We start from the raw sequence: 922,746 nt of genomic DNA on the forward strand, positions 1-922,746 counted from the left end.
AAAAGAAATCATGAGTCGACTCAATTGGTTTGAAGCTTCGCCTGGTGCAGCCAAGGCCCTTGGCGGGCTGCATCATTTCGTGACCACCGCGACAAATTTGCCAGCCCCGTTGATTCACCTCGTGTTTCTCAGGGTGTCTCAAATCAACGGCTGCGCCCATTGCATCGATCTGCACTCACGCGATCTGATCAAAGCAGGTATTTCAGTGGACAAAGTGCTGTTAGTACCAGTATGGCATGAAGCGCACTATTTGTTCTCGGATCAGGAGCGCTCAGCATTGGCCTGGGCAGAAGAAGTCACGCGGGTAAGCGAGACACATGTATCCGACGAAGCTTACGCAGCAGCATCGGCAATGTTTGCCGAAAAGGACCTTGTCGACCTGACAGCGGCCATTGCCGCAATGAACGCTTTTAACCGTATGGGCGTCAGCTTCCGACTCAAACCTGCCGCTAAAACGTGATGACCTATGACTCAACATGCAAACGCAGTACTTCAGAGACCGCCCTAGTATTGCCTACAGTCTGTTTCAGGCCTTTGCGGCCCCTTCTGAACGACGGGTATGAGCCGAAAGCAGTCTCTGACGGACGTCCGCAATGGGTCGAAAGCAGCCGTTCGCAGAGGCCAATCGAGCCAACAGGTGCAGCCCAGGCGTAGGTTCTGCTCAACGGTTTTCAAGACCGTGTGATAACCCCCCAATTCATGCATCCTGCAAGGCAAAATCGATTCCAAAACAAAGACGAAACGGCACGGCTATAGGCCGCATACTGCAAGGGTCGCCGATTCAGTTTTGGAATCGATTTTCCACCCCCTCCCAGCGAACGTGCTGTGACGCAAGTCAAAACCCGAACGCTCTACCTCGAAAAGGCTACTCATCCAAAATGTGCCTGGCGATGGCAGTTCGGACAAACAACGCAGACATTGTCTAAGGTATCCATGCCACCATCTGCTAAGCGAACAATGTGATGTACTTCTAGGTAAGGTGTTCCATCTGATTTCCGCTTGAACGGAGCGGGTCTGTTACAAACCTCGCATACACCTCCCGCCCTATGGAGAGCCTCAGCTACCACATCGGGATCTCTTAGGAAGTATGTTAAGGTAGTCATGAACTTTACAGGTCGTTCACCGCTTTTTTTTGCTAGCCTAGCAAGCCGCGCTGCAGAACTATCTTTCAATGCGGTATGGACCTCTGAATCCCATACTGCTATGTACTGGCCAATCGCTCCAAGAGGGTGATCAATCAATAGTTCCATCTCCTCCACAACTTCTCGGATCTTATGTAGAGTTACCCGCCTCAAATGTTCGTAATATTGGATATGAAGCCTTGTTGCCGTGAGCGCTTTAGCTAACTCCAATGAGCCAGCGTCTCGATAAATTCCTTGTAGATACAACCGGGTAGTCTGCACATTGATCGCCCGATGGTAGCATTTGCCCCGACGCATGATCCGATAGACGTTAACTAAATCATTAGAATAAGTCGGACCGATGCCTTCAGTAGTCAGATGGTCGACCCCTTGCCTAACCGTGAGCTCACCGTCATATACACGAACTGCTACTTCATATGCTAACTGGATCTGCTCCGGTGTGAGTAAATTCGCCAAGGTAATGCCTCCAAAAAGCAGCATAATGCCACTACTTGAGCATTCATTCAGCGAAATATTCGTGAGGATGCTTTAGCGGTGCTGCGCACATCACTCCCCACTTCAATGTTGTGGATGATACGCCCTAAAATGCGGCGGTTTTCGCTCACCACGTGCATGCGCCTCCAGCGGATCCGTAAGTCCAGTAATGCAGCAGTAGTGTGAGAAACGGTCCTCAGGCCGCGCCGCTAGCGGCCTGCGGATCGCAACTGTCTAATACGGTTCGGCCAGTTTCACCGACTTTCGCCCAGCAAAACCGAGATACATAAGCTCAGTTTTAGACAGCGCTCTACCCCCTTCCCGGCGTCCCGCCGACAGCGATCCTTCCTGGCTCGCGCTCAACCCAACCCTCATACTCGAAAAGGCCCAAGTGCCACGCTTCTTCGTGCTCGAGCAGCGCCCACGCCCGTGCCGATTCCGCCAGCTCCAGCATATCAACCAGGTCGTCGTCTCCAACCTCTCGACGACGATGGGCGGCATAGGCCATCTCGTCGAGCACGGCAGCGCGCCCATCGGGATCTGTAACCAAGGCAAATCGGTCATTCAGTTCATCCATCCATGCTTGCGGTATCCCGGCCATCATTCTGCCCTGCACCACCAAGACTGCGCATACAGCACGCCGTCAACCTCCTCTATCCCGTTAATGTTGATGCCGAGCTGGGCCATACCGTTGACCTTCGCGTCGTGCAGCCGGGGGATGATGTCGGGCCCCGGCGCAGGGCTGAACACCCAGGCCTGGGTCGATACCCGGCCCAGAGGCTCGCTGTGGTGGTCACCAATGTGGATGTCGGCCTTCAGGGGCTGGATCCTCCTGAGCTGATCGGACGGGATGGCCACGCCATTCACGCGGCGGCGAACGAGGAGGAAGGACATGCTGCACCAAATACTGTATATATATACAGCATTCCAGCATCAGGAAAAGCAACCGCGCCAGTACCGCTCGGCGGACTATACGTGGTTGCTCAGGAAGGAGGTCGGGACCAATCAGTGAATCTGGCCAGCAGGGCCGCCTAACGCTTTGAGCTGGTAGTCGGTGACCGCCTGGAACTGCGATTCGGCCAGCAGGCGGAGTCGCTCAACCTCTTCTGGCGGTGAGCCACAATCCTGCGCCTCGTGGAAGGAGCGGAATGCATCGACAGCCTGCTGGATCAGCGGCTCACCAGCCTAGACCATCCCAATGAAAGTGCGCTTGTCCAAAGCCTTGTCCTATCTGAACACCAATCAATGATAGAGCACATCTCCGACCCAATGTTCCTAGACAAGGCAATGGCGAACGGCTATTACGTAATATTCAACCATGAGGGATGGTCATGAGCAATTGGTTTGTAGTGGTCAGCGCCAGAAACTGGGTAGCTTCTGTGTCGCACCAAGGAAAGCGTGTTCTAGAGCTAGAACAGTACATCCGATTCATTGACAGTCGGGAGAATATTTTTGCCGAATGGCGACCAAATCCTCTGGACACTCCAGACTTCTCTAATATTGAGGATCACTTTTTTATAACTGCGGCGCACAAATCTGTTGAATGGCTAAACGAGGCGTTGAAGCGAGAGCTTGTTCCTGAGGGCCTGATAACTCCATTCCTGCGCGCATCAGAACATGTGAAGGTGGTTCGGGATATCAGGGAGCACCACCTTAAATACATCAATGGCGGTGGCTGGCAGAGAGACAAAGATGTGGCAACTGTTGAGATAGATGGAATAGATGGAGCGTGCCAGATCGATGCTTCATCGGTGATGACCACCGATGAAGGAAGAATCATCGGTGGGAGAGTCAACGTTCAAAAGATAATGCAGGAAGCTGACAACCTATACCCGGCTCTAACACAGATACTCCAGTCTCTCCCTGGCGACTAGCGCTGGGCAGCGGTGCTTAATATATCTATCGGCACGCCGCTATGGATGCTGCAAGTTGCTTTTCGTATCCTATCCGCTGATGCCTTTCCGCCAATAGCGCCCGCACCTTCACCTCCAAGCTGTCGGCCTTCCGCAGGTCGGCAGCTGCCCAAGGCGGCTCCTCAACGCGTACGTACTGCACCTGTGGCTCGGTGCGGCCGGCGCACCCGGAAATGGTTAGGACAATCGCCACCCCGCTCCTACCGATGAAACCACGGATTACGCGGCTTGCAGCCTGAAAAAGACCTATTCCGCTCCCGCTGGTCCTTGAGTTACCCGCCAGCCTCATAGGTTCAGCTCCTTGTCGATAATCGAGGCGGCAGCGGCGCATTGGTAGCCGCCGATGCGCTCCTGCTGCAGACGGTTCGCCGCGGCATAGTCGATATCTGCACTGGCCTTGGCTTCGCCCACTGCCCTTTCGGCCCGGGCCTGGCGAGCGTTAGCCGCCAGGGCCAGGTCGCCCAGGGCCTTTCCCTGCTCCGTCGCCAAACCTGCTAGGGTGTCGCGCGCGGAGGTGCACGCCGCCACCCGCTCCTGCTCTGCGTCGAGGGCTGGCCGGAAGTGATTGGTGGTGGCCCAAGTGCCCACCAGCAGGCCCAACAGCATCAGCAGGCCGGCGCCAGCGGCCCGCAGCACCCAGCCGCTCACGCCGACTCCAGAAACAAGTCCCGCTCAGCGGCACGCCGACGCACCAGGCCAGCCAGTACCTTCCCGCCTGCCTTGTTCCAACGCGGGAACTGGTCGGCTGCGGCTACGTAGTTGCCGGCATTGATCAGTCGGCGGAGCGTGGATGATTCGAGATTGGCCGCTCCCAGGTTGTAGGTGAAGCTGACCAGGGCGTCCCACTGATTCTGGTTCAGCGGCGACGTGATGAGGCGCTCAACTTCCGGCTCGAAGCGCTTCACGTCGCGCAGCAGCATGCGTTCTGCCTGCTCCTTGCTGACCTTCATGCCGGGCTGCACGCTTCGAGTAGCGCCATAGCCGATGGTCCAGACGCCGACGGAATCCTGATAAGCCTGCAGGCGAAGGCCCTCGAACGACTTGATGAGGCTCAAGCCGCGTTGCGATGTACGCATTGGGTTTTCTCCACGCAAAAAAAAGCCCGCGCTGAGCGGGCCTTAATATCGATATAACGGAAGCAATACAGAGCTTTAAATCAAGCCAGGTCCGGACATTTACAGCGAAAGCTTTTAAAGCTGCCCGTCAATAATTTCTATACAAGTTTCGAACAATAATTTCCCGCCAATGGCTTTTTGGGTCAACTCGTAACAGGGATCTTTTATCCCAGACTTTTGCGAAGACCAGCCACGAGGACGCTCCCCATCAAGCCCTTTACAAAGCGTTAGACCGGAGCTAACTTCCTTCATAGTAACTATGACCCTAAAATCTTTGTCGTGAAGCGTCAACACGCCGGGCTGATTAAATTCAATTTCATTTAAGTTCTTGCCAAACAAGAACCTCTGAGTTGTTTGCATCTCACAATCTTCAGAGTCGATCTCATCCCTAATGACAATAAGCCTAGGGAAAATTACACTAACTGTTCGGTTAACTGCATAGCCGTGATCTGGAAAGCTGAGCTGAGCTGAAATATCGACTGATGCATCGCTTTTGGAGATATTTGTTATTGATGCAGCTTGCTTAACTGCGAGATAAGAGTTAGACGGTATACCCTCAATGAACTCAGGAAAAACACCAGAATGCCCAAGACTAGATTCGAGAGATAGGCGATAAGGATCCAGCCTGTCATAGCTCAAATGGCCACCATCAATGACGATATCCGTGTTTTTGTACCTTACAGTTATTGAGGTATCATCAACTTGCTTGTGCGCATCGCCTCGCCTGCCACATATCAAAGAAACATACAGATCATCATCTTTAATGACAGCCATTCCACTTTCGGAAAAAACCTTGCTGATATTTAAAGATTCTGCCGCATTCTCATATACGGCGGAGTCGCCTATAGGGGGAATGGATCCGTCTTGCCAAACACATATCTGAAAGGCGCGCAAAGCTTTATCGATAATTGGTGGGGCGATATCACCAAACCTGCTTTCGACACCCCAGTCGCTGAACTTACTTATCACCGACTTAAATAATTGCACGTTGAAACGATGATACCCAACCGTATTTTCATTGGCATACCCATCGGAATCGAAAGTACGCAACACACTATCGATCAGCCTATCATTTGCTTTCTCAAAAAATACCATACCAAGCTCACTTGAAAGCCCAGCAAGAACACCGATTTGAGACAATGCAATGTCGGTCATGACCCCATGATTTGATTCGCTATGATTGCGATCGTCATACATAAAAATTGCAGCATCATGGATGCACGAAATAACCGGAGAAAGGTCAACCTTGCGATCAGACTTAATAACCGCGCATAGGTACCTTACAAGAACATTTGCCCTCGTTGAGGTCGCATGATCGTAACTCGCTCCAGACTTATTCAAGTAAGCAATTTTCGTTTTGTTGCCTTCTGACTCATGGTAAAAGCGACAAAATGACTCAACTATACTAACGGCACAGTCAAGATATATTTCGCCAAAACCCCTAGAATATGCATCTACAAGCGTACCCACGTAGTCAAGCGAATAGAGCCATAAATAATTGGCATTCCTATTTAAGGAAAACTCTAGACCCCACTCGATATCATGTAAAGATTTACACTCAACCTTAACCTTATTCCGAAGTGTAATTACTCCAGAAAGCAGGGACTCAGCATTGCATCCTTTATGGTAGCGCTGCCAATCAACAACAAAATTATTTAAGCCTGAGGCATTCCCACAAACCAAATTAGCAAACAGTTCCATTGTATACCAAGGCAATATTAAAATCCCCACATTACCATCTAGCAACACAAGGTGCTACCTATGGCTAGCGTACCTTCGATCGTAGACGTGCTGGGGGCACAATCTCCTCAATTTCATGGGTGCGCACCCATTCGACGGCTGGCTCCGGGACTGGCGGCCCAGCACCCTCGGCCATTACTTCGCCGGTGAAGGTGTTTCGGATAGTGCAGACCTGGCGCACTACGACCTCGGCAGGAATGTCTTGCGGACTCCGCGTGGTGTGGCCATGTTTTCTCAAGACAATAAAAAGCCCGCACTGGGCGGGCATTGGGAAGGATCTGCAGCAGTTGCTGCTCTGTGATTGGCATTCCTTTCTCCAGAAGGACGCCCCGTGCCAGGGCGCTGTTAGCTGACGAGGCTCGCGCCACTGGTCTTGACTGCCACGACCTTCTCCGTCGGCATCTTGATTGAGAGCCGCGAGTCGAACTCCGCGAAAGCCGTATCGGAGAAGAAGTGGAACCCGCCGCGCCACCTGTACCTATGCCACGATGTGCCTTATGTCGGGCATGAACCCTGCCTTCATCGCTGGCCAGCTTGGGCACTCCGTCCAGGTGCTGCTCACGACCTACGCCAAGTGGTTGAATTCAGCTAACGACTGGGCAGAACTCGCGAAGCTGGAAACGAACGTAATTGGTACAGAATTGGTACAGGATTAAATATCGTTCACCTTGCGCCCTTTAGTCATAAGGCATTCGACAGCGTTTGGGCCATACTCCACAATGCAGCGGTTTAGGGGGAAAACCCTTGCACAGCCAACGACATACCAACTTTTAGTGAGCCTCAACGTGAAAACATCCCTGTCTATCCTCAGCCTGCTGCTGTTGCTCACAGGAACCGCGACCCTTCCGTCGACCGCTGCTGCACAACCCCCGGCCCAGGTTCAACGCGACCCGTCCAAGCTGCACCTGGCTTCAGGCAGCGCCTTGCTGATCGACCTGACCACCAACCAGGAGCTGTACGCCAGCCATGCCGACCGCGTGGTGCCGATTGCCTCGGTGACCAAACTGATGACCGCGATGGTGGTGCTGGATGCCAAACTGCCCATGGATGAGATGCTCACCATGACCATTGCCAACAACCCGGAAATGAAAGGCGTGTATTCGCGCGTGCGCCTGGGCAGCCAGCTTGACCGCCGCGAAACCCTGCTGATTACCCTGATGTCATCGGAAAACCGTGCCGCCAACTCCTTGGCCAACGCCTACCCAGGTGGCTATCCGGCGTTCATCAAGGCGATGAATGCCAAGGCCCGCAGCCTCGGCATGGCACATACCCGGTATGTCGAGCCGACCGGCCTGTCGACGCAGAACGTGTCCACCGCCCGTGACCTGGCCAAGCTGCTGATGGCCTCGCGCAAGTACCCGATGCTGAGCGAGCTGTCGACCACCCGCGAAAAAACCGTGGCCTTCCGCAAGCCCAACTACACACTGGGCTTCCGTAACACCGACCACCTGGTGAACAAGAGCAACTGGGACATCAAGCTGACCAAGACCGGCTTCACCAACGAAGCCGGGCACTGCCTGGTGCTGCTGACCCGCATGGACAACCGCCCGGTGGCCATGGTCATCCTGGATGCGTTCGGCAAGTACACCCACTTCGCCGATGCCAGCCGCATGCGTCAGTGGCTGGAAACCGGTGCCGCCAAACCGGCACCTGCAGTGGCCATGCAGTACAAGGCGGACCGGCAGAACAAGGGGCGCCTGGTTTCCGAGTAAACTCTAACGGTCGCTGGGGCCTTTGCGGGCCCCAGTCGCATCAGGCCTGCGTATTGACCATCCCCCCTGCACTGCTGCCACCTGACGTCTGCAGCGCTTCGAGCAACTGTGCGGTTGCCTGCAGGATCTCACCATTGATGGTCGCGATGCTCGCCTGCTTGGCACTCACAGCGGCCATCTTGGCGGTTTCTTCCATCTTCTGCGCCATCAGCTGGGCCAGTTGTTTCTGTTCGTCGGCCAATTGCTTTTGCAGCTTCTTGATCATCTCGCGCAATTGCTTGATGTGCGCAGGCTCCGAGCTTTCACTGCTGCCCTGGGCGCCTTGGGCCTGGCCGCCACCGTTCGCCCTGGAGGCGTCGGTCTGAGCGACTGTTCCACCCTCTTCAGCCTTTTGCGCGTCCTGGATGTCGGCAGCCTGAGTCGTGCTCAACGCCTGGGCCGTGGTGCTGATGCTGACTGCTGCAAAACCTGTCATGTCTGTCTCCCTGCGTTGCAAAATGGGTCCTTGCATGGTTCTGCCTATCGGCCGCAGCGCGCAGGTCTTTAGCCCGTGTAGCAGTGGGTCGGCCGCCCGCCAGTAAATTCCCCATCATGTGGCTCGTTCCACCCAATGTACAAACGCAAGCGCCGGCCCCTCCCGGCGGCGTCCACATTCGACCATTATGGAACCGCAGCCATGAGCCAGTCTGCAAACCCGGAAACTATCAAGGACCTGATCGGCGTGGGCTTCGGCCCTTCCAACCTGGCCCTGGCCATCGCCCTGGAAGAACTCGCCGAGTCCCAGGGCCATGCCCTCGATGCGCAGTTCATCGACAAGCAACAGGACTACCGCTGGCACGGCGAAACCCTGGCCACCCAGAGTGAGCTGCAGATCTCGTTCCTGAAAGACCTGGTGTCGCTGCGCAACCCCACCAGCCCCTACAGTTTCGTCAACTACCTGCACCAGAAGCAGCGCCTGGCCGACTTCATCAACCTCGGCACCTTCTACCCCTGCCGCCTGGAGTACAACGACTACCTGCGCTGGGCCGCCGAACACTTCGCCACCCAGGCCGTGTATGGCCAGGAAGTGCTGCGTATCGAACCGGAACTGCAGGATGGCCGGGTAAACCACCTGCGCGTAATCGCACGCGACGCACAGGGCCGCGAATACAGCCGCCGCACCCGCTCGGTGGTGGTCGCCAGCGGCGGCACGCCGAAAATTCCGGAAAAGTTCGGCGCCTTCAAGGATGACCCACGGGTGTTCCACCACTCCCAATACCTGAGCAGCCTGAACAAGCTGCCGTGCGCCGACGGCAAACCGATGCGCATCGCTGTGATCGGCTCGGGCCAGAGCGCCGCCGAGGCGTTTATCGACCTGAACGACAGCTACCCGACTGTCAAGGTCGACATGGTCCTGCGCGGTTCGGCCCTCAAACCGGCCGACGATAGCCCGTTCGTCAACGAGATTTTCTCGCCGGACTACACCGACCTGGTCTACAACGAACCCGCCGACCAGCGCAGCAAGTTGCTGGGCGAGTACCACAACACCAACTATTCAGTGGTCGACCTCAACCTGATCGAACGCATCTACGGCATCCTCTACCGGCAGAAAGTCGCCCACCAGCACCGCCACAACGTGCTGTGCCGGCGCCAGGTGGAAGCCGTGGTGGCCACTCGCGAAGGCCTGGAGCTGACCCTGCGCGACCTCGCTACTGGCCAGCAGCAAACCCACCGCTACGACGCCGTGATCCTCGCCACCGGCTACGAGCGCCGCTCGCACCGTGACCTGCTGGCGCCATTGGCCGGTTACCTGGACGACTTCAGCGTCGACCGCAACTACCGCGTGCTGGCCAGCCCCGACCTGCAGGCCTCGGTGTACTTGCAGGGCTTCTGCGAAAACAGCCACGGCCTGAGTGACACCCTGCTCTCGGTACTGCCGGCCCGTGCCGCAGAAATTGGCCGCGCCCTGTATCAGGACCTGGCGCAATTGCACGGCAAAGCACAACCCGCTGCGGCCCTGACCCGCGCCTGACCCCTGTGCTAAGCACCCTCAAGGCCGGCCTGTCGCTTCTCGCGCAGGTCGGCCTTGTGCTGCCTGAAACATTTGCTTGCATTTAAAACGGCAGGTTTTCGATTCTCATTCGTCCTTATCAGTACAGCCCTCTTTGGTTGGGCACACGCTCGACCACCCATTGCAGAAGACCGTCTGATGGCCAAATCACCGAAAAAATCCAAATCCAGGCTGTGGTTCCTGGTGCATAGCTGGCTCGCCTTGCCAATCTGGTTCTTTGTGCTGATCGTGTGCTTCACCGGCATGCTCGCCGTGGTCAGCCAGGAAATCGTCTGGCTGGCCAACCCGGACGTACGCGCGAGCAAGCCCGACGGTGATGCCGAGCGCCTGAGCTTCCAGCAGGTACTGGACGCCATGCGCAAAGCCGAGCCAGACATGTTCGTGGAGTCGCTCAGGCGGCCTGACGGCTCGCACTTTGCCCTGCTGGCCGATGTCACATACCCCGACGGGACCAGCCCGACGCTGTACGTCAATCCCTACACCGGCGTCATCCAGGGCAAGTCCCCTGACTTCAACTTCGAAGCCTTTACCCGTGCATTGCATGGCTGGTGGCTGGTGCCGTTCACCAATGGTTTCAGCTGGGGCTGGTACCTGGTTTCGCTTCTCGGCCTGCCCATGCTGGCCTCTCTGGTCACCGGGCTGGTGGTGTACAAGAAGTTCTGGAAAGGCTTCTTCAAACCGGTGCGCACCGGGCACGGCTCACGTATTTTCTGGGGCGACCTGCATCGCCTGGCGGGGGTGTGGTCGATCTGGTTCATCGCGGTCATATCCATCACCGGCACCTGGTTCCTGATCCAGGCGCTGCTTTCGGACAACCACATCACCATTTCCAGCCGGCCTATCGTGCCGGTGATCGCCCGTGAAGATGTGCCGCAAATGCCGGATGGCACGCCTGCCCCGCGCATTGACCTCGATGAGGCGGCACGTATCGCCGGCCTGGCGATTCCAGGCCTGGACATTACCTTCATTTCGTTGCCGGCGACCGCCTACAGCCACGTCTCCATGGGCGGGCGCGGCTGGTATCCGCTGATGTTCCAGAGTGCAGCGGTCAACCCTTACACAAGCAACGTCGACAGCCAGTTCCTGCTCAGCGACCGCTCCACGCTGGAATTCGTCACCGAGTCCATGCGCCCCTTGCACACCGGTGACTTTGGCGGTTTGCCCATCAAGCTGATCTGGTTCTTCTTCGGCCTGGTACTCACCTTGATGGTGCTCAGCGGCTTGCTGATCTGGACCAAGCGTACCGCCCAGGCCACCGCAGCCGCCCTCAAGCGCAGCGACCGTGCTCCCCGTGCCGCACGCAGCCAGACCACACTGGAGACCCAACCATGAGCCACGCCCAGGCCGTGCCCGCCAGCCCGCTGAAGCAGTGGTGGCTGAAGTGGCGCTTTCATCTGAACATCCTGCTGATCCTCGTCCCGCTGGGCTTCATGCCCAAGTATTTCAGCGACGCCAAGCTGTTTCGTGGCGACGCCGGCCTGGGGGCGAACGTGGTCAGTGGCATCCAGGCCGGCCCTTACACGCTGGACTTGGCTGAATTGCGTGACGAAGCACCACGCGAAGACGGCCCCGCCGGCCACTTCAAGTCCTTCAGCGCGTCCCTGTGCAAAGCCTGCATGAAAGACGTCAAGGCCGTTTACCTGCGCATCGGCAAACCCCGCAGCCTGCGCGCTGCCGGCACCATCTTCTTTGGCGCCCCCTACCGCATGGGCACCAACCTGCCCATCCCGCCGCGTACCAAACCCGACGCGCAAATCTGGATCACTCTGGAAGGTTGGGACGGCAGCATGCACCAGGCATCCGTCCCCCTGGCCAAGGCATCGCCTGCCACCGTGGCCTGGCTCGAGAAACAAGGAGGCAAGAAATGAAACACCTGATGCGCATCCTCTCCCTGCCCTTGCTGGTACTGGCCGCTGGCCCTGCCCTGGCACACAACCCGATGTGCGAATGCGAAGAACTGGCCAGCGGCCAGGTCAAATGCACCGGTGGCTTCTCGGACGGCAGCGGTGCCGCCGGGGTGACCCTGGACGTGATCGGCTATGACGAGCAAGTACTGGTCGGCGGCAAGCTGGGCGACGACTCCACGCTCACCTTCAAGCGCCCGGAAGGCGAATTCTACGTGCTGTTCGATGCCGGCCCCGGACACGTGGTGGAAGTCGACCACGCCGATATCGCCCAGCCATGAGCCGCGCTCAAGTGATACGCCCGGCCGGCGCCGGGCACGAAACCCTGTACGTGCTGCTGGCCAGCCTGCTGATCGTGGTGCTCGCCGCCAGTGTGGTGCTGTTGCGGGGCGAGCGCGAAGACGAACAGGCCATCGCCAGCCACCAGATTGACGCCCGCCGCGACCTTACCGCTGCCGAGCAAGGCCTGTACACCGACCTGCGGGTGGCCCTCGACGAGATCCAGGCGCTGCGTGAAGAAAACGCTACCGTGCCGAGCGTGCAGGCACTGGCCGAAGAAGGCCTGCCGCCATTCGTGGTGGATGCCGGCAGCCAGAGCCGTGGCAGTCATCAGTGGTCGTGGCTGAAATCCGGTGCCTACCTGGGCCGAAGTCAGGCCCCTGAAGTCGCCGGCAGCCTGCTGCTGATCCTGACAGCGGACAGCACCGGCCAGGCCGATGTCTGGTTGCGCCGCGACAGCGCTGCCGTCATCCCGGACGATCTCGGCCAGGCGGCCTTGATCGCTGCGGGTTGGCAACAGGTGGTCAGCCACTACGACGCTGGGGTTACCCGCGAACACCGTCACTGAACCCAAGGACTCCCGCCCATGTTCCGCTCCGCCCTCGCCCTGCTCCTGGCCTTTGCCCTGCCGGCACTGGCCCTGGCCGATAACGGCAAGCCGCTGCGTATTGGCATCACCCTGCACCCCTACTACAGCTATGTGACCAACATCGTCGGCGACAAGGCCGAAGTGGTGCCGCTGATTCCCGCGGGCTTCAACCCGCATGCCTACGAGCCACGGGCCGAGGACATCAAGCGCATCGGCACGCTGGACGTGGTGGTGCTCAACGGTGTCGGCCATGACGACTTCGCCGACCGCATGATCGCCGCCAGCGAAAAGCCCGGCATCGCCACCATCGAGGCCAACCAGAACGTGCCGTTGCTGGCGGCCACGGGCATTGCAGCGCGCGGCGCCGGCAAGGTGGTCAACCCGCACACCTTCCTGTCGATCAGCACCACCATCGCCCAGGTCAACAACATCGCCCGCGAACTGGGCAAGCTCGACCCGGACAACGCCAAGTTGTACACGCAAAACGCCCGTGCCTACGCCAAGCGCCTGCGCGCCCTGCGTGCCGAGGCGCTGGCCAAGGTAACCGAAGCACCCAGCGCCACCTTTCGGGTTGCCACCATCCATGCTGCCTACGACTACCTGGTGCGCGACTTCGGCCTGGAGGTGACCGCCGTGGTCGAACCGGCCCACGGCATCGAGCCCAGCCCGGCCCAGCTGAAAAAGACCATCGACCAGCTCAAAGCCCTGGATGTGAAGGTGATCTTCTCGGAAATGGACTTCCCGTCCGCCTATGTCGAAACCATCCAGCGTGAATCCGGCGTGCGCCTGTACCCGCTGACGCACATTTCCTACGGTGAATACACCAAAGAGAAGTACGAGGTGGAGATGAAGCGCAACCTCGACACCGTGGTGCGCGCCATCCAGGAGAACCGCGCATGACCGCCGCCGCCAACCTGGTGAAGGCCTGTGGGCCACGCATCGAGTTCGCCGAGGTCGACCTTACCCTGGGCCGTACCCGCATCCTTGAACACGTCAGCTTCGGCGTTGCTGCTGGCAGCGTGCATGCCATCGTCGGCCCTAACGGTGGTGGCAAGAGTTCGCTGATCAAGACTCTGCTCGGGCAAATGCCACACCAGGGCCAGCTGACCCTGCATTGGCCAGGCGAGCGTGAGGTGATCGGTTATGTGCCACAAGCGCTGGAGTTCGACCGTGGGTTGCCAATGACCGTAGATGACTTCATGGCTGCCATGTGCCAGCGGCGCCCGGCTTTTCTCGGCTTGTCGCGCCGCGTGCAGCCGGCCATCGATGCGGCCTTGGCGCGGGTCGGCATGCTCGACAAGCGCAAACGGCGCATGGGCGCATTGTCTGGCGGCGAACGCCAGCGCGTGCTGTTGGCCCAAGGCCTGATCCCCGAGCCGCAGTTACTGGTACTGGACGAGCCCATGTCGGCCCTCGATGAAGCTGGTATCCAGGTGTTCGAGCAGTTACTGCAGGGCTGGCGCCAGGCCGGCACCACGGTGCTGTGGATAGAACACGACCTGGAGGCCGTGCTGCGCCTGGCCGACCGGGTCACTGGCCTGAGCCGCCAGGTGCTGTTCGACGCCCCACCGGCCCAGGCCCTCACACCAGAGCGCCTGCTTGGCCTGTTCTCTGTTCACCCGCGTAGCGAGAGCCTTGCCTCATGAGTTTTGAAGCATTCCGCCAACTGGTCCAGGACTGGGCCACGGCTGGCTACTTGCCTGAGGCACTGGCCTACGGCTTCGTGGTCAATGCCTTGCTGGCTGGCCTGATGATTGGCCCGGTACTGGGCGGCCTGGGCACCCTGGTGGTGGTCAAGCGCTTTGCGTTCTTTTCCGAAGCTGTGGGCCATGCTGCACTGACCGGGGTAGCCATCGGCATCCTGCTCGGTGAGCCCTACACCGGCCCTTATGGCAGCCTGTTCGGCTACTGCCTGCTGTTCGGCATCTTGCTCAACTTCCTGCGCAACCGCACGGGCCTTTCACCGGACACGCTGATCGGCGTGTTCCTGTCGGTGTCGCTGGCGCTGGGTGCCAGCCTGCTGCTGATGCTGGCCGGCAAGATCAATGTGCACATCCTCGAAAACGTGCTGTTCGGCTCGGTGCTGACCGTCAGCGGCCAGGACCTGGTGGTGCTGGGTATCGTCGCGGTGCTGGTGCTGGCCCTGGCTGTGCCGCTGTACAACCGCATCATGCTGGCCAGTTTCAACCCGCAACTGGCAGCCGTGCGCGGGGTGGCCGTGAAAACCCTGGATTACCTGTTCGTGGTGCTGGTAACCCTGGTAACCGTGGCTGCCGTGAAGGTAATCGGCGCCATCCTGGTCGGAGCACTGCTGGTCATCCCCGCTGCGGCTGCACGCCTGGTCAGCCAGTCGCTCAAGGGGTTCTTCTTCGTCTCGGTACTGATCGCCACCTTGAGCACCCTGCTTGGCATTCTGCTGCCAATCGTCTTCGACCTGCCCGTGCCGTCGGGCGCCGCGATCATCCTGGTCGCCGGCATCTGCTTTGCCCTGGCCGCCCTGGCCCGCGCCCTCGTCCCACGCCTGCAAGGAAACCCGGCATGAACCTGAAACGCCTGACTCTGGCGCTGGCCTTGGCCGGCCTGCCGTCGCTGTCTTTTGCCACGCAAGTGCTGACCACCCTGCCCATCACCCACAGCCTGGCCAGCGCCCTGCTCGACGGCACGGCGGTGCAACTCAAACGTGCGGCACCGGCCAACCTGCCGGCCAGCCGCCAGCCGTCGTATTTCAGCTCGCGCGGTGGCCCCAGCCTGGAGAAAGCCGCACAGCAGGCCGACGCGGTGATCGGTGTACGCTCGATCTGGCGTGACGACCCGCTGTACCCGATGGCCCGACGCAGCAACATCCGCATCGTCGAAATCGATGCCGCACGGCCGGTGGATGGCGCGCTGCCCGGCATTGCGGTCACAGGTGACGATGCCTACGGCGCCTACCCCTGGCTCAACCCGACCAACCTCGGGCGCATGGCCGATGTGGTGGCCAATGATCTGGAGCGGCTGGCACCGGATGACAAAGCGAAGATCCAGGGCAACCTGGCAGGGCTCAAGCGCCAGTTGCTTGAGCTATCGGCCAGCAGCCAGACACGTCTGGCCAAGGTCGACAACCTGACGGTGGTGAGCTTGTCCGGGCGGTTGGGTTATCTGGCCAGCGGCTTGAACCTGGATGTGGTGGAGCAGCCGCTGCCGACCGAATGGGACGCTGCCGCGCTCCAGGCGCTGGAGGAAAACCTGAAAGCGCAGGATGTGGCACTGGTGCTGGACCATCGGCAGCCGGACGCGGCGGTAGCCGAGGTGATCAAGGCAGCCGGGGCGAAACTGGTGGTGGTGGAGAGCGACCCTGAGGATGCGTTTGCCGGGTTGAAGGCCAGCGTCGACCAAGTGGTTGGGGCCTTGGGCGAAAGCTGATGTTGCCTGTACCGGCTACCGCTTCATGCACCGCTGGTAGCGCTCATCCACCCGCCCGGCAAACCACGCCGTGGTCAGCTTTCGGGTGATCTTCGGGCTCTTCAGCTCGATCCCCGGCAGCACCGCCCGTGGCACCGGCTTGCCAGCCTTGGCATCTGCCAAGGCAAACACCCCGCTGTACAGCTTGCCGTCCTCGAACGCCAAACTGTCGCCCTCCTCCAGCTGGCTGCGAATCTGCGGGTTACGCAGCCCCAGCTTCCCGCCCAGCTTGCGCGCGGCCAGTTCGGTGGCCCCGGGCATGATCGCACCCGGCGCAATCAGGTCGCCATCCAAGGCAAGCGTCACACCAGTCGCCTTGTTCAGTGCGGCCTGGAATGCGGCGTTGCGGCTGGCGTACCAACCAGCATTGAAATCGGCAAAGCGGTACAGCTGGCGCTCGTAGTTGACCGGGTAGCCCAACAGGTGGGCAATACCGAAGTACATGCCGCCGCGCCGGCTGAATACCTCCTGGCGAATGCTGCCATCGTGGCTGTAGGGGTAACCCTGCGCATGCTTTTCGGCAAAGTCGATGCTGACCTGCATCGGCCCGCCGGTGTGCACCGGGTTGAGCCCGTCCAGCAAGGTCTTGCCCAGTGGCACGCGGGCTATCACTTCGTCGTACAACGCGCTCAACTGCTTCTCGCTGCGCACCGCCTGCAAGCGCTGCTGGTAGCTCTGGCCGTTGCCCGAAGGCGTCTTCAGCGCACCGTCAACCAACAGCCTGGGGATATGCAGACGTGCCGCACGCCGGTCGATTTCCTCGCGGGCGATCCGCCCCAGGTTGGGTACCTGCGGGTCGGCGCTGAAAGTGGATTCCTGTTCAGTCACGGCCAGCACCGCGCACAGGTTGCTTTTGCTTGGGGTAATGCGCTGGGTTTCGAACGCCACCTGAATGTCCCTGGCCCAGCCCTCGCGGTCCTTGGTCTGGGCCGGCAATAGCCGCAACAGTTGCGCACGGACCTTGGCCGGGTCCGCCTCGGGTGCTTCGTCACGGTGCCCGACGCAGCCTTGCAGCAGCGCCAACGCCATCAACCCGACAGCCAGTAACCGGCCGTTCAGGGCTGTTCACCGACCAGCAGTGCGGCCTTGTGTGGATCGATCAGCATTGTCTGCCCCTTGCCTGGAAAAAGGCCTAGCCTCCCTCAGGCAAGAGGTGACGTCAATCAGGCAGACAGCCGAAGCGGCTGCAATGATCCGGTCAGCGCATCGAGCACGGCGTCTTCGTGCTCATGGATGAAGAAGTGGCCACCCGGGAACATCTGCAGCGAGAAGTCACCCTGGGTTTCCTTGCGCCAGGCCTGCAACTGCTCTTCGCTGGCCCGGTCGTCCACGCCGCCCAGCACGTGCAGAGGGCACTGCAGGGCCGGCCGCTGACGGTAGGCGTAAGTGCCACAGAGCAGAAAATCCGCGCGCAAGGTCGGCAAGGTCAGGCTCATCAGCTCGGCGTTGGCCAGCACTTCTTCAGGCGTGCCCTGAAGCTCGCGCAACTCGCTGATCAGCTCGGCGTCGCTTTTGGGCTCGCGCCAGTCCTTGCCATCGTAATCCTCGCGCCGGGTTGGCGCTGCGGTACCGCAGGCAAACAATGCCAGTGGCGACGGGCAGCCCAGCGCCTGCAGTTCATGGGCCAGCTCGAAGGCCAGCAACGCCCCCAGGCTATGGCCGAGCAACGCATAGGGCCCATTGGCCGCCAGGCGTTGCTCGGCGGCCAGTTGCCGGGCCAGCGCCTGCATGTCGGTGTGCAACGGCTCGGCCATGCGTGCGCCACGCCCGGGCAGCTCTACCGGGCGCACCTGCAGCCACGCCGGCAGCTTGCGCCGCCAGCGGCTGTAGACCATGGCGCTGGCTCCGGAATACGGCAGGCACAGCAGGTTCAGTGCGATCACTGGGCGGCGGCTTCGGCCATTTTCTGGCGCAGGCTCAGTGGGCGCATGTCGGTCCAGACCTCATCGATATAGGCCAGGCATTCCTTCTTCAGGCCGCTCTTGCCCACGGCACGCCAACCGTTGGGGATGGCCTTGTAGTCGGGCCAGATCGAGTATTGCTCTTCGTGGTTGACCACTACCTGGAACTGGATATCGTCGCGGTCGAATACGGAAGTCATTGCCTGTCTCCTTGAATGATGAATGCCGCTATGCGCGTGGCGCAGGGGGGCTTTCAAGTAGACGTAACCGGCCGCTGAAAAATTAACGTTTCAGGCATCACGCAACAGGTCGTGTGCATCGAGCAGGCGGAACGCCACCTGCGGATTACGCTCCAGCCCGCGCCGGATGGCCGCCGGGATCGATTGCCGGGTCCTGCGGCACAATCCTGGCTGGTCATCCAGCTCGATGACAATGCCGCGCATGGTGCGCACTTCGTTGAACCCGGGGGCGATGTGCACGCGGATGCCGAGATTGTCGTACATCCGTTGCTGCAGGCGTTGCAGGTCCTCCAGGTCCTTGAGGTTTTCCAGGCGTTCGAGCAGGCGTTTCTCTTCCTGACGGGTCAGTAGCAGGATGCGCTGTGCGGCCTGCGGATGCTCGCCCAGATGTTCGCGGCCGCAGTCGCAGGCACCAGGGGGGCATGGTTGGCGCAAGGGGGGTGGTGTGGTCATGGTGCAAGCATAGACCTACAAAGCGCCCTCAAAAAACTTTCCTGTCAGGATAAAAAATTTCACAACCCCCCTAGACCGACACCCCTCACTTCGCCTATAAATCGCCTAAAGGAAATTTATATTCCTGCCAAGAAACACCACTTCGCCTGCTCGCGAAGCTTCTTTTGCCCTTGTGCCCGACCTGCCCCCCACTCACGAGGCCTATCCGACATGCACCCCGCTCCCGATCACTTCATCCTGCGCGTCAGTTGCCCGGCCGTGTCCGGCATCGTCGCTGCGGTGACCACCTACCTGGCCGAGCACGGTTGCTACATCAGCGAGATGGCGCAGTTCGACGACGAGGACAATGGGCGCTTTTTCATGCGCGCAGTGTTCCGCTACAACACCGGTACCACAGGGGACACACCGCAGTTGGAGGCGGGCTTTGCCGACGTGGCCCAACGCTTCGACATGCAGTGGAGCCTGCACAGCAGCGCCCGGCCGATGCGCGTGCTGCTGATGGTGAGCAAGTTCGACCACTGCCTGTCCGACCTGCTGTACCGGCATGCCAAGGGCGAGCTCGACATGCAGATCACCGCCGTGGTGTCCAACCACCTGGACCTGCGCCCCATGGCCGAGCGCCAGGGCATCCGCTTCGTCTACCTGCCCGTTACCAAGGAAACCAAGGCCGAACAGGAAGCCGCACTGTTGCGCATTGTCGAAGACACCGGCACTGAGCTCGTGGTGCTGGCGCGCTACATGCAAATTCTGTCCGACGACCTGTGCCGCCAACTGTCAGGCCGGGCGATCAACATCCATCACTCGTTCCTGCCCGGTTTCAAAGGTGCCAAGCCCTACCACCAGGCCTACCAGCGCGGGGTCAAGCTGATCGGCGCCACCGCCCACTACGTGACCAGCGACCTGGACGAAGGCCCGATCATCGAGCAGGAAGTGCAGCGCGTGGACCACGCCTATGCCCCGGACGACCTGGTGGCCATCGGCCGCGACACCGAAACCATTGCCCTGTCCCGCGCGGTGAAATACCACCTTGAGCACCGGGTGTTCCTTAACCACGACCGCACGGTGATCTTCAAATGAACGCCATTCCCAGCCTCAAGCTGATCGACGGCAAGGCCACTGCCGCGCGTGTACTGGCCGAGGTGTGCGAGCAGGTGCAGGAGCTGCGTCAGGGCGGCGTGCAACCCGGCTTGGCTGTGGTGCTGGTGGGCGCCGATGCCGCCAGCCAGGTGTACGTGCGCAATAAAGTGCTGCGCGCCGACGAAGTAGGCATCCGCTCGCTGGAGCATCGCCTGCCCGCCGACACCACCCAGGGCGAACTGCTGACCCTGATCGATCGCCTGAACCGCGATACCGAGGTGAACGGCATTCTCGTGCAACTGCCGCTGCCCGCGCACATCGACGCGCACCGCGTGCTGCAGGCCATCAACCCGCTGAAAGACGTGGACGGGTTCCACAGCGAAAACGTCGGTGGCCTGGCCCAGGGCCGCGATGTGCTCACCCCGTGCACACCCAGCGGCTGCATGCGACTGCTGCGTGACACCTGTGGCGAACTGCGCGGCAAGCACGCGGTGGTGGTGGGCCGCTCGAACATCGTCGGCAAACCCATGGCTGCCCTGCTGCTGCAGGCCGACTGCACGGTGACGGTGGTGCATTCGCGTAGCCACGACCTGCCAGCGCTGTGCCGCCAGGCCGACATTCTGGTGGCAGCCGTAGGCAAACCGCGCTTGATCGGTGCCGACTGGCTGAAACCCGGCGCAGTGGTGATCGACGTCGGTATCAACCGCATCGATGAAGGCGGCCACAGCCGCCTGGTCGGCGATGTCGACTTCGCTGCCGCCCTGCCACAGGTGGCCGGCATTACCCCGGTGCCCGGTGGCGTCGGCCCGATGACCATCGCCTATTTGATGAAAAACACCCTGCTCGCCCTCGACCTGCAGCAACAGGCCGCCCACCAGGAGCGCACCGTATGCCTTTCGCCCTGCTGAAATACGGCCTGAGCGCCGACTACCCGGTGGAGGTCGACCTGCCGCCACCGTGCGAACTCAAACCGCGCTATGACGTGGTGATCATCGGCGGCGGCGGCCACGGCCTGGCCATCGCCTACTACCTGGCCAAGTATCACGGCATCACCAATGTCGCCGTGCTGGAAAAGGCCTACCTGGGCGGCGGCAATACCGCGCGCAACACGGCGGTAATCCGCTCCAACTACCTCACCAGCGAGGGCGTGCGCTTTTATGCAGAATCGGTGCGCATGTTCCAGAACCTGTCGAACGAGTTCGATTTCAACATCATGTATTCCGAGCGCGGCCAGCTCACCCTGGCACACACCGACGCTACCGTGCGCGCCTTCCGCCAGCGCGCCGAGGTCAACAAGCACTTTGGCGGCCGGACCGAAATGATCGACCGCCAACAGATTCGTGAACTGGTGCCCAGCCTCAACCTCGACCCCGGTCACTTGCCGGTGCTGGCGGGCCTATGGCACATCGACGGCGCCACCGCACGCCACGACGCGGTGGCCTGGGGCTACGCCAAGCAGGCGGCCAAGCGCGGCGTGGAAATCCACCAGTTGACCGAAGTACAGGACCTGCTGATTCGCAATGGCCGCATCGAAGCGGTGAAGACCAACCGTGGCACCGTGCAGTGCGGCTGCGTGGTCCAGGCCGTGGCCGGCGCCAGCTCGCTGTTGATGGCCAAGGCCGGCATCCGCGCACCGATCCACACCTACCCGTTGCAAGCCATGGTCACCCAGCCCTTCAAGCCGTTCCTCGATCCGTTGGTGAGCTCCTCGGCATTGCACTGCTACGTGCAGCAGACCAGCCGTGGCGAGATCGTCTTCGGCGGTGGCTCCGACCCGTACCCGCTGTACAACACCCGCTCCACCCTCGACCTCAAGGAAAGCCTGCTGGCCCACGCCATCGAGATGTTCCCGTTCATGGCCAACGCCAAGCTGATGCGCCAGTGGGCCGGGATGACCGACATGACCCCAGACTACAGCCCGATCATGGGCCTGTCGCCGGTCGACAACTACTACCTGGACGCCGGTTGGGGCACCTGGGGTTTCAAGGCCACGCCCATCTGCGGCAAGACCATGGCCGAGCTGGTCGCCAGCGGCGGCAAAGTACCCGAAATGATCGCGCCCTTCGCCCTGGAGCGCTTCAGCCGCTTCCAGCAAGTGAACGAAATGGGCGCCACGGCGGCCAGCCATTAGGAGCACACGACGATGAAGATCCTGACCTGCCCCTTGAACGGCCCGCGCAACATCAGCGAGTTCACCTACGGCGGCGAGTTCAAGCACATGCCCGACCCGGCCAGTTGCAGCGATGCCGAGTGGGCCGACTATGTGTTCAACAGCGACAACCTGGCCGGGGTGGTGACCGAGTGGTGGCTGCACAACGCCTCCAGCTACTGGTTCCTGGCCGAGCGTCACACGGTTAGCGACCAGGTGCTGCGCACCTTCGACCCGAAAGCACTGTTCGACCGCCGCGTCGACTTCACCCCCGCCGCCAGCCCGGAGATTACCGGATGAACAGCCACACTCGCCTCCCCGCGCCCATGGGCCTGCTGATCGACCGCGAGCGGCCCGTGCGCTTCCAGTTCGACGGCCAGGCCTGCGAGGGCTTTGCCGGTGACACCATTGCCAGCGCCCTGCTCGGCAATGGCCGCTGGCTGCTGTCGCGCTCGTTCAAATACCATCGCCCACGCGGCCCGCTGAGCATGGCCGGGCAGGATGCCAACACGTTGGTGCAGTTGCCTGAAGAACCCAACGTACTGGCCGACCTGGAGGCCGTCCGCGAAGGCCAGGTGGTCGAAGGGCAGAACTTCAACGGCAGCCTGCAGCATGACCGCGACGCCTACCTGGGCAAGTTCTCGCGCTTCATGCCGGTGGGCTTCTACTACCGCTCGTTCTACAAGCCCAAGGGCATGTGGAAAGTGTGGGAGCCGCTGATCCGCAAGAAAGCCGGCTTGGGCGTGCTCGACCTGGGTTTCAAACCGCACTACTACGACAAAGCCTATCTGTTCGTTGACGTGGCCGTTATCGGCGCCGGCCCTGCTGGCCTGCGTGCGGCCCTGGACGCGGCCAACGCCGGGGCCAAAGTGCTGCTGATCGAACAACAACCGGTGCTTGGCGGCTCGCTCACCTACGCCCGCTTCGACATCGCCGGCACCCGCGCCGCCAGCCTGCGTCAAGAGCTGCTGGCCGCCGTCGAGGGCCACCCGAACATTCAGGTGCTGCTGGAGGCTACCTGCAACGGCTGGTTCACCGACAACTACCTGCCGATAATCCAGCACAAGCGTCTGTACAAGGTGCGCGCCACCCGTTGCCTGGTGGCAGCCGGCTCGTTCGACCAGCCGGTGGTGTTTCGCAACAACGACCTGCCGGGTGTGATGCTGACCAGCGCTGCCCAGCGGCTGATGAAGCTGTACGCGGTCAAGCCGGGCCAGCGCGCGGTCATCCTCACCGGCCACGATGACGGCTACCTCGCCGCCCTCGACCTGCAGGAGCAAGGCGTGGCCGTAGCCGCCGTGGTCGACATGCGCGCCGCGCCGGCCGATGACGCACTGGTTGCCGAGCTGAAGCGCCGCGATATCCCCGTACACCTGGGCAGCACCGTGTATGAAGCCCTGCATGAAGCGGGCATGCGCCATGTCAGTGGCGTGGACATTCGCCCGATCACCGGCCAGGGCAAGGTCGGCCCGCACGGGCTGCGCCTGGCGTGCGACCTGCTGTGCATGTCGGCGGGCTACATGCCGGTATACCAGTTGCTGTGCCAGGCCGGTGGCAAGCTGGCCTATGACGTCAACCGCGACGAATTCGCCATCAGCCATTTGCCGGCCGGGCTGGATATCGCCGGCTCCGTGAACGGCCGCCACGCGCTGGCCAACGTGCTGGCCGATGCCATACGCGGGGCCGCCGACGCAGTGACAGCGCTGGGCCTGCAAGCACCAGCCCTGTCGGCGTTCGGCGCCGAAGCCAAGGTCAACTTCCCTTGGCCGATCTTCCCCCACCCCAAAGGCAAGGATTTCGTCGACTTCGACGAAGACCTGCAAGTGCGCGACATCGTCAACGCTACCCGCAGCGGCTACCGTGACGTGCAACTGGTCAAGCGTTTTTCCACGGTCGGCATGGGCCCTTCCCAGGGCCGCCACTCGGCGCTGCCCACGGCGCGCCTGGTGGCCCAGGCTACCGGCCGCAGCATCAGCGAGACCGGAGTGACTACCGCCCGGCCACCGTTCCAGGCAGAAAAGCTGGCACATGTCGCCGGCCGTGCCTTCGACCCCTATCGGCAAACGCCCATGCACCGCCGTCACCTGCAAGCCGGGGCGAAGATGATGCCGGCCGGCATCTGGCAGCGCCCGGCTTATTACGGCAAACCCGAAGACCGCGAGCGGTGCATGCAGGAAGAAGCCCGCCATGTGCGCGAAAAGGTCGGCCTGATCGACGTGTCCACCCTGGGTGGCCTGGACGTGCGCAGCCCGGACGCCGCCGAGCTGCTGGAGCGCCTGTACACGTTTGGCTTTGCCAAGCTGCCCATCGGTCGCACCCGTTACGCGCTGATGACCAACGAGCACGGTGTGGTGATCGACGATGGCGTTTGTGCGCGCCTGGGCGAGCAGCACTTCTATGTCACCGCCACCACCAGCGGCGTCGACCGCATCTACCAGCAGATGCTGAAGTGGAATGCGCAGTGGCGCCTGGACGTGGACATCACCAACGTCACCGCCGCCCTGGCTGCCGTCAACCTGGCCGGGCCGCTATCGCGCCAGGTGCTGGCCAAGGTGTGTGACGATGTCGAGCTGTCGGCCGAGGCTTTCCCGTACCTGGGCGTCCGGCAGGGCAAAGTGGCTGGCATCCCGGCGCGCATCCTGCGGGTCGGTTTCGTCGGTGAGCTGGGCTATGAAGTGCATGTGCCGGCTCGCCATGCCGAGCGCCTGTGGGACGCCCTGATGCAGGCCGGCGCGGGCCTGGGCATTCGCCCGTTCGGCGTCGAGACCCAACGCCTGCTGCGCCTGGAAAAAGGCCATGTGATCATCAGCCAGGACACCGACGGCATGACCCACCCCGCAGAGATCGACATGCAGTGGGCCATTGGCCGCAAGAAACCGTTCTTCGTCGGCAAGCGCTCCATCGAAATCCTCGAAGCACAGCCGCTCAAGCGCAAGCTGGTCGGCTTCACCCTGCCCAAAGGCAGCCCACAGCCGCTGGAGGGGCACCTGGTGCTGGACGGGCCGGACATCAGCGGCAACGTCACCTCCTGCGAGTATTCGCAAACCCTGGGACAGATCATCGGCCTGGCCTATGCCGGCGCCCACCAGGCCACCCCCGGCATGCACATCCCGATCCGCGTGGAGGGCGGCGCGACGGTGCATGCCAAGGTGGTGCAACTGCCGTTCCACGACCCCGACAACCTGCGCCAGGAGCTCTGAACCATGACCCGTTTGCAAGCCAAAGCGTTTATCCCTCGCAGCCCGCGGGCCGAGCTGTTGCACGCCTGCGCGTTGACCGACCTGACCGAGGTGGCGCGGGTCGGCTTTCGCGGCGTCGACAGCGCCGCCTACCTGCAGCAACGTGGCTACCGGTTGCCACAGCAACCGAACCAGGCCGTGCGCCAGGACGACGGCGGCTGGGTAGCGCGGTTGTCGCAGACCGAGTACCTGCTGCTGGGCAGCCTGGCTGACGAAGGCGCGCAAGTGGCTGCCATAGAGGCCGAGTGGGTGCAGGATGGCCAGCGCAACTACCTGCTGCCGCGTCAGGACAGCCATGCCTGGCTGCAGCTGTCAGGGCCACATGGCAGTGCGGTGATGGCCAAGTTGTGCGGCGTTGATCTGCGTTTACAGGCATTTCCTATCGGCGCCGTGGCGCAGACCTCGGCGGCGCGGCTCAATGTGATCGTGGTGAATGTGGGGAGTGAAGAGCGGCCGGGGTTGCAGCTGTTGTTTGACCGGGCGTCGTTGGCGTATTTCCGTGAGGCAGTCCTGGATGCGATGGATGAATTCGAGGGTGGGCTGATCGAGTTGGGCGCGTTGCTGGGCGAAGTGCTGGCGCAAGCCTAAAGCTGCACCAACCGTTCACGCAGGAAGTCGACAAACCCCTGCACCGGCCGCGCCACCTGCCGGTGCTGCGGGTACACCGCCGACAGCTGCAATGACGGAGGCGTCCACGTTTCAAGCACACTGAGCAGCCGCCCGTCCGCCAACGCCTGCCCAACGATGAAGGTCGGCAGATAGGTAACCCCCATCCCGGCGATGGCTGCATCACGGAGCAACTCGCCGTTGTTCGCACGCATCCGCCCGGCCACCTGAATCGCCTGCGCCTTGCCGCCCTGGCGGAACTGCCACTGCACCTGACGCGAATGCCCATAAGGCAGGCAGTCATGCCCTGCCAGCTCGTCCGGTGCTGTCGGCACGCCCCGCGCTCGCAGGTAATCCGGGCTCGCGCAGTACACCCGCTCGACACTGGCGATGCGCCGCGCAATCAGGCTGGAATCCTCCAGCGCGCCAATGCGCAGTGCCAGGTCGTAACCCTCGCCGATCAAGTCCACGGCCCGGTCACTCAGGTCTACCTCCACATCCACCTGAGGGTGCAATTGCAGGAACTCGGTCAGCAGGCAACCCAGGTGCGCCATGGCGAACGACAGCGGCGCGCTCAGGCGCAAGGTGCCACGCAAAGCCTGGGCCTGGCCGCTGATGTCGTGCTCCACCTGCTGCACTTCACCCAGCAGGCGCAGCGCCGACTGGTAGTAGTGCTGGCCCAGCGGCGTGGCGTCCAACCGCCGGGTAGAGCGGTTCAGCAGGCGCACGCCAAGGCGCTCTTCAAGCTGCATCAGGCGCCGGCTGACCGATTGCTTGGACATCCCCAGCCGGTCGGCGGCGGCGGTGAAACTGCCGGCTTCCATGACCTGGGCAAAAATGCGCATGTCTTCGTAGGGGTTCATTGTCTCGCTCATAGTGACAGTCAAACGCTTTATAGCGGCTTTTTCCCGCGAGTGCATCTGCCTAATCTACGCACAAGTCGCAGCGATGGCCCGGCAGGCCAGGCAAGACGCCCATTACCAACACTTGCATAGAAAAGGATTCGCTCATGAACATTGTCCACAAAGCCCTCACCGCTTCCCTTCTGGCCCTGTCCGTCTCCAGCGCCTTCGCCGCTGGTAGCCCAGGTGTCGAGCAACACACCCAGGCCTTTCTCCAGGCCCTGGAACAAGGCGGCGGCAAGCCACTGGAGCAACTCAGCCCGAAAGACGCCCGCGCAGTGCTCACCGGCGCCCAGGCTTCGGTCAAAGTCGACCTTTCCGGTATCGAGGTAAAAGAGCGCACCATCCAGGCCAACGGCGAGTCGATCAAGCTGCAAGTGGTACGCCCGGCCAACGTCAAGGGCGACCTGCCGGTGTTCATGTTCTTCCACGGCGGCGGCTGGGTGCTAGGCGATTTCCCGACCCACCAGCGGCTGATCCGCGACCTGGTGGTCGGCTCAGGTGCGGTGGCGGTCTATGTGGACTACACCCCATCGCCAGAAGCGCACTACCCGACGGCGATCAACCAGGCCTATGCCGCTACCCGTTGGGTGGCCGAGCATGGCAAGGAAATCGGCGTTGACGGCAAGCGCCTGGCCGTGGCCGGCAACAGCGTGGGCGGCAACATGGCCGCGGTGGTAGCACTCAAGGCCAAAGAGGCCGGCACCCCTGCCCTGCGCTTCCAGTTGCTGCTGTGGCCGGTGACCGATGCCAGCTTCGAGACGGCATCGTACAAACAGTTTGCCGAAGGGCACTTCCTGACCACCGGGATGATGAAGTGGTTCTGGGACAACTACACCACCGATGCCAAGGCACGGGACCAGATCTACGCCTCGCCGCTGCGGGCCAGCAGTGAACAGCTGAAAGGGTTGCCGCCAGCACTGGTGCAGACCGCCGAATTCGATGTGCTGCGCGATGAGGGTGAAGCGTATGCCCGCAAGCTGAATGCGGCCGGCGTGACCGTGACTTCGGTGCGCTACAACGGGATGATTCATGACTATGGGCTGTTGAACCCGTTGAGCCAGGTGCCGGCGGTGAAGGCGGCGATGAGGCAGGCGGGTACCGAACTTAAAGTGCATCTGCAGTGAGTCGATAAGCAAAAGACCCGCCTAGGCGGGTCTTTTGCTTCTATTGCGGAAATGGCCCGCAGGCTTCAATGAATCTGCCATCGGTGCGGCTATCTATGGCACCGTCCGCCCCGATGTAGATATCGATCCTGGGCCACTTGGGTTTGGCCCGAATGCAGTGCCACTTTCCACCGTTGTTCCAATCGAGCTGCATGAAAAATTGGTCGTTCGGGAAGATGTGGCCGGGGCCGCCGGTGGTTTCACCTGGGTAGATCTCACCTTTTGATATGTCGTGCTGAACATTCAAGATATAGCCAAGGCGACCCTGGCCTTTGTCAGAAAAATGAAAACTTACCCAGGGTGTGGCGACATACCAAAAGACGATTGGGGCGAGCATTATCGCAACCACCCAGCGCCAGAGATGCCGTTTCGGTTTAGTTGCAGACATGATCACGTACGCTACCTCCCCAGCTTGACAGTGGCAATGCTAATACCTCTTCCATGAGCACCTTTGCCGTAATCCCACCGTTTGGGTGCTGCGTATACAGTTTGATGCCAATACTGATGGAAACACGATCGCCTATATCATCCCAAGCCCGCATCCCGTCGATGTCTGCGTAGCGACGAGGCCCATCTTGTTCATCCCAATCTTGAACCTTCCGAATGCTGTCTGATGCAATCTGCTCAAGCCCGGCACCATCCAGAAGAACACTTTCTGAAAGGCCCCCCGCCCGCCCTACATAGCCATAGTGGATGTTCGACCAGATGTCGTAGTAGTAGTCGACTTCACCGTGTTTATGCCAAACCCTACCAAACCGGTGTGCGATCGCCACCTTGTGATCCCAGGGCCTGTTCTGACCAACCCTCTCTGTCCAAAGCGCCATCGCGGCAGCAGTGTTACCCACCATCATTGCTTGAAAGTCAGGCGGCAAAAGACGTGCATACCAAGGCAGCTTTTGAAATTTTGCATGTTCCTCTGTCGCGTCAAAGCTGGTTAGCTTCCGCATTTTCAGCACGGATGGGTGTGTGATGTTGCGATTCATTTCTCCAGCAATGTAGCTGGCAACCTGCTCCATCATGTCAGGATGTTTGCAGATTACGGGCTGCGGTTTTGCTTCTGATAGCGAAGCTTTCAAGGGGGAAGTGGAGCCGGCTTGGCCTGATGTTGCCGCCTGGCTTGTCTGCTGTGCCGCCGAGGGGCTTGCCGCCAAGCCACGTCCCCCCATGGCCACGACACGGTTACTACCCTCTGGACAGCCACACTTGACCAGCGCCCCATCTACCACAGCTGGTTTTCCTTCGATGTTGAAGAACGGGACTCCCTCAACAATGACGCCGGGCCTCTTGCAATTCGGGCACTCAGTGGTGATATCTCCCAGCCTCAGCGCCCGCTGGTTGTTCGCGCGGTAGTGGGTGCTGCTGGCAATGCACACCGCACCGGTGGTGGTGAGGTCGCCATCGAGTGCCTGTCCTTTGCCGTGTATCGATACACGTGTCATAAGTAGCTCCCTGCATGGAAAGTCTGGAAGCTATCACCCATGCAATGGACGGGAACCGATCAGTCCCCAAAACAGAAATGTCCTACAAAAGGCCATGTCCGACTGTCACTTGTCACGAGACAGTAATTCAACACCAACACCGTTTTTCCAACATTCAGGTGACAGTAAAGTTATCTCCATCAACAGCACGGCAGCCCTCCCGGCCCCGGCTTTCAAGGAGAATCACCATGCTCACCCTACGCAACGCCCAAGACCGTGGCCTGGCCTTCCACGGCTGGCTGAAGTCCTTCCACACCTTCTCGTTCGGCCATTACCGCAACCCGGACGAGCAAGGTTTCTCCGACCTGCTGGTGATCAACGACGACCGCGTCATCGCTGGCAAGGGCTTTGGCCAACACCCTCACCGCGACATGGAAATTTTCAGCTACGTGCTGGAAGGCGCGTTGGAGCACAAGGACACGCTGGGTACCGGCTCGGTGATACGCCCGGGCGATGTGCAACTGATGAGCGCAGGCCACGGCGTGGCCCATAGCGAGTTCAACCACAGCCAGGCGCAACCGGTGCACTTTCTGCAGATCTGGATCGTGCCGAACGTGCAAGGCGCAACACCGCGTTACCAGCAACAGCATTTCAGTGCGGAGGAAAAGCGCGGCAAGCTACGCCTGATCATCTCGCCGGACGGTGCCGAGGGGTCGTTGCAGGTCAGGCAGAATGCGCGGGTGTATGCCGGTTTGTTCGACGGCGACGAACGCGCCACGCTGACCTTGCCGGAAAACCGCCATGCCTATGTGCATGTGGCCCGGGGCAGCATCGAGCTCAATGGGCAACTGCTGAATGAAGGGGATGGCGTGCGGGTCAGGCAGGAACAGGTACTTGAGCTGGGCAATGGGGTAGATGCCGAGGTGCTGGTGTTTGACCTGCGTCCGCATGAATTGCCAGGTATGCCTTGAACCGAGTCGGCCCTTTCGCGGGTAAAACTGCGAAAGGGCCGACAAATGCAACTCAAGCCTCGAACCCCTCCACAATGATCACCTCGGCCTTGGCCACGCCCTGGCGATGGCTGCAGGCCTCCTGATACAGCTCCGACCGGTAGCACGCCACCGCCTGCTCGTACGAATCGAACTCGATCACCACGCTACGCTGAGGGGTATGCCGCCCTTCCATCGCCTCGCTGCGCCCGCCACGGGCCAGGAAGCGGCCGCCGAACGCCTTGAAGGCAGCCGGGGCGCGCTGGGTGTACTGCTGGTATTGCTCGGGGTCGGTCACGTCCACATGGGCGATCCAATAGGCCTTCATGCGCTGCTCTCCTGTTACGGCGATATTTGTGTATGATGGTATACCATAAAAATCACCCCACCACAGTGAGCGTGCAACATGGCTTTCAACACCATCGAGGAACTTCTCGAGGACTACCGGCAAGGCAAGATGGTCCTGCTGGTGGATGACGAGGACCGGGAAAACGAAGGCGACCTGCTGATCGCCGCCGAGCGTTGCGACGCCCAGGCCATCAATTTCATGGCCCGCGAAGCGCGTGGCCTGATCTGCCTCACCCTGACCGATGAACATTGCCAACGCCTGGGGCTGGAACAGATGGTGCCCGCCAACGGCAGCGTGTTCAGCACGGCGTTTACCGTGTCGATCGAAGCGGCCACTGGCGTCACTACCGGCATCTCCGCCGCCGACCGGGCACGCACCGTGGCCGCGGCCATGGCCCCTGACGCTCGCCCGGAAGACCTGGTGCAACCCGGCCACATTTTCCCCCTGCGCGCCCGCGAAGGCGGCGTGCTGACCCGTGCCGGCCACACCGAAGCCGGCTGCGACCTGGCCCGCCTGGCCGGCTTCAGCCCGGCCTCGGTGATTGTCGAAGTGCTCAACGACGACGGTACCATGGCCCGCCGCCCGGACCTTGAAGTATTCGCCGCGCAGCATGGCATCAAGATCGGCACCATCGCCGACCTGATCCACTACCGCCTGAGCACCGAGCAGACCATCAAGCGCATCGGTGAACGCGAGCTGCCGACCGTGCATGGCACCTTCCGCCTGGTCACCTATGAAGACCGCATCGAAGGCGGCGTGCACATGGCCATGGTCATGGGTGATATCCGCCGCGAGCAGCCGACCTTGGTGCGAGTGCATGTGATCGACCCGCTGCGCGACCTCGTAGGTGCCGAATACGCCGGGCCAGCCAACTGGACGTTATGGGCGGCCTTGCAGAAGGTGGCCGAGGAAGGGGCTGGTGTAGTGGTGATCCTGGCCAACCATGAATCCTCCCAAGCCCTGCTGGAGCGCGTACCGCAGCTGACCCAGCCGGTGCGCCCTTATCAGCGCGGGCAATCGAAGGTGTACTCCGAAGTGGGCACCGGGGCACAGATTCTGCAGGACCTGGGCGTGGGTAAGCTGCGCCATCTGGGGCCTCCGCTGAAGTATGCCGGGCTGGCGGGGTATGAACTGGAGGTGGTGCAGAGCATTCCCTTCGAGCCCGGGATGCTCGGCTGAAAATACATAAGCATCTGATTTGGCGGGGCCCCGCAGCGTTTCTGAACGGGCGGAGTGATGGCCGGTCGCCTCATACCTCTTGCCAAAAGCTTGGAATACCATAATATGATATCCCGTAGACCTTGAATCTGCAGGCCGGCACCTACAATTACAAACGGCCACCCAGACACTTTGTTTTAGCTGCTCCCCGAACACTGTTGGCGGGCGCACCACAAGCCCCGCCTCGAATAACAAAAGCAACGAGGGCGTAACCATGCTGTTGAGCAAACGTGTAACCGCAGTGCTGTCCGCCAGCCTGCTGACCCTGGCCTGTCAAGCCGCCGTGGCCGCTGACAGCCTGAATTTCGTCAGCTGGGGCGGTACCACCCAGGACGCCCAGAAAGAAGCGTGGGCCGTCCCCTTCACCAAAGCCACCGACATCAAAGTCGTCCAGGACGGCCCAACCGACTACGGCAAGCTCAAGGCCATGGTCGAAAGCGGCAACGTGCAGTGGGACGTGGTCGATGTCGAAGCCGACTTTGCCCTGCGTGCCGCCAGCGAAGGCCTGCTGGAACCCCTCGACTTCAACCAGATAAAACGTGACAAGATCGACCCGCGTTTCGTTTCCGACCACGGCGTTGGCTCGTTCTTCTTCTCCTTCGTGCTGGGCTACAACGAAGGCAAGCTCGGTGCCAACAAGCCGGTTGACTGGACCGCGCTGTTCGACACCAAGACCTATCCCGGCAAACGCGCCCTGTACAAATGGCCGAGCCCTGGCGTGCTGGAACTGGCCCTGCTGGCCGACGGCGTAGCGCCCGACAAGCTGTATCCGCTGGACCTGGACCGCGCCTTCAAGAAACTCGACACCATCAAGAAAGACATCGTCTGGTGGGGCGGTGGCGCTCAGTCGCAACAGCTGCTGGCCTCGGGTGAGGCTTCGCTCGGCCAGTTCTGGAACGGCCGCGTCTATGCCCTGCAGCAAGATGGCGCGCCAGTGGGCGTGAGCTGGAAACAGAACCTGGTCATGGCCGACTTCCTGGTCATCCCCAAAGGCGCCAAGAACAAGGACGCGGCCATGAAGTTCCTGGCCAACGCCAGCAGCGCCGAAGGCCAGGCCGAGTTTGCCAACAAGACTGCCTACGCACCGGTGAACGTCGACAGCGTGTCCAAGCTCGACAAAGACCTGGCACCGAACCTGCCCACTGCCTACGCCCAGGACCAGGTCACCCTGGACTTCGCCTACTGGGCCAAGAACGGCCAGGCCATCGCGGCCCGCTGGAATGAGTGGTTGGTCAAATGAAAGTCGCCATCAACGCCCTGCATAACGCGCAAGGTGCCCCCACGGGTACCGGCGCCTCGGGTACCGCCCCACGCCGTGCCAGCCTGAGCCAGCGCTGGAAGGGCAGCCGCAACCTGCTGCCGGCCCTGCTGTTCCTTGGCCTGTTCTTCTTCGCCCCGCTGGTCGGCCTGTTGCTGCGCGGGGTGCTGGAGCCAACGCCGGGGCTGGGCAACTACGAGCAGTTGTTCGCCAACTCGGCCTACGCACGGGTGCTGTTCAACACCTTCTCGGTGGCCGGCGTGGTCACCCTGATCAGCGTGCTGCTGGGCTTCCCGCTGGCCTGGGCAATCACTCTGGTGCCCAAGGGCTGGGGCCGCTGGTTGCTGAACATCGTGCTGCTGTCGATGTGGACCAGCCTGCTGGCACGTACCTACTCGTGGCTGGTGCTGCTGCAAAGCTCGGGGGTGATCAACAAGGCGTTGATGGCCATGGGTATCATCGATACCCCGCTGGAAATGGTGCACAACCTCACCGGCGTGGTGATCGGCATGAGCTACATCATGATCCCGTTCATCGTGCTACCGCTGCAGGCGACCATGCACGCCATCGACCCGATGGTGCTGCAGGCCGGTTCCATCTGCGGCGCCAGCCCATGGACCAACTTCTGGAAGGTGTTCCTGCCGCTGTGCCGCTCGGGGTTGTTCTCCGGGGCGCTGATGGTGTTCGTGATGTCGCTCGGTTACTACGTCACCCCGGCGCTGCTGGGCGGGGCACAGAACATGATGCTGCCCGAATTCATCATCCAGCAGGTGCAGTCGTTCCTCAACTGGGGCCTGGCCAGCGCCGCCGCCGCACTGCTGGTGGTGATCACCCTGGTGCTCTTCTACCTGTACCTGAAGCTGCAGCCGGAATCCCCGGTTGGCAACGCGAGGTAACCGCCATGCTCCTGTCTCCCAATGCCATGGGCCGCCCGCTGCGCACGGGCCTGTACCTGACCACCGGGGTCATTGCGGCCTTCCTGCTGCTGCCGGTGGTGTTCATCGTGTTGCTGTCGTTCGGCTCGTCCCAGTGGCTGGTGTTTCCGCCACCGGGCTGGACCTTCAAGTGGTACGGCCAGTTCTTCTCCAACCCGGAGTGGATGGACGCCGCGCTGGCCAGCCTCAAGGTGGCCGTGCTGACCACCATTGCCGCCGTGCTGCTGGGCCTGCCCAGTGCATTCGCTTTGGTACGGGGCCGCTTCCCGGGCCGCGAGCTGCTGTACGGGCTGTTCACCATGCCGATGATCGTGCCACTGGTGATCATCGCCGTGGCGGTGTACGCCCTGTTCCTCAAGCTCGGCTACACCGGCACGCTGTTCGCGTTCGTGGTCAGCCATGTGATCGTTGCCCTGCCCTTCACCATCATCTCGATCATCAACTCGCTGAAACTGTTCGACCAGTCGATCGAGGATGCCGCGGTGATCTGCGGCGCCTCGCGCCTGCAGGCCATCTTCAAGGTCACCTTCCCGGCCATTCGCCCGGGGATGATCGCCGGCGGCCTGTTCGCCTTCCTGGTGTCGTGGGATGAAGTGGTGTTGAGCGTGATGATGGCCAGCCCCGACCTGCAGACCCTGCCAGTGAAGATGTGGACCACCCTGCGCCAGGACCTCAGCCCGGTCATCGCCGTGGCCTCGACCCTGCTGATCGGCTTGTCGCTGCTTGTGATGTTCATTGCCGCCGCCTTGCGCCGGCGCACCGAAACAAACGCCTGAGCGCGCGGAGAAAACAACAATGAGTGCAGTGATCAAAGACAACGCGCCCGGCAAGACCCTGGTCAGCCTGCGCGGCCTGAACAAGCACTACGGCGATTTCACCGCCGTGGACAACCTCGACCTGGAAATCCAGGACGGCGAGTTCCTGACCTTCCTCGGCTCCAGCGGCTCGGGCAAATCCACCACCCTGTCGATGCTGGCCGGCTTCGAAACGCCCAGCAGTGGCGAGATCCTGGTCGATGGCCAGTCGCTGGTGAACGTGCCGCCACACAAGCGTGATATCGGCATGGTGTTCCAGCGCTACTCGCTGTTCCCGCACCTGAACGTGCGCGACAACATTGCCTTCCCGCTGGCCATTCGCAAGCTCGACGCGACCGAAACCGCCAAGCGCGTCGATGCCATGCTCAAGCTGGTACAGCTGGAAAAGTTCGCCCACCGCAAGCCTTCGCAAATGTCCGGAGGCCAGCAACAGCGTGTGGCCATTGCCCGGGCGCTGGTGTACGAGCCGCGCATCCTGTTGATGGACGAACCGCTCGGTGCGCTGGACAAGAAACTGCGCGAAGACCTGCAGGACGAGCTGCGCCAGCTGCACCGTCGGCTCGGCATCACCATCGTCTACGTCACCCACGACCAGGAAGAAGCCATGCGCCTGTCCCAGCGCATCGCCATTTTCAGCCATGGCAAGATCGTCGGCCTGGGCACCGGTTACGACCTGTACCAGAACCCGCCGAATGCCTTTGTCGCGTCGTTCCTGGGCAACTCCAACTTCCTGCGTATCAAGGCCAGCAGCAATGGCGCGGGCAGTTTCGAGGGCCAGCCGGTGGCCATTCGCCTGACCCCGGGCCTCACTGCCTCGCAGGATGCCCTGATCATGGTGCGCCCGGAAAAAGCCCTGGCCTTGGCCGCCGAACAGGCTGCACGCGAGCCGCTGCCGGCGGGCTGGAACGAAGTCAGTGCCAAGGTTGGCGAAGTGCTGTTCCTGGGTGAGAGCCAGACCTGCCATGTGGTGACGGCGGGTGGTACCGAACTGACAGTGAAGGCGCTGTCGGCTGCGGGTATGCCTATGCAACCTGGCGACAGCGTGAAAGTGCGCTGGGCGGTGGCGGATGCATGTATCTATACCGAGTGGGCCGAAAGTGATTTGAGCAAGTCGGCCGGGGCGCATTGAGATCGCGGGGGCCGCTTTGCGGCCCCTACCACTGTCACATTATCATCACGCCACTGTCGTAATCTGCCGGCCAACTCTATGCCATAGGCCACCCGGCATGCTGCGCCTGCTTGTCTTGCTGCTCACCCTGCTACCGCTAGCGACCCCGGCCGAGCCCGCTCACCTGCGCGTCCAGGGCTCCAACACCATCGGCGCCGCCTTGCTGCCGGCACTGGTGCAGGGGCAATTGCGTGCGCAGCAAGCCACCGCCATCCAACAGCAACCGGGCAACGTCGCCAACGAGACCGTAATCACCGCGCAGGACGATCATGGCCAGCCAATACGCATCGATGTTGCCGCTCACGGGACCAGCACCGGTTTCATCGCCCTCGGCCGTGGCGACGCCGACCTGGCGGCCGCCTCGCGGCCGATCAACGACAGCGAATTGCATCAGTTACGTGCTCTGGGCGACCTGCGCGCTGCCAGCGCCGAACAAGTCATCGGCCTGGACGGCGTGGCGGTCATCGTCCACCCTGACAACCCGCTGCCACAACTGAACACCCAGCAACTGGCGCAGATTTTTTCCGGGCAGATCCAGCGCTGGGAACAATTGGGCATTGCTGGCGGCGCCATCCACCTCTATGCCCGTGACGACCGGTCCGGCACGTACGAGACGTTCAAGGCGCTTGTGCTGGAGCCGCTGCACGACGAACTATCAGCCAAGGCGCGGCGCTTCGAGTCCAGCGACGAGCTGGCTTCGCAAGTAGCCACCGACCGTCAGGCCATCGGCTTCAGTAGCCTGGCCGCAGTGCACGGTGCCAAGGTGCTAGCGGTGGCCGAAGGCGACGCACTTGCCATGCTGCCAGAGCGCGCGCTGGTGGCCAGCGAAGACTACCCGCTGTCACGGCGCCTGTACTTCTACCTGCCGGCCAACCCCAAGCCACAGGCCAAGGCCCTGGCCGATTTCGCCCAAAGCCCGGCTGGCCAGGCGATCGTTGCCCAGCAGGGTTTCGTGTCACAGCAGATCAAGGCTCAGCCGGTTCCGCCCCTGGCCGACATGCCGCCACGCTATCGCACCCTGGCCCAGAAAGCGCAGCGGCTGAGCGTGAACTTCCGCTTTCAGGAAGGCAGTGCCAGCCTCGACAACAAGGCACTGCGCGATGTGCAGCGGGTGGTCGAATACCTGCGCCAGGCCGGCAAGTTGCAGAGCAAGGCCGTGCTGGTAGGGTTTGGCGACCCCAAGGAAACGCCCGGGCGCGCTGCCCTGCTCTCCCGCCTTCGCGCCCAGGCCGTGCGCCGCGAGCTGGCACGCGATGGTGTCGAGGTGCTTGAGGTAACGGGCATGGGCGATGAACTGCCAGTGGCCGGCAATGAACTGGAGCAAGGGCGCCTGCGTAACCGTCGGGTAGAGGTGTGGGTGTATTGAAGGTGTGATTGCGGCCTTGGCAAAGAAATGTAACAGCTCCCCATTCGGCACCCATGGCAAACGGGTCTAGGCTCAAGTTCATGTGATACCGGGCCCCTCTGACGGCTGCCAAGCCGCCATGTCGGATCACTGTTGCCTTGCAACGTCGACATTCAAGGAGGGGCTCATGACAGCTCTGCACGCATTCCTCACCACCCCCGTTCTCGGTACCAGCGCCTGGTTGTGGCTGGTGTTCATGGCCATCGTCATCGGTTTGCTGGTGCTCGACCTGGGCGTGCTGCACCGGCACGACCGGGAAATCGAAATGCGCGAAAGCCTGCTGCTGTATTCGGGCTATTTCAGCGTCGGTGTACTGTTCGGCGCCGGCGTCTGGTACCAGCTGGGCGCCCAGTCGGCGCTGGAGTTCTACACCGGCTTCCTGGTCGAGCAGTCGCTGTCGATGGACAACGTGTTCGTCATGGCGATGATCTTCAGCTACTTCGCCATCCCCCGCCGCTACCAGCACCGCGTACTGTTCTGGGGCATCCTGGGGGTGGTGTTCCTGCGGGCGATCATGATCGGCGTGGGCGCGGCGCTGGTGCAGAACTTTGCCTGGGTGCTGTACCTGTTCGGCGCCTTCCTGCTGTTCACCGGGGTGAAGATGGCGCTGTCAAAAGAAGACAGCCGCCCGGACCTGGCCAACAACCCGATCATCAAGTTCGTACGCCGGCACATGCGGGTCACCGACCAGATCCACGGCTCGCACTTCTTCGTGCGCAAGACCCCGCCTGGGCACAGTAAAGCCCTGCGCTATGCCACCCCGTTGTTTCTGGCGCTGGTGCTGATCGAACTGGCCGACCTGGTGTTCGCCGTCGACAGCGTGCCGGCGATCTTCGCCATTACCCAGGACCCGTTCATTGTCTACACCTCCAACATCTTCGCCATCCTTGGGCTGCGCTCGCTGTACTTCGCGCTGTCGGCGCTGATGCACCGGTTCGTTTACCTCAAGTACGCGCTGGCGTTGGTGTTGATCTTTATTGGCTGCAAGATTTTCTACCACGGCATGGTGGGCAAGGTGCCGGCGTTGCTGTCGTTAGGGGTGACATTCGGGTTGCTGCTGGGTGGGGTGGTGGTTTCGTTGGTCAAGACCAGAGGACAGAAAGTGGCGGCCGAGTCTGAGCAACCGAATCCTGTTTCGAATGCGACCATGGCACGAGAAAAAGACGAAGACCCGCAACTGCGGGTCTGAGTTGCTGTGATGCAGCCTAACCAGGGTGGATTTTTTCCTAATCAATCCAACGATTTTTCCTAAGCAAGGTATGCGAGTGGTCTGATTGTGAACACAGGCACAGCTTCGCCAGCATGGTGACTTTCCGCACAAGGAGTGCTCCATGCAAAAGCTGTCTATTCCTGACCTTTCCCAATTTCGTATCAACCGCAAGCTGGTTACAGTCGTTGGCATCCCGATCCTGGCCGCTGGCGTACTCGCAGGAATGTTCAATGAAGTGTTTTTCTATAACGAAGCGGGTCAGATGACCCACGTACGTACGATCTTTGGCGAAGAGAAAGTGGTTGAAGACGTTGGCTACGCCACAAAATGGTTCGGCCGCAGTACAGCCTGGCGCCGTACCATCGGCGTCCAATCTTCCTTGCGCATGGACAACCCGGAAGACACTCGCGGCGGCCATCCGTCCATCACACTGGACAATCTGCCCATCGTGTTTCTGGGCAATGTCGATGCGAAGGCAGAATTCAGTACCCAGTTTCGCCTGCCTTCGGGTGAAGCCTTCTTGAAAATCGCCCAAGAATACCGCACGCCAGACAACTTCCTGCAACGTGCATTATTGCCGGCGGTAAAGGAAACACTGCAAGCCACGGCCTCACTGATGAGTGCCGACGATTACTATGCGGGTAACCGTAGTCACTTCGGTGCCGAGTTCGAGAATCAGCTGCGCAACGGCCTGTACTTGACCAGCCGCAAGGAGATCCGCGTTCAACGTGATAATCATCCGGCCCAAACCGCGATTCTGCAGGCTGGCACCGAACAGGGTAGTTTTGGGGACAACAGCGCTACGCGTTTCGTCATCGAAAAGAAGCTCGACAAAGATGGTCGGGAGTTGCGCAAGCAACAGCAATTCCGCCTGTTTGGCGTTGAAGTAGTCGACGCGCGGGTCACTCATATCGACCCCAACCCGCAGTATCAGCAACGTATGGTCCGCGTACAACAGGCGCTGGCCGAACTGGCCGTGGCTCGTCAAAACCGGCTCAAGGAAGAAGAAGAGAAGGAACTGGTCTCTGCTCGTGGTGCCAAGGACGTCGAGGCCAAACGTCAGGAAAGCCTGCGCCAGCAGATTGAACGTACCACCGAAGCCGAGACCGAAAAGCAGCTTGCGCTAATCAACGCGGAACGGGAGAAGCGGCGCGCCGAGATCGACAAACAGACGGCCGAGTTGCTTCGGGACAAGGCCCGTGTCACTGCAGAAGCGACCAAGATCACGGCCGATGCCGAAGCCTACGCCCGTGAGGCCACGCTCAAGGCGGATGGTGCCCTGCAAACCAAACTGGATGCGATGGTGAAGATCAACCGGGCCTGGGCAGAGGCTGCTGCAAGGGCGCCAGTGCCGAGCGTGATGATGGGGGGACCCGAATCAGGCGTTGGGCGGCAGGATGAAATGAGCAAGCTCATGAGTGTACTGGCTACGAAGGCCGCCAAAGATCTGGTGATTGACCTGAAAACCAAGTAAGCCCTCACCGGCCTCTTCGCGGCTAAAGCCGCGAAGAGGCCGGTGAGGGCTAACAACAATCAACGCCTGTCACCGCCCGCTGGTACGCAACATCTCCACCGGCACATACTTGCCAATCTCATACTTGCCAATTGCCGCCCGGTGCACTTCATCCGGCCCGTCAGCCAGGCGCAGGGTGCGTTGCATGGCGTACATGTAGGCCAGTGGGAAATCGCCGCTCACCCCTGCCCCGCCATGTATCTGGATCGCCCGGTCGATCACTTTCAAGGCCACGTTCGGCGCCACCACCTTGATCTGCGCGATCTCGCTGCGGGCCACTTTGTTGCCGACGGTGTCCATCATGTAGGCCGCTTTCAGCGTCAGCAGCCGGGCCATGTCGATCTCCATACGCGAGTCGGCAATCTTGTCGACGTTGCCACCCAGCCGTGCCAGCGGCCGACCAAAGGCGGTGCGTTCCACCGAGCGCTTGCACATCAGTTCCAACGCACGTTCGGCCATGCCGATCGAACGCATGCAGTGGTGGATACGGCCCGGGCCAAGGCGACCCTGGGCAATCTCGAAACCGCGGCCCTCACCAAGGATTACGTTTTCATACGGCACCCGCACGTTTTCGAAGAGCACTTCGGCGTGACCATGCGGGGCATCGTCATAGCCGAACACCGGCAGCGGGCGGACGATCTTCACACCGGGCGCATCGGTGGGCACCAGCACCATCGAATGCTGCTGGTGGCGCGGGCCTTCGGGGTCGGACAGGCCCATGAAGATCATCACCTTGCAACGCGGGTCGCAGGCGCCGGAGGTCCACCACTTGCGGCCGTTGATCACCCACTCGTCACCGTCACGCACGGCCGTGGCGGCCATGTTGGTGGCGTCCGAGGAGGCCACGTCCGGCTCGGTCATGGCGAACGCCGAGCGGATCTCGCCACGCAGCAGCGGCTCCAGCCATTGGCGTTTCTGCGCTTCACTGCCGTAACGCACCAGCACTTCCATGTTGCCGGTATCCGGCGCCGAGCAGTTGAACGGCTCCGGGCCAAGCAACGAGCGGCCCATGATTTCCGCCAGCGGGGCGTATTCCAGGTTGCTCAGGCCGGCGCCGTATTCCGATTCAGGCAAGAACAGGTTCCATAGGCCTTCGGCGCGGGCCTTGGCCTTGAGCTCTTCCATGATTGCAGTGGGCTGCCAGCGGTCGCCCTCGGCGACCTGGCGCTCGAACACCGCTTCGGCGGGGTAGACATAGGCGTCCATGAACGCAGTAACGCGCTCGCGCAGTGCCTGGACCTTGGGCGAATAGGCGAAATCCATCGGGGCTACCTTCACGGTTCGGGGTACATGGGCCAGAGCCTAGAGCAGCATGCGCCCATCCATCTAGTCTATTTTCCGCGTGTATAAACATTCATAACCGATATATGATCCGCCAATAACTCCAACAAAGAGCGGCGCCCATGAACCTCAGCAAGGTCGACCTCAACCTGTTCATCGTGTTCGATGCGATCTACACCGAAGCCAACCTGACCCGCGCCGGGCAGATTGTAGGTATCACGCAGCCAGCGGTGTCCAACGCCCTTTCGCGGTTGCGCGAAACCTTCAACGACCCGCTGTTCGTGCGCACCGCGCAGGGCATGGTGCCCACGCCCATGGCACAGAACATCATCGGCCCGGTGCGCAACGCCCTGGCGCTGTTGCGTACGTCGGTGCAGGAAAGCCGTATCTTCAACCCGCAACAAGCCAACAAGACCTTCCGCATCAGCATGACCGACCTGACCGAGGCGGTAATCCTGCCCCCACTGTTCCAGCGCCTGCGCCGCCTGGCGCCGGCGGTGCTGATCGAGAGTTTCCTGTGCAAGCGCCGCGAAACCACCAAGGAGCTCGCCGCCGGCCGCCTGGACTTCGCCATCGATGCCCCCCTGAACACCGACCCGCAGGTACGCCACGTCAAGCTGATGCAAGACCATTATGTCTGTGCCTTGCGCCAGGGCCACCCGCTGGCCGACAGCAAGCTGACCCTCGACAGCTACCTGGGCATGACCCACATCCATATCTCCAGCCGCCGTAACGGCCTGGGCTATGTCGACCTGGCGCTGGGCAAGATGGGCGTACAGCGCAAAGTGGCCTTGCGCTCGCAGCACTACCTGATGGCTTCGCAGGTATTGCAGCAAACCGACATGGCGATGACCGTGCCCGAGCGCTTCGCCCGCCGCCATCAGCTGCGCTATCACCCCCTGCCAGTGGAAGTACCCGCGCTCGAAACGCACCTGTACTGGCATGAAAGCACCGACCAAGACCCGGCCAACCGGTGGATGCGTGAGCAAATCACCGAACTGTGCGAACGCGTGGTGGCTGAGGAAGAAAGAGCCTCGGAGCCCGCCTGAAGATACGCACAAGGGATCGCTCATGGCCACCAAGGAGAAAAAAGTCCTACAAAGCTACAAATAAATAGGAAATCTATGTGGAGGCACCCAAAAATGCACTGTGGGAAGTAAAAAATTTCTCTCGGATGGCGGATACGCTTACTCCATCAATCGCCGATTTCACGGCGACAGACATGGACCTGCCTCAATGCCTAGCGCCCCGCTCTACTTTGATTACGCCGCCACCACTCCAGTCGACGACCGGGTCATCGAAACCATGCTCGCCAGCCTTGGCAGCCAAGCCAACTTCGGCAACCCGGCGTCCAGTGGTCATGCCTTCGGCCAGGCTGCCCGACAAGCCGTGGAGCAAGCCCGCCAGCAAGTGGCCGAGCGTGTCGGCGCACACGTCGAGCGCCTGGTCTGGACCTCGGGCGCGACCGAGTCCAACAACCTGGCGCTAAAAGGCATTGCTCAAGGCGCCGGCCAGCCTGGGCACCTGATCACCAGCCAACTTGAACACAAAGCCGTGCTCGACACCGTGGCCGAACTGGAGCGCCAAGGCTGGGCCGTTACCCGCCTGGCCCCGGATGCCGCCGGCCTGATCCAGCCCGCCAGCGTACAGGCCGCACTGCGCCCCGATACCCGCCTGGTATCGTTGATGGCGGTCAACAATGAGCTGGGCACGGTCACCGACTTTGCCGCCATTGGTGAGCAGGTGCGTGCCCACGGTGCCTTGCTGCACGTGGACGCAGCGCAGGCCGTGGGCAAGCTGGCCATCGACCTGAACACGATGGCCGTGGACCTGATGTCGTTTTCGGCACACAAGGTTTACGGGCCAAAAGGCATCGGCGCGCTATACGTCGGGCCACGCGCCCGTGCGCTGATGCGTGCGCAGATGCACGGCGGCGGCCATGAACAGGGCCTGCGCTCCGGCACCCTGGCGACCCACCAGATCGCCGGCATGGGTAGCGCTTTTGCCTTGGCCGGCCAACCCGGTGACAGTGAGTACCAGCACCTGGAACAACTGGCAAAGCGTCTGCGCGAAGGCCTGCTGGCCTTGCCCGGCGTCAGCCTGAACGGCTGCGCCAGCCAACGCATTCCCCATACCCTGAACCTGTGCATCGACAGCAAGGGCTTCAACAGTGCGGCGCTGGCCAATGAGTTGGCGTTATCGACCACCTCGGCCTGCAACTCGGCCAGCCATGCAGCCTCACATGTGCTGATGGCGCTGGGGCTGGACGAGCACCAGGCACGCAACAGTGTGCGCTTGAGCATCGGGCGCTTCAGCACCGAGGCCGAAGTGGACAAAGCGATCGACGTATTTGCCCGGGTACTGACAGCAGCATCCGCAGCGTTGTGGTAAGCCGCGCCCTGGCGCGGCCTGCCGCACGGCGTCACCGGGGCACCCAGCGCCCCGGTAACCTCACAGGAAGGTGAACACCTGCGACGCCGGCAAGCGTGACTTGTTCAGCCCGGCGTTAAAGTCCGTTTCAGCACGATAGCCCAGGCTGAGGATCACCACGCTGGTGAAGCCACGTTCACGCAGCCCCAGCTCGGCATCCAGGATCTTGCTGTCGAAGCCCTCGATGGGCGTGGCGTCCAGGCCATGTGCCGCAGCCCCCAGCAATGCAGTACCCAATGCCAGATAGGTCTGCTTCTCCATCCAGTGCTGCACGTCCTTCTGGTCATGACGGTGCAGGTCGACGTAGTGACGGCGGCTCTGGTTCTGCGCGGCTCGCGCCTGCTCATCGCGGAAACGGCCATCGGCAGCTTCCTGCTCGAGCACGGCATTGAGGTGCGCTTCGGGCATTTCGGTACGGGTGCAGAACACAATCACGTGCGAAGCATCGAGCAGTTTAGGCGTGTTGTAAGCAAAGCGCTCCGTGGTGCTCTTGGCCAGGCGGGCCTTGCCTTCGGCCGTGTCGGCGACGATGAAGTGCCAGGGTTGGGAATTGACCGAGGACGGGCTGTGGCGCAGTTGCTCGAGCAGGGCATCGACAGTGGACTGGGGAATGCGGCGCGAGGCATCGTAGGCTTTGGTGGTGTAGCGGCGCTTGGCCAGCGAGACGGTATCCATGCAACAACTCCGGAATGTACAGGGGATTTGCCGGGCATCTTATCTTTCCTGCCGCAAAGAAAAACCGGCACAATGCAGCAACACTTTCACACCTGGAGTGAAGATGCTGCGCATCACCGACCTCGAACTGTTCGTGCGCAGCAGCGTACTGGGCAGCTTCACGGCCGCCGCCCATGAAGCCGGTCTGCTGCCGGGGCAAGTGGCTGCTGCGATCAAACGCCTCGAACGCGACCTCGATGTGCGCTTGTTTGCCCGTACCACCCGTAGCCTGCGCCTTACCGCCGAAGGCGAGCGCTACTTGCCGACCGCCCTGAACGTGCTGGATAGCCTTCGCCAGGGGCGCGAAGACCTGCATGGCAACCCTGGCACCCTGCGTGGCACCCTTCAGGTGTCGGCGCCTTCCGACCTGGGCCGCAACATGCTGTTGCCCTGGCTGAGCGCCTTTCGCCGGGAGCACCCGGCCCTGCACCTGCGCTTCTTTCTGTCCGACCAGATTGCCGACCTGAACCGTGACCCGGTGGATGTGGCCATCCGCTATGGCCTCAACCAGGATGCCAACTACATCGCCCTGCCCTTGGCCAGCTGGAATCGCCGGGTGCTGGTGGCATCGCCCGAGTACCTGGCCCGCCACGGCCACCCGGTCACGCCCGAAGCCCTGCAAGAGCATGCCTGCCTGCTGTACATGCAGCACAACCGGGTCTACGACAAGTGGCGGGTGGGCAACCGCACCGTGCAGGTCAGCGGGCCGCTGGTCAGCGACGATGCCGACGTAATCCGCCGTCTGGCCCTGCAAGGTGAAGGCATCGTCTACAAATCGTGGCTGGACGTAAGCGCCAATATTGCAGCCGGCGAACTGCAGATCATCCTGCCCGAATACCTGGGTGAATCCGTGCCTGTAACCCTGGTTTGCCCACACCGCAAACAACTCACGCCTGCGGTGTCGCTACTGCACCTGTGGCTGCGCGACCACTTCGAGGTCCTGCGTGCTCGCGCACTGAACAAAGGTTGCACAATCGTCCCGGACTGAGTGCCAGCAGGCAGCGAGCAGAGCACAAAAATGCTCGCAACAGGTTGCACGCCACCACTGCTGCCCCAGCAGCACCCGCCCAGCACCCGACTGCTGCGCAACCTGCAACACCGCCGGAACAATCCAATAAAAACCATATATATCAATAAGTTAGAAAAATGGCACAGTCCCTGCTCTAGCCCTCCCCAACAACGCTTTACATACGGGGAGATCCACCATGCATCCGCTCAATCCACTGGCCCGCCAGATCAGCCTTGCGCTGCTGTTGGCCGGTACCGGCAGCCAGGCCATCGCCGCCGACGAAGACAACAAGAACGAACCCGCCCTTGAAACCGTAACGGTCACCGCTCAGCACCGAGAGCAGACCTTGCAGGAAGTACCGGTTGCCGTGTCGGCCATCAAGGGCACCAGCATCACCGCCGATGGCGTGCGCTCGATGGGCGACATTACCACCTTCGTGCCCAACGCCTCGGCCAAGAACCCCGATGGCGACGGTCGCCCGCGTTGGTATATCCGCGGTCTGGGCACCGGCGATACCGGCGCGGCAACCGTCTTCCCGGTGGGCATCTACGCGGACGATGTCTACCTCAACGCGCCCATCGCCGGTGGCGGGCCGCTGTTCGACCTGGAACGCATCGAAATCCTGCGCGGGCCGCAAGGCACCCTGTATGGCAAGAACACCACGGCCGGCGCAGTGAACGTGATCTCGAAGAAGCCCACCTTCGACACCGACGGCTATGGCACTGTCGGCTTCGGCAGCAAGAACGAGCGTATTGTCACCGGTGCCATCGGCGGTGCGCTGGTCGATGAAAGACTGGCCGGGCGAGTAGCGCTGTATTCCGAAGAGCGTGACGGTTTCCAGAACAACGACTTCGACGGCAACACCTACGGTGATGTGAACAAGAAAGCTATCCGTCTGCAGTTCCTGGCCCAGCTCAACCCGGACCTGGACGCCCTGCTCAAACTGCACAGCCGCCAGTTCAAAGGCGATGGCAGCAACGGCTCGCTGCCGGTTGGCCGCTACTACAACGTCGGCTACGAACGCCCGCACGGCCGCGATATCTCGCTGAACGTCAACGAAGACTATCGCCTGGACCACGACGGCGCCTCGCTGACCTTCAACTGGTACCTCGGCGATTACACCCTGACCTCGATCAGCGCCTACGACTACATCCGCAACCGCTCCACCAGCGATGCCGACTACACCCCCTACGAGGTCAACGGCGCGGCCATCACCGACAACAGCTACCGCCAGTGGTCGCAAGAGCTGCGCCTGGCCTCGCCGGAAGACCGCCCGCTGCACTGGCTGGTGGGTGCACACTACTTCCATGAAGACCTGGACAGCTCGGCGCAACGCATCGTCAACCCCGGGCCGACGCCCAACGGCACCGGCTCGAACCAGGTGGGCACCACCGCGTTCCGTGACCTGGGTTACGACCACCGCACCGACAGCTATGCGCTGTTTGGCAACCTGACCTACGACTTTACCGATGATTTCAGCGTCACCGGCGGCCTGCGCTGGACCCAGGAGAAGAAAGACATCGACCTGGACCTGGTGCAACTGACCCGCGCCACCGCCAGCGGTCCGCTGATCCCGCTGGGCGGTGTGGGCACCAACGGTAACCGCCAGGAAGACAAGACCTGGGAGGCCTGGACCTACGACCTGACGCCCGAGTACCGCATCAATGACAACCTGCGGGTGTTCTTCCGCTACGCCCACGGTTTCCGCTCGGGCGGTTTCAACACCGGGCTTTCGACCAGCCTGGCACAGCTGACCACGGTCGACCCGGAAGAGCTGGATGCCTACGAGCTGGGGCTGAAGTCGGAGTGGTTCGATCGCCGCCTGACCGTCAACGCCAACCTCTTCTACTACGACTACTCCGACATCCAGGTGAACCTGCTGACGGTGAACAACGGCGTGCTCACCACCGCACTGACCAACGGCGCCAAGGGCAAGGTCAAAGGCGCAGAACTGGAAATCGAAGGCCAGCCGACCGAGCGCCTGCACCTGCGCGCGGCGGTGTCGTTCCTCGACACCGAGTACACCGACTTCAAGAACACCAACCCCAACACCGGCGCGGTGACCGGCGACTACAGCGGCAACAGCTTCGTGCGTTCGCCGCGCAACGTGGTGTCGCTGGGTGCCGACTACACCATCCCGCTGGAAGTGGGGGGCAAGCTGGTGGCAGGTGGTGACGTGAGCTTCCGTGACAAGGAGTACTTCCTGGCCGACCGCCAGAGTAGCGCCGACGAAACCCTCAGCCAGCCCCACTACACCTTGGCCAACGCCCGCCTGAGCTGGTTCAGCCACGACGACAAGCTGAGCGTGACCGGTTTCGTCAACAACCTCACCGACCGCTGCTACCAGGTACACGGCCGGCCCAACGGCACCGCCGGGCAGTACGTGATCACCTATGGCGACCCACGCACCGTCGGGCTGAGCGTTACCAGCCGGTTCTAGGTTGCCCTTTCGGGCCTCGTCGCCGGCTCGCCGGCGATGAGGCCAGTACTGCCAATACATCATTCAGCAGGAACACCCATGCCCCACCACACCCCCTTGGCCAGCGCCATTGCCCTGGCCATCGCCGGCCTCGCCGTGCCCGCCTTCGCCGCCGAACCCAACGACCGCCTCGACACCGTGGTCGTGGTCGGTACCCACCGCAGCGACGTCACCGCCCTGCAAAGCGCCGCGCCGGTCGATGTGCTGAGCGGTGAAAAACTCCAGGAAACCGGCGCCAGCGACCTGTCCGCGGCACTCACCGCGCTTTCGCCCTCGTTCAGCTTCCCGCAGTCGCCCCAGGGCGCCTTTGCTGGCTCGATTGCCCAGGGCGCCTCGCTGCGCGGCCTGGCCTCGGACCAGGTGCTGGTGCTGGTCAACGGCAAGCGCCGCCACACCAGTGCCAACGTCACCCGCCAAGGCCTGGTCAACGCCCGTGGCGCGGCAGCCGTGGACCTCAGCTTGATCCCGCTGTCGGCCATCGAACGGGTGGAAATCCTGCGCGACGGCGCGGCCGCCCAGTACGGCTCGGACGCCATCGCCGGGGTGATCAACATCGTGCTCAAGGAGCGTGACGAAGGGGGTAACGCCGGCTACCGCTTCGGCGGCTACAAGAAAGGCGACGGCCTGCAACGCAAGCTCAGCGGCTGGAAGGGCTTTGCCTTGCCCAACGACGGCTTCCTGACACTGGCCTTCGACGCCGGCAGCCAGGACCCGGCGAGCGACACCCGCGACGACAACCGCATCTTCTACCCCGGTTCCACCAGCATCGACACCGCGCGCGAGCAGAACAACCGCTACCGCAACTGGCGCTGGGGTTCGGGCAATGTCTCGGACCAGTACAACTTCACCGCCAACGCCGAGATGGGTCTGAGCGAGGGGCTGAGCGCCTACGGTTTTGCCACCTACGCGCACAAGAATACGGATGCCGAGAACTTCTTCGACCCGCCCACCACGTTGCGCAACAACTACGGCAGCGTAGCCCTGGCGCGCTACCCGGACGGCCGCCTGCCGGTCACCCGCTATGGCCTGGAAGACTTTGCCGTCACCGGTGGGCTGCGCTTTGAAAACGAAACCCTGGGCAACTTCGACCTGGCGTTGAACTACGGCGACAACCGGGTCGATTCCACCGACCACGACGCGATCAACCCCAGCTGGGGCAGCGCCAGCCCATCGACCATCTACACCGGCCGCCGCGAAGCCGACCAGACCAACCTGACCCTGGACTGGACCCGCGACTTCGCCAACGGCTGGCTGTTCAAGCCGCTGACCATTTCCGCCGGGCTGGCCTGGCGCCAGGAAAACTTCGACCTCAGCGAAGGTGACGCCGCCGGCTGGTCAAACGGGCCGCTGTTCAACACGATCGACCCCATCACCGGCAGGCGCATACCCGGTTACTACTCGGGTATCACCCAGGTCGATGCCGTGTCGCTGGACCGCCGCGTGATCGGTGCCTACTTCGATGTCGAAGCCCAGCTGACCGAGAAATTCCAGGCCGGCGTCGCCGTGCGCAGCGAGCACTATTCGGACTTTGGCGACACCACCAACGGCAAGCTGTCGTTGCGCTACGACTTCACCCAGCAGATTGCCGCCCGCGCCAGCGCCAGTACCGGCTACCGTGCGCCCTCGCTGGTGCAGAGCGGGTTGTCGTCGTTCAGCGTACAGGTGGTGGAACAGCCCCCAGGCAGTGGCAACTGGGTGGAGGTGCAGCAGCGCACCCTGCGCGCCGACAGCCCGGAAGCCGCTTTGCTGGGCGGCAAGGCGCTGAAGCCGGAAGAGTCGACCAACTTCTCCGTGGGCCTGGTCTGGCGGCCGTTGCCCAATGCCTCGGTCACCTTCGACGCTTACCGCATCGACATCGACAACCGCATCACCCTGTCCGATCAGTTGCCGGCCTCGGTGGTGGGCCCGATCTTCGCCGGCACCCCCTATGCCAACATCCAGAGTGCGGCGTTCTATACCAACATCGCCGACACCCGCACCGACGGTTTCGAGTTGGCTGGCCATTATCAGCTGGACGTGGGCCGCTGGGGGCGCGTGGACTTCAACGGCGGCTATGCGCGCAACAACACCCGAATCACCGGGCTTGATGATGTGGGCAACATCCCCGGCAACCAGATCATCGGCCGCAATACCCAAGGGCTGATCGAGGACGGCACGCCCAAGGACAAGCTCACGCTCAGCGCCAACTGGCTGTATGACAACTGGAGCGTCACCGTGGCCCAGCGCCGTTATGGCGAGTGGAAAAACCGCAACGCCGCAAACCCCACGCTGGACCAGACCTTCAGCCCGCAGTGGGTAACCGACCTGGATGTGTCGTACCGCTTCGACCTGGGCCTGACCTTGTCGGCGGGCGCGATCAACCTGTTCGACAGCCACCCGGACAAGCTCAAGGGCGCGCAGTTGTATGGCGTGCCTAAATACTCCATCACCAGCCCGGAGGGGGCGCAGGGAGCGTTCTACTACACCAGCGTGAGTTACGATTTCTGATCTGAAACCGCCGCCCTGCGGTGATCATGGTGTCCCACGATAGTGAAGAGGCGCTGTACCTTGGTGGCCGGGTGATCATGCTTCCTGCGCACGTTGAGCCCGGTGCCAGCCCGCAACCGGGCAGAAGTACTGTGCTGGCCTGGCGGGCAACTACGGGCATTACGGGGCCCCCAGGAACGCTACGTTGAACGTGCGCTACGACTTCTAAGGCTCAGCACCTGTGGTACTGTCCAGCATCACCCCCAAGGAGCTTCACACATGGACGTACGCTGCACATCGATTGAAGACGTTCGCGCGCGCATCGACCACATCGATCAGAACCTGGTCGCCCTGCTCGCCCAACGCGGCCAGTTGGTGGCCCAGGCGGCCGCTTTCAAAAAGACCACCGATGACGTGCGCGCACCGGCGCGGGTCGAGCAGGTAATTGCCAAGGTGAGGGGGGTTGCCGAAGAAACGGGGGCTTCGCCAGAGGTGGTGGAGCGGGTTTATCGGGCGATGATTGCAGTGTTCATCGATGAAGAGTTGAGCGTGCATGCCAGTTTGGCCGGCAAATAAACCGGGGCTGCACAGCAGCCCCGGTATTTGAAGACAACACCTTACCCCTGGGCTCCTCAACCCGCCAAGGTGAAGTCCGCTGCCGTTACTGTGGTTGCATCCGCCACCCCTACCAGGCGGATGGAGTCGGTGGCGCCAATGCTGACCAGCGTATCGTCGCCAACATCGGCGATGGTGACGCTGGCGGCAAAGGTCGCCGCAGTGATGTTGAAGGCCGTGATATCCAGCCGGTCCTGGCCACCCACCGCGTTGCTGTCGAAGTTGATGATCAGGTCATTGCCGAAGCCAGCGGCGAACTGGAAGACATCATTGCCGTCAGTGGCCATCATCGTGTCATCCCCGGCACCGCCGTTGACCGTGTCGTCGCCAACATCACCGTTGAGGAAGTCGTTGCCACTGCCACCGGACAGGATATCGTTGCCAGCATCACCGAACAGCGTGTCGCTGCCTGTGCCACCGTTCAGAATGTCGTTGCCAAGGCCACCATCGAGGCTGTCGTTGTCGTCACCGCCGTTCAAGGTGTCGTTGCCACTGCCCCCCAACAGTTGGTCGCTACCTGCGCCACCGTTGAGTTGGTCGTTGCCAGCGCCTGAGGTGATGATGTTGTCCAGCGCGTTACCACTACCGCTGAAGTTACCCACCCCGGTATAGGTGAGGTTTTCAACGTTGGCACCCAAGGTGTAGCTGGTCAGCGCGGTACGCACAGTGTCCGTACCGGCTCCATTGGCCTCAATCACCAGATCCCCAGCATTATCCACCACGTAAGTGTCGTTACCGAGACCACCAACCAGGCGGTCGGCACCTTCACCACCATTGAGCTGGTCGTTGCCAGCGCCGCCGAAGAGGATGTTGTCCAGCGTGTTGCCACCACCGATGAAGTTGCCTACCCCGGTATAGGTCAGGTTTTCGACATTGGAGCGCAGGATGTAGCTGGTCAGCGTGGTACGCACGTCATCCGTACCGCCTCCCGCATTCTCGAACACCAGATCCCCTGCGTTATCCACCACGTAGGTATCGTTGCCGAGCCCCCCCACCAAGCGGTCGGCACCTTCACCGCCATTGAGCTGGTCGTTACCAGCGCCACCGAAGAGGATGTTGTCCAGCGTGTTACCACCACCGATGAAGTTGCCCGCCCCGGTATAGGTCAGGTTTTCGACGTTGGCACGCAGGATGTAGTTGGTCAGTGAGGTACGGACGTCATCCGTGCCGGCCCCCGCATCCTCGAACACCAGATCCCCAACGTTATCCACCACGTAGGTGTCGTTGCCGAGACCGCCTACCAGACGGTCGGCACCTTCACCGCCATTAAGCCTATCGTTGCCAGTGCCACCGAAGAGGATGTTGTCCTGCGTATTGCCACCACCGACGAAGTTGCCCACCCCGATGTACGACAGGTTTTCGAGGTTGGCACGCAGGATGTAGTTGGTCAGCGTGGTACGCACATCATCCGTACCGCCTCCCGCATTCTCGAACACCAGATCTCCAGCGTCATCCACCACGTAAGTGTCATTGCCGAGCCCCCCCACCAGCCGGTCTGCACCTGCGCCGCCATTGAGCCGATCGTTGCCAGCACCGCCGGTAATGGTGTTGGCCAGAGCGTTACCACCACCGATGAAGTTGCCCGCGCCGGTATAGGTCAGGTTTTCGACGTTGGCACCCAGGATGTAACTGGCCAGGTTAGTCTGCACCAGGTCGACGCCGCCATTGAGCGCTTCGATCACCGTGTCGCCGACGTTGTCGACCACGAAGGTGTCGTTGCCACCACCGCCGGTCATGGCATCCGCGCCAAGCCCGCCGTCAAGAACGTCATTGCCAAGCCCGCCAAACAGCTGGTCGGCGCCGTCCAGGCCCGAGATCACGTCATTGCCTGCACTCCCAATCAGGATATCGGCACCGTTGGTGCCGACCAGCGTCAACCCTGGTACTGCAGCAGTCGCCGCCGAGGTGAGTGTCTCCACGGTGCCGAAGGCATCGGTGTAGCGCACGATCACCTGCAATTGCTGGCCTCCCTGGTTGAGGCCTGGCGTGAAGGTGGCCGCAGTGGCGCCAACGATGTCGGTGAAGACGCCACCGGTACCTTGCTGCCACTGGAAGCTGAACGCCCCCAGCCCGTCAATGTCGGCAATACTGCCGGTGAGTGCCGTCAGCGTCTGCCCGATGTCTGGCGTGGTGTCGCTGATCAGCAGCGCACCGGTCGGGGCATCATTGACGTTGGCCACAGGGTCGAGGATGTCGGAGGCGATGCTTTCCTGCACACCAAAGTCATCCACGTAGCTGACCACCACCCGCATGTTCTGCCCCACTTGCGCCTGGGTCAGGACAAAGGTGCTGCTGATGGCGCCAACAATGTTGACCCAGCCCAGACCCCGGTTGGACTGCCACTGGAAGGTGAACTGCGGGTTGCTCAGGCCGTCGGCATCGACGATGGTTGCCGTGTTGGCCGTCAGTGTCTGGTTCTGCACCAGCAACCCGGTCACGGTCGGGCCAGCACTCGGCGCGCTGTTCGCCGACGAGTCGACGATTTCCAGCGTGCCCTTGGCGTCCTGATACACCGCGCGAACGCGGATGCTCAGGCCGGCCACGTCGTCCGTTACGCGGTAAGTGGTGCCAATGGCCCGCGAGACCTCCCCTGCGGCAACGAAGGTGATGTCTTCGTAAACCCCCGAACCCGGCAGCGTTTCGACTTGCCAGTAGTACGCTACCGGGCCGTTGACTGCACCGGTAGGGTTGGCCGCACTGACGTTGTCCGCATCGCGCACGGCCAGCGGTGTTACACGCAGCAGCTGACCACTGACGGGGGTATCGTCACGCAAACCGGTGGCCGCATCGAGAATCGCCAGGTGCCCCGTAGGGCCGGCGTTCACGGCAGTGCCCACACCCGACGCCTGCGAGCGGTCAGAGAACTGCAGCCGCTCGATACCGGTCAGGCGGTCGACACCATCACGCCCGGCCACCAGGTCGGTGACGATCACCGCGTTGCCATCGACCACCACGCTGTAGTCGGTGGCCACCCCCGAGAACACCGCCGTGTCATAGCTGTCGGTGCCATTGAGGATTTCCCGGATGATCACCAGCTGGCCCGGGTTGTAGGTGCCATTGAGCATCAGCGGCACCATCGGCTCCATGCTGTCGAAACTGGCGATTTCCGGGCCGGTGCCGTCGCTGTTGGCGCGCACGCTGATGCGCACGTTCAGCCACTTGTCACCGTCGAGGATGTCGTCGCCACCACGGCCTTCGATCAGGTCGCTGCCGCTGCCGCCGAGGATGATGTTGCCGCCATCGTAGAACGTCGCCCCGGCAGCCAGCAGGCTGGACAGGCCGTTGATCAGGTTGATGTTGGTCAGCACGCTGCCCGTGGCGCCATTGGTCGGCAGGCTGGCGGCGTCTTCGTTGTCACCGCGCAGGAAGTCGCCATGGGACGAGCCGGAAAGGCCTTCCATGATGTCGAAGCGCACCAGCGCCGACGCGCCCGAGCCCGGTACCGGCGGCACATCGAAGAAGCGGTCGCTGTAGTCGACGGTCACGCCCTGGGCCAGGTCCTTGAAGGTCGCCCAGTCGTAGCCGGAGCCGCCGATATAGCGGTCGCCGAAGCCCAGGCTGCCGACCATGATGTCGTCGCCGCCTTCACCGTTGAACTTGTCGTTCTCGTTGCCGCCGATGAACACGTCGTGGCCGATGATCGGGTCGTTGCCGAGTGGGTCGAAGTTGTCGCCAGGCGCACCGTCCGAGGTGCCCTTCTCGATCCAGTCGTCGCCTTCGTTACCCATATCCTGTTCGTTGGCCTTGCTGCCCAGGATAAAGTCGTTGCCCTGGCCGCCAATGGCTTCGGAAGCGTCCTCACCGGTGACGATGAAGTCGTTGCCGAAACCGCCGATGATCAGGTTGACGCCATTACCGCCGTGCAGCACATCGTTGCCGTCGCCGCCCTGGATGTTGTCGTCACCGCCCATGTCGCTGATGATGTCGTCGCCGGCGCCACCGCGCAGCTGGTCGTTGCCGTCGCCACCCTCGATGCGGTCGTTGCCGCCATCGCCCCAGACCGTGTCGTCACCCTCGCTGGACACCAGGATGTCGTCACCGTTGGTGCCGCCCAGCACGATGTGCTCGACACCGGCATAGCGGATGTAGTTGGTGTCCGGGCCAACCGTCAGCGGGCTGTCGCGGAACACCACCTGCTCGCCGTTCTCGCCCAGCGGGTCGGCATTGCCCAGGCCGTCGTTGTATTGCTTGCTCTGGTCCAGTTCCAGGTAGAAGCCCGGGTCGGAGAACACCAGGCCCGGCAGGTGGGTGGCCGAGGTGTTGGCCATGATCAGCTTGGCGAACGAGTTGCTCTCCAGCTCGGCGTTCATCGACAGGCCAGAGGTGCGCTCCAGGTAGTAGAAGCGGTCACCGTCCTGCAGTTTCTCCATCTGGTTTTCGAACACGAAGTTGAAGGTACTGCCGAGCATGCCGCCGAACGGGGTTTTCGCCTCGGCCAGGCCGCCGATCCACAGGTCGATGGCATCGACACCGGTCACGGTCACAGCCTTCAGGTCATCGGCCGTACCCAGCACGCCATCCTTGCCCGGCAGGGTCACATTGGCCCAGGCACCACTGCTGTTGAGGAAGTCCAGGCGATCGGCCGGCGCACCATCGCCGCCGAACACCAGGGCCATGGCCGCAGCGCGTTTTTCGAGCAGGGTGGTGGCACCGGTGATGCTGCTGTGGGTGCCGTAAGCCGCGATGAAGTTGATCAGCGACTCGGGGTGCTTCAGGTGCTGCACCAGGTCGACCCAGCTGGTGTACGGTTTGAGCTGGGTGTCGCCGGTTTGCCCGAAGATGTCGCGGCGCACAGCGTTCAGCGAGGGGATGCCGACATCCCGGCCACGGGCGATGTTGATCGCCGGCAGGTCGAGCGGCAGGCCAAGCAGGTTGTTGCGCAGCGCCTCGGTGACGAACTCGTCGATTTCGTTACCGGCCTGGCGAGTAACCCCGCGCACGATGGCGCTGGTGGCATCCTCGGGGGTGACGCCACTGGCGGCATACGCCAGCGGGTTGAGGAACGCCGCGATCAAGCCCAGTTGCTGTTCGGGGTTGGCGCTGGCCGGGTCCTGGATGACGTTGAAGTCGACGTCAAAGCGGTCGACAGTCTCGGTCAGCATCGAGTGGCCAAAGCGGTACACGGTGTGGGCGAACTCGGCCACGATTGACGCATCGAGGTCCACGTCATACACCTGGGTCGGGGCGAAGAACAGGTCGACCCGTGGTTGCACGGTACGGGCGAACTCTTCGAACACCAGGTGCTGATACTGCATCTCGGTACCGAACTTGGCCGCTTGGAACAGGCGTTCGCCGTTCCATACCAGGGCATCGATCTCGGCCGGGGTGACCGGCAAAGCGGTGACCGGGTTGAGCAGCCACTCATTGAGGAACGCCAGGTCGCCCGAGTCGAGCACGGTGTCCATGGTCTGCGCCACCAGCCGGTTGTGCTCGGCGTGGAAGACGGCATGCACGGCGGTCAGGCCGATGTTCTCGTTGACCCGGCCGTCGCCGGCAATGTAGTGCGCATCCAGCAGTTCGTTGTCGTAGGCCAGGTTGGCCCCGGTCTGCGGGTTGACGGGCACAGCGTTGCCGGCCACGTCGTCGGCATCCGGCGCCAGCACACCACCGCTGAACACCGGCACGGCATTGTGTGCAATGTCGGCGAGGAACTGGTGCCCCGTGCGCACGGCATTGGTCAGGTCGAGCGGCGCCAGCGGGTTGCCTTCGACCTGCTGGTCATCGGCCGTGCCGGCAATGCCGTCCAGGCCCTTCATCACCACCATCGGGTAGCCGTTCGGCCCCTTGATGAAGTTGCCGTAGGCGTCGGTGGCGAGCAAAGGCACGTTGTCGACGTCGGCGTCGGTCAGGTTGATGCCGAGCAGGTCGCGGGCCTGGGCCTTGACCACCTTCCAGGTGGCCATGCCACCGATTTCGGTGTCGTCGCCGGTGCCGAACTTGCCATCGGCGCCCAGGTCACGGTTGGTGATCAGGCGGCCTGTAGCGACAGGGCCATCATCGGTCATGATGTAGGCGCGCAGGAACACTTGGTGCGAGGGGTGCGAGCTGTAGGTCTGGTTCTGGTCCACGAACGGCGTGGTGGTGTTGGTGTGCTCGTGAATGTCATCGGCGTTGCCGAGGATGCCATCCGGCCCTGGCAGGTTGGTGGCACGGGTTACCACCATGAAGTTGGTGAAACCACCCTCCACGTACAGCGGGTCATCCGGCTGCAGCGGGATGTAGATGGTACCCGAGCCGCCCTTGGTGACCAGGTCCAGACCATGGTCGAAGAACTGTCCGAAGAAGGTCATCCACGCGTTGAACGGCGCGGACAACCCGGCATCGGCTGCAGTGTTTTCGAACAGGTACACATCGTGGTCGTCGGTGGTGCCGAACTGGCCATCCATGCCGGGGCTGGCAACGATGCGCACGCCGTCCTTGAGCACATCGTCGTTGCCTGGCGTGCCGAAGTTGAGCACGCCGTCCGCGCCCGGGTCATACGCGGTGGCATAAGCCGCCGGGTTGTTGGAGGTCTGGTCGACCACCAGGTTACTGATGGTACGCGGCTGCGAGTCGAACACCGGGCCGCTGGTTTGCTGGTACGACGTCCCCGGAATGGCTGGCGAGCCAGGCCCGAAGAACCCGGCCGGGGCACCCTCTGCCGGGTTGAATACCGGGTCGGTCACGCGTGGGAAGACGTTGTCGGCGGCACCGAACTGGGTGTTGTTGGTGCCGTTGAGGTTCATCAGGTTGTTGTTCGAGCCATCTACCGCACGTAGCCCCAAGGGCGCGCGGATGTTGGGGATCAACGAAAGGATGTCCTGCCCGGCGGCATCGGCTTCGGCGATCTTGATCTGGGCCAGGATGAAGTTCAGGTCGGAGCGCACCATGTGCAGCCCTTCCCCCCCAGCGGTGGCATCCACGACCGGGGTGGCCGGCGTCGGCACCACCGGTGCGCCCGGCTGTACCACGGCCGTGGGCTGCGAGAAGAGCACTTCGGTAGTGCCATGGGCGTCCTGGTAGATCGCCTTGACCCGCAGGCTTAGCCCGGCCAGGTCTGGCGATACCTTGAACGACGTACCGTCGGCGCTCTGGAACGCCAGGTCGCCGGCCGGCAGCAGGATGATGTCCTGGAACACACCACTGCCCGGGTCGGCCTCGAACTGCCAGTAGTACGAAACCGAACGGTCGGCAAGTGTGCCGGTCAGGTTGCCCGCGCTGACGTTGTCGGCGTCGAGCACGCCCGCCACGCTCACTGTCAGCATGTCACCCACAGTGATCGCACCGCCGTTGCCATCGAGCACGGTCGGGCTGCCGGTGGGTTGCGCGTTCACCCCTTCCACCAGCACGCGCTGGCTGTCGGCGAACTGCAGGCGTTCGATGTGCAGGAGGGTATCCACGCCATCGCGGCCGGCCACGGTATCGGTCACCGTCCACACGTCATCGGCAACGTCAGCCGTGCCTTTGGTGTTCTGGGTCACCACATATTCGCTCTGCACCCCCGCGTATATGGCAGTGTCAAAGGCCGCGCCGCCGGTCGAGGTACCCGGCAGGATTTCCCGCACGGCTTTGAGCTGACCTGGGTTGTAAGTGCGGTCGAGCATGAACGGGATCATGTCGACCATGCTGTCGAAGCTGGCGATCTCTGGCCCGGTGTGGTTGACGTCGCCTGGGGCATACACCGCAATGCGCACGTTCAGCCATTTATCGCCATCGATCAGGTCATCGCCGCCACGGCCTTCGATCAGGTCGCTACCATTGCCGCCGAGCATGATGTTGCCGGTGGCAAAGCCGGTGGTCGGCAACCCGGCATCGGCCAGGAACTGCTGCAGGCCGCGGATCAATGCCACGTTGGTCAGTGCGCTGCCGGTGGCACCGCCATGGTTGAGGATGGTCACGGCATCGACGTCATCGCCCTTGAGCACATCGGCGTAGTTCGAGCCGGACACCCCTTCCACCTCGGCGAAGCGGTCGAGGATGCTGGCCGGCGAGGCGCCGACCGGGTTGAATACCCCGGCGTTCTGGTTTGGTGCATTGCCATGGGGCTGGGCCAGCGCGGCCAGGCTCAGGTCAACGGTAACGCCGACCTTGTCGTTCTTGTTGGTGATCCAGTCGAAGCCGGACATGCCGTCCATCTTGTCCTGGGCATCGCTGCCGACAAAGATGTCGTCGCCGCCTTCACCGATCATTTCATCAAAACCACCGCCCCCGACGAAGATGTCGTTGCCGACCACCTCATCACCCAGCAGCGGCGCAAAGTTGTCGCCGGGCGCACCGTCCTGGGTGCCCTTCTCGATCCAGTCGTCGCCCTCGTTGCCGGTGGGTGGCAGGTTGGTCTTGGCACCGAGGATGAAGTCGTCGCCCTGGCCGCCGAAGGTGGTGGAAATATCCTCGGTGGTGATGATGAAGTCCTGACCGTCGCCGCCCAGAATCAGGTTGCCGGCCACCAGCATGCTGCCAGCGACGATCACGTCGTTACCGGCGTTGCCCTCCAGGCGGTTGTCGCCGAACGAGTCGGTGATGATGTCGTCACCTGCACCGCCCAGCACGGCATCGTTGCCAGCACCACCTTCAAGCACGTCGTCGCCGGCATCGCCGTAAACGGTATCGTCACCTTCGCCGGAAATGATGATGTCGTTGCCGGCAGTGCCGCCCAGCACCACATGGTCTTCACCGGTGTAGTGCAGGAAGTTGCTGTCGGGCCCAACAGTGTCAGGGTTGTCGCGAATCACCAGCGGTACGATTTCCACGCCGTTGATTTCGATGCCGCCCGTTGGGTCGGCCTTGCCGTCGGCCCCCAGCCCGGTGAACTGGTTGGCCTGGTTCACTTCCAGGGTGAAGGTGGGCGTGAGGAACACGGTGTTGGACAGGTGGGTGACGTCGGAGTTGGCCATGATCAGCTTGGCAAAGGAGTTGTTCTCCAGTTCCGTGCCGAAGTTCATGCCCGCCGTGCGCGACAGGTAGTAGAAGCGGTCGCCGTTCTGCAACGCTTCCAGCTGGGTTTCGAAGACAAAGTTGAAGCTGGAACCCAGCATGCCGCCGAAGGGCATTTTTTTCTCGGCCAGGCCGCCGACCCAGAAGTCGATGGCATCGACACCTGTCACCGTCACGCCGGCAATGTCGTCGGCCGTGCCGGCGATACCGTCTTTGCCGGCCAGCGTCACGTTGGCATAGGCGCCGGTGCTGTTGAGGAAGTCCAGGCGATCGGCAGGCGCGCCGTCGCCGCCAAGCACCAGCGCCACTGCGGCGGCGCGCTTGGCCGCTTCGGTGGTGGCCCCGGTGATGGTGGCGTGGGTGCCGTAGGCGGCGATGAAGTTGATCAGCGACGCCGGGTGCTTGAGGTGGTCGGCAAAATCGACCCAGCTGATGTAGGCCTTGAGCTGGCTGTCACCGGTTGCGGCATAGAACTCGCGGCGCGCCTCGTTCAGGCTGGGGATACCGGTGTCACGGCCACGGGCGATGTTCAGCGCGGGCAGGTCCAGCGGCAGGCCAAGCAGGTTGTTGCGCAGCGCCTCGGTGACGAACTCGTCGATTTCGTTGCCCAGCTGGCGGGTCACGCCGCGAATGATCGCACCGGCTGCCTCGTCGGCGGTGGCACCGCTGCCGGCGAAGGCCAGCGGGTTGAGGAAGGCGGCAATCAGGCCCAGTTGCTGATCCGGGTTGGCGGGGTCGCCCGACACCGGGTTGAAGTCGGGGTCGAAGCGGTCGACGGTTTCGGTCAGCATCGAGTGGCCGAAGCGGTACACCACATGGGCGAACTCGGCGAGGATGGCTGGGTTGATCGACGTGTCGTAGCCGTTGGGGGCGAGGAACTCGTCGATCTGCGGCTGAATGGTGCGCGCGAACTCTTCGAACACCAGGTGCTGGTACTGCATTTCGGTGCCGAACTTGGCGGCCTGGAACAACCGCTCGCCGTCCCATACCAGTGCGGCGATGCCGGCTGGCGTGGTGGGGATGGCGGTGACATCGTCGATCAGCCACTCGTTGAGGAACGCCAGGTCACCGGCGGCCAGCAAGGTGTCCTTGGTCTGCTGCACCAAGCGGTTGTGCTCGGAGTGGAACACATGGTGCACGGCAGTAAGGCCGATGTTTTCGTTCACCCGGCCATCACCGGCGATGTAGTGGGCGTCGAGCAGTTCGTTGTCGTAGGTCAGGTTGTTGCCGCCTGGGCCAACTGGCTGGGCGTTGCCTACTGCGGTGTCGGCATCGGCCTGCAACACACCGCCCACCACCACGGGCGCGGCGTTGTGGGCAATGTCGTCAAGGAAGCCATGCCCGGTGCTCACGGCGTTGGCCAGGCTGATCGGCGCGTTGCGGTCGCCTTCGACCAGTTGGGTGACGTCGTCGGCCGTGCCGGCAATACCATCGGCGCCATTGTTCACCCGCATCACCACTTGCGGCATGCCGTTGGGCCCACGCAGGAAGTTGCCATAGGCATCGGTGGCCAGCAGCGGCACGCTGTGCACGTCGGCGTCGGTCAGGTTGATACCCAGCATGTCACGGGCCTGAGCCTTGACCACCGCCCAGGTGGCCATGCCGCCATTCTCGCTGTTGCCATCGTCAGCTGTGCCGAACTTGCCGTCCGCGCCCAGGTCGCGGTTGGTGATCAACCGCCCGGTGGCCACCGGGTCGCCTGCGGCATTCAACGCATATTCGCGCAGAAACACCTGATGCGAGGGGTGCGAGCTGTAGGTCTGGCTCTGGTCGACGAACGGCGAGGTGGTGTTGGGCTGGCTATCGTCGGCCGTGCCCACTACACCATCGGCACCGGCGGTACGTACGGCACGTGAAAGCACCATGAAGTTGGTCGGGCTGCCAGCCACGAACAGCGGATCGTCGGGGCGCAGCGGAATGAACACGATATCGGTGCTGCTCTTGCTCACCAGGTCAAGACCGTGGTCAAAGAACTGGCCGAAGAAGGTCATCCAGGCGTTGAAGCCAGCCGTCAGGCCCACGTCGGGCGAGACGTTGGGGATGAAGAACACAGGCTTGTCATCAGCGGTGCCGAACACCCCATCGATCCCCGGGCTCATCACCGGAGCAGCACCGCCATTGGCCTCGACCGCAGCCGGGTTGTTCGCCGTCTGGTCGACGATCAGGTTGCTGATGGTGCGCGGTTGTGAATCGACGACATTGCCGGTGCCCACATAGTTGGCGCGGTAGGAGGCATCGAGCAAGCGCAGGAACGCGTTGTCAGAAGCGCCGAACTCGCTTTGCCCGGCGACCAGGTTGTTGAAGCTGCCATCCACGGTGCGCAGGCCGAACGGCACCTGACTGTTGGGCAGCAGGTCGATCAGGCTGGCGCCATCTGCGTGGGCTTCGGCGATGAAGATCTGTTTGAGGATGAATTCCAGGTCTGACTTGCTGAAATTGGCCATTTCAATTGCCCTCGATCATTCAAGAGAAATCACAGGGCAACAGGGTCCTTCCCGCGCCCAGTCAGTGTTGACGTGCGCAGTATCTGGTTCTTTTTTAAGGGCTCGGCGGCTCAATGCTGTTGTGTTGGCGCCTCAGCCTCATTACTCGAAAGCCGGCCCCACCGCTCCGGGAGGGCCTGTTAACCGTGCGATACAGGTGTAACGCACGTGCATCGACCCCAGCTTGCACAGGGCCCGAATACTTCAGACTAAAGTCGCAGGGCAAAAGCTTGTCAATATCCCGTCAAAAAAATCGTTCGATGATGATAATGCGATGCAAATAGCTGTTTTTCTGGCACTTATAAAAAGTTCAAAGTATTAATAGAGCAAAATGATATTACCGAATGTTTCGTTGCAACCTACGCTCGTGCATGTGGGAGCAACGCAGCGTTTTGGACTATTCGCCATAAGAGCGACCCGCCTGCGAGCCGACCAAGAAGCCACAACTACCGTTGTACGGGGCGCCGCAAGGGCTTCCCGACTTGTAACGAAGGGAGGCCCCCGATGCCTAAGCCACCACGCACCCGCTCCGAGCTGGCCGACGTGCTCTTTCGCTTGCGCCGCAGCTTCTATGCCCTGGCCGCCTTTAGCGGCGTGATAAACGTCATGATGTTGACGCCAGCTATTTATATGCTGCAGGTGTATGACCGCGCGCTGGTCAGCCGCAACGTCACCACGCTGGGCATGCTCACGCTGCTGGTGGTCGGGTTGTTCCTGTTGATGTCGGCATTGGAGATGACCCGTACCCGCGTGCTGATCCGGGTGGGCAACTGCCTGGACATGGACCTCAACCGGCGCATCTTCAGCGCCGCGTTCGAACGCAACCTGAGCCGCGCCGGCGGCAACCCGGCCCAGGCCCTGCAGGACCTGGCGCAAGTGCGGCAGTTTCTGACCGGCAACGGTTTGTTCGCCTTTTTCGATGCACCATGGACGCCGATCTACCTGGTGGTCTGCTACCTGATCCACCCTTGGCTCGGGCTGGTCACGATGATTGGCTCGCTGATCCTGGTGGGCCTGGCCTACCTCACCGAGAAGGCTACGCAAAAGCCACTGGCCGAAGCCAATCAGGCCGCCATGACGTCGGCCAGCTACGCCAACAACAACCTGCGCAACGCCGAAGTGATCGAGGCCATGGGCATGCTGCCGTCAATCGGCAAGCGCTGGTACCAAAGGCACTTGCGCATCCTGCAGATGCAGACCCTGGCCTCCGACCGCGCGGCGCTGATCAGCAGCACCGGGCGTTTCGTGCGCATCACCTTGCAGTCGCTGATCCTCGGTACCGGTGCGTTGCTGGCAATAGAAGGCAAGATCACCCCCGGCATGATGATCGCGTGTTCGATCCTGACCGGCCGCGCCCTGGGCCCGGTGGAACAGGTGATTGCCTCCTGGAAGCAGTTGCTCGGTTGCCGCTTGGCCTGGGGCCGGCTCAACGACCTGCTGCAAGACTATCCGCAGCGGCCACCGAGCATGTCGCTGCAGCGGCCGATGGGCATGCTGGCCGTGGAAAACGTGATCGCCGGTGCCCCCGGCACCACCACCAGCATCGTGCGCGGGGTCAGCTTCAGCCTGGTGCCGGGTGAAAGCTTAGGCATCATCGGCCCTTCGGCTTCGGGCAAGTCTACTCTCGCCCGCCTGCTGGTGGGTGTGTGGCCGGCCCAGGCCGGCAAGGTGCGCCTGGATGGTGCCGACATCTTCACCTGGAACAAGGCCGAACTCGGCCCTTGGCTGGGCTACCTGCCGCAAGACGTGGAGCTGTTCGAGGGCACCATCGCCGAAAACATCGCGCGCTTTGCCGAGGTGGACAGCGATGCGGTGATCCGTGCTGCCCGCAGCAGCGGCGTACACGACATGATCCTGCACTTCCCGCAGGGCTACGACACGCGCCTGGCCGCCGACGGCACCCCACTGTCCGGCGGCCAGAAGCAGCGTATCGCCCTGGCCCGCGCCCTGTATGGCGAGCCCAACCTGGTCGTGCTGGACGAACCCAACGCCAACCTCGATGACGTCGGCGAGAAGGCCCTGGTGGATGCGCTGGCCGAGTTGAAGGCGCGCGGCGCCACGGTGATCCTGATTTCCCATCGGCCCAATGTGCTGTGTGCAGTCGACAAGATACTCATGTTGCGCGACGGCGCTGTGCACATGCTCGGCAGCCGCGACGAAGTATTCGCGGCGCTGCGCAAGGCTGCCGTGATTCCAGCGGCCGGTGCGGCACCGCTGGCTTCGGTCAAAGTAAGGGAGTAGCCGATCATGCAGATGACTCAACACGCTGAGTTGATCCCCGCCGAAGCCAAGAACCTGATCGACCTGGATGCGGCCCGGCCAGTACGCTGGGGCGTATGGATGGTGATTGCCGGTTTTGGCGGTTTCTTGCTGTGGTCTTGCCTGGCGCCACTGGACGCAGGCGTGGTAGCCACCGGCACGGTCAAGGTCACCAGCAACCGCAAGGCGGTACAGCACCTGACCGGCGGCACGGTCGAGGCGATCCTGGTGCGCGAAGGCGATCTGGTAAAAAAAGGCCAGGAAGTGGTGCGGCTCGACGCCCTGCGCGCAGTCGCTGAGCAAGGCGCGCTCAGCGCGCAGTACATCGTCAGCAAAACCGTGGAAAACCGCCTGGAAGCCGAACGCGACGGCCGCGACACGGTCACCTTCGACCCTGCCCTGCTCCAGCATTACGCCAATGACCCTCGCTTGCTGGCCGCCATGGACTTGCAACAGCGCCTGCTCGACACCCGCCGCGCCGGCCTGGCGGGGGAACTGAGCATCCTTGAGGAAAACCTCACCGCTTCGGCGGTGCAGCTCAAGGGCCTGCAGCAGGTGTACGGTGCCCGCGCCTCACAGATCGGCTTCCTCAACCAGGAACTGCAAGGCACACGGGTGCTGGCCGCCGAAGGTTACGTACCGCGCAACCGCCTGCTGGAGCTGGAGCGCAGCAATGCCGACCTGTCCGCCGGCCAGGCAGAAAACCTCAACAACATAGCCCGGGCACGCAGCCAGGCCACCGAGATCAAGCTGCGCATCCTGCAGCGCCAGCACGACTACCTGAAAGAAGTGGAATCGCAACTGACCGACACCGCCAAGGAAAACACCACCCTGGCCGACCGCTTGCGCGCACTGGACTACGAAGTGACCCACACGGTGATCCGCTCGCCGATCGATGGCATGGTCCAGGGCCTGAGCATTGCTACGGTCGGCGGCATCATCCAGCCCGGTGCCAAGATCATGGAGGTGGTGCCACTCGACCAGCCCCTGCAGGTAGACGCAATGATCCCGGTGCAGGCTATCGACAAGATGGTGCCGGGCCTGGACGTGGACATCGCCTTCCCGGCCTTCAACCACGCACAGACGCCGAACATTCCGGGGCGGGTGAAGACCATTTCCGCCGACCGCCTGCTCGACGAAGAAAGCAAGCAGCCGTTCTACCTGGCCCAGGTGGAAGTGACGCCCGCCGGCATGGGCCTGCTGGGCAGCAACCATATCCGCCCCGGCATGCCCGCCACCGTCACCATCAAGACCGGCGAGCGCAACCTGCTCAGCTACTTGCTCAAACCCATGCTCGAACGCGTCGACGCCGCGTTCAAGGAGCAATGACATGAAACGCCCGTGCCTGATGTTGTGCCTGCTGGGGGTTGCCGTGCAGGCCAGTGCCATGGACCTGAAGCAAGCGTGGGACCTGTTGCAATACCAGGGCCCGATCTACCAGGCCGCCGTGCATGAGAAACAGGCCGGCAGCGAAAACCGCGCTATCGGCGAAGCTGGCTTGCTGCCACAGATCAACGCTTCGGCCTATTTCAACAGGGTCAATGGCAGCCAGCGCCAGAATGGCCAGGACAACGACCTGGACTATGACTCCAAAGGTGCCAACGTGCGCCTGCGCCAACCGCTGTTCAACAAACAGAAGATGGCCGAGTACCGCCAGGGCCAGCAACGGGCCGACTACAGCGTGGCGGTGTTCGATGCCAAGAGCCAGGACGCCGCGGTACGTCTGGCCGACGCCTACTTCGACGTGCTGCTGGCCAGCGAAACCATCACCCTGGCCAAAGCCAAGCTGAACGCTTTCGAAGAGCAACTGGCTTCGGCGAAGCGCCGCAAGGAACTGGGCGCTGGCACCATCACAGATGTCGACGAGTCGGTCGCTCGCCGCGACCTGGCCGAGGCCGACCTGATCGACGCCCAGGACAACCTGGTCAATACCCGGCGCAAGCTGGAGGAGTACATTGGTGAAACCCCACAGTCGCTGACCACCTTGCAGCCAGGCTTCAGTACACCGCCGCTGATGCCAGGCAACCTGCAGGACTGGCTGGTCAAGGCCCAGGCAGACAGCCCGTTGATTCATGCACGCCGGCACAGCTACGAGCTGGCCGAAGAAGAAGTGAAACGTGCCCGCGCCGGGCACTGGCCAACACTGGATTTCGTGGCCGGCTACACCGCCGGCAGCAGCCAGTCGATTTCCGAGATCAACCAGCGTAACCACTACAGCTCGATCGGGCTGGAGCTGAACATTCCGCTGTACAGCGGTGGCAGCACCAGCGCCCTTACTCGCCAGGCCAGCGCCAACAGCTCGAAGGCCCTGGACGAGCTGGACGCCACACGCCAGGAGGTGATTTCCGACACCACCCGCGAGTACCGCGGTGTGCAGAGTGGTGCCTTGCGCATTCAGGCGCTGGAAAAGGCCGTGGCTTCCAACGAGCGCTCGCTGTCCTCCACCCGCAAGGGCTTCAAGGAAGGCGGTACCAGCACCAACTCGGATGTACTCAATGCCGAAGAGTTGCTGTACGACGCCCGTCACGACCTGTTCGAGGCGAAGCTGAACTACCTGATGTCACGGCTGCGGCTGGCCTCGTCGGTGGGTAGCCTGGGTGATGACGACATCGAACAGATCAACAATTACCTGGGGCCGGAACTGATGGTAAGCAATTGATCGGAGCACACACGGTAGCGGTGGCCGGTTTATTGACGTCAGGCTATTCACCGACTGCATGCACCCGGACGACCTGGCCATCACCCGCCCGTCGCTTGCAAGGGTGATGAACGGGCAGCCCCATTACGACTCCCGCAACCGCCATGCCTGTTGCTGAGGCACGCGGATGGAAACAGGTACCAGGTCAAGCGACAGAGGACCGCAGCCGGCTGATCAAGAAAGGACCATCATCATGCTCAACCCTGAAAACGCGTTGCTCGACAGTTGGCAGCACAACGCGCAAGCCTGGATCGGCGCCGTGCGCAGCGGCGCCATCGAAAGCCGCCGCCAGGTCACCGACCAGGCGATCCTGCTGGCCATTCTTGGCCGCCAGCCCGAACGGGTGCTGGACCTGGGCTGCGGTGAGGGCTGGCTGCTGCGCGCCCTGGGTGATCGCGGGATCGAAGCGGTGGGTGTCGACGGTGACAGGACATTGGTGGATGCCGCGCAGGCTGCGGGCTCGGCCGAGGTGCACCTGGCCAGCTATGCGCAGTTGGCCGAGGGCCACGTCTACGTAGGCAAAGGTTATGACCTGATCTGTGCCAATTTTGCGTTGTTGCACCAGGACATCATTCCGCTACTGGCGGCGATGCACGACCTACTGGTGCCTGGCGGTGCGCTGATGATCCAGACGCTGCACCCTTGGAGCATGGCGGGTGGGGACTATCACGATGGCTGGCGGGAGGAGTCATTTGCCGGGTTTGCCGGGGATTGGCAGCCAATGCCCTGGTATTTTCGTACCCTGGCCAGCTGGCTGAATGCACTGGACATGGCGGGGTTGCGGCTGGTCAGCCTGCAGGAGCCGCAGCACCCGCAGAGTGCGATGCCGCAGTCATTGTTGATGGTGGCTGAGCGCCCTTGAGGCGCTCAAGCCCCCACACAGCTCAAGCTTCAGAGCACAGGCTTGCGCGCCGCCCCGCTGCGGGCTTTGGCCATGGCGGCCAGACGCACCGCGACGTTGGCCGCGCCGTAACCGGCATAGCCACCCTTGCGCTGGATGATCTCGAAGAAGAATCGCTCCTCGAACGGTTCGGTGTACACGTGGAACAGCTCGCCACCCTGGGCATCGCGGTCGTACAGCACGTTGTAATACGCCAGCTCGCTGAGGAACTCGTCGTCGAAATCGAAGCGTGCTGCCAGGTCGTCGTAGTAGTTCAGCGGGATTTCCAGCAACGGTACACCAGCCAGCTTGGCGCGCGCCACTTCGCGGAAGATATCGTCACAATCGAAGGCGATGTGATGCACGCCCGAACCGCGGTAGCTGGACAGCGCATGAGCGATGGCGGTGTTGCGGTTTTCCGAAATGTTCAGCGGCAAGCGCAACGTGCCGCACTGGCTACGCAGCGCGCGGCTCTTGACCAGGCCGTATGGGTCGGGCAGCACCACTTCGTCATCCGCGGCGAAATCGAACAGGCTCTTGTAGAACAGCACCCAGCTGTCCAGCGACTCGGCCGGCAAGGCCAGGGCCATGTGATCGATGCGGCGCAGGCCACCGGTGGCGGTGGCGCTCTTGTCCAGGCTGAAATCGGTATCGTACAGGGTCTGGCCGGCAGTGCCCTGTTCTACCAGGTACAGCAGGCTACCATCCGGGGCACGCACCGCCGGTACTTCACATTCGTTAGGGCCGACCAAGCCCCGGAACGGCTGGCCACGGTAGGCAGTCGCGCGCTTCAGGGCTGCTTGCTGGTCCTTGACCCGCAGCGCGGTGGCGCACAGCGACGGGCCGTGGGCCTCGAAGAAGTTGTGGCCGAAGGAATACGGTTCGGCGTTCAACACAATGTTGATATCGCCCTGGCGCAGCAACTGCACTTCTTTGCTGCGGTGTTTGCCGGCTTCGGCAAAACCCAGGCGCTTCAGCCAACTGGCCAGACGCGCGCCAACAGCTTCGTCAACCGCGAATTCGAGGAACTCCACACCGTCATAGGTGCTCGCCGCTGGCGGGGTGAACAGCACGCCAGGTTCGATCGGCGTGTTTTCCTGTTCCAGGCGCAGGCGGGTCTGCTCTTCGAGGTACAACAGCGAGCGCAGGCCATCAGCGGCATTTTGCCGTGGCGGCGCAGCGCGGAACCCGTCATTGAAGATTTCCAGCGATAGCGGGCCACGGTAACCGGTGGCGAGGATCGGCGCCAGAAAGCCGGCCATGTCCATTTCACCCTGCCCCGGGAAGCACCGGAAGTGGCGGCTCCACTCCAGCACATCCATGGCCAGAATCGGCGCGTCGGCCATCTGCACGAAGAAAATCTTGTCACCGGGGATGTCGCGGATCGCGCTGGGGTCACCCTTCAGGGACAAGGTATGGAAACTGTCGAGGATCACCCCGAGGGCCGGGTGGTCGGCCTGGCGCACCAGGTTCCACACCTGCTGGTAGGTGTTGACGTGGCGGCCCCAGGCCAGCGCTTCGTAACCAATGCGCAGGCCGCGCTTGCCGGCGTGCTCGGCCAGCAGGCGCAGGTCATCGACCAGCAACTGCTCTTCGCCCAGGGCATCGGCCTGGACGTTACTGCACACCAGCACCAGGTCGGTGCCCAGCTCCTGCATCAGGTCGAACTTGCGTTCGGCGCGGTCGAGGTTTTTCTGCAGCCGGTCGCGGCGGCAGCCTTCAAAGTCGCGAAACGGCTGGAACAGGGTAATGGCAATGCCAAGATCAGCGCACATCTGGCGCACCTGGCGCGGGCTGCCGGCGTAATAGAGCAGGTCGTTTTCGAAGATCTCGACGCCGTCAAAACCGGCGGCGGCGATGGCTTCGAGCTTTTCCGGCAGGGTGCCGCTCAAGGACACGGTAGCGATCGAACGCTGCATGGCGGGAGTTCCTTGTTGTTAGAAAATGACGGTGCCAGTCAGGTAAAAACCACTGTCACAGTTTATGGCACGATCGATTATTCGCAGGTAAAGTCGCCGCTTCAATCTCTTTGTACGGAATGGTTAGTTTTGCGTTCGATTATCGCACAAAACCCAATTTAGCGAATTGCTAGACCGCTGGCCCTGCGGTCAACATGAGACCCAGACGCAGGCACACCGACCACTGCCTCCTGCCTTGGTGAACCGATGGCGGAACCTGCGCAAACAACAATAACAACGGAGACAACGATGGCTCACTCCAGCTCGCAAGCCAAAAAAGCGACCGCCAGTGGATGGATAGGCTCGGCACTCGAGTACTACGACTTCTTCATCTACGCCCAGGCCGCTGCGCTGATTTTCCCGCAGATCTTCTTCCCCAATACCGACCCGAAAATGGCCATCATTGCCTCGTTGGCCACGTACGGCGTGGGCTACCTGGCGCGCCCGGTCGGTGCCTTCGTACTGGGCCACTGGGGTGACACTCGCGGGCGCAAGAACGTCCTGCTGCTGTGCATGTTCCTGATGGGCTTGTCGACCATGGCCGTCGGCCTGCTGCCCACCTACCACGACATCGGTTACCTCGCCCCGGCCTTGCTGGTGGTGCTGCGCCTGATCCAGGGCTTTGCCGTGGCCGGGGAAATTTCCGGTGCCAGTTCCATGATCATGGAGCACGCGCCATTCGGCCGAAGAGGCTATTACGCCAGCTTTACCCTGCAAGGCGTGCAGGCTGGCCAGGTGCTGGCCGCGGCGGTGTTCCTGCCACTGGCCTACTTCATGCCTAGCGAAGCCTTCACCGAATGGGGCTGGCGCATTCCGTTCCTGATGAGCGCCATCGTGCTGATTGCCGGTTTCATCATCCGTAAGGAAGTGCACGAAACCCCGGCGTTCGTGAAGGAAGAGAAGCAGGACAAGGTTGCCAAGTCGCCCATCAGCGAGGCCTTCCGCCACAGCTGGAAGCACATGGTGCTGGTGATGTTCATGGCCCTGATGAACGTGATCCCGGTGGTGGCCACCATCTTCGGTGCGGCCTACGCGGTGCAGCCAGCCTATGGCATCGGCTTCGACAAGAGCGTGTACCTGTGGATTCCGGTGGTCGGCAACATCGTCGCGGTGCTGGTGATTCCGTTCGTGGGTAACCTGTCGGACAAGATCGGCCGTCGCCCGACCATGATCGCCGGTTGCCTGGGCTCTGGCCTGCTGGCGTTCGTCTACCTGTATGCAATCAGCATCCAGAACGTGCCCATGGCGTTCGCCGCATCGATCATCATGTGGGGCATGGTCTACCAGGGTTACAACGCGGTGTTCCCAAGCTTCTACCCAGAGCTGTTCCACACCCGCTACCGCGTATCGGCCATGGCCATCGCCCAGAACATCGGCACCATGCTGACCGCCATGCTGCCAGCGCTGTTCGCCTTGGTCGCACCGCCTGGCTCGGACAACATCCCGCTGGTGGTGGGTAGCCTGGCGTTCTTCATTACCTGCGTGTGCGCCCTGGCGGCCTACATTGCCCCGGAAACCCATCGCCTGGCGATGGAAGACCTGGGTAACCCGGATGCCAAGCCGATGGAAAAGGATGCTTACGAGGCTAGCCGTAAAGGTAGCTTTCAGGCAGTGAGCCACTGACAGATTGTCGGGGCCGCGTTGCGGCCCCGGCACTTTCAACCTTCAACCACTTCCTGCAAGCGCGCCCACAGTCGCTCGACATCCCCTCGCTCAGTCGGCAGCGCACCAATCGAAACCCGCACCATCCACCGCCCATCCAGTGTCGCTGGCGTCACATAGGCATCGCCAGAAGCATTCAGTCGGTCGGCCCACCCCTTGGTATGCGCATCCAGCGCCTCCCCTTCCAGCCCTGCCGGCCGATGGCGAATGCACAGGGTCTGCAACTGCACCGGCGCCAACACCTCCCACTCAGCCGCCGCCCCAACCTGCCCCGCCAACCATCTGGCATTGTCCAGATCGCGCCGCAACCGCGCCTGCAATGCGTCAACGCCCTCGCTGCGCAGCATGAACCACAGCTTCAACGCGCGGAACCGTCGGCCCAGCGGGATGCCCCAGTCACGCAGGTTCTTCACCTCGCCATCCACCGCCGATTGCAGGTAGCTGGGGTTGGTGCTCATCACCCGAATCAGGTGCTGCGGATCGCGCACGTAATAGATCGAGCAATCGAAGGCCACACCCAGCCACTTGTGCGCATTGACCACCACCGAATCGGCCAGCTCGATGCCATCCCACATCCAGCGGCACTCAGGCAGGATCATCGCGGAACCGGCCATGGCCGAGTCCACATGCAGCCACAAGCCATGGGCCTGGGCGATTTCACCGATCGGGCGCAGCGGGTCAAGGGCGGTGGTGGCCGTGGTGCCAGTGGTGGCCACGACCGCGCAAGGTTGGTTGCCTGCAGCCAGGTCCTGCTCGATCGCCGCCCGCAAGGCCTCTGCACGCAAGGCGTAATGTTCGTCTGTGGGGATGAGGCGGATATTGTCGCGGCCAAAACCTGCCAGCAGCGCGGCCTTGTCTACCGAGCTGTGGGCATGGGCACTGACATACACGATCAAAGGCCTGGCTTCGGCCTGCAGGCCGCCGCGTACCAAGGCGTAGTCGGTCGCGCGTTCACGGGCACTGATCAGCGCCACCAGGGTGCTGGTCGACGCGGTGTCCTGGATCACCCCGCTCCAATGGCCAGACAGGCCCAGCAGCTGACGCAGCCAGTCGAGGGTGGTTTCTTCCAGCTCGCTCAGTGCCGGGCTGGATTGCCAAGACAGACCCAGCACGCCCAAACCGGTGCTGAGGAAATCGCCCAACACGGAAGACAGGGTGCCATTGGAGGGGAAGTAGCCGTAGAAGTCCGGGTGCTGCCAATGGGACAGGCCGGGCATGACCAGCTGGTTGACGTCATCGAGGATGGCCTCGAAGGGTTCGCCTTGCCGGGGCGCCGTTGCGGGTAAGGCAGCCTTGAGGTAGCCGGGTTCAACCTGGGCCATGACCGGGCGCTCGCCGACGGTTTGGCGGTAGTCGGCGATCAGGTCGATCAATTGATGGCCGTACTGACGAAATTGTTCGGGGGTCACGTGGGGGCTCCTGTGGTTTTTCCACTGCCCCCAGTCTAGGCACCTGTGCCGACGCGAATAACCCCGCCTTGCGCATACCAGCTATGGCAAACCCGCATGCCCACCCTGCACGCCAAACTGCGACTGTCGCCACAGCTCGAACACCCGGTTGCGCAACCAGCGGTGCTCGGCCGAGGCCTGCAGGCGCTGGTGCCACACCACCCAGTAGCGCTGGCTGTGGTCGATAAAACCTAGCGGCCGCCAGGCCAGATCATGCAAGCGGCACAGTTGCCGGGCAATGTGCTCGGGCACGGTTGCCACGGCCTGGCTGTTGGCGATCACCTGCACAGTGGCGGAGAAAAACGGCACTTCCAGGCTGACCCGCCGCTGCAAGCCTTGGGCGCGCAGGTGGCGGTCGATGAAGCTGTCCTTGTCGCCGCCGCCGGAAATACGCACATGCTTGTGCGCCAGGTAATCGGCCTGGCTGAGTGCGGCATGGGCAGCTAGGGGGTGGTCGTGACGCATCAGGCACACGGCGCGGTCCTCGCCCAGCAGACGCCCGTGCAGGTTGGGCGGCGACTCGTCGAACAGGGTGGTGGCCAGGTCAATCTCGCCGCTGGCCAGCAAGGCGTACTGGCCGGCCTGCCAGGTACGGTACTCCAGCGATACGCCCGGTGCTTCACGCTCCAGCGCGGCCACCAGTAGCGGCAACATGTGCTCGGCCACGTAGTCCGAAGCAGCCAGGCAGAAACGCCGCTCGCAGCGTGCCGGGTCGAACACTGCGGGCTGACGCAGAGCCTGTAGTTCTTCGAGCACCTGGCGAAGGGGTTCGACAAGGGCTTCGGCGTGTTCGCTCAATACGTAGCCGCGGCCTTGGCGTACCAGCAGCGGATCGTCGAAGGCTTCGCGCAGGTGGGCCAGCTGGCGGCTCAGAGCCGACTGGCTGACGCCCAGGCGCTCGGCGGCGTGGCTGAGGTTTTTCAGCTGTAGCAGGTGGTCGAGGGTGCGCAGGTGGGCGAGGCTGAGGGAGGCGAAGGTGGGGTTCATCGGGTTCGGCTCCAGACCGCAGGCGAGGGCTTCGACCTCGTTTGCGACACAAGGCCGCTCCTACAGGGACCGCACCTGCCCATGGCCTGCGCGGTCCCTGTAGGAGCGGCCTTGTGTCGCGATGGGCCGCAAAGCGGCCCCTGAAAAGCAGATCAGTCAGTCAGACCAACGTACACGTTCTGTACGTCATCGTTCTCGTCGATCGCCTCGAGGAACGCTTCCACCTCAGCCAATGCGTCAGCGCTCAGGCTGGCCGCACTCACCGGGTTTTTCGGGGTGTAGCCAATCTTCGCCGAGGTCACGGTGAAGCCATGCTCCGGCAGGGCCTTCTGTACCGCGTCCAGGTCGGTGGTGTCGGTAATGAACAGGGTCGAGCCCTCTTCTTCACCTTCCTCGAAATCCTGGGCGCCGGCTTCGATGGCTGCCATTTCCGGGTCGGCATCGCCTTCCGGAGTGGCTTCGATCAGGCCGACGTGGTTAAAGTCCCAAGCCACCGAACCGCTGGCACCCAGCTGGCCTTTACGGAACAGTACGCGGATTTGCGCGACGGTACGGTTGACGTTGTCGGTCAGGCACTCGACGATCAGTGGCACCTGGTGCGGGGCAAAGCCTTCGTAGCTGACGGCGTGGTACTGCACGGCATCACCATCCAGGCCCGCGCCCTTGCGAATCGCACGCTCCAGCGTCTCGCGGGTCATCGAGGCCTTTTTGGCTTGCACGATGGCCAGGCGCAGGCGCGGGTTCATATCAGGATCGGCGCCCGACTTGGCCGCGATCTGGATTTCCTTGGACAGCTTGCCCATGACCTTGCCTTTGGCATTGGCCGCTGTTTCTCTATGTTTGGCTTTCCACTGTGCGCCCATGTCGACTCTCTTGTTTCAGCGGCCGGTTCAGGAAGCGACCGGCCAAAAGTGGGTGCATTTTATACGCCCTCACGCATGGGATCGACAAGAAATCTCATCAGCCTTTATCGGCCTTTCCTGCTGCCGCGGCAAACCGCGCCAGGCGCACATCCAGCCGTCGCGGCCGCATGCCGAGGTCTTCGGCGCGCTCCTTGCGGCGGATGGCATTGCGCACCATCAGCGAACCCAGGTAGCGCACAGGCTCGGGCGGGAACAGCCCCAGCGGCCCCTTGACCAGCGGCGAACGGGTCCAAGGGTTGTCGAGCCCCAGCGCCAGCGACGACAGAATCTGCCCGCCCATATGGCAAGGCCCCACACCACTGCCCGAATAGCCAAAGCCATAGAACACGTTGCCCTGCCCGTCCAGCCGGCCAAAAAACGGCAAGCCGGTCACCGAGCGGTCCGACGGCCCGTTCCAGCTGGCCGCCAGCGGCACTTCGGCCAAGGCCGGGAAAAACCCGCCCAGGCTTTCGCGCAGCAGCGGCCGGTATGGCGACGGCTGGTCGAACACCGGCAGCATGCGCCCACCATAGGCAAAGGTATTGCCGCCTTTGCCAAGCATCAGCCGTCCATCGGAGGTGTTGTGGTAGTAGTGCACGAAAATGCGCGAGTCGAGCACGCTGATGCCGCTGTCCAGGCCGATCTCGCGCAGCAGCTCGGGGCACGGCTCGGTGATTACCATGTCACTGGAAACGATCGCCACGCTGCGCTCGAACTGCGGGAAAGCCCGCGCCATCCAGGCATTGAGGCCCAACACCACGCGGTCGGCGCGCACCGTGCCATGGGCCGTGCGCACCTGCACCGGGGCGCCGTGCTCCAGGCCACTCATGGCCGTGCCTTCATGAATGCGCACGCCGCGCTGTAACGCCACCCGGCGCAGGCCACGCACCAGCTTGCCCGGCTGCACCGTGGCGGCAGCTGGCGAGAACCAGCCCTCCAGGTGCCTTGCCGAACCCGCCAGACGCTGGACTAGGTCCAGCGGCAGGCGGCGAAACGAGTTGATGCCCTTCTGCTCCAGCGCCGCGATCACTGCATCGGTGGCGCCGACCTGAGCGGCGTTGGTGGCGGTGTACAACGTGCCATCCAGGCGGTAGTCGCAGTCGATGCCATTGGCCGCGCAGAACGTACCGATATCACCGATGCTGCGCTCCGACTCGCGCACCAGGCGTACCGCCTCGGCCACCCCGAACAGGCGTTCGAGGGTGAAGTACTTGGCCGACCAGGACAATGCGCAACCGCCGTTGCGGCCACTGGCGCCGGCGCCGCAGATATCGGCTTCGATCAGCACGATATCCAGCGCCGGCACCGCCTCCTTGAGCATCAGTGCTGTCCACAGGCCGGTGTAGCCGCCGCCGACGATGCACACATCGCAACGGGTATCGCCCTGCAGCGGTGGGCACACCGCCTCCTGCGCCGAATCCAGGGCCTGTTGCAGCCAGAAGGGTCTCATTCGCTTGCTTTCCTTTAGGTACGCAGTGGCTTGATTGCCATGCTGGTATTCGGTGCCACGTCAGCGCTTTGCGGGGTGCTGGCCGGGCGGCTGTTCCAGTGCGGCAGCAGCACCAACGCCGAGAACAGCGCGCAGCCGGCGAACACGATGAACACCGTGACACCATCGAAGTACCCCGGCAGGAGCCCACCCAGCACCGCCCCCACCGAGCCACAGCCGTTGACGAAGCCCGCGGCTGTCGCACCGGCCTTGGCAGTACCGAAGTCGATGGCCGCCGCGCCGCTGATCATCGAATCTGGCCCGTACAGGGTCAGGCCCATGACGAACAGCAACGCCACCACCAGCATCACGCTGCCGGTGTGCATGGCCGCCATGAAGGCCGCCAGGGTCACCGTCAGCAACACCAGGCTGATCACGCAAGCCGGCATGCGGCGGGCGCCGAACAGTTTGTCGGAGGCCAGGCCAATGATGATCGGGCCCAGCAGCCCGGCCAGTTCAAAGGCGGTCGGGATGATTGCCGCACCCACCTTGCCCACCGAAGGCATCTGCTCGAAAACGATTACCGGCCCCCACAGCAGGATGGCGTAGCGCGCAGGTTTGAGCAGGAAGTACGCCAGGCCTAGCGTCAGCACGGTGCGGTTGCGCAGGATCTCTTTCAGCGGCGCCCACACACTGCACAGGTTGCCGGCCGGGGCCATGCTCTGCGGCTCGGGCTCTACCGCCGGCAGGCCGACATCTTCAGGTTTGTTGCGCTGCAGGATGAAGAACAGCACGGCCACCAGCGCCACCACGGCGGCACTGGAGAAGAACGCCGCGTGCCAGGTGCCGACCAGTGTGTAGGCCCACCAACCCGCGAACGGCGAAGCCACCAGGCCGCCGAAGGCATAGCAGGAACTCCACAAACCCAGTACCCGCCCGCGCTGCGAAGCCGGGAAGAAGCTGCCGATGTTCTTGCACAACCCGGCCCAACCGGTGGATTGCGCCAGGCCTTGCACCAGCATGCAGGTGGCAAAGATCGGGAAGGTGGCGTAGCTGCCCATCACCACCGCCGCCACGGCGGAAATCAGCAACCCGCCCAGCACCACCACACGCGGGCCAAAGCGGTCGGCGAGCATGCCCCAGGTGAACTGGCCCACGGCGTAAGCGGCGAGGTAGATGGCGTCGAGATTGGCCATGGCGGCCTTGTCGAGCATGAAGTTGGGGTCTTCGGCGATGCCCAGCTTGGCCACCGAGAAGGCTTTACGGGTGAAGTAGAAGGCGGCGTAGGCCAGCCAGGTGATGGCGAAAATCTGGATGCGCCAGCGTTTGAACGCGGCTAGTGATTGATTCATGTACGTCTGACCTCTTGCTCAAGTGTGCCGGCAGAATGTGAAGAAACGCCTGTCTTGTTCTTGTGTTACGCACAGCGATGACGAGGCTGTCATCGGGTCAGATGGCACCGTGTGGGCACCATGGCCCTGGCGGCATTCGTGGTGCCAGCGTCGGGCTGACATGCATGGAAACAGTTGCGCTAAGATAAATAAAATCGATTTATCGTATTTCACACATAAGCTCAGCTTGTTACTGAGGTGGTCATGTCGGTTTCCCACACACAACTCAAGGCCTTTCATGCGGTGGCCGTGCACGGCAGCTTTACCCGCGCAGCGGAAAAGCTGTTTCTTACCCAGCCTGCGGTGTCGGACCAGGTGCGCAAGCTGGAGGAACGCTTCGGCGTTTTGCTGTTCCACCGCAACAAGCGCTCGGTGCAGTTGACCGACCTCGGTGAACGCTTGCTGGGCATCAGCCAGCGCCTGTTCGCCTGCGAAGCCGAGGCCCATGACCTGCTGCAGGATTCGCGAGCCCTGCACACCGGCAGCCTGGTGCTGGCGGTGGATGCGCCAGTGCACGTGCTGCCGCAGATCGCCCGCTTCTGCCAGCGCTACCCGGGCATCCAGGTGAAGATCGAGACCGGCAACACCGATGAGTCGCTGGCCCGGCTGTTCAGCTACCAGGCCGACCTGGCGCTGCTGGGCCGGGATGTGAACGATGAGCGGCTGCATTGCCTGCCGCTGCGCCGCGACCCGATGGTGGCGTTCGTTTCCCACCACCACCCCTGGGCCAGCCGTGGTTCGATCAGCCTGGCCGACCTGGACGACACACCGCTGGTGCTGCGCGAGCCTGGCTCGGTGACGCGCCAGACCCTGGAAGAAGAAATGCAGCGGGCCGGGCTGCGGATTCGCCCGGCGATCCAGGTGGAAGGCCGCGAGGCGGCGCGGGAAGCGGTGGTGGTGGGGATTGGCGTGGGGGTGGTGTCGGCGGCAGAGTTTGGCGCCGATGCGCGGGTGTGTGCGCTGCCGATTGTGGATTGCCAACGGCATTTGACCGAGACGCTGGTTTGCCTTAGCGAACAGCGCACGCGACGGGTGGTGGCGACCTTTTTGCAGATGGTCGAGGAAGGGATGTAGCCCGCGAAGAGGCCAGAACAGGCAACCAACTATGCTGGGGTAAATTCAACCTAGGCACACTGCCCATGCTCTACCGCCTTGCCGCCGACACCCTGGTCCTGCTGCACCTGGCCTTCATTCTGCTGGTGCTGTTCGGCGGCCTGCTGGTGCTCAAGTGGCGCCCCGCCCTGCTCGTCCACTTGCCAGCCCTGGCCTGGGGCCTTGCGGTGGAATGCCTGCACCTGGGCTGCCCGCTCACCACCTGGGAAAACCGCATGCGTAGCGCGGCCGGTGACGCAGGCTACCAAGGCGGTTTCGTCGAGCACTATATCTGGCCGCTGATCTACCCCGCCGGGCTGACGCCGCACATTCAGCTGCTGCTGGGTTGCGTTGTGCTGCTGCTCAACCTCGGCGTTTACAGTTACGTGGCCTGGCGCTGTCGCCACCCTAGCGGGTAGCGATCACGAACAAGCGCGGGAACGGCAGCAGTACCTTGCCATCGGTGGCCGGTGGGTAGTCTCGCTGCATGGCCTGCAGGTACATCTGCAGGAAGTCGGCCTGCTCCTGTTCATCAAGCCTGGCCAGATAAGGTCGCAGGGCCGAACCCTTGAACCACTCCACCACCGCTTCGGCGCCACCCGGCAACGGGTGGTGATAGGTGGTGCGCCACACATCCACCCGCGCGCACAGCGGGCTGAGCAGGTCGTAGTAGAACGCCGCGCTGTGCCGTGGTGGCAGCTGGAAATCGGCGAACTTGGCCGCCCAGGGGCCTTGGCTGGCAATCTCGCGCAATTGCCGGTGGGCCGGTTCGTCAAGGTTGTCCGGGGTCTGCACGGCCAGGCTGGCGCCTTCGCTCAGCTGGCGCACCAGGTGCGGGTACAGCGAGGCGTGGTCGGGTACCCATTGCAGCGAGGCATTGGCCAGGATCAGGTCTTGCGGTTCCGGGGCGGACCAGCCGGCAATGTCCGCGACGGCCGTGCGTACCCGGGGGATGCACAACCGTTTGCGCTCACGGGCCTTGTCGATCATGTCCGGGTCGCTGTCCAGGGCGGTTACCTGGGCATCGGGGTAACGTTGCAGCAGCACTTCGGTGGAGTTGCCCGGGCCGCAGCCCAGGTCGGTAGCGTGGCGCACCGGACGCGGCGGAGTCGGGATGGCAGCAAGCAGGTCGCGCACAGCGCGGGTACGTTCATCTTCGAACAGGGAATACTGGGTGGCGGACCAAGCCATGTCGGGCTCCTTGGGCGGGCGATGTGTCTAGCATATGCCATCTGCCGACTGTAGGAGCCCTATCGCCGGCACGCCAGCTTCCACAGGTACGGCGCAGAGCCTGATGTTGGTGCAGTATCTGTGGGAGCTGGCTTGCCGGCGATGAGGCCGGAACTGACCACCTATGCTTGAAGTCAGTCCATTTATGCGCACACCCATGAAAACCTACATCGCCCTCGCCATCCTGGCCCTGATTGCCGCCGCCGCCCTGCTCGGCTCGCCCTGGATGAACCAGCGCTTCCACATGCCCGCAGAAAAAGCCCAGGCCCAGCAACGCGAAACGGCCGGGTCCCCAGGGGAGCCGGCCGTTTCGAAAAGCGAGTGACGCTTAGTGCTGCTTGCTGCCAGAACGGATCTGGTGCACCACACCCATCGCCACTACGATCGCCGCAGCGATACCGGTGGAGATCACCAGGATCTGGTAGTCAGGCATGAAGGCCATGGTCACCAGGGCTGCCACGATGAACGCGATCACCAGGTAGGTCAGCCACGGGAACAGCCACATCTTCAGGCGCACTTCCTTGCCTTCGGCAATCAGCTTGCGGCGCATGCGCAGCTGCGAGAAGGCGATGACCAGGTACACCAACAGGGCGATCATGCCGGTGGTGTTCATCAGGGTTTCCAGTACGTCTTTCGGGCGCAGGGTCTCGCTGAAGTTGATCAGCGCACACACCACGGCCACGGCGCACGAACCCATGATCGCGTATACCGGTACACCGGTGCCGGCGCGGGTAATCTTGAAGAACGACGGCGCATCGCCACGCTGGGCCAGGGAGAACAGCATGCGCGAAGCGGTGTAGTGGCCGGAGATCAGGCAGCTGCTCACCGAGGTCAGCACCACGAAGTTCATCAGCAGCTCGGCATACGGCACGCCCAGCAGCTCCAGGGTACGGCGGTAGGCGCCATAGCCGGAAACGCCCAGGTGCGGGTCGTTCCACGGTACCAGGCAGACGATCAGGAAGATCGAACCCACGTAGAACAGGCACACACGCCAGACTACCGAGTTGGTGGCCTTGACGATCTGTGCGGCCGGGTCTTTGGCTTCGGAAGCAGCGATGGTAACGATTTCAGCACCCAGGAAGGCAAACATCACCCCGAGCAAGGCACCGATCACGGTGGTGATGCCATTGGGCATGAAGCCTTCGGCGGTAAGGTGGCTGATGCCACGCACTTCACCGAACTGCCAGACGTTCAGCACGGCAGCGGTACACACGATCAGGAAACAGACGATCGCGATCACCTTGATCAAGGCGAACCAGAACTCAAACTCACCGTAGTGTTTGACGTTGAAGAAGTTGACGGTGATCAGCAACAGGGTCGTGGCCAGCACGAACACGTTGACGCTGACGTCGGGGAAGAAGCCATGCAGGATCTTGCCCGCCACATAGGCTTCCCAGGCCATGAGGATGACCCAGTACCACCAGTACAGCCAGCCGATGGTGAAACCGGCCCAGCGGCCGATGGCGCGGTCGGCGTAGGTGGAAAACGAGCCGGTGTCTGGCGAGGAAGTCGCCATTTCACCCAGCATGCGCATGATCAGTACCACCAGGATGCCGCCCGCCAGGTAGGCCAGGACAGCGGCTGGGCCGGCGCTGTGGATCACGCTGCCGGAACCGACGAACAAGGCGCCGCCAATAACCCCGGCGATGGACATCATCGTCAGGTGGCGCGACTTCAGCGAGGCACTGAGCTTGCTCTCGTGCCCGCTTTTCGCGGTGGTGGTTGTGGATGTTGCGTCCATCAGTTGTGTACCCCGTGCTTCTTTTTATCCAAGGAAAACCGTGAAACCCCGATGGCTGGCGGTTTCACCTGTACATCAGTGCTAATGCGGGCAGGAAGGTGTGAACGAACACACGCAGGCCTTCCATGGCGGCCTGCTGACGCGCCCCAGGGCGGCTGCCTGGGGCGAACTGAACATGCTTTATGTGGCGATATCCGACACCTAATGTAAAAATGTCCGACGCAGAGAGCCATGCACAGTGGCATGAAACTCGCACTGCACTGTACAGGTCGCCCATGCAGTACACCCTGCAAACGCCAGGCGATACGCACCCTGAAGGCCCCGAATGTTCGAATTACATCCAGACTCCTCAACCCCGCTGGTCAACCAGATCATTGACGGGCTGCGCGAGCTGATCGATAACCAGACCCTCAAGCCAGGCGCCAAGGTGCCGTCGATCCGCGCCTTTGCCGCGAGCTATTCGGTGAGCACCTTCACCGTGGTCGAGGCCTACGACCGCCTGGTCGCCCAAGGGCTGCTGGTAAGCCGTGGCAATGCGGGGTTCTTCGTCAACCGCGCGGCGGGCGAACTGCTGGACACGCACAACGCCGAGGCTGATACCAGTCGACCAACGTTCAACTCCGAGTGGTACCTGCAGCAGATCTTCGAAATCCGCCAGTTGCCGTACAAACCGGGGTGCGGGTGGCTGCCCAACGACTGGATGTACGAAGACGGCCTGCGTCGCGGCCTGCGCCAGGTGGCCGGCAGCCCGCTGGAATTGTCAGGCTACGGCGACCCCATGGGCCTTATGGAGCTGCGTGCACTGACCGCGCAGAACCTGCAGCAAGAGCTGTCGATCGTCGCCAACCCTGCGCAACTGATGCTCACTCACGGCGCCAGCCAGGCCCTGGACCTGGCCGCCCGCACGCTGGTGCGCCCAGGCGATGTGGTGCTGGTGGACGACCCTGGCTACCCCAACCTGATGAGCATTCTGCGCACCCAGGGCGCAACACTGATCGGCGTGCCACGCACCCCGGCCGGTTACGACCTGAACCAACTGGAGCAGTTGCTCACCCACCACCGCCCGACCGCGTTCTTCACCCAGCCGCACCTGCACAGCCCGACCTGCTCCCGCACCCCGCTGCCGCAGTTGCACCGTTTGCTGCAACTGGCCAGCCAGCACGGCTTCCGCCTGGTGGAAAACAACCTGTACGCCGACATGGTCGCCGAACCGCAGCCCTGCCTGGCCAGCCTCGACCACCTGCAGCAGGTGGTGTACGTGGGCAGCTACTCCAAGAGCATTTCGCCCAACGTGCGGGTCGGCTACATGCTGGCCAACCCCGAGCTGATGCAGAAACTGTTGCACCTGAAGATGCGTTCGGGCCTGACCACCTCACAGGTGATGGAGCGCGTGGTGTACGCCGCGATCATCGACGGCCGCTGGCGCAAACACCTCAAGCGCCTGCGCCAACGCCTGGCCGAGGCGCATCAGGAAGTTGGCCGGCATTTGCATCGATTGGGCTTTGAACTGTTCATCGAATCGGATGAAGGCATGTACATCTGGACCCGCCACCCGGCCATTCCGGACAGCGCGGCGCTGCTGGATGATGCGCTGGAGAAAGGCATCATGCTTGGGCCTGGGCAGTTGTTCATGGTGGATGCCAAGGCGACCGGGTGGATGCGGTTCAATGTGGCGTTCAGCACGGAGCCTGCGATGTGGGAGCTGCTGGAGAAGGTGCTGGTGAAGCATGTGCGACGGGGTGGGGTGTAGTGTGTATGGCGGGCGCTGAGCATATTGTGAATGCACCAGCGTGCCATCATCTAACGCTTTGAGCCGCAGGGTAGACCCCACTGCGCTCGCGCTTACCAACCGAAACCACTACGACAACGATTCGCTCGTCCTCAACCCGATACACCAGGCGATACCCGGAGGCCCTGAGCTTGATTGTGTAGTGGTTCGGCAAGTCACGCAGCGCATCGGCCTGTACCTTGGGCGATTGTAAACGCTCGCCGAGTTTTTTCTTGATCTGCTCACGCACAGTGTGGCCAAGCTTGCTCCACTCCTTTAATGCCGAAGGCAGAAAATCTAGCTTATAGGTCATCCAGAGACACTGAATGCCTCGACCGAAAACTTGGATCCCATTCAGCAAAAGGGTATGCTGAGGCAATAGCCATACGCCATCACTCGACAGGTTTGGCGCCTGCTTCAAGGACGAGCCCTTTGCCCAGCCACCCCACCCGCCATACCATCGCCCGCCAGTGGCAGCTCCTCAAGTTACTGCCCGGCCGCCACCCGGGAATGAGCTCCACCCAGTTGCAGGCCGCCCTGAAGACCGTGGGGCATACCACCAGCAAACGCACTGTTGAGCGCGACCTGGTCGAGCTCGCTGCGCTGTTCCCACTGCAATGCAACAGCAAAGGCATACCTTACGGCTGGTACTGGCAACCGGGCCTGGACCTCAACGAAGCACAACATTTGCAGCCCGACGTACTTGTCTCGCCGCCGCGCATTGAACTGCACGCCTGGGTCGATGACGTACTGGCCCGGCGCCTGGAAGCGCAGCCACTGTCTACGGATATGCAACTGACGCCACAAGAAAATGGCGGTGCCACGCTGCAGGCGAGCGTCGACGACAACCGCGCGCTGATGACCTGGCTGCTGTCCCAGGCCGGTTCGATCCGGGTGCATGCGCCCCACGTGCTGCGCGTGGCCATGCTGGAACAGTTGCGCCAGAGCCTGGCGCTGCACGATGGCGAATGTTGACCGGCGCAGTCAAACCGCGCGACGTCGCGAGAGGCAGGCATACCCAAGGCCCAACACACTGAGCCCCAACACCCCCAGCAACACCATCAGCTCACGGCTGTAGCGGGCCACCGTGGCAGGGAAACCGATGACCTCGTGGTACACCTGTACATTGGCTACACCGTCGGCGTGGCTGATGCTGACCCCGCCTTGGCGGATCTGCGAAAAGTCGGCGTCGAAATACACCCATACCTTGCAGGTGCCACCAGGTTCGATGGCCGGGATATCTACCTGCGCGGTGGCGTTTTCCAGCAGCGTGTCGTTACCGGCAGCATCGCGCACTTGCACCAGCCCTTTGGCTGGCAAGCGAATGCGCACCTGACGTACCTGAGCGTCTCCACTGTTGAGCAACTCGATGAGCAACCCCGTACGGTGATCGACCAGCCCGGCCTCGAACGGTTTGGCGAACAGCTGGGCATAAGGTGCCTGGGCCATTTCGATCAGCCGCTCGACCTGATCATGGCTCAGCCCGCCTTGGTCGATGCTGTTGATACGCCCCTGCAACTGCTCGTACTTGAGCTGTTCGCTGGCCTTGCTGATACGCTCGCTGAACTGGCTGGGGTAAGTGAGGTAAGCATAGGTCAGTGACGCCTCCAGGCGCGGGTTGCCCCTGAGCAGCGCGTAGGCGGCCAACAGGACCATCAGGCCAATCAGCACGGCGACGAGAAGCTTCCCCACCTTGTCCCAGCTCAATGCATGCTTCCTTCTGTGGTGATACGCGTTTCAAACCGCTCAAGGTTGCCAAGTTCGTGGCCCCCAGGCAAGCCTGGCTAGGCGTCACCTTCGCCTTCGCGCGCCTGACGCATCTGCAGCAACTGGCCATCGATCAGTGCCTTGGCCATGCCTGCCAGATAGAACGTGGCTTGCATCATCGCTTTGCGATCACCTGGCCTGTCGATGGCCTTGCGGGTGATTTCGGTGATGCAACCCATGATGCTGGAAGCTTCCATCAGTGCGGTGCGCAATGGCAGCTGAGGTTTCATTTGCACCAGTTCGGCATTGCCAAACCGGCTTGCCGCGCACACGACATTGAGCTTGCTGCTGTTTTGGGGCGTGTCGTTGTCCATGTCCATTCCTCGGGGTTACGAGCGTGCCGAGACTAGGGGGCTACCGGCGCGACCACAATGACCAATGGGGTGGAAAGGGTTACTTTCGGAAATGGACTACAAGAACCGGCTAAAGGGGCGCTCAGTCGCTGATCTGCCCCTTGACCAGCCCTGGGCAGTGGCGGACGATCAACTCCCCCTCTACAAGGACGAACACCATGCTACGGATACTGGGCAGAGCCTCTTCCATCAACGTGCGGAAAGTCCTGTGGGCCTGTGCCGAGTTCGAGGTCGCGTTCGAGCGTGAAGACTGGGGCTCGGGCTTCCAGCCTACCGACCGTGCCGAGTTCCTAGCACTTAACCCCAACGCCATGATCCCGGTGATCCAGGATGGCGACTTTACGCTGTGGGAGTCCAACAGCATCATTCGCTACCTGGCCAACCGCTACGGTGCCACCGCGTTCTACCCCAGCGAGGCGCAGGCACGGGCCAGGATCGACCAGTGGATCGACTGGCAGGCCTCGGACCTGAACCGCTCCTGGAGCTATGCATTCATGTCGCTGGTCAGGCATTCGCCCGCCCACCAGGACCCACAGGCGCTTGCCGCCGGCTGCGCCGAGTGGTCACGTTACATGCACATCCTCGACCGCCAGCTGGCCAGCACCGGTGCCTATGTGGCCGGCAGCCAGTTCACCCTGGCCGACATCCCTGTCGGCCTGTCGGTCAACCGCTGGTTCGAAACACCGTTCGAGCACCCGCACTTGCCGGCCGTACGTGATTACTACGAACGCCTGAGCGAGCGCCCGGCCTATCACCTGCATGGTCGCAACGGCACGCCCTAACAGCAAAAAGGAAGACGCCGGGGCTACGTGCAGCCCCGGCGATACCCGCTTGTTACGCCGCAACCTGGCCCGCCACCCCCCGACCACGCCAGGCAAACAGCAGCACCATCACCAGCCCCAAAGCCGCCATCGCCGCCCCTGCCAGGGCAATCGCCGAGTAACCCAACCCTGCATTGATCACCGCGCCACCGAGCGCCGCGCCAATCGCATTGCCCAGGTTGAACGCGCCGATGTTCACCGCCGACGCCAGGTTGGGCGCATCCTTGGCCGCTTCCATCACCCGCATCTGCAACGGCGGCACCAGGGCAAAGCTGGCGCCCCCCCAGACCAGCACCGCCAAGGCCGTTGGCAGTGGCCAGGCCAGAACCAGCGGAAACACCAGCAGCACCGCAATCAACACCGCCAACGACAGTATCAGCGTGCGATCGATAGAGCGGTCCGCCGCCTTGCCACCCCACATATTCCCCAAGGTCAGGCCCACCCCGAACAGCACCAGCATGACTGTCACGAAGGTGGTAGACGCCGCCGCCTCGTTCTGCAGGATTGGCGCGATGTAGGTGAACACAGTAAACATTGCACTGGAACCCACCACGGTCAGCAGCAAGGCCGCCAATACCGGGCCGCGGCCCAACACGCGGATTTCTGCCATGGCCCCATCACCCTTGGGCAATGCAACATTGGGCAGCGCATACCAGAGCGTGGTCATCGCCACCAGGCCAAGCCCGGCAATACCCCAGAACGCTGTGCGCCAGCCCAGCATTTCACCAAACCAGGTCGCCAGCGGCACCCCTCCGATGGTGGCCAGGGTCAAGCCCATGAACATCGCCGCCACGGCACCAGCGCGCTTTTCGGGCGGCACCACACTGGCCGCAACGATCGAGCCGATGCCGAAAAATGCGCCGTGGTTCAACGAAGTGACCACCCGGGCCACCAGCAGGCTGGCGTAGTCACTGGCCAGCGCGGACATCAGGTTGCCCAAGGTGAAAATGGCCATCAGCCCGATCAACAGGTAACGTCGCGGGATCTTCACCGTGGCCAGGGTCATCAGCGGCGCGCCAATCAGCACACCGATGGCATAGGCACTGACCAACAGCCCTGCAGCAGGAATGGAAACGCCAAGGTCGGTGGCGATACTGGGCAACATGCCCATGGGGGCGAACTCGGTGACACCGATGCCGAAGGCACCGATGGCGAGTGCGACCAGAGGTGGATTGATACGCATGGCAAGCTCCTTATCTATGCCGCAAATGCTACAAAGTGTTTAAAAACCGCACTAGACTGCGTTTTTGCGAATCACCTTTGCCTGCGAGACACAAATGGACTTCAGTGGAAGATCCGGAGAGATGGAGATTTTTGCCAGGGTGGCGCAAGAAGGCAGCCTGTCCGCCGCCGCCCGGGCACTGGGCCTGACACCTTCTGCTGTCAGCCGCATCCTCGCCCGCACCGAACAGCGCCTGGGCACGCGCCTGCTGCTGCGCACCACCCGGGCGATCACCCTCACCCCCGAGGGTGAGGCCTACCTGCGCGGTGCGCGGCGGGTGCTGGCCGACATGCTGGAGCTAGAGGACGCCATCACCGACCAAGGCGTGCCACGCGGACGTTTGCGGGTCAGCGCGGCGCTTGGCCATGGCCGCCTGACCGTGGTGCCGCTGCTGGCAGCGTTCAGCGCGCGTTATCCTCAAGTGCTGGTCGACCTGACCCTCAGCGACGAGGTTGCCGACATTCTCGGCGGCCAGACCGACGTGGCGCTGCGCTTCGGTCACCTGCCAGACAGCTCGTTGAGTGCGCGTGCCATTGGCGAAACCGGCCAGGTAGTGGTCGCCTCGCCCGAGTACCTGCAACGCTGCGGTACCCCATTGGTGCCTGAGGACCTGGCCCGGCACAACTGCCTGCGCTTCAACTTTCGCCGCGCCGCGCCCGACTGGCCGTTTCGCCGCAATGGCGAAGTGTTTTCACTGAAGGTGACCGGCAATATCGAATGCAGCAGCGGTGAAGCCCTGGCGCAACTGGCCAGGCTGGGGGCCGGCATAGCGCGCATCGGTACCTTCACCGTGGTCGATGACCTGGCCAGCGGGCAGCTGGTACCGCTGCTGGAGGCGTACAACCCTGACGATCGCGAGCCGATTCATGCGGTGTTCGTTGGCGGCTCTGCGATGCCGGCGCGGGTGCGGGTGTTTGTGGACTTTCTGGTAGAGCAGCTGTCGTGCAGCGTGCGCAGGCCCCTGTAGCGGGCATTAACCAAGCACGTGCAGCCCCAGCGTGAACACCGCCACAGCCAAGGCCACCAACGACACCGCATGACGCTCCAGGTACGCTGGCCAACCGTTCGCTCGCTGGCTCTCGCACTCACACTGGCGTTCGGCCAGGCTGGCCAACCGCGCCTCCACGCTGTCCACGCGGTCTGCCTGGGTGTGGGTCGCCTGTGCGAGCTTCTTCAGCGCCGTGGTCACCGTGTTCGACAGGCCCTCCCTGGCCAGGTTGCCTTCTGCCAGTTGCTGCTGGTGCTGTTCAAGGCGCTTGCGGATAACCCCTTCCTTCTGCACCCGGGCCAGGGTACTGGCCACAAGCTTCTGGTTCAGTGCATCGATACTGGCCTGCAACGTGCCTTGCTCAGCGGCCTGCTGAGGCGAAGTGTCTGCCTGAGCGGTGCTTTCGATCACCTTGTCCACCGTCGGCTTCGCGAGCGGGGTCAAAGTGCTGTGTTCGTGTGGCTGGTTCATCAATTCCTGTCCGGATACAGCGGTAATGGGCGGCAAGCTATCAAAATGGCATCACCGGATCCACTGATGCGTCGCGCATTTGAGTGGTTGGTCAGCATCTAAGAAGCCTGACCGGCTTGCTCAAAGCCACGTAAAGCCTCCTGTATATGTCAACTAACCAGCCATATTTGGGCAAACCTGCCCTTCTTCTGCCAACAACAGGCCGACTGCAGGCAAAGCCTTGGCAGAATGGTGCTGCATCCATAACGTGATATCAGATTGCCTTGATTCTGCTGGCTGCCGCACCCAACAAGCCCCGCGGAACCTGCACCATTCCTTTACCTGTACAAGTCACCAATATCGACATGTATTCATAATAGACATATCGTCTCGCTTACCGGCTTGTTGCCACGTCCCAAGGAAACATTAAATGGAAGCGCTGGAAATCTCCCTGTTGTGTGTCTGCGGCATCACCCTGCTGCTTGTATGCCTGCAATCCGTCCGCCAAGGCGAGATGTGGAACTTGCTGCAGAGCGACCGTGAACTGGAGCAAACCGCCCGCCTTCACAAACAGGAGAACAGTACGTTGCACGCGGCCCTGCGCGCAGAGCGCGAACATGTGAGCCAGTTGCAGTACCAGATTCAAGTGCTGCTCGGGCTGACGCCGTAGGCCTGAGGGCTTTACACACAGCGTACGCGTACACTTGCCCCAGGCCACTTGCAGGAGCAGCTTCATGCCTTACCCCATTGAACAGAAACTGGTCATCGGCGTTGCCTCAAGTGCGCTGTTCGACCTCACTGTCTCGGACGACATCTACAAGACCCAAGGGGTCGAGGCCTACCGTCAGCACCAGGAAGACAACCTGGACGAACCGTTTCCCCGGGGAGTGGCGTTCCCGTTCATTCGCCGCTTCCTGAGCATCAACCAGGCCTTCCCCGACCAATTGCCAGTGGAAGTGGTGCTGCTCTCACGCAACTCGCCGGCAACCGGCCTGCGGGTGTTTCGCTCGATAAGCCACTACCAGCTGGACATTACCCGCGCGGCGTTCATGTCGGGCCGCTCGCCCTATGAATACATCCCGGCGTTCAATGCCTCGCTGTTCCTCAGTGCCAACGAGGAAGATGTGCAAAAGGCCATCGACGCCAACTACCCGGCTGGGCGGGTGCTGCCCACACGCATCTACGACGATGAAATAGACACCGAGCTACGGGTGGCCTTCGACTTCGATGGCGTGATTGCCGATGACGAGGCAGAGAGCGTGTACAAGCGCAACGACAACCTGAACGACTTTCAGGAACATGAGCGCGTACACAAAGGCACCCCGCACTCGCCAGGGCCCTTGGCAGACTTGTACCGCAAACTTTCACTGATTCGCATGCTGGAGGATCGCAAGCTGGCAGAAGACCCGAACTACAAGCGGATTCTGCGCATCGCCATCGTCACGGCACGCAACGCCCCCTCGCATGAGCGTGTGGTGACGACCTTGAAGGATTGGGGCGTGTCGCCGGATGAATGCTTCTTTCTAGGCGGGATGGAAAAGCCCAGGGTGCTGTCGATCCTCAAGCCACATGTGTTCTTTGACGACCAGCGCACTCACTTGCAATCGCCTGCCGGGAATCTGCCAATGGTGCATGTGCCATTCGGGGTGGCCAACAGGCACGCGACGCCGAAGCTTTCTCACACAATCACGGCACCTGCTGAAACTGTGCAAGCTGAACACTCAGCGCAAGATGCGCCAGTAGCCACTACTTTGCCAGCAACGTAGACTAGCTGTGCTGCGCTACGCAGCCGTCACAACCTCGGACCCGGAAAGGCAGAACTCCAGTAGCAGGACTGTGAAACGAACCTGCAAGGGTGATCAAAAGTGTCTCACGAAGCGCGCTCAATGGCTTTAATCCCCGGACTGACCGGCAAAGCCAGTGTGTTGGTCTGCGGTGCAAGCCGAGGCATAGGCCTGGCGCTGTGCACGGCATTGCTGGCCCGCGACGATGTAAGCCGGGTCTGGGCCGTGGCGCGGCACGCCAGCGCCGCTGACGGGCTGCTTGCACTTGCCCAGGCACATGGCGAACGCGTGGTACTACTGGACTACGATGCGCGCGACGAGCTGGCACTTACCGCGCTTGCAAGCGAGGTGGGCATTGCCTGCACGCACCTTCATCTGGTGATCAGCACACTCGGCCTCCTCCACCAGGAGGGGGCCAAAGCCGAGAAGTCGCTGGGCCAATTGGGCCTCGCCAGTTTGCAGGCCAGCTTCGCCACCAATGCGTTCGCCCCCATCCTGTTGCTCAAGCACCTGCTGCCATTGCTGCGCAAACAGCCCGCAACCTTTGCAGCGCTGTCGGCCAGGGTTGGCTCGATCGGCGACAACCGACTGGGTGGCTGGTACAGCTATCGTGCGAGCAAGGCGGCGCTGAATCAGCTACTGCACACGGCAAGCATCGAGCTGAAACGCGTCAACCCTGCGGCTACCCTGTTGGCACTGCATCCGGGAACCACCGATACCGAACTGTCGCGACCGTTTCAGGGGAACGTGCCGGAAGGGAGGCTGTTTGAGCCGGCATTTGCCGCACAGTGCGTGATCGAGCAGGTGGGGCGGCTTGGGCCGGCAGAGAGTGGAAGCTTTTGGGGGTGGGACGGCGAGCGGATCGTGTGGTGAGTGCACTCGCGCCGGGTGCACTGTTGCAGCCCGGCCGAGGCAGTGCGTTCCGCGGAAAAGGTGTTTCGACTTCATTGGAACGCTCCACAAGGCTAGATCTGCCGCCCACCGTGGGCCGGTGCGGCAGCGGGCGGATTCTAGAGCGGCGGCATGATGGCCCGGGGAATCCTTGCCTATCTTTACAATCTGCCCAGGCCCAGTGAGCGCCGGCACGACGCCCTTGACCCACGCCCTCGCACCACCGCATGCTCGAACGCTTCCACCCACGCTCAAGGAACGATTGCATGAAGCTGGAAACCCTCGCCGTCCATGCGGGCTTCAGCCCCGACCCGACCACCCGGGCGGTGGCCGTACCCATTTACCAGACCACCTCCTTCGCCTTCGACGACACCCAGCACGGTGCCGACCTGTTCGACCTGAAGGTGGCCGGCAACATCTACTCGCGCATCATGAACCCCACCAACGACGTGCTGGAGCAGCGCATGGCCGCCCTCGAAGGCGGGGTTGGCGCGCTGGCGGTGGCCTCTGGCATGGCAGCCATCACCTACGCCATCCAGACGGTCGCCGAGGCCGGCGACAACATTGTCTCGGTGGCCAAGCTGTACGGTGGTACCTACAACCTGCTGGCCCATACCCTGCCACGCATGGGCATCCATACCCGCTTCGCCGCCCATGACGACATCGCGGCCCTCGAAGCGTTGATCGACGCACGCACCAAGGCGGTGTTCTGCGAGTCCATCGGCAACCCTGCCGGCAATATCGTCGATATCGCCGCACTGGCCGAAGCCGCCCACCGCCATGGTGTGCCACTGATCGTCGACAACACCGTGGCCACCCCGGTTCTGTGCCGACCGTTCGAGCATGGCGCGGACATTGTCGTGCATTCGCTGACCAAGTACATCGGCGGCCACGGCACCAGCATCGGCGGCATCGTCATCGACTCCGGCAAGTTCCCCTGGGCGGACAACAAGGAACGTTTCGCCCTGCTCAACACCCCCGACCCTTCCTACCACGGCGTCACCTATACCGAAGCCTTCGGCCCCGCCGCCTTCATAGGCCGCTGCCGCGTGGTGCCGTTGCGCAACACCGGCGCCGCGCTGTCGCCGTTCAACGCCTTCCTGATCCTGCAAGGCCTGGAAACGTTGGCCCTGCGCATGGAACGCCACACCGAAAACGCGCTGAAGGTCGCCCATTACCTGCAGGCTCACGAACAGGTGGCCTGGGTGAAGTATGCCGGGCTGCCGGACCACCCCGAGCATGAACTGGCCCAGCGTTACACCGGTGGCAAGCCCGCCTCGATCTTGTCGTTTGGCATCAAGGGAGGCCAGGCGGCCGGTGCACGCTTCATCGATGCGCTGCAACTGGTGGTGCGCCTGGTGAACATCGGCGACGCTAAGTCGCTGGCCTGCCACCCCGCCTCCACCACCCACCGCCAGCTCAACGATGAAGAGCTGGAAAGGGCCGGCGTGCCACGGGACATGGTACGTTTGTCGATCGGCATCGAGCACAGTGACGACATCATCGCCGACCTCGCCCAGGCCCTGGAGGCCAGCCGCACCTGATTCATCCGCGCCCCACCCAATGCTGACGGCGGGCGCACCTTTACCGAGCCTGGACACCCCCGCAATGACCCTGTTCTACCTGAAGCTGATTGTCACGCCCCTGCTGATGTGGGCCATTTCCCTTGCCTCGCGGCGCTGGGGCGGCCTGCTGGGTGGGCTGCTGTCCGGCCTCCCGATAACCTCCGCGCTGGTGATGACCTTCCTGTGCCTGGAACAGGGCACAGCCTTCGCCTTGGGCGCATTGCCCGGCGCGCTGGGCGGCCTGGCGGCGGTGCAAGCCACCTATATGTTTTACCTGTTGGCCACACGCAGTCTCGGCCTCGCCCAGGCCGTGCCGCTGGCTTTGCTGTTTTACGGGCTGGCTGCCTATGCGTTTACTCACTGGGGCAACCTGTACCTGTCGATTGCCGTGGCGCTGGTGCTGATCGGCGTGCTGATACGCGCCAGCGGGCACGAGCCCAAACCCGATACCCTGGCCCGCCCCCGGCACCGGTACTGGGAGATCCCACTGCGAATGGTAGCTGCCACGTCCCTGCTGATGATCACCACCCGCCTGGCCAGCTGGCTGGGCCCGGCAACCAGCGGGATGCTGGCGCCGATTCCAGTGATTGCCTGGCCGCTGGTGGTGTTCGCCCATGTGCAGAATGGCCGGGCCGGCATGGCGGCCATGGTGCGGGGCAATGCGATTGGGGCGGTGGGCGTAATTGCGTTTTACCTGGTGCTGGCAGCATTGCTCGACACGTGGGGCGTTACCGTCGCCATCAGCCTGGCCATGCTCTGCGCCGTGGCGCTGACCGTTGGGCTGGCCACGGTATTGCGGCGGCGCTGACTAGCCTGCGCGGGGTGGCTCAGCACTGCTCAGTCGAACGCCCCGTTCAACACTTCGTAAATAATCCCGGTTGCCGCAGCGACAAGTATCAGGTCCGCACCCGCCTGCATCCACTCATAGCCATCGTAGTGAGGCAACTGTCCCAGCAAGCGACCATCCAGCTTCTTGGCGATGCCGGGCGGCAGCGGCTTGCCACGCGCCAGGTTCTTCTGAATGCCGGGCGGCAATGCAGGCCCTGGCCTCCAGTAACTGCGGTGACCGCCAAGAATAGCCAGCACATCGCCGCGGTCGATGGACGGGCCACCATGCCAATCGTTACCGCCCTTCCCCTGCTTGTGGCTACCTGCATTGCCCTGGCCTTGAGCATGCTGTGCCTTGCCGTGCCCCTGCCCTTTGCCGTTACCTGGGTCGGCAAAGGTCGGGCCAGCGGCAAATGCCACTGCCAACGCAGTCAGCAGGGCTGTCAGGTGTGATGTTTTGGCCATGGGAGCATCCTTCGCAAATGAGCGTTGCCCAAACTATAGACGGTGAACAGCGCTAACCGGCACTGCTCGCCCACATCGAACTCCGCACAACCGGGCCTCGTCACGCATGGCTACGGGGTTGCCCTGCGCATCCGCCCACTGATCAAAACACCGACCAGCCAATCCGCGAACTCAGCAACTCCAGCGCCGCCATCCCGGCGAGGGAGTTGCCCGCCGCATTCAACTCCGGTGACCACACGCACACCGTGAATTGCCCCGGCACGATCGCCACAATCCCGCCCCCCACGCCACTCTTGCCAGGCAACCCCACCCGATAGGCGAAATTCCCTGCTTCGTCATACAGTCCGCTGGTGGCCACGATCGAGTTCACCTGTTGCGTCTGGCGTCGGGTCAGAATCTGCTCACCGCTGTGCTTGCAGAATCCATCGTTGGCCAAAAAGCAGAACGCCCGGGCCAGATCCAGGCAGTTCATTTGCAGCGCGCAGTAACTGAAGTAACTGCGCAGCACAGCTTCCACCTCGTTATGGAAGTTGCCAAAGGACTGCATCAGGTAAGCCATGGCCGCGTTGCGCGCGCGGAATTGATATTCAGAATCTGCAACACGGGCATCGATCGAGATGTGGGGGTTGCCCGAGAGCCGTCGTACGAAATCGCGCATCGACAACGTGGGTGCTGCAAAGCGCGACTGGTTGATATCACAGATCACCAACGCACCCGCATTGATAAAGGGGTTGCGCGGGCGACCACGCTCGAACTCCAGCTGTACCAGCGAGTTGAACGGCTGCCCCGACGGCTCATGGCCAAGCCGCTGCCAAATGGCTTCACCGGAGTGCCCGATCGCCTGAACCAGGCTGAACACCTTGGAAATACTCTGCACCGAAAATGGCACCAGGGCGTCGCCCGCGCAGTGATAGCTGCCATCATTGCCGTAGACTGCGATGCCCAACTGGTTCGCCGGTACATCGGCCAGCGCAGGAATGTAGTCCGCCACTTTGCCCTTGCCGATCAAGGGACGTACTTCTTCAAGAATCTCATTCAACAGCGTTTGCATGGAAAGCCCTGTATCAGTCCCCAGACGACGGCTAAGAGGTAGCCTTCTTGACGAAGGTCGAGCGGAAGAAATCACACATTCGGCAAGAAATGCCGCTTTACCCTGTGGCCTATGGCTCGATGCCCTAACCTATGCTGTGCTTGGTTCGCCGATGCACAGAACGTGCAACCGCCAGGTGCAGTGGCCGCTAACCAAGGAATGGAGGACCAACGATGCCAGCTTGCCCCCTACCCGCTGACGAAGTGCTTCGCCAGCGCACGCTCGATGACATGAACCTGGTCGATACACCCGCCGAGCATTACCTCGATACCTTGGTACGGCTCACCCAGGACCTGGCCCATGTGGACACCGTGCTTATCAGCCTCATCGACCAGGACCGGCAGTGGTTCAAGGCCCGGATAGGGCTTGAGGCAAGTGAGACGACGCGCAGTGTTTCATTCTGCGGCTACGCCATTCTCGGTGACGATACGTTGATGGTCCCCGATGCCACGTGCGATACGCGATTCGTCGACAATCCGCTCGTGCTCAACGCGCCCTATATCCGCTTTTACGCCGGCCACCCGTTGCGCGCCGGCAACGGCAAAGCCATCGGGACGCTGTGCATGTTCGACCCCCAGCCACGCGTGCTCAGCGAGGCACAACAAGCGAACTTCCGGGACCTGGCCACACTCGCCGAGGGATATCTGCAGCTGCGCACCCTGGCACAGGTGAACCGCGACCTGCGCCTTGAAATGGATCGCGAGCAGCGCAAAGCCCTGCTCGACCCTTTGACACAACTCTGGAACCGCGGCGCGTTGTCCGCGTTTGAAGCACATGAACGGCGCTTGGCCGAGGTGAACGGCTTACAGTTGGGGGCGGTTTATGCCGACCTCGATCATTTCAAAGCCATCAACGACAAGCACGGCCATGGCGGTGGTGACAAGGTGCTGTGCGAAACTGCCCGCCGCCTGCGCGCTGCACTGCGCCCCGAAGACCTGCTCGTGCGACATGGGGGTGAGGAGTTCGTCGCGATTTTGCAGGTCAAGGACAGCGAAGAGCTCCAGCGGATTGCTGAGCGCATTCGGGAACAGGTGGGTGCAGGGGCGATGCAGATGCCCAGTGGTCAATTGAAGGTAAGCCTGAGCATAGGGTGCACCCTGTTTGCCAAAGGTGAAACGCTGGATGACGCACTGGAGCGCGCCGATAAGGGGCTCTATACCGCCAAACAGAACGGGCGTGATCGGGTTGTTTATGTAGCGCCGCCTTGTTGAGACGAGCACGGTCCGGGCTGTGTTGCGGTATGCTCGCCCTGCTTGCAACGACCCAGGCGTAATCACTTATTGGGCGTACTTCCTGGCCCCGGCCACGCAGATCACAGCCCCCAGCGTCACCACCAGCATCAACCAGCTGACCTGCTCGTGCAGCAGCAACGCCGCCAGCCCAAGCCCCATGAACGGCTGAAACAGTTGCAGCTGCCCCACAGCCGCAATGCCCCCCTGGACAAGCCCCCGGTACCAGAACACAAAGCCAATCAGCATGCTGAACAGCGAAACGTAGCCAAAGCTGAACCACGCCGGCGCACTTACCTTGGCAAAGGCATCAGGTGCCGGAAAATTAACGACCGTCAGCAGCAGCATGAACGGCAACGCCACCAGCAATGCCCAACTGATCACCTGCCACCCGCCCAATGTGCGCGACAGCCGCGCCCCTTCTGCATACCCCAAGCCACACACCACCACCGCTGCCGTCATCAGCAGGTCGCCCACCAACGACCCTTCGCCGCCATTCATCAACGCATAGCCCGCGACCAGCCCGGCCCCCATGAACGAGAACAGCCAGAACAACGGCCGAGGCCGCTCACCGCCCCGCAAAACGGCAAACCCAGCAGTACACAGCGGCAGCAGCCCGACAAAAACAATGGAATGGGCAGAGGTGACATGCTGGAGCGCCAGTGCCGTCAGCAACGGGAACCCGATGACAACGCCCAGCGCTGTTACCGCCAATGACGCCAAATCACCCCGCTTCGGCCGAGGCTGGCGCAGCACGATCAAGAACAGCGCACCCAACAAGGCGGCAATGGTGGCCCTGGCACAGGTCAGAAACGTCGGTTCAAAGTCCGCCACGGCCACGCGGGTTGCCGGCAACGAGCCCGCAAAAATGGCGACGCCTATGAAGCCATTGATCCACCCGCTTGTTGATCTTTCCATCGTTCATTCCTCGATAAGCCAGGCGTCAGTACATCACTGACGGGCTCACCCAGGCCATGTACAATCCAATACAGTTAAACCGAACTGTTATGCATATTAATCCAGCACAGTTGAGGGCGCGATGAAACGCAGCGGCACGCGAATTCGAACGGTCATGGCCGAGATCCAGTCCAGGATCGCCTCTCGCACCTACACCCCCGGCGCAAGAATTCCATCCGTCCGCGCCATGGCCCAGACCATGCAGGTGTCGGTTTCTACCGTGCTTGAGGCCTATGAACGGTTAATGGCCGAGGGTGTACTCAGCGCTCGCCCCGGCTCCGGCTTTTACGTCGCGGGCCCAGTGGCGCCATTGGCGCTGACCGAACTTGGCCCCAAACTGGATCGTGTCGTCGACCCGCTGTGGATCTCGCGCCAGTCGCTTGAAACCTCCCTCGATGCGTTGAAACCCGGTTGCGGGTGGCTACCGCCTTCCTGGATGTACGAAGCGGGTGTGCGTAAAGCGCTTCGCATGGTTGCCCGCTCTGACGCGTCAAAACTGACGGAGTACGCTTCACCGCTTGGCTATCCACCGCTCCGGCAGTTCCTGTCGCGGCGGCTGGCAGGCATCGGGGTCGAAGCCCCGCCTGAACAGATCATGCTCACCGAGTCCGGCACCCACGCCATCGACCTGATTTGCCGTTTTCTGCTGGAACCAGGCGACACGGTGCTGGTGGACGACCCCTGCTATTTCAACTTTCACGCATTGCTGAAGGCACATCGGGTGGAGGTTGTAGGCGTGCCCTACACACCGACCGGCCCGGACATCGATGCATTCGGCGCTGCCCTGCTCGCGCATGCGCCCCGGTTGTACATCACAAATTCCGGCATCCACAACCCGACCGGGGCCACCCTGTCGCCGGTCACGGCACACAGGCTGCTGAAGCTGGCCGACACCTCCAACCTGGTGATTGTCGAGGACGACATTTTCGGCGACTTCGAACATACACCCGCGCCACGCCTGTCTGCGTTCGATGGCCTCTCTCGTGTCATCCAGATCGGCAGCTTTTCCAAGACCATTTCCGCTTCAATCCGCTGCGGCTACATTGCTGCGCGCGGTGAATGGATCGAGGGCCTGGTCGACCTCAAGATTGCGACCACCTTCGGCGGTGGGCGCCTGGCGGCCGACATCATCCACCACGCGATTACCGATAGCGGGTACCGAAAGCACATGGAGAGCGTGCGCGTTCGGTTGGCCGAGCAAATGGACAAAACGGTAGCCAGGCTTCAGGCGCTTGGTATCAAGCCCTGGATCATACCCCAGGCTGGCCTGTACGCCTGGTGCCAGCTGCCGCAAGGCAAGGATGCAGCAACGCTGGCCAAGGCTTGCCTGAATGAAGGGGTGGTGCTGGCGCCCGGGAATGCCTTTAGCCAGTCCATGACTGCGGGGGATTTTCTGCGGTTCAACGTTGCGCAGTCGGGGGACGCCAGAATCTATGACGTGTTGAAACGGGCACTGGGTGCCTAGTGGCCCGATCAAACCATCTCGCTACCTCGGTCATCCGTTACCGAAGGCCTGCCCAGATTGATCCGAGCGCCAAACATCGCGTGAACGTTGGCGATCAACTCCTCCATCGCGAATGGCTTGATCAACACGGCCGATGCGTTGCGCAATACCTCATCCTCAAACACTGAAGGGCTGGCGTAACCGGTCATGAAAATGACCGGTAACGCTACACGCGTTTGTCGCCCGAATTTCGCCATCTCCCGGCCGTCGAGCCCTCCCGGCAGGCCGATATCAGTCACCAGCAAATCGATGCGAGTGTCAGAAGCCAGCAGTTGCAGCCCGGCCTGGCTATCAGCGGCCTCGATAACCGTGCACCCCAAACCACTGAGCACTTCACTGACAAACAAACGCACAGAGGGCTCGTCATCCACAATCAGCACATTGCGGTCAGACCATTGGGGTGAAAAATCGGGGTGGGTCTCTGCCGGGCCGGTGTTTTCAGGCTGCCCTTGATCGATTGGCAGAAAAAGCTGCACCCGGGTTCCTGCCCCTTCTTCGGAAGCAATCCTGACTTGCCCGCCCGACTGCTTGGCAAAGCCATATACCATCGACAACCCCAGCCCTGTGCCTTCGCCCATCGCTTTGGTAGTGAAGAACGGCTCGCAGGCTTTCGACAGTGTTTCGGCCGACATTCCCATGCCATTGTCCGCCACACTGATGGCCAGGTACGAACCCGGCTGCAGCTCGGCATCCAGGCCCGGGCCTGCCTCAAGGGCCTCGTTCGCAGTGGTGATGATGATATTGCCTGCACGATTGCCAATGGCATCCCGTGCATTGATGCAGAGGTTCAGCAGCGAGTTCTCGACCTGAACCGGGTCTACCAGGCAGGTGGAAAGCTGCGCTTTCAAATCGACTTTCAGATGAATCATTGGTCCGACGGTGCGCCGCACAAGGTCCTCCAGGCCGCCTATCAGGCCATTGACCTCCGTACGGGTGGCCTGCAAAGGCTGGCGGCGTGAAAATGCCAGCAACCGATGGGTCAGGGCCGCCGCCTTGTGCGCCGCCCGGTGCGCGACCTCAATGTAGCGCTCGACGTCCGCCAGCCGCCCTTGCTTGCCCCGCAGCCTGGCCAGGTCCAGGCTGCCGGTGATGCCTGCCAGCAGATTATTGAAGTCGTGTGCGATACCGCCCGTGAGCTGGCCTATCGCTTCCATTTTTTGCGATTGGCGCAGCGCCTCTTGCGCGGCCTCACGCTGGGCCACGGCTTCGCTGATGCGCTCTTCCAGCGTGCGGTTGAGGTTCAAAAGCGCGGCCTCGGCCTGTTTTCTTGCGGTAACGTCTATGGAAGAACCGATGAGCCCTATGACGTTTCCCGCCTCATCGAGCAAGGGGGCCTTGACGGAGAGCCATGTCGTTGCAGAACCGTCCGGCATGTCGACCCGCTCCTCGACCTGCACAGCCTTGCCGCCACGCATGATCTGCTGGTCGGTCTGCATCACCTGGCGCGCCTGCGCCTTGTCTTCGAGGAATTCGAGGTCCGTCTTGCCCAGGTAGAATTCTGGCGGTTTGCCGATCAGTTGCGTTGCCCCATGGTTGGCAATGAGCATCCTGCCTTCCAGGTCTTTTGCATACACAACCCCAGGCACTGCGGCAGTAAAGGTACGCAACAACGCCGATACGCGGTCTCGCTCAGCCTCAGCTGCCCTTCGCGACTCGATGTCCATGAGCACGCCAGGGAAGCGTATGGCCTGCCCTTCGGCATCCAGCTCGGCATGCCCGTTGGCCTCGATCCAGTGATACAGCCCGGCTTCGTTACGGACGCGATATTCACAACGGAACGTACCACCTCGAGAAATCGCTTCATGGATATCCCGGGAAACGCGCTCACGATCACCCGGGTAGATCGAGTTGAAGGCTTCGGCGATTGGAATGCCCGCTTCACACTTTTGAGCAGGAATGCCGAAGGACCGGGAGAAACGTTCGTCTGCCGTTACCCGGTCGTTCGGAATATCCCAGACCCACGTACCCACGACCGCAGCGGCGTCCAGCACCAGACGCAGTTGTTCGGACGAATGTTCCGTAACAACCTCGTTCGCAGACCGCACACCTGCTGCTGGCAGTGGGCCCAGCGGGTCGATCCCATCTTTATCCATGACTCACCTCTGTGGCTTGCTCCACATCATAGTCTCACGGACGACAGAAACCGAATTGAACAGCCTGCCCGGTCACACGGCCTAATGCTTTGCAGCCCATTTGCGAGGAGCCAGATCATGATCGACCCCAAACATCCCGACCCGTACGTTGACGAGGTGCCACACAACCCTGGCGAACCGATACCCAAGCCTGAACCGGAGCAGGAGGCCCCTGATTGGCCAGACGGCCAGGTACCGCCGGAAGAGCAGTCCGACGGCTGAGCCTTGGGGCACACGCAAAAGGCCCGCGCCAAGGACGCGGGCCGTTCAGCGAAATGCCAGGCCGGTGAACAGTGGAGTATTCGCCTTCATCCCCAATTTCCTTTTGCTGTGAAGGTGAACATGCGACCAGGCCGGCAAGGTCTTGCTTGTACGCAAAGAGGCACTGGAATGGTCGCTGCCCGGCGGCAACATCGACCCTTGGGAAACCCAGCTTGAAGCCGCACGCCGTAAGCTGCAGGAAGAAACCTGCTTGCCGCTTAGCGATGCCCAGTTTCTGGGCCATCACGTGCTTCAAGCAGCAGAGCACTGGGTGTACCGGATGGCTGTACCCTCGTCCCGGGTTCCCCAGCCATCACACGAGACAGTGGAGTGTCGCTGGTTCCTGATTCAGGAGGTGTCGCAACTCCAGGTAAAACCGAGCAACCTCGAGCTGCTCCGGCGTGAAGGTTTCATCGCTGTCAAAGGGTGATTCATCGGTCGCCCCCCGCCGGGCTGGGCCCGGCAGGTATACCGCGATAGCGCCTGCGTCAGGCAAGCGCCTCACGGCTGTGTTGACCGTCTACCAACCGCTGCAGGCCTAGCGGGTTAGCGTTTTTCAGGGCATCGGGCAGCAGCGCGTCCGGGTAGTCCTGGTAGCACACCGGGCGCAGGAACCGGTCGATGGCCAGGGTGCCGACCGAGGTACCACGGGCATCGGAAGTGGCTGGGTAAGGCCCGCCATGTACCATCGCATCGCATACTTCGACACCGGTCGGGTAGCCGTTGACCAACAGGCGCCCCGCCTTGCGCTGCAGAACCGGCACCAGCGCAGCAAAGCGCTGGAAGTCTTCCGGCTCGGCAATGAGGGTGGCGGTCAGTTGCCCGTGCAGGGCTTGCAGAGCGCGACGCAGTTCGGCTTCGTCGGCCACTTCGACCACCACCGTGGCAGGCCCGAATACCTCCTCCTGAAGCAACGCATCGCCGTTGAGCAGCAGGCTCACATCGGCCTGGAACAGCTGGGCGTGGGCCTGGTCGCCGGCCTGTTCGGCGCCGGCCAGGTGGCGTACGCCCGGGTGCTGGTGCAGGCGCTGCACACCGCTGGCATAACTGCGCAAGGTACCGGCATTGAGCATGGTCTGCGCGGGCTGGTCTGCCAGTTGCGCGCCCAGTACCGCAACGAAGGCGCTGAACGCTTCGCCAGCGATGCCGATGACCAGCCCGGGGTTGGTGCAGAACTGCCCGCAACCCAGCACCACCGAGGCGACCAGTTCCTTGGCCACCTGCTCGCCACGGGCCTGCAACGCCGCGGGCAACACCAGCACCGGGTTGATGCTGCTCATTTCAGCGAACACCGGGATCGGTTGCGGGCGCGCCGCCGCCAGGTCGCACAGGGCACGGCCGCCCTTGAGCGAACCGGTAAAACCCACGGCCTGGATCGCCGGGTGGCGTACCAGCGCTTCGCCGACACCGGCACCGTAGATCATGTTGAACACACCAGCTGGCATGCCGGTGGCTACCGCTGCACGCTCGACGGCCTCGGCTACCCGCTCGGCAGTGGCCATATGGCCGCTGTGCGCCTTGACCACGACCGGGCAGCCGGCAGCCAGCGCTGCTGCGGTGTCACCGCCGGCGGTGGAGAAAGCCAGTGGGAAGTTGCTGGCGCCGAACACGGCCACCGGACCAACACCGGTACGGTACTGGCGCAGGTCAGGGCGTGGCAGCGGTTGGCGCTGTGGCTGCGCGCGATCAATGCGCGCCCCCAGGTAGTCGCCACGGCGCAGCACCTTGGCGAACAGGCGCATCTGGTTGCTGGTACGGCCACGCTCGCCCTGAATGCGCCCAGCCGGCAACGCGGTCTCGCGGCACACGGTGGCGACGAAGGTATCGTCCAGCGCATCCAGCTGCTCGGCAATGGCATCAAGAAACTGCGCGCGGCGCTCTGGCACCAAGGCGTTGTACTCGGCAAATGCCGCTTCGGCGGCCTGTGCCGCGGCAGCCACTTCCTCAGGGGTGGCCTGGGCAAAGGCTATAGGCAATGCTTCGCCGGTGCGCGCATCGAGGCTGTGCAGGCGCACACTGCCGGCAGCACTGCGCTGGCCGCCAATGAAGTTGCTTCCAGACATGGTTGACTCCTGTAACAAAAGAAAGAGGGCGCATGGCAGTCGGTCAGCGATCCCAGCTTCATTGACTGACCGGCGACTCGTTCAAAGGCTTTTCACCAGGCCCGGGCGAACCTGCCCGGACGCTGCTGCAATGCCGTTGCGCAGCGGCTGGCCAAAGGCGTCAAGGCTGACCTCGAAGGTATCGCCCGGGCGGGCCTGGATGCCGTCGGCAAACGACAGCGTGGCGGTGCCGAAATAGTGCACATGGATATCGCCAGCACGCAGGAACTGGGCGTACTTGAAATGATGGAACTCAAGGTTCTCGAAGCTGTGGCACATGTTCTGCTCGCCCGAAAGAAACGGCTTGCTCCACAGTTCCTGGCCATCTCGCAAGATGCGGCTGGTGCCTTCCAGATGGGCCGGTAAAGCACCCAGGCGCAGCTCTGGGCCGAAGCTGCAGGCGCGCAGCTTGGAGTGCGCCAGGTACAGGTAATTGCGCCGTTCCATGACATGGTCGGAGAACTCGTTGCCCAGGGCGTAGCCGAGGCGGTAAGGCGTGCCGTCGGCACCGATCAGGTACAGCCCGACCAGCTCTGGCTCCTCGCCCGCATCTTCGGCAAAGGCCGGCAGCGGCAGGTCGGCGCCGGGGCGCACGACGATGCCGCCATCGCCTTTGTAGAACCACTCCGGCTGCGCCCCCTCTTCACCCGCTGGCGGTCGCCCGCCCTCCAGGCCCCACTGGAACATGCGCATACTGTCGGTCACGGCACCTTCGGCTTGCTGCTGGTGCATCTTGTCGCGCGTGGCCGCGCTGCCCAGATGGGTAAGCCCGGTACCGGTCACCAGGCAGTGAGCCGGGTCCGGATGGTCCAGCGGTGGCAACACACGGCCTTCGGCCAACAGGGCCAAGTAGTCGTGGCGCTCGCCCAGGCCTGCGGCCTGTACTTCGCTGGCCAGGTCACGGCCGGCGGCAATGGCCTGCAACGCCAGTTCACGTGTGCTGTTGGCGCCCAATACTTCAAGGGCGTACTCGCCTTCCACCACGCCCACACGGCGCTGGCCGCCAGCGGTTTCGAATTGAATCAGTCGCATGCTTGTGCTCGCTTATCGGTTGCAAGGATTAGCGGGAGGCCTAGGCCGCCCGCGTGGAAGCCAGGCGCTGGCGGCGCTCCAGGCGGTTGTAGACCACGCCCGTGAGCAACACCCCGCACAGCATCACCAGCGCCAGGAAATACAGGCCCGACGACAGCTGCCCGGTGTATTCCTTGAGCGCGCCGATGCCGAACGGGCCAAGGTAGCCGCCGAGGTTGCCGATCGAGTTGATCAAGGCGATGCCCGCCGCCGCGCTGGCACCGGAGAAGAACCGCCCCGGCAGCGTCCAGAAGATGGCCGTGCAGGAGAACAGCGCGAACGCCACCAGGCACAGCGCGGCCAACTGCAGCACAGGCATGGTCAGCCAGGCGCTGAAGAACAGGCCGATGGCACCCAGTGCGTACAGCAGGCCAAGGTGGCCGTAGCGATCGTTCAGGCGGTCGGAGCTGCGTGGCACGATCAACAGGCCGATGATGCCGAACAGGTAAGGCACCGCCGAGACAAAACCGGTGACCAGGTCACTGCCGCCAAACTGGTGGATCAACGTGGGCAGCCACAGGCCCAGGCCATAAATGCTCAGGGTCATTGGCAAGTAGAACAGCGCCAGCAACAGCACCCGGCCATCTTTCAGGGCATGCAGCGGGTTGCCATGACGGGTCTGGCCGAACTCGCGCAGGTCGTTGGCCAACTGCTCCTGCAGCCAGTTGCGTTGCTCGTCGCTGAGCCAGCGCACCTTGGCAGGCCCGTCCGGTAGCAGGCGCAGTGTGGGCCATGCCAACAACACCGCCGGCGTGCCGATGCAGATGAACAGCCACTGCCAGCCATGCAGGCCGTAGATGCCCTCAAGCCCCAACAGCGCGCCGGACAACGGCCCGGTGACCAGCATGGCCAGTGGCTGCGAGAGGATGAAGAAGCCCAGGATCTTGCCGCGGTGGCGCACCGGGTACCACTGGGTGATGTAGTACAGCACGCCAGGGAAGAAGCCCGCCTCGGCCGCCCCCAGCAAGAAGCGCATCACGTAGAAGCCGTTAGGCCCGGTGACAAACGCCATGCCAACGGTGATCGCGCCCCAGGTTACCAGGATGCGGGCGAACCACCGACGTGCGCCAAAGCGGTCAAGCAACAGATTGCTGGGCACCTCGAACAGAAAATAACCGATGAAGAACAGCCCGGCGCCAAGGCCATAGGCAGCGTCACCCAGGCCGATGTCGGCGCCCATGTGCAGCTTGGCAAAGCCCACCGCCGAGCGATCGACATAGGCCACCAGGTAAAGCAGAACCAGAAAAGGGATGAGTTTCAGTGTGATCAGGCGGACGAGCCGCTGCTCCTGAATCATGGCGATGTCTCCAATTGTTCTTGTAATGGGCACAGCACCTGGCCGGGGCTTTATGGCAGACCTCTAACCTGGCGAAACGATCATATAGTATTACTATTTAGAACAACAAGCCTTCACAGATGCCTTTTTAGCCGGTAGAGTCAGCCATATAACGACAAATAGTAATACTAATTAGGTGTCCCGCCATGTCTGATAAACAACACCCCCTGCGCTCTGCCCAATGGTTTGGTACCGCCGACAAGAACGGCTTCATGTACCGCAGCTGGATGAAGAACCAGGGCATCCCGGACCACGAATTCCAGGGCAAGCCGATCATTGGCATCTGCAACACCTGGTCGGAGCTGACCCCGTGCAACGCCCACTTCCGCAAGATTGCCGAGCACGTAAAAAAGGGCGTGCTGGAGGCTGGCGGCTTCCCGGTGGAGTTCCCGGTGTTCTCCAGCGGCGAGTCCAACCTGCGCCCCACTGCCATGCTCACCCGCAACCTGGCGAGCATGGATGTGGAAGAAGCGATTCGCGGCAACCCGGTAGACGCCGTGGTGCTGCTGACCGGCTGCGACAAGACCACCCCGGCGCTGCTGATGGGCGCTGCGAGCTGCGACGTGCCAGCGATCGTGGTCACCGGTGGGCCGATGCTCAACGGCAAGCACAAAGGCAAGGACATTGGCGCCGGCACCATCGTCTGGCAGATGCACGAGGCCTATAAAGCCGGCCAGATCGACCTCAACGAGTTCCTCTCGGCCGAGGCCGGCATGTCGCGCTCGGCGGGCACCTGCAACACCATGGGCACCGCGTCGACCATGGCCTGCATGGCCGAGGCGCTGGGCACTTCGCTGCCGCACAACGCCGCCATCCCGGCGGTGGATTCACGGCGCTATGTACTCGCCCACCTGTCGGGCATGCGCATTGTCGACATGGTCCGCGAAGACCTGCGCCTCTCGAAGATCCTCACCCGCGAAGCTTTTGAGAACGCCATCCGCGTCAACGCCGCCATTGGTGGTTCGACCAACGCCGTGATCCACCTGAAGGCGATTGCCGGCCGCATTGGCGTAGACCTGCAACTGGAAGACTGGACCCGCGTCGGCCGTGGCACCCCGACCTTGGTCGACCTGCAGCCCTCGGGCCGCTTCCTGATGGAAGAGTTCTACTACGCTGGCGGCCTGCCGGCGGTCATCCGTCGCCTGGGCGAACACGGCCTGCTGCCCAACCCAACCGCGCTGACCGCCAATGGCAAGAGCCTGTGGGACAACTGCCAGGCCGCGCCGCTGTATGACGAAGAAGTCATCCGCCCGATCGACAAACCGCTGGTGGCCGAAGGCGGCATCTGCATCCTGCGCGGCAACCTGGCGCCCAAGGGCGCGGTACTCAAGCCATCGGCGGCAACACCGGCACTGATGCAGCACCGTGGCCGCGCCGTAGTGTTTGAAAACTTCGAGGACTACAAGGCACGCATCAACGACCCTGAGCTGGAGGTGGACGCCAACTCGGTGCTGGTGATGAAGTACTGTGGGCCCAAGGGCTACCCGGGCATGGCCGAGGTCGGCAACATGGGCTTGCCCGCCAAGCTGCTGGCCCAAGGCGTGACCGACATGGTGCGTATTTCCGACGCCCGCATGAGCGGCACGGCCTACGGCACCGTGGTGCTGCACGTGGCGCCCGAGGCGGCGGCGGGCGGGCCATTGGCAGTGGTACGCGAAGGTGACTGGATCGAGCTGGATTGCAAGGAAGGCCGGCTGCACCTGGACATTTGCGCCGAGGAACTGGCCGGCCGCCTGGCCGACCTGCAAGCCCCGCCGCAGTTGATCAGCGGCGGTTATGCGAAGTTGTACCTGGACCACGTGATGCAGGCGGATGAAGGGTGCGACTTCGACTTCCTGGTCGGTTGCCGTGGCGCGGCAGTGCCCAAGCATTCGCACTGAGGCTGAGGGTGGTGGGGGCTTCAAAGGGTTTGGCTGTGGATACTTTGCGCCTGTGAGATCGAGCGCCGCCCGCGCGGCGCATCGCGAGCTGCGCTCGCTCCTACGTTTGTTTCGGGCCAATTATTCCTGTGGGATTTGCGCGCGTACGCCTTGGCGCATGGCTCGATATCACGTCGTACAAACAAGGCGGTCGCGCGCGCCTGTCACAGGCGTTACTGGCCCGAAACAAACGTAGGAGCGAGCGCAGCTCGCGATGCGCCGCGCGGGCGGCGCTCGATCTCATCGGCGCTGCACATGCCACGTCGAACCACCTGCCGCCCAAACATCTCAAAACAGCGCCCCCCCGAACACAGGGCCGCCCCTCACCCACTAATGCTATGATGCCCACCCCGCCCGAAGGACCACCCGCGCCCCCCATGAACTACCGCCAGCCCACCACGCGCAAAAGCATGCATGCCACCCTGGTCCAGGACCTCGGCCTGCAAATCGTATCCGGCCAACTCGCACCTGGGCAAAAGCTGCCCTCCGAAGCCAGCCTGTGCGAAAGCTACGCCATCAGCCGGCCGGTGTTTCGCGAAGCGATGCGCGCCCTTACCGCCAAGGGCCTGGTCGAAGCCCGCCCGCGTGTCGGCACCCTGGTGCGGCCCCGCCATGACTGGCACATGCTCGACCCCGACGTGCTGCACTGGCTGATGCAGGCCACCCCGCAGAAAGACTTCTTCAACACCTTGTCCAGCGTACGCTGGGTCATCGAACCCGCCGCCGCCGCACTGGCCGCCACCAACGCCACTGCCGAGGATGTCGAGTCGATCGGCGAGGCCTACCAGCGCATGGAAGCCGCGCGAACCCATGAAGAGCGCCTGCAACCCGACCTGGACTTCCACGCCCGCATCGCCGACGCCACCCACAACGACTTGCTGGCCTACCTGTGCAACATGCTGTCGATGGCCCTGCGCGAATCGGTGCGCTATTCCAACCAGCGGCCGAACTTTGATCAGCTCGCCCTGCCCCGGCACAAGGCGATTCTTACGGCTATCCAGAACGGCGACGCGCTCGGGGCGCGGCATGCATCGCTGGTACAGCTTGAAGATGCACGCGTGGCGTTGAGCAAGGTGTTGGGGCAAGACCCTACGAGTTGAAATTCAACCTGTAGCCCACGGGATCGGCGGCTCCCCACGCGTGGGATGGATCGATGGGCGCTGGCGGTCCTTGTAGCAGGCAATCTTCTGCACGAAGACTTCCGGCGCGGGTCAGTTTCGAGGCCTGTCATGTTCGGCACGTTACAACAAATGTGGGAGCGAGTTTGCCCCGCGAAGCGCCGTGAGGGCGGCGCTAGATGTCAGCAGCCCCACACGACTCAAGGCAGGCGCATGCAGGCCACTGATCAATCCCCGAAAGCCCTCTGGAAACTGAAGAAAAAGTCGGCGTAATCGTCAGATCTCAAGATTTTGTGAGCTCAGTGAAGAAAATCTCGTCGCTCAAGATAAAACTGAAGGAAATGGCCTTTCTGGAAAACCATGACGCCGTCTACAAGGCCGTGGAGCAAGCACGTTCCAGAGGCACATCAAAATTCACAGGAACTCACGCACGTCTAGCCATATCCCCCAGTTCCGACCTCCTCCATGAAGTCCGCAAGATACGCCTCAACCCGCGCATGCCGCTCAGCCGCAAGGCGAGCGCCTTCACAGGTTTTAAAGCCTGAAGCAAGCTTGAGCAGCTTGGTATGGAAGTGCTCGATCGCATAAGTCGTGTCCTGATATTCCCGACCCAGTGCAGCGGGGTTCTCGAAATCGTACAGCGCCGAGCCCATGCCCCCGGATACGTAAAAGCACCGAGCGATACCCACTGCACCGATGGCGTCCAGGCGATCACTGTCCTGGAGAATTCTGGCCTCAAGGGTGAGTGGTTCGATGCCTGCCGAGTAGCTGTGGGTTTTGATTGCATGCGCTACCTGCTCGATTCGCTGCGTGGGCCATCCCATATCAGCCAGGATTGACGTCGCCTTCTGTGCCGACAGCGTTGACGCCTGCCCGCGCAAGGGCGAGTTCTTTTCTACTGCGACACAGTCATGCAGCAGAACCGCTGCAAGCAGCACTTCCAGGTCGCCGCCTTCTACATGCTGTATCCGTTGCGCGTTGACCCACACGCGATAGATGTGGGACAGGTCGTGGGAGCCGTCTGGGTGGTCAGCGGGTAAATGCTTCAGTAAGTCAGCAGCCAAATGCTGGAAAGGGGCAAAAGCTTCGTTAGTCATCGTGGGTACGTTCCACTATCATCGTGAGGCATCAAATTGACACTACCTCAGCAGTTTGCAGACAAGGCGAACCGCATGGTGCGTCTGGTATACCCAATCTTGAACGGGTTGCTGGCATGCGGGATGGCTGGACCGGGGTTGCGCAGCTAAACCAATAAGGTACCCGCTACCTTTCAAGCCTTGCGATCAAGGCCGCATCAGAGGCTCGATGCCGATCCATTTCTTCACCGGGTGATAAAAAGCTGCAGCGGCGGGATCTCCATCTTGCGCCCCTGCACCTGCAGGCTGCCCAGGTGAATGGTCCACTTGGAGTCGGCGTTCAGCTTGTCCGTCTGGAAGATTACATAAGCCGAGCCCTAGCGTTTGTTGTTGGTGAGCTTGGGAATGAGCCGGTGCACTTCATCGCTGTTGATGTCGTACGGCGATGGCCTGGCAGCCCGCTCAGTCACAGACGGAAAGTCGTTGATATCGTTGAGGCCCACGTACACCTCGGGCCGTGCATTCAGGCGCGAGCCGTCTTAAAAGGTGATGTAGGCCTGACGGCTGTCGTAGAGCACCGGGATTGGCGCTTCGCCACGTTTGGAATCTGTCGACGGGCGCTGGCGGTCCTTGTTGTAGGCGATCATCTGCACGAAGAATTCCGGGCGTGGGTATTCCTCGCCCGCGACTTTCAGCCCAATCAATAGCACTTGCCAGCAGAGCCCGGCCGGCTCCAATACCACGCGAGACAGGGTCTACCCCCATCTGAAAAACCTCAACGACATCTGGCTCAGCTTCTGACGATTTGCACCACACCAAACCACAAGGCTCGCCGTGTTGAAAAGCAAAAAACGCCTGTGCGCCGGGAGATGTTGCCGCAGCAGCGATACGGGCCTCCCAATCATCGTAGCTTCTAATTGCCTCACGCTCGTAGGTACTTGCGAACGCATCCGGTGACTCACGCAGGGCCCGCAAACGCAGACTCCGATAAAGCCGCCACTCATTTGCGGCTATGGGGCGAACAAACACGATATTACCTCCAGCTGTTTTCCTCCCGTCAGCCGGAGCGCTGGCTTGCAGGGGCTGCGCATACCTCATTTCATATTATTCCCACCTCTTCCCCTAATCTCGTCCATTCTGGCTTATGGTCTACGCGCAACACGGAATTTTCCTACGCTCTTTCACATTTTTTCTGAAGAAAGTAAGGTGTTGGGCATCTCTGAAAGAGGCGAAAGCGGTCATCCGCCCTTCGCATACTCCTGACGCAAGGAAGCTGCTCGTGCCCACCCCTACCACTTCAACGCCAAACACAAAACCGCACGGGCTTTTGGCATCGGAGCGGCTGGAGCCAGGCTCCGTTTACACACGAGACGACCTTAGGGCGCTTTTCGAGATAACAGATGCCACGCTCAACACCGGCATATTTCGGCCTAAGGGATTAAACTCCGTTTGGCTGTTCATCACCGAGCATAAAACATCCGATAGAACTCAGTACGAAGATGCGTTGGAAGGCGATACCCTCCACATGCAAGGCCAACCCATGGGGCGAACCGATGCACTCATTTCGGACCACCGCCAGCTCGGGCTGGAGCTACTTCTCTTCTATCGGAAAGCAAAGTACGAATATCCACACGCCGGCTTTAAGTACGAAGGTATCTTCACCTACCAGCAACATTCTGGCAGCGCTCCTACCTCCTTTGTATTGAATCGCAATCAGGCTAAGGCAGATGAAGCGCTGTCAGCCAAGATCGAGCAGCAGCTCAGCACCCAAGGCGAGTTCAACCCCGAAGACCTCAGTGATGCACGCACACGCACAGTATCGTCCATCGTCGGTAGACGGGGTCAGCCTCAATTCAGAAAGCAATTGCTAAAGGCCTACCAAGGACGATGTGCCATCACCGCCTGCTCGTTACAGCAGGTGCTGGAGGCCGCTCATATCCACCCCTACCTAGGCGATGCAACGAATGTCGTATCCAATGGCCTGTTGCTCAGAGCCGATGTGCATACTCTATTCGACTTAGGTTTGTTGTGGGTCAACCCAGATGATTTGCGAATCGAGATATCCGAGATGCTGAGGGATAGCGAGTATGAATCAATCGAAGGGCAAGCGCTGTACTTACCGGAGAATGAGGCAGAGCGCCCGAGTCGCCTGGCGCTTGAGTTTCGATTCAACTCTATTGCCAATCGTTAATCAGGCTCACGTGAGACATAGCATTGTCGAGATACAAACGTGCAGCCAATTCATGATCGCCGCGCCATCGGAGATCGGGGAACTGAGCGTTAGCCGAGCAAACTGATGCTTCGAGCTGACCTCGTACAATACCGCCTCCATCGCCGAATCGCTCAGCCCAAACCAGTTTTGGTAAGTGAATGCGCAGGATCATTTCCATTTGATAAAGGTATGACGCCACCGAACTTTGCATAGTGCGGTGCGATCAACGCGACCAACCCAATCGACGGCACGTCCTACTCCATCTCATACTGGAACCGTACAGCACGCACAGAAAACTGCCGCCCATAAAAAAATCCAGTCACCGCTAGGTGACTGGATTTTTTAGGGATTTTTGGTCGGGACGGAGTGATTCGAACACTCGACCCCTTGCACCCCATGCAAGTGCGCTACCGGGCTGCGCTACGCCCCGACTACATTCTCATAACCTCTGAGAACGATGAGGAATCTAACCTAACTCTCTGATAAATGAAAGCTTTTTCTCAAAAAAATTTCCATTCATCAGAAAACGCCCAGCTCACTTCTTCAAAACCACCAACACATCCTCCAATTCAACAATCATCTGCCGAATCAGCTGCTTGTACTGGCTCGATTCATCCTTAGCCTCATCACTTGAGAGCCGCAACCGCGCCCCGCCAATGGTGAACCCCTGGTCATAAAGCAGCGCACGAATCTGGCGGATCATCAGCACATCCTGCCGCTGGTAGTACCGCCGGTTCCCCCGCCGCTTCACAGGGTTAAGCTGGTCGAACTCCTGCTCCCAATACCGCAGCACGTGCGGTTTTACCGCACAAAGCTCACTCACCTCACCAATGGTGAAGTACCTTTTGCCCGGTATGGGGGGCAGTTCGTCGTTATGGCTTGGTTCCAGCATAGGCCTCAACCCGGGCCTTCAACTTCTGCCCTGGACGAAAGGTGACGACGCGCCGTGCAGTGATCGGGATTTCTTCCCCAGTCTTGGGGTTGCGGCCCGGCCGCTGGCGTTTGTCGCGGAGGTCGAAGTTGCCGAAACCGGACAGCTTCACCTGCTCGTTCTCTTCAAGTGCGTGCCGAATTTCTTCGAAAAACAGCTCGACCAGCTCCTTGGCCTCACGCTTGTTAAGCCCCAGCTCCTCGTACAGCCTTTCGGCCATCTCAGCTTTCGTCAGAGCACCCATGCCGTTATTTCCTTAACGTGGTGTTCAACCTTTGTTCGAGCGAGGTGAGGATGTTTTGCAGGGTAGTGTTCACCTCATCGTCGTTAAGAGTGCGCGATGGATGCTGCCAGGTCAAGCCGACGGCAAGGCTTTTTCTATCAGGATCAATGCCTTTACCTTGGTAGACATCAAACAGCCTGAGGTCTGTGAGCCATTCGCCTGCATTGTCACGAATTAATTCAAGCACCGCGCTGGAAGCTACATCACGTCCTGCAATCAACGCCAGGTCACGACGGGTTTCCGGGAACTTGGACAGTTCGCTGAATTTCGGCAGGCGGCCTTCGACCACGTCGCCCAGCACCAGCTCGAACAGGAACACCGGGCGGTCCAGGTCCAGGGCTTTGGCAAGCTCTGGGTGGATGGCGCCGAGGTAGCCGACCAGTTTGCCGTCGCGCTCAATGGCGGCGGTTTGGCCAGGGTGCAGGGCGGGGTGTTTACCAGCGCTGAAGGTGAAGTCGCTCAGGGCGCCGGAGTAGCCCAGCAGGGCTTCCACGTCGGCTTTAACGTCGAAGAAGTCGACGCCATCGCGGCCGTTGGCCCAGCCTTCTGGCAGGCGGCTGCCGGTGATAACGCCGGCAATCATTGGCTGCTGTTGCAGGTCACCCAGCTGGCCGACGAAGCGCAGGCCGCTTTCGAACAGGCGCACGCGGTCTTGCTGGCGGTTCAGGTTGTGCTGCAGTGCCTTGACCAGGCCCGGCCACAGGGACGCGCGCATGGCGGCCATGTCGCTGGAGATGGGGTTGGCCAGCAGCAGCGGCTCTACGGCCGGGCTGAACAGTTCGAACAGTTTCGGGTCGATGAAGCTGTAGGTGATGGCTTCCTGGTAGCCGCGGGCAACCAGCAGGCGGCGCAGGGTCGGCAGGTCACCGCGGGTTTCCGGCTTGCCTTGTGGGGCCAGGCGGGCTTGCGGGTAACGTACCGGCAGGTTGTTGTAACCGTACAGGCGGGCCAGCTCTTCGATCAGGTCCACTTCCAGGCTGATGTCGAAGCGGTGGCTTGGCACGGTGACGGTCCACTGCCCTTCCCCGTTCTTGATCGTGGTCAGTTCCAGGGCGTTGAGCAGTTGCTCGACCTGCGCTGGGTCCATTTGCATGCCGAGCATCTGGGTGATGCGTTCGTCGCGCAGGGTGACCGGGGCCACGCTTGGCAGGTGCTGTTCGCTAACGGCTTCGACTACCGGGCCGGCTTCGCCGCCGACGATGTCCAGTACAAGCTGGGTGGCGCGTTCGAGGGCTTCGCGGGCCAGCTGCGAGTCGACGCCGCGCTCGTAGCGGTGCGAGGCATCGGTGTGCAGGCCGTAGGAACGGGCTTTACCGGCGACGGAAATCGGCTCGAAGAAGGCGCTCTCCAGGAACAGGTCGCGGGTTTTTTCGGTGTTTACACCGCTGTGCTCGCCACCCATGACGCCGGCGATGGCCAAGGCGCGGGTGTGGTCGGCGATGACCAGGGTGTCGGCGCGCAGGGCGACTTCCTGGCCGTCGAGCAGGACGAGTTTTTCGCCCTCTTCAGCCATGCGGACGCGGATGCCGCCGTTGATTTCTGCCAGGTCGAAGGCGTGCATCGGCTGGCCGAGCTCAAGCATCACGTAGTTGGTGATGTCGACGGCGGCGTCGATGCTGCGTACGTCGCTGCGGCGCAGGCGCTCGACCATCCACAGCGGGGTCGGCTTGCTGAGGTCGACGTTACGGATGACGCGGCCCAGGTAGCGCGGGCAGGCGGCCGGGGCGCTGACTTCGACCGGGCGCACTTCGTCGTGGGCAGCCGGTACGGCTGGCACCACCGGGCGGGTTACAGGGGTGTCGTACAGGGCACTGACGTCGCGGGCCAGGCCGGCGATGGACAGGCAGTCACCACGGTTCGGCGTAAGGCCGATTTCGATGCTGGCGTCGTCCAGGCTCAGGTAGGTGCGAATGTTTTCACCAACCGGGGCGTCGGCTGCCAGTTCCAGCAGGCCGTCGTTTTCTTCGCTGATCTGCAGCTCGGCGGCCGAGCACAGCATGCCGAAAGATTCGACGCCGCGCAGCTTGGCCTTCTTGATCTTGAAGTCGCCTGGCAGTTCGGCGCCGATCATGGCGAACGGGATCTTGATACCTGGGCGGGCATTCGGGGCGCCGCACACGACCTGGAAGGTTTCCTGGCCGTTGCTTACCTGGCACACGCGCAGCTTGTCGGCGTCCGGGTGTTGTTCGGTGGCGAGGATTTCGCCCACGACAATGCCGCTGAACTGGCCGGCAGCGGGGGTTACGCTGTCGACTTCGAGGCCGGCCATGGACAGGCGGGCGACCAGTTCGTCACGGGAGACTTGCGGGTTTACCCAACCGCGCAGCCACTGTTCACTGAATTTCATGCTGTTCTCCTGAAAGTTGCGTCGGGCATTGACCTAGCGGAATTGCGCGAGGAAGCGCAGGTCGTTGTCGAAGAACAGACGCAAATCGTTGACGCCATAGCGCAGCATGGCCAGGCGCTCGGCGCCCATGCCGAAGGCGAAGCCCTGGAACTCTTCCGGGTCGATGCCAGACATGCGCAGCACGTTCGGGTGCACCATGCCGCAGCCCATCACTTCGAGCCAGCCGGTTTGCTTGCACACGCGGCAGCCATTGCCGGAACACATCACGCACTGGATGTCGACTTCGGCGGAGGGCTCGGTGAAGGGGAAGAACGATGGGCGGAAACGTACCGCCAGTTCTTTTTCGAAGAACACGCGCAGGAATTCTTCGATGGTGCCCTTGAGGTCGGCGAAGTTGATGTCGCGATCGATCAGCAGGCCTTCGACCTGGTGGAACATCGGCGAGTGGGTGATATCCGAGTCGCAGCGGTATACGCGGCCCGGGCACACAATGCGGATCGGCGGCTGGGTGGACTCCATGGTCCGCACCTGCACTGGCGAGGTGTGGGTGCGCAGCAGCATGTTGGCATTGAAGTAGAAGGTGTCGTGCATCGCCCGGGCCGGGTGGTGGCCGGGGATGTTGAGCGCTTCGAAGTTGTGGTAGTCGTCTTCCACCTCTGGGCCTTCGGCAATGCCGTAGCCGATGTGGGTGAAGAACTGCTCGATGCGCTCGAGTGTACGGGTGATCGGGTGCAGGCCACCGGTGGCCTGGCCACGGCCTGGCAGGGTGACGTCAATGCATTCGGCAGCCAGGCGAGCGCTGAGCTCGGCCTCTTCGAAGGCAGCCTTGCGGGCATTGAGCACAACGGTGACGCGCTCTTTGGCGTCGTTGATCAGCGCGCCGACTTTCGGGCGCTCTTCGGCTGGCAGGTTGCCCAGGGTCTTCATCACCTGGGTCAGTTCACCCTTCTTGCCGAGATAATTTACCCGGATCTGTTCCAGGGCATTGATGTCTTCAGCGCGCTCCACGGCCTCCAGGGCTTGAGAGACCAGCGCATCCAGGTTTTCCATGTACAGACTCCAGATACGAAAATAGGGGAAGAGCTTTGAAGGCTCTTCCCCTATCGATGACGTTCAATGCCCGACGGCGCTAGCGCCGCCGGGTGATTGCCTCGGGTACTTAAGCCAGAACGGCTTTAGCTTTCTCGACAATCGCAGCAAACGCCGCTTTTTCGTTCACTGCCAGATCGGCCAGAACCTTACGGTCGATTTCGATCGAAGCCTTTTTCAGGCCAGCAATCAGACGGCTGTAGGACAGACCGTTGGTGCGGGCACCGGCGTTGATACGAGCGATCCACAGTGCGCGGAACTGACGCTTCTTCTGACGACGGTCACGGTAGGCATATTGACCAGCCTTGATGACAGCCTGCTTGGCAACGCGGAATACGCGCGAGCGTGCACCGTAGTAGCCTTTAGCCAGTTTCAGAATTTTCTTGTGACGCTTACGAGCGATGACGCCACGCTTAACACGAGCCATGAGTAACTTCCTCTATCTAAACCAGAATTAACGTACGCGCAGCATGCGCTCGACTTTTGCCACGTCAGACGGGTGCAGCAGGCTGGCACCGCGCAGTTGACGCTTACGCTTGGTCGACATTTTGGTCAGGATGTGGCTCTTGAAAGCGTGCTTGTGCTTGAAGCCGGAAGCGGTCTTCAGGAAGCGCTTCGCAGCACCGCTCTTGGTTTTCATTTTTGGCATGTTGGAACTCCGCATTCGATAAAAATTACACAATAATCATCAGGCCTGCCGTGCCCGGGAGATTACTTCTTCTTTTTGGGGGCGATGACCATCATAAGCTGGCGTCCTTCCATCTTCGGATGCTGCTCAACGGCGCCGTATTCGGCGAGGTCAGCTTCGACCCGCTTCAACAGCTCCATGCCCAGCTCCTGGTGGGCCATCTCACGGCCGCGGAATCTCAGAGAGATCTTGGCCTTGTCCCCATCGGTAAGGAAACGTACCAGGTTGCGTAGTTTTACCTGGTAATCCCCTTCTTCCGTCCCTGGACGAAACTTGATTTCTTTGATCTGGATCTGCTTCTGGTTTTTCTTGGCTTCGTTGGCCTGCTTCTTCTTCTCGAAGAGGTGCTTGCCGTAGTCCATCACCTTGCAGACAGGCGGTACCGCGTCTGCAGAGATTTCCACCAGATCCAGCTTCGCTTCTTCAGCGATACGGAGCGCTTCATCAATCGAGACGATGCCAACCTGCTCGCCGTCTGCGCCAATTAACCGAACCTCGCGGGCCGAGATATTCTCGTTGATCGGGGCCTTCGGTACAGCACGCTTATCGTTTCTCATTTCACGCTTAATAGTCATTACTCCGATTCTTGGCGACCACGCCGGGAAACCGCTTGTGTCAGGAGCTCAGCGAACTGGGCGACGGGCATGGAGCCCAGGTCAGCGCCTTCGCGAGTACGCACAGCGACGGTTTGCGTTTCGACTTCGCGATCCCCTATAACCAAAAGGTACGGGACCTTGAGCAAAGTATGCTCGCGGATTTTAAAGCCGATCTTCTCATTTCTCAAGTCCGACTTGGCACGGAAACCGCTACCGTTCAGGGTATTTTCCACCTCAAGGGCGAAATCGGCCTGTTTGTCGGTGATGTTCAGGATCACAGCCTGGGTAGGTGCCAGCCAGGCCGGGAACACACCAGCATAGTGCTCGATCAGCATGCCGATGAAGCGCTCGAACGAACCAAGGATGGCGCGGTGCAGCATGACCGGGCGAACTCGGCTGTTATCTTCGGCGATATAGCTGGCATCCAGGCGCTCTGGCAGGTTCGGGTCGTACTGCAGGGTACCGCACTGCCAGTTACGGCCGAGGCAGTCGCGCAGGGTGAACTCGATTTTCGGGCCGTAGAAGGCGCCTTCGCCTGGCTGGTATTCCCACTCCAGGCCGGATTCGTTCAGGGCGTCGGCCAGCGCACCTTCGGCACGGTCCCACAGCTCTTCGGAGCCCACACGCTTGGCCGGGCGGGTCGACAGCTTCATGGCGATGTCGGTGAAGCCGAAATCCTTGTACACGTCCAGGGTCAGCTTGATGAAGTCGGCGGCTTCTTTCTTCACCTGTTCTTCGGTGCAGAAGATGTGCGCGTCGTCTTGCACGAAGCCACGCACGCGCATGATGCCGTGCAGGGCGCCGGACGGCTCGTTACGGTGGCAGGCACCGAACTCGGCCAGGCGCAGTGGCAGGTCGCGGTAGCTCTTCAGGCCCTGGTTGAACACCTGCACGTGGCACGGGCAGTTCATCGGTTTTACCGCGTAGTCACGGCTTTCCGACGAAGTGGTGAACATGTTTTCGGCGTAGTTGGACCAGTGCCCAGAACGCTCCCAGAGGATGCGGTCGACAACCTGCGGGGTCTTGATTTCCTGGTAGCCGTTGACGCGCTGAACCTGACGCATGTACTGCTCGAGTACCTGGTACACGGTCCAGCCGTTGGCGTGCCAGAACACCATGCCCGGGGCTTCTTCCTGCAGGTGGAACAGGTCGAGCTGCTTGCCGATCTTGCGGTGGTCGCGTTTTTCGGCTTCTTCGATGCGCTGGATGTACGCCGCCAGTTGCTTCTTGTCGGCCCAGGCGGTGCCGTACACGCGTTGCAGCTGCTCGTTCTTGGCATCGCCGCGCCAGTAGGCGCCGGACAGCTTGGTCAGTTTGAATGCCTTGAGGAAGCGGGTGTTCGGCACGTGCGGGCCGCGGCACATGTCGACGTATTCTTCGTGGTAGTACAGGCCCATGGCCTGTTCGTCCGGCATGTCTTCGACCAGGCGCAGCTTGTAGTCTTCGCCTCGGGCGGTGAACACGTCGATGACTTCGGCACGCGGGGTCACTTTCTTGACCACGTCGTAGTCTTTGTCGATCAGCTCCATCATGCGCTTTTCGATGGCGGCCATGTCTTCTGGGGTGAAGGGGCGCTCGTAGGCGATGTCGTAGTAGAAGCCTTCATCGATGACCGGGCCGATCACCATCTTGGCGGTCGGGTACAGCTGCTTCACGGCGTGGCCAACCAGGTGGGCACACGAGTGACGAATGATCTCCAGTCCCTCTGCATCTTTAGGGGTGATGATCTGCAGGGTGGCGTCGTGGCTGATCAGGTCGCAGGCGTCGACCAGCTTGCCGTCGACCTTGCCGGCCACGGTGGCCTTGGCCAGGCCGGCGCCGATGGATGCGGCGACTTCGGCTACGGATACGGCGTGATCAAACGAACGTTGACTGCCATCGGGAAGAGTAATAACGGGCATGGCGCCTCCTCTCCTAGTGGTGACCCCTACCAAAGGTCACGTGGGTTGGGATGAGCCAGTACAAGATCCGACCTGCCCTCCTTGAAGGAAGCCTGCCTCACAGTGGCAGAAGCCTTTCGGCTTGCGGGGGACGAACCAGAGTGACTGGAAAGAAAAAAGATAGCTGCAAGCTGAACGTTGTCAGCTGCAAGCCGGGCATGCTAGCACGCGGGTTGCACGCCAGGCAGAAATATTTGGAAATTACGGACTTCGGCTGAACTAACGCGGAAAAATTCCTATCAGACCTTGGGAAGCAACCTACTCTTGATGAGACCTTAACCCAAGGAGTAACTGGTTATGCGAGTTCCGTCTCTTCTGGCCCTGGCGGCCGCTGGGGCCCTGCTGCTGCCGATGGCGGCGAACGCTGGCAACTTCCCACCAGGCAAGGAAGCTGGCTACATGGCCCAGTGCACGCAAGTGGCCAGCGGCCAGGGCGTTGACGCCGCGACCGCGAAAAAACACTGCGACTGCGGCGCCCAGGCCATCAAAAAGAATTTCACCGACGCGGAGATTGCCGACCTCGACAGCAATGACGGCGTGGATGCCAAGCTGATGCAGAAGGCCCAGACGGTCGTTCAGCAGGCGTGCAAGCCGAAGAGCTGAAACCTTAAAGCCAGGGCAAGCCAGCCATTCTTTGAGCTGGATCAATATCCTGCGAAGGTAAAAGGCGCTAGATGCGCAGAATTAGACTATGATGTATCCCGTGCTCCGTAGCCTCGGCCGCATTGCACCACTGAAAAAACTAAATGTTCTGGAGATTCACCCATGTCCAATCGCCAACAAGGCACCGTCAAATGGTTCAATGATGAGAAAGGCTACGGCTTCATCACCCCAGCAGGCGGCGGCGACGACCTGTTCGTTCACTTCAAAGCCATCGAATCTGACGGCTTCAAGAGCCTGAAAGAAGGCCAGACTGTTTCCTTCGTCGCCGAGCGCGGCCAGAAGGGCATGCAGGCTGCGCAGGTTCGTCCGGAGTAATTCGGATAGCTGTAAAAAAACCCGCCCTGGTGGCGGGTTTTTTTATGGGTGTCGCACCCGCCTGTACAGCCCTTGCATCAACCGCAGTTAACGCGGGTGACCTTGCCTTGCTCGTCCACATTCAGGTTCAGGCGCTCGGAGCGGTACTCCAGGGTAACCACGTCGTGCGGCTTGAGAATACGTGCCATCTGCGAGCCACTGGCCTTGCGTGCCTGCTCCAGCAGCTCGGCACTGCCCTGCTTGCCAATGGCGAAGTCGGCGCCGCTGGCTTCGCAGCGGCCATCGTTACCGGCCGCCACCACGGGCGCCTTGCCGCCATCAGAACTACCGCCAGTGCTGCAACCAGCCAAGACAGCAGCCACCGCCAGGGTTGCCAACATTGCACGGGTACGGAACATGAAGCCTCCTAAATCGATCTGGGAACTGCCTGTTCCGACAGCTCCACCAAGAATTCGTTGCAAAACCGCGCAAGTCTGCCTGAACCGGGCGCCCTGAGCGAAAGGCAATCGTGACCGAATTTTACCAGTCAGCCGACGAGGCGCTTGGTTTGCGCTGCAAAGTCATGATTTACTTTAGGAAGTGAAGGCACAGTGCCTCCCCGAATACCAGGATCCGGTATTCGCCCCTCCGCCCCGGGCCCAAGCGAGAGCCTTTCATGAGCAGCCACAGCATCGATGCCGATATCAAGGTCAAATGGGCCGAAGGCCAAAGCGCGTACAGCCCTGGCACGCCGGAAGAGTTGCTGCTGATCGCTATCGACCTACTGGTGCGCGACCGCGGCGCCGAAGCGGCACGCAGCTTCGTCGACCAGGTGCTTGAGCGCTTCGCGCCGCACGCGGCTATTCCAATCGCGCCAAACGGGCGCTAAGCAGGTCGAACAGGCCCTGGGCATCGCCCTGCTCCACCCACATCACATTGGCCGGCTGCTTAAGCACGCCGTACCAGTCGGCAAGGGTCTGGCCGAAGGTCGGGCCTTCGCGACTGTCGATGCTCATGTGGATGCGCCGGCCGCTGAACAACTCGGGTTTTAGCAAGTAGGCGATGACGCTGGCGTCATGCACCGGGCCACCGGGCATGCCGTACAGGTCCATGTCGTGGGTGATGTAGGCGTTGAGGATATCCACCACCCGTTTACTGGCCTGATTGTTCACGGCGGCCAGTTGCTTGAGGCGAGCGTCGCTGGTCAGCAGCTTGTGGGTGACGTCCAGCGGCAGGTAGGTGAGCTGTACACCACTGGCCAGCACCACTTGGGCCGCATGCGGGTCGGCGTAGAGGTTGAATTCCGCTGCCGGGGTGATGTTGCCGCCGTTGAAATGGGCGCCGCCCATGACGACCACTTGCTTGATGCCTTTGGCGATTTCCGGGCGTTGGACCAGTGCCAGGGCGAGGTTGGTCTGTGGGCCCAGCATGGCCACGGTGATGCTGTGCGGTTTGGCGGCGCCGAGGGTGTCGACCAGATATTGCACGGCGTTGCCTTGGGCCAAGGGCATATTCGGTTCGTGTACGCGGACGCCGGTCAGGCCTTCTTCACCGTGGACGTCGGCGGCGTAGATGGGCGTGCGTACCAGCGGGCGGGCGGCACCGGCGTAGACGGGGATGTCTTCACGGCCGGCCCATTCACGGGCCAGGCGCGCGTTGCGCGAGGTTTTGTCCAGCCGCACGTTGCCGGCCACGGTGGTGATGGCGCGGATGTTGAGCTCGTCGGGCGAGGCCATGGCCAGAAACAGCGCGACCACGTCGTCGGCGCCGGGGTCGGTGTCGATGATCAGGTCGATCGGGGCGGCCTGGAGGGTGGTGGCGGTGGCCATGAGGGCGAGTCCTTGTAGCAGCGGTTTGAGCATGGGGTGGCACTCCTGTTGCCAGAGCATAATTATTCAGGCAAACCACAGGGATCTGCGCTGGCCAACAAAACGAGCTAGAACGTAACGCCAGAGATCAGGGCGATGTTGCTGTAGGGCTGGCACTCTCCCGTACGCACCACGGCGCGGGCACTGCGCGACAGCACTTTGAAATCTTCGTGGCTCAGCCATTCCCGCTTGCCCAGCTTGCCTTTCAACCGCTCGATCTCGACCAGTGCCGGTGGCACCACTTTCTGCATTTCTTCGGCCAGTACATGCCGCTCTACCTGCAGCTCGCTCAGCACCGCCCGCAAGACACTGGCGAAATCCGGCAGGCCTGGCGTAACGGCCAGGTCGATCAGTTCCACACCTGGCGGTACCGGCAGCCCGGCATCGCCGATCACCAGAATGTCGCCATGCCCCATGCCTGCAATGGTCCGCGACAGGGCAACGTTCAGCAACGGGGTTTTCTTCATGGCGTAAGCTCCGCCAGATAGGGAATCGATGGCTGTGCACCGGCGCGGGTAACCGACAATGCCGCCGCACGCTGGCCAAAGGCGATGGCCTCGCCCTCCGCCAAACCCCGAACCAGACCGGCGGCGAAACCACCGATGAAGGTGTCGCCGGCGGCAGTGGTATCCAGCGGCTGCACCACAGGCGCCGGGAAATGCTGGTGGCCCTGTTCAGTCACCAGCAAGGCCCCTTGAGCCCCCAGGGTGATGATCACTTTACCTGCCCCCATCTGCCGCAAGCGTTCGCCTGCGCGCCGGGCACTGTCCTGGTCGGTTACCGGCATGCCAGTCAGGGTTTCAGCCTCGCTTTCGTTGGGCGTGAGGTAATCGATGCGGGCGAACCACTCCGCCGGCAAGGGGCCGGTGGCAGGCGCCGGGTTAAGAATGACCTGCTTGCCCAGCTCACGCGCCCTGGCCAAGGTCCAGGCCACGGTGTCCACCGGCACCTCAAGCTGGCAGATGACCACCTCGGCCGCTTGCAACAGTGCATCGAAGCGCTGTACCGACTGTGGCGTCAGCAGGCCGTTGCCGCCGGGGATGATGACGATGCAGTTCTGGCTGGCCGCATCCACGGTAATCAGCGCCACACCACTGGATACCCCAGGGCAGCTACTGACACCCTGGCAGTCGATGCCCTCGACATACAAGGCACGGTGCAACTGCCGGCCATAGTCATCGTCACCTACATTACCGATCATGGCCACGCTGCCGCCCAGCCGCGCCACGGCCACAGCCTGGTTGGCGCCCTTGCCGCCCGGCACGGTGAAAAAGCTCTCGCCGGGAAGGGTCTCGCCGGCCCGGGGCAAGCGCTGGGCGCGGGCCACCAGGTCCATATTCAGGCTACCCACCACCACGACCTTGGCACTCATGACATATCCTTAGCGTTAGCGGTAATCGTTGAAGAGGTCCGGGCGTGGCCCGGTGGATTCGCGCAGCACGATACGCGGGGGGACGATGCGTTGCTCTGCCGCGCCTTGCCGGGGTGCCGCGATGCGTGCCAGCAACAGCGACGCGGCATTTTCGCCCAGCTCTCGGATGGACTGGCCCACGGTGGTCAGCGGCGGGTACACATAGCGGCTGAGCTCGATATCGTCGAAGCCGATCACCGACAGCTCACCGGGTACATTGATATTGCGCTCGGCGGCCGCACGCAGCACACCAAAACCGATCATGTCGTTGCCGGCAAAAATCGCCGTTGGCCGCTTGCCCTCCAGCACCTGCGCCGCCGCCGCATGGCCGCCGGGGCTGGTGAAGTCGCAGTGCAGCACACGATTGCCCTGCACCTGTGCCCCGGCCCCGGCCATGGCCCGACGGAAGCCGCTCAGGCGCAGCTGGGTAACCCCGGTTTCGGCGGGGCCGCCGATGTAGGCGATATCTCGATGCCCCAGTTCCAGCAAATGCCGGGTAGCCAGATAGGCGCCCTGCTCGTGGTCGATGCGCACCAGGTCGGCATCGACGCCTTCCAGCTCGCGGTCGACGATCACCATTGGCGTGCGCACGCTGGCCAGGCTTTGCAGCAGGTCACTGTCCTGACCTACCGACGCCACCACCAGGCCGTCGATGCGCTTTTCCAGCAGCACGCGCAGGTAGCTGCGTTGCTTCTGCGGGTTGTCGTCGGAGTTACACAGGATCACGCAGTAGCCGTTGCGCTCGCAGGCGTCTTCGATACCCCGTGCCAGCTCGGCGAAGTACGGGTTGACGCTGTTGGGCACCAACAGGCCGATGGTGGCCGTGCTGCGCGCCTTGAGCGAACGCGCCACCGCGCTGGGCACGTAGTCCAGTTCGAGGATGGCGGCTTCGACCTTAAGCCGCACGTGTTCGCTGACGGGTCGGGTCTTGTTCAGCACATGGGACACGGTGGTGTAGGAAATGCCCGCCAGTGCCGCGACGTCTTTGATGGTTGCCATGTTGTCAGTTCCGCCGGCCTGCGCGCCGGCTACGGTAGGTGTCGAGCACCACGGCGATGACGATCACCGCCCCGGTGATGATGCGTTTGGTCGGTTCGCTGGCACCGATCTGCGCCAGCCCGGCGGCCAGCACCGAAATGATCAGTACGCCAAAGAAGGTGCTGATGACCGAGCCGCGCCCACCCATCAGGCTAGTGCCACCGATGACCACGGCTGCGATCACCTGCAGCTCCAGGCCGGAGCCGGCATTAGGGTCGGCCGCCTCCAGTCGAGAAATCTGGAACAGGGCGGCCAGGCCGGCGAGCAGGCCCATCAGGGCAAATACCAGCACCTTGTACGGGCGCGGGTCGATACCGGCCAGGCGCACGGCCTCTTCGTTGGTGCCGATGCCGATCAGGTAGCGGCCGAACACGGTACGAGTCAGCACCAGCTGGGCTAGCACGATGACCAGCAAGGCAATGATGAACGCTGGCGAAATGCCAAAGGCGACCGGGTTGGAGAACCAGGCGTAGGCATCGCCGATATAGGCGGTGCGCGAGTCGGTGAACTGGTAGGCCAGGCCACGGGCCATCTCCAGCACGCCAAGCGAGACGATGAACGACGGAATGCGCCAGGCTACGGTGACGCCACCGGTGATGCTGCCGGCCAGCGCGGCCACAGCCATGCCCAGCAGCGCCGAGGGCAAAACGCCCCAGCCCCAGCCAAGAATCGCCACGCTCACCGTGGAAGCCGCCAGCGCCAGCACCGAGCCCACCGACAGGTCGATGCCGCCGATGATCAGCACGAAAGTCATGCCCACCGCCAGTACCATCAGGTCGGGAATCTGGTTGGCCAGGGTGCTGAAGGTGTTATACGACCAGAAGTGGCTGCTGAGGAACGAGAACAGCACGATCATCGCCAGCAATGCGCCGGCCAGGCCCAGGTAGGTGCCCAGGCCAAAATAGGTGCCACTGCGGCGCACGGGGGCGGCGCCCTGGCTGTTTAGCGGGGTGGTTTTCATGCATCCATCCTGGGGGCTGCGTCGTGCAGCAGTGCGTCACGTTTCTGATAACCGGCAAAGGCGGCGGCCAACAGCTGGTCCTGGCTCCAATGATCGCGGTCGAAGGTGTCGATCAGGCGACCGGCAGACAGCACGGCGATGCGGTCGCAAATCAGCATCAGCTCGCGCAGGTCGCTGGACACCACCACCAAGGCCTTGCCCTGGCGCGCCAGTTCGGCCAGCAGGCCGTAGATGTCGAACTTGGCGCCGACGTCGATGCCACGGGTGGGCTCGTCGAACAGCAGCACCTGGCAGTCGCGCTCCAGCCAGCGGCCGATCACCACCTTCTGCTGGTTGCCGCCCGACAGCTCGCCCACCACTTGCTGCGCGCCGGCACTGCGTATGCGCATGGCCTGGATCTGGCGCTCGGCCAGGGCCTTTTCTGCCTCGCCATCGAGTATGCCGGCCCGCGATACCGCGCCCAGGTTGCCCAAGGCGATATTGGCGCTGATCGACTGTGTCAGCAGCAGGCCTTCGCCTTTGCGGTCTTCCGTAATCAGCGCGATACCCGCCCGCACAGCCGCCTTGGGCGAGTCGATGTTAACGGCCTGGGGTGGCTGGCCTAGCGCAATGCTGCCGCTGTCGGCGCGATCAGCACCGTAGATCAGGCGCAACAGCTCGGTGCGGCCGGCACCTATCAGGCCGGAGATACCGAAGATCTCCCCTGCCCTGACTTCGAACGACACGTCGCGTACCTTGTCGGCGCGGCTGAGCTTGTCGACCTTGAGCAAGGGCGCGCCAATCTGCCTGCGGCCCAGGTCGATATGCTCGCCCAGCTCGCGGCCGACCATCAGGTTGACCAGCTCGGTACTGCTGTAGCGCTGGATCGGCTCGTCACACACCAGCTTGCCGTCGCGCAGCACGACGATACGCTGAGCCACCCGCTGCAGCTCTTCAAGGCGGTGCGAGATGTAGACAATGGCCACGCCACGTTCACGCAGACGCTCGATCTGGGTGAACAGCAACTCCACTTCGCGGGCGGTGAGCATGGCGGTGGGTTCGTCGAAAATCAGCACACGGCAGTCGCCGATCAGGTTGCGGGCGATCTCGACCATCTGCTGGTGGCCGATGCCCAGCTCACCGACCGGCGTATCCGGGTCGATGGCATCGAGCCCGACCTGCGCCATGGCGGCCGTGGCCAACTGGCGCAGGCGCTTCTGGCTGATCCAGCCGAAGCGGCTGGGCAGGTTATCGAGGAACAGGTTTTCCGCCACGGTCAGCGTGGGCAGCAGGTTCAGCTCCTGCATCACCATACGCACACCCAGGCGCTCGGCCTCGCTGCGGCTGCCGGGCGCGTAGGCCTGGCCGCGGTAGGTCATGTGCCCGGTGGTCGGGGTTTCCAGGCCACTGATGAGCTTGGACAGGGTGCTCTTGCCCGCACCGTTTTCACCGGTCAGGGCCAGCACTTCGCCGGCCCGCAGGTTCAGGCTGACCTCGCCGAGCACAGGCTGGGCGTAGGTCTTGCCCAACCCGCTGGCGGCGAGTACCACTTCGTTGGCCGATGCAGGCATGGCCGTTTCTCCTGCCAGCAATCAGGGCTTGGTGATGAGTTGGATCGGGGTCTGGATGACGTTGTCGGCATCCACGTCCGGCTTCTCGCCCTTGACCATTTTCAACGCCGCCTGAATGCCGTACACCGCCTGCTGGCTGGCCGCCTGATCGAGGGTGGCGAGCACACGGCCATCCTTGAGCATGGGCTTGATGGCGTTGATGTTGTCGTAGCCCACCACTTGCACTTGGCCAGTCTTGCCGGCAGCGCGCACGGCCGACACCGCGCCCAGGGCCATGCTGTCGTTGCCGGCCAGCAGGGCTTTCAGGTCGGGGTATTCGTTGAGCATGGAGGCAGCGACGGCGTTGCCCTTGTCGATCTCCCAGTTGCCGCTTTGCACCGAGACGATCTTCATCTGTGCGGCGTCCATGGCGTCCTTGAAACCGGCGGTGCGCTGCTGGGCATTGGTGGTGGTCGGCACGCCTTCGATGATGCCGACCTGGTCACCGGCCTTGAGTTTCTCGTTGGCCAGGTAGTCGCCGACCAGGCGCGCGCCCTTGCGGTTATCGGGGCCAACGAAGGGCACACTGATGCCTTTGCTCTTGAGCAGTTCGGGGTCCAGGCGGTTGTCGATATTGATCACCACCACGCCCTGGTCCATGGCCTTTTTCACTGCGGAGACCAGTGCCTTGGAATCCGCCGGGGCGATCACCAGCGCCTTGGCGCCGGCATTGACCATTTGCTCGACGATGCGGATCTGCTCGCCGGTGTCGGTCTCGTTCTTGATGCCGTTGGCGATCAGGTCGAATTCGTTGGCATGCGCTTTCTGGTAGTCCTTGGCGCCGTCCTCCATGGTGCGGAAGAATTCGTTGGCCAGTGACTTCATCACCAGGGCGACCTTGGGCTTGTCTTCGGCGTGGGCGGCGGAAAACGGCAGGGCGAGGGACAAGGTAGAAACGACAGCGAGGGCCAGCAGACGACCGGGGAACGGCAGTTTCATGGACGATGACTCCGAATCTTGTGTTTTTTATCGGATCGCAAACGTTTGCGCTGCCTAACTATGGAAACAAGACCGGGGTTTGTCAAATCCGTTTGGCGCTCGGTGGGCTGAATGCTCCTGGTGCCGATTATCCAGAATTTTTCCGGAAAACCGAACACCTTTTCCTACGCCTGTTCGGAATTTCGAATGGAATACTGTCACCGTTCGCGGCACAAGGCCGCGCCATCACTCATTCGCACAAGCTGGTATGAAACATGCCTTGAGTCCTGTGCGACATACAAAAAATCTCACTAGGAAGAGAGAGAACAATAACGATGAATGCTGTACTCAAAACCTTCGCCCCCAGCGCCCTCGCCCTGCTGCTGATCCTGCCCGCCACCACCTCGGCCAAAGAAGCCGAAACCCAGCAGAAGCTGGCCAACGTGGTTATCCTCGCCACCGGCGGCACCATTGCCGGCGCTGGCGCCAGTGCCGCCAACAGTGCCACCTACCAGGCCGCCAAGCTGGGCGTCGACAAGCTGATTGCCGGCGTGCCTGAATTGGCCGACCTGGCCAACGTACGCGGCGAGCAAGTGATGCAGATTGCATCCGAGAGCATCACCAACGAAGACCTGCTGAAGCTGGGCAAGCGCGTTGCCGAACTGGCCGAAAGCAAAGACGTCGACGGCATCGTCATCACCCACGGCACCGACACTCTCGAAGAAACCGCCTACTTCCTCAACCTGGTGGAAAAGACCGACAAGCCGATCGTGGTAGTCGGCTCGATGCGCCCGGGCACGGCCATGTCTGCCGACGGCATGCTCAACCTGTACAACGCCGTGGCCGTGGCCAGCGACAAGCAATCGCGCGGCAAGGGCGTGCTGGTGACCATGAACGACGAAATCCAGTCCGGCCGTGACGTGAGCAAGTCTGTCAACATCAAGACCGAAGCCTTCAAGAGCGCCTGGGGCCCGATGGGCATGGTAGTGGAAGGCAAGTCGTACTGGTTCCGCCTGCCGGCCAAGCGCCATACGGTCAATTCCGAGTTCGACATCAAGCAGATCAGCAGCCTGCCGCAGGTAGACATCGCCTATGGCTATGGCAACGTGACCGACACGGCCTACAAGGCGCTGGCGCAAAACGGTGCCAAGGCACTGATCCATGCCGGTACCGGCAACGGCTCGGTATCGTCGCGCGTAGTGCCGGCGCTGCAGGAGCTGCGCAAGAATGGCGTGCAGATCATCCGCTCGTCGCACGTCAACCAGGGTGGTTTCGTGCTGCGCAACGCCGAACAGCCGGATGACAAGAACGACTGGGTCGTGGCCCATGACCTGAACCCGCAAAAAGCGCGGATTCTGGCGATGGTGGCGATGACCAAGACCCAGGACAGCAAAGAGCTGCAGCGGATCTTCTGGGAGTATTGATCGTTCCGCCCTCAGGGCCGGTTCGCCGGCTCTGGGGGGTATTACGCTGCCTTGGGAGGGCTCAGGGCGCGATGCGTTTCAGGTCATTCAACAACCCCATCAGCTGCTGCAGTTTCTCTTCGCCAAACTGCGCCTGAATCTTCTGGTAATTGGCTTCCATCCCCTCCTTCATCGAGGCAAAGCACGCCTCCCCGCGCTCGGTCAGCGTCACGAAAACACGTCGCTGGTCCTGCGCGGCCTTCTGCCGCCGCACCAGCCCGTCGCGCTCCAGCCGCCCCAGCACCCCGGTCATGCTCGGTTTGAGGATGCAGGCCAGCTCTGCCAGTTGGTAATTCTCCAGCTCACTATGCTGCTTGAGGATGCGGATCACCCGCCATTGTTGCTCGGTCAGGTCGTGCTCGTTCAACAACGGCCTGAAAAATGCCATTGCGGCTTCCCGGGCCTGCAGAAGGCTCAGCGTGAGCGAAGGTTGCGTCTTGGTCATGGTCAAGCCTGTGGTTTTTCTCTGTTCACGAATTTAAGGGCATGCACGATGGAAAGTGCAATCTGTTCCACGGAAAACCCATTCAAGCCTGGCGCGCGTGCTGCGACCATCCGCTGCAAACAACAACACATCCCGGGTACGCTGCCATGGCCCCTTCACTGCAAGCCCGCCTGCCGCTGGCGGTACTCCCCGGGGGTGAGCTTGGCATAGCGGTTAAAGAAACGGCTGAAATAGGCCGGGTCTTTGAAGCCGAGCTGGTAGCAGATTTCGTTGGCCGTGCTGCCAGAGAACAACAACAGGCGCTTGGCTTCCTGCATCAGCCGCTCCAGTACCAGGCGCTTGGACGGCAGGTCGGCGATGCGTCGGCACACGTCGTTCAGCCGCGCCTCGGTCACGCCAATTTGCTGCGCGTAGCGGGCCAGCGGCCAGTGCTCCAGGTAATGTGCTTCGATCAGTGCATTGAAACGGTGGAAGATCTTCAGGTCTTCATGCCGGGCCGGGGTCGACTCCAGCGAGTTGGGGCACAAGCGCAACAGGCTGATCATGATCAACCGCGTCAGCGACTGCATTGCCGCCTCGCGCCCCGGCTGTTGCGTGGCAAATTCGTCGCTCAACGCTTCCAGCCAACCTTGCAGGCGCTGCGCCTCGGCTTGGTATTCGGTCGGCAAATTACCCAGCGCCACACAGGCCGGCTGCACCTGCATGCCTGCCGGCAGCAGGCTGGCATCGGCTTCAATCAGTTGCCACACCAGTTGCTGGCGCACGGTCAGCACATGCCCGTCGCTGTCCGCCTCGGTGACGAAAGCATGGGCCACGGTCGGCGGCGTGAGAAAAAACATTGGCCCCGATTCGATGTACTGCTGGTCATCCAGATACACGCGCACCGTGCCCGACTTCACGTAATGCACCTGAAAAAACCGGTCATGCCGGTGCACCGGCATGTTGCGCCCGAAAAAGCCCGCCAGGTTGCCCAGCCGGTCGTAATGCACCTCGCTATCGCTGTAGCGCTGGTCGTAGACCTGGCCGATGTTGATATTCGGTATCGGATGCCGGTCGCTCATGGCTGCTTGCTCGCAAATCGCTTGACCCTGTTGACGATGGCCCATGGTGCACCGCCTTGTCGGCAGGCGCCACTGGCCACCCCTTGACCATCGTTAACATATTAACTATAACATTAACACATTAACAAAATCCGCAGGACGGCCACCGCCCTGCACTGCCAGGAGAAGAGCATGAGCCATGCCCTGCATGACGTTGCCAGCGGCACTCTGTTCGGCGTCGCGCTGAACTACCAGGGTTTGCTGCAGCAGCACCACGCGGCGTTCGTCGAAGCACCGTACAAGCAGTTGCCGGTCAAGCCGGTGCTGTTCGTGAAAACCCCGAACACCCGCAACCAGCACGAAGGCCAGGTCGTATTCCCGGCCGGCGTGCAGCGCCTGCAACCTGGCCCGGCGCTGGGCGTGGTGATTGGCAAGGACGCCAGCCGCCTCAGCGTGGCCGATGCCCTGAAACATGTGGCGGGCTACACCATCGTCAACGAAGTCAGCCTGCCCGAAGACAGCTACTACCGCCCGGCCGTCAAGGCCAAGTGCCGGGACGGCTTCTGCCCCTTCGGCCCCAAACTGGTACCGGCCAGCCAGGTGGCCAACCCCGATGCCCTGGGCCTGCGCCTGTTTGTGAATGGTGAACTGCGCCAGCACAACAACACCGCCAACTGCGTGCGCACGGTGGCCCAGCTGATTGCCGAAATCAGCGAGTTCATGACCCTGCACGCCGGCGACATCCTGATCACCGGTACCCCCGAGGGCCGCGTCGATGTACAGCCAGGCGACCGCGTCGATATCGAGATCGACGGCCTGGGCAAGCTGACCAACCACATCGTCGCCGAGTGAGGAGTTACCTGTGAAACACGCCCGTATCCAGTTCGACGGCCAGGTTCATGACGTTACTGTCGAAGGCGATCACCTGCGCCTGACCGACGGCCGCCTGGTCCATCAAGACCAGGTCACCTGGCTGCCGCCCGCCACCGGCAGCATGTTCGCCCTGGGCCTGAACTACGCCGACCACGCCAAGGAGCTGGCCTTCGCTCCGCCCACCGAACCCCTGGCCTTCATCAAGTCGCCGGGCACCTACACCGGCCACAACCAGGTCACCTGGCGCCCGGACAATGTCGAGTACATGCACTACGAGTGCGAGCTGGTCGCGGTCATTGGCAAGGCGGCGAAAAACGTCAAGCGTGATAACGCCCTGGACTACGTAGCCGGTTACACCGTGTGCAACGACTACGCCATCCGCGACTACCTGGAAAACTACTACCGCCCCAACCTGCGGGTGAAGAACCGCGACGCCACCACCCCAGTCGGCCCGTGGATCGTCGATGCCGCCGATGTGCCGGACGTGAGCAACCTGAAGCTGCGCACCTGGATCAATGGTGAGCTGAAGCAGGAAGGCACCACCGCAGACATGATCTTCGACATCCCGCACCTCATCGAATACTTCTCCAGCTTCATGACCCTGCAACCGGGCGACATGATCGCCACCGGCACGCCGGAAGGCCTGGCCGACGTGGTGCCGGGAGACGAAGTGGTGGTGGAAGTGGAAGGCGTCGGTCGCCTGGTCAACCGTATCGTCAGCGAAGCTGACTTCTTCAAGAACAACAAGGCATGAGCAGCATGATCAAGCACTGGATCAACGGCCGTGAGGTCGAGAGCAAAGACACCTTCGTCAACTACAACCCGGCCACCGGCGATGCCATTGGCGAAGTTGCCAGCGGCGGCGCCGAAGAAGTGGCCCAAGCGGTGGCTGCAGCCAAGGAAGCCTTCCCCAAGTGGGCCAACACCCCGGCCAAGGAACGTGCGCGCCTGATGCGCAAGCTGGGTGAGCTGATCGACCAGAACGTGCCGAAACTGGCCGAGCTGGAAACCCTCGACACCGGCCTGCCGATCCACCAGACCAAGAATGTGCTGATCCCGCGTGCTTCGCACAACTTCGACTTCTTTGCCGAAGTGTGCACACGCATGGACGGCCACACTTACCCGGTCGACGACCAGATGCTCAACTACACGCTGTACCAGCCAGTGGGTGTGTGTGGCCTGGTGAGCCCGTGGAACGTGCCGTTCATGACCGCCACCTGGAAGACCGCGCCGTGCCTGGCACTGGGCAACACGGCGGTATTGAAGATGAGCGAACTGTCGCCGCTGACCGCCAACGAACTGGGCCGCCTGGCGGTTGAAGCCGGCATCCCCAACGGCGTGTTGAACGTGATCCAGGGTTATGGCGCTACCGCCGGCGACGCGCTGGTCCGCCACCCGGATGTGCGCGCCATTTCCTTCACTGGCGGCACCGCTACCGGTCGCAAGATCATGCAGACCGCTGGCCTTAAAAAGTACTCGATGGAACTGGGCGGCAAGTCACCGGTGCTGATTTTCGAAGACGCCGACCTGGAACGCGCACTGGACGCCGCACTGTTCACCATCTTCTCGCTGAACGGCGAACGCTGCACCGCCGGCAGCCGTATCTTCATCCAGGAAAGCGTGTACCCGCAGTTCGTTGCCGAGTTCGCCGCCCGCGCCAAGCGCCTGATCGTGGGTGACCCGACCGACCCGAAAACCCAGGTCGGCTCGATGATTACCCAGCAGCATTACGACAAGGTCACCGGCTACATTCGCATCGGCATCGAAGAAGGTGCACGCCTTGTCGCCGGTGGCCTGGAGCGCCCGGCCAACCTGCCGGCGCACCTGGCCAAAGGGCAGTTCATCCAGCCCACCGTGTTCGCCGACGTGAACAACAAGATGCGCATTGCCCAGGAAGAAATCTTTGGCCCGGTGGTGTGCCTGATCCCGTTCAAGGACGAAGCCGAAGCGCTGCACTTGGCCAACGACACCGAGTACGGCCTGGCCTCGTACATCTGGACCCAGGACATCGGCAAGGCCCACCGCCTGGCACGCGGCATCGAAGCCGGCATGGTGTTCATCAACAGCCAGAACGTGCGCGACCTGCGCCAGCCGTTCGGCGGCGTGAAAGGCTCCGGTACCGGGCGCGAAGGTGGGCAGTACAGTTTCGAGGTCTTTGCAGAGATAAAGAACGTGTGTATTTCCATGGGTAGCCACCACATCCCGCGCTGGGGCGTGTGACCCACTTGCCACCGGGCCAGCCTGCGGCCCGGCGGCCTCACAAGAATAAGGAGTCAAACCATGGGCAAGCTGGCACTCGCCGCCAAGATTACACATGTCCCCTCCATGTACATGTCCGAACTGCCAGGCCCACGCCAGGGCTTTCGCCAGGCAGCCATCGACGGGCATTACGAAATCAGCCGCCGCTGCCGCGAGCTAGGCGTGGACACCATCGTCGTGTTCGACACCCACTGGCTGGTCAACGCCAACTACCACGTGCTTTGCGGCCCGCACTTCGAGGGCGTGTACACCAGCAACGAACTGCCGCACTTCATCAGCAACATGCCCTACGCCTTTCCCGGCAACCCCGAGCTGGGCAAATTGCTGGCCGAGGAATGCAACCGCTTCAATGTCGAGACCATGGCCCACCACGCCACCACCCTCGCCCCGGAATACGGCACCTTGGTGCCGATGCGCTACATGAACCAGGACCAGCACTTCAAGGTGGTTTCGGTTTCGGCACTGTGCACCTCGCACTACCTGGCCGACAGCGCCCGCCTGGGCTGGGCCATGCGCAAGGCAGTAGAAGACCATTACGACGGCACCGTGGCGTTCCTGGCCAGCGGTTCGCTGTCGCACCGCTTCGCGCAGAACGGCCAGGCGCCGGACTTCGCCACCAAGGTGTGGAGCCCGTTCCTGGAAACCCTCGACCACCGCGTGGTGCAAATGTGGCAGGACGGCGAGTGGGATGCCTTCTGCGGGATGCTGCCGGAGTATGCCGCCAAGGGCCACGGCGAAGGTTTCATGCACGATACGGCCATGCTGCTGGGTGCGCTGGGCTGGTCCAACTACGACGGCAAGGCCGAAGTGGTGACGCCCTACTTCGGCTCGTCCGGCACCGGGCAGATCAACGCGATTTTCCCGGTCACCCCGCAGGATGGAAAGTCCATCCCGGCGGCGCAGGCTGCCAACCCGGCTGCGGTGGTGTCGACCAGCCGCTTGTAACTCACCTGTCTGTGGCTGGCCGCCCACGGATGGCCAGCCGCGCCTCACCGAGGAAGCGCCCATGCCACACCTGGTTCTGCTCTACACCCCCGACCTGGAAACCGACGCCGACATCCCCGGCCTGTGCCGTGCCCTGGCCGACACCATGCTGGAACAGCGCGATGCCGAGGGCAAAGCGGTGTTCCCCACCGGCGGCACCCGCGTGCTGGCCTACCCCGCCACCCATTGCGCGGTGGCTGACGGCAAGGGCGATTACGGGTTCCTGTACGCCAACCTGCGCATGGCCACCGGCCGCAGCACCGAGGTGCACAAGGCAGTAGGCGACAACCTGCTGGCGGTGTTGAAAGCCCGCCTGGACCCACTGCTGCAACAGCGCCCGATCGGCATCACCGTGCAGATCGACCACAGCACCGCCCAGGTCTACGACGCCAAGCACAGCACCTTGCACCCACTGTTCAACCGCTAGCGCGCCGGTTCAAAACCACGCCCTCCCTGACTCATTACAGAACAAGTACAAAAACATGAGCACACTCGAACACGCCTCGCCGCGCGAGGCACACGTTGAACGGGCCGAGAGTACCCATCGGGCAGTCACCTGGCGGCTGATGCCGTTGCTGCTGGTGTGTTACCTGTTCGCCCACCTGGACCGCATCAACATCGGCTTCGCCAAGATGCAGATGAGCCAGGACCTGCACTTGTCCGACACGGTCTACGGCCTGGGCGCCGGGCTGTTCTTCATTGCCTATGCGCTGTTCGGCGTACCCAGCAACCTGATGCTGGACCGCGTCGGCCCGCGCCGCTGGATCGCCTGCCTGATGGTGGTATGGGGGCTGTTGTCCACCAGCATGCTGCTGATCGAGAGCAGCAGAGCGTTCTACATGCTGCGCTTTGCATTGGGCGCGGCCGAGGCCGGGTTCTTCCCAGGCATTCTGGTGTACCTCAACCGCTGGTACCCGGCCGGGCGCCGTGCCCAGATAACCGCGCTGTTCGCCATTGCCGTGCCTTTGGCCGGGGTGGTTGGCGGGCCGGTGTCCGGGGCTATCCTGGCCTTCATGCATGACACCGCCGGCCTGCGTGGCTGGCAATGGATGTTCCTGCTCGAAGGCGCGCCGGTGGTACTGCTGGGCCTGGTGGTGCTGGCTGTGCTACCGGAGCATTTCGAAAAAGTACGCTGGCTGAACGATCAGCAGAAAGCCACGCTGCGCGCTCAGTTTGGCGAGGAAGAACAGCGCAAGCCGGTCACCTCGTTCAGCGCCATTTTCGCCAGCCGGGCCCTGTGGCTGCTGGTGGCGGTGTATTGCGCGGTGATGCTGGCGGTCAACACCCTGGCGTTCTGGATGCCCAGCCTGATTCACAGTGCCGGGGTGGGCAGCGATGCCAACGTCGGCCTGCTCAGCGCCGTGCCATACCTGGCCGGCTGCGTGTTCATGCTGGCCTGCGGCCGCTCCAGCGACCGCCTGCGTGAACGCCGCTGGCACCTGTGTGTACCGCTGCTGATGGCAGCCACGGGTATCGCCATTGCTGCGATTGCCCCCGAGCAGGCGCTGCCGGTGATGGCCGGCCTGGTGCTGGCCGGCATGGGCGCCAGCGCCGCACTGCCGATGTTCTGGCAACTGCCACCGGCATTTCTCAATTCACGCACCCAGGCTGCCGGCATTGCCCTGATCAGCTCGCTGGGCAGCATTGCCTCGTTCTTCACGCCTTACTTCATCGGCTGGGTACGTGACACCACCCACAGCGCCAGCCTGGCCCTGTACGTACTGGCCATGTTCATCGCCCTGGGTGGCCTGCTGGTGCTGCGCACCCGGGCCGCCATCGTCAACCCTTGAATCAAGAGACCTCCCCCATGCTAGACAACGCTTTTATCCAGCACGCCGCCGAACGCCTCGACCGGGCCGAACGCAGCCGCGAGCAAGTGCGCCAGTTCTCGCTGGATCAACCGGCCATTACCATCGAAGACGCGTACGCCATCCAGCGCGCCTGGGTGGCGAAAAAGATCGCCGCCGGCCGCAAGCTGGTAGGCCACAAGATCGGCCTGACCTCCCGCGCCATGCAGGTGTCGTCGAACATCACCGAGCCCGACTACGGTGCCCTGCTCGATGACATGCTGTTCGACGAAGGCAGCGACATCCCCTTCGAGCGCTTCATCGTGCCGCGCGTCGAGGTGGAGTTGGCGTTCATCCTCGGCAAGCCACTCAAAGGCCCCAACGTCACCGTGTTCGACGTGCTGGATGCCACCGAGTGGGTAATCCCGGCACTGGAAATCATCGACGCGCGCATCCAGCAGGTCGACCCGCAAACCCAGGCCACGCGTAAGGTGTTCGACACCATTTCCGACAACGCGGCCAACGCGGGTGTGGTCATGGGGGGCCGCGCCGTGCGCCCTACCGAGATCGACCTGCGCAAGGTGCCAGCCGTGCTTTACCGTAACGGCGTAATCGAGGAGTCCGGGGTCAGCGCCGCCGTGCTCAATCACCCGGCCAAGGGCGTGGCCTGGCTGGCCAACAAACTGGCCGCGTACGACGTCACCCTGCAACCTGGCCAGATCATCCTGGGCGGCTCGTTCACCCGCCCGGTCGCTGCACGCCCTGGCGACACCTTCCACGTCGACTACGACATGCTTGGCTCCATCGCCTGCCGCTTCGTTTGAGGACCTGCCCATGGACATGCCCATCAATCACTTCAAGCAACGCCTGCGCAGCGGCGAGCCGCAGATCGGCCTGTGGCTGGGTCTGGCCGATGCCTACTGTGCCGAGCTGGCCGCCAATGCCGGTTTCGACTGGCTACTGATCGACGGCGAGCACGCGCCCAACGACCTGCGCGGCATGCTGGCGCAGTTGCAGGCGGTGGCGCCCTACCCCAGCCAAGCGGTGATCCGCCCGGTGATCGGTGATACCGCGCTGATCAAACAAGTGCTGGATATAGGCGCGCAGACCTTGCTGGTGCCGATGGTGGAAAGCGCTGAGCAGGCGCAGCAACTGGTGAAGGCCATGCATTACCCACCCAAGGGCGTTCGCGGGGTGGGTAGCGCACTGGCGCGGGCTTCGCGCTGGAACAGCATCCCCGGTTACCTGGACCAGGCAGACGAGCAGATGTGCCTGCTGGTGCAGATCGAGAACAAGGAAGGCCTGGCCAACCTGGACGAGATCGTTGCGGTGGAAGGTGTGGATGGCGTGTTTATCGGGCCTGCGGACCTGAGTGCGGCCATGGGGCACCGGGGCAATCCTGGGCACCCTGAGGTGCAGGCAGCGATCGAAGACGCCATCGTGCGTATTGGCAAGGCGGGCAAGGCTGGAGGCATTCTAAGTGCCGACGAGAAGCTGGCACGGCGTTACATCGAGCTGGGCGCGGCGTTTGTGGCGGTGGGGGTGGATACCACGGTGCTGATGCGCGGGCTGCGCGAGTTGGCGGGGAAGTTCAAAGGTACGCCACTGGCTGGTAGTACTGGGGGTGGTGTCTACTAAGACCCTCTGGAGGATGGCACCGGCGCAGCCGGTGCCATCTCCAACGATGTTCAGATATTGATGAGGGCCTTGAGCACGGTCTTGAAGGTATCCAGCTGGTCTTCACTGAACTGTCCGAACACCTTGTCCTGCTGCTCCCGGGCAATGGTCCACAAGGCCTCGGTCTCGTCCACCCCCTTCACTGACAACCGTACCCGCCCGTCGTCATCGGCAATCAGCCCTTTGCGCTTGAGGTTGGCCACCGCCTCCTCGATCTCCCGCGCCGGCATCGCCACTTCCCGTTGCAGGTCGTTCAGGCTCAGCCCCGCATCGTTCTCCAGCACCATCAACATGCGCGCCTCACTGGTCCGCAGCCCGGTGCACAGTTGGCGTGGCTGATAGTCAGCCTGGTACGCCCGCAATGCCTGGGTCATCAGGTAGTAAAGGTTGTGCTGCAAGCGGCCCTGGAAGTGGCTGCTCGGTGCCTGCCCCTCTGCGCGCTGGGTCATGCGGGTATGCGGCAGTACCATGGAATAGGCGCCCTGGTGGTACAGCAACGGCGAGCGGCCGAAATCGTCGAAGGCCACCACCTTGCCTACCAGAATCCAGTGATCGCCACCGTCCAGCTGCTGGTACTTTTCGCACTCGAAGCGTGCCGCACAGTCGGCAAACAGCGGCGCACCACCTGCGCCCGTTTCATAGTCGATACCGGCAAAGCGGTCTTCCTTCGGCCGGGCGAAGTTGTTGGAAAGGTCGATCTGGTCAGCCGCCAGAATGTTCACGGCAAAGTGCGAGGCTTCTTCGAACACCTCATGGCTGGTCGAGCGCTTGTCGATGCTCCACAGGATCAGCGCCGGGTCCAGCGACACCGAGTTGAAACTGTTGGCAGTGACGCCGGCCTTGCGGCCACTGGGGCCGGCGGCGGTCACCACGGTCACGCCCGTGGCGAAGTTGCCCAGGGCGCGGCGGAAGGCACGTGAATCGAAGGTTTCGTTGGACATGCAAAGCTCCCGGGCAGGCTTGGCAGCCTGCCCTGATTGTTGTTGTGCTTATGGGGATGGTTAAAGAGCTGGCGGCTCAGACCATGGCCGGGTCGGGCTCCAGGCCCATCAGCTCACGGCCGAGGATTTGCGAACACACGTCGTAGTCGGTGTAGGCATGGGCGCCGGTCATGTGCGAATCGCGGAACAGCCGCTGCAGTTCGTTGCTCTCGAACCAGGCGCCACCGCCCGCCGCTTCCATCAGCCGGTCGACAGCCTGGATGCACATCTTCACCGCATAGCCCTGGTTGGTGCGCCAGAACGCCAGCGTGCCCCGCGTGGGGTATTCATGGCGGGCGCTGTACTCGGCAATCTCGTCCCAGCTCTTTTCCAGCAGCGCGCGGGCGGCGGCCACCTGGTGGGTGGATTCGGCCAGGCGCATCAGCGCCGGGGTGGCGGCGCCCACCGCTGCACCGGTGTAGGCCCGCACGCGGTTACGGGTTTTCTCGCGGAACACCTCCAGCATGCGCTCGGTAACACCCAGGCTGACGGTGGAGAAGCCACTGGCGAAATACGGGCGGTACGGGGCGAAGAAAATCTTGCTGTCGGGGTACAAGCCAAAGCCTGCCGACTTGCCCTCCATCATGTCCTTGGCCTTCTGGATGCGATGCTCGGGCACGAAGGCATCGCGCACGATCAGGGTCTTGCTGCCACTGCCGCGCATGCCAACGGCATACCAGTCATCACGGATTTCATAGTCGCTGCGTGGCAGGATGGCGAAGCAGTAGTCCTGGCTGCCTTCGGCATTCTTGCGGCGGAAACCGAGGATCGCCCATTCGGCGTGATCGCAACCGGAGCTCCAGCCCATCTCGCCGCTGAACAAAACCCCACCCTCGACCTCTTCGGTACGGCCGAACGGCGCGATACTGCTGCTGGCGGTGGCATCTGGGTCGGCGCCCCACACTTCTTGCTGCAGCTTGGGCGAGAACATCGCCATCTGGTGGCTGTGGGTGCACAGCAGGCTCATGGCCCAGGCGGTGCTGGCACACGCACCGGCCAGCAACGCGATGCACTGGGCGAATTCCGGCAGGGTGATTTCCATACCACCGTAAAGTTTGGGCAAGAAAGCGCGGTGCATGCCGATGCTTTTCAGCAAGGCAATGTTCTCTGCCGGCACACTGCGGTCCTGTTCTGCGCGCATGGCGTTGGCGGCAATGGTCGGCAGGATGGACTTCAGGTCTTCCAGCAGCGGGTTTGGCTTTTTCATGAACGGTCTCTTTCTTATTGGATTCGAAGACGCGATCAGTATGTGAGCCGTGATTGGGCGGCGGAATGCACGTTCCGAGGGGAACATTGCACTTTCCATGGCGCTGTCAAATTGCCCTGCGACAAGCATTGACCCGTGCATTTTCGATCACCACAATCCCCCTCGAGACGCGCGCGGGCCACCGCGCCCCTGACGGAGCGATGCAGTTGAAAGACCTTTCCCCTTCTGCGGTGCGTGTGTGCGATGCCGCCGTCGGCCATTTTGCCGAGTACGGCTACGACGCCTCTTCGCTGAACGAAATCGCCCAGCTGGCCGGCATGCGCAAGGCCTCCCTGTATGCCCACTTCGCCAACAAGGATGCCTTGTTCTTGGAAGTGTTCCAGCGGGCGCTGGTGCAGGAAACGGCCTTTGTCGAGCACGCCTTTGCCCAGGAAACCCGCGACGGCCTGGCACCCGGTCACTGGCTGGCCTTGCACCTGGCAGACCGTTATCGCGACTCGGCCGAACTGCGCTTTGTGCTGCGCACGGCGTTCCTGCCCCCGGCAAGCATCAAGCCGGTTGTCACATCGGGCTTCGAGCACTACCTGGACGGCATACGTGCGGGGTTCTGCCAGGCCCTGCAAGTTCGCCACGGCTGGGCAGAAAGCCGGCTGGCACTGTATGCCGATGCCTACCAAGGCATCATCGACAGCCTGTATGTGGAACTGATGTACGCAGGCCCCGGCGCCTATGAACGGCGCGCGGCAGCGCTGCTGAAAGTGCTGGAAGATTCGCTGTCGCTCAACCCCTGACGCCGGGTGCGTCAGGGTTTTATCTTTCTCATTTCATCCAGCAGCTGCATCAACTGCTGCAGCTTGTCCTCGCCGAACTGGGCGATGATCTTGTCGTAGTTGCGCGCCATTTCCTCGCTCATCGCCAAGAATGCCTGCTGGCCAACGTCCGTCAGGCTGATGAACACCCGGCGCTGATCTTCCGGCGACTTGCGCCGCCCCACGATGCCGTCGCGCTCCAGACGCTTGAGCACCCCGCTCATGCTGGGTTTGAGGATACACGCCAGTTCGGCCAGCTGATGGCTTTCCAGCTCACCTTGCTGGCGCAGGATACGGATTACCCGCCATTGCTGCTCGGTCAGGTCATGGGCATTCAACGCCGGGCGGAAGAACGCCATGGTGGCTTCGCGCGCCTGCAGCAAGGTCAGGGTCAGGGAGGGTCTTGGTGTGGTCATGCGAGCTCGTGGGGCTGAGAATAGCAAACCGGCGAGTATGCCAGTGCAGAATCATTAATACATTAATAGAATGGTTTCTACCCATTTCGTTGCAGCAACGCCCGGGCGCCCCTCGAAACGGCCTTATCACCCTTTCAATTCAGCAGGCTGCGACATGATCACCCTCGAAAGCCCCACCTACTACTCGGCGACCAAGAAGTACAACCTGAGCTTCCCCACGCTGGAAAGCGACATCGAGGCCGATGTCGTGGTGATCGGTGGCGGCTTCTCTGGCATCAATACCGCACTGGAGCTGGCAGAAAAAGGCGTGACCAATGTCGTCGTGCTCGAAGCCCGCTACCTGGGTTATGGTGGTACCGGGCGCAACGGCGGACAGATCATGGCAGGCATAGGCCACGACCTGGAGAAGATCCGCAGCAGTGTCGGCGACCAGGGTGTGAGAGACATTTTCGAGATCAGCGAACTGGGCGCCGGCATCATCAAGGCGCGCATCGCCCGCTACGCCATCGACGCCGACTTCTGCCACGGCTACGGGTACATGGGTTTCAACCGCCGCCAGGAACAGACCCTGCGCCAATGGGAAAAGGCATTCAAGGCGATCAACACACACGACGAAATCCGGTTTCTTGGCGGCAGTGAAGTGCGCCAGATCATCGGCAGCAATGCCTACAGCAGCGCCCTGCTGCATATGGGCGGTGGCCACGTACATTCACTCAACCTGCTGCTGGGCGAGGCACAGGCACTGGTCGGCCATGGTGCGCGCATCTTCGAACACAGCCCCGCTCTGGAAGTGACCTACGGCGAGCGTATCAAGGTGCGCACTGGCCGCGGCTCGGTACGCGCCAGCAAGCTGCTGTGGGCCTGCGACAGCTTCCTCAACAAGCTGGAGCCAGAACTGCACGCACGCACCATCAACACCTATGCCTTCCAGATGATGACCGAGCCATTGGCGGACGAGCTGATCGAGCGCATCAGCCCAATTCGCGGAGCCTACAGCGATATTCGCCCGGTGATCGACTACTACCGGGTCACCCGCGAAAACCGGCTGCTGTTTGGCGCCGCCACGCCCTTTATCGAGCACTTCCCGCGGGACCTGAAGGCCTGGAACCGCGCCCTGATGCTGAAGATTTTCCCCTACCTGAAAGACGTGCGCATCGACCTGGCCTGGGGTGGCCCGATGGCCACCAGTGCCAACCTGTTCCCACAGATCGGCACCCTCAGCAACCGGCCCAATGCCTTCTATGTGCAAGGCTATTCGGGCTTTGGCGTCACGCCCAGCCACATCATTTGCAAAGTCCTCGCCGAGGGCATGCAGGAAGGATCGAAACGCTATGACCTGGTCAGCTCGGTCAAGCATGCGCGCATCTTCGGCAAGGACCATTTCCGCCCGCTGCTGCTCACCGCCGGCAAGACCGTGCACCAGCTGTCGGGCTACTTCAACGGCCGTCGCTGAACCTTTTAACAGCGAGGCGTTCGTCAAGCATTACCTGGCGGTGACCTGAGCCCGGTAGTCCTTGGGCGAGCGCTCGAACTGCTTCTTGAACGAACGGCTGAAATGCGCCGAGTCGGTAAATCCCCACTTGTAGGCGATCGAGGTAATCGACTCGCCCTTGAAGAACGGGTTGGCCAGGTCATCGGCGCTGCGCTTCAGCCGTGCCCGCTGAATGTAGCGGCATACGCTATCGCCCTCCTCCTCAAACAGCCGGTACAGGTGGCGAACCGAAATGTTCAGGCGCCCGGCCAGGCTGGATGGAGTAAGCCCAGGCTGTGACAGCGACTCGTCGATTACCTGCTGCACGTAGCCGCGCAAGTTGGCACCGCTCAAGGCCCCAAGATTACCCGGCGTTTCGCCATGGCGCTCGAAGCCTGGCTCCAGCAGGGCGACAAAGGCGGTCTGCAGCGCGTCACCCTGGGCGCCATCACCGCTCACATTGCCGTCCTTGCACAGCTGGTCCATCAACACATGCAACATGCGCCCGCAGGCGTTGGTCGAGGAAATCTTGCCGAACATCGGGCCACTGCCCTGCACGTACTTGCGCACCTGCTCGCGTGACAGCGCCAACGAGACGTGCTCGATCAAACCGCTGGGGGTGATCTCGCAACGCCCGACCGAATCCATCAGCAGCAACTCGCCCGGCGCCAGGCTGACCTGCATGCCGCCTTGGGACACGGTCGAATGGCCCGCACGCTGGCTCACCAGAAAGCAATGCTGGTCATCGTCGAGGGTGGGGTTTTCGCCCAGCCGGCGGATGTTGCCGGCGTTGGTGCGCAGGTTGGCCAGCGGCAAGCCGGCGCGGGAAAAGGTGGAAACCTCGCCAATGAACAGCGAGTGATTGGACGCAAGCTCCGTCTCGAAGCGGCCGCAGATCTGCTGCATGGCCGTGGTCCAGCGTTCCAGCCCCTGACGGTTGGATTGTTGAGTATGCATGGCTGCCCTCGACGCAGGATTTGTTGTTATGCGCACATTGTTAACATGTTATCTATGTGCGCACAACTGTCATCATTTGTCGGTAGACACAGCAAGGCGTATGCCAAGCGGCGTCAAAGAGCAGGGAGCAAGGTGCTGAAATTGGCCAGGCTGGCCATCAGATGCGCCCGTTGCTGCGGGCTGATCGAAATATAGCGGCGAAACGCAGGCATGCGGTTGACCACTTCGCTACCCCCCATGTGCTCCAGCTTCATCAACCACTGGGCCTCGTGGCAGGCCAGGGTCAGGCGCTTGAAGTCCAGCGGCATCAGTGCCGCCAGCAATGCTTCATGCTGTTGCAGGCCATCACGTAGCCGGGTGAAGCGCGCCTGGTCGCCCTTGCGGTATACACAGGTGAGGCCCGTGCGCCGCAACGCACCGGCATGGCGCACTTCAAGGCTCACGTCGCCCCCTTGCTGGGCAGCAACCTGCAACTGGAACTCGCAAGTGACGATGTGCATCAGCAAGTGCGCCTCGACACGTTCATGCACCTCGGCCCGCCAGCCTTGAGCCGGGTCTTGAAACACCCCGGCCGACGCGATGCCCTGCTGCCCCAGGTTGCGCGCCAGACACACCAACGTCGCCCCTGGGCAGTAGCCGGAAGGCGCCCGAGGCGCCAACAGCTGCTTACGCAAACTTTTGATCATGCACCACGTGCTCCACGGCATGGCCAGGCTCGGCGGCGAACTCCTTCTCAAGCACATCCTCCACCCGCGCCGGCTTGAACGGGTTGACCTTCTGCACGCACAGCGTCCAGAACAATGCGTAGGCCGCAGTCGCACCCAGCATGATGGCGAACGGCACATAGACATCGGCGGGGTTCATGCCTGGCGGTGTGATGAACGCCATGCCGATCAGAATGCCCGTGCTGGAGACGATTTGCGGCAGCGGGAACAGCGGCGAGCGGTAGGCACGCGGCAGGTCCGGGCGACGGATGCGCAGGATCACCACCGACAGCGTCACCAACAGGTAGGCAGTGCTCCACGCACACACGGCGGCCAGCACCAGGTGCAGGATGTTGTCCGGGTTGCCGCCCAGGTACCATGCGTGCAGGCAAGGGATCAGCGCCACCACCAGGATGCACAGCAGCGGCGTCTTGAAGCGCGGGTGCAGGTAGGTGAATACCTTGGGCAGCGCGCCGTCAACCGCCATGCCATAGAGAATGCGCGGCACACCGGCCATCAGCGTGTTGATGGTCGCAGCGCCAGCAAACAGGAAACCAATGCCCAGCCACACCGGGCCGATATCACCCATCACCTGCTCGGCAAAGCGCGGGATGGCCATGGGCGTGTCCAGCAGATGGACGCCGCTGGCGGCATCGAGCAGCACGTTTTCCACCTGGCGCTTCATCGCCGCACCGTAGATGAACATACAGCTGGCCACGCCGAACAGCCCCAGTGCCATTGCACGCGGCAGCACCCAGGCCGAACGACGCAGCTCGGGCGCCAGAGGCGTGACGAACTCGCAGCCAACGAACATGAACATGGCCATGCCGATCAGCGACAGGATGGTCATCAGGTCGGTGCCCACCAGCGATACGCCGAACGGGCCGTCCAGCTCCACTGCCGGTGCTACGATCAGGCCCAGCACACCGAACGCCATCAAGGTGGTCCACATACCGAAGGTGAGGATCACTTCTGCACGGCTGAAGGCGCTGACGCCAAAGGCATTGAGCACCGCGAACGCCAGCACGAAGCACACCCCCAGCAGCCACGATCCGCCGGCAGATTCTGCCAGGGTGTTGAGGTGTTCGAAGTTCACCAGCGCCATCACGCCCGAGAGGATGGTTTCGGCGGTGCCGGCAAACACATGCACGATCAGGTAGGCCGACAGCGTGCCGGTGATGGCGAAGAAGCGGCCCAGGCCGCAGTTGATGTAGTCGTACACCGAGCCAGTAGTCGGCAAGATCGACGCGGCCTCGGCGAAGGTGGTGGACTGCGCCAGCATCATCAGCGCGGCAATGACCATGGCCACGGCAAAGGCGCTGCCGCCGATGCCAAAGCCCATGGTCGCGGTGAGGATCACCGGGCTGGCCATGATCAGCCCGACAGTGCTGGCCAGTGCGGTGGGGAAACCGACCGTACCGCGGTTGAGGTGCTCGGTGAGCTTGTTATTGAGTGACATCGTTGTGCCCCGGCTTGTTTTTGTGGCGTTGAACGAGTGATTACTCTGCGCTGCGGGTGGCATGGCGTCTTGCCAATGGCTGCCGCCGGGTTTGTTGCTGCCTGCCAGCCCCTGGCAGCCACAGACATGCCGCTGTCACGCTGGCACAAGAACCGCCCTCGCCTACTCACTAAGCTGCAGGCTTTGGCTTCCTGCCCCCGGAGTTTGCATGAGCGACATTACCCTCCTTCCTGCCGTCACGGCATTCCTGGCCCGCGAGCATGGCGTGTTCATTCACGGTCAGCACCTCGCCAGCCAGTCGTCCGCGAAAGTTGCCGTGGTCAACCCGGCCAACGGCCAGACCATCGCCCACATCGCCGACGCCAACCAGGCCGATGTCGACCACGCCGTCAGCTCGTCGCGCCAAGGCTTCACAACGTGGTCGCGCACCAGCCCCGCCGCCCGCGCCGCCGTACTGTTCAAACTGGCCGACCTGTTGGAAGCCAACCGCGAAGAACTGGCGCAGCTGGAAACCTTGCAGTCCGGCAAGCTCATCGGCATCTCCCGCGCCTTCGAAGTAGAGCAGGCTGCACACTTCCTGCGCTACTACGCCGGCTGGGCCACCAAGATCACCGGGCAAACCATTACCCCGTCGCTGCCCTCGTTTGCGGGTGAACGCTACAGCGCCTTTACCCTGCGTGAACCGATCGGCGTGGTGGTGGGCATCGTGCCGTGGAACTTCGCCACCATGATCGCCATCTGGAAGCTGGCCTCGGCGCTCACCACCGGCTGCAGCATCATCCTCAAACCCAGCGAGTTCACCCCGCTGACGTTGCTGCGTATTGCCGAACTGGCCACAGAAGCTGGCCTGCCGGCCGGGGCGCTGAACGTGCTGACCGGTGGCGGCCTGGTGGGCAAGGCGCTGATCGAGCACGCGGGCACCGACAAGGTCTCGTTCACCGGCTCCGTGCCCACTGGTATCGCCGTCGGCCAGGCCGCCATGGGCGCCAAGCTGACCCGCGCGACGCTGGAGCTGGGCGGCAAGAACGCGGTGGCCTTCTTGCCCGATGTAGCAACCGACAAGGCTGTGAACGGCATCATCGAAGCCGGCTTCCTGCATTCGGGGCAAATCTGCGCTGCGGGTGAGCGCTTCTACGTGCACCGCTCGCGCATCGACCCGCTGCTGGACGCCCTGTCCCAGCGCCTGGGCCAATTGACAATCGGCTCGCCGCTGGACGAAGCCACCCAGTTCGGCCCGGTGGCCAACAAACCGCACCAGCAGAAGCTGGCCGAACTGTTCGCCATCGCACGCGCCGAGGGTAGCCAGATTATCCATGGCGGCAAGCTGGGCGACGGCCCCGGCTGCTTCGTCGAACCCACGGTGATCCTCGCCAGGTCGGCCAGCGACACCCTGCTCAACCAGGAAACCTTCGGCCCGGTAGCCACCTTCTTGCCCTATGACGACGAAGACGAACTGCTGCACCTGATGAACGCCTCGCCCTACGGCCTCAGCGCCAGCCTGTGGACCAACGACCTGGGCAAAGCCATGCGCATGATCCCGGAAATCCAGGCCGGTACCCTGTGGGTGAACATGCACACCCTGCTCGACCCGGCGGTACCGTTTGGCGGCATCAAGGCATCCGGCATCGGCCGCGAGTTCGGCTCGGCGTTCATCGATGACTTCACCGAACTCAAATCGGTGATGATCCGCTACTGACCCACCCCTTGGCCAAGGCGTGCAAGCGCCTTGGCAGCCACGAACAAGACCCCGCCCCACCGCACACGCCCTAATAGGCCATCGCCGCCAACCGCGATGGCCCCTCGCCAAGCCGAGGGTGCCCCCGAACAACAAAGGCCCCCTGTGAAGCGGGCCGAGAACAATCGAGGGATGTGTAATGGTCAAACCGCAAACGCTGTCCACCCTGGCACTCGTCACCTTGCTGGCCAGCCAGGCCGTGCAGGCTGTTGAGTTGTACGCAGACGACGACAGCCACCTGAACGCCGACATGCTGGCGGTATGGGGCATGTTCAACAGCCGCAAGAACTACGACGGCACCCCGGGGGGATCAACCTGGCGCGAGGGCTTCATCAAGTATGGCCTCAGCGGTGACCAAGGCCTGGCTGGCAACGGCACACTGTATGGCAGCCTGAACTGGGTAAGCTCGGCCACCTGGGGCGATGGCGATGCAGCCGGCAACACCGACGGTTCCGAACGCACCACCAAGATCGAGGACGCCGTCCTCGGCTGGCGCTCGGCCGACCTGTTCCCCGTGCTGGGCAAGGACGGCGTGGACATTTCCGCCGGCCGCCAGACCATTCGCCTGGGCAGCGGCTTCCTGATCAACGATGACGGCCCGAACCTGGGCAATGGCGTGGCAGAGGGTGCGCTGGACCGTGGTGGCGCCTACTACCTGGCCGCCCGGCACGCCTTCGACCGCACTGCGATGCTGCGCCTGGGTGGCAGCGAAGGTTTGCACGGCAGCCTGCTGTGGCTGAAATCCGACAACCGCGCCCAGGCCGAAACCGAACTGGCCGCCGGCACACTGGACTACACCCATGCACTGGGCACCGTGGGGTTGACCTGGATCCACGGCATCAACGTCGCTGACCAGTGGGCCAGCGACTTCCAGAAGGCCCGCGAAGGCATGGACGTGTACAGCGTGCGCGGCGAAGGCAGTGCCGGCATCGACAATGCCAGTTTCGCCTTCGAATACGCCTGGCAGGACAAGACCGACGGCCCAGAACAAGCCTGGTACCTGCAGACCGGCTACACCTTCGCCGACCTGCCCTGGGCCCCCTCGATCACCTACCGCTACACCCGCTACTCGGCCGGCTGGGACTCGCTGTTCAGCGGCTTGTCCAAGGGTTACGGCACCTGGTTCCAGGGTGAAGTCGCGGCCAATTATGCAGGCCCGTTCAACAGCAACACCGGCATCCACCATGTGGGCGTGAAGGCGACGCCGCTGGAAAACCTCACGGTCGGCGCCCTGTACTTCGACTTCGACACGGTGCGCACCCGCGACAGCCTCAACCTCGATGCCCGCGAACTGGACCTGTTCATGGAATGGGCGGTCACCGAACACCTGATCATCAGCCCGCTGGTGGGCCTGTACCAACCGCGCAAGGACGAAAGTAACGGTGGCAACCAGGTGGGAGGAAATGGCACCAATGTGTACAGCCAGTTGACCGTGGCCGTGCCGTTCTGAAGCCACCTTTGAAACCGGCAGGATCCCTGTGGGAGCGGGGTGCCTGGCCCACGGAGGGGTTTGACCTTGCCTGCCCTGGCGAATACCATTCGCCAACCTACCGACCGGTAGGCGAAAAACCAGCCAGAGAAAACCATGCAAGCAGATCCTTCCCCCCCAATACGCTTCAGCTTCGCGCTGGGCCTCGGCCTGGTCGGTGCCCTCGGCCCTTCCGCTGTCGACATGTACCTGTCGAGCCTGCCGGAAATCGCCAGCCACTATCAGGCAAGCTTCACCCGTGTGCAGCTGACGCTCACCTTCTTCCTGCTGGCCATGGGCGCCGGCCAGTTGATCTTCGGCCCCATCGTCGACGCCTATGGCCGGCGAAAGCCGCTGCTGGCCGGCCTGCTGCTGTTCATCCTCTGTTCGCTCGGCGCAGCCGCAGCCCCCAGCCTCGATACCCTGATTGCACTGCGCTTCTTCCAGGGCCTGGGCAGCGCACTGACCCTGGTGGTGATCATGAGCATGGTCCGTGACGTGAGCCAAGGCGTTGCCGCGACCAAGCTGTTCGCCCTGCTGATGACCATCGAAGGCGTGGCACCGATCCTGGCACCTGCCTTGGGCGGCGTGATCGATGCGCACTTCGGCTGGCGGGCAGTGATGCTGGTACTCGCCGGCATGGGCCTGGCAGTGCTGGTCAACAGCTTGCTGAACCTGCCGGAAACCCTGCACGCCAACAAACGTGCCCCCCTGCACCTCGGCCACGCCTGCCGTACCTATCTGGCCATCCTCGCCGACCGCCGCTTCTTGCGCCCGACCCTGGCCGTGGCTGCCGTGTTCTTCTTCCTGTTCGCCTACATCGGCGGCGCCACACTGGTGTACCAGGCACACTACGGCCTGAGCGCCCAGGCCTTCGGCCTGCTGTTCGGGGCTACCGGAGTGTCGATCCTGTTCGGCGCCATGGCCGCAAGCCGCCTGATCGGCCTTCTGGGCCTGAACAACCTCACCCGCCTGGGCGTGCTGTGCATGGCTGGCGGCGCCTGCATCAGCCTGCTCGGTGCGCTCACCGGTCTGGGGCTACCGGGTGTGGCTGGCGGCATGGTGGTGGCGCTGTTCGGTTTAGGCATCGCCGAGTCGACGCTGATGTCATTGGTCATGGCCTCGCAAGACAAGGCTTTGGGCTCCACCGCAGCGCTGCTGGGCGCCATCCAGTTGTCGGTGTCCGCCAGCGCTGCCCCGCTGGCCGCCGTGGTACTCGGCCACGGCCCCACCGCGTGGGCCGCGCTGCTCGCCCTGTGCACCCTGGTGGTGTGCCTGCTGACGGCCCTCAGCTTGCGCGACACCCCCGCCAGCTTCTCGCTCGCTGGCCATTGAGGCCTTGGCACTGACGGTCAACTCGGCTGGCAGGCAGGCACAAGACGACCTACCAGTCGTTAGCGAAACTGGCTGCCACGTCACCAACAACAAATCCGACGGCAGCCAGCCCCGCGAGACCCGCCATGACCCCCGATACCAGAATTGATTTCATCTACCTGTCCGAACAGGACATGATCCGCGCCGGCGTCACTGACATGCCCGCCTGCGTCGACACCATGGAAGAAATGTTCGGCCTGCTGTACCAGGGCGACTACCGCATGGCCGGCCCGAACAGCGACTCGCACGGCGCAATGATCACTTTCCCCGAGCACTCGCCGTTCCCCACCATGCCCAAGCCCACCGCCGACCGCCGCATGATGGCGATGCCAGCGTACCTGGGCGGCAACTTCCAGACCGCAGGTGCCAAGTGGTACGGCTCGAACATCGCCAACCGCGAAAAGGGCCTGCCGCGCTCAATCCTGATGTTCACCCTCAACGATGCCGACACCGGCGCTCCGCTGGCGCACATGTCGGCCAACCTGCTGTCGGCCTACCGCACCGGTGCCATCCCGGGCGTGGGCGCTCGCCACCTGGCACGCAAGGACGCCAAGGTCATCGGCCTGGCCGGCCCGGGCGTGATGGGCAAGACCACGGTCGCCGCGTTCATGGCAGTGTGCCCGCTGATCGACACCCTCAAGCTCAAGGGGCGCGGCCAGAAGAACCTGGATGCGTTCGTTGCCTGGGTCAAGGCCACTTTCCCGCAAATCACGACGATCCAGGTGGTTGAAACCCTGGAAGACGTGGTACGCGGCTCTGACCTAGTCAGCTACTGCAGTTCGGGCGAAGTCGGTGACCCCAGCCAGTACCCGCTGGTACGCCGCGAGTGGGTCAAGCCCGGCGCGTTCCTGGCCATGCCGGCGCCGTGCAGCATCGACGCCGGCATGGAGCAGGACGACGTGCGCAAGGTGGTGGACAACACCGGCCTGTACGAAGCCTGGTTCGCCGAGTTGCCCAAGCCCGCACACAACCACGTACCGCTGGTTGGCGTGCGCTTCATGGACATGATTGCCGAAGGCAAGCTGGCCGCCGAGCAAGTGGAGGACATCGGCAAGATCATCTGCGGCGATGCACCAGGGCGCCTGCACGACGACGAAATCATCCTGATGTCGGTGGGCGGCATGCCCGTCGAGGACGTGGCCTGGGGCACCGTGGTGTACCGCAAGGCGCTCGAACAAGGCATTGGCGTAAAGCTCAACCTCTGGGAAACCCCCGTTCTCAGCTGATCCCCCCACTACCCGATAACAAGGCAAAGCCCATGACACAGATCACCAAACTGAAAACCGGCTCCAGGTTCGAAAACATGGCCAGCTACTCCCGCTTGGTGGCGGTAGACAACTGGATTCACGTCTCCAACACCGCCGGGCGCAACCCGCAGACCCAGGTCATCCCGGAGGATGTGATCGAGCAGACCCACCAGGTGTTCGCCAACATCGAAACCGCCCTGGCGGCGGTCGACGCCAGCCTGGCCGACGTCATCAACTCACGCGTGTTCATCCAGGACCCTGCCGATGTGCCACGGGTAATGGACGTGATCGGTGAGAAGTTCCGAGGTATCGACCCGGCCACCACGGTCACCTGCCCGCCTCTCGGCTCGACCGTGTACAAGGTCGAACTGGAAGTCACGGCCTATCGCGGCGCAGGGCAAGCACACGTGACCATGATCCGCCTTGGCCAGTAAAGGCTCTGACTGCCCCTGAGCACTTCCCCTGTCTGACCTGCATCGAGTAAAGCCATGTCTCCCACGATCGCCCCTGTGCAAACCAGCGCCCGTCATCCCGACGCCACCACCGTGGTCATCATCGGCGGCGGCATCATCGGCCTCACCGCCGCATTGACCCTTGCCGAACGCAACATCCCGGTGGTGGTGCTGGAAAAGGGGCGCATCGCTGGCGAACAGTCGTCCCGCAATCTGGGCTGGGTACGCAAGACCAACCGCCACGCCCACGACATCCCCCTGGCGCTGGCGGCCGACCAGTTGTGGGCCGAAATGCCGGCACGTGTGGGCAGCGACGTCGGCTATCGCCAGGCCGGTATCATGTTCATCGGCCGCAACGACACGCAGATGGGCATGCATGAAGGCTGGCTGAAAAGCGTCGAAGCACTGGGCCTGGACTCGCGCTTGCTGAGCGCGCATGAAATAGCCCAGATGGTGCCGGGTGGCCGGGCAGACTGGGCGGGCGGCATCTTTACCCCGTCGGACGCACGCGCCGAACCCACCCTGGCCGCCAGCGCCATTGCCCGTGCGGCAATGGCCAAGGGCGCGGTGGTGGTAGAGAACTGCGCAGTGCGCACCCTGGTCACCGCTGCTGGCCGAGTCAGCGGCGTGGTCACCGAGCAGGGCGAGATTCGCTGCGATCAGGTGTTGCTGGCCGGCGGTCTGTGGTCACGCAAGTTCCTCGGCAACCTTGGCATCAACCTGCCAACCTTGCCGCTGACCTGCTCCGTGCTGCGCACCGAGCCCATGGACGGGCCCACCGACATCGCCGTCGGTGCACCGGACTTTTCTTTCCGCAAGCACAAAGACGGCGGCTACATCATCACCCAGCGCGGCGCGCTGGATGCCTTCCTGACCCTGGACCACTTGCTGCTGGGCAAGCGTTACCTGCCCCAGTTGCGTGCCCAGCGGGACTTCCTGCGCATCAGCTTTGGCAAGCACTTCTTCAAGGATCTGGCCCTGGCCCGGCGCTGGAAAGCCACCGATGTCAGCCCCTTCGAGCGCGTACGGGTGCAAGACCCGCTCGCCAACCCGGCACTCAACGAGGAAGCCATGCGCAACCTCAAGGCGGCCTGGCCCGTGTTCGAACAGGCACGTATCGCCAGCGCCTGGGCCGGGACCATCGACGTCACCCCCGACTCCAACCCGGTGATCGGCCCGGTGGCCAGTCTTCCGGGCCTGACCCTGGCCACCGGTTTTTCCGGGCATGGCTTCGGCACCTCGCCTGCGGCCGGCCAGCTGGCAGCAGACCTGGTGTCCCAGGCAACTCCACTGATAGACCCAGCGCCTTACCGTTTCGAACGCTTTACCTGACGTCATAGCCATGACTGGCCAAGAAAGGATTTCCCCCCGACAAGCTGTTGCGAATTTACTTACAGTGAAATACTGTATGTGCATACAGCAAAACAAGGAAATGCCTGTGTCCAGCACCGCCTCCGCCACCCCAAACAGCTATGAACAGCTGGGTGTACGCATCCAAAAGATCATCAACAGCCCTACCGCCCAGCGCAGCCGAGCGGCGCTGATCTTCCGCCTGGAACAGGAAAGCCCGGAAGACTGGGAAACCTTGCTGGAGGAGATCGCAGAAAACGACAACGTAACCCTCGCTCACCGCGACGATGGCGGCGTACAGGTTTTCTGGACCGTACCGAAGGAAGACTGACCCCGCATGAGAGTTTCGTTTTTTGCCGCAGCCTGCCTGTTACTGACCGCTTCACTAGCCCAAGCCGATGCCCCACGCACCTTTCAGGAGGCCAAGAAGGTCGCCTGGAAGCTGTATGCGCCGCAATCGACCGAGTTTTATTGCGGCTGCAAATACAAAGGCAACAAGGTCGACCTGGCGTCCTGCGGCTATGCCCCGCGCAAGAACGCCCAGCGCGCGTCACGTATCGAGTGGGAGCACATCGTGCCCGCCTGGCAGATCGGCCATCAGCGCCAGTGCTGGCAGGACGGCGGGCGCAAGCAGTGCTCGCAGCATGACGAGGTGTACAAACGTGCCGAGGCTGACCTGCACAACCTTGTACCGAGCATCGGCGAGGTCAATGGCGACCGCAGCAACTTCAGTTTTGGCTGGCTGCCGGAGCAACGCGGCCAGTATGGCAGCTGCCTGACCCAGGTCGACTTCAAAGCCAGGAAGGTCATGCCACGCCCCTCGATACGCGGCATGATCGCCCGCACCTACTTCTACATGAGCAAACAGTACAACCTGCGCTTGTCCCGGCAGGACCGCCAGTTGTTCGAGGCCTGGAACAAGACCTATCCGCCGCAGGCATGGGAGCGGCAACGCAACCAGCAGGTAGCTTGCGTGATGGGCCGGGGTAATGAGTTCGTCGGGCCGGTCAACCTCAAGGCCTGCGGCTGAACCTCAGGCCAACGCCTGCAAATAGGCGCTGGCTTCCCGGTAGCGGGCCAACCGCGCCAGGTCGGCGGGGCCAGGGCAAGGGATGCGCGAAATGTCACTGTTATCGGCCAGATCGGCCAGTTTGACGGTTCGCGCCAGCGGGTCATCGCCCAGACGCACCACGAAGTCCTGATAAGCCTCACCCTCGCGGCGACTGAGCGCCAACAAGGCTGCAAGGATTTTAAGCTCGAAACCCTCGCGCGCCAGGTCGGACAGGGTCAGCGGGGTGTCCTCGATCACATCGTGAAGTACTGCGACAATCCGTTGTTCGGGTGTGGACACCCGCATCATCACGCGTAGCGGGTGGAGGATATAAGCCGCCCCACCCTTGTCGTATTGCCCTTCATGCGCCCTGGCGGCCACGGCAATGGCCCGCTCCAGTGTAGACATGAGGCCCCTCCCCGTTCGGCATCGTCACTCCAAGCATAGCCAAACTTGTGTGAACATTGTCTAGCGCACGGTTAACTGTGCCTTGCGGGGCTGACAGGAGCGGTTAGCGTGTGGCCCCGTGCTGGATAACCACCGAATCGGTGCCCAGCTTGGCCATCACTTCATCCCTGCGCGCTTGTGCTTCTTCGCGGGTAGGGAACGGCCCCATCAGCACCACTGGCTTGCCGTCGCGGTATTCCACCGAAGACGGGATGCCCTTTTCGATAAGCCGTGCGGTCATGTCGCTCAGCGCGCCCATGTTGGCGCCCTGAACCACCTCTACATCCCAGCCCTCGGGTGCCGGTTGGTCTGCCAGCGCCTCGGCACGGCGCTGCAGGTCGGCACCACCGCACATCTCGCGGATGCGCAGGTTGTTGCCGGTGTCGTCGACGATGATGTCGTACTGGCCATCGCGCTTGATCGCTACGTAGCTGCGGTAGGCTTCGTACTGCCCGGCATCATCCTTGCCACGGACCTGGCCGCAGATGGTGCCCTGGGTGTCGATCCGTACGTTGCCGAACTTGGCGGTTTTGGGGTTGTGCAGGTGTTCGGCCACCTGCTTGTGCACGCCTTCGACCTCGTTCTCACAGCCCGCCAGGGCGAGCACTGCCATTACCACAGCCAGTTTGCGCACGCGTGTACCTCCAGATTCGAAGGGGCGGATTCTAGCACGCCGACCTCTGTCCCGAACCGCGACCAAACGTTACACGCTGCTTCACGCGCACATGCAAAAAGGGCGATCATTTCTGATCGCCCTTTTCGGATTTGGTAGGCACAATTGGACTCGAACCAACGACCCCCACCATGTCAAGGTGGTGCTCTAACCAACTGAGCTATGTGCCTGTCGTGTGGTGCGCATATTAGTGATCGAATACACACCTGTAAAGCTTTTTTTTGAGAAAAATCAAAAACTTTCGAAGGTAAGCGCTTCGCGCCCCTGCAACGGTTTGCTGCACCCGAAACCGGGCAATGAAAAAAGGGGTGACCCCTGCGGATCACCCCTTCTTCGATTTGGTAGGCACAATTGGACTCGAACCAACGACCCCCACCATGTCAAGGTGGTGCTCTAACCAACTGAGCTATGTGCCTGTCGTGTGGTGCGCATTCTACGCATTCCTAAAACCCTGTCAACACTTTTTTTCGCGCTAAGCTACTGAATCTTAAACTCTTTATAGATAGATGGGCTGGCAGGTAGCCCGTAAAGGATTTTCATCAGACGACTAGCGGGTGTTTATTATTATTGATAGCATCGGTACATTCGTTAAAAATATAAAACACGAGGTTCCTGCAGCATGGCTAACACCCCCTACCCCCAGTCCTACTACGCCGCCTCGGCCAACCCGGTGCCGCCACGTCCGGCGCTGCAGGGTGAGGTGGAAACCGATGTGTGCATCATCGGCGCCGGCTACACCGGCCTGTCCAGCGCCCTGTTCCTGCTGGAAAACGGCTTCAAGGTAAGCATCGTCGAAGCGGCCAAGGTCGGCTTCGGCGCGTCGGGCCGCAACGGCGGCCAGATCGTCAACAGCTACAGCCGTGACATCGACGTCATCGAACGCACCGTTGGCCCCAAGCAGGCGCAACTGCTGGGCCACATGGCCTTCGAAGGCGGCCGCATCATTCGTGAGCGCGTGGCCAAGTACAACATTCAGTGCGACCTGAAAGACGGTGGCGTGTTCGCCGCCCTCACCAGCAAGCAGATGGGCCACCTGGAGTCGCAAAAGCGCCTGTGGGAACGTTTCGGCCACAACCAGCTGGAGCTGATGGACCAGAAGCGCATCCGCGAAGTGGTCGCCTGCGACAGCTATGTGGGCGGCATGCTGGACATGAGCGGCGGCCACATCCACCCGCTCAACCTGGCCTTGGGCGAAGCCGCTGCGGTCGAGTCGCTGGGCGGCATCATCTATGAGCAAACCCCGGCGGTGCGCATCGAACGTGGTGCCAACCCGGTCGTACACACGCCACAAGGTAAAGTACGCGCCAAGTTCATCATCGTCGCCGGCAACGCCTACCTGGGCAACCTGGTACCGGAACTGGCCGCCAAGTCCATGCCATGCGGTACCCAGGTGATCACCACCGAGCCTCTGGGCGAAGAACTGGCACGTACCCTGCTGCCGCAGGACTACTGCGTCGAAGACTGCAACTACCTGCTCGACTACTACCGCCTCACCAGCGACAAGCGCCTGATCTTCGGCGGCGGCGTGGTGTACGGCGCGCGTGACCCGGCCAACATCGAGGCGATCATTCGTCCGAAGATGCTCAAGGCCTTCCCGCAGCTGAAAAATGTGAAGATCGATTACGCCTGGACCGGTAACTTCCTGCTGACCCTGTCGCGCCTGCCGCAGGTTGGCCGTATCGGTGACAACATCTACTACTCCCAGGGTTGCTCGGGCCATGGCGTAACCTACACCCACCTGGCAGGCAAGGTGCTGGCCGAGGCCCTGCGTGGCCAGGCTGAGCGTTTCGACGCCTTCGCCGGCCTGCCGCACTACCCGTTCCCGGGTGGCCAGATGCTGCGCGTGCCGTTCAGCGCCCTCGGTGCCTGGTACTACAGCCTGCGCGATCGTCTGGGCTTCTGATGTAGCCGGGACTGGCCTCTTCGCGGGTTTACCCGCGAAAGGGCCGGTACAGGCAAAACTATTTGTTCAAGCTATTGACGGCCTGCTTCGCCGCAATCTCCTGCCCCGCCCGCGCCAGTTCATCCGCAGCCTGCAGCCAGCGCTGCCGATCCACCTGGGCCGGCAGCTGCCGTGGCGGCTGTACCAGTACCGCCCAACTCCCCTGCTTCGCCCACGCCGAGGCAAAGTCATCGAACGCCATCACCTGCCGCCGGTGCATGCCCGAGCGCAACAGCACCCGTTGCTTATAACGGTCATAGCCGATCAGCACCGCATAACGCGGCTCGCCCCACCACGCCGAACCGTCCTCATAACGCAGCAGTACCGGGTTGCCAGCCGCCACCTGGGCCAGTAGCGCGTCCAGCTGCTTGTCCAGCGGGTACACCATCATGCCGTAGTCCCGCGCCACGCGAGGAATGCCGGTGTCCAGCGCTTCGGCGCCCTGAGGCAGGTTCAACGGCTTGTCCAGCAGCCCCGGGGTGATGGGCGCGCCCTGCTGCGACAACACGGCGGCCAGGGCCATGGCGCCACTGTGGTTGGCGTTGCCACGGTAGAACGGCACGCTGCTGATCTCGACACGCTGCGGCAGGCCCTTGAGGTTGGCGGGTGGCGCACTGGCACAGCCGGCCAGGCTGGCCGCAATCAGGCAGGCAGCCAGCAGCCGACGTGGGACGGTTTTGAAGGAATGTTGCTGCATGGGCGCTCGCTTGTTTCAACGCCAGGCAGGCAGCGCCCGGCTCTGGCCAACGATCATAGGTCCCACAGCGGCGCGGGTATAGTCCGACAGCGGCTTAGAGCGAATCGGACCCAGAGATAGACCTTTGTTCGATGGAACGTCACAGGCGAAGGGCTAGACTAAAGCAGTGTCTGGAAGGCAAGCGCTGGCTGACCGTGCGCTGCCCTTGGAGATGGAGGCACAGATGAGCCTGACCATGGCAATCCTCATGCTGGTGGGCATGTGGCTGAGCGTCGCAGCCGCCATGCTGTGGGGTGTACTGCGTATCGTGCGGCGTCATTCCCACCACCACCTGCCACCGCAGGCCCCCGCCAAGCCGCTGCCTGTGCGCCGGGCGCGGCGGCATGCCGGGGTGCACTAAGCGTTCAGAAACCGCAAACGGGGCGCATGGCGCCCCGTATGTTTATCAACCTTCAGCCGCCTCACGCTTCAATCGCGCCCTGCGAGCCAGGATGTTGAGGATCTCGATCGCGGTCGAGAACGCCATGGCCGCATACACATACCCCTTCGGCACATGGGCACCAAAGCCTTCGGCGATCAATGTCATGCCGATCATGATCAGGAAGCCCAGGGCCAGCATGACCACCGTCGGGTTGTCATTGATGAAGTTGGCCAGCGGGTCGGCGGCCACCATCATCACGATTACAGCCGTGATAACGGCAATGATCATGATCGGCAAGTGCTCGGTCATGCCCACGGCGGTGATGATGCTGTCCACCGAAAAGACGATGTCCAGCAGCAAAATCTGGAAGATCGCCGCCGCAAAGCCCAGGGTAACCGTCGACGACACCTTGGCTTCTTCCTTGGCGCCGTGCGGGTCGACGTTTTCGTGTATCTCCTTGGTCGCCTTCCACAGCAGGAACAGGCCACCGGCAATCAGGATCACGTCCTTCCATGAGAAGGCGTTGCCGAACACTTCAAACACCGGGTCGGTCAGCTGAACGATCCAGGCCACCGTGCTGAGCAAGGCCAGGCGCATGACCAAGGCCATGCTGATACCAATGCGTCGCGCCTTGGAACGGTATTCCACCGGCAGCTTGTTGGTCAGGATGGAAATGAAGATCAGGTTGTCGATGCCCAGTACAACTTCCATGGCCACCAGCGTAGCCAGGGCAACCCAGGCGGTAGGGCTAGCGGCGAGTTCCAGCAAGTATTCCATTGTTCAAATCCTGCAGCGGCGGTTGGGGGTCAGATTTCCTGAGTGTCTTTTTTCTTGTCGGCATCTTCAGGCGTGTGGCCTCCCTTGCCGATGGCCTCACTCAAGGCCTGCTGGGCGGCTTTGTTGGTGTCGTCGATCGCCTGCTTGGCCGACTGCGCCGCCTGGTCGAGCATTTGCTGGGCGGATTTCTCGGCCTGGTCGCAACCCGCAAGCGTGAACAGGGCCAACGCCAGCACCAACGGGGTGCCAATGGATTTGAGTTGTAGCATGGTGTCCTCGCATGAAATATCCCGGCGGCGCATGGCGCCTGATGCCGTGCATTCTAGAGACGCCAATAGTTCAGGAAAATTCGTATTTTCATGGCGTATACTTCGGTTTTTACGAATCGGGGCGACCGACGGTGCTCAACTATCGCCAACTGCATTACTTCTGGGCCGTGGCCAAGACGGGCAGCATCACCCGCGCCAGCGAACAGCTCAACCTCACACCACAAACCATCAGCGGGCAGATCAGCCTGTTCGAGCAAACCTATGGCCTGGAGCTGTTCCAGCGTGCAGGCCGGCAGCTGGAGCTGACCGAGACAGGCCGCCAGGCGCTGGTCTATGCCGAGCAGATGTTCCAGCTCGGCGGTGAGCTGGAAGCCATGCTGCGCGCCGGCCCGCAAGAGCAGATCCTGTTTCGCGTGGGGGTGGCCGACGTGGTGCCCAAATCCATCGTCTACCGCCTGCTGGCACCGACCATGGAGCTGGATGAGGTGCTGCGCATCAACTGCCGCGAAGACAAACTCGAGCGGTTGCTGGCAGACCTGGCCATCCAGCGCCTGGACCTGGTGATTTCCGACAGCCCCATGCCCAGCCACCTGGACATCAAAGGCTACAGCCAGAAGCTGGGCGAATGCGGGCTGAGCTTCTTCGCCACCCCAACGCTGGCACAACGGCTGGACGGCCCCTTCCCGGCTTGCCTGCAGGATGCACCGCTGCTCGTTCCCGGCCAGGAGACCGTGGTGCGCAGCCGCCTGCTGCGCTGGCTAGGCGAGCAACAGGTGCAGCCACGGATCGTGGGCGAGTTCGATGACAGTGCCTTGATGCAGGCGTTCGGGCAGTCAGGCAGCGGCATTTTCGTCGCCCCCAGCGTGATTACCGACGAAGTGTGCCGCCAGTATGGCGTGGAACTGATCGGGCAGACCGAGGCCGTGCATGAGTCGTTCTATGCCATTTCGGTGGAACGCAAGGTCAAGCACCCGGGGATCGTGGCAATTACTGAAGGCGCACGGCGAGAGTTGTTTCATTGGTGACGTTGGCCCCTGCGACGACACAGCCGAGGCTGCGCCGCCGCGCTCTGTGCTAAAGTCGCGCCCTTTCACAATAATGAGATTGTGCTGCACATGTCCCCTGTACTTCGCCTACTCAACCGAACCAGCCTGGTGACGCAGATCGTCATTGGCCTGCTTGCCGGTATTGCCTTGGCCCTTCTGGCGCCCGCCATCGCCCGCGACCTGGCCTTCCTCGGCAAGGTGTTCGTCAGCGCATTGAAGGCGGTGGCGCCCGTACTGGTGTTCATCCTCGTCATGGCCTCGATCGCCAACCATCGCCACGGCCAGGAAACCCATATTCGGCCGATCCTATGGCTGTACCTGCTGGGCACCTTCGCCGCGGCAGTGGTAGCCGTGGTCGCCAGCATGCTGTTCCCGTCCCACCTGGCGCTCAGTACTGGCGAGGCCACGTTGAGCGCACCGGGCGGTATCGCTGAAGTGATGCAAAACTTGCTGTTGAGCGCGGTCGACAACCCGGTCAACGCCCTGCTCAACGCCAACTTCATCGGCATACTCACCTGGGCCATCGGCCTTGGCGTGGCCCTGCGTCATGCCGGTGAACCCACCCGCACCGTGGTCGAAGACCTGTCCAACGGCGTCACGCTGATCGTGCGGGTTGTCATCCGTTTCGCCCCGCTGGGCATTTTCGGCCTGGTCAGTTCCACTCTGGCGCAATCTGGCCTGGACGCCCTGTTCGGCTACCTGCACCTGCTCGCGGTGCTGATTGGCTGCATGCTGTTCGTGGCACTGATCATGAACCCGCTGATCGTGTTCTGGAAAATCCGCCGCAACCCCTACCCACTCACCCTGCTGTGCCTGCGCGAAAGCGGCATTACCGCGTTCTTCACCCGCAGTTCGGCGGCCAACATCCCGGTCAACCTGGCCCTGTCGGAGCGCCTTGGCCTGCACGAAGACACCTACTCGGTGTCGATCCCGCTGGGTGCCACCATCAACATGGCCGGTGCGGCCATCACCATTACCGTGCTGACGCTGGCGGCGGTGCATACCTTGGGCATTCCCGTGGACCTGCCAACGGCCGTACTGCTAAGCGTAGTGGCAGCCGTTTGCGCCTGCGGTGCCTCGGGCGTGGCCGGGGGCTCGCTGCTGTTGATTCCGCTGGCGTGCAGCCTGTTTGGCATCCCCAGTGAAATTGCCATGCAAGTGGTAGCAGTGGGCTTCATTATCGGTGTGCTGCAGGATTCGGCCGAAACGGCGCTGAATTCTTCGACCGATGTGCTGTTCACGGCAGCGGCGTGCCAAGCCGAAGAACGACGCAACGCTTGACCTTATTGGGGCCGCATCGCGGCCCCAATTGCCTTACGCGGTGGCTTTACCTACCCTAGTGGCCTTTCCCCAGCCATTGAGACAGGGCCATGTCAGAACACGAAACCGCAGGTGAAGGCCGCTTCAACAGCATCGAGATCCGCGTTCTCGGCTCGCTGATCGAAAAGCAGGCCACCAGCCCGGAAAGCTACCCGCTGACCCTCAATGCCCTGGTCCTGGCCTGTAACCAGAAGACCAGCCGCGAGCCGGTGATGAACCTTACCCAAGGCCAGATCGGCCAAGCCCTGCGTTCCCTCGAAGGGCAAGGCATGACCCGCCTGCAGATGGGCAGCCGTGCCGATCGCTGGGAACAGCGGGTAGACAAGGCCCTGGAGCTGGTACCGGCCCAACTGGTGCTGATGGGCCTGATGTTCCTGCGCGGCCCGCAAACCCTCAACGAACTGCTGACCCGCAGTAACCGCCTGCACGACTTCGACGACACCGAGCAGATCCAGCACCAGCTGGAACGTCTGATATCGCGGGATCTGGCCTTGCACCTGCCGCGCCAGGCCGGCCAGCGTGAAGACCGCTACACCCATGCGTTGGGCGACCCGGCGGAAATCGAGGCGATCCTCGCTGCACGTCAGCAGGAAGGTGGCGCGCGCAGCGGTGGCGGCAGTGTGTCGGAAGAACGGATCGAAGCCCTGGAAGCCCGCATCGCGGCGCTGGAGGCACGCCTGGCCGAGCTGGAAGGCTGAGCCGTCACGGCTCCGGGTCGGGGAAGTTGCGGCAGCTCTTGCGCTCGGCCAGCTCCCGGTCACTGGGGCGCTGGTCGACGAACACGGTGTGGCCGTCGGCATAGATTTCCAGGTAACCCCAGTGCAGGTCTTGCTCTTTCTGCCCGGGCTTTGGAGGGACTAACCACCAGGGTTCGCGGCTGATCAGGGTCATGGTGGGTTTCCTGAGGGGGTCTTCAGTCATCATAGACACCCTTGAACCTCATAGGCCCTATCGCCGGCAAGCCAGCTCCCTCAGGCGTACCACAGTTTCGGAATCTGTGATTACCCTGTGAGAGCTGGCTTGCCGGCGATAGGGCCGGTACAGGCTTACGCCGGCGCCGAGGTCCGGATCAGGTGGTCGAAGGCTGCCAGCGAGGCCTTGGCCCCCTCGCCCACCGCAATCACGATCTGCTTGTACGGCACGGTCGTTACGTCACCGGCCGCAAACACACCCGGGATGCTGGTCTGACCCTTGGCATCGACGATGATCTCACCTCGCGGCGACAGCTCGACGGTGCCTTTCAGCCAGTCGGTGTTCGGCAGCAGGCCGATCTGCACGAAGATGCCTTCCAGCGCCACCTCATGCTGCTCGTCGGTGGTGCGGTCCTTGTAACGCAGGCCGGTCACTTTCTCACCATTGCCCAACACTTCGGTGGTCAGCGCACTGGTGATCACTTTCACGTTCGGCAAACTGTGCAGTTTGCGCTGCAACACCGCATCAGCCCGCAGTTGGCTGTCGAACTCGATCAGCGTCACCTGGGCGACGATACCGGCCAGGTCGATGGCCGCTTCCACGCCCGAGTTGCCACCACCGATCACCGCTACGCGCTTGCCCTTGAACAGCGGGCCATCACAGTGCGGGCAGTAGGCGACACCACGGGCACGGTACTCCTGCTCGCCCGGCACATTCATTTCGCGCCAGCGGGCGCCGGTGGCCAGGATCACGGTCTTGGCCTTGAGCGAGGCGCCGCCGGCCAGGCGTACTTCATGCAGGCCACCATCGGTGGCCGGAATCAGTGCTTCGCCGCGCTGCAGGTTCATGATGTCCACGTCGTACTGCTTGACGTGCTCTTCCAGCGCCGTGGCCAACTTCGGCCCTTCGGTTTCCTGCACCGAGATGAAGTTCTCGATGGCCAGGGTATCGAGCACCTGGCCGCCAAAACGCTCGGCGGCGACGCCGGTGCGGATGCCTTTACGTGCGGCGTAAATAGCCGCTGCCGCGCCGGCTGGCCCACCGCCGACCACCAGCACATCAAAGGCGTCCTTGGCGTTGATCTTCTCGGCCTGGCGAGCACCGGCGTTGGTGTCGATCTTGCCGAGGATTTCTTCCAGGCCCATACGGCCCTGGCCAAACACTTCACCGTTCAGGTAGATGCTCGGCACCGCCATGATCTTGCGCGCTTCCACTTCTGCCTGGAACAGCGCACCGTCGATGGCCACATGGCGCACATTGGGGTTGAGCACCGCCATCAGGTTAAGCGCCTGAACCACATCCGGGCAGTTCTGGCACGACAGCGAGAAGTAGGTTTCGAAGGTGAACTCGCCTTCCAGCGCCTGGATCTGCTCGATCACTTCGGCACTCGCCTTGGACGGGTGGCCGCCGACTTGCAGCAGCGCCAGCACCAGCGAGGTGAATTCGTGGCCCATGGGGATGCCGGCAAAGCGCAGGCTGATCTCGCCATTGGGGCGATTGAGCGAGAACGATGGACGACGGGCGTCATCACCATCCGCGCGCAGGGTAATCAAGGTTGACAGGCTGGCAATTTCCACCAGCAGGTCATGCAATTCGCGGGACTTCGCGCCGTCGTCGAGGGAGGCAACGATCTCGATCGGCTGGGTGACCCGCTCCAGGTAGGTTTTCAGTTGCGATTTAAGCGTGGCGTCCAACATACGGGCGATTCCTTTTTTCAAAACTCGGATACAAAAACGCCCAGGCGACGTCGCCCGGGCGCTTTTACGGGGCGGTGACTACTTCAGCTTTGGCGGCTGGCTACCGCCCACGACATGCACATGGCCTTAGATCTTGCCGACCAGGTCCAGCGACGGTGCCAGGGTGGCTTCGCCTTCTTTCCACTTGGCTGGGCACACTTCGCCTGGGTGGGCGGCAACGTACTGGGCAGCCTTCACTTTACGCAGCAGTTCGGCAGCATCGCGGCCTACACCACCGTCGTTCAGTTCGACGATCTTGATCTGGCCTTCCGGGTTGATCACGAAGGTACCGCGATCGGCCAGGCCGGCTTCTTCGATCAGCACGTCGAAGTTGCGCGAGATGACGTGGGTCGGGTCACCGATCAGCGGGTATTCGATCTTGCCGATGGTGTCCGAGGTGTCGTGCCAGGCTTTGTGGGTGAAGTGGGTGTCGGTGGACACACCGTAGATTTCCACGCCCAGCTTCTGGAACTCGGCGTAGTTGTCAGCAAGGTCACCCAGCTCGGTCGGGCATACGAAGGTGAAGTCGGCCGGGTAGAAGAACACGACAGACCACTTGCCTTTCAGGTCGGCTTCGCTGACCTGAACGAACTCGCCTTTGTGGTAGGCAGTGGCGTTGAACGGTTTGACCTGGCTGTTGATGATTGGCATGAGAGACGCTCCTTCATGGGGTTGGAATCAGTTGATGGATAGAATCCTAACTAATCATCCCGCTGAAGGCTCATTGGCAAAGCTCATGCTTGCGATTGGTTTTGGCTATAACCGAGGTTTATTAATAGAAGGGAATCGGCTGAGCAAAGGATTGCGCGGCGCGCATGGGCCTCATTGCCGGCAAGCCGGCAATGAGGCCGGTAGCATCAGCGGGTAACGGTGCGCATGGTCACGAACTCTTCAGCCGCCGTCGGGTGCACGCCGATGGTCTCGTCGAACTGTTGCTTGGTCGCTCCGGCCTTCAGGGCGATGCCCAGGCCCTGGATGATCTCGCCAGCGTCAGGGCCCACCATGTGGCAGCCCAGCACCTTGTCGGTGTCGGCATCGACCACCAGCTTCATCAGGGTCTTTTCCTGAATATCGGTGAGTGTCAGCTTCATGGCGCGGAAGCGGCTTTCGAAGACCTGCACCTTATGCCCGGCCTCCAGCGCCTGCTCCTCGGTCAGGCCAACCGTGCCAATCGGTGGCTGGCTGAACACGGCGGTGGGGATGTTCTGGTAGTCCACCGGGCGGTATTGCTCAGGCTTGAACAGGCGCCGCGCCACGGCCATGCCTTCGGCCAGGGCCACCGGCGTCAGCTGCACACGGCCGATCACGTCGCCAATCGCCAGGATCGACGGCGCGGTGGTCTGGTATTGCGCGTCAACGCGGATGTAGCCGCGCGCATCAAGCTCTACGCCAGTGTTCTCAAGGCCCAGGTTGTCCAGCATCGGGCGCCGGCCTGTTGCGTAGAACACACAATCTGCGACCAACTCGGAGCCGTCTTTCAACGTGGCCTTGAGGCTGCCATCTTCCAGCTTGTCGATGCGCTGGATGTCGGCGTTGAACTGCAAGTTCAGGCCGCGCTTTTCCAGCTCTTCCTTCAAGTGCGTGCGCACCGAGCCATCGAAGCCGCGCAGGAACAGGTCGCCTCGATAGAGCAGCGTGGTATCGGCCCCCAGGCCCTGGAAGATACCGGCGAACTCGACGGCGATGTAACCGCCCCCCACTACCAATACCCGTCGTGGCAGGTCTTTGAGGTAGAAGGCTTCGTTGGAGGTGATAGCCAGCTCCTTACCCGGGATGTCCGGCACCTGTGGCCAGCCACCGGTGGCGATCAGGATATGCTTGGCCGTGTAGCGCTGGCCTTCGACTTCCACTTCATTGGCGCCGGTCAGCCGCGCATGGCCCTGCAGCAGGGTCACACCGCTATTGACCAACAGGTTGCGGTAGATGCCGTTGAGGCGCTCGATCTCGCGATTTTTGTTGGCAATCAGGGTACCCCAGTCGAAATGCCCCTCTTCCAAGGTCCAGCCAAACCCTGCGGCCTGCTCGAGTTCGTCAGCGACATGGGCGCCGTACACCAGTAACTTTTTCGGTACACAGCCAACGTTGACGCAGGTACCGCCCAGGTAGCGGCTTTCGGCAACAGCCACCTTTGCGCCAAAGCCGGCGGCAAAGCGCGCCGCGCGCACACCGCCAGAACCGGCGCCAATCACAAACAGATCAAAATCGTAGGCCATGTATTCAGTCTCCTAGGCAGGCGCCCAGCATAACGCCGTTGGCCGCCGCAAACAAAAAAGCCACCCCGAAGGGTGGCTCTTGTACCAGCAGGGCTTATCAGTAAGCCTTGCCAGCCTTGTAGAAGTTCTCGAAGCAGAAGTTGGTCGCCTCGATGTAGCCCTCGGCACCACCGCAGTCGAAACGCTTGCCCTTGAACTTGTAGGCGATCACGTTGCCTTCGGCCGCTTGCTTCATCAGGGCATCGGTGATCTGGATCTCGCCGCCTTTGCCAGGTTCGGTCTGTTCGATCTTCTCGAAGATGTCCGGGGTCAGGATGTAACGGCCGATGATTGCCAGGTTCGATGGGGCATCTTCAGGCTTCGGCTTCTCGACCATGGCGTCGACACGGAAGATGCCGTCCTTGATCTCTTCACCGGCGATGACGCCGTACTTGTTGGTTTCCTGCGGATCGACTTCCTGGATGGCGACGATCGAGCAGCGATACTTCTTGTACAGCGCAACCATTTGCGCCAGCACGCCTTCACCTTCGAGGTTGACGCACAGGTCATCCGCCAGCACCACGGCGAACGGCTCGTCGCCGATCAGCGGGCGACCGGTCAGGATGGCGTGGCCCAGGCCCTTCATTTCGGTCTGGCGGGTGTAGGAGAACGAGCACTCGTCGAGCAGGCGACGGATGCCGACCAGGTATTTTTCCTTGTCGGTGCCCTTGATCTGGTTTTCCAGCTCGTAGCTGATGTCGAAGTGATCTTCCAGCGCGCGCTTGCCGCGACCGGTCACGATGGAGATCTCGTTCAGACCAGCATCCAATGCTTCTTCAACGCCATACTGGATCAGTGGCTTGTTGACCACCGGCAGCATTTCCTTGGGCATGGCTTTGGTAGCGGGCAGGAAGCGAGTACCGTAGCCGGCTGCCGGGAACAAGCATTTCTTGATCATAAACGTCCTTACAAAAGGCTAGGCCTGTGGAATTCGGCGCAGTCTAATCAGGCGGCAGTCACCTTACAATGCCCCCTGGTATCGACCGATGCCATCATAGAGATATCCCAGTGTAGATAGTTCCGGCGGATCGTAAATATTGCGGTCATACATGACGGATGGATCAAAGCAAAATGATGTTGCCTGTACCGGCCTTTTCGCGGGTTTATCGAGGCATCGAACCGCCGCGAAGAGGCCGCCACAGGCCCCGATCAACTACCCGTGCCCTGCCCGACCAGCACCCCGTCAACCTTCTGCCCATACAGGTTCACGCCATCATTGGCATGAAACTTCACCCGCGTCTTCTCGATGGAGCCCTCCACCAGACGTGGGTCCTGAGGCCGTTCATGACGGTTGATCCACGCCGCCACGTCCCAGGCCTGCTGGTCACTGAGGCTGCCCGGTTTGCCCAGCGGCATGTTGTACTTGATGAACGACGCCGCCGTATTGATACGGTGCATGCCGGCGCCCCAGTTGTAGGAATCCTTGCCCCACAGCGGTGGCATCACGTATTCGCCCGCCACCTTCTGCCCTTCGCCGCTGTCACCATGGCAAATCGCGCATTGCTCGCGGTACACCTGCTGGCCACGCTTGAAGTCGTAGCCACCCTTGGGTTGCGGCACCTCAGGGTAACCACGCCCGGCAATCTCCACGCCGGTGGGTGCCTTGGTCGAAAGCCAGTACGAGTACACGGCCAGCGCTGTCATCTGCGGGCTGTCGGCAGCAGGCGGCTTGCCATTCATGCTGAACTGGAAACACCCCTGAATACGCTCGGCGTAGGTGTTCACCTTGTCATTCTTCTTGCGGTACGCGGGGTACATCGGGTACGCGCCCCACAACGGTGCCGAATGGGCTAACCGCCCCTGATCAAGGTGGCAGTTGCTGCAGTTCATGCCGTTGCCCACGGCCTCTGGCATCAAACGACGGGTGTCGACGAACAAAGCGTGGCCTTCACGCACCATCTTGCCAAAGGCATTGTCAGGCAACTCGCTTTCGGCGGGCGGCATGAACTGCGGCGCGACCTGCACATCGGGCACCTTCAACTGCGACTGGTCTTCCATGGCGATCGGCGCGGCTTGGGCGCTGCCCATGGCCAGCAGCAACAAGGCTGGAATCATCGGTTTCATGGCTTGACCTCCTGGCTGACGGGGTGGGCGAAGAACTCGGCAACGGCCTTGATCTCGTCATCGGTCATGGCCTTGGCCACGCCGACCATCAGCTGGTTGGGGTCATTGCTGCGGCTACCGTCGCGCCAGGCATTGAGCTGCGCCACCAGGTAACTGGCGGGCTGGCCGGCCAAGGGCGGGAAGTGCTCGCCAACCCCGCCACCACCGGGGCCGTGACACTGCACGCAGCCGGGAATCTGCCGGCTCCAGTCCCCGTAGAGGGCCATGCGAGTGGTAGGGTCATCGGCAATCTGCTGGCGGCGCAGGTCGCCAACGGGGTCTGCCGGCAGGCTGGCCAGGTACAGGCTGACCGCCTTGATTTCATCGTCGCTCAGGGCCTTGGCCAACGGCTCCATCACCGGCTGCTTGCGGCTGCCGTTGCGCCAGTCATGCAATTGCTTGCTGAGGTAACCGGCCGGTAGCCCCGCCAAACGAGGGAAGCCGGCAGCAGCAATACCCTTGCCGTCCGGGCCATGGCAGCCGAGGCAGGCCATGGCGGCGGGGTTGGCCCCACCCTGGGTGAAGATTTTATGGCCATCGGCGGCATGCGCCACCGGCCAGGCCAGGATCAGCAGGCTGCCGATCACGACGCGTCTCAACGGTGTCATCACGAAACTCCTTTTCTTTTGTTATATGTTTAGGCCTAAAACATATAAGCAAAGAACGGAAGGTCCGTTGCCTCAGATCAATGTCCGGAGATGCACTGGGTGGCGGCGGTGCGCACATCGCCCAGGCGCAGGGGGAAGTTGTTCAGCCGTTCGCGCAGCTTGATGCTGCTACCGCTGCCACGCTTGTCGATATCCACAAGCGCTGCCGGCCCGGCACCCGACGTGAGCTTTTGCGGCACGATCAGCCGCAGGCCGTCACCGCGCTGCTCTTCAGTCAGCGGGTCGCGGGTATCGGCCAGCTTCTGCTTGACACAGTCGGCATATTCACGCGGGCTCTTGCCAGAAATCACATCCAGCGTTTCGCGTGATTGCTCCAGCTCCGTAACGCTCACGCAGCCACCGAGCGTCACCGCTAACGCGGCCACCATCCACTTCATTTGCAACACCTCTGCCTTCAAGAGTTGGGTTCGACCACAGCCGGGCGGTTTTGCTCCCTGCTTTGGCAGAATTATCTGCGCCGGGTGAACAGCGCGGCAGTGTAACGGCACATCGTGGTATCTTTTGCCTTTGCAGATCCAAACCTTGCGGAGCATCACATGAAATTCGTACACCAGCGCGAGCACCTGAACGAGGACGACATCGTCGTCATCGAGTGCTCCCAGCGCTGCAATATCCGCCTGATGAACGACGCCAACTTCCGCAGCTTCAAGAATGGCGGCCGTCACACTTACCACGGCGGCCATTTCGAGAAGTTCCCGGCGAAAATCACCGTACCCAGCACGGGCTTCTGGAACATCACCATCGATACCGTCACCACCCGCCCGATCTCGGTCACCCGCAAGCCGACCCTGACCCACAAGATCAAGATCATCCGTCGTTCGTCGTCGAAACTCAGGTAAGGCCCCCCATGACCCAGACCATCAAGTACGTCATCAAATACAAGCTCGACGGCCAGCGCCGCTGGGACTTCGCACTCATGCCAGATGCCTCTCAGGAACAAGCCCTGGAAGCCCTGCGCAAGATCCACGGCGAAGACGCCGAGAAGATCAGCGACATCCAGGTCAGCAAGGCCTTGTAAAACCCGCTTCAAGCCCCTGTAGCGCCGCCCGCCCCGCACATGGAGAACCGCATGAGCCACTGGCCCGACCGCCGAATCCTCGACCTGCTGGGCATCGAACTGCCCATTCTCCAGGCCCCCATGGCCGGCGCGACAGGCTCGCCCATGGCCATCGCCGTGGGCCTGGCAGGCGGGCTGGGCGCCCTGCCCTGCGCCATGCTTACCGGCGAACAGATACGCGCGGAAATCGCCGCATTCCGCGCCGGTTGCCCGGGCCGCCCGCTGAACCTGAACTTTTTCTGCCACCAGCCGCCCGCGCCCGACAGCGCGCGCGATGTACGCTGGAAGCAGGCCCTGGCGCCTTATTACAGCGAAACGGGGGCCGACTTTTCGGCACCCACGCCGGTGTCCAACCGTGCGCCGTTCGATGAGCAAAGCTGCCAGCTGGTCGAGCAACTGCGCCCGGAAGTGGTCAGCTTTCACTTCGGCCTGCCGCAGGCTGAACTGTTGCAACGGGTGAAGGCCAGTGGTGCCAAGGTGCTGTCCAGCGCCACCACGGTGGAAGAAGCGGTTTGGCTGGAACGCCGCGGTTGTGACGCAATCATTGCCATGGGGTACGAAGCCGGTGGCCACCGCGGCATGTTCCTTAGCGATGACATCACCAGCCAGATCGGCACCTTCGCCCTGGTGCCGCAGGCAGTGGATGCGGTCAGTGTGCCGGTCATCGCCGCTGGCGGTATCGGTGACCACCGCGGCCTGGTGGCGGCACTGGCGTTGGGCGCTTCGGCTGTCCAGATCGGAACCGCTTACCTGTTCTGCCCCGAGGCCAAGGTTTCGCCGGCTCATCGCAAGGCCCTGGACAGTGCCCCTGCCAGCGAGACCGCGTTGACCAACCTGTTTACCGGGCGCCCGGCGCGTGGCATCAACAACCGCATCATGCGTGAGCTGGGGCCGATGAGCGCGCTTGCACCGCGCTTCCCGCTGGCGGGTGGGGCATTGATGCCATTGCGGGCGATTACCGAGCCGCAGGGCAACAGTGATTTCAGCAACTTGTGGTCGGGACAGGCGCTGCGGCTAGGGCGGCACATGCCGGCCGGGGATTTGACCCGGGCGATTGCCGAAAAGGCGCTGGCCGTTGTTTGTCGTCAGGCTTCTGCTTCAGCAGGCTGACCCTCTTCCCCACAAATGGCCTATCGCTATATAGTTCAGGATATAACGATAACCCCAAGGAGCTGTTTTCATGCGTATCCGCCCGTCCCTCCCGGCCTTCACCGCCCTGGCCAGCCTGCTCGCCTTCAACACTGCCTGGGCCGATGAGGTACAGGTCGCGGTCGCAGCCAACTTCACAGCCCCTATCCAGGCCATTGCCAAGGACTTCGAGAAAGACACCGGTCACAAGCTGGTCGCGGCCTATGGCGCCACCGGGCAGTTCTATGCCCAGATCAAGAACGGCGCACCGTTCGAAGTGTTCCTCGCCGCTGACGACACCACCCCAAAAAAGCTTGAAGACGAAAAGGAGATCGTCCCCGGTTCGCGCTTTACCTACGCCATCGGCACCCTCGCCCTGTGGTCGGCCAAAGAAGGCTACGTAGATGCCAAGGGTGAAGTACTGAAGAAAAACACCTACCAACACCTGTCGATCGCCAACCCGAAAGCGGCACCCTACGGCCTGGCCGCCACCCAGGTGCTGGACAAGCTGAAGCTCACCGAAGCCACCAAAGGCAAGATCGTCGAAGGCCAGAACATCACCCAGGCCTTCCAGTTCGTCTCCACCGGCAATGCCGAACTGGGCTTCGTCGCCCTGTCGCAGATCTACAAGGACGGCAAGGTGACCAGTGGCTCGGCCTGGATCGTACCAGCCAACCTGCACGACCCGATCCGCCAGGACGCCGTAATCCTCAACAAAGGCAAGGACAACGCCGCCGCCAAGGCGCTGGTCGAATACCTGAAAGGCCCAAAAGCCGCAGCGGTAATCAAGTCCTACGGCTATGAACGCTGATGCCACTGGATGCCAGTGACCTGGGGGCAATCTGGCTGACCGTTAAACTGGCCAGCCTGACCACCCTGATCCTGCTGGTTATCGGCACCCCCATCGCCTGGTGGCTGGCGCGCACGCGCTCATGGCTGCGCGGGCCGGTGGGTGCGGTGGTGGCACTGCCACTGGTATTGCCACCGACGGTGATCGGCTTTTACCTGCTGATCGCCCTCGGCCCGCACGGCTGGCTCGGTCAGGCTACCCAGGCGCTTGGCTTGGGCAGCGTGGTATTCAGCTTCACGGGCCTGGTGATCGGTTCAACGGTGTATTCCATGCCGTTCGTGGTGCAGCCGTTGCAAAATGCCTTTGGTGCGATCGGCCAGCGCCCACTGGAAGTCGCTGCCACCCTGCGCGCCAGCCCGTGGGACACTTTCGTGCATGTGGTGCTGCCACTGGCCCGTCCCGGCTTCGTCACCGCCAGCATTCTTGGCTTTGCCCACACCGTCGGCGAGTTTGGCGTGGTGCTGATGATTGGCGGCAACATCCCCGACAAGACCCGCGTGGTTTCGGTGCAGATCTTCGATCACGTCGAGGCCATGGAGTATTCACAAGCCCACTGGCTGGCCGGTGCCATGCTGGTGTTCTCTTTCCTGGTGCTGCTCCTGTTGTACGCCGGGCGCCGTGGCAAAGCTGGCTGGAGCTGAGATGACCGCATCGATTGTGGCGCGCCTGATTCTGGCGCGCGACGACTTTACCCTGGACGTCGACCTGCACCTTCCGGGGCGCGGCATCAGCGCGCTGTTCGGCCACTCGGGCTCTGGCAAGACCAGCTGCCTGCGCTGCCTGGCCGGGCTGGAACGGGCCGCCAGCGCCTACATCGAGGTTAACGGCGAAGTCTGGGAAGACAGTGCCCGCGGCTACTTCCAGGCACCGCACCTGCGCCCGGTTGGCTATGTGTTCCAGGAGGCCAGCCTGTTCCCGCACCTGTCGGTGCGCGGCAACCTGGAATTCGGCTGGCGCCGGGTGGCGGCTGCCGAGCGCAAGGTCAGCCTGGAGCAGGCGTGCCAGTTGCTGGGCATCGGCCACTTGCTGGAACGCCGTCCTGCCACCTTGTCTGGCGGCGAAGCGCAGCGGGTGGGCATTGCCCGCGCCCTGCTCAGCAGCCCGCGCCTGCTATTGATGGACGAGCCTCTGGCGGCCCTGGACGGGCCGCGCAAGCGCGAGATCCTGCCCTACCTGGAGCGCCTGCACGACGAACTGGACATTCCACTGGTGTATGTCAGCCACGCCCAGGATGAAGTGGCACGCCTGGCCGACCACCTGGTACTGCTGGAGCAAGGCAAGGCGGTGGCCAGCGGCCCGATCGGCGAAACCCTGGCACGCCTGGATCTGTCATTGGCCCAGGGCGAGGATGCCGGCGTCGTCTTCGACGGCATGGTGGTGGGGCATGACCCGCACTACGACCTGCTCGACCTGCGTCTGCCCGGCAGCGGCGGGCCGCTGTTGCGCATCGCCCACACGGCACATGTGATGGGCAGTACCCTGCGGGTCAAGGTGCAGGCCCGGGACGTCAGCCTGGCGCTGACGGCTGACAGCACATCGAGCATTCTCAACCGCCTGCCGGTGCGTGTGCGCGAAAGCCGCCCGGCCGATAACCCGGCCCATGTGCTGGTGAGCCTGGATGCCGGCGGCAATGCCTTGCTCGCCCGCATCACCCGCTTCTCGGCAGACCAGCTCGGCCTGCACCCGGGCCAGGCGCTGTTTGCCCAGATCAAGTCGGTGGCCCTGTTGGGCTGAGCATCCTTTACACGGGCGTTGTCCATTGATCAGTGACTTGATCGAGGCCTGCCGCCCATGCTCGACTGCCCCCTGCCACGCACCCTGCACTACGTTGACGACAGCCAGCCGGGCCTGACCCGGAGACGCTGGCGCGACCGTTTCATCTACCTGGATACCGATGGCCAACGGGTTCGCGACAGCGAAACCCTCGCCCGTATCGCTTCGCTGGTGATTCCGCCGGCCTACACGGATGTGTGGATATGCCCCGACCCACAGGGCCACCTGCAAGCAACCGGCCGCGACGCGCGTGGCCGCAAGCAGTATCGCTACCACACGCAGTGGCGCGAGCTGCGCGACCAGCACAAGTATGGGCGTATGCTGGCCTTTGCCCAGGCCCTGCCTGAACTGCGCGCACAACTGGAGAGCCACCTGGCACGGCCAGGCCTGGACCGGGAAAAAGTGATGGCGCTGGTAGTGAGCTTGCTCGACCACACCCTGATCCGCATTGGTAATCAACGCTACCTGCGCGACAACCAGTCGTATGGTCTGACCACCCTGCGCAACCGTCATGTGCAGATCAAAGGCAGCACCATCCGCTTCCAGTTCCGCGGCAAGCGCGGCGTGGAGCACAACGTCACCCTCAACGATCGGCGGCTTGCCAGCCTGCTCAAACGCTGCATGGAGCTGCCCGGACAGGCACTGTTTCAATACCTGGATGAGGACGGCCAGCGCCACAGCGTCGGCTCCAGCGAGGTCAACCAGTTTCTGCAGCAGCTGACCGGCGCCGACTTCACCGCCAAGGACTACCGCACCTGGGCCGGCAGCAGCCTGGCCCTGGACCTGCTGAAGCCCTTGGCCTGGGAGCCGGACGCCGAGGCCAAACGCCAAGTCGCCGCAGTAGTCCGCCAGGTCGCCAAACGCCTTGGCAATACGCCCGCAGTGTGCAGGCGTTGTTATATACACCCTGCGGTACTTGAGCACTATGCCTTGGGGCGCCTGGCCAACTTGCCGAAAAGCCGAGTGCGCAAAGGGCTGGACCCCGAAGAAGTGGCATTGCTGATATTTCTGCAGGCACTTGAGGAACAGGATGACCATTAAGCCTGTCTATTCACCCCATGATGCGAAGAAATTTCCCATTGGCCGCCAAGCGCCCTATTCTTGCCACCGAGCACCTTGACCGGCAAAACGCTGACGGTTTGCTTCGGCACCTGCAACTGAAGACTCGCAACAGAATTTGTCTGTCGGGGAATTACTATCCGCCGAAAGCGTCTTTAATGAGAAGGAAGAGGGACCCGCTCCCGCCGCCAAGGCAATTAGCCTGGCGGTCTTTTACATCACCAAGGAGATCTACATGCTGATACTCACCCGCAAGGTTGGCGAAAGCATCGTCATCAACGATGACATCAAAGTCACCATTCTGGGCGTCAAAGGGATGCAGGTGAGGATCGGGATCGATGCACCGAAAGATGTTCAGGTTCATCGCGAAGAAATCTTCAAGCGCATCCAGGCCGGCAGCCCGGCCCCGGAAAAGCACGACGACTCGCACTGAGCGACCTGCCTCAAGCCGCACGGACGCGCTTGATCGCCCCACGCCTCAGGTGCCGAGCAGTTCGTGCACCTTGGCGACCATACAGTCCATGTCGAACGGTTTGTCGAACACGGCGGCGAACAGTTCCGGGCATCCCTGGTTGGCCTGTGCGCCGCTCATGAGGATGACCGGTAACTCGCTCAAGGCCGGGTCTTCACGCATCGAGCGCACCAGCTCTTCACCGTTTAGCAGCGGCATCATGTAATCGGTGATGACCAGCTGAACACGCTTCTCCTTGAGCGCTTCCAGCGCCTTGCAGCCATTGCTCGCCTTTTCCACCAGGTAGCCTTCGTCCTCCAGGGCAAAACCGAGGATATCGGCAATCAGGTACTCGTCATCGACGATCAGGATGGTGTTCATGGGCCTGCTCCGTCACCCGCCCCCTTGCGGCACCGGCGTTCCCGAGAGCACGCCACAGGCGCCTTCGAACGCCTTGCGCAGGCTAATGCCTTGCGGCCCCATCAGCAGTTCGTGCAAAGCAGGGTCATGGTGACTGTCACGCACCTTGAGGATCGACAGCATGCGCCGCAGCTGCGAATCCAGCTCGACGAAGCGCATCAGCATCAGGTTGTCGACGATGCTCGACAGGTCCGGGGCCGGGGCGCTGATTTCCGAGCCGAAGATATCGCGCATTTCCCAGGTCAGCATCACGCTCACATCACGCGCGCGCAGTTCACCGGTCAAGGCGCGGAAAAATGCATTGAGACGCGCCGGGTCAACAGCCAGTCGGCTGAACGCCCCGAGGCTATCAATCAGCACGCGCTTGCAGCCCTGCGCCTCGACACGTTCGAGCAGGCGCGCCCCTACCTGGTCCAACAAACCTTCGGTGGTCGGTTGCCAGCACAGCTGCAGGCTGCCGGCGCGTTCCATCGCTGCAAAGTCGTAACCCAGCGATGCAGCCTTGCTACGCAGGCGTTCGGGTGTTTCGTAGAAGCCGAAATGCAGCCCCGGCGCTTGCGCAGTGCTGGCCCCCAGAAAGGCCAGCCCCAAGGATGTCTTGCCAATACCCGAAGGCCCGATCAGCAAGCTGACCGACCCCGTGGACAGGCCGCCGTCGAGCATTTCATCCAGGCTTGGCACACCGCTGCTGATGCGAGCAGGAATGGTGCTGCCCAGCTGGCTGGGGTGGCTGAACAACGCCTCAAGGCGCGGGTAGACATGCATGCCGCTTTCATCGATAAGGCACTCATGGCGCCCCGACAACGCCCCACTGCCGCGCGTCTTGCGCAGCTGGATATGGCGCACGGCGCGGCTGCCCACCAGTTGCTCACCCAACTCGATCACGCCATCGACCATGGTGTGTTCCGGGCTGCCCTCGTCCAGCCGTGCGCTGGTGAGCAGCAGCACCGTGCAGCCGGCGAAGGCCGCATGACCCTGTAGCTCGGAGACGAACTTCTTGGTGTCCAGCGCAGTTTCCGCGCGCACCCGGGCATTGAGTACACCGTCGACGATCAGCAAGCTGGCCTGCTGCCGGGCGATTTCCTGGCGCAACAGCCGCACAACGGCATCCAGCCCTTCCTGCTCAAGGGTGTCGAAGGCACTGACAAACTGGATCTGGTCGCCGACCAGCGAAGGGTCGAAGAAGTCCAGCGTGCCCAGGTACTGGAACAGCCGCTCATGCGACTCGCTCAGCAAGGTGGCCACCAGCACCCGGCCACCGCCGCGTACATGGCCACAGGCCAGCTGGTTGGCGAGAATGGTCTTGCCCGCACCCGGTGGGCCCTGAATGATGTAGGAGGCACCGGCTACCAAGCCACCCTTGAGCAAGGCATCGAGCCCTTCGATACCCGTCACCAGCCGCCTGAGTGCCTGTGCCATGATGCTCACCTGTCGAGATTGCTGTGGGTCTTGTCCTGATACGTTGGCAAGTAAAGTTGCATGGAAGTTCCGTGGCCGGGCTCACTGTCGACAAAAATGGCGCCGCCGCTCTGCCTGGCAAAGCCATATACCTGGCTAAGGCCCAAGCCAGTGCCCTTGCCGAAAGGTTTGGTCGTGAAGAACGGCTCGAAGATGCGTGGCAATACCTCAGGCGCAATGCCTTCGCCGCTGTCTGCCACCACAAAACGCACGAAACGGCCTTGCAACCCTTCCACGTCGCCCGCCAGTTCGACTACTTCGGCCGACAAGCCTATCCGGCCCTCCCCTGCGATGGCATCGCGGGCGTTGAACAACAGGTTCAGCAGCACCATCTGCAATTGCCCGGCATCCACTTCGATCAGCGGCAAGTCCGCCTGCAACTGCACCTGCAGGTCAATCGAACTGGGCAGGGCATGTTCCAGGAGCCCACGCGTGGCAGCTACAAGGTCTGCCGGCGCTACACACGCCACATCGAGTTTGCGGTGGCGGGCAAAGCTGAGCAGTTGCTGGGTCAGTTCAGTGCCTCGCTGCCCGGCATCCAGAATATGTTGCAGCATGCGCTGGGCACGCGCCGGGTCCTGGGTGGCTATCGCCAGGCGCGCCGAACTGATGATGATGGTCAGCATGTTGTTGAAGTCATGCGCCAGCCCGCCAGTCAGTTGGCCGAGGGCCTCCAGTTTCTGTGCCTGGAACAGCTGGGCGCGCACCGCGTCCAGTTGCATCGCCGACTCGCGGCGGTCCGTGATGTCCCGGGTAACTTTGGCCAGGCCGATGATCTGGCCCTGGTCGTCGCGGATCACGTCCAGCGCCGCCAAGGCCCAGAACTGTGTACCATCCTTGCGCACGCGCCACCCTTCATCCTGCGCTACACCCTGCTCCAGCGCCTGGCGCAACAAGCGCTCCGGGCGGCCGTCGGCACAGTCCTGCGGCGTGAAGAACAGCGAGAAATGCTTGCCGATCACTTCATCGGCGCGGTAACCCTTGATCCGTTGCGCACCGGCATTCCACGACACCACATGGCCGGCAGGGTCAAGCATGTAGATGGCGTAGTCCACCACCGACTGAACCAGCTGCTCGTAGCGGTGGGCAGGCATGACGGGGTGGTCGGGGCAGTCAGCTGAAACCATGCAAGCTCCACTGGTACAGCGGGAGGAACAAAATGAGCTTAGCCGAACACGCCCGGCGACAAACAGCCGTGCAGCTACCGTGGGTCACCGTTCAGGCTCGACCAGTATCGGGCTGATGCGTCGCGGCATGGCGACTTTCAGCAGCCACAGGCCAACCAGCATGATAACCCCGCCACCTGCCAGGGCCATCAGCCGCTGCGGATGTTCGGCATCGAACCCCAACATCAGCAGGTAAACACCCAGGCTGACCAGGCTGAGGTAGAGAAAAGCGCCCAACACGATCACCTGCGCAAACAGCAGCCGCCAGAACAGCCGTGGGCGCACGACACGCTCGCAACCGTCAGACTGAGTCATCGCCGCATACTCTTGGATCCAATAAAAGGGCAACAGTGGCGTAATGACAGCAAGGTGTCAATTACCCGTTCGCTCGACCCTTCACTCTGTTGATCATAGGTGCTGCAGTTGACTCAACTATAACAATGGGTTATAAAGCGCGCTTGATTGCGAAGCCCTTCTGCTTAGAAGCGAGCTGGTCGTTACGACCCCTTCAAGCGTGCGAGTGTGGTGGAATTGGTATACACAGCAGACTTAAAATCTGTCGGCGTGAGCCTTGCGGGTTCGAGTCCCGCCACTCGCACCAAACTTCGTTGAAAAGGCGCCCTTGCGGCGCCTTTTTGCTGCCTGCCGGCAATGTCCCGCGCAGCTGCTAGAGTGGAACTTGTACTCGTCCACTGGAACGCCGCCATGCGCTACTCCCTGTTCGATGGCCAACGCGACATCATTATCCTGATAGCCCGCGTGCTGCTGATGATCCTGTTCGTCTTGTCTGGCTGGGCCAAGCTGACCGGCTTTGACGGCACGGTCGGCTACATGACCTCGCTGGGTGCCCCTGCCCCCATGCTGGCGGCAGCGATTGCCGTGCTCATGGAGTTCGTGGTCGGCATCCTGCTGATCCTGGGCTTCTATACCCGGCCACTGGCGTTCCTGTTCGCACTGTTCGTGCTGGGCACGGCGCTGTTGGGCCACCCGTTCTGGAACATGGTCGACCCCGAGCGCAGTGCCAACATGACCCAGTTCCTGAAAAACCTCGCCATCATGGGCGGCCTGCTAATGCTGGCCGTGAGCGGCCCAGGGCGCTTCTCGTTGGACGGCCGCTAGGTCAGTCGTCTTCGCAATCGTCGAACCAGGCTGGGTGATCCCGCTCCTCGTCATCGAGGTCATCCAGCGTTTCCTCGTCTTCTTCCACTTCATCCTCGGCGCCTTGGGCATCTGCCTCGTGCTCCACGTCGTCGTAGAGAAACTCATGGTCGAGCAGGTGATCGTGCTCGGGTTCGTGCAGGTCGTCTTCGTCGTGCATGCTGGCTCCTGGCGTGATGGCAGGCCTGTATAGGCTGATCAGGTTCCAAGGTCAATGCGTTGCCACTTAATCCTGGGTTAACCAGCCGGGCGCAACCTGCAGGCTCTCCCTTCAAACGTCTTTTGCCCGCCGCTCATGGCGGGCTTTTTTATGCTTTTACCCACATGACACCCTCATGACCTGCACTTCACGAAATACTGACAAACGGATGGGCACACTGACCCTGCTCCGTACGTTCTTGCAGCCCGCCGCATCATTGCCGCGGGCTTTTCTTTTTATGGCGCTAACGCACTCCATGACCTGAAGCAGTTTTGCCTGGCGACGCAAGGGCTATGCTAACCCAGCGATAACCCAAGCTCACTCGGATAGACACGGAGGCTCATATGAAAGCTGCTGTTGTTGCGCCAGGCCGTCGCGTGGATGTGGTTGAGAAAACCCTGCGCCCCCTCGAACACGGTGAAGCGCTGCTGAAGATGCAATGCTGCGGTGTGTGCCACACCGACCTGCATGTAAAAAATGGCGACTTCGGTGACAAGACCGGCGTCGTGCTGGGCCACGAAGGCATCGGCGTGGTCCAGGAAGTCGGGCCGGGCGTTACCTCGCTCAAGCCGGGCGACCGCGCCAGCGTGGCATGGTTTTATCAGGGGTGCGGGCATTGCGACTATTGCACCAGCGGCAACGAAACCCTGTGCCGCGAAGTGAAGAATTCCGGGTACACCGTAGACGGCGGCATGGCAGAAGCCTGCATCGTCAAAGCCGACTATTCGGTCAAAGTACCTGACGGCCTCGACTCCGCCGCCGCCAGCAGCGTTACCTGCGCCGGCGTGACCACCTACAAGGCGGTAAAAATCTCCAACATCCGCCCAGGCCAATGGATCGCCATCTACGGCCTCGGCGGCCTGGGCAACCTGGCGCTGCAATACGCCAAGAACGTGTTCAACGCCAAAGTGATCGCCATTGACGTCAATGAAGAGCAACTGCGCTTCGCCAGCGAAATGGGCGCCGACCTGGTTATCAACTCGCGCACCGAAGACGCCGCGAAGGTCATCCAGGCCAAGACCGGGGGCGCCCATGCTGCTGTGGTTACCGCCGTTGCCAAAGCCGCCTTCAACTCGGCCGTGGACGCGCTACGCGCAGGCGGCCGCCTGGTTGCCGTGGGGCTTCCGTCAGAGTCCATGGACCTGAATATCCCCCGCCTGGTGCTGGACGGGATCGAAGTGGTTGGCTCGTTGGTCGGCACACGGCAAGACCTGCAAGAGGCCTTCCAGTTCGCCGCTGAAGGCAAAGTAGTGCCCAAGGTAACCCTGCGGCCGATCGAGGACATCAACCAGATCTTCGACGAGATGCTGGAAGGCAAGATCAAAGGCCGCATGGTGATCCAGTTCGAAGGTTGATAGCCTGAAGGCCGATCATTTCGAACGACCAAAAGCCCGTGGATGATCATTCACGGGCTTTTGTCCTTTTCATAGTCAAGGAATAGACCATGAGCTTCGACTGGCACGCTGGGCCGATTACCCGCACCACGCCCTTGGACAAGCACTACCGCAACACGCAGAAGGTGCGTCAGTTTCTACTCGGCGAGTGTGGCCAGGCATTCAAGTTCGACGGAGCCTTCATGGCGTGGATCAAGAGCGGCACGCCGTCCACTATGGGAGACGTCGCGGATGAATGGTTACGGATGCATCGCTGACTTTCATTGGCGGGCACCTGCGTTGCAGCTGCTTTCTCCAACATCTTGTCCAACGCTTCAACCATGCTGGAATAATCCATTTCCTGACGACCTCGCTGGTGGAATGGGCTTGAGCTCAACCTTAGCTTGTGAACATTTCAATACGTGGTGAGGGAACCGGAGCGTCTTTACCGCCCTCCCTTCTGATGACCCACGTATGGGTGGTGCGGTTCAAAATAAGTGCTCAAGATGCAGCATCGAGCCTGTACACACGAGGAGATGGGCATGTCGATTCGAAGCTTGGCCAAGCATCTACCGCCAGATCCTTCCAGAGCGGGCTGGGTTCTGGGATGGGGCGTTCTGAGAGACAGGCATCCATGGCATTTTGTCGACGTCTATGCCGATCAGAAGACGGCCGAAGCAGAGGCAAAGTGCCGAGGGGAAGGTTACGTCGTGGAGTTCGGCTCGCATCGCCTGGGGTCGCGTGATTTTGTCTGTGGCGTAACCTTGCCTGAAGGCTAGAACGGATGCGCAAGGCTGCGGTTCCACCGTGTTTTTTTGATTGAGGTGGCCGAAGTATTGGGAAACTCTAGTGTTGCGAATAGAGTCGCGCGACCCAAACGAAGGCCTACCGATGAACGAACGTTACTCACACCTTGATGGGCTGCGTGGATTAGCGGCGCTAGGTGTAGTTTTCTGCCACTTCGTACAACTCTATCTGCCTGCTGCTTTTCTCCGAACGGCACCGCGTCAGGATCGTACGCTCAATCCAACTCACTCATACGCCTGTCGCCTGGTTTTCAACTGTGACAAGGAGGGTAAACCGTCAGTAAGCCTCTGGCGTAGCGCTCGGAGCATTGCGAAAGAAAAATGGATGAGCCACGAATCATCCTTCAATCGAAACATACTACCCCGGTAAAAAGCTACTTCCGTCTCGCTGACTCCAATCCATCCAGAAATATCTAAATCACTTGGCGCATCAAACATACTTGAGCCCTCGCGTTCGCAATGAAGCAACCAAGTAGTGCACTTTGACGCGCTATCGCTTGTGGATGGACTTGGCCGTTTGAGGGTTGGTCCAAACAGATTTCGGCTTGCTAGCTAGCACCCCGCTGACTCCTGCAGGAACGCTTTCAATTTGGCCTCCCAGCTTGACGAACAATTGAGTCTGTTCATTCAAGCGCTCATGGGCACGCTGCGTCTCGGGGGATATGGCCTGGAGCATAAAAGCAACCTCATAGTGAGCAGCCGCAAAACACGGCTACGCAGTCACTATACAGGCTATTGACAGATTCCGTATGAATAAGAGCCAGATACTGAAAATTACCAGCCTATTCAACGCAAAACTCGGCAGTTTCTTTCGAAAACCCCGCATGCCTAACCAGCCGCCGCCGCTGACAAGCTGCATGAGCCTGGTCTGTGGCTAGCGTCAGTTCCAGTACTGCAGCAGTAGCGTGAGAATCGCCGAGCGAGCATGCAGAGCAACTGGTGCTCAACTTGAGCGAACCGGCCGACGCCTTTGAATGGTACCGGGTGAGCGCCGCCGTAGGGAATGTACGCAACCAAGGTGCCGAGATTATCTCCTTAGCGGTGCGCCACAGTCCTGGGCTTGGTGGTACTCACGCAGCCCGAGAGGATGCCAGAGTGAAGGCCGAGGTCGAGAACAAGCCGGATCTGGCCAACCGTATCGCCCAGTTCCAGTTCCGCGACATCAGACCGAAGGCAGCATCCGAGATCAACGACCTGAGCGCTGCAAGCCTGCTGCTGAATCACTCAAAAGAGGGGATCGCCGAGCGCGTTTATCGTCGCGTTGGCGCCATCGCCAAGCTCTCCAAAGGCTGAGTTTTTGAAACTCCATGCCAAAAGTTTCGGAACTCTTGGCTTTTTTGACCCATAAAGAAAAACCCCGCAGACGTTAGTCTGCGGGGCTTTCGAATGGTGGAGGCCGAGGTCGGAATCGAACCGGCGTAGACGGATTTGCAATCCGGAGCATAACCACTTTGCTACTCGGCCTCAAAGGTCGGATCTAGCTGCTTGCGCTTTGCTATCTCCTTGAAACGCTGAACCTTTTTCAAAGTTTGCTGCGTTTCGATGGGCGCCATTATGTCTTCATTCCTTTAACCTTGCAACCCCCTGAACGAAAAAAAATTTCAACGGGTTCAAGGTGTTAGCGCAGACGCCCGAGTTTACTCCACAAACCTACCACCGTGTTCTCCACCGTGCCGCTCGCCGCCATGCCGATGCGTTCCTGCAGGCTCTTGCGTTCGGCATAGTGCAGGTGGAACAGGTTGGCATTGCGCGCACGCTCGCTGAGGTATTCGTCGCTGGTCTGCAGTTCGTCCACCAGCTTTCGGTTGAGCGCCGCAACCCCGAGCCAGACTTCACCGGTGGCCACTTCGTCAATGTGCAACTGTGGGCGGTAGCGTGCAACGAAGTCCTTGAACAGCTGGTGGGTGATGTCCAGGTCTTCCTGGAACTTCTCCCGGCCCTTCTCGGTGTTTTCGCCAAACACGGTGAGGGTACGTTTGTACTCGCCAGCAGTCAGCACTTCGAAGTCGATGTCATGCTTCTTCAACAGGCGGTTGACGTTAGGCAGCTGCGCCACCACGCCGATCGAACCCAGCACGGCGAACGGCGCACTGACGATCTTCTCGCCGATGCAGGCCATCATGTAACCACCGCTGGCGGCCACCTTGTCGATGCACACGGTCAGCGGGATGCCAGCCTGACGAATGCGCGCCAGCTGCGAAGCTGCCAGGCCGTAGCTGTGCACCAGGCCACCGCCACTCTCCAGGCGCAGCACCACTTCGTCACGCGGTGTGGCGAGGGTCAGTAGCGCGGTGATTTCGTTACGCAGGCTTTCAGTGGCCGAGGCCTTGATGTCGCCATCGAAATCCAGCACGAAGACCCGGCCCTTTTCCTCGGCCTTGCCCTTCTTCTGCCGTTTTTCCGCCTTGGCCTGCTGTTTGCGCAAGGCCTTGAGCTGGGCCTTGTCCAGCAGGCCGGACTCAAGGCGCTCGCGCAGGTCCTTGTAGAACTCGTTCAGGCGGGTGACCTGTAATTGCCCCCCCGATTTGCGCCGCCCCTTGCCGCGCAGCCCGGCGATGGCTGACAGCACCACCAGGATGGCGATGACCAGGGTGGCGGTTTTGGCGAGAAAGCTTGCGTATTCGGCAAGAAACTCCACGTTGACTCCTTAAATACCTGCGCCACGGCGGCGCGTAACTGTTGCAAGCATACCGTTGCACCCGAGGTGCTGCCAGCCGGTGCAAACGCTGGCAACATCTTTCAAACAACCTTTTCAAACGCTTGTATGTTTTTTCGTTGACAGCCCGTGTGGCGCATCCTAACCTCGCAGCAACCTCCAACAGGCCGGAACCTTTCGTGGGCAACCTCTACCTGATCCGACATGGCCAAGCCTCCTTCGGTGCCGATGACTACGACGTTCTCTCCCCCGTGGGCGTGCGCCAGAGCCAGGCCCTGGGTGAGCACCTTGCCCAACTGGGTGTGCGGCTGCACCGCTGCGTGGCAGGCGACCTGCGCCGTCAGCAGGATACCGCGCGCCTTGCCCTGGAGGCCTTGCAGGCCAACGGCTGCCCGGTGCCGGCGGTTGAGACCGACGCGGCGTTCAATGAGTTCGATGCCGACGGCGTCATCCGTGCCCTGTTGCCCGAGCTGCTGCCGCAAGAGCCAAACGCCCTGCACATCCTGCGCAATGCTGCGCAGCACCGCAGCGAGTTCCAGCGCCTGTTCGCCTTGATGGTGCAGCGCTGGCACGACGGGGAGCATGCCGACGACGGCCTGGAAACCTGGCAAGCTTTTACTGCCCGCGTACAGGGTGGGCTGCAACGCGTACTGGATACCGCCGGCAGCGGCGACAATATCGCCATTTTCACCTCGGGCGGCACCATTGCCGCCCTGCTCCACCTGGTTACCCGTATCACCCCCAGCCAGGCGTTCGCGCTGAACTGGCAGATCATCAACACGTCGCTCAGCCAGCTGAAGTTCCGCGGCCGCGACGTGGCACTGGCTTCCTTCAACAGCCAAGCCCATGTGCAGCTGTTGAGGGCGCCGGAGTTTGTCACCTATCGATAAGCCCGGCTTTGTTGTGTCCCTGCGGGGACGTGTAAATCACTCTATAAGGAATGCGCCATGACCTCCGTAGCTGATGCCGTCAAAAAGATGCAAGAGAAGTTCAACCCATCCGCTGCCGCCGGCCTGGACCTGGTGTTCGGCTTCAACATCACCGACGAAGGCAAGCAGTACGCGCTGATCGTCAAAGACGGCACCTGCGACCTGCAGGAAGGCGAAAACCCGGATGCCAACTGCACCCTGGTAATGGACAGCGAAACCCTGAAGGGTATCGTCAGTGGCGAAACCGACGGCATGCAGGCCTTCATGGGCGGCAAGCTGCGCGTTGAAGGCGACATGATGCTGTCGATGAAACTCAGCGAGCTGTTCCCGTCCTGAGGGCTGGGGATTCCGGATGATCGAAAACCGAAGCCCTCGCGGCTTCGGTTTTTTTTTGCCCGGCATTCGGTGCAGTGATCCACCGGCAACACCCGCACCTATATGGCACCTGGCACGCTTGTTCCAGCCCGGGCAGGCCATTAGATTAGCCAATAGTCCTTGCGATCGAGAATAAGGAAAACGCATGACGCTCACCGACCAGTCCACCCAGGTACGCCCCGGCGAAGAACTCGACGCGGCCGTCATCGCCCCTTACCTCAAGGCCAATATCCCCGGCCTGGATGGCCTGCCCAGCATCAGCCAGTTCCCGGGTGGCGCCTCCAACCTCACCTACCTGGTCAGCTACCCGGGCCGTGACTTCGTACTGCGCCGCCCACCGTTCGGGCAGAAAGCCAAGTCGGCCCACGACATGGGCCGCGAGTTCCGTATCCTGAACCAGCTGAACAAAGGCTTCCCCTACTGCCCCAAGGCCTATGTGCACTGCACCGACAGCAGCCTGATCGGCGGTGAGTTCTACGTGATGGAGCGGGTCAAGGGCATCATTCTGCGCTCGGATATCCCTGCCGAACTGAACCTGGACGCCAGCCGCACCGAGGCCCTGTGCAAAAGCTTCATCGACCGCCTGGTCGAGCTGCACCAGGTGGACTACAACGCCTGCGGCCTGGCCGACCTGGGCAAGCCGGAAGGCTATGTGCAACGCCAGATCGAGGGCTGGACCAGCCGCTACGAAAAAGCCCTTACCCCGGATGCCCCGCGCTGGGAACAGGTGATCGCCTGGTTGCACCACAAGATGCCCGCCGACCACCCGAAGCCCGGCATCGTGCACAACGATTACCGCTTCGACAACGTGATCCTCGACGCCGACAACCCCATGCGCATCATCGGGGTACTGGACTGGGAAATGGCCACCCTGGGTGACCCGCTGATGGACCTGGGCAACAGCCTGGCCTACTGGATCGAGGCCGACGACCCGGCCCCCGTGCAACTGATGCGCCGCCAGCCGAGCAATGCACCCGGCATGCTTACCCGTCGCCAGTTCGTCGATTACTACGCCAAGCGAGCGGGCATCCAGCTCGACAACTTCGATTACTACTATTGCTATGGCCTGTTCCGCCTGGCCGGCATCGTCCAGCAAATCTATTACCGCTATTTCCACGGCCAGACTCAGGACAAGCGCTTCGCCCAGTTCATCCACATGAACCGTTTGCTGGAGCAGATGACCCTCCAGGTCATTGCCAAGTCCAGGCTCTGAGCACCGACCACGACGACGGATAACAAGGAAAACAGCATGTCCAAGACCCACCTGTTCGACCTCGACGGCAAGATTGCCTTCGTTTCCGGTGCCAGCCGTGGCATTGGCGAGGCCATCGCCCACTTGCTGGCACAGCAAGGCGCCCATGTGATCGTTTCCAGCCGCAAGCTCGACGGTTGCCAGCAGGTGGCCGACGCCATCATCGCCGCCGGTGGCAAGGCCACGGCGGTGGCCTGCCACATCGGTGAACTGGAGCAGATCCAGCAGGTGTTCGCCGGCATTCGCGAGCAGTTCGGGCGACTGGACGTGCTGGTCAACAACGCGGCTACCAACCCGCAGTTCTGCAACGTGCTGGATACTGACCCGAACGCCTTCCAGAAGACCGTGGACGTGAACATACGCGGCTACTTCTTCATGTCGGTGGAAGCTGGCAAGCTGATGCGTGAGCACGGCGGTGGCAGCATCATCAACGTGGCGTCCATCAACGGGGTGTCGCCCGGCCACTTCCAGGGGATCTATTCGGTAACCAAGGCAGCGGTAATCAACATGACCAAGGTCTTCGCCAAGGAGTGCGCCCAGTTTGGCATTCGCTGCAACGCGCTGTTGCCGGGCCTGACCGACACCAAGTTCGCCTCGGCACTGGTGAAGAACGACGCCATCCTGAACGCCGCACTGCAGCAGATCCCGCTCAAGCGGGTGGCCGACCCAAAAGAAATGGCCGGCGCAGTGTTGTACCTGGCCAGCGATGCGTCCAGCTACACCACCGGCACGGCACTCAATGTAGACGGCGGCTACCTGTCCTGATCACGCTTTGATCGCCACCAAGGTGTAGCTCAAGGGCAGACGGGCGGGCTGCTCGCGCAAGCGATACTCACCGTCACTGCCCTTGACCATCTGCCCCGGCAGCGCCTGCCAGGGGATGCTCTGGTGCTCGACCAGTGCCGTCAGTTGCAGCCCATGCGCCAGCAAGGCAGTCACCACTTCGCCCAGGCCGTGGTTCCATTCATGGGTTTCGGTGTGGGCAAGGCGCTGTTCGGTTTCGACGTAAGTCTGGTCGTTGTGCCACACCGTCGGCGCTTCGTGCTCGAAATACGGGTATTCGAGCTGCAGGCGGTCATGGTGGTCCTCGTTGACGGCCATCAGCATCGGGTGCCCATCGCGCAGGAACAGCCGCCCGCGTGGTTTCAACAGTGCTGCCACTGTACGCGCCCACGGCTCGATGCGAGGCAACCAGCACAGTGCGCCGATACCGGTATAAACCAGGTCGAACGTGCCTGCCGGCAGCACCTTGTCGGCAGCATAGACGTCAGACTCGACGTACTCGATGGGCACCGCGCAACGTTTGGCCAGTGCACGCGCTTCGGCCAGCGAAGCTGCGGAATAGTCCAGGCCACAGACCTGGGCGCCAAGGCGCGCCAGCGAGAGCGTATCGGTACCGATGTGGCACTGCAGGTGAACAGCGTTCAGCCCTTTGATATCGCCTAGCAATGGCAGGTCGAAGCGGACGGTTTCGGAAAGGTGCCCGGGGCGCTGGACCAGAAGCTCGACTTCGTAGTCCTTGGAGGCAGCGTGTAGCGCAGCGCGTTCGTCCCAGCTGGCACGGTTGAGTTGCAGTGAGCGATCCATGGTGTCGTCCTTGAGTGGTAACGGCTGATGCTAGCCGTTACCACGTTCCCTGCGTCACCACTGCCTTGCTAAAAATTGTAAAGCCCCGCTCGCGCCACTGGGGCCGCTCTGCAGCCCGTTGCCGGCAAGCCAGCTCCCCCAGGGACCGCACAATGCTGAAGGCTTGGGCAACACCTGTGGGAGCTGGCTTGCCGGCGATGAGGCCAAAACAGGCCACTCCAAGCGGTTACAAACAGGTAGCCGCTGCCGCCCGGCGCTGCAATGCCACGCCGTCATGCTTCTGCGCGTAATAGTCAACCCGCGCCCCACCCGCCTGCGGGTAAACATCCACGAACGCTTCGGCTTCGCGGGTATACACGGTAAACCCGCCCTGCTTGCGCGGCTCCAGATAGCCACTGGCATCGTCGCCGAACACCTTCTCTTCCTGCCAGCTGAACTGGATGCACTGGGCCACCAGTTCTGGCGCCTTGTGCGAATCGAGCTGCACCGTCGGCTTGCCGCCGCGGGCCGTCTCCATGGTCGCAGAAGCACAACCGACCAGCATCAGTGCTGCGGCCATCGGCAGAATCGCACGCATGTTCCATCCTCAGGGTAAAAAAGAAGGCGACTCTAGCACTGGCATGCATCGCGAGTGAATTGCCACACACCTGCCGCTGTCGCAGATAAGACACATAGCCAAGAGGAATACCCCATGAAACTGCACTATCTGCTGCTCGCGGCCCTACCCTGCCTACCCCTGGCGGCAAACGCCGCCCCTTCCAGCGAAGAAAGCGTCACCGCGCCGGAAACACACAATCGCGAACTCAAGGTGGGTGACAAGGCGCCGGACCAGTACAAACGAGACGATCAGGCCATCCAGGACTGGCAAGCCAAGGGCCTGCCCAAGCCCGAAAAAGAAAGCCACTGGGTACGCATGGGCGGGCACTTTGTACTGGTACAGATCACCAACGGCGTAGTGCTGGCAATCCAGCCGGCGTCGTGAGTCAACCCGCTTCGGCCATTGCCGCCAGATGCACCGTATTGCGCCCGGCGGCCTTGGCCTGGTAAAGCGCTGCGTCAGCCTGGGCCAACAGGCTGGCGGTACTGTCCTTGAGCCCAGGCACGCCGCACCACAAGCCAACGCTGAAGCGCAATTCGATCTGGTCACCGGCAAAACTCGCCGGGTTGCGCGCAATGGCCTCACGCAGCCCTTGCAGCGCAGCCATCGCCCCGTTGCGGTCAGTGCCCGGCAGCAGCAACAGGAACTCCTCACCACCATATCGGCCCAGGCAGTCACCTTGGCGCAGCCGCTGTTGCAACTGGCGCACGCAATGGCACAGCACCTCGTCACCTGCCAGGTGCCCGTACAGGTCGTTGATGCGCTTGAAATGGTCGATGTCGATCATCGCCACAGCCAGGCTGCCCTGCTGCTGGCGAGCCTGGTCCAGTTCCACGGCAAAGCGCTCAAGGATCGCCCTGCGGTTCAGCGTGCCGGTCAGCACATCGTGCAGGGCCAGGTGCTGCAAGCGGGATTCGCTGCGCTCCTTGGCCATCAACACCAGCCCGATCGAATACATCATTACCGTGGCGGTGCCAATCGCCACCGAAATGCTCTGCTTGAGGTTGCTGGTGTCATAGCGCAACTCCACCGCCGTGCCATTGGCCACCGCCACCCCACGCATGCCCAGGCCGACCAAGCTGATCAACGCACCGATCTGCAGCAGCAAGTGGGCCTTGCCCGGCCGCTCGGCATAGCGTCGCGCCCAGTACAGAATCATCGAACACTGCAGCATCAGCACCAGCGTTGCCAGCAGCATACGTGGCTCCACCGTATCGAGCAGCAGCATCAACCCCACCAGCATGCACGCCGGGATAATGAAGATACTGCGCCAAGGCACCACCTGCTGACGCACCCGAAACAGGCTGGCTGTATAGAACGCCAAGGCCAGCGACAACAGGCTGTTGCCCAGGCCATAGCTGAGCCACAGCGGGGCCTGGGCGTAGGCGGTGTAGCAGACATAGGCCAGGGCATGCACCAGCAACCCACACCCCGTGAGTGAAAGGTTGTCACGGCGGTTACTGCGCCCGACCAGCAACAGGCAGAAGGCCAGAATGGTTGCAACCAAGGCAACGGCGGCGAACAACGTGGGGGTATGGGCGATCATCATGATTCACTGTGTGGCAAATTGCCGTCTTGCCTGCGGCTTACCCCACAGTCTAGAGGTGTATTACCGGCTCGACCATGACCGAATGGGACAGAACAGCAGCCCAGAAGCACGCCGCTCATCACTGGCGCGACAAATTTTTGCCTGCCAGGGAAACCAAATGGATCATTCCCAGTCTCAGCAAGTGCCCTGTAAACCATTGCGGATCAAGGACCTATATCGTGATGACCCGCCTTGCAAGCCTTTCGCTGGTTGCTGTTGTCCTGCTGACCGCAGGCTGCCACAGCCATCGCTACCATGACGACGACGACGGCTGGCGTGACCGCGACCGTGACCATCGGCACCACCATCGCCATGACCGCGACGATGATGACGATGACAATCGCCAGTACCGCGGTGACCGCTACTACCGCTGAAGCGTCTTTGCACCCCTGACCCGCCGCCCGTTGCGCGGCACCTTAACCTGATGACTCCTTTGAGGTTCGTATCATGCGTCTGACTCTGCCTTCCCTTGCCCTCGGCCTGCTGCTGTGCCAGGGCGCTTTCGCCGGTGACGGTACTGCCGCCATTGGCGGTGGCCTGGGTGGTGCCCTGGGTAACGTTGTCGGTCAATCGATCGGTGGCAAGACCGGGGCGGCCATCGGCGCCGGCCTCGGCGGCGCAGCCGGCAGTGCGGTAGGTGCACGCAAGGGCAACCGTACCGAAGCCGCCATCGGCGGTGGCCTGGGCTCGGCCGGCGGCTCGCTGCTGGGCGGCGCGGTGGGCGGCAAGACCGGCTCTACCGTCGGTGCCGGCTTGGGCGGCGCGGCCGGTGGTGCCATCGGCAACCACCTGGGCGACAATAACGGCAGCAAGAAGCACCGCCGTCACCGTCACTGATCCGGTGACCCAAGGGGCCGCAATGCGGCCCCTTTTGTTTGGCAAACCCTGCAGCACATCAACACCCCCTTCATCACAAGCTGGCACACTGGCTGCTACTGTCTATCGTGCCCCTGTGTGAAGGAACACCCCCTCCCCATGAACCAAGAGCTGCTCTGGGTCCTCGGCCTGCTGGCCATCGTCATCCTCCTGTTCGTCATCAACCGCCCGCGCATGGACGTGGTCGCACTGCTGGTGATTCTCGCCCTGCCGCTGCTCGGCATCCTCACCGTCGAGCAAGCCCTGGCCGGCTTCAGCGACCCCAACGTGGTGCTGATCGCCGCCCTGTTCGTGATTGGCGAAGGCCTGGTGCGCACCGGCATTGCCTACCGCATCGGCGAATGGATGAGCGAGCGGGCCGGCAACAGCGAGGCGCGCCTGCTGGTGCTGCTGATGGTGGCGGTGGCCGGGCTGGGCTCGATCATGAGCTCCACCGGCGTGGTGGCCATCTTCATCCCGGTGGTGCTCAGTATCGCCGCACGCCTGAAACTCTCGCCCAGCCGCCTGATGATGCCACTGGCGTTCGCCGGCCTGATCAGCGGCATGCTCAGCCTGGTGGCCACACCGCCCAACGTGGTGGTGCACAGCGAGCTGGTGCGCAATGGCGAAGCCGGTTTCAGCTTCTTCAGCTTTACCCCGTTTGGCCTGGTGGTGCTGGTGCTGGGCATCGGCTACATGCTGCTGACCCGCCACTGGCTCAACGGCGAAGTACGCAAGGACGGCCGCGTGGAAACCCGCCGGACACTGCTGGACCTGGTGCTGGACTACAAGCTCAACGGCCGCGAACGGCGCCTGCGCATCCGCCCCCACTCGCCGCTGATCGGCCACACCCTCGGCGAGCTGGAGCTGCGTACCCGGCACGGCGCCAACGTGATCGGTATCGAACGCCAGCACAAGTTCACCACGCGGGTGATGGCTGCCGATTCCAGCACCGTGCTGCACCAGGGCGACGTGCTGCTGCTCGACCTGTTCGCCAATCGCGACGACCTGCGCAGCCTGTGCCAGACCATGCAACTGGAGCCACTTCACTTCAAGGCCGCCTATTTCATCGACCAGTCCCAGGAACTGGGCATGGCCGAGGTCTCGCTACCACCCGGGTCGCAGCTGATTGGCAAGAGCATTCTCGAACTGGCCTTCCGTACCCGCTTCGACCTCAATGTGGTCGGCCTGCGCCGCGAGCAGGCAGCGATCGAAGACCAACTGGTGGAAGAAAAGCTGCGCCTTGGCGACACGCTGCTGGTAGTCGGCCCATGGAAGGCCGTACGCCAGCTGCAAAGCAAGCCCAGGGACTTCCTGGTGCTGAGCCTGCCTGCCGAAATCGACCAGGTGGCGCCCGCCCGCACCCGCGCGCCGCAAGCACTGTTGAGCCTGGCGGTGATGGTCGGGCTGATGGTCAGCGGTGCCGTGCCCAATGTCATGGCGGCGCTGATCGGTTGCCTGCTGATGGGCGCCGGCCGTTGCATCGACATGAACAGCGCTTATCGGGCCATTCATTGGCAAAGCCTGGTGCTGATCGTCGGCATGCTGCCCTTTGCCCAGGCGCTGCAGAAAACCGGCGGCATCGACCTGGCGGTGAGCGGGCTGGTCAGCGTGCTGGGCGGGGCCGGCCCCAGTGCCATTCTCGCCTGCCTGTTTGCCGTCACGGCGGTGATTGGCCTGTTCATTTCCAATACGGCCACTGCGGTACTGATGGCGCCGGTGGCTGTCAGTACCGCTACACAGCTGGGGATGTCGCCCTACCCGTTCGCCATGACGGTGGCGTTGGCCGCATCGGCGGCGTTCATGACGCCGGTGTCATCGCCGGTCAATACGCTGGTGCTGGGCCCGGGGCAGTACCGTTTCGCCGACTTCGTCAAAATCGGCGTACCGTTCACCCTGTTGGTAATGCTGGTGACCGTGTTGATGGTGCCTTGGTTCTTCGGGCTGTGACGACACAACCGAGGAATGGAGGCAATTTGGCATTATCTCGACCGATCGCGGCAGATTGACATCAACTGCCCTGACGAAACACACTGCGGGTCATTGCCCCAGGTGCTTCAAGGCGTTGTCCTGGATTTCGTTTCCGCTTGCCGGTCGAGCCCATGGTTTTTGCTGCCCAATCGCGCTTGTTGCCTTACGTCATTCTGCTCTGCCTGACCTTTGCCCTCACCCTGGGCGGTATCCTGGCACGCCCGATCGAATCGCTGTCGCTGTTCTGGCCGGTGAATGCCGTATTGGCCGGTGTATTGCTGCGCTACCCTCGTCAGGCCACGCTTACCGGCTTTGGCCTCGTCTGGCTGGCCATGGTCGGTGCCGACCTGCTGTGCGGCAGCGCCTGGGCCCCGGCCATGTGGTTCAACCTGTGCAACCTGGGCGTGGTGGTGACCCTCTGGCAATTGCTGTCGCGCTTGCCGCGCCTGCACCGACGCATGCGTACCCCGCACGGCGTACTCAGCGTATTTGCCGCCTGCGCCGCTGCCGCCATGGTGGCGGCCAGCATGGCGGCGGCAATGGCCGCGCCCTGGTTCCAACAATCGTTGCGCGCCACTTGGCTGGCCTGGTTCAGCGAACAGTTCTCGACCAGCGTGCTGGTGCTGCCGGTGCTGCTTACTGCGCCCTCGGTGCGGGCCTTGGTGCGCGGTGGTGCCCAGGCCATCCGCCTGGCACCGCTGCTGGTGCTGCTGGCCTCGCTGGCGTTCAGCATTGCCTTTGGCGGCCCCGGGGCCATTGCCTTCCCGATTGCCGCCTTGCTGTGGTGTGCCTGGACCTATTCGCCCTTCATGGTTTCGCTGCTGGCACTCACCGCCGGCAGTACCTTGATTGTGGCGGTGGCGCAAAATCTCATGCACTTTAGCGTGCCGCAAAGCGAGCCAGGGGTGACCACGCTGATGTCGGCGCGCCTGGGCATCGCCATGCTGGTGCTTGGCCCGCTGGTGGTGGCCTGCGTCAGCCAGGCCAACCGCAGCCTGATGGCCCGCCTGGCGCACCAGGCTACCATCGACCACCTTACCGGCGTGCTCACCCGCAGTGCCTTTACCCGCCGCGCCAACGCGTTGCTGGACAGCCGCCAGCAGCATGCCCAGGCGCTGCCGCTAACCCTGATGATGCTGGACATCGACCATTTCAAGTCGATCAACGATGCCCACGGCCACGCGGTCGGTGACCAGGTGCTGCGCCAGTTCGCCAGCACCTTGCAAGACCAGTTGCACAACGATGAGCTGCTCGCGCGCCTGGGTGGCGAGGAGTTCGTCGTCATCCTCCCGGGCCTTGCGCCAGAACGGGCCAAGTTCACCGCCGAACGCCTGCGCCGCGCTGTACAGGACCTGCATGTGGTGCAGGCCGACCAGCGCCTGCAGATTACCGTCAGTATCGGCCTGGCCGGCTGCGACGCCGACCACCCGGCCCCCAGCCTGGACGCGCTGCTGGCAAGCGCCGACCAGGCGCTGTACCGGGCCAAGGCCCATGGCCGCAATCGCGTCGAGCAGGCCGAGGCGCAGCGCCAGGTGATCTGAGTCAACCGGCCAGCAAGTCCCACGACAGCTTGGCGATCAGCACGCACAACAGCACCAGGAACAGCCCGCGGACAAAGCCGGCGCCCTTGCGCACTGCCAGCCAGGTACCGGTCAGCGCGCCCAGGATGTTGCACACCGCCATGGGCAGGGCGATGGCATACAACACGTTGCCCGTCGGCACGAAGAACACCAGTGCCGCCAGGTTGGTGGCGATGTTCACCACCTTGGCCGACGCCGAGGCGTGCAGGAAGTCCAGGGCAAAGAAGCGGATGAACAGGAAGATCAGGAAGCTACCGGTGCCGGGGCCGAACAGGCCGTCGTAAAAACCGATCGCACCGCCGATCAGCACCGCCAGGCACTGCTCCTTGCGGCCGATTTGCGCAGGCTTGTGCAGGGTGCCGAAGTCTTTCTTGCAGAAGGTGTAGATGGCCATCAGCACAATCAGCACCAGCACCGCCGGGCGCATCACGCTGGGCGGCACCAGCGACACCGTGGCGGCACCGGCGAACGACATGACAAAGGCGCTGAGTGCAGCGGGTACGATCAGCCCCCAGTCCAGCGTCACCTTGCGGATAAACGACCGCGCCGCGAAGGCCGTGCCGCACACCGATGCCAGCTTGTTGCTGCCGAGCAATGCCGCTGGCTGTGCGGCGGGCAGCACATTGAACAAGGCCGGGATCTGGATCAGCCCACCACCCCCCACGGCGGCATCGATCAGCCCAGCGGCAAAAGCGAACACGGAAAGTACAGCGATATCCATCATGATGCAGGCCCAGAGGCAGAGAAGACGCCTGCAAGGCTAATCAAAGTACCGCGCTTGTGTTGAAATGCCATATTGCGAAAACTGCAACAAGGAGCAGGCGATGGCATTGGACATGCTGCGGGAAATCCAGGCGTTCGTCAGCGTGGCACACAAGCGCAGCTTCGTCGCCGCCGCCCGCGCACTGGGGCGTTCCCCCAGCGCCGTTACCCGGGCTGTACAAACCCTGGAAGACAACGCCGGAAGCAAGCTGCTCAACCGAAACGCCAACGCCGTGACCTTGACCGAAGCCGGCGAGCGACTGTTGCCGCACGCCGAGCGCTTGCTGGATGTGCAACGCGATGCGGCCGACGAACTGGCCGCGCTCAGCGGCAATGCCCAGGGCTGGATCCGCTTTGCCGTGCCGCAGTTGCTGGGGGAGCATGTGTTGCCGCAGGTGCTTGCCGAGTTTTCTCGCGACCACCCGCAAGTGACCCTCGACGTGCAGTACAGCGACGAAGCCCTCGACCCACTGCAAGGCAAATTCGATTTCGTGGTGCGCGGCGCCTTTCCCCAATCGAGCGAGCTGATCGGCTACCCGCTTTGGCCCTATCAGCGCCACCTGTATGCCAGCCCCGCCTACCTGAGCCTGGCCGGCACACCGCAACACCCGGAAGACCTGGAGGGCCATACGCTGATCCTGCATACCGCGCCACGCATCCTCAAGGCCTGGCATTTCTGCCGTGATGGCCAGATCACCAGCCTGCGCCCCAGGCCCAGGCTGCGCCTGGGTTCGGGCGATGCGGTGTACCACAGCACCCTGGCCGGTGCCGGTATCGCCCGCCTGGCCGCCTGGGTTGGCGAAGCGCAGGTCAAAACCGGGCGCCTGGTGCGGGTGTGCCCCCAGTACCGCCTGACCTCCAGCAGCGGGCAGGACCCGCAGATGCACGCGCTATACCCTGCCGGCGAGCTGCCGGCACGGGTACGTGACTTGCTGGCGGCCCTGCGCCGAGCCGGCATGGCCCAATGAAACAGCCACTGAAACGGCTGTTCAATTTCTGCTCAATTTAACAGAGCCCGCCGTGGGCTTGGCTTACAGCACTTTATCCACAGACCTACCCACGTTTTTTGTGGACAGATTTCCCAGCGCAAAGAATGACTTATCCCATGCGCGGGTGAACGTTGAACCTCAGCTTGGCGGAATCGTGCCAAGAAGACCAATCAGAATGGTCAGTAGCAGAAAACCACCCAGGAATAGCGCCAGCTTGCCCATTGGAACCTCTACAGTTGTGATGCGGGAATGGGCATATTCTCGGCCTTGGGCTGATACGGTTACAGATTCAGCTTTGTGGAAAAAAAGCGGATCAGATGGAAACCTGCTGAAGCTTTTCCGCAGGCAGCCAGCCCAGTTCGCCATTGCCATGGCGACGGCACCAGACCCACCCGTTGAGCGGGCGCAGCATCTGCACCCGCTGCCCGGGGTCGGCATCGAGCTCATGCGCTGAGTAATTGTCCAGTGCCCTGCCCTGGCACACGCTGATCCGCTCGATCAACTGGGCCGGTACCCAGCCAGGTTCCTGACCACTGCAGGTGCACAGGTACCAGTCCTGCCAGCCTGGCTCGCCTTCGTAGCGTGGCCCGATGTTCAGCAGCGTGCCCTTGGCGAAGCGGATGGGCCGCGGGTATTCACTGCGATGGGGTTCAATCACAACGTAATGCATGGGCCTCTCCTTGGCCGGGTAAACCTTCGATCGGTGCAACAGCGGAAAAACCACCGCTGCACCGCGTTTGTATCGTTATGTGTACCCATTGAGACCTGATACACAAGCACGTCTCCAACGGGTCAATCGGACATATCGGCGATACAGCCGTCAACTTTACTGGCACACATCAACCCGCCCCAATGGCTCATGCCAAGGAGATGCCCGATGCCTGCCCGCCACTCGACCCACACCCTGTCACGCCGCTTCAACCACGCCCTGCTGGCCTGCACCGTGCTGCCGCTCGGGCTGATGGCGACGGCCATCGCCACCGCCGCCCCCGTACAGCCCCAGCCAGCAAGCGCAGTGGCCGACAGGTTCGGCCCTCTGAAACACATCAACGCAGGCGTGCTCGATGTGGCTTACGTGGAACAAGGCCCCACCGATGGCCCGGTGGTGATCCTGCTGCACGGCTGGCCCTACGACATTCATAGCTTCGAGGAAGTTGCACCTGCCCTGGCGGCAAAAGGTTACCGGGTGTTGGTGCCCTACGTGCGCGGCTACGGCCAAACCCGCTTCCTGTCTGCGGCAACGCCACGCAATGCCCAACCCACCGCCCTGGCCAGCGATGTCGTCGCATTCATGGACGCGCTGCATATCCAGCGTGCAGTACTCGCCGGTTTCGACTGGGGTGCGCGTACTGCCGACATTGTCTCTGCGCTGTGGCCAGAGCGGGTGAAGGCCTTGGTCTCGGTCAGCGGCTACCTGATCAGCAGCCAGGAAGCCGCCAAGGCGCCGCTGCCACCCAGCGCCGAACTGCAGTGGTGGTACCAGTACTACTTCGCCACCCCACGCGGCCAGGCGGGCTACGAGCAGAACCGCCATGCCTTCGCCAAACTGATCTGGCAAACCGCCTCGCCCAAGTGGGCTTTCGATGACGCCACGTTCGAGCGCAGCGCCCAGGCCCTGGATAACCCCGATCAAGTGGCGATTACCGTGCACAACTACCGCTGGCGGCTGGGGCTGGCCCAAGGCGAAACCCGCTATGACCCGCTGGAAGCCAAGCTGGCCCGCTTCCCCGGCATCACTGTACCGACCATTGCTCTGGAGGGCGATGCCAACGGCGCCCCACACCCGCCTGCAGAAGCGTATGCAAAGCGCTTTACCGGCAAATACGAGTACCGGCTGATCAGCGGTGGCATTGGCCACAACCTGCCGCAGGAAGCGCCAAAAGCGTTTGCACAGGCGGTCGTGGATGCGGACCACTTCTAACGCGCAAGCAATTGCTACACGAAGTTTCGAAGGGCACGGCAAACCATTTACAGGAAATTGTCGAGAGTCTGTAGGGAGGAAACCCCGTGGTGGCCAGCTATCACGCGGGGTGCGGCCAAGACTGAATGAAACGATTTGAAATGCAGCTTGTAGGATCTTTTACCGCGCAACGTAGGAGTATTCGCCTCGGTGGGATTTCCCTGTATGAAACATCAGTTTCTGCAGCAAAATCGAGCTGCTACGGTCCGATTTTCCTACAACGGCACGGAAGCCCACAGTGTGAGAAAAGCATGGACCCGTACAATGCCTCGGCCCTGAAGCTGCAGAAAAATTTGCTGAACCTGCGCCTTGAGCGCGATCGCCTGAAAAAGGAGGGTAAGCACAACGAGGCGGACGAGTTGGCTGAACTGATCGCCAAGATAGAGGCGGCTATCCAGCAGTTACCGGATAGCTTCAAGCCCGTGACCTTGCAGTGAGCTGTACCCTTTCCTGGCCCCACAGGATTACGCTGAAGCTGAAACCAGCGCAAACCTGTGGGAGCGGGCAGGTTTTTAGAGCATCTGCACCCTCAGAACAGCTTGACCGTGTAACTCAGGATCAGCCGGTTCTCATCAATGTCCGTGCGGTAATTGGAACGCGCCATCACATTGCGCACCCGTATCCCCAATCCTGCCAACGGCCCGCTTTGCACCACATAGGCCAGGTCCAGATCACGCTCGCGATCTCGCCCTTCAAAGCCCAGCCCGGTGTCCACATCCCGCCCCTTCACATAGCGCAAGGTTGACGTCAGGCCCGGAATGCCCAAGGAGACAAAGTTATAGTCGTGCCGCACCTGCCACGACCGCTCCCCCGGCGCCGAAAACTCGTAGGTCGGCAGCGTGTTGCCCATCGGGTTGGTGTTGGCGCCCACCTGGATAAAGCCGTCATCACCGCCAATCTGCTGGTACCCCACATAGAAGGTATGCCCGCCGGTCTTGGCTGAGAACAGGCTGAACAGTGCGTGATTGTCGTAATCGCCGGCAATCTTGCGCCCGTCCTCGCGGGCATCGAAGTAGCCGGCATTCACCCCCAGCGTCCAGTCACCCAACGGCTCGGCATGCTTGAAGCTGTAGAAGCGCTGCTGGTAGATGTCTTCCAGCTGCGCCTGCCATACGCCAACACTGGTGCGGTTGTCGTTGAAGGCATAGTCGGCACCCACGTAGTTGAAACGGTCGCTGGTAAAGCGTGCCAGCCGCGCCGGATTGATCGGATCGTTGACCAGCGCGTACATCTTCTGGCTGTTGGACGAGTCACGCAAGCTGGTGGAGCGGAACTGCCCGGCATTCAGGGTCAGCCCGGCAAACTCGCGGGACTCCAGCATCGCCCCTTGGTAGGTTGGCGGCAGCAGGCGCAGGTCGCTGAACAGCAGCACAGGCAGGTTGGGCATCAACTCGCCCACCTTCAACTCGGTCTGCGACACCTTGAACTTGATCGCCGCACCCAGGCGGCTGTACTCGTCCGCCGACTTACCGCTGTCCAGGCTGGGCAACAAGCCGGACTTGGCATGCGCCGGGCTGCTGTCGAGCTTGAAGCCAAGCAGGCCGGTAACATCGACACCGACGCCCAGCGTGCCCTGGGTATAGCCGGAGCTGGCATTGAGGATGAAACCCTGCGCCCACTCCTGGGTACGCGATTGGGTGCTCGCCCCCTTGATGTCAGCGTAGTCACGGCTGAAAAAGTAATTGCGCGCCTGCAGCGTGGCACGGGCGCCTTCGATGAAACCGGCCTCTTCAGCCGAAGCCTCGGCACACAGCGCGACGGCAATACAACCGCCGGCCAGGCGCGCAGACGAAGAAAAACGCGGTGCAGTGGAACCTTGCATGGGGCTACTCCTGGATTCGGGCAACAGCCACCCGGCGCGGTGGCCTTGAACGGCCACCGAGGTGCGGGTTGCTTTGAGAGAGGGTTGGCAGGCGGGCACCCGGCCCGCCTGCACTGCCATTGCGTGAAGCGCTGGGCCGCTAGCGGTTGACCAGCTTCGCCGGCAAGGCAATAACCAGGAAGCAGCTGAGAATCAGGCAGCCGGCAAACACCCACAGTGCTGCGTGAGAAGTACCGGTCAGGTCAGTGACCAGGCCCATCAGCGAGTTGCTGACCAGGCCGGCGATATTGGCCACCGAGCAAGCCAGGGCGAAGCCGGTAGCCGCAGCCGTGCCCTTGAGGAAGGTGGCCGGTAGGCTGAAGAACACCGGCACTGCGCCAATGATGGCCGCCGAAGCGATGGCGAACAGCACCACGGTCATCACCAGGTTCTGGCTGAACAAGGTACTGCTGGCCATGGCAATCGCACCGATGATGAACGGCACGATGATGTGCCAGCGGCGCTCGCGGTGGCGATCGGAGCTGGCCCCGATCATCAGCATGCCAGCCAGCGCGGCCAGGCTCGGGATGGCCGTGAGCAGGCCAATGTGGAAGGTATCACTGACGCCCGCATCACGGATGAAGGTTGGCATCCAGAAGCCCATGGCATAGGCGCTGAGCAGGATCGAGAAATCGATACCTCCCAGCATCCACACCTTCAGGTTGAAGAAGCCGTCGCGGAAGCTGTGCTTGCTGTCTTTGCCCTCGGCATCGTCAGCGGCCAGGTCTGCCGCCAGCTGGGCCTTGTCGTCATCCGACAGCCACTTGGCCTGCTGGAAGTGGTTGGGCAGTGCCCAGAACGTGAGGATGCCAAGCAGCACGCTGGGGATCGCCTCCAGCAGGAACAGCCACTGCCAGCCATGCAGTCCATGCACCTGGTCGAAATGCCCCATGATCCAGCCAGAAATCGGCCCGCCAATCACGCTGGACAACGGCAAGCCGATCATGAACAGGGCAATGATGCGCCCTCGCCGGTAGGTGGGGTACCACATGGTCAGGTAGTACAACACGCCCGGCAGGAAGCCAGCCTCGGCAGCCCCGAGCAGAAACCGCAGGATGTAGAACTGGGTGGTGGTGCTGACGAACATGGTGCAGGCCGACAGCAAGCCCCAGGTGATCATGATGCGGGCGATCCACAGCTTGGCGCCAACGCGCTGCAGGATCAGGTTGCTCGGCACTTCGAAAATGATGTAGCCGACAAAGAACAGACCGGCACCCAGGCCGTAGGCTGCAGTACTGAACTGCAGGTCTTCGAGCATTTGCAGCTTGGCGAAACCGACGTTGATGCGGTCGAGGTACGCGGCGAGGTAGCAGAAGCACAGGAAGGGTATTAGCCTCCAGGTGATCTTGCTGTACAGCGCTTTGGTGCCATGGTCGATGTCACTGTGGACCGTGGTTGCATTCGCAATTGGCATTTCCTGTCTCCTGGCGGGCGACTTTGTGGTTGTTTTAAGGCCAGCAGTTTTCGACGCGCCGGGCACCCCGCGCACTATACGCGGCGCGCCCCGGCAACGCCTGAAGACCCCGAGTGCTCCTGCGGGGCGACCGCCCGGACAGCAGGCGGTCATGGACGGGCTTCCGGCACCGTTCCTTGATTGTTATTGGGTAAGGGCTGCCCGGCGTTCAGCCGGCCAGGTGCCGCAGGTGTTGCATGGCGTCCTGCCGGGTGACGACGTCCCCATACTTGCTGTCGATGTCGAACAGGTTGGCTTCATGCGGGTCGTTGTGGCGGTCACCTACGCACTCGCGCACCACGATGGTTCGAAAGCCGTGCTGCATGGCATCCACTGCACTGGCGCGGATGCAGCCGCTGGTGGAACAGCCGGCCAGCACCACGGTATCGATCCCTTGTGCATGCAGCAGCGGGGCCAGGCTAGTGCCGAAGAAGGCACTGGCGTACTGCTTGCTCAACACCACCTCCCCCGCCTGCGGTGCGACCGCCTCGCAGAAGGCAGCCAGCGGGTTGCCTTCGACCATGTCCTTCATCACTGGCGCCTTGCGCACCCACACACCGCCGTCGGCAAAATGCGGCGGCTGGTAGCGAATGTTGGTGTGCACCACCAGGGTACCGCAGTCGCGGGCCAGCGCCAGCAGGCCGGCAGCCTGCTCGACCGCCGCGACAACACCCGGGGCATACAGCGGAGCGCCAGGCGTGGTGTAACCCTGCATGAAGTCGATCATCAACAGGGCTGGCTTGCGGCCGAAGCCAATGCGCTGGCCCCAGACCCCCTGATAGTTGTCACGGGCGCTTTGTGTGTCGCTCATGTCCGCCTCCCGGTTTCAGTAAGCGCCCGACAGCAAGGCACCAGCACCCGGCACGATCGGCTCCAGGTCCAGCGCCTTGAGCATGGCGTAGGTGGTGGCGATGGCTGCGGTAACCACTGGCTTGCCGGTTTGCGCCTCGACCTTGGCCACAGCTGGCAGCGACTGCATCTGCACGCAGGCCGAAAGCACCACCACATCCACGCCTTCCAGGTTCATGCCGGCGACGATGCCTGGCAGGTTGGCCGGGTCGTGGCGAGCCACGGCGAGGTTGTCGGGGATTTCCAGCGCGCGCCAGTCCTGCACGTCAAAGCCTTCCTCGCGGATGTAGTTCACCACCAGTTCGGTCAGCGGTTTCATGTACGGGGCGACGATGGCAATGCGCTTGGCCTTCATCACATGCAACGCTTCTACCAGCGCACCGGCACTGGTGATGACCGGCGCCAACGCATCATTGTCGGCGGTGGCCTGCTGCAGGCGTTTTTCCGATTGGCGGTGGTAACCCAGGCCCATGGCCATGATCGCCACCAGGCAGGCGTAGCCCAGCACATCGACCTTGGCGTCGGACAGCTCCACGGCGCAGCGGTCGGACTCGGCGTCCATCGCGGCCAGCTCTTCCTTCTTCACCTGCTTCATGCGCATGCGGCTGGAATGGAAGGTGAAGCGCTCGGGGCGGATGGCCTGGCGTGCATTGAGCATCGCCGGGATCTCGGTTTCCATGGTGGTGTTGGAACTCGGCACGATCTGGCCGATGCGGTATAGCTGGGTCATGTCTCGTGCTCCGTCAGACAAGGGGTTGGTCGAGGAAGTCGCCAAAGGCGGCGAAGAAGCCTTCAAGGTCATCCCAAGGGATCATGTGGCCGGCGTTGTCTACCCGTACCACCTGGATATCCGGCTTCAGCTCGCGGATTTCGGCTATGTCGCGGGGCTCGATCACCCCGCCGCGCCCCGCCACCATCAGCAGCGTCGGCTGGCGCACGGCAGGCAGGTCCTGGTGGATATCCACCTCGTGGAAGTCATCGAAGGCGCGCACGATTGCCGGCTCGTAACAGGTGTGCAGCCATTCGGCGCGCAGGGCCAGTTGCTCGTCGCTCCAGGTGGCACAGAAGGCGCGCATGTCGTCGCCGCTCATGCCAACCGTGGCCAGGCGGATCGAGTCGACATACCACGGCAACTTGCTCGGGTAGGCGCGGCGCCCCGGCCCGGAAACCGGCGGGTCGACCAGCACCAGCCGCTGCAACCCCGGCGCCCCTTGGGCAGCAGCACGAATGGCAAAGCGCGCCCCCATCGAATGCCCGACCAGGTGATAGCTGCCCAGGCCCAGCGCAGCAGCAAACGCGGGGATGTCTGCGGCACAGGCGTCGGTGCCGTAATCCAGCCCAGGCCCGCTCTCCGACAACCCACGCCCACGCACATCCAGCACATAGGTATCGAAGTACTGGCCAAGGCGCTCGGCCACGAAGCCCCAGGTAACCGCCGGGCTGGTGATGCCCGGCACCAGGATCAGCGCCTGGCCCTTGCCGCCGTAGCGCAGAAAATGCTGGCGGATGCCATTGGCGCTGACGTTACCGCCGGCGACGAAGGTACTCATGCCGCCTCCCCGCTTTTAAGCGGCTGCCCGTAGAGGTCGTAGCCATAGACCCAGGCCGGGTCTTCCTGGGTGTAGAGCCAGGTGTTGGCGTTGGATACCGACTGCACCTGCGATGCCCGCTCCTTGCGGTTGGCCTCGTACAGGGCGAACGCGGTGCGGTGGTCGGACAGCCCGGTCTCTTGCAGGCAGCGGGTCAGCATGGCCGCATCCTCGATAGCCATGCAGGCGCCCTGGGCCATGTGCGGCTTCATCGGGTGGCAGGCGTCACCCAGCATGACCAGCCGGCCACGGCTCCACAGCGGCAACGGGTTGCGGTTGCGCAGTGGCCACTTGGTGATCGATTCGGTCGCGTCGATCAGCTTTTGCACAGTGGGATGGTAGCCCTCGAAGGCGGCGCGCATTTCCTCCTGGCTGCTGTCCACGTAGGCGCCCTGGAAGTCCCAGGCTTCATGCGGCACACCGGTGACGAAGTAGTACTCGTCACGCTTGCCGGTGGTGTAGTAGACCATCATGTGGCGGTCTTCGGACCACCACTTCACGCAGGGCTCGAACACATCGGCATGCTGCGCCAGGTTCACCCCGCGGATCAGTGCCCGGTGCGCGACCCAGCCGCTGTAGTTCGGCGCTTCGGCGCCTAGCAGCTCTTCGCGGATTTTCGAGTGGATGCCATCGGCACCGATGACGATATCAGCCACGGTGTGCGTGCCGTCGGCGAAGTCCAGGCGCACCTGGTCGCCTTCGTCGACAATCTTTTGCAGGCGCTTGCCGAAGTGCACGGTGCCCGGTTTGATCGCGTCGATCTGCAGCGCGTGCAGGTCGCCACGGTGAATGGTGATGTAGGCGGCGCCGTACTCGCGACGGGCGTATTCGCCCAGCGGAATGCGCGACAGGTAATCACCGGTATTGCCGTCGCGGCTGAACCAGAAGTCCGGGTGCGAGCCCATCAGCTCCAGCTTCTGCTCCAGCCCCATGCGGCGGAAGATTTTCATCACGTTAGGGCCGATATGAATGCCCGCGCCAAGGCGGGTGAATTCCGGCGCCTGCTCGAACACCTCGACATCGAACCCGGCCTGTTGCAGCAACGTGGCGGCGGCTGCCCCACCCAGACCCGCACCGACGATTGCGATTTTCTGCCTACCCCGCATGGGTATCTCTCCTCTTGTTCTGATGTGTGGCCAGCGGTTCGACCGCCTGACGATTTAGAGCGTATACGCTGCAATTGAATTTTGAAAAGAGGGGCAGGCAAATATTTTTCAAACAGCTGATCGAAACGTGCAGCCAAAGCTCTGTTACCGTAATAACTAGGCGTATGTGTGGATAGGTAACGTTTTACAGATAACTTGCGCTTACCGACGGGATGCGCTTTCATCTGCAAAAGTAGGGTGTACACACTATTAATTTGCACCGAGATGAAGCGCCGGGCACTGCCTTGGTGCAGCACCTCTCCCCCATCAACGCCGCCCAGGAGAACCCCGATGCCGGTGAGCAATGCGCAACTGACCCAGATGTTCGAGCACGTACTGAAGCTTTCCCGCGTGGACGAGACGCAGAGCGTCGCCGTGCTCAAGAGCCACTACTCCGACCCGCGCACGGTCAACGCGGCGATGGAAGCTGCGCAGCGCCTGAAGGCCAAGGTGTATGCGGTGGAGCTGCCCGCGTTCAACCACCCCACGGCGATGGGCAACGACATGACCGCCTACTGCGGCGACACCGCACTTACCGGCAACCTGGCGGCGCAACGGGCACTGGAGGCGGCAGACCTGATCGTCGACACCATGATGTTGCTGCACTCCCCCGAGCAGGAGCAGATCCTCAAGACCGGCACGCGTATTCTGCTGGCTGTGGAGCCGCCGGAAGTGCTGGCGCGCATGCTGCCCACCGAGGACGATAAACGCCGCGTGCTGGCTGCCGAAACCCTGCTGAAGCAGGCGCGCAGCCTGCATGTGCGGTCCAAGGCCGGCAGCGACTTCCACGCCCCGCTTGGCCAGTACCCGGCCGTGACCGAATACGGCTATGCCGACGAGCCGGGGCGCTGGGACCACTGGCCGAGCGGCTTTCTGTTCACCTGGCCGAACGAGGACAGCGCCGAGGGCACACTGGTGCTGGACGTGGGCGACATCATCCTGCCGTTCAAGAACTACTGCCGCGAGCGCATCACCCTGGAGATCGAGAAAGGCTTCATCACCGGCATTCATGGCGGCTTCGAGGCCGAGTACCTGCGCGATTACATGAAGTACTTCAACGACCCCGAGGTGTATGGCATTTCGCACATCGGCTGGGGCCTGCAGCCACGCGCGCAGTGGACGGCCATGGGCCTACACGACCGCAACGATGGCATGTGCATGGACGCCCGGGCCTTCTACGGCAACTTCCTGTTCTCCACCGGCCCCAACACCGAGGTCGGCGGCAAGCGCAAGACCCCGTGCCACCTGGACATTCCGCTGCGCAATTGCGACATCTACCTGGATGACCAAGCCGTGGTCCTGGCCGGCGACGTGGTCGCACCAGAGGAGTCGCGGGCGCGATAGGGGTTATACTGGCCGGGCGCTCCGCTCTTGGCGGCCGGCCAGCCTCTTTCCACCCAGCCCAAGCCATTCTATGTCGATAAAAACCACCCCCAGCAGCGCCCCGCTCGACAACACACCCTATGACGTTACCGAACAGGTCGGCCACTTGCTGCGCAAGGCCTACCAGCGGCACACGGCGATCTTCCAGCAGCAGGCTTGCGACCCGCAGCTGACCTCGATCCAGTTCGTCACCCTGTGCGCCCTGCGCGACCACGGCCCCAGTTCCCAGGCCGAGCTGATCAAGGCGACTGCGGTGGACCAGGCAACCATCCGCGGCATCGTCGACCGTTTGAAGGCACGCGAACTGGTGCAGTTGTCGCCAGATCCCAGCGACCGGCGCAAGGTTATCGTCGAGCTCACCGACAATGGCGCTGCCTTGCTGGACGAAATGATCCCCTGCGCCCGGCAGATCAGCGAGTTGAGCATGGGCAGCCTGAATGCCGGTGAGCGTGTGGCCATCCTGTACCTGCTGCGCAAGATGATCGACAGCGGCGAGAACGCCGGCTGACCTCAAGCTTTGGGGCTGCTACGCAGCCCCAGTCACAACTGCCCCCCAAAAAATCATCCCTGGCCTGCTTCTTGCTCACTCATTTCATGTAGTGAGTACTTACCGAACTTCTCTCCCCGTTTGAGTCCTTCGGTAGCGCAAGCAACCTCCAGAGATGAGCCAATAATGCAAACAACCCTCTCCCTGCGGGTCAACGGCCAAGCCGTCGAAACCAGCGCCGCGCCCGACACACCGCTGCTGCTGGTCCTGCGCAACGACCTGTGCCTGAACGGCCCCAAGTACGGCTGCGGCCTGGGCGAATGCGGGGCGTGCACGGTGATCATCGACGGCGTGGCTGCACGCTCGTGTGTCATCCCCTTGGCCGGCGCCGAGGGCCGTGACATCACCACCCTCGAAGGGCTGGGCAGCAAGGCCGCGCCGCACGCAGTGCAACAGGCGTTCATCGACGAACAGGCCGCCCAGTGCGGTTACTGCATGAACGGCATGATCATGACCGCCAAGGCCTTGCTCGACCGCATCCCAAACCCCAGCGACGAACAGATCCGCAATGAACTGCGCGGCAATCTGTGCCGCTGCGGCACCCACGTCGAAATCCTGCGCGCCGTGCGCCGCGCTGCCCAGACCCGGAGCAAAGCATGAACCACTCTCAACAGGTGCCCAGCCGCGACCAGTTGCAGGCCAAGACCGGCGTGTTGCTGATCGTCGACCAGATCACCCCGCCTTCCGGCCCCGTGGCCAAGGGCGTGACGCCCGTGGTCAAGGAACGCGAACTGGCATTGTTCATCGCCGTCAGCGACGACGGCCTGGTCTACGCCTTCAACGGCCACGTCGACCTGGGCACCGGCATTCGCACCTCACTGGCACAGATCGTTGCTGAAGAGCTGGACCTGCGCATGGACCAGGTTCACATGGTTTTGGGTGACACCGAACGGGCGCCGAACCAGGGCGCAACCATTGCCAGCGCCACCTTGCAGATTTCCGCCGTGCCTTTGCGCAAGGCCGCGGCCACGGCGCGGCGCTTCTTGCTGCAACAGGCCGCGCAACGGCTTGCTTGCGCCCCCGAAGCCCTGCGCATTGAAGAAGGCGCGGTAATCGCCAGCAACGGCAGCACGCTGAGCTTTGCCGAACTGGTGCAAGGTGAAAACCACCAGCTGTACATCGCCGACGATGCGCCGCTCAAGGCCATTGAGGACTACCGCCTGGTCGGGCGCAGTGCCGCACGGGTGGACATCCCCGGCAAGGCCACTGGCGAGCTGACCTACGTGCATGACATGCGCCTGCCCGACATGCTGCACGGCCGGGTCATCCGCCCACCCTACGCCGGCCACGACAGCGGCGACTTCGTCGGCAACAGCCTGCTGGCGGTCGATGAAGCCTCCATCGCCCACGTGCCCGGTGTGGTCGCGGTGGTGGTCATCCGTGACTTTGTCGGTGTGGTGGCCGAGCGCGAGGAGCAGGCCATTCGCGCCGCCCATGACCTGAAGGTCAGCTGGAAGCCCTTTACCGCCAAGCTGCCTGACCTCAGCGATGTTGCCCAGGCCATCCGCGACAACCCGCGGGTGCAGCGCACCGTGCTGGACAAGGGTGATGTCGACGGCGGCATCGCCAATGCCAGCCAACGCCTGAGCCGCAGCTACCTGTGGCCGTACCAGTTGCATGCTTCTATTGGCCCGTCGTGCGCGCTGGCCGACTTCACCGATAACCAGATCCGCGTGTGGTCCGGCACGCAAAACCCGCACCTGCTGCGCGCCGACCTGGCCTGGCTGCTGGAATGCGCCGAAGACCGCATCGAAATCATCCGCATGGAGGCTGCTGGCTGCTATGGCCGCAACTGCGCCGACGATGTGTGTGCCGATGCGGTGCTGCTGTCGCGTGCCGTGCAGCGCCCGGTGCGGGTGCAGCTGACGCGCGAGCAGGAACATGTGTGGGAGCCCAAAGGTACCGCGCAGCTGATGGAGATCGACGGCGGCCTGAACGCCGATGGCAGCGTGGCCGCCTACGACTTCCAGACCAGCTACCCGTCCAACGGCGCCCCAACCCTGGCGCTGCTACTGACCGGCGCCGTGGAACCGGTGCCGGCACTGTTCGAGATGGGCGACCGTACCTCGATCCCGCCGTATGACTACGAGCACATGCGCGTCACCATCAACGACATGACGCCGCTGGTGCGCGCCTCGTGGATGCGCGGTGTATCGGCCATGCCCAACAGCTTCGCCCACGAGTCGTACATCGATGAGCTGGCCTTCGCGGCGGGTGTAGACCCGGTCGAATACCGCCTCAAGCACCTGTCCGACCCGCGCGCCATCGACCTGGTCAAGGCCACCGCCGAACGCGCCGCATGGCAGCCGCATACCCAGCCCATGCAAACGCAAGCCGAAGGTGACGTACTGCGTGGCAGGGGCTTTGCCTATGCACGCTACATCCACAGCAAGTTTCCCGGCTTCGGCGCGGCCTGGGCGGCGTGGGTGGCTGATGTCGCGGTAGACCGGCGCACCGGCGAGGTCGCCGTCACCCGTGTGGTGATTGGCCACGATGCCGGGATGATGGTCAACCCGGAGGGCGTGCGACACCAGATACACGGCAACGTCATCCAGTCCACCAGCCGCGTGCTCAAGGAACAAGTCAGCTTTGAGGAGTCGACGGTGGCCAGCAAGGAATGGGGCGGCTACCCGATCCTGACCTTCCCCGAGTTGCCAGCCATTGACGTGATGATGCTGCCGCGCCAGTACGAACCGCCGATGGGCAGTGGCGAGTCGGCCTCGGTACCCAGCGCGGCCGCCATCGCCAACGCTATTTTCGACGCCACCGGCATCCGCTTTCGGGAACTGCCGATTACGGCGGAACGGGTGCGCGCAGCGCTCGGTGGCGAGGGCCAGGAGCCTGATGCCCCCACACAGGAACACCCCACAAAGAAGCGCTCGAAGTGGTGGTTCGGCTCGCTGGCCGGGGTATTCGGCGCAGCCCTGGGCATGCTCGCCACCGCCCTGCCCTGGCGCGCTGAAATCGCCCCGGTAACCCCGCCTGGTGCCGGCAGCTGGAGCGCGGCGATGCTCGAACGCGGGCGCCAGGTGGCGGCAGCCGGTGACTGCGCCGTGTGTCACACGGTCAGCGGCGGCAAGGTCAATGCGGGGGGGCTGGCGATGGAAACGCCGTTCGGGACGCTGTACAGCACCAACATCACCCCCGACCCGGAAACCGGTATTGGTCGCTGGTCATTCGCCGCCTTCGAGCGGGCCATGCGCGAAGGCATCAGCCGCGATGGCCGGCACCTCTACCCGGCCTTCCCCTACACCTCGTTTCGCAACATCAACGATGCCGACATGCAGGCGCTGTACGCCTACCTGATGTCGCAAACCCCGGTACGCCAGTCGGCGCCCGCCAACGAAATGCGCTTCCCGTTCAACCAGCGGCCCCTGATGGCCGGCTGGAATGCGCTGTTTTTGCAACGCGGCGAGTACCAGCCCGACCCGCAACGCAGTGCGCAGTGGAACCGTGGCGCTTACCTGGTCGACGGACTGGGCCATTGCACGGCCTGCCACTCGCCACGCAATTTGATGGGGGCGGAGAAAGGCGGCGGCAGCTACCTTGCCGGCGGCAGGGTCGACGGCTGGGAAGCCCCGGCACTGAATGCCCTGGGCAAGTCGGCAACGCCTTGGAGCGAAGACGAACTGTTCACCTACCTGAGCACCGGTTTTTCCGAAAAGCACGGTGTGGCGGCAGGCCCGATGGGGCCAGTGGTCAGCGAGCTGGCCACATTGCCCAAAAGCGATGTACGCGCCATCGCCCATTACCTCAGCTCGCTCGACGGCGAGCCTGCGACGCTTGCAGCCAACGCTGCGCCGCAAACGGATATCCAGGTGTCGCTGAGCAACGGTGAGCGGGTATTCAAGGGCGCGTGCCTGGCCTGCCACAGCGATGGCCTGGGGCCGAAGCTGTTGGGTGTCAGCCCGTCGATGGCGGTGAACAGCAACGTCCACAGCGACCTGCCGGACAACCTGCTGCGCGTGGTACTGCACGGCATACCCACCCCGGCAACCCGAGACCTTGGCTACATGCCCGGCTTCAAGGACAGCCTGTCGGACCGCCAGGTCGCCGACCTGGCGGCCTACCTGCGCCAGCGCTTCGCCGCCGACAAACCGGCCTGGCAAGGGCTGGCAGCCAAGGCCGCGCACATACGCGCCAACCCTGGCAGCCACTGAGGGTCAGCGGCGCAACCCGCGCAGGGCCAGGTCGCTGATGAAGGCCAGCCAATCGGCCTTGGCCTGCTGGTCGGCCAGGTCCACGGCCAGGAACGAGCTGAGGGTATGGCGGTTGGAATTATAGAAATAGCAGAGCGAGGCAATCATCAGGTAGGCGTGGGTGATGTCGATGTCGTTGCGGAACAGGCCCTTGGCCTGGCCCGCCTCGATGATCGGCCGCAGCACGCCGACCGCCTCGCCAGACAAAGCCTTGAGGTTTTGCGACTTGCGCGCGTGCTGGCCCTGGTGAAGGTTCTCGGTGGCAAGAATGGTGACGAATTCGGGGTGGCGCACGTAGTAGTCCCAGATGAACGCCACCAGCTCACGCAGGGCTTTTTCCGGGTCGTCGAGGTCGATGCGCAGCTTGGCTTCGGCCTGGTTGAAGCTGGCGTAGATGTGCTCCAGTACACTGATGAACAGCTTCTCCTTGTTGCCGAAGTAGTAATAGATCATCCGGTCGTTGGACTTGGCCAGCGTGGAGATCTGCTCGATACGCCCACCGGTGAAGCCTTCCTTGCTGAAGACCTTCACCGCGGCCTTGAGGATGTTGTCCCGGGTGCGGTCGGCCTGTTGGGCGCGTACACCGGTTTTGCGAGTTTGCATGTCGGTCCCTGTGGGGCTGGCCAGATACCCAACACTGCCACAGACGTTGGGCCATTGCGCGGCTTTTTCGGCTGGGCTGAGACGATATGAGCGAGGTAGCGGAGCATGCAGCATCTCGACCTGCAGGTGATCGACAAAGCCCTGCAATGGGCCAGGGCCGGGGACACGGTGTGGCTGTGCACGGTGTTGTCCACTTATGGCTCGGCCCCTCGCTCGCCTGGGGCGATGCTGGCTTGCCGCAGCGCGCAGGATTGGGTCGGTTCATTGTCTGGCGGCTGTGTCGAAGAGGAATTTCTCGGCAACCTGGCGCAAGGTGCATTTACCCAGCAGGCACAGGTGGTGCGCTATGGCGATGGCCAGGAGCAGAGCCGGCGCTTGCGCCTGCCTTGCGGTGGCGTATTGGTGGTGCTGGTGGAGCGGCGACAGGCGGACGGCGCATGGCTGGAACACCTGCAATCGCTGCAAGGGGCGCTGTTGGGCCAGCAGCGGGTGACGCGCAAGGTCAGTTTGCCGGCAGGTGATTTCAGCTTGCATGGCGACAACAGCGTGGCCGTGCGCATGGACGAAAGCGCCGTGCATATTGGCGTCGGCCCCGTACTACGGCTGGTGCTGGCCGGGCTGTCGCCCGTCGCCGAAGCCTGCGCTGACATTGCCCGCACGCTGGGCTGCGAAGTCATCGCCTGCGACCCGCGTGAGGAGATGGCGCATGTCGAGATAGAGGGCGCACAGATGCATCGGGTGCTGCCCTCACTGTTTATCGCGGCGGGTGGTTGCCATGCAGCGACTGCCGTGGTGGCGCTGACCCACGACCCGAAAATCGATGACCTGGCGTTGATGGAGGCGGTGCATACCCCGGCGTTCTACATCGGGGCGATGGGCTCGGCGGCCACCTCGGCCCGGCGTGCCGAGCGGTTACAGCGGATAGGCGGGTTGACCGCCAAGCAGATAGAGCGACTGCACATGCCTATCGGGCTGGACCTGGGCAGCAAGTCGCCAGCGGAGATCGCGCTGGCGGTGATGGCGGATGTGCTGAGGGTGTACCGGGGCAAGGCGCGGGATGCGCTGTGAGCGGCACTAAACGAGATGGGTAGACTCGCATATGCACGCCAGCATAGGCGTAACAGTTTACGCAACCACTGCATAGAATGAACCTGTTGTAACTTTGATCACTTGTAAAAATCCTTATCCCTCTGGTGAGCGCGTGTCAGGCAGTTCATCAGGTGCAGCCGCATGGCAGCACGGGCAGCACCGGCATCCTTGCGGGTGATCGCGGCATGCACTTGCTCGCGCTCCCGCGCTTCCAGTGCCCGCTGCTCGGCATCACCCCCTGATACTGCTGGCGGGGCCGCCGCCAGCAAGGTATGCCCAAGGTGGGTCATGGTGTCGATGAAAAAGCTGTTGCCCGTGCATTGGGCTATCTGCAAGTGAAACTCGAAGTCGGTACGCATGCAGGGCACAGACTGCGTATCGACGGCCCCATCGAGCGCCGCACGCATGGCAGCCAGTTGCTCCGGGGTTGCACGCTGGGCAGCAATGGCGGCCGCCTCGACCTCAAGGCAAAGCCGCAACTCGATGATCGCCACCGCGTTGTATGCACCGCCCATTCCGGGACTCGCACTCTGGAAGTCACCTGCCGGGATGGCGTCTACCACGAAGGTGCCGATACCACGGCGGGTTTCTACCAGGCCTTCGGCCTGCAACCGTGACATGGCCTCGCGCACCACGGTACGGCTTACGCCCCGCGCTTTGGTCACGGCTTCTTCGGTGGGCAATTTGCTGCCCGCCGGCAATTCACCCGAGAGAATCTGCTGCGACAGGTCATGCACCAGTTGCTGTGCGAGATTCAGGCGTTTTTCCGGGGGGGCAGCAGCCATTGGGCGAACCTTTGCAATACGGAAGAGCCCGGAGTATACCCGCTGCCCGGGGCCAAAACGCACTATACTGGCCGCTGCCCACACAAGAGCACAGCAATGCCGGACCCTACCACCCGCCCCACCCAACCGCCCCGCCGCCTGGCTGAAGCGCTGGTCGAACGCTTTGCCCAACGCATGCGCGAGGGCACACTCAAGCGTGGTGACAAACTGCCAACCGAAGCGACGCTGATCGAAACCGAAGGTGTCAGCCGCTCGGTAGTACGCGAAGCGTTGTCGCGCATGCAGGCAGCGGGCCTGGTCGAGACCCGCCACGGTGTGGGCACCTTCGTGCTGGACATGCCGGCACCGGAGAGCTTCAACGTGGGGCCGGCAACCATCAGCCTGCTGTCCGATGTGCTCGACCTGCTGGAATACCGCCTCAGCCTTGAAGTGCAAGCCGCCGGCATGGCCGCCGAACGGGCCACGCCGCAAGCGCTCGAAGAATTGCAGCAAGCATTGGAGGCGCTGATGCAAGGCCCGGAAAAGTCCGGCAGCACGACCAACGCCGATTTCCAGTTCCACCTTAAAATCGCCAAGGCCGCAGGCAACCAGTACCTGATCGACATCATGAAGCATCTGGGCACCAAGATGATCCCCCGCACGCGCATGAACTCTGCCTACACCGGGCAGAGCAACCGCAGCACCTACCTGGCCGGCATCAACGCCGAACATCAGCAGATCTACGACGCCATTGCCAGCCGCCAGGTCGACGCGGCGCGCGCCGCCATGTACCTGCACCTGAGCAACAGCCGTATGCGCCTGCGGGAGGCGCAACGGCTACAGGCATTCTACAGCGAGGCCTGAGGCTACGGTGCGGGCTCTACGTCCGTGTAGGCAAGCCCTTGGCTGCCCTGTACCTGCCAAGGGTTGGCGCCACCGGTCTCGGTGAAGCGCAGCCCGTCGAAGCGCGAATCCTTCAGGCCATCGATCTTCACCGGGGCCGGCCCACTGAAGCGCACCCGCTCGAACACCAACCCCTGGTGCCAGGCGCCATGACCGCTATCGCCTTTCACCTCGATGGCGGCGGTGCGGGCGTTTTCCACGCTTACGTCACTGACCGTGATATCCCGAAACTGCCCCGCCACCGTCGAACGTTTGTAATCGAGCTTGGCATTCGGGTCGTTGTAATCCAGGGTGAAGATGAAGGCCTGTTTCGCTGTGTTGCGGATGGCCGAATCACGGAAGGTGACGTAACGCGCACCACCGCCCATGAAGTTGGTGCTTTTCATGCGCAGCCCGGCATCGGTACCATCCGAGACGTTGTCCTCTGCCAGGATGTTCTGAATCCACGCGCCGGTATGGCTGCCCGCCACGACCATGCCATGGCCTTTGCGGAAATAGTTGTTGAAGATCCAGGCATCCTCCTGCGCCTTCTGGTGGACCGCATCCGCCCCGGTACCGGCGGCGAAGTTGACGCAGTCGTCACCGGTGTCGAAGAAGTTGTTGAATACCAGCGCGCCACGACTGTTGGCAAACTCGATACCGTCGCCGTTGTTGGCGTCGTAAGTACGGTGCGTGGTGTTGGCCAGCACCACATTCTGCGTTTCCAGGTTCATGATGCCGTGATAGGCCGGGTTCACCACCGTGAAGCCGCCATAGAACACGTTTGTCACATTGCGCAGGGTGATCAGCGACGAGCGCATCTGCCCGTAGGCATCCTTGACGTTCATGCCCTCGGCCACCGCCCGCGCCACCTGCGCCTTGGCCAGCACGCCGTCGTGCATATAGCGGGTGTTGTCGCTGGGCAGGTAGAAGGGCAAGGCTCGCCCGCGCTCGTCGACCACGTCCGGGTTACGCTTCCAGCCATTGCCGTCGATGGTGCCCTTGCCGACGATGCGGATGTTCTCGAAGGCCTGGTGCGCATGCGGGTCGCGCGGTAAGGCATTGATCAGCGAAGCCGGGCGCACGGTGGTGGAATACGGGTACTGGATATAGCCCTGGCGTGGGTAGTCCTCGGCACGTTCGGAACCCAACAGGGTAGCGCCCTCGGCGATTTCCAGGGTCATGTCGCTCTTGAGGTAGAGCGCCCCGCTCTTGTACGTACCGGCAGGCAGCAACACCTTGCAGCCCTTGCTGCACGCATCGATGGCGCGCTGAATGGCAGCCGTGTCGAGCGCCTTGCCATCGCCCTTGGCGCCGTAGCGCTGCACGTTGAACAGTGCCGGTACGTCGGTGGTTCGCTGCACCACCACGGGGCTGTCAGCAGACTCTTTGCCATGGCGATCGACCGAGCGCACGGTGAAGCGGTACTCGGTATCGGGTGCAAGCCCCTGGGCGGTGAAGCTGTGAATGGCGATGCGGTGGTGGAAGTTGTGCAGGTCCTGCTCGTAGAACCGGTCAATGTAGGGTTTGGCCGGTGACACCTGATCGTTGTTGGCGTTGCTGGCCCCCAGCAATCTGCCATTGGCATACACGTGGTAGTCGACGATTTCGGCATGGCTGGCGGGCTTTTCCCACACCAGGATGATCTGCCGGTCGTCGTAGGCCAGCGTCGGCACCTGGACCTTTGCAGGGGCCTCTACGGCCCACAGTGGCAAGCTGCTGCCCATGGCCAGGGCAGCCACGGCAGCACGCACCCGCCAAACGGGCGCAGGGTTGGCATTCGGCATGTTCTTGTCTTCCTTGTAATTGCCGGGTTCAGGCCGACAGGGCCGGGGCGGCGTCCGCGCTGAAGTCGCGGCTGGCTTGCACCAGCATTCGGGTGTAATCGTGGGTGGCCTGGTCCTGGCTCAGTGCCCGACAGTCCAGTTGCTCGACGATACGCCCCTGCTGCATCACCGCGACCTTGTCGCACAGGTGGCTGACCACGCCCAGGTCGTGAGTCACCATCAGGTAGGTAAGCTTCTCGCGCTGACGCAGGTCCGACAGCAGGTTGAGGATCTCTGCCTGCACCGACACATCGAGGGCCGACGTGGGCTCATCGAGCAACAGCACCCTGGGCTCAAGGATCAACGCCCGGGCGATAGCCACCCGCTGACGCTGGCCGCCAGACAACTGGTGCGGGTAGCGGTAACGGTAGCTGTCGTTGAGGCCTACCTTGATGAGGATGTCGTTGATGCGATCGTTGCGCTCATCCATGCCGTGGATCACCAACGGCTCGCGCAGTGCAGTGTCGATGGTATGGCGCGGGTGCAGCGAGCCATAGGGATCCTGGAACACCATCTGCACCTTGCGAAAGTGCTCCTTGGGAAGCTTGTGCTGCAACGGTACACCGTCGATGCTCAGGGCCCCGCTCCAGTGCCGGTACTGGCCGGCCAGGCAGCGCAGCACCGTGGTCTTGCCAGAGCCGGACTCCCCTACCAGGCCAAAGGACTCGCCATCTTCGACACTCAGGTCGACATTGTGCAGCACCTGGTTGAGCGCGGCGCCAACGCCAAAGCTCAGGTTCAACGCGTGTGCTTGGATCATGGACATGGTCAGTTACCTCAGCAGGAGAGCCACAGCGGGTCGCGTTGCAACACAGGCAAACGCGGGCGGCGGTTGTCCATGCTTGGCAAGGCGGCCAGCAGGCCTCGGGTGTAGGGGTGTTCGGCACGGTGCAGGTCACTGGCCGCCAGCGACTCCACCACGCGCCCGGCATACATCACCAGCACCCGGTCACAGTAATTGCGCACCAGGTTCAGGTCGTGGCTGACGAAAATCAGCCCCATCTGCTGCTCTACCACCAGCTCTTCGAGCACGTTGAGCACCTGCTGGCGTACCGACACATCCAGCGCCGAGGTCGGTTCGTCGGCAATGATCACTTCCGGGTTGGTGATGACCATCATCGCGATCATGATGCGCTGGCCCATGCCGCCGCTCACCTCATGCGGATAAAGGTTGTAGACGCGCTTCGGGTCGCGGATATGCACCTTGTCGAGCATCTGCAGCACCCGTTCACGGGCCTCGCTGCGGCTGGCCTTGTGGTGTGCCAGGTAGGCCTCGGCAATCTGGTCGCCAACGCGCACCACCGGATTGAGCGAGTACTTGGGGTCTTGCATGATCATCGAAATACGCTGGCCGCGGATTTTCTGCATGGCCTTTTCGCTGGCACTGAGCAGGTCGACATCGCCGAACTGCAGGGCGTTTGCGGTGATCTGCGCGCTGCCAGGGTGTAGCTTGAGCAAGCTGCGGCCAACCGTGGACTTGCCCGAGCCGGACTCACCGACGATGGCGAGCTTTTCCCGGCCCAGGGTGAACGACACGTCACGCACCGCGTGCATCACTTTCTTGCCGTTGACGAAGCGCACATTGAGCGATTCGACATTGAGTTTGAGCGCTGACATAAAGCCTCCGGTTATTCGCTACGCGGGTCGAGAATGTCCCGCAGGCCATCGCCCAGCAGGTTGAACGCCAGGCTCACCAGCATGATTGCCGCACCGGGTACCGCTACCAGCCACCAGCATTCGAGCATGTAGCGCCGCCCCGTGGAGATCATCGCCCCCCACTCCGGCAACGGCGCCTGCGCACCCAGGCCGAGGAAGCCCAGCGCCGCCGCCGTGAGGATGATGCCGGCCATGTTCATGGTCAGGCGGATGATCACCGACGACAGGCACATCGGCACGATGTGGCGCAGGATGATGCGGGTCGACGACGCGCCCTGCAGCTCGACGGCCACCACGAAGTCGGCCTTGCGCAGCGACAGGGTTTCGGCGCGGGCCAGCCGTGCGATCGGTGGCCAGGAGGTTAACGCGATAGCCACCACCGCATGCTCAAGGCCAGGGCCCAGTGCAGCGATGAAGGCCAGCGCCAGCACCAGGCTGGGGAACGAAATGAAAATGTCGGTGACGCGCATGAACACGGTATCGACAATGCCGCCGAAATAGCCCGACACCGTGCCGATGAACAGCCCGATGGGGCCGACGATGATCGTCACCAGGGCGATGATGTAGAGGGTGATGCGGGCACCGTAGACCAGCCGACTGAAGATGTCCCGGCCGTATTCGTCGGTGCCGAACCAGTGCGCGGCGCTGGGTGCCTGCAAGGCGTTGGCCAGGTTCTGGATGACCGGGTCGTGGGTGGCGATCCACGGCGCGAACGCCGCCACCACGACCAGCAGCAAGGCCACCAGCAGGCCTGCCAGGGTCATCGGGTTGCGCACCAGCAGGCGCAGCACCCGAAGGCTGCTTTTGCCAAGGGCCTCAAGGCTGGACGCGGGGGCGTCGGCCTGCCGCTTGGCGGTGGTTTCGGTAGAAGAGATGTTGACAATCATCGGCATGTTCTCGATGTGGAATCATGGCCACTCGGGGTACCCGCAGGTGCCCCAGGCGGTTCTCAACGTTGCTTGTAGACGCCCAGGTAGCGGGTGGCTTCGGCGTCATCGCCGCTGAAGCCCTTGACGTCGGCTGCGCTCACGGCGGTGTCGGTCATCTGGGAAATCATCATGATTGGCCCCACCTCCTCGTCGTACAGCTTCTGCGCCTGCTGGTACATGCCCAGGCGTTTGGCCGCATCGCGCTCGACACCTACCCGGTCGATCAGGTCATTCAGCGGGGGGCTGAAGAACGACGCGCGCCAGCCCTGGAAGTTGGGCAAGCCAGCGCTGTCACTGTTGTCGGGGTTGTAGACGAAGGTGCGCAGGCTGAAATACGGGTGCGGGTAACGCTCGGCGCCCCGCGCCACGATCATTTCAAAGTTGCGGGCGCGCATGGCGCCATACACCTGGTTGCCGGTACCGGTGACGATACTGGCCTTGATGCCACCTTCGGCCAGGGTCGACTGCATGCGTGCGGCGATATCGATGAAGGGCGGTTCGGACAGCGTGCGGATGGTTGTGCTGAAACCTTGTGGGTAGCCCGCCTCGGCCAACAGTGCCTTGGCTTTGGCAACATCCAGCTTGTAGCCAGGGTCTGGCAACCGGGCCTCGAGCCCAAGCTGCATCGGTTGCTGGTTGAGCTTGCCGTAATGCGGCATCACCTGCTGGTCCAGGCCCTGGTAGTCGATCAGGTTGCGCACCGCTTCGCGGACTTTGCGGTTGGCAAACTCCGGCTGCTTCATGCTCATTGCCACGTAGTACAGGGTGCCGCGCTGCAGAGCCTGCACCTGGAGTTGGTCCGAGCTTTCAATGGCCTTGATATCCGGCGCCGCCATGCCGTAGGCCAGGTCCAGGTCGCCGCGTTCGAGCATCAGGCGCAGCGACTGCGACTCGGTCATGTGACGCACCAGCACCCGTTTCATCTTGGCCGGGCCTGCCCAGTAACCGTCGAAGCGGGTCATCACCAGCGCATCGTTGGCGCTCCATTTGGTCAGGGTGAACGGCCCGCTGCCGGCTTCGTTGGTGACCAGCCAGGCCGCGCCCAAGTCACCATTCTTCTCATGCTCGAGCACTTGCTGGCGGTCGACCACCACAGCGCTGGGTGACACGGCCAGCGAGTCGATCACCAGCAAAGGGTCTACCGGCTGCGGCAGGTCGACCACCAAGGTATGGCTGTCGGTCGCGCGGATCAGCGTTTGAATGTTTTCGACACTGTAGCCGTAGGCCTTCCAAGTGGTGGCCAAGCCATAGTTGAGCTTCATCACCCGGTACAGCGACCAGGCCACATCCTCGGCAGTGAGCGGGTTGCCGGAATGGAACGTGACATCAGTGCGCAGGCGGAAGGTAATCTGCTTGCCGTCTTCACTGACGTCCCAGCGTTCGGCCAGTTGTGGCAGGTGCTTCTCCGGGTTGCCCTGGTCGCGCTTGATGAGCGTGTCGTAGAGGTTGGCATTGATGCCAGAGGCATCCAGGCCGGGCGCGTTGGCCGGGTCGATGGAGAACAGGTTGACCATGCTCATGCCGACGATCAACTGGTCGGCAGGGGTTTTCGCCTGCACCGCAGCGAGCGGGCCGAGCAGCAGCACCGCGCCCAGCACAGCCATGCGCAGCGGCGGGAATACAGTCTTCATGGGGCATCCTTCTTTTTATAGTTATTCAATGTGTTCACGCTGATCGGGGGCTAGCGGGTCCTGGGGTCGAACACCTTGTACAGGGCATCGCTGATCAGGTTGAGTGCGACGAAGATCAGGCCGATGATCAACACGCAGCCCATCACCGCGTTCATGTCACCGAGCATCAGGCTGCTGGTGAGGTACTGACCGAAACCGGGCCAGGCAAATACGGTTTCGATCAGCACCGCCCCCTCCAGCAACGAGCCATAGGCCAGGGCGACCACCGTGAGCAACTGCACGAGGATGTTGCGGAACGCGTGGTTCCAGACCACCTGGCGGCGTGACAGCCCCTTGACCCTGGCGGTGATGATGTATTCCTGCGACAGCTGCTCGAGCATGAAGCTGCGGGTCATGCGGCTGATGTAGGCCACCGAGTTCAGCCCCAGGATCAACGCCGGCAGGACGATATGGCGCAACGCGCTGGTGAAGGCCTCCCAGTCACGCGCCAGCGCCGTGTCGATCAGCAGCAGGCCGGTAACCTCATCGACCATGCCGTCATAGGCCAGGTCGATACGCCCTGCCCCACCTGCCCAGCCCAACCAGGCGTAGAACACCAGCAGCCCCATCATGCCGACCCAGAAGATGGGCGTGGAATAGCCGAACAGGGTAATCACCCGCGCCACGTGGTCGCCGACCCGGCCCTGGTTACTGGCCGCGACCACCCCCAACGGCAGGCCGATCAGCACGCCGAACAGGATTGCCAGGGTCGCCAGTTCAATGGTGGCCGGGAAGACGCGTTTGATGTCTTCGAGCACCGGGTGGCCGGTGAGCAGCGCATTGCCGAAATCACCGTGTAGCAAGTCGTTCAGGTACAGCCCGAACTGGACCCAGATCGGTTTGTCCAGGCCCATCGCCCGGTATACCTGGTCGTAGGTGGAGCTGTCGGCATCCGGGCCAACCACTGCCAGCACCGGGTCCAGCGGCATGACCCGTCCGATGAAGAACGTCAGCGCCAGCAGGCCAAGCAAAGTCACCAGCACCGTGCTGGCCCGGCGAGCGGTGCCCGAGACACGGGCACCCATTACAGAGGCAGTCGAAGCAAACATAACAAGCTCCTGAAAAAGCATTCACCAATCACGCAGGCTTTGCCTCAACGCGACTTGTAGACGTCTTTGTAACGGGTGGTGGCCGCGGTATGGCCCTGGTAGTCCTGCACATCGTGGTAGAGCACCACGGTGTCGGTCATCTGCGACACAGGCAGGATGCCCCCCACCTGCTCGTCCAGGGTTTTCTGGATTTGCTGGTACTGAGCCAGCTGCTGCGCCTTGTCGGGCTCGACTTCCGCCTGCTCGATCAGGCGGTTCAGCTCGGGGCTGTAGAACGAGGTACGCCAGCCCTGGAAGTTGCTCAGCTTGGCTTCGTCACGGTTGTCCGGGTTGTACACCAGGGTGCGCAGGCTTGAATGCGGGTGCCGCTCAGCGCCACCACCACCGCGCCCGACCAGGATGTCGAAGCTGCGCTCACGCATGGCGCCGTAGATCTGGTTGCCGGTACCGGTGACGATGGTGGCCTTGATACCGGCCTGGGCCAGGGTCGACTGCAGGCTGGACGCAATGTTGATGAAGGGCGGCTCGGTGAGCACGCGGATGGTGGTCTTGAAACCCTCGGGGTAGCCGGCTTCGGCCAGCAGCTTTTTCGCTTCGGCCACGTTCAGGGCATAGCCCGGATCATCCAGCCGTGCTGGCAGGCCAAGCGGTAGCGGGCGCTGATTGAGCTGGCCATAGTGCGGCATCACCGTCTGGTTGATGCCTTGATAGTCGATCAGCGAACGCACCGCCCGGCGCACGCGCACATCGTCGTAGGGCTTGTTCTTCACGCTGAGGGCCACGTAGTACAGGGTCCCGCGCTGCACGGTCTGGGTGCGAACGTTGTCAGACTTCTCCAGCGCCTCGATGTCAGGCGCGGACATGCCCTTGGCCAGGTCCAGGTCACCCCGCTCCACCATCAAGCGCAGTGACTGCGACTCGGTCATGTTGCGCATGACGATGCGCTTGAGCTTGGCCGGGCCGCCCCAGTACCCGTCAAAACGGTTCATCAGGATGACATCGTTGGCGCGCCACTCCTTGAGCGCGAACGGCCCGCTGCCCGCCGCGTGGGTGGTCAGCCAGGCACCGCCCATGTCATCGCCCTTCTGGTGCTGCTGCACCACCTTGCGGTCGAGGATGAAAGCGCTGGGCGAGGTAGCCAGGGTATTGAGCACCAGCAACGGGTCAGTCGGCCGTGGCAGCTCGATGACGAAAGTAGCGTCATCGACAGCGCGCATGTGCTGGTCGACATTGTCCGCCGAAAACCCGTAGGCCTTCCAGGTCGACGCCAAGGCCAGGTTGAGTTTGAGTACACGCTGCAGCGACCAGGCGACATCCTCGGCACTTAGCGGGTTCCCGGACTGGAACGTCACGCCCTTGCGCAGGTTGAACGTGAGGGTCTTGCGGTCATCGCTGACCTGCCAGCTTTCAGCCAGCGCCGGCAGCAGTCGGTCCGGCTGACGCACGTCCTGCACCAGCAGCATGTCGTAGAGGTTGGCATTGACCTCGGATACATCCAGCCCGGTGGCCGCCGCCGGGTCGAGAGACAGCAGATTGATCATGCTCATGCCGACGATCAACTGATCTGCCGGGGTTTTCGCGAAAGCAGCAGGTACCGAGGTCAGCGCCAGAGACGCAGCAAAGACCCCCGCCCAGAGTGTGGGGATAACGCTCATGTGAGATCGCCTTCTTATAGTTATTGGACGCTCGGGCGGCACGCAGCGACGCGTGCCGCCATGACGAATCAGAAGCTCTGCAGCGTATTGGTTTCGACGTAGTCGAAGTCGATGTCCTCACCCAGGCCCGGCAAGTTCGACAGGTGCACGAAGCCGTCTTCGTCCATCGGGTCGACCAGGCGTTTGAGGTAGGCAGGTACCTCGTCATAGTCAAGGTACGGGTGCAGCAGGCCGCGCTCGTACCAGGTGCAGTTCTTGATCGCCCCCACGACCGCCAGGTTGGCGGCACCGTTGCCATGGATCTCGCAATCCATGCCGAACGATTCGGCCATGTGCGCAACCTTCAGGCACGGTGCAATGCCCCCCACACCGGCAACCCCCGCTCGCAGGATGTCGCACACATCGTTCTTCACCCAGCTGGCCCGGCTCAGGTGCTTGCCACCGAGGCTTTCCGGGCCAAGCACCGGGATGTCCAGCTGCCCGGCCAGCCAGGCGTAGGACTCGGCGGAATCTTCCATCATCGGCTCTTCAAACCAGGCGAAGTCGAGCTTTTCCAGGGCGCGGCCGATGGTGAGGGCTTCGGTACGGCTGTACCAGTGATAGCCATCGATCATCAGCGCGATGTCCGGCCCCACGGCCTCGCGTACGGCGGCGCATGCCTTGATGTCCATGCTCACGCTGGGCGCGAACGACACCGGTGGCATCCAGGTGTGCAGCTTGATGGCCTTGTAGCCGCGCTTGACCAGGGTTTCGGCGAAGCGACCGTACTCCTCCGGCGTCGACAGGCCGCCCGGCAACTCATCACCGCACATGGTCGAGCCATAGGCCGGCACCTTGTCGCGGTAGCCACCAATCAGCTTGTGCACCGGCAGGTTCAGCTTGCGCCCGGCCCAGTCCCACAGTGCCTGCTCGACCAGCGCCAGGGCGCGGTCAGTCAGCTGGCTGGCGCTGCCGCGCTGCCAGTGGGCCAGGTCGTGCCAGATTTTTTCACGGTCGAAGGCATTGGCGCCAACCAGCACCTTGCGCACGAAGTTATCCAGCACATAAGGGCGAATGAGTTCGGGCGCACCCAGCGCATAGCCTTCGCTGCCGCACTCGGTCCTGATGCGCAGCAGGGCCATTCTGGCCTGGGTCACATCACCTGGGTGGGCATGGCCGGCGCTGTCTACGGCGCGGCGCGTGGGGTAGGAAAACACCTGGACGTTTACAGCAGTAATGATCATGGACGTCTGAGCCTTCTTATTGGATTTGTGGCGGGTGAGTCACGCTCTGGAGGCCATCCTACGTCATCATACAACATTTGAAAAGCACGACTTTACAGTCGCGAAAAACCCCGATTCATGATGCTCATGGCAATCATGAGCCCCCCATCACGAGGCTTTTGAATGGCCAAAAACACCGAAATAGAGCTATCCAAGCAAGTGATCAGACAACATTTCAATAATTCGTAGACAGCCTCACAGTCGTACGATAACTTATTTGAAAAATCACGGAGCGCTCACCACCTCATCCCACCTTGCTCACACGCCTCATCACGTCCTCAACAAAAACAAAAAAAGAGATCGCATGAACATCACACTTCGCCGCCTCATCGCCGCCAGTACGCTCGGCTTGTCGTTCTACGCCTGCGCGGACTCCGCCAGCATCAACTACCGGCACGGCTTCACCGAAGACGACAGCATTCACTCCGACCGGATAAAGCTGAGTTACCGCAAGGACAGCGGCCTGGGGTTTGCCGCAGAAATCAAATACAAGACTGCCGGCGACCGCGAAGACGTCGCCTACGACAACATGGTCAACAACGGCCACGAGTTCACCGTGGACTACAACTACAAGACCAGCCCCAAGTCGACCTGGACCCCCGCCTTCCAGATGGACAGTTCCAAGGATGCGACTACCTACAAATTCGGCTTGAAGTACAGCTACAAGCTCAGCGACACCTGGTATGTCGCCACCCGCGTGCGCCACGACGCACGTAGCCTCGACCGGGATCAGGTCGACCACAGCAAGGCTGACCGCGCCAAGGACGACCAGAACACCACCCGCCTTGAAGGCTGGCTCGGGTATACCCCCAGCGGCCCGTGGGCATTCGAGTACCAGTACATCCACTTCACCACCGACTACATCCGCTACGACAACAAGAAGCGCGACTACGAGCAGAACCTGATCATCAAGTACAAGCTCAACAAGCAGTGGGCACCGTTCATGGAAGTGGGTGACATCAAGGTCAACAGCTACACGGACGATCGCCAGGCCCGTTGGCGCCTCGGTATCCAGTACAACTTCCTGTAAGGGCAACCGCCCGCCCATGCCGGTGTCGTTCTTGCACGGCACCTTGATGCCGTTTCAGTAAAAGGCCGCTATACAATGACCACGACTACACGCAAACCCTTCAACCGCCTGCTGCTCACCGGTGCCGCCGGCGGGCTCGGGCAAGTGCTTCGCGAAGCACTGCAAGCGCACGCCACCATCGTGCGCGCATCGGACATCAGCCCCATGGCAACAGCTATGGGCGAGCATGAGGAAACCATCAATTGCGACCTGGCGGACAAGGCCGGCGTACTGGCCCTGGCCAAGGATGTGGACGCCATCGTGCACCTGGGCGGCATCTCCACCGAGCGTGCCTTCGAAGAGATTCTGCAAGCCAACATCGTTGGCACCTTCCACATCTATGAGGCCGCCCGTAAGCACGGCATAAAACGCGTGGTGTTTGCCAGCTCCAACCATGTCACCGGCTTTTACCCCCAGGACGAACAAGTGGATGCGCATTCGCCGCGCCGGCCAGACTGCTATTACGGACTGTCGAAGGCCTACGGCGAAGACCTGGCGACGTTCTACTTCCATCGCTACGGCATCGAAACGGTCAGCCTGCGCATCGGCTCTTCATTCCCCGAACCCCGCAATGTGCGCATGTTGTCCACCTGGCTGAGCTACGGAGACCTGGCACACCTGGTGGAGCGCGCATTGCTGGCCGAGAACGTTGGCCACACCGTGGTGTATGGCGTCTCGGCCAACCGCGACCTGTGGTGGAGCAACCGCCATGCCGCACACCTGGGTTTCAACCCCAAGGACAGCGCCGAACGCTTCCGCCCGGCCCTGGAGCAGCAGCCAAAACCCGCAGCAAATGACCCGACGGCCCAGCTGCAAGGTGGCGCCTTCACCGCTGCCGGCCCTTTTGGCGACTGAACCCTGATAGAGCGCAGACTGCTTCCATGACAGCCGAACTGATCATCGACGTACGCAATGCCACGGGCGAGAGCCCGGTCTGGCACCCGCAGGAAAATGCCTTGTACTGGGTGGATATACCGGCAGGTCGCCTGCACCGCTGGCAGATAGACGGCCAGACAACTCACTGGACCGCAGACGAAATGCTGGGCTGCATTGTCCGCAGCCACCAAGGCCATTGGCTGGGGGCTCAGGAGAGCGGGATCTTCCACCTCACCCCTCAGGCAGACGGCCGCCTGCTGGCCAACAAACGTGCCAGTGTCGAACACGCCAGGCCCGGCATGCGCTTCAATGACGGGCGCTGTGACCGCCAAGGGCGCTTCTGGGCCGGTACGATGCAAACAAACATGGGCGCCGAGCCGGTGGGAGCACTTTACCGATATGACGCGACGGCAGACGCAACAGTAAAACCATTGCAAGCACGACTGGACAAGCTGATCGTGCCCAACGGCATGGCCTTCAGCCCGGACGGCAAAACACTGTATATCTCCGACTCACACCCAAGCGTCCAGCTGATCTGGGCCTTCGACTACGACATCGACAGCGGCACACCGCACAACCGCCGAATCTTCGTCGACATGAACCAGCACGCGGGCCGACCGGACGGGGCCGCGGTGGATGCCGAAGGTTGCTATTGGATCTGCGCGATCGATGCCGGCCAGGTACTGCGCTTCACCCCCGAAGGGAAACTGGACCGCGCTCTGCCGCTACCGGTGAAGAAACCGACCATGTGCGCATTCGGCGGCCCGCAGCTGGATACGCTGTTCGTGACGTCGATTTGCCCACAAGGCATCGATCTGAGCGACCAGCCACTGGCCGGCGGCGTGTTCGCATTGAACCCAGGCGTGAAAGGCTTGCCGGAGCCCATTGCCAGGGGCTGAAGCCTGGCAGTGGCTGTATCAGGGGCGATGCTCAGCAAGCCACCTTGCTGCGCAACCCCTTGCTCCCTGCCCCCAGGCACGTCACAGCAAAGGCAATGACCAGCGCCCCCGTCCCCAACAGGAATATCAACTGCTGGTTTGAGCCCTCCACCAGCGTGGCAATCAGTGCCGGCGTCGCGGCAGCCGCCCCCATCAACGTAATACTGACCAGCGGCGTCAGCTTGCCGGTCGGGTCGTTGGTGGTGATCAGCGCCATGTAGTACGACAGTGACAGCACCCAGCCAAAGTTGATCAGCAACAACGCCACGAACAACTGCATCGGTGTGCGGGTATGGCCCGTGAGCATGGCGATGGAAATGAATACCGCCACCAGTCCCACAGCAATCATCAGTTGGCGGTTGACCCGCGCGCCCAGCAGGCTTGGCAGCCCTGCCCCTGGCAGGCCGCCAATGGCCGACAGGCCGAACGCCCAACCGATGTCGACGCCGCTGATGCCTTGGTCTCGCGCCAGCTGGTCGATGAAGCCCCACACACAGTAAATGGCGATCTGCATGAACAGCATGCCCACCAGCGCCGTACGCCCTGTACGCGCTGAACCGCCCTGGGCAGGTGAGCCTTCGCCACTGGCCAGCAACGCCGTCGGACGGCGCGGCAATACCAGGCTGGCGCCGCAGATCAGCAAGTACCACAAGCCGAACGCGCACAAAGCGGTCACCGTGCCGCTCTGCGCGGCCAGCAACGGCAATGCAGCGGAAAACAGCGAGTACTCGGGGGTTTGCAGCAACAGCATCAACCCGAACGATCGGTCCTGATTGGGCAAACGTCCCAGCGTAGACACCGCGTAGGCATACACCAGCCCCGCACAGGTGCCTGCGGCCAGGCGCACAATCAGCAACACGTTATGGGTGGTGGCAAAGGCGGTCGCAATGCTCAACACCACGCACAGCGCCCCCACGAACAGGCAAAGGCTACGCCCGCCATGGCGCTTCATCAGCAGCGGGCATAGCAAGGTGCCCAGGGCCATGCCGATCATCTCGACCGACACCACCCAGCCCTGCTGATCGAGCGACAGGCTCAGTTGTTCCGTGACCAAACCCATGAAAATGGGTTGCACACCACAGACGATGAATGAAGTACAGGCAATGAAAATCAAGGCGGCACGCAGCAGCTTGGAATCATTGATCATGGGAGGACTCCGACACGGCATTTGTTTTTATTGTGTGTGATGACGTGCCCGGAACACGCCGCAGCAAGCGGTCGGACGGGTCACGCGATCAATCCTGTGCCGAGATCGAAGGCTTTGAAAGTTAATTATCGGAATCCACTTCAGTGGGCTTTTTAATGCAGGCCAACCTCCACTGCCTGTATCCAGAAACGCACTGCTGTCGATCCTGATAATTAATTGGAGACATGCCCGCATCCGCCCTACCGTGGTACGTCACCCAAGCCGTTAGTAAAAAAGGCCCAACCATGAACGACCGTGAGTTCATCAACGCCATCGACGCCGATGGCCTGCCTCTGAATATTGCCGTAAGCAATGGCCGCATCAGCCACATCGGCCCGCAACGCGCCAGCACGCCCGCCCGCGAAACCATCGACCTCGAAGGCCTGCTGGTGCTGCCGGGCTTTGTCGATGGCCACATCCACCTGGACAAAAGCTTCGTCGGTGACCGCTGGCACCCGCACCAACCCGTGGCCAGCCTGCGCGAACGCCTGGCCGTGGAAAAACGCGAACTGGCCAGCGCCCCGCCCATCGTCGAGCGCGCCGATGCGCTGATGCGCCAGGCAGCCTCGTTTGGCACCCTGGCCATGCGTTGCCATGTGGACGTGGACGCCACCACCGGCCTTACCAACCTGCATGCCATGCTCGAAGCCCGGGACATGTGGAAAGACCTGATCGACATCCAACTGGTGGCCTTCCCCCAGGCCGGCGTGGTGACCTGCCCCGGCACTGCTGAAGTGATGGAAGCGGCCATCCGCGAAGGCGTGCAGGTGGTCGGCGGCATCGACCCGACCACCCTTGATGGCGATGCCGATGGCCAGCTCGACATCGTGTTCGGCATCGCCGACCGACATGGGGTGAAGGTCGACATCCACCTGCATGAGCCTGGCGATATCTGTATCGCCCAACTCGAACGCATCGCCGCCCGCACCCAGGTACTGGGCATGCAAGGCCTGGTAGCGGTCAGCCACGCCTATGGGCTGGGCGACGTATCCGATGCCGTGGTCGACCGCACCGCCGAAGTGCTGGCTGGCGCCGGCATTTCCATCATGACCAACGCCCCCGGCGAGCATGCTTTTCCCCCCGTCCTGCGCCTGCGTAACAGCGGCGTGCGGGTGTTTACCGGCAACGACAACATCCAGGATGCCTGGTGGCCCTACGGCAACGGCGACATGCTGCAACGGGCCATGCTGGTCAGCTACCGCTCAGGCTTCAACACCGACGAGGAACTGCGGGTAGCGTTGCACATGGCGACCGAGGCGGGTGCCGGCGTGATGGGTAAACAGGACTACGGCTTGAAGGTGGGCAATGAAGCCAGCTTCATCCTGTTCAAGGCACCGAATGCCGCTGCGGCGGTGGCGGCTGCCATTCATGAGCGGGTGATCGTGCGCCACGGGGCGTTCTGGGGCGGGCCTGCGCAGTTGCAGTTGGAGGCTGCGCAGTTTGCTGCCGAACTGCGCCGCCACTGACAGGCAAAAATCCTGGGGCTGCCATGCAGCCCCATGGCCCTGACTGACAGCCACTAGACCAAGATTTCCTCTGTTTCTGCCCGCAAAATACCTATCAGAATTTCGGCCAACGCCATAACCATCGGATCCGCCGTAGGCCGATGAAAAATCGCCGCCTCAAACACTTTGATCGGCTTGAACCCTTCTTCCACCCCCAGCACCCGATGCCCCGCCGTCACCACCCGCGATGGCAACAGGCTCACCCCCAGCCCATTGGCCACCGCCTCCTGAATCCCTGCCAGGCTCGAACTGGTGAATGCAATGCGCCAACTGCGCCCCATGGCCTCGACCGCACTGATCATGTCATCCCGGTACAACCCGCGTGGCGGAAAGGTCACCAGCGGAATCGGGTCCTGGGCAAAACACGGGTACTGCGCGCTGTCGATCCACTCGATGCGCTCCGGCTGGCAGGCATTCGCCTCGCGGCTGTGGCGCCGCTGCTTGATCAACACCAGGTCCAGCTCGCCACGGTCGTAGGTGCTCATCAAATCGCGGCTCAACCCACCGGTAATCTCCAGCTTCACCGTCGGGTTGCGCCGGTTGAATGCTGCCAGCGCCTGCATCGTCTTGCCCGCGACAAAATCGTCCGGCAGGCCGATCCGCACGGTCACCGTCACTCCGCCCGACATGGCCTCGGTGAGCTGATTACTCACCGCCAGCAAATGCCGTGCGTAACGCAGCAGGGTTTCACCGGCGTCGGTCGGGTGCACTTCGCGGTTGCTGCGGTCTAGCAGTTGCTGGCCGACCAGTTCCTCCAGCCGGCGCACCTTCTGGCTGACCGTGGACTGGGTGGAATGCAGGCGGGCTGCGGCGGTGGTGAAACTGCCGCAGTCGGCCACCATGACCACGGTGCGGAGCATGTCCAGGTCGTAGATGGCGCGATTGGGGTTGGTGGATTCTGACATTTGGCGGGTTCAGCTTTTGGAATGGGGCTTGCTGCATGATGCCTGAAGCAGGCGTGCATTAGGCATTGCCCTGATGCGAGGTGCGCTTTGTGCGTGCGCACGAGTGATGTCCAGGGCTTACGATTGAGCGTTTTTGCGGGGTGCGCGTTGAAAACGCGTCACCACGATTTGAACAGCACCTGCCACCAGACACAACACGCCTATTTTCCAGCCCCCTTCCAGGCCGAAGTGCTCGGATGCCTTCCCAGCGGCAATTACGCTTACGAAGATGGCGACAGGGAGGATCAGTTTGTTCATGTAGTCTTCCAGGTGTACTAAGCAGAGATCGGGACAGCGCCCCGTGCGCCATCATCGCTGACTTCGAACTGCCCCACCAGCTTCTGCAACTTGCCGGCATCCACTTTCACCTTCTGCGCACTGCTCTGCAGCACCACTGCTGTCTGGCGCATCTCGCTGGAGGACTGGTTGACCTGGTCGATGGTCTTGCCGTATTCCACACTGCGCCGGTTGAGCTGCTGGATGATGGCGAACATGCCCTCCACCGCCTGGTGCAGTTGCACATTTTCCGAAGAGGCGTCCTCGGCGAGGCGCAGACTGTTGTCGACGTCCTGCACGCCCTGCTCCATGAAGCTTACGGCCTGACGGGTTTCGCCCTGCAGGCTTTCGACCATATGGCGAATATCGTCGGCGGCACGCGAGGTACGCGCGGCCAGGCTACGCACTTCGTCGGCCACCACTGCAAAGCCACGGCCATGCTCCCCGGCGCGCGCCGCCTCGATGGCGGCATTGAGCGCCAGCAGGTTGGTCTGGTTGGTGATTTCGCTGATCAACCCGGTAATGTTGTCGATCTCGACCATGCGGCTGTCGAGCCGCTGCACACTGGACGACGAGCGCGCCACCACATCGCGGATCGACTGCGTGCCCGCCTGCACCGCCAGGTACTGCTCGCGCGCGCGGCTGACCACTTCGTCCATGGCCTGCTTCATCTGCTCGGCACTGACCGAAGCCTGCTGCAACTCGCCAAGCTGCTCTTCCATGATGATCATCATCTGGTGCACGGCGTCGGCCACATCGGCGGAGCTCACGCTGGCTTCCTGGCTGCGCCCGAGCATCATCTGGTTGGTGCTGCCGACGGTACGGCTGGCCTTGACCACCTGCCCCACCACCGCGTCCAGGCGGTCGATGAAGCTGTTGATCCAGCGCGCCATGTCGCCGCTTTCGTCGTTGGCCAAGGTGCTGGTGTCCAGGCGCTGGCGCAGGTTGCCTTCTCCCTCGGCGATGGTGCGCAGCACGCCGCTCATGCCATTCAGCCTGGCCGCCAGGCGCTTGGGCCCGAGCACACCGAACAGCAACGTGGCGCCGAGCATGCTCGCGGCCTCGATCGCGTCGTTCAGCCCTTGCGGCAGGCCTGCACAGTGCTGCACCAGGTAGTTGCAGCCGAACAGGCCCGCCATGATCGCCACATAGGGCTTCATCAAACCGTAGCTCAGCGAGCGCCTGCGGTAGACCTCCTCCAGGTCTGCCTCGCACATCATGCCCCAGCGGTCGGGTGAGCCCGGCAACTGGAACGTTACGCCCTTGCCCACCACCGGCACGTGGCGATAATCCGAATAACCGGGGTAGGTCACGAACAGGTTTTCACCACGCCTTATCGTCTCCCTTACGCCAGGGTGCAGTTCCCGCGTGGAGGGGTCGGTGAAGCGCAGTTCCAGTTCGGTATGGCGCTGCACCTGCACCGTGGTCCAGGGCGTGCGCACGCCGCTTTTGAGGTTTTCGCCATGGGTGAAGGTGGCGTCTTCGAACCGCGAGCGGGACAGCGCGGTGCCAGGCTGAATGGCAAGGTCGAAGCGCGATTGCGCCATGAACAGGTAGTTGTCACCCGACTCGGGGTAAATATGCCCGGCCTCGCGCTGGATCAGATCGCCCAGCACGTCGTTGGGCACCCGGCCGCACAGGCAACCGAGCACTTTGCCCGCGTACCTGAGGGGCTGGTAGAACATCAGCGTGACTTCGTCGTGAAAGCGCGAGGATGACGGGCCGATCTGCAAGGTCAGTGGGTCGCTGTAGGGCCCGTGCAGGAAGGGGGCTTTCAGCCCTTGTGCCAGGGCTGACATATGCTCGATACGCGGCGTGCCACGCTGGGGCCAGGTCGAAGCGATGACAGTGCCGTGGGCATCGACGACAAACAGTTCGGAAAAGTCCTCGGCCTGGGCCAGCGTGCTGCGCAACATCGCGCTATCGACTTGAGCGAGCCCGGGCGCCAGTTGATCGGCCAGCTCGGCCAGATGCTCCCACTGCTCGCACGCCCACTCATGCAGCAACTGCACACGGGTGTGGGCGATGGCTTCGAAGGTTTGCTCGAGCTGCGGGTAACTGGCCCGGTTAAGGCGGCACGCCCAGCCCATGCTGAATTTGCCGGTTTTACCAAACCACGGCAGCCAGCCCTTCTCACGCGACGACAACTGCATCGAACCACTGGAAAGCGACATTATTTTCACCATACGCGACATCGAATGGCAATTTGATAGCAAGTCGCACGCCAACGCGGCTGGGGTGATTATTCGGTGATTTCGCGAGCTGTTTGCACTTGATCAGTGCAGAACCGTGGCAGAGAAGCGCAGAGCGCACCAGCGAGGGGCAACAACAAAGGGATAACACGTTCAATTTTAGTGGGGCAAATAGTTTCCGAAACTGCTCGCACATCGCACAACAGTTCGATAATCGCACAAATTCAGCCAAACCCCCTCTACTGTTGCCCTATCTTGCGGCACGCTATAGCGAAAGTCAGCAAGTCATTTCAAGCGCTGACAGGCCCCATCGCGTCATGCGCTCCGGCCAGCCCGACAACCACAACTCCAGGAACAACCAGGAGCTCGCCTTGATCAATAAAACGTACGAGTCCATCGCCAGCGCGGTGGAAGGGATTACCGACGGTTCGACCATCATGGTCGGTGGCTTTGGCACGGCGGGCATGCCGTCCGAGCTGATCGACGGCCTGATCGCCACCGGTGCCCGCGACCTGACCATCATCAGCAACAACGCCGGTAACGGCGAGATCGGCCTGGCCGCCCTGCTCATGGCGGGCAGCGTGCGCAAGGTGGTCTGCTCGTTCCCGCGCCAGTCCGACTCCTACGTGTTCGACGAACTGTACCGCGCCGGCAAGATCGAGCTGGAAGTGGTGCCGCAAGGCAACCTGGCCGAGCGCATCCGCGCAGCGGGTTCGGGCATCGGTGCGTTCTTCTCGCCGACCGGCTACGGCACCCTGCTGGCCGAAGGCAAGGAAACCCGTGAAATCGACGGCCGCATGTACGTGCTGGAAATGCCGCTGCACGCCGACTTCGCGCTGATCAAGGCGCACAAGGGCGACCGCTGGGGCAACCTGACCTACCGCAAGGCCGCCCGCAACTTCGGCCCGATCATGGCCATGGCCGCCAAGACCGCCATCGCCCAGGTCGACCAGGTTGTCGAACTCGGTGAACTGGACCCGGAACACATCATCACTCCGGGTATCTTCGTCCAGCGCGTGGTCGCCGTTACCGGTGCTGCCGCTTCTTCGATCGCCAACGCTGTCTGAGGCCTGCCATGACCATCACCCAAAAGCTCTCCCGCACCGAGATGGCCCAACGCGTGGCCGCAGACATTCAGGAAGGTGCCTACGTCAACCTGGGCATTGGCGCACCCACCCTGGTGGCCAACTACCTGGGCGACAAGGAAGTGTTCCTGCACAGTGAAAACGGCCTGCTGGGCATGGGCCCAAGCCCGGCGCCGGGCGAGGAAGACGATGACCTGATCAACGCCGGCAAGCAGCACGTGACCCTGCTGACTGGCGGTGCCTTCTTCCACCATGCCGACTCGTTCTCGATGATGCGCGGCGGCCACCTGGACATCGCCGTACTGGGCGCCTTCCAGGTGTCGGTGAAGGGCGACCTGGCCAACTGGCACACCGGTGCCGAAGGTTCGATCCCGGCCGTAGGCGGCGCAATGGACCTGGCCACCGGCGCCCGCCAGGTATTCGTGATGATGGACCACCTGACCAAGAGCGGCGAAAGCAAGCTGGTACCTGAGTGCACTTATCCGCTGACGGGTATTGGTTGCGTGAGCCGCATCTACACCGATTTGGCTGTGCTGGAAGTGACGCCAGAAGGGCTGAAAGTGGTCGAGATCTGTGCGGATATCGACTTTGACGAGTTGCAGACGTTGAGTGGTGTGCCGCTGATCAAGTGATCGGCGAAACCTTCTGGCAAGACGCAATCTCGGTGGCTTGCCTGCGATGGGCTGCCTAGCAGCCCCATGGCCCCAACCAACAGCCACTGTCATTGTTCACTCAGGCGATACCGACACTTGCCAGCAACGTTCCACCACCCGCACTAAAACTCCACCTTGCCCCGCCCCGCCTTGACGGTGCTCCGCCTGGCTTTGCCTTCAAGGCGGCGGGTCTTCGAGCCGAGAGTCGGCTTGGTGGGGCGGCGTTTCTTCTCGGTCTTGCCGGCAGCGATGACCAACTCGGCAAGACGCGCCAATGCGTCAGCACGGTTCTGCTCCTGCGTGCGGTATTGCTGGGCCTTAATGATCAACACGCCGTCACCGGTGATGCGACTGTCACGCAGCGCCAGCAGCCGCTCTTTGTAAAACTCGGGCAACGATGAGGCCGGGATGTCGAAGCGCAGGTGCACGGCGCTGGACACCTTGTTGACATTCTGCCCACCCGCGCCTTGCGCACGGATGTAGGTCAGCTCGATTTCGGCATCCGGCAGATGCACGTTGTTGGAGATGGTCAGCATGACATGGCCCTTGTAATTCCACCCATGCTCCAGACGATTCAGGAACAGCGGCTTCCGAGTGCGAATGACAGGATTTGTGAGGAGGCACAGCCTACACAGAGACTGTACCAGCACTGGTGAGGTTTTCGTAACCAGGCCGGTAACCCGTGGAAACAATCAAGCCACCAATCGGGCCCCGTCAATTTACTACCCTCTGGCATTACGGTTTGCGCCATACACGGATGGAAAGGTACCGAACCAGTCATGGTCATCGATTCCGGAACGGTCAACTGGCATCGAATTGATGTGATTTTGCGCAAGCCATAACGCGAAAACCCTGATGAACTCAGGGCTTCTCTCGACTTAAAAGTCGTCAGGCGGACTTTTTTCGAACTTCCATTCGGTCATCTTTCTGGCTGCATGGAAGCTCTTGCAGTTCGCGATGAACTCATTGCGGTCCCATTCCTTGGAAAGGCTGGCCAGGATCTGCTCATAGGTTTCACCCGAGCAATTGGCTTTGTTGGGCTCGGGCACCCTGTCTTCTGCAACTGCCCCCAGGCTCATCATCATGCCAAGGGCTGCAACCAAACGGGTAAACGACACGACGTACATCCACTCACTCCTTTGAATTGACCTGTTCCATAGGCCCTTTTTACAGGCCCCAAAAACGCAAAAAGCCCTGAATAATCAGGGCTTTGAATATGGCGGAAGCGTAGAGATTCGAACTCTAGGATAGTTGCCCATCGACGGTTTTCAAGACCGTTGCCTTAAACCACTCGGCCACGCTTCCAGCTCGTTTTGCGGCCGCCATAATACCGTAATGAAACACGCTGTCAAACTCTCTGTGTCGCGGGTTGCGGGAGCTCTGATAGACTCCTAGCATCTGAACGTTCGAAACCACAGGTTTTACCAAGGAGTGTCGCCATGCGCGAACAGGATTACGCCGTACACCACGGCCAGCAGGTCGAGCAGCAGGAGATCAGCAAGGTCCTGCGCAACACGTACAGCCTGCTGGCACTTACCCTCGCCTTCAGCGGTGTCATGGCCTTCGTCGCCCAGCAGATGCGCGTCGGCTACCCGAACGTGTTCGTGGTGCTGATCGGCTTCTACGGGCTGTTCTTCCTCACCAACAAACTGCGTGATTCGGCCTGGGGCCTGGTGTCTACCTTTGCTCTCACCGGCTTCATGGGCTTCATCCTCGGCCCGATCCTCAACCGCTACCTGGGCATGGCCGGTGGCGCTGAAGTGGTCAGCTCCGCGTTTGCCATGACTGCGCTGGTGTTTGGTGGTCTGTCGGCCTATGTGCTGATCACCCGCAAGGACATGAGCTTCCTCAGTGGCTTCATCACTGCTGGCTTCTTCGTTCTGCTGGGTGCTGTCGTGGCCAGCTTCTTCTTCCAGATCAGCGGCCTGCAACTGGCGATCAGCGCTGGCTTCGTGCTGTTCTCGTCGGTGTGCATCCTGTTCCAGACCAGCGCGATCATTCATGGTGGCGAGCGTAACTACATCATGGCGACCATCAGCCTGTATGTGTCGATCTACAACCTGTTTGTCAGCCTGCTGCAGCTGTTCGGCATCATGGGCCGTGATGACTGATTGATGAATGTGCGAGAAAGCCCGCTTCGGCGGGCTTTTTTGTGGGCGCTACCAAGCCCCGGAAAGCACAACCAATAACTGACCAAAAAGTCAGATAATTAGACGTATGGTCGCCGATCATGCCGCCATCGTGCTTTTCTCTACCGCAATCCGCCATCACCCCGTAGAATGCGCTCCTTTTTCTTCCGGGGCAGCTTCCAGCAATGAGCTCACACGAACACAGCCCAGGCGCGGCGGCGCCTGCCAACGAACTGGTGCTTGGCCTAGAAGACAAGCCACGGCTGGTGATCGGCCTGCTGGCGGCCCTGCAGCACCTGCTGGCGATCATCGTGCCGATCGTGACCCCTGGCCTGCTGATCTGCCAGGCGCTGGGTGTTTCGGCGCGTGATACCAACCTGATCGTTTCCATGTCGCTGGTGATCTCGGGGATTGCCACCTTCGTCCAGTGCAAGCGCTTCGGGCCGTTCGGCGCCGGGCTGCTGATTGTTCAGGGCACCAGCTTCAACTTCGTCGGGCCGCTGATTGCTGGCGGTGCGCTGATGGTCAAGCAAGGCACGCCGGTAGAAGGCGTGATGGCGGCTATCTTCGGCGTGGTGATCGCAGGCTCGTTCGTGGAGATGGGCGTTTCGCGCATCCTGCCCTTCGTAAAGCGTCTTATCACCCCGTTGGTGACCGGCATCGTAGTGTTGATGATCGGCCTGACGCTAATCAAGGTCGGCCTGATCAGCATGGGTGGCGGTTTTGGCGCCATGGCCAACGACACCTTCGCCAATGGCGATAACCTGCTGCTGTCGGGCGTGGTACTGGCGATTATCGTGATCCTCAACCGAGTCCCGGTGGTGTGGATGCGCAGCTGCGCCATCGTCATCGCCTTGGCGGTTGGTTATGCGTTGGCCGGTTACATGGGCCGCCTGGACTTCACTGGCATGCATGAAGCCGCGCTGTTCCAGGTGCCTACGCCACTGCACTTTGGTTTGGGCTTCTCGTGGGCGCTGTTCATTCCAATGCTGGTGATTTACCTGGTGACGTCGCTGGAAGCCATCGGTGACGTTACCGCCACCAGCAAGGTGTCGCACCAGCCGGTCGAAGGGCCGGTGTGGATGCAGCGGATCAAGGGCGGCGTGCTGGTCAACGGGGCCAACTCACTGCTGGCTGGCCTGTTCAACACCTTCCCCAGCTCGATCTTTGCGCAGAACAACGGCGTGATTCAGCTGACCGGTATTGCCAGCCGCCATATCGGTATCTGGATTGCCGTGATGCTGGTACTGCTGGGCCTGTTCCCGAGCGTTGCCGGGGTGATTCAGGCGGTGCCGGAGCCGGTGCTGGGTGGGGCGGCCATGGTGATGTTCGGTGCAGTTGCGGCTTCGGGGATCAATATTCTGGCTAGCACTCGGCTGGACCGCCGCGCACTGCTGATTATTGCGGTTTCGCTGGCCTTGGGCCTGGGTGTGGCACAGGTGCCGGAATTCCTGGCGCATATGCCGGCGGCGATCCGCAATGTGCTGGAGTCGGGTGTAGCCACGGGCGGTATCTGTGCCCTGGTATTGAACTGGTTCCTGCCGGAGAGCAAGGAACACGCCTGAGCCTTTCAGCCCTGACAGAAAGCCCGCCCCGCCATGCACAAGCGGGCGCGGGCTTTTTTGTTTTATCATGGCACCATTCCTTTGCACGAGTTACCCATGAAATTCGCTATCGCGGTGTTCTCTCCGGCCCATGCGCCTTCCTCGCGGCGCGCCTTGCGCTATGCCGAGGCGGTACTGGCCAGCGGGCATGAGATTGCCCGGTTGTTCTTCTATCAGGACGGGGTGCACAGTGCCTCGGCCAACGTGGTCGCGCCCCAGGACGAACTGGATGTGGCGGGCCAGTGGCGCGCCTTCATCGAGGCTCACCAACTGGACGCCGTGGTGTGTATCGCTGCCGCCCTGCGCCGTGGCGTGCTCGACGAGGCCGAGGCCAACCGCTACCAGCGCCCGGCCGTGAACCTGCCCAAACCCTGGGAATTGTCTGGGCTTGGCCAATTGCATGAGGCCGCGCAAGTTGCCGACCGCCTTGTCTGCTTCGGAGGCGACTGAAATGGCCAAATCTCTACTGATCATCAGCCGTCAGGCACCGTGGAACGGCCCATCCGCCCGCGAAGCGCTGGACATCGCTCTCGCCGGCGGCGCGTTCGACTTGCCGCTGGGCATGCTGTTCCTCGACGATGGCGTTTTCCAGCTCGCCCTAGACCAGCAACCCACCGCCGTGCAGCAGAAGAACCTTGCCGCCAACCTGCAAGCACTCCCCATGTTTGGCGTTGAAGAGTTGTTCGCTTGTAGTCACAGCCTCACCCGCCGAGGCCTGGCAGCCGACGCCCTGACGCTGCCGGTGCAAGTGCTCGATGACGCAGCGCTAACCGCGCTGATCGCCCGTTTCGACCAGGTGGTAACGCTCTGATGACGACCCTGCATGTAATTGCCCACTCCCCGTTCGGCGACGAGCGCCTGGCCAGCTGCCTGCGCCTGCTCGGTGCCGACGACGCGCTGCTGCTGTGCGGCGATGCGGTGTATGCCTTGCGCAGCGGCAGCGAGCCGCACCACCTGCTGCAAGCTGCCGGCCTGGCCCAGCGCCTGTACGCCCTGGAAGAAGACGTGCAGGCCCGCGCAGTCGGCAACGACCTGGCCAAGTCCGTGGACTACGCCGGGTTCGTCGAACTGTCGCTGCACTACGACAAGGTCAACAGCTGGCTATGAATAACCTCATCATCGGCGATCGAGCGATCGCCCTGGACAAGGACGGCTTCCTGGTCGACCTGCAAGACTGGTCCCACGCTGCCGCCGAGGCCTTGGCCGAGCGCGAGGGCATCCCGTTGACCGCTGACCACTGGGAAATCCTCGAACTGCTGCGCCAGTTCTACCAGGAGTACCAGCTGTCTCCAGCCACACGCCCGCTGATCAAGTACACAGCCCTGAAGCTGGGCCCGGAAAAGGGCAACAGCCCCCACCTGAATCGCCTGTTCAACGGCACCCCCGCCAAACTTGCCGCCAAGCTGGCGGGCCTGCCCAAGCCGACCAATTGCATATGAACGAACCTCGCCCACTTACCCTGGTAACCCCGGCCGAACACCCGTTCGCCGAATTCGTGCGCATTCTCGGCAAAGGCAAACGCGGCGCGCGTGGCCTGACCCGTGAAGAAGCCCGCGCGGCCATGACCCTGTTGCTGGAAGGCAAGGTCGAAGACACCCAGCTGGGTGCCTTCCTGATGCTGCTGCGCCACAAGGAAGAAAGCGCCGAAGAGCTGGCGGGCTTCACCGAAGCGCTACGCGCTCACCTGCACGCGCCGAACATTGCGGTAGACCTGGACTGGCCCACCTACGCCGGCAAAAAGCGCCACCTGCCCTGGTACCTGCTGGCGGCCAAATGCCTGGCCGGCAACGGCGTGCGCATCCTGATGCACGGTGGCGGCGCACACACCGCCGGGCGCATGTACACCGAGCAACTGCTCGACCTGCTGCAAATCCCGCTGTGCCGCAACTGGGCCGCTGTCGGCAGCACCCTCGACCAGCATCAGCTGGCGTTTTTCCCGCTGCACGACTGGGCGCCGCAATTGCAACGCATGATCGACCTGCGCAACACCCTGGGCCTGCGCTCACCCATCCACTCACTGGCGCGTGTGCTTAACCCGCTGGGCGCACGCTGTGGCCTGCAAAGTATCTTCCACCCCGGCTACCAGGCCGTGCACCGCGAGGCTAGCCGTCTGCTGGGCGACCATGCGGTGGTAATCAAGGGCGATGGCGGCGAGATCGAAGTAAACCCCGATGTCATCAGCCACCTGTACGGCACCACGGCAGGCGAAGCGTGGGACGAAGAGTGGCCAGCGCTGAGCGAACGCCGCCATGTGAAGCCGGCCAGCCTGCAAGCCGAACACTTGCTGGCGTTCTGGCGGGGCGAAGTTGTAGACAGCTATGGCGAGAAGGCCCTGATCGCCACCATGGCCCTGGCCCTGCGTGGCCTGGGGCAGGACCGCGAGCAGGCCTTCACAACCGCCCAAGGCTATTGGGAGACACGCAACAAATCGATTTAACCGATCATAATCCCCGGTTATTTGCGCTATTTATTCGAACGATTTGGCCTAGACTGGGCTCCAACGACAAACACCTTTGTTCCGAGGAGCTCACTCATGGGCCTTTTGATCGACGGCCGCTGGCATGATCAGTGGTATGAAAACGGCAAGGACGGCACGTTCAAACGCGAAAACGCCCAACGCCGTAACCAACTGCCCGCCCCTGAGGCCGGCCGCTACCACCTGTACGTCTCGCTGGCCTGCCCATGGGCCCACCGCACCCTGATTGTCCGCGCCCTCAAAGGCCTGGAGCCCTTGCTCGATGTGTCGGTAGTGAGTTGGCTGATGCAGGATCACGGCTGGACCTTCGATGTGCAGCAAGGCTCCACGGGCGACCACCTCGACGCCTTACAGTACCTGCACCAGCGCTACACCCAGGATGACCCGCACTACACCGGCCGCGTGACTGTACCCGTGCTGTGGGACAAGAAAGAGAAGCGCATCGTCAACAATGAATCGTCGGAAATCATCCGCATCTTCAACAGCGCGTTCAACGAGCTGACCGGCAATACACTGGACCTGTACCCCGAACCGCTGCGCCCAACCATCGAGGCGCTTAACGAGCGCATCTACCCGGCCGTGAACAACGGCGTGTACCGTGCAGGCTTTGCCACCACGCAGGAGGCATACGAAGCGGCGTTCGACGATGTGTTCAATGAGCTGGACTATCTGGAAGACGTGCTAAGCCGCAATCGCTACCTGGCAGGTGAATACCTGACCGAAGCCGATGTGCGCCTGTTTACCACGCTGGTGCGCTTCGATGCCGTGTACCACGGGCACTTCAAGTGCAACCTGCGCCGTCTGAGCGACTATCACAACCTGTCGAACTGGCTTCGCGAGCTGTATCAGTGGCCTGGGGTGGCGGGCACGGTGGATATGGAGCATATCCAGAAGCACTATTACATGAGCCACAAGACCATCAACCCGACCGGGATCGTGCCCAAAGGGCCGTTGCAAGACTTCAGCCTGGCACATGATCGGGAGCGGTTGGCAGGTAAAGGGATTTGGCAGGCTTAAGATAGCCGGGGCTGCTTTGCAGCCCCAACGATATCAGCTGTTTTGCGCCCCTTCGAACCAGGCCAGCTTTTCACGCAGTTGCACCACTTCCCCCACAATTACCAGGGTCGGCGCATGCACTTCATGCCGCGCCACCAGCTCCGGCAAATCCGCCAGGGTACCGGTGAACACCCGCTGATTACGCGTAGTGCCCTGCTGAACCAACGCAGCCGGCGTACTGGCCGCCCGCCCATGACGAATCAGCTCGGCACAGATGGTCGGCAACCCCACCAACCCCATGTAGAACACCAAGGTCTGTGCCGGCGCTACCAGATCATTCCACGGCAGGTTGCTGGTGCCATCCTTAAGGTGGCCGGTTACGAAGCGCACCGACTGAGCGTAGTCGCGGTGAGTCAGCGGAATACCGCCATAGGCGGAGCAGCCACTGGCCGCGGTAATGCCCGGCACCACCTGGAACGGGATGCCATGCTCGGCCAGCTCTTCGATCTCTTCGCCACCCCGGCCGAAGATGAACGGATCGCCACCTTTCAGCCGCAGCACACGCTTGCCCTGCTGAGCCAAATCGACCAGCAGACGGTTGATCTGATCCTGCGGCACGGCATGGTCGGCGCGACGCTTGCCCACGTAGATACGCTCGGCATCACGCCGGCACATCTCGATGATCGCGGGGGCTACCAGGCGGTCGTAAAGCACCACGTCAGCCTGCTGCATCAGGCGCAAGGCACGGAAGGTAAGCAAGTCCGGATCACCCGGGCCCGCACCTACCAAGTACACCTCCCCCCCCTGCTGCACCGGCGCGCCGTCGACCATCGCCTGCAACAGGCGTTCGGCCTCAGCGCCCTGCCCAGCCAGCTGGCGCTCGGCAATCGGCCCCTGGAACACGGTTTCCCAGAAGCCCCGGCGCTGGTTGACATCCGGGTACAAGGATTTGACCTTGTGCCGGAAACGCGCTGCCAGCCCGGCCAGCTCACCATAGGCCGACGGAATCCAGGCCTCCAGCTTGGCGCGAATCAACCGCGCCAGCACCGGGGCGTCACCGCCACTGGAAACCGCAATCACCAAGGGTGAACGGTCGACAATCGCCGGGAAGATCACCGTGCACAGGGCCGGTGCGTCCACCACATTGACTGGCAGGCTAAGGGCCTGCGCATCCGCCGACACCTGGGCGTTCAGCCCAGGATCGTCGGTCGCCGCAATCACCAACCGGCAGCCGACCAGGTCGGCGGCCTGATAGCCACGCACCAGCACCTCACCGCCACCTTCCCGGGCCAACGCGGCCAACTGGCCGTCGACATCCGGCGCCACCACGCGCAGCACGCTACCGGCATCCGCCAGCAAGCGCGCCTTGCGCAAAGCGATCTCACCGCCACCGACGACCAGCACACGGCCGCCTTGCAGCTTGTGGAACAGCGGCAGGTAATCCATTTAGCGGATAACCTCGACGCCGCCCATGTACGGTTTCAGCACTTCCGGCACCCGGATCGAACCATCGGCCTGCTGGTAATTTTCCAACACGGCAACCAGGGTACGGCCTACCGCCAGACCGGAGCCGTTGAGGGTGTGCACCAGCTCTGGCTTGCCGGTTTCCGGGTTGCGCCAGCGGGCCTGCATGCGGCGCGCCTGGAAGTCGCCGCAGTTGGAGCACGAGCTGATTTCGCGGTACTTGTCCTGGCTCGGCACCCACACTTCCAGGTCGTAGGTTTTGACGGCGCCAAAGCCCATGTCGCCGGTGCACAGGGCCAGCACGCGGTATGGCAGCTCCAACAGCTGCAGTACGCGCTCGGCGTTGGCGGTCAGGCCTTCCAGGGCTTCCATCGACTTGGCCGGCTCTACCACCTGCACCATCTCGACCTTGTCGAACTGGTGCTGGCGAATCATGCCGCGGGTGTCACGGCCGGAAGCACCGGCTTCACTGCGGAAACACGGGGTGTGGGCAACCAGTTTCAGCGGCAGCTGCTTGGCGTCGAGGATTTCACCGGCCACCAGGTTAGTCAGCGACACTTCGGCGGTCGGGATCAGATAGAAGTCCGCCTCACCTTCGCGAGTGATCTTGAACAGGTCTTCCTCGAACTTCGGTAGCTGGCCGGTGCCTTGAAGGGCCGGGGCCTGCACCAGGTACGGGGTGTAGTGCTCCTCGTAGCCGTGCTCGCCGGTGTGCAGGTTGATCATGAATTGCGCCAGGGCGCGGTGCAGGCGGGCGATAGGGCCGCGCAGCACCGCAAAACGGGCGCCAGACAGCTTGGCAGCGGCTTCGAAGTCCAGCCCACCGCTGACTTCGCCCAAGGCGACGTGGTCCTTGATTTCGAAGTCGAAGGCTTTCGGCGTGCCCCAACGGCGCACTTCGACGTTGTCGTCTTCGCTGGCACCGACCGGTACGCTGGCGTCCGGCAGGTTGGGGATGGTCAGCAGGATACCGTCCAGTTCGGCCTGGATGGCGTCCAGTTCGGTCTTGCCAGCAGCCAGTTCATTGGCCATGCGTTCGACGTCGGCCATCAATGGCGCGATGTCTTCGCCCTTGGCCTTGGCCTGTCCGATGGACTTGGAACGGGCGTTGCGCTCGGCTTGCAGCTGCTCGGTGCGAGTCTGCACTGCCTTGCGGCGCTCTTCCAGTGATTCGATGCGCGCGACATCCAGGCTGAAGCCACGGGAGGCCAGGCGATCCGCCACTTCCTGAAGTTGGCCGCGTAACAGTTTGGAATCGAGCATATCGTTCTCTCGTTATAAGTAGGTGTTGGTTCAGAATCGGGTCAGGGACAGGCCGACCCAGGTCGCGAGCAGCCCGCCCACCACGCTGATACTGGTATAGCCCAAGGCAAGGGGCACCTGCCCGCTTTCCATCAGGCGCACGGTATCGAGCGAGAAGGAGGAAAAGGTTGTCAGGCCGCCGAGGAAGCCGACAATCAGGCCGGCGCGCAGCTCGACCGGCGCCAGCGGCTTGTGCAGGAACAGGCCGTAGAGCAGGCCGATCAGCAGGCAGCCAACCAGGTTGACCGCCAGCGTACCGGCATAGAAGTGCCGTGGCCAGTGGGCCGCTACCCAGTTGGCGGTAGCGAAGCGCAACAAGGTACCGGCGATACCGCCCGCGCTGACCGCAGCGATGAGTGCAATCACGGTTTTCTCCGTTGACGGGGGCTGTTGCGGTCGAGCTCGGCCAGGTGGCGTAGCTTCTCGCCAATCTTCAGTTCCAGGCCACGGGGCACTGGCTGGTAGTACTGACGCGGCTCCAGTTCATCAGGGAAGTAATCTTCACCGGCGGCATAAGCGTCGGGTTCATCATGGGCGTAGCGGTACTCGTCACCATAGCCCAGCTGTTTCATCAGCTTGGTCGGGGCGTTGCGCAAGTGCAGTGGCACCTCCAGCGAGCCATGTTCGGCCGCTTCACGCAGGGCGGTCTTGAAGCCCATGTACACCGCGTTGCTCTTCGGCGCACAGGCCAGGTAGGTGATGGCCTGGGCCACGGCCAGCTCGCCTTCGGGACTGCCCAGGCGTTCCTGCACGTCCCACGCCGCCAAGCACAGGCTGAGGGCTCGCGGGTCGGCGTTACCGATATCCTCGCTGGCCATGCGCACCACGCGGCGGGCGATGTACAGCGGGTCGCAACCGCCGTCGAGCATGCGCGCAAACCAGTACAGGGCGCCATCGGGGTTGGAGCCGCGCACCGACTTGTGCAGCGCGGAGATCTGGTCGTAGAACGCCTCCCCCCCCTTGTCGAAACGACGGCGGCTATCGCCGAGCAGGCTTTGCAGCATCTCGACGTCAATCTCGCTGCCGTCTTCGGCCAGGTCAGAGGCGTTCTCAAGGAAGTTGAGCATGCGCCGCCCATCGCCATCGGCGGCAGCCATCAGCATCTTGAAGGCGTCGTCGCCCACCCGCAGGTTGCGCTTGCCCAGCCCGCGCTCCTCGGTCAGCGCACGGTTCACCAGCTTGCGTAATGCCGCCTCGTCCAGACTTTTGAGCACATACACCCGCGCCCGCGACAGCAACGCGTTGTTCAGCTCGAAGGAGGGGTTTTCAGTGGTGGCACCGATGAACAGCAGCGTGCCGTCTTCCACGTAGGGCAAAAAGGCATCCTGCTGCGACTTGTTGAAGCGGTGCACTTCGTCGACGAACAGGATGGTGCGGCGGCCATATTGGCCGGCCTGCTGCTTGGCCACTTCAACGGCCTGGCGGATCTCTTTCACCCCGGCCAGTACCGCCGACACGGTTTCGAAATGCGCGTCACAAAACTGCGCCAGCAGCCGCGCAAGGGTGGTCTTGCCCACCCCCGGCGGCCCCCAGAAGATCATCGAGTGCAGCGCACCCTGCTCCAGCGCCTCGCGCAACGGCTTACCGCGCGCCAGCAGGTGCTCCTGGCCCACGTACTCGTCCAGGTTGGACGGGCGCAGGCGAGCGGCCAGGGGCTGGGCGACGGGTTCGCTTCGAAACAGGTCCATGACGGGCTCTGGTTACTCCTTGATCACGTCCGCGCCTTTGGGGATGTCGAACTTGAACTGGCTGTCCGGCACCGCCTGGTTGGCCTTGACGCCATTGAACAGGATGTTGGTGCGCTGGCCGACACTGTCGATCAACTGCATGTCATTGATCAGGCCTTTGCGGAACGACACGCGCAGCGAGTCGAACAGGGTGTCCTTGGTCTTCGGCTTGAGGGTGAAGTCCATCACCTCGCCCTGCTCCTTGGAAGCAATGTCGAAACTCTGGCTGATCTTCGACACATCACCGGACAGCAGCAGCGCAGGGGTCTGGTTCAGTCGCACATCGAGCTTCTTGATGGTGGCCTGTTCCAGATCCGGGTCCCACAGGGTGACGTTCTTTCCGTCCGAAACCACGACCTGCTCCTGCGGCGCATCAGTGTGCCAGTAGAACAGGCCCGGGCGCTTGACCGCCATCTTGCCCGAGGTTTCCTGCAGGCTGGTGCCATCGGCGCCGAGGGTCAGCTGGGAGAAATTGGCCTCGATGGTCTGCGACTTTTCCAGCAGCTGGGTCAGGCGTTGTACGTCTTGCTCACCGGCATAAGCAGTAACCGAGCCCAGGGTCAGGGCAGAAACCAACAGCATGCGAATCGCGCGCATGGGAATCCTCATTGAGCATTGAAAAGGCCGGGCGCCACCGTTGGCGCCCGGCAAGGTGTTCTTCAGTCGCGCGGGCCGCCCGGGGCAATCACTTCCCGCGAGCCGTTGCTGTTCATGGGGGTGACCACACCGGCCATTTCCATGGCTTCGATCATGCGGGCGGCGCGGTTGTAACCGATTTTCAGCTTGCGCTGCACTGCCGAGATGGACGCGCGGCGGCTTTCCAGCACGAATTGCACGGCCTCATCATACAGGGCGTCGCTCTCCGAATCTTCACCATCACCACCACCACCGCCGCCGCCATCGAAGCCACTGCCGGCTTCTTCCACACCGTTGAGGATGTCGTCGTTGTAATCCGGCGCGCCACGCAGCTTCCACGCCTCGACCGTACGGTGCACTTCGTCGTCGGAAACGAACGCACCGTGGACGCGGATTGGCAGGCTGGTGCCCGGTGGCATGTACAGCATGTCACCATGACCCAACAGCTGCTCTGCACCACCCTGGTCGATGATGGTGCGTGAGTCGATCTTGCTCGACACCTGGAACGCCATGCGGGTCGGGATGTTGGCCTTGATCAGGCCGGTAATGACATCCACCGACGGGCGCTGGGTGGCGAGAATCAGGTGGATACCGGCTGCCCGCGCCTTCTGGGCGATACGGGCGATCAGCTCTTCGACCTTCTTGCCGACGATCATCATCATGTCGGCGAACTCGTCCACCACCACCACGATGGTCGGCAAGGTTTTCAGCGCTGGCGGCTCGTCGTCCATGCTCTCGCGGCGGTACAGAGGGTCGTGGATGATTTCGCCAGCTTCCTGGGCGTCCTTGATCTTGCGGTTGAAGCCGGCCAGGTTACGCACGCCCATGGCCGCCATCAGCTTGTAGCGCCGTTCCATCTCGGCCACGCTCCAGCGCAGGGCGTTGGCGGCGTCCTTCATGTCGGTGACCACCGGGCACAGCAGGTGCGGGATGCCTTCGTAGATCGACAGTTCGAGCATTTTCGGGTCGATCATGATCAGCCGCGCGTCTTCCGGGCTCGACTTGAACAGAATCGACAGAATCATCGCGTTCACACCCACCGACTTACCGGAGCCGGTAGTACCGGCCACCAGCAGGTGGGGCATCTTGGCCAGGTCGGTAATCACCGGCTTGCCGCCGATGTCGTGGCCCAGGGCCAGTGTGACCGGGGACTTCTGCTCGTCGTACTGCGGGGTGGCCAGCACCTCGGAGAAGCGCACCATCTGCCGGTTTTCGTTGGGGATCTCGATACCCACGGTGGTCTTGCCGGGGATCACCTCGACCACGCGCACACTGGTCACGGCCAGCGAGCGCGCCAGGTCCTTGGCCAGGTTGGCGATGCGGCTGACCTTCACGCCAGCGGCCGGCTGGATTTCGTAACGGGTAATCACCGGGCCGGGGTGGATCGAGTCCACCGCCACTTCTACACCGAATTCCTTGAGTTTGATTTCCAGCAGTTGGCCGACACCGGCCAGGGACTCTGGCGAATACTCGATCTTCTTCTGCTCGGCAGGGTCGAGGATGGAAATCGACGGCAAGGTGCCTTCTACCGCGCTGTCGATGAACAGCGGTGCCTGCTTCTCCTTCATCACCCGCTTGCTCGGCTCCGGGGCCTTGGCGGCGGCGGGTGGCACGATGGTCGGGGCGGCGTGCTGCTCGCGCGGGACCACGGTTTCACGGGGCACTACGGGCTCACGGGCGGCCTCACGTGGTGGCACAACAGGCTCACGACCAAGCGTCGGCTCACGGGGCTCAACGACTGGGGCCGGCGCTTCTTCACGTTTGAAAATGCGCTCACGCAACGCCGGCTTGGCCGGCTCACGCTTCTCGGCAGCCATCGGCGCGGGCTTGATCACCGGCTCATCCTCGCGCAGTTGCGCCTCCAGGCGTTTGCGCTCGTTGCGGGCTTCCCACCAACGGTTGGCGGCGCCCTGCACCAGCTCGAACAGGTCGAGGGTGATCTTGCCGGTCAGGTCCATCACCTTGAACCACGACAAGTCGGTGAACACCGTCAGGCCGAACAGGAACAAGGCAATGAACATCAGCGTGCTGCCCTGCACGTTCAGCAGGTTGCGCGCCAGGTCACCAAGGCTTTCGCCCAATGCGCCACCTGCAGAGAACGGCAGGCTCGCCGGCGGGTGGAAGTGGATATGCGCCAGCGCCGCCCCAGACAACACCAGAAACACCAGGCCGATCAACCGCCAGGAGAACAGCCAGCCACTCCAGTCCCACGGCTGGTGGCGTTCGCGGAAGATCTGCCAGGTCTTCACCGCCAGCAGCAGCGGGAAGATATAGGCGAAGTAACCCAGCACCATGAACAGGATATCGGCGAAGTAGGCGCCAGCACGCCCGGCGGCGTTCTGCACCTGGTCGACGGTGGCGGTGTGGCTGAAGCCCGGGTCCGAGGTGTCGTAGGTCAGCAGGGCCATCCACAGGTACAGGCACAGGGCGCCGACAGCGATCAACGCACCTTCCTTGAGGCGATAATGCAGCTGCTGCCGCCACAGGGGCACGGGCAAGGGAGCTGGGGTTGCGGTGGATTTCTTCAAAACGCGTCTATTCCTGCGCGTGCTGCGCGTCCAATAGTGATCGGCCGGCGGTGCGGCCAATGAACCACTACTTTTAACATTACTGCCCGACAGCCGCCATGGCGGCACGCCGTATGGGGGTTTGGCCGGGGGCGACTTTCATATACCTGCAATTTGAGCATGCATTTTCTTTTGTGACAAAGGCTTATGCTGTGTTTTTGCACAGGTGTGACAGCAAATGTAGCGGATGGTGCCTGCGGTTTCATGAATGTGTAGGAAATTGCCTGAATTCATCCCCCGCAAAGAAGCCACAACCATTGACCCTGCCATGCGTGCAAGCCATGCTGCCCTCTCCCCTCCCCCACCGCACGATAGACCATGCTTACCTGGCTGACCCGCGACTCGCTGACCTTCCCGCCCCTGGAAAAGGCCCTGCACGACCCCAACGGCCTGCTGGCCGCCGGCGGCGACCTTACCCCCGAGCGCCTGGTCCAGGCCTATCGTCACGGTTGCTTCCCGTGGTACCAGGATGGCCAACCGATCCTGTGGTGGTCACCCGACCCGCGCACGGTGCTGTTGCCCGACCAGTTGCACGTATCACGCTCACTGGCCAAGCTGATGCGCCAAGGCCGCTACCAGGTCAGCTTCGACACCGACTTCCCGGCTGTAATCGCCGCCTGCGCCGCGCCACGCGACTACGCCGACGGCACCTGGATCACCGACACCATGCGCAACGCCTACTGCGAACTGCACCGACGCGGCATTGCCCACTCGGTGGAAGTGCGCCAGGACGGCGAACTGGTCGGCGGCCTGTATGGCCTGGCCATGGGCCAGCTGTTCTTCGGTGAATCGATGTTCAGCCGCGCCGACAACGCCTCCAAGGTCGGCTTCGTGACCTTGGTCAACCACCTGCGCCAGGCCGGGTTTGTGCTGATCGACTGCCAGATGCCCACCAACCACCTGCACAGCCTGGGCGCCCACGCCATCAGCCGCGCCGAATTCGCCGGCTACCTGGCACGCCACCTCGACCAGCCCAACAGCGCCACGTGGGTTGCCTAGGCGAGTTCCCGTAGCTGGCTTACACTTAAAACAAAGTCTCACCGAGGGGGTTGATCATGACAGAGTTGGCGCGGTTGAAGTTTTATGCCACTCAGCCCCACTCCTGCAGCTACCTGCCCGAGGAGCAGGCCACCACGCTGTTCCTCGACCCCAGCCAGCCGATGGACGTGAACGTGTACGCCGACCTGTCGGAGATGGGCTTCCGCCGCAGTGGCGACCATCTGTACCGCCCGCACTGCCAGAACTGCAACGCCTGCGTGCCGGCACGCATCCCGGCGGCGCGCTTTATCCCCAACCGCCAGCAACGGCGCATCCTCAAGCGCAATGCCGACCTGACCGTGACGGCGGCGCGCCCAACGTTCAAGGAAGAGTACTTCGAGCTGTACCGGCGCTATATCGAAACACGCCACGCCGACGGTGACATGTACCCGCCCAGCCGCGACCAGTTTTCCACCTTTCTGGTGCGCGACCTGCCGTTCTGCTGGTTCTACGAGTTTCGCCTGGAAGGCCGCTTGATGGCAGTGGCCGTATGCGACCTGCTGCCCAACGGCCTGTCGGCGGTGTACACCTTCTACGAACCGGACGAAGAGCGACGCAGCCTGGGCCGCTTTGCCATCCTGTGGCAAATCACCGAAGCCCTGCGCCAGGACCTGGAGGCGGTATACCTGGGTTACTGGATCAAGAACTGCAAGAAAATGAACTACAAGACGCAGTATCGGCCCATCGAATTGCTGATAAACCAGCGCTGGGTCACCCTCAACTGAAAGCATTGGCTTGACACGCAGTTTTCGGGCATAATCCACGCCACTTTTTTGCCCGATGCGGATATGCGTCGGGCCAACACTGGATCCGAGGGCTCTACTGCATGTCGAAAGAAGACAGCTTCGAAATGGAAGGTACTGTCGTCGACACCCTGCCCAACACCATGTTCCGCGTGGAGTTGGAAAACGGGCACGTCGTAACCGCGCACATCTCCGGAAAGATGCGCAAGAACTACATCCGTATTCTCACTGGCGACAAGGTCCGCGTCGAACTGACCCCATACGACCTGAGCAAGGGCCGCATCACTTACCGTGCGCGCTAAGCTCAAGCCATGAAGAAGCCCGGCCATGTGCCGGGCTTTTTTGTACCTGTCAGAACCGCGTCGCGGCCATCGCGAGCTGCGCTCGCTCCTACATGGGGTCGCGATACCCCCCGCAGGAGCGAGCATAGCTCGCGATAGGCCGCAAAGCGGCCCTTGTATCACGCCACCTCAGCCGTGGTCTCGAAGTCGAACACCAGTTCGCCATCGCGCAGGTCGACGTGCACCACACCACCATGCTCGGCCAGTTCGCCAAACAGGATCTCCTCGGCCAGCGGCCGCTTGATCTTGTCCTGGATCAGCCGCGCCATCGGCCGCGCCCCCATCTGCACGTCGTAGCCCGACACCGCCAGCCAGCCGCGTGCGGCATCGCTGACTTCCAGCAGCACACGCTTGTCTTCCAGCTGCGCCTGCAGTTCGATAAGGAACTTGTCGACGATGCTCTTGATCGTCTCGGTGCTCAGGCGGCCGAACTGGATAATGGTATCCAGGCGGTTGCGGAACTCTGGCGTGAAGCTCTTGCGGATCACTTCCATGGCATCGGACGCGTGGTCCTGATGGGTGAAGCCGATCGAGGCCCGCGCTGCCGTTTCCGCGCCAGCGTTGGTGGTCATGATCAGGATCACGTTACGGAAGTCGGCCTTGCGCCCGTTGTTGTCGGTCAGGGTACCGTGGTCCATCACTTGCAGCAGCAGGTTGAAGACTTCCGGGTGGGCCTTCTCGATTTCGTCGAGCAGCAATACGCAGTGCGGTTGCTTGGTAATCGCCTCGGTCAGCAAGCCACCCTGGTCGAACCCTACGTAACCAGGAGGCGCACCGATCAGACGCGATACGGTGTGGCGCTCCATGTACTCGGACATGTCGAACCGCACCAACTCAACGCCCAGCGCCTTGGCCAGCTGGCGCGCCGCTTCGGTCTTGCCGACGCCGGTAGGGCCGGCGAACAGGAATGAACCGACAGGCTTGTCTGGCGACTTCAGGCCAGCACGGGACAGCTTGATGGCAGTAGCCAGCGAGTCGATGGCCTGGTCCTGGCCGAACACGGTCAGCTTCAGGTCACGTTCAAGGTTACGCAGCAGTTCCTTGTCGGAGCTGGTGACGTGCTTCGGCGGAATCCGCGCGATCTTGGCGACGATGTCCTCGACTTGAGGCACATCGATGCGTTTGACGCGCATGGCCTCCGGCTGCAGGCGCTGGTAGGCACCGGCTTCGTCGATCACATCGATGGCCTTGTCCGGCATGTGCCGGTCATTGATGTAGCGCGAGGCCAGTTCGGCGGCGGCGCGCAGGGCTTCGTCGCTGTACTCGATGTTGTGGTGGCTCTCGAAGCGCCCTTTCAGGCCGCGCAGAATGCCCACGGTATCTTCGACCGACGGCTCGCTGACATCCACCTTCTGGAAGCGGCGTGCCAGGGCGCGGTCCTTCTCGAAGATGCCGCGGAATTCCTGGAAGGTGGTCGAGCCGATGCAACGGATCTCACCCGACGACAGCAGCGGCTTGAGCAGGTTGGAGGCATCCATCACCCCGCCCGATGCCGCACCGGCACCGATGATGGTGTGGATTTCGTCGATGAACAGGATCGCCTGCGGGCGCTTGCGCAGCTCGCCGAGCAGCGCCTTGAAGCGCTTCTCGAAGTCGCCACGGTATTTGGTACCGGCCAGCAGCGCGCCCAGGTCAAGGGAATACACCACGCTTTGTGCCAACAGGTCGGGCACCTGGCCATCGACAATGCGCTTGGCCAGGCCTTCGGCGATAGCCGTCTTGCCGACGCCCGCCTCACCCACCAGCAACGGGTTGTTCTTGCGCCGGCGTGCCAGGATTTGCGCCACGCGCTCCACTTCCTGCTCGCGGCCCACCAGCGGGTCGATACGACCAGCACGGGCCAGCTCGTTCAGGTTGCTGGCATAGGCGTCGAGCGGATTACTCGAAGAGGAGGTTTCACCACCCTCGTCGTCCTGCATGTCCTGGTCGCTTTCAGATTGCGAACCATGCCCCGGCACCTTGGAGATGCCATGGGCGATGTAGTTGACCACGTCGATGCGGGCCACGCTCTGCTGCTTCAGCAGGAACACAGCCTGGCTTTCCTGTTCGCTGAAGATCGCCACCAGCACGTTGGCGCCGGTCACTTCGCGCTTGCCAGAGCTTTGCACGTGGAACACGGCACGCTGCAGCACCCGCTGGAAGCCCAGAGTCGGCTGGGTTTCACGGTCTTCGTCGTTGACAGGAATCAGCGGCGTAGTGGAATCGATGAACTCTTGCAGGTCGTGCTTGAGCTTGTCGAGATTGGCGCCACAGGCGCGCAGAACGGTCGCGGCAGCCTCATTGTCAAGGAGTGCCAGCAGCAGATGCTCGACGGTCATGAACTCATGACGCTTCGAACGGGCCTCCTTGAAGGCAAGATTGAGGGTGACTTCGAGCTCGCGGTTTAACATAGCTTCACCTCATACCCAAGTGGTCGGCGATTAACCGTCCTTCTCGATTTCACAGAGTAGCGGATGCTGGCTTTCCCTGGCGTATTGGTTGACCTGCATAGCCTTTGTTTCGGCGATGTCACGGGTAAACAATCCGCACACTGCCCGCCCTTCGGTGTGGACGGTCAGCATGATCTTGGTCGCCAGCTCGCGGTTCAGATTGAAGAACGTCTCGAGCACTTCGACGACGAAATCCATCGGCGTGTAGTCATCGTTGAACAAAACCACCTTGTACATCGGTGGCGCCTGCAGGATCGGCTTGGCTTCCTGAACTGCAAGACCTGAGCCGTCGTCCTCATTCGATTGCGGGCGATCCTGATTGAATGTTAGTCGAATCTCACTAGGTGCATGCATGGAAAGAATTTCATCATGAGCGTCAGGTTAAGGTTGTGGGTTGACCGCACAGGCCACGAATGGCGCACGCGCCGGGCGACCTTGACTATCGGTAAAACGGTGTTACAACCAATAAGAACCCACCGTGGTCGATAAAGATCCGCGCAGTCAACCAGATTTTTCGCAAGGTTCGTATGCGGATGAAGTGGATGATACTCCAGTGATGGAGTCCTTTGCAGAGGGACATAGGGATGGCAAGCGGTAAAGTCAAGTGGTTCAACAATGCCAAGGGCTACGGATTCATCAACGAGGAAGGTAAATCCGATGACCTTTTCGCTCATTACTCGGCCATCCAGATGGACGGATACAAGACACTGAAGGCGGGCCAGGCCGTGGAGTTCGAGATCATCCAGGGCCCCAAAGGCCTGCACGCGGTGAAGATAATGGACGCCGCTGCCGCTGCGGCTGCCAAAGCCCAAGGCCAGGCCGCAAGCGAAACCGTACGCGCCTGATCGCCGCCCCGTGTCGTAGTACGAAAAAACCGGTCGCCCTTTTACCCTGGCGACCGGTTTTCTCTTGCCTTACATGTGCTTGATCATTTCATCACCAAAGCCTGAGCTGCTCACCAGCGTCGCCCCGTCCATCAGCCGCTCGAAGTCGTAGGTCACGGTCTTGGCCGCAATCGCGCCATTGGTGCCCTTGATGATCAGGTCGGCCGCCTCGGTCCAGCCCATGTGCCGCAACATCATCTCTGCAGACAGGATCACCGACCCCGGGTTGACCTTGTCTTGCCCGGCATACTTGGGCGCAGTGCCGTGGGTGGCCTCGAACATGGCCACGGTGTCGGACAGGTTGGCGCCCGGCGCGATACCGATACCGCCTACCTCCGCCGCCAGCGCGTCGGACAGGTAGTCACCGTTGAGGTTGAGGGTGGCGATCACGTCGTACTCGGCCGGGCGCAGCAGAATCTGCTGCAGCATGGCGTCGGCGATGGCGTCCTTGACGATCACCTCGCGGCCGGTCTTGGGGTTCTTGAACTTCATCCACGGGCCGCCATCGAGCAGTTCGGCGCCAAACTCATCCCGGGCCACTTCGTACCCCCAGTCTTTGAAGGCACCTTCGGTGAACTTCATGATGTTGCCTTTGTGCACCAGGGTCAGCGACTCGCGGTCATTGTCCACCACGTATTGCAGGGCCTTGCGCACCAGGCGCTTGGTGCCTTCTTTCGAGACCGGCTTCACGCCAATGCCGCAGTCCTGGTCGAAGCGGATCTTGGTGACGCCCATTTCCTCCTTGAGGAACTTGATCACCTTGTTGGCCTCGGGCGAGCCGGCCTTCCACTCGATGCCGGCATAGATGTCCTCGGAGTTCTCACGGAAAATCACCATGTCGACGTCGCCAGGCTTTTTCACCGGGCTCGGTACACCCTGGAACCACAGCACCGGGCGCAGGCACACATACAGGTCCAGTTGCTGGCGCAGCGCCACGTTGAGCGAGCGGATGCCGCCACCCACCGGAGTAGTCAGCGGGCCTTTGATCGACACCACGTAATCACGCACGGCGTCGAGGGTTTCCTGAGGCAGCCAGGTGTCCTGGTCATACACCTGGGTGGCCTTCTCGCCAGCGTACACTTCCATCCAGGCAATCTTGCGCTTGCCGCCGTAGGCCTTCTGCACGGCGGCATCGACCACCTTGATCATCACGGGCGAAACATCGACGCCGATCCCGTCACCTTCGATGTAAGGAATGATCGGGTGGTCAGGCACGTTAAGCGAATGGTCTGCATTGACGGTGATCTTGGTGCCGTCGGTCGGAACCTTGATTTTCTGGTATCCCATGCTTGCACTACTCCGCTGTCGGGTGTGGTTTGGACATCATGCGATGCAATGAGCCTAAACCACATCTGCCGACCTGCAAGGCATGCGACAACCCGCCACATTGCCGCTTAGTCTTTGGTCTTATAAATGGGCCGATATCACTTGGCCTTGCTGATTAGCCCGAATGGTTTGGTATACTCCGCCGCGACCGAAGGGTCATCGGGGCGAATCCCAGGAAAATGCGGACCGCCCTAGGCCATGAATGGCCGTAAAGCCTGGGCTGTTACCGCAGTTCAGCACTTGACGCTCGACTGATGCATCCACCATCACCGCTCGCAGCCTCTCGACTTTCCGCTCATGGCGTTGCCAGGGCGATGCGCCTACCCTGCGCACCACGAGACTCGAGCACGCTCAGCACACAGAGAGTTAACCCGCATGCCCACCCGTTCCAAGATCATCTATACCTTCACCGACGAAGCCCCCGCCCTCGCCACTTACTCGCTGCTGCCGATCGTCGAAGCCTTCACCGCTTCGGCTGACATCGCCGTCGAAACCCGCGACATCTCCCTGGCCGGCCGTATCCTTGCCGCCTTCCCGGAGCAACTGGGCGCAGAGAAGCGAGTAGGCGATCACCTGGCGGAACTGGGCCAGCTGGCTACCACCCCTGAAGCCAACATCATCAAGCTGCCGAACATCAGCGCCTCGGTACCGCAGCTCAAAGCCGCGATCAAGGAACTGCAAGGCAAGGGCTTCAACATTCCTGACTACGCCGACGAGCCGGCCACCGCGGACGAGAAAGAGTCCCGCGCCCGCTACGACCGCATCAAGGGTTCCGCCGTGAACCCGGTGCTGCGCGAAGGCAACTCCGACCGCCGCGCGCCGCTGTCGGTGAAGAACTACGCCCGCAAGCACCCACACAAGATGGGCGCCTGGGCCGCCGACTCCAAGTCGCACGTTGCCCACATGACCCAAGGCGACTTCTACGGCAGCGAAAAAGCTGCCCTGATCGAAGCTGACGACAGCCTGCGCATCGAGCTGGTTGCCAAAGACGGCAACACCACCGTCCTGAAAGAAAAGACCGCCGTCAAGGCCGCCGAAATCATCGACTGCGCCACCATGAGCCGCAAGGCCCTGAAAGCCTTCATCGCCGAGCAGATCGCCGATGCCAAGGCCTCCGGCGTACTGCTGTCGGTGCACCTGAAAGCGACCATGATGAAGGTTTCCGACCCGATCATGTTCGGCGTCATCGTAGAAGAGTTCTACAACGACGTGCTGGCCAAACACGCCGCCGCACTGGCTGAAGTAGGCTTCAACGCCAACAACGGCATCGGCGACCTGTACGCCCGCATCAAGGACCTGCCAGCCGACAAGCAGGCCGAAATCGAAGCCGACATCCAGGCCCTGTACGCCCAGCGCCCAGCCCTGGCCATGGTCAACTCCGACAAAGGCATCACCAACCTGCACGTACCGAGCGACGTCATCGTCGACGCTTCGATGCCGGCCATGATCCGTGACTCGGGCAAGATGTGGAACACCGCTGGCGAACTGCAAGACGCCAAGGCCGTGATCCCGGACCGTTGCTACGCTGGCATCTACCAGGCCACCATCGAAGACTGCAAGAAAAACGGCGCCTTCGACCCAACCACCATGGGCAGCGTGCCGAACGTTGGCCTGATGGCGCAAAAGGCCGAAGAGTACGGCTCCCACGACAAGACCTTCCAGATCAAGGCCGACGGCGTTGTGCGCGTGGTCGATGGCAAAGGTAACGTCGTACTTGAGCAGAACGTCGAAGCTGGCGACATCTTCCGCATGTGCCAGACCAAAGACGCGCCGATCCAGGACTGGGTCAAGCTGGCCGTCAACCGTGCCCGCCTGAGCAACACCCCTGCGGTGTTCTGGCTGGACCCGGCCCGCGCCCACGACGGCGTGATGATCGAGAAGGTGCAGAAGTACCTGAAAGATCACGACACCACCGGCCTGGACATCCGCGTTCTGGCTCCGGTCGACGCCATCAAGTTCTCCCTGGCCCGCATCCGCGAAGGCAAGGACACCATCTCGGTGACCGGCAACGTGCTGCGTGACTACCTGACCGACCTGTTCCCGATCATGGAACTGGGCACCAGCGCCAAGATGCTGTCGATCGTGCCACTGATGAACGGCGGTGGTCTGTTCGAAACCGGCGCCGGCGGTTCGGCTCCGAAGCACGTGCAGCAGCTGGTTGAAGAGAACTTCCTGCGTTGGGACTCGCTGGGTGAGTTCCTGGCCCTGGCCGCTTCCCTGGAGCACCTGGGCAACACCTACGACAACCCGCGTGCCAAGGTTCTGGCCAACACCCTGGACCAGGCTACCGGCAAGTTCCTCGACACCAACAAGTCGCCTTCGCGCAAAGTTGGCGGTATCGACAACCGCGGCAGCCACTTCTACCTGACCCTGTACTGGGCCCAGGCCCTGGCTGCCCAGACTGACGACGCTGCCCTGCAGGCACGCTTCGCCCCGCTGGCAAAAACCCTGACCGAGAACGAGGAGACTATCGTCGCCGAGCTCAACGCCGTTCAGGGCAAGCCAGCCGACATCGGTGGCTACTATGCCCCGGATGCCGAGCTGACCGCCAAGGTGATGCGCCCAAGCCAGACCCTGAACAGCGCCATTGCCGCCCTGTAAGGTTCGCTTGAAGTAACAACACAAACCCCGGCCACGCACCGGGGTTTGTGCTTTCTGGGAAATGAGACCGCTTTGCGGCCCAATCATGCAAAAGGACTCACCAATGACCTGGCAACCCCACATCACCGTCGCCACTATCGTCGAACACGAAGGCAAGTTCCTCTTCGTCGAAGAATTCAAAGCCAACCAGCACGTCTTCAACCAACCCGCCGGCCACCTGGAACCCAACGAGACCCTGCCCCAGGCCGCCCTGCGCGAAACCCTGGAAGAAACCGCCTGGGAAGTCGAGCTCACCGGTGTAGTCGGCATCTACCTCTACACCGCCCCCAGCAACGGCGTGACCTACCAGCGCATCTGCTTTGCCGCCCGCCCCGTGCGCCACCATGCCGACCTGGCCCTGGACAGCGACATCGTCCGCGCCGTGTGGCTGAGCCAAGACGAACTGTTGGCCGACCCCACCCGCTGGCGCAGCGAGCTGGTGCCGCGCTGCCTCGACGACTACCTCAAAGGCCCCTTGCACAGCCTCGAACTGCTACGCGACTGACGCAACGTCGCGGGTTTGATAGAATCGGCGTTTTTCCCCTCTGATACACACCGGTACCCATGACCAGCCCAGCACTCAAAGACCCCGCCAAGACCCGCGTCATCGTCGGCATGTCCGGCGGCGTGGACTCTTCCGTCTCCGCCCTTCTGCTCATGGAGCAGGGCTACCAGGTGGAAGGGCTGTTCATGAAGAACTGGGAAGAAGACGACGGCACCGAATACTGCACCGCCCGCGAAGACCTGGCCGATGCCCAGGCCGTGTGCGACCGCATCGGCATCAAGCTGCACACCGCCAACTTCGCCGCCGAATACTGGGACAACGTGTTCGAGCACTTCCTTGAAGAGTACAAGGCTGGCCGCACGCCCAACCCAGACATCCTCTGCAACCGCGAAATCAAGTTCAAGGCGTTTCTCGACTACGCCCTGTCGCTGGGTGCCGACCTGATCGCCACCGGCCACTACGTACGCCGCCGCGACACCGGTGAGATCACCGAACTGCTCAAGGGCCTGGACCCGAACAAGGACCAGAGCTACTTCCTGCACGCCGTCGGCGGCAAGGAAATCGCCCGCACCCTGTTCCCGGTCGGCGAACTGGAAAAGCCCGAGGTGCGCGCCATCGCCGAAAAGCACGGCCTGGCCACCGCCAAGAAAAAGGACTCCACCGGCATCTGCTTCATTGGCGAGCGCCGTTTCAGCGACTTCCTCAAGCAGTATCTGCCGGCCCAGCCGGGCGATATCGAAACCACCGAAGGTGAAGTGATCGGCCGCCACCATGGCCTGATGTACCACACCATCGGCCAGCGCCAGGGCCTGGGGATTGGTGGCCTGAAAGACGCCGGTGACGAGCCGTGGTACGTGCTGCACAAGGACCTGACCCGCAACGTGCTGGTGGTCGGCCAGGGCAACGAACACCCATGGCTGTTCTCCCGCGCCCTGCTCGCCTCGGAAATTTTCTGGGTCAACCCGATCGACCTCAGCCGCCCACGCCAGCTGACTGCCAAGGTGCGTTACCGCCAGAGCGACCAGCAATGCACCCTTGAGCTGACCGAAACCGGCTACCGCGCCGTGTTCGACGAGCCGCAGCGCGCCGTCACCCCGGGCCAGTCGGTGGTGTTCTACGACGGCGAAGTGTGCCTGGGCGGTGGTGTGATCGAAGCCGCCGAGCCGTGGAGCCCGCGCGCATGAGCAACCTGCAGGAGCAATTGATTGCCCTGGGCGGTGTATTCCAGGCTGCCGTGCTGGTTGACCGTATCGCCCGCACCGGCCAGGCCAGCGAGGCCAACATTGGCTGCATGCTCGGCAGTTTGCTGGTGCGTGACCCCAAGGACACCCTGGAGGTGTTCGGCGGCGACGACCTGAACCTGCGCGACGGCTACCGTGCACTGGCAGGCGCCCTGGAGCGCGACCCCAGCAGCCTGCAGCGCGAGCCGCTGCGCTATGCCCTGTCGATGCTGGGCCTGGAGCGTCAGCTGAACAAGCGTGGCGACCTGCTCGACACCATCGGCAACCGCTTGCCGCAAATCCAGTCCCAGGCCGAGCATTTCGGCCTGGTTCATGAAAACGTCATTGCTTCCAGTGGAGCCTTGTACCAGGACACGCTCAGCACCTTGCGCCAGCGCATCCAGGTGCATGGCGACATGCGTTTCCTGCAGCAGGCCAGCAACGCTTCCAAGATCCGTGCCCTGCTGCTGGCCGGCATCCGCGCCGCGCGCCTGTGGCGCCAGCTGGGCGGGCACCGCTGGCAGCTGGTGTTCAGCCGACGCAAGTTGCTGAACGAACTGTACGACATGATGCGTTCGCCTTCCTGAAGACGCTTTTATAGGCCCGACCTTTGGTCAGCCACCCGACTCGGGCGCGATTTTCATGTATGATATGCGCCCTTCCAAAAGCCTGACTGTCCGAGAACACCCCATGCAGCTTTCTTCGCTCACTGCGGTTTCCCCTGTAGACGGCCGATATGCCGGCAAAACCCAGGCCTTGCGCCCCATTTTCAGCGAATTCGGCCTGATCCGTTTCCGCGCCCTGGTCGAAGTGCGCTGGCTGCAGCGCCTAGCCGCCCACCCGCAGATCGGCGAAGTGCCGGCGTTCTCCGCCGAAGCCAACGCCCTGCTGGACAGCCTGGCCACCGATTTCAAGCTGGAACACGCCGAGCGGGTCAAGGAAATCGAGCGCACCACCAACCACGACGTCAAGGCGATCGAATACCTCCTCAAGGAGCAGGCCGCCAAGCTGCCTGAGCTGGCCAAGGTCAGCGAATTCATCCACTTCGCCTGCACCAGCGAGGACATCAACAACCTGTCCCACGCCCTGATGCTGCGCGCCGGCCGTGACGACGTGCTGCTGCCGCTGATGCGCCAGATCGCCGACGCCATCCGTGCCCTGGCCCACGCCCACGCCGACGTGCCGATGCTGTCGCGCACCCACGGCCAGCCAGCCTCGCCGACCACCCTGGGCAAAGAACTGGCCAACGTGGTGTACCGCCTGGAGCGCCAGATCGCCCAGGTTGCCGCCGTGCCGCTGCTGGGCAAGATCAACGGCGCCGTGGGCAACTACAACGCCCACCTGTCGGCCTACTCGCAGATCGACTGGGAGCAGAACGCCCGCGCCTTCATCGAAGACGAGCTGGGCCTGCAGTTCAACCCGTACACCACCCAGATCGAGCCGCACGACTACATCGCCGAGCTGTTCGACGCCATTGCCCGCTTCAACACCATCCTGATCGACTTCGACCGTGATGTGTGGGGCTACATCTCGCTGGGCTACTTCAAGCAGAAGACCGTCGCTGGCGAAATCGGCTCGTCGACCATGCCGCACAAGGTCAACCCGATCGACTTCGAAAACTCCGAAGGCAACCTGGGTATCGCCAACGCGCTGTTCCAGCACCTGGCCAGCAAGCTGCCGATCTCGCGCTGGCAGCGTGACCTGACCGACTCCACCGTGCTGCGTAACCTGGGCGTGGGCTTTGCCCACAGCGTCATCGCCTACGAAGCCAGCCTGAAAGGCATCGGCAAGCTGGAAGTGAACGAAGCCCGCATCGCCGCCGACCTGGACGCCTGCTGGGAAGTGCTGGCCGAGCCGATCCAGACCGTGATGCGCCGCTTCAACATCGAAAACCCCTACGAGAAGCTCAAAGAGCTGACCCGTGGCAAGGGCATCACCCCGGACGCACTGCTGACCTTCATCGACGGCCTGGACATGCCAGCCGACGCCAAGGCCGAGCTCAAGCTGCTGACCCCCGCTACCTACATCGGTAACGCGGCAGCACAGGCCAAACGCATCTAAGCTGACCGTCGCGTACAACGCCCGGCCTGGCCGGGCGTTTTTATTCCCGTACGAAAATTACGTTTTTTCAATAGGTTGAACATGAATCCTGATACTCCACTGCAGCTGCTCGGCGGCATCTCGGCCCGCGAATTCATGCGCGACTACTGGCAGAAGAAGCCGCTGCTGGTGCGCCAGGCCTTCCCGGACTTCATCAGCCCCATCGACCCCGACGAACTGGCCGGCCTGGCCCTGGAAGACGAAGTCGAGTCGCGTATCGTGCTGGAGCACGGCGCCCACCCGTGGGAGCTGCGCCGCGGCCCGTTCAACGAAGACACCTTCGCCGAGCTGCCAGAAAAAGACTGGACCCTGCTGGTACAGGCCGTGGACCAGTTCGTCCCGGAAGTGGCCGAACTGCTGGAAAACTTCCGCTTCCTGCCCAGCTGGCGTATCGATGACGTGATGATCAGCTTCGCCGCCCCGGGTGGCAGCGTTGGCCCGCATTTCGACAACTACGACGTCTTCCTGCTGCAGGGCCACGGCCAGCGTAACTGGAAGATCGGCCAGATGTGCAGCAGCGACAGCCCGCTGCTGGAGCACGCCGACCTGCGTATCCTGGCCGAGTTCGAGCAGAGTGAAGAATGGACCCTGGAGCCAGGCGACATGCTCTACCTGCCACCGCGCCTGGCCCACTACGGCGTGGCCGTGGACGACTGCCTGACCTACTCGGTCGGCTTCCGCGCCCCAAGCGCCGCCGAAGTGCTGACCCACTTCACCGACTTCCTGGGCCAGTTCCTGCCTGACGAAGAGCGCTACAGCGATGCCGACGCCCAGCCGGCCAGCGACCCGCACCAGATCCAGCACGACGCCCTCGACCGCCTCAAGGCGCTGCTCGACAAGCACATGAACGACAAGGACCTGCTGCTGACCTGGTTCGGTCAGTTCATGACCGAGCCGCGTTACCCCGAGCAGATCGTTGGCGAAGAGCTGAGCGAAGAAGAGCTGATCGATGCCCTGGAACAAGGCGCCATCCTGATCCGCAACCCAAGCGCACGCCTGGCCTGGTCGGAATTCGAAGACGACCTGCTGCTGTTCGCCAGCGGCCGCAGCTGCCCGCTGCCGGGCAAACTGCGCGAGCTGCTGAAGCTGGTGTGCGCGGCCGATGCCCTGCATATCGACAACCTGGCAGACTGGCTGCAAGACGAAGATGGCCTTATGCTGGTACAGCAGCTGGTCAAACAAGGAAGCCTGGGATTCGCCAATGAATAAGATCAGCGTTCGCCTCGCCGACTGGCACAAAGACAACGCCGACATTCGCCGTATCCGTGAGGCGGTGTTCATTGCCGAACAGCATGTACCGCCGGAGCTGGAGTGGGACTCGGATGACCCGACCGCTGCACACTTCCTGGCCCTGGAAGGCGACTACCCGATCGGCACTGCCCGCCTGCTGCCAGACGGGACTATCGGCCGGGTATCGGTGCTGAAGGACTGGCGCGGCTTGAAAGTGGGTGACGCGCTCATGAACGCAGTCATCGTCGAAGCGCAGAACCGCGACCTGAAGCAGCAAATGCTCAGCGCTCAGGTGCATGCCACGCCGTTCTACGAGCGCCTGGGCTTTCGCGTAGTCAGCGAGGAATTCCTCGAAGCCGGCATCCCGCACGTGGACATGGTGCGCGACTCGCGCGCCTGACCCACAACGGCACCGGCCTCTGCGCGGGCAAGCCCGCGCAGAGGCCGGCACAGGTCAATGACACGTTCACTGACAAAAACCTGTACATCCATCCAGATAAAACTTGCCTCCGCGCCCCCGCTTGCGCATCCTAGTGCCCATCACCCCCGATGAAGCGTTTCCGGCCATGCGCCTGTTCCTCTGCGAAAAACCCTCCCAGGCAAAAGACATCGCCAAAGTGCTCGGCGCGAACCGTAAGGGCGACGGCTGCTGGCAAGGCACCGACGTCTGCGTCACCTGGTGCATCGGCCACCTGCTGGAAACCGCCCCGCCCGACAGCTACGACGAACGCTACAAGCGCTGGAACCTGGCCGACCTGCCGATCATCCCGGACAAGTGGAAGATGCTGGTCAAGCCCAAGACCGCCAGCCAGTTCAAAGCGGTCAAACGCCTGCTTGGCGAAGCGCGGGAACTGGTGATCGCCACCGACGCCGACCGCGAAGGCGAAATGATCGCCCGCGAACTGGTCGAACATTGCCGCTATCGCGGCCCGGTGCAACGCCTGTGGCTGTCGGCACTGGACGACGCGTCCATCCGCAAGGCCTTGGCCCGCCTGCTGCCCGGCCACGAAACCTTCAACCTGTACCACTCGGCGCTGGGCCGCTCGCGCGCCGACTGGCTGATCGGCATGAACATGAGCCGGCTGTTCACCCTGCTGGGCCGCCAATCCGGCTACCAGGGCGTGTTGCCGGTGGGCCGGGTGCAAACGCCCACCTTGCGCCTGGTGGTCGACCGCGACCGCAGCATCGCCGACTTCGTGCCCGTGCCGTTCTGGGCCATCGATGTGCAACTGGAACACGCCGGCCAACACTTCAATGCCCAATGGCGCGCCCCCGAGGACGCCTGCGACGACCAAGGCCGCTGCCTGAAGCACGCCTTGGCACAACAAGCGGCCACCGACATCGGTAACGCCGGCACGGCCCGCGCCGTCAAGGTTGCCACCGAGCGCGTGCGTGAAGCCGCACCACTCCCCTTCGACCTCGGCACCCTGCAGGAGCTGTGCTCGAAAAAGTTCGGCCTCGGCGCCCAGGAAACCCTCGACATCGCCCAGGCCCTGTACGAAACCCACAAGCTGATCACCTACCCGCGCAGCGACTGCGGTTACCTGCCGCAAAGCCAGCACGCCGAAGCGCCGGCCATCCTCGCCGCCTTGCAACGGGCCGATGCCAGCCTGGCGCCTCTACAGCCCTACCTGGAGCCGCAGCGCCGCTCGCGGGCATGGAACGACGCCAAGGTCAGCGCCCACCACGGCATCATCCCCACCGCCGCCGCCAGCGACCCGTCGCGCCTGCCGGCCAAGCACAAGGCGGTGTATACCCTGATCCGCGCCCGCTACCTGGCGCAGTTCCTGCCCAACCATGAGTATGACCGGACCCAGGCCGACTTCGACTGTGCCGGCCATGCCCTGCGCGCGGTGGGCAAGCAGATTGTCGAGCCGGGTTGGCGCCGCGCCCTGCCCGAGGCGTTGACCCCGGCCAAGGGCCGCGAAGCGCCACCCGCCCAAGTACTGCCGGCACTGCGCGAAGGCCAGGATTGCAATGTACAAGGCCTGCAACTGAAAGACCTGTGGACCCAGCCGCCCAAGCCTTTCACAGAAGGCGACCTGATCAAGGCGATGAAGAACGTGGCCAAGCTGGTGGATGATCCACGGCTGAAGCAGAAGCTCAAGGAAACCACCGGCATCGGCACCGAGGCCACCCGCGCCAGTATCATCCAGGGCCTGCTTGACCGAGGCTACCTGGTGAAGAATGGCAAGGCACTGGCCGCAACGCCCGCGGCCTTCAGCCTGATCGATGCCGTGCCCCGCGCCATCGCCGACCCTGGCACCACGGCGATCTGGGAGCAGGCGCTGGACATGGTGCAAAGTGGCGAGATGAGCCTGGAAGAATTCGTCGCCCGGCAGTCGGCGTGGATGGGCAAGCTGGTCGAGCGGTGCAGCGGCATGCGCATGACCATCAGCGGGCCGGCTGCCGGGGCGGCGGCGCCTTGGAAGAAGAAGCGGCGCGGTGGCGGGAAAAGCAAAACGGCTGGCAGCAAGTCGGCCGCCAGCAAGCCGCGTCAGCCTCGGAGAAAAGCGACAACCTGAGGTTTATGCCATTTCAGGACTGGCCGCTTCGCGGGTAAACCACAAACTGGACTGACAGATTGGCACCATGAATTTTACCTGCTAAGTTTTCATGAAAATAATCACAATAATTTTCATGAGGTCTATGCATGTTCAAGCAGTCCGCCCAGCACGTCGCCAGCTACTACGCCCAGACCTACCCCGCCAACATCCCCCTACGCCAAACCCTGCAAGGCACCCACGACACCGATGTGCTGATCATCGGCGCCGGTTTCAGTGGCCTGCACACCGCCCTGCGCCTTACCCAGGCTGGCAAGCGCGTGACGCTGCTGGAAGCAAGCCGCGTGGCCTGGGCCGCCTCCGGGCGCAACGGCGGCCAGGCGCTACTGGGCTGGTCGTGCGATATGCCGCCGCTGGAAAAGGCCTTGGGCATCGAACGTACCCAACGGCTGTGGGCCAGCATGTGCTGGGCCGCTGACGAAATGCGCGACCTCCCCCAGCGCCACGGCTTCGAGATCGATTACCGGCTGGGCAGCCTATGGACCGCCGTGCTACCGCGCCGGGTGAAACTGCTTGAAGAAGCCCTGCACGAGGCTGAGCACAAATGGGGCTACGACGCCCTGCGCCTGATCGGCCGTGAAGAGCTGCCGCAATGGATCGACAGCCCGCGCTATCAGGCCGCGCTGTATGATGCCAAAGGTGCCCACCTCAACCCGCTGAAGCTGGCACAAGGCCTGGCCAGCGCCATCGAAGCCGCTGGCGGCCATATCTACGAACAAAGCCAGGTACTCCGCTACCTGCAGGCAGGCGATGGCTACGTTGCCCGAACCGACAAAGGCGAAGTGCGCTGCAACGTGTTGGTGCTGGCCTGCAACGCCTACATCGACCGCCTCGACCGCAGCCTGTCGCGCCGCCTGTTGCCAGTCGGCTCCTATCAGGTGGCCACCGCGCCACTGGACCCCGGCTTCGCCCGTTCGCTGCTACCGCGCAACAGCTGCGTGATCGACAACCAGTTCGTACCCGACTACTTCCGCCTTACGCCGGACCACCGCCTGCTGTTTGGTGGCGGCTGCACCTACCTGGGCGGCATCCCCAAGGACGTCGCCAGCGCCACCCGGCCCTACCTGGAGCGCGTCTTCCCGCAACTGGCCGGGGTGGCCATCGACTATGCCTGGGGCGGCCATATCGACTGCAGTATCCAGCGCACCCCGGACGTCGGCCGCGAGGGCCAACGCTACTGGCTGCAAGGTTTCTCCGGCCATGGCGTGCTGCCAACCCTGGCAGCGGCACGGGCGGTCAGTGATGCAATCCTCGGTGACGCTGACCTGCTGGCGCTGTACCAAGGCATCGACAACGGCCGTTTCCCCGGTGGCGACCTGCTGGCAGCACCGCTGGAAGCTGCCGCCAAGGCCTGGTACCGGATGCGCGACCGCGCCTGAAGACGGCCGGCGCTTGCTGCCCGAAAATCTCTCCTATTCTCAATAGCTCCCTTAGGTTCCTGCACACAGGAGACACGACCATGAGCTATGTAACCACGAAGGACGGGGTGCAGATTTTCTACAAGGATTGGGGCCCACGCGACGCACCGGTCATCCACTTCCACCACGGCTGGCCGCTCAGCGCCGATGACTGGGACGCGCAGATGCTGTTCTTCCTGGCCCAGGGTTTCCGCGTGGTCGCCCACGACCGCCGTGGCCATGGGCGTTCCAGCCAGGTATGGGACGGCCATGACATGGACCACTATGCCGATGATACGGCTGCCGTGGTTACTCACCTTGGCACTCAGGGCGCCGTGCATGTCGGCCACTCGACCGGTGGTGGCGAGGTGGTGCGCTACATAGCGCGGCACCCGGAAGACAAGGTGGCGAAGGCCGTGCTGATCGCCGCTGTACCACCACTGATGGTGCAAACACCCGCCAACCCCGGCGGCCTGCCCAAGTCGGTGTTTGACGGGTTTCAGGCCCAGGTGGCCAGTAACCGGGCGCAGTTCTACCGGGATGTGCCGGCCGGGCCGTTCTATGGCTACAACCGCCCTGGTGTCGAAGCCAGCGAAGGAATCATCGGCAACTGGTGGCGCCAAGGCATGATCGGCAGTGCCAAGGCCCATTACGATGGCATCGTGGCGTTTTCCCAGACGGACTTCACCGAGGATTTGAAGGGCATCCGGCAGCCGGTGCTGGTGATGCATGGGGACGATGACCAGATCGTGCCGTATGAGAATTCCGGGGTGTTGTCAGCGAAGCTGCTGCCCAATGGCACACTGAAGACTTACAAGGGCTACCCGCATGGCATGCCGACTACCCATGCCGATGTGATCAATGCGGATCTGCTGGCGTTTATACGTAGCTGATGTCATTACCATTCCGGACCTCATCGCGAAACGACCCACCTTCGCGCAGAGGTCCGTTTGCACTGCAAAGATAAATAACGCACAACAAAAAACAGCCACTAGCCTTTGGCAATCTCCGTAGACCCATCATTTTTGCCAGTTGCACTTCTACCCTGAACGCCCGACAGTGTACTGCCTTTTCATGGCACGGTGACGCCCATGGCCTTTACCCAAAACCCAACCAGATCAGTTAATCGTTCCCACAACAAACTGCAGCACTATGCATACTCGTGCTATGGCTTCAAGGCGTCTACTCCAGCCATGCCAACACTCGGCTTCAACGGGCAAACTGTTGACCCTATAACCGGAAACTATCATCTTGGCATTGGCTATAGAGCTTACAATTGCATATTAATGAGATTTCACTCGCCTGATAGCGCTAGCCCTTTTGAAAGGGGTGGCCTGAACGCATATGCTTACTGCTCCGGAGATCCAGTTAACTATCAGGACCCTTCAGGCCATGGCAGGTTCTTCAAGAACCTCTTCAGGAGCAAAACACTTTCAGAACGCCGCGATATCTCACTTCAGGCAATCGAAGAAAACCCAGTGCTTGACAAATATAAACCCATCGCCGACAACAGCCTAAACAAACATGAACTCAAATTGATATCAAAAGCAGGCAAAGGCATAAAGGCCATTACCACCGCCAAAGCTGAGAACGAAGAATTCGTACGCAGCCTAAAACCCACCGAACAAGATAAATACCTCCACCCCTCGGGGGAAATTAAACACGACAGCATAGGAGATCAATTTGGCATCAATGAATACCATCTAGCACTTAGTGCTTATGAGTCTCTGATAAAAACCCTAGACAGCATTTTGCCTGCATACTCAAGAAACAGAGAACCCACACCCCATTCATCTTTATCACTTGCAGAACAAAGTAAAAACCTAAGAAAACAATAGCTTTTGAAAATAGAACATCTCAAGTGGGAACACATGTTAACTGACAAAATCGGGCTTCCGGCATTACTATAGCGGCCTTGACTGCACCAACTGCCTGAAGCCTCCCATGCCCTTCGAACTCACCGTAGAACCCCTAACCCTGCTGATCCTGGCCCTGGTCGCCTTCGTCGCCGGTTTCATCGATGCCATCGCCGGTGGCGGCGGCCTGCTGACCACCCCGGCCCTGCTCACCGCCGGCATGCCGCCCCACCTGGTACTGGGCACCAACAAGCTCAGCTCCACCTTCGGCTCGGCCACTGCCGGCTTCACCTACTACAAACGCAAGCTGTTCCACCCGGCACAATGGCGCCCGGCGCTGTTCGCCACCTTGGTCGGGGCATCGATTGGCGCAGTGGTTGCCCACTACATGCCGGCCGAATGGCTTAACAAGATGCTGCCGGTCATCGTCTTCGCCTGCGGCATCTACTTGTTGTTTGGCGGCACGCCAAAAGCGCCGCTGGATGCCGATGCACCGATCAAGAAGAAATGGCAGATGCCACAAGGCTTCACCTTGGGCTTCTACGATGGCGTGGCCGGGCCGGGTACCGGGGCCTTCTGGACCGTCAGTACCCTGCTGCTCTACCCCATCGACCTGGTCCGCGCCAGCGGCGTGGCGCGCAGCATGAACTTCGTCAGCAACATCGCAGCGCTGACGGTGTTCATCATTTCCGGGCAGGTGGACTACATCGTCGGCCTGTGCATGGGCCTGTCGGTGATGGTCGGTGCCTTCTTCGGCGCACGCACGGCGATCAGCGGCGGCAGCAAGTTCATCCGCCCGGTGTTCATCACCGTGGTGCTGGCGTTGACCGTGCGCCTAGCGTGGCAGCACTGGTTCGGGCAGGCCTAAGCGACGCGCAACGTACAAATCGATCAGATAACGGGCGATGGAGCGCCCGGCCGGCAGCGGCGGCAGGTCGTGGACACTGAACCACCGGGCGTCCTCGATCTCGTCCGGCTGCATGACGATGTCGCCCCCCGCGTACTCGGCATGGAACCCCAGCATCATCGAATGCGGAAACGGCCAGCACTGGCTGCCGACGTACTGGATGTTCTGCACCTCCACCGCCACCTCTTCTCGTACTTCGCGCACCAGGCAGTCTTCGGCCGACTCGCCCGGTTCGGCAAAGCCTGCCAGGGTGCTGTACACACCGGTGACGAAGCGCGGCGAGCGCGCCAGCAGGATTTCGTCGCCACGGGTCACCAGCACGATCATGCTCGGCGAAATGCGCGGGTAGCTGCGCAGATCGCAGGGCTGGCAGTACATCGCCCGCTCCCAGCGGATTTGCGTCATCGCCTGGCCACAGCTGCCGCAAAAGCGGTGCTCGCGGGCCCAGGTACCGATCTGCGCGGCATAACCCAGCACCTTGTAGGTGTCGAAGTCACCTTCAAGCATGAACGCGCGCAGGCCACGCCAGTGGCAACCGGGCACGTCAGTGGCGCTGCGCAGCTCCAGCAGGAACACCGGTTGGCCGTCGAAGTGGCCGATGCCATGCTCGCACAGTACATCGAGATCCTGGCGCTTGAGCCAGTCGCGGGGGAACAGCGCGCCGTTGTCGTCCACCAGGAACCCTTCCGGACTGCGGGCCACGGCCACGCCCCCGGTTATCTGCGGGTCGAGTACTGCAGTTGTCCAGCGTGCTGACATATCGGGGGTTCCTTTACTGCACGTCCCCCGGCCCGATCAGTCGGCGAACGTCGGTTTCTGTTTGCTCATGTGTGCCGTCACGGCCACACGCAGGTCTTCGGACTGCAACATCGCGGCGTTCCAGGTGGCGATGTAGTCCAGGCCATCGTCAATGCGATGGTCACGCATGTAGCTGAGCATTTCCTTGGTGCCGGCCACGGCGATCGGCGATTTTGCGGCAATCTCGCGGGCGATGGCAAAGACCCCGTCAAGCAATGCGGCCTGATCATCATAGACCCGGTTGACCAAGCCGATGCGCAGGGCTTCGTCCGCCGCAACGTTGCGCCCGGTGAAGGCCAGCTCACGCATCATGCCGTCACCGATGATACGTGGCAAACGTTGCAGTGTGCCGACATCGGCGGCCATGCCCATGTCGATTTCCTTGATCGAGAACTGGACATCGTTGCTGCAGTAGCGCATGTCGCAGGCCGAGATGAGGTCGATGGCACCACCGATGCAGTAGCCTTGCACGGCAGCCAGCACCGGCTTGCGGCACTTGTCCACGGCAGTGAACGAGGCCTGCAGGCGCTGGATGGTCTTGCGCAGGAAGCGCGCATTGCGGCCCACATCCTTGCCCATCTGCCCGGCCAGCGACGCCAGCATCATCAGGTCGATACCGGCGGAGAAATGCTTGCCGGCACCGCTGATCACCACCGCGCGCACCGCATCGGTGTCGTCGATCCACTGGAAGATGTCGATGATCTCCTCCCAGAAGGCGGCGTTCATCGCGTTGACCTTTTCCGGGCGGTTGATCTGAACGTGGGCAATGTTATCGGTCAGTTCGACCTTGAATGCGCTGTACTCGGTCACGGGCGGCACTCCTGCGGGTGAAGGGTTCATGGCTCGGAATGGTAACCCAGCCCGATGACCGCACTTGTGCCAAAAACGGGACTGCACGCCTTGCCTAAGACGCGCCGTTCCGGCACCGTGCGCCATCGCCGAATTATAAGGATACAAATACATGTCACGCTCCCCGACCGGCGCCCTCGCCCACAGTTTTCTGGGCCAGTCGCCGCTTTGGTACAAGGCGGTCATCTGCCTGTTCCTGGTGCTCAACCCCCTGCTCCTGGTAACCGTAGGCCCGGTTGCGGCCGGGTGGGCGCTGGTACTCGAGTTCATCTTTACCCTGGGCATGGCGCTGAAGTGCTACCCGCTGATGCCCGGCGGCCTGTTGCTGATCGAAGCCCTGCTGCTGCAGATGACCACGCCACAGGCGCTGTACGAGGAACTGCAGCACAACTTCCCGGTGATTCTGCTGCTGATGTTCATGGTTGCCGGTATCCACTTCATGAAGGAACTGCTGCTGTTCCTGTTCTCACGCATCCTGCTGGGCGTTCGCTCGAAGGCAGTCCTGTCCCTGCTGTTCTGCGTGCTGTCGGCATTCCTCTCGGCGTTTCTCGATGCGCTGACCGTGACGGCGGTGATCATCAGCGCTGCGGTTGGCTTTTACGCCGTTTACCACCGTGTCGCCTCCGGGGCCAACCCGCGTGAAGACAGCGCGCTCGATAGCGATCAGCAAGTGGCACAATTGCACCGCGAAGACCTCGACCAGTTCCGCGCCTTCCTGCGCAGCCTGCTGATGCACGGCGCGGTGGGTACTGCCCTGGGCGGTGTTTGCACGCTGGTGGGCGAGCCGCAGAACCTGCTGATCGGCCATGAAATGGGCTGGCACTTCGCCGACTTCTTCTTCAAGGTGGCGCCCGTGTCGCTGCCGGTACTGGGTGCCGGCCTGCTCACTTGCGTGCTGCTGGAGAAGCTTCGCCTTTTCGGCTACGGCACGCTGATGCCTGAACCCGTGCGTCAGGTGCTGGCCACCTATGCCGCCGAAGACGACGACGCGCGCACCCAGGCCCAGCGCCTGGCGCTGTGGGTGCAAGGGTTGGCTGCGCTGATCCTGATCGTATGCCTGGGGCTGCATGTGGCCGAGGTTGGTCTGATCGGCCTGATGGTGATTGTGCTGATCACGGCCTTTACCGGCATCACCGATGAGCACCGCCTGGGCCGTGCCTTCCAGGACGCCATGCCGTTCACATCCTTGCTGGTGGTGTTCTTCGCCGTGGTGGCAGTGATTCATCAGCAGCAACTGTTCAGCCCCTTGATCAGCTGGGTGCTGACGCTGCCTGCCGAGCAACAGCCGGGCATGCTGTACCTGGCCAACGGCCTGCTGTCGGCAATCAGCGACAACGTGTTCGTTGCCACCATCTACATCACCGAAGTGAAGCAGGCGTTTCTCAATGGCGGCATGAGCCGCGAGCATTTCGAGACGCTGGCGGTGGCGATCAATACCGGTACCAACCTGCCCAGCGTGGCGACACCGAATGGCCAGGCTGCGTTCCTGTTCCTGCTGACCTCGGCGATTGCGCCGTTAATCCGGCTGTCGTATGGGCGGATGGTGTGGATGGCCTTGCCTTACACAGTGGTCATGGGTGGGCTGGGGTGGTGGGCGGTGACCTACTGGTTGTAATCGTTCGACGGGGACTTATGTACACCCTTCGCCACAATCCCGTACAACTTTTGCCCTGCGCCCGCATCGAAGCACAGGTAAGCCCCCATCCGTTCCAAGGAGTTTCGCCATGGCACTACGCACCCCGTTGCTGCTGTCCTGCATCACCCTGGCCCTGCTCGGTTGCGCCGGTAACGATCACCCGGCACCGCCGCATACCCAGCAGGTCGACCTGCAACGCTACCAGGGCACCTGGTACGAACTGGCGCGGCTACCGATGTTCTTCCAGCGCAACTGCGTGCAGTCCGAGGCGCATTATGGCCTGCGTACCGATGGCCGCATCGACGTGACCAACCGTTGCCAGGAAAAGGACGGCCAGTGGAATGAAGCCAAAGGTGTCGCCGAAGCCCAACAACCGGGCAGTACCGACAAGCTGTGGGTACGCTTCGACAACTGGTTCAGCCGCCTGGCCCCCGGCCTGACCAAGGGCGAATACTGGGTGCTGTACCACGACAAGGACTACCGCGTGGCGTTGGTCGGCCACCCCAACCGTGAGTACCTGTGGCTGCTGTCGCGCACGCCGGCGGTCACCGACCAGCAACGCGAGCAACTGCTGAGCATCGCGCGGGAGCAAGGCTATGACACCAGCAAGCTCATCTGGCGGCAGGCAGACTAGCTCACCATCGACGGCCTGCGGCAATCCGGTTAAGGTGTGCGCCCTTTATCGACTCGAAGGATGCGCGCTTCGATGACGCCAGCCTGTACGAGCAAGGAGCCCTGAGCATGGACCTGCTGTTCCTGGGCACCTCTGCCGGGGTGCCGACCAAGGCGCGCAACGTCAGCGCCACTGCCGTGATCGAAGCCAGTGGCAGCCACTGGTACCTGGTCGACTGTGGCGAAGGCACCCAGCATCAACTGCTGCACACGCCGCTGTCGATCCGTGACTTGCGTGCCATTTTCATCACCCATGTGCACGGCGACCATTGCTTTGGCCTGCCAGGCTTGCTGGCCAGTGCCGGGATGAGCGGGCGCACCCGGCCGCTGGAGCTGATTTTGCCCGCCGCACTGCATGACTGGGTACGTCAGGGCCTGTTGGCCAGCGACACCTTCCTGCCCTTCGAACTGCGCCTGCTGGCCGTGGAGGACGTGGCCGAATGGCGCAGCGAGACCCTGCAAGTGACCACCGTGCAGTTGTCACACCGGGTACCGAGCGTCGCTTTCGTGTTCACCGAACTCAACCCCGAGCCGCGCCTGGACATCCAGCGCCTGGAAGCCGAAGGCATTCCACGCGGTCCACTGTGGGGCGAGCTGGCCAAAGGCCTGAAGACGCAGCATGGCGGGCAGTGGCTCGACGGTAACGACTACTTGCGCCCTTCGCGCCCGCCGCGCCGGGTGATCGTGTGCGGGGACAACGACAACCCCGAATTGCTGGCCGATGCCGCCAAAGGCGCGGATGTGCTGGTGCACGAAGCCACGTTCACCCAGGCAGTGGTCGAGCGCACCGGGGTTACCTTCGGTCACAGCACCGCAGCAGCGGTAGCGCGCTTTGCCGAAGCGGCAGGCGTGCGCAACCTGGTGCTGACGCACTTCAGCGCCCGCTACCAGAGCGATCCCAGACGCAGCCCGAATATCGATAACGTGCGTGACGAAGCCCTCGCCCACTACCACGGGCAACTGACCCTGGCGCAGGACCTGCAGCGCTATCACATAGGCCGCGATGGCTGTCTTGTAGCTGTTGGGTGATTTATGCCAAGAGATAGGCGTGGTGCTGACAGGTGCCAGCCTTGAATTTTGAGGTGGCGCGTAAACCGAGCGCCGCGCGGCCGGCGCTCGATCTCAAAGACGCCACATAACCCACGCCAGGCTAGGCCGCCAAGCGCCCGCTGGCAATGGCCTCCGATGCCGCCAGCATCGCCCGCAGCAATACCGCACACCCTGCCGCCAGGTCACCCGGCGTGGCGTTCTCGATCTCGTTGTGGCTGATGCCGTTTTCACACGGCACGAAAATCATCCCCGCCGGCCCTAGCTCGGCCAGGAAGATCGCGTCATGCCCCGCACCGCTGACGATGTCCATGTGCGGCAGGCCCAATGCCTTGGCCGACTCGCGCACCGCATCGACACAGCCCTTGTCGAAGTACAGCGCCGGGAAGTCAGCCGTGGGGACCAGTTCATGGCTCATGCCATGCTTGGCACAGGTGGCTTCGATCACCCCGCGCACCTCGGCAATCATCGCATTCAGCTGCTCGCCCTCCAGGTGGCGGAAGTCCAGGGTCATGCGCACTTCACCCGGGATCACGTTACGCGACCCGGGGTACGCCTGCAGGCATCCTACGGTGCCGCAGGCATGGGGCTGATGGCCGAGGGCGGTGCGGTTGACCGCTTCCACTACCGCAGCGGCACCGACCAATGCATCCTTGCGCAGGTGCATGGGCGTCGGGCCGGCATGGGCCTCGACACCACGCAGTGTCAGATCGAACCACTTCTGGCCGAGGGCACCCAGCACCACGCCGATGGTCTTGGCCTGATCTTCGAGGATTGGCCCCTGCTCGATATGCGCTTCGAAATACGCCCCCACCGGGTGGCCCAGCACCGCACGCGGACCGGCATAGCCGATGGCGTTCAACGCCTCGCCAACGCTGACACCCTGGGCATCTCGCTTGGCCAGGGTATCCTCCAGGGTGAACTTGCCGGCGAACACCCCTGAACCCATCATGCACGGCGCAAATCGCGAACCTTCTTCGTTGGTCCACACCACGACTTCCAGCGGCGCTTCGGTTTCCACGCCCAGGTCGTTGAGGGTGCGGATCACCTCCAGCCCGGCCATCACCCCGAAGCAGCCATCGAACTTGCCGCCGGTGGGCTGGGTGTCGATATGGCTGCCGGTCATCACCGGGGGCAGCTTGGGGTTACGCCCGGGGCGGCGGGCAAAGATGTTGCCGACGGCGTCGATGCCGACCGTGCAACCGGCGGCCTCGCACCACTGCACGAACAGGTCGCGGGCCTGGCGGTCGAGGTCGGTCAGGGCCAGGCGGCAAACGCCCCCTTTCGCGGTGGCGCCGAGGCGGGCCAGGTCCATCAGCGATTGCCACAGGCGGGTGCTGTCGACGTGGTGGGCATTGGTTTTCAGGATGTCTTGAACTGGAGTCACGGGTTTCTCCTTCAGGCTTTTTGTTGTCTGTTCGGGCCTCTTCGCGGGCGCGCCCGCGAAGAGGCAGACTGGGTCTCAAGGCAAGGGCTTGGCCAGCCGCGCCGGATTGCGCGCCGCCACGCTGGCGAAGACGTAATACAGCCCCCCACCCAGCAGCGAGCCGGTGAACCAGCCGTAGTCGTAAAACCAGCTGAAACTGCTGTTGCCAATGGCCATCACCGTAAGCGCCACCGGCAACGCAAAGGCGGCAAACCCGGCCCAGTTCCACGCGGGATACACGTCATCCCGGTACAGCCCGGCCAGGTCCAGCTGCTGCCGACGGATCATGAAGTAGTCCACCACCATGATCCCGGCAATCGGCCCGAGCAGGCTGGAATAGCCAAGCAACCAGTTGGAGTACACGCTCTCCAGGCTCAGGTCGGACACGATCCAGCCCAGTTTTTTCAGCAGCTCATGCCCCATCAACGCCAAACCGATGAAGCCGGTCAGCCATACGGCACGGCTGCGTCCGATCAGGCGAGGGGCAATGTTCTGGAAGTCGTTGGTCGGTGACACGATGTTGGCGGCGGTGTTGGTCGACAGCGTGGCGATCACGATCAGTGCCATGGCCAGGGCCACCCAGAACGGGCTGTGGATTTTGCCGATCAGGCTGACCGGGTCGGACACCGTTTCGCCCACCAGCGATGCCGAGGCAGCGGTCAGCACCACACCCAGCGAAGCGAACAGGAACATGGTCAGCGGCAGGCCGAAGATCTGCCCCAGAATCTGGTCTTTTTGGCTGCGGGCGTAGCGGCTGAAGTCGGGAATGTTCAGCGACAACGTGGCCCAGAAGCCGACCATGGCGGTAAGCCCGGCGCAGAAGTAACTGACCACGCTCGCCCCTTCCGGACGCTTGGGTGGCTGGGCCAGCAGTTCGGTCATCGACATGTGCGGCAACGCCCAGAACAGCAGCCCGACGCCCACCGCCACCAGCAGCGGTGCCGACAGTGTTTCCAGCCACTTGATCGACTCGGCGCCGCGCAGCACCACCCACAGGTTCAGACACCAGAAGATCATGAAGCCGATCACCTCGCCGGTGCCGCCCAGTGCTTTCCAGTCATCGAACACCGACCCGAGGAACAGGTGAATGGCCAGCCCGCCAAACATCGTCTGGATACCAAACCAGCCGCACGCTACCACCGCGCGGATCAGACACGGGACGTTGGAGCCGAGGATGCCAAAGGACGAGCGCAACAACACCGGAAACGGGATGCCGTACTTGGTGCCGGGGAACGCGTTGAGGGTAAGCGGAATAAGCACGATCACGTTGGCCAGCAGGATAGCCAGCAACGCCTCGCCCACGCTGAGGCCGAAGTAAGCCGTGAGCACGCCGCCCAAAGTGTAGGTGGGCACGCAGATGGACATGCCTACCCAGAGGGCTGTGATGTGCCATTTGTTCCAGGTGCGCTGGTGCACTTTGGTGGGCGCGATGTCGTGGTTGTAGCGCGGGCTGTCGAGGACATCACTGCCCTCGGACAGTTCGAACAGGCCATCTTGCTCGACCACTTCCGATCTGCTCTGTTGCATGGGCCCTTCTCCAGATTTTCTTTTAGTTGTTTGCTCATCGGGCTAACTCGATGGCCGGAGTACGCACGCGTAATCGTGCTTAAAAATCTCGACCAGATTTTCATCTTGTCAAGTAAGTCAAAAACCTCCGAAAGCCCCGAAACCAGCGCTAACTAAATAATTAATCGTTAAATATCAGTCACTTAAAAACCACAAAAATAATAGGAAAATTTTCTTGATGAATCACCAATCAGCATCTAGCCTCGAATCTTGTCAGGACTGACAGGATTAACCGCCCTGCCCGCCCTGCACCCGTGACAATTCCAAGAACCGGCCCAGACCGGTCAGCCTGCGAGGAAAACGGCATGTCCCTGTTGATCCGTGGCGCCACCGTGGTTACCCACGAAGAGAGTTACCCCGCCGATGTCCTGTGTGCCGATGGCCTGATCCGCGCCATCGGGCAAAACCTCGAACCCCCGACCGACTGCGAGATCCTCGACGGCAGTGGCCAGTACCTGATGCCCGGCGGCATCGACCCGCACACCCACATGCAGTTGCCGTTCATGGGCACCGTGGCCAGCGAGGACTTCTTCAGCGGCACCGCTGCGGGTCTTGCTGGTGGCACCACCTCGATCATCGATTTCGTCATCCCCAATCCGCAGCAATCGCTGCTGGAGGCCTTCCACACCTGGCGCGGCTGGGCACAGAAAAGCGCCAGCGACTATGGCTTCCACGTCGCCATCACCTGGTGGAGCGAGCAGGTGGCCGAAGAGATGGGCGAGCTGGTGGCCAAGCACGGTGTGAACAGTTTCAAGCACTTCATGGCCTACAAGAACGCCATCATGGCCGCCGACGACACCCTGGTGGCCAGCTTCGAGCGCTGCCTGCAACTGGGTGCCGTGCCTACCGTGCATGCCGAAAACGGCGAGCTGGTGTACCACCTGCAGAAAAAACTGCTGGCCCAAGGCCTGACCGGGCCGGAAGCCCACCCGCTGTCGCGCCCGTCCCAGGTCGAGGGCGAGGCGGCCAGCCGCGCCATCCGCATTGCCGAAACCCTCGGCACGCCGCTGTACCTGGTGCATGTTTCCAGCCGCGAGGCACTGGATGAAATTGCCTATGCGCGGGGCAAGGGGCAACCGGTGTATGGCGAGGTGCTGCCCGGCCACCTGCTGCTGGATGACAGCGTCTACCGTGACCCGGACTGGGCCACTGCGGCCGGCTACGTGATGAGCCCGCCGTTCCGCCCGCGTGAACACCAGGAAGCCCTGTGGCGCGGCTTGCAGTCGGGCAACCTGCACACCACCGCCACCGACCACTGCTGCTTCTGCGCCGAGCAGAAAGCCATGGGCCGCGACGACTTCAGCCGTATTCCCAACGGCACCGCCGGCATCGAGGATCGCATGGCGGTGCTGTGGGATGCCGGGGTGAACAGCGGGCGCTTGTCGATGCATGAGTTCGTTGCCCTCACCTCTACCAACACGGCGAAGATCTTCAACCTGTTCCCGCGCAAGGGTGCCATCCGCGTTGGCGCCGACGCCGACCTGGTGCTGTGGGACCCGCAGGGCACCCGCACCATCTCCGCCCAGACCCACCACCAGCGGGTGGACTTCAACATCTTCGAAGGCCGCACCGTGCGTGGCATCCCCAGCCACACCATCAGCCAGGGCAAGGTGCTGTGGGCCGATGGCGACCTGCGTGCCGAAGCGGGCGCGGGGCGGTATGTGGAACGGCCGGCGTACCCGTCGGTGTATGAGGTGCTGGAACGCAGGGCCGAGCATCAGCGCCCGACGCCCGTGCAGCGTTAAGGCCCTTGGGGCTGCGAAGCGGCCCCTGTCGCCTGCCCCCATAAAAATAGAGAGGCTACAACCGTGATCGACGCCCTGAAACACTTGCCGCGCCCAAGGGCCGGTGCCGACCAGTTGGCCGAGCGCTTCAGCGACCTGGCCCCACCCCTCACCGCTCGCCAGGCCGCCGTCGAAAGCGCGCGCTGCCTGTACTGCTACGACGCGCCCTGCGTCAATGCGTGCCCCAGCGACATCGACATCCCCTCGTTCATCCACCGCATCAGTGACGAAAACCTGCAAGGCGCCGCCGAGCGCATCCTCTCCGCCAACATCCTCGGCGGCAGTTGCGCCCGTGTATGCCCCACCGAAATCCTCTGCCAGCAAGCCTGCGTGCGCAACAACGCGCAGGAGTGTGCGCCGGTACTGATCGGCCAGCTTCAGCGCTACGCCCTGGACAACGCCCACTTCACCGAACACCCGTTCAAGCGTTCCCCGGCTACCGGCAAGCGCATCGCGGTGGTCGGTGCCGGGCCTGCCGGGCTGTCCTGTGCCCATCGCCTGGCCATGCACGGGCATGACGTGGTGGTGTTCGAGGCCTGTGACAAGGCTGGCGGCCTCAACGAGTACGGCATCGCCCGCTACAAACTGGTCGACGACTATGCGCAACGTGAAGTGGAATTCCTGCTGGGCATCGGTGGCATCGAAATTCGCCATGGCCAGCGCCTGGGCGGCAACCTCAGTCTGGGCGAACTGCGCGACCAGTACGACGCGGTATTCCTTGGCATCGGCCTGAATGCCGTGCGCCAGTTGGGCCTGCCCGATGAAGAAGCCCCCGGCCTGCTCGCCGCCACCGCATACATCCGCGAACTGCGCCAGGCCGATGACCTGAGCCAACTGCCCTTGGCCGACCGCTGCCTGGTGATCGGTGCCGGCAACACCGCCATCGACATGGCCGTGCAGATGAGCCGCCTGGGCGCCCGCGACGTCAACCTCGTGTACCGCCGTGGCAATGCCGACATGGGCGCCACCGGCCACGAGCAAGACATTGCCAAGGCCAACCAGGTGCGCCTGCACACCTGGGCCAGCCCCGATGCCGTACTGCTGGATGACGCTGGCAAGGTGCGCGGCATGCGCTTCGCCCGTACCGAGCTGGCCGACGGCCGCCTGCGCGACACTGGCGAAACCTTCGAGCTGGCCGCCGATGCCATCTTCAAGGCCATCGGCCAACGCTTCGACGATGCCAGCCTCGGCGACCCGGTGGCTGCACAGCTGGTCCGCGAGGGTGAGCGCATCCGTGTCGACGAAACCCTGCAAACCAGCCTGCCGGGCGTGTATGCCGGCGGTGACTGCACCGCCCTGGGCCAGGACCTTACCGTCCAGGCCGTACAGCACGGCAAGCTGGCCGCCGAAGCCATCCATGCCCGACTCATGCTCAACGTGGAGGCAGCGTAAATGGCCGACTTGTCTATTGTGTTTGCCGGCATCAAGGCACCGAACCCGTTCTGGCTGGCTTCCGCGCCGCCCACCGACAAAGCCTACAACGTGGTCCGCGCCTTCGAGGCCGGCTGGGGCGGCGTGGTGTGGAAAACCCTGGGCGAGGACCCGGCGGCGGTCAACGTGTCGTCGCGTTACTCAGCACACTACGGCGCCAACCGCCAGGTGCAGGGCATCAACAACATCGAGTTGATCACCGACCGTTCGCTGGACATCAACCTGCGCGAAATCACCCAGGTGAAGAAGGACTGGCCTGACCGTGCACTGATCGTGTCACTGATGGTGCCGTGCGTGGAAGAATCGTGGAAGTTCATCCTGCCACTGGTGGAAGCCACCGGGGCCGACGGCATCGAACTTAACTTCGGCTGCCCGCACGGCATGCCTGAACGGGGCATGGGCGCGGCGGTCGGCCAGGTGCCGGAGTACGTGGAAATGGTCACCCGCTGGTGCAAGACGCACTGCTCGCTGCCGGTGATCGTGAAGCTTACGCCGAACATCACCGACATCCGCCAATCGGCCCGTGCCGCGCACCGGGGCGGGGCCGATGCGGTGTCGCTGATCAACACCATCAACTCCATCACCAGTGTCGACCTCGACCGCATGGTCGCCCACCCCATCGTGGGGGACCAGAGCACCCACGGCGGTTACTGCGGCTCGGCGGTCAAGCCGATTGCGCTGAACATGGTGGCGGAGATCGCCCGCGACCCGGAAACACGCGGTTTGCCAATCTGCGGCATTGGCGGCATTGGCAACTGGCGTGATGCGGCGGAGTTCATGGCCCTGGGCAGCGGCGCCGTGCAGGTGTGCACGGCGGCGATGCTGCATGGGTTCCGCATTGTCGAGGACATGCAGGACGGCCTGGCGCGCTGGATGGACCAGCATGGGCATGCCAACATCGAAGCATTTCGCGGGCAAGCGGTGGGTCATACCACCGACTGGAAGTACCTGGACATCAACTATAAATCGGTGGCGCATATCGACCAGGAGGCCTGCATTGGTTGCGGGCGCTGCCACATAGCCTGTGAGGATACATCTCACCAGGCCATTGCCAGCACGCTGAAGGCTGACGGCACGCATGCCTACAGTGTGATCGAGGAGGAATGCGTGGGCTGCAACCTGTGCCAGATCACTTGCCCGGTGGAAAGCTGCATCGAGATGCAGGCGCAGGATACGGGCAAGCCGTACATGAACTGGACGCAGGATCCGCGTAATCCCTATCGCGAGGCCAGCTGAGCAATTGGGGCCGCACAGCGGCCCCATTTTCCGGTTCAGGGCTCTAGCCCAATCCCCCGCAAGATCACGCTGGTCACCGTCTGCACCGCACTCTCGAACGCCATGTCCGAGAGCATCTCCCCGCCATTGAGCAATTCAACCTGGTAACCAAAGTCGGCGTAATGCTGAGTCGAAGCCCAGATCATGTACAGCAACGCCGACGGCTCCACCGGCAGAATGCGCCCCTCCTCTACCCAGCGGCGGATCTTGTTCTCTTTCAACTTGGCCCAGGGCACCAGGCTTTCATCCAGGTTCACCCCCAGCACCGGCGCCCCGTGCAGCATTTCTTCGGCCCAGATCTTCGAACCCAGCGGCCGCGAACGCGAATGCCCCATCTTCGCGCGGATGTAACTGGTCAACACCACGCGGGGGTCGTCGAAGTTCTCGAAGCACAGCGCGTCCTGCTTCCACACGTCCAGCAAGTCTTGCAGTACGGCGCGGAACAGGTCGTCCTTGGTGCTGAAGTAATAGTGCAGGTTGGAGCGCGGCAACTCGGCCTGTTCGGCAATATCGCCCATGGACGTGGCGCCATAGCCTTTTTCGGCGAACACCTTTTCCGCCGCCTGCAGAATCTTCTCGATATTGCGCCGGCGGATTTCGATCTTGTGGTTGGCCATCAGCCCTGGGCCGTCCACACCGCCAGTTCATAACCGTCCGGGTCGATGAAGTGGAAGCGTCGCCCGCCGGGGAAGGCAAAAGTTGCCCGGCTGATTTTCGCCCCCGCCGCCTCGACCCGCTGCTGCGTGGCCTCCAGGTCGTCAGCGTACAAAATGACCAGCGGACCACCCGGGCGTACCGGCTCGCCGGTGGTGAAGCCCCCGGTAAGGCGACCATCGCTGAACTCGGTGTAGGTGGGCCCGTAATCGGTGAACGCCCAGCCGAACACGCTGCCGTAGAAGGCCTTGCTCCGTGCGATGTCGCTGACATTGAACTCGATGTTGTCGATCTGCCGATCAGTACCGCGAATGCCCATGGGTGCTCCGTGCCTAAGGGGTTTGGCCTAGTCTACTCCGCTTGCTCCAACGTGGTGCAATCCCTTGGTGCACGTCGCACCTATCTGCAACTCGCCCGGTCACGCACCGGGCACTGTGCCCGGTGCAAGTTGAGCGCAGTGTTGATGATGCCGATATGACTGAACGCCTGAGGGTAGTTGCCAAGCATGCGCTGGCCGGCCGGGTCATATTGCTCGGCCAGCAGGCCAAGGTCGTTGCACAGGCCGGTCAGGCGTTCATACAGCGCCTGCGCCTCTGCCTGGCGCCCGAGTAATACATACACGTCAGCCAGCCAGAACGAGCACACCAGGAAAGTACCCTCCCCGGGCGTCAGGCCATCACTGCAACTGTCGCTGTCGTAACGCAACAGCAGGCCGTTCTTCAGCAAGCGCTGTTCGATCTGTTCAAGCGTGCGTAAAAAGCGTGGATCATCTGCCGGCAGAAATCCGGTCAGGGCGACCTGCAACAGGCTGGCGTCCATTTCTGAAGAACCGTAGGCCTGGACGAAATAAAGACCGCTGGCGTCAAGGCCGCGCTCACAGACTTCACGGTGAATCTCATCGGCCACCTGGCGATAATGCCGCCCACGCTCGCGGCCTTCCTCCGTGGTGTCGGCCAGCCCCGCAGCACGGTCGAAGGCGACCCACGCCATCACTTTGGAGTGCACGAACTGCTGCCGGCCACCGCGTACTTCCCAGATGCCTTCGTCCGGCTCGCGCCAGATGCGCTCGACGTAAGGCAGGATCAGGCGGGAAATGGCAGCGCTGCGCGGGTGGCGCGGCAAGCCACCCTTGATCGCCTGGGTCATGGCATCGGCCAGTTCGCCGTAGATGTCCAGCTGCATCTGCTGCGAAGCGGCGTTGCCCACCCGCACGGGTTGCGAATGCTCGTAACCGGCCAGCCACGGCAACGTGTATTCCTGCAAGTCGCGCTCGCCAGCCAGGCCGTACATGATCTGCATCTGTTCAGGGTTGCCAGCCACCGAACGCAGCAGCCATTCCCGCCAGGCCTGGGCTTCGTCGAAATAGCCCAGGTTCATGAACGCCAGCAGGGTCATGGTGGCGTCGCGCAGCCAGCAGAAGCGGTAGTCCCAGTTACGCTCCCCACCCAGGCGCTCGGGCAGCGAGGTGGTAACGGCGGCGACGATGCCGCCGGTAGGCGCGTAGGTCATTGCCTTGAGGGTAAGCAACGAACGGCGCACCAAGGCCGTGTAGGGGCCTACCTGCGGGCAACGGGCGGCGAAGGCCTGCCATTGATCGATGGTGTGGGCCAGGGCTTGGTCACTGTCGCGGTCGGGTTGCACTGGCAGGTGCGAGGGCTGATGGCGCAGGCTGAAGATATGCCGCTCACCTGTACCAACGCGAAAACGGGCGACGGTATGGTGGTCGCGGGCATGCGGCGGCACGGTGCTGCACAGGATCAGCCGGTCAGGGCCGGCGACGGCGCTGAGGGTGAGTGGGTCGAGCCGTTCCACCCAGGGCACGCTGCGCCCGTAATCGAAGCGCATGACCAGATCCATTTCGAAGTTGGTTTCACCAGAGATGCCCTCGACGATTCGCACCACCGAATTGACCTCGCCCAAAGGCATGAAGTCGAGCACGCGGGCACGGCCAGTGGCGGTGACCCAGGTGGTTTCCAGCACCAGGGTATCGTCCAGATAACGCCGGCTACTGTGCTCGACCGGGTCGCTGGGGGCCAGGCGCCAGCGGCCGTTTTCTTCGTTGCCCAGCAGTGCGGCGAATACGGCTGGGGCGTCGAAGCGTGGCAGGCACAGCCAGTCGAGCGAGCCATCACGGCTGACCAGGGCAGCGCTGCGGCAGTTGCCCAGCAGCGCGTAGTCTTCGATGTGGGTGGGCATTCAACCTCCTTGATGTGGTTGCCTGTGCTGGCCCTTTCGCGGGCTCGCCCGCGAAAGGGCCAGCACAGGCATAACAAGAACCTCACCCCAGCCGATGCCACTCGCGCTTGTCCCGCGCCAGCAGTTCATTGCCAGCCTCGGGCCCATCTTCACCCGCCGGGTACTCATGCACCTCGCCATCCTGCGACCAGGCATCGAGAAACGGCTGCACCGCGCGCCAACCGTTCTCGATGTTGTCGGCGCGCTGAAACAGGGTCTGATCACCGGTCAGGCAGTCGTAGATCAAGGTCTCGTAGCCGGTCGCCGGGGTCATCTTGAAGAAGTCCTTGTAGGCAAAGCCCAGCTCGACGTTCTCCATCACCAGCTCCGGCCCCGGCCGCTTGGCCTGCAGGTCGAACCACATGCCTTCGTTGGGCTGAATCTGGATTTTCAGGTAGTTGGGCTTGGGGCGCTCCAGCTCCGACTCGCGAAACTGCGCATAGGGCGCGGGCTTGAAGCAGATGGCGATTTCCGTATCGCGCACGCTCATGCGCTTGCCGGTACGCAGGTAGAATGGCACGCCAGCCCAGCGCCAGTTGTCGATCATGACCTTCAGTGCCACGAAGGTTTCGGTCTGGCTGTCGGCAGCGACGTTGGCCTCCTGGCGGTAGCCGGGCAGCGGCTTGCGCCCCTGCTTGCCGGCGACGTACTGGCCGCGCACGGAGTTTTTCAGGGCCATTTTCGCCGACCACGGGCGGATGGCGCCGACCACCTTGGCCTTTTCACTGCGCACGGCATCGGCGCCGAACGCTGCGGGTGGCTCCATGGCTACCATCGCCAGCAACTGGAACAAGTGGTTGGGGACCATGTCGCGCAAGGCCCCGGTGCTGTCGTAGAACGCGCCCCGGGTTTCGACGCCGACGGTTTCCGCAGCGGTGATCTGCACATGGTCGATGTAGTGGTTGTTCCAGAACGATTCGAACAAGCCATTGGAAAAACGGCTGACCAGAATGTTCTGCACCGTTTCTTTGCCCAGGTAATGATCGATGCGGTAAATCTGCCGCTCGCCCATCACCTTCAGCAGGCAGGCGTTGAGCGCCTCGGCGCTGGCCAGGTCGGTGCCGAACGGCTTTTCGACCACCACACGGCGAAAGCCCCCTGCAGACTCGTCGAGCAACCCGGCCTGCCCCAGGCGCTGGGCTACTTCGGGGAAGAAGCGCGGCGAGGTTGCCAGGTAGAAGATCGCATTGCCGTGGCTGGACTTCTCGATACGCTTGGCGATGGCCTGGTAGGTCGCCGGGTCAAGGAAATCGCCAGTCTGGTAATCCAGGCGCTTGGCCAGGCGGGCCCACAGTTTCTCGTCCAGGCATTTGGCCGTGCCCTTGTCCCGCTCGACCATGAACGCATGCAGGCGCGCGGCAAAATCCTCGGCGCTGGCCGGATTATGGTCGACGCCGACAATGCGCAGGTTGCGGTCCAGCAAACCGTCGCGGCTAAGGTTGTAAAGCGCCGGCATCAGCAGGCGCTTGACCAGGTCGCCATTGGCGCCGAACAGAAACAGGGTGCAAGGCGGTGCAGCAGGAATGGTCTGTTTGGTCATTCGGCTTTCTTCTCGACATGGCCACCAAAGCCCAGGCGCATGGCCGAGAGGATCTTGTCACCGTAGGTGCCCTGTTGCTGGCGCGAGCGGAAGCGGGCGAACAGCGCGCTGGACAAAACCGGCACCGGCACTGCCTGTTCCACAGCGGCGTCGATGGTCCAACGGCCCTCGCCACTGTCGGACACCGAGCCGCTGAACTGCGACAGCTGCGGGTCGGCGACCAAGGCATCGGCGGTGAGGTCGAGCAACCACGAAGTGACCACGCTGCCGCGCCGCCACACTTCAGCGATCTCGGCCACGTTCAGGTCGAAGCGCTGTTCTTCGGGCAGCTCGTTGCCGCCTTTGCTGCGCAACAGGTCGAAGCCTTCGGCGTAGGCCTGCATCAGGCCGTATTCGATGCCGTTGTGCACCATTTTCACGTAGTGCCCGGCGCCAGGTGGGCCGGCGTGGATATACCCGTGTTCGGCACGCTGATGCTCACCGCTGCGGCCATGAGTACGCGGGATGTCGCCCACGCCCGGCGCCAACGCCTTGAACAAAGGCTCCAGGCGCTCGAACACGTCCTTTTCACCACCGATCATCATGCAGTAGCCACGGTCCAGGCCCCACACACCGCCGGAGGTGCCCACGTCCAGGTAATGCAGGCCGCGCTTGGCCAGTTCAGCGGCGCGGCGCATGTCGTCCTTGTAGAAGGTGTTGCCGCCGTCGATGATCGCATCGCCCGGCTCCAGCAGTTCGGCCAGCTGGGCGATGGTCTGCTCGGTCGGCTCGCCGGCCGGCAGCATGACCCACACTGCGCGCGGCGCTTTCAGTTTTTGTACCAGCGCACCGAGGTCGTGTGCGCCTTGAGCACCCTCGCCTTCCAGCCCGGTGATGGCCTCTCGGTTGCGGTCGTGTACCACGGTGCGGTGGCCGGCGCGCATCAGGCGCCTTGCGATATTGCCGCCCATGCGGCCCAGCCCGACGATTCCCAGTTGCATGAGCCGATGCTCCCCTTACGAAATGGTTGACGACACAGTCCAGCTTTCCAGATTAGTCCAGCGTACCGCATGAGGGTTCAGCGACGAACGGCGAGACCACGATAAACAAAAAAGTTCCCAAGCCCTGCAAAAGAATTCAGAATGCGCCCCGCGTGAAGCGTCTACGCTTTGACTTGTCACCAGCCAAAACCGCGAGGTGTGCTCATGGGTACCTTGATGCCTGCAACCCCAACCCAGACACTCTATGTCTCCGTGCGCCGTGATGAGCTGCGTAAACTGAAAGACGAATGTGACCAGCTGCGCCAGCAGGTCGCCCAACTGAACCTGCTGCTGGCGCAAGCGCGTACCGACGGCAAGGCCGTCAGCCTCTGATCTTTCCTTCCTCTCAGTGGGGGCTGTAGGGCTCCCACCTGCTGACTCTACTTTTCCAGGTCAGGCCCCTACGCGGGTCACTGGCAAAGACGCAAACACCCTTCCATCGCCCCACTATGGTGCAAGCTGCCATTCCAGCCACAATTTGGCGCACCCGCAAAACGCCTCGGGCAAACCTTTTCACATCCAGCCACATACGCCAACGTTTGCGTCTATTTCGCACCTCACATTAATGACCAGTGGGTCACATTTTTATCGCGTTCTCTCCTACACTCGGTTTTCGGCCCGCCATTTGCTCAAGGGAAGAGTGACGTAAAAAAGTCGAACTTTAAGGAAAGCCGGTAGGTCAGGAATTAAGTAGGCCAAACGGATGGGGCACTCCCAGCCACGGCCCACCCACCCCAACCAGTCCACTCGCCTGCGGCCGGAATGCCGACAGCGCTGTGCCTGCGCGCACGACTCAGGGGCATGGAACGCACTACGCAGATCCGAATTAGAGAGAACTCACACGATATATCGCCACGGGTGCCAGCACCCGGCCAAAGCATAGGGACGGAGAGAAGTATGATCAGTGCCGCTGTCGAGCCTCACGTAGATTCATTCAACCCGGACAACCGCGAGCCGCTAACCCCGGACTTCGCCAAGACAGGCACGGCACCCGGCGCCCAGCGCCAGCACAACCCCAACAAGCGCAAGATCCTGTTCGTGACGTCGGAAATCGCCGACCTGGTGAAAACCGGTGGCTTGGGTGACGTATCTGCCGCCCTGCCCCGCGCCCTGGCGCACCTGCACGATGTGCGGGTGCTGATCCCCGGCTACCGCCAGGTGATGGATAGCGACAACCCCATCCACATCGTCGGTGAACTGGGCGGCCACGCGGCACTGCCGCCGTGCAAGATCGGGCGCATGGACATGGCCGACGGCCTGGTGATCTATGTGCTGATCTGCCCCGAACTGTACCAGCGCGACGGCACGCCCTATGGTGCCAACAATGGCCGCGACTGGCCCGACAACCACATCCGCTTCGCCCGCCTGGGCCTGGCTGCGGCCGAAATCGCCGCAGGCGAAGGCAAGATCCACTGGACACCCGAAGTGGTGCACGCCCATGACTGGCCCGCCGGCCTGGCCCCGGCCTACATGCACTGGCGCGGGCTAAGCACGCCTACCCTGTTCACCATTCACAACCTGGCCTACCAGGGTGTGTACAGCCGGGGATGCAGCCCGGAGCTGGCGATTCCCGACCACGCCATGCAGCAGGAAGGTATGGAGTTCTACGGCAAGCTGTCGTTCCTCAAGGCGGGCCTGGCCTACTCCAGCCACATCACCACGGTCAGCGCCACCTATGCCCGGGAAATCACCACACCCGAATTTGGCTGCGGCCTTGACGGCTTCCTCGCCAGCAAGGCCCAGCAAGGTCTGCTCGGGGGTATTCCCAACGGTATCGATGAAAGCTGGGACTCGGCCACCGACAAGCACCTGCAGCACAACTTCAGCATCAACGACTGGGAAGGCAAGGCGCGTAACGCCCATGAAGTGCGCGAGCTGTTCGGCCTGGAGGATTCTGACGGTCCGCTATTCGCCGTGGTATCGCGGCTGGTCTACCAGAAAGGCCTGGACCTGACTTTGGGCGTGGCCGACTACATCGTCGAGCAAGGCGGGCAGATTGCGATCATCGGCCGAGGCGAGCCCGAAGAGGAACAGGCCATGCGCGAGCTGGCGCTGCGCCACCCGGGCCGCATCGGCGTGCGCATCGGCTTCAACGAAACCGACGCCCGGCGCATGTTCGCCGGCAGCGACTTCTTGCTGATGCCGTCGCGCTACGAGCCGTGTGGCCTCAGCCAGATGTATGCACAGCGCTTCGGCTCGCTGCCGGTGGCGCGCAACACTGGCGGGCTGGCCGACACCATCGAGTGTGGCGTTACCGGCTTCCTGTTCAACGAGTCCACCGTCGAGAGCTACCGCCAGGCACTCAGCCGCGCCTTCTATGTGTACGGCAAGAAGGACCTGCTGAACGCCATGCGCTGCCTGTCGATGACTCAGCCGTTCAACTGGTGCCAGGCGGTGGAACCCTACGCCCGCCTCTACGAGGACCTGGTCAAGCAGGCACAGTTGAGCCATTACTGAGCGAGGGTCAGAAGATGCACAGGCATGGCGCACACTTGCTGGACGCCACGTCGGCGCGCTTCGCCCTCTGGGCACCCGATGCGCGCAGCGTGAGCGTGGAACTGGAGCAGCAGCCGGCCATCGCGCTGCTGCCGGATGAAGATGGCTGGTACACCGGCGTTGCACCGTGTCAGGCCGGTGACCGTTACCACTACCGTATCGACGGCGAACTGCGGGTTGCCGACCCGGCCTCGCGCTACCAGCCTGAAGGGGTACAGGGGCCGAGCCAGGTGGTGGATGTGGCCGGTTACACCTGGCAACACCCGTGGCAAGGTCGCCCCTGGCACGAAGCGGTGATCCAGGAGCTGCATGTCGGCCTGCTCGAGGGTTACACCGGGGTTGCCCGACAGTTGCCACGCTTGGCCGAGCTGGGCATCAGTGCCATTGAGCTGATGCCGCTGGGGCAGTTCCCCGGCGAGCGCAACTGGGGGTACGACGGCGTGCTGCCGTTCGCGCCACAAAACACCTACGGCACCCCCGAGCAGCTGTGTGCACTGGTCGACCAGGCCCACGGCCTGGGGCTGATGGTGCTGGTGGACGTGGTGTACAACCACTTCGGCCCCGACGGCAATTACCTGCACCAGTACGCCAGCCCGTTCTTCCGCGAAGACCGGCAGACGCCCTGGGGCGCCGCCATCGACTTCCGCCGCCCGCAGGTGCGCGAGTACTTCATCCAGAACGCCCTGATGTGGCTGTGCGATTACCGTTGCGATGGCCTGCGCCTGGATGCCGTGCATGCCATCGACCAGCCCGATTTCCTGATCGAGCTGGCGCAACGCGTGCGCGCCGCCGTGGAACCTGGCCGCCAGGTGTGGCTGGTGCTGGAGAACGAGCACAACCAGGCCGGCCTGCTTGAGCAGGGCTTCGACGCCCAGTGGAACGACGACGGCCACAATGCCCTGCATGTGCTGCTGACCGGCGAAACCGAAGGCTACTACGCCGATTACCAGCAACGCCCCATCGACCAGCTGGCGCGCTGCCTGGCCGAAGGCTTCGTGTTCCAGGGCCAGGCCAACCGCCATGGCACGCCACGCGGTGAACCCAGCGGGCACCTGGCGCCCAGTGCCTTTGTGTTGTTCCTGCAGAACCACGACCAGGTCGGCAACCGCGCCTTGGGCGAACGCCTGACCCGCCTGTGCCCGCCGCCGGCCTTGCGGGCGGCCACTGGCCTGCTGCTGTTGGCACCGATGATCCCGCTGCTGTTCATGGGCGATGACGATGGCAGCTGCCGGCCGTTCCTGTTTTTCACCGACTTTCATGATCAGCTGGCTGACGCCGTGCGCGAAGGCCGGCGCGGCGAATTCGCTCACTTCAACGCGTTCGCCGACCCCGAGCAACGCGCACGCATTCCCGACCCCAACGCCGAACAGACCTTCGAAGCGTCACGCCCGCAAAACAAGGAAGTGATCGCCGGCTGGCACGGCCTGTACCAGCAACTGCTCGACCTGCGCCACCGCCATGTCATCCCGCACCTGCCCGGTAGCCGTTCACTGGGCACCGAGGTGCACGGCGAAAAGGCGCTGACCGCACGCTGGCGCCTGGGCGATGGCAACACCCTGCGTATTGACCTGAACCTGGGCGACACACCGCAGTCCATCGAATTACCCGCAGCGTCCACTCGGCTGTTCGACAGCAGCGACACCCGACACCCCGATAGCCAACTGGCGGCCTACAGCTGTGTGGTCAGCCTGTTTCCCCCTGATCTGGAGCGTCCATGAGCGAAACCGCCCTGCACCGCTTGGCAAACCGCGTCGGGCTGAGCCGCGACTGGGTCGACGCCAACGCCCGGCCCCAGCGCGTCAGTGATGAAGTGCTGCGCAATATTCTGGAAGGCCTGGGCCACCCCGCCGCCGATGACACCGCGATTGCCGCCAGCCTGCGCGCTGTGGAGGCAGCAGAAGACAGCGAGCACCTGCCACCACTGCTGACCGCCGACCTTGGCCAGCCACTGGCGCTGGCACGCTACTTCAGTGCGGCCAGCGTCGCGCACTGCACCCTGGAAGACCACACCTCGCGTACCCTCAGCCTCGACGATCAGGCGCGCCTGCCCGGCGAGCTACCCATCGGCTACCACCACGTTGAAATCGACAGCCGCCGCTTCACCGTGGCCGTGGCACCGCCGCGCTGTCACAGCCTGGAAGACAAGGTGCCGCAACCCCCGCCGCGCTGCTGGGGCCTGGCCGTGCAGCTGTACAGCCTGCGCCGCCCCGGCGACGGCGGCTACGGCGATTGCCTGGCCCTGGAACAATTGGCCCGGTCCGCTGCCGAACGCGGCGCCGATGCCTTGGCCATCAGCCCGATCCACGCCCTGTCGGCCATCGACCAGGAGCACTACAGCCCCTACTCGCCCTCCAGCCGCCTGCTGCTCAACACCCTGTACGCCAGCCCCGCTGCGCTGCTGGGTGAACGGGAGGTGCGCATGGCCATCGAAGCCTGCGGCCTGGAGCAGCAACTGGAAGAGCTGGAACAACGCTCACTGGTCGATTGGCCACGCGCCGCCAGCGCCCGACTGCGCCTGCTCGAAGCGCTGTACCAAGGCTTTAGCCAGGGCAACCATCCACTGCGCGCGGATTTCGACAGCTTCCGCGAAGCCGGCGGCCAGGCGCTTGAGCACCACTGCCGCTTCGAGGTACTGCAAGCACAGGCGGTAGAGCATGGCCTGGGCGCCGACTGGCGCAACTGGCCCAAGGCCTGGCACGACCCGTACCACCCTGAAGTTGAAGCCTTTGCCAACGCCTACCCGGCCAAGGTCGAGTTCCATGCCTTTTGCCAATGGCTGACCGAACGGGGCCTGCAGCGAGCGCAGGAAGCCGCCCGCAGCAACGGCATGAGCGTTGGCCTGATCGCCGACCTGGCCGTGGGTGCCGACGGTGCCGGCAGCCAGGCCTGGAGCCGCCAGGACGAACTGCTGGCGGGCCTCAAGGTGGGTGCGCCGCCCGACATCCTCAACCGCGCCGGGCAGGACTGGGGCATCTGCGCGTTCTCGCCCGAAGGCCTCAAGCGCAATGGCTACCGCGCCTTCATCGAAATGCTGCGGGCCAACCTCGCCCACGCGGGCGGGCTGCGCATCGACCATGTGATGGGCCTGCGCCGGCTGTGGCTGATCCCACAGGGCGCCAAGCCCAGTGAAGGTGCCTACCTCAATTACCCACTGGACGACCTGCTGCGCCTGCTGGCGCTGGAGTCGGTGCGCCACCAGGCGATCATTCTCGGCGAAGACCTGGGCACCGTGCCCGATGGCCTGCGCGAAACCCTGGCAGAGAAAGCCGTGCTGGGCATGCGCGTGCTGCCCTTCGAGCAAACCCAGCCCGGCCAGTTCAAGCCGATTCTCGACTGGCCGGAAAACGCGCTGGCCACCACCGGCACACACGACCTGGCGCCCCTGGCCGGCTGGCTGGAAAACCGCGACATCGACTGGAGCCACCGCTTGCAGCTGATCGATGCCGCCACCGAATTGCACTGGCGCCACGACCGCCAGAAAGAGCACGACGGCCTGCGCCGCACCCTGGAAGCCAACTACGGTGCGTTGAAGGACAACGACGCGCTGATCGATGCCGCCATCCGCTACGTCGGCCATACCCGCGCACCACTGGTGCTGGTGCCTTTGGAAGACCTCCTCGGCTGTGACGAGCAGCCCAACCTGCCGGGCACCACCGCCGGGCATCCCAACTGGCGCCGGCGCTTCGCCTTGCCAGTGCGCGATCTGCTCGATGACGAAGATGCCGCACGCCGCCTGGAATTGCTGGCCCAAGCCCGCGAACAGGCCTGGGAGCGTGACCAATGAAGCCGCTGACCGCGACCCTGCGCCTGCAATTTCACAGCGACTTCACCCTTGACCATGCCGTGCCGCTGGTGCCGTACTTCGCCCAGTTGGGCATCAGCCACCTGTATGCATCGCCCATCCTCAAAGCCCGTGCTGGCTCGCGCCATGGCTACGACGTGGTCGACCCGACCTGCGTCAACCCCGAGCTGGGCGGCGAGGCGGCACTGGAGCGGCTGGTCGCCGCGCTGCGCCAGCATGGCATGGGGCTGATCCTCGACACGGTGTCCAACCACATGGCTGTGGGCGGCGCCGACAACCCCTGGTGGCAGAGCGTGCTGGCCTGGGGCCGGCGCAGCCCGTATGCAGAATTCTTCGACATCCAGTGGCATTCCAGCGACCCGCTGCTGGCCGGGCAACTGCTGCTGCCGTTCCTGGGCAGCGACTATGGCGTGGCCTTGAAGCATGGCGAGATACCGCTGGAATTCGACAAGCATCACGGCCTGCTGCAAGTGGCGCATTACGAGCACCGCTTCCCGATCTGCCCAGTCGACTATGGCTGGATCCTGGCGCTCAGCCCGGAGCCGGCCCTGAAAGCCCTGGCCGAGCACTTCACCGCCTTGAGCGACTCGGCCACGCCGCTTGCCGATGCCCTCCCGCTGCAAGCCGAGCTGGCCCGCCTGGCACGCGAGGGCGCCGACTTCGACTCGACCCTGCTGGCGTTCGACAGCCGCAGCGAGGCCGGCTTCAAGCGCCTGCACCTGCTGCTGGAGCGCCAGACCTACCGCCTGGCCAGCTGGCGCACCGCCGCCGACGACATCAACTGGCGGCGCTTTTTCGACATCAACGAGCTGGGCGGGCTGCGGGTGGAGCGCGCGGCGGTGTTCGAGGCCACCCACGCCAAGCTGTTCGAACTGATCGAACGCGGCCTGGTGGACGGCCTGCGCATCGACCATATCGACGGCCTTGCCGACCCACGTGGCTACTGCCGCAAGCTGCGCCGGCGCGTCGATGGCCTGTTGGCACGCCGGCCTTTGCAGGCTGCCCTGGAGCACTTCCCGATCTACGTGGAGAAAATCCTCGGCGCCAACGAACACCTGCACCGCGACTGGCTCACCGACGGCACCACCGGCTACGAGTTCATGAACCAGGTCTCGCTGCTGCAACACGACCCGACCGGCGAAACGCCGCTGACGGAACTGTGGGCCAACGTGACCGAGCGCCCGGACTTCCCTGAAGAAGTGCGTCAGGCGCGCCACCTGGTGCTCAACGCCAGCCTGGCAGGGGACTGCGAATCGGTGGCCCAAGCGCTATTGCAGGTTGCCCGCAACGACCTGATGACCCGCGACCTGACCCTGGGTGCGATTCGCCGGGCCCTGCAGGCACTGGTGGCGCATTACCCGGTGTACCGCACCTACTTCAACGCCTGTGGGCGCCCGGCTGAAGACGAAGGGTTTTTCCAGCAAGCGTTGGCCAATGCCCGGCAGGACCTGGGCGAAGCCGACTGGCCGCTGCTGGAGCAGCTTGAGCAATGGCTGGGCGGGCAAGGCTGGCGGCACCTGCCACCGGGCCGCGCCCGTAAACAGTTGCGTCACGCCTGCGTGCGCTTCCAGCAGCTGACCGCACCCAGTGCTGCCAAAGCCGTGGAGGACACCGCCTTCTACCGCAGTGCCCGGCTGCTGTCGCGCAACGACGTCGGCTTCGAGGCTGAACGTTTCAGCGCCTCGCCCATGCACTTCCACAACGAAGCCCAACGGCGCCTGCGCGACTTCCCCGACAACCTGCTGGCCACCGCCACGCACGACCACAAGCGCGGCGAAGACACCCGCGCACGCCTGGCCGTGCTCAGCGAGCGTGGCCCGTGGCTGGCCAGCCGGGTAGAACATTGGCGCGAGCTGGCCGAACCGCTACGTACGCAGCTGGAAGATGGTCAGGCCCCCAGCCCCGGCGACGAACTGATGTTGCTGCAAACCCTGCTCGGCAGCTGGCCGCTGGACCTCGACCTCCACGATGGCAATGCCCTGCGCCAGTATGCGGAGCGCATTCGCCAGTGGCAGCAGAAAGCCCTGCGCGAAGCCAAGTTGCGCAGCAGCTGGAGCGCCCCGAACGAAGGCTACGAAAGTGCCTGTGCCCGCTACATCGACAGCCTGTTGCTGGACAACGAGAACCAGCAACTGCGCAAATCCGTGGCCGATGCCGCGCAACTGCTGGCCTGCCCCGGCGCCCTCAATGGCCTGGTGCAGGCCTTGCTACGCATGACCACGCCCGGCGTACCCGACCTGTACCAGGGCAACGAATACTGGGACTTCAGCCTGGTCGATCCGGACAACCGCCGCGCCGTGGACTACGCTTGCAGGCGGGCCACTCTGGACGATGCAACGCCCACCACTGAGCTGCTGGCACACTGGCGCGACGGCCGTATCAAGCAGGCCTTGATCGCCCGGCTACTGGACTGCCGCCAGGCCCACGCCGACCTGTTCCGCCGCGGCGCCTACCTGCCGCTGACGGTGCAAGGCCGGCATGCAGACCATGTGATCGCCTTTGCCCGTCTGGGTGAAGGCGAACGCGCCATCGTCGTCGCCCCACGCCTGACCAGTGGCCTGCTGGGCGGCGCTGCAACCCCGTTGATCCCGGCGCAGAACTGGGACGACACCCGGCTGGTACTGCCGTTTGCCTTGTCGCCTGCCAACTCGACGGGACTTTTCCCCTGTGCGGCGGTCAGCCCTTCTAGGGAGCTGATGTTGAGCGCTGTGCTGGCAGAGTTTCCGGTCAACCTGTTGATACAACAATCTTGAGCATCAGGAGCGTCATGATGAGTGTCGATGAAAAACGTATTCGCGAATTCGCCTACCAGATCTGGGAGTCCGAGGGTAAGCCTGTAGGCGAGGAAGAGCGCCACTGGGACATGGCCCGCAAGCTAGCCGAGGCTGAGGCCCTGGCACCGAAGGCGGAGCCGCGCAAGCGGGCGCCGGCCAAGCCCAAGGTAGCAGCTGAGCCCAAAGCGCCTGCCGACCCCAAGGTAGCTGCCCTTCCGGGCGTCAAACCCGCTGCGGCGAAAAAGCCCCGGGCGGCGAAAAAACCGGCTGCCGGTTAAGCCTGCACCGGCCTCCTCGCGGGCTCGCCCGCTCCCACACGTACAGCATCAACCTCCTGCGCTGTGGAGGTACTGTGGGAGCGGGCAAGCCCGCGAAGAGGCCGGTGCAGGACTAAACAATTCCCCTTCCACCAAGGCCCCTGAGGATTGCCATGAGCCCTCGCACCCCAAAGAAAACCCGCTCAGTTGCCCCATCGCGCATCCGCGAAGGCCTGCCCTTCCCCCTTGGCGCCACCTGGGATGGCCTTGGGGTGAATTTCGCCCTGTTCTCGGCCAACGCCACCAAGGTCGAGCTGTGCCTGTTCGACTCCACCGGCGAACAGGAAATCGAGCGCATTGAACTGCCCGAGTACACTGACGAGATCTACCACGGCTACTTGCCCGACGCTCACCCCGGGCTTGTGTATGGCTACCGGGTATACGGCCCCTACGAGCCAGAGAACGGCCACCGCTTCAACCCCAACAAACTGCTGATCGACCCCTACGCCAAGCAGCTGGTCGGCAGCCTGAAATGGTCCGAGGCGCTGTTCGGCTACACCATCGGCCACCCCGACGGCGACCTGTCGTTCGACGAACGCGACAGCGCGCCCTTCGTGCCCAAATGCAAGGTGATCGACCCCGCGTTCACCTGGGGCCGCGACCAGCGCGTGCTCATCCCCTGGGAACGCACCATCATCTACGAAGCGCACACCCGCGGCATCAGCATGCGCCACCCGGCCGTACCGGAAGAGCTACGTGGCACCTTTGCTGGCCTGGCCAATGACGAGTTGCTCAAGCACATCAAGGAACTGGGCGTTTCCAGCATCGAGTTGCTGCCAATCCACGCCTTCGTCAACGACCAGCACCTGCTGGACAAAGGCCTGAACAACTACTGGGGCTACAACAGCATCGCCTTCTTCGCCCCCCACCCGCGCTACCTGGCCAGCGGCAAGATCGCCGAGTTCAAGGAAATGGTCGCGCACCTGCACGACGCCGGGCTGGAGGTGATTCTGGACGTGGTCTACAACCACACCGCCGAAGGTAACGAGCGTGGCCCCACCCTGTCGATGCGCGGCATCGACAACGCCTCGTACTACCGCCTGATGCCGGACGACAAGCGCTACTACATCAACGATTCCGGCACCGGCAACACCCTGGACCTGAGCCACCCCTGCGTGTTGCAACTGGTCACCGACTCGCTGCGCTACTGGGCCGGCGAAATGCATGTGGATGGCTTCCGCTTCGACCTGGCAACCATCCTGGGCCGTTACCGCGAAGGGTACAGCGAGCGCCACGGTTTCCTCGTTGCCTGCCGACAAGACCCGATGCTGAGCCAGGTCAAGCTGATTGCCGAACCTTGGGACTGCGGCCCCGGCGGCTATCAGGTGGGCAATTTCGCTCCGGGCTGGGCCGAATGGAACGACCGCTTCCGCGACACCGTGCGGGCGTTCTGGAAAGGCGACGAAGGCCAGCTGGCCGACTTTGCCTCGCGCATGACCGCCTCGGGCGATATGTTCAACAACCGTGGCCGGCGCCCGTATGCCTCGGTCAACTTCGTCACCGCCCACGATGGTTTCACCCTGCGCGACCTGGTGTCGTACAACCACAAGCACAACGAAGACAACGACGAGAACAATCAGGACGGCACCGACAACAACCTGTCGTGGAACTGCGGCGTGGAAGGGCCGACCGACGACCCGGGCATCAATGCCTTGCGCATGCGCCAGATGCGCAACTACTTCGCCACCTTGCTGCTGGCCCAAGGCACGCCGATGATCGTTGCCGGCGACGAGTTCAGCCGTACCCAGCACGGCAACAACAACGCCTACTGCCAGGACAGCGAGATCGGCTGGGTGAACTGGGACCTGGACCAGGACGGCGAGGAGCTGCTGGCCTTCGTCAAACGCCTCACCCGCCTGCGCCTGGCCTACCCGGTGCTGCGCCGCTCGCGCTTTCTGGTAGGCGACTACAATGAGGCCATCGGGGTCAAGGACGTGACTTGGCTGGCGCCCGATGGCAGCGAAATGAGCGTGGAGCAGTGGGAAGATCCGCACGGGCGTTGCCTGGGCATGCTCATCGACGGCCGTGCGCAGGTCAGCGGTATTGCCCGGCCCGGTGCCGAGGCCACGGTATTGCTGATCGTCAATGCTCACCATGACATCGTGCCGTTCAAGTTGCCGGCAGTGCCCGAGGGCGAATACTGGAGCTGCCTGGTCGATACCGACCGGCCGGAGCTGCGCAAGGGGCAGCACTTGCAGTTCGACAGCACGTTCGAGGTCAAAGGGCGGTCGATGCTGCTGATGGTGTTGCAGCACGAGGAAGACTGAATCACCTGGCAGTGCAGGTGAGCGCTAGCAATCATTCGTCATAGCCGGGGCGCGGCAAATAGCTAACCCGGCTATGCCCTACTTCTTTGCTCAAAAAATCAAGGGCTTGAGCCCAACCACGAAGCGTGAACAGTTCTTTCACGCTTTCTTGACGCAAGCGGCGTCGTCTCCTTAGCTGAAGATTATCTAGCAGTAAAGATCTCGCGCCGGGCCTCTAGCTCGCGCCTTTGTGCGCGCTTGCGAAGGCTGGCGTGCTGGTTTGGGTCGCCCCCTGTTTTTGCCGTACAGCTCGTGACAACAGGCCAGGTCCTCGGGCTGTAACTCTCAAAAACAAAGGAGATCCGCCATGAAATGCACCTCGAACCCCTTGCGCTTCGACAGCATTTTCTACGCGGTTTCCACGTCGCTGCTTCTGGCAACCCCGGTGGAAACGTTCGCGTACGAATTGCAGGGAGACCCCACCTCGCCCGGCTTTTTGCAGCAGGCTGCGGTGCCGCAGCTGTCGCTTGACCCGGTCAGCGCCAGTGGCCTGAGCATCGGCACGCTGAATGCCTTTTCACAGAAGATGAGCGAACGCCACGGGCAGGCGGCACCGGACCTGGTTGCCAGCCAGTGGGCGCAGTTTTTCCCGAGCACCTCGCGCAACGGCGCACAACCCCCGGAGCAGCTTGAGGCGCCCAGCCAGCAACTGATGATCGGCCCGGACCTGTTCGTGCGTGAAACGGCTGCGGGTAATGTGCACCGCGCAGGGATTTTCGTGGGGCACAACAACCTGCAAAGCAGCTTCAACGGCATGCGCCCACTGTTGGGCGACAAGCAGCGCAATGCGGTGAACCTGAGCGGGGAAAGCCTGGGCGTTTACTGGAGCATGACCCATGAACAGGGCTGGCACCTGGACGCCGTGGCCATGGGCTCGCGCATCGATGTGCTGGGGCGTGGCGAAAACGGCCAGCGCGTGGACGACAACGGCCACGCGATGACCTTTTCGGTGGAAGGTGGTTACCCGATTCGCCTGGGCGGCAACTGGGTGATCGAACCCCAGGCACAGTTGATCAACCAACAGTTCTTCCCCGGGAACCAGGTGCAGGAAGAAACCCTGCAGGCCTTTGACAGCCAGCCGAGCTGGAGTGGCCGGGTGGGTGCGAAATTGTCCGGGCGTTACGAAGTGCGCGGCATGCCGATCGAACCCTATGTGCGGACCAACGTGTGGTATGACTTCAGCAATGCCGACGAGGTGAAGCTGGACCAGGTCGACAAGATCTCCAGCTCGCGCTACTCGACCACGGTGGAATTGGGGTTGGGGCTGGTGGCGCGGGTGACGCCTTCGGTGGCCTTGTTTGTGAGTGCAGATTACAGCAGCGATGTGGATGACAATGACCTGAACGGGTTGATTGGTAGCCTTGGGGTGCGGATGCGGTGGTAGGCAGGCCCGGCCCTTTCGCGGGCATGCCTGCGAAAGGGCCAGTACCAACGACAGATCAAGCGGGCTTCATTACCAATACCCCGAGCGGCGGCAAGTTGAGAGCCAATGACAATGGCTGCCCATGGCTAGCCACCTCATCACTGGCCACCGCCCCCAGATTGCCCACATTCGACCCGGCATACAGCTCGGCATCACTGTTCAACAACTCCTGCCAACGCTCGCCAAACGGCACGCCAATCCGATACCCCTCACGCGGCACCGGGGTGAAGTTGGCCACCACCAGCACCGGCTCGCCACTGCTGCTCCAGCGCAGCCAGGCGTACACGCTGTTCTGCGCATCATCACCGATCAACCACTGGAAGCCCTGCGACTGACAGTCCTGCTCATGCAGTGCGGGCACCTCGCGGTACAGCCGGTTCAGATCGCTTACCAGCCGCTGCACACCTTGGTGCTCGGGGTACTGCAACAGATACCAGTCCAGTTCGCTGTCATGGTTCCACTCACGCCACTGGCCGAACTCGCAGCCCATGAACAGCAGCTTCTTGCCCGGGTGCGCCCACATGAAGGTGAGGTAGGCACGCAGGTTGGCGAACTTCTGCCAGCGGTCGCCGGGCATCTTGTCGATCAGCGAATGCTTGCCATGCACCACTTCGTCGTGGGAGATGGGCAGGATGAAGTGCTCGGAGTAGGCATAGATCAGCCCGAAGCTCATCTCGTTGTGGTGGTAGGTGCGGTGCACCGGGTCGTTCTGGATGTAATGCAGGGTGTCGTGCATCCAGCCCATGTTCCACTTGTAGGCAAAGCCCAGCCCGCCTTGCTGGGTCGGCTGGCTGACACCAGGCCAGGCGGTGGATTCCTCGGCGATGATGAGCGCGCCCGGGGCCTCGTGGGCAGCCACGCCGTTGAGGTGGCGGATGAAGTCGATGGCTTCCAGGTTCTCGCGCCCGCCGTAGCGGTTGGGCACCCACTCGCCGGCCTTGCGCGAGTAATCGCGGTACAACATGGAAGCCACCGCATCGACCCGCAGGCCGTCGATGTGGAAGTGCTTCAACCAGTGCAGGGCCGAGGCCATCATAAAGCCGCGCACTTCGTTGCGGCCCAGGTTGTAGATCAGGGTGTTCCAGTCCTGGTGGTAGCCTTCCAGGGGGTTGTCGTATTCGTACAGGGCGGTGCCGTCGAAGCGCGCCAGGCCGTGTTCATCGGTGGGGAAATGCGCGGGCACCCAGTCCAGCAGCACGCCAATGCCGCCCTGGTGGCAGGCATCGACGAAGGCGGCGAAGTCCTCGGCACTGCCGTAGCGAGAAGTAGGCGCGAACATCGACAGCGGCTGGTAGCCCCAGGAGCCGCCGAACGGGTGCTCCATGATCGGCAGCAGTTCGATGTGGGTGAAGCCCAGTTGCTGCACGTAAGGCACCAGGCGCTCGGCCAGTTCGCGCCAGTTGTAATAGCGCCCGACTTCGCCCGCTTCATCGAGCTCGCAGCGCCACGACCCGGGGTGCAGCTCGTAGATCGACAGCGGCGCGTTGTAGGTATGGCGCTGCGCGCGCTGTGCCATCCAGTCGTGGTCCTGCCAGTCGTGGCTCAGCGCATGGGCAACCTTGGACGCGGTGCTCGGCGGCAATTCGGTGGCGCGGGCCAGCGGGTCCGCCTTCAGCGGCAGAATCCCCTCCTTGCCCAGCACCTCGAACTTGTAGGTTTCGCCCACGCCCAGGCGCGGCACGAACAGCTCCCACACCCCGGCGCTGTGGCGCAGGCGCATGGGGTGGCGGCGGCCGTCCCAATTGTTGAAATCACCGACGACCGACACCCTGCGGGCATTGGGCGCCCACACCGAGAAGCACACGCCGTCGATGCCCTCGACCTGGATCGGCTGGGCGCCGAAACGCCCGGCCAAATCGCGGTGGTTGCCCTCGGCGAACAGGTACAGGTCCATGTCGCCAAGCTGTGGGCCAAAGCTGTAGGGGTCTTCAGTCACCTGCTCGCCGCCGGCCCAGCCGATGTGCAACAGGTAGGGCTGTGCCTCATCAAGGTGCGCGCTGAACAACCCGGGCAGGCTACCCTGCTCCATTTCGGCGAGAATGCGCCCGTCATGCCGCGCCAGGATGCGCACATTCAGGGCATTGGGCAGAAAGGCGCGAACAACCTGCCCGCCCGCGCCGTCGCCATGGGGGCCGAGTACCGCAAATGGATCGGCGTGTTCGGCGCGGGCCAGGGCGTCGAGGTCCCGTTGCCGAAGGCCACCGTTTTCACGCGTTGTAACGTTCATTCTGACTCTCCCCAGGTACTGATCAGTCCATGCAGGCCATGCAAAGGCACGGCCAGCCAGCTTGGACGGTTCTCGGCTTCGTATGTAATTTCGTAGGCGGCTTTTTCCAGGCAGAACAGTTCCAGTGCGGCGCGCTCGCCCTGGGTCTGTTGCCAGGCATGGGGCATGGCGGCGGTGGCCAGGCCATAGGCTTCGACGAAGGCGTGGCGCGACTGATGCAGGTACTGCCGGGCAACCCGCTGACGCGCCTGGCGCGCCGGGCCGGAAAGGTCTACCGCAGACGCGCTGCGCAAGATCATGGCAGCAGCATAGTCGAAGGATCGCAGCACGCCGCTCACATCCTTGTACGGGCTGTGTTTTGCCCGTCGCGCCTCCAGCGGCCGGGCCGGTTCGCCTTCGAAATCGATCAGGTAGGCATCGCCCTGCACCACCAGCACCTGGCCCAGGTGCAGGTCGCCGTGCACGCGCATCAGCAGGCCACCCTGGGCCTGCACGGCCAGCTGGCTAATGTGTTCGGCAAGGCCGTCGCGTTGTTGCTGCAGGTCGTCGACCAAGGCCTGGCTGTCGCTGTCAAGGTTGTCGCGATGCTGGGCCAACAAGTCGAGGGCACGGGTCAGTTCGGCGCTGATCTGGGTGGCCCAGTGCTGGCTGTCGCTGGCATCGCTGGGGCGCGTGCGGAACGCCTCATCGTCAGAGGGTGCCGCCAACAGCAGATGCATTTCACCCAGGCGCTGGCCAAGCAAGGCCGCGAAACCGCTGAGTTCGGCGAGCGCGTCGGTGTGCGGCTCGGCATCATTGGCGGTGGGCTCCATCTGGTCGCGGATCGCCCGCTCCAGGGTGTTCTGGGTCCAGGCCCAGGCATCGCCCTGGTTGTTCAGGTAGCCCTGGGCAATCATCAGCAAATGGGGCGCATGTTGTTCGTCCACCCGGCTGACCCAGGCCAGCAACGGCGAGATATTGGCAAAGCCGGCAGCGGTGAGGTAGGCACTCATTTCCAGTTCGGGGTGGATACCCGGGTTGACCCGGCGGATCAGCTTGAGCACCACCCGGTCGCCGATCACCACCGAGCTGTTGGACTGTTCGGCGCTGAGGTAGCGCACTGCACTTTCGTCGTTCAACGCCAGGCCTGCCAACGGCTCCGTGCTTTCGAAACGCAGCTCACCCTCGCCGTTGCCACACGGCAGGCGCATGCCCTCCTGGCAGGCGCGCAGCACGGCGCGGATGAAGGGTTCGAGGACGAAGGCATCGGTGATCAGGCCGACCTGATGGGCGCGGCGCACCCGCGACAGGGCCAGTTGCTGCGGCAGCGCGGTGTTGATGTCCTCTTCGCGCAACAGGCCGAACGGCAGCTGATACCGATTGGCCGTGCCGTCGCCGAGCACTTCGATTTCGCTGAGCAGAACTGGCGTGGTGGCGGTGCCGAAGCGTACGCCATAGCACAGCCTGACTGCGTCGATTGGCCCTTCCTTGCCGGCGAACCAGCGCCGTTTTGGCAAGTATTGCGGCAGGATGCTGTTTTGAAGGGTGTCGCTTGACGGAGCTTCCAGCAATTCTTCCATGCGTTTGCGCAGCACTAGCGTAGTCAATTCGGGTAACCCCTCGGTGGCCTGGACGTGCCAGCTGGGCATGCGGTCGTGCGAGGCCAGCAGGAACCAGTAGAAGGCATAGGGTGGCAAGGTGAGCAGGAACGGTAACTGGCCAATCGGCGGGAAGGCGCTGCCGCCGAGCATCTCCACCGGTACTTTGTCGGCGTAGTGTGACAATTCCAGTTCGGCGGCCTGGGCGGCACGGGAAACGTTGGCCACGCACAGGATCACCTCGGTATTGCCATCGGCATCGGTGTGCTCGCGGATATAGGCGAGGATACGCCGGTTGCTGGGCGTGAGCGTGCGCAAGCTGCCGCGACCAAAGGCCTTCTGCTGCTTGCGCACCGCCAGCATGCGCCGCGTCCAGTTCAGCAGCGAATGCGGGTCGTGGCTCTGGGCTTCGACGTTGACGGTCTGGTAGCCGTACAGCGGGTCCATGATCGGCGGCAACACCAGGCGCTGCGGGTCGGCGCGCGAAAAGCCGCCGTTGCGGTCTGGCGACCATTGCATGGGCGTGCGCACGCCATCGCGATCACCCAGGTAGATGTTGTCACCCATGCCCAGTTCGTCGCCGTAGTACAAGGTCGGCGTACCGGGCATCGACAGCAGCAAGCTGGTGAGCAGCTCGATACGCCGGCGGTCACGCTGCAGCAGTGGCGCCAGGCGCCGGCGGATGCCTAAGTTGATGCGGGCGCGGCGGTCTTCGGCGTAGTAGTTCCACAGGTAGTCGCGCTCGCGGTCGGTGACCATTTCCAGGGTCAGCTCATCGTGGTTGCGCAGGAAGATCGCCCATTGGCAGTTGGCGGGGATTTCCGGCGTCTGGCGCAGAATGTCGGTGATCGGAAAACGATCTTCCATGGCCAGGGCCATGTACATGCGCGGCATCAGCGGGAAATGGAAGGCCATATGGCACTCGTCGCCTTCGCCTTCGCCGAAGTACGGGCGGGTGTCCTCGGGCCACTGGTTGGCCTCGGCCAGCAGCATGCGGTCGGGGTAGTTGGCGTCGATTTCGGCGCGGATGGCCTTCAGGACATCGTGGGTTTCGGCGAGGTTTTCGTTGTTGGTGCCGTCACGTTCGATCAAATAGGGGATGGCATCCAGGCGCAGGCCGTCGACGCCCAGGTCGAGCCAGAAACGCATAACGCCGATCACCGCCTTGAGCACTTGGGGATTGTCGAAATTGAGGTCGGGCTGGTGCGAATAGAAGCGGTGCCAGAAGTACTGGCCGGCGACCGGGTCCCAGGTCCAGTTGGACTTTTCGGTGTCGAGAAAGATGATGCGCGTGCCGTCGTATTTCTGGTCATCGTCCGACCACACGTAGAAGTCCCTTGCCTTGCTGCCGCGCTTGGCATGGCGGGCACGCTGGAACCACGGGTGCTGGTCGCTGGTGTGGTTGATGACCAGTTCGGTGATCACCCGCAGGCCGCGCTTGTGGGCCTCGGCGATGAAACGGCGGGCGTCTGCCAGGCTGCCGTAATCAGGGTGCACGGCCTTGTATTCGGCGATGTCGTAGCCGTCGTCGCGCCGTGGCGAGGGGTAGAACGGCAGCAGCCACAGGGTGTTGACGCCCAGCTCGGCGATGTAGTCGAGCTTGCTGATCAGGCCCGCGAAGTCGCCGATGCCGTCGTTGTTCGAATCGAAGAACGACTTGATGTGCAGCTGGTAGATGACGGCGTCCTTGTACCACAGCGGGTCGTCGATGAAGGCTGCCGGGCGGGAACGCTTGGCCATGGGTGACTCCTTTCATTTTCCAGGTTCTTCGCGATCCTTGTAGGAGCGGCCTTGTGCCGCTCCTACAAGGCTTTTTCGATACGCCAGATACCGAATGGCTGGTGCCAGGGTTCGATGCGCATGAACTGGGTCTTGCCATACCACGACCAGCGGTGGCCGTTCATCAGGTCTTCGCCATGGGTTTCGGCGTTGTCGTCCAGGCCCAGCTCCCACAGCGGCAGCTCGAAATGCGCCTCTTGGGCGTTGTGCGGGTCGAGGCTGATTGCCACCAGGATGTAGTTGTCACGATCGGGCGTGCGTTTGGCGAAGTACAGGATGTTGTCGTTCCAGCAGTTGAAGAACGCCACGCCCAGGTGGGTTTGCAGCGCGGGGTTCTGGCGACGGATGCGGTTGAGCTGGGCGATCTCGGCAATGATGTTGCCAGGCTGGGTGAAGTCCCGTGGGCGGATTTCGTATTTCTCCGAATCCAGGTACTCCTCCTTGCCCGGCAGCGGCGTGCCTTCGCACAGCTCGAAGCCCGAATACATGCCCCACAGCCCCGAGCCCATGGTGGCCAGTGCGGCGCGGATGAGGAAGCCGGCGCGGCCGGAGGTATGCAGGAAGTACGGGTTGATATCCGGCGTGTTGACGAAAAAGTTGGGCCGGTAGCACTGGCTCCACGGCGGCTGGTTGAGCTGCTCGTAGAATTCGCGCAGCTCCTGTTTGGTGTTACGCCAGGTGAAATAGGTATAGCTCTGCGCATAGCCGACCTTGCCAAGCCGCGCCATCATGGCCGGCCGGGTGAAGGCCTCGGCAAGGAAGATCACGTCCGGGTGCCGGGCGCGCACGTCGGCAATCAGCCATTGCCAGAACGGCAGCGGTTTGGTGTGCGGGTTGTCGACGCGGAAGGTTTTTACGCCCTCCTCCACCCAGCCGATGATCACATCGCGCAGGGCCAGCCACAGGCCAGGCACTGCGTCGGGGGCGTAGAAGTCGACGTTGACGATGTCCTGGTACTTTTTCGGCGGGTTCTCGGCATAGCGGATGGTGCCGTCCGGACGCCAGCTGAACCAGCCCGGGTGCTCCTTGAGCCAAGGGTGGTCCTGAGAGCACTGGATGGCGAAGTCGAGGGCGATTTCCAGGCCGTGCTCGGCCGCCGCAGCCACCAAGCGGCGGAAGTCGTCGCGGCTGCCCAGTTGCGGGTGGATCGCGTCATGGCCACCTTCGGCGCTGCCGATGGCGTAAGGGCTGCCCGGGTCGCCCGGCTGGGCCGTGAGTGCGTTGTTGCGGCCTTTGCGATGTTGCATGCCAATGGGGTGGATGGGCGGAAAGTACAGCACGTCGAAGCCCATGTCGCGGATCATCGGCAGGCGTTCGTGCACATCATTGAACGTGCCGTGGCGCTTGGGGTCGTCAGTGATCGAGCGTGGGAACAACTCGTACCAGCTGGCAAACTGGGCTGCCGGGCGGTCGACATCAACGGGAAATTCACGGCTGCGGGCCAGGTAGCTGCGGTGCTCGGCTTCGCTCATCAGGCGTGCCGTTGTGGGATCGAGGAACAGCGCCACCTGGTCGTCAGCGCCCAGCGTGGCTAGGCGTTGCTGCGTGGCTTGCAGTTCTTCCCGCAGGGCACCGTTGCACAGGTCGATGCCTTTGCCCAGCATCAACCGGCCCTCTTCCAGCTCCAGCGTTACCTCGACACCGGCGTGGTACTTTTTCTCCAGGTCGTGGCAGTAAGTAGCGTAGGGGTCGACCCAGGCTTCGATGCTGAACAGGTGGGGGCCCAGCTCGGTGGGGGTGAAGTCGGCCAGCCAAAGGTCATTGCCTGGTGACTGCATGGGCACGCAATGCCAGCGGCGGCTGTTGGCCTGGCGCCAGTTGAGCATCACCGCCAGGCGGTCGTGGCCATCGCAATAGACTTTGCTGCTGACCGCCACCGGCTGGCCGCTGATGGCCTTGGCCGCGAAGGTGCCTGCTTCGAGCACGGGTTGGGTGTCTTCGATCACGATACGCGGCGCCAGCAGCGCCTGGGACAAGCTGATGGCCTGATCCGCATGATCATTCGCCGTGGGCACGCTCTCAAAGGGCTCGTTACGTGACATCGACCTTGCTCCCTCAGGCTGGTGGCGGTAAGGGTTCAGAGCCGGGCACAGGCGTGGGGTTCAAAAAAATTGAGCGAACGGCAGCTACGCGAAGTCGAAGCCTGCAGCACCTCTTCATTCACCCACGCGAGGTCAGGCCATGAACATTCCCATTCCACCGGAAACCCCCGATCCCAACATCGACGACCCCAGCTTGCCGCCGCCCATGCCGGAAGAAGAACCGGACGAGCTGCCGATCAAGCCGACTGTGCCACCGACGGTGGGCGACCCGCCGAGCCAGGAGCCACCGGTGAAAGCCTAAGGGTAGACCACTATCTTGTGCTGGCAGGGCCGGCCCTTTCGCGGCTAAAGCCGCGAAGAGGCCGGTTGAGCCCATGCATCAACCAGCCGTTGCAGCCGAAATCTCCGCCACACTGATCTCCCGCATGCGGAACTTCTGCACCTTGCCCGTCACCGTCATCGGGTATTCGTCAACGAAACGGATATGCCGTGGCACCTTGAAGTGTGCAATGCGTGCCTTGCACCAGCCCTGCAGCTCCTCCACGGTGGCGCTGTGCCCGGGGTGCAGCTTGATCCAGGCCACAATCTCTTCGCCGTATCGGCTGCACGGAATGCCGATCACCTGCGCATCGGCCACCGCCGGGTGGGTGTAGAAGAACTCTTCCAGTTCACGCGGGTAAATATTCTCGCCGCCGCGAATGATCATGTCCTTGTTGCGCCCGACGATGCGCACGTAACCGTGCGCGTCCATCACCGCCAGGTCGCCCGAGTGCATCCACCCCGCCGGGTCGATGGCGTCCGCCGTCGCTTGGGGGTTGTTCCAGTAACCCAGCATCACGCTGTAACCACGGGTGCACAGCTCGCCGATCTCACCGCGCGGGACGATGCAGCCGTCGGCGTCCACCAGCTTGTTCTCTAGCTGCGGCTGGGTGCGGCCGACGGTAGTCACGCGTAGCTCCAACTCATCGTCGGGGCCGGTTTGCAGCGATACCGGGCTGGTTTCGGTCATGCCATAGGCAATTTGCACTTCGGCCATGTGCATCTGGTCGATGACCCGGCGCATGACTTCGATCGGGCAAGTGGCGCCGGCCATGATGCCGCTGCGCAGGGTCGACAGGTCCATGCCTTGGCGAGCCGGGTGATCGAGCATGGCGATGAACATGGTCGGCACGCCGTACAGGATGCTGGCACGCTCCTCGGCCACGGCGCGCAGGGTGAGTTCGGCGTCGAAGGCATCGTTGGGGTAGATCATGGTGCTGCCGTGGGTGATGCAACCGAGGTTGGCCATGACCATGCCGAAGCAGTGATACAGCGGCACCGGGATCACCATGCGGTCGCGCACGGTCAGGCCCAGGCTTTCGCCGACCATGAAGCCGTTGTTGAGGATGTTGTAGTGGCTGAGCGTGGCGCCCTTGGGCGCGCCGGTGGTGCCGGAGGTGTACTGGATGTTCACCGGCTGGTCGCACTGCAGGCTTTGCTGACGAGCGGTGTAGGCCTCTGTCGAGGTCTGCCCTGCCCTCTCAACCAGCGCTTGCCAAGGCAGGAAGCCGCCAGGCGGGTTGGCCGCCAGACTGATGACCCCGCGCAACTCGGGCAGGCATTCGCAGGCCAGTTCGCCTGGCGTGGCACTGGCCAGCTCCGGCGCCAGTTCCTGGACCATGGCGTGATAATCGGAGGTCTTGAAGGCATCGGCGCACACTAGCCAGCGGCAGGCGGACTGGCGCAACACGTATTCCAGTTCGCCCACGCGGTAGGCGGGGTTGATGTTGACGAGAATGGCGCCGACCTTGGCGCTGGCCAGTTGCAGGACGCACCACTGCGCGCAGTTAGGTGACCAGATGCCGACCCGGTCCCCGGTGTTGACGCCCAGGGCCATCAGGGCGCGGGCATGGGTATCGACCTGCTCGGCCAGCTGTCGCCAGCTGTAGCGCAAGCCCTGATGACGCGACACCAGCGCCTCGCTGTCAGTACAGCGGGCCACCGTGGCATCGAAGGCCTGGCCGATAGTCTGGGTCAGCAAGGCTTGGTCCTGGCGACCGCGGGTATAGCTCGGTTGACTCATGGGTGTCCCTTCTTGTGGTTGTTCTGGGCACGGCTGAAGCAGCGGGAATACTCTGGCGCAGATTTACGTTTACGTAAAGGTGACGACTGGATTGACAGCAACCCTCCGCATGTTTACGTTAACGTAAAGGTGATGAACGACACCCACTTGCAGGCAGCGCGCCGAACTCTGTGGGAGCGGGCTTGCCCGCGAATGCGATCGATCAGGCAATGACGGTGACCCTGCCGACGCATTCGCGGGCAAGCCCGCTCCCACAGGGGTCGGGGGTTGGATCCGCAAGCTACGGTGTAACCCAATTTCAAGAACAAGAAGGTGCCCCAGCATGCATTACCCCTCCCTGAACTTCGCCCTGGGCGAAACCATCGACATGCTCCGCGACCAGGTCCGTGCCTTCGTCGCGACAGAACTGGCCCCGCGCGCCGCACAAATCGACCACGACAACCTGTTCCCTGCCGACATGTGGCGCAAGTTCGGCGACATGGGCCTGCTGGGCATCACCGTGTCGGAAGAGTACGGCGGCGCTGGCCTGGGCTACCTGGCCCACGTGGTGTCGATGGAAGAAATCAGCCGTGGCTCAGCCTCGGTGGCACTGTCTTACGGCGCCCATTCCAACCTGTGCGTCAACCAGATCAACCGCAACGGCACCCATGAGCAGAAGCTCAAGTACCTGCCCAAGCTGATCAGCGGCGAGCACATCGGCGCGCTGGCCATGAGCGAGCCCAACGCCGGCTCCGACGTCGTGTCGATGAAGCTGCGTGCCGAGAAGCGCGGCGATCATTATGTGCTCAACGGCAGCAAGACCTGGATCACCAACGGCCCCGACGCCAACACCTACGTGATCTATGCCAAGACCGACCTGGACAAAGGCCCGCACGGCATCACCGCCTTCATCGTCGAACGTGACTGGAAAGGTTTCAGCCGCAGCAACAAGTTCGACAAACTGGGCATGCGCGGCTCCAACACCTGCGAGCTGTTCTTCGACGGTGTGGAAGTGCCGCAGGAGAACATTCTCGGCCAGCTCAACGGTGGCGTGCGCGTGCTGATGAGTGGTCTGGACTACGAGCGCGTGGTGCTGTCCGGCGGCCCGACCGGCATCATGCAAAGCTGCATGGACCTGGTGGTCCCCTACATTCATGACCGCAAGCAGTTCGGCCAAAGCATCGGCGAGTTCCAGCTGATACAGGGCAAGATTGCCGACATGTACACCCAGCTCAACGCCAGCCGTGCCTACCTGTACGCCGTGGCCCAGGCTTGCGACCGTGGCGAGACAACCCGCAAGGACGCCGCCGGGGTCATCCTGTACACCGCCGAACGCGCCACGCAAATGGCCCTGGAGGCGATCCAGATTCTCGGCGGCAACGGATACATCAACGAATTCCCGGCCGGCCGCCTGCTGCGCGACGCCAAGCTGTACGAAATCGGTGCCGGCACCAGCGAAATCCGCCGGATGCTGATCGGCCGCGAACTGTTCAACGAAACCCGCTGAACATAAAGGACGGGCGCACATGGCTACCTTGCACACCCAGATCAACCCGCGTTCGGCGGAGTTCGCCGGCAACAGCGCGGCCATGCTTGAACAGGTCCAGGCCCTGCGCGGCCTGCTTGCCCAGGTGGCCCAGGGCGGCGGGCCCAAAGCCCAGGAGCGGCACACTTCACGCGGCAAATTGCTGCCACGCGAGCGTATCGATCGCCTGCTGGACCCAGGCTCGCCGTTCCTCGAAATCGGCCAGCTGGCAGCCCATGAGGTGTACGGCGAAGACGTGCCGGCTGCGGGCGTGATTGCGGGTATCGGCCGCGTCGAAGGCGTGGAATGCATGATCGTGGCCAACGACGCCACGGTGAAGGGCGGTTCGTACTACCCGCTGACGGTGAAAAAGCACCTGCGCGCGCAGGCCATCGCCCTGCAAAACCGTCTGCCATGCATTTACCTGGTGGACTCGGGCGGCGCCAACCTGCCGCGCCAGGACGAAGTATTCCCGGACCGCGAGCACTTCGGCCGGATCTTCTTCAACCAGGCCAACATGAGCGCGCAGGGCATCCCGCAGATCGCCGTGGTGATGGGTTCGTGTACCGCTGGCGGTGCGTATGTGCCGGCCATGGCCGACGAAGCGATCATGGTACGCCAACAGGCAACGATCTTCCTCGCCGGCCCACCGCTGGTAAAAGCCGCCACCGGTGAGGTGGTCAGCGCCGAAGACCTCGGCGGCGCCGATGTGCACTGCCGCACCAGCGGCGTGGCCGACCACTATGCCGACAACGACGAACACGCCCTGGCGATCGCCCGGCGCAGCGTGGCCAACCTCAACTGGCACAAGCTGGGCAAGCTGCAGCGCCTGGCCCCGGTGGCGCCGCTGTATGCGGCCGACGAGCTGTATGGCGTGGTGCCGGCCGATGCCAAGCAGCCGTTCGATGTACGTGAGGTGATCGCTCGGCTGGTCGATGGCTCGGTGTTCGATGAGTTCAAGGCGCTGTTCGGCACCACCCTGGTGTGCGGTTTCGCCCACCTGCATGGCTACCCGGTGGCGATTTTGGCCAACAATGGCATCCTGTTCGCCGAAGCCGCGCAAAAAGGCGCGCACTTCATCGAACTGGCCTGCCAGCGCGGCATCCCGCTGCTGTTCCTGCAAAACATCACCGGCTTCATGGTCGGCAAGAAGTACGAAGAAGGCGGCATCGCCAAGCACGGTGCCAAGTTGGTGACCGCCGTGGCCTGCGCCCAGGTGCCCAAGTTCACGGTCATCATCGGCGGCAGCTTCGGTGCCGGCAACTATGGCATGTGTGGCCGCGCCTACGACCCGCGTTTCCTGTGGATGTGGCCCAACGCACGCATTGGCGTGATGGGCGCCGAACAGGCCGCAGGCGTGCTGGCCCAGGTCAAGCGCGAGCAAAGTGAGCGTAGCGGCCAGCCGTTCAGTGCCGAGGACGAGGCCAGGCTCAAGCAGCCGATCCTCGACCAGTACGAGCACCAGGGCCACCCCTACTACTCCAGCGCTCGCCTGTGGGACGACGGCGTCATCGACCCGGCACAAACCCGCGACGTGCTTGGCCTGGCGTTGTCTGCCGCGCTGAACGCGCCGATCGAACAGAGCCGCTTCGGCATTTTCCGGATGTGACCCATGAGCGATTTCAGCACCCTCGAAGTGATCCGCGACCCACGCGGTTTCGCCACCCTGTGGCTGAGCCGCGAGGACAAGAACAACGCCTTCAATGCGCAGATGATCCGCGAGCTGATCGTGGCCATCGACCAGTTGGCCGAAGACGCCAGCCTGCGTTTCGTGCTGCTGCGCGGCCGTGGCCGGCACTTCAGCGCCGGCGCCGACCTGGACTGGATGCAGCAATCGGCGCAGCTGGATTTCAACACCAACCTGGATGATGCCCACGAACTGGGCGAACTGATGTACGCCCTGCACCGCCTCAAGGCCCCTACCCTGGCCGTGGTGCAAGGTGCAGCCTTTGGCGGCGCGCTGGGCCTGATCAGTTGCTGCGACATGGCCATTGGCGCCGAAGACGCCCAGCTGTGCCTGTCGGAAGTACGTATCGGCCTGGCCCCGGCGGTCATCAGCCCGTTCGTGGTCAAGGCGATGGGGGAACGCGCGACACGCCGCTATGCCCTCACTGCCGAGCGTTTCAATGGCGTGCGGGCCCGCGAGCTGGGCTTGTTGGCGGAGGTGTATCCGGCCAGCGAACTGGACGCTCAGGTCGAGTCCTGGGTAACCAACCTGCTGCAGAACAGCCCGCAGGCGTTGCGCGCCACCAAGGACCTGCTGCGCGAAGTGGACGACGGCGAACTCAGCCCGGCCCTGCGTCGCTACTGCGAGAACACCATCGCCCGCATCCGCGTCAGCGCCGAAGGCCAGGAAGGCCTGCGCGCCTTCCTGGAAAAACGCCGCCCCGCCTGGCAAACCGATGACAAGAAGGAGCCGCGCCCATGAGCCGCCCCGTTTTGACCACCCTGCTGGTCGCCAACCGCGGCGAAATCGCCTGCCGGGTAATGCGTACCGCCAAGGCCATGGGCCTGACCACCGTCGCCGTGCACAGCGCCACCGACCGTGACGCACGGCACAGCCGCGAAGCGGATATCCGCGTTGACCTGGGCGGCACCAAGGCCGCCGAAAGCTACCTGCTGGTCGAAAAACTGTTGGCCGCCGCCAAGGCCAGTGGCGCCCAGGCCATCCACCCGGGCTATGGCTTCCTGTCCGAGAACGCAGGCTTCGCACGCGCCATCGAACAGGCCGGGCTGATCTTCCTTGGCCCACCGGCCAGCGCCATCGATGCCATGGGCAGCAAGTCGGCAGCCAAGGCGCTGATGGAGGCTGCCGGGGTGCCGCTGGTGCCGGGCTACCACGGTGAAGCGCAGGACTTGGACACCTTCCGCGCCGCTGCCGAACGCATTGGCTACCCGGTGCTGCTCAAGGCCAGTGCCGGCGGCGGCGGCAAGGGCATGAAAGTGGTCGAGGAAGAAAGCCAGCTCGCCGACGCCCTGGCTTCTGCCCAGCGTGAAGCACAGTCGTCGTTCGGCGATGCGCGCATGCTGGTTGAAAAGTACGTGCTCAAGCCTCGCCACGTAGAGATCCAGGTGTTCGCCGACCAGCACGGCAACTGCCTGTACCTCAACGAACGCGACTGCTCCATTCAGCGCCGCCACCAGAAAGTGGTCGAAGAAGCCCCTGCTCCCGGCCTGTCACCTGAACTGCGCCGGGCCATGGGTGAGGCGGCAGTACGCGCAGCCCAGGCCATCGGCTATGTAGGAGCCGGTACCGTAGAGTTTCTGCTCGACGCTCGCGGTGAGTTCTTCTTCATGGAGATGAACACCCGCCTGCAGGTAGAACACCCGGTCACCGAGGCCATCACCGGCCTGGACCTGGTGGCCTGGCAGATTCGCGTGGCCTGCGGTGAGGCGTTGCCGATTACCCAGGAACAGGTGCCGCTGATCGGCCACGCCATCGAAGTGCGCTTGTATGCCGAAGACCCGGCCAACGAATTCCTGCCGGCGACCGGCAAGCTGGCGCTGTACCGTGAGTCGGCGCCGGGTGAAGGCCGGCGGGTGGACAGTGGGGTCAGTGAAGGTGACGTGGTGTCGCCGTTCTACGACCCGATGCTGGGCAAGCTGATCGCCTGGGGCGAGGACCGCGAACAGGCCAGCCTGCGCTTGCTGGCCATGCTCGACGAGTTCGCCATTGGCGGGCTGAAAACCAACATCGCCTTCCTGCGCCGCATTCTGGCCCACCCGGCATTTGCTGACGCTGAGTTGGATACCGGCTTCATTCCGCGTCACCAGGAGGTGTTGCTACCAGCGCCAAACGCACTGCCGGCCAGCTTCTGGGAGGCAGCAGCCGAAGCCTGGCTGCAATGCCAGGCCGGGCATCAGCGTGAGGACGACCGCCGTTCGCCGTGGGGTGAGCGCAACGGCTTGCGCTTGGGCCTGCCGGCACGCACCAGCCTGCACTTGGTAAGCAGCGGGCAGGACCAGGCGGTTGCCCTGGAGCGCAGCGCTACGTCCACCTACCAGCTGGTGGGCGAACAGCTGGTGCATGACCAGGCCGGTGTGCGCCGCCAGCACCTGGCGATCCGCCGGGGTGGCACGCTTTACCTGCACTGGGATGGCGAGATGCACGCCATTGAGGCCTTCGACCCGATTGCCGAAGCCGAGGCCAGCCACAGCCATCAGGGCGGCTTGGGCGCGCCCATGAACGGCAGCATCGTGCGGGTACTGGTCGAGCCGGGGCAAGTGGTGGAAGCAGGTGCCGCGCTGGTGGTGCTGGAAGCCATGAAGATGGAGCACAGCATTCGTGCGCCGCATGGCGGGACGGTGAACGCGTTGTTCTGCCAGGAAGGGGATATGGTCAGCGAAGGGACGGTGCTGGTCGAGCTGACAGAGTGAGGTCAGCGGGGGCTGCTTTGCAGCCCCTTCATTCTAGAAGGCACCGTGCACTCGCACGACCACTCCGAGAAACTCGCAACCTTCTTCACAGAGCAGCGTCGGGTAGTTGTTATTGAGGGCCTTCAGGTACCGCTGCCCGCCGTCCTCAGCCAACTCGCGAAAAATCGCGGGTTTGCCCGGCTGACGAGCGATAACCAAACGCCCCGCCTCAACCTCCACCCCAGGATCAACCAGCATCCGCATGCCCTGTGGCACACTGCGACCACTGACGGCGCTCATCGCGTCATTCTCAACTGTCAGCCAGAATGCTTTGCCTTGGGCCAGGTAATCCGTCTGTTCGAACACGGTGGGCTCCTCAGCATCTGTAGCACCCAACTCACTCCAGTCCTTGACCGGGTAGCGAAAACACACGATGTACTGCATGAGGTCCAGGTCGTCCTCGGCATCATCCACCCCGTAGGCGCCACGCTCCTCGCCAACCTGGCCCTGAATGCGCAGCTGCAGACTGACGTTGTAATGGGGCATGCCAATTTCGACAAACGTGCGGTTCATCGACTCGATCTTCGGCTGACGCCGCTTGTTCACCCAATGCCCCACACTGCCTTGAGACACACCAACGCGCTCGGCAAGCTGCTCCTGGGTGAGCCCTAGCTCCTCCATCCGGTCGCGGACGAGGGCAATCCATTTATCCATATTCATCGCTGGCACGATACGGACTGCCTTCAGGCGCTCAATAAACATTCAGTATTATTTATCTCAACGCATAAAAATACTCTAGGTATTAGTATCGGGTTCACCCTTTACTTACTGGCTCTAGCAGGTATCAGGATGAAACCATCGAAAAACGACGAAACAGATCTCGACAGCGAAGCAGCCCGTCGCGCGCTCGACTACTACCTCAACCCCAACCCGCCACGCCCCACGCTGGACAACAAGATCTGGACCTTGCACGAGGGCGTAACCGGCGACCAAGCCCAGGAGCACGCCATCGCCCTGCTGCGCTGCGCTGCCGCCACCGCCCAGGAAACAGCCACCCACCAGCACGGCAGCCAGCGCGAGCTGACCTTCGCCCTGATGCACATGATGGACATGGCCCGCGCACTGCTGGAGCACAAACGCGCCGCAGAACCGGGTTTATAGGCAAGAAAGAAGGGAGAAAACGTGATAGCCGCGTAACGGCAAAGGCCCCGATTGCCGGGACAAGGAAGCGCATCGGTAAAACTTTTTTACCGAAAGGACGAAAATTCATTTGACTGGCAAATGATAACGATTATTATTGCACTCAGCTGATCGCGAGATCCGCTGGATAACCTGGAGCTTAGGTCGCTCTCAGATTATCTCCTCATCAGGCTAATCACGGTTTTTGACCCGGCTTTTTGCCGGGTCTTTTTTTTTGGCTCTTCAGGCTAATGAAGATCGTGATGGCGCGCATGATAGCAAAGGTGTTTCAGGGCGTGAACGCTCATTACAAAACTTTGCGGAATCAGCAGTTGAGAATCAATCTCGTTTCGTCTACGCTGATCAGGCATCAAGGAAGATGCCCCCATCCCCTCCCCCCCTTTGTAGAGCAAGGAGCTGTCCATGACCCGTCTGCTACTGCCCCTTGAGCACCCAGGCCCGGTTGCCGAACATGATGCCGATCACGCCCTGCTGCATGCCCTGAAGCGGCTGCCCCGGCGCGTACAGCAAGTGTTCCTGCTCAACCGCCTCGATCAACTGGACTTCGCCAGCATTGCCGCCCGCCTCGACCTGCCATTGGCCAGTGTCGAGCGGAACATGGAACAGGCCCTGCAGGCCGGCCGCTCGCGCCGGGATGTACTGGCAAGTGTTGCCGGGCAATGGTATGTGCGCTTGCAAAGCCCTCAGGTAACAGCGTGCGAGCGGATCGACTTTCGTCGCTGGCTGGACGCGGACCAGGCGAACTTGCAGGCGTTCTACGAGACGGAATTGCGTTGGCGCAGCCTGCTGGCACCGGCTCGGCAGCTTGGCCACGACGGCTGGTACCGGCAAGGCCGGGCGGCGTTGTCGCTGGGCGGTTGTTCGGTTGCGGTCGGGCTGGGTGTGGCGGCGTTGGTGCTGTTTGGGTTGTGGGGCTGATCACCCCCCGAAGGCTCTGTACGAATAGAGATGCCACAAACACCGCATGAAAAAAGCCAGCGAGACCCATTAGCGGCGTTTGCGAGGACGGCCACGTTGGTTTGTCGGAAAGCTGACATTATCTAACTGAAAGTGGGCTTGCAATCGCGGCCAAAAGCACGGCAATGAGCTTTTTGTGAAAGCAGGGCGTTCGACTTGGATGCATCTTAGGCCCTGTGTGAAAAGTCTGAAACGAAGGTAAGGCAAGGCGAAAAACAGCCGAGGTGTCGCCAGACTTTGCGGGTTGTGAGTGAACATTCGAGGCCGTTCTCACGCTGCGTCACCGAGTTTCAAGATTTCCACACAGATCCTATTGCCCTCTATTCCGTACAGATCTGATCATGCCTATATCAAGTATTACATCTCAGTCGCGAGTATCCACTTTTACACCTGATAACGCTCCCGCCCGGACGGTTAATGAAGCCGAACCCAAAGCTGTAAAAAACGAAAAAATCTATCAAAATACGCTCACAATGATCAGTGAGCGATATCAAGATTTCAGCCCGAAGACGGAGCTTGGCTTCCAACAACGGCCTGGTGTGACCGCAGATATAGAACCCATTTCCAAACAGGATCTTATTTCCATACTAGAACACATCAAGACCGACGATAAGTTATTTGAAAATTGCAAAAATAAATCAGCTAAAGCCCCTTTTTTCAACAAGTTTTACTTGATGTCTAACCCGGAGCAGGGCTGGAATCTGCGCCTTCACAATTTTAGTGTCAGAGGTAGCGGTCTCGGAGGAGAGGATAGCCCTCACTATCATCGCTGGACCCTGGGATCAAGCGTGCTGGCGGGAGGATACATCAACGTCAACTACCAAGAAGGCCCGAAAACAGATTCAACCTCACTAAGAGATAGTTACTCAAAATATGAACTCGGCGCATCAAAGTCGCAAACAGACGCTGGAGCCCGTGAGGCAAAATTCATTTCAGAAGCCGAGATGAAAGTCACAGATAAAACATTGTACGCGCAAGGTAGTCTTAATCACTTCCCCATAGCTACACCTCACAGCGTAGAATCCCACGGGAACGTCATGGGAACTACCCTGACACTTGCCCACACGAGTAAAGCGGTTTCCGAAAATTCGATTGCGTTCGAAAAATCCAATGATATTAAAGAAATTCCGCAGATAAAGATCGAAAGCAATGAAACTTTCAAGGCCATGCTCCAGGACCAGATAACTCATCTACAGGTACTTGTGTTAAGCGATCACCTGAATACTTCACTGGCGGAAAAATTTGAACAAGGCTTCCCTCTCACAAGTGGAGAGGAGAAACATCTAGCCGACTATAAAGAACCAAATTACGTAGAAACCTCACTTCTACCAGCGCTCGCCATTTACCAGATGGAAACGCACAACGACATTGGGCACCGTGAGTTTTCCGACGACACCGTACAGCTGATTGATACTGCACTGGCTGAAATAGATCGTGAATCCTTGGACGCGTTGATCGCAAACAACCAGCACGACCTCTACGACAAGCAACTCACCGTTGAAATCAGCGATCCTGAATTGGCTAGACAGTTGAGTGAACGCGCCAGTCAAACAATTTCGATACACTGATCAATTCTACAAACGATCACCCTTGGAGGGTTAATGTCGGTCAGTTAAGTAATTTGGCGTGAGGCGCGTTCGACAGGGCATTCGTATATCTGTACGATCGTCCTGCACCTCGCGATGCGCCGCACGGGCGGCGCGCCATAAACAGGCGCTGCTAATGCCTTGACGAGCTCTGATCAACGCAACCTGTTTAACTGACTGGTATTCTCGAAGGGTGGTCTATCCAAGGATCGATTGCCGCAAAAAATTTTTACAACCCTGCCCCATAACGTAAAGCGTGCTTCCTGAAGCACCTGTACGCTTCATCCAGGGTGATCGCCTCCGAACTCAATTCTACTTCTTACGTGAACTGATTTCAGGGGGAACTATCACCTAGCCCTCGCGCCATATCGTGCCACTCATGAACTCCGAACGACGTCATAACAAAATAAACGTTCAAATTCTCATAAATTTGAGCGCTTTTTGAAAGACAAGGCCATAGGCGAAATCTAGGCTGCAAGAAAAAGTCCACGCTGAACTCAGTGTCAAATTCACCCTCACTGTTTCAATTGTCAAGGCTGTGCCGTAGGCACCTGCTGAATATGCTAGTGAATAGCAGATACCCTCAACCGCATGCAGAGCCATGAGTCAATCACACGCCTTTAAATGCCGAACACTGATGTCTCAAGGCGTCAGCGGTGGGCATTTCAGAATTGCAAATTAAATAGCACTCTAGAAAAGCTTGCCTTTAACCCCCAAGAGAGAACTGACAATGCACCCCAACATCTCGGAAACCTTGCGCACATCATTGATAAGTCTCGGACTTCCTCCGGAAAGAATCGGCACATTCGACCATCACTCCTCCATAGAGCTAAACTTCAAAACCATCAGCCCAATAATTATTACAATAAAAAATGACATGACCTGGATATGGAGCAAACTTGAAGACTTGAATAGCATCAACATAAGTTTTCATGCAGAAAAACTACTCGACTTACTGCAGCACGCCTTGCCAGGTGTATTGACGGGCCAAGCAGTACTGGGAAAAGCGAATAATGGCTACGAGATAAAAGCACTGCTCGCAGAAGAATGCATCGAATCACCGGACACGCTACGCCTGGCACTGAATGAGTTCTACAGCCTGATCATGTCAGTCCACAAAGCACTCAATCATTGAACCACACCCCACAACCTCAACTGCGTTACACAGGCGACTAAGCATGCCGATTAATAACAATATAAAATTCGTTCCGCCAACCACCGTAAAAGACCAAGTCGAGAGCAGCAACTCAAAAAACGCCGATTTTGTCAAAAACTTTGATTTCGCAATAAACAACTCCACTGATATTGCATCAAATGAAACGTCTACACTGACCCACACCAAACCGGCAGGTCCGCACACACTGAGAGCGACGAAGAAGCTCGCCATGAAACAAACTATTGACGGAAGAAGAGTTCTTTATAGCCCGTGCGACGTGCTCATTAAAGAACTGGGCACTGCTGCCAGCATATTGCATAGAGTCGTTTCAAACCTGAGTCCCGACAGTCAAACAATCATCGCTGCCCGTTTACTGGGAGAAGAAGGCCTGCTCGAAGGAAGAACAATTGCAGATTTGCTCGCTACGCTACAGCGAGCCAGTACAAAGAACACGGTATCCAGTGCACAGACTGCCAGTGCTACAGACAGAGCCGCGGTAATTGCTCTGATGGGAGACATCGGCGTATTTTACTCCCGCCCTGCCGACGTGAAGATGGAGTTGCTGACCGAGTTTAACAGTCTGCTGATAGCAGCGGGCCTGCATGTGCCAGAGGAACCAGAAATGGAAATCATGCGAGAGACTGGAGGCTCTCGCACTGTAGGGCCAGATAAAAAGTCTGAGCGAAAAGTAGTGACTTTCGACGCTGGCGTAGACATCCCTTTCCGAACGGGCATTCACAATATGGGGCTGGAAGCAGATAAAATACTAGGCATTACTGAACACAATCGTATTCCAGAAATCCGTTGGCCGGTCTTCGACATCAGTACGGCCCGCATCCAGCAAACTACAGAGCCGTTTGCCGGGCACATGTCAGGTTCTCCGGCCGAGATTTTACAGACCTGGGACATGTTATGCGGGGTTAAAGGAGAGGACCAGTATGTGGGCGCCCTCACCCGTAATTCGGTTCGCCAAGCGGGTGAAGAGTTCCGTCACCCCCTGTCTGACTTGACATCGGTCGAGCAAGCGCAGCGCTATGCTCGTGCGGCGGGTGCCAGTGCCTTTTTGGTTGGTCTGGGCTACCACAGCACCGTCGAAGTGCTTGAGGGCATTCTCGTCTACTTGGGGCAAAGCATGAGGGCAGAGGGAACGCTGTCTCAATCACAACGTGATGCCGCTCATGTGTTTGGGCATGGCGCAGCGACGGATCTCATAACCGAATTATTTAAAACCAATACAGCGCAATAGCGCGCTGTTTAAAATGCCCAAGCGACGGCATTCATCCAGTTCCACGGTTAGCCGCTTATTGGAGATTTAAATGCCAATGCGTCTACCAATTGATATTTTCGCGGCTATCTTCGTCCTCAGACGGTTTGAACACGCCCTGCATAAACTCCTTAAAGAACATATTGGCCGATGAAACCGATACCAGCGCAACCCTTATCTCCTTGTAAGTCTCACTGTCTTCCAAACCCTGCTCTTTCATCCGCACCATCACCTGCGTCAACGCATCCATTTGCTTCTGCGTCGTTTTATAGGGCAACTCGCCAACGGCATTCGCGTATTGTTTCAAGTAACGCTGAATACTGCCCGGTGAGGGTGCCGTGGACGCTATCCACTCCATGAACGCGCCGTAGAACTGGGCAAACTCAGGATCCGGATCAGCGCTGGTTTCCGCGCCCTGAAGCCCCATGCGCTGGTCCAGAGGCACAATCGTCTCGGCGCCTCGATGCGGGGCCTGGCCGGGACCTGCAAGCGAGTAGTTATCAATGTTCATCGCTGTTATCCGACTTCGAAATATTCATCGCGCTATAGCCTTCCTTGTTCAGGTCGGCAGCCCAACTGACAAACACGTTCTTCGACGCTTCATCGAGCTGGCGCACACTCTCCGGTAACTGCTTGAGCTGGGCGATCAGACGCTGCGACAGCTGCTCTTGGGTGGCGCCGATGTCGAGCTCGACCACCTGATCCGCGAGGCGAAACAGGTAACGTTCCTGGGCATGGAAACGGATATCCACCCGCTCGACACCCAAGCCCTTCAACCTGGTGTTCAGCGCCATCTGCCCGGCCTTGCACCGCAGCGGCAGCATGATCTGCAGCGGCTCCCGGCCTTGGTCTACCCACCCCGCCTGCCAACGCTGCAGCAGCGCATCAAGCAGACGGTCGTCCATCAGCAAATCCCCCAGCAATGACCGGGCGGCCTGTACAAGCTCTGCCTGCAACGCGCTTGCCATCACTCGCGACTGCAGTAAAAGCCCGCTCACGTCAGCAGCGGCTTGCAGCACGCCTTGGGAATAACCGTCCTGAAAGGCGTTCGCACGAACACTGTCTGCCTCTTGTTGCGCTTCTGCCATACAGGCCTTGGCGCGCTCGCGGGCTTGCTGCATCAACAACCGACGATTACGCGCAGCCGTGCGTTCTTCATGCCTCAGCAGCAGGGCATCCGTCGAAGGAATGTCAGCAAGCGTTCTGATGGATTCGAGCATGTTGTACCGCCAGGATGAAAAGTGACGAATTCGGCGCCAGGATCGGCAAGGTTTGCTGCAACTCGACCACTCGCGGCGAGAACTGCAAGAACAGACGCTGCATGAGCGCATCCGGGATGTATTGATGCCAAGCTGCCAAGGCAGCGAGCCCCAGGGCGTCGAGCGATGGCTCAAGTCCTTGCGCTTCGCTGATCACGACCGCTGGCCGATTGCCCAGGTTGATGCGGGCGAAGGCTCTTGTCGGAACATCGAGCTCACGCATGCGCGCCCCGCGAGCCAGTTGCGGCCACATCAGGTGCGCCCCCATAAGGCGGGCGACTGCGGGCAAATGCTGCCAATGTGCGACCCAGCAATCAGTCCATGGATTGCGCTTGAGCTGTTGCGGATCGGGGCAACTGAGTGCCAACCCTCTTAGCAACGATTGGTTGAGCAGCGCGCGGGCTGCCGGCTCGCCAAACAGCGCTGGCACAACACCCCGGTGAGGATGCAGATAGTCCAGCGGCTGCTGGAGGATGGCGCGCAGCGCTTCAGTCCCGCGAAGCATGCTCGATCCCTTTCGACTGTCGATACCGCATGACCCAGTACGCTAGCGCAGCCAGAATGCCTAAGACGAACACGCCATAGAGCCAGGTAAAGGCGTAAGCGCGAGGCTCCGGGAAGGGGGCGGCATGCTGAATCAAAGCCCGCTTGGACAAGACCACCGAAATGTGTTCGTAGTCCACGGCCGAGAAACTGTTCTTGAGAAAACGCTTGATATCGCTGATCAGTAGCTGTGGCTCGCTGTCACGCTCATACACCACCAACGCCGAGACATGGATGGGCGCTACCTTGCGACCGCTTTCTCCGGTCTCCAGGTCGTAACTCACATGTACCCGTGCTGAAACCACACCCTCCAGGGTATTCAACGACTGCTCCAGGCGCTGCTCCAGCGCACTGTACAGACGCGCCTTCTCGGCTCGCGGCGAAGCGACCAGAGAGTCCGCAGGAAACATCTGGGCGATTTCAACACGCGGCCTGGAAGGCAGCGAATACAGGGCCAACAGGTCGACCGCCGCCGCGAAATCCCCTTGCGCGATTTGCACCGAGTATCCGGTCTTACCGTTATCCACTTTGGTCGCAGTGATGTTATTGCGCTGCAGTACCGAAATCACTTCATTGACCTGCTGTTGGTCAAGGCCCTCAAGCAAACTCGGTTGTCGACAGCCAACCAGCATCAAACAGAGCAGCGCAAGCCAGGCGAAAACCTTCATGACGAACGCAACAACGTTTCGGCCGTAGTCACTGTTTTACGGACCAGGACGTTGAGTAAAGAGACATCGATGTTGTACTGCGCAGTGAGCAGCTGCAATTCGCTCAACACTTCCGGGTTGGTGATATCCGGGCGTTTGAGCATGGCATTGATCCTTGCATGATCACGCTCGGTGCCCACAGCGGAGCTGGCGAAACTTTCGATCAAACGACCCTCCAGGGAAACCACTGAGCCAGGCTCGGGACGCGCCCATTCGGCCATCCGAAGCGGACTCAGGTTCACTGACGTCAGGGAAGAAACAGACATAGTAACCCCACAAGAACAGTGCCCGGCTGGCATATGAAATTCCTGCCAGCCGAGCGGAGACGCAAGGCTTAACGCGCGGCGGAAACTATCGCCGTGTCAATTTCCTTGAAGCCCTTGATCGTATTGGTCGCAACGTTACGGAACACGTTGTAGGAAGAGAATGCAGCCTGATAGGCCGCCAATAGCGTGGGGTCCGACGCATCTTCATGCAATGCGGCCAGTGCCTCATCGAGTTTGGTTTTGAGGCCGGTAGCGCCGTCCTCGAAGCCTTGAGCCTGTCGGCCCAGGAAGTCATCATGAAATTCAATAGGGTTTGAAACCGTACTCATATATCAACCGTTATTATCAAAGGGATTTAGGAAAGTGCCAGGATGACGGTGTCATCTTGATGTAACCCTGGGGCCCATACTGGAACGACTTGCCCTTGAGCCAGTCATCTTTGAGCTCGATCGCGAAATGAACGTACCGCTCACCCCATTGCCGACCGAACGTTGCGACAAAGTCACCCAGGGCCTGCAACTCCGCGTCCTCAAGATTGCCCTCGACTGTAAAGGTCACACCCTCAGCATGTTTGTGCCGAGTAAAGGGCAATGCCAGGCGTTCCAAGCCTTGCTCGGCCAGGTGCAGGAGTTCGTCATCGTCACTTTGTACGATCATTATTTCGCGAGCGTAGGGTGCGACTGCGATCAAAGCGCTCTCCAGGCGACGCCGCAATCCGGGTGCCAGCAGGCTGCGTTGACGACTGATCAACAATCGCGGAACAAGCGGATCACTGAGATCCATACGGTGATAGGCGAGTTGCGGCGCAAGGCTGGACACCAGACTCTCCAAACGGCGACGCTCGTCGTATGTGGTCATCACCTGAGTCGCCGAGTACCCATTGCGCACCAATACCTGCCTTCCCCATGCGGCATCGCGCTCGGAGTCAGCGAAGACGTAAATTGCCTGGTCGCGGCCGTACATGACGACCATGCTGTTGTTACCCCCGGCAATCAGCGCCTCAACATTCGACACAGGAGTGGAATTCGAGGCGTACCAACCGAACATGGCCAAGCCAGCCATTATCACCAGCACCGCTGCAACAGCCACTCGCCGCGAAACGATAACGGGCATCCGAGCCGGCTCAGGCTCAGCAAGCACAGCCGACCCTTGTACCAACAACTCGCTCCGCCACGCCTCATCGAATGGGCGCACGGCGATTAGCAACTCCGATATATGCTCCAGTGACTGGAATGGAATGGGCCGCTCAACCACACCTTCGTCACCCAGGATACGCACGACACACTCTGGGCGGTCATCACCCCCAAGCAAGACCTCAAAGTTGCATCCCCCACACGCCAGCGGAATGTAGATGGCATCGTCCGGAACACTGAGCGGATGTTCAATCGAGCAAAACGTTGCCTCGGAACCAACGACAAAAAGAGTACGCTGCTGCGCCAGATCAAATTCGCAACCCTGCAGCGGGCCACTGAACACCCTCAGGACGCATTGCGTTGCAGGAGAATCCTGCATGCTGTTCACCACTTGGTCTAACTCTATGAAAAGCGCCTACCGCTTCGGCATGCGATAAATGATAGGGCGTGGAAGGTAGAGAATCCTGATCAGATTATGAGGAGCACCTGTTGCAAGCGATCAGAATCCGGCTAGAAGAATGCCGGTCACCGGCTTCGAACCCGCAACGAACACTGAGATGATATTCACGTGTTATTCGCTCGACTATCGACAGGTAATCGTCGGAAGCTTGCGCATTAGCTGTAGGCCCCGCCGGCATCACACAAACATGCCCACCCAATACGGCGGCCAATCGGCGAACCTCTTCGCACTGCATTTCCAGGGCGCACTCATCATCCTGCGCCAGCAACGGCAAGACTAATAACGAGGGCACCGATGAAGGCGGCCCCCCTCGTTCGACGACCTCCCCAACAAAGCGATAACCCTTGCCATAGACCGTCTTGATATAGTCATTTTCACGCCCCAGCAACTTGCGCAACGCATAAATGCAGCGGGTAAGGGACTCCTCGGCCACGTCGCAGTTGGGCCACACCTGGTCCAGCATCCAGCCCTTGGGAGCTAGCGAGCCCGCCGCTGACAACAATAGCTGTAGTACATGCAATTCCTTGGGTGGAAGATGTAGTCCGGTACCGTCACGCAGAAGTAACCCATCCGCCTGCAATATCCATTGGCCAAACACAAACGACCGCCCTGGCAATTGATCAGTAACCCCTTCCATAACGCAAATTGCCCCATCCCAATGCGATGAATATGCCGTGACATTGGCGGAGTTCATCCGCACCCGGCGTGAGTGACCAACTATAGGGGAAGTGATACCTACGATATTTGAGATTTCTCTACAATAAGCTAGAGACTAATCCGCATTATCCAAGGAAAGGCTCTAATTCCCCACTGAGTCGCCGACGCATACCGTCTGCGGCATAGTAGAGATATCTTGTCGAAAAATGGCTACGCACCCTTACCAGTGCGCACGTTCGGGAAAGCGCTCAGACAGACGCCTGAGCGATTGCCTGATGAACCACGCGATAAAGATCCTCCACGTTACGAATACTGGCCAAACCCTCTGGAGGCAGTTCAATGCCCAGGACACAGTTAATCTCCAAAGCAATATCCAGAAAATTCAACGAATCCGCACCGAGGTCCTCCACCAAGCGGGCGCTTGAGGTAACGGCATCGACATCGACCACGAGTTTATCAGCGAGAATTGCGACAATAACGGTCTCGATTTCAAGCTTTATCATTTGCTTCATAACGACGACGTCAACCAATCCCGCTCGCGAGCGCCTTGAGCATCTCTGCATACTGGCTCAATTGCGAGGAGAGGATCTTGTTGAAGTTCTCGTGATACGAGTTGGCGTTCCCGTACTTGGTAGTGAATAACTGCAGCTGGTTCTTCAGATCACCTTCCAGGCTATTAAAACCGGTCTGCCAGGCTTGGAACTTCGCGGTATCCCAGGTCGCGCCAAATATGGGAGCTGCTGCGATCATTCCCTCCAGCGGCGATAAGTCCATCATCACGCGATAGCCACCGCTGCCATCAGGCTGCACACATGAATCAGGCAACCCCAAGGCCTTGGCCCACTTCTGTGCCTCTTCCTGTGTCGCACTTCCCATACCAGAGGTGGGATAGAGGACCCCGTCCGGGGCTTGCTGATACTTATTGCGCAACGCCATCAAAGCAGCGCGAAGTTTATAACTTACTTTGACTTCCTTACCGTCGTTCCCACCTGTTATCCACTCCCCCATCTTCGCCATGATGGTTTCGTTGAACTCCTTGTAGAAGTCCGAGTATTGGGTCAGCAGCGCTTCGTAGATCTCCAGGTATTCGCCCTTGATGAAACCGATCATCGCCAGCAATTGCTCAAAAAAATCGGCGCTGCCACTGAACGGATTCAACGCATTCCGAGCAGCTTCTGGCGCCAACGGCAAATCGCTTAGTTTCTTGAGCGTTTCATCCTTCCACTGTTGGATGTTGGGGCCAGCAGGGTGGGCAAGCGCTGCCCATTTGCGTAACTCGGCTTCCAGCAAATGCCCCTGAACCTGACTGGGCTTTACTTTCCCGAGCTCCGTTCCACCTAACCGGGATACCAACGACTGCGTCAACCGTTCAGCCGCCGACGGCAGTGGACGATGATCGACCTCAGGACCGCCAACCTTTTCATCCGCCGGCTGATTGATACGCAGCGCAATGGCAGGGGAGGACCTAGTGACAATTTCCATGATTCAACTCCTGCTCAGGCGCGTACAGAGGCGATTGCGCTCAGGGTAGAGCCGCGACTGTCGACCAACTGCTGGATAGCGTCCAGCATCTTGCTGACCAGCACCGCATCTTCATTGACGCTCTGGCTGGCGACATCACTGACCGCCTTGTTCAGACCCTGCTCGGACTGGTGCAGCACTTCGCGCTGACGCTCTGAATACTCTTGCAAACGCAGGATGGCGGACAACCCGGAGCTGATGATCATCGCCATGGAACTGACGGCACCGCCAACAGTCAGGTTGCGCTCGTATGTTTTTGCCTGAAGGGCACTTTCCATGCGCGCTTGCGTGGCTTGGTCAACCGCCTCACGAATCTTCGACTCAAGAACTGCCCGCTTGCTCGGGTCAATTTCCAGGTCAACGCGCATCTGGTGGGCCTGCGCATCGAACTTCGCCGCAGCCGACTGATTGATCTTGATATCAGTATGCTTCTGGCTCTGCCCGCGCAAGGACAACCCGGCACCCGCGACGGCCATGGTGGTGGCAACGACCGCACCACTGACCGCAGCCCACATCGCGGCCTCACCACCGGCCATGATGGCAACGCCTTGCGCAATGGCGGCCTCATAGGCCATCTGTGTGAACTTGCCGCTCATTTCAGCGCTCGATTTGCGTGCGATATTGAGCGCGACAATCGACGCCACCAACACACCGATATGTTTTTCCCACGCGGCGGGGTCGAACGACAACAGGTCCGCCACGGGATCTTTCACCGCACCTTCGGTACCTTCTTTCTCCTGCTGGACCACAGTGGCCAGAAATAAGCCCATCATCGCCTGGCTTTCGCTCTCGCTAAACCCCGAGGTACCCAGGTGCTGATTCAACTGCTGAGGGGTCAATGCTTCAACAGCGTGCGTGGGTCGAGACATCAACACCTGCGCATCGAGCCGTCCACCGAGGTTGCTGATCGACAGCGGCTGCTTTTGATCGACGACCTTATCTGCCACCTCTGCAGCCTGAGGGCTGACTAACGATGGAGAACGACTATTGATTGATAATTCCATGTGTGCCACCCCTGTTGAATCAAATATTGCGCGCCATGCTCAAGCTGCTGCTGTTGATACTGTCCTGGATACTGAAGGCTTGCTTGATGGCGTTATCCTTGGCCTTCATGGACTGATCGAAGAGTTGAACCATGTCGTGCAGATAGTTCTTCAGCGCTTCGGAGATAACCTTGGCGAACTCGAAGTCGGCCAGGTGTTGCGCCGCGTTGCGCTGGTGAATACCCGACTTGGTTTCCAACGCGGATTGGGCGGCGGTACCGCCCGCCTCTACCACCGCCAGCGAAGCAGCCAGGCGCGATGCATAGAGATCCAGGGAGATCGCATCTGACTTGAGACCGATGCTGGACCGGGCCTTGGTCATGACACTGGTAAACCCATTGCTGACCGCCCGTGCGGCCTGCTTGAGCATTTGTGGCGTCATCTCGTTGGCCATCTTGCCGAACATGTTGCCCATCGCATTGGCGACCCGCCCCGCAGCAGACTTGCCAACAACCGCCACAACCACCAGTACCGCGACCATGGCCACGGCACCGATGATTGCGCCCATGATCATCCCCGCCATATCGGCCGACGCCGCATCAACGCCGGCCTTCTTCAGAAGGTCCGCAATCCCCTTGCCGATGCCCTGAATCATCGGGCTGAGGATGTTGTCCATCAGAGGCTGCATGGCTTTTTCCATGAACGACATCCCGGTCAACTGCTTGCCCAGCATGTCCGCTCCCGTCAATCCCACACCGACAGCTGCCAGAATCAGGCTAGCTCCGCCCGTGAAGGGAGCCCCGACAACACTCAGCACGGTCAGCACCGGGCCCAAAAACTTACCGATACACCCCGCCGTCTTGATGGCAGCTTCGGCTTTACGCACTTGCTCCAGGTACTCTTCAGACTTTTTCTCCATGTACTCCTGACGCGCCACCTGCATGCTGCGGAACAACTCCTGTTCCGCTTCAATCTTGTTTTCAGCGCTTTCGCCCATCAACTCTGCAAAACGTGTCATCAGCAGCACCATGGTCGCAGCCGCGTTCAGCTGACGCTTGATGCCATCGAGCACCGGCTTGTCGCCCAGCCCCGCGATTTCCACCGACCTGGCCAGAGCCTCAGCCTTTTTGCCCGCCTCTCCAGCCACCTTGACTGCGGCCTGATACTTCAGCTCGGCGTTGCTCAGCTGTTGTTGGGCGGCGGTCAAGTTGCCTTGCGCCAGATCACGGGCCGCCAAGGCTTTGGCATGCTCGGGCGTACCCGGCTCGGTTTTCCCCAGCGCCGCTTCAGCATCGGCCAGCGCCCTTTGCGCGCTGTCGACTTTAGCCTTGGCCGCCGCGAGCTCTTCCTCGGATACGCTCGCAGAGGCGACAGCCGCTTCCAGTTCCGCGAGCGCACTCAGATAATCGTCTGACAATGCCTTGTTGCCCTCAGCGCTGGCCTTGGCGGCCGACCTGAGGATTTCCATGCGCGACTTGAGTGACTCCAGGCTGACGTCACCCAACAAGTTGATGAGCGAGGCCATCAACAAGGTGAACCTGTCTTCAGAACCCTTTCTCTCACGCTCAGCACTTGGCGGTGGCGAAGCCAGAATCGGCCTACCCAGCGCAGCAGTATTACCACCTTGCGACTGAGCGGCGTAGCTCACACCTTGCAGGTTGGCCAGTGCCGTATCGGCAGCGCGCTGCCAGGCCTTGGTGTTGGCCGCCTTACTCGCCGCTTCGGCATAACGTTCCCTGCCGGCCTGACGGGCCTGCGTTTCCGGGGATATGCGTGAGTACAAAGCCCTGATATCCATTACAACTCTTTCTCCGAGTGATCGGCGTCGATAGTGGTCAACGCATTCAGGTAAGCCTGGGCCTGCTCACGCATACCCGGCTCCTGAACACGCTCGATGACATACTCAAAACACAACTTGGCCTTGCCGGCTTTACCCAGCGCCAGCTGGCATTGGCCGGTATAGAGCATCGGGCGGTAATCATTTTTACCTTGGGCAAAAGCCACGGCGTACAGATCAACCGCTTTCTGATAGTTCTGCTTGAGCTGATGCACCGCCGCCAGCCCCATCCAGTACTGCGCGTTATAGAAGTCGTAGATACACAGGAAATGGAAAAACTTTTCCGCATCGTCCAGGCGCCCCTGCTCGTAGAACTCATAGGCAAAGGCGTAGAGGCCATCCATCTGCTCGGTACTGACGCCGCGCAGCTCTTTGAGCGACGCACCATCAAGTACGGCCTGCATCACATGCTCGGCAATCCGGTCCTCTTCCTGCTCTGTATGTTTCCGACTACTCATGACTACTTACTCCTGAATGTTTCTTCAGCGGTGCTGACAAGGCTATTGAGCCAGCTGAAGGCAACGGGCGCCGTCACAAACCGCTCATCGTGGTGTTCGTGAATCACTCATGCTTGCATTCGGTTTTGCAGGAGGCCCGTCAGGCCTGCTCGACCTGCTCGAGCCAGACCAGAAGTCGCAGGACGTTTTCGATTTCCTGCATCTGTATGAAGGTGTAGCGCTGATGGGTCTTGAAGATGCGTCTGGCCAGGGCAATGTCACTGATTACCGGCACGCCAACTTCAGCCGCGTACTTGCGCACGGCCAATGCCCGCTGGTTGGTCTCCATCAGTGAGATAAACGGCATCACTGTGACTTCCGGGCGGAAGTAAATACCCACAGCGATGTGTGTGGGGTTGGCGACAATCACTCGCGAACCACGAATGTCGGATTTGACTTGTTCGGATAGCAGCTCCCGATGTAGTTCGTGCCGCCGCCCCTTGATTTCCGGGTTGCCTTCCTGTTCCTTGTGCTCGCGCTTGACTGACTGCTTGTCCATCTTCAGATCCTTGATGTACAGCCAGTACTCACACAGTGCATCAAGCATGACGACCAGCACGATGCAGCCCAGAAAAGCCAGCACCAGCACCAACAACAAATGAGCCCAGATCGGGAACAGATCGACCGGTTGCGCATGGAGTTGCGCAAACAGTAAATGCCGCTGAGTCAGCCAGACCACCCAGAATGCGATTACGAAACTGCCCAGATACAACAGGGATTTAACGGAATCCTTCACTGTTCTGAGACTGAACAGCTTTTTGAAGCCGTTAACCGGGTTCAGTGCGCCGAAGTTCAGCTTCAAGGCCTCGCTGGCAATGGCCAGGCCGGTCTGCAACAACGTGGGCAAGGCGCTGGCGAGAAAACACACAACGATCAGCGGGGCCACGACCTTGAGCATCAGCACCCCGAGCTCGGCGGCATATCGCTGCTGATCGGCGGCGAAACCCGAAGCGATGATGCGCCGGTAAACCTCCATCACCTCCAGCAAGCTGCCGCTGCTCGTCAGATAGATGATCGCGCACAGCATCAGGCAGGAACTGGAGAGATCCTTGGCCTTGAAGGTCTGGCCCTTTTTCGCCGCGTCGCGGCGCTTCTTGGCCGTGGGTTTTTCAGTTTTCGAGGCGCTGGACATATCAGCGGGCCTCCGGTGCTACGACCCAGTCCGCCAGCTGATCAGGCTTGGAGGCCATGCGCAGTATTTCGTCAGGCAGGTGTGCACTGAAATACAGAAGCAACACCAGTAACGCGATGGCTCCCTTGACAGTGAGCGACACCGAAAACGCGTTCATTTGCGGCGCAAAACGCGCCAGCAGACCCAGCAGCGCCTCGGTGAGCAACAAGGTCGCCACCACCGGCGCGCTGATGATCAGCGTTTTACTGATCAACGGATCGAGCAGGCCGAGCAACGGCTGAATCCGCAGCTCGCATCCGAGTACCGGCGAGCAGAGTTGGTAGCTGCGGCTCAGGGTTTCCACCAGCAACGCCATTCCCCCGCCCTCCAGGTAGATCACTGCCGCGAACAGCTGGAGAAAATTGGCCAACTCCGAGGTGTCGTCGCCGTTGGCCGGATCGATCGTGTTCCCTAACATCGCTCCGCGCTGGTTATCGATCAGGTTGCCCATGCCGTGCAACACCCAGAACGGCCAGGACAAGAGGCAGCCGAGAATCACGCCTACGCCGGCCTCTCGCAACAACAACCCGTAGAAGCCAAACGAGTCCAGACGAGGCAACGTGCCAGCGGTATAAGGCCAGAGCGCCATGCCAACCAGCACGATCACGGCGTTTCGCGGTGCTCCGGTGAGCGCACGACTGTTGAGAAACGGCAGCATGAAAAAAACCGGTGCCAGGCGAGCGAAGCAAATCATCGCACCGGCCAGCCAGCCATGCAGGTCAAAAAAAAGGCTTACATTCATCGCGATTCACTTCAGGGCCAGGCGCATGACTTCCCGACTGAACCCCAGCAACGGCTCACCGTACCAGCCAGAAAGCAGAAACAGACAGATCGACACCGCCAGCAGTTTGAAGCCAAAGGGCAAGGTTTGCTCCTGAAGCTGGGTCACAGTCTGAAACAGACCGATCAGCAATCCCACCAGCGTGGCGACAATGATCGGCCAGGCCACCAGGATCAATATCAGGTACAGGGTTTTGTTGCCGGCAAACACCAGGTCATTCATCGCCGATTCTCATTGAGCCAGAGACAGGTACTGCCCAACCAGTCCGGTAGAAAGCAGTGCCCAGCCATCCAGCGCAACGAACAGCACCAGCTTGATAGGTACGGAGATGATCACCGGGCTCATCATCATCATGCCCAGGGCAAGCAAGATACTGGAGACCACCAGGTCGACGATGACGAAAGGCAGATACAGATAAAAACCGATCTTGAAAGCGGCTTTGATTTCGCTCAGTGCATAGGCTGGCAGCAACGCGAACAACGAAGGCTCCAGCGTCTCGTCAGGTTCGACATCGACGGCATTGGGGTTCTCGCGCGCGATCTGCGCCCGCTCGAAGAACTGTGCCAGGTCTGGGTCGGTGTACTTGGACAGGTATTCGCGGTAACTGCCCAGGCCGTTATCGAGGAACGCCACCACCGCATCGATGTTGGTGAACTCAACCCGGTTTTCCTTGTAATAGTCATAGCCTTCTTGCACCACGGGGCTCATGACGAACATCGCCAGTAACAGCGCAACGGCGTTGAGGGTCATGTTCGACGGCACCTGCTGCAAGCCCAGGGCGTTGCGCACGATAACGAAGACAATCGAGAACTTGATGTAGCAGGTGCCTGCGGCAATCAGGAATGGCAGCAATGAAGCCACTGCCAACATCCCGATCATTGAAATGTCATTCATTACCCATGCCCCGCCCCACCTCACGCAGCTCGACACCCAGGCGATCGCCTAGCTGGACCAGCTCACCCACAGCAATGCACTTGCCAGCGACACGGACTTCAACATTGCTCGCGGCCGTGGACTCCAGGGGCAGCACCTGGCCCTCGATGAACGCGTTGAGCGCAGCCAGGCTCAGGGTGAGTTCGCCCAGTACGAATTCAAGTTTGACCGGCAGCGCCGATAGCACGCCGGGAGCGGCCGGCGAAAGGTTATCCGGGGGGGTGAGTTGCATGCGCAGACCTTCCTTGACAAAGGTGAACTGGCCGATACACAGGTCGGCCATGAAGAGTTGTCGGGTTTGCTCGGCGATGATCAGCACATCGCCCATCGCCAGTTGCCGATAGGGCAACCGAGCCAGCTCGCTGTTACCGAGCACGATTCGCAGGGCCTGCGGCACGGCCTGCAACCACGCCTGCAGCGGGCGCGAGGCCTCCTTGCGCTGGCTCGGCCCTTCCATGACCCACACGTCGCTCTGGGGCGTTGCAATGCAGGGCAGACAAGCCCCTTGCAGCGCCTCTCCCTGAATGAGCTCGAACGCGAACAGGCGCTGGTAGTCCAGCAGCTCGGGCGCAACTTCGACGGGCCGGCTGACCGCAGAGAACAGATCCAGAACCTCCTGGCCTGTGCCCTCTTGAAGCAGCCATTGCGACCATTGCGGAGCCACGGCGTGCAACCACTCACGCGCCCCGATCATGCCTTGCCAGAGACCGTGGCAACCTTGTGCCCAGAAGGTCAGATAACGTGCCTGTGGCGAAGGTTGGCTCAGCTGAACCGGGTGCCCCTCACGCTGCCAACGGGCCACCGCATGGCGCCGCTCATAATCAAGTGGCGCAACGCAGCGCAGCAACAGGGTGGAGGTCACGCCTGCTGCCCTCCCTGCTCACCTGTGTCTCGACGCGTTTGACGGCTTTCCTCTTCGAACGCCTCCTCCGCTCGCTCCTGCTGATGACGGTCACGGTGTTCATGCCCCTGCTGATCAGCCAAACGCCAACGCGAATCCGGCACCTGCGCCAGGTTGTCGCTCAAATAGCTGGAAACCAACGCGCTGTCTGGATTGAGCAACAACTGCTCGGGGCGTTCGCCCCCCGCCTTGCTGACTGTGATCAGACCCACAGCATTACCTTTGCTGAAGGGCACCTGAAGATAGCGCCTACCCTCCTGGGCAGTGCTGGCTTCAGGCGCCGGCTTCGGTTCAGATGTCGGGTTAGCAGCCACCGCCGAGTGCGTTACGCGGTGCAAATGCAGTGGCTTTTCCAGTAAAGGCAGTGCCTTTTCCAGCAAAGGCGGTGGTTGCGCCGGTAAGGCTTGAGGCGTTTCCTGCTTGACCGGTCTGTCGGCGACAGCTCGATCACAGGCCCAAAGCGCACTGGCAACAGTGGTCCGGTCAGGCTCCTGTGTCCGCATGGCGACCGGCAAGCGGGTAGACGACGATGGAACATGCTGCTGAGCCGACACATCGATGGCAGCGTGACCGGGTGTGGCGAGCGCAGTGGCAACGGGTGCCTGAACAAGCACCTGCGCAGCGATCGGTAAACGCTTAGTCTGCAACACAGGTCTAGCATCAACCCGTGCCGGCGATGAAGGCACGGACGGCTGCTTCATTGACACATGTATCGTCTGATCCACCGATACTTTGGCCGACCTGGACTCCGTCTCGGCCGCTGGGCGTAGTGCTGCCAGCGATGGCTTTAGCGGGAGCTCGCGCAGTGGCTGCAACTGCGCCAACATTACAAGCGCGCCCTGCGGCAAGTCGTCCAGTGTATTACGGGCTTCAGAGACCTGTGGTTGAACTTCATGGCCGAGCTCATCGGAGGCTAAAATATCTTTGACCGGGCGGACTGCCGCTACAGGAGGGCGCACTACGCTCATTTCCAATTCACCAATAGTTCATCAATGTCATGTTCTTCCTGGCGCCACAGACGTGAACGACGTTCGCCCAGCAAACGTTGCTCCAGACTCTGGTACTTCATATGCTTTCTCTGCAGCGTCTTGATATGCCGTTGCAAACGCTCAACCCCTTGAGCCGCCTCCTGGTGCTGGTCCATCACGCGGATGCGCTCTAGCGCCAGGTTACCGATCTGCCGCCGAATGACCGCCTGACGCCGCAACAGCGCCAGCAACTGGGCATGGCTCAACCGCTGATCCTCGGGGCGTTGGCTTATCAGGAGCTCATCGAGCCCTTGAGCCTGTTGCTCGATTGCCTGCAACTCATGCTGAAGCGGAATCATTGCGCGCAAGGCCTTATCGAGCATTCGCTCACACTCAAGCTGCCGGTAGTCGCTGAAATCCAGCAGGCGCCGGACATTAGCCAAGCAGACCATGCAGGCTCTCCAATGCAGCCTGAGGTGCACATCGCTCACTCAAATCCTGGCAAAGCCAGCCCATCAACGCTTCGCGACAGGCCATGGCCTGATCGTTGGCCGCATTCTCCCCGGGTCGGTATTCCCCCAAGTCGAGCAATACCTGCAGCTGTTCGATGCGGGCCAACACCTTGCGGGCGATGGCCGCCAGTTGCTGAACATCAGGTCCGGTGACTTGATGTGCCACCCGACTGGCACTACGGAGCACATCGATTGCCGGGAAATGACCACTGGCGGCCAACTTGCGGCTCAGGTAGATATGTCCATCGAGGATGGAGCGAATCTCCTCGGCAACAGGGTCAGGTTCATCGTCGCTTTCCAGCAATACGGTGTAGAACGCGGTGATACTCCCGTTGGCAGTCACACCCGGACGTTCCAGCAAACGCGGCAGGGAGTCGAACACCGAAGCGGGATAACCACGCCGCGCCGGTGCCTCCCCTGCCGCCAGCGCGAGGTCGCGGCGAGCACGGGCATACCGGCTCATCGAGTCGAGCATCAACACCACCTGCCGGCCTTGATCACGGAAATACTCGGCGATTGCCGTTGCCTGTAATGCTGCATTGCAGCGGTCGTTCGAGGAGAAGTCCGAGGTCGCGTACACCACCACACACCGCGTGCATTTATCCGAATGACGCAACGTCTCGACAAACTCGGTGACCTCCCGCCCCCGCTCTCCGATCAGCCCGATCACGAACACATCTGCTTCGCTGTGGGCGATCAACATGTTCATCAATGAAGTCTTGCCTGATCCCGCCGCGGCAAAGATGCCAATGCGTTGGCCTATGCCGCACGTCAGCAAACCATCGATCGCCCGTACGCCGGTGGCCATCGGCTGGTTTACCGGGCGACGCTGGTGGTACGCCGGAGGATCAGCATCCACCGGGCAGTCGCAACCCTCGAATGCATCGCCGGGGGCCAAACGTTCGACTATCCGCCCCTGGGGGTCGATCACGCTACCGAGCATGGCAGCGCTGCAATACAGGCTGAGCAATGAACCGGTAGGCACGATCAGCGATTCACGGGACAACCCTCGCGCATCACCCAGCAAACTGAGCAGTACCGCATCGGGGCTGAAGCCGATCACTTGCGCGCGAGCGCTCACCGCAGTGTCCCGCCAGTTTCCTCGCACCTCGCAGACTTCGCCGATCACCACATCGTGCAGTGCCGCTTCGAGAAGGGGACCATTCAAACGCAACGGGTGGGCAGCACGGCGCTCCAGCGATGGCCGACTCATTGGCAGTTGCATAGCGCATTCTCCTAAAGGGTCTTGAGCACAGTCACTGAAATGGCGTCGGAAATTTCGCCAAACGACACCACATCCAGCTCCCGGTAACGGCCCTCGATCAGTTTCTTGATGTAGCGCCGCACATCCACCGAGGCCAGGATGACCATGTCTTTCTGAGGGATGTGCAGGCTATCGAGCCCGACTGCCAGCCGGTCCATAAGCTCTTCGCTGGCGGAGGGCTCCAGGTTGAGGAAGCTTCCGCCAGAGGTCTGACGTATGCCCTTGCGCACCACGTCCTCGAACTCCGGCGAGAGCAGCAGCACACGCAGGTCGTTGCCGTTGGCAAACTTGTTACTGATGTAGCGTGCCAGGCCGCCGCGCACGTGCTCGACCAGGACAATCACGTCTTTCTCACGCGAGCCCCAGTGAGCAAGCGTTTCAAGAATCAGTTTCATGTTGCGCACCGAGATCCGCTCGGCGACCAGGCGCTGCAGGAGCTCCGCGACTTTCTGCACCGGGGCATGCCGGTAGACCTCTTTGACCAGGTCCGGGTAGCGCGCTTCCATCTCGTCGAGCAGGACCTTGCTCTCCTGCACCCCGAAAAACTCCGAAATATTGCGAGCCAGCAGGGTTACCAGGCAGCGATAGAATTCGTCATAAGCCGTACGCAACTGATGCCCCAGGCCCTGCAGTTTTTCGCGCTCGCTGCTGCGCACCCATACGCTGGTTTGCTTGTTGCTGTCGACGCCCCTGGTCAGGTCCAGGCCGAGATGTTCAAGCTCTGGCTTGTAATCGACAACACGTAGCAGATCGAAGTGGATATCGAACTGGTCTGCACGCACTTCGTTGATCAACACCGCGACTTGCCCAATCGGCAGTGAGTCGGCACCGCGCAATCGGGGCTCGGGGATCCGGATACCGTAATCGATGAAGAACTGGCTGCGAAAACGCTCACATAATCGAGCCTCGCGCAGCGCTTCGACGCGAGCGCTTGGCACCAACAGCATCAAGGCGACGGTTTCGGTGGCCATGTCGTCGACGTTCTCGATCAGGCCCAACTCGCTTTCGGGTTCCCCCTCTTCACCCGCCAAAGACACAACGGGGGCAGTACCCGAGCTTTTCTTCTCCAGCCGGTAGCGAAAGAACAGCAATGCCACCAGCGCACTGGCGATGATCAGAAACACCGCAACCGGGAACCCTGGCAGCATTGCCACACCGACCGCCAGCAAGGCAGTGATACCCAGCACAAAAGGATGCCCCAGCAGTTGGCTCATCATGTTGCGCCCCAGGTTGGCCTCGTCTCCGTTAACACGGGTCACGATGAAACCTGCACCAATGGCGATCAACAGCGCGGGAATCTGCGCTACCAGGCCGTCACCGATAGTCAGCAACGTGTAGGTCGACAGCGCCTCGGACATGTCCATGCCCAATTGCCCGACACCGATTGCGATCCCCCCCAGAAAGTTGACGAAGATGATGATGATCCCGGCGATCGCATCGCCCTTGATGAACTTCATGGCGCCATCGAAGGAGCCATACAACTGGCTTTCGCGCTCTAGCGTACTGCGCCGCTCACGCGCCTCCTTGGCATCGATGACACCGGCCTTGAGGTCGCCATCGATGCTCATTTGCTTACCCGGCATGCCGTCGAGGGAGAACCGCGCCGCCACTTCCGCCACGCGCTCGGAACCCTTGGTAATGACGATGAACTGCACGATGGTGACAATCGCGAAGATCACGAAGCCCACCACCAGGCTGTCGCCAATCACAAACTCACCGAATGACGCGATGATGTCACCGGCATCGGCCTGCACCAGGATCAGCCGACTGGTACTGATCGATAACGCCAGACGGAACAACGTGGTGATCAACAACAGCGCGGGAAAGGTGGAAAAACTCAGGATCCGCTCGATGTAGAACGACCCCATGAAGACGAGGATCGCAATGACGATGTTCAGACCGATCAGAAAATCCACCAGCGGCGTCGGCAATGGAATGATCAGCATGGCGATGATCATCACCATGAGGGCCAGGATCAGCAGCTCGGGGCGAGCAGTGACATTGCGCAGGAATTTATCGAGCATGATAAGTACCGACCTTTCAAGATCAGGAGGCGAAACGAGCCGTCAACGCGGCATGTCGCTCGATGGTTTCATGGGCAAACACCAGGTCGGCCAAGTGCGTGAATTGCGCGGCGATGCGCGCTAATGCCTCGTCATCGCCAAACAGCTCCAGCGGCAGCGCCAGGCAGGCCAGTCGCAACAGTTGCAGCAGTTGCGCGCGCTCGTGATGGTCAACCAACAACAAGCGCTCCCCAAAGAGACCTGACAGCAACGGGTCGAGCTCGTCGGGAAACTGCAACAGCCCCAACAAGAACACCAACCAGTCCGGCTCGCTGGCGTTATGCTGGCAAACCAGCTCGTGTACGAGCAGCCCGCGGATGAACACGACATCAACCGAACGCAGACGCTTGAGGTCACCCAGTTTTTTCAGCAACTGGCCAAACTCGTCGCGTGAGCAACTGGGGTCCTGGGCATCGATGTCGGTCAGCAAGGCTGCCTCGATAAAATCCAGGACCGGGCCACGGTGCCGATAGCCGTAGAGGGCTATCCAGTCCTCATAAGACTCGACCGGGCCGCCTTCGGACTCCAGGAACAAGCGATAGGTGTCACGCAACAAAGCCGCTTGCAACGCCAGCGCCTTGCCAAACATCTTGGCTTTGAGTGCCGAATTGATACCGGCCTTCAAACGCTTGGGCGGCGACTGAACGAGTACCTGTTGCAGTAGCGTCTCCAGACGCCGGCGAGTCGCCTCGGCCATCACTCTTTCCCGCAACAGCTGGCGCAGCACCAGCACCAGATCACTGTCATCGGGAAACAGCCCCCGGGCCTGTGCCAGCAGCCATTCGATGCTGCGCTCGGCAAGCTTGGCCAGCGACTGTATTTGCCGAGCCTTGGGAACAACATCTTCCTCCAGGACCCGCTCGAAGCTGTCTGCCAAGCCTTCGAACTTGTCGCCAAAATCGCCTCTACGGCGAAACTGCGAACGCAGGGACGCCGCCATCTCATCGCTGTTTTCAACGAATCGCTGGACGCTGGCTGCTGGAGAAGTATCGTCGTCTGGCGCTTCAACGACCTTTGCCTGGGGCTCGCCGCCCTGATGCGTGCGCGCCATCTGCATGCGCGACAGCACTGCGCCAATAGCCGCCATATCAGCGCTCCAGCGCGCGCAGCACCGCGCGGTCGGCCGGGTCACGGGCCACCTTGCCGATCACCTGCGCGCCAATCTGCATAGCGCCTGGTTCCAACGGACTGTCGAGCTCTTTAGGTTGAATCAGGAACACCCGAACCGTGTTGGATTCACGGGTCTGCCGATAGCTGAACATCCTCCCCAGATAAGGAATATGCCCCAGCACCGGAATACGCTTGATCACCTCTGCACTCTCGTCACGGGTGAAGCCGCCTACCAGCAGGCTCTTACCCCTCGGCACCCGGGCAACGGTACTGATACGCGTTCGGCCAACCGTCGGCAACGCGTCGATCGCAGACGACTGCGCGGCCGAATCGACCACACTGCCGTCCTCGATGTTGAGTGCCATCTCGACTTCTCCGGATGCTGAAATCCGTGGCAAGACGCTGACCAGGGTGCCGTAAGTGACATGTTCGAGCTCAACACTGCGCTCACCGATCAGCCGCGCATAGAACGTACGGTTATTGTCGAAAATCGCCGGAACGTTTTCTTGAGTCAGCACGACCGGGCGCGAAACCACCCGGGCGCGGTTGTCGGTTTCCAGCGCCGAAATGGCAGCCATGAACGAAGTGCTATCCAGCGTACTCAGCGAGCCGCCGTTGAGCGATGCGGCCACCTTCGAGCCAACCTTGAACGACCCCTTCCAGTCGACGCCCAACTCATTGAGGTCGTCCTTCTGCAGGTCGATGATCCACAGGGAGAGCTCGACATGGCGCTTTGGCTCATCGAGCGCAGCAACCAGATTCTCGATAAAAAGTACCTGTTCCGGGAGCCCCTTGACCAACAGGCTATTGGTATCGGGATAGGCCACTACGCGGATATTGCCGGCAGCCAGATCACGAGCGATGATCCGCGGCGTAGTCGTGTCGGAAGATGCAGACTCAGGAACTCCCAGCCTCTCCAATGGAAAGCTCGGCATGCCACCCGGACGCCCTTCTCCAGCCCTGTTGATCACCGCGTTGACACCACGGATTTCCCCCTTGAGCAGCGTCTCGATAGCCGTCGCAATGCCGGGTACCGTGATGCTTTGGTCGCGCAACTCGTAATTGCGATCTGCAACGAAGGTATTGCGCAAATTGATAACGCCAATACGCTGCTGTCCGAGTTGCAAGCCGGCACTTTGGTTGTCCATGAATTGCGCGGCCTGCGCCACCAGGTCGACATAGATCGGCGGGCCGGAAATGTAAAAGGTCCGCAATCCATCATGACGCAAAGGGTATCGGGCATCGCGCAAACCAGAGTTGCGCAGGAAAGCATCCAGCTTCTGGACAGTGATGGTGTTCAACGAGATGACAGTACTCTTCGCTTCGGCCGCCTCATAGACATACAGCGTCTGACCATCGCTGTACCAGATCAGCGCCATTTGCCGAACAATACGCTCCAGCGTCTGCTGCGGTGCGGCGAGCGAAAATTCGCCACTGATGGTGCGCCGCGCTGCTGCTTTGCTGAGGATGACCGGTTTACCCAAGGACGCTGACAGTGCATCGAAGAACGTGCGCAGGCCTTCCTGACGAGCCACATAACCCTCTTCAGCACGAACAGAGGCAACCGATGAAGCCATAGGCAACATGCAACAAAGCACGAGCATGACAGCCCGCGGACACATACTTTTAAACTTCATGAATTCATTCGCCAGACAGGCCGGTTATATCGATCAAACTACTCGGCGCAATGCCGACCAGCTCTCGAATCTCTTTGGAAAAATGCGAGGAAGAGGCGTAACCAAACTCCAAGGCAACGTCTGTCAGGGAGGCAGCGCCTTCAGCCATGCTCAGAAGCGCTCGCGCCGTACGCCACACACGCAACTCGGACTTGGCTGTACCACCCAGGGCTTGACGGCAAAGCCTTCTGAAGTGTGAAACCGATACGCCATAACGACCTGCAAGGTCCTGGAGCTTTTCACCCCCCGAACCTTGCTCCAACAAAAAACCGAGCAGCTGATAATGCTCACTGCTACGCAGATGACGGGCAAAAGTTTGATAGGCAGCATCACCTTGCAACGCAAGGGTGAGATACCAGGACTCCAGCGCCGGCGCCGCTCGCCCTTGGCCAAGACCTTCGCTCAACACGGCCCAAGGCTCGCCTGGAGCAGGTCGCACCTCAGGCACGCCCCCCTGATCGATGAACAACTGCAACTTGAAAAGATTCGTTTGCGATAACGGCAGCACCCAGGCGCTGCCACTGAGCACTTGCAACCCCGGGCGTAAAACCAGCAAGCCTTGCCAACCTGGCGCCAGGCACAAGAAAGCCGAACGCTCGCGATGCGCCAGACACAGAACGTCACAGCCATTGCGGATACGAATGACTTGCTCACCAGACTTCGTAAGGGCACACCAATCCCTCAGGGTTGAAATCGAGTCTGGTTTATCGTCCGCCCCCACTTCAGTTGCCACCATCACAATCACCCGGCATAGATTCCCAGCCACTATGCTGGAGACCCGTCGAACAATCTTGATGAGAAACTGATGACAACTGCCTGTACCGACCTCTTCGCGGGCAAACCCGCGCCCACAGTTACCGCACCACCTTCAGCCCTGTGAAATCCCTGTGGGAGCGGGTTTACCCGTGAAGAGGCCGGCCCTGCCGAGATAGGTTCATGAAAGGAGGGATTGAAAAAATGCAGGCATAAAAAAAGAGGCCCTTAGGCCTCTTCTTTTTGTGACCCCAGCCATGCACTGAGGACCGAATTTGGAGCGGGAAACGAGACTCGAACTCGCGACCCCGACCTTGGCAAGGTCGTGCTCTACCAACTGAGCTATTCCCGCGTCGTGATGGGTGCCATTCTAGCGATTTCTAAAACAGCGTCAACCCCTTGATTCAAAAAAACTTTTATTTCTGCTCCGAACCTTCGCGCAGGTGCGGCCAGGCGGCCAGCAGGTAGTGCACCATCGACCACAGCGTCAGCCCCGCCGCCACCAGCAGCAGCCCGTAACCCAGGATGACCCAGAAAGTCACCGCCGGTGGGTTGGCCAGCAGAATCACCAGTGCCAGCATCTGCGCTGCCGTCTTCCACTTGCCAAGGTTGGACACCGCCACATGCGCCCGTGCGCCCAGCTCCGCCATCCACTCGCGCAGTGCCGACACCACGATTTCGCGGCCGATGATGACCGCAGCCGGCAGGGTCAGCCAGAAGTTGGCGTGGGTCTGCACCAGCAGCACCAAGGCCACGGCCACCATCAGTTTGTCGGCCACCGGGTCCAGAAAGGCACCGAACGGGGTGCTCTGCTGCAGCCGACGCGCCAGATAACCGTCCAGCCAGTCGGTGGCCGCTGCGACGGCAAACACGCTGCTGGCGGCCATATAGCTCCAATGGTAGGGCATATAGAACAGCAGGATGAAAATCGGGATGAGCAGGACGCGTAGAACGGTGAGCAGGTTTGGAATATTCATCGGTACGACTGGCTGCAAGTTGAGCCCGGCATTCTACTCGCTATGCAGGCTGGCATAAATTGATTCGGCAAGCTTTTTACTGATGCCGGGGGCTTTGGCGATTTCATCGATACTGGCGCGGTTGAGCTCTTGCAGGCCGCCGAAATGTTTCAGCAGGTCGCGGCGGCGCTTCGGCCCTACCCCGGCCACATCTTCAAGGCTGGAGACGCGACGGGCCTTGCCACGACGGGCGCGGTGACCGGTGATGGCAAAACGGTGGGCTTCATCGCGGATCTGCTGGATCAGGTGCAGAGCGGCAGAATCGCCCTTGAGGGTAAATTCGTGGTGCACGTCGTTCAGATAAAGGGTCTCGAAGCCTGCCTTGCGGGTAACGCCTTTGGCCACGCCAAGCAGGGTCAGGTCGTTGAAGCCCAGTTCCTGCATCACATCGCGGGCCATGTTCAGCTGGCCCTTGCCGCCGTCCACCAGCAACACATCGGGCAGCTTGCCCTCGCCGTCCTTGATACGCCCGTAGCGGCGAGTCAGCGCCTGATGCATGGCGGCATAGTCATCACCACCGGTGATGCCTTCGATGTTGAACCGACGGTAATCGGACTTCAGCGGGCCTTCAGGGCCGAACACCACGCAGCTGGCCACGGTGGCTTCGCCGCTGGAATGGCTGATGTCGTAGCACTCCAGGCGCTGCGGCACTTCATCCAGGCCCAGCACTTCGGCCAGGGCCTCGAAGCGGGCAGCCATGTGCTGGCGGTTGGCCAGGCGGGCGTTGAGCGCCTGCTCGGCGTTGGTCACTGCCAGCTGCTGCCAGCGGGCGCGTGTGCCGCGTACCCGGTGGCTGATGGTCAGCTCGCGGCCACGCAGCGTGTGCAGCGCCTCGGTGATGGCTTCAAAGTCTTCGTGAACCACGTTGACGATCAACTCGCCAGGCAGTTCGCGCTCTGCATTGCCCAGGTAGTACTGGGAGAGGAATGCGGCCATGACCTCGGCCACCTCTTCCTCGATACCCACCTGCGGGAAAAAGTTCTTGCTGCCCAGTACTCGCCCACCGCGCACGCTGATCAGGTGCACGCAGGCGCCGCCCGGGTTGACGAAAGCGGCGATGACGTCGACATCGCCACTGCCACCTTCTATGTACTGCTGGTCCTGCACGCGCCGCAACAGGGAGATCTGGTCACGCAGCTCGGCAGCTTTCTCGAAATTGAGGGCCATGGCGGCCGTTTCCATCTCGGCATTCAGTTCGTTGCCCAACTGCTGGCTACGCCCTTCCAGAAACATGACCGAGTGGCGCACATCCTCAGCGTATTCCTCGGCAGTCACCAACCCGGTGCAGGGCCCTTTGCAGCGTTTGATCTGGTACTGCAGGCAAGGCCGGGTGCGGTTTGCGTAATAGCTGTCCTCGCACTGGCGCACGGAAAAGGCCTTTTGCAGCAAGCTGAGGCTTTCGCGGATGGCCCCGGCGCTGGGGTACGGGCCGAAGTAGCGGCCCTTGGCCTTTTTCGCCCCACGGTGAATGCCCAACCGTGGGAACTCGCCATCGGACAGGAACACATAGGGGTAGGATTTGTCGTCGCGCAGGAGGATGTTGTAGGGCGGGCGCCACTCCTTGATCAAGTTCTGTTCCAGCAGCAACGCCTCGGTTTCGTTGGCGGTGATGGTGGTTTCGACCTGCGCAATGCGCGCTACCAGCGCGGCGGTCTTGGGCGCCAGGCCAGTCTTGCGGAAATAGCTGGCCAGGCGCTTCTTGAGGTTCTTGGCCTTGCCCACGTAAAGCAGCCGGGCTTCGGCATCGAACATCCGGTAAACGCCCGGGCGACCACTGCAGGTCGCCAGGAATGCGCTGGCATCAAACACTTGAGACATGAGGTTTTACAGGCTTGCGTCGACCATACCGTGGCGAACGGCCAGCAAGGTCAGTTCGACGTCGCTGGTAACCGAGAGTTTTTCAAAGATCCGATAACGGTAAGTATTGACGGTCTTGGGCGAAAGGCACAACTTGTCAGAGATGATCTGCACTTTCTGGCAGCCGACGATCATCAGGGCAATCTGGATTTCCCGCTCGGACAACGCGTCAAACGGCGAACCCTGCGGCTGAAACGGTTTCAATGCCAACTGCTGGGCGATCTGCGGGCTGATATAGCGTTGGCCGGCAAAGGCCAGCCGAATAGCCTGGACCATTTCATCAAGGCCTGCCCCCTTGGTCAGATAGCCGGCAGCGCCGGCCTGCAGCAAGCGCGTGGGGAACGGGTCTTCCTCGCACACCGTCACGGCGACTACCTTGATGTCCGGATGGCTGCGCAGCAATTTGCGGGTAGCCTCCAGGCCACCGATGCCGGGCATTTTCACGTCCATCAGCACCACATCCGGCTTGAGCTCACGGGCCAGTTTGAGCGCCGACTCGCCCGAGTCCCCCTCACCCACTACCTGCAGGCCGTCGATGTCGGCGAGCATGCGCGTAATACCGGTTCGTACCAGATCGTGATCATCGACCACTAAGACCCTAATCAAGCACACACCTCGTCAGCAGGGCGATTGGATCCCGCCACCTTAACAAAATTTTTCACGGTGGGCCTAACGCATTGATTCCGTCAGAAACGCCTGACGCTCAACGGGCAGAGGCCTCGCTGTTTGCCGGGGTTTACCGTTGCTGGACAAACGCCCCAACAGGTGCCAAATCGCCGCCTGATCCTCGAACGGCAGTTGGCGGAATGCCCCCAGCAAACCGGACTCATCCGTGCTCAAACCTTCGAGCGGTGCAGGGGTGCGTGTACCGCTAAGCACATACAGCGCATCCACCCCCCTGACAGACAACGCGGCCAGGTAATCGATCCGAGGGGTACGCTCACCGCTTTCATACTTGCCCTGAGCATTGGGCTCGACACCGCCGATATCGCCAAAAACTCGCTGGGTCATGCCCAGTCGTTCGCGTTCTTCCCGCAGCCGCGGACCGAATCCATTCATTGGGGGCTCTCCTCTTCCCTGATATGCCAGATGCCCGCCCTACCGTCCGTAGGCGGCACAAACATGTGGATCCACTATGCCCATGGTCTGGGGTCACGACAAGCCATCATTGGGCTATTAATTGATGGCTCGCTGCATACGCACAAAGCAATCGTCTTCTCCCATTTCAACGAAACCGTGGCGCTGATACAGCTGACGGGCCGGGTTGCTGCGAAACACCATCAGCCGCAGCAGCGGCAGGCGCCGCTGCCTGGCCCAGAGCGCCAACTGCTCCAATACCCAGCTGCCGACCCCGCGCCCACGGTGCTCGGGCAACAGGTGCAACTCGCGGATGAACAACGCCTGGCGGTCCTGGCTAAGGCTGCAGAAACCCAGCAGGGTGTCGCCTTCGGTCACCAGCCACTGCTCGCGCCAGCCCCAGGCCTCGTCGAAGGCTTCTTCGATCCACAACAGGTCGTATTCGCGGTAGTACGGCAACATGGCGCGGCGCGTGAGGTCACGGGCAAAGGTGCAGTGGCGGTCGTTGGCGGGGGTTAACTGTAAAGGCATCGCATTTCGCTCATCGGGGATGACACACGGTCGCACAAACACCGCCCCTGCGGGTACGCCTCGCGTTTCTTGTAGCGAATCATCGCGCGACCCTGCCATTACCGTCTGTCTTGAGCCTAGATAATTCATTGATCAAGGTCACGGCCGGGTTACGAATTGTTTCTATGCTCAAAGCCTTCGGCACCCACGCCCAACGCCAACGGGAGCACCCATGGCAACCCCGTCACTGGCCAGCCAGCCGCAACTGGCCCGGCGCGATTCCCGCCCGCAGCTTGCCCACACGCCAGGGCGCGCCACCCTCGTGTTGTTCTTCGGCCTGCTACTGGCCGGTATTGCCTATACCGTCTGGAGCCTGAAACAGGATGTAACGGCCAGCGGAACGGTAATCACCACGGTCACACCGTTCCTTCTACTGGGCCTGGCGCTGCTGATTGCCCTGGGCTTCGAATTCGTCAATGGTTTTCATGACACCGCCAATGCAGTCGCCACGGTCATCTACACCCACTCGCTGCCAGCACCGGTGGCGGTCGTCTGGTCCGGGCTTTGCAACTTCCTTGGCGTGTTACTTTCCAGCGGCGCGGTGGCGTTCGGCATCATTGCCCTGCTGCCGGTGGAGCTGATTTTGCAGGTCGGTTCCTCGGCCGGCTTTGCCATGGTCTTCGCCCTGCTGCTGGCCGCCATCATCTGGAACCTCGGCACGTGGTGGCTGGGCCTGCCAGCCTCGTCCTCACACACCTTGATCGGCTCGATCATCGGCGTGGGTGTGGCCAACGCGCTGATGCATGGGCGTGACGGCACCAGTGGCGTGGACTGGGCCCAGGCCAGCAAAGTCGGCTATGCCTTGCTGTTCTCACCCCTGATCGGCTTTGCCTGCGCGGCCTTGTTGCTGATGGCGTTGCGCGCACTGGTCAAGCGCAAGGAACTGTATCAGGCGCCGGAAAGCCGCACCCCACCACCGTGGTGGATCCGCAGCGTCCTGATCCTCACCTGCACCGGCGTATCCTTTGCCCACGGCTCCAACGACGGCCAGAAAGGCATGGGCCTGATCATGCTGATCCTGGTCGGCACCCTGCCCATGGCCTATGCCCTGAACAAGACCATGCCCAACGAACAGGCTTTGCAGTTTTCTGCCGTCGCCGAAGTAACCCGCCAGGCGCTGGTGCGCAGCGACCCGCAAGCGGCCCCGGCCGACCCGCGCCAAGTACTGACCTTGTTCATTGCCGAGCCCAAGGCCAGCCCGCAACTGGTGCCGGCACTCGCGGCGCTGACCGGGATGATCGGCGACCAGGTCAAAGGCTATGGCTCGCTCAAGCGCGTGCCGGCTGAAGCCATGGCCAATGTGCGCAACGACATGTACCTGACCAGCGAAACCATTCGCCTGATCGAGAAAAAACACCTGGTGGCATTCGATGCCGACACCCGCAGCCATGTAGAACTGTTCAAGGCCCAACTGGACGATGCCACCCGCTACATTCCACTGTGGGTGAAGGTGGTCGTGGCCATCGCGCTGGGGCTGGGCACCATGGTTGGCTGGCGGCGTATCGTGGTGACGGTGGGCGAGAAGATCGGCAAGACCCACCTGAGCTATGCCCAGGGCGCCTCGGCTGAAGTGGTTGCGATGTGCACCATCGGCGCGGCGGACGTGTTCGGGCTGCCGGTTTCGACCACCCATGTGCTGAGCTCTGGCGTGGCCGGCACCATGGTCGCCAACGGCTCAGGCATACAGAAACGCACACTGATCAACCTGCTGATGGCCTGGGTGCTGACCCTGCCGGCAGCCATGGTGCTGGCAGGGTCGCTGTACTGGTTGTTGAACCAGGTCCTCTAGGTCAGTCAGGCAGGAATCTTCAGGCCGCGCTGCACGGCTGGCCGTTCAAGGAAGGCGGCCAGTACCCGTTGCACTTCCTTGAACTGATCAAAGCCTACCAACTCCCGCGCGTTGTAACGTTCCACCAGGTTGCGTACCCACGGGAAGATGGCGATGTCGGCGATGCTGTACGCGTCCACCATCCACTCCCGCCCTTTCAGGTGCCGATCCAGCACACCCAGCAGCCGTTTGGACTCGTTGACATAGCGATCACGCGGACGCTTGTCTTCATATTCCTTGCCAGCAAAGAAATGGAAGAAGCCAACCTGGCCAAACATCGGCCCGATGCCGCCCATCTGGAACATCAGCCACTGCAGGGTCTGGTAACGCTGGGCAGGGTCCTGACTGAGCAGTTGGCCGCTCTTCTCCGCCAGGTACTGCAGGATCGCCCCCGACTCGAACAGCGGCAGCGGCTGACCACCCGGCCCGTTGGGGTCGAGGATGGCCGGGATCTTGTTATTCGCGCTGAGCGAGATGAACTCGGGGCTCAACTGGTCATCGTTGTCAAAACTGACCTTGTGCGCCTCGTAGGCCAGGCCGATTTCTTCGAGCATGATCGACACCTTGACGCCGTTGGGTGTCGGCAGCGAATACAGCTGCAGGCGTTCTGGGTGTTTGGCGGGCCACTTGCGGGTAATCGGGAAAGCACTGAGATCGGTCATGATCAGCCTTGCCTGGGGAATGAACCTGTCACTCTAGAGACATCCCCGGCCGCTGACCATCACCGACCACTTATCAGCGCTGGCAACTCAGGCCTGACCGTGGGCCTTGAGCTTGAGCTTTTCGGTGTCGACACGCACGAACACCGAGTCGGCGGTCACGGTCAGCACATCGTCGGCCCAGACCTCGCAGATCACCCGGCTCTTGCGCCCTACTTCCCCTTCCACACGCGCCTTGAGCAACAGCTCGACGCCCATGGGCGTGGGTTTCAGGTAGGTCAGGTTGAGCGTACCCGTGACGCAGTCGATGCGCGGCAGGCTGCCCGGCTCGCGGCCTTCATTGCGGTAGTGGTAAGCCATGGCCGTCCAGTTGGAATGACAGTCGACCAGCATCGCCAGTAGGCCGCCGTAAACCAGGCCGGGCCAGCCGATGAAGGTGCTGTCGGGCGCATGGCGGCATATCAGATGAACGCCGTCGGCGTCCCAGTGGCTTTGCAGGTGCAGCCCGCTGGGGTGGGAGCACCCGCAGCCATAACACGTGCCGTCGGGTGCCGCGAGGGCCTGGAGGGAAAGGGCTTGGTCGTTCATACGCTTCCTGTGCTTATTGAAATGGGGGCGCGCAACGCCCCCATTAAAGCAGAAACATCAGGCCGTCTGGGCAACCACCTTGGCACGCCGCTGGGTCAGCGAAACCAGCAGGATGAACAGGGTGACGCCAGCAGTCATCAGGGTTTCGTAGCGGTAGGCATCGCTGAACAGCATGTAGCCCAGCACCATGACGATGGTGCCGATCACCAGCCAGGTCAGCCACGGGAACAGCCACATTTTCAGTTCCAGCGGCCGCCCTTCGCGCTCGGCCCGGGCACGCATGCGCAGTTGCGACACGGCAATCACCAGGTACACCAGCAAGGCGATGGCACCGGTGGTGGACAGCAGGAAGCCGAACACCTTGCCCGGGAACACATAGTTGACGAAGCAACCGGCAAAGCCTGCCAGGGTGGAGAAGATCACCGCCACGGTCGGTACCCCGGAGCCGGAGATGCGCTTGGTAACGCTCAGTGCCTGACCACGGGCACCCAGCGAATAGAGCATGCGCGATGCGGTATACAGACCCGAGTTCATGCAACTGGTCACCGCTACCAACACCACCAGGTCAACCAGCAGTTTGGCACCTGGCACGTTCAACACCTCCAGTACGCGCTGGAACGAACCGACCGCCTTGAGTTCAGGGTCGTTCCAGGCCACCAGCGACACCACCAGGAAAATCGACGCCAGATAGAAGATGGCGATACGGTACACCACCAGGTTGGTGGCGCGGCGGATCTTGTCTTTAGGGTTGGCGGTTTCGTCAGCGGCAATGGTGACGATTTCGGCACCGAAGAACGAGAAGATGGTGATCAGTACACCACCCAGCACCGTCCCGAAGCCGTTGGGCATGAAGCCGCCGTTGTCCCAAAGTCGGCTGACCCCGGACACCTCTGCCAGCGGCCAGAAGCCGAACACGGCCAAGGTGCAGACCACGATGAAGGCAATGATCGCCACCACCTTGACCAGGGCGAACCAGTACTCGAAGGCACCGAAGTTCTTCACGCTGATCAGGTTGGTGCCCGACAGCACCAGCATGATCAGGAAGGCGAACAGCCACGATGGCACCCCAGGGAAGTAGGCGTGGAGGATGTCAGCGCCGGCAATGGCCTCGACCGGAATGATCAGCACCCAGAACCACCAGTACAGCCAACCGATGGTAAAGCCCGCCCATGGGCCAATGGCTTCGGAGGCATAGGTGGAAAACGAGCCGCTGTTAGGGTTGGCGATGGCCATTTCGCCCAGCATACGCATCACCAGCAAGACCAGCAGGCCGGTCATGGCGTAGGAGATGAGGATGGCCGGGCCGGCGGTGGCAATGGCGTTGGAGGAGCCGATGAACAGGCCGGCGCCGATAATGCCCGCAATGGAAATCATGGAAACCTGACGGGAGGTCAGGCCGTGCTGCAGGGAACGCTGTTTCTTGTTGTGTTGCGAAGCCATGAAGAACCCTCGAATGGGTCGGCCGCAGCGAAGCGGCTGAAGGTCGGAGCAGAATTCTTATAAATTTCTGATGTTCGTTGTTGTTGTTTTGCAGATGCCGGAAGCGGTTACAAACCTCCTCTTCGCACGACCGGTTGTAATCGTTGATCCAGGTCAGTATTAATCTATAGGCCGGGGTCAACAAACGACCTTTTCGAACCACATGATTCCGCTTTGGAATGAACTCCTTCCTTTTTTGCTCGGTATTTGCCCGTCATGTCCAAACGCCTGATGCCTTCGACCACCGCCCTTCAGTGCTTCGAAGCGGCCGCCCGCCACCTCAGCTTCACCCGCGCGGCGCAGGAACTGCACCTGACCCAGAGCGCCGTCAGCAAGCAGGTGGCGCAGCTTGAGGACATGCTCTCGCACTCGCTGTTCCAGCGCATTCGCCGCCGCCTGCACCTGACCCCGGCCGGCGCGCTGTACCTCACCGAAGTGAACAAGATCCTCACCCAGATCGACATTTCCAGCCGCTACATCCTCAGCTACGGCGATGAAACCGAAGTACTGCGCATCGCCACCCAACCCACCTTCGGTGCACGCTGGCTGGTGCCCAGACTCAAGGGTTTTGGCGACCGCTACCCACGCATTCACCTGGACGTGCGCAACGAACTGGAACCGTTCGACCTGGTGCAGGCCAAGGCCGATATCGCGTTTTTCTTCGGCCAAGGCACCTGGCCCGGGGCGACCTGCATCGAGCTGTTCAGCGAAGAAGTGGTGCCGGTGTGCAGCCCGCAGCTATTGGCCAACCACCCTTTCGACAGTGCCCAGGCGCTGACCGAGCACCGGCTGCTGCAGTGCGTGTCACGGCCAGAGGCCTGGCACGAATGGTTTCTGGGGCTGGGGCTGCATAGCCAGAACAGCTACCACGGGCCGCGTTTCGATACGTTCTACCTGTGCATTCGCGCAGCGATTGCAGGCTGCGGTATCGCCCTGATTCCGCGCTATCTGGTGGCAGAGGAGCTAAGCGAGGGCAAGCTGGTGGTGGCCTGGGACCACCCGGTGGCGAGCAATGGCCGGCACTTTATCGCCCATGCCGAGCATGCGGCCGAAGTGCCGAAGATCAGGGCCTTTGTGCAGTGGATTCGGGAGCGGGTGGCTGAGGGCGATTGATATTGACCGCGCCGGCAAGATCACGAATCCACGGAATGATCGCAATCGAATAATTCGTTTGCGGAATAACCCGCCAACACGCTTGGATAATAAGAAACTCGAACAAGGTCCCGCGTGCCCATGAACCAGGAAAGTATCAGCCAATCCATTGCCATCGTTCACCCGATCACACTTTCCCATGGCCGCAATGCCGAAGTCTGGGACACCGACGGCAAACGTTACATCGACTTCGTCGGTGGTATCGGTGTGCTCAACCTGGGCCACTGCAACCCCGCCGTGGTCGAGGCGATCCAGACCCAGGCCACCCGCCTGACCCACTACGCCTTCAACGCCGCCCCGCACGGCCCGTATCTGGCACTGATGGAACAACTGAGCGGGTTCGTGCCCGTCAGCTATCCATTGGCCGGCATGCTCACCAACAGCGGTGCGGAAGCGGCCGAAAACGCTCTGAAAGTTGCCCGCGGCGCCACCGGCAAACGGGCCATCATCGCCTTCGACGGCGGCTTCCATGGCCGCACCCTGGCCACCCTGAACCTCAACGGCAAGGTCGCCCCGTACAAACAGCGGGTCGGTGAACTGCCTGGGCCGGTGTACCACCTGCCCTACCCCAGCGCCGACACCGGCGTGACCTGCGAGCAGGCGCTCAAGGCCATGGACCGCCTGTTCAGCGTCGAACTGGCTGTGGAAGACGTGGCAGCGTTCATTTTCGAGCCGGTGCAGGGTGAAGGCGGCTTCCTCGCCCTTGACCCCGCCTTCGCCCAGGCCCTGCGCCGCTTCTGCGACGAGCGCGGCATCCTGATTATCATCGACGAAATCCAGTCGGGCTTCGGCCGCACCGGCCAACGCTTCGCCTTCCCACGCCTTGGCATCGAACCCGATCTGTTGCTGCTGGCCAAGAGCATTGCCGGCGGCATGCCACTGGGTGCGGTGGTCGGGCGCAAGGATTTGATGGCTGCGCTGCCCAAGGGCGGCCTGGGCGGCACCTATTCGGGCAACCCGATTGCCTGTGCGGCGGCGCTGGCCAGCCTGGCGCAGATGACCGACGAGAACATCGCCACCTGGGGTGAGCGCCAGGAGCAGGCCATCGTCAGCCGCCATCAGCGCTGGCAGGCCTCAGGCCTGAGCCCGTTCATCGGCCGCCTGACCGGCGTGGGCGCCATGCGTGGCATCGAGTTCGTCAATGCCGATGGCAGCCCGGCGCCGGCACAACTGGCCAAGGTGATGGACGCCGCGCGGGCCAAGGGCTTGTTGCTGATGCCCAGCGGCAAGGCACGGCACATTATCCGCCTGTTGGCACCACTGACCATCGAGGCCGAGGTGCTCGAAGAAGGCCTGGATATCCTCGAGCAGTGCCTGGCCGAGCTGAACTGAGGCTTACAGCCCCAGTTCTTGCGGGGTGAGCATGTCGGACTCGAAGGCAATCCAGCCGCCTTCGAGTTCGGCATGGCCGTTGACGATCGGGCCGTAGTAGGTCAGGCCGTTCTCCAGGGTCACGCAAATGTGCGTGGCCGATTTCTCGGGGGCCGCGAGCGTACCGACGAAATGCACCTTCTTCAGGGTTTCGGTCACCGCTTCCAGGCCAACGCGCATGTTGGGGTTTTCCGCGGCCTCGGTATCTGCGCCGCGGTCTTCAGCGCTGATGGTCACAGTGGCGATGTACGGGTACTTGGTGCTCAAGCGGGGTTACCTCAGTGGATGTGTAGGCGTATGGGCGCGTAGAGTACGGCAGGCGGTCCCGGTTGTCTCTACAGGTGATCTGAATGCCCCGATCTGTTAGGGTGCCCGCCGATGCACGCCACACCACACGAGGATCCCGAGTGAGCGCCGAAGAACCCCTGATCGCCGACCTGTTCGATGTCGACAAACGCCTGTCCCTCAAGCCCGTCGTGGACTTCAACAGCTACCTGCGCAATGCCTTCGGCGAAGGCCCGTGCCGCTGCCACCGCTGCGCCGAAGGTGGTGACGAGAGCACCTACAGCCACGCCCACAGCTTCACCTTCGACGGCCGTCAGTGGCACCGCCGCTTTGCCAGCACCTCGGGTAGCGATGTTGCCCAAGCGCTGAAGAAGGCCTGGCTGTCGTACACCAAGGCCGACCTCAATCTGGTCGGCGCGCTGGACCTGAGCACCCTCAAGACCTTCACCGAAGCCGCTCTGCACCCGCGCCTGCTGGCCCTGCTGCCAGCCAGCGGCCTGGCCCGTGAAGTGGATGGCCAATGGATGCTGCAAGCCCAGGCCGACTGACGGCCCGGCGGCAGGGCAGGATTCCACCGGTCTGCTAACGTGGTGGAATCCGCCCATCCGCAGGTAGTCCGCCATGGCCCGCACAACGCCCATCGAGCTGTACCGCAATATCGGCATCGTCGCACACGTTGACGCCGGCAAGACCACGACTACCGAGCGGATCCTGTTCTACACCGGGGTCAACCACAAGATGGGCGAGGTGCACGATGGCGCCGCGACCATGGACTGGATGGCCCAGGAGCAGGAGCGCGGCATCACCATCACCTCGGCGGCGACCACGGCGTTCTGGCAAGGCTCGACCAAACAGTTCGCGCACAAGTACCGCTTCAACATCATCGACACCCCCGGCCACGTCGACTTCACCATCGAGGTGGAGCGCTCGTTGCGCGTGCTCGATGGCGCGGTGGTGGTATTCAGCGGCGCTGACGGGGTGGAGCCACAGTCCGAGACGGTCTGGCGCCAGGCCAACAAGTACCATGTGCCACGCCTGGCCTACATCAACAAGATGGACCGTCAGGGTGCTGACTTCCTGCGCGTGGTCAAGCAGATCGACCAGCGCCTGGGGCACCACCCGGTACCCATCCAGCTGGCCATCGGCAGCGAAGAAAACTTCGTCGGCCAAATCGACCTCGTGAAAATGAAGGCCATCTACTGGAACGATGCCGACCAGGGCACCAGCTACCGCGAAGAACCCATTCCCGAAGAACTGCAGGCGCTGGCCGACGAATGGCGTGCGCATATGATCGAGGCCGCCGCCGAGGCCAACGATGAGCTGACCATGAAGTTTCTCGAAGGCGAGGAATTGAGTGTCGACGAGATCAAGGCTGCGCTGCGCCAACGCACCATCGCCAACGAAATTGTACCGACCATCCTCGGCTCCTCGTTCAAGAACAAAGGCGTGCCGCTGATGCTCGACGCGGTGATCGACTACCTGCCCGCCCCGTCGGAAATCCCGGCGATCAAGGGCACCGACCCCGATGACGAAGATAAGCACCTGGAGCGCCACGCCGACGATAAAGAGCCGTTCTCGGCCCTGGCATTCAAGATCGCCACCGACCCCTTCGTCGGCACCCTCACCTTCGCCCGGGTGTATTCCGGCGTGCTCAGCTCGGGCAACGCAGTACTGAACTCGGTCAAGGGCAAGAAGGAACGCATCGGCCGCATGGTGCAGATGCACGCCAACCAGCGCGCCGAAATCAAGGACGTGTGCGCCGGCGACATCGCGGCGCTGATCGGCATGAAGGACGTGACCACCGGCGACACCCTGTGCGACATGGACAAGCCGATCATCCTGGAGCGCATGGACTTCCCCGACCCGGTGATTTCCGTGGCCGTCGAGCCGAAGACCAAGGCCGACCAGGAAAAAATGGGCATCGCCTTGGGCAAGCTGGCCCAGGAAGACCCGTCATTCCGCGTGCGCACCGACGAAGAAACCGGCCAGACCATCATTTCGGGCATGGGCGAGTTGCACCTGGACATCATCGTCGACCGCATGCGCCGCGAGTTCAATGTCGAGGCCAACATCGGCAAGCCGCAGGTGGCCTACCGCGAAAAAATCCGCAATACCTGCGAGATCGAGGGGCGTTTCGTCCGCCAGTCCGGCGGCCGTGGCCAGTATGGTCACTGCTGGATCCGCTTCGCCCCTGGCGACGAAGGCAAGGAAGGCCTGGAGTTCATCAACGAGATTGTCGGTGGCGTGGTACCACGCGAATACATTCCGGCGATACAGAAAGGTATCGAAGAGCAGATGAAAAACGGCGTACTGGCCGGCTACCCGCTTATCAACCTGAAAGCGGCGGTGTATGACGGCTCTTACCACGATGTCGACTCCAACGAAATGGCCTACAAGATCGCTGCGTCGATGGCCACCAAACAGCTGTCGCAGAAAGGTGGCGCGGTGCTGCTGGAGCCGGTGATGAAGGTGGAGGTGGTGACGCCGGAGGAGTACCAGGGTGACATTCTGGGTGACCTCAGCCGACGCCGCGGGATGATTCAGGACGGTGACGAAACGCCGGCAGGCAAGGTGATCCGTGCCGAGGTGCCGCTGGGCGAAATGTTCGGCTATGCCACCTCGATGCGCTCGATGACCCAGGGCCGAGCGAGCTTTTCGATGGAGTTCACCCGCTATGCCGAGGCACCGGCCAGTATTGCCGATGCCATTGTGAAGAAGAACCGCGGGGAGTGACTCATTAGCCTGTGCCGGCCTCTTCGCGGCTTTAGCCGCGAAGAGGCCGGCACAGGCAACCACCCACCCTCAGTGCTGCTCACCTGCCCGCTTCAACAGCTTCTTGCACCGCTCCGACAAGTGCACCACCCGCAGCTGCTTGCCCGCCTTGGCATACCGTTCACGCAGGGTCTTCAATGCCGCAATCGCCGAGTAATCGACAAAGCTCAGATGCTGGCAATCCAGCGTCACCTGAGCAGGGTCGCTGGCCGCATCGAACTGGTTGAGGAACGAGGTGGTAGAGGCGAAGAACAGCGTGCCATGTACCTGATAATGCTTGCCGCCCTGCGCATCCTCATGGCAGTCCGCATACAACTCCCGCGCATGCTGCCAGGCAAAGTTAAGGGCCGCGATGATGATGCCGAACAGCACCGCCATGGCCAGGTCGGTAAACACTGTCACGACAGTGACCGCAATGATCGCCAGCACGTCATTCACCGGCACTTTGTTAAGCACCCGCAGCGACGCCCAGGCAAAGGTCTGCTGGGCCACCACGAACATCACACCCACCAGTGCCGCCAGCGGAATGCGCTCGATCAGCGGCGACAGGAACAACACGAACAGCAAGATCATCACCCCGGCCACCACCCCGGACAGCCGGCCACGGCCATTGGAACTGAGGTTGATCACCGTCTGCCCGATCATCGCGCAGCCACCCATGCCACCGCACAGGCCCGAGACCATGTTCGCCGCACCCAGCGCCACGCACTCGCGGTCCGGGAAGCCTCGGCTCTCGGTGATTTCATCGGTCAGGTTGAGGGTAAGCAGGGTTTCCAGCAGCCCGACCATGGCCATCAGCACTGCGTAGGGGACGATGATCTTCAGGGTTTCCAGGTTCCAGGGCACATCCGGCAGCGCCAACCCCGGCAGGCCACCGGCGATGTGCGCCATGTCACCCAGGGTGCGGGTGGGCAGCCCGAGCAGGTAAACCAGCAGGCCAACACCCAGGATCGCCACCAGCGCCGGCGGAACTGCACGGGTCAGCTTCGGCAGCACGTAAACCACCGCCATGGTCAGCGCTACCAGCCCGATCATCAGGTACAGCGGCGCACCACTGAGCCAGTGCTCACCGTCCTTGAAATGCTCCAGCTGAGCCATGGCGATGACGATGGCCAAGCCGTTCACGAAGCCAAGCATCACCGGGTACGGCACCAGGCGTACCAGTTTGCCCAAGCGCAGCAGGCCGAACAGGATCATCACCACCCCGCCCAGCAACACCGTCGCCAGCAGGTACTGCACGCCGTGCTGCACCACCAGCGCGACGATCACCACGGCCATTGAGCCAGCGGCGCCGGAGATCATCCCGGGCCGACCGCCGAACAGCGCAGTCAGGGTACAGATGATGAATGCGCCATACAGGCCCATCAAAGGGTTGAGGTGGGCCACCAGGGCAAAAGCGATGCACTCGGGCACCAGGGCGAACGAGGTGGTGAGGCCAGCGAGCAGGTCGGCGCGTAGTCGGGCGGGTTTCATGGATATCCTGTGGTGCGGCCCGGGCGGGCGATACAAAAACAAGGGGCGCGATGTTACGGAATTTGTCTGGCAGCGGCCACCGCGAAGGCCGCTAGCGCGCAGCGCGGGTCAGCCACTCGGCCATGGCGGCATCCTCCAGCGCATACTCACCACGATTGGCTTTCCATACCAGTTCCTTCTCGCGCAAAGCATCCAGCGCTTTCTGTACGTTAGGCGTGCTGGCGATGACCTCTGCCTGAGCCTGCTCCAGCTTGCGACTTACCTCGACCAAAGTCTGCTCGGTAAATGGCGAAAACGGTTGGCGGCCTACAGTGCGCTCGGCGATGACCTCAAGCACCGCTTGCTGCAAGGGTGAGAGTTCGTTCCAGGCACTTTCGTAGTCGCTCCACACGCCAGCCTGATGATTGAGCGCCCCGGTGCGCAGAAGTTCGCCCAAATTGCCCGCTTCTCCCAGACCAACGCTGACCTCGGCCAGTAATTTGTTGAGCATTTCCGGGCGCCGCCCCACCCGCTCAAAAGCGTACGCCAGGTCATCAACCTTGAATTGATTACTGTCTGCCAGGCGCCGATTCCACAGCGCAGTGATGAACTCGACATATTCACCCCCCAACAACGGGAATGGCGTGATACTGGCGCCGAAGAACGGCTGCTTGCTTTTGAGCACCAAGTTGGCCAACTTGTCCCGGCTGGAGCCAGTGAACACCAGCCGCAGGCCATCCGGGCGATCACCACGGTTCAGGTTGTCACGCGCAGCCTTGAGGGCGAACATCGCGTTAAGGCCATCTTCGCTGTTGAGGGCATGCTGGGCCTCATCGATGATCAGCACAACCATCTGGCCCGACACTTGGTGCAATACAGCAAGTGCCTGAGCGAGGGTAGTGCCCGACGGTAGTTGAGGCCGAGTGAAATCCCAGCTGAGGGTGCGCAGCAGGTTGATCTTGTCGATACCGGCCTTTTTCGCAGTTTTCGTCAGCGCGCCTTCAAAGCTAGCCAGCGCTGCACCGATCGCACCACTGATGAGCTCGGCCGGATCCGCATTACGGTCCGACCAGAGGTCGACGTAAACCGGCAGCCAGCCCAGACGCACGCACTCAGGGATGAAGTCGTTATTGAGAAAGGTACTTTTCCCTGTACGCCTTGGTGCGGCAAGGAACATGCCCGAACTGTAGTCGACCAGCGACTCGCCAGCCAGGTCTTTGGCCAGGGCCTTGGCCAATTGGTCGCGACGCAGGAGCGGGCGGATCGGAGACATGGCTTTATCCTCAATTATCTTGATGACTATAATTTATAGCTTACAAGATAAAGCAAGATAAATCACATTTCCGCATTTCCCTCCACTGCGGCGCTTGTGATCCATGGCCGGCAAATCCCCGACAAATTTGCCATCATGTTGATTCCCCCCGCGGAGATCATGGACATGCCGCTACGCCCCCTTTTCACCACCCTGCTGCTGGTTACCAGCCTCGTCGCCCAGGCCGCCACCGAGGTGGTGCCTCTGCAGCACCGCGCCAGCGCCGAACTGCTGCCTGCGGCGCAGGCATTCGTCGGCAAGGACGGCACAGTCAGCGCCTTCGAGAACAAGCTGATCGTCAACGCCAGCCCCGAGCGCATCGACGACCTGCGCGCCCTGCTGCAACAACTGGACACCGCACCCAAACGCCTGCTGATCAGCGTCGACAACAACGACAGCAATTTCCAGGACAACCGGGGCAATGCCCGTGTTATCCACTACGGCACCAGCAACCGTGACGGCGGCATGCAACAGATCCAGGCCAGCGAAGGCCAGCCGGCGCTGATCCAGGTTGGCCAGAGCATCCCGATCACCACCACCAGTACCGACGGCTACGGGCGCATCCAGAGCAACACCGAATACCGCAACGTGACCCAGGGTTTCTACGTCACCCCCAGCTTGAGTGGCGATACGGTTCGTCTGCAAATAAGCACCAATAATGACCGTATCAGCCAGGAACGTGCTGATGTAGTGAAAGTGCAAAGCACCGACACGACAATCACCGGCAAGCTCGGAGAATGGATCACCCTGGCCGGCTACAACCAGCAGAGCCAAGCCGACCGTAGCGCCTCAAGCCACAGTTACAGCACCCAACGGGGTGAAAACATGACTTTGCGCGTCAAAGTCGACCTTCTCGACTGATCCCAGGCAATTCAAGGCCTCGACCAAAGGCCTTGAAACTGACTGCCAAGTCGCATTAGACCAAAGATGTAGTAAGTGAAAAAAACCACTACAAAACATTTGACAGGGTCTTTTTCCCAAGGGCATGATGGCCTCGCTCCCGCTAATCAGGGGCCCTGGCAAGGGCCTTCGAGGCGCGCTCCTCCCACCCCTGGAGGCGTCTCGTGTCTATACGGCCCACAAGGCGGTTCGACGGGATTGCGACTGCAACGAAGAAGTTGTCCCGAGGGACGGAAGCGCATCACCGCAGTACTGGCAATCGCGTAGCACCGCAGCAAGGCAACCACGAGCCGACCTGCCGGAGCACACCTTCGCCTGGCCTGCCCCCCTTCCCCCTTCGAGCCTTCGCGTTCGCCGCCGCACTCTCTAGAACAGGACAGCCGCCAGGCACCCTGATCTGCACCCGGGCATCAGCACAATTAACCCAAGATCGATGCGACGAGGTTTATTTCCATGGCACTGACACGCGAACAGCAAATTGCAGCCCTCGAGAAAGACTGGGCCGAGAACCCGCGCTGGAAAGGCGTGACCCGTACCTACTCCGCCGCCGATGTCGTTCGCCTGCGTGGCTCCATCCAGCCGGAGCACACCTTTGCTCGCCAAGGCGCAGAAAAACTGTGGAAGCTGGTCACCGAAGGTGCCCACCCGTCCTTCCGCCCAGAAAAAGATTTCGTGAACTGCATGGGCGCCCTCACCGGCGGCCAGGCAGTGCAACAGGTAAAAGCCGGCATCCAGGCCATCTACCTGTCCGGCTGGCAAGTAGCCGCCGACAACAACTCGGCCGAGTCCATGTACCCTGACCAGTCGCTGTACCCGGTCGATTCGGTACCGACCGTGGTCAAGCGCATCAACAACGCCTTCCGCCGCGCCGACCAGATCCAGTGGAAAGCCGGCAAGAACCCGGGCGACGATGGCTACATCGACTACTTCGCGCCCATCGTGGCTGACGCCGAAGCCGGTTTCGGTGGCGTACTGAACGCCTACGAACTGATGAAGAACATGATCGAAGCAGGCGCCGCCGGCGTGCACTTCGAAGACCAGCTGGCCTCGGTCAAAAAATGTGGTCACATGGGTGGCAAGGTATTGGTACCGACCCAGGAAGCCGTACAGAAGCTGGTGGCCGCGCGCCTGGCAGCCGACGTGTCGGGCGTGCCTACCATCATCCTGGCCCGCACCGACGCCAACGCCGCCGACCTGCTGACCAGCGACTGCGACCCGTACGACCAGCCGTTCGTGATCGGCGAGCGTACCCGTGAAGGCTTCTACAAGGTACGCGCCGGCCTCGACCAGGCCATCGCCCGCGGCCTGGCCTATGCGCCGTACGCCGACCTGATCTGGTGCGAAACCGCCAAGCCAGACCTGGACGAAGCCCGCCGCTTCGCCGAAGCGATCAAGAAGGAATACCCGGACCAGATCCTGTCGTACAACTGCTCGCCTTCGTTCAACTGGAAGAAGAACCTGGACGACGCGACCATCGCCAAGTTCCAGCGCGAGCTGTCGGCCATGGGCTACAAGCACCAGTTCATCACCCTGGCTGGCATTCACAACATGTGGCACGGCATGTTCAACCTGGCGCACGACTACGCCCGCAACGACATGACCGCCTACGTAAAGCTGCAAGAGCAGGAATTCGCGGACGCCAGCAAAGGCTACACCTTCGTGGCGCACCAGCAGGAAGTGGGCACTGGCTACTTCGACGACATGACCACCGTGATTCAGGGTGGCGCATCGTCGGTGACTGCACTGACCGGTTCGACCGAGGAAGAGCAGTTCCACTGATAGTGGGGTGCTGTTGAAGGAAGGCCCGGGGCTTGTGAAAGCCCCGGGCCTTTGTTTTTGACTGCACCGCCTGTTTGGGGGCAAGCCCGTATCAACACATAAACTCGCTCAACCTGTCAACTCGCTATAAAACATCGTAGCGCTGTTACCTCTAGGTATCAGGCCTATTCGACGAGGTAATCTCTGCCTCTGGCCGACATTGGTTGAAGGCACTTATAAGAAGCCCAGCGCTCCCGAGACGCTGGGCTTTTTTATATTTAATAAAGCAATTTGCGCCTCTCAGCGACGCCCCCATCCCTTGCGCCACGACTGTGACGCTGCGCCTGTGTTATTGCACTGATGAGAGACACCCGTTCTGCACCTAGCATTTTTGTCAGTTGCGCCCCCTTTTTTCTTCCTCAACACTGATGCTGGCACCATCGTTATGCCCCACACCATCTTTGCGCTAAGCGCGGGAGATTTCCCATGGATATCGCTGAATTGAAATTGGCTTTAGATAATAGCTGTCTGGAAATCGATAAATTTTCTGGAAACTGCCAAATCAAACTACCGATGGGAGAACTGTTAGGACAGATAAATGGAGTGCCACTGAAGCTTGAACTCAAGGGCCAACTGCACGATTCCAGCAAGCTGCCAACACTGAACTTCTATGATGTGGGAACTTGGCGAATGAGCGGTGGTTCATCGTATGATAAATACGAGATTCACGTCAGTGATGTACCACTGGTCAATGGCAGTAGCATGAGCGCCAACACGGATGACAAAGGGTCTCATTCTGCAGTTGGACCGGGATACGTCTTCGATGCCACACGCATTCTGACCATGAGGAAAAATGCGTTCAAGGACACGATATACGAATTTCAACAAAAGCCGCTGAAAGATCAAACCTTCACAGTGATGCATACCACAGGGATCGCTGAAATTTTCGATTGTGTAGGCGAACGAACCAAGGGGGCAAGCGAACCGCCTCTGGTGCTGACGCGTGAAATACTCGAGTCGAATGGTAAAGGACTGAAATTCACTTGGCACACAGAGAACGGCGACGCTCGAATCACGGAAATTCAAGACTCGATCGGCACTGTCCTAACAGCACGTTGGGACTGGAGTGACAAACAGGCACCCAAATTAAGCCAGCTGGTACTTTATCCGAATAGCCATGAGGCAGTTCAATACGATTGCCGCTACGAGGATGACGCACTGGAGGTAAGCCTTACAAAGCAGCACCCCTTCCTTGACAAGACGGTCTATCGCCTTGAAACAGGTGCAGATCATATAAAAATGAGGACCACTACTCATTTCAAGAAAAAAAACAGCGACATACAAACGTCTAAAATTGAGTTCAACCGCCACATCGATGAAACTTTAACGTGGAAAGGCGACAAAACCAAAACGCATACCATTGAACTGCCTGACAGCACGGCTCGCCTAACGAGGACGTGGAATTGGCAAAAAAACGTCACACATATCACCTTGGCCAGTGAGCAAAAACCTTCAACGCAGACAAGTGAAGCAAAAACCACCTCTCAGTCAGAAGAGAACGTAGAGACACTCGAAGACGTAACTTACAAACACAGTGACGGCATCATCAAAAGCCTGGAGTCCAAATCCCGCAACTCGACATCGCTGCTTACCTGGGAAGTCACGTCAGATCCGAAAGCGCGGACTTCAACTAGCTGCATGACTCATACGGTCGACGGTGTTGAAATCAGTAAGACCGAATCAACCTTCAACGCACAGGGAAATCTCATCGAGATTAAACGAGGCGATGAAAAGATTCAATGGACCCACTTCAATAATTATACTCATTACAGCACGGAGTCCGAAATCACCGATGACGCCGGCCCCCTTATAGAGGCACTGGGGTGGATCATAAAGGGCGGCCACCCATCTCTCCATCTCCTGAATTTCGCTTCCAATACGGTCCGCAAATTCACCACATTCAGGTCGAGCGCTCCCAATAATTATGCTAAAGATTCGTTTAATCTTCCGCTGGATATAAATTACCCCGGCGACGAACTCGGGTTCAGCAATCATATTGAAAGCGAGCGGGTCACTCAAGTGAACGCAGAAGGTGAGACAACCACCAGAATCACCTACTTCGGCTATGACAAAGTGCCCACTATCCCGAATGACCTTATCGACCGCAACCACGTAGTGGTGCTAGCGCGAAAACTGACCGTGCTGATGCCGAAGGTTTCGACTGTGAGCGTTACTGAAGCTCAACGAGCAATCGCCGACAAAGCCATCGAGCAGATGGTCACCGCCCTAAAGGTGTGCATCAACTCCGTCAAGGACGACGATTACTTAAGGGAAGGCTACGAAGCCAGCATGGCCTCCATTAAGAACGCCGCTAAGGCGCAAAGCGAAATGAATGATAAAGGGTTCAAACTCGACACTTGGCAAAACGTACCAATGACCGTAGAGGAGTTCACCTATGACACAGCGCCTACCTCAGCGCATTTCTGCACATTGAAATCCAGCACTGTCTACAGCTTGGACGAAGCAGGCAGTAAAATCGAAAGCTCTGAGGTCAACACCATCCTCACCTATGAGACGAACAGCAAAGCGCCACGTAGAATCACCACAAACACACTTTCAACCTCTTCCAAGGAAGTATTGAAGACCAGCTATGTGCAAGAAGGTTTTGCCAGAACACCTGTCGAGCGGACCGATGCTGCCGGGATAAAGACGCAATATGGCTTTGTCAACGGCGCGTTATCAACAACTAAAATTACTCAAGGCACATCAACCCTGAGCTCGGCTCGCATAGGGTACTCCATCGATGCTGAAAAACGCACTATTCAAATGCAGATCAATGACGAGAAAGGATTGAATCGACGCATCACGTATGATGAGCGCGGCAGAATACGTGCTGAGTGGACCAACATGATAGGCAGTGAGGACGCATGGCGTCAATCGAGCGAAGCAACCTATAATGAAAGCGGCGGCACGATCACGAAGTACATATACGACACACAAGGCAAACAGCATGAGCTGTCAGTCGAGCACTTCGACACGCACGGCAACTCAACCCAATTGTTTGAATATGATTATGACGCCCTTGGAAACATCTTTGACATACGAACAACCGAATGGACCTCGACCCCTACCGAGATCACTAAAAAAATTGTAATGAAGGACCGTGATGGCACTGTCCTCGATACGCGAACTCAGACCGAGCAGAGGAAGGGTTCGGAAATCGTGATCAAGCGGGGAGCTTTCACCGAAACGTATAAATGGGATGCCAGTCAACGCAAGGCTCATTATTCAAACGGTAACAAAGGGGCTGCAGAGACCCTCCAACTGACTATCGACCATGATTCTTATGGGCAACCCATTCGCACACAATATTCGAAAAAAATGGGCGAAAAGATAATCGACATTTCCCTGCACACCACCGAATATAATGTTCACGGTTTACCCCGAAAAATTACGGCGGATTCAGCCCCTCCCCTCACATTTGAGTATGATGCAACAGGGCGCCTGACAAAGAAAGAAAAGGACGGCGCAGTGCTATCTTATGAATATGAAAAGGACAGCGCCAGCCCAACTCCCATTTCGATGAGCATGCTTGAAGCCACTAAGGCAGATGAGTCAAGAAACGAGGCAGCGCCAACTCTACTTGGCAAGCAGACTTTAGATGCATGGGGCCGTATGGCCACACAAACAGTGAATGGTGTCACCAGGAGTTACACATATGCCGGTGCGTCTTCGATAGCGTCCCCCAACCCGCAGAGTATAGACAATCTGTTCAAGGGATACACACAGAAGTGGAACTCTAGGGACAGAACCTACACCGAAACATGTTCTTACTCCGCCGAGGCAAGCGACGACAGAAGTCAAACCCTCTCCACCCAAAGTGAATTGAGCCTGCGTGGTCGACTGATCAAAATGACCGACATCGCTGGGCAACAGACGTCCTATACCTATGACACCTTTAATCGAGTCATCAAACAGGTCAACCCAGCTTGCATCACAACTGCAGTATTCACGGATGATGGTCGGTTGCAAAGCGAGGCTGTGCAAGATGTCACCAGCAAACGCGTGATGAGCATCAGTTACAGCTATGATGTGCTGGGTCGCGAAACTGAAAGGCGTTTCACGAGTGACGGGATGGATACTATAGTTTTGCAGCGGGAATTGTCACCCGCAGGGCGCCTGGTGAAACACTCTTTGAATGTAAGCGATAAACCCAAGTACATCCACGAGTATGAATATAATGACCGTGGCCAATTGGTCGATTGGAATGGCAATGGCGCCAGCTATTCACTCCAGACCAGAGACTATTATCGAGAGGCCTATGGGTATGACGCGATTGGCAATATGACCACCTATGGCTTTAACGATACCAACGATGCGAAAAAACCCGGGATGCATCCACGCAAGTTCTCTACGGACATACCGGGCCTGCTCTTGGAGTTCCGAGGTTCCAAACTTCAAAATAAAAATGGTCGCATCAGCGAGAATATCTCCTACTCCGACGACGGCCGCGTTTCGCATATCATCTGGCCGGTGAGCTATGGCCCGAAGCACCCTGAACTTCATTTCACCTATGACTCTACTGGGCGTGTCCGCGCCTTGTTCACATCGGGGGGCAATGACGCTCCCCGGGGCTTTCAGCTGCATTATCGCGGCGACAGGGTTTATGCGCGGAGCCAGAAAACAACCAATGGCCGTTTTTGGAACGGAACGTTGGCGAAGACTGATATCATCATCAATGAGAGCGTGGGGTGCTCCTTACGCCAGACGATCTCTTTCGACAAAGATGATAAGAAATCTGCACTCGTGTCTTTTGAATTGCGTGATGCCAGCGGGACTATTTTCGCAACCGTCAAGACTGACGGCAAACTGGGCGCATGGCACAATTACTCGCCCTATGGCCACCGTAATGTCGACCTTGAATGGACCGATTGGTTAGGTTTTAAAGGTGAAGTCATATACCCGCGAGCATTTTATTATCTGGGAAGCTACCGCGCCTATGACCCCAGCCTAATGACCTTCTGCAGCCCTGATGATGCAAGCCCCTTCGGATTCGGAGGGCCTGCCACGTATGCTTTCTGTGCAGGAGACCCGATTAACTACCATGATCCAAGCGGGCACATGCGGGTCTCACACCTTAGCGCAGTGGTCGCGCCTCCAATCATGACCACAAAGGAATTTCGGATTTTCGTCGCCGTGGGTAGCATCATCACTGCGCCTATCGGCGGGGGTGCGCTCGCCGCAATGCTGGGTGTCGTTGCTGGTGGGCTGGAGCTAGCGTCCGTGCTAGTAGAAGACAGCGACCCTGAACTTGCGTCGGCACTAAATGTGCTGTCGTTCGGTACCGGCATGGGCAGTTTGGCTGCCGGCCTTAGCGGCGTCACCAGGCTTACCGGCGCCGCCTCGAAAGGGATGATCCGAACGCGCATAGTACTAAACAAGACAATGGCCGGAGTTGGCGGCTATCGCTACATTGACGACAGTTTACGCTTATGGGAAGACACCCATAAAGGTGTCAAGCGCTTGGTAATTCAAGTGCACGGGGTAGCTGATGAGGCAGGGAGAGCGTTAGGCCAAGTTGCGACCAGCGAAGGAAACTTGAGCGCCGGTGAGTTCCTTGAGTATCTCGCGAAGAAAGGCGTAAATATTGACGACTATGGCAAAATAAAGATGCACTCCTGTCATAGCGCGTCTCATCACAATAGCTTCGGCGACTCGTTTGCGAAGGATTTAGCCCGCTTGACCAAAAAGGAAGTGAAGGGCTATCAAGGAAAAATGCATCTCAGCCTAGCGCTGGGCGAGATCCTCACAAATCCAGCCCAATATTTCGACGACCCAAGCATTTATCAGTTACTCGGCAACGAGACCGGCAAAGCAGAATTGCTTCAAGCCTGGCGACCGCGCAAGATCGAATGGGCACGCGACATCAATGGGCTGCCTATGTTCGATTCGAATGGTATTGCGATACCTCGCTCGTTTAATCGGTTCAAACCCGTCACCTTCAAGCCTCGACCGGGCTCCTGGCAGATAGATGAGTTATTGGGCGACCACTCTTACGAGAAAGTGATCAAACGATTCAATAAAAATCCCGGTGCCTATTCAGACCCCTATGAAGAGCTTAATAATTTCCAGAGAAAACAGGAGGGCACACTGCTGAGGTATCTACTCGATGGGGATTCGCTATGTTAGAATTCGGCGTAGCGTGACGCTGCCTTTCACACTCTGTGACGGCAGAACCTAGGAGAGTCTCGAAAACGCGCCGACGCATCAAAAGGATTGGTCGTTGGTGACGATGTCAACAGTATTCGACTGAACACGCGCAGTTAGCCTGATCCGCTGGGCACTTTGGATGCCCAGGCTTGGTTAAGCCTGGGCATTTCTTGAGTAACGAAAACATACAACCGCCACACAATTTATCCGAGTTGGCGCAATGGCTGTACTGACCGTCATTCTAGCCCGTACCGACATCAACGCCCTGACCAGATGACCAGCGATCGCAGTAGCTACGATCAGCACCTGGGTCATCGCACTCAGGTAGTGGGCAGCCCAGATCATCATCGACTTCTCTTCCATCAGGCCGGTGATGGTCAGTTCGCGCACATAGCCCATCAGTTCCGAAGATTGCTCGCGGGCGTCGCGGCAGGGAATGCCTGGCTCGATGCGAAACAGTGGGTGGGTGCCGTTTTTGCCTTGGTAGAAGGTGGTTTTGCCGACGGTGAATTGGGTGTCTTCTGTGGTCATTGTTCAATCCCCTCATAATTCTCGACTGCCTGAGCGGGCCTCTTCGCGGGCACGCCCGCCCCCACAAGTACTGTGCAATTCCTGAAGACTGCGGTGATCCTGTGGCAGCGGGCATGCCCGCGAAAGGGCCGGTACAGGCCAAAGCAAAACCCGGGATCAGGTCTATGCTTGTGGCAGCCCAGCCGCAAGGACCGCCCATGCCCCGTCCAAGCCACCTGACCACAATCGCCCTGGCCGCCGCCGCCTTCTATATATGTGCACTGGCCAGCGACAACACCCTGCTCGCCCTGCTCGCCAAACCGATCCCGGTACTGGCCCTGATCGCCTGGCTGCGTAGCGCTCCCGCCACACCTTATTGCCGCTGGATCACTTTCGGCCTGGCCTTCTCGGTACTCGGTGACATCCTGCTGGCCATCCCCGCCGACCTGTTCGTGTTCGGCCTGGTCGCATTCCTTTGTGCCCACCTGGCCTACCTGCGCGCATATTGCGGCCAAACCTTGCGCCCCGCCCTACCCGCATTCCTGTTTAGCGCCCTCACCGGCATCACCCTGTTCGGCGTACTCGCCAACCACGGCCTCGGCCCATTGCTAATCCCGGTCGCCGTGTATGCCCTGGCAATCAGCGCCATGCTCTGGCGCGCGCTGGCCTGCGGCGGCCTGGCGGCCCTCGGCGCCTGCCTGTTCGTGTTTTCCGACAGCCTCATCGGCCTCGACCGTTTCGTCAGCCCGTTCACTGCGGCGCAGTACCTGATCATCGTGGCCCATTGGCTCGGCCAGTGGGCAATCGCTGCTTCAGCGCAGCCCGGGGCATTCGCAAAAACATTGACCCAGAGCGGTGCAAGCGGTGTCAGAGGCTGATAGAACGAGCGCCGAGTGGAATTGCAAGCGGGGGCATGGGTACATGAACTTAACAAGGTTCAATCTCATTAAAGTAATGCGGCTCAGCCTAGATGATATTAATTATCATTACTAATCTTGTAATTCGTTACCACTCGCAAGAAACATAATTAACAAAACAGCACGCAATGCCCGAATTTCAAGGCTTTCAGCCAGTTAGGAGCGAGTTTTGTTCTAAATCCTACGAATAAATTTGCAACGGAAATTTTACTTGCACCGGGTTTACCCATAAAATCAGCGCGATTGATTCAGCTGCGACATTTGGTCACTGCACCTGCGACACCACGTCGCCGCTTTACTTATTTCAGACTGCAGAGCTGGGTCTCTGTATAAGGATCTCTAGCATGTCCGATTCGGCAGGACTCATCGCCCACAACTGGGGCTTTGCCATCTTCCTCCTGGGTGTCGTCGGCCTGTGTGCCTTCATGCTCGGCCTGTCCAGCCTGCTCGGTAGCAAGGCCTGGGGCCGCGCCAAGAACGAACCCTTCGAATCCGGCATGCTGCCCGTCGGCAGCGCCCGCCTGCGCCTGTCCGCCAAATTCTATCTGGTCGCGATGCTGTTCGTGATCTTCGATATCGAAGCCCTCTTTCTCTTTGCATGGTCTGTGTCCGTCCGCGAAAGCGGCTGGACCGGGTTCGTCGAAGCTCTCGTTTTCATAGCAATTCTGTTGGCAGGTCTTGTCTACCTATGGCGCGTCGGTGCTCTTGATTGGGCTCCCGAAGGTCGCCGCAAGCGGCAAGCGAAGCTGAAACAATGAGGCTTTGGCAATGCAATACAATCTCACCAGAATCGATCCGGATGCGCCCAACGAGCAGTACCCGGTAGGTGAACGGGAAACCGTCACCGACCAACTGCTGGAGGACCAGGTCCACAAGAACATCTTCATGGGCAAACTTGAAGATGTGCTGCGTGGCGCGGTCAACTGGGGTCGCAAGAACTCCCTCTGGCCGTACAACTTCGGCCTGTCCTGCTGCTACGTGGAAATGACCACGGCCTTCACGGCACCCCACGACATCGCCCGCTTCGGCGCCGAAGTCATCCGGGCATCGCCGCGTCAGGCCGACTTCATGGTCATCGCCGGTACCTGCTTCGTCAAAATGGCGCCGATCATCCAGCGCCTGTACGAGCAGATGCTCGAGCCCAAGTGGGTCATCTCCATGGGGTCGTGCGCCAACTCCGGTGGCATGTACGACATTTACTCGGTCGTTCAGGGGGTCGACAAGTTCCTCCCCGTGGACGTCTATGTGCCTGGCTGCCCGCCACGCCCTGAGGCTTTCCTGCAAGGCTTGATGCTGTTGCAGGAGTCGATCGGCCAAGAACGACGCCCGCTTTCCTGGGTTGTTGGTGATCAAGGTATTTACCGTGCCGAGATGCCAGCCCAGAAAGACCTGCGTCGTGAGCAGCGCATTGCAGTAACCAACCTGCGCAGCCCCGACGAAGTCTGATCCAGCGACCTGCCGCCCGCTCCCGAAGGAGCCGGCGGCCTGGCTTCATTCTTAACGTTGACCCAAAGCGACCGAGACCATGACAGCGGACAACGCTATTTTCATTCCGCCCTACAAGGCTGACGACCAGGATGTGGTCGTCGAACTGAACAACCGTTTTGGCGCCGAAGCATTCGTCGCCCAGGAAACCCGCACCGGCATGCCCGTGCTGTGGGTCAAGCGCGCCCAACTCAAAGAGGTGCTCAGCTTCCTGCGTGGCGTGGCCAAGCCGTACAGCATGCTGTACGACCTGCACGGCGTCGACGAACGTCTGCGCACTCAGCGCCGTGGCCTGCCAGCTGCCGACTTCAGCGTGTTCTACCACCTGCTGTCGGTCGAGCGTAACAGCGACGTGATGATCAAGGTGTCGCTGAGCGAAGGCGACCTGAACCTGCCGACCGTGACCGGTATCTGGCCAAACGCCAACTGGTACGAGCGTGAAGTCTGGGACATGTTCGGCATCGACTTCGCCGGCCACCCGCACCTCAGCCGCATCATGATGCCGCCCACCTGGGAAGGCCACCCGCTGCGCAAGGACTACCCGGCCCGTGCCACCGAGTTCGACCCCTACAGCCTGACCCTCGCCAAGCAGCAGCTTGAAGAGGAATCGGCACGCTTCAACCCGGAAGCCTGGGGCATGAAGCGTCAGGGCGCCAACGAGGACTACATGTTCCTCAACCTCGGCCCCAACCACCCTTCGGCGCACGGTGCGTTCCGTATTGTCCTGCAGCTGGACGGTGAAGAGATCGTCGACTGCGTACCGGACATCGGCTACCACCACCGTGGTGCCGAAAAAATGGCCGAGCGCCAGTCCTGGCACAGCTTCATCCCCTACACCGACCGTATCGACTACCTCGGCGGGGTGATGAACAACCTGCCGTACGTGCTCGCGGTCGAGAAGCTGGCCGGTATCAAGGTGCCGCAGAAAGTCGACGTGATTCGCATCATGCTCGCCGAGTTCTTCCGCATCACCAGCCACCTGCTGTTCCTGGGTACCTACATCCAGGACGTCGGCGCCATGACCCCGGTGTTCTTCACCTTCACCGACCGCCAGCGCGCCTACACCGTGATCGAAGCGATCACCGGTTTCCGCCTGCACCCGGCCTGGTACCGTATCGGTGGCGTCGCCCACGACCTGCCGCGCGGTTGGGACAAGCTGGTCAAGGACTTCGTCGAATGGCTGCCCAAGCGCCTCGACGAGTACGAAAAGGCTGCCCTGCAGAACAGCATCCTCAAGGGCCGTACCATCGGCGTTGCCGCGTACAACACCAAGGAAGCCCTGGCCTGGGGTACCACCGGTGCCGGCCTGCGTGCCACCGGTTGCGACTTCGACCTGCGTAAAGCCCGCCCTTACTCCGGCTACGAGAACTTCGAGTTCGAAGTACCGCTGGCCCACAACGGCGATGCCTACGATCGCTGCATGGTCCGTGTCGAGGAGATGCGCCAGAGTATCCGCATCATCGACCAGTGCCTGCGCAACATGCCGGAAGGCCCGTACAAGGCGGATCACCCGCTGACCACGCCGCCGCCGAAAGAGCGCACCCTGCAGCACATCGAAACCCTCATCACGCACTTCCTGCAAGTCTCGTGGGGCCCGGTCATGCCGGCCAACGAGTCGTTCCAGATGATCGAGGCGACCAAGGGCATCAACAGTTACTACCTGACGAGCGATGGCGGCACCATGAGCTACCGCACCCGGATCCGTACCCCGAGCTACCCGCACCTGCAGCAGATCCCTTCGGTGATCAAAGGCAGCATGGTCGCCGACCTCATCGCGTACCTGGGCAGTATCGACTTCGTTATGGCTGACGTGGACCGCTAAGCATGAACAGCACGCTTATCCAGACAGACCGTTTCGCCCTGAGCGAAACCGAGCGCTCGGCCATCGAGCACGAAATGCATCACTACGAGGACCCGCGCGCGGCGTCCATCGAAGCCCTGAAGATCGTCCAGAAGGAACGTGGCTGGGTGCCGGACGGCGCCATCCACGCCATCGGCGAAGTGCTGGGCATCCCGGCCAGCGACGTCGAGGGTGTCGCCACCTTCTACAGCCAGATCTTCCGTCAGCCGGTCGGCCGCCACATCATCCGCGTGTGCGACAGCATGGTCTGCTACATCGGCGGCCATGAGTCCGTGGTCAGCCAGATCCAGAGCGAGCTGGGCATCGGCCTTGGCCAGACCACCGCCGACGGCCGCTTCACCCTGCTGCCCGTATGCTGCCTGGGCAACTGCGACAAGGCCCCGGCACTGATGATCGACGACGACACCTTTGGCGACGTACAGCCGGCTGGCGTTACCAAACTGCTGGAGGGTTACGTATGACCATGACTTCCTTCGGCCCGGCCAACCGCATTGCGCGTACCGCCGAAACCCACCCGCTGACCTGGCGCCTGCGTGACGACGGCGAACCGGTATGGCTGGCCGAGTACGAGTCCAAGAACGGTTATGCCGCAGCGCGCAAAGCGCTGGCGCAGATGTCGGCCGACGACATCGTGCAAAGCGTCAAGGACTCCGGCCTCAAGGGCCGTGGTGGTGCAGGCTTCCCCACTGGCGTGAAGTGGGGCCTGATGCCCAAAGACGAGTCCATGAACATCCGCTACCTGCTGTGCAACGCGGACGAAATGGAGCCGAACACCTGGAAGGACCGCATGCTGATGGAGCAACAGCCCCATCTGCTGGTCGAGGGCATGCTGATCAGCGCCCGCGCCCTGAAGGCCTACCGCGGCTACATCTTCCTGCGTGGCGAGTACACCACCGCAGCGAAAAACCTCAACCGCGCCATCGATGAAGCCAAGGCTGCAGGCCTGCTAGGCAAGAACATCCTGGGCAGCGGTTTCGATTTCGAGCTGTTCGTGCACACCGGTGCCGGCCGCTACATCTGCGGCGAAGAAACCGCCCTGATCAACTCGCTGGAAGGCCGCCGCGCCAACCCGCGCTCCAAGCCGCCCTTCCCTGCCGCCGTGGGCGTGTGGGGCAAGCCGACGTGCGTGAACAACGTCGAAACCCTGTGCAACGTGCCGGCCATCGTCGCCAACGGCAACGACTGGTACAAGTCGCTGGCCCGTGAAGGCAGCGAAGACCACGGCACCAAGCTGATGGGCTTCTCCGGCAAGGTGAAAAACCCTGGCCTGTGGGAACTGCCGTTCGGCGTCACCGCCCGCGAGCTGTTCGAAGACTACGCCGGTGGCATGCGCGACGGCTTCAAGCTCAAGTGCTGGCAGCCAGGCGGCGCCGGTACCGGCTTCCTGCTGCCCGAGCACCTCGACGCGCAGATGTACGCCGGTGGCATCGCCAAGGTCGGCACCCGTATGGGTACCGGTCTGGCCATGGCGGTGGACGACAGCATCAACATGGTGTCGCTGCTGCGCAACATGGAAGAGTTCTTCGCCCGCGAGTCGTGCGGCTGGTGCACCCCCTGCCGTGACGGCCTGCCGTGGAGCGTAAAGATGCTGCGCGCACTGGAGAAAGGCCAGGGCCGCGCCGAAGACATCGAGACGCTGCTGGGCCTGGTCAACTTCCTCGGCCCTGGCCGTACCTTCTGTGCTCACGCACCCGGTGCCGTCGAGCCGCTGGGCAGTGCCATCAAATACTTCCGGTCCGAGTTCGAGGCCGGTGTCGCTCCAGCTACTGCTGGCGATGCCCTGCGCCCCAACCTGGCCAAGCCAATCCAGGCTGGGCCGAGCGTGGTCGGCGCATAACAAGATGATTGAGGCGGGTGGTCCGTGCCACTCGCCAGCTTGTCGGCAGGCCCGAGAAATCGTGGCGTGCCGCAAGCTCACCGATTTCCATTAGCCACGCCCGCTAACGCGGGCCAACGAAGAACTTTGAACAATGGCCACTATCCACGTAGACGGCAAAGCGCTCGAAGTCAACGGTGCAGACAACCTGTTACAGGCCTGTCTGTCGCTCGGCCTCGACATCCCTTATTTCTGCTGGCACCCGGCGCTTGGTAGCGTTGGCGCCTGCCGGCAGTGCGCGGTCAAGCAGTACACCGACGAGAACGACACCCGCGGTCGTATCGTCATGTCCTGCATGACCCCTGCCTCCGACGGCACCTGGATCTCCATCGACGATGAAGAGTCCAAGGCGTTTCGCGCCAGCGTCGTCGAATGGCTGATGACCAACCACCCGCACGACTGCCCGGTGTGCGAGGAAGGCGGTCACTGCCACCTGCAGGACATGACGGTAATGACCGGCCACAACGAGCGCCGCTACCGTTTCACCAAGCGTACCCACCAGAACCAGGACCTCGGCCCGTTCATCGCCCATGAGATGAACCGCTGCATCGCCTGCTACCGCTGCGTGCGCTACTACAAGGACTACGCCGGTGGTACCGACCTGGGCGTTTACGGCGCCCACGACAACGTGTACTTCGGCCGCGTCGAAGACGGCGTGCTGGAAAGCGAATTCTCCGGCAACCTGACCGAGGTCTGCCCGACCGGCGTGTTCACCGACAAGACCCACTCCGAGCGCTACAACCGCAAGTGGGACATGCAGTTCGCCCCGAGCATCTGCCACGGCTGCTCCAGCGGCTGCAACATCAGCCCGGGTGAGCGTTACGGCGAACTGCGCCGCATCGAAAACCGCTTCAACGGTTCGGTCAACCAGTACTTCCTGTGCGACCGTGGCCGCTTCGGTTACGGCTACGTCAACCGCAAGGACCGCCCACGCCAGCCGCAACTGGCCGACGGCACCAAGCTGGGCCTTGACGCTGCCCTGGACAAAGCCGCCGACCTGCTGCGCGGCCGCACCATCGTCGGCATCGGCTCGCCACGCGCCAGCCTGGAAAGCAACTACGGCCTGCGTGAGCTGGTCGGCGCCGACTACTTCTACTCGGGTATGGAAGCCGGCGAGCTGGCCCGCGTGCGCCTGGCCCTGAACGTGCTGAACAACAGCCCGCTGCCAGTGCCGACCCTGCGCGACATCGAAGACCACGACGCGGTGTTCGTGCTCGGTGAAGACCTGACCCAGACCGCTGCCCGCGTTGCCCTGTCCGTGCGCCAGGCCACCAAAGGCAAGGCCGAGGCCATGGCCGAAGCCATGAAAGTGCAGCCGTGGCTCGACGCCGCCGTGAAGAACATTGGCCAGCACGCGCTGTACCCACTGTTCATCGCCTCCCTGGCTGAAACCAAGCTGGACGACGTTGCCGAAGAGTGCGTACACGCCGCCCCGGCCGACCTGGCCCGCATCGGCTTCGCCGTGGCCCACGCCATCGACCCGAGCGCACCTGCCGTTGCTGGCCTGGACGACGAAGCCAAGGCCCTGGCCCAGCGCATCGCCGACGCCCTGGTCGCTGCCAAGCGCCCACTGGTGGTCGCCGGTACGTCCCTGGCCGACCCGGCGCTGATCGAAGCTGCCGCCAACATCGCCAAGGCCCTGAAGCTGCGCGAGAAGAACGGCTCGCTGAGCCTGGTGGTGCCTGAAGCCAACAGCATCGGCCTGGCCATGCTCGGTGGCGAGTCCGTCGATGCTGCGCTGGACGCCGTCATCAGCGGCAAGGCCGACGCCATTGTCGTGCTGGAAAACGACCTGTACGCCCGCGTACCGGCCGCCAAGGTCGACGCAGCCCTGGCTGCGGCCAAGGTGGTGATCGTTGCCGACCACTCGAAAACCCCGACGGTCGACCGCGCCCACCTGGTGCTGCCGGCTGCCTCGTTCGCCGAAGGCGACGGCACCCTGGTCAGCCAGGAAGGCCGTGCCCAGCGCTTCTTCCAGGTGTTCGACCCGCAATACCTGGACAGCAGCATCCAGATCCACGAAGGCTGGCGCTGGATGCACGCCCTGCGTGCCACCCTGCTGAACAAGCCGGTCGACTGGACCCAACTGGACCACGTCACCAGTGCCTGCGCCGAAGCTGCCCCGCAACTGGCCGGCATCGTCAACGCCGCCCCAAGCGCCGCGTTCCGCATCAAGGGCATGAAGCTGGCCCGTGAGCCGCTGCGCTACTCTGGCCGCACCGCCATGCGCGCCAACATCAGCGTGCACGAACCGCGCACCCCGCAAGACAAGGACACCGCGTTCGCCTTCTCCATGGAAGGCTACTCGGGCTCCGCCGAACCGCGCCAACAGGTGCCGTTCGCCTGGTCCCCGGGCTGGAACTCGCCGCAAGCCTGGAACAAGTTTCAGGATGAAGTCGGTGGCCACCTGCGTGCCGGTGACCCGGGCGTGCGCCTGATCGAGTCGCAAGGCGACCGCCTGAGCTGGTTCACCGCCATTCCGGGGGCCTTCAACCCGGCCCGTGGTACCTGGACCGCTGTGCCGTTCTTCCACCTGTTCGGCAGCGAAGAAAGCTCCTCGCGCGCCGCCCCGGTGCAAGAGCGCATCCCGGCAGCCTACGTGGCCCTGGCCAAGTCCGAAGCCGACCGCCTGGGCGTCAACGACGGTGCCCTGCTGAGCCTGAACGTGGCCGGTGTGGCCCTGCGCCTGCCGCTGCGCATCAATGAAGAGCTGGGCGCAGGCCTGGTCGCGTTGCCGAAAGGCCTGGCCGGCATTCCGCCTGCCATCTTCGGTGCATCCGTCGAAGGTCTGCAGGAGGCAGCACAATGAGCTGGTTCACCCCCGAAGTAATCGACGTGATCCTCACCGTGCTGCGGGCCATCGTGGTCCTGCTGGCGGTAGTGGTCTGCGGCGCGCTGCTCAGCTTCGTCGAGCGCCGCCTGCTGGGCTGGTGGCAGGACCGTTACGGCCCGAACCGCGTAGGCCCGTTCGGTATGTTCCAGATCGCAGCCGACATGCTGAAGATGTTCTTCAAGGAAGACTGGAACCCACCTTTCGTCGACCGCGTCATCTTCACCCTGGCACCGGTCGTGGCCATGAGCGCCCTGCTCATTGCCTTCGTGGTCATCCCGATCACCCCGACCTGGGGCGTTGCCGACCTGAACATCGGCCTGCTGTTCTTCTTCGCCATGGCCGGCCTGTCGGTCTACGCGGTGCTGTTCGCCGGCTGGTCGTCGAACAACAAGTACGCCCTGCTGGGCAGCTTGCGTGCTTCGGCACAGACCGTGTCGTACGAAGTGTTCCTGGGCCTGGCGCTGATGGGCGTGGTGGTGCAGGTGGGCTCGTTCAACATGCGCGACATCGTTGAATACCAGGCCCAGAACCTGTGGTTCATCATTCCGCAGTTCTTCGGCTTCTGCACCTTCTTCATCGCTGGCGTCGCCGTGACCCACCGTCACCCGTTCGACCAGCCAGAAGCAGAACAGGAACTGGCCGACGGTTACCACATCGAGTATGCCGGCATGAAATGGGGCATGTTCTTCGTCGGTGAGTACATCGGCATCATCCTCATCTCGGCGCTGCTGGTAACCCTGTTCTTCGGCGGCTGGCACGGCCCGTTCGGCATCCTGCCGCAACTGTCGTTCCTGTGGTTCGCGCTGAAGACCGCGTTCTTCATCATGCTGTTCATCCTGCTGCGCGCCTCGATCCCGCGCCCACGCTATGACCAGGTGATGGACTTCAGCTGGAAGTTCTGCCTGCCGCTGACCCTGATCAATTTGCTGGTGACCGCTGCGATCGTGCTCTACAACACGCCAGCCGTCGCGGCCCAGTGAGGATTTGACCCATGTTCAAGTATATCGGCGACATCGTTAAGGGCACCGGCACACAGCTGCGCAGCCTGGCCATGGTGTTCTCCCACGGGTTCCGCAAGCGCGACACCCTGCAATACCCCGAAGAACCCGTGTACCTGCCGCCGCGCTACCGCGGCCGCATCGTCCTCACCCGCGACCCCGATGGCGAGGAGCGCTGCGTAGCGTGCAACCTCTGCGCGGTGGCCTGCCCGGTTGGCTGCATCTCGCTGCAGAAAGCCGAGACCGAGGACGGCCGTTGGTACCCGGAATTCTTCCGCATCAACTTCTCGCGTTGCATTTTCTGCGGCCTGTGTGAAGAAGCGTGCCCGACCACTGCGATCCAGCTGACGCCGGATTTCGAAATGGCCGAGTTCAAGCGTCAGGACCTGGTGTACGAGAAAGAAGATCTGCTGATCTCCGGCCCCGGCAAAAACCCTGACTACAACTTCTACCGTGTTGCGGGTATGGCCATCGCTGGCAAGCCGAAAGGCGCTGCGCAGAACGAAGCCGAGCCGATCAACGTGAAGAGCTTGCTCCCATAAGGACAGAAAGATGGAATTCGCTTTCTACTTCGCATCCGGGATCGCCGTGGTCTCCACCCTTCGGGTGGTGACCGGTACCAACCCCGTGCACGCCTTGCTTTACCTGATCATTTCGCTGATTTCCGTGGCCATGATCTTCTTCTCCCTGGGTGCGCCGTTCGCCGGCGCCCTGGAAGTGATCGCCTACGCCGGCGCCATCATGGTGCTGTTCGTGTTCGTGGTGATGATGCTCAACCTGGGGCCGGCTTCGGTCGCCCAGGAACGGGGCTGGCTCAAGCCCGGCATCTGGGTCGGGCCAGTGATCCTCGGCGCCCTGCTGCTGGCAGAGCTGCTGTACGTGCTGTTCGTCACCCCGAGCGGCGCTGGCATCAGTGGTACCACCGTGGGCCCGAAAGCAGTGGGTATCAGCCTGTTCGGCCCTTACCTGCTGGTGGTCGAACTGGCTTCGATGCTGCTGCTGGCTGCAGCCGTCACCGCCTTCCACCTGGGCCGCAACGAGGCGAAGGAGTAAATCATGGGTGCTATCCCTCTCGAGCACGGTCTGGCAGTCGCCGGCATCCTGTTCTGCTTAGGTCTGGTTGGCCTGATGGTCCGCCGCAACATCCTCTTCGTGCTCATGAGCCTGGAAGTCATGATGAACGCCTCTGCCCTGGCGTTCGTCGTCGCCGGTGCCCGTTGGGTCCAGCCCGACGGCCAGGTGATGTTCATTCTGGTGATCAGCCTGGCAGCCGCCGAGGCCAGTATTGGCTTGGCCATCCTGCTGCAACTGTATCGCCGCTTCCACACTCTCGACATCGATGCTGCCAGTGAGATGCGCGGATGAACCTTCTCTTCCTGACTTTCGTCTTCCCCCTCGTCGGCTTCCTGCTGCTGTCGTTCTCGCGCGGTCGGTTCTCGGAGAACCTGTCCGCCCTGATCGGCGTCGGCTCGGTGGGCCTTTCGGCCGCCACCGCCGCCTATGTCATCTGGCAATTCAACGTCGCCCCGCCTGAAGGCGGCGCGTACAGCCAGCTGCTGTGGCAGTGGATGTCGGTGGACGGCTTTGCGCCGAACTTCACCCTGTACCTGGACGGCCTGTCGGTCACCATGCTGGGCGTGGTCACTGGCGTGGGCTTCCTGATCCACCTGTTCGCCTCTTGGTACATGCGTGGCGAAGCCGGCTACTCGCGCTTCTTCTCGTACACCAACCTGTTCATCGCCAGCATGCTGTTCCTGATCCTGGGCGATAACCTGCTGTTCATCTACTTCGGCTGGGAAGGCGTGGGCCTGTGCTCGTACCTGTTGATCGGTTTCTACTACAGCAACCGCAACAACGGTAACGCGGCACTCAAGGCCTTCATCGTCACCCGTATCGGCGACGTGTTCATGGCCATCGGCCTGTTCATCCTGTTCGCCCAGCTGGGTACCCTGAACGTGCAGGAACTGCTGGTGCTGGCACCGCAGAAGTTCCAGGCGGGCGACACCTGGATGGTGTTGGCAACCCTGATGCTGCTGGGTGGTGCGGTCGGTAAATCGGCCCAGCTGCCACTGCAGACCTGGCTCGCCGACGCAATGGCAGGCCCGACCCCGGTTTCGGCACTGATCCACGCCGCGACCATGGTGACCGCGGGCGTGTACCTGATCGCCCGTACCAATGGCCTGTTCCTGCTGGCGCCGGACATCCTGCACCTGGTAGGCGTTGTCGGCGGTGTGACCCTGGTGCTGGCCGGCTTCGCCGCACTGGTACAGACCGACATCAAGCGTATCCTCGCCTACTCGACCATGAGCCAGATCGGCTACATGTTCCTGGCCTTGGGCGTCGGTGCCTGGGACGCGGCGATCTTCCACCTGATGACCCACGCCTTCTTCAAGGCCCTGCTGTTCCTTGCCTCCGGCGCGGTGATCGTTGCCTGCCACCACGAGCAAAACATCTTCAAGATGGGCGGCCTGTGGAAGAAGCTACCACTGGCTTACGCCAGCTTCGTGGTCGGTGGCGCTGCCCTGGCGGCACTGCCAATCGTGACCGTGGGCTTCTACTCCAAGGACGAGATCCTCTGGGAAGCCTTCGCCAGCGGTAACACCGGCCTGCTGTACGCTGGCCTGGTGGGTGCGTTCATGACCTCGCTGTACACCTTCCGCCTGATCTTCATCGCCTTCCACGGCGAAGCCAAGACCGAAGCCCACGCCGGCCACGGCATCAGCCACTGGCTGCCGCTGGGTGTGCTGATCGTGCTGTCGACCGCCGTCGGTGCCTGGATTCACCCGCCGCTGGCAGGCGTGCTGCCTGAAAGCGCCGGCCATGCCGGTGGCGAAGCCAAGCACGCGTTGGAGATCACCTCCGGTGCCATCGCCATCGCCGGTATCCTGCTGTCCGCCCTGCTGTTCCTGGGCAAGCGCACCTTCGTCAGCGCAGTTGCCAACAGCGGCATCGGCCGCGTCCTGTCGGCCTGGTGGTTCGCCGCCTGGGGCTTCGACTGGATCTACGACAAGCTCTTCGTCAAACCGTACCTGCTGATCAGCCACATCCTGCGCAAGGACCCGGTTGACCGCAGCATCGGCCTGATTCCTCGGATGGCGCGTGGCGGCCACGTCGCCATGAGCAAGACCGAGACGGGCCAACTGCGCTGGTACACCGCCTCTATCGCCGTGGGTGCCGTGCTGGTGCTCGGCGCTGTGGTAGTGGCTGCGGTATGACTATGAATCTTGCGACTTTGCCAAAGGAAACCAACCCGTCATGATTTTGCCTTGGCTGATCCTGATCCCCTTCATCGGCGGCTTCCTGTGCTGGCTGGGTGAGCGCTTCGGCGCCACCCTGCCGCGCTGGATCGCGCTGCTGACCATGTCCCTGCTGCTCGGCATCGGCCTCTGGCTGTGGGGCACCGGCGACTACACCCTCGCCCCCGCTCCGGGCGCCGAGCCTGCCTGGGCCCTGGAATACAAAGTCCAGTGGATCCAGCGCTTCGGCATCAGCATCCACCTGGCCCTCGACGGCCTGTCGCTGCTGATGATCCTGCTCACCGGCCTGCTCGGTGTGCTGTCGGTACTGTGCTCCTGGAAAGAGATCCAGCGTCACGTCGGCTTCTTCCACCTCAACCTGATGTGGATCCTCGGCGGCGTGGTCGGTGTTTTCCTGGCCCTGGACCTGTTCCTGTTCTTCTTCTTCTGGGAAATGATGCTGGTGCCGATGTACTTCCTCATCGCGCTCTGGGGTCACAGCTCGGCAGACGGCAAGAAAACCCGGATCTACGCGGCGACCAAGTTCTTCATCTTCACCCAGGCCAGCGGCCTGATCATGCTGGTGGCGATCCTGGGCCTGGTGCTGGTCAACTACAACACCACCGGCGTGCTCACCTTCAACTACAGCGACCTGCTCAAGGCCGAGTTGCCAGCCGGTGTCGAGTACGTGCTGATGCTGGGCTTTTTCATCGCCTTCGCGGTGAAGCTGCCAGTGGTGCCGTTCCACTCCTGGCTGCCTGACGCTCACGCCCAGGCACCGACCGCAGGCTCCGTGGACCTGGCCGGTATCTTGCTGAAGACTGCGGCCTACGGCCTGCTGCGCTTTGCACTGCCGCTGTTCCCGAACGCCTCGGCAGAGTTCGCGCCCATCGCCATGACCCTGGGCCTGATCGGTATCTTCTACGGTGCCTTCCTGGCCTTTGCCCAAACCGACATCAAGCGCCTGATCGCCTTCTCCAGCGTCTCGCACATGGGCTTCGTGCTGATCGGCATCTACTCCGGCAGCCAGCAGGCCCTGCAAGGCGCGGTGATCCAGATGCTGGCCCATGGCCTGTCGGCCGCCGCACTGTTCATCCTGTCTGGCCAGCTGTACGAGCGCCTGCACACCCGTGACATGCGCCAGATGGGCGGCCTGTGGCATCGTATTGCCTACCTGCCGGCCATCAGCCTGTTCTTCGCGGCGGCATCGCTGGGCCTGCCAGGTACCGGCAACTTCGTCGGCGAGTTCCTGATCCTGATCGGCAGCTTCGTGCATGTGCCGTGGATCACCGTCATCGCCACCACCGGCCTGGTCTTCGGTTCGGTGTACTCGCTGATCATGATCCACCGCGCCTACTTCGGCCCGGCCAAGAGCGATACCGTGCTGGCCGGCATGGACGGTCGCGAGCTGGTCATGGTGTTGGGCCTGGCGGTATTGCTGATCCTGCTGGGCGTGTATCCGCAGCCGTTCCTCGACACCTCTGCAGCCACCATGAGTGGTGTGCAGCAGTGGCTCGGTTCCGCTTTCACTCAACTCGCTTCGGCCCGGTAAGAGCGCTATGGAATTCACCACTCAACACTTCATCGCATTGGCGCCGATGCTGATCACCACCATCACCACGGTGGTGGTGATGCTGGCGATCGCCTGGAAGCGCAACCACTCGCAGACCTTCCTGCTGTCCACCGTGGGCCTTAACCTGGCCCTGCTGTCGATCCTGCCGGCGCTGAAGGTTGCGCCACTGGCGGTCACCCCGCTGATCACCATCGACAAGTTCGCCTGCCTGTACATGGCGATCATCCTGGTGGCGACGCTGGCTTGCGTCACCCTGGCCCACGCCTACCTTGGCGAAGGGTCCAAGGGCTTCCCAGGCAACCGTGAAGAACTGTACCTGCTGCTGCTGATGTCGGCCCTGGGTGGCCTGGTGCTGGTCAGCGCCAACCACCTGGCCGGCCTGTTCATCGGCCTGGAGCTGCTGTCGGTACCGGTCTACGGCCTGGTGGCGTATGCCTTCTTCAACAAGCGGTCACTGGAAGCCGGCATCAAGTACATGGTGCTGTCGGCTGCCGGTTCCGCCTTCCTGCTGTTCGGCATGGCCCTGCTGTACGCCGATGCCGGTAGCCTGAGCTTCGACCAGATCGGCAAGGCACTGGCAACCACCAGCATGCCAAGCCTGGTGGCCCAACTGGGCCTGGGCATGATGCTGGTTGGCCTGGCCTTCAAGCTGTCGCTGGTGCCGTTCCACCTGTGGACCCCGGACGTGTACGAAGGCGCCCCGGCGCCGGTCGCCGCGTTCCTGGCCACCGCCAGCAAGGTTGCGGTATTCGCCGTGGTGGTGCGCCTGTTCATGCTCTCCCCTGCTGCCAGCAGCGGCGTGCTGAGCACCGTACTGGCAGTCATCGCCGTCGCTTCGATCCTGATCGGTAACCTGCTGGCGCTGACCCAGAGCAACCTCAAGCGCCTGCTGGGTTACTCGTCCATCGCCCACTTCGGTTACCTGGTCATTGCGTTGGTCGCCAGCAAGGGCCTGGCCCTGGAAGCCATGGGTGTGTACCTGGTCACCTACGTGATCACCAGCCTGGGCGCGTTCGGTGTCATCACCCTGATGTCCTCGCCATACGGCGGCCGTGACGCCGATGCGCTGTACGAGTACCGCGGCCTGTTCTGGCGTCGCCCGTACCTGACCGCAGTACTGACCGTGATGATGCTGTCGCTGGCGGGTATCCCGCTGACCGCTGGTTTCATCGGCAAGTTCTACATCATTGCCACCGGCGTCGAGTCGCACCTGTGGTGGTTGGTCGGTGCGCTGGTGATCGGTAGCGCCATCGGCGTGTACTACTACCTGCGCGTCATGGTCACCCTGTACCTGGTCGAGCCGAACCTGCGTCGCCACGACGCCCCGCTGAAGTGGGAGCAGCGCACCGGTGGCGTCATGCTGCTGGCCATTGCCATTCTCGCCTTCGTGCTGGGTGTGTACCCGCAGCCACTGCTGGAACTGGTTCAGCAAGCCGGCTTGCAACTGATCGGCTGATTGCCCCGGCAGTTTCGGCAAAACAAAACACCCCGCCTAGGCGGGGTGTTTTTTTATCTGCATGTTTTAGTGCCTGTACCTGACGGCGCCTCACCCAAGCGGGCTTCCCTGGCCTGTACCCGGCAGGGCGGCCTTGCGCAAATCACTATTGGCTGAAGGCAGGTAGACTTCCGGGTTGGGCATACCGCTCGGGGAGAGTTCGTGGGTCATTTCGAATTCGGCCCGCACTGACCAGCCACACGCCTCGGTGGTGCATTGCAAATAAGCGATCCGCAGGAAAATATGGCGCCCTTCGCTAGTGCGTATGCGCATACGGCTGTGGCAATGCGGACAAACCAGCTTGTAAGTACTCACGGCAAGTACCTGCTAGCATTGCCCAGGCAGGCCTGTGTGTAAGTATTGGCTGCAACTATGGGTGTATTGTTCAATTTGATGGTTCTCATTGCAGAAATGCTCCTTGAAACGCAGGGCTGTATTCATAACGAGTAGTTTAAGCCCATGGAATATCATTAAACCAGTCATGGATATTTGTTATGAGTACTAACGTACTTGCCGAGGTGCTCACGCGCCTCAAGCTTCTTACCTGCTCCCAATCCGACGCCGACCTGTCCCGTGCACTTTCCATCAGCCCGCAAACACTCAGTAGCTGGAAGGTGCGCGACAGCATCCCGTACGCACTTTGCGTGGATATTGCCAGGCAGCATGCATGCTCCCTGGACTGGCTACTGCTGGGTGAAACGGCACAGCGCCCCGTGCACGAATGTGAAGCCGGCTGGGAGGGCGACGTGCTCGAACGCCTGCGCGCACTCTCACCGGACGATCGCCACACCATCCTGTTGCTCATAAAGGACAAGCAACGTATCCAGCAGCTGGAACAACAATTGAGCGAACTGCGCAGCCAGCTACATCGGGCCACCGGCAGCTAACCTCGGCGGCGCCAGCGCTGTATGAGCTCACGTGGGTCGAGCGTATCCAGCCAGACCATGACCTTGAGGCTGATGGGGATGACCACCACGGCGGCCACGAATGCCGCCATGCCTCGGGTCAGCAAGGGTGCCAGCGATGAAACCAGCGGCTCGAACAGGTGCCCCACCCCCACGGTCACGAACACCAGCAGCAATTTCTTGCCCAGCGTCAGGCGTCTGGTTGCATTGGTGATCAACCGGTCACGCGCAGCACTCACCAACAAAGCCCCTAGCAAAGCAGCGAACAACACACTGCCATCAACGCCCAACAGTTCGATCAGCGCCGAGGCAAAGCGGTCGAGAAAGGACTCTTCAGGCATGGGCAGCACTCCGACGGGACTTCGGCAGGTACGCGCCCGAGCCAAGGCTGTACAGGACCGCAGCTTCGACAAAACGGATGTAGCACACCCGCAAAGCTCGCCCCTGGTCGTGCCCGGTCACATCTTCAAGGCGCTTGTAACCGCGCTCTCGCAGCATTGCGCGCCAACGCGCAAACTCCCGTGCAGCATCAATGGCGGCGCAACGTGCAGCCACTTCCAGCGCGGCCTCACTGACGGGCTGCTGCCCGTTCAGGCGTTCGCGTAGCCTGCCCAGGTCTACCCGGGGCCAGAACGGGTCATGGCTATCGGCATAGCGTGGCAATACAGGTTCGTTGCTCATGCCCTACCCCCTCACTGCTCGGCCAGCATGCCGTAGCGAATGGCCTTGATTACCGCAGCCACCCGGGTAGGCACGTCGAATTTGCGCAGGATGTTGGACACATGAAAGTTCACCGTCGATTCCTTGCACTCAAGGATACGGCCGATCTCCCACGAGCTCTTGCCATAGGCACACCACAACAGCACTTGCCGTTCACGTGGCGTCAGGCGAACCGGGGCGTCCACCGGGGGTTGCTGCGGGTGTCGTGCGTTGTCAGTCATGCTTGTACTCCACAGGTGATTAAGGGGGGGCATCGCTGCCGATCTGCAGTCACCTTACGAAGCGCATGCCACGCCGCTCCACTGCTGCGGCTTGTAAAGAACTTTCGTACAAAACCGTCTGACGAAGGCTGCGCAAGATTTGCTGACTTTCTTCGTGCTCCAGGCAGCATTTCGCTCGTCTCAACGCCGTTGTCCATTCGCCTTTCGCCTGGAGTCGTACAATGCGTTCCGATTTACCCCTCTCGTCCTGCCTCGGCCTGCTGGCTGCCTTGACTGCTGCCCAGCCCGCCTTGGGGGCATCCTCGGTCGAGCTGGGCCAGGTTCTGATCACCGATGAGGAGCAGAACGAACTGACGGCAGCCAGCGAACGCCTGCGCGAAGTACCCGGCGCCAGCAACCTGGTGGACATGCAGCGCGTAGGGCAAGGCCGGGTGGCCAGCAACCAGGACGTGCTCGCCTACCAGCCTGGGGTGTTCGCCCAATCTGCGGGCAACGACGGCATCAAGCTGTCGATCCGCGGTTCGGGCATCAACCGCGCACCTGGGGCCCACGGTTCGGGGGTTTACACGATGTTCGACGGCCTGCCACTGACGGGCCCGGGCGGCACGCCCTATGAGTTGTTCGAACCGCTGTGGCTCAGCCGCGCCGAAGTGCTGCGCGGCGCCAATGGCTTCGACCAAGGCGCCTTGGCGCTCGGCGGCGCCATCAACTACATCACCCACACCGGCTACGACGCCGCGCCGTTGCAAGTGCGCTATGAGGTCGGCAGCCGTGGCTATCAGCACCGGCATATCAGCTCCGGCCAGGTGCTGGGCAACCTCGACTACTACGTGGCCCTGACCGATTCCGAGTATGACGGCTACCAGGCACACAGCAGCGGCAGCGCCAAAGGCATTGCCGCCAACGTCGGCTACCGTTTCAACCCCAACCTGGAAACCCGTTTTTACCTGCGCTACCGGGAAACCGAAAACGAACTGGCCGGGCGCCTGACCAAGGATCAGGTCAAGCACCACCCACGCGCGGCCAACCCAGCCTACCTGGCCCGCGACGACAGCCGCCCGCAACCGGGCAGCACCTGGGTCGGCAACAAGACCACCTTCTACCTCGACGACGATGCGCGCCTGGAAGCCGGGCTGGTCTACCACGACTACCCGATGGACCTGCGTGAAGGCCCGATGCGCCTGAAGGTGGCCTACACCGATGTGAGCGGTACGCTGAACTACTCGCGCCGCGACACCCTGTTCGGCCACGAGAGCAAGACCACTGTCGGCTGGCGTACTACCAAGCACCTGCCCAACAGTGGCGCGTCACAGTTCGCGCGCAGTGGTGACGTGTTCGGTCCACGTACCCGCGACTTCACCTATCAGGGCTCGGACACCGTGCTGCATGCCGGCAACGACCTGGAACTGGTCCCCAACCTGTGGCTGACCACCGGCCTGGCACTGATCTACACCCGCCGCGAGAGTGACGTGACCTACCCTGCCGAAGGCGGCAAGGTGAGCATGCATGATTGGGATTATGCCCCTCGCCTGGGCCTGCGCTACGACATCCGCCCAGACCTGCAGGTGTATGGCAACCTCAGCCGCTCGGTAGAACCGCCGCATCCGTGGTCGCTGATCTGGAGCGCACCCAGCACGGGGGGCAAGCAGATCCAGCCGATCGAGATGCAGAACCAGACGGCAACCACTCTGGAGCTGGGCGCCCGTGGCGATTCGGCGCTAGGCCGCTGGGACCTCGCCTGGTACTACTCGCAGGTGCGTCACGAACTGCTGGCCGTGGAGGTGGTGCCAAACTTCACCTCGGAGTTCAATGCCAGCGCCACCGTGCACCAAGGCGTGGAGGCGGGCCTGGACAGCACCCTGTGGGAACGCAGCGGCACCGGCAGGCTCAGCCTGCGCCAGGCCTACACCTTCAGCGACTTCCACTACCGCGATGACGACACGTTCGGTGACAACCGCCTGCCGGGCATCCCCATGCACTACTACCAGGCCGAATTGCGCTATGACTGGCCGAGCGGGTTCTATGCAGGGGTGAATACCCGGATGGCGTCCAAGGTGCAGGTAGACTACGCCAACAGCTACCACGCCGATGAATATGCCTTGCTCGGCGCGCGCCTTGGCTGGGATTCACCGAAGCAGGACTGGCAGACCTGGCTGGACCTGCGCAACCTCACCAACAAACGCTATGCCGCCACGGTGACGCCGACCTACAACGATGCCGGCAAGGACAATGCCCGCTCTACGCCGGGTGAAGGGTTCGGTGTATACGCCGGGGTTTCCTACAGTTTCCGCTAAACAGCAGGGGCCGCTGTGCGGCCCCAATGAAACCACCCCCGAATGAGCAGGTATCAAACCGCCCTGTTCAACTTCACCCACGAAGCAAACTTGTCGACAAACGCCTGCAAGAACGGCCGGGTCTTGTCGTTGAGCTTGCCCGAGTCCTCGAACAAGCTCGCCGCGCCGCCAATATAGGCCTCGGGCATCTGCATGCATGGCATGTCGAGAAACACCAGTGACTGGCGCACAGCATGGTTGGCACCAAAGCCGCCAATGGCCCCCGGCGACACACTCACCACCGCCGTCGGCTTGCCGCTCCAGGCACTTTGCCCGTAGGGCCGCGAGCCCACATCGATGGCATTTTTCAGGCAACCCGGCACCGAGCGGTTGTATTCCGGCGTGACGAACAGCACGGCATCACTGTCGCGGATCTCTTTGCGAAAACGTTCCCACGCCTTGGGCACCGCTTCGGCCTCGACGTCCTCGTTGTACAACGGCAAATCACCAATCTCGATAATCTTCAGGGCTAGGCTGGACGGCGCCAGCTCCGAAAGTGCGCGGGCGACCTTGCGGTTGTAGGACTCCTTGCGCAAGCTGCCGACGACAACCGCTACCGAATACACCTGGCTCATGGCAATTTCCATCCTGTGCTGGGTAAAGGGACGTTGTAGTTATAGATGACCGTTCCTCGGCGTCTCGGTTTTTTTTGTGCAAGGCGAAAACTTCCGAGGTTGTTCCACGGTCTATGCCTGCATACATTTCCTACGCAATTCAGAGGTTTCCACCCAAATGGCAGCAGTAATGGTCGGCCAATTCCACGCCCGTGACGCCGAAGGCCGTATCTACCCCGTGCACGAGTTCCAGGAGTCCACCCTGCAACTGGACGGCAGCACGCTGGGCGCCCCCATCACCACTTACCGCCTGGCCATCGGCGACAAGGTCAACCACCTGGGTGAAAACCGTTTCGAACTGGCACGCTCCGGTGTCGAGATCATTCGTATTCCTTGATGCAGTCCACGGTGTAGCCACCACTCTCGTTCTGCAGGCCATGCACGTCGGCGACAAAACCGGGAAACCCTTGGTTGAACGCTCGGGCAAAGGCCAGGTAATCGAGTATCGAGCGGGTCGCCTCGGTGAACCGCTCCCCCGGCATGATCAACGGAATGCCGGGCGGGTACGGCACCAGCATCACTGCCGCCACACGCCCCAGCAGTGCCTCGATCGGCACCGCCTCCACCTCGCCACGCACCATCTGGTCATAGGCCTGGGCCGGGCTCACGGCCACCTCCGGCAAGCGCGTGAACAGCCGTTTCAGTTGCTTGGCCGTGGCGTTGCTGCGGTAGCAGCCATGCAACTGGTCGCACAGGTCGCGCAGGCCCATCCCCCGGTAGCGTGAGGCATCGGCGGCCACCACACTCGGCAAGCAGCTACTCAGGGCAGTATTGCCATCGTAGTGGCGCTTGAACTCCAGCAACTCGGTCAGCAACGTGCTCCACTTGCCCTTGGTGATGCCCATGGAGAACAGCACCAGAAAGGTGTACAGGCCGGTTTTCTCCACCACCAGCCCCCGCTCCCAGAGAAACTTGCTGACCACCACCGCCGGGATACCGTGCTCGTCCAGTACGCCATCCGCACCAAGGCCCGGCATCACCAGGGTTACCTTCAGAGGGTCGAGCAGCACGTAGTCGTCCACCACCTCGCCAAAGCCATGCCACTCTGCGCCCGGTTGCAACAACCAGTCCTGCGCTTGCAGATGGTGAATACCTTCAGCGCTCGGCGGCTGCCAGATACTGAACCACCAATCGTCCGCAGCAATGTGTTCGCGCAGATTGGCCAGGGCCCGGCGAAAGCTCAGTGCCTCGTCGAACATTTCTTGCAGCAGCGAGCGCCCGGCCGGCCCCTCCATCATGGTCGAGGCCACGTCCAGCGAAGCGAGGATGCTGTACTGCGGCGAGGTCGATATGTGCATCATGAACGCTTCGTTGAAGCGGTCGCGGTCCAGTTGGCGCCTGGCCCCGTCCTGCACATGAATCATGGAAGCCTGGCTGAACGCCGCCAGCAGCTTGTGGGTGGAATGGGTACTGAACACCAGCGGGCTATCATCCGCGCAGGCAGTGCCCATGGCATAACGCCCGGTGAAGAAGTCATGAAACGCCGCATAGGCAAACCAGGCCTCGTCGAAGTGCAGCACCTCGACACTGCTGCCCAAGGTCTGCTTGATCAGCCCTGCGTGGTAACACAAGCCGTCATAGGTGGAGTTGGTCACCACCGCCAGCTTGATGCGCGGCGCCCGACCACGGGCGAGCGGGTTGGCCTGGATCTTCGCCTGAATTGCCTCAGGGCTGAACTCGCTGAGCGGGATCGGGCCGATGATGCCCAGTTCGTTACGCTCCGGGCACAGGTACAACGGGATGGCACCGGTCATGATGATCGCGTGGACCACTGACTTGTGGCAGTTGCGGTCCACCAGCACCAGGTCGTCACGGCCTACCATGGCGTGCCAGACGATCTTGTTGGCCGTAGAGGTGCCATTGATGACAAAGAAGGTATGGTCGGCGCCGAAGTTGCGGGCGGCCCTGGCCTCGGCTTCAGCCAAGGGGCCGGTGTGGTCGAGCAGCGACCCCAGCTCCGGCACCGAAACCGACAGATCGGAGCGCAGCGTGTTTTCCCCGAAAAACTGGTGAAAGGCCTGGCCTACCGGGCTTTTATGGTAGGCCACGCCACCACCATGGCCCGGGGTGTGCCAGGAATAGTTGGACTGCGCGGTGTGCTGCACCAGCGCCTTGAAGAAAGGCGGCAACAGGCCATCGAGGTAGGTGTGTGCGGCGCGCGCCACCTGGCGAGCAAGAAACGGTACGGTGTCTTCGAACAGGTACAGGATGCCGCGCAGCTGGTTGAGCTCGCTCATGGCTTCGGCAGGGGCGTTTTCCAGGGTGACCTGCTCACCCAGGGCGAAGATCGGCAGGTTGGGTGCACGCAGACGAGCCAGGCGGATCAGCTCGGCCATGTTCTGCAACAGATGGGTATTTTCGCCGGCGCCTTCTGCGGCAATCAGCATGCAGGCCAGGCCGTGGTGGGTGGCGGCGACCAGCCGCGCTTCGGCGTGGTCGGCGGCGGCGAGGATGGCGAAGCCGTCCTGGCGCAGTTCCTCGGCGATGCCCCTCACGCGCTCGCCGGCGACACTGTCAGCCTTGATGGCGCGGTGGACGATGAGGATGGGGAACTTGAGGTCCTTGTACATCAGGTGGCTACCTCCGAAGGACAGGGCGTCCATTTCAGGGTAGTTGACGTGCTGAGTATTGAGGCGACGCGTAAATCGAGCGCCGTCCGCACGGCGCATCGCGAGCGGCGCTCGATCTCACTGGCACCACAAAACCCGCGACAAGCGCAGAAAATCAGCCAGCAGGTGTCTCGGTAAGAACCTGCCACATGGAAGGCCCACCCGCCGACTTGGCAATGGCCGCCAGGCGCTCGGCATGCGCCTCAAGCTCCTCGGCACTGGCCATGATCACTCGCCCAGGCGCACGCCCGGTAATCCGGCGGATCTCGCTGCCACCACTGCCCTGCCCATCACCCTCGGCATCTGCCCCATGCCCAGCCAGCGAAAGGCTGGTCTGGCCACCGGTCATCGCCAGATAGACATCTGCCAGCAGTTCCGAGTCGAGCAGTGCGCCGTGCAGTTCACGGCCCGAGTTGTCGATGTCGTAGCGTTTGCACAACGCATCAAGGCTGTTGCGCTGCCCCGGGTGACGCGAACGTGCCAACAGCAGGGTATCGAGGATGGTGCAATACTGCGAAACGTCCGCACGGTCGTGCTGACCGAGCAGGGCAAATTCGTTGTTGATGAAGCCAACGTCGAACGCCGCGTTATGGATAACCAGCGTGGCGCCCTGAATGAAATCGAAGAACTCTTCGGCCACATCACCAAAGCGCGGCTTGCCGACCAGGAAGGCATCGGTGATGCCGTGGACGTTGATCGCGCCCTCGTCACTCTCGCGGTCCGGCTGCAGGTAAACGTGGAAGTGCCGCCCGGTCAGGCGCCGGCCGATGACTTCGACACAGCCGATCTCGATGATCCGGTGGCCTTCGCTAACCGGCATACCCGTGGTTTCGGTATCGAGAATAACGATACGTCGTTCGGCATTTATGTCAACCATAACTCTATTTCCACGTCTATTTCTTAGTAAAATAGTACCATAACCGCTCACATGGTGCCAATAAGCCCGGATAAAAATGTAAACCAAGGTTGTTTATCCCTGATACACCGGGCAAAATGTCAACATGAAATTCCATATCAAGAACTACATTGCCCAGAGCGGCGAGCGCTACTCATTTCTCTTCGCCCCCGAGGAACCGGGCGTGCCTCTCTTCTACCCCGCAGTCTACGTATCCCGTAGCCTTAGAGAGAACCACACTCACCAGACCCAGCTTGTGGCGCTTGACGCGATCCGCAGGCTGTGCGAGTGGGAGCGAGATAGAGGAATTAGCCTTGAAGACCGACTGCTCGCCCAGACGCTTCTGAATGCCCAGGAGGTTGATGACCTTGCAGGGCACATAAAAGCCCGTCGTTCGGGCAAGCCGGGGCAAACTATTACTTCTCGAAAGTTTAATGTCTACTGGGGGTACGTGCGTTCCTATATTGCCTGGTTGACGGATGAACTTTTCCCGAACGTTGATGATGCTGCAGTTCGTAAGCTTGTAGAAAAGCAGGCGGAACGGCTTAAAGCAAAAACTCTCCGCCGTGTAGGATCCCGTGCCCGTAAAAAGCACGCTCTGTTGGATGAGAAATTCACGGAGTCAGTCCGCGAAGTACTTGTTGAACTCTTCGCCTCCCCATTCATGGGCATGCCCACTGCGACACATCGCGGGACTCGCTTGCGCAATGTGGTGATGGCCAGAATTCTTTATGAAACCGGAATGCGGCGCGGCGAGCTTCTTTCGCTAAAATTGCGAAATTTCATGGAGTCGAGTGGCGGACAATTGCCCTACCTGGAAGTTGAGCGCAACCATGATGACGAACTTGATCACCGAACAAATCAACCGGTAGCTAAAACCCAAGGCCGGATCTTGGCAATTTCCTACGGATTAGAAGAGCAGATCAAACAGTACCGCACCGAGTACAGGGCAGAAATCCGGAATGTCGGCTTCGGAGAAGAAGACTTCCTCTTTTGCGTGCACCAATCTGGGAAAACTGTCGGCAAAGCCCTGACTGTGAACGGTTTCAATACAGCGATCAGCTATCTGAAAGATAAATTTCCAGGCCTTGGTAAGAATTTACACCCACACGCATTCCGCCATGACTTTAATTACCGCTTCTCGCTTCACGCCGATCAAATGGGTTGGACGGAGGCCCAAGAGGCAGAAGCCCGCGAAGAAGTTAACGGATGGGCCGCTGGTTCAGATATGGCCAAAGTGTACAACCTGCGCCACCGCAGAGAAAGAGCCATGGAAATCGGCGTGAAGATTGCCCGCGACACAGAGCGACCCGTGTAATGATAAAAGGTAATACTACTGCTGCCGACCAGCTTGATATGGAACTGGAGGCGCTGGACATCCAGCAAGAAGATCTTGTTGTAGATCTACATGCGACCGCTCCTCCGGAAATACCTAGAAGGATTTATTGGGAGGATGACCGTTATGTTCAACTTGGTTTGGGCAGTGTCGACTGCTCGATATTTATGTCGAGACTTTCGAATAAGGACAAGGGCTCATTCAAAAAACATATCATCACTCATGGTGAAGACCAGACGCTGAGCAGCTCCAGCTTGCTACAGCTGGTTCAGGCGTTTGGCTATAGCGGGAAAGATTCTCCCCCAAAGAAGTTTGACGTTATTTGGGCAAGCAACTCTCTTCACAACAAACAATTTAGGCATAATAAGTATAAAATCCAAAAATTCCTTGAGTATTGGAGCGACAGGTATCCTGGCGCGGTAAGCAATGACGCGTTAAATTTTCTCGCCCAGGCTGCGCCCTTCAAAAACAAATCAAACAATGTCGAATCGGACGACCCCACAAAAAGCTGGCTTTCAGATGAAGAGTATGCAGATTTACTGCGGGCCATCTGGGATTTCTATGATGAAAAAGATGCGCATCAGCCCACGCTCATCAGGCTATTGTCAATGCACTATGCCAGGCGCCCCACCCAGCTTAGAAGTCTCAAATTTTGCGACTTGAAGACAGGCGCGGAAAAGATCCTTAGTAAAATTCCTGATCCGGAAATTCATTTCCCATCAGCGAAGGAGCAAGACGCAGATGTCGACTTTCGAGGTGGAAAGTTTGAGATCCACCCGGTTGCGGATCACCTCTGGAACATGCTCATGATCCAAAAGAAGCACATCAAAGTTCTGTTCTTTGAGACCATGGGGGTCGAACTATCCGAAAGTCAGCTTGAACAAGTACCAATTTTCACAACCGCGCTCCGCATCAAAACCGCCTGTAATTCGCTAAAAGAAAAGCTGGGCCTTGAGCCTGCGCTGCATACAGATGATTCGCTGTTTCACTTGCCAGCCAACTTGATTGGAAAGGTTCTCAATTACGAGGGAAATGGCGGCAGCACCAATGCGCATAAACGCAACTATCCCGCTCATCCTCCTCTGCCTATAAGCAGCAGGACGGGGCAACCAATTGTGGTGACTGCCACACGCTTGCGACACACCCGTGTTCGCCAGCTTGCTCGGCAAGGGGTAAAGAAGTCGGTCGTTTCCTATTGGCTGGGTCATAACGACGACAATGCCCTGAAGTCCTATTATCACGATCCGGCAGAAGAGGCACGTCAGCTCGACGAGGCGATGTCCAAAGGGCTGACACCAATTGCCATGGCGTTCCATGGGCGAATCATCTGCACAGATGGGGAGTCCACCCACCCTAACGATCCTAGCAAACGTGTCGAGCTTGCCAAGGGCTATCAATTGCACTATGTGGGCCGATGCGGGAAATATAGCTTTTGCAGTACGACGTCAATTCCGATCCCTTGCTATATGTGCAAGAACTTTGAGCCCCTGGTGGACGCCCCTCACCAAGAAGTCCTCGATGCGCTCCTCTACAGGCAGCAGCAAGAGCAGGAGTTGATCCGACCAGGGAGCATGAGGAACTTGCTCAACCCGGTTGACCTGTCCATGGACATCATGGCAGTACGGCGTTGTATTCAATTGTGTGATGCAAAGCGTAAGAGTATGAACCAACCACAATGTTAAAGCTGATCAGCTTCAATCCAAACCCTAAGGTTTCTCCGTCGACTAACCTTAGAGAGTTCATAGCCTTTTGCCGTGACAAACTGACTCTTTGGAGCGGCATGGACGGTTTTGCCTGGGAAGATATTTCTTGGCCAGACAGCCATAGAAATTCGAAGGTAAGATTCACCAACTCGGAAAACGCCAAGCTACATAAAACCGTAGCACCTACCGATGACCAATTGATGCACCCTGCTTTTAGGGACGTTGCCAAAGCTTATCTGCGCTATAAGCACAGTACCAAACCCCATCGCAATATGCCCCGAGAAGTGCAGGCATTGCGCGCTCTTGAGCGAGCTTTGGCTGAAGATATGGGCGTTCCTGACATTACAAAAATTCGGCAAAATCACTTCAACAGAGCATGTGTTTTGTTAGAGCACTACTCTGCTCGGCAAAACATTGCCATTACCATTCAACAAATATTAGGTCTACTGTCCGAAAAGCTGATCGTCCCGGCTGAAGTTATTCGGTGGGCCCACCCGTATGGTGGTAAAAATTCATATGAAAAGAAACGGGGAGATCGAGCCCCAGACGAAGTTAAGGCGGCAAAGGTAGCCAACCAGGACGCCTTTTTCAGCATTGCGGACGTGTTTGCCAAGCCGGTATCGCAACTGGACGACAGCGACATCATGGTGACGTCGATGACTGCGTTGTTCCTAAGTGCTCCGATGCGAATCGGTGAGACGCTACGATGGCGCACGGACTTTCTGCGGTCAGACAATGACTCACAAGGTAAAACGCAGAGCTACCTGGCCTATTACGTCCCGAAGACCCGCAGCTATACGCGCAAGGCGGTTCCGACCACCATGCGGGATGTGGCCGAGATCGCGGCTCAGCGGCTGATCGAGATTACAAACGAGGGACGAAAGCTGGCTTTGTATATGGAGACTCAGCCGGTCAGGTTTTACAGACACGCCAATTGCCCCGGCGTCCCGGATGACCAGGTACTTACCAGGGATCAAGTAGCCCAGGCTTTAGGTTTTTCAGATCGCAAGCACTGTGAGGACTTCATACGATCTCACACAGGTAACTATTCCCTCACCGGATTCACCTTGGACTCTCTCTGGCAAATCGTGCTGGCCGAGCACCGCAAGAAAAACCCTTTCTTCCCTTATCAGGAAAAGCCCATTGCAGGATTGGAGCCGCTCAAAATGAGTGAGTCCCTCATGTGCTTCAGGCGATTGCAGCTAGGAGCCCGAGCCAGCACATCCCCCGTACTGCTGGCACCCTACAACCCAGATTACTACCGAAAGCGGCTGGACGGTGCTATCAAAGCTGATCGAAAGAACCAGCGCCCGCTCTGCTTCTTCACCAAGCATGGCTATGACCCCAATCGGTTGAACTCGCACGCTTTGCGACACTTTATGAACCGGCTCGCCAAGCAGCACGGGGTGCCGATTGAGCAGATCACTGAGTGGAGTAGCCGCGCGACGGTTCGCCAAACACCCACCTACTTGCATGAGAGCGCTGAACAGCGCCTGGTCAAAGCAGTGGCGATCGAAGATCCGGAAAAGGTGCAGCAAATACTCGATCCGGTAACCGAAGAAGAAGCAGCTGCGTATGGCCACGGCCCGTTCCACCGTAGCCGATATGGTATCTGCCGCCGCAGCTGGCGCTTGGGGCCATGCAATAAGTTTGCGGACTGCACGAACTGCTCAGAATTGGTCGCTTGCAAGGGTGATAAAATTGCGCTGAAGGCGGTAAAAACTGACAGAGACAACATGGCGGGCACCTATGAAGCGGCCATGCAAGCCGTGGAAGCAGGTGAGCGCTCAGCCTCGCTTTGGATAGATAAAGCGCGCCCCCAGATCAGCAGACTGACCGAGTTCGTCAACGTGCTGGAGAACCCTCAGATCCCCGACGGTACACCGATTCAATTGCTGGGCACAGATTTCAGCCATGAAAAAGTGATGGTGGAACAGAAAGCCATAGAGAACGGTGTTGAGCTGCTTGATCGAGCTAAGCTCGGTGCAGAGTATGGTGAGGATCTGCTGGATATGCTGGACTTGCTGCTCCAAGAATGAGGAAATCTAATGCCTAAAGTCATCACAGACCAGCAGACACGTGACATCTGCCACATGATCAACAAGTGGGACAGCCAACATAAGCTGGACTGGAACACTATATGCCTCGGCGCTCAGGAGATTCTGGGCTGGAGCACGCCTCCGACCCGACAAGCGCTAAATAAAAAAATAACTATCAAACTTGCCTATCAAGCGAAGAAAGACTCTCTTCGAAAAGAAGCCGAGAGAGTCGCCAAGCTACCCCGACCCAAGACGATTCAAGATGGCGCTGAAAGAATCGCACGCCTGGAAAAAGAGATTGAGCGCTTGAATCTTGTGAATTCAAAGATGGCTGAAGTCATTCGCATTATTAGTCATAATGCGAGCTCTAAGTTTAAAAGGCATGAACTGATGAAACCTATACCACCGTCAAAGCATGCGTGACGGTATCACGGCCAGCGTTCAGCGGCGGTCAAAGCGTACACACACCCGAGTCACCGTAACCCTTCTAGCCAAACGCATCCGAAAACGGACTCATAGTTTGACTCCAAGGCGAAAAGCCCTCAGTTTCATGTCGCGTTTCACTAATCCGTAAAGAAACGAAGCCCGCACGATCAGCCAAAGGACAGATTCCTGGTGCGTTTGGTGAATGGGTGGGGGTCGACGTCTACGAAGAACGGCACAGACCTGCTCATCAAGAGCACGTCGGCCAGGCGACAAGGCTCCACGATGACTGCTCATGATCGACTTTGATGTATCTAGGTCGTGCTGACCTAGTCGTCGGCATAAGCTGAGCCCTTTCGAGGCATCGGCGCCGAATGGCAGCGTGCTGCCATTGATCCTGGTCACATAATGTGCCGCAACGTCTCCCAGTCAACAAGCAGCGCAATCTCGCTAGGGTGCCGGTGCTGACAAAGAGGCCACTGAAGGACGGGCTGCTACCCCGTCAGTGGATTCCGGCCCAGCTCACGCAAGGTGAGTTGGGCGGAGGCTTACGTTCCAGGTGCCCAGGAAGTTGCGCGCATGTTCACCTGCACGGCTGGGGCCGAAGTCGTACACCACCGCTTTCAGTGTCGAGAACGGCGTAGTGCAGTAGGCCCATACATACGCTCGATAGGTTTTCTTTTCGCCCGGTGCCAGCATCTGCACCGGTGTTTCACTCTATCGTCCGTGGCACTTCTTGAACTTCATTCCAGAGCCGCAGGGGCACGGCTCATTCCGACCTACGGCAATCATCATAGGGCGAACCGCCAGCCGTCTGCTTTCACGGATTATGTGGCCGATATAGGCAGTTTGACGCTCAATTTCTTGCCGTTGGTCTTCCTCTAAGCCTTCATGGTAAGGCTGCAAGCGCTCCATCTCAGATAACGCACCCCGATGGTCACCTGACAACGCCAGTATTACTGCATACTGACTTCTGACTTGAATCATCCTGCCGATTAGGCCTGCCTTCGTAACAATCGGCACAACATGTTGCTCCATTACCTCTTTTGCACCCACGTAATCCTTATAGCCTACAAGCTCGTCCGCCAGATCCTGACCGACCCGGACGACTGAATCGTAGCCTTGAACCATGTGGTAGAACTTCATGGCGTGGAGGCGATGCAGGGGGGCTCGAAGCCCCTGGGCCTCTCTAGCCCTAGAATAGACCTCAAGAGCATCGGCAAGGTGCTTGATGTGCTCGTGTACATCTGTTGGTTGCTTGATGACCTTCCAAAGCACATCTGGGTTCTTGCCCATGACATCCTTCGGCCTCAGCCCCAAGATTTCATAATATTCGCCGGCAATTTTTTCGCACATTGCCTCAGCTTGCTTATGCCGCTTTAGCTTCCACAGAGCGACCGCATGGTTGTAGTCAAAAACCCTTTGGTTATCCGCGTCTGGGATTTTGGGCGTGGCGTACGCCACTGCCTGCCGCACATCGTCCTCTCGGCCTTGGTCAGCGGCAAAAAGTATCTTTCGCATCGCCCATGCAAGCTGCTCGCTATGTTGGAATTCGTGCTCATTGAGAAGCTTCTCCATGGCGAGCAGGGAATCGGCCACTTCGTCGAAGCGGCCTTCTCGCATGTTGGAAAACACGAGCCCATCAAGCGCCCAGAAAGACTGGTGGGGATTTAGATCACCTGACTCAAGCGCGTGCTTCAGGCTTGAAGTGATGTCCACGGATATCCCCATCTCGTAGAACAGTTCCTCTCCCGCCAATCCTATGAGCGTCATCACATCGTTGAGCCGGATAAATACCCGAGTCAAAAGTGAAAACCGGGAGGTGTCACGGTTTTTCTCCAAGCCCTGGATCAGCAACTCCTTCAGCGTCAGCAAGGCGGAGGTGACCACGGGTTCACCCATGAGCTCCAGGTGGCGTAGACCTAGGGCACGGACGGCATCATGGACTTTGAGTGTTTTGGCGCCAAAAACCTCAACTGTTCCCGTGGCCTGAATTTTTTTGATTGCAGCAGCTGCGCCCCCCGCTGACAGCTTAAGAGTAGCTTGGAGCAAGCGAACCACTTCTTCTTGTGTTAACCCAGTGTCAGCCAAGCTGACGACCGCTAAAGCATTCTGCGTAACCAGGTCATAACCGTCGTAAACACGTGCCAGGATGATCTCCTGAGCTGTCTCAGCTACGTTTGCCTGCTCGGCAAGGTCAGCGCAAAGCGCATCTATGTTTCCACCGTATTCGGCTTTGGCAACCGCAATGGCGCTGTCAACGTACAGCGGCAGGCCGCCAGAGTAAGCCCGGAGCTGTTCGAGTGCCTGAGGGCTGCCGAAAACGCTCGCGCTATTGGCAACCTGAGCAACCGTATCGAGATCCCAGCCCTGCAAATTCTCACGACGTAATGCCATGACGGCTTCGAGCTCACGTACGTTTTCATGAGGCTGGCAGAGAAGGATAAAGCGGATGTGCCGAGTCGCGCTCAAGAGATCGCGGATGTTTGCTGCAGGTACACGGTGGGAGTTGTCGACAACGACAACCAGGGGCGCCTCAGCCTGCTCCAAGAACCTGTCAAACGCGTGGATTGCCTCGTAACCACTTGCCCCTGGCAACAGTATCTTCCGAATACCGTCTGGATCTTGCTTCATGTATTTGGAAGCGAGCTCCCGCACAATGGAATTTGCGAGAGCTGGCCCGGGTAGGTCGCCTACATCGTAGTAAGCACATGGCTCGGGGCTGTGCAGAGCCGCATGAGCAGCCCAACTGGTCTTTCCAGCACCCGACAACCCACAGATTATGCGTACCCGCTCCGCAGACGAGAGCAAAGGCTCGTGCTGTTGCGGCCTGTAAGAGGAAGGCGGAGTCGGAAAATCCTGCAGTTGCACAATCAACTGCTCAAAAAGACCCGGTAACTCCGAGGTATGGAAAACATGCCGAGCATTCCCATCCCCAGCAGCACACGCTAGCATCACCAGGCCCGCCATCTTCCAAGTCAGAGATGAAGGTGAGAGCAGCGAAAAATTCAGCTTTTCAGCCTCAGTAGTACACCACTGAGCGGCCTCTTCCAACGATTCCCAGGCGGGAGGCAGGCAGTCTGGGCGCAATGCGTTTGAATCTGGGAAGAGGTAGAGCAAGTCAGCAGGCGTCTTCTGCTGGTCAACCTCAGCCCGTAGGGTTTCCCCTAACGCTTGGTTCGCCACGATGACGAATTGGGCTACACCAGAGCGCCGCCCCGCCTCGTGCTCCTGCTTGAGGATCTCGAAGCGCTCCAACGCCCCAGAAACGTCACCCGGCATAATGGGTTTCGAGCGCGTTTTTACCTGGACGTACACTTGGCCGGCTTCAGTGTTGAGTTCCACATCCTCGTCCCTCTCGACCAGCACTTCACGTACGCCGGAAGATTGGGCCAGCAGTAGACAGCCCACAGCGTACAAATGCTGATAAAGAAACCCCTTATGAACAGACTCAATGCGCTTAAGCTGTGCTGGATCAAGTACATCGACGTGAGGGATCTGGTCATTTGGTTTCATGGCAATTCCATTCGGCATGGGGTAATAAGCTCTGCTCAGGCAGTGTTGGGTGGTGGCAGCACGGTTTGTAGCCATTGTGGGCAAAGGAATAGGCAGGCCCCTTCAAACCGTATCACCACTAAAGCGCCTCAAGCGACAGCAGCAGCTTTCTGATTTCAGAAAATTGGTCTGCCCCCAGGATGTCGTAGTCCCCAACACTGCTAAGTCTATAGACATCGCGGGCCTTCTTGATCCGATCAAGAAGCGGAAGAATCTGACTCGACGCCAGCTCTAGAAAATCGTTGATGTCCGCCCGTGACCGGGGAATTTTGTAGCCCTTGGGAGCGCTGGCGATGATCACTTCAGCGTCACGTAGTTTTGCGATCCCACTGGATCTGATCTTCTGCTCGGAGAGCCCCTGGAACCCTCTGTTGGCAAGATGCTCGGCAATGTCCCCGGTGGAGACGTATTCGTCGCCGACGAACTCGCTTCTGAATCGTAGGTAATCCAGGATGCAAAGCTGAAGGCGCTCATCTTCGTCGGGATGTTTGCCAACCTTGGAGAGGAACTTATCCGCCTGCTTCAGCGCCTGCTGATGAACACGATGATCTGCATAAGCAGATTCATCCATGGGGGGAGGAATTAGTGACTGATAGCGCGGCGGCCATTCCAAGAGGCCGATCGTGCGGTTGCGCAAGATATTCTTGTATACCTCAACGACCTCACCGCTGGCCTTACCCTCATAGATATGGGCGACTGTGCCGGCAAAAAAATCAGCAACCTGAATCAAAACGTCGTCTGCGCTGCTTTTAGTGGTGAATGCCGAATCACGAAAGAGATCCCCTGAGTATCGTTCCGCGACATATTTCCTCAGGCTGGCTTGGAACACCGAGCCACCATGCTCATCGACGGTCAGATGCAGATCCTGGCAATGGTCGAACAGGCGCGAATATAAGAGATTATTTACGTATTTGATGAAGGATTTCTTGAACTGCAGGCCACCCTCTTGATATACCCGACTTTTATCGACGACGGTAAAATACAGCTTGAGTGGCAACTCAGAAAGATCCACCAAAATTCTTTTGCGGCGATCCGCGTCCTTGGCTTTGAGCCTACTGGACTTAATCTCCCCTGACTGGAAGTGCCTGGTTCTCACTCCACCGGCTAGCTCGTAAGCCCTAGGCAGATCCTTCTCGGCAATGATGATTGAGCACACCACGAAAAAACCTGAGCTACCCGATTTGGAGGTGTCCAAGTCGTGGTTGCCTGACTCATCGACAAATGCGAACGTCCTTCCCACGCAGCTACTCCGTAAGCACAAGCGCATAGCGCTGCCATGGCTCACTCCCCGGCCACCAACTGGGCTTGGAAAGCTAACCCACCAAGTCTCACACACCTGTCACACTGATAGCTTTATGCCACAATGCCGACAACCCTGCGATAGTTGATAGGTGGTATTGCCATCCAGCTTGTGATGACCTCCCACAGGCTATGAAGCGCGATGGGTCAAGTGAGCGAGGTACGAATTGGCTATCCAGTGATGATGGCCAGATGGATAAACAGTAAAACCTCCCGCTCAGCAAGCTGGGAGTCAGCACATTCGTCGACGCAGTGAGCGACCACCAAGGATTTCGGAAGAACATGAGTTCGTATGAGCTGATCAAGGATCTGGAGAGAAAGCTGGGGCTCTACAACGACACGCACCCTTGGCGTGTTGCCAGCCCAAACCCCCTTCACGAGCGGATCGCTCAGTACGTTCTCTCTGCGCAAATTTACCCAAGACCCCTGAATCGAGAAAACGTAACAGCTCTGCTGGAGGGACGAGATTCTTGGCCAACGGTGGAAGGTGCAGAGTTCTGTCTGGCCTACCCAGTGGACGTCTCCGAGCTTGAGCAGGCCCGTGTTATTGCATTCCCGGATGACTACCTGGCAGTGCAAGCGAAGGTGCCCTCAACTCCCGACATGCCGACCAAGCTCCGACATCAGCTGGATGCACATTCCCTCCTGTACGCTCTGAGGCATCTCAAGGATGACTGGGAACCGCCTCAGCTAAGACTTGGGCAAGAAGACATTGTCCCGATCGACCTAGCCTTCCTGACCGATACTTTTGAGCCTCGCGTCGGAGGCTATCGGCTGAAGGTTAAGCGTGAGGACGTAAAAGGCGTAGGCACCTATCTCTGGAAACGACTGATAGACGACTGTAATGATCCAGACGCTGCTTTTGCCGAGTACATCACCAGGATGCGATTGGCCACTGGCACAATTGCTATATTCCAAATCGATTTCGATATGGGCATCGACGTCAAACAATTCCTTGAATGCACCTTAAACTATATCACTGCAGATAGTACTATCTTTGATAGCTGGGAAGATTGCGCAGCCAATATCGCTATCAACCATAGTGGCGTCAGAGGCATCATCAAAAAACCATCTCCTCTAATGATACGGAAAAAGCCGGGACAACCTGATGAGGTGAGCCAAGACACGGAGTCCTATTGTGAAGCACTTGACTTCTCTCAGCTTCACGGCATGATTTACAACTTGTCGAGCACAAGTCCTTCCACGCTTATGGAAGGCGCGAAATGGTGGAATGACGCAACGCATTATCGATTTCAAGGGATTGGTGGGATCAGTGAACACTTAGTTCACCTGATACTCCAGCGCGAGCGCAACGGCTATTCCCCTAGATACAACTTCCCACTCACTCGAAAGCTAATCGACCTGGCCCACCGCTCTCCTAAATTGGCCGGAGCCCTGTTCAGCGACATCTATCACCCTCCATATATTTGCTTCTTGCTCTCTAACCCGGAGACAAATCAATTTGGTTTGATCAACGTATACAAAAATATCTCTCGAAGCATACGCCCCATATCAGATCATGCTTCATATGAGAAGGTCTGGGGTGACCTGGTATGGGCACAAGCTCTTGAAGTATTTTACAACAGCTACGAGCAATATTTTCGTACGCCCGACCTACCTGAGGTCGTAGATCGACTTTGCGAAATGCTCGCCTGGTTTGCCACCCACGAGATCGGCTACAACTCTCGTGACAAGCTAATTGCAGATACCCGACTGCCTAGCCTCCAAAATGCCATAAACACAGTCAGGTATCTGAATGAGTCAGGCCAGGTTAGACACCTTGTAGAAGACCATTCCCAAATACTCATAAGTCGGACGGAAGAACACCTCAAGAAATCTCGTGTTGGCGATCGACATATGCCTCTAGGTGGGTGGCTGATTTTGTTCTGGCATCTTGACTGGATTTTGTCTTCACCGAAGTTAAACCCTACTCCAAGCTGCCATGCGCCAAATGCATGCAAAGTCTTGATCGAAAGCTATTTGGGGCTCCTGCATGACCGTCTGAATGGCGACACGAACGCGGTTGATGACCCACTCGCCTTCGATGAACTCGAATGGTTGAAGGTCTATACAAACGCACTACCCAAGCAGCGCGAAATCTGGATCAGTGCCCTCGATGATCAACCCGTGCTGGTGCCATCAGAAACCGTCAAAGAAAAACGAGACACCGTATTTGCTGCTCGCATGCACATCCGCTTGCTACTGAAACTTTTCACGCAAATTGATGGAGCAGTAGAGTACGCAACTGAAAAGCGAATTTTTGCACGCAAAATCATGGGCATTATCGAGCGCTTTGGTTTCCTCCCAGAGTACCAATCTGGGATTTTTGATTACTTGCATGATAACTCAGACTACAGCCCCGTCAGATTATGGCCAGCGGTCTGCAACGCAGCTAACGAGTTCACTCCGAAAGAATTTCAAGAACTGATTGGCATTCTGCAGCGGAGAGAGGCGCCTTTAAGAGCACTATTCATCATGCTCGAACGTACCGTTGCCTATGAAAACAAGAAACTCGTGCTGGGCCTGGTAGCCGAGCGCAATCTAGAGGAAGCAGCAACAAACTGGACTCCCGAAGCCTTCGATATCATTCTGAAAGCCGCCAACAATGGTCAGATGAAGATCGCCAGGGAATACCTAGACTATGTTAGGAAATACTCTCACAAAACCTTCAAAAACAAAACCGTTGAAATATCGTCAAAACTTGACTTGAAAGAGATATTTGACAACAAAAAAACTACTGACCAAGAAAAAATAAGCAAACTAAACCTCTACGAACCACAATCAGACGAGCAGCAAGTAGTCAATGAAGTTCTAAGCTTCAAACGATACCTTATCGCGTCTCTCACTATATTTGTGGATCACGCCAAAGCACTTGATTTGTTCAGCCGTGTACTTGACGTTGAACCGACGCTGCAAAATGCGACAGGCCTAATCAAAGCTGCGCTATCCTGGCCCACCGACACCGCTCGACCCAAACCGCTAGAGTTTTACTTAGATCGCTGGCTGGACACCTATGACGAAACGTTCAAGACGGATCTCCAAGCCAAGCTCAGCGAAGTTGATCTAAATTATATTCTGCAGCTCTGCCTGGCCACAGAGCGATTCGACGACTTCAAGCGTTTCTGGGGAATAGCATCGAGTAAACAACAGAAAGCCTATGAGCTGGCTCCGCTGAGAGCAGAGTTCCTCAAGCGTACAGTAGGCCCCACGGAAGCACTATCTTACCTCCATCAAGTACGAATTACTCATCGATCATTACCAAAGGACGCGGAAGACACAATCGTCGAACTTGAGAAAAGCCTGAGAAGCACTGGCACCATTGAGCTCCCTAGGCCGCTGCCAGCTTTGGGCATTGAGATCGACTCCTCAATTGACAAGCTCCGCCTTGCATGGCTCACCATTAAAAACATGAGTGCGCACGATCAAAGTCAAATTTTCATGAATGCCAAGACCGGCATTGATGAATACCTATTCGAGATCATGGAGCATATTGGCCTGGAGTTACTTAAACGAAACGGAAATCTCCAGCGCAAAAAATCAGCACCCGCATCTACGAGCACGATCATGCTGGATGAGGAAGACATGATTAATGACTGGCTTGTATCGCTCGTATGCCAACGAATGAGCTTCCTGAACTGGACGATGCTTGATCAGTCTCGCACTGGGCGCTCAGGTAGCGGTAAGGGTGTTGGCGAGATTGACGGCTGGGTACGGGATAGCAGGAGCAAGCCGGTTTTCCTACTAGAGAGCTTTAGACTTGGAAGCTCCATTGACACTACAAAAGTCGATGAACACTTGAACAAGATCGGTAGATACAACTCGATGGGTATGAGCCCAATATTCGTAGTAGTCTATGCTGCCACACACGCTTTCCCACACCTATGCGAATCCTACGTCAAACACATTGAGGAAAGTGACTATGACGACTTTGACGACGACTACAAAAGCGGCCTAGAGCCTATAATCACTCAAGGAAATAGCTTTAACGCCAGATATTATAAAGAAACACGTAGAATCAATGGATCCGACGTAACTATTTATCACCACTTATTAAATCTCAAACCTCCTACTGACAGTACCGAAGGGTGAGTTGAGGGGCTCAGGAGCCGAGCCACATCACAAGCGATTTTTGCGAGAAATTTAGCTCAGCGACCATGTCACGGTGCAGTACTCGGAGAACGAGCTTACCAAACTGGACGCCAAATCACGGAGCGACGCCTGTTACTTTTCGCTCGCGTCCAGTGTCCCCATGGCAGTAGCCAGCGCAGCAACTGCTAGACTTTGGCCCGGCCACAACTGGATAATGGTTCAACACCCAATTAGGAGCGAAAAAATGTCCCGTCTCGCAGAATTCCGTGCTTTGGAGCAGCAATTGGCTGCCCAGTTGGCCGAGCTTGAATCTCTCAAAAATGATGATGGCCTTAAACGCGAGATCGAATTCGAAAAGAAGCTTCGTGACCTACTGAATGAGTACGGCTACAGCCTGCGCAATATCATCGCGATCCTCGACCCGCATTCTGCAACTCGCCGTAGTACCCCAGGTGCCGTTGCCGAGAAAGGCATTCGCAAACCTCGTCAGCTAAAGGTCTACAAAAACCCGCATTCCGGTGAAGTCGTTGAGACCAAGGGCGGCAACCACAAAACACTAAAAGACTGGAAAGCCCAGTACGGCGCACAGGAAGTCGAGAGCTGGCTCGCCCAGTAAGACCTTGGAGTGGGAACGAAGGGCTCCTCGCGGGGCCCTTTTTCATGCAACGTTGACAGCAGGAAGCTGGAAGTCGAAATGACACATAAAGTTTTGGATTGGCGCAATCGACGTGCCTGGTTACAACACGTCCGGTCATACGCAAAGCCTTTGCTGACGCCGAGCCTGGTAGAACTATTGGAACAGCGCAGGCCTCAATGCTGGTCGGACGCCCTGGATTGGCTCCCGAATCACGATGACCTGGTACCAGAGTTCTGCGATCGGATGTCCTCGTTCTATACCCACTTCAAAGCCTTTCACGGGTGCCGCCCTGAGTCGCTTTCGAGCTACTACGAGCATGGGCTAAGGGGGCAAAACGCCGACTCGATCATCAAGAAATTTCGACAGCTTTTTGCGGATCTACCACCGACCAGTCTCGACCAGGCCATCGAGAAGATGAAGCACCGTGAGTCAAGTGAACGGGGCAAGATTTGGCTGTCCGTGGATGACAGCAAGATGGTTAGGGAATTCGGTCACTACATAATCAACGGCAGCGAGTACCTCCTGGCACTCGCTGCGAAGCTGGGCGGGGGACGTTACGACGAGGATTACAGGCTCCGGCTGCGGACAATTGGCATTCCGACCGTACTGGAAGTGGACATCCCGATCGAGCTCATTCCACCTGCACAGAAGCTGGATGTAGCGAAAATTATCTTGTCGGAATGGGGGCAGCTTCGGACAAAACGCCCCTTGGGTATATCGTCGTCACCGAGCTACGTTGTGCGATCAGACATTCCTGCAGAGTGCATCAAAGCGCACTACCATCCGGCAAAAATTCGGGACTTCCATCACGAAATCCCTACGTACATCAACAAGGCTGTACGATGTGATCACTGCCCACCAGCCCCCGAGCCTGCCTAGACCGGATCCGGAACCCAAGCCGATAATTACGATGGAAGCGCCAGGTTCGAAGTCCTCTGAATAACCTGGGCCTTAAAAGACTTGCTGTAGGTGCGGCGCTCAGCGTGCATTAGAAATCTGATGGGCCAGAAATGGTGTCCACTTAAACTAGGTGGACACCATGGTCTTCAGCAGCACTGTGAGGAAGATGTGTTAACCGGGCAGTTACGCGCCTGGCCCTTGAAGAGATCCCCTAAGCATTCGGCGAGATCAGGCAGCTGCAGTCAGTCCGGCGATAAGCTCCTCGGGGGTAACGATCTTTACGTTGTATTTTTGGGCATAAAGCGTTCGATTCGAGGGGTGCAAGATCGAGCTAGTACCCGCCCCTACACCCGCGTCGTTTGTGCAGAAGTACTCGAAACCGTAACCGTAAGTAGCAGCCAGTGCATCACCATCCATCCATTCGGCAACTCCTTTTGCGAGTTTCTTTTCAGCAATCGGATCGTCTTGGAGCGCGGGTACTAATCCGTTCTGTTGATCATCAAGCATCGCCATCAGTGCCTCCTTCCCGCAACCGAGGGATTCGATGTACCTCACGCACTCGAAGCTCCTGTCAAGACGGTCTTGAAGCTCCAGGGTCTCTGATGCCTTGTGTTGGTTTGCCAATGGATGCCTTGGGGCTCCAATGCGAGGGAGGTGAACGAAGCGAAAGCCGAGCGCTGCTGCCTTCTCAACAGTTGCTTCAAGATACTCCGGGATATCTGAAGGAAGAGTACCCCGAGATTGGCTTTCTACCTCATCGTCGACAGACATCGTAAAAGAAGGCCGGTAGCCCTGAAGGTAGGCTTTCCGCGCCTTTCTTGGAATAGCCTCCAAGTTCACGATCCCCTCGAAGAAAAAAGGCGTGATCGCTTGGGTGGTGATCTGGGTGTAGAGGGCCTGGACAGCCGGGGATGCGACTGCTCGCTTGGCTTCGTCCGCGATCTGTTCCCAGACGTTGGAGTCAAAAACAACGGGGTTGCTCATGATGCTTCATTCCTTGGGGCGGGAGGGCGAGAGCTTTCTATGGGGGCATCACGTCAACTATCAAGCTTGCGTCAACTGTGTTTTTTAAGCAGCAGGCAAATGCATCGCCGTTTCCGCATCGCCTTCCTGGGCACAGATCCGCGAATACGGCGCACCCTCAGCGCTCGCCGCCCATACAGGCAATCTGACCAAGGTTGTCTTCAACAACTCGGATAGCGAAGCGGTGCTCTTGGCATGCCGCATTGCCCGCGCCTAGACCGGCAAAGGTAAGAGCGCCAAGGTGGCGGCTAGCATCGATGGCTGGCTCGACGGCGTCGCGTTCGGCAACGTGTCGGCGCTCGAAGCGGCCTTGAAAGACGGTAAGCGTCCAACCACCCCACGTAGACCATTGCGAAGAGCTTTAAATGGCCCGGCGCATCTTGTCGCAAGATTAAACCCGCTTTAGAAATGACCCTAGGGGCCGACAAATCGCTATCTACTGTGACTCCGTACAATCAGGGGCCAGGGAGATGACATTGAACCGGAGAGAAAACATGGACTTTTTTGAAAACCCAGACCACTACACAAAGGAATTTATAGCTCACCAACGGCACCTTCGAGAGCTTGAGGAGCTCCAAAGAAAAATCTCCGAGACACTTTATGAAGTCAATCTCGACGATAAAGGCGATTTCAAGCTAAGCACGAAAGTCTGCTGCTATAAGGTGGCAAACGTGATAACAGATTTAAACAACGGCATCCTACAAAGCTTGAAAATCAAAAGCCATAGCGCTGCCGAAGCTTTATCAAGGACATCCTTAGAAAACTCAATCAACTTAATGCTATTTAGTGATGACAAAACATCCGCGCGACCTAAGAGCTTTTTGCTGGGATACCTCAACAAGACATTAAAAAACGCACGAAAATGGCATGAATACGGAGTGAACAACGACCACCTAGAATCAGCTGAACGAGGGTTAGAACTGGAACAATCATATTTAGTAATAAAATCCATGTTCGGCGACCTAGAACAGGGCACCAAGGGCTGGCCCGACGCTTACAGCCGTTTTGAACAAACCGGCCACGCCCTTTTTTATCACGTACTATTCTCAAGTGCCTCCGACTCTACGCACGGCTTTGGAAGCGACGTATTCAATCAACTTCTAGGCGAACTCGTACATTGCCAAGATGACGAAAAGCTAGCCTACTTCAAAAGATTAAAAGCTGAAAAAATCTCTTTCGCTTATTACTTGGCCACTAACGCAGTACTTTTTTATTGCGCAGCCGCATCGCGTATAGCTGCACGCGCAGAGGATCTCGCAGCCTTTGATAAACTTGTGATTATCGCAAGTGCGTTGGAAAGTATGCTTTCGGAGCACGAGCATCTTGCCATCACTTGCTTAGACAGCCTTGCACGAGCTAGGAAGCGGCTAGAAGAGATCAAGAACAGCGAGGGCGCATAAGCCATGTTGGGCTAGCCCGCTGTCAGCACGAAGGAAAGGCACCTAACTGTACGGTGCAAGTGGTCTGCAGACTGCGAATCACATCAACAAGGCTGTGCGATGTGATCATTGTCCGCCAGCCCCCGACCCAGCCTAGACCGGGGCCCCAGTCCGCCTACAGATCATGGCCCCCGTACCCTGGCAGGACATTCAGGGCCTACTTGCCTCAGTAGGCCTGATCGTGAAGGAGCACAATACGCCATCGACTGAACTCGCCTCCATCTGGCACCTATCACGGCGCTCACTTCACGATAAGCGTCTCTTTCCCTGTCTCAGGATCACGAGAGCACTTAATGTCGCAAGGGTCATCATTCCCGACTTGGCGAAACAACGAAATCACCTCGTCGATACTGATGAGGTAGAGGCATTTATCCTTGTCGAGATCTGAGCTGAAGAATGCACCGTCCAGTCCGCCAGCCTCCGACATACAGGGCGCGAAGACGAAGCTATGAATGATCCGTCCGCATACAAACACCACATCCCGCCCCTCCTGGCCGGCCTTGGAGAGGTCGTAGAGCTCATCCAGGCGGTGGTTGTTACGCCATGTCACGCGCTTCAGGTTTGAGTGCTTTTGAATGGGAATAGAAAGGTGGCGGGTCTTGTCGGTGATCTTCGCAGGAGCCTCTAGGAGCTTCCTGACCGAGTAGAATCCGATAAAGATGTCTCGCTCAACCTGAGCAAGTTCTTCATCAGACAGGGCACTGGACGTTTTGAGGTGCTCAAGGCGATCGGCCATCTCTAGCAGCGGTTGTTTCCAATACCAGCTCTCCCAGATCATCTTGTCATTCCTTTAGTCAGCCAACCAGGCCATAAAGCGGCATAGCCACATATTGATGGCTATGCCGTAATCAAGGTATTCAACTCTAACTCACCAATCCCCAACCACCATCGCCGGCACTCAGGCTACAGCCCTAGGTCTACAGCGATGAAATCGCCCCGAATTGCCGAGCTTGCTTGGCCATCCGAGATCAAGCGCGCCTGCAGGTGCCGAACAATATGCCAGCGAAGCTGGTACCGCATCTCGATAAAATCACGCTGAAGCTGGTAGACGCCAGGGCGGCAATGCCTTGACAACACAGTCGCCAGGATATCCAGCCCAGGGCCTGCTGTGCGCGCATGCAGGCGCAGCATGTCGTCGAAACCTGGCCTTCTTCGGAACAAGGCCAGGGCGCCCATCAGTTCATCATCTAGCGATTTCCCAAACGCAGACCACGCCGCCGCCCACACTGCCGCTTCGAGTTCCGAACCCAATTCCATTATTCGCTAACCACCGGAACAAGAAAACACAACATATGGACAAGCCAATCAAAAAATCAGCCATAAAACACAATATATGGAATTTTTAAAAATTTCAGGCATTGATTTGCTTTCAAAGCTAAAGCAGCAGCCTCACGGCTGCAAAGTAAAGCGATTTCTCCTCCGCCCCCAGCCCGACCATTTCAACCTCAGCATCACCGCCAGCCCTCAAAACCGCGTGATCTAGAAGCCGTAAATATCAGAAGTAAAAGCCGGCGAAATCCTGTGGGAAATGCGGCGGCTGGGCTATTGCAGCTTTTCTCTTGCCTTCAAATATAGAACTCCGTCTCGCTTTAAAATTTTCAAGAGGGGGGGGTGAATAAGTTGTCGCAAATTTGACCGTTTTGTCGCTTGAGCAACATTTTGTCCGACACTGTCCGATGATACTCACTGCGGATAGAGCAACGCTCCCCATACAGGAAGCGAAGCGGGTCTAGCAGGCAAAACCGTGTTCGATCCGGCTCAGCTCTTCTTTCACCTTCTGAAACCCGACTTCATCGCCCGAAAGCTGCAAAGCAGAGCGTCCACCGAAAACCGGGCGTGGCTGCGACACCCACGCTGCGGCCTTCCCCTTATCTCCGAAGACGCGCTCAGCCTCCGCGAGTGCCTGCTTCACATGATCCATGAGCCCTCCTGCCCATCTCTGGCTGCGTGTTCGGATATCGCCAGGTAGGGTCTACGTCGGGACGCTGTCGCTGGCTCGCGCCCCCCGCTCAACCTCCGCTCGTACCTGCCCCACAACATACTGAAAGTCCCCTTGCAGCGATTCCGGCTGCCATTTTCGGAAACCCAAGACGCCTCATCCTGACGTAATCAGGCCGATCCGCTCTCCGACGCTATCAACTGATCCGTCGCACGCTGAATTACCCTCTGAATATACGTCGAATCACCATGAATCCGAGTCAGTAAAATAGCGCCTTCAATATCCGCCACGAGCTGCTGCCCTTGAACCAGGGCCCATTGCTCGCTACGCAGCCCAGCGAACAGGTGAGCAAATGCCTTGGCCCATTCATCGAAGAATGAGCGTATAGGCTCAAGCAGTTCTGGTTTCCCATAGCTGGCGTCCACAGCAACCACGGCCATCAGGCAGCCCACGGTGTCGTCCTGGAATAGCCTAGTTGCCCTACGGCCCATTTTCTCAAGGCGCTCAACTGGAGCGAGATCGTCCTCATAGGCAATGGCGAAAAGCCCCGATGCCATGCCTTCGTGCGTCCATTTCAAAACGTCACGGAGCAAACCGTCCTTACTCGGGTAGTGGTGATAGAACGAGGCCTTGGTCAACCCACAGGCGGTTGAGAGCATGTCCATGGTTGTGCCGTGGTAGCCATGACGCTTGAACACAAGCGCACAACGCTGCAGCAGCTCATCACGACTGATCTTCAATGGACGCACAGCCAAACCCCAATCTCCATAACGAGCGCTGATCATAGGTCATCACCTATCGCATCTCAATTTGACGGTTACCGAACGTTTGTTTAGTTTCAATAAAACCGAACAAACGGTCAGTAACTGCCGAAAACCATCCTTCGGCACCTCCAGGAGGATTTATGAGCGAAGCCAACAATGGTGCAGGCCGCGTAACACGCGAACAGAGAGGCAATGTGTTTCTGATCGGGCTCGACAGAGCCGGCAAGCGCAACGCGTTCGACAGTGCCATGATGACAGACCTGTCCTTGGCTCTTGGCGAGTATGAGCGCACTCCAGATCTACGCTGCGCGGTCATATTTGCTCACGGTGAGCATTTCACCTCTGGGCTGGACTTGATGGAGCTGGCTCCAAAATTGGCGAGTGGAGGATTCAGCTACCCCGAGGCCGGGATTGATCCCTGGGGCGTCGAAAAGCCCCGTCGACAGAAGCCGGTGGTAGTGGCAATCCAGGGGACATGCTGGACTGCCGGCATCGAGTTGATGCTCAACGCCGACGTCGTAGTCGCAGCGAACACCGCACGCTTTGCCCACCTTGAGGTTCTCCGGGGGATCGCCCCATCCGGAGGCTCGACCGTACGCTTCACCCACGCTGCGGGATGGGTCAATGCCATGCGCTACATGCTGACCGGGGAGCCATTCGACGCTCCCACAGCATTGGGTATGCGCCTGGTCACCGAAGTCGTCGAACCTGGCGAGGAGCTTGCTCGCGCCATTCACTTCGCAGAAAGCATCGCCAAATCTGCGCCGCTGGGAGTCTCCGCCACTCTCGACTCCGCATTCCAAGCCAGAGACGAGGGCGATGCCGCAGCACTGGGCGCCCTTAATGGGCGACTGATGGAGTTGATTCGGACTGAGGATGCTCGCGAAGGCGTCATGGCGATGATGCAGAAACGCGAGCCAGTCTTTAAAGGCCGCTAAGACGTGTATCCGGCGCGCAAGCAGCCGTCATAAAGCATGCGGCCAGCCTTCCTGGCCGTCTTTAAAAGTGATCGAGCGATGGCAAACCACTCAAATTCAAGCGTCCTCGTGGACAAGATTCTTTTGACTGCATTGGACGGCTACCCCCTTACCGCATATCGCTACTACGCCGACAAAGCTGCAAGAGGCAACCTGATCGTCGCCGGGGCCACTGGTGTGCAGCAGCGATTTTACAAGCGCTTTGCTGAGTACGCTGTCTCACGAGGGTTCAACGTTCTGACCCTAGACTATAGAGGCGTAGGCGAGTCCCGCCCGCAGTCGCTCAAAGGCTTCGAAATGTCCTACTTGGACTGGGCCTACAAGGACTTGGCGGCAGCAGTTGAATTGCTCGATAAGGAGAGTCTACCCATCTACTGGATCGGTCACTCGTTCGGCGGGCATGCTATCGGCCTCTTACCCAACCATGACCGTCTCAGGGCCTGCTACAGCTTCGGCAGCGGAGCGGGATGGAGTGGCTGGATGCCCAAGAGCGAGGCACTCAAAGTACGTGTGCTCTGGAACTTCGTCCTTCCACTCATTGTGAGGTGGAAGGGCTACATGGCCTGGAGCATATTGGGCATGGGCGATGATCTTCCCCTCGGCGTCTACCAGGATTGGAGACGATGGTGTACCTTTCCCCACTACTACTTCGATGATCCGACGATGGAGCACGTTGTCGAGCAATACGCCAGCGTGAGAACCCCCTGCCTATTTGCCACGTCGACGGACGACCCATGGGCGCCTCCAGCCTCCAGAGATGCGTTCGTGAAGGGGTATCGAAACGCTCGACTAGAGGTCGTCGATATCCAACCTGTCACCGACGAATGCATTGGGCACATCGGATATTTTCGCGCCGGAGCAGAAGACCTATGGAAGGAATGTCTCACCTGGTTAACCTCCCAGAATACTGACAGGCATCGACAGCATGCCTGTGATGTATAGGCGCCCTTAGCAAACGCAACTCTCTTGGAGATGACGTACTCCTCAAGGGCGATGTGTATAACTGGGTGCAAATGGGCGTGAAAACGGATGTCCTTTGACCGATCCACTAAACCTGTGGGGACTGGCGATGACGCAGGCGATGGAGCACCAGCGCGAAAAAACTAAACTATATTTTCGATTTTCCCGCCAGCGGCCCCAGGATTCGCAAAATATAAGAAATAGTTTAGTTTTCGGCCATGGAGCAACGACCAATCCCCCTTTGGAAGGCCGTAGCTGGGCAGGCCCTGATAAATACCAGAACCCGGTTAGGATGATTCCAGTGATCACCGCTCTTGCTTAAGAGCATTGAGGGCCTCGCTGTAAAGCATGTCTACTGCCAGCGAGCGTGCAGAGTCCTTGCTTCTCACCAGTGCGACTTCCATCTTGGGTAGCGCAGGCAGACCTTGGCGGGTATCCAGAATTTTCAGGCTTGGCGGCACACAGCACCGGGACATTACCGCTACGGTCAGGCCGGACTCGGTGGTCGCAATCTGCCCGCGCATGTTGGGACTACCGTAAACGACGCGGTACTCCCGACCCAGAGCTGCAACGGCAGAAAGCACCTGAGTTCTCAGGTTGCTTCCCAGCTCATGCAGGGCCAAGGGAAGCGGATCTCGCCTCCAGGCTTCGTGCTGTTCTGAGGCAGCCCAGACCAGGTGTTCCTCAAAAAGAAAAACGCCTTGATCAGGCACAGCACGTGAAGCGGTATGCCGGGTGACTGCCACTCTCCGATCACCAATCTTTCTCGTGCTTACGGGTCGCTGGGCTGGATAGCCCGGTGCGCGGAAGCTCGATACCAGGTCGATGAACGATCTACCCACCAGTCTTTGCCTCGCCAGGAGCCACTTTCACTCGCGCTCCAACACAGCCTGCGCGAATTCGAGGAGATTCGAAAAATCCCCCTTTCCCCCTCGGTGTAGAAGGAACCCGCAGCCCCCTAGCTGGCGAGGGCCATCACGGTCACAGCGGGCTGAGTCGCCGACCATAAAGACGCGTCCCTCCGTCTCGTCGCAACCCAGATTGACTCCAAGCTGCTCACAGGTGGCGCGGTAAATAGCCGGCTCGGGCTTCATTACGCCCACTTCGTAGCTGAACCCATAGCCATGCAGGTACGGAAAAATCTGGCGGATAACAGGGCCGTACGCCGACGCAAGATTGGAACAAACGCCAACGCGCACACCAGCTGCCTGCAGCATCCCCACTGCATGCAAAGCACTCGGGAATGGCCTGATGCTTGCAAGTTCGTCTTCGAGGGACTGCTCAAGTCGCCCGAGACTGTCAGCGGTGACGCTGATACCAAAAGCTGAAGCGGCCTCTGCCAGTGATAGTTGGTGAGTCATGATGACCCTAAGATCATCCGGTTGAGGCTTACGGCCTTGACGCCGTCCTTCCTGGATAAGCTTTCGAAAAGGGTGAGTTGGTCGCTGAATCTCGACAAGCGTTCCGAAGGCATCAAAGACTGCAGCAGCGATCGTCATCTGAGCATCCTATGTTGCCTTCAAAAATGAGCAGAAGCGTCGCAGCATAACCTCAAATAGGTAGACCTGTGACATAGTCCTTAGGCCCTGATAGTCCCCGACCGCAAAAGAAATCGCTCGCAAATTCTAGTCGTGCAGTACTTGCCCCAAAGGACTTTACCGAACCACAACACCAGCTTTCGCAAAGTCACTCAACAACGTCTTACGCCCGAGCATTTTGGGGAGTTTAAAAACATTTTTGTATCCGTACCACAACCCCATCGGTATCAGCACAAGCCCAATACCGAAGGTTGCAGTAGCAGCAATCACCCCCATAGGCACGGCAGCCAACGTCATAAGAATCCCTCTTAACATCGCCGTTCTCGTGATTACGCGAAGGTCATCCAAATCATACTCAACTTGGCCACCATTCTTTTCAAACGCCAGTATCACGATTGATTTCTTTGATAAGTGTTTGAAATACCACACACGCGGAACATCGGTAGCCATGGCACCGTGACGCTGAAGATATTTAAGCATTACAACTTTTTCAAAATAGAACGTATTACCATGCTCATCTTCAAGCCTAACGCGACCATACAGTGCATCGAGATCACCAAGCCCCTGTGTTTCGTAGTTTTTGATAACAACCTTAATTTTTTTCAAGTCAGACATGCTTATTCCTTACTCGCACTTTAACTTTCCGTTACCCATAAACTATCCGCCATGTGGGCCCACGAAGCATGGCTCCCCCCACTTGCACGCAAAGCCCTCAGGCAACCTCTAGCCGGCTAACCAGCACGTAGTTATCGTTGCCCGACATCGTGCGCAACAGCACCATTCCTTCGAACTGGGCAATCATTTCGACAGCGGGTGTCACAACCGTCATTCCGTTTTCCAACTGACCGGAGCGATCGTGATAGACATACGCGGCAAAGCGATCCCCCACTGCTGCACCATCAATTAGATACGCGTCTATGAACGCACCCCAATCGTGCGTTTGCGCCATCGCCAGTCTGACTAGCATTGAATCAGGCAGCCGCCCGTAGCCTTCACCAACTCGCGCCTGGGAACTCATCACGCTCATGAACTTTCCAATCACACTTCTACTGGAGATTTAATACTGTACGGAGGGAGCCAAAACCAATAACTCCATCAAGCAACTATATACTGACTACAAGATCGGGGCGAAAACCAGTCTCTTCAGATGGATAACCACGCGGATTACTCACGAAACGCACGCCATCAACATACTCATCGACCGCGCAGTGGGTATGCCCAAAAACCCAGAGATCAATATCAAAGGCCAGCAGGCTATCCCAGGCGTTGCCATAGGCTGCCCGCATATGTGGATTAACATCTTGTTCCGTTACAAACTGCATAAGGGGAGAGTGATGAGTAACAACTACCCGTTTACCATTGAATGGCTGGGATAGCTGAGCGGCGAGCCAGTCCCTGGTCTGTCGGTTTCTTGCGACCAAATCATCTGGACGCAGGCGCCGAAACTGGTCACCAACCCGAATCGCTCTAAAGTCATTCATTCTGTCACGAGCACACCAACTCGCGGCCACTGCGTCACCCGTCGAGTCAAAGCTCGTCCAGCCTGTCGCACACAAAAACTGCACCCCAGCGTGCTCCCAAACCTCGTTCTCAAGCACGTGCACGTGCTTATCAGCAGAGGCAACCAGCTTGCTGTGAGTTCGATCGAGGTTGCCGCTGTAGTGTTCGTGATTGCCCAGGACGTACAGAACAGGCGTTCTGAACGACTCGCTGGCCCACTTCGCACCCTTGGACTTTACGTGAATATCCCCAGCCAGCACGACCACGTCACATGCCAGGTCTGGTGGGACAAAATCCGCAAATTCGCAGTGTAGATCCGAGAGTATGTGAAGCTTCATGTTCAGCTCGCCGACATCGACTTTCTAATAAATTGATCATCACCTGACCCGGCTCCCATGCAGACAGGCGCAGCGAGACTGTCGTCAGTGCGGTCACCATAAACGATGACCGTCACTATTGCTAGCTTTCGATATTTATTGGCGGTAACGAGCTGTGGCCCTATCCTCTGTTTTGGGCGGTGTCAGCATGCAGAACGAGATAGCAGCAGTCGTCAGAGCCCTGCGCGACTTGCGAGGGTCTGCGCAGGAAGAGCTCGCCGAGATCAGCTCCCAGGCCAATTTTTCGCGGCTGGAACAAGGGAAAACGCAGGCCTCTTTGGCCAAGCTGAGCAAAATCGCAGCCACTCTGAATTTCGACCTGGTCGCTCTTGTCGCTCTATGCCAAGCCCTTCAGGATGGGACATCACCTGGCGAGGTAATGGCGAAGGCCTCAGAGGATTTGGAGCGTTTCGTTGCTCAAGGGGGCTTAGAGGGCTTGGAGCGGCATTGGGAAGCCGGTGAAGGGCTGATCAAGCGTAACCGTGGCAAACCTACCGACCCTGACAAAATCCGAGCTGTGCTGGAGTTGAAGGCCAGTGGCATGACCAAAGCTCAGGTTGGTCGAGAGCTGAATTTGCCTGAAGCGACCGTGCGAAGGTACTGGGTCAAGGATCTGCCTGGCTAACCTCCTTGCAGCGAGAATAAATGCGGGGTTACTTACGGAAAGTCAGTGTAGATAGAATTGCCGCCATGATTGGCTGGAGGCCCGCATGGTAAGCCGGGCCCCACGCAAACGGAAAAGTTCTGGAGAGAAATATTCATAATCGAAGCCTCAAGGAAGTTGGAACAGCCAAATGTATGTATTTAAGTATTACAGACCAAACCTGTACTTTGACAAAGCCATAAGATATAACGAGCTATATTTTGCAGCCAACCATGAATTAAATGACCCAAACGATCTAAAGGCTATATATTACTTTGAAGACAACCCAAGTCTTTGGAGCAGACTATTACAGCTAACTGGAATCAGTAGCCTTTGGAATCTTTCAGAAATAATAAATACGGACTGCGAGATCCTTGCCAGTAGACTCAACGACATTTTCAAAGACAAGGAAGTAAACTCCATTGATAGTTTCGACTCTCTTAAAGGGGTGCTCGATCTCTGCAGCGGACAGATTATTGCCGCATTTGAAAGTGCATTGCTTGAAAAGGAGAACGAATCGAGCAGCCCCGCTGCCAGAGCGGATCAATGCAAACTCATAATGACAGAGCTTTTGAGCAGAGCTATCAATCACGAGTTTTATAGCGTTTCATTTTCGAAAGATGCTCTTAGCTCAATGATGTGGGCTCACTATGCTGAGGGCTTCAAAGGGTGCGTAGTTATCTACACCTCAACAAACTATGGATTTTCTCTGTCTCACAACCCTTTCTCTAAAAACGAGGACAGGTATAATCTGGCCCCTGTTGAATATGTGGACTCTGATAAAAGAATCCCTATCCTAGAATGCATAACATCTGGAAAAGATAAGGCTATATCAACTTTTCTGCAGAAAAATTCTTTCTGGAAATATGAGAACGAACTAAGGTCTTTTACCTTTAAAAATCTTAATACCAACATGATGGCAATGGCTTATCATACTGCAAAAAAGTTAAAAACGACAGACCGCAAGCGAATTCTATATCATGATGCCAGCCTTATAGCTGGCGTGATATTCGGCCCCAGAGTTACGGAAGAGTATCAGAAAGAGGTCGAGTTTGTACTGCATGATAACCGCTACCATAGAGGGCGGGAGCCATTCCTGTCACTAAACACTGTTTTGAATGACAGCGGAAATATTGAAATTAGCAAAGCATCCAAGTTTTCCTGCGTAGGTGAAAACCCCATGTATTCACCAATCAAAGGTGAAAACCTCAAAGAGCTACTAAACCAGCTCAACATATATAGCAGTTCTCGCTGACATCGGCACTCAAGCAATAACCCATACCAAACAAAACTAAGGGCGCTGAAACTTTAATCGCTAGTACTTTTAGGGTTCCTGCGCCCGCCCTTATATTCCAGGAGCAACACTGCAGTAAAGGTCATAATCACGACGCTGGTTGGCTAGTGACATTGAACCGTTAATTAGCAGCTGAGGGCAATCAGCGAATGCCAGTCCATGAGCCGCGCCCCCAAACAAAACGACAAACTTTCGATAGTGTCACCTGACTAGCTAATAAAGAAAGATCCGAGCCCACGCTCTCCTGCGCAAGGCGTCAGACTTCGTCGCAAGCGAGAAGACAAAGAATTCATATAAGTGAGGAATGACGGGTAGCTTGTAATTATTTTTCTCCTCAAACTCCATGGCATCACGAGCGATATAATCGAGGGCATCATAGAGCGGCCTAATAAACTGCACAATCCTCCACACCAGATGGGGCGCAGTTTTCTGAACCACATGCAACCTCCAGTAATCGTCGAAAATTGTCATGGGATGGCCGTCGAAACCAAAAGTTGGTGAATAACCCACTAAGCCTGATTGATCCAGCTGAAACATGAGCCGTTCAGCATCCGCGTTAAGTCTTCCATAACTTATTTGATCTTCAGCGACTTCTTTGCAGATAGTGTACCAGTCACCCAGAGGGCCGCGATCCGCTGTGATGTTGTTAAGTTCGCGGAGGTTGTAGTAACGGGCTTTGTTTGCAAATTTCTCCAAAAAATCGAGAATTTTATCATCTATACTAGCCGATGCCGGCATGATTGCTTTCCCATGCCCCCATTTATTTCTCACCGACAGCGCATGAAGATAAGTCGATTTTAGGTTGTGCCCGTACTTCTTGCGCAACTCATCGTCAGTCGGGGCTTTGTAGTTGTTCTCAAGCATGTGATTGGTGATGATAACAAGCTTCAAGATCCTTTCAAGCCCGATTGTTAGCTGGAAGAACGCCGAGTAGAAATTACCTACTCTTCTCTCGTCGAGGTTCGCTCTTAGAAGCAGATCAATGCCTGTAAGAAGAGATGTTCTGGCCAGGTGTCCTTCTTGCTGCAAAAGGGAGAAAGTGCGGCTGAATCGAAAATCTTGCATAGAGTCCATCCTGAGCTTGCATTAGTCGCAGATACAGGTAAATAGGCGGGGAAGCCAGTGATCACCTACCTTAACGCGAGGCCAGCACTGCGTTCGTAGAATGCTGGTACTTCACCTTGATCTGAGCGCCTGATTTACTGCCCTGCGCCCGGTTTTCTCGTTCCAGTCTCAGCAATGGCAGGAACCCATAGGCGCGCTGGCAACTGCTATGGGTTGTACGCACCCAGTGCATTCACCCGACCGACCTGGGCAGCATAATAGTCGAGCCATGTCGTGGAGCCGGCACTAAGAAACGCCCTAACGGTGTTCGGTTGTACCAATTTCAGATTGGGCATGCTCTTGAGCAGGCGCTTAGTCTCGTTGGCGGCTAGACCAGCTGGTACATCTGGAACATACATGAGCAAAAAGAATGCGAGTGGCCCGAACATGACAACGCGAAGCGTAAAGGTTTCATGGTGATCAGGGCCATAGGCTATTCGCATGAAGAAGGGATTTACTTGGCTTGCTCCATTGGCGAGATCCTGTAGCGCTTGGTACTCACCGCCCAGATCCTCAGTGGGGACAGGCGCCGCAAGTGTTGCCAGCACAGCAAAGTCGGTCTTTTTTGGTGACGGCGCGCCAGTGAGAATATATGGGATAAATCTCTTAAACAGGTGGCTATGCCCATGGTCGGTGCGGGTAGCATTGAAGGATATTTTCAGAAGCCAGCGTACTAGCCGGTCGTAATCGTAAGTTAGCTTGGCCGAGCGCTCAGTGTAATTTTGGGTAAGAAATCCATTGGTAACGAGAAACTCTTTCCCATACGCGTCGAGCTTGGACAAGACTCCGCCGTTACAAGTCTCACAGACGTCTTTCACCTGCTGTTCACCGCCCACCATTTTTTGGGCCACTTCGTTCCAGCCGATGACCTTGTCTTCCAAATCCTTGTGGAACCGATAAATGAAAGCTGGAATCACGTGTTCGCGGGTTGCTGCGGCATCCTGATTGCAATAGGCGCAAATCATAAACGACTCCTTCCGATCTATGGATCCAAATCGCCATCATCACTGAAGGCGACTGTCTGTACAAGCAGCTGCCGCTTTATCCCGTAGCAGAGAGCCGATGCTGAAAATCCCAGCTCTTGAGCAGTATTGGCGTGCGACGGCGAAGATCATGGACGACTGGGCAGGCGCTGATCCATTTACCTCTCCGGCCTGAACACCCAGCGCACAAGGCAGTACGCTGGGCTGATGAGGTCAGAACGGTATCGAATCTAAGTCCTGGTCATCGCCAAGTGTTCCGGGAGGTTCAGGCGTGCGGGGCGCGCCAGGTGCACTGACGGTGCTCGGGGCGCTAGGTGGGTCAGGGGGAAGAAGCCCCGGCTGAATCGCTTGGCGTTGAGCTGGCTTTGGCGGATCTACTTTTACAGGTGCTGCACCAGGTAATGGATCGACCCTGATCGGTTCCTCGGCTACCGGAATGTGGGCTGCAACCAAGGGCGCCTCTTCTCCCGTCACCTCTGTTTGAGATCCAGCGTCAGAATCGCCGTCAACGTCACCACCTTGTTCAGCTTCGGCATCGTCAGCGGTGAGATCCTTATAGTCCTCACCCATCATCATTTCGTAATGCGCCAGGTGATTGGCCGCTTTGAAAATCTTGAAGAAAATTTTCATGTAGCTGGCTGCCATCTTGTCGCCAATGGCCACGAACAAATCATCGGGGGAGTAGTGCGATCCGTCGTTGATCCAGCTGATCAAGGACTGGCACTGCACCTTCTCGTGACCGTGGAAACTTTCCAAGAGCTTATCGGTGTCGATGCCACCTAAGATCTTGAAGTAGTTCTCCAAAATCCTGCGCATGGTGTTTTGCAGCGTCAATGTAGGCAGAGGATTCTTACGCAACTCTCCCCACAAGAGCTGGTATGACGTTTTGACAGGGTTGTGCGCGTGACCCTCAATTTTCGTGTGATGATCCGGCTTGCGGACAACCCAGAACGTCTCGTCACCCCACGCCTTGGTGCCACGACGGAGCGGGCTGAAGGTAATTTCCTTGTGGAAATGAACGTTATGGGTCAGAACGAAAATCTGCCGAATAACATTGTTAGCCTGACGCACCTCAGTAAAAATCTGCTTGATCAAGCTGCTGACAATAAAGAGGACATCACTATCAAGGCTAGAGACAGGATCATCGATAACCACGATCCGCTCAGTTGTGACGCCAGATGTCGTAGTGCTGCCCTTTAGCAGATGGTAGAAATACAAGAAGGTAACGAAGGTCTTTTCACCTTCACTCAATGTCTTTCGCGCATCAGCTCCGTCTGACCTGAGGAGCTTATAAGAGTTTTCTCCAGGCGCAACCGCCAGCGAGAATCCTCGGAACCCGAAATCTCTGAGCAACTCATTAATAGCTTTTACGGTCGGTTGCACACTGGTGAGCGAAGCTTCGATCGTAGCGATATCAGAATTTGCTTGCAAAATATCGCCTTTGGCCTTCTCTAGCGTTCTAGTCAAGCCTTCGATGGCTTTATCAAGACGACCAGTATCAGCCGTGTAGTCTGAAAGCGTCTGCTTCAGCTCAGTTTCAAGCAGGTACTTCCATACTTCCGATGTCAGGTTGGATTGTTCAGCGTTGAAACCGGCGACAAGCCGATTATGCTCACTTATCTTTTTATTTGCATCTTCAATAAGCTTAGTGAGCTTTTCGCCCAGATCACTGAGCGACTCCAACTCAACCGCTAGACTTGGTGAAGATATCTTATTGGCTATTCGCTCAACATTAACCTTTATTAGCGCCTCAAGCGCCTTGACCTCTAGACCCAAGGCCTCCTTATCTAAATGCTGATAATCATTCTCCAGTAAATTCTGTGAGCGCACCACGAGGTCATTTGCTCTCAAAAAATAAAGCTCACTGAACTCCTTCAGCGCCTTTACATCCGCTTCAAACGTCTCATCGAAATACTGACTTAAATGTGCTTCGAAGTCATGTGAAACAGCCTGCTGACAGAAAGGGCAATGGTCATCACTGCGCTCCAAAAACTTTATACCTTGACGAACCCAATCACTATTACCTAACCGCTCAATGAGGGCAGCCACATCAACATCACCCTTACCAATTATCTTCTTTGCAAGAATCTTGTCGGACTGAAGAGCAATAAGCGATGTCAGGTCTATACTGGGCACAGCAACAAGGGCACTTGGCGCATCCCCATAGAGCACCCGCGCTTTCTCACTTAGCTCTTCCAGCTTCAGCAATGGTGCTTTATTGTTCAAGCTCTCCTGGAGCACTCTAGCCTTAAAGCTATCCCGGCTATTGCGAACCCCTTTAAACGCCCCCTGAAAGACTTCATCATGCTTAATTTTTTGATCCCAACAGCGGGAAACTAGTCTCGCATCCAGCTCTCGACGTTCCGCGTGCTTTCCACTTGTTCCATCTTCGCCATTGAGCTGGAGTAATGTTCTATCTCGCTGCTGCTCAAAGCGCTTACAGTCAACCTTGAGCTCCTCCAGTCGGTCTTTCTGGATCTGCTCCGTCTTGCCAAGAGTAAAAACACCCTTGAGGTTCTTGGAGTCGCTGTAATTGTCAGTAATAAAGTCGCTGTTATAGACCAAAGCAGGGACAGGGATATTGTTCTTCCAGCGCACCGTACAGTCCGCTGATATCCCAGGATCAGCAATCAGACGACTAATGGTTGTTTTACCCGCGCCGTTTGCTCCGTATATGACGTTAACCGCTTTTAGTTCGGTTAGGTTTTCCGGAGTATCAGGGCTGTAAGTTGCAATCTTTTTGAGACTGATAGACTCGATCATCTCTCTCGCGTCCATGAGAAGCAGCGATGCGTATGCCGCTGCTTGGCTGATGGGAAAGGGTTGGCAGACCCGTAACCGATCGCGTGCGTCCCTCGGGGCTTCTGTGGCCAGGGAGGGTTAAATGATGGCGATAGGCCCGCATCAGCGTAGGCGGATTTCGGAGATCCGCCAGGTGCAGCAGAGATGAATTGATTGCTGGGATGCCGGGTAGCTGCGAGGGGATCGACCTGGGCGCCGTGGGACAGGGCTGTGGCCGTCGACTGTGGGTGTCAGCCGGCCTCACGAGGAGATGTAAACCATAAGCCCTGGAAAGGGCCCAAGGTTTACATAGATTGAAGCATTAGGGGTGTAAACGGCCATGAAGGTCGCTGAGCGCCCCGGACTTCCTGGCCTTAAGAGGAGTACGGCTTCGTTTACACAGATCCGCTAAAAGTGGAGGAGAATGACGAACCGCTTATCTTGCTGCTGCTCCACGCGGGGCGCTCCAACTTGCATCAGTTACAAAGGCGGCAATTGTACCCCAGCTCAACGCTGGGCGCGCACTTCGTCCACGCCACGGTTGGCCAGCTGGTCGGCGCGTTCGTTGCCGGGGTGGCCGATGTGGCCGCGCACCCACTTCCAGGTCACTTTGTGGCGGTTGACCTGTTCATCCAGTTGCTGCCACAGGTCGGCATTCTTGACCGGCTCCTTGGCCGCCGTCTTCCAGCCGCGCTTCTTCCAGTTGACCATCCACTCGTTGATGCCCTTCATCACGTACTGCGAGTCTGTGGTCAATACCACTTCGCATTCACGCTTCAGCGCCATCAACCCCTGGATCGCGGCCATCAGCTCCATGCGGTTGTTGGTGGTTTCGCGTTCGCCGCCCCACAGTTCCTTCTCGACGCCCTTGTAGATCATCAGGACACCCCAGCCACCCGGGCCAGGGTTGCCCTTGCAGGCACCATCGGTAAACATCTCGACGCTTTCGCTCATGTACCACTCATGTTCAGTGCTTTTCAGTATCAGGGTCCACCGCCGTGCGGTTGACCTTGGCCAGCGGCAGCGGCAGCAACTTGCCCATTGGTTCGCGGCGCTCCGGCCGCAGCGGCCGCAGGCCGACCACCATCTTGCGCGCCACCAGCAGGTACACGCCGCCACCCGAGCTTTGCCAGCCACCTGCCAGCCGTTCCCAGCCCTCCAGGCGTTGCTGCCAGGCCGGTGAGGCAAGCGGCGGACGATAGCACCCGAAGCGGCGTTTCTCCAGCGCGAAGCCCAGCAGGTTGAGCCAGTCCCCCACCCGAGACGGCGAGATGCACCGGGCCTTGCGCAACGCCCCATGGCTGAAGAAATGGCGCATGCCCCAGCTGCTCCAGGGGTTGATCCCGACAATCAGAAGATGCCCGCCCGGGCGCACGGCGCTGGCGGCCTCGCGCAGCAGGCCATGGGGCGACAGGCAGAAATCCAGGCCATGTTGCAGCACCACCACGTCGGCAGCATGCTCGCTCAGCGGCCAGGCCTGTTCCTCGCACACAATCTCCACGCCCGGTAGCGGCGCGCCGAGGCGCACGTTGCGCTGCACCTGGGGCGCGCTCGGTGGCGGCTCGGCACAAGGCCCGTAATGCACAAGGTACCCGCCGAAGAAGCGCCCCAGCTCTTCTTCCAGCAGTTTTTCCTCCTCCTTGAGCATCAGCTGGCCGAGTGGGCCGTTGAACCACTCACGGGCCAGGCTGATCAGCTTGACCCAGTCCGGGTCGGCCTGGGCAAAGGCTTGGTCGGTCATTGCGCTCTCCCTCGAAGGTTCTCGCACCGCGCCATCGCGGCTAAGATGCCCTCATGTGCCACGCTAGGCGAATCGGATCCGCACCATGATACAGATCGATGCTCTCCCCGCTTTCTCCGACAACTACATCTGGTTGTTACAGGATACTGCCAAACGCCGCTGCGCGGTGGTCGACCCAGGTGACGCCGGTCCGGTGGAACGCTGGCTGGCGGCCAATCCCGAGTGGGTGCTCAGCGATATCCTGATTACCCACCACCACAACGACCATGTCGGCGGCGTGGAACGGCTCAAGCAACTGACCGATGCGCGTGTCTGCGGCCCGGCCCACGAACGCATTCCCTGCCGCGACCTGGCGCTGGACGAAGGCGATCAGGTGACTGTGCTGGGCGTGGCCTTCCAGGTGCTGGCCGTACCCGGCCACACCCTGGGGCATATCGCGTTCTTCAGCGACCAGCCGGCAACGCCCGTGCTGTTCAGCGGCGACACCCTGTTCGCCGCCGGATGCGGTCGCATGTTCGAGGGTACACCCGAACAGATGCAACCCGCCCTCGCCCGCCTGGCGGCGCTGCCGGCGCAAACAGAAGTGTACTGCGCCCACGAATACACCCTCAGCAATCTGCGTTTTGCCAAGGCGGTGGAACCCACCAACCCGCACGTTCTGAAGCGGTTCGAGGACGTTACCCGTTTGCGCGCCGACAATCGCATCACCTTGCCATCAACCATTGGCCTGGAACGCCTGACCAACCCCTTCCTGCGAACCTCTGAAACATTAGTTAAACAAAAAGCAGACGAATGGAAGGGACATCCAAACGACTCGCAGGTCACTGTTTTTGCTGCCTTGAGGTCTTGGAAGGACACCTTCTGATAACCGCAAGATATATCGCAAGTGATGGTCAAAGGTTGACCAGGCCCGGAGCGGTTTCTAGAATCGCCGAAATTTTTCGCCCGGATACCTGTGTCAGCCGATGTCTTCCCGTAGCCGCAGAACCTCTCATTCCGTCGCCCTGACGCGCCTGGCCCAAATCAGTGCGCTAGCCCTGGCCGCCACCTTGGTGGGCTGCCAGAGCACCCGTCAGCTCGACGAATCCGAAAGCGTTCGCGCGCACAACTACCAGGCGCGGATCAAGCACAAACCTTCACCGCTGCTGGTCAAACCGGCCGAGCAGGCACCGCAGGATGTCTGGGAGCGCATGCGCCAGGGCTTCGCCTTGCAGGATGGCATCGACGTCAACCCGCGTATCGAGCAACAGCGCCTGTGGTTCGCCAGCAACCCGAGCTTCATCGAAAGCGCCGGCGAGCGTGGCAGCCTCTACCTGCATTACATTGTCGAACGCCTTGAAGAGCGCGAGATGCCGCTGGAACTGGCCCTGCTGCCGGCCATCGAAAGCGCCTACAACCCGATGGCCTACTCGCGTGCCCACGCGGCGGGGATGTGGCAGTTCATCCCGTCAACCGGCCGCCACTTCAACCTGCGCCAGACCAACTTCTACGACGGTCGTCGCGACGTCACCGCTTCGACCAACGCAGCGCTGGACTACCTGTCCCGCCTGCACGACATGTTCAACGGTGACTGGCTGCTGGCCCTGGCAGCCTACAACGCCGGTGAAGGCACCGTCAGCCGCGCCATCGAACGCAACGAACGGCTCGGCCTGCCAACCGACTACTGGAACCTGCCCCTGCCACAGGAAACCCGCGACTACGTGCCCAAGCTGCTGGCCCTGTCGCAGGTGGTGCTCACCCCTGAAGCCTACGGCGTGAACCTGAACCCGATCGCCAACGAACCCTACTTCGAGGCGGTGGCCATCAACGACCGCCTGGACCTTTCGCGGGTGGCAGCCTTTGCCAACATCGACGAAGACGAGCTGATCCAGCTAAACCCGGCGTTCAAAAAGCGCATGACCGTAGATGGCCCGCAGCAGTTGCTGGTGCCGACCGCCAAGGCACAACTGCTGAGCGACAGCCTGTCCAACCTCAAGCCCGAGCAATTGGTCAGCCTGCAGCCGAACAAAGCCGTATTCGCCCGTGCCGTGGCCGAAGCCAAGGCACCGGTTGCAGCGCGTAGCTACCGGGTCAAGCGCGGTGACAATCTGGTCGCCATCGCCAAGGCCAACCGTGTGTCGGTCAAGGACATCAAGCGCTGGAACCGCCTCTCCGGTAACAACCTGCGCGCAGGCCAGGTACTGGCCTTGCGCGGTGGCAACGCACCGAGCGCCGCTGGCAACCGGGTGGCGGCATCCGGGAAGCGCTCCACGCAATACAAGGTACGCAAGGGCGACTCGCTGTACCTGGTGGCCAAGCGCTTCAACGTGGAAATGCAGCACCTCAAGCGCTGGAACCCGCGCAGCGGCCATGCCCTCAAGCCAGGCCAGACTTTGACCGTCTACCTCTCGCACTGATTCAGGGCCAAGGGGCTGCCTTGCAGTCCCTTGCAATCCTCTGAACCGCACTCTTTTTCCAACCCTACCAAGCTGTTACTGTACCCCGATCAAAGCCCAACGCCTCTGGATCGGATGCCGACTTGATACGTCCCCTCCTGCTGTCACTCAGCCTGGCCTTGAGCTTTCCCGCAGCCGCGATGGTGAGCGAAAGCCACGGATACGCGCAGTTCGGCACGCTCAAGTACCCAGCCACCTTCACCCATTTCGACTGGGTCAACCCGCAAGCGCCCAAGGGCGGCACCTTGCGGGCCATGGCCTTTGGTACGTTCGATACCCTCAACCCCTACACCTTCAAGGGGTCGAGCCCGATTACCACGCCCAATTTCCAGCAATACGGCATCAGCGAGCTGAACGAGCCACTGATGGTCGGCACCGGCCAGTACGACCCGTCCGGCGACGAGCCGACCTCCAGCTACGGCCTGATCGCCCGGTCGGTGGAGTACAGCGAAGACCGCAGCTGGGTGGTGTTCAACCTGCGCCCGGAAGCCCGCTGGCATGACGGCCAGCCGATCACCTCGGCAGACGTGGCCTTTTCCTACCGCACCCTGCTCAAGGACGGCCACCCGATCTACCGCACCAACCTGCAGGAAGTGCAACGGGTGGACATCCTCGGCCCGCTGCGTATCCGCTTCGTGTTCAAGCGCGCCGGCAACCCGCTGCTGATCCTGCGCCTGGGCGAAATGCCGGTGCTGCCCAAGCACTACTGGCAGAAGCGCGATTTCAAGGCCACCACCTTCGAGCCACCGCTCGGCAGCGGCCCCTACCGCATCACTGAAGTTCAGCCCGGCCGCCGGCTGGTGTTCGAACGGGTGAAGAACTACTGGGGCAAGGACCTGGCAGTCAACCGTGGCAAGTACAACTTCAAGCGCGTGGAGTACGAGTTCTACCGCGACGCCACCGTAGCCTTCGAAGCCTTCAAGGCCGGCGAATTCGACATCTATATCGAGCACCAGGCCAAGAACTGGGCCAACGGCTACAATTTCCCGGCCGTGCGCCGTGGCGAGGTCATCAAGGCCCAGATCCCGCACCAGATCCCCACGCAAACCCAGGGCCTGTTCATGAACAGCCGCCGCGCCACCTTCAGCGACCCGCGGGTACGCCAGGCGCTGGGGCTGATGCTCGACTTCGAGTGGACCAACCGCGCCCTGTTCAGCAGCGCCTACCGCCGCTCGACCAGCTATTACCCCAACAGCGAGTTCGCCGCCAGCGGCCTGCCCACCGGCAAGGAATGGCTGCTGCTGGCGCCGTTCCGCGACCAGTTGCCGGCAAAGCTGTTCAGCGAACCCTACAAGGTCAGCCAGACCGATGGCCGCGGCATCAGCCGCCAGACCCTGCGCCAGGCCCTGGGCCTGCTTGCCGAGGCCGGCTGGAAGCTCAATGGCCAGCGCCTGGTCGACAGCAAGGGCCAGCAGCTGCGTATGGAACTGCTGCTGGTAAACCCCAACCTTGAACGCATTCTGCAACCTTATGTCGAAAATCTGTCCAGCATCGGCATCGATGCGCGCTTGCGCACCGTGGACCGTGCCCAGTACAAACAACGCCTGGACCAGTTCGATTTCGACATGATTCTGATGACCCTGAACCAGACCCTTAGCCCCGGCCTCGAACAGTGGCTGTACTTCCATTCCAGCCAGGCCGCCACCAAGGGCAGCAAGAACTATGCTGGGGTCAGGGATCCGGTGGTCGACCACCTGCTCGACACCCTGCTGGCAGCGCGTACCCGCGACGACCAGATCGCCGCCGCCCGCGCCCTGGACCGCGTGCTTTCATGGCAGTACTACATGATCCCCAACTGGTACCTCGACAATCATCGCCTGGCCTACCGCAACCGGTTCGCCTTCGTCACCACGCCGCCCTACACCCTGGGGCTGAACAGCTGGTGGATCAAGACTTCGGAGAAAGCCCAATGACGCCAACGCACCCACTGCGCCGGCTGGCAGGCAGCCTGTTGCTCGCCTGCCTGAGCCTTCCCGCCCTGGCCGCACCGCAACACGCACTCACCCTGTACGACGAGCCGCCCAAGTACCCCGCCGACTTCAAGCACTTCGACTACGTCAACCCGGATGCGCCCAAGGGCGGTACCTTCCGCCAGTCCAGCTTCGGCGGCTTCGACAGCCTCAACCCGTTCATCAACAAAGGCGTATCGGCCGAGAACATCAGCATCATCTACGACACCCTGATGCGCCAGAGCCAGGACGAGCCGTTCACCGAGTACGGCCTGGTGGCCGCCAGGATCGAGAAGGCACCTGACAACAGCTGGGTGCGCTTCTACTTGCGCCCGGAGGCGCGCTTCCACGACGGCCACCCGATGCGTGCCGAAGACGTGGTATTCACCTTCAACGCGTTGATCAAGGACGGTGCGCCGCTGTACCGCCAGTACTATGCCGACGTCGCCGAGGTGGTCGCCGAAGACCCGCTCAAGGTGCTGTTCACGTTCAAGCACAAGGGTAACCGCGAGCTGCCGCTGATTCTCGGCCAGCTGCCAGTGCTGCCCAAGCATTGGTACGAAAACCGCGACTTCAACCGCGGCAACCTGGAAATCCCGCTGGGCAGCGGCCCGTACAAGGTCGCCGAGGTGAAGGCCGGGCGCTCGGTGCGCTACGAGCGGGTCAAGGATTACTGGGGCAAGGACCTGCCGATCAACCGCGGGTTCTATAACTTCGATGCCATGACCTTCGACTCCTACCGCGACACCACCGTCGCGCTGGAAGCACTCAAGGCCGGCGCGTTCGACTACGCGCTGGAGGTCAGTGCAAAAAACTGGGCCACCGCCTACAACGTACCCGCCGTGCGCGACGGCCGCCTGATCAAGGAAGAGCTGCCCAACGGCAACCCCACCGGCATGCAAGGTTTCATTTTCAACATCCGCCGCCCGGTGTTCCAGGACATACGCGTGCGCCAGGCCCTGAGCCTGCTGCTGGACTACGAGTGGACCAACAAACAGCTGTTCAACGGCGCCTACACCCGCACCGGCAGCTACTTCGACAACTCGGAAATGGCCGCCCACGGCCTGCCCAGCGCCAGCGAGCTGAAAATCCTCGAACCGCTGCGTGGCAAAGTCCCCGAACAGGTCTTCACCGAGGCCTTCAAGAACCCGGTCAGCGATGGCAGCGGCATGATCCGCGAGCAACAGCGCCAGGCCTACAAGCTGTTGCAGGAAGCCGGCTGGAAGATTGTCGACGACAAGATGGTCGACGCTCAGGGTAAACCGGTCAGCATCGAGTTCCTGCTGGCACAAACCGAGTTCGAACGCATCCTGCTGCCGTTCAAGCGTAACCTTGCCGACCTCGGCATCGACCTGAACATCCGCCGGGTCGACGTTTCCCAGTACATCACGCGCCTGCGCTCGCGTGACTACGACATGATCGTCGGCGGCTACCCGCAGTCCAACTCGCCGGGCAACGAGCAGCGCGAGTTCTGGTCCAGCGCCGCCGCCGACAACCCCGGCAGCCGCAACTTCATCGGCCTGCGCGACCCGGCTATCGACCAACTGGTGGAAGCGCTGATCAACGCCGACTCGCGCCAGAGCCTGGTCGACCACTGCCGCGCCCTCGACCGGGTGCTGCTGTGGGGCTACTACGTGATCCCCAACTGGCACATCAAGACCTGGCGCGTGGCCTACTGGAACCACATCGGCCACCCGGATGTTTCGCCCAAGTACGACATCGGCATCGACACCTGGTGGATCAAGCCCGGGGTAACCCCGGCGGTCAGCGAAGCCCCTGCGGACGAGGCCAACTAAGATGCTGGCCTATATCCTGCGCCGCCTGCTGCTGATCATCCCGACCCTGTTCGGCATCCTGATCATCAACTTCATCATCGTCCAGGCCGCCCCCGGTGGCCCGGTCGAGCAGATGATCGCCAAGCTCGAAGGTTTCGAAGGCGCCACCAGCCGCATTGCCGGTGGCGGCGCCGAGGTCTCCGTGGCCGGCTCCAACTACCGTGGCGCCCAAGGCCTGGACCCGGCGCTGATCGCCGAAATCGAGCGCATGTACGGCTTCGACAAGTCGCCGCCCGAGCGCCTGTGGATCATGATCAAGAACTACGCCCGACTGGACTTCGGCGACAGCTTCTTCCGCGATGCCAAGGTCGTCGACCTGATTATCGAGAAAATGCCAGTGTCGATCTCGCTGGGGCTGTGGAGCACGCTGATCATGTACCTGATCTCGATCCCGCTGGGGATCGCCAAGGCGGTGCGCCACGGCAGCCACTTCGACGTGTGGACCAGCTCGGCAATCATCGTCGGCTATGCCATCCCGGCGTTCCTGTTCGCCATCCTGCTGATCGTGCTGTTCGCCGGCGGCAGCTATTTCGACTGGTTCCCGCTGCGCGGCCTCACCTCCAACAATTTCGACGAGCTGAGCACCACGGGTAAAGTGCTGGACTACTTCTGGCACCTGGTGCTGCCGATCACCGCGCTGGTCATCGGCAATTTCGCCACCATGACCCTGCTGACCAAGAACAGCTTCCTCGACGAGATCAACAAACAATACGTGGTCACCGCCAAGGCCAAAGGCCTGAGCCGGCCACGGGTGCTGTATGGCCACGTGTTCCGCAATGCCATGCTGTTGGTGATCGCCGGCTTCCCTTCGGCGTTCATCGGCATCTTCTTTACCGGCTCGTTGCTGATCGAGGTGATCTTCAGCCTCGACGGCCTGGGGCTTATGAGTTTCGAGGCGGCCATCAACCGCGACTACCCGGTGGTCTTCGGCACCCTGTTCATCTTCACCCTGCTGGGGCTGGTGGTGAAACTGATCGGCGACCTGACCTACACCCTGGTCGATCCACGCATCGACTTCGCCAGCCGGGAGCACTGACATGGCCTTGTCCCCCCTCAACCGCCGGCGCTTCGAGCGCTTCAAGGCCAACCGCCGTGGCTGGTGGTCGCTGTGGCTGTTCCTGATCCTGTTCGGCCTGAGCCTGGGCGCCGAGCTGATCGCCAACGACAAGCCAATTGCCGTGCGCTACGACGGCGAGTGGTACTTCCCGGCGTTCAAGCGCTACCCGGAAACCACCTTCGGCGGCGAGTTCCCGCTGGAAGCCAACTACAAGAGCCCCTACATCCGCGAACTGCTGGAAAAGAAAGACAGCTTCGTGCTGTGGGCACCCATCACGTTCAGCTACCAGAGCATCAACTACGACCTGCGCGTTCCCGCCCCGGCACCGCCCTCGGCGGACAACTGGCTGGGCACCGACGACCAGGGCCGCGACGTACTGGCGCGGGTGATCTACGGCTTCCGCATTTCGGTGCTGTTTGCCCTCACCCTGACCGTGGCCAGCTCCATCGTCGGCGTCATTGCCGGCGCTTTGCAGGGCTTTTATGGCGGCTGGGTCGACCTGGCCGGGCAACGTTTTCTGGAGATCTGGTCCGGCCTGCCTGTGCTGTACCTGCTGATCATCCTGGCGAGCTTCGTGCAGCCCAACTTCTGGTGGTTGTTGGGCATCATGCTGCTGTTCTCGTGGATGAGCCTGGTGGACGTGGTACGCGCCGAGTTCCTGCGCGGGCGCAACCTGGAATACGTGCGCGCCGCCCGCGCGTTAGGCATGCGCAACGGCGCGATCATGTACCGGCACATCCTGCCCAACGCCATGATCTCGACCATGACCTTCATGCCGTTCATCCTCACCGGCGCCATCGGCACCCTCACCGCCCTGGACTTCCTCGGCTTCGGCCTGCCTGCCGGTTCACCATCGCTGGGCGAACTGGTGGCCCAGGGCAAGTCCAACCTGCAGGCGCCGTGGCTGGGCATCAGCGCCTTTGCCGTGCTGGCGCTGATGCTGAGCCTGCTGGTGTTCATCGGCGAATCCGCCCGCGATGCCTTCGACCCGAGGAAGTGACATGAGTGAACAGAACCTGATCGAAGTGCGCGACCTGGCCGTTGAGTTTGTGACCGGGGACCAGGTCAACCGCGTGGTCGACGGCATCAGCTTCGACATCCGCAAGGGCGAGACCTTGGCACTGGTGGGCGAAAGTGGCTCGGGCAAGTCCGTCACCGCGCACTCGATCCTGCGCCTGCTGCCCTACCCCCTGGCCCGCCACCCCAACGGCAGCATCCGCTACGAAGGCAAAGACCTGCTGCAGCAGAACGAGAAGACCCTGCAACGCATTCGCGGCAACCGCATTGCGATGATCTTCCAGGAGCCGATGACCTCGCTCAACCCGCTGCACTGCATCGAGAAGCAAATCAACGAAATCCTGTTGCTGCACAAGGGCCTGACCGGCAAGGAAGCGACGGCACGCACGTTGGAGCTGCTGGAACTGGTCGGCATACCCGAACCGCAAAAGCGTTTGAAGGCCCTGCCCCACGAGCTGTCGGGCGGGCAACGCCAGCGGGTGATGATTGCCATGGCGCTGGCCAACGAGCCGGAGTTGCTGATTGCCGACGAACCGACCACGGCGCTGGACGTGACTGTGCAGTTGAAGATCCTCGACCTGCTCAAGGAACTGCAGGCGCGCCTGGGCATGGCACTGCTGCTGATCAGCCACGACCTGAACCTGGTGCGCCGCATCGCCCACCGCGTGTGCGTGATGCAGCGCGGGCAGATTGTCGAACAAGCCGAATGCGCCACGCTGTTCAGTTCCCCGCAGCACCATTACACGCAGATGCTGATCAACGCCGAGCCCAGCGGGCTGCCGGCGCACAACCCGGTGGGCGCGCCGTTGCTTGAGGTGGATGACCTGAAGGTGTGGTTCCCGATCAAGAAGGGGCTACTGCGGCGCACCGTTGACCATGTGAAGGCGGTGGACGGCGTCAACTTCAGCCTGCCTCAAGGACAGACGCTAGGCATTGTTGGCGAGTCCGGGTCGGGCAAGTCGACGCTCGGCTTGGCGATCCTGCGGTTGATTTCCAGCCAGGGTGGCATTCACTTCCATGGGCAGAATTTGCAAGGGCTGAACCAGAAGGCCGTGCGGCCTCTGCGCCGGGAAATGCAGGTGGTGTTCCAGGACCCGTTCGGTAGCCTGAGCCCGCGCATGTGCGTGGCGGACATTGTGGGCGAAGGGTTGCGCATTCACGGCATTGGTACGGTGCAGGAGCAGGAAGCGGCGATCATTGCAGCGCTGGAGGAAGTGGGGCTGGACCCGCGTACACGGCATCGCTATCCCCATGAGTTTTCGGGTGGGCAGCGCCAGCGCATAGCCATTGCCCGTGCATTGGTGTTGAAGCCCGCGCTGATCCTGCTGGATGAGCCCACCTCCGCGCTGGACCGCACCGTGCAGCGGCAGGTGGTGGAGTTGCTGCGTAATTTGCAGCAGAAGTACAACCTGACCTACCTGTTCATCAGCCATGACCTGGCGGTGGTGAAGGCGCTGAGTCACCAGTTGATGGTGATCAAGCATGGGCATGTGGTGGAGCAAGGGGATGCGCAGGCGATTTTCCATGCGCCGCAGCATCCGTATACGCGGCAGTTGCTGGAGGCGGCGTTTCTTGAGGTGGATGATGCCGAACCGGGCATGATGCGCTAAAGATCAAAGTATGGGCGGTTGCTGCAACTGCCCATACGCTGACCGCTGCAGGACCGTACAGCATTGGAGGCTTCCTCGTGACTATCTCTCCGTCCCCCGTCGGCCCGATGCTCAGGCACTGGCGCATGCTGAACCGGGTCAAGCAGCTGCACGCCGCGCAGATGTTCGGGGTGTGCCTGTCCCCATAGTTCAGCCCTTCATCAGATTTTCTGACAACAATCGTCTTTCATCATCAGCCAGAACAGGCATAAATTCTCCACCGTCAACTCCCAGTAGCAACGGTAGAGCCTCATGTCCAGCCCACAGCACCCGTCCGCCTCCCCTGCCCTGACCACGCTGATCAGCCGTTCCGGCCTGCCCAGCCCTTCACTCAGTGAAACGCAGGCTCACGCCGTCTTGCAGGCGCATTATGGTCTCGACGGTGACCTGGCGGCACTGGGCAGCCAACAGGACCTCAACTTCCGCGTGGACGCGCCGCAAGGGCGCTACGTGCTCAAGGCATGCCACGGCAGCTATGCCCAGTTGGAGCTCGAAGCACAACATGCCGCCCTGGCCTACTTGCGCGAACAGGGGTTGCCAGTACCCGCCGTGCGCCCTGCCAGCAACGGCGAAGGATTGCTGGCACTGGACATCGACGGGCAACCGCTGCGCCTGCGGCTGCTCGACTACATCGAAGGCCAACCGTTGACCCGCCTCAAACACCTGGAGCCACGCCTGATCGCTGAACTGGGCGGGCTCTGTGCGAAGCTGGACAGGGCGCTGGTCGACTTCGATCACCCCGGCCTGGTGCGCACCCTGCAATGGGACCCGCAACATGCCCAGGCGCTGATCGACCACCTGTTGCCGGTTCTGCAAGACAGCGGGCAACGCACCCGCATCGAACACGCCACTCGCCAGGCCTGCGCGCGCCTGACGCCGCTGGTGGACCAACTGCCGATCCAGCCTGTGCACCTGGACATCACCGACGACAACACCGTGTGGGCGCGCAACAGTGAGCGCCAGTGGCAACTGCAAGGGGTGATCGACTTCGGCGACCTGATGCGCACCTGGCGTATCGCCGACTTGTCTGTGACATGCGCGTCGCTGCTGCACCACGCCGAGGGCGACCCGCTGCGCATCCTGCCGGCAATTGGCGCCTATCAGGTGCTCAACCCGCTGACCGAGGCCGAGCTACGCGCCCTGTGGCCACTGGTGATCAACCGCGCTGCGGTACTGGTGTTGAGCAGCGCGCAGCAACTGGCCGTGGACCCCGCCAACCAGTACACCCGCGACAACGTGGCCCATGAGTGGGAAATCTTCGACACCGCCACTGCCGTGCCTTTCGCGCTGATGGAAGCCGCCATCCTCCAGGCGGCAGGCGTGCAGATCGGCGTTCCAGACTTGAACGGTTGCGCCCCCCTGCTCCCCGACCTGGCCGGGCAGGAAGTAACGCGGGTCGACCTAGGTGTGCTCAGCCGCCATTGTGAAGCGGGTAACTGGGAGCAACCCGGTTTCGACCAGCACCTGCTGAGCGCGCAAACGGCCCCGGCCTGCACCCTGCACGGGCAGTATCGCCTGTCGCAAACCCATATCGACCGGCCCGAAGAGCCTGCGACCTGCGCCCTCGGCGTTGAGTTGCGTGTGCCCAACGGCAGCCAGGTGCAAGCACCCGAAGCCGGCACCTGGGTGCGCCATGGCGACGGCCGCGGTTGCCTGCAAACCGCGCACTGGGCCTTGTGGTTGCAGGGCCTGGAAGATGCACCCGCCGATGGGCAGGCGATGGAAAAAGGCCAGTCGCTGGGCCATAGCTGTGGTTTCCTCAGCGTACAGCTGTGCCTGGACCTTGCCCTACAGCCGCCCTTCTTCGCCACCCCGTCCCACGCCGACGCCTGGCTGGCCCTGTGCCCGTCGCCGGCCGCGCTGCTGGACCTGGACTGCGATGCCGAGCCGCTGCCCGACCCACAGGCCCTGCTGGCCCGCCGCGACGCCAGCTTTGCCCGCTCGCAGAAGCACTACTACGCGCAACCGCCACACATCGAGCGCGGCTGGCGCAACTACCTGATCGACATGCAGGGCCGTTCGTACCTGGACATGCTCAACAACGTCGCGGTACTGGGCCACGGCCACCCGCGCATGGTCGCCGAGTCGGCGCGGCAATGGTCGCTGCTGAACACCAACTCGCGCTTCCACTACGCGGCCATCAGCGAGTTCTCCGAACGCCTGCTGGACCTGGCGCCCGAAGGCTTCGACCGGGTGTTCATGGTCAACAGCGGCACCGAGGCCAATGACCTGGCCATTCGCCTGGCCTGGGCCTACAGCGGCGGGCGCGACTTGCTGAGCGTGCTGGAGGCCTACCACGGCTGGTCGGTGGCCACCGACGCCATCTCCACGTCCATTGCCGACAACCCGCAAGCCTTGGAAACCCGACCAGACTGGGTGCACCCGGTCGAGGCGCCGAACACCTTCCGTGGCCGATTCCGCGGTGCCGACAGCGCGGCTGACTACCTGCGTGACGTCGATGCCAAGCTGGCCGACCTCGATGCCCGTGGCCGCCAGCTGGCGGGCATCATCTGTGAACCGGTGTACGGCAACGCTGGCGGCATTTCGTTGCCGGCCGGTTATCTGCGCGACGCTTACGCCAAGGTCCGCGCCCGTGGCGGCGTGTGCATCGCCGACGAGGTACAGGTGGGTTATGGCCGCTTGGGCGAATACTTCTGGGGCTTCGAGGAGCAAGGCGTGGTGCCCGACATCATCACCATGGCCAAGGGCATGGGCAACGGCCAGCCGCTGGGTGTGGTCATCACCCGCCGCGAAATCGCCGAAGCGCTGGAGGCCGAGGGTTACTTCTTCTCCTCGGCCGGTGGCAGCCCGGTCAGCTGCCGCATCGGCATGGCGGTGCTGGACGTGATGCAGGAAGAAGGCCTGTGGGACAACGCCCGCGACACCGGGCGCTACTTCAAGGCCCGCCTGCAGGCGCTGGTCGACAAGCATCCGCTGGCCGGCGCAGCGCATGGGACTGGCTTCTACCTGGGGCTTGAACTGGTGCGCAATCGCGAAACGCTGGAGCCGGCTACCGAAGAAACCATGGCCCTGTGCGACCGTCTGCGTGAGCTGGGCATCTTCATGCAACCCACCGGCGACTTCCTGAACATTCTCAAGATCAAACCGCCGATGTGCACCACCCGGGCGAGCGTGGACTACTTTGTCGACAGCATTGACCGGGTGCTGGGCGAAGGCTTGTAAGTTTCAAGGCGTGGGCCCGATGGCTGCGGCCCACGCCTCCAGTGCCTCACACGCGGCCATCGCGATCTGTTCATCCGTGCGCCCGCTGAACTGACGCTCAATTGCGTCGGCGGCAATCAGCCCGGCGACGGTGGGCTTGCCCACGGCATCGGTCAGGTCCAGCCACTCACCCCAACTGGCAGGCACGTCATACCAGCGCAGGTAGCCGGAGGATGAACTTGGCCACCAGCGCTCATCGAACTGCAAAATCACCTTTTCCAGCTTGCCCATGCCAAGGTGCGCCAGCGCCTGTTGCTGGGTTTCAGGTAACTCAGGGGTGAAGTGCATCGTTTTCAACACACCTACGGGGACGGTGCAAATACAGAAATCGCAGGTTTCATCATTCACCATGACGGCTGTGCCTGACCAGTCGATACGGGCTACTGGTGTGTTCAACCGAATGTCCAGGTTTTGCGTCAGCACATCGACCAGCTCGCTGTAACCACCAGGCAGCATGCAGTCGCCATGCCCGACGCCTTCTTCGTCCAATGCGCTGACCGACAGCTGCGTCACCGGTAAGCACGCTTCCAGCACAAGGTTGGCATCAATGGCGAACTGCGTGGCCCGTACGCCAGCAGGGTCCAGTGTGGCCATATAGCCGCTGATCGCCTCAGACAAAGGCAACTGCCGGTCAACGCGCTCGATGAAGGCAGCCCAGGCGCCTTCGACATCTGGCAACACTCCGTCACTTGCAGCTGCTAGCGGGCGGCTGAAGTCGGTCTCGATGCAAGCCAAACCCTGGCGCTGCGCAATGGCGGCCAATGGGTTTTCAGCAAAATGTTGAAGCCATGCCGCACCTTCATCGGCCTTCACACTCCCCAGCTCGACTGTATGCGTGCGCCCGCCTGTACGCCCTCGTGCTTCCAGCACAATGCAATCGATACCCTGGCCCCGCAAGCGCTGTGCCGCAGCCAGGCCCGCACAACCGGCACCGATCACGATCACCTTGCGTGCCCCGGCCGCCATTGCAGCCTTTGCGGCGCGCTGCCCATCATTCCATGCACCATGAGTCATTGCCGGGGCGCGGGTGTCACAAGCTTCTCCGGCGATGACCAAGCGCTCATGCAGCACTTGGCCCAGGTCACTTCGATGCTGCCGCGTCCCGCCCGGCAACAACGCACTGTAAGCTCCGAGGCTGAACGGGTCTGCACTCCAGTGAGTGACATGCCACGCGGTTGGTCTATGCACGCTCTTCTCCATTGAGGGAACTGTCCTGTACGTGCATTAATGTTCATAATTTCCATCAATAAAAGATGATAATCATCAGGTTTACTGACAATGGCCTTTTCCAGCGACTCCCTGGCAATCTTCCTCGCCGTGCTCGACGCCGGGTCGTTCTCGGCCGCCGCCCGCAAGCTGGGCCGTGTGCCTTCAGCCGTCAGCATGGCGGTCGCCCAGCTGGAAGCAGAACTGGACCTGGTGCTGTTCGACCGGGCCACGCGCAAGGCCTTGCCCACCAGCGCCGCCTTGGCGCTGGAGCCGCAAGCCAGGCAGGTGATCTGCCAGCTCAACCTACTGGACGCCCAGGCCCTGCAACTGCACAAAGGGCTGGAAAAACGCCTGACCATCGCCATGGCGCCCGAGTTGCAAACCGGCCGCTGGAGCCAGCCACTGGAAATCCTCGCCCAGGAGTTTCCCAGCCTGGAAATCGAAGTGCGTTCAGCCACACAGACCGAGGCCGTTCGCTTACTGCATGAAGGCAGCGTGCAACTGGCGCTGGTGTTCGAGCGGCCCGGTATCGACGAGCGTGAGTCATTCCTGGAAGCCGGCAGCCAGTTGCTGGTGGCCGTTGCATCCCCCCGCCACCCCGCCGGGCAGAACAGCGGCACACCGTTGCCCGAAGAGGCCTTTGCCGAACAACGGCAGATCATCGTGGCCTCGGGCAAGGCCACCGGGTCAGACCCGCGCATGGTGCTGTCGCGGCGCATCTGGCTGACCGACAGCTACCTGGCCACGCTGGACCTGGTGCAGTCCGGCCTGGGCTGGGCCTACCTGCCGCAGCCGCTGGTCGAACCGCTGATTGCTTCAGGTGCGCTGGCCGAGGTGCGCTTCGACAACATGGCCAGCCGCTTGCGCTTGTGGGTGGATATCATCTGGGTCAAGCCGCGCCCCTTGGGCTTGGGAGCGCGGCGCTATCTGGAAGTCATGCGCCAGCTGTTCGACAGGGAGCCGGCCAGGGCCTGACGCCCTTTCACCCACCGGGCTAGATGCCCGGATCAAGCGACCGGCGCTACCAACCTGTACCCTACCCCCGCCTCGGTAATGATGAACCGTGGCGCCGTGGGGTCATCACCCAGCTTCTGGCGCAGATGCCCGACCACGATCCGCAAGTAATGGGTGTCTTCCACATGGGTAGGCCCCCAGATGTCCTTGAGCAACTGCTGCTGGGTAATCACCCGCCCCGGATGCCCGGCCAACAGCGCCAGCAAGGCATACTCCTTGCGCGTCAGCGCCACCTCGACGCCCTCCAGCGTCACCCGGCGGAAGGCAAAATCCACGGTCAACGGCCCGAAGCTGGCCGCCACCTCCGAACCACCGGTCTGCGGCACCTGGCGCAGCAGGGCACGCACCCGCGCCAAGAACTCCTGGATGCCGAACGGCTTGGTCACATAGTCGTTCGCCCCGCCATCCAGCGCATCCACCTTCTGGACCTCACTGGCGCGCACCGACAACACCATTACCGGCACCGCACTCCACTCGCGCAGCTCACGCAGCACCTGCTGGCCGTCCATGTCCGGCAGGCCCAGGTCGAGCACCACCAGGTCCGGCTTGCCCAATGCTGCCTGAGTGAGCCCTTCCTCACCGGTTGCGGCTTCGATCACCTTGTAGCCCTGGGAGGCCAGGCTGATGCGCAGGAACTTGCGGATCTGCGGTTCATCGTCGATGACCAACAGGGTGGCGGACTGGCTCATGGGGTTTCGCTTTCGGCTTCAGGTTGAGGGGGCAGTGGCAAGCATAGAGTGATGCCGGTGCCCTGGCCATCGATGCCTTCGCCTACCAGTATCTGCCCGCCATGGGCGCCGATCATGCCCTGGCAGATGGCCAGGCCCAGGCCGGTACCCTGCCCGCCACGGTCACCACGGGCGGCGGTGTAGAACATGTCGAAGATCTTCTCGCGGTCGGCTACCGGAATGCCGGGCCCTTGGTCAAGGACGGCAAAACGCAACTGCATGTCCTGCACCGATACGTGGAGTTCAAGCCGACCATTGGCCGGCGAGAACCGTGCCGCGTTTTCCAGCACATTGACCAGCGCCTGCTCGATCAGCGCTGCATGCACGAACAGCAGCGGCAGCTCGGCCGGCACGTCAGTGTGCACACGCAACGGGGCAAGCACTACGCGCAGGCGGTTGAGCGCACTGCCAGCGATGTCGCCCGGCGCCACCCAGTCGCGTGCCAGCTTGAGGCCGCCGTGGCCCAGGCGGGTCATGTCCAACAGGTTCTGGATGTACCGGTCGAGGCGCTCGGCCTCGTTGCGGGTGCCTTCCAACAGCTCACGGCGGTCTTCAGGCGGGATGGCCTCGCCCAACGCCAGCAGGCTGTCGATGCTGCCACGCATGGCGGTCAACGGCGTGCGCAAGTCGTGGGAAACGGACGCCAGCAAGGCACTGCGCAACTGCTCGGTTTCGCCATGCAGGCGTGCGGCCTCCAGCTGCTCGGCCAGGCGGGCGCGGGCCAACGCCTGCGCCAGCGGCTGGCCAAGGGCGGTGAGCAGGCGCCGACGCGGGTCGCTGAGCGGCTGGCCGGAACGCGGGCGTACACCGAGCAGGGCCAGGGGTTGTTCGTCTACCGCCAGCGGCCACCACCACCAGCGGCCATTGGGTAGGGTGTCACTGCCATGGCCGGCGGCCTGGCCATGCTGCCAGGCCCATTGCGCGGCGGCGCGTTCGTTGTCGCTAAAGGCGTGGGCTTCACCACTGGCCACCTGCAGCTGGCCTTCGGCGTTGCGCTCCAGCAGGCACACCTGCATATCCTGCCAGCCATCCAGATGCTGGCCGGCGGCATTGAAGACGGCCTGGCGGTCGGTGGCCACCGTCAGCCGACGCGACAGGTCGAGCAACTGGCTGGTCTGTGCCTGGGTCTCGCGCAGCGCCTGCAGTTGGCGACGCTGGCGGGCGGCCAGGTTGCCGGTAAGCGCGGCCATCAGCAGGAAGAACACCAGGGTCAGCACATCTTCTTCACGCTGGATGCTGAACGAGAAGTTGGGCGGAATGAACAGGAAATCGTAAGTCAGGAACGACAACGCAGCACAGGCCAGCGCAGGCCCCAGGCTGCTGCGTACCGCCACCAGCAACACCGCCGCCAGGAACACCAGCGAAATGTTTGGCAACGCCAGCACACTCGACACCGCCCAGGACAGGCCTGCTGCCATGACGGTGGCCACTAGCGCCAGCAGGTAATGCCTCCACACCCACACCCGCCGCACCGCCGAACGCGGCGCTTGCGGCTGCACATCGCGGTCCAGCACGTTGATTTCCAGGCCATGGCTCTCACGCAACAGCCGCGCCGCCACCCCGGCACCGAACAGGCGCCGACGCAGGCGGTCGCGGGACTGCCCGACCAGCACCAGGCTGGCCCGGCGTTCGGCGGCATGCTGGATCAACGTGCGCGCCACTTCGCCGGCACGCAGCACCACCACCTCCCCGCCCAGGCGCTCGGCCAGTTGCTGCGCGGCCTGCAGGCGATGGCGAGCGGTTTCGTCACGCAGGCGGCCGTTGTCCACATGCACCATGCTCCAGGGCAGATGGCGGCGCTGGGCCACGCGGCTGGCGTGACGCACCAGGCGCTCGGCCTGGTCGTCGCCATCCACGCCCACCAGCAACCGGCCACGCAAGGCCGGGGCCTCCTGGCCACGCTGGCGATAGCCATGGGCCAGGTCGGCATCGACCTGCGCGGCGGCAGTCTGCATGGCCAGTTCGCGCAGCGCGGTAAGGTTGGTTTGCGAGAAATACGCGTCGATCGCGGCCCGCGCCTGCTCCGGTACGTACACCTTGCCTTCGCGCAAGCGTTCGAGCAGCTCGCGCGGTGGCAGGTCGATCAGCACCAGCTCGAAAGCTTCCTGCAGCACCCAGTCCGGCAGGGTTTCGCGTACGAGCACGCCGGTAATGTCGCGCACCTTGTCGTTGAGGCTTTCCAGGTGCTGGACGTTGACCGTGGTGTACACGTCGATGCCGGCGGCCAGCAATTCCTGCACGTCCTGCCAGCGCTTGGCGTGCCGGCTGCCGGGGGCATTGGTGTGGGCCAGTTCGTCGACCAGGGCCAATGTTGGCGCGACCTTGAGCAGGCCGTCGAGGTCCATTTCTTCAAGCGTGACGCCGCGGTACTGGCTGCGCAGCAGGGGTTGCTGCGGCAGGCCGGCGAGCAACGCCTCGGTTTCGGCGCGGCCGTGGGTTTCGACAACCCCGGCCAGCACTTGAACACCTTGGCGTTGCTGGGCGTGGGCGGCCTGGAGCATGGCAAAGGTTTTGCCGACGCCGGGGGCGGCGCCGAGGAAGACCTTGAGCCGGCCCCGGCCTGTGCGTGGGAGGGTGGCCAACAGCGCATCGGCGCGGGCGGAATCACTCATGTTTCATCCTTTGGAATCTGCGACTGTCGACCAAAGGGCCTGCTTTGCAGGCCCCAATATCAGTGGTTCAAATGCTCAAGTGCCTGGTTCAGCGCCAGTACATTGACCACCGGCGGGCCGATCAATGGGTGGAGGGTGGCCTCTTCCACCAAGGCTTGCAAGCGCTCCTCCGGCAGTTGCCGCGCTGCTGCCACGCGCGGAATCTGGTAAGCCACGGCCTCTGGCGGCAGGTGAGGGTCGAGGCCGCTGCCCGAGGTGGTCAGCAACGCCTGCGGCACCGGCCCCTGCGGCGCCTGGTACAGCGTTGCGGCGTCCCCCTTTACCCGCTCGGCCAGCGCCGGGTTACTCGGCGACAGGTTGCTGGCACCGCTGGCCACGGTGGCATAGGCACCCGCCGAAGGCCGCGCATGGAACCAGCCATCACCCTGGAACGCCTGGGCGATCAGCGCCGAGCCACGCACCTGCCCCTGGTCATCGCGCACCAGACTGCCATTGGCCTGTTCCGGGAAAGCGACCTGGGCAATGCCCGTGACCGCCAGCGGATACAGCGCGCCAGTCACCAGCGTCATCAACAGAGCCAGGCTCAACGCCGGGCGTACATAAGCATTCATGGCGGCCTCCTCAGACCAGGTTCAGGGCATTGAGCAGCAGGTCGATCAGCTTGATCCCGGCAAACGGCACCACGATGCCGCCCAGCCCGTAGATCAGCAGGTTGCGCCGCAACAGATGCGCCGCACTGGCCGCCTGCACCCGCACGCCACGCAGCGCCAGCGGGATCAGCGCGATGATGATCAGCGCGTTGAACACGATGGCCGACAGGATCGCGCTCTGCGGGCTGGCCAGGTGCATCAGGTTGAGCACGCCCAGCTGTGGATAGATGGCAGCGAACAGCGCCGGCAGGATGGCGAAGTACTTGGCCACATCGTTGGCAATGGAGAACGTGGTCAGTGCGCCACGGGTGACCAGCAGTTCCTTGCCAACCTGTACCACGTCCAGCAGCTTGGTCGGGTCGCTGTCCAGGTCGACCATGTTGGCCGCCTCGCGCGCGGCCTGGGTGCCGTCGTTCATGGCCATGCCCACATCGGCCTGCGCCAGTGCCGGGGCGTCGTTGGCACCGTCGCCGCACATGGCCACCAGGCGGCCGTCGTTCTGCTCCTGGCGGATACGCGCCAGTTTCTTCTCAGGGGTGGCCTCGGCCAGTACGTCATCCACCCCCGCTTCGGCTGCGATGGCGGCGGCGGTCAGCGGGTTGTCGCCGGTCACCATCACCGTGCGAATGCCCAGTTTGCGCAACTCGGCGAAGCGCTCGCGGATACCCGGCTTGACCACGTCCTTGAGGTGGATCACACCAAGCAGACGCTTGTCGATGCACACCAGCAGCGGTGTGCCGCCACTCTGGGCGATACGCTCCACTTCGCGGGCCAGCGCCGGGGGCATTTCCAGCCGTTGCATGCCGACGAACGCTAGCACCGCATCGACGGCGCCCTTGCGGTAGCGGTGCTGCTGGAAGTCGATACCCGACAGACGTGTTTCGGCACTGAACGCCACGGCATCGAACTGCCCGGTAGCCGGTTCGATAAAGTCGTGCAGTTGGCGCAGGTACTCGACAATGGACTTGCCTTCGGCGGTGTCATCGGCCAGCGAGGCCAGCAGCGCCCCCTCCCCCAACTCCTTGGCGGTGATGCCCGGTGCAGCATGCAGCGCGCTGCAGCGGCGGTTGCCAAAGGTGATGGTGCCGGTCTTGTCGAGCATCAGCGTATGCACATCACCGGCTGCTTCCACCGCCCGGCCGGAACGGGCGATGACGTTCAAGCGCACCAGACGGTCCATGCCGGCGATGCCGATGGCCGACAGCAGGCCGCCGATGGTGGTAGGGATCAGCGTGACCAGCAGCGCGGCCAGGAAGATCAGCGGCAGGCTGCCACCCGCGAAGTGGGCGAAGGGCTGCAAGGTCACCACCACGATCAGGAAGATCAGCGTCAGGCCGATCAGCAAGATGTCGAGGGCAATCTCGTTCGGCGTTTTCTGGCGCTTGGCGCCTTCGACCAGGGCGATCATGCGGTCGAGAGTCGATTCGCCCGGGTTGCTGGTGATACGGATCAACAGCCAGTCGGAGACCAGCCGGGTATTGCCGGTCACGGCCGAGCGGTCGCCGCCGGACTCGCGGATCACGGGGGCAGACTCACCGGTAATGGCGGCCTCGTTGACCGCCGCGATACCTTCCAGCACCTCGCCGTCGCCGGGGATCATTTCGCCCGAGACTACGCGCACTACGTCATCTTTGCGCAACGCGCTGGCTGCAATGGTTTCGTAGCTGCCATCACGCTTGCGACGCAGTGCGGTCAAGCCTTGGCTACCGGCCTTGAGGCTGTCGGCGCGGGCCTTGCCACGGCCTTCGGCCAGCGCCTCGGCAAAATTGGCGAACAGCACGGTAAACCACAGCCACAGGGCGATTTGCACGGCAACCCCGGTGCTCACGCCACTGCCGGGAGCGAAGCACAGCACAGTGGTCAGCACCGCGGTCAGGGCCACCACCAGCATCACCGGCGAACGTTTGAGCTGGCGCGGGTCGAGCTTGACGAACGCCTGCACCAGCGCCGGGCGCCACAACGCGGCGAAGCGGGTCTGGTCCTTGGCGGTGTGCCGCGCTTTAACTTCAGGAATGGGCATGTTCATGGTCAGTCCTCAGAAACCCAGGCTCAGGTGTTCGGCGATTGGCCCCAGGGCCAGGGTCGGCAGGAAGGTAAGGCCACCCACCAGCAGGATGGTCACCAGCAGCAGGCCGGTGAACAGCGGGCCGTGGGTGGGGAAGCTGTTCTGCCCCTGCGGTGCGCTTTTCTTCGCTGCCAGGCTGCCGGCCAAGGCCAGGATCGGCAGGATGTAGCCGAAGCGGCCGATGAGCATGGCCAGGCCGATCATCAGGTTGTGGTACACGGTGTTGGCACCGAAACCGGCGAAGGCCGAGCCATTGTTGGCCGTGCCCGAGGTGTAGGCGTACAGCAACTGGCTGAAACCATGCGCCCCCGGGTTGCTGACCGCACCCGCCGGGCCAGGCAGGCTGGCGGCGATAGCGCCCAGCACCAGCACGCCGACCGGCATCACCAGCAGGGTTGCCACCAGCAACTGCACCTCACGGGCTTGCAGCTTCTTGCCCAGGTATTCCGGGGTGCGGCCAATCATCAGCCCGGCCAGGAACACCGCGATCAACACGAACAACAGCATCCCGTACAGCCCGGCGCCGACGCCGCCGAAAATCACCTCGCCCACCATCATGTTGACCATCGCCACCATGCCGGTCAGCGGGTTGAGGCTATCGTGCATGGCGTTGACCGAGCCGTTGGAGGCTGCAGTGGTGGTGACCGTCCACAACACCGAACCGGTGGTGCCAAAACGGCTTTCCTTGCCTTCCATGGGGGCCGCCTGTTGCACCTGGGTGCTTTCCAGCGCCGGGTTGGGCTGGTACTCGGACCACAGCGCGGTGCTGCCGCCAATCAGGAACAGGGCAAGCATGCAGGCGAGGATCGCGCGGCTCTGACGCAGGTCCTTCACGTAGTGGCCGAACGTGAACACCAGCGCCACCGGAATGAGGATGATCGACGCCACCTCGAACAGGTTGCTCCAGGCGGTGGGGTTTTCGAACGGGTGCGCCGAGTTGACGCCGAAGAAGCCACCGCCGTTGGTACCCAGTTGCTTGATGGCGATCTGGCTGGCGGCCGGCCCCAGCGGTATGGTCTGGTCAGCCCCTTGCAGGGTCAGCGCATGGGCGTAGTCGGCAAAGGTCTGCGGCACGCCCTGCCACACCAGCAGCAGCGCCAGCAGCAGGCACAGCGGCAGCAAGCCATAGAGGGTGGCGCGGGTCATGTCGACCCAGAAATTGCCCAGCGTCGTTGCACTGCGCCGGGCAATGCCGCGACACAACGCGACCAGCACGGCCAGGCCGGTGGCGGCACTGACAAAGTTCTGTACGGTCAGGCCAAGCATCTGGCTGAGGTAGCTGACCGATGCCTCACCACTGTAGGCCTGCCAGTTGGTGTTGGTGACGAAGCTGACCGCTGTGTTGAACGCCAGCGACCACTCCTGGCCTGGCAAATGCTGCGGGTTGAGCGGCAGGTAGCCCTGCAACAGCAACACGGCGAACAGCAGCAGGAATCCGGCCAGGTTGAAGGCCAGTAGCGCCAGGGTGTATTGGCGCCAGTTCTGCTCCTGGCTGGCGTTCACGCCCGCTAGCCGGTAGCAGGCCTGCTCGACCGGGCTCAGCAGCGGCGACAGCCAGGTGCGCTGGCCTTCCATGACCCTGTAGTAGAACCGCCCGAGCCAGGGTGCCGGTAGCAGCACGATGGCAAAGAACGCCAGCAGCAAGGCGAAATCGTAACTGTGCATGGCCGCTCCCTAGCTGCGATCGGCGCGCAGCAGCGCCACCAGCAGATAAAACGCCAAGGCCACTGCCAGCAGCAGTGACAGCCCGTCGAGCATGTTCATGAGTGGTTCTCCCCGTGGTGCGGCTTGTGCCGCTATGGGGAAATTGTCTGAGGGAGGGGCGTAAAGGGGCGAGATCGGGGGGTGTGGATGGGTATAAAGAAAGCGTAAAAATCAGCTTTGTGGGTTGTCTTTACTGGCCTCTTCGCGGGCAAGCCCGCGAAGAGGCCGATACAGGCTTACTGCTGGGGAGGTTGCTGCGCAGCGTTTCGGCTCCAGTCCAGCAGCAGGCTGTACCCGACCGCGAGCAAGGTCGGCCCGATGAACAGGCCAATGAAGCCAAAGGCAAGCAATCCACCGAACACACCCAACAGCACGATCACCAGTGGCAGGTTACCGCCACGGCTGATCAGGTACGGTTTGAGCACGTTGTCCACACCGCTGATGACAAAGGTGCCCCAGATGCCCAGGAACACCGCCATGCCGTACTCGCCCTTCCACACCAACCAGGCCGTGGCCGGGATCCAGGCCAGTGGTGGGCCCATGGGGATCAGGCTGAGCATGAAGGTCACCAGGCCCAGCACGATGGCACCCGGCACGCCGGCAATCAGGAAGCCGATCAGTGCGAGCACAGCCTGCGCAGCCGCTGTGCCAATCACCCCGTTCACCACCCGCTGAACGGTGGCCGCCACCAGTTCCAGGTAGTACTCGCCGCGATCACCCATCAGGCGGTGCAGCAAGCGCAATACGAACGCCGACAAGCGAGGGCCGTCACGGTAGAAAAAGAACACGAACACCAGGCTAAGGGTCAGTTCCAGCACACCGCTGCCGATCTGCGCACTGCGCGCCAGCAACCAGTTGCCCACCTGCCCGAAGTAGGGCTTGACCGACGCCAGCAAGGCCGCCCCCTGCTGGTCGAGCGACTGCCACCAGCTGACCAGGCGCTCACCAACGAACGGTATGCCCCCCAACCAGGCCGGTGCATCGGGCAAACCGTCCACCTGCACGTCGCGCACGAACGCCGTGGCATCGCGAATATGATCGGCCAGGTTGAACCCCAGCCACACCAGCGGCAATGCCACAATCAGGATCCAGGCGGTGGTCAACAGGCTGGCCGCCAAGGTTTCGCGCCCGCCCAGCACACGCGTGAGCAAGCGCATCAACGGCCAGCTGGCAAAAGCCAGGATGGCCCCCCACAGCAACGCCGAGATGAACGGTGCCATCACCCACAGGCCGGCCCCCAGCAACGCCAACAGCAGAATCTGAACCAGCAGGCGATCATTGTTAACCATGGCGGCGCTCGTTCAACGGATCAGTTCAAGGTGCAGGCCGTCGGTGGGCGCGCTACCGACTTCAAGGCGGCCATTGCGCACCCCTGCCTTGACCAGCGCCTCGCGCCAGGCTTCGGCCTGAGCGCCACTGAGGCTGGCACGCAGGGTGCTGTCCAGGTTCAGGCTGCGGGCCAGCAAATTCACCCAGGTGTCTTGCGGCGCAGCCAGGTCAGGATAGTCGAGCTTGCCGGTGTCGCGCATTTCGCGCAGCACCGTGGCGGCGGTCGGCAGCAGTTCGCCCAACGGGTTGCCGGCGACGAACTGTTCCACATGCAGGTAGGCGCGGCGGTTGCCCCGGGTAACGCTGTACAGCGCGACCAGGGTGTCGGCCTCTTCCGCCGAGCGACGCAGCAAGATGAAGGCCTGCTGCTCGTCACCACCGTTCAGGCGGGCATTGGCAAACACATCGTTGGCCCACAGGCTGGCTTCGCCGCAATCGCGGCCTTGGCACCAGAACAACGGGTAACCACCGTCGCGTTGCAGTTCTTCACGGGCAGTGGTGAAGGCTTCGCGCGCGGTGCGTTCGACCGGCAGTTCGTAGGTGACCGAGCTGACCTGCCCACGGCTTTCGACCTTGTCTTCGACCCGCAGGCGGCCGCTGATCTTGCGCAGCGGGCCCATCGGGTAGACGCGTTCCTGCTCCACGGCCGGACGCTGGTCGACGACCTTGGCGTCCACCGGCACCGGCAGGCTGCCGGCCCACAACACGGGGCTGGTGAGCATCAGGCAAGCGGCCAGGGCAGTACGAATGGAAACGGGCGTGCTCATTGGCGACCCAGGCGGCGCCCTGCGCCGAAATGAAGCTCCAGGATGTCTGGCAGTTGCATGGTTGTCTCCCTGTTCAACCCGCCAAGCCTCGACAGTTGACCGGTGCAAGTCAAGCAAAGCCAAAGAAGCGATTGAAACAGTCTGCGACAAGGGCCGCGCCCTGCTCATCGTTCAGGTGCAGGTGATGGCCACCGGGCAGCGTCACCTGCTCAAAGGGTAGCTGTTCCAGCAACGCGGTGTGGCGCACCAGCATGCCATCGGCGGCAACCACTAGCTGCGCCGGGCAATCCACCCTGCGCACATAGGCCATGGCCTGGGCCTCGCTCAGGCGTAGTGGCGATGGCAAGGTCAGGCGGCTGTCACTGCGCCAGCTGTAGCCGCCCGGCACCGGCATGAGGCCACGCCGGGCCAGCAGTTCGGCGGCCTCGCGGCTGACCGCGACCATGCCTTTCATCCGGGCATGCACACCTTCCTCCAGCGTGGCGTACACCGACTTGCGCTTGCCGTCCAGCCGCAGCTGGGCCTGCAGTGCCATCCCCAAACGTTCGCCTGCATCCTGCTCGGCACCGGTCGGCGGGATGACGCCGTCGATCAACGCCAGATGGCTGACCCGGTCGGGCAAGGCGCCAGCCAGCTGCACCGAAATGATTGCCCCAAGTGAATGCCCCAACAGTGCAAAACGCTGCCAACCGAGCTGCTCGGCGACCCGCAGCACATCATGGGCATAGTCGGCCAAGGCATAACCGGCGCCAGGCGGGCGGTGTTCGGAGTAACCGTGCCCGGCCAGGTCCAGGGCGACGATGCGCAGGCCTTTGAGTTGTGGCGCCAGGCGGGCGAAGCTGTTGGCGTTGTCCAGCCAGCCATGCAGGGCAATCACCGGCAGCCCGTCCTCGGGGCCGAACAGGTGCGCGGCCAGCTCGATATGGCCCAGGCTCAGGCGGATTTGTTCGACCTGTGCGCTCATGCCTGACTCCAGCGGTCGAACAGGCCCTTGATCAGGCTGGCGGTGTCTGCGGGGCGCTCCAGCGGGAACATGTGCCCGCCCGGCACGCTGTGATATTCCCCTTGGGGCATGCCCCGTACGGCCAGGGTGTGGTGGCGGCGAATGACATTGCTACGGTCGCCGCGCACCATGGCCAGCGGCACCTGCAACTGCCGCGCGGGCGCCGGGCTGGTATGCGGGATGCTGCGGTAGATGCTGATTTCGGTAGCCGGGTCGAAGCGTAGCTGCAGGCCCTGCTCTGCCGCCTGCAAGCCGTGTTCGACATAGGCGTCGAGGCAGTCGGGATCGAAATGGCGGAACAGTGACTTGCCGGCGAAGTAGTCCCGGGCGCTGTCGCGGTCATTGAACGTTTCGCGGCGCCCCAACGTGCGCCCGGCCGGGGTGATACGGTCGATGAAGCCAAAGCGCTTGGCGGTGCGCAGCAGCCATTGATCGGCGCGGGTGAGTACTGGCGAGTCGAGCATCACCACGCCACGGTAGTACTCGGGGCAGCGCAAGGCAGCATGCAGGTGCAATACGCCACCCAGCGAGTGGCCGACACCCCAGACCGGCTGGTCCTGTTGCGCCAGGTGGTGCAACAGTTCATCGACCAGGTTCTGCCAGTTGTCATTCACCGGAAAGCGTGGATCGTGCCCATGCTGGGCAAGGTGCTGCACCTGGTAGTCCGGCGCCAGGGCAGCGAACAGCTTGCCGTACGTGGCCGAAGGGAAACCGTTGGCATGGGCGAAGAAGATCTGCTGCGGCATGGCGCCTGGTCCGGACGGAGGATGATGGCTCATTGTCGGCATCGGCGCGCCGTTCGGCAACGTCCGGAAAGGTCATCGGCGAGGGCTATCAGGTCACGCAGACCGGTCGAAACTGGCCAGTGAACGGCGCAGGCAGGCTTGCATGTAGGCCAACTGGCTTTCCAGTGCTTCGCGGGCCAGGCGCTGGTCCTTATGATCAAGCTGAAGGCGACGCAGAGCCAGGCAACTGGTTTGCAGCAAATGAGACACCCGCTGGCAGGTATCTTGAAGGATAAGAAAGTCCTGCAGACTGTTCTCTCTATCAGCAGCATTCAGCACGCTGCTGGCGTTGACCGTTTTCATCAGGCCATAGAGCTTGGCATCGGCCGAATCGCGTAGCAGGCTGTATTGGGCGAAGTCCAGAGCGACACCTTGCTCAACCATGTCCAGGGTAGGTTGCAAATCCACGGCGCTCAGCAACGCCCCCCTCTCACCCTTCATTCGCTGCTCCATGCCTTTTGCTTTCCGGCACGCTAGCAAGGGGCCACTCACTGCGGCAACTGACAAAAATGCCAGTTGCCTTACCGGTTTCAGGGTTTCAAGGCGGATAACTGATCCCTTTGAGGGTCATCAGCCCAGCCAGCGGCCAATCCCCTTCCAGTTCCGCCAGGCTGGCGGTGCTCATGGCTGCGGGATGCTGCTGATGGCCATGCTCCAGCGCCCCGACCAAGGTCCCCACCAACGGCTGGTGGCTGACCAGCAGTACATGCTCCAGACCCAGCCGCTCGATTTCACCGATCACCTGCTGCACGTCACTTTCAGGGGTCAGCCAGGGCACGGTACGCACCGGCTCGCCGAAGCCCAGTGTGTCATGCACCAGCGCCGCCGTTTGCTGGGCGCGCACGTAGGGGCTGGCAATAATTGCCTGCAACGGCTGCCCGAGCAGGCGAGCAGCGCTGTGCAGCACCTGCTCGCGGCCATGGGCAGTCAAACGGCGTTCGGCATCCGTGTTGGCCCGTGGCTCCGCTTCACCGTGGCGCAGTACCCACAGCTTCACAGCTTGGGTTCCTCGTCACGCACCGGGTGTGGGGCCGGCGCCACGGCATGCGCTGCTTCACCTTCCGGCGCGCGCGGCGCAGGCCAGTCAGAGAACGGCCATGGCTTCTGGTCGCTGTGAAAGCTGCCAAAGCGGCCGATCTGCGCCAGGAACTGGCTCAGGCTGTCGCCGAAGTTCATCAGGCTGGCGCTGGGTGCGCCGTACACCAGACGGTAGATCAGCTGCACCAGCACCAGCCCACCCAACAACAGTTCGGCCAGCTGCCAGACCACCAGGAACACCAGCATCCACAGCACCCGCAGGATGATCGACTCGCGCTGGGCGCGTTCGGGCGTATCGTTCATGTGTCGCTCCTTGCTCGTGTCAGAGCCGCCAAAGGCTCAGTTGAAACCGCTGATGGAAATGAAATCGACATCGGTCTTGGGTTCGGCGCGCATCAGGTGCTCGATCACCTGGTTCAGCGTGCGGCCTTCGAACAGGATGGCATGCAGGCCCGCCACCAGTGGCATGTAGACCTGCACTTCCTGGGCTTTGGCCTTGAGCACCTTGATGGTATTGACGCCTTCGGCCACTTCGCCCAGGCGGTTGACCGCCTCTTCCAGGCTATGGCCCTGGCCGAGCGCGTAGCCCACCTGATAGTTGCGGCTCTTGGGCGAGGAACAGGTGACGATCAGGTCACCGACACCGGCCAGGCCGAGGAAGGTCATGGGGTTGGCCCCCTGACTGACGGCAAAGCGAGTCATTTCCGCCAAGGCACGGGTAATCAGCATGCTCTTGGTGTTCTCGCCCATGCCCAGCGCAACGGCCATACCGGCGATGATGGCGTAGACGTTTTTCAACGCGCCACCCAGCTCGACACCAAAGCGGTCAGCGCTGGCATAGACACGGAACGTGCGCCCATGCAGCACAGCCTGCACCTGCTTGCAGAGTTTTTCGTCCTCGCTGGCGACCACCGTTGCAGTCAGCGCGTGCTCGGCGATTTCGCGGGCAAGGTTAGGGCCCGATAACACACCAATACGCGCTTCGGGGGCAATTTCTTCCAGGATCTGGCTCATCAGCTTGAAGCTTTGCGCTTCGATGCCCTTGGTCAGGCTGACCAGGCCCTTGCCACGCAGCAGCTCGGCATGGGGCGCCAGCACGCTGCGCAGGGCGCTCGACGGCAGGGCAACGAAGATCAGCTCGCTGGCCTGCAAGGTCGCCAGCAGGTCATTGACCGGCTCGACGCCATCGTGCAGACGGATGCCCTTGAGGTAGCGCGGATTCTCTCGATTGACGCGCATGGCCTCGGCTTGCGCCGGGTCGCGCATCCATTGACGCACTGGCACACCGTTTTCCGCCAGCAGGTTCGCCACGGCGGTGCCAAAGCTGCCGCCTCCCAGAACTGCAACAGGTTGCTGTTCAGTCATATCCAATCCGTTAAAGCCAAAAATTAAGTGGCGACCCCGCCATTATACGGCTCGCCTGCTACAGAACCAGTCTCTGTTCCCGCTAAAGGGACAGGCTCGCTCATGCAGGTCACTGGCAAATGCGCCACGGTCAGTTACCATGCCTGTTTCAATCCTGATACAAGGCCGCCCTGTGTTCCCTGGCACGCCCCCGTACCCGCGCCTGCTCATACTGACCGCTCTGCTCGGCAGCCCGGCTGTGGCCGACGACCTGTTCATCGACAACACCGACCTGCCCCAGGTTCTGACTGCCACGCGCCTGAAACAATCCCCGGCGGCAGTCCCGGGTAGCATGACCGTGCTAGACAGCGAGCTGATCCGTGCCAGTGGCGCCCGCGACATCCCCGAATTGCTGCGCCTGGTGCCGGGCATGATGATTGGCTACGGTGCCGGTAACCAACCCACGGTCAACTACCACGGCAGCAACGTCAACGATGCACGCCGCATGCAGGTACTGATCGATGGCCGCTCGGTGTACCGCGCGGGCCTGGCCACCGTGGACTGGAGCGACATCCCTCTGGCCATGGAGGATATCGAGCGCATCGAAGTGTTCCGCGGCCCCAACACCGTCAGCTATGGCGCCAACGCGCTGATGGCGGTGGTCAACATCCTCACCCGCAACCCTGCCGACAGCCATGGCACGCGGCTGAAGTTGACCCGCGGCCAGGATGGCATAAACGACTTCTATGCCAGCCACGGCTTTGGCTGGGACGGCGGCGACATGCGCCTGTCGCTGTCCGGCCAGCAGGACGATGGTTTCGATGAAAACCAGTTTGGCCAGGATTACCGCGACAGCCGCCGGCTTACCCGCTTCAACCTCAGCGCCAGCCACAGCCTGGCAGTGGACCAGACCCTGGAGTGGCAACTGGCGGCGAAGGAAGGCAGCAACCAGCGGCCTTATACCTATAAGCCGGTCTTCCCCTATGTCACCCAGCAAGGTGACAACGCTGACGTCAATGCCAAGGACTACGCGGGCTCGGTGCGCTGGAGCATCGACTTCAACCCTGAGCACAGCCTGTATGTTCAGGGCTCGGCGCAGCACTTCGACCGTCAGCAGGTCTGGCGTGCCTGCGATGCGGCGCTGTCATTCAGCCCCGAACTGACCCAGCTTTGGCAGATGAACCCCAATTTCGCCGAGCTGGTAGCGCGCGGCGCCAACAACCCACCATCCAGCAACAACCCACAAGAGCAGGCCCTGGTCGAAGCCATCAAGGATCAATGGAACGAACAGGGTGGTAGTAATGTGGTCTGCGGCGACGTGGACCAGAGCACCCGCGAAACCCGCTACGACCTGGAAATCCAGGACACCCTGAGCCTGACCGACAGCCTGCGCCTGCTCAGCGGCATGAACTACCGTTATGACCGGGCCGACTCGCAGACTTACTTCAACGGCAGCCTCGACGACCAGACTTGGCGCCTGTTCGGCCAGCTGGAATGGCGCGCCGACGAACACTGGATCCTGCAGGGCGGAGCCATGTTCGAAGACTCCCGCCTGTCTGGCAGCTCGCTGACCCCGCGCGTGGCGGTCAACTACCTGATTACCCCGCGCCATGGCCTGCGCGCCGTGTATTCCGAGGCCGTGCGCTCACCCGACATGTTCGAGAACAACATCAACTGGAGCTACACGGTCAAGAACCTCAGTCCCAACGCGTTCGGCCAGCAGCACGGCGAATACTTCGTCAAGACCCGTGGCCCCGGCGACCTCGACCAGGAACGCATGCGCTCGCGCGAGCTCGGCTACAACGGCTACTTCAGCGACATCGACCTGAGCATGGATGTAAAGCTGTTCTACGACGAGATCACGGGAATGATCAGCGAGCCCTTGAAGAACAACCAGTACATCGCCAGCAACGCCAACAAGGCCCGTTTCAGTGGCAGCGAAGCGCAACTGGACTGGCGCCCCACCCTGCGCGATCGCCTGCGCCTGACCTACGCCTACGTCGATGCCTGGGCCAGCAACCCCGACGACCGCCGCCTCAGCGCCCACAACAGCGGCTCGGCCGGATGGATGCGCGAGTGGGGGGCTGGCTGGTCGAGCGCGCTGTTCTACTACGGCGACGATGCACTCAACCAGTACCGCTACGAGCGCCTGGACCTACGCCTGGCCAAGCGTTTTCGGGTGCATGGCAGCAACCTGGAGCTGGCGGCGCTGTGGCAGCAGCGCCTGGACGATGAGCCCACTACGGCAATCCAGAACCGCTACGACAGCCGCCACCGCCTGAGCGTCAGCGCGGAGCTGGAGTTCTGATGGCCGTGTTGCTGCGCCTGTTGCTGCTGTGCCTGTGGCCACTTGGGCCATTGTCAGCCAGTGAAATCCTGCTGGTGGGGGCTGAGGATCAGCCCGGCATCCGCAGTTTTGTCGCGGCGCTGGAAAGCCGTCGACCGCATGACCATGTGCATTTTCTGACCACTGCCGAGCTGCCGCGCCCGAGCAAGCTCAAAGCGGACCAGCGCCTGATTCTGCTCGACAGCGCCGCGCTGGAATGGCGCCTGGGTGAAAACGCCGGCCCACCAGCCCTGGCCATGCGGGTCAGCCGGGTACAGGCTGAACAGCGCCTGGGAAAGTCGCGCCCCGCGTTCCTCACCTTGTTGTGGAGCGACGCACCGCTGGGCCGGCAATTGCGCCTGACGCGCTACTTGTTGCCGCAGGCCCAGCGCATTGGCGTACTGTACGGTGAACACAGCAGTTTCTTGCTCGACGAGCTGCGCCATGCTGCCCGCCCAATGGGCCTGGAGATCATTGCCCAGGACTGGTCCGACCCACGGGACAGCCGGCCGTTGCAGCACCTGCTGGGCAACAGCGATGTGCTGCTGGGCCTGGACGATCCCAACCTGTACAACTCCAAGACGGCGAAAAACCTGCTGCTGAGCAGCTATGGCCGGCAAATGGCACTGATCGGCCCGAACGCCGGGTTTGTGCGGGCCGGCGCCCTGGCCAGCACCTACAGCGATCAGGACGACTGGCTGGCGGAGCTCGACCAGTTGCTCGATCAGCCGCCAGCGCGCTGGCCACGCAGCCTGTACCCGGCGCGCTACGGCGTCAGTGGCAACCAGCAGGTGGCCCGCGCCCTGGGCCTTGAACCGATCGATCCGAACGCCGCTGCCAAAGCCCTGGCCGCAGGAGAACCCACCCCATGAGCAAGCGCCTGAGCTGGGATATCCACACCCGCACCCAGATCATCAGCCTGGGCCCTGCCCTGCTGCTGACCTTGCTGTTGATCAGCTTCTTTACCTTCGTGCGCATCCAGGACTTGCGCCAGGAGCTCAATCACACCGGGCAACTGATCGCCAATCAGCTGGCACCGGCATCAGAGTACGGGGTGATTTCGGGCAACAACGAAGTACTCGAAGGGCTGATGCGTGCCACCCTCAGCATCCCGCACGTACGCTTTCTGGAAGTGCAGGACAGCCGCAACCACATTCTGGTGTACGTCGAGCAGTCCGACGAAAGCGCCAACCGCGCGCAACAGGTTGAAGTGTTCCAGGCCCCCATCCGCCTGCAGCAAATCCGCCTGGACAACGACTTCCTGCAACAAGGCAAAGCCACCACCCCCGCCATCGGTGACGACTACCTGGGGCGGGTCATCGTTGGCATGTCCGATGACGCCTTCAGCCAGCGCCAGCAGGAAATCGTGATCAAAGCCGGCATCCTGGCGCTGTTCGCGCTGCTGTTCACCTTTTTGCTGGCGCGCCGCCTGGCCCTGAGCCTGGCCAAGCCTATCAGCGACATGGGCCATGCGGTAAAGGCCATTCAGCAAGGTCAGTACAACACCCCCTTGCCGGTGGTCGATGACAGCGAACTGGGCCACCTGGCACGCCACATCAACAACCTGGCCAGCGCCCTGGAACAGGCCAGCGATGAACAGAAGAGGGCCATTGCCGAGCTGATTCAGGCCCGAGAGGAGGCCGAGCAGGCCAACCGCGCCAAATCCGACTTCCTGGCGATGATGAGCCACGAGCTGCGCACGCCGATGAATGGCGTGCTGGGCATGCTGCAGCTGCTGGAGACCACATCACTGAGCACCGAACAGGCCGACTACACGGCGGTCGCCAGCGAGTCCACCGGGCATTTGTTGAAGGTCATCAACGACATCCTCGATTTCTCGCGCATCGAACGCGCCGCGCTGCAACTGGAACACATCGACTTCAACCTGGGTGAGCTGATCACCAGCAGTGTCCAGTCGTTCCAGCACAGCGCCCAACAGCGCGGCCTGGGCCTGCACCTGCAACTGCCTGCCGGTATCAAGCAGCTGCAGGTGAACGGTGACCCCACACGCATCCGCCAGATCCTGCTGAACCTGGTGGGCAATGCCCTGAAGTTCACCGAACGCGGCCAGGTGCAGGTCGAAGCACGCTGGCAGGTGCTTGACCGGCAATTGATCTGGCTGACCTGTAGCGTACGCGACACGGGCATCGGTATTGACAGTGCCCGGCTGGAAATGATGTTCGTCGCCTTCCAGCAGGCCGACAGCTCGATTTCCCGCCGTTATGGCGGCACCGGGTTGGGGCTGTCGATCGCCCGCACCCTGGCCGAACGCATGGGCGGCAAGCTGCGCGGTGAAAGCCGCGAAGGCCTGGGTTCGACCTTTACCCTGGAAATGCCGCTGGCACTTGCCAACCCTGCCCCCGTCCCGCTCGCGCCGCCAATAGCTGCACCAACGCCGGTTACCGACAATGACCAGGTACTGCTGGTTGAGGACAATCCGGTCAACCAGAGTGTCATCGAGGCCATGTTGCGCAGCCTGGGGATGGCCGTCTGCACCGCCGAGGATGGCCTGGAGGCGGTCGACCTGGTCGGCCGGCAACGCTTTGCCGCCGTGCTGATGGATTGCCGCCTGCCGCACCTGGACGGCTATGAAGCCACCCGGCGCATCCGGCAGTTGCCCAACGGCGCCGGGCTACCGATCATCGCCTTGACCGCCAACGCCTTGCAGGGCGATCGGGAGCGTTGCATGGCCGCCGGCATGGACGACTACCTGAGCAAACCCTTGCGCCGCACCGAACTGCAACGGGTGCTGCAGCGCTGGTTACCCGGTCGGACAACCGCGACTGGCGATAAATGCTAAAGTGCGGCAGTCTTAAACACTGGACAGGACCTTCATCGGACCTGAAAATAGACGTTTCAGTGCACACCTGTACTTCTTTCACCAGGTGCGCTGTGACTTTCACCACAACGCAATAGTCTACCTGTAGGCTGCCGCCCCGAACGCGTTGCGTATTGGGCCGGCCGGGAAGGTTCATCCCCTGCCACAGGGGGTTATTGAGGAGCTCGCATGACCAAACAACACGCCTTTACTCGGGAAGACCTGCTGCGCTGCAGTCGCGGTGAGCTGTTCGGCCCAGGTAATGCGCAACTGCCCGCGCCGAACATGCTGATGGTCGATCGCATCACCCATATCAGCGAAGAAGGCGGCAAGTACGGCAAAGGTGAATTGGTCGCCGAGCTGGATATCAACCCGGACCTGTGGTTCTTCGCCTGCCACTTCGAAGGCGACCCGGTCATGCCGGGCTGCCTGGGCCTCGACGCCATGTGGCAGCTGGTGGGCTTCTTCCTCGGCTGGCAGGGCCTGCCGGGCCGCGGCCGCGCCCTGGGTTCGGGCGAGGTGAAGTTCTTTGGCCAGGTACTGCCTGAAGCCAAGAAAGTCACGTACAACATTCACATCAAGCGCGTCCTGAAGGGCAAGCTGAACATGGCCATCGCCGATGGCTCGGTCAGCGTCGACGGCCGCGAGATCTACACCGCCGAAGGCCTGCGGGTCGGCGTGTTCACCTCCACTGACAATTTCTAAGGGTTATTCGCATGCGCCGCGTCGTTATCACTGGTCTGGGCATCGTGTCGTGCCTGGGCAATGACAAAGCTACCGTCACCGAAAACCTGCGCAACAGCCGTCCGGGTATCCGTTACAACCCGGAATACAAGGAAATGGGGCTGCGTAGCCAGGTTTCCGGGTCCATCGACCTCAACCTCGAAGAACTGATCGACCGCAAGGTCTACCGTTTCGTCGGCCACGCTGCTGCCTACGCCTACCTGGCCATGCAGGACGCGATCAAGGACGCCGGCCTGACCGAAGAGCAGGTTTCCAGCCCGCGTACCGGCCTGGTAGCCGGCTCTGGCGGCGCCTCGACCCTGAACCAGATGGAAGCGCTGGACACCCTGCGCGAGAAAGGCGTCAAGCGCGTCGGCCCATACCGCGTTACCCGCACCATGGGCAGCACCGTTTCGGCATGCCTGGCCACCCCGTTCAAGATCAAGGGCATCAACTACTCGATCTCGTCGGCCTGCGCCACTTCGGCTCACTGCATCGGTACCGCTCTGGAGCAGATCCAGTGGGGCAAGCAAGACATCGTCTTCGCCGGTGGCGGTGAAGAAGAGCACTGGAGCCAGTCGTTCCTGTTCGATGCCATGGGCGCTCTGTCGACCAAGCGCAACGAAACCCCGGAACTGGCCTCGCGTGCCTACGACGCCGACCGTGATGGCTTTGTCATCGCTGGCGGTGGCGGCATGGTCGTGGTCGAGGAGCTGGAACACGCCCTGGCCCGTGGCGCCAAGATCTACGCCGAAATCGTTGGCTACGGCGCCACGTCCGACGGCTACGACATGGTTGCCCCGAGCGGCGAAGGTGCCATCCGCTGCATGCAGCAGGCACTGTCCACCGTCGACACCCCGATCGACTACCTGAACACCCACGGCACCTCGACCCCGGTCGGTGACGTTGCCGAGATCAAGGGCGTTCGCGCCGTGTTCGGCGACAAGGCACCGAAAATCAGCTCGACCAAGAGCCTGTCGGGCCACTCGCTGGGCGCCGCTGGCGTGCACGAGGCGATCTACTGCCTGTTGATGATGGAAAACAACTTCATCGCCGGCTCCGCCAACATCGACGAGCTGGACCCGGAGGTCGCCGACCTGCCGATCCTGCGCAAAACCGAAGAAAACGCCAAGATCGACACGGTCATGAGCAACAGCTTCGGCTTCGGCGGCACCAACGCCACCCTGGTGCTCAAGCGCTGGGAAGGCAAGTAAGACGCTGATGCGGTAATCGAAAACGCCCCGACTGGTTCGGGGCGTTTTTATTTGTGCTGCCTGGGTAAAACCGCGAGAAAATTATCCCGCGCCACTTTGTTGGCCACCTCCTCCGACAAGGCATCCAGAAACGGCCTGAACCCGTGCATCTGCTCTCCCAGGCTGCCAAACCGCCCCACCACGTCCGACCCCAGCATGAAACGCTCCGGGTACTTTTCGACCAACGCCACCCATTCCTTGCGCGGCACGCCTTTGTCGTCCAGCAGATACGGCTCCAGCACACTCCACGACAGGTCCACATAAAGGTTCGGGTAGTCCTCCAACAGCCGCGTCAGCACCGGCAGCAGAAAGTCCATCTGCGTCTGGTGCCGGTGTATCTCCATGCTGCTGCCGGCATGCGCCCAGATGAACCGCGTGTGCGGGTGATTACGCAGCGGCTCTTCGATTTCCGCCAGGTACAACGGGTTGCGCTCGCGCTTGGAGGTGATGTTGGAATGCAGCAACACCGGCAGGTCACGCTCGGCCGCCAGGTGGTAGATACGCGTCATGGCTTCGTTGTTGGCGCGCGGCGTGTCGCCACTGGTCAGCGCTGTCAGGTCGTCGTGCCGGGTGAACACCTCGCCAATGCCCTGCCACAACCCCGGATACAGGTCGAGCATCCGCTCGATGTGGCTGACAGCGTTCTTGTCTACCGGGTTGAAGCCCGTCAGAAACGGATGAAAGCGCTTACGCTGCTCTTCCGGCAATTGCTGCAGGGCTGCGGCCACATAGGTATCGGTCGCGCTGTACCAATAGGCATCGGCATCGTCACCGGCGTAATAGCGTGGGCGTTTGGGCTCGTCCTCGTGCCACTTCTTGGCCACCGGTATGCCGGAAATCATCGACTGCTCGATACCGGCAGCATCCATGGCCTTGATCAATGCCGGCATGCCTTCGCTTTCCTGGAAGAAGTCGACGTAGTGCAAGTGGGCATCGCTGTAGCGGTAGTCGCGCGCCTGTGCCGTCTGGCACAGCCAGCCCGTCAACAACACGCAAGCCAGCGCTTTGGCAATCATGGGCAGCTTCCTTCCAAGGGGGCGAAAACAGTAGACCGGCCGTTAAGCGAGACGGTTCAGCCGAAGCGGGCAAACCGCTATGCTGGAGGCATTTCCACTTCGCCTGGAGCCCACCCCATGAGCAGCCCCCTGATCATCCGCCCACGCGCCGAATCGGTCGAGGGCCAGCCGATCCTGCGCCCGCTGCCAGCGGCCCAGTGCCGCAGCGTCGGACCGTTCGTGTTTTTTGACCACATGCTGGAAACCGACTACGCCCCAGGGCATGGCATGGATATCCGCCAGCACCCGCATATCGGCCTGTCGACCCTGACCTACCTGTTCGAGGGCGCGATCCTGCACAAGGACAGCCTCGGCTCAGCACAGCGGGTACTGCCCGGCGATGTCAGCTGGATGACGGCTGGCAGCGGCGTGGCCCATGTGGAGCGCACGCCCGACGACGCCTTGGCTCATGGCTCGCGCCTGCATGGCTTGCAGGTATGGCTGGCCTCGCCGCGTGAACATGAACAAGGCGCGGCAAGCTATAGCCATCACCCGGCGGCGAGCCTGCCAGTCAGTGAAAACCTGGGGGTGCGCATTTGCATGATTGCCGGTAGCGGGTTCTGCCTGGAATCACCGGTGCCGGTGCTGTCCCCTACCCTTTATGCGCATGTGCGGATGCAGCCGGCAACCACCTTGCAGGTACCGAACGAGCATGCGCAACGAGCGCTGTATCTGCTGGATGGTGAGCTGCTGTTGAACGATGAAGACGTGGAGCCGTGCAGCCTGGTGGTGCTGCCGGAAGGCGAAGAGGTGGTGCTCTATGCAGAGGAAGAGTGCCAGCTGGTGCTGATTGGCGGCGAGCCTTTGGATGGACCGCGGCGAATGAACTGGAATTTCGTGGCCAGTGACCCGGAGCTGATCGAGCGGGCCAGGGCAAGGTGGGCGGCGGGGGATTGGCCGGTGGTGCCGGGGGAAACCTCCAGGATCGAGTTGCCGAGGTAATTGGGGCCGCTTTGCGACCCCAAATCACAGTCAGCGCTGGAACACTTCTGTCAGCAGGTTATGCATCGAGCGGAACGCCCGCTCCGAGGTGCGCCGGTCATACTGCATCTTGCCCGGCACATTGGCACTCGGATCGGTAAACGAGTGCACCGCCCCGCCATAGCTCAACAACTGCCAATCCACCTTGGCCGCGCTCATCTCGTCTTCAAATGCTGGCAACTGTTCCTTTGGCACCAGCGGGTCGCAAGCCCCATGCAACACCAGCACCGAGCCCTTGATGCGCTTGGCATCCTCCGGGTTTGGCGTATCCAGCGTGCCATGGAACGACACCGCCGCACGCAGATCGGCACCGGCACGGGCCAGCTCCAGTGCACAGCAGCCACCAAAGCAGAAGCCAAACGTGCCGACCTTGCCTGGCTCCAGCAGCGCCTTCGACTGCCCCAACAGCTGCGCCAGGGCTTCCTGCATGCGCTTGCGCAGTTCGCCCCGGTCGTTCTTCAATGGCATCATCGCCGCGCCAGCCTCGTCGGCGTTAGACGGGCGCACCGACTGCCCGTACAGGTCGGCAATCAGCACCACATAGCCCTTCTCAGCCACTTCCTTGGCAATGCGCTCAGCCCCTTCGCCAATGCCCATCCAGTTCGGCGCCATCACCAGGCCTGGACGGCCCAGCGCCCCTGGTTCATAGACCAAGCGGCTTTCGTAGGTTTTGCCGGACAGGTGATAAACCAGCGATTCGACGATTACCTTGCTCATCAAGCACTCCTTAGGCACTTATTCTAAAAAGTCCGCCATGAAAAAAGCCCGCCGAAGCGGGCTTTCCTAAGCATCAACTCAAGCAGACAGCTCGACCAGCAGCTTGTTCAGGCGACGAACGTAGGCCGCCGGGTCCTTCAGGCTATCACCGGCCGCCAGGGCCGCTTGATCGAACAGGATGTGCGACAGCTCGGCGAAGCGGTCTTCGCTCTGCTCGTTGTCCAGCTTTTCAATCAGCGGGTGGGTCGGGTTGAACTCGAAGATCGGCTTGGATTCCGGCACCTTCTGCCCGCTGGCCTCCAGAATCTGACGCATCTGCAGGCCCAGGTCCTGCTCGCCAATGGCCAGAATCGCCGGGGAGTCGGTCAGGCGGTGCGACACGCGCACTTCGGCCACGCTGTCACCCAGCGCGCCTTTCAGGCGCTCGACCAGGCCTTCCTTGTCCTTGGCCACTTCTTCCTGGGCTTTCTTGTCTTCTTCCGAATCCAGCTTGCCCAGGTCCAGGTCGCCACGGGCGACGTCGACAAACGCCTTGCCGTCGAACTCGTTGAGGTAGCTCATCAGCCACTCGTCAATGCGGTCGGTCAGCAGCAGCACTTCGATGCCTTTCTTGCGGAAGACTTCCAGGTGCGGGCTGTTCTTGACCTGCGCATACGACTCGCCGGTGAGGTAGTAGATCTTGTCCTGACCTTCCTTGGCGCGGGCCACGTAGTCGGCCAGGGCGACGCTCTGCTCGCCACTGTCGTCCTGGGTGGAGGCAAAGCGCAACAGGCCGGCGATTTTCTCCTTGTTGGCGAAGTCTTCGGCCGGGCCTTCCTTCAGCACCTGGCCGAAGTTCTTCCAGAAGCCCTTGTACTGCTCGGGCTCGTTCTTCGCCAGTTTTTCCAGCATGTCGAGCACGCGCTTGGTCAGCGCGGTCTTCATCGAGTCGATGATCGGGTCTTTCTGCAGGATTTCACGCGACACGTTCAGCGACAGGTCGTTGGAGTCGACCACGCCCTTGATGAAGCGCAGGTACAGCGGCAGGAACGACTCGGCCTGGTCCATGATGAACACGCGCTGCACGTACAGCTTCAGGCCGCGCGGTGCTTCACGCTGGTACAGGTCGAATGGCGCGCGGGCCGGCACATACAGCAGCGAGTTGTATTCGAGCTTGCCTTCAACCTTGTTGTGGCTCCAGGCCAGCGGGTTTTCGAAGTCATGGCCGATGTGCTTGTAGAACTCCTGGTATTCCTCGTCCTTCACCTCGGTGCGCGAACGGGTCCACAGGGCGCTGGCACGGTTGACGGTTTCCCACTCTTCGGCCGGCTGTTCTTCGCCTTCGGCGGCTGCTTGTTCTTTCGGCAGCTGGATAGGCAGGGCGATGTGGTCGGAGTACTTCTTGACCACGTTGCGCAGGCGCCAGCCATCGGCAAACTCTTTTTCTTCCTGCTTCAGGTGCAGGACGATGCGGGTACCGCGCTGAGGCTTGTCGATAGTGGCGACTTCGAACTCACCCTCACCTTTCGACGACCAGTGCACGCCTTCGGCGGCTGGCTGGCCGGCACGGCGGCTGTAAACGTCGACCTTGTCGGCCACGATGAACGCGGAGTAGAAGCCCACGCCGAACTGACCGATCAGGTGCGAGTCCTTCTTCTGGTCACCGGTGAGGTTCTTCATGAAGTCGGCAGTGCCGGACTTGGCAATGGTACCCAGGTGGGCGATGACGTCTTCACGGCTCATGCCGATGCCGTTGTCTTCGAGGGTGACGGTACCGGCGTCCTTGTCGAAGCTCAGGCGAATCTTCAGGTCGGCGTCGCCTTCAAGCAGTTCTGGCTTGGCCAGGGCCTCGAAGCGCAGCTTGTCGGCCGCGTCGGAGGCGTTGGAAATCAGCTCCCGCAGGAAGATTTCCTTGTTCGAATACAGCGAATGAATCATGAGGTGCAGCAGTTGCTTTACCTCGGTCTGGAAGCCCAACGTTTCCTTTTGTGTTTCCACAGTCATGGTCTTCGAAACTCCGATCTGATGGCAGTGGGCGCCTGGCGGCCAGTTCGGCCTGCCTTAGCGGCGGATGTCATTCAGATGGGGGCTGCCCGGATGATTTCAAGGGCTTTTCCGGTTCGATCTTGAAATGCGCGCGGGCCGTGGCAATAGGTGATTGCCTGTCGCCCTGCCAGGCGGTAATGGCGACATTCGTCACCCGTCGCCCCTGGCGCCACAGCTGGCACTGGGCGTAGGTATCGCGAAAATGCCCGGCACGCAGGTAGTCAATCGAGAAATCGATGATCTTCGGGATGCTCGCACTTTCGCTGTAGATCAACAGGTACAAGGCCGCGGACAGCTCCATGAACCCCGCAATCACACCACCGTGGATGGCGGGCAGCAACGGGTTGCCGATGTTGTCCGGGCTGGCCGGCAGGCGGAACAGCAGGTCGTCGCCCTGACGTTCGCATTCGATACCAATCAGCCCGGCATAAGGGATCAGCGCCAGCAATGGCCCGTAGTCGCCCACCGCGTGGGCGGCGTTGAGCTGTTGACGAACCGCGTGTGGAATCATGCCCCGCCCTCCTTCAGGCTATTGCCGAAACGGATACCGCCCTTGATCTCCTGCCCCAGGCGCATGAACGTGCCCACCACCTGGCAAATCGGCTGTTCGGGATCGTCTTGGTAGGCGGTACCACGGGTAAAGATCACGTCGCGGGTCACCCGGTAGCACTGGGCATGGCCGTAGATGTCCTTGCCGGCTTCGGCCGGGTGCATGTAGTCGATGCGCAGGTCCAGTGTCGGGCACACCTCGAAGCGCGGCAGCACGCACAGCGTGGCCATGCCGCAGGTGGTGTCCATCAGTGTGGTCAGGGCGCCGCCATGCACAGCGCCGGTCTGCGGGTTACCGACAATGGCGGCCGACCAGGGCATGACCAGGGTCATGCCATCGGCATCGGCTCTCGCCACACGCATCTGCAGCAACTGACAATGTCTAAGCGCCGAGAGGAAACGGTCGGCCATGGCCATCAAGGTTGAATCGCTCATTCGCTGTTTCCATCCGCACTGCCTCAGCGGCATAAAATCGTTAAAAAGTCTATCTAGAACGGGGCGTTATATATCTGTAACCTTCGCGGAACTTATTCCGCGTAGTTGCACTCGAAGGAACAAGTCACTTATTCCACCAAGGAGAAACACCCCCATGCGTAAACCTTTTGCTTTTGCTCTGATGCTGGCCGCTGCCATGGGCCTGGCCGCTTGCGATAAAGCGAGCGAAGACAAAGCCCAGGACGCACAGCAACATGCCGAGCAAGCCCAGGAAAAAATGGGTGAAGCTCAGGATAAAATGAACGAGGCCGCCAAGGAAAACGCCGAAGCCGCCAAAGATCAGGCTGAAGCCGAGCAGAAAGCTGCTGAAGAAGCCGCTCCGGCTACTCCGGCTCCAGAAGCCGCCCCAGCCGCTCCGGCGACAGAAGCTGCTCCTGCTGCTCCGGCAGAACCAGCCAAGCAGTAATTGGCTAAAACAAAAAAACCCGACGCTGTCGGGTTTTTTTGTGCCTTCAATTTAAAGATTAAACGTTTCAGTTACCTGCTACGGTACTTTCCCTGCCCGGTTCGTTAGGCACACTTTCCGTGGGTGTGAACACCATCACATCCAGCACATCCGAATGGAACTCGCGGCGATACAAAATCAAGACGACACCGACACTCATGACCATGAACAACCACGGGCTGATGAACCAGCTCAACATGGCCATGCCGAAGTAGTAAGAGCGCAACCCCAGGTTGAACTGGTTGGCCGCCAGCGACAGCACACGCGCGGCCCGCAAGGCGAAGGCCTTGCGCTCCAGCTCATTGACCAACCGTTCACCGATCATCGGTGCAGAACCCACCAGCACGGCGGCAAAGTTGTACTGGCGCATGCACCAGCTAAAAGTGAAGAAGGCATAGACGAAGACCGTGGCCAGGCACAGCAGCTTGATCTCCGACATCCCCTGGGAGGTCTGTTGCACCAACGGCAGGTCGGCCAGCAGCGACAGCGCCCGGTCAGAGGCACCCAGCACGGTAAGGATGCCGGCAAGAATGATCAGCGTGCTGGACGCAAAGAACGATGCGTTGCGCTCAAGGTTGCCGATTACGCTGGCATCGGCGATTCGGTTGTCGCGCAACAGCATGCGGCGCATCCAGTCTTCACGGTACAAGTGCAGCACGCTGGCCAGGCACGCGGTGTCACGCCCCTTCCAGATGGCATAACGGGTATAACCGCCCCAGCACAGGGCAAACCAGGCGATGGCCAGGAGGTTGTTGAAGTTGCTTTGGATGAAGTTCATGCAGGGTTCCCGAATGGGCCAGATGCCTAGAGGATAGGGACCGGGTTTCGACGCTGGCAAGCGGTAAAAGGCACAAGTCCACCCTGAAAAACGCACTGATCATGCCGCCAATAAAAAACCCCGCATCCTTGCGGATACGGGGCTTTCGCGTCTGGGCCGTTGGCGAGCACCCTTTTGGCTTGTGGCCGGTGCCGCCCTCAGGCTTCGACTATCAGGCCAGCGCTTCGCGCGGCTTGCCGAGCATGCGGTCGCAGGCCACGGCACCCACCAGGGTCACCACCGAAGGCACCAGCCAGGCCAGGCCTTGGTCGCTCAGCGGCAAGTGCGCCATGAAGTCCGGCAGCACATGGGCAATGCTGCTGCCCTTGATCGCATCAACCATGCCGAACACCAGCGACACCAGCATCACCGGCGCCAGAATGCGGGTCGGCGAGTTCCACAGGTCCTTCACGAAGCTCAGGCCAACCACCACGATGCAAGGCGGGTAGATGGCAGTAAGCACCGGGATCGAGAACATGATCAGCTTGGTCAGGCCCAGGTTGGAGATCAACAGCGAGAAGCCCGCCAGGATCACCACCAGTGCCCGGTACGACAGCGGCAGAATCTGGCTGAAGTACTCGGCGCAGGCGCAGGTCAGGCCGACAGCGGTCACCAGGCAGGCCAGTGCAATCAGCACGGCCAGGAAACCGCTACCCAACGAACCGAAGGTATGCTGCACGTAGGCATGCAGAACCGCCGCACCGTTGGTGGCGTCAGCCGCGATGTCGTGGCTGGTGGCGCCCAGGCGGAACAGGCTGATGTACACCAAAGCCAGGCCGACACCGGCGATCAGGCCGGCGATGATGGCGTAGCGGGTAATCAGCTTCGGCGACTCGACACCGCGCGAACGGATGGCGTTGACGATGACGATACCGAACACCAGGGCACCCAGGGTATCCATGGTCAGGTAGCCATCGGAGAAGCCCTTGGAGAACGCAGCGGCGGCATAGGCAGGCTGTGCTTCGCCAATGGTGCCGGCCGGCAGCGCGAAGGCAGCAATGCCCAGCACGGCCAAGGCGATGATCTTCAACGGTGCCAGGAAGCGGCCCACGGTATCGAGCAGTTTGCCCGGGTACATGGACACTGCCAGCACCACGATGAAGTAGACCAGGCTGTAGATAAACAGCGCCAACGGGCTTTCACCGGTCAGCGGCGCCACACCCACTTCGAACGACACGGTCGCCGTACGCGGCGTCGCGAACAGCGGGCCGACCGACAGGTAGCACACAGCCGCCAGCAGGCCGCCGAAGAACTTGCCGATCGGGCTGCTCAACGCATCCATACCGCCGCCGACCTTGGCCAGGGCGACCACGGTGATGACCGGCAGGCCCACGGCGGTCACCAGGAAGCCCAGTGCAGCCATCCATACGTGCGGGCCAGACTGCAGACCGACGATAGGCGGGAAGATGATATTGCCTGCACCTACGAAAAGCGCAAACGTCATAAAGCCAAGCGCCAGGATGTCCTGGCCTTTGAGAACTTTCATTTAAGGTAGTACCACACTGCTGAAATCGGGATTCGAGAGGGGATTTCCCTATGGGTGAGGGAAATGCTGCCCGGCCTTATAGGCCAGACCCGTTTAGCGTGTCGTTCCCTTTTGGGGAGCGGGCACAAAGTGAACGCGTAGACTAACCGTTTTACCCGACAAACGCACTGTTACAGTGCTGCTTGTCCGATGTGCGTACATGTTTGTCGTCTGGTTATCTGTGTCGGGCGATAATTTATTGCCAATTAGTGCGAATGTCTGGTGGAAAAACCTGATGAGGGCCATCGAATTTTCCACCTTTACAAAAATACCCAACGCTAAAACGACAAAGGCCACCCGAAGGTGGCCTCTGTGCGCGTGGGGGGTGTAGCAGTATTACTTCTTGGCTTCCCAGCCAGTCAGCTCGGCCAGGGCCTTGCCGATGTCAGCCAGGGAACGCACGGTCTTCACACCCGCGTCCTGCAGAGCAGCGAACTTCTCGTCTGCAGTGCCCTTGCCGCCGGAGATGATGGCGCCAGCGTGGCCCATGCGCTTGCCCGCAGGTGCGGTAACACCGGCGATGTAGGAAACGACTGGCTTGGTCACGTGGGCCTTGATGTAGGCCGCAGCTTCTTCTTCAGCCGAACCGCCGATCTCACCGATCATGACGATCGCTTCGGTCTTCGGGTCTTCCTGGAACAGCTTCAGGATGTCGATGAAGTTGGAGCCCGGGATCGGGTCACCGCCGATGCCGACGCAGGTCGACTGGCCGAAGCCGGCGTCGGTGGTCTGCTTCACAGCTTCGTAAGTCAGGGTGCCGGAACGCGAAACGATACCGACCTTGCCTGGCAGGTGGATGTGGCCTGGCATGATGCCGATCTTGCACTCGCCCGGGGTGATGACACCTGGGCAGTTAGGGCCGATCAGGGTAACGCCCAGCTCGTCGCACTTGACCTTGGCATCCAGCATGTCCAGGGTAGGAATGCCTTCGGTGATGCACACGATCAGCTTGATGCCGCCGAAGGCCGCTTCCAGGATCGAGTCTTTGCAGAACGGAGCTGGTACGTAGATGACCGAAGCGTCAGCGCCGGTAGCTTCAACGGCTTCCTTGACGGTGTTGAACACCGGCAGGCCCAGGTGGGTGGTGCCACCCTTGCCTGGGGTTACGCCGCCGACCATCTTGGTGCCGTAGGCGATGGCTTGTTCGGAGTGGAAAGTACCCTGCGAGCCGGTGAAGCCCTGGCAGATGACTTTGGTGTCTTTATTGATCAGGACGCTCATTACTTGCCCTCCGCAGCTTTGACAACTTGTTGAGCAGCGTCGGTCAGGCTGGTTGCCGCAATGATGTTCAAACCGCTTTCTGCCAGTACTTTAGCGCCCAGTTCGGCGTTGTTACCTTCAAGGCGAACAACAACCGGAACTTTAACGCCGACTTCTTTCACTGCACCGATGATGCCTTCGGCAATCATGTCGCAGCGAACGATGCCGCCGAAGATGTTGACCAGAACGGCCGCGACGTTGCTGTCGGACAGAATGATCTTGAACGCTTCGGTAACGCGCTCTTTGGTAGCACCGCCGCCAACGTCGAGGAAGTTGGCCGGCTTGCCGCCGTGCAGGTTGACGATGTCCATGGTACCCATGGCCAGGCCGGCACCGTTGACCATGCAGCCGATGTTGCCTTCGAGGGCAACGTAGTTCAGTTCGAACTTGGCAGCGTGGGCTTCACGGGCGTCGTCCTGCGACGGGTCGTGGAAGGTTTTCAGCTTAGGCTGACGGTACATGGCGTTGGCGTCGATGTTGATCTTGGCATCGAGGCAGTGCAGGTCGCCGTCGGCCTTGATCACCAGCGGGTTCACTTCCAGCAGCGCCAGGTCGTGATCCTTGAACAGCTTGGCCAGGCCCACGAAGATCTTGGCGAACTGTTGAACTTGCTTGCCTTCCAGACCCAGCTGGAATGCCAGCTCGCGACCCTGGAACGGCTGAGCGCCGACCAGTGGGTCGATGGTGGCCTTGAGGATTTTCTCAGGCGTTTCGTGAGCGACTTTCTCGATGTCCACGCCACCTTCGGTGGAAGCCATGAACACGATACGGCGGCTCGAACGATCGACTACAGCGCCCAGGTACAGCTCTTTGGAGATGTCAGTGCAGGATTCGACCAGAATCTTGGAGACGGGTTGACCGTTGGCATCAGTCTGGTAGGTAACCAGATTTTTGCCCAACCACTGTGCAGCGAACGCCTTGGCGTCTTCCTTGCTGCGAACCAGCTTGACGCCGCCCGCTTTACCGCGACCACCCGCGTGAACCTGGGCTTTTACCACCCACTCGTTCCCGCCGATCTTGTCGCAGGCTTCTGCAGCTTGCTCAGGGGTATCGACTGCGAAACCCTTGGAAACTGGCAGGCCGTATTCAGCGAACAGCTGCTTACCCTGATACTCGTGAAGATTCATGCTTTTTACCGTCTTCGTTAGGTACTGCGCTTCGGCGCTGCGCCATTACTGGCGCCGCACCACCTGTGACCGTTGACCCCGGGTTTTCCCGTGTGATCCGGTCCGGCGGACGTTCCGCGGTGAGTCATGCACGCAAGACTCACGACGGGCTGCCCGCCGTGGTTTCTTATAATTAACGCTTCTTACGGTTGGCCACGTGAATGGCGCCGCCATTCACTGCCAGCGCTGCTTCATGCAACGCTTCGGACAGGGTTGGATGGCTGAAGACCATCATGCCCAGATCCTCGGCACTGGTGCCGAATTCCATTGCGATTGCGCCCTGCTGCACCAGTTCGGCAGCCGATGGGCCAATCACGTGTACACCCAGGACGCGGTCGGTCTTGGCATCGGCGATGACCTTGACGAAACCACCGGTGTCGTTGGCTGCCATCGCACGGCCGCTGGCCGCGAACGGGAAGGTGCCCACGTTAACCTCAACGCCTTCGGCCTTCAAGGCCTGTTCGGTCTTGCCGACCCACGCGATTTCCGGGTGGGTGTAGATAACCGAAGGGATCAGGTCGTAGTTCATCTGGGCCTTGTGGCCTTTGATGCGCTCGACAACCATGATGCCCTCTTCCGAGGCCTTGTGGGCCAGCATCATGCCGCGTACCACGTCACCGATGGCGTATACGCCCGGCACGCTGGTAGCGCAGTAGTCGTCGACGAAGATGTAGCCACGCTCGTCGATGGTCACGCCGCTGTCGGCCGCCAGCAGGTCGGTGGTTACAGGGCGACGGCCGACCGCAACGATCAGCTTGTCGAAGGTGATCTTCTGCTCGCCTTCGGCGTTGGTGTAGGTCACTTCAACTTCGTTGCCGTTGACTTTCGAGCCGGTGACGCGAGCGCCCAGCTTGATGTCCAGGCCTTGCTTGGTCAGGGTCTTCTGGGCTTCTTTCGACACGGCGGTGTCAGCAGCCATCAGGAAGGTGTCCAAGGCTTCCAGGACGGTGACTTCAGCACCCAGGCGAGCCCAGACCGAGCCCAGCTCCAGGCCGATCACGCCGGCACCGATAACGCCCAGGCGCTTCGGTACGGCCTGGAATTCCAGGGCGCCGGTGGAGTCGACGATGACGTTCTGGTCGACCGGAGCCGGCGGAATGTCGATCGGGCGCGAACCGGAAGCCAGGATCACGTTCTCGGCTTCGATGACTTCAGTGGTGCCGTCAGCCTTGGTGACTTCGACTTTCTTGCCTGCCAGCAGCTTGCCGTGGCCCTGGATCGAAGTAACGCCGTTGGCCTTGAACAGGGTGGCAACGCCACCGGTCAGGTTCTTGACGATGCCAGCCTTGCGGCCAACCATCGCGGCGACGTCCATCTTCACTTCACCCGTGGAGATACCGTGGACGTTGAAGCTCTCTTTGGCTTCCTTGTATTTCCAGGAGCTGTCCAGCAGCGCCTTGGAAGGAATGCAACCTACGTTCAGGCAGGTACCGCCCAGGGCCAGCTTGCCCTCGGCGTCGGTGTACTTCTCGATACAGGCAGTCTTCAGACCAAGTTGGGCAGCCTTGATGGCAGCCACATAGCCGCCAGGACCTGCACCAATCACCACTACGTCGAATTTCTGGGTCATAAAAGATTCCTTATCAGCTACAAGCTACAAGCCGCGAACCGCGCGGCATGGCTTCTTGCGAAGCCAGGGCCGGCACGGTACGCAGCCAGAGGGTTAGATGTCCAGCAGCAGGCGAGACGGATCTTCCAGCAGGTTCTTGATGGTGACCAGGAAGGTTACCGCTTCCTTGCCATCGATCAGGCGGTGATCGTACGACAGCGCCAGGTACATCATCGGGCGAATCACGACCTGGCCATTGATGGCCATCGGACGCTGGATGATGTTGTGCATGCCGAGGATAGCGGCCTGCGGCGGGTTGACGATCGGGGTCGACATCATCGAACCGAAGGTACCACCGTTGGTGATGGTGAAGGTGCCACCGGTCATCTCTTCGATGGCCAGCTTGCCGTCACGGGCCTTCTTGCCGAAGGTGGCGATGCCGTTCTCGATTTCAGCCAGGCTCATCGACTCGGCATTACGCAGTACCGGTACCACCAGGCCACGGTCGCTGGACACGGCAACACCGACGTCGGCGTAGCCGTGATAGACGATGTCGTTGCCGTCGATCGAGGCGTTGACAGCCGGGAAGCGCTTCAGGGCTTCGGTGGCGGCCTTGACGAAGAACGACATGAAGCCCAGGCGTACGCCGTTGTGGGTCTTCTCGAACAGGTCCTTGTACTTCGAACGCAGGGCCATGACTTCGGTCATGTCCACTTCGTTGAAGGTGGTCAGCATGGCCATGCTCGACTGGGCTTCGACCAGACGCTCGGCGATCTTGGCACGCAGGCGGGTCATCGGCACGCGCTTCTCGGTGCGGTCACCAGCGGCGACGACAACCGGGGCAGCAGCAGCGGCAGCAGGCTTGGCAGCCGGGACAGCGGCAGGCGCCGACTTCTTGTTGGCGACGGCAGCTACGACGTCTTCCTTGGTGATGCGGCCACCTTTGCCAGTGCCGGCAACGGCAGCAAGGTCGATGCCGTTTTCTTCAGCCAGCTTGCGCGCGGCCGGGGCAGCGATCGGGTCGTCTTCGCCAGTATCGGCAGCAGCGGCAGCCGGAGCAGCAGCGGCCGGGGCAGCAGCAGGTGCAGCGGCGGCAGCGCCGCCTTCAACGATCGAACCCAGCACTTCGTCGGACAGGACGGTGTCGCCCTCGCCCTTGACGATGGCGCCCAGCACGCCGTCGGCGGTGGCCAGCACTTCCAGGACGACCTTGTCGGTCTCGATGTCGACGATCAGCTCGTCACGCTTGACGGCTTCGCCCGGCTGCTTGTGCCAGGTGGCAACGGTGCCATCGGCAACCGATTCCGGGAAGGTTGGGGCTTTGATCTCGATAGCCATTATCAGTGTTTCCTTAAATTCGGTTTCAGGTGCGCGAAGGCGTTAGACAGTGAAGGCGTCTTGCAGCAGTTTTTCCTGCTGTTCGGCGTGCTTCGAAGCGTAACCACAGGCTGGCGCGGCAGAAGCGTCGCGGCCGGCGTATTCCAGGACCAGCGCCTTGTTGAGGCGGCCCAGGATACGGCGCATGTGGTGCTGGCTGCTGTACCAGGCGCCCTGGTTCATCGGCTCTTCCTGACACCAGACCGCATGCTTGAGGTTGGTGTACGGCGCCAGGATTTCGACCAGGTCGTCCTCCGGGAACGGATAGAGCTGCTCGATACGCACGATGGCGATGTCTTCGCGGCCTTCGGCACGGCGTTTTTCCAGCAGGTCGTAGTAAACCTTGCCACCGCACAGGACCAGGCGTTCGACCTTGGCCGGATCGAGGGTGTCGATTTCCGGGATCACGGTCTGGAACGAGCCCTCGGCCAGGTCTTCCAGGGTAGAGACGGCCAGCTTGTGGCGCAGCAGCGACTTTGGCGTCAGCACGATCAGCGGCTTGCGCAGCGGACGGATGACCTGACGACGCAGCAGGTGGTAGATCTGAGCCGGGGTGGTCGGTACGCACACCTGGATGTTGTGCTCGGCGCACAGCTGCAGGTAACGCTCCAGACGCGCGGAGGAGTGCTCCGGGCCCTGCCCTTCATAACCGTGGGGCAGCAGCATGGTCAGGCCACACAGCCGGCCCCACTTGTGCTCGCCGCTGGTGATGAACTGGTCGATCACCACTTGCGCACCGTTGGCGAAGTCGCCGAACTGGGCTTCCCAGATCACCAGCGCGTTCGGCGTGGTGGTGGAGTAGCCGTATTCGAACGCCAGTACCGCTTCTTCCGACAGGAAGGAGTCGTACAGCTCGAACATCGGCTGGCCCGGGAACAGGTTCTTCAGCGGTACGTAGGTGCTGGCGTCCTTCTGGTTGTGCAGCACCGCGTGACGGTGCGAGAAGGTGCCACGGCCGATGTCCTGGCCGGTCATGCGGATCGGGTGACCTTCGAACTGCAGGGTGGCGTAAGCCATGGTCTCTGCATAGCCCCAGTTGATCGGCAAGCCACCGGCCTGCATCTTCTGGCGGTCTTCGTAGATCTTCGCGACCTGACGCTGAACGACGAAGCCTTCCGGGATTTCCAGCAGCTTGGCCGACAGGTCTTGCAGGGTCTTGAGGTCGAAACGGGTGTCGTGACGTGCGGTCCAGGCATGGCCCAGGTACGGGCGCCAGTCGACGAACAGCTCGCGGTTCGGCTCCTTGACCAGGCTCTTCACAACGTGCAGGCCGTTGTCCAGCGCGTTGCGGTACTCGTCGATCTTGGCCTGGGCGCGCTCGGCATCGATGCGGCCAGCCTGGATCAGTGCCTCGGCGTACAGCTCACGGGTAGTGCGCTGCTTGCTGATTTGCTGATACATCAGCGGCTGGGTACCGTTTGGCTCGTCGGCCTCGTTGTGGCCGCGACGACGGTAGCAGACCAGGTCGATCACCACGTCACGCTTGAACTGCATGCGGTAGTCGATCGCCAGCTGGGTGACGAACAGCACCGCTTCCGGGTCATCGCCGTTCACGTGCAGGATCGGCGCCTGGATCATCTTGGCAACGTCGGTGGCGTACTCGGTAGAGCGCGCGTCCAGCGGGTTGCTGATGGTGAAACCCACCTGGTTGTTGATCACGATGTGCACGGTGCCGCCGGTCTTGAAACCGCGGGTCTGCGACATCTGGAAGGTTTCCATGACCACGCCCTGGCCGGCGAACGCTGCGTCGCCGTGGATCGAGATCGGCAGTACCTTGTCGCCAACGGTGTCGTTGCGGCGGTCCTGACGGGCGCGCACCGAACCTTCGACCACTGGCGATACGATTTCCAGGTGAGACGGGTTGAACGCCATGGCCAGGTGCACTTCGCCACCGGCGGTCATCACGTTCGAGGAAAAGCCCTGGTGATACTTCACGTCACCGGAGCCCAGCTCGTTCATCTTCTTGCCTTCGAACTCGTCGAACAGCTCGCGCGGGTTCTTGCCGAAGGTGTTCACCAGGACGTTCAGACGGCCACGGTGGGCCATGCCGATCACGACTTCCTTGGTGCCGTAGGAGCCGGAACGCTGAATCATCTCGTCCAGCATCGGGATCAGGCTTTCGCCGCCCTCAAGGCCGAAACGCTTGGTGCCTGGGTACTTGGTGCCCAGGTATTTCTCAAGGCCTTCACCGGCCGTCACGCGCTCGAGCAGGTGAGCCTGCACGTCAGCGGAAAACTCCGGACGACCGCGCACGCTTTCCAGGCGCTGCTGGAACCAGCTGCGCTGCTCGGAATCGACGATGTGGGTGAACTCGGCGCCAATGGTGCGACAATATGTCTTCTGGAGCGCCTCGAAGATCTCGCGTAGGCTCGCCTCCTCTTTGCCGATGAACAGGTCGCCGGCACGGAAGGTCGTATCAAGATCGGCATTGGTCAAGCCGTAGTGATTGATCGACAGGTCTACGGGCGCAGGACGCCGCCACAACCCCAACGGGTCGAGCTTGGCAGCCTGATGGCCGCGCATACGATAGGCCTGGATCAGTCGCAGAACTTCAACCTGCTTCTTCTCGTGTTCACTGCTCACGCTCCCGGCGGATACCGGTTGGGCGCGGCGCTGGTTCTTTGCCAGCAGTACGAAATGGTCGCGGATTGTCGAGTGCGATACATCGGTAGCGGTGCTGCCGTCGGCGGGCAACTTCTGGAAGTAGGTGCGCCACTCTTCTGGCACAGCGTTAGGGTCGTGCAGGTAGAGCTCGTAGAGCTCTTCCACATATGCAGCGTTACCACCTGAAAGGTGGGCGCTTTCCCACATGCGCTGCATCACGCTTTCTTGCATGCTTGGTCACCCTCGATTAGGGGACTGATCGGCGAGAGCCACAGCAAACCTGGAAAAGTCCGAATACAGCGACTGAACCACGCCACTTGGATCCTGCTGATTTTCCGGGTACCAGCCCGGAAAGCCCCTGCTGGTCTCATATCTTCATAGGTAATGAACGCAGGCTTTGTGGGCCCTTGTTCGGGTTTTACCTCAGTGCGGGCTCACCACCCGCACCTCGGCTTACTGCAGGTACAACACTTTGTATCAGGTGCCGCTTTGCAGCAGCATGTTACGTACGTGACCGATTGCCTTGGTCGGGTTCAGACCTTTCGGGCAAACGTTTACGCAGTTCATGATCCCGCGGCAGCGGAATACGCTGAACGGGTCATCCAGGGACGCCAGGCGCTCCTGAGTCTTGGTATCGCGGCTGTCAGCCAGGAAGCGGTAGGCTTGCAGCAGTGCAGCCGGGCCCAGGAACTTGTCCGGGTTCCACCAGAACGACGGGCAGGACGTCGAGCAGCACGCGCACAGGATGCACTCGTACAGGCCGTCCAGCTTGTCACGGTCTTCCGGCGACTGCAGGCGCTCGATGGCCGGTGCCGGGGTATCGTTCTGCAGGAACGGCTTCACCTTCTCGTACTGCTTGTAGAAGATGCTCATGTCGACCACCAGGTCACGAATGACCGGCAGGCCTGGCAGCGGACGCAGCACCAGCTTGTTGCCCTTCACCACCGCCGACAGCGGGGTGATGCAGGCCAGGCCGTTCTTGCCGTTCATGTTCATGCCGTCGGAACCGCACACGCCTTCACGGCAGGAGCGACGGTACGAGAAACCTTCGTCCTTTTCCTTGATCAGCGCCAATACATCGAGAACCATCAGGTCCTTGCCGCCGGTATCGACGTCGAACGACTCCATTTTGGGCGCCGAGTCGGTGTCCGGGTTGTAACGATAAACTTCGACTTTCAACATAGCAGCCACCCTTAGTAAGTCCGGACTTTTGGTTCGAAGGCTGGAACAGTCTTCGGCGCAAAGTTGACGCCACGCTTGGCAACGCGCTTCTCACCCGGGTAGTACAGGGTGTGGCACAGCCAGTTTTCGTCGTCACGGTCTTCGAAGTCTTCACGGGCGTGAGCGCCGCGGGACTCTTTACGGGCTTCGGCCGCGATGGCGGTAGCTTCGGCGACTTCCAGCAGGTTCTGCAGCTCCAGCGCTTCGATACGCGCGGTGTTGAAGGCCTGGGACTTGTCGTTGATCTTGACGTTGGCGATGCGGTCACGCAGGCCGGCCAGCTGCTCGATACCCTTCTGCATGTATTCGCCGGTACGGAATACACCGAAGTAGTTCTGCATGCAGCTCTGCAGCTCGCGCTTCAGGCTGGCAACGTCTTCGCCAGAAGTACGCTCGTTGAGCTTGTTCAGGCGGTTCAGGGCCACATCGATATCGGTGTCGCTGGCGTCGCGGTATTCCACGCCGTCGGACAGCGATTTTTCCAGGTGCAGGCCAGCGGCGCGACCGAATACCACCAGGTCGAGCAGCGAGTTGCCGCCCAGGCGGTTGGCACCGTGTACCGATACGCACGCCACTTCACCCACGGCGAACAGACCCGGGATGATCTGGTCCTTGCCTTCGGCGTCCATGGTGATGGCCTGGCCATGAATGTTGGTGGCAACGCCGCCCATCATGTAGTGGCAGGTCGGTACGACCGGAACAGGCGCGACCACAGGGTCGACGTGGGCGAAGGTCTTGGACAGTTCGCAGATACCTGGCAGGCGGCTGTGCAGCACTTCCTCGCCCAGGTGGTCCAGCTTCAGCAGTACGTGGTCCTTGTTCGGGCCCACGCCGTTGCCGGCGATGATTTCCTTGACCATGGAACGGGCAACCACGTCGCGGCCGGCCAGGTCTTTCGCGTTCGGCGCGTAACGCTCCATGAAGCGCTCGCCGTGGGCGTTGATCAGGTAGCCACCTTCACCACGGCAACCTTCGGTTACCAGTACACCGGCGCCGGCGATACCGGTCGGGTGGAACTGCCACATCTCGATGTCCTGCACCGGTACGCCTGCACGCAGGGCCATGCCGATACCGTCACCGGTGTTGATCAGGGCGTTGGTGGTGGAGGCGTAGATACGACCGGCACCGCCAGTGGCCAGAACGGTGGCCTTGGACTTGATGTACATGGTTTCGCCGGTTTCGATGCAGATTGCGATCACACCGACGAACGCGCCGTCCTGGTTTTTCACCAGGTCAACCGCGTAGTACTCGTTGAGGAAGGTAGTGCCTGCTTTCAGGTTGCCCTGGTACAGGGTGTGCAGCAGCGCGTGACCGGTACGGTCGGAAGCGGCACAGGTACGGGCAGCCTGGCCACCTTTACCGAAGTCCTTGGACTGGCCACCGAACGGACGCTGGTAGATACGACCGGTTTCGGTACGCGAGAACGGCAGGCCCATGTGGTCCAGTTCGAAGACCGCAGCCGGGCCTTCCTGACACATGTATTCGATAGCGTCCTGGTCACCAATGTAGTCGGAGCCCTTGACGGTATCGTACATGTGCCAGCGCCAGTCGTCGTTCGGGTCGGCCGAAGCGATGGCACAGGTGATGCCGCCCTGGGCGGATACAGTGTGCGAACGGGTCGGGAAGACTTTGGTGACTACGGCAGTCTTGTGGCCGCCTTGAGCCAGTTGCAGCGCGGCGCGCATGCCGGCGCCGCCGCCACCGATGATGATGGCGTCGAAGGAAATGGTTGGAATGCTAGCCATGGATCAGATACCCCAGAGAATCTGCACACCCCAGACGAAGTAAGCGAACATCGCAACGCCGCATACCGCCTGGAACAGGAAACGAATCGCAGTTGCCGACTTGCCGAACGACATAGGCGTCAGGTAGTCGGTTGCAATGGTCCACATGCCGACCCAGGCGTGAGCGCCCAGGGCAACGAGGGCCAGCAGACTGAAGATCCGCATCGCGTTGTTGGAGAACAGACCATGCCACTGGGTGTAGTCGATGCCTGGGTGGGCGACCACGTAGCCGATCAGGAAGAGGAAGTAAGCCGCGAGAACGACCGCAGAAACGCGCTGCGCCATCCAGTCATAGAGGCCCGAACGCGACAGGTTCGTGACATTGGTTACCATACCCAAACTCCCACCAGAACGATCAGCACCACGGAGATGACGATCACGATTTTCGAGCCCAGCTTGCCGCCTTCCAGCGTCTCACCGATACCCATGTCCATGATCAGGTGACGAACACCTGCCACGAGGTGATAAAGCAGGGCAGACAGCAGCCCCCAGGTCACGAATTTGGCCAGCGGGCTGGTCAGACACGCCTTCACCTCACCGAAGCCTTCCTCGGAACCCAGCGACTTGCCCAGTGCATAAAGCATGATGGCAAGGCCGAGGAACAGGATGACGCCGGAGATACGGTGCAGGATGGACGTGTACGCAGTGACGGGGAGCTTGATGGTCCTTAGGTCTAGGTTTACAGGTCGTTGGCTTTTCACGGCTTTTTTCACACTGAAGAGCCCCTAGCGAATCAGGGCAAAGTTGTTGGTAAGTGTACTGGTCAGGTACCCACCACCCAGGGAACGGCGACCCCCAGCAGTTCGGGCTTGCAAGCCCCTGGCGGTCGGGTGCCGAGTATAGACAGTTAGGCTGCTTATGACAACGTGACGGGGTAGCCCAAATAGCGCATTGCCTTTAGCGAACAAAAGGCGTAAATGGGCGAGAATTTCGGGAAAAATCAGGCTTGAATGCTTGATTCAACAAGCCTTTAGGCAAATTGACATCTGAATTTATCCCTCTATAGTGGTGCGGGCCCTGCGTGGGGGGTCTGTCTGATGATTTCTAGCATTAATAGGAGGCCACATGGCTGACAAAAAAGCGCAGTTGGTCATCGAGGGCGCTGCCCCCGTCGAGCTGCCCATTTTAACCGGCACCGTTGGTCCTGATGTAATCGACGTCCGCGGGTTGGGGGCCACTGGTCACTTCACCTTCGACCCTGGTTTCATGGCGACTGCCTCGTGCGAGTCGAAGATCACCTACATTGACGGCGACAAAGGGATCCTGCTGCACCGCGGCTACCCGATCGAACAACTCGCCGAACAATCCGACTACCTCGAAACCTGCTACCTGCTGCTCAACGGCGAACTGCCGAATGCCGAGCAGAAGGCCCAGTTCGTCAGCACCGTCAAGAACCACACCATGGTTCACGAGCAACTGAAGTCCTTCTTCAACGGTTTCCGTCGCGACGCTCACCCGATGGCGGTGATGTGTGGCGTGGTCGGCGCCCTGTCGGCGTTCTATCACGACTCCCTGGATATCAATAACCCGCAACACCGCGAAATTTCCGCGGTGCGCCTGGTCGCCAAGATGCCGACCCTGGCCGCGATGGTTTACAAGTACTCCATGGGCCAGCCGATGATGTACCCGCGCAACGACCTGTCGTACGCGGAAAACTTCCTGCACATGATGTTCAACACCCCGTGCGAGATCAAACCGATCAGCCCGGTACTGGCCAAGGCAATGGACCGGATCTTCATCCTCCATGCCGACCACGAACAGAATGCCTCCACCTCCACCGTTCGCCTGGCCGGCTCGTCGGGTGCCAACCCGTTCGCCTGTATCGCCGCCGGTATCGCCGCACTGTGGGGTCCGGCCCACGGCGGTGCGAACGAAGCCGTACTGACCATGCTCGATGAAATCGGCGATGTTTCGAACATCGACAAGTTCATCGCCAAGGCCAAGGACAAGAACGACCCGTTCAAGCTGATGGGCTTCGGTCACCGCGTGTACAAGAACCGCGACCCGCGCGCCACCGTGATGAAGCAGACCTGCGACGAAGTCCTGCGCGAGCTGGGCATCAAGAACGACCCGCAGCTGGAACTGGCCATGCGCCTGGAAGAGATCGCCCTCACCGATCCTTACTTCATCGAGCGCTCGCTGTACCCGAACGTCGACTTCTACTCGGGGATCATCCTCAAGGCGATCGGCATTCCGACCAGCATGTTCACCGTGATCTTCGCCCTGGCACGTACCGTGGGCTGGATCTCGCACTGGAAAGAAATGCTCTCCAGCCCGTACAAGATTGGCCGCCCGCGCCAGCTGTACACCGGCGAGCAGAAGCGCGACATCGTTGCGCTGCAGGACCGCAAGTAAGCTTTACTGGCCGAACGCAAAAAGGCTGCCCTTGGGCAGCCTTTTTTTATTGGCTTTTTCCTGTGCCAGCGAAGAGGCCGGCACAGGCAACACCAAACCTCAGTTCTTCTCAGCCCGCTCCCGCAGCCCTTTCAGGGTATTGAACGGCGCATCCACCACGAACTTGTTGGCCACCATCGCCGGCACGCTACCACCCGGCTCGGTGTGCACCTGGTAGGTCACTTCGGTGCTGTCACCCTTGGGCACCAGTTTCCAGAAGCCTTCCACTTTCGCCACCCGCACAAAGCCCTTCTCTTCCGGGACATAGGTCGGCTCTTCGACCAGATTACGGGTCAAGCTGCCATCAGCCCCCTTGACCGTGGTGATATGCAACACCGAATCACGCGGCGTCACTGGCCACGGCGTGTTGAACTGGGTGTAGGTCCAGCTCTGGTCGCCTTCATGCTTGAGCAGCTTTTGCGACTTGCACTCGTGAATCCATGCACAGGCGCCGACCACGTCTTCCTGCAACGCCTGCACCTTGGCCAGCGGCGCCTTGATCACGGTAACGCCTTGATAGGCCTTGTACTTGGAACCGGCTACTTCACTGAGAGATACCTTGATCCCCTCCTCGTCCTTGGCCACTTGCCAGTTTTCGGCCCAGGCCACCGGCGACAGCAAAACACCCATGCCACACAGCAGTGCAATACGCTTGAACGATCTCATCATGTTTATCCTTGTTGTCGAAGATCCAGCCTCTCACGCCGCCGTCATCTGCTCCCACCAACCCAGAATCCTGATTGCCTCGTCACGGTCGCTGCCGCACACCTCGACATCCGCCTTGAAGCCACCGCACACCGCCGGCCGCTCGGGCTTGCCAAACAGGTCGCAGAGGTTGGCAGCCGTCAGGTGCAGGCAGCGCTCACCCGCCGGCTTGCCATTGGGCATGCGCGGCATCGCAGAAGTGATGGACGGGGCGATGCAGCAGGCACCGCAGCCCTCACGACAATTCATGGCTATTCACCAAAATCAGGACTCCCTGGAACAAAACGGGACGAACGTCCCTGGATAGTAACCGCTCAAACAGGCGTTTGAAATTACTGGCACGATGAAATGTGCAGTGACCCGGCAGTCAGTTTGACTGCTACTGCCGGTACTCGAAATCGATGGCCGCCCCTTCAACGTCATGACGGCTGTCGTTGCGCAATTGCAACTGCATTTCGTTGTTGATCAGCCGGCCATTGAGCTGGAACGGGCTGTCGTTGGTTTCTGGTTTCTCGGTGAACATGGGCGGCAGCAAGGGTTTGCGTCGCTGAATCGGCGACGGGGTGCCAACGTTCGGCTCAAGTGAGTTGACCATATCGACCGGCAGGCTGAGGTCAAGCTTTGCCTTTGGCAGCGGCTTGGCCACCGCCTTGCTGACCGGCTTGGGCGCCTTGGCCTTGCTGTTGGCGGCTTTTTTTACCGCCTGCTTCTGGACAGGCTTGGCTGCCGCCTTTTTCTGCACTGGCTTGCCCTGGGTGACCGGAGCCTGGCTGGCCGGCTGCGCAGCCATGGCTGGCGCACAGCAGAACGGTGCGAGGCACAAGATCAGGGCAAAACGGCGTAAAGCATTCATGGCAAATGGACAGACTGGCAGGAAAAGTGCGTATGCTCCCTGTTCCACAGGCAGCTGGCAAGCCTTACAAAAGGGTGAGCGCAGGCTCCCGGCACAACTGCTGAGCCAGCAAGCCGAGGGTAATCACGGCACGCTCGGCCTCCTTGTTCCACGGAATACCGCAATTAAGGCGGATGCAGTGGTTGAACTGCTCTGTATTACTGAATATTAACCCCGGCGCAATGCTGATGCCCTGCTCCAGCGCCCGCACATGCAGCTCCTGCGTGTTGACCCGCCCGGGCAGGCTCACCCACAGAATGAAACCGCCCGTAGGCCGGGTCATCTGGGTGCCTTCGGGGAAGTGCTGCTGCACTGCCAACTGGTAGGCGCTGAGGTTCTTGCGATACTCCTGACGGATGTAGCGCAGATGCCGGTCGTAGCCGCCATTCTCCAGGTAGGCCGCCACCCCCATTTGCGTGACGCTGCACGCCGAGTGGGTAGTGAAGGTTTGCAGCCGCTGGATTTCGTCCTGGTAACGCCCGGCAATCATCCAGCCAACACGTACGCCGGGGGACAGCGTCTTGGAGAAGCTTGAGCAATAGATTACCCGGTCCAGCCGGTCGAACGCCTTCAGCGCCTTGGTCTTGCCCTGCTCGAACATCAGCTCGCCATAGATATCGTCCTCGATGATCTGGATATCGAAGTCCGATGCCAGGCGCAGCAGTTGTTTCTGCCGCTCTTCCGGGACGGTGCCACCCAAGGGGTTGCTCAGCCGCGCGGTGAGCACCAGGGCCTTGATCGACCACTGGTTGGCCGCCAGCTGCAAAGCTTCAAGGCTGATGCCCGTGGACGGGTCGCTGGGGATTTCGATCACCTTCAGGCCCAGCAGGTCCGCCAGCTGCAGCAAGCCGTAATACGTCGGCGACTCGGCGGCGATCAAGTCCCCCGGACGCGTCAGCACACGCAATGACATTTGCAGCGCATCGACGCAACCGTGGGTCACGATCACTTCACGCGGGTCGACCAGTACACCGGCATCGCGCATGCGAATGGCAATCTGCCGGCGCAACGGCTCGAAACCCGGGCTGAACATGTAACTGAACGCGCGCGGGCTGTGAAAGCGGGTGACCTTGGCAATTTGCTGGTGCAGGGCACGCACCGGCAGGTAGTCGACATGCGGCACCGCAGCGCCGAACGGAAATACACCATCGCGGCGCGCTTCGGTGAGCACTTGCTGGATGATGCTGGCACGGGTCACCAGACCAGGGCGCTCCACCCGGGCAATGTCGGGGGTTTGCGCAGTCAGGGCCGGCGTCTGGTGCACATAGTAGCCAGACTGCGGCCGCGCACGGATCAGGCCTTGATCTTCGAGGTTGGCATAGGCCTGCAGCACCGTGGCATGGCTGACATTGAGCTGGGCGCTCATCTTGCGCACGGAGGGTACCCGCTCGCCTGGCTGGTAGACACCGCGGCGGATGTCATCGGCCAGTTGCTGGGCGATACGCTGGTACAGCAGCAGGTTGGTCATGGCGGCAGGCTCGTTGTTCTTGTGCGGCTCGATGACGGTAAAGGATACCGTAACAGTTGCAAAGTGTACTGGGACAGAATGCAACATAGTCGACAATACAACAGCGTGATAACTATCGAAACGATTAAACCGACAAAAAGAAGGGCCGCATGGCGGCCCTTCTTTGAGTCGAACTCAGCGCGCAGGCGCGAGCCTGCCCTTGTCGTCGGAGAACACGATTTCTACCCGACGGTTCTGCGCCCTGCCCCGCTCAGAGGCGTTGGCCTCGATCGGGTACTGGTCGCCATAGCCCTCGACCTGCAAACGCTTTTCGTCGATGCCCAGGTCCACCAGCATGTCAGCCACGGCCTGCGCCCGATCGCGAGACAGTTTCAGGTTGTCCTCGGCCGCGCCGGTGCTGTCGGTATAGCCTTCGATACGTACCACCCGACGCGGGTTAAGCTGAAGGAACTGCACCAGCTTGAGTACCGTGCGGCTGGCCGAGTTCTTCAGGTCGGCACGGCCGGTATCGAACAGCACGTCGCCCAAGGTCATCACCAAGCCACGGTCGGTCTGCTCGGAGGCCAGTGCCGCGATTTGCGACTCGACCCATTTGCCCTGCTGCTGCACGCTGGCCAGCTTGGCCTCGCGCAAGGCCAGCTGCAGGCGCTGGCGCTCCAGATCGAGCTTGGTCTGGCGCTCCTGGTTCAGCGCCAGCTTGGCATGCTCACGGGCAATCTCGCTGTAGCGCTGGCTGAGGTAAGCGTAATGGCGCACATCGGAACCGGTGCCGATGTAGCTGGACAAACGCTCGGCACGGGCCAGCGACTCGCCCGCGCGGATCACATCGCGCGGCGCACTGCGCAGCACATCGGAATCATCCTTGACCTTGGCGAAGGCGGCACTGGCTTCATCCAGCGCTGCAGAACTGCGCTGGCTGGCACAGCCTTGCAAGCCTGCGGCCAGTGCCAGCACTACCAGCGCAGCCAACGGTGTGCGGCGGATCATGGCTGCACCTCCAGTTGCTTGCGCAGGCGCTTGACCCGCGACTGCAACAGCTGGAGCTGCTCTTCGCTCTTCTGGTTCAGCACCTGGGCCTCGGCCAGACGCGCATCCAGCTCGGCCTGTTCGGCACGCATGCGCGCATCGCGATAGTCTTCGCTCAGCATGTTGGCCTTGGCCCGGGCCAGCTTGTCTTCAGCCAGCTTCAGCGTTTCGACCTGCTCGGTGGCACCTACGGCCTTGGCCTGCTCCAAGGCCTGTTCGGAAATGCGCATCTGCTCGTCAGGGGCCGGATCATTGGCGCAGCCAGCCAGGCCAAGCATGGCCAAGGCAAGGATTAGTGGTTGGGTTCTCACGCAATCTTCCTAGTGTTTGGGGGCGTCCGCCGGCACCTGCAACTGCGCTTTCCAGCGCTCGACATTTCGTTGCAGGACCGCCTCGGACGCACCGGAGATCGGCAATTCTGTCAGTTTTTTCGCCAATTGCCCACGCAACCAGCTGTCATTGCAGGCCGAGTTGTGTGAAAGGGCCAAGTACAGGCCTGGCCGGTCCACCGGCAGGCCACGGGCGATCAGGTCATTGCTCATACCCAGGCTCTGGGCCATGGCCATGCCTGAATAGCGGCCAGCCAGCACATAGTCCACTTGGCCGAGCACCAGTTTCTGGAAGGCCTGGGTAAGGTTCTGCGCCGACACCAGCTTGAGCTGGGCCTTGGCAAAGGCGGTGAAGGCCGGTGTCAGCCGTGCGCGCTCGGACAAGCTGCCTTGATACCTGGCCAGGTCCGCCGGGCCATCGAAGGTCAGCTGGGCATCATGACGCGTCCACACCAGGTACTCGTTGAGCTGCAACGGCGGGTGGATGTAGTCCAGCGCGGTCAATTGCTCCACCTGCATGGGGGTGTCGAGTAGCAGATCCATGCGGCCACTGCGTACTTCCTCCAGTGCCTGGTCGCGACGACCTGCGCTCAGTACTTCGACTTTTACACCCAACTCGCCAGCCACCTGACGCAACAGGTCTACGTTGGCGCCGATCAGGTGTTCAGGGTCTTGTGGGTCTTGCCATGAATAGGGCGGCGCATCAGGGCTGCCGGTTGCCACCAGGCGTTCGCACTTGCCTGCCGCCATGACCAGCGGTGAGAACAGCGCCGCCATGCATGCCAGCGCCCTGCCCGTTTCACGCAACGTCATCCCTCACTCCTCAACCCATAAAAAAACCCGACCCTCGAAACGAGGGCCGGGTTCTTTATAAGTGAAGCAGGCGGATCAGACCAGCTTTTCCAGCTCCGGAACCGCTTCGAACAGGTCTGCGACCAGGCCGTAGTCGGCTACCTGGAAGATCGGCGCTTCTTCGTCCTTGTTGATCGCAACGATCACTTTGGAGTCTTTCATGCCGGCCAGGTGCTGGATCGCGCCGGAGATACCGACGGCGATGTACAGCTGTGGCGCAACGATCTTGCCGGTCTGGCCGACCTGCATGTCGTTCGGCACGAAGCCGGCGTCGACTGCGGCGCGCGAGGCACCGACTGCAGCGCCAAGCTTGTCGGCCAGGCTGTACAGGTGCTTGAAGTTGTCACCGTTGCCCATGCCACGGCCGCCGGATACGACGATCTTGGCAGCGGTCAGCTCTGGGCGGTCGGACTTGGCCAGCTCTTCGCCAACGAAGGCAGAAATGCCAGCGTTGTGCGCAGCACCAACAGCCTCAACAGCGGCCGAGCCACCTTCGGCGGCGACAGGGTCGAAGCCGGTGGTACGCACGGTGATGACCTTGACCGAAGCGCTCGACTGCACGGTGGCAATGGCGTTACCGGCGTAGATTGGGCGCTTGAAGGTGTCAGCGGACTCAACCGAGATGATCTCGGAAATCTGGTCCACGTCCAGCAGCGCGGCAACGCGCGGCAGGATATTCTTGCCGTTGGTGGTGGCCGGAGCCAGCACGTGGCTGTAACCCTTGGCCAGCTCGACGATCAGCGGCGCGACGTTCTCTGGCAGCACATGGGCGTAGGCAGCGTTATCGGCAACCAGCACCTTGGCCACGCCAGCGATCTTGGCAGCAGATTCGGCAATGCTGCCGACGTTCTGGCCAGCGACCAGTACGTGCACATCTCCACCGATCTTGGCGGCAGCGGCAACAGTGTTCAGGGTGGCCGGAGCTACGGCACCGGCTTCGTATTCAGCGACAACCAGGATAGTCATTTAGATTACCTTCGCTTCGTTCTTCAGCTTCTCGACCAGTTCGGCCACCGATTTGACCTTGATGCCAGCGCTGCGGGCAGCCGGGGCTTCAACCTTCAGGGTCTTGTTGGTGGAGGCGAGGGAAACGCCCAGCGCGTCCGGAGTAACGGTCTCCAGCGGCTTCTTCTTGGCCTTCATGATGTTCGGCAGCGACGCGTAGCGCGGCTCGTTCAGGCGCAGGTCGGTGGTGACGATGGCTGGCAGGTTCAGCGATACGGTCTGCAGACCGCCATCGATTTCACGGGTGACGTTCAGCTTGTCGCCAGCCACTTCGACCTTGGAGGCGAAGGTGCCTTGCGCGTAGCCAGTCAGCGCAGCCAGCATCTGGCCGGTCTGGTTATTGTCGCTGTCGATGGCCTGCTTGCCGAGGATGACCAGCTGTGGCTGCTCCTTGTCGACAACGGCTTTCAGCGCCTTGGCCACAGCCAGGGAGTTCAGTTCGTCAGCGGCTTCTACCAGGATGGCGCGGTCGGCACCCAGGGCCAGGGCGGTACGCAGTTGCTCCTGGGCAGTGGTCGGGCCGACGGAAACGACGACGATCTCGGTCGCAACGCCCTTTTCCTTCAAGCGGACAGCCTCTTCCACGGCGATTTCGCAGAAGGGGTTCATGGACATCTTGACGTTAGCAAGGTCGACGCCGGAGTTGTCCGCCTTGACGCGAACCTTGACGTTGTAGTCGACCACTCGTTTGACAGCTACAAGAACCTTCATGGATTCCTCGTTACTCTCCGGTGAATAGATAGTCGCCTGGGACTGAGCCCTGCGATGCGCGTGGGTACAAGGGCACCTCTAAAAACGTATCGGGAGGCAATAACTTCACAGTGACCGAACAGTCTTGTTCGGACCATTGCGACAAATCCTCACGGGTCATTTTCTGTCGTGGCGTGTAAACTCCACTACAAACCGGCCAAAGGCCGCAAAACCCTGCTCCACACCTGGTCTTTAGAGGTGTACCTGCGCCCGGCTGCAAGCCTACGGCGAACGTAAAACCGCTCGTATCTTGACCGTAACACCCCATCCGGTCAATACGGCAAATCGGTCACCCTCCAGCCGCGCTCCTGTGATTTTACTGGCCTGCGGCAAATTCAAACAAACGTTTGTATTGGACCCGCCAAGTGGTGTAGATATAATGCGCGGCCAAGACAAAACGGTGTAGTCCGTCATTTGCGCAGCTACAGTTCCGCTCCCGTGATGAGCCACTGCGCGCAAGCACCCATAAGACAAAGCAACAGCACGAGCCTTGATGAGTAGGAGAGAACCAGTGGAACGCGAATACATGGAATTCGACGTGGTCATCGTCGGCGCCGGCCCGGCGGGCCTGTCCGCCGCCTGCCGCCTGAAGCAGAAGGCCGCCGAAGCCGGTAGCGAAATCAGCGTCTGCGTGGTGGAAAAAGGCTCTGAAGTGGGCGCCCACATCCTCTCCGGCGCAGTGTTCGAGCCCCGCGCCCTGAACGAGCTGTTCCCCGACTGGAAGGAACTCGGCGCGCCCCTGAACACCGAAGTGAAGCGCGACGACATCTACGTGCTCAAGGATGCCGGCAGCGCCACCAAGGTGCCTGACCTGTTCGTGCCCAAAACCATGCACAACGAAGGCAACTACATCATCTCGCTGGGCAACCTGTGCCGCTGGCTGGCCCAGCAGGCCGAGAACCTGGGCGTGGAGGTCTACCCGGGCTTCGCCGCCCAGGAAGCGCTGTTCGATGAAAACGGCGTGGTGCGTGGCATTGTCACCGGCGACATGGGTGTGGACCGTGAAGGCAACCCGAAAGACGGTATGTACACCCCGGGCATGGAGCTGCGTGGCAAGTACACCCTGTTCGCCGAAGGTTGCCGTGGCCACATCGGCAAGCAGCTGATCAAGCGCTTCAACCTGGACAGCGAGTCCGATGTGCAGCACTACGGCATCGGCCTGAAGGAAATCTGGGAAATCGACCCTGCCAAGCACGAGCAGGGCCTGGTGGTGCACACCGCCGGCTGGCCGCTGGACGTGATGGCCAAGGACAACACCGGGGGTTCGTTCCTTTATCACCTGGAAAACAACCAGGTGGTGGTCGGCCTGATCGTCGACCTGTCCTACGCCAACCCGTACCTGTCGCCATTCGACGAGTTCCAGCGCCTGAAGCACCATCCGGTGATCAGCCAGTATCTCGAAGGCGGCAAACGCATCAGCTACGGCGCCCGCGCCCTGGCCAAGGGCGGCATCAACTCGCTGCCGAAAATGGTGTTCAACGGCGGCGCACTTATCGGCTGTGACCTGGGCACCATGAACGTGGCCAAGATCAAAGGCAGCCACACGGCGATGAAGTCCGGCATGCTCGCCGCCGAGGCGGTGGCCGACGCGCTGCTCGCCGGCAGCGAGGGCGGTGACCAGCTGAACGGCTACGTCAGCGCCTTCAAGGCCAGCTGGCTGTACGAAGAACTGTTCGCCAGCCGCAACTTCGGCCCGGCCATGCACAAGTTCGGCCCACTGCTGGGCGCTGCGTTCAACTATGTGGACCAGAACTGGTTCGGCGGCAAGCTGCCGTTCACCCTGCACGACACCAAGCCGGACTACGCCTGCCTCAAGCTCGCGGCCGACTCGAAAAAGATCGACTACCCGAAACCGGACGGCAAGCTCAGCTTCGACAAGCTCAGCTCGGTATTCCTCTCCAGCACCAACCACGAAGAGGAACAACCCTGCCACCTGAAGTTGACCGACCCGAACGTGCCGATCGCCAGCAACCTGCCGCTGTACGACGAGCCGGCACAACGCTACTGCCCGGCCGGCGTGTACGAAGTGGTCACCCAGGAAGACGGCAACAAGCGCTTCCAGATCAACGCGCAGAACTGCGTGCACTGCAAGACCTGCGACATCAAGGACCCGGCCCAGAACATCACCTGGGTTACCCCTGAGGGCGCAGGCGGGCCGAACTACCCGAACATGTAAGGCCCCGGCCCTGCCGTAACAAAAAGCCCCCGGCTCTCACGAGCCGGGGGCTTTTTGTTGTGAATTGCGTCTGGGCTGCGAGGTGTTCGCCGTGAGAGGCTCAGCGCTTATCAGATCGAGCGCCGCGCGGGCGGCGCTCGGTTTATGCCCTGCTGCACAACCCAAGACATGCACCGGCTCATTTGTCACCGCACATGATCGGCATCGGCTGCGCCGCAAACGCCAATGGCTCACGCCGCCCGAAATACAAGGCCGTCAGCAGCCCCACCGTGCCCATGACCAGACAAAACCCGACACACACCCACGGGCTCCACGGCATCAGCGCAATCAGCGCCAGCGGCGTGGTACTGGCCCACAGCGCGTAGGCCACGTTGTAGGTGAAGGAAATCCCCGACACACGGATCTCGGCCGGGAACAATCCAACCATCACCGACGGCACCACACCGACCACGCCGCAGGACAGCCCCGCCAGCGCATAAGCCAGCCAGGTCATCTCCCACTGCCCCACCAGGCTGGCGTAAAGCGCACCGATCCCCAGCGGCAGCAACACGCTGTAGAGCATCAGCGCACGCCAAGCCCCTACGCGGTCGACCAGCAACCCGGCCAGCACGCAGCCGATGTTGAGGAAAACAATGCCCACGCTGCTCAGGGCGAAGGTGTGCCCGGCGCTCATGCCAAAGCGTTGCTGCATTACCGTGGGGGTGATCACCACCAGCACCACCACGGCCGAGGTCAGCACACAGGTCAGCAACGCCGCCGGAATCAACGCCCGACGGTGCTCGCCCAGCACCCGCCGCAGCGGGAATTTCACCGGCTGTTCCTGGCGCGCACGCAGGGCAAGGAACACCGGTGTTTCGCTGAGCCAGCGGCGCAGCCACACGCCAATCACACCAAACACTCCACCCAGCAGGAACGGGTAGCGCCAGGCGTAGTCGAGGATCTCCTGCGGCGTGAACACCTGCGCCAGCAACGTCGCGGTCAATGCCCCCAGCAGGTAGCCGAAGGTCAGCCCCGCCTGCAAGAAGCCCAACGCATACCCGCGCCGCCCGGCAGGCGCGTGCTCGGCGACGAAGGTCCAGGCACTTGGCACCTCGCCCCCCACGGCCGCGCCCTGGAGGATGCGCAGCGCCAGCAGGATCAACGGTGCGGCGTAGCCGATGTCGGCATAGGTCGGCATTACCCCGATCAGCAGGCATGGCAGGGCCATCATCAGGATGCTCAGGCTGAACACCCGCTTGCGCCCCAGGTGGTCGGCGAAGTGCGCCATCAGGATGCCGCCCAGCGGCCGCGCCAGGTAGCCGGTGACGAAGATCCCGAAGCTTTGCAGCAGGCGCAGCCACTCTGGCATCTCGGGCGGGAAGAACAGCTGGCTGAGGGTCAGCGCAAAAAATACGAAAATGATGAAGTCGTAGATTTCCAGCGCGCCGCCCAGTGCCGCCAGGCCCAGGGTCCGATGGTCGCCGCGGCTGAACCGGGGCGGGCGAGCGGTATCGATGGCAGTCATGGCAGGGTCCGCAAATCGGCAAAGGGCAAGAGGATAGCAAATAGCTGCCCCGTTGCCCCGCCTGCTGCGCGGCTAGCGGTTGAACACCGTATGCGCGAAGTTGGCGCGCGGCCGTGGCCTGGCCGTAGCCGCCGGCATGGCGCCCGGCAGCGGCAATTTGCCGACCAGCACCGGTCCGTCGATGATCGCCATGAATGACTCCAGCGCCTCGTTATCGGGCACCTGCGGCAGGCTCAGGCTGACCGCCTGGCGCTCGGCCTGCGGCACCGCAGGCACTTTCAACTGGCTGGAATGGTAAAGCAGGGCGTGCTGGATCTGGGTACTGACGCGACAAAAACGCTCCAGGTCAACCCCGGCATGGCTGGCCAGTTCGATATTGCCCAGCAGCAAGTGAAAAGGCTGCAAGGCGCACTGCACCAAACGCTGCAGCTCCTCGAAACTGTCAACGGGGGCGATCCGATAGTAGCCCAGGCCATTGAGCAGCCGCTCCAACTGCAGCCGCTGGCAGGGGTGGGTGTCGGCAATGAGAATGCGCAGGGTCTTGTTTGCCATGGTCGGGCCTGGGCAGCTGGGTAATGGGTACATTCCATGACCTTACTGCGCCCGTTATGGCGACTGCCAAGGCCATGCCTGGCAGCGGTCTACTTTGATAGAAGTCGGGAAAGCCGCATAAATCAAGTGATTGACTGACGGAATTTGCATTTGCCTTTAGCCCGGTACTCCGGTTTGCCACTTGCGCTCACCCCGTCAAGCCGTTCAGGTAACCGCGCGCCTAAACCCCGACGCTCGCACTTCGTTTAAAGGAGGCTCATGCCCCAAGGCATCGCCTCTTACATTCGCGGAGAACCCAGATGTTTCGCCCGGCCCTAGCCTTTTTCGCCCTGACCCTGTCCAGCGTCGCATGGTCCGCCGAGCCCTGTTCGGTAGACATTCACAGTACTGACCAGATGACCTACGACCTGAAAACGATCACCGTACCGCAGACCTGCCAACGCTTTACCGTTAACTTGCTGCACACCGGCACACTGCCCAGGAACATCATGGGCCACAACTGGGTGCTGGCCAAAAAGGACGACATCAAAGGCGTGACCACCGATGGCGCTGCGGCAGGTGAGGCCGATAACTACCTCCAGCCGGGCGACAAGCGCGTGCTCGCCCATACCCGACTGATCGGGGGTGGCGAAAAAGATTCGGTCACTTTCGACACCGGCATGCTGCAGGCAGGCCAGGCGTACGCGTTTTTCTGCTCCTACCCTTTCCACTCCACCATGATGAAGGGCACCCTCACATTCGGTACCTCGTCAGGCAGCTGACGCTATCGGAAAGTGGGCCGCACAGCCGAACGTGCGCTCAGGCCTCGGCCCACTCGCGCATACGCAGCCGGCAATGCTTCATGGCGTTGACGATGTGCTTCTCCACCATGGCCTTGGACAGGCCCAGACGCGCGGCAATCTCCCCATGTGACAGGCCTTCGAGCTTGCGCAGCAAGAAACACGCCCGGCAGGTTTCGCTCAGCTCCGCCACTGCACGCTGCAGCAACTCCAGGCGCTCTTCCTGGCGACAGGCGCCGTGCACGGGGGCGACGAAGAATCGCTCATCGGTTTCCAGAACCTCCAGAGGCTCGGCGCGACGAAGCTGGTTGCGCCGATGACCATCGGTGACCAGGTTCAGGGCGGTGCGGTAAAGGAAAGCGCGCGGATGGGAGATCTGCGTGTCATCACACCGCTCGAGTACCCGCAGATACGCCTCCTGCGCGATATCTTCGGCAGCATGGCGGCTACCCAGACGCGAACGAAGGAACCCGACCAGTTCACGGTAGTAATGCTCGAGCAGTACACCCGAAGACGGCATCGAAGCGCTTTCCCTGTTGTCGATGATGGTAGAAGACCGCTGCAGGCCAAGTAATGGCACCGCGAGCGCATAAAATATAATAATTCTCATCAAGCTTAAAGACGTTGTTACATTTCCACGCCCGCAACGCGCGCTCCCCGCTAAATCCGCCCTGATCGCTTTCGTTTAATCGGCAGCCTCCCTAGCTGATCCTTGGTGACAGCGGCCCTCTCATGGTCGGAAATCCTGCATGATCCCTCAACGCCTTACCCGTCGTGCCTTAACGCTCGCGCTGTGCCTGATCCCCGTGGCCGCATTCGCCACCTGGCAACTGTTGCCCGCCGCGGCCGAGCAGCGGCCGTTCGTCAGCGTCAGCCGTGGCAACATCGAATCCAGTGTCACCGCGCTGGGCACCCTGCAGCCCCGTCAGTACGTCGACGTGGGCGCACAGGCCTCCGGGCAGATCCGCACGTTGCACGTAGAAGTCGGTGACACCGTCGAGCAGGGGCAGTTGCTGGTGGAAATCGACCCTGCCACGCAACAGGCCCAGCTGGATGCCGAGCGCTATGCCATCCAGACCCTGAAAGCGCAGGTCAAGGAGCAGCGTGCCGAGCATGTCCTGGCCGAACAACAGTTGCGTCGCCAGCAGCGGATGGCCAGCGACGGCGCCACGCGTGAAGAGGATGTGCAGACCGCCCAGGCCAAGGTGCTGACTACCCAGGCGCGCATCGACATGTATGAGGCGCAGATTCTCCAGGCGCAGGCCACGTTGCGCAGCGCGCAGGCTCAGTTGGGCTACACCCGCATCTACGCCCCGATCGGCGGTACCGTGGTGGCTGTCGATGCACGAGAAGGGCAAACCCTGAACGCGCAGCAGCGCACCCCGCTGATCCTGCGGATCGCCAAGCTGTCGCCGATGACGGTATGGGCCGAGGTCTCGGAAGCCGACATCGGCCAGGTCAAGACCGGCATGCAAGCCTACTTCACCACCCTGGGCAGCGGCGGCAGGCGCTGGACCAGCACTGTCAGGCAGATTCTGCCGATCCCGCCCAAACCGCTGGATCAGCTCAGCCAGGGCGGCGGCAGCCCGGTTGCCGCCGGTACGGCAAGCGGCAGCGGGACCGGCCGCGTGGTGCTCTACACCGTGCTGCTGGATGTCGACAACGATGACAACGCGCTGATGGCCGACATGACTGCCCAAGTGTTCTTCGTCGCCGGGTCTGCCAAGGATGTGTTGACCGTGCCCATCGCGGCGCTTCAGGGACGGGGCCAGGGCGAGGGACTGCAGACTGCCCATGTGCTGACCGGCAAAGGCGACGTACAGACGCGCCAGGTACGTACCGGGCTCAGTGACCGCCTGCGCGTGCAGATACTCGACGGACTTGCGGAAGGTGACAAACTGCTGATCGGCCCTGTTGGCGGTGAGGGTTGACATGAGCACTCCGCTGATAGAGCTGGTCGGCATCCGCAAATCCTACGGGGGCGGTGACAGCCCCCAGGTCGATGTGTTGCGCGGCATCGACCTGAAAGTCCATGCCGGAGAGTTCATCGCCATCGTCGGCACCTCGGGCTCTGGCAAGTCGACCCTGATGAACATCCTGGGTTGCCTCGACCGCCCAAGCGCCGGGCAGTATCGCTTCGCCGGCCAGGATGTTGCCGGCCTGAGCAATGACGAGCTGGCCTGGTTGCGCCGCGAAGCGTTCGGGTTCGTGTTTCAGGGCTATCACCTGATCCCCTCCGCCTCGGCGCAGGAAAACGTGGAGATGCCGGCGATCTACGCCGGAACCACGGCGGCCCCGCGCGCCGAACGGGCCAAGGCCCTGCTGCAACGCCTGGGCCTGGGCGAGCGCACCGGCAATCGCCCGCGCCAGCTTTCAGGCGGCCAGCAACAACGGGTGTCCATCGCCCGGGCATTGATGAACGGCGGCCACATCATCCTGGCGGATGAGCCCACCGGTGCGCTGGACAGCCACAGTGGCACCGAGGTCATGCGCCTGCTGGATGAACTGGCCGAGCAAGGCCATGTGGTGATCCTGATCACCCACGACCGCGATGTGGCCGCCCGGGCCCAGCGCATCATCGAGATCCGCGACGGCGAAGTCATCAGTGACAGCGGCGCCGACCAGGCGCCGCCACCGCGTCGCCCAGGTGCGCTGCAAGCCGTCGATCTGGCCGGGCGCCTGGTGCGTGCCGACAGCCAGGGCAGCCCCTGGCTGGGCGAAACCCGGGACGCCCTGCAGGCCGCCTGGCGGGTCATATGGAGCAACCGCACACGCACCGCGCTAACCCTGCTGGGGATCATCATCGGCGTCGCGTCGGTGGTCGTCATGCTGGCAGTGGGTGAAGGCAGCAAGCGCCAGGTCATGGCCCAGATGGGCGCGTTCGGCTCGAACATCATCTTCATGAACGGTGCCCCTCCAACACCGCGCGCTCCGCCCGGCAACGTTCGCCTCAGCGACGTGCAGGCGCTGGCCGAGCTACCGCAAGTGAAGTCCATCATGCCGGCCATGACAGTGGAAGCGCAGGTGCGCTTCGGCAATCGCGACCTGGAATCGACCATCGGCGGCTATTCGCCTGTGTTCCCGACGCTGATGAGCTGGCCCGTCAGCGAAGGCAGCTTCTTTACCGACAACGACCTGGCCACGGCTGCGACCGTGGCGGTGATCGGCTCGGAGGTGCGCAAGAAGCTGTTCGTCGACGGCCAGGACCCGATCGGCCAGTACATCCTCATCGAGAACGTGCCCTTCCAGGTGATCGGCGTGCTCGCCAGCAAAGGCTCCAGTGGCGCCAACCAGCGAAACGACCTGCGCATCGCCGTGCCGTACTCAGCGATATCCATACGTCTTTCCGGCACGCAACACCCGGAATACGTGATCATCGGCGCCGCGGACAGTACCCAGGTGCATGACACCGAACGCGCGATACGCCAACTGATGCTGAGCCTGCACGGTGGCATCGAAGACTTCGAGATCGACAACAGCGCGGCGATGATCCAGGCCGAGGCGGCGACACGCAACGGGTTGTCCCTGATGCTTGGCGCCATTGCCGCCATTTCGCTGCTGGTCGGCGGGATCGGTGTGATGAACGTGATGCTCATGACCGTCCGCGAACGCACCCGCGAAATCGGCATCCGCATTGCCACTGGCGCCCGACAGCGCGACATCCTGCGCCAGTTCCTGACTGAAGCCGTGGTGCTTTCGCTGACCGGCGGCCTGATCGGCGTCTGTCTGGCGTTGCTGATCGGCGTGGTACTCAGCCTGGCCAAGGTGGCCGTGGCGTTTTCTGCCCTGGCGATAGTGGGCGCCTTCGCCTGCTCGGTAGCCACGGGCGTCATCTTCGGTTTCATGCCCGCGCGCAAAGCCGCCGCCCTCGACCCTGTCGCCGCCCTGACCAGTGAATGACCATGACCAGAACCCCGTTTTTACTGCTACCGCTGCTGACCATCCTGGGTGCTTGCAGCCACACCCCTGCGCCATTGGACAGCGGTATCGCTGCACCTGCCCGCTGGCAAAGTCCGGCTGGCGGCACGGCGGCCTCCGCGCAATGGTGGACAACGTTCAATAGCGCTCAACTGAGCCAACTGATCGAGCAGGCGCGCCAGGGCAGCCATGACCTGCGTGCCGCCATGGCCAGGGTCAGGCAGGCACAGGCCGACCTGCGTATTGCCGGCGGCCCCCTGCTACCGCGCCTCGACGCCAGCGCCGACGCCTATCACCAGCGCTTGCTACGAGGCCAAGGGTACAGCGAGCAGGACACGTCGAACCGCGAGCGGACCTACCGCTACTTCAACACGGCCCTGACGACCAGCTACGAGCTGGACTTCTGGGGTAAAAATGCCGCTGCGCGTGACAGTGCCCGCCTTGGCCTGCAAGCCACTGCACGTGACCGTGACACGCTCGAACTGAGCCTGACGAGCAGCGTTGCCGATACCTACCTGAGCGCCCTCGCCGCTCGCGAGCAGGCACGCATCGCCGCGCTTAACCTGGAAAACGCCGACAAGGTCCTGAGCCTTGTGCGCACGCGATTCCAGGCCGGGTCGTCGACTGCCCTGGAACTGGCCCAGCAAGAGAGCCTTGTGGCCAACCAGCGACAACAGTTGCCGCTCTACCAACAAGAGGCCCGCGATGCGCAGATCACCCTGGCAACCCTGCTTGGCGTGCCGGTCCAGGCGCTGGAACTGGCCGATCAGCCTTTCGATCAACTGAGCGGCCCGAGCATTGCCGCCGGCATTCCCAGCCAACTGCTGACGCGCCGCCCGGATATCGCTGGCGCAGAGGCGCGCCTGGCTGCGGCTCAGGCGGATGTCAGCGTTGCGCGGGCAGCACTGTTCCCCACGGTGAGCTTGACGGCCAGCCTGGCCACTGGCGACAGAAAAGCCATCGACCTGCTGCGCAATCCGGCGCTCAACCTCGGTGCCGGTCTGACGGCGCCCATTTTCAATAATGGCGCCTTGCGCGCCGAGCGTGATCGCGCCATAGCTCGCCAGGACGAGCTGCTCGAGGCCTATCGCAACGTGCTGATCACCAGTTTCGGCGAAGTCGAGAAGGCCTTGAACAGCGTCGACGGCCTGGACCGCCAGACACACTGGCAGCATGAAGCGCTCACCCAAGCGCAACGCGCGTTCGATCTGGCCGAGAACCGCTACCGGGCCGGGGCCGAAGACCTGCTCAGCGTGCTGGAAGCGCAACGCAGCCTGTTTACAGCACAGGCCGAACGGGTACGGCTGCGCAAGGCGCGTTTGCAGGCCAGTGTTGCGCTTTACAAGGCATTGGGCGGTGGCTGGACGGCATCGGACACACTGATGACAGCGAGGTAGGCAAGCCCCCCGACGGGAGCCCTACCTGCTGCAACACCGGCCAAAAATCGTCAACGCTACAAACCGTCACGTCGCGGGCCGGGTGCCAGATGGCGGGCATACCAAGGCCGCTGAGGCACCCTGTCGGCCAGGCGATCGCCGTCTTCTTCAGGGCTGAAAATGACCTGCAAGGCCAGCTTCATGGTCTCGATGTCCAGTTTCCCGGTGCCGCCGCCATTGCCCAGCCCCCAGGCACCGCAACCTTCACGCGAAGGCCCCAGCCAAGGCTCGGCCACACGCACCCAGCGCCCTGGCGCAAACCACGGAATGCCATCGATCATCTTCGGCTTCACTTCCCCCGGGTGCGCCTGCTGGTGGGCCAGGTACCAATCGTTCAGGCGGTCGTCGATCCAGCCATGAAAGGCCCAGAACACCGGGTTGACGTGGGAGGAAAACGGATCGCCGAGGAAGTCGTTCTCGGCGCGGAACCAGCGTTCGGAAAAATCGTAGTTGCGACGCCCGTAAGGCATCGGGTAATCCGAGTTCGGGTCACGCCCCAGGGATGCCCAACGCATGTGCAGCCAATCGTGGATCCCCAATTCGATGCGTGAACCCAACTCTCCCAGACACAGGGTGCTGAGGTATTGCGGATCATGCAGCTGGGCCTCCCACAGTTGGAAGTTGGCGTGCAGCCCTTGGCTGCTCTTGACGTAGTACAGCCACTGGCTGAAGGCTTCATCGCCGGCCGCCTGCCAGTTGGGCGGGACGCTGTAGCCGTCGCGATTGTCGAGGTAATCGAAAAACGCCTGAACACCCTGCCCGATCGATGGACGTGCCGCAGGCAGGCTTGCCCAGGAACGCAGGTCCTGGACCTCGCGCACGCCATGCAGCATGTGCCGATGCATGAACAGAAAATCCTCGCCGGAGCCGTTGCGATGGCGATCATGCCCGCGTGCGTTGCGCTCCTTGCCCAACGGGCCGACCTGCCAACCCAGCGCACGCACCATCTGCCGCCGGGACTCATCGATGCGGTGCCAGCGATCGCGGCTGGCGTGCCAGAGCTGGTGATAGTAGCGACGCTGCGGTGAAATCAGGTCCTCGTGCAGGGCCGCCACGTATGGCAGCCGCTCACGCGCCAGAACGAACGGTCGGCGGACGGCGACAAAGCTCGCTTGCGCCCCGGAATGCCCCGCCTGCGTCCCTGCCAGGCGTACGTGCCCGCTCAGGGTTGCGCTGCCTCCACCCTCGCTCCAGTCGCCCCATATTTCATCCAGCACGGCATCGCAATCATAGGCCTCGCCAGAACCCGCCATCATCTTCAGTTGCACCTTCGGCAGCCGGTCGGCAGCCAGCGGGCCGTATACCTGCAAACCCTGACCGCCATAGGGCGCAGTACCCAGGTAGCCGCGCACGGCACGGGCACCCTGCCCTACGTCGAGCAGCAGCTGCTGCGGCCGGGCCAGCTCGGCCAGTGCCGGGTGATCGCTCGTCATGCGCCAGTCCCAGATCCCGACCAGGCGTTCACCTAACAGCGCATTGGGCAGGTCATCGACCGGCACCGCAGGCTCGTCACTGCTCAGCTCCGCTTCCTCGGCCCGCTGCCACTCCTGCCGTGCGTAATAGCCGGCAGGCAGTGCTACACCGGCGGCCACCAGGCCCGCCAGGATCTTACGACGTGACACTTTCATCCACTGTACTCATGACGTGACTCCTGCTGCGAAAACGAATGGTTGAGGGAGCGATTTAGAGGGTTGCTAAATTCTCTTGGGCTCGGCTCGTTTCACCCAGCAAGTTCGAACGGCATGGGGCCGTCGTGCAGGCGGTCGAGTACGCAATGAAGAAACAGGCTTTTTTTTCGCGCAGATGGCCATGGGCTTTGGCACTTCTGCTCTTGCTCCTGGTGGCCGCAGGCGCCTGGTGGTATTGGGTCTACCTTGCCAAACACCCCTACGGCCGGGAAATCGAACAGCGGGCCAACGCCCTGCAGGCGCGCATCCCGGCCCTGGATGCGCACCTTGACGTGCCGCTGAGCTATGGCACCGATGGCGAGGAAGCAAACCGTGACGGCCCGACCCAGTTCGACCTGGTGAAAGCCGCCAAAGGCCGCCTGAGCGGCGCCTCGATCGCAATCTGGTCATGGCCGGAGTTCTGGAGTGGGCCCAATTGGCCGCACCGCCCCACACCCGGATTCGAGGCGGCGATGGCCAACGAACTGGAAGTTCGCTATCGGATCATCACCAGCATCGCCAAGGACTACCCTGCGCAGGCCGGCATCGCCTACACCCCTGCCGACTTCCGCCGGCTGGTCAGTGAAGGCAAGTTCGCCATCATCATCAGCCTGCTCAACGCCGCCCCCCTTGGCGACGACATCGACAAGCTGGACCACTGGGCCGCACGCGGCATGCGGGTGTTCGGGCCAGGCTACGTCGGCAACAACAGCTGGGTCGACTCGGCGCGCCCACTGCCCTTCCTGGGCGATTCGGTCGACCCGCTGGGCGGTCTTTCCGACATCGGTCGTCGCGCCATCACCCGGCTCAACGACCTTGGCGTGGTCATCGACGTCTCGCAGATGTCCAGCCAGGCCCTGACCCAGGTAACCCAGCTGAGCCGCGCACCGGTCATGGCCTCACACACGGGGGTGCAAGGCATGATGGACATTCGCCGCAACCTCAGCGACGCGGACCTGGCACACATCAAGGCCACCGACGGGCTGGTCAACATCGTGGCCTACTCCCACTACCTCAAGCCGTTCTCGCGCCCGACCATCGAAAAGATGAACGCGTTACGCGCCAAGCACGGCCTGCCAGACGTACAGAACCAAACCCAGATGGGCACCACCACCGACCCGGTGTTCTCGATCTGGTCGGAGAAAAAGTTCGGTGAATACCTCACGCCGTTCTACGACATCCTCGGCGCCGAGCCCGAAGCGACCCTCGCCGACTACGTCGACTCGATCGACTACGCGGTGAAGAAGATCGGTATCGACCATGTCGGCATCAGTTCCGACTTCAACGACGGCGGCGGTGTGGTTGGCTGGGAAAATGTCAGCCAGAGCCGCAACGTCACTGCCGAACTGATGCAGCGCGGCTACTCCGACGAAGACATCGCCAAGCTCTGGGGCGCCAACTTCCTGCGTGTGTGGGAAGCCGCCCAGAAGGCCGCCAGGCCGGCCCCTCCTCCCGTTGCCCACTACCCGTAAGGAAACCCATGAAACGGCTGACCTCACTGATTGCCCTCGGTTGTCTCTCGCTGTCGCTCGAAGCCCTCGCTGCCGACCCGGCTGCACCGGGCAAGGTTTTCAAAGACTGCAAGGATTGCCCGGAAATGGTCGTGCTGCCTGCCGGCAGCTACGTGATGGGTACCCCCGATGACGAACTGGGCAAACAGGACGATGAAGGTCCGTTGCACACTGTGACATTCGCCAAGGCGTTCGCCATGAGTCGCTTCCATGTGACTGCCGGGCAATGGCAGGCCTATGCCAAGGAAACCCACACGGTGCTGCCCGACGGCGACGACCGCCCGGGGCGGCTGTGCAAGAACGGCAAGCCCAGCTACCCGCAAGGCCCGACGCAGCCTGCGGTCTGCATGACCTGGGATGAGGCGCGCGGCTACATCGCCTGGCTCGCCAAGAAGACCGGCAAGCCCTACCGCATGGTCAGCGAGGCCGAACGCGAGTACGCCGGCCGCGCCGGCTCCACCGGCCCCTTCCCGTTCCCCTTCGACCAGGAAGGGGAATATCAGATCAGCAAGCATGCCAACACCTACGGGCCGCGCGATGGCTTCACCTACACGGCACCGGTCGGCAGCTTCCCTGCCAATGCATTCGGCATGTACGACATGCATGGCAACGTCTACGAGTGGGTCGAGGACTGCTGGCATACCGATTATGTCGGCGCGCCCACCGACGGCAGCGCCTGGACCACCGGTGGTACCTGCACACACCGGCAGATTCGCGGCAACGACTACCTGGAACCGCCCATCTTCTCCCGCTCGGGCAACCGCAACGAGCGCGAACCCGACGTGCGCGGCGACTGGCTGGGCTTTCGGGTAGCCCGCGCCCTTCAGGACGGTGAACCCAACTGACAATCCACAGGGAGAGTGACCATGCCCACCTTGAGCAGACGCCGTTTCGTCGCCGCCGCTACCTTGACCGGCCTCGCCCCCGCCATGCCCGCCTGGGCGGCAGACGCCGCGAGCGACCCACCGGCGGACGACGCCATCATCCACCTGGATTACAACGAGAGCCCGTATGGCCCCTGCCCTTCGGCACTCGCAGCAATGCACCAGGGTGCTCGCCAGAGCGGCCACTACTTTCCGGAACACGAATATCGCCTGGCTGAGCTGTTCGCCCGGCAAAACCAGGTACCCGAAGACCATGTGGCTGTCTTCTGCGGCTCCCGCTCGCCGTTGCAGTACGCCTTGGCTCGCCACGCCGAAAAGCGCAGCGTGGTCACCGCCGCGCCGACCTATGACTCGGTGGCCAATGGCGCCAGGGCTGTGGGCGCAACCGTGCATGAGGTGCCGCTCGATGCCCGTCACGCCCATGACGTACGCGGCATGCTTGCCGCCACCCGGCAACCCGGGGTGCTGTACCTGTGCAACCCCAACAATCCCACGGGCACGCTGACCCCACGCGCCGACATCGAGCACCTGGTCACCCACAAGCCGGTAGGCAGCCTGGCGATCATCGATGAGGCCTATATCCACTTTACCGACGCGCCCTCCTGCCTGGACCTGGCGGTCAGCCATGACAACGTCATGGTCCTGAGAACGTTCTCCAAGCTCTATGGCATGGCCGGTGCCCGCCTGGGGCTAGTGGTCGGCAAACCGGCATTGCTCGCCGACCTGCAACGCCTGAACGGCTACAACTTCGTGCCACTTGCCGCCGCCATGGGCGGCATCGCCAGCCTGCAACAAGAAGGCCTGGTCAGTGAACGAAAACACATCAATCGAAGCATTCTGCGGAACACTATCGAGGCCCTGCAAAAGGCCGGCTACCGCTGCACCGACGCCCAGGCCAACTGCTTCATGGTGGCCCTCGGCCGCCCCGTCAAACCTGTGATCGAGGCACTCGCGCAACGCAACATCCGGGTCGGGCGGGTATTCGAGGCGTGGCCGCAATGGATGCGTGTCAGTGTGGGTACGCCGGCGCAGATGCAGGCCTTCCTGAAGGCGTTTCTTGAAGTCATGCACGGCTGAGGTCAGCCGCCTAAATCCACCCTCCGCGGCTTCGTTTAACACCTACCCAACAGCAGCGCACGCAAGGCGCTGCTCCCCCCGCCAGCGTCGGCTGATCTACTCAGGAGCACATCATGTCCCAGCCCACCCGCGGCGCCGTGCAGGACCTCTTCGCCCTGCTCAAGCCGTTTAAATACACCGTCGCGCTTTCCGTCATCCTGGGCATGGTCGGCGGCCTCAGCATCACCTTTCTGCTGGCCACCATCAACCGGGCCCTGCACGACGATTCCGGCCTGACCCAAGGCGTGGTCTGGGGCTTCGCCGGGCTTTGCCTGGTGGCCCTCGCCAGCTCGGTGTTTTCCGACATCGGTAGCAACCGAGTGGGCCAGCACATCATTGCCGCCTTGCGCAAAACGCTGGGCGAGAAGGTGCTGTCGGCCCCCATCGAACAAATCGAGCGCTATCGCAGCCATCGGCTGATCCCGGTGTTGACGCACGACGTAGACACCATCAGCGATTTCGCCTTCGCCTTCGCGCCCCTGGCGATCGCCCTGACCGTCACCCTGGGCTGCCTGGGCTACCTGGCCATGCTGTCCTTGCCCATGTTCCTGCTGATCCTGACCGCTATCGCCCTCGGCACCGTCGTCCAGTACATCGCACGGGCCCGGGGCATGCAGGGGTTCGTCGCGGCGCGTGATGCCGAGGATGAGCTGCAACGACACTACAATGCGATCGCCGGTGGCGCCAAGGAGCTGCGCATCCACCGCGCTCGCCGCCAACGCATGTTCAGCCGCAACATCCAGGGCACGGCCGACCTGATTCGTGATACCCAGATCCGCTCCATCAATACCTTCGTCATCGCCAAGACCTTCGGCTCGATGCTGTTCTTCGTGGTCATCGGCCTGGCGCTCGCCTTGCAATCGTTATGGCCCAACAGCGACAAAGCGGTCATGAGCGGTTTCGTCCTGGTGCTGCTGTACATGAAAGGCCCACTGGAATACCTGATAGGCACGCTGCCAATCATCAGCCGCGCCCAGATCGCCTTGCGCCGGGTTGCCGAGCTCTCCGAACGGTTCTCCTCGCCAGAGCCGCACCTGCTGCTCGAAGACAAGGCCAGCCAGCTGCCCGCCTTGCGCACCCTCGAGCTGCGTGATGTGCGCTTTGCCTTCCCCCCGGTCGACGGCAACGCACCGTTTACCCTGGGGCCGGTAAACCTGCAGATCCGCCAGGGCGATATCGTTTTCATCGTCGGCGAGAACGGCTGTGGCAAGACCACCCTGATCAAGCTGCTGCTCGGCCTGTACCCGCCGCAACAGGGCGAGATTCGCATCAACGACCAGCCCATCACCGCGCAGGATCGCGACGATTATCGCCAGCTCTTCACCACCATCTTTTCCGATTACTACCTGTTCGACGACCCCTTCCTGGGCGCCAGGCAGGTGCCAGAGAGCGCCGAGGTCTATCTCAAGAGGCTTGAAATCGCACACAAGGTCAGCATCCGCGACGGCAGCTTCACCACCACCGACCTCTCGACCGGGCAACGCAAGCGGCTGGCGCTGATCAATGCCTGGCTCGAAGAACGCCCGGTGCTGGTGTTCGATGAGTGGGCTGCAGACCAGGACCCGACCTTCCGGCGCATCTTCTACACCGAACTGCTGCCCGAACTGAAACGCCTGGGCAAGACAATCATCGTCATCAGCCACGATGACCGCTATTTCGATGTCGCCGACCAATTGGTGCGCATGGCGGCCGGCAAGGTGGTCGTCGAGGCGTGCGTCGCCTGATGCAATAAAAGCGAAACATTTGCATTCCGGTTTGTCATCAGCCGTGCGTCATACCCCTAGTCACCCTAAAAAAAGATCTGCCCAGCCTATCCACTCAACATCTACAACGAGCACCGAAATGCCCACCCACCTTCGATTGAATCACCTGACCCGGGCGCTTGGCCTTCGACGCGCATTCAACGCCCAACTGCCAGCACTGGCCCTGAGCCTGGCCCTGCCCTTGGCTGCCCAGGCGCAAGATCAGCAACTGACCTTGAATATCCCGGCACAGCCCTTGAACTCGGCGCTGAAGGCATTTGCGGAGCAGACCGACGTGCAGGTGTTGTATGAGCCCGATGCCGTACAGAACCTGCGCTCAGGTGCGTTGAGCGGCCGCTACAGTCTGGATGAGTCGGTACGCGTGCTGCTTAGGGAAAGTGGCTTGCGCTATCAGCTGCGCGACAACACCTTGACCTTGCAGGCGGCCTACGAAGGTGGCAGCGCGATGCTACTCGACGCCACGAGTATCCAGTCCAGAACCCTGGGTGCCACGACCGAGGGAACAGGGTCTTACATCACCGGTTCCACCAATACCGCAACGAAGCTGGCGCTGTCGCCTCGCGAAACCCCACAGTCGGTCAGTGTGGTGACGCGTCGCCAGATGGACGACCAGAACATGCAGTCACTCGACGATGTCGCGCGCGCTGCCACCGGTATCAATACCGTGAAGGACTTCGGTACCGAGCGTTCGCGTTACTTCTCACGGGGTTTCCAGGTCAACGACCTGCAGTACGACGGTGTGCCAAGCAGCATCTCGGAAAGTTTTTCCATGGACGTCACTTCGGTGAACAACATGGCGATCTATGATCGGGTCGAGATCGTTCGCGGCGCGAACGGCCTGATGCAAGGCGCCGGCTCGCCCTCGGCAGCGATCAACCTGGTGCGCAAGCGCCCGGGCGATACCTACCAGATGAAGGCCGAAATCGGCGCAGGGTCCTGGGACAACTACCGCGGCCAGATCGACGTTGGTGGCCCGCTCAATGCCGAAGGAACCCTTCGCGGGCGCACGGTCATGCTCTACAGTGCCGGCAACAGTTTCGTGGACAGGGCCAACAAGGACAACCAGCTGTTCTATGCGATCGGCGAAGCCGACCTGAGCGACTGGACAACGGTCAGCCTGGGTACTGTGTTGCAGAAGGACAACAATGGCGGATATGACTGGGGCGGCTTGCCAACTCAGAAAAGCGGCAGCTTTTACCCCTTCTCCCGATCGACTTCCTTCGCGCCGGGCTGGGCACACCTGAACAAGATCAACCGCACCGTGTTCGGCGACGTTCGCCACGAATTCAACGAGGACTGGAAGCTGACCGTGAACGGCAGCATGACCTGGTCCAATGCTGACTTCCTGGCCTTGTACGGCACCAACGTGGGCAACGACCAGCTCCAACTGCGTACCAACGATACCAAGTACGACGACGAGCAGATCAGCCTCGATGCGGCCCTCAATGGTGCGTTCGACCTGTTCGGTCGCAAGCACGAGCTGGTCTTCGGTGCTACGGCACGCAAGGATCGCTTCATTAACGAATCGCGTTACAACAACAACCCCACGACCGTCGACATTCTCGATTTCGACCCTCACCTGGTCGCCACCCCTACCTACAGTGGCGAGCGCGAGCAGTACCGGGCGGTGCGCAAGGACAAGGGGGTTTATGCCGCGACGCGCCTGAACGCTACCGACGATCTGCACGTGATTCTGGGCAGCCGCCTGAGCTCGGTGAAGTACGAGTCACCGGATGAGATGGAACCGTTCGAGGAAAAGAACAAGATCATCCCGTATGGCGGCATCGTCTACGATGTCACCGACAACACCTCGGTCTATGCCAGCTACACCGAAATCTACCAACTGCAGGCCAACTATGGCCTGGATAACAAGTTGCTCAGCCCGATCACCGGCACCAACTACGAAGTCGGGATCAAGAACGAGTTTCTGGGTGGCCGCGTCAACACCGCCATCGCGCTCTTCCAGGTAGACCAGAGCCACATGCCTCAGAAGATCAACGGAGATGGCAAATGTGGCCCAGGCGGTGCCTCCAGTTGCTATGAGGAAGGCGGCAAGGTACGCAACCGTGGTTTCGACATCGAGGTCGGGGGTGAGGTCCTGCCGCAGTGGAACGTGATGGCGGGGTACACCTACAGCCATCCCGAGTATGTCGCCGGCGCCAGGAAAGGTACTGACTACTCGACCGAAACGGCCCCGCAACGACTGTTCAAGGTCGCGACCAACTATCAGTTGCCTGGCCGCTTCCAGGACTGGAGAGTCGGTGGCAACGTCTACCACCAGAGCAAGATCTACCTGGGCGATGTGAAGCAGAGCGCCTACAACCTTGTCGATCTCAACACGCAGTACAAGATCAACAACAACTTGAGCGTGCAACTCAACCTGAACAACGTGTTCGACAAGAAGTACTATTCGTCTGTCTTCAACAGCAACCTGGGCAACTACTTCGGCGCACCGCGTAACTTCGGCCTTACCCTGCGCTACGAAAACTGAAGCCGCTGGGCTGACCTTAGCCCGGAATGCAAAAAATCCGATGCCCGGAAACGAGCATCGGATTTTTTGCGTCCCGGCCAACGTTATCGGCTGCCGATACCTTCGGCCTGCAACCAACGGCGCACGCCGACGGCCAGCTGGTCGTAGACCTCCGTGACTTCCGGCACGATGGACAGTGTTCGCAGCAGATCGTGAGTCAGGCCCTCTGCCACGATACATTCAACGTCCACCCCGGCCTGCTCAAGCCGCGCCGCGTAGGCCTTGCCTTCATCCAGCAGCGGGTCCAGGCCTGCCAACAGAATGATCGCAGGTGCAAGCCCCGCAAGCTCATCCGCCAGCAACGGTGAGAAACGCCAATCCCGGCGGTCTTCGTCGGACTGCGCGTACTGCGCGTAGAACCAATCTAGTGTCTCGTCTTCCAACAAATACCCTTCACCGAACACGGTGTGCGACGAACGCTTGCAGCTTGCATCCGTTATCGGGTAGCACAGCAGCTGGCCAACAGGCGTTATCGCCGCCTGCGGGCCCTGCCTTGCAGCTTCGATCGCCAGCGCAGTGGCCAAGGTGGCACCTGCGCTGTCGCCGGCGAACACGACCCGGGCCGGGTCGAGCCCCAGGCGGCGACCCTGGGTCGCCAGCCACTGCACGGCATCTGCGCAGTCCTCGTGGGCCGTCGGAAACCGGTGTTCCGGGGCAAGCCGGTAACCGACCGAAAGCACCGCGCAACGGGTACGCCCGGCAAGCTCTCGGCATACGCCGTCGTGCGAATCCAGGCTACCCACCACGTAGCCCCCACCGTGGAAATACAGCACCACTGGCAAGTTCGCGCCCGCGTCAACCGAGGGTCGGTAAAGCCGTAACGCAAGCGAACTGCCATCGCGCACGACAGCCGCCAGGTCTTCGACCCGCAGATCCCAAGGCACGGGCCAGCGCAGTCGTTGCGAAGACGACTCGAAGGTTGCCCGTGCCTGGGCCGGAGAAAGCGTGTGCAGCGGTTTGATATCCAGGTTCAAGCCAGCCAGGTCGAGGAAGGCTTCCAACGCGTTATTCAACATGAAACTCCCTAAATGTTCGGCGCTGCTGTTCCCGGCCGTCAGGCCGGGACAGTCACGTCCACACAATGTTCGATCAGTGCCACCAGCTCGCGCTGGAACTGTTCCATCAGCCGCTCTATCGTCTCGGCTCTGTAGCGGCGTTTGCTGTAGATGCAGCGGAACGAGAGCACCCCGTCGTAGACCTGCCCTACCGTCTGCAGCTGGTTCACCAGGTTGGCATCGGCGTGGTAGCAATCGCCCGGATCGTCGGCGGCTGGCTCCAGCAACGCATGCTCGTCGAAGTGCTGATCGAACTGCCCGAAGTAGTTGAAGGTGACCTCGGCCTGGGCACCTTCAAGCAGTTGCCGACGCATCTCACCCGAACCGAACTGGCGCAAGACCGCGTAGCCGATACCCTTTTCGGGGATGGCTGCCAGCTGCCGCTGCGTGCTGCGAATGGCTTGCGCTGCCGTGTCGTCCAGGCGTGATGTGAGGCGGACCGGGAACAGGCTGTTGAACCAGCCGAGGGTACGCGAGACATCGACGCCCTCGAACAGGTCCTCGCGGCCATGGCCTTCCAGTTGCACCATCACCGCCTCTTGGCCGGTCCAGCGGCCCAGTGCACGCCCGAGCGCCGTCAACAAGATGTCATTGACCTGCGTGCCATAGGCAGCCGGCGCCTGCTTCAGGAGCTGCGTCGTTTGTTGCGGCGTCAGCCGGAAATGGCTCACCGCCTGTTGGCTGGAGTGATTGCGACCGCGCGGGTTGTCGCAGGGCAGCTTCCCGGCGCAAGGACGAACCTGATCAAGCCACCAGGCGCCCTGCTGCGCTTCAATGGATGTTGCCTCGGCCTGCAGGCGCTCGACCCATGACCGGTAGCTGCTGGTCCGTGCAGGCAGCACAGGGTCTGTTCCAAGGCAGCACGCCGCATAGGCAGTCTGAAGGTCCTCGAGGAGAATGCGCCATGACACACCGTCCATGACCAAGTGGTGAAGGATCAACAGCAACCGCGCCTGCCCATCCGGCAGCTGGATATGCAGGGTGCGCCAGAGTGGGCCTTGCGCCAGATCGAGGCTGCGTTGCGCCTGGTTGGCCAGTGCCGTCATCGCCTCCATGCTCTCGACACGGTGCAGGTTCAGCCTGGGCGTCGTGCTACCGGAAGGCTCGCCATAGCACTGCATCCACTGCCCGTGCGGCTGGGAGAAACGCAGCCGCAGCGCGTCGTGATGCAGTTCGATATGCTGCAGCGCCTGCTCAAGGGCGACGAGGTCCAGGGCCGCCCGGGGCCTGAGCATCAATGCCTGGTTGAAATGGGCCGGATCGGGCAGCTGCTGCTCGAACATCCACTGCTGGATAGGCAGCAGGTTGAAAAGGCGCTGGTCGACCTCTGTCGACAGCTGCGCCTCAACCACCGCAGGCGCGGCCTCCCAATGGGCAACGATCGCCTCGATCGTCTGATAACGCATCAAGTCGCGCAGCTTGAGGTCCAGGTCAAGCTGCGGATGGTTTCTGACACGAGAGACGACTTGCAGGCTGAGGATGGAGTCCCCTCCCCGCTCGAAGAAATTATCGGTGATGCTCAAATCGTCGACCTGCAGAACCTGCTCCCAGATATCCACCAGGATCGATTCCCGCTGGTTTCTCGCTGGCTGGAACTGCGTCGAAATGAACTCGGGTTCGGGCAATCGCAGGCGGTCGATCTTTCCATTGGGCGTGACAGGGAATTGCGCCAACTCGATCAGGTAGGCAGGCACCATGTAATCGGGCAACTGGTCGGCCAGGCGCGCCTTCAGTTCGCCAGCGATACCCGCCTGCTCACTGACAACGTAGCCTACAAGCTGTTTGCCTACCGGGCTTTCCCTGACTACCACCAGGGCATTGCGGATGCCAGGCTGCGCCCGCAGGCACGCTTCGATTTCACCAAGCTCGACCCGGAAGCCACGCAGCTTGACCTGATGGTCGGCACGCCCCACGTAATCGACCAGCCCATCCAGGCGCTGTCGGACTACGTCGCCACTGCGGTACATGCGCCCGCCCTCGCCAGCCGGATCAGGCACGAAACGTTCCGCCGTCAGGCCCGCACGGCCATGGTAACCACGGGCGATGCCATCACCGCCGATCATCAGTTCACCGGCAAAGCCAATACCAGACGGATTGAGGTCATTGTCGAGGATGTGCAGCGTACGGCAGCCGACCGCATGGCCGATGGGTGCATAGGCAGCCTCGCAGCGTGCGCCGCCGCCCGCCTTCCATAGCAACGGCGTGACCACGGTCTCGGTCGGGCCATAGCCATTGGTGAACAGCCGTGGCCTGAGTGCAGCCTTGACCTGCTCGAAGGTCTGCTCGGGCACGGCATCGCCGCCAAAGCAGTAGATATCCACTGGCGGTGGCTCGTGCCCCGCGTCATGCACTGCTTCTGCCAGCTGTTTCAGGTAGGAGGGAGGGAAGCAGGCGATCGTGATTTCATGCTGCCAAAGTGCCTGAAGCGTCTGTTCGGCGGTCCACAACTCGCCATCGCGAATAACCAGAGCGCCCCCGCTCGCAAGTACGCTGAGCCAGCGCTCCTGGGCCCCATCGAAGGCGAAGGACATGAAGTGCAGTTCTCGCGTAGCAGGCCCCATTTCATAGAGGCGCATGATCGCCTGGCAATGCCGGCTCAGAGGGCCTTGAGACACCGCGACGGCCTTGGGCCTGCCGGTGGATCCCGATGTATAGATCAGATAGGCCAGGCAACGCTCGTCCACGGCAATGTCGACGAACGCCGGGCCTGCATCGGCAGGCTGCGCATCAGGCGCGAGAACGGGCAGGTGGCCATGCTCCGGCAGGGCGTCGCGGCACGCTGGCCGGGTGATCATCAACGACATGCCTGAATCCTGGATCATCCAGGCCAGGCGCTCCATCGGATACTCCAGGTCCAAGGGCACATAGGCGGCGCCTGTACGCATTACGGCGAGCAGCGCGACCACCAGCTCCGCCGAACGTTGCAATGCCACCCCAACCACCGTTTCAGGTCCGGCACCGCTTGCCTGCAAGGCAAGCGCCAGGCGCCCCGAACGGCGGTCCAGCTCGGCATAGCTGATGCGCTCATCCCCGCAGACCAGGGCGATGGCATCGGGGCGATCGTGGGCGTGCTCGATGATCAGCTCTGCCATCCGTTCCGGGCGGTAGCTTGCCAGCGCTTGCGTGGCAGTGTCGGCGACAGGGGCGCGCTGCGCAGCGGGCACAATGTCCAGGTTGCCAAGGCGTGCCTGCGCATCCTGCAGCAGGGTTTCAAGCACCGACTCCATGGTCTGGCGAATACCGTCGACCGCCTGTTCGCTGAACGCATTGCGCAGGTAAAGGTACTCGATCATCAGCGTATCGTTGAGGTGAACCGCAAGGTCCATGGGGAAGTTGGTGACCCCCACGTCATTGGAATCACCAAACTCCAGACCTGCCTCGGGCGCCTCACGCAAACCTTCGTCGATGGGGTAGTTCTCGAAGACGATGATGCTGTCGAAGAGTTTCTGCCCCGGCACGGCCGACCAGCGTTGAACCTCGTTCAACGGCGTATGCGACCAGTTGCGCAGCTCGACGTTGTAGGCCTGCAAGGCCTGCAGCCAGTCCGCCAGGCGCATCTGAGGGTCCAGCGTCTGCGACACAGGCAAGGTATTGATGAACAGGCCCAAGGTGGTATCGGCATCCTGCAGCGACTCTGGGCGCCCGGCCACGGTCGCGCCGAACGTGACGTTGCGCTTGCCCGTGTAGCGCTGCAGCAGCAGAAGCCAGGCGCCCTGGATCAAGGTGTTAGGGGTAATACGCAACGTTCGGCAGTACTGCTGAAGGCGTTTGGTCCATGCGGCGTCACGCCGGGTATACAGCGCGTGGTGGCCCGGTTCATCCGAAATGTGCCGTGGGTACACGGCCTGACTGAGCGACGTCACCTCGCTGTGCGCCAGGCTGTCGCGCCAGAACGCTTCCTGACGAGATTTGTCCTGCGCCTGCAACCAGGCGATGAAATCGCCGTAGCGGCCGCTGGTGCCAGTGACCGGTTGGCCGGCGTAATGCTGCATCAGTTCGGCAAACAGCCTGGACTTGCTCCAGCCATCCATCAACAGGTGATGGCTCGTCCATATCATCTGGTAACTCGAAGACGTCAGTCGAACCAGAACCATGCGGTGCAACGGCGCCTGCGTCAGGTCAAAACCTGCCACCAGTTCCTCACGCGCGACCTCACCGGCCAGCCTGTCCGGCGCTGCATCCACCCGGGCGTCGATTTCGCGCATCGGCATGTGCGCCTGGGCGTGCACGATCTGTACCGGCTCATCCAGCCCGACCCAGTGGAAACTGGTGCGCAATACCTCGTGCCGGGCGATGACCGCTGCCCATGCGCCGACGAACGCCTCGATATCGAGCCCGCTGATTGGCAGGCTGACCTGGTTGATGTAAAGATCATTGCCGCTGTCTTCAATCGAATGGAACAGCATGCCCTTCTGTGCAGGCGACAGCGGGTACATGTCTGCGATCTCGGCGATCGGAACCGGCAGCTCGTCCAGTTGCGTCTGGCTGAGCGAACACAGCGGGAAGTCGGACGGGGTGGCCCCTGCGACACCTGGCAGGGTGCAGTGCTCGATCAGCGCCAGAAGCTCCAGATGGAACGCTTCAGCCAGGCCTTGAATAGCGGACTCGCTGAAACGCCGTGAGCTGAAGCGCCAGTCAATGCGCAACCCCTCCGGCCATACCCGAGCATCGACCGACAGACCGGTGCCGCACGACGATTCACGCCCTTCCCCGCTCTTCAATGGCTCGAACAGCACGTTGGCCAGCGCCTTGCGGTAGCTGAATGAGCACTGCGGCACTGGCAATGCGGCCAAGGTTTCCCTGCTGGCTTCGTCTCCCAGATAGCGTAACGCGGCGAACGACAGGCGCTTGTCGGCAGCCGTACGCAACTGTTGCTTGAGCCCCTTGATCGCGCCATCCAGCGTGGTCTTGTCAATGTCGAGCACGACAGGGAACGGATAATCCAGGCAGCCAACCGTGCGGCCCAGGTCGACACCCGAGCCTGCCTGGCGACGGGTATCAGCCTGCACGCCAAGGAAGACCCTGTCCTGGCCTGTCCAGCGGGCCAGCACACGCGTCAGCGCGACCAGCAGCAGGTCGCCGGGCTCGGCGCGGTAGGCTGCGGCGGCCTGCTCTGTCAGGCGCCGGGTCAGGTCGATGTCCAGCCAGGTACCGAACGTTGCACTGTCGGCGGGCGCCCCTGCTTCTCGTGGGCTGCCAACCAGCTCGTGACTGATCCCGGCCAGTGCCTTCTGCCAATGGATCAATGCGCTCGGGGCATCCTCGAGCGAGGCATGCACGGAATACGCCCAGCTCTGAACCGAGGTGGACTTGGCAGGAAGCGCCACAGGCTGCCCTGCGTCGAGCTGCTCGCAGGCCAGGCGCAGATCCTGCAGGACGATGTCCCGGGATGCCTCGTCCATCGCCAGCGCATGGTTTACCAGCAGCAGCCGTTGGCTGCCATCGGCCAGCGTCGCCAGGACTGCCCGGACCAGGATGCCTCTATGCACATCGAGGCTGGCACTCGCCTGCCTGGCCAACGCATCCAACTGTGCCGGGTCCTGCACAGCTGCAAGCCACAGCACGGGCTCCTTCTGCCAAAGCGCCTGGTGTTCGGAAAGCGGCGCACCGTGCGCCTCCTGCGCCACATTGAACGCCAACCGCAACCCGTCGTGGTGCGCCAATACGGCCTGCAAGGCCTTTTCCGTCGTGTCGGGGTCAAGCGCACGGGTGGGCCTGAGCGTCATCACCACGCTGCCAGGCGCATCACCGTTGCCCTGCAGTTCGAAAAAGCGTGCCTGGGCGGGCAGCAAGGGCACCTTGCCGATGATCGGCCCCTGGTCGAGGGTCGACGTGCCGCCGTCATCCTGCTCTGCCACGCACGCCAGCCCCTGGATGGTCTGATGCTGGAACAACTGCTTGGGCGTGAAACGTATACCTTCCCGGCGGGCCCGACTGACGACCTGGATCGACACGATCGAGTCGCCTCCAAGCTCGAAGAAGTTGTCGGTGATGCCCACTCTTTCAAGCTTCAGCACATCGGCCCAGATGCTCGCGAGCTTCGCTTGCAGCGCGCTCTGCGGCGGCACATAGGCTTTCTGCTGCTGGCTCACATCCGGCTTGGGCAGCGCTTTGCGATCCAGCTTGCCATTGGGGGTAAGCGGCAAGGCCTGCAGCGACACCAGGTAGCTCGGCACCATGTAGTCGGGCAATGCCGCTTTGAGATGTTGCAGGATTTCCTCATGACTGGCCGCCCCTTCCTCAAGCACCAGGTACGCAGCCAGCTGCTTGGCATGGAGCCCGTCGATGTCGATCACTACCGCCTCGCGAACACCCGCATGCTCAAGCAGGCTGGATTCGATCTCGCCCAGCTCGATGCGCAAGCCACGGATCTTCACCTGATGATCGATACGCCCCGCGTATTCGATCACGCCCCCTGTTCGATAACGCGCCAGGTCGCCGGTGCGGTACAGCCGCCCCCCACCCTGCTGGCTGGCATCATGAGGGTCCGGGACGAACCGTTCGGCAGTGAGGCTCGGCCTGCGATGGTAGCCTCGCGCCAAGCCGACACCGCCCAGGTAGAGCTCGCCGTTCGCGCCATGAGGAAGCGCAAGCAGATCGCGGCTGAGAATGTGCGTCTTGAGGTTGTCGATGGGCGTGCCGATCGGGACGCTGCCCGGGCACGATGGCCGGCAGGTCCAGTGGGTTACGTCGATCGCAGCTTCGGTAGGGCCATAAAGGTTGTACAGGCTGGCGTGTGGCAATCGGGCCAAGGTCTGCTCCGACAGATCGGCAGGCAACGCCTCGCCACTGCAGACGACACGTCGCAAGGTATCGCAGCGCTCGACATGCCCGCAGGTCATGAAGGCCTGCAACATCGATGGCACGAAATGCAACGTCGTCACGCCGTGCCTCTGAATGGTGCTCACCAAGCGCTCAGGGTCGCGGTGGTCACCCGGTTGCGCAAGCGCCAGCCTGGCGCCGGTCAACAGGGGCCAGAAGAACTCCCACACCGAGACGTCGAAGCTGAAGGGGGTCTTTTGCAGGACCGTATCAGTGGCGCCCAGACCATAGGCCTTCTGCATCCAGACAAGGCGGTTGACCAATGCCTGGTGCGCGTTGGCCGCACCTTTCGGTCGCCCTGTCGAGCCCGAAGTGTAAATCACGTAGGCAAGGTGTTCGGGGTGGGTGAGGTGCACGGGATCGTTGGCGCTGAAAGCCGTCAGCCAACTGTCGTCGTCATCCAGCACGATGCTGCGCACACTGGAAGGGATCGGCAGGTGTTCGAGCAACGCACGCTGCGTCAGCAGTAACCCGATACCGCTGTCGTCCATCATGTAAGCAAGCCGATCCCTCGGATACTCAGGGTCGAAGGGAACGTAGGCGCCGCCGGCCTTGAGGATAGCCAGCAGGCCCACGACCATTTCCAGCGAGCGTTCGACCGCGATGCCGACCAGCACGTCGGGCCCTACCCCCTGCTCGCGCAATGCGTGAGCGAGGCGGTTGGCGCGCTGATTGAGCTGTCGATAGGTGAGCTGCTGTTCGCCGAACAGAACGGCCAAGGCATCAGGTGTTTCGCCTGCCTGCGCCTCGATCAACTGATGCACGCTCCGATCAGCGGGATAAGGTGCCTGGGTGTGGTTCCAGTGTTCGAGAATTTCCTGCTGCTCATCGGCCGCGAGCAGGGGCAGCTCGCCGATCCGTTGCCGAGGATGGTCGACGATCGATTGCAGCAGGTTGATCCAGTGCCGCGCCATGCGTTGCACGGTTGGCTCATCGAACAGCGCCGTGGCGTAATTGAGCTCTGCCGAGATACCTTCGTCGTGCTCGACGGTGTTCAGGGTCAAGTCGAACTGCGCCGTCTTGCGTTGCCAGGCAATGTTCTCGACCAGCAAGCCAGGCAAGCTACGCCGCGTACCTGCGGCGACTTTCTGGTGGTTGTACATGACCTGGAACAGCGGGCTATGGCTCAGGCTGCGCTCAGGGTGCAGCGCCTCGACCAGTTGTTCGAAAGGCAGGTCCTGGTGGGCTTGGGCATCCTGCGTCATCTGACGCGTCTGGGCCAGCAGGTCGCTGAAGTGCACAAGCGAACCGAACTCGGCCTTGAGCACCTGGGTGTTGACGAAAAAGCCGATCAGCCGCTCGGTTTCGACACGGTTGCGGTTCGCGACCGGGATGCCGATGCGGATATCATCCTGCCCACAGTACCGATGCAGCAAGGTCTGGAAGCTGGCCAGCAGCAGCGTGAAGAGTGTCGCACCCTGCTGCTGCGCCAGTTGCTTGAGGGCATCGGCCAGACGGCGTTCGACCTCAAGGTGCACGCTGGCGCCCTCGAAACACTGGTTCGCTGGGCGCGGGCGGTCGCTGGGCAGCTCGAGAACCGGGTGCTCGGTACCCAGGTGCTGCTTCCAGAATGCCAACTGTCGTTCCTGCTCCCCCGCTTCCATCCAGTGCCTTTGCCAGATGGCATAGTCGGCGTACTGGATCGGCATCTCGGGAAGCGCGAGGGGCTGGCCCATGCAGTGATGCGCGTAGTGCTGGATCAGCTCTTCGACCATCAGGTGCATCGACGAGCCGTCAGTGGCGATATGGTGCAGCGTGATGATCAGCACATGATCATCTTCTGCTACCTGTAGCAACCTGACTCGAACAGGCCGTTCGTGCTCCAGATCGAAAGGCGCGCGGGCCTCGGCCTCTACAAGCGCCTGCAGGCGCTGTTCAAGATCGATTGCCGGTTCGCGGTCTACCTGCTCGACATCGAGCGTGAACACGCTTTGTGGATGAATGATCTGCACCACCTGATCGTCGTTCAGACCAAACGTGGTTCGCAGGGTCTGGTGGCGTGCCTGCAGTGCCTCGAAGCTCGCGCGTAACGCCTCGCTATCCAGTTCGCCCTTGAGCCTCAAGGCGACTGGCAGGTTGTAGGCAGATCCCTGGGGGTCCATCTGCCAAAGGAACCACTGGCGCTGCTGGGCAAACGAAACCGGGATGACGTCGAACAGTGTTTGAACGCTGGGCACTGGCAAGTTGGCCGGAGAAATGTTCTCGGCGTGCATCTTCTGCAGATACAGCTTGCGCTTGGCCAGCGGCAGCGTGACAAAACGCTTGGCGATTTTCAGCGCGGCATCATTACTCATTCATTCACCTCGAACTCTTCAAAAAGCCTATCCAGACGCTGCAGTTTTTCGTCGAAAGCCGACGCATCGCCGATGGATTCGATGTATCTGGCGAAATCGCCCAGGACCGGGTGTTGGAACAGCACGGCCGGTTCCACGGTCAATCCCAGGGAAAGTTGCAAGCGCGAGAGCACCGACAGTGCCAGCAGCGAATGCCCTCCCAGGTCGAAGAAGTTGTCATTGAGACCGACCTTCGCGACATTCAGCAGCTGCGCCCAGACGGCAGCGATCTGCTGCTCGACCTCGCTCTGCGGCGCGACATGGCCTTGCTGCGATACGCCAAGGTCAGGCTGGGGCAAGGCTTTGCGGTCGAGCTTGCCGTTGGGCGTCAGCGGCAGCGCATCGAGCCAGGTCAGGTACGCGGGGACCATGTAATCCGGCAAGGACGCGCGCAGCTGTTCGCGCAGGTGCCGACGCAAGGCGCTGCGCTGTTCCTCCGTCGCGACCGCTTCGCCGTTCGAGACCAGGTAGCCGGCCAGTTGCTTGCCGCCAGGGCCATCGATGTCGATGACCACCGCCTCGCGCACCGCAGGATCATCAATCAGCCTTGCCTCGATCTCGCCCAGTTCGATGCGATAGCCCCGCACCTTCACCTGGTGGTCGATGCGGCCCACGTACTCGAGCAGGCCATCGCTGCGATAGCAGGCCAGGTCACCCGTACGGTACAGCCTGCCACCGCCCTGTCCGCTGCGGTCGTAGGGGTCCGGGACGAAGCGCTCGGCGGTCAGTGCCGCTCGGCGCTGATACCCCCGGGCCAGGCCATCGCCACCGATCATCAGTTCCCCGGCCATGCCGGCCGCGGCTGTCGAGAGATCGTGCGCCATGACCTGCAAGGTGGTGTTGGCGATCGGCTTACCCAGCAACGGCAAGGGGTGTTCGTTGTCCAGGCAGTACGCCGCCGACCAGATCGTCGTTTCGGTTGGCCCGTACAGGTTCCAGATGCGCCCGCACAACGGCAGAAGCTGCTCGGCCAGGTCGACAGGCAGTGCCTCACCGCCACTGATGACCTTACAGCCACGCAAGGTCTGCGCCGGCAGCGCCTGCAGCAGCATGCGCCAGGTCGACGGTGTGGCCTGGATGGTAGTGATGGCGTGGCGCTCGATCACCGCCTGCAGCGCCGACGGGTCTTTGTTCTGGCGCTCGCCGAGCAGTACCACCGAAGCCCCGGCCAACAGCGGCAGGTACAGTTCAAGGCCGGCGATGTCGAACGACAGCGAAGTCAGCGCCAGGACCCGGTCGCTGGCGTCGATCCCAGGCTCGACAGCCATGCTGGCGAGGAAGTTGACCAGTGCCTGGTGGCGTACCTCGACCCCCTTGGGACGACCGGTGGAACCGGAGGTGTAGATGCAATAGGCAAGATGCTCGGGATGCTGCACGATGCCGAGATTCTCGCCATCGAAGCCTTCGACCTGATGCCAGTCGCTGTCCAGGCACCAGGCCTGCGCGCCGTGCGTGGGCAGCTGCGGCAGCAAATGACTGAGGGTCAGCAACAAGTGCGCCCCACTCTGCTCCATCATGTACGCCAGGCGCTCGCGGGGGTATTCCGGGTCCAGTGGCACATAGGCGCCGCCGGCCTTGAGAATCGCCAGCAGGCCCACGACCATTTCCACCGACCGTTCGACGGCAATCGCGACCAGCACATCTGGCCCGACGCCCAAGGTGCGCAACTTGCTCGCCAGCCGGTTGGCTCGCTGGTTGAGCTCACGGTAGCTCAAGGTCTGTTCGGCAAACCGCAGTGCCGGGGCCTCAGGGGTACGCGCAACTTGCATTTCGAACAGCGCGGGCAGGCAGTGCGCCTGCGGGTACTGCATCTGGGTACGGTTCCAGTCGTGGACGATGCGCTGTTGTTCCTGGTCATCGAGCATCTGCAGTTCACCGACAGGGGTATCGGCGTGTTGCACCAGCGCGTGCAGCAGATTGGCAAAGTGCCGGGCGATCTGTTCGACGCCGGTGTCGCCGAGGTGGCTGCGGTCGTAGTGGTAATGAATCGTCAGCGCATTGCCCGACTCGATCATCAGCGTCAACGGATAGTTGGTCCGCTCGCGATTCTGCGTGCCCGAAAACACCAGGCCTGCGCTGGAACCCTGCTGCAGGACTTCACCGACCGGGTAGTTCTCGAACACCAGCAACGTGTCGAACAGCTGCTCACCGGCCGAGCCCGCCCAACGCTGAATGTCATAGAGGGGCGTGTGCTCATGTTCGCGCATGCTCAGGTTCTGCGCCTGCAGACGTTCGACCCACTCCCCCACCCGCAGGTCAGGCTGCAGCCTGCCAGCCACCGGCAAGGTGTTGATGAACAGGCCCAACTGCTGCTCGACTCCACGCAGGTCTGCCGGCCGTCCGGCAACCGTGGCACCAAATGCCACGCCTTCCTGGCCGGTATAGCGGTGCAACAGCAGTAGCCAGGCGGCCTGCAGCAAGGTATTGACCGTCACCCGCCGTTGCCTGGCAAACGCGCTCAACGCCTGGAAGCACGCCGGGTCGAGCGTCTGATGATGTTCGCCATGGCCAGTGTCAACGCGGCTGCGATCCTGACGCAGCGCCTGAGCCAGGCGCGTGGGCTCGGTGAGGTGCAGCAATTGCTGACGCCAGAACGTCTCGCTCTGCCCGGCGTCCTGGCGCTGCAGCCACTCGATATAGTCGCGGTAGCGGCCTGCCGGGCGCTCCAGGGCAACGCCTGCGTAGTGTTGCAGCACCTCGCCCAGCAGCTGCGCATTGCTCCAGCCATCCATCAGGATATGGTGGCTGGTGAAAATCAGGTGATGCCCGCCGCTGCCTGTCAGGATGGCCGTCAGTCGCAGCAACGGTGCGGCATGCAAGTCGAAGCCACGCCGACGATCCGCCTCGGCCCAGGCATCCAGACGCCCCTCGAGGTCGTCCTGGTCGGCCCAGTCAAGCACCTCGAACGGCAACTCGACCTGCTTGCGAATCACCTGCACCGGGCGTTCCAGATGGGCGACGAATGCGGCGCGCAATACGTCGTGTCGATCCAGCATTGCCTGCCAGGCGCGCTTGAAACGCTCGATATCCAACCCCGAGACGTTGACTCGCATCTGATTGACGTACTCACCCTGGCCCTGCTCGAAGACCGTGTGAAATAGCATGCCCTGCTGCATGGGCGAGAGCGGATAGATGTCATCGATTGCGCCCGCCGGGATCGGCAACGCATCCAGCTGGGCCTGGTCCAGCGCAGCCAGCGGCACATCGGACGGTGTCAGGCCGACCGCGCCCTGGCTGACGCAATGGTCGATCAACACCTGGAGTTCGGTCACGTAGTCGTCGGCCAGGGCCTGGACCGTGGCGCGGTCGAACATGGCCTGGCTGAAGGTCCAGGCCAGGCTCAACTCACCGGCATAGACCTGCCCGTTGATCGACAGCAGGTTTTCCAGCAGGGCCTCGGCAGACTGGCTTGCGCCGCTGCTTTCGCTGGCTGGCTGCAGGAATCGCTCGGTGCCCGGGCCCGCGCCTTCGGCAAAGGTACTGTCAAGCTGCCCCAGGTAATTGAAGGTGATGGGGGGCACTGGCAGGCCAGCCAGCACATTGTGCGCGTGCGAATCTCCAAGATAGCGCAGCGCGCCAAAGCCGATGCCCTTGTCGGGGATGGCGCGAAGTTGCTCCTTGATCTGCTTGATGGAGGCGCCCAGGTCCGCCGCAGCGGTCAGCTTCACGGGGAAGAGGCTGGTCAGCCAGCCGACCGTCCGCGTCAGGTCGACTGCATCGAACAGGTCTTCACGGCCGTGTCCTTCCAGTTGCACCAGCACGTCTTCGCGTTGGGTCCAACGGGCAACCACCCGGGCCAGTGCGGTCAGCAGCAAGTCGTTGACCTGGGTGCGATATGCCGTCGGCGCCTGTTGCAACAGCCGTAAGGTCTGCTGCCGGTCCAGGCGCACATGCACCGTCGCGCCGTGGCGGCCATGCAACGATCCATCCGCCCTGTCCAGAGGCAGTTGCGGGTCAACCCCTTGCAACTGCGACTGCCAATAGCCGAGCTCTGCCTGCAGCGCATCGCTTTGCGCGTAGGCCTGCAGCCGTTCGGCCCAGGCTTTGGTCGAGGTGGTCTTGGCGGGCAACACGGCAGGCTGACCTGCCACGTGACGGTCATAGGCGGTTTGCAGGTCTTGCAGGAGAATGCGCCAGGACACGCCATCCACCGCCAGGTGATGGATCACCAGCAGCAGGCGCTGGCTGCCATCGGGCAGGGTCGCCAACACACCGCGCAACAGCGGCCCCTGTTGCAGGTTCAGGCTGCGCTGCGCGTGCTCGCACAGGGCGTGTAGCGCGTCCGGATCGGTCAGGGTCTCGGCCCACAGCAACCCGGCGTCGACGTCGCCCGGCGCACAATGAGCGGCGTGCCATGCGCCCGCGCCCTGGGGTGGCGTGAAGCGCAGGCGCAACGCATCGTGATGCTCGAGCAGCGTGTGCAAGGCCTTCTCCAGCGCGGTGCTCTCGATGACCTTGGTCGAGGTCAGCAGGACCGCCTGGTTCCAGTGATGTGGCTCGGCGATCGACTGCTCGAGAAACGCCTGCTGGATCGGCAGCAAGCGTGTCTCACCGATCACCGGCGCCTGGTCGATCTGCGGACCGTTGCCTTCCATGCGCGTGGCCACCGAGGCCAGGTCTTGTACGGTCTGATGCTGGAACAGCGCCTTGGGCGTGAAGCGGATACCGGCCTGCCTTGCCCGGCTGACGACCTGGATCGAGATGATCGAGTCCCCTCCCAGTTCGAAGAAGTTGTCCGTCACGCCGACCTGATCGAGCTTCAGCACCTCGGCCCAGATCGTCGCGATCTGTTGCTCCAGCGTGTTGCGCGGGGCCACGTAGCTGTCCTGCAGCACACTGGCATCGGGCTTGGGCAGGGCCTTGCGGTCCAGCTTGCCGTTGGCCGTCACCGGCAGGCGTTCGAGGAACAGCAAGTGGGTCGGGACCATGTAGTCGGCCAGGCCGAGCCTGAGGTGCTCGCGCAGTTCGCCGCGCAGCGCGTGCTGTTGCTGTGGGTCGCTCGGCAGGTCGCCGGCCATGACCAGGTACGCGGCCAGCTGCTTGCCCCCCGGCCCGTCGATGTCCAGCACCACCGCCTCGCGTACGCTCGGCTGCTCGAGCAGGCGCGTCTCGATCTCGCCCAGCTCGATGCGCAACCCGCGGATTTTCACCTGGTGATCGAGGCGGCCCTTGTAGTCGATCACCCCGTCGGCCCGGTAGCGCGCCAGGTCACCGGTACGGTACAGGCGACCGCCGCCTTGTGCCGTGTTGTCGAAGGGGTCCGGGACGAAGCGTTCGGCCGTCAGCGCCGGGCGACGGTGATAGCCACGGGCCAGGCCGATGCCGCCCAGGTACAGCTCGCCAGCCGCGCGCGGGGCCACACTCTGCAGCCCCGCGCCGAGGATGTGGGTTTTCAGGTTGTCGATCGGGCGGCCAATCGGCACGCCGCTGTCGCCCGGACGGCAGGTCCAGTGGGTGACATCGATGGCTGCTTCGGTCGGGCCGTAGAGGTTGTACAACTGTGCGCCAGGCAGGCGTGCCAGGGTCTGTTGCGCCAGCTCTGCAGGCAAGGCTTCGCCGCTGCACACCACGCGCTTGAGACTGCTGCAGCGCTCGACCTCGGCGCTGCCCATGAACGCCTGCAGCATCGACGGGACAAAGTGCAGCGTGGTCACCGCGTACTGCCTGATCACCTCCACCAGGCGCTCCGGATCACGGTGCTCGCCCGGTTGCGCCACGGCCAGGCGTGCGCCGGCAAGCAACGGCCAGAAGAACTCCCAGACCGAGACATCGAAACTGAACGGAGTCTTCTGCAGCACCGTATCGCCGGCATCCAGGCCATAGGCCTGCTGCATCCAGCACAGGCGGTTGACCAGGGCGCGATGGCTGTTGCCCGCGCCCTTGGGCCGGCCGGTGGAGCCGGAGGTGTAGATCACGTAGGCCAGGTTGCCCGGGCGGGTGTGGTGCACCGGGTCGGCGTCGCTGTAGCCCGGCAGCGGTTCGAGCAGCAGTGGCTGCACACCTTCGGGTACCGGCAACTGCGCCAGCAGGTGGGCTTGCGTCAGCAGCAGGCCGATGCCGCTGTCCTGCATCATGTAGGCCAGGCGCTCGGCCGGGTATTCCGGGTCCAGCGGCACATAGGCGCCACCGGCCTTGAGGATGCCCAGCAGGCCGATGACCATCTCCACGCTGCGCTCGGCGGCAATGCCCACCAGAACGTCCGGCCCCACGCCCTGTTCGCGCAGCTTGTGTGCCAGCTGGTTGGCGCGCCGGTTCAGCTCACGGTAGCTCAGGGCCTGTTCGGCAAACACCAGCGCCGGTGCGTCCGGGGTGGCGGCAACTTGCGCCTCGATCAGTTGCTGCAGGCACTGCTCCAGCGGGTAGTCGGCGTGGGTGCGGTTCCAGTCGTAGACCACCTGTTGCTGCTGCGCGACATTCAACAGCGGCAGCTCGGCGATGCGCTGCTGCGGCTGGGCGACGATGGCGGCCAACAGGCCCTGCCAGTGCCCGGCGAGCTGGTCAATGGTGGCTTCGTCGAACAGCGCGGTTGCGTAGGTCAGCGACACCGCGATCCCTGCCTCGTGCTCCACGGTCTCCAGCGTCAGGTCGAACTGCGCGGTCCCGCGTTCCCAGTTCAGCGTCTCGACAGCCAAGCCAGGCAGCTGCCGCCCCTGCCCGCGCGCTTCGGTCTGGTGGTTGAACATGACCTGGAACAACGGGCTATGGCTGAGGCTGCGCTCTGGCTGCAAGGCTTCGACCAGCTGCTCGAACGGCAGGTCCTGATGGGCCTGGGCACCCGAGACGCGTCGCTGAGTCTGCTCAAGCAGTTCAGTGAAGGTCATCCCCAGATCGAAGTCCGCCTTGAGTACCTGGGTGTTGACGAAAAAGCCGATCAGGCCTTCGGTCTCCATTCGATTGCGGTTGGCCGTGGGTATGCCGACACGGATATCGTTCTGCCCGCTGTAGCGGTGCAGCAAGGTCTGGTAGCTGGCCAGCAGGAGCATGAACACTGTCACGCCCCGATCACGCGCCAGCTGTTTGAGGCCGGCACACAGTGTGTCGTCCAGGCTGAGATCCAGGCTTGCACCTGCCCGGCTCTGCACGGCCGGGCGAGGACGGTCGATCGGTAGTTCCAGCACTGGCTGCTCCCCCCCCAGCTCGGCCTCCCAGTACGCCAGCTGACGCGCCAGCTCGCCCGCTTCCATGCACCGGCGTTGCCAGATGGCATAGTCGGCATACTGGATCGGCAGTTCCGGCAACGACGCCGGCTGGCCAAGGCGATGCCCCTCGTAGCTGCGGATCCACTCGTCCAGCAGTATCGGCATCGACCAGCCATCGGAGACGATATGGTGCATGACCAGGATCAGCACATGGTCGGCCTCCTTCACCTGCAGCAGCCTTACCCGCCACAGGGGCGCCTGCCCCAGGTCGAAAGGCTGGCCGGCCTCTTCTTCGATGCGACGTTCAAGGCGCTCGGCAAAATCAGCGTCTGGTGCCGCTGCAAAGGGCTCCCGTACAATTTCCACCCGCACACTCGGTTCAATGACCTGCACAGGCTGGTCGCCGTCCTGGGCAAAAGCGGTGCGCAGGCTTTCGTGGCGGTGCACCAGGTCTTCAAGGCTACGCTGCAGAAGCGCGGGGTCCAATGCGCCCCTGAAACGCAGGGCCATGCTGATGTTGTAGGCCGCGCTTTCGGGCTCGAACTGCCAAAGGAACCACTGGCGCTGCTGGGCATACGACAACCCGATGGGCCCCCATTCGTCCCGTATCCGCGGGATCGGCAGCCGAGCGAAGCTCATGCCCTTGGACTGCATCTTTTCAAAGAATTGCTTGCGCTGCTCCAGTGGCAGATGCAGGAACCGTTTAACCAGCTCGATGTTCTGGGCCGTCATTTCAAACACTCTCCAGTTCTGCCAGGAAATCACTCAACTCATCGACATCCGCTGCGCTGGCAGGCGCCAGCTCAGCCATCGTCGCCACGTAGTCCGCAAGTCGCCCGGCACCGAACAGGGCCGAAAGCGGCACCTCCAGCCCCAGCAGCAACTGCACGCGCTGGGTCGCCTGGACTGCCAGCAGCGAATGCCCGCCCAGCTCGAAGAAGTTGTCGTTCATGCCGACCCTTTCAAGCTTCAGCACATCGGCCCAGATCGCTGCCACCTGCACTTCAAGTTCGCTGCAAGGCGCCACGAAACCTTGCTGAAGCGTGTTTGCATCCGGTGCAGGCAGGGCTTTGCGGTCCAACTTGCCATTGGGGGTCAGTGGCAGAGCGTCCAGCGCGACGAAGTGCGCCGGGACCATGTATTCCGGGAGCATGGCCTTCAGGTACTCACGCAGGGTGTCGCGAAGCGCCTGCATGCACGCATCAGCCACAAGGTACGCGACCAGTTGCCGCCCACCCGGGCCTTCGCTATCGATCACCACCGCTTCGCGAATGGCGGGATGCGCAAGCAGCTTGAGTTCGATCTCGCCCAGCTCGATGCGGAAGCCACGGATCTTCACCTGATGATCGATACGCCCGATGTACTCGATCATGTCGTCGTTGCGATAGGACGCCAGATCACCTGTCCGGTACAGACGGCCTCCGCCATGCTCGGAAGTATCGAAAGGATCGGGCAGGAATTTCTCCGCGGTCAGTGCCGGACGCCCCAGATAGCCCCGGGCAAGACCGGCACCGGTAAGGCAGAGCTCGCCCGCAACCCCGGACGGCATGGATTTGCCATTGATGTCCAGCGTATACGCTGTCGTGTTCGCGATAGGCCGGCCAATATTGGCTCGCCCACCGGACTCACGGCGGGTCCAGGTGGAATAGGTGGTGTCTTCGGACGGGCCGTACAGGTCGTAGACATGTTCCACATGGCCCAGCGCATAGAGCCTGTCCACCACTGGCTGCCGCAAGGGTTCGCCTGCCAGGTTGACAATGCGCACGCTCGCAGGCAACGAACCGGCGTCGAGCAGTGCCTTGATGGCCGAGGGCACGGTGTTGACCAGGCGTACGCGTTCTCGCGCCGCCAGGTAGGGCAGTTCCAGCGCATTCTGCGCGAGCACCGCGTAGCCACCCGCAGCCAGCGTGACAAACAGCTCCCATACCGACAGGTCGAAACAGATGGACGTCGATGCCAGCACGCCTTGCAGGTCCTGCGTGGTGTAGACCGTGCGCGCCCAGCCGATCAGCGCCGTGACATTGCGGTGCTCGATCAGCACACCTTTGGGCAACCCCGTGGATCCCGAGGTGTAGATGCTCAGTGCCAGGTTGCCCGGCGCGGTGACATTGTCCAGATTCCCATCAGCGTCGTCTCGCAGCTGCAACCGGTCAAGCAGCAAGACTTCGGCCGTCCCGCCCTGCGGCAGGCGATCCGCCAGCGAAGCCTGGGACAGCAACAGACGAGCCTGACTGTCCTGCATCATGTAAGCCAGGCGATCACGGGGGTAGAGAGGGTCCAGCGGCACATACGCACCGCCTGCCTTCAAGATGGCAAGCAGACCGATCACCATCTCCAGGCCGCGCTCGAGTGCGACCCCTACCAGCACATCCGGGCCCACCCCGCGTTCGCGAAGGTGGTGCGCCAACTGGTTGGCACGCCGGTTGAGCTGCTGATAGGTCAGGTGCTGGTCGCCGAAAATCAGCGCGGTGGCGTTCGGCGTGCGAGCGGCCTGCGCTTCGATCAACAGGTGCACACAAGGCGCGTCCGAAAGCGACAAGGCATCACCGTGTCGATGAGCGAGGTCTTGCAGGTCCTCGTCCTCGGTCGTCATTGCCAGGTCACCCAGCCTCTGATCTGCGCCACTGACCAGCGCCTGCAACAGCGTGCCGAAGTGGCGGGCGATCTGCGCGATGCTTTCTTGCGTGAAACACTGGCGGTCGTAGCTGTAGTGCACCGACAGGTGCGTACCTGCGCCAATCGCCAAGGTCAGCGGCACGCTCGACTGTTCATGCCCGCGCACGTTGCCGAACACGAGCCCGGCGGGTGCGCCCTGCTGCAGGGCATCGCCGACCGGGTAGTTCTCGAACACCAGCAAGGTATCGAACAGCCCTTCCCCACCCGATCCGGCCCAGCGCTGGATATCGTACAAGGGGCTGTGCTCGTATTCGCGCAGCGCCAGGTTCTGCACCTGCAGTTGCTGCACCCATTGCGCCACCCGCTGCTGCGGACGCGGGTTGGCGACCACCGGCAGCGTGTTGATGAACAGCCCCAGCTGTTGCTCGACACCGCGCAGCTCCGCCGGGCGACCGGATACCGTCGCGCCGAAGCTCACGCACGATTGCCCGGTGTAACGCTGCAGAAGCAGCAGCCAAGCCGCTTGCACCAAGGTATTGACGGTCACCCGCTGCTGCCGGGCAAAGGCAGCCAGCGCCTGCGTCTGCTGCTCGCTCAAACGCTGCTGGTGTTCACCGTAGCCGGTACCCAGGCGGGCCTTGTCCTGACGCATGGCCAGTGCCAGGCGCGTAGGCTCGTTCAGGTCATGCAACTGCTGCTGCCAGAAGGCCTGAGCTTGCCCGGCATCCTGGCGCTGCAGCCATTCGATGTAATCGCGATAGCGGCCCGTCACCCCACCGTTCGGCACCCCGGCATAAGCCTGGAGCACCTCAGCGAGCAACTGCGCATTGCTCCAGCCATCCATCAGAATGTGATGACTGGTGAAAACCAGATGGCACGATGCTTCGCTGGTGCGGATAACCGCCAGGCGCAGCAGGGGGTCATGCTGCAGGTCGAAGCCCTTGCGCAGATCGGCTTCGGCCCAGCTGTCCACGGCCGCACCCTGCTCGGCGATGCCGGCCCAGTCCAGGTACGTGAACGGCAATTCGAGCTGCCTGCGAATGACCTGCAGCGGGTGCTGGAAGCAGGTCACGAAGTTGGCCCTGAGCACCTCATGGCGATCGACAGCGGCCTGCCAGGCGAGCCTGAAGCGTGGTACGTCGAGCCCTTTGACGTCAACGCGCATCTGGTTGATGTAATGCCCCCCGCCTTGCTCGAACAGGCTGTGGAACAGCATGCCCTGCTGCATGGGCGCAAGGGGATAGAGGTCTTCGACCAGCGCCGCCGGAACAGGCAGGCTGTCCAGTTGGGCCTGGGTCAGCCCGGCCAGCGGAACATCCGAAGGCGTCAAACCTGCGTGGGCATCCGCCAGGCAATGCTCGACAATCGCCTTGAGCTCGGCAGCGAACTGGTCGGCCAGGCGCTGCACCGTGTCAACGTTGAACATGTCGCGGCTGAAGGTCCACTCAAGGTTCAGCTCACCGGCATAGACCTGGCCATTGATCGACAACCAATTGTCCAGCGGCGCTTCGCTGCTCTGGCTGGCGCCGGCGCTTTCGCCAGCGGGCACCAGGAACGCCGACGCATCGGCGTCCGAACCTGGCGCGAAGCTGCCGTCGAACTGCCCCAGGTAGTTGAAGGTGATGTGTGGGTTCGGCAACTGCGCAAGCGCCGCGCGGGCCTGCTCATCGCCCAGGTAGCGCAGGGCACCGTAGCCCAGGCCTTTGTCGGGGATCGACCGCAGCTGTTCCTTGATCCGCTTGATCGACGCATCAAGCGTCTGCTCCGGGCTCAGCCGCACCGGGAACACGCTGGTGAACCAGCCCACGGTCCGCGTCAGGTCAACGGTATCGAACAATTCTTCGCGGCCATGCCCCTCCAGTTGCACGAGCACGTCGCTGCGCTGGGTCCAGCGTGCGATGACGCGGGCCAGTGCGGTCAGCAGCAGGTCGTTGACCTGCGTACGGTAGGCAGCAGGTGCCTGTTGCAGCAGTTGCCGGGTACTGGCCGGGTCAAGACGGGTGCGGGCGGTGCCGACATGCATGCCATGCAACGAGCCACCTGGGTTGTCGCAAGGCAGGTCTGCATCAGCCTGGCCGAGTTGCGCCTGCCAGTAAGCCAGCTGCGCCTGCAGCGTTTCGCTGCGTGCGTAGCGCTGCAAGTGCGCAGCCCACGCCTGGGTCGAGCTGGTCTTGGCAGGCAGGTCGAGTGGCTTGCCGGCGTGCAACTGGTGGTAGGCGGTTTGCAGGTCTTCCAGCAGCACCCGCCAGGACACCCCGTCCACCACCAGGTGATGGATCGCCAGCAACACGCGCTGGCTGCCATCCGCGAGGGTTGCCAGCAATGCCCGCAGCAACGGGCCACGCTGCAGATCAAGGCTACCCTGAACGTCATTGCACAACGCTTCAAGCGCTTCGGCATCCGCCACAGTAGCCTGCCACAGCAGACCTTGCTGTGGCTCTGGCGAACCGTAACGAGCCGTCCATTGACCCTCTGCACAATCGAAGCGCAGGCGCAGCGCGTCATGGTGGATCACCAAAGCCTGAAGCGCTTGCTCCAGTGCCTGGCTGTCGAGCGCCTGACCTGCCTTGAGCAACAGCGCCTGGTTCCAGTGGTGGCGCTGGGCAATGTCCTGCTCGAAGAACGATTGCTGGATCGGCAGCAGCAGGGTCTGGCCAGTGGCAGCCTTCTGCTCGATCAGCAATCCGCCTTCGTCCCCTTGCCTGGCGACCGAGGCCAGCCCTTGGACGGTCTGGTGCTGGAACAGCTCTTTGGGGGTGAAGCGGATACCCGCCTGGCGCGCGCGGCTGACCACCTGGATCGAAATGATGGAGTCGCCACCCAGTTCGAAGAAGTTGTCGGACAGCCCCACCTTGTCGACTTTCAGAACATCCGCCCAGATCCCGGCGATGGTCTGCTCCAGCGCGTTTCGAGGTGCCACGTACACCTGCTGCAGCTGAGTGACGTCAGGCGCTGGCAGGCCCTTGCGGTCCAGCTTGCCATTGGGCGTGAGCGGTAACTTGTCGAGGAACACCAGGTGCGTGGGTACCATGTAGTCCGGCAAGGTCGCCTTGAGGTGATCGCGCAGTTCGCTGCGCAGCAGGCTCTGCCCCGGCAGGTCGTCGAGCTGCACATCCGCACTGACCAGATACGCGGCAAGCTGCTTGCCGCCTGGCCCCTGGATGTCGATGACCACACTTTCGCGCACCGCCGGGTGATCCTGCAACCGCGCCTCGATCTCGCCAAGCTCGATACGGAAACCGCGGATCTTGACCTGGTGGTCGATGCGCCCCAGGTAGTCAACCAGACCGTCGGCGCGGGTGCGAGTCAGGTCACCACTGCGGTAGACGCGCTCGCCGTTCGCGGCGAACGGGTCGGGGACGAAGCGCTCGGCGGTCAGGCTTGGCCGGTCGAGATAGCCACGCGCCAGGCAGAGCCCGCCGAGGAAAAGTTCGCCACTGTGCCCCAACGGCACCAGGTTGAGGCTTGCGTCGAGGACATAACTGCGGCGGCGCCCGACCAGGCGGCCGATAGGCGCGTAGGCCGCGCCGCAGGTATCGCCTGGCGATGCGCTCCAGAGCAACGGTGTGACCACGGTTTCGGTCGGCCCGTAGCCGTTGAAGATGTATTGCGGGCGCAGGGCCTGCCAGGCCAGCTCGTATCCGGCTTGCGGTACGGCATCACCACCGAAGCAGTAGATTCGCACCGGTGGTGGGTTGCCCACGCGCAGGGCATGCTCGGCCAGCTGTTGCAGATAGACCGGCGGGAACACGGCAATGGTCACGCCATGCCGGTGCATCTCGGCGTAGGCCTGCTCGGGCAGCCACAGGCTGTCGTCACGCACCAGCACACTGGCGCCGTTGATCAGCAGGTGCATCCAGGCCTCATGGGCGCCATCGAAGGCGAAGGACATGAAGTGCAACTCGCAATCCTGCGGGCCGGTTTCATAGCGTTCACCGTTGGCCAGAATGTGCGAGGCCAGAGGCCCGTGCGCCACTGCGACACCCTTGGGCATGCCGGTCGAGCCCGAGGTGTAGATCACATAGGCAAGGTTGTGCTTTGACAGCGCCACCTCGGGCGCCGTGTCCGGGCCTTGCTGCCAGGCGGCCGGCAGGTCCACCGACAGCGTCGGCAACCCGTGGGGGATCGGCAGCGTGCCCAGCACATCGCTCTGCGTCAGCACCAAGGCCGCAGCACAGTCCTGCATCATGTAGCGCAGGCGGTCCTGCGGATAGGCGATGTCCAACGGCACATACACGCCACCTGCCTTGAGCACTGCCATGAACGCCACCATGATGTCGGTGGAGCGGCGCATGGCGATGACCACCCTGACCTCTGGGCCGACCCCTTGCTCGATCAAGCGGTGCGCCAGGCGATTGGCCTGCGCATCGAGTTGGCGGTAGCTCAGGCGTTGATCGTCGAAGCGGATTGCGATGGCTTCGGGCGTGCGGGCAACCTGGTCTGCGAACAGTTGATGGACGAAACGGTCGTCCGGATGGTCGTCGCCAGTCTGGTCCCACCTTGCCAACAGTTGTTCACGCTCCTGGCTGCCCAGCATCGCCAGCTCGGCGACACGCTGATGGGGCTGACGCACGATGTCGGCCAGCAGGTTGCACCAATGCTGCGCCAGCGCCTCGATGCGCGGGCGGTCGAACAGCGACGTGGCGTAGACCAGCGAAGCGCCCAGCCCCTCGGCATGCTCGAAGGTATCAAGGGTGAGGTCGAACTGTGCGGTATAGCGCTCCCAGGCCATGCCTTGAACTTCCAGCCCGGGCAGGCTGCGCACCTGCCCCCGCTGTTCGGTCTGGTGATTGTAGAGCGCCTGGAACAGCGGGCTGTGGCTCAGACTGCGCTCAGGGTGCAGCGCCTCGACCAACTGCTCGAACGGCAGATCCTGATGAGCCTGGGCCGCCAGGGCCGTCTGACGCGTTTGCTCAAGCAGCTGGCTGAAGGTGGTGTGCAGGTCGAACTCGGCCTTGAGCACCTGGGTATTGACGAAGAAGCCGATCAGGCGTTCGGTTTCCAGGCGGTTACGGTTAGCGATCGGCACGCCGACGCGAATGTCGTCCTGCCCCGAATAGCGGTGCAACAGGGTCTGGAAGCTGGCCAACAGCAGCATGAACAGGCTGACGCCCTGCTGCTGGGCCAGTGCCTTGAGCGCGTGCACGAGGTCGCGGTCCAGGTCGATGGCGAAACTGGCGCCGGCGAAGTCCTGGTTAGCCGGGCGCGGGCGATCGCCGGGCAGTTCGAGTACCGGCTGCCGGTCCCCCAGTTGGGCCTTCCAGTAGGCCAACTGGCGCTCACGCTCGCCGGCTTCCATCCACTGCCGCTGCCATACGGCGTAGTCGGCGTACTGGACAGGCAGCGCAGGCAACTGCGCCGCCTGCCCGTTGCGCCGCCCTTGGTACAGCTGCACCAGCTCATCGACCATCACCGGCATCGACCAGCCATCGGAGACGATATGGTGCAAGGTCAGTACCAGGACATGGTCATCCTCGGTCACCCGCAACAGTTTCACGCGCAGCAACGGCCCGTGCTCCAAATCGAAGGGACGTTGCGTCTCTGCCTCGACCAGGCGCTTGAGCAGCGCGGCCTGTTCGTCTCCCTCGCACGGTTCGACCCCTTCGCAGGCCAAGCTGAACGGCTGCGCCGGGTGGATCACCTGCAGGGCTTGGTCACCGGCCTGGCGGAAGGTGGTACGCAGGGTCTCGTGCCGCGCGATCAGCGCTTCGAAACTCAGGCGCAGTGCCTCGACATCCAGCTCGCCGCGCAGTCGCAAGACCGTGGCCATGTTGTAGGCGGTACTTTCAGGGGCCATCTGCCAGAAGAACCACTGCCGCTGCTGGGCATAAGACAAGGCCAACGGCTGGGTGCGGTCGACCGGCTGCAACGCCAGGGCAGCCGCGTGCGTGCCCTGCCCTGTCAAGGCGACGAAATCAGCCAGCACCGGGGCTTCGAAAAGCGTGCGCAGGGGTATTTCCAGGCCCAGGGCCTGGCGAATGCGCGAGGTGACCTGGGTAGCCAGCAACGAATGCCCGCCCAGTTCGAAGAAATGGTCGGTCAGGCCGATGCGTTCAACCTTGAGTACCTGGGCCCAGATGGCTGCAATCTGTTTTTCACGTTCGCTGCGAGCGGGCACATAGGCTGGCTGTTCGAGGCTCAGGTCGGGCCTTGGCAGCGCCTTGCGGTCCAGCTTGCCGTTCGGCGTCAGCGGCAATTGGCCGAGGAACATCAGGTGCGCCGGAACCATGTAGTCCGGCAATGCAGCCTTGAGGTGGCTTGCCAGGTTTTCACGCAGCGCATCCTGCGGTTCAACACCGCCCTCGATCACCAGATAGGCGACCAGTTGCTTGCCGGTGGGCCCGTCGATGTCGATGACCTGTGCTTCACGCACCCTGGCATGCTCTTGCAGTCGCGCTTCGATCTCGCCCAGTTCGATGCGCAGGCCGCGAATCTTGACTTGATGGTCGATGCGACCGACATAGTCGAGAACACCCTCGACACGGGCGCTTGCCAGATCGCCGGTACGGTACAGACGGCCGCCGCCGACCGGGTCGAACGGGTCGGGAATGAAGCGCTCGGCGGTCAGCGCAGGGCGGTTGAAATAGCCACGGGCGAGACAGCCGCGACCACCGATCAGCAGTTCGTTCACCCAACCGGCCGGGGCCAGGACAAGGCCATCGTCACAGACATAGGTCACCCTGCCGCCCACCGCCCGCCCGATCGGCACGATGGCCTTGCCACCGGCACCAGGCTGCAAACCTGCACAGTCCTGCACGGTGGTTACCACCGTCGCTTCGGTAGGCCCATAGGTATTGAGCAGACGTGCCTGCTGCAATCCGCTGGCGTACCAGTCGCCAAGGCTTTCCATCGGCATGGCTTCACCGCCCACGTGCACCTGACGCAGCGACGCGCAGGCACCGGCGGGCAGCTTTTCCGCCGCCAGCATGCGCCAGTAGGCGGTGGTCAGGTCCGCCACGGTGATGCCGTGGGTGACGATGGCCTGCTTGAGGGTTTCGATGTCCCACAGCTGCGAGCCGCGCATGACGACCCGGGCACCGCAACACAAGGCCGGGTAGAGCTGCTCGACAAAGCCGTCGAAGTTGACCGTGGCGAACTGCAGCACCCGATCACTGGCATCGAGCCGCGAATAGTCAGCCGCCACGCTGCAGAACACCGACAGCGCCCGATGAGCGACGGCCACACCTTTGGGCTTGCCGGTGGACCCGGAGGTGTAGATCACATAAGCCAGGTTGTCGGGGACGGTCAGGCTCACCGGGTTGGCCGTACTGTAGTTGCCCAGCCAGTGCTCATCCGCCTGCATTTCAAGGCAGGTCACCGCTGTGGAAACCGGCAGCATCGGTGTCAGGTGGGGCTGGGTCAGGAGCAGGTGAACACCGCTGTCCTGCACCATGAAACGCAGGCGCTCCTGCGGGTATTGCGGGTCGAGCGGCACATAGGCACCACCGGCCTTGAGAATGCCAAGCAGGCCTACCACCATGTCCAGGCTGCGTTCCACGGCGATGCCAACACGCACCTCAGGCCCCACGCCAAGCTCGCGCAGCTTGTGGGCCAGCTGGTTGGCGCGGCGGTTGAGTACCTGATACGTCAACGCCTGATCATCGAGGACCAGCGCCGTAGCCTCCGGTGCGCGCAGCACCTGCGCCTCGAACAGCTGATGCACGCCGAGGCCTTCGGCGAAACGCAAGGGGGCCGGGTCGACGGCTTCAAGTGCCAGCTTGTGCTGGGCAGCCGAAAGCAGAGGCAGCTCGGCCACCGGCAATGCCGCGTTACTGGCCAGGGCGCCCAGCAGGTTGACCCAGACCGATGCCAGGCGTTCGATACGCTCGACGTCGAACAGGTCCGATGCATAGCCGAAGGAGGCGATCACACCCTCGCTGCGTTCGAGGGTGTCCAGCGACAGGTCGAACTGCGTGGTGTGCTCGACCAGGTCGACCTCCTCGACACGCAGCCCTTGCACGCTGTCGCCGGAGACCCGCTCGCCAAGGTCGCTCAGGTGGTTGTACATGACCTGGAACAGCGGGTTGTGGCCCAACCCCCGCTCGGGTTTGAGCGCTTCCACCAGCACATCGAAGGGGATGTCCTTGTTCGCCTGAGCCTGCAGGGTGGTCTCCTTGACCGCCAGCAACAAATGCCTGAAGGACTGCAACGGATCGACCGCCACGCGAGCGACCAGTGTGTTGACGAAGAAACCGATCAGCCCCTCCAGCTCAAGGCGATTGCGGTTGGTCACCGGCATGCCGATGTTGAGCGTTTCGCGCCCGCTGTAGCGCGACAGCAGCAGTGCGAACGAGGCCAGGAACACATGGAACAGCGTGGCATTGGCGGCAACCGCCAGGCGCTGCAGATCGGCGGTGAGCGCGGCAGGCAGGAGCACATCCACGCGCCCGCCGCGGTAGCTCTGGACCTGAGGGCGAATACGGTCGGCAGGCAGTTCGAGGACTGCGAAATCGTCTTCCAGCGTGGTTTTCCAGAATGCCAACTGGGCCTGCAGCTCGCCCGAGGCCAGGCGTTCGCGCTGCCAGGCGGCGTAATCGGCGTACTGCACCGCCAACGCCTGGCGTTCGAGCGACTGGCCGGTGGTGTGAGCGTTGTAGACGGCAGCCAGCTCGCGGACCATGACGCTCATGGACCAGCCGTCCGAGACGATGTGGTGCAACAGCACGGTCAGCACCTGCTCCTGCGGGCCACCCTGGAACAGCTTGACCCGAATCAGCGGCCCCTGTTCGAGATCGAAGGGCGTAAGCGCCTCGTCGTGTAGGCGCTGCTGCAGCGCCCGGCTGTCGGCAGTGCTGAGGTCATGGTACTCGATGCACGGCGACGCTGCGGGCAGTATGCGCTGCCGGGGGATGCCGTCATGCTCTTCGAAGATCGTGCGCAGGGATTCATGGCGCATCACCAGCGCATCGAACGCAGCCTGCAACGCGTCCCGGTCCACCTGGCCTTGCAAGCGGATGGCCAGGGGAGTGTTGTAGGCAGTGCTTTGCGGGTGCAGCTTCCAGAACATCCACTGGCGATACTGGGCGTGCGAAACCTGCAGCGGCACCGTCCGGTCCAGCACCTGGATCTCGCCTCCGGCGACCTGCTCCAGCCCCTGCAGCGCCTCGACGAAACCGGACAGGTCGGCAGTGTCGAACAGCACCCGCAAGGCCACGTCCAGGCGCAGTTGCTGCCTGATCCGCGAGACCACCTGAGTGGCCAGCAGCGAATGGCCACCCAAGGCGAAGAAATTGTCGTCGAGGCCGACCTGGGCCTGTTGCAACACGTCGGCCCAAATGGCCGCGACCTGCATCTGCAGTGCGGTCTCGGGAGCCCGGTAAAGGGCTGTGACGGCGACCGGCTCAGGCAATGCCTTGACGTCGACCTTGCCATTGAGAGTTACCGGCAGATGCTGCAGCAGCATCAGGTAATGCGGCACCAGATGCTCGGGCAGGGCGAGCTTCAACGCGGCCCGGATACCGTCGACGACAGCTTGACGGGCTTCGTCCTGCGCAGCCCAGTGCTGCGGGACCAGGTAGGCGGCCAGCTGCCGATCGGCGTCTTCGCCAACCACGCGCACAACGGCGCTTTCGATCCCCGGCAACTGCCGCAGACAGGCATCGATCTCGGCCAGTTCGACGCGGTAGCCGCGAATCTTCACCTGGCCATCGATGCGCCCGGCAAAAATGCATTCGCCGTCAGCGTTCAGGCGTACCCAGTCGCCGGTACGGTACATCCTCGCACCCTCGGTGCCGCAGGGGTCGGGCACGAAGCGCTCGGCAGTCAGCGCCGCCTGGCCCAGGTAGCCACGCGCAAGCCCTGCACCGGCGATATAGAGCTCCCCCCTGGCCTTGCCGGGCACGGGTTGAAGGCAGCTGTCCAGCGCATGGGCGCGCAGGTTGTCCAGCGGCTGGCCGAGCACAGGGCGATCCTGCAGGGCATGGGTAAGGACGCCGACCGTTGTCTCGGTGGGACCATAGTGGTTGATCACGTCGAGGTCGGGCGCCAAGGCCTTGATGCGGCCCAGAAGCGCCGCAGTGCACGCTTCGCCCCCCACCACCAGGCAGCGCCGTGGCAAGGCTTCGGCGCCTGCGGCGAGCATGGCCTGCAAGTGCGAGGGGACGATCTTCAGTGCATCGATGGCATGCGCCTGCAGGTAGGCGGCGAAGACCTGGGCATCGAGCACGGTCTCCTTGGGCAGCATGTGCAGGGTCTTGCCGTAGCACAGTGCACCGAACAGCATGGTGTGGCCAAGGTCGGCCGCCGGCGTGGTGACCATTGCCAGGTTGCCGATCTGGTCCATGGGCAGGCGTTGGCTGACGCCGCGCACGTAGTTGACCAAGGCGCCATGGCTGACCGCGACGCCCTTGGGCTTGCCGGTGGTGCCGGAGGTGTAGATGACATAGGCAAGGTTGTCGGCATGGACCGCCACCTTGGGCGCCGACGCAGACGGGTAGTCGCCCTCCACGTCAATCGCTGCGACGCCTTCAGGCAGGCTGATCTGCCCTGCTCGGCCCACTACCCACTTGACCTTGCTGTCGGCAAGCATGAAGTCGATGCGCGACTGAGGCTGGTCAGGGTCCAGCGGCAGGTAGGCGGCACCGGCCTTGAGCACGGCCAGGATGCCGATGAGCATCTCGCAGGACCGGTCGGCCACCACGCCGACCCGCTGATCCAGCTGTACGCCTCGCGCCAGCAGTGCGTGGGCCAGGGCATCCGAGCGTGCCTGCAAGGTGGCATAGCTGATTCGACCGGCGTCGCCGCTCGCTGCAAGGCCTTGCAGGTTGAGGTTGGCGGCCGTTTCGACCAGGTGATGGACGCACAGGCCGGGCGTTTGCGCCCCGGCAGCTTGCGGCTCCAGCGGCTGTACCGCCTGGGTCGCCAAGGGCAGTTCGCCGACCGCAGTGGCGGGCGATTGGGTCAGTCCGTCCAGCAGTCGCAGCCAATCCTCGCCGAAACCGATGATCGTGGCTTCTTCGAAGACATCCAGCGCATAGGTGAACACCGCGTGCAGACGCCCGGCACTTTCATAGGTGTCCAGGGAAAGGTCGAAGCGAGCGCTGTGCTTGTCCAGGGCGACTTTTTCCAGCGTCAGCCCACTGCCAAGGCGAACCTGACCGGCGTCGGCGATGGCCGCCTGGTGGTTGAACAGCACCTGGAACAACGGGCTTTGCGCGCTGCTGCGATCCAGTTCGAGCGCCTCGACCAGGCGCTCGAACGGCAGGTCCTGGTGCGCCTGGGCGCCCAGGGCGGTGTCTTTGACCCGGCCAAGTAGCTGGCTCACATCCATGAGCGGGTCGATATCGGTATGCAGCACCTGGGTGTTGATGAAGCAACCGATCAAGCCTTCTACTTCAGTACGGTGGCGGTTGGCGACCGGAACGCCGACGCGGATGGCGCGCTGGCCACTGTAGCGTTGCAGCAGCAGCTTGAACGATGCCAGCAGCACCATGAACAGGGTAACCCCCTGGGCACTGGCCAACGCCCTGAGACGCTCGGCAAGCGCTGGGTCGACCTGCAACTCGCGCCGCGCGCCGCGATGGCTCGGTGCGCCGACACGGGAATGGTCGAGCGGCAGCTCAAGCACGGCATGATCATCGCCCAGCTTCTCGCGCCAGTAGCCCAGCTGTCGCTCCTGCTCACCGGCTTGCAGCCAGCTGCGTTGCCACAGCGCATAGTCGCGGTACTGGATGGGCAGCGCCGGCAGGGTCGCTTCGCTGCCCTGACAGGCGGCATCGTACAAACGCACGAACTCGTCGATCAGCACGTTCAGCGACCAGCCATCGGCCACGATGTGGTGCAGGGTAAGCAGCAGCACGTGCTCGTCGGTGGCCAGTTGCAGCAGGTTCACGCGCAACAGCGGCCCTTGCAGCAGGTTGAAAGGTGCCTGCGCTTGGGCTTCGGCCAGTGACGCGACACGGGCTTCGCGTTGCGCCGCTGCCAGGGCGGTGAGGTCGTGCTCGACGATGGCAACGGCCTCGGCAGCGAGGACCTCCTGGTACAGATGCTCACCCTGGGTACGCAGGCGCGTACGCAGGCTCTCGTGGCGCGCAACCAGGCGATCGAACGCTTGCTGCAGGGCCTGGCGGTCGAGCTTGCCCTTCAGGCGCACAGCCATGGGCAGGTTGTAGGCAGCGCTCTGAGGGTCCAGCTGCCAGAGAAACGACATACGCCGCTGGGCGTAGGACAACCCATCGCGGTCATCGCAGGCAACATCGGCAGGGATCGGAAACAAGGAAAAATCGACGCCCTCTGCCTTTAGCCCGGCCAGGAACAAACGGCGTTTTTCCGGCGGCAGTTCGATAAAGCGGCGAGCGAGTTTCAACGAGTTTTCGGCATTCATGCAATGCGTCCTTAGCGATAGGAAGCGGGACCACAGGGCCCAGTCATCCCTCAAAGACGAAACAGCCGCGAGCTGATTTAGCCAAAGCCCCGGCCACCGCCGGCAGCCCAGGCTGCGCGATTAAATCACCGGGTGGGCGACTCGTCTGAAGGTCATACCCATCCTCCAGAAGGCGGCCCTCGCGATGCTCTCCACCCTGGCCAACAACCTGCGCAAGCGGGTCACTCAAGCGCTCCCCGGCAAACGCCCCAGCTATCGAATCTTCAATATCCAGCTGAAGCGGCGGATCGCGCTCAGCCCTTCGCTCACCCGGCTGGTATTCACCGGACCAGAAGTTGTTGAAATGACCACCCTGGCCCCAGACCAACGGGTCAAGCTGCTGTTTCCCGCCCCCGACGGCTCACCGCCCAGCCTGAACAACGACCTGCACTGGAAGGCCGCGCACAGCGCGCTGCCACCGGCCCAGCGCCCGCCGATGCGCACCTACACCATCCGTGCCTTGCGCCGTGAGGCGCTGGAGGTGGATATCGACTTCGTGCTGCATGGTGTCAACGGCCCCGCCTCGGCCTGGGCCACCCACGCGCAGGTGGGTGACCGTTTGCAGATAGTCGCGCCCAACCTGGCCTATGAGGGCGACCCCGGCGGTTATGAATGGAAGCCACCCCAGGGCGTGCGCAATGTGCTGTTGGTAGGTGACGAAACCGCACTGCCGGCGATTGCCGGCATCCTGGAGCAACTGGCCGACACCCAGCCCGAGCTGGCGGTGCACGCGTTCATCGAGGTGCCGCTGGAGGCGGATTGCCTGAACCTGCGCCATGGCGATGCCACTGCGCTGCGCTGGCTGCCGCGCGAACGGCTGAGCTGCGCACATGGCCAAGCCATGCAGCACGCCGTGCGCGAGCTGGCCAGCCTGCCGCTTGGGCACGCCACACCACGGGCGAAGCTGGAAGACGTGGATATTGATACACGTATCCTGTGGGAACAGGCCAGTAGCGACAGCAGCGAGTTTCACGCCTGGGTGGCGGGGGAATCGGCGACGGTGATGGAGATACGCCGGTACCTGATCAAGGAACGTGGATTGCAGCGAGAATGCCTGACGTTGATGGGGTATTGGCGGGCCGGTCGAACCTTTGATTGACGTGAGACAGCCGAGGGCGCCGTGCGCCCCCGGCTATCGGTCAGACTGCCGCGATGAACGCCTCGGCAAAACGCTGCGCCACTTCATCGATCTGCTCGCCGCTGATGATCAACGGTGGCAGGAAACGCACCACGGCGCCATGCCGCCCACCCAGCTCCAGAATCAGCCCGCGCTTCAGGCACTCTCGCTGCACCTTGGCCGCCAGATCGCGGTTGGCCAGCGGCTGGCCAAGCGCATCCTTGCCCTGCGGGTCCACCAACTCCACGCCGAGCATCAACCCACGCCCGCGAATGTCGCCCAACTGCGGGTAATCACGCTGCAACTGCTGCAGGTGCCTGCGCAAGCGCAGCCCCATGGCCTCGGCGTGCTCGGCCAGGCGGTGTTCCACCAGGTAGTTGATTACCGCCGAGCCCGCCGCCATGGCCATCTGGTTGCCCCGGAATGTGCCGGCATGCGCGCCCGGCTTCCAGGTGTCCAGCCAGTCGCGGTACACCACCACCGCCAACGGCAGGCTGCCGCCAATGGCCTTGGACAAGGTGACCACGTCCGGCACGATGCCGGCATGCTCGAAGGCGAACATGCGCCCGGTACGGGCAAAACCGCTCTGGATCTCGTCGACGATCAGCGCCACGCCGGCCTGCTCGGTGATGCGGCGCACGCCCTTGAGCCATTCGATATCGGCCGGAATCACCCCGCCCTCACCCTGCACCACCTCGAGGATGACTGCAGCCGGCAACGGCACACCACTTTCCGGGTCGAGCAGCAGGTTTTGCAGGTAATGCAGGTTGGCCTTGACCCCGGCTTCGCCACCCAGGCCGAACGGGCAGCGGTAGTCGTAAGGGTACGGCATGAACTGCGCCCCATTGCCGAGCAAGGCCCCCAGTGGCTGCTTCGGCCCATGGCTGCCCATCAGGCTCAACGCCCCCAGGCTCATGCCGTGGTAAGCGCCCTGGAACGCCAGCACGGTGCTACGACCGGTGGCCGTGCGGACCAGTTTCAGCGCTGCTTCTACCGCATCGGTGCCGGTCGGGCCACAGAACTGCACCTTGGCCTCGCGGCGTAGCGCCTCGGGCAGGATGCCGAACAGGTCCTGGACGAAGCGGTCCTTGACCGGCGTGGTCAGGTCCAGGGTGTGCAGGGGCAACTCATCGGCCAGTACCCGCTGGATCGCCTCGACCACCACCGGGTGGTTATGGCCCAACGCCAACGTGCCTGCGCCGGCCAGGCAATCGATGAACTGGCGGCCTTCGACATCTTCCACATGGATGCCACGGGCGCGCTTGAGTGCCAGCGGAATGCGCCGTGGGTAGCTGCGGGCGTTGGACTCTTGTTGCTGCTGGCGTTGCAGCAAAGGCGAATCAGTGAACGCGTACAAAGGCTGCGGCGCGTTGGCCACAGGGAGCTGGGCAAGGCTGGAAGCGGTGGACATGGGTGAATCCTCGCAAGCAAGCGAATGAGCGGTTATCGCTTGGAAAACGCTTGAGTGCCGGGAGGATTTAGCGGTTGTTACTGGATTTTACTTAAACGGTGTTGGCCCTTTCGCGGGTAAAGCCGCGAAAGGGCCAACACCGGCAGCGAAGTCAACTGGCCGAGCGCGCCGGCACCTGCAACAAGACCCGCAAACCATCGCTACGGCTGTCGAACCTCAGGCTACCCGCACACCGCTGCACGATCGCCTGCACGATCGCCAAGCCCAACCCGCACCCACTACTCTGTCCGTTACGCCAAAAGCGCTCGGTCAGGTGCTCAAGGTCGGCGTCGGCAATCCCCGGCCCATGGTCGCGCACCATGAACCCCACCTGCCCGTCGGCCATCTGCACCTCCAGCTCTACTGCCTCGTCGCCACCATGGCGCAAGGCGTTGTCCAGCAGGTTGCGCAGTGCGGCCACCGCCAAGGGGGCCGGCATGCCCAGGTAGATCTGCGTCGCTTCTTCAGGCAAACGCAGCACGATGCGCCGGTTATCGCCGCCACCTGCGTCCTGCACCGCCTGCCGGGCCACCTGTTCGGCGCTGCACTGCACGCCATCTTCGAACGACAGGCTGCCTTCTACCCGCGCCAGCATCAGCAACTGCTCCAGCGTGCGATGCATGCGGTCGGCCCCTTGTTCGGCATGCTCCAGCGCCTGCTCGCGCACGGCGCCGTCGGTCATGCGCGCCACTTGCAGGTGGGTCTTGATAGCGGTCAGCGGGCTGCGCAGCTCATGGGCGGCATCGTCGGTCAGGCGCCGCTCGCGCTCGATGGTCTGGGCAATGCGCAGGAACAGCTGGTTCTGGGTTTCCAGCAACGGCTGCAGTTCGCTGGGCATGCCTGCCACCTGCAGTGGCTCGACGCTATCAGCCCGCCTTCGCCGTAGCGCATCGCGCATGCGGTTGAGCGGCTCCAGGCCTTTGCCCAGGCCAATCCACAACAACCCCAGGCTGCCGAGCAGGGCCATCAGCACCGGTGCCGAAGCGGCCAGCAGAATCGACTGGTTCAGCGCTTCACGTTCCATGTGCCGGTCAGCCGTGGTGATGCGCACATCACCATGGTTGTAGGTGAAGGTACGCCACAGTGCACCGTCGATCGTCTGGTCACGGAAGCCACTGCGCTCGTCGTCCATGGCGCCATCATGCTTGTGGTTGCTGGCAAGGATCTCGCCACGCAGCGAGCTGACCTGGCAGGCCATGCCGTCCGGCACGCTGAACTGGTCGGCAGAAATGTGCGCCTCCCCGCCCTTGGCGGTGAGCGGCTGCGGCAACTGGTCGATCAGCCCGGCGACCATACGCGCCGACGCCACCAGGCGCTGGTCAAGGGAAAACATCATCTGCTGGCGCAGGTCGCGCAGCATCCACGCGGCGGCCAGCACCCAGATGATCACGAAGGCACTGCCCAGGATCAGGCTAAGGCGTACCCGCAGGCTCATGATGCGGCCTCTTCCGGCGCCTGCGCCGGGCCCAGGCGGTAACCCAGGCCACGTACGGTCTCGACGATGCCGTTGCCCAGCTTGCGCCGCAGGTGGTGGATATGCACGTTCAGGGCGTTGCTCTCGACTTCGTCGCTAAAGCCATACACGCAGTCTTTCAGTTGTTCGCTGGACAACACCCGCCCGGGGTTCTGCAGCAATGCCTGGAGCAGGGCCTGCTCCCGGCGGGACAAGTCGACCGGCCGCCCGGCCAGGGTCGCCTCGCAGCTGCTGGGGTCGTAACGCAAAGGCCCGTGTTCGATCACATTCACCGCCCGCCCCGCCACCCGCCGCAGCAGGGTGTGCAGACGAGCGGCCAGCTCGCGCAGGTCGAAGGGTTTGAGCAGGTAGTCGTCGGCACCGGCCTGCAGGCCATCGACGCGGTCGGTGACGGCATCACGGGCAGTCAGCACCAGTACCGGCAGTGTTTCGCCCTGCTGGCGCAGGCGGCGCAGCAGTTTCAAGCCGTCTTCGTCAGGCAGGCCGAGGTCGAGAATCATCACATCGAACTGCGCGGCCTGCAGCATCGCCCGCGCACCGGCGGCGTTACCCACCCGGTCAACGGTCAAGCCCTGGGCAGTAAGGCCGGCGCAGATGCCGGCGGCGATCAGGTCGTCGTCCTCGCAGAGCAGAACGTGCATGGTGGGGCTCCCGGAGTGGTATGGCTGGCATTGCACCTTGGGCGGATTAAGGTGGGATTATGAACCAAGCGAGGCCCTGCGGCGTGTCGACATCCAGCAATACCCCCGCATCTTCCAGCTCGACCACCACACAGCTACCCCGGTGAGCCTGCACCACCGAGCGTGCCCCTTCATCGCCATGCAGTTGCCCCAGCGCCGGCCAGAAATCCCGCCCGAAGATCACCGGGTGCCCCTGCTGCCCTGCATGGCGTGGCAGCACGATACGGGACGCATGGGCGGCCCCGACCAGCCGGCCCAGGGTTGCCGGCTCGATCCATGGCATGTCACCCAGCAAAATCGCTACCGCCTGTGCCTGGCTGTCGTGAAGCGACCGTGCCCCGACAGCCAGGCTATGCCCCATACCGGACGCGGCATCTGGGCTGCCGATTACCCGGCAACCGGCAGGTAACCCGAAATCCTCCCCGCGCTCCCCCTCACGCAAGACCACACGCACCTCGTCGAACACCGCCCTGGCCCGCGCCACACTGTGCGCCAGCAGGCTGCGGCCATCGGCCAGGGTCGCCCGGCGCTTGTCGGAACCGAAGCGCGTGCTGCTGCCAGCCGCCAACACCAGCGCGATCACACTCACAGCGCCACCTTCTGGCGCTTGCCAAACCACTGCAGCGCCCGGCATACCCCCTGTCGTTCACAATGCTGCACGTTTGCTCCGCCTTCAGTTCGACGAATCGCAGAGATTCAAGACCGACATACAGGGGGCCACAATTCGTATCCGTTGAAAAGGGGTTAACCTTGAGTTAATCGACTCCAGCCAGCATGGCCCCATTCCTGGATCTGCCAAGGCGAAGACATGCGCGTTTTCCTGCTCTTCCTGACACTGTTGCTGGCCGGCCCCTTGCAGGCCAACCCGTTCGACGTCAAACCTGACTTTCTACCGGTCAACCAAGCCTTCGTGCTCACCCACGACCGCCAGGCCGACGGCCAGATGCGCCTGTACTTCCAGATCAAGCCGGGCTACTACCTGTACCAGAAGCGCCTGAAGTTCGACGGCCTGCCCGCCGACCAGCACCCGCAGCTGCCGCCGGCGCTCAACCACCATGACGAGTTCTTTGGTGACAGCGCGGTATACCGCGACCAGCTTGAGCTGCTGCTGCCCGCCAATGCCCAGGGACAACTACGCCTGGGCTGGCAGGGCTGTGCCGACGCCGGCCTGTGCTACCCGCCGCAAACCACGCAAATCGACCTGGGTGGCAGTGTGGCGCCTGTCGCCGAGCAAGCCGGCGACCAGGCACTGGCCAGCGGCCTGCAACAGGGCCACCTGGTCTGGAGCCTGCTGGCGTTCTTCGGCCTTGGCCTGCTGCTGGCCTTTACCCCCTGCTCGCTGCCAATGCTGCCGATTCTGGCCGGGCTGGTGCTGGGCAACGGCGCCAGCGCTCGCCGCGGCTGGCTGCTGGCCGGGGTGTATGTGCTAAGCATGGCGCTGGTGTACGCCGCCCTGGGCGTGGTCGCCGCGCTGCTGGGTGCCAGCCTGCAAGCCTGGCTGCAGCAACCCTGGCTGCTGGGCAGCCTGGCAGTGTTGTTCGTGCTGCTGGCCCTGCCAATGTTCGGCGCCTTCGAACTGCAACTGCCCGCCGCCCTGCGCGACCGCCTGGACCGCGCCGGGCAAGGCACCCGTGGCGGCAACCTGTATGGCGCCGCACTGCTGGGGGCGTTGTCCGGCCTGCTGCTTGGCCCGTGCATGACCGCGCCACTGGCCGGTGCGCTGCTGTACATCGCCCAGAGCGGCGACGTGTTGCAAGGCGCGCTGGTGCTGTTCAGCCTTGGCCTGGGCATGGGCGTACCGCTGCTGTTGCTGGTGACCCTGGGCAACCGCTACCTACCGCGTCCGGGCGCCTGGATGGAGCGGGTCAAGGGCGTGTTCGGCTTCGTGTTCCTGGCCATGGCGCTGTACACCCTGCGCAGCCTGCTGCCCGCCACCCTGCTGCTGGCGCTGAGTGGCGCCTGGCTGATCGCCCTGGCCTGGGCCAGCTGGCCGGCCTTGCAGCGCCAGCCAGCATTGCGCGCCGTGCCACTGCTGGGCGCCCTGTGGGGCGGCCTGTTGCTGGTAGGCGCAGCAGCCGGCGGCGACGACCTCTGGCAACCCCTGCGCCCGTTCGCTGGGGGCGCCACGCCGGCCGCCGCCCAGCAAGCCGAAGACCGTTTCGTGACGGTGAGCCGCCCTGAAGACCTGCAACGTGAACTGGATGCGGCAAAGGCCCGTGGCCAGTGGGTGATGCTCGACTACTACGCCGACTGGTGCGTGTCGTGCAAGGTCATGGAAAAGCAGGTGTTCGCCCGCAGCGACGTGCAGGCCGGCCTGGCCGGTGTGCACCTGCTGCGCCTGGACGTGACCGCCGACAGCCCGGCCAGCAAAGCCTTGCTGCAGCGCTACCAGGTACCCGGTCCGCCCAGCATCATCTGGATCGGCCCGGAAGGCGACGAACGCCGCGCGCGGCGCATCACGGGTGAAGTGGACGCCGCCACGTTCCAGCAGCACTGGGCCCAGACCAGGAGCCAAGGCTGATGCTGACCGTAACCCTCGGGCCACTGACCATGGCCCTCAACCACCTGCTGATGCTCGCCGCCCTGGGGATCGCCAGCGTGGTCGGCTGGTTTGTCGCCCGGCGTGGCGGCGAAAGCCCCGAGTCGGCACTGTTCAACCTGTTCCTGATCGGTGTGCTGGCTGCCCGCGCAGGCTTCGTGCTGGCCTACTGGCCGATGTACCGCGATGAGCCGTTGCAGATCATCGACATTCGCGACGGCGGCTTCCTGTTCTGGTCGGGCCTGGCCGGTATCGTCCTCGCAGCCCTGTGGCAGGGCTGGCGCCAACCGGGCCTGCGTCGCCCGCTGGGTTGGGCGCTGTTCAGTGGTGCGTTGTTCTGGGGCCTGGCCAGCCTGGGCGGGCACCTGTACAGCAAAGGCACCGAGCTGCCGGAACTGAGCCTGCGCAACGCTGGCGGCCAATCCGTCGCCTTGCACAGCTACCGTGGCAAGCCGCTGGTGATCAACATCTGGGCCACCTGGTGCCCGCCCTGCCGCAGGGAAATGCCGGTGCTGCAACAGGCGCAAAGCGACTATCCGCATGTGACCTTTCTGTTCGTCAACCAGGGCGAAACCCCGGAAAACGTCAGCACCTTCCTTGCCACCACCGGCCTGAGCCTGACCCATGTGCTGTTCGACGGCACCGGCCTGCTGGCCCAGCGCGTCGGCTCCATGGCCCTGCCCACCACCCTGTTCTACGACGCCGACGGGCGGCTGGTCGGCAGCCACCTGGGCGAGCTGTCCCGGGCCAGCCTGCGCCACGCCCTGGAGCCTTTCGACCGGGCCACCGCGCCCGCCCCTGCCGCACAAGGAAACTGACATGCGACTGACTGCACTGCTGCCCCTGTCCCTGGCCCTGCTGGCCGCCCCCGCCTTGCAGGCCGAAGAGCTGCCCAAGGCCGTTCAGCAACTGCAAGCCAAGGGCGCCGTGATCAAAGGCAGCTTCGACGCGCCCAACGGCCTGCGCGGTTACGCCGCCGAGTACCAGAACAACGCCCTGGCCCTGTACCTCACCCCCGACGGCAAGCATGTGCTGGTCGGCAGCCTGTTCGACGAACAAGGCAAGGACCTGAGCGCCGAACCGCTGGAAAAGCTGGTGTATGCGCCGATGAGCAAGGAAATCTGGGCGAAGATGGAGAAAACCGCGTGGATTGCCGACGGCAAGGCCGATGCGCCACGCAAGGTGTACCTGTTCAGCGACCCGAACTGCCCGTACTGCAATATGTTCTGGGAACAGGCACGGCCATGGGTGGAATCGGGCAAGGTGCAGTTGCGCCATATCATGGTCGGCATCATCCGCGAGGACAGCCCGGGCAAATCGGCAGCCCTGCTGGCGGCGAAAGACCCGGCCAAGGCATTGCAAGCGCATGAAAAAGCCGGCAAGGCCAGCAAGCTGAAGGCACTGGAGCAGGTGCCGGAGGCCGTGCAGCAGAAGCTGGCGGCGAACATGGCGTTGATGGAAGAGATGGGTTTGCAAGCAACCCCGGCGATTTTCTATCAGGATGAACAGGGCAACTTGCAGAGCCAGCAAGGGGCACCTCGGCCGGAGATGCTGGGCAAAATTCTCGGCAAGCGCTGAAATACGGGTTGCCTGTGCCGGCCTCTTCGCGGGTTTACCCGCGAGGAGGCCAGTGCAGGTTTACAACCCTTCCAGCTCGGCCATCAGGTCACTGAGCCGGTCGACCTTGTCGTCATCCAGCGCACTGCCCTGCAACCCCTGCACATACTCGGCCAGCTCCTCCACCGTGCTGCACTCGAACATCGCCCGCAGTGGCACGTTCAGTTGCAGCTGTTTCTGCACCCGCGAAGCGATCTGCGTGGCCAGCAACGAATGCCCGCCCAACTCGAAGAAGTTGTCGCGCACCCCCACCCGCTCGGTCTTGAGCACATCGGCCCAGATACCGGCCAACACTTCCTCCAGCTCGTTGCGCGGCGCCTGATAGGCCTGGCTGTGCTGGCCGCCGATGTCGATGGCCGGCAACGCCTTGCGGTCGAGCTTGCCATTGGCGTTGTGCGGCAGGTGGTCGAACCAGCCCCAGTGCAGCGGCACCATGTATTCCGGCAACTCGGCACGAAGGCGTTGCTTGATCTGCTCCAGCAGAGCGGCATCGGCGGCGATACCCTGGTGTGCCACCAGGTAACCGACCAGGTGCTTGCCATTGACGCCTTCCTGCACGCCCACCGCTGCATCGCGGATTTGCGCCTGTTCGTGCAGGCGGGCTTCGATCTCGCCCAGCTCGATGCGGTAGCCGCGAATCTTCACCTGGTGGTCGATGCGCCCTACGTACTCCAGCACACCGTCCGGGCGCTGGCGCGCCAGGTCACCGGTGCGGTACAGGCGCTCGCCCGCGGCACCATGCGGGTGAGGGATGAACGCCAGTGCAGTGCGCACCGGGTCGCCAACGTAGCCACGGCCCACGCCGGTACCCGCCACACACAGCTCGCCCACCGCGCCCAGCGGCACCAGTGCCTGCTCTTCGTCGAACAGGTACAGGCGGTTGTTGTCGGTCGGCGTGCCAATCGGCAAGTAGCTGCCTTGGGTCGACGCGGCATCGACGCGGAAGAACGCCACGTCATCGGAGCATTCTGCCGGGCCGTAGGCGTTGACCAGGCCGATCTGCGGGTAACGTTGCAGCCATTGCGCGGCCAGCTCCGGTGGCATGGCTTCGCCGGTCGGCAGCATCCAGCGCAGGCCATCGAGGGCCTGGTGGTCGTTGGCCAACATGCCCTGGATCAGCGACGGCACGCTTTCCAGCACGGTGATGCCGGTGGCTTGCACATGCGCCAGCAGGCCCTGAGGGTCATGGGCGATGGCGTTCGGCACAATCTCCACCTTGGCCCCGAACAACGGTGCGGCGAGGAACTGCCACACCGAAATGTCGAAGCTTTGCGAGGCAGTCTGGGCGATCACGTCCTGCTCGCTCAGCGCCAGGTACGGCACCTTGCTCAGCTGGTTGTTGAGCATGCCGCGCTGCTCCACCATCACCCCTTTTGGCAGGCCGGTGGAGCCTGAGGTGTAGATCACATAGGCCAGGTTGTCCGGGCCACTGTGAATGCCTGGGTTATGGCTGGCAACCTGACTCGCCTGGATGTCTTCCCACACCAGCAACTGTGGCCGTACCGCAGCCTCCAGTTCGCCCAGCAGTTGCCGACCTCGCTCGGCACAGGCCGCGCTGCACACCAGCACCGGGGTACGGCTGAGCTGGATGATGCTTTGCAGGCGCGCCGCCGGCAGGCCCGGGTCCAGTGGCAGGTAGCCCGCACCGGCCTTGAAGCTGCCGACGATCATGCCCAGCAACGGCAGCCCGCGCTCGGCCAGCAGCGCCACCGGCTGGTCCACGCTCACACCCGCTGCGACCAGGGCGTGGCCCAGGCGGTTGGCCGACAGGTTCAGCCCGGCATAGTCGTAGGACGCTTCCAGGCAGCGGGCCACGGTACGTTCCGGGTGCGCGGCCACCTGCGCTTCGAACAGCGCAATGTAACTGTGCTCCAGCGGGTAGTCGCGGTAGGTGCGGTTGCAGTCTTCCAGCAGGAAGCGCTGTTCTTCTGCCCCCAGCAGCGGCAGTTCGCTTACCTCACCCTCGAAGCCTTGCACCAGCGCCAGCAGCAGGCGCTTGAACTCGGCCAGCAGGCGCTCGACGGTCGGGGAGTCGAAGTAGCGCTGGTCGAACGACAGGTGCAGGCCAAGGTCGTCGCCCGGGTAGCACACCGCCGTCAGCGGGAAGTTGGTGTGGGTACGGCCCGAATCGGAACTGGCATTCAGGTGCTGGGCATGATCGAGCACGGCGGTTTCCACCGGGGCGTTCTCGAACACGAACAGGCTGTCGAACAGCGGCTGGCCTTTGGGCAGCTCGCTGCACTCCTGAATCGCCACCAGCGGCAGGTATTCGTACTCGCGCAGCTCCATGTTGCTTTGCAGCAGGCCTTGCAGCCACTGGCGCACACTGCGGCGCTCACCGGCTTCCGGCAACTGCACGCGCAAGGCAACGCTGTTGATGAACAGGCCGACGGTGCGCTGCATCTGCGGCATGCTCACCGGGCGCCCGGCCACGGTCACGCCAAAGGCCACATCGCGGTCGCCGCTGTAACGCGCCAGCACCAAGGCCCAGGCCGCCTGGGCGAAGGTGTTGACGGTGAGCTGGTGGGCCTGGGCCAGTTCGCGCAGGCGCACGCCATCACTGGCGTCAAGGCGGGTGTAGCAATCGCCCACCACCATGCCGCTGCCGGCGTGGTCATGGCGCAGCGGGCGGTCACTCGGGATGGCAGTGGCGCGCTCGAAACCGGCCAGGTTCGCCTGCCACCAGGCGCGTGCATCGTCCAGGCCCTGGCGTTGCAGCCAGCCGATGTAGTCGCGGTAACGTGGCGGCACCGGCAGTTGGGCCTGACGGCCTTCGCCAAGGGCCTGGTACACCTCGAAGAAGTCGTTCATCAACAGCGAGCGGCACCAGGCATCGATCAGGATGTGGTGGTTGCTCATCATGAACCAGTAGCGCTCGTCGGCCACGCGCACCAGGCGCAGGTGGAACGGCGCCTCGCTGAGCAGGGCGAACCCGGCCTCGCGCTCCTGCTTGTGCAGGGCTTGCAGGCGCTGCTCCTGAGCGTCGTCCGCGAGGCCGCGCCAGTCTTGGTAATCCACCGCCAGGTTGCCCGGTTTGTGAATGATCTGCAGCATCGCCTCGCCGCTGTTCCAGCTGAACGATGCGCGCAACGCTTCGTGGCGCGCAACCACGGCCTGCCAGGCCTGGGCGAAACGCTCGGGGTCCAGGGCGCTGTTGATGCGGTAGCGGTCCTGCATGTAGTACAGGCCCGTGCCCGGCTCCAGCAGGGTGTGCAGCAGCATGCCTTCCTGCATTGGCGTCAGCGGGTAGACGTCTTCGATCTGTGCTGCTGGTACAGGCAGCGTGTCGATCTGCTCCTGGCTAAGGTGTGCCAGCGGGAAGTCCGACGGGGTGAAGCTGCCGTTGCCATCGGCCAGGCAATGAGCGACCAGCGCCAGCAGCTCCTGGCGGTAGGCCTCGGCCAACGTTGCGATGGTGCGTTCGTCGTAGCGTTCGGCACTGAAGGTCCAGCGCAGTTGCAAGGCACCGCCATACACCTGGCCATCGACGCTCAGCCAGTTGGGCAGCGGTGCGTCGAGGTCATGCGCCAAGCCGGCCGGGGCTTCCAGCGGCTGGAACAGCGCCGCGCTGTCGAACTGCTGGTCGAACTGGCCCAGGTAGTTGAAGGTGATGCGCGCCTGCGGCAAGGCCGCCATCTGCTCGCGCCCTTGCGGGTCGGCCAGGTAGCGCAGCACGCCGTAGCCCAGGCCTTTGTGCGGCACCTGACGCAGTTGTTCCTTGATGCGCTTGATCGAACCGGCCCGCGCCGCATCGTCCTCGCCTGGCTGTGGGCGCAGGCTGAGCGGATACGCGTTGGTGAACCAACCGACGCTACGGGTCAGGTCCATGTCTTCGAACAACCCGTCACGGCCATGGCCTTCAAGCTGCACCAGCACTTCCTCATCGCCGCTCCAGCGGCACAAGGCTCGCGCCAGCGCCGTCAGCAGCAGGTCGTTGACCTGGGTGTGGTAGGCCGCCGGGGCCTGTTGCAGCAGTTGCCGGGTCTGCTCCACATCCAGGCCGATGGCCAGGGTGTGGGCGTGGCGGTGCAGGTTGCCGCCTTGCGGGTGGTCGCACGGCAACTCGCGGCGCACGCCACCCAGCTGGCCTTGCCACCAGCCCAGTTCGTCACGCAGCGAATCGCTGCCCGCGTAGCTGGCCAGGCGCGCGGCCCAGTCGCCCATGGCGTGGGTCTTGGCCGGCAGCGGCTGGCCACGGTACAACGCCTGCAGGTCTTCCAGCAGTACCCGCCAGGACACGCCATCGACCACCAGGTGATGAATCGCCAGCAACAGGCGCTGACTGCCCTGCCCGTCACGCACCAGCAAGGCACGCAGCAGCGGGCCCTGTTGCAGGTCGAGGCTGCGCTGCAAGTCGGTGTACAGCGGCTGGCAATCGGCAAAGTCGGCGACCGTGGCGGTCCACAGCAGTTGCTCGGCGGCTGGCTGGGCGTACTCGGCCTGCCAGCGACCACGGGCCTCGCTGAAGCGCAGGCGCAAGCTGTCGTGGTGCTCGAGCAGTGCGGCCAAGGCCTGCGCCAGCGCATTCTCATCCAGCGATTGACGCGCCTCCAGCAACACCGCCTGGTTCCAGTGCTGCGGCTGCGGCACTTCGCTGTCGAAGAACCAGTGCTGGATCGGCGTCAGGCCGACCTGGCCCTGGCGCTGGCCCTGCTCGATGGTGCTCACGGCTTCGCTGTGCTTCACCACCGCTGCCAAGGTCTGGATGGTCTGGTGCTGGAACAGGTCGCGCGGGGTGAATTGCAAGCCGGCCTGGCGGGCCCGGCTGACCACCTGAATCGACAGGATCGAGTCGCCGCCCAGTTCGAAGAAGTTGTCTTGCACGCCAACCTGGGCCACGTTGAGCACATCGCGCCAGATCTGCGCCAGTTGCGCCTCCACTTCGTTGCCGGGGGCCTGGTATTGCTGGCGGGCCTGTTCCAGATCGGGCAGCGGCAGGGCACGACGGTCGAGCTTGCCGTTACCCATCAGCGGCAGGCTTTCGAGCAGCACCAGGTGCGCAGGCACCATGTAGTCCGGCAGGTGCTGGCGGGCATCGGCTTTCACCGCGTTGCGCAACACGTTTTGCGCCTCGCTACCGGCAGCCGCCTGCTTGCACACCAGGTAACCCACCAGTTGCTTGCCACCGGGCAAGTCGAGGGCCAGCACCACAGCCTCGTCGACATCGGCATGCGCCTGCAGGCGGCTTTCGATTTCGCCCAACTCGATGCGGAAGCCGCGAATTTTCACCTGCTGGTCGGCACGGCCGACGTACTCCACCAGGCCATCCGTGCCCAGGCGTACCAGGTCGCCGGTGCGGTACAGGCGCCCGCCTTCGGTGTTGAACGGGTCGGCGACGAAGCGCTCGGCGCTGAGGCCCGGGCGGTCGTGGTAACCCTGGGCCAGGCCGGCACCGCCGACATACAGCTCGCCAATGCCGCCCTGTGGCAACAAGGCCAGGTCTTCGTCGAGGATGTAAGCAGTACGGCTACCAATGACGCGGCCGATCGGCACGCTGCCCAGCTCTGCCGGCAGCGTTTGTGGCGCCAGGCAGGCCAGCGGCATGACCACGGTTTCGGTTGGGCCGTAGGCGTTGAAGAACTGCTGCGGCGCAAAGGCCTGGCGAATACGCTGCAGGTGCTCGCCAGTCAGCGCTTCGCCACCGGTAATCACCAGGCGCACCGCCAGTTGTTCGCCGTGCCCGCCCAGATACTGGGCCAACTGGCTGCCATAGCTGGGGGTAAAGCCCAGAATGCTTACCTGCTGATCACGTACCAGCTGGCAGATCTCTTCGGCATCCCACTGCCCCTGGGCGCGCAGCACCACGCGGGCACCGCACAGCAGCGGCACCCACAGGCGCTCGCTGGCCGCGTCGAAGTTGATCGAATAGAAATGCAGCTCGCAGTCATCGCTGCGCATGCCGAATGCGGCAATCACCGCTTGACAATGCATGGCGAATTCGCCGTGGCTGACCACCACGCCTTTGGGCTTGCCGGTAGAGCCGGAGGTGTAGATCAGGTAGGCCTGGTGCTGCGGCAGGCTGACGTTGTCGAGCGGTGCATCGCTGTAGGCCGACAGGCTGGCGGCATCGTCTTCCAGGCTCCAGCGGGCCACGCCTTCAGGCAGCTCGCCCAGGGTTTGCAGCAGCTCGCGCTGGCTGATCAGCAAGCCAATGCGGCTGTCTTCGATCATGTAGCGCAGGCGGTCGAGCGGGTACTCCGGGTCCAGCGGCACATAGGCGCCGCCCGCCTTGAGGATGGCCAGCAGGCCGACGACCATTTCCAGCGAGCGCTCTAGCGCCATGCCCACGCGTACCTGCGGACCGACACCGCGCTCACGCAAGGCGCGGGCCAGGCGGTTGGCCTGCTGGTCGAGCTCGGCGTAGGTCATGTGCTGGCCGGCGAAGGTCAGCGCACCCGCCTGTGGCGTGCGTGCCGCCTGGGCGGCGAACAGGCCATGCAACGTGTGGTCAAGGTCGAAGTCCTGCTCACCCTGCAACTGCTCCACCAACACCTGCTGCTCGGCGCTGCTCAGCATCGGCAGCTCGCACAGGCGCTGTTGCGGGTTGTCCAGCAGACCGACCAGCAGTTGTTGCCAGTGCTCGGCCATCCGCGCGATGCGTGGCTCGTCGAACAGGTCGCGGCTGTAGGTCAGGCAGCAGCCCAGGCGGCCGTCGAGGTCGGTCACCTCCAGGTACAGGTCGAACTTGGTGGCGCTGGCGTCGTTGACCAGGTAATCCACCTGCATGCCGGCCAGCGTACGGCTTTGCTGGAAGGCCCAGCGCTGCACGTTGCACATCACCTGGAACAGCGGGTTGTAGGCACTGCTGCGCGGTGGCTGCAAGGCCTCGACCAGCTGGTCGAACGGCAGGTCCTGGTGCGACTGGCCTTCGATGGCGGCCTGGCGCATCTGCTCCAGCAGTTCGCTGGCGGTCATCTGCCCGTCCAGCTCGCAACGCAGCACCTGGGTGTTGAGGAAGGCGCCAATCAGGCCTTCACTTTCCGGGCGAATGCGGTTGGCCACCGGCGCGCCAATGCGCAGGTCTCGCTGGCCGCTGTAGCGGTGCAGCAAGGCGGCCAGGGTGGCGGTCATGGTCATGAACAGGGTCAGGCCGCGCTGGCTGTTGAAGGCATGCACGCGAGCGACCAATGCCGGGTCGAGCTCGAAGCGGTACAGCTCGCCACGGTGGCTTTGCACGGCCGGGCGCGGGCGGTCGGCGGGCAATGCCAGCACCGGGTGTTCGTCGCCTAAGCGAGCCTTCCAGTAATCCAGCTGGCGGGCCCCCTCGCCGCTTTCCAGCCACTGCCGTTGCCACACGCTGTAGTCCAGGTATTGCACCGGCAGCGGCGCCAGCGGCGATTCGCGGTCATCGACAAAGGCCTCGTACAGTTCGCCCAGTTCGCGGGCGAAGATGTCCATGGCCCAGCCTTCGGTGACGATGTGGTGCAGGGTCAGCACGAAGAAGTGCTCACGCTCCTCGGCCTTGACCAGGCAGGCGCGCAGCAGCGGGCCACGCTCCAGGTCAAACGGCTGGTGCGCCTGGTCGTCAGCCAGTTGTTGCAGGCGTTGCCGGCGGGCATCGGCGGGCAAGGCGCTGAAGTCTTGCCAGTCCAGTTGCAGGCCGCTGTCTTCGGCCACGCACTGGTACGGCACACCGTCGATGCTGGGGAAGGTGGTGCGCAGGGTTTCGTGGCGCACGATCAGCGCCTGCAATGCACGCTCGAAGGCGTCTACATGCAGGGTGCCGCGCAGGCGCGCCATGCCGCCGACGTTGTAGGCCGGGCTGTCCGGCTCCATTTGCCAGAGGAACCACATGCGCTGCTGCGAATACGACAACGGTACGGCCTGACGGCGGTCGACACGGGCGATTTCGCTTTGCAGGTTGCGCTCGCCGGCGGCGCGGATGCGTTCGATCTCGGCACAGAACGCGCCCAGCTCGCTGGCTTCGAACAAGGCCTTGAGCGGCAGCTCGACGTCACAAGCCTGGCGGCTGCGCGAGACGATCTGGGTGGCCAGCAGCGAGTGCCCGCCCAGGGCGAAGAAGTCGTCCTGCAGGCCGACACGCGGCAGCTTCAGCACCTCACGCCAAATGGCAGCGACCTGCTGTTGCAGTTCGGTTTTTGGCTCGACGTGTTCGCGTTGCTGCCACACCGGTGCCGGCAGCGCCTTGTGGTCGACTTTACCGCTGGGGCCCAGTGGCATCTGTGCCAGCGGGATGAGTTGCGCCGGCACCATATAGGCCGGCAGTTGCTCAGCCAGCACCGCCAGCAACTCGACGGGTTGGGCACTGCCGCTGTAATAGCCGACCAGTTGCGCGCCGACGGCATCCTTGTGAATCAATACCAGTGCCTGCTCGACACCGGCCTGGGCCAACAGGCAGGCCTGTACTTCCTCAGGCTCGACACGGAAGCCGCGCACCTTCACCTGCTGGTCGAGGCGACCGAGGTACTCCAGGGCCTCAAGCTGAACCTGCCAGCGGGCGCGGTCGCCGCTGCGGTACAGGCGTTCGCCATTGCCGTCGGCCTGGGGCACGAAGCGTTCGGCGGTAAGGCCGGGGCGGCCCAGATAGCCACGGGCCAGGCCTGCGCCACCGAGGTACAGCTCGCCCGGTACGCCGGGAGCCGTCAGCTCCAGCTCATCGTCCAGCACGCGGCACAGCACATTGCCCAACGGGCGGCCGATGGGCGAGCGCTCGCCATCCGCCACCTGGCAGTGCCAGTGGGTGACGTTGATGGCGGTTTCGGTCGGGCCATAGCGGTTGTGCAGTTGCACCTGCGGCAGCACTTGCAATACGCGGTCGCGCAAGGCGGCAGACAGCGCTTCGCCGCCCGAGAACACGCGGCGCAGGCTGTTGCAGGCGGCCACCTGCGGCTCCTGGACGAACACTTGCAACAGCGGCGGCACGAAGTGCAGCGTGGTCACGCCATGGGCCTGTACCAGCGCAGCGATGCGCTGCGGGTCGCGGTGCTCGCCGGGGCCGGCCAGTACCAGCTTGCAACCGGTGACCAGCGGCCAGAAGCATTCCCATACCGATACGTCGAAGCTGATTGGCGCCTTCTGCATCAATACATCGCTGTCGTTCAGCGCGTAGGTGGTCTGCATCCACTGCAAGCGTTCGGCCAGTGCCGCATGGGTGTTGCCCACGCCTTTGGGCTGGCCGGTGGAGCCGGAGGTGTAGATCACGTAGGCCAGGTTGTCGCCGTGCAGGTGCAGGCCGGGCGCGTGGCTGGGCCAGCTGTCCAGGTGCAACTGGTCGAGGGCAATGGCGCTGACGCCGTCGACATGTGGCAGCTTGCCCAGCAGGCTGCTATGGCTCAGCAACAGGCCGGCGTTGCAGTCGGCGAGCATGTAAGCCAGGCGTTCGGCCGGGTAGTCGACATCCAGCGGCACGTAGGCGCCGCCGGCCTTGAGTATGGCCAGCAGGCCAACCAGCAACTGCGGCGAACGCTCGATGGCAATGGCTACGCAGGTGTCGGGGCCGACGCCTTTGTCACGCAGGTAATGGGCCAGGCGGTTGGCCTGCTGATGCAGCTCGGCGTAGTCGAGGCTGCCGCCGTCCCAGGCCAGCGCTGTGCGCTGCGGGGTCAGTCGGGCCTGTTCGTTAAGCTGCTCGACCAGCAGCCGTTGCGGCGCGATGGCCGGCGCCTGGCCCCAGCTCAGCAGCTGCGCTCGGCTAGCCTCGTCCAGCAATTGCACCTCGCCCAAGGCCCGCTGTGGCGCAGCACTGACTTGCTCCAGCAGCGCCAGCAAGTGATGGGCCAGGCGTTTGACAGTGCTGACGTCGAACAGCTCGGCGGCATAGTCGAAAGCCAGGCTCAGGCGGCCCTGGTGGTCTTCTTCACTGTGCAACTGCAAGTCGAACTTGGCTTCGCGGCTGTGCCACGGCAGCTCCTCGGCCAGCAGGCCCGGCAGGCGACGCAAGGCCGACAGGTCGCGCTGCTGGTGGTTGAACATGACCTGGAACAGGCCCTGCTCGCGTGCTTCGGGCAGGGCTTCGACCAGCTGTTCGAACGGCAGGTCCTGGTTGGCCTGGGCGTCCAGGGTGGCTTGGCGCACCTGGGCCAGCAGCTGCGTGAACGGCAGGCGGCCGTCGAGCTGTGCGCGCAGCACCTGGGTATTGATGAAGAAGCCGACCATGCCTTGGGTTTCCAGGCGCGGGCGGTTGGCGTTGGGCACGCCGACGCGGATGTCGGCCTGGCCGCTGTAGCGGTGCAGCAGCGCCTGCCAGCCGGCCAGCAGGACCATGAACAGGCTGGCCTGTTGTTCGCGCGCCAGGCCCTGGAGTGCTTCGGCGAGCTTGGCCGGCACCTTGAGGTTGAAGCGTGCGGCGCTGTGCTCGCGCTGGCTGGCACGGGGGTGGTCGGTGCACAGATCCAGCGCCGGCAGGTCATCACCCAACTGTGCCTTCCAGTACTGCAATTGGCGTTCGGCTTCACCGTCGGCCAACCATTGTCGCTGCCAGGTGCCATAGTCGGCGTAACCCAGGGTCAGCGGCGCCAGGCTGGTCTCCAGGCCTTGGCAGCGGGCGGCGTACAGCTTGGCGAATTCATCCAGCAGGATGTTCAGCGACCAGCCGTCGGCGACGATGTGGTGCAAGGTCACCCACAGCTGGTGGTCTTCGTCGCCCAGCCGGGCCAGGGTCACGCGCAGCAACGGGCCTTGGGTCAGGTCGAACGGCTGACGGGCTTCGGCTTCACGCTGGGCGCTGACCTGCTCTGCGGCCTGGCCTTCGAGGTCCAGGCGGCGCAGGCTGAACGGCTGTTGCGGCAGGATACGCTGCAGGGCCTGGCCGTCTTCTTCACTGAAGACGGTACGCAGGGATTCGTGGCGTGCCACCAGCGCCTGAAAGGTAGCCTCCAGCGCGCTTTCATCCAGCTCGCCACGCAGCTGCAGGCCGGCCGGAATGTTGTAGGCTGCCGATTGTGGCTCCAACTGCCACATCAGCCACAAGCGGTTTTGCGCCAGCGACTGGGGCAAGGCCTGGCCGCGTTCCAGGGTTGCGATAGTGGCGCCTTCGGCAGCGCCCTGCGCGATGATCGACGCCACAGCGCTACTGTAATCGGCCAGCACCGGCGCTTCGAACAGGGTGCGCAGGCTCAGGTTGATACCCAGCTCATCGGCCAGTCGGGCGGTGGCCTGGGTGGCGGCGATGGAGTTGCCGCCCAGCAGCAGGAAGTGGTCGTACGCCGCAATCGCCTCGATCTTGAGGATGTCGCGCCACACCGCAGCGATGCGTGCCTGCAGTTCATCGGCAGCACCCGCGCCTGTAGCGGCTTCGCTCACATCCGGGAAGCGGGCATAGCAGTCCAGGCTGCCATCGTCCATGCGCAGGCGGCAGGCCGAGCGCTGCAGCTTGCCACTGGAGGTCTTGGGCAGCGCGCCGGGGTTCAGCAGCAGGACCACGGCAGGGGCCTGGCGGCAGGCATCGGCGATTACCTGGCGCAGGGTCTTGATGAGGTCCTGGGGCTTGATTGCCTTTTGCACGTTGCGGCTGATCTCCACCGCCACGCCGATGCCCTCCTCGCCCTGATGCTCGACAGCGAACACGGCCACCCGGCCTTTGCGCAGTACTTCAACTTCACGCTCGAGGGTTTTCTCCAGGTCCTGCGGGTAGAGGTTCTGCCCACGCACGATCAGCATGTCTTTCAGGCGCCCGGTGACGAACACCTCGCCCTCGCGCATAAAGCCCAGGTCGCCGGTGCGCAGCCAGGTCTGGCCGTCCATTTCAACGAAGGTGCGGGCGCTGGCTTCGGGGTTGCGCCAGTACCCCCGGGCGATGCTCGGCCCGCCAGCCCAGATTTCACCCACCTGGTTATCGCCCAGCACCTGCAGTTGCCGGGGCTCGACGATGCGCACGGCGTGCCCGGGCTGCGGGTAGCCGCAGCTCATCAGCACGCTGCCCTGGCCCGGTTGGGCACGGTTGGCGGCGAAGGCTTCGGCGTCCAGCTCCAGCGCGGCGATACCCTGGCCGCGGCGGCTGCCGCTGACGAACAGGGTGGCTTCGGCCAGGCCGTAGCTGGCGAAGAAACTGGACGCATCGAAACCGCAGGCCTGGAACTTGTCGGCGAAGGTGGCCAGGCTGTCCTGGCGGATCGGTTCGGAGCCGGAATAGGCCACGCGCCAGCGGCTCAGGTCGAGCCCGGCCAACGAGGCCTCGCTGACCCTTTCGCTGCACAGGCGGTAGGCGAAATCGGGGCCGCCGCTGATGGTGCCACCGTACTCGCTGATGGCCTGCAACCAGCGCAGTGGCCGGGCCAGGAAGTAGCCCGGCGACATCAGCACGCACGGCACGCCGCTGAAAATTGGCTGCAGCAGGCCACCGATCAGGCCCATGTCGTGATAGAGCGGCAGCCAGCTGACGATCACGTCGTCGGGGTTGAGGTCGATGCCGAAGCCTTGGCGGATCAACTGTTCGTTGGCCACCAGGTTGCCATGGCTGACCTGCACGCCCTTGGGCAACGCGGTGGAGCCCGAGGTGTATTGCAGGAAGGCGATGTCATCGCCCTTCAGCGTGGGCGCGCGCCAGTTCGCCGCCAGCGCCGGGTCCAGGCCGTCCACCGCCAGCAGTTCGGGGGCGTTGTGCGCCGCCAGCGCTTCCAGGCCCTGCAGGTTTTCGTGCAACGCCGTCACGGTCAACAGCAGGCGTGGTTCGGCATCGGCGATGATCGACAGCAGGCGTTCCTGGTGGTGCTGACGTGCAGACTCCGGCGGGTAGGCCGGCACCGCGATCACGCCCGCATACAGGCAGCCAAAGAACGCTGCCACATAATCCGGGCCACTGGGGAACAACAACACCGCACGGTCGCCGAAGCTGGCACGGGCCTGCAGGGCGGCGGCGATGGTGCGCGCGCGCTGGTCGAGGTCCCGATAGCTGAGCACCGCCTGCTCGCCAGGGGCGTCGGCCAGAAAGCGCAAGGCTACCTTGTCCGGGGTCTGTGCGGCGCGTTGCGCCAGAGCCTGGACCAGCGAGAGCGGGAGTTCGAAGGCGTCCGTCATGGGGTGTTCCTGCCAGTGTCTGGTTGAGTCGGGCCGGCTGCAACGCGAACGTGGCGGGCAGCAATTGGCGACCAAGGATGTACACAGGGGAACGGATGGGCGGGGGCAGAAATTAACGGGACAGAGGCGCGCGCCCTTAGAACTGAAAGATACAGATACTAATTACGTTTCGTATTTGACAATCATTATCATTATGAATAGCTTGTCGCACGTCGTAGGAAGCTTCCCAACCTTGGGTGCCTCCTTTCCCCTCTGTGACAAGGTGATTTCCATGGCGGAACAACTATCCACAAGTAAGTGCGATTCACCATTACTGCAGGCCTTCGTCGACAACCGCAGCATCCTGGTCAAGATCGCTGCGCGCATTACCGGCTGCCGCTCGCGTGCCGAAGATGTGGTGCAGGACGCCTTCTTCCGGCTCAGCGCCGCCCCGCAGATCACATCGTCGTTCAAGGCGCAGCTCAGCTACCTGTTCCAGATCGTGCGCAACCTGGCGATCGACCATTACCGCAAGCAGGCGATGGAGCTGAAATACTCCGGCAGCGAGGAGGAAGGCCTGAATGTGGTCATCCAGAACGCCTCGCCCGAAGCCACGCACATCAACCTCGCCGCGCTGGATGACATCGCCGAGGCGCTGAACGAGCTGCCGCAGCGCACCCGCTACGCCTTCGAGATGTACCGCCTGCATGGCGTGCCGCAGAAAGACATCGCCAAGGAGCTGGGCGTGTCGCCGACACTGGTCAACTTCATGATCCGCGATGCACTGGTGCATTGCCGCAAGACGGCCAATCGCCAAGGCTGATCTTATGGGGCCGCTAAGCGGCCCCATGGCCCTCAAGCCAGTTTGCAGCGATCGAAGAAGCGTTCCCGCCCCAGAATCATCAACGCCGCCCGCTTGTGCGGGAAGTCGAACTCCTTGTCGCAATGGAAGCACTGGTCCTGCATGTAGCCGATCATCTTGCCGTTGTCGGCGCGCGGCTCAGCCACCACCCGCTGGGTACGCGGGTCATCCAGGAACAGGTAGTGCACCAGCGCCGACAGCCAGCTGGCCACTTTGTGTGGCCCGCGATGGCTCTCTTCGCCGACCAGCATGTGGATGCCACGGTCGTAATCATCGGCCGGGTAGAACGGAGCAATGCGGTCTTCCTTGGCCCAGTACGCCTCGAAGTAGGCAAACGGCTGGTCATCAAAGCAGCCGATCAGCGTCAGGGTATGCGGGTCGGCTTCGAGTTTGTCCAGGTATTCACGGTGCTGCGCCAGCGTACCGCCCTCCTGCCAGAATGCCTCTACCCGTGGGTTGTTCTGCCAGCGGTTGAAACGCTCCAGGTCGTGCTCGATCTCCAGGGTGCGCAACGACACCCAACTGCCCAGGCGCGCATCGAAGCGCCGGTACACCTCACCACGCGGCTTGGGCGCGCGGCGTGGGTGGCGTTTGCCGTTGCTGATCTGCATCTGCTGCGGGTACACCGCCGCCACCGACTCCCCCAGCCAAGGCTGTGGCAACTGCCAGAACAACGACCGCTCGCACAGGTATTGGCCAGGCTGCTCGCCCACCCGCAGCAAACCACAAGCCAGCGCCTGAGGCTGTGCCTCGGGCAAGTGCCAGACCAGGCGCTGGCAGGCCGTGTCGCGAGACAGCAACCAGTAACAGGCAGCCCACAAGGCCTGGTACGGGCGCTCGGGGCATAGGCGTTCAAGGTGAACATGCAAGGTGGCACCGGCCTCCAGGCGCACCTGGATCAACGGCCGGCCTTCAAGGGTAAGGCTCAACCAGCCGCCCCCCTCCTCGGCACTGAGGTGGCGCCAGCGTGGCGGTGACAGGGGCTGCGAAGCGGCATCGAACGGCATGGGCTTGACTCACGAAAATGAAGAAAAGGCTCACTGCTGAGAACGTTGCCGTGGCGCATGAATTTAGTCTTTCGGGGCCGAAACCGTGATGCGGTAAGGCTCGAAGATCCGTGCCAGCTCACCGCTGTCACGCAGGTCTCGCAGCAAGCCGGCGAACGACTGCTCGCCGATAGGTGCCCCCGGGCGTAGCAAGGCGTAGTGGTGATACACCTGGTCAATGCGTTGCGAAGGCACCAGCTGCGCCTTGCTGGCCGGGTTGCGCGCCATGAAGTCGCTGAGGTAGGAGCGTGTGACCAGGGCGATGTCGGCGCGACCGGCCTGTACCATCAGCAGGTTGCTGTCATGGGAGTAGGTCAAGGTCGCGTTGTACGCCTTGCGCAGGTAGTCCGGGTCGGAGTTGAAACGGGCGAACGCGTAGTGGTAGCCGTTGAACAAGGCCAGGCGTTTGCCACTCAGGTCGTCGAAGTAATGCGGGTCACGGCCATTGGCCTGGCGGGCGACGAACACTTCGGCATCTTCCAGGCCCATGTCCACGGTCTGGTGGGCAATCTGCTCCCAGCCCCATTGCGGGTTCTCGAAAATGGCCATGTCGGTGCGGCCCTGCTGGAAGTCACCAAAACGCCGCTGGATGGACGTGGGCACCAGGACAAAGTGGTAGCCCTGTTGCAAGCGGTTGAGTGCATCGACCAATTGCGGCAGCAGGCCGGTGTCGGCCCCCTGTTCGGGGCGTACCGTGTAAGGCGGGAAGTGCGCAGCGCCGATCTTCACCTCGACGGCATCTGCGGCCCATGCCGGCACCGCCAACCAGTACACGGCCAGCAGCATCAGGGAGGACAGGGCCTTGAGGCCGGGCGCTGGAGTCAAGACGGACACTCATCACGGTTCATGCCTGGGTCCGTCTAAGCTAGGCGTTTTCCCTTGGCGGCACAACTGCCGGTTCCCAGTCTTTGTGCCAAAGCAGGCGGCAAAATGCCATAGGGTGCCGTATGCCCAGACATTGGCTACGCTCTAGCAGGATCTGCAAGGGAGCCTGGTATGGGCCATTGGTTGGTGATCGACCTGGAAGCCACCACCGACGATGGTGGGTGGCCGGTCACAGAGATGGAAATCATTGAAATCGGCGCAAGCCTGGTCACCCGCGAAGGCCGCGAGGTCGACCATTTCCAGCGTTTTGTGCGGCCACGGCGGCGTCCGCAGCTTACCCCGTTCTGCCGTGAGCTGACGCACATCAGCCAGGCCAGCGTGGACGGCGCCGCACCGTTTCACGAGGTGTGGGCAAGTTTCGAGCGCTGGCTCGGGCACCACCGTGGGCAGCTTCAGGCCTGGGTCAGCTGGGGCGACTACGACCGCCAGCAACTGCACCAGGAATGGCAGCAGCACGGGCTCGACAGCCTGCTGCGCACCCTGCCGCACATCAACCTCAAACAGCGCTTTGCCAAAGCCCGCCACCTGCAACGCCCCACGGGTTTGAACGGGGCCTTGCAACTGGCCGGCATGCACTTTTGCGGGCAGCAGCACAGGGCGCTGGAAGACGCGCGCAATACGGCGCGGTTGCTGCCGCTGACGCTCCCCGCCAATCGCCCCTGAAAGCAGATGACGCAGGCAATGGGCTTGGGCATACTGGCCAGCTCTTTTTCATCACCCTGTTCAGGAGTCGCCCATGTTCCAGGTCAACGAGTACTTCAACGGCACCGTCAAGTCGATCGCATTCGCGGGCGAAGAAGGCCCGGCCACTGTCGGCGTGATGGCCCCGGGCGAATACGAGTTCGGTACCGCCAAACGCGAGATCATGCATGTGGTGTCGGGTGCGCTGACCGTGAAGCTGCCAGGCAGCGACAACTGGGAAACCTTCAAGGCGGGCGACAAGTTCAATGTACCGGCTGACAGCAAGTTCCAGCTGCAGGTGAAAGTGGATACCGCCTACCTGTGCGAGTACCGCGACTAAGCCGTAGCCCAATCCGGCCTCTTCGCGGGCTCGCCCGCGAAGAATCCAGCATTAACAACCCTTCAGGAATGCCGCAACCTTTTCAGCCGCCGCCTGCAAATGCTGCTCATGGCTGAACCCCGAAGCCTTCAACGGCTTCAGGTCATGGTCCCCCGCCACTAGCCAGCTCACCTCGATCGCCGGCGACAACGCATACCCTGCCACCGCCTCACGGTTGCCCAGCGCATCGCGCTCGCCCTGCACGATCAACGTCGGTGTTTTCAACCCGGCCAGGTGCTCCACGCGCGGCTTCTCGGGTTTACCCACCGCGTAGAACGGATAGCCCAGGCACACCAGCGCATCCGCACCCAGTTCGTCGGCCAGCAGGCTGGCCATGCGCCCGCCCATGGACTTGCCACCCACCGCCAACCTGCCCGCGACCAAAGGTCGCACCTGCCGGTACACCTCGCGCCAGCATTCCAGTAACACTTTCTGCGGGTTCGGCGGCCGCTTGCCACCGGTAACCCTGCGCTCGGCCATGTACGGGAACTCGAAGCGCACGACCGCCACGCCAAGTGCCGCAAGCCTTTGCGCCATTTCGTCCATGAACCCGCTGTCCATCGGCGCACCGGCGCCATGGGCCAGGATCAGGCAGCCCTTGTAGCCGTCTTTACCTTCAGCCTGTGGAGGATCGCAGCGCAAGCCTGGGACATTTCCGACCTTCGCCCATTGATCCCCGTCAATACCGGCACTTTGCCCATTAATCATGCTTGCCTCGCTGTAAAGCCTGCCAAATAACCGTGGATGGGAACCCATACATGAACACAACCAGCAGTACCGCCTATAACTACAAGGTGGTCCGCCAATTCGCCATCATGACGGTGGTGTGGGGAATCGTCGGGATGGGGCTCGGCGTCTTCATCGCCGCCCAGCTCGCCTGGCCTTCCCTCAACTTCGACCTCCCCTGGACCAGCTTCGGCCGCCTGCGCCCCCTGCATACCAATGCGGTGATCTTCGCGTTCGGCGGCTGCGCGCTGTTCGCCACCTCCTATTATTCGGTGCAACGCACCTGCCAGACCACCCTGTTCGCACCGGGCCTGGCCGCGTTCACCTTCTGGGGCTGGCAACTGGTGATCCTGCTGGCGGCCATCAGCCTGCCGCTGGGATACACCAGCTCCAAGGAATACGCCGAACTGGAATGGCCGATCGACATCCTGATCACCATCGTCTGGGTGGCCTACGCCATCGTGTTCTTCGGCACGCTGATGAAGCGCAACACCAAGCACATCTACGTGGGTAACTGGTTCTTCGGGGCCTTCATCCTGACCGTGGCGTTGCTGCACATCGTCAACAACCTGGAACTGCCGGTCAGCCTGACCAAGTCGTATTCGGTGTACGCCGGCGCTACCGACGCCATGGTGCAGTGGTGGTACGGCCACAACGCGGTGGGCTTCTTCCTGACTGCGGGCTTCCTGGGGATGATGTACTACTACGTGCCCAAGCAGGCCGAACGCCCGGTGTATTCCTATCGCTTGTCGATCGTGCACTTCTGGGCGCTGATCACCCTGTACATCTGGGCCGGCCCGCACCACCTGCACTACACCGCCCTGCCCGACTGGGCGCAATCGCTGGGCATGGTGATGTCGCTGATCCTGCTGGCACCGAGCTGGGGCGGCATGATCAACGGCATGATGACCCTGTCGGGCGCCTGGCACAAACTGCGCAGCGACCCGATCCTGCGCTTTTTGGTGGTGTCGCTGGCGTTCTACGGCATGTCCACCTTCGAAGGCCCGATGATGGCCATCAAGACGGTCAACGCCCTGTCCCACTACACCGACTGGACCATCGGCCACGTGCACGCCGGCGCCCTCGGCTGGGTGGCGATGATCTCGATCGGCGCGCTGTACCACACCATCCCGAAAGTGTTCGGCAAAGAGCGGATGTACAGCCTCGGCCTGATCAACGCGCACTTCTGGCTGGCCACCATCGGCACCGTGCTGTACATCGCCTCGATGTGGGTCAACGGCATTGCCCAGGGCCTGATGTGGCGCGCGGTCAACAGCGACGGCACGCTCACCTACTCGTTCGTGGAAACCCTGGTGGCCAGCCACCCAGGCTTTGTCGTGCGCTTCGTTGGCGGCGCGATCTTCCTCAGCGGCATGTTCCTGATGGCCTGGAACACCTGGCGCACCGTGCGTTCGCCAGCGCTTGACGTCGCCCCTGCGAACGCCCAGTTGGCTTGAGGAGAAACGCCTGATGAAACATGAAGTCATCGAGAAAAACGTCGGCCTGATGGCCCTGCTGATGGTGTTCGCCGTCAGCATCGGCGGCCTGACCCAGATCGTCCCGCTGTTCTTCCAGGACGTCACCAACAAGCCGGTGGAAGGCATGAAACCCTACACCGCGCTGCAGCTGGAAGGCCGCGATATCTACATCCGCGAAGGCTGCGTGGGCTGCCACTCGCAGATGATCCGCCCGTTCCGCGCCGAAACCGAGCGCTACGGCCACTACTCGGTAGCCGGCGAAAGTGTATGGGACCACCCGTTCCTGTGGGGTTCCAAGCGCACTGGGCCAGACCTGGCCCGCGTGGGTGGCCGCTACTCGGACGACTGGCACCGCGCGCACCTGTACAACCCGCGCAACGTGGTACCGGAGTCGAAGATGCCGGCGTACCCGTGGCTGGTCGCCCAGCAAGTCGACAACAGCCACACCGACACCAAGATGCGCACCCTGCGCACCCTGGGCGTGCCGTACTCCGACGCCGACATTGCCGGCGCCCGTGACGCGGTCAAGGGCAAGACCGAAATGGACGCGCTGGTCGCCTACCTGCAGGTGCTCGGCACCGCGATCAAGAACAAGAGGTGAGTGCGATGGAACTGGACATCGGCATGATCCGCGGCCTGGGCACCCTGGTGGTGATGATCGCCTTCATCGGCCTCTCGCTGTGGGTATTCAACCGTCGCCGCGACCGTGATTTCGCCGAAGCGCGCCTGCTGCCCTTCGTCGACGACCGCCTGCCCCCTGCCGGGCAGGAACCTGCTGCAAAAAGGAGTAACGGGCAATGACCACCTTCTGGAGTACGTACATCAGCGTACTGACCATCGGTAGCCTGATTGGCCTGACCTGGCTGTTGCTCGCCACCCGCAAGGGCGAGAGCAAGAACACCACTGACCAGACCATGGGCCACAGCTTCGACGGCATCGAGGAGTACGACAACCCGCTGCCCAAGTGGTGGTTCTGGCTGTTCGTCGGCACCCTGGTGTTCTCGGTCGGCTACCTGATCCTCTACCCGGGCCTGGGCAACTGGAAAGGCATCTTGCCGGGTTATGAAAACGGCTGGACTGGCGTGAATGAATGGCAGAAGGAAATGGACAAGGCCGATGCCCGATTTGGCCCGATCTTCGCCAAGTACGCCGCCATGCCCGTGGAAGAAGTCGCCAAGGACCCGCAAGCGCTGAAAATGGGCGGCCGCCTGTTTGCCTCCAACTGCTCGGTGTGCCATGGCTCGGACGCCAAGGGTGCCTTCGGCTTCCCCAACCTCACCGACAAGGACTGGCGCTGGGGCGGCGATGCAGAAACCATCAAGGCGTCGATCATGAACGGCCGCCATGGTGTGATGCCGGCCTGGGCCGAGGTGATCGGCGAGCAGGGTGTGGCCGATGTGGCCGCGTTCGTGCTGACCAGCATGGACGGCCGCAGCCTGCCGGAAGGCGCCAAGGCCGACCCGGCCAAGGGCAAGGAGATCTTCGCCGGCAACTGCGTGGCCTGCCACGGACCGGAAGGCAAAGGCACTCCCGCCATGGGCGCGCCAGACCTGACCCACCCGCAGGCGTTCATCTATGGGTCGAGCTTTGCCCAGCTGCAACAGACCATTCGCTATGGTCGCCAAGGGCAGATGCCGGCGCAGGCCGAGATCCAGGGTAATGACAAAGTGCACCTGCTGGCGGCTTATGTGTATAGCCTGTCGCAAGATGGCGCAGCTGAAACTGTGACTGCCAAGTAATACCTCGGGGCCGCGTTGCGGCCCCAGCTCTCCCCCGCCGTACTCCCTCCCTTGCACCCCCTCCGAACAGAACTAAGCTTGTTGCCACAGTGGGCTTCGCTCCGAAAGGACCGATGCAGACGCGGCGCATAGCCTGTCGCCGTCCCGGTAAAAAGCCTGACCGATCGATCAGAAAAAGATGAAAAACGGTACACATTACAGATATTTATTTGTGTACAATCGTCCGGACCCGATCGCTGCGGGACATCAGCGAACGGGCTCGGACACGGGTCGGCGTACCAAAGTTGCGTTGCGGTAACCCTGATGGTTATCAATACTGGCGCCGATTTTTCGACCAACAAGAACATCAAAACCGTGGAACCTTAGCATGAGCACAGCAATCAGTCCGACTGCTTATAACTATAAGGTCGTCCGCCAGTTCGCCATCATGACGGTGGTCTGGGGGATCCTTGGCATGGGCCTCGGCGTCTTCATCGCCTCGCAGCTGGTATGGCCGCAACTGAACCTGGACCTGCCCTGGACCAGCTTCGGCCGCCTGCGCCCGCTGCACACCAACCTGGTGATCTTCGCCTTCGGGGGCTGTGCGCTGTTCGGCACCAGCTACTACGTGGTGCAACGCACCTGCCAGACCCGGCTGATCTCCGACAGCATGGCGGCCTTCACCTTCTGGGGTTGGCAGGCGGTGATCGTCGGCGCGCTGATCACCCTGCCGATGGGCTACACCACCACCAAGGAATACGCCGAGCTCGAGTGGCCGCTGGCGATCCTGCTGGCCATCGTCTGGGTGACCTACGGGTTGGTGTTCTTCGGCACCATCGTCAAGCGCAAGACCAAGCACATCTATGTCGGCAACTGGTTCTACGGCGCCTTCATCGTGGTGACCGCGATGCTGCACATCGTCAACCACATCTCGCTGCCGGTGAGCCTGTTCAAGTCGTACTCGGCGTACTCCGGTGCCACCGACGCGATGATCCAGTGGTGGTACGGCCACAACGCCGTGGGCTTCTTCCTCACCACCGGCTTCCTGGGGATGATGTACTACTTCGTGCCCAAGCAGGCCGAACGGCCGATCTACTCGTATCGCCTGTCGATCGTGCACTTCTGGGCGCTGATCACCCTGTACATCTGGGCCGGCCCTCACCACCTGCACTACACCGCCCTGCCTGACTGGGCACAGTCGCTGGGCATGGTGATGTCGATCATCCTGCTGGCGCCTAGCTGGGGTGGCATGATCAACGGCATGATGACCCTGTCGGGCGCCTGGCACAAACTGCGCACCGACCCGATTCTGCGCTTTTTGGTCGTTTCGCTGGCGTTCTACGGCATGTCCACTTTCGAAGGCCCGATGATGGCCATCAAGACCGTGAACTCGCTGTCGCACTACACCGACTGGACCATCGGCCACGTCCACGCCGGCGCCCTCGGCTGGGTAGCCATGATCTCGATCGGTGCCGTGTACCACATGATCCCGAAACTCTACGGCCGCGAGCAGATGCACAGCATCGGCCTGATCAACGCGCACTTCTGGCTCGCCACCATCGGTACCGTGCTGTACATCGCCTCGATGTGGGTCAACGGCATCACCCAAGGCCTGATGTGGCGCGCCATCAACGATGACGGCACCCTCACCTACTCCTTCGTCGAAGCCCTGCAGGCCAGCCACCCTGGTTATATCGTCCGCGCCCTGGGCGGTGCGTTCTTCGCCAGCGGCATGCTGCTGATGGCCTACAACGTGTTCCGTACCGTACGTGCCGCCAACCCGGCACAGGCTGAGGAAGCCGCCAAGATCGTCGTTGTGGGAGCGCACTGATGAAGCATGAAGCCGTCGAGAAGAACATAGGCCTGCTGGCCTTCTTCATGGTCATCGCCGTGAGCGTCGGTGGCCTGACCCAGATCGTCCCGCTGTTTTTCCAGGACGTCACCAACAAACCCGTTGAAGGCATGAAGCCGCGCACCGCGCTGGAAGTGGAAGGCCGCGACATCTACATCCGCGAAGGCTGCGTGGGCTGCCACTCGCAGATGATCCGCCCGTTCCGCGCCGAAACCGAGCGCTACGGCCACTACTCGGTAGCCGGCGAAAGCGTGTGGGACCACCCGTTCCTGTGGGGCTCCAAGCGCACCGGGCCGGACCTGGCCCGCGTGGGTGGCCGCTACTCCGATGACTGGCACCGTGCGCACCTGTACAACCCACGCAACGTGGTACCGGAGTCGAAGATGCCGTCCTACCCGTGGCTGGTCGAGAACAAGCTCGACGGCAAGGACACCGCGAAAAAACTGGAAGTGCTGCGCACACTCGGCACCCCGTACACCGACGCCGACATTGCCGGCGCGCGTGACGCGGTCAAGGGCAAGACCGAAATGGACGCCATCGTCGCGTACCTGCAAGGTCTTGGCACCATCATCAAAAGCAAACGGTGACGCTGATGGATATCGGGATGATTCGCGGCCTGGGCACCGTCGTGGTGATGGTGGCGTTCGTGGGCCTGGCGCTGTGGGTGTTCAACCCACGGCGTAAAAAGGACTTCGACGAAGCGACCCAACTGCCCTTCGCGGATGACCCCGAGGCCACCCGGCACGTCGAGCAAGCAAAAGCTTCTGGGAGCAAACAACAATGACAACCTTCTGGAGTCTGTACGTTACCGTCCTGACCCTGGGCACCATCTTCTCGTTGACCTGGCTGCTGCTGTCCACCCGCAAGGGCCAGCGTGAAGAGGTGACCGACGAAACCGTCGGGCATGCCTTCGATGGCATCGAGGAATATGACAACCCGCTGCCGAAATGGTGGTTCTGGCTGTTCGTCGGCACCATCATCTTCGCCCTTGGCTACCTGGTGCTGTACCCGGGCCTGGGCAACTGGAAAGGCGTGCTGCCGGGCTACTCGTACCTGGACAACGACAAGCAGACCGAGTTTTCCAACGGCCAGCCGGGCTGGACCGGCGTGCACGAGTGGGAAAAGGAAATGGCCAAGGCCGACGCCCGCTTCGGGCCGATCTTCGCCAAATTTGCCGCCATGCCCATCGAGGACGTGGCCAAGGATCCGCAGGCGCTGAAAATGGGCGCGCGGCTGTTCGCCTCCAACTGCTCGGTGTGCCACGGCTCCGACGCCAAGGGTGCCTTCGGCTTCCCTAACCTCACCGACAACGACTGGCGCTGGGGCGGCGAGCCCGACACCATCAAGACCACCATCATGGGCGGCCGCCACGGCGTGATGCCGGCCTGGGCCGAGGTGATCGGTGATCAGGGCGTGGCCGACGTGGCAGCGTTCGTGGTCAGCAAGCTGGATGGCCGCACCCTGCCGGAAGGCGTCAAGGCCGATGCCGAGAACGGTCAGAAGATCTTCGCCGCCAACTGCGTGGCCTGCCACGGGCCGGAAGGCAAAGGCACACCGGCCATGGGCGCGCCGAACCTGACCCACCCGCAGGCGTTCATCTACGGGTCCAGCTTTGCCCAGCTGCAACAGACCATCCGTTATGGTCGCCAAGGGCAGATGCCGGCGCAGGAACAGTTGCAGGGTAATGACAAGGTGCACTTGCTGGCGGCTTATGTGTATAGCCTGTCGCACCAGGCTGAACCGGCCAAGGCCGAGTAAGGCAGGCCTGGCCTCTTCGCGGGCAAGCCCGCGAAGAGGCCGGTACAGCCAAGCATTTCTTGCACGCTGATGACCTGGATCAATTGACACCCGCCATAACACGATTCATACCACAAACCCAACGCGACTAAAGGTCGCAGTGCGACCCCATACCGCCATCAGCGGCGTATCATGGGCCGTAGAGCGCTAGCAGATTGCGCGAGACTGCGGCCGGCACGCACTGGCCGCGGCGTTTCTCCACTGCCGTGGGACTTGATGATGAGCAAGCAAATTCCGGTACATGACGTCACCCCGCCTGCCAGCAAAGGGAAGGATTCCGTCGACCTCTACGCCTCCCGGGAAAAGATCTACACCCGCGCCTTCACCGGCCTGTTCCGCCGCCTGCGCATGGTCGGTGGTGCCGTGTTGTTCCTGCTGTACTTCGGCACCGTATGGCTGAACTGGGGGGGTCACCAGGCCGTGTGGTGGAACCTGCCCGAGCGCAAGTTCTACATTTTCGGCGCTACCATCTGGCCACAGGACTTCATCCTGCTGTCGGGCATCCTGATCGTCGCCGCCTTCGGCCTGTTCTTCATCACCGTGTTCGCCGGCCGGGTGTGGTGCGGCTACACCTGCCCGCAAAGCGTGTGGACATGGATTTTCATGTGGTGCGAGAAAGTCACCGAAGGCGACCGCAACCAGCGCATGAAGCTCGACAAAGCTCCCATGAGCGGCAACAAGTTCCTGCGAAAATTCGCCAAGCACAGCCTATGGCTGCTGATCGGCTTCGTCACCGGCATGACCTTTGTGGGCTATTTCTCGCCCATCCGCGAACTGGTCATCGAGTTCTTCACCGGCCAAGCCGATGGCTGGGCCTACTTCTGGGTCGGGTTCTTCACCCTCGCCACCTACGGCAACGCCGGCTGGCTGCGCGAACAGGTGTGCGTTTACATGTGCCCCTACGCCCGCTTCCAGAGCGTGATGTTCGACAAGGACACGCTGATTGTTTCCTACGACCCGCGCCGCGGCGAAACACGCGGCCCGCGTAAAAAGGATGCCGACTACAAGGCACAGGGGCTGGGTGACTGCATTGACTGCACCCTGTGCGTCCAGGTCTGCCCTACCGGCATCGACATCCGTGACGGCCTGCAGATCGAGTGCATCGGCTGCGCCGCGTGCATCGACGCCTGTGACAACATCATGGACAAGATGAACTACCCCAAAGGGCTCATCAGCTACACCACCGAACACAACCTGTCCGGGCAGAAGACCCACATGCTGCGCCCGCGCCTGATCGGCTATGCCGTGGTGCTGCTGGTGATGATCATCGGCCTGGCCACCGCCTTCGCCACCCGCTCGCTGGTCGGCTTCGACGTCAGCAAGGACCGCGTGCTGTACCGCGAGAACGCCCAGGGCAGGATCGAGAACGTGTACAGCCTGAAGGTGATGAACAAGGACCAGCGCGACCACGTCTACGTACTGGACGCCGCCGGCCTGCCAGACCTCAAGCTTGAGGGCCAGCGCGAGATCCGCGTGGCTGCCGGTGATATCGTCAGCCTGCCGGTGCAGCTTTCGGTCGCCCCCGAGAAGCTGCCCTCGACCACCAACGAAATCACCTTCATCCTCAAAAGCGCCGACGACAGTGACGCTCAGGTTGAAGCCAAGAGCCGTTTCATCGGCCCACAGATCCGCTAAGAGAGATAACGCACAATGCCTGTCGCCACCGCCGCCAGCCCCTGGTACAAGCACCTCTGGCCCTGGATCATCATCGGCATCCTCACCACCTCCGTGTGCCTGAGCCTGACCATGGTCAGTATCGCCGTGAACAACCCGGACAACCTGGTGAACGACAACTACTACGAGGCCGGCAAGGGCATCAACCGCTCGCTCGACCGTGAACTGCTGGCGCAGCAGCTGGGGCTGAAGGCCAGCGTGCACCTGGACGAGCTCACAGGCGAAGTGGACCTGCGCCTGACCGGCAACAGCGGCCCGCAGAGCCTGGAGCTGAACCTGATTTCGCCTACCCAGCCGGAGAAAGACCGCAGGGTGCTGCTGAGCCGGGTTGACGCAGGGCGTTATGTGGGGCAACTGGAAGACAAGGTGGACGGGCGGCGCTTTGTTGAGCTGCTGGGTAGCGAAGGTGGCCAGGTGTGGCGCTTGTTCGAAGAGGAAAAAGTGGAGCATGGTGTGACCTTGCAGCTGGGTGACGAAGCTATACAGGGTGCCGAACACCAATAGCCGCATCACCTTCATACCTGTGGGAGCGGGCTTGTCCCGCGAAGGGGCCAGAGCTGCATATGATGTTGCCTGTACCGGCCCATTCGCGGGATAAGCCCGCTCCCACAGGGTCCGCTCCTGTCAGCCAATGCGTGTTCGACTTATGACCCAACCCACCCCCTGCTACCACTGCGCCCTGCCCGTCCCCGCTGGCAGCCGCTTCACCGCCGTGGTCCTTGGCCAGCCTCGGCAGTTCTGCTGCCCCGGTTGCCAGGCGGTGGCCGAGTCGATCGTAGCCGGTGGCCTGGAGCACTACTACCAGCACCGCAGCGACAACAGCGCCAACCCCGAAGCCTTGCCCAAACAGCTGCAAGACGAGCTGGCCCTGTACGACCGTAGCGACGTGCAGCAAAGCTTCGTGCGCCACCAGGGCGAACTGGCCGAAACCACCCTGCTGGTCGAAGGCATCAGCTGCGCCGCCTGCGGCTGGCTGATCGAAAAACACCTGCGCAACCTGCCCGGCGTCGCCGAAGCCCGTCTGAACCTGTCCAACCACCGCCTGCTGCTGAACTGGGACGACAAGCAACAGCCGCTTTCCCGCCTGCTGGCCGAGCTGCGCCAGATCGGCTACGCCGCCCACCCCTACCAACCCGACCAGGCGGCCGAACAGCTGGCCCGCGAGAACCGTAGCGCCCTGCGCCGCCTGGGCGTGGCCGGGCTGCTGTGGTTCCAGGCAATGATGGCAACCATGGCCACCTGGCCGGAATTCAACATCGACCTGTCGCCTGAACTGCACACCATCCTGCGCTGGGTGGCGCTGTTTCTCACCATCCCCATCGTGTTCTACAGCTGCGCGCCGTTCTTCAAAGGCGCAGCACGCGACCTGCGCACCCGCCACCTGACCATGGACGTTTCGGTGTCGCTGGCCATTGGCCTGGCCTTCGGCGCCGGCATCTGGACCGCCATCACCGGCAGTGGAGAGCTGTATTTCGACACCGTGGGTATGTTCGCCTTGTTCCTGCTCACCGGCCGCTACCTGGAGCGCCGCGCCCGCGAACGCACTGCCGCCGCCACCGCGCAACTGGTCAACCTGCTGCCAGCCTCGTGCCTGCGCCTGGATACCATCGGCCGCAGCGAACGCATCCTGCTCAGCGAACTGCAATGCGGTGACACGGTGCAAGTACTGCCGGGCGCCGTGATCCCCGCCGACGGGCGCATTGTCGAAGGCCGCTCCAGTGTGGATGAATCGTTGCTGACCGGCGAATACCTGCCACAACCGCGCCGGGTGGGTGAGCGGGTCACCGGCGGCACGCTGAACGTCGAAAGCACGCTGAACGTGGAGGTTGAAGCACTGGGCCACGATTCGCGGCTGTCGGCCATCGTGCGTTTGCTGGAACGTGCGCAAACCGAAAAACCACGCCTGGCCGAAATCGCCGACCGGGCCTCGCAGTGGTTCCTGCTGTTCTCGTTGCTGGCCGCCGTGGCCATCGGCCTGTGGTGGTGGTATCTGGACCCGGCGCGCGCGTTCTGGATCGTGCTGGCGATGCTGGTAGCCACCTGCCCTTGCGCGCTGTCCCTGGCCACGCCAACGGCGCTGACCGCCGCCACCGGCACCCTGCACAAGCTCGGCCTGCTGGTCACCCGTGGCCATGTGCTGGAAGGCCTGAACCAGATCAACACGGTGATTTTCGACAAGACCGGCACACTGACCGAAGGCCGCCTTACCCTGCGCAGCATCCGCCCACTCGGCAGCCTGCCCGCCGACCGCTGCCTGGCCCTGGCAGCCGCGCTGGAAAACCGCTCCGAACACCCCATCGCCCGCGCCTTTGGCCGCACCGCCACACCCGCGGATGATGTGCAGACCTTACCCGGCCTGGGCCTGGAAGGCCTGGTGGACGGCCAGCGCCTGCGCATTGGCCAGGCCACCTTCGTCTGCGCCCTGAGCGGCGCGGAGATCCCCGGCGTGCCGGAACCGCGCGGCCAGTGGTTGCTGCTGGGTGACCGCCAGGGGCCGCTGGCCTGGTTCGGCCTGGACGACCGTCTGCGCGACGATGCCCCTGCCCTGCTCGCCGCCTGCAAGGCCCGTGGCTGGCGTACGCTGCTGCTGTCGGGCGACAGCTCGCCGATGGTCGCCGAAGTGGCCGCGCAGCTGGGTATCGACCAGGCCATTGGCGGCCTGCGCCCGGACGACAAGCTGGACCGGCTGAAAGCGCTGCAGGCAGCCGGAAGCAAGGTGCTGATGCTGGGTGACGGGGTCAACGACGTGCCAGTGCTGGCCGCCGCCGATATCAGCATCGCCATGGGCAGTGCCACGGACCTTGCCAAGACCAGCGCCGATGCCGTGCTGCTGTCCAACCGCCTTCAGGCACTGGTGCAGGCCTTCGACCTGGCCCGCCGCACCCGCCGCAATATCCTCGAAAACCTGCTGTGGGCGTCGCTGTATAATGGCCTGATGTTGCCGTTTGCCGCGCTCGGCTGGATTACCCCGGTGTGGGCCGCCATCGGCATGTCGGTCAGCTCGCTGATCGTGGTGCTCAATGCCCTGCGCCTGACCCGCATGCCCCCGGCAGCAGCCTTGCCGAAAACCGAAGCACCCCTGCCCGGGAGGAAGTCGCCATGCCCGCCCTCTATGTCATGATCCCCGCCGCTTTGCTGCTGGTCGGCGTGGCCGTGTACATCTTCTTCTGGGCGGTGGACAGCGGCCAGTACGACGACCTCGAAGGCCCCGCCCATAGCATCCTCTTCGACGACCAGGACCCGCGCCACCAGGCGGCGGTAAAGCCTGAAGACGCGCAGGCCGACACCGACAAGGAACCACCACCCCGTGCCTGACCTGCTTCCCCTGCTAGGCTCGGCACTGGTCCTTGGCCTGCTTGGCGGCGGCCATTGCCTGGGTATGTGCGGCGGCCTGATGGGCGCGCTGACCCTGGCCATCCCGCCCGAACAGCGTGGCCGGCGCTTGCGCCTGCTGCTGGCGTACAACCTCGGGCGCATTACCAGCTATGCCTGTGCCGGCCTGTTGCTGGGCCTGGCCGGCTGGGCCGTGGCCAGCAGCCCGGCAGCACTGGCACTGCGGGTGCTGGCGGCACTGCTGCTGATTGCCATGGGCCTGTACCTGGCCGGCTGGTGGAGCGGGCTGACCCGCATCGAAGCGCTGGGCCGGGGCCTGTGGCGGCACATCCAGCCGGTCGCTTCGCGCTTGCTGCCGGTATCCAGCCTGCCCCGGGCATTACTGCTGGGCGCGCTGTGGGGGTGGCTGCCGTGCGGGTTGGTGTACAGCACCCTGTTGTGGGCGGCAAGCCAAGGCAACGCCGGGTATAGCGCGGCGTTGATGCTGGCGTTCGGGGTGGGGACCTGGCCAGTGCTGCTGGCTACCGGGTTGGCGGCGGAGCGGGTAAACGCTTTGTTGAGACGGCGCAGTGTGCGGGTGGCTGGCGGGGTGTTGGTGATGCTGTTTGGGGTGTGGACCCTGCCCGGGCCGCACCAGCATTGGCTGATGGGGCATTGATGGGCGCTGCTTTGACGCCCCAATGCCCTTGATACAAATCAACACAGTTTCCTACAGACGGCCATAGACTCCGGTGCACTGCTGCTCTTTCCGGGGACCGCCCTCATGCTCGACGACCTACGTTGGGATACCGACCTGATCCGCCGCTACGATCTGGCCGGACCACGCTACACCTCTTACCCGACCGCCGTGCAACTGCACAGCGAGGTGGGCTCGTTCGACCTGCTCCATGCCCTGCGCGAGAGCCGTCGAGCCGTGCGCCCGCTGTCGCTGTACGTGCATGTGCCGTTCTGCGCCAACATCTGCTACTACTGCGCTTGCAACAAGGTCATCACCAAGGACCGCGCCCGCGCTGCGCCCTATTTGCAGCGCCTGGAGCAGGAAATCCAGCTGATCGCCTGCCACCTGGCCCCTAAACAACGTGTTGAACAGCTGCATTTTGGCGGCGGCACGCCGACCTTTCTCAGCCATGTGGAACTGCGCCAGCTGATGGCCACCCTGCGCCAGCACTTCCACCTGCTGGACGACGATTCTGGCGACTACGGCATCGAAATCGACCCCCGCGAAGCCGACTGGTCGACCATGGGCCTGCTGCGCGAGCTGGGTTTCAACCGCGTCAGCCTGGGCGTGCAGGATCTTGATCCGGCCGTGCAGCGTGCGGTCAACCGCCTGCAAAGCCTTGAGCAAACCCGTACCTTGATCGAAGCTGCACGCACGTTGCAGTTCCGCTCGATCAACCTCGACCTGATCTACGGCCTGCCCAAGCAAACCCCGGAAGGCTTTGCCCGCACCGTCGAAGAGGTGATCCGCTTGCAGCCCGACCGGCTGTCGGTGTTCAACTACGCCCACCTGCCCGAGCGCTTCATGCCGCAGCGGCGTATCGACAACAACGACCTGCCCAGCGCGGCGGCCAAGCTGGAGATGCTGCACGCCACCATCGACCAACTGACCGCCGCCGGTTACCGCTACATCGGCATGGACCACTTCGCCCTGCCCGACGACGAGCTGGCCATTGCCCAGGAAGAAGGCACCCTGCAGCGCAACTTCCAGGGCTACACCACCCACGGGCATTGCGACCTTATTGGCCTGGGCGTGTCGGCCATCAGCCAGATCGGCGACCTGTACTGCCAGAACAGCAGCGACCTCAACACCTACCAGGACAGCCTGTCCAACGCACAGCTGGCCACCCAGCGCGGCCTGCTGTGCAACCACGACGACCGCGTGCGGCGTGCGGTGATCCAGCAACTGATTTGCCATTTCGAGCTGGACTTCGAGCCGATCGAGCAAGCCTTCACCCTTGATTTTCGCGGTTACTTCAACGACCTCTGGCCCGAGCTGCTGACCTTGCAGCGCGACGGCCTGATCAGCCTGGACGACAAAGGCATCCGCATCTTGCCGGCGGGCCGCTTGCTGGCACGCTCGGTTTGCATGGTGTTCGACGCCTACCTGGCCATGCAAAACCGCCAGCGCTTCTCGCGGGTGATCTGAAAACCGAGGCGTTCAACCGCATGGACAAGTTTCCTTGCCGGGCACACTATGGGCGCACAAAGACTCCCGGCAGGGCACCTGCCGGGGTTTCGCCAGTGCGCACCAAAAACGCGCACACTGGCCTACACCCTGTGTCGTAGGTTACCCTTACGACTTATGTGTGCTTTCCCACAAGGATCGATTCAAATGTCCGAGCCAGTCAAACTGCGCCCACACAACCAGGCCCACTGCAAGGACTGCAGCCTGGCCCCCCTGTGCCTGCCTCTTTCGCTGAACCTGGAAGACATGGATGCACTGGATGAAATCGTCAAACGCGGCCGTCCGCTGAAAAAAGGCGAGTTCCTGTTCCGCCAGGGTGACAATTTCGGCTCGGTCTACGCGGTACGTTCCGGCGCCCTGAAAACCTTCAGCCTCAGTGACAGCGGCGAAGAGCAGATTACCGGCTTCCACCTGCCCAGCGAGCTGGTCGGGCTGTCGGGCATGGACACCGAGGCCTACCCGGTATCGGCGCAGGCTCAGGAAACCACTTCGGTGTGCGAGATTCCCTTCGAGCGCCTCGACGAGCTGTCGGTACAGCTGCCGCAGCTACGCCGCCAGCTGATGCGGGTCATGAGCCGGGAAATCCGCGACGACCAGCAAATGATGCTGCTGCTGTCGAAAAAAACCGCTGACGAGCGCATTGCCACCTTCCTGGTCAACCTGTCGGCGCGCTTCCGCGCCCGCGGCTATTCGGCCAACCAGTTCCGCCTGAGCATGTCGCGCAACGAAATCGGTAATTATCTGGGCCTGGCGGTGGAAACCGTTTCGCGGGTGTTCACCCGGTTCCAGCAGAATGGCCTGATCCGCGCCGAAGGCAAGGAAGTGCACATTCTCGACCCAATCCAGCTGTGTGCGCTGGCCGGTGGTGCAATCGAGGCCTGAGGCCAGCGTTTAGCGGGTATACTTGGGCATTCGTTTTTCCAGGATACCCGCAACAATGCACAGCGACACCTTCGACCTCAAAGCCCTCATCCGCCCGGTAGTGGACTTCCCCAAGCCAGGCGTGATCTTCCGCGACATTACCCCGCTGTTCCAGTCGCCGCGCGGGCTGCGCTATGTGGCCGACCAGTTCATCGAGCGCTATGTCGAGGCCGAGTTCAGCCATATTGGTGCCATGGATGCGCGGGGCTTTCTGATTGGTTCGATCATCGCACACCAGCTGAACAAGCCGCTGATCCTGTTCCGCAAGCAAGGCAAACTGCCGGCTGACGTACTGAGCGAGGGCTACCAGACCGAGTACGGCGAGGCCTTCCTGGAAGTGCATGCCGACAGCCTGTGCGAAGGGGATTCGGTGTTGATCTTCGATGACTTGATCGCCACGGGCGGTACCTTGCTGGCGGCGGCCAACCTGGTACGCCGTACCGGGGCGCAGGTGTTCGAGGCGGCGGCGATCATTGACCTGCCAGAGCTGGACGGGTCGCGTCGGTTGCAGGCGGCAGGCGTGCCTACCTTCTGCCTGACCGAATTTTCCCTCAGCGAATACTGAGTATCCAAGGGGCGCTTTGCGCCCCAATCGCCGGCAAGCCAGCTCCCACTGGTACAGCGCTGCCTTCAGGCCTGAGGTGATCCTGTGGGAGCTGGCTTGCCGGCGATGGGCCGCAAAGCGGCCCCGGCAATATTAAATCAGAGCGAAATCGGCCGACGTCCCGCAAAAGCGTGGGCCAAGGTACCACCATCTACCATCTCCAGCTCACCACCCAGCGGCACCCCATGGGCAATCCGCGAAGCCACCAACCCCTTCTCAGCCAGTAACTGCGCAATGTAATGCGCTGTCGCCTCCCCCTCCACCGTCGGGTTGGTCGCCAGGATCACCTCGGTAAAGGTGCCCTGCTCCTCGATACGCGCCATCAGTTGCGGAATGCCAATCGCCTCCGGCCCCAGGCCGTCCAGCGGTGACAGGTGGCCCTTGAGCACGAAGTAACGACCACGGTAGCCGGTCTGCTCCACTGCATACACATCGGTCGGCCCCTCGACCACGCACAGCTGGGTGTCATCACGGCGTGTGTCGGCGCATTGCGGGCACAGCTCCTGCTCGGTCAGGGTACGGCACTGACGGCAATGGCCTACACCTTCCATGGCCTGGGTCAACGCTTGGGCCAGGCGCAGCCCGCCACTGCGGTCGCGCTCGAGCAGTTGCAGGGCCATGCGCTGGGCGGTTTTCTGGCCGACACCGGGCAGAATACGCAGGCCGTCGATCAGTTGGCGGATGAGGGGGCTGAAGCTCATGAGAAAGGCCTGACAATTCAATAAGAGGCGGTTTATACCCAGCGAGGGCAGTGGCGTCAAATCAGTAGACCGCGCCGTGGGTGAAATCTTTGCAAAAAAAACCGCCGCTGGATTCAGCGGCGGTTTTCGGTATGGCAATGCCCTTAGAACGGCATCTTGAAGCCCGGCGGCAGTTGCATGCCAGCCGTCATGCCGCCCATCTTTTCCTGGCTGCTCTGCTCAACCTTGCGCACCGCATCGTTCAGCGCGGCGGCGATCAGGTCTTCCAGCACTTCCTTGTCGTCCTCGTCGGTCGACATCAGGCTCTGGTCGATGCTGACACGCTTGACGTCGTGACGACCGGTCATCACCACGCTCACCAGACCACCGCCGGACTGGCCGGTGACTTCAGCGTTGGCCAGCTCTTCCTGCATCTTCTGCATCTTTTCCTGCATCTGCTGGGCCTGCTTCATCAGGCCGGCCATGCCACCTTTCATCATGGGGGTATACCTCGATTGGGTCATGTGATGCGGCCCGGCGCAGGGCCGGCCGCATGGTTATCCGTTACTGGCCCTGATTGGCCAGGGCCTCTACAGGCTCAATAGTATCCTGCCGCACCTTGGCACCGAACAATTTGATCATCTGCTGGATCAACGGATCCTGCTCGATCGAGGTGACCGCGTCCTGCTGGCGCTCGGCGCGCTTGCGCGCGGCGGCCTGGGCCGGGGTTTCCTGCTCGGGCAGGATCAACTCGATGCGCAGGTTCAGCGTGCGCCCCAGGTGCTGGTTGAGCGCTTCGTTCAGGCGTCGCTGCTGAGTGGCGTTGAACAACGCACCTTGGCCAGGGTCCAGGTGCAACAGCCAGTCGTCGCCATCGGCGGCAATCAGCGTACAGTTTGCCGCGATGTTGCCTGTCATCCCGGACACAGGCAACTGCGGGAATAATTCCAGCCATTGCAGGGCAAGGCCGGTGGCCGGTTTGGCCGCAGGCAGCGGTTCGGCCAATGGCTTGGGTGTCTCTTCCTGGATGTGCTCGGCCAGCTCGTCCAGGTAGCTGAAGCCGACCGGGTCGCTTTCGCCACCGTAATAATCTTCGTCCAACGGCGGCTCATCATCGCGGTCCATGCCTACTGAAGCGTAGGCGGACGGATCGAAAGGCGGCTCAAGGTCATGGGCCGGCGCGGCCTGTTGGGGCGCCACCGGGGTAACAGGTGCTGCAGCAGGCTCAGCCACGACCGGCGCGACGGCCGTTGCAGGCGCCTCCCACGGCAGGTCGAGCACCTCCTCTGCCTCAGCTTCGGTTTGAGGCTCAGGTTCGGGCTCGGGCTCTGCGACCGGAACAGGTTCGGCTACCACAACGGGCTCGACCACAGGCTGGGGCGCAGGCTCGACCGTCGCAGGTTCCTGGGCCTGCGGCGCCACAGCCGGCAGAACAGGGTCTGCCGCAACCGTGACAGGCGGCGCCACGGCTACCGCTGGCGCTGCCACCGGCGTTGCAGGATCAGCTGTGGCCTGGCTGATCCCCGCTGGCTTTAGCACCGGTTTCGGCGCGTCGTCGGTATCGGCCGGGCGGAACGCCAGCATGCGCAGCAGCACCATTTCAAAGCCGCCGCGCGGGTCCGGGGCCAACGGCAGGTCTCGGCGGCCAATCAGGCCCATCTGGTAATAGAACTGCACGTCTTCGGCCGGCAGCGCCGAGGCCAGCGCCAGTACCCGCTCGCGATCGCCCTGGCCGTTGTCCACGGCTTCGGGCAGCGCCTGGGCAATGGCCACGCGGTGCAGCACATTGAGCATCTCGGCCAACACGCCAGCCCAGTCCGGCCCTTGCTCGGCCAGGTTGCGCACGGCCTCCAGCAACGCCCGGGCATCGCCTTCCAGCAAGGCCTGCAGCACGCCATAAACCTGACCATGATCCAGGCTGCCAAGCATCGCCCGCACATCAGCGGCCAGCACTTTGCCTTCGCCAAAGGCGATGGCCTGGTCGGTCAGGCTCATGGCGTCACGCATCGAACCATCGGCCGCGCGGCCCAGCAGCCACAGGGCATCCGGTTCGAACGGCACGTTTTCGGCAGCCAGTACGTGGCTGAGGTGCTCCACCACCCGCTCCGGGCTCATGTTTTTCAGCGAGAACTGCAGGCAGCGCGACAGGATGGTGGCCGGCAGTTTCTGCGGGTCGGTGGTGGCGAGGATGAACTTGACGTAGGGCGGCGGCTCTTCCAGCGTCTTGAGCAAGGCGTTGAACGAGTGCGTCGAGAGCATGTGCACTTCGTCGATCAGGTAGACCTTGAAGCGCCCACGGCTCGGGGCGTACTGCACGTTGTCGAGCAGTTCGCGGGTGTCCTCGACCTTGGTACGGCTGGCGGCGTCGATTTCGATCAGGTCGACGAAACGGCCTTCGTCGATCTCCCGGCACACCGAACAGGTGCCGCACGGCGTGGAGGTGATGCCGGTTTCGCAGTTAAGGCACTTGGCGATGATACGGGCGATGGTCGTCTTGCCCACGCCGCGGGTACCGGTGAACAGGTAGGCGTGGTGCAGGCGCTGGTTGTCCAAGGCATTGATCAAGGCCTTGAGCACATGGGCCTGGCCGACCATTTCGCGGAACGAGCGCGGACGCCATTTACGTGCAAGAACCTGATAACTCATCGAAAAACCATCGTAGCCTGATAGAGCGGAAGAGCGCTAATGCTAGCGGAGCGGGGGCAAAATTGCACCCTGCGCGAGTCGTCTAAGCTTTGAGGCAGGCGCGTTGTTCAGGGAGGATACGCCTTTGCGAAGTTTGCTGGCCCTGCTACTGCTCTGGCCCATGCACAGCCTGGCTGAACAGCCCGTGCTGCGCTTCTCCGTTGCAGAGAGCTGGAGCATGCCGCTAGTACGCATAGAAGGCGACCAGCCGGTGGAAGGCCTGGTGTATGACCTGATACAAGCGCTGGCCAAGGAAGTGGGCGTACGCCCCCAGTATCACGTCATGGCCCGCCTTCGCCTGCAGGAGGCCATGAACAACGGCGATATCGATGTGCGCTGCTATGTCAGCACCCAGTGGTTCAATGACCGCCCCGGGGATTTTGTCTGGAGTATCCCGCTGATACACCAGCGTGACGTGTTGGTGGGGCGTGTCGGCGACAGCACCCCAATGCCCCCGGAGCAACTGCCACCCCAGGCTATCGGCACGGTACTGGGCTACACCTACTCGACCCTGCAACCGCTGCTGGATCAGGGCCAGTTGCGTCGTGAAGACAGCCGCAGCCAGTTGCTGGTGCTGCAGAAACTGCATGCGGGGCGGTACCGGCATGCAGTGAGCAATCAACTGTCTTTGCAGTGGTTCAACCAGGGCTTGCCGTCGGAACAGCAACTGCAGGGCTTGGCAGTGCTGGAGGAACAGGACCTGGCGTGCATGGTGCGCAATGACCCGGCGATACCGACCCAGGGAGTGCTGCGGGCGCTGGTGCGACTGAAGCAATCGGGGGAGGTCGAGCGGATAATGCAGCGTTATGGGGGAGCAGGATACCAGGCGCCCATTTCTGTAGTTCGCCCCTGACCACTGCACACCTGACATGCCATTTTGGGAAAACTGTCTTCTTGTGGAAACTAGGCTTGAGGGGGAAATGGACTACACCATCCGTTGGAAGACGGCGATTCCAACCTTGTCCCTGATTGCACCATAGTCAGGCCCCGACCAAGGCACCTTCGCCGCCACTTGAAAAGACAATCCGATGCTTCAAGATGATTGTGCACACCTCGAACTTGAGAAGTTACAAAATGAGGGCCGCAAGTTAAGGGCCGAGACACAGGAATTTGTAGCAGAAGCGCGTAAGCTCAGGCAGGAGGCGTTCTGGTACCCAATCGCAACAGGCTCAGCCGTTATCACCACCATCGTTGGCATCATGGCACTGGCCAGCAAGCTCTGAGTTTTGATTAATCCAGCCACAAGGAGCAGCCAATGCGCCGCGCCACCCAGGATCACACTGGAAACGCACTGAGTGAAGCGGAAGCGTTTGCCGAAGAAATGCGCAACCTCAGAGCGTCTTCGCCCTGGACAGGTGTACTCCTGTTTTACCTCGGCGCAATCTCTACAGGGGTACTGCTGGTAGCAGGCATGCTGATCGTGCGCTCGCTCTGACCGAGCACCTTGTCCTCATACCAACGCCAGCAAACCCGCACTCAAGAACATCCCCACGCCAAACACAAGGTGCGTGGCCAGGCTCTTAAGACAGTTTTGCGCAGGCTTCGGCGTCCTGGACGCAAAGAATCCCGCGCCCATCGCCGGCTGCATGAAGCACAACGGTGCCACGACCGTACCCACGCCAACAACTGCTGCAGGCAACAAAGTAGGCGACAGCAACCAGCCCTCCCCTACGATCACAACCAGCAGCATTGCGAACAGCACACCGATGGCGTAATGAATCACCCATCCCCACGCCAACTCATTTCGCACGGGTTCGGCTTTGGCAATCGCCTGATGCAGTACACGACCGTTAAGCAAATGCCCCGCCCAACGCCCGACCATGGCGAAATCAAGCGTGGCAACACCCAAGCGCCGCAGCAGCAGCCCCCACACGTCCATCACCACCGTGGCACCCATGCCAATCGGCAATGCAGCTGAAAACATCGCAGTAATCGTCATAGAACAAGCCCTCGAAGATTGACGGTCATGACCATGACGCGCAGCATAGAAGTTGAAGTCAACTTCAAGTCAAGGGCCCTAAATGGACATTGCCGACGTCGCCAAACGCACAGGCGTACCCGCCTCGACACTGCGTTACTACGAAAAGAAAGGTTTGCTCAAGTCACTCGCCGGGCACGGCCAACGGCGGCAGTTTTCAGCCGATGTGGCGGACCGGCTGGCGCTGATCGCCCTGGGGCAGGCTGCGGGGTTTTCGCTGGATGAAGTGGGGGCAATGCTGGTGGACTTGCAAGTCGACCGGCAGGTGCTGATGGCCAAGGCGGACGAGCTGGATGCGCGGATCAAGCGGTTACAGGCGATGAGCAAGGGCTTGCGGCACGCAGCGCAATGTCCGGAAGAAGATCATTTGGCATGCCCGAAATTCCAAAGGCTGATGAAGCTCTCTGCGGCAGGGGCACTGGACGACAAGCAGGAAAGTAAGAAGGCGTTCGCCGCAGTTTGAGGTTTTCCGACCCCGGAAATGGAGGCGGCCCCACCAGCCACACCCCGGCACTCGATGTTCCCGCTATGGCTGCTCCCTTCCGGGCCTGACCAGGTCGCATGCAAGCATGCTCGGGAATCAATGCGGACCTTATGGGTCAAGGGTTACAGGCTGATGAGGTGGATCGTCATCTACCCGTGCAAACACCAAGCACGTTCGCTCAGGACTCGGGGTGTGACCAGAATTGTTCCACTCAATTGGTCCACTTTACTGGTCCACTCTGGTGTTCATTCATGGCCTACATCGTCCGCCGCCAGTCCGTTTACTACCTGAACCTTCGACTGCCAAAGCACCTGTTTCCGAACAGGCACACCCTCCGTATATCCCTCCGAGTGCGAGAACGGCAAGCAGCTTTGTATCTCGCGACCTCCTTAGCTCAGCGGGTTAACAGCCACCTGAGCGAGCACCCCCTAACACCTCCGGAAACGCTGCGTATGCTTTGCGTGCAATGGTGCGAGTCATCACCCATGCCAACCCCTCGCGCTGCACCACAGCAAGCTATGGGGCCCACAGCAAAGCCAACAAGTGGCGGCGCTACCCTGGCAACCCTTTCAAAGCTCTACATAGAGGAAGGCAAACGCGGTGGCACATGGCGGCAAGGCAGTATCGACGATGTGGAACGTGCACTAGCCGACCTGTTCGAGCTGATAGGTGACATGCCTGCGGTGGCCTTTGATGCTCAACAAGCCCGCCTACTGAAAGAACGACTCAGCCGCTGCCCCCAATACTTCGCCCTACGCCCGGAGTTCAAGGACAAAACGTTGAAGCAGGTGGTTGAGTCAGGCAGCACGTACAAGACCATCACTGCCGTCACGATCAATAACCGATTACGCAAGCTCACTGCGTTCATGAACTGGTGCAAAGCGAACGGGTACGTTACTGACAATCCTCTGGCTGGCATGAAGGTCATGACCGGGTCGGCAAAAGAAGCGCGCCTGTCATTCGACCGTCACGATCTGGTAGCCCTACTAGATCATGAGGTATTGCGAAAAGAAGCCCGCAAGAATCCCTGGCGCTTTTGGCTTCCATTGCTGGGGAGAGCCACGGGGGCACGACTGGAAGAACTCTGCCAATTGCGCGTCGATGACTTTATCGAACAACAGGGTGTCCAGTGCATCCGCATTGATGACAACGGTGCTGGCCAGAACCTCAAGAACGCAAGCAGCCGTCGCGTGATTCCTTTGCACCCTACACTGCTCAACCTAGGCCTGCTCCAGCATGTTGAATCGGTCAAAGCTACCGGTGCTGATCGGGTGTTTCCTGATCTGCAAGCCGTTCGAGGCAAGCTGGGCCATGCCCCATCAAAGTGGTTTGGTCGTTACAAAACAAAACAGGGCGTCACCGATGGCCGCAAGACGTTCCACAGCTTCCGCCATACCCTCATTGATGACCTACGGGATGCCGGGGTGCAGGATTCTCTGATCAAACGTATCGCCGGGCACGAAGATGCAGCGGTGACATTCAGCGTCTATGGGAGCCGTAACCCCATCAGGGCGATGCTGGACGCGTTGTCGCATATAAGGTTGTAGTCATCCCTCGTGCAAGACAAAGCGGTGGCGGCTCTCTGGCTGCGAATCCGGGTAATGATGAGACACCACTGACCCCGATACCAAGGAGAACGCCGGCCTTTCTGGCTGGCCCAAGCGCCGCTGCCTATCCCTCCCAGGTAGAGCAAAAACTACCCATGGAAACACCAGAAATCTCACCGCATGAAGCAACCAATGCAATTAAACAGCCAGCAAAAGGCGAATGTAAACATTAAAGCCAGACCAAAGCAATAACCTCAGAAGTTCACATTCAGGCCACAATCGCACCATTAAGTTCCTGTTGACGCCCACATTCAACCCAGTATCATCAGGCCACAGCACCGAAGCTCAATCTCCGATCTTATTAATTTACTCACCCATGCCGACTGAGCACAGGCGGTAAACTTTTAACCAAATAACACGAAAATCACATCATAGAGCAACACGAAACCAAAAATTCAAATACATCATGCAAAAAAACAAAACCATTTATACCGCTATCGCAGCACCAGGCTCAGGGAAAACGCAAAAACTTCTCGACAACATCCCCGAACTAACACAGAACGGAAAGCTGCTAGTTCTCGCACTACCAACTATCACCCTAATCAAGGAATTAGTATTTCGAGCATCAGAAGCTAACCTATCGCACCAAGCCATCTACCATGGTTGCGAGAGGCGTGTAGTTGACTGCCTAGAGCAGGCATTACGGGAAAAGACTGATTGCTTTATTATATGCACACAGGAATCATTAAAAAAGGTAAACCCAAAACTACTAGCTTGCTGGACTGTTATCATAGATGAACTCCCAAAGGTCGTTGAGTACCACGACTATCCCTTGGACCCTCTAGAGCTTAAACGCCTATTTGATTACCTTGACGAAAAGGACGGCCAATTATGGATCAAGGAGGGAGAGCAGCATAACGTAGAACAGCAATTATCGACAAACAGGTCAGACGCTAATGGAACGGACTGTTCGACACTTAGCAATTCCGGAGCACAAGTATTTCGCCTATTACTAATGGGCGTTAAAGTTTTCATCGACAAGATGCAACGCAACACAAAACGGCATGTACGCGCAGTAGAAGAGATTAAGTCGTGGTGGAATATTCTATCATCAGCTGGCGAGAGTCACATCCTTGCTGCCAACATAGTAAATACCGAATTTTACGTGCTTGCCAGGGCCAACAAATTTGATTTCGTGGACTCATCCCTCACCCCCGAACGCTTGCTCTACACATGCAACATTAAAATTTATCCTATCATGAGAAATGGACAAATTTTCAGCAAAACCAAAATGCTTCATCACCATAACGACGACACTCTAATAAACGTTGCACTCAAACTAATCATGGAGCACATCAAATCCACTCCGTTACTATCAGCAAATAATTGGGCCAACCTCCAACACGCACCCAATGTCTATTACCTGCCCAAAGATTGCAGAGGCCTCAACCAGTACACACATGCAACGGAAGCAATCATCCTATTTGGAGGCAATCCAAGCCCCTCGGACAAAGCTGGACTGGATTACCTAGAAGACACCTACAACGTTGACTTTAAAGAAGCCTATATCACTACCAGGCTGCTTGAGCCAGCACTACAAGTAGCTACTCGTTCCGCTGTACGCCTTCCAAGCAACACGGATGAGATCACTTTCTACGTTCCTGATTACCGAGTTGCAGAATACTTTAAGTCCACATACTTTCCTAACGCAGTTATTTGTTGGTCACTGGCAGATTCGTTACCTATGCCAAGCGATGGAAGAACACTGCACATAGAAAAAGAAGCAGAAGTCATGAAGCTACTGAATCTGAATGAAAGCGCAGTGACAATTAACAAGCTAACAGGTGTATCAAGGGCAAAAATTGCGAAGCTCAAACAGACAATGATGGCAGCATGACCTGTAACATATCCTAAAAGATTTTTTAGGAAAGGTTACACCCCAAGCCTGAGCTGATAACTTAGTAATATCTCGCGGTGACGCAAGCGTCACAGCTAAATAAATATGTGCCGAAGGCACGATAACAACGTCAAATTGAGCAGGAAGGAGGGGGCTCACCCTCCCCACCTCCAGAGGTAATTAGCTTAACATATCGATCCGTGACGCATACGTCACAGCATACCTACTTAGAATTTATCAACTTGAGATAGTGAGCTATGGTTCCTGCTCCACAGCCTCTAACAAAGCTTTAAGCTAACAACATTAACATCAATCCGCAACGGCACGTTGCAATTCACCCTGGGTGGACTGAGGTATTCTAACTACCCCACTATCCAAACTAAACTTTATACTGCACGCTCTACTAGAACATCCACTCGGACGAGAACCAACCTACACCTGCCCCAACAGCCATAGAGTATCCGACAATTTCAGTAGACTTCTTATTCTTGAACGGGCCAAGGTATCCTTTGCCTACCTTCGAAACGATGACCTTGTAGCCAAGCTCATTCAATTTAGCCAAATCCTGAGGGTCCAAAAAACCATGATAATCTGGTGATGGCACCAGCATGACATACCAGCCCTTCTCCGACTCTGATAAGACCTGTGCCTTGTACAACTCAATGGGTGACTTGGCACACAGGGGACTAACGTAATCATAATTTTTTTCATCCATAACCACCGCCTTCCAATCTTCCCCATCCATTGGAAACGCAATGTACGGAGTAAATCCGATGTAACCACCAGCGTAGTTCTTTACGTTTGCTTCACCGCAAACAACACCCCACGGCTTCACCTGCTCATTTCGATACTGTGCAGACTGGGGATCAGTCATCTGCGCCTCCAATGCAATCCGTGCCTTGGAAGTTGAGTCATCACAACCTGACAGCAGCAGTGCACCAGCTACAAACAAGCTTTGGAACGTCAATTTCATCATCTACTTCCTGTACATGGTCGAACCCTCATGTGCCAACGCTTGTACCTGCCACGCACTGAGGCATGGAATAAACGGTATCGTCGGATTAGGGTATGGAATGTAAGGCCAGCAGGGGCTATGGCAGTGCTGCATTGCGAACACTCCACAACCACCGCTGGGTGCTGTTTATCTGGCTAACCGAAATTGTCGAGGTAAGTCAGGGTGCACCTCTCAAACCCCAAACGAAAACCGGTGGTTAGCGAGGACTTGTTTCAAAGCCTGGAAATCCGAGTCAGTGAATGCCGAATGCACAACGCATTTGAGTACCCCAAGCCGCATTGCGTTTTCATCAACCGACTCCACCCAGCCGTACTCGATGAGGCTTGAGATTGCCCGGTGCACCCGCTCCTCCCGGACTGTAAGAAAATCAGGTAGCAGCGTGGTGTCGATACTCACCGCACGGTTACTGTCCATACGCATCAGGAGAAGAAGCATCACTGCTACCTTATCCTCATTCAGGGCGGTATACGCCGCCAACGCCTCAAAGGCGTACCGTGGAACACGTACCATTTGGTCATTGGCTACATTTTGATCAGTCATCAGTCGTCCTCTGCATAGCAGCTTGTTGAATACGCATGGTTTGGGTCTTGCGGGACTTGCTCAACTCGCTGGACTTGCCGACTAACTGGACTCGCTGACTTACCCGACGACTGCCTTGGACTGGGCATCGACGCCGTACACCGTGGACTGACCTACAGAATCCGTGTGGGGCACCGCTTAGGATGCCTAACTGGCCTGAATGTCACGATTAGTGTGTTCACGATTAAAGCACACTCCCTGACCATCGGGGAATGCCTGCACCTCCCCATTCACCAGCGCTCCAGCAGCAATTCGGCACCCGAGTCAGGGTGCTGCGTATGGCTATGGGCATGAGCCAGGAAGCGTTCGCAGATCGGTGCGGCTTCGCCCGAACCTACATGTCTCGCATCGAAACGGGTGGTGCCAACCCGTCCATCAACGCAATCAAGGTGTTGGCTGACGCCCTCGGCGTGAGCATTTCCGCCTTGTTTGAAGGTCTATGATTCGCTCAAAAACTAATCCCGTAACTACCAGTTAACTACCGTCGGCACTGGCAGCATGCGCCCCTACGACCAGCAATTTTCATCGCACGCCCTGAATTCATTGGCATTGCGGAGGATTGGGTTTAGCCATACGCTCCCAGCTAGCCTTTAACCACATGAAATACATGGTTATGCGGTACTTACTTGCTACTCTGCCCGCTGCTTTCAGAAGTCAGCCTTGGTAAAGGTTTGAGTCAGACCCGTTTCTGAAGAAGTTACATGGAGGGTTTCACCCGCTACCGCAAACGTTAGTGCAGCATCCCACTCACCTTCACGCCAACGCCCCCAACCGGCAGTGTCAGTAAAGAAGGCTGACCAGATGATCCGATCCCCGACTACCTTGCATCTGTAACGAAAACGATCACCATCAGGGCGCTTGTAGCTTATTTCGGGCACCTCACCCAGTCGCATCGTTTTCATGGTGCCTACTGGCCGCCCCATTTCCATGGATATCGCTGCCTTGCAGAGTTGATCAGAGCTGAATCCACCCGCCTGGACATAGCCTGGTAGAGCGATGACCACAGCCAGAAGTGCTTTACGCACATGCATGAGAATCCTTCCTTATTTTTGCCCAGTTGATGTGTTCTAGTACATCCACGACCTACTGTTCACTGTGTGGGTTAGGGTGTGCTTCATGCACCACAAGCGAAGTGGCTAGAAACCCGCTCAAAGTGCCCTTGAAATCGTGTCATTAAATACCTTTACCGACCTTATGTGACACACTAGTATGTGATACACCCAAACTGACACAGAGTCCCCACCATGTTCATCCGGGCCTACCTTCGAGCTTCGACTTCCGAACAAGACGCAACGCGGGCAAAGAAATCGTTGATCGACTTCGTTGTAGAGCGAGGCCATAAGATCGCTGCTTTCTACATCGAGAACGCCAGCGGCGCCAAACTCGACCGCCCCCAGTTGTTCCGTCTGCTGGACGATAGCCACGAAGGTGATGTGCTGTTGATCGAAGGTGTAGATCGACTCTCCAGGCTTAGTCAGGACGATTGGGCGTTGCTGAAAGCGAAGATCGCAGCAAAGAAAGTGACTGTAGTGTCGCTAGACCTGAGCACAAGCCATGCGGCCTTGAAGCCCACTGAGGGATTGGACGATTTCACCAAGGGTATGATCGCGGCAGTGAACGGTATGTTGCTCGACATACTCGCTGTAGTGGCCCGCAAAGATTATGAAGACCGTCGCCGCCGTCAGGCCCAGGGCATCGATAAAGCCAAGGCGGACGGTGCTTACAAAGGCCGTCCGGCTAACCTTGACCTGCACAAGCGGGTTAGTGAACTACTGGCAGATGGAAAGAGTATCAGGAAGGTGGCTGAGCTTTTGAAGTGCAGTACTACGACAGTGCAGAAGGTTAGACAGTTGAACGCATTGGACGCGGCCCATGAGGCTTTCAGTAAGGAATATGCAATCCTCGATGAGAAGATTGAGCAATCCAACATGCCCAATGGTCCTGACCTCACCGAAACGGATTACCAGCCCTGGATGGACAAGAAAGAGGCCCTGGAGAAGGCCGGACAACTACCCCTGGAGTAAGGGGGCCAGAATCAAAAACCGCTGGAGCAAGACGCTCTAAGCCCCTACGCTGCGGTATCAGCCCTAGAGTGAGCACACCATGGAAGACCGGGACGCAGTAATAGCGAACACGTTGGAATTGTTGCTTATGAACCAGACTGCCTTGAGAGCAGCCATCGAAGAAGTCAGCACATGGATTAGGCAGCGAGGCTCTGTGAACGCCCACGAAAACACAATGACGTGTCTACAGGCGCTTGATGCAAATGCTGATGCCATCGCTTCTGCAATAGATCGCCTGCGATCATAGTCACCTTCGGGCGGCTTTTTGCTGCCTGCGATATTTTGAAATTTTGCTGTCCAGCTCGCTATGGGCCAGCCAGAAGCGTTAAGTACTGCGCGCCTGCCCTGCTATGACTCAGACAACAACCCACTGGAACTATAATTTCTCAAACAGGCATCAAGATTCACGTACTCAGCGCCAAGCCCGTCAATGCTACGCACCCATGCACTCGACGTTTCACCGCATGGATGACAAGGCCGCTGATACCCTTTGAAAGGCTGTCATGAACCAGACTGCCTTGAGATTCACCATCGAAGAATTAAGTACATAGATACGTCAGCGGGACTCTGTGAGCTTTCACGATAATGCGATGACAGCGTTTCAGGCTTCCTTTGCAAGTGCTGATGCGCTTACTTTAGCGACAAGCAGCCTACGCTCATGACTACTCAGACGCCAACAATCGTAATATAGCTTGCCGATCTACATTATCAAACAGATCGACAAGCCTTACACCATCTATAACGCTTGACCCAGCATTACTTACCGACTCTTCCTGGGCCTGCCAGATTCATGCTTAATCCAATCTAGCAAGTCAGAAATGAATGCATAATCTTCCGTTCCGGCTGTCATCCGCAGTAATCGCTGAGCAGTGATAACGGATTTACCAAGCTTCGACCTCATAAATGTATCTTTATAGATATCGGGTAAGGCATCAAATTCCTCCCGCATCCGCCGTATAGCTGCCACACTTAGCCCAACATCGCCATTCTGACAACTAAAATCAGACTCCCTATAGTTCAACTGGACACGCGTGTCGTAGTATATTTTTTTCAAACCATCATCTAATAGATCAATCTTACCACTAAGCTCCAACAATAATTCTCGCACCTCAGAGAACTTATGCTGGAACATATATCCACGACTCAAGCTGATCGCAATTTCCGCAGACCCGGAATCCAGCTTTCGAGCAAGCTCAAACTGCTCAACTGCCTCATCCACTGACTCCTCTTCGTGAAGAATGAATTTCCCAAACCAATAATGAAGCTGAGAGGTATTGGGGGCTAGAGCAATAGCTAGCTCATGACTTTCCCTTGCCTCCGGGTAATTTCCGTTTTTCTGATGGAAATATGCCAAAACCCTGGGCACCTCAAAGTAATCTGGAGCCAGTCTTTTTGCCTCTTCAAGTATTTCATAAGCTGGCTCATTTGCCGCCGCCCGCAAGTGCTTCATAGCGTCGTGAAGCATTTTTACAATTACACGATCCGCTTTCGAACGAACTTTTATATTAAGCGGTGAGTACTTATTACCATTTGTCGCACTTCTCATCTCAACTACAGAATTAAGCTTATTGCGATTAGCCTTAACTTTCTGCTGAAATGCATTGGAAGGACGATGATGTTTATTCAAATATGCTCTGGCTAACTCAGCTAGCTGGTAAGTAGTTTTTATACTACCCCCGGTTGGCTTTGAAGATTCCGCCAGCATATTAGTGGTCATTAATTCTTGCAGCGCCTTTTGAATTCTGATTGCCTCGAAACCCGACAGATATGACAACTCCGCGATATCCTTCCAACCTGGAGCACATTGCATGGTGCTGGTTAGATCGCGAGCATCCTGAGAAAGAAACTGATATACGTTACTCATACAGAACTCAAGGAAAAGCGATGAATTCTGCAATACCGTTTCAGCGGCCACACCTGTCTGCACCGCACTAACGAACCACTTTATGTAACCTGGATTCAAATACATACGGTTAGCATATCTACGAAGCGTATTTTCATCTTGCGTAGCAATACTCTTCACACTCCTAAGCTGACCAAGAGTACGAATTAGCTTCGCAGCATATCCTTCTTCAATCCCGCCCAATTTTATGGGGTACTCATAGGCTCCAAGACCTATTCGAGATGTAATTATAATTTTGCTACCATCTGGCAACGAACTGACAAATGAATGTATGGTTTGATCCATAATGGTTTCAAGATTATCGATAAACAAAGCAATCTTGAATGTACCCAAATACTCTACAATTTCAGCAAGCGGATCAACAGTCTCGATGCCACTCAGTTGCGAAGAGATTTCTTGAAGAACGCCGATAGAGCTTGTGATTGCCCCTTTAATGTCACGAATTTCATTAACAGTGATTTGGGTGGTCTTCGAAGTAACCCACACAACCGCATCAAACGGCTTGGATTCTTCCTCCAAAAGCTCATAAGCGACTTTTAACGCCAGAGCACTTTTACCAACGCCACCCTCACCTACAATTGATATAACCGGAAACCCACCAAGACAAAGCTTTTTTACTTGCTTAACAACCGCATCCCGCCCAATCAGACCTGTCTCGTCGAAGTCTGGTAGCGGCAAGTTATGCGGAATTGTATCTACATCAGAATCAACGACAGGAATTTTCAGATCGAGCACGAAGCTCGGATCATCTTGAAGGCGGTCAAAAGTATCCTGTAAATTTTCCCACCTATGGAAATTCTCTTTAATTAATTCCGCACAGAAGTCTGATATTAAAGGCAGGTCATCAAAGTTCAACGGGCGAATATGCATAACCCGGTTACGAACCGGAATTATTTTTTCGAATTGACGAGTCTTAGCCTTTATAGCCTGACTAAACCCAATGTCAAAACTAGCCTGATTTGAATTAATAATTTGAAATGTATCACCCAAATCAAAGTAATCAATCAAATTATCAAGAGTCGGCTCATCGTAAGCACTGCCAACATCTTTTTCGAGGCGTGCTCGACACCTAGAAATCAATTGCTGATCAAATTTTGGGTCGCTATACAACTCACTCCCCAAGCGACTTTTAATCACCCCCCTGAGATCTTCCTCAAGACCACTAAGGAGTGCATATACTGTCATTCTTGATAAGCTATAAGCCATGCGTATATTCCCTGGCGCATTTTTTGCCAATCATAATGGCATATTGCCCAGGAAATTCCAAGCGCACTGTAGTGCCAGCTATGACCTGTCAGTTACGTCAATCTTGAAGACCGGAGCGCTAGCCTGAATCCTTGCATTCAGCGCATATGGCAACTGAAGCACACCGAAGGCCATGCCGTTCTGAGGCGAAAATCTATTTTATGAATTCTAGCCAAGCGCTATCCTGAGCAGGAATCCACCCTTCGGAGAATTTAGCAACGAGGGTTTTGAACTTGGAACTGATGTGGTTTGTTCCATAGAGCCGGTTGCACTGTATCGAGAACGTTACAAACGCGGGTTTGCGGAGCGCCACCCAAAAGGCGTGCAACGCATTAGCTGAGCGCCAGATAGTCATGTTATCGATATTGGTTACGATTGACGGGTGCTCCCAAGGTAGCTGTCCTCTCGCCCGCTTGGTTGCAGAGATCCTTGCTTTACAAGCATCGGACTTGGGAACTCCAGCGTTGGCTGGCATCTTCCCGAGGCGTTTTTCCCGCATCTTCGCCTTGGCAGAGTCCGAGTGCTTTCTGCCAAAGAAAGGGTTCTTATCGCCCACGCCTAACCTTGCTGTATCAGCTTTCAGGCAGCCACAGGACTTATAGGAGCCTTCGCAGTCAGGGCTCACTTCCTTGGTAAGGAGAACGCGCTTTACGCCGCAATCACAAACGCAATTCCATTTCGCCATTTTCTGACCCCTAGCATTGCGACGGTATCCGGCCTCACTGACAACCAGTAGCCTGTGGTTACGGACACCTACCAATTGCTTGGTCATCATGCCTTCCGTTGTTTCAGACTTAACGCGAGCGAACTCTTCACGGATGGCAGCATATAACCTGGAATTGACTTTGCCGCCGTTGCGTGAATCGACATTCGCCATCATGAATGCGGCGTACAACAGAAGGTAATCACTTGGATGCATCTTCCACAGCAACATGTGTGCGATGTAGTGCTCCCGGCCCGTGAACATTACCAAGTTACTCCTCGCATCACTCCCCCCCTTGCATCGAGGCACGATGTGGTGAATCTCGAAGTAACCTGTATGTTCCGCCTTGTTGAGGCCCCGGCCTTTAGCTTTCGTTACGAGGGAGTCGTAAATGCGTGCGTGATCCATTCATCTCTCCATATGCTCAGCCTCCCCAGCCACTAAGCAGCTTGCTTGGAGGGCTCACCGATACTGCAGTGCTGATCTTCACGCCCACCAGAGGTTCAGCGTAAGTACTGATCCAATAGCCAGTAGCCACAAAGAGGCAAACCAGAGGAAGGTTGAAGAAACGATAGGCAGACGATAGCATGCCGCTTGCGATGCACCACTTTGGTGTACCTAAACGCTGTCACACTTCGAGATTTTTGAGAGAGAAATCCTTGAGAATTCAAGGACTTGCGTAATGGAGGCAGCCCCACCAGCCACACCCCGGCACTCGATGTTCCCGCTATGGCTGCTCCCTTCCGGGCCTGACCAGGTTAACGGGTAATCAATGCGGGGGGACCGATGGGGCCACCACTACATGCCTCGCTGAACAGCGAGTGGCGCCATTGTACCGTTCTTGGGGGCAGATACAACCTCTAGCGGGAGAAAAAGTCATCATTTCTCAATGACTTGTCAGGGCTGACGTGGCAGCCCCGGCCTCTTCGCGGGTAAACCCGCCCCCACAAGAAACGCGCGCCGGCCTTTAAACCGTGACCCCCTGCCCGGCCAGGAAGGTGACAAAGGCATCTTCGTCCAGCACCTTCACCCCCAGCTCGGCAGCCTTGGCCAGCTTGGACCCCGCCCCTGGCCCGGCCACCACGCAGTGGGTCTTGCCAGACACCGAACCCGCCACCTTGGCCCCCAGGTTTTCCAGCTTGTCCTTGGCGATGTCGCGACTCATGCGCTCCAGGGTGCCGGTGAGCACCCAGGTCTGGCCTGCCAGCGGCAAACCTTCGGCCACCTTCTTCTCGCTGGTCCAGTGCATGCCGAACGCCAGCAACTGCGCTTCGATGTCCCGCGCCAGCTTCTGGTTCGCTTCATTCTTGAAGAACTCACGCACGGCATCCGCCTGCTTGGCCGCAAGGGCCTGGCGCAGGTCGATGCCGTCGGCGGCGATGATCTTTTCCAGGGTGTCGAGCTTGGCCACCAGCTTCTCGGCCCCGGTCGGGCCGACCGAGGCAATGTCGAGCTTGGCAATCATGCCGGCGAGGGTGGTGCTGGCGGCGAATTCGGCAGCCAGTTCGCCCTCGTCCTGCAGTTGCATGCCGCTATCGAGCAGTTGCTTGATGACCTTGCGGTTGTGCTCGTCTTCAAAGAAGTTGTGGATCTCGTAGGCAACCTCCAGGCCGATGTCCGGCAGGTAGGTGAGCACCTGCGGCAATGCCTGCTGCACGCGCGCCAGGCTGCCCAGCGAGCGGGCCAGCACCTTTGCAGTCTCTTCGCCTACATCCGGAATGCCCAAAGCGTAGATGAACCGCGACAAGGCCGGGCGCTTGCTGGCCTCGATGGCATCCAGCAGCTTCTTGCTGGACACTTCGGCGAAACCTTCCAGGCCAACGATCTGGTCGAACTCCAGCTTGTACAGGTCTGCCGGCGAGCCGATCAGGCCTTCGTCCACCAGTTGCTCGACGCTCTTTTCGCCCAGGCCATCGATATCCATGGCACGGCGCGACACGTAGTGAATGATCGCCTGCTTGAGCTGGGCGCCACAGGCCAGGCGGCCAACGCAGCGGTACACCGCGCCTTCGCTGGTGGTTTCCTTGCCCTTGCTGCGTTTGACCAATTGAGTACGCTCGACCTGCGAGCCACACACCGGGCACGCGCTCGGCACCTCGACCGGGCGGGCATCTTCCGGGCGACGCTCCAGCACCACCTGCATCACCTGCGGGATCACGTCACCGGCACGGCGAATGATTACCGTGTCACCGATGCGCAGGCCCAGGCGGGCGATTTCGTCCATGTTGTGCAAGGTGGCGTTGGACACGGTCACCCCCGCAACCTTGACCGGCTTCAGGCGCGCGACAGGCGTTACCGCCCCCGTGCGGCCAACCTGGAATTCGACGTCCAGCACCTCGGTCAGCTCTTCCATGGCCGGGAACTTGTGGGCAATCGCCCACCGTGGCTCACGCGCACGGAAGCCCAACTCGCGCTGGGCGGCCAGGCTGTTGACCTTGAACACGACACCATCGATTTCATACGGCAGGCTGTTACGTCGCTCGCCGATGTCGCGGTAGTAGGCCAGGCATTCTTCGATGCCTGCCGCATGCTTGAGCTCGCGACTGATCGGCATCCCCCAGGCTTTGAGCTGTTCAAGGATGCCAATATGGCTGTCGCCGATGCTTTCAGACACCTGACCAACGCCATAGCAGCAAAACTCCAGCGGGCGGCTGGCGGTGATTTTCGAATCCAGCTGGCGCAGGCTGCCGGCGGCGGCGTTGCGCGGGTTGGCGAACGTCTTGCCACCGGCTTCTGCCTGGGCTGCATTGAGCCGGTCGAAACCGGCCTTGCTCATGTACACCTCGCCGCGCACCTCCAGCACCGCCGGCCAGCCCTCACCCTGCAGCTTGAGCGGGATGTTGCGCACCGTGCGCACGTTGGCGCTGATGTCTTCGCCGGTGGTGCCATCGCCACGGGTAGCGCCCTGCACCAGCTGGCCATCGCGGTACAGCAGGCTCACGGCCAGGCCGTCGAGCTTGGGTTCGCAGCTGTAGTCGACCGCGCCAGGCTGATCGAGGCCTTCTACAACGCGGCGGCCGAACTCACGCAGGTCGGTTTCTTCGAAAGCGTTACCCAGGCTGAGCATCGGGACTTCATGGCGCACCTGGCTAAAGGCGGCCAGGGCAGCACCGCCGACACGCTGGGTGGGCGAGTCGGGTGTGACAAGGTGCGGGTGCTCGGCTTCAAGCGCCTTCAGCTCGTTGAACAGGCGGTCGTATTCGGCATCCGGCACGCTGGGCTCATCGAGCACGTAGTAGCGGTAGTTGTGCTGGTCGAGCTCGGCACGCAGTTCGTGGATACGGGTTTCGGCGGTCATTTTCAGGTTCTCTTGCATAGCAAAAGAGCAGCCCTTGGCTGCTCTTGCGCTTGAAACAGGGTGGACAGAGGTCTGCCCACTTGGGCACATCAGCGCTTCTGGGTCAGCGCGCGGCGCTCGAACTCGACGATACGCTGGCGGTAGTGCTCGATCGTCTGGGCGGTCAGCACGCTGCGCTGGTCGTCCTTGAGCTCACCGTTCAGTTCGTGGGCCAGCTTGCGTGCCGCAGCCACCATCACGTCGAAGGCTTGCTTCGGATGGCGCGGGCCCGGCAAGCCGAGGAAGAAGCTGACGGCACGGGTGCTGAAGTGGTCGATGTCGTCCAGGTCGAACACGCCAGGCTTGACCGCGTTGGCCATGGAGAACAGCACTTCGCCGTGGCCGGCCATGCTCTCGTGGCGGTGGAAGATGTCCATTTCGCCGAAGCGCAAGCCACTTTCCAGAATGTTCTGCAGCAGTGCCGGGCCCTTGAAGCCGCCCTCGTCGCGGGAGATCACGCTGATAACCAGCACTTCCTCGGCCGGCGGCAGCTCCTTCACGCTGCTGCTGGCAGGGGCCGCACCGCTATTGCGGGTGTTGTCGGCGGCGAAGTCGTCGTCGCTTTCGGCAAACAGGTCCGGCTCACGCGGCTCGGCGCTGAGGTTCAGGTCGCCCTGCTGTACGTCGGCGGCCGCACGCTTGCCGCGCTTGCCGGCCTTGACCGGCTTGGGCTCGCGCTCACGATCACGCGCAGAAGCGCTGAGCGACGGCAGGTCGCTTTCGTCCAGCTCAGGCTCCTTGTGGGTATCCAGCACCCGCGACGGGCCGAGCACTTCGGCACTGCCGCCGTCTTCGTCCGGCAGGTTGGAATAACTGCGATCCAGACGGAATTTCAACTTGCCTTTGCCGCCGCGCATGCGGCGCCAGCCGTCGAAAAGAATCCCGGCAATGACAATGATGCCGATGACGATCAGCCACTCGCGCAGACCGATTTCCATGTAATCCCGTGCCTCTATAAAAATATGCTTGAAAACAAAGGGTTCAAAGCCCTTTAACACGTGGCGCCAACTCTATGTTCTGACAGGCGTTTTACCCACGCAAAAAACGAGTGACATTAAGCTAGCACGACCAAAGACAACTTTACACCGTCTGTCGCACATGGCGGGGGCATTTCGCTACAGAATGTGCCCCCATCGTCGCGCATCACGCATCGACCATGGCCATGGCTGCCTCCACATCAACTGCAACAAGGCGTGAACACCCGGGTTCATGCATGGTTACCCCCATCAATTGATCCGCCATCTCCATGGCAATCTTGTTATGGGTGATGTAGATGAACTGCACGCTTTCACTCATTTCCTTGACCAGACGGGCGTAGCGCCCGACGTTGGCATCGTCCAGCGGCGCGTCGACTTCGTCGAGCATGCAGAACGGTGCGGGGTTCAACTTGAAAATGGCAAACACCAGCGCCAAAGCGGTCAGTGCCTTCTCGCCGCCGGACAGCAGATGGATGGTGCTGTTCTTCTTGCCCGGTGGCCGTGCCATGATCGTCACCCCTGTATCGAGTAGATCTTCGCCCGTCAGTTCCAGATAAGCGCTGCCGCCCCCGAAAACTTTTGGGAAAAGTGCCTGTAATCCGGCATTTATCTGATCAAAGGTATCCTTGAAGCGGTTGCGGGTTTCCTTGTCGATCTTGCGGATGACGTTTTCCAGGGTCTCCAGGGCTTCGACCAGGTCGGCGTCTTGCGCGTCCAGGTAGCGCTTGCGCTCGGACTGCTGCTCGTATTCTTCGATGGCCGCCAGGTTGATCGCACCCAAGCGCTGGATGCGTGCTTCAAGCTGCTCCAGCTCCTGCTCGGTACCCTGCTCGCTGGCGTCAGCCTCAAGGGTGGCGAGCACACCTTGCAGGTCATAGCCATCGGCCAGCAGCTGCTCCTGCAAGGTTTTGCGCCGCACATCCAAACCTTGGCATTCTAGGCGCAACTGTTCCAGTTGGCCGCGCAACACCAGCGCTTGCTGCTCGGCCTGGGTGCGGCGTTTTTCGGCATCGCGCAGTTCGCGGTCGGCTTCGTCCATGTGCAGGCGGGCCTTGCGCATTTCCTCGTCGACGCTCATACGCCGCTCCAGCAGCTCTTCCAGCTTCAGGCGCAGCTCTTCCTGCGGGGCCTCGCCCTCCTCCAGGTTCAGGCTCAGTTGCTCCTGGCGCTCGGTCAGGCGCGCGGCCTGCTGCTCCAGGCGTTCCAGCGCCTGACGAGTGGAATCGTGCTGGGCGCGCAGCGACCCCAGGCGCACGGCCAGCTGGTGGGCGTGGTCCTTGTGCTGACGGGCTTCCTGGCGCACCCGATCGAGGCCTTCACGCAGCGTGTCGCGGCGCGCCATCAACTGTTCACGTTGCTCGGTGTCCTGGGCCATCAGTTCCAGGGCTTCTTGCAGCAGCAGGCGTGATTCGCCCAGCTGCTCATGCTCCAGGGCACGCTGCTCTTCCAGCTCAGCCAATTCTTCCTGCAGGCGCCGGCGGCGCAATTCGACCTGCTCGGCGCGGGCACGGCTGGCCGACAGGCTGGCATTGAGTTCGCCATGCAGGCGGTTTTCTTCCTGGCTGCGGCGGCGCAGCTGTTCGCGCTGCTCTTCCAGGTCCAGCTGCTGCTCGCGCAGGGTTTGCAGTTGCTGTTCCAGTTGCTCCAGCGCCGCCTCCTGCTCCAGCTGCTCCTGACCTAACCGTTCGATTTCCTGACCGCGTGCCAAAACCCCGCCTTCGGCCTCACCACCACGACGAACCCGCAGGAAATGCCGGCCAACCCAATAACCATCACGACTGACCAGGCTTTGCCCTTCAGCAAGGGCTGCGCGCCGGGCCAGCGCCTCGGCCAGGTTTTCTACCGGTTTGACCTGGCCAAGCCACGGCGCCAGGTCGATAGGGCCTTCAACTTTTTCCAGCAGGCTGCCGGGCAAGGATGCGTTGTCGGCGCTGGCCAGAAGCAAGCGCAACTCGCCCTGCTCCAGGCCGGCAAAATCGAGCTTGCCGAAGTCGTCCACCAGTACGGCTTGCAGATCGGCGCCAAGCACCGTTTCCACAGCCAGCTCCCAACCCGGCTCCACCCGCAGGCCTTCTGCAAGGCGCGGCTGCTGCGCCAGGCTTTGGCTTTGCAGCCAGTCAGCAGCACCTGCACCCGGCTCCAGCGCGGCCTGCTGCAAAGCCTCCAGCGAAGCCAACCGGCCGCCCAGGCGCTGCAGGTCACCCTGCGCCTGTTGTTGTGCCTGGGTGGCCTGTTGCAACTGCTCGCGCCCGCCTTCCAGTCGCTCGACCACCTGCTCTTCCGACAGTTGCAGTTCTTCCAGCAGTATTTCGCTGCTGGCCAACTGCTCAGCCAGTTCAAGCATGGCGGCATCCTGCGGGTCGCTACCCAGTTGCTCACGCTCCTCGCCCAGCTTGCGCTGGCGTTCGGCCAGACGCTCCAGGCTGGCTTCGAGCTGCTGCAGGCGCGCCTGCTGCACCTCGGCCTGGCGGCGCGGCTCGGCGGAGCGGCTGTTGAAGCTGTCCCACTGCTCCTGCCAACCGTGCATGCCCAGCTCGGCCTCTTCAAGAGCGGCAGCAGCCTCTTCGGCAGAGGCAAGGGTCATTTCCTGCTCGGGCTCCAGCATGGCCAGCTCTTCGCTCAAGGTGGCCAGCAAAGTGCGGTCATGGCCCAGGTGCGACTCAGTCTCCAGGCGCGTGCGCTCGGCTTCCTTGAAGTCGTCCTGCAACTGGCGCAGGCGCTGCTGACCGTGCTGGATACTCTGTTCAACCCGAGCGATATCACCGGCCACCGAATAGAAGCGGCCCTGCACCTGGTTGAAGCGCTCGGACAGTTCGTGATGACCGTCGCGCAGGCGCTCGATGCTGGCATCGGCGTTGCGCTGCTCGGCCACCAACGCCTCATGGGACACGTCCTGGTCGCCGATCACCGACTCACGCTGACGCACTCGCTCATCCAGGTCGCGCCAGCGCAAGGCCGACAGACGCGCCTTCATCTGGCGCTCCTGGGCCTTGTACTCACGGTACTTCTCAGCTGCCTGGGCCTGGCGGTGCAGGCGTTCCAGCTGGCGTTCCAGCTCTTCGCGCAGGTCGGTCAGCCGGGCCAGGTTTTCCTGGGTGCGGCGGATGCGGTTTTCGGTTTCGCGGCGGCGTTCCTTGTACTTGGAAATGCCGGCGGCTTCCTCGATGAAGTTGCGCAGCTCCTCGGGCTTGGCCTCGATCAGCTTGGAAATCATGCCCTGCTCGATGATCGAGTAGCTGCGCGGCCCCAGGCCAGTACCCAGGAAGATATCGGTAATGTCGCGCCGGCGGCACTTGGTGCCGTTGAGGTAATAGCTGTTCTGCCCGTCGCGGGTGACCTTGCGGCGGATCGAAATCTCGGCGTAGGCGGCGTACTCGCCGACCAGGGTGGTTTCGCTGTTGTCGAACACCAGTTCGATGCTGGCCTGGCTGACTGGTTTGCGGCCACTGGAGCCGTTGAAGATGACGTCGGTCATCGACTCGCCACGCAGGTTCTTCGCCGAACTCTCGCCCATCACCCAGCGCACTGCGTCGATGATGTTGGACTTGCCGCAGCCGTTGGGGCCGACGACAGCCGCCATGTTGCTGGGGAAGTTGACCGTGGTCGGGTCGACGAACGACTTGAACCCGGCCAGGCGAATGCACTTCAGGCGCATCGGTCAGCCTCGGGCCAGCGCCGCCAGCACCAGTTCGCAGCTGCGCTGGCCGTAGGCGGTGAGCACCTCGCGAATACGCGGCAGGTCGCGGGCGACCACGGCTTCGAGCAGGCGGGCGAACAAGTCGAGGTAGTCGATCATGTTGGCCTGGCGCTGGTCCAGCGACAGGTAGTAGGCACGGCTCATGGCTGGCTGGAGGTTTTCCACGGTTTCCTGCAGGAACGGGTTGTCGGCGAACGGATAAGCCGCACGCATGACCGCAAAGCTGTGGGCGACGAAGGCCTTGATGTCGAGCTGGTCATGGGCACGCTGCAGGCGCTGCTGGATCTCCAGAAACGGGCGCAGGTCGGCTTCAGTGCGCCATTTTTGCGCAACCGCGTTGCCCAGCAGGATGTAGAACTCGCCCATCAACGAACACAGGCTGCGCACGCTGCGCTCGTCCAGCTCGGTTACATGGGCACCTCGGCGCGGCAAAATCGCCACCAGGTGGCGGCGCTCGAGGATCAGCAACGCTTCACGCACCGAGCCACGGCTGACGTTGAGCGCCTGGGTAACCTTCTGCTCCTGGATACGCTCGCCTGGCGCCAGCTCGCCGCGGATGATGCGTTCGGCCAGGTAATCGGCAATCTGCTCGGAGAGGCTGTCCGGGGCCTTGAACGTCATGGTTTTCCTTCAAAATCATTGAACTGGGCACAAGGGGCGGATTGTAGCGTACTTGGGCGGTAATCGCGCAGAGGGGCCAGGCGGTTTATTTGACCTGCCAGACAGCCACACGCCCGGCGCGATCTATGCTTGTTCCATAGGCAATGTGTTCGGCCGGGCGTAGACATACGCAATTTCTTGACCTTTGGGTCAGAAAAATATTGACCTGCTAGACAGGTCTTGCTTAGAGTCCGCCCAACAACAATAAAACCATTGCGAGGCCATCCCCGTGATCCAGTTTCTCGTCAACCAGGAGTTGCGCAGCGAGCACGCCCTGGACCCGAACATGACGGTGCTGCAGTACCTGCGCGAGCACTTGGGCAAACCCGGCACCAAGGAGGGCTGCGCCAGTGGTGACTGCGGCGCCTGCACCGTGGTGGTCGGCGAACTGACCCAGGACGACCAGGGCAACGACAGCCTGCGTTATCGCAGCCTCAACTCGTGCCTGACGTTTGTCTCGTCGCTGCACGGCAAGCAATTGATCAGCGTTGAAGGCCTCAAGCAACAGGGCCAGCTGCACAGCGTGCAACAGGCCATGGCCGATTGCCATGGCTCGCAATGCGGCTTCTGCACCCCCGGTTTCGTGATGTCGCTGTTCGCCCTGCAAAAGAACAGCAGTGGCCCCGACCTGCATCAGGCCCAGGAAGCCCTGGCCGGCAACCTGTGCCGCTGCACCGGCTATCGGCCGATTCTAGACGCTGCCGAGCAGAGCTGCCGCCAGCCCTGCCGCGACCAGTTCGATGCCCAGCAGGCGCAAACCATCAGCCGCCTCAAGGCCATTGCACCCACCCAGACCGGCGAACTGAACAGCGGCGACAAACGCTGCCTGGTGCCGCTGACCGTGGCCGACCTGGCCGACCTTTACAGCTCGCACCCCGAAGCCCGCCTGCTGGCCGGCGGTACCGACCTTGCGCTTGAAGTGACCCAGTTCCACAAGACCTTGCCGGTGATGATCTACGTCGGCCACGTGGCCGAGCTCAAGCGCATCGAGAAAACCGCCAGCCACCTGGAAATCGGCGCCGCCACCCCCCTCACCGACTGCTACGGCGCGCTGAACGAGGAGTACCCAGACTTCGGTGCCTTGCTGCACCGGTTTGCCTCGCTGCAGATCCGCAATCAGGGCACCCTCGGAGGCAACATCGGCAACGCCTCGCCGATCGGCGACTCGCCGCCCCTGCTGATCGCCCTGGATGCGCAGGTCGTCCTGCGCCAAGGCGAGCGTCAGCGGGTAATGCCACTGGAAGACTACTTCATCGATTACCGCATTACCGCCCGCCAGGACAGCGAGTTCATCGAGAAAATCATCGTACCGCGCGCCACCCGCGACTGGGCGTTCCGCGCCGACAAGGTGTCCAAACGCCTGGACGATGACATCTCCGCCGTGTGCGGGGCGTTCAACCTGAGCATCGAAGACGGCGTGGTCAGCGGTGTGCGCATCGCCTTCGGCGGCATGGCCGCCATCCCCAAACGCGCCCGTGCCTGCGAAGCGGCGCTGCGTGGCAAACCGTGGGACCAGGCTGCCATCGAGCGCGCCTGCCAGGCCCTGGCCGAGGACTTCACCCCGCTCAGCGACTTCCGCGCCAGCAAGGAATACCGCCTGCTGACCGCGCAGAACCTGCTGCGCAAGTACTTCATCGAACAGCAAACGCCGTACATCGAAACCCGGGTGACCGCTTATGTCTAACCATCACGTAGCCAAAAGCCAGGCCGAGATGGCCGAGCTGTTCAGCCAGGACCTCACCACCGGGGTCGGCCGCAGCGTCAAGCACGACAGTGCCGACAAGCATGTGTCCGGCGAGGCGCTGTACATCGACGACCGCCTGGAATTCCCCAACCAGTTGCACGTCTATGCGCGCACCGCCGACCGTGCCCATGCGCGCATCCTACGCATCGACACCACGCCGTGCTACGCCTTCGAAGGCGTGCGCATCGCGATCACCCACGAAGACATCCCCGGCCTGAAAGACATCGGCCCTGTGGTGGCCGGCGACCCGCTGCTGGCCATCGACAAGGTCGAGTTCTTCGGCCAGCCGGTACTCGCCGTAGCAGCCCGCGATCTGGAAACCGCGCGCCGTGCAGCCATGGCCGCCATTGTCGAATATGAAGACCTGGAGCCGGTGCTGGACGTGGTCGATGCACTGCGCAAGAAGCACTTCGTGCTCGACAGCCACACCCACCAACGCGGCGATTCCGCCGCCGCGCTGGCCAGCGCCCCACACCGCATTCAGGGCACCCTGCACATCGGTGGCCAGGAACACTTCTACCTGGAAACGCAGATTTCCTCGGTGATGCCCACCGAGGATGGCGGCATGATCGTCTACTGCTCCACGCAGAACCCCACCGAAGTGCAGAAGCTGGTGGCCGAAGTGCTCGACGTGCCGATGAACAAGGTGGTGCTGGACATGCGCCGCATGGGTGGCGGTTTTGGCGGCAAGGAAACCCAGGCTGCCAGCCCGGCGTGCCTGTGCGCGGTAGTGGCCCGCCTGACCGGCCAGCCCACCAAGATGCGCCTGCCGCGTGTCGAAGACATGACCATGACCGGCAAGCGCCACCCATTCTATGTCGAATATGACGTGGGCTTTGACGACAACGGTCGCCTGCACGGCATCAACTTCGACCTGGCCGGCAACTGCGGTTACTCGCCCGACCTGTCCGGTTCGATCGTCGACCGCGCCATGTTCCACTCCGACAACGCCTACTACCTGGGCGATGCCACCGTGCATGGTCACCGCTGCAAGACCAACACGGCCTCCAACACCGCCTACCGTGGCTTTGGCGGCCCACAGGGCATGGTTGCCATCGAACAGGTGATGGACCACATCGCCCGCCACCTGGGCCGCGACCCGCTGGCGGTGCGCAAGGCCAACTACTACGGCAAAACCGAGCGCAACGTCACCCACTACTACCAGACCGTCGAGCACAACATGCTCGATGAGATGACTGCCGACCTGGAAGCCAGCAGCGACTACGCCGAGCGCCGTGAGTCGATCCGTCGCTTCAACGCCAACAGCCCGGTACTGAAGAAGGGCCTGGCGCTGACGCCGGTCAAGTTCGGCATCTCGTTCACTGCCACCTTCCTCAACCAGGCCGGGGCGCTGATCCACATCTATACCGACGGCAGCATTCACCTGAACCACGGTGGCACCGAGATGGGCCAGGGCCTGAACACCAAGGTCGCGCAGGTGGTCGCCGAGATCTTCCAGGTAGATTTCAGCCGCATCCAGATCACCGCCACCAACACCGACAAGGTGCCCAACACCTCGCCGACCGCAGCCTCCAGTGGCGCCGACCTGAACGGCAAGGCGGCGCAGAACGCTGCCGAAATACTGAAGAAGCGCCTGACAGAGTTCGCGGCGCGGCATTACAACGTGACCGAGGAGGACGTCGAGTTCCGCAATGGCCATGTGCGTGTACGCGACCAGATCGTCAGCTTCGAGCAACTGGTGCAGCAGGCGTACTTCGCCCAGGTATCGCTGTCCAGCACCGGTTTCTACCGCACGCCGAAGATCTTCTACGACCGCAGCCAGGCGCGCGGCCGGCCGTTCTACTACTTCGCTTTCGGCGCCGCCTGCGTGGAAGTGATCGTCGATACCCTGACCGGCGAATACAAGATGCTGCGCGCCGACATCCTGCACGACGTGGGCGACTCGCTGAACCCGGCCATCGACATCGGCCAGGTGGAAGGCGGCTTCATCCAGGGCATGGGCTGGCTGACCACCGAAGAACTGGTGTGGAACGCCAAGGGCAAGCTGATGACCAATGGCCCGGCCAGCTACAAGATCCCGGCGGTGGCCGACATGCCGCTGGACTTGCGGGTAAAGCTGGTGGAGAACCGCAAGAACCCGGAAGACACCGTGTTCCATTCCAAGGCCGTGGGCGAGCCGCCGTTCATGCTTGGCATCGCCGCCTGGTGTGCGATCAAGGATGCCGTGGCCAGTATTGCCGATTACCGGGTGCAGCCGAACATCGATGCACCGGCGACACCGGAGCGGGTGTTGTGGGGCTGTGAGCAGATGCGCAAGGCGGTGGCGGCGGCGCAGCCTGCCAAACCGGAACTGGAAACCGTCCCCCACTGACAGCGAGGAACCCTGTGGGAGCGGGCACGCCCGCTCCCACAGAGCCTGCGGCGCAACATAGAGAGGTTGCATCATGCACCAATGGATCAACGCCCTCGCCGACCACCAGTCCCGTGGCGAAGCCTGCGTACTGGTGACCATCATCGAAGAACGCGGCTCCACCCCGCGTAACGCCGGCTCGAAAATGGTCGTCAGCGCCAATGGCCTGTTCGACACCATCGGCGGTGGCCACCTGGAATACAAGGCCCTGCACATCGCCCGGCAAATGCTCGAAGAACAGCGCACCACCCCACACCTGGAGCGCTTCAGCCTCGGGGCCAGCCTGGGCCAGTGCTGCGGCGGCGCTACCGTGCTGTTGTTCGAGCCCATGGCTGCGGTGCAAGCGCACATCGCCGTGTTCGGCGCGGGCCATGTCGGCCGTGCTCTGGTACCCTTGCTCGCCGCGCTGCCCTGCCGGGTGCGCTGGATCGACTCGCGCGAACAGGAATTCCCCGAACTCATCCCCAACGGGGTGACCAAGGTCGTCAGTGAAGAACCGGTCGACGAAGTCGCAGACCTGCCGCCAGGTTGCTACTGCATCGTCATGACCCACAACCACCAGCTCGACCTGGAACTGACCGCCGCCATTCTCAAGCGTAATGACTTCACCTGGTTCGGCCTGATCGGCTCGAAGACCAAACGGGTCAAGTTTGAGCATCGCCTGCGCGAGCGCGGTTACGACGATGCCGTGCTGGCGCGCATGCGCTGCCCGATGGGCCTGCCCGAGGTAAAGGGCAAGCTGCCTATCGAGATCGCTGTGTCCATCGCCGGTGAAATCATCGCCACCTACAACGCCTGCTTCGGCCAGCACGACGCTGGCGCCAATGCCGGCCCCATTGCCCAGTTGCTGCCGCCTTCCCGGCGCAGCCAAGCCATTTGACGAGTGTGTTATGACCGTTACCCGCAAAGCCTATCGCGCCGCCATCCTGCACAGCATCGCCGACCCGGCCGAGGTGGGCCTGGAGGCTTCCCATGAGTACTTCGAGGACGGCCTGCTGGTGGTCGACGATGGCCGCATCAGCGCCCTTGGCCACGCCAGCGAGCTGCTGCCGACCCTGGATGCCGGCATCCCGGTTGAACACTACCAGGACGCACTGATTACCCCAGGCTTTATCGATACCCATATCCACTTCCCGCAAACCGGCATGATCGGCTCTTACGGCGAGCAGCTGCTGGACTGGCTGAACACCTACACCTTCCCTTGCGAAAAGCAGTTCGCCGACAAGGACCACGCCGATCAGGTGGCGAAGATTTTCCTCAAGGAACTGCTGCGAAACGGCACCACCACCGCGCTGGTGTTCGGCAGCGTGCACCCGGAATCGGTCAATGCCTTGTTCGAAGAAGCCGAGCGCCTGGACCTGCGACTGATCGCCGGCAAGGTGATGATGGACCGCAACGCCCCGGACTACCTGACCGACACGGCAGAGTCCGGCTACACCGAAAGCAAAGCACTCATCGAGCGTTGGCACGGCAAGGGCCGCCTGCACTATGCGGTCACCCCACGCTTTGCCCCGACCAGTACGCCGGAGCAATTGACCCTGGCTGGGCAACTGCTGAACGAGCACCCAGGCGTGTATATGCACACGCACCTTTCGGAAAACCTCAAGGAAATCGATTGGGTGAAGTCGCTGTTCCCCGAGCAGAAGGGTTACCTGGACGTCTACGACCACTTCGAGCTGTTGGGCGAGCGCTCGGTGTTCGCCCACGGCGTGCACCTGTGCGATGAGGAATGCCAGCGCCTGGCCGAAACCGGCTCGGCCGTGGCCTTCTGCCCCACCTCCAACCTGTTCCTGGGCAGCGGTCTGTTCAACATGCCCCAGGCTGAGCGCTTCAAGGTCAACGTGGGCCTGGGTACCGACGTGGGCGCTGGCACCAGCTTCTCGCTGCTCAACACCCTGAACGAAGCGTACAAGGTGATGCAGCTGCAAGGCGCGCGCCTGCACCCTTACAAGTCACTGTACCTGGCCACCCTTGGCGGCGCCCGTGCGCTGCGCCTGGACGACCGCATCGGCAGCCTGCGCCCGGGCAACGATGCCGACTTCGTGGTGCTGGACTACAAGGCAACGCCGCTGCTGGACTACCGCATTCAACAGTCCAACAGCATTGAAGAGACCTTGTTCGTGCTCACCACCCTGGGCGACGACCGCACTGTGCGCGAAACCTACGCAGCAGGCCGTTGCGTGCACCAGCGCTAAGGTTCTTTCGCCAGGCCCCGGTACAGCGCGCCGCCGATTGCAGCCCCGATCAGCGGCGCTATCCAGAACAGCCACAGCTGCTGCAGGGCCCAGCCACCGACGAACAAGGCCGGCCCTGTACTGCGCGCGGGGTTGACCGAGGTGTTCGTCACGGGAATGGAAATCAGGTGGATCAGGGTGAGGGCCAGGCCGATGGCAATCGGTGCGAACCCTGCCGGTGCCCGGGAGTCGGTCGCCCCCATGATCACCACCAGGAACATCGCGGTCATCACCACTTCACTGATAAAGCCCGCCCCCAATGTGTAGCCACCAGGGGAGTGGTCGGCGTAGCCGTTCGAAGCCAACCCTGAGGCAAGCTCGAAACCCGCTTTGCCGCTGGCAATGAGATAGATCACACCTGCAGCCAGGATGGCGCCGATCACTTGTGCGATGACGTAGGGCAGCAGCTCCTTGGCCGGGAAACGCCCACCCACAACCAGCCCGAACGAGACGGCAGGGTTGAGGTGACAGCCGGAGATATGACCGATGGCGAAGGCCATGGTCAGCACAGTGAGGCCGAAGGCGAAAGCAACACCGAGAACGCCGATACCGACAGGGGAACTGGCTGCGAGTACCGCACTGCCACAGCCGCCGAGAACCAGCCAGAAGGTGCCGACCAGTTCGGCCCCCATCCGTTTACCGAGGGACATGCTCATGAATCCATTCCTCAAGAAGTTGAACGCAACGAATGCGCAAGCCCAACTGCTTGATGAAGGTTTGCTCACAAGAATTTAGCAGACCTTTGGTCAATGGCCAGAAATGACTGGGGCCGCTTCGCGCCCCTCAATCAATCAGGCAAACGATCAACCCTTGGCCGAAACCTTTGGCTTTTTCAGCAGGTGCGAGAACACTGCATGCAGATCGTCCGAGGCACTCTCCTCGTCCAGGTTCAGCTTGCTGTCGATGTGGTCCATGTGATGCATCATCAGGCTCACGGCCTGTTCGGCATCACGCGCCTCGATGGCATCGATCAGCTGCATGTGCTCGTCATACGAGCAATGCGAGCGGTTGCCGCTTTCGTACTGGGCGATGATCAGCGAAGTCTGCGACACCAGGCTGCGCTGGAAGCTTACCAGCGGTGCATTGCCCGCTGCCTCGGCCAGCTTGAGGTGGAACTCGCCGGAAAGACGAATGCCAGCGCCCCGGTCGCCACGCGAGAAGCTGTCGCGCTCTTCACGCACCATCTGCCGCAGCTCGTTGAGCTGGTCGAGGGTGGCGTGCTGCACGGCCAGTTCGGTAATGGCCCGCTCCACCATGCGCCGCGAGAAGAACACCTGGCGCGCTTCTTCCACCGTCGGGCTGGCCACCACCGCACCGCGGTTCGGCCGCAGCAGCACCACGCTTTCGTGGGCCAGGCGCGACAGGGCGCGGCGGATGATGGTGCGGCTGACGCCAAAGATTTCGCCCAGCGCTTCCTCGCTCAACTTGGTGCCCGGCGCCAGGCGCTGCTCGAGGATCGCCTCGAAAATGTGCGCGTAGACGATGTCGTCCTGGGTACCGCTGCGGCCGGCCTTGCCGACACGTGCAGGTTTTTTCAGAGGTTGCAGCTGTTCGTTCATGGGCTCTCGAGGCACGAAGAGAAAGTATGGCGCCATTGTACACAGGCTGAGGCGATTCCGCAGGTGGCGTTTTAGCTATATAGCCGTTGTACGACGCATTGCGCACACAAAACATAAAACATTATTTGCATTCTTTGTACACAAAAGCATAATCCACCGAGCAACTTCTTGACCCATGAGTCAACAAAATGGTCAGACGTCTGCCTTCCCTCGCGGAGCCTCCAAGTGCATTGCTCAGGAAAATGGCTCCATAACAACAAGAAAGACTTGAGGAGTACTCGCTGTGGAAAGCCGCAAATCCGAAGCCCCTACGCTGGATCTCGCCCCACCGCTCGAAACGAGCTGGCTGGAGCGGATTTTCAAACTCAAGCAACACGGCAGCACCGTCAAAACCGAAATGATCGCCGGGGTGACCACCTTCATCACCATGGCCTACATCATCTTCGTCAACCCCAACATCATGGCCGACGCCGGCATCGACCATGGTGCCGCCTTCGTCGCCACCTGCATCGCCGCCGCGCTGGGCTGCCTGCTGATGGGCCTGTACGCCAACTGGCCGGTGGGCCTGGCCCCGGGCATGGGGCTTAACGCCTTCTTTACCTACACCGTGGTCGGCACCATGGGCTACAACTGGGAAACGGCGCTGGGGGCGGTGTTCGTCTCGGGGGTGCTGTTCATGTTCCTGACCTTGTCGAAAGTGCGCGAATGGTTGCTGAACAGCATTCCGGTCAGCCTGCGCCATGCCATGGGGGCCGGCGTCGGATTGTTTCTCGGGCTGATCGGCCTGAAGACGGCAGGCATCATCGTCGACAGCCCCGCTACCCTGATCAAGCTGGGCTCGCTGCATGAGCCAGGGCCACTGCTGGCAGCCGTGTGCTTCCTGCTGATTGCCATCCTCAGCTACAAGCGGGTGTTTGGCGCGATCCTGATCAGCATCATTGGCGTGACCCTGGCGGGCTGGGGCCTGGGGCTGGTCAAGTTTGGCGGGGTGATGTCGATGCCGCCAAGCCTGGCACCGACCTGGATGGCGATGGATGTGGCTGGCGTGTTCAACGTCAGCATGATCAGCGTGGTGCTGGCGTTTCTGTTCGTGCACATGTTCGACACCGCCGGCACGCTGATGGGCGTGGCGCAGCGCGCCAACCTGGTGGCGCCGGACGGGCGGATCGAGAACCTTTCGAAGGCTTTGAAGGCTGACAGTGCATCAAGTGTGTTCGGTGCAGTGGTGGGTGTGCCACCGGTCACCAGTTATGTGGAAAGTGCTGCGGGTGTGGCAGCGGGCGGTCGTACTGGCCTGACTGCAGTGGTGGTAGGCCTGCTGTTCATCGCCGCGATGTTCTTCGCGCCACTGGCCGGGATGATTCCTGCCTATGCCACAGCCGGTGCGCTGATCTACGTGGCGATGCTGATGATGGGTAGCATGGCGCACATTCATTGGGATGAGGCCACCGACAGCATTCCGGCTATCGTCACGGTGATCATGATGCCGCTGACCTTCTCGGTCGCCGATGGTATTGCGCTGGGTTTCATCAGCTACGTCGCGTTGAAGGCGGGCACCGGGAAATACAAGGAAATCTCCGCCAGCCTGTGGGTGCTGTGCGCGATTTTCATTGCCAAGTTTGTGTTCCTTTAACTTCAACCGCTTCAACAAAGGGCGCCTCGGCGCCCTTAGTCATATTCAGTACCGCACATTGAACCGCGCCGCACTGTTATTTTTGCCAGGTGCGGGGTAATCGGAGGCTTGATATAAATTTACGGTCACATTTAGCGCAACCGCTGGAGAGAGTTGAATGCCAGCCTATACCCCATTTGGCCACGGCACGTCTTGTGAAAGCCTACTGGCCTTCAATGGCGATTTTCATGACACGCTCACAGGCCTTTATCCGCTGGGTAACGGCCATCGCATGTACAGCCCGGTGCTGATGAGGTTTCTTCGTTCAGACAACCTAAGCCCTTTTGACCGAGGTGGTTTGAACAGCTATGTCTACTGCGAAGCAGACCCGATCAATCGGATAGACCCGAGCGGCAGAAATGCTTTGCTGTACAAGACCGCTACCAAGTTGCTAGCAGGAGGAGGGATTGTATTCGGGGCCAGAAAACACCGTGACTTCATCGGTGAAGTTTTCACTACCAGCAAGCGTGCACTCACTCGCGGGCCGATACCGCCTGAGAATTTCCCGGAGCACCGATACAACCTCTGGAGAAACGCGAGCAAGGCTGACAAACCTTTCAACAACGCGGTGAACCGGGTCAACGAAAATCTGGGATCACACGGTGATGGCGCGCTTTCAGCAAAACAAGCCGCTTACTACGCAGAAGGAACCTGGTCAGAGAACAGCAACACCACACTGCATCTTCACAGCACCGCCGGCTGGGGGATGCAACTGGCGCAGACCGGAGATCCGGCCGCTGCGACCGGCGCCTTGTTCAATGGTGCCGCCACATTGGTTTCAGGCGCGCTGGATCACATATCCTACAAATCGGGAGCGATTTTCAAGAATCCTGTCAGCGAAGTACGCCAATAAAAAAAGCCCGCCAGTGTGAGAGCGGGCCAAAGGACCTACGAAGATTCTTCTAGCGACCAACTAGCTTCCACGATAGGTCGAATAGCTGTATGGCGAGATCAGCAGCGGCACGTGGTAGTGCTCCTGTTGCTCGTCGATGCCAAAGCGCAGCACAACAACATCCAGAAACGCCTGGGCCGGCAGTTGCACACCACGGGCGCGGTAGTAATCGCCAGCGCTGAATTGAAGTTGGTAAACGCCTGAGCGGTAATCGTCACTTTGCAGCAACGGCGCGTCGACGCGGCCATCGCTGTTGGTCAGGGCGGTGTTCACCAGCTCCAGCTGCTGGCCTTCGACACGGTACAGCTCGACCTTGATCGAGCTGCCCGGGCAGCCATGCGCGGCATCCAGTACGTGTGTGGTCAAACGTCCCATTGCGTGTCGCCTCTTGTTCAATCTGTGGGCAAGAAATACTCAGCCTATGCACCCAAACAGGGCCTGCGGTAGGCGGGAATGACGCCATTAAGACATTCCATCGCAAAATTGTACACAATTTTTTGTACCCATCCGTCGTACCCGGCGTTTCCTGCCTATAAACGACCCATCGGTCGCAAATACAGGCACTGTAACGACCCCAATGTCATTAGCTGACCGATCAGGCAGGTTTCTTGCACTGTATTTCCAGGTCGCTGCGAAGCGACATAAGGGAAGAAATGCGGAAAAACAGGCTTACAAAAGATTTCAGAAGTTGTATACAATCAGCCCATCCGGTGGTGCGACATCCCGACGCGGCCCGCCCACCCCCCGCACAAACGCACAAGAAGGAAGACTGCAGTGAGCGCTGACTACCCTCGCGACCTGATCGGTTACGGCAACAACCCTCCTCACCCGCAATGGCCGGGCAACGCTCGCATCGCGCTGTCTTTCGTCCTCAACTACGAAGAAGGCGGCGAACGCAACATCCTGCACGGTGACAAGGAGTCCGAGGCCTTCCTGTCCGAAATGGTAGCCGCCCAGCCACTGCAGGGCGCGCGTAACATGAGCATGGAATCGCTGTACGAATACGGCAGCCGTGCCGGCGTGTGGCGCCTGCTGAAGCTGTTCAAGGACAGCGGCGTCCCGCTCACCATCTTCGCCGTGGCCATGGCCGCCCAGCGCCACCCCGACGTGATCCGCGCCATGGTCGAGGCTGGCCACGAAATCTGCAGCCACGGCTACCGCTGGATCGACTACCAGAACATGGACGAGGCCCAGGAGCGCGAGCACATGCTCGAAGCCATCCGCATCCTCACCGAACTCACCGGCGAACGCCCGCTGGGCTGGTACACCGGCCGCACCGGCCCGAACACCCGCCGCCTGGTGATGGAAGAAGGTGGCTTCCTGTATGACAGCGACACCTACGACGACGACCTGCCCTACTGGGAGCCGAACACCCCTACCGGCAAGCCGCACCTGGTGATCCCCTACACCCTGGACACCAACGACATGCGCTTCACCCAGGTACAGGGTTTCAACTGCGGCGAGCAGTTCTTCCAGTACCTGAAAGACGCCTTCGATGTGCTGTACGCCGAAGGCGCCGAAGCACCGAAGATGCTGTCCATCGGCCTGCACTGCCGCCTGGTCGGCCGCCCGGCGCGCCTGGCCGCCCTGAAGCGCTTCGTCGATTACGCCAAAAGCCATGACCAGGTCTGGTTCGCCCGTCGCGTGGACATCGCCCGCCACTGGCACACCACCCACCCGTACAAGAAAGAGAACGCCTGATGACCGCCTTCAACACCCTCAAGCCATCCGCCCTGGGCCGTGACGCCTTCGTCAGCGCCTTCGCCGACATCTACGAGCATTCGCCGTGGGTGGCCGAAAAGGCCTATGACCTGGGCCAACTGGGCGAGCTGGACGAAATCGAAGCCCTGCACCAACGCATGAGCGACATCCTGCTCAGCGCCAACCACGCCGACCAGTTGGCACTGATCAACGCTCACCCGGACCTGGCCGGCAAGGCCGCCATCCAGGGCGAACTGACCGAATCGAGCACCAACGAACAGGCCGGCGCCGGCATTCACCAGTGCACCGCTGAAGAGTTCGCCCGCTTCACAGAGCTGAACGACGCCTACAAGGCCAAGTTCCAGTTCCCGTTCATCATGGCGGTGAAGGGCAGCAACCGGCACCAGATCCTCGCCGCCTTCGAGAAGCGCATCCACAACGATGCCGATGCCGAGTTCAAGGAAGCCCTGGCGCAGATCAACCTGATCGCCCTGTTCCGCCTGCTGCAGCTGTAAGCAACAGCCGAACCTTTTTCAGTACAACGAATAGATAAGAGAGACCCGCATGCGCACCCTGATGATCGAGCCCCTGACCAAAGAAGCCTTCGCCCCCTTCGGTGACGTGATCGAAACCGACGGCAGCGACCACTTCATGATCAACAACGGCTCGACCATGCGCTTTCACAAGCTCGCCACGGTCGAAACCGCCGAGCCTGAAGACAAGGCGATCATCAGCATCTTCCGCGCCGACGCGCTGGACATGCCGCTGACCGTACGCATGCTGGAACGCCATCCGCTGGGCAGCCAGGCTTTCATCCCGCTGCTCGGCAACCCCTTTCTGATCGTGGTCGCGCCCGTTGGCGATGCACCTGTATCAGGCTTGGTCCGGGCCTTCCGCAGTAATGGCAGGCAGGGCGTTAATTACCATCGCGGCGTCTGGCACCACCCGGTGCTGACGATCGAAAAGCGGGATGATTTCCTGGTGGTTGATCGCAGCGGTTCTGGCAACAACTGCGATGAGCATTACTTCACCGAGGAACAGATGCTGATCCTCAATCCCCACCAATAAGAAAAGGTCGGTCATCGTTCACGGTGATCGGCAGAGGTACATACTGTGGAAGCACACCTTCACGAATGGCTGAACCTGAGCATTCGCTGGGTTCACATGATCACCGGTGTCGCCTGGATCGGTGCATCGTTCTACTTCGTCTGGCTGGAGAACCACCTGAACCGAAGCAACCCGCGCGATGGGTTGTCGGGTGATCTCTGGGCGATTCACGGCGGTGGTATCTACCACCTGGAGAAATACAAGCTCGCACCCCCGAAAATGCCCGAGAACCTGCACTGGTTCAAATGGGAAGCCTACTTCACCTGGATGTCCGGTATCGCCCTGCTGTGCGTGGTGTTCTACTGGAACCCGACCCTGTACCTGCTGGCCCCTGGCAGCACCCTGAGCGGTGCCGAAGGCGTGGCCATCGGGATCGGCTCACTGATCGCCGGCTGGTTCATCTACGACTTCCTGTGCGACTCGCCCCTGGGCAAGAAGCCAGCGCTGCTCGGTGCTGTACTGTTCGTGCTGATCATCGCCGCGTGCTGGGGCTTCAGCCTGGTGTTCAGCGGCCGTGGTGCGTACCTGCACACCGGCGCGATCATCGGCACCATCATGGTGGGTAACGTGTTCCGCATCATCATGCCGGCCCAGCGCCAGCTGGTGGCGGCGATCGAGAACAACCAGACGCCCGACCCGGTATTGCCGGCCAAGGGCCTGCTGCGTTCGCGTCACAACAACTACTTCACCCTGCCGGTGCTGTTCATCATGATCAGCAACCACTTCCCGAGCACCTACGGTAGCCAGTACAACTGGCTGATCCTGGCCGGCATTGCAGTAGCCGCGGTTCTGATCCGCCACTACTTCAACACCCGCCACGACAGCAACAAGTACGCCTGGACCCTGCCGGTCGGCGCCCTGGCAATGATCTGCCTGGCCTACGTCACCGGCCCTAAGCCGATGGCTGTTTCGCCTGAGCAAGCCGCAGCGAAAGTCGAGTACCAGCCATTGCCGGCTACTGCCGTAGGCGGCAAGACCGCCGCCGAACTGCGTGCCGAGGAAGCGGCCAAGCCTGCCGAAGCACCGGCTGAAGCACCTGCCCAGGCGACTGCCCAGGCTGGCGGCGACAGCTTCGACAAGATCCACAACGTCATCCAGGAACGCTGCACCGTGTGCCACTCGTCCAAGCCGACCAGCCCACTGTTCAGCGCCGCCCCTGCCGGTGTGATGTTCGACACCCCGCAGCAGATCCAGGCACAGGCCGCGCGCATCCAGGCGCAAGCGGTCGCCAGCCAGATCATGCCGCTGGGCAACATCACCCAGATGACCACCGAAGAGCGCAAGCTCGTCGGTGACTGGATCGCCAAAGGTGCCCCGGTCAACTGATCGAAGCCGCAAGCTTCAAGCCTCAAGCTGTAAGTCGTAGGTAACAAGCAAGCATCGAGCGTCAGGCTCCAACGCGGATCAACAAGCTTCTACGTGAAGCTTGCCGCCTGGAGCCTGCCGCTTGGATCCGAGAATAAAAACAAAACTCGAGGTGCTGCATGTCCGAGTCACGCAAGGCGTACATCCCCATTGCGCCGCCGCGCGAGCCCTTGCCCCTGTTCCAACTGATCCTGGTTGGCCTGCAACACGTTCTGCTGATGTACGGTGGCGCCATCGCCGTGCCGCTGATCATCGGCCAGGCCGCCGGGTTGTCCCGTGAAGAAGTCGCTTTCCTGATCAACGCCGACCTGCTGGTCGCTGGCGTCGCCACCATCATCCAGTCGTTCGGTATCGGCCCGGTGGGCATCCGCATGCCGGTGATGATGGGGGCCAGCTTCGCTGCCGTCGGCAGCATGGTGGCCATGGCCGGCATGCCCGGCGTGGGCCTGCAGGGGATCTTCGGCGCGACCATCGCTGCCGGGTTCTTCGGCATGCTGATCGCGCCGTTCATGTCCAAGGTCGTGCGCTTCTTCCCGCCGCTGGTCACCGGTACGGTGATAACCTCGATTGGCCTGTCGCTGTTCCCGGTGGCGGTCAACTGGGCCGGTGGCGGCCATGAAGCAGAAACCTTCGGCTCGCCGATCTACCTGCTGGTAGCTGGCCTGGTGCTGGCGGTCATCCTGCTGATCAACCGCTTCATGCGTGGGTTCTGGGTCAACGTGTCGGTACTGGTGGGCATGGGCCTTGGCTACATCCTGGCCGGTTCCATCGGCATGGTCGACTTGTCGGGCCTGAAAGACGCACCGTGGTTGCAGGTGGTCACCCCACTGCACTTCGGCATGCCGACCTTCAGCCTGGCGCCGATCCTGTCCATGTGCCTGGTGGTGGTGATCATCTTCGTCGAGTCCACGGGCATGTTCCTGGCCCTGGGCAAGGTGACCGATCGCGAAGTCACCCCAGGGATGCTGCGGCGCGGCCTGCTGTGCGATGCCGGTGCATCGTTCATCGCCGGCTTCTTCAACACCTTCACCCACTCATCGTTCGCCCAGAACATCGGCCTGGTGCAAATGACCGGGGTGCGCTGCCGCTTTGTCACCATCGTGGCCGGTGCACTGCTGATTGTGCTCAGCCTGCTGCCGAAGGCGGCCTTCCTGATTGCCTCGATCCCGCCTGCGGTGCTGGGCGGCGCCTCCATTGCCATGTTCGGCATGGTGACCGCCACCGGGATCAAGATTCTTCAGGAAGCGGACATCGGCGACCGCCGCAACCAGCTGCTGGTGGCGGTGAGCGTCGGCTTCGGGCTGATCCCCGTGGTGCGTCCGGAGTTCTTCGCCCAGATGCCACAGTGGATGGAACCCATCACCCACAGTGGTATCGCCATGGCCACGGTCAGTGCCCTGGTGTTGAACGTACTGTTCAACATCCTCGGTGGCGCCGAACGCGCGGTGCACAACGACGCTTGTCACCAGCATTGAGCCAGACGGGGCGGCGCATGGCCGCCCCGCATTCATATAAGCAGTAAACGCAACACCGTCGGCCCGCCGGAATGGGCCGCCCGGGGCGCCTGCGCGCCAAAAAAACCGCCAACAAAAACAATAAGTCCGGGAATCACAACATGAAGCGCATCACCACGTCCCTGCTGCTGGGCAGCAGCCTGCTGGCCACCGTCCCCTCGCATGCAGGCGAATGGCTGCAATGGCATGGCGAAAGCCTGACCTACCTGTACGGCAAGGACTTCAAGGTCAACCCTGATATCCAGCAGACCATCACCTTCGAGCACGCCAACAAATGGAAGTACGGCGACACCTTCATGTTCGTCGACAAAATCTTCTACAACGGCAAAGCCGACGCCAGTAAAGGCGTGACCACCTACTACGGCGAGTTCAGCCCACGCCTGTCATTCGGCAAGATCTTTGACAAGAAGCTGGCTTTCGGCCCGATCAAGGACGTTCTGCTGGCCATGACCTACGAGCGCGGCGAAGGCGACAACGAGGCCTACCTGATCGGCCCTGGTTTCGACCTGAACATCCCCGGCTTCAACTATTTCACCCTGAATTTCTACGTGCGCAACACCGAGGGCAGCCGCCCGGGTGACAACGTCTGGCAGATCACCCCCGGCTGGTCGTACACCCTCCCCGTGGGCAGGTCCGACATTCTGATCGACGGCTACATGGACTGGGTCACCGACAACGACCAGACCCGCCGTGGCACCTACCACGCCAACCTGCACTTCAACCCGCAGGTGAAGTACGACCTGGGCAAAGCGCTGAACCTGGGCGCCAAGCAGCTGTACGTGGGCTTTGAGTACAGCTACTGGAAGGACAAGTACGGCATCGACAGCCGCGGCAACCTGGACAGCAACCAGAGTGTCGCCAGTGCGCTGATCAAAGTGCACTTCTAGAAAACTGACCAAACGCACAAGTTTGTACCACCCCGCTCCAGGACGGAGCACTTGAGACGCGGCGCGCAAGCCAGTAATCTGCGCGCCCCCTCGATCAGGGCAGAACGGATTCTGCCTGCGTTTACTGACCGCTCAGTCAATGAATACGGGCGGTTGGCCAACGTGTTGCCAGCCTGAAAGACCCTTTTCATCCGTTCAGAACGAAGTCGAGCAGGAAGGTTTTGCCAACCCAGGAAAGTTGGCCCAACCCTTGCCAAACAGCTGTGGCCTATCGAAAAAAGCTGACTCAAAAGACAAAAAGCGCCAATAACGAGCGCTGACAACAGATCAATCAAGGGAGCGACACTTTCAATGCGTACCATCAACAGCCTGATCCTCGCCGGCGGCCTGCTGGCCTGTGGCACCACCTTCGGCGGCGACCTGCTGCAATGGCAGAACAACAGCCTGACCTACCTGTGGGGCAAGAACTTCAAGGTCAACCCGGCGATCCAGCAAACCGTCACCTTCGAGCATGCCGATGGTTGGAAGTACGGCGACAACTTCATCTTCGTTGACAAGATTTTCTACCAGGGCCAGAAGGACGCCGGCAACGGCCCGAATACCTATTACGGTGAGATCAGCCCACGCCTGTCGTTCAACAAGATTTTTGACCAGAAGCTGGAGTTCGGCCCGGTCAAGGACGTGCTGCTGGCCATGACCTACGAGTTTGGCGAGGGTGACACCGAGTCGTACCTGATCGGCCCGGGCTTCGACCTGGCCATCCCGGGCTTCGACTACTTCCAGCTGAACTTCTACAACCGCACCACCGACGGCAGCCGCGCCGGCGACAATGTGTGGCAGATCACCCCGGTGTGGTCGTACACCATCCCGGTCGGCGATTCCGACGTGCTGATCGACGGCTTCATGGACTGGGTGGTGGACAACGACGAGAACCGTCGCGGCACCTACCAGGCCAACCTGCACTTCAACCCGCAGATCAAGTACGACCTGGGCAAGGCATTGCACCTGGGTGAGAAGCAGTTGTACGTGGGTGTGGAGTACGACTACTGGAAGAACAAGTACGGCATCAAGGACAGCGATGCGTTCACCACTGACCAGAACACCATGAGTTTCCTGGTCAAGGTTCACTTCTGATTTGAGTCAGGGGCCGCTCTGCGGCCCAATGCAATGTTATGTGGCAGGCCGAACCGCCCGCCACAATTTGCCGACAACCGCTACCACCGCCAGCACCACGGCACCGGCCACCACCCCGGCCACACCGTTGAGCAGCGCCCCGGTCAGCGACCCACCGCGCCCCTCGCTGAACGCCTCGATGGTGTGATGCAGGGGCGCGATGCCATGCACCAGAATGCCACCGCCCACCAGAAACATCGCCGCCGTGCCAATCACCGACAGGCTCTTCATCATGTACGGCGCCGCCCGCAGAATGCCGTTACCCACCACCTGCACAAGCCGCGAGGTCTTCCGGGTCATCCACAGCCCCAGGTCATCCAGCTTGACGATACCGCCTACCAGCCCGTAAACGCCGATGGTCATGACAATGGCAATGCCCGACAGCACGATGATCTGCTGGGTCAGCGGCGCATCGGCCACGGTGCCCAGGGTGATGGCGATGATCTCCGCCGAGAGAATTTTTTAACCACCACCTTTTTGCACAATGCGGTGAACCACTTGGCCTATACGCGCTAAGTAGGCTTGTGCATCACCTGTTTCTGCACAACACAAGCTCGCTCTATCGTGAACGAACCACCCGAGAGGCTGAAGGAAAGCCCCCACCAGCGCCACCGCTACCGCTACCGCTACCGGTAGATTTCCAATAAATTGACGGAGGTGCTATCCAACGGCCTGAGGCATCAATTCTTCTTGGTTACATTCACAACCCGCGAAATTGTCCCCATCGCAGTTGCGGTGATCATCCCAGCTAAAGCTCCAACGACACCATAGGCTCCCATCTTAGCAACAGCCACCCAGCCTCCAAGCGAGATCACAGTAGTTTCAATAAGCTGCTCAATTGGATGAATGCCCTCAGCCACAAAGGTGCCACCAACCAGGAACATTGCGACGGTTCCAATCCACGACAACGCCTTCATAAGAACTGGAGCTGACGCTACCAACACGCCGCCAATTTTTCTCAGAAACGTTCCAAGGCCGCCTTCAGACTTAGATTTGAGCAAAGCGAGGCCGGCATCATCTAGCCTGACAATCCCTGCAACCAGACCATAAACACCAACAGTCATAGCTACTGAAATAACAATTAACGTTACGACCTGCTGAAACAACGGAGCAGACGATACAACATTCAAAGTTATAATCGTAATTTCCGCACTCAATATGAAATCCGTCCGAACAGCCCCCTTAATTTTGCGTTTTTCGTAGGCGGACAATTCCTCCTTAGTTTTAGGCGCAGACTTGGCATCACCCGTACTAGACACATGACTGCCTCGAAACAGCTTCTCCTTGATGGCCTCGAATCCCTCATAGCACAGGTAGATACCTCCCGCCATTAGAAGCCACTTTACTGACCAAGGTAGAAACGCACTAAGCAACAGAGCACAGGGTACTAAAATCGCCTTATTAACAAGCGAGCCTTTAAACACTGCCCAGATCACCGGGAGTTCGCGATCTGCTTTCATACCAGTAACTTGCTCAGCATTTACCGCCAAGTCATCACTCAGTACGCTGGCAGACTTTTTAGCCGCCACCTTACTCATCAAAGAGATGTCATCAAGCAGTGCCGCGATATCATCCAACAAAGCGAAAAAGCTGCTGCCAGCCATATTATTTAATCCTTAATAAATTACGACGCTCTCATTATCCTAAGGCACCTTAGTCCCAAGCATTACTACAGACCATGCACCATTGGTGACAAGATCTCATAGAGACCCGCAGTTAGCAAAACAGTTCTGACCATCTCCTTGGGCTCATGACTTCTATCGCTGCGTGTCGCACCTTCAGCTATGCGTCCGAAACCCTAGCGGGGCGGATGATCAGGTGATAGCCTGCGTGCAGCATGCCTATGACGGACGCATCCATGTTTTTGAAATTAATAGCTGACTGGCTTTTCCCTGACAAGAGACCCCAACGAGAGAAGGATCAGGAGCGAGACTTCATTGAAGCAGTCAATAGCCTCAAGACCTTGTCGGTGAACGAACATGGCGGAATGTCCATCGACCCTGAAGAAGTTCGCGATGTCGTCATCGCCTCTCGCGAAAATTATAGGCACCTACTCAACACTCCGTACCGAGAGAACAGCACTCCCCCAGAGGTTGAAAAAGATAACATTAGTGCTCTGCAGCAAAGCCATACCCATGACCACTCAGATAGCTATGACTTCATCCAACAGTTAGCTTGGCGCCGCCTACCAAGCGGCTCATCAGTGCAGTATGTATACCTACAATCACTCACTACCGGAAAATATGCCGTGGCATGTGCCCACCTTTTCAGCGGTGATTTTGAGAATCTGCCGCCCTGGCTGAGTGTCGACATAGGTAAGCAAGTCTCCAGCGTGCTGGAGGACTTAAACCTGACGTGGCATGGAAACATTAAGGATGCGATGGACGCCTGGGATAGAGACCTATGACGTAGTTCTGTGGGCATCTAATAACCGCATTTCGGCATCCCACTCGTATAGAAACTTGTTCCAACCCTCTGCGTAGAACCCTTCTACAAAACGTGTAGACCCAATGCTTGCTTGTATAAAACGTTCTCGCCAAGGCTCTGGAATTTCACGCTCTCGAACGATTTCTTTTCCAGAAGAGTGATGGCTGATGGGAACGCGGCAGCGCACCTCTTCCAGGGTCAACGGAGTGTCCTGATTGTAGTCGCCACTCTCCTCGATAGAAATGTTGTCGAGGATCGCCAGTAATGTAACTGCCTCAGGACTGCCAAGCTCAAGGGAGGCTAGTCTCCAAAGCGCCTTGCGCCTTGATATTTCTCGATAGCGTAGTTTTTCTTGATCCATTTTACTGACCTCCGGACTCCTGGCAAAACGCTAGTTCGGGTCATTGCGTGCCGCTTACGCGGACGGCTGTCATAAACCAAGCCCCGCGTTGCGGGTCTCGGCCCTGCGGGTATCCATCCTCACACCTGGCGCGCTCCGCTTGCAAGAAAATTTGTGGCGACCATTACTCAAAGCTCGGCGCTAGAAAACACCTTGCTAACTGAGAGGCCCACCACTGAGTAGCGCAATGACTCAGAGCCTAACCAAACTTAAAGGGATGCCATTCGCATACCCTTTATATGTGCTGGACAACCTCCGCTTTCATCATGCTAGGATTATCCCATCGGTCAGCCTGGATCGAGCGGTCGGCACGCATAGGTAATTCACAGGTCAATCACCTGCATTGTGCAGCTCATCTGACATAAGTCATTGCGGACAGCCGACACCGTTTCGAACCATGGAGGATGACCATGCAAATTTCCCTGTTTGCTGCTGATTTTGAGTCTGGCAAAGGTATTTTACGCTTAGCCAGATGCCTGCAACGCGACTGGCCAGGCCAGAAAAAACTCAAGCTCTCCGCTGCCCAAAACCTGATGAGCCAGTGCCTTGGCTACGTAGACCTTCATGACGCCCGCAAGAGCATCGATAAAGATGAACTTCAATTTGCATCACTAGAGGAAGTCAAAGCGCAAAGCCTTCGCGTCATTAACGCTATACTCAACAACACTTGCCCCGGTCAAAATATCGACTATGCGGCGCTGAATGGTCAGATCGAAAAATGGCATTTCAAGAATCTTGAAATTTACCAGCTATTTGGCGCACCACCTTCCGCCGAAGTAAGCAAGAAACTTATGCTGAACAAGGCCCTTGAGCTCATTGGCTCTCACAAGAATGACTATCACAGTGTTTTATCTCGAGTCCAGAAAGCATTTGGACATAACCCTGTTGAAACATCACAGCATTACATGAAGCACGCTATTGGGTATCGTCGGAAAAACTTTAGCCCTGATCGAGTCGAAATCCCTATCGAATTTGGTGAATGTCTGACCTGTGGAAATAGCACCATAAGCTCACCTCAGAAATCGTAGTAGCTCGGGTAAACAACAGGTGTTTTGGCGGAGCGTCTAGCGTATGTGCTGAGCTTACGGATAGGGAGGTAGGAGGTCTTGGCGAATGGTGGTGGCTGATCACCAATTCCAGTCTTTGCCGTGGCCGAGGGGAACGGCTATCGTAAACCGAGCCACTTCAGGTCTCGGCCCGATGGCCTTCCATCCTCCCACCTTCGCCATCCTAGCTCCGTGCTCCGCCTTCCGGTTGCGGGCATTTCGAGATGTTGATGCCTATCACTACTCTTCCAGCCGCCAAGTAACGAGCGCTTGGGATAATCACTCGAGCTCCAGTCGTATGACCGCCTAGAAACGGTAGTTGTAACGTACTTTTTGGAATGTAACAGCGACGACGTTACATTCCAAAAAACGCGTTACATACGCTAGGTTCACGAGAGGGATGATCATGACCTTGCGTTGTTTCCGGAGGCTCACCTACCAAGCTGTGAGCTGGTGTACTCTCAAAAAAACGGCAGATCGTCGCTACTCATAATGATCCCATTTGGGGACATTAACCCATCAACCCGCTATTAATGTTCCATTTTGGGAACATTACGCGAGACGTTGCGTCTTTGCTCAAACGCGGCAGAGCTTTGCAGAAAGCTTGCCGGCAAGCAGACTAGAAATTTGGTGGTCGACTGTATCTATGGGGGGTTGAATGGAGCTGGTCATGAGCAAGAGCCAAGCTCGGCGCCGGTGGCGTAGGATCATGAAGCTCGTCCAGCAAGGCGAGACCTTTGTGATTACCAGGCTAGGCAAGCCATTATGCAAAGTTTGTCCACCTGATTAAGCATCGGAGTACATTTGTACTCCCTTGGAGAACGGGTCGCCCAAGCCTTTTCAGTAGCGACGACCTAGTCAAGGTTGGTACGAAGTCGTTTTACCGATAGGGTTGCTGTGTATGTGTCTGGCACCAACGCCTCAACCCTGAGGAAAAGAACTCTTTACTGGCACGCCGAAAGCCCGCCCGGAAGAGCCAGAGACCCCGAGCAGTACCCTGAACCGCCTAAATGGCGGTTTTTCTACCTGCCGCTAGCTGCTTTCATCTGGTACCGCAGCGGGAAGCTTCCATGTTGGTCGAGCGTGCCCCATAGGCTGACCGATTCCAGATGCATTTACAGAACACTGCTACCGAAGCAATGCCGCCCCCCCCCCCCCGCAGTTCCTCCACCCGCTTCCACTTCATGGTCATTCCACTCAAGTTGGGAGAGGCAGAGAGGTGTCAATGACGATCACCCTGTGCTTTTCAGTACCAGGATCTTCAGGTTCCCCAGGAAACCAGCTCAGCGACTCGTAGCCCATAATCCGCCCTTCACGCACGACGTCTTGGTAACACGCCACAGCGTCTTCCAGTGCGGAGCAATCAGATCGCGGTACCAAAACGGGTAGGTCAGGGTCGTACTTGCACAGTTCTTCGATCAACTCGCCCACGTTCACCTATTTGTCCTCGAATAGCGGCCTATTGAAGGCCCATGCCGGCGTTCATCATGTATACGCTTGAGAGTGCTCGCTTTCCAGCCGTGGTAGGCTTGGTTAGTACATAGCCTCCTATCGAACAACCGCCAGGAAATGGACGATGCTCATTGGTTGCCAACCTGCTGAGAATGCAGCATGACGCTCAAAACCTCGTTCGCTAGCGTTCTCCGCGCCCTGCGTAGCAAACGCAATATCACTCAACGAGATTTTGCCGACACCACCAGCCGCACATACCTTTCAAAGCTTGAGCTGGGTAAGTCGAGCATTACCCTGGACAAGCTCGAGCAAGTGAGTGAGCGGTTGGGGCTCAGTCCTCTGACGCTGCTGACGCTCACGTTGAGTGAAGACTCCGGACAGCCCGCAAAGGACTTGATCTCGAAGCTGAGCACAGAGCTTGCAGATCTGCAGCGAGATGGCGGTCTAGCAGGTCTGAAAATTTCGGTGAATGTCGCAGAGGACGCTCGTGCTCCAGCGGCTCAACGAACATCCCGAGCCGCCAGGAGAGCTGTAGTGCCGACCTCGTTGCAAGCCGAGTTGGCTTTCGTAGACTGAGCAGCGGCTTCGTCAGCTTCTACAGGGTGCTGCTCAGTACCTTCTCCAGCCTCGCGCCCTGCTGTTCTCAAAATCGCCGGCCTTACAGACCACTCGTACCTTGGTAAGCGTTTCGAAGCACTCTGACACCCGCATCGTGCGGTCAGCTCTGTGCTCAGCAGATCAATTCCACCTGGCTGAATCTAGCTGACGATATCGCTAGCACGCAGCAACTGTTTAATGCCCTACACGGGTTGAGTTTGCTGTCCGGGGAGCGGCGCTCTGCCAAACTACAAGAGCTGCAGGAACGGTACGCTGGCACACCTACGGGCGAACTGCTCATTCGGCTCTTCGACTCTGCTTCGTAATGAACGGGGCCTTCAGCTTTGAAGTCGGCGCTGCTAAACCCGATGCTCGTATCTACAAGGCCCTACTGGAGATGATTGACGCCAAGCCGAGGCGATCTGTCGGAGTAACTGCGCCTGAGGTTTGGATGGTAGGTGACTCAGCCCGATGTGATCAAGACGGTGCGCGAGCAGTTGGCATTGAGGGGCATTACTTAGATCGCACGGGCGCCTCGGCCATCCAGAGCCTGGGGCAGTTCGCAGGGCTCGTGCTGGATTAATCACGACGTAGCAACGAGTCTAAAGCCCAACCTGATTCTCTAAGCGGGCAACGCACATGGGCCGCGTGAGCTGGATGACAGCAATCCTTTGAAGCCCCTTGTCTACCGATGCGTGACTCGTGTTGGAAAGCACTGGGGCTTGAGCAGCACCTACTAGCTACGAGAAGGTGCTACCTGAGACTCACCCATCCAGATTTTTCTAAGGAGCAGTGTTTGTATCGTCCTCCACGGACGTTTCCGCAGGTATGGCGGCTCGTGGACGCTTCCCTCCAAGAACGAACTTTTCCGTCGGGAAGATGGACGAAATTTTCCGGATCGCGTTCTCTAGGTAGACATCAGGCGTGCTGTAGTCACGACTGTATCGACCGGATTCCGAGTTCACGTACCAAGTGTGCTTTGTGCCATCAAACTCACACCACATCTCACCCGCAATCCGTGCTGGCTGGAGGCCAGTCATGCTTGGATGGCCGAGCACCACTGGATGCGTGATGTCCTCAGCCACGTAGAAAATTCCGTCTTTGCCGATTGCCCAGATGAGGTTCCGGTACCTGTCCTTCGATATCGCACTGAAGAGTGTCCGAAGCCGTTTTTCGGATGGGTCGTAGAAGCTCTTCGTCGTCCGGTTCTTACCTTCGCCAGTGTCTGAGACCTCGTCATCCTTCAGGTAGTTCGGTGCCCGGAGCCCCCCGTACTTCTTCTGCAGATTGCCAGCGTAGTCATCTGCACGCCGCTTCAGGCTTTTCAGGAATGCATTGTAGAAATGTGGCTGCTCCGGTGGATCCAGCTTGGCCATGATTTCGTTGAAGGCACCCAGTGTGAGCCGGCCATAGATCAGGTCAAAGATGAAAACGCCAGAGATCGCATTGCCTGATGGAATGTCAGTAGCATCAAGCAGTATCCGGAAGGTCTTATGATCCCCCCACAGGAAATCGATCTGCCACTGCCACCGAGCGATGTGGCTGGTCAGAAACTTAATTTTGTCCTGCTCCCACCTTTCCACGGTTTTCTCGTTCACTTCGAGCTTGTAGTCACCCTTCACCAGCGAGTTGCCTAGCTGGCTCGTGGCATCGAACGCTATAACCCCTTGGCGGGCTTCCGATACAGTGACCAAGCGGATGGTGTGGCCAGTAGGTTGGTTTTCGATACCCAGCACCCGGCTGAGAGTGCTCATCCACCTATCGACTTCGACGTTGATCCGTTGAGCGGTTTTGTAGGCATAGGTGTATGCCAAGCGAGCCTTCTTGGGGGCCAGCGCAATGGAGACCTCTGGCAACAGAAACTCATGAGCCTTTTTCTCCCAAACGCCGTTGTCGCTGCGCCTGGAAATCGCAATCACCCATTTGTCAGCCATCCCGGGTGGCGTGTCCCTGCCGAGAAGCTTTTTAAGGGTGATGATCTGCGCACGGGCATACGGGCCCAGACGGTCATCGTGCATATAGATTGACCGAACCCCATCCCGGAAGTCATACCCCAGCAGCGTAATCGCATGACCGCCACGGGCCTCGATATCCCACTTTTTGTCAGGGGTACGATTAATGCCGTAAACCATACCTGTGAGGATGACAGGTAAGTTGCTGTCGACATGCGCAGCGACGTAGTCAGCGAACCAATCCGAAGACCGATCTCTTAGCTGAGTTGCGTGGTACCGAAGCCCTTCATCATCGAGTGCACGCTGGATCTGTTCATTGCTTAGCTCATGGTTGGGGAAGCCGTTGCCAGAGCTATCCTCAAGGTCAAGTGCAGTCATGGTGATCTGGCTGCAGGAAGTGACGCTTCTGACATCTCGCCCAGGGAAACCGTGTAGCGCCGTCCACACGGCGGTGGTCGCGCAAGCCGCAACGACCTTGTCTTGCTCTTGGAAAGCAATCGAGTCGACATAGAGGTCAATGCCGAACAGGCTTACGTCATAGCGACGAGCGATTTTTTTCCGTACTCCCGCACCCAGGTTGGGTTCGCCGACGACACGAAGGCACGTCTTGCCCACGAAGGTCTTGGTCAACGGCTTGATCACCATGAAGCCCAGGTAGTTTTCCTGAAGAAACTCGGCAGTCAACGTTGCGCCGGGCCGACCCAAGAGGAGATCGTCCATGTCCTTGTGGCTGATGCGGCACTTAAAGAAATGGAGGCGCGAGCAGATGTAGCCGTCGTTGCCAAAGCGCTTGACGTAGTAGTTCGAGAAGTCCTCCAAGAACTCACGGTCAATGTACTCGGGCTCCAGGAGAACACCTTCAGCCCCCAGCTCCTTTAGATATTTCAGCAGGTACGAAACCTGAGGCTTGGAGTAGATGTCCGCGAAATCGGCATCGAAGCTCTCACGGATCAAGGCACTCAACGTTGCCTTTTCGAATTTGGAAACGAGGTATGGAGTCATTGTTATCGCGCAAAAAAAAGCAGCCTAGAAGGCTGCTTTCTTGAAAAGGTTAGACTTAGAGGCTGCAGGTACGGCCCAGCAGTTCGCGGTTCATCTGCTGAGCAGCGAAATCTTCAGCTGCACGGCGGTTGAATTCTTCCGAACGGACGCGGGCAGCCTTAAGTCGCTCTTCGCGATTGGCTCCCATACGCTTACGCGTTTCCTCGAACAGACGCTCCAGGCCCATACTTTCCTTCCCCAAGTCGGTATTTTTCACTGTATCTACAGCCTCTCTCCAATGCGCGACCACTGGACTGCGACGTGGTGCTCGGCGCTTGCGGCGGCGGCGCGGATTATCGAATCCGCTCAGCTAGCTCACAAGCACTACCTTTTGACAGCCGACCAGCGGCATTTTCGACTGTAGAACAGACCGAGCAGAAGCTCCAAGGTTCACGAAAAAACAGTCTCAAAATCTGTCGAACGGTAGCTTGGCCACCACGCATGCATCACATGGAAGCCTGGCCTGCGCTCGCCTGCTGGGGGAGTTGCAGCTCTAAAACCTCCGCGCACGAAGGTGCCTCAGCAGCGCGTTTTTCATTGGATGAGCCGAGTATGGCACATGGCAATCATACACTTAAAGTGTAAATTCCACTTTTTTAAGCACCAGAATGGTGCGCCATTTGGAGAGATCTGAGGCACGCTGCAGCGGATTTTAAGCTCCCGCGCTCACTCAGGCAGCAAGGACTGGAGGGGATGATGGGCCCAAAATCTCCTTTGCGGGCCCTCTTCCTTTATAGGTAAGCCGGTGGTCGACGGGGTCAGAACCCGAGCCACTTCTTCAGCTTGCTGATCAGCGACGGCGCCTCGACTGGCTGCTGAGATGGCACAGACCGAGGAGCCAGATCGTCTACTGGACTGGAGGACTGGCGCCGTGCTTTCGCTTCGGCATCACGCTTGCGCCCGGCATTGATCGCTTCCTGGGACATGTCACCGGCCCACTCGATGCGGCCCGACCGTACCCAGTAATGCGAGCGACACTTGAACGTCCAGTTGCCAATGGAAGGCTTGAGCGACACCGTTTCGCCATCGAATGACATCTGCCAGTCGGTTGGCGAGAACGGCGTGATCACCTTGTTGCCGCAACCACAGGCACACAGGTGCGCTGCAGTTGCGAATTCCATTGCCAGGTATAGCTCACCGGGCTCCAGCTTCTGCGGGAAGCTCTCAACAAACTGAGGTGTGAGGCTCTTGATGGTCATGGGCGCTCCTCGCTGTTGCCCATCTCGTTAATGTTGGTCGAGTAGGTGAAGTGATCGGCCTGGACTTGGTCAACGTAAAACCCACAGAGCCGCTTCCAGGTGCCAATAGCCAGTACCGCATTGAGTGCATTCAGGTCAGCGATCTGAATGTTGGAGCGATAGGCATCCTCTGCGGAGTTCTCAGTGAGCGGCATGGTGCGCTCGGCGTGATCATAATGTTCTGGCGTGAGGGTCGTGACACGGCACATCCCCCAGACCTGTTGTGTATCGCCGACGAGGTGAACCCCCATACCGACATCAAGCAGCGAGGTTTTCGTACCACGTAGCGCCTTCACCACCAGATCGCGCACCGTCGCGTTATCGACACTGAGGAACACGTAGTCGAAGGCGGCCAGCTCAGCGACATTCTCGGCAGTGATCATGCACGCGTGGGCGGTGATGTTGCGGTGCATCTCCTCGTACTTCTCTTTGAGGTAGTTGACCTTCTTCATCCCCCGCTGCAGGTCGGTAAAGGAAACAGCCCCAGGGTAACGAAACGCGTTGTGCTGCTGAAGTACGTCGCCATCGAACAGATGGATCTCCGCAACAGGCGTTTTAGCAACCTGATCCAGGATGTAGGCGCCGGTACCGCCGAGCCCCACCACCGCTACTTTCAATCCCTTGAACCTCTCGGTAGGCGCTCCGATGCCAGCGCGAGCTGATGCCGTATCGGTGTAGGCGAAAACCGTTTCCTCTGCATCTGAGCGGAACGGTGCAAAGGTCTTGGCAGTGACATCCTTATCAATGGCCTGAGCCTGGCCACTCAGAATCGAAACGTAGATCGAGACCTTTTCGTAGTAATCGGCATAGTTGCCAGACTTGGGTTTGGCCGAAAAGTAGTGGTTCACGAGCAAGTCAGACAGCAGCTGATTCGGATTGCTGTTGTTGATGATTTGCTCGAGGGGACGCCCTTGCGAATCGCAAGGGAGGTCACCGATGAAGTGTGCCGTATGGTCGCTCGGACTGACCGCCACATCAGCGGTCAGATTGAGCGCCATGACCAGCACGCCTTTGCACACCTGGCGCTGGGCATTTACGTAGGGCACATCCCGAACCAAGAGGTAACCGTCCTTGGTGTCGAGGTTGTACCCTTCGTTGCGCAAGCGCAGGAGGTGAGGACTACGACTTATCAGTTGGTGTGACATTGAAGTGCATCCCCTTCTTGATACGGACGTGTTGGCCATCGACCAAGTTGGTCGCGGAGTTGCCTTCGTGGCCCTTCGCAAAGGTAACGGTGAAGTGGGCGTTCGGGTCTGGCAAAGCTTCTGGGTAGGCCAGCCGTACTACTTCCCAGTAGGTGAGGTTGCGCGAGTGGACGAACACCGGCTGCGTGTTTACAAAGACCTTGATGTTGATCTCCACCGCAGCGAACTTCTCGACACCTGGGCGAGCCAGGTCGAACAGGTCGCGGTCTTCGATCAGCTCATCGTCATCCCCCGGGATGACCAGGAAAATGTCGTACTTCTGAGCATCTACGCCGGCCAGTTTCTTCAGGGTGCGACCAGAGATGCGTTGAGCCCCCCAGTCCTGCGCCTGACCATCGATGAAGAAACGGAAGGTGCGGTCGCTTTTGAATGCCAGGAACTTCTCAATGCCAGCCTGGCGCAGGTCGGTCGTCTCACTGGGGCTGAGCAGCTCCAGGTGCCCATTGGTGAGAAGCTGGAACAGCAGGTATTCGTCAACCGGGCGGAGCTCAGCAGCCTCCAGTACCTGCTGCCCAGTTGGAACAGGGTCAGCGATCACCAATGGCCGGTACTCCAGCGCATCGTTGCCGAGCTGGATTTTGTACGGACCGTGATCACGCACATCGCGGCCCGCCAAGACGGCGGCAGCCACGTCCTCAACCTCAAAATCGTTCAACTGACTCATGGGAGAATCCTCTTATGTGAACCAAATGAGCTGTTGCCTACGCAGACAACACCACCGTCCTTAAAAAACGACCCAAGGGTCGTTGTCCGGCCAGACAACAGTGGACTTCAAAAAAAAGCCGCTTATCATGGATCATGAATCGCGAGCTGTTGTCTGGCTAGGCAACAGACTACTCCCGCCCGTTTGGGCAATGCAAGAGGTTGGAGAAAAAAATGGATTTGGCTGGGTTCATCGCAACCATGCGTGAACGAAAAGAGCTGAGTTTCCGTGACTTGGAGAAACGTGCTGGCGATCTGGATCACGCGTACATCTGGAGATTGGAGAAAGGAGATCGAGCAGCTCCATCAGAGGACGTTGTCATACGGCTGAGCCATGCGCTTGAGCTGGATGACCGCGAAGGTGAGGTTTTCAAGCTGCTGGCCAAGTCGGTCGCAGTTGAGGATTCCCTGTACCACCTGATGGTCTCTCGGCTCGACATCCCATGGGAAGATTTTGAAGACGTAGCGACGATGAGCTTCAGAGGTGAACGTCCGAACACCGAAGAGGCTTGGCTTAAGCGGATCCAACTCATCCAGCAAATGTAACGACGAGGGGTTTCATGGACGAAAACGTTGTCATCTCACGAGCTAGAAAACTACTGAAAGACGCTGGCATCAACACGGCACCCGTTGATGTCGAGGCGCTTGCGCTTCACTTGGGCTTCAAGGTCTCACGTGTGGAGCTTGAGGAGGGTGAAGCAGGTAACACCTTCGAAAGGCGTGGACAGAAGCACATCTGCGTCAACGAAAAGGACAGCCCGGTTCGACAGCGTTTCACGATCCTTCATGAGATCGCACACCATGTCCTTGAGCTCCCGTCCAAACACGGCGAGAAAGTGCCTGGTGATGAGCTAGAGCGCTTCACAGGGCGTCATCCGGAAGAGGTTTCGTGTGACCTCTTCGCTTCCGAGTGCTTGGTTCCCTGGGCAATGATCCAGCCATTAACCGAGGAGCGAGACTTTTCCTTGGACAGCCTTGCCGATCTGGCTGATCACTTCCAGGCCTCCCGCTCCTGCATCGCATCCAAGTTCGCACAGGCCTCTGAAGGCCATCTGGCTTTCGTTGTAGCTGAAGATGGCGTGGTCAAATATTCGATTGGCTCGAAGGCCCTGCGAGATGCCAGGGTGTGGATCACTAAGGGGATTCCGCTCCCCCAGAACTCTGCAGCAGCCAAAGCGCACAAGGCAGGCATCAGCGGCGTTCATGAGGCAGATATCGAGGGGATTGATTGGAGCACCAGTGATGATGCCCGGCGCTTCGCCTGCTACGAACAAGCTACCTACCACGCTCCTACCAGGCAGACTCAGTCAATCCTAACCTTCGAAGAGATGGATCCTCGCCCTGTGTCGAACAGCTATCGTGCGAGAAATGATGACGATGATCTTCTGGAAGAACTAGATGGGCGGCCAGGTTGGTCTAAGTATTGATATCGGAGTGGCTATAACCTAAACAGTGTTCCTTCGGGCTGGCTAGGATACTGCTTTAATTTTCAGCACCCAACGTTTAATAGAGGATCTGATATCATCTGGTAGCCAGGTACCTGCTCTACACCCTGCCTATGGTTTAGCCGCATGACGCTTAAGTCATCGCTCGCAAATGTACTGAAGGCTGTCCGCGCCATACGTGATGCAGACCTCAAAGGACTTCATATTCACAACGAGCCGCACTTACCTACCGAGGCTTGAACTGGGAAAATCAAGCACCGCCCCGGGCAATCTCGACCAGATTAATTGGCACCTCAATCTAAGCCCCTCCCCTGCCCCCTCTTATGCTGACGCTGAGCTAGGAAATAGCTGCACCTGCATCTAAATCGCTTTCAAAGTTAGTGGCAGAGATTGCAGATTTGCAGCGAGATGATGTCCCACAAAATCTCTGCCCCCTGCATCATCCAGTAAAAAGCAAGGACTGCCACGAAAAGCAGGAAGAGGTAACAAAACTAACTGTACCTTTCTCGACTGACGTTGCACCTGATCGGCCTAATAAACCTGAATGCACGGTATTCTGTGCCGTGAACCCCTTAACATTTGTCTTCACGAAACCATTCTGCCATCATTCAATCCCTTGAAGCGGGCTTACCACTCTAGCCCAGACGGTTTCTAATCCAGATTTATCACGAGGCATAAAAATTGGCATTCTCTCGTCCCCATTCGGAAGAATCATTAGGTGCAGCAGACGCAATACGCCGCCGGATATCCGGAACATATAGTGAATATTACGGCCCCGACCTTCTTGACTTTGAACAGGCCATAGCCGTTGACGAGGACTTCTTCAAGATCGCCTTCAAGCCAGCCAAATGGACGCTTCTTCACCGTTTCACCTCACACTACTTGTGGGAGGAGTGGAACTACCTCCGCAAAAAAGCGGGCGAAGAATACATAACAGCAGCGCACAAGCTACTTGACCACTACAAAATAAATGCTATTTATCTACATGACTACAACACCCCCGGACACAGAGACTATATCTTAGCTCAACTAAGCCCCGCTCTCGACATTATATCCCACGAAGTTTTCTGCATTTTATTCAACGACAAAGAGCTTATGCGAATATTTGGGGAAAGGACTGCTAGTGCATTTGCGAACGTCACTGCCTCCCAGCACCCGAACTACTTGCACAGCACCGGAAGAATGAAACGCTCAAACTACTGGCCCGCTTGGTTAAAGGAAGCTCTATTTTATCGCGAGAATGGGCGATGCGCGAAGTGCTCAACCAACCTCACTGGTGTATTCGATCCTTCGCAAAAATTTCAAATAGACCACATTATACCTATAAGCAACGGCGGAACAACCGACCCCACAAACCTCCAAATACTTTGCGAGAAGTGCAACAAGGAAAAAAGCAATTTAAGCAATGCAGCCGGCGAATACATTTACGTGCCCTGGGAGTTTCACCCTCCTCACCTGCTATAAATCGACGCACTGCCGCCCAACTTTATCAGATGAGCTGCTCCAAAAAATCCAACACCGCATCGCTTAAAAAATTTTCAAAACGTATCGCAGAATTTATATTTCATCTAGCCTTACGCACACATTAACTGTTAATACTGAGAGAGAGATGAATTACCCCCTTAGTTTAATTACTTCTAGCGAATGAACTGCGGGGGTCGACTGGTGCCTATGAGAAAGCTCTGAAATCCCAAGCACACGTGTCAGTCTCTCTGGATCATCACTGGGACTTCAGCACACCGGACGAGACGGTTCCATGGCAGGCAACCGCTTCTGAGCTAAGTTGCTCGAAAGCTCAGCCGGATCATCTAGTAGTCTGCTCTGTCTTAGTAGGCAACGTTTGCATGAATTCTATAGACCATCGTCCTGAGCGTTCAGGTGTGCCGCCAGCACATCTCCATGGCATGCAGCAGGCTTGCAGTGGCATGCGATAACCTTGCCCCTGATGATGCCTAGGTTATGCTCGAGGTTTTCAGATGCCTTTAGAAAGCCGCGACCGAAGTCATAGGCAAATTTGCGAATGACCTCGTCGCGATCACCATCCTGGCCCATCTGGTAGGGGTTGCCCCAGATAGTGCCTCGACCGATGTAGACGTCGTAGATGTCTCCTCGATCCTTGTTCACCACCAGGGTGAGCTGAAGCGGGACTACACGAGTCGGAATCGTGGCCTGGCCCAAAGCACCTCTCAACTCAGCAAAGCACTCGCGATCCTCAAAGAGAATCGCGTGCGTAGCTTTTTCGACGGCGCCGGCCTGGTCATCTACTAGCTCGAAAGGGAGGCCCTGCTCTTCCGCATAGGCGCTCACATATCCGTTGGGATCAGCCATGGCGATCAGCTGAATCTCAGGGGATTGGCTGGTGTAGAACTGCACCTTCCTCTGCAGCTTCGAGTAGCAGAGGAATTCCTTCGGGTAGGCGATGAGGATGGTCTTGTTATCACTCATACGAGATGCTTGACGTCGATGGACTCGTCGCTCCAATGCTCTTTCAGGTACTCGGTAACAAGCCGACGATGGCACTTATGAGGTTGATGCTCACTGCAGAGCAGGCAGCCACCTTCCATGAGATCCCGGCGCACATGCTTCTCGATGTTGCGCTTCACCCCCTCGCTACTGAGCGCGATGAAGCTCAACATCCCAAGGAGATGTACGACCTAAACAAAATACCTGAATGCGTGAAAACGAAGTCTCCATCTGCTACTAAAGCATACATCCAGTTGCAATTAAAGGCATTGTGCCACCATTCCCATCAAGCTACGCTCGCAAGGCCAGACAAGAATTCGGCCCAACACCAAACATGAGCATGAGTGAGATAGGGAAATGTCGATTCCAAAAATAACGAAACTTTTGATTAAAAACTTTGGCTGCATTGGGCCTGAGGGAATTGAGGTTGATATCGACAAAATTGTTGTTCTTGTCGGGGCAAACAACTCTGGAAAAAGTACAATCCTTAGAGCATTTGAAGTAGTCACTGAAGGCCAAAGACTTACCCAAGATGATTTCCACAATCGGCAGATAGTTCCGGATTCATTGCCGGAGATTGAATTACATTCGGTAGTTATTGAGGAAAACAAACCTGGTGTGGAGTGGTGTGCTGTCGCACCAAACGACACCTGGGTCGTAAAGGAGCGGTGGTCATGGGCAGGGGCCAACGTCGACCCGGTTCGTATCGGGTACAACGTCGAACTAGGGCGATGGGCTGAAGCCGAAGACAGAGAAAAAATGCCCTGGGGCATGAGATCTTTATCGAACTCCAGACGCCCGAAACCCCATCGCGTCAATACATTCGATAGCCCGGAGGCCCAGAGCAAGGCTATTACTTCGTTGCTTAAAAGCTTGCTCGAAGATGATATTAAAAAAATCAAAGCCAACGAAGAAGACGAAAATTCTCGATACGATAATATTATTGCCAGCCTGAGAACCCTTCGCCAAGACTCAAAAGATATTCAAGCTGCTGGGATTGCATCCATGCAGACCCAGGCAAATTTGATTCTGGAGCAGATCTTTCCTGGCTACCAAATGAAGGTAATATCCCCTGAAAGCGTGGCTCCGATCAATATCGATTTACTCGGGGAAGAGTTCTCACTCGAGATGGGCGCAACAAATGGGGCATCCTTCCCGCTAGAAAAGCAAGGCAGTGGTACGCAGAGAACTGCCCTGTGGGCCATCCTCAAGCTACTCGCCGACAAAGGTATCAAGGCCCGGACTGTAGGAAGCAAAGCGAAACTCTACCACGAGCCCCTGGGTGCAAACATCTCTCATATTTTGCTGATTGATGAGCCAGAAGTAGGCCTACACCCACGTGCCACTCAGGCCGCACGGGATGTTCTTTACTCCCTACCTGACAGTGAAAACTGGCAGGTGATGCTCACCACCCACTCGCCAAGCTTCATCGATCTTGCAAAAGATCACACAACCATCATTCGTGCGGAGAAAGACCACGATCATAAGGTTTCCGCTACAACGTTGTATCGCCCGGATCGAGTGCAGCTGGACGAGGACGATAAAGAAAACCTCAAACTGATGAACCTCTTTGACTCGCACATCTCTGAAGCCTTCTTCGGCGGCAAAGTATTAATTGTCGAAGGCGACACAGAGTATACAGCCTTCAACTACATCCGTGACCGAGAGGTCAATAACGGTAGCCTGCGATACAAAGACATCAACATCATCAGGGCTAGAGGCAAGGTCACAGTGGCATCGATGATGAAGGTATTAAACCACTTCAAGACCAAATACTATGTCCTTCATGACACTGATCAGCAAAAGACAAAATCCCGCTCACTCGATAAGAAAGCTAGCGTAGACGGAAAGAAAGTCTACAACGAGACTGAAATCACGAATCCTGCTTGGACAAACAACACGAAAATTCTTGCCCAAATGAGCGACTACTCCCGTGTTGTGGCCTCTATCGGTAATTTTGAAGCAGCCTATTTCTCAGAAGTAATTGAGAGTGACAAGCCTGAGAACTCTATGAACAACATCAAAACCAATGCCGAGCACTACAATGTAGTCAAGCAATTGCTTGATGGGATTCTTGGCTTCGACGATACAGCCTTACCTTCCGGCTCTATCGCTTGGTCAAGCATGGATGAAATCGATCAAGCAGTGAATGCCTGGAGGGACAGCGTCACAATTGTAAGTTAATGCCCAAGTGAAGGCCCCACTAGCCTGGGGCCTTTCGAGTAAACAGTGATTTCGCGCATGCTCTCTGAAAGCTCCGATACTTCTAAGTCCAGCACCCAAGCAATGAGCTAGCCAACAATTTGGCGCCAACTTTTCAGCACCCATCAGCCTTTGACACGGATAGCCAAGAGCCACTACAAAGGAAATTGTGGACTTAATCCGCTATCCAACGATCATCACGAAAGGAACTCGCAATGGCTGACGTAGTAGTGACATGCATTACCAAACCTAACGTGAACAGTTCCCATGAGCACATAACCCACCTGGGCAACCCAAGTGCGGGCTGGAAATGGACAAGGGAACAGGTCATTCAAAGTATCGATGCCAAATCCAATACCTTTTATGTACAAGACCCAGCGAGCGGGAAGAAGGCTTATATCGGCGTAGTTAGGGAGAACGGCAAGGCCGCTTATCTGCGAACTTATGCCGATGGGCAATGGAACAACAACCTGCTCTCCTTGAATCAATGCCCACTAGGCTAATTCTTAACAAATTAGCTACCAGGCTGGGCTCTACATAGATTAAATAACTAATTCATTATTGCGGAGCCCGACTAGCTGCATTGCTACCAGCAGCGAGTCAATGCGAGACCATGCTGGAACTCAGAGATCTGCAAGCGGAGCGCGCAGACGGGAGGATGAAAGCCCGACAGGGCCAAAACCCGCCTTGGGCGGGATTTGGTTCACGCCAGCCGTCCGCGAAGCGGCCCGCAATATCTTATCGATGAAGCTTACTGAAGCGTTCCACTAACTTTGCAGGAACAATCGACTGCCACGTTTCAAGCACGGTGGTTTTATAGAATAGATTAATCCCCATCCCTACAAAAAATACCGCAGTTAAGCAGGCAAGAGTAAATGCACAACGCGTTACATCACCAGCATATTCTGCGAACCCATTCACAGAGCTATAATGATAACCATCGACAATCGAGCCCAAGCCAAAGAAAAACGCGATCCAAGCCAGAACAAACACCACTGCGGAAATTACCACCCCGTTGGCCCAGATGCCAAGTTGTAACTATACCGCAGGCTCGACACCATTAGGATGTCACCGTCAGCAGGGTTAACAGTATGCTCAAAGCCCTTATTTTTAACTTTACTCTCTTGATTTTTATTACCCCCTAAAATTTTTAATTCTAGCCTTTTCCGAACTCCTCAGAAAAATTGTTAGGGCATTCTAAAGTTTCAAATTAGCACTTCATCCAAAAAGAGTTCAACATGCAGGTGATCAGCGTAACGCAGGCAAGAAGGGGCTTCAGGCGGCTCGTGAGGCTCCTCCAGGAAGGCCATTCATTCGTGATCACTAGGAATGGAAAGCCGGTCTGTAACCTAGTGCCGCCTGATACGCCTTGACCTGCGCGCAGTGTTCGGAAAATCCGCAAAGAAATCCGAAAATTAGGAGTCTTCCGGGCTGTAAGCCAGGCGTGCCGAGGATTCCAGGGATTCCTTGAATCCGCAAAATTGCTAGCTCGGCCCTGCGGGCACAGCTGTCGTGAACCAAACCCCTACTGCGCCGGGATTTGGCCCTGCGGGCGTCCATCTTCTCGCCTCTGGCCCTCCGGGCCGGCGCGCTCCGCTTGCAGCCATGGCCATGTCCAATCAGCTCTCGAAGTGAGCCTGTACCTGAGTAATGACTGAAGCCCGTGTCATGCTTGGAGTGCATCTGGGCAACCTGAAAATGAGCATGATAGATTGCCGAGCAGACAGGACATCGTTCACTTACCTCTACGTTGGACTACGTGGCCAAGGACGGGGACGAGATCAAGCCGACACTTCATTAAACGAGTCCGTCGCGTCTAGAGATCACTGCAATCAGTGAACTGACTGCCCAAGCGTGCCGGCCTTGTGCAGCTGGTAGTCGATGACGGTTTGATACAGGTGATCAGCCTCGATGCGAAGCCGCTCCACCACATCGGCTGGTTGCCCCTCGTCCACAGCCCTCTGATGGTCACGGATCGCTTGGAGAGCCTGCTGCAATAGCGGCTCGCCGGCTTCTGCCATACCCAGGATCGTTCTTTTCACTGCGACCTCGTACTGGATCTGTGGGCCCGATGGGCGTTCAGGTGCTCAAGCTCCTGTTGCCACCCGGCCACAAACTTCTCGAAGTCGCGCAGATAGGGCCCCTCTGCCAGCCGGGTAGACCCAACACTTGCCGCTTGGAAGCGCTGCAGCCATGGCTCGGGGATGCTGTCCTCGACGACCAGCTGAACATCGTTGTGGAGCTTCGAGGTGACGACATCGACGAGCTCCTGGGCGAAGAGTTGATCACCGCTCACGACGCCCTGCAGAGCCTGTTCAACCTCGTCGAGTTCAGCCAGCACCTTTTCAGCACGAGCGTCCCCAGGCTGTAGATCGGCAAGTGCCCACAGCGCTCTGCGCCTCGCGATCTCCAGGCTCCGCAGTCGATGATCAATCGTCACATCACTTCTCCCTGCCGCAAGTGGACGTCACAGGCCAAGTTCGACTTCTAACTGCGATCCCCGCAAGGTACGGGTGAGCTCGCCTCTCGGCAGTCTTGCCAGGATCCCATCGGCGAGGTCATTGGCGTGCCGGGCGTACAACGTGACAACACCTGGTACAGGCACGCGATCCGGAACGAGGGCCCCGACTCGCACCTGGGCAATTTTCAGTATATTCACGACATCTGCGGGTAGCGTGTCGGTCGACAGGTGCTCGACGGTCGGCCTTGAGGGAGGGCTCGCACCGCCCCACAGATCTACAATCGTTTCCAACAGCTTTTCGGGGCCGAAATACGCCAAGGCGATTTCCCACAGACAGCCTTCCTGGGACAACTCAAGGCGGGCCCTAGTCATTGCAGAGGTTCCAACAGATGAGGCTCTTTCTCGATTGTGAGTTCACTCAGCTCACCGCGCAGGCAAAGCTGATCTCCCTGGCTCTGGTTGGCCAGGATCGCCGGGAATTCTACGTGGAAGTGATGGACGCGTGGCGAGAAAAAGACTGCAGTGAGTTCGTGCAGGAGATCGTACTGCCGCAGCTCTGGGGAGGCGAGTACGCCATGCCGATTATCGAGGCCAGAGCGGCGCTCCTAGGGTTCCTGGCAACCTATGACGAAGAGCTCGAGATTGTCACTGACGCACCTGCCTACGACTGGGAGCTGTTCTGCGAGCTCGCCTATGACGATGGGAAATGGCCCAAGAACGTCAGAAACTTCCCTACTGATGCCACGACCCTGACCGCGACGAATGATGGGGAAGAACTGCCTCATCACGCCCTGCTCGACGCCAGGATCATCGCAAGCATGTTCACAGCTACAGCGTAACCATCTCACGCTCAATGGATTGTCTGAGGTGCTCAGGCATGTTGTTGGCGACGTGGAAGTCGACCGGGACGCCCACCATGGCCTGAAGTTCATCCTCGAGTTCGGCGATGTCGAATAAGGAAATCTTGCCAGGCCATTGCTGGAGGGATGGTGGCGAGCAGATCGAGGTCACTCCCTTCGTGGTCATCGCCTCGAGCGATAGAGCCGAAGAGTTTGGGCTCAGTGAAGTCATAGGTCTCGATCAGGCGTCGGATGTCCCCTTGCTTGCCTCGTATCGCGTCAATGGGCTTCATACATTTCTCCATGAACCACTGCCTCTCTGGTTGAATGTACAGACGGATTCACCTTGGCAGGCGCTTGTCGATAATCGCTGTTGCTAGCTCCAAAAAGGCATCTACGCTCGCTTTTCTAGCCAGCGACCGAGGTCAAAACGATGCCCACACTTCCTCCGATTGAGGACAGTGACGAAGAATGGCACGCCTTTGCCGAAGAACGCTGTGAGGAACTCAAGCCTCATGTGGCGGAGTTCATCCTGGAAAGGTTCACGTACAAGCCCAGATACGTCCAGCAGCGGGTGTGCCGAACCTTCGCGACCGTGTCCGCCCTGAGCCCGCAGTTCGACATCTACATCCGGATGTTTGTGAAACCAAATGACTAATGGCCAAGGGAGTGCCTTGTCCTGGCTCGGATCGGCTTCACAAAGGAACGTGTTGGACATGGTCAAGCGCTGGTGCAGCGCCTCGTGGAGTTGGCTCCCCAATTCGACTATCGGTACTTAGCCATCGAGTCTGCCAATGCCAACGCATCAGCGTTCGCCGAAAGGCTGGGATTCAGCCCGCGCGACAATGGCCGTCACAGGATCGGTGCGGTCGACGACGTGCAGAAAGCCTTGAATAGCTGATAGGTAAGACCTGGTCTGCCAGAGACTCAATGGCCTTTCTCTGCCGGCCTGCCAAGGGCTCGAAGCTGATAATCAGTGACGTCTTGAAAGAGATGCTCAGCCATCAGTCTGAGGCGCTCCAACTCCATACCCACGACCCCATCAACTTCGGCCTGATGATAGGCCTTCAGCGCTTCCATAGCCTCGGTGTACAGCGGATGGTCGGGCAAGAGTACCTTGCTCAGATCTTTTTTCACGATCTCTCCCTTTCGCCATGGCTAGCCCACTCGCTGTCATGCCAGCATGGCGCAAACCAAGCAACGTGAGCCAAGGAAGGATAGCTGCCCCACAATTGCGGTGCCGTATTTCACCTGCGATTTGTGATAACACTCAGCGTGGTTGCGATGAACAAGAACGCGCTACTGGCAATGAAGGTAGCCTGATAACCCATCCCGTCGTACAGCACCCCGCCTGCAGTTGCACCAGCAGTGATCGCCAACTGAATAACCGCGACCATCAAGCCACCACCGGCTTCTGCATTGTGTGGCAGCGCTTTGGCCAACCAAGTGAACCACCCAACAGGCGCACAGGTCGCAACCAGCCCCCACAACCCCAACAATGCGGCGACCGGAACCACCCAGCTACCAACCGCGATCACGGCAAATACGGTGGCAGTCATGATCAACGGTATGCCTATCAAAATTCTATTCAGGTTTCGGCCAACGAAGGAGCCGACCAACATAGTGCCCACCAATCCTGCCACACCGATGATCAAGAGCAGGAGCGAGAGCGTGGGCACATCGACATGCGTGACCGTTTCCAGGAAGGGTCGCAGATATGTGAATAGTGTGAACTGACCCATGAAGAGAAACGCTACTGCAGCCATGCCGAGAGCGACTTTGCTGTCTCCCAGCAAACGCAAGGAGCCGGTGGCCGATACTTGAGTCCGCTCACTCGGCATGGCCGGCAGTGTGAATGCTTGCCAGATCAACGCCAATGCGGCCAATGGCACGACGCAAAAGAATGCCCCTCTCCAGCCAATCATGCCGCCTAGGTAGCTTCCAACTGGCGCTGCGATTGCCGTGGCCAACGCTGTACCGCCCTGCATAACGGCAATGGCCTTCGGAACGAGCGCTTCAGGTGCGATGCGCATCATTACTGCAGTGGACATCGACCAATAACCACCAATGGCAATCCCAAGCACGGCGCGCCCTACCATCAAGGTGAGATAGTTCGGAGCAAAGGCCACCATCCCACCTGAAACCAGCATGAGCACAGTTGTGGCAAGCAGGACAGGCTTGCGGTCGATCCCCTGGGTTAAGCTGGAGAGCAACAAGCTTGTGATGACAGCAAGGAAGCCGGAGATGGAAATAGCCTGGCCGGCCTGCCCCTCAGTCAATGACAAATCGGATGCAATCGGCGTGAGCAGGCTCACCGGCAAGAATTCAGATGCCACCAATGCGAAGGCACAGAGTGACATCGCCAGGACAGCGCTCCAGACCTGACGACTTGAGTGTTGAAGGGAGATTGCTGGGCTGCTCATGGCGGTTCTCGTTGTAGCGATTTCAAAAGACACATGCGCCCAGGCCCAGCTTTCAGGAGCTGGGTCTGGGAATAGCAGTAGTTACTTGAGGTTTTCTCGGAAGAAGGTGGTCAGCTTGCTGAAGGGGATCAGTTCGACGCGGTCATAGAGATCGACATGGCCTGCGCCTGGCACGATTACCAACTCCTTGGGTTCGCCGGCAAGGCGATACGCCTCCTCGCTAAACTCACGGGAATGAGCTTCCTCTCCTGCGATGAACAACATTGGACGAGGCGAGATCGTCTCGATGTCATTGAACGGATAGAAGTTCATGAACCTGACGTTACTGGTCAGAGTCGGGTGGGTCGTCAGAAGCGGCGACAACCCTTTGGGTGTGAACTCACCACGAGGTGTGCGGTAAAAGTCGTAAAACTCCCGCTCAATGGCATTAGAGCTCTCTGTTAGCTGATCCACTGTGCCACTGGTGTACTTGGTTTCGCCTCCGGCAAACTCGACATCACGCTGGGCTACTGCTTCGGCGATAGCCTTTTTGCGCTGTTCGACCGAGACGCCATGCTTGAGTCCATTGCGGTTGGCGGCACCCATGTCGTACATGCTGACCGTGGCAATCGCTTTCATGCGTGGATCAATTTTCGCAGCACTGATGGCGAAGCTGCCGCTTCCACAGATACCCAGCACGCCAATACGGTTCCGATCAACGAAACCTTGAGCACCGAGATAGTCGACCGCCGCACTGAAGTCTTCGGCATAGATGTCCGGCGACACCAGATTGCGCGGACGACCGTCACTTTCACCCCAGAACGACAGATCGATGGCCAGGGTCACGAAGCCCTGCTCTGCCAGCTTTTGGGCATAAAGGTTCGAGCTTTGCTCCTTTACCGCCCCCATCGGGTGTCCAACGATGATTGCGGGATGCTTAGCATTCACGCTCTGTTTTTTTGGCAGATACAGATTCCCGACAGTGGTCATCTGGAACTGGTTCTTGAAGGTGACGCGCTCGAGTGAAACCTGCTCACTCTGATAGAAATTGTTGGCCCCATGGGACATATTGGCGGCTCCCGCAGTGAGTGAACTGGCCATCAAGGCAAACGTAACGAACAAAGACTTCATGCACATCTTCCTGTCTGCTCGAAATGGAAGGGATGTGAGAGGACATCGCTCACGGACGCTAGGGTCTTCTCACCTGCCACCCATGTTCCCCGCGTGCACCAGCACACCAGTAGAGCAAACCGGTAGTTTTCTTGCCTAATTGTCCAGAGCTAGCTGACTGGGCATGGACACTTAAAGCGACGCGCGAGTAGTGTTTCGCTATACGCTGATCGGAACGCTCACCATGCCCGCAACCGCACTGCCGCCTTCATGCACGAACCCAAGGGCCACACTGTGTAGGATCATCGGTGCCCACGCGCCCACCGCTGGAGATTTCGCGACAAGCATTGCAGGCCTAAGCGTCTATCGACGCAACGCACCAGCCCCACCGATTACGTGCATTGTCGAACCAAGCATCGTTTTGGTTGCGCAAGGGGCAAAGGAAATGGTTATCGGCGGTGACGTATTCCCATACGACACGACTCGTTTTCTGGTCACATCGCTAAACATTCCCGCCAACTCTGCGGTGACTGTGGCCAGCGAGGAAGCCCCCTGTCTTGGCTTGGTGTTCAAGCTCGATTTGCGCACACTGGCCGAATTGATCGCGCAAGATGGTCGCCCTCCTGCGAGCGGTCAGTCCTTTTACACCAGCGCTGGAGTTGGTGGACTGGGCCAGAAGCTATTGGAGAGCTTCACCCGCCTGATTGAGCTGTTGGAGGAGCCCGATGCGATCCCGGTGCTCTGGCCCTTGATTCAGCGAGAGATACATTATCGGTTGCTGCTAAGTGACCAAGCCCCTCTCCTGCGCTATATCGCCTCCGTTGGCAGCAAGGGTCATCGAATCGCAAAGGCCATCGACTGGATGAAGCTCAACTACGCCGAGCCTCTGCGGGTGGACGAGCTCGCCTCTAAGGTACAGATGGGCCTCTCCACATTCCATCAGCACTTCCGGCAGCTCACCGCAATGAGTCCACTGCAGTACCAGAAATGGTTGAGGTTGAACGAGGCAAAACGCTTGATGCTCAACGAACACCTCGATGCAGCGACTGCCGCATTCAAGGTTGGCTACGAAAGTCCATCGCAGTTCAGCCGCGAGTACGGGCGCCAGTTCGGCATGCCTCCAAAACGCGATATTGCGGAACTGCGTTTAGGTGCGGAAAGGTCAGCTTCCTCCCTCCCCATCGTACCCTGATCCTCAGCCTATAAGACGTCGCCCAACCCAGGATACAAGGAGATGCAATGAGAAGGCACACACCCCACAGGGCTTTATGTCCTATAACCGAAAAGGCCGCTGTCTATCGATGGCCTGTTCTGCAGCACCTTGGTAGGGTAAGTGGACTACTGACACTTGTTTTAGCTCACACATTTCCGGCTAGTGCATCTGATTTCCAAACGGCGAAATCTGGCGAAGCGAAAGCTCAACAGGAGATACCCTACATGCAGATGTCAGTAGGCGAGCGGCATTACAGAATCAGGTTGGCTGACACTGAGGCAGCTCGTGCCTTCTCCGCGTTGATACCCCTGACGCTTGAAATGGCCGATCTCAACAGTAACGAAAAGTATGTCGATCTCGCGGTATCACTCCCCAAGGATGCGAGCGTTCCAGGAACGATCAAGGCAGGGGACGTCATGCTGTATGGATCAAAAACCCTGGTGGTCTTCTACAAGACATTCAAAACGTCCTACTCTTACACCCGTATCGGAAACATTGAAAACCCCGACGGCCTGATGCAGATGCTTGGCAGTGACGATATCCGAGTCGAATTTTCCCAGCACTGAAAGCCGGCTGGACATATGACATCACGCAACCTCTTACTCGCTTCGGAGTGCTTCAAGAACAACCCTGAAAGCAGCGGTTTGCTGCCGGCGCGTGGGGTAGTAAAGGTGATAACCAGGGAAGAGCTCCGACCACTCAGCCAATACCTCTTCGAGGGCACCGCTGCCGATATGCTCCTGAGCGTGTACATCGGTCACCTGGGCCAAACCCACCCCTGCCAGACAGGCATCCAGTATTTGCAACGAACTGTTCATGATCAGGGGCCCTTGCACCCGGACGCGAAACTCGCTGCCATCGTGGGTGAACTCCCAAGGATAAAGGCCGCCGTGCGTAGGCAACCGCAGGTTGATGCACCTGTGGGCCATCAACTCCTCGGGGCGGCGGGGTACTCCATACCGCTTCAAGTAGGCGGGTGAGGCTACGGTAACCATCCGCATGGGCGGCCCAATGGGCACAGCCACCATATCTGCATCGATGATGCCGCCCAAACGTACACCCGCATCGAATCGCTCGGCAACGATGTCGGTCAGGCCGTAATCGGTCATCAATTCAATCGTGACATCCGGGTAGGACTCGATCACCGGCTGTAGTTTCGGCCATAGAACATGGCGGGCGGCGAACTCATCGGCTGTGATCCGCACCGTCCCTGAGGGGTGTTGCCCGAACTCGGTCAGGCCACCCAGGTGAGCATCGATCTGATCCAATAGCGGCGCGATATCTTGAAGCAGTTTCTCCCCTGCCTCCGTTCGCGTGACACTCCTGGTGGTACGGGTGAGGAGGCGAACACCGAGGCGTTCCTCAAGACCCCTTACTGTCTGGCTAACGGCTGAAGGTGACACACCCAATCGTGCCGCTGCCCGAGTGAAATTACTCTCCCTGGCTACGGCCACAAAGACCACCAGATCGCTCAGATTGTCTGCTTTCATTGTTAAGCTCAGCTTCAAACCGATTTCTTGATTTTGCTAATACTCGAATTAAAGCGCGGTCGCTACAGTTGTCTCAATTACATTTTTGAGAGGTTAAAACAACATGGCGGCCAACAACCTTTCCAGCGTGGCCACGCAAATCCACCGTGCAGGCTCGGCCAATGCGATCCAAGGGCCTGCCGAATGGTTCACGGGGCGAGTACGCATCGACCGCGTCTTCACAGCGCCTGCCCCCGCTCGAGTTGGCGTTGCAGTGGTCAACTTCGAGCCAGGTGCTCGTACCCACTGGCACACTCATCCTTTGGGACAAGCCTTGCTAGTTACCGATGGGGTGGGCTGGACGCAGTGTGAAGATGGCCCGAAGACCGAGATCCGCGCAGGCGATCTGATCTGGTGCAACTGCGGACTCCGACATTGGCATGGCGCGACGGATACTACGGCTATGCAGCATGTCGCGATCAATGAATATATGGATGGGAGGGCCGTAGATTGGCTGGAGCCAGTGACTGACGATGTCTTCCTGAGTGGCCCGGTGGAAAAAGGCTGAGCTGAGATCACGTGCTACCCAAGATCTCTGACCATGAGGGTTTCCAACATGAATGCTCACCCCATCACAGCTGCGATATGCCTCTCTGCGTTGCAACTCGCATCGAGCGAAGCAGCTGAAAATTCCTCATCCCGCCAACAGGAAATAACCAGAGCGGGTAAACAGGCCTCTATGGTTGGCCCCTCTCAATTCTTCACCGGTGCCGTGAGGATTGATCCGGTGTGGCCTGCGGACTCGGGTATTAGCGCCTCGGGAAGCTTCGTGACATTCGAGCCGGGGGCACGTTCTGCATGGCATACCCATCCTGCTGGCCAGCGGCTGGTGGTCACTTCGGGGGTAGGCCTGACTCAACAATGGGGCGGCTTTATCCAGGAGGTTCGTCCTGGGGATGTCGTGTGGTGCCCTCCAGGCATTAAGCATTGGCATGGAGCTGCCCCCACAACGAGCATGACGCACCTTGCTGTTACAGCGACAGCTGAAGGTAAAAATGTCCACTGGATGGAGAAAGTGACCGATGAACAATACAGCGGGCCGCATGCTCAGTAAGTGGATCAATGCCGGGATAGCAACCACATTCATGATTGGACTAGGTGCTACGGAGATGGCCTCGTCTGATCCAATCGGAACGCGCAATGTCATGAGCCACCCCATTTCATCCCAATCAAATTCCAAGTTGCTGAGCGAGGAACAACAAGCGGTTGTCGTCGCAGCCGCGCTTGCTGCCATTGGTGACTTGCCCCGCTTGAATACTGCTCTGGATCAGGCCTTGGATTTGAAACTAACGGTCAGCGAACTGCGTGAGGTACTTGTACAACTCTACGCCTATGCCGGCTTCCCCCGATCTCTCAACGCGCTGACGGAGCTGATGCAGGTGCTGGAATCACGCAAACAGCGCGGCATCGTTGACGATCCAGGTCGCGAACCTAGCCGTCCAATACCTCAGGGTGACGCTCTGCTGGCCGCAGGTACCGCTAACCAGACGAAGTTGTCGGGTTCACCGGTTGAGGGGCCCCTGTTCGATTTTGCCCCGATAGCTAACCAATACCTCCGCACTCACCTGTTTGGTGACATATTCGAACGAGACACCTTGGATTGGAAGACGCGTGAGCTGGCCACAGTGGGAATGCTTTCCGCGCTTGCGGGAGTCGAGCCACAGCTTCAGGCACACATGCGAATCAGCACAAATACAGGAGTCACGATTCCGCAGCTACGCCATCTCTGTCAAACTTTGAGTGACCGTGTGGACACTCAGTCCGGTGATCGAGCCGCAAATGCTCTAGAAAAACACGTGGCAAGCACTGCCAAGGGATGATTAACCATCTCACGCTTGATGGATTGCCTGAGGTGCTCGGGCATGTTGTTGTGGACGTGGAGGTCGACCGGTACGCCCACCAATTCGGCTATCGCTACCTGGCCATCGAGCCTGCCAATGCCAACGCATCAGCGTTCGCCGAAAGGTTGGGCTTCAGTCCACGCGACAATGGCCGTCACTGGATCGGTACGGTCGACGACGTGCAGAAAGCCTTGAATAGCTGATAGGTAGGACGTGATCAGCCAACGGCTCGATGGCCTTTCTCTGCCGGCCCACCCAGGGCTCGAAGCTGATAATCAGTGACGGCTTGAAAGCGATGCTCGGCCATCAACCGCAGACGCTCCAGCTCCATCCCTTCGACTCCATCAGCTTCGGCCTGATGGTAGGACTTCAGCGCTTCCACAGCCTCGGTGTACAAGGGGTGGTCAGGCATGAGCACCTTGCTCAGATCTCTTTTCACGATCTCTCCCATTCGCCATGGCTAGCCCACTCGCTGTCATGCCAGCATTGCGCAATCCAAGCAACGTGAGCCAGGAAAGGATAGTTGATGAAGAGCGTCAGGCTGATACGCCATGGTGAGAGCGCCGCCAACGCTGGCGAGCCTACCAGGGATCACGCAAGCATTCCTTTGACGGCAAAAGGCTTGGAGCAAGCCCAAATAGTCGCTCATTTCCATGCGAGCGCTCCTGGCCTAATCGTCGCCTCGCCGTTTCTGCGCGCCCAAGCGACCGCGCTGGCCACCACGGCCATCTATCCAAATGCAGCTTTCGAGACGTGGCCGGTTTACGAATTTACCTACCTGGCGCCGGCACGCTGTGTGGATACGACGCTCGCACAGCGGCGGGGCTGGGTCGATGCCTATTGGCAGAGATCAGATCCTGCTTTTTCTGACGGTGAGGGAGCGGAGTCCTTCCGTGATCTCGTGGCCAGGGCTCTGCATTTTCTTGACCGAATCACAGAACACTCGGCCAATGAGATCGTGGTGTTTTCGCATGACCAGTACCTCAACACCGTGCGATGGCTCCTCGAGAAAAAGCCGCAGGAGATCGACGGTGATGCAATGCTGGACTGGCGTAAGTACGAGATAGCGAACCATATCCCGAATTGTCAGGGGTTCTCGCTCAGTGGGCATACGGACGGAAGGGGCTGGGGTCTGGGTCGTTGAAACCTCAACTACGAACGTCAGCATTTTGCTGACCTTATCTTCACGCGCTTTTCACATGCGATGCCCGAGACTCCAGCTATCCCTACGTGTGATAGACCTTGCCCGCCTAGCAGCGGGCTTTCTTTTGCTCGCAATTCTTAATCGACGCGGCCCGTTCGTCCGCTAGGCTGTCCGCTTCATCGGCCATGGTTGTCCTCTAAAGACACCAACCAGAGCCTTTCTCATGCGACAGCTATTCCAAACGATAACCCTTCCCCTCGCCTGCACTCTGCTGTGGGCCTGTTCCGCTCCCGAAACGAAGTCGCCTGTGGAAACACCAGGCAGGCCCGAGTCTGCTAAAACCCAGCTGCTGGAAGCCGGCGCCGCGACGCTACAATCCAAGCCTCCCATTGACGCTATCAACGCCTACCTGGATGGCTTTCACTTCTACAACGGCCATCCGGACGTGCAGATGGAAGCTCACCATTACTGCTCGATCCTGAATGAGGAGGTCATTCAGTGTGTGATCTTCGACGGCAACACCAAGGGCGCGAAAATCATGGGCGTCGAGTACATCATCGACGAGAAGCTGTTTGCCGGGTTGCCACCCAAGGAGAAGGCGATGTGGCACAGCCACGGGTATGAGGTCTCCTCTGGGCAGTTGATCGCGCCAGGCATTCCTGCACCTGCTGAACATGCCCTGATGGAGCGCCTGGCGAATACCTATGGTAAGACATGGCACACCTGGCACACCGATCAGGACAAAGCGCTACCGGTAGGCGTTCCGCAGTTGATGATGGGCTTTACCGCAGATGGGCAGGCTGACCCGCAGATGGTCGAACAGCGCAATCGGCGCCTGGGGGTGGATGCAGCAAAGACAAAAGCTCAGCGGGCCGATATTCGAATACCTGCAGCTGATCCCCATGCTGATGGCTGGCAGCACGGTAACGTCATTCAAATCACCGATCCAACCGGCGCGCATCTGCACCGCCCCGCTAAATCGACCCCGGTAAATGCCAACAGCCGTTCCAGCCAATAGCACTTGGGGCAAAGGCATGTATCTATTCTCTGGGCGTGCCCCGCTGGGGACGGCTGTCGTAAACCGCACCCTGACATAGCCAGGTTACGGCCCTATCGGGCTTCCATCCTCACGCCTCTGGCCCATCCGTGGGCCGGCGCGCTCCGCTTGCAACGGCGCAGGCCGCTGCATCACGGGAGCAGAATATGGATCAGCTAGTTGAATTGCTGCTGCCATGCCTGAGGCGTCACTCCTTCGACTGTCATAAACGTTCGACAGAAGTGGGGCTGATCGTAGAAACCGCACTCCAGAGCGATTTCTACCAGCATCATCGTCGAGGCCTGCAGCAGCTCTTTGCTCTTCCTAAGCCGCTGCTCTCGCAACCATTGTTGCGGTGTCGCTCGCGTGCTTGCCTTGAACATCCGCGTGAAATGACTGCGCGACAATCCGCAGGCTTTGGCCAGCTCGGTGACCGAGATGCCAGTCTCCAGATGACTCAACATCATTTGCTTGGCCGTTATGACCTGCGAGGGTTTGAGCCGCCCCTTAGCCTGAAACTTGACTGTAGCCAAGACGATGCCATTAGCTCCGCTCATGGGATCAATCCATCCTGAAAATTCGAAGAGCATGTAAACCGGGCATCTCGGATATCTAAAGCCGCTTCAGAATGTTTCCATCTCGATTCGCTGGCCCGGATCAGTTTGGGCCAGCCCCCGCTTCTAGATCAAAGCAAGCCTGGGGCTGACAAGACGTCAGACCGATGCGGCCACGGGCGCCAAGGTGGGGCCGTGCTGAACGCGTTCTGGCGATTTGTGCACCATGGTGTAGGCATAGTCGACACCCATGCCGTAGGCGCCGGAATGCTCTTTGACCAGCTCCATGACAGCATCGTAGGTGTCGCGGTTCTTCCAGTCGCGCTGCCACTCCAGCAGCACCTGTTGCCAGGTCACCGGCACCACACCTGCCTGGATCATGCGCTGCATGGCGTAGTCGTGAGCCTCCTTGGTCGTGCCGCCGGAAGCGTCGGCAACCATGTAGATCTCATAGCCTGCATCGTGCATGGCGGAGAGTGCGAAGGTGGTATTGCAGACCTCAGTCCACAACCCCGAAACGATGATCTTGTTCCGAGCGTTTTTCTTGAGCGCGTCACGTACCTTCTGATCGTCCCAAGAGTTCATGGATGTGCGCTCAAGCAACGGAGCGTCAGGAAAGACCGCGAGCAATTCGGGGTAGGTATGTCCGGAGAAACTCTCGGTCTCGACCGTGGTGAAGGTAGTGGGCACATTAAAGATCTTGGCTGCTTTGGCCAGGCCTACGGTGTTGTTCTTCAACGTCTGCCGGTCAATGCTCTGAACGCCAAAAGCCATTTGCGGCTGTTGATCGATAAAGATCAGCTGGCTGTTGAGGGGGGTCAAGACTTCAGTGTGTGGATTGCTCATTGTTCTTCCCTTTTGCTGAACGGTGTCGAGAGTTTTTCGGCGGGTCGTCGCCGAGTGCCAGCACAAGGTAGCGAAATACTCAGCGTAACGTTGGCGCACTTTTGCGTCTTTGATGGCGCATTTATGCACCGCCGAAGGTGTGCAATCCGATGCTAGGATCTTCGCCAGTCGGATCACATCGATCCATTTTCGCCAAGGAGATTCCAATGGCCGCTTCACGACCTTTCAACGATGACACCGCCTATTGGGGCGTTCCATGGGAAGACGGCTACGGCTATCCGCAAGCGCGGCGAGTTGGGAGCGAGATCTTTATCTCGGGACAGTTCAACCATGACGAAGAGGGCAACCTGGTAGCGCCGGCCCCACTGGATGCTGACGGTCGTCCGAGCGATTTCTCGGCTATGGGCGAACAAATGCGGGTGTCCTACGACAACATTGCCAAGTTGTTGGCTCTGTATGGTGCCACCATGCAGGATGTTGTAGAGGAGACGCTATATGTGTTGGACATGGACGCAGCCTTTGCCGTAGTCGGCAAGGTGCGCAAGGCGGCCTATGGCACAGAACGCCCACAGGCGGCCAGCAATATCATCGGTGTATCGCGGCTCGCCCAGCGTCCTCAACTGATCGAGATTGTGTGCCGTGCTGTGATCGGTGCACAGGCTAAGTGACCTGCGCTCCCGGTTTCAACTATGAAGCCGGGATGGCCTGCTGACCTTCGACCAGAGGTTTGAGGTCGGCTACGGCAGCCGCGCAGTACGTCATGAACGCCTTCACTCGCCAGGACTTCCTGATGTCCTGGTGGGTAAGCAGCCACAACTCATCTTGAAGTTCCTGCACGACTGGGCCGGCCCGAACCAATCCGGGGGTGATGTCGCCCAGCATGCAGGGGAGAAAGCCAAAGCCCAGGCCCGCCGCAATCGCAGCGCTTGCTGCCGCCACGGAGTCGGTGCGGTAAGAAATGTACTCAGAGGGCACGCGACATTCGACGTAGTTCGTTGCCTTCAAACCGCACAGGCCTCCCGAGTAGGAAATCCACGACTGCCCCTCAGCGAAGGGGTCGGCAATTGCCGACTGTTTAAGGCTGCCATATGGGGCCCAGGCTATATTGGCGAGCTTGCGGCCTACGAGAGTATCTGCTGGTTTTCTTGTCGCACGCACCGCAATGTCCGACTCGTCTCTCGCCAAGCTCAACGTCTGATTACCTACCAGCACTTCAATGCTGATCCCCTCATTGAGGGCTTTGAAGTCCGCGATGATCGGCGTGAGAAAGTACAGCAGCAGCGAGTCGCTGGTAGTGATTCGCAGTTTCCCCAGGGGGCCTTGCCCGGCACGGGATACCCTTCGGGTGACACTGACAATGTCCAGCTCAACGCGCTCGGCCAGGGCACGCAGCTCGGCACCTTCGGCAGTCAGCAGATACCCCGCCTTGCGATGATCGAAAAGCGCGACCCCAAGCGTCTTCTCAACTTGCGCGACCCGGCGCGAGACGGTGGACACATTGATGCCGAGCTTCTTGGCCGTGGCGACGCGATTGCCACAGTCGCTCAGTGTTTTGAGGATCCGCAAGTCGTCCCAAGACAGCTGGCTTACAGCTTCTCCGGCATCCCATTTCGGGCCATTGGTGTTTGTAGAGACTGGGACACTTCCAGCGGACGACTTCACGAAAATGCTCCAGATTGGGGGCGTCGATGATACGAGAAAGGGCAGCATCAACCAAGCTGCTAGGGCGAACGACTTTATATTGCCCGTGAAGATGCCGGTAAGCGGCAACACCGTGTCTCACGCCTAGGGAGCTTGCTAGATAACTAGGCCGAACTGAAACAATTAGGTCGGCATTCAGATAATCTCGACCTTTATCACGCAATAGATCGCGCGTTACGACCTTTCGCGCACCCGATGGTTCAGGTGAGGCGTTGAAATCACGCATCCGGTTGTACTTTTCCAGGCCAGGGACGCTCGGGTCTTCCTTTTGAATGTCGCCTCTACCGATAAGCGCTTGAATCAGCCCATCGAGGGAAACGCCTCGCTTGTTGGCTTCCGCCGTGAGGGCCTGGACTACCAGGGTGTCACGCAGCGCCGACAGCGGCTCTCCGGCTTCCAGCGCTTCCGCTTCACTCAAGACTTGAACTTGGGCAAGAGCGTCCGGGTGACGCCGCAAAGATCATGAATGCCAAGGCCGTGTCGTCCATTCCCCGAACCCCCTCTGAGACCGTGTCCAAATTTGAGGGGGCGAGAAGGACTTCAGTTCAGCGCAAGAGCCGAATGGGCAGGGCCTAGAGCAGTTCTACTAGGATGCTAAGAGTTAGCTCGCCACAGTTCGTGAACCAGCTTTCTTAGCGCAATCCGTCGGGCAAAAGCGAAATTCAAGTGAGCGAACTACCCGCTTTCAACCCTCCGAGTTGAACACAGACTTTCCTGTGTGCCACATGAGGTGAAAGGTCATGGCTAACAATCAAGGTAATCGCGGTCATCAAGGCGGCACTGCTGAGAACAACCCAGGCAACTTCGCTAATGACCGCGAAAAAGCGTCTGAAGCAGGTCGCAAAGGTGGCCGAGCGTCGGGCGGGAACTTCGCCAACGACCGTGAGCGTGCTTCCGAAGCTGGACGCAAAGGCGGGCATAACAGCCAAGGTGGTGGCCGCAATAGCTAAAACCGCTAAGCGGGTGTGAGCTATGCCAGGGTGCTCATCACCCTGGCAACTCCGAAGACCCGAATAATTACGTAAGGATACGAGAAGGATTGATGCCCGTACACGGACAGACTAAGAGGATGCCGGGGGCTTCGCGAGATTTAAATACTCGCGTCTGCAGCTCCCCGAGGGTTCAGCTTTACCTGGAATTTAACTAAAACTACCCTACAGTCGCTTGACCACAAAGTGCATTCACAGATTTGAAGCCTTCACAAACATCCCGTGCTTCATAACTTCAAACTGCGCCCACCAAAAGCAATACACTGGGTGTCGCTCCGCTTTACTAATCCCTGTCACGAGCTCGCAGCACCCGCTCATTCGAAGCGAGAGCGTCTTTCAAATGGGTAGGGCTCCGGCCCAGCAATTTCTCTAGGGTATCGGTCACCTCCTCATACCGCCCACCTGCAATCAACCGCGTGAGGTTTTTCAAGTGCGCTGCTGTATGTGCACTACGTTCTGCAAGCACTACATCCAGCACCTGGTCGCTAGATTCCAGAGGCTGGGCTACATACTGCACATCGTAGCCAAGAACACTCGACAGTGTTTGAGCAAATTCATTACCGCCCACCAACTCAGGCCCAGTGAGAGCGTAGTCCTTTCCAATGTGCTCTTTAGGCTGCATGAGAATATTCGTGCAGACTTCTGCAACATCAGTAGCCGCAATTGGAGAGAGTTTTGCATTTGCAAAAGGCAAATTCAGCTCCCCTTTCTCCATGACATTCTTGATTGGAAACCAAGTAAGCAACGGATTCTCAACAAAAATAGTGGCGCGCAGGTTAACCGCTGGAAGACCTGACCAATTCAGCGCCTGCTCAGATAACCAGTGCGCCCGCTGCTGGGGTGACCAGTCGTCAACAAGCCCGCCCAACCACTTGAGCCGATCTGAAGTTGGCGCTGACATACGTTCAAATGTCATATAAGACTGCTCAACATTCGAGATATTGACAAACATCTCGATATTACCTTGCTGCAAAGCCGCCGCTATCATTACTAAATTGGCATCGAGATAGTAAGATGAAACACTCATAGTAAAGAAAATTCGTCGACACCCCTTCAGCGCTTGCACTACGTCCGCGAGTTTGAGCAAGTCCCCCACAAACACTTCCGCGCCTAAATCACGCAGTGCTTGCGCCCTAGCGTCATCAGTCCTGACGAAGGCCCTTACGGGATAGCCCTGTTTAATTAAACGGCGGGCGATATCTCCGCTTATAGAGCCTACTTCACCGGCTGCTCCGGTGATTAAGATGGGATGCTGTACAGTCATGATATTTGCCCTCTTAAATAAAGTTAGAATTTAACTACTTATAGCGCATAAACAAGAAAGAGATTTAATAAATTAATCATTGCATGGTGGTCATTGAGGTTGGAGTCCATCCCCCTCCCAATGCTAGGTATGTTGCGATGGCCGCACGTGCTGCTTCAGTTTCCGCTACCGCCCTTGTGTCTGAAGCCTTCAGAAGTTGCTGATCAGCATTCAAGACATCGATGAGGCTTGCCGCCCCCTTTTGATAACTAGCGAAAGATGAACGACGCGCCTGGGCCAGAGATATTTCGCCCTGGCTCAATGACTGTGCCTGCGTCTGCCGGTTGATCAAGGCAGATAAAGCGGTTTCTACATCCTGAGAGGCGCTCAGCACCGACTGTCGATAAGCAGCCAAAGCTTCCGCCTCGCGGCCCTTGGCTAGGCTGATTTCAGAGTTGATACGACCGAAATCGAAAAGCCTCCATCTCAAACCGAAAAATGCTGACGATTGGTTAGCTCCACCTGAAAAAAGTTTTCCATCAGAGGTTGAAGCGCTACCGATAAGAGCTCCGAGAGAAAACTTTGGGTAATACTCACTGATTGCACTGCCAATCTGAGCATTAGCTGAACTGAGCCTACGTTCTGCAGCGATCAGATCTGGCCGACGGCGGAGAAGCTCTGCCGGCTCGCCCATGTTCAACAACTGAGGCGGCTTCGGGATGTGTGAAGCTACCGACATTTCAGATCGGTGAGTACCTGGAGCACTGCCAAGAATAACGTCCAGAGCATTGAGCGAAGCTTCCAGACTTGCACGGAGTACAGGAATAGTCGCTTCTACCTGTGAAAGCTCCCCTTCGGTCTGCCGGACTTCATAGTCTGCAGCTAGGCCTTTTCGATTTAGCAGTTCGACTTTGCTCAAGAGCGCCCGCTGATTTTTCACCTGATCCTCTGCAATAGCCAGGCGAGCCTGAAAACCTCGCACAGTGGTGTAGATGTCAGCTGTCTGGGCGGCAATCGCGAGACGAGTTGCGATTGCCCCAGCTTCGGAGGCCTGATATTGAGCCAAGGCAGCTTCACGGTCGCGGCGCAGCCCCCCGAACAGATCGACCTCCCAACTTGCCTGAAGATTGAGTTCGTAGCTGCTGCCATAGCGGTCATAGCCCGGTGTTGAGTTCAAGACTTTACCCAATGGTGTCTCAATCGACTGATGCGAGCGAGCCGCCTCGCCATCCACACTCGCCGAAGGTATGAGAGCTGCCGTAGCCGAACCAAGAGTGGCCCGAGCTTGCGCAACGCGAGCCTGAGCCTGTGCAAGCTCAAGATTCTGTCCCAATGCCTTGGTCACAAGCGTGGTCAGCACCGGATCCCCGAAGCCTTCCCACCATTTATCGAGGCTATAAGTGGTTGCGCTCGACGAGATCTGCGATCCGCCACGGCTGATGTAATGTGGCGCCAGTGGTGCGTCTGGCTGTTTATAATCCGGGCCAACCATGCACCCCGCAGTGAGGCTGGAACTCAGCAGCAGCGCAATTGTTCGGTAGGGAAGCATGACGATTCTCGTAGACCAGTGCAGAAGGTGACCATATCATGAATTGGTCACAGCCTGTCAATCAGCTCCAGGATGCTTCAATGACCAACTCCCCCTCTTTGCCGGCAACACGCGGCCCCGCAGACCATGACGTCAGAGACCAAATCATTCACGCCGCAATGGAGCATTTCGCTCACTACGGGTATGAGAAGACCACCGTGTCTGACCTCGCGAAGGCCGTGGGTTTTTCAAAAGCGTATGTCTACAAGTTTTTCGAGTCCAAGCAGGCTATCGGCGAGGTGATCTGTGCCAACCGCCTGGCTATGATCATGCAGATCATCAACTCCAGTATTGACGCAGCGCCAAGCGCTACGGAGAAGCTCAGGCGCCTATTTCGTGCGGCTGCAGAGGCGGGGTCTAACCTTTTCTTTCACGACAGAAAGCTTTACGACATAGCAGCAGTGGCGTCCCGCGACCAATGGTCTACCGCAAGAGCCTATGAGGAAAATGTGCGCCTGATCATCCAACAAATCCTGGCCGAAGGCCGGGCCTCGGGTGAGTTCGAGCGTAAAACTCCAATGGATGAAGCAACGCTAGGAATTTTTCTAGTGCTCAGACCCTATGTGAATGCGTCTCTCCTCCAACACAATCTGGATACGATACCCGATGCTGTGTTGCAGCTGCCCGCGCTGATCCTGCGAAGCCTGGCGCCTTAATAAAGTTGTGACCGTTGACAATATTGGTCACTGGTATAAAAATGGGATTCTTCAAGCCTCTTGAGAAAGGGATCCCATGCGCCTTCGTCCCGCCGCATTAGTCGGCTGCTTATTACCCTTCGTCCTAGTAGCGTGTGGAGAACCTTCTCCCGACAAAGACGCCAGGGACAAACCCCCATTGGTCAAATCAGCAATGGTGAAGGACGCGGCCCTGCCCTTGCGCTCCTTCACAGGTGTCGTTGTGGCACGAACCCAAAGTGATCTTGGCTTCCGCGTATCGGGAAAAATCCTGCAGCGATTAGTAGACACCGGGGAAACGGTCAAGCGAGGTCAGCCTTTGATGCGCCTTGATCCCGTTGACCTGAAATTGCAGGCGCAGGCTCAACAGGAGGCCGTGGCCTCTGCCAAGGCGCGTGCGAAACAAACGTCAGACGACGAGGCACGTTATCGCGACCTGGTAGCCGAGGGCGCTGTCTCAGCGTCGACATATGATCAGATCAAGGCGGCGGCTGATTCCGCGAAGGCACAACTCAGTGCGGCAAAGGCGCAGGCCGATGTGGCCACCAATGCCACCAGCTACGCGACGCTTCTAGCGGATGCCGACGGAGTAGTGATGGAGACCCTGGCCGAGCCAGGTCAGGTTGTAAGCGCCGGACAGGCTGTGGTGCGTGTGGCAAGGGCCGGGAGCCGGGAGGCCATTGTCCATCTGCCAGAAACGCTGCGCCCGGCTCCCGGTTCAGTGGCCAAGGCCACCCTCTATGGGAGCGCAAATCAAGCCGTTCCCGCCAAGCTGCGATTACTGTCGGATGCGGCTGACAACCTGACCCGTACTTTTGAAGCTAGGTATGTACTTACCGACCCACTGGCTAACGCGCCACTGGGGGCAACCATCACTCTTGAAATCGAACAGACAACATCGGTGACCGATCTGCGAGCAGTGCCAATCGGAGCGCTGGTTGATCAAGGCAAGGGAACCAGCGTATGGGTCATCGCTGGAGAGCCAAAGAAGGTTAACTTGAAGCCTGTCCAAGTACACAGCATCACTGACGATGCGGCCTTGGTTGTCGGCGACCTACGTCCAGGTGATCAGATCGTGGCCTTGGGTGCCCACCTGCTACGCGAAGGTGAAGAAGTCATGCTTGACTCCTCCTCTTCCTTAGCCAGTGCCGGGAGTCAGCCATGAGCGATTCTCGCTTCAATCTTTCGGCTCTGGCAGTGCGTGAGCGATCCATAACCCTGTTTCTTATTCTAGTGATCGCAGTCGCTGGCACCATCGCGTTCTTCAAACTAGGGCGAGCGGAAGATCCTCCATTCACCGTAAAACAGCTAACCATCATCACTGCGTGGCCGGGCGCCACGGCCCAGGAGATGCAAGATCTCGTCGCCGAGCCGCTTGAAAAGCGCATGCAGGAGCTGCGTTGGTATGATCGGAGCGAGACTTACACGCGGTCAGGTCTAGCCTTCACCGTTGTCTTCTTGATGGATAAAACGCCACCTTCGGCTGTTCAAGAAGAGTTTTACCAGGCCCGCAAGAAGCTAGGTGACGAAGCGAAGACCCTTCCAGCAGGTGTGGTCGGGCCAATGATCAATGACGAGTTCTCCGACGTAACGTTTGCAGTTTATGCCTTGAAAGCGAAGGGTGAGCCGCAGCGTCTGTTGGTCAGGGATGCCGAATCACAGCGTCAACGCTTGCTGCATGTGCCAGGGGTCAAAAAGGTCAACATCATAGGCGAGCAATCTGAGCGGATTTTCGTTTCGTTTTCCCATGACCGCCTAGCGACGCTAGGGATTACGCCTCAGGATATTTTCACGGCTCTGAATTCCCAGAATGCTCTGACCCCCGCCGGTTCAGTAGAAACACGTGGGCCTCAGGTTGTGGTACGCGTAGATGGTGCCTTTGATCAACTGGAGAAGATTCGTGAAACGCCTGTAAATGCCCAGGGCCGCACCCTCAAGTTGTCCGACGTTGCTGAAGTAGAACGCGGTTATGAGGATCCAGCCACTTTCTTGGTACGCAATGGTGGTGAACCCGCCTTGCTCCTGGGCATCGTCATGCGCGAAGGCTGGAATGGGCTCGACTTAGGCAAGGCGCTGGAAAGCGAGACAGCGAAGATCAACGACAGCATGCCCTTGGGTATGTCGCTAACCAAAGTGACGGATCAGGCGGTGAACATCACGTCCTCCGTTGACGAGTTCATGATCAAGTTCTTCGTTGCGCTGCTGGTCGTCATGCTGGTTTGCTTCATCAGCATGGGGTGGCGGGTCGGCGTAGTCGTAGCGGCAGCAGTGCCGCTCACACTGGCAATCGTGTTTGTGGTAATGGCCGCCACAGGCAAGAGCTTTGACCGAATCACGCTGGGTTCCCTGATCCTGGCGCTGGGTCTGCTGGTTGATGACGCCATCATCGCTATCGAAATGATGGTGGTGAAGATGGAGGAAGGCTACGACCGCATCAAGGCATCCGCATACGCCTGGAGTCACACAGCAGCCCCAATGCTCTCAGGGACTCTGATCACAGCGATTGGCTTCATGCCAAACGGTTTCGCCCAGTCCACCGCTGGGGAATACACAAGCAACATGTTTTGGATTGTCGGCATTGCCTTGATTGCCTCTTGGATCGTGGCAGTTGCCTTCACGCCTTATCTGGGCGTCAAGCTGCTACCGGAGATCAAGACCGTCGCAGGGGGGCATGCAGCCATCTATGACACCCCGCATTACAACCGCTTCCGCTCGCTTTTAAGCCATGTAGTTGCTCATAAATGGCTTGTGGCGGGCGCGGTCTTGGCTGCCTTCACCGCCGCTGTCCTCGGCATGGGTTTGGTGAAAAAACAGTTCTTCCCTACGTCCGACCGTCCAGAGGTGCTGGTTGAGTTGCAGATGCCATACGGCACGTCTATCGCGCAAACCAGTGCCTCTGCGGCCAAGGTTGAATCGTGGCTCCGCGAGCAGAAGGAGGCGAAAATTGTCACCAGCTACATTGGCCAGGGCTCTCCTCGATTCTTTTTAGCAATGGCGCCTGAACTACCAGATCCGTCGTTCGCAAAAATTGTCGTCCTGACTGAAAACCAGGAAGCCCGCGAAGCTTTGAAGCACCGACTTAGGGAAGCTGCATCTGAAGGACTGGCTCCGGAAGCTCAAGTGAGAGTGACACAGCTGGTCTTCGGCCCCTATTCCCCCTATCCCGTCGCATACCGGGTGATGGGGCCAGACTCGTCGCAACTTCGTCAGATCGCCGACCGAGTGAAGGGCGTGCTGTATGCGAGCCCTATGATGAAGACAGTTAATACAGACTGGGGCTCGCTTGTACCGACACTCCACTTTTCGCTAGACCAAGATCGCTTGCAGGCGGTGGGCCTGACATCTGAAGCCGTATCGCAGCAGTTGCAGTTCTTGCTTAGCGGAGCGCCAATCACCTCGGTACGTGAGAACATTCGTACAGTCCAGGTTGTGGGCCGTGCAGCGGGAGAAGCCCGTCTTGATCCGGCAAAAATTGAAGCTTTCACTTTGGTTGGCTCTGGTGGCCAACGTATTCCGTTGTCACAAGTCGGTGATGTCAGCATTCGAGGAGAAGACCCAATACTGCGTCGGCGTGATCGCACGCCTACCATCACCGTGCGTGGTGACATAGCAGAAGGTTTGCAGCCGCCTGACGTTTCCATGGCGATGTGGAAAGAGCTCCAACCCATCATCGAGTCACTGCCAACGGGTTACAAGATCGAGATGGCCGGCGCTATCGAAGAATCTGGCAAAGCCAGCCAAGCAATTGTGCCGCTGCTACCGATCATGGTGGCTCTTACTCTATTGATCATCATCCTCCAAGTGCGCTCAATCTCGGCCATGGTCATGGTCTTCCTGACCTCTCCGCTGGGGTTGATCGGCGTAGTGCCGATGTTGCTGCTCTTCGGCCAGCCATTTGGCATAAATGCGCTAGTCGGCTTGATCGCGCTCTCGGGCATCCTGATGCGCAATACGCTGATTCTCATCGGACAGATTCATAACAACCAAGTCGATGGACTCACGCCATTCGACGCTGTGGTCGAGGCCACCGTACAGCGAGCACGCCCCGTCCTATTGACCGCATTGGCAGCAATCCTGGCATTCATCCCGCTAACCCACTCCGTGTTCTGGGGCACGCTGGCCTACACCCTCATCGGCGGCACCTTCGTAGGCACGATTATGACGCTTGTGTTCCTGCCAGCGATGTATTCCATCTGGTTCAAGATTGGCCCGCAAAGACGCAAGGATGCGAGCGGCGCGCCAGGCCAAGCCTGATCGAACAATCGGCGCCTGGTTCGAGCTTACTTGGGGCAGGCGCTTGACCTTACGAGAGATAGATATGAAGCAAGACATGACTCATAAGCGCATCGTGGTAACGGGCGCCGGTATAGTTAGTCCATTGGGCTGCGGTATTGAAGAGGTATGGCGTAGATTACTCTCTGGCCAATCCGGGATAGTCAAGCTGCCCGACGACATCGTCGAAGGTACTGGTGTCACCGTTGGTGGACGGGTGCCGTCGATTGAAAAGGATGCAGTAGCAGGGTTTCACCCAGACCTACTGATAGCAGCCAAAGAGCGCAAGAAAATGGATCGGTTCATCGAGTTCGCTCTGGTAGCTGCCGATGAAGCTCTCCAGCAAGCTGACTGGAAACCGGTCACACAGGAGCAGCGCTCACGCACTGCTACAGTCATCGCCTCTGGGGTGGGCGGTTTCGGTGCTATTGCCGATGCGGTACGCACTACCGATACCCGTGGCCCACGCAGGTTGTCGCCATTCACCGCCCCATCCTTCCTGGCCAACATGGCAGCAGGTCATGTTTCGATACGCTTCGGCTTTCAGGGGCCACTCGGCGCTCCTGTCACAGCATGTGCCGCAGGCGTTCAGGCCATCGGCGACGCCGCTCGAATCATCAGAAGCGGTGAAGCGGATATCGCCATTTGCGGGGGCACCGAAGCGGCTATTGATCGCGTCACACTGGGCTGCTTCGCAGCGGCACGGGCGCTTTCTACAAGAGACCTGAATAATCCACACGAAGCATCACGCCCTTTCGACGATCTTCGTGATGGATTTGTCATGGCTGAGGGCGCGGGTCTGCTGGTGATTGAATCTCTTGAACATGCGCTGGCTCGTGGTGCTCATCCCCTGGCCGAGCTAGTCGGTTACGGAACGAGCGCAGATGCCTATCATCTCACCGCTGGCTCGGAGGACGGCAGTGGCGCCAGTCGCGCTATGCAGCAGGCCCTTCAACAAGCTGGCGTAGCTCCCCAGGCCGTGGATCATATCAATGCACATGCCACCGCCACGCAAGTTGGTGACAAAGGTGAGTTAGCGGCGATTCGTGCGGTATTCGGCACCGACAGCGGTGTAGCGATAACGTCAACGAAATCGGCCACCGGCCACCTTCTGGGTGCTGCAGGAGGTGTTGAAGCTATCTTCACGGTACTTGCATTACGCGATCAGATGATACCACCCACTCTGAACCTAACGCAGATCGATGAGGCGGCAGAAGGTCTTGATCTCGTCGCACTGTGCGCCCGCAAAAAAACAATGACGTATGCGCTATCTAACGGCTTTGGTTTCGGCGGAGTGAATGCCAGCGCACTGTTTCGCCGTTGGGAGGCCAGTGTATGAATAGCCAGCTCGAAGCTCGGACGGAGGAGCGTGAAGTCCGACATCGATTCGCTGATACTCTCTCGACAAAGGTGATTGTCCTACTCGCAAGCCTTGCGGCTATAAGCAACTTGTCCACGAATATCATCCTTCCCGCATTCCCTGATATTGCAGGCCAACTCAACGTTAAACCCCAGGAGCTTGGACTCACCCTTTCAAGTTTCTTCATCACATACGCGTTGGCACAGTTGGTGGTCGGGCCACTGGCAGACCGCTATGGGCGCATGAAGCTAGTGGTCGGGGGGCTGATAATTTTTGTTGCAGGGACTTTTTGGGCAAGTACCGCAAGCACGCTCGGCATGCTTATTATCGGGCGCATTATTCAAGCACTTGGAGTATGTGCAGCGGGCGTATTGTCACGGGCGATAGCGCGGGATCTATACAGTGGCGAAACGTTGGCGAAGGCTTTGTCGCTGACCATGATTGCTACAGCGACAGCGCCTGGGTTTTCGCCTTTGATAGGAAGCGTCCTCAACACAACTCTAGGATGGCGCGCCCTTTTTGTCGCAGTAGGTATTAGTGCTGGTTTGATCGCAATATTTTATGTAAGAGGTGTAGGAGAAACTCTGCCCATCAGCCGTCGCGCTATTCAGTCCAAGCGAGCTATTATCAAAGCTTATGGCAAGCTTCTTGGTGACAGGAAATTTATTCTACCTGCGCTGGCAACGAGTCTTTTGATGAGCGGACTTTTCGCCTCTTTCGGTGCGACACCTGCCATATTGATGACGGGTATTGGTCTCACGTCATTACAAATGGGTCTCTATTTTGCAGCAACGGTGTTCATAGTCTTTGCAGCAGGCATGGCAGCGCCCCGCTTGGCTCATCGATTTGGGGGGCAAGCCGTAGCACTAGCCGGTCTATACACCGCTTTCATAGCCGGGGTGTTATTGATGATAGGGCCGAAAGAACCAGGTTTGGGATGGTACTCTCTGTCAATGGTACTCTTCCTTTGGGGGATGGGGCTTGCGAACCCTCTCGGAACGGCTATTACAATGGGGCCATTCGGCAAGGAAGCGGGTTTAGCTTCAGCTTTACTCGGCTTCCTCACTATGGGTCTAGGCGCAGCTTCCACTTGGATCGTATCAACTCCAAATGTTCCTACTAGCATTGCCCTAGGAGCGACTCAAAGCGTTGTTTGCCTATTAGGATTACTTTTCTTCACCATATACATTTACATAAAAAGGTAAATTTTATGCGCAAGCTTTAGAGCGAATAAAATTTTGGAAACATGGCAGAACATTGCCAAGGTCTGGTTCTGGTGCATAAAAAATCTATGGTCACCCCATTTTTAGACGGCGAAACTCTACGAGACGAGACATGGGGGTGTGTTCCTTGGGGGCTATGATCGGGTCAGCTTACAGAAATCGCCGAGGAAAGTCTTAGTCATCTCAGGTCGAGCTTGCCCGAAAGTCTGTAGCTCAGTGAAGCTGACTCGCCTTCCAGAAACTAGCGATGTAACTCATTTCCTGGAATGTAACAGCGCCAACGTTACATTCCAAAAACCACGTTACAAGCCCCATGGACATTGGGTTTGCGACCAAACCACAAGCGGAGCGCGCCGGCCAGGGATGGCCGAAAGGCGGGAGGATCAAAGCCCGGAGGGCCAAGACCCGCAGTAGCGGGGCTTGGTTCACGAGAGCCGTCCGCGACAGCGGCCCGCCCTGGGATCAGCGGTGCAGTTTGCTGAAACGCTCTACAAGCAATGAGGGTGCAATTGACTTCCACGTGTCAAGGACTGAAGTTTTGTGAAAGAGATAAATACCGCAACCTACAAAGAATCCCCCAGTCAAAAGTCCTGTGACTGAGGCTGCCGAATTTATAAAGCCCCAAGTCGAGCGACCGTCGATGAAAAAATCCACTCCAAAGACCAGGGCAATCCAACTCAATACAAATGCCACAGCAGCCCATATCGCAGCAATCACCCAGAAGTGCAGCTGCACTTTATAGCGCATGCTCGGCACGCGCAGGAGCCTTCCGCTCGCGGTCTTGGCTGCAAGGACAATTGCCGTGTTCTTCACTTTGTTTTTTGAGTTCTGCACGAGAGCATAGAACTCAACATGAGACCCTTTTTCCAGATCTTCATAGATCTGAATCGGAACTTTGACATTGGGGATTAACACCCCGTCAACTTTCATGATGACTTGCACGAAACCCGAGAGATGCTCGAAAACTCGAATATCCTCTAGGCAGCCAGAAAATTTTAGGTATTCAAACTTTATAAACACTTACAGCTCCTTGCTCGGGCCCAAATTTTAGGCAGGGGGAGGCCTTGGGCACACCTTGGCGTGCCCAGGCTCGATCTAAATCAGTGCAGTTGAGTATTGGGGAAGTGGTCTCCAACCAAGCGGCAGAAATCCCTCAGGCTCCGGCGCCCACCATCACGGCGAAAAGTAGCCACGACGTACTTGGAGTTCATGGTCGTGATCACCCAGAACCTACCTTCTTTCTTAATAGCCACGATGTCGGATGTCTGGATCAGATGCCCATCAGCAAACCGACCATGAGGCCCTTGCCGAACGTGCCCAAAAACCACGCCAACGGCACTCAGTCGATGAATGTGGACATTCACCAGAAACGCGGTGATCTCGCCCTCATACCGCTGGCCTACAGCCCGAGCGATCCGCAGCAGATCGAAATCGCTGTAGCGCTTAACGTGGAAGTCGACCGCTACCGTGTTGTCCTCTGTCATGCCTACGCCCTCCGGGGCTCTGATGCAGCACTGGCCTGAGCCATACCCCGTCGATACAGCTCTTTGACGTCGTTCAGGGAGTCGGCACCGAAACCAGCCTCATGCGTATCGACGTACACAGCACCACCTTCTACTTCCAGAACACAGACGACCACACCAGCTTGGTTGTGTCCCATGGAGAGCGACATGAGCTTCTCCATCTTCCAACCGGCATCCTTGTTCATCCAGCTCGGGGTAACGGCTTGGACTTCATGCACAACGAGATCTTCATCCTGAGCAACCAGCAGCTCGACGAGGCGCATCTCATCGTTGAGCATCTCCTCATAATTCCTGAATTGGCCTTCATGAAAACGCTGAACGCTCACGTGGTACCAGTGGGTAGCGAGCGCTCGGGAAACGCCGTGCCAATGCATGAGTCCATCGCCAAACATGCCTGGGATGCCGGCCATGTCAGCTTGGTGGGAACGGAACATATCTTGATCTCTGAAACAGTCGAGTCGTCACAAGCGGGGGCCGCGACACCTAGAAGATTGAGAAGATGCCTTGCAGCGAAGACGACTTGCGTTGTCCTGGCCCTTTGAGCACGTAGACGGTGTTTCTAGTCTCGAAGAGGTAGCCTTCATTGAAGGTTCTAGCGATTGTCGACCGCACCCAATCGCCAGGCTCGAAACGGCGCTGTTCGTCATGCACGACCTTGTGGGCAAACAAGAACATGGGCTGACATCCTGCCGCAGATACCTTGGCCTGCTCATCTTCCGTGAGGATGGCATCCAAGATCACCCACTCCTCGACAACGCAAAGAGGCATCCACTTGAAGTGTTCTCGAGCTGCGAGGAGCAAGTCATCGAGTGGCAGTTCAGAGCCCACCAGATCAATGCCTCCCTCCCCCATCAGACCGTCGCTGAACGGGTCATCCATCAAGCACATCCCCGGTTCTATTTCCCATAAATTGCTGGCTAAGCCGCGCGACCGCCAAAACAACAACTATAGACGTTTGTTTGGCGGCAGGCAAACGGGGCATACCTCTTGGTTTTTGGGGATTCGTAATGTCGCTCCGTCAGTCCTTCGCGGCAGCGCTACAGGTACTGCGCCTGCGCAAAGGGATATCTCAGCCCGCGATGGCCAAGCACGTGGATCAGCGGACTGTTAGTAACCTGGAGTTGGCCAAGAGCTCTGTGACCTTGGATACGGGCTATAAGCTCGCCGCAGGACTAGAGATTGAGGCAGTGACCTTGGTCGCTCTCACCATTGCTTCGCACCACCAACGGACGGCTCGAGAAATACTTCTCGCTTCCCTCGCTGAGATAGAGGCGCTGGATCTCGCTGATGCCGCTGTCCCTGCCGAGCCGGAACGGCTGACCCCTCTGAACATTTCAGGAGCAAGGGAAAAGCTGGAAGCAGTCCAAGAGCTGAAGGCAAAAGGACTCACCCAAGCTGAGGCTGCAAGGCAACTGGGCATGCCTGAGTCGACGTTGCGTCGGTTGTGGCACCAAGCATCAAAGGGCTGATGTTCAGAGCAGCATAGGAGAAGCCACCGCTCTTAGTGCCTACCCTAGATACAGAGATGCAAGTGTAATACAACTGCGAGGTGAGGAAGCCGGGATGGGAACTGCGAATGGCCGTCTTAGTGGGTTGCTTATTTTCAAGCCAAGCGACCGCCATTTGTGAAGGGTGGTGGCAGGCCCATAGGTGCTTTACTCCCGCTAGTCTAGACCTGTTCATTACCACCTTGAACAGTCGACACGCTCCTGCCGGGGCATTACTTATTTACAACAGCCTCACTTTACCACTTTGAGCTGCCTGAGCCGATTATTTTCTTCTGTCAAAATTTTTATGCGGGTTTCATTCCGCTGCCTCATGACATCAAGATTTTCGAGATCTCGCTTCATATCAATTACACGATGAAACCAATGCCCAGCCTTCCGACGAGCAATCTCCAACTGACTTTCTAGATGTGCAATACGATCCTTATCAGACTTTTCAAGATTAGCACTAACAACCGCACCGACCGCCCTTTCCCGCTTGATCCTTTCGAGCTCTGAAAGCGGCCACCCTAGCCCCCCCTCAATCAGACTGTTATCCTTAGATCGGTTTCGTATGGTATTTCGGTGAACCTTCGCTTGCTTAGCTAGACTGGATTGCGTAGCAGGAAGTTTGGCATCCTTCTCGATCTGCGCTAAAGCAGCTGTGATTGCCAAAGTCACCAATTCGAAGTCTTCAGAGTTCTTTGAATCAAATGCTGACATGAAGTTAACCCACAGTAAGCGACGCGATTACACCGTTGGCTTCTGCAACAGCTGCTTCAAACTGTTCTTTACCATAGAAAAACCGAGGATCATTCAGCATTTCCATATTGTGATCTCTCACAGCCTTCCATCCAGGAATATGCTCATCAGTAATCACCGCATTTTTGCATTGGTTTGGATTACACCGCAACTGACCTATACATGGCGCACCTTCTGATCCGCCTGGATCATCTTTCCGGCCTGAACAATAGCCAAGTGCAGTATTCGCAAAAACCGCGTCAGTCAGCCTGCCCAGTTCACCCATAATCTCAGGCTTTGTAAAACCAGCCCCCATCATTCCTTCGAAATAATCCTGCCTCCTCTGGGCGAATTCACGAGCGCCGCCTCCTGAGACAACCGATTTAGGGGAGAAGATTTTCTCAACCTTCTGCTTCTTAAATTCCGACAGGAAGAAACCTGCCATTTGAGACTGAAGTAACGCAGCACTGTTACCATAAACCATAGTAGCCTCTGATGGCAGACTTAGCGCTTGATCATACACATGTTTCAACTGATAACTAATATACGGCATACCTAGGTTTGCTTTGATCATTTGCCGCGTAAGTGAATGCTTAAATTGATGGGAGTTAAAAACCCAACCCGCGAACGTCTCACCACGATCAATTTTAGTGAAATACTTCTTCATGGCAACATGAAAACCTGAATATGAGTAACCTTTCTTCCCTTCTGCCCCATTGTCCATATCAGCCCCTGTCATCAGATTATTTTGTGAAAACAGGTAGCTACTACCTTTAATAGGCGCGAGCGCCTCTAATGCCTCAACCGCATCAATAACTGCATCAATAGCCACCCAGCTTTCATCACTCAAATCTGCAGCAGACTTAGTCTTAAATACTTTTCCAGTGACCACATTATAACCATCAGCTTTGCTCCGACACCCCATTCTCAAACTCGTGAGCTCTGAAAAGCGACCACCAGTATATAAACCGACAACACATTGCGAGGCCATATTAACCTCTTGCAAATAACCGGCAATCTCACCGATTGAAGTACCATGACGCCTCAATCTCTTTTCAATATAGCTTTTTCGACCACCACCGGCATAAGCAGCACGATATTCCACATACTGTCCGAACAGGTACTTCATGTCGTGATTTGCGATTGCATCACTAGGTGCGTATTCGTATACGTCCTCATTCAGTAGCGGCAACCCCATTCGAAGTAAAAAATCTTTCACTCGCGCCAATGACGAATAACTAGCCTCAGCAAATTGCTCGTCAGTCAACCATCGTACTTCCCTCCCATCACCCGTATCCTCAGGGACTACGTCTTGCTTGGGTTTAGATAGAATCTCCTTGATACGAAGATTCGTTTTGGCGTCAAATTTCATGACCCCACCAATTATTTGACCAGCGGCAGCACTAAAGACCAGGTTCAAAACTGGCTTGAGCTCACTCCGATTCCCACCATAACCAATAAGAGCAGACTCGACATCCGCCTCTGTGATATCAGCCAGAGAAACATCCAAAGAAAGTATATCATTTGCAACCAAAAACTTTTCCAGCAGCCTAAGGATTACTTTTGCCCGAGGAACTACTGTTTGTGCCTTCAAGTTCCTTTTCCCACGAAACCATGATGGGATTTTGAGGTAATATAAAAATATTGCCTGCAACTCGACAATAATCCTAGGGCTGACTTGACGCTCACCCCAATTTATCCTCAACCGTGTTGCATCAATAGAACGCGCTCGTTCTTTGGTATCCGCTACAAAATCCCAGACAAGATCTCCGACTAACGAAACCGCCGAAATCCTGATACTTGCGACGAGCTCGCAACAACCTCCCTTTTTGGCCTCATCAAGTAGAAATTTTACTTCAGCCTCTTTCATGTTTGCCCCTCACCAAGAAAGGATCCGTGTAAACTTCGATATTTTTAGACTGCTGATTTGCCATGCAAAGAACCTCCTCAGAAAAGTCGCTGTTCTCCCCTAGAATTCCATCCAGAACACTAAGATTCTGGATGAGTACAGCGCGATGCGTTGTAGCACCTGCACCATTTTCTAATGCAAACTTATAACCCCGCTGCATTGCAAATAGTCTAGGCAAGTGCTCTTCCAAAATGACAACCTTCGAACATCTCAAGCACATATTGAAATTTGTGCATGCCTGCCCTTCTACCCACCCTGTTGCCTTCTTAATTCGGGCTGGCGGGTTATACACATCGAGACAAAGCGCTGTTGCAGTAGAAAAAATAATTGCCGGATCATTAGTTTTCTTCATTGCAATTTCTTTGGGGTGCCTAATTTGCTCCTCCCTATTCTTTCGAATATTAGAAAGGCACTTGTGGAGCTCTCGCCTAGCTTTCGGAGCAAAATTATGCGCAGCAATGTATCTCATTGTAGTAACAACATCGCTATGTCCAAGAATCGCTTGAGTTACGGAAATGTCTACTCCCGCCCCCAAAAGCCTGGACACTAATGATGGCCGCAACCGGGAGATGTTAATTTCAAGAGCCTCACCATGATCATCTCGCAAGTCATATTTATCAACCATATATCGGCACCATTCAAACATATACCTATTAGGCTGGAGCAAGTTTCTTACCTGCCCCGATGCAGGCCCATGTGTAGGCATATAAATGAACAGGTAGTCTTCTTCACCATCAACAACCTCAGGTCGAATAGACCCTGTGATATCAAGAACTCGATTCCAGATTTCTTCAATTTTACTAGACTGCTTAACCTCAAGAGGCATGACATCTTGCTTTTCAGCACTGACTTTATCTAAATTACCGGTCAAGAGACCCTCATGCAGATCTGTATCACCCTGCCCCCTACCTTTCCAGTAATAGATACAAGGCTTACCGGTTAGAGGATGAGATTTGATGTAGTCAGTTGTCTTAAGAGATTGCGCAGGGGTTGCATTTAAGCCTGTCCAAGTTACAAGCTTGAATAAAAAAGGCATAATCACATAAGCATCAAGCCCCATAATCACACCCCATCGAAGGAAGAGAACTCTTGTTCCGCCATGTTTCTTTGCAGCCATGTAGAATTTCTTTTGAGAATGACTCATGGTTTTAGAGTAAACAAAAGGCTCACAGTCAAGCTTATTCTCAAACCACCATTTCAAGTTGTTTTCATCATCGCTCCATCCTGGAGCAAAACGAGTACCGATAAAATCCGGGGGCCGCCCACATCCAGTAGGGATGTAGCCCGACATAAGCTTGCTTTCGACGAAGGTGATTTCTTCATCGAGCGCCCTATCGAAACTCTGAAACTCGCTCTCTGAGAACGAATTCCGCGTCGAAGTTTCCCGGAAGGTAGGATCAAGGACTACATCCAAAAAGCTCCGGTAATCATAAAATGAATTCACGACTGCATATGAGAGAACTCCGCGCACAGCGGATAAAACTGTCGCCCGGTATGACGAAGAGTAGGGCTGAAAATCCATGTGGTTTTTGAGATGAACCAAAAAGTATTGGTCTATCTCCTGCCCTACGCGTATCACTTTGCCTGCAAATCTCACATCGGAAGCTAGAAAGTTTATGACTAGACTTTTCGCCCCCTTGTACGTTGATTTAGTAGCTGGAACAGTGTACCTAGCTATACTTGCATCGAAGATTGCGTGAACTTCAGCCAAAGGATTATCTTGAGTTGCAATAGGCAGGCTATGTTCAAATACAGAGTAGGTCACGGCTCATTTTTTCTCTTTGCTACGCGACAGATAGGTCGCTTGATAAATTTTGCTGGCCTCAATATATCTCGGCTTTACGTACTTAACGCCTAGCTCATCAACAAACAGCATAGGAGAGACGCCTGCATAAATATTGGTCGTGGACAAAAACTCATGACCTAACTGCTCCTTAATTAATATCAACTTTTGAACGTGATCATCACCAAGCTCTCCAGTTAGGAAAGTGAGAGCCGTACCATGCCTCAATCGGTGAGGACTCACTGTTCTTGGTTTAAATCCAACTCTTTTGGCAGTGTCGGCTATGAGCTTCTGAATTCCCTTGACGGTGATCGGTTTTCCAAAAGAATTCAAAAACGCAGGCTTAGCATCCTTACAATACGCAAACCGATAACGGGAAGAACTATGGTACTTCTTGATTCTAGAATACATCGCACGAGTAATTATTACAGTTCGTTCCTTTGGGACTCCCGCGCGCCCTTTACTTCCTCGCACCGTAAGAGGAAGGTAAGCCAATTCAGCTGGCAACCCTTCTAACTCATCTATGTCATCCTTAGTAATTCTTATTAATTCTGATACACGCAGACCCAGATCATATAATGTGTGGACGGCGCATCGGTGCGATTCCCAATACATCCCTTCAAGTAACTTACAGACTTGCTCTTGAGTGACATACCTTGGCCTTTTCCTTTTCGGTTTCGGCGTGTCTAGCCCTGTATTTTCGAAGCCACTACTTTTCCTAACTCGACCACCTTCGCTCGACGCGAGCCAGACAAACAGCCCCTTTATAATTGTTTCCCGCAGCCTAATATAGGCAGCTTCGAGCCCTTGACCTTTAAGCAAGACCAAATATGCACTTATTACAGTGCGAGAAATACCGCACAAAATATCATCAACAGTATACCCCTGATAAACACCTAAACCCTCAAGATGCTCACAAAAGCCCTTGATATGATCGGCATATAAAAGGATTACCGGAAGTGGATGCTTATTAGTTTCAGCCTTAGCCTTTAAATAAGAACTTGGTAGCTCTGCAATACTTCCATCTTTGGAAAACAGCACTGGACATAACTTTAACTTACCTTGCGTTCTGATATTAACAATCTTCATGGCGCAAACGATAAAGATTAGCCTACGCCATCGCAAGAAATAATTCGCCTAACTTTAGAACATTTTCTTACTGACACAACAATAAATATAACCAGCAATTTTAATTTAATTATTGATTAATTATCCATATATTGCCCAAGACAAATAAAAGACAAGTAATCAGCGCAACGAGGGGTCGCTTCCAAGCAGTTGGTAGATGGATAACAGCCATCAAGCATGGTGCTCTCGCAAAATCGCACCAAGCGCAGGATAGGAAGGGATTTGGAGTGTGTTGCTTCGAGCTGCCTCTTAACACGCCAGCAGATTTGAGCATCGAGCCTTGCCCTAGCTATAGCAGCGGAGCATTGGAAAGGCGGTGAGGGATGGCCTCCGTGTGGAACGGGGGAGCTGCTTAAAAGGTAGGGAAGGAAGCCGTATTGTGCACTTTAGGATGGTAGACAAAAAGAATGAAGTCGGTGCGCACCGCGCCCTTGATCTTGGTTTTCTCGAACGCCACCAGGTCGACATTGGCATCGGCCACCGCCTCCTTACGGGCTTCGTGCTCAGCCTCATCCTCCTCTTCGCTGTGCAAGAACTTGTGTGCCAGCTTCTCGAAACCCTCGAAGCACAGGTAAGCACCACCCACCATCAGCAGCGGCGTCACCGCCCAAGGGATGAACGCGCTGATCAACAGCGCCGCCGGCACCAGGATGGCCTTGTTCACCATCGACCCTTTGGCCACCGCCCACACCACCGGGATTTCGCGTTCGGCGCGCACACCGGTGACCTGCTGGGCATTCAGCGCCAGGTCGTCGCCCAGCACGCCTGCGGTTTTTTTCGCTGCCACTTTGGTCATCACCGAGACGTCATCGAGCACCGTGGCGATATCGTCGATCAGTACCAGTAGACTGCTTCCTGCCATGTTTGCGTGTATCCAGATGTGTATGTGCCATCGATTCTAGCCCAAAGCCGCTGCCTTGAGCCCCCGTCGAGCCCGGTGCTACCATGCCCGATCCCTCTTAGAGGTGGCCAGACACGAGGAAGATCCCTGACCATGAGCACCATTCGCGAGCGCAACAAGGAACTGATCCTGCGCGCGGCCAGCGAGGAATTCGCCGACAAGGGCTTCGCCGCCACCAAGACCAGCGATATCGCGGCCAAGGCCGGCCTGCCCAAGCCGAACGTGTATTACTACTTCAAATCCAAGGACAACCTCTACCGCGAGGTCCTGGAAAGCATCATCGCGCCAATCATGCAGGCGTCGACGCCGTTCAATGCCGACGGCGACCCGAAGGAAGTGCTGAGTTCATACATTCGATCGAAGATCCGCATTTCGCGTGACCTGCCGCACGCCTCCAAGGTGTTCGCCAGCGAGATCATGCACGGCGCCCCGCACCTGTCGCCGAACCAGGTGGAGCAATTGAACGAGCAGGCCCGGCACAACATCGAGTGCATCCAGCGCTGGATCGACCGCGGGCAGATCGCCCATGTGGATGCGCACCACCTGATGTTCAGCATCTGGGCGGCGACACAGACCTATGCGGATTTCGACTGGCAGATTTCTGCGGTGACCGGCAAGGCCAAGCTGGCCGACAGCGACTATGACGCGGCGGCCGAGACCATCATTCGCATGGTGTTGAAAGGCTGTGAGCCTGAGGCAGCCTGACAGGGCCAGTGGGTGCTTTGCAGCCCAATCGCCGGCAAGGCAGCTCCCACAGGTACACCACAGTTCTTGAACACTGTGCCGTACCTGTGGGAGCTGCCTTGCCGGCGATCAGGCCAGAACAGGCGATAGAGATTTAGGCTGCTACCCCCGCATCCGCCTTCAACCCCACCTCCTCGATCGCACTGATCGCGCACTGCTCGTCGATATCCGACGTATCCCCGCTGATCCCGACAGCACCCAGCACCTTGCCAGCCTGATCACGAATCAGCACACCACCCGGTGCCGGTACCACCGGCCGCTCCCCCATCCCGTTCAACGCGGCAAAAAACGCCGGGCGCTGCTGCGCATCCAGCGCCAGCAAACGCGACCCCTTGCCCAGCGCAATCGCACCCCAGGCCTTGCCCGTGGCCACCTCAGGCCGGATCAGGCTGGCGCCATCCTCGCGCTGCAGCGCCAGCAAGTGCCCGCCGGCATCCAGTACCGCCACGGTCAGTGGCGCGGCGTTGATCTTGCGGCCCGCCGCCAGTGCGGCATTCACCAGGCTGACAGCAACGTTCAGGTTCAAAGCGTTCATGGAAAGGTCCTCTTCTTGTTGTGAGAAGCCCTGAGGGCAGTTGAAAACCGATAGAACAAATAGAACACAACGAGATGTATTTTTGTATACAACATTTTGAAACGATCGTATGCGATGACGCAAATCGCCGTTTTCACGGGCGCTCTGGCGAAAGCCAGCTTAGCCGATGAAAACCCATTGACCTGAGGCGCCAGCCGTGAATACACTCTGTCGCAACGCAAGTTGTATACAATTACAAAATCGATGAGGCACAAACCATGAGCAAAATGAGAGCAATCGATGCAGCCGTTCTGGTCATGCGCCGTGAAGGTGTAGATACCGCGTTCGGCATCCCGGGGGCTGCCATCAACCCGTTGTACTCGGCCCTGAAGAAAGTCGGTGGCATCGATCACGTCCTCGCTCGTCACGTCGAAGGTGCCTCGCACATGGCCGAGGGCTACACCCGTGCCAACCCGGGCAACATCGGCGTGTGCATCGGCACTTCCGGCCCGGCCGGCACCGACATGGTCACCGGCCTGTACAGTGCCTCGGCCGACTCCATCCCGATTCTCTGCATCACCGGCCAGGCCCCGCGTGCCCGCCTGCACAAGGAAGACTTCCAGGCGGTAGACATCACCAACATCGTCAAGCCGGTGACCAAGTGGGCGACCACCGTTCTGGAACCAGGCCAGGTGCCTTATGCCTTCCAGAAGGCCTTCTATGAAATGCGCACCGGCCGCCCAGGCCCGGTACTGATCGACCTGCCGTTCGACGTGCAAATGGCCGAAATCGAATTCGACATCGACGCCTACGAGCCGCTGGCCATCAACAAGCCGTCCGCCACCCGCGTGCAGGCCGAAAAAGCCCTGGCCCTGCTCAATGACGCCGAGCGCCCACTGCTGGTGGCCGGTGGCGGCATCATCAACGCCGACGCCAGCGACAAACTGGTCGAATTCGCCGAGCTGACCGGCGTGCCGGTCATCCCGACCCTGATGGGCTGGGGCACCATCCCGGACGACCACGCACAAATGGTCGGCATGGTCGGCCTGCAGACTTCGCACCGCTACGGCAACGCCACCCTGCTCAAATCCGACCTGGTGTTCGGTATCGGTAACCGCTGGGCCAACCGCCACACCGGTTCGGTCGACGTTTACACCGAAGGCCGCAAGTTCGTGCACGTCGACATCGAACCCACCCAGATCGGCCGCGTGTTCACCCCGGACCTGGGTATCGTTTCAGACGCTGGCAAAGCGCTGGACGTGTTCCTGGAAGTGGCCCGCGAGTGGAAAGCCGCCGGCAAGCTGAAGTGCCGCAAGGCCTGGCTGGAAGACTGCCAGCAGCGCAAAGCCAGCCTGCAGCGCAAGACTCACTTCGACAACGTGCCGGTCAAGCCGCAGCGCGTATATGAAGAAATGAACCAGGTGTTCGGCAAGGACACCTGCTACGTCAGCACCATCGGCCTGTCGCAGATTGCCGGCGCGCAGTTCCTGCATGTGTACAAGCCACGCCACTGGATCAACTGCGGCCAGGCCGGTCCGCTGGGCTGGACCATCCCTGCCGCGCTGGGCGTGGTCAAAGCCGACCCCAAGCGCAAGGTTGTCGCGCTGTCGGGTGACTACGACTTCCAGTTCATGATCGAAGAGCTGGCAGTGGGCGCGCAGTTCAACCTGCCGTACGTGCACGTGCTGGTGAACAACGCCTACCTGGGCCTGATCCGTCAGGCGCAGCGTGGCTTCGACATGGATTACTGTGTACAACTGGCGTTCGAGAACATCAACTCCACCGACGCTGCCACCTACGGTGTCGACCACGTCGCCGTGGTCGAAGGCCTGGGCTGCAAGGCCATTCGTGTGTTCGAGCCGGCAGAAATCGCCCCGGCCCTGATCAAGGCACAGAAAATGGCCGAAGAGTTCCGCGTGCCGGTAGTGGTCGAAGTGATTCTCGAGCGTGTAACCAACATTTCCATGGGCACCGAGATCAACGCGGTCAACGAGTTCGAAGACCTGGCCCTGGTCGGCAACGACGCGCCAACCGCCATCTCGCTGCTGGACTGATCGCCTGACGCCCCCAGGCTTACCTGGGGGCCTTCAACGCAAGGAGACAACCCATGCCTCGCTTCGCTGCCAACCTGTCCATGCTGTTCACCGAACAGGACTTCCTGGCCCGCTTCAAGGCTGCCGCCGACGCTGGTTTCAGCGGTGTCGAATACCTGTTCCCGTACGACTTCAGTGCTGCCGAAATCAAGCAGCAGCTGGAGGCCAACGGCCTGACCCAGGTGCTGTTCAACCTGCCTGCTGGTGACTGGGCCAAAGGTGAGCGTGGCATCACCTGCCACCCTGATCGCATTGAAGAATTCCGTGCCGGTGTCGACAAGGCCATCGAGTACGCCAAGGTGCTGGGCAATACCCAGGTCAACGCCCTGGCCGGCATCCGCCCGCAAGGCCCGGACTGCGCCACCGTGCGCAAGACCTTCGTGGAAAACCTGCGCTACGCCGCCGACAAGCTCAAAGCCGCCGGCATTCGCCTGGTCATGGAAATGATCAACACCCGCGATATCCCGGGTTTCTACCTGAACACCACTCAACAGGCGCTGGAAATCCAGGCCGAGGTGGGCAGCGATAACCTGTTTCTGCAGTACGACATCTATCACATGCAGATCATGGAAGGTGACCTGGCGCGCACCCTGGAAGCCAACCTGCCACTGATCAACCACGTCCAGTTGGCCGACAACCCCGGCCGTCACGAGCCAGGTACCGGCGAGATCAACTATCGCTTCCTGTTCGAGCACCTGGACCGCATTGGCTACCAGGGCTGGGTGGGCGCGGAATACAAGCCCAAGACCACCACCGAAGCAGGCCTGGGCTGGCTGAAAACGCACAACGCAATCTGAACGAGCCGGGCGCGCAGCGCCTGATGTGAACAAATACAAAGAGGCACATTGTCATGGCTAAAATCGGTTTCATCGGCACCGGCATCATGGGCAAGCCCATGGCCCAGAACCTGCAGAAAGCAGGTCACAGCCTGTTCGTTTCCACCCATCACGACGCCGCGCCAGCCGAGCTGATCACCGCCGGTGCAGTGGCCCTGGCCAATCCGAAGGAAGTGGCACAGGAAGCCGAATTCATCATCGTCATGGTCCCGGACACCCCGCAGGTCGAAAGCGTCCTGTTCGGTGAAAACGGCGTGGCCGAAGGTGTGGGCCCGAACAAGGTGGTGATCGACATGAGCTCGATCTCCCCTACCGCCACCAAAGCCTTCGCCGAAAAAATCAAGGCTACCGGCGCCGCCTACCTGGACGCTCCGGTATCCGGCGGTGAAGTCGGTGCCAAAGCCGCGACCCTGAGCATCATGGTCGGTGGCTGCCCGAAAGCCTTCGAGCGTGCTCTGCCGCTGTTCGAAGCCATGGGCAAGAACATCACCCGCGTAGGTGGCAACGGCGACGGCCAGACTGCCAAGGTGGCCAACCAGATCATCGTTGCCCTGAACATCCAGGCTGTTGCCGAAGCCCTGCTGTTCGCTGCCAAGAACGGCGCCGACCCGGCCAAGGTGCGTGAAGCCCTGATGGGCGGCTTCGCTTCATCGAAAATTCTTGAAGTGCATGCCGAGCGCATGATCAAAGGCACCTTCGACCCGGGCTTCCGCATCAACCTGCACCAGAAAGACCTGAACCTGGCCCTGCAAGGTGCCAAGGAGCTGGGCATCAACCTGCCCAACACCTCCAATGCCCAGCAAGTGTTCAACACCTGCCAGGCGCTGGGCGGCGGCAACTGGGACCACTCGGCGCTGATCAAAGGCCTGGAGCACATGGCCAACTTCTCGATCCGCGACGACCAATAAAACCTACCGGCCTCATCGCGAGCTGCGCTCGCTCCTACAGGATCAGCGTAAGGCCCGTAGGAGCGAGCAAAGCGCGCGATTGAAGCACACGCTGACTGACCTGCGACCACGGGTCAGCCAGTGACACCGAGCAACACCCGCCCCTGGTTCGGCCTGCACGGAGGCAGTTCCAGGGGCGTTTTTGATTCTGCAGAACAACAATAATCTGGGAGCCTGCCATGTCGGTCGATCCGCAAAAAATTCTCCGCGAGCTGTTCGACACAGCCATCGCTGCCGCCCACCCCCGTCAAGTCCTCGAACCCTACCTGCCCGCCGACCGTAGCGGCCGGGTGATTGTCATTGGCGCCGGCAAGGCCGCAGCCGCCATGGCCGAAGTGGTCGAGAAAAGCTGGCAGGGCGAAGTCTCTGGCCTGGTCGTTACCCGCTACGGCCACGGCGCCAATTGCCAAAAAATCGAAGTGGTCGAAGCCGCACACCCGGTCCCCGACGCCGCCGGCCTGGCCGTGGCCAAGCGCGTGCTGGACCTGGTCAGCAACCTCAACGAAGACGACCGCGTCATCTTCCTGCTGTCTGGCGGGGGCTCCGCCCTGCTGGCGCTGCCGGCCGAGGGCCTGACCCTGGCCGACAAGCAGCAGATCAACAAGGCACTGCTCAAATCCGGCGCCACCATCGGCGAGATGAATTGCGTGCGCAAGCACCTCTCGGCGATCAAAGGCGGCCGCCTGGCCAAGGCCTGCTGGCCTGCCACCGTTTACACCTATGCGATTTCCGATGTACCGGGCGACCTGGCAACCGTCATCGCCTCCGGCCCCACCGTGGCCGACCCGAGCACCTCGGCCGATGCCCTGGCCATCCTCAAGCGCTACAACATCGAAGCGCCGCAAGCGGTCATCGACTGGCTGAACAACCCAGCCTCGGAAACCGTCAAAGCCGACGACCCGGCCCTGGCCCGCAGCCACTTCCAGTTGATCGCCAAGCCCCAGCAGTCGCTTGAAGCCGCCGCGGTCAAAGCCCGCCAGGCCGGGTTCAGCCCGCTGATTCTCGGCGACCTGGAAGGCGAGTCGCGCGAAGTGGCCAAGGTCCATGCCGGCATCGCCCGGCAAATCGTCCTGCACGGCCAGCCGCTCAAGGCGCCCTGCGTGATCCTGTCCGGCGGTGAAACCACCGTGACCGTGCGCGGCAATGGCCGTGGCGGGCGCAACGCCGAGTTCCTGCTCAGCCTTACCGAAAGCCTGAAAGGCCTGCCGGGTGTGTACGCCCTGGCCGGTGATACCGACGGCATCGATGGCTCGGAAGAAAACGCCGGTGCCTTCATGACCCCAGGCAGTTACGCCCGCGCCGAGGCCCTGGGCCTGTCGGCCAGCGATGAACTGGACAACAACAACGGCTACGGCTATTTCGCCGCCCTGGATGCGCTGATCGTCACCGAACCAACCCGTACCAACGTCAACGATTTCCGCGCCATCCTGATCCTTGAGACTGCCCAATCATGACGCCTGATAAAAAAGTAAAGATCCTCGCCACCCTCGGCCCTGCGATCAAAGGCAAAGACGACATCCGCCAGCTGGTCGAGGCCGGTGTGAACATCTTCCGCCTCAACTTCAGCCACGGCGAACACGCTGATCACGCCTTGCGCTACCAGTGGATCCGCGAAGTCGAGCAGCAGCTCAACTACCCGCTGGGCATCCTCATGGACCTGCAAGGGCCCAAGCTGCGTGTTGGCCGCCTGGCCGAAGGCAAGGTGCAACTGCAGCGTGGTCAGTCATTGCGCCTGGACCTGGACACGACGCCAGGCAACAGCGAGCGGGTCAACCTGCCCCATCCGGAAATCATCGCCGCGCTGGAGCCGGGCATGGACCTACTGGTGGACGACGGCCGCCTGCGCCTGCGGGTGACCGCCAAGCACGCCGACGCCATCGACACGACCGTGCTGAACGGCGGCGAGCTGTCTGACCGCAAGGGCGTGAACGTGCCGCAAGCGGTACTCGACCTCTCCCCGCTTACCGAAAAAGACCGCCGCGACCTGGCCTTCGGCCTGGAACTGGGCGTGGACTGGGTGGCCCTGTCGTTCGTGCAGCGCCCGGAAGACATCGTCGAAGCCCGCCAGCTGATTGGCGACCGCGCCTACCTGATGGCCAAGATCGAAAAACCATCGGCCGTCGAACAGCTGCAAGCCATCGCCGAACTGGCAGACGCCATCATGGTGGCCCGTGGTGACCTGGGTGTGGAAGTGCCCGCCGAAAGCGTGCCGCAGATCCAGAAACGCATCATCGGCACCTGCCGCCAGCTGGGCAAACCAGTGGTGGTGGCCACGCAGATGCTCGAATCCATGCGCTTCTCGCCGGCCCCGACCCGCGCCGAAGTCACCGACGTGGCCAATGCCGTGGCCGAAGGTGCCGATGCGGTGATGCTGTCGGCCGAGACCGCCTCAGGCGACTACCCGCTGGAAGCCGTGCAGATGATGAGCAAGATCATCCGCCAAGTGGAAAACGGCCCGGACTACCAGGCCCAGCTCGACGTTGGCCGGCCAAAAGCCGAAGCCACCGTATCGGACGCCATCAGCTGCGCCATCCGCCGTATCAGCGGCATCCTGCCGGTTGCAGTGCTGGTCAACTACAGCGAGTCGGGCACCTCCACCCTGCGTGCTGCACGCGAGCGGCCACGGGCACCGATCCTCAACCTGACACCGAACCTGAACACCGCTCGCCGCCTGAGCGTGGCGTGGGGCGTGCATTCGGTGGTCAACGACCGCCTGCGCCAGGTGGACGAGGTTGTGTCGACTGCGCTGGAGATTGCCCAGGCGCAAGGCATGGCCAGCCGTGGCGACACGTTGTTGATCACGGCCGGTGTGCCTTTTGGCAAGCCGGGCTCGACTAACACGCTGCGGATCGAGACCTTGATCTAAGCCACTGCACATCTCCTGTGGGAGCGGGCGTGCCCGCGAAGAGGCCAGCAGGGGCAACAATGTTGCCTGTACTGACGCATTCGCGGGCACGCCCGCTCCAACAGGGTCGGTGGTGCTTTACAGAACAGCGGAAAACCCGAGGCCCAAAGAGGCCCACCGCTTCCCTTCAACCTCACTGACTGCCCCATGTACACCAAAAATTTCGTCAACCCGTGCCCCGACTGGGCCACGGCGTTACTCAACGGCTTCAGCCAGGTGCTGCTGCTGCGCAACCCCCTGTGCGGCCTGTGCTGCCTGCTGGCCATCCTGCTGACCGCCCCCGACCTGGTCGGCGGTGCCCTGCTCGGTGCCCTGGCCGGCCTGCTCACCGCCCAGGCCCGTGGTTACGACCGCGCCGACCGCCAGGCCGGGCTGTACTGCTACAACGGTGTGCTGATTGGCCTGCTGATCAGCGCCGTGCTGCCGTGGTCGGTCATGCTGCCACCGCTGATCATTGCTGCAGGCGGCCTGTCCAGCATCATCACCCACCAGTGGCGCAAACGCGGCGGCAAGCTGCTGATCGCCTACACGGCTCCGTTCGTGTTGCTGGGCTGGGGCACGCTGCTGTTCGCCAGCCCTTCGCCCAGCGGCTTCGTCGAGGCCGATCCGCTGTATGCCCTGGCGCGAGGTGTGGGCCAGATTTTCCTGCTCGACCAACCTTTGGCCGGATTGCTGATCATGGTCGGCATGTTCATCGCCAACCCTTATGCCGCGATGTGGGCCGTGATCGGCTCGGCCATCGGCGGCGGCGTGGCACTGCTCGCTGACCAGGTGCAAGCCACCTGGCTGGGCCTGTATGGCTTCAATGCCGCGCTGGCAGCATTGGCCTTTAGCCGACAAGGCGAAAAGCCCTGGGTGACCCTGCTGGCCATTGCCTTGGCACTGTTGCTACAACCGCTGTTCAACTTGATGCCCATTGCCGGGCTTACAGCGCCGTTCGTACTGGCCTGCTGGCTGATGCATTCGGGCAACCACTTCTTGCAGCTTTTACTGCGTCGGGATATTTGGCGTCTACATAACTGAAGGCGGAGAACATCGGGTGTGCAGGACTTTGTCAGCCCCTTGTGCCAATTACCAATGACCAAAGGATGCCAGCACCTGAACATCTATTTCCTGGCGTGCTTCCTGCTCCCTGATAAACGCCCTGGACTGCTCGATATCGGCAATCTGAGAGCCGTGGGCCCGCTGATGATTGGGAATCATGTGGTCCAGACTCATCGGCTGTGCGCCAGGCCTGTGTTCCCAGCGCCAATGGTTCTGCCAAGACTCTCCAAGCTCATCAATAGTTGGCCCTCGTGGCTGTACGCCTGTTACCACCCCTACGGGACGTACCTTCACAGGCGCACCACTGAAGCCTTCGGTAAAGCCAGAACCGCTGTATTCAACGACTTCACGCGAAACAGCGCTCGCAAGCTGATACTTGCCGGGACCTTTTTTGAACTCCGGGGAAATTCGATCTTCAATCGCTTTTACAGGCCTGACCACCGCCACTTGCCTTGCCCGCCCCGGCGAGCGTTTCAAAATGCCTGTTCCACCAGTCGGGTCTAAGCGATTGACCGGATCACCTTGGCAATAGGAATAAGTGTTGACCCCTCCCTTACCGAACGGGCTCAACACATCCGGGCTGAAAAAACGCATAAGTGCAGGGCAATAGAACCGATGCCCATTGCCCAGTGCATAGGCTTGCAGCAGCTCGTCCTTCCGCTCACCATTGAACCCCAACGCAGCGCCCGGCTCCTTTTGCAAATAGCCATAAGCGGTATAAGCCAGCGTCCGCCATGCCAGGCCCCGTAGTTCAGTTACCCTTTTCATTACCATCTCACACACTCGCCCAAGCCTGACGCCAGGCTGCGGCCAACACTCACGTACCTGAAACTGGCATTTTTGCCAGTTCAGCCTGTTGCAGCCTCGGATACTGACCTTTTAGGCTTGTTGCTTACGTATCCGGATCACAAGCCATGCAAACCCCGCAATCAATTCGCGAGCGGCTCTATGTAATCGTCTTCCAGACCGACACCGTAGCCGGCCGCCGCTTCGACAAGATCCTCCTGCTGATCATCCTCGCCAGCCTGGTCACGGTGATCCTCGACAGCATCGACGAAATACACCAAGGCTACGCCGGCCTGCTCGCTGCCATCGAATGGGGCTTTACCGCGATCTTCCTGGCCGAGTACCTCACCCGCCTGTACTGCTCACCCAAGCCCCTGCGCTATGCCTTCAGTTTCTATGGTCTTGTCGACTTGCTGGCAATCGTGCCGGGGATCATCGCGCTGTACTACAGCGACGCCCAGTACCTGCTGATCATCCGGGTGATCCGGATGCTGCGGATCTTCCGCGTGCTCAAGCTCAGCCCGTACCTCAAGCAGGCCCATTACCTGATGGAGGCACTGCGCGGCAGCAAGCAGAAGATCATCGTGTTTCTGGTCACGGTCTCGACCTTGGTAACCGTGTTCGGCACCTTGATGTATGTGATCGAAGGGCCGGAGCATGGCTTTACCAGCATCCCCAAGGGTATCTACTGGGCCATCGTCACGCTCACTACCGTGGGGTTTGGCGATATCGTGCCGAAGACGCCCCTGGGCCAGGTGCTGTCGTCGCTGGTGATGATTACTGGTTACTCGATTATTGCCGTGCCGACCGGGATCTTTACCGCCGAGCTGGCCAATGCCATGCGCGGGGAGCAGTTGCAGCATGATTGCCCGACTTGCCGCAAGAAGACCCATGAGCATGGCGCGGCATTCTGTTCCCGGTGTGGGAATGTGCTGTTCCCGAAAACCGAATAAGCAAAGAGCCATTTCGTCTTTAAAGCCCCAGGAACCAAACGCTATAGTCGCGGGCTTACTGCCAAACATCTGAACCATAACAAGGAAGCAACGTGAAAAAACTCTTCACCGCCTCGCTGCTCGCCGCAGGCCTGGCCCTGGGCAACCTCGCCCAGGCCGCCCCTACCCTGCTGAACGTTTCCTACGACGTGATGCGCGACTTCTACAAGGACTACAACCCAGCCTTCCAGAAACACTGGGAAGCCGAGCACAAAGAGAAGGTCAACGTGCAGATGTCCTTCGGTGGCTCCAGCAAGCAGGCGCGTGCAGTGATCGATGGCCTGCCGGCCGACGTCATCACCATGAACATGGCCACCGACATCAACGCCCTGGCCGACAACGGCAAGCTGGTACCGGACAACTGGGTAACCCGCCTGCCGAACAACAGCGCGCCGTTCACCTCGGCCACCGTGTTCATCGTGCGCAAGGGCAACCCGAAAGCCCTGAAAGACTGGCCCGACCTGCTCAAGGACGGTGTGCAGGTGATCGTGCCCAACCCGAAAACCTCGGGTAACGGCCGCTACACCTACCTGTCCGCCTGGGGCTATGTGCTCAAGCAAGGCGGTGACGAGGCCAAGGCCCGTGACTTCGTTGGCAAGCTGTTCAAGCAAGCGCCGGTGCTGGATACCGGTGGCCGTGCTGCCACCACCACGTTCATGACCAACCAGATCGGCGACGTGCTGGTCACCTTTGAGAACGAAGCCGAAATGATCGCGCGCGAGTTCGGTCGCGACCAGTTCGAAGTGGTTTACCCAAGCGTGTCGGCCGAGGCCGAGCCCCCTGTGAGCGTGGTGGATAAGGTGGTGGCCAAGAAGGGTACCCAGGCCGTGGCCGAGGAATACCTGAAGTACCTGTGGTCGCCAGCAGCCCAGGAGATCGCCGCCAATAACTACCTGCGCCCACGTGATGCGACGGTACTGGCCAAGTACACCGACCGCTTCCCGAAAGTGGACTTCCTGTCGGTGGAGAAAACCTTTGGTGACTGGCGCACCGTGCAGAAGACCCACTTCAATGACGGTGGCGTGTTCGACCAGATCTATAGCGGTCAATAACCCGGGTAAGCCTTACCGGCCTCATCGCGATCCCTGTGGGAGCAGCTTTAGCCGCGAAGAGGCCGGCAAGAGCAACATCAAACCTGGCGGAACACCAAAGCCTTCAAGCCCCCCGCCGGGTCCACATCGGGAAACTCCGGCGGGTTCTCCAACCGCTCGACAAACGCCAACGTCGGCGCCTGCTCCGCCATCCCCTCGATCAGAAACTCCGGCCCGATCCCCGGGTCGTTCACACACGCCAGCACTGTGCCCCCCGCATTCAGCAACTCCGGCAACCGCCGCAGGATCTTCGCGTAATCCTGGGTCAGCACAAAGCTGCCGCGCTGGAAGGTGGGCGGGTCGATGATGATCAGGTCATAAGGCCCGTACTTGCGCACCTTGCCCCACGATTTGAACAGCTCATGCCCCAGGTAGGCCACCCGCGATGGATCGTGGCCATTCAGGCGGTGGTTATCACGGCCACGGGACAACGCCGACTTGGCCATGTCCAGGTTCACCACCTGCTCGGCGCCACCGGCAATCGCCGCTACCGAAAAACCGCAGGTGTAGGCGAACAGGTTCAACACTCGCTTGCCCGCTGCCTGCTCGCGTACCCAGCGCCGGCCGTAGCGCATGTCGAGGAAAAGGCCATTGTTCTGCCGCACGCCCAGGTCCAGCAGGTAGCTCAGGCCATCCTCGACCACTTCACGCTGCTGGCACGGCTCGCCCAGCAGCCACTGGCCCGGGCTGTCGGGCAGGTAGCGGTGCTGAATGAGGATCGCCTGGCCAGACCACTGCGGGCGTTCGGCAAAGGCACGCAACATGGCCTCCAGTTCAGCCAGCTGGCCTTCGGGTGGCTCGCGGAACAAGGCCACCGACAGCACACCCTGCAACCAGTCGACCGTCACTTGCTCCAGGCCCAGCCAGCAGCGGCCACGGCCGTGAAACAATCGGCGGGTTTCCTGCGGGGCAGGGTCGAACGCGGCGAGCAGGTGTTGCTCAAGGGTGTGGATCGGCGAAGTCATGGTGGGTCGCAAACAAATGAAAAGGCCGCCATTCTACCCCTTGACCGCCACTTGTGCAGAACGGAACCACCAGCCCTGCTGCATCCCCGCCGCCGCCACCAGGATCAAACCCACGCCCAGCCACTGCAGCGGCGCCAGCCGATGCCCGAACGCCACCCAGTCCACCAGAATCGCCGCAATCGGGTAGATGAACGACAGCGCCCCGGTCAACGCCGTGGGCAGACGCTGGATGGCACTGTAAAGCAACACATACATCAGGCCGGTGTGCACCATGCCCAGTGCCAGCAGGCTGGCCAACGCCGGCACTTCTCCGGGCAACCCGCCAGGCCTGACCCAGGGTGCCAGCATCAGCACACCGGTGGTTACCTGGATCAATGCAATCAGGTGAGGCGGCGTGCCACTCAGGCGCTTGATGATCAGTGCAGCGATTGCGTACAAGAACGCCGCCCCCAGCGCCAGGGCAATCCCCAGCAGATAATCCTCACCGCCACCCTGCCCCGCGCCATGGGCACTGACGATGGCCAACATGCCGAGGAAGGCGACGCTCAGCCAGGTCACCTTGGCCAAGGTAATCTTCTCGCCCAGGAACAGCGCCGCCAGCCCCACCAGCAGAAACGGCTGCACGTTGTACACCGCCGTGCCAATGGCAATCGACGCCCGTGAGTACGAGGCAAACAACAGTAACCAGTTACCGACAATCGCCACACCGCTGGCCATCGCCAACAAGAACGCCGTACGGCTGATCACTCCCGGCCGCAGAAAGCCAAAAACGGCGCAGATCACCAGCAAGGTCACGGCGCCGAACACGCAGCGCCAGAACACCACCTCCAGCACGGGCTGGCCGGACACCAGCACGAACCAGCCGATGGTCCCGGAAATCAGCATGGCAGCGACCATTTCCAGCGAGCCACGGCGCAATGAACTGTCCATCTCAAACCTCCCGTTGACGATGGCAACAGTATGCAAAGGATACCGGTGTGCCATCCAGCGGATAACGAAGGCAGATTGGCATACATGCCTTTACTATCAAGGCAAATAACGCGAATTCCCTATTGAGGTGAGCATGACTGACGCTATCGACCAACTCTTGATCAATGCACTGATGGAGGATTCGCGCCGCTCGCTGAAGGCCCTGGCGCAGGTGAGCGGGCTGTCCGCACCCAGCGTCAGTGAGCGCCTGCGCCGGCTGGAAGAACGTGGCGTGCTGCGCGGCTACACCGTGGAGGTCGACCCACGCGCGTTTGGCTACCAGTTGCAGGCCATCGTGCGCATTCGCCCGCTGCCGGGGCAGTTGCAGGAGGTGGAGCGGCAGATCATTGCCATCCCCGAGTTCACCGAGTGCGACAAGGTCACCGGCGAGGACTGCTTTATTGCCCGCCTGCATGTACGCTCCATGGAACAGTTGGACACCTTGCTCGACCGCATCAATGTGCTGGCTGACACCAACACCGCGATCATCAAGAAAAGCCCGGTGAAGCGGCGGTTGCCGCCGATGGATTGAGAAACGCCACAGGAAAACCTGACTATTTTTTGTACACAAGAATGTCACCTTAAGTGCCATTTTTGTGTGCACTTTCCCCGGTAACGCCCCAATACGTTACACACCACCTTGCAACTAATTTTGACCATTTGATCAACTAATTATCAGGCCAAAAATTTAAACCTGTTTATGTGGTCAACTTATAATGCCTGAATTTCATGAAGTTATCTTTCGAAGCCCTAGATTAGAAATGATAGCCCTTTAGCGCTTGCTCTTTCCTTGGCATGGAACTCGCTTTTGTGTCCTCGTGTTTTGTATACAAACCAAACAAAACATAAATACACAAGAACCCGCGACGCCGGACCAAAACCGGCCGCCGCGCCCAGAACCCTGTGATGCCAAGCTGCACTGACGAGATGGCGAGCCCGTGCGCATGCCCGCTCATCGCAGTCCATGTGCATCAGGAGCCCGCCGGAATGAGTACCAGCCTCGACCTTGCCCCTGAACTATCCGTCGCCAGCACCCACCCTGCTTCCACACTTGACGGCAGCCAGTCCGCGCTGGCCCTGAGCCCGCGTCTGCATAACCGCGACCTTGCGCCTACCCGTATCGAAGGCCGCCGCTGGGGTGGATACAGCATCTTCGCGTTGTGGACAAACGATGTGCACAATATCGCCAACTACTCGTTTGCCATGGGCTTGTTCGCCCTCGGTCTGGGCGGCTGGCAGATTCTGCTGTCGCTGGCCATTGGCGCAGCGCTGGTGTACGTCTTCATGAACCTGTCCGGCTACATGGGGCAGAAAACCGGCGTTCCCTTCCCCGTCATCAGCCGCATTGCCTTCGGCATCCACGGTGCACAGATCCCGGCGCTGATTCGCGCAGTCATCGCCATCGCCTGGTTCGGCATCCAGACCTACCTCGCCTCCGTGGTGCTGCGCGTGCTACTGACAGCGGTGTGGCCGCACATGGCAGCTTACGACCATGACAGCATCCTCGGCCTTTCAAGCCTGGGCTGGGTGTGCTTCGTGTCGATCTGGCTGGTGCAGCTGGTGATCCTGGCCTACGGCATGGAGATGGTGCGCCGCTACGAGAGTTTCGCCGGCCCGGTGATCCTGCTGACCGTCTCGGCCCTGGCGGTGTTCATGTACTTCCAGGCCGACACGCGCATCGCCTGGTCGGTGGCTACACCGCTGACTGGCTACGAGATGTGGCGCAACATCTTTGCCGGCGGTGCGCTGTGGTTGGCGATTTACGGCACCCTGGTGCTGAACTTCTGTGACTTCGCCCGCTCCTCGCCGTGCCGCAAGACCATTCGCGTGGGCAACTTCTGGGGCCTGCCGGTGAACATCCTGGTATTCGCCATCATCACCGTGGTGCTGAGCGGCGCGCAGTTCCAGATCAACGGCCAGATCATCGACAGCCCGACGCAGATCGTCGCTGCCATCCCGAGCACGCCCTTCCTGGTACTCGGCTGCCTGGCCTTCCTGATCGTCACGGTGGCGGTGAACATCATGGCCAACTTCGTCGCCCCGGCCTTCGTGCTCAGCAACCTCGCGCCGCGTCACCTCAACTTCCGCCGCGCCGGGTTGATCAGTGCCACCGTGGCGGTGCTGATCCTGCCGTGGAACCTGTACAACAGCCCATTGGTGATCGTGTACTTCCTGTCGGGCCTGGGCGCCCTGCTCGGCCCGCTGTACGGGGTGATCATGTCCGACTACTGGTTGCTGCGCAAAGGCTGCATCAACGTGCCGCAGCTCTACAGCGAAGACCCGGCCGGTGCCTACCACTACACCAAGGGCATCAACCTGCGCGCCGTGGCAGCCTTCGTGCCGGCCGCACTGCTGGCCATCGTCCTGGCGCTGGTCCCCCACTTCCAGCATGTGGCGCCGTTCTCCTGGCTGATCGGTGCCGGCATCGCCGCCGCCCTGTACCTGCTGATCGCACCTCGCAACCGTCACTACCACGACGTCAGCGGCGAGTGTATCGCCGTCGACCACAGCAGCCATTGATCAAGGAAGACAGCCCATGCGTATTCTGATTGCCAACGTCAACACCACCGAAGCCATCACCGAGGCCATTGCCGAACAAGCGCGCAGTGTCGCCAGCCCCGGCACCGAGATCATTGGCCTCACCCCCTGGTTTGGCGCCGAGTCGGTGGAAGGCAATTTCGAGAGTTACCTGGCTGCCATCGCAGTGATGGACCGGGTGCTGGCCTATGAAGGCCCCTACGACGCCGTGATCCAGGCCGGCTATGGTGAACACGGCCGTGAAGGCTTGCAGGAGCTGCTGAACGTACCGGTAGTGGACATTACCGATGCAGCCGCCAGCACGGCGATGTACCTGGGCCATGCTTACTCGGTGGTGACCACCCTGGACCGCACCGTGCCGCTGATCGAGGACCGTTTGAAGCTCTCCGGGCTGTACGACCGGTGTGCCTCGGTAAGGGCCAGCGGCCTGGCCGTGCTGGAACTGGAAGAAGACCCGCAGCGTGCGGTGGAAGCCATCGTGGAGCAGGCCGAGCGAGCCGTGCGTGATGACAAGGCCGAGGTGATCTGCCTGGGTTGCGGCGGCATGGCCGGGCTCGACGAGCAGATTCGCCAACGCACCGGCGTGCCGGTGGTGGATGGGGTTAGCGCGGCGGTGACCATTGCCGAGTCGCTGGTGCGCATGGGCTTGAGCACCTCCAAGGTACGCACCTATGCCACCCCACGGGCGAAGAAGGTGGTGGGTTGGCCGATGCGTTTCGGGCGCTGAATCTTTAGCTGCCTGTACCGGCCTGTTCGCGGGTAAACCCGCGAACAGGCCGGTACAGGCCAACTCATCATTCGGGCCAACGCTGCACTACAACCTCATGTCGGGCAGCTCTGCGCACCGTCATTCAAACCCTGGCGCACATTGCGGCTAAGCAGGCTGGCCTTGCCGTCGTGCCAGGTCAGGGTCAGTACATAGAGGGTATCGAAGTCATCGCCGTTCCAGTCATCGGTAATCACCCGCTCTTCCCCCAGCGCCTTGCCGGCCACGGTATTGATCAACTCCGGGAGGTAACCATGCGACCAGGCGGTGTAGATGGTTGCATTGCGGTACTTGTCGCTCAGCAGCTCGTCAGCCAGTTCGGCGGTGTCGTTGGCGCCATAGTCGATGTTCACCGGCAGGCCCAGACGGATGGCGCTGGGGGTGATGGTCATCAACGGGCGGATGTAGCTGTAGCTTTCGTCCTTGCTGCCTTCTTCGACATGCCGCGAAGGGTTGGCAGCAAACACGTAATCGGCCTTGCCAAAGCGCTCGGGCAACACCGTGGCCAGGTCCAGCGCACGGTTCAGGCCTTGGCAGTTCAACTGGCCCAGCCCCTCGCCCGGCTTCTCGGCATGGCGCAGGAACACCAGGGTCTGGGTGCCATCCACCGGTTGCGCACGGCTTTCGACAGCCTCCAGCGCCAGCGGTACGGCAACAGCCGTAAGCACCAGGCTCAGCAGCAAGTGACGGCGACGGCGGAAGAATGTTGGCAACTTCATCAAGGCAGGCTCGTGTGGCAAAGAAAATCGCGTCAACCCGCCACATCGCCCCATCAGCTGCAGGGCGCCCTTGTAGTGAATGCCATCCTTGGCAACGAGTGAGGGTCAGAGTGCCCTGAACCCGTTTGGTTCCTCCCTGGAGGTAGATGCCGTTCCCTAGGCAAGGCCTAGGTTAGGGGATGGGTGTTGCGCAATTGTGTAAGCTGCAAGAACCTGGGGTTGCAATGCAGCAGCTCAATCATCCCGCGTCAGCACTTCCAGCAATTCGATCTCGAAGGTCAAATCCGAATTCGGCGGAATCGCCCCCACGCTGCGCTCGCCATAGCCCAGGTGTGCTGGAACCTGCAGCTTGCGCTTGCCACCCACACGCATGCCCATCAGGCCTTGATCCCAGCCTTTGATCACCCGGCCGGTGCCGATCACGCACTGGAACGGCTTGCCGCGTGACCAGGACGAATCGAACTCGCTGCCGTCGGCCAGCCAGCCGGTGTACTGGGTGGTGATCAGGGCGCCTTTGACGGCGGCTTTGCCATCACCCTCCACTAGGTCGATGATCTGCAATTCTTGGCTCACGGGCACGCTCCAACGCGGGAAAACAAAGCCGCCCTTTTCTCAGGAATGCACCGGTTTTGCAAGTTTGCACGGTGTTTCATGCCGCCGATTCGAACCGGTACCCGATGAGCAATCAGCTGTTCTGCTCGAACACCTCTTGGCCAGTCAATTCCTTGGTCTGGTTGGCGAAGCAGTACCAGGCGGGTTTTTCTTCCACGAAAATCTGCAGGTTGAAATCCCACGCCTGGTCACAGTCGAGCAGGCCGACCGGCACGGCATGGAAGTCGTTGGCCTTGAGCCGGTAATACAGGTGCGTGCCGCACTGGCCGCAAAACGCGCGCTGAGCCCAGTCAGACGACTCATACACCGAGGGCGCACGCCCTTCGATCACCGGGGGCCGGCTGCATTCCACAACCAGCAGCGGGCCGCCAGTCCATTTGCGGCACATGCTGCAATGGCAGGCACTGACATGGGTGTTGTCTACAGTAACCTTGAGCGTGGTGGCGCCACACAGGCAAGTGCCTTGTTTTTCCAGGGCCATGGCTGGCTCCTTGAACAGGGAAAGAGCCAGCCAGTATAGATGCCTGAACGGGCCTCAGAAGTAGACGGTACCGCGCAGGTACAACGCTGCCCGCCCGCTGATGATTACCCGGCCATTGCCCGGCACTTCGCACTGCAGCTGCCCTTTGCGCGCCCCGCCCTGCTCGCAGCTGAGTACCCGCTTGCCCAGGCGCTCCGCCCACACCGGTGCCAGCGAGGTGTGGGCCGAACCGGTTACCGGGTCTTCATTCACGCCAACCCGCGGGCCGAACCAGCGGGTGACAAAATCAAAACCACGCCCTGCCGCCGTCACGGCAATACCACGCACGTCGAACGTGTTCAACGCAACGAAGTCCGGCTTCAGGGTGTCGAGGATCAACGCATCATCGATCACCACCACATAGTCGTCGCTTTGGTACAACGCCTGAGCCTGGTTCAAACCCAACGCTTGCAGCAACCCTGCCGGGATATCCACTGCAACCGGCCGCTTGGCCGGGAAATCCATCGCCAGCAGCCCGTCAGCGCCACGGCTGACGCGCAACTCGCCGCTGCGGGTGTTGAAACGCAGCACCTGGGCCTGCTCGCCCAGTTGCTCGAACAGCACATAGGCCGAGGCAAGCGTGGCATGGCCGCACAGATCAACTTCTACAGTCGGGGTGAACCAGCGCAGGTCGTAGGTTTCACCATTGCGCACGAAATAGGCGGTTTCCGACAGGTTGTTCTCTTCGGCGATGCGCTGCAGCACATCGTCCGGCAGCCAGCTTTGCAGCGGAATCACGGCGGCCGGGTTGCCACCGAACGGTTTGGCGGAAAAGGCATCGACCTGGAAGATGTCGAGTTGCATGCACACACTCCTTGTTGCCCGGGTGTTGCCAGGCAGATGGCTGATATAGGTTTACGGGCGAACCGGGGTCAAGACGGGCTCACCTGCAAAGAACGCCTGCAGGTTACGCAGTACCAGGGTTACCGTGTCGCGTGCGGCCTCCGGCGACTGGCCGGCCACGTGGGGCGTGAGCACGGTGTTGCCAAGCGTCTTGAGGGCGTCGGGCACGGCCGGTTCGTCATCGAACACGTCCAGCGCGGCACCTGCCAGCTGGCCTTGCTGCAATGCAGTTACCAGTGCATCGGTGTCAACTACACTGGCGCGGGCAATGTTCACCAGATAGCCCTCGACCCCTAGCGCTTCCAACACGTTGGCATCGACCAGATGCCGGGTGTTGGCGCCACCGGGGGTGGCCACGACCAGAATGTCGACGGCAGCGGCCAGGTGCAGCGGGCTGTCGTGCCAGGTGTAAGGCACTTCTTCACGCGGCGTGCGGCTGTGGTAGCTGACGGGCATGTCGAAGCCCAGGTTGGCACGCTTGGCAATCGCCTGCCCGACTGCGCCGAGGCCAAGAATGCCCAGGCGCTTGCCACTCACCGAGGGGCTGATGACGCGGTTCCATTCGCCGCGACGGGTGCTGGCATCGGCGCGAGGAATGTCGCGCAGCAGTGCCAGCACCAGAGCCAGAGTGTGGTCGGCGACTGCGTTGGCATTGGCACCGGCACCATTGGTGACGGTGATCCCTCTGGCAGCCGCGGCGGCCAGGTCGACTTGCTCGTAGCCGGCGCCGATCACACAGATGATCTGCAGGTTGGGCAAGGCATCGATTTCGGCGGCAGTCAGGCCCAGCGGACCGCGAGTGAGTACGGCATCGATTTCACTGGCGTGTTGCTGAATGGCATGGGAGCGCAGTTGCGGCGAGGGGGCGCGAATCAGGCAGTAACCGGCCTGCTCTAGTAAGGACAGGTAATTGTCGACGGTTTCCACCAGTACCAGGACTGTTTTGCGCATGCCACCTCCGGTCAATTCGATAGGTCATTATGCGGAGTTAGCAACCAGTACAGTCAATAGAAATATCAAGTCAAAACTGCACTGTACCGCCCACACCGTTCCCGCTCTTGATCTTGATCTTGATCTTGATCTTCGCGACTTCAGGAGGCCGAACGCAGGCCTTGCGGAGGGAGGTGACGGGCATGGATGCCCGTCAAGCGCTGGGCCCCAGGATGGGGCCTGCAGCGCGGTCCTCCCGGGAGCAAGGCCGGAGTGAGGGAACCCCGGAGCGCAGCGTAGGGGCCGGATGATGGGAGCGCAGCGTTTTTTGGTTACTTTTTGTCGCGTTTGACAAAAAGTGACTCGCCGTAAGGGCGAAAAGGTGAATCAGCGTCGCCATCGCAAATGGACTGTTCACTGATTCAAAACAGACGAATCTTGCTTCTTGCTTCTTGCTTCTTGGATGTGGGCATTCACATCGAGTAGACATTCATTCCCGAGGGTGGCGCACACTCACCTTTCCGCCCTTACGGCGGGTCACTTTTTTTCAAACGCGACAAAAAGTAACCAAAAAACGCTGGCTCCTATCATACGGCCCCTACGCTGCGCTCCGGGGTTCCCTCGCTACGGGCTTGCTCCCGGGAGCACGCGCTGCAGGCCCCATCCATGGGGCCTCAGCGCTTGACGGGCATCCATGCCCGTCATCTCCCTCCGCAATCCCTACGCTCGGCCTCCTGAAGTCGCAATCGGCGGCGCCTGATCTATCGCGCGCTTAGAAGCAAAAGCCACGGCAACGGCAACGGCAACGGCAACGGCAACTTCGAGGTTGGTGTTACTGGGCGAATGCGCGACCTAACCCGCCTGGAACACCACTGCTATCCGTTTCTTGCCAAGGACCATTCGGGCTCAGCGACCAGCTCCAGCCGTTGTTGAACCGGTAATAAGTACGCTGCCGGTAGAAGGTATTGGGCTGTTTCTCCAATACATAAACACCCAGCTTCGGGTCCCAATGGCTGGCCCCGCCAGGCGGTGGCGCAAAGCTGGCCGAGGTACGCGGCATCGGTTTGGGAATCGCCGCCGGCTTGCTCGGTTGGGTCGATGGCTGCCCGCCCGGCAACGGCTTGACCACCGGTCCCTGTGGCGGCACGCGTTCAATCGGGGGTTCAGGCTGCTCATACGGCTGATGCACCGTACACGCAGACAAACCCAGGGCCAGGGTAATCAGGGTCAGGCGGACGGTGCTGTGCATGGCATTGCTCTCTTACTGGTCGGGGCTGTCGATGGTCAGGCGCTGGGTAGCCTGGGTGGCGCTGGGCAGTGGGGCACCCTGGCCAATCCATTCGCCGTGAGTAGGCTGGCCAGCGCGCGATACACGTGCAACCAGTTGGACTTCGGCAAATTGCGACAGTTTCATCTGCGGCATCATCGCGTCAGCATCAGACAACTCCACCTCGATCGGCAACTGCGCCACCGTCACCCGCTTGGCCGCCAGCGGCATGGGCGGGCCATTGCTGGCGCGGGCAAAGATGAACACGGTGTCGTCCGGCTTGACCTTGTCCTTCAGCGCCGCCGCCAGCTCCACCCGCACTTTCAGGCGAGCCGCCGCAGGTGCGGGTGAAGCTTCTGCCACAGCCCCCCCCAGGCGCTCGACAGCGCGGTCGATACCGCCCTGCAGGGCGTCACGCGATGCGTCACCTTCCGGCAGCTGCGCCAGCAGGCGCTTCCAGTAGTCGATGGCTTCCTGGTAACGCTCACCTTCGAAGGCAGCAATGCCGCGCAGGCCCAGGCTGGTCACTTCGTTGGGGTCGGCTTTCAAGGCTTCGTCAGTCAGCGCCTGCAACTGCGGGCTCCACTGTTTGTCAGCAGCAAAATACAGGGCCTGAGCCCATTGTCCCAGCAGCTCGGGCTGGCGGCCGGCCAGGGCCACGGCCCGCTCGAAGGTGCGCGCCGCATCAGCCGGGCGTTGCTCGGCCATGTAGGCGCGGCCCAGGAAGTACATGGCCTCGGCCGAATCCGGCTGGGCCTGCACCACGCGCTCCAGACGCGTGGTCATTTCTTCCATCGACTTGGGCGCCTCGGCGAATTCCTGGGTCAGGGCCACCTTGTCGGCCGCACCAAAATGCAGGTACAGCCCAAGCGCCATCAGCGGTACCAGCACAGCCGCCAGCAGCGGCAGGGCCTTGCCCAAGTGGCCCTGGCGCGGTGCCTCGGCGCCTTCGGTATCGGCCAGCAATTCGCGCGCAGCCTCGTCACGGCCCTTGGTCATCTGCACCTCATCAAGCACGCCAGCCGCCTGCTGGGCGGCCAGTTCGGCAACACGCTCCTGGTACAGGGCCACGTTCAGGGCGGTGCGGTCTTCTTCCTGCTGACGACGACGGCCACGCAGGATAGGGATCAGCAAAAAGCTGAGGGCAGCGAGCAGCAGCAGGCCCGCGCTAAGCCAGAATTCAATCATGGGTCTGTTCTTTTTCCAGCAGTTTGGCGAGACGCTCGCGTTCTTCGGCAGTCAATTCATTGCCGCCCTGCACAACCGTACCGCGACGCCGGCGCACGATCACCGCCAACACCACGAAACCGCCGGCCAGCAGAATCCCCGGGCCGAACCACAACAGCCAGGTACGCCCGCTGAGCGCCGGCTTGTAGCGCACGAAGTCGCCATAGCGGTCGACCATGAAGTCGACGATCTGCTGGTTGCTCTTACCCTCGCCGAGCATGCGGAAGATTTCCCGGCGCAGGTCGGCGGCAATCGGTGCATTGGAATCGGCGATGTCCTGGTTCTGGCACTTGGGGCAGCGCAGCTCCTTGGTCAGTTGCTGGTAGCGCTCGCGCTCGGCCTCGTCGCGGAACTGATAGGTGTCGATGGCCGCCTTGGCCACGCCGGCCAGGCTCATGCCCAGCACGACAGCCGCCAGCCAACGCCTCATGGCTTGGCCTCATCGACCAGGCCCTGGTAAAGCGGGGCCAGCTGTTCGCGCCACACCGTGGCATCGACAATGCCCACGTGTTTGTAGCGAATGATGCCTTTGGCGTCGATCAGGAAGGTTTCCGGCGCGCCGTACACGCCCAGGTCCAGACCCAGGCTGCCCTGCTCGTCGCGGATATCCAGCTGATAAGGGTTGTGGAACTCGGCCAGCCATTTTTGCGCGGCGGCATTGTCGTCCTTGTAGTTGACCCCGTGAATCACCACGCCTTGCTGTGCCAGCTGGTTAAGGTACGGGTGCTCGACCTTGCACGACGGGCACCAAGTGGCCCATACGTTGACCAGCGCCGGGCGGCCCTGCAAGTCGGCCTGGGTCAGGGTGCGGTCGCCCTGAGTCGAGGCCAGCGAAAACGCCGGGAACGGTTTGCCGATCATTGCCGAAGGCAGCTCGTCGGGCTTGAGGAACAGCCCCTTGTAGAGGAACACCGCCACCAGCAGGAACACTGCCAGGGGGACTACCATGATCCAACGCTTCATGCAGCTGCTCCAGACACGCCCAGGGCATCACGCACCCGGGTCTTGACCTTGACGCGGTAACGCCGGTCGAGGGCCGCCAGCAACCCACCCAGGCCAGTCAGCAGACCGCCCAGCCAGATCCAGCGAACGTAAGGTTTGATATGTACGCGCACGGCCCACGCGCCGTTTTCCAGCGGCTCGCCCAGGGCGACGTACAGGTCGCGGGTAAAGCCTGCATCGATGCCGGCTTCGGTCATCATCGATTGCTGCACGGTGTACAGGCGCTTCTCCGGGTGCAGGGTGGTGATTTCACGGCCATCACGGCTGACCACCACGGTGCCCTTGTCAGAGATGAAGTTCGGCCCTTCGAAGTGCTTGGCGCCCTGGAACAGGAAGTGGTAACCGCCCAGCTCGACGCTTTCGCCCGGGGCCATGCGCAGGTCGCGTTCGGCGCTGTTGTTGCTCGACAGCACCACACCCAACGCACACACCGCCAGGCCCAGGTGGGCCAGCTGCATGCCCCAGTAGCTGCGGCCCAGGCCGGGCAGGCCCTTGAGCAGGCCTTTGTGGCGGGTCTTGTCGAGAATGTCGCGCAGCCCGCCGAGCACTACCCAGGCGGCCAGGGCAAAGGCGGTCAGGGTCGGCCAGTCGAAGTCGTCGACGATAAAGCCGGCCACCGGGGCCAGGATGGCGCTGCCGATCAGCACCGGGGTCATCATGCTGGCCAGCCATTTGCCGGGGGTGTCCTTCCAGCGCACCACCACACCCACGCTCAGCACCACCATCAATAGCGCCATCAGCGGCAGGAACAAGGCATCAAAGTACGGCGGGCCGACCGACAGCTTGGCCCCGGTCAGGGCATCGAGCACCAGCGGGTACAAGGTGCCCAGCAGAATCATCGACGCGGCCACCACCAGCACCAGGTTGTTGGCCAGCAGCAGCGTCTCGCGCGACCACAGGGCGAAGCCGACCTGGCTCTTGACCACCGGGGCACGCAGGGCGAACAGGGTGAGCGAACCACCGACCACGAACAGCAGGAAGATCAGGATGAAAATGCCCCGCGACGGGTCGGCGGCAAAGGCGTGCACCGAAGTCAGCACACCGGAACGCACCAGGAAGGTCCCCAACAGGCTCAGCGAGAACGCGGCAATGGCCAGCAGCACGGTCCAGCTCTTGAATACACCGCGTTTTTCGGTCACTGCCAGCGAGTGGATCAGCGCGGTGCCTACCAGCCAGGGCATGAACGAGGCGTTTTCCACCGGGTCCCAGAACCACCAGCCACCCCAGCCCAGCTCATAGTAGGCCCACCACGAGCCCAGGGTGATGCCCACGCCAAGGAAGGCCCAGGCAACGATGGTCCAAGGCCGTGACCAGCGCGCCCAGGCAGCGTCCAGGCGGCCGCCGAGCAAGGCAGCGATGGCGAAGGCGAAAGCCACCGAGAAGCCCACGTAACCCATGTACAGCATCGGCGGGTGAACGATCAGGCCAAAGTCCTGCAGCAGCGGGTTGAGGTCACGGCCATCGGTGGGCACTTGCGGCAGCAGGCGCTGGAACGGGTTGGAGGTGATGATAAGGAAGCTCAGGAAGCCCACGCTGATCATGCCCATCACCGCCAGCACGCGGGCCAGCATTACCTGCGGCAACTGGCGCGAGAACACCGACACGGCAAAGGTCCAGCCGCCGAGAATCAGCGCCCACAGCAACAACGAACCTTCGTGGGCGCCCCATACAGCGCTGAACTTGTAGTACCAGGGCAAGGCGCTGTTGGAGTTGCTGGCTACGTAGGCAACCGAGAAATTGTCGGTCATGAAGGCATGGGTCAAACACGCGAAGGCAAACGCCAGGAAGGCGAACTGCCCCCACGCCGCCGGCCGCGCCAGGCTCATCCACAGGCTGTCGCCACGCCAGGCGCCGAGCAGCGGCACACTGGCCTGTACGGCGGCAAAGCAGATGGCCAGGATCATCGCCAGCTGGCCCAGTTCGGGGATTATCAGCGCCGCGTTCATGGCTTGGCCTCCCCGCCCGTGGCGGCCTGGCCGCTTTCCTTGAGGGCCTTGGTGACCTCGGGCGGCATGTACTTCTCATCGTGCTTGGCCAGCACTTCGTCGGCCACCACCACACCGTCGGCGTTGACCTTGCCCAAGGCGACAATGCCCTGCCCTTCGCGGAACAGGTCGGGCAGGATGCCACGGTAGGTGATCGGTACCGACTTGTTGAAGTCGGTGACCACGAAGCGCACATCCAGCGAGTCGGACGAACGCTGCACCGAGCCTTTCTCGACCATGCCGCCTGCGCGGATGCGGGTGTCCAGCGGTGCTTCGCCATTGGCGATCTGGGTGGGTGTGTAGAACAGGTTGATGTTCTGCTGCAGTGCGCTCAAGGCAAAGCCGACGGCAACCCCGACGCCGACCAGCAGGCCGACGATGAGCAACAGGCGTTTCTTGCGCTGCGGATTCACTGGTTGTTCTCCCGGCGCAAACGGCGCGCCTCTTCTTGCAGGTAGCGACGGCGGGCCAACAGCGGCGCAGCAACGTTCAGCGCCAGCACGGCCAGGCAGATGCCATAGGCCGACCACACGTACAGGCCATGGTGACCCATGGCGAGAAAGTCACCAAAGGTGGCAAAGCTCATTGTGCGGCCCTCCGCCCCAGGCTGTTCAACACTTCGTCCTTGACCCAACTGGCGCGCGCCTCGCGCTTGAGCACTTCAAGGCGCATGCGCAACAGCAGCACGGCACCGAAGAAGCAGTAGAAACCCAGCGCCGTGCACAGCAACGGCAGCCACATTTCGGCGGGCATCGCCGGTTTTTCGGTCAGGGTAAAGGTGGCGCCCTGGTGCAGGGTGTTCCACCACTCCACCGAATACTTGATGATCGGGATGTTAACCACGCCGACAATCGCCAGCACCGCGCAGGCCTTGGCCGCACTGTCACGATTACTGATCGCCTGGCCCAACGCAATAATGCCGAAGTACAGGAACAGCAGGATAAGCATGGACGTAAGGCGGGCATCCCACACCCACCAGCTGCCCCAGGTCGGCTTGCCCCAGATGGCGCCAGTGACCAGCGCCACGGCAGTCATCCAGGCGCCGATCGGCGCGGCGCATTGCAAGGCGACATCGGCGATTTTCATTTTCCACACCAGCCCCACCACCCCGGCCACCGCCAGCAGCACGTAGCAGGACTGGGCCAGCATTGCCGCCGGCACATGAATGTAGATGATGCGGAAGCTGTTGCCCTGCTGGTAGTCCTGTGGGGCGAAGGCCAGGCCCCAGGTGATGCCGAGCAGCAGCAGGAGCACGGCAGCGCCGGCCAGCCATGGCAGCATGCGGCCGCTGATGGCATAGAACCATTTGGGGGAGCCCAGCTTGTGGAACCACGTCCAGCTTATTTTCATCAGGTACATCCAGGGTATTGGCCGGGCTTGAAAGCCCGGGACTCGTTATTCGCCAACGCTGATCTTCAGGCCGGCCGCTATCGCAAAGGGTGCCAGGGTCACGGCCAGGGCCGTGAGGCTGGCAAGCCAGAGCAGGTGGCCGGTTGCCGGCATATTTTGCAACGCCGCTTGCAACGCACCACTGCCCAGGATCAATACAGGGATATACAACGGCAGAATCAGCAACGCCAGTAACAAACCACCGCGCTTGAGGCCAACCGTCAGCGCCGCGCCCACCGCACCCAGCAGGCTCAGTACCGGCGTACCCAGCAGCAGCGAGCCAAGCAGCACCGGCAGGCAATGGCTCGGCAGCCCCAGCATCAGCGCCAGCAGCGGCGCCAACAATACCAGCGCCAGCCCGGAAAAGATCCAGTGCGCCAGCACCTTGGCCAGCACCAGCAGCGCCAGTGGGTGCGGCGACAACACCCATTGCTCCAGCGAGCCGTCCTCGAAATCACTGCGGAACAGGCCGTCCAGCGACAACAGCACCGCCAGCAATGCCGCCACCCAGACCAGCCCAGGCGACAAGGTTTGCAACAATTGGCTTTCCGGGCCGACCGCCAACGGGAACAACGCCACGACGATGGCGAAGAACACCAGCGGGTTGGCCAGCTCGGCCGGACGGCGGAACAGCAGGCGCGCTTCGCGGCGCAACAACAAGACGAATACGCTCATGCCGCCCATTGCCCCAGGTTCAGCTCACGGTAACCGGAGGGTTTGCGTTCCAGCGTGTGGTGGGTGGTCAGCACCACCGTACCGCCCTGTTCGCAATGGGCCGCCAGGTGTGCTTCCAGCTGTGCCACGCCTTGCTTGTCCAGGGCCGTGAACGGCTCGTCAAGAATCCATAACGGCGGGCAGGCCAGGTGCAACCGGGCCAAGGCCACGCGCCGCTGCTGGCCGGCTGACAGGGTATGGCAGGGTACGTCTTCGAAACCCCGCAGGCCGACGGCCTCCAACGCTGCCCAGATCGCCTCGCGGCTGGCCGGCTGGTGCAAGGCGCACAGCCAGGTGAGGTTCTCTTCAGCGGTGAGCAGGTCCTTGATGCCGGCAGCGTGGCCGATCCACAACAGGATGCTGGCCAAGGCATGGCGCTGCTCGGCCAATGGCTTACCGCCCAGCAGGATCTGCCCGGCCGTCGGCTGCATCAGCCCGGCCAGCAGACGCAGCAAGCTGGTCTTGCCGCTACCGTTGGGGCCGCTGATCTGCAGCATGTCGCCGGCACCCAGCTCGAAATCGAGCTGCTCGAACAGCAGGCGCCAGTCGCGCTCGCAGGCCAGGCCTGCGGCTTGGAGGTGAAGGGTCACGGTTTCGCCTTATCTTTGTAGGGCTTCAGTGCGGCGTCGCCTGAAGCCCTGTGTCTCAAGTCGCCCCCAGCGCTGCCGTTATAATGGCAACCACGGGCGCTCGGCATTATTACATGCGCCGCCGCGCTGCCAAGAGGCCGGGTTCGACAGGTTGTATACAATCATGACTGAAATCAATAGTCTCGCTGCACAAACCGCAGTCAATACCCAAGCCATGAAGGCGGGCATGACCGGCGAACTGCTGCGCCTGACGCAACCGCAGCCTGGCTTGATGGCCCCTGGCGAGACCGCACAGGCAGAAGTGGTTGCGATGCGGCAGGTGGGCAGCGACTTTCAGCTGGTGCTTCGGCTGATGCAGGCCAACGGCCTTCAGACCCAACTGCAAGCCAGCACCAGCCAGCCCCTGCCCCAAGGCAGCCAGGTCACCGTCAGCCAGACCGAAAGCAATCATCTGGCGATCATGCTGCAGCAGGCCAGCGCCAGCCAGCTCGCCACCCTCACCCGCCTGGACACCAGCAAGGTCCCCGTCGGCACCCTGCTGCAAGGCAAGGTCATGACCAACCAGCTACTGCCCCAGGCCGCTGGCCAGCCTGCGGCCTACCGGGCACTGATCAGCCTGCTCAACAGCGCCCAGGCCGGCGCCACGCTGACCGTGGACAGCCCCCGCCCACTGGCTATCGGCAGCCTGCTCAGTGCGCTGGTGCAGGGTGACCAGTCACTGCGTTTCGTGCCACTTAGCGGCAGGCAGGACCAACTCAACATCGCCCAGCAGTTGCTAACCCAGCAGAACCGCCAAGCGTCGTTGCCTGGCCTGCTCAACGCCCTGCAACAGATGACCCGGGACCCTGGCATCGATGGCGACCTGCGCGCCAGCGCCGAACGCCTGTTGGTCAGCCTGCCAGATGCCCGCCAGCTGGGCGATGCGAAAGCGGTTGCCCAGGCCTTGAACAACAGTGGCGCTTTCCTTGAAGCGAAACTGCTGGGTGGCTTTCCTGCCAGCGTCGCCACCGATCTGAAGGCGCATTTGCTGCGGCTGGTCGCCCAGGCCTCGATCTCACCGGCCGGCGCTGCCAACCTTGCGCCGGCCAGCCTGGCCGTGACCATGCCGGCGCTGGCCCGCAGTGCACTGGGCATGCTCGAACGGGTCAGCCCCAGGCCGCAGCCGGGCGCGTTCCCGCTGCCTTCGCGCCTGCTCAAGGCCCTGGAAGACGAAGGCGACGTGCAACAACTGCTGCGCCTTGCCGCTGCGGCAATTTCCCGCCTGCAAAGCCATGCAATGAGCAGCCTGCAACAGACCGGAACGCTGGAAAACGGCAACCTGCAGACCACCTGGCAAACCGAAGTGCCGATCCGCCACGGCCAGGAATTTATCCCGTTGCAGGTCAAACTGCAGCGCGAAGAAACCCCGCAGCAGCAAGCCGACCGCCAGCATGAAGCACAAGACCCGCTGCAAGCCCTGTGGCGCATCGAGCTGGCCTTCGACCTGTCTCCACTCGGCCCACTACAGGTACAGGCGCAACTGAGCCAAGGCCGCCTGAGCGGGCAGCTGTGGGCAGAGCGTGAGCAAACCGCCAGGCTGATCGACACCCAGCTCGGCGCCCTGCGCGAGCGCCTGCTGGCACGTGGCCTGGACGTCGGCGACCTGGAGTGCCACCCTGGCACACCGCCACAAGGCCCGCGCACGCGGGTAGAACAACGTTGGGTGGATGAAAACGCATGAGCCAGAAGCACACACGCCAGGCCATTGCCCTGAGCTACGACGGCCAGCAGGCCCCCACCCTCAGTGCCAAGGGCGACGATGCGCTGGCCGAAGCCATCCTGGCCCTGGCCCGTGAACACGAGGTGCCAATCTACGAGAATGCCGAGCTGGTGCGCCTGCTGGCGCGCCTGGAGCTGGGCGAGCAGATCCCGGAGGCTTTGTACCTGACCATCGCCGAAATCATCGCGTTCGCCTGGCAACTTCGCGGTAAAGTCCCGTACGGCTTCGATGATTCACCGACAGACGAACGTGACGTGACAGAGGTGCTTGCGCGCCTGACTGGCCCGCCAGGCTGAGCCTCAGGGCCAGCACTATTTACCACTCCCCTGCCGAGCAGTCGGTCAATGCTGTGGTTTTCCCACCCCACGGAGACCCACATGCCCACCACGCACATCAATGCTGCTGGCGTGCAATTCGTACGCAACCACCTCGCCACCCTTCCCCGACCCGACCGCGAGGCCAAGCGGGCAATTGCTGCCTGGCTTGCCACCCAAGGGGTACACCAGGACCCAGACCTGATCGATGTCGTCACGCTGCATGTTCACCCTGAAGGCATCGCCAGTTACCAGGCCAAAGTCGTACAGCGCGTCAGCCTCACCCAAGCAGTGCTGATGAACTGGCAAGGCCAATCCAGCAACGACTTCTTCGGCGGGCTGTTCAGGCAACCCTGGGCCGGCACGTTGCCGGGCGATGGCCCGATCACGCTGGTCGACCACTTTCCCCCACAGCCCATTTACGACAACGGCGCCTGGTACGAGGTGTTCAATGGCCTGTTCAGGCGTACCACACCCGCCCGCTACGATCACTCCACGCTGCTCGACATCCGAGCCGAAACCTTGCAACACCATATCGAGGCAATAGACTTCCACACAGAATACAGGGCTTCACTCGACACCTACTGGCACGAACACCTGTCAACCTATCAACAGTGCTGCAAGCTCAACTTCATCGCGGCCTGCAACAAACAGGTCGCGCAAGGCAGGCTGAGCGACGCCGCACGCAAGCTGGCCTGGCGGGCAGCCGAGCTGATCCCGCGCGGCGAAGGTTTACGCCTGAGCACGCTGAGCATCTACGGCTATACCGCCACCGACCTGCTGTACATCAACGATACCAAGACCGACCTGACCCTGCTCTACGCGCCGGGCAACAGTTCGCCACTGCTGGAGTTCGCCAGCGAAAACCTGCTGAAAGACTGGGTTGGCAAAACGTGCAAGGACGCCGCCGGGCGCCAGGCACTCAAGCAACACTTCCGCTTGGCCGACGGCCCACAGGGAATAGACTTCAGTGGCCTGGATACAGCACTGGAAGGCTTGGGCGTTTACCCGCGCAGCCATCGCCTGCCACCGGAGCATGGCTTTTTCAACGACGACGGTACATGGCCGCCACGCAAGTACGTCAACTATCGCCCAGGCAAGTACAACCCACGTATTACCGGCGATCTGTTCCAGGCCATGGCCGAGCGTCAGCGCCAACGCTGTTACGACGATGCCGATTTCCTCATTACCAGCAATGCGCAAATAACAAAATCCAGATGGGCCAGCTACCTGAACAGCACCCTCACCCTTGTGGCGCCGCTAACATTCGTGGTGCCGGGCCTGGCCCCGCTGCTTGCGCTGGGCGGTATAGCGCAGCTTGCGCTTGGCCTTGACCAGGCCATCAACGGGAAAACCCTGAGCGAAAAACAGCAAGGGCTGGGCGATATCGCTTATGGCCTTTTGAATGCAACCCCCTTGGCCGCTGAGGCCATGATCAAAAGCACTGCGCTGTTTCGCTATCAGGAAGACGGCTTCGTTCTCCCGCGCAAAATCAATGATCAATGGGGATACCCCCTGAGCCCCCTAAGTCCGCCCCATTTGCCGGAGGTGGAAGTAGCCCCCTATTTTCACCGCCCGGCGCGCATAGCGCCCCTGGCGGACGCTGATGCCGTCGTGGCCAACTCGGTAAGGCGCTTTCCTCGGTACAACGGCGATGTGGACCAACTGATCGGCTACTACGAAGCAGTGCCCGACTATGCAGAAGTGCTCGACCTGGTCTACGACATGGAAGCCGATCTGTTCATCACCGAGGAAGGTGCCAATGAGGTAGAACCGGTTTACTACGAAGCCGAGCCCGGAACCGGTAACTTGCGCATCGTCAACCCTGAAGGGCGCCACGTAACAGACCAGATGCGCATGTCGTCCCTGCGAGCGCTGGGTATCGATGTGCAGCTTCCCGTACATTTACCAGTGTCCGTCCCGCCAGGTGCTCACCCGATCCCCAAGCTGATTTCATCGCTTTGGGTCGGCAATAAAACGCTCAGCGACGAGCTGCTTGGCACACTGGCTGCCAACGCACTAAAACTACGCGACAGTGCGTATCGATATCGGCTATTCCTGTCAAAAGCAAACCCCGAGGTCTTTGCGCAAAACCTGCGCATGCTAGAGGCAAGAGTGCCCGGTATGCAGGTATTAACACTGGAAGACCAGCCTTTCTTCACCGCTTTCGAACAAAGCCAGTACTTTGCCCAGTACCAAGCAGCAATCGATGGCAATGGCGGTGTAGCCACCAACTTCTCCTCAGCATCGGATGTATTGCGCTACCCGATGCTGCATGCTGAAGGCGGGTTGTACATGGATGTCGATGACCAACTGCTGGGTGCGGCTGCGAGTGCCGCTCATCACACTGCGGCTATCGATACCGTAGAATTGGTCGCCACCGATGACGGGCTGCTGTTACACCCACCCATGCAAAACGAGAAGCTGGGCATGAACACGCAGTTCAACACCAGCATGATCGGCAGCCACGCCGGCAACCCGACACTGCTGGCCATTTCCGAAGAAATGCATGCCCGCTATCTGGCCAATGCGGATTTCTACCAGGTACGTCCCACGCTGGCAGATGACCCTGCTGGCTTCTATCGCTACGCCAACCGGCTCAGCGAGCTGACCGGCCCGGGAATGTTCAATGCCGTGGTAGACCGGGTGCTGCCAGACCTCTACTGCCTGCGGCAGGTTCACAACCTGTACATGATGCCGCGCATCAACAGCTTCCTCTACGTTGACCTGGACGCTTTCAAGACGCTACAGCACCAGCGCCTGCCACTGTCCCGCGTGGCCAGAGTGGGTGGTATGCATTCCTGGGCAACTACCTGAAGCAGCACCTGAAAGAAAGGCGACATCATGGTCGCCTTTGTGCTTTCACCCGCTGCGGTGCAGTTTGCTCATCAGCTCCGCCTCGGCCTGGGTCAGGCCGCAGCTCTCGGTCAACTCCGCCACGCTTGCCCCCATGCCCACCAGCTTGGCGGCCTGAGAGAAGGTGACGTTGTTGGGGTCACGCTGTTCCAGCTGCTGAATCTTGTCGGGCAGTGGCGCCATCGCCACGCTCAGCTCGTGCAACGCCTCGCCCATGCGCACGGTACCGTTCTGGTAGTCGTCCAGGCGTTTGGCCAGGTCCTTGATGCGCTGGTCACGCAGCGCATCGCCTTCGGCCTGCTGCGAAGCCAGCTCGCGCTGGCGCTTGCTGTAGTTAAGGAAGAACCACAGGCTCAGCGCCCACAACAGCGCCAGGAAGATGACAGCACCCTGTAGGATCAACTCAGATATTCTCCAGCTCGGACCACTCTTCCTCGGTCATCATCTTGTCCAGCTCGACCAGAATCAGCAATTCGCCATTCTTGTTGCAGACGCCCTGAATGAACTTGGCCGACTCTTCGTTACCCACGTTTGGCGCGGTCTCGATTTCGGACTGGCGCAGGTACACCACCTCCGCCACGCTGTCGACCAGAATGCCGACCACTTGCTTGTCGGCCTCGATGATGACGATGCGGGTATTGTCAGTGACTTCGGTCGGCATCAGGCCAAAACGCTGGCGGGTGTCGATCACCGTCACCACGTTGCCGCGCAGGTTGATGATGCCCAGCACGTAGCTTGGCGCACCCGGCACCGGGGCGATCTCGGTGTAGCGCAACACTTCCTGTACCTGCATCACGTTGATGCCGTAGGACTCGTTGTCCAGACGGAAGGTAACCCACTGCAGGATCGGATCTTCGGAACCTTGTGCAGACGACTTTTTCATTCCCCTAGCCCTCAAAATCCGCCATTGGCGGTGTGTTCGGTCATTTTTGTTTAGCGTGCATCTGCTTGACCGCGCCGCTGGCGATCAGCTCGGCCAACGCGGCGACATCAAGCAGTGCACACATGTGTTCGATTACGGTGCCGGCCAGCCACGGGCGCTGGCCGCGCTGGCTGCGCCATTTGATTTCGGACGGGTCCAAACGCAACGAGCGGCTAACCTGGTGCACGGCCAACCCCCATTCGTAGCCCTGCACGGAAATCACGTAATTCAGGCCTTGGCGAAAATCATCGCGATAACGGTCGGGCATCACCCAACGCGCAGTGTCCAGCACCTTCAGGTTACCCGCCTGGCAGGTCAGGATGCCGAGAAACCAGTCGGGCTGGCCGAACAGCGGCGTCAACTCCTGGCCGGCCAGGTTGTAGATCGAGCCCAGGCACACCAACGGCACCGCCAGGGTCAGGCCAGCCACGTCGAACAGCAGGCATTCGAACGGCTCGGCGGCCCACACCGGACGGCCGTCGACGCTGGCTGGCGGCACCGGCAGGTCCGGTGCCGGCAAGTGCACATCCACCAGCGGAACCGCCAGCTCCACGGTCTGCTCTTCAACCAGTACCGGAATACTGGCCTCGGCGACTACCGCTTGTTCGACCACCGTCACCACAGGCGCTTCCACCGGCATGACGGCAGGCAGCACCGCCAGCTTTGGCTCGGCAAAAGGCCGCGGCGGGAAGCTTGCGGCAGTTTCGGCCGGCGCCGGCACGGTCGGTTGCCGGGCATCACGCGCCTGTTCCTCACGCACCGCTTCGGCGAAATCGTCCGTTACAACCGGCGGCTCGAACAGGCCTTCGGCCTCGGTAGCCTCCTGCAGCAGGCCATCGAGGTACGACTGCAAGGCCAACTGCGGGCGGGTGCCGGTTTTCTGTATCTGGGTCATCAGGCCACCTGCGCCGCAGTCTTGTAGGTCAACAGGTGTTTGAGCAGCGCCCGGTAGGCAACCAGCCCACGGCTCTTGCTGTCGAACTGCGAGGGCGTGACACCCTTGCGGCTGGCGTCACGCAGGCGCGTATCCACCGGGATGTAGCCTTGCCACACCTGCTGGCCGTAACTGTCACGCAACTGCTTGAGCGTGCCCAGCGAGGCCTGGGTACGGCGGTCGAACAGGGTTGGCACGATCTGATACGGCAGCGCCTGCTTGCGCGAGCGGTTGACCATGGCCAAGGTGCCAACCATGCGTTCCAGGCCCTTGACCGCGAGAAACTCGGTTTGCACCGGGATCACCAGCTGCTGGCTGGCGGCCAGGGCATTGACCATCAGCACGCCGAGCAAGGGTGGGCTGTCGATCAGGGCAAAGTCGAAATCCTGCCATAGCTGCGCCAGACTCTTGGCGATTACCAGACCCAGGCCGTTCTGCCCCGGCGACTGGCGCTCCAGCACGGCCAGCGCGGTGCTCGACGGCAACAGCGAGATGCGCTCGTCACTGGTGGGCAGCAGCAATTGCCCAGGCAAGCCCTCGGGTACCGCACCCTTGTGCAGGAACAGGTCGTAGCAGCTGTGCTCCAGAGCATCGGGGTTGTGCCCGAAATAGCTGGTCATCGAACCGTGCGGGTCGAGGTCGACGACGACCACGCGCTTGCCGGCCTCTGCCAGCAGGCCGGCCAGGGCGATGGTCGTGGTGGTCTTGCCGACGCCACCTTTTTGATTGGCTACTGCCCAGACTCTCATCGTGCGTTGCTTCCTCCCGGTATGGCCGCCTGCCCTGCCGGGAACGGTGTGAAATTCAGTGACGGAGAATTGACGAGTTACTGCCCCGCCACCGTTGCTGGCGTTGCAGGTGCACTTTGTGTGCCAGCGCGCCGTAGTGCAGCATCCGGCGTGGCATTGGCACTGCCCGAGCCAGTCAGGCTACGGCGCACTTCAAGGTTGCGCGATATCACCAGCACCACACGGCGGTTGCGCGCGCGGCCGTCGGCGGTGTCGTTGCTGGCCACCGGCTGGTACTCGCCATAGCCCACCGACGCCATGCGCGCCGGATTCACCCCTTCCATCGCCAGCAGGCGCACGATGCTCGCCGCCCGTGCCGACGACAGCTCCCAGTTGGTCGGGTACTGCGCGGTGCGGATTGGCAGGTTGTCGGTAAAGCCCTCGACGTGCACCGGGTTGGCGAACGGCTTGAGAATGTTGGCCACCTTTTCGATGATGGCAAACGCCTTGTCACTGGGCATGGCATCGCCGCTGCCGAACAGCAGCGACGAGTTCAGCTCGATCTCGATCCACAGCTCGTTGCCGCGCACGGTCATCTGATTGCTGTTGATCAGGTCGCCAAAGGCATCCCGTACATCCTCGCTGATGGTTTTCAGCGGGTCGACGTTGGTTGCCGCCAGGCCCGCCTCGGTCTGCTCGCTGTCCTTCACCAGCGGCTCTGCCGGGCGCACGCTCAACGGCTGCTCATCGCCGATGGGGATCGGCTTCATGCTGCGCTCAGGGTCATTGAAGACCCCGAGCAAAGCCTGGGAAATGACCTTGTACTTGCCCTCGTTGATCGAGGAAATCGAGTACATCACCACGAAAAAGGCGAACAGCAAGGTGATGAAGTCGGCATACGACACCAGCCAGCGTTCGTGGTTTTCGTGTTCCTCGGTATGACGGCGGCGACGCATGAGTTACTCCATGAAGCCTTGCAGCTTCAGCTCGATCGAGCGCGGGTTCTCACCCTCGGCAATCGACAGCAGGCCTTCGAGCAGCATTTCGCGGTAGCGCGACTGGCGCATGACAATGGCCTTGAGCTTGTTGGCGACCGGCAGCAGGATCAGGTTGGCACTGGCCACACCGTAGATCGTGGCGACAAAGGCCACGGCAATACCATTGCCCAACTGCGACGGGTCGGCCAGGTTGCCCATGACGTGGATCAGGCCCATTACCGCACCAATGATGCCGATGGTCGGCGCATAGCCGCCCATGCTTTCGAACACCTTGGCGGCCTGGATATCACGGCTTTCCTGGGTCAAAAAGTCGACTTCAAGGATGCTGCGAATGGCTTCCGGCTCGGCGCCGTCCACCAGCAGTTGCAGGCCCTTGCGCGCATACGGGTCGGGCTCGCTGTCGGCCACCCCTTCCAGGCCCAGCAGGCCTTCCTTGCGTGCGGTCAGGCTCCAGTTCACCACGCGGTCGATGCCCCCCGCCAGGTCGACCCGTGGCGGGAACAGGATCCAGCGCAAAATCTGCAAGGCACGCTTGAACGATGAAAGCGGTGACTGCAACAAAGCGGCCGCCAGGGTACCACCCAGCACAATCAGCCCCGCCGGGCCATTGATCAGGGCACCGACATGGCCGCCTTCGAGGAAGTTGCCACCGACGATGGCGACAAAGGCGAGGATCAGGCCGATCAGGCTGAGGACGTCCATCAGACGCAGGCCTCCACCAAGTGTTTGCCGATTTCGTCCAGGCTGTACACCGCGTCGGCCAGGTTGGCCTTGACGATGGCCATGGGCATGCCATAGATCACGCAGCTGGCTTCATCCTGGGCCCACACCGTGCTGCCGCCCTGCTTGAGCAGGCGTGCACCTTCACGGCCATCGGCGCCCATACCGGTGAGCACCACCGACAGCACTTTGTCGCCATACGACTTGGCCGCCGAACCGAAGGTGATGTCCACGCATGGCTTGTAGTTCAAGCGCTCGTCACCAGGCAGGATCTTCACCGTACCACGGCCATCGATCATCATCTGCTTGCCACCCGGGGCCAGCAGGGCCAGGCCCGGACGCAGCATGTCGCCGTCCTCGGCCTCCTTGACGCTGATGCGGCACAGTTTGTCGAGGCGTTCGGCAAAGGCCTTGGTGAACGCCGCCGGCATGTGCTGGATCAGCACGATCGGCGCCGGGAAATTGGCCGGCAACTGGGTCAGCACCCGCTGCAGGGCCACCGGGCCACCCGTGGAGGTGCCGATGGCGACCAGTTTGTATGGCTTGCGCTTGGGGGCAGGCGAATGCGGTGCCGCCGGGCCAGGGGCCGGGGCCGCCGCTCGGGCAGGCGCCGCAGCGCGGGCTGGCGTCGGGCTGGCAAAGCTGCTTGTCGGCACAGGGCTGCTGGCCGGCGTAGGCACAGCGACCGGCGCGGTGCGGGCATAGCTGCCCAGGCGACGGTTGCTGCGCGAGATGGTGTGCACCTTCTCGCACAGCATCTGCTTGACCTTTTCGGGGTTACGCGAGATGTCTTCGAAGTTTTTCGGCAGGTAATCCACCGCCCCGGCATCCAGGGCATCGAGGGTGACGCGGGCGCCTTCGTGGGTCAGCGAGGAGAACATCAACACTGGCGTCGGGCAGCGCTGCATGATGTGCCGCACTGCGGTAATGCCATCCATCATGGGCATTTCGTAGTCCATGGTGATGACATCGGGCTTGAGCGCCAGCGCCTGGTCGATTGCTTCCTTGCCGTTGGTCGCGGTACCCACTACCTGGATCGTCGGATCCGCCGAGAGGATTTCCGAGACGCGGCGGCGGAAGAAACCGGAATCATCCACCACCAGGACCTTGACTGCCATAAACACTCCATTAGGCGGCGCAGCCCGCCAGGGTGCGCCACCGAAATCAAATACGCCGCGCGGCGTAACGCTTGAGCATGCTCGGGACGTCGAGAATCAACGCAATGCGCCCGTCACCGGTGATGGTGGCCCCGGACATGCCCGGGGTGCCCTGCAGCATCTTGCCCAGCGGCTTGATGACCACTTCTTCCTGGCCAACCAGTTGATCGACGACAAACCCGATGCGCTGGGTGCCGACCGACAGGATCACCACATGGCCCTCGTGCTGCTCTTCGTGCACCTGGCCCTGGACCAGCCAGCGCTTGAGGTAGAACAGCGGCAGCGCCTTGTCACGCACAATCACCACTTCCTGGCCGTCGACCACATTGGTGCGTGACAGGTCGAGGTGGAAGATCTCGTTGACGTTGACCAGCGGGAAGGCGAACGCCTGGTTGCCCAGCATCACCATCAGGGTGGGCATGATCGCCAGGGTCAGTGGTACCTTGATGACGATCTTCGAGCCCTGGCCCTTGGCCGAGTAGATGTTGATCGAACCGTTGAGCTGGGAGATCTTGGTCTTCACCACGTCCATGCCCACGCCACGCCCGGACACGTCGGAAATCTCGGTCTTGGTCGAGAACCCTGGCGCGAAGATCAGGTTGTAGCAGTCCGACTCGCTCAAGCGCTCGGCGGCATCCTTGTCCATCAGGCCCTTTTCCACGGCCTTGGCACGCAGGATGTTAGGGTCCATGCCCTTGCCGTCGTCAGAAATCGACAGCAGGATGTGGTCGCCTTCCTGCTCGGCAGACAGCACCACGCGGCCCGTACGCGCCTTGCCAGACGCTTCACGCTCATCAGGCATCTCGACACCATGGTCGACAGCGTTGCGCACCAGGTGCACCAACGGGTCGGCCAGGGCCTCGACCAGGTTCTTGTCCAGGTCGGTCTCTTCGCCGACCAGCTCCAGGTTGATCTCTTTTTTCAGCTGGCGGGCCAGGTCGCGCACCAGCCGCGGGAAGCGGCCGAACACTTTCTTGATCGGCTGCATGCGGGTTTTCATCACCGCCGTCTGCAGGTCGGCAGTGACCACATCGAGGTTGGACACGGCCTTTGACATGGCCTCGTCGCCGCTGTTCAGGCCCAGGCGCACCAGGCGGTTACGCACCAGCACCAGTTCGCCGACCATGTTCATGATCTCGTCCAGGCGCGCAGTGTCCACACGCACGGTGGTTTCCGCTTCGCTGACAGCATGCTTGTCGGCGGCCGGGGCCGGCGCACGGGGTGCCGCTGCTGGCTTGCTGGCCGGCGCTGCAGCGGCAGGCTTGGCAACCGGCTGGCTGTCGGCCTTGGCTGCGGCAGGTGCTTGCACCTTGGCTGCAGCAGGCGCTTCGACTGCGGCAACGTCACCGCCAAACTTGCCCTTGCCATGCAGCTGGTCCAGCAACGCCTCGAACTCATGTTCGCTGATTTCGTCGCTGGTCGCTGCGGGGTTGCCCTCCACGGCGGGCGCCTTGGCGGCTGGCAATGCATCAGCCTGGAAGGTGCCCTTGCCATGCAACTGGTCGAGCAGCGATTCAAACTCGGCGTCGGTGATTTCATCACTGAGCGGTTCGGCAGACGCGGCTACCGGCGCGGCTGCCACCTCGGTGCTGAACTGGCCTTTGCCGTGCAACTGATCAAGCAGCGACTCGAACTCGGCATCGGTGATTTCGTCACCCTCGCCGCTGATGGTCTCGCCCTGCATCTGCTCGTCGGCCGCCGCTTGCGCCTTGACCGCATCGAGCGAGTCGAGCAACTGTTCAAACTCGCTGTCGGTGATGTCCTGGTCCTCGACCGGGGCTGCGGCGGGCGCCTCGGCAACCGGCTCGGGCACAGCAGCAGACGGCGCAGCCACTTCGGCGCCACCGGGCTCGGCCAGGCGTGACAACGCCGCCAGCAGCTCGGGGGTGGCCGGGGTCACTTCGGCGCGCTCGCGCACCTGGCCAAACATGCTGTTGACCGTATCCAGTGCCTCGAGCACCACGTCCATCAGTTCCGCATCGACCCGGCGCTCACCCTTGCGCAGGACGTCGAACACGTTCTCGGCAATATGGCAGCACTCCACCAGCTCGTTCAGCTGAAGGAAGCCGGCGCCCCCTTTAACAGTGTGGAAACCGCGAAAGATCGCATTGAGCAGGTCGGCATCGTCGGGCCGGCTTTCCAGCTCGACCAGTTGCTCGGACAGTTGCTCAAGAATTTCGCCGGCTTCTACCAGGAAATCCTGGAGGATTTCTTCATCGGCGCCGAAGCTCATCAAACGTGCTCCTTAAAAACCCAGGCTGGACAGCAGATCATCGACATCGTCCTGACCGGACACGACGTCTTCACGCTTATCGGCATGAATCTGCGGACCTTCACCCCGAGTCGGATGTTTTTCTGCATCTTTTTCTGCGCGCAGTTGATCGTGGTCATGTTTTATGCCGGCAAACCGGTCGACCTGGCTGGCCATCAACACCAGCTTGAGCAAGTTGCTTTCGACTTCGGTCACCAATGTGGTGACGCGTTTGATCACCTGACCGGTCAGGTCCTGATAGTCCTGAGCCAGCAGAATGTCATTGAGGTGGCCGGCGACCTTGCGGTTACCTTCGGCGCTGTGCGTCAGGAAACTGTCGACGCGCTTGACCAGATCACGGAATTCCGGCGCAGCCACTTCGCGGCGCATGAAGCGCTGCCAGTCGGTGCTCAGGGCCTTGGCCTCGCTGGCCAGGTCGTTGAGCACCGGGGTGCTTTCCTCGACCAGGTCCATGGTGCGGTTGGCCGCGCCCTCGGTCAGCTTGACCACGTACGACAGGCGCTCGGTGGCGTCGGTAATCTGCGACACCTCCTCGGCTTGCGGCATGGTCGGGTCGATCTGGAAGCTGACGATGGCGCTGTGCAGCTCGCGGGTCAGCTTGCCGACTTCCTGGTACAGGCCACGATCGCGGGTCTGGTTCAGCTCGTGAATCAGCTGCACCGCCTCGCCGAAGCGGCCGCGCTCCAGGCTTTCGACCAACTCCTGGGCATGTTTCTTCAGGGTCGATTCGAACTCGCCCAAAGAGGTTTGTGATGAATCCATGGCGCGCCCCCTGACGTGACTCAGCCGTTGACGCGTTCGAAGATCTTCTCGATCTTTTCTTTGAGCACCTGGGCGGTGAACGGCTTGACCACGTAACCATTGACGCCGGCCTGAGCCGCTTCGATGATCTGGTCGCGCTTGGCTTCAGCGGTCACCATCAGTACCGGCATGCTTTTCAGCTTGTCGCTGGCGCGCACTTTACGCAGCAGGTCGATGCCGGACATACCCGGCATGTTCCAGTCGGTCACCAGGAAGTCATAGTGGCCGTTTTCCAGCATCGGCAGCGCCGTGGTGCCGTCATCGGCTTCGTCGGTGTTGGTGAAGCCCAGGTCACGCAACAGGTTCTTGATGATCCGCCGCATCGTCGAAAAGTCGTCAACGATGAGGATTTTCATGTCTTTGTTCAAGTAGACCTCCAAGCAGTCTCAAACGCGCTCGGCCCCGAGCGCGCATTCAATCAATTCGGTGCAACATGGAAAACGCATGTGGAAAACGGCTGCAACGACAGCGGGCTCAACGTGCCCGCCATTCCCCCAGGCGGCTGCGCAGACGTGCGGCACACTGGCTGTGCAACTGGCTGACCCGCGATTCGCTGACACCCAGCACCTCACCGATTTCCTTGAGGTTCAGCTCTTCGTCGTAGTACAGCGCCAGCACCAGGCGCTCGCGCTCCGGCAGGTTGGCAATGGCTTCGGTCAGGGCAGCCTGGAAGCGCTCGTCCTCCAGGCCACGCGCAGGTTCGATATGGCCACTGGCACCATCCTCGTGAAGCCCTTCGTGCTCGCCGTCCTGCAACAGGTCGTCAAAGCTGAACAGTCGGCTGCCCAGGGTGTCGTTCAAGATCCCGTAGTAATCATCGAGACTCATCTGGAGTTCGGCAGCAACTTCATGATCTTTAGCGTCCCGGCCCGTTCTGGCCTCTACGGCACGCATCGCGTCACTGACCATACGGGTGTTGCGGTGCACCGAACGCGGTGCCCAGTCGCCTTTGCGAACCTCATCCAGCATGGCCCCGCGAATGCGGATGCCGGCGTAGGTTTCAAAGCTGGCACCCTTGCTGGCGTCATACTTGCTGGCCACTTCCAGCAGGCCGATCATGCCGGCCTGGATCAGATCCTCGACCTGCACATTGGCTGGCAACCGCGCCAGCAAGTGGTAGGCAATGCGCTTGACCAGCGGCGCATAACGCTCGATCAGCTCGCACTGGGCGTCTTTGGCCGCCCGGCTGTACATCTTGAAGCCGCTGGCGTTCATAGCACAGGTCCCGCGCTGGTGGGCTGCACCAGGCGCTCGACGAAAAACTCCAGATGGCCGCGCGGGTTGGCCGGCAGCGGCCAGCTGTCGACCTTCTGGGCAATCGCCTTGAAGGCCAGCGCGCACTTGGAGCGAGGGAAGGCTTCGTAGACGGCACGCTGCTTTTGCACCGCCTTGCGCACGCACTCGTCGTACGGCACGGCGCCTACATACTGCAGGGCAACGTCAAGGAAGCGGTCGGTGACCTTGGTCAGCTTGGCGAACAGGTTGCGCCCTTCCTGCGGGCTCTGTGCCATGTTGGCCAGCACGCGGAAACGGTTCATGCCGTAATCGCGGTTCAGCAGTTTGATCAGGGCGTAAGCGTCGGTGATCGAGGTGGGTTCGTCGCACACCACCAGCAGCACTTCCTGGGCAGCGCGAACGAAGCTGACCACCGAGTCACCGATACCCGCAGCCGTGTCGATCACCAGCACGTCGAGATTGTCGCCGATTTCGCTGAACGCCTGGATCAGGCCCGCATGCTGGGCCGGGGCCAGGTGCACCATGCTCTGGGTGCCCGAGGCCGCCGGCACGATGCGCACACCGCCAGGGCCTTGCAGCATCACGTCACGCAGCTCGCAGCGCCCTTCGATGACATCGGCCAGGGTACGTTTGGGGGTAAGGCCCAGCAACACGTCGACGTTGGCCAGGCCCAGGTCGGCGTCAAGCAGCATGACCCTGCGGCCAAGCTCGGCCAGCGCCAGGGACAAGTTCACTGAAACGTTAGTCTTGCCGACGCCACCTTTGCCACCGGTCACGGCGATCACCTGTACGGGATGCATGCTACCCATGTCTGTTCTTTACCTTGTCTCGCTGGGACTCAGGCCACACGTGGGGCAATTCTGCGTACCCCTTGGCATAGCTACTTTGCACACGCTTCATGGTCAACCCGCTCGCCGTGGGTTGTGGTAGAGATCAGCGAACATGTCGGCCATGGCCTCTTCGCTGGGCTCGTCCTGCTGCTGCACATTGACTGCGCGGGAGACCAGTTGGTGACCACGCGGCAGGTGCAGGTCGTCAGGAATGCGCGGGCCATCGGTGAGGTAGGCCACGGGCAGTTCATGACTGATGGCAAGGCTCAACACGTCGCCAAGGCTTGCCGTTTCATCGAGCTTGGTCAGGATGCAGCCGGCCAGGCCACAGCGCTTGTAGCTGTGGTAGGCGGCGGTCAGCACCTGCTTCTGGCTGGTGGTGGCCAGCACCAGGTAGTTCTTCGCAGCAATGCCACGCCCGGCCAGGGTTTCCAGCTGCATGCGCAGTGCCGGGTCGCTGGCCTGCAGGCCGGCGGTATCGATCAGCACCACGCGCTTGCGCAGCAGTGGCTCCAGCGCCGCAGCCAGCGACTGGCCCGGGTCGACGTAGGTCACTGGCACGTTGAGGATGCGGCCCAGGGTCTTGAGCTGCTCCTGGGCGCCGATGCGGAAGCTGTCCATGCTCACCAGCGCCAGGTTCTGCGCGCCGTACTTGAGCACGTAGCGGGCGGCAAGCTTGGCCAGGGTGGTGGTCTTGCCCATGCCGGCCGGGCCAACCATGGCGATCACCCCGCCCTCTTCGATCGGCTCGATTTCCGGGATTTCGATCATGCGCGCCAGGTGCGCCAACAGCATGCGCCAGGCCTGGCGTGGCTCTTCGATCTCGGTGGTGAGGTCCAGCAGTTCGCGGGCAATCGGGCCGGACAGGCCGATGCGCTGCAGGCGCCGCCACAGGTTGGCCTGCTGCGGCTTGCTGCCCTGCAACTGGGTCCAGGCCAGCGACCCGAGCTGCACTTCCAGCAACTCGCGCAGGCCCGACAGCTCGGAGCGCATGGCATCGAACAGGCGCGGGTCTACTGGCGCAGCGGCCGGGGCAGCAGTCGCCGCCTCGGGGGCATCGACGTGCGGCTCGATCAACGGCTCGGCGGCGGTCAGCGACTGCCCGGCGAACAATTGGCGGTTGTTGTCACTGCTGTCCTGGCGGTGGTCCAGCTCGGCCTGAGCGGTGGCGATGCGCGTGTGCGTCTTGCGCAGCTCTTCTTCCAGCTCGGCGTTGGGCACGCGTGGGGCCAGGGCGGACAGCTTGTAGTCCAGCGCGGCCGTCAGTTCGACACCACCGGCAATACGGCGGTTGCCAATGATCGCGGCATCGGCGCCCAGCTCATCACGGACCAGTTTCATGGCCTGACGCATATCGGCGGCGAAAAATCGCTTAACTTGCATTATCCACTACCTCAGCCGTTAGGGCCCACGGTGGCAACGATGGTGACTTGCTTGTTGTCAGGTATTTCCTGATACGCCAGAACATGCAAATTCGGTACAGCCAGGCGACCGAAACGCGACAGCATGGCGCGGATCGGGCCGGCGACCAGAAGAATGGCCGGCTGGCCCTGCATTTCCTGGCGCTGGGCCGCTTCGATCAGCGAACGTTGCAGCTTCTCGGCCATGCTAGGCTCCAGAAGAACACCCTCTTCCTGACCCTGCCCGGCCCTTTGCAGACTATTGAGCAAAATCTGTTCCAACCTTGGCTCCAGGGTAATCACTGGCAGCTCCGACTCAACGCCTACAATGCTTTGCACGATGGCGCGACACAATCCGACGCGCACTGCCGCTACCAGCGCGGCGGTATCTTGACTCTTGCCAGCGTTGTTCGCGATGGCTTCGGCAATACTGCGAATATCGCGCACCGGCACCTGTTCCGACAACAGCGCTTGCAGCACCTTCAGCAGGCCCGACAAGGAAATGACACCCGGCACCAGCTCTTCTGCAAGTTTAGGCGATGCCTTGGACAGCACCTGCAGCAGTTGCTGAACCTCTTCGTGGCCAATCAGCTCGTGGCAGTGCTTCTGCAGGATCTGGTTGAGGTGGGTGGCAACCACGGTACTTGCGTCAACCACGGTGTAGCCCAGCGACTGTGCCTGGGAACGCTGGCCGACGTCGATCCACACCGCCTCCAGACCAAACGCCGGGTCGCGCGCGGCAATGCCGTTCAGGGTGCCGAACACTTGCCCGGGGTTGATCGCCAGCTCCCGGTCCGGATAGATCTCCGCTTCGGCCAGGATCACCCCCATCAGGGTCAGGCGATAGGCGCTGGGCTGCAGGTCGAGGTTGTCACGAATGTGCACGGTGGGCATGAGGAAACCCAGGTCCTGCGACAGCTTCTTGCGTACACCCTTGATCCGTGCCAGCAACTGGCCGCCCTGGTTGCGGTCGACCAGCGGAATCAGCCGGTAGCCGACTTCCAGGCCGATCATGTCGATCGGCGTGACGTCATCCCAGCCCAGCTCCTTGGTCTCCAGCGCACGCTGAGGCGAGGGCAGCAGGTCCTGCTGGCGTTGCGCTTCCTGCTGCGCCTGCAACTTGGTCTTCTGTTGTTTCTTCCACACCAGGTAGGCGCCACCACCGGCCAACAAGCCGAGGCTGAGGAATGCCACGTGGGGCATGCCCGGCACCAGGCCCATGACGATCATCAGCGCGCCAGACACGGCCAGCGCCCTGGGCGAATCGAACATCTGCCGGTTGATCAGCTTGCCCATGTCCTCGGAGCCCGAGGCACGGGTGACCATGATCGCGGCGGCGGTGGACAGCAGCAGTGATGGCAATTGCGCCACCAAACCGTCACCGATCGTCAACAGGGCGTACACCTTGCCGGCGTCACCGAAGCTCATGCCGTGCTGCAGCATGCCGATGAGCATGCCGCCGATCAGGTTGATGAACAGGATCAGCAAGCCGGCGATGGCGTCCCCACGGACGAATTTGCTGGCACCGTCCATCGAGCCGTAGAACTCGGCCTCTTGCGCCACCTCGGCACGGCGGTGTTTGGCCTGGGCCTGGTCGATCAGGCCGGCGTTGAGGTCGGCATCGATGGCCATCTGCTTGCCGGGCATGGCGTCGAGGGTGAAACGCGCACTCACTTCAGAGATACGCCCGGCACCCTTGGTCACCACCACGAAGTTGATGATCATGAGGATGGCGAACACCACGGCACCGACCACGTAGTTGCCGCCGATTACCACCTCACCGAAAGCCTGAATCACTTTACCGGCGGCGCCGTGACCCTCCTGGCCGTGCAACATGACCACACGCGTGGAGGCCACGTTCAGGGCCAGGCGCAACAGCGTGGCCACCAGCAGGATGGTCGGGAATGCGGCGAAGTCGAGCGGGCGCAGGGCGTACACGCACACCAGCAGCACGACGATCGACAACGCGATGTTGAAGGTGAAGAACACGTCTAGCAGGAACGGCGGAATCGGCAACATCATCATTGCCAACATCACCAGCAGCAACAGCGGCACACCCAGGTTGCCCCGGCCGAGCCCGGCCAGGTTGTTACGGGCGTTGCTGATTAACTGAGTGCGATCCACCGCGAGTCCTCTTGATGCAAAACTTTGACGCACAGGGGGCGCCTGGGCGTGGCTTTGCAAGAAGCCTTCCAACTTTGTATGCCTTGAGGGATTTAGCGCCTGTCAGACCGAGCGCCGCGCGGGCGGCGCTCGGTCTCATAGGCGCAGAAAGTGTCGAGGCGAACAGATCAACTATCACGCCGCAGGTCTGGCGGGATCGGCAGGTCGTCTTTCAGCGGCTCTGGCCGTTTGCCCTTGCCCGCACGGTACTGGCGGATCTGGAACACATAGGCCAGCACCTGCGCTACCGCCAGGTAAAGGCCTGCGGGGATTTCCTGCTCAATTTCGGTCGAGTAATAGATCGCCCGCGCCAGTGCTGGCGACTCGAGGATCTGTACCTTGTGCTCCACGCCGATCTCGCGGATTTTCAAGGCAATGAAATCGGTACCCTTGGCCAGCAACAGGGGCGCCACTCCGCCCTTCTCCGGGTCGTATTGCAGGGCCACCGCGTAGTGCGTCGGGTTGGTGATGATCACGTCCGCATCCGGCACCGCCGCCATCATGCGCCGTTGCGAAGCCTCGCGCTGCAACTGGCGAATACGCTGTTTGACCTCGGGCTTGCCTTCGGTGTCCTTGTACTCGTCGCGCACCTCCTGCTTGGTCATCTTCAGCTTGTTGTGCGCCTGCCATAACTGGAACGGCACATCCGCCGCCGCAATCAGCAACAACCCGGCCGCCATCCACAGCGCGCTCCAGCCGACCACCTGAACACTGTGAATGATCGCTTGCTCCAAAGGCTCGTTGGCAATGGAGAGCAACGCCTGGCGGTCGTTGACCAACACCACTATCGCCACCACCAGAATCACGAAAAACTTTGCAAGCGCCTTCAACAGTTCGGTCAGGGCATTCACCGAGAACATGCGCTTGATCCCCGACAACGGGTTCATGCGGCTGAACTTCGGTTGCAACAGGCTGCCGGAAAACAGAAAACCACCCAAGGCGATGGGTGCGACAAAGGCGATCACGAACAACAGGATCAGTATCGGCTGTACCGCCCAGATGGCCATCTTGCCCGAGGCCAGAAGAAAGGCGCCCATGGCGCGCTCGTCGACGATGATGTCGCGGGTCAGGCTGAAGTTCATGTGCATCATGGCCAGCAAGGTCTCGGCCAGATGCCCACCAAACGCCAGCAAGCCACCTGCGCCAGCCAAGGTCACCGCCACGGTGTTCAACTCTTTGGAGCGCGCGATCTCGCCCTTCTCGCGGGCTGTGCGCTTGCGCTTTTCAGTGGGTTCTTCTGTCTTGTCCTGACCGCTCTCGCTTTCCGCCATGCTCAGCGCGCCCTCGCCAATTCACGCAGCCATTGCAGCGCTTCGCTGGCCAATGCCTGGTAGTGGGAGAGGATATCGGCCAGGCCGACCCAGAAAATGGCCATGCCCATGACCAAGGTCAACGGAAAGCCGATCGAGAAGATATTCAACTGCGGCGCCGCGCGGGTCATCACGCCAAAGGCGATGTTCACCACCAGCAGCGCAGCGATCACCGGCAGGATCAACAACAGACCGGCACCGAACACCCAGCCCATGCGCCCGGCCAGCTCCCAGAAGTGGTTGACCACCAGCGCACTCCCCACCGGCAAGGTGGTAAAGCTCTCGGTCAGCACCTCGAACACCACCAGGTGCCCGTTCATCAACAGGAACAGCACGCTCACCAGCATGGTCATGAACTGGCTGATTACCGTGACGTTGACGCCGTTGGCAGGGTCGACCATCGAGGCGAAGGCCATACCCATCTGCACCGCAACAATCTGCCCGGCAATCACGAAGGCCTGGAACAGCAGTTGCAAGGCCATGCCAAACAGCGCACCAACGATGATCTGCTCGAAGCACAGCAGCAAACCACGCAGGCTAAGCGGGTCGAATTCGGGCAGCGGCGGCAATGCCGGCACGATCACCACGGTAATCGCCACCGCCACGTACAGGCGCACCCGCGCCGGCAACATGCGGGTGCCGAAAATCGGCATGGTCATCAGCACCGCAGTTACCCTGAATAGCGGCAGGATGAAGGTGGCGACCCAGGTGCCGATCTGCGTATCGGTCAGTTCCAGCATCGCTGCGTCAACCAATCAGCTGCGGGATGCTGGTGTAGAGACTGGTGATGTACTCCATGAACTTCTGCACCAGCCACGGCCCGGCAATGATCAGCGTGATCAGCATTACCAGCAGGCGTGGCAGAAAGCTCAGGGTCTGCTCGTTGATCTGCGTGGCGGCCTGGAACATCGCCACCATCAGGCCCACCAACAGGCTCGGCACAACCAGCACCGCGACCAGTAAAGTGGTCAGCCACAGAGCATCACGGAACAGGTCGACAGCAACTTCAGGTGTCATCGGCGTCTCTCCTTGACGGCGTCAGACGCCGCCGAAACTGCTGGCCAGGGTGCCCATGATCAGCGCCCAGCCATCCACCAGCACGAACAGCATGATCTTGAACGGCAGCGAGATGATCAGCGGCGACAGCATCATCATACCCATGGCCATCAGCACACTGGCCACCACCATGTCGATGATCAGGAACGGGATGAAGATCATGAAGCCGATCTGAAACGCGGTCTTCAACTCGGAGGTGACGAACGCCGGCACCAGAATGGTCAGTGGCACCTGATCGGGGCCGGCGATGTCGGTGCGCTTGGACAGGCGCATGAACAGGTCGAGGTCGCTTTGCCGGGTTTGCGCCAACATGAAGTCCTTGAGCGGCCCCTGGGCTTTTTCGATGGCCTGCTGGGCGGTCATCTGCTCCTTCAGGTACGGCTGCAGGGCATCCGTGTTCACCCGGTCGAACACCGGCGCCATGATGAACAGGGTCAGGAACAGCGCCATGCCGTTGAGCAACTGGTTCGAGGGCGTCTGCTGCAGGCCCAGGGCCTGGCGCAGGATCGAGAACACGATGATGATGCGGGTGAAGCTGGTCATCAGGATGACGAACGCCGGGATGAAGCTCAGCGCAGTCATGATCAGCAGGATTTGCAGGCTGACCGAATACTCCTGCTGCCCGTCCGGCGTATTGGACAGGGTAATGGCCGGGATCGACAGCGGGTCGGCAGCCAGGGCCAGCGGCGCAGCCAGCAGCAGCGCCAGAGTCAACAACGTACGCAGCGCGCCGCTCATCACTTGTTGTCCTTAGGGTTTTTGCCCATCAGCTCCATCAGCCGCTGAGCAAACTCCGGCGTCGCCTGACGAGCGCCATCCGGCACATCCACGGGTTCGGCCATAACATGCAGGGCCTCGATGCTGCCCGGGGTATGGCCGATCAGGATCTGCTCCTTCCCCACCTGCACCAGCAACAGGCGGTCACGCGGGCCAATGGCCCGGCTGCCGACAATCTCGATCACCTGCCCGCCCTTCACTGCCGTGCTCTGCAGGCGCCGCAGCATCCAGGCCAGGAAGAAGATCAGGCCCACCACCAGCAACAGGCCGAAAACCATCTGCGCCAGCTGCCCGCCGAGGCTGCCAGGCGGTGTCGCCGGGGTAGCTGCCGGCGTGGCCGCGGCCAGGCACGCGCTACTGGCCAGCAGCACCGCCAACGCCGCAAGGGCGCGCATTGTGCCCTTCACTCAGCGCAGCTTCTTGATACGTTCGCTGGGGCTGATCACGTCGGTCAGGCGGATGCCGAACTTCTCGTTGACCACCACCACTTCGCCATGGGCGATCAGCGTACCGTTCACCAGCACGTCGAGCGGCTCGCCGGCCAGGCGATCGAGTTCGATCACCGAACCCTGGTTCAACTGCAACAGGTTACGGATATTGATCTCGGTACTGCCCACTTCCATGGAAATGTTAACCGGGATGTCCAGGATCACGTCCAGGTTCGGGCCTTCGAGGCTGACGTTTTCGTTCGGCTTCGGCGAGCTGGCGAACTCTTCCATCGGCAGGCGGCCCGGGCCGCTGGTGCTGCCAGTGTCACCGCCCAGCAGTGCATCGATATCGGCCTGGCCGGCCGCGCCGGTTTCTTCCAGGGCCGCAGCCCACTCGTCGGCCAGCGCCTGGTCCTCTGGGGAGGTGATCTCGTTTTCGTTAGCCATGGTTTCCTCGACAGGCATTCAATTCGTTATGAGCGACCGGCACGCCGTCAGCGGCGCTCGATCGGGTCGATGATCTGCAGGGCCAGGTTGCCCTTGTGCGAACCCAGCCGCGCCTTGAACGCCGGCACGCCATTGGCGCGCAACACCAGGTGCTCGGGCAGCTCCACCGGGATCACGTCGCCAGGCTGCATGTGCAGGATGTCGCGCAGCTTCAACTGGCGCCGGGCGACCGTGGCAGTCATGGGCACCGCCACGTCCAGCACGTCTTCGCGCAGGGCCTTGACCCAGCGCTCGTCCTGGTCGTCCAGGTCGGACTGGAAACCGGCGTCGAGCATTTCGCGCACCGGCTCGATCATCGAGTACGGCATGGTTACGTGCAGGTCGCCGCCGCCGCCGTCCAGCTCGATGTGGAAAGTGGACACCACCACCGCCTCGCTGGGGCCGACAATGTTGGCCATGGCCGGGTTGACCTCGGAGTTCATGTACTCGAAGGTGACCGGCATGATGGCCTGCCAGGCTTCCTTGAGGTCGACGAAGCACTGGTCCAGCACCATGCGCACCACGCGCAGCTCGGTCGGCGTGAATTCACGGCCTTCGATCTTGGCGTGGCGGCCATCGCCGCCGAAGAAGTTGTCCACCAGCTTGAACACCAGCTTGGCGTCGAGGATGAACAGCGAGGTGCCGCGCAGCGGCTTGATCTTGACCAGGTTGAGGCTGGTGGGTACGTACAGCGAGTGCACGTATTCGCCGAACTTCATCACCTGCACACCGCCCACGGCCACGTCGGCAGAACGGCGCAGCAGGTTGAACATGCTGATACGGGTGTAACGGGCGAAGCGCTCGTTGATCATTTCAAGGGTCGGCATGCGACCCCGTACGATACGGTCCTGACTGGTCAGGTCGTAGCTTTTGATACTGCCAGGCTCGGATGCACTCTCGGTCTGCACCAGCCCGTCGTCGACGCCGTGCAACAGGGCATCGATTTCATCCTGGGACAGCAGGTCCTGTACGGCCATTGCGGACTCCTACTGCAATACGAAATTGGTGAACAGCAGCTGGTCAATGACCGGCTTGCCGACTTCCTTCTGGGCCACTTCCTGCACCACCGCAGTGGCCTTCTGACGCAGCATCTCCTGCCCGACCGGGCTGCTGGCCAGGGTGTCGAAGCCTTGTCCGGAGAACATCATCACCAGGTTGTTGCGAATCACCGGCATGTGCACCTTCAGCGCATCCAGGTCGGCCTGGTTGCGCGCCTGCAGGGTGATGCTCAACTGCATGTAGCGCTGGCGGCCGTTCTGGTTGAAATTGACCACGAAGGCCGGGGTCAGCGCCTCGTAGATGGCCGCAGGCTTGACGTTGCTGGCCGCAGGCTCGGCGGCCGGGGCCGACTCGCTCTTGTGCATGATGAACCAGGTAGCGCCCACCGAAAGGCCGATCGCCAGCAACAGGCCGACGACAGCCAGCAGGATCAGCTTGAGTTTGCCTTTAGTGGCGGGGTCTTTGACTGCTTCGCTCTTCGCCATGCCAATAATCCGTCGTCCATCGGGGGTTCAAGGGAGGATGGCTTGGCTTGAGCAAGTGTTATGCCAGATTTTGCAAAGGATGGGTTTCAACAGGATTTGCGGTGTTGGCGTCTTCGCGGGCAAGCCCGCTCCCACAGGTACTGCAGAGGATCCGGAATCTATGGAGATCTTGTGGGAGCGGGCTGACCCGCGAAGAGGCCAGTGCAGCCAATCGAGATCTACGCGTAGTAATCGACCGCACTGTCACCAATAACGACCTGTTGCTCCACAGGACGGGCGCTGTCTACAACCTCACCCCCACCCTGCTCCGCCCGCCGCGCGGCCACGCCGGACAGGTTACTGCCCTGCGCCTGCCCCTGCTGCTGTTGCTGCCCGCGCGACTGGTCGGCGACGTTGACATCCGGCTGGGCCAGCCCCTGCTGGGCAAACAGCTCGCGCAGGCGGTGTACCTGGCTGTCGAGGGCGTCACGCACACCGGCGTGGCCACTGATGAAGGTGACCTGGGTCGACTGGTCCGCCGCAACATTGACGCGAATGTCCAAGCGGCCCAGCTCTGCGGGCTCCAGCTGGATGTCTGCAGATTTCAGGTTCTGGCTGGACAGGTACATGACCCGGTTGACCAAACCTTCCGCCCACGCACCCTGGTTCATTGGCAACGGCTGGTGCAACGGGCTGGCGCTGGCCGGCACGGCGCTGGCGGTCTTGGCCGTGGCAGCCTGGGTCAGGCTGGCCAGGCGGTTGGCGAAGTCATCGACACGGGTGTCGCTGCTGGCGCTCTTGGTGTCCTTCAGGCCATCCTCCAGCAAGGCACCAAAGGCCTTGTCGCCAGACTCTCCCGCCTCACCCTCGGCACTCTCGATCAGATTCGCCAAGGTATTGACGGCTACCCGGCCCTCCTCCCCCTGCGCCTGGGAAGGGTCAAGGGCATGCGCCGATGTAGCCCCCTTGGCTTGAGCACTCTGCTCCAGCGCCAGGCGCAAGGTTGGCAGGTTGGCCAGAGGGTCTGCATCCGGGTCGAAAGCCTCTTCGGCGGAAGGCTCCTCGGGCAGCGCGCCAACCTGCGCCGTGGCGGCCTGCAGCACCGGCGCTACCGCCTCGGCCTGGGCCTGGATCAGTTGCGCACCGGGCTGGGCGTCAGTGACCTGGCCGGCCACCAGGTTGGCATCACGCACCCCGGTATCGGCCTGGGACGCATCGTCTGCTGGCAATTTGTTGCCGTCATCGGCAACAGCCGTTTTGTCAGCCGGGTCTTTCTTGCCGTGCGCTGGCGCCTCAGGTTTGTCCTTGGGCTTTGCCTGGGCGACTTTGTCGTCCTGCGAGGCTGCCTTGTCACGCCCCTGCCGTGCCATCACCTGGCCAAAGCCGTCGCCCTTGTCGCCCAGCGCCTGCAGCGGTTTGTCCGCCTGTGCGGTGGCAGAGCGCGAGGCACTGGCAATGGCGTTGGCTTGCAACAAAGGGTTGGGTGCGACAGGCATCGAGCGGTCTCCGCGCCAGAAACAAAAGAATAATCCGCCCAGAAACAGGCAAGACTCGCGCCAAGTTGTGTATCAGCCTGCTGAAATACGTTGCTGCTCACCACGGTAGAAGCGCTGCACCTCGACGAACTCCTGGTCGATACGGCTGATCAAGTCTTCGATACCGTACAGCGGGGGGCGCCGTGCACGCTCTTCCAGCTGCTGACACAGGCCGGCCAGGGCAATAGCCCCCATGTTGCTGCTGCTACCCTTGAAGCTGTGGGCGGCCGCACCCAGCTCTTCGGCGCTTTTGGCCGCGTGTAACTGGCCCAGCCGCCGCTCGGAATCGTCGAGAAACGTCTGCACCAACTGCAGGTAGCCATCCTCCATGACCTCACGCAGGTCACTGAGTACCTTGTGGTCAATATGCATGTCAGTCACTTGCTCACTCCTTGATCAAGCCAGATTATGCCCGAGCCAGCCACTGGCTCACCATACGAACGCCACATGCGCGCAACGCCCGCCTTCACTCCAGCGCGCATCGCTGGCCAACCGCCGCACCAGGTTCAGGCCACGCCCGCTCAGCCCCTGGTCCAGCGAAGGCCGCGACAGTACCCGCTGCACATCGAAACCCGCACCGCTGTCGCGGACCTCGATACTCAGACGCCCGCCATCGGCAAGCGGTTCAACCTTGAAATCGATGCGCACAAAGCCGTCTGTCAGCACGCCCAGGCGCCGGGCGCGCTCCTGATAATAGTCGGCAAAACCCTGCACATCGCGCTTGAGCTGCGAGTCCAGCCCTAGCACACCATGCTCCAGAGCATTGGAATACAACTCGCTGAGGACGCTGTGCAAGCTGCCGGTACGCGCACGAAGCCCATGAATCTCCTGCAACAACTGCACCAGGTAAGGAATCGGGTTAAAGCACTTCAGGCTCTCGCCCCGCACTTCGAAGCCCAGCGACCAGTCCTGCGGGCTGAAGCGACCGCTATCAGCGTAGATCATCGGTGCCGGCACCCGCTCTTCGGCGCCGAACATGCGGATGTCACACAAACTGATGTCGTCGCGCGGGTGCCCGCCAAAGCGCGCCAGGGCCTGCATCACTTCGTCGAACAACCGCACCGGGTCGCGGTTGTCGGCCAGCACCGCCAGCAGGCGCTGCACACCGAACAGGCGCTCCTGATCGTCCGCCGTGTCGAGCACGCCGTCCGACAGCAGCAACAGGCGCTCACCCGGCGCCAAGGGAAGCACCTCGGTGCTGTCATCAAAACGCTCGGCAGCCAGAATACCCAGCGGCAGATGCCGCGAGCTCAGCGCTGACAGCACCTGGCCATCCACCGACAGCCGATAGCCATCGGGCATACCGCCATTCCACACCTCCACCGAGCCGCGCTGCACATTGAGGTTGAGCAGCATCGCGCAACAGAACATGTCCACCGGCAGGATGCGTTTGAGCTTGGCGTTCATCTCGCGCAGGATCGGCGCCATGCCGTAACCCTTGGCGGTCATGCCGTAGAACACCTCGGCCAGCGGCATGGCGCCAACCGCCGCTGGCAGGCCATGGCCGGTAAAGTCGCCCAGCAGCACGCGCATGTCACCGCCCGGGGTGAACGCAGCCAGCATCAGGTCACCGTTGAACAGCGCATACGGCGACTGCAGGTAGCGGATGTTGGGCGCAGAAAGGCAACCGGAGTGGGCCACCTTGTCGAAAACAGCCTTGGCCACCCGCTGCTCGTTGAGCAGGTGATGATGGTGCCGGGTGATCTGGTCACGCTGCTCAAGCACAGTGGCTTGCAACCGGCGCAACCGGTCCATGGCGCGGATCTTGGCAGCGAGGATCACCGCGCTGTAGGGCTTGGCCATGAAGTCATCGCCACCCGCCTCCAGGCAGCGCACCAAGCCTTCCTCTTCGTTCAGCGACGTCAGGAAAATGATCGGCACCAGCGCCTCGCCGGCCAGGGCCTTGATCTGCCGCGCCGCCTCGAAGCCGTCCATTACCGGCATCAGCGCGTCCAGCAACACCAGCTGTGGGCTGCGCTCCTGAAACAGCGCCACTGCCTGCTCGCCGTTTTCCGCGGTGAATACCTGGTGGCCCTGGCGACGGACAATCTGCGCCAGCAGCAGGCGGTCGGCGGCACCGTCCTCGGCGACCAGCACGGTCAACGGCTGTTCGGCCGGCATGTCGGCGCTCAACTGATATCGAAGAGTTTTTCGAAATTGGAGATGGCGAGTATCTTGCGCACGTCGGAGCTGGCATGCACCACCCGCACATCCGACTCATCGCCACCCGCATGGTCGCGCAGCAACAGCAGCATGCCGAGCGCGGAGCTGTCGAGGTAGGTGGTGTCTTTCAGGTCGACGATCACCGAATCGGGGCGATCGGGCTGGCGTTCGTAGGCGTCTCGAAATTCCTGATGCTTGCCGAAATCGAAGCGCCCCTTGATCTTGATCGTCAGCTTTTTCCCATCCTGCGAAAAATCAGTCTCGACTGCCATGCTAGCGATTCCTTCGATGATGGCGGATGCAACTCCATTAAGGTTTAGCAGGCGATGCCAGGGGTGGCAAGAATGCTGTTTCCACAAGGCCGCTCCTACAGGGGGCAGCGCAAGGCTTTGGCTAAAGGTTTTGTCGGGGCAAACGCTGCGACAGCTCATCCAGCAACCGCTGCTCACGCTTGTCTTCGGCTCGCCGGGCCTCATCCCTGTAGCGCTGCACCAGCTTGCGCAATCCCTCCACCCGGGCATAGGCCTGCTGCCAGGTACCACGGGCGTTGTTGAGGTTGTTCTGGTGCCACACCAGGCTCTGACGCTGCTGGGTCATGGCCGTTTCCAGCTGCCCCAGAAAACGCTGGTAGTTGACCAGCCAGCTGCCATTCACGCCTTGCCCGCCACGGTTGATCCACTGCAGCTGGTAGTCCTCGCGAAAACGCTCCAGCTCGGCCAACTTGGCCTGAGCCGTGGCCACCTGCTGCTGAAAGTGCCCAACGCGCTGAGCGGCCTTGCGCTCGGCCTCCTCGGCCATGTCCACCACTGGCGCCAAGCGCGCTGCGCGTCCGGGCAGCGCCATGGCCTATCAGCCTGCCGGGGGCGTGAAAATCGCCCCCAGCTGTTCGCGGCTCTGTGCCATGCCCACGTTTTCACTCAGCCCTTGGCGCAAGAATTCCACCAGCTTTGATTGCAAGGCAATGGCCAGGTCGGTTTCCGGATCGCCGCCGGCCACATAGGCACCCACGCTAATCAGGTCGCGGCTTTGCGACAGGCGCGACCACAGCTGCTTGAACTTCTGCGCCTGGCGCAAGTGGTCGGCATCGACAACCTGGGGCATCACCCGGCTGATGGACGCTTCGATGTCGATGGCCGGGTAATGGCCTTCCTCGGCCAACCGGCGCGACAGCACAAAGTGACCGTCGAGCACGCCCCGGGCCGAGTCGGCGATCGGGTCCTGCTGGTCGTCGCCCTCTGACAGCACGGTATAGAACGCCGTGATCGATCCACCGCCCGGCTCGCCATTGCCCGCCCGCTCCACCAGCTTGGGCAGCTTGGCGAACACCGATGGCGGGTAACCGCGAGTGGCCGGCGGTTCGCCGATGGCCAGGGCGATTTCCCGCTGGGCCTGGGCGAAACGGGTCAAGGAGTCCATCAACAACAGCACATTCTTGCCCTTGTCGCGGAAGTACTCGGCGATGCGCGTGCAGTACATGGCCGCGCGCAGACGCATCAGCGGCGCATCGTCTGCCGGCGACGCCACCACCACCGAGCGCTTGAGGCCCTCTTCACCGAGGATATGCTCGATGAACTCCTTCACTTCGCGGCCCCGCTCACCGATCAGCCCGACCACGATGATTTCGGCTTCGGTGAAGCGGGTCATCATGCCCAGCAACACCGATTTACCCACGCCGGTACCGGCAAACAGGCCCAGCCGCTGGCCACGGCCAACGGTAAGCAGACCATTGATACTGCGAATACCCACGTCCAGCGGCTTGCTGATCGGGTCGCGGTTGAGCGGGTTGATCACCGGGCCGTCCATCGGCACCCAGTCCTCGGCCTTCATCCCGCCCTTGCCATCCAGCGCGCGACCGGCACCGTCGAGCACGCGGCCGAGCATGCTCATGCCCATGGGCAGACGTCCGCCGTCGTCCAGCGGCACCACCCGCGCCCCCGGCGCAATACCGACGATGCTGCCCACCGGCATAAGGAACACCTTGGGCCCGGCAAAGCCCATGACTTCGGCCTCGACCTGCACCGGGTGGTAACTGTCGTCGTTGATCACCAGGCAGCGGCTGCCCACCGCGGCACGCAGGCCTTCGGCCTCCAGGGTGAGCCCGACCATGCGCAGCAGGCGGCCTTCGACGACGGGCTGGGCCGGCAGCGCGATGGCCTCGGCATAACTGCCCAGGCGCTTGCCGAAGCTGGTGCGTTCAAGGCGCATCAGGGGTATCCACCGGGCTGGCCAGATCTACCGCCATATCTGGCGCTGCCGGGTGCAGTGCATGGTCGTGCAACTGGTCGAACAGTTGTGCCACGGCTTTTTCGATGCGTGTTTCCATGGTTGCATCGATACGGCTGTGAAGCGTCTCGATACGGCAACCACCTGGCAGCAGTGCACTGTCTTCCAGCAGCCGCCAGCTTTCCTCATGGCGTTCGCGCAAGGCCTTGGCCAGCTCGAAATCCTGCGGGTTGAGGTGGATGCGGATATTGTCCGCCCCCATGGGCAGCAGCTTGAGCGCTTCGCGCAACACTTGGGTGATCTGACTGGAATCGCTGCGCAGCTCGCGGCCGATCACCTGGCGAGTCATGTGGGCCACCAGATGCACCAGTGTTTTCTCGATCTGCGTGTCCTGCTCGGCGATCGGCTCCATCAGGTTGGCCATCAGCCGCTCAAGGCTGTCCAGCTTGGTCTTCAAGGCCTCTTCGGCCTCCTGGCGGACTTTGAGCTGGGTGCTGTGAAAACCTTCACGCTCACCGGTGGCAAAACCCTCGTTGTAGGCCTCTTGCCGGATCGCTTCGAGTTCTTCCAGGGTCAGCGGCTGGACTTCTTCCAGCGGCACTTCCTCGACTTCCTCGATGACCTCGGGTTCAGGCTCAGGCTCCGGTTCGGGCTCCGGTTCCGGGTCGAAGCTGGGCAGCGCCCACACGTCCACGCCCTCAAGGTCGCGGGCGCGGATCAGGTCGCTGGGGTGATGTTCTTTGGTGGACATGTTTTCAGGTACTCAAAACCCTATTCAATAGGGAGACGGGTTTGACCCCTGTGGGAGCGGGCTTGTCCCGCGAAGCAGGCGCCGCGGTGTATGGCACCGGCGTTGCCGGTGTTCGCGGGGCAAGCCCGCTCCCACAAGGCCCCTCAAGGCCCGCAAGCGACTTAGATCATTTCCTCGGCGCCTTTGCCGCCGAGCACGATCTCGCCAGCCTCGGCCATACGCCGGGCAATAGTAAGGATTTCCTTCTGTGCCGTTTCCACGTCGCTGACCCGTACCGGCCCCTTGGCCTCCAGGTCGTCGCGCAGCAGCTCCGAAGCACGTTTGGACATGTTCTTGAAGATCTTGTCCTTGACCCGCTCGTCGGCGCCCTTGAGCGACACCACCAGCACGTCGGACGACACTTCACGCAACAGCGCCTGGATACCGCGATCGTCGACGTCGGCCAGGTTGTTGAAGACGAACATCAAGTCCTCGATCTGCTCCGACAGGTCGCTGTCGATTTCGCGGATCGCGTCCATCAGTGCACCTTCCACGGAGCTATCGAGGAAGTTCATGATGTCGGCAGCACGCTTGATGCCGCCCAGGGTGGTGCGTGCTGCGTTGGAGTTGCCCGAGAACTGCTTCTCGAGGATCTGGTTCAGCTCCTTCAACGCCGCAGGCTGCACGGTGTTCAGCGACGACACGCGCAGGACGATGTCCAGGCGCACCTTGTGGTCGAAGTTGCTCAGCACTTCACCGGCCTGGTCCGGATCGAGGTAGGCCACCACGATGGCCTGGATCTGCGGGTGCTCGTAGCGGATCACGTCCGCGACAGCACGCGGCTCCATCCACTTCAGGCTGTCCAGGCCGCTGGTGTTGCCACCGAGCAGGATGCGGTCGACCAGGCCATTGGCCTTGTCCTCGCCCAATGCCTGGTTGAGCATCTTGCGGATGTAGGCATCGGAACCCACGCCCAGACTGGTCTGGTCGCCGACGATGTCGACGAACTCGCTCATCACCTGCTCCACCTGGTCACGGTGCACATTGCCCATCTGCGCCATGGCCACACCCACCCGCTGCACCTCCTTGGGCCCCATGTGCCGCAGCACCTGGGCCGCATCGGTCTCGCCCAGCGAGAGCAGAAGGATCGCCGCCTTGTCGACGCGGCTCAGCTTGGCGGTAACGGCTCGGTTATCACTCATCGGCGTTGATCCACTCTTTCACGACCTGGGCAACGCGGCCCGGGTCTTCGGCCACCAGGCCTTTGATTGCGTTGAGCTGTGCCTCGTAACCCTCGCTCGGGCTAGGCAGCAGAATGCTTGTCGGGCCACCCAGACTGACGCGGTCGTTGGCCAGTTCGCCATCCAGACCCATCATGCCGCCCAGCTCCATGTCGCTGTCCGGGGCAGCCTGCTTGCCGCCCCCTGTAATGTTGTTCAACACAGGCCGCAGCACACCGAACACCAGCACCAGGATGAACACTACGCCCAACACCTGCTTGACGATGTCCCAGAACCACGGCTGCTGATAGAAGGCGATATCGGCAATTTCTTCGCCACGGTCGGCGGCGAACGGTACGTTGATCACCGTCACGCTGTCGCCACGGCTGGCATCGAAGCCGACCGCATCCTGCACCAGGCGGGTAAAGCGCGCCAGGTCCTCGGCACCCCACGGCGCGCGCGTGCTGTCGCCAGTGGCCGGGTCGATCTTGACCTGATCGTCTACCACCACGGCCACCGACAGGCGGGTCATGCGCCCCTGCTGCTGGCGGGTGTGGCTGATGGAACGGTCCAGTTCGAAGTTCTTGGTGCTTTGCTGGCGTTTGTCCGACGGGTACGGCGCGAGCATCGGCTGACCGGTGGCCGGGTCCATGATCTGCTGGCCGTTGGCATCCACCAGCGGCTGGCCAGGCTGGATGGCCGCAGCCGGGGTGGCAGCGCCACCGGTGGTTTGCGGGGCCGAGGCCGCGCCAGGTGGCTGGTTGCTCAGTGCACCGGGCACACCTTGCGGGCCTTGGCTGCTGGCGCGCTGCTCGTCGACGGATTGCTCGCTGCGCAGCGCTGGCTGGTCTGGGTTGAACTGCTCGGAGGTGGACTCCACCGCACTGAAGTCCAGGTCCGCCGACACTTCGGCCTTGTAGCGGTCGTTGCCCAGCACTGGCTGCAGGATGTTGTGCACACGCTGGGTGAGCATGCTTTCCACCCGGCGGCTGTAGTCGAACTGCTTGCCGGCCTGGGTGAGCGCGGAGTCCTGGATCTGTTCGGACAGCAGGTTGCCCTTCTGGTCGACCACGGTGACCTGCGACTTGTCCAGCTCTGGCACGCTGGTGGCGACCAGGTTGACGATGGCCATCACCTGCCCGGCTTCCAGGGCACGGCCCGGGTACAGCTCGACCAGTACCGAGGCACTGGGCTTGCGCTCGTCACGCACGAACACCGAACTTTTCGGGATAGCCAGGTGCACGCGCGCACCCTTGACATTGTTCAGGCTGGAAACGGTACGCGCCAGCTCACCTTCCAGGCTGCGGCGGTAGCGGGTGGCCTCCATGAACTGGCTGGTACCCAGGCCCTGCTCCTTGTCGAGCAGCTCGAAACCCACGTTGCCGTCGCTCGGCGCCACCCCGGCGGCGGCCAGCTTCAGGCGCGCACGGGAGAGATCGTCGGCTTTGACCAGCAGAGCACCCGAGTTGGGCTCCACGTTGTAAGGGATGTCAGCAGCGGCCAGGGTGTCCATGACCTGCTTGGTGTCCATGCCCGACAGGCTGCCGTACAACGGACGATAATCGGGTTGTTGCGACCACAGCACCACGGCAAAGCCGATCGCCACGCTGGCCGCCAGGCCGACCATGAGGCCGATCTGCCGCAGCATGGGCATCTGTGCGATGTTTTCCAGGAACGACATACCGGGCAGCGGACGCTTGGCCGCTGGTGCGCCAGTCTTGGCAGGGGGGTTGTCGACGACTGCTTCAGCCATGGTTTACATCCGTCCTCAAACCGGCATCTGCATGATGTCCTGGTACGCCTGGACCAACTTGTTGCGCACCTGGGTCAGGGCCTGCATCGAAACGCTGGCCTTTTGCGACGCGATCATCACGTCCGTCAGGTCGACGCCGCTCTTGCCGATTTCGAAGGCATTGGCCAGCTGGGTCGAGGCCTGCTGCGTCTCATGCACCTTGCCGATGGCCTGGCCGAGCATGTCGGCAAAGGTACTTTGCCCCGGCGCCAGCTCCGGGGCAGCAGTGACCTTCGGCAACGACATGGCATCGGCCTGCATGGCCCGCATGTCCAGCATCAGACGATTGAATTCAACACCTTGGCTCATGACCCTTCTCTCTCCTGCGGCCGCATTTTTTTGACGCTCATGCGGCGAATAGCCTACGTAAAGCAACAAAGGTGCCAGCCTTGGCAACCCAGCCCTTCTGGTTTTTGACAGGGTCGCCGTGGAGGCGGCCCGTCACCCGAACAGGCTGGCCTCTACATCGAACCCGGCATCACGCATCTGTGCCAGCTTGTAGCGCAGGGTGCGGGGGCTGATCCCAAGGCGTTCGGCCGCCTCTTTGCGCCGGCCGCGCTCGGCGCGCAAGGTGTCGATGATCATCTGGTACTCGTGGCGGCGCATGTCATCACCCAGCCCGCCGGCCTCAACAACCACTTCAGGCGAGGGCACGGTGCCGGCCGACAATGGAATGGCGCCTTCCAGACAAAAATCCGCCGCCTCGATCACCCCACCCTGCTGCAGGATCAGCGCCCGCTGCAGGGCGTTGTCCAATTCGCGCACGTTACCTGGCCAGGCGTGCGCCTGCAGGCAAGCCCGGGCCGCAGGCGAGAGGCGTACCGGAGCATGCTTCATCTTGGCCACATGCCGCGCCAACAGGCGCTCGGCCAGCTGCAGGATGTCGCCCGGGCGTTCACGCAGCGGGCGCCAGGCCAGCGGGAACACCGACAAGCGGTAATACAGGTCTTCGCGGAAGCGCCCGGCCGCCACCTCGCCTGCCAGGTCACGGTTGGTGGTGGCCAGCACACGAATGTCGAGGCTGATCGGCTTGCGCCCGCCTACCCGCTCCACCTCGCGCTCCTGCAGCACACGCAGCAGCTTGGCCTGTAAAGCCATGGGCATTTCCGAGATTTCGTCGAGCAACAAGGTGCCGCCTTCGGCCTGTTCGAACTTGCCTGCCTGGGCAGCGATAGCGCCGGTGAAGGCGCCCTTCTCGTGACCAAACAGAGTAGCCTCGAGCATATTGTCGGGAATCGCCGCGCAGTTGATCGCGACGAAGGGCTGCGCGGCACGGGGCGACTGCTGGTGAATGTAGCGCGCCAGCACTTCCTTGCCAGTACCGGACTCGCCGGAAATCAGCACGGTCGAGTCACTGCGCGCCACCCGGGCGGCCAACTCCAGCAACTGGCGGCTGGCCGGCTCGCAGGCGACCGGGCCTTCTTCGCCGCTCACGCGCCCGGCGGCATGCCGCTCGACCAGGCTGAGCAACGCCTTGGGCTCGAAGGGCTTGACCAGGTAGTCGGCAGCGCCCTGGCGCATCGCCTCGACCGCACGCTCGACGGCGGCGTGTGCAGTCATCAGCAACACCGGCAACTGCGGTTGCTGGCGGCGCAGCTGGCTGAGCAACTGGTGCCCGTCCATGCCGGGCATGTTCACGTCACTGACCACCAGGCTGAAAGCGTCTTCCAGCACAGCCTCCAGCGCTTCTTCGGCACTGCCCACCGCCTGGTAAGCGAAACCGCCGATTTCCAGGGTATCGCCCAGCGCCTGGCGCAATACGCGATCGTCCTCGACCAGCAGCACCTTGATTGCCATCACACCCCCTCCGCCAACTGCCCGTCGATCAAGGGCAGCTCTACCCGCACGCAAGTACCACGGCCCACTTTCGAGCGCAGGCTGATCCTGCCCTGGTGTGCGCGCACCACGGCCTTGACCACGGCCAGGCCCAAACCGGTACCGGTGGCCTTGGTGGTCAGGAACGGCTCACCCAGGCGGCCGAGCAAATCGGCCTCGATACCGCTGCCAGCATCGCTGACGCACAGGTGCAAGGTACGTTCACGGCGGTACAGGTGCACCTTCAGCCGTGCCTGCCCGTCGCCGGCCTGCAGGGCATTCTCGACCAAGTTGAGCATGGCCCCCACCAGGGTGTCGCGGTTGCACAGCAGCTCACCCAGGTGGCTGTCACACTGCCAGCGCACGGCATGCCCCTGCACATGCACCTGGGCCGCCTGCTGCAGTGCCTGGAACAAGGCTTTCGGGGTTACCCGATCAAGCAGCGGCAGCTCGCCACGGGCAAACACCAGCATGTCGCGCACCTGGTGCTCCAGTTCGTGCAAGCGTTCCTTCAGGGTGCCGGCAAAGCGCTGGCGGGTTTCTGCGCTCAGCTGTTGCTCGCTATCGGCCAGATGACTGGCGTACAGCATGGCTGCCGACAGCGGCGTACGGATTTGATGCGCCAGCGAAGCAACCATGCGCCCCAACGACGACAACCGCTCATGGCGCGCCAACTGGTCTTGCAGGCGACGGGTTTCAGTCAGGTCATTGAGCAGCACCAGTTGGCCGGGCTCGGCGTCCAGCGAACGGGTCGCGATCGACAGGCGACGGCCGTCGCGCAACGAGACTTCGTGGCCATCGTCCTTGCGCGGTGCAAAGCTGCGGGCAATCACCTGGCGCCACAGCTGGCCGATCAACGGCTCACCAAGCAACTCGCAGGCAGCCGGGTTGGCTTCACGCACCAGGCCCTGGCCGTCGATCACGATCACCCCGCCGGGCAGCAGGTCCAGCAGGTTTTGCAGGCGGTTGGCCAGACGTTCCTTTTCGCTGAGTTCTTCGATGCGCTGGGCACTGACCACCGCCAGCTCGCCCTTGAGCTCACTGACCCGGGCTTCGAGCAGGCTGTAGGACTGGCTCAGCTGGCTGGACACCTGATTGAACAAGGCGAAGGCTTGCTCGACACCCTGGCGGCTTTCCTGCTCCACCGGGGTTTGCCCCTTCTGGTCGGGGGCTAGGGATACGTGGGCGGCCTGGGGCATCGTGCTCTCTCGCGTGGCTGACCGTCATAAAAACGGTATGGTGCCAGCGTTGTAGCAATAGCCGTGCCGGGGATGGGGAATTAGGTTGACTGTGGAGGCCTCTTCGCTGGTTTACCCGCGAAGAGGCCGGACCAGGCGACGTCAGTCCTCTGCCTGATCCTCGCCGCCCTGGCGGCTCATGCCGTACTTGCGCATCTTCTCGACCAGGGTGGTCCGGCGAATGCGCAAACGCTCAGCCGCGCGCGCAACGATACCGTTGGCATCGTCCAGCGCCTGTTGGATCAGGCCCTGCTCCAGGCTACCGAGGTAGTCTTTCAGGTCGAGCCCTTCGGGCGGCAGCATGGCATGGTTGCTGAAGTTCGGCGTATGGCCATTGATCGCCACGCGCTCTTCCAGGTCGCTGCGCAGGCTGTCGACCATCTGCTCGTCTTCATCGTCGACGTAGCGGAACTTCTTCGGCAACTCGGACACGCCAATCACCCCGTACGGGTGCATGATCGCCATGCGCTCGACCAGGTTGGCCAGCTCACGCACGTTACCCGGCCAGCCGTGACGGCACAGCGACATGATCGAGGCAGAGTTGAAGCGGATGGAACCGCGCTTCTCGTGCTCCATGCGCGAGATCAGCTCGTTCATCAGCAGCGGGATATCTTCCACCCGCTCACGCAGCGGCGCCATTTCGATGGGGAACACGTTCAGGCGGTAATACAGGTCTTCACGGAAGGTGCCGTCCTCGATCATGGTCTCGAGGTTCTTGTGCGTCGCGGCGATGATGCGCACATCGATGCTCTGGGTCTTGTTGCTACCTACACGCTCGAACGTACGCTCCTGCAGCACACGTAGCAGCTTGACCTGCATCGGCAGCGGCATGTCGCCGATTTCGTCAAGGAACAGGGTACCGCCGTTGGCCAGCTCGAAACGCCCGGCACGGCTGGTGATCGCACCGGTAAAGGCCCCCTTCTCGTGGCCGAACAGCTCGCTTTCCAGCAACTCGGCCGGGATCGCGCCACAGTTGACCGGCACGAACGGCGCTTCGCGGCGCTTGGAGTGGTAGTGCAGGTTGCGCGCCACCACCTCCTTGCCCGTGCCCGACTCACCCAGGATCAACACACTGGCATCGGTGTCAGCCACTTGCTGCATCATCTGCCGCACATGCTGGATGGCACGACTGGTGCCGACCAGGCTGCGGAACAGGTTGGGTTCGCGCTGGCGGCCACGCTCACGCGCCTGGTCGTACATTTCACGGTAGACCTGGGCACGGTGCAGCGAATCCAGCAGCTGGCTGTAGCTTGGCGGCATTTCCAGGTTGGAAAGCACGCGACGGCGAAGGTCTTCTGGCAGCTCGGCAGAAGAAATTTCACCTAAAAGCAGAACCGGAAGGAACTCATCCCAGGCAGCCACTGTCTTAAGTAGCCCAAGGAGATTGCCCGAGGCGTTCACGGTGCCGACAAGCACACACAACACTTCGCGACTTGAAGACAACGGCTCGACGACTTGCTGCCAGTCCAGGCTTGAGCAAGCGAGGTTTTCTTCGCCGAGAAAATTGAGCACCACCGCCAGGTCACGGCGGCGTGCGCTGTCGTCGTCGATCAGCAGAATCTTGGTTTCACGCCACATGCAATAGCAACTTCCCTAGTCATATCGGCGCCCTGCGGGCGTGCTCGACATCATTCCGACTGAATGGTCAGTGTTCGGACGTCTGAAATTCGAAAACAGCCACTAGTAAAGTCAAAAAACACCGATCAGTCAAATTAATGGCGCTCGGCTTTTTGCAACATCGGTGGTCAGGTGAACAAATGGTATACCTTTGCCGCGTTCTTCGCCTGACGGATTTTCGTCATTTCATCGACCAAGGATTGACGCTCGCCACTTGCAACCTCGATTAGTTGGCGGTACACGGCCAGCAATTGCTCGAGGCTGGCACTGACATCCGCCTCGTTGCCTTTGGCTTCGGACACCATGTCACCAATGCGCAGGCGGCATTCCAGGTCCAACTCCCCCACCGCTTCCCAGTTGCGTTCGGCCAGCGCCGCCAGCAGCATGTCCCGGGTTTGTTCGATGCGGGCGATTACTTCGCTCATGTCATGCTCCTTTATCAGGAAGCCGACGACTGATCGCCGATTGCGTCCCAACCTTCCTTCACAGTGATCAGCAGGCGCGCGACCTCGTCGATGATGGCCGGGTCACCCTTGAGATTGGCTTCGGTCAGGCGGCGGCTCATGTAGACATACAGGCTATCCAGCTCAGCCAGGTTGTCAGCATGGTTTTCCAGGTCCAGCCCTTCACGCAGCCCACCGATGATGTCGATGGCCTTGCCGAGCAGAATACCGCGCTGCGCGATGTCATTACGCGCGATGGCACCTTTGGCCTGGGCCATACGATCAAGACCGCCCTGCATGAGCATCTGTACCAGCCGGTGCGGACTGGCTTCGGACGTCTGCGCCACGCCGTTGACTTTCTGGTATTGACGAAGGGCCAACATCGGGTTCATGGATCTACCTCGTTGCAGCGAAAAGGTTGCTTGTACCTCTGTATCGCCTGAGCGTCAAAAAACTTTAGTGTCAACGCAAAAAGCCCGGAGCGACACGAGGCGCTGCCGGGCTTGTGCGTGGCAAAACGCGAGAACGATCAGGAGTTCTTGGCCTGCGCGTTGATAGCGTCGAAAACCGATTTGATCTGGTCGGCCTGGGCATTGAGCTTGGCCACAGCGGTGTCCATTGCCACCCACTTCTTGGTCAGCGACTCGGTCAAAGCCTCGGTCCGGCGATCCAGCGCGGTCTGCTGGTCTGCCAGGTTCTTCGCCACCTTATCCAGGTTGCTTTTGCGCGTGGCCAGGCTGCCGTCCGTGGAGTTGTACGGATCGATGGCCTTGTTCATGCGCTCGATCAACCCATTGGAGCCAGTGAACAACTCCTGAACTTCGGAGCCCAGCTTCTTGTCGTTCATCGCCGCGGTGAACTTGGTCGAGTTGAATTCGAGGGTACCATCTTTCGTGGTGTTGATACCCAGCTGGCTCAGGGTCGTCAACTGGTCGCCCGCCCCCACCTCGGACAGCACCTTGCGAATATCGTTGACCAGCGAACGGGTGGTCGGGTCGTTGCTCAACGGGCCGAGCGACAGGTTGTCATCTTCGTCACGCGTGGAGGTTGTCAGCGCAGTAATGGTTTTCTGCAACGTGTTGTAGGCATCGACGAACGACTGAATCGACTTCTTCAGGCCATCATTGTCCTGCGACACCGAGACGTTGGTTGGCACGCCGTCGGTGCCCGACCTGGCGCTGACGCCCGTCAGCTCCAGCGTGATGCCACTGATGGCATCGGTGATGGTGTTCTTCTTGCTGGTGACCACCAGGCCGTCGATGGTCAGCTCGGCATCCTGCGCCTTGGCGGTAATGAACCCGGCGCCGGTATCCGACATCTGCTGAGTACCGTCGATCTCAAGCTCAGGGACACCACTGACCATCAGGTCGGTATTGGCACCGGTGGTGGTGGAGCTGAACACCAGCCGCGCACCGTCCTTGCCGTTCACGATGTTGGCAGAGATACCCTGGACACCCAGCTCTTTGTTGATCTGGTCGCGCACGGACTGCAACGACGCGCCATCTTCAACTTCAAGCTCATAGATGTTGCCATTCTGCTCAATGGTCAGCGTACCGCCCGTCACCGTTGCAGCCGCACCGCCGGCAATCGGGGCACTGGCCACTTTCGAGCCGGTCGCCAGCTTGTTGACCACAATGTCGTAGCTGCCTGCCACCGCCGTGTTGCCAGCGGTCACCTTGACCACTGACTCATTGGCCGACTTGGCGGCGTATGCATTGAACGCAGGGCTGGTGGAGCTGTTCAACTTCGCCATGGCGTCCTGAAACGCCGTCAGGGCACTGCGAAGCGAGCCCACACCGGAAATCATCGCGGTATTGTTGCTGGTCTGCCGAGTGATCTGCGCCTTCTTGGCTGCAGTGTCGGCATTGACCAACGCCGCGACCATTTCGGTGATATTCAGCCCCGTACCTTGACCGATACTGGAAACCAGGGTGCCCGCCATACAGTTATCCCTCTTTGTTGACCGTCAGCACCTGCTCCTGCAAGCCCGACGTGATTCCTGCCTTAGCACATTCTCCGCCGATCAGACCTTGGCGTCGAACAAAATACTGTTTACATCGCTCAGGTTATGCGCAATCCGCAAAGCCTCTTCAGAAGGCAATTGGCGGATCAGCTCGCCGGTTTCACTGGCGATGACCTTGACGACGATCTTTCCGGATTCTTCGTCCGTGGAGAATTCCAGGTTGCGTCGGGTGGAGCTGAGAAACTTTTCGATTTCCGAAACAGCGTTTTTCACTTTTTCGGCATCATTGCTGTGCTCGGCAGCACTGATGGCATTGGGTACCAGCGTGTCACTGCCGCTACGCGACGCTTGCTCGGTGCGCTCAACCGGTTTTTCGCCAGCCTGTTCAGCGGGGCGGGATGCCGGATAGGACAGATTCAGCTTGACGCTCATGTCCATGTCTACCACCTCATAACGAAAAGGCGGGGAAGCGCCTTAAACTGCGCTCCCCCGCCGATCACCATCAGCGATTACTGAAGCAGCTTCAGTACGGCGGATGGCAGTTGGTTGGCCTGGGCCAGAATCGAAGTGGAAGCTTGCTGCAGGGTCTGCTGCTTGGTCAGCTGGGCAGTTTCAGCGGCGAAGTCGGTGTCCTGTACACGGCCACGGGCGGCTTCGGCGTTTTCGTTGATGTTCTGCAGGTTGTTGATGGTGCTGGTCAGACGGTTCTGAACGGCACCCAGGTCGGCACGGGTGCTGTTGATCGCGTTCAGTGCGTCGTCGATGGCGCTCAGGGCGGCGGTGAAGGTGGCTTCGGCAGCGGCGCTGTCGGCACCGGTGATGCTCATGCCACTCAGGCCGCTCAGCGCGCCAGTGGTGTTCATGGCATCGCTCAGGCTGATGGTGATCTGGTTGTCGCTACCGGTGTTGGAGCCAACCTGGAAGGTCATGTCGCTGGCGGTACCGTCCAGCAGGTTCTTGCCGTTCAGCTGGGTCGAACCGGCGATACGGTCGATCTCTTTGAGCATCGACTGGAATTCTTTATCCAGTGCGTCGCGGTCTGCTTCGCTGTTGTTGTCGTTTCGCGACTGAACAGCCAGTTCACGCATACGCTGCAGGATGTTGGTCTGCTCTTGCATCGCGCCTTCAGCAGTCTGGGCGATGGAGATGGCGTCGTTGGCGTTCTTGATCGCCATGGTCTGGCCACGGATCTGCGAAGTCATGCGGGTAGCGATCTGCAGGCCGGCAGCGTCGTCTTTGGCGCTGTTGATTTTCAGGCCGGAGGACAGACGGGTCATCGAGGTGCCCAGTGCATCGGAAGCCCGGTTCAGGTTCTTCTGAACGCCCAGGGAGGTGGTGTTGGTGTTTACAGTCAAAGCCATGACGAATTCCTCGTTGGATTGGGTACTACGGCTTCCGGCCTTGGCAATTCGCCGGAGGTGGCACAGAGAACCTTCGTAATAGTTATCGTCGTCAGGGCGGCTTGCTTTAGCGGAATTTCAAAAAAAATTGCTGGCATCGTGCCAGTCCAATGAAATCAAGGAGTTGACGCCAATTTACAGGCGTCACAGTAATGCAGGATAGAAAGTAAAACGCCGTCAGATGATGACGGCGTTATTGGAGGCGACGAACGGTCAGTCACAGCGTTCGATTATGGCCGAGCCCCACGACAAGCCCACCCCGAAGCCACTCAGCGCCACGCGCTTGCAGCTGGAGCCAAGTACGTGCTTTTCCAGCAGCAGCGGTATGCTGGACGACACGGTATTGCCCGTCTCGACCATATCCTTGACGAACTTCTGCTTGTGCTCGCCTTCATCGAAGCGCGACGATACGGCATCGACGATCGCCGCGCTGCCCTGGTGCAGGCAATACAGGTCGATATCCTCGGCCTGGAGTGCGCTGGCTTCAAGCAGCTGCTGCAAGTGCGCCGGCACCTTGACCAAGGCAAAGTTGTAGACCTGGCGACCATTCATGAAGAACTTGCCATCGGTGGTACGCAGATGCTCGGCCCCCGCGCCATCGCTGCCGAACAACGATTTGCCCAATTGCCAGGCAGCGTCCTCGCCCATCCAGGTGGCGGTAGCGGCGTCACCGAACAGCATGGTGGTATTGCGATCTTCCGGGTCGACAATCTTCGAGTAAGGGTCTGCAGTGATCAGCAGGCCATTCTTAAGGCCTGCGGCCTCCATGAAACCTTTCATGGCATACAAGCCATACACATAGCCCGAGCAGCCCAGGGAAATGTCAAAGGCCGCGACGGCTGTGGACAGCCCGAGCTTGTGCTGAACGATCGCCGCAGTGTGCGGCAGCCCTTCGGCATCGCCGTTCTGGGTGACCACGATCACGGCATCGATGGCAGCAGGATCCAGCGACGGGTTGGCGGCAAACAATGCTTGGGCTGCCTCGACACAAAGATCGGATGTTTCCTGGTTGGCATCCTTGCGCGGCAAGAAGGTGGAACCGATCTTGCCGAAAATGAACTCTTGATCCTTGCCGAATTTCGCACCTTGGGCGTAGTTGTCTACACCATTCACAGGTACGTAACTGGCGATGCTTTTAATGCCAATCATTGTGGCTTCCCGGTTGACATGGCGGATAGTGCGGGATCGGGCCTGAAATTGGCCTCGTCAGGCCATCGACGTGGCTGCCCGCTGACTTGATAGATTAAAGATGCACGTTTCGACTGCCAAGTCACGGTTATACGACCAAAGCTGCGAATGCCGCAATGCCGGGGCTGCTTTCGCGTGGCGCTCACGCAGCCGGACGACCTCATACCCACACAACCCTACGGTCACGCGCCCTCGAAAGGTGCCTTTTTCACAATCGCCTGCAGCAAGTGTACTGCCGAACCCAGCTTGGCATTGCTGGTAAACGCGGTTGACTGAATATCCACGACGGTGAAACCGCCAAGCGCGAACAGATTGGTAAGCGCCGCCACCGAGAAGAAGTTGATATGCTCATGCCAGTGCCGCTTTTGCTCAGCGCAAACCTGATCGTTGCCAACCATCACCGCCTCGTGGGGTAACTCCACGTACAGCAGCGTATCGTCGTGCATGCAGTCGCGTATCTGCGCAAGTGTGTCCGTTGGATAAGGAACATGCTCCAGCACATGCCGGCACACGATCAGGTCGTAAGTGCGTCCTCGCACTTCGTCCCTGGTCACGCTGCGGGTACCGGGCACGGTGGTTTTTTTGTCGATATCGTAGATATCGGTCGAGTAGCCCTGCCCTTTGAACGGTGTATTGGAGCCATCACCTCCGCCCCAGTCCAGGACCTGCGTGGGCGCAATATGCCGAAGAATGTAAGAACGGGTCAGGCCAAGCAGCTCGCTGGGCGCGCTCAGCGCTTTGTTGCGCTCCCTGAAGCCCGGCTCATAGTGTTCTCGCAAATCTTCATAAGCCTTGCCGTAGTAACCATCATAGAGGCGCTGCATTTCCCGGTCCGAAAACCGGATATCCAGAAACAGGAATTCACACTCCGCGCAATGCAGGGTATTGCACACGCAGTAGGCCGTGCCCTGAGGGATACTGTTCAACCCCCAGCTGGCATCGATGACTGCAGGCGCCCAGCCCAGTGCCCGATGCGACACAAACGGCATCAGCACTGCCGGGGACTGAGACAACTGCGCTGATCCACAGCAAACGCATCGGGTGGCAACGCGTTCGCGTGCACAGGCGGGAAACACATCGTTGATCATGAAGTCAGACCTAGCACGTCCAGGTAAAAATGGGATTATTGCGCCTCGGCCAGCTCAACCGGGCAGCCCTCTAAATTGCCGCATCCCTGATCGACTGCTGCAAACCATGGCGCAGTTGCAACCCGAGTTCCGAGCGCGCCTTGTCGATGCAGGGTACATACCGGTTCCGGAAACTTCCCGGGGTAGCCTGAGCAGCTGCAATGTGCACCGTTTTTTGGGGGGACAGCACGTCACGCACCTGGTGAGCGAGCTCAGCGATTGTCACCGCCTCGTCCGAGCCGACGTTGTAAGCAGTGCCCGCGCGCCCTTGGCGCAGCATCACATCCAGCCAGTGAGCCAGATCACGCTGATCCATGTAGGACCGCACAGGCGTTCCATCCCCGCTGACGCAAATGGCGGGCGACTCAAGGGCATCGCGGATGAAGTTGCCTATCGCGAAGTGCACATCGCGCGGCAGGTCCCTGCCGACAAACGCGAAACAGCGGGCGATGATCACCTCCAGACCAAACTGGTGCTGGTACAGGATGCACAGATGCTCGGCGCAGCGTTTGGCAACGCTGTAGGCATGGGCAGGCTCCAGCGGGTCGGGCAACCCATGGTAATCCTCGGGGATCTGCTCCAGCCCCTGCGGCTGGGGGCCGTACACACCGCCGGAACTGGTCATCAACAAGCGCGGGATACGCTGCCTGACAGAATAATCCAGCACATGACGGGTCCCCTCGACGATCTGGGTATACCGCTGCAATGGGCTGAGCTGAGCCCCGGCTGTCGAGTCGGCTGCCGCATGCAACACATGCGTGAAGCCGCCCGTTTCAGGAAACGACGCAGGCTGCAGAATGTCGCCCTGCTGCAGCCGCAGCCACGCCAGGCCGGAAAACTCAGGATGCCTGGCCAGAAAGGCCTCTGGCGCTCGGCTCAATACCGTGACCAACGGCACCTGCAAACCTGCATTGGCGATGCCCAGCCAGTGGCGTAGCAGCGCCTTGCCAAAAAAGCCGGTACCGCCGGTCAATAGCAGGTTCATCAGTTCGGCACTGCGTACAAGACCGACTCGAACGTGTTCGGGCAGTGTTGCCGGATATGGAACCGGTAATCGGAGCAAAACTCGAACAGCAACTCCGGCAGCTCCCACAAATCCTGAGGGTTGTGGTACAGGGACACAATCAGTACCGGGCGGCAACGCCGAATGATCTGTTCAGCACCACGCAACACCTGGGCCTCAGCGCCCTCGACATCCAGCTTGATCAGGTCGACCGGCGCACTTGGCAGCATCTGGTCCAGCGCAACGGCTGCAATCGATACGCCCCCACCTTGCTGGCTGATAGAGCAAGCCTCACCTTGGCCAGCATTGAACGTAAGAATGCTGTAATGCTCAGCGGCCGCCAATGGCAAACAAATTGCGCGGGTATCTTCAGCCCCAATGCGTTGCACCAAGCGGGTGAAATTTTCAGGGTCAGGCTCAAGCAGAAACGCTCGGCTGCAGGAGATTTCGGGCCAGGCAATCAATTCTTCATAGCTGTCACCGTCATAGGCACCACAGTCCACGTAGGTGATATCGCGCCCCTGCAAGGCCGGCAACGTCAGCGCGTTGATGTAACGCTCCTCCTCCGACAGAAAGCTGGCGTACTCAAGGTCAACCCCGAGCCGGAATGCGCACATCCGATAAAGAACCTGCTTGCTTTCGTTATCAGCCAGCTTGTCTGCCACGCGCCCGATACGTTCCATGGCGTCCAGCAGGTAATTACGGCTACTCAGCCAGAACCGCCACCCCAAGGCCGCAGCGAACTGTTCGTACAACTCCCAAGGCATCAATGGCTTGGCGAAGCCTGCCTCGGCAACGATCGACAACAACTCATCGTAAGGCGCATCGCGGTTGAAAATACCGAGTGCAAGTTGCGCTTCGGGCGCCTGGCGGGCCAGCGCCTGCCAGTTCAATACGGGCAACCCCTGGGCCGTATCGATGCGTGGCGATGTCTCTACAAAGCCGGCAACCGCAATACCTTGCTGCTGTGCGGCGGTGGCCAGGCTACGACCGAAGTTCCCGGCGCCGAAGATCCACAACGGCCGCTGTGGATCAATGCGCGCCGGTACCACGTCAGCTGCCCGGTCACGCAGTGCAATGAAGTCTTGGAAGCGATCTATCTTCTCAGCCATTACATACCCCTTTTATCGGTGTTGGGGACGGCACGCAGCGCTGCAGCTTCTGCACGAATCTGCGCCATGGTTTCCGGCTCCAGGAACGGGTGCATGTCATCGAGCTCCGGGGTGACGAAAGCACCGTTGGCATCGACCCGCGACTTGATACGCGGCACGAACTCCTGCCGAGGGTCGACGTGCAGGTCGATCAGCATCGGGCCATCACTTTCCAGAAGTGCATCGAGACGCGCCAGGTCGCCCTGCGTAGCGATGCTCTCGGCGCGCAGGCCATAAGCGCTGGCCACGGCAGTGAAGTCGGGGAAATCCACGCCCGATTCGGGCGTGGCGCCGATCACCCGGCCAAAGAAGTTTTCGTGTGTTTGCCAGATCGAGAGGTAACCGCGATTGTTGAGCACGATTACGATCACATTGACGCCGATGGTCTTGAGCGTTTGCAGTTCCTGAATGTTCATCTGCAGGCTGCCGTCGCCCGCAAAGCAGATCACGCGGCGTGCACCTTCCGCTTTGGCTGCCGTCGCCGCACCAATGGCCGCAGGCAGGTCATAGCCCATCGACGCGGAGCCCGAGTTGCTGAACAGGCGCTGGCCCTTTTGCAAGGCGCCGATCTGGAATGGCAGGATGCAGGCTGACGCATTGCCACATACCACGATGTCATCCGCACGCATCTGCGCAAAAATGCGCTGCACCATCAGGTACGGGTTCAAAGGCCCATCGGCTTTTTGCGTGTGCTCCGCCGATGCCGGATAGGTACGCCCTATGTGCTGGCACCATTGCACCCACGGCGCAAAACTCTGCAGGGTGGCCTTTGCCAGCTCTTGCTCGAAAACATCGAGGAAGTCTGCCAGGTCGGCGGTAACGCCGAAGTCCGGGCGCACGGTGGGCTTGTTCAGTTCGGCGGCGTCGATATCGACCTGAGCCACCCAAGCGTGCTTGGCGAATGCCTGCCAGTTATAACTGGTTTGTCGCACATTCAGGCGCGACCCCAGCACCAGCACAAAATCAGCCGCCTGCAAGCAGAAATTGCCGGCACGGGTCCCGATAGTGCCAGGGCGACCGGCGAACAGCGGGTGGTCGGACGCGATCAGATCATGGGTCCAGGCGGTCGCCAGGGGGATGCCGTAGCGCTCCACCAGCGCCAGTAGCCGTTGCTCGGTACGTGAAAGGCGTACGCCGGTGCCGCCCAGCACAACTGGGCGGTGCGATTGCAACAGCTTGCCGACGATATCACGGCAGGCGGCGCGCAAATCCTCGGCACGCGGCGGCTGGATCAACGATGGCGCCGGGATATCGAGTGGCACTTGGGATTGCTGGATATCCAGTGGAATATCGAGCCAGACAGGCCCGGGGCGACCGCCCACGGCTTCGGCGAATGCCTTGGGCAGCATGACCTCCACATCCTGCTCCGAACGCACGATCTGCGCGTACTTGCACACCGGGCTGGCCATGGCGATGGTCGGCCCCTCCTGGTCACCCAGTTGGCGCAGGCCAGGCACATCCTGGAAAGACACACAGGTCTCGCGCTTGATCTGGCCGGACAGCACGATCATGGGAATGGAGTCGGTGAACGCCCCATGCACCCCGTTGAGCGCGTTGATAGAGCCCGGGCCGGTCGTCAACATCACCACGGCCGGCTTGCCGGTGATGCGCGCATAACCCTCGGCGGCCATGGCACAAGCCTGCTCATGGTGCATGAACGTGCAGCGCAGTTGCTCATGGCCACCCAAGGCCTGGTTGAGGAACATGGCACCGCCGCCGGTGACGGTGAAAACCTGTTCAACCCCTTGCTGAACCAGCCATTGCGCAATTTGCTGAGATACAGTCGCCATCATCACAGCCCTCGGCCCAGGATCAGTTCTTTCAGTGCCGGAGTTTCACTGTAAGGCCCGTCAATGTGGTCGATGGTCAGGCGTTCGTTTGCCTTGATCGGCTGCAGCAGCGTTTCACCGTTCATCACTTCCCGGCAGGACAGCTGCCCTTTGTGCAGCGGGATGGCAAGGTAGAAGTCCTTTTCAAACTCGTCCCGGTTCAGCACGTAGCCTGGCGACAGGTCCCGACGTGCATAGGCACCGCGCACGAGTGCGTTGAGGTACTCGGTTTCCTTGCGCGAAATGATGCGTCGAGTGCCGCTGACACCCCCGCACATTTCCTTGGCCTTGTGGAACGCCTTGTACCAGGTATCGCACTGTTCAGGGAGCGAGCAGTAGTTGGAAACCGGCACCCCTTGGTACTGGATATCAATGTGCCGTTCCCAGGTACGTACACCTTTGCCGTAGGAAATGAGCATGGAAGAGTGCCAGTCGTGGTACTCATGGGTCGACAAGCCAATGACATGCCCAGGGTAACGGTTGCGCAGGTAGTCGATCTGGTCGAGCTGCAGTTCGTCGTCCTCGCTGGGGTACAGCGAAACGCAATGGTTAATGGCCAGCGGGATATCACGCTTTTCGAAGTAGCGGACGATATCGTCCAGGTCTTTTTCCGATGCACCACCTGTGGAAATGATGGTTGGCCGGCGGGTAGACGCGATTTTCTCGATAAGCGGCCAGTCGTTCATGTCGGAACTGGCGATCTTGATGATCGGCATGTCGAATTCGACGCACAGGTCAACCGAGGCTTCGTCGAACGGCGTCGCCATGGGAATGCAGCTCAGGTTGCGGACTTCTTCCACCATGCGGGCAAACTCCGCCTTGGTCAGGCGGGTGTCCTCGGTCTTCTTCACATAGCGAAGGTCTGCAGTCCCTTTGAAGTCAGGATGGATGAACTCGTCGACATCGCGGAACTGCAGCTTGATGGCAGCCTTGACGTTGTTGTAACGCGCAATCGTGCCGTGGTCGCGGACAATTTTCAGGCCGCGCTCCAGCTTGCCCCAATGATTGTTGGCGAGCTCCAGTACGAACAGGTTTTCAAACAGATCTTTGTCACGCTGACTAATGGTTTTCACCGGATACTCCCCTGGTTGCCGTGGGCCAGGTCGATGTGGCGCCAAGGCATGCTGTGTTCTGTGTATGGCTGATGCCGGCATTGCACGCCGCCTTGGGACGTACCTGGCGGCTATTGGAATAGTTGACTCTCTATCGGTGTCTGGTCTGCCCTCAACCTGGCAGCCAGGCGTCAAGCCATTGGCGTGCATAGCCTTCATCCAGCATGTGCCGTGCCAGCACCTGCTCGCGCAACGCTTGCGCGCCCTTCACACTGGCTGCAGGCTCGGCAAGGTGCGCCTGGATAGCACTGACCCAGTCCCCGGCCGTGTTCCTGACCCTGGTCACGGGCAACCCTTGATAGGGCAATACGTCACTGCACACCACCGGATAACCGCAGGCGGCATATTCCAGAAGCCGCACATTGCTGCGACACGCGTCGAGCCAGCCATCGCCAAGCGGGGCCAACGCCAGATCGAGCCCCAGCGACATGAGTTTCTGCGGGTAGTCATCGTAAGGCACCGGGCCATGTATCTCGCGCAAGTAGGGCCGTAGCGGGGGCGGGCATTCACCCAGGCAGACCCAATCCACATCCGCGTGCAAGGCCTGAACAATCTCCAGCATCAGGCGTTGAACGCTGGTGCCGAACTGATCACCCACCCACCCGATACGTGGGCGGCTACCCGGCTGCCGTTGAGTGGCCAACGCCCCCCAACGCGCCGGGTGCAGACGATCCGGCATGACACGAATATCGGCACAGAAGCCTTGCAGTGCTTCGGCCAAGGCAGGGGTTGGCACCACCAGCCGGTCTACAACGCCGGCAGACCACCGCAGCGCACCTGCAAGATCGTCGTCAGCCAGGCCAGGCGAGTCGGCATTCACTTCGCCCACCTTGAACGCGCGGCTGAACCGGGCATTGCTACGCAACGCGTCAATCTGGGCCTCGCTGGCCGGCCGCCGCATCACCCAGCTGTCGGGCTGCAACCGCTCCAGCTCAGCAGGCAGATACGGCCGCAAAGCCAGCCGGACATCCGCCAGGCCGGCGATACTCATGGACAACGCCGGGTCGACAACCCGACTGCGCGCAGTGCCGGCAAGTTCGCCCGGCATACTCAGCAGCACAGGCAACGGGCGCCAGCTCAAGGGGTTCCACGACAGGCCCGGGTCAGTCTCAAGCTCAAAACCAGCACCCTGCAAAGACAGGTTGCGGTTGTAGGCCGGATCGCGGGCGATGACAGGCAGCCATTTGCCATACAACGCGTCCTGTTCGGCTTCGACCGCTTCGGCAGGCACGAGCTCGCCCTGCCCTTCGCACACCAGCACAGCATGCGGCGTCCACACCGTGAGATAACCGGCCTGGCGCGCCTTGAGGCAAAGATCGAGACTGGCACCGGTGCGCTGCGCCAGGCCTTCGTCCATTCCACCCACCTCCAGGTAAAGCGCCCGGCGAATCAGCAGACAAGCGCCAGACACGGCACTCACGTTCTGGTCCAGCTCAAGCCGGCGCATGTACCCCTCATCGTGCGGCAGCCCGGAAAACGCCGAGTTGCCAGGGCCATTCAAGCCCAGCACCTGCACAGCCTGTTCGACCATGCCATTGGGGTGCATCAACCGCGCGCCGACGATGCCTACTTCCGGGCGTTGCCCGTGATTGAGCAACGCGTCCAGCCAGTCATCGTGCACGATCACGGTATCCTCGTGCAGCAGCACCAGGTACTCGCCCTGCGCATGCCTGGCCGCCAGATTACAGGCAGTGGCATGGTCACGTACCGACGCATCACTCAGTACGCTGAGCCGGTTTTGCTCCCGCGCCACAAGGCCATCCAGCCAGGCACGGGTAGCCGGGCTGCTGCCATCGTTAACCAGCAGAATCTCGAAGTGGGGGTAACGGGTTTTTTCAATCAACGCATGCACGCAGCGCTGTACGTGATCGAGACGCCCATTGCACGGCACGACCAACGAAACCAATGGCTGCTCGGCGTGCCCATAATCAATGCGATGAATGCCTGGCCGATGCATGCACACCTGCGCCTGGGTATAGCCGCGCCGCTGCAAATGGCGCAGCAGCACCGCCTGTTCCTGAGGGCTGTGGATAGGCGCTTCGCTGGGTGATATGCACACGGGTTCGCTGACATGAGCCAGCCCGTCGAGGCCATCGGCATCTTCGATCAGGTGCAACAGCAACGCGAGCTCGGCCGCCCCCGCGCAGGCCAGGTCGAAACCGCCCGCCTCGAGGAATACCTCGCGGCGATAGAACCAATTCCGCGCCAGTTGGGCCGGGCTGGCCAGCAGCATGTCGAGATTGAAGTCGGGGCGCAGCAGCGCCTGCCGGGTACCCTGTGGCGTGGTCACCAGCTCATCGGCATACACCGCACGCACCTGGTCGCCCTCAAGCAACTCCAGCGCGAGTATCAACAACCCGAACGGTGTGAACGTGGTGCCTGCACGCACAAAGCAGAGCCACTGCCCGGTGCCTTGTTGCAAGACCAGTTGGTTAAGCGTGGCAAGCTCGCAATCGGCAGGCACATGGACGGCGAGCTGCTGGTACATCTGCCCTTGCAGGCTTTGGCGCGTGGCCTCGACCGCAGCTGGCGGGCCGTCTGGGAGGATGACGAAATCGAACGTGGGCAAGTCCATGCGCCTGTCTTCCAGACGCTGGGCGATCAACGCCGCCTGTGCGTCAGTAGGGCGACGGGAGCGCAGCCACTGGGCAACCTGTGCATCTGGCCCACCTGCTGCCCCCTGCATGGCGTCTGGTTGCAGGTCGGTGCAAGGCATGGCCTGGGTCTGCTCGATGAAACTGGCCAACTGGTCCCAGAACCGGCCCTGCAAGTCAGCATACTTTTGCTGGACGATGGGCAAGCTCGATCTGGCATGCTCGATAGCCTCGGGCGCGTCTTCGAAGGCCAGGCCATCTGTGCCGAATTCGCCAATCCCAAGCGGTGTGCCATCAAAGAAGGGCGACTTGAGTACCACGGCCGGGCAACCACACAACATGGCTTCCAGCGCAGTTGCAGTGGAAGAAAAGCAATAAATACCTTCACTACGCCGGAACAGCTCGGCCATTTCCCGAGGGGTGGCTGGCCATTTGTTGGTAATGAGCGTGCACCGCGCCGCCAGCTCGGGATGTTCCTGAAGCGCAAGGGTATGGCGCCCAGGGTAGATCAGCCAACCTTTGCGATGGCTGTCATAGGCGTTGTCAAGGTTGTTGAACAGCGATGTATCGATCGGTGGCAGGAACAATATACGCTCAGCCCCAGCGCCCTTGGGCAACAGATGCTCTCCATAGGCAAAGATCATCTCCGAGTCGGCAAACTCCGTATCCCCTGCGATCAACCCCGGTACGTTGAGCAGGTAACGCACGACCGACCTTGCCTTGGTCGGGTTGCCTGACACCACTTCCGGGTACACCACGATAGGCTGGCGACCCGCCTGCTCATGCTGTTGCCTCAGTTCATTGGTGAGCAGCGGCGTGTGCCACATCGGGTTGGTCGTGGAGCTGTACAGGTAGGCGTCCTGGCCGCACCGGTTCAGCAAGTGACACAACATGTGCATCACCCGGATACCGGCTGAGTTATGCCGATAGGCGGGCGCAACGATGTAATACGGGCGCGGCGACGCAACGTGCAATGGTGGATAGTGCTGAGTGCTCACGAGTTGCATCCTGGATGTGGCATGGACGGGCGTGCGCCGCTGGCTCGGGCGAACAACCTGCGGCAGCGCCCGGCAATTCGTTCACACGCAAAGGCGCTCATCAGCGCAGCCTCCGCACATAGGCTTCGATGCTGCCGGCCACATGCTCGAGGTGGTCTTCGCCAAGCCCGGGCCACAGGCCGACCCAGAAGGTGTCCTTCATGATCTTGTCGGTCACCGTCAGGTCACTGGCTACCCGGTATTGCTGGTCTTTCATGTAGGGCTGTCGGGTAAGGTTGCCGGCGAACAGCAGGCGAGTACCCACCTTCTGCGCATCGAGATGACGCAAAAGGTCCAGCCGCTCGACACCACAACCATCACGCAATGTCAGCGGAAAACCAAACCAGGACGGGTCACTGTTGGGCGTGGCGTGCGGCAGGATCAGTTGGTCTACACACCCGGACAAGCGCTCGCTGAGCCAGGCAAAGTTGCGCTTGCGTGCAGCGATGAAATCATCCACCCGGTCCATCTGTGCCAACGCGCAGGCAGCCTGCATGTCGGTGATCTTCAGGTTGTAGCCCAAGTGGGAATAGGTGTACTTGTGGTCGTAACCTTGCGGCAGGTCGCCCAGCTGCCAGCAGAAACGCTTGCTGCAGGTATTGTCTTCACCTGGCCCGCAATAGCAGTCACGTCCCCAGTCACGGAACGATTCGACGATACGCTTGAGCAGCGGAGAATCGGTGAAAACCGCCCCGCCCTCGCCCATGGTGATATGGTGGGCCGGATAGAAACTGAGCGTACCCAGGTCGCCGAAGCTGCCCACCTGGCGGCCATCATAGGTGGCACCCAGCGCATCGCAGCAGTCCTCGATCAGCCACAAGCCGTAGCGGTCGCACAGTTCTCGCACCACGGCCAGGTTGAACGGGTTACCCAGCGTGTGGGCCAACATGATCGCCTTGGTCCGCGGGCTGATCGCCGCCTCGATCAAGGCCGGGTCGACGTTATACGTACCCATCTCGATATCGACGAAGACCGGCACGGCACCGAACTGCAGGATCGGGTTGACGGTGGTAGGGAAGCCCGCTGCCACGCCAATGACCTCGTCCCCCTTGCGAATGGCACGATCCCCCAGGCGCGGCGACGTCAAGGCGGAAAACGCCAACAGGTTCGCCGAAGAGCCGGAGTTGGCGGTGAGCACGCCACGCCGCCCCAGGTAACGTGCCAGGCGTTTTTCGAATGCCTGGTTGAAGCGCCCGGTGGTCAACCAGCCGTCAAGTACCGCTTCCGTCATGGCCTGTAGTTCGGGTGCACCAATGACTTTGCCAGAGGGCGGAACCGCATGCTGGCCAGGTACAAAACCGGGCGCGGCCAGTTCCAGCTCGGCGTAACGGCCAACGAGCTCGGTAATTTGCTGGCGCAACTGCTGCGCCGTTTGATCAGTCATTGAACTCACCTTCGTGTGCCGCTATTTGCGTGCGGCAGTATTGCTGCATGTCTTGGCCATCGCGCCAGGCGTGATGCCATTCAAGGGTGTGACGCAACGATTGCTTCAGGCCCCATTTGGGCCGCCAGCCCAACGATTGACGAGCCCTGGAGGAGTCGAGGGTCAACAAGCCTGCTTCATGGGGCTGCACGCGCGCCTCGACAGACCAGCCCGCCTCGCCTGGCCACAACTGCGCCATGGCATGTACCAACTCACCCACGGTTGCCGTCCCGCTACTGTCAGGGCCGAAATTCCAGGCCTCTGCCACATCCTGGCCACGCTCGATCAACGCCTGGGCCAATAGCAGGTAGCCGTGAAGCGGATCGAGTACGTGTTGCCACGGGCGCACGGCATCGGGATAGCGCAAGATCACCGATTCCCCGGCTTCCCAGGCACGCAGGATATCGGGCAGCAACCGGTCTGCTGACCAGTCACCGCCACCGATCACGTTGCCCGCACGCGCGGTCGCAAGCGCCACACCGCGCTCGCGCAGGAACGACTCGCGCCACGAGGCGCAAAGCAGCTCGACGCACGCCTTGCTGCTGCTATAGGGGTCATGCCCCCCCAAGGCATCCTGCTCACGGTATGGCCATTGCCACTCGCGGTTCTCGTAGCATTTGTCGCTGGTGACCACCAGCACGGCACGCACCGTGTCGCACTGCCGCACGGCTTCAAGCAGGTTGAGCGTGCCGGTAACGTTGGTGGCGTACGTTTGCGCCGGGCTGCGATAGGATTCGCGCACCAGCGGCTGCGCGGCCAGGTGCAAGACAACCTCCGGGCGAAATGCCGCCACACTGCGCAGCAACCGGTCAGCATCACGAATATCGGCAAACTCGCCAGACACGCACTCGGCTAGCCGGGCGCTGTCATAAAGCGAGGGCGCGGTATCGGGGGCCAGGGAGTAGCCATACACTTCGGCGCCCATCTCGCGCAGGCAAAGGGCTAGCCAGCCGCCTTTGAAGCCGCTGTGCCCCGTCAGGAAAACCCGACGCCCCGACCAGAAGCTACGGCTCATGACCAAATGCGCCATTGTGCTTCATCGGCCTTCCAGCGCTCTTCCAGGTAACTGCGATCACGCAGCGTGTCCATGGCCTGCCAGAAGCCACGGTGCACATGGGTCATCAGCTGGCCATCCTGCGCCAGGGCACGCATGGGCTCGTATTCCCATGTGGTGACGTCGCCCTCGATGTAGTCGAAGACCCCGGGCTCAAGCACGAAGAAGCCGCCATTGATCCAGCCACCATCACCCAGTGGTTTTTCCTGGAAGCCATGCACCTGCTCGCCCCGCACATCCAGCGCGCCGTAACGCCCGGGGGGCTGAACGGCAGTGACCGTGGCCAGTTTGCCATGGCGGTTGTGGAAATCGATCAAGGCTGGCAGGTCCACATCGGCAACGCCGTCGCCGTAAGTCAGGCAGAAGGTTTCGTCGCCAACGTAATCGCGTACCCGCTTGAGGCGCCCGCCAGTTGCCGTATTCTCGCCAGTGTCCACCAGCGTGACCCGCCAAGGCTCGGCATGCCGGTTATGGATATGCATCTGGTTTTCCGACATGTCGAAGGTGACATCTGACATGTGCAGGAAATAGTTCGCGAAGTATTCCTTGATCACATAGCCCTTGTAACCGAGGCAAATCACGAAATCGTTGATCCCGTAATGGGAGTAGATTTTCATGATGTGCCAAATGATGGGCTTGCCACCAATTTCGATCATCGGTTTCGGGCGCAAATGCGACTCTTCACTGATACGGGTACCCAGGCCTCCGGCCAGGATGACTGCTTTCATTGTCGACACACCTTGACAGGCTGACGCCCATAGCGGGCTGACAAAATACTGACCAATTCAGTAAGTTGCCGTTATCTAGCAAAAAGATTGCCAATCAGCCTGACCGGGCAAGGTAAATGCGCGTGCAGCGGGAGATACCGCTCAAGTGTGGAGCCGGCCTTGATCGGCCGGGCTCGCGGGTATTGTCGAAACAGGCAGGACAGGGCTGCGACGTCAGCTTGCAGCCCTGTCAATAATCCGCCTCGGCCTACTTGACCTGTTCCAGCCAAGCTAATGGCGTCACTGCCTGCTCGCTGAAGGCCGAGGGCCAGCGTTCGAACAGCACCTGCGCCAACGCATGATCCGCTTCAGGCTGGGCGCTGAGCAACAGCCTGGCCTGCGGCGTCCAGACCACCAGTTGCCCGGCCTCGACAACGGCCCGGCACAGGTCGATATCGGCACCGTGGACAACCTGCAAGCCCGCGCAATGCTCGAACACCTCCTTGCTCACCATCAGGCAGTCGGCACTGACCGCCTGACAACCGCGCACTGCCAATGGCCACCGGGCTTCAGCACACCCTTGCGGCTTCAGGCCCAGCCAGGGCGAAGCCACCTGCGGCCCCAGCAGCAAGGCGTAACCCGCATGCAGAAGCGCAGTATCGCCCCCCTCGAGGCAGGCTCCGACCACACCCACTTCCGGACGCTGAGCCTCATTGAGCAGCGCCTCGATCCAGGCCGGGGTAATGACCTGGCTGCGCGCAGACACCAGCACCAGGTAGGCCCCTCGTGCCTGGCTAGCCGCCAGGTTCAGCCAACTGCTGCGCGACTCGCCTGGCTGGCCGACCAGCACATGCACCTTGCCGGCGAACGGCTGCAACGCCGCAACCTCGTGCTCGGCACACACCACCACCACTTCGTAGCGCGGGTAACGGGTACGCTGCAGCACGCTACGCAGGCAATCCTGCAGCTGCGCGGCATCGCCTTCACTTGCCACAAGCACGCTTACCAACGGCGTGGAGGAATGCCGGTAGTCGATGGACAATCCATCATTCGCCTGTATCTTCACCTGTGCGCGATAACCCAGTTGCGTCAGGTGTCGGCCAACCACCTTGGCAGCTTCCTCATCCAGTGCACTGCCGCCCTGCTCACCGATTAACAGGTATTCGGCCATGTGCGCCAGGCTGCTCAAGCCTTGGGCCTCTACCAGACGCAGCAGCAGGTCGAGCTCCAGCGCTTCACGGCAGGTTTCACTGTACCCACCCAGATCCAGCACCGCCTGGCGGCGCACCAGCCAATGCCGAGACATCAACCCAGGCTGGCTGCGCAACAGATCGAGGTCTGCACCTGGGCGTTCGACCCTGTGCAAACGCCCTTCACCGTCGCGCTGTACTTCATTGGCGGCGATGGCCTGGCAGGCAGGTGCATCGACAAGCTCCACCGACAGGCGCAACAGGCCTCCGGCAAGCAGCACATCGCCGGCACTCAGCAGCATCAGCCAGGCGCTTGGCAACTGACGCACCGCCTGGTTCAGGTGTGTCACCCAATTGCTGTCACTGACCTGTATGAAATGCAGCGTGTCGCGCGGCGTGGTGATGGCCGGTGGCTTGCCAGCCTTGAGCACCAGCAGCTTGAAGTTGCGTATGCCGCTGGCCAGCAGGCTGTCGAACGTGGCCTGAAGCGCTTGATCGTCGTTTTCCAGGTCGAGAACCACAAAGGCGATCTGCTCGGCCGGGTGCTTGCCCAGGTAGCGGAGAACGCGCTGGCGTCCAGCCTCATCCGGTGTAGCAGCCGAGATGGCCTCGATCACCTGACCCGACGGGGTGCCCTGCAAACGGCACTGTTCATCAATACCCGGGACCTGTTCGAGGCGTGCAAGCCAATCCGTCAGCTCACGGACATGCGCAGCTTCTTCTGCCCTGTCCAGCGTGGACAACAGCCGATGGCAGACTTCGCGATTGAACAGGCTCAACGCCAAGGCCTGCCAGTAGCGGTGGCTCAAGCTTTCTGCGGTATCGTTGGGGTGCTCCTGCAACAAGTCACGCTGCTGCACCCAGATCCCTTCCAGCGCACGTTGCTGCTGCGGGCTGGTCGGCCATGCGTGGCAAAGAAACTCAAGCTCGGTCAACCGCGCAAACAGTGCACCGTTGTAATAGGGCAGCTGTACGTCCTGATGCGGCTCGAACAACCGCTCGGGGTCATCGATCACACTGCGCCAGCTGGATGTGAAGATCAACGACGCCGCACCCAGATCGTAGGTGTTGCGCACAAGCCGGTTGAGGGCCGTGAAGCCTTGTTCGTCACCCCATAGCCGATACAGCCCGGCATCCCACTGGCGCAAGCCGCGTACCAGCTGCGTCAGGCGCTCTTCACGCTCCACCGGGCTGTAGCCGGCGGGCTCATGCTCACTCACCACATCGGTCTGGGCCAGGTGTGCAACCGGCCCTTGCGCCAACACGGCAAGGGACATTGCCACACGCACGGCAGGCGCATCCAGGCTGTCTGGCAACGCCGCCAGCACGGCTTGCAAAGTCGACACACGCATGACGGCACGCCAGGCCTGCTGCCCCGCCTGAGCGTACTGCAACAGCCTGGCTGTAGCGGTTTCGGCAATGGCAGATGCAAATGCCGAGCCTACGCGGTAGTACTCGACCTTGCCACTCCCCGGCCTGTAGCCCAACAACTGGCCTTGCGCAGCCACCACCCCAGGTTGCGCGTGCAGGCACGCCGCCGCAGTATCCAGAGCCGGGGCCAGCACGAAGTCGGTATCCAGCGCCAGCACCACATAAGCCGTGGCAAGCCCTTCCAGGCATTCTGCGAGGGCCTGAGCGAACCCGGCCGAGCTCGACCCAGCCGGCAAGTCAAACGCCACACAGGGGACGCAAGCCTGCTGGTAGTAGTGCTGCGCGCGGGCGCGGCTGTGCGCCTGATGCTCGCCCAGCAAAACAACGGTCACATCATTGCGCGAGCCGATTGCGGTATCGATCATATAGCACCTGTCCAATTGTCAATCAGGCGCGGGCATCGCCCCACGCCAACGTTCAGTCTGCCAACCAGGCGTTGGCCCAATGCTGCAAATGGTGCGGCATCAGCATGTAGTCACGCAGCACTTCCGCGCGCAGGGCATCGCCTTGGCGGTAGCTGGCCTGCGGGTCAGCCAGGTGCATGCGAATCGCATCCAGCCATTGCTCGGCGGTGTTGTCCTTGACCCGGGTACATGGCAGGTAGCCGGCGTAGGCCTTGGTGTCGCTACAGACCACCGGAAAACCACACGCCCCGTACTCCAGCAAGCGCAGGTTGCTCTTGCAGTCGTTGAACAGGTTCTGCTCCAACGGCGCCAGCGCCAGGTCGAGGTTGAGGCTGGCGAGCTTGCGCGGGTAATCAGCCAGTTGAACCGCCTTGTGAAACTCTTTCACATAGGGGCGCAAGGGGTCCGGACACATACCGAAGAAGACCCAGTCAACCTCGTTGGCAAGCGCCTTCACAACGTCTTGCAACAGCTCCAGATCACCACGATGGCTCGTGCCACCCGCCCACCCGACGCGCGGCCGGATACTGGTCTGACGCTGGCTGGAAAGCCCAGCCCAGAGCGCGGCAGACAACATGTTGGGCACGACGCGGATGTCCTTGTGCATGCTGGATAGCGCATCGGCCAGTGGCTCGGTCGAACACACCAGCCGATCACACTGCCCGATGCCTTGGGCCACCAACTCGGCAAGGTTGCTAGGCAGGTTGCGGGCATGGTCGTTCTTTTTCGGCGGATCGATGATGTAGTCGTCCAGCTCGTAGATCATCCGCGCCTTCGAAAAGCGTTTGAACTGCGCCATTTCCCGGATGTTGCCCGGCATGTAACGACACTGCAGGATCATCACATCGGGCTTTTCGCGCTCGAGCTCGATAATACCCGGGGAGACGTGGTTGACCCGCCCCTGGATCCAGCCCGCCCGCTCAAGCTCGGTGAACGGCTGGATGACCCGGTAGTGCCCCACTGCCGTGGTATTGACCGGCAACGCCAGCACGGACGGCATGGCACGGGCAATGAAAGGGTCCCAGCCACTGCGCAGGCCTGGCTCCAGGTTGAAATTGGCGAACTTGAGGCTCAGGTTGTCGTTGTAGGCTGGGTCCCGCGCAATGCGGCTCAGCCAACGGTCGTAAGCAACGTCCCGGTCGGCCCTGGCAAGCTCGTCAGCCAGCTCGGCAGCTTCTCCACCCGGGAGCCTCATGACACGAGCAAACGGTGTCCCGACCGACAGGAAACCTTTTTCACGCGCACGCAGGCAGAGGTCAACGTCAAACAAGGCGACCCGGAAGGCCGAGGTATCCAGCCCCTCAAGCTCCTCGAACAGCGCCCGGCGAATGAGCAGGCAGTCCAGGCTCAGTGCGCTCCAGTTCTGTACCAGTTGCTGGCGCCCCATGTAACCTTCGGCTGACAGGATTCTGCCCGGGAACGGGCTACCCGCTGTACCGCCGCCAAGGCCGAGCACCAGGCCGGAAGACACCAGCTCGCCGTTGCTGCCACACAGCGCCGGCCCCACCAGGCCGACCTCGGGACGCTGCGCCTGGCTCATCAAGGTACTGAGCCAACGCGGTTCGAAAAGCGCACACTCCGGTGCGAGCAATAGCAAATACTCTCCCTGCGCATGGCGACTGGCCTGGTCGAGCATCGCCGCCCTGCCCTGCGCCTGCACATCGATGACGCGCAACTGGTCACTGCCCAGGCCACGCATCGCCGCCAACCACTCGGTGACAGCCCGCGGCTCGTCGCCATTGGCGATGACCAGCGCTTCGAACGGGCTGTATTCGGTGTACTGGAACAGCGACTCGACGCAACGCCTGAGCGCGTTCAGGTTGGCCCCTGCGGGGATCAGTACCGATACACTTGCCTGCTGCTCATGCAGATAGGTCACACGCGTGACCAAGCTGCCAGCAGTGCCCTCCACCAAGGCATCGACGCCTATACGACGCAGGTGTGCCTCGACCACACGCGCCGCCTCCGCCTGCCCTGCCGGCTCGCTCATCCAGTCTGCGTACCCCGACTGGCAATGCACCAGCATCTGCGCGACGTGCTCTATCACATGCAAGCCATGAGCCTCGACCATTCGCCACAGCAGATCCTGTGGCGCCAGGCTCTCGAACCGGGTATCGAACCCTTCCAGCGCCAGCAGTGCTGTACGCTTGAATGCCAGGGTACGGCCCACATAGGGCACGCTGCGCATCAGGTCGAGGTTGAAGTCCGGCTTGAAAACCGGGTTGCCGGGCGCCAGGGCACCAAAGGTGTCTTCATCGGTGTACAGGCACGTGCTCTCGTCGCGCAGTGCCATGCGCTCGGCCATGACCACCAGCGCATGCGGCCGCAGGCGATCACCGGCACGCAACAGCAGCACCCAGTCGGCGACGTGTGTGCCTGCCAGCCACTGATTGAGTTGAGCGTAGCCACTGCCGCTCAAGGCCAGGTATTGCACGCCTGGCGCGTCAAACCTGTCGAAGCCATCCGGCACCAGCACCAATACCTGGCTGGCGGCATAGGATTGTGCAGCCAGGCAATCCAGGGTGGCGCGCAGTGCGCTTTCATCGCCCTCGCGACAGGTTACGATCGGGACGATGGCGGGCTGTACCGGCCACTGCTCGACCCGCTTTGGCAGCAACCGCAACTGCCCGTCAGACAGGTTGCGGCAAGCCAGCCATTCGGCATAGAGCTCGGTAAAGCTGAGGGCGTTGCTGCCTACCTGCTGCGAGAAATTGGCGACCTGGCCGGCATGGAAGCGGCGGATGTCCAACTCCTCCCAGGCTGAGTCTGCCCCTGGGTCGTAAGCCTCCAGCGGCAGGTAACGCACCCAGCCATTGGCCGGCGCCGACTCGCCGGTGCGCGCCGCCAGCATCTGCTGCAGCCACTCGGTTTCACGCTTGTAGGCCTCGGTCATGCTCGAGTGATGACTGAGCCGGCCTGGGTGAATGCGCTCCACACTCAGTATGCGCTCCAGGCTCGCCAGGTGCCCGCGGCGCAGCAGGCAGGCGTACAAGGCCAGGTCCAACCGTGCGGCGAACCCTTGACCACCCTGTACCAGTTGCGGCAAGTATTCCAGCACCTGAGCACGACGGAACAGCACATGGCTGATGCCACCAAACAGGTTAGGGACGTTCTCGGCGATGCTGGCCAGCAAGTCCGTACCGACAAGCACGGCACTTTGCGGGGCGATCACACTGTTGAGCGCACGGGAAGGCAAGAGGATGTCATCAGCCGACCAGAGCAGACGCTGACCGATCACCATGCTGAGCTGAGGCCATTGCGTCAAAACCTGCGCTTGCCGGCTGATGCAACTGTCGAGCAACAGGTCGTCATCACACAGGAACTTCACCAACTCCCCGTTGGCCTGCTCCAAGCACGCTTGCAGGTTACGTGCAAACCCCAAGCGGACAGGGTTGCGCGTATAGCGCAAGGGCACCGCAGCACCGTTGCCCAGCGCCTGGCAGATAGCCTCGATCTCGGCGCCGGCGCTGTCATCGCAAATGACGACTTCCAGGTTGGGGTAGTCCTGGCCAAGCGCACTGACCAAGGTTGCTTGAAAAAAATCGGCATTGAAGGCAGGAATGGCGATACTGACGAGTGGCTGCTCTGACACGATGACGACCTTGCTGGAGAGGCGGTGCGCTTGGGAATAGGCGGGCGTTCAACCTGGGCGACACAAGGGCAAGCCGGCCGGTCGTTATCAACCCAGGCCGGCGTGCCCGTGCGTCATGACGGGCAAACGCCCGCGAGGATCAGATGTAATTGACCAGCGAGAGACCGGCAATCTTGGCGTAGGCCTGCAACGAGGCCTGCAACATGTTGGATTGCATCTGAAGGCGAATCATCACCTCAGCCGGATCGCTCTCACGAATCGAGCTCTGGGTCTTGGCGTTTTCGCCACTCAGGGCCTCATTGGTTTCCACTTGCACATCGATTGCCTGACCGCGGCCGCCGATCGACGAAATGGAGGAACTGACCTGATTGGTGGCGCTGGCGATGTTGCCAATCGCCGAGTCCAGCGATGCCAGGAAGTTCTGCCTGGCCACGGGGTCGTTGTCGACCGGGGTGGCCAGCGCCGCGCGCAACTGGCTGATGGTATCGAGGACGTTCTGGGTCTGGTGCGTGTCGACCTTGATACCAAAGCTGTCGCCTGCGCTGGGCGTGTCCGAAAGCGTGAACTCGACCCCCATGGCGGTCGCTGTGTTGCCACTGAGCGTGCCCTTGGAAATCGGTTTGCTGTCGGCGCTCACGGGGGAGGCATAAAGCTCGAATTCGGTAGCACTGGTGAACTTGAGTACCGCCCCCTCAGGGAACGCAGACTTGTATTTCTCAGCATCGGTGATGGTAGCGCCGGTCACCTGGGCAGACGAGCTGTTGCCCGCACTGCGGGTGCCGGAGATTTCATCCGCCTTGGAGCTCAGGCTGAAGACATGGCCGGCAATGGCCGCGTCGGGGTCGGCGGCGTCGCCGTCCTTGAAGGTGATGTCCAGACGCAGGTCAACACCACGGAAATTGACCGTGGTGTTCTTGCCATTGGGGTCGAAGGTGCCCCCCTGGCTGGCTTCCAGCGTCACGTCCTTGCCGTCCGCATCGGTGATCTTGAACTGGGTGCTGCTGGTGAACTCAATGGTGTACGGCTCGCCGCTGCGGAAGCGGTCGTTGTACGTTGCGCTGCCGCTCACCTGGCCATTGGACAAGTTGATCCGGCCATCGTCGGTGGCCGGCGACACAAGGCTGGTTTCGCTGCGGCTGGTATTGAGCGCTTGCTCGAAGGCATCGTAGCCAGTTTCGTTGGCCGCCAGGGTGAGCATGTCACCCACTTGCAGGTTCAGTTTGCCTTGGTCGCCCTGGTAGGTATAAGTGCCATCAGCGTTGCGCACATAAGGCGGTGTATCGCCTTTGGACCCCGAGAACAGGTACGCACCGCTTTCATCCTTGCTGTTCATCAACGAGAACAGCTGGTCCTCCAGCGACGCCAGCTCGGTGGCATTGGCCTTGCGGTCTGCATCGGTGAAACCGGCGTTACCCGAGCTGACGGCCAGCTCGTTGACGCGCTGCAAGATGGTGCCAATCGCATTCAGCGTGCTTTCTGCGGTGCCCAGGGCGTTGCGCACATTGGTGACGTTGCGGGTGTACTGGTCGAGCATGTTCTGTTGCTGCTGCAGTTGCAGCAGACGTGCCGCACCTACCGGATCGTCAGCCCCGCGACGTACCCGAATGCCGTCAGAGGCCTCTTGCCGAGTCTTGTCGAGGTTGGAGAAGCTGCGCTGGTAATTGGCGCTGTTGCTGCTGTAGAACTGCGAAGTGGAAATGCGCATGTCTACGCCTCCTTAAAGAGCATTGATCAAGGTGGTGAAGGTTTCCTGTGCCGCCTTGATAATCTGCGACGACGCGGTGTAGTACTGCTGGAACTTGACCAGGTTGCCGACCTCTTCATCGACCGACACGCCGGAAAGGCTGTTGCGGCTGTCCAGCGCAGAGCTGTGCAGCGCATTGGTGGCATCACTGTCCATTTCCGCCTGGCCAGCTTTTCCGCCAACGTTTGAAACCAGCTTGGCATAGGCATCGGTAAAGCTGATGCCCTTACCGTTGGCCCCGACTTCGACCGTGGATTTGGTCTGGAGGTCGATCACCGACTGGGCGTTGCGGTTGTCGGCCGAGCCAGCCCCCGTCAACGACACGGTGTAGCTGTCGCCGTTCTGTGGCGCGCCGGAAACGCTCATTTCGAAGGTGAAGCTGCTACCGGTCGCATTGCCGCTGCCATCGACCATCGGCACCGACAGCTTCAGCTTGTTCTCCTGGCCCGGCACGATGGTGCCGCTGCCGATTTCGGTACCCTTGGCGTCGTACAGCTTGTAAGCCTGGGGCGAAGTGGTTTCGTCACCGAACACCAGCTTGACCGGGGTGGAATTCTTCAGGCCTGCCTGCAACTGCGAACGCTGCGTGGCATCGTAGATATCCAGCTGCGAGGTCAAGGTCGGCTGGGTGATCACCCCGGTGCCCTTGTTGCCGGCACCGTTGGTGGCGGTCAGGGGTGACGCCAGGGCCAGGCGTTTGGGGTCGGTGAGGACCGTCTCGATATTGGCGGCCGCGTTGCGAGTGGGTGTGATCTTGAAGCTGTCGCCAGCGCTCAAACCGCCGCCGTTGAGCGACAAGGTAAAGCCATCAATGACCGGCGGTGGCGTGTCGTTAAGGTCGTAGCTGCCCATTTCGGTGCCTTCCGGCAGCTTGCGCACGCTGTAGCCTGTGGCGCTGGTGAAGGTCACCTGGTAATCGCTGGTAGTCAGTTTGCCGGTGTCCTTGATGCTGACATCCAGGTTGCCGGACCCGATGCTGTTGCCGAGTTTGGCCACGCTGCGCTCACTCATGGCCTTGGCGCTGTTGATGTCACCGAACAGGGTGGCGCCAAAGTTGCCATCCTTGTCGATACCCTGGGCCAACTGGCTATTGATCTGGTCTGCCAACACCAGGGCCACGCGCCCCAGCTCGTTAAGCGCAGGGTCGAGGGTTTCACTGCGGTAGCGGATCAACCCACCCAGCTCGCCTCCGGTGGCACTGCTGGTGATGTCCATCTTGGTCGAGCCGCGGTTGAGCACCAGGCTCAAACGGCCCGGGTCGCTCGCCGTAGGCTCCACACCCACCGTCTGGGTGGTGTTGCCCAGCACCAGCGCCTGGCCGTTCTTGAGATAGACATCGTAGGTGCCGTCACGCTCGACCACATCCGTGCCGATCAGCTTATTCAACTCACGCACCGCACCATCACGCTGGTCCAGCAAGTCGTTGGGCTGACCGGAAACAGCGCCCACCCGGGCGATTTGCTCGTTCAACCCGGCGATGGTCTTGGTCAGGTTGTTGATCTGGTCGGTAATCGCCGTCATGTTGCTGTTGATATTGCTCAGTTGCTGATTCAACTGCGACGACAAGGTATTGAAACGCTTGGCCAGCGACTGGGCGCTGGTCAGCAATAGCTGACGCGACGCGTCTTCGGTTGGCTTGGACGCCGCATCCTGCATGGAGGTGAAAAAGCTCTGCAGCGCAGCCGTAATACCGGTATCGCTACTGGACAGCGAAGTATCCAGCGGCGTGATCTGATCCAGGTACGAGGACGCCTCACTGCTCAGCGAGGTGGTGGTACGCAGCTGGTTCTCGATGAACGCGTTGTACACCCGGCGCACGTCCGCCAACGTAGTGCCCGTGCCAATGAACACCTGGCCGACTTGTTGCCCGCCCTTGGTCTTTTGCACGTTCTGTTGGCGCGAGTAGCTTTCGACATCGGCGTTGGCGATGTTGTTACCGAGGGTGTACATCCCCGACTGCGCGGCACCCAGCCCCGACATACCAATGTTGATCAGACTCGCCATGGTTCCATACCCTTAAAGTTTTGTTGCGGTACCGAGCATTGCGTAGTGCTCGTACGACTTCATCTGTCTTGCGATCTGCGAGATCTTGCTGGCGTAATTCGGGTCGGTGGCATACCCGGCCTTTTGCAACTCTTGCACGAACTGTTCTGGTTTATCGGCGGCCTTCACCGCATCTTGATAGCGTGAATTGTTCTGCAGCAGGCTGACCAGGTCGTGGAAGCTGTCCTGATAGGAATCGTACGAACGGAACGCCGCCGTCTCCTTGACGAACTGGCCATCACGGTACTCGCTGGTAATCGCCCTCGCCTCGCCGCCGTCCCAGTTGCCAGTGGCCTTGATACCGAAAAGGTTGTGGCTGCTGCTGCCGTCGGTGTTGCGCATGACCGACTTGCCCCACCCGGTTTCCAGTGCGGCCTGGGCCACCAGGTAGCGTGGGTCGATACCAATGCGCTTGGCCGCCTGTTCGGCCATCGGCAGCATGGTGGCGACGAATTCATCGCTGTCGCCAAAGGCTTTGTTCGGCGCCAGCGGCGGCTGGGCCACGGCGCGGCCGACGATGCGCAGGCCGTTGTCCGGCACGGCGAAGGCCTTGGCCACTTGCTGGCCGTCACGGGCAGGCACAGTGGCGGTGTTGGCAGTGGCCGCCGACGGCACGATGCCGGCCAGCAAGCGGTCGGTGAGTTTGCTCGGCAGTGCCAGGCGCCGTGAATTGAGTGCTGCGACGTCGTTGCGGGTCGCGGTCGACTGGGCGGCATGCACCGGCTCGGCCACCTTGTTGCCCCACAACGCCGGGGCATTGCCCTCGGTACGTGGAAACGGGCTGGTGCTGGCCGGGCTGGCCTTGTTCTTCGACAGCTGACGCACCAGCACATCCTGCAGCCCGATACCGCCACCTTCGCGCGACATGCTCACAGCCAGTTGCTGGTCATACATGTCACGGTACTGCTTCACCGTTTCGGTGTTCATCGGGTTGTCGTCGGCCAGCACGTCGCTGGCCTTGCGCGAGGCCTTGAGCATTTCGCTGATGAACAGCGACTCGAACTCCTGGGCGACCTTGCGCACGTTGGCATCGCTGTCGCGGTCGCCATGCTTGAGCGAGCTCAGGCGATTGAGGTCGGTGTAGGCACCGCTGTCGGCGCTGCCGGAAACCAGGCTTTTGCTGTTCATCCGCGCCGTCCTCAGATCACAATCAGGTCGGCCTGCAAGGCGCCGGCCTGTTTCAGGGCTTCGAGGATCGCCATCAGGTCGCCAGGCGCTGCGCCCACCTGGTTCACCGCACGGACGATTTCATCCAGCGTGGTGCCCGGCCCGAACTTGAACATGGGCTTGGCTTCCTGCTCGGCATTGACCCGCGAACGCGGCACCACGGCGGTCTGGCCGTTGGAGAACGGCCCGGGCTGGCTGACGATCGGGTCTTCGGTAATGGTCACGGTCAGGCTGCCGTGGGTGACCGCCGCTGGCGACACCTTGACGTTCTGGCCGATGACGATGGTGCCGGTGCGCGAGTTGATGATTACCTTGGCCACGGCCTGGCCCGGGTCGATTTCGAGGTTTTCCAGGATCGACAGGTAATCCACGCGCTGGCTTGGGTCCATCGGGGCACTGACGCGCACCGAACCACCGTCCACGGCCTGTGCCACACCAGGGCCGAGCAGGTCGTTGACCTTGTCGACGATACGCTTGGCGGTGGTGAAGTCGGGGCGATTGAGGTTCAGGGTCAGGGTATTACCCTGGTTGAAGCCGCTCGGCACCGCACGCTCGACACTGGCACCACCCGGAATACGGCCGGCCGACGGAACGTTGACGGTGATCTTCGAGCCGTCACGGCCTTCTGCATCAAAGCCGCCGACGACCAGGTTGCCTTGGGCAATGGCGTAGACGTTGCCATCGATACCCTTGAGCGGGGTCATCAGCAGGCTGCCGCCGCGCAGGCTCTTCGAGTTACCGATCGAGGAAACGGTAATGTCCACCACCTGGCCAGGCTTGGCGAACGCCGGCAGGTCGGCATGCACCGACACCGCCGCAACGTTTTTCAGCTGCACGTTGCCGGAGCCGGCCGGCACCTTGATGCCGAACTGCGACAGCATGTTGTTGAAGGTTTGCAGGGTGAATGGCGTCTGGGTGGTCTGGTCACCCGTGCCGTTCAGCCCCACCACCAAGCCGTAACCGATCAACTGGTTGGAACGCACGCCAGAGATGCTGGCGATATCCTTCAGGCGCTCGGCCTGGGCAGCGAACGCACAGGACAAGAGCAGAGTTGTGGCAATCAGCTGCCTCACGTTGAACATGGTCATCCGTACTCAGAAAGGCCAAAGCGGGCTGATGAAGAAGCGGTCCAGCCACCCGGGCTGGCTGGCATCGGCGAACGAGCCGGTACCGGAATAGGTGATGCGCGCGTCGGCCACACGGGTGGACGGCACGGTGTTGTCAGTGGCGATATCGTCAGCGCGGATCATGCCGGCAATACGCACCAGCTCTTCGCCTGTGTTCAGGGTCAGCCACTTCTCGCCACGCACGGCGATGATGCCGTTGGGCAGCACTTCGGCCACAGTGACGGTGATGGAGCCGGTCAGGGTGTTGCCCTGGGTAGCCTTGCTATCTCCCTTGGTGGTGCGCTCGCCGTTGTAGCCGGCCTCCAGTGACAGATCACCGCCGCCAAACGGGTTGTTGGTGTTTGGCGTAGTGCCGAACAGCGAAGTCAGGCCGATATTGGCGTTGCTGTTTTTCTGGATCTGCGAACCGGCGTTCTTGCTGGCGGACGTGCGCTCGTTCAGCGTGATGGTGATGATGTCACCCACCCGGAACGCCTTGCGATCGCTATACAGGTTCTGCTCGAAACCGGCCTGGTAGATCGAACCGTTGTTGGCCGCTGCCGGCAACGGGGTGCGCGGCAGGACCGGCGCATAGTACGGGTCGTTGGGCTTGGGCGTCGGGCCGACGCAACCTGCCAGCAACACCGCCCCCCCCAGGGCGAACACGGACAACAGACGATTCATGATGCATACCTCACGGGTGTAACGAAGCGACAGGGCTTAGAGCTGTTGGGTCACGAACGACAGCATCTGGTCGGCGGTGGAGATGACCTTGGAGTTCATCTCGTAGGCACGCTGGGTGGTGATCATGTTCACCAACTCTTCCACCGTGCTGACGTTGGAGTTTTCCAGCGTCTGCTGCAGGGTAGTGCCGAAGCCGTTGAGGCCTGGGGTGCCGACCTGCGGCGCACCACTGGCAGCGGTTTCCAGGAACAGGTTGTTACCCATTGCCTGCAGGCCAGCCGGGTTGATGAAGTCGGCGGTCTGAATGTTGCCGATAACCTGCGCAGCCGGGTTGCCGGCGGTGGTGATCGACACGGTGCCGTCCTGGCCGACCGTGAAGGTCTGGGCGTCGTTCGGGACCACGATGGCAGGCTCCAGCGCCAGGCCATCGGCGTTGACGATCTGGCCGTCGGAGTTCAGGTGGAACGTACCGTCGCGGGTGTAGGAGACGGTGCCGTCAGGTTGCAGGATCTGGAAGAAGCCACGGCCATTGACGGCCATGTCCAACGGGTTTTCCGTGGTCTGCAAGCTGCCGGTCTGGAAGTTTTTCTGCGTGCCGACAATGCGCACACCGGTACCGACCTGCAGGCCCGACGGCAGCTCGCTGTCCTGGGTAGACTGCGCACCTGGCTGACGCTTGATCTGGTACAGCAGGTCCTGGAATTCGGCACGATCACGCTTGAAGCCGGTGGTCGAGACGTTGGCCAGGTTGTTGGAGATGACCGTCAGGTTGGTGTCCTGTGCGGACAGGCCGGTTTTAGCGACCCAGAGAGCCGGAAGCATTTAGTGTTCTCCTCGTGCGCCTGATTTACGGCACCCGTTCAAATGTGGTTAGCCGAGTTGCAAAACACGCGCCATGGCTTCATCGCCTTCCTTGGCCGCGTTCATCATCTTGACGTGCAGTTCGAACTGACGGGACAGCGCCAGTACAGAAGTCATTTCCTCGACAGCGTTGACGTTGCTGCCTTGCAAAAAGCCCGATACCACCCGCACGTTGATGTCGGCATCGGCGGGTTGGCCAGACGTGGTGTGAATCAGCCCGTCCTGGCCTTTGGTCAGGCCTTTGGTGTCGGGGTTGACCAGCTTGATGCGGTCGACCTCTGCCATCACGCGTGGGTCTTCACCCATGGAGCGGATGCTGATGGTGCCATCGGAGCCGACTTCGACCTTTTGCTCAGGCGGGATGGCAATAGGGCCGCCGTTGCCGAGCACAGGCATGCCGTTGCCAGCACGCAACACCCCGAGGGCGTCGATGTTCAGGCTACCGGTACGCACATACGCTTCACTGCCATCTGGCGCTTGCACGGCGATGAAACCATTACCGCTCACGGTCACATCCAGGTCGCGGCCGGTTTCCACCATCGGGCCTTCACTGAAATCGGTGCCCGGGCGCTCGGTCATGGCAAAGGCACGCGCCGGAAAGCTGTCACCGAACACCGGCATCGAACGCGCCTGCTCCAGGTCACGCTGAAAACCATTGGTAGAAATGTTGGCCAGGTTGTTGGCATGCGCCTTCTGCGCCAGCGCGTTCTGGCTGGCCCCGGTCATGGCCACATAAAGCATCTTGTCCACAATCATCCTCCGTTGCACTGGCGGCCGTTTGCCGTTCGCCGTTGCTCTACAGGGGCTAAAGCAAGTTCCGAACCAACTTGCCAAAAGCACGAAAAAGCCCGTGAATACGGGCAATTGGGCAAGCCCAGGCGGCGACAGCCGCCGGTTATCCGGCGCTGCTTTGCCGCTGGCGGCAAAACGGGTTCATCTACAGGCAACCCCGTACCTACGGCAGGTCACGGCAACGCGCATTGTTGTAAGGCCCGGCAAAGCGCCTCCAGCCCTCACCTGGCGACCACTGCGAACACACCAGACGCCCATCCACCAGGCTTTCCCATCGCCAGTAAGGCGCTGGCGCCGCCTGCAGCTGACCAAGACAGCAGGCAACCAGCATTGCGACAAACAGCCTTTTCATCACCCCTCCTGCAAAAACGACGAACCCCTTCACGAGAAAGGGGTTCGCCTGTACGCACTCAAACAATCACGATCAAGTCATCTGAATGATGGTCTGCATGACGGTACTTTCGGTCGAAATGGTCTTGGCGTTCGCCTGGTAGTAGCTCTGCGCCTTGATCAGATCAACCAGCTCCTGCGTCAGGTTGACGTTGGAGCCTTCCAGCGAGTTGGACTCGATCGCGCCCAAGGTACCGGTTTTCGGCGAGTCGATACCCGGAATGCCCGAGTTGTAGGTCTCGGTCCAACGGGTACTGCCGATTTGCTGCAGCCCCTGCTCGTTGGCGAAACTCGCCAGCGCTACCTGACCAATGGCGCGCGACTGGCCATTGCTGAAGGAGGCGAACAATACACCCGTCGCGTCGATGCTCAGGTTGGACAGGATGCCCGTGGCATAACCGTCTTGGGACTGAGACATACGCGCCGTTTCAGTGTTGTAGGAGGTGGTGCTGGCCATCGACATTTTCATGCCGGCAGCATCGCCCACCGCACCGTTGGCACTCCAGTTACCCGAAGCATCTTCGGCTGCTGGCACCCAGCCAATCATGCTGAAGGTATTGTTGACGACCGTGAACGAGGTGCCCGCTGGGTGCCCGGTGTTGTCGGCTGTCATCGAGTTGACCGAGCCATCGCTGTTGAATGCGATCGTGCCCACCAGCGGCTCTGTGCTGCCCGGATTGAAAGGGTTGCGCCCGTCAACGAGGGTGTACATGGTCCACTCGTTGGTACCGGTCTTGCGATAGAACTGCTCCATGGTGTGTTCGTTGCCCTGGCTGTCATACACCTTGGTCGGGAACGAGCGGGTATAGGTCGTATCGTCGGAAGGGTCGAACGGCTTGTTCGCCACCAAGGCAGGCGAGGTGACACCCAGCGACTGGTCGGTACCTGCCGCACCACTGGCAACCCAGTCACCATTGGCATCCTGAGTGGCCGGCACCCAGCCGGTCATGGCAAACGCGCCATTGCTGACCGTGAACGAAGCACCACTTGGCACGCCCGTGGTGTCAGCCACCATGGAGCTGATGGTGCCATCACTGTTGTAGTTGATGGTGCCGGCCAGCGGGGTGGTACTGGCCGGGTCGAACGGGTTGCGACCGTCGACCAGCGTGTACATGGTCCATTCGTTGGTGTCGGTCTTGCGGTAGTACTGCTGCACTTCGTGCTGAACACCGTTAGCATCCAGCACGGTACTGGTGCTGGAGCGCTGATAAGTGCTTGGGTCCGCCGGGTCGAATGCAGCCATGGACGGCGGCTTGGTGTTGTCATACACCAGGAAAGGAATCGAGGCCGCCGAGGAGTTCAGGTTGATGCCCTGGTCGATCAACGAGGTCGGCTTGGGCTGCAATGCCGACGTATCGATCTTCAGGTCGGTCAGGACGCCTTTCTGGATCTTGCCGGTGGCATCCGCCATGTAACCTTGCAGGCGCAGGCCATCGGAGGTTTCGACGAAGTTGTCCTTGCTTGGCTGGAAGGAGCCCGCCCGGGTGTATACCTTCGAGCCGTTGTCAGACAGCACGAAGAAGCCCTGCCCCTGGATGCCCATGTCCAGCACGTTGCCCGTGGTGTTTACATCACCTTGGGTGAACTGCTGAGAAATGGCCGCCAGCCGCACACCATTGCCCACCTGATTCTTGCCCACACCCAGGCGGTTGGCGCCTGCATACACATCCGCGAACTCGGCGCGCGAGGACTTGAAGCCCGTGGTATTGACGTTGGCGATGTTGTTGCCGGTGACATCCAGCTGCTTGTTGGCTGCGTACAGACCGCTAAGGCCGATATTGAAAGACATGAATTCGCTCCTTTTGCCGCTCTAGCGGGCCTTAGATACCGATGGTTTGCACGTCGGAGAGGGAGACCTTGCCTACACCGGCAAGGTTGAGCACCATTTCGCCCGAGGCACTGAAGCTGACACTGGTGACCTTGGCCGGCAACAGCGTGCTCATTTGCACCGCCTTGCCATCGACTGTGGTGCTTGCAGTGAAGGTATAAGTGCCCGGGTCCACTTTCTCGCCACTGTTGTTGGTACCGTCCCAGATGAAGTCGGCGTAACCGGCTTTCTGCTCACCCAACTCGATGGTCTTGACCGTGTTGCCGTCCTTATCCTTGATGGTGATCTTCGCTTCACTGATGGCCTGGGGTACAACGAACTGGGCATTGAAGCTTTCAGCGGTGTCAACCACGGCCTTGTCGTTCTGAACCACCACCGACCGCCCTACCAGCGACGATGCCTGAAGCGCCTGGGACGAAGCCATGGCACTGGTGATGGCGCTGACCGAGTCGTTCAGCGAGGTAATACCTTCCAGGCTGCTGAACTGCGCCAGCTGGGCAACGAACTCGCCGTTATCCTGCGGGTCCAGCGGGTTCTGGTGCTGCATCTGGGTGACAAGCAACTGCAGGAAAGCATCTTTGCCGAGCGAATCGGTGCCAGTCTTGGATGCAGTGTCCGTGGTCTTTTTGGTGCTGGTGCCCACGCCCGACGCCGACAGCACGTCATTGAGGTTCACACCGTTAGTATCGATTGCCATGGTCCGAATTCCTTATCACTGCCCCAGGGTCAGCACTTTCTGCATCATGGTCTTGGCCGTGTTCATCAGTTCGGCATTGGTCTGGAACGCGCGGCTGGCAGAGATCATGTCAGCCATCTCCTCGACCACGTTGACGTTCGGGTAGTAGACGTAGCCGTCCTTGTTCGCCGCCGGGTGGTTTGGCTCGTAACGTGCCTCGAGGGTGCTCTGGTCTTCGACGATGCCTTTTACCTGCACGCCCTGCCCTGCTTCACCCTGGTCTTCGAACAGCGACTGGCTGCTGCCGGCCTGTGCGTCCTGGAAGGTGGTAGCGAACACCGGATGGCGGGCGCGGTAGGTCTGGTCGATGCTCGAAGACACGGTCTCGGCGTTGGCAATGTTGGACGCAACGGTATTCAGGCGCGTGTTCTGCGCGCTCATACCGCTACCGGCAATGTTGAAAACACTGGAAAGGGACATGGTCATTCTCCCCGCAGGGCGGAAACCAGCCCTTTGAATTTACTGTTGAGCAAGGTGAAACTGGCCTGGAAGCCAATGGCGTTTTCGGTGTAGTTCGATTGCTCGATCTGCGCGTCCACGGTGTTCTGGTCGATCGACGGCTGCAGCGGTGTGCGGTACTTGAGGGTATCGTCAGCGGCAATGGCGAGGCCTTCGGCTTCGATGTGCCGGCTGTTGGTACGGTCCATGGCGAAGCGGCCGCTTTGCTGCTTGCTGGTTTCGGCGGCGAGCACCGAAGAAAAGTCCATGTCACGCGCCTTGTAGTTGGGCGTGTCGGCGTTGGCGATGTTGTTGGCCAGCACTTCAGCGCGCTGGGCGCGGAAGCCCAGTGCCTTTTCGTGAATGCCAAGCGCCTTGTCGAAGCTGATGCTCATGTCGGGGAAACCTTCAGAGGTTGACCGGAATATCGTTGAGCAAGGTATAGCAAGGGCTGTGCCAACGCGTGAAAAGCCCGAAAACACAGGCTTTCGAGGTACGGTGGTGTCAGGGTGATGCCAGAAAAGCGGCAAAGGCCCTCCGCCTTGGGCGGCGAAAGCGGCAATTGCCGGGTGGCAAAAGCGGCAAATCAAAAATTTGACGTCAGTCTTTCCCCTGTACCGGCCTCTTCGCGGGCGCGCCCACGAAGAGGCCGGTACAGGCCAACAAAAAGGCCGGCAACTTTCGCTGCCGGCCTTTGTGCTTACTTGGCCTGGTAGATGATCCCCGGGCTGCACTGCACCATCTGGTAATGATCCGGCAACCCGTTCAGGGCTTCCGAGGCGCCGAGGAACAGGTAGCCACCCGGCTTCAGGGTGCTGTGAATGCGCAGCAGGATGTCCTTCTTCACCTGCGCCGAGAAGTAGATCAGCACGTTGCGACAGAACACGATGTCGAACTTGCCCAGGCTGGCATAGCTGTCGAGCAGGTTGAACGAGCGGAACTCGACGCGGCTGCGAATGGCCGGCTTCACCGCCCAGCGCCCTGGCCCCTTGGGGTCGAAGTAGCGCTGCAGGCGCTCCTGCGACAGGCCACGGGCAATGGCCAGGCTGTCGTACTCACCGGTCTTGCAGTTGGTGAGCATGGTGCCTGACAGGTCGGTGGCCACAATCTGCGCCCCCATCTTCAGCTGGCCCAGGTTGCTGCGCTCGAACTCGTCGATGGCCATCGAGATGGAATATGGCTCCTGCCCCGACGAACAGGCCGCCGACCACATGCGCAGGCGCTGGCCTGGGTTGTTGCGGATGAACTCGGGAATCACCTTGTTCTTCAGCACTTCGAACGGGTAGGTATCGCGAAACCACAGGGTCTCGTTGGTGGTCATGGCATCCACCACCTGCTCGCGCAAACCGCCGCGCGGCTGGGCCTGGATACGCTGTACCAGCTCGCCCAGGCTCTTGATGCCCTGTTGTTCCATCAGCTTGTTGAGACGGCTGGAAACCAGGTACTGCTTATTCTCGCCCAGCAGGATGCCACAGGCTTTCTCCAGGAATACCCGGAACTGTTCGAAATCCAAATTACCCGTAGACACTACTGCCGCCTCTTTTCAATCACTGGTGCCGGGGGCCTGCCCCCGGCTGCTTCAATGCGCTGCCTTAATCCGGTCGACCACCCGCTGGGCCAGGTCGTCCGGCTTGAACTTGGCCAGGAAGTCATCGGCGCCGACCTTCTTGACCATTGCCTGGTTGAACACCCCGGAGAGCGAAGTATGCAGGCAGATGTGCAATTTTTGCATGCGCGGGTCGCTGCGGATCTCCGCCGTTAGCGTATAGCCGTCCATTTCCGGCATTTCAATGTCGGAGATCATCATCAGGAACTCTTCTTCCGGCTTTTTGCCCTCATCCACCAACTGACGCAGGTAGTTCAGAGCCTGACGGCCATCGTTGAGCGCAACCACCTCGACCCCTACGGTCTGCAGGCAGCGGCTGACCTGCTTGCGCGCCACCGACGAATCGTCGACGGTCAGCACCCGCATCAGCACGGCCTTGTCCTGCACTTCGGCGTCGATCACCCCGGCCGATACCGATTCCGACGATGGCGACACTTCGGCCAGCACCTTCTCCACATCGATGATCTCGACCATCCGGTTGTCCACCCGGGTGACCGCCGTCAGGTAGTGGTCACGGCCAGTTCCCTTGGGTGGCGGATGGATCTCTTCCCAGTTCATGTTGACGATGCGCTCCACCGAGTGCACCAGGAAGCCCTGGGTCTTGGTGTTGTACTCGGTGATGATCACGAAGCTGTTGCGCGTGTCTTCCTGCAGCGGCCGCAACCCGGTGGCCATCGACAGGTCGAGAATCGGGATGGTCGCCCCGCGAATGTTGGCAACGCCACGCACCACCGGGTGCGCCTTGGGCAGCAGGGTCAGCGCAGGGCACTGCAGCACTTCCCTGACCTTGAACACGTTGATGCCGTAAAGCTGCTCGCCATTGAGGCGAAACAGCAGCAATTCCAGGCGATTCTGCCCCACCAGCTGTGTGCGCTGGTTGACCGAATCCATAACACCCGCCATGCCAGACTCCTTAATCTTTCAGCCTTTCGTTGCAACTCAGGTAGCGAGTCGGCACGGGCTTTGCTTTTTTGAGCGTCATGCACACGAAAACGACATTTTTCCGACGATTGACGCGCCTGCTGACCGGCTTGCTGGCCACGCTGTGCCTGCTGGCGCCCGGCGTTCGTACGTTAGCGGACGCGTTCACCTTGCCTGAACAACTTATCGGTGTCACCCAAGGGTTTCTTGAATTCACGGTAGAAGATTACCTGGCCACCACCCAGACCCCTGGTCGCTATGAGATCCAGGTCAACCCGCTGGACCCGCGCCTGCGCATGCCACTGTGCAGCCAGCCGCTGGACGCCTCGCTGGAAAGCCCCGCCCTGCCGCTAGGCCGGGTAACGGTACGGGTCCGCTGCGACAGCGCAGCCCCGTGGACAGTGTTCGTACCGGCTACCGTGCGGCTGTTCCGCGACGTGGTGGTGGTAACCCGCCCGCTCAAGCGCGACAACACGGTTGGCGAAGGCGACGTGGCCCTGCGCGAGCGCGATGTCGGCACCCTTGGCCAGGGCTTTCTGACTGAACTGGACCAGGCAGTGGGCATGAAGATGCTGCGCCCCACGGTGATCGACCAGGTGCTGACCCCGCAGCATCTGGAACAGGCCGAGGTGGTCCGCAAGGGTGACCAGGTGGTAATCATTGCCCGCAGCGGCAGCCTGAGCGTGCGCATGCCGGGTGAGGCCCTGAGCAAGGGCGGCCTGAGCGAGCAGATACGGGTACGCAACCTCAACTCCAAGCGAGTGGTGAAGGCCAGGGTGACCGGCCCCGGCCAAGTCGAGGTCAGTATGTAGGCCGGCCACCAGATTAGGCTGGCAGTGAGGAACCGCTTTTCCTAAACTGTGTCAGAACACGGGTTCGCGAGCTTGCTGACAGGCGGCGATGCATTTGTGCCTAAAGTTTCTATCGGGTTGGCCGAAAACAAGGCAAGCGTCCAAATACCCAGAGGTTTCTGATCATGGTCATCGACTTCAGTCGTTTGAATAACTCTCCGTCCGTCACGGGCGGCGTGCGCGGCAACACCGCGTCCGGCAGTGCCGAAAAACCGGCAGCCAGCCAGGAAGCGGCAAGCGCCACCAGCACCAGCGGAGAAGCGGTACACCTCAGCCAAGAGGCACAGCAGTTGCAGAAGATCAGCGACAAGCTGCGCGACGAGCCGGTGGTCAACAGCGCCCGTGTGGCCCAGTTGAAACAGGCGATCGCCGACGGCAGCTACCAGGTCGATGCCGGCCGGGTCGCCAGCAAACTGCTCGATTTCGAAGCTCAGCGCTGACCGTTCGGCGCGCTGACTTCACGGACGCTAGAAAAGCCAAGAGTTAGCCATGCACGACATCACCTTGCTGCAACTGATCGAAGACGACATTGCCCCGATGCAGGAACTGCTCGACCTCCTGCAAAAGGAGTCTGTAGCCCTGCATGGCCGCGATATGGCTCCGCTGGAAAATATTTTGGCCCGCAAGCAGTCATTGATCGTGTTGCTCGAGCAGCAAGGCCTGCGGCGCAACAACCTGCTGACCAGCCTTGGCCTGAGCGCAGACCGCGCCGGTGTGGAGGCTGTGGCGGCACAATCGCCCAACGGTGAATTGATCCTGCAACAACTCGACGTGATCAGCCAGTTGATGCAAGCCTGCCAACAGCTTAACGAGACCAATGGCCGGATCATCCAGGTGCAGCAACACGTCACCAGCAACCAGATCCGGATCCTCATGGGCGGCGATTCGCCGTCGCTGTACGACAGCCGCGGCAGCACCTCGCCGCTGGCCAAGCCACGGGCCCTCAGCCAAGTGTGATTTTTTCTATCAAGGCACGGAACATACTGGCAAAATGCCGTTAATTGCGTGTGTCGCTTTTGCCTGGAGAACGATAAGCCGTGTTCAATGAATCCGATGCCCCGCAACCGCCAAAGGTGCTGAGCACCCCCTTGGAGATTGCGGCCAACTTACGGCAGCTGCAGGAAAGCCACGACCCCCTCATCATCACCTTCCACGACCGTAGCCAGCGCTTTCAGAGCTATGTGGTGCACGTGGACCGTGAAAGCAACACCCTGGCCCTGGACGAAATGATCCCCCGCGATGGTGAGAAGTTCATCGAGAACGGCGAGCACTTCCGCATCGAAGGTTTCCACGATGGCGTGCGCATCGCCTGGGAATGCAACCACACGCTGAAGATTACCGAAGTCGACGGCCACCGCTGCTACAGCGGCCCCATGCCAGAAGAGATGACCTACCACCAGCGCCGCAATGCCTTCCGCGCCGCGCTGAAGTTGTCGCAACTGGTCGATATCATCCTCGACGGCGCCCACCTGAAGGGTAACGGGGCCCTGCGCGGCAAACTGCTGGATATCTCGGCTACCGGCTGCAAACTGCGCTTTGAAGGCAATGTCGAAGACCGCCTGCAACTGGGCCAGGTGTACGAGCGTTTCAAGGCGGGCAACCCGCTGGGCCTGGTGGACACCATGGTCGAACTGCGCCACCTGCACTATGAAGAGCGCATCAACACCACCTTTGCCGGCGTACGCTTCCATAACCTGAGCGGGCAGGCACAGCGCAAGATCGAGAGCTTTGTATACCAGCTGCAGCGTGAGGCGCGGCGGTTCGACAAGGACGACTACTGATCGTCGGCTAGCTGTTAAGCAAAAACGCCACCTGCTGAGGTGGCGTTTTCATTTGTGCTCTTCCTGCCCCGCGAAGAGGCCGGTACTGGCTTACACCGACTTGCTGACCGCCTCCGGTTCAGCTGCCTGTTGCTCAGCCCCTTTGTCTTCATCCTCGGTATCTTCAGCCGCTACCGGCGCCTGCATCATGTCCTGCACGGTCTGCTCATCCACCCGTGGGTCCAGCGCTGCCGACAACGGCGAACCGGCCGCCGGCATCGCCACGTGGCCCAGCGGCGCATCCTGAACCTGGTGCAGCCCGGTAACCGCTTTCGGCCGAATGCGCCACACCAGCACCAAGGCGAAGAACACAAAGAACGCGTACAGCATCTGTGCGCCCAGCACCTTCATCAGCACGCCCGCCGCCAGGGGCCCGATGCACGCACCCACACCGTAGGTCACCAGCAGCATGGCGGTCAGCGACACCCGCCGCTCGCTTTCCACGTGGTCGTTGGAAAACGCCACCGCCAGCGGGTACAGGCAGAACTGCAGCAACGAAATCAAAAAGCCGATACCGAACAGCAACTCCAGCGGCACACTGGGCAGTATCGCCAAGGGCGCAGCGGCCAACGCCAGGCCTATTGCCACGCTGCGAATCAGCACCGCCCGGTCGTAACGATCAGACAACCAGCCCAGTGGCCACTGCACCAAAAGGCCAGCAAAAATGCAGCTACCCATGAACAGGCCGACCTGCTCGGTCGTCATCCCCTGGCTGGAGGCATACAAGGGCGCCAGGCCGTAGAACGAGCCGACGATCAATCCCGAGCCCAATACCGTACTGAGCGATTGCGGCACACGCTTGATGAAGAACTTCGGCTCCATCGGCGCCGGGCGCAAGGGCGCCGGGTGAATGCGCCGGGTCATCGCCACCGGCACCAGGCACAAGGCAAAGCACATCGCCACCAGCATCAGCAGCTCCGGGCCGAGCGCGGGGTGCACCACCAGGATCAGCTGGCCAAGCACCAGCCCCAGGTACGATGCGATCATGTAGCCGCTGAACACCGCGCCACGGTGCTTCACATCAGCCTGCTCGTTGAGCCAGCTCTCGATGACCATGTATTGGCACATCATGCCCAGGCCCACGATCATGCGCAGCCCGACCCAGGCCGGCAGCCAGCTGGTCAGGCCATGGCCGAGCACTGCCGCACCGACGATGCCGGCGCAGGTGGCATAGGCGCGAATGTGCCCTACCCGGCCGATCAGCCGGTGGCCGACCTTGCCGCCCACCGCCAGGCCAAAATAGTTGGCCGCCATCAACGCGCCCACCCACAGGCTGTCGACATGGTCAGCCGCCAGGCGCAACGCCAGGTAGGTACTGAGCAGACCCGAGCCGATCAACATCATCAGCGCGGCGAAATACAACGACTGAAACGGCTTCCATACATTTCGCATACGTCCCGCAATGCTCCCTGGTCAGGTGGCGGTAGGTGCTAGCAGCATAAGGGCAAACGCCGGTCCTTGCAGGCCCCCGACTGCAAAATGGTGCAGCCGGGGCGTGTCCGGTGCAGGTCGTGTCGCGATCAGGCCTGTGCCGCCAGAACCCGGCGCTCCCACGGGGTGATTTCGTCGAAGAAATCGGTCAGCTCCAAGGTCTTGCTGGCGATGTAGCCTTCGATGAACTCACTGCCGAACAGTTCCCGCGCCAGCGCGCTGCGCTTGAGCCGCTCCAGCGCCGCATGGAGGGTGCATGGCAAGCTCAAGTGCTCCGGCACTTCGAACTCGCCCTGGATCGCCGGCGAAGGTTGCAGGCGCTGCTCGATGCCGTGCAACCCCGCGGCCAGGGAGGCGGCGATGGCCAGGTAGGGGTTGGCGTCAGCGCCGGGCAAGCGGTTTTCCACCCGCCGCGCTACCGCTGCACTGGCCGGGATGCGCAAGCCTGCTGCACGGTTGTCCTCGGACCAGCAGGCGTTGTTCGGCGACGCATAGGGGTGGCACAGCCGCTGGTACGAGTTGACGTTGGGCGCAAACAGCGCAGTGAAGTCGGCCATGCATGCCTGCAGGCCGCCGATGAAATGGTGGAAGGTATCGGTAGGCTGGCCCTGCTCATCGCTGAACACGTTACGCCCGCTGCCGGTATCGACCAGGCTCTGGTGAATATGCATGGAACTGCCAGGCGTGCGCGCCAGCGGTTTGGCCATGCACACCACGGTCAGCCCGTGCTTGAGTGCCACTTCCTTGAGCAGGTGTTTGAACAGGAAGGTCTGGTCGGCCAGCAGCAGCGGGTCGCCATGTAGCAAGTTGATCTCGAACTGGCTGACGCCCATTTCGTGCATGAAGGTGTCGCGCGGCAGGCCGAGCGCGGCCATGCACTGGTACACCTCATTGAAGAACGGGCGCAGGCCGTTGTTGGAGCTGACACTGAACGCCGAATGGCCCAGCTCGCGGCGGCCGTCGGTGCCCAGCGGTGGCTGGAACGGCTGCTGCGGGTCACTGTTGGGGGCAAACACGAAGAACTCAAGCTCGGTCGCCACTACCGGTGCCAGACCCAACGCTGCGTAGCGGGCGATCACGGCCTTCAGCTGGCCCCGGGTGGACAGTGCCGAGGGCCGGCCATCCAGTTCATTGGCATCGCAGATGGCCAGGGCGCGACCGTCATCGCTCCAGGGCAAGCGATGAACCTGGCTGGGTTCCGCTACCAACGCCAGGTCGCCGTCGTCGCTGCCGTAGAACTTCGCCGGCGGGTAGCCGCCCATGATGCATTGCAGCAGCACCCCACGGGCCATCTGCAGGCGGCGGCCTTCGAGAAAGCCTTCGGCGGTCATCACCTTGCCGCGTGGGACGCCGTTGAGGTCGGGGGTGACGCATTCGATTTCATCGATGCCCTGGAGCTGAGCGATGCTCATGACGCTTGTCCTTGTTGTTGTAGGCTGACAACAACATAGGCTGGGGGTGTTTAAAATATCAAGCAGCCTCTCGAACGCCTGGGGCCTCTTCTATTCGCGCAAGGTCATGCCATTGGCCGGCAACGGCAAGGCTGTCTTGTAGCGCACCTGTTTCAAGGCAAAACTCGAGCGGATATTCGCCACACCCGGCAACCGGGTCAGGTAATCGAGAAACCGCTCCAGCGCCTGGATACTCGGCAGCAGTACCCGCAACAGGTAGTCCGGGTCGCCCGTCATCAGGTAGCACTCCATCACCTCGGGCCGTTCGGCAATTTCTTCCTCGAAGCGGTGCAGCGACTGCTCTACCTGTTTTTCCAGGCTGACATGGATGAACACATTCACATCCAGCCCCAACGCCTCGGGCGACAACAAGGTCACCTGCTGGCGGATCACCCCCAGCTCTTCCATGGCCCGCACCCGGTTGAAACAGGGCGTGGGCGACAGGTTGACCGAGCGTGCCAGCTCGGCGTTGGTGATGCGGGCGTTTTCCTGCAGGCTGTTGAGAATGCCGATATCGGTACGATCGAGTTTGCGCATGAGACAAAATCACCGGTTTTTTGTGTTTATGCGGAATGTTTATCTGCCCCGCTCGGCAAAGGCAATCAACTTGAGAGAAAAATTCTCCTGCCGGACCACTAAGATGTAGGGGACGCTGACTTACCAGTCACAAGCCGGTACTCAGCGGCGGCCGCTTCAGAGCTCACAAAAACAAATACCCGAGCGAGCGTAAAAAGCATGAACGAGTACGCCCCCCTGCGTTTGCATGTGCCCGAGCCCACCGGCCGGCCAGGCTGCCAGACCGATTTTTCCTACCTGCGCCTGAACGATGCAGGTCAAGCCCGTAAACCCCCTGTCGATGTCGACGCTGCCGACACCGCCGACCTGTCCTACAGCCTGGTCCGCGTGCTCGACGAGCAAGGCGACGCCCAAGGCCCGTGGGCTGAAGACATCGACCCGCAGATCCTGCGCCAAGGCATGCGCGCCATGCTCAAGACGCGGATCTTCGACAGCCGCATGGTGGTTGCCCAGCGCCAGAAGAAGATGTCCTTCTACATGCAGAGCCTGGGCGAAGAAGCCATCGGCAGCGGCCAGGCGCTGGCGCTTAACCGCACCGACATGTGCTTCCCCACCTACCGTCAGCAAAGCATCCTGATGGCCCGCGACGTGTCGCTGGTGGAGATGATCTGCCAGTTGCTGTCCAACGAACGCGACCCCCTCAAGGGCCGCCAGCTGCCGATCATGTACTCGGTACGCGAGGCCGGCTTCTTCACCATCAGCGGCAACCTGGCGACCCAGTTCGTGCAGGCGGTCGGCTGGGCCATGGCCTCGGCGATCAAGGGCGATACCAAGATTGCCTCGGCCTGGATCGGCGACGGCGCCACTGCCGAATCGGACTTCCACACCGCCCTCACCTTTGCCCACGTTTACCGCGCCCCGGTGATCCTCAACGTGGTCAACAACCAGTGGGCCATCTCAACCTTCCAGGCCATCGCCGGTGGCGAGTCGACCACCTTCGCCGGCCGTGGCGTGGGCTGCGGCATCGCTTCGCTGCGGGTGGACGGCAACGACTTCGTCGCCGTTTACGCCGCTTCGCGCTGGGCTGCCGAACGCGCCCGCCGTGGTTTGGGCCCGAGCCTGATCGAGTGGGTCACCTACCGTGCCGGCCCGCACTCGACCTCGGACGACCCGTCCAAGTACCGCCCTGCCGATGACTGGAGCCACTTCCCGCTGGGTGACCCGATCGCCCGCCTGAAGCAGCACCTGATCAAGATCGGCCACTGGTCCGAAGAAGAACACCAGGCCACCACGGCCGAGTTCGAAGCGGCCGTGATTGCTGCGCAAAAAGAAGCCGAGCAGTACGGCACCCTGGCCAACGGTCACATCCCGAGCGCCGCCTCGATGTTCGAGGACGTGTACAAGGAGATGCCCGACCACCTGCGCCGCCAACGCCAGGAACTGGGGGTTTGAGATGAACGACCACAACAACAGCATCAACCCGGAAACCGCCATGGCCACCACTACCATGACCATGATCCAGGCCCTGCGCTCGGCCATGGATGTCATGCTTGAGCGCGACGACAATGTGGTGGTATACGGCCAGGACGTCGGCTACTTCGGCGGCGTGTTCCGCTGCACCGAAGGCCTGCAGACCAAGTACGGCAAGTCCCGCGTGTTCGACGCGCCCATCTCTGAAAGCGGGATCGTCGGCACCGCCGTGGGCATGGGTGCCTACGGCCTGCGCCCGGTGGTGGAAATCCAGTTCGCTGACTACTTCTACCCGGCCTCCGACCAGATCGTTTCTGAAATGGCCCGCCTGCGCTACCGTTCGGCCGGCGAGTTCATCGCCCCGCTGACCCTGCGTATGCCCTGCGGTGGCGGTATCTATGGCGGCCAGACACACAGCCAGAGCCCGGAAGCGATGTTCACTCAGGTGTGCGGCCTGCGCACCGTAATGCCATCCAACCCGTACGACGCCAAAGGCCTGCTGATTGCCTCGATCGAATGCGACGACCCGGTGATCTTCCTGGAGCCCAAGCGCCTGTACAACGGCCCGTTCGACGGCCACCATGACCGCCCGGTTACGCCGTGGTCGAAACACCCGCACAGCGCCGTGCCCGATGGCTACTACACCGTGCCACTGGACAAGGCCGCCATCACCCGCCCCGGCAATGACGTGACCGTGCTCACCTATGGCACCACCGTGTACGTTGCCCAGGTGGCCGCCGAAGAAAGTGGCGTGGATGCCGAAGTGATCGACTTGCGCAGCCTGTGGCCGCTAGACCTGGACACCATCGTCGAGTCGGTAAAAAAGACCGGCCGTTGCGTGGTAGTACACGAGGCCACCCGTACTTGTGGCTTTGGCGCAGAACTGGTGTCGCTGGTGCAGGAGCACTGCTTCCACCACCTGGAGGCGCCGATCGAGCGCGTCACCGGTTGGGACACCCCCTACCCTCACGCGCAGGAATGGGCTTACTTCCCAGGGCCTTCGCGGGTAGGTGCGGCATTGAAAAAGGTCATGGAGGTCTGAATGGGCACGCACGTCATCAAGATGCCGGACATTGGCGAAGGCATCGCGCAGGTCGAGTTGGTGGAATGGTTCGTCAAGGTGGGCGACATCATCGCCGAGGACCAGGTAGTAGCCGACGTCATGACCGACAAGGCCACCGTGGAAATCCCGTCGCCGGTCAGCGGCAAGGTGCTGGCCTTAGGTGGCCAGCCAGGTGAAGTGATGGCGGTCGGCAGTGAGCTGATCCGCATCGAAGTGGAAGGCAGCGGCAACCATGTGGATGTGCCGCAAGCCAAGCCGGCCGAAGTGCCTGCGGCACCGGTAGCCGCTAAACCTGAACCACAGAAAGACGTTAAACCGGCGGCGTACCAGGCGTCAGCCAGCCACGAGGCAGCGCCCATCGTGCCGCGCCAGCCGGGCGACAAGCCGCTGGCCTCGCCGGCGGTGCGCAAACGTGCCCTCGATGCCGGCATCGAATTGCGTTATGTGCACGGCAGCGGCCCGGCCGGGCGCATCCTGCACGAAGACCTCGACGCGTTCATGAGCAAACCGCAAAGCGCTGCCGGGCAAACCCCCAATGGCTATGCCAGGCGCACCGACAGCGAGCAGGTGCCGGTGATCGGCCTGCGCCGCAAGATCGCCCAGCGCATGCAGGACGCCAAGCGCCGGGTCGCGCACTTCAGCTATGTGGAAGAAATCGACGTCACCGCCCTGGAAGCCCTGCGCCAGCAGCTCAACAGCAAGCACGGCGACAGCCGCGGCAAGCTGACACTGCTGCCGTTCCTGGTGCGCGCCCTGGTCGTGGCACTGCGTGACTTCCCGCAGATAAACGCCACCTACGATGACGAAGCGCAGATCATAACCCGCCATGGCGCGGTGCATGTGGGCATCGCCACCCAAGGTGACAACGGCCTGATGGTACCCGTGCTGCGCCACGCCGAAGCGGGCAGCCTGTGGGCCAATGCCGGTGAGATTTCACGCCTGGCCAACGCTGCGCGCAACAACAAGGCCAGCCGCGAAGAGCTGTCCGGTTCGACCATTACCCTGACCAGCCTCGGCGCCCTGGGCGGCATCGTCAGCACGCCGGTGGTCAACACCCCGGAAGTGGCGATCGTCGGTGTCAACCGCATGGTTGAGCGGCCCGTGGTGATCGACGGCCAGATCGTCGTGCGCAAGATGATGAACCTGTCCAGCTCGTTCGACCACCGCGTGGTCGATGGCATGGACGCCGCCCTGTTCATCCAGGCCATGCGTGGCCTGCTCGAACAACCCGCCTGCCTGTTCGTGGAGTGAGCATGCAACAGACTATCCAGACAACCCTGTTGATCATCGGCGGCGGCCCTGGCGGCTATGTGGCGGCCATCCGCGCCGGGCAACTGGGCATCCCTACCGTGTTGGTGGAAGGCCAGGCGCTGGGCGGTACCTGCCTGAACATCGGCTGCATTCCGTCCAAGGCGCTGATCCATGTGGCCGAGCAGTTCCACCAGGCCTCGCGCTTTACCGAACCCTCGCCGCTGGGCATCAGCGTGGTTTCGCCACGCCTGGACATCGGCCAGAGCGTGGCCTGGAAAGACGGCATCGTCGATCGCCTGACCACTGGTGTCGGCGCCCTGCTGAAAAAGCACGGGGTGAAGGTGGTGCACGGCTGGGCCAAGGTGCTTGATGGCAAGCAGGTCGAGGTGGATGGCCAGCGCATCCAGTGCGAGCACCTGTTGCTGGCCACGGGCTCCAGCAGTGTCGAACTGCCGATGCTGCCGTTGGGTGGGCCGGTGATTTCCTCGACCGAGGCCCTGGCACCGAAAGCCCTGCCGCAACACCTGGTGGTGGTGGGTGGTGGCTACATCGGCCTGGAGCTGGGTATCGCCTACCGCAAGCTCGGCGCGCAGGTCAGCGTGGTGGAAGCGCGCGAGCGCATCCTGCCGACTTACGACAGCGAACTGACCGCCCCGGTGGCCGAGTCGCTGAAAAAGCTGGGTATCGCCCTGCACCTTGGCCACAGCGTCGAAGGTTACGAAAATGGCTGCCTGCTGGCCAACGATGGCAAGGGCGGACAACTGCGCCTGGAAGCCGACCGGGTGCTGGTAGCCGTGGGCCGCCGCCCACGCACCAAGGGCTTCAACCTGGAATGCCTGGACCTGAAGATGAATGGTGCCGCGATTGCCATCGACGAGCGCTGCCAGACCAGCATGCACAACGTCTGGGCCATCGGCGACGTGGCCGGCGAACCGATGCTGGCGCACCGGGCTATGGCCCAGGGCGAGATGGTGGCCGAGATCATCGCCGGCAAGGCACGCCGCTTCGAACCCGCTGCGATAGCCGCCGTGTGCTTCACCGACCCGGAAGTGGTCGTGGTCGGCAAGACGCCGGAACAGGCCACTCAGCAAGGCCTGGACTGCATCGTCGCGCAGTTCCCGTTCGCCGCCAACGGCCGGGCCATGAGCCTGGAGTCGAAAAGCGGTTTCGTGCGCGTGGTCGCGCGGCGTGACAACCACCTGATCCTGGGCTGGCAAGCGGTTGGCGTGGCGGTTTCCGAGCTGTCCACGGCGTTTGCCCAGTCGCTGGAGATGGGTGCCTGCCTGGAGGATGTGGCCGGTACCATCCATGCCCACCCGACCCTGGGTGAAGCGGTACAGGAAGCGGCACTGCGTGCCCTGGGCCACGCCCTGCATATCTGACACTGAAGCGGCCGAGGCCGATTTGGCCCGCCGCGCCGAGAGGCGCTGCGGGTCTTTTTTATACCTGTACCGGCAAACCAATTCACTCGGCGATGGCATTCTTGCCGGCCCCTTTGGCCCGGTACATTGCCTTATCAGCCCGCGCCAGCAGCGCATGCTGGTCCTCCCCTTCCTGCCACTGCACCACGCCATAACTCATGGTCAGACGGCACTCCCCCACCGGTTCCAGTTGCGCCATCACCTGGCGCAAGCGCCCGGCGACATCCAGCGCCTCGCCCAGCGTGCTCTGCGGCAGTACGATAACGAACTCGTCCCCGCCCCAGCGCGCCAACAGGTCCAGTTCGCGCAGGCAGGTCCGCAGGCTGTCGACCACCCGCACCAGCGCTGCATCGCCCCGGGCGTGCCCGTAGCGGTCGTTGATCGGTTTGAAATCATCCAGGTCCATGGCGATCAGCGACAACGGCTGGCGAAAGCGCTGCGCCCGCTCGCACTCCCGCTGCAAGGCCTTTTCCAACCGATAGCGGTTGGCAATGCGGGTTAACGCATCGCGCTCAGCCAACTCACGGTTCTCGTCCAGTTGCCGCTGCAACTGCTGGTTCACCCAGGACAACTCACGGGTGCGCTCGGCCACTTGCCCTTCCAGCGACTGGTTCTTCTGCTCCAGCTGCTCGACCAGGCGTTTGCCGGCGTCGATATTGCGGTGAGCACCGAGCATGCGCGCCACCGAACCGTCTTCGTTACGGTCGATGATGTAGCCGCTGTCTTCGATCCACAGGTAGCTGCCATCGTGGCAACGGCAGCGGTATTCGATGAGGTAGCGCTCGTTATGCTGACGGATGTACGCCTCGAAATGCGCCATTACCCGTGGGTAGTCTTCCGGGTGGATCACGCTTTCCCAGGTCAGTACCGAGTTGGCCATGGAGTGGCTGGCGTAGCCGAGCATCGCGTACCAGCCCGGGTTGCGATAGACGTAGCCGGTGTTGGCATTCCAGTCCCAGATGCCATCGCTGATCAACTCGAACAATGTGTGCAACTGCTGTTCACTGAAGCCAGCGGGGGCCGGCCTGGTTTCCTGATTCATGGACGCTCTCCCTGATGCCCAGCAACTGCGCTCCGGTCAAGGGGCTGCCGACAGTGGTGGTAATTGCCGCAGGCGGCAAGATGATGCCTGTGACGGGCAAGCATATGCCCGCCAGCGTGCAACCGGAATAGCCCCAACGCCCGGTTTCCAGCTGCCATAGCGCTGGCATGGCTTTTGCGCGTAACGCCTGCCAACACGATTTCCAAGGAGGAAACATGATAATCGCCCACAACGGCGTCAGCTGGCAGCCCACGCTCCATCAACCACAGCGCGCCAACGATGAACAGGCTGCGGCGCAGGCTACGGATTTGCGCACGGCAATCACCACCGCCAGCACGACAGCCCAGCAGCAAAACCAAGGCAACACGGCGCAGCAGAACGCTGAGGATGCCCGGGAGGAGGCTTTCGCCAAATTCAAGGTGATGCTGCAAAACCTTGGCTCTGGCGTAACCGGGCAGGACAGCCCGGAGCAACTGACCACCAGCACTGCCCGGCAAGCGTTTCAGGACCTGATGTCCAAATCGCACGGCGAGATGATCAAGGAAAAACTGCTGAGCGAAATTGGCCTGACCGAAGCGCAGTACGAAGCCCTGCCGCCAGAGGTGAAGGCCAAGGTCGGCGAGTTGATCGCTCAGCGCTTGCAAGAGGAGATCGAGAACCGGGTCCAGGAGAAAGCACAAGAACAGCTCTCCCAGGCAGACGGCACATCAGATGGCAATGAAGACGCGATAAGCCACGTGTGAGGATTGGCGACGAGGCCTGTCGGGGGCGCCACCCGACAGGCAGCGCCAAGGCTCAAGCCAACTGCAGCAGCGCCTCCTCCACCGCAGCCACCACCTGGTTGCCCTTGGCACCCGGTAATCGCCACGCGGCAATGGTCATGCCCAAAGGCACCGCGCAGTCGATGGGCGCCACCAGTTCGCCGCTGTCCAGATAGCGTTGCACCAGGCTTCTGCGCCCGATCAGCACACCGGCAGCCAGCAACGCCTGCTGCAATGCAATCGAGTACAGGGAAAAACCCGGCCCACGGGCCACGAAATTGTGCCCCGGCATGGCTGCGCCGGCCCACACCGCCCAGTCATTCCAGCCTACGTCAGCAATGCAACGGGCATTGGCAAGGTCCGCAGGGGTGATGATGCTCTCTGCCAAGGCGGGTACGCATACGGGCAACACTTCTTCCGTGGCGATCCTGCGCTGCCAGCGTTCGGGTTTTTCGGTGTAGAACAGGCACAGGTCGAATGGGCTACGTTTGAGGTTGGGCGGCTCATCCACCGCCGTAACCGAAATCTCGATGGGCGCCAGCAGGCGGGTCAGTTCCGGCAGGCGTGGCCCTATCCACAACTGCGCCAGGGCCGGCGACGTTACAATGTGCACACGCTGCGGCGCAGCCAGCCGCCGTAACGTGCGCGCGGCGGCTTCCACTGCATCGAACGCCTCGGTGAACTGGCTTTTCACGCTCTCACCCAGGGGCGTCAGGCGTACGCCCTTGGCATGGCGCTCGAACAACGCAGCGCCGTATTCGTTTTCCAGCGTCTTGACCAAGGCGGCGATGGCCCCTGGGGTGACCTTGAGTTCGAGGGCGGCACGCGCGAAACCGCCCAGGCGCGCAGACGCCTCGAAGGCACGCAAGGCATTGAGCTGGAGCGAGTGCCGGGTGGGGCTGTCGAGATACACGGTATGAGGCCTATATTTTTTAGGCCTACTATTTCAGAAATCTGACGTTGTGGCCAACTGTCAGGCGCATTAACGTGAGGGTGTCCATGCACCCTCCGAACAGCTTCAAGGAACTCCCATGCAGTACCCAAGCGCGACCCAAGCATTCAAGCAGGGCGCACAAAGCGTTATGCCGTTGACCTCCGGCATTGTGCCTTTTGGCCTGATCACCGGGGTTACGGCAATCGGCATGGGCCTGTCACCCGCCGACGCCATTGGCATGACCTTGCTGTTCTACTCCGGCTCTGCGCAAATGGTGGTGATGCAATTGATGCAAAACGCCGCCCTGCCAGTGACGATGGTGGTCACCGCACTGGTGATCAACCTGCGTTTTCTGATGTACAGCGCCAGCCTGGCCCCACACCTGGGCCACCTCCCGCGCCGTCACAAATGGCCAATGGCGTTCATGCTGTCGGATCAGTCCTTCGCCCTGTGCACACTGAAAATGGGCACAGGCGGACTAGGCCAGCATGCCTACCCCTATTACGCCGGCACGGCGATCACCATGTGGTTCGGCTGGAACCTCTCGGTACTGGCGGGCATGTACCTGGGCGCAGGCATTCCGGAAGACTGGTCACTGGGTTTTGCCATACCGTTGTCTTTTCTGGCCTTGCTGATACCCGGCATTCGCAATACCGCCATGCTCGGCGCCGCGCTGACCGGTGGCGTGCTTGCGGTGCTGGCCGTTGACCTGCCCTACAACCTTGGCCTGCTGACCGGTGCCGTCGGCGGAATCATCGCCGGGCTGGCCATCGAGAGTCGGCAAAAACAACACGCCGTACCTGAAGCCCATACAGAGCAGAACGCATCATGAGCGAAACGACCCAGTGGATAACCTTCGTGCTGATTGGCCTGGGCACCTTCGCCATCCGGCTGTCGTTCATCGAACTGCACACGGTGTTGCGCATCCCGCCTCTGTTTCGCCGCGCATTGGCCTATGTGCCGGCCAGTGTACTGGCTGCGCTGGTGTTGCCGGCCGTGGTCTTCCCTGACCGGCATGCCGGGTTCGACTGGACGAACCCGCAGATACCCGCGGCGGTCCTGGCTGCGTTGGTAGCCTGGCGCACACGCAGCACGATGCTGACGCTGGTTGTGGGCATGGGGGTGTTGTGGGCGTTGAAGCACTGGGGGCTTTAGGAGAAAGTGTCCGCCGTGCGACATGAAGCGCAACTGTCCTTAGGAAAAATCAGCAGGATGTTGTGCATAGAATTCGTTTGAGGTCCTTGGCCTTATTGTCCATGGTGGCAGCCTGGTAGCTATTTGCCACGCGTGGACGCAGGCGCACGACAGTGCCTGCGTAGGGGAACGTTGTCGGCCCCCAATAATAAGAGAGGACAAGGAAATGCAATCCAACAGTTTGAAACAAAGCCTGAAGCAGCGGCACATCACCATGATTGCCCTGGGCGGGGTAATCGGTGCCGGGCTGTTCATGGGGTCTGGCGCGTTAATCGCATCGGCGGGCCCTGCGGCCATCCTGTCGTACTTCATCGGGGGGTTGGTGGTCACCCTGGTCATGTTCATGCTCGGCGAAATGGCCTGCCGCAACCCGGATGCCGGTTCGTTCTCGACCTACGCCAACACCTACCTCGGTGACTGGGCCGGTTTTGCTGTCGGCTGGCTGTACTGGTTCAAGTCGATGATGACCATCACCCTCGAAGCAGTGCTGTTGGGCGCGATCCTGCATGACTTTCTACCTTGGTTGCCGATCTGGGCAGGCGCTTTCCTGATGCTGGTGACGTTGATGGCCAGCAACGCCTACTCGGTACGCTCCTTTGCCGAAGTGGAATACTGGCTGGCCGCGATGAAGGTCGCCACCATTCTCATTTTCATGCTACTGGGCATTTCGATCCTGCTTGGCCTGCACAGCAACATCCCCTCCCCCGGGCTGGTCAACCTCACCGCCCATGACGGCTTCATGCCCAACGGCCTGTCACCGGTGATGGCTGGCGTGATCGTGGTGATCTTCTCGCTGGGCGGCAGCGAAATTGCCGCCGTGGCTGCAGGTGAGTCGGAAAACCCGCGACAGAACGTGATTCGCGCAATCAAGAGCGTGATCCTGCGGGTGATGCTGTTCTATGTAGGCTCGGTGTCGATCCTGATCCTTTGCCTGCCGTGGACCGACAAGGCCAACCTGGCCTCGCCCTACGTTTCGCTGTTCAGCCTGGCCGGGTTCGGTGGTGCTGCGGTGGCCATGAAACTGGTGCTGTTCGTCTCGTTCATGTCGGTGATGAATTCGTTCATGTTCTCCAACTCGCGCATGCTGTTCTCCCTGAGCCAGCGCGGGCACGCACCCAAGCTGTTCTCGCGCACGAGCGCCAAAGGTGTGCCGATCAATGCATTGCTGCTTAGCCTGTCGATCTGCACGATGATCCTGACCGTGCACTTCGTCAGCGGCGGCGACCTGTTCATGACCTTGGCCAAGAGCACCGGCAGCCTGGTGATGGTCGTATGGATCTTCATCATCATCGCCCACATGGCCATGCGCTGGAAAACCCGCCATGAAGCGATCGACCCGGCGGCCTTCCGGGCCTGGCTGTTCCCGTATGCCAACATCGTCGCGTTGTTCGCCTTGCTGGCGGTGATCGGCACCCAGGCATTCGAACCGGCGTCACGCTTCCAGTTCTGGTTCACAGTGCTGACAGTGGTACTGGTGGTGGTGGGGTACTTCGTGATGCGTCAGCGCCTGGCCGGTAGCAAGGCAGACGAACAACACCATCGCGCGTTGCAATGATGGATGGCGGGCATGTGGGGAAACAGGAAATGGCGTCCCAGGCAGGAATTGAACCTGCAACCTTCCCCTTAGGAGGGGGATGCTCTATCCAATTGAGCTACTGAGACGCAAGCACCGGCAGCGAGCGCTGCACAGCGGGACGGCCAGCATGTTAACCAGCATGCTGGCGTTTGTCATGCCTCTACCTGGCTTTTTCGCGTAATCCTTTTCTGGCACTGCTACACCGGCGGCAGCACACCTTCATCGCGAAGCAACCCGAACAGGGCCGCGACCGCTGCCTCCAGGCTTGTCGAGTTGTCCAGCACATGCACCGAAGGATCGGACAACACCTGCAAACGAGCACTACGCGCCAACCGCTGTTCAACCTCCTCGACGCTTTCGCGGCCCCGGGCCAGCAAGCGCTGGCGCAGCACCTCCGGCCTGACCTCGACCAGCACTGCCAACATGTCCGGGTAACGCTGACGCGCTTCGGGCAGGTAAGCCCGCGAGCCATTCACCAGCACCGCCTTGCCCGCCGCCAACCACTCATCCACCTGCCGAGGAATGCCATACCCCAGGCCATTGGCCCGCCAGCACATGGCAAATGCCCCCTGCGCACACAGGGTTTCAAACTGTTCCGCCGTGACCCCTTGGGCAGCTTCGCCCTTGGCTTCGGCCGAACGGGTAATTACCCGACGGGCAACCTCTACCCCGGCGGCCGCCAGCCGCTCACGCGAAGCGTCGATCAGGGAATCTTTTCCCGAACCGGACGGTCCTACCAGAAATATCAGCCGGCCTGTCCCTGATCGGCGGTCGCTTGCGTCATGTTGCATAGCCACTATGCTCTATGGAGGGAAACCGGCGCATTCTAGGGGTTTTCCTGTCCTTTTGCTGTGTTTTACCAGTTTTTGACGGCAAAAGACTGACAGTCAGGCAAGCCGGAGCATGTAAAACTTTTCAAACCAGTGCTCATTTCTGATAATTGGTACTGGCATAAAGCCTTTATCCGGCCCACTATTTGTCACAGAATTGACGCCAAGGAAACGGCGACCATGAGGCAAGATGAGCATCCATTTTTCACTGACGGTTGAACATTTTGTCGTCGCCACGGTCGTATTTCCACCCCGTGCGGCCAATTTGAGAACCGCTTCCCCTGAACCAAACTCCGGTCAATTTATATGCGCCCAATGAAACAGGCTATTTATTCGAGCCGCACCGCTGACAAGTTCGTCGTCCGCCTGCCAGACGGGATGCGTGAGCGCATTGCCGAGGTAGCGCGCAACCATCACCGCAGCATGAACTCCGAAATCATCGCGCGCCTGGAGCAGAGCCTTATCCAGGAAGGTGCGTTGGGTGACGAGCTGAGCATGCGCCTGGACAGCCCTGAGCTGTCCCTGCATGAGCGCGAGTTGCTGCAGCGCTTCCGCCAACTGTCCCACCGCCAGCAGAATGCCTTGGTCGCCCTCATCGCTCACGATGTGGAAATGGCCGCCGACGCCTCCTGAGGCCTGCAAGCGAGCACAAAAAAGCCAGCGTAAGCTGGCTTTTTTTATGGGGGCTATCTGAAGCAAACGCAGCCCTCTGCAGGAGCGGCCTTTCGCGGCACAAGGCCGCTCCTGCAAAGGATTGTGTTTGGGCTTAGAGAAGGAACAACGTGGCCAGGCCAAGGAAGATGAAGAAGCCGCCACTGTCGGTCACGGCAGTGATCATCACACTCGCGCCCATCGCCGGGTCGCGCCCCAAGCGGGCCAATGTCATCGGGATGAGCACACCCATCAGCGCCGCCAGTAACAGGTTCAAGGTCATCGCTGCAGTCATCACCACGCCCAGCGACCAGCTACCGTACAACCAGAAAGCCACGGCACCAATGACTCCCCCCCACACCAGGCCGTTGATCAGCGACACCGCCAGTTCCTTGCGCATCAGGCGGCTGGTATTGCCCGGCGATACCTGGTCCAGTGCCATGGCGCGGACAATCATGGTGATGGTCTGGTTGCCCGAGTTGCCACCAATACCCGCAACGATGGGCATCAACGCAGCCAGGGCCACCAGCTTTTCGATCGACCCCTCGAACACCCCGATCACTCGCGAAGCGAGAAACGCAGTAATCAAATTGATCGCCAACCACGCCCAGCGGTTGCGGAACGAGCGCCAGACCGAGGCGAAGATGTCTTCCTCTTCACGCAGACCCGCCATGTTGAGGACTTCGCTCTCGCTCTCTTCACGGATCAGGTCGACCATCTCGTCAATGGTCAAACGGCCGATCAGGCGCTCGCCCTTGTCTACGACAGGTGCCGATACCAGGTCGTAACGCTCGAAAGCCTGCGCCGCATCATAGGCATCTTCCTCGGGCTGGAAGGATACCGGGTCGGTCGCCATGACCTCCGCCACCTTCTTCTCCGGGTCGTTGACCAGCAGGCGCTTGATGGGCAACACACCCTTGAGGATGCCGTCGTAATCGACCACGAACAGTTTGTCGGTGTGGTTGGGCAGCTCTTTCAGGCGGCGCAGGTAGCGCAGCACCACTTCCAGGCTGACGTCTTCGCGGATGGTGACCATCTCGAAGTCCATCAGCGCACCGACCTGCTCCTCGTCGTAGCTCAGCGCCGAACGCACACGTTCGCGTTGCTGGGCATCGAGGGTTTCCATCAGCTCATGGATAACGTCGCGCGGTAGCTCTGGGGCCAGGTCGGCCAGCTCGTCGGCGTCCATTTCCTTGGCGGCGGCCAACAGCTCGTGATCGTCCATGTCAGCGATCAGCGATTGACGAACCGAGTCGGATACTTCCAGCAGGATGTCGCCATCGCGGTCCGAGCGCACCAGCTGCCAGACCGTCAGGCGGTCTTCCAGGGGCAAGGCTTCGAGGATATAGGCGATGTCGGCGGGGTGCAGGTCATCGAGCTTACGCTGCAGCTCGACGAGGTTCTGGCGGTGGACGAGGTTTTCCACCAGGTCGTTGTGCGCGCCCTCCTGGCGGTGAGTCAGGTCTTCGACCACACGCTGGCGCTGCAGCAGTTCGACCACCTGGGCCAGGCGATCCTGCAGGCTCTCTTGCGCTTTTTTTACTTCTACTTCAGTCATAGGCGAACTCCACTCCCAGCAGCGGAGCACGCCGGGAGAATCAATCGGTCAGATCTTTCTGTATGAATCGTGTTAGCGAGTAACTACTGGGTAAGTCCATGGTGGTTTTCCACAAGCCCCGGCGGGGCTGACGGGCGCAATCATACACTGCTAAAGCTGTCAGATCGCTTAAATTTTTGGCCAGAACAATCGTTTGCGTGATAAAGCTGGGACAACGCTCGAAGCTATCAGTGCGACGGTTGTTGTGGATGGGAAAGCACATTTGTTTTGGTTGCCGCACGGCGGCGCCAAGCTACACCACAATCATTACAGAAGAGCGTAGATCGACATCACCAACAATTCATTGGCGCAGAAAAACAAAAAGCCCGCTCAAATGAGCGGGCTTCTTGATGGGGTATGGCGGACTCAGCAGGATTCGAACCTGCGACCGCTCGGTTCGTAGCCGAGTACTCTATCCAGCTGAGCTATGAGTCCGCGATTGGCAGTTTTAGACCAGGTTACCGCTGGTTGACTGAAGCAGCTTTGCAAGCAGAGCCACTTCAAGAAAGTGGCGGACTCAGCAGGATTCGAACCTGCGACCGCTCGGTTCGTAGCCGAGTACTCTATCCAGCTGAGCTATGAGTCCGTGTCTTGCCGCGCATTATAGGTCGCTGAAACATTTTTTCAAGAACGTTTTCGTTTAAAATCAACGACTTAGCGTTCTTACTGTTTACAGCGCCCTACGCAAATAATGGCGGTGAAGGGGGGATTCGAACCCCCGATACCCTTATGAGGTATACTCCCTTAGCAGGGGAGCGCCTTCGGCCACTCGGCCACCTCACCGCAACACGAGGCGAATATTAAAGAACCTCTTTCACCTTTGCAACCCTTTTTTTGAAAAAAACTTCAAAAAAATTAAAGGCTTGGCTCTTCATCCTTCTCCTTCTTGATCCGCAGGTAGATTTCCTCGCGGTGAACAGCCACTTCTTTCGGGGCGCTGACGCCAATACGCACCTGGTTGCCTTTGACGCCAAGCACCGTCACGGTGATCTCGCCGTCTCCAATGATCAGGCTCTCGGCGCACCGACGAGTCAGAATCAACATAGCTTTCTCCTTACGCAAAACATTCAGGGGTAACAGTCTTGGGTATCAGGGCCAGTCGTGGACGACGACGGGACCCCGGTTACGCGCCACACAGGGCAGGACAGGGCCTGCGTGGCGAGCAGAAACGCGAAGGGCGCGGCACCAGCCGCGCCCTTCCAGGCAGCGCCTTACTCGCCCTGTCGGGCAGGAGCGTCGAGCTCGAACGCGGTGTGCAGCGCGCGTACGGCCAGCTCCAGGTACTTCTCTTCGATCACTACCGAGACCTTGATCTCGGAGGTGGAGATCATCTGGATGTTGATGCTCTCCTTGGCCAGGGCTTCGAACATGCGGCTGGCCACACCGGCGTGCGAACGCATGCCGACCCCAACGATCGAGACCTTGGCGATCTTGGTGTCGCCGATCACTTCACGGGCACCGATTTCGCGAGCGGTGTTTTCCAGCACGCTTTGCGCCTTCTCGTACTCGTTGCGGTGTACGGTGAAGGTGAAGTCGGTGGTGTTATCGTGGGCAACGTTCTGCACGATCATGTCCACTTCGATGTTCGAAGCGCTGATCGGGCCGAGGATCTTGAAGGCCACGCCCGGGGTGTCCGGCACGCCGCGAATGGTCAGCTTGGCTTCATCACGGTTGAAGGCGATACCGGAAATGATCGGCTGTTCCATGGATTCCTCTTCATCAATGGTAATGAGGGTACCCGGACCCTCCTTGAAGCTGTGCAGCACGCGCAGCGGGACGTTGTACTTGCCGGCGAACTCCACCGAACGGATCTGCAGCACCTTGGAACCGAGGCTGGCCATTTCCAGCATCTCTTCGAAGGTGATCTTCTCCAGGCGCTGGGCCTGCGGCACGACGCGTGGGTCGGTGGTGTATACGCCATCGACGTCGGTGTAGATCTGGCACTCGTCCGCCTTCAGCGCTGCCGCCAGGGCCACGCCGGTCGTATCGGAGCCGCCACGGCCCAGGGTGGTGATGCTGCCGTGCTCGTCCACACCCTGGAAGCCTGCCACCACGACCACGCGGCCTTCCTTGAGGTCGGCGCGAATCTTCTGGTCGTCGATCTGCAGGATGCGCGCCTTGTTGTGCGCGCTGTCGGTAAGGATGCGCACCTGGTTGCCGGTGTAGGACACCGCTGGCACACCACGCTTGATCAAGGCCATGGTCAGCAGGGCAATGGTGACCTGCTCACCGGTCGACACGATCACGTCCAGTTCACGCGGAACCGGCTGATCGGTGATCTGCTTGGCCAGGTCGATCAGGCGATTGGTTTCACCGCTCATGGCCGACAATACAACCACTAGGTCGTCGCCCGCTTCACGGTGTTTCTTGACCTTTTCGGCTACCTGCTCGATCCGCTCGATGGAACCGACAGAGGTGCCGCCAAATTTCTGTACGATCAACGCCATTTCAATGGTGCCTCAGCCCATACAGGGCCCCAAAAAACAATCCAACATGAAGAGGCCGGCGACTAGACCGCCGGCGCCTTCATCTCAAAGTCCCTGCTCTGCGAATGGCACGGCCAGCGCCAGGGCCTGGTCCAGTGCAGCGACATCGACGCCACCACCCTGGGCCATGTCCGGACGGCCACCGCCCTTGCCACCCACCGCCGCAGCGGCTTGTTTCATCAGATCGCCAGCCTTGAGTTGGCTGGAGAGGTCCTTGGTTACGCCGGCCACCAGCACAACCTTGCCCTCATGCTCGCTGCCCAGCAGGATCACTGCGTGGCCGAGCTTGTTCTTCAGCTGATCGACCAGGGCCAGCAGGGCCTTGCCGTCCTGCCCATCCAGGCGGGCAGCAAGCACCTTGGCGCCCTTGACCTCAACGGCCGCGTTGGAGAGATCGTCCCCGGCGGCGCTGGCGGCCTTGGCCTGCAGCTGTTCCAGCTGCTTCTCCAGCTGGCGGTTGCGCTCGAGCACAGCCGACAGCTTGTCGATCAGGTTGTCGCGGTTACCTTTCACCAGCTGCGCGGCTTCCTTGACCTGCTCTTCGGCAGCGTTCAGGTAGGCCAGCGCTGCTGCGCCGGTAACGGCTTCGATACGGCGTACGCCAGAGGCCACGCCGCCTTCGCTGATGATCTTGAACAGACTGATGTCACCGGTGCGCTTGGCGTGGATACCGCCGCACAGCTCCACCGAGAAATCACCGCCCATGCTCAGTACACGCACGGTGTCGCCGTACTTCTCGCCGAACAGCGCCATGGCGCCTTTGGCCTTGGCGGTTTCGATGTCGGTCAGCTCGGTTTCCACCGGGGTGTTCTTGCGCACTTCGCGGTTGACGATGTCTTCCAGTGCCTTGATCTGCTCCGGCTTTACCGCCTCGAAGTGGCTGAAGTCGAAACGCAGGCGCTGGCTGTCGACCAGCGAGCCCTTCTGCTGTACGTGCTCGCCCAGTACCTGGCGCAGCGCTTCGTGCAGCAGGTGGGTGGCGGAATGGTTCAGCGAGGTGGCGTGCTGCACGTCGGCATCGACCTTGGCCTCCACCGGCGAGCCGATTACCAGCGCACCGCTGGCGACCACGCCGTGGTGCAGGAAGGCACCACCGGTCTTGGTGGTGTCGCGCACGTCGAAGCGCGCAGCGCCAGCCTGCAGGAAGCCGGTGTCACCCACCTGGCCACCGGATTCGGCGTAGAACGGCGTACGGTCGAGCACGACCACGCCCTGCTCGCCTTCACCCAATTGGTCGACGGACTGGCCGTCCTTGTACAAGGCGATGATCTTGCCCTGGCCTTCAGTGGCGTCGTAGCCGAGGAACTCGGTGGCGCTGTCGACCTTGACCAGGCTGTTGTAGTCCATGCCGAAGGCGCTGGCGGAACGGGCGCGCTCACGCTGTGCGTCCATTTCGCGCTCGAAGCCGGCTTCGTCGATGGTCAGCTCGCGCTCACGGGCGATGTCGGCGGTCAGGTCCATCGGGAAGCCGTAGGTGTCGTACAGCTTGAACACCACGTCACCCGGTACCACGTCGCCTTTGAGCTGGGCCAGGTCTTGCTCGAGAATGCGCAGGCCCTGCTCCAGGGTCTTGGCAAACTGCTCTTCCTCGGCCTTGAGCACACGCTCGATGTGCGCCTGCTGGCTTTTCAGCTCTGGGAAGGCCTCGCCCATTTCGGCGGCCAGTGCGGCGACGATCTGGTAGAAGAAGCTGCCCTTGGCGCCCAGCTTGTTGCCGTGGCGGCAGGCGCGGCGAATGATGCGGCGCAGCACATAGCCACGGCCTTCGTTGGACGGCAGCACGCCGTCAGCGATCAGGAAACCGCACGAACGGATATGGTCGGCCACCACTTTCAGCGAGGCCTGGCCGTCGTTGCTGCAACCGATGGCCTTGGCAGCCGCCGCCAGCAGGTTCTGGAACAGGTCGATCTCGTAGTTCGAGTGCACGTGCTGCAGCACGGCGCTGACACGCTCCAGGCCCATGCCGGTGTCTACCGACGGCGCTGGCAGCGGGTGCAGCACGCCGTCGGCGGTGCGGTTGAACTGCATGAAAACGTTGTTCCAGATCTCGATGTAACGGTCGCCGTCTTCTTCTGGCGAGCCGGGTGGGCCGCCCCAGATGTCTGCGCCGTGGTCGTAGAAGATCTCGGTGCACGGGCCGCACGGGCCGGTGTCACCCATGGTCCAGAAGTTGTCGGAGGCGTACGGGGCGCCTTTGTTGTCACCGATGCGCACCATGCGCTCTTCCGGCACGCCGACTTCCTTGGTCCAGATGTCGTAGGCTTCGTCGTCAGTGGCGTAAACGGTGACCCAGAGCTTTTCCTTGGGCAGGTTCAGCCATTTGTCCGAGGTCAGGAAGGTCCAGGCGAAGGTGATGGCATCGCGCTTGAAATAGTCACCGAAGCTGAAGTTGCCCAGCATTTCGAAGAAGGTATGGTGACGCGCGGTGTAACCGACGTTTTCCAGGTCGTTGTGCTTGCCACCGGCACGCACGCACTTCTGGCTGCTGACGGCACGGGTGTAAGCACGCTTCTCCGCGCCGAGGAAGCAGTCCTTGAACTGGTTCATGCCGGCATTGGTGAACAGCAGGGTCGGGTCGTTGTTCGGAATCAGCGAACTGGAGGCGACTCGGGTATGGCCCTGCTCTTCGAAGAAGCGAAGGAAGGCTTCACGGATTTCTGCGCTTTTCATAGGTTCTTCCACGGATACGGCGGCGTCGGGGTGACGAAACGACGGCAAAGGGCGCCATTATATCCAGCCTGATGCCTGGGTGTAGTGTGTTTATACGATATAAACCGTCAATCGGAGCATGAAATGCGCTTAATGTCGATGTCATTCGCCCGACGACAACGACCAGGCGCTGATCGGCAGGTATCAGGGCGCCAGGCGCAAGGGATGAACCGTGCGTCAATTATGTACCAACTGCCTCGCAGCGCTCTCGGCACACTGTTCTCCCACCTCAGGAGATACATCATGACCAACCCGACCCCAAGTGTGCTCCTCAATGGCCGTAGCACAGCGTGCAGCGGCCAATGCAATGTCGAGCTGAACGAAGGCACGACGGCCTATCGGCAGGATCAGGACATTTACCCGTTGCTTGAGACCGCAGAGGTAGAGATTCAACGGCGACTCACAGACGCGAAGAATGACTTCGAACCACTGGCCAGCCGTGATGAGATCGTCATCTGGTCCAAAACCGACAACATCCGGGTGAGCGAAGTCCGCTGCATTCGCATCGAGATTGCCGGCCAACCCTACCTGATCGAGCCAAGCTCGGACCAGCAAGAACTGGTACTGCAGTTTGCAGGCAAGCAGCTGCCAACCGGTATTGACGCGCACTTTAGCGGCTCGCTACGCCTGGACACCGAAGCGACTCAGAACAAAACCCTGATCGACACACAAATACCCAACCTTTCGATCTACGGAACGCCACAGTTCCAGTTTCGCGTGCTCGCGCAACTTGCCCTGCTGGCTGGGCAGCCCGCGCTGAGAGAGCTACTGCAATCTGCTCGCAAAGGCGACCCACAAGGTGAGCGGTTGATCCTGATGCAGCTGTATGCCGGGAATAATGCTGTGCATGGCCAGGGCTGGGACCCCAGGACAGGTGTAGAGGGGGCTACAGCCATCACCACCATACTGTACGACCCCTATACCCATGGAGAGGACGCCGTCACTGCACTGTTCACGGTACTGTACAGTGCTCTTGTCGATCTCAGTGCCGGTGATCCGACCGGGGAAGTGGCATTTCCAGACTGAGCAGCGTCAGGACAGGCGCGCGCCAGAATCCGGTACGATGAGAATCCCGGCCCGAAGCCCATTCTTCACCTTCGGGTTCGGGAAGATGATACGCGCCCCCTCCTCCTCGACCACCCAGCGCGTCTCGGCCAGGTCTTCGGCCAGCAGGTAACCCTTGCTCAGCTCGGAGAAATTCTCGATGTCCGCGGGCAGGTGCAGGTGGAAGCTGTCGCTGTGCTTGATGATCTCGCGAGACACGCTAAACAGTTGCAGGCCATCCAGCGAACCCTCGCCCTCTGGCTCGGTCGCCTCGATGATGCGCACCAGCCGCTCTTCCAGCTTGTCGAGGTTGACTTGCTCGTTCTGGCCGAACGGGCGAGCCTTGCCGAGCTCCAGGGTAAAGGCTTCAGCATCAAGCTGTTCATAGGTGAACGCACTGAAGGTGATGGAGGATTTGCTCTGCAGCAGCACCGCCTCCATACCCGCTGCCGCCAGGCGCGCCAACTCACGACGGGAATGCTTGCGCCCCTCTTTATAAGGGTACAAGGCGAATTGCTCGATCTTCGAACCGCGAATGGCGGTATGCAGGTCGTAATGCAGGCGGCTGCGCCCCGGCTTGCTGAAGAACACCCGGGCGAACTGTTCCAGTTCGGCGGCACGCAATGCCTCGAAACCACTGGAAAGCTCATGACGGCCGTTGAACAGCCGGTTGATGTCCTGCTCGATGAAGCGCTCGCCCTTGCGGATGGCCGCCGGGTTGCCGAACAGGAACAGTAACCGTGCCTTGGGCTTGATCTTGCCATTGGCCACGCCGTGCAGCAGCCGCTCGAGCAATTCGATCGGCGCCGTTTCGTTGCCATGGATGCCGGCGGACAACAGCAAGTCCAGCCCGCAGTCCTCGTTCTCGGCAGGGCGCACTTCCAGCGCGCCCTCCCCCAGCCAGCGCAAACGCGCGCCCTTGGGTGTCACTTGGGTCTTCTCGGCCGGTTCGTGATCGGTGAGGGTCAGCTCAAGCAATTTGCCAAGGGCGAGCATAGGGGCTTCCTTAGTGGTGGTGGCCGCAGTCGGGGCCATGGACGTGATCGTCGTCTTCGCCAACCTCGGCCGGCTCCATTTCCAGCTGCAGGCTGACCAGATTGGTGGCCATCGGGCGCAGCAGCAGGTTGGCATACTCGGTATCGTCTTCCTCGACATCCACACCGATCAGCAGCTGGCCACGGCCGTCCTGCTGAATCCACACTTCCTTGCCTTGCCAGACCACGGCAAAACGGGTGCAGGAGGTTTCCAGCTGGGTGCCGTCTTCATCTTCGAGGATCAGGCGCAGGGCGTCGGTCATTGCAAAGTCTCTCTTCAAGGTTGTCGTTGGAACGGGTACACCGAACCCAACTTCAGGATCTGGGTCAATTCGTCCAGTGCCGTACGGCATTCCACCAGGAGTTGCGGGTCAGCCAGGTCCGCGTCGCTCAAGCGATCGCGATAATGCTTGTCGACCCACCCCACCAAGGTGTCGTACAGCGGGGCGGTCATGATAACGCCTTGGTTGACCGCTGCCAGTTCCGATTCCTTCAACGCCACACGCAAACGCAGGCAAGCCGGGCCACCACCGTTCTGCATGCTCTGCTTGAGGTCGAACACCTTGACCTCCTTCACCGGGCCGCCCTGACTGGTCAGCTGGCCCAGGTAGGCCCAGACCCGCTCGTTGTTGCGGCACTCTTCCGGTACCACCAGCAGCATGGAGCCGTCGTCGCGGCTGAGCAGCTGGCTGTTGAACAGGTAGGAACGCACCGCATCCTCAACCGTCACCGCCGCCCGTGGCACACAGATAGCCTGGAAGTTGCCACCCTTGCTGGCCAGTTTAGCTCGCAGCTGGCCAAGCACCGTGTCGGTCTCCAGGAAGGCGTCCTCGTGGTAAAACAGCACCTCGCCGTTGCCCACCGAAATCACATCGTTGTGGAACACGCCCTGGTCGATCACCGCAGGGTTCTGTTGAGCGTAGACCACACCAGCATCACTCAGCCCATGCAGCCGGGCCACGGCCTGCGAGGCCTCCAGGGTTTGCCGGGCCGGGTACTTCTGCGGCGCCGGGTAGCGGCTGTCGAAGGCACTGCGGCCGTAAACGAAGAACTCCACGCCCACCTCGCCATAGGCACGGCAGAAGCGCGTGTGGTTGGCCGCGCCCTCGTCACCGAACTGTGCCACGGCAGGCAATGCTGCGTGGTGGGCAAAGTGTTTCTCGTTGTTGAACATGGCGCCCAGCACGCGGCTGGTGGTCGGGTGCTCGATGCTGCGGTGGTACTTGCAGTTCAGGTTGGCAGCGGTGAAATGCACGCGGCCATCCGCGGTGTCGGCACTGGGGCTGACCGTGGCCGCGTTGGCCACCCACATGCTCGACGCCGAGCAACTGGCCACCAGCAGCGGCATCGCTTCTTTAGCCGCACGCTGGATCACTTCGGCATCGCTGCCGCTGAAGCCCAGGCGGCGCAGGGCAGCCACATCCGGGCGCTCCTGCGGCGCCAGCACGCCCTGCTTGAAGCCCAGGTCGGCCAGCGCCTTCATTTTCGCCAGGCCTTGGCGCGCGGCTTCACGCGGGTTGGAACCCTGCTGGCTGTTGCTTTGCGAAGCCACGTTGCCGTAGGACAGGCCGCCATAGTTGTGGGTAGGCCCCACCAGGCCATCAAAATTCACTTCATAGGATTTCATCGGCTAGGCTCCGTGACCTGTTGTTATAGGGTGACGCCCGGCGTCAACGTCGCCGGCAAGGCAAGGCTGGCGGTCTCCAGCGAAGCCACGGGGTAAGCGCAATAGTCAGCCGCGTAATAGGCACTGGCGCGGTGGTTGCCACTGGCCCCCACACCACCGAACGGCGCGCTGCTCGCGGCACCGGTCAGTTGCTTGTTCCAGTTGACGATGCCGGCACGGCTGCGCAGCCAGAAGTACTGGTAGCGGGCGCGGGAGTCGGACAACAACCCGGCGGCCAGGCCGTACTGGGTGTTGTTGGCTTCATCGATGGCCGCATCGAAGTCGGCATAACGGATGACTTGCAGCAGTGGGCCGAAGAATTCTTCGTCCGGTCGCCCGGCCACGCCAGTGACATCGACGATGCCCGGGGTCAGCAGCGCGGCATCGGCCTGCGGCTGGGTCATTTCCAGCAGCTTCACGCCACCTTTGGCAACCAGCTCGGCCTGGGCCACCATCAGCGCCTGCGCCGCTTGCAGCGAGATCACCGAGCCCATGAACGGCGCCGGTTGCTCATCGAACGCACCTACCGTAATGGTTTTGCATACCTCGACCAGGCGCGCGATCAGTGCATCACCCCAGGCACCTTGCGGCACCAGCAGGCGCCGGGCACAGGTGCAGCGCTGGCCGGCAGAAATAAACGCCGACTGGATAATGGTGTACACCGCCGCGTCGATGTCCTTGACCTCGTCCACCACCAGCGGGTTGTTGCCCCCCATTTCCAGGGCCAGGATCTTGTCCGGGCGGTCGGCGAACTGCTGGTGCAGCAGGTTCCCGGTGCGGCTGGAACCGGTGAAGAACAAACCATCTATACCCGGGTTCGCCGCCAGTGCCACACCGGTTTCGCGTGCGCCCTGCACCAGGTTCAGCACACCCGCCGGCAAGCCAGCGGCGATCCAGCAATTGACGGTCAGCTCGGCCACCTTGGGGGTCAGCTCACTGGGCTTGAACACCACGCAATTGCCTGCCAACAACGCCGGCACAATGTGGCCGTTAGGCAAGTGACCGGGAAAGTTGTAAGGGCCGAAGACTGCCACCACGCCGTGGGGCTTGTGCCGCAACACCGCCGTGGCATCGGCCAGCGGGCCACTCTTTTCGCCGGTGCGCTCGCGGTAGCTTTGTACCGAAATCGCCACCTTGTTGATCATGCTGGTGACTTCGGTTGCCGATTCCCACAGCGGCTTGCCGGTTTCCTCGCCGATGCAGTGAGCCATGGCTTCGGCGTGCGCTTTCAACTGCGCCGCGAACTTCTCCAGCACATCGATGCGCGCTTCCAGGCTCAATTGCGCCCAGGCCGGGAAAGCCTGGCGCGCGGCCTGCACGGCAGCGTCCACCTGGCTGGCATCGGCGCCCTGCCCTTGCCAGATCACGGCTTGGGTCACCGGATTCAACGACTGCAGGGCTTCACCCTGGCCGGCCTGCCAATTGCCTGCGATGAAATGCGTGGTCATTTACTGGGCCTCCCGGCTAGCCGACAGCGGCACCGCGCGCACATTGTCGCCGGCGCCCATGCGCAGACGCTTGGCGGTCAACGGGTCGACCACCAGAGTACCGGCGGCCAGCCGCGCGGGTGCCGCGGTAATGCGGCAGTCGTCGCGCTTGCGGTTGTGGATGATGTAAGGGGTGGCGTCATCGCCCGGCGTACCGACCGCCAGCACCAGGTTCTGGCTCTCGCGCACGGCGCGGATCTTGGCGGTGTCGCATTCGATGGCCGGGCCAGCATCGAAGATGTCGACGTAGCCTTGGTAGTTGAAGCCTTCCTGCTTGAGCATGGCCAGCGCCGGCTCGGTGTCCTTGTGCACACGGCCGATCACATTGCGCGCCGCCTCGGACAGGAAGCAGGTGTACAGCGGGAACTTGGGCATCAGCTCGGCGATGAACGACTTGTTGCCCACGCCAGTGAGGTAGTCAGCCTGGCTGAACTCCATCCTGAAGAAGTGCCGGCCCAGGCTTTCCCAGAACGGCGAACGCCCCTGTTCGTCCGACATGCCGCGCATCTCGGCAATGATCTTCTTGCCGAACAGCTCGGGGAACTCGGCAATGAACAGCATGCGCGCGCGTGACAGCAGGCGGCCATTCAGCCCGGAGCGGTAGTCGCTGCGCAGGAACAGCGAGCACAGCTCGGAGTTGCCGGTCAGGTCGTTGGCCAGGAACAGGGTGGGGATTTCGCGGTAGATCTTCAGCTCCTGCGAGGCGCTGACGGTCAGGCCGACCCGGTAGTTGTACCAGGGCTCGCGCAGGCCGACGGCACCGGCAATGGCACTGATGCCCACCACCAGGCCTTCGTCGTTTTCCAGCACGAACAGGTAGTCGGTGTCGCCACGCTCGGCCTCGCCACGGAAGCTTTTTTCCGCCCAGCCAACGCGATGCCCCAGGCGCTCTTCGTTGGCCGGCAGCGTGGTCAGCCCGGTGGTACCGGTGCTGCGTGCCAATTCGATCAACGCAGGCAAATCGCTGCTGCGTACAGGACGAACGATCATGCTATCTCCTTGTGCGACGGCATCGGCCGGCGCGAAACGCTGCTAACGCATCAATCCCGAAACGTCTGTCACCAGACCTCACACCGCCACCAGGCGCACGCTGGCGCCCTCGCCCACACCCAGTGCATCGGCTGCCGCCACGCTCAGGCTTACCGGTTTGCCGGGTACCCAGTCGAGGTCCAGCAGCACTGCGCGGTAGTCCTGGAGCTGGCCGTTGCAGACCAGGTACGGGCGCCCGCCCTTGGCTGGCGCTTCTTCGATTTTCACCGGCACGACCCGGCTCTGAGCGATCGAGCGAATGCCCGAGGTACGCGCATGCAGGGTCGGGCCGCCGTCGAAGATGTCGATGTAGTGCTCGGTCTCGAAGCCTTCGCGCATGAGGATGTCGAAGGTGATCTGCGCGCGCGGGTGCACCTGGCCCATGGCTTCCTGCGCTTCATCAGGCAGCAGCGGCACATAGATCGGGTAGTGCGGCATCAGTTCGGCGAGGAAGGTGCGGCTTTTAAGGCCACACAGGCGCTCGGCGTCGGCATAGTTGAGGTCAAAGAAATTGCGGCCGATGGCATCCCAGAACGGCGATTCGCCCTGCTCGTCGCTGAAACCGACGATTTCGGTCACGACCGAGTCGGCGAAACGCTCCGGGTGCGCGGCCATGAACAGCAGGCGACCGCGAGAATTGAGCTCGGCCCAGCCACTGTTCACCAGCTCTGGCATTACATAGAAGCTGGTCAGCAGGCTGTTGCCGGTCAGGTCGTGACACAGCGACAGCACGTGAATCTTGTTGTGAATCTTCAGCTCGCGCGAGGCATGCACGAAGGTCTCGTTGCGAAAGCTGTAAAACGGCTCGGAGTAGCCCGCCGACGCCACAATGGCCGAGCAGCCGGCCAGCTTGCCGGTTTCGCTGTCTTCGAGCACGAAGAAGTAGCTTTCTTCACCGTTGAAGCTGACCTCGGCGGCGAAGGAAGTCTCGGAAGCGGCGATCTTGTCGCCCAGGCGAGCAGCGTCGTCCGGCAGCGAGGTGACACCAATGGGGCTGTCTGCAGCCATGCGCTGCACTTCGTTCAGATCAGCCATTTGCGCGGGGCGCATCACCAGCATGGTGTCACTCCTTTGGAATACGGGCCGCTTACGGCGGCACGGAAAAACGGCAGGTGCACAGGCACCTGCACTGGAATCGGGTATCGCCGGCCCGGCTCAGCCATGGCTGGGGCCGGCGAAGTGGCCGCAGGCGGATCAGCCTTTGGTCAGCGTGGCCACGGCGCGCTCGAAGCGGTCCAGGCCTTCATCGATGTCGGCGTCTTCAACCACCAGGCTTGGCGCAAAGCGAACCACGTCCGGGCCGGCCTGCAGCACCATCACGCCTTCTTTTTCGGCCGCGTTGAGTACGTCCTTGGCCTTGCCTTGCCAGGCTTCGGTCAGCACGCAGCCCAGCAGCAGGCCAACGCCACGTACCTGGCTGAACAGGTTGTACTTCTGGCCAATCTGCTCCAGACGGGTCTTGAAGCGCTCATGCTTGGCCTTGATGCCGGCCAGGGTTTCCGGGGTGTTGACCACATCCAGCACGGCACAGGCAACGGCGCAGCCCAGCGGGTTGCCGCCATAGGTGGTGCCGTGGGTGCCGACAGCCAGGTGTTTGGCCAGCTCGGTGGTGGTCAGCATGGCGCCTATCGGGAAGCCGCCGCCCAGGCTCTTGGCACTGGTCAGGATGTCTGGCGTCACGCCGTAGTGCTGGTAGGCATACAGCGAACCGGTACGGCCCACGCCGGTTTGCACTTCGTCGAAGATCAGCAGGGCGTTGTGCTCGTCGCACAGCTTGCGCGCGCCTTCCAGGTAGGCCTTGTCGGCCGGCACCACGCCGCTCTCGCCCTGGATCGGCTCGATCACCACGGCGCAGGTCTTGTCGGAAATCTGTGCCTTCAGCGCTTCCAGGTCGTTGTAGGGCACGTGGCTGATGCCGGTGATCTTCGGGCCGAAGCCATCGGAGTACTTCGGCTGGCCACCGACGCTGACGGTAAACAAAGTGCGGCCGTGGAAGCTGTTCACGGTGGCGATGATTTCGTGTTTTTCCGGGCCGAAGCGGTCATGCGCAACACGACGGGCCAGCTTGAAAGCAGCCTCGTTGGATTCGGCGCCGGAGTTGCAGAAGAACGCCCGGTCGGCAAAGGTAGCATCCACCAGTTTGTGGGCCAGGCGCAGGGCCGGCTCGTTGGTGAACACGTTGGATACGTGCCAGAGGGTATTGGCCTGCTCGGTCAGGGCCTTGACCAGCGCCGGGTGGCAATGGCCCAGGGCGTTTACCGCGATGCCACCGGCAAAGTCGATCAGCTCGCGACCCGACTGGTCCCAGACGCGGGAACCCTCGCCTCGCACAGGAATGAAGGCCGCCGGAGAATAGTTGGGGACCATCACCTGGTCGAAATCGGCACGTTGCACCGGGGCTTGCTCAACGGACATCTGAGTCTCCTGAAGAGGAACGCTGGCCTGGAAGTGGCGAGCGATGGGGGGATTGTAAGGACTGATCCGCGCCTGTCCTTGCGGCCAAGCGACAACTTGTTACAGCGCAAAACCCAGTTTTGACAAGGTTTTCGGCAATGCGACAAACACTGTCGCAATGGCGCAGTGTACGGGAGAGAGGGGGCTGGGTGAACGGGTGTTCACAAGGGATTGAGTGGGTGTGGGTGTATGTCGATATTAGGGTAGTGCCTGGAAGATCGAGCGCCGCCCGCGCGGCGCTCGATTTCAGCACCATCGTCAAACCCAAGGCATACACCGAACCCACCCAAATATCAGCCCTTTTCGGCCGGCGCTGAGCTCAATTCGAACGGGCTACTGCTACGCCGCTGGTTACGGTCTTCCCGTGGCGTCGCGCCAAAGAAGTTGCGGTAGGCGCTGGAAAAATGCGGCCCCGAGGAGAAACCACAGGACAGCCCGATCTGGATGATCGACTTGCTGGTCTGCATCAGCATCTGCCGCGCCTTGTTCAGCCGCAGCTCCAGATAATACTGGCTCGGCACGCGGTTCAGATACTGCTTGAAGATGCGCTCCAGCTGCCGGCGTGACACGCACACATGCTGGGCAATCTCATCGGTGGTCAGCGGCTCTTCGATGTTGGCCTCCATCAACAGCACCGCCTGGGTCAGCTTGGGGTGGCTGGAGCCCAGGCGATTCTGCAGCGGAATGCGCTGGCGCTCACCACCCTCGCGGATGCGCTCTACCACCAACTCTTCCGAAACAGCGCCCGCCAGCTCCGCCCCATGATCGCGGGCCAGCACGGCCAGTAGCAGGTCGGTTACAGCCATGCCGCCACAGGCCGTCAGGCGGTCGCGGTCCCAGTCGAACAGGTGACTGGTGGCAATGACCTTGGGGAAGCGCTCGGCAAAATCATCCTGCCAGCGCCAGTGCACGGCAGCACGATAACCGTCGAGCAAGCCCAGCATCGCCAGAGGATAAACACCGGCTGACAGGCCACCGACCATGCAGCCGCTGCGCGCCTGCTGCTTGAGAGCAGCCGACAAGGCTGCCCCTACTGCCGCAGGCGGCTCGTCAGCAACCAGAAACAGCTTGTGGCACCCCTCCAAGCGGCCAGTCCACGGTTCGCCCGGCAGGCGCCAGCCACCCTCTTGCGCCGGCTCCGCCTGCAGGAAGGCCATTTCGTAGACCACATCCGGGTGTACCCGCTGCGCCACCAGCAACACTTCCTCGGCCAGCGCCAGGGTCAAGGGCCTGGTGCTGGGCCAGATGAGAAAACCGATTCGCTGGGTGGTCATAGGGTACGGTCCGAAACCTGAGGTCGTTTGAGTCTGTGCGCCGGGTCAGGCTGCGCTCGCCGCGCAGCATGCCCTATTCTGGTGCAAAAATGCAGCTTTTACTTCAGGCTGCCGGAGAGGAACTGCTTCAGGCGCTCCGACTGCGGATTGGCCAGCACTTCACGCGGGCAGCCGGTTTCTTCCACCAGGCCTTTGTGCAGGAACACCAACTGGTTGGACACCTCACGGGCAAAGCCCATTTCGTGGGTCACCACCACCATGGTGCGGCCTTCCTGGGCCAGCGCCTGCATCACCTTGAGTACATCGCCCACCAGTTCGGGATCCAGTGCCGAGGTCGGTTCGTCGAACAGCATAACCTCCGGCTCCATGGCCAGCGCGCGGGCAATTGCCACACGCTGTTGCTCGCCACCCGACATATGCCCGGGGAAGGCGTCCTTGCGGTGGGCAACACCGACCTTGGCCAGGTAATGCTCGGCCTTCTCCAGCGCCTCCTTCTTGTTCACACCCAACACATGCACCGGCGCTTCGATGATGTTTTCCAGTGCGGTCATGTGCGACCACAGGTTGAAGTGCTGGAACACCATCGACAGGCGCGAGCGCATGCGCTGCAACTGACGCGGGTCGGCAGCCTTCAGCGCGCCGTCCTTGCCGGCCACCAGCTTGAGCTCTTCGTTGTTGAGCAGGATCTTGCCCGCGTGCGGCTGCTCCAGCAGGTTGATGCAGCGCAGAAAGGTCGACTTGCCCGAACCACTGGAGCCGATGATGCTGATGACGTCGCCGGCCTTGGCCGCCAGCGACACGCCCTTGAGCACTTCGTGGCTGCCGTAGCGCTTGTGCAGGTCTTGGACTTCGAGTTTGTACATGCTGTCGATTCTCACAGAGCGGTCAGTGCTTGCGCGGCGCCAGGTAGCCGAGCCAGCGGCGTTCGGCCATCTTGAAAAGGCGCACCAGGATGAAGGTCAGGCACAGGTAGAACACGCCCGCCGTGATGTAGGCCTCGAAAGGCAGGTAATACTGGGCATTGACCGTGCGCGCGGCACCGGTGATGTCGATCAGGGTGACGATCGACGCCAGGCTGGTGGTTTGCAGCATCATGATCACTTCGTTGCTGTATTGCGGCAGCGCCCGGCGCAGGGCCGAGGGCAGCAGGATGCGCCGGTACATTTTCATGCGCGACATGCCCATGGCCTTGGCCGCCTCGATCTCGCCATGGGGCGTGGCCTTGAGGCTGCCGGCAATGATTTCGGCGGTGTAGGCGCTGGTGTTGATGCCGAACGCCAGACACGCGCAGAAGGTGGCGCTGGACAGCAGCGGCCAGAGGAAGCTCTCGCGCACCGCTTCGAACTGCGCCAGGCCGTAGTAGATCAGGAACAGCTGCACCAGCATGGGTGTGCCGCGGATCACGTAGGTGTACAGCCACGCAGCCAGGTTGATCGCCGGCTGTTTCGACACGCGCATCAGGCCCAGCGGGATGGCCGCCAGCAGCCCGAAGAACAGCGAAATCGCCAACAGCTTGAGGGTGGTCAGCAGGCCGCCAAAGTACATCGGCAATGCCTCCCAGACGACGTTGTAGTCGAAGATCATAGTTCAGCCACCTTGACGCCCACCGAGTAGCGGCGCTCCAGATACTTCAGGGCCAGCAGCGAGACGCTGGTCAGCACCAGGTACAGTGCCGCCACCGCCAGGAAGAAGGTGAAAGGCTCGCGGGTGGCATCGGCCGCCTGCTTGGCCTTGAACATCATGTCCTGCAGGCCGACGACCGAGATCAGTGCGGTGGCCTTGGTGAGTACCAGCCAGTTGTTGGTGAAGCCCGGGATCGCCAGGCGAATCATTTGCGGCACCTGGATGCGGAAGAACACCTGGCGCGGGCTCATGCCATACGCCACGCCCGCCTCGGCCTGGCCCTTGGGTATACCCAGGAAGGCACCGCGGAAGGTTTCCGACAGGTAGGCGCCAAAGATGAAGCCCAGGGTACCGATACCGGCAATCAACGGGTTCAGGTCAATGTAGTCTTCGTAGCCGAGCAGCGGTGCCACGCGGTTGATGATGTCTTGCCCGCCGTAGAAGATCAGCAGGATCAGGACCAGGTCCGGAATACCACGGATCACCGTGGAATACAGGTCGCCCAGCCAGGCCAGCCAGCGCACCGGCGACAAGCGCAGCGCCACACCGATCAGGCCGAGCACGATGGCCAGGGCCATCGACGACAGGGCGAGCTGAAGCGTCAGCCACGCCCCGTCGAGGATGACTGCCCCGTAGCCTTTCAACATGATGAGGTCCTCGACCTAAAGAATGAAAAATGGTGCAAACCTCAGAGCCTCTGCTGTTTGCACCATTGCACAGGTGAAACCCGACGTCTTAGTTCGAGTCTGGACCGTAGATGTCGAAGTTGAAGTACTTCTTCTCGATTTCTTTGTACTTGCCGTTGGCACGGATGGCATCGATGGCCGCGTTGATGCGGTCGACGTTGGCCTTGTCACCTTTGCGCACAGCAATACCGATACCGTCACCGAAGTACTTGGCGTCGGTGAAGGACGGGCCTACGAAGGCGAAGCCTTTACCTGCGTCGGTCTTGAGGAAGCCGTCTTCCAGCAGGGTGGCGTCGGCCACGGTGCCGTCCAGGCGGCCGGCGGCCACATCCAGGTAGATTTCGTTCTGAGTGCCGTAAGGCACCACGGTGGCACCTTTGGCGCCCAGCACTTCCTTGGCGAAGCGGTCATGAATCGAGCCACGCTGCACGCCGATCTTCTTGCCTTTCAGCTCATCCAGGCTGTCGCTGACCGTGGTGCCTTCCTTCATCACCAGGCGCGCCGGCGTGAGGTAGTAACGCTTGGTGAAGTCGACCGACTTCTTGCGGTCCTCGGTGATCGACATGGACGACAGGATGGCGTCGATCTTGCGCACTTTCAGCGCCGGGATCAGGCCGTCGAACTCCTGCTCGACCCAGGTGCACTTGGCTTTCATCTCTTCGCACAGGGCGTTGCCGATGTCGTAGTCGAAACCGGCGATGCTGCCATCGGGCTGCTTGAAGGCGAAGGGTGGGTAGGCGGCTTCAATGCCGATTTTCAGCGGTTTTTCATCGGCCTGCGACACCAGGGAAAATACGGATAGCGCCAGGGCGCCAAGCAGTGCGAGCTTCTTCATCAGGTAACTCCATCGGTACGGGGCAATACAAGGCAGGTAACGGCTGCCCGATATGCGAATGGGTACAACGCGAGCCGCGCAGGGTTCGACCAAGGTCGCAGACCACGAGCGAGTGAGTGGCATTTTAGCGACAGCCCGGTAGTCGATATTTCTTCAAAGCGACAACTACTTACAGAAGCGCCTGAAACCGCTGCGGGCGATGTTGACGACCAGCGCAAAATATGCGAAGGCACAAGAAATAGAACCAATAGACCTAGCAATTCCTGGGCCTATTATTGGCAAAGCCTTGTACTACGGCAAGTGTAGCGTGCCGCGTTGTACAAAATGGCTGGAGGAGCGCACCGAAACAGGTCCGTGTTGTTTCCTCGCGCCCCGAACGTGTGCAAGGCGGGTGACAGAACAGTTACCGATGAATGTCGGGTAACAGTAAAGCAAAAACCCCGCCCGGTTGCCCGGGCGGGGTTTTCTGTTCACACGGCCCTGCTTCGCTATCAGGCCGAGGCCAGGTTCATGGCCTTGTGGGTATCGATCAGGTGTTGCACCACGCCCGGGTCGGCCAGGGTCGAGATATCGCCCAACGCATCGTACTCACCGGTGGCAATCTTGCGCAGGATACGGCGCATGATCTTGCCCGAACGGGTTTTCGGCAGCCCCGGTGCCCACTGGATCACATCCGGCGAGGCGATCGGGCCGATTTCCTTGCGCACCCAGTTCTTCAACTCCAGGCGCAGCTGCTCGCTGGCCTCGATACCGGCATTGAGGGTGACATACACATAGATGCCCTGCCCTTTGATGTCGTGCGGCACGCCAACCACTGCAGCCTCGGCCACCTTCGCGTGGGCCACCATGGCACTTTCGATCTCGGCGGTACCCATGCGGTGCCCGGATACGTTGAGCACGTCATCCACACGGCCCGTGATCCAGTAATAGCCATCCTCGTCACGGCGCGCACCGTCACCGGTGAAGTACATGCCACGGAAGGTCTTGAAGTAGGTGTCGACGAAACGATCGTGGTCGCCGAACAGCGAACGCGACTGGCCCGGCCAGGAGTCGAGGATCACCAAGTTGCCCTCGGCAGCACCGTCGATCAGGTTACCCAGGTTGTCCACCAGCGCTGGCACCACGCCGAAGAACGGACGGGTAGCCGACCCCGGTTTCAGGCCGGTAGCACCCGGCAGCGGGCTGATCAGAATGCCACCGGTCTCGGTCTGCCACCAGGTATCGACGATCGGGCAACGCTCCTTGCCCACGGTCTTGTAGTACCAGTTCCAGGCTTCGGGGTTGATCGGCTCGCCCACCGAGCCGAGCAGGCGCAGGCTGGAGCCGTCAGCACCTTCAACAGCTGCCTGCCCTTCGGCCATCATCGCGCGGATGGCAGTGGGCGCGGTGTAGAGGATGTTGACCTTGTGCTTGTCGACGATCTTCGACACGCGGGTGATGTCAGGGTAGTTCGGCACACCCTCGAACAGCAGGGTAGTGGCGCCATTGGCCAGCGGGCCGTACACGATGTAGCTGTGGCCGGTGACCCAGCCTACGTCGGCAGTGCACCAGTACACTTCACCCGGGCGGTAGTCGAATACCCGCTCATGGGTCAGGGCGGCATACACCAGGTAACCGCCGGTGGTGTGCAGCACACCTTTCGGCTTACCGGTAGAACCGGAGGTGTAGAGGATGAACAGCGCTTCCTCGGCCCCCATTTCTTTCGGCGCGCAGTGGCTGGAGGCCACTTTCATCAGGTCTTCGTACCAGATGTCGCGATGCTGGTGCCAGGCAATGTCGCCACCGGTGCGCTTGCACACGATGATCTTCTGCACGCTATTGGTTTCAGGGTTGGTCAGCGCCAGGTCGACGTTGGCCTTGAGTGGGGTGCGGCGGCCGCCACGCAGGCCCTCGTCGGCGGTGATCACCACCTTGGACTTGCAGTCGATGATACGGCCAGCCAGCGCCTCGGGCGAGAAACCACCGAACACCACCGAGTGGATTGCACCGATGCGGGCGCAGGCCAGCATGGCGACCACGGCTTCGGGGATCATCGGCATGTAGATGGTGACCACATCACCCCGGTGCACGTCCTGGCCACGCAGGGCGTTGGCGAACTTGCACACCTGCTCGTGCAGTTCGCGGTAGGTGATGTTGCGGTGTTCGGAAGGGTCGTCGCCTTCCCAGATGATGGCCAGCTGGTCGCCTCGCTCTTCAAGGTGGCGGTCCAGGCAGTTCGAGGAAACGTTCAGAGTGCCGTCGGCGAACCATTTGATATCGACGTGATGGTCGTCGAAGGAGGTCTGCTTGACCTTGGTGAACGGCTTGATCCAGTCGATTCGCTGGGCCTGCTCGCGCCAGAAGCCGTCCGGATTGATCACCGATTGCTGGTACATGGCCTTGTAGGTGGCCTCGTCGGTCAGGGTAGTGGCCGCAACCTCGGGACGAACGGGATACAGTGGAGCCGCACTCATCTGTGTTACCTCGGTGTAATAGTTGTTTTTGTATGGAACCGTTTGTAACTGTACCAGAGCGACAAAAGCCATTCGACGTTGGTAGTAATTTGGTACGCCCGTTCCGCCAAAGTGCTCTGGCATGCGGATTACAGCCCTGACCACGAAAAAAACGAGGGGCTTTACCAGAGGATTGTTACAGATTCTGTCAAAACACTTTATCAAAAGACCCACTGTTTCGGCCTTGGCCACAACCCTAAAATTCACCTCGCCAGCAACGGCAAGGCGATTAACAACTGGTAACAGCCCCCACGAAGGCAAACGTTAATCTCCCTCTAATCCCGATAGTTAAAACTAGCAGTACTCGCGGCGCCATAAGCGCCGCGTGCCCCCTCACGACCTTAGACAGGTAAATAGAAAATGAAAGCTTTACTGGTATTGGTACTTGGCAGTCTTTGCGGCGCGGCAATGGCCGGCGAAGCCAAAGATGCCGAGCAGATTCCGGTTGAACAGTACAGTTACTCGCAGCACCTGGACATTGCCCGCGTCATCTCCATGAGCGAAGTGCCCAATGTGTGCGAAGTCGTGCCAGCCCGCATGACCTACGAGGACTCCAAGGGCCAGAAGCACATTCTCGAATACCGCGTGATGGGGAACGGCTGCTCCAACGGCTGATACCTTCTGAATCAGGGGCCCTACGGGCCCCTTTCACCTTTTGCAAAGCCCAATTAATCGACAGACTTGCCAAGCGAATAATCCCTTAACTTGTTTGCGATGGTTGTATGCGAAACGCCCAGCCTTTTCCCTAAAGCCCGGCTACTCGGAAACTCCCCCATCAAACTTTCCAGCACCGCTTTTTCAAAGCGCCCGACAATCTGCGAAAGATCGCCCTCCAGCGAAAACTCACCCAACGGTTGCCGCGCGCCATAATCCGGCAAACGTATATGCTCGCTTTTAACCACGCCGCCTTCACATAAAGAAACCGCCTGGAACAATACGTTTTCCAACTGCCTTACATTGCCCGGCCAATGGTATTGCCCAAGTTTGTCCATCGCGGCCGGCGCCAGGCGCGGCATGGCACAGCCGATTTGTCGGCTGGCCTGGTCGAGAAAGTGCTGCACCAACCCTTCCAGGCCATCCATGCATTCGCGCAAAGGCGGAATGTGCAGCGACAACACGTTCAGGCGGTGATAAAGGTCCTGACGAAACTCGCCGCGCGCGCACAACTCGGACAAATCCACCTGGGTCGCGCAGATCACCCGCACATCCAGGTACACCTCTTCATCGCTGCCTACCCGGCGGAAACAGCCGTCCTGCAAAAAGCGCAGCAACTTCACCTGCAGGCGCGGGCTCATCTCCCCTACCCCGTCAAGGAACAGCGTGCCGCCTGCGGTCAGTTCCAGCAGCCCCAGCTTGCCCTCTGCCCGCGCACCTTCGAATGCCCCGGGGCCGTAACCGAACAGCTCGGTTTCGGCCATCGACTCGGGCAAGCCGGCGCAATTGAGCGCCATCAGCGGCGACTGCCCACGGGGGCTGGCCAGGTGGCAGGCGCGCGCCAGCAGCTCCTTGCCAGTGCCGGTCTCACCCTCGATCAGCAGCGGCGCATCCAGCGGCGCCATGCGGCGGGCCTCGCGCACCACGGCGGCCATCACTCGCGAGCTTTGGAAAATGCTGTCGAAGCCTCGCAGTTCCTGCTTGCGCACGTTGTAGATGCGTTCGCCAATGCGGTCGGCACGGTGCAGGGTGAGTACGGCGCCAGCCAACGCCTCGCTGTCGTCGTGCTCGGACTGCAGCGGTGCGATATCCGCCAGGAACACATCACCTTTGACCTTGATACGCAGGCCATTGATGCGCGATTTGTTCGCCCGCACCAACTCCGGCAGATCGAAGTCTTCCACATAGCGCGCCAGCGGCATGCCCGGCACCTCATCCACGCGCACCCCCAGCAACTGCGCTGCGGTGCGGTTGGCGGCGACGATGCTGCCGCCCATGTCGATCGACAGCACCGGGAAGTCCAGCGCCCCGAGCAAGGCATTCAGCTCCATGTGCCGGCGTTCGCTGGGCATCAGACCCACGCGCTTGACGCCAAATACCCCGGCAATCGCCTCGAACTTCGGTCGCAAGGCCTGGAACTGCAGGTTGATCAGGTTCGGGCAGTGCAGGTAGATGGCGTTGCCATGGTCACCGCCGACCTCGCCCCGCAGCACGTTGATGCCGTACTCCACCAGCAGGTTGAGGATGTCGCGCAGGATGCCAATGCGGTTCTGGCAATGCACTTTGATACGCATGAGGGCTCTCGAAGCGCCAATGTTTTTCAACATTGCGCGGAAAAGTCGTAAAGATAAGCTGACAAAAACAGCGTAACCATCAGCCGTACGCCCCGAATTTTCCGACACCCAGGCTCTTTTGTAAAATTATCGTTACGAAATCCGCTTCACCCGCTGGCGCGGCAGCCGCTTGCACCCGTGCAAAACGGCCAGTGAAGGGATATTCCTTAGGCATGTCCTGCACATAACAAGAAAAGCCCTCACCAGGAGAGCCTCATGAAACAGACGCACTACGTGGCACGTGAGCCCGATGCGCATGGTTTTATCGATTACCCGCAGCAAGAGCATGCGGTATGGAACACCCTGATCACCCGGCAGCTGAAAGTGATCGAAGGCCGCGCGTGCCAGGAATACCTGGACGGCATCGACCAGCTCAAGCTGCCCCACGACCGTATCCCGCAACTGGGCGAGATCAACAAGGTGCTGGGTGCCACCACCGGCTGGCAGGTTGCCCGGGTTCCGGCGCTGATTCCCTTCCAGACCTTCTTCGAATTGCTGGCCAGCAAACGCTTCCCGGTCGCCACGTTCATCCGCACCCCGGAAGAGCTGGACTACCTGCAAGAGCCCGATATCTTCCACGAGATTTTCGGCCACTGCCCGCTGCTGACCAACCCATGGTTCGCCGAGTTCACCCACACCTACGGCAAGCTCGGCCTGGCGGCAACCAAGGAACAACGCGTGTACTTGGCGCGCCTGTACTGGATGACCATCGAGTTTGGCCTGATGGAAACCGCCCAGGGCCGCAAGATCTATGGCGGCGGCATCCTCTCGTCACCGAAAGAGACCGTCTACAGTCTGTCTGGCGAGCCTGAACACCAGGCCTTCGACCCGATCGAAGCCATGCGTACCCCGTACCGTATCGACATCCTGCAGCCGCTGTATTTCGTGCTCCCCAACATGAAGTGCCTGTTCGACCTGGCCCACGAAGACATCATGGGCATGGTCCACAAGGCCATGCAGCTGGGCCTGCACGCACCGAAGTTTCCACCCAAGGTCGCTGCCTGAGCGACCCTGCCGATAACAACTCGAACCGGAAAACACCCATGAATGCCTTGAACCAAGCCCATTGCGAAGCCTGCCGCGCTGACGCTCCAAAAGTCACCGACGAAGAGCTGGCCGAGCTGATTCGCGAAATCCCGGACTGGAACATCGAAGTACGCGACGGCCACATGGAGCTGGAGCGCGTCTTCCTGTTCAAGAACTTCAAGCACGCCCTGGCGTTCACCAACGCCGTAGGCGAAATCGCCGAGGCCGAAGGCCACCACCCTGGGCTGCTGACCGAGTGGGGCAAAGTTACCGTGACCTGGTGGAGCCACTCGATCAAGGGCCTGCACCGCAACGACTTCATCATGTGCGCCCGCACCGACAAGGTGGCGGAAACGGCCGAAGGCCGGAAGTGATCGCTGAAAAACGGGGCCGCAATCGGCCCCGTTTTTTTTATGAATAATGTGCGCTGTTCGCCCGCAAAACCGACAAACGAGCGGTAAAAAAACCAAACTGTCATCCAGACTTGTGTATCCTGCCCCAGCTTTGCGAAGCTTCAACCGCGCCTGGCGCAGACTTTTCACTCACACTTGCGAGGAACGACGAGATGCACGAAATCCCGAATCTTCCCTTCCCAAGCCTGAACCCAGAAGAGCCATCCGTGACCGTTCACGCCGAACCGGCAGCTGCCGTCGAGCAGGATGGTGACGATCAATCCAGCGCTGACCAGGAATAAATCGCGCAACCTCCAACAGTGTGAAAACGGCTGACCTGCGGGCTACCCCCGTCATCACGTTTTCACACTGTCCAGAACCCTCGCAGGCCCCCATGCCCGAATCACCGCGCCCCCTTGCGGTCACACTGCAAGTCGTCTCCATCGTCCTTTTCACCTTCATTGGCTACCTCAACATCGGCATCCCGCTGGCCGTGTTGCCCGGCTATGTGCACAACGACCTGGGGTTCAGCGCCGTGGTCGCGGGCCTTGTGATCAGCGTGCAGTACCTCGCCACGCTGCTCAGCCGCCCCTCCGCCAGCCGCATCATCGACAACCACGGCAGCAAGAAGGCGGTCATGTACGGCCTTGTAGGCTGCGGGCTTAGCGGGGTGTTCATGCTGGCCTGCGCCTTCCTCACCCACCAGCCCTGGCTGAGCCTGGCCTGTCTGCTGGTCGGCCGGCTAGCACTGGGCAGCGCCGAAAGCCTGGTAGGTGCGGGCGCGATTGGCTGGGGCATCGGTCGGGTGGGCGCTGAAAACACCGCCAAGGTCATCTCCTGGAACGGCATCGCCAGCTATGGCGCACTGGCCGTCGGTGCACCGCTGGGCGTGCTGATGGTCAAGAGCCTGGGGCTGTGGAGCATGGGCGTCAGCATTATCCTGCTGTGCATTCTCGGCCTGCTGCTGGCCTGGCCGAAACAGGCCGCCCCTATCGTCAGTGGCGTACGCCTGCCGTTCCTGCGCGTGCTGGGCAAGGTGTTCCCGCACGGTTCGGGACTGGCCCTGGGCTCGATCGGCTTTGGCACCATCGCCACGTTCATCACCTTGTACTACGCCAGCCGCGGCTGGGCCAATGCCGCGCTGACCTTGAGCCTGTTCGGCGCCAGCTTCATCAGTGCGCGGCTGCTGTTTGGCAACCTGATCAACCGCATTGGCGGGTTCCGGGTGGCGATTGCCTGCCTGTCGGTGGAAACACTGGGGTTGGTGATGCTGTGGCTGGCGCCCAGCGCCGAGTTGGCCTTGGCAGGGGCAGCGCTTAGCGGGTTTGGCTTCTCGCTGGTGTTCCCGGCGCTGGGTGTGGAGGCGGTGAATCAGGTGTCGGCGGCCAACCGCGGGGCGGCTGTGGGGGCGTATTCGCTGTTCATTGACTTGTCGCTGGGGGTGACCGGGCCACTGGTGGGCGCGGTGGCGGCGGGGTTCGGGTTTGCTTCGATGTTTCTGTTTGCGGCGGGTGCGGCGGGTTGTGGGCTGGTGTTGAGCCTGTATCTGTACAGGCAGGTGCGGCGGCATCGAGATCATTGAAAGCTGGGGGCTGCCTGGCAGCCCCCGAAGCCCTGAACGTTAACGCTGGGCGTACTGCAACACCACTTCAAGCGGGTGGCGCATCTTGCGCTCGGTCATGCGCTTGACCTGGCTGCGGCACGAGTAACCGGTCGCCAGCGGCTCTCCTTCCTTGTCCAGCTTGGTTGCCCAGCTTTGCTCGAAGATGGTCCGCGAAGTCTCCTGGTTACGCGCCTCGTGGCCGTAGGTCCCCGACATACCGCAGCACCCCGTCGCCTCGGTCACCAGCTTCAGGCCCAGGCGGGCAAACACCTGCTCCCACTGTTTGGTACTGGCCGGCACGTTGGTCTTCTCGGTGCAGTGCGCCATCAGGCGGAAGTTGCCCGGTGCGGTCGGCGCCTGCTCAGGCAGCACGTCCATCAGCCATTCCTGCGGCAACAGCACCTTCGGGCAACCGTCCAGCCCCGGCACTTTCTGGTACTCCTGGCGGTACACCAGGGTCATCGCCGGGTCCAGCCCCACCAGAGGCACACCGCAGTCGGCCAGGGCCTTGAGCTGGGTAGCGTTACGGATCGCCGCCTTGGCGAACGCCCCCAGGAAGCCCTGAACATGCAAAGGCTTGCCGTTGGCACTGTAAGGCGCCAGGAATACCCGGTGGCCCAGGCGGTGGGCCAGGTCGATGAAGGCTGACAGCAGCGGGGTCTCGAAATAGCGGGTGAAGGCGTCCTGCACCAGCACGATGCTGCGCTCGCGCTGGGCCGGGGTCAGTTCACGCAGGGCCGGCACACTGGCCACGCCGACACGGCAACGGGTCAGCGTGGCCTGGAAGTTGAAGCGGCTGATCAACGGGCTGTCGACCATGCCAATGTTGTCGGCCAGCAGCTTGCTGACCCACTTAGAGCCCATGACCGCGTTGTACAGGCCCGGTGCGTGGGCCAGGTACGGGATGGTGAATTCCAGCGAGCCGATCAGGTAGTCACGCAGCGGGCGCTGATAGCGGCAGTGGTACAGCTCAAGGAAGCGCGAACGGAAGTCCGGCACGTTGACTTTGATCGGGCACTGCCCGGCGCACGACTTGCACGCCAGGCAGCCGGCCATGGCGTCGTACACTTCGTGGGAGAAGTCTTCCTGCCCCTGGCTGCGCGCGCGGTTGTTGCGCAGGCGTGCCGGGAGGCCCTTGAGCCACGACACCTTGTTGCGGGCTGCGGTCAACACGTCGATGTTCGCTTCGCCTTGCAGGCGCAGCCACTCGCGCATCAGCGAGGCGCGGCCCTTGGGCGAATGCTGGCGCTCACGGGTGGCCTTCCACGACGGGCACATGGCGTCGTTGGGGTCGTAGTTGTAGCAGGCGCCGTTGCCGTTGCAGTGCACGGCACTGGGGAAGTCCTGCCACACGCGCTCGTCGATGGTGCGGTCGAGGTCGCCGCGCAGGGTTACGCCATCGACCGGGGTCAGGCCCTCGGCACTGCCCAGCGGTGTGCAGATCTTGCCGGGGTTGAGCTGGTTGTGCGGGTCGAAGGCACCTTTCAGGCGCTGCAGCGCCGGATACAGCTCACCAAAGTATTCCGGCACGTATTCCGAACGCAGGCCTTTGCCGTGCTCGCCCCACAGCAGGCCGCCATAGCTTTTGGTCAGCGCGGCCACGGCGTCGGAAATCGGCTTCACCAGCGCGGCCTGGGCCGGGTCCTTCATGTCCAGCGCCGGGCGCACGTGCAGTACACCAGCATCGACGTGGCCGAACATGCCGTAGGCCAGGCCGTAACCGTCCAGCAGGGCGCGGAAGTCGGCGATGTAGTCGGCCAGTTGCTCTGGCGGTACCGCCGTGTCTTCCACGAACGGCTGCGGGCGCACCTCGCCCTCGACGTTACCCAGCAAGCCCACCGAACGCTTGCGCATCACGTAGACGCGGGTCACCGCCTCGGCGCCTTCAGCCAGCGTATGCCCCAGGCGCTCGACACTGGTATCCGCCTGCAAGTGCTCGACGAAGGCTTGCACCCGGGCGTTGACCTCAGCCGGCTCATCGCCGCAGAACTCCACCAGGTTGATACCCAGGGTCGGGCGGTCGGGGTCGGCCGGGAAGTACTCGGCAACGCTGTGCCAAACGATGTCCTTCATCGCCAGCATCAGCACCTTGGAGTCGACGGTCTCGATCGACAGCGGCTTGTGCGCCATCAGCGCATTGGCATCACGCAGGGCATCCATGAAGCTGGTGTAGCGCACGTTCACCAGTACCGCATATTTGGGGATCGGCAGCACGTTGAGCTTGGCTTCCACCACATAGCCCAGCGAGCCCTCGGCACCACACAGCACGCTGTTGAGGTTGAAGCGGCCCTGCTCATCGCGCAGGTGCGCCAGGTCATAACCGGTCAGGCAGCGGTTCAGCTTGGGAAAAGTGGTTTCGATCAGTTCAGCCTGGGTTTCCTGGATCTCCCGGGCCATGCGGTACACCTCGCCGACCCGGCCAGGTGCGGCACAGGCCTGTGCCAGCGCGGCATCGTCGATTGGCAGGCTGTGCAGGCGTTCGCCGCCGAGCAGCACGCTGTGCAGCTCCAGCACATGGTCGCGGGTTTTGCCGTAGGTGCAGCTGCCTTGGCCACTGGCGTCGGTGTTGATCATGCCGCCGACAGTGGCACGGTTGGAGGTGGACAGCTCAGGGGCGAAGAACAGCCCGTGCGGCTTGAGCGCGGCATTGAGCTGGTCCTTGACCGTACCGGCCTGCACCCGCACCCAACGTTCCTCGACGTTGATTTCGAGGATCTTGTTCATATGGCGCGACAGGTCGACGACGATGCCGTCGGTCAGCGACTGGCCATTGGTGCCGGTGCCACCGCCGCGCGGGGTCAGCTTGACGTTCTGGAAACGCGCCTCGCCCATCAGTGTGGCAACCCGCGCCACATCGTCGGCATCCAGCGGGAACACTGCGGCCTGGGGCAAGCGCTGGTAAATCGAGTTGTCGGTGGCCAACACCGTGCGGGTGCCGTAGTCGGCACTGATCTGGCCACGGAAGCCGCTGTTGCGCAGGGCTTCGAGGAATTCGGGGTAGTTGGCGCTCGGTGCAACGGTCGGCAGCTGGGCGATCATCGAAGGATGGCCTCTTGATATTGGCTAATTCACGGGATTCCTGTCGCTCCGGCATGGGTTGATGCATGCAGGGATGACGTATACGCCAATGTTCCTGTAGTTTCGCTTCAGGAGCAAACGGATAATCCTGCCGCTATCAATGACTTTTATGAATGAATGAATTACCGCCACCTGACACCGTCCATGTCGCTGCTGCTGGCCTTCGAGGCCGCCGCCCGCCATGAAAGCTACACCCGCGCCGCCGCCGAACTGTCGCTGACGCAAAGCGCGGTCAGCCGCCAGGTGCAGGCGCTGGAACAGCAACTGGGCCTCACCTTGTTCCGCCGCGAAGGCCGCCAGGTACAGCTGACGGATGTGGGTCGCCTTTACCAACGCGAGCTCAGCGAGGCGCTGGGGCGCATCCGCAGTGCCACCTTGCAGGCGCTGGCGTACCAGTCGGGGGTCGGCACCTTGCGCCTGGCTACCCTGCCAACGTTCGGCTCGAAATGGCTGCTGCCACGGCTGCATGCGTTCTACAGCGCCCACCCGGGCATGCTGGTGCACATCCATTCACGTATCGAAGCCATCAACTTCGACACCAGCGAAATCGACGCCGCCATCGGTGTGGCCAGCCACGACCTGCCGGGGCTGATCTGCCATCGCCTGCATGCCGAGGAACTGGTGGTGATCCTGCCACCGGAGGCCGGGGCCGACAGCCAAGGCTGGAGCCCGGCACGGATCAGTGAAGAGGTGCTGTTGAATGTGGCCAACAACCCGCATGCCTGGGGCGAGTGGTTCTCGCACCATGGCCTGCCGCACCGGGCAATGCGCCTGGGGCCCAGCTTCGAGCTGACCTCGCACCTGATCCAGGCAGTGCGGGCCGGGATTGGTATCGGGCTGGTGCCGCGTATTCTGGTGGAAGAGGAGTTGGCCAAGGGTGAGCTGCACAGCCCGGGCGTGGCGTTTGCCAGCCAGCGTAGTTATTACCTGATCTACCCGCCCAGGAATGAGGCCTTGCCGTCGTTGCGGGCGTTCAGGGGCTGGTTGCTGGAGCAGATCTGATGTGTTGCCTGCACAGGCAACAAAAAACCCGAAGCCAGTCACCTGACTTCGGGTTTTTGCATACGGCCTTGAGTTGCTTACTTGGCCACGTGACCCACAGCCCCACCGGCATTCATCCGGCGGCGCGGCTTGACCATGTAGACCACAAACATCCCGAACAACCAAACCGGCATGACATACACCGAAACCTGAATACCCGGAATCATCAGCATGATGCCGAGGATCAGCACCACGAAGGCCAGCACCACGTAGTTACCGTAGGGGTACCACAGCGCCTTGAACAGCGGCTTCTGGCCGGTACGGTCCAGGTGCTGGCGGAACTTCAGGTGCGAATAGCTGATCATCGCCCAGTTGATCACCAAGGTAGCCACCACCAGCGACATCAGCAGCTCCAGGGCATTCTGCGGCATCAGGTAGTTGAGCAGTACGGCCACGAAGGTAACTGCAGCCGACACCAGGATCGAACGCACGGGCACACCACGCTTGTCGACCTTGGCCAGCGACGCCGGGGCATCGCCCTGTTCGGCCATGCCCAGCAGCATGCGCGCGTTGCAGTAGGTGCCGCTGTTGTACACCGACAGTGCGGCTGTCAGGACCACGAAGTTCAGCAAGTGGGCAGCAACGTCACTGCCCAGCAGCGAGAACACTTGCACGAACGGGCTGCTGCCATAGCTGCCACCCGAGGCATCGATGCTGGCGACCAGGTTGTCCCATGGCGTCAACGACAGCAATACCACCAAGGCGCCTACGTAGAAAATCAGGATACGCCAGATGACCTGGTTGATCGCCTTGGGGATCACGGTCTTCGGCTTGTCGGCTTCGGCAGCAGTGAAACCGAGCATTTCCAGGCCACCGAACGAGAACATGATGAACGCCAGGGCCATCACCAGCCCGCTGACACCGTTCGGGAAGAAGCCGCCGTGGGACCACAGGTTGGCGATGGTGGCATCCGGCCCGCCGCTGCCGCTGGTGAGCAGGTAGGCACCCAGGCCGATCATGCTGACGATGGCCACGACCTTGATGATGGCGAACCAGAATTCGGCTTCACCGAAGAACTTCACGTTCATCAGGTTGATGGCGTTGATCAGCACGAAGAACGCCGCCGCAGTGACCCAGGTCGGGATCTCCGGCCACCAGTAGTGGACATACTTGCCAACCGCCGAAAGCTCCGACATGCCCACCAGGATATACAGCACCCAGCAGTTCCAGCCCGACAGGAAGCCGGCGAAGCCGCCCCAGTAGGTGTGTGCAAAGTGGCTGAACGAGCCGGCCACCGGCTCTTCGACAATCATCTCGCCAAGCTGGCGCATGATCATGAAGGCGATGAAGCCGCAGATGGCGTAGCCAAGGATCATCGACGGGCCGGCGGATTTCATCACGCCTGCCGAGCCGAGGAACAGGCCGGTACCAATTGCACCACCCAGGGCGATCAACTGGATATGGCGGTTCTTCAGGCCCCGCTTGAGCTCGCCTGAATGCATGTTTTGTCCACTCATGAACGAAGTCACCTGCATTGTTTTTATCTGTGACGGAATCGGACCCACCGCGCTCGTGGCGCAGCGGAATGGGCAAGGTGGTTACCTTGGGTTTCTTGACCTCAGGCGCCGCCGAAGCGGGTCAACCCGGCGTGATCAAGAGTGCGCGGTACGCAAAAGGGTCACAGGTAAAACGCGGCGCACTGTATACCCCTGCAAGCGCGCAGGCGTCAACGCGTTGCGCTCTTCCATCCGGAAAAAACGCAGCGATCCTGTGGTATGGGCCTTCAAAGGCAGAGTGATCGGCGTACATGGCGCCTCCATTTGTTGTTTTGTCAGCCAGGCTCTGTGGACGGGCTCTTGCACACGGCAATGGCGGCTATAACACCGTGGGGACGGGGGTTCGGGCAAGGGAGGGCAAGGTGGAGTTGGCGGGTTTGGCACATCGGTGACGGCAAGGTTTGTTTACACGATTGGGTTAAATCTGGAATCAGGGCTGAAACCGGCCATATTCGTATAAATTTCTTTACAAGCCGGTTCAAGAACTTGCCAGTCGTCAGAAAAATTCTTTTTGTTCAATATCTTGCCGTGCCCGCAATACATCGCAGGCATAAAAAAACCAGCCCGAAGGCTGGTTTCTCATCACCACGCAGGCCGATCAGCCACGCGGTTTACCGCGACCACGGCCTGCCGGCTTGTCACCTTCAGACTTGGCCGGACGCTTGCGCATTTCGCTCGGGCGCTCGGCCACCGTGCTGCCGCGGGTGTTTTTACGCGGAGCCTCTTCACGCGGCTGACGCGCCGGGCGTTCACCGGTAGCGGCACCTTCGTGGGCCGGGCGCAGGTTGCGCACGCGCTCGCCACGGCCCAGCGGGCGGGTCGACTTGCGCTGCAGGCGCTCCATCTTGTCCTTGGCCTTGAGCTTCATGGCGGGCAGCGCAACCGGCTGCAGGCCCACTTCGGCGGCCAGGATGTCGATTTCGCCCTGGGTCATTTCACGCCAGCGGCCCATCGGCAGGTCGGAGTTGAGGAACACCGGGCCAAAACGCACGCGCTTCAGGCGGCTGACCACCATGCCCTGGGATTCCCACAGGCGACGCACCTCACGGTTACGGCCTTCCATCACCACACAGTGGTACCAGTGGTTGAAGCCTTCACCACCCGGTGCCTTCTGGATGTCGGTGAACTTGGCCGGGCCGTCTTCCAGCATCACACCGGCTTTCAGGCGCTCGATCATCTCGTCATCGACTTCACCGCGCACACGCACCGCATACTCACGGTCCATCTCGTAGGACGGGTGCATCAGGCGGTTGGCCAGTTCACCGTCGGTGGTGAACAGCAGCAGGCCAGTGGTGTTGATGTCGAGGCGGCCGATGTTGATCCAGCGGCCTTCTTTTGGCCGTGGCAGGCGGTCGAACACGGTCGGGCGGCCCTCCGGGTCGTCACGGGTGCAGATTTCGCCATCGGGCTTGTTGTACATGATCACCCGGCGAGTGGCCTCGGCGGCCTCCTCACGCTTGATCAGCTTGCCGTCTACGGCAATGGCGTCGTGCAGGTCGACGCGCTGGCCAAGGGTGGCCTCGACGCCGTTCACCTTGATGCGGCCCTGGCTGATCCAGGCTTCGACGTCACGGCGAGAACCCACGCCAATGCGTGCCAGCACTTTTTGCAGCTTTTCGCCGGATGGCGGGGTGATTTCGGTATCTTGCAGGTCTTGCTCACTCATCTGGGCACCTCCCGGTGTAGGAATGAAAACAGGTTTTTTGGCGACGAGCGCGCCAAAAGGCCGCGCATCATACGCGGTTCAGGGGAAGAACGCACTGGAGGGTAGAGGGTTTTGTGGGCTTTGGCTGGGGTTTCTGCCTAATGGTGGTGTATGGGCAACAGCAGATCAGGGCTGTAACTTGCCCTCTTCTTCCACCGAAGCCCCTGGTTCTTCCTCGCGCAAGTCATCAAAGTCGGTCTTCAACCCATCTTCCATGGCATCCAGCTCCACCAGCAAGCTACGGAAGCTGGTTTCCTCCTTCGGCTCAACACCCTCTTCTTCCTCCCCAAGGCTGGCATCTGCCAACGCCTGCAGGTGCGCCGGCACTGGCGCATCGTCCGGGTCGAGCACCGGCTCCGGCTCCATCTCGCGCAGCTCGGCCAAGGCCGGCAGCTCATCCAGGCTCTTGAGGTTGAAGTGGTCAAGAAACGCCTTGGTGGTGGCAAACATCGCCGGCCGCCCCGGCACTTCGCGGTAGCCGACCACGCGAATCCACTCGCGCTCCATCATGGTCTTGATGATGTTGCTGTTCACCGCCACGCCCCGCACGTCCTCGATCTCGCCACGGGTGATGGGCTGGCGGTAGGCAATCAGCGCCAGGGTTTCGAGCAGCGCACGTGAATAGCGTTGCGGGCGCTCTTCCCACAGGCGCCCGACCCAGGGCGCATAGTCCTCGCGGATTTGCAGGCGGTAGCCGCTGGCCACTTCCTTGAGCTCGAACGCTCGGCCATTGCACGACTTGCCCAGCACGTCCAGGGCCTGCTTGAACACCTTGGGTTCTGGGCGCTCGGCCTCTTCGAACAGCTCGTACAGGCGTTCCAGGGACTGCGGTTTGCCCGACGCCAGCAAGAAAGCTTCGATCAGCGACGCCAGGTCGCGGGGGTCATTCAGATTCATCAGGTTCTTCAACAAGCGCCGGGCGGAGCCGCACGTGAATGGCGGCGAAAGGTTCATTCTGCACCAGTTCGATCAGCGATTCCTTCACCAGCTCGAGAATCGCCATGAAGGTGACCACCACGCCCAGCTTGCCCTCTTCGGCGGCAAACAACTCGACGAACGGCACGAAAGCACCGCCCTTTAGGCGCTCCAGCACCTGGCTCATGCGCTCGCGGGTAGACAGCGTTTCACGGGTGATCTGGTGGCTTTCGAACAGGTCGTTGCGGCGCATCACCTCGGCCATGGACACCAGCAACTCTTCCAGGCTGACTTGCGGCAACAGCTTGCGCACCTTGGCCTGCGGCGCCTCCAGGCGTGGCACCACCACATCGCGGCCTACCCGTGGCAATTCATCAATGCCTTCGGCGGCGGCTTTGAAACGCTCGTACTCCTGCAGGCGGCGGATCAGTTCGGCGCGTGGGTCGCCCTCCTCTTCCTCGACATCAGCCGAACGCGGCAGCAGCATGCGCGACTTGATCTCGGCTAGCATGGCGGCCATCACCAGGTACTCGGCGGCCAGTTCAAGGCGCACGCTTTTCATCAGCTCCACGTAGCCCATGTACTGGCGGGTGATTTCCGCCACCGGGATGTCGAGAATGTCGATGTTCTGCTTGCGGATCAGGTACAGCAGCAGGTCCAACGGGCCTTCAAAGGCCTCGAGGATGACTTCCAGCGCGTCCGGCGGGATGTACAGGTCCAGCGGCAGCTCGGTCAGGGCTTCGCCGTAGACCAGGGCCAACTGCAACTGCCGAGGCGCTTCGGCCTGTTCGGCCGGTGCCTCGGGCGTTTCCACCTGGCTCACGCGTTGACCAGGAACGGCGTGGGGTCGCCGCAGCCTTCGCGAATCAGCTCGGGCTCATCGCCGGAGAGGTCGATGATGGTAGAGGCCTTGAGGTCGCCGAAGCCGCCATCGATCACCAGGTCGACGTGATGCTCCAGGCGCTCACGGATTTCGTAAGGGTCGGTCATCGGCTCGGTGTCGCCCGGGAGGATCAGGCTCACGCTCATCAACGGCTCGCCCAGTTCGGCCAGCAGGGCCAGGGTGATGGCATGGGCCGGCACCCGCAGGCCGATAGTGCGGCGTTTATCGTGCAACAGCAGGCGCGGCACTTCACGCGTACCGTTGAGGATGAACGTGTAAGGCCCCGGCACATGCGCCTTGAGCAGGCGGAAGGTGCCGGTGTCGACCTTGGCGTACAACCCCAGCTGCGACATGTCGCAGCACATGAGGGTGAAGTTGTGCGTCTTGTCCAGCCCGCGCAGGCGCCGTACCCGTTCGATGGCCGCCTTGTCACCCATCTGGCAACCCAGTGCGTAGGCCGAATCCGTCGGGTACACCACCACACCGCCCTTGCGGATAATCTCGACAGCCTGCTTGATCAGGCGCTGCTGCGGGTTCTCCGGATGAATCTGGAAAAATTGGCTCACGTAGTCGTCCTGTTCATAGCGCCAAAGGCTGTTCATGGCTGAATCGACGCCACAGAGGTGGCAAGTCCTCGGGCAAAGGCCGATAGGCACCGATCTCGCCCCAGGTGCCGGGGCCGTGGAAGTCACTGCCAGCGCTTGCCAGCAGGCCGAACTCACGGGTGAGGATGGACAGGGTGCCCACCTGCTCGGCCGGCATCATCCCGTTGACCACCTCAAGTGCCTGCCCGCCTGCCTGAATATAGTCGGCAATCAACCGTCTGCGCTTGCTGCGGGTCAGATCGTAATGCATGGGGTGCGCCAGGCTCACCCACGCTTTGGACTGGCGCAGGGTGGCGACAGTTTCGTCGAGGGTCGGCCAGTGCTGCTTGACGTCGCCCAGCTTGCCGGCGCCCAGCCACTTGCGAAACGCTTCGCCACGGTCCTTGACGTGCCCGGCGCGCACCAGGTACTCGGCAAAATGCGGGCGCGCCGGGGCGTTGCCGCTGTCGCCCAGCTCGTGCTGCACGGCACGGGCGCCTTCGAGGGTGCCAGGCATGCCCTTGGCGGCCAGCCGTTTGTCGATTTCTTCGGCGCGCAGCCAGCGGCCACGGTGCAACGCTTCGATTGCCGCCAGCAAAGGCGGCGCGTCGAGCGGGAAGTCATAGCCCAGCACATGGATGGTCGCACCACCCCAGGTGCACGACAGCTCGACGCCGCTCACCCAGCGCATGCCCCGCTCGATGCAGGCCTGGCGTGCTTCGGGCAGGCCTTCGATGGTGTCATGGTCGGTCAGTGCCAGCGTTTGCACCCCGTGCTCATGGGCCCGGGCAACCAGTACCGAGGGCGACAGGGCGCCGTCGGAGGCCGTGCTGTGACAGTGCAGATCAACATTCATGGAGGAGCGCTTTCGCTGGAATCGATGTTTGTTATTATGCCGTCACATCCCGATTCTGGCTGCCATTGTGAAACAATTCATCGATTTCATCCCGCTGCTGCTGTTCTTCATCGTCTACAAGCTGGACCCGCGCCCCCTGGAAGTCGCCGGCCACAGCTTCGAATTCGGCGGCATCTACAGCGCCACGGCCATGCTGATCATCAGCTCGCTGGTGGTGTACGGCGCGCTGTTCCTGCGCCAGCGCAAGCTTGAAAAGGGCCAGTGGCTGACCCTGGTGGCCTGCCTGGTGTTCGGCGGCCTGACCCTGACGTTCCACAGCGAAACCTTCCTGAAGTGGAAGGCGCCGGTGGTGAACTGGCTGTTCGCCCTGGGCTTTGCAGGCAGCCACTTCATCGGTGACCGGGTGCTGATCAAGCGCATCATGGGCCACGCGCTGACCTTGCCCGATGTCATCTGGGCGCGCCTGAACGTGGCCTGGATTGCCTTCTTCCTGTTCTGCGGCGCGGCCAACCTGTTCGTCGCCTTCACCTTCCAGGACTTCTGGGTGGACTTCAAGGTGTTCGGCAGCCTGGGCATGACCGTGATCTTCCTGGTGGCGCAAGGCGTGTACCTGTCGCGCCACCTGCACGACGACCCTTCTACCTCCAAACCCAAGGATTGACATGCTCTACGCCATCATCGCCAGCGACGTCGCAAACTCCCTGGAAAAACGCCTGGCTGCCCGCCCGGCGCATATCGAACGCCTGCAGCAGCTCAAAGCCGAAGGCCGCGTGGTGCTGGCCGGCCCGCACCCGGCCATCGACAGCAACGACCCGGGCGAAGCGGGTTTCAGCGGTAGCCTGATCGTTGCCGAGTTCGAGTCCCTGGCTGCGGCGCAGGCTTGGGCAGATGCCGATCCGTACATTGCTGCGGGCGTTTACGACAAAGTCGTGGTCAAGCCATTCAAGCAAGTACTGCCGTGATGCAAGACCGTGTCGCCTGCTTCGCGGTCTCGCCCGCGAAGCAGGCGACACGGTAGAGGCAGTTACACAGTTGCCATCAGTCTGCGGTATCTTTGCCACTGGCGGGCCGAATAGCCGCCGTCAATGGTTGAAATGAGTGAGTCATGAGCGAGCTGTTACTGATTGATGATGACCAGGAGCTGTGCGAGCTGCTCAGCAGCTGGCTGACCCAGGAAGGGTTCACCGTACGTGCCTGCCACGATGGCCAGAGCGCACGCCAGGCCCTGGCCGAACACGCCCCGGCGGCCGTGGTGCTGGATGTCATGCTGCCCGACGGCAGCGGCCTGGAACTGCTCAAGCAGTTGCGCAGCGAACATACCGAACTGCCGGTATTGATGCTCTCCGCCCGTGGCGAGCCGCTGGACCGCATCCTTGGCCTCGAACTGGGTGCCGACGACTACCTGGCCAAACCCTGCGACCCACGTGAACTCACCGCCCGCCTGCGCGCCGTACTGCGCCGCAGCCACCCCACCGCCACCACCAGCCAGGTGGAGCTGGGCGACCTGGTGTACAGCCCTGCCCGTGGCGTGGCCAGTATCGATGGCCGCGAAATGACCCTGACCCTGTCCGAAAGCCGCATTCTCGAAGCGCTGCTGCGCCAGCCCGGCGAGCCGCTGGACAAACAAGAACTGGCGCAGATCGGCCTGGGCCGCAAGCTGACCCTGTACGACCGCAGCCTGGACATGCACGTCAGCAACCTGCGCAAGAAGATTGGCCCCCACGCCGATGGCCGGCCACGCATCGTGGCGTTGCGCAGCCGTGGCTATTACTACTGCCTGTGACATCGCCGGGGCCGCTGCGCGCCCCTATCGCGGCACAAGGCCGCTCCTACACAGGCTAATCATCTTTACCTTGCCTTTACCCTCTGCTGACTGCGCTTGACGGTGATCTCCCTAGACTGTGCTCATCCGGTAACCACCGGCCTATGAAAGGAGAGACACCATGCGCAAGACCCTTATCGCCCTGATGTTCGCCGCCGCCCTGCCGACCGTGGCCATGGCCATGCCTGACGGCGGCCCGCGTCACGACGGCCCGCATCATCGCGGTGATGCGCCTTTCCACCAGCTGGACCTGAGCCGCGACCAGCGTCAGCAGATCGGCAAGCTGATGGGCGAGCAGATGCAACAGCGCCGCGACATCACCGAGCGCTACCTGTCCAAGCTGCCGGCCGCCGACCAGAAAGCCATGAAGGACGAGCTGAAAGCCAGCCGCGACAAGACCGACAGCGCCGTGCGCAACCTGCTCAAGCCTGAGCAGCAGAAGAAGTTCGACGAACTGCAAAAGGAACGCGCCGCCAAGAAAGCCGAGTGGCAGGAGTTCCAGGCCTGGAAAGCTGAAAAAGGCACCAAGGCTCAGTAAGCTGTCTGCCCAATGCCCGGCCCGCATCACTGCGGGCCGGGCTTTTCCCGTTTAGGAGGTGCACTTGCGTTCATTGTTCTGGCGCATCCTGGCCAGTTTCTGGCTGGCCATTACCCTGGTCGCAGGCCTGTCGATCCTGTTGGGCCACATGCTCAACCAGGACGCCTGGATCCTCAGCCGTCACCCGGGCCTGAATACCTTGGCCAGCAAGTGGGCCAGGCATTACGAGCAGGAAGGCCTGGATTCGGCACAGCACTTCCTGGAACGGCGTAAAGACCGCTACAAGATCGACGTGCAAGTGCTCGACGACAGTGGCGAAGCCGTGGTGCCCGGTACCTTCCCGCGCCGTGCAGCGGCCTTCGAAGCGCGCCAGCACAATGACCAGCGGCGCCTGCCGTGGCGCAGGCTGACCGAGGAATACACCAGCCCCGACACCGGCGAAACCTACCTGCTGATCTACCGCATTCCCCACCCGGCACTGGATGCCTGGCACCGCGAAAGCCTGATGTGGCCGCTCAGTGCACTGGGCATCGCCCTGGTTGTGCTGACGTTGTTCAGCCTGCTGGTGACCCTGTCCATTACCCGCCCGCTCAGCCGCCTGCGCAGCGCGGTGCATGACCTGGGGCAGACCACCTACCAGCAGAACAGCCTGGCGCGGCTGGCAGCGCGGCGCGACGAGTTCGGTGTGCTGGCCAAGGACTTCAACAAGATGGGCGCGCGCCTGCAAAGCACCATCGGCAGCCAGCGCCAGTTGCTGCGCGATGTGTCGCACGAGTTGCGTTCCCCATTGGCCCGACTGCGTATTGCCCTGGCGCTGGCCGAGCGCGCCGAGCCCGAGCAGCGGGAAACCCTGTGGCCACGCCTGACCCGCGAGTGCGACCGCCTGGAAGACCTGATCAGCGAAATTCTGGCCCTGGCCCGGGTGGATGCCGAGCAGGCCCATGCCGAACCGGTCGACCTCAACGCCCTGCTGGGCAGCGTGCGCAAGGATGCCCTGCTCAGCGCGCCCGACCAGGATGTGCGCCTCGAGGCGCAGCCTGGGTTGACCTTGCAAGGTTGGCCGACGCTGATCGAGCGGGCCGTGGACAACCTGCTGCGCAATGCCTTGCGCTTCAATCCGGTCGGGCAGCCGGTAGAAGTGAGTGCAGTGCGTGAGCAGGACCGCATAGTGATAAGCGTGCGTGACCATGGACCGGGGGCTGCAGCGGAACACCTGGCGCAGCTGGGCGAACCCTTCTTCCGCGCGCCGGGGCAGGAAGCGCCGGGGCATGGGCTGGGGCTGGCGATTGCGCGCAAGGCGGCGGAGCGCCATGGCGGCAGCCTGATTTTTGACAATCATCCACAGGGTGGATTTGTGGCCAGGCTGGAGTTGCCTGTGGCTGAGGCTGCTGGCAGTTGAGGTGATGTAAAGGCCACCGGCCTCTTCGCGGGCACGCCCGCGAAGAGGCCGGTGGCCCTGATACGACAATCAGCCCAAAACGGCGTTACTCGCCCCAGACGCTGACGAAATCAGCCGTTTCCAGAATCGGCGCCGTACGCGGCTCGGTCAGCGGCGTGCCGACATACAGGTACCCGATCAACTCCTCGTTCTCGGCCAACCCCAACCCCTTGTGCACATGGGCATCGAACGCCATGTCCCCGGTTCGCCACACCGCGCCGATACCCTGCGCATGTGCGGCAATCAGAATGCCATGCGCCGCACAGCCCGCCGCCAGGCGCTGTTCGGACTTCGGCACCTTGAAGTGCTCCTGCAGCTTGGCCACCACCACAATCAGCAGCGGCGCCCGCAACGGCATGGCGCGGGCCTTGTCCAGCGCGGCCTGGCTGGCGTCGCCCCTGCTCTGCACGGCTTCGGCAAACAGCTCGCCCAGCTTCTCACGGCCCTGGCCTTCGATGGTCAGAAAGCGCCAGGGGCGCAGCTGGCCGTGGTCCGGGGCGCGCAAGGCGGCCTGGAACAGCGCCTCGCGCTGGGCAGCGTTCGGCGCCGGGTCGGTCAGGCGTGGCACGGAAACACGGTTGAGCAATGCGTCGAGAGCCTCCATCGGCTACCCTCCTGGCAGTTGAATGTGCGGCCATTCTAGCGTTTACATCACCAGACCCATAGGTAGAATGGCGCCCTTCCGAATCGAGTCAGAGCAGATCACATGGCGTTGCCGACCTTAAGGATCATTGGTTTCATCATCGGCATCTTCCTGATTACCCTCGCCGTCAGCATGGCCGTGCCCATGGCGACCCTGGTAATTTTCGAACGCACCGGTGACATGCCGTCGTTCCTCTGGTCGAGCCTGATCACCTTCATCGCCGGGCTGGCCCTGGTGATGCAGGGGCGCCCCGAACATGTGCACCTGCGCCCACGCGACATGTACCTGCTGACGGTCAGCAGCTGGTTGGTGGTGTGCGTGTTCGCCGCCCTGCCGTTCCTGCTGACCCAGCACATCAGCTACACCGACGCCTTCTTCGAAAGCATGTCGGGCATCACCGCCACCGGCGCCACCGTGCTCAGCGGGCTCGACACCATGTCACCCGGCATTCTCATGTGGCGCTCGATGCTGCACTGGCTTGGCGGTATCGGTTTCATCGCCATGGCGGTGGCGATCCTGCCGCTGCTGCGCATCGGTGGCATGCGCCTGTTCCAGACCGAGTCGTCCGACCGTTCGGAAAAGGTCATGCCGCGTTCGCACATGGTCGCCAAGTCGATCGTGGGGGTGTACGTCGGCTTCTCGATCCTTGGCTCGCTGGCCTTCTGGTGGGCAGGCATGAGCCCGTTCGATGCGATCAACCACGCCATGTCGGCGATCTCTACCGGCGGTTTCTCCACCTCTGACCAGTCGCTGGCGAAATGGGACATCCCGGCCGTGCATTGGGTGGCGGTTGTGGTGATGATCATGGGCAGCTTGCCGTTCACCCTGTATGTGGCCACCCTGCGCGGCAACCGCAAGGCGCTGATCCGCGACCAGCAGGTGCAGGGCTTGCTGGGCATGCTGGTGGTTACCTGGATAGTGCTGGGCACCTGGTACTGGTACAGCACCAACCTGCACTGGCTCGACGCCTTGCGCCATGTGGCGCTGAACGTGACCTCGGTGGTCACCACCACCGGCTTCGCCCTGGGCGACTACAGCCTGTGGGGCAACTTCTCGCTGATGCTGTTCTTTTACCTGGGTTTCGTGGGCGGCTGCTCCGGCTCGACGGCGGGCGGTATCAAGATTTTCCGCTTCCAGGTGGCCTACATCCTGCTCAAGGCCAGCCTTAACCAACTGATCCACCCGCGCGCAGTGATCAAGCAGAAATACAACGGCCACCGCCTTGATGAAGACATCGTGCGTTCGATCCTGACGTTTTCGTTCTTCTTCGCCATCACCATCTGCGTCATGGCCCTGCTGCTGTCGTTGCTGGGCGTGGACTGGATGACCGCGTTGACCGGTGCCGCCGGTACGGTTTCGGGTGTGGGCCCCGGGCTGGGCGAAGTGATCGGCCCGTCGGGCAACTACGCCACGCTGCCGGACGCAGCCAAGTGGATTCTGGCGGCCGGCATGCTGCTCGGCCGACTCGAAATCATTACGGTGCTGGTGCTGTGTATGCCGGCGTTCTGGCGTCACTGACCGCTTCGGCCTCCGCGCCCATACGGGCACGGTACTCACTCGGCGTGGCATCGAACCAGCGGCGGAATGCCCGGTAGAAGTTGCTGGGGTCGGCAAAGCCCAGCAGGTACGCGACCTCCAGCAGGGTCATGCCCGGCTGGGCCAGGTACTGCTCGGCCAGTTCGCGGCGGGTGTCGTCAAGCAAGGCCTGGAAGCTGGTGCCCTCCTCCTGCAGCCGCCGCTGCAAGGTACGTTGCGACAGGTGCAGGGCCTGCGCCAGGGTCTCGCGCTTGGGCTCGCCCTGCGGCAGGATGCGGCACAGCACCTGGCGCACGCGGTGGGTAACCCTGCTTTCGGAAAAACGGGCCAGATACTCCCCGGCAAAACGGTCATGCAACACGGCCATGGCCTCATTGGCAGTGGGCAGCGGCGCCTCCATGTCGGCCCGTTCGAACACCAGCGCATCGTGCGGCGCACCGAACACCAGCGGCGAATGAAACGCCACCTTGTACGGTTCGATATTCTTCGGCTGAGGCCCCTGCACCAGCACCCGCCTCGGCTGTACCGGGCGGCCGCTGAGCCATTTGCACAGTGCCAACGCGCAAGCCAGCGAGGCCTCGGCGCTGTGCCGCGTGGGCGGCAGGTGGTCGCCATGTACGGTCAGGATCAGGGAATAACCTTCAGGGCCAAGCACGAAGCTCAGGTCCGAGCTTTCGGCGATGATGCGCTGGTAACGCACCAGGCGCTCGAAGCCTTCAGCCAGCGTGCGGCTGGACATCAACGCATAGCCCACCACATGGAACGACGCCGGGCGTACCACGCGCGCCATGTTCAAGCCGATGGCCTCATTACCCGACAGCTCCACCGCCAGCTGCCAGAGCCGGGTCATGGAGTCCTGCGGGAAGCGGGCGTCAGGGTCGTCGAGGGCCGCGAAGTCCAGCCCCAGCTGCTTGAACATGGCCTGGCAGTCCAGCCCTTCCAGTTCGAGTGCCTTCACAATCCCTGATGCCCAGCTGGCTGACGTGGTTCTTTCGCTCATGACAGGCTTCTTTCTACCGACCGCTCCTGCGGTGAACCCCAAGGATATTCAATTGGCGCCTATTGTCACTGGTAGGCCCCGCCAATCACTCTAGACTCGAATCAGGCTCCACGCCGTGCATCTTGTCCAGAAGTATTAATCCCGGAGCACTGCCATGAACCGCACAGCGCAGTTTCGCAGTTTTGCCGAGTTCTATCCGTACTACCTGGGGGAACACAGCAACCCCACCTGCCGCCGCCTGCACTTTGTCGGCACCAGCCTGGTGATTGCCTTGCTGGCCTATACCATTGGCAGTGGCAAGTGGTTGCTGTTGCTGGCCGTGCCACTGTTCGGCTACGGCTTTGCCTGGGTCGGGCATTTCTTTTTCGAGAAGAACCGGCCGGCAACCTTTACCTATCCGCTTTACAGCCTGATAGGGGATTTCGTGATGTTCAGGGATATCCTGCTGGGCAAGATCAGCCTGTAGGCAACTGGGCTGCACAGCAGCCCTCTATGCCGGTTCTCGCATCGCCGCGGCTACCTGCGCTTCCCGTGCCTGGGCATCCGCCAGGCGGTACAGCTCGATGCTGCCATCCCAATGCTCGATCAGCGCCGTGCATGACTCCACCCAATCGCCGCAATTGAGGTACTCCACCTCTCCTACCTTGCGGATTTCAGCGTGATGAATATGCCCACACACCACACCGTGAAAACCACGTCGGGTGCATTCGTGGGCAATGGCATCCTCGAAATCGCTGATGAAGTTCACCGCGCCTTTTACCTTGTGCTTGAGGTACGCCGACAGCGACCAGTAGCCATAGCCGTACCGCGCACGCCAGTGATTGAGCCAGCGGTTAAGCACCAAGGTGAACTCGTAGGCGCGGTCACCGAGGAACGCCAGCCAGCGGTGGTAACGGGTAATCACGTCGAACTGGTCGCCATGAATCACCAGCAGCCGGCGACCATCAGCGGTCAGGTGCTCGGCCTCGTCCACCAGCTGGATATTGCCCAGTATCAGCTTGGAGTAACGGCGCAGGAATTCATCATGATTGCCGGTGACATAGATCACCTCGGTACCGCGCTTGCTCATGGTCAGCAGCCGGCGGATCACGTTGGTGTGGGCTTGTGGCCAGTAGATGCCGCCGCGCAGCTTCCAGCCATCGATGATATCGCCGACCAGGTACACCCGGTCGGCCTGGTAGCCCTTGAGGAACTGCGACAGGTGTTCGGCCTGGCAGTCACGAGTGCCCAAGTGCACGTCGGAGATCCACAGGGTGCGCACACGTTGCTTGCGCGAGGGGCGGGACAGTTCGGCATGGGTCATGGGCAGGCTCCGGCGCAGTTTGCTGGAGACTGGCAGGCGCGCGTGACAGCGCCGTGGCAAAACGGTGACGAGTGATGGTGTGCAGCGAATGAGGCACAATGGGCTTCTGCCCTGCGAGGACCTCCCATGACCGCCGGCCCGATCCTCTCGCTGCGCCATTACCGCCACAGCCTGATCGCCCACAGCCACGAACACCCGCAACTGGTGTTCGGCCTGCGCGGCCGCCTGGAGTTCGAGGTGCAAGGGCAAGGCGCCGGCATCGATCGGCAGGGACTGGTCGTGGTACCGGCCGGCGCGCACCACACCTGTGCCAGCGACGGCGGCAGCCACTGCCTGGTGCTCGATGTGCCTGGCGAGCAGTGGTTGCACGAGCAGTTGGGCGAGCATGCCGATGCCAGCCGCCGGCTGCTCGACTGCCCTGCCGCGCTGGGCCTGGACGACCGCCAGCAGCAGTTGGTGGACTGGTTGGCGGCCAGCCCCATGGACGACCCGCTGATTGCCCGGCAAGGCGCGGCGCTGCTGCTGGCCAGCCTCAACTCCAACGCAGCAGCCAGCGTTACCGCCAGCCGGCGCCTGCCCTATGCGGCCTTCGATGCGCATATCGAGCAGCATGCCGCCTACCCGCTGCAGGTGGCCGACCTGGCGCGGCTGGCCGGGCTTTCCAGTGCCCGGCTGCATGCGCGATTCATGGCGGAGTGTGGCATGACGCCGATGGACTACATTCGCCAGCGACGTTTGCTCAAGGCGCGGCGGCTGGTGACACAAACCTTGTTGCCGATGGGGGAGATTGCTACGCAGGTGGGGTATAGCTCGCAGAGTGCGTTCTCGGCGGCGATGTTGCGGGCGTTCGGGTGTACGCCTTTGGCGTTGCGGCGCGAGCCTGGCGATAACTGACAGCAGTCTTGCGACAGAACGGGTTTGCCTGAACCTTTACACTTTGCCTGTACCGGCCCTTTCGCGGGCAAGCCCGCGAAGAGGCCGGCACAGCCATTAGAGATCTTGAGCAAGGACCACCATGAACCACCGCACCGCCCTCGGCGCCCTGCACATTGGCGCGCTGTTCTTCGGCCTGACCGGCGTCTTCGGCAAACTGGCCGCCAGCGCCAGCCCGGCAATCATCGTGTTCGGCCGCGCCGCCTTCGCCGTGCTTGCCCTGGCCCTGTTCGCCAGCCTCGCCGGCCCGGGCTGGCAACGCCTGAGCAGTCAGGACATCCGCCGCCTGCTGCTCGGTGGTGTGCTGCTGGCCGGCCATTGGGTCAGCTTCTTCATCGCCGTCAAAGTCGGCGGCGTGGCCATCGCCACCCTCGGCTTCGCCAGTTTCCCGGCCTTTACCATCATCCTCGAAGGCCTGCTGTTCCGCGAACGCATCCGCCGCAACGAGGCCGTGCTGGTACTGCTGGTCAGCATAGGCCTGGTCCTGGTCACGCCGGCCTTCGATCTGGCCAGCGAAGCCACGGGCGGCCTGCTCTGGGCACTGCTTTCCGGGTTGCTGTTCTCGCTGCTGTCACTCACCAACCGCGCCGGCTCCGGGCGCTTGCCTGCGGTTCAGGCTGCGCTGTGGCAAAACCTGGTGGTGGGCCTGTGCCTGCTGCCCTTCGCAGCACCGGGCCTGGCAGACGTGGCAGCCATGGACTGGCTGTGGATCGCCCTGCTCGGCATCTTCTGCACCGGCGTGGCGCACAGCCTGTTCGTGGCCAGCCTGGCGGTGATCAAGGCGCGTACCGCCGCCGTGGTGTTCGGCATGGAACCGGTCTACGGCATTGCCGTGGCCTGGGTCGTGTTCGCCGAAACCCCCACGCTGCGCATGCTACTGGGCGGCGCGCTGATCATCTTCGCCATCGTGCTGTCCAGCCGCCTGGCCGCCGAGCAGCCGCCCAAGCAGCCACTGCCCGAAGGTGCGTGATCAGCGGTCGTTATGGCCAAGGTCACGCTGAGGGTCGATCTGGTCACGTACCCGCTGCTTCAGCACCTTGGCCTCGGGGAAGCCGCCGTCGGCCTTGCGCTCCCAGATCTGCACACCATTGCAGGTGATGCGGAAGATACCGCCAGTGCCCGGCTCCAGCGCCACCCGGCCAAGGTCGTCGGCGAAGGTGCTGAGCAGTTCCTGGGCCAGCCAGGCGGCACGCAGCAGCCATTGGCACTGGGTGCAATAAGTGATGACGATTTCCGGCTTGCTGTCGGCCATGGTGGCGCATCTCCAGGTAAGGGGCCGCTTATACTAGCGGTCTTTAGCCCACGGTTTGAGACTCACGATGCGCCGTTTGCTGTTCTGCTTTCTGCTCACCCTCACCAGCCTCACGGCAATTGCCGCCGAACCGGCCAGGCCCAAGGTCGGGCTGGTGTTGTCTGGTGGTGCGGCCCGTGGCCTGGCCCATATCGGCGTGCTCAAGGCCCTGGAAGAACAAGGCGTGCGCATTGACGCCATCGCCGGCACCAGCATGGGGGCTGTGGTCGGCGGGTTGTACGCCTCGGGGTACAGCGTCGAAGAGCTGGAAAAGCTCGCCACCACACTGGACTGGCAACAGGCCCTGTCCGATGCCCCACCGCGCAAGGACGTGCCGTTCCGACGCAAGCAGGATGACCGCGATTTCCTCGTCAAACAGAAGCTCAGCTTTCGCGACGACGGCAGCCTGGGCCTGCCGCTGGGGGTCATTCAGGGCCAGAACCTCGCGCTGCTGCTGGAGAGCAAGCTGGCGCATACCGCCGACACACGCGACTTCGACAAGCTGCCCATCCCCTTCCGCGCCGTGGCCACCGACATTGCCAGTGGTGAAAAAGTGGTGTTCCGTCGCGGCCACCTGCCCCAGGTAATCCGTGCCAGCATGTCGATCCCCGCCGTGTTCGCCCCGGTCGAACTGGAGGGTCGTCTGCTGGTGGACGGCGGCATGGTCGACAACATCCCGCTGGACGTGGCCCGGGAAATGGGCGTGGACCTGGCCATCGTGGTCGACATCGGCACCCCGCTGCGCGACCGCAAGCAACTGGCCACGGTGGTCGACGTGCTCAACCAGTCGATCACCCTGATGACCCGGCGCAACTCGGAAGAGCAACTGGCCAGCCTGCACCGCGACGATATCCTCATCCAGCCTTCGCTGACCGCGTTTGGTGTAACCGACTTCGGCCGCGCCCGGGACATGATCGACGCTGGCTATCGCGCCACCCGCCTGCTCGACCCGCGCCTTGCCAGCCTGCGCCAGCCCGAAGACAGCAGCCTGGCCGTGGCCCGCTCGCCGCGCCAGCGCACACCGGTGATTACCGCGATCCGGATCGAGAACGACTCCAAGGTCAGCGACGATGTGATCCGCTCGTACATTCGCCAGCCGATCGATGCCCCGCTGGAACTGGACCGCCTGCAGACCGACATGGGCACGCTGTACGGCCTGGACTACTTCGATCGGGTGCAGTACCGCGTGGTGCACAAGGGCGACGACAACACGCTGGTGATCAATGCCCGCGGCCGACGCGGCGGTACCGACTACTTGCGCCTGGGCCTGAACCTGTCGGACGACCTGCGTGGCGACAGTGCCTTCAACCTGGGTGCCAGCTACCGGGTCAACGGCATCAACAGCCTGGGTGCCGAATGGCTGACCCGTGGCCAGATCGGAGACCAGCAAGAGCTGTACAGTGAGTTCTACCAGCCGCTGGACGTGGGCTCACGCTACTTCATCGCGCCGTACCTGGACTTCGGCTCGCAGAACATCGAAGCCACTCTGGACAACGACCCCATCGCCGAGTACCGCCTGGAGCGCTACGGCTTTGGCCTGAATGTTGGCCGGCAGATCGGCACCAACGGCGAAGTGCGCCTGGGTGTGGGCAAGGCGTGGGGCGAGGCCGAGGTGCGCATCGGCGACCAGGACCTGCCCAAAGTCAGCTTCAACGAAGGCTTCTACGAGCTGAAGTACTCGTTCGACACCCTCGACAACGTGTACTTCCCCCACAGCGGCGAGGACATAGGCCTGACCCTGCGCAAGTACGACAAGTCGCTGGACTCGGACCAGGATTATCGGCAGTGGTTGTTCAACCTGGACAAGGCCATCAGCAGCGGGCCGAACACCTTCGTGCTGGGCGGGCGCTACGGGCGCACGCTGGATGACGCCGAAGTGGTGACGTCAAGCTTCGTGATCGGTGGCGCGCGGCAGCTGTCAGGGTTCCGCCAGGACTCGGTGTCGGGGCAGAACGTGAGCCTGATGCGCATGGTCTACTACCGCCGGCTGACGCCACGGGCCTACGTGCCGCTGGACTTCCCGCTGTACATTGGCGGGTCGCTGGAACGTGGGCGGGCGTGGAACAACGACAATGAGTTCGACAGCGGGTACATCAATGCGGCGAGCATCTTCCTGGGGCTGGAGACGCCGCTGGGGCCGCTGAACTTCAGCTATGGCACCAACAGTGCGCATGAACAGGCGGTTTACCTGAACCTTGGGCATACCTTCTGAACAATGGAGCCGCTTTGCGGCCCCAAGGGCCCTCAGGATTTCTCGAGGTTGGCCAGAATCTTCGCATGCACCCGCATGCACACCTGCAAGTCCGCCTCGTCCACCCCGGTAAACAGCTCCACCCGCAGTTGGTTGGCAATGGTCTCGATCTGGTCGATCAGTGGCTTGGCTGGCGGGCACAGTACAATCTTCTTCGCCCGACGGTCCTCCAGCACCGCCTGCCGACGTACCAGCCCTTGCGCCTCAAGGCTGTCGAGCAGGCGCGCCAGGGTCGGGCCTTCAACGCCCACGCTCTGGGCCAGCTCACGCTGGGTCGGGGCTTCTTCGAAACGGGCCAGGTGCAGCAACACCAGCCAGCGCGCCTGGGACAGGTTGAGCCCGGCCAGGCGGCGATCCAGTTCGGCACGCCAACCCCGGGACATCTGGGCCAGCTGCATGCCAAAGCGGTGTTGGTTGTCGGTAAGGGGCATAAGCAACTCATTGAATGGATCTAATTATTAGGCAGCTAACCATGGCCGGCGCCACGAGGCAAGGCTCGGGCGCGCGGGCGTGTACGATAATCGTCAAAAAGCATGACAAAGGTCAGCGGATGGCGCTTCTGCCTTCGATCCTGCCGCCGTTTACAGCTCGAACTCCGCCGCCAACGCTGCACGCACGCAATACAGCACGCCCTCCGGCACCCGAGCGCCGAACAACGGCGCAATGGCCGACACCGCTGGCAGCTCGCCTTCGCCATCCAGGAAGGCGTCCTGCACTTCCATCAGCAGGTCTTCCGGCAGGTCGAGGGCCTGGTCCAGGCTCAGCTCCTGGCGGCCCAGTGCCTCGGCCAGCAGGCTATACACGTTCTTCTCGCTGCAGTTGAGCTGCCCGGCGATCTGCGCCGGCGTCATGCCGGCGCGCGCCAGGCTGACCAACTCGTGGCGCAGGTCGAGCACCACTTTCGGCGCCTCGTCGGTGCCGCCACTGTTGTTCAGCACTTCGAGGAATGCCTGGCCATAGCGCTCCAGCTTGCGCGCACCCACGCCGCTGACCTGGGCCATGTCGCTGAGGCTGACGGGCTGGCTGCGCAGCATTTCCAGCAACGTCGAGTCGGGGAAGATGACGTAGGGTGGCACGCTGTGCTCCTCCGCCAGCTTGCGCCGCAAGGTACGCAGCGCTTCCCACAGCTCGCGCTCTTCGGCACGCACCAGTTGGCTGGCCGGGCTGCCGCCGCTGGAGGACGAAGCCTTGGCCGTGGTCTGCGGCTTGAGGTCGCGGCGCAATTGCAGAGTGACCTCGCCACGCAGCAGCGGCCGGCAGCTGTCGGACAAGCGCAGGCCACCATAGCCCTCCAGGTCGATATCGACCAGGCCGCGTGCCACCAGCTGGCGGAACAGCGAACGCCACTCGACCTCGGCCAGGCCCTTGCCAACGCCGAAAACCGACAGCTTCTCGTGGCCGAAATTGCGTACCTTCTCGGTGTCCTTGCCCAGCAACACATCGACCAGGTGGCCGACGCCATAGCGCTGACCCGTGCGGAACACCGCCGACAGGGCCTGGCGGGCCGGCTCTGTGGCGTCCCAGGTCTGGATTTTGTCGACACAGTTGTCGCAATGCCCGCAGGGCTGTTCGAGGGTTTCGTCGAAATAGGCCAACAGAGACTGGCGGCGGCAGCGGGTTTCCTCGCACAGCGCCAGCATGGCATCGAGCTTGTGCTGCTCAATGCGTTTGTGGCGCTCGTCACCTTCGGAGTTCTGCAGCATCTGCTTGAGCATCACCATGTCCTGCAGGCCGTAGGCCATCCAGGCATCGGAGGGCAGCCCGTCACGGCCGGCACGACCGGTTTCCTGGTAATAGGCCTCAAGCGACTTGGGCAGGTCGAGATGGGCAACGAAGCGCACGTTGGGCTTGTCGATGCCCATGCCAAACGCAATGGTGGCGACCATGATCAGCCCTTCCTCGTTGAGGAAGCGGTGCTGGTTGGCCGCGCGCGTCTCGGCCGCCAGGCCAGCGTGGTACGGCAATGCCGGGAAGCCTTGGTCACAGAGGAAGGCGGCGGTTTCGTCGACCTTCTTGCGCGACAGGCAGTAGACGATGCCTGCGTTGCCGCGGCGCTCGCCCAGGAAGGCCATCAACTGCTTGCGCGGCGCTTCCTTGGGCACGATGCGGTAGAAAATGTTGGGCCGGTCGAAGCTCGACAGGAAGCGTTCGGCGCCTTGCAGGTGCAGGCGCTGGACGATTTCCTCGCGGGTTCGCATGTCGGCGGTGGCGGTGAGCGCAATACGCGGCACATGCGGGAACAGCTCGGCCAACTGGCCCAGTTGCAGGTATTCGGGGCGGAAGTCGTGGCCCCATTGCGAGACGCAGTGGGCTTCGTCAATGGCAAACAGCGAAATGTCCAGGTCGCGCAGGAAGTCGAGCATGCGCGGCTGCACCAGGCGCTCCGGCGCCAGGTACAGCATCTTCACTTCGCCACGGCGCAGGCGCCCGGCCAGGTCACGCTGCTGCTCAGGTGTCAGCGTGGAGTTCAACGCAGCCGCCGGCACGCCCAGCTCGTCAAGGGTGGCAACCTGGTCATCCATCAAGGCGATCAGTGGCGAAACCACCACCGTCAGGCCGGGGCGCAGCAGCCCCGGTACCTGGAAGCACAACGACTTGCCGCCGCCGGTGGGCATCAGCACCAAGGCATCGCCGCCGTTGGCCACGCATTCGATGATTGCTGCCTGGCGCCCTCGGAAACTGTCGTAGCCGAAGATGTCCTTGAGAACGCGCTGAGCCTGTTCGAGCATGTGCAACTCCAAATCGCCGTACCATCCTGGAAACAGGCTGGACGAAAAACCCGCCCCGCATACGCCAAAAGCGTAAGCGGTTTTTGCCAGGCGACCGGTAAACCCTGCCCCTGGATGAAAAACCGCGGAGTATACCGCAGCACCGCACCGCGCAGGGCACCACGGCGATAGACGTTCCCTTTGCCCCGCTGCCGCTGCAAGGTGCTAGAATTCGTTATCGTTTATTCCCCAAGGTAGCCCTGTAATGTCCTTCGCCGAGCAACTGACCCGCCTGCAAGCCTTCCTCGACGCCGACGAGCTGCACGAAGAAGCGCTGGACTATGTCGCCGCACACGGCTACCTCACCGCCCTGTCGATCAATGCCGAGGATGTACCGGAGCGCGAGTGGATCGACGCCCTGTTCGCCGAAGAGCCGCACTACAGCAGCGATGCCCAGCGCACCGAAATCGAGGCGACGCTGGTTGCCCTCAAGGCGCACATCGCCCGCCAGCTGGCCAGCGACGACGAATTCGAACTGCCCTGCGACCTGGACCTGACCGACGAGCCGGACGATTCCGATCTGCGGGGCTGGTGCATCGGCTTCATGGAAGGCGTGTTCCTGCGTGAAGAAGCCTGGTTCGAGAACGCCGAAGAAGAAGTGAGCGAGATGCTGCTGCCGATCATGGTCGGCTCGGGCCTGTTCGACGAACAGCCAGAGTTCGCCGATATCGCCAGCAACGCCCACCTGCAGGACGACATGATCGTACAGATCCCCGAAGCGCTGACCGCGCTGTTCCTGCTGCTGCACGCCCCTGACGAAAAACCGGCGCTGCTCAAACCACGCCACCACTAATCTGCCTGTGCGCTACCTGCTGCTGGCCATCGGCTGGCTCAGCGTTGCGCTGGGGGTGTTGGGGATTTTCCTGCCGGTATTGCCCACCACCCCCTTCCTGCTATTGGCGGCAGCCTGCTTCGCCCGCAGCTCGCCGCGCTTTCACCATTGGCTGGTCAACCACCCCAAGCTCGGGCCGTGGATTCGCGACTACCTCAGTGGAGAAGGCATTCCCCTCAAGGGCAAGGTCTACGCCATCGGCCTGATGTGGGCCAGCATTGGTCTGTCGTGCTATCTGGTTCCCCTCTTCTGGGCGCGCGCATTCATGCTGACCAGCGCCGTGCTGGTCAGCCTGTACATCCTCAGACAGAAAACCCTTCAAAAGCCAAAGTGACATTTTTTTGTCGCCAAATATCACTTTCGCCTAACGGATACTTCCTTTATCCAGAATAATTCTGGAACCTCGCGAAAGCCTTGCAGACACTGGCTTTGTAAGCCTTACGCGCATTCGCCATCAGCACTTATTGGTGTCTTTTTTAGATAATAAAGATCTTATATGGCAATTTGATATGAATAAATCTTCTTACATATTGCGTTGAATGTACTTAGCTGTGTTGTTAAAAACCTGCAACACTATACGCGATAACATTATCGTCATTTTTTTGGCGAGCAGCAGGATCAATTCCAGGATCAGGGAGATGTACCATGCGCGTTTTGAACCCCATCACCAGTGCATTACTGTTGGCCCTGGCGAGTGCCAACGTACAGGCGATGTCGATCACCGAGGCCGTCCAGAGCGCCGTGGACTACCACCCACAAGTCAGCTCCAACCGCAACAGCAAGCTGTCGGCCGATGAGGACGTGAAATTTGCGCGTGGTGGCTACTACCCTTCCGTGGATTTGGTCGCTGGCTATGGCCGCCAGCGTTCGGACAACGCCACTACCCGTGCCGAGGGTAACCACAACAAGGAAACCCTCAACTACACCCAGTCCGAGCTGCGCCTGCGGCAGATGATCTTCGACGGCTTCAACACCTCGAATGAAGTGGGCCGTACCGAGGCAGTCTCCACCTCCCGTGCCTACTACACCCAGGCCGTTGCCCAGGATGTCGCCTTGCGTGCCGTGGAGGTGTACCTGGAAGTGCTCAAGCGCCGCGAGCTGGTAACCCTGGCCAAGAACAACCTGCAAGCTCACCTGCGCGTCAACGACCAGATCGGCCTGCGTAACGAGCGCGGCGTTGGCAGCACCGCCGACCTCGACCAGTCCCGCGCACGTCGCGCCCTGGCAGAAAACAACCTGGACACCGCCGAAGTCGACCTGGCCGATGCCGAGGCCAACTTCTTCAGCGTGATCGGCCGCATGCCGGACGAACTGGAAAGCCCGCAGACCATCAAGGCCGAGGTGCCTGACACCCTCGACGGCGCGCGCGACAGCATGCGTCAGAACAACCCCTACATCAAATCTGCCCAGGCTGACGTCAACGCGGCCGAGCAGCAGTACGAAGTGGGCAAGTCGACTTTCTACCCGCGCTTTGACGCCATTCTGGCAACCGGTGCCAACAACAACACCGGCGGCGAGAAAGGCCACAACAACAACGACTGGCAGGCCGGTGTAGAGATGAACTACAACCTGTTCCGCGGTGGCAGTGACAAGGCCCGCCTGCAGTCTGACGCGCACAAGATCAACCAGGCCCTGGACATCCGCAACAACGCCCTGCGTGAGCTGACCGAAAACCTGAGCCTGGCATGGAACGCCTTGAACAACGCCAGCAAGCAGCTGCCGACCGCGCGTGAATATGCCGAGACCACCAAGCGCGTGCGTGCTGCCTACCAGGACCAGTTCGGCCTGGGCCAGCGTACCCTGCTGGACGTGCTGGACAGTGAAAACGAACTGTACAACGCCGACCGCCGCTACACCGAAGTGCGTTATACCGAGGAGTTCTCGCGCTACCGCGTGCTGGCGACCATGGGTGAGTTGCTGAGCAAGCAACACATCTCGCTGCCGCCAGAGGCCCTGGCTACCACTGAAGTACGCACCGAGGCGCGCCTGCCCGAGATGCGTTGATCGGGTTTGAGATTCGGGGGCCGCTTTGCGGCCCCCAGCCCTCACTCGGTGCCATGGTTACGCTCAAACGTCTCCATCCCCATCGCCTTGATCTGCCCCTCGATCAACGCCTCGAACGGCGCCAGCAGTGCATCGAAGCAGGCCGGCTGCTCCAGCGTATTCAATGCCCCCACCACCGCCTCGATAGTCGACAATGCCCCCGCTTCCGGCGCTTTGCGCAGCCGGTAACGTGAAGGCGTGACGGCCCCCAGGGTGACTCTCGGCAACCCCTGCAGCAACGGATTCATGTACAAAAGCTTGCGCGCCTTGCGCCAGGTGCCGTCGGGCACGATCAGCAGCAAGGGTTTGTCTTCGGCTTCGCTATACGCCGCGAGCACCTGGGCGTCGTCACCCGGGAATAGCAGAGCCGGCCGGTAACCGGGGGTCGCCAACAGTTCACTCAAGTCATCGAACACCTCTCCAATCCGCAACTCGGCATTGTTCAAGCCAAGGGCCGCGAGGCGCGCGGTGTTCAGGGCATGGGCCGTTTCACTGGGGTGCTGCAGCAGGATGACGCGGGTGCGGCTGTCGAGCGCGGGGATCAGTGGGCAGAGGCAATGGTCGAGCGGGCGCTGGCAGCGCTCGCAGCGGGGTCTGGGCATGGGGTTCTCCTTGGCGGAGACAGTTTGCCACAGAACCGGGGCCCGCTTGGCGGCCCCCACTTCGCTTAACGATTGAACCGCTCCGCCAGGCTATGCAGGTACTCCGCCATGCGCTCCAGATCCTGGCTGATTTCAGCCCCCTGCCGTGCCTGCCCGGCACTCTGGTCGCACAGCTGGGCAATCCTCACGATCTGCTGGTTGATATCTTCGGCCACATGGCTCTGCTGCTCCGACGCCGTCGCCATCTGCTGGCTCATGCCGGTGATACGGCTGACCGCCTGGGCTATCCCGCTCAACGCAGCCTGCACGGCCTCGACACTGTGCACGCTGTCTCTCGAGATCTGCTCGCCCCGGCTGGCGGTGCTCACGGCCCGCTCTGCCCCTGCGCGCAGCGAGGCGATGATGTGGTGGATCTCATCGGTGGAAGCACGGGTGCGCTGGGCCAGCGAACGCACCTCATCGGCGACCACGGCAAACCCACGCCCTTGCTCGCCGGCGCGCGCCGCCTCGATGGCCGCATTGAGCGCCAGCAGGTTGGTCTGTTCGGCAATCGAGGTAATGACATCGACCACACTGCCGATCGACTGGGTCTGCTCGGCCAAGGCATTGACTGCCAGGCCGATGTCATTGACCGCATCGCTCATGCTGCCCATGGCCTTGAGGCTCTGCAGCGCCAGTTCGCTACCCTGCTGCGCCAACTGGTCGGCATCACCCGCCGCATGAGCCGTACTTTGCACGTTGTGGGTGACTTGCTGGATGGTCGCTGCCATCTGCGCGATGGCCGTGGCCGATTGGTCGGTTTCACTGCGCTGGCGGTCGAGCATCTGCGCCTGGGCGTCAGACAAATCGGACGACTGCGCCGCCCTCGACTTCACCCCTACCCCGGCATCCACCAGCCGAGTCAGGGCCGTTTGCAAGCGTGCTTCCTCGCTGATGATGGCGAGGTCAAGCTGGCCTTGCAGGCCCGGGTTGTCGCTGTAGGTCAGTGCCACCAGCGGGCTGGTGAAGGCCTTGGGGTGCTCGGCCAGCGTGCGGCGGATGGCTTGGTTCTGCCGGTGCTCGACCAGGTACCAGGCCAGCAGGAGGCTGGCCATCAGCACCCCGAGCGCGGCATAGGGCGGCAACCACAGGTAACCGGCTGCCGACAACAGGCCTGCGCCAATCAGCGGCCAGCCATGGCCCAGCCCATGCCCCAGCCGCGCCGCCCATGGCACGGCAGCCCTGCCGCCCCGCAGGCGGGCATACAGCGCCTCGGCACGGCGGATCTGCTCGCGCGTGGGTACCGAGCGCACCGACTCGTAGCCACTGATGCGGCCCTGCTCGTAGATCGCCGTGACATAGGCGCTGACCCAGTAATAGTCCCCGTTCTTGGCCCGGTTCTTGACCACGCCCATCCACGGTTTGCCTTGCTTGATGGTCTCCCACATATGCCCGAATACCGCCGGCGGCATATCCGGGTGGCGCACCAGGTTGTGGGGTTGGCCGACCAGTTCGTCGTACGTGAAACCGCTGATCGCCACGAAGGCGTCGTTGCAGTAGGTGATGCGGCTGTTCAGGTCCGTGGTGGAAATCAGGCGTTGATCGCTGGAAAAGGTTCTTTCGTGCTCAGTGACGGGCAAATTCATGCGCATCTTGGGCGATCCTTGCAGGATGAAATGAGGGAAAATCATCAGCGCAAGTTGATATGTAGCAGAGCGCTATCAGGTTAGCGGTCTGCTTTTGCCGGAATTTAGCGCCTCCCGACGGAATGCATGAACACCTTGCTTCTCAGCCCACGTTGAGCTGGCTTTTCAGCAGGTCGCGGAAGGTCTGGATCAAGGGTTCACGGCTACGCCCGCGACGGATGATCAGCGAAAACGGGGCCTGGTAACCAAACGTCGACGGCGACAGCACACGCAAGTCGCCCTTGTCGACCCAGGCCTGGGCGTAATGTTCGGGCAAATAGCCGATATAGGCCCCGGACAGAATCAGGATCAGTTGCGCCTCCATACTCTCCACCGTCGCCGCGCTGTGCTTGAAACCATGCCGGGCCAACTCGGCCTGGCTCCAGTAGCCACGCCCGACCATGCGTTGCTGCGTCACCACCGGCTCAGGGATACGCCGCTCGGTATACAGCGGGTGACGGCTGCTGCAGTACAACCAGTGCTGCTCACGGTACAACGGCTGGTACAGCAGGCCGCTCATGCGCGAGGAGAATGCGCCAATGGCCAGGTCCAGGCGGTTGTCCTGCACACCCAGTTGCAGCTCGTAGGGGCTGGACACCGACAGGTGCAGGTGCACTGCCGGGTGCTCCTGGCTATAGGCGCCAATGGCTTCGGCCAGCGGCAAGGCCCGGTCACCGACCGTGGAGTCGATCACCCCAAGGTTGAGGGTGCCGCGCAGTTCACCCTTGAGGGCAGCGGCATACTGCTCGAAGCCGTCCAGCTCGGCCAACAGGCGCAGGGTTTCCTGGTGGAACAGTTCGCCTTTGCTGGTGAGGCTGAAGCCGCCCCGGCCACGGTGACACAACACGATACCCAAGGCCCCCTCCAACTGGCTCATGTAAGTACTGATGGCCGAGGTTGAAAGGTTCAGCTCGCGCTGGGCGTTGGCAAAGCCCTGGTGGCGCACCACGCTGATAAAGATGCGCAGCAGTTTCAGGTCGGGCAAGGTCGAGGCCATGGTGCAACGGTTCCGCAGGGGTATTTGCGCGCAGTCTAACCGCTCTGCCCGCCTTTAGTTCAGAAATTCCTGAACTAAGTTTTTGTCGGTAGCGATTCTTCCCCGCCACTACCTTCAGCAGACTTGGCCGAAATGTCCCTGCCCGCCGGCAAAACCACACTTGAAATGGCGCGCGGCGGCACAGGTTCGAACAAACAGAACAATCGACCGACTGATGAGGCCCACCGTGGACAAGACTCTCCACCAACCACTGGGCGGCAACGAAATGCCGCGTTTCGGCGGCATCGCCACCATGCTCCGTCTTCCCCACCTGCAGAGCGCCGAAGGCCTGGATGCCGCCTTCATTGGCGTGCCGCTGGACATCGGCACCTCGCTGCGCTCCGGCACCCGCTTCGGCCCACGGCAGATTCGCGCCGAGTCGGTGATGATCCGCCCGTACAACATGGCCACCGGTGCTGCACCGTTCGACTCGCTGTCGGTGGCCGACATCGGCGACGTAGCGATCAACACCTTCAACCTGCTGGACGCCGTGCGCATCATCGAAGAAGCGTATGACGAGATCGTCGAGCACAATGTCATCCCGATGACCCTGGGTGGCGACCACACCATCACCCTGCCGATCCTGCGCGCACTGCACAAGAAGCACGGCAAGATCGGCCTGGTGCACATCGATGCCCACGCCGACGTCAACGACCACATGTTCGGCGAGAAGATCGCCCACGGCACCACCTTCCGCCGCGCTGTGGAAGAAGGCCTGCTCGATTGCGACCGCGTGGTGCAGATAGGCCTGCGCGCCCAGGGCTATACCGCTGACGACTTCAACTGGAGCCGCCGCCAGGGTTTCCGTGTGGTGCAGGCCGAAGAGTGCTGGCACAAGTCGCTGGAGCCACTGATGGCCGAAGTGCGGGAAAAAGTCGGCGGCGGCCCGGTTTACCTGTCGTTCGACATCGACGGCATCGACCCGGCCTGGGCACCTGGCACCGGCACCCCGGAAATCGGCGGCTTGACCACCATCCAGGCGATGGAGATCATTCGCGGCTGCCACGGCCTGGACCTGATCGGCTGTGACCTTGTCGAAGTCTCCCCGCCTTACGACACCACCGGCAACACCTCGCTGCTCGGTGCCAACCTGCTGTTCGAAATGCTCTGCGTGCTACCGGGCGTAGTGCGTCGCTAATACTGCTACACCCCGGCAGGAGCCATGAGGGAGGGCCACTGAGGCCCGCCAACAACACGACAAGACCGCCGGGCGCCGTGCAACCGCCCGCGTGGTCGATCTCGCCATAATAAAGATAATCGGGAGACCCCCAATGGCCTTGGACATCATTGTTGTAATGATTTATACCGCCGGCATGCTCGGGCTTGGCTGGTATGGCATGCGGCGCGCGAAAACCCACGAAGACTACCTGGTAGCCGGGCGCAACCTCGGCCCTGTCTTGTACATGGGCACCATGGCCACGACCGTGCTGGGTGGTGCTTCTACCGTTGGCACCGTACGCCTGGGCTACGTCCACGGCATTTCCGGTTTCTGGCTATGTGCAGCCTTGGGCCTGGGCATCATCGCCATCAACCTGTTCCTCGCCAAACCGTTGCTGCGCCTGCGCATCTTCACCGTGACTCAGGTCCTGGAGCAGCGCTACAACCCGACCGCTCGCCAGGCCAGCGCCGTGATCATGCTGGCTTACGCGCTGATGATCGGCGTGACCTCTACCCTGGCCATGGCCACCGTACTGCAAGTGCTGCTGGACCTGCCATTCTGGGCCTCGCTGATGCTCGGCGGCGGTGTAGTGGTGCTGTACTCCACCATTGGCGGCATGTGGTCGCTGACCCTGACCGACATCGTGCAGTTCGTGATCAAAACCGTCGGCCTGATGTTCATCCTGCTGCCAGTGTGCCTGTACAAGGCCGGTGGCTGGGACACCCTGGTGGCCAAGCTGCCGGCGGCCAGCTTCCAGCTGACCACCATTGGCTGGGACACCATCATCACCTACTTCCTGATCTACTTCTTCGGCATCCTCATCGGCCAGGACATCTGGCAGCGGGTGTTCACCGCCCGTGACGAGAAAGTCTGCCAGCGTGCCGGTACCACCGCTGGTGTGTACTGCGTGCTGTACGGCCTGGCCTGCGCCGCGATCGGCATGGCTGCACATGTGCTGATGCCCGACCTGGCCAACCCGAACAATGCGTTCGCCGAAATGATCAAGACCACCCTGCCCGATGGCATCCGTGGCCTGCTGATGGCGGCAGCGCTGGCAGCCATGATGTCCACCGCCAGTGCCGGCCTGCTGGCGGCCTCGACTACCGTGACCGAAGACCTGCTGCCCAAACTGCGTGGCGGCAAGCAGTCGAGCCTTGGCGTCAGCCGCCTGTTCACCCTGCTCACCGGCCTGGTGGTACTGGGTATCGCGCTGATGGTGAACGACGTGATCAACGCACTGACCCTGGCCTACAACCTGCTGGTCGGCGGCATGCTGATCCCGCTGATCGGGGCGATCTTCTGGAAGCGTGCGACCACCGCCGGCGCCATTGCCAGCATGTCGCTGGGCTTTGCCACCGCGCTGCTGTTCATGTTCAAGGACGGGCTGGAGGCCAATACGCCGATCTACTACAGCCTGGCTGTTGGCCTGGTGAGCTTTGTGGTGGTTAGCCTGATGTCCCGTAAACCCGTCGGTGCAGTGAATCTGGCCTGACAGGCAATAAACAATCAGCAGACACAAAAAGGCCGCTGCACCTACTCAGGTGCAGCGGCCTTTGTTTTTGTCAGCGACGACGCGGCTGGCGCTTGCGCTGCTCTTCATCAGTCGGGATCGGCACCGGCTGCAAGGGTGGTGGAATCAGCCCCAAGGCAACCGCCAGGTCGTGGAGCCAGTTGGACAGTGGTTTATTCATAATGCCCCCTTGACGGGTCAGCCTCACGGCAAATCAATCCTGCGATGTTTCATACAGATCATAGCCCGATGTCCTGTATTACGCATGCTTCTGATCTTACAGATAAGGGCCATTTTGACGCGGATCAAGCCGTAACGGCGCATTCCGACGACTGGTTAATCGTTTCGCTTTGTTGCAGGTCGATCCATGCCTGCAAATTGGCACCGCGCATACCCTGACGCCACATCAGCCAGGTGACCGCCTGATCGAACGGTGCTTGCAGACGGTGCACCCTTACCCGGTCGCGCCCTGGCAAGCTGTCGAGCATCGACTGGGCCATCATCGCCACGCCTGCGCCGGCAATCACGCAGGCCAGCATGCTCTGGTAAGACTCGATCTCCATGACCCGGCCCATAGGGGTATGCGCATGGGCATACCAGGCCTCCAGGCGCATGCGGTACGAGCAGCCCTGGCGGAACGTGAACACGGCCTTCCCTGCCACATCCTGGGCGGTATGCACTGCCGGGTGCTCCGGGCTGGTGATCAGCACCAGATGCTCGTCACACAACGGCACACCATCCAGCCCGGCCAGGTTCAGCGGCCCATCCACCAGGGCAGCATCCAGGCGGTGGCTTAGCAAGCCTTCCAGCAGCTCGCCGCTAGGGGCAGCGCGCACCTGCAGGTTCACCGCCGGGTAGGCCTGGTGATAGCGCGCCAGCAACGCCGGCAAATGGGTTGCCGCCGTGCTGTACATGGTCCCCAGCACAAAATCCCCGGCCGGCTGGCCGCCCCGTACGGCAGCCAGCGCCTCGTCGCGCAAGGCCGACATGCGGTGTGCGTAGTCCAGCAGCACCTTGCCCGCTGGCGATAGCTGCAGGCGCTGGCGTTCACGCAGGAACAGCTCGACGCCCAGTTGCTCTTCCAGTTGGCGCAGGCGCGTCGACAAGTTTGACGGCACCCGATGCAGACGCTCTGCGGCACGGGTGACCGAGCCTTCCTCGGCAACGGCCTGGAAGATACGGAGCTGGCTGAATTCCACGGCATTCTCCAAAACAGAACAACTTGATCATCATTATTCAATTTTATTGAAAAAGAAACCGCCCTAACCTGCCGGCTATCGCTTACATCCGTGCAGGAGACTTGTCATGTCGCCACTTATCCAACTGCTGGCCAGCGCCGTGGCGCTGATGATGGCCATGGGCATCGGCCGTTTCGCCCTCACGCCACAATTGCCGCAACTGATCGCCGAAGGCCAGTTCGACCTGGCGGTTGCCGGGCTGGTCGCGGCAGCCAACTACCTGGGCTATTTCATTGGCGCGGTAGATGCCATATTCGCCCGCTCACCCGGCCAGGTGCGACTGCGCCTGCAGGGTGGGCTGTGGTTGTGCGTGCTGCTGACCCTGGCCTCGTGGGCCGCTGAGGGGTTGTGGAGCCACCTGCTGCTGCGCTTTGGTACCGGCGTGGCCAGTGCGTGGGTGCTGGTGATGATCACCAGCCTCAGCCAGCAAGTGGCCAATGCACACAACCGCCAGCGCCAAGGCGCCCTGGTGTTCGCCGGGCCAGGCCTGGGCATTGCCATGACCGGGCTGCTGGCCTTGGTGTCGCATGTGCTGGGGCTGGGCTCGGCAGCCCTGTGGCTGATCTATGCCGTGGCGGCGCTGATGATGTTGCTGGCCGTGCGGCCATGGCTGCCACGCGCCCTGCAAGCGGCGCCAGCCCCGTCGCCAATGCGCCAAGGCCCGACCCGCAGCGTGGGCATTGGCCGCCTGGGGCTGGTGTATGCGCTCTACGGCGTCGGTTACATCCTGCCGGCCACCTTCCTGTCGCAAATGGCCAGCCAACAGTTCCAGGGGCAGTGGCAGGCCGACCTGTTCTGGCCGGCGTTTGGCCTGGCGGCGGCCTTGGGCGTGCTGCTGGTAAGCCTGCGCCGTGGCGGCCGCACCTCAACCTGGCTGACCGCCACGCTGTGGCTGCAAGGGGTCGGCGTGCTGGCCTGCCTGTTGGGCGGGGGCACCGGGCTGGCGCTGGGCGTGGTGCTGTGTGGCGGGCCGTTCCTGGCCTGCATGCAACTGGTGATGCAACGCTCGCGAGAGCTGGCACCCCATGCCACGCAACGCAATGCCGGGCTATTGACCGCATGCTTTGCCCTGGGGCAGCTGAGTGGCCCGCTGCTGGCAGCACTCAGCATCCAAAACAGCGGCGGGCTGCAGCCGGCGCTGATGGCGGCGGCAGGCGGGTTGGTGGTGGCCGGGGGGCTGGTGCGGTTGGCACGCAGCGAGCGGGCCGGCGGCGCCTGCCCGGCAAACCTTTAACCTACATACCGCCGTAACTGCTTCTTCACCCAAGGCTCGGCACTTACCAGAATCACCCCGAGCAGCACCATCAACGCGCCAATCACAAAGTTGACGCTCAGCGGCTCATCCAGCAGCAGTACACCAAAGGTCACCCCGAACAGCGGGGTGATGAACGAAAACACAGCGAGGTTTGATGCCAGGTACTTGCGCAGCAACCAGAACCAGGTCAGGTAGCTGACGAACGACACCACAATCCCTTGGAACAGCACACTGCCCATGGCCAATGGCGTCAGCGACACGGCCCCGATCTGCCCACTGAGCAAGGCAATCAGCAACAGCCCGGCAAAACCCACCGCCAGCTGATAGAACAGGGTCAAGGTCGCCGGCGCCTCCGACAGCCGTGAGCAACGCACCACCACCGTGGTCGCGCCCCAGGCCAGGCCGGCGATTACACCGAAGGCATCACCCAGCAGCATGCGGCCATCCATCTCCTCGAACGACATGCCACCGGCAAACGCCATGGCAATGCCACCAAATGCCAGCAAAATCCCCAGCCACTGCAACAGCCTCAGGCGCTCGCTGGGTAACCGGAAATGCAAGCCCAACGCGGTAAACACCGGTGCGGTATAGAGGAACACCGACATGTGCGCGGCCGACGTCAGCTTCAGCCCCTCGGCAATGAACAGGAATTCAAGGCCGAACAACCCACCCGCCACCACCCCGGCGCGCCATGTACTGCCGACCTGTTCCCAGCCACCGCGCCAGCACAACATCAGGCCTACCAGAACGGCGGCGATACCATTGCGCAGGGCCGCTTGCATCACCGGGGCGATATCCACGGCGGCGGTTTTGATCAGCACCTGCTGGCAACCCCAGATCAGGCACAGCCCCAGCATCACCTGGAAAGCGAAGGCGTCAGGGTTCTTGCGGACCGCGCTCATGGGCGGGCCTCAGGGGTGATCGTCGGCATGGGCAAGGGCTCGGCAATATTCAGAAGTTACCGATTATCGGGTTTCCGTGCCCACCCTTGCCAGCCTCAAAACGACCTCAAGCAATCTGCGCCTTCGCTGACACCTGTTCGAAGGTGGCTTCATCCAGCGCATCCGCCTGCTCGTCCAGCACCTGACGCGGGTGCTCGAAGCCGGGGATGCTGCTATCGATCAGGCTCATCAGGCGCAAACCGCGCTCGGTCAACACAAAGTTTTCGCCATTGCCGCCCTCTTCTTCAGGCCGGCTTGCGATGAAGCCACGCTTGAACAGCAGCTTCTCGTACTCACAGGCCAGGGTTTTAAGCAGGTCCAGGTCTCCCACCGGCTCACCTTTGGCAGCCAGCGATGCTGCGTGCTGCTCGGCATAGGGGCGTGGGGTAAAGCTGTGACCAGCGCCGTTCTGCACCTCGTGCAACAAGCGCTCGATCAGGTCCCAGTCGTAGGGGATGCTCATGGTGATGGGCTCCAGCTGTGGACGGAAGGGGTACACAGGTTGGGACCGGAGAGTGAGTGGTGACGTTCCGGAAAGTTAAATGAGAGCCACGATATGAGTGCCCCACCTCGCTGGATGACTAACCGTTATCGCCATCGGTCGCAATCGCTGAACTTGCCCGCGCCTTTTGCCCTCCACCGCGCATAACCACCGCTGGAGGTACAAAGGATGAAACCGCTGCTGCCCCTTACTTGCGCCATCGCCCTGTCCTGCGCCCTGCCCGCCTGGGCCTGCACACCGGAAGAAGCTACGCAGAAACGTGAAGAGCTGGCCGGGCTGGTTACCCAATTGACCGAGCAGAACCCGCAGAAGGCCAAGGAGATCAATGACGAGCTTCAGGGGATGGACCTGGAGACGGCGAGCAAGGACTTGCCCGACAAGTGTCAGCTGATTGACCAGCGGATCAAGGAGTTGAAAACGGCGGAGAAGAAGGCTGAGTAGTTGGCGCCTGTGCTGGCCTCTTCGCGGGCAAGCCCGCGAAGAAGCCAACACCGCTACTGAATGTTACTCAGTAGCCGGCTTTCGCTTTTTCAGTGGCGCCAGGCCATCAGCGCTGGCCAGCGGTGCATTTGGCCTCGGTTTGGCGGTCGGCTTGCGCTTGGCGGCAGCTTTCTTATCGCCGCCCTTCTTGTCTACCTTCTTCTTCTTGGCCCCAACAGCCTTGCCCGACGCCTTGACCTTCTTCGGCCCGCTGTAAGTACCCTTCACTTCCTTGATCACCCGGCGCTCGAACTGCTGCTTGAGGTAGCGCTCGATGCTCGACATCAGGTTCCAGTCATTGTGGGTGATCAGCGAGATTGCCAGGCCTTCGCCACCGGCGCGGCCGGTACGGCCCACACGGTGCACGTACTCGTCACCGCTGCGTGGCATGTCGAAGTTGATCACCAGGTCCAGGCCGTCGATGTCCAGGCCGCGGGCTGCGACGTCGGTGGCCACGAGCACCTTGGAGCTGCCTTGCTTGAAGCGCTCGATGGCCAGCTTGCGGTCCTTCTGGTCCTTTTCGCCGTGCAGCACGAATGCCTTCACGTCCTTGGCCACCAGGTGGCCGTAGATACGGTCGGCCAGGGCGCGGGTGTTGGTGAAGATGATCGCCTTGTCGAAGGTTTCGTTGGCCAGCAGCCACTGCACGATGGCTTCTTTGTGCTGGTCGTGGTCGGCGGTGATGATTTGCTGGCGGGTGCCTTCGGCCAGCTGCGACACGCTGTTGAGCATCAGGTGCTCAGGGTCTTTCAGCACCTTGCCGATGATGTCGCGCAGGGCCGCGCCACCGGTGGTGGCCGAGAACAGCAGGGTTTGCTCGCGGTTCTCGCACTCCTTGCACAGGCGCTCCATGTCTTCGGCGAAGCCCATGTCGAGCATGCGGTCGGCCTCGTCGAGGATCAGTACCTGCACGTGGGACAGGTCCAGGTTACCGGCATTGAGCTGCTCCAGCAGGCGGCCCGGGGTGCCGATCAGCACGTCCGGCACCTTGCGCAGCATGGCGGCCTGTTCCTTGAAGTCTTCACCGCCGGTGACCAGGCCCGCCTTGATGTAGGTGAACTGCGAGAACAGCTGCACTTGCTTGAGGGTCTGCTGGGCCAGCTCGCGGGTCGGCAGCAGGATCAGCGAGCGGATCTCTACCCGTCCACCTTTCAGGTCGACCAGGCGGTTCAGCAGCGGCAGCACGAAGGCTGCCGTTTTACCGCTGCCGGTCTGCGCGGTCACACGCAGGTCACGCCCTTGCAGGGCCAGGGGAATGGCCGCGGCCTGCACCGGGGTTGGCTCGACAAATTTAAGCTCGGCCACGGCTTTAAGCAGGCGTTCATGCAGGGCGAATTGGGAGAACACGGAGGTAACCTCGGGCAAGTGCGGGAAATTCAGTTGCATAGGGTAACGTTTTCTGCCGGCTTAGCCGAATTTCTTTTGGCAACTTTGCCGCCATCCGCGCTCTAATGGCACTTCGTTTCGCAACAAGACTGTACGCAAGCCCATGGATATCCAACGAATCTGGCGTGACTCCCTCGACCTGTGGGGCACCCTCGACCAACACCCCATGCTGCACGCGGCCATTGGCCTGGCGGTGCTGCTGCTGATTTCCCTGGTCATCGGCCGGCTGGCACGCTTCCTGGTACTGCACAGCGCCCGCCTGCTGGCACGCCAACCGGCGCTGAAGTGGCTGGACGACCTGCGCCACAACAAGGTGTTCCATCGCCTGGCACAAACCACACCGTCGCTGGTGCTGCAGTTTGGCCTGAAGCTGGTGCCAGAGCTGTCCGACACCGCCCAGCACTTCCTCGGCAATGTCGCCCTGGCCTTCACGCTGCTGTTCATGACCCTGGCGCTGTCGTGCCTGCTGGATGCCCTGCTCGACATCTACGCCCGCACCGAACACGCCCGCACCCGCTCGATCAAGGGCTACGTGCAGTTGGCCAAGATGATGCTGTGGATTTTCGCCGCCATCGTCATCATCGCCACCCTGATCGACCGCTCGCCGCTGTTGCTGCTGTCTGGCCTGGGTGCCATGTCGGCGGTGCTGCTGTTGGTGTACAAGGACACCCTGCTGTCGTTCGTCGCCAGCGTGCAGCTGACCAGCAACGACATGCTGCATGTGGGCGACTGGATCGAAATGCCGCAGGTGGGTGCCGATGGCGATGTGGTGGACATCACCCTTCACACCGTCAAGGTACAGAACTTCGACAAGACCATCGTCTCCATCCCCACCTGGCGCCTGATGAGCGAGTCGTTCCGCAACTACCGCGGCATGCAGCAGTCCGGTGGCCGGCGGATCAAGCGCAGCTTGTTCATTGATGCCGCTGGGGTACGCTTCCTCACCCGCGAAGAGGAACAGCGCCTGAGCCAGGTGCAGCTGCTGGGCGACTACCTGGCCGGCAAGCGCCAGGAGCTGCAAAACTGGAACGAGGCCCTGGGGCCGGTGGCGGAGCTGGCGGCCAACCGCCGCAAACTGACCAACATCGGCACCTTCCGCGCCTTTGCCCTGGCCTACCTTAAGAACCACCCCAACGTACACCCGAACATGACCTGCATGGTGCGACAGATGCAGACCACCGCCGAGGGTGTGCCGCTGGAGATCTACTGCTTCACCACCACCACGGTATGGGCAGACTACGAACGCATCCAGGGGGATATTTTCGACTATCTGCTGGCCGTGTTGCCGGAGTTCGGCTTGGGCCTTTATCAGCAGCCAAGTGGCAATGACATGCGGGCCGGGTTGGCGGGGCGCACAACGCCGGAATCGGCGCCGCGCCGCCTGGAAGCGATGAGCGAGGCTTGAATCACAGGGGCTGCATTGCAGCCCTTTCGCTTTTCAAGGCAGCCCTAGGGCGCACATTCCAGGGTTGTCGAAAGCGGCTTGCTTTCACGCCCGTGGACCATGCAGTACAGCGCGCCGGCCAGGATCAAGCCCATGGCCCAACTGATGTCCACACCCAGCCATTCGGCCACGAAACCCGTGTAGAACGACAGTTTCATGAACGGGATGGTGCCGATGATCGACACGGCGTACACCGCCAGGCTTCGACGATTGAAACGTCCGTAGCGCCCCTTGGCGTCATACAGCGCTCCCACATCATAGTGACCCCGGCACACCCAGTAGTAGTCCACCAGGTTGATCGCGCTCCAAGGGATAAGCAGGTACAACTGGCCGATCAGGATGTCGGCAAAGAATGTGTCGAAGTTGTACTGGGTGGCGATGGCGATCACCGTTGCCGCTGCGGTCAGGCAGGCCATTACCATGGCTTTGGCAGTTGAGGTCACGTGAGCGATCGTCTTGAACGCACCAAAGATCGTGACTGACGACATGTACGCGCTGTACAGGCACAGGACGTTGTACTGGATCACCCCCAGTGCGATCACTGCCAGCGCCAACGGCGCCAACGGGCCAAACAACGCGGCAATGGCCGTTGCAGGGTCATGCCCCAGTGCGGCGGGTAGTTCCACGGCCACCAGCGCACCCAATGCCATCATGGCGAAGGAGCCCAGCGCACAACCGCAATAGGTAGCCCAGAACGTGGCGCGAGGGTTGACGTTGGCCGGGAGGTACCGCGAGTAGTCGGCCACATAGGGGCCATAGCCCAGCGTCCAGGAGGCAGACTGGGCAACGATCAGGTTGAAGGCGGCGAACGAAAAGCCTGTGCTCACCGCCGTTGTGCTTTCGAGGCCGCCAGGGTGCAGCAGGATCAGCACCAGGGCGCCAGCAAAAACCAGGGTGGACAGCAGGCTCATCCAAGCCCCCAGGCGGTGGATGAGTTCGTAGCCGATAAAGCCAATGATAAAGGTCAGTACGCCCACCACCACAATGGCTTGGCCATCGCTCATGGGCATCAGCGCCTGCAGCGCTTCACGCATCAGCACGCCGCTTGCGGCGAGGAACAAGACGGCAGCCGTGACCATCACCAGCAACGGGATCGCCGCGCCGTGAACACCGAATTGGGCCCGGCTCTGGATCATCTGTGGCACGCCAAGGTGAGGGCCCTGGGCAGAGTGCGCCGCCATGAACACGGTGCCGATCAGGTTGCCGACCAGCAGGCCCAACAATGTCCAGCCAAAACTTAGCCCCGACGCGGCTCCCAGGGTGCCGACCATCAGTGCGGTTATCTGGAAGTTGGAGCTGAACCAGATGGTGAACAGTCGTTTAGGCGTGCCATAACGCTCAGCGTGTGGGACAAATTCGATACTTCGCGTTTCTAGCTTCACGCCGGTCTCCCGATTCATTTTCATGATTATCGGGTAGGCACCGGCGTGATTTGGGCTCAGTAACGAACGCGTCATAGCTGGTTGCGCCATGGCATGCTCGATAACGTCAGGGCCGATGAGCGGCCCCGCACCGACAGGAAAACGCATTGTTTGTAGGCGCGAGTTTATACGCAAAGAGGCCTTCAGCTACCCGCATACCCCAGCAGATACAACAGCCCGGTCAAGGTCACCAGCGAAGCCACGGTCGATAACAGGATCGTCCGCGATATCAGCCCCGCCTCGCGGTTGTAATACTCCGCCAGCATGAACGGCCCGGTCCCTGTCGGCAGTGCCGCCAACAGCACCGCCGAAGCCGCCCACATGCTCGGCAGGCTGAACACCTTGTACGCCAGCACCCAGGTCAGCGCCGGCTGCCCTACCAGCTTCAACCCCACCAACGGCCACGGACTGGCCTGTGCGCCGGTACGCTTTTCCGCCAGGAACGCGCCTAGCGATATCAAGGCGCACGGCGTGGTAGCCAACGCCAGCATGTCGAGAAAGTGCATCACCGGCTCGGCCAGCCCCAACCCGGTCATGGCCCAGCCAGCACCCGCCAGCGGCGAAATCACCAGCGGGTTCTTCGCCAGCGCCTTGCCCACCACCACGATGGCGCGGCCAATATGCCGCTCTTCCTGCAAACCGATCTCGATCAGTGTCAGCGAAATGGCGAACACCAGGCACACGACGATCAACGACGAGATCAGGGCCGGCTGCAAGCCTGCCTGACCGAACAGCAACAGACACAAGGGGATGCCGATATAGCCGGTATTGGCATAGCCCGCACTGAGCCCGTCGATGCTCGATGCCACCAGGCCATGGCCGCTGTACAGCCGCCACGCCAGCGTGACCACGAACATGGCCAAGGCACCCGCACCAAAGGCCACGATGAACCCAGGATGCCAGATCTCACTCCAGGTGGCGGTGGCGGTGACCTTGAACAGCAACGCCGGCAGGCACAGCCAGACCACCATCTTGTTGATTTCGGCGGCGGCCTTGTCGCCGAGTTTGTTGGTCTTGCGGCACAAGTAGCCAACCAGGATCAAAGCGAAGATCGGCGCAACAATGACGAAAATGGTGTGCATGTCAGGCTTTGCCGACCAGCGGAGACTGCGCGCGCCCCCCCAGACGGCTCAACCACACCGACGCCAGGATGATTCCGCCGCCGATGAACAGCCGCCCCAGCGGCTCGTGCTGGTTCCAGATCAACAGGTTCAGCAGCAGCCCTACCGGTACATGCAGGTTGTTCATCACCGCCAACGTACCGCCAGACACCAGGCACGCGCCCTTGTTCCACCAGTACAGGCCCAGCGCCGTCGGGCACAGGCCCAGGAACAGGAGCACCAGCCATTGCACATCGGTGCTCGGCAGGTGCTGGGCGTTGCCGAACAGCAGGAAGGCCGGCAACACCACCAGCAAGGCGCCCAGGTAGAAGTAGCCGAAGCGCGCGTAATGTGGCAGGTCGCTGGGGTGGCGCGCGACCAGGTGGCGGTACAGCACCTGGCCAGCGGCATAGGTGAAGTTGGCCAGTTGCAGCAGCAGGAAGCCGATGAAGAACTCGCCGCTGATGCTGTCGAAGCGGATCACCGCCGCACCGCCCACGGCAACCAGCGCGGCCAGCAGCGCCCACGGGTTGAAACGCCGGTTCATGGCGTCTTCGATCAGCGTCACATGCAGTGGCGTGAGGATGGTGAACAGCAGCACTTCCGGCACGGTCAGCACGCGGAAGCTTAGGTACAGGCAGACGTAGGTGATGCCGTACTGCAGCGCGCCGATCAACAGCATCGAGCGCATGAAGCGCGGCTCGACCTGGCGCCAGCGGGTCAATGGCAGGAACACCAGGCCTGCCAGCACCACCCGTGCGAGCACAGCAAAATAGCTGTCGACGTGCCCGGCCAGGTACTCGCCGATCAGGCTGAAGGAAAACGCCTGGATCAGCGCGACGATTATCAGGTAGCCCATGGTTGTCTCTCGTGAATCAAGGCCGCGACCTTAGCGGGTTGCGGCAAATGAGTTCAACCATGAGGAATGTAAGGGCTGAACCGGCCCCCACGGAAGCCCAGGCATAAAAAAGCCCGGCCATTGGCCGGGCAGGTACACCCAAAGGAGCAACAAACAGGTGTCAGGGTTGGGAATTCGTTGAACCTCAGGCCACGGCCGCCAGTTTGGCCTTGGCCTGGTTGACGCCCTTCTCATGGAACTCGCCGCTCATGTTCAGGCCTTCGGCATGGATGAAATCGACATCGTGAATACCGATGAAGGCCATCACCTGACGCAGGTACGGTTCCTGGTGGTCGCTGCTGGCACCGGCGTGAATGCCGCCACGGGCAGTCAGTACGATGGCGCGCTTGCCGGTCAGCAGGCCCTGCGGGCCGGTCGGGGTGTACTTGAAGGTGATGCCGGCGCGCAGTACGTGATCCAGCCAGGCCTTAAGGGTGCTGGGGATGGTGAAGTTGTACATCGGCGCGGCCATTACCAGCACATCAGCCGCCAGCACTTCATCGGTCAATTCGTTGGAACGGGCCAGGGCCTCCAGTTCGGCGGCACTGCGCTGCTCTTCGGGCTTCATCCAGCCACCCAGCAGATTGGCATCCAGGTGCGGCACCGGGTTCACCGCCAGGTCGCGCACCGTGATCTGATCGGCCGGGTGAGCGGCCTGCCATTGCTGGATGAAATCACGGGTCAGCTGACGGGAAACGGAATCCTGCTGGCGGGCGCTGCTTTCGATGATCAGTACGCGGGACATGGGGTGCCTCCATCGGCAAAAAGGGTTGCGATTCGATGGAGGTGAGATTAAGGCTTGACCTATCGATAAAAAAGCGTAAAAAGTGGGTTCAATCAATCGATTAATCAGTTTATTCCGCGCTACAGCTCAAGGCGATACGCAGTTTGATGATCTGCCGGTTGAACTTGGCGGTGACATCGACGCTTTTACCGGCCGGTACATTCACCCGGCGAACCCGGGGTGCTTCAGGGCCATTGCGGAAGGTCACCTTGCAGGCCGCCGGTACCTGCCCATAGTTGTTGAGGGTAATGGCGCCAATGTCGTAGGCCGTGTCATAGGCGGTGTAGTCAAGCTTTACCCCGGTCAGTTCCTTCTCCACATCGATGGGATAGGCCATGGCCCCGAGGGGCAGGCACATCAGTATTGCCGCACAACATTTCTTCATGGGCCGCTCTCCTTGAAAGAGGGCAGCTTAGGACAACAGGAGCGAAAGATGAAAGCGCCGCGCGTAACCCTTGACCAGTGGCGAACCCTGCAAGCAGTGGTCGATCACGGCGGGTTTGCCCAGGCCGCCGAGGCACTGCATCGCTCACAGTCCTCGGTCAGCTACACCGTGGCCCGCATGCAAGAGCAACTGGGCGTGCCACTGCTGCGTATCGACGGCCGCAAGGCGGTGCTTACCGACGCTGGCAACGTGCTACTACGCCGCTCGCGCCACCTGGTGAAGCAGGCCAGCCAGCTCGAGGACCTCGCCCACCACATGGAACAAGGCTGGGAAGCCGAAGTACGCCTGGTGGTCGATGCCGCCTACCCCAGCGCCCGCCTGGTACGTGCCCTGGCCGCGTTCATGCCGCAAAGCCGTGGCTGCCGGGTGCGCCTGCGTGAAGAAGTGCTGTCTGGCGTGGAAGAAGTCATGCATGAAGGCATCGCCGACCTGGCCATCAGCAGCTACAGCATCGGTGGCTACCTGGGCGCCGAACTGAGTGCGGTGGAGTTCGTCGCCGTCGCCCACCCTGAGCACAGCCTGCACCGCCTGGGCCGCGAGCTGACCTTCCAGGACCTGGAAAGCCAGTTGCAGGTGGTAATCCGCGACTCCGGCCGCGCTCAGCCGCGCGATGTCGGCTGGCTGGGTGCCGAGCAGCGCTGGACCGTCGGCAGCCTGGGCACCGCCGCTACCTTCGTCAGCAGCGGCCTGGGCTTTGCCTGGCTGCCCCGGCACATGATCGAGCGTGAGCTGCGCGAAGGCGTGCTCAAGCCGTTGCCGCTGGATCAGGGTGGCAGCCGCCATCCACTGTTCTACCTTTATTCGAGCAAAGAGAAGACCCTGGGCCCGGCCACGCAGATTCTCATCGACCTGCTGCGCAACTTCGACACCGCGCCACTGGACGTGCCCTTCGCAGCCCCCCCACAAGCTTGAGAGGACCGCGCCCATGGCCTATTTCGAACACGAAGGATGCACACTGCATTACGAGGAATATGGCCAGGGCGAACCACTGGTACTGCTGCACGGTCTGGGCTCCAGTTGCCAGGACTGGGAGCTGCAGGTGCCGGCGCTCAGCCGCCACTACCGGGTGATCCTCATGGACATTCGCGGCCACGGCCGTTCCGACAAACCCCGCGACGGCTACCAGATCGCGACCTTCAGTGCCGACCTGCTCGCCCTGCTCGAACACCTGCACACCGGCCCGGTGCACTTCGTCGGCCTGTCCATGGGCGGCATGGTCGGCTTCCAGTTTGCCGTCGACCACCCGCAATGGCTGCGCAGCCTGTGCATTGTCAACAGCGCCCCCGAGGTCAAGCGCCGCACCCGCAGTGACTGGATATGGTGGCTAAAGCGCTGGGGCCTGGCGCGGCTGCTCAGTGTCGAAACCGTCGGCAAGGGCCTGGCTGAACGCCTGTTCCCCAAACCTCATCAAGCCGAACTGCGACAGAAGATGGCCCAACGCTGGGCGCGTAACGACAAGCGCGCCTACCTCAAGAGCTTCGACGCCATCGTCGACTGGGGCGTGCAGGAACGCATCGGGCAGGTCCACTGTCCTACCCTGATCATTGCCGCCGACCACGATTACACCCCGATACAACTGAAAGAGCGCTATGTCGCGCTGATGCCCAACGCCAGGCTGGTCGTCGTCGACGATTCCCGGCACGCTACGCCCCTCGATCAACCCGAGGTCTTCAACCAGACCCTGCTGCAGTTCCTCGCAGCCGCTTCCACCTCTCAAGGATCTTTGAGCCCATGCTGAAAAAACTCCTGCTCACCGCCTGCTCGGTCGCCTTCGCCACCAGCGTCATGGCCTCTGACAAGACCCCGCACGTTCTGCTGGACACCAGCTTCGGCCAGGTCGAAATCGAGCTGAACGCCGAGAAGGCGCCGGTCAGTACCAAGAATTTCCTGCAGTACGTTGACAGCGGCTTCTACAACAACACCATTTTCCACCGTGTAATCCCGGGTTTCATGGTCCAGGGCGGTGGTTTCACTGACCAGATGGTGCAAAAAAACACCAACGCCCCAATCAAGAACGAAGCCAGCAACGGCCTGCTGAACACCCGCGGCACCCTGTCGATGGCGCGCACCTCGGACCCGAACTCGGCCACCAGCCAGTTCTTCATCAACGTGGCCGACAACGACTTCCTCAACCCCGGGCGTGACCGTGGCTATGCCGTGTTCGGCAAGGTGACCAAGGGCATGGAAGTGGTCGACCAGATCGTCAACTCACCGACCACCATCAAGAAAGGCATGCGTGATGTGCCGGCCGACCCGGTCTACATCAAGTCGGCCAAACGCATCGACTGACCGCAGGCTTCACAGGGACGTGAAACCGCCTGAGGGCAGGATGGAACAGGAGTGTCGTTACCCATGCTGTACCGCCGTTTCGAACAACTGATCGATATTTTCCGCGAAGCACCCAGTGAATCGCCGCCGACCACCGTGTGGCCGTTCTACCTGTATTACCTGCGCCAGGTATGGCCCAGTTTTCTTGCCCTGCTGGTGGTCGGCCTGTTCGCCTCGCTGATCGAGGTGGCCATGTTTAGCTACCTCAGCCGCATCATCGACCTGGCCCAGGGCACGCCCAATGCCAACTTCTTCAGTGAGCACAGTGGCGAGCTGATCTGGATGCTGGTGGTGATCCTGGTGCTGCGGCCGGTGTTCTTCGGCCTGCACGACCTGCTGGTGCACCAGACCATCAACCCCGGTATGACCAGCCTGATCCGCTGGCAAAACCACACCTACGTGCTCAAGCAGAGCCTGAACTTCTTCCAGAGCGACTTTGCCGGGCGCATCGCCCAACGCATCATGCAGACCGGCAACTCGCTGCGCGACTCCGCCGTGCAGGCGGTGGACGCGCTATGGCATGTACTGATCTACGCCATTACCTCGCTGGTGCTGTTCGCCGAGGCCGACTGGCGCCTGATGCTGCCGCTGCTGCTGTGGATCGTCGGCTACATCGCCGCGCTCTTCTACTTCGTGCCAAGGGTGAAGGAGCGTTCGGTGATCTCCTCCGACGCCCGTTCCAAGCTGATGGGGCGGATCGTCGATGGCTACACCAACATCGCCACCCTGAAGCTGTTCGCCCACACCGACTACGAGCAGCAATACGCGCGCGAAGCGATCAGCGAACAGACCGAAAAAACCCAACTGGCGGCACGCGTGGTCACCAGCATGGACGTCGTCATCACCAGCCTCAACGGCCTGCTGGTGGTCACCACCACGGGCCTTGCGCTGTGGCTGTGGAGCCAGTCGCTGATTACCGTCGGCGCCATTGCCCTGGCCACCGGCCTGGTGATCCGCATCGTCAACATGTCGGGCTGGATCATGTGGGTGGTCAACGGCATCTTCGAGAACATCGGCATGGTCCAGGACGGCCTGCAGACCATTGCCCAGCCGGTCACCGTCACTGACCAGCCCAATGCGCCGGCGCTGAAGGTGAGCCGTGGCGCGGTGCGGTTCGATGACGTGGATTTCCACTACGGCAAGGCTGCCAACGTGATCGAAGGGCTCGACCTGAACATTCGCCCAGGCGAAAAAATCGGTTTGATCGGCCCGTCCGGCGCGGGCAAGTCGACCCTGGTCAACCTGCTGCTGCGGCTGTACGACGTGCAGGGCGGGCGTATCCTTATCGATGACCAGGACATTGCCGAGGTGAGCCAGGCCAGCCTGCGCGCACAAATCGGCATGATCACCCAGGACACTTCGCTGCTGCACCGCTCGATCCGCGACAACCTGCTGTATGGCCGCCCCGGCGCCAGTGAGGCGGAGTTGCTCGACGCCGTGCGCCGCGCCCGCGCCGACGAGTTTATCCCGCAGCTATCCGACGCCCAGGGGCGCACCGGCTTCGATGCCCATGTGGGTGAGCGCGGGGTGAAGCTGTCGGGCGGCCAGCGCCAGCGCATCGCCATTGCCCGGGTACTGCTGAAGAATGCGCCGATCCTGATCATGGACGAAGCCACTTCGGCGCTGGACTCGGAGGTGGAAGCAGCCATTCAGGAAAGCCTGGAAACGCTGATGCAGGGCAAGACGGTGATCGCGATCGCCCACCGGTTGTCCACCATCGCGCGGATGGACCGGCTGGTGGTGCTGGACAAGGGGCGGATTGTCGAGAGTGGCAGCCACAGCGAGCTGCTGGAACAGCAGGGGTTGTATGCCCGGTTGTGGCATCACCAGACCGGGGGGTTTGTCGGGGTGGACTGAAACCTGTGCTGGTCTCTTCGCGGGTGAACCCGCGAAGAGACCAGCACAGGCAAACCAAATGGATCAGTCCCGACGATAAGGCAACATCCCCCTCGCCTCCTCGGCATACCCCCTCACCCCTTCCCGCTCCTGCACCAGAAAATCCTCCACCGCCCGCCGCAACCCGGGGTGCAGCAGGTAATGCCACGACCGCGTCAACACCGGCTCGAACCCGCGTATCAGCTTGTGCTCCCCCTGCGCCCCGGCATCGAAACGCTGGTAGCCCTCGGCAATGGCAAAGTCCATCCCCTGATAGAAACACGTTTCGAAATGCAGCCGGTCGAATTCATCCAGGCAGCCCCAGTAACGGCCAAACAGGCTGTCGCCCCCCACCAGGCTCAGCGCCATCGCCACATCGCGCCCCCCCTGACGCGCCATTACCACCCGCACAGCCTCGGGCATGCGTTCGGCCAGCAGGCTGAAAAACGCGCGAGTCAGATAAGGCGCCCGGCGGCGTACGGCATAGGTGTTGGCGTAACAGAGGAAGACGAAATCCCACTGGGCTTCATCCAGTTCATCGCCTCGGTACCAGCGAAAATCAATACCCTGCCCCGCCACCTGCTCACGCTCCTTGCGCATCTGCTTGCGCTTGCGCGAACTCAGGCTGTCGAGAAAGTCCTGGAAATCTCGATACCCCCGATTTTGCCAATGGAACTGGCAACCCAAGCGCTCCATCCAGCCCGGCTGGGCTGCCAGTTGTTCGTCCAGCGCCGAGTCGGTGAAATTGATGTGCGCTCCGGATAGCCCACCCTTGGCCAAATACTCAGGCAAGGCCTGCAACATCATCAAACCGTCAGCCGGATCGGCCGCAAAAAGGCGTGGGCCACTCACAGGGCTGAACGGCACGGCCCCCAACAGCTTGGGATAGTAGGCAATGCCGGCCCGCTCACAGGCATCGGCCCAGCCATGGTCGAACACATACTCGCCATAGGAGTGCCACTTGCGGTACGCCGGCATCAGCGCCCGCACCTGCCCCTCACGCTCCAGGACCAAGTGCTCGGCAGCCCAGCCAGTTTTTCGCTGGACGCTGCCACTGTCTTCCATTGCACTGAGAAAGGCATGGCGCAGGAACGGCTGACCCGCTGGCACCAGGGCATCCCAGGTGGCCGCCGGAAGATCATGCAAGTTGGCAAGGCTGTACAGGCTGGTCACGGTTTCGGCTCGCTGTGAGAAGGCCTTCAGTATCCCCAAGTAAGGCCCGGCACTCAAATGACGAACGCCGGGCTGATCCTTTTATTCTCAATTACTTAACCGCAGTGCCACTAATCAGACATTAATCTGTCATTGGCCCCCGCAATACTTGCGCCTGTTTTCCGGAACCTCAGAACCTGTCTAGTCAGGCCCTTTCCGAAGACATGCCAACGCAGGGGCAGGCGCTTGAGCCTCCCCCATTTTTTTCAGTAGGGAGAACCTTATGCGTCTTGTTTCTACACTTACCGGAGTGAGCCTCACCGGCATGATGCTGGCTCTGAGCGCCCCGGCCAGTGCTGCTGTCGACGCCAAGCTGCTCGAAATGCTCCGCGCCAACGGCTCGATCAATCAGGCGCAGTACAACGAACTGCAGGGCGACCTGGCAAAAGAAACCAAGGAAAGGGCCGACCAGAAAGCTCAGTCTGAACGGATGAGCAACTTCGAACAGAAAGTGGCATGGGCCGCCAAGACCCAGATCAAGGGTGATGTGCGCCTGCGTTACGAAGACGTCAACGTCGACAACCCGATCTCCCGCAGCGGCAACCAGGACCGTGAGCGTGTACGTGCCCGTGTCGGCTTCTACAGCGAGATCAACCCGCAGGTTGACGCTGGCGTGCGTGTGGCCACCGGCAGCAGCGCCGATGCCCGTTCGACCAACCAGAGCCTGGACAACTACTTCGAGAAGAAATCGCTGTGGGTCGACCTGGCCTACCTCGACTGGCACCCGACTGCCGTGCCCAACCTGCACCTGATTGGCGGCAAGATGATGCAGCCATGGGTGAGCATGGGCGACATCATCTGGGACAGCGACATCAACCCGGAAGGCGTGGCAGCTACCTACAAGACCAACCTCGGCCCGGCCGAAGTGTTCGGCAGCATCGGCCACTACAACCTGAAGGACAACGTCGACGGCGACGGCGTGCAGTTCAAGCACGACGCGCAGCTGTACGCGGCCCAGCTGGGTACCAAGTTCAACGCGGCTGACACCGTCAAGGTTACCGTTGGCGGCAGCGTATACGGCTACGACAACGACAAGGCCTCGGCTGCTCTGCGCTCGCTGGGCAACACCACCGACGAGTTCAACCTGGTTGAAGGCTTCGGTCAGGTCGATTTCACCGGTTTCGCCATTCCACTGTCGGCTTACGGCCAGTTCGTCAAGAACACCGAAAGCACCGATGGCAAGGACAAGGCCTGGCTGGCTGGTTTGAAGAGCAAGATCGGTGCCTGGAGCCTGGACTACAACTACCGCGACGTGCAGCGTAACGGTGTAGTGAGCCTGTTCACCGACTCCGACTTCGGTAACGGCTTTACCGGTTCCCGTGGCCACAAGTTCAAAGTGGGCTACGAAATCGACAAGAACTTCGCCCTGGGCGCGGCCTACATGATGGCCAAGACCGACTACTCCAACCTGCCGAACAGCGATGCGGATGTAGACACCCTGCAGGTGGACCTGGAAGCCAAGTTCTAAGCGACACCCTCTTCTGCTTCACCTGAAGCGGGAAATGCCGACCCCATCCGGCGTTTCCCGCTTTTTTTTGCCTGGAAAAATGCACCGGCCTCTTCGCGGGCGAGCCCGCGAAGAGGCCGGTACAGGCTGACTAAGGATCAGCGCTTGCGCAGAATCACGCTACCAATCGAATACCCCGCACCAAACGAGCTCAATACGCCCAACGAACCCTTGGCCAGGTCATCCTGATAGAGGTGGAAGGCAATCACCGACCCCGCCGAACTGGTATTGGCATAGCGGTCCAGAATCACCGGTGCATCTTCCTCGGCCACCTCACGCCCCAGCAACTTCTTGACGATCAGGTGGTTCATGCTGAGGTTGGCCTGGTGCAGCCAGAAACGCTTCACATCGCTCGGTTGCAGGCCATTTTCCTGCAGGTGCTCACCGATCAGCTCGGCCACCTTCGGGCACACCTCACGGAACACCTTGCGGCCTTCCTGGATGAACAGCTTGTCTGCGGCGCCTTCGCCCTCTTCCGCTGCCCGGTTGAGGAAGCCGAAGTTGTTGCGGATGTTGTTGGAGAACTCGGTCCACAGCTTGGTGCTGACGATGTCGAACTGGTGCGCCGAGGTGGCCTTGTCGGCACGCTCGAGCAACACCGCAGTGGCGGCATCACCGAAAATGAAATGGCTGTCGCGGTCACGGAAGTTCAGGTGCCCGGTGCACACCTCGGGGTTGACCATCAGCACCGCGCGCGCCTGGCCCAGGGCCACGCTGTTGGCAGCGGTCTGGATGCCGAAGGTGGCCGACGAGCAGGCCACGTTCATGTCGAAGGCAAAGCCCTGGATGCCCAGCGCCTGTTGCACTTCGATGGCGATGGCCGGGTACGGGCGCTGCAGGTTGGAGCAGGCGACGATCACGCCATCGACATCGGCAGCCGTGCGGCCGGCGCGCTCCAGGGCCTGGCGGGCAGCGGCCACGGCCATTTCGCAGAGCACCGAGGGCTCGTCATTGGAACGCTCGGGCAGGCGTGGTTTCATGCGCTGCGGGTCGAGGATGCCGGCCTTGTCCATCACGAAGCGGCTCTTGATGCCCGAGGCCTTTTCGATAAAGGCCGCATCGGACAGCGGCGCTGCTTCAACTTCGCCGCGCTCGATGGCAGCGGCGTTGTCCTGGTTGAACTGCTGCGACCAGGCGTTGAAGGAAGCCACCAGTTCTTCGTTGGAAATGCTCTGGGCCGGGGTGTACAGGCCGGTGCCGCTGATCACGACGTTATGCACGGTCGTTCCTCTGGTCAAAGGCCATCGCCACGGGGCGCTGGCTGGGAATATGACAATTTAGTGGCACTTTAGTACCAAATCAGGAGCGTACGTTACCCCTGTGGGAGCGGGCTCACCCGCGAAGGGCCGCAACGCGGCCCCAAACTCCCTGAAGTTTGCCACAAATTGGGCAGGTTAGCCTTCCACCTGGCTCCAATGTTTGCTCAATCTTTTGTCGGAAATCGGCACCTTGGTGCCCAACTGCTGAGCAAACAGCGACACCCGGTATTCCTCCAGCCACCAGCGGTACAACGTCAGTTGCTCATCGCGCTTGCCTTCCTGGGCATGCTTGTCGGCACGCGCCTTGTACTGGGCCCACAAGTTGGCCAGCTCACCGCTCCATACCCGGTCCTTCTGCACCTGCGAACCCAGCTTCTCCAGGCGCAATTCCACCGCCTTGAGGTAACGCGGCAGCTCCTTGAACCAAACCCCGGGCGTTTCACGCACAAAGCCCGGGTACACAAGGTTGCCCAGCTGTTGCTTGATGTCGTTCAGCGCCACCGCCTGGCTCAGGTCGATCTTGCCCTTGAAGCGCTTCTGCAGCCCATGCCACAGTTTCAGCACCTCCAGCGTCTGGCGCGCCAACCGCTCGGCATGCTCGGCCCAGCTGCCGCGCTTGCGCTCAGCCAGCCTGGCCAAGGCCGCACCATCACGCGGCAACGGCTGTTCACCTTCAAGGATACAGCTGTCCAGGCTGGCCAGCAGGATGTCCTCGACCAGTGCCTCGACCCTGCCCATTTCACGGTACAGCAGGCCAAGCTCGGTCAGGCCCGGCAGCTTGCCGCGCAGGTACTTGGCCGGCTCGGCCAATTGCTGCAACAACAGGCGCTGCAGGGCACGGCGGTGCTGGAACTCGGCTTCGGCCTGGGTCGAGAAGCGCCCTTCGCGCACGCTACCGCCCTCTTCCACCAACGCCGGGTACACGGTCATCGACAGGCCGGCAATCTTCTGTTGGGCGGTCTGCTTCACTTCGCTGAAAGCCTTCGCCTGCACCGGCTGCTCGCTCTGTTCGGTGCGCGGCACCGCCAAGGCAGCCTGGCTGGCGGCAGCAAAGCGCGCGGTCAGCTCGGCCAGGTCGCGGCCTTCGCCAAGGAACTTGCCCTGGCCGTCGACCACTTCGATGTTCATGCGCAGGTGGCCTTCGACCAGCTGGACCGACTCGTCCCAGGCCTCGTCGGACACCCGCGCACCGGTCATGCGCAGCAGCTCCTGGCCCAGGGCCTGCGGCAGTGCGCCCTGACCGAAGGTCATACGCGCCAGCGAAGCCTTGACGAAGTCCGGCACCGGCACGAAGTTCTTGCGCAAGGCCTTGGGCAGGTTGCGTATCAGCGCCACGCACTTGGCCTCCAGCAAGCCTGGCACCAGCCATTCCAGGCGCTCGCCGGGCAGGCTTGGCAGCAACGGTGCCGGCACCCGCACGGTCACGCCGTCTCGCGGGTGGCCGGGTTCGAAGTGATAGCTCAGCGGCAGGCGCAGCTCGCCGACCTGCATGCTGTCGGGGTACTGCGCGGCAGTGACTTCGCTAGCCTCACGGGCCAGCACGTCTTCCTCGCGCATGATCAGGAGGTTGGCATCCTTCTGGCTGCCCATGCGGTACCAGCTGTCAAAGGTCGCGGTCTGGTGGATTTCCGCCGGCAGGCGCGCTTCGTAGAAGGCGTACAGCGTTTCTTCGTCAGCCAGAATGTCGCGCCGGCGGGCCTTGGCCTCCAGCTCGTCGAGTTCTTTGAGCAGGCGTTTGTTGGCCGCCAGGCACTTGGCCCGCGACTGTATTTCGCCACCCACCAGGCCCTCGCGGATGAACAGCTCACGCGAAATGACCGGGTCGATCGGGCCAAAGTGCACCGGGCGGCGGCCGACCAGAATCAGGCCGTACAGGGTGATCTGCTCATAGGCCACCACCTGACCGCGCTTCTTCTCCCAGTGCGGTTCGAAGTGGTTTTTCTTGACCAGGTGGCCAGCCAGCGGCTCGATCCAGTCAGGCTCGATCTTGGCGACCATGCGCGCATACAGCTTGGTGGTCTCGACCAGTTCGGCGGCCATGACCCACTGCGGTCGCTTGCGCCCCAGGCCCGAGGACGGGTGCACCCAGAAGCGCCGTTGACGCGCCCCCTGGTAGTCGCCCTCTTCGGTCTTCTGGCCGATCTGGCTGAGCAGGCCACTGAGGATGGCCTTGTGCATCTTCTGGTAGTCGGACGGTTCCTTGTTCACCGTCAACTGCAGGTCACGGCAGATCAGCGCCAGCTGGCGGTGGGCATCGCGCCACTCACGCAGGCGCAAGTAGTTCAGGAAATGCTTGCGGCACCAGTTGCGCAGCGGGTTGGCCGTCAGCGCCTGGCGCTGCTCTTCAAAACCGCGCCACAGGTTGACCAGCGCGGCGAAGTCGGAGTCCACGTCCTTCCATTGCGCATGGGCCTGATCCGCCGCCTGCTGACGCTCTGGCGGGCGCTCGCGTGGGTCCTGCACCGACAGTGCGCTGGTAACGATCAGCACTTCCTGCAGGCTGCCCAGTCGGGCGCCTTCGAGTAGCATGCGGCCCAGCCGCGGGTCGATGGGCAGGCGGGCCAGTTGGCGGCCAATCGGCGTCAACTGGTTTTCGCGGTTGACCGCCGACAGTTCCTGCAGCAGGTTGAAACCATCGCTGATGGCCTTGCCATCCGGCGGCTCGATGAACGGGAACGCATCGATCGCGCCCAGGCGCAGGTGCAACATCTGCAGGATCACCGCCGCCAGGTTGGTGCGCAGAATCTCCGGGTCGGTAAACGCCGGCCGGCTGTTGAAGTCCTCTTCGCTGTACAGACGTACGCAAATGCCCGGCTCGACCCGGCCGCAACGGCCTTTACGCTGGTTGGCGCTGGCTTGGGACACCGCTTCGATGGGCAGGCGCTGCACTTTGGCGCGGTAGCTGTAGCGGCTGATGCGTGCGGTGCCGGTGTCGATCACGTAGCGGATGCCCGGCACGGTGAGCGAGGTTTCGGCCACGTTGGTGGCCAGCACCACGCGGCGCCCGGTGTGCGGCTGGAAGATGCGCTGTTGCTCGGCCGGCGACAGGCGTGCATACAGCGGCAGGATCTCGGTGTGGCGCAACTGCGCCTTGCGCAGGATTTCAGCGGCATCGCGGATTTCCCGCTCGCCGGGCAGGAAGATCAGCACATCGCCCGGGCCTTTGCCTTCGCTGCGTTCGTGGTGCGCCAGCTCATCCAGAGTGGCGAGGATGGCTTGGTCGACGGTGAGGTCGTCCTCGATCTGGTTGCCTTCTTCATCCTGCTCGCTGGTGAGCGGGCGGTACCAGGTTTCCACCGGGAATGTGCGCCCGGACACCTCGATGATCGGCGCGCCATCGAAGTGTTTGGAAAAGCGTTCCAGGTCGATGGTGGCCGACGTGATGATCAGTTTCAGGTCTGGCCGGCGATGCAGCAGTGTCTTCAGGTAGCCGAGCAGGAAATCGATATTCAGGCTGCGTTCGTGGGCTTCGTCGACGATGATCGTGTCGTAGCGCTCAAGAAAGCGGTCGTGCTGGGTTTCGGCCAGCAGGATGCCATCGGTCATCAGTTTGACCAGGGTATTGGCATCGCTTTGGTCTTCGAAACGTACCTGGTAGCCGACCAGCCCGCCCAGCGGCGTGCCCAGTTCTTCGGCAACCCGCGCCGCCACGCTGCGCGCGGCGATCCGGCGTGGCTGGGTGTGGGCGATCAGGCCATGGCTGCCACGGCCCAGTTCCAGGCAAATCTTCGGCAGCTGGGTGGTCTTGCCCGAACCGGTTTCACCGGCGATCACCAGCACCTGGTTTTCGGCCAGGGCCTTTTTGATTTCGTCACGCTTGGCGGCGATCGGCAGGTTGTCGTCGTAGCGCACGGTCGGCACGCTTTGCTGACGTGCAGTGACCTGGGCGCAGGAGGCCTGGACCTTTTCCACCCACTGCGAAAGCTTCGCCTCGTCGGGGCGCTTGCGCAGTTCGTGCAGTTGCCGGCGCAGACGATGGCGGTCGGCAATCATGGCGTGGTCGAGGTTTTGCAGCAGTTTGTCGATGGCGTGGTCAGTCATGGGGCTTTTTAATGATGCAGGTGGCCCTGCTTTTTCATGATCGGCATTCGAAGGATGCGCGATTGTCGCAGATTTGGGCCTACTTTGCTGTCATGGTAGGAGAGCGGCCTTGTGCCGCAGCCCTTCGCGGCACAAGGCCGCTCCTACAGGGATCGTATAGCGGCTGAAAGTTTAGCAAGGGTATACGTAAAGGTTGCCATTCACTGCTTTAATCAACCTTACGCCGCATGTGAGTATCAAAAGCATGACTCCCGTCCAGCACATCGCCCCACCGTCGTCCCGCCCTTCGTTACCGAAGGCCCGGAGCCGTGCCGGGGAAAATCCGCTGGTGCACATCATCCTCGCCTTCTGGGCCTTGTGGCACTGCCGTCACGCACGCCCACCGGACTGCCCGCTCACGCCTTTGTGACCAAACCCGGCCATTGTCTGGCCGTTTGACTCAACTGGACCGCGCGTTCTGCGCGAACGTCCTGTGCGCCCGTGAGCGAATACATCATGCACTTTGCACCTGTAGAGCAGGCTTCCCGTTTCCTGGCTGAAAACCCCGATATCGAGCTGTTCGAACTGTTCATCCTCGACGCCAACGGCGTACCACGCGGCAAGCTGCTGCACCGTGATGAATTGCTGGCCGTGTACCAGACCGGCCGGCCGCTGCCCAGCACCATCCTTGGCCTGACCCTGAACGGTGACGACGTGGAAAATTCGGGCCTGGTGTGGGAGGTGGGCGACATCGACTGCCGCGCCTACCCACTCGAAGGCAGCCTGGTGCGCCTGCCCTGGCGCCGGGTGCCGACCGCGGCCGTACAAGTCAGCATGCACCCTACCGAGGGCCTGCCAGCCAGCATCGCCGACCCGCGCCATGTGCTGCTGCGCACCATCGACGCCCTGAAAGCCGACGGCTACCACCCCGTAATGGCCTGCGAGCTGGAGTTCTACCTGCTCGACCAGCAACGCGATGCCCAGGGCCGCCCGCAACCGGCGCTGGACAATGACGGTGGCCGCCCACGCACCACCCAGGTCTATGGCCTGCGCGAGCTGGAACAGATCGAACCCTTCCTCGCCGACCTGTACGCCGCCTGCAAGGCGCAGGGCATTCCGGCGCGCACTGCGATTTCCGAGTACGCCCCCGGCCAGGTGGAAATCACTCTTGAGCACGGCGACGCCCTAAAAGCGATGGACCAGGCCGTGCGCTACAAGCGCCTGGTTAAAGGCGTGGCCCATGCCCACGGCATGCAGGCCTGCTTCATGGCCAAGCCGTTTGCCAACCTGGCCGGCACCGGCATGCACATGCACCTGAGCCTGGCCGACAGCGCGGGCAACAACCTGTTCGCCAGCGAAGACAAGGCCGGCACCCCGCTGCTGCGCCAGGCCGTGGCGGGCATGCTGCGCCACCTGCGCGACTCGCTGCTGCTGTTTTGCCCCAATGCCAACTCGTTCCGTCGCTTCCAGGCCAACAGCTATGCGCCGCTGGCCCCGACCTGGGGCGTGGACAACCGCACCGTGAGCCTGCGCGTGCCCGGCGGCCCGGCCAACAGCCGGCATGTAGAGCATCGCATTTGCGGCGCCGACGCCAACCCTTACCTGGCTGCCGCAGCGATCCTCGCCGCCAGCCATCGCGGCATCCGCGAACAGCTGGACCCAGGCGCACCGGTGGTAGGCAACGGCTATGCCCAGGCCACCGAGCACTTGCCCACCGACTGGCTGACCGCCCTCGATGCCCTGCAGCATTCCCATTGGGCTCGCGAAGCCTTGGGCGACGACTTCCTTGGCGTGTACCTGAAGGTAAAGCGTGCCGAGTACCGCCAGTTCATGGCCGAAGTCAGCGAGCAGGACTGGCGTTGGTACCTGCACCAGGCCTGAGCCCCTATCTAACAAGGAACACCCATGAACGCAGCATTGAACAAAGGCCCGGCGCAGCGTGCGCCGTCCTATTACACCGCCTCCCTCAACGACCACACCGAGTACCCGCAACTCAAGGGCACGGTGCAGGTGGATGTGGCCATCATCGGCGGCGGCTTTACCGGCGTGGCCACGGCGGTGGAGCTGGCCGAGCGTGGCCTGAAAGTGGCCATCGTCGAAACCAACCGCATCGGCTGGGGCGCCAGCGGGCGCAATGGCGGCCAGGTCACCGGCAGCCTGTCGGGTGATGAGGCCATGCGCTCGCAGATGCGCAACCACCTGGGTGCCGAAGTCGACGACTTCATCTGGCACTTGCGCTGGCGCGGTCACCAGGTGATCGAGCAGCGCGTGGCGCGCTATGGCATCGACTGCGACCTCAAGCGCGGCCACCTGCATGCGGCAATGAAACCTTCGCACATGGACGAACTGCGTGCCTTCGAGGCCGAGGCCCACCGCCGTGGCATGGGCGAGCAGGTGCAATTGCTGGACCGTGCGGCAGTGGCCGAGCACCTGCAAAGCCCGCTGTACCTGGGCGCACTGAAAAACCTGCGCAACCTGCACCTGCACCCGCTCAACCTGTGCCTGGGTGAAGCCCGTGCGGCCCACAGCCTGGGTGCACTGATCTTCGAGAACTCCGAGGTGCTGGACATCGTTCACGGCCCGCGCCCGGCAGTGGTCACTGCCCATGGCCGGGTCGAAGCGCGCCAGGTAATGCTGGCCGGCGATGTGTATCACAAGCTGGAAAAGCGCCAGCTCAAGGGCAAGATCTTCCCGGCCATGGGCGGCATCGTCACCACCGCGCCGCTGGGTGAGCTGGCCGAGCAGATCAATCCGCAGGACCTGGCGGTATACGACTGCCGCTTCGTGCTCGACTACTACCGTCTGACCGCCGACAAACGCCTGCTGTTTGGTGGCGGCGCCAATTACTCGGGCAAGGACTCACGCGACATCGAAGGCGAGCTGCGCCCGTGTATCGAACGCACCTTCCCGGCGCTCAAGGGCGTGCCGATCGAGTTCCAGTGGAGCTGTGCCATGGGCATCGTGGTCAACCGCATTCCGCAGTTGGGCAAGCTGTCGGACAACGTATGGTATTGCCAGGGTTACTCGGGGCATGGCATTGCTACCAGCCACATCATGGGCGAGATCATGGCCGAGGCATTGACCGGGACGCTGGAGAAGTTCGACACCTTCGCGCAATGCAAGCATGTGCGCGTGCCGATGGGGGACTTGCTGGGGAACCCGCTGCTGGCGGCGGGGATGTGGTACTACCAGATGCTTGAAAAGCTGCGCTGATTTCACTGGCCTCTTCGCGGGTAAACCCGCGAAGAGGCCAGTAAGGCCAGCATAGATTCAGAAGGTCAGGCGATCTTCTTCAGGCCCTGCTTCTTCAGCTCTTCATCACGCAACTCGCGACGCAGGATCTTGCCCACGTTGGTAGTTGGCAACGAATCACGGAATTCGATCATGCGCGGCACCTTGTAGCCGGTAACGTTGGCACGCATGTGCTCCATCACCTGCTCCTTGGTCAGGGTCATGCCCGGCTTGACCACGATGAACACCTTGATCACCTCACCCGACTTCTCGTCCGGCACACCAATGGCCGCGCACTGCAACACACCCGGCAAGGCCGCCAGCACATCTTCCAGTTCGTTGGGGTACACGTTGAAGCCCGAGACCAGGATCATGTCCTTCTTGCGGTCGACGATGCGCATGTAGCCGTCCGCCTGGATCAGGGCGATGTCACCGGTCTTCAGCCAGCCTTCGCTGTCCAGAATTTCGGCGGTGGCGTCTTCGCGCTGCCAGTAGCCCTTCATCACCTGCGGGCCCTTGACGCACAGCTCGCCCACTTCGCCCAACGGCAGCTCGTTGCCGGCGTCGTCGATGATCTTGCACAGGGTCGAAGGCACCGGAATCCCGATGGTACCCACCTGGTTGGCCTCTGCCGGGTTCACTGCCGCCACCGGGCTGGTTTCGGTCATGCCGTAACCTTCGCAGATGGCGCAGCCGGTAACGGCCTTCCAGCGTTCGGCCACGCTCAGTTGCAAAGCCATGCCGCCAGACAGGGTGATTTTCAGCGCCGAAAAGTCCAGGGCGCGGAACGCCTCGTTGTTGCACAGGGCAACGAACAAGGTGTTGAGGCCGACAAAGCCGCTGAACTTCCACTTGCCCAGTTCCTTGACCATGGCCGGCAGGTCACGCGGGTTGCTGATCAGCACGTTGTGGTTGCCGATCAGCATCATCGCCATGCAATGGAAGGTAAAGGCATAGATGTGGTACAGCGGCAGCGGCGTGATAAGGATTTCGCAGCCTTCGTGCAGGTTGGAGCCCATCAGCGCCCGACACTGCAGCATGTTGGCCACCAGGTTGCGGTGGGTGAGCATTGCCCCCTTCGCCACGCCCGTGGTGCCGCCGGTGTACTGCAGCACCGCCACGTCGTTGGCCTGCGGGTTGGCCTCGGTTACCGGCTGGCCCTTGCCCAATGCCAACGCATCGTTGAAGCGTATGGCACGCGGCAGGTTGTAGGCCGGTACCATTTTCTTCACGTACTTGATCACGCTGTTGATCAGCAAGCGCTTGAGCGGCGGCAGCAGGTCGGCCACTTCGGTGACGATAACGTGCTTGACCTGGGTCTTGGGCACCACCTTTTCAGCCAGGTGGGCCATGTTGGCCAGACACACCAGGGCCTTGGCGCCGGAGTCGTTGAACTGGTGTTCCATCTCCCGCACGGTGTACAGCGGGTTGGTATTGACCACGATCAGCCCGGCACGCATGGCACCGAATACTGCGACCGGGTATTGCAGGACATTGGGCAGTTGCACGGCAATGCGGTCACCCGGCTTGAGGTCGGTATGCTGCTGCAGCCAGGCCGCAAACGCCCCCGACAGCGCATACAACTCGCCATAAGTGATAGTCTTGCCCAGGTTGCTAAAGGCCGGTTTGTCGGCAAAGCGTTGGCAGGATTGCTTGAGTACTGCCTGGATATTGGGGAATTCGTCAGGATTGATTTCCGCCGTAATCCCGGCTGGGTACTTATCCTTCCAAAAATGTTCGATCATGGAAGCCCACTCCTTCAGCAACAGCGAAGTTCGATTGGCGCGTCGATGCGCTTATTATTGATATGAGACGGCGGTTCGTTGCAAACCGGATCGTCTGAAAGCGGGCCGAGAGTAACAGCTTTGCCTAGGGTCGCCTAGAGGCCAAAACAGGCCTTGCAGTCACAAAAATGACTCAATGAACAATACAAGTCATTTTTAGAGTTTTTAACCAAAATGTCGCGGATGGCTTGAGTTTTGTAAGGTTTCGCAGATCGAACGCCGCCCGCGCGGCGCTCGATCTCAACAACACCACTAAGTCAAAGCCATACCCATCAAGCGATATCCCGCAGTTCCCGCCGCAAGATCTTGCCCACAGGCGTCATCGGCAACGACTCGCGCAGCACAATGTGCTTGGGCACCTTATAGCCGGTAAAGTTGGCCTTGCAGTAGGCCTTGAGCTCATCCACGCTCAGCCCCCCCTCACGCGGCACCACGAACAGCTTCACCGCCTCGCCGGAACGCTCGTCCGGCACACCGATGGCTGCACAGTTGGCGACCTTGGGGTGGCCCATCACCACATCCTCGATCTCGTTGGGGTAAACATTGAAGCCCGAGACGATGATCATGTCTTTCTTGCGGTCGACGATGCGAGTGAAACCGTCCGGGTCGATCACCGCAATATCGCCGGTCTTGAACCAGCCGTCCGCATCCAGGGCCTGGGCCGTGGCCTCGGGCTGCTGCCAGTAGCCCTTCATCACCTGCGGGCCCTTGATGCACAACTCGCCCCGCTCGCCCAGCGGCATCTCGTTGCCGTCATCGTCGATCACCTTGAACGCGGTACCCGCCACCGGGATGCCCACCGTACCCAGTCGGGCAAGCTTGCCATAGGGGTTGGTGCTGGCCACCGGCGAGGTTTCGGTCAGGCCGTAGCCCTCGACGATGCGACACCCCGTAAGCGCTTCCCAGCGCTCGGCAGTGGCCTTGACCAGCGCCGTGCCGCCGGAGTTGGTGACCTTCAGCGCCGAGAAGTCCAGCTGACGGAAGCCCGGGTGATCCATCAGCGCAACAAACAGGGTATTCAGCCCCAGCAGCGCGGAGAAACGCCACTTGCCCAGCTCCTTGATGAAGCCCGGGATGTCCCGTGGGTTGGTGATCAGCACGTTGTGGTTACCGGTGACCATCATGCACATGCAGTTCGCGGTAAAGGCATAGATGTGGTAGAGCGGCAGCGGCGCGATCATCACCTCCTGCCCGTCCTTGAGCAGCTTCTGCCCGTCGGGGCCATGCTGCGAGAAGCAGGCCAGCACCTGCAGCATGTTGGCCACCAGGTTGCCGTGGGTGAGCATCGCGCCTTTGGCAAGGCCCGTGGTACCGCCGGTGTATTGCAGCACGGCGATGTCGTCCAGGCTCAGCGGCACCGGTTTGTGCGACAGCTCGCGCCCTTGGCGCAGCGCCTGTTTGAACGATACCGCCTGGGGCAAGTGATAGGCCGGCACCATCTTCTTCACTTTGTCGACCACCGTGTTGATCAGCCAGCCTTTGGCGGTGGGCAGCAGGTCGCCCATCTTCGCCTCGATCAGGTATTCGATGCCGGTATCGGGCAACACCTCCTGCACACGCTTGCCGAACATGTTCAGGTACACCAGTGCGCGCGCGCCGCTGTCCTTGAACTGGTGGCGCATTTCGCGCTCGGTGTACAGCGGGTTGGTGTTGACCACGATCAGGCCGGCGCGCATGGCGCCGAAGACGGCGATGGGGTATTGCAGCACGTTGGGCATCTGCACCGCGATGCGGTCGCCCGGTTTGAGGTCGGTGTGCTGCTGCAACCAGCCGGCGAAGGCGGCTGAATGGCGCTCCAGCTCGGCGTAGGTCAGGGTCACGCCCAGGTTGCTGAACGCCGGGCGGTCGGCAAAGCGCTTGCAGGAGCGCTCGAACACCTCGACGACCGAGGCGTAGGCATTGATGTCGATGGTGGAAGGCACGCCCGCCGGGCGCTTGTCATTCCAGAAGTCGGCTTGCATTTATTATTGTTCCTCTGCCTGGACCTGCACTGCGTCCTTTAGTCCCTTACCTGATCGCCAGCCGGCGAAAAGGCGTTGATCCGACGTTAACAGGTAAGTCCAAGGTGGCATATACGCCAAGTGCCGCCATTAACATTGTGAATCTTATTTGTGCCCTTCCTGCAATCCGGCCGGTTGTGCATACACTGTTCGGGTACCCGTGCGCACAAGGACCCGCCATGCCTCACGACGCCTTCTGGCTACCCGCCAGCGAGCACTGCAGCCTGTACGTGCACCAATGGCTGCCGGCCAAACCGGTGAAAGCCGTGGTGCTGCTGGCCCATGGCATGGCCGAGCATGCCGGGCGCTACCAACGCCTTGGGCAGGCCCTGAGCGAGGCGGGCTTTGCCCTGTTCGCGGCCGACCAGCGCGGTCACGGGCGCACTGCCGAACAGGGCAGCCTCGGCCTGTTCGCCCGCCATCATGGCTGGAATGCCGTGGTCAACGACCTCGGCCGGATGGCCCAGCACATCGGTCAGCAATACCCGTGCACGCCGCTGTTCCTGTTCGGCCACAGCATGGGCAGCTACATCGCCCAGGCCTACCTGCTGCACCACAGTGCCAGCCTGCACGGGGCCATCCTGAGTGGCTCCAACTACCAGCCGGCAACGCTTTACCGAGTGGCCCGGCAGATTGCCCGGCTGGAAGCCTGGCGTCAGGGGCCGTTGGGCAAAAGTGCATTGATCGAGTGGTTGTCGTTCGGCTCGTTCAACAAGGCGTTCAAGCCCAACCGCACCGCATTCGACTGGCTCAGCCGCGACCCGGCCGAAGTCGACCTGTACGTCAACGACCCGTTGTGCGGCTTTCGTTGCAGCAACCAGCTGTGGCTCGACCTGTTACAAGGCTTGGCGCAGATCAGCCAGCCGAGTAACCTCGCGCAGATCGATCCGAACCTGCCGATGCTGGTGATCGGTGGTGAATGTGATCCGGTCAGTGCCGGCAAGCGTCTCACCCATCTGGCCGACGCCCTGCGCGCGACCGGCAATCGACATGTACAGCTGCGCGTCTATCCTCAAGCGCGGCATGAAGTACTCAACGAAACCAACCGTGACGAGGTCACCGCCGATATCCTCGGCTGGCTTGAACAGGCGCTGGCCCTTGGCCGCCCCGTGCGCAGTGAATGATAGCCACCCTCGCCTAACGCTTAAGGAAGCACCGATGTCCCAGGTCACCAACACGCCTTACGAAGCCCTCGAAGTCGGCCAGAAGGCCGAGTACAAGAAGTCCGTTGAAGAACGCGACATCCAGCTGTTCGCCGCGATGTCCGGTGACCACAACCCGGTTCACCTGGATGCCGAGTTCGCCGCCAAGAGCATGTTCCGCGAACGTATTGCACACGGCATGTTCAGCGGCGCGCTGATCAGTGCAGCAGTGGCCTGCACCCTGCCAGGCCCTGGCACCATCTACCTGGGCCAGCAAATGAGCTTCCAGAAGCCGGTGAAAATTGGCGATACCCTGACCGTGCGCCTGGAAATCCTCGAGAAACTGCCGAAGTTCAAGGTGCGTATCGCCACCAATGTGTACAACCAGAACGATGAGCTGGTGGTCGAGGGTGAGGCCGAGATCCTGGCACCGCGCAAGCAGCAGACCGTCGAGCTGGTGTCGCCGCCGAATTTTGTGGCTAGCTGAAGATCGATATAGCCAGTACCGGCCTCTTCGCGGGCGTGCCCGCGAAGAGGCCGGCACAGCAAACATCATTCAATGGCCTGAAGCCGCCGCTCAATGTGCCTGCGCTCCGGCTCCTGCCGGGTCAGCGCCAGCGCCTGCCGCCAAGCCGCACGGGCCTCCTCGACCTGCCCCAGTTGATAGTGCAACTCCGCCCGGGCCACATGCGCCAGGTGATAGTCCAGCAGCTCCCCTCGCGCCATAATCCCCTCGACCACCTGCAAGCCAACCTCCGGTCCATCCCTCTTGGCCACTGCCACCGCCCGGTTCAGCTCCACCACGGCTGAAGGCCAATGCCGCTGCAACACGTCATAAAGCCCGACAATCTCCGCCCAGTCCGTCTCCGCTGCCGTCGATGCTTCGGCATGCACCGCGGCAATCGCGGCCTGCACCGTATAGGCGCCGAACGCCCGGCTTTGCAGCGCCTGGCGCACCAGCTCGCAGCCTTCCTCAATGCGTTGCCGGTCCCACAGGCTGCGGTCTTGCTGCTCCAACACCACCAGGTTGCCCTGGGCATCGGTTCGCGCCTGCTGCCGGGACGCCTGCAGCAGCATCAAGGCCAGCAGGCCAACCGCCTCCGGGTCGGGCAGTAACTGCACCAGCAACCGCGCCAGGCGGATCGCTTCATCGCTTAGGTCCTGCTGCAGCAGCGCCTCGCCCGATGACGCCGAATAGCCTTCGTTGAACACCAGGTAGATCACCCGCAAAACGCTCTCCAGCCGTTCGGGCAGTTCGTTCAATTCCGGTACCTGGTACGGGATGGCTGCATCGCGAATCTTGGCCTTGGCGCGGACAATGCGCTGGGCGATGGTGGCCGGGCTTTGCAGGAAGGCGCGGGCAATCTGTTCAGTGGTCAGGTCGCAGACTTCGCGCAGGGTCAGCGGTACCTGGGCATCGGCGGACAGTGCCGGGTGGCAGCAGGTGAAGATCAGCCGCAGGCGGTCATCGGCCAGCAACTCTTCTTCGCTGGGATCCTGTGCCTGGCCGTCGAGCAGCATGCTCAGGTCGGCCTGGGAGCGGTCGAAACGGGCGCGCCTGCGCAGCGCATCGATGGCCTTGAAGCGCCCGGTGGAAACCAGCCACGCCCTTGGGTTTTCGGGGATGCCGTCGCGCTGCCAACGCTCGACGGCGATGAAGAAGGCATCATGCATGGCCTCCTCGGCCAGGTCGAAATCACCCAGCAAGCGGATCAACGTTGCCAAAATGCGTCGCGACTCCCGCCGGTACACCGCCTCGACTTCGGTGCGCACTTGCGCCAGTGCCGCCATCAGTCGGGCATCCGCTGGGTCACCACCTCCACCAGGCGGTCCAGGCTTTCTCCCCAGCCCTGGTGAAAGCCCATTTCCTCATGGGCCCGGCAGTCGGCGGCATTCCAGTGCCAGGCGCGGGCGGTGTAGCGGGTTTTGCCTTGCTCCTCGTCAAAGCTGATCACGGCGGTCATGAAGGCCTTGTTCGAGGGCACCCAGCCGGGGCCGAAGGCATCGGTGAACACCAGCCGCCGTGGTGCGGCAATCTCCAGAAACACACCCTGGTTCGGGTACTCGCTGCCATCCGGCGCGCGCATCAGGGTGCGGAACAGGCCGCCGGCCCACAACTGCATCTCGCACTCCGGTGTGGTCATGCCGTGCGGCCCCCACCACTGCATCAGCCACTGGGGTTCGGTCCAGGCGCGGAACACCTTGGCCGGGGGGGCGTCGATCAAGCGGCTGATGGACAACTCGTGTTGGGCAGGTGCAGGTTGGGCAAGGCTCATTGTTGTTGTGCTCCTTGGCTGTCAGGGTTGCAGTTGGCGCACGGGCCTTACCTCGACGCTACCGACCCGTGCGGCAGGAATACCCTTGGCGATGTTCAGCGCCTCGTTCAAGTCGCGGGCCTCCACCAGGTAAAAACCCGCCAGTTGCTCTTTGGTTTCGGCGAACGGGCCGTCGGTCAGGCTCATGTGCCCGTTGCGCACCCGTACCGTGGTGGCGGTCTGCACAGGCTTCAGCGCCTCGGCCGCCAGCATTCGCCCGGAGCCCTGGATGGCTTCGGCATACGCCATGCATTCGGCGTCTTCCGGGCTGTCGGGCAGGCTGTGCAGCAGCCCCTCGTCACAATAGACCAGGCACAGGTATTTCATGGTCGCCTCCAGGGCTTTGGCAAAGTGCGTTTGGCGATAACGGCTCAGGGCTTGAGATCGAACAGGGCTTTCTGGGTTTCCATGTCGAACGGCGCCGACCAGTGCTCATGGATCACCTGCCACTGGCCATTCTGACGACGATAGCCCACGGTGGCACGCATAAAGCCGCACTGGCTTTCGTCATCGCCCGGGCCGCAGCGGTTCAGCCAGTGGGCCAGGGCCAGGTCGCCAGCGGCGTGTACGGTGAGTTCGGCCAGTTCGAAGACCATGGGGCCGGTGCACATGCCCATGCACATTTCCCAGTGCGCGGTGTAGGTAGCCTTGCCCTTGAATTGCAGCGCCTGGATGGCATCGAAGGCGACGATGTCATCGGCATAGGGGGCGGTGATGTTGGGGATGTCGCGATCGCGCACGGCCTGCATCCAGCGCTCGATCAGTTGGCGGATCTCGGTTTCGGCTGCGGTGCTCATCGGGGGTTCCTCCGACAGGTCATGGGGGCACGGTGGTGCCTTCACCTATGGTCGAATGGAGAACGGAGGAATCGACAGGCCTTGGAAATTATTCTCTCGAGCAGTGGCTTTATAGCCTGTAGGAGCGGGCTTCCCCGCGATCCATCTACCGATGGTGGATGGCACCGGCTGCGCCGGTGTTCGCGGCTAAAGCCGCTCCTAAAGGATCGCTTCAGCTTCAACCTTGCTGACAACCCTCACCCATGGCCCGGTACTGAATGGTATGCACCTGGCCTTGGTGGTCTTCATAGGTCATGGTGGCAGGTACCACTTCGCAGACATTGGGGATGGTCGACAAGTTGATCACCCGTTTGATGTCCAGGTTCATGGAATAGTCATACTGCTGGGCCACAGGCTGGCTGGAGACGGGGGTGGCCTCATCGGCGAGGGCGAACGAGGACATACCGACCAATGCAAGAATCAGTAATGGTTTCATGTGGGTTTGCCTTTTAAGCATTCAAGCTGATCGATTGACTTCTATTGCCGTGAACGGCACGGAGAAGTTGCCATCTACGGTGAAGATGGCACGAAGTACCGATCCCGCTTCGTACTGCCAGGGGGGATGTGTAAAAGTCTACTCCCGCATGGCAATAGTTGAACCCCGTAGTCGGATATTCACCCTTGCCGGATTTGCAACAATCTGCGTCAAATTAGCCGCAAAACATCCAGCCAGAGCCTCTGGCCAGCTTTCAGGGCAGGACTCGCCATTTCATTAACATATCTTCACTGCTCGACGCTTTCGGACACTAATCGCCGGCTACTGGACCATTTTTACCGTCAGCACGGCTCGCGCATGCGTGCTGCAAGCGATGCGCAACTGTGGGTGGCGAGGGCGCCGGGCATCATTGCAGGCTTGAGCCTGAGCCCCGTAGGCGATGGTTATTGGCTGACCGGGTTGTTCGTCGACCCGCAACAGCGCAACAAGGGGGTGGCCGGACGCTTGATCGATGCGGCGCTGGAGCAGGCCAATGGCCCAACCTGGCTGTTCTGCCACCCGGACCTGGCGCCCTTCTATCAGCGCCTGGGTTTCCACATGGCCGGGCAACTGCCCGAAAGCCTGGCAAGCCGCCTGCTGCGCTACCAGCGCAGCAAACGCCTGGTAGCGCTGGAGCGGGCTTAGTCGTCGCTGACGTCGAGCCCCGGGAACAGCACCTCGGTGTAACCGAACTTGGCGAAGTCCTGAATGCGCGATGGGTACAAACGGCCGATCAGGTGATCGCACTCGTGCTGCACCACCCGTGCATGGAAGCCGTCGGCAAAGCGGTTGATCGGGTTGCCCTGGGGGTCGACCCCTTCGTAGCAGATGTGCTTGAAGCGCGGCACCACGCCACGCAGGCCAGGCACCGACAGGCAGCCTTCCCAGCCGTCCTCGACCTCGGTGGAGGTCGGTGTGATGACCGGGTTGAGCAAAATGGTCTGCGGCACCGCTTCGGCATCGGGGTAACGTTCGCTGCGCTCGAAGCCGAAGATCACCAACTGCAGGTCGACGCCAATCTGCGGCGCGGCCAGGCCGACCCCGCCCACATGGCGCATGGTTTCGAACATGTCGTCGATCAGTTGCTGCAGTTCGGCCGTGCCGAACAGGTGCTCGGGCACAGGCGGGGCGATGCGTAGCAGGCGTTCATCACCCATTTTAAGAATGTCGCGGATCATCTGGTGTTCGGCTCGACAGTATTGGACGCGTTCGGGTTGGGGGGCTCGTGGCCCAGCACCGTCAAGGTTTCCTTGGGCTTTTCGCCGTTGAAATCTTTTTCGCCCGGGTTCTTGCCTTCGGCTGACATGTGCTCGATCACCGCATTCATTTCGGCGCCCAGCAGCAATACGGCAGCCGAGATATAGAAATACAGCAACAGCACGATGATTGCACCAATGCTGCCGTACATGGCGTTGTAGTCGGCAAAGGTTTTCACGTAGTAGGCGAAGCCCAGCGAGGCCACGATCCACACCACCACCGCCAGCACCGAGCCGGGTGTGATGAAGCGAAACTTCTGCTTCACGTCGGGCATCACGTAGTAGATCACCGCCACGGCCACCATCAGCAGGATAATGATCGCCGGCCAGCGCAGGATGGTCCACAGCGTTACGATGAACTCCTGCATGCCTATCTGTGAGGCAATCCATTCCATCACCTGCGGCCCCAGCACCATCAGCGCCGCCGCCACCAATAGCATGCCGGCCAAGCCTACGGTGTAGATGATGGAAAGGGGTATGCGCTTCCATACCGGTCGCCCTTCGGGCACGTCGTAGGCGGCGTTCATGGCGCTCATCATCAGTCGCACGCCCGCCGACGCGGTCCACAGGGCAATCACGATACCCACCGACAGCAGCCCGCCCTTGGACTGCTGGAGTTGGTCGATTACCGGGTTTACCTGCTCCAGTGCCTGGGGCGGCAGCACCAGCTCGGTTTGCAGGCGCAGCCAGGAGAAGAAGTCTGGCAGGTGCAGGAAACCAATCAGGGCAATCAGGAACAGCAAGAAGGGGAACAGCGAAAACAGCGCTTGATAAGCCAGCGCGGAGGCATAGGTGGACATCTCGTCGTCAAGGAATTCCTTGACGGTGCGTACCAGCACGCGGTGCAGGGGCAGACCGCGCAGGTCGGGGAAAATCATAGCGTCTCCTTTCGCCGCTTGATTCATCAATACAACGGGTAAGTCTAATAGACCCTGCGGTTGCTGTGCTGCTCCCCGCCATGCTTGAAGAATTTGCTTACACAGGTCCGGCCTCTTCGGGGGCTTGCCCGCGAAGAGGCCGGGTCAGACTGCCTCGAATCAAGGCTTCTTCACCGCATCCTTCACATTGCCCTTGACCTGCTGCGCCTCGCCCTTCAGTTCCTGCGCCTTGCCCTCGGCCCGCAGCTTGTCGTTGTCGGTCACCTTGCCGACGCCCTGTTTGATGTTGCCAACCGCTTCGTTGGCCAGGCCTTTCGCTTTGTCTTTAGTACCGCTCATGGCAAAACTCCTGCAATGGGAGACACGTAAACCGTGCCGACAGTTGGTGGACCCAGCGCCCTCGCCAGGAGTTTCAACGGATTTGTAACCCTTGGGCCGAGCGGTAAAACTGCGGGCGAATACCGCACCGAATCGCCCCTGCGCCCGCGCGATGCCATCAGCCCTGCCCTAAAATCCCCCGCAAACGTCCGCCCAAAGCAGGCTGGCACTTCATAAAAACAATGTTTTCCGGATACCCGCACCCATGCGTCTGATGCCTGCGCTGGTGGCCTTGCTGCCACTGCTCCCCTTGCCCGCCCTGGCCGCCGCACCGGCCCACCCTGAAACCCTGCGTGTCGAGCATTACGCCGACGATGGCCAACCCGGCTCGCTGCGCTGGGCCATCGAAACCAGCAACCAGAACCCTGGCCATTACCGCATCGACATTGCGGCAGTGGGCAAGCCGCCCTACGTCATCCGCCCCAATAGCCCACTGCCAGAAATCAAAGGCCCGGTGCGCATCACTGGCCTGCCCTGGGCACGCGATGGCCAATACATCGCCATCGACGGTTCGGCTTACATCAAGGACCAAGGCGTGCGCACCTGCCCCGGCGCCCTGCCCGGCCAGTTTGGCACCAACGTGCGCAGCACCACCCACCCCGGGCTGGTGCTGCGCGATACCCAAGGCGTGCATTTGAGCGGCCTGGAAGTGCGCAACTTCTGCATCGGCATCCTGGTCAACCGCGCCAGCGGCAACGTGATCGAAGACAACCGCATCGTCGCCAACAAGGGCGGCGCGGGCATCATGCTGACCGGTGATGACG

The 922,746-nt window shown here is 61.2% G+C and carries 810 protein-coding genes, 11 tRNA genes, 1 other RNA gene and 15 pseudogenes (1 of these 837 only partly in view); 375 read left to right on the plus strand and 462 right to left on the minus strand.

Going from position 1 to position 922,746, the window contains the following annotated elements; translation table 11 throughout:
- Positions 1-10: 10 nt before the first annotated feature.
- Complete coding sequence (locus D906_RS00005) at positions 11-460, plus strand: carboxymuconolactone decarboxylase family protein (protein WP_023532827.1); 450 nt, start codon at positions 11-13, stop codon at positions 458-460.
- Between the two features lie 409 nt (positions 461-869).
- Here D906_RS00005 and D906_RS00010 read toward each other — a convergent pair whose 3' ends face one another.
- The 3 genes from D906_RS00010 to D906_RS00020 form a co-directional block, all read right to left on the minus strand.
- Positions 870-1,598, minus strand: coding sequence for an HNH endonuclease signature motif containing protein (locus tag D906_RS00010; RefSeq protein ID WP_256204578.1), 729 nt, complete (start codon positions 1,596-1,598; stop codon positions 870-872).
- A 328-nt stretch (positions 1,599-1,926) separates the two neighbouring features.
- Positions 1,927-2,220 carry a hypothetical protein gene (locus tag D906_RS00015; RefSeq protein WP_027614973.1) on the minus strand — a complete coding sequence of 98 codons (294 nt, stop codon included), beginning with the start codon at positions 2,218-2,220 and terminating at the stop codon, positions 1,927-1,929.
- A complete protein-coding gene (locus D906_RS00020; protein ID WP_027614974.1) occupies positions 2,217-2,510 on the minus strand; it encodes a hypothetical protein in 294 nt (97 codons plus the stop codon). The genes D906_RS00015 and D906_RS00020 overlap by 4 nt, the downstream gene beginning before the upstream one ends.
- A 437-nt stretch (positions 2,511-2,947) precedes the next feature.
- Here D906_RS00020 and D906_RS00030 point away from each other — a divergent pair, with 437 nt between their 5' ends.
- Positions 2,948-3,490 (plus strand): hypothetical protein, encoded by a 543-nt coding sequence (locus tag D906_RS00030; RefSeq protein WP_027614975.1) that lies wholly within the window; start codon positions 2,948-2,950, stop codon positions 3,488-3,490.
- A 324-nt stretch (positions 3,491-3,814) separates the two neighbouring features.
- On the opposite strand, the gene D906_RS00040 is transcribed toward D906_RS00030, so the two are convergent.
- The 3 genes from D906_RS00040 to D906_RS00050 all read right to left on the minus strand — a co-directional run bounded on the left by D906_RS00040 (position 3,815) and on the right by D906_RS00050 (position 6,393).
- Positions 3,815-4,177 (minus strand): hypothetical protein, encoded by a 363-nt coding sequence (locus D906_RS00040; RefSeq protein WP_027614977.1) that lies wholly within the window; start codon positions 4,175-4,177, stop codon positions 3,815-3,817.
- Entirely contained in the window at positions 4,174-4,605 is a 432-nt protein-coding gene (locus D906_RS00045) for a lysozyme (RefSeq protein WP_027614978.1), read from the minus strand. The genes D906_RS00040 and D906_RS00045 overlap by 4 nt, the downstream gene beginning before the upstream one ends.
- Before the next feature lie 114 nt (positions 4,606-4,719).
- Positions 4,720-6,393, minus strand: a complete 1,674-nt coding sequence (locus D906_RS00050; protein ID WP_143503485.1) for a heparinase II/III family protein — start codon at positions 6,391-6,393, stop codon at positions 4,720-4,722.
- 422 nt (positions 6,394-6,815) lie between these two features.
- On the opposite strand from D906_RS00050, the pseudogene D906_RS00055 reads away from it, so the two are divergent.
- Positions 6,816-7,040, plus strand: a pseudogene (locus D906_RS00055) (site-specific integrase); the annotation flags it as partial.
- Positions 7,041-7,169: 129 nt separating this feature from the next.
- Positions 7,170-8,096: a D-alanyl-D-alanine endopeptidase gene (gene pbpG / locus D906_RS00060; protein WP_016711144.1), complete on the plus strand. Its 927-nt coding sequence runs from the start codon at positions 7,170-7,172 to the stop codon at positions 8,094-8,096.
- Between the two features lie 40 nt (positions 8,097-8,136).
- Here pbpG and D906_RS00065 read toward each other — a convergent pair whose 3' ends face one another.
- Complete coding sequence (locus tag D906_RS00065) at positions 8,137-8,571, minus strand: hypothetical protein (protein WP_027614981.1); 435 nt, start codon at positions 8,569-8,571, stop codon at positions 8,137-8,139.
- Between the two features lie 201 nt (positions 8,572-8,772).
- Here D906_RS00065 and D906_RS00070 point away from each other — a divergent pair, with 201 nt between their 5' ends.
- The 9 genes from D906_RS00070 to D906_RS00110 all read left to right on the plus strand — a co-directional run bounded on the left by D906_RS00070 (position 8,773) and on the right by D906_RS00110 (position 16,320).
- A complete protein-coding gene (locus D906_RS00070) occupies positions 8,773-10,107 on the plus strand; it encodes a lysine N(6)-hydroxylase/L-ornithine N(5)-oxygenase family protein (RefSeq protein WP_019099841.1) in 1,335 nt (444 codons plus the stop codon).
- A 177-nt stretch (positions 10,108-10,284) separates the two neighbouring features.
- Entirely contained in the window at positions 10,285-11,478 is a 1,194-nt protein-coding gene (locus tag D906_RS00075; protein WP_027614982.1) for a PepSY domain-containing protein, read from the plus strand.
- Positions 11,475-12,014 carry a hypothetical protein gene (locus D906_RS00080; RefSeq protein WP_016711148.1) on the plus strand — a complete coding sequence of 180 codons (540 nt, stop codon included), beginning with the start codon at positions 11,475-11,477 and terminating at the stop codon, positions 12,012-12,014. Before D906_RS00075 ends, D906_RS00080 begins: the two co-directional genes overlap by 4 nt.
- On the plus strand, positions 12,011-12,331 hold the full coding sequence (locus tag D906_RS00085) for a hypothetical protein (RefSeq protein WP_019099839.1): 321 nt from the start codon (positions 12,011-12,013) through the stop codon (positions 12,329-12,331). Before D906_RS00080 ends, D906_RS00085 begins: the two co-directional genes overlap by 4 nt.
- Positions 12,328-12,897 (plus strand): DUF6162 family protein, encoded by a 570-nt coding sequence (locus tag D906_RS00090; protein WP_019099838.1) that lies wholly within the window; start codon positions 12,328-12,330, stop codon positions 12,895-12,897. Before D906_RS00085 ends, D906_RS00090 begins: the two co-directional genes overlap by 4 nt.
- A gap of 18 nt (positions 12,898-12,915) precedes the next feature.
- Positions 12,916-13,818 (plus strand): metal ABC transporter substrate-binding protein, encoded by a 903-nt coding sequence (locus D906_RS00095; RefSeq protein WP_019099837.1) that lies wholly within the window; start codon positions 12,916-12,918, stop codon positions 13,816-13,818.
- A complete protein-coding gene (locus D906_RS00100) occupies positions 13,815-14,564 on the plus strand; it encodes a metal ABC transporter ATP-binding protein (protein WP_019099836.1) in 750 nt (249 codons plus the stop codon). Before D906_RS00095 ends, D906_RS00100 begins: the two co-directional genes overlap by 4 nt.
- Positions 14,561-15,460, plus strand: coding sequence for a metal ABC transporter permease (locus D906_RS00105; RefSeq protein WP_016711153.1), 900 nt, complete (start codon positions 14,561-14,563; stop codon positions 15,458-15,460). The genes D906_RS00100 and D906_RS00105 overlap by 4 nt, the downstream gene beginning before the upstream one ends.
- Complete coding sequence (locus D906_RS00110) at positions 15,457-16,320, plus strand: metal ABC transporter solute-binding protein, Zn/Mn family (RefSeq protein WP_019099835.1); 864 nt, start codon at positions 15,457-15,459, stop codon at positions 16,318-16,320. Before D906_RS00105 ends, D906_RS00110 begins: the two co-directional genes overlap by 4 nt.
- A gap of 15 nt (positions 16,321-16,335) precedes the next feature.
- Here D906_RS00110 and D906_RS00115 read toward each other — a convergent pair whose 3' ends face one another.
- From D906_RS00115 to D906_RS00130, 4 genes are all read right to left on the minus strand, one after another.
- The gene (locus D906_RS00115) at positions 16,336-17,388 is read right to left on the minus strand and encodes a DUF1615 domain-containing protein (RefSeq protein WP_019099834.1); all 1,053 of its coding nucleotides are present in this window, start codon (positions 17,386-17,388) and stop codon (positions 16,336-16,338) included.
- A 134-nt stretch (positions 17,389-17,522) separates the two neighbouring features.
- The gene (locus D906_RS00120) at positions 17,523-18,242 is read right to left on the minus strand and encodes a thioesterase II family protein (protein WP_027614983.1); all 720 of its coding nucleotides are present in this window, start codon (positions 18,240-18,242) and stop codon (positions 17,523-17,525) included.
- A complete protein-coding gene (locus D906_RS00125) occupies positions 18,239-18,460 on the minus strand; it encodes an MbtH family protein (RefSeq protein ID WP_016711157.1) in 222 nt (73 codons plus the stop codon). Before D906_RS00125 ends, D906_RS00120 begins: the two co-directional genes overlap by 4 nt.
- A gap of 90 nt (positions 18,461-18,550) precedes the next feature.
- Positions 18,551-18,952 (minus strand): hypothetical protein, encoded by a 402-nt coding sequence (locus D906_RS00130; RefSeq protein ID WP_016711158.1) that lies wholly within the window; start codon positions 18,950-18,952, stop codon positions 18,551-18,553.
- 210 nt (positions 18,953-19,162) lie between these two features.
- Between D906_RS00130 and purU the strand changes: the two genes are divergently transcribed.
- From purU to D906_RS00160, 6 genes are read left to right on the plus strand one after another with little or no spacing between them, the layout of a single operon-like run.
- Positions 19,163-20,029 (plus strand): formyltetrahydrofolate deformylase, encoded by an 867-nt coding sequence (gene purU / locus D906_RS00135; RefSeq protein ID WP_016711159.1) that lies wholly within the window; start codon positions 19,163-19,165, stop codon positions 20,027-20,029.
- The gene (gene folD / locus D906_RS00140; protein WP_019099480.1) at positions 20,026-20,937 is read left to right on the plus strand and encodes a bifunctional methylenetetrahydrofolate dehydrogenase/methenyltetrahydrofolate cyclohydrolase FolD; all 912 of its coding nucleotides are present in this window, start codon (positions 20,026-20,028) and stop codon (positions 20,935-20,937) included. Before purU ends, folD begins: the two co-directional genes overlap by 4 nt.
- Complete coding sequence (locus tag D906_RS00145; RefSeq protein ID WP_019099481.1) at positions 20,919-22,160, plus strand: FAD-dependent oxidoreductase; 1,242 nt, start codon at positions 20,919-20,921, stop codon at positions 22,158-22,160. The genes folD and D906_RS00145 overlap by 19 nt, the downstream gene beginning before the upstream one ends.
- A 12-nt stretch (positions 22,161-22,172) precedes the next feature.
- The gene (locus D906_RS00150) at positions 22,173-22,478 is read left to right on the plus strand and encodes a sarcosine oxidase subunit delta (protein ID WP_027608877.1); all 306 of its coding nucleotides are present in this window, start codon (positions 22,173-22,175) and stop codon (positions 22,476-22,478) included.
- Positions 22,475-25,378, plus strand: a complete 2,904-nt coding sequence (locus D906_RS00155) for a 2Fe-2S iron-sulfur cluster-binding protein (RefSeq protein ID WP_027614984.1) — start codon at positions 22,475-22,477, stop codon at positions 25,376-25,378. The genes D906_RS00150 and D906_RS00155 overlap by 4 nt, the downstream gene beginning before the upstream one ends.
- Positions 25,379-25,381: 3 nt before the next feature.
- The gene (locus tag D906_RS00160) at positions 25,382-26,005 is read left to right on the plus strand and encodes a sarcosine oxidase (protein WP_019099484.1); all 624 of its coding nucleotides are present in this window, start codon (positions 25,382-25,384) and stop codon (positions 26,003-26,005) included.
- Here the strand turns inward: D906_RS00160 and D906_RS00165 are convergent.
- The gene (locus tag D906_RS00165) at positions 26,002-26,886 is read right to left on the minus strand and encodes a LysR family transcriptional regulator (protein WP_025752695.1); all 885 of its coding nucleotides are present in this window, start codon (positions 26,884-26,886) and stop codon (positions 26,002-26,004) included. The genes D906_RS00160 and D906_RS00165 overlap by 4 nt on opposite strands.
- A gap of 146 nt (positions 26,887-27,032) precedes the next feature.
- On the opposite strand from D906_RS00165, the gene D906_RS00170 reads away from it, so the two are divergent.
- Positions 27,033-28,052, plus strand: a complete 1,020-nt coding sequence (locus D906_RS00170) for an alpha/beta hydrolase (protein ID WP_019099485.1) — start codon at positions 27,033-27,035, stop codon at positions 28,050-28,052.
- A 40-nt stretch (positions 28,053-28,092) separates the two neighbouring features.
- On the opposite strand, the gene D906_RS00175 is transcribed toward D906_RS00170, so the two are convergent.
- A complete protein-coding gene (locus D906_RS00175) occupies positions 28,093-28,479 on the minus strand; it encodes a hypothetical protein (protein WP_102047651.1) in 387 nt (128 codons plus the stop codon).
- Entirely contained in the window at positions 28,466-29,530 is a 1,065-nt protein-coding gene (locus D906_RS00180) for a polymorphic toxin type 44 domain-containing protein (RefSeq protein WP_027614985.1), read from the minus strand. The genes D906_RS00175 and D906_RS00180 overlap by 14 nt, the downstream gene beginning before the upstream one ends.
- A 227-nt stretch (positions 29,531-29,757) precedes the next feature.
- Here D906_RS00180 and D906_RS00185 point away from each other — a divergent pair, with 227 nt between their 5' ends.
- Positions 29,758-30,480: a pirin family protein gene (locus tag D906_RS00185; RefSeq protein WP_019099488.1), complete on the plus strand. Its 723-nt coding sequence runs from the start codon at positions 29,758-29,760 to the stop codon at positions 30,478-30,480.
- Between the two features lie 52 nt (positions 30,481-30,532).
- On the opposite strand, the gene D906_RS00190 is transcribed toward D906_RS00185, so the two are convergent.
- Positions 30,533-30,826 carry a DUF1330 domain-containing protein gene (locus D906_RS00190; protein WP_019099489.1) on the minus strand — a complete coding sequence of 98 codons (294 nt, stop codon included), beginning with the start codon at positions 30,824-30,826 and terminating at the stop codon, positions 30,533-30,535.
- A gap of 78 nt (positions 30,827-30,904) precedes the next feature.
- Here D906_RS00190 and ribBA point away from each other — a divergent pair, with 78 nt between their 5' ends.
- From ribBA to D906_RS00230, 8 genes are all read left to right on the plus strand, one after another.
- Positions 30,905-32,026 (plus strand): bifunctional 3,4-dihydroxy-2-butanone-4-phosphate synthase/GTP cyclohydrolase II, encoded by a 1,122-nt coding sequence (gene ribBA / locus D906_RS00195; RefSeq protein ID WP_027614986.1) that lies wholly within the window; start codon positions 30,905-30,907, stop codon positions 32,024-32,026.
- Between the two features lie 253 nt (positions 32,027-32,279).
- Positions 32,280-33,305, plus strand: a complete 1,026-nt coding sequence (locus D906_RS00200) for an ABC transporter substrate-binding protein (protein WP_019099490.1) — start codon at positions 32,280-32,282, stop codon at positions 33,303-33,305.
- Positions 33,302-34,219 (plus strand): ABC transporter permease, encoded by a 918-nt coding sequence (locus D906_RS00205; protein ID WP_016711177.1) that lies wholly within the window; start codon positions 33,302-33,304, stop codon positions 34,217-34,219. The genes D906_RS00200 and D906_RS00205 overlap by 4 nt, the downstream gene beginning before the upstream one ends.
- Before the next feature lie 5 nt (positions 34,220-34,224).
- Entirely contained in the window at positions 34,225-35,034 is an 810-nt protein-coding gene (locus D906_RS00210) for an ABC transporter permease (protein WP_010954645.1), read from the plus strand.
- 19 nt (positions 35,035-35,053) lie between these two features.
- Positions 35,054-36,202 (plus strand): ABC transporter ATP-binding protein, encoded by a 1,149-nt coding sequence (locus D906_RS00215; RefSeq protein ID WP_027614987.1) that lies wholly within the window; start codon positions 35,054-35,056, stop codon positions 36,200-36,202.
- Between the two features lie 97 nt (positions 36,203-36,299).
- On the plus strand, positions 36,300-37,607 hold the full coding sequence (locus D906_RS00220; RefSeq protein ID WP_027614988.1) for a substrate-binding domain-containing protein: 1,308 nt from the start codon (positions 36,300-36,302) through the stop codon (positions 37,605-37,607).
- Positions 37,608-37,773: 166 nt separating this feature from the next.
- Positions 37,774-38,835 (plus strand): TerC family protein, encoded by a 1,062-nt coding sequence (locus D906_RS00225; protein ID WP_019099494.1) that lies wholly within the window; start codon positions 37,774-37,776, stop codon positions 38,833-38,835.
- A 142-nt stretch (positions 38,836-38,977) separates the two neighbouring features.
- Entirely contained in the window at positions 38,978-40,330 is a 1,353-nt protein-coding gene (locus D906_RS00230; protein WP_019099495.1) for an SPFH domain-containing protein, read from the plus strand.
- Between the two features lie 69 nt (positions 40,331-40,399).
- Here D906_RS00230 and D906_RS00235 read toward each other — a convergent pair whose 3' ends face one another.
- Positions 40,400-41,632: an acyl-CoA dehydrogenase gene (locus D906_RS00235; protein WP_019099496.1), complete on the minus strand. Its 1,233-nt coding sequence runs from the start codon at positions 41,630-41,632 to the stop codon at positions 40,400-40,402.
- Positions 41,633-41,772: 140 nt separating this feature from the next.
- Between D906_RS00235 and D906_RS00240 the strand changes: the two genes are divergently transcribed.
- Positions 41,773-42,699: a LysR family transcriptional regulator gene (locus D906_RS00240; protein WP_019099497.1), complete on the plus strand. Its 927-nt coding sequence runs from the start codon at positions 41,773-41,775 to the stop codon at positions 42,697-42,699.
- Between the two features lie 187 nt (positions 42,700-42,886).
- Positions 42,887-44,041 (plus strand): cysteine desulfurase family protein, encoded by a 1,155-nt coding sequence (locus D906_RS00245; RefSeq protein WP_019099498.1) that lies wholly within the window; start codon positions 42,887-42,889, stop codon positions 44,039-44,041.
- A 60-nt stretch (positions 44,042-44,101) separates the two neighbouring features.
- Here the strand turns inward: D906_RS00245 and D906_RS00250 are convergent, their stop codons facing one another.
- On the minus strand, positions 44,102-44,755 hold the full coding sequence (locus tag D906_RS00250; protein WP_019099499.1) for an oxygen-insensitive NAD(P)H-dependent nitroreductase NfsB: 654 nt from the start codon (positions 44,753-44,755) through the stop codon (positions 44,102-44,104).
- A gap of 103 nt (positions 44,756-44,858) precedes the next feature.
- Between D906_RS00250 and D906_RS00255 the strand changes: the two genes are divergently transcribed.
- The 4 genes from D906_RS00255 to D906_RS00270 all read left to right on the plus strand — a co-directional run bounded on the left by D906_RS00255 (position 44,859) and on the right by D906_RS00270 (position 51,324).
- Positions 44,859-45,782 carry a LysR family transcriptional regulator gene (locus tag D906_RS00255; protein WP_027614989.1) on the plus strand — a complete coding sequence of 308 codons (924 nt, stop codon included), beginning with the start codon at positions 44,859-44,861 and terminating at the stop codon, positions 45,780-45,782.
- 217 nt (positions 45,783-45,999) lie between these two features.
- On the plus strand, positions 46,000-48,243 hold the full coding sequence (locus D906_RS00260; RefSeq protein ID WP_027614990.1) for a TonB-dependent receptor: 2,244 nt from the start codon (positions 46,000-46,002) through the stop codon (positions 48,241-48,243).
- A 78-nt stretch (positions 48,244-48,321) separates the two neighbouring features.
- Positions 48,322-50,769, plus strand: coding sequence for a TonB-dependent siderophore receptor (locus D906_RS00265; RefSeq protein WP_027614991.1), 2,448 nt, complete (start codon positions 48,322-48,324; stop codon positions 50,767-50,769).
- A 258-nt stretch (positions 50,770-51,027) separates the two neighbouring features.
- A complete protein-coding gene (locus D906_RS00270; RefSeq protein WP_019099503.1) occupies positions 51,028-51,324 on the plus strand; it encodes a chorismate mutase in 297 nt (98 codons plus the stop codon).
- 56 nt (positions 51,325-51,380) lie between these two features.
- Here D906_RS00270 and D906_RS00275 read toward each other — a convergent pair whose 3' ends face one another.
- Positions 51,381-62,720 (minus strand): peroxidase family protein, encoded by an 11,340-nt coding sequence (locus D906_RS00275; RefSeq protein WP_050587733.1) that lies wholly within the window; start codon positions 62,718-62,720, stop codon positions 51,381-51,383.
- Between the two features lie 543 nt (positions 62,721-63,263).
- Here D906_RS00275 and D906_RS00280 point away from each other — a divergent pair.
- From D906_RS00280 to D906_RS00300, 5 genes and pseudogenes are all read left to right on the plus strand, one after another.
- On the plus strand, positions 63,264-65,000 hold the full coding sequence (locus tag D906_RS00280) for a type I secretion system permease/ATPase (RefSeq protein WP_027614992.1): 1,737 nt from the start codon (positions 63,264-63,266) through the stop codon (positions 64,998-65,000).
- Between the two features lie 6 nt (positions 65,001-65,006).
- Positions 65,007-66,347, plus strand: coding sequence for an HlyD family type I secretion periplasmic adaptor subunit (locus D906_RS00285; protein WP_016711195.1), 1,341 nt, complete (start codon positions 65,007-65,009; stop codon positions 66,345-66,347).
- Position 66,348: 1 nt separating this feature from the next.
- A complete protein-coding gene (locus D906_RS00290; protein ID WP_019097809.1) occupies positions 66,349-67,677 on the plus strand; it encodes a TolC family outer membrane protein in 1,329 nt (442 codons plus the stop codon).
- Between the two features lie 49 nt (positions 67,678-67,726).
- Positions 67,727-67,822: pseudogene (locus tag D906_RS26695) on the plus strand (diguanylate cyclase); the annotation flags it as partial.
- Positions 67,823-67,909: 87 nt separating this feature from the next.
- The gene (locus D906_RS00300; RefSeq protein ID WP_027614993.1) at positions 67,910-68,578 is read left to right on the plus strand and encodes a bifunctional 2-polyprenyl-6-hydroxyphenol methylase/3-demethylubiquinol 3-O-methyltransferase UbiG; all 669 of its coding nucleotides are present in this window, start codon (positions 67,910-67,912) and stop codon (positions 68,576-68,578) included.
- Positions 68,579-68,607: 29 nt separating this feature from the next.
- On the opposite strand, the gene quiC is transcribed toward D906_RS00300, so the two are convergent.
- The gene (gene quiC / locus D906_RS00305; protein WP_019097811.1) at positions 68,608-70,515 is read right to left on the minus strand and encodes a 3-dehydroshikimate dehydratase QuiC; all 1,908 of its coding nucleotides are present in this window, start codon (positions 70,513-70,515) and stop codon (positions 68,608-68,610) included.
- Positions 70,516-70,803: 288 nt separating this feature from the next.
- Here quiC and D906_RS00310 point away from each other — a divergent pair, with 288 nt between their 5' ends.
- Positions 70,804-72,177 carry an MFS transporter gene (locus D906_RS00310; protein ID WP_016711199.1) on the plus strand — a complete coding sequence of 458 codons (1,374 nt, stop codon included), beginning with the start codon at positions 70,804-70,806 and terminating at the stop codon, positions 72,175-72,177.
- Between the two features lie 35 nt (positions 72,178-72,212).
- Here D906_RS00310 and D906_RS00315 read toward each other — a convergent pair whose 3' ends face one another.
- From D906_RS00315 to D906_RS00335, 5 genes are all read right to left on the minus strand, one after another.
- Positions 72,213-73,625, minus strand: coding sequence for a DOPA decarboxylase (locus tag D906_RS00315; RefSeq protein ID WP_027614994.1), 1,413 nt, complete (start codon positions 73,623-73,625; stop codon positions 72,213-72,215).
- Between the two features lie 81 nt (positions 73,626-73,706).
- Complete coding sequence (locus D906_RS00320) at positions 73,707-74,651, minus strand: LysR family transcriptional regulator (protein ID WP_025752725.1); 945 nt, start codon at positions 74,649-74,651, stop codon at positions 73,707-73,709.
- A 152-nt stretch (positions 74,652-74,803) separates the two neighbouring features.
- A complete protein-coding gene (locus D906_RS00325) occupies positions 74,804-75,514 on the minus strand; it encodes a YebC/PmpR family DNA-binding transcriptional regulator (protein ID WP_019097814.1) in 711 nt (236 codons plus the stop codon).
- Between the two features lie 97 nt (positions 75,515-75,611).
- On the minus strand, positions 75,612-77,003 hold the full coding sequence (locus tag D906_RS00330) for an FAD-dependent oxidoreductase (protein ID WP_027614995.1): 1,392 nt from the start codon (positions 77,001-77,003) through the stop codon (positions 75,612-75,614).
- A gap of 14 nt (positions 77,004-77,017) precedes the next feature.
- A complete protein-coding gene (locus tag D906_RS00335) occupies positions 77,018-78,334 on the minus strand; it encodes an MFS transporter (RefSeq protein WP_019097816.1) in 1,317 nt (438 codons plus the stop codon).
- Between the two features lie 243 nt (positions 78,335-78,577).
- Between D906_RS00335 and D906_RS00340 the strand changes: the two genes are divergently transcribed.
- Both D906_RS00340 and D906_RS00345 read left to right on the plus strand, forming a co-directional pair.
- Entirely contained in the window at positions 78,578-79,447 is an 870-nt protein-coding gene (locus tag D906_RS00340; protein ID WP_027614996.1) for a LysR substrate-binding domain-containing protein, read from the plus strand.
- A 65-nt stretch (positions 79,448-79,512) separates the two neighbouring features.
- Positions 79,513-79,884, plus strand: a complete 372-nt coding sequence (locus tag D906_RS00345) for a DUF2784 domain-containing protein (RefSeq protein WP_027614997.1) — start codon at positions 79,513-79,515, stop codon at positions 79,882-79,884.
- Here the strand turns inward: D906_RS00345 and tam are convergent.
- A complete protein-coding gene (gene tam, locus D906_RS00350) occupies positions 79,874-80,656 on the minus strand; it encodes a trans-aconitate 2-methyltransferase (RefSeq protein ID WP_019097818.1) in 783 nt (260 codons plus the stop codon). The two genes, D906_RS00345 and tam, sit on opposite strands and share 11 nt — an antisense overlap.
- Positions 80,657-80,840: 184 nt before the next feature.
- Between tam and D906_RS00355 the strand changes: the two genes are divergently transcribed.
- Positions 80,841-81,020: a hypothetical protein gene (locus tag D906_RS00355; protein WP_025752729.1), complete on the plus strand. Its 180-nt coding sequence runs from the start codon at positions 80,841-80,843 to the stop codon at positions 81,018-81,020.
- A gap of 3 nt (positions 81,021-81,023) precedes the next feature.
- Here D906_RS00355 and D906_RS00360 read toward each other — a convergent pair whose 3' ends face one another.
- Positions 81,024-82,436: an amino acid permease gene (locus D906_RS00360; RefSeq protein WP_019097820.1), complete on the minus strand. Its 1,413-nt coding sequence runs from the start codon at positions 82,434-82,436 to the stop codon at positions 81,024-81,026.
- Between the two features lie 325 nt (positions 82,437-82,761).
- On the opposite strand from D906_RS00360, the gene D906_RS00365 reads away from it, so the two are divergent.
- Positions 82,762-84,186, plus strand: coding sequence for a PLP-dependent aminotransferase family protein (locus D906_RS00365; RefSeq protein WP_019097822.1), 1,425 nt, complete (start codon positions 82,762-82,764; stop codon positions 84,184-84,186).
- Positions 84,187-84,232: 46 nt separating this feature from the next.
- Here the strand turns inward: D906_RS00365 and D906_RS00370 are convergent, their stop codons facing one another.
- On the minus strand, positions 84,233-84,517 hold the full coding sequence (locus D906_RS00370; protein WP_025752732.1) for a type II toxin-antitoxin system RelE/ParE family toxin: 285 nt from the start codon (positions 84,515-84,517) through the stop codon (positions 84,233-84,235).
- A gap of 119 nt (positions 84,518-84,636) precedes the next feature.
- Here D906_RS00370 and D906_RS00375 point away from each other — a divergent pair, with 119 nt between their 5' ends.
- Complete coding sequence (locus tag D906_RS00375) at positions 84,637-85,179, plus strand: WYL domain-containing protein (protein WP_019097824.1); 543 nt, start codon at positions 84,637-84,639, stop codon at positions 85,177-85,179.
- Between the two features lie 9 nt (positions 85,180-85,188).
- Here D906_RS00375 and D906_RS00380 read toward each other — a convergent pair whose 3' ends face one another.
- Positions 85,189-85,911 carry a hypothetical protein gene (locus D906_RS00380; protein ID WP_016711212.1) on the minus strand — a complete coding sequence of 241 codons (723 nt, stop codon included), beginning with the start codon at positions 85,909-85,911 and terminating at the stop codon, positions 85,189-85,191.
- Between the two features lie 77 nt (positions 85,912-85,988).
- A complete protein-coding gene (locus D906_RS00385) occupies positions 85,989-86,285 on the minus strand; it encodes a DUF3077 domain-containing protein (RefSeq protein WP_019097825.1) in 297 nt (98 codons plus the stop codon).
- A gap of 197 nt (positions 86,286-86,482) precedes the next feature.
- On the opposite strand from D906_RS00385, the gene D906_RS00390 reads away from it, so the two are divergent.
- Complete coding sequence (locus tag D906_RS00390) at positions 86,483-87,106, plus strand: glutathione S-transferase family protein (protein ID WP_019097826.1); 624 nt, start codon at positions 86,483-86,485, stop codon at positions 87,104-87,106.
- Positions 87,107-87,158: 52 nt separating this feature from the next.
- On the opposite strand, the gene D906_RS00395 is transcribed toward D906_RS00390, so the two are convergent.
- Positions 87,159-88,328 (minus strand): MFS transporter, encoded by a 1,170-nt coding sequence (locus D906_RS00395; protein ID WP_025752736.1) that lies wholly within the window; start codon positions 88,326-88,328, stop codon positions 87,159-87,161.
- A 94-nt stretch (positions 88,329-88,422) separates the two neighbouring features.
- Between D906_RS00395 and D906_RS00400 the strand changes: the two genes are divergently transcribed.
- Positions 88,423-89,334: a LysR family transcriptional regulator gene (locus D906_RS00400; RefSeq protein WP_016711216.1), complete on the plus strand. Its 912-nt coding sequence runs from the start codon at positions 88,423-88,425 to the stop codon at positions 89,332-89,334.
- 6 nt (positions 89,335-89,340) lie between these two features.
- Here D906_RS00400 and D906_RS00405 read toward each other — a convergent pair whose 3' ends face one another.
- Positions 89,341-89,826, minus strand: coding sequence for a hypothetical protein (locus D906_RS00405; RefSeq protein WP_025752737.1), 486 nt, complete (start codon positions 89,824-89,826; stop codon positions 89,341-89,343).
- A gap of 409 nt (positions 89,827-90,235) precedes the next feature.
- On the opposite strand from D906_RS00405, the gene D906_RS00410 reads away from it, so the two are divergent.
- From D906_RS00410 to D906_RS00430, 5 genes are all read left to right on the plus strand, one after another.
- Positions 90,236-90,475 (plus strand): hypothetical protein, encoded by a 240-nt coding sequence (locus tag D906_RS00410; protein ID WP_027614998.1) that lies wholly within the window; start codon positions 90,236-90,238, stop codon positions 90,473-90,475.
- Positions 90,476-90,539: 64 nt separating this feature from the next.
- Positions 90,540-91,571, plus strand: coding sequence for a 5'-nucleotidase (locus D906_RS00415; RefSeq protein WP_027614999.1), 1,032 nt, complete (start codon positions 90,540-90,542; stop codon positions 91,569-91,571).
- Between the two features lie 120 nt (positions 91,572-91,691).
- Complete coding sequence (locus tag D906_RS00420) at positions 91,692-92,462, plus strand: SDR family NAD(P)-dependent oxidoreductase (RefSeq protein WP_025752738.1); 771 nt, start codon at positions 91,692-91,694, stop codon at positions 92,460-92,462.
- Positions 92,463-92,746: 284 nt separating this feature from the next.
- Complete coding sequence (locus D906_RS00425) at positions 92,747-94,024, plus strand: bifunctional O-acetylhomoserine aminocarboxypropyltransferase/cysteine synthase (RefSeq protein ID WP_025752739.1); 1,278 nt, start codon at positions 92,747-92,749, stop codon at positions 94,022-94,024.
- Positions 94,025-94,088: 64 nt separating this feature from the next.
- Entirely contained in the window at positions 94,089-94,853 is a 765-nt protein-coding gene (locus tag D906_RS00430; RefSeq protein WP_025752740.1) for a hypothetical protein, read from the plus strand.
- A 29-nt stretch (positions 94,854-94,882) separates the two neighbouring features.
- Here the strand turns inward: D906_RS00430 and D906_RS00435 are convergent, their stop codons facing one another.
- The gene (locus D906_RS00435) at positions 94,883-95,338 is read right to left on the minus strand and encodes an anti-virulence regulator CigR family protein (protein ID WP_027615000.1); all 456 of its coding nucleotides are present in this window, start codon (positions 95,336-95,338) and stop codon (positions 94,883-94,885) included.
- Positions 95,339-95,480: 142 nt separating this feature from the next.
- Positions 95,481-96,389, minus strand: a complete 909-nt coding sequence (gene glsB, locus D906_RS00440; protein WP_027615001.1) for a glutaminase B — start codon at positions 96,387-96,389, stop codon at positions 95,481-95,483.
- Between the two features lie 212 nt (positions 96,390-96,601).
- Here glsB and D906_RS00445 point away from each other — a divergent pair, with 212 nt between their 5' ends.
- The gene (locus tag D906_RS00445; RefSeq protein WP_025752742.1) at positions 96,602-97,639 is read left to right on the plus strand and encodes a sensor domain-containing diguanylate cyclase; all 1,038 of its coding nucleotides are present in this window, start codon (positions 96,602-96,604) and stop codon (positions 97,637-97,639) included.
- A gap of 66 nt (positions 97,640-97,705) precedes the next feature.
- Here D906_RS00445 and D906_RS00450 read toward each other — a convergent pair whose 3' ends face one another.
- On the minus strand, positions 97,706-98,575 hold the full coding sequence (locus tag D906_RS00450; RefSeq protein ID WP_016711226.1) for a DMT family transporter: 870 nt from the start codon (positions 98,573-98,575) through the stop codon (positions 97,706-97,708).
- Between the two features lie 121 nt (positions 98,576-98,696).
- On the opposite strand from D906_RS00450, the gene D906_RS00455 reads away from it, so the two are divergent.
- Positions 98,697-100,079: a PLP-dependent aminotransferase family protein gene (locus D906_RS00455; protein WP_019097836.1), complete on the plus strand. Its 1,383-nt coding sequence runs from the start codon at positions 98,697-98,699 to the stop codon at positions 100,077-100,079.
- Positions 100,080-100,087: 8 nt separating this feature from the next.
- On the opposite strand, the gene D906_RS00460 is transcribed toward D906_RS00455, so the two are convergent.
- The gene (locus D906_RS00460) at positions 100,088-102,211 is read right to left on the minus strand and encodes a PAS domain-containing sensor histidine kinase (RefSeq protein ID WP_027615002.1); all 2,124 of its coding nucleotides are present in this window, start codon (positions 102,209-102,211) and stop codon (positions 100,088-100,090) included.
- A gap of 117 nt (positions 102,212-102,328) precedes the next feature.
- On the opposite strand from D906_RS00460, the gene D906_RS26510 reads away from it, so the two are divergent.
- Both D906_RS26510 and D906_RS00465 read left to right on the plus strand, forming a co-directional pair.
- A complete protein-coding gene (locus D906_RS26510) occupies positions 102,329-102,472 on the plus strand; it encodes a hypothetical protein (RefSeq protein ID WP_019097838.1) in 144 nt (47 codons plus the stop codon).
- Between the two features lie 121 nt (positions 102,473-102,593).
- Positions 102,594-102,941: pseudogene (locus D906_RS00465) on the plus strand (NUDIX domain-containing protein); the annotation flags it as partial.
- 58 nt (positions 102,942-102,999) lie between these two features.
- On the opposite strand, the gene D906_RS00470 reads toward D906_RS00465, so the two are convergent.
- The 3 genes from D906_RS00470 to D906_RS00480 all read right to left on the minus strand — a co-directional run bounded on the left by D906_RS00470 (position 103,000) and on the right by D906_RS00480 (position 106,981).
- Positions 103,000-104,574 (minus strand): aldehyde dehydrogenase (NADP(+)), encoded by a 1,575-nt coding sequence (locus D906_RS00470; RefSeq protein WP_025752747.1) that lies wholly within the window; start codon positions 104,572-104,574, stop codon positions 103,000-103,002.
- Between the two features lie 81 nt (positions 104,575-104,655).
- Positions 104,656-105,645, minus strand: coding sequence for an AraD1 family protein (araD1, locus tag D906_RS00475; protein ID WP_016711231.1), 990 nt, complete (start codon positions 105,643-105,645; stop codon positions 104,656-104,658).
- A 40-nt stretch (positions 105,646-105,685) separates the two neighbouring features.
- Entirely contained in the window at positions 105,686-106,981 is a 1,296-nt protein-coding gene (locus tag D906_RS00480; RefSeq protein WP_019097842.1) for an MFS transporter, read from the minus strand.
- A 185-nt stretch (positions 106,982-107,166) separates the two neighbouring features.
- On the opposite strand from D906_RS00480, the gene D906_RS00485 reads away from it, so the two are divergent.
- Both D906_RS00485 and D906_RS00490 read left to right on the plus strand, forming a co-directional pair.
- Positions 107,167-108,900 (plus strand): IlvD/Edd family dehydratase, encoded by a 1,734-nt coding sequence (locus tag D906_RS00485; protein ID WP_027615004.1) that lies wholly within the window; start codon positions 107,167-107,169, stop codon positions 108,898-108,900.
- A 416-nt stretch (positions 108,901-109,316) separates the two neighbouring features.
- Positions 109,317-110,039 (plus strand): FadR/GntR family transcriptional regulator, encoded by a 723-nt coding sequence (locus D906_RS00490; RefSeq protein WP_016711234.1) that lies wholly within the window; start codon positions 109,317-109,319, stop codon positions 110,037-110,039.
- Between the two features lie 452 nt (positions 110,040-110,491).
- Here the strand turns inward: D906_RS00490 and D906_RS00495 are convergent, their stop codons facing one another.
- From D906_RS00495 to D906_RS00505, 3 genes and pseudogenes are all read right to left on the minus strand, one after another.
- A complete protein-coding gene (locus tag D906_RS00495) occupies positions 110,492-111,154 on the minus strand; it encodes an HD domain-containing protein (protein WP_025752749.1) in 663 nt (220 codons plus the stop codon).
- 186 nt (positions 111,155-111,340) lie between these two features.
- A pseudogene (locus tag D906_RS26950) lies at positions 111,341-111,816 on the minus strand (hypothetical protein); the annotation flags it as partial.
- Positions 111,817-111,874: 58 nt separating this feature from the next.
- A pseudogene (locus D906_RS00505) lies at positions 111,875-112,231 on the minus strand (hypothetical protein); the annotation flags it as partial.
- 181 nt (positions 112,232-112,412) lie between these two features.
- Between D906_RS00505 and D906_RS00510 the strand changes: the two are divergent.
- Positions 112,413-113,324 carry an HNH endonuclease gene (locus tag D906_RS00510; protein ID WP_025752750.1) on the plus strand — a complete coding sequence of 304 codons (912 nt, stop codon included), beginning with the start codon at positions 112,413-112,415 and terminating at the stop codon, positions 113,322-113,324.
- Positions 113,325-113,698: 374 nt separating this feature from the next.
- Here the strand turns inward: D906_RS00510 and D906_RS00515 are convergent.
- The 9 genes from D906_RS00515 to thrS all read right to left on the minus strand — a co-directional run bounded on the left by D906_RS00515 (position 113,699) and on the right by thrS (position 121,180).
- Positions 113,699-113,775 (minus strand) — tRNA-Pro (locus tag D906_RS00515).
- 105 nt (positions 113,776-113,880) lie between these two features.
- Positions 113,881-114,237 (minus strand): MerR family transcriptional regulator, encoded by a 357-nt coding sequence (locus D906_RS00520; RefSeq protein ID WP_003250681.1) that lies wholly within the window; start codon positions 114,235-114,237, stop codon positions 113,881-113,883.
- A complete protein-coding gene (gene ihfA, locus D906_RS00525) occupies positions 114,218-114,520 on the minus strand; it encodes an integration host factor subunit alpha (protein ID WP_003250679.1) in 303 nt (100 codons plus the stop codon). The genes D906_RS00520 and ihfA overlap by 20 nt, the downstream gene beginning before the upstream one ends.
- A gap of 4 nt (positions 114,521-114,524) precedes the next feature.
- Positions 114,525-116,906, minus strand: a complete 2,382-nt coding sequence (gene pheT, locus D906_RS00530; protein WP_027615005.1) for a phenylalanine--tRNA ligase subunit beta — start codon at positions 116,904-116,906, stop codon at positions 114,525-114,527.
- 33 nt (positions 116,907-116,939) lie between these two features.
- A complete protein-coding gene (gene pheS / locus D906_RS00535) occupies positions 116,940-117,956 on the minus strand; it encodes a phenylalanine--tRNA ligase subunit alpha (RefSeq protein WP_003250674.1) in 1,017 nt (338 codons plus the stop codon).
- Between the two features lie 109 nt (positions 117,957-118,065).
- Positions 118,066-118,422 (minus strand): 50S ribosomal protein L20, encoded by a 357-nt coding sequence (gene rplT / locus D906_RS00540; protein ID WP_003250671.1) that lies wholly within the window; start codon positions 118,420-118,422, stop codon positions 118,066-118,068.
- A gap of 27 nt (positions 118,423-118,449) precedes the next feature.
- Positions 118,450-118,644, minus strand: a complete 195-nt coding sequence (gene rpmI / locus D906_RS00545; protein WP_003250667.1) for a 50S ribosomal protein L35 — start codon at positions 118,642-118,644, stop codon at positions 118,450-118,452.
- 62 nt (positions 118,645-118,706) lie between these two features.
- A complete protein-coding gene (gene infC, locus D906_RS00550; protein ID WP_016711338.1) occupies positions 118,707-119,258 on the minus strand; it encodes a translation initiation factor IF-3 in 552 nt (183 codons plus the stop codon).
- A complete protein-coding gene (thrS, locus tag D906_RS00555) occupies positions 119,258-121,180 on the minus strand; it encodes a threonine--tRNA ligase (protein WP_027615006.1) in 1,923 nt (640 codons plus the stop codon). The genes infC and thrS overlap by 1 nt, the downstream gene beginning before the upstream one ends.
- 336 nt (positions 121,181-121,516) lie before the next feature.
- Between thrS and D906_RS00560 the strand changes: the two genes are divergently transcribed.
- On the plus strand, positions 121,517-121,822 hold the full coding sequence (locus D906_RS00560) for a hypothetical protein (protein ID WP_016711340.1): 306 nt from the start codon (positions 121,517-121,519) through the stop codon (positions 121,820-121,822).
- Between the two features lie 162 nt (positions 121,823-121,984).
- The gene (locus D906_RS00565) at positions 121,985-122,197 is read left to right on the plus strand and encodes a cold-shock protein (protein WP_003250656.1); all 213 of its coding nucleotides are present in this window, start codon (positions 121,985-121,987) and stop codon (positions 122,195-122,197) included.
- A gap of 77 nt (positions 122,198-122,274) precedes the next feature.
- Here D906_RS00565 and D906_RS00570 read toward each other — a convergent pair whose 3' ends face one another.
- Complete coding sequence (locus D906_RS00570) at positions 122,275-122,595, minus strand: I78 family peptidase inhibitor (protein ID WP_027615007.1); 321 nt, start codon at positions 122,593-122,595, stop codon at positions 122,275-122,277.
- Between the two features lie 257 nt (positions 122,596-122,852).
- On the opposite strand from D906_RS00570, the gene D906_RS00575 reads away from it, so the two are divergent.
- A complete protein-coding gene (locus tag D906_RS00575) occupies positions 122,853-123,065 on the plus strand; it encodes a hypothetical protein (protein ID WP_016711342.1) in 213 nt (70 codons plus the stop codon).
- On the opposite strand, the gene D906_RS00580 is transcribed toward D906_RS00575, so the two are convergent.
- The 7 genes from D906_RS00580 to D906_RS00610 all read right to left on the minus strand — a co-directional run bounded on the left by D906_RS00580 (position 123,037) and on the right by D906_RS00610 (position 129,982).
- Entirely contained in the window at positions 123,037-124,038 is a 1,002-nt protein-coding gene (locus tag D906_RS00580; RefSeq protein WP_019096812.1) for a nucleoside hydrolase, read from the minus strand. The two genes, D906_RS00575 and D906_RS00580, sit on opposite strands and share 29 nt — an antisense overlap.
- Before the next feature lie 74 nt (positions 124,039-124,112).
- Positions 124,113-124,511, minus strand: coding sequence for a D-ribose pyranase (rbsD, locus tag D906_RS00585; RefSeq protein ID WP_016711344.1), 399 nt, complete (start codon positions 124,509-124,511; stop codon positions 124,113-124,115).
- On the minus strand, positions 124,508-125,416 hold the full coding sequence (gene rbsK / locus D906_RS00590) for a ribokinase (RefSeq protein ID WP_027615008.1): 909 nt from the start codon (positions 125,414-125,416) through the stop codon (positions 124,508-124,510). The genes rbsD and rbsK overlap by 4 nt, the downstream gene beginning before the upstream one ends.
- Positions 125,417-125,431: 15 nt before the next feature.
- Positions 125,432-126,454, minus strand: coding sequence for a LacI family DNA-binding transcriptional regulator (locus D906_RS00595; protein ID WP_019096814.1), 1,023 nt, complete (start codon positions 126,452-126,454; stop codon positions 125,432-125,434).
- Between the two features lie 4 nt (positions 126,455-126,458).
- Positions 126,459-127,454, minus strand: coding sequence for an ABC transporter permease (locus D906_RS00600; RefSeq protein ID WP_025752781.1), 996 nt, complete (start codon positions 127,452-127,454; stop codon positions 126,459-126,461).
- Positions 127,451-129,004 (minus strand): sugar ABC transporter ATP-binding protein, encoded by a 1,554-nt coding sequence (locus D906_RS00605; RefSeq protein WP_027615009.1) that lies wholly within the window; start codon positions 129,002-129,004, stop codon positions 127,451-127,453. The genes D906_RS00600 and D906_RS00605 overlap by 4 nt, the downstream gene beginning before the upstream one ends.
- Positions 129,005-129,025: 21 nt before the next feature.
- Complete coding sequence (locus D906_RS00610) at positions 129,026-129,982, minus strand: sugar ABC transporter substrate-binding protein (protein ID WP_025752785.1); 957 nt, start codon at positions 129,980-129,982, stop codon at positions 129,026-129,028.
- A 314-nt stretch (positions 129,983-130,296) separates the two neighbouring features.
- On the opposite strand from D906_RS00610, the gene D906_RS00615 reads away from it, so the two are divergent.
- Complete coding sequence (locus tag D906_RS00615) at positions 130,297-131,385, plus strand: asparaginase (RefSeq protein WP_027608857.1); 1,089 nt, start codon at positions 130,297-130,299, stop codon at positions 131,383-131,385.
- A 61-nt stretch (positions 131,386-131,446) separates the two neighbouring features.
- Here the strand turns inward: D906_RS00615 and hpaR (D906_RS00620) are convergent, their stop codons facing one another.
- On the minus strand, positions 131,447-131,869 hold the full coding sequence (gene hpaR / locus D906_RS00620) for a homoprotocatechuate degradation operon regulator HpaR (RefSeq protein WP_027615010.1): 423 nt from the start codon (positions 131,867-131,869) through the stop codon (positions 131,447-131,449).
- 155 nt (positions 131,870-132,024) lie between these two features.
- Positions 132,025-132,930: a 4-hydroxyphenylacetate catabolism regulatory protein HpaA gene (gene hpaA, locus D906_RS00625; RefSeq protein ID WP_025752791.1), complete on the minus strand. Its 906-nt coding sequence runs from the start codon at positions 132,928-132,930 to the stop codon at positions 132,025-132,027.
- Positions 132,931-133,101: 171 nt separating this feature from the next.
- Here hpaA and D906_RS00630 point away from each other — a divergent pair, with 171 nt between their 5' ends.
- The 8 genes from D906_RS00630 to hpaI all read left to right on the plus strand — a co-directional run bounded on the left by D906_RS00630 (position 133,102) and on the right by hpaI (position 140,450).
- Positions 133,102-133,761: a fumarylacetoacetate hydrolase family protein gene (locus D906_RS00630; protein ID WP_027615011.1), complete on the plus strand. Its 660-nt coding sequence runs from the start codon at positions 133,102-133,104 to the stop codon at positions 133,759-133,761.
- 10 nt (positions 133,762-133,771) lie between these two features.
- Complete coding sequence (locus D906_RS00635) at positions 133,772-134,536, plus strand: fumarylacetoacetate hydrolase family protein (RefSeq protein ID WP_019096820.1); 765 nt, start codon at positions 133,772-133,774, stop codon at positions 134,534-134,536.
- Between the two features lie 5 nt (positions 134,537-134,541).
- On the plus strand, positions 134,542-136,002 hold the full coding sequence (gene hpaE, locus D906_RS00640) for a 5-carboxymethyl-2-hydroxymuconate semialdehyde dehydrogenase (RefSeq protein ID WP_025752796.1): 1,461 nt from the start codon (positions 134,542-134,544) through the stop codon (positions 136,000-136,002).
- Positions 136,003-136,062: 60 nt separating this feature from the next.
- Positions 136,063-136,986: a 3,4-dihydroxyphenylacetate 2,3-dioxygenase gene (hpaD, locus tag D906_RS00645; RefSeq protein ID WP_019096822.1), complete on the plus strand. Its 924-nt coding sequence runs from the start codon at positions 136,063-136,065 to the stop codon at positions 136,984-136,986.
- Positions 136,987-137,047: 61 nt separating this feature from the next.
- Complete coding sequence (locus D906_RS00650) at positions 137,048-137,452, plus strand: 5-carboxymethyl-2-hydroxymuconate Delta-isomerase (RefSeq protein ID WP_019096823.1); 405 nt, start codon at positions 137,048-137,050, stop codon at positions 137,450-137,452.
- 55 nt (positions 137,453-137,507) lie between these two features.
- A complete protein-coding gene (locus D906_RS00655; RefSeq protein WP_019096824.1) occupies positions 137,508-138,815 on the plus strand; it encodes an MFS transporter in 1,308 nt (435 codons plus the stop codon).
- Positions 138,816-138,832: 17 nt separating this feature from the next.
- Positions 138,833-139,636 carry a 2-oxo-hept-4-ene-1,7-dioate hydratase gene (hpaH, locus tag D906_RS00660; protein WP_019096825.1) on the plus strand — a complete coding sequence of 268 codons (804 nt, stop codon included), beginning with the start codon at positions 138,833-138,835 and terminating at the stop codon, positions 139,634-139,636.
- A 10-nt stretch (positions 139,637-139,646) separates the two neighbouring features.
- Positions 139,647-140,450 (plus strand): 4-hydroxy-2-oxoheptanedioate aldolase, encoded by an 804-nt coding sequence (hpaI, locus tag D906_RS00665; RefSeq protein ID WP_019096826.1) that lies wholly within the window; start codon positions 139,647-139,649, stop codon positions 140,448-140,450.
- A gap of 50 nt (positions 140,451-140,500) precedes the next feature.
- Here hpaI and D906_RS00670 read toward each other — a convergent pair whose 3' ends face one another.
- Together D906_RS00670 and D906_RS00675 are read right to left on the minus strand one after the other, a co-directional pair.
- A complete protein-coding gene (locus D906_RS00670; RefSeq protein ID WP_019096827.1) occupies positions 140,501-141,430 on the minus strand; it encodes a p-hydroxyphenylacetate 3-hydroxylase reductase component in 930 nt (309 codons plus the stop codon).
- A 76-nt stretch (positions 141,431-141,506) separates the two neighbouring features.
- A complete protein-coding gene (locus D906_RS00675; protein ID WP_027608856.1) occupies positions 141,507-142,676 on the minus strand; it encodes a p-hydroxyphenylacetate 3-hydroxylase oxygenase component in 1,170 nt (389 codons plus the stop codon).
- A 200-nt stretch (positions 142,677-142,876) separates the two neighbouring features.
- On the opposite strand from D906_RS00675, the gene D906_RS00680 reads away from it, so the two are divergent.
- Positions 142,877-143,467, plus strand: coding sequence for a TetR/AcrR family transcriptional regulator (locus D906_RS00680; protein WP_019096829.1), 591 nt, complete (start codon positions 142,877-142,879; stop codon positions 143,465-143,467).
- Positions 143,468-143,478: 11 nt separating this feature from the next.
- On the opposite strand, the gene hpaR (D906_RS00685) is transcribed toward D906_RS00680, so the two are convergent.
- Complete coding sequence (hpaR, locus tag D906_RS00685) at positions 143,479-143,901, minus strand: homoprotocatechuate degradation operon regulator HpaR (protein ID WP_019096830.1); 423 nt, start codon at positions 143,899-143,901, stop codon at positions 143,479-143,481.
- A 154-nt stretch (positions 143,902-144,055) separates the two neighbouring features.
- Between hpaR (D906_RS00685) and D906_RS00690 the strand changes: the two genes are divergently transcribed.
- Positions 144,056-145,354 carry an FAD-binding oxidoreductase gene (locus D906_RS00690; protein WP_019096831.1) on the plus strand — a complete coding sequence of 433 codons (1,299 nt, stop codon included), beginning with the start codon at positions 144,056-144,058 and terminating at the stop codon, positions 145,352-145,354.
- Positions 145,355-145,384: 30 nt separating this feature from the next.
- Here the strand turns inward: D906_RS00690 and feaR are convergent, their stop codons facing one another.
- The 3 genes from feaR to D906_RS00705 form a co-directional block, all read right to left on the minus strand.
- A complete protein-coding gene (feaR, locus tag D906_RS00695) occupies positions 145,385-146,329 on the minus strand; it encodes a transcriptional regulator FeaR (RefSeq protein WP_025752803.1) in 945 nt (314 codons plus the stop codon).
- Positions 146,330-146,442: 113 nt separating this feature from the next.
- Complete coding sequence (locus D906_RS00700; RefSeq protein WP_027615012.1) at positions 146,443-147,015, minus strand: DUF3156 family protein; 573 nt, start codon at positions 147,013-147,015, stop codon at positions 146,443-146,445.
- Entirely contained in the window at positions 146,996-148,492 is a 1,497-nt protein-coding gene (locus tag D906_RS00705) for an APC family permease (RefSeq protein ID WP_019096834.1), read from the minus strand. Before D906_RS00705 ends, D906_RS00700 begins: the two co-directional genes overlap by 20 nt.
- Before the next feature lie 208 nt (positions 148,493-148,700).
- Here D906_RS00705 and D906_RS00710 point away from each other — a divergent pair, with 208 nt between their 5' ends.
- The 8 genes from D906_RS00710 (at position 148,701) to D906_RS00745 (ending at position 157,148) form a co-directional block, all read left to right on the plus strand.
- On the plus strand, positions 148,701-150,188 hold the full coding sequence (locus tag D906_RS00710) for an aldehyde dehydrogenase family protein (RefSeq protein ID WP_019096835.1): 1,488 nt from the start codon (positions 148,701-148,703) through the stop codon (positions 150,186-150,188).
- Between the two features lie 178 nt (positions 150,189-150,366).
- Positions 150,367-151,677: a hypothetical protein gene (locus D906_RS00715; protein ID WP_027615013.1), complete on the plus strand. Its 1,311-nt coding sequence runs from the start codon at positions 150,367-150,369 to the stop codon at positions 151,675-151,677.
- A 135-nt stretch (positions 151,678-151,812) separates the two neighbouring features.
- The gene (locus D906_RS00720) at positions 151,813-153,030 is read left to right on the plus strand and encodes a multidrug effflux MFS transporter (protein WP_027615014.1); all 1,218 of its coding nucleotides are present in this window, start codon (positions 151,813-151,815) and stop codon (positions 153,028-153,030) included.
- Between the two features lie 125 nt (positions 153,031-153,155).
- Positions 153,156-154,295: a tyramine oxidase subunit B gene (locus D906_RS00725; protein WP_019096838.1), complete on the plus strand. Its 1,140-nt coding sequence runs from the start codon at positions 153,156-153,158 to the stop codon at positions 154,293-154,295.
- A 32-nt stretch (positions 154,296-154,327) separates the two neighbouring features.
- A complete protein-coding gene (locus tag D906_RS00730) occupies positions 154,328-154,750 on the plus strand; it encodes a RidA family protein (protein ID WP_027615015.1) in 423 nt (140 codons plus the stop codon).
- A gap of 54 nt (positions 154,751-154,804) precedes the next feature.
- Complete coding sequence (locus tag D906_RS00735; RefSeq protein WP_019096839.1) at positions 154,805-156,100, plus strand: FAD-binding oxidoreductase; 1,296 nt, start codon at positions 154,805-154,807, stop codon at positions 156,098-156,100.
- A 106-nt stretch (positions 156,101-156,206) separates the two neighbouring features.
- The gene (locus D906_RS00740; protein ID WP_019096840.1) at positions 156,207-156,449 is read left to right on the plus strand and encodes a DUF1654 domain-containing protein; all 243 of its coding nucleotides are present in this window, start codon (positions 156,207-156,209) and stop codon (positions 156,447-156,449) included.
- A 6-nt stretch (positions 156,450-156,455) separates the two neighbouring features.
- Positions 156,456-157,148 (plus strand): endonuclease, encoded by a 693-nt coding sequence (locus D906_RS00745; protein WP_019096841.1) that lies wholly within the window; start codon positions 156,456-156,458, stop codon positions 157,146-157,148.
- A gap of 3 nt (positions 157,149-157,151) precedes the next feature.
- On the opposite strand, the gene D906_RS00750 is transcribed toward D906_RS00745, so the two are convergent.
- The 4 genes from D906_RS00750 to D906_RS00765 form a co-directional block, all read right to left on the minus strand.
- Positions 157,152-157,577 carry a GTP pyrophosphokinase gene (locus tag D906_RS00750; RefSeq protein ID WP_027615016.1) on the minus strand — a complete coding sequence of 142 codons (426 nt, stop codon included), beginning with the start codon at positions 157,575-157,577 and terminating at the stop codon, positions 157,152-157,154.
- A 103-nt stretch (positions 157,578-157,680) separates the two neighbouring features.
- Positions 157,681-158,250, minus strand: coding sequence for an SPOR domain-containing protein (locus D906_RS00755; protein WP_016711406.1), 570 nt, complete (start codon positions 158,248-158,250; stop codon positions 157,681-157,683).
- Between the two features lie 132 nt (positions 158,251-158,382).
- Positions 158,383-158,459 (minus strand) — tRNA-Val (locus tag D906_RS00760).
- Positions 158,460-158,628: 169 nt separating this feature from the next.
- A tRNA-Val gene (locus D906_RS00765) sits at positions 158,629-158,705 on the minus strand.
- A 203-nt stretch (positions 158,706-158,908) separates the two neighbouring features.
- On the opposite strand from D906_RS00765, the gene D906_RS00770 reads away from it, so the two are divergent.
- Positions 158,909-160,192, plus strand: a complete 1,284-nt coding sequence (locus D906_RS00770) for an FAD-binding oxidoreductase (RefSeq protein WP_027615017.1) — start codon at positions 158,909-158,911, stop codon at positions 160,190-160,192.
- A gap of 58 nt (positions 160,193-160,250) precedes the next feature.
- Here the strand turns inward: D906_RS00770 and D906_RS00775 are convergent, their stop codons facing one another.
- Positions 160,251-160,928 (minus strand): peptidase C39 family protein, encoded by a 678-nt coding sequence (locus tag D906_RS00775; RefSeq protein WP_027615018.1) that lies wholly within the window; start codon positions 160,926-160,928, stop codon positions 160,251-160,253.
- A 223-nt stretch (positions 160,929-161,151) separates the two neighbouring features.
- On the opposite strand from D906_RS00775, the gene D906_RS26560 reads away from it, so the two are divergent.
- On the plus strand, positions 161,152-161,328 hold the full coding sequence (locus tag D906_RS26560) for a hypothetical protein (RefSeq protein WP_019096843.1): 177 nt from the start codon (positions 161,152-161,154) through the stop codon (positions 161,326-161,328).
- Between the two features lie 45 nt (positions 161,329-161,373).
- On the opposite strand, the gene D906_RS00780 is transcribed toward D906_RS26560, so the two are convergent.
- A complete protein-coding gene (locus tag D906_RS00780) occupies positions 161,374-162,126 on the minus strand; it encodes a TerC family protein (protein WP_019096844.1) in 753 nt (250 codons plus the stop codon).
- Between the two features lie 29 nt (positions 162,127-162,155).
- Positions 162,156-162,395, minus strand: a complete 240-nt coding sequence (locus D906_RS00785; protein WP_019096845.1) for a hypothetical protein — start codon at positions 162,393-162,395, stop codon at positions 162,156-162,158.
- A 131-nt stretch (positions 162,396-162,526) separates the two neighbouring features.
- On the opposite strand from D906_RS00785, the gene nhaR reads away from it, so the two are divergent.
- The 3 genes from nhaR to D906_RS00800 all read left to right on the plus strand — a co-directional run bounded on the left by nhaR (position 162,527) and on the right by D906_RS00800 (position 165,459).
- Positions 162,527-163,420 carry a transcriptional activator NhaR gene (gene nhaR / locus D906_RS00790; RefSeq protein WP_019096846.1) on the plus strand — a complete coding sequence of 298 codons (894 nt, stop codon included), beginning with the start codon at positions 162,527-162,529 and terminating at the stop codon, positions 163,418-163,420.
- 90 nt (positions 163,421-163,510) lie between these two features.
- Entirely contained in the window at positions 163,511-164,722 is a 1,212-nt protein-coding gene (sstT, locus tag D906_RS00795; RefSeq protein WP_027615019.1) for a serine/threonine transporter SstT, read from the plus strand.
- Positions 164,723-164,811: 89 nt separating this feature from the next.
- Positions 164,812-165,459, plus strand: a complete 648-nt coding sequence (locus tag D906_RS00800; RefSeq protein ID WP_019096848.1) for a YceH family protein — start codon at positions 164,812-164,814, stop codon at positions 165,457-165,459.
- A 4-nt stretch (positions 165,460-165,463) separates the two neighbouring features.
- Here the strand turns inward: D906_RS00800 and D906_RS00805 are convergent, their stop codons facing one another.
- The 8 genes from D906_RS00805 to D906_RS00840 form a co-directional block, all read right to left on the minus strand.
- A complete protein-coding gene (locus D906_RS00805; protein ID WP_016711413.1) occupies positions 165,464-165,652 on the minus strand; it encodes a hypothetical protein in 189 nt (62 codons plus the stop codon).
- A gap of 155 nt (positions 165,653-165,807) precedes the next feature.
- Positions 165,808-167,370 (minus strand): alkyl hydroperoxide reductase subunit F, encoded by a 1,563-nt coding sequence (ahpF, locus tag D906_RS00810; RefSeq protein ID WP_025753711.1) that lies wholly within the window; start codon positions 167,368-167,370, stop codon positions 165,808-165,810.
- A 126-nt stretch (positions 167,371-167,496) separates the two neighbouring features.
- A complete protein-coding gene (gene ahpC / locus D906_RS00815) occupies positions 167,497-168,060 on the minus strand; it encodes an alkyl hydroperoxide reductase subunit C (RefSeq protein ID WP_003250537.1) in 564 nt (187 codons plus the stop codon).
- Positions 168,061-168,266: 206 nt separating this feature from the next.
- Positions 168,267-169,622, minus strand: a complete 1,356-nt coding sequence (gene gorA, locus D906_RS00820; RefSeq protein WP_019096538.1) for a glutathione-disulfide reductase — start codon at positions 169,620-169,622, stop codon at positions 168,267-168,269.
- 97 nt (positions 169,623-169,719) lie between these two features.
- Complete coding sequence (galU, locus tag D906_RS00825) at positions 169,720-170,559, minus strand: UTP--glucose-1-phosphate uridylyltransferase GalU (RefSeq protein WP_016711416.1); 840 nt, start codon at positions 170,557-170,559, stop codon at positions 169,720-169,722.
- Between the two features lie 251 nt (positions 170,560-170,810).
- On the minus strand, positions 170,811-171,725 hold the full coding sequence (locus tag D906_RS00830) for a c-type cytochrome (RefSeq protein WP_025753710.1): 915 nt from the start codon (positions 171,723-171,725) through the stop codon (positions 170,811-170,813).
- Positions 171,722-172,372, minus strand: coding sequence for a cytochrome c (locus D906_RS00835; RefSeq protein ID WP_027608852.1), 651 nt, complete (start codon positions 172,370-172,372; stop codon positions 171,722-171,724). Before D906_RS00835 ends, D906_RS00830 begins: the two co-directional genes overlap by 4 nt.
- A gap of 77 nt (positions 172,373-172,449) precedes the next feature.
- Entirely contained in the window at positions 172,450-172,809 is a 360-nt protein-coding gene (locus D906_RS00840; protein WP_019096535.1) for a hypothetical protein, read from the minus strand.
- Positions 172,810-172,968: 159 nt separating this feature from the next.
- Between D906_RS00840 and D906_RS00845 the strand changes: the two genes are divergently transcribed.
- From D906_RS00845 to csrA (D906_RS00875), 8 genes are all read left to right on the plus strand, one after another.
- On the plus strand, positions 172,969-173,271 hold the full coding sequence (locus D906_RS00845) for a DUF1883 domain-containing protein (protein WP_003250918.1): 303 nt from the start codon (positions 172,969-172,971) through the stop codon (positions 173,269-173,271).
- Positions 173,272-173,279: 8 nt separating this feature from the next.
- Complete coding sequence (locus D906_RS26565; RefSeq protein WP_012051910.1) at positions 173,280-173,450, plus strand: hypothetical protein; 171 nt, start codon at positions 173,280-173,282, stop codon at positions 173,448-173,450.
- A gap of 51 nt (positions 173,451-173,501) precedes the next feature.
- Positions 173,502-174,599, plus strand: a complete 1,098-nt coding sequence (locus D906_RS00850) for a nitronate monooxygenase family protein (RefSeq protein ID WP_019096534.1) — start codon at positions 173,502-173,504, stop codon at positions 174,597-174,599.
- A 70-nt stretch (positions 174,600-174,669) separates the two neighbouring features.
- Positions 174,670-175,428, plus strand: coding sequence for a molybdate ABC transporter substrate-binding protein (modA, locus tag D906_RS00855; protein ID WP_025753708.1), 759 nt, complete (start codon positions 174,670-174,672; stop codon positions 175,426-175,428).
- Entirely contained in the window at positions 175,428-176,108 is a 681-nt protein-coding gene (modB, locus tag D906_RS00860) for a molybdate ABC transporter permease subunit (RefSeq protein WP_016487935.1), read from the plus strand. Before modA ends, modB begins: the two co-directional genes overlap by 1 nt.
- 1 nt (position 176,109) lies before the next feature.
- Positions 176,110-177,201, plus strand: coding sequence for a molybdenum ABC transporter ATP-binding protein (gene modC / locus D906_RS00865; protein ID WP_025753707.1), 1,092 nt, complete (start codon positions 176,110-176,112; stop codon positions 177,199-177,201).
- Between the two features lie 57 nt (positions 177,202-177,258).
- On the plus strand, positions 177,259-178,281 hold the full coding sequence (locus tag D906_RS00870) for a DNA topoisomerase IB (protein ID WP_019096532.1): 1,023 nt from the start codon (positions 177,259-177,261) through the stop codon (positions 178,279-178,281).
- 253 nt (positions 178,282-178,534) lie between these two features.
- Positions 178,535-178,732, plus strand: coding sequence for a carbon storage regulator CsrA (gene csrA / locus D906_RS00875; RefSeq protein WP_004375914.1), 198 nt, complete (start codon positions 178,535-178,537; stop codon positions 178,730-178,732).
- A 45-nt stretch (positions 178,733-178,777) separates the two neighbouring features.
- Here the strand turns inward: csrA (D906_RS00875) and D906_RS00880 are convergent, their stop codons facing one another.
- The 4 genes from D906_RS00880 to D906_RS00895 form a co-directional block, all read right to left on the minus strand.
- The gene (locus tag D906_RS00880) at positions 178,778-179,131 is read right to left on the minus strand and encodes a response regulator (RefSeq protein ID WP_016711425.1); all 354 of its coding nucleotides are present in this window, start codon (positions 179,129-179,131) and stop codon (positions 178,778-178,780) included.
- A 12-nt stretch (positions 179,132-179,143) separates the two neighbouring features.
- Positions 179,144-180,589 carry an ATPase domain-containing protein gene (locus tag D906_RS00885; RefSeq protein ID WP_019096531.1) on the minus strand — a complete coding sequence of 482 codons (1,446 nt, stop codon included), beginning with the start codon at positions 180,587-180,589 and terminating at the stop codon, positions 179,144-179,146.
- 5 nt (positions 180,590-180,594) lie between these two features.
- The gene (locus D906_RS00890; protein WP_019096530.1) at positions 180,595-181,755 is read right to left on the minus strand and encodes a nitrogen regulation protein NR(II); all 1,161 of its coding nucleotides are present in this window, start codon (positions 181,753-181,755) and stop codon (positions 180,595-180,597) included.
- 84 nt (positions 181,756-181,839) lie between these two features.
- The gene (locus tag D906_RS00895; protein WP_019096529.1) at positions 181,840-182,109 is read right to left on the minus strand and encodes a hypothetical protein; all 270 of its coding nucleotides are present in this window, start codon (positions 182,107-182,109) and stop codon (positions 181,840-181,842) included.
- Between the two features lie 201 nt (positions 182,110-182,310).
- Between D906_RS00895 and D906_RS00900 the strand changes: the two genes are divergently transcribed.
- Together D906_RS00900 and D906_RS00905 are read left to right on the plus strand one after the other, a co-directional pair.
- A tRNA-Leu gene (locus D906_RS00900) sits at positions 182,311-182,395 on the plus strand.
- A gap of 104 nt (positions 182,396-182,499) precedes the next feature.
- On the plus strand, positions 182,500-182,913 hold the full coding sequence (locus D906_RS00905; protein WP_027615020.1) for a DoxX family protein: 414 nt from the start codon (positions 182,500-182,502) through the stop codon (positions 182,911-182,913).
- Between the two features lies 1 nt (position 182,914).
- Here D906_RS00905 and D906_RS00910 read toward each other — a convergent pair whose 3' ends face one another.
- Positions 182,915-183,112 (minus strand): hypothetical protein, encoded by a 198-nt coding sequence (locus tag D906_RS00910; protein WP_016711430.1) that lies wholly within the window; start codon positions 183,110-183,112, stop codon positions 182,915-182,917.
- A gap of 383 nt (positions 183,113-183,495) precedes the next feature.
- Between D906_RS00910 and adhP the strand changes: the two genes are divergently transcribed.
- The 3 genes from adhP to D906_RS26705 all read left to right on the plus strand — a co-directional run bounded on the left by adhP (position 183,496) and on the right by D906_RS26705 (position 185,303).
- Positions 183,496-184,506, plus strand: a complete 1,011-nt coding sequence (gene adhP, locus D906_RS00915; protein ID WP_019096527.1) for an alcohol dehydrogenase AdhP — start codon at positions 183,496-183,498, stop codon at positions 184,504-184,506.
- 89 nt (positions 184,507-184,595) lie between these two features.
- Positions 184,596-184,802 (plus strand): DUF6434 domain-containing protein, encoded by a 207-nt coding sequence (locus D906_RS00920; RefSeq protein WP_019096526.1) that lies wholly within the window; start codon positions 184,596-184,598, stop codon positions 184,800-184,802.
- Between the two features lie 264 nt (positions 184,803-185,066).
- On the plus strand, positions 185,067-185,303 hold the full coding sequence (locus tag D906_RS26705) for a hypothetical protein (protein ID WP_081741848.1): 237 nt from the start codon (positions 185,067-185,069) through the stop codon (positions 185,301-185,303).
- Positions 185,304-185,820: 517 nt separating this feature from the next.
- On the opposite strand, the gene D906_RS26955 is transcribed toward D906_RS26705, so the two are convergent.
- A complete protein-coding gene (locus tag D906_RS26955) occupies positions 185,821-186,006 on the minus strand; it encodes a hypothetical protein (protein WP_016711433.1) in 186 nt (61 codons plus the stop codon).
- Between the two features lie 239 nt (positions 186,007-186,245).
- Between D906_RS26955 and D906_RS00935 the strand changes: the two are divergent.
- Together D906_RS00935 and D906_RS00940 are read left to right on the plus strand one after the other, a co-directional pair.
- A pseudogene (locus D906_RS00935) lies at positions 186,246-186,362 on the plus strand (DUF159 family protein); the annotation flags it as partial.
- Between the two features lie 45 nt (positions 186,363-186,407).
- A pseudogene (locus tag D906_RS00940) lies at positions 186,408-186,623 on the plus strand (integrase); the annotation flags it as partial.
- Between the two features lie 97 nt (positions 186,624-186,720).
- Here the strand turns inward: D906_RS00940 and D906_RS00945 are convergent.
- Together D906_RS00945 and sohB are read right to left on the minus strand one after the other, a co-directional pair.
- Positions 186,721-186,794, minus strand: a tRNA-Cys gene (locus D906_RS00945).
- Positions 186,795-186,948: 154 nt separating this feature from the next.
- Positions 186,949-187,968 carry a protease SohB gene (gene sohB, locus D906_RS00950; protein ID WP_019096524.1) on the minus strand — a complete coding sequence of 340 codons (1,020 nt, stop codon included), beginning with the start codon at positions 187,966-187,968 and terminating at the stop codon, positions 186,949-186,951.
- Positions 187,969-188,165: 197 nt separating this feature from the next.
- Here sohB and D906_RS00955 point away from each other — a divergent pair, with 197 nt between their 5' ends.
- From D906_RS00955 to D906_RS00970, 4 genes are all read left to right on the plus strand, one after another.
- Complete coding sequence (locus D906_RS00955) at positions 188,166-188,876, plus strand: histidine phosphatase family protein (RefSeq protein ID WP_025753703.1); 711 nt, start codon at positions 188,166-188,168, stop codon at positions 188,874-188,876.
- A 57-nt stretch (positions 188,877-188,933) separates the two neighbouring features.
- The gene (locus D906_RS00960; RefSeq protein WP_016487959.1) at positions 188,934-189,251 is read left to right on the plus strand and encodes an SCP2 sterol-binding domain-containing protein; all 318 of its coding nucleotides are present in this window, start codon (positions 188,934-188,936) and stop codon (positions 189,249-189,251) included.
- A gap of 184 nt (positions 189,252-189,435) precedes the next feature.
- The gene (locus tag D906_RS00965; RefSeq protein WP_027615021.1) at positions 189,436-190,503 is read left to right on the plus strand and encodes a phosphotransferase family protein; all 1,068 of its coding nucleotides are present in this window, start codon (positions 189,436-189,438) and stop codon (positions 190,501-190,503) included.
- 36 nt (positions 190,504-190,539) lie between these two features.
- A complete protein-coding gene (locus D906_RS00970) occupies positions 190,540-191,307 on the plus strand; it encodes an SDR family oxidoreductase (RefSeq protein ID WP_016711440.1) in 768 nt (255 codons plus the stop codon).
- On the opposite strand, the gene D906_RS00975 is transcribed toward D906_RS00970, so the two are convergent.
- Positions 191,308-192,129: a bifunctional 2-polyprenyl-6-hydroxyphenol methylase/3-demethylubiquinol 3-O-methyltransferase UbiG gene (locus D906_RS00975; protein WP_027615022.1), complete on the minus strand. Its 822-nt coding sequence runs from the start codon at positions 192,127-192,129 to the stop codon at positions 191,308-191,310.
- Positions 192,130-192,355: 226 nt separating this feature from the next.
- Positions 192,356-192,706 carry a hypothetical protein gene (locus D906_RS00980; protein WP_027615023.1) on the minus strand — a complete coding sequence of 117 codons (351 nt, stop codon included), beginning with the start codon at positions 192,704-192,706 and terminating at the stop codon, positions 192,356-192,358.
- 114 nt (positions 192,707-192,820) lie between these two features.
- Between D906_RS00980 and D906_RS00985 the strand changes: the two genes are divergently transcribed.
- On the plus strand, positions 192,821-193,111 hold the full coding sequence (locus D906_RS00985; RefSeq protein WP_019098348.1) for an RcnB family protein: 291 nt from the start codon (positions 192,821-192,823) through the stop codon (positions 193,109-193,111).
- A gap of 1 nt (position 193,112) precedes the next feature.
- Here D906_RS00985 and D906_RS00990 read toward each other — a convergent pair whose 3' ends face one another.
- A complete protein-coding gene (locus D906_RS00990) occupies positions 193,113-194,273 on the minus strand; it encodes a GGDEF domain-containing protein (protein WP_025753701.1) in 1,161 nt (386 codons plus the stop codon).
- A 224-nt stretch (positions 194,274-194,497) separates the two neighbouring features.
- Between D906_RS00990 and D906_RS00995 the strand changes: the two genes are divergently transcribed.
- The 4 genes from D906_RS00995 to D906_RS01010 all read left to right on the plus strand — a co-directional run bounded on the left by D906_RS00995 (position 194,498) and on the right by D906_RS01010 (position 198,682).
- Positions 194,498-194,689, plus strand: coding sequence for a hypothetical protein (locus D906_RS00995; RefSeq protein WP_016711445.1), 192 nt, complete (start codon positions 194,498-194,500; stop codon positions 194,687-194,689).
- A 73-nt stretch (positions 194,690-194,762) separates the two neighbouring features.
- The gene (locus tag D906_RS01000) at positions 194,763-195,152 is read left to right on the plus strand and encodes a glycine zipper domain-containing protein (RefSeq protein ID WP_025753699.1); all 390 of its coding nucleotides are present in this window, start codon (positions 194,763-194,765) and stop codon (positions 195,150-195,152) included.
- Positions 195,153-195,290: 138 nt separating this feature from the next.
- A complete protein-coding gene (locus tag D906_RS01005; protein WP_016711447.1) occupies positions 195,291-197,120 on the plus strand; it encodes an SLC13 family permease in 1,830 nt (609 codons plus the stop codon).
- 137 nt (positions 197,121-197,257) lie between these two features.
- Positions 197,258-198,682, plus strand: a complete 1,425-nt coding sequence (locus D906_RS01010) for a GGDEF domain-containing protein (RefSeq protein ID WP_025753698.1) — start codon at positions 197,258-197,260, stop codon at positions 198,680-198,682.
- A gap of 1 nt (position 198,683) precedes the next feature.
- Here D906_RS01010 and D906_RS01015 read toward each other — a convergent pair whose 3' ends face one another.
- Positions 198,684-199,445, minus strand: a complete 762-nt coding sequence (locus tag D906_RS01015) for a TSUP family transporter (protein WP_019096766.1) — start codon at positions 199,443-199,445, stop codon at positions 198,684-198,686.
- A gap of 100 nt (positions 199,446-199,545) precedes the next feature.
- Here D906_RS01015 and D906_RS01020 point away from each other — a divergent pair, with 100 nt between their 5' ends.
- Positions 199,546-200,451, plus strand: coding sequence for a LysR family transcriptional regulator (locus D906_RS01020; protein WP_019096765.1), 906 nt, complete (start codon positions 199,546-199,548; stop codon positions 200,449-200,451).
- A gap of 334 nt (positions 200,452-200,785) precedes the next feature.
- Here the strand turns inward: D906_RS01020 and D906_RS01030 are convergent, their stop codons facing one another.
- A complete protein-coding gene (locus D906_RS01030; protein ID WP_019096764.1) occupies positions 200,786-201,142 on the minus strand; it encodes an SH3 domain-containing protein in 357 nt (118 codons plus the stop codon).
- Positions 201,143-201,349: 207 nt separating this feature from the next.
- On the opposite strand from D906_RS01030, the gene D906_RS01035 reads away from it, so the two are divergent.
- Positions 201,350-202,393 (plus strand): alpha/beta fold hydrolase, encoded by a 1,044-nt coding sequence (locus D906_RS01035; RefSeq protein WP_019096763.1) that lies wholly within the window; start codon positions 201,350-201,352, stop codon positions 202,391-202,393.
- 290 nt (positions 202,394-202,683) lie between these two features.
- Complete coding sequence (locus D906_RS01040) at positions 202,684-202,869, plus strand: hypothetical protein (protein ID WP_019096762.1); 186 nt, start codon at positions 202,684-202,686, stop codon at positions 202,867-202,869.
- Positions 202,870-202,961: 92 nt separating this feature from the next.
- Here the strand turns inward: D906_RS01040 and D906_RS01045 are convergent, their stop codons facing one another.
- From D906_RS01045 to nicC, 6 genes are all read right to left on the minus strand, one after another.
- Positions 202,962-204,254: an OprD family porin gene (locus D906_RS01045; RefSeq protein ID WP_027615024.1), complete on the minus strand. Its 1,293-nt coding sequence runs from the start codon at positions 204,252-204,254 to the stop codon at positions 202,962-202,964.
- Positions 204,255-204,393: 139 nt separating this feature from the next.
- Positions 204,394-205,707 (minus strand): MFS transporter, encoded by a 1,314-nt coding sequence (locus D906_RS01050; RefSeq protein ID WP_019096760.1) that lies wholly within the window; start codon positions 205,705-205,707, stop codon positions 204,394-204,396.
- Positions 205,708-205,915: 208 nt separating this feature from the next.
- Entirely contained in the window at positions 205,916-206,557 is a 642-nt protein-coding gene (locus D906_RS01055) for an N-carbamoylsarcosine amidohydrolase (protein ID WP_016711455.1), read from the minus strand.
- 15 nt (positions 206,558-206,572) lie between these two features.
- Positions 206,573-207,325 (minus strand): maleate isomerase, encoded by a 753-nt coding sequence (locus tag D906_RS01060; protein ID WP_019096759.1) that lies wholly within the window; start codon positions 207,323-207,325, stop codon positions 206,573-206,575.
- Positions 207,326-207,338: 13 nt separating this feature from the next.
- Positions 207,339-208,145, minus strand: coding sequence for an N-formylmaleamate deformylase (gene nicD, locus D906_RS01065; protein WP_019096758.1), 807 nt, complete (start codon positions 208,143-208,145; stop codon positions 207,339-207,341).
- Positions 208,142-209,290, minus strand: a complete 1,149-nt coding sequence (gene nicC, locus D906_RS01070) for a 6-hydroxynicotinate 3-monooxygenase (RefSeq protein ID WP_019096757.1) — start codon at positions 209,288-209,290, stop codon at positions 208,142-208,144. The genes nicD and nicC overlap by 4 nt, the downstream gene beginning before the upstream one ends.
- Before the next feature lie 330 nt (positions 209,291-209,620).
- On the opposite strand from nicC, the gene D906_RS01075 reads away from it, so the two are divergent.
- The 4 genes from D906_RS01075 (at position 209,621) to D906_RS01090 (ending at position 215,419) form a co-directional block, all read left to right on the plus strand.
- A complete protein-coding gene (locus D906_RS01075; protein WP_016711459.1) occupies positions 209,621-210,673 on the plus strand; it encodes a 2,5-dihydroxypyridine 5,6-dioxygenase in 1,053 nt (350 codons plus the stop codon).
- Between the two features lie 70 nt (positions 210,674-210,743).
- The gene (locus tag D906_RS01080; RefSeq protein ID WP_019096756.1) at positions 210,744-211,220 is read left to right on the plus strand and encodes a MarR family winged helix-turn-helix transcriptional regulator; all 477 of its coding nucleotides are present in this window, start codon (positions 210,744-210,746) and stop codon (positions 211,218-211,220) included.
- A gap of 165 nt (positions 211,221-211,385) precedes the next feature.
- Positions 211,386-211,859: a (2Fe-2S)-binding protein gene (locus tag D906_RS01085; protein WP_019096755.1), complete on the plus strand. Its 474-nt coding sequence runs from the start codon at positions 211,386-211,388 to the stop codon at positions 211,857-211,859.
- Positions 211,856-215,419 (plus strand): molybdopterin cofactor-binding domain-containing protein, encoded by a 3,564-nt coding sequence (locus tag D906_RS01090; protein WP_027615025.1) that lies wholly within the window; start codon positions 211,856-211,858, stop codon positions 215,417-215,419. Before D906_RS01085 ends, D906_RS01090 begins: the two co-directional genes overlap by 4 nt.
- Positions 215,420-215,422: 3 nt before the next feature.
- Here the strand turns inward: D906_RS01090 and D906_RS01095 are convergent, their stop codons facing one another.
- A complete protein-coding gene (locus D906_RS01095) occupies positions 215,423-216,061 on the minus strand; it encodes a TetR family transcriptional regulator (RefSeq protein WP_019096753.1) in 639 nt (212 codons plus the stop codon).
- A 105-nt stretch (positions 216,062-216,166) separates the two neighbouring features.
- Here D906_RS01095 and D906_RS01100 point away from each other — a divergent pair, with 105 nt between their 5' ends.
- Positions 216,167-217,129, plus strand: coding sequence for an XdhC family protein (locus D906_RS01100; RefSeq protein ID WP_027608844.1), 963 nt, complete (start codon positions 216,167-216,169; stop codon positions 217,127-217,129).
- Positions 217,130-217,227: 98 nt separating this feature from the next.
- Here the strand turns inward: D906_RS01100 and D906_RS01105 are convergent, their stop codons facing one another.
- Positions 217,228-217,935 carry a FadR/GntR family transcriptional regulator gene (locus tag D906_RS01105; RefSeq protein ID WP_027615026.1) on the minus strand — a complete coding sequence of 236 codons (708 nt, stop codon included), beginning with the start codon at positions 217,933-217,935 and terminating at the stop codon, positions 217,228-217,230.
- A 96-nt stretch (positions 217,936-218,031) separates the two neighbouring features.
- Between D906_RS01105 and D906_RS01110 the strand changes: the two genes are divergently transcribed.
- Positions 218,032-218,778 (plus strand): FadR/GntR family transcriptional regulator, encoded by a 747-nt coding sequence (locus D906_RS01110; RefSeq protein ID WP_019096750.1) that lies wholly within the window; start codon positions 218,032-218,034, stop codon positions 218,776-218,778.
- A 2-nt stretch (positions 218,779-218,780) separates the two neighbouring features.
- Here the strand turns inward: D906_RS01110 and D906_RS01115 are convergent, their stop codons facing one another.
- The 8 genes from D906_RS01115 to D906_RS01150 form a co-directional block, all read right to left on the minus strand.
- Positions 218,781-220,583 carry a glycosyl hydrolase family 28 protein gene (locus D906_RS01115; protein WP_027608842.1) on the minus strand — a complete coding sequence of 601 codons (1,803 nt, stop codon included), beginning with the start codon at positions 220,581-220,583 and terminating at the stop codon, positions 218,781-218,783.
- A gap of 28 nt (positions 220,584-220,611) precedes the next feature.
- Positions 220,612-221,388, minus strand: a complete 777-nt coding sequence (locus tag D906_RS01120) for an ABC transporter ATP-binding protein (protein WP_025753685.1) — start codon at positions 221,386-221,388, stop codon at positions 220,612-220,614.
- A gap of 11 nt (positions 221,389-221,399) precedes the next feature.
- Positions 221,400-222,239: an ABC transporter ATP-binding protein gene (locus tag D906_RS01125; RefSeq protein WP_025753683.1), complete on the minus strand. Its 840-nt coding sequence runs from the start codon at positions 222,237-222,239 to the stop codon at positions 221,400-221,402.
- 11 nt (positions 222,240-222,250) lie between these two features.
- Positions 222,251-223,165, minus strand: coding sequence for an ABC transporter permease (locus D906_RS01130; RefSeq protein WP_027615027.1), 915 nt, complete (start codon positions 223,163-223,165; stop codon positions 222,251-222,253).
- Between the two features lie 62 nt (positions 223,166-223,227).
- On the minus strand, positions 223,228-224,838 hold the full coding sequence (locus tag D906_RS01135; protein WP_019096748.1) for an ABC transporter substrate-binding protein: 1,611 nt from the start codon (positions 224,836-224,838) through the stop codon (positions 223,228-223,230).
- 50 nt (positions 224,839-224,888) lie between these two features.
- Positions 224,889-225,902, minus strand: coding sequence for an ABC transporter permease subunit (locus D906_RS01140; protein ID WP_016711470.1), 1,014 nt, complete (start codon positions 225,900-225,902; stop codon positions 224,889-224,891).
- 68 nt (positions 225,903-225,970) lie between these two features.
- Positions 225,971-227,581 carry an ABC transporter substrate-binding protein gene (locus tag D906_RS01145; RefSeq protein ID WP_027615028.1) on the minus strand — a complete coding sequence of 537 codons (1,611 nt, stop codon included), beginning with the start codon at positions 227,579-227,581 and terminating at the stop codon, positions 225,971-225,973.
- A gap of 68 nt (positions 227,582-227,649) precedes the next feature.
- Entirely contained in the window at positions 227,650-228,804 is a 1,155-nt protein-coding gene (locus D906_RS01150) for a mandelate racemase family protein (protein ID WP_019096746.1), read from the minus strand.
- Between the two features lie 343 nt (positions 228,805-229,147).
- Here D906_RS01150 and D906_RS01155 point away from each other — a divergent pair, with 343 nt between their 5' ends.
- The 3 genes from D906_RS01155 (at position 229,148) to D906_RS01165 (ending at position 231,687) form a co-directional block, all read left to right on the plus strand.
- Positions 229,148-229,873: an oligogalacturonate-specific porin KdgM family protein gene (locus tag D906_RS01155; RefSeq protein ID WP_016711473.1), complete on the plus strand. Its 726-nt coding sequence runs from the start codon at positions 229,148-229,150 to the stop codon at positions 229,871-229,873.
- Positions 229,874-229,948: 75 nt separating this feature from the next.
- Positions 229,949-230,767, plus strand: a complete 819-nt coding sequence (locus tag D906_RS01160; RefSeq protein ID WP_027615029.1) for an NAD(P)-dependent oxidoreductase — start codon at positions 229,949-229,951, stop codon at positions 230,765-230,767.
- Between the two features lie 26 nt (positions 230,768-230,793).
- On the plus strand, positions 230,794-231,687 hold the full coding sequence (locus D906_RS01165) for an SMP-30/gluconolactonase/LRE family protein (protein WP_027615030.1): 894 nt from the start codon (positions 230,794-230,796) through the stop codon (positions 231,685-231,687).
- Positions 231,688-231,718: 31 nt separating this feature from the next.
- Here the strand turns inward: D906_RS01165 and D906_RS01170 are convergent, their stop codons facing one another.
- Complete coding sequence (locus D906_RS01170) at positions 231,719-232,873, minus strand: MFS transporter (protein ID WP_019096743.1); 1,155 nt, start codon at positions 232,871-232,873, stop codon at positions 231,719-231,721.
- A gap of 284 nt (positions 232,874-233,157) precedes the next feature.
- Here D906_RS01170 and D906_RS01175 point away from each other — a divergent pair, with 284 nt between their 5' ends.
- Entirely contained in the window at positions 233,158-234,378 is a 1,221-nt protein-coding gene (locus D906_RS01175) for an amidohydrolase family protein (protein WP_027615031.1), read from the plus strand.
- 53 nt (positions 234,379-234,431) lie between these two features.
- Here D906_RS01175 and D906_RS01180 read toward each other — a convergent pair whose 3' ends face one another.
- From D906_RS01180 to D906_RS01190, 3 genes are all read right to left on the minus strand, one after another.
- Positions 234,432-235,322, minus strand: coding sequence for a LysR substrate-binding domain-containing protein (locus D906_RS01180; RefSeq protein ID WP_097156126.1), 891 nt, complete (start codon positions 235,320-235,322; stop codon positions 234,432-234,434).
- Positions 235,323-235,439: 117 nt separating this feature from the next.
- Complete coding sequence (locus tag D906_RS01185; protein ID WP_016711479.1) at positions 235,440-235,619, minus strand: hypothetical protein; 180 nt, start codon at positions 235,617-235,619, stop codon at positions 235,440-235,442.
- A gap of 17 nt (positions 235,620-235,636) precedes the next feature.
- The gene (locus D906_RS01190) at positions 235,637-237,832 is read right to left on the minus strand and encodes a methyl-accepting chemotaxis protein (protein ID WP_371257970.1); all 2,196 of its coding nucleotides are present in this window, start codon (positions 237,830-237,832) and stop codon (positions 235,637-235,639) included.
- Positions 237,833-238,200: 368 nt separating this feature from the next.
- Here D906_RS01190 and D906_RS01195 point away from each other — a divergent pair, with 368 nt between their 5' ends.
- Complete coding sequence (locus tag D906_RS01195; RefSeq protein ID WP_026020319.1) at positions 238,201-238,896, plus strand: 3-oxoacid CoA-transferase subunit A; 696 nt, start codon at positions 238,201-238,203, stop codon at positions 238,894-238,896.
- Between the two features lie 8 nt (positions 238,897-238,904).
- On the plus strand, positions 238,905-239,546 hold the full coding sequence (locus tag D906_RS01200) for a 3-oxoacid CoA-transferase subunit B (protein ID WP_027615032.1): 642 nt from the start codon (positions 238,905-238,907) through the stop codon (positions 239,544-239,546).
- A gap of 143 nt (positions 239,547-239,689) precedes the next feature.
- Here the strand turns inward: D906_RS01200 and arfB are convergent, their stop codons facing one another.
- The 3 genes from arfB to D906_RS01215 all read right to left on the minus strand — a co-directional run bounded on the left by arfB (position 239,690) and on the right by D906_RS01215 (position 240,872).
- Positions 239,690-240,103, minus strand: a complete 414-nt coding sequence (gene arfB / locus D906_RS01205) for an alternative ribosome rescue aminoacyl-tRNA hydrolase ArfB (RefSeq protein WP_016711483.1) — start codon at positions 240,101-240,103, stop codon at positions 239,690-239,692.
- A gap of 342 nt (positions 240,104-240,445) precedes the next feature.
- Positions 240,446-240,694 carry an entry exclusion lipoprotein TrbK gene (trbK, locus tag D906_RS01210; RefSeq protein WP_019096737.1) on the minus strand — a complete coding sequence of 83 codons (249 nt, stop codon included), beginning with the start codon at positions 240,692-240,694 and terminating at the stop codon, positions 240,446-240,448.
- 90 nt (positions 240,695-240,784) lie between these two features.
- Positions 240,785-240,872: transfer RNA gene (locus tag D906_RS01215), tRNA-Ser, on the minus strand.
- A gap of 134 nt (positions 240,873-241,006) precedes the next feature.
- On the opposite strand from D906_RS01215, the gene D906_RS01220 reads away from it, so the two are divergent.
- The 8 genes from D906_RS01220 (at position 241,007) to D906_RS01255 (ending at position 246,793) form a co-directional block, all read left to right on the plus strand.
- The gene (locus D906_RS01220) at positions 241,007-241,678 is read left to right on the plus strand and encodes a Bax inhibitor-1/YccA family protein (RefSeq protein WP_003251184.1); all 672 of its coding nucleotides are present in this window, start codon (positions 241,007-241,009) and stop codon (positions 241,676-241,678) included.
- A 203-nt stretch (positions 241,679-241,881) separates the two neighbouring features.
- Complete coding sequence (locus D906_RS01225) at positions 241,882-243,261, plus strand: nucleobase:cation symporter-2 family protein (protein ID WP_027615033.1); 1,380 nt, start codon at positions 241,882-241,884, stop codon at positions 243,259-243,261.
- Between the two features lie 96 nt (positions 243,262-243,357).
- Complete coding sequence (gene tusD / locus D906_RS01230) at positions 243,358-243,750, plus strand: sulfurtransferase complex subunit TusD (protein WP_025753667.1); 393 nt, start codon at positions 243,358-243,360, stop codon at positions 243,748-243,750.
- Position 243,751: 1 nt separating this feature from the next.
- Positions 243,752-244,111: a sulfurtransferase complex subunit TusC gene (tusC, locus tag D906_RS01235; RefSeq protein ID WP_019096734.1), complete on the plus strand. Its 360-nt coding sequence runs from the start codon at positions 243,752-243,754 to the stop codon at positions 244,109-244,111.
- A complete protein-coding gene (gene tusB, locus D906_RS01240) occupies positions 244,111-244,407 on the plus strand; it encodes a sulfurtransferase complex subunit TusB (RefSeq protein ID WP_019096733.1) in 297 nt (98 codons plus the stop codon). Before tusC ends, tusB begins: the two co-directional genes overlap by 1 nt.
- Complete coding sequence (locus D906_RS01245) at positions 244,404-244,739, plus strand: TusE/DsrC/DsvC family sulfur relay protein (protein ID WP_025753665.1); 336 nt, start codon at positions 244,404-244,406, stop codon at positions 244,737-244,739. Before tusB ends, D906_RS01245 begins: the two co-directional genes overlap by 4 nt.
- Positions 244,736-245,737, plus strand: a complete 1,002-nt coding sequence (locus tag D906_RS01250) for a glycosyl transferase family protein (protein ID WP_027615034.1) — start codon at positions 244,736-244,738, stop codon at positions 245,735-245,737. The genes D906_RS01245 and D906_RS01250 overlap by 4 nt, the downstream gene beginning before the upstream one ends.
- 96 nt (positions 245,738-245,833) lie before the next feature.
- Positions 245,834-246,793 carry a glutathione S-transferase family protein gene (locus D906_RS01255; protein WP_027615035.1) on the plus strand — a complete coding sequence of 320 codons (960 nt, stop codon included), beginning with the start codon at positions 245,834-245,836 and terminating at the stop codon, positions 246,791-246,793.
- 33 nt (positions 246,794-246,826) lie between these two features.
- Here D906_RS01255 and cysG read toward each other — a convergent pair whose 3' ends face one another.
- The 6 genes from cysG to D906_RS01285 all read right to left on the minus strand — a co-directional run bounded on the left by cysG (position 246,827) and on the right by D906_RS01285 (position 254,489).
- Positions 246,827-248,218 carry a siroheme synthase CysG gene (cysG, locus tag D906_RS01260; RefSeq protein WP_016711492.1) on the minus strand — a complete coding sequence of 464 codons (1,392 nt, stop codon included), beginning with the start codon at positions 248,216-248,218 and terminating at the stop codon, positions 246,827-246,829.
- Complete coding sequence (serS, locus tag D906_RS01265) at positions 248,219-249,499, minus strand: serine--tRNA ligase (RefSeq protein WP_016711493.1); 1,281 nt, start codon at positions 249,497-249,499, stop codon at positions 248,219-248,221.
- Positions 249,500-249,529: 30 nt separating this feature from the next.
- Positions 249,530-249,904 carry a fluoride efflux transporter CrcB gene (crcB, locus tag D906_RS01270; RefSeq protein ID WP_019096731.1) on the minus strand — a complete coding sequence of 125 codons (375 nt, stop codon included), beginning with the start codon at positions 249,902-249,904 and terminating at the stop codon, positions 249,530-249,532.
- The gene (locus D906_RS01275) at positions 249,901-251,226 is read right to left on the minus strand and encodes a replication-associated recombination protein A (protein WP_025753662.1); all 1,326 of its coding nucleotides are present in this window, start codon (positions 251,224-251,226) and stop codon (positions 249,901-249,903) included. The genes crcB and D906_RS01275 overlap by 4 nt, the downstream gene beginning before the upstream one ends.
- A gap of 12 nt (positions 251,227-251,238) precedes the next feature.
- On the minus strand, positions 251,239-251,862 hold the full coding sequence (gene lolA / locus D906_RS01280; RefSeq protein WP_019096729.1) for an outer membrane lipoprotein chaperone LolA: 624 nt from the start codon (positions 251,860-251,862) through the stop codon (positions 251,239-251,241).
- Between the two features lie 62 nt (positions 251,863-251,924).
- Complete coding sequence (locus D906_RS01285) at positions 251,925-254,489, minus strand: DNA translocase FtsK (protein ID WP_371059034.1); 2,565 nt, start codon at positions 254,487-254,489, stop codon at positions 251,925-251,927.
- A gap of 297 nt (positions 254,490-254,786) precedes the next feature.
- On the opposite strand from D906_RS01285, the gene aat reads away from it, so the two are divergent.
- From aat to infA, 3 genes are all read left to right on the plus strand, one after another.
- Complete coding sequence (gene aat, locus D906_RS01290; RefSeq protein ID WP_019096728.1) at positions 254,787-255,467, plus strand: leucyl/phenylalanyl-tRNA--protein transferase; 681 nt, start codon at positions 254,787-254,789, stop codon at positions 255,465-255,467.
- 56 nt (positions 255,468-255,523) lie between these two features.
- On the plus strand, positions 255,524-256,231 hold the full coding sequence (locus tag D906_RS01295; RefSeq protein WP_016711499.1) for an arginyltransferase: 708 nt from the start codon (positions 255,524-255,526) through the stop codon (positions 256,229-256,231).
- A gap of 101 nt (positions 256,232-256,332) precedes the next feature.
- Positions 256,333-256,551 carry a translation initiation factor IF-1 gene (gene infA, locus D906_RS01300; RefSeq protein WP_002553999.1) on the plus strand — a complete coding sequence of 73 codons (219 nt, stop codon included), beginning with the start codon at positions 256,333-256,335 and terminating at the stop codon, positions 256,549-256,551.
- Between the two features lie 158 nt (positions 256,552-256,709).
- Here infA and clpA read toward each other — a convergent pair whose 3' ends face one another.
- Together clpA and clpS are read right to left on the minus strand one after the other, a co-directional pair.
- Positions 256,710-258,980, minus strand: coding sequence for an ATP-dependent Clp protease ATP-binding subunit ClpA (gene clpA, locus D906_RS01305; RefSeq protein ID WP_019096727.1), 2,271 nt, complete (start codon positions 258,978-258,980; stop codon positions 256,710-256,712).
- Between the two features lie 30 nt (positions 258,981-259,010).
- Positions 259,011-259,373, minus strand: coding sequence for an ATP-dependent Clp protease adapter ClpS (gene clpS / locus D906_RS01310; RefSeq protein ID WP_013973290.1), 363 nt, complete (start codon positions 259,371-259,373; stop codon positions 259,011-259,013).
- Positions 259,374-259,603: 230 nt separating this feature from the next.
- Here clpS and cspD point away from each other — a divergent pair, with 230 nt between their 5' ends.
- Positions 259,604-259,864: a cold shock domain-containing protein CspD gene (gene cspD, locus D906_RS01315; protein ID WP_019096726.1), complete on the plus strand. Its 261-nt coding sequence runs from the start codon at positions 259,604-259,606 to the stop codon at positions 259,862-259,864.
- A 69-nt stretch (positions 259,865-259,933) separates the two neighbouring features.
- Here cspD and icd read toward each other — a convergent pair whose 3' ends face one another.
- Positions 259,934-261,190 carry an NADP-dependent isocitrate dehydrogenase gene (gene icd, locus D906_RS01320; protein WP_027608788.1) on the minus strand — a complete coding sequence of 419 codons (1,257 nt, stop codon included), beginning with the start codon at positions 261,188-261,190 and terminating at the stop codon, positions 259,934-259,936.
- Between the two features lie 414 nt (positions 261,191-261,604).
- Between icd and D906_RS01325 the strand changes: the two genes are divergently transcribed.
- From D906_RS01325 to D906_RS01380, 12 genes are all read left to right on the plus strand, one after another.
- A complete protein-coding gene (locus D906_RS01325) occupies positions 261,605-263,830 on the plus strand; it encodes an NADP-dependent isocitrate dehydrogenase (protein WP_019096725.1) in 2,226 nt (741 codons plus the stop codon).
- Positions 263,831-263,933: 103 nt separating this feature from the next.
- On the plus strand, positions 263,934-264,374 hold the full coding sequence (locus tag D906_RS01330; protein ID WP_016711504.1) for an NUDIX hydrolase: 441 nt from the start codon (positions 263,934-263,936) through the stop codon (positions 264,372-264,374).
- 59 nt (positions 264,375-264,433) lie between these two features.
- Positions 264,434-265,558 (plus strand): tRNA 2-thiouridine(34) synthase MnmA, encoded by a 1,125-nt coding sequence (gene mnmA / locus D906_RS01335; RefSeq protein ID WP_016711505.1) that lies wholly within the window; start codon positions 264,434-264,436, stop codon positions 265,556-265,558.
- A complete protein-coding gene (gene hflD / locus D906_RS01340; RefSeq protein ID WP_016711506.1) occupies positions 265,555-266,181 on the plus strand; it encodes a high frequency lysogenization protein HflD in 627 nt (208 codons plus the stop codon). The genes mnmA and hflD overlap by 4 nt, the downstream gene beginning before the upstream one ends.
- Positions 266,182-266,284: 103 nt before the next feature.
- Positions 266,285-267,655, plus strand: a complete 1,371-nt coding sequence (gene purB / locus D906_RS01345) for an adenylosuccinate lyase (protein ID WP_033693092.1) — start codon at positions 266,285-266,287, stop codon at positions 267,653-267,655.
- Positions 267,656-267,736: 81 nt separating this feature from the next.
- Positions 267,737-268,903, plus strand: coding sequence for a cupin domain-containing protein (locus tag D906_RS01350; protein WP_016711508.1), 1,167 nt, complete (start codon positions 267,737-267,739; stop codon positions 268,901-268,903).
- On the plus strand, positions 268,896-269,324 hold the full coding sequence (locus D906_RS01355) for a GNAT family N-acetyltransferase (RefSeq protein WP_019096721.1): 429 nt from the start codon (positions 268,896-268,898) through the stop codon (positions 269,322-269,324). Before D906_RS01350 ends, D906_RS01355 begins: the two co-directional genes overlap by 8 nt.
- A 166-nt stretch (positions 269,325-269,490) precedes the next feature.
- Positions 269,491-271,449, plus strand: coding sequence for a DNA topoisomerase III (locus D906_RS01360; protein ID WP_027608787.1), 1,959 nt, complete (start codon positions 269,491-269,493; stop codon positions 271,447-271,449).
- Positions 271,450-271,577: 128 nt separating this feature from the next.
- Positions 271,578-272,867: an FAD-binding oxidoreductase gene (locus D906_RS01365; RefSeq protein ID WP_027615036.1), complete on the plus strand. Its 1,290-nt coding sequence runs from the start codon at positions 271,578-271,580 to the stop codon at positions 272,865-272,867.
- A gap of 80 nt (positions 272,868-272,947) precedes the next feature.
- Positions 272,948-273,778 (plus strand): alpha/beta fold hydrolase, encoded by an 831-nt coding sequence (locus D906_RS01370; protein WP_019096718.1) that lies wholly within the window; start codon positions 272,948-272,950, stop codon positions 273,776-273,778.
- A 198-nt stretch (positions 273,779-273,976) separates the two neighbouring features.
- Positions 273,977-274,723 carry an RHS repeat-associated core domain-containing protein gene (locus D906_RS01375; RefSeq protein ID WP_080587342.1) on the plus strand — a complete coding sequence of 249 codons (747 nt, stop codon included), beginning with the start codon at positions 273,977-273,979 and terminating at the stop codon, positions 274,721-274,723.
- Between the two features lie 106 nt (positions 274,724-274,829).
- Complete coding sequence (locus D906_RS01380) at positions 274,830-275,609, plus strand: TSUP family transporter (protein ID WP_019096717.1); 780 nt, start codon at positions 274,830-274,832, stop codon at positions 275,607-275,609.
- Here the strand turns inward: D906_RS01380 and nudC are convergent.
- Positions 275,577-276,407 (minus strand): NAD(+) diphosphatase, encoded by an 831-nt coding sequence (nudC, locus tag D906_RS01385; RefSeq protein WP_019096716.1) that lies wholly within the window; start codon positions 276,405-276,407, stop codon positions 275,577-275,579. The two genes, D906_RS01380 and nudC, sit on opposite strands and share 33 nt — an antisense overlap.
- 36 nt (positions 276,408-276,443) lie before the next feature.
- The gene (locus D906_RS01390; RefSeq protein ID WP_025753447.1) at positions 276,444-277,256 is read right to left on the minus strand and encodes a crotonase/enoyl-CoA hydratase family protein; all 813 of its coding nucleotides are present in this window, start codon (positions 277,254-277,256) and stop codon (positions 276,444-276,446) included.
- Positions 277,257-277,407: 151 nt separating this feature from the next.
- Here D906_RS01390 and nhaB point away from each other — a divergent pair, with 151 nt between their 5' ends.
- From nhaB to D906_RS01405, 3 genes are all read left to right on the plus strand, one after another.
- Positions 277,408-278,910 carry a sodium/proton antiporter NhaB gene (nhaB, locus tag D906_RS01395; protein WP_019096714.1) on the plus strand — a complete coding sequence of 501 codons (1,503 nt, stop codon included), beginning with the start codon at positions 277,408-277,410 and terminating at the stop codon, positions 278,908-278,910.
- 109 nt (positions 278,911-279,019) lie between these two features.
- Positions 279,020-279,565 carry a lipocalin family protein gene (locus tag D906_RS01400; RefSeq protein ID WP_019096713.1) on the plus strand — a complete coding sequence of 182 codons (546 nt, stop codon included), beginning with the start codon at positions 279,020-279,022 and terminating at the stop codon, positions 279,563-279,565.
- Between the two features lie 107 nt (positions 279,566-279,672).
- A complete protein-coding gene (locus tag D906_RS01405) occupies positions 279,673-280,632 on the plus strand; it encodes a ribonuclease Z (protein WP_019096712.1) in 960 nt (319 codons plus the stop codon).
- Between the two features lie 121 nt (positions 280,633-280,753).
- On the opposite strand, the gene D906_RS01410 is transcribed toward D906_RS01405, so the two are convergent.
- Positions 280,754-282,037, minus strand: a complete 1,284-nt coding sequence (locus tag D906_RS01410) for a Zn-dependent hydrolase (RefSeq protein WP_027615037.1) — start codon at positions 282,035-282,037, stop codon at positions 280,754-280,756.
- Between the two features lie 75 nt (positions 282,038-282,112).
- Positions 282,113-283,603: an NCS1 family nucleobase:cation symporter-1 gene (locus tag D906_RS01415; protein WP_019096710.1), complete on the minus strand. Its 1,491-nt coding sequence runs from the start codon at positions 283,601-283,603 to the stop codon at positions 282,113-282,115.
- Between the two features lie 344 nt (positions 283,604-283,947).
- On the opposite strand from D906_RS01415, the gene hydA reads away from it, so the two are divergent.
- The 3 genes from hydA (at position 283,948) to preA (ending at position 288,093) form a co-directional block, all read left to right on the plus strand.
- Positions 283,948-285,387, plus strand: coding sequence for a dihydropyrimidinase (gene hydA, locus D906_RS01420; protein ID WP_025753444.1), 1,440 nt, complete (start codon positions 283,948-283,950; stop codon positions 285,385-285,387).
- A 63-nt stretch (positions 285,388-285,450) separates the two neighbouring features.
- Positions 285,451-286,818 carry an NAD(P)-dependent oxidoreductase gene (locus tag D906_RS01425; RefSeq protein ID WP_019096709.1) on the plus strand — a complete coding sequence of 456 codons (1,368 nt, stop codon included), beginning with the start codon at positions 285,451-285,453 and terminating at the stop codon, positions 286,816-286,818.
- A complete protein-coding gene (gene preA / locus D906_RS01430; RefSeq protein ID WP_025753442.1) occupies positions 286,819-288,093 on the plus strand; it encodes an NAD-dependent dihydropyrimidine dehydrogenase subunit PreA in 1,275 nt (424 codons plus the stop codon).
- A gap of 35 nt (positions 288,094-288,128) precedes the next feature.
- Here preA and D906_RS01435 read toward each other — a convergent pair whose 3' ends face one another.
- The 5 genes from D906_RS01435 to gnd all read right to left on the minus strand — a co-directional run bounded on the left by D906_RS01435 (position 288,129) and on the right by gnd (position 293,541).
- Positions 288,129-288,749, minus strand: a complete 621-nt coding sequence (locus tag D906_RS01435; RefSeq protein WP_016711526.1) for a TetR/AcrR family transcriptional regulator — start codon at positions 288,747-288,749, stop codon at positions 288,129-288,131.
- Positions 288,749-289,105, minus strand: coding sequence for a VOC family protein (locus tag D906_RS01440; RefSeq protein ID WP_016711527.1), 357 nt, complete (start codon positions 289,103-289,105; stop codon positions 288,749-288,751). The genes D906_RS01435 and D906_RS01440 overlap by 1 nt, the downstream gene beginning before the upstream one ends.
- An 80-nt stretch (positions 289,106-289,185) precedes the next feature.
- Complete coding sequence (locus D906_RS01445; protein WP_025753440.1) at positions 289,186-290,982, minus strand: glycoside hydrolase family 15 protein; 1,797 nt, start codon at positions 290,980-290,982, stop codon at positions 289,186-289,188.
- 82 nt (positions 290,983-291,064) lie between these two features.
- Positions 291,065-292,561 carry a glucose-6-phosphate dehydrogenase gene (gene zwf, locus D906_RS01450; RefSeq protein WP_019096706.1) on the minus strand — a complete coding sequence of 499 codons (1,497 nt, stop codon included), beginning with the start codon at positions 292,559-292,561 and terminating at the stop codon, positions 291,065-291,067.
- Positions 292,558-293,541, minus strand: a complete 984-nt coding sequence (gene gnd / locus D906_RS01455; RefSeq protein ID WP_019096705.1) for a phosphogluconate dehydrogenase (NAD(+)-dependent, decarboxylating) — start codon at positions 293,539-293,541, stop codon at positions 292,558-292,560. The genes zwf and gnd overlap by 4 nt, the downstream gene beginning before the upstream one ends.
- Positions 293,542-293,745: 204 nt before the next feature.
- On the opposite strand from gnd, the gene D906_RS26570 reads away from it, so the two are divergent.
- The 8 genes from D906_RS26570 to D906_RS01490 all read left to right on the plus strand — a co-directional run bounded on the left by D906_RS26570 (position 293,746) and on the right by D906_RS01490 (position 306,659).
- Positions 293,746-293,913 (plus strand): DUF6026 family protein, encoded by a 168-nt coding sequence (locus D906_RS26570; protein WP_019096704.1) that lies wholly within the window; start codon positions 293,746-293,748, stop codon positions 293,911-293,913.
- 564 nt (positions 293,914-294,477) lie between these two features.
- On the plus strand, positions 294,478-296,037 hold the full coding sequence (gene glgA, locus D906_RS01460) for a glycogen synthase GlgA (protein ID WP_019096703.1): 1,560 nt from the start codon (positions 294,478-294,480) through the stop codon (positions 296,035-296,037).
- A gap of 14 nt (positions 296,038-296,051) precedes the next feature.
- Complete coding sequence (gene treZ / locus D906_RS01465; protein WP_027615038.1) at positions 296,052-297,794, plus strand: malto-oligosyltrehalose trehalohydrolase; 1,743 nt, start codon at positions 296,052-296,054, stop codon at positions 297,792-297,794.
- Positions 297,791-299,860 (plus strand): 4-alpha-glucanotransferase, encoded by a 2,070-nt coding sequence (gene malQ, locus D906_RS01470; RefSeq protein ID WP_025753436.1) that lies wholly within the window; start codon positions 297,791-297,793, stop codon positions 299,858-299,860. Before treZ ends, malQ begins: the two co-directional genes overlap by 4 nt.
- Positions 299,857-302,631: a malto-oligosyltrehalose synthase gene (locus D906_RS01475; RefSeq protein ID WP_027615039.1), complete on the plus strand. Its 2,775-nt coding sequence runs from the start codon at positions 299,857-299,859 to the stop codon at positions 302,629-302,631. The genes malQ and D906_RS01475 overlap by 4 nt, the downstream gene beginning before the upstream one ends.
- A gap of 17 nt (positions 302,632-302,648) precedes the next feature.
- Positions 302,649-302,930 carry a DUF2934 domain-containing protein gene (locus D906_RS01480; RefSeq protein WP_371059035.1) on the plus strand — a complete coding sequence of 94 codons (282 nt, stop codon included), beginning with the start codon at positions 302,649-302,651 and terminating at the stop codon, positions 302,928-302,930.
- Positions 302,931-303,082: 152 nt separating this feature from the next.
- The gene (gene glgX, locus D906_RS01485) at positions 303,083-305,236 is read left to right on the plus strand and encodes a glycogen debranching protein GlgX (RefSeq protein ID WP_019096701.1); all 2,154 of its coding nucleotides are present in this window, start codon (positions 303,083-303,085) and stop codon (positions 305,234-305,236) included.
- Positions 305,237-305,582: 346 nt separating this feature from the next.
- On the plus strand, positions 305,583-306,659 hold the full coding sequence (locus D906_RS01490) for an autotransporter outer membrane beta-barrel domain-containing protein (protein WP_019096700.1): 1,077 nt from the start codon (positions 305,583-305,585) through the stop codon (positions 306,657-306,659).
- A gap of 55 nt (positions 306,660-306,714) precedes the next feature.
- On the opposite strand, the gene glgB is transcribed toward D906_RS01490, so the two are convergent.
- The 3 genes from glgB to D906_RS01505 form a co-directional block, all read right to left on the minus strand.
- On the minus strand, positions 306,715-308,925 hold the full coding sequence (gene glgB, locus D906_RS01495; protein WP_027615040.1) for a 1,4-alpha-glucan branching protein GlgB: 2,211 nt from the start codon (positions 308,923-308,925) through the stop codon (positions 306,715-306,717).
- Positions 308,922-312,242, minus strand: a complete 3,321-nt coding sequence (treS, locus tag D906_RS01500) for a maltose alpha-D-glucosyltransferase (protein WP_027608779.1) — start codon at positions 312,240-312,242, stop codon at positions 308,922-308,924. The genes glgB and treS overlap by 4 nt, the downstream gene beginning before the upstream one ends.
- Before the next feature lie 62 nt (positions 312,243-312,304).
- The gene (locus D906_RS01505; RefSeq protein ID WP_025753429.1) at positions 312,305-314,323 is read right to left on the minus strand and encodes an alpha-1,4-glucan--maltose-1-phosphate maltosyltransferase; all 2,019 of its coding nucleotides are present in this window, start codon (positions 314,321-314,323) and stop codon (positions 312,305-312,307) included.
- 139 nt (positions 314,324-314,462) lie between these two features.
- Between D906_RS01505 and D906_RS26575 the strand changes: the two genes are divergently transcribed.
- Positions 314,463-314,624: a hypothetical protein gene (locus D906_RS26575; RefSeq protein ID WP_176431001.1), complete on the plus strand. Its 162-nt coding sequence runs from the start codon at positions 314,463-314,465 to the stop codon at positions 314,622-314,624.
- Positions 314,625-314,702: 78 nt separating this feature from the next.
- On the opposite strand, the gene D906_RS01510 is transcribed toward D906_RS26575, so the two are convergent.
- Positions 314,703-316,385, minus strand: a complete 1,683-nt coding sequence (locus D906_RS01510; protein ID WP_025753427.1) for an AMP-binding protein — start codon at positions 316,383-316,385, stop codon at positions 314,703-314,705.
- A gap of 322 nt (positions 316,386-316,707) precedes the next feature.
- Between D906_RS01510 and D906_RS01520 the strand changes: the two genes are divergently transcribed.
- The 4 genes from D906_RS01520 to D906_RS01535 are packed head-to-tail and all read left to right on the plus strand — an operon-like array spanning position 316,708 to position 322,266.
- Positions 316,708-317,871: an isovaleryl-CoA dehydrogenase gene (locus tag D906_RS01520; protein ID WP_016711544.1), complete on the plus strand. Its 1,164-nt coding sequence runs from the start codon at positions 316,708-316,710 to the stop codon at positions 317,869-317,871.
- Between the two features lie 19 nt (positions 317,872-317,890).
- Positions 317,891-319,498 carry a carboxyl transferase domain-containing protein gene (locus tag D906_RS01525; RefSeq protein WP_016711545.1) on the plus strand — a complete coding sequence of 536 codons (1,608 nt, stop codon included), beginning with the start codon at positions 317,891-317,893 and terminating at the stop codon, positions 319,496-319,498.
- A 3-nt stretch (positions 319,499-319,501) separates the two neighbouring features.
- Complete coding sequence (locus tag D906_RS01530; RefSeq protein WP_027615041.1) at positions 319,502-320,317, plus strand: gamma-carboxygeranoyl-CoA hydratase; 816 nt, start codon at positions 319,502-319,504, stop codon at positions 320,315-320,317.
- The gene (locus tag D906_RS01535; protein ID WP_097156127.1) at positions 320,314-322,266 is read left to right on the plus strand and encodes an acetyl/propionyl/methylcrotonyl-CoA carboxylase subunit alpha; all 1,953 of its coding nucleotides are present in this window, start codon (positions 320,314-320,316) and stop codon (positions 322,264-322,266) included. The genes D906_RS01530 and D906_RS01535 overlap by 4 nt, the downstream gene beginning before the upstream one ends.
- Before the next feature lie 33 nt (positions 322,267-322,299).
- Here the strand turns inward: D906_RS01535 and D906_RS01540 are convergent, their stop codons facing one another.
- Positions 322,300-323,007, minus strand: coding sequence for a S24 family peptidase (locus D906_RS01540; protein ID WP_033693091.1), 708 nt, complete (start codon positions 323,005-323,007; stop codon positions 322,300-322,302).
- Positions 323,008-323,094: 87 nt separating this feature from the next.
- On the opposite strand from D906_RS01540, the gene D906_RS01545 reads away from it, so the two are divergent.
- The 5 genes from D906_RS01545 to D906_RS01565 all read left to right on the plus strand — a co-directional run bounded on the left by D906_RS01545 (position 323,095) and on the right by D906_RS01565 (position 328,390).
- Complete coding sequence (locus tag D906_RS01545) at positions 323,095-323,406, plus strand: DUF6124 family protein (protein WP_016711549.1); 312 nt, start codon at positions 323,095-323,097, stop codon at positions 323,404-323,406.
- Between the two features lie 441 nt (positions 323,407-323,847).
- Positions 323,848-324,363, plus strand: a complete 516-nt coding sequence (locus D906_RS01550) for a DUF4880 domain-containing protein (RefSeq protein WP_019096341.1) — start codon at positions 323,848-323,850, stop codon at positions 324,361-324,363.
- A gap of 380 nt (positions 324,364-324,743) precedes the next feature.
- A complete protein-coding gene (locus D906_RS01555) occupies positions 324,744-325,970 on the plus strand; it encodes a hypothetical protein (RefSeq protein WP_143503486.1) in 1,227 nt (408 codons plus the stop codon).
- A 748-nt stretch (positions 325,971-326,718) separates the two neighbouring features.
- A complete protein-coding gene (locus tag D906_RS01560; RefSeq protein ID WP_019096343.1) occupies positions 326,719-327,123 on the plus strand; it encodes a hypothetical protein in 405 nt (134 codons plus the stop codon).
- A 43-nt stretch (positions 327,124-327,166) separates the two neighbouring features.
- On the plus strand, positions 327,167-328,390 hold the full coding sequence (locus tag D906_RS01565; RefSeq protein ID WP_027615043.1) for a hypothetical protein: 1,224 nt from the start codon (positions 327,167-327,169) through the stop codon (positions 328,388-328,390).
- Between the two features lie 82 nt (positions 328,391-328,472).
- Here D906_RS01565 and D906_RS01570 read toward each other — a convergent pair whose 3' ends face one another.
- The 31 genes from D906_RS01570 to D906_RS01720 all read right to left on the minus strand — a co-directional run bounded on the left by D906_RS01570 (position 328,473) and on the right by D906_RS01720 (position 354,884).
- A complete protein-coding gene (locus D906_RS01570; protein ID WP_027615044.1) occupies positions 328,473-328,919 on the minus strand; it encodes a hypothetical protein in 447 nt (148 codons plus the stop codon).
- The gene (locus D906_RS01575; RefSeq protein WP_177325290.1) at positions 328,909-329,628 is read right to left on the minus strand and encodes an oxygen-regulated invasion protein OrgB; all 720 of its coding nucleotides are present in this window, start codon (positions 329,626-329,628) and stop codon (positions 328,909-328,911) included. Before D906_RS01575 ends, D906_RS01570 begins: the two co-directional genes overlap by 11 nt.
- On the minus strand, positions 329,600-330,172 hold the full coding sequence (locus D906_RS01580) for a hypothetical protein (RefSeq protein WP_016711555.1): 573 nt from the start codon (positions 330,170-330,172) through the stop codon (positions 329,600-329,602). Before D906_RS01580 ends, D906_RS01575 begins: the two co-directional genes overlap by 29 nt.
- On the minus strand, positions 330,156-330,878 hold the full coding sequence (locus D906_RS01585; protein ID WP_019096347.1) for an EscJ/YscJ/HrcJ family type III secretion inner membrane ring protein: 723 nt from the start codon (positions 330,876-330,878) through the stop codon (positions 330,156-330,158). The genes D906_RS01580 and D906_RS01585 overlap by 17 nt, the downstream gene beginning before the upstream one ends.
- Positions 330,875-331,216, minus strand: a complete 342-nt coding sequence (gene sctI / locus D906_RS01590) for a type III secretion system inner rod subunit SctI (protein ID WP_325073248.1) — start codon at positions 331,214-331,216, stop codon at positions 330,875-330,877. Before sctI ends, D906_RS01585 begins: the two co-directional genes overlap by 4 nt.
- A 35-nt stretch (positions 331,217-331,251) precedes the next feature.
- Positions 331,252-331,512, minus strand: a complete 261-nt coding sequence (locus tag D906_RS01595; protein ID WP_016711558.1) for an EscF/YscF/HrpA family type III secretion system needle major subunit — start codon at positions 331,510-331,512, stop codon at positions 331,252-331,254.
- Between the two features lie 16 nt (positions 331,513-331,528).
- The gene (locus tag D906_RS01600) at positions 331,529-332,695 is read right to left on the minus strand and encodes a PrgH/EprH family type III secretion apparatus protein (protein WP_177325291.1); all 1,167 of its coding nucleotides are present in this window, start codon (positions 332,693-332,695) and stop codon (positions 331,529-331,531) included.
- A gap of 94 nt (positions 332,696-332,789) precedes the next feature.
- Positions 332,790-333,470, minus strand: coding sequence for a winged helix-turn-helix domain-containing protein (locus tag D906_RS01605; protein WP_081717228.1), 681 nt, complete (start codon positions 333,468-333,470; stop codon positions 332,790-332,792).
- Between the two features lie 211 nt (positions 333,471-333,681).
- The gene (locus tag D906_RS01610; RefSeq protein ID WP_020424230.1) at positions 333,682-333,963 is read right to left on the minus strand and encodes an acyl carrier protein; all 282 of its coding nucleotides are present in this window, start codon (positions 333,961-333,963) and stop codon (positions 333,682-333,684) included.
- On the minus strand, positions 333,956-334,915 hold the full coding sequence (locus D906_RS01615; protein ID WP_019096352.1) for an IpaD/SipD/SspD family type III secretion system needle tip protein: 960 nt from the start codon (positions 334,913-334,915) through the stop codon (positions 333,956-333,958). The genes D906_RS01610 and D906_RS01615 overlap by 8 nt, the downstream gene beginning before the upstream one ends.
- 14 nt (positions 334,916-334,929) lie before the next feature.
- Entirely contained in the window at positions 334,930-335,958 is a 1,029-nt protein-coding gene (locus D906_RS01620) for an IpaC/SipC family type III secretion system effector (RefSeq protein WP_050587768.1), read from the minus strand.
- A 19-nt stretch (positions 335,959-335,977) separates the two neighbouring features.
- Positions 335,978-337,735, minus strand: coding sequence for a type III secretion system translocon subunit SctE (sctE, locus tag D906_RS01625; RefSeq protein ID WP_027615049.1), 1,758 nt, complete (start codon positions 337,733-337,735; stop codon positions 335,978-335,980).
- A complete protein-coding gene (gene sicA / locus D906_RS01630) occupies positions 337,735-338,232 on the minus strand; it encodes a type III secretion system translocator chaperone SicA (RefSeq protein ID WP_019096355.1) in 498 nt (165 codons plus the stop codon). The genes sctE and sicA overlap by 1 nt, the downstream gene beginning before the upstream one ends.
- 139 nt (positions 338,233-338,371) lie before the next feature.
- Positions 338,372-339,403, minus strand: coding sequence for an EscU/YscU/HrcU family type III secretion system export apparatus switch protein (locus tag D906_RS01635; RefSeq protein WP_027608770.1), 1,032 nt, complete (start codon positions 339,401-339,403; stop codon positions 338,372-338,374).
- Position 339,404: 1 nt separating this feature from the next.
- Positions 339,405-340,184, minus strand: coding sequence for a type III secretion system export apparatus subunit SctT (gene sctT / locus D906_RS01640; protein ID WP_019096357.1), 780 nt, complete (start codon positions 340,182-340,184; stop codon positions 339,405-339,407).
- A gap of 6 nt (positions 340,185-340,190) precedes the next feature.
- Positions 340,191-340,445, minus strand: a complete 255-nt coding sequence (locus D906_RS01645; RefSeq protein WP_027615050.1) for an EscS/YscS/HrcS family type III secretion system export apparatus protein — start codon at positions 340,443-340,445, stop codon at positions 340,191-340,193.
- A 9-nt stretch (positions 340,446-340,454) separates the two neighbouring features.
- Positions 340,455-341,117 (minus strand): EscR/YscR/HrcR family type III secretion system export apparatus protein, encoded by a 663-nt coding sequence (locus tag D906_RS01650; RefSeq protein ID WP_025753401.1) that lies wholly within the window; start codon positions 341,115-341,117, stop codon positions 340,455-340,457.
- A complete protein-coding gene (locus D906_RS01655) occupies positions 341,110-342,018 on the minus strand; it encodes a FliM/FliN family flagellar motor switch protein (RefSeq protein ID WP_019096359.1) in 909 nt (302 codons plus the stop codon). Before D906_RS01655 ends, D906_RS01650 begins: the two co-directional genes overlap by 8 nt.
- Entirely contained in the window at positions 342,015-343,025 is a 1,011-nt protein-coding gene (locus D906_RS01660; RefSeq protein ID WP_025753399.1) for a hypothetical protein, read from the minus strand. Before D906_RS01660 ends, D906_RS01655 begins: the two co-directional genes overlap by 4 nt.
- The gene (locus tag D906_RS01665) at positions 343,022-343,477 is read right to left on the minus strand and encodes a hypothetical protein (protein ID WP_019096362.1); all 456 of its coding nucleotides are present in this window, start codon (positions 343,475-343,477) and stop codon (positions 343,022-343,024) included. The genes D906_RS01660 and D906_RS01665 overlap by 4 nt, the downstream gene beginning before the upstream one ends.
- Complete coding sequence (gene sctN / locus D906_RS01670) at positions 343,461-344,762, minus strand: type III secretion system ATPase SctN (protein WP_027608769.1); 1,302 nt, start codon at positions 344,760-344,762, stop codon at positions 343,461-343,463. Before sctN ends, D906_RS01665 begins: the two co-directional genes overlap by 17 nt.
- A gap of 11 nt (positions 344,763-344,773) precedes the next feature.
- Positions 344,774-346,825, minus strand: coding sequence for an EscV/YscV/HrcV family type III secretion system export apparatus protein (locus D906_RS01675; protein ID WP_025753396.1), 2,052 nt, complete (start codon positions 346,823-346,825; stop codon positions 344,774-344,776).
- Positions 346,826-346,847: 22 nt separating this feature from the next.
- Positions 346,848-347,951 carry a type III secretion system gatekeeper subunit SctW gene (gene sctW, locus D906_RS01680; protein ID WP_025753394.1) on the minus strand — a complete coding sequence of 368 codons (1,104 nt, stop codon included), beginning with the start codon at positions 347,949-347,951 and terminating at the stop codon, positions 346,848-346,850.
- Between the two features lies 1 nt (position 347,952).
- Positions 347,953-349,509: a type III secretion system outer membrane ring subunit SctC gene (sctC, locus tag D906_RS01685; protein WP_027615051.1), complete on the minus strand. Its 1,557-nt coding sequence runs from the start codon at positions 349,507-349,509 to the stop codon at positions 347,953-347,955.
- Between the two features lie 106 nt (positions 349,510-349,615).
- Positions 349,616-350,386: a helix-turn-helix domain-containing protein gene (locus D906_RS01690; protein WP_019096367.1), complete on the minus strand. Its 771-nt coding sequence runs from the start codon at positions 350,384-350,386 to the stop codon at positions 349,616-349,618.
- 293 nt (positions 350,387-350,679) lie between these two features.
- Positions 350,680-350,755, minus strand: a tRNA-Gly gene (locus tag D906_RS01695).
- A gap of 64 nt (positions 350,756-350,819) precedes the next feature.
- A complete protein-coding gene (gene pgsA / locus D906_RS01700) occupies positions 350,820-351,380 on the minus strand; it encodes a CDP-diacylglycerol--glycerol-3-phosphate 3-phosphatidyltransferase (RefSeq protein ID WP_016711578.1) in 561 nt (186 codons plus the stop codon).
- Positions 351,381-351,413: 33 nt separating this feature from the next.
- Positions 351,414-353,237 (minus strand): excinuclease ABC subunit UvrC, encoded by a 1,824-nt coding sequence (gene uvrC, locus D906_RS01705; RefSeq protein WP_027615052.1) that lies wholly within the window; start codon positions 353,235-353,237, stop codon positions 351,414-351,416.
- 6 nt (positions 353,238-353,243) lie between these two features.
- Positions 353,244-353,882 carry a UvrY/SirA/GacA family response regulator transcription factor gene (gene uvrY, locus D906_RS01710; protein ID WP_003251380.1) on the minus strand — a complete coding sequence of 213 codons (639 nt, stop codon included), beginning with the start codon at positions 353,880-353,882 and terminating at the stop codon, positions 353,244-353,246.
- A gap of 63 nt (positions 353,883-353,945) precedes the next feature.
- Entirely contained in the window at positions 353,946-354,335 is a 390-nt protein-coding gene (locus D906_RS01715) for a helix-turn-helix domain-containing protein (protein WP_027608766.1), read from the minus strand.
- A 117-nt stretch (positions 354,336-354,452) separates the two neighbouring features.
- Positions 354,453-354,884 (minus strand): GNAT family N-acetyltransferase, encoded by a 432-nt coding sequence (locus D906_RS01720; RefSeq protein ID WP_016711581.1) that lies wholly within the window; start codon positions 354,882-354,884, stop codon positions 354,453-354,455.
- Positions 354,885-355,095: 211 nt separating this feature from the next.
- On the opposite strand from D906_RS01720, the gene D906_RS01725 reads away from it, so the two are divergent.
- Positions 355,096-356,712 (plus strand): inorganic phosphate transporter, encoded by a 1,617-nt coding sequence (locus D906_RS01725; RefSeq protein ID WP_019096368.1) that lies wholly within the window; start codon positions 355,096-355,098, stop codon positions 356,710-356,712.
- 5 nt (positions 356,713-356,717) lie between these two features.
- On the opposite strand, the gene D906_RS01730 is transcribed toward D906_RS01725, so the two are convergent.
- The 3 genes from D906_RS01730 to D906_RS01740 all read right to left on the minus strand — a co-directional run bounded on the left by D906_RS01730 (position 356,718) and on the right by D906_RS01740 (position 359,438).
- Entirely contained in the window at positions 356,718-357,413 is a 696-nt protein-coding gene (locus D906_RS01730) for a glutathione S-transferase N-terminal domain-containing protein (protein WP_019096369.1), read from the minus strand.
- A gap of 87 nt (positions 357,414-357,500) precedes the next feature.
- Positions 357,501-357,998, minus strand: a complete 498-nt coding sequence (locus D906_RS01735) for a PaaI family thioesterase (protein ID WP_025753385.1) — start codon at positions 357,996-357,998, stop codon at positions 357,501-357,503.
- 57 nt (positions 357,999-358,055) lie between these two features.
- Positions 358,056-359,438: an amino acid permease gene (locus tag D906_RS01740; protein WP_016711585.1), complete on the minus strand. Its 1,383-nt coding sequence runs from the start codon at positions 359,436-359,438 to the stop codon at positions 358,056-358,058.
- Positions 359,439-359,693: 255 nt separating this feature from the next.
- On the opposite strand from D906_RS01740, the gene gcvA reads away from it, so the two are divergent.
- Together gcvA and D906_RS01750 are read left to right on the plus strand one after the other, a co-directional pair.
- Entirely contained in the window at positions 359,694-360,590 is an 897-nt protein-coding gene (gcvA, locus tag D906_RS01745) for a transcriptional regulator GcvA (protein WP_016711586.1), read from the plus strand.
- A 120-nt stretch (positions 360,591-360,710) separates the two neighbouring features.
- Complete coding sequence (locus tag D906_RS01750; RefSeq protein ID WP_019098396.1) at positions 360,711-361,961, plus strand: aspartate aminotransferase family protein; 1,251 nt, start codon at positions 360,711-360,713, stop codon at positions 361,959-361,961.
- A 3-nt stretch (positions 361,962-361,964) separates the two neighbouring features.
- Here D906_RS01750 and D906_RS01755 read toward each other — a convergent pair whose 3' ends face one another.
- Positions 361,965-362,267 (minus strand): hypothetical protein, encoded by a 303-nt coding sequence (locus D906_RS01755; RefSeq protein ID WP_025753382.1) that lies wholly within the window; start codon positions 362,265-362,267, stop codon positions 361,965-361,967.
- Positions 362,268-362,407: 140 nt separating this feature from the next.
- Between D906_RS01755 and D906_RS01760 the strand changes: the two genes are divergently transcribed.
- Both D906_RS01760 and fusA read left to right on the plus strand, forming a co-directional pair.
- On the plus strand, positions 362,408-362,833 hold the full coding sequence (locus D906_RS01760; RefSeq protein WP_019098397.1) for a hypothetical protein: 426 nt from the start codon (positions 362,408-362,410) through the stop codon (positions 362,831-362,833).
- A gap of 73 nt (positions 362,834-362,906) precedes the next feature.
- Entirely contained in the window at positions 362,907-365,018 is a 2,112-nt protein-coding gene (gene fusA / locus D906_RS01765) for an elongation factor G (protein WP_019098398.1), read from the plus strand.
- A gap of 69 nt (positions 365,019-365,087) precedes the next feature.
- Here the strand turns inward: fusA and D906_RS01770 are convergent, their stop codons facing one another.
- Complete coding sequence (locus tag D906_RS01770; protein WP_027615053.1) at positions 365,088-366,530, minus strand: SulP family inorganic anion transporter; 1,443 nt, start codon at positions 366,528-366,530, stop codon at positions 365,088-365,090.
- Between the two features lie 91 nt (positions 366,531-366,621).
- Complete coding sequence (locus D906_RS01775; RefSeq protein ID WP_027615054.1) at positions 366,622-367,782, minus strand: hypothetical protein; 1,161 nt, start codon at positions 367,780-367,782, stop codon at positions 366,622-366,624.
- A 165-nt stretch (positions 367,783-367,947) separates the two neighbouring features.
- Here D906_RS01775 and D906_RS01780 point away from each other — a divergent pair, with 165 nt between their 5' ends.
- The 3 genes from D906_RS01780 (at position 367,948) to D906_RS01790 (ending at position 376,668) form a co-directional block, all read left to right on the plus strand.
- Positions 367,948-368,682: a secretin N-terminal domain-containing protein gene (locus D906_RS01780; protein WP_027615055.1), complete on the plus strand. Its 735-nt coding sequence runs from the start codon at positions 367,948-367,950 to the stop codon at positions 368,680-368,682.
- A gap of 492 nt (positions 368,683-369,174) precedes the next feature.
- Complete coding sequence (gene aceA, locus D906_RS01785) at positions 369,175-370,500, plus strand: isocitrate lyase (protein ID WP_016711593.1); 1,326 nt, start codon at positions 369,175-369,177, stop codon at positions 370,498-370,500.
- 465 nt (positions 370,501-370,965) lie between these two features.
- Positions 370,966-376,668 carry an RHS repeat-associated core domain-containing protein gene (locus D906_RS01790; protein ID WP_028614357.1) on the plus strand — a complete coding sequence of 1,901 codons (5,703 nt, stop codon included), beginning with the start codon at positions 370,966-370,968 and terminating at the stop codon, positions 376,666-376,668.
- A 318-nt stretch (positions 376,669-376,986) separates the two neighbouring features.
- On the opposite strand, the pseudogene D906_RS01795 reads toward D906_RS01790, so the two are convergent.
- Positions 376,987-377,220: pseudogene (locus tag D906_RS01795) on the minus strand (DUF3077 domain-containing protein); the annotation flags it as partial.
- A 197-nt stretch (positions 377,221-377,417) separates the two neighbouring features.
- On the opposite strand from D906_RS01795, the gene D906_RS01800 reads away from it, so the two are divergent.
- From D906_RS01800 to nuoN, 14 genes are all read left to right on the plus strand, one after another.
- Positions 377,418-378,077 (plus strand): lysoplasmalogenase, encoded by a 660-nt coding sequence (locus tag D906_RS01800; protein ID WP_027615058.1) that lies wholly within the window; start codon positions 377,418-377,420, stop codon positions 378,075-378,077.
- A 383-nt stretch (positions 378,078-378,460) separates the two neighbouring features.
- Positions 378,461-378,874, plus strand: coding sequence for an NADH-quinone oxidoreductase subunit A (locus D906_RS01805; RefSeq protein WP_003251427.1), 414 nt, complete (start codon positions 378,461-378,463; stop codon positions 378,872-378,874).
- 10 nt (positions 378,875-378,884) lie between these two features.
- Positions 378,885-379,562: an NADH-quinone oxidoreductase subunit B family protein gene (locus D906_RS01810; protein ID WP_003251429.1), complete on the plus strand. Its 678-nt coding sequence runs from the start codon at positions 378,885-378,887 to the stop codon at positions 379,560-379,562.
- A gap of 79 nt (positions 379,563-379,641) precedes the next feature.
- Positions 379,642-381,423, plus strand: a complete 1,782-nt coding sequence (nuoC, locus tag D906_RS01815; protein ID WP_019098402.1) for an NADH-quinone oxidoreductase subunit C/D — start codon at positions 379,642-379,644, stop codon at positions 381,421-381,423.
- 2 nt (positions 381,424-381,425) lie between these two features.
- A complete protein-coding gene (gene nuoE, locus D906_RS01820) occupies positions 381,426-381,923 on the plus strand; it encodes an NADH-quinone oxidoreductase subunit NuoE (protein ID WP_012273294.1) in 498 nt (165 codons plus the stop codon).
- Entirely contained in the window at positions 381,920-383,299 is a 1,380-nt protein-coding gene (gene nuoF / locus D906_RS01825; RefSeq protein ID WP_019098403.1) for an NADH-quinone oxidoreductase subunit NuoF, read from the plus strand. Before nuoE ends, nuoF begins: the two co-directional genes overlap by 4 nt.
- A 133-nt stretch (positions 383,300-383,432) precedes the next feature.
- Positions 383,433-386,147 carry an NADH-quinone oxidoreductase subunit NuoG gene (gene nuoG, locus D906_RS01830; protein WP_025753366.1) on the plus strand — a complete coding sequence of 905 codons (2,715 nt, stop codon included), beginning with the start codon at positions 383,433-383,435 and terminating at the stop codon, positions 386,145-386,147.
- On the plus strand, positions 386,144-387,151 hold the full coding sequence (gene nuoH / locus D906_RS01835; protein ID WP_003251440.1) for an NADH-quinone oxidoreductase subunit NuoH: 1,008 nt from the start codon (positions 386,144-386,146) through the stop codon (positions 387,149-387,151). Before nuoG ends, nuoH begins: the two co-directional genes overlap by 4 nt.
- A gap of 11 nt (positions 387,152-387,162) precedes the next feature.
- Positions 387,163-387,711: an NADH-quinone oxidoreductase subunit NuoI gene (gene nuoI / locus D906_RS01840; protein ID WP_016488223.1), complete on the plus strand. Its 549-nt coding sequence runs from the start codon at positions 387,163-387,165 to the stop codon at positions 387,709-387,711.
- Between the two features lie 10 nt (positions 387,712-387,721).
- Positions 387,722-388,222 (plus strand): NADH-quinone oxidoreductase subunit J, encoded by a 501-nt coding sequence (gene nuoJ / locus D906_RS01845; protein WP_016711598.1) that lies wholly within the window; start codon positions 387,722-387,724, stop codon positions 388,220-388,222.
- A gap of 3 nt (positions 388,223-388,225) precedes the next feature.
- Entirely contained in the window at positions 388,226-388,534 is a 309-nt protein-coding gene (nuoK, locus tag D906_RS01850) for an NADH-quinone oxidoreductase subunit NuoK (RefSeq protein ID WP_003251446.1), read from the plus strand.
- The gene (gene nuoL, locus D906_RS01855; protein ID WP_016711599.1) at positions 388,531-390,384 is read left to right on the plus strand and encodes an NADH-quinone oxidoreductase subunit L; all 1,854 of its coding nucleotides are present in this window, start codon (positions 388,531-388,533) and stop codon (positions 390,382-390,384) included. Before nuoK ends, nuoL begins: the two co-directional genes overlap by 4 nt.
- A gap of 40 nt (positions 390,385-390,424) precedes the next feature.
- Positions 390,425-391,957, plus strand: coding sequence for an NADH-quinone oxidoreductase subunit M (nuoM, locus tag D906_RS01860; protein ID WP_016711600.1), 1,533 nt, complete (start codon positions 390,425-390,427; stop codon positions 391,955-391,957).
- Between the two features lie 7 nt (positions 391,958-391,964).
- Positions 391,965-393,434 carry an NADH-quinone oxidoreductase subunit NuoN gene (gene nuoN, locus D906_RS01865; protein WP_012273301.1) on the plus strand — a complete coding sequence of 490 codons (1,470 nt, stop codon included), beginning with the start codon at positions 391,965-391,967 and terminating at the stop codon, positions 393,432-393,434.
- 90 nt (positions 393,435-393,524) lie between these two features.
- Here nuoN and D906_RS01870 read toward each other — a convergent pair whose 3' ends face one another.
- The gene (locus D906_RS01870; RefSeq protein WP_026020495.1) at positions 393,525-393,788 is read right to left on the minus strand and encodes an ogr/Delta-like zinc finger family protein; all 264 of its coding nucleotides are present in this window, start codon (positions 393,786-393,788) and stop codon (positions 393,525-393,527) included.
- A gap of 179 nt (positions 393,789-393,967) precedes the next feature.
- Between D906_RS01870 and D906_RS01875 the strand changes: the two genes are divergently transcribed.
- Positions 393,968-394,360: a helix-turn-helix domain-containing protein gene (locus D906_RS01875; RefSeq protein WP_019099393.1), complete on the plus strand. Its 393-nt coding sequence runs from the start codon at positions 393,968-393,970 to the stop codon at positions 394,358-394,360.
- Here the strand turns inward: D906_RS01875 and D906_RS01880 are convergent.
- The 3 genes from D906_RS01880 to D906_RS01890 are packed head-to-tail and all read right to left on the minus strand — an operon-like array spanning position 394,357 to position 395,319.
- On the minus strand, positions 394,357-394,719 hold the full coding sequence (locus tag D906_RS01880; protein ID WP_019099392.1) for a hypothetical protein: 363 nt from the start codon (positions 394,717-394,719) through the stop codon (positions 394,357-394,359). The genes D906_RS01875 and D906_RS01880 overlap by 4 nt on opposite strands.
- On the minus strand, positions 394,712-395,059 hold the full coding sequence (locus D906_RS01885; protein WP_027615060.1) for a head completion/stabilization protein: 348 nt from the start codon (positions 395,057-395,059) through the stop codon (positions 394,712-394,714). The genes D906_RS01880 and D906_RS01885 overlap by 8 nt, the downstream gene beginning before the upstream one ends.
- A gap of 11 nt (positions 395,060-395,070) precedes the next feature.
- The gene (locus tag D906_RS01890; protein ID WP_016711604.1) at positions 395,071-395,319 is read right to left on the minus strand and encodes a helix-turn-helix domain-containing protein; all 249 of its coding nucleotides are present in this window, start codon (positions 395,317-395,319) and stop codon (positions 395,071-395,073) included.
- A gap of 221 nt (positions 395,320-395,540) precedes the next feature.
- On the opposite strand from D906_RS01890, the gene D906_RS01895 reads away from it, so the two are divergent.
- Positions 395,541-397,613: a TonB-dependent receptor domain-containing protein gene (locus tag D906_RS01895; protein WP_027608762.1), complete on the plus strand. Its 2,073-nt coding sequence runs from the start codon at positions 395,541-395,543 to the stop codon at positions 397,611-397,613.
- A gap of 53 nt (positions 397,614-397,666) precedes the next feature.
- On the opposite strand, the gene chrR is transcribed toward D906_RS01895, so the two are convergent.
- Positions 397,667-398,227, minus strand: a complete 561-nt coding sequence (gene chrR / locus D906_RS01900; RefSeq protein ID WP_019099389.1) for a class I chromate reductase ChrR — start codon at positions 398,225-398,227, stop codon at positions 397,667-397,669.
- Positions 398,228-398,384: 157 nt separating this feature from the next.
- On the opposite strand from chrR, the gene D906_RS01905 reads away from it, so the two are divergent.
- The gene (locus D906_RS01905; RefSeq protein WP_016488235.1) at positions 398,385-398,603 is read left to right on the plus strand and encodes a hypothetical protein; all 219 of its coding nucleotides are present in this window, start codon (positions 398,385-398,387) and stop codon (positions 398,601-398,603) included.
- On the opposite strand, the gene D906_RS01910 is transcribed toward D906_RS01905, so the two are convergent.
- Together D906_RS01910 and dnaQ are read right to left on the minus strand one after the other, a co-directional pair.
- Positions 398,587-400,836 carry an Orn/Lys/Arg decarboxylase N-terminal domain-containing protein gene (locus D906_RS01910; RefSeq protein WP_027615061.1) on the minus strand — a complete coding sequence of 750 codons (2,250 nt, stop codon included), beginning with the start codon at positions 400,834-400,836 and terminating at the stop codon, positions 398,587-398,589. The genes D906_RS01905 and D906_RS01910 overlap by 17 nt on opposite strands.
- 154 nt (positions 400,837-400,990) lie before the next feature.
- Complete coding sequence (gene dnaQ / locus D906_RS01915; RefSeq protein ID WP_027615062.1) at positions 400,991-401,752, minus strand: DNA polymerase III subunit epsilon; 762 nt, start codon at positions 401,750-401,752, stop codon at positions 400,991-400,993.
- Between the two features lie 124 nt (positions 401,753-401,876).
- Here dnaQ and D906_RS01920 point away from each other — a divergent pair, with 124 nt between their 5' ends.
- The 4 genes from D906_RS01920 to D906_RS01935 are packed head-to-tail and all read left to right on the plus strand — an operon-like array spanning position 401,877 to position 407,271.
- Complete coding sequence (locus tag D906_RS01920) at positions 401,877-403,088, plus strand: site-specific integrase (RefSeq protein WP_027615063.1); 1,212 nt, start codon at positions 401,877-401,879, stop codon at positions 403,086-403,088.
- Entirely contained in the window at positions 403,088-404,788 is a 1,701-nt protein-coding gene (locus tag D906_RS01925) for a site-specific integrase (protein ID WP_050590996.1), read from the plus strand. Before D906_RS01920 ends, D906_RS01925 begins: the two co-directional genes overlap by 1 nt.
- Complete coding sequence (locus tag D906_RS01930; RefSeq protein WP_027615065.1) at positions 404,782-406,848, plus strand: integrase; 2,067 nt, start codon at positions 404,782-404,784, stop codon at positions 406,846-406,848. Before D906_RS01925 ends, D906_RS01930 begins: the two co-directional genes overlap by 7 nt.
- A 9-nt stretch (positions 406,849-406,857) precedes the next feature.
- The gene (locus tag D906_RS01935; RefSeq protein WP_027615066.1) at positions 406,858-407,271 is read left to right on the plus strand and encodes a hypothetical protein; all 414 of its coding nucleotides are present in this window, start codon (positions 406,858-406,860) and stop codon (positions 407,269-407,271) included.
- A 543-nt stretch (positions 407,272-407,814) separates the two neighbouring features.
- Here the strand turns inward: D906_RS01935 and D906_RS01940 are convergent.
- The 4 genes and pseudogenes from D906_RS01940 to D906_RS01950 all read right to left on the minus strand — a co-directional run.
- Positions 407,815-407,985, minus strand: a pseudogene (locus D906_RS01940) (transposase); the annotation flags it as partial.
- Positions 407,986-407,988: 3 nt separating this feature from the next.
- A pseudogene (locus D906_RS26710) lies at positions 407,989-408,075 on the minus strand (SEC-C metal-binding domain-containing protein); the annotation flags it as partial.
- 2,361 nt (positions 408,076-410,436) lie between these two features.
- Positions 410,437-410,862, minus strand: a pseudogene (locus tag D906_RS26960) (dsDNA nuclease domain-containing protein); the annotation flags it as partial.
- A gap of 43 nt (positions 410,863-410,905) precedes the next feature.
- A complete protein-coding gene (locus tag D906_RS01950) occupies positions 410,906-412,093 on the minus strand; it encodes a DUF3800 domain-containing protein (RefSeq protein ID WP_256204583.1) in 1,188 nt (395 codons plus the stop codon).
- Positions 412,094-412,407: 314 nt separating this feature from the next.
- On the opposite strand from D906_RS01950, the gene D906_RS01955 reads away from it, so the two are divergent.
- The 3 genes from D906_RS01955 to D906_RS01965 all read left to right on the plus strand — a co-directional run bounded on the left by D906_RS01955 (position 412,408) and on the right by D906_RS01965 (position 417,730).
- The gene (locus tag D906_RS01955) at positions 412,408-416,214 is read left to right on the plus strand and encodes a hypothetical protein (protein ID WP_097156129.1); all 3,807 of its coding nucleotides are present in this window, start codon (positions 412,408-412,410) and stop codon (positions 416,212-416,214) included.
- Positions 416,215-416,458: 244 nt separating this feature from the next.
- The gene (locus D906_RS01960; protein WP_027615070.1) at positions 416,459-416,830 is read left to right on the plus strand and encodes a histone-like nucleoid-structuring protein, MvaT/MvaU family; all 372 of its coding nucleotides are present in this window, start codon (positions 416,459-416,461) and stop codon (positions 416,828-416,830) included.
- A gap of 264 nt (positions 416,831-417,094) precedes the next feature.
- The gene (locus D906_RS01965; RefSeq protein ID WP_177325371.1) at positions 417,095-417,730 is read left to right on the plus strand and encodes a hypothetical protein; all 636 of its coding nucleotides are present in this window, start codon (positions 417,095-417,097) and stop codon (positions 417,728-417,730) included.
- Positions 417,731-417,979: 249 nt separating this feature from the next.
- Here the strand turns inward: D906_RS01965 and D906_RS01970 are convergent, their stop codons facing one another.
- Positions 417,980-418,735: a hypothetical protein gene (locus D906_RS01970; protein WP_027615072.1), complete on the minus strand. Its 756-nt coding sequence runs from the start codon at positions 418,733-418,735 to the stop codon at positions 417,980-417,982.
- Positions 418,736-419,268: 533 nt separating this feature from the next.
- Here D906_RS01970 and D906_RS01975 point away from each other — a divergent pair.
- Positions 419,269-420,174, plus strand: a complete 906-nt coding sequence (locus D906_RS01975; RefSeq protein ID WP_027615073.1) for a DUF5677 domain-containing protein — start codon at positions 419,269-419,271, stop codon at positions 420,172-420,174.
- Between the two features lie 280 nt (positions 420,175-420,454).
- Here the strand turns inward: D906_RS01975 and D906_RS01980 are convergent, their stop codons facing one another.
- The 4 genes from D906_RS01980 to D906_RS01995 form a co-directional block, all read right to left on the minus strand.
- Complete coding sequence (locus tag D906_RS01980; RefSeq protein WP_027615074.1) at positions 420,455-420,991, minus strand: hypothetical protein; 537 nt, start codon at positions 420,989-420,991, stop codon at positions 420,455-420,457.
- A 125-nt stretch (positions 420,992-421,116) separates the two neighbouring features.
- Positions 421,117-421,470 carry a hypothetical protein gene (locus D906_RS01985; RefSeq protein WP_033694545.1) on the minus strand — a complete coding sequence of 118 codons (354 nt, stop codon included), beginning with the start codon at positions 421,468-421,470 and terminating at the stop codon, positions 421,117-421,119.
- Positions 421,471-421,942: 472 nt separating this feature from the next.
- Positions 421,943-422,134 (minus strand): MbcA/ParS/Xre antitoxin family protein, encoded by a 192-nt coding sequence (locus D906_RS01990; protein WP_027615076.1) that lies wholly within the window; start codon positions 422,132-422,134, stop codon positions 421,943-421,945.
- Between the two features lie 188 nt (positions 422,135-422,322).
- Complete coding sequence (locus tag D906_RS01995; RefSeq protein ID WP_027615077.1) at positions 422,323-422,901, minus strand: TetR/AcrR family transcriptional regulator; 579 nt, start codon at positions 422,899-422,901, stop codon at positions 422,323-422,325.
- 155 nt (positions 422,902-423,056) lie between these two features.
- On the opposite strand from D906_RS01995, the gene D906_RS02000 reads away from it, so the two are divergent.
- Both D906_RS02000 and D906_RS02005 read left to right on the plus strand, forming a co-directional pair.
- Positions 423,057-423,854 carry a crotonase/enoyl-CoA hydratase family protein gene (locus D906_RS02000; RefSeq protein WP_027615078.1) on the plus strand — a complete coding sequence of 266 codons (798 nt, stop codon included), beginning with the start codon at positions 423,057-423,059 and terminating at the stop codon, positions 423,852-423,854.
- A 78-nt stretch (positions 423,855-423,932) separates the two neighbouring features.
- Positions 423,933-424,835: an alpha/beta fold hydrolase gene (locus D906_RS02005; protein WP_033694546.1), complete on the plus strand. Its 903-nt coding sequence runs from the start codon at positions 423,933-423,935 to the stop codon at positions 424,833-424,835.
- 323 nt (positions 424,836-425,158) lie between these two features.
- On the opposite strand, the gene D906_RS02010 is transcribed toward D906_RS02005, so the two are convergent.
- The 5 genes from D906_RS02010 to D906_RS02030 all read right to left on the minus strand — a co-directional run bounded on the left by D906_RS02010 (position 425,159) and on the right by D906_RS02030 (position 428,229).
- Entirely contained in the window at positions 425,159-425,695 is a 537-nt protein-coding gene (locus tag D906_RS02010; RefSeq protein WP_371262233.1) for a LysR substrate-binding domain-containing protein, read from the minus strand.
- A gap of 27 nt (positions 425,696-425,722) precedes the next feature.
- The gene (locus tag D906_RS02015; RefSeq protein ID WP_027615080.1) at positions 425,723-426,352 is read right to left on the minus strand and encodes an HAD family hydrolase; all 630 of its coding nucleotides are present in this window, start codon (positions 426,350-426,352) and stop codon (positions 425,723-425,725) included.
- A gap of 156 nt (positions 426,353-426,508) precedes the next feature.
- Positions 426,509-427,006 carry a hypothetical protein gene (locus D906_RS02020; protein ID WP_027615081.1) on the minus strand — a complete coding sequence of 166 codons (498 nt, stop codon included), beginning with the start codon at positions 427,004-427,006 and terminating at the stop codon, positions 426,509-426,511.
- A gap of 97 nt (positions 427,007-427,103) precedes the next feature.
- Positions 427,104-427,418, minus strand: a complete 315-nt coding sequence (locus D906_RS02025) for a hypothetical protein (RefSeq protein ID WP_027615082.1) — start codon at positions 427,416-427,418, stop codon at positions 427,104-427,106.
- A 76-nt stretch (positions 427,419-427,494) separates the two neighbouring features.
- On the minus strand, positions 427,495-428,229 hold the full coding sequence (locus tag D906_RS02030) for a metallophosphoesterase (RefSeq protein ID WP_027615083.1): 735 nt from the start codon (positions 428,227-428,229) through the stop codon (positions 427,495-427,497).
- Positions 428,230-428,416: 187 nt separating this feature from the next.
- On the opposite strand from D906_RS02030, the gene D906_RS02035 reads away from it, so the two are divergent.
- Complete coding sequence (locus D906_RS02035) at positions 428,417-428,893, plus strand: helix-turn-helix domain-containing protein (RefSeq protein ID WP_033694547.1); 477 nt, start codon at positions 428,417-428,419, stop codon at positions 428,891-428,893.
- A gap of 169 nt (positions 428,894-429,062) precedes the next feature.
- Complete coding sequence (locus tag D906_RS02040) at positions 429,063-430,166, plus strand: DUF2971 domain-containing protein (RefSeq protein WP_027615085.1); 1,104 nt, start codon at positions 429,063-429,065, stop codon at positions 430,164-430,166.
- Positions 430,167-430,418: 252 nt separating this feature from the next.
- On the opposite strand, the gene D906_RS02045 is transcribed toward D906_RS02040, so the two are convergent.
- The 5 genes from D906_RS02045 to D906_RS02065 form a co-directional block, all read right to left on the minus strand.
- Positions 430,419-431,270, minus strand: a complete 852-nt coding sequence (locus tag D906_RS02045; protein WP_027615086.1) for a hypothetical protein — start codon at positions 431,268-431,270, stop codon at positions 430,419-430,421.
- A gap of 206 nt (positions 431,271-431,476) precedes the next feature.
- Entirely contained in the window at positions 431,477-432,274 is a 798-nt protein-coding gene (locus tag D906_RS02050) for a hypothetical protein (RefSeq protein ID WP_027615087.1), read from the minus strand.
- A 231-nt stretch (positions 432,275-432,505) separates the two neighbouring features.
- Positions 432,506-435,055: an AAA family ATPase gene (locus D906_RS02055; protein ID WP_050591000.1), complete on the minus strand. Its 2,550-nt coding sequence runs from the start codon at positions 435,053-435,055 to the stop codon at positions 432,506-432,508.
- A 525-nt stretch (positions 435,056-435,580) separates the two neighbouring features.
- Positions 435,581-436,027 (minus strand): ribonuclease HI, encoded by a 447-nt coding sequence (gene rnhA, locus D906_RS02060; RefSeq protein ID WP_016711609.1) that lies wholly within the window; start codon positions 436,025-436,027, stop codon positions 435,581-435,583.
- A gap of 13 nt (positions 436,028-436,040) precedes the next feature.
- Positions 436,041-436,814 (minus strand): class I SAM-dependent methyltransferase, encoded by a 774-nt coding sequence (locus D906_RS02065; protein ID WP_019099387.1) that lies wholly within the window; start codon positions 436,812-436,814, stop codon positions 436,041-436,043.
- Positions 436,815-436,899: 85 nt separating this feature from the next.
- On the opposite strand from D906_RS02065, the gene gloB reads away from it, so the two are divergent.
- From gloB to D906_RS02105, 8 genes are all read left to right on the plus strand, one after another.
- The gene (gloB, locus tag D906_RS02070) at positions 436,900-437,679 is read left to right on the plus strand and encodes a hydroxyacylglutathione hydrolase (protein WP_019099386.1); all 780 of its coding nucleotides are present in this window, start codon (positions 436,900-436,902) and stop codon (positions 437,677-437,679) included.
- A 100-nt stretch (positions 437,680-437,779) separates the two neighbouring features.
- Positions 437,780-439,210 carry a lytic transglycosylase domain-containing protein gene (locus D906_RS02075; RefSeq protein WP_025753345.1) on the plus strand — a complete coding sequence of 477 codons (1,431 nt, stop codon included), beginning with the start codon at positions 437,780-437,782 and terminating at the stop codon, positions 439,208-439,210.
- A gap of 122 nt (positions 439,211-439,332) precedes the next feature.
- Positions 439,333-441,162: an extracellular solute-binding protein gene (locus D906_RS02080; RefSeq protein WP_201296070.1), complete on the plus strand. Its 1,830-nt coding sequence runs from the start codon at positions 439,333-439,335 to the stop codon at positions 441,160-441,162.
- Positions 441,159-442,994, plus strand: a complete 1,836-nt coding sequence (locus D906_RS02085; RefSeq protein ID WP_016711614.1) for an extracellular solute-binding protein — start codon at positions 441,159-441,161, stop codon at positions 442,992-442,994. The genes D906_RS02080 and D906_RS02085 overlap by 4 nt, the downstream gene beginning before the upstream one ends.
- Position 442,995: 1 nt before the next feature.
- On the plus strand, positions 442,996-444,069 hold the full coding sequence (locus tag D906_RS02090) for a microcin C ABC transporter permease YejB (protein ID WP_027608722.1): 1,074 nt from the start codon (positions 442,996-442,998) through the stop codon (positions 444,067-444,069).
- Between the two features lies 1 nt (position 444,070).
- Positions 444,071-445,090: an ABC transporter permease gene (locus tag D906_RS02095; RefSeq protein ID WP_027615088.1), complete on the plus strand. Its 1,020-nt coding sequence runs from the start codon at positions 444,071-444,073 to the stop codon at positions 445,088-445,090.
- 1 nt (position 445,091) lies between these two features.
- A complete protein-coding gene (locus D906_RS02100; RefSeq protein ID WP_027615089.1) occupies positions 445,092-446,717 on the plus strand; it encodes an ABC transporter ATP-binding protein in 1,626 nt (541 codons plus the stop codon).
- Between the two features lie 291 nt (positions 446,718-447,008).
- Positions 447,009-449,939, plus strand: a complete 2,931-nt coding sequence (locus D906_RS02105; RefSeq protein ID WP_027615090.1) for an aminotransferase — start codon at positions 447,009-447,011, stop codon at positions 449,937-449,939.
- A gap of 3 nt (positions 449,940-449,942) precedes the next feature.
- Here the strand turns inward: D906_RS02105 and D906_RS02110 are convergent, their stop codons facing one another.
- Complete coding sequence (locus D906_RS02110; protein ID WP_027615091.1) at positions 449,943-451,178, minus strand: NAD(P)/FAD-dependent oxidoreductase; 1,236 nt, start codon at positions 451,176-451,178, stop codon at positions 449,943-449,945.
- Positions 451,179-451,256: 78 nt separating this feature from the next.
- Here D906_RS02110 and D906_RS02115 point away from each other — a divergent pair, with 78 nt between their 5' ends.
- Complete coding sequence (locus tag D906_RS02115; RefSeq protein WP_019096477.1) at positions 451,257-452,162, plus strand: LysR family transcriptional regulator; 906 nt, start codon at positions 451,257-451,259, stop codon at positions 452,160-452,162.
- A gap of 32 nt (positions 452,163-452,194) precedes the next feature.
- On the opposite strand, the gene D906_RS02120 is transcribed toward D906_RS02115, so the two are convergent.
- From D906_RS02120 to D906_RS02185, 14 genes are all read right to left on the minus strand, one after another.
- On the minus strand, positions 452,195-452,890 hold the full coding sequence (locus tag D906_RS02120; protein ID WP_016711620.1) for a response regulator: 696 nt from the start codon (positions 452,888-452,890) through the stop codon (positions 452,195-452,197).
- Positions 452,887-455,541 carry a sensor histidine kinase KdpD gene (locus D906_RS02125; RefSeq protein WP_027608720.1) on the minus strand — a complete coding sequence of 885 codons (2,655 nt, stop codon included), beginning with the start codon at positions 455,539-455,541 and terminating at the stop codon, positions 452,887-452,889. Before D906_RS02125 ends, D906_RS02120 begins: the two co-directional genes overlap by 4 nt.
- Before the next feature lie 59 nt (positions 455,542-455,600).
- Entirely contained in the window at positions 455,601-456,152 is a 552-nt protein-coding gene (gene kdpC, locus D906_RS02130; RefSeq protein ID WP_019099711.1) for a potassium-transporting ATPase subunit KdpC, read from the minus strand.
- Between the two features lie 10 nt (positions 456,153-456,162).
- Entirely contained in the window at positions 456,163-458,217 is a 2,055-nt protein-coding gene (kdpB, locus tag D906_RS02135) for a potassium-transporting ATPase subunit KdpB (protein WP_027615092.1), read from the minus strand.
- 9 nt (positions 458,218-458,226) lie between these two features.
- On the minus strand, positions 458,227-459,921 hold the full coding sequence (gene kdpA / locus D906_RS02140; RefSeq protein WP_019099709.1) for a potassium-transporting ATPase subunit KdpA: 1,695 nt from the start codon (positions 459,919-459,921) through the stop codon (positions 458,227-458,229).
- A gap of 9 nt (positions 459,922-459,930) precedes the next feature.
- Positions 459,931-460,020: a K(+)-transporting ATPase subunit F gene (kdpF, locus tag D906_RS02145; RefSeq protein WP_003251485.1), complete on the minus strand. Its 90-nt coding sequence runs from the start codon at positions 460,018-460,020 to the stop codon at positions 459,931-459,933.
- 176 nt (positions 460,021-460,196) lie between these two features.
- The gene (locus D906_RS02150; protein ID WP_019099708.1) at positions 460,197-461,249 is read right to left on the minus strand and encodes an AI-2E family transporter; all 1,053 of its coding nucleotides are present in this window, start codon (positions 461,247-461,249) and stop codon (positions 460,197-460,199) included.
- Between the two features lie 12 nt (positions 461,250-461,261).
- Positions 461,262-462,056, minus strand: a complete 795-nt coding sequence (locus D906_RS02155) for a DUF4892 domain-containing protein (RefSeq protein ID WP_019099707.1) — start codon at positions 462,054-462,056, stop codon at positions 461,262-461,264.
- Between the two features lie 109 nt (positions 462,057-462,165).
- Positions 462,166-463,020, minus strand: a complete 855-nt coding sequence (locus tag D906_RS02160; RefSeq protein ID WP_027615093.1) for an alpha/beta hydrolase — start codon at positions 463,018-463,020, stop codon at positions 462,166-462,168.
- Complete coding sequence (locus D906_RS02165) at positions 463,017-463,805, minus strand: alpha/beta fold hydrolase (RefSeq protein WP_027615094.1); 789 nt, start codon at positions 463,803-463,805, stop codon at positions 463,017-463,019. Before D906_RS02165 ends, D906_RS02160 begins: the two co-directional genes overlap by 4 nt.
- A 93-nt stretch (positions 463,806-463,898) precedes the next feature.
- Entirely contained in the window at positions 463,899-464,285 is a 387-nt protein-coding gene (locus D906_RS02170) for a hypothetical protein (RefSeq protein ID WP_019099704.1), read from the minus strand.
- 97 nt (positions 464,286-464,382) lie between these two features.
- Complete coding sequence (gene sixA, locus D906_RS02175) at positions 464,383-464,841, minus strand: phosphohistidine phosphatase SixA (protein ID WP_016711630.1); 459 nt, start codon at positions 464,839-464,841, stop codon at positions 464,383-464,385.
- Positions 464,838-465,185, minus strand: a complete 348-nt coding sequence (locus D906_RS02180; protein WP_016711631.1) for a DUF4389 domain-containing protein — start codon at positions 465,183-465,185, stop codon at positions 464,838-464,840. Before D906_RS02180 ends, sixA begins: the two co-directional genes overlap by 4 nt.
- A gap of 36 nt (positions 465,186-465,221) precedes the next feature.
- Complete coding sequence (locus D906_RS02185; protein ID WP_019099703.1) at positions 465,222-466,247, minus strand: NAD(P)H-dependent glycerol-3-phosphate dehydrogenase; 1,026 nt, start codon at positions 466,245-466,247, stop codon at positions 465,222-465,224.
- Positions 466,248-466,386: 139 nt separating this feature from the next.
- Here D906_RS02185 and D906_RS02190 point away from each other — a divergent pair, with 139 nt between their 5' ends.
- From D906_RS02190 to fabB, 5 genes are all read left to right on the plus strand, one after another.
- Positions 466,387-468,534 carry a TonB-dependent siderophore receptor gene (locus D906_RS02190; RefSeq protein WP_176430997.1) on the plus strand — a complete coding sequence of 716 codons (2,148 nt, stop codon included), beginning with the start codon at positions 466,387-466,389 and terminating at the stop codon, positions 468,532-468,534.
- Positions 468,534-469,424 carry an ABC transporter substrate-binding protein gene (locus D906_RS02195; protein WP_019099701.1) on the plus strand — a complete coding sequence of 297 codons (891 nt, stop codon included), beginning with the start codon at positions 468,534-468,536 and terminating at the stop codon, positions 469,422-469,424. Before D906_RS02190 ends, D906_RS02195 begins: the two co-directional genes overlap by 1 nt.
- On the plus strand, positions 469,421-471,352 hold the full coding sequence (locus D906_RS02200) for an ATP-binding protein (RefSeq protein ID WP_025753320.1): 1,932 nt from the start codon (positions 469,421-469,423) through the stop codon (positions 471,350-471,352). Before D906_RS02195 ends, D906_RS02200 begins: the two co-directional genes overlap by 4 nt.
- 207 nt (positions 471,353-471,559) lie before the next feature.
- Positions 471,560-472,075 carry a 3-hydroxyacyl-[acyl-carrier-protein] dehydratase FabA gene (gene fabA / locus D906_RS02205; protein ID WP_003251509.1) on the plus strand — a complete coding sequence of 172 codons (516 nt, stop codon included), beginning with the start codon at positions 471,560-471,562 and terminating at the stop codon, positions 472,073-472,075.
- An 11-nt stretch (positions 472,076-472,086) separates the two neighbouring features.
- Positions 472,087-473,307 (plus strand): beta-ketoacyl-ACP synthase I, encoded by a 1,221-nt coding sequence (gene fabB / locus D906_RS02210; RefSeq protein ID WP_019099700.1) that lies wholly within the window; start codon positions 472,087-472,089, stop codon positions 473,305-473,307.
- A gap of 47 nt (positions 473,308-473,354) precedes the next feature.
- On the opposite strand, the gene D906_RS02215 is transcribed toward fabB, so the two are convergent.
- Positions 473,355-474,362 carry an amidohydrolase family protein gene (locus tag D906_RS02215; RefSeq protein WP_016711637.1) on the minus strand — a complete coding sequence of 336 codons (1,008 nt, stop codon included), beginning with the start codon at positions 474,360-474,362 and terminating at the stop codon, positions 473,355-473,357.
- Positions 474,363-474,479: 117 nt separating this feature from the next.
- Here D906_RS02215 and D906_RS02220 point away from each other — a divergent pair, with 117 nt between their 5' ends.
- Positions 474,480-475,343 (plus strand): pirin family protein, encoded by an 864-nt coding sequence (locus D906_RS02220; protein ID WP_027615095.1) that lies wholly within the window; start codon positions 474,480-474,482, stop codon positions 475,341-475,343.
- A gap of 30 nt (positions 475,344-475,373) precedes the next feature.
- Here D906_RS02220 and D906_RS02225 read toward each other — a convergent pair whose 3' ends face one another.
- The 4 genes from D906_RS02225 to D906_RS02240 all read right to left on the minus strand — a co-directional run bounded on the left by D906_RS02225 (position 475,374) and on the right by D906_RS02240 (position 479,108).
- On the minus strand, positions 475,374-476,099 hold the full coding sequence (locus D906_RS02225) for a dienelactone hydrolase family protein (RefSeq protein ID WP_025753311.1): 726 nt from the start codon (positions 476,097-476,099) through the stop codon (positions 475,374-475,376).
- Between the two features lie 78 nt (positions 476,100-476,177).
- Positions 476,178-478,082 (minus strand): molecular chaperone HtpG, encoded by a 1,905-nt coding sequence (htpG, locus tag D906_RS02230; protein ID WP_016711640.1) that lies wholly within the window; start codon positions 478,080-478,082, stop codon positions 476,178-476,180.
- A 70-nt stretch (positions 478,083-478,152) separates the two neighbouring features.
- Positions 478,153-478,635, minus strand: a complete 483-nt coding sequence (locus tag D906_RS02235; RefSeq protein ID WP_016711641.1) for a PaaI family thioesterase — start codon at positions 478,633-478,635, stop codon at positions 478,153-478,155.
- On the minus strand, positions 478,632-479,108 hold the full coding sequence (locus D906_RS02240) for a PaaI family thioesterase (RefSeq protein WP_019099698.1): 477 nt from the start codon (positions 479,106-479,108) through the stop codon (positions 478,632-478,634). The genes D906_RS02235 and D906_RS02240 overlap by 4 nt, the downstream gene beginning before the upstream one ends.
- 154 nt (positions 479,109-479,262) lie before the next feature.
- On the opposite strand from D906_RS02240, the gene D906_RS02245 reads away from it, so the two are divergent.
- Entirely contained in the window at positions 479,263-479,574 is a 312-nt protein-coding gene (locus D906_RS02245) for a hypothetical protein (RefSeq protein ID WP_016711643.1), read from the plus strand.
- Positions 479,575-479,641: 67 nt separating this feature from the next.
- Here the strand turns inward: D906_RS02245 and D906_RS02250 are convergent, their stop codons facing one another.
- From D906_RS02250 to sdhC, 11 genes are all read right to left on the minus strand, one after another.
- On the minus strand, positions 479,642-480,391 hold the full coding sequence (locus D906_RS02250) for a DUF599 domain-containing protein (RefSeq protein WP_025753308.1): 750 nt from the start codon (positions 480,389-480,391) through the stop codon (positions 479,642-479,644).
- A gap of 211 nt (positions 480,392-480,602) precedes the next feature.
- Positions 480,603-481,916: a branched-chain amino acid transport system II carrier protein gene (gene brnQ / locus D906_RS02255; protein ID WP_016711645.1), complete on the minus strand. Its 1,314-nt coding sequence runs from the start codon at positions 481,914-481,916 to the stop codon at positions 480,603-480,605.
- Between the two features lie 375 nt (positions 481,917-482,291).
- Positions 482,292-483,176, minus strand: a complete 885-nt coding sequence (sucD, locus tag D906_RS02260; protein WP_003254203.1) for a succinate--CoA ligase subunit alpha — start codon at positions 483,174-483,176, stop codon at positions 482,292-482,294.
- Positions 483,176-484,342, minus strand: coding sequence for an ADP-forming succinate--CoA ligase subunit beta (gene sucC / locus D906_RS02265; RefSeq protein WP_027615096.1), 1,167 nt, complete (start codon positions 484,340-484,342; stop codon positions 483,176-483,178). Before sucC ends, sucD begins: the two co-directional genes overlap by 1 nt.
- 172 nt (positions 484,343-484,514) lie before the next feature.
- A complete protein-coding gene (lpdA, locus tag D906_RS02270) occupies positions 484,515-485,951 on the minus strand; it encodes a dihydrolipoyl dehydrogenase (RefSeq protein ID WP_003254207.1) in 1,437 nt (478 codons plus the stop codon).
- Between the two features lie 93 nt (positions 485,952-486,044).
- Positions 486,045-487,268, minus strand: a complete 1,224-nt coding sequence (gene odhB / locus D906_RS02275; protein WP_027615097.1) for a 2-oxoglutarate dehydrogenase complex dihydrolipoyllysine-residue succinyltransferase — start codon at positions 487,266-487,268, stop codon at positions 486,045-486,047.
- A gap of 42 nt (positions 487,269-487,310) precedes the next feature.
- Positions 487,311-490,142 (minus strand): 2-oxoglutarate dehydrogenase E1 component, encoded by a 2,832-nt coding sequence (locus D906_RS02280; protein WP_027615098.1) that lies wholly within the window; start codon positions 490,140-490,142, stop codon positions 487,311-487,313.
- 246 nt (positions 490,143-490,388) lie between these two features.
- Positions 490,389-491,093: a succinate dehydrogenase iron-sulfur subunit gene (locus D906_RS02285; RefSeq protein WP_016711649.1), complete on the minus strand. Its 705-nt coding sequence runs from the start codon at positions 491,091-491,093 to the stop codon at positions 490,389-490,391.
- Positions 491,094-491,104: 11 nt separating this feature from the next.
- On the minus strand, positions 491,105-492,877 hold the full coding sequence (sdhA, locus tag D906_RS02290) for a succinate dehydrogenase flavoprotein subunit (RefSeq protein WP_016711650.1): 1,773 nt from the start codon (positions 492,875-492,877) through the stop codon (positions 491,105-491,107).
- A 3-nt stretch (positions 492,878-492,880) separates the two neighbouring features.
- The gene (gene sdhD, locus D906_RS02295; protein ID WP_003254214.1) at positions 492,881-493,249 is read right to left on the minus strand and encodes a succinate dehydrogenase, hydrophobic membrane anchor protein; all 369 of its coding nucleotides are present in this window, start codon (positions 493,247-493,249) and stop codon (positions 492,881-492,883) included.
- On the minus strand, positions 493,243-493,629 hold the full coding sequence (gene sdhC, locus D906_RS02300) for a succinate dehydrogenase, cytochrome b556 subunit (RefSeq protein WP_012315350.1): 387 nt from the start codon (positions 493,627-493,629) through the stop codon (positions 493,243-493,245). Before sdhC ends, sdhD begins: the two co-directional genes overlap by 7 nt.
- Positions 493,630-493,981: 352 nt before the next feature.
- Between sdhC and gltA the strand changes: the two genes are divergently transcribed.
- A complete protein-coding gene (gene gltA, locus D906_RS02305) occupies positions 493,982-495,271 on the plus strand; it encodes a citrate synthase (RefSeq protein WP_016711651.1) in 1,290 nt (429 codons plus the stop codon).
- 99 nt (positions 495,272-495,370) lie between these two features.
- Here the strand turns inward: gltA and D906_RS02310 are convergent, their stop codons facing one another.
- From D906_RS02310 to D906_RS02350, 9 genes are all read right to left on the minus strand, one after another.
- Positions 495,371-495,976 (minus strand): START domain-containing protein, encoded by a 606-nt coding sequence (locus tag D906_RS02310; RefSeq protein WP_025753288.1) that lies wholly within the window; start codon positions 495,974-495,976, stop codon positions 495,371-495,373.
- Between the two features lie 33 nt (positions 495,977-496,009).
- Positions 496,010-496,264 carry a YkgJ family cysteine cluster protein gene (locus D906_RS02315; protein WP_009684718.1) on the minus strand — a complete coding sequence of 85 codons (255 nt, stop codon included), beginning with the start codon at positions 496,262-496,264 and terminating at the stop codon, positions 496,010-496,012.
- Between the two features lie 130 nt (positions 496,265-496,394).
- A complete protein-coding gene (locus tag D906_RS02320) occupies positions 496,395-496,868 on the minus strand; it encodes a hypothetical protein (protein ID WP_027608712.1) in 474 nt (157 codons plus the stop codon).
- A gap of 64 nt (positions 496,869-496,932) precedes the next feature.
- Positions 496,933-498,375: a PLP-dependent aminotransferase family protein gene (locus D906_RS02325; RefSeq protein ID WP_012273358.1), complete on the minus strand. Its 1,443-nt coding sequence runs from the start codon at positions 498,373-498,375 to the stop codon at positions 496,933-496,935.
- 174 nt (positions 498,376-498,549) lie between these two features.
- Complete coding sequence (locus D906_RS02330) at positions 498,550-499,362, minus strand: OmpA family protein (RefSeq protein WP_019096319.1); 813 nt, start codon at positions 499,360-499,362, stop codon at positions 498,550-498,552.
- On the minus strand, positions 499,359-499,712 hold the full coding sequence (locus tag D906_RS02335; protein ID WP_019096320.1) for a DUF4398 domain-containing protein: 354 nt from the start codon (positions 499,710-499,712) through the stop codon (positions 499,359-499,361). The genes D906_RS02330 and D906_RS02335 overlap by 4 nt, the downstream gene beginning before the upstream one ends.
- Before the next feature lie 9 nt (positions 499,713-499,721).
- Positions 499,722-500,543 carry an ABC transporter substrate-binding protein gene (locus D906_RS02340; RefSeq protein WP_016711656.1) on the minus strand — a complete coding sequence of 274 codons (822 nt, stop codon included), beginning with the start codon at positions 500,541-500,543 and terminating at the stop codon, positions 499,722-499,724.
- A 75-nt stretch (positions 500,544-500,618) separates the two neighbouring features.
- Positions 500,619-501,548 carry an electron transfer flavoprotein subunit alpha/FixB family protein gene (locus tag D906_RS02345; protein WP_016711657.1) on the minus strand — a complete coding sequence of 310 codons (930 nt, stop codon included), beginning with the start codon at positions 501,546-501,548 and terminating at the stop codon, positions 500,619-500,621.
- The gene (locus tag D906_RS02350) at positions 501,549-502,298 is read right to left on the minus strand and encodes an electron transfer flavoprotein subunit beta/FixA family protein (protein ID WP_016498683.1); all 750 of its coding nucleotides are present in this window, start codon (positions 502,296-502,298) and stop codon (positions 501,549-501,551) included.
- Positions 502,299-502,830: 532 nt separating this feature from the next.
- Between D906_RS02350 and D906_RS02355 the strand changes: the two genes are divergently transcribed.
- Positions 502,831-504,513, plus strand: coding sequence for an electron transfer flavoprotein-ubiquinone oxidoreductase (locus D906_RS02355; RefSeq protein WP_080578077.1), 1,683 nt, complete (start codon positions 502,831-502,833; stop codon positions 504,511-504,513).
- A 178-nt stretch (positions 504,514-504,691) separates the two neighbouring features.
- On the opposite strand, the gene D906_RS02360 is transcribed toward D906_RS02355, so the two are convergent.
- Positions 504,692-506,017 (minus strand): MFS transporter, encoded by a 1,326-nt coding sequence (locus tag D906_RS02360; RefSeq protein WP_097156131.1) that lies wholly within the window; start codon positions 506,015-506,017, stop codon positions 504,692-504,694.
- A gap of 72 nt (positions 506,018-506,089) precedes the next feature.
- Positions 506,090-506,569, minus strand: coding sequence for a hypothetical protein (locus D906_RS02365; protein ID WP_019096323.1), 480 nt, complete (start codon positions 506,567-506,569; stop codon positions 506,090-506,092).
- A gap of 299 nt (positions 506,570-506,868) precedes the next feature.
- Between D906_RS02365 and azu the strand changes: the two genes are divergently transcribed.
- On the plus strand, positions 506,869-507,330 hold the full coding sequence (azu, locus tag D906_RS02370; protein WP_016711661.1) for an azurin: 462 nt from the start codon (positions 506,869-506,871) through the stop codon (positions 507,328-507,330).
- A 37-nt stretch (positions 507,331-507,367) separates the two neighbouring features.
- Here azu and D906_RS02375 read toward each other — a convergent pair whose 3' ends face one another.
- Positions 507,368-507,958 (minus strand): sigma-70 family RNA polymerase sigma factor, encoded by a 591-nt coding sequence (locus tag D906_RS02375; protein WP_256204580.1) that lies wholly within the window; start codon positions 507,956-507,958, stop codon positions 507,368-507,370.
- A gap of 139 nt (positions 507,959-508,097) precedes the next feature.
- Between D906_RS02375 and D906_RS02380 the strand changes: the two genes are divergently transcribed.
- The 3 genes from D906_RS02380 to D906_RS02390 are packed head-to-tail and all read left to right on the plus strand — an operon-like array spanning position 508,098 to position 512,663.
- On the plus strand, positions 508,098-509,279 hold the full coding sequence (locus D906_RS02380; protein WP_019096324.1) for an efflux RND transporter periplasmic adaptor subunit: 1,182 nt from the start codon (positions 508,098-508,100) through the stop codon (positions 509,277-509,279).
- Position 509,280: 1 nt separating this feature from the next.
- Positions 509,281-511,248 carry a MacB family efflux pump subunit gene (locus D906_RS02385; RefSeq protein ID WP_019096325.1) on the plus strand — a complete coding sequence of 656 codons (1,968 nt, stop codon included), beginning with the start codon at positions 509,281-509,283 and terminating at the stop codon, positions 511,246-511,248.
- Positions 511,245-512,663, plus strand: coding sequence for an efflux transporter outer membrane subunit (locus tag D906_RS02390; protein ID WP_025753267.1), 1,419 nt, complete (start codon positions 511,245-511,247; stop codon positions 512,661-512,663). The genes D906_RS02385 and D906_RS02390 overlap by 4 nt, the downstream gene beginning before the upstream one ends.
- Positions 512,664-512,719: 56 nt before the next feature.
- Here the strand turns inward: D906_RS02390 and D906_RS02395 are convergent, their stop codons facing one another.
- Positions 512,720-514,330 carry a hypothetical protein gene (locus D906_RS02395; RefSeq protein WP_027615099.1) on the minus strand — a complete coding sequence of 537 codons (1,611 nt, stop codon included), beginning with the start codon at positions 514,328-514,330 and terminating at the stop codon, positions 512,720-512,722.
- A gap of 146 nt (positions 514,331-514,476) precedes the next feature.
- On the opposite strand from D906_RS02395, the gene D906_RS02400 reads away from it, so the two are divergent.
- From D906_RS02400 to D906_RS02420, 5 genes are all read left to right on the plus strand, one after another.
- Entirely contained in the window at positions 514,477-515,841 is a 1,365-nt protein-coding gene (locus D906_RS02400) for a dipeptidase (RefSeq protein WP_050580620.1), read from the plus strand.
- A gap of 8 nt (positions 515,842-515,849) precedes the next feature.
- The gene (locus D906_RS02405; RefSeq protein ID WP_019096330.1) at positions 515,850-516,725 is read left to right on the plus strand and encodes a formylglycine-generating enzyme family protein; all 876 of its coding nucleotides are present in this window, start codon (positions 515,850-515,852) and stop codon (positions 516,723-516,725) included.
- Between the two features lie 21 nt (positions 516,726-516,746).
- The gene (locus D906_RS02410; RefSeq protein WP_027615100.1) at positions 516,747-517,841 is read left to right on the plus strand and encodes an aminotransferase class I/II-fold pyridoxal phosphate-dependent enzyme; all 1,095 of its coding nucleotides are present in this window, start codon (positions 516,747-516,749) and stop codon (positions 517,839-517,841) included.
- A gap of 113 nt (positions 517,842-517,954) precedes the next feature.
- Entirely contained in the window at positions 517,955-519,604 is a 1,650-nt protein-coding gene (locus D906_RS02415; RefSeq protein WP_016711670.1) for a cyclic peptide export ABC transporter, read from the plus strand.
- Between the two features lie 118 nt (positions 519,605-519,722).
- Positions 519,723-522,134 carry a TonB-dependent receptor gene (locus tag D906_RS02420; RefSeq protein WP_019096332.1) on the plus strand — a complete coding sequence of 804 codons (2,412 nt, stop codon included), beginning with the start codon at positions 519,723-519,725 and terminating at the stop codon, positions 522,132-522,134.
- A gap of 83 nt (positions 522,135-522,217) precedes the next feature.
- Here the strand turns inward: D906_RS02420 and D906_RS02425 are convergent, their stop codons facing one another.
- Genes D906_RS02425 through D906_RS02440 form a run of 4 tightly spaced genes read right to left on the minus strand, consistent with a single transcriptional unit; the run spans position 522,218 to position 554,460 of the window.
- Entirely contained in the window at positions 522,218-523,189 is a 972-nt protein-coding gene (locus tag D906_RS02425; RefSeq protein WP_027615101.1) for an alpha/beta hydrolase, read from the minus strand.
- A 38-nt stretch (positions 523,190-523,227) separates the two neighbouring features.
- Complete coding sequence (locus tag D906_RS02430; protein WP_027615102.1) at positions 523,228-532,344, minus strand: non-ribosomal peptide synthetase; 9,117 nt, start codon at positions 532,342-532,344, stop codon at positions 523,228-523,230.
- On the minus strand, positions 532,341-540,254 hold the full coding sequence (locus D906_RS02435) for a non-ribosomal peptide synthetase (RefSeq protein ID WP_110321034.1): 7,914 nt from the start codon (positions 540,252-540,254) through the stop codon (positions 532,341-532,343). The genes D906_RS02430 and D906_RS02435 overlap by 4 nt, the downstream gene beginning before the upstream one ends.
- A 1-nt stretch (position 540,255) precedes the next feature.
- The gene (locus tag D906_RS02440; RefSeq protein WP_027615211.1) at positions 540,256-554,460 is read right to left on the minus strand and encodes a non-ribosomal peptide synthase/polyketide synthase; all 14,205 of its coding nucleotides are present in this window, start codon (positions 554,458-554,460) and stop codon (positions 540,256-540,258) included.
- A gap of 184 nt (positions 554,461-554,644) precedes the next feature.
- Between D906_RS02440 and D906_RS02445 the strand changes: the two genes are divergently transcribed.
- Positions 554,645-555,598: a siderophore-interacting protein gene (locus tag D906_RS02445; protein ID WP_033694610.1), complete on the plus strand. Its 954-nt coding sequence runs from the start codon at positions 554,645-554,647 to the stop codon at positions 555,596-555,598.
- A 40-nt stretch (positions 555,599-555,638) separates the two neighbouring features.
- Here D906_RS02445 and D906_RS02450 read toward each other — a convergent pair whose 3' ends face one another.
- The 4 genes from D906_RS02450 to D906_RS02465 all read right to left on the minus strand — a co-directional run bounded on the left by D906_RS02450 (position 555,639) and on the right by D906_RS02465 (position 559,809).
- Positions 555,639-557,027 carry an aspartate aminotransferase family protein gene (locus D906_RS02450; protein ID WP_016711680.1) on the minus strand — a complete coding sequence of 463 codons (1,389 nt, stop codon included), beginning with the start codon at positions 557,025-557,027 and terminating at the stop codon, positions 555,639-555,641.
- A gap of 151 nt (positions 557,028-557,178) precedes the next feature.
- Positions 557,179-558,501, minus strand: a complete 1,323-nt coding sequence (locus D906_RS02455) for an ATP-binding protein (protein ID WP_027609465.1) — start codon at positions 558,499-558,501, stop codon at positions 557,179-557,181.
- On the minus strand, positions 558,498-559,181 hold the full coding sequence (locus tag D906_RS02460) for a response regulator transcription factor (protein ID WP_016711682.1): 684 nt from the start codon (positions 559,179-559,181) through the stop codon (positions 558,498-558,500). Before D906_RS02460 ends, D906_RS02455 begins: the two co-directional genes overlap by 4 nt.
- A 46-nt stretch (positions 559,182-559,227) precedes the next feature.
- Complete coding sequence (locus tag D906_RS02465; RefSeq protein ID WP_027615213.1) at positions 559,228-559,809, minus strand: NTP transferase domain-containing protein; 582 nt, start codon at positions 559,807-559,809, stop codon at positions 559,228-559,230.
- A 219-nt stretch (positions 559,810-560,028) separates the two neighbouring features.
- Here D906_RS02465 and dsbD point away from each other — a divergent pair, with 219 nt between their 5' ends.
- The 3 genes from dsbD to dsbG are packed head-to-tail and all read left to right on the plus strand — an operon-like array spanning position 560,029 to position 563,337.
- Complete coding sequence (gene dsbD, locus D906_RS02470) at positions 560,029-561,741, plus strand: protein-disulfide reductase DsbD (RefSeq protein ID WP_027615214.1); 1,713 nt, start codon at positions 560,029-560,031, stop codon at positions 561,739-561,741.
- A complete protein-coding gene (locus tag D906_RS02475) occupies positions 561,741-562,577 on the plus strand; it encodes a TlpA disulfide reductase family protein (protein ID WP_016711685.1) in 837 nt (278 codons plus the stop codon). Before dsbD ends, D906_RS02475 begins: the two co-directional genes overlap by 1 nt.
- 1 nt (position 562,578) lies before the next feature.
- Entirely contained in the window at positions 562,579-563,337 is a 759-nt protein-coding gene (dsbG, locus tag D906_RS02480) for a thiol:disulfide interchange protein DsbG (protein WP_016711686.1), read from the plus strand.
- Between the two features lie 60 nt (positions 563,338-563,397).
- On the opposite strand, the gene D906_RS02485 is transcribed toward dsbG, so the two are convergent.
- The gene (locus D906_RS02485) at positions 563,398-576,351 is read right to left on the minus strand and encodes a non-ribosomal peptide synthetase (RefSeq protein WP_027615215.1); all 12,954 of its coding nucleotides are present in this window, start codon (positions 576,349-576,351) and stop codon (positions 563,398-563,400) included.
- Positions 576,352-576,622: 271 nt separating this feature from the next.
- Here D906_RS02485 and D906_RS02490 point away from each other — a divergent pair, with 271 nt between their 5' ends.
- Complete coding sequence (locus tag D906_RS02490) at positions 576,623-577,153, plus strand: RNA polymerase factor sigma-70 (protein ID WP_016711688.1); 531 nt, start codon at positions 576,623-576,625, stop codon at positions 577,151-577,153.
- 32 nt (positions 577,154-577,185) lie between these two features.
- Here D906_RS02490 and D906_RS02495 read toward each other — a convergent pair whose 3' ends face one another.
- Both D906_RS02495 and D906_RS02500 read right to left on the minus strand, forming a co-directional pair.
- Entirely contained in the window at positions 577,186-578,199 is a 1,014-nt protein-coding gene (locus D906_RS02495) for a GNAT family N-acetyltransferase (protein ID WP_027615216.1), read from the minus strand.
- Between the two features lie 63 nt (positions 578,200-578,262).
- On the minus strand, positions 578,263-579,063 hold the full coding sequence (locus tag D906_RS02500) for an ABC transporter substrate-binding protein (RefSeq protein WP_019099857.1): 801 nt from the start codon (positions 579,061-579,063) through the stop codon (positions 578,263-578,265).
- A 171-nt stretch (positions 579,064-579,234) separates the two neighbouring features.
- Here D906_RS02500 and D906_RS02505 point away from each other — a divergent pair, with 171 nt between their 5' ends.
- Together D906_RS02505 and D906_RS02510 are read left to right on the plus strand one after the other, a co-directional pair.
- Positions 579,235-579,786 (plus strand): exonuclease domain-containing protein, encoded by a 552-nt coding sequence (locus D906_RS02505; RefSeq protein ID WP_025754791.1) that lies wholly within the window; start codon positions 579,235-579,237, stop codon positions 579,784-579,786.
- Positions 579,787-579,859: 73 nt separating this feature from the next.
- Positions 579,860-580,144 (plus strand): pyrimidine/purine nucleoside phosphorylase, encoded by a 285-nt coding sequence (locus D906_RS02510; RefSeq protein WP_003259920.1) that lies wholly within the window; start codon positions 579,860-579,862, stop codon positions 580,142-580,144.
- A 51-nt stretch (positions 580,145-580,195) separates the two neighbouring features.
- Here D906_RS02510 and D906_RS02515 read toward each other — a convergent pair whose 3' ends face one another.
- Positions 580,196-580,891, minus strand: coding sequence for an alpha/beta family hydrolase (locus tag D906_RS02515; protein WP_027615217.1), 696 nt, complete (start codon positions 580,889-580,891; stop codon positions 580,196-580,198).
- A 50-nt stretch (positions 580,892-580,941) separates the two neighbouring features.
- Here D906_RS02515 and ccoN (D906_RS02520) point away from each other — a divergent pair, with 50 nt between their 5' ends.
- From ccoN (D906_RS02520) to D906_RS02600, 16 genes are all read left to right on the plus strand, one after another.
- Positions 580,942-582,366, plus strand: coding sequence for a cytochrome-c oxidase, cbb3-type subunit I (ccoN, locus tag D906_RS02520; RefSeq protein ID WP_016488335.1), 1,425 nt, complete (start codon positions 580,942-580,944; stop codon positions 582,364-582,366).
- Between the two features lie 13 nt (positions 582,367-582,379).
- Complete coding sequence (gene ccoO, locus D906_RS02525) at positions 582,380-582,988, plus strand: cytochrome-c oxidase, cbb3-type subunit II (RefSeq protein WP_019099854.1); 609 nt, start codon at positions 582,380-582,382, stop codon at positions 582,986-582,988.
- A 5-nt stretch (positions 582,989-582,993) separates the two neighbouring features.
- Complete coding sequence (locus tag D906_RS02530; protein ID WP_016711696.1) at positions 582,994-583,188, plus strand: cbb3-type cytochrome c oxidase subunit 3; 195 nt, start codon at positions 582,994-582,996, stop codon at positions 583,186-583,188.
- Positions 583,185-584,126 (plus strand): cytochrome-c oxidase, cbb3-type subunit III, encoded by a 942-nt coding sequence (gene ccoP / locus D906_RS02535; RefSeq protein WP_019099853.1) that lies wholly within the window; start codon positions 583,185-583,187, stop codon positions 584,124-584,126. Before D906_RS02530 ends, ccoP (D906_RS02535) begins: the two co-directional genes overlap by 4 nt.
- 367 nt (positions 584,127-584,493) lie before the next feature.
- The gene (gene ccoN, locus D906_RS02545) at positions 584,494-585,936 is read left to right on the plus strand and encodes a cytochrome-c oxidase, cbb3-type subunit I (RefSeq protein ID WP_003254284.1); all 1,443 of its coding nucleotides are present in this window, start codon (positions 584,494-584,496) and stop codon (positions 585,934-585,936) included.
- Entirely contained in the window at positions 585,936-586,544 is a 609-nt protein-coding gene (gene ccoO, locus D906_RS02550; RefSeq protein WP_016488340.1) for a cytochrome-c oxidase, cbb3-type subunit II, read from the plus strand. Before ccoN (D906_RS02545) ends, ccoO (D906_RS02550) begins: the two co-directional genes overlap by 1 nt.
- A gap of 5 nt (positions 586,545-586,549) precedes the next feature.
- A complete protein-coding gene (locus D906_RS02555; RefSeq protein WP_003254287.1) occupies positions 586,550-586,741 on the plus strand; it encodes a CcoQ/FixQ family Cbb3-type cytochrome c oxidase assembly chaperone in 192 nt (63 codons plus the stop codon).
- Positions 586,738-587,715 (plus strand): cytochrome-c oxidase, cbb3-type subunit III, encoded by a 978-nt coding sequence (ccoP, locus tag D906_RS02560; protein ID WP_016711702.1) that lies wholly within the window; start codon positions 586,738-586,740, stop codon positions 587,713-587,715. The genes D906_RS02555 and ccoP (D906_RS02560) overlap by 4 nt, the downstream gene beginning before the upstream one ends.
- 258 nt (positions 587,716-587,973) lie before the next feature.
- Complete coding sequence (gene ccoG / locus D906_RS02565) at positions 587,974-589,389, plus strand: cytochrome c oxidase accessory protein CcoG (RefSeq protein ID WP_025754789.1); 1,416 nt, start codon at positions 587,974-587,976, stop codon at positions 589,387-589,389.
- 15 nt (positions 589,390-589,404) lie between these two features.
- On the plus strand, positions 589,405-589,932 hold the full coding sequence (locus tag D906_RS02570) for a FixH family protein (RefSeq protein ID WP_025754788.1): 528 nt from the start codon (positions 589,405-589,407) through the stop codon (positions 589,930-589,932).
- A gap of 142 nt (positions 589,933-590,074) precedes the next feature.
- A complete protein-coding gene (locus tag D906_RS02575) occupies positions 590,075-592,549 on the plus strand; it encodes a heavy metal translocating P-type ATPase (RefSeq protein WP_027615218.1) in 2,475 nt (824 codons plus the stop codon).
- Positions 592,528-592,743, plus strand: a complete 216-nt coding sequence (ccoS, locus tag D906_RS02580) for a cbb3-type cytochrome oxidase assembly protein CcoS (protein ID WP_016711706.1) — start codon at positions 592,528-592,530, stop codon at positions 592,741-592,743. Before D906_RS02575 ends, ccoS begins: the two co-directional genes overlap by 22 nt.
- Positions 592,736-593,419, plus strand: coding sequence for a sulfite exporter TauE/SafE family protein (locus D906_RS02585; protein ID WP_027615219.1), 684 nt, complete (start codon positions 592,736-592,738; stop codon positions 593,417-593,419). The genes ccoS and D906_RS02585 overlap by 8 nt, the downstream gene beginning before the upstream one ends.
- Positions 593,420-593,524: 105 nt before the next feature.
- Positions 593,525-594,907 (plus strand): oxygen-independent coproporphyrinogen III oxidase, encoded by a 1,383-nt coding sequence (gene hemN, locus D906_RS02590; RefSeq protein WP_016711708.1) that lies wholly within the window; start codon positions 593,525-593,527, stop codon positions 594,905-594,907.
- A gap of 186 nt (positions 594,908-595,093) precedes the next feature.
- A complete protein-coding gene (gene fnrA / locus D906_RS02595; RefSeq protein ID WP_016711709.1) occupies positions 595,094-595,828 on the plus strand; it encodes a Crp/Fnr family transcriptional regulator FnrA in 735 nt (244 codons plus the stop codon).
- A gap of 55 nt (positions 595,829-595,883) precedes the next feature.
- The gene (locus D906_RS02600; protein ID WP_016711710.1) at positions 595,884-596,432 is read left to right on the plus strand and encodes an adenine phosphoribosyltransferase; all 549 of its coding nucleotides are present in this window, start codon (positions 595,884-595,886) and stop codon (positions 596,430-596,432) included.
- A gap of 137 nt (positions 596,433-596,569) precedes the next feature.
- On the opposite strand, the gene recR is transcribed toward D906_RS02600, so the two are convergent.
- From recR to dnaX, 3 genes are all read right to left on the minus strand, one after another.
- Entirely contained in the window at positions 596,570-597,172 is a 603-nt protein-coding gene (recR, locus tag D906_RS02605) for a recombination mediator RecR (protein WP_027609459.1), read from the minus strand.
- A gap of 143 nt (positions 597,173-597,315) precedes the next feature.
- Complete coding sequence (locus tag D906_RS02610; RefSeq protein WP_003254305.1) at positions 597,316-597,651, minus strand: YbaB/EbfC family nucleoid-associated protein; 336 nt, start codon at positions 597,649-597,651, stop codon at positions 597,316-597,318.
- Positions 597,652-597,715: 64 nt separating this feature from the next.
- Complete coding sequence (gene dnaX, locus D906_RS02615) at positions 597,716-599,797, minus strand: DNA polymerase III subunit gamma/tau (RefSeq protein ID WP_019099555.1); 2,082 nt, start codon at positions 599,795-599,797, stop codon at positions 597,716-597,718.
- 124 nt (positions 599,798-599,921) lie between these two features.
- Between dnaX and D906_RS02620 the strand changes: the two genes are divergently transcribed.
- The 3 genes from D906_RS02620 (at position 599,922) to D906_RS02630 (ending at position 601,271) form a co-directional block, all read left to right on the plus strand.
- The gene (locus D906_RS02620; protein ID WP_026020507.1) at positions 599,922-600,689 is read left to right on the plus strand and encodes an ABC transporter substrate-binding protein; all 768 of its coding nucleotides are present in this window, start codon (positions 599,922-599,924) and stop codon (positions 600,687-600,689) included.
- A 175-nt stretch (positions 600,690-600,864) separates the two neighbouring features.
- Positions 600,865-601,059 (plus strand): hypothetical protein, encoded by a 195-nt coding sequence (locus D906_RS02625; protein ID WP_019099553.1) that lies wholly within the window; start codon positions 600,865-600,867, stop codon positions 601,057-601,059.
- A 32-nt stretch (positions 601,060-601,091) separates the two neighbouring features.
- Positions 601,092-601,271: a hypothetical protein gene (locus tag D906_RS02630; RefSeq protein WP_019099552.1), complete on the plus strand. Its 180-nt coding sequence runs from the start codon at positions 601,092-601,094 to the stop codon at positions 601,269-601,271.
- 15 nt (positions 601,272-601,286) lie between these two features.
- On the opposite strand, the gene D906_RS02635 is transcribed toward D906_RS02630, so the two are convergent.
- Positions 601,287-601,775, minus strand: a complete 489-nt coding sequence (locus D906_RS02635; protein ID WP_019099551.1) for a DUF2938 domain-containing protein — start codon at positions 601,773-601,775, stop codon at positions 601,287-601,289.
- A gap of 82 nt (positions 601,776-601,857) precedes the next feature.
- Between D906_RS02635 and D906_RS02640 the strand changes: the two genes are divergently transcribed.
- The 3 genes from D906_RS02640 to D906_RS26425 all read left to right on the plus strand — a co-directional run bounded on the left by D906_RS02640 (position 601,858) and on the right by D906_RS26425 (position 605,742).
- Positions 601,858-602,277: a helix-turn-helix domain-containing protein gene (locus D906_RS02640; RefSeq protein WP_019099550.1), complete on the plus strand. Its 420-nt coding sequence runs from the start codon at positions 601,858-601,860 to the stop codon at positions 602,275-602,277.
- Positions 602,278-602,549: 272 nt separating this feature from the next.
- A complete protein-coding gene (locus D906_RS02645) occupies positions 602,550-603,845 on the plus strand; it encodes a site-specific integrase (RefSeq protein WP_097156132.1) in 1,296 nt (431 codons plus the stop codon).
- Between the two features lie 466 nt (positions 603,846-604,311).
- Positions 604,312-605,742 carry a hypothetical protein gene (locus tag D906_RS26425; protein ID WP_143503488.1) on the plus strand — a complete coding sequence of 477 codons (1,431 nt, stop codon included), beginning with the start codon at positions 604,312-604,314 and terminating at the stop codon, positions 605,740-605,742.
- A gap of 403 nt (positions 605,743-606,145) precedes the next feature.
- Here D906_RS26425 and D906_RS02655 read toward each other — a convergent pair whose 3' ends face one another.
- Positions 606,146-606,715, minus strand: coding sequence for a hypothetical protein (locus D906_RS02655; protein ID WP_097156134.1), 570 nt, complete (start codon positions 606,713-606,715; stop codon positions 606,146-606,148).
- Between the two features lie 213 nt (positions 606,716-606,928).
- Positions 606,929-607,297 (minus strand): hypothetical protein, encoded by a 369-nt coding sequence (locus D906_RS02660; RefSeq protein ID WP_097156135.1) that lies wholly within the window; start codon positions 607,295-607,297, stop codon positions 606,929-606,931.
- Positions 607,298-607,548: 251 nt separating this feature from the next.
- On the opposite strand from D906_RS02660, the gene D906_RS02665 reads away from it, so the two are divergent.
- On the plus strand, positions 607,549-607,779 hold the full coding sequence (locus D906_RS02665) for a helix-turn-helix domain-containing protein (protein ID WP_097156136.1): 231 nt from the start codon (positions 607,549-607,551) through the stop codon (positions 607,777-607,779).
- A gap of 204 nt (positions 607,780-607,983) precedes the next feature.
- Here the strand turns inward: D906_RS02665 and D906_RS02670 are convergent, their stop codons facing one another.
- Positions 607,984-608,367 (minus strand): hypothetical protein, encoded by a 384-nt coding sequence (locus tag D906_RS02670; protein WP_256579098.1) that lies wholly within the window; start codon positions 608,365-608,367, stop codon positions 607,984-607,986.
- A gap of 213 nt (positions 608,368-608,580) precedes the next feature.
- Between D906_RS02670 and D906_RS02675 the strand changes: the two are divergent.
- Positions 608,581-609,183 (plus strand): annotated as a pseudogene (locus tag D906_RS02675) (recombinase family protein); the annotation flags it as partial.
- Between the two features lie 976 nt (positions 609,184-610,159).
- On the opposite strand, the gene D906_RS02685 reads toward D906_RS02675, so the two are convergent.
- The 7 genes from D906_RS02685 to D906_RS02715 all read right to left on the minus strand — a co-directional run bounded on the left by D906_RS02685 (position 610,160) and on the right by D906_RS02715 (position 621,882).
- Positions 610,160-612,508 (minus strand): NB-ARC domain-containing protein, encoded by a 2,349-nt coding sequence (locus D906_RS02685; protein WP_097156139.1) that lies wholly within the window; start codon positions 612,506-612,508, stop codon positions 610,160-610,162.
- A 193-nt stretch (positions 612,509-612,701) separates the two neighbouring features.
- Entirely contained in the window at positions 612,702-613,658 is a 957-nt protein-coding gene (locus tag D906_RS02690) for an NUMOD3 domain-containing DNA-binding protein (protein WP_097156140.1), read from the minus strand.
- Between the two features lie 284 nt (positions 613,659-613,942).
- Positions 613,943-614,039, minus strand: an RNA gene (gene ffs, locus D906_RS02695) — signal recognition particle sRNA small type.
- Positions 614,040-614,217: 178 nt separating this feature from the next.
- The gene (gene ligA / locus D906_RS02700; RefSeq protein WP_025754776.1) at positions 614,218-616,548 is read right to left on the minus strand and encodes an NAD-dependent DNA ligase LigA; all 2,331 of its coding nucleotides are present in this window, start codon (positions 616,546-616,548) and stop codon (positions 614,218-614,220) included.
- 89 nt (positions 616,549-616,637) lie between these two features.
- Complete coding sequence (zipA, locus tag D906_RS02705; RefSeq protein WP_019099548.1) at positions 616,638-617,525, minus strand: cell division protein ZipA; 888 nt, start codon at positions 617,523-617,525, stop codon at positions 616,638-616,640.
- Between the two features lie 205 nt (positions 617,526-617,730).
- Complete coding sequence (gene smc / locus D906_RS02710) at positions 617,731-621,219, minus strand: chromosome segregation protein SMC (RefSeq protein ID WP_019099547.1); 3,489 nt, start codon at positions 621,217-621,219, stop codon at positions 617,731-617,733.
- A gap of 3 nt (positions 621,220-621,222) precedes the next feature.
- Entirely contained in the window at positions 621,223-621,882 is a 660-nt protein-coding gene (locus D906_RS02715) for a GntR family transcriptional regulator (protein WP_019099546.1), read from the minus strand.
- A gap of 268 nt (positions 621,883-622,150) precedes the next feature.
- Here D906_RS02715 and xdhA point away from each other — a divergent pair, with 268 nt between their 5' ends.
- From xdhA to guaD, 4 genes are all read left to right on the plus strand, one after another.
- Entirely contained in the window at positions 622,151-623,605 is a 1,455-nt protein-coding gene (xdhA, locus tag D906_RS02720) for a xanthine dehydrogenase small subunit (RefSeq protein ID WP_027615231.1), read from the plus strand.
- On the plus strand, positions 623,598-625,997 hold the full coding sequence (gene xdhB / locus D906_RS02725) for a xanthine dehydrogenase molybdopterin binding subunit (RefSeq protein WP_019099544.1): 2,400 nt from the start codon (positions 623,598-623,600) through the stop codon (positions 625,995-625,997). Before xdhA ends, xdhB begins: the two co-directional genes overlap by 8 nt.
- A gap of 73 nt (positions 625,998-626,070) precedes the next feature.
- Positions 626,071-626,916 carry a xanthine dehydrogenase accessory protein XdhC gene (gene xdhC / locus D906_RS02730; RefSeq protein WP_019099543.1) on the plus strand — a complete coding sequence of 282 codons (846 nt, stop codon included), beginning with the start codon at positions 626,071-626,073 and terminating at the stop codon, positions 626,914-626,916.
- Positions 626,917-626,926: 10 nt separating this feature from the next.
- The gene (gene guaD, locus D906_RS02735; protein ID WP_027615232.1) at positions 626,927-628,231 is read left to right on the plus strand and encodes a guanine deaminase; all 1,305 of its coding nucleotides are present in this window, start codon (positions 626,927-626,929) and stop codon (positions 628,229-628,231) included.
- On the opposite strand, the gene aqpZ is transcribed toward guaD, so the two are convergent.
- Positions 628,228-628,926, minus strand: coding sequence for an aquaporin Z (gene aqpZ, locus D906_RS02740; protein WP_027615233.1), 699 nt, complete (start codon positions 628,924-628,926; stop codon positions 628,228-628,230). The two genes, guaD and aqpZ, sit on opposite strands and share 4 nt — an antisense overlap.
- Positions 628,927-629,073: 147 nt before the next feature.
- Positions 629,074-629,829, minus strand: a complete 756-nt coding sequence (locus D906_RS02745) for a GntR family transcriptional regulator (protein ID WP_012273431.1) — start codon at positions 629,827-629,829, stop codon at positions 629,074-629,076.
- Between the two features lie 283 nt (positions 629,830-630,112).
- On the opposite strand from D906_RS02745, the gene D906_RS02750 reads away from it, so the two are divergent.
- Entirely contained in the window at positions 630,113-631,462 is a 1,350-nt protein-coding gene (locus tag D906_RS02750; RefSeq protein WP_003254327.1) for an NCS2 family permease, read from the plus strand.
- A gap of 157 nt (positions 631,463-631,619) precedes the next feature.
- Positions 631,620-632,354 carry an RHS repeat-associated core domain-containing protein gene (locus tag D906_RS02755; RefSeq protein WP_019099540.1) on the plus strand — a complete coding sequence of 245 codons (735 nt, stop codon included), beginning with the start codon at positions 631,620-631,622 and terminating at the stop codon, positions 632,352-632,354.
- 60 nt (positions 632,355-632,414) lie between these two features.
- Here the strand turns inward: D906_RS02755 and uraH are convergent, their stop codons facing one another.
- Positions 632,415-632,768, minus strand: a complete 354-nt coding sequence (gene uraH, locus D906_RS02760) for a hydroxyisourate hydrolase (RefSeq protein ID WP_027615234.1) — start codon at positions 632,766-632,768, stop codon at positions 632,415-632,417.
- A gap of 399 nt (positions 632,769-633,167) precedes the next feature.
- Between uraH and puuE the strand changes: the two genes are divergently transcribed.
- From puuE to D906_RS02795, 7 genes are all read left to right on the plus strand, one after another.
- Positions 633,168-634,094 (plus strand): allantoinase PuuE, encoded by a 927-nt coding sequence (gene puuE / locus D906_RS02765; protein WP_016711728.1) that lies wholly within the window; start codon positions 633,168-633,170, stop codon positions 634,092-634,094.
- Positions 634,094-634,609 (plus strand): 2-oxo-4-hydroxy-4-carboxy-5-ureidoimidazoline decarboxylase, encoded by a 516-nt coding sequence (uraD, locus tag D906_RS02770; RefSeq protein ID WP_019099539.1) that lies wholly within the window; start codon positions 634,094-634,096, stop codon positions 634,607-634,609. Before puuE ends, uraD begins: the two co-directional genes overlap by 1 nt.
- Before the next feature lie 49 nt (positions 634,610-634,658).
- A complete protein-coding gene (locus D906_RS02775) occupies positions 634,659-635,162 on the plus strand; it encodes an ureidoglycolate lyase (protein ID WP_012315446.1) in 504 nt (167 codons plus the stop codon).
- A 45-nt stretch (positions 635,163-635,207) separates the two neighbouring features.
- Entirely contained in the window at positions 635,208-636,527 is a 1,320-nt protein-coding gene (locus tag D906_RS02780; RefSeq protein ID WP_019099538.1) for a urate hydroxylase PuuD, read from the plus strand.
- A gap of 158 nt (positions 636,528-636,685) precedes the next feature.
- The gene (locus tag D906_RS02785; protein ID WP_016711731.1) at positions 636,686-638,041 is read left to right on the plus strand and encodes a nucleobase:cation symporter-2 family protein; all 1,356 of its coding nucleotides are present in this window, start codon (positions 636,686-636,688) and stop codon (positions 638,039-638,041) included.
- A 140-nt stretch (positions 638,042-638,181) separates the two neighbouring features.
- Positions 638,182-638,967 (plus strand): outer membrane protein OmpK, encoded by a 786-nt coding sequence (locus D906_RS02790; RefSeq protein WP_026020506.1) that lies wholly within the window; start codon positions 638,182-638,184, stop codon positions 638,965-638,967.
- Between the two features lie 351 nt (positions 638,968-639,318).
- Entirely contained in the window at positions 639,319-640,101 is a 783-nt protein-coding gene (locus D906_RS02795; protein ID WP_016711733.1) for an outer membrane protein OmpK, read from the plus strand.
- 36 nt (positions 640,102-640,137) lie between these two features.
- On the opposite strand, the pseudogene D906_RS02800 reads toward D906_RS02795, so the two are convergent.
- Positions 640,138-640,599: pseudogene (locus tag D906_RS02800) on the minus strand (DUF808 family protein); the annotation flags it as partial.
- 221 nt (positions 640,600-640,820) lie between these two features.
- The gene (locus D906_RS02805; protein ID WP_027615235.1) at positions 640,821-641,744 is read right to left on the minus strand and encodes a DUF808 domain-containing protein; all 924 of its coding nucleotides are present in this window, start codon (positions 641,742-641,744) and stop codon (positions 640,821-640,823) included.
- 254 nt (positions 641,745-641,998) lie between these two features.
- On the opposite strand from D906_RS02805, the gene D906_RS02810 reads away from it, so the two are divergent.
- A complete protein-coding gene (locus D906_RS02810) occupies positions 641,999-642,547 on the plus strand; it encodes a hypothetical protein (protein ID WP_027615236.1) in 549 nt (182 codons plus the stop codon).
- Here D906_RS02810 and D906_RS02815 read toward each other — a convergent pair.
- On the minus strand, positions 642,542-642,928 hold the full coding sequence (locus D906_RS02815; protein ID WP_081741858.1) for a hypothetical protein: 387 nt from the start codon (positions 642,926-642,928) through the stop codon (positions 642,542-642,544). The genes D906_RS02810 and D906_RS02815 overlap by 6 nt on opposite strands.
- Before the next feature lie 449 nt (positions 642,929-643,377).
- Between D906_RS02815 and D906_RS02820 the strand changes: the two genes are divergently transcribed.
- From D906_RS02820 to D906_RS26965, 3 genes are all read left to right on the plus strand, one after another.
- Positions 643,378-643,995 carry a hypothetical protein gene (locus tag D906_RS02820; protein WP_027615237.1) on the plus strand — a complete coding sequence of 206 codons (618 nt, stop codon included), beginning with the start codon at positions 643,378-643,380 and terminating at the stop codon, positions 643,993-643,995.
- Positions 643,996-645,624: 1,629 nt separating this feature from the next.
- Positions 645,625-646,041 carry a helix-turn-helix domain-containing protein gene (locus D906_RS02825; RefSeq protein WP_027615238.1) on the plus strand — a complete coding sequence of 139 codons (417 nt, stop codon included), beginning with the start codon at positions 645,625-645,627 and terminating at the stop codon, positions 646,039-646,041.
- A gap of 346 nt (positions 646,042-646,387) precedes the next feature.
- Positions 646,388-646,645 (plus strand): HAD hydrolase-like protein, encoded by a 258-nt coding sequence (locus tag D906_RS26965; RefSeq protein WP_033694619.1) that lies wholly within the window; start codon positions 646,388-646,390, stop codon positions 646,643-646,645.
- A 199-nt stretch (positions 646,646-646,844) separates the two neighbouring features.
- Here the strand turns inward: D906_RS26965 and D906_RS02835 are convergent, their stop codons facing one another.
- The 5 genes from D906_RS02835 to D906_RS02850 form a co-directional block, all read right to left on the minus strand.
- Positions 646,845-649,016, minus strand: coding sequence for a hypothetical protein (locus tag D906_RS02835; protein ID WP_050591011.1), 2,172 nt, complete (start codon positions 649,014-649,016; stop codon positions 646,845-646,847).
- Positions 649,017-649,071: 55 nt separating this feature from the next.
- Positions 649,072-649,242: a hypothetical protein gene (locus D906_RS26430; RefSeq protein ID WP_155953452.1), complete on the minus strand. Its 171-nt coding sequence runs from the start codon at positions 649,240-649,242 to the stop codon at positions 649,072-649,074.
- A gap of 571 nt (positions 649,243-649,813) precedes the next feature.
- Positions 649,814-650,254: a DUF6527 family protein gene (locus tag D906_RS02840; protein ID WP_027615239.1), complete on the minus strand. Its 441-nt coding sequence runs from the start codon at positions 650,252-650,254 to the stop codon at positions 649,814-649,816.
- Positions 650,251-651,438: a ThiF family adenylyltransferase gene (locus tag D906_RS02845; protein ID WP_027615240.1), complete on the minus strand. Its 1,188-nt coding sequence runs from the start codon at positions 651,436-651,438 to the stop codon at positions 650,251-650,253. Before D906_RS02845 ends, D906_RS02840 begins: the two co-directional genes overlap by 4 nt.
- Complete coding sequence (locus tag D906_RS02850) at positions 651,413-652,162, minus strand: multiubiquitin domain-containing protein (RefSeq protein ID WP_027615241.1); 750 nt, start codon at positions 652,160-652,162, stop codon at positions 651,413-651,415. Before D906_RS02850 ends, D906_RS02845 begins: the two co-directional genes overlap by 26 nt.
- 212 nt (positions 652,163-652,374) lie before the next feature.
- Here D906_RS02850 and D906_RS02855 point away from each other — a divergent pair, with 212 nt between their 5' ends.
- The 3 genes from D906_RS02855 (at position 652,375) to D906_RS02865 (ending at position 655,109) form a co-directional block, all read left to right on the plus strand.
- Positions 652,375-652,746 (plus strand): helix-turn-helix transcriptional regulator, encoded by a 372-nt coding sequence (locus tag D906_RS02855; RefSeq protein ID WP_027615242.1) that lies wholly within the window; start codon positions 652,375-652,377, stop codon positions 652,744-652,746.
- Between the two features lie 14 nt (positions 652,747-652,760).
- The gene (locus tag D906_RS02860) at positions 652,761-653,627 is read left to right on the plus strand and encodes an ImmA/IrrE family metallo-endopeptidase (protein ID WP_027615243.1); all 867 of its coding nucleotides are present in this window, start codon (positions 652,761-652,763) and stop codon (positions 653,625-653,627) included.
- Between the two features lie 699 nt (positions 653,628-654,326).
- A complete protein-coding gene (locus tag D906_RS02865; protein ID WP_050591013.1) occupies positions 654,327-655,109 on the plus strand; it encodes an HNH endonuclease in 783 nt (260 codons plus the stop codon).
- A 387-nt stretch (positions 655,110-655,496) separates the two neighbouring features.
- Here the strand turns inward: D906_RS02865 and D906_RS02870 are convergent, their stop codons facing one another.
- Both D906_RS02870 and D906_RS02875 read right to left on the minus strand, forming a co-directional pair.
- A complete protein-coding gene (locus tag D906_RS02870) occupies positions 655,497-656,090 on the minus strand; it encodes a DUF4326 domain-containing protein (protein ID WP_050591014.1) in 594 nt (197 codons plus the stop codon).
- Positions 656,087-656,281, minus strand: coding sequence for a DUF488 family protein (locus D906_RS02875; RefSeq protein ID WP_081741859.1), 195 nt, complete (start codon positions 656,279-656,281; stop codon positions 656,087-656,089). Before D906_RS02875 ends, D906_RS02870 begins: the two co-directional genes overlap by 4 nt.
- Before the next feature lie 184 nt (positions 656,282-656,465).
- Between D906_RS02875 and D906_RS02880 the strand changes: the two genes are divergently transcribed.
- The 3 genes from D906_RS02880 to D906_RS26970 all read left to right on the plus strand — a co-directional run bounded on the left by D906_RS02880 (position 656,466) and on the right by D906_RS26970 (position 659,683).
- Complete coding sequence (locus tag D906_RS02880; protein WP_027615246.1) at positions 656,466-658,292, plus strand: ATP-dependent endonuclease; 1,827 nt, start codon at positions 656,466-656,468, stop codon at positions 658,290-658,292.
- Between the two features lie 233 nt (positions 658,293-658,525).
- Positions 658,526-658,813 (plus strand): DUF3892 domain-containing protein, encoded by a 288-nt coding sequence (locus D906_RS02885; RefSeq protein ID WP_027615247.1) that lies wholly within the window; start codon positions 658,526-658,528, stop codon positions 658,811-658,813.
- 735 nt (positions 658,814-659,548) lie between these two features.
- On the plus strand, positions 659,549-659,683 hold the full coding sequence (locus D906_RS26970; protein WP_081741860.1) for a type II toxin-antitoxin system Phd/YefM family antitoxin: 135 nt from the start codon (positions 659,549-659,551) through the stop codon (positions 659,681-659,683).
- 459 nt (positions 659,684-660,142) lie between these two features.
- On the opposite strand, the gene D906_RS02895 is transcribed toward D906_RS26970, so the two are convergent.
- The 3 genes from D906_RS02895 to D906_RS02905 are packed head-to-tail and all read right to left on the minus strand — an operon-like array spanning position 660,143 to position 661,143.
- Positions 660,143-660,352 carry a hypothetical protein gene (locus D906_RS02895; protein WP_027615248.1) on the minus strand — a complete coding sequence of 70 codons (210 nt, stop codon included), beginning with the start codon at positions 660,350-660,352 and terminating at the stop codon, positions 660,143-660,145.
- Positions 660,349-660,750, minus strand: a complete 402-nt coding sequence (locus D906_RS02900; protein ID WP_027615249.1) for a hypothetical protein — start codon at positions 660,748-660,750, stop codon at positions 660,349-660,351. Before D906_RS02900 ends, D906_RS02895 begins: the two co-directional genes overlap by 4 nt.
- A 27-nt stretch (positions 660,751-660,777) precedes the next feature.
- Positions 660,778-661,143: a hypothetical protein gene (locus tag D906_RS02905; RefSeq protein ID WP_027615250.1), complete on the minus strand. Its 366-nt coding sequence runs from the start codon at positions 661,141-661,143 to the stop codon at positions 660,778-660,780.
- Positions 661,144-661,160: 17 nt separating this feature from the next.
- Here D906_RS02905 and D906_RS02910 point away from each other — a divergent pair, with 17 nt between their 5' ends.
- Positions 661,161-661,610, plus strand: coding sequence for a 3'-5' exoribonuclease (locus tag D906_RS02910; protein WP_027615251.1), 450 nt, complete (start codon positions 661,161-661,163; stop codon positions 661,608-661,610).
- A gap of 89 nt (positions 661,611-661,699) precedes the next feature.
- Here the strand turns inward: D906_RS02910 and D906_RS02915 are convergent, their stop codons facing one another.
- Entirely contained in the window at positions 661,700-661,915 is a 216-nt protein-coding gene (locus D906_RS02915) for a nucleotidyltransferase family protein (protein ID WP_371262237.1), read from the minus strand.
- Between the two features lie 128 nt (positions 661,916-662,043).
- Here D906_RS02915 and D906_RS02920 point away from each other — a divergent pair, with 128 nt between their 5' ends.
- A complete protein-coding gene (locus tag D906_RS02920) occupies positions 662,044-662,268 on the plus strand; it encodes a hypothetical protein (RefSeq protein ID WP_027615252.1) in 225 nt (74 codons plus the stop codon).
- A 30-nt stretch (positions 662,269-662,298) separates the two neighbouring features.
- Positions 662,299-662,511, plus strand: a complete 213-nt coding sequence (locus tag D906_RS26975) for a GNAT family N-acetyltransferase (RefSeq protein ID WP_371262241.1) — start codon at positions 662,299-662,301, stop codon at positions 662,509-662,511.
- A 26-nt stretch (positions 662,512-662,537) separates the two neighbouring features.
- Here D906_RS26975 and D906_RS02925 read toward each other — a convergent pair whose 3' ends face one another.
- From D906_RS02925 to D906_RS02935, 3 genes are all read right to left on the minus strand, one after another.
- On the minus strand, positions 662,538-662,747 hold the full coding sequence (locus D906_RS02925) for a hypothetical protein (protein ID WP_081741861.1): 210 nt from the start codon (positions 662,745-662,747) through the stop codon (positions 662,538-662,540).
- Positions 662,748-662,857: 110 nt separating this feature from the next.
- Positions 662,858-664,033, minus strand: a complete 1,176-nt coding sequence (locus D906_RS02930) for an MFS transporter (protein ID WP_027615253.1) — start codon at positions 664,031-664,033, stop codon at positions 662,858-662,860.
- 81 nt (positions 664,034-664,114) lie between these two features.
- Complete coding sequence (locus D906_RS02935; RefSeq protein ID WP_027615254.1) at positions 664,115-665,143, minus strand: alpha/beta hydrolase; 1,029 nt, start codon at positions 665,141-665,143, stop codon at positions 664,115-664,117.
- 223 nt (positions 665,144-665,366) lie between these two features.
- On the opposite strand from D906_RS02935, the gene D906_RS02940 reads away from it, so the two are divergent.
- The gene (locus D906_RS02940; protein ID WP_033694625.1) at positions 665,367-666,314 is read left to right on the plus strand and encodes an AraC family transcriptional regulator; all 948 of its coding nucleotides are present in this window, start codon (positions 665,367-665,369) and stop codon (positions 666,312-666,314) included.
- Between the two features lie 245 nt (positions 666,315-666,559).
- Positions 666,560-666,901 carry a cyclophilin-like fold protein gene (locus tag D906_RS02945; protein WP_027615256.1) on the plus strand — a complete coding sequence of 114 codons (342 nt, stop codon included), beginning with the start codon at positions 666,560-666,562 and terminating at the stop codon, positions 666,899-666,901.
- 33 nt (positions 666,902-666,934) lie between these two features.
- Here the strand turns inward: D906_RS02945 and D906_RS02950 are convergent, their stop codons facing one another.
- Positions 666,935-667,825 (minus strand): LysR family transcriptional regulator, encoded by an 891-nt coding sequence (locus D906_RS02950; protein ID WP_027615257.1) that lies wholly within the window; start codon positions 667,823-667,825, stop codon positions 666,935-666,937.
- A 103-nt stretch (positions 667,826-667,928) separates the two neighbouring features.
- On the opposite strand from D906_RS02950, the gene D906_RS02955 reads away from it, so the two are divergent.
- From D906_RS02955 to D906_RS26515, 4 genes are all read left to right on the plus strand, one after another.
- Positions 667,929-668,372: a cupin domain-containing protein gene (locus tag D906_RS02955; RefSeq protein WP_027615258.1), complete on the plus strand. Its 444-nt coding sequence runs from the start codon at positions 667,929-667,931 to the stop codon at positions 668,370-668,372.
- Between the two features lie 171 nt (positions 668,373-668,543).
- A complete protein-coding gene (locus tag D906_RS02960; RefSeq protein ID WP_256204589.1) occupies positions 668,544-668,918 on the plus strand; it encodes a cupin domain-containing protein in 375 nt (124 codons plus the stop codon).
- Positions 668,887-669,684 carry a carboxymuconolactone decarboxylase family protein gene (locus tag D906_RS02965; RefSeq protein ID WP_027615259.1) on the plus strand — a complete coding sequence of 266 codons (798 nt, stop codon included), beginning with the start codon at positions 668,887-668,889 and terminating at the stop codon, positions 669,682-669,684. Before D906_RS02960 ends, D906_RS02965 begins: the two co-directional genes overlap by 32 nt.
- On the plus strand, positions 669,681-669,908 hold the full coding sequence (locus D906_RS26515) for a hypothetical protein (protein ID WP_155953453.1): 228 nt from the start codon (positions 669,681-669,683) through the stop codon (positions 669,906-669,908). Before D906_RS02965 ends, D906_RS26515 begins: the two co-directional genes overlap by 4 nt.
- 14 nt (positions 669,909-669,922) lie before the next feature.
- Here the strand turns inward: D906_RS26515 and D906_RS02975 are convergent, their stop codons facing one another.
- Complete coding sequence (locus D906_RS02975) at positions 669,923-670,144, minus strand: hypothetical protein (protein ID WP_027615261.1); 222 nt, start codon at positions 670,142-670,144, stop codon at positions 669,923-669,925.
- Positions 670,145-670,231: 87 nt separating this feature from the next.
- On the opposite strand from D906_RS02975, the gene D906_RS02980 reads away from it, so the two are divergent.
- Together D906_RS02980 and D906_RS02985 are read left to right on the plus strand one after the other, a co-directional pair.
- Complete coding sequence (locus D906_RS02980) at positions 670,232-670,849, plus strand: histidine phosphatase family protein (protein WP_027615262.1); 618 nt, start codon at positions 670,232-670,234, stop codon at positions 670,847-670,849.
- 223 nt (positions 670,850-671,072) lie between these two features.
- A complete protein-coding gene (locus D906_RS02985; RefSeq protein WP_027615263.1) occupies positions 671,073-671,867 on the plus strand; it encodes an OBAP family protein in 795 nt (264 codons plus the stop codon).
- A gap of 194 nt (positions 671,868-672,061) precedes the next feature.
- Here D906_RS02985 and D906_RS02990 read toward each other — a convergent pair whose 3' ends face one another.
- Positions 672,062-672,442: a helix-turn-helix domain-containing protein gene (locus tag D906_RS02990; RefSeq protein ID WP_027615264.1), complete on the minus strand. Its 381-nt coding sequence runs from the start codon at positions 672,440-672,442 to the stop codon at positions 672,062-672,064.
- A gap of 156 nt (positions 672,443-672,598) precedes the next feature.
- The gene (locus D906_RS02995) at positions 672,599-673,285 is read right to left on the minus strand and encodes a hydrolase (protein WP_027615265.1); all 687 of its coding nucleotides are present in this window, start codon (positions 673,283-673,285) and stop codon (positions 672,599-672,601) included.
- Between the two features lie 206 nt (positions 673,286-673,491).
- Between D906_RS02995 and D906_RS03000 the strand changes: the two genes are divergently transcribed.
- On the plus strand, positions 673,492-673,953 hold the full coding sequence (locus D906_RS03000; protein WP_027615266.1) for a RidA family protein: 462 nt from the start codon (positions 673,492-673,494) through the stop codon (positions 673,951-673,953).
- A gap of 19 nt (positions 673,954-673,972) precedes the next feature.
- On the opposite strand, the gene D906_RS03005 is transcribed toward D906_RS03000, so the two are convergent.
- Positions 673,973-674,851, minus strand: coding sequence for a LysR family transcriptional regulator (locus D906_RS03005; RefSeq protein WP_033694645.1), 879 nt, complete (start codon positions 674,849-674,851; stop codon positions 673,973-673,975).
- Between the two features lie 929 nt (positions 674,852-675,780).
- Between D906_RS03005 and D906_RS03010 the strand changes: the two are divergent.
- Positions 675,781-675,936, plus strand: a pseudogene (locus tag D906_RS03010) (general stress protein); the annotation flags it as partial.
- A gap of 322 nt (positions 675,937-676,258) precedes the next feature.
- Here the strand turns inward: D906_RS03010 and D906_RS03015 are convergent.
- Together D906_RS03015 and D906_RS03020 are read right to left on the minus strand one after the other, a co-directional pair.
- Positions 676,259-677,239 carry an NmrA family NAD(P)-binding protein gene (locus D906_RS03015; protein WP_177409438.1) on the minus strand — a complete coding sequence of 327 codons (981 nt, stop codon included), beginning with the start codon at positions 677,237-677,239 and terminating at the stop codon, positions 676,259-676,261.
- Between the two features lie 76 nt (positions 677,240-677,315).
- Positions 677,316-678,767 (minus strand): efflux transporter outer membrane subunit, encoded by a 1,452-nt coding sequence (locus tag D906_RS03020; protein WP_027615269.1) that lies wholly within the window; start codon positions 678,765-678,767, stop codon positions 677,316-677,318.
- A gap of 80 nt (positions 678,768-678,847) precedes the next feature.
- Here D906_RS03020 and D906_RS03025 point away from each other — a divergent pair, with 80 nt between their 5' ends.
- From D906_RS03025 to D906_RS03045, 5 genes are all read left to right on the plus strand, one after another.
- Positions 678,848-679,462 carry a TetR/AcrR family transcriptional regulator gene (locus D906_RS03025; protein WP_027615270.1) on the plus strand — a complete coding sequence of 205 codons (615 nt, stop codon included), beginning with the start codon at positions 678,848-678,850 and terminating at the stop codon, positions 679,460-679,462.
- Between the two features lie 76 nt (positions 679,463-679,538).
- Positions 679,539-680,645, plus strand: coding sequence for an efflux RND transporter periplasmic adaptor subunit (locus D906_RS03030; RefSeq protein ID WP_027615271.1), 1,107 nt, complete (start codon positions 679,539-679,541; stop codon positions 680,643-680,645).
- On the plus strand, positions 680,642-683,734 hold the full coding sequence (locus tag D906_RS03035) for an efflux RND transporter permease subunit (protein WP_027615272.1): 3,093 nt from the start codon (positions 680,642-680,644) through the stop codon (positions 683,732-683,734). Before D906_RS03030 ends, D906_RS03035 begins: the two co-directional genes overlap by 4 nt.
- Before the next feature lie 64 nt (positions 683,735-683,798).
- The gene (gene fabF, locus D906_RS03040) at positions 683,799-685,091 is read left to right on the plus strand and encodes a beta-ketoacyl-ACP synthase II (protein WP_027615273.1); all 1,293 of its coding nucleotides are present in this window, start codon (positions 683,799-683,801) and stop codon (positions 685,089-685,091) included.
- Complete coding sequence (locus tag D906_RS03045; RefSeq protein ID WP_027615274.1) at positions 685,088-686,317, plus strand: multidrug effflux MFS transporter; 1,230 nt, start codon at positions 685,088-685,090, stop codon at positions 686,315-686,317. The genes fabF and D906_RS03045 overlap by 4 nt, the downstream gene beginning before the upstream one ends.
- Before the next feature lie 480 nt (positions 686,318-686,797).
- Here the strand turns inward: D906_RS03045 and D906_RS03050 are convergent, their stop codons facing one another.
- The 4 genes from D906_RS03050 to D906_RS03065 form a co-directional block, all read right to left on the minus strand.
- A complete protein-coding gene (locus tag D906_RS03050; RefSeq protein ID WP_027615275.1) occupies positions 686,798-687,355 on the minus strand; it encodes a hypothetical protein in 558 nt (185 codons plus the stop codon).
- Between the two features lie 80 nt (positions 687,356-687,435).
- Positions 687,436-687,819, minus strand: coding sequence for a hypothetical protein (locus tag D906_RS03055; RefSeq protein WP_027615276.1), 384 nt, complete (start codon positions 687,817-687,819; stop codon positions 687,436-687,438).
- Between the two features lie 2 nt (positions 687,820-687,821).
- Entirely contained in the window at positions 687,822-688,292 is a 471-nt protein-coding gene (locus D906_RS03060) for a hypothetical protein (RefSeq protein ID WP_027615277.1), read from the minus strand.
- A 49-nt stretch (positions 688,293-688,341) separates the two neighbouring features.
- Entirely contained in the window at positions 688,342-688,746 is a 405-nt protein-coding gene (locus D906_RS03065) for a hypothetical protein (protein WP_097156141.1), read from the minus strand.
- A gap of 119 nt (positions 688,747-688,865) precedes the next feature.
- Here D906_RS03065 and D906_RS03070 point away from each other — a divergent pair, with 119 nt between their 5' ends.
- Complete coding sequence (locus D906_RS03070) at positions 688,866-689,327, plus strand: helix-turn-helix domain-containing protein (RefSeq protein WP_027615279.1); 462 nt, start codon at positions 688,866-688,868, stop codon at positions 689,325-689,327.
- Positions 689,328-689,597: 270 nt separating this feature from the next.
- On the opposite strand, the gene D906_RS03075 is transcribed toward D906_RS03070, so the two are convergent.
- From D906_RS03075 to D906_RS03095, 5 genes and pseudogenes are all read right to left on the minus strand, one after another.
- Positions 689,598-690,065 carry a hypothetical protein gene (locus D906_RS03075; RefSeq protein WP_027615280.1) on the minus strand — a complete coding sequence of 156 codons (468 nt, stop codon included), beginning with the start codon at positions 690,063-690,065 and terminating at the stop codon, positions 689,598-689,600.
- A 4-nt stretch (positions 690,066-690,069) separates the two neighbouring features.
- A complete protein-coding gene (locus tag D906_RS03080) occupies positions 690,070-691,953 on the minus strand; it encodes a hypothetical protein (protein ID WP_027615281.1) in 1,884 nt (627 codons plus the stop codon).
- Positions 691,940-693,757, minus strand: coding sequence for a site-specific integrase (locus D906_RS03085; protein WP_143503490.1), 1,818 nt, complete (start codon positions 693,755-693,757; stop codon positions 691,940-691,942). Before D906_RS03085 ends, D906_RS03080 begins: the two co-directional genes overlap by 14 nt.
- A gap of 3 nt (positions 693,758-693,760) precedes the next feature.
- Entirely contained in the window at positions 693,761-694,864 is a 1,104-nt protein-coding gene (locus tag D906_RS03090) for a tyrosine-type recombinase/integrase (protein WP_081741864.1), read from the minus strand.
- Positions 694,865-695,306: 442 nt separating this feature from the next.
- A pseudogene (locus D906_RS03095) lies at positions 695,307-695,765 on the minus strand (DUF808 family protein); the annotation flags it as partial.
- A gap of 132 nt (positions 695,766-695,897) precedes the next feature.
- Between D906_RS03095 and D906_RS03100 the strand changes: the two are divergent.
- A complete protein-coding gene (locus tag D906_RS03100) occupies positions 695,898-696,509 on the plus strand; it encodes a TetR/AcrR family transcriptional regulator (protein WP_019099536.1) in 612 nt (203 codons plus the stop codon).
- A gap of 133 nt (positions 696,510-696,642) precedes the next feature.
- On the opposite strand, the gene D906_RS03110 is transcribed toward D906_RS03100, so the two are convergent.
- The gene (locus D906_RS03110; RefSeq protein WP_025754770.1) at positions 696,643-697,083 is read right to left on the minus strand and encodes a heme-binding protein; all 441 of its coding nucleotides are present in this window, start codon (positions 697,081-697,083) and stop codon (positions 696,643-696,645) included.
- Between the two features lie 257 nt (positions 697,084-697,340).
- Between D906_RS03110 and gcl the strand changes: the two genes are divergently transcribed.
- From gcl to D906_RS03140, 6 genes are all read left to right on the plus strand, one after another.
- Positions 697,341-699,116 carry a glyoxylate carboligase gene (gcl, locus tag D906_RS03115; RefSeq protein WP_016711737.1) on the plus strand — a complete coding sequence of 592 codons (1,776 nt, stop codon included), beginning with the start codon at positions 697,341-697,343 and terminating at the stop codon, positions 699,114-699,116.
- 53 nt (positions 699,117-699,169) lie between these two features.
- Positions 699,170-699,952 (plus strand): hydroxypyruvate isomerase, encoded by a 783-nt coding sequence (gene hyi, locus D906_RS03120; RefSeq protein WP_016711738.1) that lies wholly within the window; start codon positions 699,170-699,172, stop codon positions 699,950-699,952.
- Between the two features lie 53 nt (positions 699,953-700,005).
- The gene (locus D906_RS03125) at positions 700,006-700,899 is read left to right on the plus strand and encodes a 2-hydroxy-3-oxopropionate reductase (protein WP_027615284.1); all 894 of its coding nucleotides are present in this window, start codon (positions 700,006-700,008) and stop codon (positions 700,897-700,899) included.
- Positions 700,900-701,117: 218 nt separating this feature from the next.
- Positions 701,118-702,392 (plus strand): glycerate kinase, encoded by a 1,275-nt coding sequence (locus D906_RS03130; protein WP_025754769.1) that lies wholly within the window; start codon positions 701,118-701,120, stop codon positions 702,390-702,392.
- Positions 702,389-703,804, plus strand: a complete 1,416-nt coding sequence (gene pyk / locus D906_RS03135; RefSeq protein ID WP_027615285.1) for a pyruvate kinase — start codon at positions 702,389-702,391, stop codon at positions 703,802-703,804. Before D906_RS03130 ends, pyk begins: the two co-directional genes overlap by 4 nt.
- A gap of 186 nt (positions 703,805-703,990) precedes the next feature.
- A complete protein-coding gene (locus tag D906_RS03140; protein WP_027615286.1) occupies positions 703,991-704,866 on the plus strand; it encodes an urea transporter in 876 nt (291 codons plus the stop codon).
- Between the two features lie 48 nt (positions 704,867-704,914).
- On the opposite strand, the gene D906_RS03145 is transcribed toward D906_RS03140, so the two are convergent.
- The gene (locus D906_RS03145; RefSeq protein WP_033694647.1) at positions 704,915-705,655 is read right to left on the minus strand and encodes an RHS repeat-associated core domain-containing protein; all 741 of its coding nucleotides are present in this window, start codon (positions 705,653-705,655) and stop codon (positions 704,915-704,917) included.
- A gap of 146 nt (positions 705,656-705,801) precedes the next feature.
- Between D906_RS03145 and D906_RS03150 the strand changes: the two genes are divergently transcribed.
- Positions 705,802-706,626, plus strand: coding sequence for an ion transporter (locus D906_RS03150; protein ID WP_027615287.1), 825 nt, complete (start codon positions 705,802-705,804; stop codon positions 706,624-706,626).
- 92 nt (positions 706,627-706,718) lie between these two features.
- A complete protein-coding gene (locus tag D906_RS03155) occupies positions 706,719-707,717 on the plus strand; it encodes a sulfate ABC transporter substrate-binding protein (protein ID WP_016711744.1) in 999 nt (332 codons plus the stop codon).
- A 77-nt stretch (positions 707,718-707,794) separates the two neighbouring features.
- Here D906_RS03155 and D906_RS03160 read toward each other — a convergent pair whose 3' ends face one another.
- Both D906_RS03160 and D906_RS03165 read right to left on the minus strand, forming a co-directional pair.
- On the minus strand, positions 707,795-708,721 hold the full coding sequence (locus D906_RS03160; protein ID WP_019099533.1) for a class I SAM-dependent methyltransferase: 927 nt from the start codon (positions 708,719-708,721) through the stop codon (positions 707,795-707,797).
- 33 nt (positions 708,722-708,754) lie between these two features.
- Entirely contained in the window at positions 708,755-709,651 is an 897-nt protein-coding gene (locus D906_RS03165; RefSeq protein WP_019099532.1) for a DMT family transporter, read from the minus strand.
- Between the two features lie 133 nt (positions 709,652-709,784).
- Between D906_RS03165 and D906_RS03170 the strand changes: the two genes are divergently transcribed.
- The 3 genes from D906_RS03170 (at position 709,785) to D906_RS03180 (ending at position 712,955) form a co-directional block, all read left to right on the plus strand.
- Positions 709,785-710,222, plus strand: coding sequence for an Lrp/AsnC family transcriptional regulator (locus D906_RS03170; protein ID WP_016711747.1), 438 nt, complete (start codon positions 709,785-709,787; stop codon positions 710,220-710,222).
- Between the two features lie 455 nt (positions 710,223-710,677).
- Positions 710,678-712,210, plus strand: coding sequence for an NCS1 family nucleobase:cation symporter-1 (locus D906_RS03175; protein WP_027615288.1), 1,533 nt, complete (start codon positions 710,678-710,680; stop codon positions 712,208-712,210).
- 16 nt (positions 712,211-712,226) lie between these two features.
- Complete coding sequence (locus D906_RS03180; protein ID WP_019099530.1) at positions 712,227-712,955, plus strand: aspartate/glutamate racemase family protein; 729 nt, start codon at positions 712,227-712,229, stop codon at positions 712,953-712,955.
- Between the two features lie 95 nt (positions 712,956-713,050).
- Here the strand turns inward: D906_RS03180 and D906_RS03185 are convergent, their stop codons facing one another.
- The 15 genes from D906_RS03185 to ccmA form a co-directional block, all read right to left on the minus strand.
- Positions 713,051-713,713 (minus strand): hypothetical protein, encoded by a 663-nt coding sequence (locus tag D906_RS03185; protein WP_019099529.1) that lies wholly within the window; start codon positions 713,711-713,713, stop codon positions 713,051-713,053.
- Between the two features lie 234 nt (positions 713,714-713,947).
- Positions 713,948-714,286, minus strand: a complete 339-nt coding sequence (locus D906_RS03190) for an FKBP-type peptidyl-prolyl cis-trans isomerase (protein WP_019099528.1) — start codon at positions 714,284-714,286, stop codon at positions 713,948-713,950.
- 112 nt (positions 714,287-714,398) lie between these two features.
- Positions 714,399-714,806: a GFA family protein gene (locus D906_RS03195; protein ID WP_019099527.1), complete on the minus strand. Its 408-nt coding sequence runs from the start codon at positions 714,804-714,806 to the stop codon at positions 714,399-714,401.
- Positions 714,807-714,860: 54 nt separating this feature from the next.
- Positions 714,861-715,649, minus strand: coding sequence for a PhzF family phenazine biosynthesis protein (locus D906_RS03200; protein WP_025754767.1), 789 nt, complete (start codon positions 715,647-715,649; stop codon positions 714,861-714,863).
- Between the two features lie 51 nt (positions 715,650-715,700).
- Positions 715,701-716,639 carry a 2-hydroxyacid dehydrogenase gene (locus D906_RS03205; RefSeq protein ID WP_027615289.1) on the minus strand — a complete coding sequence of 313 codons (939 nt, stop codon included), beginning with the start codon at positions 716,637-716,639 and terminating at the stop codon, positions 715,701-715,703.
- 811 nt (positions 716,640-717,450) lie between these two features.
- Entirely contained in the window at positions 717,451-717,867 is a 417-nt protein-coding gene (locus tag D906_RS03210) for a hypothetical protein (RefSeq protein ID WP_019096395.1), read from the minus strand.
- 12 nt (positions 717,868-717,879) lie between these two features.
- On the minus strand, positions 717,880-719,073 hold the full coding sequence (gene ccmI / locus D906_RS03215; protein ID WP_019096396.1) for a c-type cytochrome biogenesis protein CcmI: 1,194 nt from the start codon (positions 719,071-719,073) through the stop codon (positions 717,880-717,882).
- On the minus strand, positions 719,066-719,542 hold the full coding sequence (locus D906_RS03220; protein ID WP_027615290.1) for a cytochrome c-type biogenesis protein: 477 nt from the start codon (positions 719,540-719,542) through the stop codon (positions 719,066-719,068). The genes ccmI and D906_RS03220 overlap by 8 nt, the downstream gene beginning before the upstream one ends.
- Entirely contained in the window at positions 719,539-720,075 is a 537-nt protein-coding gene (locus D906_RS03225; protein ID WP_027615291.1) for a DsbE family thiol:disulfide interchange protein, read from the minus strand. Before D906_RS03225 ends, D906_RS03220 begins: the two co-directional genes overlap by 4 nt.
- A complete protein-coding gene (locus D906_RS03230; RefSeq protein WP_174244701.1) occupies positions 720,072-722,045 on the minus strand; it encodes a heme lyase CcmF/NrfE family subunit in 1,974 nt (657 codons plus the stop codon). Before D906_RS03230 ends, D906_RS03225 begins: the two co-directional genes overlap by 4 nt.
- Positions 722,046-722,056: 11 nt before the next feature.
- Positions 722,057-722,512: a cytochrome c maturation protein CcmE gene (ccmE, locus tag D906_RS03235; RefSeq protein WP_016711758.1), complete on the minus strand. Its 456-nt coding sequence runs from the start codon at positions 722,510-722,512 to the stop codon at positions 722,057-722,059.
- A complete protein-coding gene (gene ccmD / locus D906_RS03240) occupies positions 722,509-722,685 on the minus strand; it encodes a heme exporter protein CcmD (RefSeq protein WP_012273475.1) in 177 nt (58 codons plus the stop codon). Before ccmD ends, ccmE begins: the two co-directional genes overlap by 4 nt.
- Positions 722,682-723,449, minus strand: a complete 768-nt coding sequence (locus tag D906_RS03245) for a heme ABC transporter permease (protein ID WP_025753824.1) — start codon at positions 723,447-723,449, stop codon at positions 722,682-722,684. The genes ccmD and D906_RS03245 overlap by 4 nt, the downstream gene beginning before the upstream one ends.
- A 45-nt stretch (positions 723,450-723,494) precedes the next feature.
- On the minus strand, positions 723,495-724,172 hold the full coding sequence (gene ccmB, locus D906_RS03250; RefSeq protein WP_016711760.1) for a heme exporter protein CcmB: 678 nt from the start codon (positions 724,170-724,172) through the stop codon (positions 723,495-723,497).
- The gene (ccmA, locus tag D906_RS03255; protein WP_012273478.1) at positions 724,160-724,792 is read right to left on the minus strand and encodes a cytochrome c biogenesis heme-transporting ATPase CcmA; all 633 of its coding nucleotides are present in this window, start codon (positions 724,790-724,792) and stop codon (positions 724,160-724,162) included. Before ccmA ends, ccmB begins: the two co-directional genes overlap by 13 nt.
- Before the next feature lie 163 nt (positions 724,793-724,955).
- On the opposite strand from ccmA, the gene D906_RS03260 reads away from it, so the two are divergent.
- From D906_RS03260 to D906_RS03270, 3 genes are all read left to right on the plus strand, one after another.
- On the plus strand, positions 724,956-726,512 hold the full coding sequence (locus tag D906_RS03260; protein ID WP_019096401.1) for a flagellar hook-length control protein FliK: 1,557 nt from the start codon (positions 724,956-724,958) through the stop codon (positions 726,510-726,512).
- The gene (locus tag D906_RS03265; RefSeq protein WP_019096402.1) at positions 726,509-726,847 is read left to right on the plus strand and encodes an EscU/YscU/HrcU family type III secretion system export apparatus switch protein; all 339 of its coding nucleotides are present in this window, start codon (positions 726,509-726,511) and stop codon (positions 726,845-726,847) included. Before D906_RS03260 ends, D906_RS03265 begins: the two co-directional genes overlap by 4 nt.
- Positions 726,848-726,928: 81 nt before the next feature.
- The gene (locus D906_RS03270; protein ID WP_028614335.1) at positions 726,929-729,682 is read left to right on the plus strand and encodes a dermonecrotic toxin domain-containing protein; all 2,754 of its coding nucleotides are present in this window, start codon (positions 726,929-726,931) and stop codon (positions 729,680-729,682) included.
- Positions 729,683-729,727: 45 nt separating this feature from the next.
- On the opposite strand, the gene D906_RS03275 is transcribed toward D906_RS03270, so the two are convergent.
- The 66 genes from D906_RS03275 to D906_RS03605 form a co-directional block, all read right to left on the minus strand.
- Complete coding sequence (locus D906_RS03275) at positions 729,728-730,123, minus strand: DUF2802 domain-containing protein (RefSeq protein WP_019096404.1); 396 nt, start codon at positions 730,121-730,123, stop codon at positions 729,728-729,730.
- Between the two features lies 1 nt (position 730,124).
- Positions 730,125-730,604, minus strand: a complete 480-nt coding sequence (locus D906_RS03280) for a chemotaxis protein CheW (RefSeq protein ID WP_003254393.1) — start codon at positions 730,602-730,604, stop codon at positions 730,125-730,127.
- A gap of 40 nt (positions 730,605-730,644) precedes the next feature.
- Positions 730,645-731,538 (minus strand): CheW domain-containing protein, encoded by an 894-nt coding sequence (locus D906_RS03285; protein WP_016711767.1) that lies wholly within the window; start codon positions 731,536-731,538, stop codon positions 730,645-730,647.
- On the minus strand, positions 731,538-732,326 hold the full coding sequence (locus D906_RS03290; protein ID WP_016711768.1) for a ParA family protein: 789 nt from the start codon (positions 732,324-732,326) through the stop codon (positions 731,538-731,540). Before D906_RS03290 ends, D906_RS03285 begins: the two co-directional genes overlap by 1 nt.
- A gap of 77 nt (positions 732,327-732,403) precedes the next feature.
- Entirely contained in the window at positions 732,404-733,261 is an 858-nt protein-coding gene (gene motD, locus D906_RS03295; protein ID WP_019096405.1) for a flagellar motor protein MotD, read from the minus strand.
- A 3-nt stretch (positions 733,262-733,264) separates the two neighbouring features.
- Positions 733,265-734,005: a flagellar motor protein gene (locus tag D906_RS03300; RefSeq protein WP_016711770.1), complete on the minus strand. Its 741-nt coding sequence runs from the start codon at positions 734,003-734,005 to the stop codon at positions 733,265-733,267.
- The gene (locus D906_RS03305) at positions 734,005-735,141 is read right to left on the minus strand and encodes a chemotaxis response regulator protein-glutamate methylesterase (RefSeq protein WP_027615293.1); all 1,137 of its coding nucleotides are present in this window, start codon (positions 735,139-735,141) and stop codon (positions 734,005-734,007) included. The genes D906_RS03300 and D906_RS03305 overlap by 1 nt, the downstream gene beginning before the upstream one ends.
- A gap of 46 nt (positions 735,142-735,187) precedes the next feature.
- Positions 735,188-737,413 (minus strand): chemotaxis protein CheA, encoded by a 2,226-nt coding sequence (locus D906_RS03310; RefSeq protein ID WP_027615294.1) that lies wholly within the window; start codon positions 737,411-737,413, stop codon positions 735,188-735,190.
- A gap of 12 nt (positions 737,414-737,425) precedes the next feature.
- Entirely contained in the window at positions 737,426-738,214 is a 789-nt protein-coding gene (locus D906_RS03315; protein ID WP_016711773.1) for a protein phosphatase CheZ, read from the minus strand.
- Between the two features lie 20 nt (positions 738,215-738,234).
- Positions 738,235-738,609, minus strand: coding sequence for a chemotaxis response regulator CheY (locus D906_RS03320; protein ID WP_010955070.1), 375 nt, complete (start codon positions 738,607-738,609; stop codon positions 738,235-738,237).
- 118 nt (positions 738,610-738,727) lie between these two features.
- Positions 738,728-739,468, minus strand: a complete 741-nt coding sequence (gene fliA, locus D906_RS03325) for an RNA polymerase sigma factor FliA (RefSeq protein WP_025753830.1) — start codon at positions 739,466-739,468, stop codon at positions 738,728-738,730.
- Positions 739,465-740,298 (minus strand): flagellar synthesis regulator FleN, encoded by an 834-nt coding sequence (gene fleN / locus D906_RS03330; RefSeq protein ID WP_003254408.1) that lies wholly within the window; start codon positions 740,296-740,298, stop codon positions 739,465-739,467. The genes fliA and fleN overlap by 4 nt, the downstream gene beginning before the upstream one ends.
- Positions 740,299-740,391: 93 nt before the next feature.
- The gene (gene flhF / locus D906_RS03335; RefSeq protein ID WP_016711775.1) at positions 740,392-741,702 is read right to left on the minus strand and encodes a flagellar biosynthesis protein FlhF; all 1,311 of its coding nucleotides are present in this window, start codon (positions 741,700-741,702) and stop codon (positions 740,392-740,394) included.
- 11 nt (positions 741,703-741,713) lie between these two features.
- Positions 741,714-743,843: a flagellar biosynthesis protein FlhA gene (flhA, locus tag D906_RS03340; RefSeq protein WP_027615295.1), complete on the minus strand. Its 2,130-nt coding sequence runs from the start codon at positions 743,841-743,843 to the stop codon at positions 741,714-741,716.
- Positions 743,844-744,010: 167 nt separating this feature from the next.
- Positions 744,011-745,153, minus strand: coding sequence for a flagellar biosynthesis protein FlhB (gene flhB, locus D906_RS03345; RefSeq protein WP_027609441.1), 1,143 nt, complete (start codon positions 745,151-745,153; stop codon positions 744,011-744,013).
- Between the two features lie 2 nt (positions 745,154-745,155).
- On the minus strand, positions 745,156-745,932 hold the full coding sequence (gene fliR, locus D906_RS03350) for a flagellar biosynthetic protein FliR (RefSeq protein WP_027609440.1): 777 nt from the start codon (positions 745,930-745,932) through the stop codon (positions 745,156-745,158).
- A gap of 7 nt (positions 745,933-745,939) precedes the next feature.
- Positions 745,940-746,209, minus strand: a complete 270-nt coding sequence (gene fliQ, locus D906_RS03355) for a flagellar biosynthesis protein FliQ (RefSeq protein ID WP_016711779.1) — start codon at positions 746,207-746,209, stop codon at positions 745,940-745,942.
- Between the two features lie 21 nt (positions 746,210-746,230).
- On the minus strand, positions 746,231-746,986 hold the full coding sequence (fliP, locus tag D906_RS03360; RefSeq protein ID WP_019096540.1) for a flagellar type III secretion system pore protein FliP: 756 nt from the start codon (positions 746,984-746,986) through the stop codon (positions 746,231-746,233).
- The gene (gene fliO, locus D906_RS03365) at positions 746,986-747,420 is read right to left on the minus strand and encodes a flagellar biosynthetic protein FliO (RefSeq protein WP_016711781.1); all 435 of its coding nucleotides are present in this window, start codon (positions 747,418-747,420) and stop codon (positions 746,986-746,988) included. The genes fliP and fliO overlap by 1 nt, the downstream gene beginning before the upstream one ends.
- Positions 747,421-747,432: 12 nt before the next feature.
- Entirely contained in the window at positions 747,433-747,900 is a 468-nt protein-coding gene (gene fliN / locus D906_RS03370; protein ID WP_025753835.1) for a flagellar motor switch protein FliN, read from the minus strand.
- Between the two features lie 47 nt (positions 747,901-747,947).
- Positions 747,948-748,916, minus strand: coding sequence for a flagellar motor switch protein FliM (fliM, locus tag D906_RS03375; protein WP_012273501.1), 969 nt, complete (start codon positions 748,914-748,916; stop codon positions 747,948-747,950).
- Between the two features lie 9 nt (positions 748,917-748,925).
- Positions 748,926-749,423, minus strand: a complete 498-nt coding sequence (fliL, locus tag D906_RS03380) for a flagellar basal body-associated protein FliL (protein ID WP_025753836.1) — start codon at positions 749,421-749,423, stop codon at positions 748,926-748,928.
- Between the two features lie 218 nt (positions 749,424-749,641).
- Positions 749,642-750,898, minus strand: a complete 1,257-nt coding sequence (locus D906_RS03390; RefSeq protein WP_025753837.1) for a flagellar hook-length control protein FliK — start codon at positions 750,896-750,898, stop codon at positions 749,642-749,644.
- 72 nt (positions 750,899-750,970) lie between these two features.
- The gene (locus D906_RS03395; protein ID WP_019099663.1) at positions 750,971-751,318 is read right to left on the minus strand and encodes an Hpt domain-containing protein; all 348 of its coding nucleotides are present in this window, start codon (positions 751,316-751,318) and stop codon (positions 750,971-750,973) included.
- A gap of 48 nt (positions 751,319-751,366) precedes the next feature.
- Positions 751,367-753,058: a fused response regulator/phosphatase gene (locus D906_RS03400; RefSeq protein WP_019099662.1), complete on the minus strand. Its 1,692-nt coding sequence runs from the start codon at positions 753,056-753,058 to the stop codon at positions 751,367-751,369.
- An 8-nt stretch (positions 753,059-753,066) separates the two neighbouring features.
- Positions 753,067-753,372, minus strand: a complete 306-nt coding sequence (locus D906_RS03405) for an STAS domain-containing protein (protein WP_016711787.1) — start codon at positions 753,370-753,372, stop codon at positions 753,067-753,069.
- A 121-nt stretch (positions 753,373-753,493) separates the two neighbouring features.
- Complete coding sequence (gene fliJ / locus D906_RS03410; protein ID WP_019099661.1) at positions 753,494-753,943, minus strand: flagellar export protein FliJ; 450 nt, start codon at positions 753,941-753,943, stop codon at positions 753,494-753,496.
- A 6-nt stretch (positions 753,944-753,949) separates the two neighbouring features.
- Positions 753,950-755,305 carry a flagellar protein export ATPase FliI gene (fliI, locus tag D906_RS03415; RefSeq protein WP_016711789.1) on the minus strand — a complete coding sequence of 452 codons (1,356 nt, stop codon included), beginning with the start codon at positions 755,303-755,305 and terminating at the stop codon, positions 753,950-753,952.
- On the minus strand, positions 755,295-756,074 hold the full coding sequence (fliH, locus tag D906_RS03420; protein WP_019099659.1) for a flagellar assembly protein FliH: 780 nt from the start codon (positions 756,072-756,074) through the stop codon (positions 755,295-755,297). The genes fliI and fliH overlap by 11 nt, the downstream gene beginning before the upstream one ends.
- 161 nt (positions 756,075-756,235) lie before the next feature.
- On the minus strand, positions 756,236-757,255 hold the full coding sequence (gene fliG / locus D906_RS03425; RefSeq protein WP_003254434.1) for a flagellar motor switch protein FliG: 1,020 nt from the start codon (positions 757,253-757,255) through the stop codon (positions 756,236-756,238).
- Entirely contained in the window at positions 757,248-759,026 is a 1,779-nt protein-coding gene (gene fliF, locus D906_RS03430) for a flagellar basal-body MS-ring/collar protein FliF (RefSeq protein WP_019099658.1), read from the minus strand. The genes fliG and fliF overlap by 8 nt, the downstream gene beginning before the upstream one ends.
- A 15-nt stretch (positions 759,027-759,041) precedes the next feature.
- Positions 759,042-759,374, minus strand: a complete 333-nt coding sequence (fliE, locus tag D906_RS03435) for a flagellar hook-basal body complex protein FliE (RefSeq protein WP_019099657.1) — start codon at positions 759,372-759,374, stop codon at positions 759,042-759,044.
- 132 nt (positions 759,375-759,506) lie between these two features.
- Positions 759,507-760,862: a sigma-54 dependent transcriptional regulator gene (locus tag D906_RS03440; RefSeq protein ID WP_025753840.1), complete on the minus strand. Its 1,356-nt coding sequence runs from the start codon at positions 760,860-760,862 to the stop codon at positions 759,507-759,509.
- On the minus strand, positions 760,862-762,079 hold the full coding sequence (locus tag D906_RS03445; RefSeq protein WP_027615296.1) for a PAS domain-containing sensor histidine kinase: 1,218 nt from the start codon (positions 762,077-762,079) through the stop codon (positions 760,862-760,864). Before D906_RS03445 ends, D906_RS03440 begins: the two co-directional genes overlap by 1 nt.
- 141 nt (positions 762,080-762,220) lie before the next feature.
- Complete coding sequence (fleQ, locus tag D906_RS03450) at positions 762,221-763,696, minus strand: transcriptional regulator FleQ (RefSeq protein WP_027609437.1); 1,476 nt, start codon at positions 763,694-763,696, stop codon at positions 762,221-762,223.
- Positions 763,697-763,863: 167 nt separating this feature from the next.
- Positions 763,864-764,160 carry a hypothetical protein gene (locus tag D906_RS03455; RefSeq protein WP_016711796.1) on the minus strand — a complete coding sequence of 99 codons (297 nt, stop codon included), beginning with the start codon at positions 764,158-764,160 and terminating at the stop codon, positions 763,864-763,866.
- A 14-nt stretch (positions 764,161-764,174) separates the two neighbouring features.
- A complete protein-coding gene (gene fliS, locus D906_RS03460) occupies positions 764,175-764,570 on the minus strand; it encodes a flagellar export chaperone FliS (protein WP_016711797.1) in 396 nt (131 codons plus the stop codon).
- 137 nt (positions 764,571-764,707) lie between these two features.
- A complete protein-coding gene (gene fliD, locus D906_RS03465; protein ID WP_027615297.1) occupies positions 764,708-766,120 on the minus strand; it encodes a flagellar filament capping protein FliD in 1,413 nt (470 codons plus the stop codon).
- A gap of 81 nt (positions 766,121-766,201) precedes the next feature.
- On the minus strand, positions 766,202-766,579 hold the full coding sequence (locus tag D906_RS03470) for a flagellar protein FlaG (RefSeq protein WP_027615298.1): 378 nt from the start codon (positions 766,577-766,579) through the stop codon (positions 766,202-766,204).
- A 71-nt stretch (positions 766,580-766,650) separates the two neighbouring features.
- The gene (locus tag D906_RS03475; protein WP_027615299.1) at positions 766,651-767,502 is read right to left on the minus strand and encodes a flagellin domain-containing protein; all 852 of its coding nucleotides are present in this window, start codon (positions 767,500-767,502) and stop codon (positions 766,651-766,653) included.
- 252 nt (positions 767,503-767,754) lie between these two features.
- The gene (locus D906_RS03480; protein WP_016711800.1) at positions 767,755-768,690 is read right to left on the minus strand and encodes a ketoacyl-ACP synthase III; all 936 of its coding nucleotides are present in this window, start codon (positions 768,688-768,690) and stop codon (positions 767,755-767,757) included.
- Positions 768,691-768,911: 221 nt separating this feature from the next.
- Positions 768,912-769,817 carry a class I SAM-dependent methyltransferase gene (locus tag D906_RS03485; protein WP_027615300.1) on the minus strand — a complete coding sequence of 302 codons (906 nt, stop codon included), beginning with the start codon at positions 769,815-769,817 and terminating at the stop codon, positions 768,912-768,914.
- A gap of 70 nt (positions 769,818-769,887) precedes the next feature.
- The gene (locus tag D906_RS03490; RefSeq protein WP_027615301.1) at positions 769,888-770,841 is read right to left on the minus strand and encodes an NAD(P)-dependent oxidoreductase; all 954 of its coding nucleotides are present in this window, start codon (positions 770,839-770,841) and stop codon (positions 769,888-769,890) included.
- A complete protein-coding gene (locus D906_RS03495; RefSeq protein WP_016711803.1) occupies positions 770,841-771,971 on the minus strand; it encodes an FkbM family methyltransferase in 1,131 nt (376 codons plus the stop codon). The genes D906_RS03490 and D906_RS03495 overlap by 1 nt, the downstream gene beginning before the upstream one ends.
- The gene (locus D906_RS03500) at positions 771,971-773,800 is read right to left on the minus strand and encodes a thiamine pyrophosphate-binding protein (RefSeq protein ID WP_232238337.1); all 1,830 of its coding nucleotides are present in this window, start codon (positions 773,798-773,800) and stop codon (positions 771,971-771,973) included. The genes D906_RS03495 and D906_RS03500 overlap by 1 nt, the downstream gene beginning before the upstream one ends.
- Before the next feature lie 2 nt (positions 773,801-773,802).
- Positions 773,803-774,912, minus strand: a complete 1,110-nt coding sequence (locus D906_RS03505) for an N-acetylneuraminate synthase family protein (RefSeq protein ID WP_012051613.1) — start codon at positions 774,910-774,912, stop codon at positions 773,803-773,805.
- Positions 774,913-775,063: 151 nt separating this feature from the next.
- A complete protein-coding gene (locus tag D906_RS03510) occupies positions 775,064-778,552 on the minus strand; it encodes a glycosyltransferase (protein ID WP_027615303.1) in 3,489 nt (1,162 codons plus the stop codon).
- Positions 778,553-778,643: 91 nt separating this feature from the next.
- The gene (gene rfbH, locus D906_RS03515; RefSeq protein WP_027615304.1) at positions 778,644-779,966 is read right to left on the minus strand and encodes a lipopolysaccharide biosynthesis protein RfbH; all 1,323 of its coding nucleotides are present in this window, start codon (positions 779,964-779,966) and stop codon (positions 778,644-778,646) included.
- Complete coding sequence (gene rfbG, locus D906_RS03520) at positions 779,959-781,035, minus strand: CDP-glucose 4,6-dehydratase (RefSeq protein ID WP_197739513.1); 1,077 nt, start codon at positions 781,033-781,035, stop codon at positions 779,959-779,961. Before rfbG ends, rfbH begins: the two co-directional genes overlap by 8 nt.
- Complete coding sequence (gene rfbF / locus D906_RS03525) at positions 781,017-781,787, minus strand: glucose-1-phosphate cytidylyltransferase (protein WP_016711808.1); 771 nt, start codon at positions 781,785-781,787, stop codon at positions 781,017-781,019. The genes rfbG and rfbF overlap by 19 nt, the downstream gene beginning before the upstream one ends.
- 247 nt (positions 781,788-782,034) lie before the next feature.
- Entirely contained in the window at positions 782,035-784,752 is a 2,718-nt protein-coding gene (locus D906_RS03530; RefSeq protein WP_027615306.1) for a glycosyltransferase, read from the minus strand.
- 52 nt (positions 784,753-784,804) lie between these two features.
- Complete coding sequence (locus D906_RS03535) at positions 784,805-788,383, minus strand: glycosyltransferase (protein ID WP_027615307.1); 3,579 nt, start codon at positions 788,381-788,383, stop codon at positions 784,805-784,807.
- Between the two features lie 139 nt (positions 788,384-788,522).
- Positions 788,523-790,088, minus strand: coding sequence for a flagellar hook-associated protein 3 (locus tag D906_RS03540; RefSeq protein ID WP_027615308.1), 1,566 nt, complete (start codon positions 790,086-790,088; stop codon positions 788,523-788,525).
- 12 nt (positions 790,089-790,100) lie between these two features.
- Entirely contained in the window at positions 790,101-792,131 is a 2,031-nt protein-coding gene (gene flgK, locus D906_RS03545; RefSeq protein ID WP_027615309.1) for a flagellar hook-associated protein FlgK, read from the minus strand.
- 12 nt (positions 792,132-792,143) lie between these two features.
- Positions 792,144-793,298 (minus strand): flagellar assembly peptidoglycan hydrolase FlgJ, encoded by a 1,155-nt coding sequence (gene flgJ, locus D906_RS03550; protein ID WP_027615310.1) that lies wholly within the window; start codon positions 793,296-793,298, stop codon positions 792,144-792,146.
- An 11-nt stretch (positions 793,299-793,309) separates the two neighbouring features.
- Positions 793,310-794,419 (minus strand): flagellar basal body P-ring protein FlgI, encoded by a 1,110-nt coding sequence (locus tag D906_RS03555; RefSeq protein ID WP_027609424.1) that lies wholly within the window; start codon positions 794,417-794,419, stop codon positions 793,310-793,312.
- Between the two features lie 12 nt (positions 794,420-794,431).
- The gene (flgH, locus tag D906_RS03560) at positions 794,432-795,127 is read right to left on the minus strand and encodes a flagellar basal body L-ring protein FlgH (RefSeq protein ID WP_016711815.1); all 696 of its coding nucleotides are present in this window, start codon (positions 795,125-795,127) and stop codon (positions 794,432-794,434) included.
- 36 nt (positions 795,128-795,163) lie between these two features.
- Positions 795,164-795,949, minus strand: coding sequence for a flagellar basal-body rod protein FlgG (gene flgG, locus D906_RS03565; protein WP_012051601.1), 786 nt, complete (start codon positions 795,947-795,949; stop codon positions 795,164-795,166).
- A gap of 48 nt (positions 795,950-795,997) precedes the next feature.
- Entirely contained in the window at positions 795,998-796,738 is a 741-nt protein-coding gene (locus D906_RS03570) for a flagellar basal body rod protein FlgF (RefSeq protein WP_027609423.1), read from the minus strand.
- A 205-nt stretch (positions 796,739-796,943) separates the two neighbouring features.
- Positions 796,944-797,132 (minus strand): hypothetical protein, encoded by a 189-nt coding sequence (locus tag D906_RS03575; RefSeq protein WP_016711817.1) that lies wholly within the window; start codon positions 797,130-797,132, stop codon positions 796,944-796,946.
- 72 nt (positions 797,133-797,204) lie between these two features.
- A complete protein-coding gene (locus tag D906_RS03580; protein WP_027609422.1) occupies positions 797,205-798,959 on the minus strand; it encodes a flagellar hook-basal body complex protein in 1,755 nt (584 codons plus the stop codon).
- 31 nt (positions 798,960-798,990) lie between these two features.
- Complete coding sequence (flgD, locus tag D906_RS03585) at positions 798,991-799,695, minus strand: flagellar hook assembly protein FlgD (protein ID WP_016711819.1); 705 nt, start codon at positions 799,693-799,695, stop codon at positions 798,991-798,993.
- A gap of 15 nt (positions 799,696-799,710) precedes the next feature.
- Positions 799,711-800,154 (minus strand): flagellar basal body rod protein FlgC, encoded by a 444-nt coding sequence (flgC, locus tag D906_RS03590; RefSeq protein ID WP_027609421.1) that lies wholly within the window; start codon positions 800,152-800,154, stop codon positions 799,711-799,713.
- 2 nt (positions 800,155-800,156) lie between these two features.
- Entirely contained in the window at positions 800,157-800,567 is a 411-nt protein-coding gene (flgB, locus tag D906_RS03595; protein ID WP_016711821.1) for a flagellar basal body rod protein FlgB, read from the minus strand.
- A 305-nt stretch (positions 800,568-800,872) separates the two neighbouring features.
- A complete protein-coding gene (gene cheR, locus D906_RS03600; protein WP_004575768.1) occupies positions 800,873-801,700 on the minus strand; it encodes a protein-glutamate O-methyltransferase CheR in 828 nt (275 codons plus the stop codon).
- Between the two features lie 51 nt (positions 801,701-801,751).
- Positions 801,752-802,681 carry a chemotaxis protein CheV gene (locus D906_RS03605; protein WP_010955104.1) on the minus strand — a complete coding sequence of 310 codons (930 nt, stop codon included), beginning with the start codon at positions 802,679-802,681 and terminating at the stop codon, positions 801,752-801,754.
- Positions 802,682-802,758: 77 nt separating this feature from the next.
- Here D906_RS03605 and flgA point away from each other — a divergent pair, with 77 nt between their 5' ends.
- The 4 genes from flgA (at position 802,759) to D906_RS03625 (ending at position 805,331) form a co-directional block, all read left to right on the plus strand.
- Positions 802,759-803,511 carry a flagellar basal body P-ring formation chaperone FlgA gene (gene flgA, locus D906_RS03610; protein ID WP_019099579.1) on the plus strand — a complete coding sequence of 251 codons (753 nt, stop codon included), beginning with the start codon at positions 802,759-802,761 and terminating at the stop codon, positions 803,509-803,511.
- A 164-nt stretch (positions 803,512-803,675) separates the two neighbouring features.
- The gene (flgM, locus tag D906_RS03615; protein ID WP_012273535.1) at positions 803,676-803,990 is read left to right on the plus strand and encodes a flagellar biosynthesis anti-sigma factor FlgM; all 315 of its coding nucleotides are present in this window, start codon (positions 803,676-803,678) and stop codon (positions 803,988-803,990) included.
- Between the two features lie 49 nt (positions 803,991-804,039).
- A complete protein-coding gene (locus D906_RS03620; protein WP_016711824.1) occupies positions 804,040-804,507 on the plus strand; it encodes a flagella synthesis protein FlgN in 468 nt (155 codons plus the stop codon).
- 80 nt (positions 804,508-804,587) lie between these two features.
- Complete coding sequence (locus D906_RS03625) at positions 804,588-805,331, plus strand: flagellar brake protein (protein WP_025753857.1); 744 nt, start codon at positions 804,588-804,590, stop codon at positions 805,329-805,331.
- Positions 805,332-805,421: 90 nt separating this feature from the next.
- On the opposite strand, the gene D906_RS03630 is transcribed toward D906_RS03625, so the two are convergent.
- The 3 genes from D906_RS03630 to bkdR all read right to left on the minus strand — a co-directional run bounded on the left by D906_RS03630 (position 805,422) and on the right by bkdR (position 808,789).
- On the minus strand, positions 805,422-806,762 hold the full coding sequence (locus tag D906_RS03630; RefSeq protein ID WP_025753858.1) for an MFS transporter: 1,341 nt from the start codon (positions 806,760-806,762) through the stop codon (positions 805,422-805,424).
- A gap of 128 nt (positions 806,763-806,890) precedes the next feature.
- Positions 806,891-808,132 (minus strand): glutamine synthetase family protein, encoded by a 1,242-nt coding sequence (locus D906_RS03635; protein ID WP_176431006.1) that lies wholly within the window; start codon positions 808,130-808,132, stop codon positions 806,891-806,893.
- Positions 808,133-808,303: 171 nt separating this feature from the next.
- Entirely contained in the window at positions 808,304-808,789 is a 486-nt protein-coding gene (gene bkdR / locus D906_RS03640; RefSeq protein WP_012273540.1) for a Bkd operon transcriptional regulator BkdR, read from the minus strand.
- Positions 808,790-808,987: 198 nt separating this feature from the next.
- On the opposite strand from bkdR, the gene D906_RS03645 reads away from it, so the two are divergent.
- From D906_RS03645 to lpdA (D906_RS03660), 4 genes are read left to right on the plus strand one after another with little or no spacing between them, the layout of a single operon-like run.
- Complete coding sequence (locus D906_RS03645; protein WP_019099583.1) at positions 808,988-810,220, plus strand: 3-methyl-2-oxobutanoate dehydrogenase (2-methylpropanoyl-transferring) subunit alpha; 1,233 nt, start codon at positions 808,988-808,990, stop codon at positions 810,218-810,220.
- 1 nt (position 810,221) lies between these two features.
- Positions 810,222-811,280, plus strand: a complete 1,059-nt coding sequence (locus D906_RS03650; protein ID WP_012273542.1) for an alpha-ketoacid dehydrogenase subunit beta — start codon at positions 810,222-810,224, stop codon at positions 811,278-811,280.
- Positions 811,281-812,552: a dihydrolipoamide acetyltransferase family protein gene (locus D906_RS03655; protein ID WP_027615311.1), complete on the plus strand. Its 1,272-nt coding sequence runs from the start codon at positions 811,281-811,283 to the stop codon at positions 812,550-812,552.
- A gap of 2 nt (positions 812,553-812,554) precedes the next feature.
- Positions 812,555-813,934, plus strand: coding sequence for a dihydrolipoyl dehydrogenase (gene lpdA / locus D906_RS03660; RefSeq protein ID WP_027615312.1), 1,380 nt, complete (start codon positions 812,555-812,557; stop codon positions 813,932-813,934).
- 82 nt (positions 813,935-814,016) lie between these two features.
- On the opposite strand, the gene D906_RS03665 is transcribed toward lpdA (D906_RS03660), so the two are convergent.
- Positions 814,017-815,015: a sensor domain-containing diguanylate cyclase gene (locus D906_RS03665; RefSeq protein WP_025753862.1), complete on the minus strand. Its 999-nt coding sequence runs from the start codon at positions 815,013-815,015 to the stop codon at positions 814,017-814,019.
- Between the two features lie 215 nt (positions 815,016-815,230).
- Here D906_RS03665 and D906_RS03670 point away from each other — a divergent pair, with 215 nt between their 5' ends.
- Complete coding sequence (locus D906_RS03670) at positions 815,231-815,758, plus strand: hypothetical protein (protein WP_019099588.1); 528 nt, start codon at positions 815,231-815,233, stop codon at positions 815,756-815,758.
- Between the two features lie 52 nt (positions 815,759-815,810).
- Here D906_RS03670 and D906_RS03675 read toward each other — a convergent pair whose 3' ends face one another.
- Positions 815,811-816,689, minus strand: a complete 879-nt coding sequence (locus tag D906_RS03675; protein ID WP_016711834.1) for a LysR family transcriptional regulator — start codon at positions 816,687-816,689, stop codon at positions 815,811-815,813.
- A gap of 118 nt (positions 816,690-816,807) precedes the next feature.
- Between D906_RS03675 and D906_RS03680 the strand changes: the two genes are divergently transcribed.
- The 3 genes from D906_RS03680 to D906_RS03690 all read left to right on the plus strand — a co-directional run bounded on the left by D906_RS03680 (position 816,808) and on the right by D906_RS03690 (position 819,459).
- Positions 816,808-817,542 (plus strand): AzlC family ABC transporter permease, encoded by a 735-nt coding sequence (locus D906_RS03680; protein ID WP_019099589.1) that lies wholly within the window; start codon positions 816,808-816,810, stop codon positions 817,540-817,542.
- A complete protein-coding gene (locus tag D906_RS03685) occupies positions 817,539-817,865 on the plus strand; it encodes an AzlD domain-containing protein (protein WP_016711836.1) in 327 nt (108 codons plus the stop codon). The genes D906_RS03680 and D906_RS03685 overlap by 4 nt, the downstream gene beginning before the upstream one ends.
- A gap of 205 nt (positions 817,866-818,070) precedes the next feature.
- The gene (locus tag D906_RS03690) at positions 818,071-819,459 is read left to right on the plus strand and encodes an amino acid permease (protein ID WP_025753865.1); all 1,389 of its coding nucleotides are present in this window, start codon (positions 818,071-818,073) and stop codon (positions 819,457-819,459) included.
- Positions 819,460-819,489: 30 nt separating this feature from the next.
- On the opposite strand, the gene D906_RS03695 is transcribed toward D906_RS03690, so the two are convergent.
- Positions 819,490-819,566 (minus strand) — tRNA-Arg (locus tag D906_RS03695).
- Positions 819,567-819,677: 111 nt separating this feature from the next.
- Complete coding sequence (gene phnN, locus D906_RS03700; RefSeq protein WP_019099590.1) at positions 819,678-820,271, minus strand: phosphonate metabolism protein/1,5-bisphosphokinase (PRPP-forming) PhnN; 594 nt, start codon at positions 820,269-820,271, stop codon at positions 819,678-819,680.
- A gap of 345 nt (positions 820,272-820,616) precedes the next feature.
- Between phnN and D906_RS03705 the strand changes: the two genes are divergently transcribed.
- Positions 820,617-820,943: an Arc family DNA-binding protein gene (locus tag D906_RS03705; RefSeq protein WP_003254499.1), complete on the plus strand. Its 327-nt coding sequence runs from the start codon at positions 820,617-820,619 to the stop codon at positions 820,941-820,943.
- 133 nt (positions 820,944-821,076) lie between these two features.
- Here the strand turns inward: D906_RS03705 and mgtE are convergent, their stop codons facing one another.
- The 7 genes from mgtE to alaS form a co-directional block, all read right to left on the minus strand.
- On the minus strand, positions 821,077-822,519 hold the full coding sequence (mgtE, locus tag D906_RS03710) for a magnesium transporter (protein WP_016711838.1): 1,443 nt from the start codon (positions 822,517-822,519) through the stop codon (positions 821,077-821,079).
- A 397-nt stretch (positions 822,520-822,916) separates the two neighbouring features.
- Positions 822,917-822,993, minus strand: a tRNA-Arg gene (locus tag D906_RS03715).
- A gap of 74 nt (positions 822,994-823,067) precedes the next feature.
- A tRNA-Arg gene (locus D906_RS03720) sits at positions 823,068-823,144 on the minus strand.
- A 106-nt stretch (positions 823,145-823,250) separates the two neighbouring features.
- Positions 823,251-823,341, minus strand: a tRNA-Ser gene (locus D906_RS03725).
- Between the two features lie 72 nt (positions 823,342-823,413).
- Positions 823,414-823,602 carry a carbon storage regulator CsrA gene (gene csrA / locus D906_RS03730; RefSeq protein WP_003254503.1) on the minus strand — a complete coding sequence of 63 codons (189 nt, stop codon included), beginning with the start codon at positions 823,600-823,602 and terminating at the stop codon, positions 823,414-823,416.
- 167 nt (positions 823,603-823,769) lie between these two features.
- Positions 823,770-825,005, minus strand: coding sequence for an aspartate kinase (locus tag D906_RS03735; RefSeq protein WP_019099135.1), 1,236 nt, complete (start codon positions 825,003-825,005; stop codon positions 823,770-823,772).
- Positions 825,006-825,089: 84 nt separating this feature from the next.
- On the minus strand, positions 825,090-827,714 hold the full coding sequence (alaS, locus tag D906_RS03740) for an alanine--tRNA ligase (RefSeq protein WP_025753867.1): 2,625 nt from the start codon (positions 827,712-827,714) through the stop codon (positions 825,090-825,092).
- Between the two features lie 282 nt (positions 827,715-827,996).
- Here alaS and D906_RS03745 point away from each other — a divergent pair, with 282 nt between their 5' ends.
- Positions 827,997-828,779 carry a hypothetical protein gene (locus D906_RS03745; RefSeq protein WP_027615313.1) on the plus strand — a complete coding sequence of 261 codons (783 nt, stop codon included), beginning with the start codon at positions 827,997-827,999 and terminating at the stop codon, positions 828,777-828,779.
- 6 nt (positions 828,780-828,785) lie between these two features.
- Here D906_RS03745 and astE read toward each other — a convergent pair whose 3' ends face one another.
- From astE to acs, 13 genes are all read right to left on the minus strand, one after another.
- Positions 828,786-829,793, minus strand: a complete 1,008-nt coding sequence (gene astE, locus D906_RS03750; protein ID WP_025753869.1) for a succinylglutamate desuccinylase — start codon at positions 829,791-829,793, stop codon at positions 828,786-828,788.
- Between the two features lie 10 nt (positions 829,794-829,803).
- Positions 829,804-830,094 carry a topoisomerase II gene (locus D906_RS03755; protein WP_003256592.1) on the minus strand — a complete coding sequence of 97 codons (291 nt, stop codon included), beginning with the start codon at positions 830,092-830,094 and terminating at the stop codon, positions 829,804-829,806.
- Positions 830,095-830,108: 14 nt separating this feature from the next.
- Positions 830,109-831,458, minus strand: a complete 1,350-nt coding sequence (astB, locus tag D906_RS03760; protein ID WP_027615314.1) for an N-succinylarginine dihydrolase — start codon at positions 831,456-831,458, stop codon at positions 830,109-830,111.
- A gap of 23 nt (positions 831,459-831,481) precedes the next feature.
- On the minus strand, positions 831,482-832,945 hold the full coding sequence (gene astD / locus D906_RS03765; protein ID WP_027615315.1) for a succinylglutamate-semialdehyde dehydrogenase: 1,464 nt from the start codon (positions 832,943-832,945) through the stop codon (positions 831,482-831,484).
- Positions 832,946-833,974, minus strand: a complete 1,029-nt coding sequence (astA, locus tag D906_RS03770; RefSeq protein ID WP_027615316.1) for an arginine N-succinyltransferase — start codon at positions 833,972-833,974, stop codon at positions 832,946-832,948.
- A 78-nt stretch (positions 833,975-834,052) separates the two neighbouring features.
- Positions 834,053-835,072 (minus strand): arginine/ornithine succinyltransferase subunit alpha, encoded by a 1,020-nt coding sequence (aruF, locus tag D906_RS03775; protein WP_027615317.1) that lies wholly within the window; start codon positions 835,070-835,072, stop codon positions 834,053-834,055.
- Positions 835,073-835,207: 135 nt separating this feature from the next.
- On the minus strand, positions 835,208-836,428 hold the full coding sequence (locus D906_RS03780; protein WP_019099128.1) for an aspartate aminotransferase family protein: 1,221 nt from the start codon (positions 836,426-836,428) through the stop codon (positions 835,208-835,210).
- Positions 836,429-836,760: 332 nt separating this feature from the next.
- Complete coding sequence (gene argR / locus D906_RS03785; RefSeq protein ID WP_019099127.1) at positions 836,761-837,741, minus strand: transcriptional regulator ArgR; 981 nt, start codon at positions 837,739-837,741, stop codon at positions 836,761-836,763.
- A gap of 98 nt (positions 837,742-837,839) precedes the next feature.
- Positions 837,840-838,604: an ABC transporter ATP-binding protein gene (locus D906_RS03790; RefSeq protein WP_016711851.1), complete on the minus strand. Its 765-nt coding sequence runs from the start codon at positions 838,602-838,604 to the stop codon at positions 837,840-837,842.
- 22 nt (positions 838,605-838,626) lie between these two features.
- Positions 838,627-839,325 (minus strand): ABC transporter permease, encoded by a 699-nt coding sequence (locus tag D906_RS03795; RefSeq protein ID WP_019099126.1) that lies wholly within the window; start codon positions 839,323-839,325, stop codon positions 838,627-838,629.
- Complete coding sequence (locus D906_RS03800) at positions 839,322-840,011, minus strand: ABC transporter permease (RefSeq protein ID WP_003254523.1); 690 nt, start codon at positions 840,009-840,011, stop codon at positions 839,322-839,324. Before D906_RS03800 ends, D906_RS03795 begins: the two co-directional genes overlap by 4 nt.
- An 88-nt stretch (positions 840,012-840,099) precedes the next feature.
- Entirely contained in the window at positions 840,100-840,885 is a 786-nt protein-coding gene (locus tag D906_RS03805) for an ABC transporter substrate-binding protein (RefSeq protein WP_019099125.1), read from the minus strand.
- A gap of 491 nt (positions 840,886-841,376) precedes the next feature.
- Positions 841,377-843,338, minus strand: coding sequence for an acetate--CoA ligase (gene acs / locus D906_RS03810; protein ID WP_016711854.1), 1,962 nt, complete (start codon positions 843,336-843,338; stop codon positions 841,377-841,379).
- A 399-nt stretch (positions 843,339-843,737) separates the two neighbouring features.
- On the opposite strand from acs, the gene D906_RS03815 reads away from it, so the two are divergent.
- Positions 843,738-843,992 carry a DUF2790 domain-containing protein gene (locus tag D906_RS03815; RefSeq protein WP_003260110.1) on the plus strand — a complete coding sequence of 85 codons (255 nt, stop codon included), beginning with the start codon at positions 843,738-843,740 and terminating at the stop codon, positions 843,990-843,992.
- 53 nt (positions 843,993-844,045) lie between these two features.
- Here D906_RS03815 and D906_RS03820 read toward each other — a convergent pair whose 3' ends face one another.
- Entirely contained in the window at positions 844,046-845,605 is a 1,560-nt protein-coding gene (locus D906_RS03820) for a sigma-54-dependent phenylalanine hydroxylase transcriptional regulator PhhR (RefSeq protein ID WP_019099124.1), read from the minus strand.
- Between the two features lie 255 nt (positions 845,606-845,860).
- Here D906_RS03820 and phhA point away from each other — a divergent pair, with 255 nt between their 5' ends.
- The 4 genes from phhA (at position 845,861) to D906_RS03840 (ending at position 848,644) form a co-directional block, all read left to right on the plus strand.
- Positions 845,861-846,649, plus strand: coding sequence for a phenylalanine 4-monooxygenase (gene phhA / locus D906_RS03830; protein WP_025753872.1), 789 nt, complete (start codon positions 845,861-845,863; stop codon positions 846,647-846,649).
- A gap of 38 nt (positions 846,650-846,687) precedes the next feature.
- The gene (locus D906_RS03835; RefSeq protein WP_003254532.1) at positions 846,688-847,044 is read left to right on the plus strand and encodes a 4a-hydroxytetrahydrobiopterin dehydratase; all 357 of its coding nucleotides are present in this window, start codon (positions 846,688-846,690) and stop codon (positions 847,042-847,044) included.
- Positions 847,045-847,235: 191 nt separating this feature from the next.
- Entirely contained in the window at positions 847,236-847,364 is a 129-nt protein-coding gene (locus D906_RS26720) for a hypothetical protein (RefSeq protein ID WP_016488505.1), read from the plus strand.
- 92 nt (positions 847,365-847,456) lie between these two features.
- Positions 847,457-848,644, plus strand: coding sequence for an MFS transporter (locus tag D906_RS03840; RefSeq protein ID WP_027615318.1), 1,188 nt, complete (start codon positions 847,457-847,459; stop codon positions 848,642-848,644).
- A 39-nt stretch (positions 848,645-848,683) separates the two neighbouring features.
- On the opposite strand, the gene D906_RS03845 is transcribed toward D906_RS03840, so the two are convergent.
- Entirely contained in the window at positions 848,684-851,704 is a 3,021-nt protein-coding gene (locus tag D906_RS03845; RefSeq protein ID WP_027615319.1) for an FAD-binding and (Fe-S)-binding domain-containing protein, read from the minus strand.
- 156 nt (positions 851,705-851,860) lie between these two features.
- Between D906_RS03845 and D906_RS03850 the strand changes: the two genes are divergently transcribed.
- Entirely contained in the window at positions 851,861-852,745 is an 885-nt protein-coding gene (locus D906_RS03850) for a LysR substrate-binding domain-containing protein (protein WP_016711859.1), read from the plus strand.
- 77 nt (positions 852,746-852,822) lie between these two features.
- On the opposite strand, the gene D906_RS03855 is transcribed toward D906_RS03850, so the two are convergent.
- From D906_RS03855 to D906_RS03880, 6 genes are all read right to left on the minus strand, one after another.
- Positions 852,823-854,241, minus strand: a complete 1,419-nt coding sequence (locus tag D906_RS03855; RefSeq protein WP_161751068.1) for an amino acid permease — start codon at positions 854,239-854,241, stop codon at positions 852,823-852,825.
- A gap of 637 nt (positions 854,242-854,878) precedes the next feature.
- On the minus strand, positions 854,879-855,946 hold the full coding sequence (rluB, locus tag D906_RS03860; RefSeq protein ID WP_027615320.1) for a 23S rRNA pseudouridine(2605) synthase RluB: 1,068 nt from the start codon (positions 855,944-855,946) through the stop codon (positions 854,879-854,881).
- Positions 855,947-856,111: 165 nt separating this feature from the next.
- Positions 856,112-856,882: an SMC-Scp complex subunit ScpB gene (gene scpB, locus D906_RS03865; RefSeq protein ID WP_019099119.1), complete on the minus strand. Its 771-nt coding sequence runs from the start codon at positions 856,880-856,882 to the stop codon at positions 856,112-856,114.
- Positions 856,869-857,594, minus strand: a complete 726-nt coding sequence (locus D906_RS03870) for a ScpA family protein (RefSeq protein ID WP_177325287.1) — start codon at positions 857,592-857,594, stop codon at positions 856,869-856,871. The genes scpB and D906_RS03870 overlap by 14 nt, the downstream gene beginning before the upstream one ends.
- 125 nt (positions 857,595-857,719) lie before the next feature.
- Entirely contained in the window at positions 857,720-858,349 is a 630-nt protein-coding gene (locus D906_RS03875; protein WP_033693405.1) for an L-threonylcarbamoyladenylate synthase, read from the minus strand.
- 13 nt (positions 858,350-858,362) lie between these two features.
- Positions 858,363-859,223, minus strand: a complete 861-nt coding sequence (locus tag D906_RS03880) for a PHP domain-containing protein (RefSeq protein WP_019099116.1) — start codon at positions 859,221-859,223, stop codon at positions 858,363-858,365.
- A 67-nt stretch (positions 859,224-859,290) separates the two neighbouring features.
- Here D906_RS03880 and D906_RS03885 point away from each other — a divergent pair, with 67 nt between their 5' ends.
- From D906_RS03885 to D906_RS03905, 5 genes are all read left to right on the plus strand, one after another.
- Positions 859,291-859,884 carry a septation protein A gene (locus tag D906_RS03885; RefSeq protein ID WP_019099115.1) on the plus strand — a complete coding sequence of 198 codons (594 nt, stop codon included), beginning with the start codon at positions 859,291-859,293 and terminating at the stop codon, positions 859,882-859,884.
- Position 859,885: 1 nt separating this feature from the next.
- Positions 859,886-860,185, plus strand: a complete 300-nt coding sequence (locus D906_RS03890) for a YciI family protein (protein ID WP_012273585.1) — start codon at positions 859,886-859,888, stop codon at positions 860,183-860,185.
- Positions 860,186-860,328: 143 nt separating this feature from the next.
- A complete protein-coding gene (locus D906_RS03895) occupies positions 860,329-861,006 on the plus strand; it encodes a response regulator transcription factor (protein WP_016711866.1) in 678 nt (225 codons plus the stop codon).
- Between the two features lie 160 nt (positions 861,007-861,166).
- Positions 861,167-861,583, plus strand: coding sequence for a Spy/CpxP family protein refolding chaperone (locus D906_RS03900; protein ID WP_019099114.1), 417 nt, complete (start codon positions 861,167-861,169; stop codon positions 861,581-861,583).
- A 58-nt stretch (positions 861,584-861,641) separates the two neighbouring features.
- Positions 861,642-862,982, plus strand: a complete 1,341-nt coding sequence (locus tag D906_RS03905; protein WP_019099113.1) for a HAMP domain-containing sensor histidine kinase — start codon at positions 861,642-861,644, stop codon at positions 862,980-862,982.
- An 85-nt stretch (positions 862,983-863,067) separates the two neighbouring features.
- On the opposite strand, the gene D906_RS03910 is transcribed toward D906_RS03905, so the two are convergent.
- A complete protein-coding gene (locus D906_RS03910; RefSeq protein ID WP_019099112.1) occupies positions 863,068-863,625 on the minus strand; it encodes an NAD(P)H nitroreductase in 558 nt (185 codons plus the stop codon).
- Positions 863,626-863,727: 102 nt separating this feature from the next.
- Here D906_RS03910 and D906_RS03915 point away from each other — a divergent pair, with 102 nt between their 5' ends.
- On the plus strand, positions 863,728-865,182 hold the full coding sequence (locus tag D906_RS03915) for a TrkH family potassium uptake protein (protein ID WP_027609410.1): 1,455 nt from the start codon (positions 863,728-863,730) through the stop codon (positions 865,180-865,182).
- Here D906_RS03915 and D906_RS03920 read toward each other — a convergent pair.
- Positions 865,139-866,200, minus strand: coding sequence for an AraC family transcriptional regulator (locus tag D906_RS03920; protein WP_016711871.1), 1,062 nt, complete (start codon positions 866,198-866,200; stop codon positions 865,139-865,141). The two genes, D906_RS03915 and D906_RS03920, sit on opposite strands and share 44 nt — an antisense overlap.
- A 154-nt stretch (positions 866,201-866,354) precedes the next feature.
- On the opposite strand from D906_RS03920, the gene D906_RS03925 reads away from it, so the two are divergent.
- The gene (locus D906_RS03925) at positions 866,355-866,666 is read left to right on the plus strand and encodes a DUF962 domain-containing protein (RefSeq protein WP_016711872.1); all 312 of its coding nucleotides are present in this window, start codon (positions 866,355-866,357) and stop codon (positions 866,664-866,666) included.
- Between the two features lie 24 nt (positions 866,667-866,690).
- Here the strand turns inward: D906_RS03925 and D906_RS03930 are convergent, their stop codons facing one another.
- The gene (locus D906_RS03930) at positions 866,691-867,503 is read right to left on the minus strand and encodes a UDP-2,3-diacylglucosamine diphosphatase (protein ID WP_016711873.1); all 813 of its coding nucleotides are present in this window, start codon (positions 867,501-867,503) and stop codon (positions 866,691-866,693) included.
- A gap of 126 nt (positions 867,504-867,629) precedes the next feature.
- On the opposite strand from D906_RS03930, the gene D906_RS03935 reads away from it, so the two are divergent.
- Both D906_RS03935 and D906_RS03940 read left to right on the plus strand, forming a co-directional pair.
- Positions 867,630-868,397 carry an AraC family transcriptional regulator gene (locus tag D906_RS03935; protein WP_027615321.1) on the plus strand — a complete coding sequence of 256 codons (768 nt, stop codon included), beginning with the start codon at positions 867,630-867,632 and terminating at the stop codon, positions 868,395-868,397.
- Positions 868,398-868,518: 121 nt separating this feature from the next.
- Complete coding sequence (locus D906_RS03940; RefSeq protein ID WP_027615322.1) at positions 868,519-869,406, plus strand: DMT family transporter; 888 nt, start codon at positions 868,519-868,521, stop codon at positions 869,404-869,406.
- Here D906_RS03940 and D906_RS03945 read toward each other — a convergent pair whose 3' ends face one another.
- Entirely contained in the window at positions 869,407-869,688 is a 282-nt protein-coding gene (locus D906_RS03945) for a SelT/SelW/SelH family protein (RefSeq protein WP_003259082.1), read from the minus strand.
- Positions 869,689-869,755: 67 nt separating this feature from the next.
- On the opposite strand from D906_RS03945, the gene D906_RS03950 reads away from it, so the two are divergent.
- On the plus strand, positions 869,756-871,939 hold the full coding sequence (locus D906_RS03950; protein WP_019099633.1) for a patatin-like phospholipase family protein: 2,184 nt from the start codon (positions 869,756-869,758) through the stop codon (positions 871,937-871,939).
- Positions 871,940-871,971: 32 nt separating this feature from the next.
- Here D906_RS03950 and D906_RS03955 read toward each other — a convergent pair whose 3' ends face one another.
- On the minus strand, positions 871,972-872,409 hold the full coding sequence (locus D906_RS03955; protein ID WP_016711876.1) for a MarR family transcriptional regulator: 438 nt from the start codon (positions 872,407-872,409) through the stop codon (positions 871,972-871,974).
- A 150-nt stretch (positions 872,410-872,559) separates the two neighbouring features.
- Positions 872,560-874,707, minus strand: coding sequence for a DNA helicase RecQ (gene recQ, locus D906_RS03960; protein ID WP_019099634.1), 2,148 nt, complete (start codon positions 874,705-874,707; stop codon positions 872,560-872,562).
- Positions 874,708-874,951: 244 nt separating this feature from the next.
- On the opposite strand from recQ, the gene D906_RS03970 reads away from it, so the two are divergent.
- From D906_RS03970 to D906_RS03980, 3 genes are all read left to right on the plus strand, one after another.
- The gene (locus D906_RS03970; protein ID WP_019099635.1) at positions 874,952-875,539 is read left to right on the plus strand and encodes a YecA family protein; all 588 of its coding nucleotides are present in this window, start codon (positions 874,952-874,954) and stop codon (positions 875,537-875,539) included.
- Positions 875,540-875,546: 7 nt separating this feature from the next.
- Positions 875,547-875,912 carry a YbaN family protein gene (locus tag D906_RS03975; protein ID WP_025753879.1) on the plus strand — a complete coding sequence of 122 codons (366 nt, stop codon included), beginning with the start codon at positions 875,547-875,549 and terminating at the stop codon, positions 875,910-875,912.
- 311 nt (positions 875,913-876,223) lie between these two features.
- A complete protein-coding gene (locus D906_RS03980) occupies positions 876,224-877,582 on the plus strand; it encodes a TolC family outer membrane protein (RefSeq protein ID WP_027615323.1) in 1,359 nt (452 codons plus the stop codon).
- A gap of 41 nt (positions 877,583-877,623) precedes the next feature.
- Here the strand turns inward: D906_RS03980 and D906_RS03985 are convergent, their stop codons facing one another.
- The 3 genes from D906_RS03985 to D906_RS03995 form a co-directional block, all read right to left on the minus strand.
- Positions 877,624-878,223, minus strand: coding sequence for a tRNA-uridine aminocarboxypropyltransferase (locus D906_RS03985; protein WP_019099638.1), 600 nt, complete (start codon positions 878,221-878,223; stop codon positions 877,624-877,626).
- A 65-nt stretch (positions 878,224-878,288) separates the two neighbouring features.
- Positions 878,289-879,854 carry a PAS domain-containing methyl-accepting chemotaxis protein gene (locus D906_RS03990; RefSeq protein WP_027615324.1) on the minus strand — a complete coding sequence of 522 codons (1,566 nt, stop codon included), beginning with the start codon at positions 879,852-879,854 and terminating at the stop codon, positions 878,289-878,291.
- A 136-nt stretch (positions 879,855-879,990) separates the two neighbouring features.
- Positions 879,991-880,884, minus strand: coding sequence for a LysR family transcriptional regulator (locus D906_RS03995; protein ID WP_016711883.1), 894 nt, complete (start codon positions 880,882-880,884; stop codon positions 879,991-879,993).
- A 226-nt stretch (positions 880,885-881,110) separates the two neighbouring features.
- Here D906_RS03995 and speB point away from each other — a divergent pair, with 226 nt between their 5' ends.
- Positions 881,111-882,061 (plus strand): agmatinase, encoded by a 951-nt coding sequence (speB, locus tag D906_RS04000; RefSeq protein WP_003254586.1) that lies wholly within the window; start codon positions 881,111-881,113, stop codon positions 882,059-882,061.
- 133 nt (positions 882,062-882,194) lie between these two features.
- Positions 882,195-883,574 carry a sodium:solute symporter gene (locus D906_RS04005; RefSeq protein ID WP_016711884.1) on the plus strand — a complete coding sequence of 460 codons (1,380 nt, stop codon included), beginning with the start codon at positions 882,195-882,197 and terminating at the stop codon, positions 883,572-883,574.
- Positions 883,575-883,644: 70 nt separating this feature from the next.
- Here the strand turns inward: D906_RS04005 and D906_RS26725 are convergent, their stop codons facing one another.
- Entirely contained in the window at positions 883,645-883,773 is a 129-nt protein-coding gene (locus D906_RS26725; protein ID WP_009683677.1) for a PA1414 family protein, read from the minus strand.
- Between the two features lie 124 nt (positions 883,774-883,897).
- Entirely contained in the window at positions 883,898-884,791 is an 894-nt protein-coding gene (locus D906_RS04010) for a LysR family transcriptional regulator (RefSeq protein WP_019099639.1), read from the minus strand.
- A gap of 106 nt (positions 884,792-884,897) precedes the next feature.
- Between D906_RS04010 and D906_RS04015 the strand changes: the two genes are divergently transcribed.
- Positions 884,898-886,064: an MFS transporter gene (locus D906_RS04015; protein ID WP_027615325.1), complete on the plus strand. Its 1,167-nt coding sequence runs from the start codon at positions 884,898-884,900 to the stop codon at positions 886,062-886,064.
- On the opposite strand, the gene D906_RS04020 is transcribed toward D906_RS04015, so the two are convergent.
- Together D906_RS04020 and D906_RS04025 are read right to left on the minus strand one after the other, a co-directional pair.
- Positions 886,061-886,987, minus strand: coding sequence for a DMT family transporter (locus D906_RS04020; RefSeq protein WP_025753882.1), 927 nt, complete (start codon positions 886,985-886,987; stop codon positions 886,061-886,063). The two genes, D906_RS04015 and D906_RS04020, sit on opposite strands and share 4 nt — an antisense overlap.
- A gap of 106 nt (positions 886,988-887,093) precedes the next feature.
- A complete protein-coding gene (locus tag D906_RS04025) occupies positions 887,094-887,489 on the minus strand; it encodes a hypothetical protein (protein ID WP_019099142.1) in 396 nt (131 codons plus the stop codon).
- Positions 887,490-887,696: 207 nt separating this feature from the next.
- Between D906_RS04025 and D906_RS04030 the strand changes: the two genes are divergently transcribed.
- Positions 887,697-887,969: a hypothetical protein gene (locus D906_RS04030; RefSeq protein ID WP_019099143.1), complete on the plus strand. Its 273-nt coding sequence runs from the start codon at positions 887,697-887,699 to the stop codon at positions 887,967-887,969.
- Positions 887,970-888,032: 63 nt separating this feature from the next.
- Here the strand turns inward: D906_RS04030 and D906_RS04035 are convergent, their stop codons facing one another.
- Positions 888,033-889,394, minus strand: coding sequence for a DEAD/DEAH box helicase (locus tag D906_RS04035; protein ID WP_016711890.1), 1,362 nt, complete (start codon positions 889,392-889,394; stop codon positions 888,033-888,035).
- Between the two features lie 103 nt (positions 889,395-889,497).
- Between D906_RS04035 and D906_RS04040 the strand changes: the two genes are divergently transcribed.
- Entirely contained in the window at positions 889,498-890,799 is a 1,302-nt protein-coding gene (locus tag D906_RS04040) for a mechanosensitive ion channel family protein (protein WP_016711891.1), read from the plus strand.
- 44 nt (positions 890,800-890,843) lie between these two features.
- Here D906_RS04040 and D906_RS04045 read toward each other — a convergent pair whose 3' ends face one another.
- The 5 genes from D906_RS04045 to D906_RS04065 form a co-directional block, all read right to left on the minus strand.
- Positions 890,844-892,220 carry a cytosine permease gene (locus tag D906_RS04045; RefSeq protein ID WP_025753883.1) on the minus strand — a complete coding sequence of 459 codons (1,377 nt, stop codon included), beginning with the start codon at positions 892,218-892,220 and terminating at the stop codon, positions 890,844-890,846.
- A 182-nt stretch (positions 892,221-892,402) separates the two neighbouring features.
- Positions 892,403-893,341 carry an AEC family transporter gene (locus tag D906_RS04050; RefSeq protein ID WP_016711893.1) on the minus strand — a complete coding sequence of 313 codons (939 nt, stop codon included), beginning with the start codon at positions 893,339-893,341 and terminating at the stop codon, positions 892,403-892,405.
- Between the two features lies 1 nt (position 893,342).
- Positions 893,343-894,218: a carboxylate/amino acid/amine transporter gene (locus tag D906_RS04055; protein ID WP_019099145.1), complete on the minus strand. Its 876-nt coding sequence runs from the start codon at positions 894,216-894,218 to the stop codon at positions 893,343-893,345.
- A gap of 184 nt (positions 894,219-894,402) precedes the next feature.
- The gene (locus D906_RS04060; RefSeq protein WP_019099146.1) at positions 894,403-895,002 is read right to left on the minus strand and encodes an FMN-dependent NADH-azoreductase; all 600 of its coding nucleotides are present in this window, start codon (positions 895,000-895,002) and stop codon (positions 894,403-894,405) included.
- A 109-nt stretch (positions 895,003-895,111) separates the two neighbouring features.
- Complete coding sequence (locus D906_RS04065) at positions 895,112-895,426, minus strand: hypothetical protein (RefSeq protein ID WP_025753884.1); 315 nt, start codon at positions 895,424-895,426, stop codon at positions 895,112-895,114.
- 48 nt (positions 895,427-895,474) lie between these two features.
- Here D906_RS04065 and D906_RS04070 point away from each other — a divergent pair, with 48 nt between their 5' ends.
- From D906_RS04070 to D906_RS04085, 4 genes are all read left to right on the plus strand, one after another.
- Positions 895,475-896,398, plus strand: a complete 924-nt coding sequence (locus tag D906_RS04070) for a LysR family transcriptional regulator (RefSeq protein ID WP_016711896.1) — start codon at positions 895,475-895,477, stop codon at positions 896,396-896,398.
- 13 nt (positions 896,399-896,411) lie between these two features.
- Positions 896,412-897,224, plus strand: a complete 813-nt coding sequence (locus D906_RS04075; protein ID WP_016711897.1) for an alpha/beta fold hydrolase — start codon at positions 896,412-896,414, stop codon at positions 897,222-897,224.
- Positions 897,218-897,775: a peptidylprolyl isomerase A gene (locus D906_RS04080; protein ID WP_019099147.1), complete on the plus strand. Its 558-nt coding sequence runs from the start codon at positions 897,218-897,220 to the stop codon at positions 897,773-897,775. The genes D906_RS04075 and D906_RS04080 overlap by 7 nt, the downstream gene beginning before the upstream one ends.
- A gap of 63 nt (positions 897,776-897,838) precedes the next feature.
- Positions 897,839-899,671: an ABC transporter ATP-binding protein gene (locus D906_RS04085; RefSeq protein WP_027615326.1), complete on the plus strand. Its 1,833-nt coding sequence runs from the start codon at positions 897,839-897,841 to the stop codon at positions 899,669-899,671.
- Positions 899,672-899,734: 63 nt separating this feature from the next.
- On the opposite strand, the gene D906_RS04090 is transcribed toward D906_RS04085, so the two are convergent.
- The gene (locus D906_RS04090) at positions 899,735-900,862 is read right to left on the minus strand and encodes a GNAT family N-acetyltransferase (protein ID WP_027615327.1); all 1,128 of its coding nucleotides are present in this window, start codon (positions 900,860-900,862) and stop codon (positions 899,735-899,737) included.
- A 262-nt stretch (positions 900,863-901,124) separates the two neighbouring features.
- Here D906_RS04090 and D906_RS04095 point away from each other — a divergent pair, with 262 nt between their 5' ends.
- On the plus strand, positions 901,125-902,369 hold the full coding sequence (locus D906_RS04095; RefSeq protein WP_016711900.1) for a putative porin: 1,245 nt from the start codon (positions 901,125-901,127) through the stop codon (positions 902,367-902,369).
- Between the two features lie 137 nt (positions 902,370-902,506).
- Here the strand turns inward: D906_RS04095 and D906_RS04100 are convergent, their stop codons facing one another.
- Complete coding sequence (locus D906_RS04100; protein WP_019099150.1) at positions 902,507-903,628, minus strand: beta-ketoacyl-ACP synthase III; 1,122 nt, start codon at positions 903,626-903,628, stop codon at positions 902,507-902,509.
- Positions 903,629-903,802: 174 nt separating this feature from the next.
- On the minus strand, positions 903,803-907,708 hold the full coding sequence (gene hrpA / locus D906_RS04105) for an ATP-dependent RNA helicase HrpA (protein ID WP_027615328.1): 3,906 nt from the start codon (positions 907,706-907,708) through the stop codon (positions 903,803-903,805).
- 495 nt (positions 907,709-908,203) lie between these two features.
- Between hrpA and D906_RS04110 the strand changes: the two genes are divergently transcribed.
- Both D906_RS04110 and D906_RS04115 read left to right on the plus strand, forming a co-directional pair.
- On the plus strand, positions 908,204-909,568 hold the full coding sequence (locus tag D906_RS04110) for a glutamine synthetase family protein (protein WP_027615329.1): 1,365 nt from the start codon (positions 908,204-908,206) through the stop codon (positions 909,566-909,568).
- Positions 909,569-909,592: 24 nt separating this feature from the next.
- A complete protein-coding gene (locus tag D906_RS04115) occupies positions 909,593-910,900 on the plus strand; it encodes an FAD-binding oxidoreductase (protein ID WP_016711905.1) in 1,308 nt (435 codons plus the stop codon).
- Between the two features lie 65 nt (positions 910,901-910,965).
- Here D906_RS04115 and fadD1 read toward each other — a convergent pair whose 3' ends face one another.
- A complete protein-coding gene (gene fadD1, locus D906_RS04120) occupies positions 910,966-912,663 on the minus strand; it encodes a long-chain-fatty-acid--CoA ligase FadD1 (RefSeq protein ID WP_016711906.1) in 1,698 nt (565 codons plus the stop codon).
- 311 nt (positions 912,664-912,974) lie between these two features.
- Entirely contained in the window at positions 912,975-914,663 is a 1,689-nt protein-coding gene (gene fadD2 / locus D906_RS04125; RefSeq protein WP_016711907.1) for a long-chain-fatty-acid--CoA ligase FadD2, read from the minus strand.
- Between the two features lie 218 nt (positions 914,664-914,881).
- Between fadD2 and D906_RS04130 the strand changes: the two genes are divergently transcribed.
- Together D906_RS04130 and D906_RS04135 are read left to right on the plus strand one after the other, a co-directional pair.
- On the plus strand, positions 914,882-915,826 hold the full coding sequence (locus D906_RS04130; RefSeq protein WP_027615330.1) for an alpha/beta hydrolase: 945 nt from the start codon (positions 914,882-914,884) through the stop codon (positions 915,824-915,826).
- Positions 915,827-915,860: 34 nt separating this feature from the next.
- Positions 915,861-916,331, plus strand: a complete 471-nt coding sequence (locus D906_RS04135; protein WP_016711909.1) for a MaoC family dehydratase — start codon at positions 915,861-915,863, stop codon at positions 916,329-916,331.
- Positions 916,332-916,396: 65 nt separating this feature from the next.
- Here D906_RS04135 and D906_RS04140 read toward each other — a convergent pair whose 3' ends face one another.
- From D906_RS04140 to D906_RS04160, 5 genes are all read right to left on the minus strand, one after another.
- Positions 916,397-917,635 carry an RNA polymerase sigma factor gene (locus tag D906_RS04140; RefSeq protein ID WP_025753889.1) on the minus strand — a complete coding sequence of 413 codons (1,239 nt, stop codon included), beginning with the start codon at positions 917,633-917,635 and terminating at the stop codon, positions 916,397-916,399.
- Positions 917,635-918,120: an SRPBCC family protein gene (locus D906_RS04145; protein WP_016711911.1), complete on the minus strand. Its 486-nt coding sequence runs from the start codon at positions 918,118-918,120 to the stop codon at positions 917,635-917,637. Before D906_RS04145 ends, D906_RS04140 begins: the two co-directional genes overlap by 1 nt.
- A gap of 21 nt (positions 918,121-918,141) precedes the next feature.
- Positions 918,142-918,486 (minus strand): YciI family protein, encoded by a 345-nt coding sequence (locus tag D906_RS04150; RefSeq protein ID WP_016711912.1) that lies wholly within the window; start codon positions 918,484-918,486, stop codon positions 918,142-918,144.
- 44 nt (positions 918,487-918,530) lie between these two features.
- Positions 918,531-918,956 carry a nuclear transport factor 2 family protein gene (locus tag D906_RS04155; RefSeq protein ID WP_027615331.1) on the minus strand — a complete coding sequence of 142 codons (426 nt, stop codon included), beginning with the start codon at positions 918,954-918,956 and terminating at the stop codon, positions 918,531-918,533.
- 217 nt (positions 918,957-919,173) lie between these two features.
- Positions 919,174-919,431: a DUF2790 domain-containing protein gene (locus D906_RS04160; protein ID WP_016711914.1), complete on the minus strand. Its 258-nt coding sequence runs from the start codon at positions 919,429-919,431 to the stop codon at positions 919,174-919,176.
- A 357-nt stretch (positions 919,432-919,788) separates the two neighbouring features.
- On the opposite strand from D906_RS04160, the gene D906_RS04165 reads away from it, so the two are divergent.
- Positions 919,789-920,115, plus strand: coding sequence for a GNAT family N-acetyltransferase (locus D906_RS04165; protein ID WP_016711915.1), 327 nt, complete (start codon positions 919,789-919,791; stop codon positions 920,113-920,115).
- On the opposite strand, the gene def is transcribed toward D906_RS04165, so the two are convergent.
- The 3 genes from def to D906_RS04180 all read right to left on the minus strand — a co-directional run bounded on the left by def (position 920,112) and on the right by D906_RS04180 (position 921,943).
- Positions 920,112-920,648 carry a peptide deformylase gene (gene def, locus D906_RS04170; RefSeq protein ID WP_016711916.1) on the minus strand — a complete coding sequence of 179 codons (537 nt, stop codon included), beginning with the start codon at positions 920,646-920,648 and terminating at the stop codon, positions 920,112-920,114. The two genes, D906_RS04165 and def, sit on opposite strands and share 4 nt — an antisense overlap.
- Positions 920,645-921,604, minus strand: coding sequence for a YihY/virulence factor BrkB family protein (locus tag D906_RS04175; protein ID WP_027615332.1), 960 nt, complete (start codon positions 921,602-921,604; stop codon positions 920,645-920,647). The genes def and D906_RS04175 overlap by 4 nt, the downstream gene beginning before the upstream one ends.
- Positions 921,605-921,763: 159 nt before the next feature.
- The gene (locus D906_RS04180; RefSeq protein WP_019099157.1) at positions 921,764-921,943 is read right to left on the minus strand and encodes a CsbD family protein; all 180 of its coding nucleotides are present in this window, start codon (positions 921,941-921,943) and stop codon (positions 921,764-921,766) included.
- A gap of 244 nt (positions 921,944-922,187) precedes the next feature.
- Here D906_RS04180 and D906_RS04185 point away from each other — a divergent pair, with 244 nt between their 5' ends.
- Positions 922,188-922,746, plus strand: the beginning of a protein-coding gene (locus D906_RS04185; RefSeq protein ID WP_027615333.1) for a nitrous oxide reductase family maturation protein NosD. Its footprint extends 914 nt past the window's final position; the window shows 559 of its 1,473 coding nt (coding positions 1-559); its start codon is at positions 922,188-922,190; its stop codon lies beyond the right edge, outside the window.

It is taken from the genome of Pseudomonas sp. LAIL14HWK12:I1, from assembly GCF_003202095.1.
Classification (GTDB): Bacteria; Pseudomonadota; Gammaproteobacteria; order Pseudomonadales; family Pseudomonadaceae; genus Aquipseudomonas; species Aquipseudomonas monteilii.

Excerpts from the sequence above, each read along its gene's own strand:
- D906_RS00005 (WP_023532827.1), top strand. The coding sequence starts at position 11 with ATGAGTCGACTCAATTGGTTTGAAGCTTCGCCTGGTGCAGCCAAGGCC.
- D906_RS00015 (WP_027614973.1), bottom strand. The coding sequence starts at position 2,220 with ATGATGGCCGGGATACCGCAAGCATGGATGGATGAACTGAATGACCGA.
- D906_RS00020 (WP_027614974.1), bottom strand. The coding sequence starts at position 2,510 with ATGTCCTTCCTCCTCGTTCGCCGCCGCGTGAATGGCGTGGCCATCCCG.
- D906_RS00030 (WP_027614975.1), top strand. The coding sequence starts at position 2,948 with ATGAGCAATTGGTTTGTAGTGGTCAGCGCCAGAAACTGGGTAGCTTCT.
- D906_RS00045 (WP_027614978.1), bottom strand. The coding sequence starts at position 4,605 with ATGCGTACATCGCAACGCGGCTTGAGCCTCATCAAGTCGTTCGAGGGC.
- D906_RS00065 (WP_027614981.1), bottom strand. The coding sequence starts at position 8,571 with ATGACAGGTTTTGCAGCAGTCAGCATCAGCACCACGGCCCAGGCGTTG.
- D906_RS00070 (WP_019099841.1), top strand. The coding sequence starts at position 8,773 with ATGAGCCAGTCTGCAAACCCGGAAACTATCAAGGACCTGATCGGCGTG.
- D906_RS00075 (WP_027614982.1), top strand. The coding sequence starts at position 10,285 with ATGGCCAAATCACCGAAAAAATCCAAATCCAGGCTGTGGTTCCTGGTG.
- D906_RS00080 (WP_016711148.1), top strand. The coding sequence starts at position 11,475 with ATGAGCCACGCCCAGGCCGTGCCCGCCAGCCCGCTGAAGCAGTGGTGG.
- D906_RS00085 (WP_019099839.1), top strand. The coding sequence starts at position 12,011 with ATGAAACACCTGATGCGCATCCTCTCCCTGCCCTTGCTGGTACTGGCC.
- D906_RS00090 (WP_019099838.1), top strand. The coding sequence starts at position 12,328 with ATGAGCCGCGCTCAAGTGATACGCCCGGCCGGCGCCGGGCACGAAACC.
- D906_RS00095 (WP_019099837.1), top strand. The coding sequence starts at position 12,916 with ATGTTCCGCTCCGCCCTCGCCCTGCTCCTGGCCTTTGCCCTGCCGGCA.
- D906_RS00100 (WP_019099836.1), top strand. The coding sequence starts at position 13,815 with ATGACCGCCGCCGCCAACCTGGTGAAGGCCTGTGGGCCACGCATCGAG.
- D906_RS00105 (WP_016711153.1), top strand. The coding sequence starts at position 14,561 with ATGAGTTTTGAAGCATTCCGCCAACTGGTCCAGGACTGGGCCACGGCT.
- D906_RS00110 (WP_019099835.1), top strand. The coding sequence starts at position 15,457 with ATGAACCTGAAACGCCTGACTCTGGCGCTGGCCTTGGCCGGCCTGCCG.
- D906_RS00115 (WP_019099834.1), bottom strand. The coding sequence starts at position 17,388 with ATGGCGTTGGCGCTGCTGCAAGGCTGCGTCGGGCACCGTGACGAAGCA.
- D906_RS00125 (WP_016711157.1), bottom strand. The coding sequence starts at position 18,460 with ATGACTTCCGTATTCGACCGCGACGATATCCAGTTCCAGGTAGTGGTC.
- D906_RS00130 (WP_016711158.1), bottom strand. The coding sequence starts at position 18,952 with ATGACCACACCACCCCCCTTGCGCCAACCATGCCCCCCTGGTGCCTGC.
- purU (WP_016711159.1), top strand. The coding sequence starts at position 19,163 with ATGCACCCCGCTCCCGATCACTTCATCCTGCGCGTCAGTTGCCCGGCC.
- folD (WP_019099480.1), top strand. The coding sequence starts at position 20,026 with ATGAACGCCATTCCCAGCCTCAAGCTGATCGACGGCAAGGCCACTGCC.
- D906_RS00145 (WP_019099481.1), top strand. The coding sequence starts at position 20,919 with ATGCCTTTCGCCCTGCTGAAATACGGCCTGAGCGCCGACTACCCGGTG.
- D906_RS00150 (WP_027608877.1), top strand. The coding sequence starts at position 22,173 with ATGAAGATCCTGACCTGCCCCTTGAACGGCCCGCGCAACATCAGCGAG.
- D906_RS00155 (WP_027614984.1), top strand. The coding sequence starts at position 22,475 with ATGAACAGCCACACTCGCCTCCCCGCGCCCATGGGCCTGCTGATCGAC.
- D906_RS00160 (WP_019099484.1), top strand. The coding sequence starts at position 25,382 with ATGACCCGTTTGCAAGCCAAAGCGTTTATCCCTCGCAGCCCGCGGGCC.
- D906_RS00165 (WP_025752695.1), bottom strand. The coding sequence starts at position 26,886 with ATGAACCCCTACGAAGACATGCGCATTTTTGCCCAGGTCATGGAAGCC.
- D906_RS00170 (WP_019099485.1), top strand. The coding sequence starts at position 27,033 with ATGAACATTGTCCACAAAGCCCTCACCGCTTCCCTTCTGGCCCTGTCC.
- D906_RS00175 (WP_102047651.1), bottom strand. The coding sequence starts at position 28,479 with ATGTCTGCAACTAAACCGAAACGGCATCTCTGGCGCTGGGTGGTTGCG.
- D906_RS00180 (WP_027614985.1), bottom strand. The coding sequence starts at position 29,530 with ATGACACGTGTATCGATACACGGCAAAGGACAGGCACTCGATGGCGAC.
- D906_RS00185 (WP_019099488.1), top strand. The coding sequence starts at position 29,758 with ATGCTCACCCTACGCAACGCCCAAGACCGTGGCCTGGCCTTCCACGGC.
- D906_RS00190 (WP_019099489.1), bottom strand. The coding sequence starts at position 30,826 with ATGAAGGCCTATTGGATCGCCCATGTGGACGTGACCGACCCCGAGCAA.
- ribBA (WP_027614986.1), top strand. The coding sequence starts at position 30,905 with ATGGCTTTCAACACCATCGAGGAACTTCTCGAGGACTACCGGCAAGGC.
- D906_RS00200 (WP_019099490.1), top strand. The coding sequence starts at position 32,280 with ATGCTGTTGAGCAAACGTGTAACCGCAGTGCTGTCCGCCAGCCTGCTG.
- D906_RS00205 (WP_016711177.1), top strand. The coding sequence starts at position 33,302 with ATGAAAGTCGCCATCAACGCCCTGCATAACGCGCAAGGTGCCCCCACG.
- D906_RS00210 (WP_010954645.1), top strand. The coding sequence starts at position 34,225 with ATGCTCCTGTCTCCCAATGCCATGGGCCGCCCGCTGCGCACGGGCCTG.
- D906_RS00215 (WP_027614987.1), top strand. The coding sequence starts at position 35,054 with ATGAGTGCAGTGATCAAAGACAACGCGCCCGGCAAGACCCTGGTCAGC.
- D906_RS00220 (WP_027614988.1), top strand. The coding sequence starts at position 36,300 with ATGCTGCGCCTGCTTGTCTTGCTGCTCACCCTGCTACCGCTAGCGACC.
- D906_RS00225 (WP_019099494.1), top strand. The coding sequence starts at position 37,774 with ATGACAGCTCTGCACGCATTCCTCACCACCCCCGTTCTCGGTACCAGC.
- D906_RS00230 (WP_019099495.1), top strand. The coding sequence starts at position 38,978 with ATGCAAAAGCTGTCTATTCCTGACCTTTCCCAATTTCGTATCAACCGC.
- D906_RS00235 (WP_019099496.1), bottom strand. The coding sequence starts at position 41,632 with ATGGATTTCGCCTATTCGCCCAAGGTCCAGGCACTGCGCGAGCGCGTT.
- D906_RS00240 (WP_019099497.1), top strand. The coding sequence starts at position 41,773 with ATGAACCTCAGCAAGGTCGACCTCAACCTGTTCATCGTGTTCGATGCG.
- D906_RS00245 (WP_019099498.1), top strand. The coding sequence starts at position 42,887 with ATGCCTAGCGCCCCGCTCTACTTTGATTACGCCGCCACCACTCCAGTC.
- D906_RS00250 (WP_019099499.1), bottom strand. The coding sequence starts at position 44,755 with ATGGATACCGTCTCGCTGGCCAAGCGCCGCTACACCACCAAAGCCTAC.
- D906_RS00255 (WP_027614989.1), top strand. The coding sequence starts at position 44,859 with ATGCTGCGCATCACCGACCTCGAACTGTTCGTGCGCAGCAGCGTACTG.
- D906_RS00260 (WP_027614990.1), top strand. The coding sequence starts at position 46,000 with ATGCATCCGCTCAATCCACTGGCCCGCCAGATCAGCCTTGCGCTGCTG.
- D906_RS00265 (WP_027614991.1), top strand. The coding sequence starts at position 48,322 with ATGCCCCACCACACCCCCTTGGCCAGCGCCATTGCCCTGGCCATCGCC.
- D906_RS00270 (WP_019099503.1), top strand. The coding sequence starts at position 51,028 with ATGGACGTACGCTGCACATCGATTGAAGACGTTCGCGCGCGCATCGAC.
- D906_RS00275 (WP_050587733.1), bottom strand. The coding sequence starts at position 62,720 with ATGGCCAATTTCAGCAAGTCAGACCTGGAATTCATCCTCAAACAGATC.
- D906_RS00280 (WP_027614992.1), top strand. The coding sequence starts at position 63,264 with ATGCCTAAGCCACCACGCACCCGCTCCGAGCTGGCCGACGTGCTCTTT.
- D906_RS00285 (WP_016711195.1), top strand. The coding sequence starts at position 65,007 with ATGCAGATGACTCAACACGCTGAGTTGATCCCCGCCGAAGCCAAGAAC.
- D906_RS00290 (WP_019097809.1), top strand. The coding sequence starts at position 66,349 with ATGAAACGCCCGTGCCTGATGTTGTGCCTGCTGGGGGTTGCCGTGCAG.
- D906_RS00300 (WP_027614993.1), top strand. The coding sequence starts at position 67,910 with ATGCTCAACCCTGAAAACGCGTTGCTCGACAGTTGGCAGCACAACGCG.
- quiC (WP_019097811.1), bottom strand. The coding sequence starts at position 70,515 with ATGCAGCGTTCGATCGCTACCGTGTCCTTGAGCGGCACCCTGCCGGAA.
- D906_RS00310 (WP_016711199.1), top strand. The coding sequence starts at position 70,804 with ATGGCTCACTCCAGCTCGCAAGCCAAAAAAGCGACCGCCAGTGGATGG.
- D906_RS00320 (WP_025752725.1), bottom strand. The coding sequence starts at position 74,651 with ATGAACCCCACCTTCGCCTCCCTCAGCCTCGCCCACCTGCGCACCCTC.
- D906_RS00325 (WP_019097814.1), bottom strand. The coding sequence starts at position 75,514 with ATGGGCGCACAGTGGAAAGCCAAACATAGAGAAACAGCGGCCAATGCC.
- D906_RS00330 (WP_027614995.1), bottom strand. The coding sequence starts at position 77,003 with ATGAGACCCTTCTGGCTGCAACAGGCCCTGGATTCGGCGCAGGAGGCG.
- D906_RS00335 (WP_019097816.1), bottom strand. The coding sequence starts at position 78,334 with ATGAATCAATCACTAGCCGCGTTCAAACGCTGGCGCATCCAGATTTTC.
- D906_RS00340 (WP_027614996.1), top strand. The coding sequence starts at position 78,578 with ATGTCGGTTTCCCACACACAACTCAAGGCCTTTCATGCGGTGGCCGTG.
- D906_RS00345 (WP_027614997.1), top strand. The coding sequence starts at position 79,513 with ATGCTCTACCGCCTTGCCGCCGACACCCTGGTCCTGCTGCACCTGGCC.
- tam (WP_019097818.1), bottom strand. The coding sequence starts at position 80,656 with ATGGCTTGGTCCGCCACCCAGTATTCCCTGTTCGAAGATGAACGTACC.
- D906_RS00355 (WP_025752729.1), top strand. The coding sequence starts at position 80,841 with ATGCGCACACCCATGAAAACCTACATCGCCCTCGCCATCCTGGCCCTG.
- D906_RS00360 (WP_019097820.1), bottom strand. The coding sequence starts at position 82,436 with ATGGACGCAACATCCACAACCACCACCGCGAAAAGCGGGCACGAGAGC.
- D906_RS00365 (WP_019097822.1), top strand. The coding sequence starts at position 82,762 with ATGTTCGAATTACATCCAGACTCCTCAACCCCGCTGGTCAACCAGATC.
- D906_RS00370 (WP_025752732.1), bottom strand. The coding sequence starts at position 84,517 with ATGACCTATAAGCTAGATTTTCTGCCTTCGGCATTAAAGGAGTGGAGC.
- D906_RS00385 (WP_019097825.1), bottom strand. The coding sequence starts at position 86,285 with ATGGACAACGACACGCCCCAAAACAGCAGCAAGCTCAATGTCGTGTGC.
- D906_RS00390 (WP_019097826.1), top strand. The coding sequence starts at position 86,483 with ATGCTACGGATACTGGGCAGAGCCTCTTCCATCAACGTGCGGAAAGTC.
- D906_RS00395 (WP_025752736.1), bottom strand. The coding sequence starts at position 88,328 with ATGCGTATCAATCCACCTCTGGTCGCACTCGCCATCGGTGCCTTCGGC.
- D906_RS00400 (WP_016711216.1), top strand. The coding sequence starts at position 88,423 with ATGGACTTCAGTGGAAGATCCGGAGAGATGGAGATTTTTGCCAGGGTG.
- D906_RS00405 (WP_025752737.1), bottom strand. The coding sequence starts at position 89,826 with ATGAACCAGCCACACGAACACAGCACTTTGACCCCGCTCGCGAAGCCG.
- D906_RS00410 (WP_027614998.1), top strand. The coding sequence starts at position 90,236 with ATGGAAGCGCTGGAAATCTCCCTGTTGTGTGTCTGCGGCATCACCCTG.
- D906_RS00415 (WP_027614999.1), top strand. The coding sequence starts at position 90,540 with ATGCCTTACCCCATTGAACAGAAACTGGTCATCGGCGTTGCCTCAAGT.
- D906_RS00420 (WP_025752738.1), top strand. The coding sequence starts at position 91,692 with ATGGCTTTAATCCCCGGACTGACCGGCAAAGCCAGTGTGTTGGTCTGC.
- D906_RS00425 (WP_025752739.1), top strand. The coding sequence starts at position 92,747 with ATGAAGCTGGAAACCCTCGCCGTCCATGCGGGCTTCAGCCCCGACCCG.
- D906_RS00430 (WP_025752740.1), top strand. The coding sequence starts at position 94,089 with ATGACCCTGTTCTACCTGAAGCTGATTGTCACGCCCCTGCTGATGTGG.
- D906_RS00435 (WP_027615000.1), bottom strand. The coding sequence starts at position 95,338 with ATGGCCAAAACATCACACCTGACAGCCCTGCTGACTGCGTTGGCAGTG.
- glsB (WP_027615001.1), bottom strand. The coding sequence starts at position 96,389 with ATGCAAACGCTGTTGAATGAGATTCTTGAAGAAGTACGTCCCTTGATC.
- D906_RS00445 (WP_025752742.1), top strand. The coding sequence starts at position 96,602 with ATGCCAGCTTGCCCCCTACCCGCTGACGAAGTGCTTCGCCAGCGCACG.
- D906_RS00450 (WP_016711226.1), bottom strand. The coding sequence starts at position 98,575 with ATGGAAAGATCAACAAGCGGGTGGATCAATGGCTTCATAGGCGTCGCC.
- D906_RS00455 (WP_019097836.1), top strand. The coding sequence starts at position 98,697 with ATGAAACGCAGCGGCACGCGAATTCGAACGGTCATGGCCGAGATCCAG.
- D906_RS00460 (WP_027615002.1), bottom strand. The coding sequence starts at position 102,211 with ATGGATAAAGATGGGATCGACCCGCTGGGCCCACTGCCAGCAGCAGGT.
- D906_RS26510 (WP_019097838.1), top strand. The coding sequence starts at position 102,329 with ATGATCGACCCCAAACATCCCGACCCGTACGTTGACGAGGTGCCACAC.
- D906_RS00470 (WP_025752747.1), bottom strand. The coding sequence starts at position 104,574 with ATGTCTGGAAGCAACTTCATTGGCGGCCAGCGCAGTGCTGCCGGCAGT.
- araD1 (WP_016711231.1), bottom strand. The coding sequence starts at position 105,645 with ATGCGACTGATTCAATTCGAAACCGCTGGCGGCCAGCGCCGTGTGGGC.
- D906_RS00480 (WP_019097842.1), bottom strand. The coding sequence starts at position 106,981 with ATGATTCAGGAGCAGCGGCTCGTCCGCCTGATCACACTGAAACTCATC.
- D906_RS00485 (WP_027615004.1), top strand. The coding sequence starts at position 107,167 with ATGTCTGATAAACAACACCCCCTGCGCTCTGCCCAATGGTTTGGTACC.
- D906_RS00490 (WP_016711234.1), top strand. The coding sequence starts at position 109,317 with ATGAACTACCGCCAGCCCACCACGCGCAAAAGCATGCATGCCACCCTG.
- D906_RS00495 (WP_025752749.1), bottom strand. The coding sequence starts at position 111,154 with ATGACTAACGAAGCTTTTGCCCCTTTCCAGCATTTGGCTGCTGACTTA.
- D906_RS00520 (WP_003250681.1), bottom strand. The coding sequence starts at position 114,237 with ATGCTGGAACCAAGCCATAACGACGAACTGCCCCCCATACCGGGCAAA.
- ihfA (WP_003250679.1), bottom strand. The coding sequence starts at position 114,520 with ATGGGTGCTCTGACGAAAGCTGAGATGGCCGAAAGGCTGTACGAGGAG.
- pheT (WP_027615005.1), bottom strand. The coding sequence starts at position 116,906 with ATGAAATTCAGTGAACAGTGGCTGCGCGGTTGGGTAAACCCGCAAGTC.
- pheS (WP_003250674.1), bottom strand. The coding sequence starts at position 117,956 with ATGGAAAACCTGGATGCGCTGGTCTCTCAAGCCCTGGAGGCCGTGGAG.
- rplT (WP_003250671.1), bottom strand. The coding sequence starts at position 118,422 with ATGGCTCGTGTTAAGCGTGGCGTCATCGCTCGTAAGCGTCACAAGAAA.
- rpmI (WP_003250667.1), bottom strand. The coding sequence starts at position 118,644 with ATGCCAAAAATGAAAACCAAGAGCGGTGCTGCGAAGCGCTTCCTGAAG.
- infC (WP_016711338.1), bottom strand. The coding sequence starts at position 119,258 with ATGACTATTAAGCGTGAAATGAGAAACGATAAGCGTGCTGTACCGAAG.
- thrS (WP_027615006.1), bottom strand. The coding sequence starts at position 121,180 with ATGCCCGTTATTACTCTTCCCGATGGCAGTCAACGTTCGTTTGATCAC.
- D906_RS00560 (WP_016711340.1), top strand. The coding sequence starts at position 121,517 with ATGCGAGTTCCGTCTCTTCTGGCCCTGGCGGCCGCTGGGGCCCTGCTG.
- D906_RS00565 (WP_003250656.1), top strand. The coding sequence starts at position 121,985 with ATGTCCAATCGCCAACAAGGCACCGTCAAATGGTTCAATGATGAGAAA.
- D906_RS00570 (WP_027615007.1), bottom strand. The coding sequence starts at position 122,595 with ATGTTCCGTACCCGTGCAATGTTGGCAACCCTGGCGGTGGCTGCTGTC.
- D906_RS00575 (WP_016711342.1), top strand. The coding sequence starts at position 122,853 with ATGAGCAGCCACAGCATCGATGCCGATATCAAGGTCAAATGGGCCGAA.
- D906_RS00580 (WP_019096812.1), bottom strand. The coding sequence starts at position 124,038 with ATGCTCAAACCGCTGCTACAAGGACTCGCCCTCATGGCCACCGCCACC.
- rbsD (WP_016711344.1), bottom strand. The coding sequence starts at position 124,511 with ATGAAGAAAACCCCGTTGCTGAACGTTGCCCTGTCGCGGACCATTGCA.
- rbsK (WP_027615008.1), bottom strand. The coding sequence starts at position 125,416 with ATGAGTGCCAAGGTCGTGGTGGTGGGTAGCCTGAATATGGACCTGGTG.
- D906_RS00595 (WP_019096814.1), bottom strand. The coding sequence starts at position 126,454 with ATGGCAACCATCAAAGACGTCGCGGCACTGGCGGGCATTTCCTACACC.
- D906_RS00600 (WP_025752781.1), bottom strand. The coding sequence starts at position 127,454 with ATGAAAACCACCCCGCTAAACAGCCAGGGCGCCGCCCCCGTGCGCCGC.
- D906_RS00605 (WP_027615009.1), bottom strand. The coding sequence starts at position 129,004 with ATGCCTGCATCGGCCAACGAAGTGGTACTCGCCGCCAGCGGGTTGGGC.
- D906_RS00610 (WP_025752785.1), bottom strand. The coding sequence starts at position 129,982 with ATGAAACTGCCGTTCCCCGGTCGTCTGCTGGCCCTCGCTGTCGTTTCT.
- D906_RS00615 (WP_027608857.1), top strand. The coding sequence starts at position 130,297 with ATGAATGCTGTACTCAAAACCTTCGCCCCCAGCGCCCTCGCCCTGCTG.
- hpaR (WP_027615010.1), bottom strand. The coding sequence starts at position 131,869 with ATGACCAAGACGCAACCTTCGCTCACGCTGAGCCTTCTGCAGGCCCGG.
- hpaA (WP_025752791.1), bottom strand. The coding sequence starts at position 132,930 with ATGAGCGACCGGCATCCGATACCGAATATCAACATCGGCCAGGTCTAC.
- D906_RS00630 (WP_027615011.1), top strand. The coding sequence starts at position 133,102 with ATGAGCCATGCCCTGCATGACGTTGCCAGCGGCACTCTGTTCGGCGTC.
- hpaE (WP_025752796.1), top strand. The coding sequence starts at position 134,542 with ATGATCAAGCACTGGATCAACGGCCGTGAGGTCGAGAGCAAAGACACC.
- hpaD (WP_019096822.1), top strand. The coding sequence starts at position 136,063 with ATGGGCAAGCTGGCACTCGCCGCCAAGATTACACATGTCCCCTCCATG.
- D906_RS00650 (WP_019096823.1), top strand. The coding sequence starts at position 137,048 with ATGCCACACCTGGTTCTGCTCTACACCCCCGACCTGGAAACCGACGCC.
- D906_RS00655 (WP_019096824.1), top strand. The coding sequence starts at position 137,508 with ATGAGCACACTCGAACACGCCTCGCCGCGCGAGGCACACGTTGAACGG.
- hpaH (WP_019096825.1), top strand. The coding sequence starts at position 138,833 with ATGCTAGACAACGCTTTTATCCAGCACGCCGCCGAACGCCTCGACCGG.
- hpaI (WP_019096826.1), top strand. The coding sequence starts at position 139,647 with ATGGACATGCCCATCAATCACTTCAAGCAACGCCTGCGCAGCGGCGAG.
- D906_RS00670 (WP_019096827.1), bottom strand. The coding sequence starts at position 141,430 with ATGTCCAACGAAACCTTCGATTCACGTGCCTTCCGCCGCGCCCTGGGC.
- D906_RS00675 (WP_027608856.1), bottom strand. The coding sequence starts at position 142,676 with ATGAAAAAGCCAAACCCGCTGCTGGAAGACCTGAAGTCCATCCTGCCG.
- D906_RS00680 (WP_019096829.1), top strand. The coding sequence starts at position 142,877 with ATGCAGTTGAAAGACCTTTCCCCTTCTGCGGTGCGTGTGTGCGATGCC.
- hpaR (WP_019096830.1), bottom strand. The coding sequence starts at position 143,901 with ATGACCACACCAAGACCCTCCCTGACCCTGACCTTGCTGCAGGCGCGC.
- D906_RS00690 (WP_019096831.1), top strand. The coding sequence starts at position 144,056 with ATGATCACCCTCGAAAGCCCCACCTACTACTCGGCGACCAAGAAGTAC.
- feaR (WP_025752803.1), bottom strand. The coding sequence starts at position 146,329 with ATGCATACTCAACAATCCAACCGTCAGGGGCTGGAACGCTGGACCACG.
- D906_RS00700 (WP_027615012.1), bottom strand. The coding sequence starts at position 147,015 with ATGATCAAAAGTTTGCGTAAGCAGCTGTTGGCGCCTCGGGCGCCTTCC.
- D906_RS00705 (WP_019096834.1), bottom strand. The coding sequence starts at position 148,492 with ATGTCACTCAATAACAAGCTCACCGAGCACCTCAACCGCGGTACGGTC.
- D906_RS00710 (WP_019096835.1), top strand. The coding sequence starts at position 148,701 with ATGAGCGACATTACCCTCCTTCCTGCCGTCACGGCATTCCTGGCCCGC.
- D906_RS00715 (WP_027615013.1), top strand. The coding sequence starts at position 150,367 with ATGGTCAAACCGCAAACGCTGTCCACCCTGGCACTCGTCACCTTGCTG.
- D906_RS00720 (WP_027615014.1), top strand. The coding sequence starts at position 151,813 with ATGCAAGCAGATCCTTCCCCCCCAATACGCTTCAGCTTCGCGCTGGGC.
- D906_RS00725 (WP_019096838.1), top strand. The coding sequence starts at position 153,156 with ATGACCCCCGATACCAGAATTGATTTCATCTACCTGTCCGAACAGGAC.
- D906_RS00730 (WP_027615015.1), top strand. The coding sequence starts at position 154,328 with ATGACACAGATCACCAAACTGAAAACCGGCTCCAGGTTCGAAAACATG.
- D906_RS00735 (WP_019096839.1), top strand. The coding sequence starts at position 154,805 with ATGTCTCCCACGATCGCCCCTGTGCAAACCAGCGCCCGTCATCCCGAC.
- D906_RS00745 (WP_019096841.1), top strand. The coding sequence starts at position 156,456 with ATGAGAGTTTCGTTTTTTGCCGCAGCCTGCCTGTTACTGACCGCTTCA.
- D906_RS00750 (WP_027615016.1), bottom strand. The coding sequence starts at position 157,577 with ATGTCTACACTGGAGCGGGCCATTGCCGTGGCCGCCAGGGCGCATGAA.
- D906_RS00770 (WP_027615017.1), top strand. The coding sequence starts at position 158,909 with ATGGCTAACACCCCCTACCCCCAGTCCTACTACGCCGCCTCGGCCAAC.
- D906_RS00775 (WP_027615018.1), bottom strand. The coding sequence starts at position 160,928 with ATGCAGCAACATTCCTTCAAAACCGTCCCACGTCGGCTGCTGGCTGCC.
- D906_RS26560 (WP_019096843.1), top strand. The coding sequence starts at position 161,152 with ATGAGCCTGACCATGGCAATCCTCATGCTGGTGGGCATGTGGCTGAGC.
- D906_RS00780 (WP_019096844.1), bottom strand. The coding sequence starts at position 162,126 with ATGGAATACTTGCTGGAACTCGCCGCTAGCCCTACCGCCTGGGTTGCC.
- D906_RS00785 (WP_019096845.1), bottom strand. The coding sequence starts at position 162,395 with ATGCTACAACTCAAATCCATTGGCACCCCGTTGGTGCTGGCGTTGGCC.
- sstT (WP_027615019.1), top strand. The coding sequence starts at position 163,511 with ATGTCCCCTGTACTTCGCCTACTCAACCGAACCAGCCTGGTGACGCAG.
- D906_RS00800 (WP_019096848.1), top strand. The coding sequence starts at position 164,812 with ATGTCAGAACACGAAACCGCAGGTGAAGGCCGCTTCAACAGCATCGAG.
- D906_RS00805 (WP_016711413.1), bottom strand. The coding sequence starts at position 165,652 with ATGACCCTGATCAGCCGCGAACCCTGGTGGTTAGTCCCTCCAAAGCCC.
- ahpF (WP_025753711.1), bottom strand. The coding sequence starts at position 167,370 with ATGTTGGACGCCACGCTTAAATCGCAACTGAAAACCTACCTGGAGCGG.
- ahpC (WP_003250537.1), bottom strand. The coding sequence starts at position 168,060 with ATGCCAATCATCAACAGCCAGGTCAAACCGTTCAACGCCACTGCCTAC.
- gorA (WP_019096538.1), bottom strand. The coding sequence starts at position 169,622 with ATGGCCTACGATTTTGATCTGTTTGTGATTGGCGCCGGTTCTGGCGGT.
- galU (WP_016711416.1), bottom strand. The coding sequence starts at position 170,559 with ATGATCAAGAAATGCTTGTTCCCGGCAGCCGGCTACGGTACTCGCTTC.
- D906_RS00830 (WP_025753710.1), bottom strand. The coding sequence starts at position 171,725 with ATGAAACCGATGATTCCAGCCTTGTTGCTGCTGGCCATGGGCAGCGCC.
- D906_RS00835 (WP_027608852.1), bottom strand. The coding sequence starts at position 172,372 with ATGACACCGTTGAGACGCGTCGTGATCGGCAGCCTGCTGATCCTGGCC.
- D906_RS00840 (WP_019096535.1), bottom strand. The coding sequence starts at position 172,809 with ATGAAGTGGATGGTGGCCGCGTTAGCGGTGACGCTCGGTGGCTGCGTG.
- D906_RS00845 (WP_003250918.1), top strand. The coding sequence starts at position 172,969 with ATGAAATTCGTACACCAGCGCGAGCACCTGAACGAGGACGACATCGTC.
- D906_RS26565 (WP_012051910.1), top strand. The coding sequence starts at position 173,280 with ATGACCCAGACCATCAAGTACGTCATCAAATACAAGCTCGACGGCCAG.
- D906_RS00850 (WP_019096534.1), top strand. The coding sequence starts at position 173,502 with ATGAGCCACTGGCCCGACCGCCGAATCCTCGACCTGCTGGGCATCGAA.
- modA (WP_025753708.1), top strand. The coding sequence starts at position 174,670 with ATGCGTATCCGCCCGTCCCTCCCGGCCTTCACCGCCCTGGCCAGCCTG.
- modB (WP_016487935.1), top strand. The coding sequence starts at position 175,428 with ATGCCACTGGATGCCAGTGACCTGGGGGCAATCTGGCTGACCGTTAAA.
- modC (WP_025753707.1), top strand. The coding sequence starts at position 176,110 with ATGACCGCATCGATTGTGGCGCGCCTGATTCTGGCGCGCGACGACTTT.
- D906_RS00870 (WP_019096532.1), top strand. The coding sequence starts at position 177,259 with ATGCTCGACTGCCCCCTGCCACGCACCCTGCACTACGTTGACGACAGC.
- csrA (WP_004375914.1), top strand. The coding sequence starts at position 178,535 with ATGCTGATACTCACCCGCAAGGTTGGCGAAAGCATCGTCATCAACGAT.
- D906_RS00880 (WP_016711425.1), bottom strand. The coding sequence starts at position 179,131 with ATGAACACCATCCTGATCGTCGATGACGAGTACCTGATTGCCGATATC.
- D906_RS00885 (WP_019096531.1), bottom strand. The coding sequence starts at position 180,589 with ATGGCACAGGCACTCAGGCGGCTGGTGACGGGTATCGAAGGGCTCGAT.
- D906_RS00890 (WP_019096530.1), bottom strand. The coding sequence starts at position 181,755 with ATGGTTTCAGCTGACTGCCCCGACCACCCCGTCATGCCTGCCCACCGC.
- D906_RS00895 (WP_019096529.1), bottom strand. The coding sequence starts at position 182,109 with ATGACTCAGTCTGACGGTTGCGAGCGTGTCGTGCGCCCACGGCTGTTC.
- D906_RS00905 (WP_027615020.1), top strand. The coding sequence starts at position 182,500 with ATGCGCTACTCCCTGTTCGATGGCCAACGCGACATCATTATCCTGATA.
- D906_RS00910 (WP_016711430.1), bottom strand. The coding sequence starts at position 183,112 with ATGCACGACGAAGACGACCTGCACGAACCCGAGCACGATCACCTGCTC.
- adhP (WP_019096527.1), top strand. The coding sequence starts at position 183,496 with ATGAAAGCTGCTGTTGTTGCGCCAGGCCGTCGCGTGGATGTGGTTGAG.
- D906_RS00920 (WP_019096526.1), top strand. The coding sequence starts at position 184,596 with ATGAGCTTCGACTGGCACGCTGGGCCGATTACCCGCACCACGCCCTTG.
- D906_RS26705 (WP_081741848.1), top strand. The coding sequence starts at position 185,067 with ATGTCGATTCGAAGCTTGGCCAAGCATCTACCGCCAGATCCTTCCAGA.
- D906_RS26955 (WP_016711433.1), bottom strand. The coding sequence starts at position 186,006 with ATGCTCCAGGCCATATCCCCCGAGACGCAGCGTGCCCATGAGCGCTTG.
- D906_RS00960 (WP_016487959.1), top strand. The coding sequence starts at position 188,934 with ATGACCTCCGTAGCTGATGCCGTCAAAAAGATGCAAGAGAAGTTCAAC.
- D906_RS00965 (WP_027615021.1), top strand. The coding sequence starts at position 189,436 with ATGACGCTCACCGACCAGTCCACCCAGGTACGCCCCGGCGAAGAACTC.
- D906_RS00970 (WP_016711440.1), top strand. The coding sequence starts at position 190,540 with ATGTCCAAGACCCACCTGTTCGACCTCGACGGCAAGATTGCCTTCGTT.
- D906_RS00975 (WP_027615022.1), bottom strand. The coding sequence starts at position 192,129 with ATGGATCGCTCACTGCAACTCAACCGTGCCAGCTGGGACGAACGCGCT.
- D906_RS00980 (WP_027615023.1), bottom strand. The coding sequence starts at position 192,706 with ATGCGTGCGATTCTGCCGATGGCCGCAGCACTGATGCTGGTCGGTTGT.
- D906_RS00985 (WP_019098348.1), top strand. The coding sequence starts at position 192,821 with ATGAAACTGCACTATCTGCTGCTCGCGGCCCTACCCTGCCTACCCCTG.
- D906_RS00990 (WP_025753701.1), bottom strand. The coding sequence starts at position 194,273 with ATGATCGCCCATACCCCCACGTTGTTCGCCGCCGTTGCCTTGGTTGCA.
- D906_RS00995 (WP_016711445.1), top strand. The coding sequence starts at position 194,498 with ATGACCCGCCTTGCAAGCCTTTCGCTGGTTGCTGTTGTCCTGCTGACC.
- D906_RS01000 (WP_025753699.1), top strand. The coding sequence starts at position 194,763 with ATGCGTCTGACTCTGCCTTCCCTTGCCCTCGGCCTGCTGCTGTGCCAG.
- D906_RS01005 (WP_016711447.1), top strand. The coding sequence starts at position 195,291 with ATGAACCAAGAGCTGCTCTGGGTCCTCGGCCTGCTGGCCATCGTCATC.
- D906_RS01015 (WP_019096766.1), bottom strand. The coding sequence starts at position 199,445 with ATGATGGATATCGCTGTACTTTCCGTGTTCGCTTTTGCCGCTGGGCTG.
- D906_RS01020 (WP_019096765.1), top strand. The coding sequence starts at position 199,546 with ATGGCATTGGACATGCTGCGGGAAATCCAGGCGTTCGTCAGCGTGGCA.
- D906_RS01030 (WP_019096764.1), bottom strand. The coding sequence starts at position 201,142 with ATGCATTACGTTGTGATTGAACCCCATCGCAGTGAATACCCGCGGCCC.
- D906_RS01035 (WP_019096763.1), top strand. The coding sequence starts at position 201,350 with ATGCCTGCCCGCCACTCGACCCACACCCTGTCACGCCGCTTCAACCAC.
- D906_RS01040 (WP_019096762.1), top strand. The coding sequence starts at position 202,684 with ATGGACCCGTACAATGCCTCGGCCCTGAAGCTGCAGAAAAATTTGCTG.
- D906_RS01045 (WP_027615024.1), bottom strand. The coding sequence starts at position 204,254 with ATGCAAGGTTCCACTGCACCGCGTTTTTCTTCGTCTGCGCGCCTGGCC.
- D906_RS01050 (WP_019096760.1), bottom strand. The coding sequence starts at position 205,707 with ATGCCAATTGCGAATGCAACCACGGTCCACAGTGACATCGACCATGGC.
- D906_RS01055 (WP_016711455.1), bottom strand. The coding sequence starts at position 206,557 with ATGAGCGACACACAAAGCGCCCGTGACAACTATCAGGGGGTCTGGGGC.
- D906_RS01060 (WP_019096759.1), bottom strand. The coding sequence starts at position 207,325 with ATGACCCAGCTATACCGCATCGGCCAGATCGTGCCGAGTTCCAACACC.
- nicD (WP_019096758.1), bottom strand. The coding sequence starts at position 208,145 with ATGAGTACCTTCGTCGCCGGCGGTAACGTCAGCGCCAATGGCATCCGC.
- nicC (WP_019096757.1), bottom strand. The coding sequence starts at position 209,290 with ATGCGGGGTAGGCAGAAAATCGCAATCGTCGGTGCGGGTCTGGGTGGG.
- D906_RS01075 (WP_016711459.1), top strand. The coding sequence starts at position 209,621 with ATGCCGGTGAGCAATGCGCAACTGACCCAGATGTTCGAGCACGTACTG.
- D906_RS01080 (WP_019096756.1), top strand. The coding sequence starts at position 210,744 with ATGTCGATAAAAACCACCCCCAGCAGCGCCCCGCTCGACAACACACCC.
- D906_RS01085 (WP_019096755.1), top strand. The coding sequence starts at position 211,386 with ATGCAAACAACCCTCTCCCTGCGGGTCAACGGCCAAGCCGTCGAAACC.
- D906_RS01090 (WP_027615025.1), top strand. The coding sequence starts at position 211,856 with ATGAACCACTCTCAACAGGTGCCCAGCCGCGACCAGTTGCAGGCCAAG.
- D906_RS01095 (WP_019096753.1), bottom strand. The coding sequence starts at position 216,061 with ATGCAAACTCGCAAAACCGGTGTACGCGCCCAACAGGCCGACCGCACC.
- D906_RS01100 (WP_027608844.1), top strand. The coding sequence starts at position 216,167 with ATGCAGCATCTCGACCTGCAGGTGATCGACAAAGCCCTGCAATGGGCC.
- D906_RS01105 (WP_027615026.1), bottom strand. The coding sequence starts at position 217,935 with ATGGCTGCTGCCCCCCCGGAAAAACGCCTGAATCTCGCACAGCAACTG.
- D906_RS01110 (WP_019096750.1), top strand. The coding sequence starts at position 218,032 with ATGCCGGACCCTACCACCCGCCCCACCCAACCGCCCCGCCGCCTGGCT.
- D906_RS01115 (WP_027608842.1), bottom strand. The coding sequence starts at position 220,583 with ATGCCGAATGCCAACCCTGCGCCCGTTTGGCGGGTGCGTGCTGCCGTG.
- D906_RS01120 (WP_025753685.1), bottom strand. The coding sequence starts at position 221,388 with ATGTCCATGATCCAAGCACACGCGTTGAACCTGAGCTTTGGCGTTGGC.
- D906_RS01125 (WP_025753683.1), bottom strand. The coding sequence starts at position 222,239 with ATGTCAGCGCTCAAACTCAATGTCGAATCGCTCAATGTGCGCTTCGTC.
- D906_RS01130 (WP_027615027.1), bottom strand. The coding sequence starts at position 223,165 with ATGATTGTCAACATCTCTTCTACCGAAACCACCGCCAAGCGGCAGGCC.
- D906_RS01135 (WP_019096748.1), bottom strand. The coding sequence starts at position 224,838 with ATGAAGACTGTATTCCCGCCGCTGCGCATGGCTGTGCTGGGCGCGGTG.
- D906_RS01140 (WP_016711470.1), bottom strand. The coding sequence starts at position 225,902 with ATGGGTGCCCGTGTCTCGGGCACCGCTCGCCGGGCCAGCACGGTGCTG.
- D906_RS01145 (WP_027615028.1), bottom strand. The coding sequence starts at position 227,581 with ATGAGCGTTATCCCCACACTCTGGGCGGGGGTCTTTGCTGCGTCTCTG.
- D906_RS01150 (WP_019096746.1), bottom strand. The coding sequence starts at position 228,804 with ATGATCATTACTGCTGTAAACGTCCAGGTGTTTTCCTACCCCACGCGC.
- D906_RS01155 (WP_016711473.1), top strand. The coding sequence starts at position 229,148 with ATGAACATCACACTTCGCCGCCTCATCGCCGCCAGTACGCTCGGCTTG.
- D906_RS01160 (WP_027615029.1), top strand. The coding sequence starts at position 229,949 with ATGACCACGACTACACGCAAACCCTTCAACCGCCTGCTGCTCACCGGT.
- D906_RS01165 (WP_027615030.1), top strand. The coding sequence starts at position 230,794 with ATGACAGCCGAACTGATCATCGACGTACGCAATGCCACGGGCGAGAGC.
- D906_RS01170 (WP_019096743.1), bottom strand. The coding sequence starts at position 232,873 with ATGATCAATGATTCCAAGCTGCTGCGTGCCGCCTTGATTTTCATTGCC.
- D906_RS01175 (WP_027615031.1), top strand. The coding sequence starts at position 233,158 with ATGAACGACCGTGAGTTCATCAACGCCATCGACGCCGATGGCCTGCCT.
- D906_RS01180 (WP_097156126.1), bottom strand. The coding sequence starts at position 235,322 with ATGTCAGAATCCACCAACCCCAATCGCGCCATCTACGACCTGGACATG.
- D906_RS01185 (WP_016711479.1), bottom strand. The coding sequence starts at position 235,619 with ATGAACAAACTGATCCTCCCTGTCGCCATCTTCGTAAGCGTAATTGCC.
- D906_RS01190 (WP_371257970.1), bottom strand. The coding sequence starts at position 237,832 with ATGTCGCGTATGGTGAAAATAATGTCGCTTTCCAGTGGTTCGATGCAG.
- D906_RS01200 (WP_027615032.1), top strand. The coding sequence starts at position 238,905 with ATGACCATCACCCAAAAGCTCTCCCGCACCGAGATGGCCCAACGCGTG.
- arfB (WP_016711483.1), bottom strand. The coding sequence starts at position 240,103 with ATGCTGACCATCTCCAACAACGTGCATCTGCCGGATGCCGAAATCGAG.
- trbK (WP_019096737.1), bottom strand. The coding sequence starts at position 240,694 with ATGTACGTCGTGTCGTTTACCCGTTTGGTTGCAGCCCTTGGCATGATG.
- D906_RS01220 (WP_003251184.1), top strand. The coding sequence starts at position 241,007 with ATGCGCGAACAGGATTACGCCGTACACCACGGCCAGCAGGTCGAGCAG.
- D906_RS01225 (WP_027615033.1), top strand. The coding sequence starts at position 241,882 with ATGAGCTCACACGAACACAGCCCAGGCGCGGCGGCGCCTGCCAACGAA.
- tusD (WP_025753667.1), top strand. The coding sequence starts at position 243,358 with ATGAAATTCGCTATCGCGGTGTTCTCTCCGGCCCATGCGCCTTCCTCG.
- tusC (WP_019096734.1), top strand. The coding sequence starts at position 243,752 with ATGGCCAAATCTCTACTGATCATCAGCCGTCAGGCACCGTGGAACGGC.
- tusB (WP_019096733.1), top strand. The coding sequence starts at position 244,111 with ATGACGACCCTGCATGTAATTGCCCACTCCCCGTTCGGCGACGAGCGC.
- D906_RS01245 (WP_025753665.1), top strand. The coding sequence starts at position 244,404 with ATGAATAACCTCATCATCGGCGATCGAGCGATCGCCCTGGACAAGGAC.
- D906_RS01250 (WP_027615034.1), top strand. The coding sequence starts at position 244,736 with ATGAACGAACCTCGCCCACTTACCCTGGTAACCCCGGCCGAACACCCG.
- D906_RS01255 (WP_027615035.1), top strand. The coding sequence starts at position 245,834 with ATGGGCCTTTTGATCGACGGCCGCTGGCATGATCAGTGGTATGAAAAC.
- cysG (WP_016711492.1), bottom strand. The coding sequence starts at position 248,218 with ATGGATTACCTGCCGCTGTTCCACAAGCTGCAAGGCGGCCGTGTGCTG.
- serS (WP_016711493.1), bottom strand. The coding sequence starts at position 249,499 with ATGCTCGATTCCAAACTGTTACGCGGCCAACTTCAGGAAGTGGCGGAT.
- D906_RS01275 (WP_025753662.1), bottom strand. The coding sequence starts at position 251,226 with ATGGACCTGTTTCGAAGCGAACCCGTCGCCCAGCCCCTGGCCGCTCGC.
- lolA (WP_019096729.1), bottom strand. The coding sequence starts at position 251,862 with ATGCGCGCGATTCGCATGCTGTTGGTTTCTGCCCTGACCCTGGGCTCG.
- aat (WP_019096728.1), top strand. The coding sequence starts at position 254,787 with ATGCTTACCTGGCTGACCCGCGACTCGCTGACCTTCCCGCCCCTGGAA.
- D906_RS01295 (WP_016711499.1), top strand. The coding sequence starts at position 255,524 with ATGACAGAGTTGGCGCGGTTGAAGTTTTATGCCACTCAGCCCCACTCC.
- infA (WP_002553999.1), top strand. The coding sequence starts at position 256,333 with ATGTCGAAAGAAGACAGCTTCGAAATGGAAGGTACTGTCGTCGACACC.
- clpA (WP_019096727.1), bottom strand. The coding sequence starts at position 258,980 with ATGTTAAACCGCGAGCTCGAAGTCACCCTCAATCTTGCCTTCAAGGAG.
- clpS (WP_013973290.1), bottom strand. The coding sequence starts at position 259,373 with ATGCATGCACCTAGTGAGATTCGACTAACATTCAATCAGGATCGCCCG.
- cspD (WP_019096726.1), top strand. The coding sequence starts at position 259,604 with ATGGCAAGCGGTAAAGTCAAGTGGTTCAACAATGCCAAGGGCTACGGA.
- icd (WP_027608788.1), bottom strand. The coding sequence starts at position 261,190 with ATGGGATACCAGAAAATCAAGGTTCCGACCGACGGCACCAAGATCACC.
- D906_RS01325 (WP_019096725.1), top strand. The coding sequence starts at position 261,605 with ATGCCCACCCGTTCCAAGATCATCTATACCTTCACCGACGAAGCCCCC.
- D906_RS01330 (WP_016711504.1), top strand. The coding sequence starts at position 263,934 with ATGACCTGGCAACCCCACATCACCGTCGCCACTATCGTCGAACACGAA.
- mnmA (WP_016711505.1), top strand. The coding sequence starts at position 264,434 with ATGACCAGCCCAGCACTCAAAGACCCCGCCAAGACCCGCGTCATCGTC.
- hflD (WP_016711506.1), top strand. The coding sequence starts at position 265,555 with ATGAGCAACCTGCAGGAGCAATTGATTGCCCTGGGCGGTGTATTCCAG.
- purB (WP_033693092.1), top strand. The coding sequence starts at position 266,285 with ATGCAGCTTTCTTCGCTCACTGCGGTTTCCCCTGTAGACGGCCGATAT.
- D906_RS01350 (WP_016711508.1), top strand. The coding sequence starts at position 267,737 with ATGAATCCTGATACTCCACTGCAGCTGCTCGGCGGCATCTCGGCCCGC.
- D906_RS01355 (WP_019096721.1), top strand. The coding sequence starts at position 268,896 with ATGAATAAGATCAGCGTTCGCCTCGCCGACTGGCACAAAGACAACGCC.
- D906_RS01360 (WP_027608787.1), top strand. The coding sequence starts at position 269,491 with ATGCGCCTGTTCCTCTGCGAAAAACCCTCCCAGGCAAAAGACATCGCC.
- D906_RS01365 (WP_027615036.1), top strand. The coding sequence starts at position 271,578 with ATGTTCAAGCAGTCCGCCCAGCACGTCGCCAGCTACTACGCCCAGACC.
- D906_RS01370 (WP_019096718.1), top strand. The coding sequence starts at position 272,948 with ATGAGCTATGTAACCACGAAGGACGGGGTGCAGATTTTCTACAAGGAT.
- D906_RS01375 (WP_080587342.1), top strand. The coding sequence starts at position 273,977 with ATGGCCTTTACCCAAAACCCAACCAGATCAGTTAATCGTTCCCACAAC.
- D906_RS01380 (WP_019096717.1), top strand. The coding sequence starts at position 274,830 with ATGCCCTTCGAACTCACCGTAGAACCCCTAACCCTGCTGATCCTGGCC.
- nudC (WP_019096716.1), bottom strand. The coding sequence starts at position 276,407 with ATGTCAGCACGCTGGACAACTGCAGTACTCGACCCGCAGATAACCGGG.
- nhaB (WP_019096714.1), top strand. The coding sequence starts at position 277,408 with ATGTCACGCTCCCCGACCGGCGCCCTCGCCCACAGTTTTCTGGGCCAG.
- D906_RS01400 (WP_019096713.1), top strand. The coding sequence starts at position 279,020 with ATGGCACTACGCACCCCGTTGCTGCTGTCCTGCATCACCCTGGCCCTG.
- D906_RS01405 (WP_019096712.1), top strand. The coding sequence starts at position 279,673 with ATGGACCTGCTGTTCCTGGGCACCTCTGCCGGGGTGCCGACCAAGGCG.
- D906_RS01415 (WP_019096710.1), bottom strand. The coding sequence starts at position 283,603 with ATGCAACAGAGCAGATCGGAAGTGGTCGAGCAAGATGGCCTGTTCGAA.
- hydA (WP_025753444.1), top strand. The coding sequence starts at position 283,948 with ATGTCCCTGTTGATCCGTGGCGCCACCGTGGTTACCCACGAAGAGAGT.
- preA (WP_025753442.1), top strand. The coding sequence starts at position 286,819 with ATGGCCGACTTGTCTATTGTGTTTGCCGGCATCAAGGCACCGAACCCG.
- D906_RS01435 (WP_016711526.1), bottom strand. The coding sequence starts at position 288,749 with ATGGCCAACCACAAGATCGAAATCCGCCGGCGCAATATCGAGAAGATT.
- D906_RS01440 (WP_016711527.1), bottom strand. The coding sequence starts at position 289,105 with ATGGGCATTCGCGGTACTGATCGGCAGATCGACAACATCGAGTTCAAT.
- D906_RS01445 (WP_025753440.1), bottom strand. The coding sequence starts at position 290,982 with ATGCCCACCCACATCGAAGACTACGCGCTGCTGGGCAACTGCCGCAGC.
- zwf (WP_019096706.1), bottom strand. The coding sequence starts at position 292,561 with ATGACCAAACAGACCATTCCTGCTGCACCGCCTTGCACCCTGTTTCTG.
- gnd (WP_019096705.1), bottom strand. The coding sequence starts at position 293,541 with ATGCAACTGGGAATCGTCGGGCTGGGCCGCATGGGCGGCAATATCGCA.
- D906_RS26570 (WP_019096704.1), top strand. The coding sequence starts at position 293,746 with ATGGGTACCTTGATGCCTGCAACCCCAACCCAGACACTCTATGTCTCC.
- glgA (WP_019096703.1), top strand. The coding sequence starts at position 294,478 with ATGATCAGTGCCGCTGTCGAGCCTCACGTAGATTCATTCAACCCGGAC.
- treZ (WP_027615038.1), top strand. The coding sequence starts at position 296,052 with ATGCACAGGCATGGCGCACACTTGCTGGACGCCACGTCGGCGCGCTTC.
- malQ (WP_025753436.1), top strand. The coding sequence starts at position 297,791 with ATGAGCGAAACCGCCCTGCACCGCTTGGCAAACCGCGTCGGGCTGAGC.
- D906_RS01475 (WP_027615039.1), top strand. The coding sequence starts at position 299,857 with ATGAAGCCGCTGACCGCGACCCTGCGCCTGCAATTTCACAGCGACTTC.
- D906_RS01480 (WP_371059035.1), top strand. The coding sequence starts at position 302,649 with ATGAGTGTCGATGAAAAACGTATTCGCGAATTCGCCTACCAGATCTGG.
- glgX (WP_019096701.1), top strand. The coding sequence starts at position 303,083 with ATGAGCCCTCGCACCCCAAAGAAAACCCGCTCAGTTGCCCCATCGCGC.
- D906_RS01490 (WP_019096700.1), top strand. The coding sequence starts at position 305,583 with ATGAAATGCACCTCGAACCCCTTGCGCTTCGACAGCATTTTCTACGCG.
- glgB (WP_027615040.1), bottom strand. The coding sequence starts at position 308,925 with ATGAACGTTACAACGCGTGAAAACGGTGGCCTTCGGCAACGGGACCTC.
- treS (WP_027608779.1), bottom strand. The coding sequence starts at position 312,242 with ATGGCCAAGCGTTCCCGCCCGGCAGCCTTCATCGACGACCCGCTGTGG.
- D906_RS01505 (WP_025753429.1), bottom strand. The coding sequence starts at position 314,323 with ATGTCACGTAACGAGCCCTTTGAGAGCGTGCCCACGGCGAATGATCAT.
- D906_RS26575 (WP_176431001.1), top strand. The coding sequence starts at position 314,463 with ATGAACATTCCCATTCCACCGGAAACCCCCGATCCCAACATCGACGAC.
- D906_RS01510 (WP_025753427.1), bottom strand. The coding sequence starts at position 316,385 with ATGAGTCAACCGAGCTATACCCGCGGTCGCCAGGACCAAGCCTTGCTG.
- D906_RS01520 (WP_016711544.1), top strand. The coding sequence starts at position 316,708 with ATGCATTACCCCTCCCTGAACTTCGCCCTGGGCGAAACCATCGACATG.
- D906_RS01525 (WP_016711545.1), top strand. The coding sequence starts at position 317,891 with ATGGCTACCTTGCACACCCAGATCAACCCGCGTTCGGCGGAGTTCGCC.
- D906_RS01530 (WP_027615041.1), top strand. The coding sequence starts at position 319,502 with ATGAGCGATTTCAGCACCCTCGAAGTGATCCGCGACCCACGCGGTTTC.
- D906_RS01535 (WP_097156127.1), top strand. The coding sequence starts at position 320,314 with ATGAGCCGCCCCGTTTTGACCACCCTGCTGGTCGCCAACCGCGGCGAA.
- D906_RS01540 (WP_033693091.1), bottom strand. The coding sequence starts at position 323,007 with ATGTTTATTGAGCGCCTGAAGGCAGTCCGTATCGTGCCAGCGATGAAT.
- D906_RS01545 (WP_016711549.1), top strand. The coding sequence starts at position 323,095 with ATGAAACCATCGAAAAACGACGAAACAGATCTCGACAGCGAAGCAGCC.
- D906_RS01550 (WP_019096341.1), top strand. The coding sequence starts at position 323,848 with ATGACCCGTCTGCTACTGCCCCTTGAGCACCCAGGCCCGGTTGCCGAA.
- D906_RS01555 (WP_143503486.1), top strand. The coding sequence starts at position 324,744 with ATGCCTATATCAAGTATTACATCTCAGTCGCGAGTATCCACTTTTACA.
- D906_RS01560 (WP_019096343.1), top strand. The coding sequence starts at position 326,719 with ATGCACCCCAACATCTCGGAAACCTTGCGCACATCATTGATAAGTCTC.
- D906_RS01565 (WP_027615043.1), top strand. The coding sequence starts at position 327,167 with ATGCCGATTAATAACAATATAAAATTCGTTCCGCCAACCACCGTAAAA.
- D906_RS01570 (WP_027615044.1), bottom strand. The coding sequence starts at position 328,919 with ATGAACATTGATAACTACTCGCTTGCAGGTCCCGGCCAGGCCCCGCAT.
- D906_RS01575 (WP_177325290.1), bottom strand. The coding sequence starts at position 329,628 with ATGCTCGAATCCATCAGAACGCTTGCTGACATTCCTTCGACGGATGCC.
- D906_RS01580 (WP_016711555.1), bottom strand. The coding sequence starts at position 330,172 with ATGCTTCGCGGGACTGAAGCGCTGCGCGCCATCCTCCAGCAGCCGCTG.
- D906_RS01585 (WP_019096347.1), bottom strand. The coding sequence starts at position 330,878 with ATGAAGGTTTTCGCCTGGCTTGCGCTGCTCTGTTTGATGCTGGTTGGC.
- sctI (WP_325073248.1), bottom strand. The coding sequence starts at position 331,216 with ATGCCAGCCGGGCACTGTTCTTGTGGGGTTACTATGTCTGTTTCTTCC.
- D906_RS01595 (WP_016711558.1), bottom strand. The coding sequence starts at position 331,512 with ATGAGTACGGTTTCAAACCCTATTGAATTTCATGATGACTTCCTGGGC.
- D906_RS01600 (WP_177325291.1), bottom strand. The coding sequence starts at position 332,695 with ATGCAGGATTCTCCTGCAACGCAATGCGTCCTGAGGGTGTTCAGTGGC.
- D906_RS01605 (WP_081717228.1), bottom strand. The coding sequence starts at position 333,470 with ATGAACTCCGCCAATGTCACGGCATATTCATCGCATTGGGATGGGGCA.
- D906_RS01615 (WP_019096352.1), bottom strand. The coding sequence starts at position 334,915 with ATGGAAATTGTCACTAGGTCCTCCCCTGCCATTGCGCTGCGTATCAAT.
- D906_RS01620 (WP_050587768.1), bottom strand. The coding sequence starts at position 335,958 with ATGGAATTATCAATCAATAGTCGTTCTCCATCGTTAGTCAGCCCTCAG.
- sctE (WP_027615049.1), bottom strand. The coding sequence starts at position 337,735 with ATGGATATCAGGGCTTTGTACTCACGCATATCCCCGGAAACGCAGGCC.
- sicA (WP_019096355.1), bottom strand. The coding sequence starts at position 338,232 with ATGAGTAGTCGGAAACATACAGAGCAGGAAGAGGACCGGATTGCCGAG.
- D906_RS01635 (WP_027608770.1), bottom strand. The coding sequence starts at position 339,403 with ATGTCCAGCGCCTCGAAAACTGAAAAACCCACGGCCAAGAAGCGCCGC.
- sctT (WP_019096357.1), bottom strand. The coding sequence starts at position 340,184 with ATGAATGTAAGCCTTTTTTTTGACCTGCATGGCTGGCTGGCCGGTGCG.
- D906_RS01645 (WP_027615050.1), bottom strand. The coding sequence starts at position 340,445 with ATGAATGACCTGGTGTTTGCCGGCAACAAAACCCTGTACCTGATATTG.
- D906_RS01650 (WP_025753401.1), bottom strand. The coding sequence starts at position 341,117 with ATGAATGACATTTCAATGATCGGGATGTTGGCAGTGGCTTCATTGCTG.
- D906_RS01660 (WP_025753399.1), bottom strand. The coding sequence starts at position 343,025 with ATGAGCGTAGTGCGCCCTCCTGTAGCGGCAGTCCGCCCGGTCAAAGAT.
- D906_RS01665 (WP_019096362.1), bottom strand. The coding sequence starts at position 343,477 with ATGGTCTGCTTGGCTAATGTCCGGCGCCTGCTGGATTTCAGCGACTAC.
- sctN (WP_027608769.1), bottom strand. The coding sequence starts at position 344,762 with ATGCAACTGCCAATGAGTCGGCCATCGCTGGAGCGCCGTGCTGCCCAC.
- D906_RS01675 (WP_025753396.1), bottom strand. The coding sequence starts at position 346,825 with ATGCTCGATAAATTCCTGCGCAATGTCACTGCTCGCCCCGAGCTGCTG.
- sctW (WP_025753394.1), bottom strand. The coding sequence starts at position 347,951 with ATGGCGGCTATTGGCGCAGTGCTGTCGCGCATGCAGATGGCGCGCACG.
- D906_RS01690 (WP_019096367.1), bottom strand. The coding sequence starts at position 350,386 with ATGGTGGCAACTGAAGTGGGGGCGGACGATAAACCAGACTCGATTTCA.
- pgsA (WP_016711578.1), bottom strand. The coding sequence starts at position 351,380 with ATGAATATTCCAAACCTGCTCACCGTTCTACGCGTCCTGCTCATCCCG.
- uvrC (WP_027615052.1), bottom strand. The coding sequence starts at position 353,237 with ATGTCTCAAGTGTTTGATGCCAGCGCATTCCTGGCGACCTGCAGTGGT.
- D906_RS01715 (WP_027608766.1), bottom strand. The coding sequence starts at position 354,335 with ATGAATGGATTCGGTCCGCGGCTGCGGGAAGAACGCGAACGACTGGGC.
- D906_RS01720 (WP_016711581.1), bottom strand. The coding sequence starts at position 354,884 with ATGCCTTTACAGTTAACCCCCGCCAACGACCGCCACTGCACCTTTGCC.
- D906_RS01725 (WP_019096368.1), top strand. The coding sequence starts at position 355,096 with ATGGCAACCCCGTCACTGGCCAGCCAGCCGCAACTGGCCCGGCGCGAT.
- D906_RS01730 (WP_019096369.1), bottom strand. The coding sequence starts at position 357,413 with ATGACCGATCTCAGTGCTTTCCCGATTACCCGCAAGTGGCCCGCCAAA.
- D906_RS01735 (WP_025753385.1), bottom strand. The coding sequence starts at position 357,998 with ATGAACGACCAAGCCCTTTCCCTCCAGGCCCTCGCGGCACCCGACGGC.
- D906_RS01740 (WP_016711585.1), bottom strand. The coding sequence starts at position 359,438 with ATGGCTTCGCAACACAACAAGAAACAGCGTTCCCTGCAGCACGGCCTG.
- gcvA (WP_016711586.1), top strand. The coding sequence starts at position 359,694 with ATGTCCAAACGCCTGATGCCTTCGACCACCGCCCTTCAGTGCTTCGAA.
- D906_RS01750 (WP_019098396.1), top strand. The coding sequence starts at position 360,711 with ATGAACCAGGAAAGTATCAGCCAATCCATTGCCATCGTTCACCCGATC.
- fusA (WP_019098398.1), top strand. The coding sequence starts at position 362,907 with ATGGCCCGCACAACGCCCATCGAGCTGTACCGCAATATCGGCATCGTC.
- D906_RS01770 (WP_027615053.1), bottom strand. The coding sequence starts at position 366,530 with ATGAAACCCGCCCGACTACGCGCCGACCTGCTCGCTGGCCTCACCACC.
- D906_RS01775 (WP_027615054.1), bottom strand. The coding sequence starts at position 367,782 with ATGTCTCCGATCCGCCCGCTCCTGCGTCGCGACCAATTGGCCAAGGCC.
- D906_RS01780 (WP_027615055.1), top strand. The coding sequence starts at position 367,948 with ATGCCGCTACGCCCCCTTTTCACCACCCTGCTGCTGGTTACCAGCCTC.
- aceA (WP_016711593.1), top strand. The coding sequence starts at position 369,175 with ATGGCACTGACACGCGAACAGCAAATTGCAGCCCTCGAGAAAGACTGG.
- D906_RS01790 (WP_028614357.1), top strand. The coding sequence starts at position 370,966 with ATGGATATCGCTGAATTGAAATTGGCTTTAGATAATAGCTGTCTGGAA.
- D906_RS01800 (WP_027615058.1), top strand. The coding sequence starts at position 377,418 with ATGCCCCGTCCAAGCCACCTGACCACAATCGCCCTGGCCGCCGCCGCC.
- D906_RS01805 (WP_003251427.1), top strand. The coding sequence starts at position 378,461 with ATGTCCGATTCGGCAGGACTCATCGCCCACAACTGGGGCTTTGCCATC.
- D906_RS01810 (WP_003251429.1), top strand. The coding sequence starts at position 378,885 with ATGCAATACAATCTCACCAGAATCGATCCGGATGCGCCCAACGAGCAG.
- nuoC (WP_019098402.1), top strand. The coding sequence starts at position 379,642 with ATGACAGCGGACAACGCTATTTTCATTCCGCCCTACAAGGCTGACGAC.
- nuoE (WP_012273294.1), top strand. The coding sequence starts at position 381,426 with ATGAACAGCACGCTTATCCAGACAGACCGTTTCGCCCTGAGCGAAACC.
- nuoF (WP_019098403.1), top strand. The coding sequence starts at position 381,920 with ATGACCATGACTTCCTTCGGCCCGGCCAACCGCATTGCGCGTACCGCC.
- nuoG (WP_025753366.1), top strand. The coding sequence starts at position 383,433 with ATGGCCACTATCCACGTAGACGGCAAAGCGCTCGAAGTCAACGGTGCA.
- nuoH (WP_003251440.1), top strand. The coding sequence starts at position 386,144 with ATGAGCTGGTTCACCCCCGAAGTAATCGACGTGATCCTCACCGTGCTG.
- nuoI (WP_016488223.1), top strand. The coding sequence starts at position 387,163 with ATGTTCAAGTATATCGGCGACATCGTTAAGGGCACCGGCACACAGCTG.
- nuoJ (WP_016711598.1), top strand. The coding sequence starts at position 387,722 with ATGGAATTCGCTTTCTACTTCGCATCCGGGATCGCCGTGGTCTCCACC.
- nuoK (WP_003251446.1), top strand. The coding sequence starts at position 388,226 with ATGGGTGCTATCCCTCTCGAGCACGGTCTGGCAGTCGCCGGCATCCTG.
- nuoL (WP_016711599.1), top strand. The coding sequence starts at position 388,531 with ATGAACCTTCTCTTCCTGACTTTCGTCTTCCCCCTCGTCGGCTTCCTG.
- nuoM (WP_016711600.1), top strand. The coding sequence starts at position 390,425 with ATGATTTTGCCTTGGCTGATCCTGATCCCCTTCATCGGCGGCTTCCTG.
- nuoN (WP_012273301.1), top strand. The coding sequence starts at position 391,965 with ATGGAATTCACCACTCAACACTTCATCGCATTGGCGCCGATGCTGATC.
- D906_RS01875 (WP_019099393.1), top strand. The coding sequence starts at position 393,968 with ATGAGTACTAACGTACTTGCCGAGGTGCTCACGCGCCTCAAGCTTCTT.
- D906_RS01880 (WP_019099392.1), bottom strand. The coding sequence starts at position 394,719 with ATGCCTGAAGAGTCCTTTCTCGACCGCTTTGCCTCGGCGCTGATCGAA.
- D906_RS01885 (WP_027615060.1), bottom strand. The coding sequence starts at position 395,059 with ATGAGCAACGAACCTGTATTGCCACGCTATGCCGATAGCCATGACCCG.
- D906_RS01890 (WP_016711604.1), bottom strand. The coding sequence starts at position 395,319 with ATGACTGACAACGCACGACACCCGCAGCAACCCCCGGTGGACGCCCCG.
- D906_RS01895 (WP_027608762.1), top strand. The coding sequence starts at position 395,541 with ATGCGTTCCGATTTACCCCTCTCGTCCTGCCTCGGCCTGCTGGCTGCC.
- chrR (WP_019099389.1), bottom strand. The coding sequence starts at position 398,227 with ATGAGCCAGGTGTATTCGGTAGCGGTTGTCGTCGGCAGCTTGCGCAAG.
- D906_RS01905 (WP_016488235.1), top strand. The coding sequence starts at position 398,385 with ATGGCAGCAGTAATGGTCGGCCAATTCCACGCCCGTGACGCCGAAGGC.
- D906_RS01910 (WP_027615061.1), bottom strand. The coding sequence starts at position 400,836 with ATGTACAAGGACCTCAAGTTCCCCATCCTCATCGTCCACCGCGCCATC.
- dnaQ (WP_027615062.1), bottom strand. The coding sequence starts at position 401,752 with ATGGTTGACATAAATGCCGAACGACGTATCGTTATTCTCGATACCGAA.
- D906_RS01920 (WP_027615063.1), top strand. The coding sequence starts at position 401,877 with ATGAAATTCCATATCAAGAACTACATTGCCCAGAGCGGCGAGCGCTAC.
- D906_RS01925 (WP_050590996.1), top strand. The coding sequence starts at position 403,088 with ATGATAAAAGGTAATACTACTGCTGCCGACCAGCTTGATATGGAACTG.
- D906_RS01930 (WP_027615065.1), top strand. The coding sequence starts at position 404,782 with ATGTTAAAGCTGATCAGCTTCAATCCAAACCCTAAGGTTTCTCCGTCG.
- D906_RS01935 (WP_027615066.1), top strand. The coding sequence starts at position 406,858 with ATGCCTAAAGTCATCACAGACCAGCAGACACGTGACATCTGCCACATG.
- D906_RS01950 (WP_256204583.1), bottom strand. The coding sequence starts at position 412,093 with ATGCGCTTGTGCTTACGGAGTAGCTGCGTGGGAAGGACGTTCGCATTT.
- D906_RS01955 (WP_097156129.1), top strand. The coding sequence starts at position 412,408 with ATGAGTTCGTATGAGCTGATCAAGGATCTGGAGAGAAAGCTGGGGCTC.
- D906_RS01960 (WP_027615070.1), top strand. The coding sequence starts at position 416,459 with ATGTCCCGTCTCGCAGAATTCCGTGCTTTGGAGCAGCAATTGGCTGCC.
- D906_RS01965 (WP_177325371.1), top strand. The coding sequence starts at position 417,095 with ATGTCCTCGTTCTATACCCACTTCAAAGCCTTTCACGGGTGCCGCCCT.
- D906_RS01970 (WP_027615072.1), bottom strand. The coding sequence starts at position 418,735 with ATGAGCAACCCCGTTGTTTTTGACTCCAACGTCTGGGAACAGATCGCG.
- D906_RS01975 (WP_027615073.1), top strand. The coding sequence starts at position 419,269 with ATGGACTTTTTTGAAAACCCAGACCACTACACAAAGGAATTTATAGCT.
- D906_RS01980 (WP_027615074.1), bottom strand. The coding sequence starts at position 420,991 with ATGATCTGGGAGAGCTGGTATTGGAAACAACCGCTGCTAGAGATGGCC.
- D906_RS01985 (WP_033694545.1), bottom strand. The coding sequence starts at position 421,470 with ATGGAATTGGGTTCGGAACTCGAAGCGGCAGTGTGGGCGGCGGCGTGG.
- D906_RS01990 (WP_027615076.1), bottom strand. The coding sequence starts at position 422,134 with ATGGATCATGTGAAGCAGGCACTCGCGGAGGCTGAGCGCGTCTTCGGA.
- D906_RS02000 (WP_027615078.1), top strand. The coding sequence starts at position 423,057 with ATGAGCGAAGCCAACAATGGTGCAGGCCGCGTAACACGCGAACAGAGA.
- D906_RS02005 (WP_033694546.1), top strand. The coding sequence starts at position 423,933 with ATGGCAAACCACTCAAATTCAAGCGTCCTCGTGGACAAGATTCTTTTG.
- D906_RS02015 (WP_027615080.1), bottom strand. The coding sequence starts at position 426,352 with ATGACGATCGCTGCTGCAGTCTTTGATGCCTTCGGAACGCTTGTCGAG.
- D906_RS02020 (WP_027615081.1), bottom strand. The coding sequence starts at position 427,006 with ATGTCTGACTTGAAAAAAATTAAGGTTGTTATCAAAAACTACGAAACA.
- D906_RS02025 (WP_027615082.1), bottom strand. The coding sequence starts at position 427,418 with ATGAGCGTGATGAGTTCCCAGGCGCGAGTTGGTGAAGGCTACGGGCGG.
- D906_RS02030 (WP_027615083.1), bottom strand. The coding sequence starts at position 428,229 with ATGAAGCTTCACATACTCTCGGATCTACACTGCGAATTTGCGGATTTT.
- D906_RS02035 (WP_033694547.1), top strand. The coding sequence starts at position 428,417 with ATGCAGAACGAGATAGCAGCAGTCGTCAGAGCCCTGCGCGACTTGCGA.
- D906_RS02040 (WP_027615085.1), top strand. The coding sequence starts at position 429,063 with ATGTATGTATTTAAGTATTACAGACCAAACCTGTACTTTGACAAAGCC.
- D906_RS02045 (WP_027615086.1), bottom strand. The coding sequence starts at position 431,270 with ATGCAAGATTTTCGATTCAGCCGCACTTTCTCCCTTTTGCAGCAAGAA.
- D906_RS02050 (WP_027615087.1), bottom strand. The coding sequence starts at position 432,274 with ATGATTTGCGCCTATTGCAATCAGGATGCCGCAGCAACCCGCGAACAC.
- D906_RS02055 (WP_050591000.1), bottom strand. The coding sequence starts at position 435,055 with ATGATCGAGTCTATCAGTCTCAAAAAGATTGCAACTTACAGCCCTGAT.
- rnhA (WP_016711609.1), bottom strand. The coding sequence starts at position 436,027 with ATGAGCGAAAGCGTCGAGATGTTTACCGATGGTGCCTGCAAGGGCAAC.
- D906_RS02065 (WP_019099387.1), bottom strand. The coding sequence starts at position 436,814 with ATGACCGACCAAGCCTTTGCCCAGGCCGACCCGGACTGGGTCAAGCTG.
- gloB (WP_019099386.1), top strand. The coding sequence starts at position 436,900 with ATGATACAGATCGATGCTCTCCCCGCTTTCTCCGACAACTACATCTGG.
- D906_RS02075 (WP_025753345.1), top strand. The coding sequence starts at position 437,780 with ATGTCTTCCCGTAGCCGCAGAACCTCTCATTCCGTCGCCCTGACGCGC.
- D906_RS02085 (WP_016711614.1), top strand. The coding sequence starts at position 441,159 with ATGACGCCAACGCACCCACTGCGCCGGCTGGCAGGCAGCCTGTTGCTC.
- D906_RS02090 (WP_027608722.1), top strand. The coding sequence starts at position 442,996 with ATGCTGGCCTATATCCTGCGCCGCCTGCTGCTGATCATCCCGACCCTG.
- D906_RS02095 (WP_027615088.1), top strand. The coding sequence starts at position 444,071 with ATGGCCTTGTCCCCCCTCAACCGCCGGCGCTTCGAGCGCTTCAAGGCC.
- D906_RS02100 (WP_027615089.1), top strand. The coding sequence starts at position 445,092 with ATGAGTGAACAGAACCTGATCGAAGTGCGCGACCTGGCCGTTGAGTTT.
- D906_RS02105 (WP_027615090.1), top strand. The coding sequence starts at position 447,009 with ATGTCCAGCCCACAGCACCCGTCCGCCTCCCCTGCCCTGACCACGCTG.
- D906_RS02110 (WP_027615091.1), bottom strand. The coding sequence starts at position 451,178 with ATGGAGAAGAGCGTGCATAGACCAACCGCGTGGCATGTCACTCACTGG.
- D906_RS02115 (WP_019096477.1), top strand. The coding sequence starts at position 451,257 with ATGGCCTTTTCCAGCGACTCCCTGGCAATCTTCCTCGCCGTGCTCGAC.
- D906_RS02120 (WP_016711620.1), bottom strand. The coding sequence starts at position 452,890 with ATGAGCCAGTCCGCCACCCTGTTGGTCATCGACGATGAACCGCAGATC.
- D906_RS02125 (WP_027608720.1), bottom strand. The coding sequence starts at position 455,541 with ATGAGTGATTCCGCCCGCGCCGATGCGCTGTTGGCCACCCTCCCACGC.
- kdpC (WP_019099711.1), bottom strand. The coding sequence starts at position 456,152 with ATGAATGCTTATGTACGCCCGGCGTTGAGCCTGGCTCTGTTGATGACG.
- kdpB (WP_027615092.1), bottom strand. The coding sequence starts at position 458,217 with ATGAACATGCCCATTCCTGAAGTTAAAGCGCGGCACACCGCCAAGGAC.
- kdpA (WP_019099709.1), bottom strand. The coding sequence starts at position 459,921 with ATGCACAGTTACGATTTCGCCTTGCTGCTGGCGTTCTTTGCCATCGTG.
- kdpF (WP_003251485.1), bottom strand. The coding sequence starts at position 460,020 with ATGAACATGCTCGACGGGCTGTCACTGCTGCTGGCAGTGGCCTTGGCG.
- D906_RS02150 (WP_019099708.1), bottom strand. The coding sequence starts at position 461,249 with ATGGTTAACAATGATCGCCTGCTGGTTCAGATTCTGCTGTTGGCGTTG.
- D906_RS02155 (WP_019099707.1), bottom strand. The coding sequence starts at position 462,056 with ATGAGCACGCCCGTTTCCATTCGTACTGCCCTGGCCGCTTGCCTGATG.
- D906_RS02160 (WP_027615093.1), bottom strand. The coding sequence starts at position 463,020 with ATGAGCGCACAGGTCGAACAAATCCGCCTGAGCCTGGGCCATATCGAG.
- D906_RS02165 (WP_027615094.1), bottom strand. The coding sequence starts at position 463,805 with ATGCCGCAGCAGATCTTCTTCGCCCATGCCAACGGTTTCCCTTCGGCC.
- D906_RS02170 (WP_019099704.1), bottom strand. The coding sequence starts at position 464,285 with ATGAAGGGTGAGAGGGGGGCGTTGCTGAGCGCCGTGGATTTGCAACCT.
- D906_RS02180 (WP_016711631.1), bottom strand. The coding sequence starts at position 465,185 with ATGAACGATACGCCCGAACGCGCCCAGCGCGAGTCGATCATCCTGCGG.
- D906_RS02185 (WP_019099703.1), bottom strand. The coding sequence starts at position 466,247 with ATGACTGAACAGCAACCTGTTGCAGTTCTGGGAGGCGGCAGCTTTGGC.
- D906_RS02190 (WP_176430997.1), top strand. The coding sequence starts at position 466,387 with ATGCCTGTTTCAATCCTGATACAAGGCCGCCCTGTGTTCCCTGGCACG.
- D906_RS02195 (WP_019099701.1), top strand. The coding sequence starts at position 468,534 with ATGGCCGTGTTGCTGCGCCTGTTGCTGCTGTGCCTGTGGCCACTTGGG.
- D906_RS02200 (WP_025753320.1), top strand. The coding sequence starts at position 469,421 with ATGAGCAAGCGCCTGAGCTGGGATATCCACACCCGCACCCAGATCATC.
- fabA (WP_003251509.1), top strand. The coding sequence starts at position 471,560 with ATGACCAAACAACACGCCTTTACTCGGGAAGACCTGCTGCGCTGCAGT.
- fabB (WP_019099700.1), top strand. The coding sequence starts at position 472,087 with ATGCGCCGCGTCGTTATCACTGGTCTGGGCATCGTGTCGTGCCTGGGC.
- D906_RS02215 (WP_016711637.1), bottom strand. The coding sequence starts at position 474,362 with ATGATTGCCAAAGCGCTGGCTTGCGTGTTGTTGACGGGCTGGCTGTGC.
- D906_RS02220 (WP_027615095.1), top strand. The coding sequence starts at position 474,480 with ATGAGCAGCCCCCTGATCATCCGCCCACGCGCCGAATCGGTCGAGGGC.
- D906_RS02225 (WP_025753311.1), bottom strand. The coding sequence starts at position 476,099 with ATGAGCAAGGTAATCGTCGAATCGCTGGTTTATCACCTGTCCGGCAAA.
- htpG (WP_016711640.1), bottom strand. The coding sequence starts at position 478,082 with ATGACTGTGGAAACACAAAAGGAAACGTTGGGCTTCCAGACCGAGGTA.
- D906_RS02235 (WP_016711641.1), bottom strand. The coding sequence starts at position 478,635 with ATGATTCCACACGCGGTTCGTCAACAGCTCAACGCCGCCCACGCGGTG.
- D906_RS02240 (WP_019099698.1), bottom strand. The coding sequence starts at position 479,108 with ATGAGCGATTCAACCTTGATGGCCATGGCCGACCGTTTCCTCTCGGCG.
- D906_RS02245 (WP_016711643.1), top strand. The coding sequence starts at position 479,263 with ATGCGTAAACCTTTTGCTTTTGCTCTGATGCTGGCCGCTGCCATGGGC.
- D906_RS02250 (WP_025753308.1), bottom strand. The coding sequence starts at position 480,391 with ATGAACTTCATCCAAAGCAACTTCAACAACCTCCTGGCCATCGCCTGG.
- brnQ (WP_016711645.1), bottom strand. The coding sequence starts at position 481,916 with ATGAAAGTTCTCAAAGGCCAGGACATCCTGGCGCTTGGCTTTATGACG.
- sucD (WP_003254203.1), bottom strand. The coding sequence starts at position 483,176 with ATGAGCGTCCTGATCAATAAAGACACCAAAGTCATCTGCCAGGGCTTC.
- sucC (WP_027615096.1), bottom strand. The coding sequence starts at position 484,342 with ATGAATCTTCACGAGTATCAGGGTAAGCAGCTGTTCGCTGAATACGGC.
- lpdA (WP_003254207.1), bottom strand. The coding sequence starts at position 485,951 with ATGACCCAGAAATTCGACGTAGTGGTGATTGGTGCAGGTCCTGGCGGC.
- odhB (WP_027615097.1), bottom strand. The coding sequence starts at position 487,268 with ATGGCTATCGAGATCAAAGCCCCAACCTTCCCGGAATCGGTTGCCGAT.
- D906_RS02280 (WP_027615098.1), bottom strand. The coding sequence starts at position 490,142 with ATGCAAGAAAGCGTGATGCAGCGCATGTGGGAAAGCGCCCACCTTTCA.
- D906_RS02285 (WP_016711649.1), bottom strand. The coding sequence starts at position 491,093 with ATGTTGAAAGTCGAAGTTTATCGTTACAACCCGGACACCGACTCGGCG.
- sdhA (WP_016711650.1), bottom strand. The coding sequence starts at position 492,877 with ATGGCTAGCATTCCAACCATTTCCTTCGACGCCATCATCATCGGTGGC.
- sdhD (WP_003254214.1), bottom strand. The coding sequence starts at position 493,249 with ATGGTAACCAATGTCACGAACCTGTCGCGTTCGGGCCTCTATGACTGG.
- gltA (WP_016711651.1), top strand. The coding sequence starts at position 493,982 with ATGGCTGACAAAAAAGCGCAGTTGGTCATCGAGGGCGCTGCCCCCGTC.
- D906_RS02310 (WP_025753288.1), bottom strand. The coding sequence starts at position 495,976 with ATGAGATCGTTCAAGCGTATTGCACTGCTGTGTGGCATGGGTGTTTTG.
- D906_RS02315 (WP_009684718.1), bottom strand. The coding sequence starts at position 496,264 with ATGAATTGTCGTGAGGGCTGCGGTGCCTGCTGCATCGCCCCGTCCATC.
- D906_RS02320 (WP_027608712.1), bottom strand. The coding sequence starts at position 496,868 with ATGAATGCTTTACGCCGTTTTGCCCTGATCTTGTGCCTCGCACCGTTC.
- D906_RS02325 (WP_012273358.1), bottom strand. The coding sequence starts at position 498,375 with ATGACCAACCTGCTGCTGTACCAGCGTATCGCCCAGCAACTGGCCGAT.
- D906_RS02330 (WP_019096319.1), bottom strand. The coding sequence starts at position 499,362 with ATGATCCGCCGCACACCGTTGGCTGCGCTGGTAGTGCTGGCACTGGCC.
- D906_RS02340 (WP_016711656.1), bottom strand. The coding sequence starts at position 500,543 with ATGACGTTGCGTGAAACGGGCAGGGCGCTGGCATGCATGGCGGCGCTG.
- D906_RS02345 (WP_016711657.1), bottom strand. The coding sequence starts at position 501,548 with ATGACTATCCTGGTTGTCGCTGAATACGAAGCCGGTGCCGTAGCTCCG.
- D906_RS02350 (WP_016498683.1), bottom strand. The coding sequence starts at position 502,298 with ATGAAGGTTCTTGTAGCTGTCAAACGAGTGGTCGACTACAACGTCAAG.
- D906_RS02355 (WP_080578077.1), top strand. The coding sequence starts at position 502,831 with ATGAGTAGGAGAGAACCAGTGGAACGCGAATACATGGAATTCGACGTG.
- D906_RS02360 (WP_097156131.1), bottom strand. The coding sequence starts at position 506,017 with ATGACTGCCATCGATACCGCTCGCCCGCCCCGGTTCAGCCGCGGCGAC.
- D906_RS02365 (WP_019096323.1), bottom strand. The coding sequence starts at position 506,569 with ATGGCAAACAAGACCCTGCGCATTCTCATTGCCGACACCCACCCCTGC.
- azu (WP_016711661.1), top strand. The coding sequence starts at position 506,869 with ATGTTTCGCCCGGCCCTAGCCTTTTTCGCCCTGACCCTGTCCAGCGTC.
- D906_RS02375 (WP_256204580.1), bottom strand. The coding sequence starts at position 507,958 with ATGAGAATTATTATATTTTATGCGCTCGCGGTGCCATTACTTGGCCTG.
- D906_RS02380 (WP_019096324.1), top strand. The coding sequence starts at position 508,098 with ATGATCCCTCAACGCCTTACCCGTCGTGCCTTAACGCTCGCGCTGTGC.
- D906_RS02385 (WP_019096325.1), top strand. The coding sequence starts at position 509,281 with ATGAGCACTCCGCTGATAGAGCTGGTCGGCATCCGCAAATCCTACGGG.
- D906_RS02390 (WP_025753267.1), top strand. The coding sequence starts at position 511,245 with ATGACCATGACCAGAACCCCGTTTTTACTGCTACCGCTGCTGACCATC.
- D906_RS02395 (WP_027615099.1), bottom strand. The coding sequence starts at position 514,330 with ATGAAAGTGTCACGTCGTAAGATCCTGGCGGGCCTGGTGGCCGCCGGT.
- D906_RS02400 (WP_050580620.1), top strand. The coding sequence starts at position 514,477 with ATGAAGAAACAGGCTTTTTTTTCGCGCAGATGGCCATGGGCTTTGGCA.
- D906_RS02405 (WP_019096330.1), top strand. The coding sequence starts at position 515,850 with ATGAAACGGCTGACCTCACTGATTGCCCTCGGTTGTCTCTCGCTGTCG.
- D906_RS02410 (WP_027615100.1), top strand. The coding sequence starts at position 516,747 with ATGCCCACCTTGAGCAGACGCCGTTTCGTCGCCGCCGCTACCTTGACC.
- D906_RS02415 (WP_016711670.1), top strand. The coding sequence starts at position 517,955 with ATGTCCCAGCCCACCCGCGGCGCCGTGCAGGACCTCTTCGCCCTGCTC.
- D906_RS02420 (WP_019096332.1), top strand. The coding sequence starts at position 519,723 with ATGCCCACCCACCTTCGATTGAATCACCTGACCCGGGCGCTTGGCCTT.
- D906_RS02425 (WP_027615101.1), bottom strand. The coding sequence starts at position 523,189 with ATGTTGAATAACGCGTTGGAAGCCTTCCTCGACCTGGCTGGCTTGAAC.
- D906_RS02430 (WP_027615102.1), bottom strand. The coding sequence starts at position 532,344 with ATGAGTAATGATGCCGCGCTGAAAATCGCCAAGCGTTTTGTCACGCTG.
- D906_RS02435 (WP_110321034.1), bottom strand. The coding sequence starts at position 540,254 with ATGACGGCCCAGAACATCGAGCTGGTTAAACGGTTCCTGCATCTGCCA.
- D906_RS02440 (WP_027615211.1), bottom strand. The coding sequence starts at position 554,460 with ATGAATGCCGAAAACTCGTTGAAACTCGCTCGCCGCTTTATCGAACTG.
- D906_RS02445 (WP_033694610.1), top strand. The coding sequence starts at position 554,645 with ATGCTCTCCACCCTGGCCAACAACCTGCGCAAGCGGGTCACTCAAGCG.
- D906_RS02450 (WP_016711680.1), bottom strand. The coding sequence starts at position 557,027 with ATGTCCACCGCTTCCAGCCTTGCCCAGCTCCCTGTGGCCAACGCGCCG.
- D906_RS02455 (WP_027609465.1), bottom strand. The coding sequence starts at position 558,501 with ATGAGCCTGCGGGTACGCCTTAGCCTGATCCTGGGCAGTGCCTTCGTG.
- D906_RS02460 (WP_016711682.1), bottom strand. The coding sequence starts at position 559,181 with ATGCACGTTCTGCTCTGCGAGGACGACGACCTGATCGCCGCCGGCATC.
- dsbD (WP_027615214.1), top strand. The coding sequence starts at position 560,029 with ATGCGCGTTTTCCTGCTCTTCCTGACACTGTTGCTGGCCGGCCCCTTG.
- D906_RS02475 (WP_016711685.1), top strand. The coding sequence starts at position 561,741 with ATGCTGACCGTAACCCTCGGGCCACTGACCATGGCCCTCAACCACCTG.
- dsbG (WP_016711686.1), top strand. The coding sequence starts at position 562,579 with ATGCGACTGACTGCACTGCTGCCCCTGTCCCTGGCCCTGCTGGCCGCC.
- D906_RS02485 (WP_027615215.1), bottom strand. The coding sequence starts at position 576,351 with ATGACGGACGCCTTCGAACTCCCGCTCTCGCTGGTCCAGGCTCTGGCG.
- D906_RS02490 (WP_016711688.1), top strand. The coding sequence starts at position 576,623 with ATGGCGGAACAACTATCCACAAGTAAGTGCGATTCACCATTACTGCAG.
- D906_RS02495 (WP_027615216.1), bottom strand. The coding sequence starts at position 578,199 with ATGCCGTTCGATGCCGCTTCGCAGCCCCTGTCACCGCCACGCTGGCGC.
- D906_RS02505 (WP_025754791.1), top strand. The coding sequence starts at position 579,235 with ATGGGCCATTGGTTGGTGATCGACCTGGAAGCCACCACCGACGATGGT.
- D906_RS02510 (WP_003259920.1), top strand. The coding sequence starts at position 579,860 with ATGTTCCAGGTCAACGAGTACTTCAACGGCACCGTCAAGTCGATCGCA.
- D906_RS02515 (WP_027615217.1), bottom strand. The coding sequence starts at position 580,891 with ATGATTAATGGGCAAAGTGCCGGTATTGACGGGGATCAATGGGCGAAG.
- ccoN (WP_016488335.1), top strand. The coding sequence starts at position 580,942 with ATGAACACAACCAGCAGTACCGCCTATAACTACAAGGTGGTCCGCCAA.
- ccoO (WP_019099854.1), top strand. The coding sequence starts at position 582,380 with ATGAAACATGAAGTCATCGAGAAAAACGTCGGCCTGATGGCCCTGCTG.
- D906_RS02530 (WP_016711696.1), top strand. The coding sequence starts at position 582,994 with ATGGAACTGGACATCGGCATGATCCGCGGCCTGGGCACCCTGGTGGTG.
- ccoP (WP_019099853.1), top strand. The coding sequence starts at position 583,185 with ATGACCACCTTCTGGAGTACGTACATCAGCGTACTGACCATCGGTAGC.
- ccoN (WP_003254284.1), top strand. The coding sequence starts at position 584,494 with ATGAGCACAGCAATCAGTCCGACTGCTTATAACTATAAGGTCGTCCGC.
- ccoO (WP_016488340.1), top strand. The coding sequence starts at position 585,936 with ATGAAGCATGAAGCCGTCGAGAAGAACATAGGCCTGCTGGCCTTCTTC.
- D906_RS02555 (WP_003254287.1), top strand. The coding sequence starts at position 586,550 with ATGGATATCGGGATGATTCGCGGCCTGGGCACCGTCGTGGTGATGGTG.
- ccoP (WP_016711702.1), top strand. The coding sequence starts at position 586,738 with ATGACAACCTTCTGGAGTCTGTACGTTACCGTCCTGACCCTGGGCACC.
- ccoG (WP_025754789.1), top strand. The coding sequence starts at position 587,974 with ATGAGCAAGCAAATTCCGGTACATGACGTCACCCCGCCTGCCAGCAAA.
- D906_RS02570 (WP_025754788.1), top strand. The coding sequence starts at position 589,405 with ATGCCTGTCGCCACCGCCGCCAGCCCCTGGTACAAGCACCTCTGGCCC.
- D906_RS02575 (WP_027615218.1), top strand. The coding sequence starts at position 590,075 with ATGACCCAACCCACCCCCTGCTACCACTGCGCCCTGCCCGTCCCCGCT.
- ccoS (WP_016711706.1), top strand. The coding sequence starts at position 592,528 with ATGCCCGCCCTCTATGTCATGATCCCCGCCGCTTTGCTGCTGGTCGGC.
- hemN (WP_016711708.1), top strand. The coding sequence starts at position 593,525 with ATGCTCGACGACCTACGTTGGGATACCGACCTGATCCGCCGCTACGAT.
- fnrA (WP_016711709.1), top strand. The coding sequence starts at position 595,094 with ATGTCCGAGCCAGTCAAACTGCGCCCACACAACCAGGCCCACTGCAAG.
- D906_RS02600 (WP_016711710.1), top strand. The coding sequence starts at position 595,884 with ATGCACAGCGACACCTTCGACCTCAAAGCCCTCATCCGCCCGGTAGTG.
- recR (WP_027609459.1), bottom strand. The coding sequence starts at position 597,172 with ATGAGCTTCAGCCCCCTCATCCGCCAACTGATCGACGGCCTGCGTATT.
- D906_RS02610 (WP_003254305.1), bottom strand. The coding sequence starts at position 597,651 with ATGATGAAAGGTGGCATGGCCGGCCTGATGAAGCAGGCCCAGCAGATG.
- dnaX (WP_019099555.1), bottom strand. The coding sequence starts at position 599,797 with ATGAGTTATCAGGTTCTTGCACGTAAATGGCGTCCGCGCTCGTTCCGC.
- D906_RS02625 (WP_019099553.1), top strand. The coding sequence starts at position 600,865 with ATGCTTCAAGATGATTGTGCACACCTCGAACTTGAGAAGTTACAAAAT.
- D906_RS02630 (WP_019099552.1), top strand. The coding sequence starts at position 601,092 with ATGCGCCGCGCCACCCAGGATCACACTGGAAACGCACTGAGTGAAGCG.
- D906_RS02635 (WP_019099551.1), bottom strand. The coding sequence starts at position 601,775 with ATGACGATTACTGCGATGTTTTCAGCTGCATTGCCGATTGGCATGGGT.
- D906_RS02640 (WP_019099550.1), top strand. The coding sequence starts at position 601,858 with ATGGACATTGCCGACGTCGCCAAACGCACAGGCGTACCCGCCTCGACA.
- D906_RS02645 (WP_097156132.1), top strand. The coding sequence starts at position 602,550 with ATGGCCTACATCGTCCGCCGCCAGTCCGTTTACTACCTGAACCTTCGA.
- D906_RS26425 (WP_143503488.1), top strand. The coding sequence starts at position 604,312 with ATGCAAAAAAACAAAACCATTTATACCGCTATCGCAGCACCAGGCTCA.
- D906_RS02655 (WP_097156134.1), bottom strand. The coding sequence starts at position 606,715 with ATGAAATTGACGTTCCAAAGCTTGTTTGTAGCTGGTGCACTGCTGCTG.
- D906_RS02660 (WP_097156135.1), bottom strand. The coding sequence starts at position 607,297 with ATGACTGATCAAAATGTAGCCAATGACCAAATGGTACGTGTTCCACGG.
- D906_RS02665 (WP_097156136.1), top strand. The coding sequence starts at position 607,549 with ATGCCTGCACCTCCCCATTCACCAGCGCTCCAGCAGCAATTCGGCACC.
- D906_RS02670 (WP_256579098.1), bottom strand. The coding sequence starts at position 608,367 with ATGCATGTGCGTAAAGCACTTCTGGCTGTGGTCATCGCTCTACCAGGC.
- D906_RS02685 (WP_097156139.1), bottom strand. The coding sequence starts at position 612,508 with ATGGCTTATAGCTTATCAAGAATGACAGTATATGCACTCCTTAGTGGT.
- D906_RS02690 (WP_097156140.1), bottom strand. The coding sequence starts at position 613,658 with ATGGATCACGCACGCATTTACGACTCCCTCGTAACGAAAGCTAAAGGC.
- ligA (WP_025754776.1), bottom strand. The coding sequence starts at position 616,548 with ATGACCGCCGAAACCCGTATCCACGAACTGCGTGCCGAGCTCGACCAG.
- zipA (WP_019099548.1), bottom strand. The coding sequence starts at position 617,525 with ATGGAAATCGGTCTGCGCGAGTGGCTGATCGTCATCGGCATCATTGTC.
- smc (WP_019099547.1), bottom strand. The coding sequence starts at position 621,219 with ATGCGCCTGAAGTGCATTCGCCTGGCCGGGTTCAAGTCGTTCGTCGAC.
- D906_RS02715 (WP_019099546.1), bottom strand. The coding sequence starts at position 621,882 with ATGACGTTCAAGGCCCCGGACAGCCTCTCCGAGCAGATTGCCGATTAC.
- xdhB (WP_019099544.1), top strand. The coding sequence starts at position 623,598 with ATGTCTAACCATCACGTAGCCAAAAGCCAGGCCGAGATGGCCGAGCTG.
- xdhC (WP_019099543.1), top strand. The coding sequence starts at position 626,071 with ATGCACCAATGGATCAACGCCCTCGCCGACCACCAGTCCCGTGGCGAA.
- guaD (WP_027615232.1), top strand. The coding sequence starts at position 626,927 with ATGACCGTTACCCGCAAAGCCTATCGCGCCGCCATCCTGCACAGCATC.
- aqpZ (WP_027615233.1), bottom strand. The coding sequence starts at position 628,926 with ATGAGCATGTCCCTCGGTAAACGGATGGGGGCCGAACTGGTCGGCACC.
- D906_RS02745 (WP_012273431.1), bottom strand. The coding sequence starts at position 629,829 with ATGAACGAACAGCTGCAACCTCTGAAAAAACCTGCACGTGTCGGCAAG.
- D906_RS02755 (WP_019099540.1), top strand. The coding sequence starts at position 631,620 with ATGCCAGCCTATACCCCATTTGGCCACGGCACGTCTTGTGAAAGCCTA.
- uraH (WP_027615234.1), bottom strand. The coding sequence starts at position 632,768 with ATGGGACGTTTGACCACACACGTACTGGATGCCGCGCATGGCTGCCCG.
- uraD (WP_019099539.1), top strand. The coding sequence starts at position 634,094 with ATGACCGCCTTCAACACCCTCAAGCCATCCGCCCTGGGCCGTGACGCC.
- D906_RS02775 (WP_012315446.1), top strand. The coding sequence starts at position 634,659 with ATGCGCACCCTGATGATCGAGCCCCTGACCAAAGAAGCCTTCGCCCCC.
- D906_RS02785 (WP_016711731.1), top strand. The coding sequence starts at position 636,686 with ATGTCCGAGTCACGCAAGGCGTACATCCCCATTGCGCCGCCGCGCGAG.
- D906_RS02790 (WP_026020506.1), top strand. The coding sequence starts at position 638,182 with ATGAAGCGCATCACCACGTCCCTGCTGCTGGGCAGCAGCCTGCTGGCC.
- D906_RS02795 (WP_016711733.1), top strand. The coding sequence starts at position 639,319 with ATGCGTACCATCAACAGCCTGATCCTCGCCGGCGGCCTGCTGGCCTGT.
- D906_RS02805 (WP_027615235.1), bottom strand. The coding sequence starts at position 641,744 with ATGGCTGGCAGCAGCTTTTTCGCTTTGTTGGATGATATCGCGGCACTG.
- D906_RS02810 (WP_027615236.1), top strand. The coding sequence starts at position 641,999 with ATGTTTTTGAAATTAATAGCTGACTGGCTTTTCCCTGACAAGAGACCC.
- D906_RS02815 (WP_081741858.1), bottom strand. The coding sequence starts at position 642,928 with ATGGATCAAGAAAAACTACGCTATCGAGAAATATCAAGGCGCAAGGCG.
- D906_RS02820 (WP_027615237.1), top strand. The coding sequence starts at position 643,378 with ATGCAAATTTCCCTGTTTGCTGCTGATTTTGAGTCTGGCAAAGGTATT.
- D906_RS02825 (WP_027615238.1), top strand. The coding sequence starts at position 645,625 with ATGACGCTCAAAACCTCGTTCGCTAGCGTTCTCCGCGCCCTGCGTAGC.
- D906_RS26965 (WP_033694619.1), top strand. The coding sequence starts at position 646,388 with ATGAACGGGGCCTTCAGCTTTGAAGTCGGCGCTGCTAAACCCGATGCT.
- D906_RS02835 (WP_050591011.1), bottom strand. The coding sequence starts at position 649,016 with ATGACTCCATACCTCGTTTCCAAATTCGAAAAGGCAACGTTGAGTGCC.
- D906_RS26430 (WP_155953452.1), bottom strand. The coding sequence starts at position 649,242 with ATGGGCCTGGAGCGTCTGTTCGAGGAAACGCGTAAGCGTATGGGAGCC.
- D906_RS02840 (WP_027615239.1), bottom strand. The coding sequence starts at position 650,254 with ATGACCATCAAGAGCCTCACACCTCAGTTTGTTGAGAGCTTCCCGCAG.
- D906_RS02845 (WP_027615240.1), bottom strand. The coding sequence starts at position 651,438 with ATGTCACACCAACTGATAAGTCGTAGTCCTCACCTCCTGCGCTTGCGC.
- D906_RS02850 (WP_027615241.1), bottom strand. The coding sequence starts at position 652,162 with ATGAGTCAGTTGAACGATTTTGAGGTTGAGGACGTGGCTGCCGCCGTC.
- D906_RS02855 (WP_027615242.1), top strand. The coding sequence starts at position 652,375 with ATGGATTTGGCTGGGTTCATCGCAACCATGCGTGAACGAAAAGAGCTG.
- D906_RS02860 (WP_027615243.1), top strand. The coding sequence starts at position 652,761 with ATGGACGAAAACGTTGTCATCTCACGAGCTAGAAAACTACTGAAAGAC.
- D906_RS02870 (WP_050591014.1), bottom strand. The coding sequence starts at position 656,090 with ATGAGTGATAACAAGACCATCCTCATCGCCTACCCGAAGGAATTCCTC.
- D906_RS02875 (WP_081741859.1), bottom strand. The coding sequence starts at position 656,281 with ATGTTGAGCTTCATCGCGCTCAGTAGCGAGGGGGTGAAGCGCAACATC.
- D906_RS02880 (WP_027615246.1), top strand. The coding sequence starts at position 656,466 with ATGTCGATTCCAAAAATAACGAAACTTTTGATTAAAAACTTTGGCTGC.
- D906_RS02885 (WP_027615247.1), top strand. The coding sequence starts at position 658,526 with ATGGCTGACGTAGTAGTGACATGCATTACCAAACCTAACGTGAACAGT.
- D906_RS26970 (WP_081741860.1), top strand. The coding sequence starts at position 659,549 with ATGCAGGTGATCAGCGTAACGCAGGCAAGAAGGGGCTTCAGGCGGCTC.
- D906_RS02905 (WP_027615250.1), bottom strand. The coding sequence starts at position 661,143 with ATGACTAGGGCCCGCCTTGAGTTGTCCCAGGAAGGCTGTCTGTGGGAA.
- D906_RS02910 (WP_027615251.1), top strand. The coding sequence starts at position 661,161 with ATGAGGCTCTTTCTCGATTGTGAGTTCACTCAGCTCACCGCGCAGGCA.
- D906_RS02915 (WP_371262237.1), bottom strand. The coding sequence starts at position 661,915 with ATGGAGAAATGTATGAAGCCCATTGACGCGATACGAGGCAAGCAAGGG.
- D906_RS02920 (WP_027615252.1), top strand. The coding sequence starts at position 662,044 with ATGCCCACACTTCCTCCGATTGAGGACAGTGACGAAGAATGGCACGCC.
- D906_RS02930 (WP_027615253.1), bottom strand. The coding sequence starts at position 664,033 with ATGAGCAGCCCAGCAATCTCCCTTCAACACTCAAGTCGTCAGGTCTGG.
- D906_RS02935 (WP_027615254.1), bottom strand. The coding sequence starts at position 665,143 with ATGAAGTCTTTGTTCGTTACGTTTGCCTTGATGGCCAGTTCACTCACT.
- D906_RS02940 (WP_033694625.1), top strand. The coding sequence starts at position 665,367 with ATGCCCGCAACCGCACTGCCGCCTTCATGCACGAACCCAAGGGCCACA.
- D906_RS02945 (WP_027615256.1), top strand. The coding sequence starts at position 666,560 with ATGCAGATGTCAGTAGGCGAGCGGCATTACAGAATCAGGTTGGCTGAC.
- D906_RS02950 (WP_027615257.1), bottom strand. The coding sequence starts at position 667,825 with ATGAAAGCAGACAATCTGAGCGATCTGGTGGTCTTTGTGGCCGTAGCC.
- D906_RS02955 (WP_027615258.1), top strand. The coding sequence starts at position 667,929 with ATGGCGGCCAACAACCTTTCCAGCGTGGCCACGCAAATCCACCGTGCA.
- D906_RS02960 (WP_256204589.1), top strand. The coding sequence starts at position 668,544 with ATGGTTGGCCCCTCTCAATTCTTCACCGGTGCCGTGAGGATTGATCCG.
- D906_RS02965 (WP_027615259.1), top strand. The coding sequence starts at position 668,887 with ATGAACAATACAGCGGGCCGCATGCTCAGTAAGTGGATCAATGCCGGG.
- D906_RS26515 (WP_155953453.1), top strand. The coding sequence starts at position 669,681 with ATGATTAACCATCTCACGCTTGATGGATTGCCTGAGGTGCTCGGGCAT.
- D906_RS02980 (WP_027615262.1), top strand. The coding sequence starts at position 670,232 with ATGAAGAGCGTCAGGCTGATACGCCATGGTGAGAGCGCCGCCAACGCT.
- D906_RS02985 (WP_027615263.1), top strand. The coding sequence starts at position 671,073 with ATGCGACAGCTATTCCAAACGATAACCCTTCCCCTCGCCTGCACTCTG.
- D906_RS02990 (WP_027615264.1), bottom strand. The coding sequence starts at position 672,442 with ATGAGCGGAGCTAATGGCATCGTCTTGGCTACAGTCAAGTTTCAGGCT.
- D906_RS02995 (WP_027615265.1), bottom strand. The coding sequence starts at position 673,285 with ATGAGCAATCCACACACTGAAGTCTTGACCCCCCTCAACAGCCAGCTG.
- D906_RS03000 (WP_027615266.1), top strand. The coding sequence starts at position 673,492 with ATGGCCGCTTCACGACCTTTCAACGATGACACCGCCTATTGGGGCGTT.
- D906_RS03015 (WP_177409438.1), bottom strand. The coding sequence starts at position 677,239 with ATGACTGTACAGCATCCCATCTTAATCACCGGAGCAGCCGGTGAAGTA.
- D906_RS03020 (WP_027615269.1), bottom strand. The coding sequence starts at position 678,767 with ATGCTTCCCTACCGAACAATTGCGCTGCTGCTGAGTTCCAGCCTCACT.
- D906_RS03025 (WP_027615270.1), top strand. The coding sequence starts at position 678,848 with ATGACCAACTCCCCCTCTTTGCCGGCAACACGCGGCCCCGCAGACCAT.
- D906_RS03030 (WP_027615271.1), top strand. The coding sequence starts at position 679,539 with ATGCGCCTTCGTCCCGCCGCATTAGTCGGCTGCTTATTACCCTTCGTC.
- D906_RS03035 (WP_027615272.1), top strand. The coding sequence starts at position 680,642 with ATGAGCGATTCTCGCTTCAATCTTTCGGCTCTGGCAGTGCGTGAGCGA.
- fabF (WP_027615273.1), top strand. The coding sequence starts at position 683,799 with ATGAAGCAAGACATGACTCATAAGCGCATCGTGGTAACGGGCGCCGGT.
- D906_RS03045 (WP_027615274.1), top strand. The coding sequence starts at position 685,088 with ATGAATAGCCAGCTCGAAGCTCGGACGGAGGAGCGTGAAGTCCGACAT.
- D906_RS03055 (WP_027615276.1), bottom strand. The coding sequence starts at position 687,819 with ATGACAGAGGACAACACGGTAGCGGTCGACTTCCACGTTAAGCGCTAC.
- D906_RS03060 (WP_027615277.1), bottom strand. The coding sequence starts at position 688,292 with ATGTTCCGTTCCCACCAAGCTGACATGGCCGGCATCCCAGGCATGTTT.
- D906_RS03065 (WP_097156141.1), bottom strand. The coding sequence starts at position 688,746 with ATGTGCTTGATGGATGACCCGTTCAGCGACGGTCTGATGGGGGAGGGA.
- D906_RS03070 (WP_027615279.1), top strand. The coding sequence starts at position 688,866 with ATGTCGCTCCGTCAGTCCTTCGCGGCAGCGCTACAGGTACTGCGCCTG.
- D906_RS03075 (WP_027615280.1), bottom strand. The coding sequence starts at position 690,065 with ATGTCAGCATTTGATTCAAAGAACTCTGAAGACTTCGAATTGGTGACT.
- D906_RS03080 (WP_027615281.1), bottom strand. The coding sequence starts at position 691,953 with ATGAAAGAGGCTGAAGTAAAATTTCTACTTGATGAGGCCAAAAAGGGA.
- D906_RS03090 (WP_081741864.1), bottom strand. The coding sequence starts at position 694,864 with ATGAAGATTGTTAATATCAGAACGCAAGGTAAGTTAAAGTTATGTCCA.
- D906_RS03100 (WP_019099536.1), top strand. The coding sequence starts at position 695,898 with ATGAGCACCATTCGCGAGCGCAACAAGGAACTGATCCTGCGCGCGGCC.
- D906_RS03110 (WP_025754770.1), bottom strand. The coding sequence starts at position 697,083 with ATGAACGCTTTGAACCTGAACGTTGCTGTCAGCCTGGTGAATGCCGCA.
- gcl (WP_016711737.1), top strand. The coding sequence starts at position 697,341 with ATGAGCAAAATGAGAGCAATCGATGCAGCCGTTCTGGTCATGCGCCGT.
- hyi (WP_016711738.1), top strand. The coding sequence starts at position 699,170 with ATGCCTCGCTTCGCTGCCAACCTGTCCATGCTGTTCACCGAACAGGAC.
- D906_RS03125 (WP_027615284.1), top strand. The coding sequence starts at position 700,006 with ATGGCTAAAATCGGTTTCATCGGCACCGGCATCATGGGCAAGCCCATG.
- D906_RS03130 (WP_025754769.1), top strand. The coding sequence starts at position 701,118 with ATGTCGGTCGATCCGCAAAAAATTCTCCGCGAGCTGTTCGACACAGCC.
- pyk (WP_027615285.1), top strand. The coding sequence starts at position 702,389 with ATGACGCCTGATAAAAAAGTAAAGATCCTCGCCACCCTCGGCCCTGCG.
- D906_RS03140 (WP_027615286.1), top strand. The coding sequence starts at position 703,991 with ATGTACACCAAAAATTTCGTCAACCCGTGCCCCGACTGGGCCACGGCG.
- D906_RS03145 (WP_033694647.1), bottom strand. The coding sequence starts at position 705,655 with ATGAAAAGGGTAACTGAACTACGGGGCCTGGCATGGCGGACGCTGGCT.
- D906_RS03150 (WP_027615287.1), top strand. The coding sequence starts at position 705,802 with ATGCAAACCCCGCAATCAATTCGCGAGCGGCTCTATGTAATCGTCTTC.
- D906_RS03160 (WP_019099533.1), bottom strand. The coding sequence starts at position 708,721 with ATGACTTCGCCGATCCACACCCTTGAGCAACACCTGCTCGCCGCGTTC.
- D906_RS03165 (WP_019099532.1), bottom strand. The coding sequence starts at position 709,651 with ATGGACAGTTCATTGCGCCGTGGCTCGCTGGAAATGGTCGCTGCCATG.
- D906_RS03170 (WP_016711747.1), top strand. The coding sequence starts at position 709,785 with ATGACTGACGCTATCGACCAACTCTTGATCAATGCACTGATGGAGGAT.
- D906_RS03175 (WP_027615288.1), top strand. The coding sequence starts at position 710,678 with ATGAGTACCAGCCTCGACCTTGCCCCTGAACTATCCGTCGCCAGCACC.
- D906_RS03180 (WP_019099530.1), top strand. The coding sequence starts at position 712,227 with ATGCGTATTCTGATTGCCAACGTCAACACCACCGAAGCCATCACCGAG.
- D906_RS03185 (WP_019099529.1), bottom strand. The coding sequence starts at position 713,713 with ATGAAGTTGCCAACATTCTTCCGCCGTCGCCGTCACTTGCTGCTGAGC.
- D906_RS03195 (WP_019099527.1), bottom strand. The coding sequence starts at position 714,806 with ATGGCCCTGGAAAAACAAGGCACTTGCCTGTGTGGCGCCACCACGCTC.
- D906_RS03200 (WP_025754767.1), bottom strand. The coding sequence starts at position 715,649 with ATGCAACTCGACATCTTCCAGGTCGATGCCTTTTCCGCCAAACCGTTC.
- D906_RS03205 (WP_027615289.1), bottom strand. The coding sequence starts at position 716,639 with ATGCGCAAAACAGTCCTGGTACTGGTGGAAACCGTCGACAATTACCTG.
- D906_RS03210 (WP_019096395.1), bottom strand. The coding sequence starts at position 717,867 with ATGCACAGCACCGTCCGCCTGACCCTGATTACCCTGGCCCTGGGTTTG.
- ccmI (WP_019096396.1), bottom strand. The coding sequence starts at position 719,073 with ATGATTGAATTCTGGCTTAGCGCGGGCCTGCTGCTGCTCGCTGCCCTC.
- D906_RS03220 (WP_027615290.1), bottom strand. The coding sequence starts at position 719,542 with ATGAGGCGTTGGCTGGCGGCTGTCGTGCTGGGCATGAGCCTGGCCGGC.
- D906_RS03225 (WP_027615291.1), bottom strand. The coding sequence starts at position 720,075 with ATGAAGCGTTGGATCATGGTAGTCCCCCTGGCAGTGTTCCTGCTGGTG.
- ccmD (WP_012273475.1), bottom strand. The coding sequence starts at position 722,685 with ATGAGCTTTGCCACCTTTGGTGACTTTCTCGCCATGGGTCACCATGGC.
- D906_RS03245 (WP_025753824.1), bottom strand. The coding sequence starts at position 723,449 with ATGAAAATAAGCTGGACGTGGTTCCACAAGCTGGGCTCCCCCAAATGG.
- ccmB (WP_016711760.1), bottom strand. The coding sequence starts at position 724,172 with ATGGGCGGCATGAGCGTATTCGTCTTGTTGTTGCGCCGCGAAGCGCGC.
- D906_RS03260 (WP_019096401.1), top strand. The coding sequence starts at position 724,956 with ATGACTGAAATCAATAGTCTCGCTGCACAAACCGCAGTCAATACCCAA.
- D906_RS03265 (WP_019096402.1), top strand. The coding sequence starts at position 726,509 with ATGAGCCAGAAGCACACACGCCAGGCCATTGCCCTGAGCTACGACGGC.
- D906_RS03270 (WP_028614335.1), top strand. The coding sequence starts at position 726,929 with ATGCCCACCACGCACATCAATGCTGCTGGCGTGCAATTCGTACGCAAC.
- D906_RS03280 (WP_003254393.1), bottom strand. The coding sequence starts at position 730,604 with ATGAAAAAGTCGTCTGCACAAGGTTCCGAAGATCCGATCCTGCAGTGG.
- D906_RS03285 (WP_016711767.1), bottom strand. The coding sequence starts at position 731,538 with ATGACCCAGATACAGAAAACCGGCACCCGCCCGCAGTTGGCCTTGCAG.
- D906_RS03290 (WP_016711768.1), bottom strand. The coding sequence starts at position 732,326 with ATGAGAGTCTGGGCAGTAGCCAATCAAAAAGGTGGCGTCGGCAAGACC.
- motD (WP_019096405.1), bottom strand. The coding sequence starts at position 733,261 with ATGCGTCGCCGCCGTCATACCGAGGAACACGAAAACCACGAACGCTGG.
- D906_RS03300 (WP_016711770.1), bottom strand. The coding sequence starts at position 734,005 with ATGGACGTCCTCAGCCTGATCGGCCTGATCCTCGCCTTTGTCGCCATC.
- D906_RS03305 (WP_027615293.1), bottom strand. The coding sequence starts at position 735,141 with ATGGCAGTCAAGGTCCTGGTGGTGGATGATTCCGGTTTCTTCCGCCGC.
- D906_RS03310 (WP_027615294.1), bottom strand. The coding sequence starts at position 737,413 with ATGAGCTTCGGCGCCGATGAAGAAATCCTCCAGGATTTCCTGGTAGAA.
- D906_RS03315 (WP_016711773.1), bottom strand. The coding sequence starts at position 738,214 with ATGGATTCATCACAAACCTCTTTGGGCGAGTTCGAATCGACCCTGAAG.
- D906_RS03320 (WP_010955070.1), bottom strand. The coding sequence starts at position 738,609 with ATGAAAATCCTCATCGTTGACGACTTTTCGACGATGCGGCGGATCATC.
- fliA (WP_025753830.1), bottom strand. The coding sequence starts at position 739,468 with ATGAACGCCAGCGGCTTCAAGATGTACAGCCGGGCGGCCAAAGACGCC.
- fleN (WP_003254408.1), bottom strand. The coding sequence starts at position 740,298 with ATGGGTAGCATGCATCCCGTACAGGTGATCGCCGTGACCGGTGGCAAA.
- flhF (WP_016711775.1), bottom strand. The coding sequence starts at position 741,702 with ATGCAAGTTAAGCGATTTTTCGCCGCCGATATGCGTCAGGCCATGAAA.
- flhB (WP_027609441.1), bottom strand. The coding sequence starts at position 745,153 with ATGGCGGAAAGCGAGAGCGGTCAGGACAAGACAGAAGAACCCACTGAA.
- fliR (WP_027609440.1), bottom strand. The coding sequence starts at position 745,932 with ATGCTGGAACTGACCGATACGCAGATCGGCACCTGGGTCGCCACCTTC.
- fliQ (WP_016711779.1), bottom strand. The coding sequence starts at position 746,209 with ATGACACCTGAAGTTGCTGTCGACCTGTTCCGTGATGCTCTGTGGCTG.
- fliP (WP_019096540.1), bottom strand. The coding sequence starts at position 746,986 with ATGAGCGGCGCGCTGCGTACGTTGTTGACTCTGGCGCTGCTGCTGGCT.
- fliO (WP_016711781.1), bottom strand. The coding sequence starts at position 747,420 with ATGCGCGCCCTTGCGGCGTTGGCGGTGCTGCTGGCCAGTAGCGCGTGC.
- fliN (WP_025753835.1), bottom strand. The coding sequence starts at position 747,900 with ATGGCTAACGAAAACGAGATCACCTCCCCAGAGGACCAGGCGCTGGCC.
- fliM (WP_012273501.1), bottom strand. The coding sequence starts at position 748,916 with ATGGCCGTACAGGACCTGCTGTCCCAGGATGAAATCGATGCCCTGTTG.
- fliL (WP_025753836.1), bottom strand. The coding sequence starts at position 749,423 with ATGGCGAAGAGCGAAGCAGTCAAAGACCCCGCCACTAAAGGCAAACTC.
- D906_RS03390 (WP_025753837.1), bottom strand. The coding sequence starts at position 750,898 with ATGCCTGTCGCACCCAACCCTTTGTTGCAAGCCAACGCCATTGCCAGT.
- D906_RS03400 (WP_019099662.1), bottom strand. The coding sequence starts at position 753,058 with ATGCCGGCCGAACAGCCGTTGACCGTGCTGGTCGCCGAGGACGGTGCC.
- D906_RS03405 (WP_016711787.1), bottom strand. The coding sequence starts at position 753,372 with ATGGCAGTCGAGACTGATTTTTCGCAGGATGGGAAAAAGCTGACGATC.
- fliJ (WP_019099661.1), bottom strand. The coding sequence starts at position 753,943 with ATGGCGCTGCCCGGACGCGCAGCGCGCTTGGCGCCAGTGGTGGACATG.
- fliI (WP_016711789.1), bottom strand. The coding sequence starts at position 755,305 with ATGCGCCTTGAACGCACCAGCTTCGGCAAGCGCCTGGGCAGTTATGCC.
- fliH (WP_019099659.1), bottom strand. The coding sequence starts at position 756,074 with ATGTCCACCAAAGAACATCACCCCAGCGACCTGATCCGCGCCCGCGAC.
- fliG (WP_003254434.1), bottom strand. The coding sequence starts at position 757,255 with ATGAGTGATAACCGAGCCGTTACCGCCAAGCTGAGCCGCGTCGACAAG.
- fliF (WP_019099658.1), bottom strand. The coding sequence starts at position 759,026 with ATGGCTGAAGCAGTCGTCGACAACCCCCCTGCCAAGACTGGCGCACCA.
- fliE (WP_019099657.1), bottom strand. The coding sequence starts at position 759,374 with ATGAGCCAAGGTGTTGAATTCAATCGTCTGATGCTGGACATGCGGGCC.
- D906_RS03440 (WP_025753840.1), bottom strand. The coding sequence starts at position 760,862 with ATGGCAATCAAGGTGCTGCTGGTCGAGGACGATCGCGTATTGCGCCAG.
- D906_RS03445 (WP_027615296.1), bottom strand. The coding sequence starts at position 762,079 with ATGCCCCAGGCCGCCCACGTATCCCTAGCCCCCGACCAGAAGGGGCAA.
- fleQ (WP_027609437.1), bottom strand. The coding sequence starts at position 763,696 with ATGTGGCGTGAAACCAAGATTCTGCTGATCGACGACGACAGCGCACGC.
- D906_RS03455 (WP_016711796.1), bottom strand. The coding sequence starts at position 764,160 with ATGAGCGAAGTAATCGCCCGCATCGAACAAACCCGGGACATGCTGCTG.
- fliS (WP_016711797.1), bottom strand. The coding sequence starts at position 764,570 with ATGAACCCGATGTTGGCCCTTCGTCAATACCAGAAAGTCAACGGCGTG.
- fliD (WP_027615297.1), bottom strand. The coding sequence starts at position 766,120 with ATGGCGGGCACCCTGGTTTCCAGTATCGGTCAAGGTACGGGGCTGAAT.
- D906_RS03470 (WP_027615298.1), bottom strand. The coding sequence starts at position 766,579 with ATGGACATGAGCGTCAAGCTGAATCTGTCCTATCCGGCATCCCGCCCC.
- D906_RS03475 (WP_027615299.1), bottom strand. The coding sequence starts at position 767,502 with ATGGCTTTGACTGTAAACACCAACACCACCTCCCTGGGCGTTCAGAAG.
- D906_RS03480 (WP_016711800.1), bottom strand. The coding sequence starts at position 768,690 with ATGATTGGCATTAAAAGCATCGCCAGTTACGTACCTGTGAATGGTGTA.
- D906_RS03485 (WP_027615300.1), bottom strand. The coding sequence starts at position 769,817 with ATGATCAACGATGTGTTTCCCGCCTGTGCACGCGAACGCGTTGCCACC.
- D906_RS03490 (WP_027615301.1), bottom strand. The coding sequence starts at position 770,841 with ATGAACCTGCTATTGACCGGCGGTACCGGCTTTTTTGGCAAGGCGCTG.
- D906_RS03495 (WP_016711803.1), bottom strand. The coding sequence starts at position 771,971 with ATGGCTGAGAAGATAGATCGCTTCCAAGACTTCATTGCACTGCGTGAC.
- D906_RS03500 (WP_232238337.1), bottom strand. The coding sequence starts at position 773,800 with ATGGCGACTGTATCTCAGCAAATTGCGCAATGGCTGGTTCAGCAAGGG.
- D906_RS03510 (WP_027615303.1), bottom strand. The coding sequence starts at position 778,552 with ATGCAACTCGTGAGCACTCAGCACTATCCACCATTGCACGTTGCGTCG.
- rfbH (WP_027615304.1), bottom strand. The coding sequence starts at position 779,966 with ATGACTGATCAAACGGCGCAGCAGTTGCGCCAGCAAATTACCGAGCTC.
- rfbG (WP_197739513.1), bottom strand. The coding sequence starts at position 781,035 with ATGGCGCATTTGGTCATGAGCCGTAGCTTCTGGTCGGGGCGTCGGGTT.
- rfbF (WP_016711808.1), bottom strand. The coding sequence starts at position 781,787 with ATGAAAGCAGTCATCCTGGCCGGAGGCCTGGGTACCCGTATCAGTGAA.
- D906_RS03530 (WP_027615306.1), bottom strand. The coding sequence starts at position 784,752 with ATGATCGATACCGCAATCGGCTCGCGCAATGATGTGACCGTTGTTTTG.
- D906_RS03540 (WP_027615308.1), bottom strand. The coding sequence starts at position 790,088 with ATGCGCATTTCCACTTCGCAGTTCTACAGCAGCAACAGCGCCAATTAC.
- flgK (WP_027615309.1), bottom strand. The coding sequence starts at position 792,131 with ATGGCGAGTCTGATCAACATTGGTATGTCGGGGCTGGGTGCCGCGCAG.
- flgJ (WP_027615310.1), bottom strand. The coding sequence starts at position 793,298 with ATGAACAGCAAAAGCCTGGTTTCCGGCAGCGCCGACAGCGGTGCCTAC.
- D906_RS03555 (WP_027609424.1), bottom strand. The coding sequence starts at position 794,419 with ATGTTCAACGTGAGGCAGCTGATTGCCACAACTCTGCTCTTGTCCTGT.
- flgH (WP_016711815.1), bottom strand. The coding sequence starts at position 795,127 with ATGAATCGTCTGTTGTCCGTGTTCGCCCTGGGGGGGGCGGTGTTGCTG.
- flgG (WP_012051601.1), bottom strand. The coding sequence starts at position 795,949 with ATGCTTCCGGCTCTCTGGGTCGCTAAAACCGGCCTGTCCGCACAGGAC.
- D906_RS03575 (WP_016711817.1), bottom strand. The coding sequence starts at position 797,132 with ATGAAAAGGCTGTTTGTCGCAATGCTGGTTGCCTGCTGTCTTGGTCAG.
- D906_RS03580 (WP_027609422.1), bottom strand. The coding sequence starts at position 798,959 with ATGTCTTTCAATATCGGCCTTAGCGGTCTGTACGCAGCCAACAAGCAG.
- flgD (WP_016711819.1), bottom strand. The coding sequence starts at position 799,695 with ATGGCAATCGATACTAACGGTGTGAACCTCAATGACGTGCTGTCGGCG.
- flgC (WP_027609421.1), bottom strand. The coding sequence starts at position 800,154 with ATGTCCCTTTCCAGTGTTTTCAACATTGCCGGTAGCGGTATGAGCGCG.
- flgB (WP_016711821.1), bottom strand. The coding sequence starts at position 800,567 with ATGAGCATCAGCTTCGACAAGGCGCTTGGCATTCACGAAAAGGCACTG.
- D906_RS03605 (WP_010955104.1), bottom strand. The coding sequence starts at position 802,681 with ATGGCGGGTGTTATGGATTCGGTCAACCAGCGCACACAGCTGGTGGGG.
- flgA (WP_019099579.1), top strand. The coding sequence starts at position 802,759 with ATGCACACGAAAACGACATTTTTCCGACGATTGACGCGCCTGCTGACC.
- flgM (WP_012273535.1), top strand. The coding sequence starts at position 803,676 with ATGGTCATCGACTTCAGTCGTTTGAATAACTCTCCGTCCGTCACGGGC.
- D906_RS03620 (WP_016711824.1), top strand. The coding sequence starts at position 804,040 with ATGCACGACATCACCTTGCTGCAACTGATCGAAGACGACATTGCCCCG.
- D906_RS03630 (WP_025753858.1), bottom strand. The coding sequence starts at position 806,762 with ATGCGAAATGTATGGAAGCCGTTTCAGTCGTTGTATTTCGCCGCGCTG.
- D906_RS03635 (WP_176431006.1), bottom strand. The coding sequence starts at position 808,132 with ATGACCGCCGAAGGCTTTCTCGAAGGCCGCCGCCTGCAGATGGCCCGT.
- bkdR (WP_012273540.1), bottom strand. The coding sequence starts at position 808,789 with ATGCGCAAACTCGATCGTACCGATATCGGCATTCTCAACAGCCTGCAG.
- D906_RS03645 (WP_019099583.1), top strand. The coding sequence starts at position 808,988 with ATGAACGAGTACGCCCCCCTGCGTTTGCATGTGCCCGAGCCCACCGGC.
- D906_RS03650 (WP_012273542.1), top strand. The coding sequence starts at position 810,222 with ATGAACGACCACAACAACAGCATCAACCCGGAAACCGCCATGGCCACC.
- D906_RS03655 (WP_027615311.1), top strand. The coding sequence starts at position 811,281 with ATGGGCACGCACGTCATCAAGATGCCGGACATTGGCGAAGGCATCGCG.
- lpdA (WP_027615312.1), top strand. The coding sequence starts at position 812,555 with ATGCAACAGACTATCCAGACAACCCTGTTGATCATCGGCGGCGGCCCT.
- D906_RS03665 (WP_025753862.1), bottom strand. The coding sequence starts at position 815,015 with ATGAATCAGGAAACCAGGCCGGCCCCCGCTGGCTTCAGTGAACAGCAG.
- D906_RS03670 (WP_019099588.1), top strand. The coding sequence starts at position 815,231 with ATGATAATCGCCCACAACGGCGTCAGCTGGCAGCCCACGCTCCATCAA.
- D906_RS03680 (WP_019099589.1), top strand. The coding sequence starts at position 816,808 with ATGCAGTACCCAAGCGCGACCCAAGCATTCAAGCAGGGCGCACAAAGC.
- D906_RS03685 (WP_016711836.1), top strand. The coding sequence starts at position 817,539 with ATGAGCGAAACGACCCAGTGGATAACCTTCGTGCTGATTGGCCTGGGC.
- D906_RS03690 (WP_025753865.1), top strand. The coding sequence starts at position 818,071 with ATGCAATCCAACAGTTTGAAACAAAGCCTGAAGCAGCGGCACATCACC.
- phnN (WP_019099590.1), bottom strand. The coding sequence starts at position 820,271 with ATGCAACATGACGCAAGCGACCGCCGATCAGGGACAGGCCGGCTGATA.
- D906_RS03705 (WP_003254499.1), top strand. The coding sequence starts at position 820,617 with ATGCGCCCAATGAAACAGGCTATTTATTCGAGCCGCACCGCTGACAAG.
- mgtE (WP_016711838.1), bottom strand. The coding sequence starts at position 822,519 with ATGACTGAAGTAGAAGTAAAAAAAGCGCAAGAGAGCCTGCAGGATCGC.
- csrA (WP_003254503.1), bottom strand. The coding sequence starts at position 823,602 with ATGTTGATTCTGACTCGTCGGTGCGCCGAGAGCCTGATCATTGGAGAC.
- D906_RS03735 (WP_019099135.1), bottom strand. The coding sequence starts at position 825,005 with ATGGCGTTGATCGTACAGAAATTTGGCGGCACCTCTGTCGGTTCCATC.
- alaS (WP_025753867.1), bottom strand. The coding sequence starts at position 827,714 with ATGAAAAGCGCAGAAATCCGTGAAGCCTTCCTTCGCTTCTTCGAAGAG.
- D906_RS03745 (WP_027615313.1), top strand. The coding sequence starts at position 827,997 with ATGACCAACCCGACCCCAAGTGTGCTCCTCAATGGCCGTAGCACAGCG.
- astE (WP_025753869.1), bottom strand. The coding sequence starts at position 829,793 with ATGCTCGCCCTTGGCAAATTGCTTGAGCTGACCCTCACCGATCACGAA.
- D906_RS03755 (WP_003256592.1), bottom strand. The coding sequence starts at position 830,094 with ATGACCGACGCCCTGCGCCTGATCCTCGAAGATGAAGACGGCACCCAG.
- astB (WP_027615314.1), bottom strand. The coding sequence starts at position 831,458 with ATGAAATCCTATGAAGTGAATTTTGATGGCCTGGTGGGGCCTACCCAC.
- astD (WP_027615315.1), bottom strand. The coding sequence starts at position 832,945 with ATGACCACGCATTTCATCGCAGGCAATTGGCAGGCCGGCCAGGGTGAA.
- astA (WP_027615316.1), bottom strand. The coding sequence starts at position 833,974 with ATGATCGTTCGTCCTGTACGCAGCAGCGATTTGCCTGCGTTGATCGAA.
- aruF (WP_027615317.1), bottom strand. The coding sequence starts at position 835,072 with ATGCTGGTGATGCGCCCCGCGCAAATGGCTGATCTGAACGAAGTGCAG.
- D906_RS03780 (WP_019099128.1), bottom strand. The coding sequence starts at position 836,428 with ATGTCCGTTGAGCAAGCCCCGGTGCAACGTGCCGATTTCGACCAGGTG.
- argR (WP_019099127.1), bottom strand. The coding sequence starts at position 837,741 with ATGACCACCCAGCGAATCGGTTTTCTCATCTGGCCCAGCACCAGGCCC.
- D906_RS03790 (WP_016711851.1), bottom strand. The coding sequence starts at position 838,604 with ATGTACAAACTCGAAGTCCAAGACCTGCACAAGCGCTACGGCAGCCAC.
- D906_RS03795 (WP_019099126.1), bottom strand. The coding sequence starts at position 839,325 with ATGATCTTCGACTACAACGTCGTCTGGGAGGCATTGCCGATGTACTTT.
- D906_RS03800 (WP_003254523.1), bottom strand. The coding sequence starts at position 840,011 with ATGTTGAAAGGCTACGGGGCAGTCATCCTCGACGGGGCGTGGCTGACG.
- D906_RS03805 (WP_019099125.1), bottom strand. The coding sequence starts at position 840,885 with ATGAAGAAGCTCGCACTGCTTGGCGCCCTGGCGCTATCCGTATTTTCC.
- acs (WP_016711854.1), bottom strand. The coding sequence starts at position 843,338 with ATGAGTGCGGCTCCACTGTATCCCGTTCGTCCCGAGGTTGCGGCCACT.
- D906_RS03815 (WP_003260110.1), top strand. The coding sequence starts at position 843,738 with ATGAAAGCTTTACTGGTATTGGTACTTGGCAGTCTTTGCGGCGCGGCA.
- D906_RS03820 (WP_019099124.1), bottom strand. The coding sequence starts at position 845,605 with ATGCGTATCAAAGTGCATTGCCAGAACCGCATTGGCATCCTGCGCGAC.
- phhA (WP_025753872.1), top strand. The coding sequence starts at position 845,861 with ATGAAACAGACGCACTACGTGGCACGTGAGCCCGATGCGCATGGTTTT.
- D906_RS03835 (WP_003254532.1), top strand. The coding sequence starts at position 846,688 with ATGAATGCCTTGAACCAAGCCCATTGCGAAGCCTGCCGCGCTGACGCT.
- D906_RS26720 (WP_016488505.1), top strand. The coding sequence starts at position 847,236 with ATGCACGAAATCCCGAATCTTCCCTTCCCAAGCCTGAACCCAGAAGAG.
- D906_RS03840 (WP_027615318.1), top strand. The coding sequence starts at position 847,457 with ATGCCCGAATCACCGCGCCCCCTTGCGGTCACACTGCAAGTCGTCTCC.
- D906_RS03845 (WP_027615319.1), bottom strand. The coding sequence starts at position 851,704 with ATGATCGCCCAGCTGCCGACCGTTGCACCGAGCGCCAACTACCCCGAA.
- D906_RS03850 (WP_016711859.1), top strand. The coding sequence starts at position 851,861 with ATGAATTACCGCCACCTGACACCGTCCATGTCGCTGCTGCTGGCCTTC.
- D906_RS03855 (WP_161751068.1), bottom strand. The coding sequence starts at position 854,241 with ATGAGTGGACAAAACATGCATTCAGGCGAGCTCAAGCGGGGCCTGAAG.
- rluB (WP_027615320.1), bottom strand. The coding sequence starts at position 855,946 with ATGAGTGAGCAAGACCTGCAAGATACCGAAATCACCCCGCCATCCGGC.
- scpB (WP_019099119.1), bottom strand. The coding sequence starts at position 856,882 with ATGAATCTGAATGACCCCCGCGACCTGGCGTCGCTGATCGAAGCTTTC.
- D906_RS03880 (WP_019099116.1), bottom strand. The coding sequence starts at position 859,223 with ATGAATGTTGATCTGCACTGTCACAGCACGGCCTCCGACGGCGCCCTG.
- D906_RS03890 (WP_012273585.1), top strand. The coding sequence starts at position 859,886 with ATGCTCTACGCCATCATCGCCAGCGACGTCGCAAACTCCCTGGAAAAA.
- D906_RS03895 (WP_016711866.1), top strand. The coding sequence starts at position 860,329 with ATGAGCGAGCTGTTACTGATTGATGATGACCAGGAGCTGTGCGAGCTG.
- D906_RS03900 (WP_019099114.1), top strand. The coding sequence starts at position 861,167 with ATGCGCAAGACCCTTATCGCCCTGATGTTCGCCGCCGCCCTGCCGACC.
- D906_RS03910 (WP_019099112.1), bottom strand. The coding sequence starts at position 863,625 with ATGGAGGCTCTCGACGCATTGCTCAACCGTGTTTCCGTGCCACGCCTG.
- D906_RS03915 (WP_027609410.1), top strand. The coding sequence starts at position 863,728 with ATGGCGTTGCCGACCTTAAGGATCATTGGTTTCATCATCGGCATCTTC.
- D906_RS03920 (WP_016711871.1), bottom strand. The coding sequence starts at position 866,200 with ATGAGCGAAAGAACCACGTCAGCCAGCTGGGCATCAGGGATTGTGAAG.
- D906_RS03925 (WP_016711872.1), top strand. The coding sequence starts at position 866,355 with ATGAACCGCACAGCGCAGTTTCGCAGTTTTGCCGAGTTCTATCCGTAC.
- D906_RS03930 (WP_016711873.1), bottom strand. The coding sequence starts at position 867,503 with ATGACCCATGCCGAACTGTCCCGCCCCTCGCGCAAGCAACGTGTGCGC.
- D906_RS03935 (WP_027615321.1), top strand. The coding sequence starts at position 867,630 with ATGACCGCCGGCCCGATCCTCTCGCTGCGCCATTACCGCCACAGCCTG.
- D906_RS03940 (WP_027615322.1), top strand. The coding sequence starts at position 868,519 with ATGAACCACCGCACCGCCCTCGGCGCCCTGCACATTGGCGCGCTGTTC.
- D906_RS03945 (WP_003259082.1), bottom strand. The coding sequence starts at position 869,688 with ATGGCCGACAGCAAGCCGGAAATCGTCATCACTTATTGCACCCAGTGC.
- D906_RS03950 (WP_019099633.1), top strand. The coding sequence starts at position 869,756 with ATGCGCCGTTTGCTGTTCTGCTTTCTGCTCACCCTCACCAGCCTCACG.
- D906_RS03955 (WP_016711876.1), bottom strand. The coding sequence starts at position 872,409 with ATGCCCCTTACCGACAACCAACACCGCTTTGGCATGCAGCTGGCCCAG.
- recQ (WP_019099634.1), bottom strand. The coding sequence starts at position 874,707 with ATGCTCGAACAGGCTCAGCGCGTTCTCAAGGACATCTTCGGCTACGAC.
- D906_RS03970 (WP_019099635.1), top strand. The coding sequence starts at position 874,952 with ATGTCCTTCGCCGAGCAACTGACCCGCCTGCAAGCCTTCCTCGACGCC.
- D906_RS03980 (WP_027615323.1), top strand. The coding sequence starts at position 876,224 with ATGCGCGTTTTGAACCCCATCACCAGTGCATTACTGTTGGCCCTGGCG.
- D906_RS03985 (WP_019099638.1), bottom strand. The coding sequence starts at position 878,223 with ATGCCCAGACCCCGCTGCGAGCGCTGCCAGCGCCCGCTCGACCATTGC.
- D906_RS03990 (WP_027615324.1), bottom strand. The coding sequence starts at position 879,854 with ATGCGCATGAATTTGCCCGTCACTGAGCACGAAAGAACCTTTTCCAGC.
- D906_RS03995 (WP_016711883.1), bottom strand. The coding sequence starts at position 880,884 with ATGGCCTCGACCTTGCCCGACCTGAAACTGCTGCGCATCTTTATCAGC.
- D906_RS04005 (WP_016711884.1), top strand. The coding sequence starts at position 882,195 with ATGGCCTTGGACATCATTGTTGTAATGATTTATACCGCCGGCATGCTC.
- D906_RS26725 (WP_009683677.1), bottom strand. The coding sequence starts at position 883,773 with ATGAATAAACCACTGTCCAACTGGCTCCACGACCTGGCGGTTGCCTTG.
- D906_RS04015 (WP_027615325.1), top strand. The coding sequence starts at position 884,898 with ATGTCGCCACTTATCCAACTGCTGGCCAGCGCCGTGGCGCTGATGATG.
- D906_RS04020 (WP_025753882.1), bottom strand. The coding sequence starts at position 886,987 with ATGAGCGCGGTCCGCAAGAACCCTGACGCCTTCGCTTTCCAGGTGATG.
- D906_RS04025 (WP_019099142.1), bottom strand. The coding sequence starts at position 887,489 with ATGAGCATCCCCTACGACTGGGACCTGATCGAGCGCTTGTTGCACGAG.
- D906_RS04030 (WP_019099143.1), top strand. The coding sequence starts at position 887,697 with ATGAAACCGCTGCTGCCCCTTACTTGCGCCATCGCCCTGTCCTGCGCC.
- D906_RS04035 (WP_016711890.1), bottom strand. The coding sequence starts at position 889,394 with ATGCAACTGAATTTCCCGCACTTGCCCGAGGTTACCTCCGTGTTCTCC.
- D906_RS04040 (WP_016711891.1), top strand. The coding sequence starts at position 889,498 with ATGGATATCCAACGAATCTGGCGTGACTCCCTCGACCTGTGGGGCACC.
- D906_RS04050 (WP_016711893.1), bottom strand. The coding sequence starts at position 893,341 with ATGCACACCATTTTCGTCATTGTTGCGCCGATCTTCGCTTTGATCCTG.
- D906_RS04055 (WP_019099145.1), bottom strand. The coding sequence starts at position 894,218 with ATGGGCTACCTGATAATCGTCGCGCTGATCCAGGCGTTTTCCTTCAGC.
- D906_RS04060 (WP_019099146.1), bottom strand. The coding sequence starts at position 895,002 with ATGTCCCGCGTACTGATCATCGAAAGCAGCGCCCGCCAGCAGGATTCC.
- D906_RS04065 (WP_025753884.1), bottom strand. The coding sequence starts at position 895,426 with ATGAAGAAATGTTGTGCGGCAATACTGATGTGCCTGCCCCTCGGGGCC.
- D906_RS04070 (WP_016711896.1), top strand. The coding sequence starts at position 895,475 with ATGAAAGCGCCGCGCGTAACCCTTGACCAGTGGCGAACCCTGCAAGCA.
- D906_RS04075 (WP_016711897.1), top strand. The coding sequence starts at position 896,412 with ATGGCCTATTTCGAACACGAAGGATGCACACTGCATTACGAGGAATAT.
- D906_RS04080 (WP_019099147.1), top strand. The coding sequence starts at position 897,218 with ATGCTGAAAAAACTCCTGCTCACCGCCTGCTCGGTCGCCTTCGCCACC.
- D906_RS04085 (WP_027615326.1), top strand. The coding sequence starts at position 897,839 with ATGCTGTACCGCCGTTTCGAACAACTGATCGATATTTTCCGCGAAGCA.
- D906_RS04095 (WP_016711900.1), top strand. The coding sequence starts at position 901,125 with ATGCGTCTTGTTTCTACACTTACCGGAGTGAGCCTCACCGGCATGATG.
- hrpA (WP_027615328.1), bottom strand. The coding sequence starts at position 907,708 with ATGACTGACCACGCCATCGACAAACTGCTGCAAAACCTCGACCACGCC.
- D906_RS04110 (WP_027615329.1), top strand. The coding sequence starts at position 908,204 with ATGCACTTTGCACCTGTAGAGCAGGCTTCCCGTTTCCTGGCTGAAAAC.
- D906_RS04115 (WP_016711905.1), top strand. The coding sequence starts at position 909,593 with ATGAACGCAGCATTGAACAAAGGCCCGGCGCAGCGTGCGCCGTCCTAT.
- fadD1 (WP_016711906.1), bottom strand. The coding sequence starts at position 912,663 with ATGATCGAACATTTTTGGAAGGATAAGTACCCAGCCGGGATTACGGCG.
- fadD2 (WP_016711907.1), bottom strand. The coding sequence starts at position 914,663 with ATGCAAGCCGACTTCTGGAATGACAAGCGCCCGGCGGGCGTGCCTTCC.
- D906_RS04130 (WP_027615330.1), top strand. The coding sequence starts at position 914,882 with ATGCCTCACGACGCCTTCTGGCTACCCGCCAGCGAGCACTGCAGCCTG.
- D906_RS04135 (WP_016711909.1), top strand. The coding sequence starts at position 915,861 with ATGTCCCAGGTCACCAACACGCCTTACGAAGCCCTCGAAGTCGGCCAG.
- D906_RS04140 (WP_025753889.1), bottom strand. The coding sequence starts at position 917,635 with ATGGCGGCACTGGCGCAAGTGCGCACCGAAGTCGAGGCGGTGTACCGG.
- D906_RS04145 (WP_016711911.1), bottom strand. The coding sequence starts at position 918,120 with ATGAGCCTTGCCCAACCTGCACCTGCCCAACACGAGTTGTCCATCAGC.
- D906_RS04150 (WP_016711912.1), bottom strand. The coding sequence starts at position 918,486 with ATGAAATACCTGTGCCTGGTCTATTGTGACGAGGGGCTGCTGCACAGC.
- D906_RS04155 (WP_027615331.1), bottom strand. The coding sequence starts at position 918,956 with ATGAGCACCGCAGCCGAAACCGAGATCCGCCAACTGATCGAGCGCTGG.
- D906_RS04160 (WP_016711914.1), bottom strand. The coding sequence starts at position 919,431 with ATGAAACCATTACTGATTCTTGCATTGGTCGGTATGTCCTCGTTCGCC.
- D906_RS04165 (WP_016711915.1), top strand. The coding sequence starts at position 919,789 with ATGCGTGCTGCAAGCGATGCGCAACTGTGGGTGGCGAGGGCGCCGGGC.
- def (WP_016711916.1), bottom strand. The coding sequence starts at position 920,648 with ATGATCCGCGACATTCTTAAAATGGGTGATGAACGCCTGCTACGCATC.
- D906_RS04175 (WP_027615332.1), bottom strand. The coding sequence starts at position 921,604 with ATGATTTTCCCCGACCTGCGCGGTCTGCCCCTGCACCGCGTGCTGGTA.
- D906_RS04180 (WP_019099157.1), bottom strand. The coding sequence starts at position 921,943 with ATGAGCGGTACTAAAGACAAAGCGAAAGGCCTGGCCAACGAAGCGGTT.